Origin of the sequence: Shigella dysenteriae (assembly GCF_022354085.1) — a bacterium.
Classification (GTDB): domain Bacteria; phylum Pseudomonadota; class Gammaproteobacteria; order Enterobacterales; family Enterobacteriaceae; genus Escherichia; species Escherichia coli.
The window spans coordinates 1,322,322-2,245,067 of sequence record NZ_CP055055.1 but is presented as its reverse complement, the minus strand read 5'-3'; the positions used below and the strand labels follow the sequence as shown (position 1 = coordinate 2,245,067).

The following is a 922,746-nucleotide window of genomic DNA, read 5'->3' as shown; positions in this document are numbered from 1 at the left end:
CGACGTTCAATAACCAGCGGCTGGGATGTGAAAGGCTGGCGTTGGTGATATGCGCAAGCTGACAATCTCCCACCAGATAACGGAGATCGGGAATGATTAAACCTTTACGCGTAATGCGTGGGCTTTCATCTAATGCAATACGTGTCCCGAGCGGTAGCCAGATGCCCGCCAGCGTGGGAACCCACAGCCCGAGCGTCATCAGCAGCGTCAACGGCACAAGAATAATCAGTAATAACAGCGCGAGAACGGCTTTATATTTACCCAGCATGGGTAGTTAATATCCTGATTTAGCGAAAAATTAAGCATTCAATACGGGTATTGTGGCATGTTTAACCGTTCAGTTGAAGGTTGCGCCTACACTAAGCATAGTTGTTGATGAATTTTTCAATATCGCCATAGCTTTCAATTAAATTTGAAATTTTGTAAAATATTTTTAGTAGCTTAAATGTGATTCAACATCACTGGAGAAAGTCTTATGAAACTCGCCGTTTATAGCACAAAACAGTACGACAAGAAGTACCTGCAACAGGTGAACGAGTCCTTTGGCTTTGAGCTGGAATTTTTTGACTTTCTGCTGACGGAAAAAACCGCTAAAACTGCCAATGGCTGCGAAGCGGTATGTATTTTCGTAAACGATGACGGCAGCCGCCCGGTGCTGGAAGAGCTGAAAAAGCACGGCGTTAAATATATCGCCCTGCGCTGTGCCGGTTTCAACAACGTCGACCTTGACGCGGCAAAAGAACTGGGGCTGAAAGTAGTCCGTGTTCCAGCCTATGATCCAGAGGCCGTTGCTGAACACGCCATCGGTATGATGATGACGCTGAACCGCCGTATTCACCGCGCGTATCAGCGTACCCGTGACGCCAACTTCTCTCTAGAAGGTCTGACTGGCTTTACTATGTATGGCAAAACGGCAGGCGTTATCGGTACCGGTAAAATCGGTGTGGCGATGCTGCGCATTCTGAAAGGTTTTGGTATGCGTCTGCTGGCGTTCGATCCGTATCCAAGTGCAGCGGCGCTGGAACTCGGTGTGGAGTATGTCGATCTGCCAACCCTGTTCTCTGAATCAGACGTTATCTCTCTGCACTGCCCGCTGACACCGGAAAACTACCATCTGTTGAACGAAGCCGCCTTCGATCAGATGAAAAATGGCGTGATGATCGTCAATACCAGTCGCGGTGCATTGATTGATTCTCAGGCAGCAATTGAAGCGCTGAAAAATCAGAAAATTGGTTCGTTGGGTATGGACGTGTATGAGAACGAACGCGATCTGTTCTTTGAAGATAAATCCAACGACGTAATTCAGGATGACGTATTCCGTCGCCTGTCTGCCTGCCACAACGTGCTGTTTACCGGGCACCAGGCATTCCTGACAGCAGAAGCTCTGACCAGTATTTCTCAGACTACGCTGCAAAACTTAAGCAATCTGGAAAAAGGCGAAACCTGCCCGAACGAACTGGTTTAATCTTGCCGCTCCCCTGCATTCCAGGGGAGCTGATTCAGATAATCCCCAATGACCTTTCATTCTCTATTCTTAAAATAGTCCTGAGTCAGAAACTGTAATTGAGAACAACAATGAAGAAAGTAGCCGCGTTTGTTGCGCTAAGCCTGCTGATGGCGGGATGTGTAAGTAATGACAAAATTGCTGTTACGCCAGAACAGCTACAGCATCATCGCTTTGTGCTGGAAAGCGTAAACGGTAAGCCCGTGACCAGCGATAAAAATCCGCCAGAAATCAGCTTTGGTGAAAAAATGATGATTTCCGGCAGCATGTGTAACCGCTTTAGCGGTGAAGGCAAACTGTCTAATGGTGAACTGACAGCCAAAGGGCTGGCAATGACCCGTATGATGTGCGCTAACCCGCAGCTTAATGAACTCGATAACACCATTAGCGAAATGCTGAAAGAAGGTGCACAAGTGGATCTGACCGCGAACCAGTTAACGCTGGCGACCGCGAAACAGACATTAACTTATAAGCTGGCGGATTTAATGAATTAATAGCTGCCACAGCTCCCGGCGGCAAGTGACTGTTCGCTACAGCGTTTGCCGTTGGGTAATGCACACATCCCAATCGCCGTACCATCCAGTTGACGGGCAACAGAAAGCGAACCGCCGATCATTGCACAATTTGCTTCTCCACTACTGGACATCGACGCTTTTAAACCTGGCGCTACGTGCGCCGCTGTCGCCTGCTGAACAGGCTCACTACTACACGCCGACAACAATAAAGCGGCACACCCTACCCAAAACGCTGCTCGCATCTCTTCTTCCTCTGATCTTCAAGCCAAACGACACCGCCATAAATAATAGGCAGCACAGAGGGCGACGTCGAGAGCTGTCCTGCGCGTTGCCCCGCATTTTTACTTTTTTATGGCTATTTTTTTGCCCTCTGTTTGATCAAAACATTCATTACGCTGATGTGGGGGACACAAAAGCGAAAATGCAGAAGAAAGCCATTTGCTAAAATTGAAAGATTACTACTGGGCGCGCAGCAATTTCGTGCGCCCCTCATTTGCGCAATGTAAGGGTGTCATATGATTACTATTGACGGTAATGGCGCGGTTGCTTCGGTGGCGTTTCGCACCAGTGAAGTTATCGCCATCTACCCTATTACCCCCAGTTCCACGATGGCAGAACAGGCTGATGCCTGGGCCGGAAACGGCTTGAAGAACGTTTGGGGAGACACACCACGCGTGGTTGAAATGCAGTCGGAAGCGGGTGCTATCGCTACCGTGCATGGCGCTTTGCAGACGGGTGCCCTTTCAACATCGTTTACGTCATCGCAGGGTTTGCTGCTGATGATCCCGACGCTGTACAAACTGGCAGGCGAACTCACACCGTTTGTCCTGCATGTAGCGGCACGTACCGTTGCCACACATGCACTCTCTATTTTTGGCGATCATTCCGACGTCATGGCGGTGCGCCAGACGGGTTGCGCGATGTTGTGTGCGGCAAACGTCCAGGAAGCGCAAGACTTTGCTCTCATTTCGCACATCGCGACGCTGAAAAGCCGCGTGCCATTTATTCATTTCTTTGATGGTTTCCGTACGTCCCACGAAATCAATAAAATTGTCCCGCTGGCCGATGACACTATTCTTGATCTCATGCCGCAGGCCGAAATTGATGCTCATCGCGCCCGGGCGCTCAACCCGGAACATCCGGTGATCCGCGGTACGTCAGCCAATCCTGACACTTATTTCCAGTCTCGCGAAGCCACCAACCCATGGTACAACGCGGTCTATGACCATGTTGAACAGGCGATGAATGATTTCTCTGCCGCGACAGGTCGTCAGTATCAGCCGTTTGAATATTACGGGCATCCGCAAGCGGAACGGGTGATTATCCTGATGGGCTCTGCCATTGGCACCTGTGAAGAAGTGGTTGATGAATTGCTAACCCGTGGCGAAAAAGTTGGCGTGCTGAAAGTTCGCCTGTACCGTCCCTTCTCCGCCAAACACTTGCTGCAAGCTCTGCCGGGATCCGTACGCAGCGTGGCGGTACTGGACAGAACCAAAGAACCCGGTGCCCAGGCAGAACCGCTCTATCTGGATGTAATGACCGCACTGGCAGAAGCCTTTAATAATGGCGAGCGCGAAACTCTGCCCCGTGTTATTGGTGGGCGCTATGGTCTTTCATCCAAAGAATTTGGCCCGGACTGTGTACTGGCGGTATTTGCCGAGCTCAACGCGGCTAAACCGAAAGCGCGCTTTACGGTTGGTATTTACGATGATGTGACCAATCTGTCACTGCCGTTGCCGGAAAACACCCTGCCAAACTCGGCGAAACTGGAAGCCTTGTTTTATGGCCTTGGTAGTGATGGCAGCGTTTCCGCGACCAAAAACAATATCAAGATTATCGGTAATTCCACGCCGTGGTACGCACAGGGCTATTTTGTTTACGACTCCAAAAAGGCGGGCGGCCTGACGGTTTCTCACCTTCGCGTGAGCGAACAGCCGATTCGTTCCGCTTATCTCATTTCCCAGGCTGATTTTGTTGGCTGCCACCAATTGCAGTTTATCGATAAATATCAGATGGCTGAGCGTTTAAAACCTGGCGGCATTTTCCTGCTCAACACGCCGTACAGCGCAGATGAAGTGTGGTCGCGCTTGCCGCAGGAAGTTCAGGCCGTGCTAAACCAGAAAAAAGCGCGCTTCTATGTGATTAACGCAGCGAAAATCGCCCGCGAATGTGGCCTGGCGGCCCGTATTAATACCGTCATGCAGATGGCTTTTTTCCATCTGACGCAAATTCTGCCTGGCGATAGCGCCCTCGCAGAATTGCAGGGTGCGATTGCCAAAAGTTACAGTAGCAAAGGCCAGGATCTGGTGGAGCGCAACTGGCAGGCTCTGGCGCTGGCGCGTGAATCCGTAGAAGAAGTTCCGTTGCAACCGGTAAATCCGCACAGCGCCAATCGACCGCCAGTGGTTTCCGATGCCGCCCCTGATTTCGTGAAAACCGTAACCGCTGCGATGCTCGCCGGGCTTGGTGATGCCCTCCCCGTTTCGGCGCTGCCGCCAGACGGCACCTGGCCGATGGGCACTACACGCTGGGAAAAACGCAATATCGCCGAAGAGATCCCCATCTGGAAAGAGGAACTCTGTACCCAATGTAACCACTGTGTTGCCGCTTGCCCACACTCAGCTATTCGCGCAAAAGTGGTACCGCCTGAAGCGATGGAAAACGCCCCTGCCAGCCTGCATTCGCTGGATGTGAAATCGCGTGATATGCGCGGGCAGAAATATGTCTTGCAGGTGGCTCCGGAAGATTGCACCGGTTGTAACCTGTGCGTCGAAGTTTGCCCGGCGAAAGACCGTCAGAATCCAGAGATTAAAGCCATCAATATGATGTCTCGCCTGGAACATGTCGAAGAAGAGAAAATTAATTACGATTTCTTCCTCAACCTGCCAGAAATCGACCGTAGCAAACTGGAACGTATTGATATTCGTACATCGCAGCTGATTACACCGCTGTTTGAATATTCCGGTGCTTGTTCCGGTTGTGGCGAGACGCCGTATATTAAATTGCTGACTCAGCTCTATGGCGACCGGATGTTGATCGCTAACGCCACCGGCTGTTCTTCAATTTATGGCGGTAACCTGCCCTCTACACCGTATACCACCGATACCAACGGTCGCGGGCCGGCATGGGCGAACTCTCTATTTGAAGATAATGCCGAATTTGGCCTTGGTTTCCGCCTGACGGTCGATCAACACCGTGTCCGCGTGCTGCGTCTGCTGGATCAATTTGCCGATAAAATCCCGGCGGAATTACTGACGGCGTTGAAATCAGACGCTACGCCAGAGGTTCGTCGAGAACAGGTCGCAGCTTTACGCCAGCAACTCAACGATGTTGCCGAAGCACATGAACTGCTGCGTGACGCAGATGCACTGGTAGAAAAATCAATCTGGCTGATTGGTGGCGACGGCTGGGCTTACGATATCGGCTTTGGCGGTCTGGATCATGTATTGAGTTTGACGGAAAACGTCAACATTCTGGTGCTGGATACGCAATGCTATTCCAACACCGGTGGTCAGGCGTCGAAAGCGACACCGCTGGGTGCAGTAACTAAGTTCGGCGAGCACGGCAAACGTAAAGCGCGTAAAGATCTTGGCGTCAGTATGATGATGTACGGTCATGTTTATGTGGCGCAGATTTCTCTCGGCGCGCAAGTGAACCAGACGGTGAAAGCGATTCAGGAAGCGGAAGCGTATCCGGGACCATCGCTGATCATCGCTTATAGCCCATGTGAAGAGCATGGTTACGATCTGGCACTCAGCCATGACCAGATGCGCCAACTCACAGCTACCGGCTTCTGGCCGCTATATCGCTTCGATCCGCGTCGTGCCGATGAAGGCAAACTGCCGCTGGCGCTGGATTCACGCCCGCCGTCAGAAGCACTGGAAGAAACGTTACTTCACGAGCAACGTTTCCGTCGTCTGAATTCGCAGCAGCCAGAAGTGGCAGAACAGTTATGGAAAGATGCTGCAGCTGATTTGCAAAAACGCTATGACTTCCTGGCACAAATGGCCGGAAAAGCGGAAAAAAGCAACACCGATTAAATGCTCTGGATAAGAATTATCCAATTCTAAAAAAAAGCCCGGACGACTGTTCGGGCTTGTCTTTTTATATGTTGGAAAATCAGTGGCAATGCAATGGCCCAACAAAAAATGAAATCTGTGACAATAAAGGCATATAACCCGCGCAGAATAACGTATAGAAAATTAAAAGTATAATTTTTATTTTGTATGTATTATCTTCGATACATTCACCAGACTTATTATCATTTCAGAGGAATTATTTGATTAAGGTTTTACTTAAGGCGTAACAAATGATATTTATCGGCTAACTGAACTTCTCCTTTAGGATGTTTTCACTCCCCGAAATGGGGATAAAAGGCAAATAAAATAACTAAAGGATTTATTCAATGAAAAGCAAAGTACTGGCACTTTTAATTCCTGCCCTGCTCGCCGCAGGTGCTGCACATGCAGCCGAAGTTTATAATAAAGACGGCAACAAATTAGATCTGTATGGCAAAGTTGATGGCCTGCATTATTTTTCTGATAATTCAGCGAAAGATGGCGACCAGAGCTATGCGCGTCTGGGTTTTAAAGGCGAAACCCAAATTAACGATCAACTCACTGGCTACGGTCAATGGGAATACAATATTCAGGCAAACAACACTGAATCTTCAAAAAACCAGTCATGGACCCGTCTGGCATTTGCCGGACTGAAATTTGCAGATTACGGTTCTTTCGATTACGGACGTAATTATGGCGTAATGTACGACATCGAAGGCTGGACCGATATGCTGCCTGAATTTGGCGGTGACTCTTATACCAATGCAGACAACTTTATGACTGGTCGAGCCAATGGCGTCGCGACTTATCGTAATACTGATTTCTTCGGTCTGGTAAATGGTCTGAACTTCGCGGTGCAGTATCAAGGTAACAACGAAGGAGCCAGTAATGATCAGGAAGGCACCAACAACGGACGTGATGTTCGCCATGAAAACGGTGACGGCTGGGGTCTTTCCACAACATATGATTTAGGCATGGGCTTTAGCGCTGGTGCGGCATACACCTCTTCTGACCGCACCAATGACCAGGTTAACCATACTGCGGCGGGTGGTGATAAAGCAGACGCGTGGACTGCTGGGCTAAAATACGATGCTAACAATATTTACCTGGCAACCATGTATTCAGAAACGCGTAATATGACCCCGTTTGGCGACAGCGATTATGCTGTTGCAAACAAAACACAGAACTTTGAAGTCACTGCACAGTACCAGTTTGATTTTGGTCTGCGTCCGGCAGTCTCTTTCCTGATGTCTAAAGGCCGTGACCTGCACGCTGCCGGTGGTGCAGACAACCCGGCAGGTGTTGATGATAAAGATCTGGTTAAATACGCCGATGTTGGCGCGACTTACTATTTCAATAAAAACATGTCCACTTATGTTGACTATAAAATCAACCTGTTGGATGAAGATGACAGTTTCTACGCTGCCAACGGCATCTCTACCGATGATATTGTCGCTTTAGGTCTGGTTTATCAGTTCTAAATCCTCCTGCCCGCTGTTATGGCGGGCTTTTTCTGCTTATTCTTCCTCCTTTGATCTAAATTAAAAATGTGAACTCCGTCATTACACAAAAAGTGTCATCTGGCGTTACACTTTATGCGGATACTAAAACAGGAGGTTTTATGAACAGAACGATTCTTGTCCCTATCGATATTTCCGATTCAGAATTAACTCAACGCGTGATTAGCCACGTTGAGGCAGAGGCAAAGATTGATGATGCAGAGGTTCATTTCCTGACGGTAATACCTTCACTGCCCTACTATGCCTCTCTGGGTTTAGCGTATTCCGCAGAATTACCGGCAATGGATGACCTGAAAGCGGAAGCCAAATCGCAACTGGAAGAGATCATTAAAAAATTTAAACTGCCAACCGACAGAGTGCATGTCCATGTTGAGGAAGGTTCGCCCAAAGACCGCATTCTGGAATTGGCGAAGAAGATCCCCGCTCATATGATCATCATTGCTTCCCATCGACCGGATATCACCACTTATCTGCTCGGTTCTAACGCCGCAGCTGTCGTGCGTCACGCAGAGTGCTCCGTGCTGGTTGTGCGCTGACACTAACGCCCGCACATTGCTGCGGGCTTTTTGATTCATTTCGCAAATGTGCTGACATTTTCCCCTCTAATCCGTACCATACACGCCACTGTTTTTATATCAGATTTCTTATGCTGGGCATTCCGGCATGACGCATACTCTTCTGATGCCATATAACGAATTGAGTCGCTTTTAAATGTCGCAAAATCAAGAAATTAGCAAGAAAGAACAATACAATCTGAACAAATTACAAAAACGTCTGCGTCGTAACGTGGGCGAAGCCATTGCTGACTTCAATATGATTGAAGAAGGCGATCGCATCATGGTTTGCCTCTCCGGGGGTAAAGACAGCTATACCATGCTGGAGATTCTGCGCAATTTGCAGCAAAGCGCGCCAATCAATTTTTCGCTGGTGGCTGTTAACCTCGATCAAAAGCAACCGGGCTTCCCGGAACACGTTCTGCCCGAGTATCTTGAAAAGCTGGGCGTTGAGTACAAGATTGTTGAAGAGAATACTTACGGTATCGTGAAAGAGAAGATTCCAGAGGGCAAAACCACTTGCTCACTGTGTTCTCGCCTTCGTCGCGGTATCCTTTATCGTACCGCAACGGAACTGGGGGCGACGAAGATCGCGTTGGGTCACCATCGTGACGATATCCTGCAAACGTTGTTCTTAAATATGTTCTACGGCGGCAAGATGAAAGGTATGCCTCCGAAACTGATGAGCGATGATGGCAAACATATCGTTATTCGTCCGCTGGCCTACTGCCGCGAGAAAGATATTCAGCGATTTGCCGATGCAAAAGCGTTCCCGATTATTCCGTGCAACCTGTGCGGTTCACAGCCTAACCTGCAACGTCAGGTGATTGCTGACATGTTGCGTGACTGGGATAAACGTTATCCAGGGCGTATCGAGACGATGTTCAGCGCGATGCAGAATGTGGTGCCGTCGCATCTGTGCGATACCAACCTGTTCGATTTTAAAGGCATTACCCACGGTTCTGAAGTGGTTAACGGGGGTGATCTGGCGTTTGATCGCGAAGAGATCCCACTACAACCGGCGGGCTGGCAGCCAGAAGAAGATGAAAATCAGTTGGATGAGTTACGACTGAATGTGGTTGAAGTGAAATAACCAGGATAGCGCCCGATGCGCAAGCGTATCGGGCTACTCTTATGGAGGCCGGATAAGACGCGGCCAGCGTCGCATCCGGCAATCCCGAATAAGATGTTTACTCTTGCACCCGGCAATTCAACATTTCATTATTTTAATAACCGCACCCGGCACGTTTTTCCTTTAATCTTCCCGCCCTGTAACTGTTTCCATGCTTTATGAGCAACAGCCTGACGGACCGCGACATAGACATGCGCCGGATGCACGGCGATTTTGCCAATATCTGCGCCATCAAGCCCGATATCTCCTGTCAGTGCACCTAATACATCACCCGGGCGCATTTTGGCTTTTTTCCCGCCATCGATACACAACGTTGCCATTTCTGCTTCCAGCGGCACAATGGAACTATTAGCTGGCGGCGTTTGCCAGTTAAGTTTTATCTGCAACATGTCAGAAATGATATTGGCCCGCTGTGCTTCTTCCGGAGCACAGAAACTGATCGCCAGACCGCTATTTCCTGCACGAGCTGTACGACCGATGCGATGTACATGAACTTCAGGGTCCCACGCCAGCTCAAAGTTCACCACCAGCTCAAGCGATTTAATATCCAGACCACGCGCAGCAACATCAGTAGCAACCAGTACACGGGCGCTACCGTTAGCAAAACGTACCAGAGTCTGATCGCGATCGCGTTGCTCCAGATCGCCGTGTAACGACAATGCACTTTGCCCTACTTCATTCAGCGCGTCGCAGACAGCCTGGCAATCTTTTTTGGTATTGCAAAACACCACGCAAGAGGATGGCTGATGCAAGCTTAATAACCGTTGCAACAGAGGAATTTTGCCTTTGCTGGATGTCTCATAAAATTGTTGTTCAATGGGTGGCAAAGCATCTGTTGAGTCAATTTCAATCGCCAAAGGATCGCGTTGTACTCGTCCGCTGATTGCGGCGATGGCTTCCGGCCAGGTTGCCGAAAACAGAAGCGTCTGTCGAGATGCAGGCGCAAAACGGATGACATCATCAATGGCATCGCTAAATCCCATATCCAGCATGCGGTCGGCCTCATCCATCACCAAAGTATTCAGCGCATCCAGTGATACCGTGCCTTTTTGCAAGTGATCCAGCAAACGACCCGGCGTTGCCACGATAATATGCGGCGCATGTTGCAACGAATCACGCTGCATACCGAACGGTTGACCACCGCACAACGTCAAAATTTTGGTATTTGGCAGAAAACGCGCCAGCCGACGCAATTCACCTGCCACCTGATCCGCCAGTTCACGCGTAGGACACAGCACTAAAGCCTGGGTTTGAAATAGCGACGCATCAATTTGCTGTAACAAGCCGAGGCCAAAAGCCGCCGTTTTGCCGCTGCCGGTTTTCGCCTGCACGCGAACATCTTTTCCGGCAAGGATCGCCGGAAGCGCGGCGGCCTGCACCGGCGTCATGGTTAAATAACCCAACTCATTAAGGTTCGTGAGTTGGGCGGGAGGCAAAACATTCAGGGTAGAAAAAGCGGTCACAATCTATTCTCGTGGTCATCGACGCAAAGTTAGCAGGCGCGTATCCTCGCAGATCTACGCTCACGATGCGACAATTTAATCGGTTCTTCATCGGGTGGTGGGTCAGGCATGGGTTGCGGGCGAGGGATCGGATCGGGCACTGGAACAGGATCGCCAGGAATCGGTTCAGGGACAGGAATTTGCAAATAAATAAGTGTCGTCATATTTCCCTCCGGTCATTGGGTGGACTCTTAAAGGGTAGACGCTGATAAATAACAGGCAAAAAAAAGCCGACTCATCAAAGTCGGCGTCGTACGAATCAATTGTGCTATGCAGTAATTCAAAAAAGGAAGTAAGACAATATGGAGCGCAACGCCCATCGCTTGACGTTGCATTCACCTGCAATGGAGATATTGCCCTGAATGGGTAGAGAGTTTATTGACTTCGCTCAAACTTTGCGGCGTTTTTGTATACAGACAGCCGGAAAAATTGCTTTTGTTACAACCATTTACTACGGTGCAACCATAAAGCAACACCACCAATAAGAACAACTAACAGAATACAAAAAATTGAAAATCCGAATTGCCACCCGCCGCCAGGGATCCCACCAAGGTTGACGCCAAATAACCCTGTCAGAAAGGTACTGGGTAAAAAGACCATTGCCATCAATGACATTGTATAGGTACGACGAGCTAAATTTTCCTGCATCACCTGAGCGATTTCATCCGCCATCACGCCAGTCCGTGCTATACAGGCGTCGATTTCGTCAAGGCCGCGCCCAAGGCGATCGGCAATATCCTGCATCCGACGGCGTTGGTCATCGCTCATCCACGGCAAACGTTCACTGGCAAGACGAGCATAGACATCACGTTGCGGTGCCATATAGCGACGCATCACAATTAATTGTTTGCGCAGCAGAGCCAGGAATCCACGCGGCGGAATTTGCTGATCAAGGAGATTATCTTCAAGGTCGATAATTTTATCGTGCAGCTGCTCGATAAATTCGCTGGAATGATCGGTCAACGCATCGCACACATCCACCAGCCACCCTCCGCAATCGGTCGGACCCGTGCCCTCTTCCAGATCGCTCACCACATCGTCCAGCGCCAGCACTTTGCGTTGTCGGGTCGAAACAATTAACCGCCCGTCCATATATACACGCATGGCGACCAGTTGATCGGGGCGTTCATCGGTGCTGCCGTTTATACAGCGCAATGTAATAAGCGTGCCTTCACCGAGGCGGCTGACTCGGGGCCGTGTGCTCTCGCCCGCCAGCGCATCACGTACGTTATTGGGAAGCAGCGGTGTTGTCGCCAGCCATTGGGCGCTGTCATGGTGTACATAATTAAGGTGGAGCCAGCAGGGATGCGCTTCATCAATCACATCTGTATTTTCCAGCGGTTTAACGCCGCCTCTACCATCCAGCATCCAGGCAAATACTGCATCCGGGACATTAACGTCCGATCCCTTAATCGCTTCCACAGTGCCTCCATCATCAACGCATTATTTTGTAGTCTAGCCTTCTGGCCCTGTTACGCAACATCTCATCACCCCATTACCCTGAAATGATTAATAAAATTCTGTCTAAATTGAATACAAAAAGCAAAATGCTTTTCCGTATACAAACCGTGTGAAGTGTTAAATAGCGTCTATCATTATCAGAATTATCTGATCATATGACGTGGCTTTTTTGCGATCGGATAGCAACAAAAATTGATAAAAATAATGGGATCTCAATGATTACGCACAACTTCAATACCCTGGACTTACTCACCAGTCCTGTCTGGATCGTTTCGCCCTTTGAGGAACAGTTAATTTATGCCAATAGCGCGGCGCGACTGTTGATGCAAGACCTCACGTTTAGTCAGCTACGAACCGGTCCCTATTCCGTCTCCTCACAAAAAGAACTGCCGAAATACCTCTCCGATCTGCAAAACCAACACGATATTATCGAAATCCTCACTGTTCAGCGTAAAGAAGAGGAAACAGCATTAAGCTGTCGGCTTGTTTTGCGAGAGCTGACAGAAACAGAACCGGTGATTATTTTCGAAGGTATCGAAGCGCCGGCAACGCTGGGGTTAAAAGCCAGTCGCTCGGCAAATTATCAGCGCAAAAAACAAGGTTTTTATGCGCGCTTTTTTCTGACTAACTCTGCACCAATGTTGTTGATTGACCCGTCACGAGATGGACAAATCGTCGATGCTAACCTCGCCGCGCTCAATTTCTATGGTTATAACCATGAAACGATGTGCCAGAAACATACCTGGGAAATAAATATGCTCGGGCGTCGCGTCATGCCTATCATGCATGAAATTTCGCATTTACCCGGCGGTCATAAACCTTTGAATTTTGTTCATAAACTGGCGGATGGATCTACTCGTCATGTGCAGACCTATGCCGGACCGATTGAAATTTATGGCGACAAGCTCATGTTATGTATTGTGCATGATATTACTGAGCAAAAACGGCTGGAGGAGCAGCTGGAACATGCTGCTCACCATGACGCGATGACCGGATTACTGAATCGGCGACAGTTTTATCACATTACGGAACCAGGCCAAATGCAGCATCTCGCCATCGCTCAGGATTACAGCTTGTTGCTCATCGACACCGATCGTTTTAAACACATTAACGATCTCTATGGGCATTCTAAAGGTGATGAGGTGTTATGCGCCCTCGCCCGCACCCTCGAAAGTTGCGCTCGCAAAGGCGATTTGGTGTTTCGTTGGGGAGGCGAAGAGTTTGTCTTATTGCTACCAAGAACCCCACTGGATACCGCGCTTTCGCTGGCTGAAACTATCCGCGTAAGCGTGGCAAAAGTGAGTATTTCGGGCTTACCACGCTTTACCGTCAGCATTGGTGTGGCGCATCACGAAGGAAATGAAAGCATCGATGAACTGTTTAAACGCGTTGATGATGCTTTGTATCGGGCGAAAAATGATGGACGCAACCGCGTGCTGGCGGCATAAGCCGCGGATGCGTCTCGAGATCAACGACTGCGCTTAGCGTGGCGCTCCCAGTTTTCTTGCTTCGCCTGCGCCGTTTTACGTAGTGCGACGTAACACGCCCCGCTGCCGCCATGATGCGGTAGCGCGGTGCAATATGCCTGAACATCATCAAATTCGGTCAGCCAGCGCGCCACATAGCTGCGGACAATATTGGCATGCGATTTATCATCCCGCCCTTTACCATGAATAATCAGCACGTTACGCAAACCATCCGCCAGGGCTTGTTGAATAAAACTGAACACCATTTTGCGGCACTCTTCCACCGGCTGGCGCAAAAGATTCAGGCTCGCCTGTTGCGGATATTTACCACTGCGCAGCTTATCCAGCACCCCATGTTGCAACCCTTCCCGCCGAAACTCCAGCGGCTGACTTAGTGGGATAATGTCGAGAAATCCGGTGGTGAGGAAATTATCAAGCTGCAGCGTGTCGATACGCTGCGGCGCACGTTGGTTACGCGTTGGATGCCAGTGGACATCGGTAGCACGTTTCAGCGGCTGGACATCTTCCATGGCGTCAAGAAACAGCGATTTGTCGTCAAGGTTCATGTTACATCCTCCCGCAATTAAGAGCGCGATATGATAACCAGACCGGGTCGGTCCAACAACGTATTACCCAAAATTCCAGTAATAAGTTCCAAATATTGCCGATATTTTAAGCAAAATGCTTATGCATGATTATTCATTCACGATATTAATAATGTAACTTATATTTTCGTGAAATCTGTCACTGAAGAAAATTGGCAACTAAAGGTTAAAACCGTTATAACACAGTCACCGGCGCAGAGGAGACAATGCCGGATTTAAGACGCGGATGCACTGCTGTGTGTACTGTAGAGTCTGGCGGATGTCGACAGACTCTATTTTTTTATGCAGTTTTAACTTTGCAGATAGCCGCATTCTCGCCGGAATTGCGTGATTAATGACGCGGTCAGTGGTGTCTGGCGACTATCACGCCGCTGAATCAAATAATAGGCCGCTTTCGGTAAAATTTCTCTAACCGGCAACATCACCAGCCCCTGTCCGTGCAAGGGATCGCAGCCCATTTCTTCAGGCAGTATGCTGAGAAAATCGCTTTTTGCCACCAGACTGATACAGGCTGAGAACGTCTCGCAGACTACACCGACCTGTGGCGTTTGCGCCTGATCGTCAAGCAATTCACTCAACTGTTTGTAGTAGCTGCCGTGTGGCGTCGGCATTGTCCAGCTGTAATCCAGTAACTGTTTGATCGAACGGGCACCAATGGCGGGGTGTCCCGGGCGGCAAAAGATCGCGAATTGCTTTTCCAGTAATTTCTCAAAAGTAAATTCGTGGTCGTACGGTCCCTGATAATAGGTATTGATGGTGAAATCCAATTCTCCCTGACGCAATTCATTAATCATCGACACCAGTTGCCCTTCCATAATGCGTACTTTTACCTGCGGATGCTGCTGATGAAAACGAGATATGACAGCTGGCATCAGACTGCGGGAAATACTGGCCCCCATGCCGATATTAATCTGCCCTGCCAGTTGCCCTTGTCGTTGGCGAATATCCTCTTGGGCTGCGCGCAGCTCTTCAAGAATAAGACTGGCGTGCTGATAAAAACTTTCACCGGCATCAGTTAACGTCACGCCTTTACTACGGCGAAAAAAGAGTTGCGCCGCTAACCCTTCTTCCAGCTCCTGAATAGATTTACTCAGTGCCGGTTGCGACATATTCAACATTCGGCTCGCTCCGCGAATGCTGCCCTGACGAGCCACTTCAACAAAAGCCCGAATTTGATGAATTTTTACCTGAAAAGCCATGACGCCACCGATAACCGTTATTTATCAGACCAAAGAAACTGGCATCTACTTTAATGCAGATGATTGTGTCAGGGTAATTTATGAACGGTTAAAACTGTGAAAAATCAGTTAGTGATAAGTAAAAACTATCGCTACGTGAACCGGGTCACACTTTTTACTGATGACGGGAAAGGTTATGGAGTCTTTGAATCAATTTGTTAATTCGCTTGCCCCAAAATTATCGCACTGGCGACGTGATTTTCATCACTATGCAGAGTCTGGCTGGGTGGAATTCCGCACTGCCACCCTTGTTGCGGAAGAATTGCAGCAGCTCGGCTATTCACTAGCGCTGGGCCGCGAAGTAGTTAATGAAAGTAGCCGGATGGGACTACCTGATGAACTCACTCTACAACGCGAATTCGAGCGCGCTCGTCAACAGGGTGCGCTAGCACAATGGATTGCGGCTTTTGAAGGTGGTTTCACGGGTATCGTCGCCACCCTGGATACCGGTCGACCCGGTCCGGTGATGGCTTTCCGTGTCGATATGGACGCGCTGGATCTCAGTGAAGAGCAGGATGTCAGCCATCGCCCCTACCGCGACGGTTTTGCGTCATGTAACGCCGGAATGATGCATGCCTGTGGTCATGATGGGCATACCGCCATTGGGCTTGGGCTGGCGCATACCCTTAAACAATTCGAGTCCGGACTACATGGCATCATCAAACTGATTTTTCAACCTGCAGAAGAAGGTACGCGTGGCGCGAGGGCGATGGTCGATGCAGGTGTAGTGGATGATGTTGATTATTTTACTGCCGTGCACATTGGCACTGGCGTACCTGCGGGCACCGTGGTGTGCGGCAGTGATAATTTTATGGCAACCACCAAATTTGACGCGCACTTCACCGGGACCGCCGCTCACGCAGGCGCAAAACCAGAAGACGGTCACAATGCCTTGTTGGCGGCAGCACAAGCAACTCTTGCACTACATGCAATCGCCCCGCACAGCGAAGGCGCTTCCAGAGTAAACGTGGGCGTTATGCAGGCAGGAAGCGGTCGTAATGTTGTTCCTGCCTCGGCGTTGCTGAAAGTGGAAACACGCGGGGCCAGCGACGTCATTAATCAATATGTTTTTGACCGTGCACAACAAGCGATTCAGGGCGCAGCAACCATGTATGGTGTCGGCGTTGAAACTCGTCTGATGGGTGCAGCTACCGCCAGTTCTCCTTCGCCGCAATGGGTCGCATGGTTGCAAAGTCAGGCGGCTCAGGTCGCGGGGGTCAATCAGGCCATTGAACGTGTTGAAGCGCCTGCGGGTTCCGAAGATGCCACATTAATGATGGCCCGCGTGCAGCAACATCAAGGGCAAGCCTCCTACGTGGTGTTTGGCACACAGCTGGCGGCAGGTCATCACAACGAAAAATTCGATTTTGACGAGCAGGTTCTCGCTATTGCCGTCGAAACGCTGGCGCGCACCGCGCTCAATTTTCCCTGGACGCGAGGTATCTGATGCAGGAAATCTATCGTTTTATCGACGATGCGATTGAAGCCGATCGCCAACGTTATACCGATATTGCCGATCAAATCTGGGATCATCCAGAAACACGTTTTGAAGAGTTCTGGTCAGCGGAGCATCTGGCTTCGGCGCTGGAATCTGCAGGCTTCACCGTTACCCGCAACGTAGGCAATATCCCAAATGCCTTTATTGCTTCGTTTGGTCAAGGCAAACCGGTTATCGCCCTGCTGGGAGAATATGACGCCCTGGCAGGTTTAAGTCAGCAAGCTGGTTGCGCGCAACCTACATCCGCGACGCCCGGTGAAAATGGTCACGGTTGCGGACACAATTTGCTGGGAACCGCCGCCTTTGCCGCTGCAATAGCCGTCAAGAAATGGCTGGAACAATATGGGCAAGGCGGCACAGTGCGCTTTTATGGTTGTCCTGGCGAAGAAGGCGGCTCGGGTAAAACGTTCATGGTCCGCGAGGGGGTATTTGATGATGTGGATGCGGCACTCACCTGGCACCCGGAAGCCTTTGCCGGTATGTTCAATACCCGCACGCTGGCAAACATTCAGGCATCATGGCGCTTTAAAGGGATCGCAGCACATGCCGCGAATTCCCCTCATTTGGGACGCAGCGCCCTTGATGCCGTAACGTTGATGACCACTGGCACCAACTTCCTCAACGAACATATTATTGAAAAAGCGCGCGTACACTATGCCATCACAAATAGCGGCGGGATCTCGCCCAACGTGGTCCAGGCGCAGGCAGAAGTGCTTTATCTTATCCGCGCCCCCGAAATGACCGACGTGCAGCATATTTATGATCGGGTCGCCAAAATCGCCGAAGGTGCGGCATTGATGACCGAAACCACGGTTGAATGCCGCTTCGACAAAGCCTGTTCCAGTTATCTCCCGAATCGCACCTTAGAAAATGCCATGTACCATGCCCTATCCCATTTTGGTACCCCGGAATGGAACTCCGAAGAACTGGCTTTTGCGAAACAAATTCAGGCTACGCTCACCCCCAACGATCGGCAAAACAGTCTGAATAATATCGCCGCAACCGGTGGCGAAAACGGCAAGGCTTTTGCACTACGTCATCGTGAAACGGTACTGGCGAATGAGGTCGCTCCATATGCCGCCACCGATAACGTGCTTGCGGCATCGACTGATGTCGGCGACGTCAGTTGGAAACTGCCTGTTGCCCAGTGTTTCAGCCCCTGTTTTGCCGTCGGTACACCGCTACATACGTGGCAACTGGTTAGCCAGGGGCGAACATCTATTGCTCATAAAGGAATGCTGCTGGCGGCGAAAACTATGGCAGCAACCACAGTCAATCTCTTCATTGATTCAGGGCTATTGCAAGAATGCCAACAAGAGCATCAGCAAGTTACGGACACGCAACCGTATCACTGCCCTATCCCGAAAAACGTGACACCGTCACCTTTAAAATAACAACAACAACGCAAACACAACAACCGAGGAATGCCCATGAGTATGTCATCCATACCGTCGTCCTCCCAATCCGGGAAGCTCTATGGCTGGGTCGAAAGAATTGGTAACAAGGTTCCCCATCCTTTTTTGCTCTTTATCTATTTGATAATCGTACTCATGGTGACGACGGCAATTTTGTCGGCCTTTGGCGTCAGTGCGAAAAACCCGACCGATGGTACGCCGGTGGTGGTGAAAAACCTGCTCAGTGTGGAAGGATTACACTGGTTTTTACCCAATGTTATTAAAAACTTTAGCGGTTTTGCTCCACTTGGTGCGATCCTGGCGCTGGTTTTAGGTGCCGGTCTGGCGGAGCGCGTCGGCTTACTGCCAGCACTAATGGTTAAAATGGCATCGCATGTTAATGCCCACTACGCCAGTTATATGGTGCTGTTTATTGCTTTTTTCAGCCACATTTCTTCCGATGCGGCGTTAGTGATCATGCCACCGATGGGTGCGCTGATTTTTCTGGCGGTGGGCAGGCATCCAGTTGCAGGTTTACTGGCTGCCATTGCAGGCGTAGGTTGCGGCTTTACGGCTAATTTACTGATTGTCACAACCGACGTGTTGCTGTCGGGGATCAGCACGGAAGCGGCGGCTGCGTTCAATCCGCAAATGCACGTCAGTGTAATTGATAACTGGTATTTTATGGCCAGCTCCGTAGCCGTACTGACGATTGTTGGCGGCCTGATAACCGACAAAATCATCGAGCCACGGTTAGGTCAATGGCAGGGAAACAGCGATGAGAAACTGCAGACATTGACCGAAAGTCAGCGTTTTGGTTTACGCATAGCAGGTGTCGTATCGCTACTTTTTATTGCTGCGATTGCGCTGATGGTGATCCCGGAAAACGGGATATTGCGCGATCCGATTAATCACACCGTGATGCCATCACCCTTTATTAAAGGTATCGTGCCACTGATCATTCTTTTTTTCTTTGTTGTCTCGCTGGCTTATGGCATCGCTACCCGCACAATTCGACGTCAGGCGGATTTACCGCATTTAATGATTGAACCGATGAAAGAGATGGCGGGATTTATCGTGATGGTTTTTCCCCTCGCCCAATTTGTCGCCATGTTTAACTGGAGCAACATGGGGAAATTCATCGCCGTGGGGCTGACCGATATACTAGAAAGTTCAGGGCTTAGCGGCATCCCGGCGTTTGTCGGTCTGGCGTTGCTTTCCTCTTTCTTATGCATGTTTATCGCCAGCGGTTCCGCAATCTGGTCGATTCTGGCCCCCATTTTCGTACCAATGTTTATGCTACTTGGCTTTCACCCGGCATTTGCGCAAATCCTCTTTCGTATTGCCGACTCATCCGTATTGCCTTTAGCGCCGGTATCTCCTTTTGTTCCACTGTTTCTTGGATTCCTGCAACGCTACAAACCAGACGCGAAACTGGGTACTTACTATTCGTTAGTCTTGCCCTATCCGCTTATCTTTTTGGTGGTATGGCTGCTAATGTTGCTGGCGTGGTATCTTGTCGGTCTGCCGATAGGTCCGGGTATTTACCCACGTTTGTCTTAAGAGAGAACGGATGCTGAGATTACTTGAAGAAAAAATTGCCACGCCACTGGGTCCACTGTGGGTGATTTGCGATGAGCAATTTCGTCTGCGGGCGGTTGAATGGGAAGAGTACAGCGAACGCATGGTGCAGCTGCTGGACATCCATTATCGCAAAGAAGGCTATGAGCGCATTTCTGCCACCAACCCAGGCGGTTTAAGCGACAAGCTTCGTGATTATTTTGCCGGTAATCTTAGCATTATTGATACGCTTCCCACTGCCACAGGGGGGACGCCATTTCAGCGTGAAGTCTGGAAAACACTACGCACAATCCCCTGCGGGCAGGTAATGCATTACGGCCAACTGGCTGAACAATTGGGCCGCCCTGGCGCGGCGCGTGCCGTTGGTGCGGCAAACGGATCGAATCCCATCAGCATCGTCGTACCTTGCCATCGGGTTATTGGCCGAAACGGCACCATGACCGGATATGCAGGCGGAGTTCAGCGAAAAGAGTGGTTATTGCGCCACGAAGGTTATCTTTTGCTGTAAACATTAAACAATTTGTGCCAGCTTGTTCACACTTTTATGTAAAGTTACCCTTAACAACTTAAGGGTTTTCAAATAGATAGACATATATTTACATCTAATATCGGAATTCTCTGCTGTTAAGGTTTGCTTAGACTTACTTGCTCCCTAAAAAGATGTTAAAATTGACAAATATCAATTACGGCTTGAGCAGACCTATGATCCCGGAAAAGCGAATTATACGGCGCATTCAGTCTGGCGGTTGTGCTATCCATTGCCAGGATTGCAGCATCAGCCAGCTTTGCATCCCGTTCACACTCAACGAACATGAGCTTGATCAGCTTGATAATATCATTGAGCGGAAGAAGCCTATTCAGAAAGGCCAGACGCTGTTTAAGGCTGGTGATGAACTTAAATCGCTTTATGCCATCCGCTCCGGTACGATTAAAAGTTATACCATCACTGAGCAAGGCGACGAGCAAATCACTGGTTTTCATTTAGCAGGTGACCTGGTGGGATTTGATGCCATCGGCAGCGGTCATCACCCGAGCTTCGCGCAGGCGCTGGAAACCTCGATGGTATGTGAAATCCCGTTCGAAACGCTGGACGATTTGTCCGGTAAAATGCCGAATCTGCGTCAGCAAATGATGCGTCTGATGAGCGGTGAAATCAAAGGCGATCAGGACATGATCCTGCTGTTGTCGAAGAAAAATGCCGAGGAACGTCTGGCTGCATTCATCTACAACCTGTCCCGTCGTTTTGCCCAACGCGGCTTCTCCCCTCGTGAATTCCGCCTGACGATGACTCGTGGCGATATCGGTAACTATCTGGGCCTGACGGTAGAAACCATCAGCCGTCTGCTGGGTCGCTTCCAGAAAAGCGGTATGCTGGCAGTCAAAGGTAAATACATCACCATCGAAAATAACGATGCGCTGGCCCAGCTTGCTGGTCATACGCGTAACGTTGCCTGATTTTTCCGCATAACTCACTATCCTTCTGTCATATCATTAAATTTTTCTGATTTATTGATCTGGCAGAAGGTTCATCACTGTTTCATTCACCAGATATGGGTTAATCTTTTAATTACAAACTGCGTTGACAGTTGTTGTAAGGAGACCCTGTATGGCTATGTATCAGAACATGCTCGTTGTTATCGATCCTAACCAGGACGACCAACCAGCATTGCGGCGAGCTGTTTATTTACATCAACGGATTGGTGGCAAAATTAAAGCCTTTTTGCCGATCTATGACTTCTCATACGAAATGACCACCCTGCTCTCCCCGGACGAACGTACCGCTATGCGTCAGGGCGTCATTAGCCAGCGTACAGCCTGGATCCACGAGCAGGCAAAATATTATCTCAATGCTGGCGTTCCCATTGAAATTAAAGTGGTCTGGCATAACCGTCCTTTCGAAGCCATCATTCAGGAAGTGATCAGCGGCGGGCACGATTTGGTGCTAAAAATGGCGCACCAACATGACCGTCTGGAAGCGGTGATTTTTACGCCAACGGACTGGCATCTGTTACGCAAATGCCCAAGCCCGGTGTGGATGGTGAAAGACCAGCCGTGGCCGGAAGGAGGTAAGGCGCTGGTGGCGGTGAATCTCGCCAGTGAAGAGCCGTATCATAATGCGCTCAATGAAAAACTGGTCAAAGAGACGATCGAACTGGCAGAACAAGTCAACCATACCGAAGTTCATCTGGTTGGCGCTTACCCAGTAACGCCAATTAATATCGCGATTGAACTGCCGGAATTTGATCCGAGCGTTTATAACGATGCCATTCGTGGGCAACATTTGCTGGCAATGAAAGCTCTGCGGCAGAAATTCGGCATTAATGAAAACATGACGCACGTAGAAAAAGGTCTGCCAGAAGAGGTGATTCCTGATTTGGCGGAGCACTTACAGGCGGGGATTGTGGTTCTGGGCACGGTAGGACGCACCGGTATTTCAGCAGCATTCCTCGGCAACACGGCGGAACAGGTGATTGATCATCTTCGCTGCGATCTGTTGGTCATTAAACCTGACCAGTATCAGACACCCGTTGAACTGGATGACGAAGAAGACGATTAACGACTCTTCAATAACTGACAAGGCCCGAGTTATCGGGCCTATTTTTTACTTACTGCTCTTCGCCGCCAAGGAAATAAATTCCCAACGGGATTGCCAGCAACACAGTAAAGACCAGGCTATAAACAAAAATCATCGATGACTGAATCACATACATTGATGTCGTCCACTCAGACAGCGGAATATTGTACTGTTCTATAACGCCGCCGATAGTCGCGCGAGTCACAACCGACGCCGCAATAATGAAAACCGCCAACAAACCAAAGAGAAATTTCTTCCCTTTCGCTGACTTCAGTTTCGCCATAATCATGATGTAATCCTTGTGCAGACAAATTTCTTGTTACCTAAACGTAACAATACCATGACATTTCACCGTTGTCTGCTCTGAAAACCTCACCTCTTAGCTGGATTTACAATCAACGCATTGATTAGTTAGCTAATGTTGCTACTTCCTTCCCTGACTATTGATGATCTGAATGAATTGTCGCGGTAAAATAGCCCCGCCAGGGGTTTCCGGCATGACGACAATTATCTGGAGGAGCCTGATAAAACAATGATCGCTGAACTGTTTACAAATAATGCGCTTAATCTGGTCATTATTTTCGGTAGCTGCGCAGCATTGATTCTGATGAGCTTTTGGTTTCGCCGCGGAAATCGTAAAAGAAAAGGTTTTTTATTCCATGCGGTGCAATTTTTAATCTACACCATAATTATCAGTGCTGTTGGTAGCATTATTAATTATGTTATAGAAAACTATAAACTCAAATTTATCACCCCAGGCGTTATCGATTTTATCTGTACGTCCCTGATTGCGGTTATTCTGACGATTAAGCTATTTTTGCTGATTAATCAGTTTGAAAAACAGCAGATTAAAAAAGGTCGCGATATCACCAGTGCGCGGATTATGTCGCGCATTATCAAAATCACCATTATTGTGGTGCTTGTTCTGCTTTATGGCGAACATTTCGGCATGAGCCTTTCTGGCTTGCTGACCTTTGGTGGTATTGGTGGTCTGGCTGTCGGTATGGCCGGTAAAGATATTCTGAGTAATTTCTTTTCCGGGATCATGCTCTATTTCGACCGTCCTTTCAGTATTGGCGACTGGATCCGTTCACCGGACAGAAATATCGAAGGTACAGTAGCGGAAATTGGCTGGCGAATTACCAAAATTACGACCTTTGATAATCGTCCATTGTACGTACCGAACTCGCTGTTTTCGTCGATCAGCGTAGAAAACCCAGGACGAATGACCAACCGCCGCATTACCACGACCATTGGTTTACGTTATGAGGATGCGGCAAAAGTGGGCGTTATTGTCGAAGCCGTACGTGAGATGCTGAAAAATCACCCGGCCATCGACCAGCGACAAACCTTACTGGTTTATTTCAACCAGTTTGCTGACTCGTCATTGAATATTATGGTTTATTGCTTTACCAAAACCACGGTATGGGCTGAGTGGCTTGCTGCACAGCAAGACGTTTATTTGAAGATTATCGATATTGTACAGTCACACGGCGCGGACTTTGCCTTCCCCAGCCAGACGCTGTATATGGATAACATTACACCGCCGGAACAAGGTCGCTAAATAAGACATCACTGGCGTTATCCACAAGGGTAACGCCAGTTCCCATCACATCAATGCTTCACAACATACATAGTCCGACTGTACGCCACATCTTCCGGGTTATTAATGGGATAACCTTTCAGCCACGGCTTGATTAATCGTCCATTGGTATATTGATAAATTGGTGCAATCGGTGCTTGCTCCATGAGGATTTTTTCTGCCGCGTTGTAATCGGCATTACGCGCTTTAACGGTATTTTCCGTCGATGCCTGCGCCAGAACTTTGTCGTATGCCGGATTGTTAAAGCGTGAAATATTTCCTGAATGCGTTGACGTTAATAATGTCAGGAAAGTGGAGGGTTCATTATAATCCCCCACCCATGAGGCGCGGATAACATCAAAATTGCCGGTGTTACGGCTATCGATATAGGTTTTCCATTCCTGATTTTGCAATTTAACATCTACGCCAAGGTTCTTTTTCCACATCGATGCTACAGCAATCGCAATTTTTTGATGGTTTTCTGAAGTGTTATACAAAAGCGTCAGCTTCAGCGGTTTTTGCGGACCATAACCAGCTGCGCTCAACAAAGTTTTTGCCTGCGCATTCAGTTCTTCCTGACTCATTTGTTCAAACGGCGAAGGTTCCGGCGTAAATCCGGCGGTAACATCTGGTGTAAAATGCCACGCTGGCTTTTCGCCCGTCCCTAATACTTTTTCGGTCATCAGGCGGCGATCTATCGTCATACTTAATGCCAGACGAACGCGCTGATCTGCCGTCGGCCCTTTTTGCGTGTTAAACGCATAATAATAGGTCCCGAGCTGCGGCGGCGTATAAACCTGCCCCGGAATATCCTTCAACAGCTTCTGATACATATTTTTCGGGAAGGATTCGGTGATATCAATATCCCCCGCGAGGTAACGCTTAGTGGCTGCGGATTCCTGATTAATTGGCAGGAAGGTCACTTTTTGCAGTACCGTTTTGGCGTTATCCCAATAATGGGTATTCGGTACCACGACCAGTTTTTCATTGACTACGCGCTCTTTAAGAACATAAGCGCCATTGCCGATCAGATTTCCAGGTTTCGTCCACTCTTTACCGCTTTCTACGTTGGCTTTTTGCACCGGGAAGAAGGCAAAGTTAGCGGTTAAATTCACAAACCACGGCAACGGTTTATCAAGCTGAATTTTCAAAGTATGGGCATCAACTGCGGTGACGCCAAGCTGGTCAGGCGTAGCTTTACCATCAATAATCGCCTGTGCGTTGTTGATTCCCGCCAGCGCGGCAAACCATGCAAATGGCGATAGCGTTTTCGGGTCCACCAGACGCTGCCAGCTGTAGACAAAATCTTGCGCCGTTACCGGTGTGCCATCCGCCCATTTTGCGTTATCGCGCAGGGTAAAAGTCCAGATACGGTTGTCATTACTTTTCCACTGAGTCGCAACGCCGGGGACAATCTCCCCTTTCTCGTTCTGATTCACCAGTCCTTCAAACAGATCGCGAATGACCTGAATCTCTGGCAGGCCCACGGCTTTAGCGGGATCCAGCGACGCAGGCTCATCTTTAATGTGGCGCACCAGCTCCTGCTTCTCTGCCAGTACTGTGCCGCTCGGAACTTCTGCAGCATACGAAAGAGAAATGCTGCTGACCAACAGCGCACAACACGTGACTGAAACAGAGTGCTTCATAAGTTTCCCTCTAACCGACATTAAAATTGATGCGTAATTATTTGTTTCGCCTTAAAGAAATGCAAACAACTTCCATCAAAAAAGTGACACAGGAAGCATAAAATGTTTTATGTGTCAATATATTAAATCAGATTTAGTGTAAATAATAGACGCCAAAATGCGGCAAAGCACATAGAACACCGAACACTACGTTCGGGCTTCGCACGTTCAAACCAGTTTTCGGTATCATAATCAGCATCTGTCGCCATTGTACGAAGAATAAAAAATAACCAAAACGTTGAAAGGAACTGAGAATACGTTAAGAGAAGAATTAAATTAATGTATCAGCAAGTAGTGCTAAACAGCACCTTTATACTTCAGCCTATCTATAAATAATGAGAATGCCGAGCCAGCATGTCGACGGTGTGGATAGTACAGGTGATAACCGGGTAAATCTGGTGTGAATTTATCCAAAACACGTATCAGTTTTTTTTCTTTAATAGCCCGCTCAACCTGATCATAAGGTAGATACGCCAATCCATGCCCATCAATTGCAGCATCAATGATCAGGTCTATCGTATTCAGTAAAAGCTGACCTTCCATGCGAACACGAACTTCGCGTCCACCGCGTATTAATCTCCAGCGATTTGCTGTACCCGATGTGGGAAGATACAAATTAACTGCCTGATGATCTATTAATTGTGACACTGACGTTGGAACACTTCGGCGAGAAAAATAATCCGGTGAGCCAACAATAGCCATTGGTATATCTGGCCCGATTCGAATGGCGATCATATCTTTATCCATCTCCCCACCCAGACGGACGCCTGCATCAAAACGTTCAGAAACGACATCGGTCAAACCATAATCAATGGTGAGCTGAATATCAATTTCAGGATGCGATTTCAGGAATGTGCGCATTGCTGGTAACAATATCGTTTTTGCTGCATGTTCTACAGTAGTAATACGTATTGTCCCGGATGGGCGGTTCTGCAGATCGCTCAGGGATGTCAGGGCAGAATCTATGTCATGCAACATAGGGCCAAGAACAGACAAAAGATGCTCGCCCGCTTCAGTTGGTACAACGCTGCGCGTAGTTCGCGTCAGAAGCCGCAATCCCAATCGTTCTTCTATACGGCGCACTATCTGGCTTAAAGCTGACTGCGCCATGCTCAGGCGGGCTGCTGCGCGAGTGAAGCTACGCTCCTCTGCAACGACGACAAACGCCATCAGATCAGCGATTTCTTCACGCTTCATTCAGTATCTCCATACAATCTATTAATCATTTAAATGATAGGTCTAATCATGATTTTGGGTCTAATCAACTTAATGATCAATATCTATAGTCATATCACCAACCGTTAAAACGAACCGACAACTCCATGAGGAACGGAATGATGAATAATAAAGTCAGCTTCACTAACAGCAATAATCCAACCATCTCTTTGTCTGCAGTGATCTATTTCCCTCCAAAATTTGATGAAACCCGTCAGCATCCGGCAATTGTGGTATCTCACCCAGGTGGGGGCGTTAAAGAACAAACGGCCGGAACTTATGCCGAAAAACTGGCGGAAAAGGGATTTGTCACTATCGCTTATGACGCATCTTATCAAGGTGAAAGTGGCGACGAGCCGCGTCAGTTAGAAAACCCATACATTCGTACTGAAGACATCAGTGCCGTGATTGATTACCTGACAACGCTTTCTTATGTCGACAATACCCGAATTGGTGCGATGGGAATTTGTGCCGGTGCAGGATATACAGCCAATGCTGCAATTCAGGATCGCCGCATCAAGGCCATCGGTACCGTTAGTGCGGTCAATATTGGTTCGATGTTCCGTAATGGTTGGGAAAACAATGTGAAATCTATTGATGCCCTGCCATACGTTGACGCGGGTTCAAACGCCCGAACCAGCGATATTAGCAGCGGAGAATATGCCATTATGCCACTGGCACCAATGAAGGAGTCCGATGCGCCGAACGAAGAACTGCGTCAGGCCTGGGAGTATTACCACACCCCTCGCGCGCAGTATCCAACAGCACCGGGTTACGCTACTTTGCGCAGCCTTAACCAGATTATTACCTATGATGCTTACCATATGGCGGAAGTGTACCTGACTCAGCCGACGCAGATTGTGGCGGGCAGCCAGGCAGGGAGCAAATGGATGAGTGACGACCTGTACGATCGAGCATCAAGCCAGGATAAACGCTATCACATTGTTGAAGGCGCAAACCATATGGATCTTTATGACGGCAAAGCCTATGTGGCTGAAGCAATTTCAGTATTAGCTCCGTTCTTTGAGGAAACTCTGTAATGAAACATATTCAAATCCGCAATAGTGATATGGCCTGGCATATTGCTGCCAATATTCAGTTTCCACCAAATTTTGATGAGTCAAAACAGTATCCGGCGATTATCAGCGTCCATCCTTTTGGCAGTTGTAAGGAGCAGACGTCTGGCAATATCTATGGCAAGGCATTGGCTGAAAAAGGCTATGTCGTTCTCGCTTATGACGCCAGTTTCCAGGGAGAATCTGGTGGGGAGCCTCGTTGGATAGAAGATCCGACACAGCGCGTAGAGGATATTAGCCGTGTTATCGATTATGCAGTAACTCTGCCATATGTTGATGCTGAACGCATTGGCGTGCTGGGTGTGTGTGGGGGGGGTGGCTATGCCATTAATGCCGCGCTGACAGAAAAACGAATTAAAGCTGTAGTGAGTATTACGGGTGTTAATATCGGGCGTCTTTTTCGGGAAGGTTTCAGCAATTACGATCCGATTGGCGCATTGAATGCAATGGCGTCGCAACGAACCAAAGAGGCTCGTGGTGGAGAATTACAGATCAACGAATTACTTCCCGCCAGCCTGGATGCAGCAAAAGCCCATGGACTGACCGAACGCGATGTTTATGAAGCAACTGACTACTATAAAACACCACGCGGGCAACAACCGGGAGGTGCGACAAAAATGTTGTTCTCACATGCACAGAAAACGCTGGCCTGGGATGCCTTCGCATTTACTGAAGTGTTACTGACTCAGCCGGTGATGGTAGTAGTTGGTGAAAAAGTCGGTGCCTTCGGTGCTTATCGTGATGGACTGGAAGTCTATGGCCGGGCGATGGTTTCGCAGGATCGTCAGTTAGTTTCATTACCCGATTTCTCACATTATGAACTGTATGACAAACCGGAAGCAGTTCAGGAGGCGCTGGAAAAAGTTATTCCTTTTTTCAACACCCATCTGGGATAAGTTTCATGAGAAATATTATGAAAAATGTACTCATTCTTGGTGCTGGCGGTCAGATAGCCCGCCATGTGATTAATCAACTGGCAGATAAACAAACCATTAAACAAACTTTATTTGCTCGTCAGCCAGCAAAAATACACAAACCCTATCCAACTAATAGCCAGATTATTATGGGGGATGTACTGAATCATGCAGCACTGAAGCAGGCCATGCAGGGACAGGATATTGTGTATGCCAACCTTACGGGGGAAGATTTAGATATTCAGGCAAATTCAGTGATCGCTGCGATGAAAGCCTGTGATGTTAAACGTCTGATCTTTGTTCTTTCCCTCGGTATTTATGATGAAGTTCCAGGAAAATTTGGCGAATGGAATAATGCAGTGATTGGTGAACCCCTAAAACCATTCCGCAGGGCTGCGGATGCAATTGAGGCTTCTGGACTGGAATATACAATTCTTCGCCCTGCCTGGCTGACGGATGAAGATATTATTGATTATGAGCTTACCTCACGCAATGAACCATTCAAAGGTACGATCGTATCACGTAAGAGTGTCGCAGCATTAATTACAGATATCATCGATAAACCTGAGAAACACATTGGTGAGAATATAGGCATCAATCAACCCGGGACTGATGGCGATAAGCCATTCTTCATGTAAATCAATTATATAGCTACCATCGTACTGTACTATGTGCAGTACGATTTATTAAACTTATTAAGGTGAACTGATCAATCAGATGCGATTAACATGTGTAGAACCAGTAAGAATAAAATACGCCATGTATATAACATTACGACAATTCTAATATCTGCACATCAATGAAAATGCAAACAACTTCCGGCAAAAAAGTGATACAAGCTCGATGACATAGCGTTGAAGAAAAGGATTTGATAATCCGCAAAATTTGCACAACACTGCCTGTAATACTTCCTGAACCAGAGACGATCATGACCGTAACCCGCCCACGCGCCGAACGCGGCGCATTTCCGCCCGGAACAGAACATTACGGACGTTCATTATTGGGCGCGCCGTTAATCTGGTTTCCGGCCCCTGCAGCCAGTCGCGAAAGTGGTTTGATTCTGGCTGGCACTCACGGTGATGAAAACTCTTCGGTCGTCACGCTCTCCTGTGCTCTGCGGACTTTGACACCTTCTTTGCGCCGCCATCATGTGGTGCTGTGTGTGAATCCTGACGGCTGCCAGCTGGGGTTACGGGCCAATGCTAATGGTGTGGATTTAAACAGAAACTTTCCGGCGGCGAACTGGAAGGAAGGTGAAACGGTTTATCGCTGGAACAGCGCCGCTGAAGAACGTGATGTCGTATTACTGACAGGTGACAAACCTGGCTCCGAACCTGAAACCCAGGCGCTGTGCCAGCTTATACACCGCATTCAACCTGCCTGGGTGGTCTCATTCCACGATCCACTGGCCTGTATTGAAGATCCCAGACACAGCGAATTAGGCGAATGGCTGGCTCAGGCGTTTGAATTGCCTCTGGTAACCAGCGTCGGTTATGAAACGCCTGGCTCTTTCGGCAGTTGGTGTGCAGATCTCAACTTGCATTGCATCACCGCAGAGTTTCCGCCCATCTCCTCCGACGAAGCCAGCGAAAAATATCTCTTTGCGATGGCAAACTTGCTGCGCTGGCATCCTAAAGATGCAATTCGCCCGTCGTGAACTGAAGCGCCGGTTCCACATCTACCGCCAGCCAGGTCGGTCCGTCAAGATCGGCGAAACTGACCTGCGGCACCAGCGGTAAAGCGGCGCTAATGGCCCGAGAGGTACACAACATGCAGCCCAGCATCAGACGAAAACCTTGTGCACGCGCTTCAGTCGCCAGCGCCAGCGCTTCCGTCAGACCCCCGGTTTTATCGAGCTTAATGTTAACCATCTCATAGCGCCCTTTCAGCGCCTTCAGATTGCTACGAGTATGACAACTTTCATCAGCACAAATCGGTAACGGATGAATAAAATTCTCCAGTGCCGCATCGTCCTGCGCAGGAAGCGGTTGTTCAAGCATAGCAACGCCTAAATCCGCCAATAGCTGGCAACGTGCCGCCAACCCTTCTGCACGCCAGGATTCATTTGCATCAACGATCAGCGTGGCATCGGGCACAGCTGTGCGAATTGCCACCATCCGCTCACTGATAAGATGGTTATCCAGCTTCACTTTCAATAATTTCGCGCCGGCCTGCCAGAGTGTTGATGCGCTATTGGCCATCTGATCAGGCGTACCGATGACTACCGTCTGTGCAGTGGTGACTGTCCCGGGAAGCGTTATGCCGATCAAATCAGCCAGCGATTGCTGCTGTTTTCGCGCCGCCAGATCCCACAATGCACAATCCAGCGCATTACGTGCTGCGCCGGCAGGGAGAATTTTTTGCAACTCCTCCCGTGTCAGCCCTTTCTCTAATTGCGGTACGACGCTCATAATTTGCGCCATTACCGAGGCATCACTTTCTCCATAACGCGGATACGGCGTGCATTCGCCGGTGCCTTTAATACCCTCTTCTTCCAGTTCAACCACCACCACGCGCGCTTCACTGCGACTTCCCCGGGCAATCACAAACGGGGTATGTAAGGGCCAGGCTTCCTCGAATACCTTAACGGTTCTCATCTTTACTCCTTGTTGTCGCGGTGGTCTGCGGATTAAGCGCAAATAGCGTTTGCTGTGTTATTGACAGTTAGCATAAACTAGATGTGACGTTAACTATATGTAAACAGGAAAGATAATCATGTCACAAACCGTTCATTTCCAGGGCAACCCGGTTACAGTCGCCAACTCCATCCCGCAGGCGGGTAGCAAAGCGCAGACTTTTACTCTCGTGGCAAAAGATCTGTCTGACGTCACCCTCGGTCAGTTTGCGGGTAAACGCAAAGTGCTGAACATTTTCCCGAGTATTGATACCGGTGTTTGCGCCGCATCAGTACGTAAGTTTAACCAACTGGCAACCGAGATCGACAACACCGTTGTGCTGTGTATCTCTGCCGATCTGCCGTTCGCCCAGTCTCGTTTCTGCGGCGCAGAAGGTCTGAACAACGTTATCACCCTCTCCACTTTCCGTAACGCTGAATTTCTGCAAGCCTACGGTGTGGCAATTGCTGATGGCCCACTGAAAGGTCTGGCAGCGCGTGCCGTTGTGGTTATTGATGAAAATGACAATGTGATTTTCAGCCAGCTGGTGGATGAAATCACCACCGAGCCGGATTACGAAGCAGCTCTGGCTGTACTGAAAGCATAAGTTAATATGCCTGATGGTGTTGCACCATCAGGCATATTCGCGCTTACTCTTCGTTCTTCTTCTGGCTTAAGCCATATTCCCGCAACTTATTGGCAATCGCGGTATGTGAAACGCCGAGACGTTTTGCCAGTTTGCGCGTGCTGGGATAATTGCGATAAAGCTGGGTTAATACCGAGCGTTCAAAACGGCTGGTGATTTCGTCCAGCGAACCTTCCATCGCATCTTCGCCCACGGCTACCGTTGCGGCGTCATAATCCGGCAACAAAATATCCTGTGGACGCAGCTCATAACCGTCCAGTTGTGTCAGTGCGCGATAGATAGCGTTCTTTAACTGCCGCACATTTCCCGGCCACGCATAACGCGTAAGTACAGTATTCAGGTCAGCGGCCAGTTTCGGACGCGGCACGCCCTGCTCGTCGGCAAAGCGGGCGACGAACAGCTCAGTTAACGGCATGATGTCCTGCGGACAGTCACGTAGCGGCGGCAGATTGAGCGTCAACACGTTCAGACGATAATAGAGATCTTCACGGAACATGCCTTTTTGCACCAGTTCGACCAGATTCTTCTGCGTAGCGCAAATCACCCGCACATCGACATGCACCTCATGGTCTTCACCAACCCGACGGAAAGTACCATCATTAAGGAAACGCAATAATTTCGCCTGCATCCGCGGTGACATCTCACCTATTTCATCCAACAGCACCGAACCACCGTTCGCCTGCTCAAAGAATCCTTTCTTCCCTTCCGGAGCATGACCAAACAGTTCACTCTCGACCGCATCTTCCGGTATAGACGCACAGTTCAGCGCCAGGTAAGGTTTGCCCGCTCTGGGGCTTGCCTGATGGCAGGCGTAGGCAAAGAGATCTTTACCTGTACCTGTGTCACCCGTAATCAGCAGCGGCGCGCTTAGCATCGCCAGTTTCTGCGCCTGTTCGACAACGTGCTTCATTTTCGGGCTGACGGCGACAATTTGACTGAAGGCGCTGACGTCCTGGGCGGCGACATTTTGCAACTGGCGGCCCATACGAATCGTTGATCGCAACATCACCACCGCACCGGTCAGGACGTGTTGATCATTTTCATCCTGAAGATAAACAGGCGTAATCTCCATCAGGAAATTCTGCCCATTAATAACGACATGCTCGTTATGCGAATCTTGCGGTTCGCTTTCCAGCCAACGTAAAAAATTAAAGCCGTTAATCAATTGTGCGGCGGTATGGTTGCGCAGGCGATCCAATTTTTGCCCAAAAAGCTGACAGCTCGCCGGGTTCGCCATATCCACTTTGCTTTTCATATCGACAGAGAGCACAGGTTCAGGCAACGCCTCCAGTAACGCGCTCAACGCCAGATGCTCACGTTCGGAAGGCATCCACGGGACAGTACGCACATCGGTAACACCTGCAATACGGCGTATTTCGGCCATCAGACTGCTGAAACTCTCAAACTCCAGTTCAGCAAAATTGAGGTAGATTCGCCCAATGGGATCAATCTCAATACCGCGTAAATCAATGCCTCTTAGCACGAGTAGATCGAGTAATTCGCGGGTCAGACCGAGTCGGTCTTCACAAAAGACTTCCAGACGCATGGGAACCTTCACCTGAAAAAAGAACAATTAATATGATGATATGACACTATTTGGATAGCAGGAAGGTTTCTGTCAACAATCATTGACACAAAGACGGAAAAACGGGCACTTCGGCGTAAAGATATCCGGTCAGCACCCGATATTGCATTATTTTTCGCTGGGCGTTTTGCCTTTTTGCAGCGTTTCTTTTACCTGACCGATAAGCTGACGACGGAAATCCCCGAGGCGAGGTTTGTCATCATCAATCCACGGCAGCGGGCGGCAAAGCTCCATAGCTTTAATCCCGAGTCGTGCCGTCAGAAGTCCAGCACCAATTCCCTGAGCTGCGCGGGTAGACAAACGAGCAGCGAGATCTTGCGACATCCAGTCCATCCCCACTTCGCGCACCAGTTCGCTGGCTCCGGCAAAAGCGATATTCAGCAATACCAGCTTGAACAGGCGCAAACGGCTGTAATACCCCAGTTCAATGCCATACAGCGTGGCGATGCGATTAATCAAACGCAGATTGCGCCAGGCGATAAATGCCATATCCACCAGCGCCAGCGGGCTGACCGCAATCATCAACGTTGATTCCGCTGCCGAACGGCTGATTTCGCGCCGCGCCTGGGCATCTAAAACCGGCTGGACCAAATGCGCATACAAACTGACCACTTCACGGTCGTTTTGCGTTTCATGGATTGAGGCATACCAGCGTTGCAGCGCCGGATGTGACTGATCGATGCCCGCCTGCTGCGCCAGTTTTTCGCAAAATGCGCGGCCTTTGCCGGTTCCGTGGCTATGCAATAAATCACGCGCTTCGTCGCGTTCATGGGCGCGCTGTCGCAAGCGCCATAAGCGCCGCCACTCTGTTACCACAGAACCTACGCCAGCGCCGATAATCAATGCCCCAGCGGCACATCCACCCAGCGCCACCCAGTCCTGAGTTTGCCAGGCATTCATTGTCCACTGTACACCCTGCCCGACAACGCTTGCGCCAAACAGAGCCAGCCCGCCCATCACCATTTTGCGCCACAGGCTGCGTTTCGGACGTAACGCTGCGTCCATTACCGCTTCGACTTGCCCCTCTTCTTCCTGCGCTTCGTCGAGCGTGGCCGGGGCAAAATTTTGCGCCTGATTTTCGTCAAAGGTCTGCTGCGCCCTGAATTTTGGATTCTGATCGACCTCCAGCGGACCGTCGAAATCAATACGTGGTTTTAACGGTTCGGTCATCGCAATTTATCTCCTATTAAAAATTCCAGCGCGGCATCAAGACGAATATGCGGCAGCGGTTTGTCGACATCCATCACCTGCGGGCGAAACGCTTCAAACTGGAACCCTTGCTTGTCCCAGAACGCCTGACCGGGCAAACGCGCAGGAACTTCACCGGGGTAAACGGTGAGAGGCGCACCATCGCTGAGCCGGTTACCGCGCAATGCCGGAATTTTCTCGCCGTTGACATCAATAATGCCGCTGGTGGTCGCCTGCACCGAGGCCAGCCCCAGGCAATCCATACTAATCCCTTCAAACGCCGCATTTTGCCAGGCATCCTGAATCAGTTGTTGCAGCAATGAAACCATATTGGCGTGCTGATCGATGGTCACATGGTCCGCTTTAGTGGCAGCAAACAATAGCTTATCGATAACCGGCGAAAACAAACGCCTGAACAGAGTACGCTGCCCGTAGTGGAAACTTTGCATCAGCTGCGTCAGCGCCAGACGCATATCATTAAATGCCTGTGGCCCACTGTTGAGAGGTTGCAGGCAATCCACCAGCACAATCTGGCGGTCAAAGCGCAGAAAATGATTCTTATAGAACCCCTTCACCACTTTCTCGCAGTAATAATTAAACCGCTCGCGCAGCATTCCGGCATTGGTGTGCTTATCGGCCTGCGCCAGTTTGGACTCGCCCCAGGCATCGACATCCGGCCACGGGAAGAATTGCAGCGCGGGCGCACCTGCCATATCTCCCGGCAAAACAAAGCGCCCAGGCTGAATAAAGTGCAGCCCCTGCTGTTTACAGTGGTGGAGATAATCGGTCCACGCGGCGGCAATGTCTGCCAGCCGGTTTTCGTCGGCAGGCGCTAGCGGGTCCAGCCCTTCGCACATCATTCGCCATTTCGCCGACCATTCGCCGCGCTGACCATTAAGTAAGCCCGTCATCTGGCGCGACCAGCTTAAATAGTCCTGCGCCAGCATCGGCAGGTCGAGCAACCATTCGCCGGGATAATCCACAATCTCCAGATACAGCGTGGAGGTATCCTTAAAGTGGCGTAGCAGCGAATCGTTCGATTTAAAACGTAGCGCCAGGCGAATTTCGCTGACGCCGCGCGTTGGCGTTGGCCAGGCAGGTGGATCGCCATATAACTGCGCCAGTCCTTCATCATAGGTGAAGCGCGGAATGCCAAAGTCACGCTGGGGAATGCGTTTTACGCCCAGCAAGCGCTCTTCACGCACCGCACTTAACAGCGGCAAGCGTGCTCCGGCATGAATATTAAGCAACTGATTAACCATCGCGGTGATAAATGCTGTTTTGCCGCTGCGGCTAAGTCCGGTTACAGCGAGGCGCAGATGTCTGTCGACACCCCGATTCACCAGCGCATTGAGTTCATTTTTAAGTCGCTTCATTGCTGTCCTGTGCTGCTTTGAAGACCAGAAAAAAAATCATTCATAAGGATATGAATGTGGGGGCCAGGCCATTGATTATCAACTACCCGTGTTGTCATCGACGGGCGAACTCCATAAGATGTGCAGCATTCACGTTCGGACGGAGTTCCTGACCTATGTCCCCTACTATTTATGATATTGCCAGGGTTGCAGGCGTATCAAAATCCACCGTATCACGCGTGCTGAATAAGCAAACTAATATCTCCCCGGAAGCGCGCGAAAAAGTGTTACGGGCCATTGAAGAATTACAGTATCAGCCAAACAAGCTGGCCCGCGCGCTGACCTCTTCGGGTTTTGATGCCATTATGGTGATTTCTACCCGTTCGACCAAAACTACGGCGGGTAATCCGTTTTTCTCTGAAGTTCTACATGCCATCACCGCCAAAGCGGAAGAAGAAGGTTTCGACGTGATATTGCAGACGTCGCACAACCTGGCAGAAGACTTACAAAAATGTGAAAGCAAAATTAAGCAGAAAATGATTAAAGGCATTATTATGCTAAGTTCGCCAGCGGATGAGTCATTTTTTGCCCAACTTGATAAATACGATATTCCTGTCGTGGTGATTGGCAAAGTTGAAGGTCAATATGCCCATGTTTATTCTGTCGATACCGATAATTTTGGTGACAGCATTGCGTTGACCGATGCGTTAATTGAAAGTGGGCATCAAAATATTGCCTGCCTGCATGCTCCGCTTGATGTCCATGTTTCAGTGGATCGGGTAAATGGTTATAAGCAAAGTCTGTCCGCGCATAATATTGCAGTGCGTGATGAATGGATTGTTGACGGCGGTTATACCCATGAAACAGCACTGCAAGCCGCGAGAGAATTATTAAGCCAGTCACCGTTGCCTGAGGCGGTGTTTGCCACTGACAGCCTGAAATTAATGAGCATTTATCGTGCGGCAGCAGAGAAAAATATTGCTATTCCGCAGCAGTTAGCGGTGGTGGGTTATAGCAATGAAACGCTGTCATTTATTTTAACGCCTGCACCGGGCGGCATCGATGTTCCGACGCAGGAGTTAGGTCAACAAAGCTGCGAGTTATTATTCCGCTTAATTTCTGGAAAACCGTCACCACAGAATATTACCGTTGCCACGCATATGACGCTGAAATAAATACCAGCGACCTTGCCTGAATGCCGGATGCGATGCTGGCGCATCTTATCCGGCCTACATTTATAGATCGGATAAAGTACTCGCGCCGCATCCGGCAATTTAGCCCATTATCAGAACGAGTAATTTACGCCGACACCTGCATAATGGAATTTATCGCTGTCGCCTTCGTCGTGATCCTGCCACTCAAACGCGTATTCCAGCGAAACGGAAAGACCATTCTGGAAATCATAACCGTAAAATAAACCAACACGGTTAAAATCATGGCCTTCACGTTCAATATCATCCTGCCAGTCCCAGTTACTCCAGCGATCCAGCCCAATGCGCGTATACGGCGTCACCGAGTGATTGCCGAGCGTCAGCGGCAAATAGGCGCGAATTTCTTGCGTGGAAAACTCACCGTTATTGCGGCTGTCGTCCATATTGAAGCCGCGCTCGAGATAATAGTTCACTCGCAAAGCAACCGTTTCGTTGAAGGTATATTGCAGACCTGTTTCCGTTTCGACACGGGTATCAGCGTAACCGGTCGTGTTCAAATCGTTGGCAAATTTATACATCGACAACCAACCGTTGAAACGTAAATCGTCAGTCAGTTTCACATCCCAGTCTGGCGCGATTTTCCAGCGCTGCATATTCGCCGTGTCTTTACCCGGTTCATCAACGTAGTGATAACCATAATTACGGAAACCGCCGGTCAGGCCGAAACTGAAATCATCGCTTTCGAGGAACTGATAATGTACCTCCAGCTCCGGGCGATCAAACCACGTTCCACGTTTACCCGCGCTATAATCTACCGGCCCTTCCTGATAATAGGCCAGAGAAATTCTCCACGGCCCGTTGGCGGCATTAAAGTAGACAGAAGGCTCCGCCAGCCCATCCATATCTTCGCCATAACCCTCGACGTTTTCTATTTCGTACATCGCGCCGATATTAAAGTGCCAGTCGTTCTTTTCCTCGGCCTGTGCGCAGGCCATTCCCGCACACATCACCAGTGCGGTACAGGGTAATAACTTTTTCATTATTGTTCCTTGTATTATCCTGGGGGAATGCCTTCCCCCTGTATTTAGCGAATTGCTATTTCCGTTTCTGCATCAAAGAAATGACATTTCGTCATATCAAAATGAATGGTGATATTTTCTCCTGCATGATAATCATTTAACGCACCAGCACGGACCACTAACTCGTGCCCCCCAACCGTGGTGTAGAGCATAAATTCCGCACCGGTTAATTCTGCCACGCTAATTTTGGCGGAAATGTTATTTTCTTCTTGCGCGTCCGGATGAATATCTTCCGGGCGTATTCCCATCACGATGGGCTTATGCAAACTTTCCTGTGTTTTCAGAACCGCTAATTTCTCTTCGGGTATGGTTAATTTAAGCGTTTCCGTAACGAATTTATCGCCATCGATCGTGCCGCGAATAAAATTCATCGCAGGCGATCCAATAAATCCGGCTACGAACATATTCGCGGGTTGGTTATAAACCATTTTCGGCGCACCTACTTGCTGAACAATCCCGTCCTTCATAATCACAATCCGCGTCGCCATGGTCATCGCTTCGGTCTGATCGTGGGTCACGTAGATCATGGTGGTGTTCAGTTTCTGATGCAGCTTGCTGATCTCTGCGCGCATTTGTACGCGCAGCTTGGCATCAAGGTTAGAGAGCGGTTCATCCATTAAAAACACGCCCGCTTCGCGCACAATCGCCCGCCCGAGCGCCACACGCTGGCGTTGCCCGCCGGAAAGCGCGCCCGGCTTGCGCTTCAGGTACTCACGCAGGCCGAGAATTTGCGCCGCCCAGTTCACCCGCTCATCAATCACCTCTTTGGCGATTTTTTGCATCTTAAGGCCAAACGCCATGTTGTCGTAAACCGTCATATGCGGATACAACGCGTAGTTCTGGAACACCATTGCGATATTGCGTGCTTTGGCTGGAACGTCATTCATTCGTTTGCCGTCGATCAACAGATCGCCGCCGCTGATCTCCTCAAGCCCGGCAATCATGCGCAGGGTGGTCGATTTACCGCAGCCCGACGGGCCGACAAATACGATGAACTCTTTATCGGCAATTTCCAGGTTGAAGTCCTTCACCACATGCACCTGGTTATCGTAGATTTTTTGAATATGTTGTAACGAAAGCTGAGCCATGTTGATTCCTTTGCTATACGTTTTGCCAGAAGGCCGATAACCGCGGCCAGGTGAGTGATTTCGTTGAAGGCAACAGTAATTGCGCCCCGGTTAAGCCCGCGCCGATCCCCACCGAGCGCATACCGCTGGCGTTAATGGCGTCAATGCCCGCCTGCGCATCTTCAATGCCGATACATGCCTGCGGCGGCACGCCCAGCCCTGCACAGGCGGCAAGAAAGATTTCCGGGTCCGGTTTCGAGTTTTTAAGTTGGGAAGCATCCGCGCAGAAGGTGAAAAACTCGCGCAGCTCCAGCGCCGCTAAAATCGTCGGCGCATTCAGGGAGACAGAAGCCAGCCCAACCGGGATCTGCTGTGCACGGAGCTCTGCCAGCAAATTGCGAATACCGGGCAGCACAGCATTAACCGTCAGCTCGCGCAGTGAGTGGACGTAAAGCAGATTTTTGCGATACGCCAGTTGCGCCAGCTCCTGCGGGTTAAAGTCGCCCTCTTTGCCCCCGTGTTGCAGAATGCGCCGCAGAGACTCATCGCGGCTGATCCCTTTTAGGGATTCGTTAAACTGCGCATCAATGCTGATGCCAATTTCAGCGGCAATCTGCTGCCACGCCTGGAAATGCAGATGCGCGGTATCGGTGATTACACCATCCAGATCGAAAATTACCCCTTGCAGTTTCATTCATCCTCCTGATGCGTGGTAGCGGTCCCATTGAAGGGCAAAATAAAATCACCCAAACAGAAAACAGATTCTTCAGCCACGTATATAAGCTGACCGTTCAAACGCAGTGAAACGGGCGCAGAAGTTCGAATCGCAATACGCTGCGCGTCGAGAGTGACCTGTAATTCGCAGCCCTGCCAGAACAGAGGGAAAGACAACTGTTGCCACTGCTCAGGTAACGCCGGATTTAGATGCAATTCACCGTCACGCACGCTCACCCCGGCAAAACCCTGAATCGCCCCCAGCCAGATAGCGCCAGTTGCGGCAGCATGGATACCATCATCACAACTATGCGGATCAGCACCAAGATCGATTTCAGTCCCCTCGCGCCAGAACTGATAACTTTGGGTCAGCAGGCCACAGCGTGCGGCAACAATGCCGTGGATTGCTTTACTTAATGACGAGTCGTGAATGGTACGCGGTTCATAAAATTGCAGATTGGCAAGACACGATGCCGCTGAGAACTGCTCCGGCAGCATGTAATTGAGCATCACCACATCAGCTTGTTTGAGGATCTGCATCTCGTTCACTTCTGCGCGTGAATAATCCAGCAGTATGGTTTGCTTCCCCGCCGCCGCTTTGTATTTCGCCAGATTAATCGCCGGCTTAGCCATAAACGAATCATCCTGCGGCAAAACGCCGTCGGGCTGAATTTCTGGCAGCCGCAGTTCTTTAAGGAACATTTCGGCGCGATGAATAAACGCGTCGTCGCTACAGCCAAACTGGCGGGCAATACTCAGCGCCTGCTGGACGTTGTAATACGCCATATAGCTGGTGAAGGCGTTATTATTGACATGTTCGGTATATTCGTCTGGCCCAATAACATCATGAATTTCCAGACGGTCGTTAACCCTCACCGCGCGGCTAATCCAGAACTTTGCAGTTTCCAGAAGTAGCGCCATGCCTTCATGAGCAATGAAACTTTCATCCCCCGTGGTCTGCCAGTATTGAATAACCGCCCAGGCGATATCGGCCACCAGATGATGTTCCGCCTGCGCCGAGGCCACTTTTTGCCGCAGCCCGGTACGAATGTTAATGGCGGCAAATTCTGGCGTCTCTTCTTCGCCGCTGCGCGCGCTTTCCCACGGAAACAGCGCGCCCTGCCAACCATTGCGTCGCGCTTTCTCCTGCGCGCCAGGCAAGTTGTGCCAGCGATAACGCAGTAAACTTCGGGCAACCGTCGGATCGCTAAACAGATGAAACGGTAGCAAAAATACTTCTGTATCCCAGAAAACGTGGCCTTTGTAGCCTTCGCCGGTTAAGCCTTTTGCCGCAATACTGCTGCGCTCGTCGTGAACCGGCGTCATGATGCGCAGATGATAAAGCGCATAATCTAACGCTTGCTGATCGTGCGCATCGCCGCCATTTACTGTGATACGACGTTTCTGCCACCATTGACGCCAGTTTTCTGTTGATGCTGCAAGAAGTTGGTCGTAACTCTGCTGCGCGCACATTTCAAGCTGGCGAAGCGACGCGCTGCCCCACTCGTCTAAAACGGCTTGCCTGTCATCCCGCCAGTCGATCCACACCAGTTTTTGCAACGTCACTGTCTCGCCTGCATGAAGCTGCGCACTGGTATGTTGCAGCAAACGGCGCTCTTTGGCGGTATAGCATTGCTGCACATCACCGCTCACCTTACAGCAACAGCTGATGGCCACATCACTGCGTCCATCCTGGGTGGTGTAGATCCCCTGCATCAGATGCTGACCAAACACCCGCACCTGGGTTTCGTCGAGATGTTGGCGACCGTGGTTGGTTTGCGTGGCGTCGATACCTGTTGAAATCAGCACTGACGCGTCAGCGTCCAGTGGCGTAATAGTGATTTCCAGCGCAATGAGCGGCAGTTGGTCTGCCGAAACAAAGCGACGGCTGGCGATGGTGTAACGCGCGCCGTTGCTGGTACACCAGACAACGCTGCGCCGTAATTCGCCACTGGCAAAGTCAAGCTCACGCTGCCAGGCTTCGCGGGATAATGAGAAAACCTCACCATTTATGACAATCTCCATCCCCACCACATCGGGCAGGTTCACCAGTTCGTTGATTTCACCTTTACCCGCCCGATGATAAAGCCCCGCCAGATACATGCCGCGCGTCTGGCGCGTGTAATCTTCTTCATGGCTGGCGCGAAGCCCAAGATAGCCGTTCCCCTGCGCCATCAGTGATGCATACTTGTTCAGGGTATGCTGGCTGAAATGGGGTTCTGATAACGTTACTGGCCTGGTCATAATTCCACACGCGTCCCTGTTTCTGCGGATTGATACAACGCCGCCACCAGTTGCTGGATGATGTACCCCTGCTCGGCGTCGGCTATCATCACGGGCTTGCCCTGTACGTGATTGATAAAGGCTTCCATGCTGCGCAAATGGCGGTTGTCATCCGCCATTTCCCGTTGCATCAGAGTCATTAACTCACCGTTGTTATCGGTGTAGATATGCGCTGGAAACAGCGTCGCACCGGCTTTATCACCACAAAAGCTGACGTTCATAATCGACTGTTCGCGGATGTTGAGCGCAAATGACGTTTCCAGCCACAGAATGCCGCCGTTATGAAATTCAATGGTGCCAAACAGCGAATCTTCGACGCTGTAAGTTGCCGGATCCCACTCGCCAAATTGACCACAGCTCTTTTGCGTGCCGATCTTTTGAAAGCTATGCGCATTCACGCTTTTCACCGCCGGAAAGCCCAGTACATACATCGCCGCATCCAGCATATGAATGCCGATGTCAATAAGCGGCCCGCCGCCCTGCAATTCTTTATTGGTAAAGACCCCCCAGCCGGGAACGCCGCAGCGACGCAGGGCGCGGGCGGTGGTAACGTAAATCTCTCCCAAAACGCCGTTGGTCACCTGTTCACGCAGCTGTTGCGTATCGAGCGCAAAACGATGGTGAAAGTCGTAGGCCAGCACCTTGCCCAGTTTGCGCGCGGTATCGCACATTTCCCGCGCCTGTTCTGGCGTCATGGCGGGCGGTTTTTCGCACATCACATGGCAGCCCGCTTCCAGTGCCATCAGGGTATGTTCGTAATGAAAACGGTTAGGTGAGCAGACGCTAACCACATCAGGTTTCACCGCCAGCAGCATGGCCTGCGGATCGTCCCACACGGATGCATTACCGTATTTATCTGCCAGCGCCTGCGCCTGGGAAAGGCGGCTGTCACAGACAGCCACCAGTTCCAGATCGTTGCGGGTGCAGTAGTACGAAGCATGAACTTTATCCGCCACCTGGCCCGCGCCTATGATCGCGACCCGCAGCGGAGAGCTTGTCATTGCACTTTTCACAAAGACCTCTTAGCAGGTACGCAACCAGGCCAAAGAATCACGGTACGCCTGGGCAGGATCTTCTGCCCGAATGCGCCCTTCATACACCACATAGCCCTGATAATTATCGGCGCGCAGTTGTTCAAACAGCGCGTGGAAATCCAGGGTGCCGCTGCCCGGCTGATAACGATGGTTATCGGCAATATGCACATGACCGAGCAGGTCGCGGTTGTCGTGCAGCGCCTGCGCGAGGTTATCTTCTTCGATATTCATGTGATAGAAATCGCCGATAATCTGCACATGTTTAAGATTGTTTTCGACGATGTAACGACGAGCATCGGCGAGGGTGTTGATCATATGATCCTGATAGCGGTTTAACGGTTCGAGATACACCACGGTTCCGGTACGCGCGGCGACCTGTTCCAGTACGCGCAGGGAATCACTCACCATTTTGCGGTCGCCGTCCAGGCTACGCGGCGAGGTCATCGGCGGTAAGCGGAAGGTAAACATGCCCCACGCTGCCGGAACGACGATACCTTTACCCCCCACTTCTGCCAGCGCTTCGAGAATGCGTTCGATCTGCTTTAAGCCATTAAGACGACGCTCTTCGATAAAGTCACCAATCCAGCCGTCATAGCCGCCGCAGGCGGTGGTCACCGGTAAACCGGTTTCTTTGATTGCCGCTTTGACTTCTTCGATGTTGTTGACCAGCAGTTTGCCGTCAATCTCAAAACCATCGAAGCCCATCTCTTTGATATAACGAAATTTCTCCAGAATATTTTCCGGGAAGAACGCCTGATTCTGTGTGCCTATTTTCATTTTTTCATTCCTTTGAATTAAAACGTGACGCCCATTTTGATGCTCTGTTCCGGATGCTGATCGACATACTGCATGTAGCTTTCCGGGCTGTTGGCAAAGGTCACTACCGGATCGATTAAATCTTCGCAATTGAGATAACCGTTCATCAGCAGTTTCCAGCAGGTTTCTTCAATACGCTTACGGCTCCAGCGCGGATAATCCGGGTTCGGTTCGCTGCACGCGCGGGAGAAAACAATTTTGGCGTTATTGAAATGCGCTTCGCGTCCGAGGTTAAAACCTTCAGCAAATGGTTTGGCAAACGCGACATAGGAGATGGTGCCGCCGTAGGCCAGACCGCGCAGTGCCGACTGCAGCGCGTCGGCGTAACCGCTGGTTTCGATAATCACATCGGCACCCTGCTTGCCGGTCAGCGTTTTGATCTCTTTGCCTACGTCAGTGCCAATGGGATTAAGGCAGAAATCCGCACCGTGACGACGAGCAATATCACAACGATGGGCAATAGGATCGACGCCAATTACCACCGACGCGCCAGCGCGTTTAGCCAGTTGGATGGCAATTTGACCGATCGCGCCAAGCCCTACCACCACGACAAAATCCCCTACGCGTACGTTGGCATCGCGAACGCCACTCATGGCGAACTGCGCCGGGTCGTAGCAGACGGCGTTTTTCCAGGAGCTGCCTTCCGGCATTTTGCGCAGCTTGTAGTTATTCACTGCGTTAATGATGACCGTCTCGGAGAGCGGGCCGTAGCCGCATACGCTGTCGCCCACTGCGTAGTCGGTAACGTCGCTGCCGCACTCGATAATGTCGCCAACCACCATGTTGCCAAGCTGGATTTTGCCAAACTCAATGCCGCGCGGCGCATCTGCCGGACGCGGGGTGAACATCTGCCACTCGCCGTTAAAGTCTTCATCGATAAACGGGCTGGCGGCGCGGAAGTCGACCACTTCCGTTCCGTGTTTCGGTGCGCCGAAACGCACGCGGATCTTCACTTCATTGGCTAAAATCGCCCGATCTTCATACTCAACCAGCGCAGCAACGCGCGGTGCTGTGGCTACTAACTTTTTCATGTAAAACTCCTTGTAAAGAAACTGGCCGCTTTAGCCCTTCACGCCACCGGCGGTCAAACCACTCTTAATAAAACGTTCCGAAAGCGCATACATAATCACCACCGGCAATGCGGTCACCAGCGAGGCCGCCATCATGCGTCCCCAGATGTAATCAGGCGTACTGAACAGCGCGTTCAGGCCCACTGGTAAGGTGAAATTGCTGGCGCTGGAGAGGAAAATCGACGCAAACAGATAGTCGTTCCATGCCACCATAAAGCAGTAGACGAACACCGATATCAGCCCGGACATCGCCAGGGGCACGGTGATACGGAAGATGATTTGCAGACGGTTGAGGCCATCCATCATCGCCGCTTCTTCGATCTCATCAGGGATGGTGTCGAAGTAGCTTTTCAGCATAAACACGGCGGTGGGCAGAGTTTGCGTCACCATGGTGATGATCAGCGCCATCTCGGTGTCGTAAATACCAAGCGCGGTGATGATTTTGAACAGTGGCACCACCAGCAAAATGCCGGAGAACATATACACCTTGTAAAAGCTGGCGTTGATGGTCATCCTGCCTTTAAAGCGCAGGCGAGAAAGCGCGTAAGCTCCGAGAATGCCGAGGAATACCGCCACCACGGATGAAACCACAGACACCACCAGACTGTTACGGAAGTAGTCGACAAACGGGAAAATCATCGGGTTAAAAATGTCGACGTAATGCTCCAGCGTCCACTGCTGCGGCAGCAGCGTAGGATGCAGTGAGATCGCCTCTTTCGCGCCCTTGAACGAGGTCATCAGCATCACAAAAAATGGAAACAGCGTGATGATGAGAAACAGCGCCAGCCCGCAGTAAAAACCGATGCGACTGAGTGTGCGTTTATTTGTTGCCATTGAGGTTCACCCGTTTCCTGGTCAGCAGAATGACAGCGAAAATAATGATGAAGAGCACCACCGAGATCGCCGCCGCTTTTCCTAAATCATTAAAGGCAAAGGCGGTTTTGTAGAGATATACACCGAGAATATCGACCTTGGTCGTCAGCAAATAAACATCCGCGAACATGTAGAACATCCAGATGGTGCGCAGGGTCACCACCGTCGCCAGGACCGGCATAATCGCGGGCAGCGTGACGATGCGAAACCGCTGCCAGGCATTAGCGCCATCCATCTCTGCCGCTTCGTACAGCGATTTGTCGATGGTCTGCAAAATCGCCAGAAACGAGATAAAGGCATACGGGAAGTAGCGCCAGATGGCGAACAGCACCACCAGCACAAAGCTACTGCCCGGATTATCGAACCACAGCGGAGCCTGCTCGTAGAGATGCAGAAGATCGACGCCGAGGTAGTTCACAATGCCGTAGCCGTTGTTGAACATGTATTTCCAGGCGAACACCAGCGAAATGGACGGCGTTACGTAGGAGAGGATCACCAGCGAACGCGCGGTTTTGCGCAGGCGGAACTCGCGGTTTAAAAACATCGCCACCGCCAGCCCGAGCACGGTGCTGCCCGCCACCACCAGCGCGGTATACCAGACCGTCATCCACAGCGAATGCCAGAAGCCGGGATCGGAGAGGATACGCACATAGTTGCTCACCCCAACAAACGTTGACTCGATGTTGGGATTGAGCGGCAGACGTAAAAAACTGATTTCGATATTCGACACCATCGGCCACGCCACCAGACCGCCCAGCAGTAATAAGCTAGGCGCGAGAAGCAGCAGCGCAAAGGGCATATCGGAACGACCTGAAAAAAGCCTGTTCATTGCGGATTCCTGTCCTGGGTTTAGTGCTGTTCGATCAGTTCATCCAGTTTTTTCTGGCTCGCTTGCAGCGTAGTAGAGAGATCGGCTTTACCCACGGTGACGTTATGCACCATTGAACTCACCACGCCAGAACCCGTCACATCACCCATGCGGGTAAAGTTTTTATCCCCTACTGCGCCAAAGACCTGAATATTTGGCAGTTCACCGATTAGCTGATTCGGTAGTTCACCCAGCGCCTTAATAACGTCGTTGTCTTTCCAGGTGGCGGTAGTGACAACCGCTTTGTTCACCGGCAGTGCCGCGCCTGGCGACATCATCACCCAGTCGGCAATGTTGTCTGCCTGCTCCATAAAGGTGACAAATTTTTCAGCCGCTTCCGTTTCTTCAGTCTTTTGTCCGGCGGTAATGGTCAGCGAGGTCAACATGCCGTAGACGGCAGAGTTTTTCTCGGTTGGCACCACGAAACCGACGTTTTTCTGGTCGCCTTCTTTAATTACAGCCGGAAGGATATAGGTGGAGTAAATCGCCATCGGCGCGGTGCCGTTCATAAAGGCGTCTTTCACTTCCATGATGTCGTTAGAACCCGGCATGGTGTTGGCAGCAAGGTCGCGGTAATAGGTCAGCGCCTGCATCATCTCTGGTGTATCAAGGGTGATTTTGCCTTCGGCGTTAAAGACGTTGGCCTGGTTGGATAACGCAAACTGGGAGAAGGATTGTTCCGTCAGCACGCTTTCTGCCGTAGGCAGCGCAATACCGTATTTTTTATTCGCCGGGTCATTCAGTTTCTGTGCAACGTCCAGCAGCTGTTGCCAGTTTTTCGGCTCCTCCAGCCCCGCTTTTGCCAGCACATCTTTGCGATACCAGATGCCGCCAATCCAGGCGCTGACAGGAACACCGGTCCATGCGCTACCATCTTCGGTACGCACAATACGCAGTACGCCATCGTAAAACGCGCCTTCACCAACGTTGCTGATGACCGTGGCAACCGCTTTGCGATCGATAAGCTGCTCTTTATCCATAACTTTGGCGTAGTCATGGCTGGTTTCGATCACTTCCGGCAGCGAACCGCTACGTGAAAGGGTAATGACTTTAGTGTTATAGGCATCTTCTTCCACGGGCACTTGCTTAATGGTGATGCCCGGGTTTTCTTTTTCAAAACGGGCAATCAATTTACTGATAACTGCCTGACGCTCCTGCTCCACCGAAGAATGCATAAATTCGATGGATACATGGGTTTTATTTTCTTCTTTACAGCCTGAAATCAGGGCGCAGGAAACCAGTGCTGATAACAGCACAATTTTTGATTTAATCATGAGATGTTCCTTTTTATTTAATCCACATAACCTGCCAGGGGCGCAGCGTTATTTTATTACCCAATATATCAACTTCACTAATCAGATCCCGACCGTGCAGGCCAGTAATATTTACATGCTGAATATTTTTACTGACATTAAACAATCCAGTCAGACAATTACCCTCTGCGTTACTTCTTTGAATACGCATTACGGATGAATTAACCGTATCGATGGTAAAATTATTATCCGGATGAAACTCGTTATGGCTACGACGAAGTATAATTAAACGCGACAACTCATGATATACCGCATGCCTTAATGTAGCTTCATCGTTCAGTTCTCGGGTTATCTCTTCTCTGTAATATTTTTTACGGTTAATCGCACGGTTATATCCGAGTTTTTCGACACCTGCGTAATCATTACGCGAGCCCAGAATACTTTGAATATATATCGCTGGCACACCGGGGAAACTTAACAAAATCGCATGGGCAAGGATAAACCTGGCGCAACGTTCTTCATCGCTACTCTCGCGGCGGCTTAACGCATCCATATAGGTGACATTTATTTCATAGGGACTGCGCGTACCGTCGGGATTATTTTTCCAGTTTACTAATGCCCCTTCCTGCTGTAATGCCTCGACCAGCGCTAATATTTCGCTTTCTGGTAACAAGCCCCGCAGTGGGTTCAGCCCGATGCCATCGTGAGAGGCGAGGAAGTTAAACCAGGTCGTTTTACCGGAGGGCAAGCTCAGACTTTGCGCCCACTGGCACAGCGCCTCGACGTTCTGTTTTTGCACCGCATGTAACACCAGCGGCGGCAGCGAGAACTGGTACACCATATGCGCTTCGTCATCGCCTTCGCCAAAGTAAGCAATGTTGTCTTTATGCGGAACATTGGTCTCGGTAATGATCACTGTACCTGGCGCAACGTTATCAATAATCGACCGTAACAGTTTGATAATCAGATGTGTTTTTTCCAGATGGATGCAGCTTGTTCCCGGCTCTTTCCACATAAAGCCAACGGCATCCAGACGGACATACTCTGCGCCCTTTTCCAGGTAACAAAGCAAAACATCCACCATCGCCAGCAACACGTCAGGGCTACGGTAATTCAGGTCAATTTGATCGTCGCTAAAGGTGGTCCATAAATGGCGCGTGGAATTATCATCCATTTGAAACGGCGTTAATAGCGGTAATGCACGCGGACGGGTGACAGCGCTGAGATCGGTTCGCGGATCAACCGCAATAAAAAAATCTTCAAAACCTGGCTGCTGTTGTAAATAGTTTTTAAACCATTCACTTTTTGCCGACATATGGTTGCAGACAAAATCAAACATTAAATGACTGCATTCACCGAGCTGCTGAATATCCTGCCACTCCCCCGCTTCACTGGCGACCTGATGATAATCAATTACCGAAAATCCATCATCAGATGACCATGGATAAAAAGGTAATAAATGAACATGTGAAAAAATGCTTTGCAGCCATTGATGGTAAAACTGATTAAATGTGGGTAGTGGTTTTAAATCATTACTGTGAAATTGATCGGCATAGGTAATTAACACGACATCACTTTCATCCCAGTGTTTTTTACGTCGCTGTGTAATTAATCGTTTCGCACTCTCAAGACGCGTTACAAGTTTCTGTAAATGAGTTGCGGTAAATGTTCCACCGTAGATTTCGTCCAGGTAATCCGTAATTTTCTGTTTCATATTGCCTTTCCGTGGTAGCGGTCCCATGAAATGAGAGACTACTCCGCAGAAAATAAACTGTCAATTGAGCACAAGGGTTTTAGTCACTCAGGAAATCATTTTTTACCAGGGAAAAAGCGTATTTGTGAGCTGACGCAAATAATCTATAGGGATGTAAATAAGGTGTGACAGAAAAAAACGGCGCATAAGCGCCGCTCATGGTGAATTCTTTTAACCTTTGACCTTCGGCATTGCGATGTCTTTCAGGCCACCGGCGTTCTCAACGTGGGTATATCCCATCTCGCTAAGGATCTCTTTTGCCTGCCCTGATTGGCGTCCGGCATTGCAATACACTTTCACGGTGTCGTTTTTATCCGGAACGACGGTGGCAATGCGCTCTTTCACTTCCTTCAGGGGAATATTGATGGCCCCCTGAACGTGCTCTTGCTGATACTGCTCTGGAACACGAACATCGATCCAGTGTTCAGCGGCGAAAACGGGCAGTGAAAACACCAGTGCCAGAGCAAGTAAGCCTTTTTTAAACATGTAAGCGTCCTTCTATGGATGAATATTGCTATCCATTATACGCCTGAGATTTAACAATTTTTGCGAAACTCCCCTCACCTTTTATAACGCTGTGCCAGTTTATTAGCAGCCCGACTTAACAGCGGTTCCAGCGCCACAGCCAGCAACATTTTCAGCGGTCGGCGAGCAACTGATTTTATCGCCCAGCCCGCCACACCCGCTGGGCCATAGCGCAGTGCGGTAAGAAGTACCAGCTTGCCTGCTAATTTGAAACCAGGCTTTACCTTTTGCCCGGCCTGTTGCCAGCGAGTATTCATAACTTTCCTCACAGTTGACGGAAACGGCTACGTAACGTGAAAGTATCGGAAGTGACATAACGTTCCATCTCGCGTAAACGCGTTTCACTTGCCGCCAGTTCACGGTCGACTTCATCCAGCAATTCGCTGCTGGAAGGTAGCTGCTCACCAAAGGCCATGTTGTCCGGCATTGGATCAAGCGCAAATGACAAAATGATGTAAGCAACCAGGGTAAATAGCGCCAGACCGAAGAAAATCGACAACACCACCAGGATACGCACCAGTTTTACCGGTACATCAAAATAGTTGGCAATCCCGGCGCAGACGCCACGGACCATGCCCTGCTGTGGAATACGCCATAATTTTTTATTGAGATTAATGCCCGCCATTAGCGATCCCTCCAGTTCGGATGTTCTGCATCAAGAATAGATTCCAGCGCCTGAATACGTTCGCGCATCCGTTTTGCTTCATCAGCCAGTTGCGCTAATCGCTGCTGCTCACTTTGCGACAATTCACTGCGACCAGAACGATTGCTGTAATGCAGCCATAACCAGATCGGTAAAACAAACAGCACAAAAATGGTTAACGGAATAGCCAGAAATAGCGCGCTCATAAGTACTCCTTAGACGATGAGCGGCGGCGCGTTCGGACGCCGCCTGGATGTTATTATTGATTGTCTTGCTTCATTTTGGCTTTTAATTGTGCCAGTTGCTCGCTGATTGCATCATCGGCTTTCAGTTCGGCAAACTGATCGTCCAGCGATTTTTGTTTACCGAAGCTGTGGCTTTCTGCTTCCGCTTCCATCTGGTCAATTCGACGTTCGAAAGATTCGAAACGAGCCATTGCTTCATCCAGTTTGCCGCTGTCCAGCTGACGACGCACATCGCGCGACGAGTTTGCCGCCTGATGGCGTAACATCAATGCCTGCTGGCGAGCACGGGTTTCGCTCAATTTGTTTTCCAGCTCGCCGATCTCTTTCTTCATACGCACCAGCGTATCGTCCACCAGCGTCACTTCATGTTCCAGGGACTTAATCAGATCGGTCAGTTTCTGTTTTTCAATTAACGCGGCACGCGCCAGATCTTCTCTCTCTTTCAGTAGTGCCAGTTCGGCTTTTTCCTGCCATTCAACTTCACGCGCCGACGCTTGTTCAATACGGCGAGTCAGCTGTTTCTTTTCCGCCAGCGCACGCGCCGAAGTAGAACGTACTTCAACCAATGTATCTTCCATCTCCTGGATCATCAGACGCACCAGTTTCTGTGGATCTTCCGCTTTCTCTAACAGAGCGTTGATGTTGGCATTCACGATGTCGGCAAAGCGAGAAAAAATACCCATAATATTGTCCTCTTGATTTCTGCGTTCAGGATTGTCCTGCTGAACTGTTAATACAATTTGCGTGCCAATTTTTTATCTTTTTGATTTATAAAGATCTGATTGAAGAATCAACAGCAACATGCCAGGATGAATTAGCGAATTACACTAACAAGTGGCGAATTTCATCATGGCAGAATACAAAGATAATTTACTCGGTGAGGCGAACAGCTTTCTCGAAGTGCTGGAACAGGTTTCGCATCTCGCACCGCTGGACAAACCGGTGCTCATCATCGGCGAGCGCGGAACAGGTAAAGAGCTGATCGCCAGCCGTCTGCATTATCTCTCCTCCCGTTGGCAAGGGCCGTTTATTTCCCTTAACTGCGCGGCGTTAAATGAAAATCTGCTGGATTCCGAACTGTTTGGTCACGAAGCGGGCGCGTTTACCGGTGCGCAAAAACGTCATCCAGGGAGATTTGAACGTGCCGACGGCGGTACGCTATTTCTTGATGAACTCGCTACGGCACCGATGATGGTGCAGGAGAAATTATTGCGCGTGATTGAGTACGGTGAACTGGAGCGCGTTGGCGGCAGCCAGCCATTGCAGGTGAATGTGCGGTTGGTATGCGCGACGAATGCCGATCTCCCGGCGATGGTCAATGAAGGTACTTTTCGCGCTGACCTGCTCGACCGCCTGGCTTTCGATGTAGTGCAACTGCCGCCCCTGCGCGAGCGCGAAAGCGACATTATGCTGATGGCAGAACACTTTGCCATTCAGATGTGTCGGGAAATCAAGCTGCCTCTGTTCCCGGGTTTTACCGAGCACGCCAGAGAAACATTGCTGAATTATCGTTGGCCGGGAAATATTCGTGAATTGAAAAACGTGGTGGAACGTTCAGTGTATCGCCACGGCACCAGCGATTATCCGCTTGATGACATCATTATTGATCCCTTTAAACGGCGTCCGCCTGAAGACGCTATCGCCGTTTCAGAAACCACCTCGCTTCCAACACTGCCGCTGGATTTACGTGAGTTTCAGATGCAGCAGGAAAAAGAGTTGCTGCAACTCAGTTTGCAACAAGGGAAATATAACCAGAAGCGCGCGGCTGAATTACTGGGGTTAACCTATCATCAGTTCCGCGCGTTGTTGAAAAAGCACCAGATTTAGCGAAGTTGGGCAATACAACTTGCCGGATGCGGCGTGAACGCCTTATCCGTCATACATAATCAATACGTCGTTTGCAGGTCTGATAAGCGCAGCGTATCAGGCATTATTGCGTTGCCCCTGCTTCTGCGTATTAATCTCTCAGCGCATCCTGCAAAATTTTCATTGCCGCATCGAATTGCGCATCCGGGATGGTCAGCGGATACAGGAAACGAATCACGTTGCCGTATGCGCCACAGGTCAGTAGAAGCAGTCCCTGCGCCAGCGCGCGTTGCTGGATTTTCTGTGCAATCGCCGCTGACGGCTCGCCCGTTTGCGGATCGTTAAACTCTGCCGCAATCATAGACCCCAGACCGCGTACCGCCGCGATGGCCGGAACGCTTTCTTTGGCATCAATCAGCGTGTTTGTCAGACGCTGGCCCAGTTGATTCGCGCGTTCGCAGAGTGATTCTTTGTCGATAATGTTGAGCACCGCGTGCGCGGCAGCCACCGCCAGCGGGTTACCGGCGTAGGTGCCGCCAAGCCCGCCCGGCGCGGGTGCGTCCATAATATTCGCGTTACCGACCACGCCCGAAAGCGGCATCCCGCCCGCGAGGCTTTTCGCCATCGTCATTAAATCCGGCTTATCGGCGTAATGATCCATGGCAAACAGCTTACCGGTACGCGCAAAGCCGCTTTGCACTTCATCAGCAATCATCACAATACCGTGCTCGTCGCACAGGCGGCGAATGGCGGCAACCAGCTCTTTTGGCGCAACGTTGAAACCGCCCTCGCCCTGCACCGGTTCGAAAATAATGGCCGCGACCTGCTTCGCTTCGATGTCTGATTTAAACAAGCGTTCGATGGCGTCGAGGGAGTCCTGTGTTGAAATGCCGTGTAAATCTGACGGATAAGGTACGTGATACACCGAACCAGGGAACGGGCCGAAGCCGATTTTGTACGGCGCGACCTTTCCAGTTAACGCCATAGTCATATACGTACGACCGTGAAAGCCGCCGCTAAACGCAATCACGCCAGGGCGTCCGGTATGGGCGCGGGCGATTTTCACCGCGTTTTCCACCGCTTCCGCACCGGTGGTGAAGAACGCGGTTTTGGCCTGCCCGCTCACCGGGGCAAGGGCGTTGATTTTCTCCGCCAGGGTGACGTAGCTTTCATATGGTACAATCTGATACGCGGTGTGGGTAAACTGTTGCAGCTGCTGCTCCACCGCCGCGACCAGATCAGGGTGGCGATGTCCGGTATTCAGCACCGCAATGCCTGCGGCGAAATCGATGTACTCGTTGCCCTCAACATCCTTCAGCGTGGCGTTTTCAGCCGACTGGGCGAAGAAGTTACACATCACGCCAACCCCGCGCGGGGTGGCAGAAAGACGACGCTGATGGAATTCATTGTTGCTCATGTTTCACACCTTTTGACTCTTCACTGTTAATCGGAAATTAAACGCCCAGACGATCGCGCAGGCTGTAATAAGCCGCGCCCATCGCGGTAAACGGCACACGCAGCGTGCGCCCGCCGGGGAACGGGTAATGCGGCAGATTGGCGAAGGCGTCGAAACGTTCGGCGTCGCCGCGCAGCAGTTCGGCAATCAAACGTCCGGCGAGATGAGTACAGGTGACGCCGTGGCCGCTGTAACCCTGCATGTAATAGATGTTGGTATCGAGGCGACCGAACTGCGGCATACGCGACAGGGTCAGCAGGAAGTTGCCCGTCCAGCGATAGTCGATTTTCACGCCCTTCAACTGCGGGAAGGTTTTCAGCAGTTTCGGCACCACAAGACGCTCAACGTCATCCGGGTCGCGCGCGCCGTACACCACGCCGCCGCCGTACAGCAAACGGTTGTCGGCGGTAAGACGGTAGTAATCAAGCAGATAGTTACAGTCTTCCACACAGTAGTTTTTCGGGATCAGCGAACGGGCTAAATCTTCTGACAGCCGCTCAGTGGTGATCACCTGCGTGCCGCACGGCATACTACGCTTCGCCAGTTCCGGCTCCACTTTATCGCCCAGGTACGCATTCCCGGCGACAATCACATACTTCGCCGTCACCTGGCCTTTGGTAGTACGCACCACGGCGGGCGTGGTGTGCTGGATCTGCGTCACCGCAGAAAGCTCATACACGCGCCCGCCGTTCAGGCGGATAGCGTCCGCTTCACCAATGGCGAGGTTCAGCGGGTGAATATGCCCGCCGCTGTGATCCAGCAGCGCACCAGTGTAGCGATCGCTGGCGACCTCGCGGCGAATGGCGTTGGCGTCCAGCAGCTCCAGCTGTTTATTGCCGTAGCGTTCCCAGTTCTCTTTCTGCTCTTCGAGTGTGGCGAGCTGTTTATCATTCATCGCCACAAACAGGCCGCCGGGGCGGTAGTCGCAGTCAATCTGATAGCGTTTGATACGTTCGCGGATGATCTCGCCACCCTCGAACATCATGCTGCCGAGCATACGGGCGGTGTCCATGCCGTAGCTTTTTTCGATCACGTCGATGTCGCGGCTGTAGGAGTTCACAAGCTGCCCGCCGTTGCGTCCGCTTGCGCCGAAGCCAATGCGTGAGGCTTCAAGAACCACCACGTCAAAGCCCGCTTCCGCCAGATGTAGCGCGGAAGACAGCCCGGTATAGCCGCCGCCGACCACGCAAACGTCGCAGGTGATTGACTCATTCAGCGTGTCGAATGGCGTGTATTTATTCGCACTGGCGGCGTAGTAACTGCTGGTATGTTCGGTCATTTCAGGCCTCCAGGCTTATCCAGATGGTTTTCAGTTCGGTGAATTTTTCAAGGGCATGCAGGGATTTGTCGCGACCATTGCCGCTCTGCTTATAGCCGCCAAACGGCACGGTCATATCGCCGTCGTTGTAGTTATTGACGAAGACGGAACCGGCCTTCAGGCGGCGGCTCATACGGTGCGCGCGGGAGAGATCGCGCGTCCATACCGCCGCGCCGAGGCCATACTGGCTGTCGTTGGCAAGCTGTAGCGCCTGGTCTTCTGATTTGAAACGCGTGACCACCAGCACCGGGCCGAAAATCTCTTCGCGACTTAAGGACGCATTCGGGTCTACATCCACAAAGATGGTCGGGCCGATGGCGGCAGCCAGCCCGGCGTTACGGCCATCCAACAACAGTTGCCCTTTGCTTTCGCCTTCCCGAATAAAGCTATGGACCGAGTCGGCGTGGGTGCAGTCGATTAAGGTGCCCATGGTGGTTGCGGGGTCGAGCGGATGCCCCGGCTGCCAGTTTTGCGCCTGCTGTTTTAACAGGGCTAAGAATTCATCGGCGATGCTCTCTTCCAGCAACAGGCGCGTTCCGGCGATGCACACCTGACCCTGGTTGTAGAAGATGCCTGCTGCGGTGGCGCTTGCCGCCTGTTGCAAATCCGGGCAGTCAGCGAAAACGATGTTGGCGCTTTTGCCGCCCGCTTCCAGCCAGACGCGTTTCATGTTGCTGTCGCCCGCATCTTTCAGCAGCTGTTTCCCGGTACGGGTTGAACCGGTAAAGGCGATGGCATCGATATCGTTATGACGCGAAAGCGCCTGCCCCGCTTCATGACCAAAACCCGTTACTACGTTCAGTACGCCATCCGGCAGACCTGCTTCTTTCGCCAGCCCGGCGAGACGAATCGCACTGAGCGGTGATTTTTCAGACGGTTTTAGAATCACGCTGTTTCCCGCCGCCAGCGCCGGGCCGAGTTTCCAGCAAGTCAGCAGCAGCGGGAAGTTCCACGGCACGATGGCGGCAATTACGCCGACCGGTTCACGCACGATCATCGCCAGCTCATGGCTACTGGTGGTCGCCACTTCGCCATACACTTTGTCGATCGCTTCGGCGTACCAGCGAATGGCGCGCGCCGCGCCGGGAATATCATCACGCAGACTGTGACGAATCGGTTTGCCGGTGTCGAGAGTTTCCAGCAGTGCCAGCTCTTCGGCGTGGGCTTCCATTAAATCGGCGAGTTTATTCAGCACCGCTTTACGTTTTGCCGGAGAAGAGAGTGACCAGTCGCCGCGTTCAAATACGCCGCGTGCTGCGCTCACCGCACGGTCGATATCGACGCTCTTGCCGCGCGCAATATTCGCCAGCGGTGCCTGGGTAACCGGATCAACGGTTTCAAAGGTTTCATTTTCCGCCGCAGCAGTATATTCACCGTTAATAAATAAGCGGGTTTCAATGGCGAGACTTAACGCTTTATCCTGCCAGTAAGCCAGATGATGAAAATTCATTATGACTCCTGTTTCACGTCTATCAGATATATGCAGTTTGTGAACGTCAGGGCGCAGAGATCCCCGGGCCGTATGCCCGTTTATTTCTGGCGACATTCTTTATGGATTGCCGGGCGCATTGCGCTTACCCGGCTTACAGAACAAAAAGATTAAAACGTGGTGGGCGTATGGGCGCTGATAATTCGGCAAATACCTGCCGACGTATTACTGAAACTGTGCGGGATGCCGGTATTAATGGCATAACTTTGCCCCGCGACGAGGTGGTAATCCTGACCATTAATCGTCAGAACAATTTCACCTTCCAGTACAGTGCCTATTTCCTCACCCTGATGCTTAATTCTTTCCCCAGTGGTTGTGCCCGGCTGGTACGTTTCAAAGATCATCGCCAGCGTGCGATTCGGGTTACCGTTATGAACCAGCTTCATCGACACACCCTGACTGCCCATTTCAATTAAGTCGTCCTGATTAATGACGACCTGCGGCTCATCAGGTTTTTCCGGCTCGGAAAAGAATTCCGAGAGTGACAGACCATACACCTTCAGCAGCTTTTGCAGCGTACTGATGGCAGGGCTGACTTTATCTTGTTCTATCGTACTGATAGCACTGTGAGTCAGCCCGGAGAGTTCGGCGGCACGACGTTGTGAAAGCCCCTGCTGCTGGCGGATTTCCGACAAGCGTTTTCCTGGCGCCAGTCCCTCATCACTCATATTTGCATTTCCTTAAACTGTAGTGGTCAGAGTCGCTGTTTTCAGCGATATGGTGCTGACAAGCGGTGATAAAGCCCTCGAACAATATACGCGAAAGCGCGTACTCGCTACTGTTCCATTCCGGGTGCCACTGTACGCCCAGCGCAAAAGGATGATTGATGACGCTAACCGCCTCAACTAAGCCATCCGGCGAGCGAGCTTCAACACGCAACCGTGGGCTAACGACCTTCGCCCCTTGTCCATGCAGAGAGTTTACCCAAAAGTTGCTACATTCAGGTAACAACGCAGACAGTAATCCCCCCTCTTCAACCTGAACTTCATGCGACGGTGCATATTGCTGTTCCACCGGCAGTTCGGGATCTTCCCGATGTTCCAGCAATTCAGGCTGTTCGCACAGCTTGCGATGCAACGAACCACCGGTTGCCACCACTAGTTCCTGTAAACCCCGGCAGATGGCGAAAATGGGGATGCGCCTTTCGAGTGCGGCATTAATTAACGCCATGCTCAGAAGATCACGCCCGGGATCGGCGTCAGGCTCATCGCCGTTTTCACCATATAGGTGCGGCTGCACATTGCTGGGACTACCAGGAAGATAAATGCCATCGAGTTTCGGCAAAAGTTGTTCAAGTAAGGACGGTTCCGCCAGCGCATGTGGCAGCGCAATTGGCAAGCCGCCTGCATGGATGATGGCATTCAGGTACTTTTCTTGCAGAGTCTGGGTCGCATGACCCTTAAGCCTGTTCCTGCACATTACAACACCGATAACCGGATTGTTCATTATATTTTCCATGCTCAATCTCACAAAGTGGACTAAATTATCGCCATTACTGCGGTTTAAATGACCTTTATGTTCAATATTTTTTCAATCTAGCAGTGGGTTTTCATTTTTGCAAACTCAATTTAACATTTGACAAACATTTAGTTTGCATACAGATTCGAATGGTGGTCATTATATTTTACGCTTTGATAACGAGCGGAAAACAAACCAAAGGCGAAGAATCATGGAAACCAATATCGTTGAAGTAGAGAACTTTGTTCAGCAGTCAGAAGAGAGGCGGGGTAGCGCCTTTACGCAGGAAGTGAAACGCTACCTGGAGCGCTACCCGAATACGCAATATGTTGATGTTTTACTTACCGATTTGAATGGTTGCTTCCGTGGAAAACGTATTCCTGTTTCAAGCCTGAAGAAGCTCGAGAAAGGGTGTTATTTCCCGGCCTCGGTGTTTGCAATGGATATTCTGGGCAACGTAGTAGAAGAAGCGGGCCTGGGTCAGGAAATGGGTGAACCAGATCGTACTTGTGTGCCAATACTCGGTACCTTAACCCCTTCTGCCGCCGATCCAGAGTTTATCGGTCAGATACTCCTGACCATGGTCGATGAAGATGGCGCTCCCTTTGACGTTGAGCCGCGGAACGTACTTAACCGCCTGTGGCAGCAGCTACGCCAGCGCGGATTGTTCCCGGTTGTAGCGGTAGAGCTGGAGTTCTATTTACTGGATCGTCAGCGCGACGCTGAAGGGTATCTGCAGCCGCCCTGCGCGCCCGGCACCGATGACCGCAATACACAAAGCCAGGTTTACTCGGTTGATAACCTCAACCACTTCGCCGATGTGCTCAATGATATTGATGAACTGGCGCAGTTACAGTTAATTCCCGCCGACGGTGCGGTCGCCGAAGCCTCGCCGGGTCAGTTTGAAATCAACCTTTACCATACCGATAACGTGCTGGAAGCCTGCGATGATACGCTGGCGCTAAAACGCCTGGTGCGTCTGATGGCAGAAAAGCATAAGATGCACGCCACTTTTATGGCGAAGCCGTATGAAGAGCACGCGGGCAGCGGGATGCATATCCATATCAGTATGCAAAATAATCGTGGCGAGAACGTGCTTTCTGACGCGGAAGGCGAAGATTCGCCGCTGCTGAAAAAAATGCTCGCCGGAATGATCGATCTGATGCCGTCATCAATGGCGTTGCTGGCACCAAACGTGAACTCGTATCGCCGCTTCCAGCCGGGGATGTATGTACCGACGCAGGCGTCGTGGGGCCATAATAACCGTACCGTCGCCCTGCGTATTCCATGCGGCGATCGTCATAATCACCGCGTGGAATATCGCGTGGCGGGTGCCGATGCCAACCCATATCTGGTGATGGCAGCGATTTTTGCCGGTATTTTGCATGGCCTTGATAACGAGCTGCCGTTGCAGGAAGAAGTCGAAGGTAACGGGCTGGAACAGGAAGGCTTACCCTTCCCGATTCGCCAGAGCGATGCCCTGGGTGAGTTTATCGAGAATGATCACCTGCGCCGCTATTTAGGCGAACGGTTTTGCCATGTCTATCACGCCTGTAAAAATGATGAGCTGTTGCAGTTTGAGCGCCTCATCACAGAAACAGAAATTGAGTGGATGTTGAAAAACGCGTAATACCCCTTGCGGGGTTGTTTCATCGGCCTGAGCGGAGCCAGGCCTGACATTTGCTGGTAATCCAGACATTTTCCGGATGTCGCGTTATGGAGCGCAGGCGGCAACGGGCTTCCGTTAACGATTAAGACTGTGACGAGGAAATGAGATGATGCCGATGATTAAATCCCCGCATGGCGAGGGAGGCTGCGTATGCGCCCCTCCTGCGACTGACTGGACTCCGCCCCCTTTGCTTCCCTTGCTAAACAGGTTTGATTTCAGGTCGACACGACCGCAAACCTTATTACGCAGGGGAGGCAGCAATTATGGCTATTAATTCACCACTGAATATTGCTGCGCAACCCGGCAAAACCCGTCTGCGAAAATCACTGAAATTGTGGCAGGTGGTAATGATGGGTCTGGCCTATCTCACGCCGATGACTGTGTTCGATACTTTTGGCATTGTGTCAGGCATTAGCGACGGTCACGTTCCGGCGTCCTATTTGCTGGCGCTGGCGGGCGTGCTGTTTACCGCTATCAGCTACGGCAAACTGGTTCGCCAGTTCCCGGAGGCAGGTTCGGCCTATACCTACGCGCAAAAGTCGATTAACCCGCACGTCGGATTTATGGTCGGCTGGTCATCACTGCTGGATTATCTCTTTTTGCCAATGATCAACGTTTTGTTGGCGAAAATCTATCTCTCCGCCCTCTTCCCGGAAGTGCCGCCGTGGGTGTGGGTAGTAACCTTCGTCGCCATTTTAACCGCCGCGAATCTGAAGAGCGTCAACCTGGTCGCTAACTTCAATACCCTGTTTGTACTGGTGCAAATCTCCATCATGGTGGTGTTTATCTTCCTGGTAGTTCAGGGACTGCATAAAGGAGAAGGCGTTGGCACCGTCTGGTCACTTCAGCCGTTTATCAGCGAGAACGCGCACCTGATCCCGATTATTACCGGGGCGACGATTGTCTGTTTCTCGTTCCTCGGTTTCGATGCGGTGACCACGCTTTCGGAAGAGACGCCGGACGCCGCACGCGTGATCCCGAAAGCCATCTTTCTGACGGCGGTCTACGGTGGCGTTATCTTTATCGCGGCGTCGTTCTTTATGCAGCTGTTCTTTCCCGATATCAGCCGCTTTAAAGATCCGGACGCCGCACTGCCTGAAATTGCGCTGTACGTCGGCGGCAAGCTCTTCCAGTCGATTTTCCTCTGCACCACGTTTGTGAACACGTTAGCGTCTGGCCTGGCCTCACATGCCAGCGTGTCGCGCCTGCTGTATGTAATGGGGCGTGACAATGTGTTCCCAGAACGTGTGTTTGGCTATGTACACCCGAAATGGCGTACCCCGGCTCTGAACGTCATTATGGTCGGAATTGTCGCGATGTCGGCGCTGTTCTTCGATTTAGTTACCGCCACAGCGTTAATTAACTTCGGTGCTCTGGTGGCGTTTACCTTCGTGAATCTGTCGGTGTTTAATCATTTCTGGCGGCGCAAAGGAATGAATAAAAGCTGGAAGGATCACTTCCACTATTTGCTGATGCCGCTGGTTGGCGCGCTGACGGTGGGTGTGCTGTGGGTTAACCTCGAGTCAACGTCACTGACACTCGGTCTGGTATGGGCTTCGTTAGGCGGCGCATATTTGTGGTATCTGATCCGCCGCTATCGCAAAGTGCCGCTGTACGAAGGTGACAGAACGCCAGTGAGCGAAACGTAATAGTCGGATGCGCGGCGCATTATCCTGCCTGAGGGTAATGCGCCGCGCCATTAACTATAAAAAGATGTATGACCGGGATCACGAGTGCTATCATCCGCCCTTATGCTTAGCGCATTAACCCCAGGGGCAAATAATGAACCACGATATCCCGCTAAAATATTTTGATATTGCCGATGAGTACGCGACCGAATGCGCAGAGCCTGTCGCAGAGGCTGAACGCACACCGCTGGCCCACTACTTCCAGTTACTGCTCACCCGTTTGATGAACAATGAAGAGATCAGCGAAGAAGCCCAACATGAAATGGCTGCTGAAGCGGGGATTAATCCCGTACGCATTGATGAGATCGCAGAGTTTTTGAATCAATGGGGTAATGAGTAATTATATCATTGCAGGCGCCTGGTCAGTATCGTTGCCCGGATAAAGCGTTCACGCCGCATCCGGCTAAAAATGACGCACTACAGCCTGCTTTAATGGGTTTCTCACGATCGTACCGCTCCGTTCCTCGCTAATTTGTTATGTGAGTTATAGTTATAGAGAAATCACGGGTACGAATGTTGAACAGATGGCGACGCCACCTGTTCAACGACCAACCACACGGCCCTCATTACGACCCCTGAACACAAACGGTAATGGCAAATGTCATTAAATATTAGTAAGATAGCCTCTTTACATAAAATCCCTTAATATTATGCGCCAGGTATTATCGTCTCTTTTGGTGATTGCTGGACTTGTGAGTGGTCAGGCAATCGCCGCGCCTGAACCCACCCCGCATGCTGATATCCGCGACAGCGGTTTTGTCTATTGCGTCAGCGGGCAAGTCAACACCTTTAACCCATCCAAAGCGAGCAGTGGGTTAATTGTCGATACCCTTGCCGCCCAGTTTTATGATCGACTGCTGGATGTCGATCCCTATACCTATCGCCTGATGCCAGAACTTGCCGAAAGCTGGGAAGTACTCGACAACGGCGCGACCTATCGCTTCCACCTACGTCGCGATGTTCCGTTTCAAAAAACCGACTGGTTTACTCCCACTCGTAAAATGAATGCCGACGATGTGGTGTTTACCTTCCAGCGAATTTTTGACCGCAACAACCCGTGGCATAACGTCAACGGCAGCAACTTCCCCTACTTCGACAGCCTGCAATTTGCCGATAACGTGAAAAGCGTCCGTAAACTGGATAATCATACCGTTGAGTTCCGTCTGGCTCAGCCGGATGCTTCTTTTTTGTGGCACCTCGCAACCCATTATGCTTCGGTCATGTCGGCAGAATATGCCCGGAAGTTAGAGAAAGAAGATCGCCAGGAACAACTCGACCGTCAACCGGTCGGCACTGGACCGTATCAGTTGTCGGAATACCGCGCCGGGCAATTTATTCGCCTACAACGTCATGATGACTTCTGGCGCGGTAAACCGTTAATGCCGCAGGTGGTGGTGGATTTAGGCTCCGGCGGCACCGGACGTCTGTCGAAACTCCTGACCGGGGAATGCGACGTTCTGGCCTGGCCTGCTGCCAGCCAGCTATCCATTTTGCGTGACGACCCGCGCTTGCGTTTAACGCTGCGTCCTGGGATGAACGTCGCCTATCTGGCATTTAACACCGCCAAACCGCCGCTAAATAATCCCGCTGTCCGCCATGCGCTGGCACTGGCGATTAATAACCAGCGCCTAATGCAATCCATCTATTATGGTACGGCTGAAACAGCGGCCTCTATTTTACCGCGCGCCTCGTGGGCCTATGACAACGAGGCTAAAATTACTGAATACAATCCGGCGAAATCGCGCGAACAACTGAAAGCGTTGGGGCTGGAAAACTTAACGCTGAAACTGTGGGTGCCCACACGTTCGCAGGCGTGGAACCCCAGTCCACTGAAAACTGCCGAACTGATTCAGGCGGATATGGCGCAGGTTGGCGTAAAAGTGGTGATTGTGCCGGTAGAAGGTCGCTTTCAGGAGGCGCGGTTGATGGATATGAGCCATGATCTGACGTTATCCGGTTGGGCGACGGACAGTAACGACCCGGACAGTTTCTTCCGTCCGTTACTGAGCTGCGCGGCAATTCATTCACAGACCAACCTCGCCCACTGGTGCGATCCGAAATTCGACAGCGTGTTGCGTAAGGCGCTCTCCTCGCAGCAGCTGGCGGCGCGTATTGAAGCCTATGACGAAGCGCAGAGTATTCTGGCGCAGGAATTGCCCATTTTGCCGCTGGCGTCGTCATTGCGTTTGCAGGCCTATCGGTACGATATCAAAGGTCTGGTACTTAGCCCGTTTGGTAACGCCTCCTTTGCTGGGGTGTATCGCGAGAAACAGGATGAGGTGAAAAAACCATGATTATCTTCACCTTACGCCGCATTTTGTTATTGATTGTCACCTTGTTCCTGCTGACCTTCGTTGGCTTCAGCTTGAGCTATTTCACTCCACACGCGCCGTTACAAGGCGCGTCACTGTGGAATGCCTGGGTGTTCTGGTTTAATGGCCTGATCCACTGGGATTTTGGTGTTTCCAGCATTAACGGTCAACCAATTGCCGAACAGTTAAAAGAGGTCTTCCCGGCGACGATGGAACTGTGCATCCTCGCCTTCGGTTTTGCGCTGATTGTTGGCATCCCCGTGGGGATGATTGCCGGGATTACGCGCCATAAGTGGCAGGATAACTTGATCAACGCCATCGCCTTACTGGGCTTTTCAATCCCGGTGTTCTGGCTGGCGCTTCTGTTGACACTGTTTTGTTCACTCACGCTAGGTTGGTTGCCCGTTTCAGGGCGTTTCGATCTGCTCTACGAAGTGAAACCGATTACCGGTTTTGCGTTGATTGATGCCTGGCTTTCGGACTCACCATGGCGGGATGAAATGATCATGAGCGCAATCCGCCATATGATATTGCCCGTGATCACCCTGTCGGTTGCGCCAACAACTGAAGTGATCCGCCTGATGCGTATCAGCACTATCGAAGTGTATGACCAGAACTATGTAAAAGCGGCGGCGACCCGCGGTTTGTCGCGCTTTACTATTTTGCGTCGCCACGTTCTGCATAACGCGTTACCGCCGGTTATTCCTCGCCTGGGCTTACAGTTTTCCACCATGCTGACGCTGGCGATGATCACCGAAATGGTTTTTAGCTGGCCGGGTTTAGGGCGCTGGTTAATTAACGCCATCCGCCAGCAGGATTACGCAGCCATTTCCGCCGGAGTGATGGTGTGTGGCTCACTGGTCATTATTGTTAACGTGATTTCTGATATTTTGGGTGCCATGGCTAACCCTCTGAAACATAAGGAATGGTATGCCTTACGATAGCGTATACAGCGAAAAGCGCCCGCCGGGCACGCTGCGTACCGCCTGGCGCAAATTTTATAGTGACGCCTCTGCGATGGTCGGCCTGTACGGCTGCGCGGGGCTGGCTGTACTGTGTATTTTTGGCGGCTGGTTTGCGCCTTACGGCATCGACCAGCAATTTCTCGGTTACCAATTATTGCCGCCGTCATGGTCGCGCTATGGCGAAGTTTCTTTCTTCCTGGGGACTGACGACCTCGGACGCGATGTTTTAAGCCGTTTACTGAGCGGAGCTGCGCCAACCGTGGGTGGCGCATTTGTGGTGACGCTTGCCGCGACGATCTGTGGCCTGGTACTGGGCACCTTCGCCGGGGCGACACACGGCCTCCGCTCAGCGGTGCTTAACCATATTCTGGATACCTTACTGGCGATCCCTTCCCTGCTGTTGGCAATTATCGTTGTAGCGTTTGCCGGACCGAGTTTGTCCCACGCTATGTTTGCTGTCTGGCTGGCATTGCTGCCGCGTATGGTACGTTCGATTTACAGCATGGTGCATGACGAACTGGAAAAAGAGTACGTTATCGCCGCCCGTCTGGATGGCGCATCAACGCTGAATATTCTCTGGTTTGCTGTGATGCCTAACATCACCGCCGGGCTGGTCACCGAGATCACCCGCGCACTGTCGATGGCAATTCTCGATATCGCCGCGCTGGGCTTTCTCGATCTCGGCGCACAACTCCCCTCGCCTGAATGGGGAGCGATGCTCGGTGATGCGCTGGAACTGATTTATGTCGCCCCGTGGACTGTCATGCTGCCAGGTGCGGCAATTATGATTAGCGTGCTGTTGGTTAACCTCCTTGGCGACGGTGTCCGTCGTGCAATTATTGCGGGGGTGGAATAATGCCATTACTCGATATTCGTAACCTGACTATTGAATTTAAAACCGGCGATGAGTGGGTTAAAGCCGTTGACCGGGTAAGTATGACCTTAACCGAAGGTGAAATCCGCGGTCTTGTTGGTGAATCCGGTTCCGGCAAGAGTTTGATTGCGAAAGCGATTTGTGGGGTGAATAAAGATAACTGGCGTGTTACTGCTGACCGTATGCGTTTTGATGATATCGATTTGCTGCGTCTCTCCGCACGCGAACGGCGCAAGCTGGTTGGTCACAACGTGTCGATGATTTTCCAGGAACCGCAGTCGTGTCTTGACCCTTCAGAACGTGTGGGTCGCCAGTTGATGCAAAACATCCCAGCCTGGACCTATAAAGGCCGTTGGTGGCAGCGTTTTGGCTGGCGCAAACGCCGTGCCATTGAACTGCTGCACCGCGTGGGAATTAAAGATCACAAAGATGCGATGCGCAGTTTTCCCTATGAGTTGACCGAAGGTGAATGTCAGAAAGTGATGATAGCCATTGCACTGGCGAATCAACCGCGTCTGCTGATTGCTGACGAACCGACAAACTCAATGGAGCCAACAACCCAGGCGCAAATCTTTCGCCTGCTGACGCGTCTCAACCAAAACAGCAATACCACTATTTTGCTTATCAGCCATGACTTACAAATGCTTAGCCAATGGGCGGATAAAATTAACGTGCTTTACTGCGGTCAAACGGTGGAAACCGCGCCGAGTAAGGAGTTAGTGACGATGCCACATCATCCTTATACCCAGGCGCTGATCCGCGCGATACCAGACTTCGGCAGCGCGATGCCGCATAAAAGTCGCCTCAATACGCTACCCGGCGCTATCCCACTGCTTGAACAGTTACCGATTGGTTGTCGTCTGGGGCCACGTTGCCCATATGCACAACGAGAATGCATTGTGACGCCACGTTTGACGGGGGCGAAAAATCATCTCTATGCCTGTCATTTCCCGCTGAACATGGAGAAAGAGTGAGATGATCGAAACGCTGCTTGAAGTGCGTAATTTAAGTAAAACGTTCCGCTACCGGACCGGTTGGTTTCGTCGTCAGACCGTAGAAGCGGTAAAACCCTTGAGCTTTACGCTACGTGAAGGCCAGACACTGGCGATTATTGGCGAGAATGGTTCGGGTAAATCCACGCTGGCAAAAATGCTGGCGGGAATGATAGAACCTACCAGCGGCGAGTTATTGATTGACGATCATCCACTGCATTTTGGCGATTATTCCTTCCGCAGTCAGCGTATTCGCATGATTTTTCAGGATCCTTCGACCTCGTTGAATCCCCGTCAACGTATCTCACAAATTCTGGATTTTCCACTGCGCCTGAACACCAACCTGGAACCGGAACAGCGTCGCAAACAGATTATTGAAACGATGCGTATGGTTGGGCTGCTACCGGATCACGTCAGTTACTATCCGCATATGTTGGCCCCCGGGCAAAAACAGCGTCTGGGTCTGGCGCGCGCGCTGATATTGCGCCCAAAAGTCATTATTGCCGATGAAGCCCTCGCTTCACTGGATATGTCGATGCGTTCGCAGTTGATTAATCTGATGCTGGAATTACAGGAAAAACAGGGTATTTCGTATATTTATGTTACCCAGCATATCGGAATGATGAAGCACATTAGCGACCAGGTGCTGGTGATGCATCAGGGAGAGGTTGTCGAGCGAGGCAGCACCGCGGATGTGCTGGCATCGCCGCTGCATGAACTCACCAAACGGCTGATTGCCGGTCATTTTGGCGAGGCATTGACAGCGGATGCGTGGCGTAAGGACCGTTAGTGTTCTGCACCTCATCCTGACAGGGGCCCCCCTTCAGGATGAGGTATTCATTACTTTTGATTGTCGATTCTGGTGAGAGCAACTAGGAATGCCAGTGTATAACACACCGTAATTGCCAGACTCATTTTTAACAGTGTTTCTCCGCCAAATCCCGACAATGGCGCGGCTATACCGCCGAAGACAAACATGCTCATCCCCATCAACGCAGACGCCGTTCCAGATTCCTGCGTCCCTACTGCACTCATAGCCTCTGCCCCGCCAACAGTGCCGATGCCGCTACAAAATGCAATAGTGAAAAATAATGCCACCAGTGCCGGAATGGGCAATTGTGTCCATGCGCATAAGACCGTGAGCAATGCACACAAAATTGCCGCTATCAGGCCACCTCGCAACAATGTCATCGCATTAATCCGTCGCGCCAGACGCGAAAAGATCCATGAAGCAATGATAAGTCCGATGCCGTTAAGGCCAAACACCAGGCTAAATTGCATTGGACTAAAGCCAAATTCCTTCTGCAACACGAACGACGAAGAGCCGATATACGCAAACAAGCCTGCCAGCATAAAACTTTGAATCAGGCAAAAGCGCATAAAACGGCGGTTCTGCACCACGCTTCGTCCGGTTAATAGCAATGATGAGCCCCTTTTATTTTCTGGCAAGGTCTCATTAATAAATAACATGCAGCCCAGCAACAATACGGTGCTAATTTCAGCCATTACCCAGAATAAAGTACGCCAGTCAAAAGTGCTAACAATGTACCCGCCCAGCACTGGCGACAACACCGGTGCCAGGCCATTCACCGTCATTAACAGCGCAAAAAACTGGGTCAACGTTACTCCCTGATATTTGTCACGAGCAATAGAGCGAGAGAGCACCGAACCACCCGCCCCCGCGATCCCTTGAATAAAACGCCAGACCACCAGCCAGTAAATATTGTTCGTTGTCGCGCACAAAATGGAAGAAACAATAAACAATAGCAACGACAAGATTAACGGACGTTTACGCCCTATTTTGTCGCTCAGAGGGCCAAATAACAGTTGTCCGACGCCAAGACCGATCAGTGATGCAGTCAGCGTTAATTGCGTTATGGTCGTGATTGCCGCCAGTTGCTCAGACATCTCCGGCAAAGCCGGCAAATAAAGATCGGTACACATCGGGCCGATACCGGCTAAAAGACCAAGAATCAATGCCCATGAAAGAGAGACTCTAGCCATATTATTCCTTACTTGAGTGATGACATGCCGCCGCCCAGCGACTGCCAGAGCGTGATTCGGTTTGTAAAATCAGTCAGTTGCAGTGCCAGCAGCTCCTGCTGTGCGCTCCACAAGCTGCGCTGCGCCGTCAACACGGTCAGGTAATCACCAACACCCGTCTGATAGCGACGCAAGCCAACATCGACCGTTTGTTGCTCAGCTTTAACATACTGGCGCTGTGCATCCAGTTGCTCTTCAAGCGTGGTCCGCCGCGCCAGTGCGTTAGCGACATCTTTAAATGCGCTCTGAACGGTTTTTTCATAGGTGGCAATGAGTCCACGCTTTTGTGCTTCTGCGTAACGAAGCTGCGCCAGATTACTTCCGCCAGTGAACAGCGGTAATGTGACCGATGGCGTAAATGACCAGATCTGCATTCCGTGGCTGAACAACGACGACAATGCGTCACTGCCAACACCAGCGCTGGCAGTCAGCGAAATCGTCGGGAAAAAGTTAGCCCGCGCCGCGCCAATATCGGCATTGGCGCTCTTCAAATTATGTTCCGCTTCCTGGATATCCGGGCGACGCAGCAGAACGTCAGATGACACTCCCGCAGGAACCAGACTTATCATCTGTTCCGGCAGGCTTTCCAGTGTTCCCGGTAGCAAATTTTCCTCAAGCGTTGTACCTGCCAGTAAGTTCAGCGCATTTTTATCCTGCATCACTTGTGTCTGATAGCTGGCAACGCTGGCGCGCGCTTGCTGATAAACACTCATCGCCTCACTGACATCTGTCGCTGCCGCCGTGCCAACCTGTTGCTGGCGCTGGATAATTTTCAATGAGTTTTCTGCACTGGTCATCGTTTCTTTTGCCAGGGCCAGGTTGCTGTTATCGGCCGCCAGTGTCAGCCAGGCGGTGCTGATTTCAGCAATCAGCGTTAAACGGGTGTTCTGGGCTGTAAATTCACTGGCAAGCCAGGTTTCTCGCGCCGCCCGAGATAAACTCTGATTACGACCAAACAGATCTAACGTAAAACTGGACACCGTGCCGTCAGCCTCGGCAGTGGTTTCCGTACCATTCGCCAGCGAACGACTGCGGGTTGAACTTAAGGCCGCATTCACCGTCGGGAATAACGACGCATTAGTTTGCCCATAGAGCGCCCGTGCTGAGTCAATATCAGCAATCGCTTTTTGCACATCGCGGTTACTGTTCAGTGCAATAGTCACCACCTGCTGCAATCGGTGATCGTGGATCACCTGCTGCCAGTCATGGCTGATTGCCTTTCCCTGGCCCTGTGCTCCCGGCAAGGTCGCCGGGATTGGGGATTCAGGCGTGCTGTAGTGGGGATCGAGCGAGACACATCCCGCACTCAACAGCACCAGAAAAATAAGAGAACGACGCAACATAACTTACTCCTGACGGCGCGGTTTACCGGCAAACAAACGTTTCACCAGTACAAAAAACAGAGGAACAAAGAAAATAGCCAGCAACGTAGCGGTCAGCGTACCGCCAATAATGCCCGTACCAATGGCGATGCGGCTGTTCGCCCCTGCGCCGGTTGCTATCGCCAGCGGCATTACCCCCGCAATAAACGCCAGCGAGGTCATGATGATTGGGCGTAAACGAGTCTGCGCCGCGCGTAATGCCGCACGACTCAAGGAATAGCCCTCTGCAACCGCCGCTTCAGCAAATTCCACAATCAGAATGGCGTTTTTCGACGACAAGCCGATAGTGGTTAATAGCGCCACCTGGAAGTAAACATCGTTGTTTAAATCACGCATCCAGGCCGCCAGCGCCGCGCCAAGAAGCCCCAGAGGGATCACCAGAATGACCGAGAACGGGACTGACCAGCTTTCGTACAGTGCTGCAAGGCAGAGGAAAACCACCAGAATAGAAACTGCATACAGACTCAATGCCTGACCACTGGCCAGTTTCTCCTGCAATGACAAACCACTCCAGGCCCAGGTTGTTCCCGCAGGAAGACTGTTTGCCAGTTCCTCCATTTTTGTCATTGCATCGCCGGAACTAAAGCCAGTCGCATTTTCCCCCTGAATTTCATAGGCTGCAGAACCGTTGTAGCGCACCAGTCTTTCCGGTCCATACAGCCAGCGGGTGGTCGCAAAAGCAGAGAATGGTGTCATGGCGTTATCACTACCGCGCACAAACCATTTACCTAAGTCTGACGGCGCGGAACGAAATTCACTGTCGCCCTGAATGTAGACTTTTTTCACACGACCACGGTCAATAAAGTCATTCACATAAGTACCGCCCCACGCACTGGACAGGGTGTCGGTGACATCATTCAAACTCAACCCTAATGACACCGCTTTATTACTATCAATATCTACCTGCAATTGCGGCATTTGTGGCAAATCATTGGCACGAACAGAATGTAACTCCGGACTTTGATTCGCTTTTTCTATCAACTGATTACGCATTTGCAGTAGTGTTTCGCGATCGGTTCCACCGTTAGCTAACAATTCAAACGTAAAACCATTGCTTTGCCCCAGCCCATCAACGGCTGGCGGCGTCATCGCAAATACCGTGGCATCACGAATTGTGCCCAGCTCTTTGGTTGCCCGTAGGGCGATAGCCTGGGCGGTGTTTTCTGCCCCTTTACGTTGAGACCAGTTTTTCAACGAAACAAACGCCATCCCGGTGTTCTGTCCGCTGCCGCTAAAACTGAAACCATCAACGGTAAAAATGACATCGGTATTTGCTTTCTCGTTAATCAGGAACCAGTCAACAATCTGGCGATTCACTTCTGCTGTACGGGCAGCGGTCGCCCCGGCCGGCAGCGTGTACTGCACCATGATTTCGCCCTGGTCTTCAGTGGGTAAGAAACTGCCCGGCAGTTTCCACATCATCAGGGCCATTCCACCACCCAGTACGAGATAAAGCCCCATCGTTCGAGCAGCACGGCGCAGGACATAAATTACGCCTCGCTGATATTTATCTTCAGTACGGCGGTAAAAGCGGTTAAATGCGCCGAAAAAGCCTTTTTTATGTGGCGGAACATGCTGGAGGACGGAACCGCACAGGGCGGGAGTCAAGGTCAATGCCACCACCACGGAAAGCAGCATTGCGGAGATAATGGTTATCGAAAACTGACGATAAATTACCCCCGTAGATCCCCCAAAGAAGGCCATAGGCAGGAATACGGCTGACAACACCAGCGCAATGGCAACCAGTGCGCCAGAAATCTCGCCCATTGATTTTTCCGTGGCTTCACGCGCGGGCAACCCTTCGTCACGCATAATGCGTTCGACGTTCTCCACTACCACAATGGCATCGTCCACCAGCAAGCCGATCGCCAGCACCATTGCAAACAACGTCAGGGTATTAATCGAATAGCCAAACAACGCAAGAACGCCGAATGTGCCCAGTAAAACGACGGGGACAGCTAACGCCGGAATCAGTGTGGCACGCAGGTTTTGCAGGAATAAATACATCACGCAAACCACCAATACGATGGCTTCAAACAGCGTCTGAATTACGTCCTCTACAGAGATTTTAATAAATTCAGTGCTGTCTTTCGGGTAAGCAATGTCGTATCCCTGCGGCATGTTCCGCTGGAATTCGGCAATCTTATCCTTGACCAGCGTCGCCGTATTCAGCGCATTCGCACCGGGCGAAAGCATTACAGCAACCCCGGCAGACGGGTGACCGTTAAGTTTGCCGATAGCGGTATAATCTTCACTGCCCATCTCAACGCGAGCCACATCTTTTATACGAACAACTGCGCCGTCTGACTGGCTTTTCACGATAATATTTTTGAACTGATCCACCGTCTGCAAGCGAGACTGCGCACGTACCGTTGCGGTCAGTTGCTGAGTATTCGGTGAAGGCAATGCCCCTATTTTCCCGGCAGTAACCTGCACGTTTTGCGCTTCAATAGCACTTTGCACGTCTGAAGGCATTAGCGAGTAAGACGCCAGTTTGGCCGGGTCAAGCCAGATGCGCATAGCGTATTCCGCGCCAAAGACTTGCAGACTCCCCACACCTTCAACACGCGCCAGCGGGTCCTGAACGTTACTAACCAACCAGTCGGCGATATCCGAACTGGAGGCTTTGTCAGTGGTGTCATACACGGCAGCAATCAGCAAAAAGTTGCTTTGTGATTTCTCCACCGTAACACCCGTTTGCTGCACTTCGCTGGGTAGGCGCGACTCCGCCTGCTGAATTTTATTCTGCACCTGAACCTGTGCAGTATCTGGATCGGTACCTTGTTCAAAGGTCACATTAATACTGACCGAACCATCAGAGCTGCTGGTTGAGCTGAAATAGAGTAAATTATCAAGCCCAGTGAGTTGTTGCTCGATAACCTGAGTCACGCTGTTCTCCAGCGTTTCGGCAGAAGCACCAGTATAAGTGGCTGAAATTTTAATGGTCGGTGGCGCAACGTCAGGATATTGCGCGACGGGCAATGTGCGAATAGCCAGAATCCCCGCCAACATAATCAAAATGGCGATAACCCAGGCAAAGACCGGGCGGCGAACAAAAAAGCGCGAAAACATCAGGCGTTGCCTCCATTAGCCTGAACTTCAACAGCCTTGACCGTCTGCCCTGAAGTGACTTTTGCAGAACCTTCAACAATCAGTCGGTCGCCGTTGTGCAGGCCGTTTAGCACCAGCCATTTATCACCATATGTTTCTCCCGTTTCGAGCGTTCGCTGCTCTACTTTATTGTCTTTATTCACCACCAGCGCAGTTGCATTGCCTTTAGCATCGCGCGTGACGCCCTGTTGCGGCGCGAGAATAGCGTCTTCCATCACGCCTTCATCGACACGAGCGCGAACAAACATTCCCGGTAATAACTGCTGTTGTGGATTGGGGAAAATCGCCCGTAATGTCACCGAACCGGTAGACTCATCTACAGCGACTTCGGTGAGTTCCAGACGCCCTTTTTCGCTGTAGGTTGTGCCATCTTCCAGAATAAGTGAGACGCTCATGGTGTCACTGTTGGTCGCCAGTGACTGTTTACGCAGACGTAATAAATCGACACTGGAGCGAGTGAGGTCGACATACATTGTATCCAGACCACGAATAGTCGTTAACGCTGTATCTTGCGACGCGGTCACCAGTGCGCCAGGGGTTACCGACGAAATGCCAATGCGCCCTGAAATCGGTGCGGTTACCGTGGTCCAGTCAAGATTAATGCGCGCAGTTTCTAGTGCGGCTTTTTTCGCCTCTACACTGGCTTTATCTTGTGCACAGGTAGACTGAGCATCATCAGCATCCTGTTGTGAAACACCGTTCTCTTTCACCAGTCGGGCATAACGCTGCGCTTTCTGGCAATCGGCTTTTACCAGTGCCTGTGCTTGTTGTAATGCTGCCCGAGCTTCATTCCATGCAGCCTGATAACTGGCCGCATCAATCTGGTAGAGCGGCTGTCCAGCCTTGACCAGATCACCTTCCTTAAATAAGCGTTTCTGGATAATTCCCCCAACCTGCGGACGTACTTCGGCACTGAGCGCAGCACTGGTGCGTCCGGTTAATTCACTGACTACCGAGACCGGTTGAGATTTGACTGTAACAACGCCGACTTCTGTTTCTGACGGGGATGAATTGTTACTTTGCGTATTATCACAACCAGATAAGAGCAGCATTGCCACTACAGATGTTGCTATATACTTCATTATTTTCTCCAGGGTGAGAAATACCCTCCTCATTAAAATTAATGAGGATATGTCAGGGATATTCAGTTATAACGAACCCGCATTGCGAAATGAATTTCGCAATGAAATAAGGGGGATTAATATCCCCCGCTATTGGTTAATTCTGTTCTTATTTATTTATCAACATACTAACAATATCCTGATATATTTCCTGCAGATGTTGTGGATCGCTTTTTTGCGGTGTTAAACGACGATAAACCGTACCTTCCATCATGGTAGCAAACACTTCAACGCAGCAACGAATGTGCTCGTCGCTAAGATGGGGATGCATTCTTTTCATATGTGCACAACCGTTAGCGAACATTCTGGCGTCAGCTTCTTCAAGCATTGCCATAACCCGCGGGTTGCGTGTGGCTTCTGCAGCCACTTCCAGCATCAGCGCGTCGTCGTCCTCATTTAAGGATTTACGCAAGGCAAGGACTTCCGGGAAGTGATCGGTACGCGCGTCAATGTCCATTTGGGCAATACGAAAGTCGATGATACGGCGAACCATCTCTTCAATAATGGCGTCTTTGTTGGCGAAGTAACGATATATCTGACCCACGCTAAGCTGAGCTTCGCTGGCAATTTGCGACATACTGGCGGCATGAAACCCGCAGCGACGAAAACACCGACGGGCGGCGTTAATGATTTCATCCTGACGCTGTTTGTGGCGTATCTCCAGCTTGCTGGTCATTTCTGTCTCCTGGCCTATCACTTGGTGAGAATGATCGTTCTCATTTTTGCTGATTATACGTTTCTCCAAAGTAATGGAAAGTATTTTTATCTTATTCATGGTGCATATTCTGATAATGAAGAGATTGTGGAGATTCTGTGAAGATAGTTGACAATATTAAGTTGGGGTCAATTCATCAGAAAGGCAGCTACTTGTTGTCGCCAGTTCTGTTTTCATCATCAAACTTATCGGAGCTAATACGAATAGTTTCATAGTCAGATTCTATAAGATATTTCCCCAATCTACCCCTTGCAGGCGTCAAGAGTAGATAACGCAAAATGCTCTGTACCGCAGCTTCTCTCCGGTACAGAAAGCGCAACTATAGCCACCCACAGCCAGGTTGATTATAATAATCGTTTATCTGTTCGTACTGTTTACTAAAACGACGAATCGCCTGATTTTCAGGCACAACAAGCATCAACAATAAGGATTAAAGCTATGGGTTTTCTTTCCGGTAAGCGCATTCTGGTAACCGGTGTTGCCAGCAAACTGTCCATCGCCTACGGTATCGCTCAGGCGATGCACCGCGAAGGAGCTGAACTGGCATTCACCTACCAGAACGACAAACTGAAAGGCCGCGTAGAAGAATTTGCCGCTCAATTGGGTTCCAATATCGTTCTGCAATGCGATGTTGCCGAAGATGCCAGCATCGACACCATGTTCGCTGAACTGGGGAAAGTTTGGCCGAAGTTTGACGGTTTCGTACACTCTATTGGTTTTGCACCTGGCGATCAGCTGGATGGTGACTATGTTAACGCCGTTACTCGTGAAGGCTTCAAAATTGCCCACGACATCAGCTCCTACAGCTTCGTTGCAATGGCAAAAGCTTGCCGCTCCATGCTGAATCCGGGTTCTGCCCTGCTGACCCTTTCCTACCTTGGCGCTGAGCGCGCTATCCCGAACTACAACGTTATGGGTCTGGCAAAAGCGTCTCTGGAAGCGAACGTGCGCTATATGGCGAACGCGATGGGTCCGGAAGGTGTGCGTGTTAACGCCATCTCTGCTGGTCCGATCCGTACTCTGGCGGCCTCCGGTATCAAAGACTTCCGCAAAATGCTGGCTCATTGCGAAGCCGTTACCCCGATTCGCCGTACCGTTACTATTGAAGATGTGGGTAACTCTGCGGCATTCCTGTGCTCCGATCTCTCTGCCGGTATCTCCGGTGAAGTGGTCCACGTTGACGGCGGTTTCAGCATTGCTGCAATGAACGAACTCGAACTGAAATAATCGTTCTGTTGGTAAAGATGGGCGGCGTTCTGCCGCCCGTTATCTCTGTTATACCTTTCTGATATTTGTTATCGCCGATCCGTCTTTCTCCCCTTCCCGCCTTGCGTCAGGATAACGATTTCCTTTACGACCAAGGAGCGCCCATGGAACAACGCCACATCACCGGCAAAAGCCACTGGTATCATGAAACGCAATCCAGTACTACGGAGTATGACGTTCTGCCTCTGGTCCCGGAAGCCGCAAAGGTCAGCGATCCCTTTCTACTCGACGTGATCCTTGAAAAAGAAACGCTGGCCCCCTTCCTTTCATGGCTGGACCCTGCGCGTGTTCTTGCAGTGGATTTGTTCCCTGACCAGCTTACCGTGACCCGTTCACAGACCTTCACCGCTTATGAACGCTTGTCGACGGCCCTGACGGTTGCTCAGGTTTGCGGCGTCCAGCGGTTATGTAACTACTATTCGGCGCGACTTACGCCGCTCCCCGGGCCTGATTCCACCAGGGAAAGTAATCATCGGTTGGCACAAATCACGCAATATGCCCGCCAACTGGCTAGCTCGCCTTCTATTATCGACAACCGATCGCGCCAGCATCTGAATGACGTCGGTCTTACTGCCTGGGACTGTGTGATCATTAACCAAATCATTGGTTTTATTGGCTTTCAGGCGCGGACAATTGCGACATTTCAGGCTTATCTCGGGCATCCGGTACGCTGGTTACCCGGGCTGGAGATACAAAACTACGCCGACGCGTCACTGTTTGCTGATGAATCATTACGCTGGCGAAGCAGCTATGAGGTGGAAAAACTACCTGAAGAACACACAAAAAGTTCAACTGCAGAACTTTGCCAACTGGCCGAAATACTCTCTCTCCACCCTATTTCACTTTCCCTTCTCGAAAGGTTGTTAAACAGCACACGGGTTAATACACAGCCGGATAATCAGCTTGCGGCGTTGTTATGCGCGCGGATAAATGGCAGTCCTGCTTGTTTTGCCGCCTGTATGGATTCATCAAATGAATATAAAAAAATCAGCACCCTTCTGCGCAAGGGCGAAAATGAAATTAACCAATGGGCTGACCGTCATTCTGTTGAGCGCGCTACCGTTCAGGCGATACAATGGCTGACCCGAGCACCCGATCGCTTTAGCGCCGCCCAGTTCAGCCCTTTACTCGAACACGAAAAATCATCAACGCAGATTATTAATCTGCTGGTATGGAGCGGGCTGTGTGGCTGGATAAATCGCTTAAAAATCGCGTTGGGTGAGACATATTAACCTTGCCGCGTCAGACAGATTCGCGTAAAACTGTCAGCCGCTCTAATGGCCACCAAAATAGACAATTATGTTTCAGGACAACCCGCTGCTAGCGCAGCTTAAACAGCAACTGCATTCCCAGACGCCACGCGCTGAAGGGGTGGTAAAAGCCACAGAAAAAGGTTTTGGCTTCCTGGAAGTCGACGCGCAAAAAAGTTATTTCATTCCGCCGCCGCAGATGAAAAAAGTCATGCATGGCGACCGAATTATCGCGGTGATCCACAGTGAAAAAGAACGTGAATCCGCAGAGCCAGAAGAACTGGTTGAACCGTTTCTGACTCGTTTCGTGGGTAAAGTTCAGGGCAAAAATGACCGTCTGGCCATCGTTCCTGATCATCCACTCTTAAAAGACGCCATTCCTTGCCGCGCAGCCCGTGGTCTGAACCACGAGTTTAAAGAAGGCGACTGGGCAGTTGCCGAAATGCGCCGTCATCCGCTGAAAGGCGATCGTTCTTTCTATGCTGAACTGACACAATACATCACTTTTGGTGACGACCACTTTGTACCGTGGTGGGTTACCCTTGCGCGCCATAATCTGGAAAAAGAAGCACCAGACGGCGTCGCTACCGAAATGCTCGATGAAGGTCTGGTTCGTAAAGATCTGACCGCGCTGGATTTTGTCACCATCGACAGTGCCAGCACAGAAGATATGGATGACGCCCTTTTCGCTAAGGCGTTGCCGGATGACAAACTTCAGCTGATTGTGGCGATTGCCGATCCAACCGCGTGGATTGCTGAAGGCAGCAAGCTGGACAAAGCCGCGAAAATTCGCGCATTCACCAACTATCTGCCTGGCTTCAACATCCCTATGCTGCCTCGCGAGCTTTCTGACGATCTCTGCTCACTGCGCGCCAATGAAGTCCGCCCAGTACTGGCATGCCGCATGACGCTCTCCGCTGATGGCACCATTGAAGATAATATCGAATTCTTTGCCGCCACCATCGAATCCAAAGCGAAGCTGGTGTATGACCAGGTTTCTGGCTGGCTGGAAAATACCGGTGACTGGCAGCCTGAAAGTGAAGCAATTGCCGAACAAGTCCGTTTGCTAGCGCAAATTTGCCAACGCCGCGGCGAGTGGCGTCATAACCACGCACTGGTGTTTAAAGATCGCCCGGATTACCGCTTTATTCTCGGTGAAAAAGGTGAAGTGCTGGATATCGTCGCCGAGCCTCGTCGCATTGCCAACCGTATCGTCGAAGAAGCGATGATTGCCGCTAACATTTGTGCGGCTCGCGTACTGCGCGATAAGCTCGGTTTTGGTATCTATAACGTGCATATGGGCTTTGATCCGGCGAATGCCGACGCGCTGGCAGCGTTGCTGAAAACGCACGGTCTGCATGTCGATGCCGAAGAAGTGCTCACGCTGGACGGTTTCTGCAAACTGCGTCGTGAACTGGATGCGCAACCAACTGGTTTCCTCGACAGCCGCATTCGTCGCTTCCAGTCATTTGCTGAAATTAGCACTGAACCCGGTCCTCACTTTGGCCTCGGTCTGGAAGCATACGCCACCTGGACTTCGCCGATCCGTAAATATGGCGACATGATCAACCACCGTCTGCTGAAAGCGGTTATCAAAGGCGAAACTGCGACGCGTCCACAGGATGAAATCACTGTGCAAATGGCCGAGCGTCGCCGTCTCAACCGGATGGCAGAACGTGATGTTGGTGACTGGTTATACGCACGCTTCCTGAAAGACAAAGCCGGGACCGACACCCGTTTCTCGGCGGAAATTGTCGATATCAGCCGTGGCGGCATGCGTGTTCGTTTGGTTGATAACGGCGCTATCGCCTTTATTCCGGCACCTTTCTTACACGCTGTGCGCGATGAACTGGTTTGCAGCCAGGAAAACGGCACTGTACAAATTAAAGGTGAAACGGTTTACAAAGTAACTGACGTTATTGACGTCACCATTGCCGAAGTCCGCATGGAAACCCGCAGCATTATTGCGCGCCCGGTCGCGTAATCTCCTTTCACGGCCCATTCCTCATGGATGGGCCGTTTATTTCCCCGCTCTACCTTCGTTATATCCAGGCAGATTTTTTAACTGACTTTCGTTTGAAAACTGGCGTTTTTCCAAAACTGGATTACAAATAAATATATAAAAAAAACAATGCGTTTAGCCGCCGTTAATTTCATGTAAGTCATGTTGTTCCTTTTATTTAACCGCGGACTCCGCAGTTAACCGGAGGATATGCATCATGAAAACCGTTAGGGAGTCCACAACGTTGTACAACTTTCTCGGATCGCACAATCCATACTGGCGGTTGACGGAAAGCAGCGATGTTTTGCGCTTTTCTACCACCGAAACCACAGAACCTGAACGTACGTTGCAGTTATCTGCCGAACAGGCTGCTCGCATCAGGGAAATGACGGTCATCACCTCCAGCCTGATGATGAGTCTGACCGTCGATGAGAGCGATCTTTCTGTGCATCTGGTAGGACGAAAAATCAATAAACGGGAATGGGCTGGCAACGCGTCTGCATGGCATGACACACCAGCAGTTGCTCGTGATTTATCACACGGACTTTCCTTTGCTGAGCAGGTAGTTTCTGAAGCACATTCCGCAATAGTGATTCTCGACAGCCGGGGGAATATCCAACGCTTCAATCGGTTATGTGAAGATTACACAGGGTTGAACGAACACGACGTCATTGGCCAAAGCGTGTTTAAACTGTTTATGAGCCGTCGTGAAGCTGCGGCATCCAGGCGCAATAACCGTGTATTTTTTCGAAGCGGCAATGCATATGAAGTCGAACTGTGGATACCAACACGTAAAGGCCAGCGGCTGTTTCTGTTTCGCAATAAATTTGTCCACAGCGGCAGTGGCAAAAACGAGATTTTTTTAATCTGTTCCGGCACCGACATTACCGAAGAGCGCCGCGCTCAGGAGCGACTGCGTATTCTGGCAAATACCGACAGTATCACCGGACTGCCGAATCGTAACGCAATGCAGGAGTTAATCGATCACGCTATTAATCAGGCAGATAACAATAAAGTTGGGGTCGTGTATCTTGATTTGGATAATTTTAAAAAGGTCAACGACGCCTATGGGCATTTGTTTGGTGACCAGTTATTACGCGACGTGTCATTGGCTATTTTAAGCTGTCTCGAACATGACCAGGTGTTGGCGCGTCCAGGTGGCGATGAGTTTCTGGTACTGGCATCCAACACCTCACAAAGCGCGCTGGAAGCAATGGCATCACGAATTTTGACCCGCTTACGGCTCCCCTTTCGCATTGGTTTAATTGAAGTTTATACCAGCTGTTCAGTAGGTATTGCACTCTCTCCCGAACATGGTTCGGACAGCGCGGCTATTATTCGTCACGCCGACACAGCAATGTACACAGCAAAGGAAGGCGGACGAGGACAATTTTGCGTTTTTACCCCAGAAATGAATCAACGGGTATTTGAATATCTCTGGCTGGATACCAACTTGCGTAAAGCACTGGAAAACGATCAGTTGGTTATTCACTATCAACCGAAAATCACCTGGCGTGGCGAAGTGCGCAGTCTGGAAGCACTAGTACGTTGGCAGTCACCTGAACGTGGGTTGATTCCACCGTTGGACTTCATTTCCTACGCAGAAGAGTCAGGGCTAATTGTGCCTTTAGGCCGTTGGGTGATTCTCGATGTCGTACGCCAGGTGGCGAAGTGGCGGGATAAAGGCATTAACCTGCGAGTGGCGGTAAACATTTCTGCACGTCAGCTCGCCGATCAAACCATTTTCACCGCCCTGAAACAGGTTCTCCAGGAACTCAATTTTGAATACTGCCCTATTGATGTTGAATTGACAGAGAGTTGTCTGATTGAGAATGATGAACTGGCACTGTCTGTTATTCAACAATTTAGCCAACTAGGTGCGCAAGTGCATCTGGATGATTTTGGTACCGGCTACTCTTCACTTTCGCAACTGGCGCGCTTTCCGATCGATGCCATCAAACTTGACCAGGTTTTTGTTCGAGATATTCACAAACAACCTGTCTCGCAGTCACTGGTTCGGGCAATCGTCGCTGTGGCCCAGGCATTGAATCTTCAGGTGATCGCCGAAGGTGTAGAGAGTGCAAAGGAAGATGCTTTTTTAACCAAGAATGGGATCAATGAGCGGCAAGGATTTTTGTTTGCCAAACCGATGCCCGCCGTCGCCTTCGAACGCTGGTATAAACGCTATCTGAAGCGCGCATAAGTAGATGAATATATATACTTAGCGCTATATTCCGTCATTATATATCGTATTCCCGGATGATAATTAGCCGTTGCTGTTAAACACTTCTCTTTTAGCGGCAATTTTTGCATTATTCATTTTCCCCCTTTTGCTATAAGGATGTCCTTGATGTCTGAATTTGATGCCCAGCGCGTTGCCGAACGTATTGATATTGTGTTAGATATCCTTGTGGCAGGCGATTACCACTCTGCGATCCATAATCTCGAGATTCTTAAAGCAGAACTCTTGCGCCAGGTTGCTGAATCTACGCCAGACATCCCGAAGGCACCGTGGGAGATTTAACAATCGTGCCTTCAGGTTTTCCTATTTGAGGATGCCCGGCGCGTCAGTATTTTTTATTAAGTATTATAACGTTATAAGAATTACAGCGATGAATTCCCGACAACAAACTATTCTACAGATGGTCATTGACCAGGGTCAGGTTAGCGTAACCGATCTGGCAAAAGCCACTGGAGTTTCTGAAGTTACCATTCGCCAGGATCTCAACACCCTCGAAAAACTGAGTTACCTCCGCCGTGCACATGGCTTTGCAGTTTCGCTTGATAGTGATGACGTCGAAACCCGTATGATGAGCAACTATACGCTGAAGCGTGAACTCGCCGAGTTTGCCGCGTCACTGGTTCAACCGGGCGAAACCATCTTTATCGAAAATGGCAGCAGCAATGCCCTGCTCGCCCGGACTCTGGGGGAGCAGAAGAAAAATGTCACTATCATCACGGTCAGCAGCTACATCGCGCATTTGCTGAAAGACGCGCCTTGTGAAGTTATTTTGCTCGGTGGCGTGTACCAGAAAAAAAGCGAAAGTATGGTTGGCCCGTTGACACGCCAGTGCATCCAACAGGTACATTTCAGCAAAGCATTTATTGGTATTGATGGCTGGCAACCTGAAACTGGATTCACCGGTCGCGATATGATGCGTACCGATGTGGTGAATGCCGTGCTGGAAAAAGAGTGCGAAGCGATAGTCCTGACTGACAGCTCGAAATTTGGTGCTGTACATTCATACTCCATCGGTCCCGTTGAGCGATTCAATCGCGTGATTACCGATTCGAAAATACGCGCCAGCGATCTGATGCATCTTGAGCACAGTAAACTCACCGTTCACGTCGTTGACATTTAACCATTTCCCTTCTCTACGGATGATTTGCAGTTTGGCAAATCATCCGCTCTAAGATGATTCCTGGTTGATAATTAAGACTATTTACCTGTTATTAACACTCTTAAGATATAAAATTATTATCAGCGATATAACAGGAAGTCATTATCACCTGCGTGATATAACCCTGCGCGCGAGCGGATTTCACGGAATAATTTCACCCAGCTTATTCTTAGCTATTATAGTTATAGAGAGCTTACTTCCGTGAATCATAAATTCAGGAGAGAGTATTATGTTTGTAACGAGCAAAAAAATGACCGCGGCTGTTCTGGCAATTACCCTGGCAATGTCTCTGAGTGCCTGTTCTAACTGGTCTAAACGGGACCGCAACACCGCAATCGGCGCGGGTGCAGGGGCATTAGGCGGTGCAGTACTGACCGATGGCAGTACGTTGGGTACATTAGGTGGCGCAGCTGTCGGTGGTGTTATTGGTCACCAGGTCGGTAAATAATCGTAAATAAATGTCGATTATCGACTCGCAATTATAATACGCTTGATTCTGTTCAGTACGAAATAACTGAATAATACACACAGTAAAATATTCGAAAGCCACGGATATATCCGTGGCTTTTTATGTTAACCGCCTGCGAGTTTTACCTTCATCCCTTTCGCTTCAAGCAGTGATTTTAATAGATCGCGCTTATCGCCCTGGATTTCAATAACTCCATCTTTAACTGCTCCGCCGCAGCCGCATTTTTTCTTCAGTTCCGCTGCAAGTTTTGTCAGTTCGGCATCATCGAGATCGATACCGGTAATCAGGCAAACGCCCTTACCTTTACGTCCACTGGTCTGACGCTGAATACGCACCACACCATCGCCTTTAGGGCGTACTGGGGCCGCTTTGGGCTCATCAATACGCCCGGTTTCTGTTGAGTAGACCAGACGGCTGTTGGAATCACTCATCATGCACTCCGCTGTAAAGAGGCGTTGATCGCTTTCAGCGTCTGCGCTGGATCTACCGATTGCGTTACCGGGCGACCAATCACCATATAATCAACACCAGCCGCCAACGCCTGTTCTGGCGTCATAATGCGGCGCTGGTCACCTGCTTCACTCCCCTGCGGACGAATGCCCGGTGTAACCAGTTTGAACTCCTGACCGAATACCTGTTTAAAGCGCACAGCTTCCTGAGCAGAACACACCACACCATCAAGGCCACATTTTTGCGTCAGTGCCGCCAGACGTTCTGCATAATCTGCAGGTGACAGTGTCACGCCAAGATCGGCCAGGTCGCTGGCTTCCATGCTGGTCAACACTGTCACAGCAATCAAAAGCGGTGCATCTTTGCCATACGGAACCAGTGCCTCACGCGCTGCGGTCATCATACGCGCCCCACCAAAGGCATGAACATTCACCATCCACACGCCTAAGTCAGCTGCAGCAGCGACAGCGTGCGCTGCAGTGTTGGGGATATCGTGGAATTTCAGGTCAAGAAAGATATCAAAACCACGCTGTTGAAGTTCGCGCACAAACTGTGGCCCAAACAATGTAAACATCTCTTTGCCGACCTTCAGACGACAATCGCGTGGGTCGATCTTGTCGACAAAGGCCAGCGCGGCATCACGATTATGATAATCAAGGGCAACAACCACAGGAGAATTCGTAACAGCGCGGGAAGAAGATGAAGCAGTTAACGTCATGACCAGACCTTCTTGATGATGGGCACCGGAAGTGGCGCGAAACAGGTAAACGGCGAGCATTCTACCCGTGGAAATAAAAAATTAACAGTTGCGATTTCTCCCCTGGCAGGCTTTTTCTGCGCCGTCGTTGCCGGAGCACAATGGGACATCAATAACTAGTATGTTGTAACTAAAGTCGGTTTTTTTAAAAAATTACAGGCCATCAAGACCGCGAATCGGTTTAATAGTTGACCAGGCACGACAAGACGGACAATGCCAGTAGAGGGTGTATGCGGTAAAACCACATTTCTGGCAGCGATAACGAGGCTTACTACGTACCTTCTCGCCAACCATGTCACGCAGCACCATCAGGCTCTCTTTGGCACGCCCTTCTTCCGCTTCATTTAAGTGGTAATCCATTAACTTATGGAACACACGCATGGTCGGATGACGCTGAAGCTGGCGCGTAATATAGACCTGTGCAGCCTCACTACCGTCGCGCGCTTCGATGATATCCGCAAGCATCAATTCAGCATCGGCGCCGGTGTTCTCTTCCACCGCGCGCTGCAGGAATTCTGCCCATTCGGCAGTTTTACCCAACTGCTGATAGCAGGTTTGCAACATTTCCAGCGTTTCGCTGACCAGTTCTCTGTCCTGGGATATCACGCGTTGCAAACTTTCGACGGCTTTGGCGTATTCTCCTTTCGCCATAAACACGCGTCCCATCATGATGGATACGCGGGCGCTGTTTTTATCTGCCGCCGCCCCTTTTTTTAGCAAGGTCATGGCACGATCGAGATCGTCGCTGGCCATATGCTGCAGGGCTAACTCACAGTAGAAATGGGCAATTTCGACGCGCTGTTTATCTTTACCCAGCTTCACCAGGCGTTCGGCAACATCAATTGCTTTCTGCCACTCGCTGGTAGCCTGGTAGATTTGTAGCAACTGTTGCAGCGCGCCAATGCGGAAGTCAGTTTCATCGGTCAGCTGATTGAACATGTCTTCCGCGCGGTCGTATAACCCAGCGGCCATGTAATCACGCCCCAGTTGTTGAATCGCCAACAGACGCTGTTCATAGGTCAGCGAGGCGCTTTCCATTAGGGTCTGATGGATGCGAATAGCGCGATCAACTTCGCCACGCGAACGGAACAGGTTTCCGAGCGTAAGGTGGGCTTCAACGGTGCCTGTATCCTCTTTAAGCATATCGAGAAACAGGTCTACCGCTTTATCCTGTTGATTACTAAGCAGGAAGTTAACCCCCGCTACGTAATCACGCGACAAGCGGTTGGCTTCATCTTGCTTGTTTTGTTGCGCACTTCTGCGGCCCATATACCAGCCATAGGCAGCGGCTACAGGCAAAAGCAGAAACAACAACTCCAGCATAGAAAGTTATTCCTTCGCCACTGACGAGTGCGGCGCTACAGCCACGTCAGTCGCGGGTGAAAGCTGGTTTTCCAGTCGCTTTATTTTACGTTCAGCGCGCGCCAGGGAAACACGAACTCGCAGCCAGAACAGGCCACAAATCAACCAACCGATAGCAAACCCCGCAGCAAACAATACCGCCAGCAATGTGGAAATACGGTACTCCCCTTGCGCTAACAGATAATTAAACGTCACCTGTTGATCGTTCTGCGCACCCAACGTGACCGAAATCACGAAGATCGCTAACACCAGTAAGAAAATGAGTAAATATTTCACATTACTTCCCGTTATGTGGTTAGAGCGAATAAATTATGGTCAACTTACCGCAATAGCCCTTTAAAGTACCATTTTCGCGCCGTCTGCGAAATGGCATCCACGCGCATTGTTGATGATTTAAGGGCTAAATTCGGAAAATCAACCAGCGTTAACTTTCTTGTTCTCGTTGCGCTATTTCGCGATTTTCTTCCGCAGGTGGTGTTAATGGCCCACAAATTCGTTGCGCAAGCCACGTTGCCACCGCCACCAGCGCCCACGAAATCAACGTAGCTACTACCAGATCGCGTGGCCAATGCATCCCGAGCAGCAGGCGGCTTCCCATGACTCCCGTTGCCCAGACCAGCAAGATAGCAATGGTTAACGTTCGCCGACGCGGCCACAGCAAACCAACGGCTAGCAGTGCCCAACTGGCAGCAAACATCGTGTGACCGGAAGGAAAGGCAAACCCCGTCTCTTTCTGCCAGTGTGAACGCAAATATTGTGGGATATTTTTCTCTTCAGCCAACTGTTCTTTCACTAAATTTCCGCGTTCTGCTCGCTTTAAAGTGTAGAACTCATCAACCGGAATATGATGTGTTTTTTCCAGCCAGATAACAAAAGGTCGTGGTTCCTGGACTTTGTCTTTGATCCAGGATTTAACGCCTTGTCCCACAAGGATTGCGGCCGCCAGAATGGCAAATAATACAAAGGCAGCCTTAATGCGAAAACGCAGACACCAGAGAAACCAGCCGAATAAAATCAAATGTGTAATGACGCCCCAGGGCTGGGTGACAGTTTCAGTAACCCAAAAAGCCGCTTTTAGTAGCCAACTTTGTTCTCCAGGTTGCCAACGCCAGCCAGAAATCCATACGGCTACTGGCATGACAAGCAATAGTGCAGCTCCCACTGCGGTACGTCGGGCAATCGAACGCATGGCCTCTCCTTTTTGATAAGTCCCACAATCATAACTGAAAACGCCAGTTCCAGGAAAAATTGACAGATTTGTGCCATTCCGTGAACGATCGACGCGTCGTGATTAGGTGAACCCCTTCTCGTTATGGCAAAATAAGCCAATACAGAACCAGCATTATCTGGAGAATTTCATGCAGCTTAAACGTGTGGCAGAAGCCAAACTGCCAACCCCATGGGGCGATTTCCTGATGGTGGGATTTGAAGAACTGGCAACCGGACACGATCATGTCGCGCTAGTCTATGGCGATATTTCCGGGCATACCCCGGTACTTGCGCGCGTCCATTCCGAATGTCTGACCGGTGACGCCCTGTTCAGCTTGCGCTGCGATTGTGGCTTCCAGCTCGAAGCGGCATTGACGCAAATTGCCGAGGAAGGCCGTGGTATTTTGCTGTATCACCGTCAGGAAGGTCGTAACATTGGTCTGCTGAATAAAATCCGCGCTTACGCACTGCAGGATCAAGGTTACGATACCGTAGAGGCTAACCACCAGTTAGGCTTCGCCGCTGATGAGCGCGACTTCACTCTTTGCGCTGATATGTTCAAACTCCTTGGCGTCAATGAAGTCCGCTTGTTAACCAATAACCCGAAAAAAGTCGAAATTCTGACCGAAGCGGGGATTAATATTGTTGAACGCGTACCATTGATTGTAGGTCGTAACCCCAATAACGAACATTATCTCGATACCAAAGCCGAGAAAATGGGCCATTTGCTGAACAAATAACCCTCTTGCATTGTGTAATTAGTTTGCTTGCCGGAAGCAAAATAACCGGCAAGCAAATACTTGTTACTTCAACATATTACGAATGACATAATGCAAAATGCCGTCGTTCTGGTAGTAGGTCAACTCCGTCGCGGTGTCGATACGACAACGGCAGGGTACGACCTCCTGGCTACCATCCGCGCGCGTAAGCGTCACCGGAACCGTCGCACCGGGTTGTAGATTTTGCAGATCGCCAATATCAATCTTCTCTTCCCCGGTTAGTCCTAACGTTTTACGCGTTACGCCTTGCGGAAATTCCAGCGGCAGGATGCCCATGCCAATTAAATTCGAACGGTGAATTCGTTCAAACGATTCGGCAATCACCACACGAATTCCAAGCAGACGAGGACCTTTTGCCGCCCAGTCACGGCTTGAGCCTGATCCATACTCTTTCCCGGCAATCACCGCCAGCGGCGTTTGTTCCTGCTTATAGCGCATCGCAGCATCATAAATAGAGACTACGTCGCTGTCAGGTAAATGCCGCGTCATCCCCCCTTCAACGCCAGGCACCATTTCATTACGGATGCGAATATTGGCGAAGGTGCCGCGCATCATCACTTCATGGTTACCACGCCGCGAACCGTAGGAGTTAAAGTCTTTTCGCTCAACACCCCGACCTTGTAGATATCGACCCGCTGGGCTGTCGGGCTTAATACTGCCCGCCGGAGAGATATGGTCAGTGGTGACTGAATCCCCCAGCATTGCGAGGATCCGCGCACCGTGAATATCTTCCACTGGTGCTGGTGTTGCCTGCATTTCATCAAAGAAAGGCGATAAGCGAATATAGGTTGAGTCCTCCTGCCAACCGTAGGTATCGGATCGTGTGACGTTAATTTCCTTCCACTCTGCTGTGCCTTCAAAAACTTCTGCGTACTCTTTGCGGAACATTTCTGTGGAGACTTGTTCTACCGCACGGGCAATTTCTTGTGCCGATGGCCAGATATCTTTCAGATATACCGGATCGCCTTTACGATCATGGCCGATAGGCTCAGAAGCCAGGTTGATATTCATATTTCCCGCCAGCGCATAGGCAACCACCAGCGGCGGCGAGGCCAGCCAGTTGGTTTTAACCAGCGGATGGATACGGCCTTCAAAGTTACGGTTGCCGGACAGCACTGCACCGACGGTTAAATCGCCTTTTTTGATTGCCGTTTCGATAGGATCGGGCAGCGGCCCAGAGTTACCAATACAGGTGGTACAACCGTATCCCACAAGGTTAAACCCCAGTTCGTCGAGATACGGTGTCAATTTCGCTTTTGCCAGATAATCAGAAACAACTTTCGAGCCTGGTGCCAGCGACGCTTTGACCCACGGTTGCCGCTTGAGGCCAAGAATTACGGCTTTTTTCGCCAGCAAGCCTGCAGCCATCAGCACACTTGGGTTAGAGGTGTTGGTGCACGAGGTTATCGCAGCAATGACCACAGCGCCATCAGGTAACTGATACTGATGTCCGTTCATAACATAATCGACCGGCTGGCGATCTTTATGCGTGGCATTCACTTCCAGTTCGTTACTGGCGGCAAATGCTTTTGGTACATCGGGCAGTGCAACGCGATCCTGTGGGCGTTTTGGCCCTGCCAGGCTCGCTTCAACGTCATTCATATCCAGTTCTAACGTACTGGTAAAAATCGGTTCATCGCCCGGGTTACGCCACATGCCCTGCGCTTTGGCATATTTTTCGACCAACTCAACCTGATCTTCGCTGCGCCCGCTTAAACGCATGTAATCGAGGGTTACAGCATCGATTGGGAAGAAGCCACAGGTGGCACCATATTCTGGCGACATATTGGCAATGGTGGCGCGATCCGCCAGCGGTAGTGAATCCAGACCATCACCATAAAATTCGACGAATTTCCCCACCACGCCATGTTTGCGCAGCATTTGGGTAACAGTGAGAACCAGGTCTGTGGCGGTAATACCTTCACGTAATTTACCGGTAAGTTTAAAGCCCACTACGTCCGGGATAAGCATGGAAACCGGCTGGCCTAACATTGCGGCTTCTGCTTCGATCCCACCCACGCCCCACCCCAGCACGCCAAGGCCGTTGATCATAGTGGTGTGCGAGTCAGTACCAACGAGTGTATCCGGATAAGCAATCCATTCACCGTCCTGCAATTCACTCCACACTGCTTTGCCGAGATATTCGAGGTTAACCTGATGGCAAATGCCTGTGCCTGGCGGCACGACGCTAAACCGACTGAACGCTTGCTTTCCCCATTTCAGGAACACATAACGTTCGTGGTTGCGCTCCATTTCCAGGCGTACGTTTTCTTCAAATGCCTCATCATCACCAAAACGATCGACGGTCACCGAGTGGTCAATGACCAGGTCGACCGGTGAGAGCGGGTTAACCTTTGCAGTATCGCCGCCGAGGCGTTTAACCGCTTCGCGCATTGCCGCCAGATCAACAACGGCAGGTACGCCGGTAAAATCCTGCATCAGCACCCTTGCCGGGCGGTAGGCAATTTCACGGTCAGCATGGGCATTTTTCAGCCATCCTGCCAGCGCGTGGATATCCTCTTCGGTAACCGAGTTACCATCCTGCCAGCGCAGCAGGTTTTCGAGCAAAACTTTGAGTGACTTGGGTAGACGGGTGATATCGCCCAGTGATTTAGCAGCAAGCGGCAGGCTGTAGTAGTGGTAAGTTTTATCTTTGGCCTGCAACGTGTCCTTACTGGCTTCTCGTAGGGTTGACGACATAGCTCCTCCTTAATGACAGGGTTGCGAAGCCCTGATTCTCTTCAGGGTGAATATTAAAGATAACACAAACATCGCGTAACGATTTGATAACAACCCAAATTGATAAAAGAGGAGAAACCTTGTGGCAAAGCAAATGACAACCCCGCCGCAGCGGGGTCAAGGATCAGTGAGTAATGATCCAGAGGAGTTCGGCCCAGAAGAGCATCGACAGAGAAAACGCGCCCATCCAGGACCAATATTTCATATTTGTGTTGATCATAGGCTACACCCTTAACGGTTATTATTTTGTGTTGAGATAACTCAAGCTGTTATTGCTGCGGTGTATTAAAAGCCCTTTAATTCATTAAAAATGGGTAATAAGAATGATGATAATTATTGTTTCGGCTGATCATCTTCAGCAAACAGTTCTATAAAGGCTTGCTGCTGCGATGTTAGTTGCCAGTCGTCTGGAATAACGACGGAACATTCCCGTTTCGTTTCTGTTTCATTGTCACTATGCTGGCATAATGGTGACGACTCCAGTTGCTCCTGACCGACCATAGTTATCCCCACACTTTCCAAATCAGCAGTGCGACAACCACCCAGAAAAGTGCAGAACCAAGAAAAACCGCCAGCCAGGCTTTACGTTTTAATTCAGGATCGCGGCGGGGTTCCTGATTTCCAGAAGGCATTGCTAACCTCATATAATCGCCATCACTTATCAGCAAGACGTTGAACGATTGGTGTAATTAATCATACGATGAGACAAATCCTAAAGAAACTTTAGTCAAAAATCCAGCGAATTTACGAATCGTCTCCAGTGAATAATTCAATCTTTTGACCTGAAATAGATATTTGAAAACTGGAGTTTGCGAGGCGGGTAATTAGACACTACTTTACAGGTAATTTACCCTATAAATATGAGGGATAAAAATATTGTGCACGGTATAGAAATAAGTAACAAAAGAGAATATATTCCGGCACCTTCGCTACATAAAAGGTGCCGAAAATAACGCAAGAAATTATTTTTCCGGCAGTTTTATATCTTTAAACATGACCTCAATTTCTTCATTAGAGCGCAATGCGACAGCCGCATCAACGACATCACGCGTTAAATGCGGTGCAAAACGCTGAATGAAATCATACATATAACTGCGCAAGAAAGTACTACGGCGAAAACCAATTTTGGTTGTACTGTGGCTGAAGATATCGTGAGCATCAACACGCACAAGGTCGGGATCGGCGACCGGATCCACCGCCATGCTGGCAATGACCCCTACCCCCAGCCCTAACCGGACGTAAGTTTTAATGACGTCAGCATCCGTTGCCGTGAAGACGATACGCGGCGTTAACCCTGCGCGGTTAAAGGCAGTATCCAGTTCTGAACGTCCGGTAAAGCCGAAGGTATATGTCACCAACGGATATTGCGCCAGTTCTTCAATGGTAATGGCTTTTTTGCCTGCCAGCGGGTGATCCGGAGTGACTACAATAGCCCGATTCCAGTGGTAGCACGGTAACATCACTAAATCTTCATACAGATGCAGCGCTTCTGTGGCGATAGCGAAATCAGCATTGCCTTTAGAGACGGCATCAGCAATTTGTGTCGGCGAGCCCTGGTGCATATGCAAAGAAACGCGGGGATAACGCTCAATAAAGCCTTTGATAACGTTTGGTAACGCGTAGCGTGCCTGGGTATGCGTGGTGGCGATATACAGCGAGCCTTTATCCGGCCAGGTGTGCTCACCGGCAACCGATTTTATGGCATCGACTTTCGACAGGACTTCGCGAGCGATACGAATTATTTCTTGTCCTGCTGGCGTTACCTGCGTCAGGTGCTTGCCGCTTCGGGAAAAAATTTGAATGCCTAGCTCGTCTTCCAGCATTCTGACTTGTTTACTGATCCCGGGTTGTGATGTGTAAAGTCCTTCCGCTGTTGATGAGACATTCAGGTTATGATTGACCACCTCAACAATATAGCGAAGTTGTTGTAATTTCATGTTAAACCATCCACTTAGACGCCATCAGAACATCGTTTTTTCGTCACACCTGGCGGGTGACTAATACGATTTAATAATAAAAAAGGTGCTAACTATAACCACTATATCATTTATAGCCTTAGTGTATAGGTTTGAAGAAAAAATAATATGCAATAAAAAAGGGCCGCTTTCGCGACCCTTTGTTTATAAAAACCTGACAGAATTAAAGGTTATTTTTTTCCTTCAACCCATTTGCCATCAACATAAAATGCTGACCAGCCAGTCGCCTTTCCGTCTTTTTCCGAAGAGACATATTGCTGTTTGGTTTTACGGCTAAAGCGAACCATGGTCTTATTACCTTCCGGATCCTGCTGTGGCGCATCGGCCAGATAACGCAGTTTTTCCGGCAGACGGTCGCGAAAGCGATAAAGCTCTTCCACCAGTGGCGCACGCGTTTCACGCGATTTCGGGAAAGTGTTGGCAGCCAGGAACACACCGGCAGCACCGTCACGCAGCACGAAATAGGCATCTGATTTTTCGCACGGCAGCTCCGGTAATGGTACCGGATCTTCTTTCGGTGGAGCCACTTCGCCGTTACGTAAAATCTTACGCGTGTTTTTACACTCTTCGTTGGTGCAGGCCATATATTTACCGAAACGCCCCATTTTCAGGTGCATTTCAGAACCACATTTTTCACACTCAACGATCGGGCCGTCATAACCTTTAATGCGGAATTCGCCCTCTTCGATCTCGTAACCGTCGCAGGTTGGGTTATTACCACAGACATGCAACTTACGTTTCGGATCGATGAGATAGCTGTCCATCGCCGTGCCGCATTTCGGGCAACGACGTTTTGCGCGCAGCGCGTTGGTTTCAGCGTCTTCGCCTTCCAGCACGTTCAGCACTTCGTTTTCCGGCACCAGGTTAATGGTTGTTTTGCAACGCTCTTTCGGCGGCAGCGCATAGCCAGAACAGCCAAGGAATACCCCGGTGCTCGCTGTGCGAATACCCATTTTGCGACCACAGGTCGGGCAGTCGATGCTGGTCAGAACCATCTGGTTCGGACGCATACCCCCCTCTTCCGGATCTTTTTCAGCTTTATCTAACTGCTGAGTGAAATCCGAGAAGAAGTGATCCAGTACAGCTTTCCACTCTGCTTCGTGATTTGCCACCTGGTCGAGGCTGTTTTCCATCTGCGCGGTGAAGTCGTAGTTCATTAACTCGCGGAAATTCTCTTCCAGGCGGTCGGTGACGATTTCGCCCATTTTTTCCGCATAGAAACGACGGTTTTCTACACGCACATAGCCACGATCCTGAATGGTCGAAATGATCGACGCATAGGTAGACGGACGACCGATACCGCGTTTTTCAAGTTCTTTAACCAGCGATGCTTCACTGAAACGGGCTGGCGGTTTGGTAAAGTGCTGGGCTGGTGTCAGTTCAACGAGCGTCAGAGCATCGCCTTTATCGACTGCCGGTAAGATACGATCTTCATCGCCTTTACGCAGTGCAGGCATCACTTTTGTCCAGCCATCAAAGCGCAAAATACGACCGCGTGCTTTCAGGCGGAAATCGCCCGCACCAACGGTCAGCGTCGTGGAGTCATATTTCGCTGGGGTCATCTGGCAAGCAACGAACTGACGCCAGATCAACTGGTACAGTTTCTGCGCATCTGCTTCCATATCCTTCAACGATTCCGCCATCACATTGACGTCAGAAGGACGAATCGCTTCGTGCGCTTCCTGTGAGTTTTCTTTGCTGGCGTACTGATTCGGACTTTCCGGCAGATATTTCTTACCAAAATTATCGCTGATATAACCGCGAACCATATTTACCGCGTCCTGACTCAGGTTAGTAGAGTCGGTACGCATGTAAGTGATATAGCCTGCTTCATACAAACGCTGCGCCATCATCATGGTTTTTTTCACGCCAAATCCAAGACGGGTGCTGGCAGCTTGTTGCAGCGTAGAGGTAATAAAAGGAGCGCCAGGTTTACTGGTTGTCGGTTTGTCTTCACGTTCCAGCACGCTGTAGCGCGCTTTTTCCAGCAGACTTACCGCAGCCTGAGTTTGTTCTTTGTTGACCGGACGGAACGGTTTGTCGTTCTGATGAGTCACCTGCAACGCCAACGCTTCACCAGATGGCGTGGTCGTGCTGGCATCGACTTCCCAGAACTCTTCCGGCACGAACGCTTTAATTTCACGCTCACGCTCGACCACCAGACGAACCGCCACCGACTGCACACGACCGGCAGACAGACCACGAGCGATCTTTTTCCATAGCAGCGGCGAAACCATATACCCCACCACGCGGTCCATAAAGCGACGCGCCTGCTGGGCATTAACACGATCAATATTCAGCTCACCCGGTTTGTTAAATGCCTGGCGGATCGCGTTTTTAGTAATTTCGTTAAACACCACTCGGCTATAGCGCGCATCATCCCCCCCAATAACTTCCCGCAGGTGCCATGCAATGGCTTCCCCTTCGCGGTCAAGGTCGGTTGCGAGATAGATGTGGTCGGCTTTTTCAGCCAGTTGTTTCAGTTCAGAGACGACCTTCTCTTTACCAGGCAACACTTCATAGTGCGCCTCCCAATTGTGCCACGGGTCAACCCCCATACGGTTGACGAGAGCGCCACGTTCATCCTTTTTAGGCTTTTTAGCCGTCTTGGTGGAGGTAGAGTCGGCACTCTTTTTGGCAGCTGAGCCACTGGTCGGCAAATCGCGGATGTGACCGACGCTGGATTTCACCACGTAGTCACTACCCAGATACTTGTTGATCGTTTTGGCTTTTGCCGGGGACTCAACGATGACAAGAGCTTTACCCATATTCACCTTACCTAATTTGATTCTTCCAGGAATGCGTCGCACGTTGATAAACCTTCCACTGGCAACGAGTTACCGATATGGACTCGCTCTCTGCGGATATCAACCCCTTGTCGTGACTCTGTTCACGAAAATTCAGGTGACTGAGTTAACAGGTCTTGGCCTACAGGCGCTATAGCACGACGGAATTTTGGTCGAATGTCAAGCAAATCTATTGCCAGATTGACGAAAGCGTCACACTGTACCTGATAAAATCCGATACGCAACTTTATTAGCATGCAAAATCCAAAGTTGCCAGTAAGGCGCTCTTGCCACCAGCGTGGTATATTTGTCTGCAAGCCATGCCTGGCGTAGACTAATGTCCTTGTTTAAGGAGTAAATAATGAACAAAGAGACACAACCCATCGACCGCGAAACGCTGTTGAAAGAGGCCAACAAAATCATTCGTGAGCATGAGGATACGCTCGCAGGGATTGAAGCCACCGGCGTCACGCAGCGTAATGGCGTGCTGGTATTTACCGGCGACTACTTTTTAGATGAACAAGGATTGCCAACAGCCAAAAGCACCGCGGTGTTTAATATGTTCAAACACCTGGCCCATGTGCTTTCAGAAAAATATCACCTGGTTGATTAAAGCAAAACGCGAGGTCTTACCCTCGCGTTTGTCTTTTACATCAATGGCTTTTGCCCCCGCTGCCACCAGCGTAACAACAATCGATCGGCGCTCTCTGCCGCGCTGCCGGTGAATCGGTCAATGAGTCGTTTACGCTGCATATAGCGTACATTGACCACTTCTCGGCCTTCCATCAGGCTAAGAATAACTTCATCACTGGTGTTGATTTCATCAACCAGGCCTTTCTCTACCGCCTGTTGTCCGTACCAGTGTTCACCCGTTGCCACCTGTTCAATATCCAGAGACGGACGCATACGCTTCACAAAATCTTTAAATAACTGATGCGTTTCGTTCAGCTCTTCGCGGAATTTCTCCCGCCCTTCTTCGGTATTTTCACCCAGCAAGGTCAGCGTACGCTTATACTGCCCGGCGGTGTGAAGTTCGATATCAATATCTTTGCTTTTCAGGAAGCGGTTAAAGTTGGGCATTTGCGCCACCACCCCAATGGAACCCACAATAGCAAACGGTGCGGAAACAATTTTGTCCGCCACACAGGCCATCATGTAACCGCCGCTGGCAGCGACTTTGTCTACCGTAACAGTTAAAGGGATGTTTTTATCACGCAGACGCTGCAGCTGCGAAGCCGCCAACCCGTAACCATGCACCATGCCACCAGGGCTTTCCAGACGTAGTACAACCTGATCCTGCGGTTTGAATGCTGCGAGTACAGCCGTTATCTCTTCACGTAGCGAGTTCACTTCATGGGCGTCCATGCTGCCTTTAAAATCCAGCACCCAGACGCGGGGTTTACTGTCAGTTGCCACCTCTCCCAGTTTGGCTTTCGCTTTTGCTGCTTTCGCTTCTTGCTTATGCTTTTTCTTCTGCGCTTTGTGCCACTGTTTTTGCTGATGTGAGTCCATCAGCGCCGCGGCCAGTTCTTCTTTCATCTCCTTATACTGTTCGCTGAGATTGTTGACCCGTAACTCGCCACGCTGGCGTTTATTACGTTGAGCAACATTGACAATAATGGCGGCAATCGCCGCAATCGCTAGCACAACGGTAACGATTTTCGCCAAAAACAAACCATATTCAGACAACAATTCCACGAGTCCCCACCTTGGTTAAACAACGCTTTGGCTCACAGTTTACAACAGGCATGTTAAGCCGTCTCGCAGAGATGTTATTGCAGCGAAAGTATGACAAAGTATCCATTTTGCGGTGTTATCGCCCCAGGCTGATTGAAATGCCCTTCTGTTTCAGGCATAAAGCCCCAAAGTCATAAAGTACACTGGCAGCGCGACAGACAACGTCGTTGAGGAGTAGCCATGCATTACCAGCCAAAACAAGATTTACTCAATGATCGCATTATCCTGGTGACGGGAGCCAGTGATGGTATTGGTCGTGAAGCCGCGATGACGTATGCACGCTATGGTGCGACAGTGATTCTGTTGGGCCGTAATGAAGAAAAATTACGTCAGGTAGCCAGCCACATAAACGAAGAAACTGGGCATCAGCCACAGTGGTTTATTCTCGATTTGCTGACCTGCAGGTCCGAAGATTGCCAACAACTGGCACAGCGCATTGCCGTTAATTATCCGCGTCTGGATGGTGTTTTGCATAATGCCGGATTGCTCGGCGATGTTTGTCCAATGAGCGAACAAAATCCACAGGTCTGGCAGGACGTCATACAGGTCAACGTTAATGCCACCTTTATGCTCACCCAGGCACTGCTTCCTTTATTACTCAAATCGGACGCCGGTTCACTGGTCTTTACTTCATCAAGCGTTGGACGTCAGGGACGAGCCAACTGGGGCGCATATGCAGCGTCGAAATTTGCCACCGAAGGGATGATGCAGGTACTGGCCGATGAATATCAGCAGCGCCTGCGCGTCAACTGCATTAACCCAGGCGGTACGCGCACCGCAATGCGTGCCAGCGCCTTCCCGACCGAAGATCCACAGAAACTTAAAACACCCGCTGATATCATGCCGCTCTACCTCTGGCTGATGGGCGATGACAGCCGCCGTAAAACCGGCATGACCTTTGACGCCCAACCGGGCCGTAAACCAGGAATTTCCCAATGAGTGATGAACGCTACCAACAGCGTCAGCAGCGAGTGAAAGAAAAAGTAGATGCTCGTGTGGCCCAGGCCCAGGATGAACGCGGTATTATCATCGTCTTTACCGGCAATGGAAAAGGCAAAACCACCGCGGCATTTGGTACGGCAACACGCGCAGTTGGTCATGGAAAAAAAGTGGGCGTCGTGCAGTTTATTAAAGGCACCTGGCCTAATGGCGAACGCAATCTGCTGGAGCCACATGGCGTTGAGTTTCAGGTGATGGCAACGGGCTTTACCTGGGATACACAAAACCGCGAGTCTGATACCGCCGCCTGCCGCGAAGTCTGGCAACATGCAAAGCGGATGCTTGCTGATTCCTCACTGGATATGGTTTTGCTTGATGAGCTGACTTATATGGTGGCGTATGACTATTTGCCACTGGAAGAAGTGGTGCAGGCGTTAAATGAACGTCCACATCAACAGACGGTGATTATCACGGGTCGAGGCTGTCACCGGGATATTCTTGAACTGGCGGATACGGTAAGTGAGCTGCGCCCCATCAAACATGCGTTTGATGCCGGTGTTAAGGCGCAAATAGGGATTGATTATTAATCTGTAAAAATGCCGGATATGACGTCCGGCATACTTTGATTAACCGTTATTATTACGTCCGCCAGAACGACGACCGCCGCTCACCTGACTGTGACGTTTCACCGCACGACGAATCTGATTCGCCTTCATGCGACGACGGTCTTTTTCTACAGCGACTTTAGAGCTGGTTTCTGGCGGTAGCTCCACCAGTTCGCGCAGATAGTTAGTCTGGGCGAGGTCCAGCTCCGTCCAGCCACCGCGTGGCAGACCTTTTGGCAGTGGGATATCACCGTAACGAACACGGATCAGGCGGCTCACCTGCACACCAACCGCTTCCCACAGACGACGAACTTCACGGTTACGGCCTTCGGTCAGAGTCACGTTGTACCACTGGTTGATCCCTTCGCCGCCGCTGAACTTGATGGTTTTAAAAGCTGCCGGACCATCTTCCAACTGCACGCCACGACTCAAATCACGCAGTTTCGCGTCGTCAACCTGACCAAATACACGCACGGCATATTCACGTTCAACTTCACGGCTTGGGTGCATTAAACGGTTTGCCAGTTCACCATCGGTGGTGAACAGCAGCAGACCACAGGTATTAACGTCCAAGCGACCCACGGCAATCCAGCGTGCGCCACGCAGTTTTGGCAGACGGTCAAACACCGTTGGACGTCCTTCCGGATCGTTACGGGTACACAACTCACCTTCCGGTTTGTAATAGGCCAGAACGCGACAAATTTGTTCAGCGGACTCACGTACCGAAATCAGGTGACCATCGATACGGATTTTCAATCCAGGGGTAACTTCAACGCGATCGCCGAGTTTAGCAATTTTGCCATCAACACTCACACGACCGGCTTCAATAATAGATTCGATTTCACGGCGAGAACCGTGGCCGGCACGCGCCAGCACTTTCTGTAGCTTTTCGCTCATAGAGCTTCCTTTTGGTGTCGCCTTCCCAGGCGTCTGATATGCTTTTGTGCAACAGTGAGTCAGAACTTACATCTGACTCACTGATAGTAAAGTCTGTTTGAACTCTTCAGGCCTTAAGTAAACGACCCGACGTTTTAACTGGCCTGGCTTTGAGGCGCAACATACTACACTATCTTTATGGTTAAAGCTTGTTTCGATTAACATCAGCTTGATTACCAGCCACCACCGCCTCCGCCACCCGCGCCGCCGCCAGCACCACCACCGGAATAACTTCGCCCCAACAAACTGCTATTGGCCCCCAGACTCAGGTGCATCTGCAATGAGAACAAAACGCCACTACGGGCAATTTCCGGGGCGCGAACAGCCGCTGTGAGTGATGGGGTGATACGTGCTGCCCATTCTCTGCCAAGGTTTGCCGAGACCGCCCAACCTGGCAACGCGTAATCCAGTTTCCGTGTTTCCCCTTTCCGCCGACGCCCACTGTGCGTTGCCGCCTCTTTACGCGCAAGATAGTTAACGATAGCTTCACCGTGGGCATAACGTTGCTGTCCAGTTTGGGTAAACTTTGGCAGAAAAATATACCCCATGCCAGTGAGATAACCGGTCAGGAAAACAGCGCTAAAATAACCCGCTGGCATATACCAGTAAAAGAATACATCTCCGACATTGATATAGAGAGAATAGAAGGCTACGCCTGAACAAATCAGTGGTAAAAACAAAGTGATGATTACACGATTAACGCAAGGCTTGTCATCATCGCGGGCAAACAAAAGCTCAAGGGAACAAAATAAAAAAGGAAGAAGCCAGCAGATCATAATAAACATATCGCCCACCAGACTCATTCCTGCCCAACCTACGGGACTCAGGTTACCGTAGAGAATGACCGCCAATATTGCCATTCCGCCCCATTGCAAAAACGCATCAGGTCGGTAAAACGAAGACTTTTTACGCGGCAGATAAAATTTCTGCATCCGTAAAAATGCCCTGCGTAAGACTCTGTTGCGTCTCCCCGTAAGAACGACCTTATCGCCTTTACGAAATAACGCTTCCAGTAATAACTGCTCTGCGGGCAGTAATACCTCATTATTTCTGGTCGCGCCTTCATTAACACGAATCAGGATTTGCTGGTTCTTGTCAGACTGATCTTCCAGATGAATTTTTCCTTTCACAATCAGATTTACGATATCGGCACAAAACCCTTTATCGTCGTAAACCAGCTTCGCATCGAGACGTAACATGCCGGGCGTGTAATCTGGCGGAATGACATCGGTTTCAATCACATCTACCGGCGTAAATTGCGGCCTGCGCTTCCAGAGATATAACCATCCACAAACCAGGAATAGACACGGAAACCAAATTAACAACGATGACGTGGAGGGTAAAAGAAGATGGCTGAAAATATTCGTCGTTTGTGGAGCCGGGGCATTGCTAAGTAACGAGTGAGGCCAACGGTAGAGTACCGTGAAATCTTCACGATAAAACGGATCGCTGGATTCAATTCTTCCGTCCTCAAGGATGCGGCCATTTCGATATGTGTCGCCCTCTTCTCCAGTAAAGAGATCGATTTCGCTAAATGGATTACCCGCGATATCAGGGAACTTGAGTGAAAATCGGGTCTTATAGATTTCAAACGGCCAGTGGTTACCAGTCACGTTCCAGATTAACAGATCTGAATCTCCCTCACGCAGGAAAGCATTTTTAACCTGATAATGAATTTGATAATGATAGTCGCCTTGAGGCAAGAAACGTTGTTTATCGCCCACGACAATACTCATTAACCCGATATGCCAGTCAAGATGCCAAGGTTCAGGAATACCATCACGGGTGACGCCAACAATATGATAGTTCAGCAGTGCAGCGTCCCCATCAGGCTGCATCCATAGTCGTGGTAAATCACGATAAAACCCGTGCTTAATCTGCTGATTTCGCGCCTGAAAATGAATGTTCTCTTTGATGTCGAGCACCCCATCCGGTTGCAGAGTGGCTTCAACATCAAAGAGCGAGATCCCTTCTTCATAAGAAGGCATCTCCTTGTTTTCTGCATAACTTAGAGATGATACAAACAGCCCTGCTATCAACAGCAAAATGCAGCGAAACTTCCCTGCCATAGTCTTCCATCCGTGGAACGCAATTTGTTATAAGAAAGGCTTCACATCACCTACGCCTTCACGCACCACGACCGGCGTATCATCGGTAAGATCAATAACCGTTGTTGGTTTCTGCCCGAGATAGCCGCCGTGAATAATCAAATCTACCTGTTTTTCCAGACGGTCTTTAATTTCTTCGGGATCGGATTCGGTAAATTCGCTGCCTGGCAGCATTAGCGAAGTGGAAAGCATCGGTTCGCCCAGTGCTTCAAGCAAAGCCTGCGCAATCGGGTTAGAAGGCACACGCATACCGATGGTTTTGCGTTTTTCCTGCAACAGACGGCGCGGCACTTCCTTCGTCCCCTTCAGGATGAAGGTATAGTTGCCCGGCGTGTTGTTTTTCATTAAACGAAACGCAACGTTATCGACAAATGAATAGGTCGAGAGTTCAGAAAGATCGCGACACATCAGGGTAAAGTTGTGACCGTCCGGCAGCTGGCGAATACGACAAATACGCTCCATGGCGTTTTTATCTTCAATTTTACAGCCGAGCGCATAGCCGGAATCAGTTGGATAAACAATCACCCCGCCTTTGCGCACGATCTCCACCGCCTGGTTGATCAGACGTTGCTGTGGGTTATCAGGATGAATATAAAAAAACTGGCTCATAATTCCCTCTCTGTGGTGTTCTGCGGCTGTTCCCATAGCTGCCAGACGCCTTCAACGCCTGCGGGCAGCCAGAGTTTACGACCCAGTTCGATCCACGGGCATGGCTGATGAAAATCAGATCCTTGTGATGCCCATAAATGATGCTGACGCGCAAGTGTCGCCAGCTGGGTGCGTTCATTGGGCGATTGCTGGCACTGCGCGACTTCCATCGCGTCGCCGTCGTGTTCGGCAAAATGCGCAACCAATCTTTTCAGCCATTTAGCACTAAGATTGTACCGCCCAGGATGAGCTAGCACCGCCTTACCGCCAGAATGATGAATGACATCAATAGCTTGTTCTATTGTACACCACTGTGGCGGAACGTATCCGGTTTTCCCGCGCGCCAGATACTTTTTAAAGACATCCGCCATTGAACTGGCTTTGCCGCACTCAACAAGGAAACGCGCAAAATGACCGCGCGTCACTGCGCCGCCCTGCGCCAGTCGTTGTGCGCCTTCCAGCGCCCCAGGTATTTGCGCTTTTTCAAGTCTTTCGGCAATTTGCTGCGCCCGCTGATTGCGCCGTTCTGTCTGCTGTGCGAGGAACTCACACATTAGCGGATGAGTAATATCAATATTCAGCCCGACAATATGAATTTCATGATTTTCCCAGACCGTGGAAATTTCCACGCCGGGAATAAGATTCAGCGCCAGTCCCGAACGTGAAATTTCCTCTCTTGCTGGCGCGATTGCAGCTGTGGTGTCATGGTCGGTGATCGCCAGGGTGCCGACGCGCATCTCGACTGCACGGTGCACCAATGCTTCTGGCGTCAGGCAGCCATCGGAAGCTGTGGTATGGCTGTGCAGGTCGTAAATCACTGCGTAATTCGTGTCGCTCAAGGCGCACTCCCGTTCTGGATAATGTTTTTTGCGCCGACATCATAACGGTTCTGGCAAATATTCTGAAATGAGCTGTTGACAATTAATCATCGAACTAGTTAACTAGTACGCAAGTTCACGTAAAAAGGGTATCGACAATGAAAGCAATTTTCGTACTGAAAGCTTGGTGGCGCACTTCCTGAAACGGGCAGTGTATTCACCATGCGTAAAGCAATCAGATACCCAGCCCGCCTAATGAGCGGGCTTTTTTTTGAACAAAATTAGAGAATAACAATGCAAACACAAAAACCGACTCTCGAACTGCTAACCTGCGAAGGCGCTTATCGCGACAACCCGACCGCGCTTTTTCACCAGTTGTGTGGGGATCGCCCTGCGACGCTGCTGCTGGAATCCGCAGATATCGACAGCAAGGATGATTTAAAAAGCCTGCTGCTGGTAGACAGTGCGCTGCGCATTACAGCATTAGGTGACACTGTCACAATCCAGGCGCTTTCCGGCAATGGCGAAGCCCTGCTGACACTACTGGATAACGCCCTTCCTGCGGGTGTGGAAAATGAACAATCACCAAACTGCCGTATACTGCGCTTCCCCCCGGTCAGTCCACTGCTGGATGAAGATGCCCGTTTATGCTCTCTTTCGGTTTTTGACGCTTTCCGCTTATTGCAGAATCTGTTGAATGTACCGAAGGAAGAACGGGAAGCGATGTTCTTTGGTGGCCTGTTCTCTTATGATCTGGTGGCGGGATTTGAAGATTTACCGCAACTGGCAGCGGAAAATAACTGCCCTGATTTCTGTTTTTATCTCGCTGAAACTCTGATGGTGATTGACCATCAGAAAAAAAGCACCCGTATTCAGGCCAGTCTGTTTGCTCCGAATGAAGAAGAAAAACAACGTCTCACTGCTCGCCTGAACGAACTACGTCAGCAACTGGCCGAAGCCGCGCCGCCGCTGCCGGTGGTTTCCGTGCCGCATATGCGTTGTGAATGTAACCAGAGCGATGAAGAGTTCGGTGGCGTAGTGCGTTTGTTGCAAAAAGCGATTCGCGCCGGAGAAATTTTCCAGGTCGTGCCATCTCGCCGTTTCTCGCTGCCCTGCCCGTCACCGCTGGCGGCCTATTACGTGTTGAAAAAGAGTAATCCCAGCCCGTACATGTTTTTTATGCAGGATAATGATTTCACCCTGTTTGGCGCGTCGCCGGAAAGTTCGCTCAAGTATGACGCCACCAGCCGCCAGATTGAGATCTACCCGATTGCCGGAACACGTCCACGCGGTCGTCGTGCCGATGGTTCACTGGACAGAGACCTCGACAGCCGCATCGAACTGGAAATGCGTACCGATCATAAAGAGCTTTCTGAACATCTGATGCTGGTGGATCTCGCCCGTAATGATCTGGCACGCATTTGCACCCCCGGCAGCCGCTACGTCGCCGATCTCACCAAAGTTGACCGTTACTCTTACGTGATGCACCTGGTCTCCCGAGTGGTCGGGGAACTGCGCCACGATCTCGACGCCCTGCACGCTTACCGCGCCTGTATGAATATGGGAACGTTAAGCGGTGCGCCGAAAGTGCGTGCTATGCAGTTAATTGCCGAGGCGGAAGGTCGTCGCCGCGGCAGCTACGGCGGCGCGGTAGGTTATTTCACCGCGCATGGCGATCTCGACACCTGCATTGTGATCCGCTCGGCGCTGGTGGAAAACGGTATCGCCACCGTGCAAGCCGGTGCTGGCGTAGTCCTTGATTCTGTTCCGCAGTCGGAAGCCGACGAAACCAGTAATAAAGCCCGCGCTGTACTGCGCGCTATCGCCACCGCGCATCATGCACAGGAGACTTTTTGATGGCTGACATTCTGCTGCTCGATAATATCGACTCTTTTACTTACAACCTGGCAGATCAGTTGCGCAGCAATGGGCATAACGTGGTGATTTACCGCAACCATATTCCGGCGCAAACCTTAATTGAACGCCTGGCGACGATGAGCAATCCGGTGCTGATGCTTTCTCCGGGGCCAGGTGTGCCGAGTGAAGCCGGTTGTATGCCAGAACTCCTCACCCGCTTGCGCGGTAAGCTGCCGATTATTGGCATTTGCCTCGGTCATCAGGCGATTGTCGAAGCCTACGGGGGGTATGTCGGTCAGGCGGGCGAAATTCTTCACGGTAAAGCCTCCAGCATTGAACATGACGGTCAGGCGATGTTTGCCGGATTAACAAACCCATTGCCGGTGGCGCGTTATCACTCGCTGGTTGGCAGTAATATTCCGGCCGGTTTAACCATCAACGCCCATTTTAATGGCATGGTGATGGCAGTACGTCACGATGCGGATCGCGTTTGTGGATTCCAGTTCCATCCGGAATCCATTCTTACTACCCAGGGCGCTCGCCTGCTGGAACAAACGCTGGCCTGGGCGCAGCAGAAACTAGAGCCAACCAACACGCTGCAACCGATTCTGGAAAAACTGTATCAGGCGCAGACGCTTAGCCAACAAGAAAGCCACCAGCTGTTTTCAGCGGTGGTACGTGGCGAGCTGAAGCCGGAACAACTGGCGGCGGCGCTGGTGAGCATGAAAATTCGCGGCGAGCACCCAAACGAAATCGCCGGGGCAGCAACCGCGCTACTGGAAAATGCCGCGCCGTTCCCGCGCCCGGATTATCTGTTTGCCGATATCGTCGGCACCGGCGGTGACGGCAGCAACAGCATCAATATTTCTACCGCCAGTGCGTTTGTCGCCGCGGCCTGTGGGCTGAAAGTCGCAAAACACGGCAACCGCAGCGTCTCCAGTAAATCTGGCTCGTCGGATCTGCTGGCGGCGTTCGGTATTAATCTTGATATGAACGCCGATAAATCGCGCCAGGCGCTGGATGAGTTAGGCGTATGTTTCCTCTTTGCGCCGAAGTATCACACCGGATTCCGCCACGCGATGCCGGTTCGCCAGCAACTGAAAACCCGCACCTTGTTCAACGTGCTGGGACCATTGATTAACCCGGCGCATCCGCCGCTGGCGTTAATTGGTGTTTATAGTCCGGAACTGGTGCTGCCGATTGCCGAAACCTTGCGCGTGCTGGGGTATCAACGCGCGGCGGTGGTGCACAGCGGCGGGATGGATGAAGTTTCATTACACGCGCCGACAATCGTTGCCGAGCTGCATGACGGCGAAATTAAGAGCTATCAATTGACCGCTGAAGATTTTGGCCTGACACCCTACCACCAGGAGCAACTGGCAGGCGGAACACCGGAAGAAAACCGTGACATTTTAACACGTTTGTTACAAGGTAAAGGCGACGCCGCCCATGAAGCAGCCGTCGCTGCGAACGTCGCCATGTTAATGCGCCTGCATGGCCATGAAGATCTGCAAGCCAATGCGCAAACCGTTCTTGAGGTACTGCGCAGTGGTTCCGCTTACGACAGAGTCACCGCACTGGCGGCACGAGGGTAAATGATGCAAACCGTTTTAGCGAAAATCGTCGCAGACAAGGCGATTTGGGTAGAAGCCCGCAAACAGCAGCAACCGCTGGCCAGTTTTCAGAATGAGGTTCAGCCTAGCTCGCGACATTTTTATGATGCGCTACAGGGTGCGCGCACGGCGTTTATTCTGGAGTGCAAGAAAGCGTCGCCGTCAAAAGGCGTGATCCGTGATGATTTCGATCCAGCACGCATTGCCGCCATTTATAAACATTACGCTTCGGCAATTTCGGTGCTGACTGATGAGAAATATTTTCAGGGGAGCTTTGATTTCCTCCCCATCGTCAGCCAAATCGCCCCGCAGCCGATTTTATGTAAAGACTTCATTATCGACCCTTACCAGATCTATCTGGCGCGCTATTACCAGGCCGATGCCTGCTTATTAATGCTTTCAGTACTGGATGACGACCAATATCGCCAGCTTGCAGCCGTCGCCCACAGTCTGGAGATGGGTGTGCTGACTGAAGTCAGTAATGAAGAGGAACTGGAGCGCGCCATTGCATTGGGGGCAAAGGTCGTTGGCATCAACAACCGCGATCTGCGTGATTTGTCGATTGATCTCAACCGTACCCGCGAGCTTGCGCCGAAACTGGGGCACAACGTGACGGTAATCAGCGAATCCGGCATCAATACTTACGCTCAGGTGCGCGAGTTAAGCCACTTCGCTAACGGTTTTCTGATTGGTTCGGCGTTGATGGCCCATGACGATTTGCACGCCGCCGTGCGCCGGGTATTGCTGGGTGAGAATAAAGTATGTGGCCTGACGCGTGGGCAAGATGCTAAAGCAGCTTATGACGGGGGCGCGATTTACGGTGGGTTGATTTTTGTTGCGACATCACCGCGTTGCGTCAACGTTGAACAGGCGCAGGAAGTGATGGCTGCGGCACCGTTGCAGTATGTTGGCGTGTTCCGCAATCACGATATTGCCGATGTGTTGGACAAAGCTAAGGTGTTATCGCTGGCGGCAGTGCAACTGCATGGTAATGAAGATCAGCTGTATATCGATACGCTGCGTGAAGCTCTGCCAGCACACGTTGCCATCTGGAAAGCATTAAGCGTCGGTAAAACCCTGCCCGCCCGCGAACTTCAGCACGTTGATAAATATGTTTTAGACAACGGCCTGGGTGGAAGCGGGCAACGTTTCGACTGGTCACTGTTAAACGGTCAATCCCTTGGCAACGTTCTGCTGGCGGGGGGCTTAGGCGCAGATAACTGCGTGGAAGCGGCACAAACCGGCTGCGCCGGACTTGATTTTAATTCTGCTGTAGAGTCGCAACCGGGCATCAAAGACGCACGTCTTTTGGCCTCGGTTTTCCAGACGCTGCGCGCATATTAAGGAAAGGAACAATGACAACATTACTTAACCCCTATTTTGGTGAGTTTGGCGGCATGTACGTGCCACAAATCCTGATGCCTGCTCTGCGCCAGCTGGAAGAAGCTTTTGTCAGCGCGCAAAAAGATCCTGAATTTCAGGCTCAGTTCAACGACCTGCTGAAAAACTATGCCGGGCGTCCAACAGCGCTGACCAAATGCCAGAACATTACGGCTGGGACGAACACCACGCTGTATCTGAAGCGCGAAGATTTGCTGCACGGCGGCGCGCATAAAACCAACCAGGTGCTGGGGCAGGCGTTGCTGGCGAAGCGGATGGGTAAAACTGAAATCATCGCCGAAACCGGAGCCGGTCAGCATGGCGTGGCGTCGGCCCTTGCCAGCGCCCTGCTCGGCCTGAAATGCCGTATTTATATGGGTGCCAAAGACGTTGAACGCCAGTCGCCTAACGTTTTTCGTATGCGTTTAATGGGTGCGGAAGTGATCCCGGTGCATAGCGGTTCCGCGACGCTGAAAGATGCCTGTAACGAGGCGCTGCGCGACTGGTCCGGCAGTTATGAAACCGCGCACTATATGCTGGGCACCGCAGCTGGCCCACATCCTTATCCGACCATTGTCCGTGAGTTTCAGCGGATGATTGGCGAAGAAACCAAAGCACAGATTCTGGAAAGAGAAGGTCGCCTGCCGGATGCCGTTATCGCCTGTGTTGGCGGCGGTTCGAATGCCATCGGCATGTTTGCAGATTTCATCAACGAAACCGACGTCGGCCTGATTGGTGTGGAGCCTGGCGGTCACGGTATAGAAACCGGCGAGCACGGCGCACCGTTAAAACATGGTCGCGTGGGCATCTATTTCGGTATGAAAGCGCCGATGATGCAAACCGAAGACGGGCAGATTGAAGAATCTTACTCCATCTCCGCCGGGCTGGATTTCCCGTCTGTCGGCCCACAACACGCGTATCTTAACAGCACTGGACGCGCTGATTACGTGTCTATTACCGATGATGAAGCCCTTGAAGCCTTCAAAACGCTGTGCCTGCACGAAGGGATCATCCCGGCGCTGGAATCCTCCCACGCCCTGGCCCATGCGCTGAAAATGATGCGCGAAAACCCGGAAAAAGAGCAGCTACTGGTGGTTAACCTTTCCGGTCGCGGCGATAAAGACATCTTCACCGTTCACGATATTTTGAAAGCACGAGGGGAAATCTGATGGAACGCTACGAATCTCTGTTTGCCCAGTTGAAGGAGCGCAAAGAAGGCGCATTCGTTCCTTTCGTCACGCTCGGGGATCCGGGCATTGAGCAGTCCTTGAAAATTATCGATACGCTAATTGAAGCCGGTGCTGACGCGCTGGAGTTAGGTATCCCCTTCTCCGACCCACTGGCGGATGGCCCGACCATTCAAAACGCCACTCTGCGCGCCTTTGCGGCAGGTGTGACTCCGGCACAATGTTTTGAAATGCTGGCACTGATTCGCCAGAAACACCCGACCATTCCCATTGGCCTGTTGATGTATGCCAATCTGGTGTTTAACAAAGGCATTGATGAGTTTTATGCCCAGTGCGAAAAAGTCGGCGTCGATTCGGTGCTTGTTGCCGATGTGCCAGTTGAAGAGTCCGCGCCCTTCCGCCAGGCCGCGTTGCGTCATAATGTCGCACCTATCTTCATCTGCCCGCCAAATGCCGATGACGACCTGCTGCGCCAGATAGCCTCTTACGGTCGTGGTTACACCTATTTGCTGTCACGAGCGGGCGTGACCGGCGCAGAAAACCGCGCCGCGTTACCCCTCAATCATCTGGTTGCGAAGCTGAAAGAGTACAACGCTGCACCTCCATTGCAGGGATTTGGTATTTCCGCCCCGGATCAGGTAAAAGCAGCGATTGATGCAGGAGCTGCGGGCGCGATTTCTGGTTCGGCCATTGTTAAAATCATCGAGCAACATATTAATGAGCCAGAGAAAATGCTGGCGGCACTGAAAGTTTTTGTACAACCGATGAAAGCGGCGACGCGCAGTTAATCCCACAGCCGCCAGTTCCGCTGGCGGCATTTTAACTTTCTTTAACGAAGCCGGAAAAATCCTAAATTCATTTAATATTTATCTTTTTGCCGTTTCGCTTACCCCTGTCGAACGTCAACTTACGTCATTTTTCCGCCCAACAGTAATATAATCAAACAAATTAATCCCGCAACATAACACCAGTAAAATCAATAATTTTCTCTAAGTCACTTATTCCTCAGGCAATTGTTAATATATCAAGAACGTTCCTCATAATATATTTTCCCACTTTCTTCTCGTTACGCTTAATTTGACTAATTCTCATTAGCGACTAATTTTAATGAGTGTCGACACACAACACTCATATTAATGAAACAATGCAACGCAACGGGAGAAATAACATGGCCGAACATCGTGGTGGTTCAGGAAATTTCGCCGAAGACCGTGAGAAGGCATCCGACGCAGGCCGTAAAGGCGGTCAGCATAGCGGCGGTAATTTTAAAAATGATCCGCAACGCGCATCTGAAGCGGGTAAAAAAGGCGGTCAACAAAACAGTGGTAATAAATCAGGTAAATCCTGATTCACCGTTAATTATTAATATCAGCTGATAAAGATAATTGCATCTGCGGGCCGTATGGCTCGCAGTGATTCCACTGGAGAAAAATATGAATATCAAGACCATGGAAGATGTATTTATTCACCTACTTTCAGATACCTACAGCGCAGAAAAACAATTAACCCGAGCACTGGCAAAACTCGCAAGAGCAACATCAAACGAAAAATTAAGTCAGGCTTTTCATGCGCACCTCGAGGAAACACATGGACAGATTGAACGTATTGATCAAGTTGTGGAATCAGAATCGAATCTGAAAATTAAGCGCATGAAATGTGTGGCAATGGAAGGTCTTATTGAAGAAGCTAATGAGGTCATCGAAAGTACCGAGAAAAACGAAGTGCGTGATGCCGCACTGATTGCCGCAGCACAGAAAGTCGAGCATTATGAGATTGCCAGTTACGGGACATTAGCGACGCTGGCTGAACAATTAGGTTACCGTAAAGCAGCGAAGCTTCTGAAAGAAACCCTGGAAGAAGAAAAGGCCACCGACATCAAACTGACTGATCTGGCCCTTAATAACGTAAATAAGAAAGCCGAAAATAAAGCCTGAAATATGAACTTTAACTTTTAGTCATTTTATAAAGAGGACATTTTCATGAATCGTATTGAACATTATCATGACTGGTTACGTGACGCCCATGCAATGGAAACGCAAGCCGAATCTATGCTTGAATCCATGGCCAGCCGTATAGATAATTATCCTGAACTACGTGCTCGTATTGAACAACATCTTAGTGAAACCAAAAACCAGATTGTTCAACTGGAAACTATTCTTGATCGTAATGACATTTCACGTTCAGTCATTAAAGATTCCATGAGTAAAATGGCTGCGCTTGGGCAGTCAATCGGTGGTATATTCCCTTCTGATGAAATAGTCAAAGGTTCTATTAGCGGGTATGTCTTCGAGCAATTTGAAATCGCCTGTTATACTTCACTATTAGCAGCAGCAAAAAATGCCGGTGATACAGCCTCAATTCCGATCATCGAAGCGATTTTAAATGAGGAAAAGCAAATGGCCGACTGGCTGATTCAGCATATTCCGCAAACAACTGAGAAATTTTTAATTCGCTCTGAAACTGATGGCGTAGAAGCGAAGAAATAATACCCTTTATGCCATGTCCTTATTGACCCCGTATATTACGGGGTCGTTTTTGTGCGGAATTAAAAACGATATCCTGCTGAGAACATAAACACCCACGGATCGAGGCGTACGCTATCATGTTGCTGTGCACCGCCCAGTTTATAATTGGCGGTGGTATCGATATCCATGTACCACACTGACATGTTAACCAACCAGTCACGGTTAATCAGATAATCAACCCCCACCTGCCCGGCAGCTCCCCAGGAATCTTTCAGACTGAGATCGGAAAGCCCCGCCTCTTTGCCATGATCGTTAAATCCATTATCAAAGAAGGTGGTGTAGTTAATACCTGCCCCAACATAAGGACGGAATTTGCTGCTGGCATCACCAAAATACCACTGCGCCATCAGTGTTGGCGGCAGATGATGAACGGTTGCAATATCGCCGGTCGCCCGGGTGCCGATTTTATGGCGGAACGGCGTCGCTGCCAGTAATTCCACACCAATGTTGTCGGTCGCCATATAAGTAAACGTCAGGCCCAGTTGAGTGTTATTGGTCACGCTGAATCCACCCAGACTTCCTAACGTACCACCAGCACCTTCTGTTGGACGTACGGTTGCAGAACCTGCACGCGTAAAAAATTCGCCTGCTTCATGCGCATAGGCACTGCCAGAGAGAAGAGTTGTTACTGCCAAAGCCGCCACTGTTAACTTTTTCATATCCGCTCCGTCGTTATGGTTATAAAAACGTGACGAATATACCTACATTGGAGTAACAAATGATCCTACATAGATCACATTACATATGATAATTCACCCTTTATTGATCTGGATTAATTTAGAAGTTGCATTGAGAATCCTGGTTAACGTGATTTAAATCAATTTTTAAATATTTTCGCTACGCAAATATTAACTCGTTCGCCACTTGCAGCGGTTTGCCCACGCCTGAAGGCCAGCAATTACCTCCGCTTTACAAAGATATGCTTTTCCATACAAGACCTGATGCTGCCACCCGAGGCTTAACCAGGGTACAATTGCCCGCTAATTAACACCTGCATAAAACTCAAGGAGAGTGCATGTCTATCACGGCGCAGTCCGTATACCATGACACCGGAAATTTCTTCCGTAATCAATTTATGACCATTCTGTTGGTATCGTTGCTATGTGCGTTTATCACAGTGGTGTTAGGGCATGTTTTCTCACCCAGTGATGCACAGCTTGCGCAGCTCAATGACGGCGTGCCCGTTAGCGGCAGTAGTGGGTTGTTCGACCTGGTTCAGAATATGTCACCGGAACAGCAACAAATTTTGCTGCAGGCTTCAGCGGCGTCCACTTTTTCAGGATTAATCGGTAACGCCATTCTCGCCGGAGGCGTAATATTAATTATCCAGCTGGTGTCTGCGGGTCAGAGAGTCAGTGCGCTGCGAGCTATTGGTGCCAGTGCGCCGATATTGCCAAAGTTATTTATTCTGATTTTTCTGACTACCCTTTTAGTACAGATTGGCATCATGCTAGTGGTCGTTCCGGGAATTATCATGGCCATTTTACTGGCCCTGGCACCGGTGATGTTGGTACAGGACAAAATGGGCGTTTTTGCCTCGATGCGTAGCAGTATGCGGCTGACTTGGGCGAATATGCGTCTGGTGGCGCCCGCAGTACTGAGCTGGTTGCTGGCAAAGACACTGTTGCTGCTTTTTGCCTCTTCTTTTGCCGCATTAACCCCGGAAATTGGTGCCGTACTGGCGAACACCTTGAGCAACCTGATTTCAGCCGTATTGCTCATCTATCTGTTCCGTCTGTATATGTTGATTCGCCAATAACCTTAAGCATTTGATTACGGAATCGTAAAATGAAGCAGTTTCTTGATTTTTTACCGCTGGTTGTCTTTTTCGCGTTTTACAAGATTTATGACATCTATGCGGCTACTGCGGCGCTGATCGTCGCCACGGCGATTGTGCTTATCTATAGCTGGGTTCGCTTTCGTAAGGTTGAGAAGATGGCCCTGATCACTTTTGTTCTGGTGGTCGTCTTCGGTGGCTTGACGCTGTTCTTCCACAATGATGAGTTTATAAAATGGAAGGTTACTGTCATTTATGCCCTGTTTGCGGGTGCCCTGTTAGTCAGCCAATGGGTGATGAAAAAGCCGCTAATTCAGCGGATGCTGGGTAAAGAACTCACTCTGCCGCAACCGGTATGGTCGAAGCTGAATCTGGCCTGGGCTGTTTTCTTTATCCTTTGCGGTCTGGCAAACATCTACATCGCATTCTGGCTGCCGCAAAATATTTGGGTCAACTTTAAAGTCTTTGGCCTGACCGCCCTTACCTTAATCTTCACATTGTTAAGCGGTATCTATATCTACCGCCACATGCCGCAGGAAGATAAATCCTAACCAGACTGCCAGTCCTTCGGGGCTGGCGCTGTATCTCCTCTGTTCTCCTCAGGAAAATCATAGTAGCATCGCGCCTGTGATTTTCCTTTTAAGTCGGTTTTACCATGTCTACAACACATAACGTCCCTCAGGGCGATCTTGTTTTACGTACTTTAGCCATGCCCGCCGATACCAATGCCAATGGTGACATCTTTGGTGGTTGGTTAATGTCACAAATGGATATTGGCGGCGCTATTCTGGCGAAAGAAATTGCCCACGGTCGCGTAGTGACTGTGCGGGTTGAAGGAATGACTTTCTTACGGCCGGTTGCGGTCGGCGATGTGGTGTGCTGCTATGCACGCTGTGTCCAGAAAGGGACGACATCGGTCAGCATTAATATTGAAGTGTGGGTGAAAAAAGTAGCGTCTGAACCAATCGGGCAACGCTATAAAGCGACAGAAGCATTATTTAAGTATGTCGCGGTTGATCCTGAAGGAAAACCTCGCGCCTTACCTGTTGAGTAATAGTCAAAAGCCTCCGGTCGGAGGCTTTTGACTTTCTGCTTACTGAATTTCGGTGGTGCCGTTAATTTTAAACAGGATATTCACCACAATCCCACTGCCTGGCTTACCCGGCTCATAACGCCATCTGCGCATCGCATTTTTCACCTCACGCTCAAACATGTTCGCAGGCTTGGCTGAGAGGATTTGTACGTTATCCACGCGACCATCCGGCGTGACGTCAAATTTAACTTTAACCTGCCCTTCAATGCGCAATGCCTGTGCTCGTGCCGGATACTGCGGCTGATTACGGCTTAATGCGCGTGGTCCTGAAGCCACACTGGTAACCGGCTTGCTGGTTGCAGCCGTTGCTGTACTTGATGTCGGGCGTGCCGGTGCCGTATTTTCAAACGGTGATGCCGGACGCGACTCTACGGGTTTGACATCGCGTTTTGGCTGCTCCTGTACCTTTTTCACCGGCTTCGGTTTTGGCTTAGGTTTCGGCTTCGGCTTTTCAATGACCACCGGTGCTTCTTTTGGCGGTTCGGGGATCGGCTCAGGTTCCGGTTCTGGCTCTACCACCGGCTCCGGTGGCGGCTGAACGGCTTGTGGCGGTTCGAGATCAGCAGGCGCAACCATCGTGACAGAAATCGGCTGCGCAGGCGCAGGTAGTTCAATAACCTGATGTACCGAGGTATAGAGCAGACCCGCCACAACAGCACCATGAATGCAGACCGAAAGTAACGTCGGCCAGGGGAAGCGGCGAGGTAAATCAAGGGTCATTGAAGTCATAATCATTTCAGTAGAAAAACCAGGTCTCGATTTTAAATGCAAATAGCAATCATATTCAATAAGGCAAGACGATCAGGATCAGTGAAAATGTCATTTTTGGCGTAATTGACCTTACTTTATGCATGGTCTTAACAAAGACATCATCTTTCCGTTGCAGATCTTCGCCCTTTCAAATAACGTACTTTACAACTTTCCCGAACAAGGAGTTGTGCCCGTGTTGTATGTTATTTACGCTCAAGACAAAGCTGATAGCCTCGAAAAACGCCTTTCCGTTCGTCCGGCACATTTAGCACGTTTACAGTTACTGCATGATGAAGGTCGTTTGTTGACAGCTGGTCCAATGCCAGCGGTAGACAGTAACGATCCAGGGGCTGCGGGATTTACTGGCTCAACCGTTATTGCTGAATTTGAATCGCTGGAAGCAGCTCAGGCCTGGGCCGATGCTGACCCGTACGTAGCGGCAGGAGTCTATGAACACGTTTCAGTGAAACCATTTAAGAAAGTGTTCTGAGTAGAGATCCAATATTTAAGGGCACGGTTTTTGCAACCGTGTTCTTGTTTGGCCTTTTCTTATAGGTCGGTCATTGCATTCACCACCACAAGCAGATAATAACTTTATCTGTATTTCTTTATATGATGTGAGCATGTTCAGGAAAAATGCCCTTTCCTGACGCAGAGTTGCTCACTCAAAACCTTTGATTACTGCGGATAAAGTCATCTACTATTGTTTAACACATTCACGTGTCGCATGTATGTTCAGAAAATGTGCACGTTAAGATAATTAAACAAAATTGTGGTTACAGAGGTATCAGTGAGTCACTGGGCTACATTCAAACAAACAGCAACAAATTTATGGGTGACCCTACGGCACGACATTCTCGCGCTGGCCGTCTTTTTAAATGGGTTGCTTATTTTTAAAACAATCTATGGTATGTCGGTCAATTTGCTTGATATTTTCCATATCAAAGCATTTTCAGAGTTGGATCTCTCCTTGCTGGCAAACGCCCCACTATTTATGCTCGGCGTCTTTCTTGTCCTGAACTCCATTGGCTTACTGTTCCGGGCAAAGCTCGCATGGGCAATCAGTATCATTTTGTTGTTGATAGCGCTAATTTACACCCTGCATTTTTATCCCTGGCTGAAATTTAGTATTGGATTTTGCATTTTTACGCTGGTGTTTTTACTGATACTGCGCAAAGACTTCTCCCACAGTAGCGCCGCAGCCGGGACAATTTTTGCATTTATTAGTTTCACGACATTACTGTTTTACTCAACCTACGGTGCGCTTTATTTAAGCGAAGGTTTTAATCCGCGAATAGAAAGTTTGATGACCGCGTTCTATTTTTCGATAGAAACCATGTCAACCGTCGGCTATGGCGATATTGTCCCTGTTTCTGAATCAGCACGATTGTTCACTATTTCGGTCATTATTTCCGGCATTACCGTTTTTGCCACATCTATGACCTCAATTTTTGGTCCGCTTATCCGCGGGGGATTCAACAAACTTGTAAAAGGAAACAATCATACAATGCATCGTAAAGATCATTTTATTGTTTGCGGACATTCGATTCTCGCTATCAATACGATCCTGCAACTGAATCAACGCGGACAAAACGTAACGGTTATCAGCAACTTGCCTGAAGATGATATCAAGCAACTTGAGCAACGCTTAGGCGATAACGCTGATGTTATCCCCGGTGACAGTAATGACAGTTCAGTATTAAAGAAAGCGGGAATCGATCGTTGCCGGGCCATTCTGGCGCTGAGTGATAACGATGCAGATAACGCGTTTGTTGTACTCTCGGCAAAAGATATGAGCAGTGATGTCAAAACAGTTCTCGCCGTCAGTGATAGCAAAAACCTGAATAAGATTAAGATGGTACATCCGGATATCATTCTCTCACCGCAACTGTTTGGCAGCGAAATTCTGGCGCGAGTTTTAAATGGTGAAGAGATTAATAATGATATGCTCGTTTCAATGTTGTTGAACTCAGGTCATGGTATTTTCAGCGATAACGATGAACAAGAAACGAAAGCTGACAGTAAAGAATCGGCGCAAAAATAGAGTTTAAAGACGGAAGAGTAAACTTATTGGGCACCGCAATGGTGCCCAGTACATTTAGATATTGTAGATCGCAAACAATAACGAGTTACGCTGTTTGTTTAGAATGCACTTCCTGATGCTGTGGATACGCATATTTCGGCGCGACTGCCCCTCAAGCCAACGCGATTTACGTCGGCTAGCCTGACGCTGCATGCGCCAGCGCCCCACTTCCGTTCTACTCCGCTTCATGTTAACTACTCTATGCAATAACAGAATGGTCATTATACCCCCGCCCCCGACGCTGACCAGTGCTTTTCCCGCGTTTTTATTTGCCAGATGAATCCATATGCGTAAACTCATAACAATGCGCTTTCAAAAGGATTTCTAATCTATGACAACCGTTTATACGTTGGTGAGTTGGTTGGCCATTCTGGGATACTGGTTGCTCATTGCAGGCGTAACTTTACGCATTCTAATGAAACGACGCGCAGTTCCCTCCGCGATGGCCTGGCTGTTGATTATTTACATTCTGCCGTTAGTCGGAATTATTGCCTACCTTGCCGTTGGCGAGCTCCATTTAGGCAAACGCCGCGCTGAGCGCGCCAGAGCGATGTGGCCTTCCACCGCAAAATGGCTTAACGACCTTAAAGCCTGTAAGCATATCTTCGCCGAAGAAAATAGCAGTGTCGCTGCGCCATTATTCAAGCTTTGCGAGCGTCGTCAGGGGATCGCTGGGGTCAAAGGGAATCAGCTACAACTGATGACCGAGTCAGATGATGTGATGCAGGCGTTAATCCGCGACATCCAGCTCGCGCGCCATAATATTGAGATGGTGTTTTATATCTGGCAGCCCGGCGGCATGGCGGACCAGGTGGCTGAATCATTAATGGCCGCTGCGCGACGCGGCATTCATTGTCGATTGATGCTCGACTCCGCCGGGAGTGTGGCTTTTTTCCGCAGCCCGTGGCCCGAGCTAATGCGTAATGCCGGTATTGAAGTGGTCGAAGCCTTAAAGGTCAATCTGATGCGTGTGTTTTTACGCCGTATGGACCTGCGCCAACATCGCAAGATGATCATGATCGATAATTACATCGCGTACACCGGCAGCATGAATATGGTCGATCCTCGCTACTTCAAACAAGATGCGGGCGTAGGGCAATGGATTGATCTGATGGCGCGTATGGAAGGCCCCATCGCCACCGCGATGGGGATTATTTATTCCTGCGACTGGGAGATTGAAACAGGGAAACGCATTCTACCGCCACCACCAGATGTCAATATTATGCCGTTTGAACAGGCCAGCGGTCACACCATTCACACAATTGCTTCTGGCCCTGGCTTTCCGGAAGATCTCATTCACCAGGCATTATTGACTGCGGCTTATTCGGCGCGTGAATATTTGATCATGACCACGCCCTACTTTGTGCCAAGCGATGATTTACTTCATGCGATTTGCACGGCGGCGCAGCGCGGGGTGGATGTCAGTATTATCCTTCCGCGAAAAAATGACTCGATGCTGGTCGGCTGGGCCAGTCGCGCATTCTTTACGGAACTGCTGGCTGCTGGGGTTAAAATTTATCAGTTTGAAGGCGGGTTACTGCATACCAAGAGCGTGCTGGTCGATGGCGAACTAAGTCTGGTTGGCACAGTTAACCTTGATATGCGTAGTCTGTGGCTAAATTTCGAGATTACCCTGGCAATCGACGATAAAGGTTTTGGTGCTGACCTTGCCGCCGTTCAGGACGATTATATTTCGCGTTCACGTCTGCTCGATGCCCGTTTATGGCTAAAACGTCCATTATGGCAACGTGTCGCCGAGCGACTGTTTTACTTCTTCAGTCCGTTGCTGTAAAACGTCGCCAACAGAGGTTAAACAGGTAGTGACTATGGATATGGATCTAAACAATCGCCTGACTGAAGATGAAACGCTTGAGCAGGCCTACGATATTTTTCTCGAACTGGCTGCCGACAATCTCGATCCAGCTGATGTTCTGCTGTTCAATCTTCAGTTTGAAGAGCGCGGCGGCGCGGAGTTATTCGATCCGGCGGAAGACTGGCAGGAACATGTTGATTTCGATTTGAACCCAGACTTTTTTGCCGAAGTGGTGATTGGTCTGGCGGACAGTGAAGATGGTGAAATCAACGATGTTTTCGCCCGCATTCTGTTATGCCGCGAAAAAGATCACAAACTTTGCCATATCATCTGGCGGGAATAAATAATCGCTTTCGGCGTGAAAAAGGGCTGACAACTGTCAGCCCTTATTGTGTTTAAAGCGGATCGACTTTCAGGCAAGAAACGGCGTGTCTGAAACTCCCCTCCAGAACAGGACGTGTTTTGGCGCACTCCGGACCGGCAATCGGGCAACGGGTACGGAAAACACAACCGGAAGGCGGGTTGATCGGCGACGGTAATTCCCCTTCCAGTAACTGGATGGTTTTGTTCTTCTCCAGATCCGGATCAGGTATGGGGACTGCCGACATCAATGCCCTGGTGTAAGGATGTAGTGGATTGTGGTAGACCTCATCATAGGTCCCCAGTTCTACCGCATGGCCGAGATACATCACCAACACACGATCGGAAATGTGTTTTACCACGGCCAAGTCATGAGCGATAAAAATTAATGACAATCCCATCTCACGTTGCAGCTGCTGGAGCAGGTTGACCACCTGCGCCTGAATTGACACGTCCAGCGCCGAAACCGGCTCATCGCAGATAATCAGCTTCGGTTCAAGAATAAGAGCACGAGCAATCCCGATACGCTGGCACTGCCCACCGGAGAACTCATGCGGATAGCGGTTAATCAGGTTAGGCAATAACCCGACTTTCAGCATCATCGCCTTCACGCGCTCGCGAACTTCCTGGCGTGACATTTTCGGATGATAAGTACGCAGTGGTTCAGCGATGATCTCGCCGATGGTCATACGCGGGTTTAGCGATGCCAACGGATCCTGGAAAATCATCTGAATATCACTGCGAACGGCACGCCATTCATCGGGCTTCATGCCCAGCAACTCTTTACCTAACCAGGCAACATGACCGTCGGTCGCCTTGACCAAACCGATGATGGCGCGAGCAAAGGTGGACTTACCGCATCCCGATTCCCCTACCACACCTAATGTTTCCCCTTCATACAGGCGAAGAGTGACACCATCGACGGCTTTGAGCGTTTTCGGCGGTTGCCAGAACCACTGTTTGCCATCTTTGATTTCAAAGTGCACTTTAAGATCGGCGATTTCAAGGAGGACTTTTCTTCCTTCAGTTACAGCATTCATAACAGTTCCTCCACCGGTTTAAAGCAAGCACGCAGACGGCCAGGCGTAAACTCTTCCAGCGGCGGTGCGCTACTACAAATTTCCATCGCATGTGGACAACGTGGCTGGAACGGGCAACCTTTCGGTAATCGCAGCAAGTTTGGCGGATTACCCGGGATGGTCAACATTGTTTCACCTTCCGCATCAAGACGCGGCACCGCGTTGAGCAAACCGATAGAATAAGGATGAACGGGTTGATAAAAGACATCGCGCGCATTGCCATATTCCATCGTGCGCCCGGCGTACATTACCAGCACTTTGTCACAGATCCCCGCCACCACGCCAAGATCGTGGGTGATCATAATGATGGCGGTATTAAATTCCCGCTTCAGTTCATTTAATAGCGTCATGATCTGCGCCTGTACGGTGACGTCCAGCGCAGTAGTGGGTTCATCCGCAATCAGTAGCTTAGGTCGACATAGCAATGCCATCGCAATCATGACTCGCTGACGCATGCCGCCAGAAAATTCGTGCGGGTACATTTTCATGCGTTTACGCGCTTCCGGCATTTTTACCGCATCGAGCATCCGCACCGACTCTTCAAACGCCTCAGCTTTGCTCATGTTCTTATGCAGCATCAGCACTTCCATTAACTGCTCACCGACGCGCATATAGGGATTCAACGAAGTCATTGGGTCCTGAAAAATCATTGAGATTTGTTCAGCGCGCAGTTTATTGAGTTCATGCTCTGGCAAATTGAGGATTTCACGCCCATTGAAGGTTGCCGATCCGCCAATACGTCCGTTGGCAGCCAACAGGCCCATCAACGCAAATGCAGTTTGCGATTTACCCGAACCAGACTCACCTACAATACCCAGCGTTTCTCCGGCACGTAGGGAAAAATTCAAATCATTGACCGCCGTGACGTCGCCGTCCGGGGTACTAAAGGTGACACGCAAATCTTTCACGTTCAGCAGTGCGTCAGCCTGTTGTTGTGCGAGCGGCACAGTTGCAGTTTCAATTACGCTCATGGCTGCACTCCTTAACGATCTTTCGGGTCGAGGGCATCACGCAAGCCATCGCCGATAAAGTTGAAACAAAACAGCGTCACCACGAGGAATCCCGCTGGGAACAACAATAACCATGGAGAGACTTCCATCGAGTTCGCGCCATCACTCAGCAATGCACCCCAGCTGCTTAACGGCTCTTGCGTACCCAACCCCAGGAAGCTAAGGAAAGATTCAAAGAGGATCATGCTGGGCACCAGAAGTGATGCGTAGACCACCACCACACCGAGTACATTCGGCACAATGTGGCGAATAACAATGCCCGATGTCGATACACCGCCAACTTGTGCCGCCTCAATAAACTCTTTGCGCTTCAGACTCAGGGTTTGCCCACGCACAATACGAGCCATATCCAGCCAGGAAACCATGCCAATCGCCACGAAAATCAGCAGGATGTTTTGACCGAAAAAGGTCACAAGCAAAATGACGAAGAACATGAATGGGAAGGAGTTGAGGATTTCCAGCAGACGCATCATTACCGAATCCACTTTACCGCCCAGATAACCGGAAAGCGAACCGTAAAGTGTCCCCACGACCACTGCCACCAGTGCCGCAGCAACACCGACCATGAGTGAGATACGCCCGCCAATCGCAACGCGCACAAGCAGGTCGCGACCGGATGAGTCAGTACCAAAGTAGTGACCGGACTCCATATCCGGGGCGCTGGACATCATCGCCCAGTCAGTATCGTCATAGGCAAACTGCGAAAGCATCGGTGCCAGGATTACAAATAACGCGATCAGCACCAGCACTATCAGACTGGCAACCGCCGCACGGTTATGCATAAAACGTCGACGTGCGTCCTGCCACAAGCTGCGCCCTTCGACCTCCAGCTTTTCACTGAAATTTTCCAGCGTCTCGCTGTTTTTCTTACTTAACATCATCGCGAGCTCCAGTATCAGTAACGGATTTTCGGGTCGATAACCGCATATAGCACATCGACAATGGCATTAAACAAAATGGTTAAAGCACCAACCAGGATGGTCAGGCTTAACACTAAGGAATAGTCACGGTTCAATGCGCCATTAACGAACAGTTGCCCAATCCCCGGCAAACCATAAATGGTTTCGATAACCATAGAACCGGTAATAATGCCGACAAATGCGGGGCCCATATAGGAGAGCACGGGTAACAGAGCAGGTTTTAATGCGTGGCGTAAAATGATCCGCCGCATAGGTAACCCTTTCGCCCGGGCAGTACGAATAAAATTGGAGTGTAATACTTCAATCATAGAGCCACGGGTAATACGCGCAATACTGGCGATATAGGCGAGTGACAACGCCACTATCGGCAATATCATGAATTTAAGCGCCCCACCATTCCAGCCACCGCCCGGCAGCCAATGCAAAATGATCGCAAATATCATGACTAATAATGGCGCAACCACAAAACTGGGGATAACAACCCCGGTCATTGCCAGCCCCATCACGGTATAGTCCCATTTGGTGTTTTGTTTTAATGCGGCAATAACGCCAGCACTAACACCCAGTATTACCGCAAGGAAAAATGCTGCGGCTCCCAGTTTGGCAGAAACGGGAAAACTGGATGCCACCAGGTCATTGACCGAATAATCTTTATATTTAAACGATGGACCGAAATCACCGTGCGCCAGTTGTTTCAGGTAGCTGAAATACTGTGTCATGATCGGATCATTAAGATGATATTTCGCTTCGATATTGGCCATCACTTCAGGCGGTAAAGTACGTTCGCCGGTAAAAGGGCTTCCCGGCGCGAGGCGCATCATAAAGAACGAAATAGTAATAAGAATAAATAGCGTCGGAATCGCTTCCAGACAGCGACGTAGAATAAATTTTAACATTGCCCTACCTTCTGGCCTGTGCCTTCTGTAATGCGATAAAAATCAGACACCGTGGAGCAGGACACTCCTGCCCCACGTATTGCCATTAGTGCTTCACAATGTACATATTCCGGGTATAGGTATTATCCAACGGATCTTTGCCGGTATAGCCACCAACCCACGGTTTCACCAGACGCGCATTCACGTAGTAATAAACAGGAACAATGGCCGAATCCTTATCCAGCTGTTGTTCTGCTTTAGTGTACAGAGCTGTGCGCTGCGCCTCGTCAGTCACTTTCAGCGTTTCCGCCATAATGCTGTCAAAGGCCGGGCTCTTATAATGCGCGGTATTCATCGAGCTGTTCGACAGCATGGTGTTCAGGAAGGAAGTTGGTTCGTTGTAGTCAGCACACCAGCCTGCACGGGCCACATCAAAAGTACCCTGGTGACGGGTGTCGAGGAACGTTTTCCACTCCTGGTTAACCAGTTTGACGTTTACACCAATGTTTTTCTTCCACAATGAAGAGGCAGCAATCGCCAGCTTTTTATGCAGATCGGAGGTGTTATACAGCAGGTTGATGGTCAACGGTTTGTCTGCGGTATAACCCGCTTCAGCCAGCAGTTTTTTCGCTTCTTCGTTACGTTTTTCCTGGCTCCAGCCAAACCATTCTGGCTGAGTCAATTTTGCGCCATCAGTATACGGTGGAGTGTAACCATAGGCGGGCATGTCGCCCTGCGCTTTCACTTTATTAACAATGATATCGCGGTCCATACCTAGTTTCAGTGCGGTACGCACACGCACATCGTTGAATGGCGGTTTCTGGTTGTTAATTTCGTAATAGTAAGTGCACAGGTATGGATCAACGTGAACTTCGTCCGGGATCTCTTTTTTCAGCTTCTGGAACAATTCGATCGGCATGTTGTTATACGTCATGTCGATTTCACCACTACGGTAGCGGTTAACATCGGTAACTTCAGAAGCAATAGGCAAATAGGTTACCTGGTTAATAACGGTTTTCGCGTTGTTCCAGTAGGTTGGGCTGCGTTCAAGAACGATTCGTTCGTTTACGACCCAATCTTTTAAGGTATAGGCACCGTTGGTGACGATATTACCAGGCTGGGTCCATTTTTCGCCGAATTTCTCGATAGCGGCTTTTGGCACCGGTGAAGTTGATGGGTGAACAAGTAATTTATAGAAGTACGGAACGGGTTCACTTAAGGTGACTTCTAATGTGTGATCATCAATAGCTTTCACGCCGAGATCGGTAATCGGTTTTTTCCCTTCAAGAATTTCATCAATACCGGCGATATGCCCATATTGCAGATAACTGGCATACGGAGAAGCGGTGTTCGGATCAACAGAACGTTGCCAGCTATACACAAAGTCTTGTGCTGTGACTGGCGTGCCATCAGACCATTTCGCATCTTTACGCAAATGGAAGGTCCAGACTTTCGCGTCTTTATTATCCCAGGATTCAGCGACGCCAGGTGCCGGATGGCCGTCAAGATCGCTGACCAGTAAGCCTTCAAACAGGTCTCGGCTGATATTAGACTCCGGAACACCTTCAATTTTGTGCGGATCTAATGACTGAACTTCTGAACCATTGTTACGTACCAGCGTTTGTTTTTCCGCCAGTGTGACGCCTGCGGGTACATCAGCTGCCAGCGCGACATTCCCTGCCATTAGCGCAGCCAGAACGCCAGCTGCTACTAAACTTCTCTTGGTGATGTTGGTCATTGTTTTTTGGACTCCCTCATTATAATTACTGGTATTAACCAGCATGTGTAATCCCGGATTGGGACCCTGCACAGGCTCGGAGACTTTCTGCTGTCAGGTTACTTTATCGTTACGGATTGCTATCACCGACTTTATTTATTCTGGTGATTCAGACGATCACCTTATGTCGATTCGTACTGTGTCTCCCCTGTCGAGACACATTATTCTTTCACGACGCTCTTTAATTGTTAATTATTCTCATTACCAATAAAGAATCGCCTGGCGGTTGCCCGGAAAGTACCAAATGCGCTTCTTACTCGCCAATACATTTTGCAAAATTGTTAAGCAATTCTCTTTTATTGACCGTATCAGAATCTATAGCTTGCATCCATGTCTTAACAAACATCTTTCAATTCAATCAAATAGAGATTGGTTAAGCATGTCTATCTTTTCTGATTACAGTTCCAGTAGTGAAATGCACAATAATTTAACAATTGATTATTATTTAGCACTTTCCTCTACCAAAGGCAGTGGAATTACTAATATCATTTCAATTATTCTTCAGCAAGCCCAGGATTATGATGTGGCGAAAATAACATGATGGTGAGGAGAAGCAGTTAAGGAAATCCTTATAACTAACTGTAATTTGAGAAGAATATTTTTACCTATTCCTTTTGCTTTTGATAACTGGGCGGGAACAAAGTAAAAATAATGACGAAGTAAACGGAGCATGGCAGCTCCGTTTCATTTGAAAGGAATTAATTAAGCAGGCCGGGGAAAATCCCCTTAATACCAGTAACGATAAATTCAATCCCCAATGCCATCAGCAATAGCCCCATAATACGCGTAATCACGTTGATGCCGGTCTGGCGTAAAACCCGTACCAGCCACGGTGCCATGCGGAACAATCCCCAACAACATAAAGCGAACAATGCAATAGCCACAAAGAAACCAAACAGATAGCTAATGCTGTGATAACGCGTACCCCAGACGATGGTAGAACTGATCGCCCCTGGCCCCGCCATCAACGGCAACGCCAGTGGCACCACACCAATGCTTTCACGTACCGCGGTTTCTGATTTTTCTTGCTTGTTCTGTTTATCCTCGCCAAGCTTGCCGCTGATCATCGACATCGCTATCGTCACCACCAGGATGCCCCCGGCGATACGGAACGAATCAATTGATATACCAAAAAGTTGCAGAATCGTGTCGCCGAGAAAAAGCGAGATCCACAAGATAATGGCCACAGACAGGTTGGCTGTAAGGTTAGTTTTGTTTCGCGCTGCCGCTGTCTGATAACTGGTCATGCTGATAAAGACGGGAATAATCCCTACCGGGTTGACCAGCGCAAATAACCCGATGAAAAATTTGAAGTAAACGGGAAAATCAAAAAGGGTCTGAATCACGGTTAGCTCCGAAGCAAAAGCCGGATAATGTTAGCCATAAATAAGGTTGAAAAGACGCGCTGACAATACGCCTTTTGACAGCATTTTTCACCTCCTAACTACTTAAAATTGCTATCATTCGTTATTGTTATCTAGTTGTGCAAAACATGCTAATGTAGCCACCAAATCATACTACAATTTATTAACTGTTAGCTATAATGGCGAAAAGCGATGCTGAAAGGTGTCAGCTTTGCAAAAATTTGATTTGGATCACGTAATCAGTACCCAGAAGTGAGTAATCTTGCTTACGCCACCTGGAAGTGACGCATTAGAGATAATAACTCTAATGTTTAAACTCTTTTAGTAAATCACAGTGAGTGTGAGCGCGAGTAAGCTTTTGATTTTCATCGGTTAAGCAAATCATCACCGCACTGACTATACTCTCGTATTCGAGCAGATGATTTACTAAAAAAGTTTAACATTATCAGGAGAGCATTATGGCTGTTACTAATGTCGCTGAACTTAACGCACTCGTAGAGCGTGTAAAAAAAGCCCAGCGTGAATATGCCAGTTTCACTCAAGAGCAAGTAGACAAAATCTTCCGCGCCGCCGCTCTGGCTGCTGCAGATGCTCGAATCCCACTCGCGAAAATGGCCGTTGCCGAATCCGGCATGGGTATCGTCGAAGATAAAGTGATCAAAAACCACTTTGCTTCTGAATATATCTACAACGCCTATAAAGATGAAAAAACCTGTGGTGTTCTGTCTGAAGACGACACTTTTGGTACCATCACTATCGCTGAACCAATCGGTATTATTTGCGGTATCGTTCCGACCACTAACCCGACTTCAACTGCTATCTTCAAATCGCTGATCAGTCTGAAGACCCGTAACGCCATTATCTTCTCCCCGCACCCGCGTGCAAAAGATGCCACCAACAAAGCGGCTGATATCGTTCTGCAGGCTGCTATCGCTGCCGGTGCTCCGAAAGATCTGATCGGCTGGATCGATCAACCTTCTGTTGAACTGTCTAACGCACTGATGCACCACCCAGACATCAACCTGATCCTCGCGACTGGTGGTCCGGGCATGGTTAAAGCCGCATACAGCTCCGGTAAACCAGCTATCGGCGTAGGCGCGGGTAACACTCCGGTTGTTATCGATGAAACTGCTGATATCAAACGTGCAGTTGCATCTGTACTGATGTCCAAAACCTTCGACAACGGCGTAATCTGTGCTTCTGAACAGTCTGTTGTTGTTGTTGACTCTGTTTATGACGCAGTACGTGAACGTTTCGCAACCCACGGCGGCTATCTGTTGCAGGGTAAAGAGCTGAAAGCTGTTCAGGACGTTATCCTGAAAAACGGTGCGTTGAACGCGGCTATCGTTGGTCAGCCAGCCTATAAAATTGCTGAACTGGCAGGCTTCTCTGTACCAGAAAACACCAAGATTCTGATCGGTGAAGTGACCGTTGTTGATGAAAGCGAACCGTTCGCACATGAAAAACTGTCCCCGACTCTGGCAATGTACCGCGCTAAAGATTTCGAAGACGCGGTAGAAAAAGCAGAGAAACTGGTTGCTATGGGTGGTATCGGTCATACCTCTTGCCTGTACACTGACCAGGATAACCAACCGGCTCGCGTTTCTTACTTCGGTCAGAAAATGAAAACGGCTCGTATCCTGATTAACACCCCGGCTTCTCAGGGTGGTATCGGTGACCTGTATAACTTCAAACTCGCACCTTCCCTGACTCTGGGTTGTGGTTCCTGGGGTGGTAACTCCATCTCTGAAAACGTTGGTCCGAAACACCTGATCAACAAGAAAACCGTTGCTAAGCGAGCTGAAAACATGTTGTGGCACAAACTTCCGAAATCTATCTACTTCCGCCGTGGCTCCCTGCCAATCGCGCTGGATGAAGTGATTACTGATGGCCACAAACGTGCGCTCATCGTGACTGACCGCTTCCTGTTCAACAATGGTTATGCTGATCAGATCACTTCCGTACTGAAAGCAGCAGGCGTTGAAACTGAAGTCTTCTTCGAAGTAGAAGCGGACCCGACCCTGAGCATCGTTCGTAAAGGTGCAGAACTGGCAAACTCCTTCAAACCAGACGTGATTATCGCGCTGGGTGGTGGTTCCCCGATGGACGCCGCGAAGATCATGTGGGTTATGTACGAACATCCGGAAACTCACTTCGAAGAGCTGGCGCTGCGCTTTATGGATATCCGTAAACGTATCTACAAGTTCCCGAAAATGGGCGTGAAAGCGAAAATGATTGCTGTCACCACCACTTCTGGTACAGGTTCTGAAGTCACTCCGTTTGCGGTTGTAACTGACGACGCTACTGGTCAGAAATACCCGCTGGCGGACTATGCGCTGACCCCGGATATGGCGATTGTCGACGCCAACCTGGTTATGGACATGCCGAAGTCCCTGTGTGCTTTCGGTGGTCTGGACGCAGTAACTCACGCCATGGAAGCTTATGTTTCTGTACTGGCATCTGAGTTCTCTGATGGTCAGGCTCTGCAGGCACTGAAACTGCTGAAAGAATATCTGCCAGCGTCCTACCACGAAGGGTCTAAAAATCCGGTAGCGCGTGAACGTGTTCACAGTGCAGCGACTATCGCGGGTATCGCGTTTGCGAACGCCTTCCTGGGTGTATGTCACTCAATGGCGCACAAACTGGGTTCCCAGTTCCATATTCCGCACGGTCTGGCAAACGCCCTGCTGATTTGTAACGTTATTCGCTACAATGCGAACGACAACCCGACCAAGCAGACTGCATTCAGCCAGTATGACCGTCCGCAGGCTCGCCGTCGTTATGCTGAAATTGCCGACCACCTGGGTCTGAGCGCACCGGGCGACCGTACTGCTGCTAAGATCGAGAAACTGCTGGCATGGCTGGAAACGCTGAAGGCTGAACTGGGTATTCCGAAATCTATCCGTGAAGCTGGCGTTCAGGAAGCAGACTTCCTGGCGAACGTGGATAAACTGTCTGAAGATGCATTCGATGACCAGTGCACTGGCGCTAACCCGCGTTACCCGCTGATCTCCGAGCTGAAACAGATTCTGCTGGATACCTACTACGGTCGTGATTATGTAGAAGGTGAAACTGCAGCGAAAAAAGAAGCCGCTCCGGCTAAAGCTGAGAAAAAAGCGAAAAAATCCGCTTAATCAGTAGCGCTGTCTGGCAACATAAACGGCCCCTTCTGGGGCCGTTTTTTTGTTTACCCAAAGTAACTTTTCCATAAACCGACAGCATTAGCCTTCATCATATTTGCGACGATGTATAACGCCTAAACACAGGGATAGTGTACTTTACAGGTCACAAGTCAACGTCGGTGCTTAAGAGCCCTGTGAGGCGTATAGCGGCGTTAAAAACTGCCGAGAAGGGTGTATAGCCCGGAAGAAGTGCGTAAAACGAACTGACAGGATAAAAGTGCCCTGCTCACCCTGTCAGTAAAGAAATTCTTATTAATCGTGGCGATGCCTTTCCTGAATAGCCGTTAATGAGCCGACTTGTAACGCCTCTTTATAGTGTTTACGGCATACAGAAACGTATCGTTCATTACCACCAATAACCACCTGCTCACCTTCGTTATAAGGTCTGCCTGCTTGATCAAGACGCAGCACCATGCTTGCTTTACGGCCACAAAAACAGATGGTTTTTAATTCAACCAGTTTGTCGGACCATGCCAGTAAGTATTGGCTGCCAATAAATAATTCACCTCGAAAATCGGTACGTAAACCATAACAAAGTACGGGTATATCGAGTTGATCGACAACCTCCGATAATTCATATACTTGTTGTCTGGTTAAAAACTGGCATTCATCAACCAGTACGCAATGAATTGCCTGCTGTTCATGTTCCGCACGAATCTCATCAAATAATGATGAATTTTGGTTAAATAATTTTGCAGGCGATGACAAACCTATACGCGAACTGACTTTCCCGGCACCAAAGCGATCATCAATTTCTGCCGTATATACGACAGTGCGCATGCCGCGTTCCTGGTAATTGTATGAAGATTGCAACAATGCTGTAGACTTACCCGCATTCATTGCGGAATAGTAGAAATATAGCTGTGCCATCAGCCACAGGCCCTCAATGATATGAAATAAAGTTGGCTGGAGTTTATCATAATTCGTCAGTTTTTCAGCTCAACAGTATGCACAGAAGTGGTATATGCGTTCTCCCTTACGAAGCCTTGCATAATCCTTCTGAGCTATCATTACAACTGCCTCGCTTGTTATAAGCGGGTAAATGACTGCTGGTAACTATTCACAATCTTTAACCTGTTGCGCAAGTAATAGCCCTCTGTTGACCTCCAGGAGATAGTGCAATACTAAGTCCCTGCTCTTATTGCGACTGTTCTACTTTTCATCATTCGCTTAATAGGGAATTCTCGTAAACACGACTAATACAGAAGACTGAAAGGTCGTCAGCCTACGATAATCTCCCCATAAAATGTGACATGAATCAGGAAGTTTTAACCTCACGTGCTGCGAAATCATCGGTACAAATAGGGCTATATGCCGCGTCTTTTCTGGCTAATTTTATGAAAAGATATTTATTGGCGGCACAAAATAAAGAACAATTTTGAATTCCTTACATTCCTGGCTATTGCACAACTGAATTTAAGGCTCTATTATTACCTCAACAAACCACCCCAATATAAGTTTGAGATTACTACAATGAGCGAAGCACTTAAAATTCTGAACAACATCCGTACTCTTCGTGCGCAGGCAAGAGAATGTACACTTGAAACGCTGGAAGAAATGCTGGAAAAATTAGAAGTTGTTGTTAACGAACGTCGCGAAGAAGAAAGCGCGGCTGCTGCTGAAGTTGAAGAGCGCACTCGTAAACTGCAGCAATATCGCGAAATGCTGATCGCTGACGGTATTGACCCGAACGAGCTGCTGAATAGCCTTGCCGCCGTTAAATCTGGCACCAAAGCTAAACGTGCTCAGCGTCCGGCAAAATATAGCTACGTTGACGAAAACGGCGAAACTAAAACCTGGACTGGCCAGGGCCGTACTCCAGCTGTAATCAAAAAAGCAATGGATGAGCAAGGTAAATCCCTCGACGATTTCCTGATCAAGCAATAATCTTTTGTAGATTGCACTTGCTTAAAATCCCGCCATCGGCGGGATTTTTTATTGTCCGGTTTAAGACAATTTAATAAGAATAAGCTATAAAAAAACGGCGTCGATTGCTCAACGCCGTTTCGTGGATAACACCGATACGGATGTTACTTCTTAATGCCCATCTCTTCTTCAAGCCAGGCTTTAAATTCCGTGCCAAGGGTGTTATGACGAATACCGTATTCAACGAAGGCCTGCATGTAACCTAATTTATTACCGCAGTCATGGCTCTTCCCTTTCATATGATAGGCTTCAACCGTTTCTTTTTCGATTAGCATATCAATTGCGTCGGTGAGCTGAATTTCATCACCAGCTCCCGGAGGGGTTTTTGCCAGCAACGGCCAAATATCCGCACTAAGTACGTAACGACCCACAATAGCGAGATTAGACGGCGCAACATCCGCTTTTGGTTTTTCAACCACGCCAACCATCGGTACGCTTTCACCCGGCGCTAATTCAACGCCTTTGCAATCCACAACGCCATATGCGGTCACATCAGCAACCGGTTCAACCATGATCTGGCTATGACCCGTTTCATCGAAGCGGCGGATCATCTCTGCCAGGTTATCCTGTGACAAATCGGATTCATATTCATCCAGAATAACGTCAGGCAAAATAACAGCCACAGGTTCATCACCCACTACCGGGTGAGCACACAATACAGCGTGTCCCAGGCCTTTCGCCAGCCCTTGACGAACTTGCATAATAGTCACGTGCGGCGGACAAATAGACTGCACTTCATCAAGCAGTTGACGTTTTACACGTTTTTCCAGCATTGCTTCCAGTTCGAAACTGGTATCAAAGTGGTTTTCAATAGAGTTTTTAGATGAGTGTGTAACCAGCACAATTTCAGTAATGCCAGCCGCAATACATTCATTCACGACGTATTGAATTAATGGCTTATCGACAAGTGGCAGCATCTCTTTCGGGATGGCTTTCGTCGCCGGCAACATCCTGGTTCCTAATCCCGCAACGGGGATAACGGCTTTTTTGACTTTCGTATTAATGGCAGCCATTTAAATTCTCCTGGACTGTTCGTGTTTTGAACGTGTTCATATTTCTGTATCGCATCCCAGTATATCAGCACCCCGGAGGGGCTAAGTTCTGAAAAGGATGCGAGTTAGCATAATTAAGACAATTACTTATACGAATGGCGACGATAGTACCACCAGCCGACATTAGCTGGTAATGCAAATTTAGCCCGCGTTATCGTTTGCTCATTCTGCAGACAACATCAAGCGCAGCCGACCACCGGTTCCCCATATTTGGCATTGCCAGGCATCGCATCGCTGGCTCAATTGATTCAAATAAGCGTTACCTAAAGTGCCTAACGGAACACCATTACTGATTTGCACCTGGTGTTCGCCGGTATTTAACGTCGCATTCAGACCCGCAGAAACCAGAATGAGATTTTTCAGTTCGCGATGATAATAGCCAACTAATAGCGGAAACTGCCCCGGCAGATTGGCCTGACGGAGTAAATGGTTTACCTGCTTCAATAACGCGCCCAACTCTGGCAACCGTTGATTTTGGTGTGCAAGCTGTTCCTGTAATAATCCGTTAAACAATGCGCGTAATAACAAGGCAGCAAGTACGCCATTATGTCCAGCTCGGGTGACATCAAGGCAATAAAATGCCAGATCGTTTTCCGAAAGTGCGGCAATATCAAGCACCAGGCCGGGTTTGTCCGCGGCAACCAATTGACGATAATTAACCCGGCATTGGGAAATCACCTGCTGAACTGGCGGTTGTAGTTCCTGTAATAATTTCGCCGCTGCAGCAGGGTTATCAACCATTGCATCCCAGTCGCGAAAAAGCCTTTCCTCTTCCTCAACGCGGGAATTAAACATGCTGGGATAGAGACAGGCAAAAACCATCTCGCGCAAGCGATTCAGATCTTTAACCGGTTTCAGCAAAACATCTTCAACGCCCAGACGTAACGCTTTGGCAATATCTGCCATATTTTCAGTGGCAGATATCACCAGAACTGGTGTCTGGTCACCTCTGTTGCGTATATGTTCCAGCAGTTTAAGCCCGTTCATTCGTGGCATCGCGATATCACATATCATCAGGTCTGGAGTGAAACCTCCCAGCAACTCAAGGGCATCCACCCCATCAGCCGCCAGTACCGTTGTCGCTCCCAATGAGGAAAACCACGAATCCAGAAGCGAGCGAAATACCTGCTCATCTTCAACAATGAGAATCTGTTTTCCGACCAATGGCTGCGTCATGTTCTCTCCCCTGACTGGCTTTACTCAATAGTGGCATGCTATTGCCACCTGCGCCTGTCAGAATTAACTTAAGTGTAGATAAAAATTCTGGTCAAATGTTGGTGCGTACCAACGGCAAAAGTTCGTCCATTTTCTTTTCCACTGCCAGCTGCCCGGCCGCAATGGCAGCGTGCGCGCGATGGAAATCAAGCGTAGATATTTGCGGGCAAACAGGTTGAATCAGAATATCGGGCGGATCACCTGCCATGCGGTTCCTTTTAAGGCGGTTCTCCAGCACCTGGATAGAAGTGGTCATAATCTCTGTTGCCGTTGGTGCTGTCACCGCCCGACGTGTCGTTATGCTGCCTAACCTTTCTTTCAGACGCGCATGCCACGGCAGAGAATCACCATTCTCGCTATTTTCTTCACTGACATTAAAGGAGAGCAAATCTTGTTGCATCAAATGAGCATCGTGCTGCAGGTCGACCGCTATCACAATATCAGCACCCAATGCACGCGTGAGCGAAATAGGAATTGGGTTAACGACTGCCCCATCAACCAGCCAGTAGCCGTTATGCGCAACGGGTGCCATGAGTCCTGGAATACTGCATGATGCGCGAATAGCAAGATGGAGATCGCCTTCAGTAAACCATAATTCACGCCCAGTACTTAAATTGGTGGCAACAGCCGCGAAGCGACGGGAACAATTTTCGATCTCTGTTTCCGGCATTATTTCGCGGTATTGATTGAAGACACGCTCGCCGCGCAGTAACCCACCGCGCTGCCAGGAGAGATCCATCAGGCGTAAAACATCCCAATAACTGAAAGAGGTTACCCAATCTTCCAGCGCAGATAATCGATCGCATGCATAGGCCGCGCCCACCAGCGAACCAATTGAACATCCTGCAACGATATCAATTTCAATACCCACTTTTTTTAGCGCATTAATAACGCCAATATGCGACCAACCTCTCGCCGCGCCAGATCCCAGCGCCAGCCCTATTTTTATCTTTCTCATTATTCCCGCAAGATTCCCCTGGAATGCAATCGTAGCCACATCGCTACTGCTCGGTTAACATAGTGCTACTCAGGCGGTTAATACGCCGTTATTGTTTCCAGGGAGATTATTTGTGTCTCAGCTTTGTCCCTGTGGTAGTGCTGTCGAGTATAGCCTATGTTGCCACCCTTATGTGTCTGGTGAAAAGGTTGCACCTGATCCAGAACATCTCATGCGTTCGCGTTACTGCGCTTTTGTGATGCAAGACGCAGATTATTTAATAAAGACCTGGCATCCATCTTGTGGAGCAGCGGCGTTACGTGCCGAATTGATTGCCGGATTTGCGCATACTGAATGGTTGGGATTGACCGTATTTGAACATTGTTGGCAGGACGCCGACAATATCGGATTTGTCAGTTTTGTTGCTCGATTTACCGAAGGTGGCAAAACAGGTGCAATAATTGAACGTTCGCGATTTTTGAAAGAAAACGGTCAATGGTACTATATTGACGGTACACGTCCGCAGTTTGGCCGCAACGATCCCTGCCCTTGTGGTTCAGGTAAAAAATTTAAAAAGTGCTGCGGCCAATAATGGTTGACGGTACGGTTTAGCAAACACTCTCAACAAGGTTTTTCCAGCAATGCATTCACTCCAACGTAAAGTTCTGCGTACTATTTGTCCGGACCAAAAAGGTCTGATCGCACGTATTACCAATATTTGCTACAAGCACGAGTTAAATATCGTACAGAACAATGAATTTGTTGATCACCGTACCGGGCGCTTTTTTATGCGCACGGAACTGGAAGGGATTTTTAATGATTCCACCCTGCTGGCGGATCTCGATAGCGCATTGCCAGAAGGCTCCGTGCGTGAGCTGAATCCTGCCGGTCGTCGCCGGATAGTGATTCTGGTCACTAAAGAAGCGCATTGCCTTGGCGATTTGTTGATGAAAGCCAATTATGGCGGCCTGGATGTCGAAATCGCGGCAGTGATTGGTAACCACGATACTTTACGTTCTCTGGTTGAGCGTTTTGATATACCGTTTGAGCTGGTAAGCCATGAAGGGTTAAGCCGCAACGAGCACGATCAAAAGATGGCGGATGCCATTGATGCTTATCAACCTGACTACGTGGTGCTGGCGAAGTATATGCGGGTATTAACACCGGAATTTGTGTCACGCTTCCCGAATAAGATCATCAATATTCACCATTCCTTCCTGCCAGCGTTTATCGGCGCACGTCCTTATCACCAGGCCTATGAACGTGGCGTGAAGATTATTGGCGCAACAGCTCACTATGTTAATGACAATCTGGACGAAGGCCCAATCATCATGCAGGACGTTATTCATGTCGATCATACCTACACAGCTGAAGATATGATGCGCGCAGGTCGTGACGTCGAGAAAAACGTCTTAAGTCGCGCGCTCTACAAAGTACTGGCGCAGCGCGTCTTTGTTTACGGTAATCGGACGATTATTCTTTAATCGCCAGCAAAAATAACTGGTTACCTTTAATCCGTTACGGATGAAAATTACGCAACCAGTTCATTTTTCTCAACGTAACACTTTACAGCGGCGCGTCATTTGATATGATGCGCCCCGCTTCCCGATAAGGGAGCAGGCCAGTAAAAAGCATTACCCCGTGGTGGGGTTCCCGAGCGGCCAAAGGGAGCAGACTGTAAATCTGCCGTCATCGACTTCGAAGGTTCGAATCCTTCCCCCACCACCATCTCAAGCATTACCTCGAAATTTGAATTACCCCTGGTGGGGTTCCCGAGCGGCCAAAGGGAGCAGACTGTAAATCTGCCGTCATCGACTTCGAAGGTTCGAATCCTTCCCCCACCACCATCACTTTCAAAAGTCCCTGAACTCTCAAACGAATCCGTAATTAAATATTCTGCCCAAGCGGGGAAGGATGAGAAGCTTCGACCAAGGTTCGACTTGAGCGCCAGCGAGAGAGCGTTGCCGCAGGCAACGACCCGAAGGGCGAAGCGCGCAGCGCTGAGTAATCCTTCCCCCACCACCATCGCTTCCTGAAATAATCAAAACCTGTTACTCCGAGCTAATTTTGCCCAATGGCACCACGTTTACCGGACCTACAATATCCTCCCCTGTAGGTCGGATAAGCGAAGCGCATCCGACAACTCACCCCGCACCGTGCCCATAAAAAAACCCCGCCGAAGCAGGGTCTATGTGAACTAAAATTCGCTTAGTGACGAGCGCGCACCAGCTGGTACTTACGTGTCAGATACTCCACCGGTACGCTCCAGATGTGTACCAGACGCGAGAACGGGAACAGCAGGAATAACGTCATCCCCAGCACCAGGTGTAGACGGAAGATAAACGCCACACCATCGAGGTGTTGAGAAGCGCCACCGTGGAAGGTCACCACCGACTGCGCCCAGCCAACCAGTTTCATCATCTCGCTACCGTCCATATGCTGAGCGGAGAATGGAATGGTCAGCAGGCCCAGCGCGCACTGGATAACGAGCAGCGACAGGATCAGGATATCCGCTCCGGTAGTGGTTGCACGCACGCGTGGGCTGAACAGACGACGCTTCAGCAACAGCACGCCGCCAATCAGACACAGCACACCGCTGGCACCACCAGCAAACATCGCCATTTTCTGTTTCACTTCAATCGGCAGCCAGGCTTCATACATCCAGTGCGGCGTCAGCATACCGAAGAAGTGACCAACAAAAATCCCCAGAATACCGATATGGAACAGGTTCGACGCCAGGTTCATCCCTTTGCGATCCAGCATCTGGCTGGACGCCGCGCGCCAGGTGTACTGCCCGTAGTCATAACGCAGCCAGCTACCAATCAGGAAGACCGCCCCGGCTATGTACGGGTAGATATCAAAGAAGAACATATTCAGGAATTGCATTAGTGCTGTCCTCCGGTGGTGATATTCAGATATTGCGGCGCGACGGCACCGGCAAAGCGACGCTGATGAGCAGTGATTGCTGAATCACCGCAGCCTTTGTCAGCAAAGAATTTAACCTGCTCTTCTTCCCAGACAGCATCCAGCGCCTGCGGCGTATCGTCGCGCGCTTCGTCGGCAATTTTTTCCGCCACTTTGTCGCTGTCGATAGCGGTATTCGCCAGTTTCATCAGCAGATCAAACAGCACGGCATAACGGCTTTCACGCTGTTGCAGACGCGCGCTCAGCAATGCCAGAATCGGCGCGATATCTTTCAAACCTTCCACGGCTTCGCTTTGCGGTAGCTGCGCCAGGTACTCCAGATACAGCGGCAGATGGTCCGGCAATTCGCGGCTGTTTAACTGCAAGCCGTGCTGCTCGTACTGCGCCAGCAGGTCCACCATCGCCTGGCCGCGGTCGCGGGATTCGCCGTGCACATGTTCAAACAGCAACAGTGACGTGGCGCGGCCACGGTCGAACAGTTCGCTGTACTGCGCCTGGGCATCGAGCGGATCCATCGTCGTTAAATCGCGCAGGAAAATGCCCAGCGCATGGGCATCCTCTTTTGGCAGATTTTTCGACGCGGCAATCGCCTCAAACATCTCTTGTTGATGCTGCCATAAGGCAGCATCCGGATATTCAAGGAGACGCGATACAATCACGAGTTCGATCATGGATGCGGCTCCGTTTTGCTGGTCACATCGATGGCATCGATACGACGGCTGTTGAACAGATTGAATTTGGTATCTGAACCGTGGCAGCCATCACCAAAGGTAAAGCCGCAGCCATTTTTCTCCGGGAAGGCTTCCCGTGCCAGTTCACGATGACTACTCGGCACCACAAAGCGATCTTCGTAGTTAGCAATCGCCAGATAACGGTACATCTCCTGTGCCTGGGCTTCGGTCAGACCGACCTCTTCCAGCGCACGGGTATCCACTTTCCCGTCAACGGTTTCAGCACGTTTGTAATGACGCATCGCCAGCATACGTTTCAGCGCGCGCAGTACCGGTTTGGTATCACCGGCGGTCAGCAGATTCGCCAGATACTGTACCGGAATACGCAGGCTTTCGACGTCTGGCAGAATGCCGTTGCTACCCAGCTCACCCGCGTCTGCTGCAGACTGAATCGGAGACAGAGGCGGCACGTACCAGACCATCGGCAGTGTGCGATATTCTGGATGCAGCGGCAGCGCCAATTTCCATTCCATTGCCATTTTATAAACCGGCGACTGCTGTGCAGCTTCAATAACGCTCAGCGGAATACCGTCTTTAATCGCCTGCTCGATGACTTTCGGATCGTTCGGATCGAGGAACACCTCCAGCTGACGCTGGTAGAGATCTTTCTCGTTCTCGGTGCTGGCTGCACGTTCAATCGCGTCGGCATCATACAGCAGCACGCCAAGATAACGGATACGACCGACACAGGTTTCTGAGCACACGGTCGGCTGACCCGCTTCAATACGCGGATAGCAGAAGATGCACTTCTCAGACTTACCGCTCTTCCAGTTGAAGTAGATTTTTTTGTACGGGCATCCGGTGATGCACATACGCCAGCCACGGCATTTATCCTGGTCGATCAGGACGATGCCATCTTCTTCACGCTTGTAAATCGCACCGCTCGGGCAGGTCGCCACACATGCCGGGTTCAGGCAGTGTTCGCACAGGCGCGGCAAATACATCATGAAGGTGTTTTCGAACTGGCTATACATCGCCTTCTGGATGTTGTCGAAGTTCTTGTCTTTCGCCAGTTTGTCAAACTCACCGCCCAGGTCATCTTCCCAGTTCGGCCCTTTTTCGATTTTCGCCATCCGTTCCCCGGTAATCAGCGAACGCGGACGGGCAATCGGCTGCGATTTGCTGCCTTCCGGCGCGGTATGCAGGTTCTGATAGTCAAAATCGAACGGCTCGTAATAATCGTCGATCCCCGGCAAATGCGGGTTAGCAAAGATTTTACCCAGCAGCATGGCTCGGTTACCCATGCGCGGTTGCAGTTTGCCATTGATTTTACGGATCCAGCCGCCTTTGTATTTTTCCTGGTTTTCCCAGTCAGTCGGGAAGCCCTGGCCCGGCTTGGTTTCCACGTTGTTGAACCACGCGTATTCCACGCCTTCACGGCTGGTCCAGACGTTTTTACAGGTAACTGAACAGGTGTGGCAGCCGATGCACTTATCGAGATTCAGCACCATGCCGACTTGTGAACGAATTTTCATTTTACGCTCTCCTGTACCTGGTCATTGCCTTCGCCATCTAACCAGTCAATGTTCTTCATCTTACGCACTACAACAAACTCATCGCGGTTAGAACCTACGGTGCCGTAGTAGTTAAAGCCGTATGCCAGATGGGCATAGCCGCCGATCATATGCGTCGGTTTCGGCGTGATACGGGTGACCGAGTTATGGATACCACCACGCTGTTGGGTAATTTCCGAACCAGGCAGGTTAACGATACGTTCCTGCGCGTGGTACATCATGGTCATCCCTGCCGGAACACGCTGGCTGACAACCGCACGGGCAGTCAGAGCACCGTTGCTGTTGAATACTTCAATCCAGTCGTTATCGGCGATACCCAGATCTTTGGCATCGGCTTCACTCAACCAGACCACCGGACCACCGCGACCTAAAGTCAGCATCAGCAGGTTGTCGCTGTAGGTGGAGTGGATACCCCACTTCTGGTGCGGCGTCAGGAAGTTGAGCGCTTTTTCCGGGTTGCCGTTGGATTTCTGGCCTATAACTTCTTTCACCGAACGGGTGTCGATCGGCGGACGATAAACCAGCAGGCTTTCACCGAAATCACGCATCCACTGGTGATCCTGATACAGTTGCTGACGACCAGAGAGCGTACGCCATGGGATCAGCTCGTGAACGTTGGTGTAACCGGCGTTGTAAGAAACGTGTTCATCTTCCAGACCAGACCAGGTCGGGCTGGAGATAATTTTGCGCGGCTGTGCCTGAATATCGCGGAAGCGGATCTTCTCGTCTTCTTTATTCAGCGCCAGATGCGTATGGTCACGACCGGTAAATTCGCTCAGGGCAGCCCAGGCTTTCACGGCTACCTGACCGTTGGTTTCCGGTGCCAGTGTCAGGATCATCTCTGCCGCATCAATTGCGGTGTTCAGCATCGGCTGGCCTTTCGCCGGACCTTCCGCTTTGGTGTAGTTGAGCTTACGCAGCAGATCCATCTCGCTCTGGGTGTTCCAGGCAATCCCTTTACCGCCGTTACCGATTTTCTCCATCAGCGGGCCGATAGAGGTAAAGCGTTCGTAAGTTGCCGGATAATCGCGCTCTACGACCATAATGTGCGGTGCAGTTTTGCCTGGGATCAGGTCGCATTCGCCTTTTTTCCAGTCTTTCACATCCAGCGGCTGCGCCAGTTCAGCGGCAGAGTCGTGCTGGATAGGCAGCGTGACGATGTCGGTTTCTTTACCCAGATGGCCGACGCACACTTCGGAGAATTTCTTCGCGATGGCTTTGTAGATTTCCCAGTCGCTTTTCGCTTCCCAGGCCGGATCGACCGCCGCAGACAGCGGGTGAATAAACGGATGCATATCCGAAGTATTCATGTCGTCTTTTTCGTACCAGGTCGCCGTCGGCAAAATGATGTCGGAATAGAGGCAGGTGCTCGACAGACGGAAGTCCAGCGTAACCACCAGATCCAGCTTGCCTTCCAGACCATTGTCCTGCCAGTCCACTTCTTCCGGCTTCACGCCGCCCTGCTGCCCCAGATCTTTACCCTGGATACCGTGTTCCGTCCCCAGCAGGTACTTGAGCATAAACTCATGACCTTTACCGGAAGAACCGAGCAGGTTAGAACGCCAGATGAACAGGTTGCGCGGGTGGTTTTTACCGTTTTCTGGTTGTTCTGCCGCAAAACGGATGGAACCCTCTTTCAGGGATTTCACCGTATAGTCCACCGGATTCATCCCGGCTTTTTCCGCTTCGCCAGCGATAGTCAGCGGGTTAGTGCCTAACTGCGGTGCAGACGGCAGCCAGCCCATGCGTTCCGCACGGACGTTAAAGTCGATCAGGTGTCCGGTATAACGGGATTTATCCGCCATCGGTGACAGCAGTTCTTCCGCAGTCACGGTTTCATAACGCCACTGGCTGGAGTGGTTATAGAAATAAGAAGTGCTGTTCATGTGACGCGCCGGACGCTGCCAGTCAAGGGCAAACGCCAGCGGCTGCCAGCCGGTTTGCGGACGCAGTTTTTCCTGACCTACATAGTGCGCCCAGCCGCCCCCGCTCTGACCGACACAGCCGCAGAAAATCAGCATGTTGATCAGACCACGATAGTTCATATCGAGGTGATACCAGTGGTTCAGCCCCGCACCGACGATAATCATCGAACGACCGTGCGTTTTATCAGCGTTATCGGCAAATTCACGGGCGATGCGAATAATCTGGCTGCGAGAAACGCCGGTAATCTGCTCGGCCCAGGCCGGGGTATAAGCTTTCACATCGTCATAGCTGGTTGCACAGTTAACGTCGTTCAGGCCACGTTCCAGACCGTAGTTTGCCAGCGTCAGATCATAAATGGTGGTCACCAGGGCGGTGCTGCCGTCAGCCAGTTTCAGGCGTTTCACCGGCAGTTTGTGCAGCAGCACGTTTTCCAGTTCCACTTTGTTGAAGTGTTCCGTGCCGTCGCCACCAAAGTACGGGAAGCCTACCTCAGCGATCTCATCCTGGCTACCCAGCAGGCTCAGTTGCAGCTCGGTTTCTTCGCCAGTTTTGCCGTCGCGCTGCTCAAGATTCCATTTGCCCTTCTCGCCCCAGCGGAAGCCAATAGAACCGTTCGGCGCAACCATTTCGCCATTGGTATTAAAGGCGACAGTTTTCCATTCCGGATTGTTTTCCTGGCCCAGCGCATCAACCAGATCAGCAGCGCGCAGCATACGACCTGCAGCGTAGTAACCGTCGCGTTCTTCCAGCATCACCAGCATCGGCATGTCGGTGTAGCGACGCACATAGTCGGTGAAATACTGGCTTGGGTTGTCGAGGTGGAATTCACGCAGCATTACGTGGCCCATCGCCAGCGCCATTGCCGCATCGGTGCCCTGTTTCGGTGCCAGCCACAGATCGCACAGTTTGGCGATTTCAGCGTAGTCTGGTGTGACGGCAACAGTTTTGGTGCCTTTGTAACGCACTTCAGTAAAGAAGTGAGCATCCGGGGTACGCGTCTGCGGCACGTTTGAACCCCAGGCGATGATGTAGCTGGAGTTGTACCAGTCAGCAGATTCCGGTACGTCAGTTTGCTCGCCCCAGGTTTGCGGAGACGCAGGAGGCAGGTCGCAGTACCAGTCGTAGAAGCTTAAGCAAGTACCGCCAATCAGCGAGAGATAGCGTGCACCCGATGCGTAAGAAACCATCGACATTGCCGGAATTGGCGAGAAACCAGCAACACGGTCCGGGCCGTAGTTTTTGATGGTGTAAACGTTAGATGCGGCGATCAGTTCGTTCACCTCCTGCCAGGAAGAACGAACAAAACCACCGCGTCCACGCGCCTGCTTAAAGCTTTTCGCTTTATCGGCGTCTTCAATGATAGAAGCCCATGCCTCAACCGGATCGCTATGCAGCGCCTTCGCTTCACGCCACATTTTCATCAGGCGTTTGCGCATCATCGGGTATTTCAGGCGGTTGGCACTGTAAAGATACCAGGAGTAGCTGGCACCGCGCGGGCAGCCGCGAGGTTCATGGTTTGGCAGATCCGGACGGGTACGCGGATAGTCAGTCTGCTGGGTTTCCCAGGTGACCAGACCGTTTTTGACGTAGATTTTCCAGCTGCAGGAGCCGGTGCAGTTTACCCCGTGGGTAGAGCGGACGATTTTGTCATGCTGCCAACGCTGGCGATATCCATCCTCCCAGTCACGGTTGGTATTGAGAAGCTGGCCATGCCCATCGGCAAAGGTTTCACCCTTCTGTTTGAAGTAGCGAAACCGGTCCAGGAATTTACTCATCGGTTTTCTCCTGTGGGAGCCTGTCGGCCCTCTGATAAATCGACATTGCTAATGTTTAAGGGCAAGGTAACGCTCTGAAACAGCGTGGGAATTGATAACGATCAAGAGTGATGGGGATGAAAAATAAAGTAAATTCCTAAGATACCCCTTTAGGATAATTAACAGTTACAGCATAACATGCTGTAAATTAAGACGTTTTATACCTGTAGTTATTTAAACTATTAAGATTTTTATGCAAATGGGTATTAAGGAGTATTCCCCATGGGTAACATATTAATGGCTCTTAATGAAATCCGGCGAAATAAACCATATAACATTAGTATGTTGTAACTAAATGACGCATAAAAAAAGCGCGACATCATGCCGCGCAAAGGATAATCAAATATTAAGATTTATTTTTTAGAATGCCGACCATATACCGCCCAGGTAATCACTACGCAGGCGATATAGAAAATCAAAAATACCTTCATTGCGCCGACTGGCGAACCCGTTAATGCCAGCGAGCTACCAAACGCTTTCGGGATAAAGAAGCCACCAATCGCGCCAATCGCAGAGATGAAACCCAACGCCGCCGCCGTGTCGGTTGCCGCTTCACGCATCGCACGTTCGTCAGAACCCCCTTCTGCTTTCACGCGATCCATTGTCAGTTTACGGAAGATCACGGAAATCATCTGGAAAGTGGAACCACTACCCAGCCCAGCTGTCAGGAACAGCGCCAGGAAGACCGCGAAGAACGCCATGAAGCTTCCGCCCTGCCCGTCAGTCGGTAAGGTCAGGAACAGCAGGCCGCTGAAAATCGCCATCAGAATAAAGTTCACCAGCGTGACACGAGTTCCGCCCAGACGGTCAGATAATGCACCACCTGCAGAACGCGCCAGCGCACCAATAAACGGCCCGAAGAAAGCGTATTGCAGAATCTGAACATCCGGGAACTGCGTTTTTGACAGCATCGCAAAGCCCGCGGAGAAGCCGATAAAGGAGCCGAAGGTTGCCAGATACAGCAGGCTCATAATCCACAGATGACCCCGTTTGAGTACCGGCAACTGCTCCTTGATGGAGGCTTTCGAGGTAGCAAGATCGTTCATGCCAAACCACGCCGCAATGGTGAAGATGGCAAGGAACGGCACCCATATCCAGGACGCATTCGCCAGATACAGCTCAGTCCCATCCGGCTGTTTGACGCCCTGGCTACCAAATACTGCGAAAATCGACAGTGATACCACCAGCGGAGCAACCAACTGCATGACGCTGACGCCCATGTTGCCCAGACCACCATTCAGACCCAGCGCGCCACCCTGCTTCTGTTTCGGAAAGAAGAAGCTGATGTTTGCCATACTGGAAGCGAAGTTCGCGCCAGCAAAGCCGCACAGCAGAGAGATGATGATGAAGACGCTATAAGGCGTGGAGGTATCCTGCACGGCAAAACCCAGCCAGACACAAGGAATAATCAGAATACCGGTGCTGAACGCCGTCCAGCGACGACCACCGAAGATAGGAACCATAAAGGAGTATGGAACACGTAATAACGCGCCAGAAACCGAAGGCAGCGCAGTCAACATAAATAGCTGATCGGTCGTAAAATTAAAACCGACTTTCGGTAAGTTCACCGCAACAGCGCTGAACAACATCCATACGCAAAACGCCAGCAGCAGACAGGGAACGGAAATCCACAGGTTGCGGCTGGCAATACGTTGACCGCGTTGTTGCCAGAACGCAGGATCTTCCGGTCGCCAATCTGTAATGACAGCTCCAGTAGCCCTTTCGGGGGCGGATGAGTGACTCATAGACACCTCTGATACTCGTTTCGATGTCTGCCACCTTAGTGTCTGTAGCTAAAGGCAATTTGATGTAAATCAAACGATAAGATAACTTTATCTATCATTGATATTTATCATTACCCATAGTGAGTACAGTGATTTCATAAAAATTATGAGATTTTTCACGGTGCTGTAAAATCCCTACCCTTACCGATGTAAAGCGACTAACCACACGGCAAATAAGGAGTAACTCTTTCCGGGTATGGGTATACTTCAGCCAATAGCCGAGAATACTGCCATTCCAGAATGCATCGTCACATTCATTAAGGTTATTGCTCATTTAAAGCCTGAAGGAAGAGGTTTACATGCTTAAACGTTGTCTCTCTCCGCTCACCCTGGTTAATCAGGTTGCGCTTATTGTGTTGCTTTCTACTGCTATTGGACTGGCAGGGATGGCGGTTTCTGGCTGGCTGGTGCAAGGCGTTCAGGGCAGCGCCCATGCGATCAACAAAGCGGGATCGCTGCGCATGCAAAGTTACCGTCTGTTGGCGGCAGTGCCATTAAGCGAGAAAGACAAACCCTTAATTAAAGAGATGGAACAAACGGCATTTAGCGCCGAGTTGACTCGAGCAGCAGAACGAGACGGACAACTGGCGCAATTACAGGGTTTACAAGATTACTGGCGTAATGAACTGATCCCTGCGCTGATGCGTGCACAAAACCGAGAAACGGTGTCAGCGGATGTCAGCCAGTTTGTTGCCGGGCTTGATCAGCTGGTATCTGGTTTTGACCGCACCACGGAAATGCGCATTGAGACAGTGGTACTGGTCCATCGGGTAATGGCGGTATTTATGGCACTTTTACTGGTGTTCACTATTATCTGGTTGCGGGCGCGACTGCTACAACCGTGGCGGCAACTGCTGGCAATGGCGAGTGCCGTCAGCCATCGCGATTTTACCCAACGCGCAAACATCAGCGGGCGCAACGAAATGGCGATGCTTGGAACTGCGTTGAACAATATGTCTGCAGAACTGGCCGAAAGTTATGCCGTACTTGAGCAGCGGGTTCAGGAGAAAACCGCCGGGCTGGAGCATAAAAATCAGATCCTCTCTTTTTTATGGCAGGCTAACCGCCGTTTGCATTCCCGCGCCCCGCTGTGTGAACGCCTGTCACCTGTACTCAACGGCTTACAGAATTTAACCCTGCTACGTGATATCGAACTGCGGGTGTATGACACTGATGATGAAGAGAATCATCAGGAGTTTACCTGCCAGCCAGATATGACTTGTGATGATAAAGGCTGCCAGCTCTGCCCGCGCGGCGTATTACCCGTTGGTGATCGCGGCACGACCCTGAAGTGGCGGCTGGCTGACTCTCATACGCAGTACGGTATTTTGCTGGCGACCCTGCCGCAGGGGCGTCATCTTAGCCATGATCAACAACAACTGGTGGATACCCTGGTTGAACAACTCACCGCCACGCTGGCGCTGGATCGCCATCAGGAACGTCAGCAACAGTTGATCGTGATGGAAGAGCGTGCCACCATTGCGCGCGAACTGCATGATTCTATTGCCCAATCTCTCTCTTGCATGAAGATGCAGGTGAGTTGTTTACAGATGCAGGGCGATGCGCTGCCAGAAAGCAGCCGCGAACTGTTAAGTCAGATCCGTAACGAACTGAATGCATCCTGGGCGCAGTTGCGTGAATTGCTCACCACATTCCGCTTGCAGCTCACCGAGCCTGGATTACGTCCGGCGCTGGAGGCGAGTTGCGAAGAGTACAGCGCCAAATTTGGCTTCCCGGTGAAGCTGGATTATCAATTGCCGCCTCGTCTGGTGCCTTCGCATCAGGCAATCCACTTGTTGCAAATTGCCCGTGAGGCATTAAGTAACGCCCTCAAACATTCGCAAGCGAGTGAGGTCGTGGTGACGGTGGCGCAAAACGATAATCAGGTCAAACTGACCGTCCAGGATAACGGCTGCGGCGTGCCTGAAAATGCCATCCGCAGCAATCACTACGGCATGATAATAATGCGCGACCGTGCGCAAAGTTTACGAGGCGATTGCCGCGTCCGCCGTCGTGAATCAGGTGGCACCGAAGTGGTGGTCACCTTTATTCCCGAAAAAACTTTCACAGACGTCCAAGGAGATACCCATGAGTAATCAGGAACCGGCTACTATCCTGCTGATTGACGATCACCCGATGCTGCGAACTGGCGTAAAACAGCTTATCAGTATGGCACCAGATATCACCGTGGTTGGCGAAGCGAGTAATGGCGAACAGGGTATTGAACTGGCGGAATCTCTTGATCCCGATCTGATCCTGTTAGATCTCAATATGCCCGGCATGAACGGTCTGGAAACGCTGGATAAACTGCGCGAAAAGTCCCTCTCAGGGCGCATTGTGGTATTCAGTGTCTCTAACCATGAAGAAGATGTGGTCACCGCACTGAAACGCGGCGCGGATGGCTATCTGTTAAAAGATATGGAACCGGAAGATCTGCTGAAAGCATTGCATCAGGCAGCTGCTGGCGAAATGGTATTAAGCGAAGCATTAACGCCTGTTCTGGCCGCCAGCTTGCGCGCTAACCGTGCCACGACTGAGCGCGATGTTAACCAGTTAACCCCACGCGAGCGCGATATTCTCAAGCTGATTGCCCAGGGTTTGCCGAACAAGATGATTGCCCGCCGCCTGGACATCACCGAAAGCACAGTAAAAGTGCACGTCAAGCACATGCTGAAGAAAATGAAGCTCAAGTCTCGCGTGGAAGCAGCGGTATGGGTGCATCAGGAGCGCATTTTCTGATTACGGTTCCCAGCGCAGTTCGTCGTTTGACAATGTGTCGAACGGTTCGACAAGCGTTAGCGTGATCTCATTGGAGGAGACACGCTGCCCCTGGTTATCTTCCACCACCACCGACAATCGCCAGTGATTGCTCGCCCCTTCCCCGTTCTGCCAGTCAGGCATGATCAGCGTCCAGCCCTCCGCGCTGTTGGCTTGTGCGCCCGGCGTCAAACTTAATATCTGCGTATCGCCCTGCCAAATCAGTTGCCGAATACCGTAACGACTGCGGATTTGTAATTTCAGCGGCACTGTTTCGCCAGGTTTTAGATCCCACGGCGGTGTCGCCAGAAACACCGTTAACGTTTTTCGCTGTCGGTACTCAAGAGTCGGTAGATTATTTCGCTGCGGATTATCATAGCGACTACCACGTAACGACTGACTTTCGGCAACCTCGCCCGCAGAAAGTTGTTTTTTGAGCGGTACACCAAAGCGGTAATTAAGATTCAGCCCGAGATTATTTTGATTCTCGCCACTTTCACCCTGTTTATGCTGGGCCGTCACAGTGACTAATGGCACAGGGGTGTAATTTAATCCCAGACTCAACGCGACGGGATTGTGATAACCCGTACCAGAGTTAAACAAATCAACACGATCACCAAAATACTGTTCTACGCTGACACTGGTATTGAGGTGTTGATAGAACGGCATGCGCATCCGGGCTGTCAGGTCGTACCCGCGCGCCATCCGTTGTTCCTGCGTGGCTGTCTGTTCATGCCATGCAGCAAACGGCTGATAAAAGTTTGCCGATAGTCGCAAATATTCGCCCCACGCTTCGGCACCAAAGCCCGCTCGCTGAAGATTTTCGTCCAGCAAGTTGTCATAAAAAGTGTTATAACCCACCAGCCAGTTGCCGCGCGCCCAGCGTTGCCCAACGCCCACATTGCTCACCAACCCATCATCCTGCTGAGTAAGACCAAGCTGGCTCCAGGTGAGATAACGATCATTATCTTGTAACGGCACAAACCAGCTTCCACGACTGCCGGTGAAATGTCCTTCGTTATCCACTTTGACGTCAACACTGGCATTTCCCCACGGTGATAGCCAGGACTCTACGTGCTGATTAACCTGTTGACTAAGCGCGTCGCGGACTTTTCCCAATGCGAAAGCTTTTGCCTGCTCGCCAGTATCCAGCCCGTTATCATTCATACTGGTTTCGCCGAAATCTTTCACAATTTCAGCAAAGTGTTTTTCCCCATCATGATTTTCAGGTGCCATGCCTAAATCCGGCAGACCATCATTGTTATTATCAAAGGGATTTGCCGCTTTTTGCTCGAAGGTAGATTGTGCGTTAGCTGTACCGCCTGCCGCCAGCAAGAGTAAATAAAACGGAATAATGCGAGGAACGAAACGGCTCAAAACGTCGGTAACTTCCGGTAAAAAATGAAAAACCATAGCCTTAAAGAATAACGATTACTGGCAACTTTTGTCGTATTTTCTCGCGCTTTCAGGAAAATCCTTAAAAATGTGACCGATTGGTCAGACGCTGCAGAAGCAGTAAGATAGAAGATGAGTGTCTAATTCCCTGAATACAGGAGTAAATAATGCAAAAAATCGTGATCGTTGCCAATGGCGCACCTTACGGGAGCGAATCCTTGTTTAACAGCTTGCGGCTGGCCATTGCGTTACGAGAGCAGGAGAGCAATCTGGATCTGCGTCTGTTCCTGATGTCTGATGCGGTCACAGCCGGGTTGCGCGGGCAAAAACCAGGGGAAGGCTACAACATACAGCAAATGCTGGAGATCCTTACCGCTCAGAATGTACCGGTGAAATTGTGCAAAACCTGTACCGACGGGCGCGGGATTAGTACACTTCCTCTGATTGATGGGGTGGAAATCGGTACTCTTGTGGAACTGGCGCAATGGACGCTGTCAGCCGATAAAGTGCTCACATTTTAATGTTTGAGGGGGCGTCTGACGCCCCACGATGAGGGAAGTTTACTCAGGCGAATCCCGGCCGCAACACACCATCCGGATAATTCTCCGCCAGCAGTTTTTTTACCGATACCAGCAATTCATTCAGCCCATCGTCCTGCATTCCCAGTTTGATAAGCTCCTGTTCCAGTGAAAACAGGTATTGTGCGTTGGTTCCCAGCGGACCGCTCGCCGCCGCAATCAACGGCGCGATGACCTGAGCGCGAGTGTCAGATTCATATTCTGGATGTCGCGGGTCCATAATAAACACAATGGCGTTTACTGTGCGTCCATCATCAAGATCAAGCTGACACCAGGTTGGCAGATAACAGCCGGTAATCATCTCGCGCTTCCACAACAGGGTTAGTTCCTGCTCCAGCGTCTCTTCTGGCAGTCGATAGGCGACGCCTGTGGTGCGTCCGCCCTCTTTCAGTGCAAGCATCCGTCCCGGCTGGTGCGCAGTCCCGCGCCCAGCGGTCAGGCGCAGGCAAAATGCGCGATGCCATCCAACCAGTGTACCGGTGCACGACTCGGTAAACTCCAGTGCCGGATTCCACATCAACGATCCATAACCGAAGATCCACACCGGTCCCTCATCAGGTCGACAAGCCAGCGTCGCCGCCAGCGAAGCCGCCCGTTGTTCTGCTGACCATAAGAGTGATTCTTCAATGGCACCAAATGCCGTTTTACAATCGGCATTCATCAAGAAATCACGCGTTATCACCTTACACCTCCGCCACTGCATACTTCCCTGCGACAACTTTTTGGTGTCTTCCGGACATTTTTACTGCTCATTTTGAAACCACTAACGGGACAATATGCAATCCACGGACCACTTGCAAGGCAACACCGCACGAATAGCTTTAACTAAGCTACCGGTTTTACGATTTTTTATGCCATTTATCATCATCCCCTTTGGCATATTCATGCTTCACAGCAGCCCAGGCCACTTTATGCGCGGTTTCTTCGCGACTGGCGTCATCACGCCGATCTTCTTTATCTTTATATTGATCCCATGCGCTGTTGAACGCTTCTTTATAGATATCCTGGGCATGAGACGGTAGAACGTGCTTTACGCTTTCCGGCAGGTCGCTTTTCGTTTTATACGGCATCGTTGACTCCTTTTACAAAGTTGAACATTAAGTGTGGTCAACAATATCTACTCTTGCCAAAACATAAGAATTTTCATGTCAGACTGTTCTTAAGAAACGCTAAAACAAACATTGTCTAAACGTATTACTTATTTTTATGCCCCAATGAGTAAAAAATCGACAATGGGGTAAAAATTCGTAAAATGTTACCGATATCCAGACACTTTCTGTTATTTTTCCTACCTATTTTTTACATTTTCGATAAATTCATCTGCAAAGGGATAACCATAATGTCAAATGCTCAAGAGGCGGTAAAAACCCGCCACAAGGAGACTTCGCTTATTTTCCCGGTTCTGGCGCTGGTAGTGCTGTTCCTGTGGGGAAGCAGCCAGACACTACCAGTGGTCATTGCCATCAATCTTCTTGCGCTTATTGGTATTTTAAGTAGCGCCTTTAGTGTTGTCCGTCATGCGGACGTATTAGCCCATCGCCTGGGAGAACCTTACGGTTCGCTTATTCTTAGCCTTTCAGTGGTTATTCTTGAAGTTAGTTTGATTTCAGCTTTAATGGCAACCGGCGACGCCGCGCCAACGCTAATGCGTGATACGCTCTATTCGATCATTATGATTGTTACCGGTGGGCTGGTCGGCTTTTCATTATTGTTGGGCGGTCGTAAGTTTGCCACCCAATATATGAATCTGTTTGGTATTAAGCAGTATTTAATTGCGCTGTTCCCCCTAGCGATAATCGTACTGGTATTTCCAATGGCTCTGCCTGCGGCGAATTTTTCAACCGGTCAGGCGTTACTGGTAGCATTAATTTCTGCGGCAATGTATGGCGTATTTTTGCTGATCCAGACCAAAACGCATCAAAGTTTGTTTGTCTACGAGCACGAAGATGACAGTGATGACGACGACCCGCACCACGGTAAACCGTCTGCCCATAGCAGCCTGTGGCATGCTATCTGGTTGATTATCCACCTGATTGCCGTTATTGCAGTCACCAAAATGAACGCCAGCCCGCTGGAGACTTTGCTCGACAGCATGAATGCCCCTGTCGCCTTTACTGGCTTCCTGGTGGCACTGTTGATTCTGTCGCCGGAAGGTTTAGGTGCATTAAAAGCAGTGTTGAACAACCAGGTCCAGCGCGCGATGAATCTGTTCTTTGGTTCAGTGTTAGCAACAATTTCGCTTACCGTACCTGTCGTCACGCTAATTGCATTTATGACGGGTAACGAATTGCAGTTTGCACTTGGTGCGCCAGAAATGGTGGTGATGGTGGCCTCTTTAGTGCTGTGCCATATCTCCTTCTCCACCGGACGTACTAACGTGCTCAATGGCGCAGCGCATCTGGCACTGTTTGCCGCCTATTTGATGACGATATTTGCCTGACAGTTATATCTCCTCCGATGACGGAAATCGGGGGAGATAATATAAATTCCTGCTTATTGTATTTCTTCATACTACCTGGACAGGTCGTTAATCAGAATTGCGAGCCTGTACCACAACCTGCACGAAACCACTGCAACAGCTGTTGAAAAGCCGGAATGTACTCTTTATTGCAAACATTTCAGGGATGAAGTGAAGATGAATTGAGACGTAGTATCCACACCAAGCCGGCGTTATCCGGTGAGGCGCAATGTTGCGGGGGCTTTATCCCTGGTGGCATTGGTTGCTGGAAAGAGAAAACCCCCGCACGTTGAGAGGTAAAACCTGACAACAAAACGGGGGCTAATCTTGAAACCAGACACTTCAAGAATAGCCGCAAAATGTTGTCATTACAACAAGGCGGCTATATGACGCTCGCGCAGTTTGCCATGACTTTCTGGCACGACCTGGCGGCACCGATCCTGGCGGGAATTATTACCGCAGCGATTGTCGGCTGGTGGCGTAACCGGAAGTAAGGTGAAAACGGGCGTCAGGCTGCCGTGATGGCAATATGCGCCCGAAACCGGCCGCAGGGGTAACAGCCTGCGGCCATTTTTGTCTTTATCACTTCCACAAGTAAATATTGGCAACCCGAGCTGGAAGCATCATCCAGAGCACTCATGAAACGACTGTAACAGCTGTTGAAAAACCGGAATGCACTCTTCATTGCAAACATTTCAGGGATGAAGTGAAGATGAATTGAGTCGTAGTATCCACACCAAGCCGGCGTTATCCGGTGAGGCGCAATGTTGCGGGGGCTTTATCCCTGGTGGCATTGGTTGCTGGAAAGAGAAAACCCCCGCACGTTGAGAGGTAAAACCTGACAACAGAACGGGGGCTAATCTTGAACCATCAACAATTCAAGAATAGCCGCAAAATGTTGTCATTACAACAAGGCGGCTATATGACGCTCGCGCAGTTTGCCATGATTTTCTGGCACGACCTGGCAGCACCGATCCTGGCGGGAATTATTACCGCAGCGATTGTCGGCTGGTGGCGTAACCGGAAGTAAGGCGAAAACGGGCGTCAGGCTGCCGTGATGGCAATATGCGCCCGAAACCGGCCGCAGGGTAACAGCCTGCGGCCTTTTTTGTATCCGGCACCCATGAAAAAAGTCTTAACGCAGAACGCTAAGACTTTATTTTTCAAGCAAAAAAGATTACTTGCTGGTATCCAGTTCTTCGAAACCTTTCACCAGATCATCAATCGCTTTCATCTGCTTGAGGAACGGTTCCAGTTTAGCCAGCGGCAGCGCGGATGGACCATCACATTTCGCATGTTCCGGATCCGGATGCGCTTCAATAAACAGCCCCGCCAGACCTACCGCCATACCGGCTCGTGCCAGCTCAGCCACCTGAGCACGACGACCGCCGGAAGCTGCGCCAAAAGGATCGCGGCATTGCAATGCGTGGGTCACGTCGAAAATCACCGGCGAGTTACCAGACACTTTCTTCATAATGCTGAAGCCCAGCATATCGACAACCAGGTTGTCATAGCCGAAGTTAGCACCACGATCGCAAAGAATCACTTTTTCGTTGCCGCCTTCTTTGAATTTATCAACGATATTACCCATCTGTCCCGGGCTGACAAACTGTGGTTTCTTGACGTTAATTACCGCACCGGTTTTCGCCATGGCTTCAACCAGGTCAGTCTGGCGAGCAAGAAACGCCGGCAACTGAATCACATCCACGACATCAGCAACGGGCTGTGCCTGACTTGGTTCGTGAACGTCGGTGATAATTTTCACGCCAAAAGTCTGCTTCAACTCCTGGAAGATTTTCATCCCTTCTTCCAGGCCCGGTCCACGATAAGAGTGGATGGAGGAGCGGTTGGCTTTGTCAAAAGAGGCTTTGAACACGTAAGGGATACCCAGTTTCTGGGTCACGGTTACGTAGTGCTCGCAAATGCGCATCGCCAGATCGCGAGATTCCAGCACGTTCATACCGCCAAACAGTACGAACGGCAGGTCATTTGCTACGTTGATGTCGCCAATGCTAACCACTTTTTGTTTCATAGGATCGCCTTAATCTTGAGTAAAATGTCGATTAATTAATGCAGCACAATATGTTTATGCGCGATGTTATTTATTTGCGCACGGATCATTTCGCTGATCGGGTCTTCCGGACATTGTTCAACGAAATAACTTAAATCGTTCAACGCAACGTGTTCGCAATCCAGTTGCGCATAAATCAACCCGCGATCGCGAATTTCATAGGGATCTTCAGGGTTGAATTGTAATAAAGCTTCGCTGGTGCGTAACGCCAGCTCCATCTGATTTTCTTCCATCAACGAGGCTTTGAGTGTATCCAGCAATTTGCGGATTACCTCAATGTTATCAGCTTCATCAAGGTCTTCATAAAACAGTTCCGCCGACGGGCTGATATTTCCCTTTAACCATACGTCCAGCATATGTTCGCTTAACGATTCACCGTTAAAAGGATTAATCAGCCAAATTTCGCCATCCGGACATTCAATGCGCAATATCAGCTGCGTAGGGAAAATCACCGGCAGCAGCGGCAAATCTAGACGATTCGCGACCCATAATAAAACCGCACCTAATGATACCGCACTGCCCTGTCGATTCTTTAACACCTGGTCCAGCCATAATGCATCGGAAAGACGATAAACGCCGCGTGAGGCTTTAAATCCCCAGTCGCCGTAAAACAGCGCGATCAGTTTTTCCAGCTGCTCTTCTAAAGGCAGAAGCTGGCTGATTTCTTCCTTCGCCAGACTAACGAGACGCTCCAGTTCGTCGTAAACATCTTGCGAGGGAAAATCGCGGCGGATTGCTTCGCAAGCCAGGATCATGCCTTCGCACAATGGCGCTTTATTAAATTCGAAATCAGCTAACGATCTCATGACTTACCCCAGTAACGGTACTTTTGTGGTGGCGAGTTTAATGATGATGTACAGCACCACCAACGCCAGCGGGAAGGCAATAATGCGCGCCTGCTGACTGTGCATACGACGATAATCGAGTGCAATAAAACCCAAAACGATATAAATGATAACTCCAAACAGCTTTTCAGTCAGCCACTGTGCCTGCCCGGAAAATGGCAGGATGTGCGCTTTAGCCATCAACGCAATGCCGCTTAACAATAACACCGTATCGACAACCGGCGGCACAATGCGCGTCCAGCGAGCAAATGCCTGTGGATGCTTCTGATAACGTAGCCAGAAACGTAAGGTTAATAGCCCAACAGAAAGCGCGATACTAATAAGATGAACACTAAGCAGTGTAGAAAAACTTGTCATTGATAATAGCGGCCGAGCGTTACGCGCTCGTTATCACCATAGTCACGGCAGGTTTCGACGTCATGATACCCCGCGAGGATAAATGCCTGTCGCACCGCTTCGCCCTGCTGCCAGCCATGTTCCAGAAGCAGAAAGCCGCCGGATACCAGCGCGTTACGCGACTGTTCGATGATATGCACGATGTCTGCCATTCCACTGTCTGCCGCAACCAGCGCAGTGAGCGGCTCAAAGCGGACATCGCCTTGTTGAAGATGTGGGTCCTGCTCGTCAATATACGGCGGATTGCTGACAATCATCGCAAACTGCTGCCCGGCTAGCGCGCTAAACCAGTCACTTTGCAGAATGTGGATATTTTTGATCGCCAGATGCTGGGCATTACGTTGTGCCAGGGAGACAGCATCAGGCATACGATCTACAGCGATAATTTCGCAGTCCGGGCGCTCGCTAGCCAGCGCAAGCGCAATCGCCCCGGTACCCGTCCCGAGATCGAGAATACGGCAAGGTTGTTCAGGCAACCGCGCCAGTGCCTGCTCCACCAGACACTCCGTATCCGGGCGCGGAATTAAGGTCGCTGGCGAAACAAATAACGGCAACGACCAGAATTCTCGCACCCCGGTTAAATGAGCAATGGGTTCACCATCGCGACGACGTGTCAGTAGCGCATCAAGTTGCTGACATTGTTCGTCAGTCAGCTGCGTTTCACCAAAGGCGAGAATAAAAGTACGCCCTCTGCCGGTAACATGCTCCAGCAGGATTTCAGCATCACGCCGCGGGCTTTCGCTCGCCTGAAGTTGGCTTATTGCTTCACGTAACCAGTGTTGATATTCCATTATTCCTGCTCGGACAACGCCGCCAGTTGGTCGGCCTGATGTTCCTGGATAATCGGTTCAATCAGCATATCCAGCTTACCTTCCATCACTTCATCCAGGCGGTAGAGCGTCAGGTTGATGCGGTGATCGGTAACGCGCCCCTGCGGGAAATTGTAAGTACGGTTACGGTCGCTGCGATCGCCACTCCCCAGCAGGTTACGACGGGTAGACGCTTCGGCCTGTTGCCGTTTTGCCATTTCAGCAGCGTGGATGCGAGCACCGAGTACAGAAAGTGCTTTAGCTTTGTTTTTATGTTGTGAACGTTCGTCCTGACATTCAACAACAATCCCGGTCGGCAAGTGAGTAATACGAATTGCCGAATCGGTGGTGTTAACGTGCTGACCACCCGCCCCTGACGAGCGGAAAGTATCAATGCGTAAATCTGCTGGGTTGATGTCCGGCAGTTCTGCGTCAGGCAGTTCTGGCATTACCGCAACGGTACAAGCAGAAGTATGAATACGACCCTGCGATTCCGTAGCAGGAACACGCTGCACGCGATGACCGCCAGATTCGAATTTCAAACGACCATATACACCATCACCGCTAATTTTGGCGATGATCTCTTTATAACCACCATGTTCACCCTCGCTGGCGCTCATGATTTCTACCCGCCAGCGGCGGGCTTCGGCATAACGGCTGTACATACGGAACAGATCGCCCGCGAACAGCGCCGCTTCGTCGCCGCCGGTTCCGGCTCGGACTTCGAGGAAGGCGTTACGTTCGTCATCAGGATCTTTTGGCAGTAACAGAACCTGTAATTGCTGTTCCAGTTGCTCGCTTTTTTCTTTAGCTTCGCGCAGTTCATCCTGCGCCATCTCACGCATTTCAGGATCATCGAGCATCATCTGTGCGGTTTCGATATCTTCCTGAACCTGTTGCCAGTCGGTAAAACAGCGCGAAACATCACTTAACTGCGCATATTCGCGTGATAATGCGCGAAAACGTTCCTGGTCGGCGATAGTTTGCGCGTCACCCAGCAACGCCTGAACTTCTTCATGGCGTTCATGCAGGGCTTCCAGTTTGGCAACGATAGAAGGCTTCATAGGCGTAAATGCACCCTGTAAAAAAAGAAAATGATGTACTGCTACTCCAGCCCGAGGCTGTCGCGCAGAATATTCAGGCGTTCGTTATCCCCGTCACGGGCGGCCTGTTGAAGTGATTTCGTTGGCGCATGGATCAAGCGGTTAGTCAGTTTCCATGCCAGATCCTGCATAATGGCTTGCGCGTCGCCGCCCTGCTCAAGGGCCGCTAACGCTTTGGCGGTTAACTCATCGCGAACGTGCTCTGCCTGGCTGCGATACTCGCGAATGGTTTCGCTGGCGCTTTGTGCTCGCAGCCACGCCATAAATTCGCTGGTTTCCTGAGCGACAATAGTTTCCGCCTCAACCGCTGCGGCTTTACGTTGCGCCAGGTTGTGTGAAATGATGCTTTGCAGATCATCAACGCTATAAAGATAAGCATTCGCCAGTTTGCCAACTTCCGGCTCAACATCGCGCGGAACGGCAATATCCACCAACAGCATTGGTTGGTTGCGACGGCTTTTTAATGCGCGCTCCACCATGCCTTTCCCGATAATCGGTAACGGGCTGGCGGTGGAACTGATGATGATATCGGCTTCGCGCAGACGTTCGTCGATATCACTCAGGGCAATCACTTCCGCGCCGACTTCATCTGCCAGAATTTGGGCACGTTCGCGAGTGCGGTTGGCGATAATCATCTTCTGTACTTTATGTTCGCGCAGATGACGCGCTACCAGCTCGATGGTTTCGCCCGCGCCTACCAGCAACACTGTGACCGTAGAGAGCGATTCAAAGATCTGCCGCGCCAGCGTACAAGCCGCAAAAGCGACAGACACAGCGCTGGCACCGATATCTGTTTCAGTGCGAACGCGTTTCGCTACAGAGAAAGATTTCTGGAACATGCGTTCCAGTTCGCTGGCCTTCATATGGCCTTTTTGCGAATCGGCAAACGCTTTTTTAACCTGACCGAGGATCTGCGGCTCCCCAAGAACCAGTGAATCCAGGCCGCTGGCAACACGCATTAAATGGCTAACCGCGTCGTTATCCTGATGCCAGTAGAGGCTTTTACGCAGATCTTCTTCATTAAGATTGTGATAATCGCAAAGCCAGCGGATTAACGCCTCTTGCAAGTTGTCCTGCTCTTCGACGCTAAGATAAAGCTCAGTGCGGTTACACGTCGACAGCACCACCCCGCCCTGCACCATCGGCTGTGCGAGCAGACTGTCCAGCGCCTGATCAAGTTTGTCCGGCGAAAACGATACACGTTCTCGCAGCGATACAGGTGCCGTTTTATGGTTAATACCGAGCGCTAAAAGGGTCATGTCTGCGGGAAATAATACCAACGTTGATAAGGTTAGTCTCGGCGCATCATACCGTATGCGCGAGATCAATAAAAGGGAGCGCCCCCTTTTGGAGTAATTGCCCGAACCCGTTAGATTTCTACAATTAAGACAACTTGAACATAGACGATGACTAATGGTGACGCTAGCATTAAGGGTTATAACTGCAACGTATCTCAAGGACTTGTCATCACTATGCCCCTGCCCGATTTTCGTCTTATCCGCCTGCTACCGCTGGCTGCTCTTGTGCTCACTGCCTGTTCCGTTACCACGCCCAAAGGTCCTGGCAAAAGCCCGGATTCGCCACAATGGCGTCAGCATCAGCAAGACGTGCGCAATCTTAATCAGTATCAGACTCGCGGCGCGTTCGCTTATATTTCTGACCAACAAAAAGTGTACGCCCGTTTCTTCTGGCAGCAAACTGGTCAGGATCGCTACCGTCTGCTGCTGACTAACCCATTGGGCAGTACGGAACTGGAGCTGAATGCTCAACCGGGTAACGTGCAGTTAGTCGACAATAAAGGTCAGCGTTATACCGCCGATGACGCCGAAGAGATGATTGGCAAATTGACTGGAATGCCAATTCCGCTCAACAGCTTGCGCCAGTGGATTTTAGGTTTACCGGGTGATGCAACCGACTACAAACTGGACGACCAGTACCGCCTGAGCGAAATTACCTACAGCCAGAATGGCAAAAACTGGAAGGTTGTTTATGGTGGTTATGACACCAAAACGCAACCTGCGATGCCAGCCAATATGGAACTCACCGACGGTGGTCAACGCATCAAGTTAAAAATGGATAACTGGATAGTGAAATAATGCGGACACAGTGGCCCTCTCCGGCAAAACTTAATCTGTTTTTATACATTACCGGTCAGCGTGCGGATGGTTACCACACGCTGCAAACGCTGTTTCAGTTTCTTGATTACGGCGACACCATCAGCATTGAGCTTCGTGACGATGGGGATATTCGTCTGTTAACGCCCGTTGAAGGCGTGGAACATGAAGATAACCTGATCGTTCGCGCAGCGCGGTTGTTGATGAAAACTACGGCAGACAGCGGGCGTCTTCCGATGGGAAGCGGTGCGAATATCAGCATTGACAAGCGTTTGCCGATGGGCGGCGGTCTCGGCGGTGGTTCATCCAATGCCGCGACGGTTCTGGTGGCGTTAAATCATCTCTGGCAATGCGGGCTAAGCATGGATGAGCTGGCGGAAATGGGGCTGACGCTGGGCGCAGATGTTCCTGTCTTTGTTCGGGGGCATGCCGCGTTTGCCGAAGGCGTTGGTGAAATACTAACGCCGGTGGATCCGCCAGAGAAGTGGTATCTGGTGGCGCACCCTGGTGTAAGTATTCCGACTCCGGTGATTTTTAAAGATCCTGAACTCCCGCGCAATACGCCAAAAAGGTCAATAGAAACGTTGCTAAAATGTGAATTCAGCAATGATTGCGAGGTTATCGCAAGAAAACGTTTTCGCGAGGTTGATGCGGTGCTTTCCTGGCTGTTAGAATACGCCCCGTCGCGCCTGACTGGGACAGGGGCCTGTGTCTTTGCTGAATTTGATACAGAGTCTGAAGCCCGCCAGGTGCTAGAGCAAGCCCCGGAATGGCTCAATGGCTTTGTGGCGAAAGGCGCTAATCTTTCCCCATTGCACAGAGCCATGCTTTAAGCCGGGCAAGCTGAGTTTCGGTGACAACGTCACCTTGTTCCAGACGTTGCATCGCGCTCTTTAATACACCGCCTGGAAAGGATCATGCCTGGCCCGCACAGTTTTCGGCAGATTCTTTCCACCAATGGACGCATGCCTGAGGTTCTTCTCGTGCCTGATATGAAGCTTTTTGCTGGTAACGCCACCCCGGAACTAGCACAACGTATTGCCAACCGCCTGTACACTTCACTCGGCGACGCCGCTGTAGGTCGCTTTAGCGATGGCGAAGTCAGCGTACAAATTAATGAAAATGTACGCGGTGGTGATATTTTCATCATCCAGTCCACTTGTGCCCCTACTAACGACAACCTGATGGAATTAGTCGTTATGGTTGATGCCCTGCGTCGTGCTTCCGCAGGTCGTATCACCGCTGTTATCCCCTACTTTGGCTATGCGCGCCAGGACCGTCGCGTCCGTTCCGCTCGTGTACCAATCACTGCGAAAGTGGTTGCAGACTTCCTCTCCAGCGTCGGTGTTGACCGTGTGCTGACAGTGGATCTGCACGCTGAACAGATTCAGGGTTTCTTCGACGTTCCGGTTGATAACGTATTTGGTAGCCCGATCCTGCTGGAAGACATGCTGCAGCTGAATCTGGATAACCCAATTGTGGTTTCTCCGGACATCGGCGGCGTTGTGCGTGCCCGCGCTATCGCTAAGCTGCTGAACGATACCGATATGGCAATCATCGACAAACGTCGTCCGCGTGCGAACGTTTCCCAGGTGATGCATATCATCGGTGACGTTGCAGGTCGTGACTGCGTACTGGTCGATGATATGATCGACACTGGCGGTACGCTGTGTAAAGCTGCTGAAGCTCTGAAAGAACGTGGTGCTAAACGTGTATTTGCGTACGCGACTCACCCGATCTTCTCTGGCAACGCGGCGAACAACCTGCGTAACTCTGTAATTGATGAAGTCGTTGTCTGCGATACCATTCCGCTGAGCGATGAAATCAAATCACTGCCGAACGTGCGTACTCTGACCCTGTCAGGTATGCTGGCCGAAGCGATTCGTCGTATCAGCAACGAAGAATCGATCTCTGCCATGTTCGAACACTAATCGAACCCGGCTCAAAGACCCGCTGCGGCGGGTTTTTTTGTCTGTAATATCCATTTGTATGACCTATGCCTCCTTCACCTGCCATTTAGTTGACAGATGATGCGCTCACGGATGAAACATTATTGTGAACAAAATATTTTCCTCACATGTGATGCCTTTCCGCGCTCTGATCGACGCTTGCTGGAAAGAAAAATATACTGCCGCACGGTTTACCCGTGACCTGATTGCCGGGATAACCGTCGGGATTATTGCTATCCCGCTGGCGATGGCGTTGGCTATTGGTAGTGGTGTGGCACCCCAGTACGGTTTATATACCGCAGCTGTTGCGGGGATTGTCATTGCTCTGACGGGTGGGTCACGCTTTAGCGTTTCCGGTCCGACTGCGGCATTTGTGGTAATTCTCTATCCCGTGTCGCAACAGTTTGGACTGGCAGGACTGCTGGTTGCGACCTTGCTGTCGGGGATCTTTTTGATTCTGATGGGTCTGGCACGCTTTGGTCGCCTGATTGAGTATATTCCGGTTTCCGTCACCTTAGGTTTCACCTCGGGTATCGGGATCACCATCGGTACCATGCAGATTAAAGATTTTCTCGGTCTGCAAATGGCCCATGTCCCGGAACATTATCTACAAAAAGTCGGCGCATTATTTATGGCGCTGCCGACCATTAATGTGGGTGATGCTGCCATTGGCATTGTGACGCTAGGTATTCTTGTTTTCTGGCCGCGTCTGGGCATTCGTTTACCCGGTCACCTTCCGGCCTTGCTGGCTGGTTGCGCGGTGATGGGGATTGTTAACCTGCTCGGCGGACATGTTGCTACCATCGGTTCGCAATTCCACTACGTCCTGGCCGATGGTTCTCAGGGTAACGGTATTCCGCAACTGCTGCCGCAACTGGTGCTGCCGTGGGATCTGCCTAATTCAGAATTCACGCTAACCTGGGATTCTATTCGCACACTGCTGCCTGCGGCATTCTCAATGGCAATGCTCGGCGCAATCGAATCTCTGCTCTGCGCCGTGGTGCTGGATGGTATGACCGGGACGAAACACAAGGCGAATAGCGAACTGGTTGGACAGGGACTGGGGAATATCATCGCTCCGTTCTTTGGTGGTATTACCGCTACAGCTGCCATCGCGCGTTCTGCCGCTAACGTCCGTGCCGGGGCAACTTCCCCTATCTCGGCGGTGATCCACTCTATTCTGGTTATTCTTGCCCTGCTGGTACTGGCACCGCTGCTCTCCTGGCTGCCGCTTTCCGCTATGGCAGCCCTGCTGTTGATGGTGGCGTGGAACATGAGTGAAGCGCATAAAGTGGTCGACTTGCTGCGTCATGCACCGAAAGATGACATCATTGTCATGCTGCTGTGCATGTCGCTAACCGTGCTGTTTGATATGGTTATTGCCATCAGCGTGGGGATCGTGCTGGCATCGCTGCTGTTTATGCGTCGTATCGCACGTATGACTCGCCTGGCACCGGTAGTCGTAGATGTTCCAGACGATGTCCTGGTACTGCGCGTTATTGGCCCGCTGTTTTTTGCTGCTGCTGAAGGCTTATTCACGGACCTGGAGTCACGTCTTGAAGGCAAACGGATTGTGATTCTGAAGTGGGATGCCGTTCCGGTACTTGATGCTGGTGGTCTTGATGCGTTCCAGCGTTTTGTGAAGCGTCTGCCCGAAGGATGTGAACTGCGCGTGTGCAACGTGGAATTCCAGCCACTGCGCACTATGGCTCGCGCAGGCATTCAACCGATCCCGGGACGCCTCGCGTTCTTCCCGAATCGTCGCGCGGCGATGGCGGATTTATAAGTACGAGATTGACCAGTCAGCGCAAACTGACTGGTCAGCAAACTGCATTATTTGTTAGCTATGACGGCGATTATCGCTACGGCGGCAACGTTTGTCATAGTGGCGAACCCACCAGTAACGGTCGCACACCTGTTCATGCCCGCCAACACGGGCACCCGCCAGCCAGAGAATGGCACCGACGAAAATACTTAGCACTGCACCATGTGCGAAATACTGGGGCATATTAAACTGTGGTAACTGGTTGAGGATTGAATACCCCACGCCGACCACCATTACCACCAGACCCAACCCCATGAGCACGTTACCGAGTAACGAAGCGTTTTTGCGTTTCATATGTCACCTCCGGAACTTTCTGGGTTGTAACAGGGAATACCCCTCTTCCTTATGTGTAAAGTATAGACAACACCCTGTGGGTTATGTGCGGGCGTGATCACAATTACAACCCTTATTTCAACAAAACTTTACAAATAAACGCCTGAACACCCTGACTTTCTAATAGTCCACTCAGGCAATTATTACGTTATCTGCATTTGATACGCAGTTTTTTGTCAAGCGGGGCCGCAACCAGTAAACTACGCGCCAGTTATGTACACACTCAGGACAAAAAAACGTGACGATTAAATTGATTGTCGGCCTGGCGAACCCCGGTGCTGAATACGCCGCAACGCGACATAATGCTGGTGCCTGGTTCGTTGACTTACTGGCAGAGCGTTTGCGCGCTCCGCTGCGCGAAGAGGCTAAATTCTTTGGTTATACTTCGCGAGTCACCCTTGGAGGCGAAGATGTCCGCCTGTTAGTCCCGACTACATTTATGAATCTCAGCGGCAAAGCCGTTGCGGCGATGGCCAGTTTTTTCCGCATTAATCCGGACGAAATTCTGGTGGCCCACGACGAACTGGATCTGCCTCCTGGCGTCGCCAAATTTAAGTTGGGCGGTGGCCATGGTGGTCACAATGGACTGAAAGACATCATCAGTAAATTGGGTAATAACCCTAACTTTCACCGTTTACGCATCGGAATCGGTCATCCGGGCGATAAAAATAAAGTTGTTGGTTTTGTGTTAGGCAAACCGCCTGTTAGTGAACAGAAGTTAATTGATGAAGCCATCGACGAAGCGGCGCGTTGTACTGAAATGTGGTTTACAGATGGCTTGACCAAAGCAACGAACCGATTGCACGCCTTTAAAGCGCAATAAGTCGTTGTCTGCGGCATTTTTGCCGAGTGCCGTGTATAATAGGCAAAGTTATTTCCATTTCTGCAATCTGTTAGCAATAACAGGTTGATTATTAAGATATTAAGGTGATTTAAATCATGGGATTCAAATGCGGTATCGTCGGTTTGCCCAACGTCGGGAAATCTACCCTGTTCAACGCGCTGACCAAAGCCGGTATTGAAGCGGCCAACTTTCCATTCTGCACCATTGAGCCGAACACAGGCGTCGTACCAATGCCTGATCCTCGCCTGGATCAACTGGCTGAAATCGTAAAACCGCAACGTACGCTTCCCACGACCATGGAATTTGTCGATATCGCCGGTCTGGTAAAAGGCGCATCGAAAGGCGAAGGTCTGGGTAACCAGTTCCTGACCAACATCCGTGAAACCGAAGCGATCGGTCACGTTGTTCGCTGCTTTGAAAATGACAACATCATTCACGTTTCCGGCAAAGTTAACCCGGCTGACGATATTGAAGTTATCAACACCGAACTGGCGCTGGCAGACCTCGACACCTGCGAACGTGCGATTCATCGCGTACAGAAGAAAGCCAAAGGTGGCGATAAAGACGCGAAAGCTGAGCTGGCGGTCCTGGAAAAATGCCTGCCCCAGCTGGAAAACGCAGGTATGCTGCGCGCGCTGGATTTAAGCGCTGAAGAGAAAGCGGCTATTCGTTACCTGAGCTTCCTGACGCTGAAACCAACAATGTACATCGCCAACGTCAACGAAGACGGTTTTGAAAACAACCCATATCTTGACCAGGTGCGTGAAATCGCGGCGAAAGAAGGTTCTGTTGTGGTTCCGGTTTGTGCTGCTGTTGAAGCAGACATTGCCGAACTGGACGACGAAGAACGTGACGAGTTTATGCAGGAGCTTGGGCTGGAAGAGCCGGGCCTGAACCGTGTGATCCGTGCCGGTTATAAGCTGCTGAACCTGCAAACTTACTTCACCGCTGGGGTGAAAGAAGTGCGTGCATGGACCATTCCGGTTGGAGCAACCGCGCCGCAGGCAGCGGGCAAAATCCATACTGATTTTGAAAAAGGCTTTATCCGTGCACAAACCATCTCGTTTGAAGATTTCATCACTTACAAAGGTGAACAAGGCGCGAAAGAAGCAGGCAAAATGCGTGCAGAAGGTAAAGATTACATCGTGAAAGATGGCGATGTGATGAACTTCCTTTTCAACGTCTAATTAATTTATTGTCTCATGAGGTTTCGCTAAATCTCATGAAGAGCGCAAAAGTATATAAAATCCACGCAATTGCGTGGATTTTTCATTTCACCGAGTCCGAATCATTCTTGTAACATCCTACACTTTTGTGCTTATTGCCTACAGTGAACCACGAGAATAATTAAAGACATAAGTGTTCAGATGACGGATATCTCATTAGCAGTGATATAACGTCAGTTTTTGTTCCACTACACATCAGCCCCCTTCACAGCTGATCAATATTGATCACGCTCCAATATGCTGGCGAGAAAAGGACTTACCTGAAGGGTAATATCCCGCAGATAAAGTCCCCGAATAACGTGATTACGTGCGATCCTGGCAAGATGAAAATGATAACCAGTAGCACAATAACAACGATAGGCCAGAAAACCCATTGACCAAAAATGAATATCGATGTTTTTTGCTTTTTCTTATTAGTAATGCAAAAATGGCGCATATTGTTTTTGTTATGCAGATACATCAAGCGAAAATCCCGTAACTAATTAGGATTATTACAAAAAATCTTCACCAAATTTTTTAACCGCTGTTTGTTGTAATATTTTTGCCATATTCATAGTAACGAATTGGAATAAGTAACGACAACTTAGGGAATAACTCGATATAAACTCACCTTTGTAAGGGGGATGTTAAATATATATTAATTCCTGTGTTCCTGATTTTGCCCGGTAATAGAGAATTATTCTCAGAGAAGCTCATCATGATTGCACCATACAAATATCATGATGATAAGAGGATATTATTCATTGACTTAAACAAAATGACAAAATCCATAGACCCATAGCCTGGGTACTATATAGGAGTGGTATGGGCATCAAACAACACAATGGGAATACCAAAGCCGATCGTCTCGCTGAATTAAAAATCCGTTCGCCCTCAATTCAACTGATAAAATTTGGCGCTATTGGTTTGAATGCAATTATCTTTTCCCCCCTGCTGATAGCTGCTGATACAGGAAGTCAATATGGCACCAATATTACTATTAATGATGGTGACAGAATTACAGGAGATACCGCCGATCCATCAGGAAACCTCTATGGTGTAATGACCCCAGCAGGAAACACGCCTGGCAATATCAACCTGGGTAATGGTGTCACCGTCAATGTCAACGACGCCTCTGGATATGCAAAAGGAATCATTATTCAGGGCAAAAACAGCTCCCTGACAGCTAACCGACTCACAGTAGATGTTGTTGGTCAAACCTCTGCCATCGGCATTAATTTAATTGGTGACTATACCCATGCTGACTTAGGCACAGGCAGCACCATTAAGAGTAACGATGACGGCATCATTATTGGGCATAGCTCAACACTAACAGCCACTCAATTCACCATTGAAAACTCGAACGGTATAGGCCTAACCATCAATGACTATGGCACCAGTGTCGATCTTGGAAGCGGAAGTAAAATCAAGACCGATGGAAGTACAGGTGTTTATATCGGTGGTCTCAACGGCAATAACGCCAATGGTGCTGCGCGTTTTACGGCGACAGACCTGACAATCGATGTTCAGGGCTACAGCGCCATGGGGATAAACGTACAGAAAAACTCTGTTGTCGATCTCGGAACAAACAGTACCATTAAAACCAATGGCGATAATGCTCACGGCCTCTGGAGCTTTGGCCAGGTTAGCGCGAATGCACTCACTGTTGATGTAACTGGAGCCGCGGCCAATGGCGTCGAAGTTCGTGGTGGTACAACCACTATCGGTGCAGATAGCCATATTTCTTCCGCGCAGGGCGGTGGTCTCGTAGCCAGTGGTTCAGACGCGACAATCAATTTTTCTGGCACGGCAGCGCAACGAAACAGCATCTTTTCCGGCGGTTCTTATGGTGCCTCGGCCCAGACGGCAACGGCTGTTATCAACATGCAAAATACGGATATTACGGTTGATCGTAATGGCAGTCTGGCGCTGGGTTTGTGGGCGCTCAGCGGCGGTAGAATAACCGGAGACAGTTTGGCTATCACCGGCGCGGCAGGAGCCAGGGGGATTTATGCCATGACCAACAGCCAGATCGACCTCACGAGCGATCTGGTCATTGATATGAGTACACCCGACCAGATGGCCATCGCAACGCAACATGACGATGGTTATGCCGCCAGCCGCATCAACGCCTCGGGTCGTATGCTTATCAACGGTAGCGTTCTTTCCAAAGGTGGGCTAATCAATCTGGATATGCACCCTGGGTCGGTTTGGACAGGTTCCTCCCTCAGCGATAATGTCAATGGCGGGAAACTGGACGTTGTAATGAATAACAGCGTCTGGAACGTAACAAGTAATTCTAATCTCGACACGCTGACGCTGAGCCATTCAACTGTCGATTTTGCCAGCCACGGGTCAACTGCCGGCACATTTACCACATTAAACGTAGAGAACCTGAGCGGTAACAGTACCTTTATTATGCGTGCTGATGTTGTTGGCGAGGGTAATGGCGTTAATAATAAAGGGGATTTATTGAATATCAGCGGGAGTAGTGCTGGTAATCACGTATTGGCTATCCGCAACCAGGGCAGCGAGGCCACAACGGGAAATGAAGTTCTGACAGTGGTAAAAACCACTGACGGTGCGGCCTCGTTCAGCGCGTCTTCTCAGGTTGAGTTGGGGGGATATCTGTACGATGTGCGTAAAAATGGCACTAACTGGGAGCTTTACGCTTCCGGGACAGTTCCAGAACCGACTCCTAATCCTGAACCAACACCAGCTCCCGCTCAGCCTCCCATAGTCAACCCCGATCCTACGCCTGAACCCGATCCTACGCCTACCCCCACTCCCACACCTAAACCCACCACGACCGCAGATGCTGGCGGCAATTATCTCAATGTTGGTTACTTATTGAACTATGTTGAAAACCGTACGCTGATGCAACGGATGGGTGACCTGCGAAATCAGAGTAAAGACGGTAATATCTGGCTGCGCAGTTATGGGGGAAGCCTGGACTCCTTCGCCAGTGGCAAACTGAGCGGCTTTGACATGGGTTACAGCGGTATCCAGTTTGGTGGGGATAAACGTCTCTCTGATGAAATGCCGTTGTATGTCGGTCTGTATATTGGCTCAACACATGCATCGCCGGACTATAGCGGTGGCGACGGTACCGCACGTTCAGACTACATGGGAATGTACGCCAGTTACATGGCACACAACGGTTTTTACAGCGATCTCGTTGTAAAAGCATCGCGCCAGAAAAATAGTTTCCACGTACTGGACAGTCAGAACAACGGCGTTAACGCCAACGGCACTGCGAATGGATTGAGCATCTCCCTGGAAGCCGGGCAGAGGTTCAACCTGACCCCTACTGGTTATGGGTTCTATATAGAGCCGCAAACCCAGCTCACATACAGCCACCAGAATGAGATGGCTATGAAGGCGAGTAATGGTCTCAATATACATCTGAATCACTACGAATCGCTGCTGGGGCGTGCCAGCATGATACTGGGATATGACATCACCGCAGGTAAAAGCCAGCTGAATATCTATGTGAAGACTGGCGCTATCCACGAGTTTTCAGGGGATACAGAATATCTGTTGAACAACTCCCGGGAGAAGTACAGTTTCAAAGGTAATGGCTGGAATAACGGCGTGGGAGTCAGTGCACAGTATAACAAACAGCACACATTCTACCTCGAAGCGGATTACACGCAGGGTAACCTCTTTGATCAGAAGCAAGTCAACGGAGGATATCGCTTCAGCTTTTAAGTGCGGGATAGACAAGCCCTTAAACGATGCTGAAAAATGTTAGCGTGCGCCGGAATGAAATATAGATCACTCTAATGTATCAGAAATCGTCTCTGTCTTTCATACCCGGCGCTTAAACTGCCCTGCATCAATGCCATGTTGCTTCATTTTCCGCCACAGCGTAGTGCGGCCGATTCCAAGTAAAGCCGACATTTCCTGAATGCGACCGCCTGTGACCTGGGCTGCGTTAATAATTGCCTCTTTTTCAACTTCCGCAAATGACAGACTGGTGGAAAGGCGTGTGGCGCTGACATCATCTGTCGCCTGCTCGGTAAACAGATGTTCCGGCAAATCACAGACGCGAATGCGCCCATTATCACTACTCAGAGCAAGATTCTCGATGACGCTGTAAAGTTCAAAATCGTTGCCAGGCCATGCACAAGAAACCAGGCGAGCGAGGGCATCGTCATCAATTTTCAGCCGCGTAGAGAAGCGTTTTTCAAGACTGCGTAATTTGTTATTCACCAACGCCGGAATGCTGCCACGCCGCATACGCAGAGGCGGGATGGTAATTTCAAATGCATGCAGCGCGTAATACAGCTGGCGACTAAAACGATTTTGTTCCACCAGCATTGCGAGGTCCGCGGTGGTTGTAGCAATCACTTTGACATCAATTGGTATTAAACGCCGCGCATCCAGTCGCGTGATAACACCCTGCTTGATAACCTGAAGCAAAGCAGACTGTAACTCCACCGCCAGATATTCAATCTTTTCAAGAAACAGCGTGCCGCCGTGCGCCAGTTCCAGCCGACTCAGACGGCCATTTTCATTGTCCGTGCGATCGCCGCCAATAAATTCTTCCGCCAGCACCGCATCACCATATAACTCACAATTGACGGCGATATAAGGACCTGCAGCACGCTCGCTTTCATTATGAATTGCCTGACTTAGCAGTGCCTTGCCCACGCCTTCTTCTCCACAAAGCAGGACAGGAAAGCTACTGCGCGCCGCCTGGCGACCAAAATGAATCAAGCGGCGGGTTTGCGGATCGTCCTGTGGCATATGAGCGAAGGTATGGCTGACTTTTCCTAATTGACTGGTCATTAACTGCCGCATCTGTTCCACAGGATGGAGCAACAAAATAAAGCTGGTTCCCTGCGTTTCTATTATCGGTTTAAGGGTTATCACCGCATCAATAAACTGGTGCTGGCTTTCAAAGGTTGCTTCTACGTGTTTGAGCGGATGTGCCTGTTTTATTGCTTGTTGCAATACGGCGGGTAACGTTAAGAGTTCAGTGATTGCCCGCCCCTGACTTGCCGTCGCGTCAAGGCGCAAGACCCGCGCCGCCTGGGCATTAATAAATTGCAAATTACCCTGCTCGTCCCAGCTAATCACGCCATCATCCATACTTTCTAACAGGGCATTAAGTTGATTTAAATGACGGTTAGTTTCAGCGAGCAAACTGTCCGTCAGAAGTAAATTACCGACCTCGCGGGCGATTGCCAACGTCAACGGCAAATCAGCTGCGGTAGTTTGCTCAACCGGACACGCCAGCGCTATTGTTCCCGTCAATCGGCCGTTGCTGTCAAACAACGGCGTTGCGCAAAAGGCCCAGTTCCAGAGTGCCTGTTTGAAATGTTGATCGGCCATCGTTTTCACGGCCTGACCAGAGATAGCCGCTAACGATAGCGCACAAGTACCAATAATTCCCTCGGCGCAATACGTGCCGTCATTGAATCCCAGTGCACTTAGCTGCTGCAAGGTTTGCGGATCGCCATTACGGCTGAGAATGCAGGCGGTTTCATCGAGGATAAACAGCGCACACTCTCGCGGTGCCATATATTCCCAGGCATCTTCCAGAGCAGCCTGCCCGAGCGTCAGCATCGCTTTCTTACGCCGATAAATAGAAGCAAATGTCACGCCCTGGGCCTGGTGCGGTACGCTCCATGTCTCCCGTTTCATCAGCTTATTGCATCGCTCCCAGGAGGTTGCAATTAAGGGAGATATGCCCCGACCATCGTTGTTAAAAGCGCCACTCATATCCCGCATCCCTTATGACAAAAGGTGTTCCGGCTCGCAATTTTAAGTATTAATACACGTAAAAGTTTCAATATGGAACATTCATTAAAGCATATGTTTCACTATGAAACATAATTTGGGCTAATTTTCTTTTCCCTTGCCTGATGCACAATGGATTCATCGGCAGTCAGTGGTCGCCGTGTCGTTGAACATCATCCATGCCCTACCGTAATTGCTGGAGCAAAATAATGAAAAAATTGATCAATGATGTGCAAGACGTACTGGACGAACAACTGGCAGGACTGGCGAAAGCGCATCCATCGCTGACACTGCATCAGGATCCGGTGTATGTCACCCGAGCTGATGCCCCCGTTACAGGAAAAGTCGCCCTGCTGTCGGGTGGCGGCAGCGGACACGAGCCGATGCACTGTGGTTATATCGGTCAGGGGATGCTTTCGGGGGCCTGTCCGGGCGAAATTTTCACCTCACCGACGCCCGATAAAATCTTTGAATGCGCCATGCAAGTTGATGGCGGCGAAGGTGTACTGTTGATTATCAAAAATTACACCGGCGATATTCTTAACTTCGAAACAGCAACCGAGTTACTGCACGATAGTGGCGTAAAAGTGACCACTGTGGTCATTGATGACGACGTTGCAGTAAAAGACAGTCTTTATACCGCCGGGCGACGCGGCGTTGCCAACACCGTATTAATTGAAAAACTCGTAGGCGCAGCGGCGGAGCGTGGCGACTCACTGGACGCCTGTGCGGAACTGGGGCGTAAGTTGAATAATCAAGGCCACTCAATAGGTATCGCTCTCGGTGCCTGTACCGTTCCTGCCGCGGGCAAACCTTCTTTTACCCTGGCGGACAATGAGATGGAGTTTGGCGTCGGCATTCATGGTGAGCCGGGTATTGACCGTCGCCCCTTCTCTTCCCTTGATCAAACCGTCGATGAAATGTTCGACACCCTGCTGGAAAATGGCTCATACCATCGCACTTTGCGTTTCTGGGATTATCAACAAGGCAGCTGGCAGGAAGAACCACAAACCAAACAACCGCTCCAGTCTGGCGACAGGGTGATTGCGCTGGTTAACAATCTTGGCGCAACTCCACTTTCTGAGCTGTACGGCGTCTATAACCGCCTGACCACACGTTGCCAGCAAGCGGGATTGACTATCGAGCGTAATTTAATTGGCGCGTACTGCACCTCACTGGATATGACCGGTTTCTCAATCACCTTACTGAAAGTTGATGACGAAACGCTGGCACTCTGGGACGCCCCGGTCCACACCCCGGCCCTTAACTGGGGTAAATAAGGAGAAAGCAATGTCACTGAGCAGAACTCAAATTGTTAACTGGCTCACTCGTTGTGGCGATATTTTCAACACCGAGAGCGAGTATCTTACCGGACTGGATCGCGAGATTGGCGACGCTGACCACGGGCTAAATATGAACCGAGGCTTTAGCAAAGTGGTGGAAAAACTCCCTGCTATTGCAGATAAAGATATCGGTTTCATTCTCAAGAATACCGGTATGACGCTGCTTTCCAGCGTCGGTGGTGCCAGTGGTCCGCTGTTCGGTACCTTCTTTATCCGCGCAGCACAGGCGACCCAGGCACGGCAAAGCCTGACGCTGGAAGAGCTTTATCAGATGTTCCGCGATGGCGCGGACGGCGTAATCAGTCGCGGGAAAGCCGAACCTGGCGATAAAACCATGTGTGATGTGTGGGTGCCGGTGGTGGAATCATTACGTCAGTCCAGCGAGCAAAATCTCTCTGTTCCGGCGGCGCTCGAAGCTGCCAGTAGCATCGCCGAATCCGCTGCACAAAGTACGATTACGATGCAAGCCCGCAAAGGCCGCGCCAGTTATCTCGGTGAACGCAGTATTGGTCACCAGGATCCCGGCGCAACCTCGGTGATGTTTATGATGCAAATGTTGGCGTTAGCCGCAAAAGAGTAAGGAATTGGTGATGGTAAACCTGGTCATAGTTTCACATAGCAGCCGACTGGGAGAAGGTGTCGGTGAATTAGCCCGTCAGATGTTAATGAGTGATAGTTGTAAAATCGCCATTGCCGCGGGAATTGACGATCCACAAAATCCCATTGGTACCGATGCCGTCAAAGTGATGGAGGCCATCGAATCTGTTGCTGATGCCGACCATGTGCTGGTCATGATGGATATGGGTAGCGCATTATTGAGTGCTGAAACTGCGCTGGAATTGCTGGCTCCCGAGATCGCCGCAAAAGTACGTTTGTGTGCTGCGCCGTTGGTCGAAGGTACACTGGCAGCAACGGTCAGCGCGGCCTCGGGGGCGGATATCGACAAAGTTATCTTTGACGCCATGCATGCGCTGGAAGCCAAACGTGAACAACTGGGTTTACCGTCCTCCGACACTGAAATCTCTGACTCATGTCCTGCGTACGATGAAGAAGCCCGTTCTCTGGCGGTGGTCATTAAAAACCGTAACGGCCTGCACGTCCGTCCGGCCTCCCGGCTGGTTTATACCTTATCGACATTTAATGCCGATATGTTGCTGGAAAAAAACGGCAAATGCGTCACACCGGAGAGTATTAACCAGATTGCGTTACTACAAGTTCGCTATAACGATACGCTGCGCCTGATTGCGAAAGGGCCAGAAGCTGAAGAGGCACTGATCGCTTTCCGTCAGCTGGCTGAAGATAACTTTGGTGAAACGGAGGAAGTTGCTCCACCTACTCTGCGTCCCGTTCCGCCTGTTTCGGGTAAAGCCTTTTATTATCAACCGGTTTTATGTACGGTACAGGCCAAATCAACCCTGACCGTGGAAGAAGAACAAGAACGATTACGCCAGGCCATTGACTTCACGTTATTAGATCTGATGACGTTAACAGCGAAAGCAGAAGCCAGCGGGCTTGACGATATTGCCGCAATCTTTTCTGGTCACCATACACTGTTAGATGATCCGGAACTGCTGGCGGCGGCAAGCGAACTCCTTCAGCACGAACATTGCACGGCAGAATATGCCTGGCAGCAAGTTCTTAAAGAACTTAGCCAGCAATACCAGCAACTGGATGATGAATATCTACAAGCTCGCTATATTGATGTGGACGATCTTCTGCATCGCACCCTGGTCCACCTGACCCAAACGAAAGAAGAACTCCCGCAGTTTAACTCGCCAACTATTCTACTGGCGGAGAACATTTATCCCTCCGCAGTACTGCAACTGGATCCGGCGGTTGTAAAAGGTATCTGCCTTAGCGCCGGAAGTCCGGTATCCCACAGCGCCCTGATCGCCCGTGAACTGGGGATTGGCTGGATTTGCCAGCAGGGTGAGAAACTGTATGCGATACAACCAGAAGAAAAGCTAACGCTGGACGTTAAAACGCAACGTTTCAACCGTCAGGGTTAAGTCACCGTTCGGATGGCATCGTTCTGATGTCATCCGGCAATTTACTCAGCACTAATGTTTTTTAACTACCTGTTATATTTTTCACCAATTTATGATGATTTTTCTTCGCTAATCGCGAACCAAACGCCGCTGGCTGGCTAATAAACAGACGTTATTTGATCACTCTATTTCGCCGTTATTTATCCCTTTAATTCCCTTTTCTAAAATGCCTGACAGTTCGCAGAATGAGATTTCGATCATGCAGCTAGTGCGATCCTGAACTAAGGTTTTCTGATACTTGAATACCGTTTTATTCGGTTTCGCCTAAGGAGAATGATTGATGAAATCCCCCGCACCTTCTCGCCCGCAAAAAATGGCGTTAATTCCAGCCTGCATCTTTTTGTGTTTCGCTGCGCTATCGGTGCAGGCAGAAGAAACACCGGTAACGCCACAGCCGCCTGATATTTTATTAGGGCCGCTGTTTAATGATGTGCAAAACGCCAAACTTTTTCCGGACCAAAAAACCTTTGCCGATGCCGTGCCGAACAGCGATCCGCTGATGATCCTTGCTGATTATCGGATGCAGCAAAACCAGAGCGGATTTGATCTGCGCCATTTCGTTAACGTCAATTTCACCCTGCCGACAGAGGGCGAGAAATATGTTCCGCCAGAGGGACAGTCACTGCGCGAACATATTGACGGACTTTGGCCGGTATTAACGCGTTCTACCGAAAACACCGAAAAATGGGATTCTCTGTTACCGCTGCCGGAACCTTATGTCGTGCCGGGCGGACGTTTTCGCGAGGTATATTACTGGGACAGTTACTTCACCATGTTAGGACTTGCCGAAAGCGGTCACTGGGATAAAGTCGCGGATATGGTGGCCAATTTTGCTCATGAAATAGACACTTACGGTCATATTCCCAACGGCAACCGCAGTTACTATTTAAGCCGCTCGCAGCCGCCCTTCTTTGCCCTGATGGTAGAGTTACTGGCGCAGCATGAAGGCGATGCCGCATTGAAGCAATACCTGCCGCAAATGCAAAAAGAATATGCTTACTGGATGGACGGTGTTGAAAACCTGCAAGCCGGACAACAGGAAAAACGCGTTGTAAAACTTCAGGATGGTACCCTTCTCAACCGCTACTGGGACGATCGTGATACGCCACGACCAGAGTCATGGGTGGAAGATATTGCCACCGCCAAAAGCAATCCGAATCGACCTGCCACTGAAATTTACCGCGACCTGCGCTCTGCCGCTGCGTCTGGCTGGGATTTCAGCTCGCGCTGGATGGACAATCCGCAGCAGTTAAATACCATACGCACCACCAGCATCGTACCGGTCGATCTGAACAGCCTGATGTTTAAAATGGAAAAAATCCTCGCCCGCGCCAGCAAGGCTGCCGGAGATAACGCGATGGCAAACCAGTACGAAACGCTGGCAAATGCCCGTCAAAAAGGGATCGAAAAATACCTGTGGAACGATCAACAAGGCTGGTATGCCGATTACGACCTGAAAAGTCATAAAGTGCGCAATCAGTTAACCGCTGCCGCCCTGTTCCCGCTGTACGTCAATGCGGCAGCGAAAGATCGCGCCAACAAAATGGCGACGGCGACGAAAACACATCTGCTGCAACCAGGCGGCCTGAACACCACGTCGGTGAAAAGTGGGCAACAATGGGATGCGCCAAATGGCTGGGCACCGTTGCAGTGGGTCGCGACAGAAGGATTACAAAACTACGGTCAAAAAGAGGTGGCGATGGACATTAGCTGGCACTTCCTGACCAATGTTCAGCACACCTATGACCGGGAGAAAAAGCTGGTGGAAAAATATGATGTCAGCACCACCGGAACGGGGGGCGGCGGTGGCGAATATCCATTACAGGATGGCTTTGGCTGGACCAATGGCGTGACGCTGAAAATGCTGGATTTGATCTGCCCGAAAGAGCAACCGTGTGACAATGTTCCGGCGACGCGTCCACTCAGTGAATCAACAACACAGCCGGTAAAACAAAAAGAGGCGGAACCTACGCCTTAACTTTGCTGTATATCGAGCAATGCCATTATGTGCATAAAATTGGCATTGCTCTTTTTTCGCCACGAAATGCCCCCCATTCTACGGTCTATGCCTTTATTTTCTTTTATCAGAGAAGATTTTAATTTTATTTTATCAATTTGTTAATCATTACACCTCTATTTATATTTTTCGCCACTCCGCCATTCTCCCTGACAATTTTCTTGTGGAACAAAGTGTTATTTAAGCAACAAGCAAATCACTCTGTCTCTTTAGACAAATTTTGACATCAAACATGATTTTTTTCGATATATATGTAAATATATAGCGGTTTTAATTATCAGGATATAACTTATGTCACTAACCAGACGGAGGTTTACACAGATTCTTGCGTCGACGTTGTTCCTGCATCATCTGCCTTCTTTTGCACAATCAGTCAAATTCTGGGCCTCACTGACGCTTCCCGAAGCCCAAAACATTACACGCATCGTCAGCGCAGGTGCGCCCGCCGATTTGCTATTGCTGGCTGTCGCGCCAGAAAAAATGGTCGGTTTTTCCTCTTTTGATTTTGCCCGTCAGGCATTAATTCCATTGCCAGAGCACATTCGCCAGTTACCCAGGCTGGGACGACTCGCCGGGCGCGCCAGCACACTCTCGCTGGAAGGGCTTATGGCGTTACATCCCGATTTGGTCGTTGATTGCGGCAATACGGATGAAACCTGGATCTCCCAGGCACGGCAGGTTAGCGAACAGACACAAATACCCTGGTTATTGCTTAACGGGAAACTGGCGCAATCAGCAGAACAATTAACAACGCTTGGCAAAACGTTAGGCGAAGAGCATCGCGCCGCAGAACAAGCCTATCTCGCCAGCCGCTTCGTTGGTGAAGCTCAGGCATTCGCCACCTCACCCGCCGCTAACCTCCGCTTTTATGCTGCGCGCGGTCCTCGAGGGCTGGAAACGGGCTTAAAGGGTTCGTTGCATACCGAGGCGGCGGAATTATTAGGTTTGCACAACGTCGCGCAAATAGCCGATCGCCACGGCCTGACACAGGTTTCCATGGAAAATCTCCTGCGCTGGCAGCCGGATATTATTCTGGTTCAGGAGGCCGTTACTGCAGACTTTATTCGTCGTGATCCTCTCTGGCAGGGCGTGAAAGCCGTTGCGGAACAACGCATCTTATTTTTAAGTGGCTTGCCCTTTGGCTGGCTGGATGCCCCACCGGGAATCAACCGTCTTCTGGGATTACGCAGACTTCACGCCTGGCTGGATCCCGCCATCAATCGCCAGTTTAAAAGTGACATGCAGCATTACGCCCAACTGTTCTGGCATTGTTCACTCAGTGACGCCGACTATCAAAAATTGGTGGCGAGCTAATGAGAATCGTAAACGGATGTATTTTGCTGCTGGCAGCTATCAGTATCACTTTTGCCGCCGTAAGTGGGGCTTATCATCTCGATATGCAGCAACTGCTGGCGCTAATTCTTCGTCAAGAAAATGTTCCTGTGCAGGAACAAATTGTCTTCTGGCAAATCCGCGTGCCGCGTATTCTTGCTGCGCTGTTACTGGGCGCGGCGCTGGCAGGAGCCGGAACCACCTATCAGGGAATGTTGCGTAATCCCTTAGTTTCACCGGATATTTTAGGCGTCTCCGCTGGTGCCGGACTTGGTGCCTGCACGGCAATTCTGTGGGGATTATCCATTGTTTACATCCAGCTGTACGCATTTTGCGGCGGGCTGATGGTGGTCGCGGGCGTCTGGTTGATTACGCGTCGGGTGACCCGCCACGATCCGATCTTAACCCTGGTGCTGGTAGGCATTGCGTTAGGAACGTTGTGCGGAGCGGGGATATCACTAATTAAAACGCTGGCCGATCCTTACACCCAGTTACCGTCAATTACCTTCTGGTTGCTGGGGGGACTGTCCACCGTGACCTTACGCGATCTCTGCTATGCTGCACCGATCATTCTCATAGGCTCCTTGCCCCTGTTTTTTCTCCGCTGGCGCATGAATTTACTCACGCTTTCCGACGACGAAGCCCGTTCGCTGGGACTGAACGTGACGCGTCTGCGCTTTGGATTGATTGTCTGCGCCACACTAATCACCGCCAGTACGGTAGCAATAGCGGGCATAATTGGTTGGGTCGGCCTGGTCGTTCCGCACATTGCCCGCTTGTTGACCGGTCATAACCATCAGCAGCTGTTGCCCATGGCAATGTGTACTGGCGCGATTCTGCTCCTGCTTACCGATACGCTGGCACGCAGCATTGGAACAACAGAAATCCCACTTGGCATTCTGACCGCTTTTGTTGGCGCACCGTTTTTCCTGCTTTTGTTGTTACGCGGAGGTCGCCAGTGACTTTGCTTGCCGTCCGTCATGCGTCTCTGGGTTACTCCCGCCATCCGGTGCTACGCGACGTGTCCTTCACCCTGTCGCAAGGAACAATTTGTTGTCTGTTAGGAGCCAATGGTTGCGGCAAAACCACACTCATGCGCTCCGTTCTTGGCGTTATACCGTTATTAAAAGGCGAGGTCTTACTGGATAGCCTCCCTGTGCAGACACTCAGCCATCGCCAGCGCGCGCAGGCTATTGCCTGGGTGCCGCAGGCGCACGACGGTATTTTTGCTTTTAGTGTGCTGGATATGGTGTTGATGGGCCTGGCCGCCACCATAGGCGCTTTTTCCGTTCCCGGTAAGCAAGAACGCCTGAAAGCCACGGAGCAACTGGAAAAGCTGGGCATTTTGCATCTGGCGGCACGACGCTGGAATACGCTTAGCGGCGGTGAACGTCAGCTGGCTTTAATCGCCCGTGCACTCGTCCAGCAACCGCGCTTGTTGTTACTGGATGAGCCTGCCTCCAGCCTCGATTTCGGTCATCAGATCCAACTACTGGACACGCTGGCACAGCTCAAAAATAACGGCATGACAATGTTAATGTCGACTCATCATCCGCTCCATGCCAACGCCATTGCCGACAGCATTATCCAGGTAGAGCCAGATGGACGAGTAACACAAGGCTTACCGACCGAACAGTTAACAACAAACAAACTGGCTGCCCTGTATCGGGTTTCTGCCGACCAGATTCATCATCACCTCTCTGCAATTAGCCACTAAGGAAAAATCATGCTCATTGATGATATTGATTTTGCAGACCTTTATCTGCAGCAACTCAAGCTGGCCCACCGCACAGAAAAAACGCCGGATCACTGGGATCAACGGGCGGAAAAAATGGCGGAAAATTGCGCCTCGCCTACGGACAGCTACCTGCAACAACTGATCTCAAAAATTGACCTACAAGGCGCTCAGACCTTATTCGATATGGGCTGCGGACCGGGTACCGTATCGCTGGCGCTGGCTGACAAACTCACGACGATTTATGGCGTTGATTACAGTCAGGGGATGCTGAACGTTGCCGCCCGTCGCGCCGCCGCGCTGAAGGCAGATAATGTCCACTGGATCCAGCGCGCCTGGGAAGAGGACTGGAGTGACCTGCCACGCTGCGATATTGCTGTGGCTTCCCGCTCCACTCTGGTGGCTGATATGCGCCAGGCAATGAGCAAACTGAATAATCAGGCACGGCTTCGCGTCTATACGACTCATCTGGTCAGCACCTCGTTCGTCTCTCCAGCCATTCAGCGGGCGGCTGGTCGGGAAGTGATCGAATTACCCAACTATATCTTTGCGCTCAACGTCCTGTATCAGATGGGAATTTATGCCCACGTTGATTTTATCCGTGGACAAAATTGCCAACAGGATAACAGCACCTGGGAACGTTTTGAGCAGAACGTCAGCTGGAGTCTTGGCGCGCTTAACGACGATGAGCGTGAGCGGTTATATCGCTGGTATCAACAACAAGATGCTCGTGCCCTCGCCCCTGCCAGCCGCGACTGGGCGCTCATCTGGTGGGATAGCGTACCGCAGGAGGCACTGCGATGATTTTCCTTTCTCAGGCACAAATCGATGCGTTACTTCTGGAAGATATCCAGGGCGGTGACCTGACCACGAGAGCATTAAATATTGGACACCAGCATGGCTATATAGAGTTTTTTCTCCGTCAGGGCGGCTGCGTCAGCGGCGTTTCTGTCGCGTGTAAGATGTTAACTACGCTGGGATTAACTATTGATGACGCGGTCAGCGACGGTTCACAAGCGAACGCGGGTCAGCGGCTAATCCGTGCGCAGGGTAATGCCGCAGCACTTCATCAGGGATGGAAGGCAATCCAGAATGTGCTGGAGTGGAGTTGCGGTGTTTCTGATTATCTCGATCAAATGCTGGCGTTACTTCGTGAACGTTATCCTGATGGCAATATCGCCTGCACCCGAAAAGCAATTCCGGGCACCCGCTTACTGGCCTCGCAGGCAATTCTGGCTGCCGGAGGACTGATTCATCGTGCCGGATGTGCGGAAACCATATTATTGTTTGCCAACCACCGCCATTTTCTTCATGACAATCAGGACTGGTCAGGCGCAATCAATCAGTTACGTCGCCACGCACCCGAGAAGAAAATTGTTGTTGAGGCCGACACGCCGAAAGAGGCAATCGCCGCGTTACGCGCGCAACCAGACGTACTTCAGCTCGACAAATTTAGTCCGCAACAGGCAACTGAAATTGCGCAAATAGCGCCGTCGCTGGCTCCCCACTGCACGCTGGCTCTGACCGGCGGAATTAATCTGACGACACTCAAAAATTACCTCGACTGCGGCATTCGCCTTTTTATTACCTCCGCGCCTTATTACGCGGCACCGGCTGACATTAAAGTCAGTCTGCAACCCGCAGCCTCTATTTAATTCTTTGTTAAACGGAATTTATTCTATGAGACTCAAAAAACATTATCTCTGCACAGCATTATCACTTGCCTTTACCCAGCAGGCCGTAGCGGCTCAGGAGAGCGACTCGCTGACCGTATGGTCCAGTCCGGTATCATCGACGACGACCACCGTTCTCGATCAACCCACCATGAAGGCCCTGGATAAACAGAATGTCGCTCAGGCATTAAGTGTCGTCCCCGGCGTGGTGCTGCAAAAGTCAGGCAGCCGCAACGAAGAACAGGTAAAAGTTCGTGGCTTTGATAGTCGGCAGGTGCCGGTCTATTTCGACGGTGTGCCCATTTATGTTCCCTATGACGGCAACCTCGATCTGGCGCGGATTCTGACCAACAATCTGGGGGCAGTCGAAGTTTCCAAAGGGTATTCGTCGCTGCTTCAGGGGCCTAATCAGATGGGCGGAGCCATTAATATCACCACCCAGAAGCCAACAAAACCTCTGGAAGCAAGTCTGGGATATCGCCAGGGATGGAGCCGTAGCCAGGACAATGCCTACGATATGCATGCTTCATTTGCCGCCAGCAGCGATCTGGGGTATTTGCAAGTCAGCGGTAGCCAGCTAAAGCAGGATTTTCTCGGCCTGCCGCATGGTGTAAATAATGATATTGCAGGCAACCACGGCAAGATGATTAATTCATCGGCTGATGATAAACGCGGCATTGTGAAGCTCGGATTTACACCACGTGAAAACGATGAATACACACTGACTTACATTAAGCAGGATGGTGAAAAAGATAACCCGCCATACAGCGGAAATAGTGGTCAAAAATCACGCTACTGGCAGTGGCCAGAGTATGACAAAGAAAGTTTTTATTATCAGGGAACGACCCAACTAAACGATCGTTTTACCCTGAAAAGTCGGCTGTATCGCGACACCTTTGAAAATACGCTGATGATGTACAACTCGCTGGCTGATTTGAAAAATAAAAAAGGCAGCTACAGCCATTATTCCGATTACAGCGACGGTGCCGGATTACAACTGGCAGCCGATGTGCGTGAAAACGATCTGCTGTCGTTTGCCGTTAACTGGAAAGATGACGTACACCGGGAAAAAGGTGCGCCGCACGCCGCTTACGATCGCTATGAAGATCGTACCTGGTCGCTCGCCAGTGAATATCAATGGGCTGCTGCCGATAATGTCGATGTTGTGGCTGGAATCAGCTATGACTGGCGCGATAGCGTAGAAGCGAAAAAACACGAGAAAGATGGCAGCATCACCCATTATGACGACAACAATCAGTCAGCTTTTAACTGGCAGGTGATGGGGAAATACCACTTTGTCAATGAAGACACGCTGGCGCTTTCGTACTATGACCGCACACGCTTTCCGACGCTGAAAGAACGCTATACCACATCCAAACCTGCGTATAACCAGATAGCGATTGTTAACCCGCAGCTCAAGCCGGAACGCGCTCGCGGGGTGGATTTAACCTGGAATGGTGCCTTCACGCGCGACTGGGGATTTGAGGTCAGCGTTTACTATAACCGGGTGAGTGATGCCATCCTCTCGCACAATATCGATGCCGATACCATTCAAAATCAGAACAGCGGCACGGTGGATTACAGCGGTCTGGATGCCGGTATTAAGGGGAAAATCAGCAATATACTGGATGTAGGATTGAGCTACGCCCTGATCCACGCTGACGCCAAACGCAAAGACATCGGCAAGATAACCGATCTGCCAACGCAGACAATGACCGCATGGATGACTCTCAAACCGTGGGAGCCGTTAAGCGTAACGCTGTCGGAAGAGGCGCGTTCCTCCAGCTACAGCAACAGTGACGGTTCACAAAAAGCCGCCGGTTTTGCGGTGACCCACATTCGAGCCGATTACACCTTAGGTCATGGCTTCAGCGTCAATGCGTCGGTCAATAACCTGTTTGATACCCAATATGCCTACAGTGAAGGGTTTATTGAAGAAGGCCGCAATTTCTGGGCAGGTGTCGAGTATACGTTCTGATGTGAAAGCGGATAGCGGCATCTGTATCGCTATCCGCCTTATGAAAATCTTATTCTCTTCGCAGGAGGCGGAATACGCCCAGAACGAGAATAGCTCCCACCACCGCCACCAGGAAGCTGTGCAAATTAAAACCGCTGATGGAGCCGCCAATGCCAAACATGGTCGCCAGCCAGCCGCCGACCACCGCACCGACTATCCCCAGAATACAGGTCAGGAAAAATCCACCACCATCACGCCCCGGCATGATTAGCTTGGCGATAATGCCGGCTATCAGGCCAAAAATAATCCAGGCAATAATTCCCATGTTCAGGCCCTCGTTTCGATGAATCGGACGCAAGAAATGCTTACGTCAACGCTCTAAGTATAGGCAAGGGCAGGATCGACGCTGGGCGTTTGTCGGCTGATTTAAGAACAACATGTAAAAAATATTCACGCATTTGTATTAAGTTTTGTTAACTGTGACCGATAAACCAAAGACAGTTTGTCAGTCAGGAGTTTTTCCGCGTGAGTCATTACCATGAGCAGTTCCTGAAACAAAATCCGTTAGCCGTCCTGGGCGTGTTACGCGATTTGCACAAAGCCGCAATTCCTTTGCGTATCAGCTGGAATGGCGGGCAGCTGATCAGCAAAATACTGGTAATAACCCCGGATAAACTGGTGCTGGATTTCGGCAGTCAAGCCGAAGACAACATCGCCGTACTAAAGGCACAGCACATTACCATTACCGCCGAAACTCAGGGTGCGAAAGTCGAGTTTACTGTTGAACAACTACAACAGAGTGAATACTTGCAGCTTCCGGCATTTATTACCGTACCGCCTCCCACCTTATGGTTTGTACAACGACGCCGATATTTCCGCATCTCCGCCCCACTCCATCCGCCTTATTTTTGCCAGACCAAACTGGCGGATAACAGTACGTTACGTTTCCGCCTGTATGATTTGTCGTTAGGCGGCATGGGCGCATTACTGGAAACAGCAAAGCCTGCCGGGTTGCACGAAGGTATGCGCTTCGCTCAGATTGAAGTCAACATGGGGCAATGGGGTGTTTTTCACTTTGACGCCCAGTTAATCTCCATCAGCGAGCGCAAAGTGATTGATGGCAAGAATGAAACCATCACCACTCCCCGTCTGAGCTTCCGTTTTCTTAACGTCAGCCCGACGGTGGAGCGGCAATTACAGCGGATTATTTTCTCTCTCGAGCGGGAAGCCCGAGAGAAAGCGGACAAAGTACGCGACTGATTTACATCGCGTCCAGTGCCTGCTCAAGTTTGTAGATATAGCGCGGAGCCTGCGGCGCAGGATGATTTCGCGCTACGTGATCGAGGAACTCGTCAGCATCCAGATCGTTGATTTTGCTGATTGCCTTTTTCCGATCTGACGAGAAAGTCCGTAGCAGCGCACCTGCCCCGTTAGCATATGACACCACCAGCGCATATTGCAGTACCTTCGGATCTTCAATGCCTGCCAGCGGGCCGGTTTCCAGAATATTCAGGTAAGCCGCCCCCATAGAAATATTACGCTCCGGATTTTTCAGCTCGCTGGTCGTCGGCTCACCACTCCAGCCCATACGCCGATAAACATCACGTCCGGAGGTTGAAGCTTTTAACTGCATCAAACCAATGGCATTCGATTTACTCACCGCGTTCGGATTACCACCCGATTCGATAGCGATAATCGCCGTGATCAATTGTGGATCGACGCCCCAGGCTGCACCGGCTTTCTGGCTTATTGGCATCCACTGCATCGCACGTTGCACCGGAACTTTCGCGTTCCACGGCGGGTTCGTATAGTCATGCTTTGATGAACAACCCGCTAATAACACAATCAAAAAGGCAAACCATCTCAATTTCACTTCTTCTATCCTTATAGCCTGGAATCGCCGTTGAGGTGACAACGGCACACCTAAGCGGCATGATATACATTTCGTTTCTGTTGTCAGCAAGGAATTGCCATGTCTCTGTTTCACTTAATTGCCCCATCGGGTTACTGCATTAAACAGCACGCCGCGCTGCGTGGTATCCAGCGCCTTACCGACGCGGGGCATCAAGTCAATAACGTCGAGGTTATTGCCCGTCGTTGTGAGCGTTTTGCGGGTACGGAAACGGAGCGTCTGGAAGATCTCAATTCCCTTGCCAGACTGACCACCCCCAACACCATCGTGCTGGCTGTACGCGGCGGTTACGGTGCCAGTCGTTTACTGGCAGATATTGACTGGCAGGCACTGGTGGCTCGCCAACAATATGACCCGTTGCTCATATGCGGGCATAGCGATTTTACCGCCATTCAGTGCGGTCTTCTGGCGCAAGGCAATGTCATCACCTTTAGCGGCCCCATGCTGGTAGCAAACTTTGGCGCGGATGAACTGAACGCCTTTACCGAGCACCATTTCTGGCTGGCGTTACGCAATGAAACCTTCACCATTGAATGGCAAGGGGAAGGCCCGACATGTCAGACCGAAGGCACGTTGTGGGGAGGCAATCTTGCGATGCTGATTTCACTGATCGGTACACCGTGGATGCCACAAATTGAGAACGGTATCCTGGTGCTGGAAGATATTAACGAGCACCCTTTCCGCGTCGAACGTATGCTGTTGCAGCTCTATCATGCTGGAATTTTGCCACGTCAGAAGGCGATTATTCTCGGTAGCTTTAGCGGCAGCACGCCCAATGATTATGACGCAGGTTACAACCTGGAGTCAGTGTACGCGTTTTTGCGTTCCTGCCTGTCGATTCCACTCATTACCGGCCTCGATTTTGGTCATGAACAACGCACGGTTACGCTGCCGTTGGGCGCACATGCCATGCTTAATAACACCCATGAAGGCACTCAGTTGACGATTAGCGGTCATCCTGTTCTTAAAATGTAAAAAAATCACGCTTCAGGGCTAAGTAAAACGCTGTCTCTGCCGCTAATATGGTAGGGTTTATATAAGAGACAGCGTAATCAGGAGTAACCGACCGTTGGATGCCACAACAATAATTAGCCTTTTCATCTTAGGATCCATCCTTGTCACCAGCAGTATATTACTTAGTTCATTTTCTTCCCGTCTTGGCATTCCTATTCTGGTTATTTTTCTGGCGATCGGCATGCTGGCGGGAGTCGATGGCGTCGGCGGTATCCCGTTTGATAATTACCCCTTCGCCTACATGGTAAGTAACCTGGCGCTGGCGATTATTTTGCTCGACGGTGGGATGCGCACTCAGGCCAGTTCCTTTCGTGTGGCGTTAGGACCGGCGCTGTCGCTGGCGACGCTGGGCGTACTTATCACCTCTGGTTTAACCGGCATGATGGCGGCGTGGCTGTTTAATCTTGATTTGATTGAAGGCTTATTAATCGGCGCTATCGTCGGCTCCACCGATGCTGCAGCGGTCTTTTCTCTGCTGGGTGGTAAGGGGCTTAACGAACGTGTTGGCTCGACGCTGGAAATTGAATCCGGCAGTAATGATCCAATGGCGGTCTTTCTGACGATTACCCTGATTGCGATGATCCAGCAGCATGAAAGCAGTGTCAGCTGGATGTTCGTGGTTGATATTCTGCAGCAATTTGGCCTCGGGATTGTCATCGGTCTTGGCGGTGGTTATTTACTGCTGCAAATGATTAATCGCATCGCCCTGCCCGCCGGTTTATATCCATTGCTGGCGTTAAGCGGCGGTATTTTAATTTTTGCTTTAACCACGGCGCTGGAAGGTAGCGGTATTCTGGCTGTTTATCTGTGCGGTTTTCTGCTGGGTAATCGGCCGATTCGCAACCGCTACGGCATCCTGCAAAATTTCGACGGCCTCGCCTGGCTGGCGCAAATCGCCATGTTCCTGGTGCTGGGGCTGTTGGTTAACCCAAGCGATCTGCTGCCTATTGCCATTCCGGCGCTCATTTTGTCCGCATGGATGATTTTCTTCGCCCGTCCTCTTTCAGTATTTGCCGGATTGCTACCGTTCCGTGGTTTTAATCTGCGTGAGCGCGTGTTTATCAGCTGGGTGGGATTACGCGGCGCGGTGCCGATTATTCTGGCCGTGTTCCCGATGATGGCGGGGCTGGAGAATGCACGTCTGTTCTTTAATGTCGCCTTCTTTGTGGTTCTGGTTTCACTGCTCTTGCAGGGAACATCACTCTCGTGGGCGGCTAAAAAGGCCAAAGTGGTGGTTCCGCCCGTCGGACGTCCGGTGTCACGCGTTGGCCTGGATATTCATCCGGAAAATCCGTGGGAACAGTTTGTTTATCAATTGAGTGCTGATAAATGGTGTGTAGGTGCGGCACTGCGCGATTTGCATATGCCAAAAGAGACGCGTATTGCAGCCCTGTTTCGTGATAACCAGTTGCTTCATCCTACCGGCAGCACCCGACTGCGCGAAGGCGATGTATTGTGTGTAATTGGTCGGGAACGCGATCTCCCGGCGCTCGGTAAACTGTTCAGCCAGTCGCCACCGGTCGCGCTGGATCAACGCTTCTTTGGTGACTTCATTCTCGAAGCCAGCGCCAAATATGCTGATGTTGCGCTGATATATGGCCTGGAAGACGGGCGAGAATATCGTGATAAACAGCAAACGCTGGGTGAAATTGTCCAGCAGTTGTTAGGCGCGGCACCGGTTGTCGGTGACCAGGTAGAGTTTGCCGGAATGATCTGGACGGTGGCCGAGAAAGAAGATAATGAAGTGTTGAAGATTGGCGTTCGAGTGGCTGAAGAGGAAGCTGAATCTTAAATTTAATGAAGCATCTATCGCCGGTTACGATGCTTTGCTTAACGCAGCCTGAGCCTGTATATAAACTTGTCATTTCCTGATTTTGATATGCACATTCCAACATCAGAAGAAGGTTAAATTATGGATGACAAACCATTGCAGGCTCTGGCCAATAAACTCAAAACACCGGCTCAAGAAAGTCAGCGTAATGGCTTCTTCCGACTGCAACAGGTGAAGAATAACCAGCCCCGCATTACCGGTATCCCCGTCAACCATCAGGGGCCCCAGCCTGACATCGCCTGAACATATTCCCCCACGCAACCTGCCGCGCTGACGTAGCCCACGCAATACGCGTTTCATCCGCCTATAGCACCGGATGCATGAGCGATTTCTTATAGTTATTCCTTTGCTTAATAACGATTATTTCCGGGTCGTTCGCTCTCGTATTTTCTTTAATACGTCAGAGCTACCTGGGCCGTAATACAGCATGTACCAGACCCGACACGGCATTTCTGACCAGGGAAAAAGTCAACGATGAGTAGTTATATCAGCGCAAATGACGTCCTGTGGCTCCTTTGCGATGACCACATTCACGTCTCCGGCGCTGCCAGAGGATATTTATTTCAAGGATACGTAGCATTATGGCTAGCTTTAAAGACATCTGCCCATTCGCCCCCGCTATTCCCCCATCTTCCGTTAACACAGGCGTACGACGCCCGCCAAGGCGGCTCTTCCTGTCGGTGGAACTCAAGAATCAAATTTTGCAGAACATGAAGTATCTCAGCCCGCAAAAATTCAGCTGGGGTGATGCCCCCTGGCAGATCATTGACCTCAGTATCGCGGGCAAAGTGAACATACAGGTGGACAACAATACCATCATCACGTTGGGGACTCCCCTGAATCCGCAACATAACGAGTTCATGATGGTCGCCGAATGGTGCCAATGGGCTATGGAGCGGGAAGGTTTGCAAGAAAACCTGCAAAAAAAACTGCACGACATCCTGGAAGAAAACCGGCAAAACAAACAGTCAGAAATTCCCCAAGAAGACCTGAAAGAAAGACTGAAAGAAATCAAGGAAGATATCCTGGAAGAAAACCAGTCAGCAAGCCAGATTGAAGACCGGGCAGAAGCATTGCGCAGAATGAAGGAATGTCTCATAACAAGACAGAGTATGCTCGATCTTAGCAACCTTGGACTGACTTCACTCCCTGAAAATTTGCCTCCACATCTGATTGAATTTAACTGCAGTAGAAACGTGTTGACCGCCTTACCGGAGGTAATGCCAAAGGGGCTGAGAGTGCTTGAATGTATGGAGAACTTTTTGATCTTGTTACCGAAGGTGCAGCCCCCGAAACTGATGGTACTGAAGTGCTATGAAAACTATATTATCTGGCTGCCTGAGCTGTCGACTAACCTGAGAGTGATTAACTGTTCTGAAAACTTCTTGCAATTTTTACCGCCGTCGATGCCCCAGTACCTGTATAAACTGTCCTGTGCTGGCAACAATATTAACTCAATACCTGATGAGATGCTGGAGAACTTGACTCGCCTGAAAGTATTTGACTGTTCTAGTAACGATTTGATCTCTTCACCACGGCTGCCGCCCAAACTAATAATTTACTACTGTGGAGAAAACAAGTTTAAAACGGTACAGGTGCCGCAGCCCCAGAGCCTGAAGGTGTTTGACTGTAATGGTAACCCGTGGGACAAAGACAATTTACCGACGCTGCTCAAAGCCGTCGAGGGCCTGAAAAAACAGCAGGGCCTGAAGGACCTTTTGGGCTTTTTGCACAAGGAGGGCCAGATGAAGCTGGAGAAGCTGGAGAAGCTGGAGGACCTGGATGACCTTATGGATCTGGAGTTCCTGGATGACCCGGAACTCCTGGAGCGCGTGAAGGTACAGGAGGACCTGGAACTCCTGAATCAGCAGTTGGGCCTGTTGAGTCTGGAAAGACAACAGGACTCGCAGCCTGTTAATCAACAATCTGAACATGAACCCGAACCTGCATCAAGGGTGAAGCGTGATTTATCTGAAGTCGAGTTCGAGTCAACAATGAAACGTAAGCGTTTTATGTAGAACGCCTGTGCGGTGAGTTCAGGTTCCGGGGAAATAGTGTCCATCATTTTAATGGGCACTATCATGGGCAATGGCTCTGTCACATTAACAACTACAGTTGCTGACCAGCCGGATGGATGATTTTTTTTGCAACCAGAAGACGTTGCCTCCGATCCGGCTTACAACAAGTTACACCGTCACAACCGGGACACGTAACGCCAGCGAGCACATCAACTCATAGCCCACCGTTCCGGCAGCGGCGGCGACATCATCAATTTTGATCTCCTTGCCCCACAGCTCAACCGGCGTACCAATACCCGCCTGCGGGCAAGGCGTTAAATCGACCGCCAGCATATCCATCGAAACTGTCCCTACTGTCATGGTGCGCACGCCGTCAACTAAAACAGGGGTGCCGGTAGGCGCATGGCGCGGATAACCGTCGGCGTATCCTGCGGCGACAATGCCGATTCGCTGCTCATCGCGCGCAGTATAACGACCGCCGTAGCCCACACGCTCGCCCGCTTTTAGCGTCTGGACACCAATAATCTCACTGCTTAGCGTCATCACCGGACGTAATCCGGTATTGGCGATATCACGCCACTGACCGGACGGCGAAGCGCCATACAAAATAATGCCAGGCCGAACCCAGTCAAAATGCGCTTCCGGGTGCCACAGAGTCGCCGCCGAATTGGACAACGAACGCCGACACTCCAGCCCTTCCGCCGCCTGCTCAATACGCGCCATCGCGCTGGAAATTCCATCAGGATGTTCCGCCTCGGCAAAATGCGACATCAGGGTCATTTCGCCAACATTCGCCATCGCCCGCAACTGCTGCCAGACGGTAAGCACGCGATCGGGCTGGAAGCCCAACCGATTCATCCCACTGTTCACTTTAAGATAAATATCCAACGGTGCTTTTAGCCGCGCATTTTGCAGTGCTTTGAGCTGCCAGTTGCTGTGTACGCAGGTGGTCAGGCGGTGCTGGTCATAAATTTCCAGATCCTGAGCATGGAAAAATCCTTCCAGCATCAGGATCGGTCCTTTCCAGCCGCGCTCACGTAACGTTATTGCCTCTTCCAGGTTAAGCAATGCAAAGCCATCGGTGGCCCCGAGCGCGCTCCATATACGCTCAATACCATGCCCGTAAGCGTTCGCTTTTACCACCGACCAGACGCGCGCGTGCGTCGCGGCCTGGCGGACAATGGACAGATTCTGTTTTAATGCCTGCAGATCGAGGCTGGCCTGTATCGGACGGGTCATCTCGTTTCCTTAGCTGTGTGCGCCATGTAAATGGCCCGGGCGTGATGGCGTAAATCCACGGCTGTAGCGCGCTACGCTTAGATCTTCATACGGGATCGCTGGCGTGCGACCAGAGAGCAGATCGCTTAACAACTGACCAGAACCGCAAGCCATCGTCCAGCCGAGCGTGCCGTGACCGGTATTCAGCCACAGATTTTTAAAGCGTGTACGCCCGACAACCGGCGTGCCGTCTGGCGTCATCGGGCGCAGACCCGTCCAGAAAGTCGCCTGCTCGACATGACCGCCGCGTGGATAGAGATCGCGAACCACCATCTCCAGCGTTTCACGACGCGGTTGCAACAGCTCGGTGTTAAAGCCAACAATTTCCGCCATTCCGCCAACACGAATGCGGTTATCGAAACGGGTAATGGCGATTTTGTAGGTTTCATCAAGAATGGTGGATACCGGCGCACCATCTTCCTGCGCAATTGGAATAGTCAGCGAGTAGCCTTTCAGCGGATACACCGGAATATCAACAATGCCTTTGAGCATCGCCGTCGAGTAAGAACCAAACGCCATCACATACGCATCGGCCTTAATCACTTCATCGCCACACTTCACGCCGTAGATTTGCTCGCCGTCGCAAAGCAGTTGGTCAACGGGCGTATTAAAGCGGAATTTAACCCCCGCCTGCTCCGCCATCCGCGCCAGATTCTGGGTAAACAGCTGGCAGTCTCCGGTTTCATCATTGGGTAACTGCAGGCCGCCCGTCAGTTTGTGCGCCACTTCTGCCAGCGCGGGCTCCACATCCGCCAGGTGGCTTGATTCCAGCAGTTGATACGGTACGCCAGCATCTTCCAGCACGGCGATATCGCGGGTCGCATTTTCATACTGTTGTTCGGTACGGAACAGTTGCAGCGTCCCACCCTGACGCCCTTCATACTGAATATTGGTTTCGGCGCGCAATGCTTTCAGGCAATCACGGCTGTATTCCGCCAGACGCACCATCCGCCCTTTGTTTTCCATGTAGTGGCTGGTGTCGCAGTTACGTAACATTTGCCACATCCATTTCAACTGGAACTGCGTACCGTCGAGACGAACCGCCAGCGGCGCATGGCGCTGGAACATCCATTTGATCGCTTTTAAAGGCACACCTGGTGCCGCCCACGGTGCAGCATATCCGGGGGAGATTTGCCCGGCATTCGCGGCACTGGTTTCCAGGGCGGCCCCCGGCTCCCGATCAATGACGGTGACCTCATGTCCTGCCTGATTTAAGTACCAGGCGCTGGCAACGCCTACCACACCACTTCCCAGTATGACAACTCGCATAGCCACTCCGATAACGGTAGATACAGTAAAAGAATAATAATCTAATTACATCTTGATAACTTAGTTGAAAATATTATTCAACATACGGCTTTTTTATGGTGAGCTGGCTCACATCTCCCTGACTCTGCGGCAATATGGCGTCTTTAGTATCTCCTGCTGAACGCCCTTTTTATCCAGCATAAAATTCCGTTCAGAAGCGGATTAGTGGCACTCTGATAATAAGAAATCGCAAAGAAAAAAATTCTCCGGCGACGCGGTTTTTAACAGGTGTTCTATGCTTGAAATGAGGTGCTCCACACAGAGAGCGCCGACAACAATGAGGTGCGCGTATGGCGACGATCGATTCTATGAATAAGGACACCACACGTTTGAGCGATGGACCCGACTGGACGTTCGACCTGCTGGATGTTTATCTGGCAGAGATAGACCGGGTGGCGAAACTCTACCGGCTGGATACCTACCCGCACCAGATTGAAGTGATAACCTCAGAACAGATGATGGATGCCTACTCCAGCGTCGGCATGCCAATTAACTATCCGCACTGGTCATTCGGTAAAAAGTTTATCGAGACTGAACGGCTGTATAAGCACGGTCAGCAAGGACTGGCCTATGAAATCGTCATTAACTCTAACCCGTGTATCGCTTACTTGATGGAAGAGAACACCATTACCATGCAGGCGCTGGTGATGGCTCATGCCTGCTATGGGCATAACTCTTTCTTCAAAAACAATTACTTATTCCGTAGCTGGACCGACGCCAGTTCGATTGTCGATTATCTGATTTTTGCCCGTAAATATATTACCGAGTGCGAAGAACGTTATGGCGTTGATGAAGTAGAACGGCTTCTGGACTCGTGCCACGCGCTGATGAACTACGGCGTGGACCGGTACAAACGCCCGCAAAAAATCTCGCTGCAAGAAGAGAAAGCCCGGCAGAAAAGTCGCGAAGAGTATTTGCAAAGTCAGGTCAATATGCTCTGGCGTACCCTGCCGAAGCGCGAGGAAGAGAAAACGGTTGCTGAAGCGCGCCGTTATCCGTCCGAACCACAAGAAAACCTGCTCTATTTTATGGAGAAAAATGCGCCACTGCTGGAATCATGGCAGCGTGAAATCCTGCGTATTGTGCGTAAGGTGAGCCAGTATTTTTATCCGCAAAAACAGACTCAGGTGATGAACGAAGGCTGGGCGACTTTCTGGCACTACACCATCCTTAACCATCTGTATGATGAAGGGAAAGTAACGGAACGTTTTATGCTGGAGTTTTTGCACAGCCACACCAATGTGGTCTTCCAGCCGCCCTATAACAGCCCGTGGTACAGCGGCATCAACCCGTATGCCCTCGGGTTCGCCATGTTCCAGGATATTAAACGGATTTGTCAGTCGCCAACGGAAGAAGACAAATACTGGTTCCCGGATATCGCCGGTTCCGACTGGCTGGAAACGCTGCATTTCGCGATGCGTGATTTCAAAGATGAGAGTTTTATCAGCCAGTTCCTGTCGCCGAAAGTGATGCGTGATTTCCGCTTCTTCACCGTGCTGGATGACGATCGGCATAATTATCTGGAGATTTCCGCTATTCATAATGAAGAAGGTTATCGGGAGATCCGTAACCGGCTATCGTCGCAATATAACTTAAGTAATCTGGAGCCGAATATTCAGATCTGGAACGTGGATTTGCGCGGCGACCGTTCGCTGACGCTGCGTTACATTCCACATAATCGCGCACCGCTGGATCGGGGGCGCAAAGAAGTACTGAAGCATGTGCATCGCCTGTGGGGATTTGATGTGATGCTGGAACAGCAAAACGAAGACGGCAGCGTCGAGTTGCTGGAACGTTGCCCGCCGAGAATGGGAAATCTGTAAAAACAACAAAAACCCCTCGTTTGAGGGGTTTGTTTTTTAAACGGAAGGGATTATCGCCCCTGAATGGCTAAATCACCCGGCAGATTTTTCTGCATCCGGTGCCAAATCTCGCCACTCTCATGCCCATAGCGACGCACTGTTTCGTACACCTGATCGTGCGCGCCTTCACTGCACAACGCCGACAGTTTGTGGTAGAAGCCCAGCGCCAGACTGCGCGCTTCCGGATTGGCGAAATAGTGACGACCAATGCGCGTATACAGTCCCTTCATCCCGTTAAGGATCAGACCGTAAATCGGGTTGCCGGAAGCAAACGCCAGGCCGCGGAATATGTTGTAATCCAGCTCGGCAAAGGCATCGGCGTGATCGGCCACTTCATTAGCGGTAGCCAGCACTTCCTGCGCTTTATCGGGATGCTGACGAAACGCGGTGCGAATAAAAATAGTTGAAATATTGGTACGCACCGACAGCAAATTATCAATAAGCTGCGGCACACTTTCGTGATCCAGTCGCGCCAGTGTTTCAAGGATATTTAAACCAGAGGTTTCCCAGAAATTATTCACCTTCGTCGGCTTGCCATGTTGAATGGTCAACCAGCCATCTCGTGCCAGACGCTGTAACACTTCACGTAACGTAGTACGCGTTACGCCAATTAATTCTGAAAGTTCACGTTCTGCGGGCAAAATAGTCCCGGGAGGGAAGCGGTTATTCCAGATACTTTCAATAATGTACTCTTCCGCGAAACCCGCCGGGCTTTGCGCCTTAATGACCATAGTGAGATTTCCATAACACAGCAAAACAAAGTTGGACTCATCATACCAGAGGGCTAACTACGCTGATAGCAGACAAAAAGAAGAAAAAAGGGATCAAGGCTTCATTTTCCGCATCTCTTTCCCCTTGACTATCAAGACTTGCCTCACTCCTGCCTGACCGTTAAGCTTTGCGTTTAAACATAAAAACATCATTGATTATTTGTAAGGTAAGGGAAACCATCATGGAGATCTCCTGGGGCCGCGCGCTATGGCGCAATTTTTTGGGCCAGTCCCCCGACTGGTACAAACTCGCCCTCATCATTTTCTTAATCGTAAATCCGTTAATTTTCCTCATTAGCCCTTTCGTCGCTGGCTGGTTGCTGGTAGCGGAATTTATTTTCACTCTGGCGATGGCCCTGAAATGCTACCCGCTGCTCCCCGGTGGCCTGTTGGCTATCGAAGCGGTATTCATCGGCATGACCAGCGCGGAACACGTCCGTGAAGAGGTGGCGGCAAATCTTGAAGTCTTGCTGTTATTGATGTTTATGGTGGCGGGTATCTATTTTATGAAACAGCTGTTGCTGTTCATATTTACCCGTTTGCTGTTAAGCATTCGCTCCAAAATGCTGCTGTCGCTCTCTTTTTGCGTGGCGGCAGCGTTCCTCTCCGCGTTCCTCGATGCCTTAACCGTCGTGGCGGTGGTGATCAGCGTTGCAGTCGGTTTTTATGGTATTTATCATCGCGTAGCCTCTTCCCGTACCGAAGACACCGACCTGCAAGACGATAGTCATATCGACAAGCATTACAAAGTGGTTCTGGAACAGTTCCGTGGCTTTCTGCGTAGCCTGATGATGCATGCCGGTGTCGGCACCGCATTAGGCGGCGTGATGACCATGGTGGGCGAACCACAGAACCTGATCATCGCTAAAGCGGCTGGCTGGCATTTTGGCGATTTCTTCCTGCGCATGTCGCCGGTGACCGTTCCGGTTCTGATTTGTGGCCTGTTAACCTGCCTGCTGGTAGAGAAGCTGCGTTGGTTTGGCTACGGTGAAACGCTGCCGGAGAAAGTCCGCGAAGTCCTGCAGCAGTTTGACGATCAAAGCCGCCACCAGCGCACCCGTCAGGATAAAATCCGTCTGATTGTCCAGGCGATTATTGGCGTCTGGCTGGTGACTGCGCTGGCGTTGCATCTGGCGGAAGTTGGCTTGATTGGTTTGTCAGTCATTATTCTGGCAACATCATTGACCGGTGTCACCGATGAACATGCTATCGGTAAAGCCTTCACCGAATCTCTGCCATTCACCGCACTGTTGACGGTGTTTTTCTCGGTAGTCGCGGTGATTATCGACCAACAACTGTTTTCGCCGATTATTCAGTTTGTGTTGCAGGCATCGGAACATGCTCAGCTGTCGTTGTTCTATATTTTCAACGGACTGCTGTCATCCATTTCGGATAACGTCTTCGTGGGGACGATTTATATCAACGAAGCGAAAGCGGCAATGGAAAGTGGCGCTATCACGTTGAAGCAATACGAGCTGCTGGCGGTCGCCATTAATACCGGTACCAATCTGCCCTCTGTCGCTACGCCGAACGGTCAGGCTGCGTTCCTGTTCCTGCTGACCTCTGCACTCGCGCCATTGATTCGCCTTTCTTATGGCCGCATGGTGTGGATGGCCCTGCCTTACACCCTCGTCCTGACACTCGTCGGACTGCTCTGCGTCGAGTTTACACTTGCCCCTGTAACCGAATGGTTTATGCAAATGGGCTGGATCGCAACGCTTTGATAACAACTTACCGGGCATATAAATGCCCGGTTTGCCTTTTCGCCCGATAATTGTCCAATTGCGTCCTATTTTTGCTGCCTCCTGGTGGCGCAGCGAATGAATTGGTTTAAACTGCGCACTCTATGCATATTGCAGGGAAATGATTATGTTGCGATTTTTGAACCAATGTTCACAAGGCCGGGGCGCGTGGCTGTTGATGGCGTTTACTGCTCTGGCACTGGAACTGACGGCGCTGTGGTTCCAGCATGTGATGTTACTGAAACCTTGCGTGCTCTGTATTTATGAACGCTGCGCGTTATTCGGCGTTCTGGGTGCTGCGCTGATTGGCGCGATCGCTCCAAAAACGCCACTGCGTTATGTAGCGATGGTTATCTGGTTGTATAGTGCGTTCCGCGGTGTGCAGTTAACTTACGAGCACACCATGCTTCAGCTCTATCCTTCGCCGTTTGCCACCTGTGATTTTATGGTTCGTTTCCCGGAATGGCTGCCGCTGGATAAATGGGTGCCGCAAGTGTTTGTCGCCTCTGGCGATTGCGCCGAGCGTCAGTGGGATTTTTTAGGTCTGGAAATGCCGCAGTGGCTGCTCGGTATTTTTATCGCTTACCTGATTGTCGCGGTGCTGGTGGTGGTTTCCCAGCCGTTTAAAGCGAAAAAACGTGATCTGTTCGGTCGCTAATCCATTCGGCGCTCCTGCGGGAGCGCTTTTTTCCTGCCGCTATATTTATTTGACCCGCAGTAAATCAGAACTTCGCGTTGTATAACGTGGTGAAAGCATGGCTCGCTTCATCTGCCATTGTTGCTGGATCCCCTGCCCGGCAAAATAGAGTGTTCCTCTGCCCTCTTTAGCATTCAGTGTATCCATTACCGTCATCAATTGCTCACTCCCGGGGCGCGGTGCGTTGTCATCGAATAAATTGAGCTGCGCGACTCCCTGACTGAAGAAATCCCCCAGCATCACGCCCGCTTTTTGGTAGCGATGGCCCGCTTGCCAGATGGCATCCAGAGATCGCGTAGCGGCGTTAATGATATCCCTGCTGTCCTGAGTGGGCGTCAGCAGTTTTACCGACGCGCTATTGCCGTAATAAGGTTCATTGAGCGCAAATGGTGACGTCTTAATAAATGTGGAGATAAACCGACAATATTGATGCTCACTGCGAAGTTTTTCCGCCGCCCGGGCAGCGTAACTACAAATGGCCTGCCGCATCGACGTATAATCCGTGATGCGTTCACCAAACGAGCGGGAACAGATAATTTCCTGCTTTGTCGGTGCAAATTCTTCCAGTTGCAAACAGGGTTCACCGCGCAGTTCACGCACCGTTCTTTCGAGCACGACATTAAAATGTTTACGGATAAACCGGATATCTGTATCCGCCAAATCGAGAACGGTTTTGATCCCCATCGCGTCCAGTTTTTTGCTGATCCGCCGTCCAATCCCCCAGACGTCATCCACGGGGAGAGCAGACATTAATTTACGCTGGCGTTCCAGATTTGATAAATCCACCACCCCACCCGTCTGCCGCTGCCATTTTTTTGCCGCATGATTAGCAAGCTTAGCCAGCGTTTTGGTCTGGGCGATCCCCACACCAACAGTAAGATGGGTACGTTGTAGCACCGTTGCGCGAATTTCTCTGCCAAAATCAGTCAGATCGCGACAATTACGCACACCTGTCAGATCGCAGAATGCCTCATCAATACTGTAAATCTCGACGCGGGGCGATAGCTCTTCCAGCGTCGACATCACCCGATTGCTCATGTCTGCGTAAAGCTCATAATTGCTGCTAAAGCAAACCACGCCACAGCGACGAAACAGATCTTTTTGTTTGAACCAGGGATCGCCCATTTTAACGCCCAGCGCCTTTGCCTCAGCGTTTCGGGCGATAACGCAACCGTCATTATTCGATAGCACAACCACCGGTTTACCCCATAAATCAGGGCGAAACACCGTCTCACAGCTGGCATAAAACGCGTTTACATCACAGAGGGCAAACATCAGCGCATCGCCTTAACGACGTGGATCACCACACCAAAGACATCCAGCGTATCTTCACTACTGATGGTAATGGGCGAGTACGCGCTGTTCATGGGAATAAGCTGTACCGTCGGGCGTAGTTGCAATTTTTTCACCGTAAACTCGCCGTCAACAGCAGCGATGACAATATCACCATGGCTGGCGGTAATAGCGCTATCGACAATCAGTAAATCACCGTCACTAATTCCACCATCAATCATAGAATCACCACTTGCTTTGACGAAGTAAGTCGCGCTGGGATGCTGGATCAACAGTTGATTCAGATCGATGCGCTGTTCAACGTAATCTGCGGCCGGTGAAGGAAAGCCACACTGAACAAGATCGCTAAATAGCGGAAAAGTCACAATTTCGCGGAGATCCGCAGGCTTGATAAACAACATAATAATCTGCCTGAAGTTATACTGTTTTTATATACAGTAGTCTGTTCTTGCCAGCAGATCAATACTGATTCAGGCTATCAATATTTGTCGCTGCATAGACTGCTGATTTTTCGTTCTCTTATCCTGTGCTCACGCGGCCTTCTGGCGACGACGCTCATCCAGCAGAAATGAAAAATATCACCCGGCTAAAAAATAGAATAGAAGCATTCGCCATAATGACATTAAACATTGTTTGATATTTATCATATTAATATAAATAAAGACATTGACGCATCTCTCCCGGCTAACTATGAATTAGATGAAGTAAAATTCATTAATAGTTGTAAAACAGGAGTTTCATTACAATTTATATATTTAAAGAGGCGAATGATTATGACTGAAATCGTTGCAGATAAAACGGTAGAGGTAGTTAAAAACGCAATCGAAACCGCAGATGGAGCATTGGATCTTTATAATAAATATCTCGATCAGGTCATCCCCTGGCAGACCTTTGATGAAACCATAAAAGAGTTAAGTCGCTTTAAACAGGAGTATTCACAGGCAGCCTCCGTTTTAGTTGGCGATATTAAAACCTTACTTATGGATAGCCAGGATAAGTATTTTGAAGCAACCCAAACAGTGTATGAATGGTGTGGTGTTGCGACGCAATTGCTCGCAGCGTATATTTTGCTATTTGATGAGTACAATGAGAAGAAAGCATCCGCCCAGAAAGACATTCTCATTAAGGTACTGGATGACGGCATCACGAAGCTGAATGAAGCGCAAAAATCCCTGCTGGTAAGCTCACAAAGTTTCAACAACGCTTCCGGGAAACTGCTGGCGTTAGATAGCCAGTTAACCAATGATTTTTCAGAAAAAAGCAGCTATTTCCAGTCACAGGTAGATAAAATCAGGAAGGAAGCGTATGCCGGTGCCGCAGCCGGTGTCGTCGCCGGTCCATTTGGATTAATCATTTCCTATTCTATTGCCGCGGGCGTAGTTGAAGGGAAACTGATTCCAGAATTGAAGAACAAGTTAAAATCTGTGCAGAGTTTCTTTACCACCCTGTCTAACACGGTTAAACAAGCGAATAAAGATATCGATGCCGCCAAATTGAAATTAACCACCGAAATAGCCGCCATCGGGGAGATAAAAACGGAAACTGAAACAACCAGATTCTATGTTGATTATGATGATTTAATGCTTTCTTTGCTAAAAGAAGCGGCAAAAAAAATGATTAACACCTGTAATGAGTATCAGAAAAGACACGGTAAAAAGACACTCTTTGAGGTACCTGAAGTCTGATCAGCGATTATTCTCTCCATGTACTCAAGGTATAAAGTTTATCACATTTAAAAATACAGACGTTTTTTAAAGATTGAGAGTTACCTGTTGATAATAAGGTATCGGGTAACTCTCATTATGACAGAGCGCTTTCAAAAACAGGGCTACGAAATGGCGAGCATCCAGACGTATATTAAGAAAGCCCCCATCAACATCTATTAAATTTATCACTGCGCCCAGTCAGGTTTATTTAAGATATGATCCTGCCAGTCAATCACTTCTGATTCTTTCACTGCGATATGACGCACAGAGATACGTTCACCATGCATTGCCGCTTTCGAACCAGTAAGCAGCGGATGCCACGCAGGTAAATCTTTACCTTCCGCCAGCAAACGATAAGCGCAGGTCATTGGCAGCCATTCGAATGTTGGCAGATTTTCACGGGTTAATTTAATGCAGTCGGGTTCAAACTCGAAACGACGTTCGTAGTTCCGACATTGACAGGTTTTAATATTGAGCTGGCGACAGGCGACGTTAGTGAAGTAGATTTCGTCGGTGTCTTCATCCATCAGTTTATGCAGGCAACACTGACCGCAACCATCACACAACGACTCCCATTCCGCATCGCTCATTTCGTCCAGGGTTTTACTTTGCCAGAAAGGTACATCGCTCATCAGGTGTTCCGCCATTACGTTAAAACGCACCTTATAACCAGTCTGGCACAGCGATGCAAGTTTTGCCGCCGCTTTCAGGCGGCAAAAAGTATTACAAAACGCGAGTTGTCAAAGAATGCCCATCGAAAGTGACTGTCAGCTCATCACCGCTTTGCAACGGGCCGACGCCATCAGGCGTGCCTGTCAGCACAACGTCACCGGCCTTGAGGGTAAAAAACTTGCTCATATAAGCGATCAGCGGAACGATTTTATGGATCATGTCCGCAGTCGTACCTTGCTGGCGTTGTTCGCCGTTTACGCTCAGGCCCAGCGTTGTATTTTGCGGATCGCCGGTGAATTCCGCCGCGGGAATAAACCCGGAAAGCGGACAAGAGTTATCAAACGCTTTAGCCTTTTCCCACGGCTGCCCGGCTTTCTTCATTTTTCCCTGAACATCACGCAACGTCAGATCGAGCGCCACGCCGTAACCGGCAATGGCTTTGCGGACATGCTCTTCCGTAGCCTGACGCAGCGTCGCGCCAATCAACACCGCCAGTTCGACTTCATGATGAACTGAACCGAAATCGGATGGGATCGCCAATGGCTGCCGCAGATCGCACAGTGCCGTTTCTGGTTTAATAAACAGCACTGGCTCTTCGGGCACTGCGCTGCCCATCTCTTTAATATGTTTGGCATAGTTACTGCCAACACAAACTACTTTACTCACCGGATAATCCAGCAGCGCACCTTGCCAGTTGTGATGTTGATACATAACGTTCCCCTCACCTTATCGTGGATATGAAAACCCGCGCCGACAAAGATAATGCCACCGCCGGATATCGGTTATTTGTTAGTGTCGTCTGTTTTCTGCCCCATGACGGAAAGATGTTGCTTCAGCAAATCTTCGGGTGGTGGCGGTAACTGCAAATAGTAACCTTGCTCGGTTAATGCCTGTTTAACCTTTTCAATATCGGCATTGACCAGTTTCTTCCGCCCATCCAGCGGCAGAATCATCGCTAACTGAGGCTGACCAAAACCTTTCATCAGTTCCTCAGGAACACGCGAAAAATCGTCTTTTTTTTCGACATATAAATAGGTCTGGTCACGCTTGCTGCTTCGATAAATCACACAAAACATACTTTTACTCTTTAAGATGCCAGGTTTTGGCATAAGCTAACATCAATGAAACCCGCGCCACAAGCCAGCCAGCTGTAGATTTCTACGGTTTGTTCAGTCCATACGCCCTTAATAAGTAATCCCCCCGGCAAAAATGCCGCGACGGGATTTTACCGAACGCAGGAAAGCCACTGGAATTCTCCCGTAATGGATTGTTATATTATAACAGTTCATCGTACTCATTCTGAACAGGAGACTACCAATGAAAATCAAGAGCATCAGTAAGGCTGTATTGCTGCTTGCACTGCTAACCTCCACGAGCTTTGCTGCGGGTAAGAATGTCAATGTTGAGTTCAGAAAAGGCCATAGCAGCGCTCAGTACTCCGGCGAAATAAAGGGATACGATTACGATACATATACCTTCTATGCCAAAAAAGGTCAGAAAGTGCATGTGAGTATCTCTAATGAAGGCGCTGATACTTACCTCTTCGGGCCAGGAATCGATGATTCTGTTGATTTATCCAGATATTCCCCAGAACTCGATAGTCACGGACAATACTCACTCCCTGCTTCTGGCAAATATGAGCTGCGAGTGCTGCAAACCCGAAACGACGCCCGTAAAAACAAAACTAAAAAATATAACGTCGATATTCAAATTAAGTAAATGTCAACCGACGGGGACTCTCCCCGTCATAAACGTTAACGCCCCACTCCTCTCTGTCGCTCAAGAGGTTAATGACGAATAGCAGACAATGCCGAATAGAACATAATGTAAACAAGGCATCACTCACGACACATAAATAACATCTTTGTGGTGGTTTGATTGATTTTTCCACTCCGCTTACCATCCACACCAAAATAACGATCATCACGACATAATTTTTCTTTAACATCGCAAAATACACCGTTAGCGAATGTAAATTCGCTGGGATCGTAGCCTTGTAATGATTGTAAGTTTTCAGCGGCTTTTTCGCCGAGATATTTCCTTGTTAACTCTGGGGAAATGCCATCTGAGTTCACACAAATATACGGGTCGCAAACAACGCCGCACGCCGGAGATTGAAGTCCGCCAGCGTCATTTCCAGACACCATTGATGAGAACATCATCCCCACACCTGACAATCCGATATAAAAAATACGCATCATATTCATAGCACATCCTGATAATCCAACCGTACAACACTTATGCTCATTTCATCATCAATCCGTAATCAAAACCGCTGACCTGGACGAGTTACGATGACCTGACAGAAGTATCAGACGTCTTCTGCGGTTTCTATGATAGAGCAATTCTGTGGCGGATATTAAGATAACGGGTATCTGTTCTTTAATGATGCCGCAAAAAATGGAAAGTTAAGAAAGCCTGGCGTGGTGAAAAAATACACTTGCCTCAATACTGGATATTTAAACAGGTCTGGAGATGCTGTCACGATTAGGGTGCGGAAAAAGGAAGCGTAAATAAGAAGAATCAAAAGTACGACGGCAATGGGTTGATTGACAAGGGTATTTTTTAAGCTATGAATCAGCGCCATTTATCACAGAATAGACTTTTACTCTGAATAAATGGGAGGGTGACTTGCCTCAATATAATCCAGACTATAACATGCCTTATAGTCTTCGGAACATCATCGCGCGCTGGCGATGATTAATAGCTAATTGAGTAAGGCCAGGATGTCAAACACGCCAATCGAGCTTAAAGGCAGTAGCTTCACTTTATCTGTGGTTCATCTGCATGAGGCAGAACCTAAGGTTATCCATCAGGCGCTGGAAGACAAAATCGCTCAGGCCCCCGCATTTTTAAAACATGCCCCCGTTGTACTCAACGTCAGTGCACTGGAAGACCCGGTAAACTGGTCAGCGATGCATAAGGCGGTTTCGGCAACCGGTTTGCGGGTTATTGGCGTAAGTGGCTGCAAAGATGCGCAACTTAAAGCCGAAATTGAAAAGATGGGGCTGCCTATCCTGACGGAAGGAAAGGAAAAAGCGCCGCGTCCAGCTCCCGCATCGCAGGCTCCAGCGCAAAATACAACGCCGGTCACAAAAACGCGTTTAATAGATACCCCGGTGCGTTCCGGTCAGCGTATTTATGCTCCACAATGTGATCTGATTGTTACAAGCCACGTTAGCGCTGGGGCCGAATTGATTGCCGATGGTAACATTCATGTCTATGGCATGATGCGCGGTCGTGCGCTGGCAGGGGCAAGTGGTGACCGGGAAACGCAAATATTTTGTACGAACCTGATGGCGGAACTGGTGTCCATCGCAGGTGAATACTGGCTGAGTGATCAAATCCCAGCAGAATTTTATGGCAAAGCGGCGCGACTGCAGTTAGTCGAAAACGCTTTGACCGTTCAACCGTTAAATTGATCCCTTTTTAACAAGGAATTTCTATGGCACGCATTATTGTTGTTACTTCGGGCAAAGGGGGTGTTGGTAAGACAACCTCCAGCGCGGCCATCGCCACTGGTTTGGCCCAGAAGGGAAAGAAAACTGTCGTGATAGATTTTGATATCGGCCTGCGTAATCTCGACCTGATTATGGGTTGTGAACGCCGGGTCGTTTACGATTTCGTCAACGTCATTCAGGGCGATGCAACGCTAAATCAGGCGTTAATTAAAGATAAGCGTACTGAAAATCTCTATATTCTGCCGGCATCGCAAACACGCGATAAAGATGCCCTCACCCGTGAAGGGGTCGCCAAAGTTCTTGATGATCTGAAAGCGATGGATTTTGAATTTATCGTTTGTGACTCCCCGGCAGGGATTGAAACCGGTGCGTTAATGGCACTCTATTTTGCAGACGAAGCCATTATTACCACCAACCCGGAAGTCTCTTCAGTACGCGACTCTGACCGTATTTTAGGCATTCTGGCGTCGAAATCACGCCGCGCAGAAAATGGCGAAGAGCCTATTAAAGAGCACCTGCTGTTAACGCGCTATAACCCAGGCCGCGTAAGCAGAGGTGACATGCTGAGCATGGAAGATGTGCTGGAGATCCTGCGCATCAAACTCGTCGGCGTGATCCCAGAGGATCAATCAGTATTGCGCGCCTCTAACCAGGGTGAACCGGTCATTCTCGACATTAACGCCGATGCGGGTAAAGCCTACGCAGATACCGTAGAACGTCTGTTGGGAGAAGAACGTCCTTTCCGCTTCATTGAAGAAGAGAAGAAAGGCTTCCTCAAACGCTTGTTCGGAGGATAAGTTATGGCATTACTCGATTTCTTTCTCTCGCGGAAGAAAAACACAGCCAACATTGCAAAAGAACGGCTGCAGATTATTGTTGCTGAACGCCGTCGCAGCGATGCAGAACCGCATTATCTGCCGCAGTTGCGTAAAGATATTCTTGAGGTCATTTGTAAATACGTACAAATTGATCCTGAGATGGTAACCGTACAGCTTGAGCAAAAAGATGGCGATATTTCTATTCTTGAGCTGAACGTGACCTTGCCGGAAGCAGAAGAGCTGAAATAGGCCCGCTGTAAAAGCGCATTTATCTTCAAGGCAGAGTCATCTCTGCCTTGAGTTTTTCATCCCTCTCATCGACGTTGTGGTAAAGCGGCGAGTATTCTTGCTGATACTCCTCATTGCTATTTCCACCTCCCCCTTTACACCTTAAGGCTGTTCCCACGCACAAAACAAAATATTTATGCATGGTTGAGTAAATAACCTTATTGTTAGTGTGGATATGCTGGGAGATGATAACCCCGCAATTTCATTATTCATTGTTCTCCCATAGGATGAGGTTTCCCGCCGTAACTGGCGGGCTTTTTTTACCCCAGAATTTTCTCTTTTAACATCCTGTAAACGAAAACTGTGCCGAAGTGCAGTTTAATCGTTGATGGTCAGAACGACCAGTTCACACCAGCTACCGCATTCCACGGGGATTCCACACCAGCACCATGGCTATACCCCACCCCGAGATACCCGCTTAACGTACTGCTGAATGAGGCTTTAATACCTGCCTGGTATATTCCACGTCTGCCCGACAAATCATTGACGAAATTACCGTCATTATTCACCTTCACCCGGTTATCATCGACAAATTCTTTGCGCACAGCCGCCTTCAGCCACGGCTCAATTTCCATACCGTTCCCCAGACGCATGTTGTAACTCAGCGTTGCACCCAGTTCACGATATATACTGCGGGTATCGACTGATTTCGATTCCATGCCATTGGATAAATGATAGTAGCGTCTAAGTGACCTTAGCTCGGCTGCAACATCAGCCCGCAGGCACCAGACCAGGGGATTCATCCTGAAGAGACAGCGCAGGTGTATTGTGTTCACCGCTCACCAAAGACATCATGATGAAATGATGATATCCCGCATAAGAAAGAGGCATTTTTTAAACGCAGTGCGCTGAAGTGTAGTTGGATAAAAAATCACTCTTTTCAGATAATACTGTCGTACGCTGACTTTTCGACAATGAGGCCGTCGGCAAAATAAAATGACTAATGTAATCGTTGCTGATGAATATCTTCTGCTCACATAAAAATCACACAATAATATTGATAAATCAGATTATCTTACCTTTACAACATTGCGTTAACAGTCAATGACACTTCTTGAATAAAAATATTGTCAATCAATGAGTTATTCCTCATTTAAGATTATTCTCATTCACGTAAAAAACATAATTCCTATCATCACCGTCACGCTCATTTTGAATTATCTGAATAATAGCGAGCGTTCTTTAGTTAAGCAGATCTTAATTGAAGACGAAATTATTGTGTGTGCAACTTACTTAATACCGGACATCTAAGTTGAAGAAAAAAATACTTGCCTTCGGGCTTATCTCAGCATTGTTCTGCTCCACGCCAGCGATGGCGGATATGAACCGCACCACGAAAGGTGCATTGCTAGGCGCAGGCGTTGGGTTACTTACTGGCAATGGTGTTAATGGCGTACTGAAAGGTGCAGCTGTTGGCGCTGGTGTTGGTGCAGTAACAGAAAAAGGCCGCGACGGTAAAAATGCGCGTAAAGGTGCAAAAGTGGGTGCCGCCGTTGGTGCTGTCACTGGCGTTCTGACCGGCAATGGCCTCGAAGGGGCGATTAAAGGTGCCGTGATTGGCGGTACGGGTGGTGCAATTCTGGGTAAAATGAAATAAGGAATGATGATGAAAAAATTTGCTTTACTGGCGGGCCTGTTTGTTTTCGCACCAATGACCTGGGCGCAGGACTACAATATTAAAAACGGTTTGCCGTCAGAAACCTATATTACTTGCGCAGAAGCCAACGAAATGGCAAAAACTGACAGCGCACAGGTTGCAGAAATTGTTGCGGTAATGGGTAATGCCAGCGTTGCCAGCCGTGATTTAAAAATTGAGCAATCTCCGGAACTGAGCGCCAAAGTGGTAGAAAAACTGAATCAGGTTTGCGCTAAAGACCCGCAAATGCTGTTGATCACGGCAATTGATGACACCATGCGTGCTATCGGCAAAAAATAATATTTCATATGTTACCGCGTCGATGAATTCGACGCGGTATTTTAGCTAACGGGGATCAGAACTTATATTTCAGGCCCACCATCACTGCGGTGTCATTGTAGCCATTATCACCCAGCTGCACGCCCACATTACCCCAGACACTGGCCGCCGGATTCAGATTGCCATTTACGCCAAGTTTAATTTCCCCCAAATTACGCGCCCCGTCTTGTTCGACTTTCACACCGTTCATTGAGACAGCAAAATCTTTACTGTTATGGATCCAGTTCATTTCAACAAAAGGTTCAAAGTCGTCACCGTGCGGACCGCTGTTTTTCTCCTGAGTACGAATAAAGGTGCGGAAACCAAGTCGGGTCTGGATGTTGTTATTTGCGTCATTCTCAATACGTGAGCCATTGGCTTCCGTATGCGCATTATGATCGACGCCCATCCAGATAGCCTGTGCCTGTGGCTGGAAGATCCACGTATATTTCGCCGCTTCCAGACCAAAGGATTTATTCAGGGCAAAGCCGTAACCCGCTTCCAGCGAGACGGTTGCGCCTTTCGCGCTATAGGATTCATAGGCTAATTCATCCCCTTTCACCGAGTTTTTAAACCAGCTATATTGCGCCCAGGCGTCAATGTATGCGCCTTTTTTACTGAGGTCATCGGCAAACCAGGTGGCATACAGCCCTGCGCTATAGCCTCTGACACTCCCTTTCGAACGATAATCCGACACGCTGGAATGAGTTGAGTTGTAGTCGCGGGCATAACCAGCCATCACTCCCAAACGCCAACTGTCACTGTCGGTAAAACCACCGGTTAACAGATCGGCCCCTAACTGCGAGACGTAGCGATGCGAGGTCGTTCTCAACTGTCCGTTGCTGTCACGCCAGGCATTATGCCCGCCAATTTGACGTAGCCAAAGTCGGCTTGAACGCTCCTGTTCAGTTACAGGATCGATGTAACGCGTTTCACCTGCACGATCGTTCAGACGCATAACAAAAAGAGTGTTAGCGGCTGCCAGGTTGGCGACGTAACTTCCAGCTTCGGGGCGCAGGACGGGGGTAGGCGCAACAGTAGGCGCTGAACTTCCTCCGGAGTTTGTTTCACCGCCGCTCGTTGCCTGGAAGTTAGTCAGATACCAGTTTTTATTGGTCGCTTCGGTATTACCTCGGGTTAATGAATATTCGTAGGCACCGGCGAAAATCCTCGAATCCTTAATAAATTCTCCATTTGATTCCCCCTCAACGCTGATAATCTCTATCCCATTTAACGTATAAGCCCCGCTGCCGCCAGCATTGGTAACTTTAACTCGGGTTGTTCCAGAGGTATTTCCATTAATAACGACTTTATCCGTAGCTGAATTATCATCACCCAATTCAGTTCTGAGATGCAATACGCCATTATTACCAACGTAATTTTCAGTTATTGTTAATCTTGTTGGTTCGAAATCCTTTCCATCTGCCCGGTAAATATAGACCGTACTATTGTCAACCGTGAGCTTGCTCACCGTTGAGTCAGCTTTAATATCCCAGGTACTATTATCTGAAAGCGACAGATAGGTATGAGTGTTATCATCTGTTGAAAGATTGGCTGAACCCGTTATTTTTGAATCAGTTGCATAGACGGTCAAATGACCTTTAATATTATTGATAAAAACATCTGCAGCCGATGATACCTCACTATCAGTAATGGTCACGTTACTCGTCTCATTTTTATTGTAGAGGATTTCATTTGCTGACCGTAGTGAGCTACCAGATAAAATATCTACCGTTGCTTCCTGACCATTTATGGAAGACTCCAGCACAACTCCAGCCCCCTGATGCGCGACTGCAAATGTATTTTTCAGCGTCACCGTGCCGCCATTATAAATTTTAGCAATCGCGGCGTCAGGACCCGTTGTATAAATTTCTCCCTGGTTAAATGAAACTGTCCCCTGGCGAGCAGCGATGGCATGAGCATTGTCCCCATGCGTGGTGATATCAACATCGGTTAATGTAACGCTGGCATTGGTATAATCAAGCGTGCCATCAGCCTTGACGACAGTGCCATTAGCGTAAGCGGCATAACTTTCTGTTCCGTGGGTTGTTATCTCCCCTTTTGCCATATCCAGTATTGCTTTGGCGCTATTTTCATTACTTCCTGTATCGGCAGTACTTTCTTCATCAAGAGAAGATACACACGCACGCGCGCTTCCGGGAGATGCACACGCAAGAACGCCGACTGCGTGATTACCCGCAGTAACGATAAAAGAATTACCTCCGTCAGAAAAAGAGGGGGTAGCCGAACCGTCAGGGTTGACTCTTATTATGGTATCAGTATTCAGGTTTCCATTCGTTTGACTTAGCAAACCAATTGAGTAATCCCCCGTTGTGACAATCGTGTTTTTACCCTGCAAAATAACAGCACCGCCAAATTCACTTACGATTGCGCTAGCTGTTAATGCTGTGCTTAGAGAACTATTGTCAGAAGGATATAAACCGCCCGTTGTTACAATGACGCCATTGTTAATGGTTAATTTGCTACCCTCTCCTGCAACAGATACCCCGTAACTTCCATTACCCGTTGTTATAACTAGCGCATTATTAATATTTTCTGTATTTGCACTATCTATTTTCAGCGCATGTTCCTTATCTTCATGCTGAATAAACGGTCCAGCATATGCATTACCCACCGCCAGAGCAATAAGTCCCAAACTAAACCCGGGGAGTTTTTTCAGTTTCATAGATTAACCATCCATTCATTGGATTAACAAACATTCCTGGTCAAATAACCTATGCGTTCAGATTACCAAAACGGAGGGTAAAGACAAAAACAAAAGCACAAAAAATTTAAATAGATAAACAGCGACAATATATAAATGATAAATAAGTCGGCATTATCATTTTTCACCTTATTTTCATGACATTGATCACTTTAGGGTGACGATTTTGTTTAACAAATAACTCTTCGACATCAAAATTGTTAATAGTTGCGATGAGGATTATTTCGGTGATATATAAAAACAACCGTGATAACACCAGGGTTGACAACTATTTGCGCAATAATGCCTTTCCTTCAATGATCCAGGCGTTCACTGCCAGCAACCCATTCAGCCGCATACTGACAGTGAGAAACTGAAAGATTATTGCTGATCCCTGTGGCTGACGAGTCTTTCTCTTAATCGATTAACCAGATTGATCGCCAGCCAAACAAGGGCATTAAGCAAATTTATCGTCACAAGCACTTCTCCCAGCCCGGTACTGGGTTTTGCAATAAGGATGACCAGGAGGGTGATCAGCATAAATGCAATGGAAAAGATGATATAGAGAGTGAAATAATCCAGATTATTACTATTGTTCATGCTACTAATGGCAATCCTGTCAAAACTTTCAAACAATTATAGCAAACAAAATAATGAACAATAGTAACAAGAGGCAACGAGCTAATTAGCTGTCTATAATTACACCGCACTATGGTCTTACTGATCAATTTTCACTCAACCACAACCTTCACCTTCGGTTTAGAAAGGATAATTTTGACCAGGTCGATGTATGTAACAGGTTTATAGAAATAATAACCCTGCTGAAATGTGATATTATTTTGGTTCAGATAGTCAAGTTGTTCTTTCGTTTCGACACCTTCAGCGACGATACTGATCGAAAGTTTACGCGCCAGATCCAATACACAATCCAGAATTCGGGTGGATTCTGGGTCTGCGTTTACGCGGCCAACGAAACTGTGATCAATTTTGATATAATCAATATGCAGGTCATGAAGATAAGAAAGCCCTGAGTAGCCAGTACCGAAATCATCCAGCGCGATGACAAAACCATTTTCATGCAGAATGTTCAACCGCTGAACCAGACTTTCATCAACATTCAATGGCTCACGCTCGGTGACTTCCAGAACAAGGTTTAAATCGCGGCGGGTAAAACTGTCACGGAAATTTAAACACTCGTCGACAAACGTCGGCGAAATAATATGCGAAGCGCTAAAATTAATTCCAATATGAAAACCTTCCGGCAGTTTACTCGCGATAGCGTTCATCTGTCTGGCAACCTGATTCATCAGGCTTTGTGTAAGCGGAACGATTAATCCGGATTTTTCAGCAAGTGGAATAAATGCCGCGGGTGAAATATATCCACCGTGAGGTTGTTTCCAGCGGGCTAACACCTCAACTCCCCGCAATGTCCCTTCCCGACCATTTACCACAGGTTGGTAAAAAGGGACGATCTCCCCATTATTTATAGCCCGTCGCAGGATCTCTTCAGGCGTTGCGCTTTTATTGAAATACCTATCAAGCAGGAAAGCAGCGGCGCAGGCGATTAACAGAATAAATATCAAAATCCCAAAGCCTTTATCGATAAGTCTGTAGAAGCTAAAGAGTGGTGGCGGGTTAAAGATAATAGTGAAATGATATTTTGTGGAGTGAACCTTCTCGGTATAGGGATAATGTCCATTAAGCGTCATCACATCACCCGTTGGTCCAATAATGTCATCCGCCACGCGTAATACATACCTTACCCCTTTCAAGGGTACATTAAGCGCCCCACGAATATGCTGATCGCTTATCGTAACCAAAATGCGCGTATCTGCAAATTGGCTCTGATAGAGCAGGATAGGTAATCTATTAACGGTGTCGATTGCTGGAGCCAACAGCAAATTACTGTCCGGGAAAACAGGAATACGAGACAACAGGACCCGATTCCCAGGCAGGGATGTACACCAGACTATTCCCTGTTTGAGAATGATGATTGTGCGCAGGTGAGGTTTCAGAGCTGCTTCAGTGCCAAGCTGATATTGCTCCTCGAGGTCGCATTCCTTCCCGGCAATGTTAACCGCTGTTTGAGTCGCCTGTGACGCTTCTTCAAGTATATGATTGATATTGTTGGCGGCATATCTCGCTCCCGCCAGGTACTCTGCTTTTGCGGAATACCAGAGCTGGATGTTCAAAATAGCGACACCGGTTATAAACAAGCATATCGCAACGAGGATGGGTATGAGTGTATTGCGCATTTGCTTGTCCCGGCCAAAGGGTTTAATACATGAAAATGCCATTCATTCGCTCGCGCTGGCATCTACACAGAGCATGGTAGAGAGCATAGGAAATATCCACGCCGAAGATAAAATTTTCTCCATCTTGATCTAACCCATTAATTATTGAGCATAATGTAGGCAGGATTAAATAAATTAGGTGGGATATCAGGCATCAAGAATGGAGAACGAGAACTCTTCATTCTTGACACCTGATATTGCGGACATATCAAGAAAGCATAACACCTGAAATGCTCACTTTGCATCAGCATGGTGATACAGCTGATGTTTATTCTAAAACCTTACTCAAGTTCTAAGAGAGCACGGATTCCCTGTCATTAATAATGATATCCGTTAGTGTAGTCTTATGTATTTCAATGTACTGTAAGATTTGCAGATAGAGATCAGAAAGAATCACACTGGTTTCATCTTTTAAACGCAAGCGTAAAGCCTGATCAATAATATGACTATCAACATACCCATGCGTCATGAACACCTCCCTCTCGAGATTTTTAAACAAAGCACATTGAAAAATAAATCTCTCTGGGATTGAATTGTTCATGTCAGCCTCGTAGAAATATTTACCCAATAAAATTATGCTGTGTATAGTCTAAAGCGACAGACAAAAATAAGATGAATGAGTTTTCTATAAACTTATACTTAATAATTAGAAGTTACATATCATCAGCTGTGTATCGCAACACGATTTCCAGTGTTTTTCTAATCACATCAGCTTTGAGAATATCACTTGTTGTTTCCAGGGAGTGTATCAGACTTAAGATAATATTTTTATTATTAACATTATCGCCTGAAAGCATTAAATTGGTGACAGCCTGCCCTAACACAGCTGACTCTTCTTCTAACAAATTACCCGAACTGCGAAAGTAACTTGCTAACGCTTTATCAGTTATTGCATTATGAATTGTAGTATCTTCAAGCATGGTAACCTCTCATCTTACTTATGAAATTTTAATGTATTCTGTTTATTTTCTTACCATTGAACATACTTTTATTGTCAGCTGTCGCTGTTCTTCGGTTTGGCCCTCCTGAATCACTATTGCTAAAATCACGAATTATGCTGTCAATTAAATCGCGTCGGAAAGCATCTTCCTCAGCCGATTTCATTACGAGTAATTGCTTAATAAGAGTCTGCAATGAAAAATTTATCTTCATGCGCAGTATCTGGAGCACCGCCTGGCCAGTAATTTCATATTTTATACGTTCATTATCAGATATCTTCATAACGACTTCATAGCTAACCTGTTAAATAATCAGGCTGTTGCATTATTCAAAAAGCAACCCAATTAGTGCATTATAATGTTTCTGTTCCTCTTCCCCTGTCGCTTGTTCCAGTCGGCAAAGAAGTTTGGCACAAAGCGACTTTCGACTCAGATTACGTCCATCTTTCAAAATCTCAGTCACAATTTCCCCGAGAGTTTCCTGCTGAGTAGGCAAGTTAGCTTTTGCAAAGTAACGAGTGATTGCTCCCGCAGAATCTGAAGTCACTGAATTTTGATGCATGCTACGCCTCTGTTAAAAATGTTAATCAATGTTAAGTGAGGTAACAATAGCAAACTTGTACGAAATATGTGTACAGAATGATAAATTAATTTTTTGCAATTAGTGCTAATTCATATAAAACAATGCGTTATGATAAAACATATTGCATCATTTAAATGAAAACCCGTACAAGATTTTTCGCCAATTCGTGTTCAACTTTTGCCATCTTTTATCAATGTAAAGAAATAGTTATGTTTTGGTATTTAAAGAAAGACACAAGAAGATATGTCTGTTACCGTCTTACTCTCACCTCGCCCATTACCCTGGATTGTTAATGCTCACCACCCTTATTTATCGTAGCCATATACGTGACGACGAACCTGTCAAAAAAATCGAAGAAATGGTTTCGATAGCAAATCGCAGAAACATGCGGTCTGACGTAACAGGGATCTTATTGTTTAATGGTTCTCATTTTTTCCAGCTTCTGGAAGGTCCGGAAGAACAGGTTCAAATGATATATCGGGCTATATGTCAGGATCCACGGCACTATAATATTGTTGAGCTGCTGTGCGATTACGCGCCTGCTCGCCGTTTTGGCAAAGCGGGAATGGAATTATTTGATTTACGCCTGCACGAGCGAGATGACGTTTTACAGGCCGTATTCGACAAAGGCACATCAAAATTTCAGCTAACTTATGATGACAGAGCGCTACAATTTTTTCGTACTTTTGTCCTTGCAACCGAACAATCAACCTATTTCGAGATCCCTGCCGAAGACTCCTGGCTTTTTATCGCTGACGGATCTGATAAAGAACTTGATTTCTATACCCTTTCACCAAATATAAACGACCACTTTGCCTTTCATCCAATTGTCGATCCCTTATCGCGGCGGATAATCGCTTTTGAAGCCATTGAGCAAAAAAATGAAGATAGTCCATCAGCTATAGCGGTTGGGCAGCGTAAAGACGGGGAAATCTACAAAGCGGATCTCAAAAGTAAGGCGCTTGCATTCACGATGGCACACGCACTTGAGCTCGGTGATAAAATGATTTCAATCAATCTATTACCTATGACCCTGGTTAACGAGCCTGACGCAGTTTCTTTTTTAATTGATGAAATAAAGGCCAATGCTCTGGTGCCTGAACAAATCATCGTTGAATTTACTGAAAGTGAAGTCATATCTCGGTTTGATGAGTTTGCCGAAGCGGTTAAATCGTTAAAGGCTGCCGGTATCAGTGTAGCAATTGATCATTTTGGCGCAGGTTTTGCCGGTTTGTTACTCCTGTCACGCTTCCAGCCTGACAGAATTAAAATCAGTCAGGAATTGATTACCAATGTTCATAAAAGCGGACCACGGCAGGCAATTATTCAGGCGATCATAAAATGCTGTACATCACTTGAAATTCAAGTCTCTGCTATGGGCGTGGCAACACCAGAAGAGTGGATGTGGCTTGAATCCGCAGGAATTGAGATGTTTCAGGGGGATCTGTTTGCTAAAGCTAAATTGAATGGTATCCCTTCCATAGCGTGGCCAGAAAAAAAATAATTTTCAGCACATGATTTCAGTAAATCATCGTGAAAATGAATACGTTATGTTTAAATTTAATCCACATTAAAAATAATGTTTCATCCAAATTAGCTGAAATCTTATTTATACTTTGTACAATTTTAGCGTATATTGTACAAAGTATTATTGGGTCGTTTACAGGCGACGGAGATTTGTGACCGCAAGGAGGAATTGTGGCTTATTACAGCATTGGTGATGTTGCTGAACGTTGCGGGATTAATCCTGTCACTCTCCGGGCCTGGCAACGCCGCTACGGTTTGTTAAAACCACAGCGCAGTGAAGGCGGACACCGACTCTTTGATGAAGAAGACATACAACGTATCGAAGAGATCAAGCGTTGGATAAGTAATGGCGTCCCTGTAGGCAAAGTTAAAGCATTACTGGAAACCACCAGCCAGGATACGGAAGATGACTGGAGCCGCCTGCAAGAAGAGATGATGTCAATTCTTCGTATGGCTAATCCTGCCAAACTACGCGCGAGAATTATTTCACTGGGTCGAGAGTACCCAGTAGATCAATTGATTAATCATGTTTACCTTCCTGTTCGCCAGCGTCTCGTGCTTGATCACAACACCTCCCGCATTATGAGCAGTATGTTTGACGGCGCATTAATTGAATATGCAGCAGCCTCGCTTTTCGAAATGCGCCGTAAGCCCGGTAAAGAAGCCATTCTGATGGCGTGGAATGTTGAAGAGAGAGCTCGATTGTGGCTGGAAGCATGGCGTTTATCATTGTCAGGATGGCATATTTCTGTTCTTGCTGATCCCATTGAATCACCGCGCCCGGAACTGTTCCCGACGCAAACATTGATTGTCTGGACAGGCATGGCACCAACGAGAAGGCAAAACGAACTTTTACAACACTGGGGTGAGCAAGGTTATAAAGTCATCTTTCATGCCCCCTAATTTCACCTTTATCCCGCCCCTTAGACAGAATGTTATAATCTGAACCCACAACAGCGTTTGTACCGGAGCTGGTCCATTACAAAATGCTCACCGGGAGAATTCAGGTAATCCCCCTTTCACACTTTGTACATATCACAGCCAAAGGACAGACCAGATTGAAGTGGTAAAACCGATCGTGCACACTACGCAGTCTCACAACTAACAAGAGGTTATTATCCTGATGGATCAGGTCGTTGTTTTTCAAAAGATGTTTGAGCAAGTGAGAAAAGAGCAAAACTTCTCCTGGTTTTATTCAGAATTAAAACATCACCGTATTGCACATTACATTTATTATCTGGCTACGGATAACATCAGAATTATTACTCACGATGACACGGTTTTGTTATTAAGAGGAACCAGGAACCTGTTAAAAGTTAGTACGACCAAGAACCCTGCTAAAATAAAAGAGGCCGCATTGCTTCATATTTGCGGAAAATCTACATTTCGGGAATACTGTTCAACACTGGCAGGCGCGGGCGTTTTCCGTTGGGTTACTGATGTTAATCATAACAAACGCAGTTACTACGCCATTGATAATACGCTTTTATATATTGAAGATGTAGAAAATAATAAACCATTAATCTAGCTAAAGTTGGATGCTTAAGAAATGCTTCATAATTCAGTAAGGCATTAGCATAATGGGAATAAAAGTACAGAGACTATCCCTATGGATGATAAATACTGTCCTTTTATTGCTACCCATAAATAATCACCAGGCCAATACTATCAAATTGATATTTGAAATGTGATCACTTGACTTTCTATACGTTATTTTATAACGGTTAACATATTTATAAAACCAACGGGCGTGCCATACGCCCGTTTCAATACTTAACGCACATGTGTTTTGGTTTAGTCATCATCCAGTTATATGTATTTTAGCCAGGAACAGGTTAAACCTTTCCTATATAACTCAAAATTGAAACCTTATTCTCATGTCATGCTTATATTCATTATTATCGTTATATAAAAAGGCAACCATAATGTTTAGCAAATTGGCACAAAGTAGCATAAAGGCGATGTTTTAATTACAGGATGTTCAGTCATTTGAATGTATAACATTATAGCTAAACAAATCTAAAACGAAGTGAATAATTTATTGTTTTCACTAAATCTCATTTTGTTTAACATCCATTGAGATTCCTTGCTTTAAATTTTGTTTTATATAAGCAATCGTTTTAATTAATTTATTTTTTGAAGGGGTAATATACTCATATGCAAAATAAAGAAATGAACATCCAAATGAACTATATTAAATACCGTGGGATAAGACATAACAAATGAAGTGGGTAGTAATTGACACGGTAATTCAACCTACATGCGGCATATCTTTTTCAGCCATATGGGGTGATATGAAAATGATCATCTGGTATCAATCCACTATATTCCTCCCCCCTGGTAGTATATTTACACCGGTTAAGTCTGGTATTATCCTTAAGGATAAAGAATACCCTATTACTATTTATAACATCGCACCATTCAACAAGGATTTATGGCGTTTACTCAAAAGCAGTCAAGAGTGTCCTCCAGGAGAAAGCGAAATAACAAATAAATGTTTGCATAAGAGTTGTATTATAAAAATATGCCCATATGGGCTCAAGTAATGGATTTTATATAAATATGCTCGATATGCTATTAATAATATCCACATAAATAAAACAACGGGCGTGTTATACGCCCGTTTAAATATTTAACACATGTAGTGATTACATATTCTTGATGATCGCATCACCAAACTCTGAACATTTCAGCAGTTTAGCGCCTTCCATCAGACGTTCGAAGTCATAGGTTACGGTCTTCGCATTGATTGCGCCTTCCATACCTTTAACAATCAGGTCTGCGGCTTCGGTCCAACCCATGTGGCGTAACATCATCTCAGCAGAGAGAATAATAGAGCCTGGGTTAACTTTGTCCTGACCGGCATATTTCGGCGCAGTACCGTGGGTGGCTTCAAACAGGGCGCATTCGTCACCGATGTTTGCACCAGGGGCGATACCGATACCGCCAACCTGCGCTGCCAGGGCGTCAGAAATGTAGTCACCGTTCAGGTTCATACAGGCGATAACATCATATTCAGCCGGACGCAGCAGGATCTGTTGCAGGAAGGCATCAGCAATCACGTCTTTAATGACGATCTCTTTGCCGGTATTCGGGTTTTTAACTTTCAGCCACGGGCCGCCGTCGATCAGTTCACCGCCAAATTCTTCACGCGCCAGCTGGTAGCCCCAGTCTTTAAACGCGCCTTCGGTGAACTTCATGATGTTGCCTTTGTGCACCAGGGTCACAGAGTCACGATCGTTGGCAATTGCGTATTCGATCGCTGCACGAACCAGACGTTTGGTGCCTTCTTCAGAACACGGCTTAATACCGATACCGCAATGTTCCGGGAAGCGAATTTTCTTCACGCCCATCTCTTCACGCAGGAATTTAATCACTTTCTCGGCGTCGGCAGAGTCAGCTTTCCATTCGATACCCGCATAAATGTCTTCCGAGTTTTCACGGAAGATAACCATATCGGTCAGTTCAGGGTGTTTAACCGGGCTTGGGGTGCCCTGATAGTAACGTACCGGACGCAGGCAGATGTAGAGATCCAGTTCCTGGCGCAGGGCAACGTTCAGAGAGCGAATACCGCCACCAACCGGCGTGGTCAGCGGGCCTTTAATAGCAACGCGATATTCACGAATCAGATCAAGGGTTTCAGCAGGCAGCCAGACATCCTGACCATAAACCTGTGTGGATTTTTCACCGGTGTAAATTTCCATCCAGGAGATTTTACGCTCGCCTTTATAGGCTTTCTCGACTGCAGCGTCGACCACTTTCAGCATGGCTGGGGTTACATCTACACCGATTCCATCACCTTCAATGTAAGGGATAATCGGATTTTCAGGAACGTTGAGTTTGCCGTTTTGCAGGGTGATCTTCTTGCCTTGTGCCGGAACAACTACTTTACTTTCCATTCACCTCTCCTTCGAGCGCTACTGGTTTGCTCGTCTGCCACCACGTTGCATATGCGTTTGCGTCCTGCGATACGGATGCTTTAGAGCAATTTTTTGTTAATGATTTGTAATTGGCTTGTCAATACTACCCTATTGTTTGCCGTCATGAAAGATGCGCGTTATTAGGCTATAATGCGGCAATTCATAATCTCTGAAAATACCATGCAAAAAACTTCTTTTAGAAATCACCAGGTTAAGCGATTCAGCTTACAACGTTCTACCAGGCGTAAACCTGAAAACCAGCCCACGCGTGTGATCCTGTTCAATAAACCCTACGATGTTCTTCCGCAGTTCACCGATGAAGCCGGACGCAAAACATTAAAAGAATTCATCCCGGTTCAGGGCGTTTATGCAGCAGGTCGCCTTGACCGCGATAGCGAAGGGTTACTGGTGCTGACCAATAACGGCGCGTTGCAGGCGCGTTTAACCCAGCCGGGCAAACGCACCGGGAAAATCTATTATGTGCAGGTGGAAGGTATTCCCACACAAGACGCACTTGAAGCCTTGCGCAATGGCGTAACCTTAAATGATGGCCCTACCCTGCCCGCCGGCGCGGAGCTGGTTGACGAACCTGCGTGGTTATGGCCGCGGAATCCACCAATTCGTGAACGCAAAAGTATTCCCACCAGCTGGCTGAAGATCACCTTATATGAAGGACGTAATCGCCAGGTGCGCCGCATGACCGCCCATGTTGGTTTCCCCACGCTGCGACTGATTCGCTATGCGATGGGTGATTACTCTTTGGATAATCTTGCTAATGGCGAATGGCGAGAAGTGACAGATTAAGGATGCAAAATGTTTAAACCGCACGTTACCGTTGCTTGCGTGGTGCACGCAGAAGGCAAATTTTTAGTCGTTGAAGAGACGATTAATGGTAAAGCGTTATGGAACCAACCGGCGGGGCATCTGGAAGCGGATGAAACCTTAGTGGAAGCCGCCGCCCGTGAGCTGTGGGAAGAAACCGGCATCAGCGCGCAGCCGCAACACTTTATTCGTATGCATCAGTGGATTGCGCCAGATAAAACGCCGTTTTTGCGTTTCCTTTTTGCCATTGAGCTTGAGCAAATATGCCCGACCCAGCCTCATGACAGCGATATCGACTGCTGCCGTTGGGTTAGTGCCGAAGAGATTTTACAGGCCCCCAACCTGCGTTCGCAGCTGGTGGCGGAAAGTATTCGTTGTTATCAAAGCGGGCAACGCTATCCGCTGGAGATGATTGGCGATTTTAACTGGCCTTTTACAAAGGGTGTCATCTAAAAGGCTGCGTGATAGAATACGCCGCCTTGAAGTTCAATGTCGTGAGTGATCCAATGTCTGAAACCGCAAAAAAAGTAATCGTCGGCATGTCCGGCGGTGTCGATTCCTCCGTTTCTGCCTGGCTGTTGCAACAACAGGGATATCAGGTCGAAGGCCTGTTTATGAAGAACTGGGAAGAAGACGACGGTGAGGAATATTGCACAGCGGCAGCGGATCTGGCTGATGCCCAGGCTGTCTGCGACAAGCTCGGCATTGAACTACACACCGTTAACTTTGCTGCCGAGTACTGGGACAACGTCTTCGAACTGTTCCTTGCCGAATATAAAGCCGGTCGCACGCCGAATCCGGATATTCTCTGCAACAAAGAGATCAAATTTAAAGCCTTCCTCGAATTTGCCGCCGAAGATTTAGGTGCCGATTATATCGCTACCGGTCATTACGTACGTCGGGCAGATGTCGATGGCAAGAGCCGCCTGCTACGTGGTCTGGACAGCAATAAAGACCAGAGCTACTTCCTTTATACGCTCAGCCATGAGCAGATTGCGCAAAGCCTGTTCCCGGTCGGCGAACTGGAAAAACCGCAGGTGCGTAAGATTGCTGAAGATCTTGGTCTGGTCACCGCGAAGAAAAAAGACTCTACCGGCATTTGCTTTATTGGCGAACGTAAATTCCGCGAGTTCCTGGGCCGTTATCTTCCGGCGCAACCGGGCAAAATCATTACCGTCGATGGCGATGAAATCGGCGAGCACCAGGGGCTGATGTATCACACTCTTGGTCAGCGTAAAGGACTGGGTATCGGTGGCACCAAAGAAGGCACCGAAGAACCGTGGTACGTGGTCGATAAAGACGTCGAAAACAACATTCTGATTGTTGCGCAAGGCCATGAACACCCGCGGCTGATGTCTGTCGGGTTGATTGCCCAGCAGCTGCACTGGGTCGATCGCGAGCCATTTACCGGCACTATGCGTTGCACGGTAAAAACCCGCTATCGCCAGACCGATATCCCTTGCACCGTCAAGGCGCTGGACGATGATCGCATTGAAGTGATTTTCGATGAGCCCGTTGCCGCCGTGACGCCGGGCCAGTCTGCCGTCTTCTATAACGGTGAAGTGTGCCTCGGTGGCGGTATTATTGAGCAGCGTCTGCCGCTGCCGGTCTGATTATTATCTTTACTTAAAACAAGGAAGCAGTGAACGTGGCAAAGAATTACTATGACATCACCCTCGCCCTGGCCGGTATTTGTCAGTCGGCACGCCTGGTGCAACAACTCGCTCACCAGGGGCATTGTGATGCCGATGCGCTACACGTCTCACTCAACAGTATTATTGATATGAACCCCAGCTCGACGCTGGCGGTTTTTGGCGGTAGCGAAGCCAACCTGCGCGTCGGGCTGGAAACCCTGCTCGGCGTGCTCAATGCCAGCAGTCGCCAGGGCTTAAACGCCGAATTAACCCGCTACACACTCAGCCTGATGGTGCTTGAGCGCAAACTCTCCTCAGCGAAAGGTGCGCTCGACACTCTGGGCAACCGGATCAACGGCCTGCAACGCCAGCTCGAACACTTCGATTTACAGTCCGAAACGCTGATGAGCGCGATGGCTGCTATCTATGTTGATGTGATCAGCCCGCTTGGCCCGCGTATTCAGGTCACCGGTTCCCCTGCTGTACTGCAAAGCCCACAAGTGCAGGCGAAAGTTCGCGCAACCCTGCTGGCAGGCATTCGCGCCGCCGTGCTCTGGCACCAGGTCGGCGGCGGACGTCTGCAACTGATGTTTTCTCGTAATCGCCTGACCACTCAGGCAAAACAAATTCTTGCTCATTTAACCCCGGAGTTGTGATCTATGGAATTATCCTCACTGACCGCCGTTTCCCCTGTCGATGGACGCTACGGCGATAAAGTCAGCGCGCTGCGCGGGATTTTCAGCGAATATGGTTTGCTGAAATTCCGTGTACAAGTTGAAGTACGTTGGCTGCAAAAACTGGCCGCGCACGCAGCGATCAAGGAAGTTCCTGCTTTTGCTGCCGACGCAATCGGTTACCTTGATGCAATTGTCGCCAATTTCAGCGAAGAAGATGCCGCACGCATCAAAACCATCGAGCGTACTACTAACCACGACGTTAAAGCGGTTGAGTATTTCCTGAAAGAAAAAGTGGCGGAGATCCCGGAACTGCACGCGGTTTCTGAATTCATCCACTTTGCCTGTACTTCGGAAGATATCAATAACCTCTCCCACGCATTAATGCTGAAAACCGCGCGTGATGAAGTGATCCTGCCGTACTGGCGTCAACTAATTGATGGCATTAAAGATCTCGCCGTTCAGTACCGCGATATCCCGCTGCTGTCTCGTACCCACGGTCAGCCAGCCACGCCGTCAACCATCGGTAAAGAGATGGCAAACGTCGCCTACCGTATGGAGCGCCAGTACCGCCAGCTTAACCAGGTGGAGATCCTCGGCAAAATCAACGGTGCGGTCGGTAACTATAACGCCCACATCGCCGCTTACCCGGAAGTTGACTGGCATCAGTTCAGCGAAGAGTTCGTCACCTCGCTGGGTATTCAGTGGAACCCGTACACTACCCAGATTGAACCGCACGACTACATTGCCGAACTGTTTGATTGCGTTGCGCGCTTCAACACCATTCTGATCGACTTTGACCGTGACGTCTGGGGTTATATCGCCCTTAACCACTTCAAACAGAAAACCATTGCTGGTGAGATTGGTTCTTCCACCATGCCGCATAAAGTTAACCCGATCGACTTCGAGAACTCCGAAGGGAATCTGGGCCTTTCCAACGCGGTATTACAGCATCTGGCAAGCAAACTGCCGGTTTCCCGCTGGCAGCGTGACCTGACCGACTCCACCGTGCTGCGTAACCTCGGCGTGGGTATCGGCTATGCGCTGATTGCGTATCAATCCACCCTGAAAGGCGTGAGCAAACTGGAAGTGAACCGTGACCATCTGCTGGATGAGCTGGATCACAACTGGGAAGTGCTGGCTGAGCCAATCCAGACAGTTATGCGTCGCTATGGCATCGAAAAACCGTACGAAAAGCTGAAAGAGCTGACTCGCGGTAAGCGCGTTGACGCCGAAGGCATGAAGAAGTTTATCGACGGTCTGGCGTTGCCAGAAGAAGAGAAAGCCCGCCTGAAAGCGATGACGCCGGCAAACTACATTGGTCGCGCCATCACCATGGTTGATGAGCTGAAATAAACTCGTATCAGTGCCGGATGGCGATGCTGTCCGGCCTGCTTATTAAGATTATCCGCTTTTTATTTTTTCACTTTACCTCCCCTCCCCGCTGGTTTATTTAATGTTTACCCCCATAACCACATAATCGCGTTACACTATTTTAATAATTAAGACAGGGAGAAATAAAAATGCGCGTACTGGTTGTTGAAGACAATGCGTTGTTACGTCACCACCTTAAAGTTCAGATTCAGGATGCTGGTCATCAGGTCGATGATGCAGAAGATGCCAAAGAAGCCGATTATTATCTCAATGAACATTTACCGGATATTGCGATTGTCGATCTCGGATTGCCAGACGAGGACGGTCTGTCACTGATTCGCCGCTGGCGTAGCAATGATGTTTCACTGCCGATTCTGGTATTAACCGCCCGTGAAAGCTGGCAGGACAAAGTCGAAGTATTAAGTGCCGGTGCTGATGATTACGTGACTAAACCATTTCATATTGAAGAGGTGATGGCGCGAATGCAGGCATTAATGCGGCGTAATAGCGGTCTGGCTTCACAGGTCATTTCGCTACCCCCGTTTCAGGTTGATCTCTCTCGCCGTGAATTATCTATTAATGACGAAGTGATCAAACTGACCGCGTTCGAATACACCATTATGGAAACGTTGATACGCAATAATGGCAAAGTGGTGAGCAAAGATTCGTTAATGCTCCAACTCTATCCGGATGCGGAGCTGCGGGAAAGCCATACCATTGATGTACTGATGGGACGTCTGCGCAAAAAAATTCAGGCACAATATCCCCAAGAAGTGATTACCACCGTTCGCGGCCAGGGCTATCTGTTCGAATTGCGCTGATGAAAAAATTACTGCGTCTTTTTTTCCCGCTCTCGCTGCGGGTACGTTTTCTGTTGGCAACGGCAGCGGTAGTACTGGTGCTTTCGCTTGCCTACGGAATGGTCGCGCTGATCGGTTATAGCGTCAGTTTCGATAAAACTACGTTTCGGCTGTTACGTGGCGAGAGCAATCTGTTCTATACCCTTGCGAAGTGGGAAAACAATAAGTTGCATGTCGAGTTACCCGAAAATATCGACAAGCAAAGCCCCACCATGACGCTAATTTATGATGAGAACGGGCAGCTTTTATGGGCGCAACGTGACGTGCCCTGGCTGATGAAGATGATCCAGCCTGACTGGCTGAAATCGAATGGTTTTCATGAAATTGAAGCGGATGTTAACGATACCAGCCTCTTGCTGAGTGGAGATCATTCGATACAGCAACAGTTGCAGGAAGTGCGGGAAGATGATGACGACGCGGAGATGACCCACTCGGTGGCGGTAAACGTCTACCCGGCAACATCGCGGATGCCAAAGTTAACCATTGTGGTGGTGGATACCATTCCGGTGGAGCTAAAAAGTTCCTATATGGTCTGGAGCTGGTTTATCTATGTGCTCTCAGCCAATCTGCTGTTAGTGATCCCGCTGCTGTGGGTCGCCGCCTGGTGGAGTTTACGCCCCATCGAAGCCCTGGCAAAAGAAGTCCGCGAACTGGAAGAACATAACCGCGAATTGCTCAATCCAGCCACAACGCGAGAACTGACCAGTCTGGTACGAAACCTGAACCGATTGTTAAAAAGTGAACGCGAACGTTACGACAAATATCGTACAACGCTCACCGACCTGACCCATAGTCTGAAAACGCCACTGGCGGTGCTGCAAAGTACGCTGCGTTCTCTGCGTAGTGAAAAGATGAGCGTCAGTGATGCTGAACCGGTAATGCTGGAGCAAATCAGCCGCATTTCACAGCAAATTGGCTACTACCTGCATCGTGCCAGTATGCGCGGCGGGACATTGCTCAGCCGCGAGCTGCATCCGGTCGCCCCACTGCTGGACAATCTCACCTCGGCGCTGAACAAAGTGTATCAACGCAAAGGGGTCAATATCTCTCTCGATATTTCGCCAGAGATCAGCTTTGTCGGTGAGCAGAACGATTTTGTCGAGGTGATGGGCAATGTACTGGATAATGCCTGTAAATATTGCCTCGAGTTTGTCGAAATTTCTGCAAGGCAAACCGACGAGCATCTCTATATTGTGGTCGAGGATGATGGCCCCGGTATTCCATTAAGCAAGCGAGAGGTCATTTTCGACCGTGGTCAACGGGTTGATACTTTACGCCCTGGGCAAGGTGTGGGGCTGGCGGTAGCCCGCGAAATCACCGAGCAATATGAGGGTAAAATCGTCGCCGGAGAGAGCATGCTTGGCGGTGCGCGGATGGAGGTGATTTTTGGTCGCCAGCATTCTACGCCGAAAGATGAATAAATATGTCCATACTTCACGCATTACGTTAAGCATCCGTTATAATCGGTTGCAGATACCAGCCTGTGGATGCTTAACATGGAATACCAACTCACTCTTAACTGGCCCGATTTTCTTGAACGTCACTGGCAGAAACGCCCGGTGGTGTTAAAACGCGGCTTTAATAATTTTATTGACCCGATCTCTCCAGACGAGTTGGCGGGTCTGGCGATGGAAAGCGAAGTCGACAGTCGACTGGTCAGTCACCAGGATGGCAAATGGCAGGTCAGCCACGGTCCGTTCGAAAGCTACGATCATCTCGGTGAAACTAACTGGTCATTGTTAGTGCAAGCAGTGAATCACTGGCATGAGCCGACCGCCGCGCTGATGCGACCGTTCCGTGAACTACCAGACTGGCGTATTGATGATCTGATGATCTCTTTTTCTGTACCTGGCGGCGGCGTCGGCCCGCATCTCGATCAGTACGACGTGTTTATCATTCAGGGTACCGGACGTCGTCGCTGGCGAGTGGGCGAAAAGTTGCAAATGAAACAGCACTGCCCACATCCGGATCTGTTACAGGTCGATCCGTTCGAAGCCATCATCGATGAAGAGCTGGAGCCTGGTGATATTCTTTATATTCCGCCAGGATTCCCGCATGAAGGCTACGCGCTGGAAAATGCGATGAACTATTCCGTGGGTTTTCGCGCGCCAAATACGCGGGAATTAATTAGCGGATTTGCCGATTATGTGCTGCAACATGAACTGGGCGGCAACTACTACAGCGATCCGGATGTTCCACCTCGCGCTCATCCTGCGGACGTTCTGCCGCAAGAGATGGATAAACTGCGTGAGATGATGCTCGAATTGATCAACCAGCCGGAACACTTTAAGCAATGGTTTGGCGAGTTTATATCCCAGTCACGTCATGAACTGGATATCGCTCCGCCAGAGCCGCCTTATCAGCCGGATGAAATCTACGATGCGCTGAAACAAGGTGATGTGCTGGTGCGCCTGGGTGGTCTGCGCGTATTGCGCATTGGCGACGACGTGTATGCCAATGGTGAGAAGATCGATTCCCCGCACCGTCCGGCACTGGATGTACTCGCCAGCAACATTGCGCTGACCGCGGAGAATTTTGGCGATGCGCTGGAAGATCCGTCATTCCTCGCGATGCTCGCGGCGCTGGTAAATAGCGGGTATTGGTTCTTCGAAGGGTAAGTTTGGATTTAAGCCGGATGTGGCGCTGATTGCGCCTTATCGTGCCTACATGCACTGAACGCCTGTAGGCACGATAAGTATGTGGACCAGTGTCAATATAACGGTTTCATCCCGGTAATTGGCAGTCCACATACGCATCGGGCAATCACGACTTCCGTTGCGCCGTTAACTCGGCAATACGGACGATCACCTGCACCGCTTTTTCCATACCTTCCAGAGTCACAAACTCATGCTTACCATGATAGTTGTAACCGCCAGTGAACAGGTTCGGGCACGGTAATCCCATAAACGACAACTGCGCGCCGTCGGTACCGCCGCGGATCGGTTTCAGTTCCGGTTCAATATCGCAGTCACGCATCGCCTGCTGAGCGATATCGAGAATATGCGGATGCTCAACCACTTTCTCGCGCATATTGTAGTAACTGTCTTCAATCACCAATTCAATGTAGCAATCAGGATGTAACCCTTTGCCCACTTTTTTGGCGATCTCCATCATTTTACGTTTACGCGCTTCAAACTGTTTACGGTCGAAATCACGGATGATGTAGTGCATATCGGCCCGTTCAACGGTGCCTTTCATGCTCGCCAGGTGATAGAAACCTTCATAGCCTTCTGTCATTTCCGGGCTTTCATCCGCCGGAACTTCCGCATGAATACGTGCCGCCAGCGACAGCGCATTTACCATCACTCCTTTCGCCGTGCCCGGGTGAACATTGTTACCGACAATTTTGATATTGACCGACGCGGCGTTGAAGTTTTCAAACTCCAGTTCGCCTACGCCACCACCATCAACAGTGTAAGCCCAGCGGGCATCGAAGGCATCAACATCAAAATGTTTCGCCCCTTTGCCCACTTCTTCATCCGGGGTAAAGGCGACGCGAATATCACCATGCGGAATGTTTTTCTGTTGCAATACCGCCAGCGCGGTCATGATTTCTGCAATACCGGCTTTGTCATCGGCACCTAACAAGGTTTTACCATCGGTGGTAATCAGCGTCTGACCCAGTAGCTGATGCAGCACCGGGAACATAACCGGTGATAAAACTTCATCGCCGATACCCAGCGCAATATCGCCACCGCGATAGTTTTCAACAATTTGCGGATTCACATTTTTGCCGCTGCAATCCGGTGAGGTATCCACATGAGAAATAAAGCCAATCGCCGGGATATCGCCAGGGACGTTAGCCGGTAACGTCGCCATCAAAGTGCCCTTCTCACTTAAGGTCACATTGATAAGCCCCATCTCTTCGAGCTGCTCTTTCAGCAGATGCAATAACTTCCATTGGCCTTCCGTGCTGGGAACCTGTCTCACCCCTGCTTTTGATTGGGTATCCAGAGACACGTAGTTCAAAAATCGCTCAAGTAGTTTATCCATGTAGTCACCCTCACTTTTTGTGACAACATTATTAAGAAGCAAGAAAAGACAAATATTGCGTCAGGTCACTTTTACCCCTGCAAGCGGGAATATTTATCAGCATTACCTTAATGAATATAAAGCTAAGCCAGTAATTCACAACAAAGATTGGCGATTCAAGCGGTTTGCCGTAGAATTACCGCCCTCATTAAGAGTCACCAAGGTGGTTAACCACAAACCCCGCATCGGTAAGCCATCCGTTGCGTTTACATGGGACAGAGTAAAAAATTGAATAAACAACCGAGTTCGCTTTCACCGCTGGTGCAATTGGCGGGAATTCGCAAATGCTTTGATGGTAAAGAGGTCATTCCCCAGCTGGATCTGACTATCAACAATGGCGAGTTCCTCACGCTGCTTGGCCCTTCTGGCTGCGGTAAAACAACCGTTCTTCGCCTGATTGCAGGTCTGGAAACTGTTGATTCCGGACGCATCATGCTGGATAACGAGGACATCACCCACGTTCCGGCGGAAAACCGCTATGTGAACACTGTTTTCCAAAGCTACGCACTTTTCCCCCACATGACCGTGTTCGAAAATGTGGCCTTTGGGTTGCGCATGCAAAAAACCCCCGCTGCTGAAATTACGCCCCGCGTGATGGAAGCCCTGCGGATGGTGCAGCTGGAAACCTTCGCTCAACGTAAACCGCATCAGCTCTCTGGTGGTCAACAGCAACGCGTCGCCATTGCTCGCGCGGTGGTTAACAAGCCTCGTCTGTTGTTGCTGGATGAGTCGCTCTCAGCGCTGGATTACAAACTGCGTAAGCAAATGCAGAACGAGCTGAAAGCGTTACAGCGTAAGCTTGGCATTACATTCGTCTTCGTGACTCACGACCAGGAAGAAGCACTCACCATGTCAGACAGGATTGTGGTGATGCGCGATGGTCGCATTGAGCAAGACGGCACGCCGCGTGAAATCTACGAAGAGCCGAAAAACCTGTTTGTTGCCGGCTTCATTGGCGAAATCAATATGTTTAACGCCACTGTCATCGAACGTCTAGACGAGCAGCGCGTACGCGCCAACATTGAAGGCCGCGAATGTAATATCTACGTTAACTTCGCCGTTGAACCGGGGCAAAAACTGCATGTTCTGCTGCGCCCGGAAGACTTACGTGTTGAAGAGATTAACGACGACAACCACGCTGAAGGGCTGATTGGTTACGTTCGCGAGCGTAACTACAAAGGCATGACGCTGGAGTCGGTTGTTGAACTGGAAAATGGCAAGATGGTGATGGTCAGCGAATTCTTCAATGAAGACGATCCTGACTTTGACCACTCTCTCGACCAAAAAATGGCCATTAATTGGGTAGAAAGCTGGGAGGTCGTACTGGCTGATGAAGAACACAAGTAAGTTCCAGAATGTAGTGATTGTCACTATTGTCGGTTGGCTTGTGTTGTTTGTCTTTCTGCCCAACCTGATGATCATTGGCACCAGCTTTTTGACCCGCGACGACGCCAGTTTTGTCAAAATGGTCTTTACGCTGGATAACTACACGCGTCTGCTCGATCCGCTCTATTTTGAAGTGCTATTGCACTCGCTGAATATGGCGCTGATCGCCACCCTCGCCTGCCTGGTGCTGGGCTACCCGTTTGCCTGGTTTCTGGCGAAGCTGCCACACAAGGTGCGTCCGCTGCTGCTGTTTCTGCTGATTGTTCCCTTCTGGACCAACTCACTGATTCGCATCTACGGGCTGAAAATTTTCCTCAGCACCAAAGGCTATCTCAACGAGTTTTTGCTCTGGCTGGGCGTTATCGACACACCAATCCGTATCATGTTCACGCCCAGTGCGGTGATTATCGGTCTGGTTTACATTCTGCTGCCGTTTATGGTGATGCCACTGTACTCCAGTATCGAAAAACTGGATAAGCCGTTGCTTGAGGCGGCGCGCGATCTCGGTGCCAGCAAGTTACAGACTTTTATCCGCATCATTATTCCACTGACGATGCCGGGGATTATTGCCGGATGTCTGCTGGTGATGCTGCCAGCGATGGGCCTGTTCTATGTGTCCGACCTGATGGGCGGTGCGAAAAACCTGCTGATCGGTAACGTCATCAAGGTACAGTTCCTCAATATTCGTGACTGGCCGTTTGGTGCAGCCACCAGCATTACGCTGACTATCGTAATGGGCCTGATGTTGCTGGTTTACTGGCGCGCTTCTCGTCTGCTGAATAAGAAGGTGGAACTCGAATGATCGGTCGACTGCTTCGCGGCGGTTTTATGACCGCTATCTACGCGTACCTGTATATCCCAATCATTATTTTGATTGTGAACTCCTTTAACAGCTCGCGCTTTGGCATCAACTGGCAGGGTTTTACCACTAAATGGTATAGCTTGCTGATGAACAACGACAGCCTGTTACAGGCAGCGCAGCATTCACTAACAATGGCGGTGTTTTCGGCGACGTTTGCTACGCTTATCGGTTCACTGACGGCAGTTGCACTGTACCGTTATCGCTTTCGTGGTAAGCCGTTCGTTAGCGGAATGCTGTTTGTGGTAATGATGTCACCAGATATCGTGATGGCAATTTCGCTGCTGGTGCTGTTTATGCTGCTGGGTATTCAGCTTGGCTTCTGGTCGCTGCTGTTCTCGCATATCACCTTCTGCCTGCCATTTGTGGTGGTGACGGTGTATTCGCGCCTGAAAGGTTTTGACGTGCGAATGCTGGAAGCGGCGAAAGATCTCGGTGCCAGCGAATTTACCATTCTGCGAAAAATCATTCTGCCACTGGCAATGCCAGCGGTGGCGGCGGGCTGGGTGTTAAGCTTTACCCTGTCGATGGACGATGTGGTGGTTTCTTCGTTCGTCACCGGGCCGAGTTATGAAATTCTGCCGTTAAAAATTTATTCGATGGTCAAAGTCGGCGTATCGCCGGAAGTTAACGCGCTGGCAACCATATTACTGGTGCTGTCGCTGGTGATGGTTATTGCCAGCCAGCTTATTGCTCGTGATAAAACGAAAGGTAACACAGGGGACGTTAAATGAAAAAATGGTCACGCCACCTGCTCGCGGCGGGTGCTCTGGCTCTGGGCATGAGCGCCGCTCACGCCGATGACAACAACACGCTGTATTTCTACAACTGGACCGAGTACGTGCCGCCAGGACTGCTTGAACAGTTCACCAAAGAAACTGGTATTAAGGTTATCTATTCGACTTACGAGTCGAACGAAACCATGTATGCCAAGCTGAAAACGTACAAAGACGGTGCCTATGACCTGGTGGTTCCTTCAACCTATTACGTCGATAAAATGCGTAAAGAAGGGATGATCCAGAAGATCGACAAGTCGAAGTTAACGAACTTCAGCAATCTCGATCCAGACATGCTCAATAAGCCGTTTGACCCGAATAACGATTACTCCATTCCGTATATCTGGGGGGCGACGGCGATTGGCGTTAACGGTGATGCGGTAGATCCGAAATCCGTTACCAGCTGGGCCGATCTGTGGAAGCCTGAGTACAAAGGCAGCCTGCTGCTGACCGACGATGCCCGTGAAGTGTTCCAGATGGCGCTACGTAAGCTGGGCTACTCCGGTAACACCACCGATCCGAAAGAGATTGAAGCTGCATATAACGAGCTGAAAAAACTGATGCCAAACGTCGCAGCGTTTAACTCCGATAACCCGGCTAACCCGTACATGGAAGGCGAAGTTAACCTCGGCATGATCTGGAACGGTTCTGCTTTCGTTGCACGCCAGGCGGGTACGCCTATTGACGTGGTGTGGCCGAAAGAAGGCGGCATATTCTGGATGGACAGCCTGGCGATCCCGGCAAATGCCAAAAACAAAGAAGGCGCGCTGAAATTGATCAACTTCCTGCTGCGCCCGGATGTGGCAAAACAGGTTGCTGAAACTATCGGTTATCCAACGCCAAACCTTGCGGCGCGTAAGCTGTTAAGTCCAGAAGTGGCGAACGATAAGACGCTCTACCCGGATGCTGAAACCATTAAAAATGGCGAATGGCAGAATGACGTTGGCGCAGCCAGCAGCATTTATGAAGAGTATTATCAGAAGCTGAAAGCAGGACGTTAATTCAGCAAGCGGGCGGTGGTATTACCGCCCGTTTTTTAGTTAGCAAGGATGTGGCTAATGAGTCAGGACAGTAGAGTTTTATCCCGCTCTTTCGTCGGTATTGTGGTCCGCTTGTAGGCCTGATAAGCGTAGCGCATCAGGTAATGCTTCCTGCTTTATAATCCCTTCAGCAACTTTTCAACAAATTCTGGCACCACCTGGCTTGCCGGGCCGTAATATTTCTCGGCAAATTCATTACCGACCTGACTTGGTTCAAGATTCAGCTCCACGGTGTGCGCGCCATGCAGTTTCGCTTCGTGAACAAACCCAGCCGCCGGATAAACATGCCCCGAAGTACCAATGGCAATGAAAATATCGGCCATCGACAACGCCATATAAATTTCATCCATGCCGAGTGGCATTTCGCCAAACCACACTACGTGCGGGCGCAAGGGTGCCGGAAACTGGCAGCAATGGCATTTATCTTCTGGAGTAACGTCTCCGGTCCAGTCGAGAACCTGACCACTTTGAGAACAACGAACTTTCAGCAGTTCCCCATGCATATGAATCACATTGGTATTACCTGCGCGTTCATGCAGGTTGTCTATATTCTGCGTCACCAGCAAAAAGCGATCGCCGAGAGCATCTTGCAGTTTAGCCAGCGCAAGATGCGCGGCGTTAGGCTGAATTTCTGGCTGCTGCAGCTGTCGACGACGGGCGTTATAAAACGCTTGCACCAGTTCAGGATCGCGATCGAAACCTTCCGGCGTTGCCACATCTTCAACCCGATGTTCTTCCCACAGGCCATCTGCGGCGCGAAAGGTACGAATACCTGATTCCGCAGAAATTCCTGCCCCTGTCAGTACGAGTACTCTTGGTTTTTCCATTGCTTCCGGCACCACTTTATCTCTGAAAAAAATACGCTGACGCAAACGCTCGCGCAGGCGGCGTTTATTTTTACGAAAACGACTTAACCGATGACCCCGACGCGACAGCATAGCAACCTCTGTTGTTTAATCGGTTAGATGTAGGAAGGCCGCACCACGCATTCCTCCCGCATCACCGTGGCGCGCGCGTTCAATGCGCGGAACACGAGCTACAGGTAAGAGATGACGAGGCAGCCTGTCCGCCAGTTGCGTTGTGATTGCCGGGAAATTCGATAAACCACCACCAATGACGACCAGGTCAGGGTCAACAATGGTCAGGATATTTCCCAGACAAACCGCTAATAAATCCAGATAACGCTCAACGTGCGCCCTTGCCTGCTCATCGCCTTGATCATAAAGCGCAATAATTTCGGGAGCCTGCAACGGTTGATGATAATAGTGTTGATACAGCCACGCAAAACCGCGACCAGACAGATAATTTTCAATGCAGCCATGCTGACCACAGCCGCAGCGGCGTAACGGGAAATCCAACCCCATCATGGTTAACGCATCAACCGGCAGACGCATATGGCCAAACTCGCCGGTAATGTAGCTTTTACCGGTAATCGGTTTGCCGTTGAAAATCAGCCCGCCGCCAACGCCGGTGCCGAGAATCAACCCCATCACCAGTGGATATTGCGTAAATTCATCATCCCAGGCTTCTGAAAGGGCAAAACAGTTGGCATCGTTATCAAGGCGTACATCGCGATCAAGACGTGCGCTCAGGTCGGCACGCAGCGGTTTACCGCTGGCAGCGGGGACATTGGCGGCATACAGCGTACCATCTTCTGTTTCCGGCATTCCCGGAATACCGATGCCGACAGAACCTTTACAGCCAAAACGTTGGTCAGCTTCAGCTACCAGTTCACACACTGCATCTAAAAATGCGTCATAGCTGTCACGCGGTGTCGGCACCCGCTTTTCCCACTGCAACTGCCGACCGCTATCAAACACGCCAAGCGCAATTTTTGTTCCACCAATATCAAACCCGTAATACATTGCCGCTCCTTGTTTTAATGTACTGCCTTTACTGGCCGCTAAGGACTCGCGCAGGGTCAATATTACTGGCGCGCCGCGCCGGATACCAACTTGCCAAAAGACTCAGCAACAATGCTGTGACCAGTACGTAGAAGACGTCCAGCCAGTGCAATTCCGATGGCAGGAAATCAATAAAATAGATATCGCTGGAGAGGAACTGATGACCAATCAGCTTTTCAATCCGCTCAATAATCGGGGTAAGTTGCAGTGAAACAACTACGCCGATAATCACACCACACAGGCTACCGAACAGCCCTGCCAGCAATCCATACCAGACAAAGATGGCGCGAATTAAACCATCTTTCGCCCCCAGCGTTCTTAATACTGCGATATCGCCACTCTTGTCTTTCACCGCCATCACTAAGGTGGAGACGATGTTGAAACAGGCCACGCCAATCACCAGTACCATCGCCAGATACATAATGGCGCGGATCATCTGGATATCGCGATACATATAGCCGTAAGTACCAATCCAGCTTTTAATATAAACATAGCTGTTGGTCACTTCACCCGCATCGCGTACCAGCTTATTGGCGTTGAAAACATCCGTCATTTTAAGGGCAATACCTGACACGCTGGAACCCATATCAAGATATTGCTGAGCATCTGCCAGCGGGATCATGGCAAAACTGTGATCGAGTTGACCACTCAACTGCAAAATACCGGCAACGTGCAAACGCACTCGTTTTGGCTGCATCAGTTTATGCTCAGGATTCGAGTTGGGGATCATAATCGACACCCAATCGCCCTGCTTCACTTTCAGCGCATCCGCCACGCCTTTGCCGATGATAATTTGCTGTTCGCCCGCTTTAAAATTGCGCCAGGCATCCCCCTGAACAAACGAGGGTAATGCGCTCAGACGCTGTTCCTGTTGCGGGTTAACGCCCTTCACCTGGATTGCGCGCAGATTGGCACCACTTTCTACCAGTCCGGTGAAATTGATATACGGCGCAGCGGCGGCAATACCTGGCACTTTTTGCACGTTATCCAGTGCTTCCTGCCAGTTAGTCCACGGTTGATCCACCGCCTCTATTTCGCCATGCGGCACCACCGCCAGAATGCGGTTATTCAGTTCGCGTTCAAAGCCGTTCATCGCGCTTAAGCCGACGATCAATACCGCCACGCCAAGGGCAATGCCAATGGTAGAAATGACGGAGATCAGCGACACCATGCCGCCGCGTCGCCGTCCGCGGCTAAAACGCAGGCCAATCAATAACGATAAAGGCATCGCCATTACTCCGCCCCCATCAGGCTCAGTTCCGCCGTCAGACGACCATCACGCATCTCCAGTTGGCGGCTCATACGTTTCGCCAGTTGCAGGTCGTGAGTAACCACCAGGAAGGCGGTGCCCTGCAAGCGATTCAATTCTCCAAGCAACTGGAAGATGCTGTCGGCGTTACGTGCGTCAAGGTTACCGGTTGGTTCATCCGCCAGTACCAGACGCGGGTTATTGACCAGCGCACGGGCAATCGCCACACGCTGGCGTTCGCCGCCAGAAAGCTCAGATGGGCGGTGATTCGCACGATGATCCAGCCCCACCGCTTTTAACATCTCAAGTGCACGGCTGTTGATTTCAGCGGGCTTTTTCTTGCCAATCAGCAGCGGCATAGCCACGTTTTCCAGGGCGGTAAAATCCGGCAGCAGGTGGTGAAACTGATAAATAAAGCCCAGCTTCTGGTTGCGCAGTTCTGCTTTCGCAGCCGACGACAGTTTGCTCATTGGCTGACCATTAAAAATCACATCGCCGGAGGTTGGCGTATCCAGCCCGCCCAGCAGGTGCAGCAAGGTACTTTTACCGGAACCAGAGCTACCGACGATCGCCATCATTTCACCTTCGCCGACGCTGAAACTGACATTGTGCAGCACATCGGTTTGCACACTGCCTTCCTGATAGCGTTTGCACAGGTTGTCGCATTGCAACAGGATCTTATTCATAACGTAAAGCCTCAGCGGGTTGAGTGGCGGCAGCGCGCCATGAAGGGTAAAGCGTAGACAGCAGCGCGATAGCCATCGCCACCAGCGCAATAACAATGACCTGTAAAGGTTCGATAGCGACCGGCAGCGCCGCGCCATCAAGCAGGACGCCGATTATCGGCATCAGATTATTTAACTGGCTGGCAAGCAGGGCGCCAAGCGCCGCTCCGAGGATCGCACCGATAATCCCGGCGCTGGCCCCTTGCACCATAAAGACCATCATGATTTGTCGCGGAGTTAAGCCTTGCGTTTGCAGGATCGCTACTTCGCCCTGCTTCTCCATCACCATCAGCCCCAGCGAGGTAATAATGTTAAACGCCGCAACGGCGACAATCAGGCTCAGCAGTAAGCCCATCATATTTTTTTCCATGCGTACGGCCTGGAACAGCTCGCCTTTACGGTCACGCCAGTCCTGCCATTTGCTGCCTTCAGGCAGTTTTTGCTGACTTAAAGAGTCAACTTTCAGCGGCTCATCCAGCCACAAACGCCAGCCGGTAATATTGCCTGCCGGATAACGCATTAGACGCGAGGCATCCTCAATATTCACCAGCATTTCATAGCCATCGACTTCACTGTTAGCGGCAAAAGTACCAATCACATTGAACAGGCGCTGACTTGGAATACGCCCCATCGGCGTGAACTGGCTGGCAGATGGCACCATCACGCGGATTTGATCACCGCGATTGACGCCCAACTGTGAGGCAAGCTGTTCACCGAGGATGACATTATATTTCCCCGGCTCGAGGTCAGTTTGTTTCACATTGACCAGATACGGCGTTAGTGGATCTTTTTGCGCCGGATCGATACCCAGCATCACCCCGACCGCCACGCTGCGCGCGCTTTGCAGTACCACATCACCGGTAGTAATAGGTGCGACGCGATTAACGCCGTCCAGTTTGACTGCCGTTTCCGGGAGTTGCTGCGGGTTAAGAGAGCCATGCTCAGAAGAGAGAATTGCCTGTGGCATCAGGCCAAGGATGTTGTTTTGCAGCTCGCGCTCAAAGCCGTTCATCACTGACAATACTGTGACCAGCGCCATCACCCCGAGGGTAATGCCGATGGTAGAAAGCCAGGAGACGAAACGACCGAAGCGATCCGCTGCACGCCCACGCATGTAACGCAGGCCAATAAATAGAGCGACAGGTTGGTACATGAAATCCGTCTGGTTGCTGTAGCAAAGACACGAGTATATAAGCGAAAGCAAGATGGGTAAACGTCTGAACTGTAAGTGATCGTCAGGGCTAATCTGAAAAGCCCCCGTAAATCAATCGGCTAAATTGCCATGTTTTATCATCAATCTTGCCGCCTGATCTTAATCTGAAAAATCATCCAATACAGACAGATACCCATTACACCTCGGGTCATAACCCGCAGGATCAACCGCATGTAAATTAAAAAAGAGCGTGTTGTCCTGATGAAACAAAAAGAGCTATGGATTAACCAGATCAAAGGGTTATGTATTTGTCTGGTGGTGATTTATCACTCGGTCATTACCTTTTATCCGCATATGACCACTTTTCAGCATCCGTTATCGGAAGTCCTGAGCAAATGCTGGATCTATTTCAATCTTTACCTTGCACCCTTTCGTATGCCGGTTTTTTTCTTTATATCCGGCTATTTGATTCGCCGCTATATCGACAGCGTACCGTGGGGAAATTGTCTCGATAAACGGATCTGGAACATCTTCTGGGTGCTGGCGCTTTGGGGCGTGGTGCAGTGGCTGGCGTTAAGTGCGCTGAACCAGTGGCTGGCACCTGAGCGCGATTTAAGCAATGCCTCCAATGCCGCTTATGCCGATTCCACCGGTGAGTTCCTGCACGGGATGATCACCGCCAGCACCAGCTTGTGGTATCTGTATGCGTTAATTGTCTATTTCGTGGTATGTAAAATTTTTAGCCGTCTGGCGCTGCCACTATTCGCCTTGTTTGTACTGCTGAGTGTGGCGGTTAATTTCGTTCCCACGCCGTGGTGGGGAATGAACAGTGTGATCCGCAATTTGCCTTATTACAGCCTTGGCGCATGGTTTGGCGCAACAATAATGAGCTGTGTTAAAGAGGTGCCGTTGCGCCGCCATCTGCTGATGGCTTCTTTGCTTACCGTTCTGGCGGTCGGTGCCTGGTTGTTTACTATCTCGCTGCTGTTGTCGCTGGTATCGATTGTGGTGATCATGAAGCTGTTTTATCAATACGAGCAACGATTCGGTATGCGCTCCACCAGCCTGCTGAATGTGATTGGCTCCAACACCATTGCTATCTACACCACCCATCGCATTCTGGTTGAAATATTCAGCTTAACTCTGCTTGCGCAAATGAACGCAGCACGCTGGTCGCCGCAAGTCGAACTGACACTCCTGCTGGTTTATCCCTTTGTCAGTTTGTTCATCTGTACTGTTGCGGGCTTGCTGGTAAGAAAACTTTCACAGCGTGCATTCAGCGATCTGTTGTTCTCCCCGCCTTCACTGCCCGCTGCCGTCAGTTACTCCCGCTAAGCCATCGCCCCAGCCGGGGCGATTCAATTTGCTAAACCATGTCGATTACGGATAATGAACAGCATTGCTTATCAGAGATATGCCCCCATATGTTGAGGCATATCCTAACGAGAATCTGACAACCGTTATGCCTGAACAATATCGTTATACGCTGCCCGTCAAAGCGGGTGAGCAGCGTCTGCTGGGCGAGTTAACCGGCGCTGCCTGCGCGACGCTGGTGGCGGAAATTGCCGAACGTCACGCCGGTCCGGTGGTACTCATTGCACCAGATATGCAAAATGCTCTGCGTTTGCATGATGAAATCAGCCAGTTCACCGATCAGATGGTGATGAATCTGGCGGACTGGGAAACCCTCCCTTACGACAGTTTTTCGCCTCATCAGGACATTATCTCCTCGCGCCTTTCCACCCTTTACCAGCTACCGACGATGCAGCGTGGCGTACTGATTGTTCCGGTGAATACGCTTATGCAGCGCGTTTGCCCACACAGTTTTCTCCACGGTCATGCGCTGGTGATGAAAAAAGGTCAGCGCCTGTCACGAGATGCATTACGAACCCAACTGGACAGCGCCGGTTATCGCCATGTTGACCAGGTGATGGAGCACGGCGAATACGCCACGCGCGGCGCGTTGCTGGATCTCTTCCCGATGGGGAGTGAGCTGCCTTATCGTCTTGATTTCTTTGATGATGAAATCGACAGCCTGCGGGTGTTTGACGTCGACAGCCAGCGCACGCTGGAGGAAGTAGAAGCGATCAATCTGCTGCCCGCGCACGAATTTCCGACCGATAAAGCGGCAATTGAACTGTTCCGCAGCCAGTGGCGTGATACCTTCGAAGTGAAGCGCGATCCGGAACATATTTACCAGCAAGTGAGTAAAGGCACATTACCTGCCGGGATCGAGTACTGGCAGCCGCTATTCTTCAGCGAACCGCTGCCGCCACTGTTCAGTTATTTCCCTGCCAATACCTTGCTGGTGAATACTGGCGATCTGGAAAACAGTGCCGAACGTTTCCAGGCTGATACACTGGCGCGTTTTGAGAATCGCGGCGTCGATCCGATGCGCCCACTGTTGCCACCACAATCGCTCTGGCTGCGGGTGGACGAGCTCTTCTCAGAGCTGAAACACTGGCCCCGAGTGCAGCTAAAAACTGAACATTTACCGACAAAAGCCGCGAATGCCAATTTAGGTTTCCAGAAACTGCCAGACCTGGCCGTTCAGGCACAACAAAAAGCGCCGCTGGATGCGCTGCGTAAGTTCCTCGAGACTTTCGATGGTCCGGTGGTGTTCTCGGTAGAAAGTGAAGGTCGCCGTGAAGCGCTGGGTGAACTGCTCGCACGAATTAAAATTGCTCCGCAACGCATTATGCGTCTTGATGAAGCCAGCGACCGTGGGCGTTATCTGATGATTGGCGCTGCCGAACATGGTTTTGTCGATACGGTGCGTAACCTGGCGCTGATTTGCGAAAGCGATCTGCTCGGTGAACGCGTTGCCCGCCGTCGTCAGGACTCTCGCCGCACCATCAACCCCGATACACTGATCCGCAACCTCGCGGAGCTGCATATTGGTCAGCCGGTGGTCCATCTGGAGCACGGCGTTGGTCGTTATGCCGGAATGACCACGCTCGAAGCTGGAGGCATTACTGGCGAGTATTTGATGCTCACCTATGCCAACGACGCCAAACTGTATGTTCCGGTGTCGTCACTGCATCTGATTAGCCGTTACGCAGGTGGCGCGGAAGAAAACGCCCCGCTGCATAAACTTGGCGGTGATGCGTGGTCACGCGCGCGGCAGAAAGCGGCGGAAAAAGTGCGTGATGTGGCGGCGGAATTGCTGGATATCTACGCGCAACGCGCCGCCAAAGAGGGCTTCGCGTTTAAACACGATCGTGAGCAGTATCAGTTGTTCTGCGACAGCTTCCCGTTTGAAACCACGCCGGATCAGGCGCAGGCCATTAATGCGGTGCTTAGCGACATGTGTCAGCCACTGGCAATGGATCGTCTGGTGTGCGGCGATGTTGGCTTTGGTAAAACAGAAGTGGCGATGCGCGCCGCTTTCCTGGCAGTAGATAACCACAAGCAGGTGGCGGTGCTGGTGCCTACCACCCTTCTCGCGCAGCAGCATTACGACAACTTCCGCGACCGTTTCGCCAACTGGCCGGTACGTATCGAAATGATCTCCCGTTTCCGCAGCGCCAAAGAGCAGACGCAAATCCTTGCGGAAGTGGCGGAAGGGAAAATCGATATTCTGATCGGTACGCACAAACTGCTGCAAAGTGACGTCAAGTTTAAAGATTTAGGCCTGCTGATTGTCGATGAAGAACACCGCTTCGGGGTGCGTCATAAAGAGCGCATTAAAGCGATGCGCGCGAACGTGGATATTCTGACGCTTACTGCAACGCCGATCCCACGTACGCTGAATATGGCAATGAGCGGAATGCGTGACCTGTCGATTATCGCCACGCCGCCCGCCCGTCGTCTGGCAGTTAAAACCTTTGTCCGTGAGTATGACAGCCTGGTGGTCCGGGAGGCGATCCTGCGTGAAATTTTGCGCGGAGGACAGGTTTATTATCTCTACAATGATGTGGAAAACATTCAGAAAGCCGCCGAACGGCTGGCAGAACTGGTGCCAGAAGCGCGGATCGCCATCGGTCACGGGCAGATGCGCGAGCGCGAACTGGAACGGGTGATGAATGATTTCCATCATCAACGTTTCAACGTGCTGGTTTGTACAACCATTATCGAAACCGGGATCGACATCCCGACAGCCAACACCATTATCATTGAACGCGCGGATCACTTCGGTCTGGCGCAGCTGCACCAGTTACGCGGTCGCGTCGGACGTTCGCATCATCAGGCATATGCATGGTTGCTGACACCGCATCCAAAAGCGATGACTACCGATGCACAAAAACGTCTTGAAGCGATTGCCTCGCTGGAAGATCTCGGTGCAGGTTTTGCGCTGGCAACGCACGATCTGGAGATCCGCGGCGCGGGTGAACTGCTTGGCGAAGAACAAAGTGGCTCAATGGAAACCATCGGTTTCTCGCTGTATATGGAGTTGCTGGAAAACGCCGTCGATGCACTGAAAGCCGGACGCGAGCCGTCGCTGGAAGATCTCACCAGCCAGCAAACAGAAGTCGAGCTGCGGATGCCGTCGCTATTGCCAGATGATTTCATCCCTGACGTGAACACGCGTCTGTCGTTCTACAAACGTATTGCCAGCGCCAAAACGGAAAACGAACTGGAAGAGATCAAAGTCGAGCTTATCGATCGCTTCGGCCTGCTGCCGGATCCGGCGCGTACCCTGCTGGATATTGCCCGTCTGCGCCAGCAAGCGCAGAAACTGGGGATCAGGAAGCTGGAAGGTAATGAGAAAGGCGGCGTGATCGAATTTGCCGAGAAGAATCACGTTAATCCGGCCTGGTTGATTGGTTTGCTGCAAAAACAGCCGCAGCATTACCGCCTTGATGGTCCGACGCGCCTGAAGTTTATTCAGGATTTGAGTGAGCGGAAAACGCGTATCGAATGGGTACGCCAGTTTATGCGTGAACTGGAAGAGAACGCGATCGCTTAATGGTAAATCGGGGGCGTTTCTGCGCCCCCATCTGCAACATTTACAAATTCTTTGCACTTCCCTGCACTATCCGACACTGTCACCATCCATAATTCAGGCTTATCTGTTTATTACAATAACCTTATATTTATTATGGATTTTTGGTGATGATCAAAACGCGTTTTTCTCGCTGGCTAACGTTTTTTACGTTCGCCGCTGCCGTGGCGCTGGCGCTACCGGCAAAAGCCAACACCTGGCCGCTGCCGCCAGCGGGCAGTCGTCTGGTTGGCGAAAACAAATTTCATGTGGTGGAAAATGACGGTGGTTCTCTGGAAGCCATCGCCAAAAAATATAACGTCGGCTTTCTCGCTCTGTTACAGGCTAACCCCGGCGTTGATCCTTACGTACCGCGCGCGGGCAGCGTGTTAACGATCCCGTTGCAAACCCTACTTCCAGACGCGCCGCGCGAAGGCATTGTGATCAACATTGCGGAGCTGCGTCTCTATTACTACCCGCCGGGTAAAAATTCGGTAACCGTGTATCCAATAGGTATTGGTCAGTTAGGTGGTGACACGCTGACACCGACAATGGTGACCACCGTTTCAGACAAACGTGCAAACCCAACCTGGACGCCAACGGCAAACATCCGCGCCCGTTATAAAGCACAGGGAATTGAGTTGCCTGCGGTAGTGCCGGCTGGACCGGATAACCCAATGGGCCATCATGCGATTCGTCTGGCGGCCTATGGCGGCGTTTATTTGCTTCATGGTACGAACGCCGATTTCGGCATTGGCATGCGGGTAAGTTCTGGCTGTATTCGTCTGCGGGATGACGATATCAAAACACTCTTTAGCCAGGTCACCCCAGGCACCAAAGTGAATATCATCAACACTCCGATAAAAGTCTCTGCCGAACCAAACGGTGCGCGTCTGGTTGAAGTACATCAGCCGCTGTCAGAGAAGATTGATGACGATCCGCAGCTGCTGCCAATTACGCTGAATAGCGCAATGCAATCATTTAAAGATGCAGCACAAACTGACGCTGAAGTGATGCAACATGTGATGGATGTCCGTTCCGGGATGCCGGTGGATGTCCGCCGTCATCAAGTGAGCCCACAAACTCTGTAAATCCTGGATAAAAAAATCCCCGCGACACGGCATGTCGCGGGGAAAAAATCAGCAGTAGCAGGCATTAATGAGGGTTAATGCTTATTTATAAATTACTGCTGTTCCATGGAGGGTATTCGGACCGGTTACAGAAGTAATACGGAAAGATTTTGCGCCCATCTCATCCGCTTTTTGCGCCAGCTGTTCTTCCAGCGATCCCAGATTTGTCCCCGCGTTAGCACTGATTGTACCGACTTTTTGTTGGCCTTCTGGCGTTGACTGAACTTCGACAGCCGCAAAGCTGGCAAATGACATGGAGCTTAAAATCGCCGCAGCGATGAGGGTTTTTACGTTTTTCATAATAGTGGCCTTATGCAGATGAATGACGTCGCAAGCAATTACTTAACGATCGATAACTAAATGATAGATGTGATCTGGATCACATACAAGATATTTTTTATAACAATCATTAATTAATTTAAAAATCTTTAAATTTCAGTTAAATAGAAAGCAATTATTTTTATGGGATCTGGACTGGTGAACGGAGGTGATTATTTTTATAATAACCTTTCATTCACAGTCACCAGGTACAACGGCATCATGGCAACTGACTCAACACAATGTGTAAAAAAAAGCCGTGGCCGCCCAAAAGTGTTCGACAGGGATGCCGCGCTTGATAAGGCCATGAAATTGTTCTGGCAACACGGTTATGAAGCGACTTCTCTTGCGGACCTCGTCGAAGCGACCGGAGCCAAAGCGCCCACGCTATACGCGGAATTTACCAACAAAGAGGGGTTATTTCGTGCCGTTCTCGACCGCTATATCGATCGTTTTGCCGCTAAGCATGAAGCACAGCTGTTTTGTGAAGAGAAAAGCGTGGAGTCTGCGCTGGCTGACTATTTTGCTGCCATCGCCAACTGCTTTACCAGCAAAGACACCCCGGCAGGCTGCTTCATGATCAACAACTGCACCACCCTCTCCCCAGATTCAGGAGATATCGCCAATACGTTGAAATCACGCCATGCGATGCAAGAGCGCACTTTGCAGCAGTTTTTATGTCAACGACAAGCGCGCGGGGAAATCCCGACCCACTGTGACGTGACGCATCTGGCAGAATTCCTTAATTGTATTATTCAGGGGATGTCGATCAGCGCACGCGAAGGTGCATCGCTGGAAAAACTGATGCAGATTGCCCGAACGACTTTGCGTTTATGGCCGGAACTGCTGAAATAAGTCGCAAAAAAAGCCCCTCAGCCTGAGCGAATGAGGGGCCAAATTGCAGAGTACAGCCTTGTTATACTTTGTTATTCAAAATCAGTTGCCCGTTGCTATCTAGCGGGATCTGCGTACCCGGATCGCGGTCCATGCGGATTTTGCCCTGCTGATCGCCAATCTTATAGGTCACATCATAACCGAGCATTTTTTCTGACTTGTCATACACCGTTTTACAACGCTGTTGCGTAGTCGTGTAAGTATCGCTTTCCTGGAGAGAGCCCTGGATCTGGTTACCGGCATATCCACCACCCAGCGCCCCCACAACAGTGGCGACATCTTTACCACGACCACCACCAAACTGATGCCCTATCACGCCGCCAGCAACAGCCCCGAGCACCGACCCGGTAATGCGATTTTCATCCTGCACCGGTCGACGATGGGTCACTGTGACGTTGCGACACTCCTGACGCGGTGTTTTAACCGTTTCCTTGATTGGGGTTGCAGAAACAACCTGAGCGTATTGCGGGCCCCGTTCAAACACGTTCAGACTGGCCACTGCCGCTACGCCCAGCGCAGCTGCGACACCAATCCCGATACCCGCCAACATTGATTTATTCACGGGAACACCTCCTTCTTTGCAGTTATGCCAATCATGCAAGCGAAGGAGAAAAGCAGCTATCAGACAGAAGATGAAAAGCGCGGGAATGGCTGGAAATACTTAAGGATTCGGAGGAGTCTGAAGGAATGCCTGATGCGACGCTTAACGCGTCTTATCAGGCCTACCGCTCGTACCATTTGTCCAGGGCGGATGAGGCGTTTATGCCACATCCGCCAGTGTACGTCGATTAATGCAACTTCAAACGCGGACGGATAACGCGGTTAATACTCCCCACCAGCATCATTAATCCGGTTTTAAAGTAACCATGCAGCGCAATCTGATGCATTCGGTATAGCGAGATATATACAAAGCGCGCAATTCGTCCTTCAATCATCATTGAGCCGCGCGTCAGGTTACCCATCAGGCTACCGACGGTGGAGAAGTTCGACAGCGATACCAGCGAACCATGATCTTTATACTGATAATTTTTCAGCGGCTTACCGTTCATCTGCGCCAGTATGTTGTTCATTGCGCAAGTCGCCATCTGGTGTGCAGCCTGAGCACGCGGCGGAACAAAGCCCCCTTCCGGACGCGGGCATGACGCGCAGTCGCCAATAGCGTAAATGTCTGGATCGCGGGTGGTTTGCAGCGTCGGTTCCACCACCAGCTGGTTGATACGGTTAGTTTCAAGACCACCGATACCTTTCAGGAAGTCTGGCGCTTTGATCCCGGCTGCCCACACCATCAGATCAGCCTCAATATATTCGCCATCTTTAGTGTGCAGGCCGCCTTCATCAGCACTGGTGACCATGGTTTGCGTCAGCACGCGAACGCCAAGTTTCGTTAGCTCGTTGTGGGCCGCAGCAGAGATACGTGGCGGTAATGCAGGCAAAATACGTTCTCCCGCTTCTACCAGCGTTACGTTCAGGGCTTCGTTGGTCAGGCCTTTGTAACCGTAGCTGTGCAGTTGCTTGACCGCGTTGTGCAATTCAGCGGAGAGTTCTACACCCGTCGCGCCGCCGCCGACAATCGCAATGTTCACTTTGCCATTTGCGCCCAGGTTGGCGGAGTATTTCAGGAAGAGATTCAGCATCTCCTGGTGAAAGCGACGCGCCTGGTGCGGGTTATCGAGGAAAATGCAGTTCTCTTTGACACCTGGCGTATTGAAATCGTTAGAGGTGCTACCCAGCGCCATTACCAGGGTGTCATAGGCGATTTTACGTTCCGGAACCAGCAGTTCACCTTTCTCATCGCGCAGTTCTGCAATAGTGATTGTTTTCGCTTCACGATCAATATCAATGACGGAACCCAGCTGGAACTGGAAACCATGATTGCGCGCATGGGCCAGATAGCTCAACGCATCGACGCCTTCATCAAGCGAGCCAGTCGCCACTTCGTGCAGCAGCGGTTTCCACAGGTGGCTGTGGTTACGATCGACCAGCGTAATTTTGGCTTTTTTCTTGCGTCCCAGCTTATGCCCCAGCTGTGTTGCCATTTCCAGCCCACCAGCACCGCCGCCGACAATCACAATTTTTTTCAATGGCGTAGTCAACGTGACCCCCTTAAATTTATTAACCAATTGTTAATTAATGGTTATTAACATAGCTCTTAATTAACAACAGGTTACAGCAATGAAAATGTTCTTCGCTATTGAGAATAACATGAATGGTGCATTGGTCATACCAAAATTGATGTTAATCAAGTTTTGTTGCTGAAAAGATAGGCGACTTTACCGGGTGAGATCAAAAAACAGAGTTTATTGTTTATTATTTGAGCGAGTTTGTGAGAGTGATATAGAGTGAGGGGTGTTCGGTAGGCCTGATAAGAGGCGCATCAGGCATTGATGCTCGACTGTCGGATGCGGCGTAAACGCCTTATCCGACCCACAGGATCCGGAGCGCATCAGGTACCGGCAAGGTTACCTGATGCGACGAGGGCATTTACCCGAGGGTTTTGAACGCTTTAATGCGCTGTAAATGCGGGGAGATATTCTTGAATTTGTGCGTCTGCTCTTCGTCCCAGACAATCTCGTAATAATGATGCAACTCTTCAGATGTCCGCTGGCTGTTAAGCGCTTCATCATTACGCGACAAAATCACCAGGCAACGATCGCGATTCTTCTCGCGGAAGTTGGTCACACACTTAGTGGCAATATCGGCATACTCTTCCGGGCGATCAATCTTGCCTTCCATGTTCTCATAAGGGAACAAATTAGGGTTGAAGATCACCTGGCGGATATCGCAAAGAAAACCAATCCGTTCCGCCCAGTATCCGCCCAGACCAACGCCGCAAATCAGCGGACGCTCGTCGACGTTCAGTTGCAACATTTTGTCCACTTCTTTGAGCAGATGCTGCATATCATGTTTCGGATGCCGCGTACTGTAGCTTATCAAGCGTACATCCGGGTCAATAAACTGCAATTGTAAGACTTTCTCGTGGTTACCCGGACTGTTAGAGTCAAAACCGTGTAAATAGATAATCATCGCTTCCTCACATAAGCCAGGGTTAGTGACCTGCTTTCTCTTCCTGCCAGCGTTCATGTAACTGATTCAGACGGGCGCTGATCGCTTTCCAGCGAGCCGAGTCCATCAGTTCCTGTCGCGAAAATGAACCTTTATGATACAAACGTGTAACACGTTCTGCCTTGATCGGTGACAGATTATCTAACACGCTGACGGCCCCTTTACGATTATTGCAGACCAGGATCATATCGCAACCTGCGTCCAGTGATGCCTGCCCGCGTTCGGCATAACTGCCCATAATCGCGGCACCTTCCATCGATAAATCGTCAGAGAAAATTACACCGTCAAAACCCAGTTCCTGACGCAAAACGGTTTTCAGCCAGTAGGGAGAACCGCTCGCCGGACGCGGATCAACATCACTGTAGATCACATGTGCAGGCATTATGGCGTCGAGTTTATTTTTGCGGATTAAGGAACTGAAGACCGACATATCTTTAGCACGAATCTCCGCTTGCGGACGTGGATCGCACGGCGTCTCTTTGTGTGAGTCTGCCGTTACTGCACCGTGTCCTGGGAAGTGTTTCCCGGTCGTTTTCATTCCGGCTTCATGCATCCCATCAATAAACCGACTGGCGATTGCCAGGGCTTTTTCTGGGTCGGCATGATAAGAACGCTCGCCAATAGCCGCGCTGATATGTCCTACATCCAGCACTGGCGCAAAGCTGATATCAATATCCATAGCGATCATTTCGCTGGCCATCAGCCAACCCGCCTCTTGCGCCAGTTTGCCGCCCTCTTCCATTCCCAACAGCGCAGCGAATGATTGCGCCGCTGGCAAGCGGGTAAAACCTTCGCGAAAACGCTGGACGCGTCCACCTTCCTGATCTACCGCCACCACCAGATGATTGCGCGATGCTGCGCGGATCTGGCGCACCAGTTCACGCAACTGGGCAGGATCATGATAGTTTCGCGTAAAGAGAATCAGCCCTCCCACCAGCGGATGCGCCAGTATTTCACGCTCTTCCGCGTCCAGTTCGTAACCTTCGACATCCAACATTACTGGACCCACACTGCTCTCCTTATTGTTTTATTAATAGCTGCCGCCAGGTGTCATCGGCCAGCCTGATAAATTGTTGATCGCCGGTTTGTCGCCAGCGGTACTCAAACCACCCTGCTTTGAGCATCAGCAGCCAGGGAAACCATCGCCTGACCTGACGCCATAATTGCGCCGGATAAATCTTCGCGCGAGTGGCATAGTCATTGACCAATTGCCGGTGCTGTTCAGTATTTTCCACCCACACCGCCGCCAGTTCCAGCGCGATATCACCATCCCCTGCATACTCCCAGTCGATGAGTTTTAACCCTGACGCGCTATGCACTAAATTTCCGGCGTGGACATCCATATGCAATGGACTTAAGCGTAAAGGCCGTGGTTCCCGCGCTTTGCGCAGACGTTTTAACATTCGCAGCCAACCCACTGTCCGCCGCGCCGGATCGCTTTGCTGCCAGTACAGTTCCAGTAACGGCAACAGCGTTATTCGCCAGCCAAAACGCGGTTGTTGATGTAGATAATACAGCAAGCCTGCCAGTTCGTTAGTATCCGGCAAATACGTTTTTACCTCGCCGGGCAGATAGTCGACTACCATCCAGTCACGGAGATATAAATGCGGCTTCGGTGCAATGCATGCGGGTAGTTGTGATAAAGCCCGATACTGGCGCAAGAACGCGGACTGCGGCGCATCAGGATCGTGCGGCTGACGCACAACAAAACGCTGGCCCTGGTGTTCAATGAGAAAACTCCCGCCACTAAGCCCACTATTAAACGTCGTGACGGGATGAAACTGCGGGAAAAAGCGCGACAGCAATTCGTCGCGCGTGATGGGATTATTGCTGCGAAACGGCACCTTTACCTGACCAGATAATTTCGCCCGTCTGCACCAGCATCAGCTGCATTTGTAGGGTCGGAGCGTTAACGTTGCCAGAGGCGCTGGAGTACAGCACGTAATGAGCGCCGACATTGCGGGCAATGCCTATGGCTTTACTACGGGTGCCTAAACTATCCTGCGGCGACAAACCTAACTGTTGCTTAGCCATCGACAGCTGCTGGGCGGAAACCAGGGTAAATTTCCCGTTATTAGCCAGCGCATTTCGCAGCGTTTCGGTCGCTTCTGCGGCATTCAGCGAACCGTTAGTACGGTTGTTAACGCTATCAACCAGCAGGACGCTACCCGCAGTCACCCCGTCAGCCCCAAGCATCTTACTGACCATCGGCTGCATTGCGCCATTCCAGTCATAATGGCGAATATGCGGCGCAGGCGGTGCAGTTTGATCTTCGTGCTCAATTGGGCCTGGCTGCTGCGGGATCGTCGGCACCGAGGGCACTGTGGGGACAGGCTGTTGTGGCTCGGCTGGTTGTTCCGGCGCTGGTTTCACTTCTTCTACCGGTGCAGGTTCACGTTGCCCCACACACCCGGCGAGAAACATCGCCAGCGCGGTAATCAAGGCGTAGCGACTCATTTTTGTCATCAAGATTCACCCCTTACAAATATAGATAAAGTCTGACTTTGTGCGCCCCCAGAAAATTGGCGCTGCCGTACAGCGTTACCGCCGAATGTGCGGGAATGGTAACGCTGCGTGGCCTTTCCAGAGGATGCATCTCCAGCCCTCTGGCGTCATACCAGTAAAAACGATAATGAACGGTAACGGGTTCTTGCCTTTCGTTATAAAGCGTTGAGGATGCTGAAGGTTGAATATCAGACGTCGAAAGGACGGGCTTTTCTGCACTGATGCCCGCAGCCAATAAAGATGACTCCATCACCAGCGATTGCTCATCATTCACCGGAATTTCCGGATGTGAACGACAGCCCACCAGCAGTAACAACGCCAGAGACACCAGCCCAAAGCATCCTTTTCTCATCGTTACAGACCTTTATGCGCCAGCATTGGTCCCAGCGGACGGCCACCCAACAAGTGCATATGGATGTGGTAAACCTCTTGTCCGCCATGGCGGTTGGTATTCATGATCAGACGATAACCATCTTCGGCAATACCTTCTTGCTCAGCAATTTTTGCCGCTACGGTGATCATGCGTCCCAGCGCCTGCTCATGCTCAGCTGACACGTCGTTCACAGTCGGAATGAGGATATTCGGAATGATCAGAATATGCGTTGGCGCTTGCGGCGAAATATCGCGAAACGCCGTTACCAGATCATCCTGGTAGACGATATCGGAGGGGATCTCACGACGAATAATTTTGCTGAATATAGTTTCTTCTGCCACGACATTTTCCTTTTTCAAATAGCCATGCGTTGCGCCATGCTACGCCGCGCCACACTGCGAGTATAGAGTATGGTCGAGTTAAACCTGCTCTTTCAACCTTAACTCACGATTTCTTAAGCAAAAAATCGTTTTGCTGCCGTATATATCGCCATTATTCCCATTTCTGCCTGCGAATGCGCTGAAAAGACATTCTCTGTTTGGTTTACACGTCAAATATGAATGCGTATATTTCTCATTTGCATTTACATACAAAATTATTCGCACACTAAATATAACCGCTCATCACCCTCCTCCGGCATGAGCCTGACGACAACATAAACCAAGAGATTTCAAATGCTTTCAACACAATTTAACAGGGATAATCAACATCAAGCCATCATCAAACCGTCACTCCTTGCCGGTTGCATAGCACTGGCACTATTACCTTCCGCCTCTTTTGCTGCACCAGCCACTGAAGAAACGGTGATTGTTGAGGGTTCAGCCACAGCTCCAGATGATGGCGAAAATGATTACAGCGTAACGTCTACCTCTGCGGGTACCAAAATGCAGATGACTCAACGTGATATTCCTCAGTCGGTCACTATTGTTAGCCAGCAGCGGATGGAAGATCAGCAGTTACAAACGCTGGGCGAAGTGATGGAAAACACACTGGGGATCAGCAAAAGTCAGGCGGATTCCGATCGTGCTCTTTATTATTCCCGCGGATTCCAGATCGATAACTATATGGTTGATGGTATCCCCACCTATTTTGAATCGCGCTGGAATCTGGGCGACGCACTTTCTGATATGGCACTGTTTGAACGCGTAGAAGTAGTGCGTGGCGCGACAGGACTCATGACCGGGACGGGTAATCCATCTGCGGCAATTAATATGGTTCGAAAACACGCGACCAGTCGTGAATTTAAAGGCGATGTCTCGGCGGAATACGGTAGCTGGAACAAAGAACGGTATGTGGCGGATTTACAAAGCCCACTCACCGAAGACGGTAAAATCCGCGCGCGAATTGTCGGCGGCTACCAGAATAACGACTCATGGCTGGACCGCTACAACAGTGAAAAGACCTTCTTCTCGGGCATTGTCGATGCTGATTTAGGCGATCTTACGACGCTTTCAGCCGGTTACGAATATCAGCGCATTGATGTTAATAGCCCAACCTGGGGCGGTTTACCGCGCTGGAATACTGATGGCAGCAGCAACAGTTACGATCGTGCACGCAGTACCGCACCTGACTGGGCGTACAACGATAAAGAGATCAACAAGGTCTTTATGACCCTGAAGCAGCGGTTTGCTGATACCTGGCAAGCGACACTGAATGCCACCCACTCTGAAGTCGAATTTGACAGCAAAATGATGTATGTCGATGCCTATGTAAACAAAGCGGATGGTATGCTGGTTGGGCCATACAGTAATTATGGACCTGGCTTTGATTATGTCGGCGGCACCGGTTGGAACAGTGGCAAACGTAAAGTTGATGCGCTGGATTTGTTCGCTGACGGTAGTTATGAATTGTTTGGTCGTCAGCACAATCTAATGTTTGGTGGCAGTTACAGCAAACAAAACAATCGTTACTTCAGTTCATGGGCCAACATCTTCCCGGATGAAATTGGCAGTTTCTACAACTTTAATGGCAATTTCCCACAAACCGACTGGTCACCACAGAGCCTGGCGCAGGACGATACCACACATATGAAATCGTTATATGCTGCCACTCGTGTCACCCTTGCCGATCCGCTGCATCTGATCCTCGGCGCACGTTATACCAACTGGCGGGTTGATGCGCTGACTTACAGCATGGAGAAAAACCACACCACGCCTTACGCTGGTCTGGTGTTTGACATCAATGACAACTGGTCGACCTACGCCAGCTATACCTCTATTTTCCAGCCGCAAAATGATCGTGACAGTTCAGGCAAATATCTGGCTCCAATCACCGGTAACAACTACGAGCTGGGTCTGAAATCGGACTGGATGAATAGCCGTCTGACCACCACGTTAGCCATCTTCCGTATTGAGCAGGATAATGTCGCTCAGTCCACCGGTACACCTATCCCCGGCAGCAACGGCGAAACCGCCTATAAAGCGGTGGATGGGACAGTCAGTAAAGGTGTGGAATTTGAACTCAACGGCGCAATTACCGACAACTGGCAGCTGACATTTGGCGCAACGCGCTATATTGCAGAGGATAACGAAGGAAACGCCGTTAATCCTAATCTGCCTCGCACCACGGTTAAAATGTTCACCAGCTACCGGTTGCCTGTCATGCCAGAGTTGACGGTCGGCGGTGGTGTTAACTGGCAAAATCGCGTGTATACCGACACCGTGACACCGTATGGCACCTTCCGCGCCGAGCAAGGTAGCTACGCGCTGGTGGATCTCTTCACCCGCTACCAGGTGACGAAAAACTTCTCGTTACAGGGGAACGTCAATAACCTGTTCGACAAAACCTACGATACCAACGTGGAAGGTTCTATCGTCTACGGCGCACCGCGTAATTTCAGCATTACCGGCACGTATCAATTCTGAATAACACCTGTAAAAAAGGCAGCCATCTGGCTGCCTTAGTCTCCCCAACGTCTTACGGATTAGTGGTTACGGATGTACTCATCCATCTCGGTTTTCAGGTTATCGGATTTAGTACCGAAAATCGCCTGAACACCAGAACCAGCAACCACTACGCCCGCTGCGCCCAGTTTCTTCAGGCCGGCCTGATCCACTTTAGACACATCAGCAACGCTGACGCGCAGACGGGTAATACATGCGTCGAGGTTAGTAATGTTTTCTTTACCACCAAATGCAGCAACCAGAGCCGGTGCCATTTCGCTGGTACCTGTCGCTTTTGCATCTTCAGTCGCGTCTTCACGACCCGGCGTTTTCAGATCCAGTGCTTTAATCAGCACGCGGAAGATGGTGTAGTAAACAATTGCATAACCGATACCGACGATCGGGAACAACCACAGTTTGCTGCTGTTACCAGACAGAACAATGAAGTCGATAAGACCGTGCGAGAACGACGTACCGTCACGCATCCCCAGAAGAATACAGATTGGGAATGCCAGGCCTGCCAGAATCGCGTGGATGATGTACAGGATCGGCGCAACGAACATGAAGGAGAACTCGATCGGCTCGGTGATACCGGTCAGGAACGAGGTCAGCGCCGCGGAGATCATAATACCGCCCACTTTCGCGCGGTTTTCTGGTTTAGCAGAGTGCCAGATAGCAATTGCGGCAGCTGGCAGACCGTACATTTTGAACAGGAAGCCACCAGACAGTTTACCCGCAGTCGGGTCACCCGCCATATAACGCGGAATGTCGCCGTGGAAAACCTGACCTGCTGCGTTGGTGTATTCACCAATCTGCATCTGGAAAGGTACGTTCCAGATGTGGTGCAGACCAAACGGTACCAGGCAACGTTCGATGAAACCGTAAATGCCAAACGCAACTACCGGGTTCTGGTAAGCAGCCCACTGAGAGAAGGTCTGGATTGCAGAACCAATCGGCGGCCAAATGAAGGACAGCACAACGCCAGTAAAGATGGCAGCCAGGCCAGAAATGATCGGCACAAAGCGTTTACCGGCAAAGAAGCCAAGATACTCAGGCAGCTTAATACGGTAGAAACGGTTAAACATGTACGCTGCGATCGCACCGGAGATAATCCCTCCGAGTACGCCAGTATCCGCCAGGTGTTTAGAGGCGATTTCTTCAGCAGGTAAATGCAGTACCAGTGGCGCAACCACGGCCATGGTTTTAACCATGATGCCATAGGCAACAACTGCGGCCAGCGCGGATACGCCATCGTTATTGGTAAAGCCGAGGGCGACACCGATCGCAAAAATCAGTGGCATGTTTGCAAAGACGGAACCGCCTGCTTCTGCCATAACATGCGATACAACGGCGGGCAGCCAGCTGAAATTCGCGGAACCGACGCCCAGCAGAATACCTGCGATAGGCAGTACGGATACCGGCAGCATCAGCGATTTACCGACCTTTTGCAGGTTAGCAAATGCATTCTTAAACATAATTGAGAGTGCTCCTGAGTATGGGTGCTTTTTTTACGTTCTCACGCGTGGCAAGGGGGGAGAGCCTCGCCGTGTACAGGGCATCTAAGCGCCCTTTATTTATTACACAGAGTAAAATAATTCAGTGCCAATTTGTTTGACGGCTATCACGTTTCAACTTCAGATCATTGGAGAAGTTGCACATTTTGACAAAACATATGTCACAATATTTCAAACGTGGTTATTCACCGCCCAATTTTCGGCGGTGAACTTTACTCGTTTTAGCCATTAATTACGAGCTTTAAAAAAACTCATTCAACGGATGGATTGAAGGCGGGAAGCGTCGATGTGAAACAGACGGGCGAAGTTATCGGTGGTTACCTGCGCCAGTTCTTCAACGGCAACACCTTTCAACACAGCCATGTATTCTGCAACGTCACGAACCATCGCAGGTTGATTCTCTTTTCCTCGATGCGGCACCGGCGCAAGGTAAGGTGAGTCAGTTTCCACCAGTAACCGATCCAGGGGGACATAACGCGCAGCATCGCGCAGTTGCTCCGCATTACGGAAGGTCACAATGCCGGAAAAGGAGATGTAAAATCCGAGATCCAGTAATTTGCCCGCCGTTTCTCTGTCCTCTGTAAAACAGTGTAGTACGCCACCGCAATCCGTCACTTTTTCTTCGCGCAGAATTGCCAGCGTATCGGCGCGGGCGTCACGGGTATGGACGATAACCGGCTTGTTCAGTTCACGACCAATCTGGATATGATGGATGAAGGACTCTTGCTGACGTACTTTAGTTTCCGGTGTGTAATAATAATCCAGCCCGGTTTCACCCAGCGCTACAACACCCTCTTCTGCCGCCAGACGGCGTAAATCTTCTACATCGTAGGGATCATTCTGGTTGAGTGGATGCACGCCACAAGAAAATACGACGTTGTCACGTTCGCCTACCAGATCCCGCATGTGTAAATAACCCGGTAATGTTGTGGCGACTGCCAGACAAAATTTCACATCGCGTGCGGCGGCTTTCGCCAGAACGTCATCCACGTCCTTATGCAAAGATTCATAATCCAGACCATCGAGATGGCAGTGTGAGTCGACTAAAAACATGATGTCTCTCTTAAAGATGAGGAACCGGTAGCACAACGCCCGGTTGCAGGTAATGCTCAATACGCAGTAAAAGATCGGTGATGAGAAGCTCGCGGTTGATGCCTGTGACAGACATTAACTGTTCACGAATGTGGCAAACATCCCCCAGTATAGCCTGCAGGCGCGAGGGAGAAAGATGGTTTGCCAGTTCGACGACCAGGCCCGGCACATCAACATTGGTCACCTGCGCAGCACCATGATGGCGTTTTAGCGCATCCATCAGCAACGTTGCCAGCCAGTGCAAACGCGCCGGAGCTTGTTCATGATTAAGGGCCGCCAGCAGCGAATACCAGTCGCCCGATGGCACGCTATATGCCAACGCCTGACACAATGTTTCACGAGCCTGCCAGTTATCTCCCTGAAACAACGCCAGTGCCGCGCCAGGCGAACCGGCGCTTAAGCGCAATGCGGCAAGTAATGCATCCTGTGACATTGTCACTTCGCGTGAAAGCCAGGTCACGGCGTACTGTTCCGGCGGCGGCGCAAGGTAATGTAACCGACAACGACTACGTAATGTTGCCAGTAAACGTTCAGGCTCGCGGGTAGCCAGGAAAAACCAGGTTTCTGCTGGTGGCTCTTCAAGCGTTTTCAGCAATGCGTTAGCCGCGGCGTCGGTCAGTAAGGCAGCATCGGTTACCCAGACAACTTTCGCACCACCTAAGCGTGCGTGCTCATTCAGCTTTTCGGTGACCTCACGTACCGCATCAATGCCCAGCGTATTTTTCCCTTTTTCGGGAGCCAGGGTGTAGTAATCGGGATGCGTGCCAGCCTGCATCAACTGACATCCACGACAGTGACCGCAACTTTTGTGGCCCTGCGGTTGTTGGCAGAGTAAATAACGGCTCAGGGCGTAGATTAAAGCATCATCGCCCATGCCCGGTAACGCCTGAATGAGTAGCGCATGGTGACCTCTTCCGGCCTGATAGCTGGCTACCAGTTTTTCGAAATCAGGTCGTAACCATGGATACCATCTCATGCGTCCAACTCCTTCACCCAGTGGGTCACGGTAGTGCGGATTGCATCCATCACGGCCTCCAGCGGCTGGGTGGCATCAATGGTATGAATACTTTTATCTTGTGCAGCCAGTTCCAGATAGCGGGCGCGGGTGCGATTAAAGAAATCGAAAGACTCTTGCTCAATACGATCCAGCTCGCCGCGCGCACGCGCGCGTTTTAAGCCAACTTCCGGGGTAACATCGAGATAGAGCGTTAAGTCGGGGCGAAAATCCCCGAGAACAGCATCACGCAGTGTTGCCAGCATATGTTGGTCAATACCACGTCCTCCGCCCTGATACGCCTGAGTGGAGAGATCGTGGCGATCGCCAATCACCCAGGTGCCGTTAGCCAGAGCTGGTTTGATGACCGTTTCTACCAGTTGAACGCGCGCGGCATAAAACATCAGAACTTCGGCTTTATCGGTAATGACTTCATCGCCTACCGATTTGATATCCAGCACCAGGCTTCTTAACTTTTCGGCAAGTTGCGTACCGCCAGGTTCCCGAGTGAAAACCATGTCGCGGATACCCAGTTGCTCAAGCGTCTCAACCACCACATTACGCGCGGTAGTTTTGCCTGCGCCTTCCAGCCCCTCAATGACGATATACTTACTGCGCATTTTTTTCCTTAAGCACTTTCAGATAATCCTGCACAGACTTGTTATGGCTGGCAAGATTGGTATTAAACGTGTGACCACCTTTACCATCGGCCACAAAATAGAGATACGGCGTTTTTGCCGGATGCGCAGCAGCCTTCAGCGAATCCGCCCCCGGCGTAGCTATCGCACCCGGCGGCAAACCGGTAATGGTATAGGTGTTATACGCTGTCGGCGTTTCCAGGTCTGCACGAGAAAGTTTGCCATTATAACGCTCTCCCATCCCGTAAATCACGGTTGGGTCGGTCTGCAGGCGCATACCAATGCGTAAACGGTTGATAAATACCGAGGCAACCTGATCGCGTTCACTGGCAACGGCGGTTTCTTTTTCGATAATTGATGCCATCGTCACCAGCTGATTTTTATCTTTATAAGGCAGACCGTCCGCACGCCCTTCCCAGGCGCTATCGACCGCTTTCACCATTTTCTTGTGCGCTCGCTTGAGTAACGCGACATCGGTGGTATTGGCGGTATACATCCAGGTGTCTGGCCAGAACCAACCTTCAATCCACTCCGGGTTTTCCAGTTCAAGTGCCTGCGCTACGGTGGCGTACTTATCGTCACTCAGCGTGTGCTTGATATACGGAGCCTCACGCAATTGCTTGAGGTAGTCGCTCAGACGCATCCCTTCTACCAGTCGCAGCGGGAACTGTGCTTCTTTACCGCTTTCCAACAATTTCAGCATCTCGCGCACGGTCATCTGCGGTGTAAAGCGGTAAGTCCCGGCTTTAAAGTGAGAAAGATCCGGTTCGATACGCAGCAGCCATTGAAAAACCCGTGGGCGATTGATGATCTTATCAGCATAAAGCTGTTCACCGAGCGCCAGACGTCCGGTCCCTGGCTTCAGGGTAAATATCGTCTCTTCTTTGATAAGCAATTTGCTGTCGGCAAGATGGCGAACCTTCCAGACGCCCACACCAGCGGCGATACCCAGTACCACCAGCAATAACAAGATTATCAATAACACTTTTTTCATGACTAATTCGGGCGCTCACAAAGTGGGGCTAAATATTCATATAACGTTGCTGACGAAAAGGAGACATCGCCACAGGCACGTACGGGCATCACTGGCATTAACGCATTACAAATAACCATCTCATCTGCCTGCAACGCCTCTTCCAGAGAAGCTTGCACTTCGACAAGCTGATAAGAGGATTGTGCCAGCAAACGGATACAGAATTGTCGCATAATGCCGTTAACACCTGCCTGATCCAGTCGCGGCGTATAAACTACGTTGCCCTTCCGCCAGAACAAATTAGCCGCACAGCATTCCGTAACCCACCCTTCGCTGTCAAGGACCAGCGCCTCATCAGCGTTTGTCTGCTCAAGATGAGAGCGAATCAATACTTGCTCAAGACGATTGAGATGTTTAATACCTGCAAGATGAGGATTGCGCCCCAGCCGCACCGGGCTTAGCGCCAACGTCATCCCCTCGTTACGCAAACGGTCGTAATGTGCAGGATAAGCCGTAACGGAGAGAATCCGCGTTGCCGGTCCACTGTTCAATGTGCTGTACCCTCGCCCGCCACTACCGCGACTGATCACGACTTTCAGTACACCATTTTGCTGTTCTGCTGCCAGCGTTTTCATCTCTTGTTCAAGCTGTGGCCAGAAGTCACAGGAAATCATCAACCGCTGACAAGCATCCTGTAGTCGCTGGATATGCGCCGATAACAAACTGACTTTACCGTCGATAACTCTGGCGGTGGTAAAACAACCATCACCAAACTGCGTTGCCCGATCGCTTACTGCCAGCGATTCCTGCTTATAACCGTTAATTAAGAACATACCGGCTCCTTATCAGAGAATTGTTAGTGTGGCAGCATGTTCACTACGGAACAAGTCGGAATAAAAGCTAAGAAAAAAGGCCCGCAAGCGGACCTTTTATAAGGGTGGAAAATGACAACTTAGATCTTTTTAAAGATCAAAGAACCATTAGTGCCACCGAAGCCGAAGGAGTTACACAGCGTGTATTCCATTCCGCTGACCTGACGTGCTTCATGCGGTACGAAATCCAGATCGCAACCTTCATCCGGGTTATCCAGGTTGATGGTTGGCGGAACAGCCTGATCGCGCAGCGCCAGGATGGAGTAGATAGATTCTACTGCACCCGCCGCACCTAACAGATGACCGGTCATAGATTTCGTGGAGCTTACCAACACACGGCTTGCAGCTTCACCGAAGATGGTTTTCACCGCCTGCGCTTCAGCTTTATCGCCAGCCGGCGTAGAAGTACCGTGCGCGTTAACGTAGCCAATCTGACTCGCTTCAATGCCTGCATCACGCAGAGCATTTGCCATTGCCAGAGCTGCGCCTGCGCCATTTTCTGGCGGTGACGTCATATGATAAGCATCGCTGCTCATACCAAAGCCGACGAGTTCAGCGTAAATTTTCGCACCGCGTTTTTTCGCGTGTTCGTACTCTTCAAGTACCAGCATACCGGCACCATCGCCCAGTACGAAGCCATCACGCTCTTTATCCCACGGGCGGCTCGCCGCTTGCGGGTTATCATTGCGGGTAGATAATGCACGTGCCGCGCCAAAACCACCAACACCCAGCGGCGTACTGGCTTTCTCTGCGCCACCTGCAACCATCACGTCAGCATCGCCATACGCGATAATACGCGCAGCATGACCAATGTTGTGCACGCCGGAAGTACAGGCGGTCGCGATAGAGATGCTTGGGCCACGCAGGCCATACATGATAGTCAGATGACCTGCCACCATGTTCACAATCGTTGACGGAACGAAGAATGGGCTGATCTTACGTGGACCACCGTTCATCAGAGATGTGTGGTTTTCTTCGATCAGTCCGAGGCCGCCAATCCCGGAGCCAATTGCGGCACCAATGCGGGTTGCGTTCTCTTCCGTTATTTCAAGGCCAGAATCCTGCATGGCCTGAACGCCAGCGACAATTCCATATTGAATGAAGGCATCCATCTTGCGCTGTTCTTTGCGCGAGATAATGTCCTCACAGTTAAAATCCTTTACTAAGCCAGCAAATTTCGTTGCATAGGCGCTAGTATCGAAATGGTCGATTAGGCTGATGCCACTCTGACCGGCAAGCAGAGCTTTCCAGGTAGACTCTACGGTATTGCCGACAGGAGACAACATGCCCAGTCCGGTCACAACTACACGACGCTTAGACACGTTTGTCCTCCAGGGAGGGAAAAAATGATTCTAGTGGGACAAAAAGATAAAACTCAGGCGGTCGAACGACCGCCTGGAGATGTTCACTTACGCCTGGTGGCCGTTGATGTAATCAATGGCAGCCTGAACGGTGGTGATTTTCTCAGCTTCTTCGTCCGGAATCTCAGTATCAAACTCTTCTTCCAGAGCCATTACCAGCTCAACGGTGTCAAGAGAATCCGCGCCCAGGTCTTCAACGAAAGAAGCATTGTTGGTAACTTCTTCCTGCTTAACGCCCAGCTGTTCGCCGATAATTTTCTTAACGCGTTCTTCGATAGTGCTCATACTCTTAAATTTCCTATCAAAACTCGCTTTCGCGATGGTTTTCGTAGTGTATAAAATGTTGAAAAATTTGCAACTAAATCCCGGCAGGTCTTACCACGATTTTACGTTATTTTGAGGCCTTACCCCCCAATAACGCAAATCATTTTGCACTAATTATTACTCATAACCACGCAGACTGCGCGCAACATGAGCATTTTGTGCAAATCGCGGTCAGACCATGTACATCCCGCCGTTCACATGCAAAGTTTCACCCGTGATGTAAGCTGCTTCGTCGGATGCCAGGAATGCAACCGCGTTGGCGATTTCCTGTGCGCCGCCGAGGCGACCCGCAGGAACCTGCGCCAGGATACCCGCACGCTGGTCATCGCTCAGCGCACGTGTCATGTCCGTTTCAATAAAGCCCGGAGCAACAACGTTTACAGTAATACCGCGTGACGCAACTTCGCGCGCCAGTGATTTACTGAAGCCGATCAAGCCCGCTTTCGCCGCAGCGTAGTTGGCCTGACCGCCATTTCCCATGGTACCAACCACAGAACCGATAGTGATAATACGACCATGACGCTTTTTCATCATAGCGCGCATTACCGCTTTTGACAGACGGAAAACAGATGAAAGGTTGGTTTCGATAATATCGTTCCACTCTTCATCTTTCATTCGCATTAACAGGTTATCACGAGTGATACCGGCATTATTGACCAGGATATCCACTTCACCAAATTCTGCGCGAATTTTTTCCAGAACAGATTCGATAGATGCCGGGTCGGTCACATTCAACATCAGACCTTTGCCGTTAGCACCTAAATAATCACTGATCGCCTGAGCGCCATTTTCACTGGTCGCAGTGCCAATAACTTTCGCGCCACGGGCTGCGAGCGTTTCAGCAATTGCGCGGCCAATTCCGCGGCTTGCACCGGTTACCAGTGCGATTTTTCCTTCAAAATTCATGATTTTCCTCTTTTAAAGCTCGAGCGCCGCTGCCATCGCTGAAGGTTCGTTCAGCGCCGAGGCGGTCAGGGTGTCGACAATGCGTTTCGTCAGGCCAGTTAGCACTTTGCCCGGGCCGACTTCATAGAGATGTTCTACGCCTTGCGCTGCCATGTACTCAACAGACTTCGTCCACTGAACCGGGTTATACAACTGACGTACCAGTGCGTCACGAATGGCATCACCATTGGTTTCGCATTTCACATCAACGTTATTCACAACAGGAACTGTTGGTGCGTTAAAGGTGATTTTCGCTAATTCTACTGCCAGTTTGTCGGCTGCTGGTTTCATCAGCGCACAGTGAGACGGTACGCTCACTGGTAACGGCAGCGCGCGTTTTGCGCCCGCAGCTTTACAGGCAGCGCCAGCACGCTCAACCGCTTCTTTATGACCGGCAATAACCACCTGTCCCGGAGAGTTAAAGTTTACCGGAGAAACGACCTGACCTTCTGCAGCTTCTTCACACGCTTTCGCAATAGACGCATCATCCAGACCGATGATTGCCGCCATAGCGCCAGTGCCTTCCGGTACGGCTTCTTGCATGAACTTACCGCGCATCTCAACCAGACGCACCGCATCAGCGAAATCAATCACGCCAGCGCAAACCAGCGCGGAGTATTCCCCCAGGCTGTGACCGGCCATCATTGCCGGTGCTTTACCGCCCTGCTGCTGCCATACGCGATACAGCGCAACAGATGCAGTCAACAGCGCTGGCTGGGTTTGCCAGGTTTTATTCAGTTCTTCAGCTGGCCCCTGCTGGGTCAGCGCCCACAGGTCGTAGCCCAGCGCCGCAGAAGCTTCAGCAAACGTTTCTTCGACAATTGGATAGCTCGCCGCCATATCAGCCAGCATTCCAACGGTTTGAGAACCCTGTCCAGGGAACACAAATGCAAATTGCGTCATGTTTTAATCCTTATCCTAGAAACGAACCAGCGCGGAGCCCCAGGTGAATCCACCGCCAAAGGCTTCAAGCAGAACCAACTGCCCCGGCTTAATGCGCCCGTCGCGTACAGCTTCATCCAGCGCGCACGGGACAGAGGCCGCAGAGGTATTACCGTGGCGATCCAGCGTCACCACGACATTGTCCATAGACATACCGAGTTTTTTCGCCGTTGCACTGATAATACGCAGGTTAGCCTGATGCGGAACCAGCCAGTCCAGTTGAGAACGGTCAAGATTATTTGCCGCCAGCGTCTCATCAACGATGTGCGCCAGTTCCGTTACCGCAACCTTGAAGACTTCGTTGCCCGCCATCGTCAGATGAATTGAATTCTCTGGATTCACACGGTCAGCATTAGGCAGCGTCAGCAACTCACCATAGCTACCGTCGGCATGCAGATGGGTGGAGATGATTCCCGGCTCTTCAGAGGCAGCCAGCACCGCAGCGCCCGCGCCATCGCCAAAAATAATAATAGTCCCACGATCTGTTGGATCGCAGGTGCGCGCCAGTACATCGGAACCGACGACCAGAGCATACTTCACCGCCCCAGATTTCACGTATTGATCGGCTACGCTTAATGCATAGGTGAAACCTGCGCAGGCTGCTGCAACGTCAAATGCCGGGCAACCTTTAATGCCCAACATGCTTTGAATCTGACAAGCTGCGCTCGGGAAAGCGTGCGTAGCAGAAGTCGTTGCCACAACGATCAGGCCAATCTGGTCTTTCTCAATGCCCGCCATCTCAATTGCGCGTGTCGCCGCTTCAAAGCCCATGGTTGAAACGGTTTCGTTTGGCGCGGCAATGTGGCGTTCGCGGATACCGGTACGAGTGACAATCCACTCGTCAGAGGTGTCCACCATTTTTTCCAAATCGGCGTTTGTCCGCACTTGTTCGGGCAGATAGCTGCCAGTACCAATAATCTTCGTATACATGTACGCTCAGTCACTTTTCGGTTATATACCGTCACTTGCAAACTGCGAGTTCGCTGGCAGCGTCCTGCTACCGCAGAGTTCCGCTTTTGCCACCGTCCAGCAGCTCAAAACCAGCTGGGTATACAGATTCCAGGCGAGCGGCAATTCGCTGAGGAACTTGTCGCTGCACCGCCTGCACTGCCTGTTCAATCGCGACCGCAAAAGCTCGCTGATTGGCTGCACCATGACTTTTTATCACCGTGCCGCGCAATCCTAACAGACAGGCGCCGTTATACTGGTCGGGGTTGAGGTGACTGAATCGCCTCGTCAGGCTCTTTTGTAGCCAACGCTTTAATAACAGTAGCCACCACGACCGTTTTTTCCCTTCACCCTGAGATTTCAGCAGAGAAAGGAACATCCTGACAACACCTTCCATCGTCTTTAATGTGACATTTCCTGTAAAGCCGTCACAAACCAGCACATCTGTCTTGCCAGTTAACAACTCATTGGCTTCAAGATAGCCGATATAATTGATAGAAGGGATTGTTTTAAGCACCGCTGAGGCATCCCGAATACTATCGAGACCCTTTACTTCTTCTTCACCAATATTGAGCAACGCCACGCGAGGATTGGGAATTTCCACCACCTCTTCAGCCAGGACTGAGCCCATAATGGCAAATTGCACCAACATTGTGCTGTCACAATCGACGTTGGCCCCTAAGTCAAGGACCACCGTTTTGCCCTTTTGCTGATGTGGTAATACCGTCACCAGCGCCGGACGCTCAATCCCCTCCAGGGGCTTGAGTAATAATTTTGCCAGCCCCATCAGTGCCCCGGTATTACCGGCACTGACACAGGCTTGCGCTCGACCTTCTTTCACCAGCTCCAGGGCCACGCGCATTGAACTCCCACGACTGGCGCGGATAGCTTGCGAAGGCCGGGCATCACTGGCGATAACTGACTGCGCAGGAATTATCTGCAGACGCGAACGTTGTTCAAAGTCAGCTTTAGCAAGTAATGGCGTGATGGCGTCGGGATTGCCGACTAAAAGAAGAGTGAGTTGCGAATTAGAATTCAGTGCCTGCAATGCTGCAGGCACTGTCACGGAAGGGCCAAAATCCCCTCCCATGACATCTAACGCCAGGGTTAGACGTGTCAAGGTATCGTCGCCGCCCGGTTTGGTCTTTCCCCAGTTGCCTGGGGAAAATCCTCACTAAGCTTCATCACGCAGACGCGTGATTACTTAGCGATGACCTTGCGGCCGCGGTAGTAACCGTCGGCAGTGATGTGGTGACGCAGGTGTTTTTCACCAGAAGTTTTGTCTACAGACAGGCTGGTGACTGCGGTCAGCGCGTCATGGGAACGACGCATGCCACGTTTGGAACGGGTTGGTTTATTCTGTTGTACGGCCATGGACCTTACTCCTCAATTACGGTTTATCCCCGATCCAACGGGGAGCACCAATTACTTACGCTTTAAGCTGGCTAATACGGCAAATGGGTTTGGCTTTTGCGCTTCTTCAGGCAGTTCACCAAAGACCATGTCCGCTTCGGACACTTCACAGTGTTCAGAATCATGCACCGGAACTACCGGCAAGGCGAGGATGATTTCATCTTCAACCATTGCAAGCAGATCGATTTCACCGAATTCGTTAACCTCAATCGGTTCATACGCTTCCGGCAGTGCTTCAGCCTGTTCGTCTGAACGCACAGGACTAAAACAATACGTTGTGTAGACCTGATGAGTAAACGGCTTCCCGCAACGCTGACACTCGAGCGTTACCGTCACCTTCGCATCGCCGTTTAACACTGCGAGACGTTGGTTATCGATAGCGAACGACATGGAGCATTCCACATCACTGTCCACACTGACTACGGATTCGGCGACGCGCTCAACCTGATCAGGGGTATAGATACCCTGGTAATCAAGGCGTTTTTGAGCCGTACGAACCGGATCGAGAGTCAGGGGTAATTTTACCTTTTGCATAGGGCGCGCATATTAACTTTGTAACGTCATAGAGTCAAAGAAAAAGGCAGCCTGTGGTTGCCTTTTGCCAATAATTCGCACACATTGCGGGTTACTGCTTTATTTTCGTTCAGTGCTGATAACGAACATCAACCTGCAAAACGAAGCGCATAGTTTAAAATGGCTATCATCAATACGCTATATCTGATGGAAAAAAATATGCCTAAACTTATTTTAGCCTCCACCTCGCCCTGGCGTCGCGCTCTTCTGGAAAAACTGCAAATCTCTTTTGAATGTGCAGCACCCGAGGTCGACGAAACTCCACACAGCGACGAATCACCGCGACAGTTGGTGCTTCGACTGGCACAAGAAAAAGCGCAATCTCTGGCGTCACGTTATCCGGATCATTTAATTATTGGTTCAGACCAGGTATGTGTTCTTGATGGCGAAATCACCGGTAAACCGTTAACGGAAGAAAATGCCCGTCTGCAATTACGCAAAGCCAGCGGCAATATCGTCACCTTCTATACTGGACTGGCGTTGTTTAATTCGGCGAATGGGCATCTACAAACAGAAGTGGAGCCTTTTGACGTCCATTTCCGTCACCTGAGCGAGGCGGAGATTGATAATTACGTGCGTAAAGAGCATCCCCTGCACTGCGCGGGTAGCTTTAAGAGTGAAGGATTTGGCATTACGCTGTTTGAGCGTTTAGAGGGGCGTGACCCTAACACGCTGGTTGGTTTACCGCTAATCGCGCTGTGTCAGATGTTACGTCGGGAAGGGAAAAACCCGCTGATGGGATAGTTTTTTACGCCGGATGCGGTTACGTCGCATCCGGCAATCGGTGCTGGCGGCCTGATGCGGCGTAAACGCCTTATCAGGCCAACCGCCCATTATCAGGTTTATATGCTTGTATTAGCGCGCGTTACGCAGCTTTTGCAAACAACGCTTCAAACCTTCATCCATCGGCGCTTCGATACGCATCACCTCACCGGTCCCCGGATGAGTAAACTTCAACGCTGCAGCGTGCAGGAACAGGCGATTTAATCCCGTGCCTGCTTCAGTGAGCTGTCTGTCAAATTCACGGTCACCGTAGCGATCGTCAAAGGCAATCGGATGACCCGCATATTGTGTATGCACACGGATCTGATGAGTACGCCCTGTTACCGGGCTACAACGCACCAGGGTGGCAAATGCATAGCGTTCTTCCACTTTAAAGCGTGTTTCCGACGGTTTGCCTTCCTGACTGACACGCACGATACGTTCGCCGCTTTGCAGAATATTTTTCAATAACGGCGCTTGAACGCTCTTCACATGCGACTGCCACTGACCGCGCACCAGCGCCAGGTAATCTTTTTGCATTCCTTTTTCACGTAATTGCTCATGCAGAGAACGCAACGCCGAGCGTTTTTTCGCTACCAGCAACACACCTGAAGTGTCCCGGTCGAGACGATGAACCAGTTCAAGGAACCGCGCTTCCGGGCGCAACGCCCGCAAACCTTCGATAACGCCGAAGCTTAAACCACTGCCGCCATGTACCGCCGTACCGGAAGGTTTATTCAGCACCAGGATATGATCATCTTCATATAAGATGACGTCCGCCAGCGCCGCCACCTTTTGCAGATGTGGCGAAACCGCCTCTTCTTCCCGCTCAGCAACGCGAACCGGTGGGATACGCACCTCATCACCCGCTTCGAGTTTATATTCAGGCTTAATACGTTTTTTGTTCACCCGCACTTCGCCTTTACGCAAAATACGGTAAATCATACTTTTTGGTACGCCTTTCAATTGGGTACGCAAAAAGTTATCGATACGTTGCCCCGCTTCGTCAGCGGTGATAGCAACAATTTTTACGGATGGAGTCTCTGTTTTCATGGTGGGCGATTCTAATTAGCCAACAGGATTCGCGCCACTCATTTTTCTATGCTTATATTTAGTTTTGCACCTTATTACTTCACTACGTGCTCACTTTATTGATGGTTATTAAACCAATCACCAGCAAGAAGTGAAAAAACTGTGAGTAAGCGGGTGATAAATGGTAAAAGTCATCTTGCTATAACAAGGCTTGCAGTGGAATAATGAGGCCGTTTCCGTGTCCATCCTTGTTAAAACAAGAAATTTTACGGAATAACCCATTTTGCCCGACCGATCATCCACGCAGCAATGGCGTAAGACGTATTGATCTTTCAGGCAGTTAGCGGGCTGCGGGTTGCAGTCCTTACCGGTAGATGGAAATATTTCTGGAGAGTAATACCCAGTCTGTTTCTTTGATAATTGCGCTGTTTTTCCGCATGAAAAACGGGCAACCGACACTCTGCGCCTCTTTGAGCTGACGATAACCGTGAGGTTGGCGACGCGACTAGACACGAGGCCATCGGTTCACACCCGGAAAGGCGTTACTTTGCCCGCAGCTTAGTCGTCAATGTAAGAATAATGAGTAAGTTACGATGAAAAGAATGTTAATCAACGCAACTCAGCAGGAAGAGTTGCGCGTTGCCCTTGTAGATGGGCAGCGTCTGTATGACCTGGATATCGAAAGTCCAGGGCACGAGCAGAAAAAGGCAAACATCTACAAAGGTAAAATCACCCGCATTGAACCGAGTCTGGAAGCTGCTTTTGTTGATTACGGCGCTGAACGTCACGGTTTCCTCCCACTAAAAGAAATTGCCCGCGAATATTTCCCTGCTAACTACAGTGCTCATGGTCGTCCCAACATTAAAGATGTGTTGCGTGAAGGTCAGGAAGTCATTGTTCAGATCGATAAAGAAGAGCGCGGCAACAAAGGCGCGGCATTAACCACCTTTATCAGTCTGGCGGGTAGCTATCTGGTTCTGATGCCGAACAACCCGCGCGCGGGTGGCATTTCTCGCCGTATCGAAGGCGACGACCGTACCGAATTAAAAGAAGCACTGGCAAGCCTTGAACTGCCGGAAGGCATGGGGCTTATCGTGCGCACCGCTGGCGTCGGCAAATCTGCTGAGGCGCTGCAATGGGATTTAAGCTTCCGTCTGAAACACTGGGAAGCCATCAAAAAAGCCGCTGAAAGCCGCCCGGCTCCGTTCCTGATTCATCAGGAGAGCAACGTAATCGTTCGCGCATTCCGCGATTACTTACGTCAGGACATCGGCGAAATCCTTATCGATAACCCGAAAGTGCTCGAACTGGCACGTCAGCATATCGCTGCATTAGGTCGCCCGGATTTCAGCAGCAAAATCAAACTGTACACCGGCGAGATCCCGCTGTTCAGCCACTACCAGATCGAGTCGCAGATCGAATCCGCCTTCCAGCGTGAAGTCCGTCTGCCGTCCGGTGGTTCCATTGTTATCGACAGCACCGAAGCGTTAACCGCCATCGACATCAACTCCGCACGCGCGACCCGCGGCGGCGATATCGAAGAAACTGCGTTTAACACCAACCTCGAAGCTGCCGATGAGATTGCTCGTCAGCTGCGCCTGCGTGACCTCGGCGGCCTGATTGTTATCGACTTCATCGACATGACGCCTGTACGCCACCAGCGTGCGGTAGAAAACCGTCTGCGTGAAGCGGTGCGTCAGGACCGTGCGCGTATTCAAATCAGCCATATTTCTCGCTTTGGCCTGCTGGAAATGTCTCGTCAGCGCCTGAGCCCATCACTGGGTGAATCCAGTCATCACGTTTGTCCGCGTTGTTCTGGTACTGGCACCGTGCGTGACAACGAATCGCTGTCGCTCTCTATTCTGCGTCTGATCGAAGAAGAAGCGCTGAAAGAGAACACCCAGGAAGTTCACGCCATTGTTCCTGTGCCAATCGCTTCTTACCTGCTGAATGAAAAACGTTCTGCGGTAAATGCCATTGAAACTCGTCAGGACGGTGTGCGCTGTGTAATTGTGCCAAACGATCAGATGGAAACCCCGCACTACCACGTGCTGCGCGTGCGTAAAGGGGAAGAAACCCCAACCTTAAGCTACATGCTGCCGAAGCTGCATGAAGAAGCGATGGCGCTGCCGTCTGAAGAAGAGTTCGCTGAACGTAAGCGTCCGGAACAACCTGCGCTGGCAACCTTTGCCATGCCGGATGTGCCGCCAGCGCCAACGCCAGCTGAACCTGCCGCGCCTGTTGTAGCCCCAGCACCGAAAGCTGCACCGGCAACACCAGCAACTCCTGCACAACCAGGGCTGTTGAGCCGCTTCTTCGGCGCACTGAAAGCGCTGTTCAGCGGTAGTGAAGAAACCAAACCGACCGAGCAACCAGCACCGAAAGCAGAAGCGAAACCGGAACGTCAACAGGATTGTCGCAAGCCTCGTCAGAACAACCGCCGTGACCGTAATGAGCGCCGCGACACCCGTAGTGAACGTACTGAAGGCAGCGATAATCGCGAAGAAAACCGTCGTAATCGTCGCCAGGCACAGCAGCAGACTGCCGAGACGCGTGAGAGCCGTCAGCAGGCTGAGGTAACGGAAAAAGCGCGTACCGCCGACGAGCAGCAAGCGCCGCGTCGTGAACGTAGCCGCCGCCGTAACGATGATAAACGTCAGGCGCAACAAGAAGCGAAGGCGCTGAATGTTGAAGAGCAATCTGTTCAGGAAACCGAACAGGAAGAACGCGTACGTCCGGTTCAGCCGCGTCGTAAACAGCGTCAGCTCAATCAGAAAGTGCGTTACGAGCAAAGCGTAGCCGAAGAAGCGGTAGTCGCACCGGTGGTTGAAGAAACTGTCGCTGCCGAACCAATTGTTCAGGAAACGCCAGCTCCACGCACAGAACTGGTGAAAGTCCCGCTGCCAGTCGTAGCGCAAACTGCACCAGAACAGCAAGAAGAGAACAATGCTGATAACCGTGACAACGGTGGCATGCCGCGTCGTTCTCGCCGCTCGCCTCGTCACCTGCGCGTGAGTGGTCAGCGTCGTCGTCGCTATCGTGACGAGCGTTATCCAACCCAATCGCCAATGCCGTTGACCGTAGCGTGCGCGTCTCCGGAACTGGCCTCTGGCAAAGTCTGGATCCGCTATCCAATTGTACGTCCGCAAGATGTACAGGTTGAAGAGCAGCGCGAACAGGAAGAAGTACAAGTGCAGCCGATGGTGACTGAGGTCCCTGTCGCCGCCGCTGTCGAACCGGTTGTTAGCGCGCCAGTTGTTGAAGAAGTGGCTGAAGTCGTAGAAGCCCCCGTTCAGATTGCCGAACCGCAACCGGAAGTGGTTGAAACGACGCATCCTGAAGTGATTGCCGCCGCGGTAACTGAACAGCCGCAGGTGATTACCGAGTCTGATGTTGCCGTAGCCCAGGAAGTTGCAGAACACGCAGAACCGGTGGTTGAACCGCAGGAAGAGACGGCAGATATTGAAGAAGTTGCCGAAACTGCTGAGGTTGTGGTTGCTGAACCTGAAGTTGTTGCTCAACCTGCCGCGCCAGTCGTCGCTGAAGTCGCAGCAGAAGTTGAAACGGTAGCCGCGGTTGAACCAGAGATCACCGTTGAGCATAACCACGCTACCGCGCCAATGACGCGCGCTCCGGCACCGGAATATGTTCCGGAGGCACCGCGTCACAGTGACTGGCAGCGCCCTACTTTTGCCTTCGAAGGTAAAGGTGCCGCAGGTGGTCATACGGCAACGCATCATGCCTCTGCCGCTCCTGCGCGTCCGCAACCTGTTGAGTAATAATTAGCTCAAAGTAATCAAGCCCTGGTAACTGCCAGGGCTTTTTTATTTCATGTTTGAATCAACATATTAAAATTCATCAAATGGCATCCTTGCTAACCAACAATGCAAAATAGGCAAAAAAAATGCCCGCCCCGGCGATCCCAGAGCGGGCAGACAAAACATACCCAGTTTCATGATATGTTTTAAAGCGAGCTTATTTGTTGAGCTGGAAGAGCGACAATCCCTGCATATCGGTAAATGCTTTATACGATGCCTGCAATGCCGTTTGCTGCATGATGTAAGATGAAATAGTTGCATTCCAGTCCACATCAACCAGATCGCTCATCTGCTGCGTTTGCCCTAAAGCGCGATCGCTACCTAAGGAATCCAGCGACTCCAGTTCGTTCAGCTGCGTGCCTAATTCCGCGCGAACAGTCAGCACATTGTTCAGCGAGTTTTTCAGTCCGCGGTTGGTTTTATCTAACGCCGCAGCGGCGGTTTCTTTATCCGCTTCGCTATCCGCGACCGGCGTTTTCAGGGCTGCGATGGCGCTATCCAGCATGGCAAAAAGATTGGTTTCAGAAGCGCTACCGTCTGGTTCCGCTACCGCGTTACTGGTTATACTGTCGAAAATTTTGTCGCCCGTATGTCCTATCACCATCGAACGCGAAGCATCGACCTGTTGCTTAATACTTTCTGTTCCGCCGACATAATCACCGTTAGCCTCACTAAACGGCGCAGTCTCTGTTTTATAACCGGCAAAAATGTAGCGCCCGTTACCGTCAGTGGTGTTCGCCAGATTCAGCAACTGGTCACGAAGCCCCTGAATATCCGTAGCCAGCGAGGCCCGGTCATCGTCACTCAAGGTGCCATTGCTGGCGTAGACAATTTTTTCCTGAGCATTCTGGATAGCAGTGGTGACCTGGCTAAGTACACTCTCTTCCAGTGACACTTTTTGAGTGGCGAAAGTACGCGCCAGCGTGTACTGGCTGTTTTGCGCCTGTGCCTGGGAGAGAACAACCGCTTGTGATGCTGCAATGGGATCGTCAGAAGGGTTAACGACTCGCTTACCTGTCGACATCTGCTCGCCGTACTTCATCCATTCCGCCTGAGAATTGGTGATGCCACGCATGTTTTGCTGGTACATCATCTGGGTACTGAAACGCATCTTATCTCCCCTTAGCGAATGTTAATCAGCGCATCAAAAATCGCGTTTGCCGTCTGCAGAACCTGCGCATTCGCCAGGTAATACTGCTGAAAACGTTGCAGATTTCCGTACTCCTCATCGAGATTGACACCGGAAATCGACTGCTGCTGATTGGAAAGCTGCGTCACCACATTACCTTGCGTGGTGCTACTGGTTTTCAACGTCGCGGTTTTATTACCGATATCACTCACTAACGAGGCATAAGCGTCGTTAAAGGATTTCGCACCGCCCACCGTTTTACTGTTGCTTTGCAGATCCAGCAGGGCCTGACCGTTGCGGTTGTCGCTATCACCTGCATCTTCTTCGCTCGCCATCGCGATTTTCGCTTCGTCGGTGATTAATACATCCATGTTGACGATGGCGTCACTTACTGGTTTCAGCGTGAAGCTGTCGTTAACGGCAGGCGTTCCTGTAAACGTCAACTCCAGACCATCAAATGCCACTTTACCGTTGGCATCCGGCGTCACCGTAAAAGTGGTATTGCTGGCAAGGCGGGTGACCTGCCACTGATTATTATCGAACGAGATTTTGTAATCTGTCGCCAGTACCGCGGAGGCATCAGTTACCGTGGCACCGATCGCAACGTCACCTTTGTTTTTCGTGTTTTGCAGAACCGCGGGCTTACCGATAGCAAAGAAATCTTCACCGGCATCGCCGTTAGCATCAAATCCGGCTTTGTGTTGGCTGTTGAAAGCCTCGGCAAATGCCAGCGCCAGTTGTCCAAGCGTATTACGCGTCTGGTCCAGATCCTGAGAACGGAATGTCAGAATGCCGCCCAGCGACCCGGTATTCAGTAATTTCTCCGGGATCTCAATATTGCCTGCCGTCCCATCAACGTAAGCGACAGTCGTACGAGAAGGGTCGGCGCTGGAAGGAACTGCCGCCAGTTGCCGCGCCGTACTTCCCTGAACCAGTGAGTAACCATTGGCCATCGTGATGTTATAAGTACCGCCATCCTGAACGCTGACTTCTACGCCAACAATCTGGTTTAATTCGCTCACCAGTTGATCGCGTTGATCCAGCAGATTGTTAGGTGACGCCCCTGCCCCCACGCCTGTCAGGCGCGAGATTTGATCGTTCAGGCTGGCAATTTGTTTAGCGTAATTGTTGATCTGATCAACGCTGGCACCTATCGCGATATTGACCTGTTTGTCCTGGTCGCGCAGATATTGATCGGTGGTTTTAAACTGATTCACCAACCCTTCTGATTTCCCAATCAGCGCCTGGCGCGCTGCCGGGTCTTCCGCGTTACTCACCAGCGTTTGCAGGCTGGTGAAGAAATCCTGCATCTGTGTTGCCAGCGAAGAGGTACTGGTGGAGAGCATATTGTCGATTTTCGACATCTGCTCATAGCGGGCAGTCAGGCCGCTACTTTGCGTCTGCGCAGCACGTAACTGGTTGGTAATAAACGCATCATACTCACGCTGCACACCAGAAACGTAGACGCCATTGCCAACCCAGCCGCCAGCGCCCAACGTGCTATTGGCCTGCGCCATAATAGTGGTTTGGCGGGTATATCCGGCAACGTTATAGCTGGAGATATTATTACTTGCCGTATTTAACGCCGCCTGGGCCGCGTTCAGTCCGCTCATGGCGTTATTAATCAAGCTGGACATGGAGGTTCCTTATAAGCCTTCAATTACAGAGTATTATCGGCAGCGACCCGCCGGACTTGAGTTATTCAGAACAGATTATCAATGTTCATACTGTAGGTTTTGCTCACCTTGTCGCTTATCGATTTCATCTGCTGAATCATGTTGGTGAGTTTGCGGGCATAGTGAGGATCGGTGGCATAGCCCGCGTCCTGTAGGGCCTGCGCCCCCTGTTCCGCACTCGCGGCGGTCGTCACGGCGGCGTAGCGCGGGTTACGCGTTAACAGCCCAACGTAATCCGACAAGGCTTCCAGATACGAGCTGTAGACGCGAAACTTCGCTTTTACTTTCTTCGCTTCGCCGTTTTCATATTCAGTCGTGGTGATTTCAGTAACTGGCCCTTTCCAGTTGCCAGAGGCTTTGACACCAAACAGGTTATAGCTCGGCTCGCCGTTTTCGCGGCGGATTTGCCGTTGCCCCCAACCAGATTCCAGTGCCGCCTGAGCGAGGATCAAATGATGTGGCACACCGCTTTGCTGGCTTGCCAGTTGGGCGGGCAGCGAGAGTTGCGCGAGGAATGCTTTACTGTCACCCGGCAGCGAATCATCGTAGTTACGTGGCACGGCCTTTTGCACCAGCTGCGAAAGCGCCTGATTTTGATAACGCACCACAGTTTCGAGCGGGAATTTCATCGGTGCTGCTGGCGTGGACTCCTCTGGCAATGGTTGTTCTGGCGTCATCTGTTTAACCATCATCTCTGCAAGCCCCAGACCTTTGCCCGCCGTCATCTGTTGGGCAATTTGCTGGTCATACATACTGGTATACAGACGAGTGTGCTCGCTGCTGAACAGGCCATCTTTTGGTAAAGCGTCGCGCATGCTTTTCAACATCATCTGCACGAACATCCCTTCCACCTGACGGGCCACCGGACGGATATTTGCCGCCGGATCTTCGCCCGCTTTCGCCTTTAGTTCGTTGAGTGATTGCGCATCCCAGGCCGCACTTGCCAGTAGTTTGCTGTCGCTGATCATCAGATGATTTCCAGTTTTGCCCGCAGACATCCCGCACTTTGCATTGATTGCAGTATGGACATCAGATCCATCGGCGTAGCGCCCAGCGCATTGAGCGCGCGCACCACGTTATTGAGGCTGGCGCTGGAACGTACGCTTTGCAGCGAACCGCCGCTCTGGCGTAAATCGATCTGCGTTTGTGGAGTAACCACAGTCTGTCCACCACCAAACGGTGTATCTGGCTGGCTGACATTGGCCTGACGATTGACTGTTACTGAGAGATTTCCCTGCGCTACCGCGCAGCTGTCGAGGGTCACTTCGCGATTCATCACCACCGAACCGGTGCGCGAGTTAATCACTACTTTAGCGTCCTGCGGGGTGACATTAACCTGCATATTCTGGATATCTGCAAGGAAACGGACCTGGGAACTGTTGCCACTTGGTACGCGCACCTGAATAGTCCGCGCATCTAACGCGGTGGCGCTGCCATATCCACGCACGCGGTTGATGGTGTCAGCGATTTGCTGCGCCATGCTGAAATCTTCGTCGTTAAGTTGCAAATTAAGGGTATTCCCGACGCCAAACTGGCTGGGCAATTCACGTTCAATAACCGCACCATTGGTGATCCGTCCACCGTTCAGTTGGTTCACCTGAACACTGCTACCGCCAGCGGAGGCTCCTGCGCCGCCAACCAGAATATTGCCCTGCGCCAGCGCATACACCTGACTGTCAACGCCCTTAAGCGGCGTCATCAACAACGTACCTCCACGCAAGCTTTTGGCATTTCCCATGGAAGAAACCACCACATCGATGGTTTGCCCCTGACGTCCAAACGGAGGAAGTGACGCTGTCACCATTACCGCAGCGACGTTTTTTAGCTGCATATTGGTGCCCGTCGGAACGGTAATTCCCAGCTGTGAGAGCATGTTATTAAGCGTTTGTGTGGTAAACGGCGTCTGGGTTGTCTGGTCACCGGTGCCATCCAGCCCCACCACCAGACCATAGCCAATCAGTGAGTTTTGCCTTACCCCCTGAACACTGGTGAGATCGCGAATACGCTCAGCCTGAGCCGCCGTCGTGACCAGTAGAAGAATTAATGCAGAGAGAAATTTAATCACCACAGCCTCACTTACATTGGCGACAGGTTAAGGAAGAAACGCTGCAACCAGCCCATATTTTGCGCTTCGTTAATGTAGCCATTGCCTACGTATTCAATGCGCGCATCCGCCACCTGAGTAGACGGTACGGTATTGCTGCCGCTGATAGTGCGTGGATTAACCACGCCAGAGAAGCGAATAAATTCGGTACCCTGATTAATGGCAATCTGTTTTTCACCCACCACATGCAGGTTGCCGTTGACCAGTACCTGGTCAACCGTCACCGTCAACGTGCCGCTAAAGGTATTGCTGGCATTGGCCCCGCCCTTTCCGTTGAACGTGTTACCACCGGAGGCTTCGACATCGGCACGAGCGTTACCAAACAGCCCCTGCAAATAGCGCGGCACAGTATCAAAGCCAAAATTAGTTTTACCGTCACGGCTGGCATTCGCAGAGGAGCTTTTGCTGGCGCTGACGTTCTCCTGCAACACGATGGTCAGCGTATCGCCAATATTGCGTGGTCGACGATCTTCAAACAGCGGTTGATAGCCATAGTTAATCGGCTGAGCAGACTGGAAAATAGAACCGTTGGCGACGGGCGTCGGACCGGGAACCGGTTGTGCACTGGTCGCCCCCTGCACCAGCGGCGTGGAGGGTATCCAGGCGCAGCCGGTTAGTGAAAGCACCAACAAGCTGGAAATGGCATAAGTATGCGCAGCGTTTTTTTGCATGGCTATCATCTTCAAAAATCAGTAAACCGGTGAACCTGCCACCGGTTAAGCCTTAGAGTTGCGTCAGTTTTTGCAGCATCTGATCGGTGGTGGACACCGCTTTACTGTTGATTTCGTAAGCGCGTTGCACCTGAATCATATTGACCAGTTCTTCCGCCACGTTGACGTTAGACGTTTCAACATACCCTTGATACAGCAGTCCCGCGCCGTTCAGGCCCGGCGTGCTTTCGTTCGGTGCACCAGAGGATTGCGTTTCGGTGTAGAGGTTTTCGCCAATGCTCTCCAGCCCGGTGTCATTCATAAAGGTGGTGAGATTGAGCTGCCCAACCTGAACCGGAGCTGCCTGGCCTTGTTGGGTTACGCTGACCACGCCATCACGACCGATGGTGATACTTAACGCATTCGCCGGAATGGTGATCGCTGGCTGCACCTGAAAACCACCAGCCGTCACCAGCTGCCCGTTCTGATCCACCTGGAAAGAGCCGTCACGGGTATAGGCTGATGAACCATCTGGCAACATCACCTGGAAAAAGCCCTGCCCTTTAATCGCGACATCTTTGCTGTTGTTGGTCTGCGACAGGTTTCCCTGGCTGTGTAAGCGTTCAGTGGCGACCGGGCGTACCCCCGTGCCGATTTGTAATCCGGAGGGTAAGGTGGTTTGTTCGGAAGACTGTGCCCCCGGCTGGCGAATGGTTTGATAAAGCAGATCTTCAAACACCGCGCGCTGACGCTTAAAACCGTTAGTACTGACGTTTGCCAGGTTGTTGGCAATGACGTCCATATTGGTTTGCTGGGCGTCAAGGCCCGTTTTGGCGATCCATAATGAACTGATCATAAAATGTCCTGTAGTGGATTAGTGACAAGCAGAGCAGAAGCACGCGACAGTGTGAATTTCCCCTCACCCTAACCCTCTCCCCAAAGGGGCGAGGGAATAGTCCGCGCGCTTTTATTGCAATGTCATCAATCGTTCAATTAACTCATCGACAGCAGTTGGTTGGCACGGCCTGCGTTATCATCGACGCTGCTGATCACCTTCATCTGCATTTCAAAACGCCGCGCGCTGGCAATCATGTCGCTCATTGCCGCAACGGCATTGACGTTACTGCCTTCCAGAACCCCCGACATCACACGCAAGGTTGGATCTGCCTGCAGTATCGGCCCACGCGTGGCCTGGCTTTCTGCGCTTAAACGAAAAATGCCGTCGTCACCGCGTTGCACTTCGCTGCCCGTGGCTTTCACCAGTTTCAGACGCCCCACTGGCGCAACCGTATTTGCCGGATCGCCCGGATTGAGCGCCGAGATTGTGCCATCGGCAGCAATAGTGATTTCCGCCCCTTCCGGCACAGCAATTGGCCCAGCCTCGCCTATCACCGGATGCCCCTGAATTGTCAGTTGCCCGGTGGGATCAACCTGAATGCTGCCATTACGCGTATACCCTTCGCTGCCGTCAGCGGACTGCACGGCCAGCCAGCCATCCTGCTGCAATGCAACGTCCAGCGGGCGCGAGGTGTAATCCATCTTGCCGGGCGTCATGTCTGCACCCGGTGTTGACGCCGTTACCAGCGTGCGCGTGGGCAGTGAAAGCCCTTCCACCGGCACTGCACGCAAGGCGTTTAACTGCGCGCGAAAACCGGGCGTAGAGGCATTGGCCAGATTACTGGCGGTTACCGCCTGTTGATTCAGCGTCTGGCTGGCTGCTCCCATCGCGGTATAAATTGCGTGATCCATTGAGCTATCCCGTCAGCGATTAGCGTAAGTTAACCAGCGTGTTGAGGATCTGGTCCTGGGTTTTGATGGTCTGGGCGTTAGACTGATAGTTACGCTGGGCAACGATCATATTGACCAGTTCTTTACTGAGATCGACGTTGGACGCTTCCAACGCACCGTTGGTCAGGGTGCCAAAGTTGCCCGTCCCGGCTGTCCCCAACAGCGCCACGCCAGAAGATTGCGTCGCAGACCAGACGTTGTCGCCTTCGGATGCCAGACCTTCGTTGTTGGCAAAGTTCGCCAGTACAATCTGCCCCAGCAGTTGTGTTTGTTCGTTGGAATAGTTGCCGACAACCGTACCGTCATCATTGATTTGATAACTCACCAGATCGCCCGGTTTGTAGCCATTCTGGGTGGTTGCCACAATATTGTTAGCGCCGGTATTTTGCTGCATGGAGTTGAGGAAGCTCAGGCTAAACGTGGCGGGATCTGCGCCGTTAATTGCGCCAGTGGTAATATTCTCTGTTGGATTTGAGGTCAGAACGCCATTGGCATTAAACACCAGCTTCATTGCAGGCTCGGCTGTACCTGTTGGATCACTGCTATCCTGGGTGTAGACCTGCCAGTTATTATCCCCGGTCTTCACAAAGTAGACGCTCATGTCATGAGCATTACCCTGACTGTCGAAAACAGTCACCGAACCTTTTTTGTTATAGCTATCCGCATTGCTGGCGCTGAATGGCGTAACAGTAGGAAGCGGATCACTGGAATTCAGGTTGATCTGCATCGATGCCGTGGTGGTAGTTTTCGCTGCCATCAGGGTATTCGGGATCGAAATATTGGTCGGATTCGCCCCTTGCTGAATAGTCGGCGGCGTACCGGTTGCCGGGTAACCCGTCAGCTGTAAACCTTGCATATTCACCAGGTTACGGTTTTCATCCAGCTTAAATTGTCCGTTACGGCTGTAGAACACCGAACCGTTGCTGTCTACCAGACGGAAAAAACCGTTCTGGCTGATAGCAACGTCCAGACCTCGCCCGGTGTTGGTGGTCGTGCCATCGGTAAAGTCCTGAGTGATACCGGCAACTTTTACCCCCAGTCCCACTTTCGAACCGGCAAACATATCGGCAAAAGAGGCCGTGCCTGATTTAAAGCCGTAGGTGGCGGAGTTGGCGATATTGTTGCCAATAACATCGAGGTTGGTGGCGGCAGCGTTTAATCCGCTAACCGCTTGAGAAAAGGCCATGACTGACTCCTGAAATGTGAAGGCTTAAATTATCTGCCGTACTTCGTCGAGGGTGGTGGTGCCGTAAGTGCCGAGATCCAGCGTATTACCGCTGTTGCCGCGGATCACACCCTGCACCAGAGCAAACTGCAGCGGCTGGGCAACCAGTTGTGTACCACCGTTACTGGCGCTAATCGCTACATTGTAAGAACCGTTCGGCGCAGTGCTGCCATCAGTCAACGTACCGTCCCAGGTGAAACTGTGAACTCCAGCGGTCAGTTCACCAATATCAATAGTGCGCACAACCGCGCCATTTTTATCGGTGATGGTGGCCGTAACTTTGTCTGCCGCCTGTTGCAGCTCAACACCAAACGGCGTGGTCGTGGTCACAGCCCCTTCTTCACTGCCGGTTCCCGCAAGAACAGTTGTGCCGGGGATCATCACGCCGTGACCGATCAGGTTACTGGCCTGTAACGACTGGCTGTTATCAATCTGTCCGGAAATAGATCCGAGCGTGGTATTGAGTTTTTCAATCCCGCTGACCGTGCTGATTTGTGCCAATTGCGACGTCAGCTCGTTGTTTTCCATTGGATTGGTCGGGTCCTGGTTTTTCAGCTGCGCCACCAGCAAAGTCAGAAAACTGCTTTGTAAATCTGCGGCGTTGCTGCCCGTGAGCGAACTACTGCTGGTGGTACTGACGCCGGTATTTGTCGGATCGGTGGTGGTTACCGCAATGGACATAGCTTTCTCCTTTATTGACCGAGCGTAAGGGTTTTCAGCATCATACTTTTCACCGTGTTGAGCACTTCAACGTTGGCCTGATAGCTGCGTGACGCCGACATGGTGTTAACCATCTCCCCGACGACATCAACGTTCGGCATTTTTACGTAGCCCTTTGCATCTGCCAGCGGATTACCCGGTTCATAAACCAGTTTGTCCGGGGCCTGACTTTCTATAACATCGGCAACCTTTACGCCGCCTGTCGCAGCACCTGGTGCAGCGTTAACCTGGAATACCACCTGTTTTGCCCGATATGGCTGTCCATCAGGACCGGTCACGCTATCAGCATTTGCCAGATTACTGGCCGCCACGTTCAGGCGCTGGGACTGGGCAGTTAACGCCGACCCGGCGATATCAAAAATATTCAGCAGTGCCATCCGTTAATTTCCGCTCTGTAAAACGTTCATCATGCCTTTGATTTGCCCGCTCAACGCGCTAAGGCTCATCTGGTATTGCAGGCTGTTATCGGCAAACTGGGTGCGTTCGCGATCCATATCGACGGTATTACCGTCAAGCGAAGGCTGGTCCGGAATACGGTATTGCAGTTCTGCGGTAGGAGGCGTCAGCGCCTGCGCCGGGATGTGTTGCGTTGAGGTCATCGTCAGTGCAACCACACTGGTTGCATCCCGTCCACGTTGCATGACTTTTTTAAGTTCACTGGCAAAATCGATATCGCGCGCCTGATAACCAGGGGTATCGGCATTGGCGATGTTTGCTGCCAGCACTTCCTGACGCTGGGCGCGCAGATTGAGCGCCTCTTGTTGAAAACGTAAGGCGGCGTCGAGCTTATCGAGCATATCTCCTCCGCAGGTATCAAAATTCTGCCATCAGCTTAAATGCCTTTACGCGCGCGTTATCGGCGGAATAAACGCAAAATGGGTCGCTATTTATGCCGTTGATGGTCATTGCGGACAGGTACAATTCACGTTGTAGAAATGGCTGGGGGCGAAAATGCTGACAATAAAACGTAGCGTGGCGATCATCGCGATACTGTTCAGTCCGTTAAGTACGGCGAGCAATCTCACATCGCAATTGCACAACTTTTTTAGCGCCCAACTCGCGGGGGTAAGTGATGAGGTTCGTGTTTCTATTCGTACAGCGCCCAATCTACTACCGCCATGCGAGCAGCCATTGCTTTCGATGAGCAATAATTCCCGCCTGTGGGGCAATGTGAATGTGTTGGCACGCTGCGGTAACGACAAACGATATTTACAGGTTAATGTGCAGGCCACAGGAAATTATGTGGTTGCCGCGATGCCCATTGTGCGGGGAGGAAAGCTGGAAGCTGGCAATGTCAAACTAAAACGCGGACGGCTGGATACCCTGCCACCGCGTACGGTGCTGGATATCAATCAACTTGTTGATGCCATTAGCCTGCGCGATCTATCACCCGATCAACCTATCCAGTTAACCCAGTTTCGCCAGGCATGGCGGGTAAAAGCGGGACAACGCGTCAATGTGATCGCCAGCGGTGATGGGTTTAGCGCCAACGCAGAAGGTCAGGCGCTGAACAATGCAGCCGTCGCACAGAATGCGCGGGTGCGCATGGTATCGGGACAGGTAGTCAGCGGCGTTGTTGATGCAGATGGGAATATTCTTATAAACCTGTAAGCTGTTAAAGATTACCCGTCCCTTGCCGATAAATAAGCAACACATGATAAAAGCGCCCTCAATGAGGAATAAACCATGAGTATTGATCGCACTTCGCCTCTGAAGCCTGTAAGCACCGTTCAACCGCGCGAAACCACTGACGCGCCGGTAACGAACAGCCGGGCGGCAAAAACAACCGCCTCCACCAGCACCAGTGTGACGTTAAGCGACGCGCAAGCAAAACTGATGCAACCCGGCAGCAGTGATATCAATCTTGAACGTGTCGAAGCGTTAAAACTGGCGATTCGTAACGGTGAACTAAAAATGGACACCGGCAAAATTGCCGATGCGCTGATCAACGAAGCGCAGCAAGACTTGCAGAGTAACTGATCGTATGACACGTCTTGCAGAGATCCTCGACCAGATGTCCGCTGTGCTTAACGATCTCAAAACGGTAATGGATCAAGAGCAGCAACATCTCTCTATGGGGCAGATCAACGGCAGCCAGTTGCAATGGATTACAGAACAAAAAAGCTCACTGCTGGCGACGCTGGATTACCTCGAACAGTTACGCAAGAAAGAACCCAATACAGCAAATAGCGTTGATATTAGTCAACGCTGGCAGGAAATTACTGTGAAAACGCAGCAACTACGCCAAATGAATCAACATAACGGCTGGTTACTGGAAGGACAGATTGAGCGCAATCAACAGGCGCTGGAAATGTTGAAACCGCATCAGGAACCGACGCTATATGGGGCGAACGGTCAGACCTCAACAACCCATCGCGGCGGTAAAAAGATTTCGATCTGAATATTATCTCCGGCCTGCACTGCAGGCCGGAATGCATTGTTACACCGTCCGGCGGGCAAATTCTTTAACTTTGAAGCCCAGTACCGCCAGTGCAGCGAAGTACGCGGCAATCCCCGCCAGCACGACCGCCATTAAACGCAGTAAGCGCCAGGGCATGGTACCCAATGACCACTCCGGCATGATATGTAACATACCTAAAAGCACGCCAGACATCACCAGTACCGCCACCACCAGACGCAACAGAAACGCCATCCAGCCGGGTTGCGGAGTAAAGATTTTCTGCTTACGCAACTGCCAGTAAAGCAGCGAAGCATTCAGACACGCCGCCAGACCAATAGAAAGTGACAGCCCGGCATGTTTCAACGGACCAATAAACGCCAGGTTCATCAATTGCGTTAAAATCAGCGTAACGATGGCAATTTTCACTGGCGTTTTAATGTCCTGGCGGGAATAAAAGCCAGGAGCCAACACTTTCACTACAATCAGGCCAATCAAACCCACCGAGTAGGCAATTAACGCCCGCTGGGTCATCAGCGCATCAAACGCGGTAAATTTACCGTACTGGAACAGCGAAACGGTTAACGGACCTGAAAGAATGCCCAACGCAACCGCACTCGGCAGCGCCAACAGGAAACAAAGACGCAACCCCCAGTCCATCAAACGGTTGTATTCATCATGATTGCCACTGGCAAAACTTTTCGACAGCGACGGCAGCAAAATGGTGCCAAGCGCCACGCCCAGCACACCGGACGGAAACTCCATTAAGCGGTCGGCGTAATACATCCAAGACACCGAACCGGAAGCAAGAAACGAGGCAAAAATGGTGTTGATGATTAAGGAGATCTGGCTCACAGAGACGCCAAGGATCGCCGGTCCCATCTGTTTCACCACGCGCATTGCTCCGGCATCGTGGAAGTTAATGCGCGGCAGGACCAGCATGCCGATCTTCTTCAGGTGCGGTAGCTGATACACCAGCTGCAGGATGCCGCCGACCGTAACAGCCCACGCCAGCGCCAGCACCGGTGGGTTAAAGTACGGTGCGGCAAACAGCGCGAAACCAATCATGCTGATGTTAAGCAGTGTTGGAGCAAACGCCGGAATCGAGAAGCGGTTCCACGTATTCAGAATCGCTCCCACCAGCGACGCCAGGGAGATCAGCAAGATATAGGGAAAGGTAATCTTTAGTAGCTGGCTGGTCAGGGCAAATTTGTCAGCTGTGTCAGCGAAGCCTGGCGCGGTCACCATGATCACCCACGGTGCGGCGAGCATGCCAGCGACCGTCACAACCGCCAGCGCGAGTGTCAGCAGGCCAGAAACATAAGAGACAAAGACCCGCGTGGCGTCTTCACCCTGCTTACTTTTATATTCCGCCAGAATCGGTACAAATGCCTGGGAAAATGCCCCTTCGGCAAAGATACGGCGTAACAAGTTAGGAAGTTTAAAAGCGACGAAAAAGGCGTCGGTTGCCATCCCTGCGCCAAAGATTCTGGCGACAATTGCGTCTCGTGCGAAGCCAAGCACACGCGAAAACATGGTCATCGAGCTGACGGCGGCCAGCGATTTTAATAAATTCATCGGTGTTCTAATCCAGACCCACGGGCAAAACGCCTGCAAGGCAGGCGCTGAAAGAGGCGAATAGTCTACCTGGATTATGGTGAATTGCTACCGCCAGATGTTACAGGGTTTATTCACTCATCGCATCGCGCCAGATCTTGTCAACGATACGTTGCGCCAGCACGGCCTGTTCGCCGGCGGTTTGCGGAACTGTCTGATTTTGCACACATTCAATGAAGTGCCGCGCACAGCCGACAAATCCACGTTGTTCAAGAGTGCTCTGCCAACCAGGAATCGGTTTATGCACTACGCCCTGCCCGCGCTCCTCACGCCATTCGCGCATATCCGTAATGTCGATGAGCGCACCGTCAGTCACGGCCTGCACGGTTTCACGCTGACTTCCGGCACGGCGATGCATACAGGTGGTGATCTGCAAAGGACCGGCCGAAAAATGGTGCTCGGCAAACAGCATTTCGCCAGCGTCGTTAGTCAGTAGCGTACCGCCATCCAGAGAGGCTTTGCCGCCCGACAACCACAGCGCGGTATCCACCACATGCAGATAATCATCCAGCAACGTGAAATAAAGATCGTGTGGCCCGACACTATTGCTACGATGTTTATCCATTCTTAGCGAAGCTGCGGTAGCGAGTTGCGTTTTTAACTCACCGTAGAGTGGTGCGAAACGACGGTTAAAACCGACCATCAACGTCAGTTTTTTACGCGCCGCCAGTTCCACCAGCCGTTCAGCATCGCGCAGATTTTCTGCCAGCGGTTTATCGACACAGACATGTACACCCGCATTGAGTAACGTACTGACCACGTCAAAGTGGCTGGCGGTGCTGGAATGCACAAAAACCGCATCGCAACTGGCGGCAAGGCTGGATAACGAATCGGCATAAGGAATGCGCCAGCTTTCACAAATTGGCAGGGCTTTCGCGCGCGTAGGCGACCAGGCTCCTTGTAACATCCAGTCAGACGCTGCCGCCAGCACCGGTAACCACGCTTTTTGCGCAATGCCGCCTAATCCCACAACGCCGATACGTAATTTTTTCACTTTAATCTCCCAGATGGGCCAGCAACGAATCAAGACGCTGTTTCAGTTCTGCCACTTCGATTTCCAGGGCTTCGACGCGGGCCTGTAAATCACCATCAACCGCGTTCGACATATCCGTTACCGCCGGCTGATCCTCTACCTCACCACTGAAAAGATGCATGTAGCGGCTTTCGCGTTTACCCGGTTCGCGGGCCAGACGCACCACAAAAGGACCATCTTCGCGATTCGCCAGTTGTTCCAGCGTCAACTCCACTTCCGCCATATCGCTGAATTCATACATTCGCGCGGCGCGGCTGCGCAGTTCACCCGGCGTCTGGGCACCACGCAATAACAACGTGGTGATTAACGCCACTTCTGCGGCGCTCAGTTTCAGATCGCCAAATTCTGAATTACAAAAACGTTGCTCATATTTGGTGACTCGATTACCAAAGCCACTCACCGTGCGCAGATAATGACGTTTGACCAGATTATCCAGCTGTTCCTGCACTTCAGATTCACTCAGATTCATGACCGGTTCACGGTTCGTTTTCTGATTACAGGCCGTTACTACACCATTGACTGAGAGCGGATATTGCTCCGGCGTGGTCACCTGCTTTTCCAGCAAGCAGCCAATCACGCGGGCTTCCAGAGCAGTAAGTTGATATTTCATGAGATTCTCCTTAGCGGCCGGGCGTCCAGTCTGGGGTAGTTAATGCCGTCAGTACGTGATCGCGCCATTGTCCATCAATCAACAGATAGTCTTTCGCATAGCCTTCTTTTTCAAAACCCAGTCGCGCCAGTAAATCACCGCTGCGTTTATTGTGCGGCATATAATTAGCCATAATGCGATGAATATGTTGGGTGCGCTGCATATAACGAATGGCTGCGGTCAGGGCTTCAAACATGAGCCCTTTGCCCTGCCATTTTTGCCCAATCGAATAACCGAGATAGCAGGCATGAAAAGAGCCGCGAACAACATTGGAAAAATTGGCAACGCCAATAATCTCTTTTTCGTCCGGGTCGAATAAGCCAAAGTAGAAAGCTGAACCTTGTTTATGAAATTCGTTAATCATCCCCAGCCTGGCCTGCCAGCCTGATGGATAACAGTGGCTTTCGTCGCGCACTGGCTCCCAGGGCTTGAGGAAATGGCGATTCTCTGCGTAATAATCCGCAAGACGCCAGGCATCACGATCATGCACCAGACGCACGACCAGTCGGTCTGTGGTTAAGCGCACTTTTGGCACGTTACTGCGATAGCCAAACATTCTATACCTACTCCTTCCCGTAACGTCTTTAATACGCTGTAAGTATTACTATACCTGCGCAACCAGACCCTGTGAAAAGTCCAAAATGCCATTTTCTGCATTATTCACATATTTGATAAAAACTCTCTATCAAAGCGACGTTTTGATAAAAAAATATTGTCCCCGAAGTGATGGGAAAAGTCTTAGCGGCAATGCAGAATAGAAAGTGCTCATCTTTTATTTCCCGGGAGGGGAAATGTCCCGCGTGTCGCAGGCGAGGAACCTGGGTAAATATTTCCTGCTCATCGATAATATGCTGGTCGTGCTGGGGTTCTTTGTTGTCTTCCCGCTGATCTCTATCCGCTTCGTTGATCAAATGGGCTGGGCCGCCGTCATGGTCGGTATTGCTCTCGGTCTACGCCAGTTTATTCAGCAAGGTCTGGGTATTTTCGGCGGCGCAATTGCCGACCGCTTTGGTGCCAAACCGATGATTGTTACCGGTATGCTGATGCGCGCCGCCGGATTCGCCACAATGGGTATCGCCCACGAACCGTGGCTATTGTGGTTTTCATGCCTGCTCTCGGGACTCGGCGGCACGTTGTTTGATCCGCCGCGTTCGGCGCTGGTGGTGAAACTAATCCGTCCACAACAACGTGGTCGTTTTTTCTCGCTGTTGATGATGCAGGACAGTGCCGGTGCGGTCATTGGCGCATTGTTGGGGAGCTGGCTGTTGCAATACGACTTTCGCCTGGTCTGCGCCACAGGGGCAGTTTTGTTTGTACTGTGTGCAGCGTTCAATGCGTGGTTATTACCGGCATGGAAACTCTCCACCGTACGCACGCCCGTTCGCGAAGGCATGACCCGCGTGATGCGCGACAAGCGTTTTGTCACCTATGTCCTGACGCTGGCGGGTTACTACATGCTGGCTGTTCAAGTGATGCTGATGCTGCCAATTATGGTCAACGACGTGGCGGGCGCGCCCTCTGCCGTTAAATGGATGTATGCCATTGAAGCGTGTCTGTCGTTAACGTTGCTCTACCCTATCGCCCGCTGGAGTGAAAAGCATTTTCGTCTGGAACACCGGTTGATGGCTGGGCTGTTGATAATGTCATTAAGCATGATGCCGGTGGGCATGGTCAGCGGCCTGCAACAACTTTTCACCCTGATTTGTCTGTTTTATATCGGGTCGATCATTGCCGAGCCTGCGCGTGAAACCTTAAGTGCTTCGCTGGCGGACGCAAGAGCTCGCGGCAGCTATATGGGGTTTAGCCGTCTGGGTCTGGCGATTGGTGGCGCTATTGGTTATATCGGTGGCGGCTGGCTGTTTGACCTGGGCAAATCGGCGCACCAACCAGAGCTTCCGTGGATGATGCTGGGCATTATTGGCATCTTCACTTTCCTTGCGCTGGGCTGGCAGTTTAGCCAGAAACGCGCCGCGCGTCGTTTGCTGGAACGCGACGCCTGATTTGATACTCCCCCCTGACTCCTCCATACTGAAAGTGAACTGACAGCCAAATGGAGGAGTCACGTGAAGCTATACATTTACGATCACTGCCCTTACTGCCTCAAAGCCCGCATGATTTTCGGCCTGAAAAATATCCCCGTCGAATTACATGTTCTGCTCAACGACGACGCAGAAACACCCACCCGGATGGTCGGTCAAAAACAGGTTCCCATTCTGCAAAAAGATGACAGCCGCTATATGCCAGAAAGCATGGACATCGTTCACTATGTCGATAAACTCGACGGCAAACCGTTACTGACCGGCAAACGTTCCCCTGCCATTGAAGAGTGGCTGCGCAAGGTCAATGGCTACGCCAACAAACTGCTGTTGCCGCGTTTTGCCAAATCGGCATTTGATGAGTTTTCTACTCCCGCCGCGCGCAAATATTTCGTCGACAAGAAAGAGGCCAGCGCGGGTAATTTTGCCGACCTGCTGGCCCACTCTGACGGTCTGATTAAGAATATCAGCGATGATTTACGTGCGCTGGACAAACTGATCGTCAAACCGAACGCCGTGAATGGCGAACTTTCGGAAGATGATATTCAGCTATTCCCGCTACTGCGTAATCTGACGCTGGTAGCCGGAATTAACTGGCCAAGCCGCGTTGCTGATTACCGCGATAATATGGCGAAACAGACACAAATCAATTTGTTATCATCAATGGCGATTTAATCCTGACCCGCCGCGGCAGCCTGTATTCGCGGGTTGCCGCCGTTTTCAGTTTTTTCTGCTGGCGAGTTTATCGCTGGTGACACATGCTGCGTTGTGTCAGGATATTGACGCAGATTTCATGTCGAGGACTACCATGAACAAGTTTTTATTTGCCGCTGCATTGATCGTCAGTGGCCTGCTCGTTGGCTGTAATCAACTCACCCAATACACCATCACCGAACAAGAAATTAACCAGTCGCTTGCGAAACATAATAATTTCTCAAAAGATATCGGTTTACCCGGCGTGGCTGACGCCCATATTGTTTTGACAAACCTGACCAGCCAAATTGGTCGCGAAGAGCCGAATAAGGTTACCCTAACCGGAGACGCCAATCTGGACATGAACTCCCTGTTCGGTAGTCAGAAAGCGACCATGAAACTGAAGCTGAAAGCGCTGCCCGTGTTTGATAAAGAAAAAGGCGCGATCTTCCTGAAAGAGATGGAGGTGGTCGATGCGACGGTACAACCGGAAAAAATGCAAACGGTGATGCAAACGTTGCTTCCCTATCTGAACCAGGCATTACGCAATTACTTTAACCAGCAACCTGCTTACGTCCTGCGCGAAGATGGCAGCCAGGGCGAAGCAATGGCGAAAAAACTGGCGAAAGGCATTGAAGTGAAGCCAGGCGAAATTGTCATTCCATTTACTGATTAATCACGAGGGCGCATTCGCGCCCTTTATTTTTCGTGCAAAGGAAAACGTTTCCGCTTATCCTTTGTGTCCGGCAAAAACATCCCTTCAGCCGGAGCATAGAGATTAATGACTGCACCATCCCAGGTATTAAAGATCCGCCGCCCAGACGACTGGCACCTTCACCTCCGCGATGGCGACATGTTAAAAACTGTCGTGCCGTATACCAGCGAAATTTATGGACGGGCTATCGTAATGCCCAATCTGGCTCCGCCCGTGACCACCGTTGAGGCTGCCGTGGCGTATCGCCAACGTATTCTTGACGCCGTACCTGCCGGGCACGATTTCACCCCATTGATGACCTGTTATTTAACAGATTCGCTGGATCCTAATGAGCTGGAGCGCGGATTTAACGAAGGCGTGTTCACCGCTGCAAAACTTTACCCGGCAAACGCAACCACTAACTCCAGCCACGGCGTGACGTCAATTGACGCAATCATGCCGGTACTTGAGCGCATGGAAAAAATCGGTATGCCGCTACTGGTGCATGGTGAAGTGACACATGCAGATATCGACATTTTTGATCGTGAAGCGCGCTTTATAGAAAGCGTGATGGAACCGCTGCGCCAGCGCCTGACTGCACTGAAAGTCGTTTTTGAACACATCACCACCAAAGACGCAGCCGACTATGTCCGTGACGGAAATGAACGGCTGGCTGCTACCATCACTCCGCAACATCTGATGTTTAACCGCAACCATATGCTGGTTGGTGGCGTGCGTCCGCACCTGTATTGTCTACCCATCCTCAAACGCAATATTCACCAACAGGCACTGCGTGAACTGGTCGCCAGCGGTTTTAATCGAGTATTCCTCGGTACGGATTCTGCGCCACATACACGTCATCGCAAAGAGAGCAGCTGCGGCTGCGCGGGCTGCTTCAACGCCCCAACCGCGCTGGGCAGTTACGCTACCGTCTTTGAAGAGATGAATGCTCTGCAGCACTTTGAAGCATTCTGTTCTGTAAACGGCCCGCAGTTCTATGGGTTGCCGGTCAACGACACATTCATCGAATTGGTACGTGAAGAGCATCAGGTTGCTGAAAGCATCGCACTGACTGATGACACCCTGGTGCCATTCCTCGCCGGGGAAACGGTACGCTGGTCCGTTAAACAATAAAAATCGTAGCTTCCTGTTGTCATTAGGTTATTTTACCTGTATAAATAACCAGTATATTCAACAGGGGGCTATTATGCGAATTGAAGTCACCATAGCGAAAACTTCTCCATTGCCAGCTGGGGCTATTGACGCCCTGGCTGGCGAACTTTCCCGCCGTATTCAGTATGCGTTTCCTGATAATGAAGGCCACGTATCGGTACGTTATGCCGCAGCGAATAATTTATCGGTTATTGGCGCGACAAAAGAAGATAAACAGCGCATTAGCGAAATTCTCCAGGAAACGTGGGAAAGCGCCGATGACTGGTTTGTCAGCGAATAATATGCAGTGATTTTTGTTTTTGCCGGGTCGCCCCGGCTTTTTTATTTTACTTACGAATTTTGAGTACAAAATTTCTACACTTCCTCAAAATAATTGCACAATATGCTAAAAAAATATGAATGACATGCTGTTTTATTGTTCATATAAATCTTAAAAGCAGAAATTTATCTGTTTCCCCCTTTAAAAATTCGGTGAATACCCTTACTTATTGGTATACTGAAGTTGCTTCAGATAAAAACGCATTGAACCTCGAATAACGTTGTCTAGTAACACGAATTAGGGGGCCATGATGGAAAAAAATAATGAAGTCATTCAGACTCATCCGCTCGTAGGGTGGGACATCAGCACCGTTGATAGCTATGATGCGCTGATGTTGCGTTTGCACTACCAGACCCCAAATAAGTCCGAGCAGGAAGGGACTGAAGTTGGTCAGACGCTCTGGTTAACCACTGATGTTGCCAGACAATTTATTTCGATATTAGAAGCAGGAATCGCCAAAATTGAATCCGGTGATTTCCAGGTAAACGAGTATCGGCGTCATTAACATGACATGACCATCCACCCAAAAGGCACCTCACCGGTGCCTTTACCATTTCTGGGTTGTATATCTGCATTCAGTTAATTACTCTGCTTAAACCATGAGAGCAGAGAGAAAAAAATGAAATACGATCTCATCATTATTGGCAGCGGTTCCGTAGGCGCTGCCGCCGGGTATTATGCAACCCGCGCCGGTTTAAACGTGCTAATGACCGACGCCCATATGCCACCACATCAACACGGCAGCCACCACGGCGATACGCGATTAATTCGCCATGCTTATGGTGAAGGCGAAAAGTATGTCCCGCTGGTCCTCCGCGCACAAACGCTGTGGGATGACCTCTCCCGCCACAACGAAGATGATCCCATTTTTGTACGCTCTGGTGTCATTAACCTTGGCCCGGCTGACTCCGCATTTCTCGCCAACGTCGCCCACAGCGCCGAACAGTGGCAACTCAACGTTGAAAAGCTCGATGCGCAAGGGATTATGGCCCGCTGGCCAGAAATACGCGTCCCGGACAACTACATCGGCTTATTTGAGACTGATTCCGGCTTTTTACGCAGCGAACTGGCGATTAAAACCTGGATCCAACTGGCGAAGGAAGCGGGCTGTGCGCAACTGTTCAACTGCTCGGTCACCGCAATTCGTCATGACGATGATGGCGTAACTATTGAAACGGCTGACGGTGAGTATCAGGCGAAAAAAGCGATTGTCTGCGCGGGAACATGGGTAAAAGACCTGCTCCCGGAGCTGCCTGTCCAGCCCGTACGTAAAGTATTTGCCTGGTATCAGGCCGATGGCCGCTATAGCGTGAAGAATAAATTCCCGGCGTTTACCGGTGAACTGCCCAATGGCGATCAATATTATGGTTTTCCGGCAGAAAACGACGCGTTGAAGATTGGCAAACATAACGGAGGCCAGGTTATCCATTCAGCGGATGAACGTGTTCCGTTTGCGGAAGTGGCCAGTGATGGGTCAGAAGCCTTCCCGTTCTTGCGCAATGTATTGCCGGGTATCGGTTGCTGCCTGTACGGCGCTGCCTGCACCTATGATAATTCGCCTGACGAAGATTTTATTATCGATACCCTACCCGGCCACGATAATACACTGCTCATTACCGGCCTGAGTGGGCACGGTTTTAAATTTGCGTCAGTTTTAGGGGAAATAGCTGCCGATTTTGCGCAAGACAAAAAAAGCGATTTTGATTTGACGCCATTCAGGCTTTCCCGCTTCCAATAATCATCATTACGGCCTCCAGAATGAGGCCGTTTTTACAGGAGTATTTAATGCGTCGGCTGTTGCACTATCTCATCAATAATATTCGCGAGCATCTGATGCTTTATCTTTTTCTCTGGGGATTGTTGGCAATTATGGATCTGATCTATGTGTTTTATTTTTAGTTTTCCGCACTGACATAAACTGACAAATATTTAATCTCCCTTTCATTTAGCGTGAAAAATTGAATGAGATTATTCCTGCTTCTACAGCACTCACCAGACATCTCTGATGCTGAACCCACTAAACTTATGAAGATTCTTTCATTATTAATTCAAAATTATTGAAATAAAAATAAATATCATTCAATTTGTTATTTTTGTGTTGCAATTCATTCTCCGACACGCCATTTTCTTTCTCTCGCAAATTCGTTTTGGATGCACTTATGTCATTCACAAATACCCCTGAACGCTATGGTGTTATATCTGCGGCCTTCCATTGGCTAAGCGCAATTATTGTCTACGGCATGTTTGCTTTAGGTCTGTGGATGGTCACGCTCAGTTATTACGATGGCTGGTATCACAAAGCACCCGAACTGCATAAAAGCATCGGTATTTTATTAATGATGGGGCTGGTTATTCGCGTTCTGTGGCGTGTCATATCTCCACCGCCGGGTCCGCTGCCGAGTTATTCGCCCATGACTCGTCTTGCCGCAAAAGCTGGACATCTCGCATTGTACCTATTGCTGTTCGCCATCGGCATCAGCGGCTATCTGATCTCAACTGCCGATGGTAAACCGATCAGCGTTTTTGGCTGGTTTGACGTCCCCGCGACCCTTGCCGACGCTGGCGCACAGGCAGACTTTGCCGGTGCCCTGCATTTTTGGCTCGCGTGGAGCGTCGTAGTACTGTCCGTTATGCACGGATTTATGGCCCTGAAGCATCATTTCATCGATAAAGACGACACTCTGAAGCGCATGCTGGGAAAGTCGTCATCTGACTATGGAGTATAAAAAATGAAAAAAAGCCTGCTTGGTTTAACCTTCGCGTCCCTGATGTTCTCTGCCGGTTCAGCGGTTGCCGCCGATTACAAAATTGACAAAGAAGGTCAGCACGCCTTTGTTAACTTCCGCATCCAGCATCTTGGCTATAGCTGGTTATATGGCACCTTTAAAGATTTCGACGGTACTTTTACCTTTGATGAAAAAAATCCAGCTGCCGATAAAGTGAATGTGACAATTAACACCACCAGCGTCGATACTAACCACGCCGAACGCGATAAACATCTTCGCAGTGCGGATTTCCTCAATACCGCAAAATATCCACAGGCAACATTCACCTCCACCAGCGTGAAGAAAGACGGTGACGAACTGGATATTACCGGCGATCTGACGCTGAATGGTGTAACCAAACCCGTCACGCTGGAAGCGAAATTAATTGGTCAGGGCGACGACCCGTGGGGTGGTAAACGTGCAGGCTTTGAGGCCGAAGGCAAAATTAAGCTCAAAGACTTCAATATCAAGACAGATTTAGGTCCAGCTTCTCAGGAAGTGGATCTGATTATTTCAGTGGAAGGCGTACAGCAGAAGTAAGAGTGAAATGTTGCCGGATGGCACGCATCCGGCAATGATATTTATTCTGTTGGATCAGGAATGCCCAGTGTTGTATTCAGACGTCCACGAGACTTATTAAATATCTTATTGCCATTTTCACGTCCTGCCCGACGGCGTCGCTGTTCTTCTGGCGGTAACGCGCTTTCTTCGCAGCAAATTTCACTACAACAACCTTTGTATTTTTCCGCACATACTGGACACTGAATAAACAGCAGGTGGCAGCCATCATTTTTACAGTTGGTATGGCTGTCGCACGGCGCACCGCACTGGTGGCAATGCGCGATAATCTCATCAGATATACGTTCGCCCATCCGCTCGTCAAAAACAAAATTTTTGCCAATAAAACGCACCGGCAAGCCCTGCTCGCGCGCCTTACGGGCGTATTCAATAATTCCGCCCTCGATATGCCAGACTTTGTTGAATCCGTTATGTTTCATCCAGGCACTGGCCTTTTCACAACGAATGCCGCCGGTGCAGTACATAACGATTTTTTTATCTTTATGTGCCTGCATCATCTCGACTGCTTTTGGCAGCTGCTCACGGAAAGTATCTGCCGGAATTTCCAGCGCGTTTTCAAAGTGCCCCACTTCATACTCATAGTGGTTACGCATGTCGATAAATAGTGCATCGGGATCGTCAAGCATGGCGTTCACTTCCGCCGCTTGCAGATACTCACCAACATTGCTGGCATCAAAGTGAGGATCGTCAATACCGTCGGCAACAATGCGATCGCGTACCTTCATGCGCAGTACCCAGAAGGATTTCCCGTCATCATCCAACGCGATATTCAGGCGTAAACCCTCTAAAGCCGGGTCGAAGGCATAGAGCTGCGCGCGAAATGTTTCAACATTGCTCGCTGGTACGCTGATTTGCGCGTTAATGCCCTCATGCGCCAGATACACTCGCCCAAAAACATTCAGCGCGGTAAACAGCTGATATAAAGCGTCACGGGTCGCCTTAGGATCGGCGATGTGGAAATACTTGTAAAACGAAATGGTGGTTCGCGGTTCGCTCTCAGCCAACATTTTGGCTTTTAACGCGTCGTTGGAAATGCGGTTGTGTAACACTGGCATGGTGTACGGTTCCTGCGAGATGGGAAAGTAAAAATCCGCGGCATGATATAGCAATTATCGATAATTAACATCCACACATTTTACGCTACATTTGCGCATTAAAAATTATTTGTTATTTACAAGCGCGGCAATTTCGCCCAGTCTTCAGTCACAAATTTTGGTTGCGGACGAAAAAATGCGACAATACATACAATTGCCCGTATAGGTTGAAAAACAGGATTGATATGACGAATCTACCCAAGTTCTCCACCGCACTGCTTCATCCGCGTTATTGGTTAACCTGGTTGGGTATTGGCGTACTTTGGTTGGTCGTGCAATTGCCCTACCCGGTTATCTACCGCCTCGGTTGTGGATTAGGAAAACTGGCGTTACGTTTTATGAAACGACGCGCAAAAATTGTGCATCGCAACCTGGAACTGTGCTTCCCGGAAATGAGCGAACAAGAACGCCGTAAAATGGTGGTGAAGAATTTCGAATCCGTTGGCATGGGCCTGATGGAAACCGGCATGGCGTGGTTCTGGCCGGACCGCCGAATCGCCCGCTGGACGGAAGTGATCGGCATGGAACACATTCGTGACGTGCAGGCGCAAAAACGCGGCATCCTGTTAGTTGGCATCCATTTTCTGACACTGGAGCTGGGCGCGCGGCAGTTTGGTATGCAGGAACCGGGGATTGGCGTTTACCGCCCGAACGATAATCCACTGATTGACTGGCTACAAACCTGGGGCCGTTTGCGCTCAAATAAATCGATGCTCGACCGCAAAGATTTAAAAGGCATGATTAAAGCCCTGAAAAAAGGCGAAGTGGTCTGGTACGCACCGGATCATGATTACGGCCCGCGCTCAAGCGTTTTCGTCCCGTTGTTTGCCGTTGAGCAGGCTGCGACCACGACCGGAACCTGGATGCTGGCACGGATGTCCGGCGCATGTCTGGTGCCCTTCGTTCCACGCCGTAAGCCAGATGGCAAAGGGTATCAGTTGATTATGCTGCCGCCAGAGTGTTCTCCGCCGCTGGATGATGCCGAAACTACCGCCGCGTGGATGAACAAAGTTGTCGAAAAATGCATCATGATGGCACCAGAGCAGTATATGTGGTTACACCGCCGCTTTAAAACACGCCCGGAAGGCGTTCCTTCACGCTATTAAATCTCTCATGCCGGATGCTTCAGAATGGCATCCGGCATTACCACAGCAAATCCCCCTGATTTAGCGATAAAAGCTCTCTGGATTGCGCCCCCTGGAAGTCGGGCGCATAATTAGTGTGCTTATCTTTTCTTCTTATGTTCACCGCGCCTGGCGCACCAACAGCGGATTGCTATGTCACCCTGTGAAAATGACACCCCTATAAACTGGAAACGAAACCTGATCGTCGCCTGGCTAGGCTGTTTTCTTACCGGGGCCGCCTTCAGTCTGGTAATGCCCTTCTTACCCCTCTACGTTGAGCAGCTTGGCGTTACCGGCCACTCTGCCCTGAATATGTGGTCCGGTATTGTCTTCAGCATTACATTTTTATTTTCGGCCATCGCCTCACCGTTTTGGGGTGGACTCGCCGACCGTAAAGGCCGAAAACTCATGCTATTACGCTCTGCCCTCGGCATGGGCATCGTGATGGTGTTGATGGGACTGGCACAAAATATCTGGCAGTTTTTGATCCTGCGGGCGCTTCTTGGGTTACTTGGCGGATTTGTCCCCAACGCTAATGCTCTTATCGCCACACAAGTACCGCGTAATAAAAGCGGCTGGGCGCTGGGTACGCTCTCCACAGGCGGCGTTAGCGGCGCGTTGCTCGGCCCAATGGCTGGCGGTTTGCTCGCCGATAGCTACGGCTTACGTCCGGTATTCTTTATTACCGCCAGTGTGCTCATACTCTGCTTTTTCGTCACCCTGTTCTGCATCAGAGAAAAATTCCAGCCGGTCAGCAAAAAAGAGATGCTGCACATGCGGGAAGTGGTGACATCACTTAAAAACCCGAAACTGGTACTCAGCCTGTTTGTCACTACGTTAATCATCCAGGTGGCGACGGGCTCAATTGCCCCCATTCTGACGCTGTATGTCCGCGAACTGGCGGGTAACGTCAGTAACGTCGCCTTTATCAGTGGCATGATCGCCTCGGTGCCAGGCGTGGCGGCTCTGCTGAGTGCACCACGACTCGGCAAACTTGGCGATCGAATCGGCCCCGAAAAGATCCTGATTACGGCGCTGATCTTCTCTGTACTGCTGTTGATCCCAATGTCATACGTTCAGACGCCATTACAACTTGGGATTTTACGTTTTTTGCTCGGTGCCGCCGATGGTGCACTACTCCCCGCCGTACAGACACTGTTGGTTTACAACTCGAGCAACCAAATCGCCGGACGTATCTTCAGCTATAACCAATCGTTTCGTGATATTGGCAACGTTACCGGACCATTGATGGGAGCAGCGATTTCAGCGAACTACGGTTTCAGATCGGTATTTCTCGTCACCGCTGGCGTAGTGTTATTCAACGCAGTCTATTCATGGAACAGTCTACGTCGTCGTCGAATACCCCAGGTATCGAACTGATTTTTCGCCTTTCATACTTGCAAAAGCGGAGAATCAGCTATCCTTTTCCCTGAAACCTCATCAACTCAAAGGGAGAATCGTGATGACCATGTACGCAACGCTTGAAGAAGCCATTGACGCTGCACGCGAAGAATTTCTTGCAGACAACCCCGGCATCGACGCCGAAGACGCGAATGTGCAACAGTTCAATGCCCAAAAATACGTTTTGCAGGACGGCGACATCATGTGGCAAGTTGAGTTTTTTGCCGACGAAGGGGAAGAAGGTGAATGTTTACCTATGCTTAGCGGTGAGGCCGCGCAAAGTGTTTTTGACGGCGACTATGATGAGATAGAGATCCGCCAGGAGTGGCAAGAAGAGAATACATTACATGAATGGGACGAGGGGGAATTTCAGCTTGAGCCACCGCTGGATACCGAGGAAGGACGCGCAGCAGCTGATGAGTGGGATGAACGTTAATCACTCATACGGGCCATGATGAATGTCGATCGGCAGCAGTAAAGTATCAAAAACCAGGGAGAATGGCAGATCAAGAATTGTGACATAACGCCAGGCGGAGTCACGCACATCCCATTGCACACCGGGATAATATTGGTTGCCATGCCCCTGCCCCGGTATAGTGCGGCTAATGATGCTGCCACAGCCACTCAGCAAGGTCACCATGATGCTCACCACAATTAAACGCATTTGATACCTCTTCCGTAAAAAAATACCGGCATAACGCCGGTATTTTTATTGACTCGTTGTTTTTGCCAGATGCGACGTGAACGCCTTACCCAACCTACAAAATCTTGCAAAATCAATAAATTGCAGGAACGATGTAGGCCTGATAAGCGTAGCGCATCAGGCAACTACGTTTTTATTGCGAAGCCGCATCTGGTTTACGCAATGCCAGTGGATTGAGCTTTATCCCTTCGTAATAACTCACCCATGAAGAATATCTCTCAGGGGAATTCCAGACGCGGAAATGCAGACGGGCCATCGTCACCGGATCGCTTAGCAGCACCAGGCGACGATCGCGATTCAGCTTCTCTGGCGTCTCGTTCAGCGCCTGTTCAATGTGGCGGTCACGGGCGATTTCCAGCACCTTACTGGCGCGGTGACGCGCGGTCGCCATTGCGGTGGCCAGAGCGTTAAATGACGGGTTAAATACTGCGTGCATAAAACCATCATCAAGGGAGCGTTGACGGTTCATCTCAAGGAACCGATCGGTATCAACCAGCACCTGCGGCGGTGAATACTCTTCCGGGATCAGGAACAGTTTCCAGCGTTTGGTGCGCAGACCAACGGTGGCACGGCTGGAAATCACCGAAACAAACGGTGACAGGATCAACGAGAAGACAATCGGAGCCAGCCAGAACAGGAAACGCAGATCCAGCCACGCCATCCCAACAGCCCACACTAACCCTAACAGCAGCTGTGAGCCGTGGCGTTTGAACGCTTCACCCCAGGAAGTGGAGTCATCATCACGCTGCGGTGAATTCCACACCACTTCCCAGCCAAGGAACGCGCTGACGACGAAGACCGTATGGAACAGCATGCGTACCGGAGCCAGCAGCACGGAAAACAGCACTTCCAGCAGCAACGATAATGTAACGCGCCAGAAGCCGCCGTATTCTTTCGTTCCTTTGCACCAGATAAGCAAAATGCTCAATAGCTTTGGCAGGAACAACAGCACCATGGTCGAAGCAAAAAGTGCAATCGCCAGCTCAGGACGCCACTGCGGCCACACCGGGAACAACTGCCGTGGTTGCAGGAAGTATTGCGGTTCGGTTAACGCATGCACTACCTGCAATGCAGTAGAGAGCGCGAGGAACATAAACCACAGCGGAGCGGAGAGATAAGACATCACGCCCGTCAGGAATACCGCACGGTGAACCGGGTGCATACCCTTCACCAGGAACAGACGGAAGTTCATCAGGTTACCGTGGCACCAGCGGCGGTCACGTTTTAGCTCATCAAGTAAGTTAGGCGGTAATTCTTCATAAGAACCCGGGAGATCGTAAGCAATCCAGACTCCCCAACCTGCACGGCGCATCAACGCCGCTTCCACGAAGTCATGTGACAGGATTGAACCGGCAAAGGAACCTTCGCCCGGCAGCGGAGCCAGTGCGCAGTGCTCGATAAACGGTTTCACGCGGATAATCGCGTTATGTCCCCAGTAGTGCGACTCGCCAAGTTGCCAGAAGTGCAAACCGGCTGTAAACAGTGGCCCATACACGCGGGTCGCGAACTGCTGACAGCGTGCATACAGCGTATCCATACCGGACGCTTTCGGCGACGACTGAATGATCCCGGCGTTCGGGTTGGCTTCCATCAAGCGCACCAGCCCACACAAACAATCACCGGTCATTACCGAGTCAGCATCCAGCACCACCATGTAGCTGTACTGGCTGCCCCAGCGACGGCAGAAGTCATCGATATTACCGCTTTTACGCTTCACGCGACGACGGCGGCGGCGATAGAAAATCTGACCTTCGCCACCGACTTCAGCGATAAGCTCCATCCAGGCTTTTTGCTCTGCGACGCAGATATCCGGGTTGTAACTGTCACTCAGAATGTAGACATCAAAGTGTTTGGCATTCCCGGTGGCTTTTACTGATTCCCACGTTGCACGCAAGCCAGCAAAAACACGATTCACGTCTTCGTTACAGATAGGCATGATCAACGCCGTGCGATGCTCCGGGTTTAATGGTTCATCGCCAACTGTTGACGCAGATATACTGTATTTATCGCGACCAATAAGCAGTTGCAGGAAGCCCATCAACGCCGTCCAGAATCCGGCGGACACCCAACAGAACAGTACCGCAAAGAGGATCAGGATACCGGTTTGCAGCATATAAGGCAGAAGCTGCATGAAGGAAACCCACAAATCCTGACCAACCATATCCATAGGATTAATCAGCGCCCAACCCTGATAAGGAAGAATGGTCTTCATATACCAGGTCGCGACGACAGTTTGCGCGAGCGTCAGGATCAACAGAATGTAACGCCGGATGGTACCGACGGTACGCCACTTTTGCTCGCTCTCCTGCTCTTCTTTGGTCAAACGAGCCAGATAGCGCGGTGTTACATCGCGTCCACGCAGGCGATCCCAGAAACGGCCTACCGGGTTGGTACGCCACGGGTCGGGAAACATCGAGGAGCGTTTTGCTTCTGGCATCGCCTTAAGCTGATCGCGCCCTTCGTCGTCTTTAATTAACTGTCCATCAGCAAGTGAATCTGGCCAGGCTTGTTCCAGACGCGCCTTTACCGAGCCTTGCGGGGAGTCATCCTCCCGCGCCCAGGTGCGGTGTTCGGCATCCAGCGCCTGATGAACGGCGCGGATATCAGTCTTCGGCAATGCCGCTTTCTCGCTTGCGGCGATGGGCATTGCGTCAATGTACTCAGTTGTCTTATTCATTGGCAGGTAACTGGTAGCTCCAGGTTTCACTCAACGTCTGATCGGCATTCACCAGCGCAGCGCGCATTTCAGTGGTTTTCTTGGCATCTTTCACTTTCACACGCATCACCAGACGCCAGCCTTTGGTAACCGGGTTATAGCGCACCGTGCTTTCCACTATCTCACCATTATCACCAATGCTGGTTTGCGCTGTGACCGGGGTATCTTCTGGCAGTTTTTTCATCTCTGCGCCGGTAAAATCGACCACAAAGGCGATAGTACCGTCAGGCTGGCGAATCAGGTTCGACTGCTTCACATCCCCCGTTGAACGACGCGTTTGTTGCACCCATGCGTTATCTGGCGCATGCAGTTTGTCTTCATCACGGCTGAAGGTGATGGTGTATTTAAAGTTCATCTCTTTACCCGGCTCCGGCAGCTGATCCGGCGTCCAGTAAGCGACGATGTTATCGTTAGTTTCATCGTTGGTTGGAATTTCCACCAGCTCAACGCTGCCTTTACCCCACTCCCCTTTCGGAGTCACCCATGCGCTTGGACGAAGATCGTAACGATCATCGAGATCTTCAAAGCGGGAGAAATCACGACCGCGCTGCAACAGACCAAAGCCTAGCGGGTTTTCCATGGAGAAGCTGCTGACCGCTAAATGTTTCGGGTTATTCAACGGACGCCAGATCCATTCGCCATTACCGGCATGGATAGAGAGACCGTTAGAGTCGTGCAACTCCGGACGATAGTTATTTGCAGGCGACGGTTGGTTCGGCCCAAACAGGAACATACTGGTTAACGGTGCAACCCCCAGTTTGCCGACTTTATCGCGCAGATAGATTTTCGACTGCACATCCACAACCGTGTCACGCCCTGGCATAACTACGAATTTGTAAGCACCTGTCGCGCGCGGCGAGTCAAGCAATGCATAAATGGTTAAACGTTTATCAGTTGGTTTTGGACGCTCGATCCAGAACTCTTTGAAGCGTGGAAATTCTTCACCCGATGGCAAGGCGGTATCAATTGCCAGACCGCGGGCAGAAAGGCCATAAACCTGACCTGCACCAATCACGCGGAAATAGCTGGCCCCGAGCATGCTGACGATTTCATCGTTTTTATCTTTGCTGTTGATCGGGTAAAGCACTTTAAAACCGGCAAAACCAAGGTCTTTTACCGTGTCTTTGTCATGCTGAACATCGCCGAAAGTGAAATAATCCGGGCTGTATTTGATTCGTTTGACTGCGGTGGCAGTCACTTCATTTATTTTGACCGGGGTATCGAAGTACATACCCTGATGGTAGAACTCGAGTTTGAATGGGGTCTTCAGATTGTTCCAGTACGCTTTGTCATGATTAAACTGGATCTGCTGATAGTCCGCGTATTTCATATCGCGGAAAACGGAGGGCAAGTTGCTTTTGGGCGCCTCATAGCCTTTCCCGGCTAAGGATTGAGCTTGCTTTGCGACATCATCAATACTGAAAGCCCAGCTTGAAGATGTATACAGGGTTAACATTACTGCAGCACTCAACCAACGCATTTTCATCATTTGTAGTTTATGTTTCATAATTAGTAAGCACTTCCCCCTTTGTGTGCTTATATCGATCCGATCTATTTTAATGGATAACCAGCCATTCCGACAACAGAATCCCGGTATCGTTCAGCACGCTGGCTCATGGATTAAGCACCTGATTGCAACCGTTTTCACTTTCCGTGCTTCTCCTAAAGACAGAAGCATCGACTTCGTGTAGGGTTTGCCAGCAAATTTATTTATCAACCGTCTTACAGACGCTTCCATTCTGGTTAGTGGTAGCGATGATGCTATGCATAAAAACTTGAAGCCTGCGCCTGGCGCGGTCAGGTCGGTGTCGCTATGGCAACAAGCCTAAAGGCATAACCCGACAGGGATAAGACGAAAAATCCGAGATTAGTTAACCATATATGAATCCAGTACCCGCGCAACGTGAATATTTCCTCGACTCCATCCGCGCCTGGCTGATGTTGTTAGGGATCCCTTTTCATATTTCTTTAATCTATTCGAGCCATACATGGCATGTGAATAGCGCCGAACCGTCATTGTGGCTGACCCTTTTTAATGACTTCATCCACTCGTTCCGCATGCAGGTATTTTTCGTTATATCCGGCTACTTTTCCTACATGCTTTTTTTACGCTATCCCTTGAAAAAATGGTGGAAAGTACGTGTCGAACGTGTAGGTATCCCGATGTTAACAGCCATCCCCCTACTGACATTGCCGCAATTTATTATGCTGCAATACGTCAAAGGGAAAGCGGAAAGTTGGCCTGGGCTGTCATTGTATGACAAATATAATACGTTGGCCTGGGAATTAATATCGCACCTGTGGTTTTTACTGGTGTTAGTGGTCATGACGACGCTGTGCGTATGGATATTTAAACGCATCAGAAATAATTTAGAAAATTCTGATAAAACGAATAAAAAATTCTCGATGGTAAAACTATCGCTGATTTTTTTGTGCCTCGGCATCGGTTATGCGGTAATAAGAAGAACGATTTTTATTGTGTATCCGCCCATTCTGAGTAATGGCATGTTCAATTTTATTGTCATGCAAACGCTATTTTATTTGCCGTTCTTTATCCTCGGCGCACTGGCTTTCATTTTCCCTCATCTTAAAGCCTTGTTTACCACGCCGTCTCGTGGCTGTACCCTCGCTGCAGCATTGGCGTTTGTCGCTTATTTACTCAACCAGCGCTATGGCAGTGGCGATGCCTGGATGTACGAAACCGAGTCGGTGATCACCATGGTCCTCGGTCTGTGGATGGTGAATGTGGTCTTCTCCTTTGGCCACCGTTTGCTTAACTTCCAGTCAGCGCGGGTGACTTACTTTGTTAACGCATCGCTATTTATCTATCTGGTTCACCACCCGTTAACGCTGTTTTTCGGCGCGTACATTACACCGCACATCACCTCCAACTGGCTTGGTTTTCTCTGTGGCCTGATATTCGTAGTAGGGATTGCGATAATTCTGTATGAAATTCATTTACGCATCCCATTACTGAAGTTTTTGTTCTCTGGTAAACCGGTTGTTAAGCGTGAGAACGATAAAGCACCAGCCCGTTAAGCCGCGTTTACAATAACCATTCCACGGGCAATATCGACGCCAGTCTGACCATAACCCGCTTCCAGAAACTGGTGGCGGGTTCTTTTTTGAGAACAATCTCTTTCTTTGCATGACGATCAACCCAGTTGATCCGTCCCCACCTGTCCAGTCGGAGCTGCCAGGCCGCATCATACTGGCTCTGAATAAAGCGTTTATCAATTAACTGAGCCAGCGTTTCGCTCTCTATCACGAAGCCCATTTCAGTATTAAGCAATGTTGAACGCGGATCGAAATTGAAAGAACCGATAAACACCGTTTTACCATCGATGCTAAAGGTTTTAGCATGCAGGCTGGCACCGGAATTACCGGTTATGCCGCGATCGTGTAACGTACTACTTTGTTCACGCGTCGGCTTGAGTTCATATAATTCCACGCCATAGCGGAGCAATTTTTTGCGCCAGCGCGCGTATCCGGCATGGACGACAGCAACATCGTTAGCGGCAAGAGAATTGGTTAGGATCGCAATCTTTACCCCTTTTCTCACCATCCGTAAGAGTTGCGCCACACCTGCTCGTGTCGGTACAAAATAGGAAGAGATAATATCGATGCGTTCACTGGGTGAGCCCATGATATCGAACAGGCGCTGCGGTAACAGTGAATGCCGTTTTGCCTTGCCCTCCCCTTTCGCCGGATCATCACTTAATAAACGTGTTTTCGCCCAGATAAGCGGCAACGTTCCATCAACCAGATGATTTATAAACGGACTGGATTCCATTTTGCGTAAGTAACGATGCGTCATGGCATCGTTATGCCAGGAGGCGGGTAACTCGATGCGATCCGCCATTTCACCTTCCGGGACATCCAGCACCTGCTGTAAGGGTGAAACCGATTTGCAATACCAGTAGCGGGCGAAATCATCGGCAACGTCCTCTACTACGGGTCCTATTGCCATGACATCTAAATCCGAAAAAAGTGGCTCTTCCCCTGCCCCAAAATAGGCATCACCAATATTTCGCCCCCCTACCAGCGTCACCACGCCATCGACAGTGAAACTTTTATTGTGCATACGGCGATTGAGACGGGAAAAGTCGGTGATATAACCAAGCGGACGCAGCAAGCGAAACGAGAAAGGATTAAAAAGCCGGACTTCAATGCGGGGATGACTGTCAAGCAAGCGTAAAATGTCGTCAAGTCCGGGCGTATTGTTGTCGTCCAGCAACAAACGGACGCGAACGCCACGCTTTGCTGCGGCTAACAGGGCGGAAAACAGTAACCGACCCGACATATCGTCCTGCCAGATGTAATACTGAACATCCAGCGTATGCTCTGCTATTTCGGCCAGACGATACCGGGCGGCAAACGCATCCAGACTTTTCTCCAGAGGGAAAAGACCACACTGACCAGGATGTTGCGAACACAGTGGCAGCACCGCGCTCGCCAGCCGGGGCAAATCATTCATCTCCTTGTTGGGTAAGGAGTCTTTCGTAGAGGTGGGCGTTTTCTTCATCATAACAGACAAAGTATACCTGTTCGGGTAAAGCGTGACGGGTAATAAATTCTGAAACGGTTTTTACTGCGATTTCAGCCGCTGCCGCACGAGGGTAACCATAAACCCCAGTACTGATTGCAGGAAAAGCCACTGACGTATAGCTGTTTGCCGCCACCAGTCGTAGGCTATTGAGATAGGCATCCTGCAAAAGCTGGTCTTCGTTTTGTTCACCACCACGCCAGACTGGCCCGACGGTGTGCACTACGGCTTTAGCAGGAAGATCGCCTGCAAGCGTAATAACGGCATGCCCCGTAGGGCAATCGCCCTGCTGTTGCCTGACTTTTAAACAGGCATCCAGCAGGGCCGGACCCGCTGCGCGATGAATGGCCCCATCGACGCCGCCACCTCCCATTAATGAAGGATTAGCCGCATTCACAATCACATCAACGGCCAGTTTGGTAATATCACCCTGCACAACATGAATACGCGTTTTCATAACGCCTCCTTACACCTTCTTGTTTCTTAAGTGTACAGCAGGCTTTTTGGTTAAATCGCATTTTTCTGCTCAGCAACGTGAGTTGTTCAGAAACTTAGTTATATTCGATGTTCATTACAGCCAGCTTTTTCTGTTTATCAAGATACTGCACTTTTACTGAGGCTATTTGCGCGTTTTTGACATTGCCGCTCATTAACGCTTTACTGGAGTAGGTTTTATCCGGAACAGAACCATTCTGTGGGCAGTTCATTTCTACGGGTGATGACTGGGTGCTGACGTCACATGCCGGTTCCACAATTTGGCCATAAAAATGGATCACGCCCCCTTGCGCGGTGCTTCCTGCGATGGCAATAAAAGGAAAAAACAAACTGCCGAGCATAAGAGAGTTTAAAAAAGGTCTGAACATTTATTCTATTTCCTCAATGATTAGTCATCCTTGAGGGTTGTGTTATCCATACTTTCAGGTTGGCTGATTCGCAGCAAACCATTCTCTCCAGATTCATCTTATGCTCGATATTTCAACAAATTAAGACTTTTCTGAAGAGGGCGGCCATTGTTGTGATAAATGAAGTGACTGTCCATCAGAAACAGTAACAACTATTTTCACCCGATCGTCCGGGGAAATATTTAAACTCAACTTCGTCAAAGCAATGGGTTGATTAGCAGGCAATGAAAGGGTCTTTTCTTGCTTCGTCTGACTTTGCCCTGAACTGCCTTCGCGCAGGGACAATATTTGTACTCTGCACAGACAAGATTGAGTAAGAGTGACTTCAGGAATAATGGTGTACATATCCCCTTGCTGGGTCGTATTAAAGGTTATCTGACTGGAAAGTGCCGCAAGGAGTAATAACGCATTCATATTCTTCTCCCGAAAAAAAACAGGGCTTGCGCCCTGTTTCTTTAATACAGATGATGTATTAGTACTGATGAGCGGTCGCGTTGTTACCAAAGCCAACCTGAGTTACGTTGACGGTGGAATTAGATGCAGTCTGGTCAACCGCTGCACCGTTGCCGCCACCGAACTGTTTAACTGTCATATGAGAGTCTTTACCGTTCCACTGATCAAGAGTGGCACTGTTACCAAAGCCACGTTGGGTCAGATCGATTGAGCTGTCATCTGAGCCCTGACCAACATCTGCACCGTTACCACCACCATGCTGGGTAATAGTAAGATCAGAGTTACGAGCATCAGCTTGCAGAGCAAGTGCAGAGTTACCACCACCGTACTGATAAATATTCAGCTCTGAATTCGGGCCGCTGTTATTACCGCCACCACCGTGGTTACCGCCACCGCCGCCGTACTGAGGAACAACACCTGCCAGAGCGCTACCGGAGAATACGATTGCTGCAATTGCTGCTACTTTTAAAAGTTTCATGTAAAACCCCCATCGGATTGATTTAAAAGTCGAATGGAAATTAACGTTGTGTCACGCGAATAGCCATTTGCGACTGTCTCTGCACTACAATTGCCGTTTTTTGAGTACCATACTGTGTAATATTTGCTTTATTACCAGAACCTTTCTGGATAATCATCGCAGTATTACCATAAGCACCTTGCGAAATACTGGCATCGTTGGCACTGCCCGCCTGATCAATATATGCAAGGTTATAATCTCCTGTCTGGTCAATCTTTGCCCGGTTGCTACTACCTTCTTGCGCAACAACCGCCAAAAGTTTTGAGCCTCCCTGCCGTAACTGAGCACTATTATTAGTCCCAGCTTGACCAATTATGGCTGCCTGATTAAATGAAGACTTACTCAATTCATTTACCGCGAAGTTATATTCTGAATTAGCTAAATCATAACCTGCTGCGGCTGCAATCCCAGGCGCACCCAGTATTGTTAACATCATAAATAACAATTTGTTTTTCATGTTGTCACCCTGGACCTGGTCGTACTTTTAAGAAATTAAATCATTTCAACTTGGTTGTTAACGCAACCTGTATTTTGTTAACGCTGCGTTACGATGGAAAGTATGTCTGCGGAAATATTTTTAATAACTCACCCGCGCGTTGTATTTTTCTTTTTTTGTTCATACCAAAGTATTAAAACCCACGTAAATACGCTGTTATCTACGCAAAAAATATTTTGTTTTCTTTTAAATCTCCGTTTTCCGCTAGCAAAAAACACCAGACAGTCATTCTTCTTGCCCGTCGCTGATTGCTGCGATATGTCTTGCGCACAAGCCGTGACAAACCTCCTCTTTTTGCAGTAAAAAATTGTCCACGGTGGTGTGGAGAAAAAACAAGAACGTTTTACATGACGAAAGGACTACACCGAAATATTTTTTATATGCATTATTAGTAAGTTAGCACCATTTGTATGATTTTTTAAAATTGTGCAATAAAAACCAAATGTACAACTTTTCTATCATTTCTAAACTTAATAAAACCTTAAGGTTAACATTTTAATATAACGAGTTACATTTAGTTACATGTTTAACACTTGATTTAAGATTTGTAATGGCTAGATTGAAATCAGATGTAATCCATTAGTTTTATATTTTACCCATTTAGGGCTGATTTATTACTACACACAGCAGTGCAACATCTGTCAGTACTTCTGGTGCTTCTATTTTAGAGGCAGCTGTCAGGTGTGCGATCAATAAAAAAAGCGGGGTTTCATCATGTTTAATGAAGTCCATAGTATTCATGGTCATACATTATTGTTGATCACTAAACCTTCTTTGCAGGCGACAGCTCTCTTGCAGCACCTTAAACAATCGCTGGCAATTACAGGAAAATTACATAATATTCAACGTTCTCTGGACGATATCTCTTCAGGCTCTATTATTCTTCTGGATATGATGGAAGCGGATAAAAAGCTTATCCATTATTGGCAGGATACTTTGAGCAGGAAAAACAACAATATCAAAATATTGTTGCTAAATACGCCTGAAGATTACCCGTACCGCGACATTGAAAACTGGCCTCATATCAACGGCGTTTTTTATGCCATGGAGGATCAAGAACGTGTTGTCAATGGGTTGCAAGGCGTCCTGCGCGGCGAATGCTACTTTACGCAAAAGCTTGCCAGTTACCTGATTACACATTCTGGTAACTATCGTTATAACAGCACGGAATCAGCCCTCCTTACTCATCGGGAAAAAGAGATCCTGAATAAGCTGCGTATCGGCGCGTCTAATAACGAGATCGCTCGTTCGTTGTTCATCAGCGAAAATACGGTTAAAACGCATCTTTATAATCTTTTCAAGAAGATAGCCGTAAAAAACCGGACACAAGCGGTTTCCTGGGCAAACGATAACCTCAGGCGATAAAGCCATGAAACGTTATTTACGCTGGATTGTGGCGGCAGAATTTCTGTTCGCCGCAGGGAATCTTCACGCCGTTGAGGTAGAAGTCCCGGGATTGTTAACTGACCATACTGTTTCATCTATTGGCCATGATTTTTACCGAGCCTTTAGTGATAAATGGGAAAGTGACTATACGGGTAACTTAACGATTAATGAAAGGCCCAGTGCACGATGGGGAAGCTGGATCACTATAACGGTGAATCAGGACGTTATTTTCCAGACTTTTTTATTCCCGTTGAAAAGAGACTTCGAAAAAACTGTCGTCTTTGCACTGATTCAAACTGAAGAAGCACTAAATCGTCGCCAGATAAATCAGGCGTTATTAAGTACGGGCGATTTGGCGCATGATGAATTCTAAATAAAAAATTGTTCGGAGGCTGCAATGCGTGTCAAACATGCAGTAGTTCTACTCATGCTTATTTCGCCATTAAGTTGGGCTGGAACCATGACTTTCCAGTTCCGTAATCCAAACTTTGGTGGTAACCCAAATAATGGCGCTTTTTTATTAAATAGCGCTCAGGCCCAAAACTCTTATAAAGATCCGAGCTATAACGATGACTTTGGTATTGAAACACCCTCAGCGTTAGATAACTTTACTCAGGCCATCCAGTCACAAATTTTAGGTGGGCTACTGTCGAATATTAATACCGGTAAACCGGGCCGCATGGTGACCAACGATTATATTGTTGATATTGCTAACCGCGATGGTCAATTGCAGTTGAACGTGACAGATCGTAAAACCGGACAAACCTCGACCATCCAGGTTTCGGGTTTACAAAATAACTCAACCGATTTTTAAGCCCCAGCTTCATAAGGAAAATAATCATGCAGCGCTTATTTCTTTTGGTTGCCGTCATGTTACTGAGCGGATGCTTAACCGCCCCGCCTAAAGAAGCCGCCAGACCGACATTAATGCCTCGTGCTCAGAGCTACAAAGATTTGACCCATCTGCCAGCGCCGACGGGTAAGATCTTTGTTTCGGTATACAACATTCAGGACGAAACCGGGCAATTTAAACCCTACCCGGCAAGTAACTTCTCCACTGCTGTTCCGCAAAGCGCCACGGCGATGCTGGTCACGGCATTGAAAGATTCTCGCTGGTTTATACCGCTGGAGCGCCAGGGCTTACAAAACCTGCTTAACGAGCGCAAGATTATTCGTGCGGCACAAGAAAACGGCACGGTTGCCATTAATAACCGAATCCCGCTGCAATCTTTAACGGCGGCAAATATCATGGTTGAAGGTTCGATTATCGGTTATGAAAGCAACGTCAAATCGGGCGGGGTTGGGGCAAGATATTTTGGGATCGGTGCCGACACGCAATACCAGCTCGATCAGATTGCCGTGAACCTGCGCGTCGTCAATGTGAGTACCGGTGAGATCCTCTCCTCGGTGAACACCAGTAAGACGATACTTTCCTATGAAGTTCAGGCCGGGGTTTTCCGCTTTATTGACTACCAGCGCTTGCTGGAAGGGGAAGTGGGTTACACCTCGAACGAACCTGTTATGCTGTGCCTGATGTCGGCTATCGAAACAGGGGTCATTTTCCTGATTAATGATGGTATCGACCGTGGTCTGTGGGATTTGCAAAATAAAGCAGAACGGCAGAATGACATTCTGGTGAAATACCGCCATATGTCGGTTCCACCGGAATCCTGACAGATAAAAATGCCAGAATTAATAATCCGGCATTTACTGTTTAAGCAAAAGCGTGAGTGCCCCTCACGCTTTATTTTTGATTTCCTGCTCACGGTGCGCCGTCTTTGCACTACGCGCCGCCAGCCACAGGCCGCTGTTTTTCATTGCGTAACCAAATATCAGCCCAAGCGCCAGCGAAGGTAACACCAGTTTCCAGTCACCCTGCCCGGCAAACGTCGCGCATGCGCCTATAAACGTTCCCGGAACAAATGAAAGCAGCAGCTGTTTGGCCTGAATACACATCAGAAACGCGACAATACCGGTTATGACATAACCGAGAATTTCCAGATGTGGTGCCAGTGCACTACCGTAAATAATGACCATCGCCCACACCACGCCACTAAGCAGGGTTGCAGCGGAGATCGCCAGCCCTTTCAGCCCACCTTGCGGGCAAGCAAAGTAGGCCGTACAGCCCAGGAAGCCCGCCCAGCTTAGTAAGCCCAGGGAAACAGCCACCCATCCCCAGATACCGGAGAGAATGCCTGTTGTGATTGCAATAGAGAGAAGTATGTTCATGCCGCGCATGATAGCAGAAAACGCGGCCATGAATGAGATCGAGCACACATTTTATGCAACAACAAATTATACGTTGCAGTTATGAGTGACGTAGATCACATTTACTCTTCAGAATCTTCTTCCAGCTCGTCCCACATTGCACTAATGGCATCGCGGGTTAGCGGTGCCATGGTGCGCCAGAAAGGCGTGGTTGCATGGGCCTCCACTTTGCCAAGAAACGCGCCACACCAGGGTAACAGATACTCACTGAACAGTGTTTCCAGTGCTTCGCTCTCATCTTCCGTTGACTGATCTTCCAGCCAGGAAGCCGCAAGCAGCAATGTGCCGATGTGATCGGCAGGCGTATCCGCTAATGGCATCCCTCGTTCAGAAAGAAAAGCGCGCACTTCCGCTTCCGTTGCGTCCTCAACCCATGCGCTACGATATGGCGGCACGGCACATTCATCGCCGATAAACAACGCATTGTAATCGGCAGAGACTTGCGTCATATCACAGCTTTTCTGCAAACGTGTCAGCAACTCATCCTGCTCCAGTGGCCAGTTCGCAGCCAGTTTCCCCTCACGAATCAGGGTAAACAGCGGCACCAGTAAAGGATCTTGTGGTTGGCGGTAATAGAGCGAACCCAGCACACGACAGAGGATAGAAAACTCGTTCATTAATATATTTCCATTACTAGTAATTAAAGGTCTGCAAATTCCGCAATCGGTGCCATACCGCGAGATTCAAGGAAGTTCAGTAAGCGGCGCGGAGAAACATTCAAAATGCGCTCTGGCGGAAAATCTACCGCGTCGAGGATTTTAAGACACTCTTCAAATTCCCCCATGGTAAACGCGGTGTGAGAATCCGAGCCTAATGCCACCCAACCTCCAGCATCACGTACCGCTGCGGCTACCGCACGACAGTTGTCTTCACTGCCCTTACGTGAGTGTAAAAATGAGGAATTATTGATTTCCAGCGCCACCTGATGTTTCGCGGCTGCTTCAGCAACGGCTTTAACATCTATCTCATATTTAGGATTCCCTAATATCATGTACCCACAATAACACGAGAGGATACAACGATGAACATTACCAAAGCAATCCATAACTATGCTCGCCGCCGTGGAATCGAACTTCAACTCGAAGATGAGCAGGTTAGATTCTGGGAGATAGAACAAGATTGTGAATGGATGTTCAGCTATTCGATTGCTCAATGTGGTTGCTTGTTCTGGAAAGGTAATGTTTATCTTCCTCGCGATATTAAAGAAGAACTTCCGGCGATGATTGACACCGATAAGAAGTTAAAGGAAGTCTTAGATTTTATCTACAAAGAGTTTATTAGCAAGAAGTAATTTCTAATTTGGTGGGTGCAATTCCCACCGCTTTTTAAATGGAGAATCAAACATGTTAGCTTTTATCTCATTCGTGGGAGGTAGTCTCACAACTATGATTAGTCTTTCTTATCTTGTCGTTAGTATGGGGTGAGCAATGAAACAATTTCATGATGGCATTTCATCCAAGACATTCAAGAAAGAATATAGCGGATTGTGTATTAACTGGATTGATTTGATTGGTGCGGTTGTGTTTGGTCTGGTAATTAGCATCAATTTTTAACGATATAAATATATCGTAATTCAAATAACAAGAGGAAATTCTACTATGAAAAAGATTATCGCGGGTGTTGTTCTTGCTCTGGGTTTGGTTGGTGCTGCAAATGCCGAACAATATGTACAGGGTGATAGTGTCAAGCGTGCTGCCGTTGCACCTTCTTTAAATCAACTGTGTACTGAATTAGCACAGGTTGCCGGAGTTGGTGACGATGACGACTTTATTACTGCGTGTGTATGGAGTCATATCGAGGATATTAATAAACGTGATGCAAAACTAACTGGAAAGAAATATTAATGACTTACTAACCAATGCCCCTATCGTTATAATACGCGGTAGGGGCTTTTTGTTTTGGAAATGGTATGAAAACTAAACTATATTCGTATATTCGCTTCTCGTCTATGCGTCAGAGTGATGGTTCGAGTTATGAACGACAAATCAGGATGGCGAGAGAGGTTGCGGCAAAGTATGACCTTGAACTGGTAAATGATTATCAGGATCTGGGTGTATCTGCGTTTAAGGGTGCTAACTCTAAAACAGGGGCGCTATCTCGTTTCCTTGATGCAATTGGTAGATCCGTTCCTGTTGGTAGCTGGCTATTCATTGAAAACTTGGACCGCTTATCCCGTGCCGATATTGTCAGTGCGCAGGAGTTATTCCTTTCAATCATCCGTAGGGGAATAACCATTGTTACTGGCATGGATAACAAGATCTACTCGCTGGATACTGTTACCGCTAATCCGATGGACCTGATGTTCTCCATCCTTTTATTCATCCGTGGTAATGAGGAAAGCCAGACTAAGCGCAATCGTACTAACTCAAGCGCACTGATTAAGATTAAAGCCCATCAAGAAAATCCCCAGAATCCGGCAGTGGCAATCGAGGAAGTTGGAAAGAATATGTGGTGGACTGATACCACTTCCGGTTATGTGCTGCCTCATCCGGTGTACTTCCCTGTTGTTCAGGAGATTGTGGAATTACGGAAGAATGGACGTTCAACCGCCGAAATACTGGATCACCTTAACGAGACATATGCACCACCACCAGCAGTAAGCAACAAGAAGCATTCAAAATGGTCACGGGCAATGGTTGAAAGGTTGTTCCATACCCGCGCTTTGATTGGTATCAAGGAGGTCTCTGTTGATGGTGTTAACTATGAGTTAAAGGATTATTACCCTCGTGTTATTGATGATGCTACGTTCTATCACCTTAAGAAAAATATTGGTGCTAGAGCATGGAACTTTGGAGACAAGGAAGAAGCTAAACCGATCCCCCTGCTTAGTGGCATTGGCCTATTGAAATGTGATCATTGCGGTTGCGCTATGGTTAAAGTGAAGGGAACAAACAAACGTTCTGACCAGTATCGTTATACATGTGATGCGACCCGTTCACGTAGACTTGATTGCGAGCATCCAAACTGGAGTTTTCGAGGGGATCAATTAGAGAAAGCTGTATTGCAATTGCTGGCTGATAAAATCTGGATTGCTGAGGATAAGGCTAATCCGGTTCCGGCGTTGAAAGTACAGGTTGATGAAATATCACGCAAGATTGATAACCTGATTGCCCTTTCTGCTATGACAGGAGCAACGAAGGAGCTAGCCGATCAGATTACTACCCTCAATAGCGAGCGTGAAACACTCTACAATCAGATCAAGATGGCAGAAGAGGAAATGTATTCTGTGGACTCTCAAGGCTGGGAGAAGCTCGCAGAATTTGATTTAGAAGATGTTTATAACGAGGAACGACTAAAGGTCCGGTTTAAGATTAAGCAAGCTCTAAAGCGGATCGGGTGTAGCAGGATTGACAGAAACAAAAACTTGTTTGTACTGGAATACATCGATGGAAAGACCCAGAGAGTTGTAATAGAAAATTCAAGAGGAACGAGGAAAGGCCGGATATTCATTGATTTGAAAACTATCAATGATAGACAGATTCTGGAAAGTAACGGGCTTGTTTTGCATCCATGTTTAGACATGCTGACAGATAAGAACTGGAAACCAGAAGAGGAAATACCAGGTCCATTACAGGAATTTGGAATTTAAGCGGCCTAAATCGACGTATAACGAGCTAAACACTTTAAGGGGTACATCTGTACCCCTTTTGAATTTAATTGCGTTAGGCAGCGTCTAAGAGCGTATTAAAGTATTCATCCATTAAATCAGGACTGTCGTCATCAATACAGAAAAATTCCGGTTTATTGATGCCGTAGAAGTGAGTATGTAGCTTGAATGTATCGTCATCAAATACATCTTTCGGAGATACCCACATATTAGCCTCGTCCGGTTGATTGGTTAGGTAGTCATAAACCAGTTGCTGTAAGTGTGGTAACTCATCAATAGTCAGAGTTTCCGACCATCCATCCTTGAAATCTTTGTAGGGTGCTGCATGAGTCTTGAAGCGTTGTTTTACTTCATGCTCTAAATCAACGGCTTTCCAACCATCCTCAAACTCATGAGTAAAGATTAAGCGGTGAGTGAAGTTGCTCTTTCTGGTTTGCTCTCTCATTCGTTCTTCTGGTTTCCGGGTAGTGATTCCAAATTTAATAAATTTGTCATCTAATAATTGAATGTAGAAACTAGCCTTACCCTGATAAGTCCGGTTAGACAGTTGCACCAGTTGGTCTTTAATACAAAGCGGACAAGTGAAAGAATCAGCACATCTTAAATGAGATTCCCATTCGTGGTTATGTGTCTTGCAATAGGTTTTAAATTTAACATCCTTTAGGTGTGGGGTGTTTATGATGAATCCTTTGAAGGTGTAAGGCGTACTCTCGCAACGTGCATTGATGATTGTCTCTTTGTCCTTAATAACTTCATCAAAAGTCTTGCCACTTCTTACCCGTTGGGATTTTTCAGCCATACAGATTTTGCAATCAAAATCGAAATCATCTTTGAGAGCATGTAATAGAGATGGCGTCATGATTTGATTGTGTTCAGGGCACAAAACACGGGCTTTCGTTCTATTTCTCCCTTTCCATTCTCCTTGCCATCCGAGGAACTTCTTTCCCTTCTCATTACAACGAGATTCCATTTTCAACCATACAGCCTTTTCAGTCTGGAATAACTCACCCCCGTTAGTATCTTCCAGTTTGCGTAATTTGTAGTCCTTATATTCTTGTGTATCTAAATTGTAGATTCGAAAGTAAGTGTGATTACCCTTCCACGGTAGGATAAATCCACCAAATACGAAAGCAGGTTCCAGTTTAGCGATGATTCGTTGTTGGTACTCTTCCGGCGATAAACCGCGAGTTTTCTTAACAAAAGGAATTTCGGCAGCGTAAGCAAGTTTCATAGTAGTTTCCTCTAAAATAATAAGCTCACTACTATTTATTAGAGAAAATTGTCTTACTATTGCATTCTCTATCTGAATGTGTATAATACGCGACCCTAAATCCCAAACCAACCATATTGAGGTTATGCCTATAAGTTAAAAAAGTGAGGTCTATATGATTCCAGTAATGGCTAAAGATATTGTTTTTACTCCTAAATCCTCCCGTGCTGTAACTCCATCGGCATTAGAACAACGCATTCTGACTCACATCAAAGAGAAGGACTTACCGTTAGTCTTTCATGGCTTTCTGGGTGAGTTTAAAGGGCTTCATTCAAGAATTGCTCTTACATGTACCCGATGCGGCAATAGAGCCGACAAATCAGCTACCAACCTGCTTAATGAAGGTAAACGCTGTGCTTGTCTCAAAAGTGATTACTTTCAATATAAAGCGGGTGTGCCTTATCTCTATGTAATGAAATCAGGGGATATTGGTAAATTTGGTGTTACAAAGTCAATCATCAAGCGACGTGTTAATCTGGGTGTACGCAATCCCGGTCATAACTTTGATATTGTCTTTGCTGGTGAAATGCCATCAATGAAACATGCTTTAGCCACTGAAAGAGCAATAAAGAGATTACTGGATGTGGGTATAGGCGGGATTGAATACGGCAAAACTGAAACATTCCACTACTGCAATAAATCACTAAACAATATAAAGAATATTGCAAGTGTGGAGTGGAACTAATGCAAGATATTAAAATTCATTTTCAAGATTACAGTTTCGTTAAGGTTGATTGCTCTCCTTCTATCGGAATGGAATTAAGGGATTATTTCTCGTTTGAGGTTGAAGGGGCTAGGTTTAGCCCCCGCTACAAGTATTCCGGCTGGGATGGACGAATAAGACTGTTTACGCATGAAAATACCCTACCAATTGGACTATTAAAAACATTGGGTGTCTTCGTTAAAAATATGGGCTATTCAGTCTGGATTGACCCGCGATTACTTGAGAAGGAAGATGTAACCAAAGACGCGATTAATGAATGGATTGATTCCTTAGAAGTGTATTCCGGTAGCAATAAAATCAATCCTTACTGGTATCAAAGGGAGGCAGTCTTTCAGGGTATTCATAATCGCCGTAGAATGCTGGTTCTTCCTACCAGTGCCGGAAAGTCATTGATTGCTTGTATGCTGTCTCGCTGGTACTTAGAGCATTACACCGGAAAAGTGTTAATCATTGTTCCGACTACATCGCTAGTGGTTCAAATGAGGGATGATTTCATCGATTATCGGTTATTCCCTTATGAAGCAATTCATACAATGATGAGTGGTAGCGGGAAACATCCGGGAGACAGGTTAATCACGGTTAGTACCTGGCAATCAGCGTGCAAGATGCCTCCTGAATGGTTCAAACAATATGGAATGTTGATAGTTGATGAATCGCATAAGGCTAGTGCCAAAAATATTACCAATATCATTAACGGAATGAATCATTGCCAGTTCAAAATTGGTATGACTGGTTCCCCGAAAGAATCAAAGTGCCATTTAATGCAGTATGTCGGGCTTTTCGGTGATATTTCTAAGATCGTGAGTATTGACCGCCTGATGGAAGAAGGCCAGGTGACAAAACTGAAAATTAACTGTCTTTTCCTTCGTTATACCGATGAGGAATGTAGCGCGGTTAAGGGTAGAGAATATGCGGAAGAGATCAAGTATATTACGTCTAACCCACGACGTAATAAGTTTGCTTGTAATTTGGCGCTAAAACTCGCTAAGAAGGGCGAAAACGTATTCCTTATGTTCCGCAATACTAAGCACGGAAAACTTATGTATGACGCGTTACAGAAGGTACACGACAAGGTTTATTATATTGACGGTGGAGTTAAGACAGAAGAACGTGATGAATTTAAGAAAATGGCGGAGGGTGACACCGGGATCATTTGTGTTGCGTCTTATGGTGTGTTCTCTACTGGTGTTTCAATTAAGAATTTGCATCATGTTATTTTCGGTCATCCAGTGAAGGAATCAACTATCGTTCGTCAGAGTATCGGTCGTGCATTGCGTAAACATGGTTCGAAAGACATTGCAACGGTCTGGGATCTTATCGATCATCTGTGTATATTCGGTCGTAACGGAAAAGTCAAGCATAAAAATTATGCGGTAAAACATGCACTTGAGAGAATCCGCTATTATCTAACCGACAAGTTCAGCTATGCAACTAAAACAATTGCTATATAACAAAAAAAGCGCCCACTAGAGGCGCTTTAATTTTATCCATTCCACCGTGATTTTTTTGATCTGGAATCAATATGCGTAAAGGTTTTATATTTTCCTAAGCCGTATTGAGTAGGATATTTCCCATCAAGATAAGCATAGACAATATCAGGGGAGACACCCTTGATCACAATGTCAGCCGCACGGCCTCGAACGTGATAGCTGTTGGTTGCCCCGCCTACATTCTTGTTATGAGCCGGGCAACGGTTCCCACTGTTAATAATTACTGGCTTCCCGAAGTGTTCGCGTACATCCTCAAGAATCACCAGTAATTCAGCGTCGATTGTATCATAATCACATTTTCCGCATTTACATTTAAATTCCTTGCGAGAAAAATGCTTACTTAACATATTACCCCCTTAGATCATTTCGAAGATATAACCAATAAAGCGCATACCCTTGATATAATAAGGAGCAGTGCCTACACACACCGCGCGTGCATCACCCAGACAGTTAAAGCTATAAGGATTAACTACATCGACTTCTTGTCCTACACGAAAACGATACTTAGGACGTTTAGCCAATGTAGCGACACAAAACACGGTCCCTTTTTCATGATCGCGGATACATTCTTTATATTGTTTATGTTTAACTCTCTTCGCCTCAAAATCATGTGTCATTGATTCTGGGCTAATGCCATTAATAAAAATACCGGAAAGCTGATCGACCGGATAAGTAGGAAATTCAGTGAAAATATTTTTAGCCATGTTATACCCCCATAAGTTTCTATGAGGGTATTTATGGATTAAACGTATTTCATGCGCGATTTAATGTGCTTATTGATGTTTTCAAGCATCATTGCTTCGTTGCTTTCCCACGATCCTAGCGTCGAATAACGAGTAGAAATTTTATCCGATTTAACGGCAACAATTCGCTTGCTCTGTTTCTGTATGCGTTTCTCTAAGCGACGTTTTGCCACCGCCGATCCATTCCTAGCGCGTTTGGTTCGGGATTTCTTAGGCTTGTACTTCTTCATGATAAAAGTCCCTTCCTTGTTCTCTACCTTGATGAAGTTGCCATTTTCGATGTTACGCATCATCTTACCGCCTTTAATGGCCTTAATGTTCCCGTGGGAGTCTAAGACCTTACCGTTAGCTATTGGCACTAGCTTATTGATTTTGCCACCATCGAAATAGTGTTTCAGATAGTCGTCTTGACTGCCGATCTTCTTGTCCTTATCCCTTGCGCCCTTGATGAAGATTTGGTGTCTCGTCCCTGATCGGTTCTTGTAGTTGGTATTACCTACAGCTTGCTGAGTCCAGCGAGTAGGTCTATCAACATTCTTGTTAATCTTCTTCTGGAGTGCTCTGGAAGCAAAGATCGCCCCTTCCCCTATCGCCCTTTCGAATGTATCGGTTGCTTTATCAGTCCATTGGCGTAACGCTTTCTTAGTCCTTAGAGCGTTTCGTTTATTGGTACTGGTTGCCATGTTAGCCCCCTAATAACGAAAAGACCCCCGCCAGTGTCCTTAGCAATTGTTCATCCACGGTCATAGCCGGGAGTTCAAGCCCAAAGGACGTTAGCAGAGGTCTAATTGCTACGTTATAAGTGAGGGCGATAATCAAGAGATAACCAAAATATTTCTTAAGTTTATTCTTCATATATTCACCCCTTTATTATTATTTTTGTTTGAGTATGTCGAGAACTTGGTCAAATTTGGCGTCCATCGCAACCACTTTCTTCTCTATACCGTGTAGTGTTTGTTCCATGCGATAAACTCTCTCGGCGATCTGGTCGTGGTTACTTTGCATTGTTTCAAACTTCTGATTAAACAATGCATCATTGGACTCTAATTTCGACAATCTATTTTCTGTTGCTAATTGATTTCGGTGAAGTCTCCAAAGACCACCACAAATTAAGGCGATAACACCGATACCGCCATATATAATTTCAGTCATTACGCCCCCGATATTTTATAATTTAATGGCAGAATTATTTAGATAAAAATAATCCCGCCTAACTCAAAAGAATTAAGCGGGATTAATTATTAGAATTAAATTTTAAGAAACAGAAATACCAGTAGCGGCTTTCTTAGTTACCATTACCGTTAGATCGCTGATCCATGTGCTGGGAGTCCAGTTGTTGATTGCGCTTGAACTTACTTCAAAAGTTAGCGTAACTGGTCCGTGTCCGGCTGGCATATCAATAACAGCACTATACAATCCAGTCTGTCTACCATATGCACGGTTATATAATTCAGCACCGTTCTTGCGAACAATCAAGCGACAGTTATCATAGTAAGTATTGTTATTCGAGCCTTCACGCGCATTAAGACCACCAAAGCTAATAGCCGGAACGATAATCTGACGATCAAACGGGTGATCATCTTCAATTCGAACAGTGATTGTACCTTGCGGATAACCGGGATAGCCCAATGATGGGTTTTCGTCCCAATGTGGGAATCGACGACCAATAGCTTTCACGAAGTCACCACGCACCTGATTAGCATCAAGCATACCCAAAATGCGGCAACTTGAATTAATCGTTACGTTGTTCATTTCGCCGGAATCAGCCACCAAATGACCACGAATATTAGCGTGTCTAAAATGACAAGTGCCATCTTTGCCGATATACCATCCATCGTTACCATTCCAGTTATAAGACTGGATATAGTTACCAATTTTAGCATTATCGATAGAGCCATCAATGATATGACCTGTTCCGATCTGTGCGTGTTGGATGTGAGCGCCGTTAATCTGGGCTGTGCCGATTTTAGCCGTGGTGATACTAGCATCACTAATCTGGGCTGTGCCAATTGCAGCATTACGAATCATCGCATTATCGAGATAAACTTTGTTATCTTCGATACCAAACGGGCATACTTCCGATCCGTTCTGTGGAGCTACCGCGATTTTATCAGCCGTAAAGATGATTCTCGTCGGTTGCGCCGGATCGTTGGTTGCGCTCATATGAATACCAGCCACGCGACCATCTGCATTAACTGCCAGATTATATTTGCTGTTAATGGTTCCCTTCAAAGCATCGATTTTTACATCTGCTTCCTGATTCACACCAGCAATCTTGCCATCCATTTCTACCCGAACTTGGTCGATCTTACTTGCGCTTGCTGCCTCACTGGTAGCAATTGCTTGTTTCAGGGTAGTAGCAGATGCGCTAACTTCATTGGTGATATCGCCTTTCAGTTCAGCTTTAACCTGATCAATCTTAGTGGAGCTAGCTTGCTCGCTGGTAGCAATCAGACTCTTGAGAGTATCGGCTGAGGCTTGGACCGTCTGCCCTGTCTCGGTAGTAATCTGTTTATGCATTGCATCAATCTTAGCATCGGCATTAGCGCCAGCTTGAGCAATAGCATCCGCGATGGTTTCATCTAAGCGATCTTGTAAACCAATCAGGTCTTCAAGTGCTTCTTTGTCCTGATCGTCCCAGCTAATGGTAGATTTCATTTGCATGAAATACGGTTCAGACCAAACAGCATCATCCATACCGAAAATATCGTAGTGAGCACCACGGATATAATAATCACCGTCAGCCAAATCAAAGGAAGTATGACTAACGCTATTGGTAGTCACTGCCCTTGCATCTGAGAAAGTGTTATCGGTTGCATACTGGATGATTGACCCTGCATAGTCATGTTCTACGTCATCCGCCCAGCTAACAAACGCAGTATTAAAGCCACCACGCGCACTAAAACCTTTCATCGGCTTATGTTGTGGGTTGATAGCCACTAAACGCGCTGGGGCGCTCTCTGAGTTGTTATAGCCCTTAGCCGATACTTCTACCGTCAATTCACGGGAAAGGCCGTTAAACTGGTTCATATCAAGCGTATAAGTCCATGATTCAGGATCGCGGGTACGGTACTGAATAGACTTACCAGCCTTGTTAGTTACCTTGATAATGTATGCTTCAAACAGGTCACTAAACTTGTTAGCTTCGCCGTTGATCATCACCTCTAATTGTTGCTGATTTTCCCATTCGATAATCAGATCATTGCCTTCGAAAGTACCAGGTGAACTACCCTGATTTTTGATTCGAATAACCGGAGTCGGCAATTCATAGGTAACTTCTGGATTCTGGTTAACCAGTTCCACCCATTCGGAACGAGCAATAATACCGAAAGCACAAACGCGGTAATCGTAGGAGCGATCTTTTGCCAGTGCATTGATATTGAAAATTTGCTGTGAAGTCTGTCCCAGCTTAATCCAGTTAGGTGATCCACTCACACGATAATCAATCTGGAAACCGTAGCGGTTAAAATCTTCCGGTGCATCCCATGTCAAAGTAACGTTTTTACCGTGGATTGTCTCACCAGTTGCCTTAATTCTGAAATTAGTCGGTTTCTGTACTGTCATTGAATCCGGTAAACCAGTAGGTCTATTGTCTGGAGTCGCCGCATAGTTCAGGTCAGTATAAACCTGAGAATTATATTCTGTGGCGGTGATAGTCATCATCCCAGCAATACCAGAATCAATCGAGCGATCAATTGCAGTAATACGCCAAAGTGAATTATTCAGTTTCAATTCATCATAGGTTACGCTGATAACGTCCCAAACTTCGGCAGTGAATGCGTCAGTAGTCATGAAGCTGATAACCTGAGTGATACGAGATTTATTTCGTTCTACACTCGCTAGTTTATCAATCTGGGCTTTAGACTTAACAAAACGATATTCAATATCTTTAGCGATAATTCGACCATCTTGACGAATAGTAGCATCGTTTTCAGCATCAGCCGGATAACGTAGCATTTGCTCGGAATAGTCGATTGATGGTTCCTGATACATTGCGTTAATGGTATTGAAATAACCGTTAGTGCCACCTGTTTTCAGTGATACTTTTCCCATCATGATATTGTCTTCATTGAAGGTATGCTTAACAATATCAGGAGCATCCAGTTTCAGAGTAATTCTTCCAAAGGATTCGAACATTACCCCGCCGAAAGTCTGCATAAGGCTAGTTAAGTTCTCTTTAAAGCTGGCGTTCGGATCACATGCACCGTTTGAATGTAGGTCCATCTGGCGTACTTGTTTACGTACTTTCAGGAATGAATCAACGTTGATGTTTTCAATTGGTACGGATAAGCCATATTTTTCATTTGTTAGGTAGTGGAAAATCTGGTCCACGCCGTTAGTGCTTGCCTCAATAGCATTGGTTTCAAGGTTACGGATTTTTAAGCCCATAACATCGACAGCTACCTGGCTATTAGGCTGGAGAATATCAACACCAGCAGCCAAAGATTTGTCATCACGACGTAAAACAATACACATGGTCGCAATACCGTTACCCTGATACCGATCATCCCAATCTGCGCCCAAATGATGTTTAGCCAGATCCAATGCAGTGTTCGGATTTTTACCAGTGCGAAACTCGACTTCTAACACTTTGCGGTATTCGTCTTTAATGTTTCCTTTATCGAGAATACCATCACGAATTGTCATATTCTGACTAATGAGAACGTTTTTATTATCGATGTGCAGTGCTTTAAAGTGATCGATCTCACCTTCTGAAATAGCAAAAATTTGTACCAGTTTGTTATTTTCACGCTGTGAAATTGCTTTGTAAACGCAGATTGCACCAGTTCGGGTAGTACCGAAAAGAACGGGTAATACTGTTTTAGGATCGTTTGATGTTCCTAGTGTCACCGCATTATCTGGGCTTTGTACTTTAGGTGTTTTTGGTGCGCCTACAGTGGAAGCGATCAAGGTCATTGCACCAGCAGCCATGCCGATAGCGACTGCGGTCATAACAGAAAATGTTGCAGCAGCAGCCATCCCAGCAGACGCACCAGCAATAACCGCGCCTACCAATACTTCAAATCCCATTATTCACCCCCGAATCTATAAACTTGTTCATAGTCAATGTCTGAAACAGGAATGGTCATCCAGATACCATCTTCTTCAACGAGGCCATAACCGGAATAATGAGGAACTACGGAATAATATTTGCGGTTTCCTAATTTGTGGGCTGTGACCAGTAAGTCGCCGTCCTGTAAATCATCAGTGACTAATTTGAAATGTTTCTTAATTGGTTGAAGGATATTTGTGTATCCGCTTAATTCTTTGCAGATTTTCAAGCCTTCTTCTTTAGTTGAATATTTTTTATAAAGAGAATTATATAGGTCAGTACCAGCGAGAATATCGATGATCTTACATGCAATTAGATTGCAATCATTCTCGCCTTGAACGAACTCCCGACCTATTAAAGAATTGATGTAATCGGTGATAAGCCTAGTTTTTAGCATGTTGAATACCTCCATGCTGTTATTTACTAGGCTTAAGGAGAAGGGATTATTTCTTCGATGAATGCCAGCGGCTTTCGCTATTCCACTTCCCGGCACGAGAGAAGAATAGATCGTTCTCGTTTCCAACATAGGAACGGTGGATACCATCGGAGGCATGACTACGAGCGTTTTTATCTAGAACTTCCCAGATACTATTAAGCTGAAATTCTGATTCGTTTTTACACTCATCATCTTCATGTTCGATGTTAATCCCGATGGAATCGACTACCCCACGGAAAACAGGGTAAGTGGTTTCAACCTTGCCCGTGTTAGGGTTCAGGAAAACCATTTCGATTTTCACATCTGATTTATCGAATTGCTTGTTTCGAATCAGGGTAATGTATTCTTCGCGAACGTTAGAAACAGTTACGTTGATCCCGTTGTTGTTGATCTCCTTCTCTTCGGTATTCGATGAGATTTGAAGAAAATCACCCGTTGCGAGATACGTAAATCCGTTATAGTCCAAATCGAAATACCCATCTGTAAGCCGTAGAACGTCCCCTGACGCTGTTATCACTTCGATAATGTGAAACATCGATCCAGTGGAGAAAAGCTGCGGTAGCGTCAATCTAGACACGTTCTGACCTGTCTGGTCGTTGTATACCTCAATGAAGTCAAGATTAGTGCATAGTTTGCTGAATGATTCCTGAATAGTTGCCATTATACATTCTCCACTAATTCGAATTTCATCTTGCCAATCTGGGCGATCTTCCAATCGATGTTTTCAGTTTTGAGAACAAATTCACCTTCTACGTTCTGATACTTGATCACCTCACCCGCCAGGACGTTCTGACGCAAGTTAGGGAAGAGTTTCATTTCACCACCTGATTTCACATCTTCGGTGATCGTGTAGATTTTCTTGTGGTTCTCAAACTGTACAATCGTTCCCGCTTTCAGTGTTCCGGTGAAGTTGGAGATTCTCACCTTACGCCCACCGCGAGCAGTACCAGCAGCAGCCGTAACCATCTGGCGTACATCACCTGTATATTTTGAAAAGTAAGACAGTGGCACACTGAAAGGACGACCAAAAAGGTGACGTGCTACAAATTCTTTTACTTCGTTAATATCCTGAGCCATGAAATTCGCGGTAAATTCTGCTTCGTAAAAATGGATGCCAGTAAAGCGACGCTGGAACTTACCAGAAATAGATTGCGCCTTGAAGAAAGGTTGTTTTGATTTAAGAGTAAAATCTGTGATTTTAATATTTTTGGATTTGAACATAGAAAAAGCCCCCATAGTTTTATGATTATTTATCACTATGAGGGCTTTTAATTACATCTTACGGCGCTGTGCGTCTTCTACCGCCTGAGCAACTAACTTAGCATGACGTTTGATAGCATCCATGACCATCTTGTCTGAGCTATTAACGTTGCCGTTAATGTTCAAAGGTGCGTTAACTTCAATCGGCTGAGAGTTACCACCGCCTGATTTTTGAGCCGATAAGAAGTCTTTCAAATCACCGTTAGTACGCTGATCAACTACTCGTTCACCCTTATCAAGCAGCCATGTACCCTCACGAGGGATGTTATCAATACCATCATGAGCCATACCGCTAACGTTAGTAGACTTGATGTTTGCGATGCTCCCCATGTTCTGAGAAACAGCCAATGCAGCAGCAGCGATTTTTTGACCTGTGGTTACGTTGGTCGGATCGTTCCATGCATCGGTAGCAGCCGTCCACATGTTCACCGTCGCTTGTCCAATGGAGAATGCTTTATGAGCAGTGAAAGCCATCTGCATAGCTTTAGTGTTTTCCTGCCCGAAGAGAGTCATTGCAGCAGCAAAACCGCCATACATATCATCGGCTATTGACTGTCGAGCATCAGCATATTTCTTCTCAATTGCAGCCATTCGTTTTTGATGGTTTTCATTGAGTTTTTCTAATGCTTCCATCCGTTTAGCCGGATCGGTGATCCCATCAATCTTGAGTTTATCGGTTTTATAATCTTGTTCAGCGTCCGATTTCTCTTTATCGATTGCATTAAATTTAGCAAACGGGTTATTCGAGTCCTGATAATCTAAACCATTGGTCAACTGATTGGTTTTAAAACCATCCATTCCCTGTAAAGAATTTTCAATCTGAGAATAGTTTTGCTCGGTATCGTTCACACGACGCATATATTCTTCGTAGGAGATAGCTTTACCATCAAGTAACCGTTTATGGCTTTCTAGCTCGTTGTCCCTTATTTGTTGCAATTGTGTTAAGGCATTCAAAGCATCAACCGGATCAGCACCTAAAACCATTTTGTATACGTTTTCAGTATTCTGATCGATTAAGGATTGGCGTTTCGCGGCTGCGTCTTGCTGAGAAATAAGCCCCAACTTAACAGCATTATCCAAATCTTTCAAGCTGGATTCTAACTGCTTGTTCTGAGAAGCAATAGACGCGGCGACCTGCCCTTGCAATTTAACATCAAGTGCATTCAGACGCTTGATTGCATCCTCGCGTGCTTTCTGTGCTTTTTCTGCGGCTTCCTTAGCCTTTTTAGCTGCCTCTTCCGCTTTCTTTTTGGCTTCTTCCTCGGCTTTCTTCTCGTTGCCAGACTTACCCAATGAAGCTGGTCGAGTTGGTGTAGTCGGGATAGTCAAATCATGGTTAGGATCTGCCTTGCGAGTTAGATGTTCCCCGTTATCGACAACAATCAGAGAGCCATTTTTCTTATAAGAATCACCAAAACGTTTCTTAAATCCTTCAACATCAAAGCCAGCAGTACGAGGATCGACACCAGCACCACGGATCGCGGCCTTTTCCCAATCTGCCAGATTATTCCAACGCTTTTCTTTATTGTACTTGTCAATAATCTTTTGAGCGTCTTTATGGTTGGTGTTAAGAATACCACCAGTTGCGGTCTTGCCTTCTTTATTCAGTCGATCTAATGCCCTGAATAGAGAACTCTTTTCCCAATCAATATTAAACCAGTCAAATAGCCAGTTTAAGCTATCAACCAAAGGACCAGTAATGGTCATGCCGACACCTTTCAGGTTATTTTCCAGCTTATTGATATTTTGAGAAAATTTATCATATTTTTTAGCGTTTTCTTCGGTGACGTTAACAGATTGATTCTGAATAGCGATCATCGCCTCTTGAGCAGTATTATATTTCTCAAGCTGGCTGGTCATATGGCTTGAATCACTGGCTAAAGATTCCATCATGAACTTGATTTCAGCCATTGATTTTCCGGCTTTCTTCATGTCATAGAACACTTGGATCGCCGCTTTCATACCACCTTGCGGATCAGTCATGAAGTGAGCATAGTTTTCTAACTTAAGGCCAACCGATTCTAAGTCATCGGCAATACCGCCACCGTTAGCCCATGCATCACCCATCTTGTCTAAGGTGTCTTTGTTGATATCACCAAATTTTTCAACTGTTAGGCCAGTGCCAGAAAATTCCTTTTCCAGTCTTTGAAGGGATTCAATCGAGAGTCCGGTCGCCTTAGATACTTCTGAATATTGTTTAACGTATTCCGCGCCAGCTTTAGCGGCTGCAACCACTGCGGTCGCAACTAAGCCGATACCACCAGCAGCCAAACCAGCAGAGCCAGCGATCCCACGAAGAGATCCAGTCAGACCAGACAAGCCACCACCAAAATCAATATTACTTGCCTTTTCAGACAAATCATCGAGCAGGTCAGCGGCTTCACTAGTGCTTCTCTTTAGCCCTTTATTATCCCCTTCTATTGTTACTATATGTTTTGTCATAAATTCCCCCTTTAACCGCTTCTGAGTTTCTCAAGCAAAGATGGATCAAACATGTTCAGCATTGTCGCTTTACGTTCTTCTTCTTTCTTGCGTGCAAGTTCTTCCAGTTCTTCTTTAGTTTTAAAGAGTTTTTCTTCTCTAATTAATTGGAATTGGCTAGGCTTGAGTTTCTTTGCAGTTTCACGAGTCATTCCTTGCGACGTCATATACATGGAATACTGCAACATCGCATTCTGCATATCATGAAACGCGGGGCTTTGTGGTTCTAAGTAGGTGTCGAAAATGTATAATTTCCAAAATAGAGTGATTGGCATATTATCCATTTCATCTTTACTAAGCCCCGATCGCATCATTTGCCGAAAGTAGAAATTCAGAAGCGGGTTTACTTTACCTCGTTTTCAATTACTGCCGGATCTTGCATCAATGACGCTTGAGCAACTAAACCGATTAATTCACTGCGGACGTTAGTATACAGTGCCTTAACTTGTTCCATAGATTCAAATACTGGCTTACCGTCTTCATCTTCAATACAACGAAGAATAGAACGTTCATCACGGTCTTCTTTATCGGTATTGAAAACATGTTCATTAAATTCTTTTACTGACATAGGGCGAGCATAGAAAGTAAATCCACCGATGGTCAGAGATTCGCGTTTCGGAGAGAGTGCGGCTAACATTTCATTAATATTCATTATTGTTTCCTCTTAAGTTAATTAGATATGTTTATTTAGAATTGGAAACAAAAAAGCCACCCCGAAGGATGGCTAGATAATATTAGACGACTTTCTGGAAAACAGCTTGTTTAACCGGAGCACCATCTACTACAAAGGTGAAGGTACGGCCTACTACAGCATCCTCACCACCAGTCATGGTAGTTTTAGACAGGAAGCCGTTATAAGCGATGTGCACACCAGATTTTTTCGTAGCGTCGATGTAGTAAGCAATTTTAAGCTGTACGCGCTTACCGTCTTCGGTTGCTTTAATCAGTTTTTCGTGTACTTCGTTACCCGGCATGTAGTTGATCGAAAGTTCGATATCCGGTACAGACATACGACCAACCAGCTTACGGTTATACGGACCACCGAAGTTAGGAACATCGATAGTAGAACGTTCTACACCAGTTTCCGGGAAAGCCGCACATTCTGGAATTTCCAGATAGGTTTCAGCATCAAGGTCTTTATTGCTTACGTCTTCTTGCAGAAACAGACCAACGAGGCCACCAGAAAAAATATCAAATTTAGTAGTCATTATTCTTTTCCTTCTATTTTAAACAATAGGGCACATACCCGTAATTCTATTTATTAACGGTTACTCAACCTACGATAACGAAGATGAGCAATCCCTCTATTCGTGCTAACGGTAATTACTGCCCCTTGTGGTGCAATACAAGAATGAATCTGTCCCCAATCATGACCCTTATGACTTCCAGACACACAAAAACCATGCAAAAGCAATTCGGAGTCACCACCGCCACCACCAGAAGAACTAGCACCAAATGAAACCGTACCGAAAGCGTCGGCTGTCCAACCGTTAGGAATATCAAACCATCCCTGACTCGCTTTACCGGCTTTATTGTCTAAAACGCCATACACCCAATATCCCATTAATGCATTCTCCTAAATTGGAAGTGGTTTAAACTTCCTTTACCAATGCTAAAACTGACAGTAGCACCAACACCAACTAAAGAACTTGCCCCCCAACTTCCTGCATTACCAGCGTGATGGCCTGATTCGAGAGTACCGTTTACATATAATTCGGCGTCCAAGTCACCTCCACCGCCAACGGCTTCGGCATGAACAGACACAATACCGCATGAATCCGTCACCCAACCATTAGGGATACCAAACCAGCCGCCATTAGCATAAATGCTAATAGCATTAGCCATTCTTACATCAACCCATCCAGCCATAATTAAAACTCCATAAATTTAAAGTATTCAATACCACCGCCACCACCATGACCAAAGGTGACAGTACATCCAGCAGGAACAAACGCATTAACCGTAAATCCCCAATCCCCACCACCACGACGACGCGCGGCGACCACACCGTCAACGGAAATATGAATATCACCCCAAACATCATTAGCAGTATGCCGCAAAACGGCAACACCAGCACGACCGGGGACATATCCATTAGGAATATCAAAAACATGCCATTTTACAGCATCTATTTTAGTGCCTTGTTCATTACTTACCCAATAGCCCATTTAAAATCCTTAGCGGGGATTTCTCCCCGCTATTTAAATTAACCAAATAATTTTGCTTCAATTGCAGCAAGACGATCATGAAGAATTTTATTTTCTTCTTTCAGACGGTTATTTTCTTCTTTAAGAAGTGCAATTTCTTCGGTGTGTTCGTTGATTGCAGCAGTATTTAAACCAACAACACCGTTATAGTTCAAACGAAGAAGGTTTTCGCTATCTGGATCGCCTTCAACCAATTCCGGCAAAATAGCTTGAACTTCCTGAGCAATCAAACCAGCGTTTTCTTCCCAACGTTCGCTACCGTCTTCATTGGTCCCGCGCTTTTGAAGATATTTGTAACCGTTAATTTTTGAAAGTGTCTTAGATGCATTTTCAAATTTAACTAGGTCTTTCTTCACGCGAATATCCGAACGGATATAAATGTCACGAACATATGTAGAATAGCTGTCATTCGCCTGAATCAAGTGACCGTGAGAAATAATCGCTTTATCGACTTCTGTCCAGAACCCAGCACCGACAGACCATAGCCCAGGATGTTCTTGATGGAAAACACCCCATGATGCAATATGCTGTCCGTTAGCAAGCAGGTTAATACGTCCATCACCACCCCACATTAAGCCAGTGTCATTATCACCGATAGCAATAGAATGTCCACCCAATACAGGATCAGTACCAACACCCAAGTTAACACCAGCACGGAGGCCAGCAGGTGCTCTAAAATCTCCATTTGCTTGGAACATGAATCTAGCGTTTGGATGACTACTATCACCACTTTCGGCAGAACCGACACGAATAACAGCATCACCCCAACCCCAAGTATCACCAGCACCACGACGATATATACCAAAATCGGCCTTAGTTACATAACCGCCAGCAGTTTGGCTACGGGCTTTAATGATTGGCATATAGGTATCATATGGAACACCAGTACCAAAATCAACGAATATAGGAGCTTCGGACAGCCACTGATTACCCCAGCCATGTGGCTGATTTGCCACCCACTGTGTACCGTTGATGTGTATACGGTCGCGATTGATGTTAACAATTGCGGTGTTTTGTGGGGCTAATAAAACCTCACCATTATCTGTGAGATGAACAGCCGCATTAGACCGATAACTACAAAAAACTAATCCATTACCAGCACCACCTTTACCGATATACCAGTTATCTACATCATTACAAGTACCTTTCACATAAACAGCATCAGAATCAGTAGGAGCATTAACGGTAATAACGTTAGAATCACCGTTGACTTTAAATCTTCCGAAGAATGTATTTTGAATGGTGTTATCACCTTTACGCTCAAATTCTGCTAAAAATCCTTTTGAGTCACGAAGACTTAAAACGTTATTTCGACCTACATTGCTTGCCCCCCAATGAACAAATTCTAAGTAGTCCATTGATTGACGAGAACCAGCTTTAAAGAAAAGACTGTCCTCAAGACGGGTGCTACCATCAATTCCCAGATGCAAACAACGAGCAGTTTCAGTACCACCTAAATATAATCCACCGTCCGCAAAATCATAACTGAATGGTCTGCGATTATTCCAAGTACCAAAAGAATCTTTTAAATCGGTAGTAAGCAGATGAAAGCTCGTTCCATCATTACGGAATATCATGCCATAGTTACCACCTTTAACAGCCAAACGAGCATTTTCAGATAATGCAACTTCGCTATACATTACAATTTTCTGACCTTTACCGCCAGAAATCTGCAATTCACCGTTTTCGACCAAGTTTATTGAGTTTTGACCGTTATCGTTCCACCAAATAAAATCTTTGGTCTGACCATCACCGAAACCAAACCAGCCATTACGAACATCTTGACCAGTGCGATAATCCATGAAATTAAAATGGCTTGATTCGTTTGGTCCTCGACGAATATCAATACCAGAATTTCCAGTAACACCGCCATCCAATGTTAATTTCTTGACGTGTAACCCGGATGTTGCTGTCAGCAATAATTCCTGATTTGTATCTTCGTATCCAGTAGCAAGACGATATGCGTTATCATCAACTGTCTCATGCCAGATAGTGGCAGGAGCAGAACTACGGAAGCGACGCAACATCTTTTTAGCATTTGTCGGTTGTTCGTTCAAATGCTCAATGTCATATTGGCCTTGATGATTGCCAGCAAAATTTAATGTTCCACGGTTGCTAAAGTTATTGAACGATGAAATGTTAAGAGCATCAAAAATTTCATCTGCAACAGGTTTTTCACCACCCAGATATTCAGGAGTATCCAACAGGTTTAAAGAAACACCACCGGAAGAAACTTGATATTCTACTAAAACAAATCCTGTATGTGCACCGTAGTAAGCGTAAAGATCGTAATTGTCGCCATCGGTTGGAATAGCGCAAAAATGTTGTTCGTGATACCAGATGCTATAATAAGCATTGAATACAACACCTTTCGGGCTATTGTTGCCGCATCGAATCACCAATTCGATAATATTGGCTTGTCCATTCATCCCGACGTTATAACCGTTACCACCAACCAAACGAATCTTAGCGGTGCGACCGTGTTGCTGTGGCATTGTCAAAGTGCCTAGTTTAAACCAACCGCCCTCGATACCAAAATTAAGCGTCTTCTGGAACAGTCGGTCAATTTCTGCTTTCGAATATACGCCAATTTCAGCCGGAGTAGGTTTATCACCTTCATGATACATGCGGTGAGAATATGACAAGTTACCCAATTCATCGTAGCCGTATGTTTTTACCGTAGGAACCGGATTAGACCCATAATTGAACTCAAAACCACGAGCATGATTAACACCGGATGGATGCGGAACATGCAAGATCATTGCAATATGACCCGCCAGGTCATTCATGCGGAATGCACCAAAATAATCAAGATTACGCGCACTCGGATCATCAAAATAGTTTGCGGTCTTAGATAGCAAATAGCCATCAGTGTAAGTGTTTACGTGTTTTTTGATGTACTTGCCATCACTCGATCCGTCGGCTGCATCAATACGGCTTTCTAAGCGTGCCAGTTCAGAATCAGTGTAAGACTTGTTATTGTCAACTTTGCTATGAATTGCTGAATTTTTGGCTTCAACATCACGGGTTAATGCTGCGACGTTATCCGCTGCCTCTTGCTTATTAGCCGCAATCACACCAGTAAGGTTATTGTAGGTGTCAGTTAACTGATTTTCCGCATAGACTTTATTTGCTGCGATAGTGCGGTCAGTTTCTGTCTTAATCAGATCAACTTTGTCATTGATTGCTTTGTCATTGCTTGCGATGGTTGCATCAGTACGGGATTTAATATCATCAACTTTTTTATTGATGCGGGTGTCCAGTTCCTGAGTTGCTACAGCAGCCGCATTTTTATTAGCGTTGATGGTATCCGACAATTCAGCTTTAACACCAGCAAGATCGGAAGCAGCTTTATTTTTATTGGCCTCGATTGTCGCGTCGGTTTCGCGTTTAATTACATCAACTTTATTGTTAATTTCTGCATGATTTGCTGCGATAGTAGAATCAGTAGTTTGTTTAATTTCATCTACTTTAGCGTGAATATTGCGGTCATTTACTGCAATTGTGCTATCCAATTCTTGTTTGTTAGCATCAACTTTAGATTCTAGTGCCGCGTGAGTTTCAGGAGAAACAGAGATTTGAACTACTTCATGATCTCGGTCTTTGGTAAAAATAACATGGTCTTTAAGGTTGATTGCTACCTCACCGACCTGTAATTGTTCCGGCGTTGGCTTTTTGCCAGAAACATTAGTTCGTTTAAATTGGATTGATTGCATCTAATCACCTCACATAAAACAGGAATAAGGGAGGCGTTAACCTCCCCGTCATGTTTTATTTAGAGAAGCAATCAGTATTCCCCGAAATCGATCCGGTCATGGATAGAAACGGCTTCAATCTCGGCTGGTGTCGGTTTTTCTTCTGTGGAATACAATTTCACCCATCCAGAATTACCGTCTTTCTGGACTGTGCGAACTCGTAAACGTGGTGCACCAGAAGCGGTGCAAGTTAATTGCCATCCACCATCTTCATTAGGTTGAACGTGAATTAGTGAAGTATCAGCACTAAATGGGTTAGATGCGCTCGATCCCTGATAGGTTACGAAACGGTTTCCGGCTAATGCTTCGCTATCAATCGGACCCGTGAATGGATTTACACCAGCACCCAAACCAAAATCACCTTGACGTAAGATCCGGCCTTCGGTAGCAATACCGCGATCTAGAATCCCGCCATCAGGTTCTAATTTAAACTCGATTGTAGTAACTTTGTTATCACCGGATTTTGTTTTATGTGACGAGACATAAGCGTCAAAAATGACGTAGTAACCTGTGTTAGCAGCACTATAGCCAGAGTTCACAACATAGAACATACGAAAGCGTAAAGGAGTTTTATCATTCACCGCTTTCATCAACATGTCTTGATGTTCGTCATCCAGAACACGGTTTACTACTAACGTAGTTGATTCAAGTTTACGATAGCCAGCAAGTTTACCCGTAGCGTCCTGATCATACTCTTCTAACGTCTGGATCTCTGTGGATTCGGTTAGCGTAGGGAATGCTGCGACGTTCTCGATAGGACTAAATGCAGGATCGAAAAAGTCCGGCTGGTTATCCACCATAGTAGACACGGAGACTTCAACATGTGACCCCGTGAAAATGTCTAAGTTATCTTGTGTAATATTCATTATTACCCCTTAAAAACGCGCTAGATAAGAAAATTTAAGGCTAAGTGTCCCAACGATACCACCATCACTAGAATCATCGTCATAATCGGTATTAGAGGCTACTGGAGTGATATCTGAAATTGAGAAGCCCAAATCTTTAAAACGTGGGTTATCTGGCTGAATCTGGATTATCTGGCAAATACCCTCATGAATTTTGGTTTCATGAATCTGAGAATATAATTGCATTTCGATAACGCATTCAGCTTGCATTGCATTACCACCACGAACACGCGTATAAGTTTCATTCATGCCAGTAATCCAACAAACCACGTCATCACTAAAGCCTTGCTGAGTTTGTTCTACGTTTAAAGCCAGACCTAAATCTTGTTCGATAATATCTTGCAAGGCGCGTTTGATTTTCAGTCTAGGCATGTTATTAACGGTAGCGAGCATGTGTACCCCCTGCCAGAGTAATAAAGCAATCAGTGGTATTATCACCATTGCGCTTAACGTATTGAACTTTGAAACGCTGGTTTTCTACAATGACAATATCACCCTGCTTTAAGTCTCCCTCACGACAAAATAGAAATTCTGTCTCTGTCATTACCCCTTGTTCGTCGGTAGTAGTAATTTCATGATAAGCACGAATTGATTTACCACCTTCCACCGAAAATACAGGAGCACTCTTAAACATTCTTGATAATTGTGATTCTGATAATTTGAACATAGTTACCCCCTTTATGGAGTATTTACATACAAAAAAGCCCCACCATAAGGCAGGGCTAATTATTATTTTGCTTTCGGTGGACGTCCCACCTTTTTAGCTGTGGCTTTCGCCGTAACCTCTTGAACTTCTTCTTCCTGAGATGGAATCAGATTTTCTTCCCCCAAATCGGGGGAAGGTTCAGATGGTTCTACAGGAGTTCATTCAGCGGAGATGTGAAGAACTTTCAGGGCTTCCGGCTGAGTAACAACATAATCCAGGTCTACCCAGATTCGCGGAACGATAGCAGACTGTGCACGGTAGGTGGTGTCGTCCATATCCAGTTCCAGACCGCCCCACTCACCGATAGTAATACCGGAGAAGTCACCCAGAACGATGTGATCTGCCGGGATAACACCAGAAGTAACTACATCGTAACCAGCCAGTTTGCCGTTTTCGATGATATAACCGGAAACACCGTTATCTTTCAGGGTAGATTCCAGTTCAGCAGCAGTTGCACCGCTCATCGCAAACTTGATCGCCTGAGCAGGAACGCCAGCGTCCGTAAGCTGAGCAATCTCCTTGAGGAAATCTTTATAAGAGAAAGCAGCTTTCTTAGTAACACGGCTTGCATCAACCAGTTGTTTAACCAGACCAGCAGGACCGCGCTCATTGTCTTTGTCAGACAGAATCAGTTGTTCCAGTTTGATGCGAACAGCCTGGTTGATGTGATCAGTGATCAGGGTAGCGATACCCGGAACGGTTTTAATGCTCTGACGGCTGATCGGGTTGCCACCAGCAAAAGTCTTAGGAGACAGTTTCACGTTTGCAAATTCAGCTTTGCCTTCCGGTGCAGCACCGTTTTCATCAACGAAGCCGAAAGCGTCAACGCTGGATTTAGTCATTTTTGGAATAGCGGTCGGAGCAGTTAAGCCACTGTAAACAGTCACACCCAGACGACCCAGAACGGATTCCGGCATCAGCATTTCGATGTAGGATTCAGTCAGCAGTTTTTCGTCGGTGATAGCAGTCAGGTCAGCTTTGGTGTTACCAGCAGCAGCAGCACGCATAGCAGCAGCAGGAACGAATACAGAGCCACCACGAGCAGCACGACCACGCTGCATAGTTGCAGTAGCAGCCATTGCGGAATATTCAGCTTCGTTAGCGCCGAGCACGTCGCCATCTACCAGGGAGCGGATTACGTTATTAAGATCGAAAGTTTTTTCCATGATTTGTTCCTTATTAATTTGTTCGTTATTACGTTGAGCATTGGTAATGTTATTTAGTGCCTTAGTGCGGAATGCTTCCGGCGTAATTTCTTTATTTGCCAATGCGCGTTTAAATTCTTCATCGTCTTCGTTAATATTTAACTCGCGTGCAATTTCGCGAATTTCCAATTCGTCTTCTTCGGAACGTTCAGCCACTTCTTCGATTTTTTCTTCTTCAATCGGAGCGGCTTCACGTTCTTCTTTTACTTCTTCTTCTTCCCGAACAGTTGAACTATCATCATCAACACTTTCAGGATGTTCAGCGTCTTTTCCGTCTTCGAGATTTTCATTTTCTTCATTCTCTTCAACTTGGCGCTCTTGAGTTTCTTCAACTTCCGATTCTTTATTTTCTTCTACCGGAGTTTCTTCAACCTGAGCGGATTCTTGTTCTTCTTTGATTTCTTCGATTTGTTCTTTAGTCATATCGCGTTTAGCCCCCAAATTAACTGTGATAGTATTTAGAGAGCGATTTAAACCGACCGAATCATCGGCAGGGACCGTCACAAATGAAATTTCAAAAGGCGCCCACTTAGTAACAATCAATTGCCCTTTGGTGTAGTCGATGTGATATTCTTTAATGTCATAACCGACAGAAATTTTTTCCATCGTACCTTCAATGACTTTATTGCGAATATCATTAGCCAAAGTGCCATGCTTAGAGAATTTAACCAGAGCACGGCCTACGTTATCCGCATCGATTCGAGCGTCGCAGACTACACCAATGTGATTATCGAAATTATGATTGAACAGCAACGGAGCGTTATTATTCAGACGAGACAGATCAACCGCTTCCGGTGTATGTACCAGAATTTCATCTAATACCACCATTTCTTGATTTTGCTCATCCCAAAATTGGCGCTGATAAGGCAGTGTACTTGAGAAAGCAATTTCAAATTCGTATTGATCGTTATGCCCTTCGTTAATAACTCCACCGTAACCGTTAAGATCGCGGCGAAATTTAAGCATTTAATCACCTTTAATTAATTGGGGGCATTGCGCCCCCGTTGGTTATTAGGGATCGGCTGGGGAATTTTTTTCTTCACCCTCGCCATTAACGATAATATTTAGTGCGCTCTTTTCGGCTTGAATCTCTGAGAATACTTTTTCAGGATCATCACCACGTTCAAGAATAACAGCAGTACGTGATTTAAGTCCGTTATCAATTAAAGCAATCTCGGCGCTTACGTCTTTAAATGGATCGACGGATTCAAAACGCGGACGAATAATAGTAGTGTTATCGATAATATGTGGAATTGCAGTAATACGAATCGGAACAACACCACGCGCGGAATAATGGCGTAGATATGCTTCGAAAATGGGCGACACCACTGTTTCAATCAATTTGTTTTGCAGTGCTTTAACGCGCGTTCTTTGAAGTAATTCGCCGTAGCGTGCAGCGCTGTAATTTATTTGGCTAGTATCGCCAGTTAAGCCCTGTTTAAACACGCCTAAGCCCATTGATACGCTAGTAAACATCGCATCGTTAAAGGAATTGAAGTCATCACCGCTTTGCGTCGCCTGGATGCTCTTGATCGTTGCCCCTTCCGGTAATTCCTGAATAGTACCAGGTGCAAAATCCTGTACTACTTCCGGCGCTTGATATTGTTCATCCTCTTCACCAGTATCAAAATCGTCACCAGAATCTTTCGGACGTTCGATAAAGCCCATAGAACTAGCCGCAATACGTTTCTGGATAATTGCAGTTTCGCGGAATGCGTCTTGATGTGCGATATCCTTGATCACTGGCAGGAAGTCAGTCACACCACGCAGGGATTCGGCTGTAAGTGGTTGATAATAATGGCATACTTGCGATGCATCTACGCGATAGTTATCACCTGTGTAAGTCTGAGTCAGTAGGTTGATTTTACGAAACCAGTATGCTACTGGCTTCATCGTTTCCACGTCATACTCGATCCCCTGAAATATCGCACGGTCTTTGCTTACTTCACGGTTGAGCGTCCAGTCGCATTTATCAGCAGACAGGATAGAAACATTTAACTCATTGTTTTCTTTGGTTAAAACGATGAAGCACTCACCACCCATAACGCGCTCACGTTCAGCCATTACCAGCAGTTCACGGAAGTTAAAGCGACCGTTACGAGAGAAGCGTTTAGCATTCTGCGCCCACTTCCAGAAAGCATTCTCGATCTGCTTATTCAGTGCGCTATCAAGTTTGCCATTTGATTTAACGATTGATGGCTTCGGATCTAGGCCAGTACCTACCACCATATCGGTGATGTATTGCGTGTAGCGACTGCCAACGGAAGTGTTTAAGGCCAGAGTACGACCCTGATCATAAAGGCGCTTACCGTTTGATTTGAGAGCCTTATTGAAGGTTCCTGTAATGGTGTCTTGTTGAAGTGATCCATCAATACGATCACCAACCAGCCCTAAACTACGAGTCGCCAGAGATTTCTGGAATTTTTCTACTTGTTTGTCGATGAAAATTTTTGGTTGTTGCTGGCGGTGATTAGTTTTAACTGGAGTTTCTACCGCCTTTTTGCGTCGAAAAAGATTAAACATGATTTACCCCTTATCGCGTAAGACGTAATTTGATATTTTTAATCGGGCTAATTCCCTGTTTACGTCGTTCGGCTTGAATTAATTTAGATAACTGCCGTTCATAATCAGTCTTTAATTGCTGGAGAACACCCAATGACTCATAGGCGAAAGTATTCCCTTTCACTGTCATTTGAGATAATGCGGCTTCGTCCCCAGATAAACGGGCGAAAATAACTTGCTCGATTAAGGCGATAGTTTCCCGCAGATAGTCTTTCTTGGTCTGTTTCTGGAATACTGGCAATACAGTTAATTCCTGCATAGAGATTAATTCATCGTCACGAGTAATAACGATGGTCATTTTTCCTTCTGGGAAGTCTAATGTTTTAATCTCGTGATTTTCCGGTGCATCATCGACTTGATAAACGATAGCTTTACTATTTCCTACCTGAATTGTTACACCCTCTTCATTCGCCAGCGTGATTTTTTCACCTTTACGAATTACTAAGGGAATTAGTTCTAAACTCATAATTACCCCTTATTTAATTGTTATTGGATTAACAATATTTAGGAGTAAGCCGCCCCGAAGGACGGCGAGTTATTAGAACGATGTTACCCAGCTACGGCCTCTATTTGGACGTCTGGCGATGTTTTGACGTTGCGGTCGTGTGATTGGCTTAGTTTCTTCTATTTGCTCGTTAGATTGCGATTTAGGAGCTTCTACGGGTTCTTCTGGTTCACGGTTCAAACTATCTTTGATGGCTTCGAGTTTTTCCCATGACATTTTATTGAGTACATGGCGATAACTAGCCACCGCATAGGTTAGGCAGTCCAAGCCCTCGTTGCGTTGCTGACCAACTTTTACCCAACGTGTGGTATTACCCTGCCGTTTCAACTGTTCAGATAGCAATTGCTCGCAGTAGTCATCAGGAACGTCACCAATCTGGAAGACCGTATGAGGATCGCTGTCTCTCAAGTTCCGGTTAATCATTTCACGGATCATCGTCTTAAGGTTGTTTACGCCCAGAATTTTAAGGGTAAAACCGCCCGTTCTTGTGTCTTTTACCGGAAGGATTGGAGCATCAACATTACTTGCGCCCTTAATGGCGCATAGATTTTGCCACCTAGTGCAAAAGCGGTAGATCACTTGCGTAGCTCGTCCGTTTGATGAGTCCACGAAAGCGGATAGCATCGGGATTCGTTGACCGGATCGGGTATAGAATTTTGCTTTCAGGAAGTTGTAAAGCTGGTCATATGCTGGTGATTCGTGGCGTTCGCAGTTCACATCATAGAATGATCGGTGATCAACTACGCATATCCCTTTACGAGAGATACCCAGCAAGGTAGATTCCAGACGGTCTTTTTGCTGGTCAACTCCACCTACCAGAGCCAAAATATCATCAGGAATATTATCTAAGCTAATGTCAGTTTTCAGCGTTTCCAGTTCGTCGGCTGTGCGGTCTTCGTTAAGATCATCGAAGGTTTCACCGAGCACCACATTATAGAACGTTGCCAGTGACATATTCGCGTAGCTATCAGCAAAGTCCACCACACACGCACGGATCGTACTAAACGGAGACATAAGGCGGTTAGCATGAAAACCGATTACGTCCGCGTTTGGTTCGGTGGCGACCCATTCTCCCTGACCAACAGCACGTAGGCGATCACCCTCGGTCCAATCGGTTTCACATTCAGGGCAACGGTAAACGGCTGTATCTGGGTTGGGTAATGATTTACCGTTAATCGTATGCCAATCGAAATATACGTTACTCCATTCCATTACGTGCTTGTGTCCGCAATGCTGGCAAACGACATGATATTTTCTCTTATCCGAGAGTTCCCATTGTTGGTTTATCGCCCCATCACGAGCGGTTGGAGTGGAAGCAATTACGATCCTTGCGTCATCCCCGAAAGTGGTTGCGCGTTGTTCCGCTAGCTGGATCGGGTTCCCTTCGTCTGACTCATCAGCCGCATCAACTTCATCAAGAATAATCAAAGGGAGTGTTTTACCGCGAAGATGTGACGGACTATTCAACGACATGAAATACATAAACGATCCGTTACGAAGCTGAATAATCGATGAGTTGTTAACGGCATTGCGATCTGATTTGTCGGTGATCATCGCCTTTAATTCTGGTGTTGCCTCTAATACTGGCTTCACCTTACCAGCAATCCAGCTATTCAACTCGCGGACATTCGATTGCAATACCCCGATATTAGTAGGGTTACTCGCGATCCGATGGAAAATAATTCCGTTAAGAATCATGGTCTTACCCAACTGCGCCGAACATTTAAACACAATTTTTCTACGGTCTTCGGTGATCGCGTCCATCATTCCACGTTGGAAGGGATGCAATTTAATTAGCGATCCTGCTTTAACACCATCGGTTGCAACGACATTAGCCTCTACCCATTCGCTAGGTTTCATGGTTTTAGGTGGACGAATTGCAGCAGAGATATTTCTGAGAATCTTTTTTAATTTGGCCTTATTAGAAATTAGTTTCATGTAATTACCCTCATTACGAAATATGAAGGTATTTATTAAATTGTTGATTTTCTGATAAATACGGGTATTAAGATTTAAGGAGGGTGTATGCTAATTAATCAGCAACAAAGAGATGAATTAGAATTAGCCTTTTCTTGTTGTACCGACCATGAATATCGTTTGCCAGTTAAGCACCATCACAAGAAGACTGATTACACTACATCCGGTTTTAGTCGCGAAGAAGCGAAAGAGATTTTAATAGAATTTTACCGTGATAATGGCTATAGAGACGTTCACAACTTCTTTAAGAAGCATCGCACATCACATACAGAGTTTCGGAGAGTCCGAGATTGGTTTGATTTTGATATCAAGCGTTATTATCGCATTGATGACGGTCCCATCTATCGGTTGCAGTGGAAGCCGATCCGAGAAGTGTTGAAACAGAAGAGATTGAATCACGCTATTACACGCTATCGTAACGAGGCTTTCAAGAAAGGCTATGGTGATACAAGGGAATTGTTTGTAGAACTCGCTAACGTGCGATACAGCCACTATTACAACGATCCTAAAGGGTTCTTCGAAGTGCTTCGCAAGGTTGATATTAGTCGGGGTACATACTATTCACGGTTGAAGAAGTACGGGATTAAGGCAGAGTTCTTTATGTCGGTTGACGATGGAGAACTTTTTCCGATAAAATGTAAGTCCTCTAAATAAAGGTGAACATTCACTTTAATTTGGAGAAAATGACTATGACTACTAAAGCTACTCGCGGTCGCCCTGCCCGTTTTAACGCTGAACAGATGGCTGATATTGCCTACGCTTATTATACAGCGGATCGTGGTAAGGAAGCGAAAGAACAGATTCTTAGTGAACATGGGATCTCAATCGCCCAATTCTATAAGAATATGAAGAAGTTAGACATTAAATTCTATGTTCAGATCGGTGATGGTCAGATCGTAGAAGCAACAGGTTTTTGATTCTCCTAATGCCACTCTTCGGAGTGGCTTTTTTTATACCTATAGAAAACAAAAAGCCCCTGAAATTCAGGGGCAAAAATTATTACAGTCCGAAGACTTCCAGTGATCCAACATTCTGGCGGAGACGTTCAGCCGCTTTATTTTGAATCAGAATAGTGTTGTTCGGCTTAGGAAGATTAAGAGTTGCTTTTTGTTCTTCTTCCAGAATACCCAATTCAACCAACACAGGAAGAACATCAACAGTAAACTCAAGTTGGTAGTGAGCATTCATGCGGCAGAAAGACAGAGAAGAGTCATTAGCAACATACCCACACGGCTTGTTATTTTCATCGTAGACGCGCTCAATGTAGCCAGCAGTACGCAAGGCCGTCAGTGCTTCTTTAACCTTCGTAGCGCCCTTTTTAGCGCCTAACAGACGGGTCATTGAATGGCTATCTACGGATTTGCGAACATGAAGTTCAATCAGCTTTTTATTTTCGCGAGTTTTCTTTAATGCCAGTTCGATCCAGTCTGTTTCTTCAAAGTCTGCATACGGGTTAACGGCTAAACGTTCCTGACGCAGTTTTTCATTTTCTTCTTTCAGTCGCTTCCATTCCTGAATAACAACCATTCGACGCTTAACATCGTAACCAGTGACAAGAGTCAGAGTAAGTTCTTCGTCAAGGTGATATTCGGTTTGTTCGCGTCCATATTGGTCAAAAAAGATGCGTCCAAATTTGGACTCATCTAATTCAAGAGAAGTAAGCATAGTTTTAATATCACGTTTAACATGCTTATGTTCTTTTCCGGTAAATTCAGCAATCTGACGAGAAGACATGGTCAGCGGTTTGGTGTTATCAACAACCAGAGACACAGAAGCAGTTTTAACAGCAGTATTCATAGTAGTAACAGTATTCATAGTAAAATTCCCCTTAAACGGTTTTGCGATAATGATATTGATCCTCCTAGTTCCGGCATCTCAACCGGAACAATTTTATTTATAAAGAAATTTTTATCTCATTTAGATTCAGCAATCGCGCGATCAATTTCTTCTTGAATGCGACGCTGGCGTTCATGGAAGTCAACCATTGAGAAATTCAGGTTTGGGGTCCACGGTTTGCGGTTCGGGTTTTTACGTCCATCAATTTTCTTAGTAGTGTTCATAATTAACATCCTCTTTACAAATCTAGGTCAAATAGGTTCAAAGTTGTCAAGTGCGATAATCATAAAAAAGTCAGAAAATTTTGTCAATACCCCTTGACAAGACGCCAAAGGGTTGACCTAAATTACAGCATATCTAAGCCTTCATCGTAACCGTAGAAGCCACCGTGAGAAGAGAAACAGATTGGTGTGTAGTCGTCGTCATCTTCGTCTTGTTCATCGTGTTCTGGGGCTTCCTGAGCGGGTTGTTTACCATAATCAGCCATAATCTGGTCAAGATCGGCGATCCCATAGTAAGAGCCTAAATCAACGTCATATTCACGAACATCAAACGGCAGGTCATCACGAACAATAATTGCCGGAATGTTGTTGTATTGTTCACGACCTTCATCAGTAAAGCAGTCTACGATCACCGTAGGGCGACCATTACGTTTAAGAGCATAGAAAGCAGTTGAGAAATTGGAGTCTTCGGAATGACGAATGATGTTATAACCACGATTAGCGAAAACTTCTAGCATATGGAAGTTACCATAGTTTTCAGAGTCCAGACCCAGAAGAATGAAAGGAGTTTTAGTATTGATCATAGTGGAAATCCTCTAAAAGAAAGTGAATCAAAGTAAGTTCACTATTATTTATAACGAGAAATTTTTGTCTAATTTGAAAGGAATTGGTATTCAGTCGGCTTCGCCTCCTTCATAGATTTTGATTAAATCATCATCAAAACGAAGAAGTATCTTTAGAATATAAGAATCTTTCTTTTGGAGAAATTATAATCAGGAAGCAATTTAGCAACCGAAGGTTGCAATCCCGAAGGGATACCAATACCTTTCTAGAAAGTGATTGTTACTCACTTCGTTCGTTTACTAGAATCAGTTATCATCTGGTATTAAATCCCTTTCTAAGAAAATCCTTTCAAAAGTGAGTGAACGCCGTAGGCGTGAACGTGAGCGAAGCGAACTATCCAATCCCTTTCGAATCCTGCTTGCAGGTCTTAGAAGGTGTTGGTGGGCGCTTCGCGCACGGCTACGCCGTATTCTTTTTGCGAGATCTTTCTTGAACGTAGTGAGAGAAAGCGAGCAAAAAGGAGAACGTTAGTTCGAATTTTATATTCTATGGTCTGTTGGGTGAAATGTCTTTCAAGATCATACACTTATGAGATTGAAGTGTAGGGTTAGTGTAGGTGTGTAGGTTTCATAGTGTAGGTTTACTGGCTAGTGTAGTGTAGGCCAATCCCTTTAAAGTGTAGGTGTGTAGTGTAGGGCTTGAAAAATCAAATAGTGTCCCCATATAGATTATAGTGTAGGTTTCAGGTGTGTTGACATGCCGGAAGAAGTAGATTATACTCCAAAATCCATCCTTTGTGATGTTCTGCTTTATACATTGTTATCCTTCTGTTAAATTGTTATATGTTTGTGAAGATTTGGATCTGAGAGAAAATCTTGTAACAAATCTTTACAATTCATAGCTCAATTAATGCTCACTGCTTTAGCAAAAAGTGCTATGCAATTTTCTAACTTGATTGAATAAACATCAATTTGGTTAATTCGTGTTCTTCGCTTTAGCAATTCGTGCTGCGGTTTAACACATTTAACACGCCTGATAACATCTGAATAACATTTTAACATATCTCGTGTATAAATACATTATATAAGAGATAAATGTGAGGGGTTGAAAAATAAAATACAATCCCCATATAAATAATAGTGAGCGGTTAACGCTCTTTTTTAAGAAATCATTATTCCACATTGTAGGAGGATTAGAGATGGCACGACCTGTTAAGTTCACTCGCGAAATCATCTTAGAAATGGCTAAACGCTACTTTGAGTTAACGCCGGGTGTGAGAATTGAAGAGTGGTTTAAAAATGAGGGCATCGATAAATCAACCTTTCATAAACTCTTAAAGAAGTATGACATTAAAGTAAAGATAACCGCAGAAGTTTACTGATACTTTGACTGAGAATTATATGATGGCTTTAAAAATAAAAAAGCCTCCCTTGTTGCAGCAAAGGAGGCTTTTAGCATGAAACATTAAAACTAACACAGAGCATTCAGGAGTATTTATATGAAAAATTCTAAGCGCATTACCTTCAACCTGTTTATTAAATCCAACGGCAAACTGAACATCACTGTCATGGAAGGTAAAGCAAGCAAACAAGACAAATCCTTTGAAGTAGTATCCGGTAAGACTCTGACCGAAATGCGTCAGAATGCTGGCATCAAAGACGGTGCTGAATGGCAGATCACTAACCGTTTCGACAAACGTCACGTTAAACCTACACTGGTAGAAGGTGAATCCGTTTATTGCTTCGCTCGTGCTGTTAAAGCCGATGAAACTTACTATCTCGCTGTTGTTAAAACTGCTTCCGGCTTCCGTGCTGTAATGCATCACAAGAGCAAGCGTAACGAATACGGCGTAGAGACCCAGGAAGTTGCAAAACGCTTCCGTACTGTTGCTACCGAATCCACTGTAAAGGATGTTTCTGGTACTGTTAACACCGCTAAAGGCGGTTCCTTCTACAACCACGCATTACAGGTTACTTCCTCCTTCTTCTGCAAAAAAGAAGCACAGAAAGAAGTTGCTCCGGTAGTAGTTGAAGAAGTTAAAGAAGAAGTTGCAGTGGTTGAATATTCCGAAGTTGAAGCACTGAAAGCACGCATCGCTGAACTGGAAGCTGAAAACGCATCTCTGAAAGCTGAACTGGCAGCACAGGAAACCACTTTCGAAGTAGCAGCGGTTGAAGTTGAAGCAGTTGAAGAAAAATCCATTGATGAAGAACTGGAAGAACTCCTTAACTATCGCTGGGGTGTTGTTGCAGAAGTAGAACAGGAAGAACAGAAAGAAGCTGATCCGGTAGTAGTTCCGGTTGAAGTTGAAGAAGAATCCGCACCAGTTACCAACTTTGAAACACTGCGCAATAACTTTATGGCTAAATTCAAAACCACTTGGGAAGATACCGAAGAAGAACAAGAAGAGATTGAAGTAAACGAAGACGAGATCCGCGAAGCACAGATGGCACTGCATGACGCTATCTATGACACCAACTACAGCGCCTACGCATACGTAGCTTAATAGAGAGGTAATTCTATGATTAATCAAAACAAAGAATTTCTGGGCAATCTGATGTTAGAAATTACCAACATGAAAGAGCGTATGGCAAAGATGGAATCAGAGATTAAATCACTTAAAGCCGATAACGCCGCATTACGAAAGAGTTTAAAACTGATTGATGAGACTAATGCGGTTATGATGGATCATGTATTACCTGAGTGGCGAAATGAAACTAAACCTACACATCATAAGAAACCTACACTTCGAATTGTTGCATAAAAAAAGGGACTCCGAAGAGTCCCTAGTAAGTTTAGGTTAGGTTTGCACAACAAAGATGAGGTTATAATGAAGATAATGCTACATTATCTAGTAAAGCCAGAAAAATAACCGCCCCTTTCGAGGCGGGAGGATTAATACTCAATCTATACTTGTTATGTTTTTATGTTGTATAGTCACTGACTATGAAAAACACTGTACTGAATGTGTTTATGGCTTTTAATCGGGAACTCTCTTTCGAAAGCCCCCTGTTAAAACCACATAAGGAGAAATGGCAGATTACAATATTATTTAGTCTGTTTGAAAACAAACGTTAAAAATTCGATTAAGCAATATACCCAGCATACAGTAAGCAGTAGATGCATAGAAATAGCCGGATGGAAGTTAAAAAGTGTCATACTAACTAGGCCAACAATATAAGAAATTCCTTCGACAATTAACGCAAGGCTAGCAAATGCAACAAACGCACCTAAGAATAATTCGCCTCGTTCTTTCGGTTCGGTTCCGAGTTTATAAGCAGAGATAGCAGCCAGAATAGTAATGATGACAGCATAGGTAATAAAAGTAGCCATAGTTTTATATCCTCTTAAAAGTTAAGCGGGGGATGTTCTCCCCCGTAGACGTTGACCATCAACATCTTTCATACATTTATTTATAACGCGTTTTAAGACACATCAAATTCATCGTCTTCTTCTGGTTCTTGTTCTTCCGGTTCATCCATTAATGCTAATTCTTCTTCCTCGTCTTCTCCCAAATCTGCATTTTCGAACAAGTCCCCTACTTCATTTAAACGACGCTCGATGATCTCCCTTAGCTTATTCTTCAATGTTTTCTGGTCAGTGGCAGATTCGAGAATTTCTAAAGCATCGATCGTACAAATCTGCAAAATAGTCTGCTTCACTTTCCCGCAATATTCCGCTAGTTGCTGTTCTACATAACCGACAGGAATCAGGAGGTTCATTTTTTCCTGATTCTCTCGTTCGGCTGCATCTGCCATTGCTCTTTCTCTGCGGAGACGTTCTTGATCAATCGCTTCTTTGATTGAAGTTTGTTTAAGTGGGTTAATTACGTTCTTTAGCACCCAATCACAACCTTCCTTTGCCGGAACACGCCTCTTATTGGTATTGTAAGGTAGTCCCCTTTCTAACCATCGCTTACCGCCACCATTCAATGTATAGCCATATAAACGGGAAATTTCTGTAAGGGTTAATTCTTCTTTCATTGGTTATCCTCCATTAAATTTGCGTAATTTTATTTATTGGTTTTACGCAAAATCTAAGCGCCTAAATCGCATTCTAACGAAGGGAAAGATCCAGTAATGGTAAGGGCTAGGAAGTGGGTTAATAGTCGCGTAGCGACCGCGCTAGGACTGCACTGATCACGTTTTAAAATCTCACACGCACATCAAAAACCGGGGTGCCGAAAACTCGCTTTATTTCACCCGTGGAACAGTACCTTTTGATTTTGTCAAGTCTTTTTTATAAATAATCGAAAATATTTTTCACGCGAGGGCAAATCATGAAGACTAAAGATATTAAGATTGACTTTGAAACTGTTGATGACGTTCGGGAACATCGTATTTATTCTACTGGCTGCATCTTCCAGCTTACTAACTCCCCTATTGGATTGATTATCTATGTAGCAGAAGATGACGTGTACGCTATATGGGATGGACAGGATGAGTTTAAAGGCGGGAATAGCCATCTGATCAATACTCATGAGGGATTCGATCCGACTCCTGTCTGTATGCTTGCTTATCACGTAACACTGGATGAACTACCGGAAGCAAGCGCGCGTATCCGTAGAATGAAAGACATTAAGTGATGTAAGTGATTGATTCTATAGCCCTGTCCTTGTGATGGGGCTTTTTTATTGGAAAATCGGGTGTTATTGGGGGTTGACTACGTTCGGGTTTCCGGGATGGCTTATTATATGCACATTGCCGCTGGCGATAGTGGCGATCATCGCTTGTGTATTGGTCGCTTTGTCATGTGGTGCAAAAACCGGCTCATGAAAACCGGCAATAATCAGATCCAGCGAGTCAAACATTTTACCGCTGCAATCAATTTCACCATCAACATTTTTAATGTTAGCTTCGATGCCGCGCAGGATCCCTACCCCATCAACCACTCGCGGCCAGATACGCATGTTAATGAAGTGCCAGTGATGCGGCGCATCTTCCATATCCGGGCCATGATCGGTGATCGCAAAAAGTTTAATGCCCTTTTGTTTGGCCTGGGCAATGTAATCACTCAATGTGCTATATGCATGTGTGCTGGCAACGGTATGCATATGAAGGTCGACGGGATACATAACTCTCTCCTGTATTCAATTCCCGCCAAGGATAGCAGGAATCCTGATGCTTTATTAGTAGCCGCGTGCGCGGTCGACTTGACCGCAGACCCTCTCCCCTTTTTCGAGCTGGGCAATAGTGCGAGAAATGTACTCCACAGCTTCAGCGGGACGGGTAATCGCGGCGACATGTGGTGTTATCGTCACGCGTGGATGTTGCCAGAGCGGACTTTCAGGCGGTAAGGGTTCACGATTAAAAACATCCAGCATTGCGCCTTTAACTTTCCCGCTATCCAGCGCCGCGAGCAGGTCATCTTCCACAACATGAACACCACGCGCCAGGTTGAGGAGATACGCGCCATCCGGTAATTTTTCGAGTAATTGTTGATTAATAATGCCGACGGTTTCAGGGGTATTCGGTAACAAATTAATCAATACCCGACATTGGCTCAGAAATGCAGACAGTTCTTCCCGTCCGGCAAAGCTTTGCACGCCAGGCCACGATTTACGGGTTCGACTCCAGCAACGCAGCGGAAAGCGCCAGGTTTGTAGACTCTGAGCAACTTTACTGCCCAGCACGCCTGCGCCCAAAATGCCGATGGTAAAATCTTCCCGATGATATTCAGGCAGCGGTTGCCAATGCGAACTATTTTGCTGGATGCGATAATCGTCAAAACGTCGAAACCAATGCAGCACCTGACTGACAGCATATTCCTGCATTTGCTCGCCCATACCGGTATCTTCCAGGCGAAAAAGTGGAACAGAAGGGTTCAGCATTTCAGGGTGTGCCTGTAGCTTGCTCAAAATAGAATCAACACCGGCCCCGAGTGCGAACACCGCTTTAAGATCGCGCCCTGCCAGCATTTCAACAGGAGGATGCCAGACTAAAGCATAATCAGCAGAGTCATTATCTCCGCTTTTCCATGCTCTGACTCTTGCCTGAGGAATAGCTTTGCGCAGTGCCTCAATCCACCATTGGGTATCGAACGTTGGGTGATAAAAGATGATATCCATACTGACTCCCGAAAAGCGTTGTGCGAAATTTATTCGCACTTATCGTTATGATCTACAAAGACCACCAGCATAACAAATCCGTGGTCGGTGGCAAAAAAAGCAGATTTCGCTTATTAAAACCACATATTGATTGAAGTTTGAATAAACGCGCGATTTTTTAAAAAAGTTTGTTGACCTCAGGTCATGATTTCCCTAAATTAGCGCCCGTTCCAGCAAGACAGGAACGACAATTTGGTGAGGTGTCCGAGTGGCTGAAGGAGCACGCCTGGAAAGTGTGTATACGGCAACGTATCGGGGGTTCGAATCCCCCCCTCACCGCCATATTTAAAGAAGAGCTCGTACGAAAGTACGGGCTTTTTTTTCGTATATTGCACACACCGGGTGCCCCCGCCCACGTCTGCTAGGGCGAGGGGAAATCGTGCACATCAACTGTCTGGTTGCTCAGTCAACAATCAAAATGCGCAAGAGAGTACAGAACATATATGTATTATCTGGTCACTTCCTATCACTTCCTCACTTATTAAAATGCCCCCAACGGAAATACATGTCACATGCCATCATAAAATCGTTATGCCAGAGGAATCGACAATAGAAAAAATAGTAAATTAAGCACGGTACATAGCAGAGTAAAAAATAGGCTTCAAACCAAATCCGCCATTCCACAAGCGTTGCCAATACCGACACCAGCGTAATCCACATCACTTCAATAACCAGCAATATGAATAACCGAAGCCAAAGCGGATTGGCAAAAAAGGTCGACAACGCATTTTCACTGGAGAAAAAGAGATCGATTTCCTGCAAAAAAAGCCTGCCCAAAAAAGCGTACCGCCTGGAGAAGCGCAGAAAAAACAGATTAATCGCCAACACTACGCCACAAAGAATGAGCAATGCAATTATCGATTTAAACGTTAACCACTGCCCCTCTATCACAAAAGAATCACTGTTACGCAACGGGCTGATAGTAAGCAAGTTAACAACCGTTGAGATGCACACCGAAAGCAGCACATAGCGAGTCAGACTTTTATATTTTACTTTTTTCGCCACTGAAATAGCGACCTGCTTGACATAACTGGTGCGGATCATCCGAAACAACAGAAAGATAACCAACGGCCCAAGTAACGAAATCAGGAACAGCGCATATAACGAGGGTAGACGCTGGTATAGCCCCCAACTCATTGCACTCAACATGATTAACGACAGAAATCCTGCCACCAGAGGTTGCGTAAGAAATAATTCTATTTTGTGGTTCTGCTTTTTCTTAAACCACGAAAAATCGATATTCTTCGTGACGCATTTATAAGCCCAGTACGCCTTGAGATCAAAAATAAAATTATACAGCACCAGGGCCAGAATCCCACTAACGACACCAATATCCTCTGATGGAAAAGTAAATCCTGCATTTTTCCAATAAAAACCTATCAGAATAAGTCCAATAGCATAAATGTATATCAGACTTCGTTTATCCTGAAAGCGAATAAAAGTTAAATAATCAGGAATCATTTGAATACCTTCGCATCAGTAAATGCTTTACGACAATGCATAACTCGTTGCTGATCCACACCAGCAAAATCGTTTAACATATTCCCCAAATAGGGCTTATTACTTATTTCAAGGAAGGCTACCGAGGTTGGCATATTCAGAAATGTATCGAGAGATTCAGTCCATTTCACCGTATGAGTTAAGTGTAATGAGAGATTTTCTTTGATAATTGACGGAGCGACCTCGCTTTTTGCTGTTACGTTCATCAGAACCTGATGCTCTGGCGAAGCGATATCCAGTCCGGCAAGATAATCGCGCATTGCCTGAACGCCGTCTTCCATCAAACGCGTGTGCCAGGCACCGCTCACACCGAGTTTAACCGGTTCGTATCCAGCGGCCATCAGCAGCGTGGCAAATTCATTCAACGCAGCCTGCGTTCCCCCAATAACCTGCTGGCGCGGCGTGTTATCACAGCTAATATCCAGCGCAATGCCTGATTCCGTAATCATCGTCTGCAGTTGTTCGCGGTTGATGCCTTTAACCGCCAGCATTGCGCCTTTATTTCTCTGGCTTTCGTCATGCATCAGGCTGGCTCTGAAGTGAATCATGCCAAATAGCGTCTCAAGAGAAATAGCTCCGGCAGCGTAGAGCGCACTGTATTCACCAACGCTGTGTCCGCAGGACCCCACAACCGTTAAATTCTCAAGACGTTCACGGCACAGGGTATAGAGCGTTACATTAATTGCGGTCACCGCCAGTTGTTGTACCGTCGTTTGAATAAGGCGATTCATCGGCCCTTTCTGACACAGGCGACGCAGGTTCAGTCCGGAAATATCGCTGGCACAATCCCAGATATGTTTTGTACTGGCGTTGAGATCCCAAAGATCGCTGCCCATGCCAATAACCGGATTACCCTGACCGGCAAAAAGCAGTACTGTCGGTTGTGAAGCATTATTCATCATCTCTTTATCCTTATAGATAGTATTTAAAGCCCAAATAAAGGCCTAACGTGTCGCCAAAAAGCGCAAATTCAGAATACCGACTTCCCAGCGCGCTATAGCCACCGGCATAGGCTTCAAGCTGGTTACTTATAGCGCTGAGCGGCGTGGAATAATGCAGGCCCAGCAACGTGCTGCCATCAACGAGATTCACCACCAGCGAAGGCTGCAGCGTCGACTCTCCCGCTAGCGGCAGACTGGCCCAGGCGTTCAGATAGTGCTTACCCTGCAGCATCCCCTGATTGGCGGTATTGCTGATTTCTGAAGCCATCAGGTATTTGTAAGAATCAAATGCCTGATCCAGTGGCGCATAACCGGTTGTGGTGTTGAGGAAATCAATTAACTCGCGCTGCTGACGCTGTTCAGCTCGCGAATAACCCTCGCTCTGAAAGTAATACTCAACGCCAAACACGCTGAAACTATCGCTGGTGTACTGCCCCCCCAGGGCCAGCTCCACGCCGCTTTCGTCTTTCGTTTCATAGAGCGAATCCGGAAACTGATATTCCTCGACCTGCGCCGTCTCATGGTGGGAAAGATGCCGCCATTGTTGGGAGCGGTGGTAGGCTGCGTCGACATTCAGCGTCAGCTGCGGGGTGTAGTGATAACTGTCAGACAGCGCGAGTGACGGCGATGGCCCGAGCCGCACATTGACTGTCGGTGTGTGCTCACCAAAGCGATGATCGCTGTAGCTCAGCAGATAGGCTTCGTCGCTGTTTCCCTGCTGATTAGCAGACCAGTTGCCAGACGTCACATAGCGTTTGTCGATGGTGGCTAACTTCGGTATGACGCTCGCCGAAAACGCATAATCGCGTGTGTCCACGCTCATTTTTGCACCCCACGATGACGCCTGATACGCCGATGTCATTTTGGGATCGTGCAAACGCGTCGACTGGAAGCCGGTGTAATAATGCGTTTGCAAATCAGAAGGCGAACGCAAAAAGAACATTCCTGACGGCGCGGCAAATTTGCCTGCTTCAAATTGAACGCTGTCCGAGGCGCTATAGACCAAACTGAGGCGGTTAATTAACGCACGTGTGCGGCTATCATCCGTTTCGAATTTCCCTGCGGGTTTAAGCGCATATTCGTTTATTCCATACAGATTGAGCTTAAGGTCCAGCGTATTGTCGATTATCGAACAACCACTGTTGATGCCAATCCCCGCCTCCTGATAACCGTTGTGACGAGTGTAGGGATTTTTGCCTGCAATCTGCCAGGCCGAAGCCTGTTTATTGACATAAGACACCTGCTCGTAAAGCGTCACATCGCTGTTTTGTGCCACCTCGTCACCTGACAGGCAATCCGCCTGTACCGTCAACGGCAGCGCAACACACAGCAACGAAGAGATCTTCAGCGTGCGTTTCATTTCGCACCTCGCTGAATATACTCTTTGGTGAAATGAAACTCTGGCAGCGATTCCAGACGAACATCGCTGTACTCCATCACTGAATAGTTATTGCCGTGACGAACATCGGTAACGGTTATTTTCATGGGTCGCGTTTTCCCCAGCACCGGCTGGAAATCCTGATACAACACTTCTTTTATTAACTGGTCATCCTGCGAGTAATAGGCTGCCTTCCACGGGCGATTATCACCGTCTTTTTCAACGTAATAGATAACCTTCGGCCAGGTGATATCCGCCGATTTACGCACCAGCGCCAGCTTGTAACACTGCTTTTCAGCACACGGGACTTCCCCCATAAGGGTCGAGTCATAGGCATATTCAAAGTTAGTGACAATGACATCGCCGTTAGAGATTTGCCCAATTAATCTTTGTTGCCGTGAAATAGGCATCGGACGTCGCAGTTCCGGCGTGTAAAACCATAAATCGTACCAGTCGGAAAGCATGACTTTTCCTTTATCTCGCGGCGGATAAATAAAACGCACCAGCGAGCGTGCATCCGCTTTTTCATTACCCTGCGGTTTCATAAAGCGCATGGAAATATCGAGGACCTGTTTATTCTCTGGCTGGGTTGCGCCCGCTTTATATTCCGTTACCGTCAGCGTGTAACGAAACGGTTTATTCGGCGAACGAATTTCGTCAGCGCGACGAATTATCTCCAGCGCCTTATCATCTGTGCTCGCCGCCTGAACGCACGACGTAGCGAGCCACAGGCAAGCAAACCACTTGCCGTAAAAAGCCATATTCATAATCAGTCCTACGAGAATTTAAATGCGTCAGAAATATTCAGCCGGGAAGCACGTAAAGCCGGTAACACAGAGGCACCTGTTGCTGTCAAAATAGGTAATACCACCGTCACCCAAATCAATTCCGGGTTACTGGTTTTTATAAAGGCGGTATAGCCGATGGTTTGTCCCGGCGATGGCGGCATCGCAATACCATAAAGATTAATAATCCAGGCTAACACGCCCCCCACCAGCAGGCTGCCGACGGCGCCAATCACACCAATAAAAATGCCTTCTGTCAGAAACAAGCGCGTGACGTGAAGCGGCTTCAGGCCTATGGCACGCAGAGTGGTTATTTCACGGGTGCGCTCAACAATGTTCATTGCCATCGAATTGCCGATCATGAAGATGACAATCAGCGCAACAATCAGCTTGATGAAGAAATAGATCCCCGATAGCAACCCTTCAACCTGTTGATAAAAGAGTGAAACATCACGCCAGTCTTTGACCACCAGCGGCAAATGATTGCGTTCGATAAACTGACGCAGCTTAGCGCTAAACGCCGCGGTGCCATCTTCTTTAAGCAGAATAAGCACTTTGCTGACGCCATCCGTACCCATCATGCGCTGCGCGGTGTCCAGCGGGATCTTCATCGCGACATCGTCATAATCTTTAATGCCTGACTCAAAAATGCCACGCATTTTTAGCGACAATGCGCCCTGCCCGCCCGCCGTGTTGACCACCATCACATCCAGCCAGTCGTCATATTTCGCATTCAACGTTTTCGCCAGACCGCTGCCCAGGGTGATTTCATCACCTTTTACCCGGGAAAGATCGCTCCCCGCGATAATCTTATCGAACGAACCCAGCTTTAAAGCGGGTAACGGCTCCACCCCCAGCGCAGAGAAATAGCTGGAGGTTTCGCTCTCGTAATGTGAAATTACGCCAGTAAACTCCAGTTGCCCGGAGAGCGTGGAAATATCCGTCGCCAGCGTCGGGTCCGACAAAATAGCTTTCTTTAACGCCGCATAATCGGCAATCAGGCTCTTATTTTTATTCGACGTTTCAAAATAGTGCTGATTGTAAATTTGTACATGACCAATATTGGTACGAATCGTCTGCTCTTTCAGGATCCAGAAAGAGTAATCAATAAATCCGCCATATAAAAAAATTGCCACGCCACCCAATACAATGGCGGTTATAGTAGAAAAAGAGCGACGCTTGTGGCGAAAGAGATTCAAAAATGCAAATTTGACATCTCGTGAATAAAACAGAAGCTGATAAAACACAAAAAACAGAATCAGCAGCAGAACGCTATTAACAGCTAAAATTTCCCCGGACATTTACTCACCTTTCATCAGCGGCAGCAGTACCTGGGTTAACTCTTCACTATCCCATTCTGGTACAACATTAAAATCCTGCGTCAGCGACTGCGCAAGCGCGGCGTTTTGCCCTTTAATTTGCGCCAACAACGCATTCGCGCGGGTGGTGTCCTTGCAGTGACGTAATGCACGATAACGCATCGCCAGAATATGGTCGCGGATCGTTGTCGTCCATATCGCCGGGTCAGCCAGCATGTGTTCGGTGTCTTTGACTGTCACCACGCAACGCCCTGAGTCTGCGGGTAAATAGGCATCTACGCGGGCACGTAAATAGCGTACGCGTTGATTTTTCTCCTGCAAATCCACCGCTTCATCCAGCCAGAAAAAGCCGCTTTTGGCGTATTCTGAGGCATGGATAAAATCGTTTGTTGCCGCATAACCGTCCGCCTGACGCAGTAAGCCATAGGCGTAAAAAACCAGCGCCACCACATTGTGCCTGGCTTCATACTCTTTCTTTAACGCTTCGGTCAGCGTCGCCAGCGCGGCAGGCTGCGCCGGAAGCCCTTGTTGCAGAACCTGGTTAACGGCGTCGGGAGTTGCCGCGTAAATCTTCGGGGCCAAAAACGCCGCGTACAAAAAGACGCCGATAAGCAAAAATCCTTTATGCATCTGAGTCATGAATCAATACTCCATCCTGAATTTCAACCACTCGCCGCGCCCGCGCTTTTAATTCGCTGGAGTGCGTGGAAATAACAAATGTGGTGCCTGTCTGCTGATTAATCGTCAACAGCAGGTCCAAAATAGCCTCGCCGGTTGTCAGGTCTAAATTTCCCGTCGGTTCATCGGCAATGACCACCATCGGTTCGTGGGCCAGTGCCCGGGCGATGGCGACACGCTGTTGTTGACCGCCCGATAATTGCCCCGGTTTGCGATCGCCAAAACCGCTTAATCCAACACTATCGAGATAATGCAGCGTCCGTTCAGTGGCTTCTTTTTTACTGAACTGACCATTAAGCACCAGTGGGAAATAAACGTTATCGAAAATATTTAATACCGGCATAAGGTTAAAAAACTGAAAAATAAAACCCAAATGTTTTCCACGAATCACAGCCAACTGCTCTTCCGGCAGTTGGTTCAGTAATTTATTTAAAAATATCACCGTTCCGCTGGTCGGTTTATCAATACCCGAGAGAATATTCAACAGAGTACTTTTACCACTGCCTGACGGCCCACACAGTGCGAGAAATTCGCCTTTATTGATATCAAGATTAATGCTTTTAAGCGCATCAACCTTTCCTGCCCCAGCGCCATAACACTTGTAAATGTTGCTAAGCGAAATAGCGGGCAACGATTTAATAGTAGATTGCATACGACTGTCGTTATCCTTCAAGGTATTCAAGGTCAAAGTAGTGATAACCAAACTGTTTATCGGCAATGACTGTACGCATTTTTCCACCGGGCTGAATATGACGGGTTAAATAATCCATACTCAACGCGGGCGTCAGACAACCGCTTTCACCGTAATGGGCCACCAGGTCGATAACACCAGCAGCAGGCCGGGACGGCATTTGTTGCCGTTCGCTGAAGGCCATGACATCAATATCCGTAGCATGCTGTGGCGCAGTGCCGGAATGATATTCCCCGCATTGCAGCCTGATGGCGCTCTCACGCTGGCTGAGAATAAAACAACCCACTCGTTCAACAGATAAATTCACCTCATCAGCACGACGGGGAAATAAACGCTTAGGCGGTTTACCCACATCTTCTTCAGAGAATACCAGCACCGGAATTGCCCGATAGGCAGCACAAATCACCACGTTATCGAATACATCCCAGGCGAGATAATCCTGCGCCATACGCAGCGCCTGAACGAATGCCTGTTTTTCGCCGCGAATCTTGCAAGTCGGTTCCGTTATCGAAAACTTCTTAAGTAAATTCTTGGGAAGCGTATCAATAGTGGCGATATGCAGCGCACTGGAAATTTTTTCAAACGAACCGGATTCGCCCCAGGAATCGGCATAAATAAATGCCGTGCGCGATTTCATTAACTTCATGCGTTCTTTAGTCGGCATTTGTTGTAATGCAGAATCGGTCACCTGCTCCATCGCCTCAAGGTAAGGCATATATTGTGGATTACGGATCCGTTCTGGCGCATAAATATCGTTCTCCACGCCAAAGCGCTTCAGTCCCCAGCCATTAGCACGGGTGCCGTATAATCCCCTTTCGTACATATGTGCTTCCCAGGCGTTGAGCCAGGTCGGCTGATAAAAATAAAAAATGTCGTCCGGTTCCGTAAGCGCCCAGGAAGACAGGTAGATACTCTTTTCCGTCATTTCGCGCGCCCCGCTTGCATATTTGACATAACAACGCCAATAACCGAACCATCGACACCCACACCAACCTTCAGCAAATGGCGTTTGCTATGGTTTGTCACGCTGCCGTCCGTAAGTACCAGCGAAGCCATGCTGTCGATAATGACGTCGTTGCCAACAGGTGCGATCAGTTGATGATGCGTCAACGAATGGTGGCCAATGATCAGATCGACAACACCAGATCCGGTTGCGGTATAGCCGATCTGCCCTTTATAGGCGAGAACGGGGATCTGTCGCTCCCCTGCGAACATGGCGATGGCTTTGGCCTCCGCGTTATCGCTCACTGCCGAACCGTTGCCGTGTGGAAGAATGGCTGCAAGATCATCCAGCGCAATTTCAGCCTGCTTCATCGCGGCCTGCATGACCTTGTGCACGTTAGTGCTAAGCCAGGAGGCATCGTTGCTGCGGCCCGCGCTGATTTGGGTGTAAGTCGTTTGCACCCTTACGCCCTCACTTTGTTGACGCGCCCGGCGGTGATGAGCGCTTTCCAGTAGGAGCGCGCTAAAACCTTCTGCGAACGCCACACCTTTACTGTTTTCACCAAACGGCTGAACCTGTTCGCTGTCCAGCATCGATTGAGTTTCCAGGAACCAGATATCCTGGGTTTTAATTTTCGAACAGTTCAGCACAATCGCGAGATCAATCCCGCCCTGCTCAATGCCCTGCGTCGCCAGATGCACCGCAGTCAGTGACGAGTTACTGGTGCAGTTCATGTTAGGCGGCAAATACTGCAAGCGATATTTGCGCGCAAGATGGCTTGAAATCGTGTCCTGCGACATCTTCGCGGCATGCAGATTGGTGATGGATTGCGTTAAGTTGATATCTTCTACATCGTTGTAATTATAGAAAGATTTGTAATCCAGCCCGTCGATACGCGGCCCAATACCGGTCAGGTAAACGCGAACGTTGCGCCCGGCCAGGCAATGCTTATCCAGCATTGCCTGTTCCAGGGCTTCGTCGATCAACTGAGACAGCAGGTCCAATGCGCTATCGTCCACCTGTTTCAACGTCGCCACTGACGGATTACCCTTAAACCCGCATTTAATGGCTTCCTCGTTGGAGGTAAACCAGGGTGTACGCGCAACGCGTTTCCCCTGTTTCAGATTGTCAATTAACTGCGAACAGTCTTCGGCATACGGCATCCACACGCTGTAACCCGAAATAATAGCGGCATTGTCCACAGTCTTATCCCTTAATGACGAACGCGTAGTAGTTGCCGCCTTCCGTTGCGCCAACAAGCAGGACATGGTTCAGCGCAAGTTTCATCGACTGGCGTACAAAATTCACACGCTCATCAAAGAATTCCACCGTATTTGGAATCGCAGGTACTGCCTGCTTCTTAATGCAGTCAGTAATCACGGCGAGGTTAAGCAAACCAGCGGCAGAGGCGACAAAACCAAAGCAAGCGTTGTAGTTCACTACCGGCACCGCCGGGTTTTGCGCGGCGAAGGTGTTGTAAATGGCGTCAATTTCGATACGAGAATGGTCATCGCTGCCGTTGCTGGTACCACATACCAAATCAATATCGCCAGCAGAGATGCCCGCATGCGTAAGGGCGCGTTCAATGGCCAGCGCCATCGACGCGGATTTTTCTTCCAACAATGAGGCGTCGAAGTAGGTATTACTACATGACTTACCGTAGCCCACCACTTCCGCGAGAACCTCAGCGCCACGCGCCACAGCCAACTGTGGATCTTCCAGCAGCAGCATGCAGGCACCCTCGCCCGGAACATAACCCTGCGGATCTTTACCGTAAATTTGATAGTCGCTCGCCTCAGCCGTCATGTGGATCTTTTGTGTCACCGCATCCATATACAGCGACATCGACGGGAAGTACTCATCCGCGCCGCCAACCAATACCTGCGGTTGCAGGTTCTGCCGGACGATTTCATAACCGTAGGTCAGTGCGCCCAGCGCCGAGTTTTCCCCTGTCGCAAGCGTAGTGGTATACCCTTTGATCCCTTCAGAGATCCCGCAGAACGTTGGGATCGCATTCATCAGTGAGCCAGGGAATTCCGACGTACGTACTTTGCGTGGATCGGGTTTCAGGCTTTGCAGATATTTGTAGGTGGTTTCCTGCGGGCCGCGGGACATCCCCATGATCATGCCCAGCTCATCGCCGTCGCGTTTGATTTTACGCTTCGCCTGTTCCAGCGCTTCGGTGAGTGCGATCAGGGCAAACGTGCCGCCACGGGTTGCTTTACGCTGATCGAAACGACGCAGGTGTTTACGCGGCTCCAGCCCGGAAACCTGGAACGTTTTGAAGTTGCTTGCCGTTTCCGGAAGCGTAGCGTCGCTGAAGCTGTACTCTTCATCAAACAGCTCGGCAAACTGGTTTGATTCATCCAGCACGGCCAGCAGCTCTTTGGCTTCTTCCAGTGTATCGTCCGGGAAGGTTACGCTACCCAGTTCAACGTGGTGGTCCTGCGCCCAGATGTTTTCCAGAACCTGGTTGAGCGTGTGGCCAATTGCGGATACTGCACCGACGCCCGAGATAGCCACACGCTTCGAATCATAGGTACTGACCGGAATGGACGCGGGCTCCATGCTCAGGATCATGCAGCAGTTGTTGCCGCCGAAGGCATAGTTATTCTTCATGAAGATGTTCACTTTGCGATCGCGAAATTCATTCGGCACATAGTCCAGATCGCAATTCGGGCGTGCCTGGCTGAAATTCAGCGTCGGCAGTACGCGGTTGTCCGGCAGTGTTGCCAGACAGGCAATCAGTTCCACAATCCCCGCTGCGCCAATGTTGTGGCCAAAGTAAGATTTGGTGGAGCTCACCAGCAGTTTATCGTGGTTAGCGAAGACCTTTTTCATTGCCAGCGTTTCGATACGGTCATTGGCTTCGGTACCTGTACCGTGCGCGTTGACGTAATCGATTTGCTCTGGGGTTACACCCGCATTTGCCATTGCCTTGTTCATGACCTGCACCGCTCCGCTGGCACGCGGATCTGGCCCGGTTTCATGGAAAGCATCGCAGGAAGTGGCGTAAGAGAGGATCTCACCATAAATGGTCGCCCCACGGGCTACTGCATGCTCATACTCTTCCAGTACGATAGCGCCCGCACCTTCACCAATCGACATACCGGACTGACCCGAGAACGGCGTACAAGTGTCTGGATGCATGACATTCAGTGCGTAGAATCCGGCAAAGGTCGGCAGATAGATGGGCTCGGTACCTACTGCCAGCATGGTTTTGCTTTTACCATTCTGGATGTAGTCAAAGGCCATCCCCACGGCGTTCGGGCTGGCGGTACACGCGGTCGCGACCAGTTCAACCCCACCCTGTAAGCCCAGCAGCGTTGAAACGCTGGAACAACAGGATGAGAATGCGCCGGAAAAGAGTGCTTTACGCAGCGAGAAATCTTCCATGCGCTGTTCGAACAGCGGTAAAAAGGCCTCTGTACCCGCGGAGGAAACACCGACGATCATGCCTGTTTCTTTGAGGGTGTCACGGCTATCCATCAGGCCGGCCTGACTCAGCGCATCTTTACCCACTTTGTAGGCCCAGAGCGCTGCGTTATCCAGTGAATCGATAACATCATCGTTCAGATCGGAGTATTCAATGTCATGCAACACTTCTGCCGCACGCGCATTTTCAAACCATTTTGCAAAGCGTTCGCTATCCGCAACGCCATTTTTTTTATTTAATAATGCTTCCCGGAAATCCTGAATATTTTCCGCCAGTGAGGACAAAATCCCCAGCCCGGTAATAACAACTCTTTTCCTGTTCGTTTTCATGAATAATACCTGGCAATCCCGCCAATTGGGGTTAATTTAAGCCGCGTAAGCTATAGTCACGCGGCGATATTCATTACGCTGCGCTTTTATTTTTTGACGCGTCGATATAACTGTGCTCAGTTGGGCTAACCAACATGCTCAGGTTATAAATAAACGGCATACATTTTGATTGCGCCGGAATAATTCCGTGGGCAGTTTGAATTTCGTAGCCGCTGATATCAGACCAGGCGTAATCCTTTTCCAGCAGGGTCAGGGCAATGAAACGCTGCAATGCCGGGGAAAATACCGCTTTCACGACATAGCCCACGTCTTGACCTTCCACCAGCACACGATCGCCAGCCTCAATGCCTTCGCATTCTTCCTGAGCGATCATGCCGATGAGTTTATTACCGGTATACTCCTGGGAGAGCTCTGTCACCGCGTCCTTGCCAATAAAATCATCTTTGTCGTACTGCACCGCCCACTGCATCTGCAACTGAACCGGATTCACCGACTGACCTTCCCACAGGCTGGCATCCCAGCACGGATTTTCGAGGCGTACGATTTTTTGATAATCCAGACCGCCGGTCTGCATCAGGTATTTCTCGCCGACGGTTAACAGTTTTTCCCACTGCTCCGCCAGTTTCGCCTGCTCACCGATGGTCATGTACGCATACTCACCGTGTTTACCACAGCGGAAGATCAGCAGATCCTCATCGGTATTCATGTATTCGTAGTAAGGCAGGCCAATCACGTCAAAGCCATGAATTTCAGACATGATCTCCCAGGAGTATGGGCCTTCGAGCAGGATTGCCCCCCAGTTGTTTTCCCGCATATCCTGAATTTCAGGCAGCGATTGAATATCCAGTTCTTCCGCTTTTTCGAGAATGGTATTCATGCTGGCGATCAGTTCGGTAGCCGAAATATCTTCAGACAGCAGGTAATAACCGTCGATGCTGCACAGCACATAGACGTCTCCGCGAATGGTGCCCTCTTCATTCAACACCAGTGAGTAGATTGCCTGCTCATCACGAATGATGGAGACATCTGCGGAAACCAGCTGGTTGATCAGCGCCCAGGCATCATCGCCCATGACGCTAACAATAGAGAGGTGAGAATAGTCCACCAGCAGCGCGTTTTCACGAACGGCTTTATATTCGGTCATAGCATCGTGATAAGAAGAAGGTAGGGTACGGTTGTTATATACCCCCATTACCGCATTATTTTTCAAGTGAAATTCAGCAAGAGATTTCATAAAAGTGTCCTGATAATTAATTCTTTAATAAGTAGTTAATCGTTTTTCTTTTGAATAACGAAGGTGGCCAGACTATTGATACTGCGCATATAGGACGGGTCGTCACTTTCGCTGATCTTGATATCAAATACTTTATCCAGCAGAACGACAATTTCCGTTGCATCGACGGAGTCCAGTTTAAAACCATTACCAAACAGCGCAGTATCATCATCAATTTGCGCTTCATCGCGTTGAATATTCAGTCGCTGGATGATCTCAGTTTTAATGGTCATCAGAACTTCTTTACGCTGTTCAATAGCGTCATTCATGGTAGACATAATATTTACTCTCTTATTGGATTACTTGGTTTCACGAAAATTGATAATGGTGCCCTGACTAATCAGCTTTTTACCGACGTACGCGGTCACGGAATAGTGTTTAAAGCCACTGGCATCCGAAAAAGCCAATTTGCTGACAACATCAATAGAATCACCCGGATAGGCGATATCTTTAAATTTCAGGTTCTGAGCAGCCAGCACGCCGCGTACCTGGCTGCGCCGGGTACGGATAATCTCCAGCATTTCAGGGCGGTGAATGCGTGCGTGAATATCACGTAACGACTTCAGCTCTTCCTCAAAACGTTCGCGCCAGATATCGCAAATGTCGGTCAGGAAAGAGAGATACTCGCTGGCCTGGCCGAAGATTTCCGAAATAATCACCCCGGGCATAATCGGATCTTCCGGGAAATGCCCCAGTAGATACGGTTCGTTATAGGTGACGTGTTTCACGACACTGACAAAGCCATTTTCACCGTATTTATAATCTGCAATTTTATCGACCATCAGCAGCGGCTGACGCCAGCCGCCCATTTCGAGGAAGATTTTCGAAGGAATCGTGTATTTAGACATAAATCACCGCATGACCAGGCCGCCATCGATAACGATGGTCTGGCCGACAATGTAGCTGGAGGCAGAGGAACTTAAGAAGACGATGGTGTTCGCCACTTCTTCACATTTACCCAGACGGCGTAACGGGATGGTACTGGTTACCGCACGGACCACTGCGCGGGATACTTTTTTCACCATTTTCGATTCAATCATTCCCGGTGCGACCGCGTTGACGCGAACGCCCCAGGGTGCCATTTCTGCTGCCAGCGTGCGGGTGAAGCCTAGGATCGCCCCTTTTGACGCGCTGTAATTCGCCTGACCGACGCTTGGGATCAGCGCTGCAATAGAGGCAACGTTAATAATGGCGGGATTTTCTGCCGCACGAAGCAACATCAGCGCGTCTTTCGTCAGACGGAAAATGCTGAACATGTTGGTTTCGATAACCTGGGTGAAATCCTCATAGCTCATCGAGGCAAACAGGCTGTCTTTAACGATGCCCGCGTTATTCACCAGCACATCAATCTTGCCAGCTTCGCGCTCTATCTGTTCGCACAATGCGCTCACGCTCTGGGGGCAGGCGAGATCGCACTGCACAATATGCAGTTTATCGCCTGCAGGATGGCTTGCTTTCAGCGCCGTTAATTGCACGTCGTTGGATTTATAGAGCGCATAAACATCGCAGTTCTGCTCCAGATATTTTTCGCAAATACCCAGTCCAATATCACCACTGGCTCCTGTCACCAGTACGGTTTTTTCATTTAAATCATTATATTTGTACATATTCATCACATATGTTGAGTTAATAAACGATGACAGTCGCAATGGCGTGGGTACGGCAATGCGAAATACTCAGGGAGTTATTTTGCAACCCCTGCTCGATAAAAATTTCTTGTAGTCTTCCGGAAATAACGAAATAAGGTGATGCTGCCAACTTACTGATTTAGTGTATGATGGTGTTTTTGAGGTGCTCCAGTGGCTTCTGTTTCTATCAGCTGTCCCTCCTGTTCAGCTACTGACGGGGTGGTGCGTAACGGCAAAAGCACCGCCGGACATCAGCGCTATCTCTGCTCTCACTGCCGTAAAACATGGCAACTGCAGTTCACTTACACCGCTTCTCAACCCGGTACGCACCAGAAAATCATTGATATGGCCATGAATGGCGTTGGATGCCGGGCAACCGCCCGCATTATGGGCGTTGGCCTCAACACGATTTTCCGCCATTTAAAAAACTCAGGCCGCAGTCGGTAACCTCGCGCATACAGCCGGGCAGTGACGTCATCGTCTGCGCGGAAATGGACGAACAGTGGGGATACGTCGGGGCTAAATCGCGCCAGCGCTGGCTGTTTTACGCGTATGACAGGCTCCGGAAGACGGTTGTTGCGCACGTATTCGGTGAACGCACTATGGCGACGCTGGGGCGTCTTATGAGCCTGCTGTCACCCTTTGACGTGGTGATATGGATGACGGATGGCTGGCCGCTGTATGAATCCCGCCTGAAGGGAAAGCTGCACGTAATCAGCAAGCGATATACGCAGCGAATTGAGCGGCATAACCTGAATCTGAGGCAGCACCTGGCACGGCTGGGACGGAAGTCGCTGTCGTTCTCAAAATCGGTGGAGCTGCATGACAAAGTCATCGGGCATTATCTGAACATAAAACACTATCAATAAGTTGGAGTCATTACCATCGCGGCTTATCAGCAAGCAGGCTTTAGCGGGAGTCTGAGCGAAATTCGACAAAACCCGGAGCAATTTAAACAGTGGACCCGCTTTAAAAGTCGTGCGTTAACTGACTTCACTTTAGAACTTAGTGCGCGCGTAAAAGCCATTCGTGGTCCACATGTTAAAACTGCACGAAATATTTTTGCACTTCCGGTAACACAACCTGAAAGTGAAGCCTGGTTTGCACAGAATTATGCTGATTTCCTAAAAAGCTATGACTGGACTGCTATTATGGCTATGCCTTATATGGAAGGTGTCGCAGAAAAATCGGCTGATCAATGGTTAATACAACTGATCAATCAGATTAAAAGCATCCCTCAGGCTAAAGACAAATCTATTTTAGAATTACAGGCACAAAACTGGCAGAAAAATGGTCAGCATCAGGCTATTTCTTCGCAACAACTCGCTCACTGGATGAGCCTATTACAACTGAATGGAGTGAAAAATTATGGTTATTATCCCGACAATTTTCTGCATAACCAACCTGAAATAGACGTTATTCGTCCTGAATTTTCAACAGCCTGGTATCCGAAAAATGATTAATCGCATCGTATCGTTTTTTATATTATGTCTGGTGTTATGCATCCCCCTATGCGTAGCGTACTTTCACTCTGGTGAACTGATGATGAGGTTCGTTTTCTTCTGGCCGTTTTTTATGTCCATTATGTGGATTGTTGGCGGCGTCTATTTCTGGGTCTATCGTGAACGCCACTGGCCGTGGGGAGAAAACGCACCAGCCCCCCAGTTGAAAGATAACCCGTCTATCTCCATTATCATTCCCTGTTTTAATGAGGAGAAAAACGTTGAGGAAACCATACACGCCGCTTTAGCACAGCGTTATGAGAACATTGAAGTTATTGCCGTAAATGACGGTTCAACAGATAAAACCCGTGCCATCCTGGATCGCATGGCTGCACAAATTCCCCATTTGCGGGTCATTCATCTGGCGCAAAACCAGGGGAAAGCCATTGCGCTTAAAACCGGAGCTGCCGCGGCGAAAAGTGAATATCTGGTGTGCATTGATGGCGACGCGTTATTAGACCGCGATGCGGCGGCATATATTGTGGAACCGATGTTGTACAACCCGCGTGTGGGTGCCGTAACCGGTAATCCTCGTATTCGCACACGTTCTACCCTGGTGGGTAAAATTCAGGTTGGCGAGTATTCCTCAATTATTGGTTTGATCAAGCGAACCCAGCGTATCTATGGAAACGTATTTACCGTTTCCGGTGTTATTGCCGCATTTCGTCGCAGCGCCCTGGCAGAAGTGGGTTACTGGAGTGACGATATGATCACCGAAGATATTGATATTAGCTGGAAGCTGCAGTTGAATCAGTGGACGATTTTTTACGAGCCTCGGGCGCTGTGCTGGATATTAATGCCTGAAACGTTAAAAGGGCTGTGGAAACAGCGCCTGCGCTGGGCTCAGGGCGGTGCAGAAGTATTCCTCAAAAATATGACAAGGCTATGGCGCAAAGAAAACTTTCGAATGTGGCCACTGTTTTTTGAATACTGCCTGACGACAATATGGGCCTTTACCTGCCTGGTCGGTTTCATTATTTACGTAGTCCAACTTGCCGGTGTACCGTTAAATATTGAATTGACACATATCGCTGCGACACATACTGCCGGAATATTATTGTGTACGTTATGTTTACTGCAATTTATTGTCAGCCTGATGATCGAGAATCGCTATGAGCATAATCTGACTTCATCGCTTTTCTGGATTATTTGGTTCCCGGTTATTTTCTGGATGCTGAGCCTGGCAACGACATTGGTATCATTTACACGAGTCATGTTGATGCCTAAAAAGCAACGCGCCCGTTGGGTAAGTCCCGATCGCGGGATTCTGAGAGGTTAATATGAACAATTTAATTATTACGACCCGACAATCGCCAGTACGTTTACTGGTTGATTATGTTGCCACAACCATCTTGTGGACATTATTTGCTTTGTTCATATTCTTATTCGCCATGGATCTGCTGACGGGTTATTACTGGCAAAGCGAGGCCAGAAGCCGACTTCAGTTCTATTTTTTGCTGGCAGTGGCGAATGCCGTCGTGTTAATTGTCTGGGCGCTGTACAATAAGCTGCGTTTTCAAAAACAGCAGCATCATGCAGCCTACCAATATACGCCGCAAGAATATGCAGAGAGCTTAGCAATACCTGATGAGCTCTATCAGCAACTACAAAAAAGCCACAGGATGAGCGTACACTTCACCAGCCAGGGGCAAATAAAAATGGTGGTTTCAGAAAAAGCGCTAGTCCGGGCATAAACACCCAAAACAAAGCCCGGTTCGCCCGGGCTCTGCACCGATAATACACTTAACTGTATGCATGTAGCGTACGTTGGCAAAGTGCCGAACGTACGCAATCCTCTTTACCGAATCGGACGATCCCGACCATTTCATCTTCTTCGAAACGTTCCAGTGCGTCACTTAATCCGGAGTGCACGCCGCGAGGTAAATCGCATTGCGTGATATCACCGTTGACGATAACCGTCACGTTCTCCCCGAGGCGGGTTAAAAACATTTTCATTTGCGCGGCAGTCACATTCTGCGCCTCGTCAAGAATGACGACTGCATTTTCAAAGGTACGTCCACGCATATAGGCGAACGGCGCAATTTCCACCTTCCCTATTTCCGGTCGCAGGCAGTACTGCATAAAGGAAGCCCCTAAGCGCCGGACCAGCACGTCGTATACCGGGCGAAAATAGGGAGCAAACTTTTCTGCGATATCTCCAGGTAAGAAGCCAAGATCTTCATCGGCTTGCAGAACTGGACGGGTGACGATAATCCTGTCGACATCCTTATGTATCAGGGCCTCTGCCGCTTTTGCTGCGCTGATCCAGGTTTTTCCGCACCCGGCTTCGCCCGTAGCGAATATCAGCTGCTTACTCTCAATAGCCTTCAGATAGTGCAATTGCGCTTCATTTCGCGCGAGGATGGGCGAAGTATCGCGACTGTCGCGGGCCATACCAATGGCTTCTACGCCGCTCATCTGCACAAGCGAGGTGACCGATTCTTCTTCACGCTGCTTATGGCTGCGCGAATCCCGTCTCAGCACACGTTTTGCCTCGCGACGAGCTTTGATCACTGCTTTTTGTCTTCCCATGGAGAGCACCTTGAGTTGTTTGTATTCATCACACGCGCCGTTGGCAGCGCGATTATGCGCACGAACATCAGAGGGTTGGCTTCCTTGTAAGCCATAGTTTGCTTTTGGATAAAATGCCGAAAAACGGCTACGCGCACCGTTTACGGCGTCGGTAACACATGAAAAGAAAGGATGAGGTTGAAAATGCAAAGTGACGAGATGACTACCGGAGGAGAAAACTCCGCGAGTGGTGGCGCGTTGATTATCTAAAACATGTCCAGTACAGGACGTTACCATCCGCGATCTCCATAGTGACTGACTATCACTGCCGGGAACTTCCGCTGCTACTTAATAAGTACAACAGATCTCGCATTCATTGCAACAATATATTCACTTATATTTAACTATAAAACACCATTTTAGTGACATTAGTTTGTACTGGAAAGATGACAGAGTGATGACAGAGATGAAAAAAGCTGTGTGCTTTCAGCAGGATTCACATCAGGCATCAGTGCACGATCGCCGGATGCGGCGTGAACGCCTGATCCAGCCTACCAAACCCGCACCGATTGTGGGCATGATAAGCATCGCAAGCGCCGCATCAGGCATCTGCGCACAAATGCCTTATCCGCCTAAAAACATTAAACCCGCAATAATGCGCTTCCGAGATAATCGTTCACGTCCTTCACTCCCGGCAGCGCAAAAAAATAACCGCCGCCGATGGGTTTAACATATTCCTCCAGCGCTTCGCCATTGAGCCTTTTTTGTACTGTCAGGAAGCCTTTTTCCAGATCGTGTTGGTAGCAGACAAACAGCAACCCCATATCCAGTTGTCCGGAGTTGGTGACGCCCAGTGAATAACTGTAGCCACGACGCAGCATCAGGCTGGACTCACTCTCCGCCGTGCGGGGATTCGCCAGCCGGATATGGCTGTCCAGCGCAATCACCTTCCCTTCCGGGTCGCTGGAATAATCCGGCACATCGTGCTCATGCTGCATTCCCAGCGGTGCGCCGGTTTGCTTATCACGGCCAAAAATCGTCTGCTGTTCTTTCAGCGGCGTTCTGTCCCAAAATTCCACTCGAAACTGAATCAAGCGTACTGCCTGATAGCTGCCACCGATTGTCCACGCAGGCTCCTGCTGATCTGCCGTTACCCACACCACTTTTTGCATCAACTTATCATTCTGGCTATCGGGATTGGCAGTGCCGTCTTTGAAACCCAGCAAATTAATCGGCGTCTCTTTGCCTTTACTACGCGCCGCGTGATCGGAAATAAACCCTTCCCGCTTCCAGCGCACACTGAGCAAATCCGGCGTGTGTTTGATGATATCGCGCAGCGCATGGATCACCGTGTCCTGGGTGTTGGCGCAAATCTGTAGCAACACATCACCATGACATAACGCCGCATCCAGCGAGTCGTTGGGGAAACGCGTCATCTTCTGCAGCTTTTTTGGCATCTGTGGCGCAAGGCCAAAGCGCTCATCAAACAATGAGTGACCCACCGATAACGTGATGGTGAGATTATCGGGCGCAATGTAGCCGCCAAGAATGCCGGAATCGAGTGGTGGCAGGCGCGGATTTGGCGTTTCTGGTGCTGTTCCGCCCTGAGTCAGAAAAGCAAAACGCTGAGTCAACAAGCGAAACAACCGTTCAAGATCGGCTTTATCGCTGGCAAGTACATCAAACGCCACCAGCATCATTGCGGCCTGTTGTGGCGTCAGTATTCCTGCCTGATGCTCACCATAAAACGGCTGTTTCTCATTGCGTGCATCCGGTGAAAGCGTGCCCGGTGCACTTTGCGTTTTTTGTGCATGAGCGACCGGACAACTTCCCGCCAGCGCCAGTGCACCAATCCCTTTCAGTAAACGTCGGCGTGACGGTTCATTCACGCCGTTTTCATCTTCATACTGCATAACGCTTAATCCAGTCCCAGCACACCACGAAGTTGCGCCAGATCTTCCGCCAGCGCAGTAATCGGTCCTTTCAGTGCATTCCGGTCGGCATCGGTCAATTTGTCGTAGGTTTCAAAACCGTCTTTAGTACGGTATTTCGCCAGAATGGTATCGACCTTTTTAAAGTTGGCATCGACTTTTGCCAACAGTTCCGGGTTGGCTTTTTGCAGTTGTGGACGCAGCAGATCGACAATTTTCTGCGAGCCTTCAACGTTAGCCTGGAAATCCCACAGATCGGTGTGGCTGTAGCGATCTTCTTCACCGCTGATTTTGCTGGCTGCCACTTCCTCAATCAGTCCGGCTGCGCCGCCGACCACTTTTGAAGGTGGGAAAGCCAGTTCACTGATGCGTTTTTGCAAATCGACCACATCGGTATAAAGCTGCTCAGCGTACTGATCCATCCCTTTGGTGGTGTTGTCGCCAAACAATGCTTTTTCCAGACGGTGGAAACCGGTGAATTTTGGATCAGCGGCTTTTTGCTCGTAATCATCTTCACGGGCGTCAATGCTGCCATCCAGATCGGAGAACAGTTCAGCAATCGGTTCAATGCGCTCATAGTGCTGGCGCGTCGGCGCATACAGTGCTTTCGCTTTTTCGATATCGCCTGCTTTAATCGCGTCGGTAAAGGCTTTAGTGTCGGTCACCAGCTGTGTGGTTTCCGCCATGACATATGCTTTATATGCAGTAATTGCACCACCAAGACTTAACAGCGCATCACTTTGCGCCGCATCCGCCGTTGCCTCACCTTTGACAATCAACTTCCCTTTCGGGTTAGTCAGCAGACCGCAGGTCATATCGTATTCGCCAGGCTGTAAATTCGCCGTCATTTTCTGGCTAAAACCAGGGGCGATATTTTCCCGCTCTTCCACCACCATCACGCCTTTGAGGATCTCCCACTCCAGCGCCTTCTGGCTATGGTTCTGAATAATGAACTGTGTTTTCCCGGCGTTAACCGTAATGGTCATCGGTTCGCACTGTTTATCCGTCACGGTCACTTTGACTTGCGGAATATCAGCGGCGTTAGCCATAAAAGCAGAAGAGAACAGCGCAGCCACGCTCAACTGCAATGCGTTACGGCGGAAGTTAATGGTCATGACGAGACTATCCCTTTAAAGTATGTTGTAACTAAGCAAGAGTTTGCGTCGTATTTGCTACGCGGAGCGAGACGCTGTCGCCCCTGCGCGTAGTGGCAGGGCAAATGCCACCAGCGCCGGGATGAGATAAATAAACCAGACGGCGACTTCGCTGACGCTCGGTGCTTCCTGATAGCCAAAAATCCCTTCCATCAGCGTGCCAAACAGCGAGTGAGTTGAGAGCCCCTCGCTCATATCGAAGGCGATTTCCTGAAAGTGGTTCCACAATCCGGCTTCATGAAATGCGCGAATGGCACCAGCTGCCAGCCCTGCGGCGACGAAGAGAATAAACAGGCTGGTCCATTTAAAAAATGCACCAAGATTGAGGCGAATACCGCCCCAGTAGAGCAGGAAACCGAGCACCACGGCAGTAGCAAGACCGAGCATTGCACCCAGCGGCGGCCAGATCCCGACATCTTGTTGAAATGCCGCCAGCAGGAAAAAGACCGACTCCAGGCCTTCCCTTGCAACGGCAAAAAAGACCATCATCACCAGCGCCCAGCCATGATGATTTCCACGCTGCAATGCGCTATCGACTGCCTGCTCCAGTTGCACTTTGACGTTGCGCGACACTTTGCGCATCCAGAAAACCATCCAGGTAAGGATCACCACGGCGATCACCGCCACGATACCTTCAAACAGTTCCTGTTCTTTTTGCGGAAATTCGCCGGTGGTTTCGTTAATGAAGATACCCAAGCCCAGGCACAACGCAGCGGCAAGCAACACGCCAATCCACATCACACCAATCCATCGGCCTCGCTGGGTACGCTTAAGATAGCTGGCAATCAAACTGACAATCAGCGCGGCTTCAAGTCCTTCGCGCAACATAATGAGAAACGGAACAAACATGCCACCCACCCTTAAACGTTTTTCTGAGTCAATCTATGCAAAGAAAAGTAAATCGCAGTGATAGCGATTATCATTACGCTAAAGAAAAATACAAGCGGAATGTTTATAAAATGATGTTGGAATGTAAAAACGAGGACAACAAATCCGGAAACAAAAGCGATTATTTTAAGGTATTTAGCTGACTTTTCGCCCGGCAGATGAAGCTTGTACGAATGTTGGTGGCGACAAACTCGCTGCAGCGTGCCCCGAAGGGTTGAATTTTCAGTTAGTCGTATCACAAAAGAACGTTGTTTTTGCTTATTAATAGATAGTGATAGGGTTGTGAATGAAATTATACCTCGTCTCCTCATCGAATTTTTCGCCCACAACCTAAACAGGAGAAAATGTGTATTTAAGTCTGGAATGAGCGATTTTTGATAGTGCGTAATTAACCCAAGAAATTATAATCCCCCTTATTATATGTCCAGTGATATCATTTTATGGCTAAAGCTATATACAACTCTAAATCACGATAAAACGAAGCAGGATGCGCATTAAAAAAGTCACACATAATAAAAATAGAAATCTTAACCAGAAGTAATAGATCATCGTGAAAATCAATCACCAAAAACACCAACACACAAAAATCAATAAGTTAATAATTGTTCAGGGCTTTTTTCTCACGATTTTTCTACTATGACATTATCACAAACCCACTAGCATGAATACAGAAAGAGAAGTAATAAGATGAGACGCCACTGCTTTCAGATGAACCCTGTAATTAGGGTCGAGAATATAGTTTATCCATTCCCCTATCGATAAATTAAAAAATTTGCGTATTAATTTTTCTCTGACTGAAGGCTAACGTCGAATTACCGACAAGATTCACGAGTGATTGTAACTACGTACTTTATGAAACACAGGAAGAAATTATTATTTACCACGATGATTCAAGGCGTAAAAAAAATAATAACATTCATAAAACTCATCCCGATGGCAGCATTGTAAATTCGCCAATAACTGGCATTCCTCCTGCTTTTTACGGGTGTTTCCATTAACACCAGAATGAGCGGATTGTTTACTACATCAAGAACGCATCCGAAGTGTACATCCTGGTGCGCCGACTGAATCGCCCGGAGCCATGCGGATGGCTACGACTTAATACGAATCATTAACCCTGTAAGGATACGGAGAGCATGACATGAGACCAATATCCAACCTCAATACGAGCGCAGCAACCTATATTCCACCGCAACAACTCCCGAGTAGTTGTCTGGAAACTTTGACGCTTCTGGTGCAGATGAATAATTATATCAAAAGGGATGCGGACTACAGCACGGGCATGGCTGTTACTCCACTGGTTCCTGAAGAGGTTCACTTGCTGGCTGTTGCGATGACAACCGAACTACATCGACATCAGTTCCAACCGGTGGTAAGTGCAAATGATCTGCAACTTCCTGAACCGTTCACCTTCGATGTTGCCGGTTTCACCATCACCTTCACGAAGACGCAAGAGCATGACAACACGGGCAATCTCATGAAAATTGCAGTCAGCAAGAGCGGTGTGTGCACCAGTACAAATATTACTCTTGAGCTGTTTCACTCCATTGTCACAACCCTGATGTCACGCAGTCAATATGGAACCTTTGATCTCTGGTCCGTACGGCCAATACTCACGGATGAAAGTCAAAACAGGGTGCATGAAGCAGCTCGCTACTCCCCGGCCCAGCAATACGGAAGAGAAGAAACACACTTTACCAACAATGGCATGCGAGAATTTGGAAATATTTCTCCGCTGGCGTGGCGTAACGATGTGGAATTACAGCAATCGTGTAATACAAGCAACATCCCACCAAATACTGCAAATGACGACATAAACAACACCAGGCAGACCATCGAGGACGAGCCACAACAATATGTTAAATTGACTGTAGACGACATGCGAAAATGGGCGGCTATGGACCAGCAGGCGCGAAACGCTCTACAGGGAGTTCCAGGATGGTGTACGCGCAATCATTTTAATATCAAAAATGCCAGAAATTACCTGACCGATCACGGCCTGAACTACGCGGGACAGGTAAAGGTAAACAGGCCGCATGAATATGCCAAATTCACCCTTGAACATATCCGCCAGTGGGCAGCCTTAAACAAGCATGTGCGAAAACCGGTTGGTTATTTAGAAAAGTGGTGTAAGGAAAGAAACCTCGCGCCAACTACTGCCAGGAATTACCTGAAGAACGACGGGCTTACCGCCCTGGGTGAGTTGAAGCTGACAGGGCCGCAGAAATGGGTCACGTTCACCTTCGGAGACATCGTACAATGGGCGAATATGACCCAGGAGGAGCGTAACAGCGCAGGGGGAGCCGAAAAGTGGAGTAAAAAACGCGGCTTCCAGTGGTCTACTGCCAGATCCTACCTGAAATCGAGCGGAGTGACCAAGCAAGGTGCGAGAAAACTGGCGTGGTTAAAAAACAGCGGGAATATGTCGAATCCATTCTATCTCGCCCAACCAACCAGCCGCAGGACATAAGCTGAAGGTACCGATAGCGGCAATTTTGTTCATCTGTGCCGGGTGGGCAAATAGCAATTGCCCCCGAACACTCCCTGCCAGGCAACTTATACCGCATGGCAGGGAACATTCGGGTTAAAAAGCAAAAGATAAATAATTACTCTTCAGCTTAGCCTTCCTGCAACCGTGACGGCGGAGCCGAATGATAGTGCGCATCGGCCTCGGCAAAGCGTTTTTGCATCGCCGCTGACGGCGCTTTACCCAGCAAACTAAACACTACAATCCCAATACTGCCGAAGATAAAGCCCGGAATAATTTCGTACAGTCCCAGCCAGCCGAACTGTTTCCAGACGATAACCGTCAGCGCCCCGATGATCATCCCCGCCAGCGCACCGTTGCGCGTCATGCGTGACCACATCACCGAGAACAGCACCACCGGACCAAACGCCGCGCCAAAGCCTGCCCACGCGTAGCTCACTAAGCCCAGCACGCGGTTTTCCGGGTTTGCCGCCAGCGCAATGGCCACCAGCGCCACCACCAGCACCATCACACGCCCTACCCACACCAGCTCTTTCTGGCTGGCATGTTTACGCAGAAACGCTTTATATAGATCTTCGGTAATCGCACTGGAACATACCAGCAGCTGGCAACTTAAGGTTGACATTACCGCCGCCAGAATTGCCGACAGCAGAATCCCGGCAATCCACGGGTTAAACAGAGTTTGCGCCAGTTCGATAAACACGCGTTCAGCGTTCTGGTTTACCGCACCTGCTACCGCCGGGTGCTCGTTAAAGTAAGCGATACCAAAGAAGCCGACAGCCACCGCCCCTGCCAGGCAGAGGATCATCCAGGTCATACTGATACGACGCGCATGGACGATGCTGTGGTGAGAATCCGCCGCCATAAAACGCGCCAGGATGTGAGGCTGCCCGAAGTAACCCAGCCCCCAGCCCATCAGTGAGATAATGGCGATAAAATTCAGCCCTTTGAGCATATCCACGTTTTCAATGCTCTTTTGTTTGATCACTTCCAGCGAATCACCAAACCCGCCGACACTGATAATGACGATAACCGGCGTCAGGATCAGGGCAAAAATCATCAGGCTGGCCTGTACAGTGTCAGTCCAGCTAACCGCCAGGAAACCGCCAATAAAGGTGTAAAGGATCGTCGCCGCAGCTCCCGCCCACAGAGCCGTTTCGTAGCTCATGCCAAAGGTACTTTCAAACAGACGCGCGCCTGCCACAATGCCCGAAGCGCAATAAATGGTGAAGAACAGCAAAATAACCAGCGCGGAGATAATGCGCAAAATGCGGCTTTTATCTTCAAAGCGCCCGGTGAAATAATCCGGCAGAGTCAAGGCGTTATTGTTGTATTCGGTATGAACACGCAACCGTCCGGCCACCAGCTTCCAGTTAATCCACGCGCCTAATGTCAGGCCAATGGCGATCCAGCTTTCGGAAATCCCGGAAAGAAAAACCGCGCCCGGCAACCCCATTAATAACCAACCGCTCATGTCCGACGCGCCTGCCGATAATGCAGTCACGAATGGCCCAAGGCTGCGGCCGCCCAGAATATAGTCGTCAAAGTTTTTGGTTGATCGCCAGGCGATAAACCCAATCAATATCATGCCAAAGATATAGACACAAAATGTCACCAACATCGGTGTGCTAATAGCCATCTAAAGTCTCCAAAAATTATTATCGGCAATGTCGAAACTTGCCGTTATATCTGCCACCGGAACGGGGTAACAGAGTTTATGTATTACCAGGGCGACCGTATCCTGCCGGAAGTGCTGGTTATTCACAATCGATTTAACACATCATTTACATCAAATTTTGTTGCCCAGCGATACTATTTTTCATCAGGTTGCACTTCCTCACATTTTTCGCGGTTGCACCTTTCAAAAATGTTAACTGCCGCAGAGAAAAAGTCTGCATTACTTTTTTAATCCCCGTCATATCGAATTCTTTTATTAACATTTCATTCATTTTTAAGCTTGCTACGTAAGTCACATTTAACGTAGTTGCACAAAGTTGCAACATAATAGATATTTCACGATAACGTTAAGTTGCACTTTTCAGAACAACAGGAGTAATGGCATGGGAACCACCACCATGGGGGTTAAGCTGGACGACGCGACGCGTGAGCGTATTAAGTCTGCCGCGACACGTATCGATCGCACACCGCACTGGTTAATTAAGCAGGCGATTTTTTCTTATCTTGAACAACTGGAAAACAGCGATACCTTGCCGGAGCTGCCTGCGCTGCTTTCTGGCGCGGCCAATGAGAGTGATGAATCGCCGACTCCGGCAGAGGAACCACATCAGCCTTTCCTCGACTTTGCCGAGCAAATTTTGCCCCAGTCGGTTTCCCGTGCCGCCATCACCGCCGCCTATCGCCGCCCGGAAACCGAAGCGGTTTCTATGCTGCTGGAACAAGCCCGCCTGCCGCAGCCAGTTGCTGAACAGGCACACAAACTGGCGTATCAACTGGCCGATAAACTGCGTAATCAAAAAAATGCCAGTGGCCGCGCAGGTATGGTCCAGGGGTTATTGCAGGAGTTTTCGCTGTCATCGCAGGAAGGCGTGGCGCTGATGTGTCTGGCAGAAGCGTTGTTGCGTATTCCCGACAAAGCCACCCGTGATGCGTTAATTCGCGACAAAATCAGCAACGGTAACTGGCAGTCACACATTGGTCGTAGCCCGTCCCTGTTTGTTAATGCCGCTACCTGGGGGCTGTTGTTTACTGGCAAACTGGTTTCCACCCATAACGAAGCCAGCCTCTCCCGCTCGCTGAACCGCATTATCGGTAAGAGCGGTGAACCGTTGATCCGCAAAGGTGTGGATATGGCGATGCGCCTGATGGGAGAGCAGTTCGTCACGGGCGAAACCATTGCAGAAGCGTTAGCCAATGCCCGCAAGCTGGAAGAGAAAGGTTTCCGTTATTCTTACGATATGCTTGGCGAAGCTGCACTAACTGCCGCAGATGCACAAGCGTATATGGTTTCCTATCAGCAGGCGATTCACGCCATTGGTAAAGCGTCTAACGGTCGTGGCATCTATGAAGGTCCGGGCATTTCAATCAAGCTGTCGGCGCTGCATCCGCGTTACAGCCGCGCCCAGTATGACCGGGTAATGGAAGAGCTTTACCCACGTCTGAAATCACTCACCCTGCTGGCGCGTCAGTACGATATTGGTATCAACATTGACGCCGAAGAGGCCGATCGTCTGGAGATCTCCCTCGATCTGCTGGAAAAACTCTGTTTCGAGCCTGAGCTGGCAGGCTGGAACGGCATCGGCTTTGTTATTCAGGCTTATCAAAAACGCTGTCCGTTGGTGATTGATTACCTGATTGATCTCGCCACCCGCAGCCGTCGCCGTCTGATGATTCGCCTGGTGAAAGGCGCGTACTGGGATAGTGAAATCAAGCGTGCACAGATGGACGGCCTTGAAGGTTATCCGGTTTATACCCGTAAGGTGTATACCGACGTTTCTTATCTCGCCTGTGCGAAAAAGCTGCTGGCGGTGCCGAATCTAATCTACCCGCAGTTCGCGACGCACAACGCCCATACGCTGGCAGCGATTTATCAACTGGCAGGTCAAAACTACTATCCGGGTCAGTACGAGTTCCAGTGCCTGCATGGTATGGGCGAGCCACTGTATGAGCAGGTCACCGGAAAAGTTGCCGACGGCAAACTTAACCGTCCGTGTCGTATTTATGCCCCGGTTGGCACACATGAAACGCTGCTGGCGTATCTGGTGCGTCGCCTGCTGGAAAACGGTGCTAACACCTCGTTTGTTAACCGTATTGCCGACACCTCTTTGCCACTGGATGAACTGGTCGCCGATCCGGTCACTGCTGTAGAAAAACTGGCGCAACAGGAAGGGCAAACTGGATTACCGCATCCGAAAATTCCCCTGCCGCGCGATCTTTACGGTCACGGGCGCGACAACTCGGCAGGGCTGGATCTCGCTAACGAACACCGTCTGGCCTCGCTCTCCTCTGCCCTGCTCAATAGTGCACTGCAAAAATGGCAGGCCTTGCCAATGCTGGAACAACCGGTAGCGGCTGGTGAAATGTCACCCGTTATTAACCCGGCAGAGCCGAAAGATATTGTGGGCTATGTGCGTGAAGCCACGCCGTGTGAAGTAGAACAGGCGCTGGAAAGTGCGGTTAATAATGCGCCAATCTGGTTTGCCACGCCTCCGGCTGAACGCGCGGCGATTTTGCATCGCGCTGCCGTGCTGATGGAAAGCCAGATGCAGCAACTGATTGGTATTCTGGTGCGTGAAGCCGGAAAAACCTTCAGTAACGCCATTGCCGAAGTGCGCGAAGCGGTCGATTTTCTCCACTACTACGCCGGACAGGTGCGGGATGATTTCGCTAACGAAACCCATCGTCCATTAGGGCCTGTGGTATGTATCAGCCCGTGGAACTTCCCGCTGGCGATTTTCACCGGGCAGATCGCTGCCGCACTGGCGGCAGGTAACAGCGTACTGGCAAAACCGGCAGAACAAACGCCACTGATTGCCGCGCAAGGGATCGCCATTTTGCTGGAAGCGGGCGTACCGTCAGGCGTGGTGCAATTGCTGCCAGGTCAGGGGGAAACCGTGGGCGCGCAACTGACGGGTGATGATCGCGTGCGCGGGGTTATGTTTACCGGTTCAACCGAAGTCGCTACGTTGCTGCAACGCAATATCGCCAGCCGCCTGGACGCTCAGGGTCGCCCTATTCCGCTCATCGCTGAAACTGGCGGTATGAACGCGATGATTGTCGATTCCTCCGCCCTGACCGAACAAGTCGTAATAGATGTGCTGGCCTCGGCGTTCGACAGTGCGGGTCAGCGTTGTTCGGCGCTGCGCGTGCTGTGCCTGCAAGATGAGATTGCCGACCACACGTTGAAAATGCTGCGCGGCGCAATGGCCGAATGCCGGATGGGTAATCCGGGTCGCCTGACCACCGATATCGGTCCGGTGATTGATAGCGAAGCGAAAGCCAATATCGAGCGTCATATTCAGATCATGCGTAGTAAAGGCCGTCCAGTGTTCCAGGCGGTGCGGGAAAACAGCGAAGATGCCCGTGAATGGCAAAGCGGCACCTTTGTCGCCCCGACGCTGATCGAACTGGATGACTTTGCCGAATTGCAAAAAGAGGTCTTTGGTCCGGTGCTGCATGTGGTGCGTTACAACCGTAACCAGCTGCCGGAGCTGATCGAACAGATTAACGCTTCCGGCTATGGTCTGACGCTTGGTGTTCATACACGTATTGATGAAACCATCGCCCAGGTCACTGGCTCAGCCCATGTTGGTAACCTGTATGTTAACCGTAATATGGTGGGCGCAGTGGTGGGTGTGCAGCCATTCGGCGGCGAAGGATTGTCCGGCACCGGGCCAAAAGCAGGCGGTCCGCTCTATCTCTACCGTCTACTGGCGAATCGCCCGGAAAGTGCGCTGGCAGTGACGCTCGCGCGTCAGGATGCAGAGTATCCGGTCGATGCGCAGTTGAAAGCCGCATTGACTCAGCCGCTAAATGCACTGCGGGAATGGGCAGCAAATCGTCCAGAATTGCAGGCGTTATGTACGCAATATGGCGAGCTGGCGCAGGCAGGAACACAACGATTGCTGCCAGGGCCGACGGGTGAACGCAACACCTGGACGCTGCTGCCGCGTGAGCGCGTATTGTGTATCGCGGATGATGAGCAGGATGCGCTGACTCAGCTCGCCGCCGTGCTGGCGGTGGGCAGCCTGGTGCTGTGGTCGGATGACGCGCTGCATCGTCAGTTAGTGAAGGCATTGCCATCGGCAGTCAGCGAACGTATTCAACTGGCGAAAGCGGAAAATATAACCGCTCAACCGTTTGATGCGGTGATCTTCCACGGTGATTCGGATCAGCTTCGCGCATTGTGTGAAGCCGTTGCCGCGCGGGATGGCGCAATTGTTTCGGTGCAGGGTTTTGCCCGTGGCGAAAGCAATATCCTTCTGGAACGGCTGTATATCGAGCGTTCGCTGAGTGTGAATACCGCTGCCGCTGGCGGTAACGCCAGTTTAATGACGATCGGTTAAACAGGTAGCCGGAGGATGTTACACCTTCCTCCGGCATCATTAGCGTGGTCGAATCCCCTCAATAATAATCCGCTGCACGTTTTCAACCGTTTGATTGAAAAATACCTCATCGCGCAACGTTGCGCCTGTCACTGCCTCCACCTGAGGGGCGAAATCGGCGTAATGTTGAGTGGAAGCCCAAATCATAAAAATCAAATGCTGCGGATCAATTGGCGCGAGTTTGCCGCTTTTGACCCAACCGGCAATCAGCGCCGATTTCTCATCAATTAATGCTTTCAAATCGCCCGTCAGTTCATCCATTAACAACGGCGCACCTGCCAGCATCTCCATACAGAACAGGCGCGAAGCCTGCGGATAATCGCGGGAGACTTCCAGCTTCAGACGGATGTATTCTTTGATCGCCGCCAGCGGGGCGAAATCTTCACGAAACGCTTTTAACGGTGCCAGCCAGATATCGAGAATCTGCCGCAGCACGGCAATATACAGCGCCTCTTTTGACGGAAAGTAATACAGCAGATTGGTTTTTGAAACACCCGCCAACTCTGCGATCTGCTCCAGCCTAGTGCCGTGAAAACCGAATTGTGAAAAAGTGTCCAGTGCTGCGCTAAGAATCGCTTTTTTCTTCGCGCTTACTGCACGCGAACGTTTACCCGTTGTTTTGACTGCGCCTTGCGTCATGCGCTCTCCCCTCTTGTAGATTGGCAACAGGATAGCAAAACCCCCACCCGGCCTCGACCTTCTGCACTCTCATCGCGCACGAATGCATGTTTTATGTGCAACTGTTTTGACCGTTTAGTCCACTTTTTTCCAGATATTTTAGATAACTTAACATTAACACATTAATAACATTCACTTTTAAAAAACTGGCATCCACTTTGCAAACAAGCCATTACGCGGCTGAAAAGGATATGCAGGATGCAGTGCCCCGTCTGACTTTCACTTTACGAGACGAAGAGAGGTTGATGATGAAAATTGGCGTATTCGTACCTATTGGCAACAACGGCTGGCTCATTTCGACCCACGCGCCGCAGTACATGCCGACCTTTGAACTGAATAAATCCATTGTGCAAAAAGCGGAGCACTACCATTTCGATTTCGCCCTGTCGATGATCAAACTGCGTGGCTTTGGCGGCAAAACTGAGTTCTGGGATCACAACCTTGAGTCGTTCACCTTGATGGCGGGGCTGGCAGCCGTGACCTCGCGCATTCAGATTTACGCCACTGCCGCCACCTTAACGTTACCTCCGGCAATCGTCGCCCGTATGGCGGCAACCATCGACTCCATCTCTGGCGGGCGTTTTGGCGTCAACCTCGTGACTGGCTGGCAAAAGCCCGAGTATGAGCAGATGGGTATCTGGCCTGGCGATGACTATTTCTCCCGTCGTTACGACTATCTCACCGAATATGTTCAAGTGCTGCGCGACCTGTGGGGCTCGGGGAAAAGCGATTTTAAAGGCGATTTTTTCACCATGAATGATTGTCGCGTCAGTCCGCAACCGAGAGTACCCATGAAAGTGATCTGCGCCGGGCAAAGCGACGCTGGCATGGCGTTCTCCGCCCAGTATGCCGATTTCAACTTCTGTTTCGGCAAAGGCGTAAATACCCCCACGGCTTTCGCCCCGACCGCTGCGCGGATGAAACAGGCCGCAGAGCAAACCGGGCGCGACGTTGGCTCTTATGTATTGTTTATGGTGATTGCCGATGAAACCGACGATGCCGCTCGCGCCAAATGGGAACACTACAAAGCGGGCGCGGATGAAGAGGCGTTAAGCTGGCTAACCGAACAAAGTCAGAAAGATACCCGCTCCGGTACTGACACCAACGTCCGTCAGATGGCCGATCCCACTTCGGCGGTAAACATCAATATGGGGACGTTAGTCGGTTCTTACGCCAGTGTCGCGCGCATGTTAGATGAAGTCGCAAGCGTGCCTGGTGCCGAAGGCGTGCTGTTAACCTTCGACGATTTTCTGTCGGGAATCGAAACCTTCGGCGAGCGCATTCAACCACTGATGCAGTGCCGCGCCCATCTCCCTGTGCTGACTCAGGAGGTGGCATGATGACGACATTAACCGCTCGACCGGAAGCCATTACCTTCGATCCGCAGCAAAGTGCGCTGATCGTGGTGGATATGCAAAACGCCTATGCCACGCCAGGCGGCTACTTAGATCTCGCCGGGTTTGATGTCTCAACCACTCGCCCGGTCATTGCCAACATTCAAACCGCCGTGACCGCAGCGCGAGCGGCAGGGATGTTGATCATCTGGTTTCAAAATGGCTGGGATGAACAGTATGTCGAGGCTGGCGGCCCTGGCTCACCGAATTATCATAAATCGAACGCCCTGAAAACCATGCGTAAGCAGCCGCAGCTGCAGGGGAAATTGCTGGCGAAAGGCTCCTGGGATTATCAACTGGTGGATGAACTGGTGCCGCAGCCTGGCGATATTGTGCTGCCGAAGCCGCGCTACAGCGGTTTCTTCAATACGCCGCTGGACAGCATTTTGCGCAGCCGCGGAATACGCCATCTGGTTTTCACCGGCATCGCTACCAACGTCTGCGTCGAATCGACGCTACGCGATGGCTTTTTTCTGGAGTATTTCGGCGTGGTGCTGGAAGACGCAACACACCAGGCGGGGCCGGAATTTGCACAGAAAGCCGCGTTGTTCAATATCGAAACCTTTTTTGGCTGGGTCAGCGACGTCGAAACGTTCTGCGACGCGCTTTCTCCCACGTCCTTTGCTCGTATCGCTTAAGGAGTTTAACGATGCCAAAATCCGTAATTATTCCCGCTGGCAGCAGCGCACCGCTGGCCCCCTTCGTTCCCGGCACGCTGGCTGATGGCGTGGTGTATGTCTCCGGTACGCTGGCTTTTGATCAACACAATAACGTGCTGTTTGCCGATGACCCAAAGGCGCAAACCCGCCACGTTCTGGAAACTATCCGCAAGGTGATCGAGACAGCGGGTGGCACGATGGCGGATGTGACCTTCAACAGCATCTTTATTACCGACTGGAAAAATTACGCCGCGATTAACGAAATCTACGCCGAGTTTTTTCCAGGAGATAAACCGGCGCGATTCTGCATTCAGTGCGGACTGGTAAAACCTGACGCGCTGGTGGAAATCGCCACAATTGCGCATATCGCCAAGTGAGGCCGCGATGAAACTTTCACTCTCACCTCCCCCTTATGCTGATGCGCCCGTAGTGGTGTTGATTTCGGGTCTTGGCGGCAGCGGCAGTTACTGGTTACCGCAACTGGCGGTGCTGGAGCAGGAGTATCAGGTAGTCTGTTACGACCAGCGCGGCACCGGCAATAATCCCGACACGCTGGCAGAAGATTACAGTATCACCCAGATGGCAGCGGAACTGCATCAGGCGCTGGTAGCCGCAGGGATTGAGCATTACGTAGTGGTCGGCCATGCGCTCGGTGCGCTGGTGGGAATGCAGCTGGCGCTGGATTATCCCGCGTCGGTAACTGTGCTGGTCTGCGTTAACGGCTGGCTACGAATAAACGCCCATACGCGCCGCTGTTTTCAGGTTCGCGAACGATTACTGTATAGCGGTGGCGCGCAGGCATGGGTGGAAGCGCAGCCGTTGTTCCTCTATCCCGCCGACTGGATGGCGGCCCGCGCACCTCGCCTTGAGGCGGAAGACGCACTGGCACTGGCGCATTTTCAGGGCAAAAATAATTTACTGCGTCGACTTAACGCCCTCAAACGCGCTGACTTTAGTCATCATGCGGTTCGCATCCGCTGCCCGGTGCAAATCATCTGCGCCAGTGATGATCTGCTGGTGCCATCAGCATGTTCCAGTGAACTTCATGCCGCCCTGCCCGATAGCCAGAAAATGGTGATGCGCTATGGCGGACACGCCTGCAACGTGACCGATCCCGAAACGTTTAATGCTCTGTTACTCAACGGGCTTACCAGCCTGTTACATCACCGTGAAGCCGCCCTGTAAGGAATTGCTATGAACGAAGCCGTTAGCCCAGGTGCGCTTAGCACCCTGTTCACCGATGCCCGCACTCACAACGGCTGGCGGGAGACCCCCGTCAGCGATGAGACGTTACGGGAGCTTTATGCCCTGATGAAATGGGGGCCGACATCAGCTAACTGTTCTCCGGCACGTATCGTGTTTATCCGCACTGCAGAAGGAAAAGAACGTCTGCGCCCGGCGCTTTCCAGCGGCAATCTGCAAAAAACCCTGACCGCGCCCGTCACCGCTATCGTCGCATGGGACAGTGAATTTTATGAACGGTTACCGCAACTGTTTCCTCACGGCGATGCCCGCAGTTGGTTTACCTCCAGCCCACAACTTGCCGAAGAAACAGCGTTTCGCAACAGTTCCATGCAGGCGGCTTATCTTATCATCGCCTGCCGTGCGCTGGGGCTGGATACCGGCCCGATGTCGGGTTTTGATCGTCAACACGTAGACGACGCTTTTTTTGCAGGCAGCACGCTGAAGAGCAATCTGCTGATTAATATCGGCTATGGCGATAGCAGCAAACTTTTTGCGCGCCTGCCACGTCTGTCCTTTGAAGAAGCCTGCGGGCTGTTATAAGGAGCAAACTATGAACATTGTCGATCAACAAACTTTTCGCGATGCGATGTCCTGCATGGGCGCGGCGGTCAATATCATCACCACGGACGGTCCAGCCGGGCGAGCCGGGTTCACCGCCAGCGCCGTCTGCAGCGTGACCGACACGCCTCCCACATTACTGGTGTGCCTGAATCGTGGGGCGTCCGTCTGGCCGGTATTCAATGAAAATCGAACGCTGTGTGTAAATACACTTAGCGCCGGGCAGGAGCCGCTTTCAAACCTTTTTGGCGGCAAAACGCCCATGGAACACCGCTTTGCCGCCGCCCGCTGGCAGACTGGTGTGACCGGATGCCCGCAACTGGAAGAGGCGCTGGTTTCGTTTGACTGCCGTATCAGCCAGGTGGTGAGCGTCGGCACCCACGACATTTTGTTTTGCGCCATCGAAGCGATTCATCGTCACGCCACACCCTACGGGCTGGTGTGGTTCGATCGCAGTTATCACGCGCTGATGCGCCCTGCTTGTTAACCTCCTTAAGGAGACAGCTGATGGCAATGTTCGGTCTTCCTCACTGGCAGTTAAAATCGACCTCTACAGAGAGCGGCGTGGTCGCGCCGGATGAACGATTGCCGTTTGCTCAGACGGCAATAATGGGCGTTCAACACGCGGTGGCGATGTTTGGCGCGACGGTGTTAATGCCGATTCTGATGGGGCTGGATCCCAATCTTTCCATTTTAATGTCAGGGATCGGCACGTTACTGTTTTTCTTTATTACCGGCGGGCGCGTGCCCAGTTATCTCGGCTCCAGCGCGGCTTTTGTCGGCGTGGTGATCGCGGCAACGGGCTTTAACGGTCAGGGCATTAACCCGAATATCAGCATTGCGCTGGGCGGGATTATCGCCTGTGGGCTGGTTTATACCGTCATTGGCCTGGTGGTGATGAAAATCGGTACGCGCTGGATTGAACGGCTAATGCCGCCGGTGGTGACGGGTGCGGTGGTGATGGCGATTGGCCTGAACTTAGCGCCTATCGCGGTAAAAAGTGTATCGGCTTCAGGCTTTGATAGCTGGATGGCGGTAATGACGGTGCTGTGTATTGGGCTGGTGGCGGTGTTTACCCGTGGCATGATCCAGCGGTTATTGATTCTTGTAGGATTAATTGTCGCCTGTCTGCTGTATGGCGTGATGACCAACGTTTTAGGGCTGGGAAAAGCCGTCGATTTTACTCTCGTCAGCCATGCTGCCTGGTTCGGTCTGCCGCATTTTTCCACTCCTGCTTTTAATGGTCAGGCAATGATGCTGATTGCACCCGTGGCGGTGATTCTGGTGGCGGAAAACTTAGGCCATCTCAAGGCGGTCGCCGGGATGACCGGACGCAATATGGATCCGTATATGGGACGGGCATTCGTCGGTGATGGGCTGGCGACGATGCTTTCTGGTTCTGTCGGTGGCAGCGGCGTAACCACCTACGCCGAGAATATCGGTGTAATGGCCGTGACAAAAGTCTACTCGACGCTGGTGTTTGTCGCTGCTGCCGTCATCGCCATGCTATTGGGCTTTTCACCGAAATTTGGCGCGCTGATTCATACCATTCCGGCCGCGGTGATTGGTGGTGCATCAATTGTTGTGTTCGGGCTGATTGCCGTCGCAGGCGCAAGGATATGGGTACAAAACCGTGTCGATTTAAGCCAGAACGGTAATTTGATTATGGTCGCAGTAACCTTAGTGCTGGGCGCGGGTGATTTTGCTCTCACGCTGGGCGGTTTTACGTTGGGAGGGATCGGTACAGCAACCTTTGGCGCGATTTTACTCAATGCGTTATTAAGCAGAAGGTTGGTTGACGTTCCACCGCCAGAAGTTGTTCATCAGGAGCCATAAGCAGAAAACCGCCGGGATTACCGGCGGTGATGACTTTTTGACGAGCTTAAGAAAAAAATGCATTCGTCATTGATTAGCCCGGCTAGTTGTCGCTTTTGCCGTGACTGCTCTTGCCACCTTTTTTACCTGCTTCAGATGCGCGCTGCGGATCATTCTTGAAATTACCCCCGCTGTGCTGTCCACCTTTTTTACCTGCTTCTGATGCTCTTTCGCGGTCTTCTGCAAAATTGCCGGAACCGCCTCGATGGTTTGCCATTACTGACCTCCGTCTGGGTATAGACATCATATTGCATAGAATTAACGCGGCGTATGGCGGCTGCCATATTTTCGCTACGTGGGACTAAGCTTAGTGAACTGACGTGTTTCTACCCGCGTTTGGTAATATCCTGCAACAGCTTCTTAGCGAGAATAGATATCATCTCCAATAATTATCCATAAGCCGCTCTTATGATTAAAAAAACGCGATGAGATAAAAATGTGTCATTTTGCGACAAAATTGCGTGCTTGTGAAAGTTGTTATAAATCAAATAAGTGGTTGTGAAATTTGCACTCTGAAAAGGACGTCTTATCTTTAAATAAGTGGTAGCGAATCGCTACGGAATAGAGATAACACGAGGAGTGGTTAGAAATGGCTAAAGTTCTGGTGCTTTATTATTCCATGTACGGACATATTGAAACGATGGCACGCGCAGTCGCTGAGGGTGCAAGCAAAGTGGATGGCGCAGAAGTTGTCGTTAAGCGTGTACCGGAAACCATGCCGCCGCAATTATTTGAAAAAGCAGGCGGTAAAACGCAAACTGCACCGGTTGCAACCCCGCAAGAACTGGCCGATTACGACGCCATTATTTTTGGTACACCTACCCGCTTTGGCAACATGTCCGGTCAAATGCGTACCTTCCTCGACCAGACGGGCGGCCTGTGGGCTTCCGGCGCACTATACGGAAAACTGGCGAGCGTCTTTAGTTCCACCGGTACTGGCGGCGGTCAGGAACAAACCATCACATCCACCTGGACGACCCTTGCGCATCACGGCATGGTGATTGTCCCCATTGGCTACGCAGCGCAGGAACTATTTGACGTTTCACAGGTTCGCGGCGGTACGCCGTACGGCGCAACCACCATCGCAGGCGGTGACGGTTCACGCCAGCCCAGCCAGGAAGAACTGTCTATTGCTCGTTATCAAGGGGAATATGTCGCAGGTCTGGCAGTTAAACTTAATGGCTAATCTTCAACAGGAGGATACGCATGCCAACTCAAGAAGCGAAAGCTCATCACGTCGGTGAATGGGCATCTCTGCGCAATACGTCGCCGGAAATAGCCGAGGCCATTTTCGAAGTCGCCGGGTACGACGAAAAAATGGCGGAAAAGATTTGGGAAGAAGGTAGTGATGAAGTGTTAGTCAAAGCCTTTGCTAAGACCGATAAAGATTCGCTTTTTTGGGGCGAACAGACCATCGAACGTAAAAACGTTTAACCAGCGACTCCCCCGCTTCTCGCGGGGGAGTTTTCTGTTATTTCACCGCTTCATTCAACACGCTATCAAACTTATCCATCGGGCAGAAACCATCAGCGTCTATCGGGCAACCGCTTAATTCCAGCGTCACGCGCTGCGCAGGTGCCTGCAGGGTTAACGCATCGGCATTACGTAACTGTTCCGCACTCTGGTACACATATTCAATTTTCATCAAATCGCGATTGGCTTTGCTGTCATGCCAACGCTGGAAAACGATTTTGCCGCCAATCGGCGTGCGTTCGTTCTGGTCATGCAACTGATACGGTTTGAAATCCAGCGCCGTTAACAGAGAGGCAATGTTGGAGTCATGTCCAACTAACACCGTGATTTTTGGTGCACTGGTGCGATCGGTGACCAGGGCTTTGTCGATATAACTGACCAGCGGTTTCGCAACATTGCGCGCCACTTCCGGTGAGGTAAACAGGCTGTCCTGGTAACCGTTTTTCAGCTTCGACAACACCTTCCACTGCTGGTCAGATTTGATTTCTCCCCAGGCCACCTGATCCATCGGAAAACCTTCGTAGTATTGCAAAGTAAACGCATCTACCAGCGAGTTGCCGACTTTCAGCGGCCCGGAAACACCTGGTTCTTGTTGATACTTCGCGCTAAAGGTATTTTTGCCATCCACCAGCGAACACTGTTGTTTCTCTTTACAGGCAGGGGAATCTTTATAGTTAACGATTTTTTCCAGTAGCTGGTAGCTGTCGGTAAGCTGGAGTTTGCTGAGCTCTTTCTCCATTGCCGCCACCGCCTGTTCACTGAATGCGGCGGAATCATCGGTGATCACCGGGTTAAAGGTTGGGTCCATGGTGCCCATTTTTTCCTGGTGATGCACAGGAATATCACACCCCGGGAATGCGCCGGTAATAAAGAACTGTGCGGTCGCGACAGTACGTTGCAGACTATTGGCATAGGCATAAACGGTGTCCGGCGGCGGGCATTCCCCCGATTTTACCATCCCCTGCTCTGCCAGCCATTCACGCATGTAATGGCCCATATACACTTCGAGCACGCCACCTTTGGTGGTGAGTTGCCCACCGGGGACGTCCCATTCGGGCCATTTATTCGGCGTCGACTGTTCCAGCACACTGCCATTGTTCGCCAGCGGCGCACGTAAGTTATGGCGGCTCATCATGAGCACTTGCTGTAGCTGATAGCCTTCCGGTACGGTTTGTGCCTGAGCATTTGAAGCGAGTAAAACTATCCCTGCCACAGTTGCGGCGATTAGCGTTTTGTTCATTCCTGGCACCTCTTTTGTTATCAATCACTAAAGAGTGTGACAGAAATATGACTTTTTTCCGGGAACAGGTTCGCAAAATGGCTTGTTGAACGCCTGTTTTTCTATCTACATCTTCAAAAACAGGCAAACTATGCCTGAATAGCCCCTGCCTCGCATACGCCGCTGATGATTACACCAGTGGGCTAGACGGAATATCAGCGGCGTTACCAATACAGAGGCAATATTTACCAATAAAAAAAGTGTGAGACTAATAACAATGGTTTATAGCACATGCATTTGTCATTAAATTGCATAACGATTTAAATAGTCAAGTTGCGCATTCATTTCCTTATTGTTTAACTTGTAAGCCTGAGCAAAAAGTTCAGGAGGGAGGTAAACGTCATAATGATTGCCAGTGTTTATTAAATAACCATACTCAAGATCTTCATCTGTTGAAAAGGATTCATTCCCTAAGGAGATTGATGCCACATTACTATTAACAATAAATAATGAGCAAATGCTATCTGAAAGAACAGCAAGAAAATTCTTCACCGCTTTAATCCTATCCGACGTGTCGGTATCTAAAGCAAGCAAATTCTTGTTATCATTAAATATAAACTCGGGTAAATGCAGGATACATTTTTCGTTATTCAAGCAACTATCAATGAATTGTTTTTTAAAAAACAGAAAGCTCCATGACATATGACTACCCACACCCTGAATTTTGTTGTCAGATTGCAGATCAACGCCAAATAATGTCTTAACATCTTCCCTGAGATCATAGAATGCCGCATCAACAAGAGCCTCGATCGTTTGTTTATCAACAATTTTAATAAACTCTTCGTATACTTCCTTTTGTGTCTTATGACTGCCCAGCGCCCATGAATAATCATGTTGTTTTAAAACCAGTATAGCTCTTAACAGACAATATCCATCGCCATCTACAGGAGCATATTTTAATCCATAAGTTTTATTAATTTCACTCTGAATAAAAGATATACCAGACAAATCAATACCAGAATCTAAATCAGATATTCCCGGCGTATTTATCCATTCTGGCTGGATACTCATATTTTCATCATTATCAAAACAATAATCAGAATAAACATCATCACACGCATTAATGTTTTCAATATATTCCATAAAGCCATACCAATAATAACCTTTAAAATCTGTGATAGACTCTGAACCTCTACCCGGCAAGGATACTCTAACAATATCAACATCTTCAACATATTGTATAGTATATGTAATACCTCCTGAAACCCCTGAATAAATTTGTTTATCATTAGTACGCAATGTTTTCATAAATAATGATAAATCATTATCATTCTGTATTTCCTCAAATTCTTTTTCTAGTGAATCGCATTCCAGGCATGGAATGTAGTCTTCAGCTTGTTGACGTCTGATTTCTTTATACAACCGAATAAAACACACCAGTGTGTTTTCAAAAAGCGTGATTGAATATGTTTTATTTTTTTCGTACTCATTTTTTATATCGTTCCAGGCTTGCTTCAAATAATTATTTTCAGTGCAACTAATTCCATGTATATTACTACCCATATATAGCGCCTATAAAATTTAATAAATAATGACGCCCTAGTTAAACTTAAAGTGCCTGGTTCAACTATCAAAAATCGCTCACCCTTTTTCACCTGTTTAAAATATGTTCAGCACCCCACCTTGAGGCGACCTCCTCTCCGCGATGATTTCAATAACATATTCTGTGTTGGCATATGAAATTTTGAGGATTACCCTACACTTATAGGAGTTACCTTACAGGGGTTCCTTCAATTTGTGTTGATTTACGCGAGATAACGCTATGGAATTAAAGGATTATTACGCCATCATGGGCGTGAAACCGACGGACGATCTCAAGACAATCAAGACCGCCTATCGTCGACTGGCCCGCAAATACCATCCTGATGTCAGCAAAGAACCGGATGCCGAAGCCCGCTTCAAAGAGGTCGCTGAAGCCTGGGAAGTGTTAAGTGATGAACAACGTCGCGCTGAGTATGATCAGATGTGGCAACATCGCAACGATCCGCAATTTAACCGTCAGTTCCACCATGGCGACGGTCAGAGTTTTAACGCCGAAGATTTTGACGATATCTTCTCGTCAATTTTCGGTCAGCATGCCCGCCAGAGCCGTCAACGCCCCGCCACACGCGGCCACGATATTGAAATCGAAGTGGCGGTATTCCTCGAAGAAACGCTTACTGAGCATAAGCGTACCATCAGCTATAACCTGCCGGTTTATAACGCCTTTGGCATGATCGAACAGGAAATCCCGAAAACGCTGAATGTGAAGATCCCGGCAGGCGTCGGCAATGGTCAACGCATCCGCCTGAAAGGCCAGGGGACGCCGGGCGAAAACGGCGGTACAAATGGCGATTTGTGGCTGGTGATTCATATTGCGCCACATCCGCTGTTTGATATTGTCGGCCAGGATCTGGAAATTGTGGTGCCGGTTAGCCCGTGGGAAGCGGCGCTGGGTGCTAAAGTCACCGTTCCAACACTGAAAGAAAGCATTTTGCTGACTATCCCGCCTGGCAGCCAGGCCGGGCAACGATTGCGCGTTAAAGGCAAAGGTCTGGTGAGCAAAAAACAGACCGGCGATCTGTATGCGGTACTGAAAATCGTGATGCCGCCGAAACCGGATGAAAACACTGCCGCGCTGTGGCAGCAACTGGCAGACGCCCAGTCGTCTTTTGATCCACGTAAAGATTGGGGGAAAGCATAATGGCTAATGTTACGGTGACTTTTACTATTACAGAATTTTGCCTGCATACCGGCATCTCTGAAGAGGAATTGAATGAAATTGTCGGTTTGGGGGTGGTTGAACCGCGTGAGATCCAGGAAACAACCTGGGTATTTGACGACCATGCCGCCATCGTGGTGCAACGCGCGGTGCGCCTGCGCCATGAACTGGCTCTGGACTGGCCGGGGATCGCGGTGGCGCTGACGTTAATGGATGATATTGCGCACCTGAAGCAGGAAAACCGCCTGCTGCGCCAGCGGCTTTCCCGGTTTGTAGCTCATCCGTGATGTGTGTTTGCCGGATGTGATGACGCATCTTAGCCTGCCTGCAAAGAGTACTTTTCCTGTGGGCCGGATAAGGCGTTCACGCCGCATCCGGCGGCGGTGCCCTAATGCCTGATGCGACGCTAAACGCGTCTTATCAGGCCAACAAACGACGTTATCTGTTTTGGTGGTCGCACTCCACTAACACCAGCAATAACTGGCTTAGTGCCGCGTAAAAACCAAAGCTGTCATACTGATGGCAACGCGCAACAAACTCTGGTAACCATTGCCGCAGCGCCGTGAGTGTTTTTTGCCGTAAACTGTCGATTCTTCGCGCAGGAACCGTCCCCTCTCCCAGCGAAAAATGCAGATGACTCAACAACTCGAGATAGATCGCCAGATGATCTGCCGGTTCGTTGAAATTGCCGCTGGTTTCCATCCCTGCCTCAACTAACAAGCGTTTAATTTCTTGCTCGTCCTGTTTGTAGGCCGATGCATACGGCAGCGCCGCTTGTTTGTCAGTCATCAGAAACAGGCCGCAAAAGTCAGCGGCCAGTTCCAGACGGGCATCGTCACGTACTGTCAGAGTGGCAACACGGTTTTCCAGCTCATCCACCGCCGCAGTGAGCGGCGGTTCGCTTTTCAGCAACGAAAACCATTCAGCCATCTGCGCACTGGCGATTTGCGTCAGTTGTTCATCGTCCAGTTCACGGGAGAACAACTGCGCCAGCCAGGCGTAAACACAGGCTATCTGTTGTGCTGTCAGCGTGGTCATAATTTCACCTGCGACGCGGGAACATATTCGCACTGCGCCACCATCTCCACGGGGCCGTTAAACGCCGTTACCTGCTCCACTGTTCCGTTGTACTTCTCAATTTCCACCAGCGTAGTGTGCGCACTGGTCGCCTGCGCCAGCTGCGAAGTACCGATGTCGATGGTCAACACGTTGGGGTTACCGTATTTGCACAGCGCACCAGGCTCGCCGCCTTTATCTGGATCGTACCATGCCCCTTCGTGAATTCGCGCCACGCCGGGTGCATAGCGATCAGAAACGACTGCCCCTGCCAACACCTGACCGCGAGCGTTAAAGACGCGTACCACATCACCGTTACGAATACCGCGCGCGCTGGCATCCTGCGGGTTAATGAACACTGGCTCTTTACCCGCTATCGTATATTGCTGACGCAGAGTTTCCGACTCACATAACTGCGAGTGAAGTCGGAAATCCGGATGCACAGATTGCAGATGCAACGGATACGTCTGCGAGCCAGGCCCACCGTGGGAGCGTTCGATTTTCTCAAACCACATCGGATGCCCCTGACAATCGTCGTAGTTCATATCGGCGATGGTTTTCGAATAGATCTCAATCAGGCCACTCGGCGTGCCCAGCGGTTCGAGATCCGGATCTTCGCGGAATGCCTGGTGGCGAACAAACATCTGCGGATGGTCAAACTCGACGTACTCTTTGTTATTCCAGAAGTCATCAAACGCTGGCAAATGAACGCCGCGTCCTTTGCCTTGCTGAACACCTTCCTGCCAGATGCGTTTCAGCCAGCCCATTTCGTCCAGCCCTTCGGTAAAGGCTTCTTCGCGATTAAAGCGGCGGCACAGCTCGCGGAAAATATCAAAGTCGTTGCGCGCCTCGAACTGCGGCGGCACGACCTGTTTCATGGCGATAATGCCACGGTTGGAGTGGTTGCCGTACTGGTCGAGATCGTTACGCTCAAACTGCGTGGTCGCAGGCAGCACGATATCGGCAAAGCGGCAGGTTGAGGTCCACTGGTTATCTATGGCGATAACCGTTTCCAGCTTGCGCCAGCCTTCAATAATGCGGTTGATCTGCTGATGGCGATGGAATGGGTTAGTTCCGGCAAAAATACACATTTTCAGCGGCGGCAGTTTTACCGATTTACCGTTCCAGTTGATCACTTTCCCCGGTTCGAGGATCGCATCGATAAAACGGGCAATCGGAATGGTGCTGCTGTAGCCTTTGTAATCACTGTTGTCGTGAACAGGCGGAATCGACGTAGAGCCGGAGAAACCACTCAGAATAACGCCTTTACGCCCCGGCGTGCCTGCGCCGTTATAGTGCCAGCCAAAACCAAAGCCACCACCTGGCAGGCCAATTTGCCCCAGCATCGCCGCCAGAACCACAATCATCCACGCCCACTGTTCACCGTGCTGCATACGCTGTACGCACCAGCCAGCAATAATCTGCGTTCTGTTCGCCGCCATCTGCCGCGCCAGCCCACGAATGGTTTCGGCATCAATGCCGGTCAGTTTTTCAGCCCATGCAGCATCTTTCGGCTGACCGTCTTTCTCGCCCACCAGATACGGCAGGAACTGCTCAAAACCCACACAGTAGTTAGCGAGGAAGTTTTTGTCGTACAGGTTTTCACTGTACAGCGTATGCGCCAGCGCCAGTTGCAGCGGCACGTCAGTTTGCGGGTTAACCGCAATGTGCTTCACATGCTCGCGCCCCAGATACTCATGGGTGGATGTAACAACCGGATCGATGCTAATGACCTCAATTTCACCGGCGGCGACTTTCGCTTTCAACTGCGCGTAATATTCATAAACATCGTGATCCGGGCACCACCAGTTCGCTTGCTGGTTTTTCAGCAAATCGGAGCCCCACAGCACAATGGTTTTACTGTTCTGCAATACCAGCGGCCAGGAGGTTTGCTGTTCATACACTTCCATTGAGCCAACCACGCGCGGCAGGATCACCTGCGCAGCACCGGTAGAGTAATCCCCACCCGTACCAACGCTATTACCATGCAAGGCAATAGCTTTCGCCAGCATCCCCGAAGCGTTATGGAACATCCCCGTCGATTGCCAACCGCTGGCGGTCAGCAAGGCACTCGGCCCGTGAGTTTTCTGTACGCGCTCCAGTTCTTCATAGAACATGTCGAGGGCTTCATCCCAGCTCACGCGCACAAAACGGTTATCGCCGCGCTGGGAGGTGTCGCTCAGATGGCGCTTACGCAGCCAGTCCACGCGTACCATCGGATAACGAATACGCGCCGCGTTGTGTACGTGGTCCGGCAATCCGGCGATCATTTTCGACGGATATTTATCCAGTTCGAACGGTTTTGCCGCCACAAAGCGACCATCCTTCACCGTCGCGCGGATAGCCCCCCAGTGCGACCCGGTAAGAATGCCCTCTTTCGAGATGACAGCCTCAGTCGCCGCTTGCGCCGCAGTCGCACGGCGCGGCGTTAACAATGACGGCCCCAGCATCCCGGCGACAGTTAAGCCGCCGAGTTGTGCCAGAAAACGCCGACGTGATGCCTGAAAGAGATCGTTATTGTTCATTATTTTTCTTCCTTCTTATCGCCGTGAGCCTTACCTGCGGTGTCAGACGCATTCATTTGCAGATATTTCAACAAGGTGCGTTCTTCACGTTTATCGAGGCTGGTAAAGCCAATCATGCCGTTGAGCGTGCCGATCCAACCGTTAGCGTCAAAGTGGGCGATTTCCGGTGCGCCGTGGCACTGGTTACAGGTGCCGTTGTACAACGAATCCGCATAGGCCCAGATCGGTTTGATATCGTTCACCATGTCGCCTTTCTTCATCCATGCGGTGGCCTGCAACTTGCTCCACTCGGTATTGGTGTCGGCAACGGTGGTTTTCTCCAGCGTTTTCACCTGCTGCTGCACATCACCACGAATCGAGGCAACAAAGATGCGTTTACCTGGGAATTGGGTGAGTACACGCTGACGTCCGGCGCTTTCTGTCCAGCCGGTAATTTCAATTTGCAGCCAGTCGCCGTCACGTTTAAGGACTTTCACTTCCGAAGCAGGCAGCAGAGAACCAGAGGCTTCTTTATCGCCTTTCGCCGCATAAATTGGCTTAATATCAATAGAGTACAGCGTGTCACCACTGTCATTAGCACTGGCGCGCAGCTCATCGAACTGCTTACGGAAGCCGCTACTCATATCCGGTAACTGGTGGGCAATACCTTTATGACAGTCGATGCAGGATTGATTATCTTTCGCTGCCACCTTCATCTGACGTGCCGCTTCAGGATGCTGCTTCGCATGATCCATCGCATCGTAGTTATGGCAGGAGCGGCAGGTTGCCGAGTTGTTTTTTTTCATTCGCGCCCATTCACGCTCGGCAAGTTCCGCGCGTTTGGCTTCGAATTTTTCAGGTGTATCAATGGAGTGAGCAATAAAGGTCTGGTAGATATCATTGCTCGCTTCCAGTTTGCGCTTCACCATGCCTGGAATATCCGGCGGGATATGACAGTCATGGCATTCAGCTCGCACGCCGGAGGCGTTCTGGAAATGCACCGACTGTTTATATTCTTCATACACCGGTTGCATACTGTGGCAACTGACACAAAATTCGGTTGTGCTGGTGACTTTGATCCCAACGTGTGGCAATACAATCAGCGCAATGCCAATCACAATCCCAATTGCGACCAGCGCCAGTACCGACCAACGAGCACTGGGTCGGCGTAGCGCGTTCCAGAGTTTCCGCATAATAGCCCCTGTAAAATTATGGTTTAGTGAAGCGATCTTAATGAGCAAATATGAACAGCGGCACTGGTCAGGATGAACGGCTTACGGCAGAATATGAACAGATATGAACAGAATGAGTAAAACCCTCTGATGCCACATCACATTGTTATTGTTGAAGATGAGCCGGTTACCCAGGCGCGATTACAATCTTACTTCACTCAGGAGGGGTATACCGTTTCCGTTACAGCGAGCGGTGCCGGGCTGCGGGAAATTATGCAGAATCAGCCGGTAGATTTAATTCTGCTGGATATCAACTTGCCCGATGAAAATGGCCTGATGTTAACCCGCGCCCTGCGAGAACGCTCAACGGTGGGGATTATTCTGGTTACCGGACGCAGCGATCGGATTGACCGTATTGTTGGGCTGGAAATGGGCGCAGACGATTACGTCACCAAACCGCTGGAACTGCGCGAACTGGTAGTACGGGTAAAAAATCTGCTCTGGCGAATCGACCTCGCGCGACAAGCTCAACCGTACACTCAGGACAACTGCTATCGCTTTGCCGGTTATTGCCTGAATGTGTCGCGCCATACGCTGGAGCGGGATGGCGAGCCGATTAAACTGACCCGCGCAGAGTATGAAATGTTGGTGGCATTTGTGACCAATCCGGGAGAAATTCTCAGCCGTGAACGTCTGCTGCGTATGCTCTCTGCGCGTCGGGTGGAAAACCCTGACCTGCGCACCGTCGATGTGTTAATTCGTCGTTTACGCCATAAACTCAGCGCGGATTTACTGGTGACGCAACATGGCGAAGGTTATTTCTTAGCCGCTGATGTGTGCTGATAAAAATAGACCGGACGAAATCCCCCTGGCGACAGCGAGCGGCAGATATGTTCGCGGTCGGCATTTTTCGGCGTCAGAACTAAAATCGGTGGGCTGACATTATCAGACACCGATTGACCCTGTAATTGCCTGATGGCCTGCTCAACCGCCAGTTCCCCCTGCCAGACCATTTGATCGCTGGCAGCCATAATCACTCTTCCCCGCTTCAGCCCGCGATACACCTGATGTGAAAGATAAAACGACACCACGGTAAGCGGCGTTTTCAGGTTGCGCCCTTCACCCATTGCCACCTCTGCCGCAATGGCCGTTCCGGCAACGACGTCGATTTCTGGATGGCGTTCCAGCATCTCCTGCAACAGGTTACGCTGGATTTCAATATCGTTATCACCGAGCGCAATATCAACAATACGCACCGGGCTTCCGGCAATGGCTGCGCGAAAACCCTCGACCATCTCCTTACTGCCCCCGGCGTTATCGGGTCCGGGCATCAACAGCACGTTCAGTGGTTTACCGTGCGCCCATTGCACCAGATATCGCCCAGGTTGATAGCCCATCTGAAACCAGGGTACACCAACGCGGCTTTTCACCTGGGGAGCATCAATAGCATTTACCAGTTCGATCACCGGCAGACTTGCTACCTGCTTTTGCAGATCGGGGAATGACGTCGTGCTACTACCGAGCAAAATGGCCTCTGCGCCCCACTGTTTACACTGGTCGATTTGTGCTTGCTGGGTAGCCAACTGGCTGTAGCCGCCTGCCTCCAGCACTTTTAAATCCACACCGTAGCGGCGAGCAGCCTCCTGCATACCATAGTTCAACGATAACCAGTATGAATCTTTCAGGCTGGGATAAAGCGCGCACAGTTTCCATACGCGTTTGGCTTTAAGCGGCATAGAGGCTTGCACCGTGAAATGCTGCGCATCATGCCAGCGCAACAGGTTATCAGCCGAAAATGCCGGCAACATGAAAAGGGAAAGAAGTAAAAATAGCAGTACGCGCATGATAGCCTCATCAATAATAAGGCTTTATGCTAGATGCATTCCGCTTTGCGACTCAACATTTTTCACCTAAAGTGCACCGACCGTGAATTTAACCCTGACCCGAAGACTCTGGATGGGCTTTGCCCTGATGGCGCTGTTAACCCTGACCAGTACCCTGGTGGGATGGTACAACCTGCGCTTTATCAGCCAGGTGGAAAAAGACAACACTCAGGCATTGATTCCTACCATGAATATGGCGCGCCAGTTGAGCGAAGCCAGCGCCTGGGAACTTTTCGCCGCGCAGAACCTGACCAGTGCCGATAACGAAAAGATGTGGCAGGCGCAGGGGCGAATGCTCACCGCACAAAGCCTGAAGATTAATGCGTTGCTGCAAGCGTTACGGGAACAAGGTTTTGATACCACCGCTATTGAACAACAGGAGCAGGAGATCTCCCGTTCGTTACGTCAGCAAGGGGAACTGGTGGGGCGACGTCTGCAACTACGCCAGCGACAACAGCAACTCAGTCAGCAGATAGTCGCTGCCGCCGATGAGATCGCACGCCTGGCGCAAGGTCAGGCGAATAATGCGACAACTTCCGCTGGAGCGACCCAGGCCGGGATTTACGATTTGATCGAACAAGATCAGCGTCAGGCTGCTGAAAGTGCACTCGATCGGCTGATTGATATCGATCTTGAGTATGTTAACCAGATGAATGAACTGCGCCTTAGCGCTCTGCGGGTGCAGCAAATGGTGATGAATCTGGGGCTGGAGCAGATCCAGAAAAATGCACCAACGCTGGAAAAGCAGCTCAATAATGCGGTGAAAATTCTGCAACGTCGGCAAATACGCATTGAAGATCCGGGAGTTCGTGCGCAGGTCGCAACAACGTTAACTACCGTTAGCCAATATAGCGATCTGTTGTCGCTGTTCCAGCAGGACAGTGAAATCAGCAATCACCTGCAAACTCTCGCCCAAAATAATATCGCCCAGTTCGCGCAGTTTAGTAGCGAAGTCAGTCAGCTGGTCGACACCATTGAGCTGCGCAATCAGCATGGACTGGCGCATCTGGAAAAAGCCAGTGCACGCGGGCAATACAGCCTGTTATTGCTGGGGATGGTTTCACTTTGCGCACTGATTCTGATCCTCTGGCGCGTGGTTTATCGCTCAGTCACGCGTCCACTTGCCGAACAAACGCAGGCGCTGCAACGGCTGCTGGACGGTGATATTGACTCCCCTTTCCCGGAAACCGCTGGCGTACGGGAGCTGGATACCATCGGGCGGCTGATGGATGCGTTTCGCAGCAGTGTTCATGCACTGAATCGCCACCGCGAACAGCTGGCGGCGCAGGTCAAAGCGCGTACAGCTGAATTGCAGGAACTGGTGATAGAACACCGACAGGCACGGGCGGAAGCAGAAAAAGCCAGCCAGGCAAAATCGGCGTTTCTGGCGGCGATGAGCCATGAGATCCGCACACCGCTGTACGGTATTCTCGGCACCGCACAGCTACTGGCAGATAACCCCGCACTTAACGCCCAGCGTGATGATTTGCGGGCAATTACCGACTCCGGCGAATCGTTGCTGACCATCCTCAACGATATTCTCGATTATTCCGCTATCGAAGCAGGTGGCAAGAATGTTTCGGTCAGCGATGAGCCCTTTGAACCGCGCCCGCTGCTGGAAAGTACCCTGCAATTAATGAGCGGACGGGTGAAAGGTCGGCCGATTCGCCTGACAACTGAAATGGCCGACGATGTACCGACTGCGTTAATGGGCGATCCGCGACGTATTCGTCAGGTCATTACCAACCTGTTGAGCAATGCCCTGCGTTTTACTGACGAAGGGCACATTATCCTGCGTAGTCGCACTGATGGCGAACAATGGCTGGTCGAAGTGGATGACAGCGGCTGCGGTATTGATCCCGCGAAACTGGCAGAAATCTTCCAGCCATTTGTGCAGGTAAGCGGCAAACGCGGCGGCACCGGGCTGGGGCTGACTATCAGTAGCCGTCTGGCCCAGGCGATGGGCGGCGAACTGAGCGCCACCAGCACGCCGGAGGTTGGAAGCTGTTTTTGTTTACGCTTGCCGTTACGTGTTGCCACTGCACCCGTGCCAAAAACAGTCAATCAGGTGGTGCGTCTTGACGGTTTACGTTTGCTGTTAATTGAAGATAACCCGCTAACCCAGCGAATTACCGTTGAGATGCTGAACACCAGTGGTGCGCAGGTTGTTGCTGTTGGCAATGCCGCGCAGGCTTTAGAGACACTGCAAAATAGCGAACCGTTTGCTGCCGCACTGGTGGATTTTGATCTGCCGGATATCGACGGCATTACCCTTGCCCGGCAACTGGCACAGCAATATCCGTCGCTGGTTTTGATTGGCTTTAGCGCTCATGTCATTGACGAAACGCTGCGCCAGCGTACCAGTTCACTATTTCGCGGGATTATCCCTAAACCGGTGCCGCGTGAAGTGCTCGGTCAGTTACTGGAGCACTATCTCCAACTGCAAGTCAATAACGATCTACCACTTGATGTATCGCAACTCAATGAAGATGCTCAATTAATGGGGACGGAGAAGATCCACGAATGGCTGGCATTATTTAAACAACATGCCCTGCCGCTTCTCGATGAAATCGACATTTCCCGCGCCAGCCAGGACAGCGAGAAAATAAAGCGTGCCGCGCATCAGCTAAAAAGCAGTTGCTCGAGTCTGGGAATGCGTAGCGCCAGTCAGCTATGCGCACAACTGGAGCAGCAGCCATTATCTGCCCCCCTTCCACACGAAGAAATTACACGCAGTGTTGCCGCTCTGGAAGCATGGTTGAATAAGAAAGACCTGAACGCGATTTGAATCAATATCAGCCAGTTAAGAATAACTAGAATAGTGGCATTTGGTATGCAACTTAACGGACTGGCAAAATCATGGCAGAGAAAAAAAGAACCCGCTGGCAGCGGCGGCCAGGCACGACGGGCGGCAAATTACCGTGGAATGACTGGCGCAATGCCACGACCTGGCGTAAAGCGACGCAATTCTTACTATTGGCAATGAATATTTATATTGCCATCACGTTCTGGTATTGGGTGCGCTATTACGAAACGGCAGGTAGTACGACATTTCTCGCCAGACCGGGAGGTATCGAAGGCTGGCTACCGATTGCCGGTCTGATGAATCTGAAATATAGCCTTGCAACAGGTCAGGTACCGTCCGTCCACGCCGCCGCGATGCTGTTATTGGTCGCTTTTATCGTCATCAGTCTATTACTCAAAAAGGCCTTTTGTTCATGGTTATGCCCGGTTGGTACGCTTTCTGAATTAATCGGCGCTCTCGGTAACAAACTGTTTGGTCGGCAATGTGTCCTTCCCCGCTGGCTGGATATTCCTCTGCGCGGTGTAAAGTATTTGCTGTTGAGTTTTTTTCTCTATATCGCGTTATTGATGCCCGCTCAGGCGATTCACTATTTTATGTTGTCGCCCTACAGCGTGGTGATGGACGTTAAAATGCTCGATTTCTTTCGTCATATGGGGACCGCGACATTAATCAGCGTGACCGTTTTGCTGATTGCCAGCCTGTTTATTCGCCATGCCTGGTGTCGTTATCTTTGCCCATATGGCGCGCTGATGGGCGTGGTTTCGCTATTGTCGCCGTTTAAGATTCGTCGCAATGCCGAAAGTTGTATCGACTGTGGCAAATGCGCAAAAAATTGCCCATCACGGATCCCGGTAGATAAATTAATTCAGGTACGAACAGTGGAATGTACCGGCTGTATGACTTGCGTAGAGTCATGTCCGGTAGCCTCAACATTGACCTTTTCACTGCAAAAACCTGCGGCAAATAAAAAAGCCTTTGCGTTGTCTGGCTGGTTAATGACGCTACTGGTTCTGGGGATTATGTTTACGGTGATTGGTTACGCAATGTATGCAGGAGTATGGCAAAGCCCGGTGCCGGAGGAATTGTACCGACGCTTAATTCCGCAAGCGCCAATGATTGGTCACTAAATTAGCAACAAGCGGAACATCACCTCGCACGGGGTGATGTTCACAAAATCACATTATTTTGATTTTGACATCATAACTTTCAAGCCCGGTCATTTTTTCTCGCGCGGTGAAGCGAATTTCAGAGACTTCTTTCCCTGTATTCTTGTTCAGCTCGGCGATTTTTTGCGCGATAAAGTCGGCGATTTCCGTTTCGGCTTGTTTTTTTAACTCTTCAATATTCACTGTTAACCTCTTCTGGTCTTAAAAGACAGCAACACGCCAGTAAGGTGTTGGTTCCCGGTACCCTGGTCAGGTAAGAAATGTTATAAGCCATCTCCCCGAAAGATTCAATAATCAACAGGTTATCGCTTACTATACATACAGCGTTGAAAAAAAATAAGACAGATATAAAAAAGGCTCCACAAGGGAGCCTGATATTATTTTGTGAAATCCAGCGGTGCATGGTCAGTGCGTATTTGTAGAGCAACGTTATCAAAGGTGATCATCGTCGATTTACAAAAAATACACTTAGCGCCCAAAGGGTTTCGCTCCGTCACATCGAATGCCGATGTGCGGTACTGTGAACCATGACAACATGGACAGCGAAAATGGAGATGTTGAGTAATAACGGCAACCTTAGAGCGTAACTACGTTCGCTGCCGCGGGGCCACGTTGCCCCTGCTCAATAGAAAATTCAACTTTCTGATTTTCGTTCAGCGTGCGGAATTCATTGCTCTGGATGGCGGTGAAATGGACGAAAACGTCTTTGCTGCCATCATCAGGAGTGATAAAGCCAAAACCTTTATCTGCGTTAAACCATTTTACTAAACCAGTCATTTTATTAGACATATTTTACTTCCTTCATTTTGGGCCTTTCGGCAAACAGGGCTTTAATACAGAAACTACTTAGTGTTCAGGAGAGAGACTCAAAAGAAGGGGATAATGCCTGATAATGAGAACTGCTTTAGTAAACTACTTTGTATGCTGTCTGTCTTTCAAACCGACGCAGCTATTAACGCATGATAATTGAGATTAAGCAAATTTTATTTTAGCCGTCCGGCGGTCTTAAATATCGCTGGCTTTATATTATTAACCCCGTATAGTGCAGCGCAGTATTTTCAGTAAGGAATTTGTTTGTCCCGTAAAATGACAGGAATTGTCAAAACCTTTGATCGCAAAAGCGGCAAAGGATTCATTATCCCCTCCGACGGTCGTAAAGAAGTCCAGGTCCATATTTCCGCATTCACTCCCCGCGACGCAGAAGTGCTTATACCAGGATTACGCGTGGAATTTTGCCGCGTAAATGGCCTGCGAGGACCAACAGCGGCAAATGTTTATCTCTCTTAATATGACGCTGCTTGTTTAAAGCTGACTGGTTTTATTGGCATAGTTCAATAGTCAACACCATGTATTATAACACAAGTTACTTTTTCACCGGAAAACTAATCCATTTAACCGAATATCTCTACAACTAATAGTTATAAATGCCACTTAACAGCGAGTTATAGTACCACTTGAAACTATATTGCCAACAATAGTTAATAGCTTTCTTAACAATTTTCTTATCTTTAATTTGTATTTTGCTAAGATTTATCTTATGCTCACAAGTCGTATTTCCAGAGGGAAATCGTTAACAATCTTATATTTCCCTCTGCGCGCCTTTCTCACCCGCTGTATATAGTGCAAGCGGTATGAGGAAAGGGAGATTTCACAAGGATGTTATACTCAAAGTAGACAATCCTGATCTCAAGCGTACGTATTGTCCATGCGATGAATAAAGGAAAAGTTATGAAACACAAGCTTTCTGCAATCCTTATGGCCTTCATGTTGACGACGCCAGCTGCGTTTGCTGCCCCTGAAGCAGCAAACGGGACCGAGGCAACGACGGGTACTACTGGCACCACAACGACCACTACCGGTGCAACCACGACGGCTGCTACCACTGGTGGCGTGGCTGCTGGCGCTGTCGGCACGGCGACAGTTGTCGGTGTGGCAACGGCTGTTGGTGTGGCGACGTTGGCAGTAGTTGCAGCAAATGACAGTGGCGATGGCGGTTCTCATAACACCTCAACCACCACGTCCACTACGCGCTAATTCTGCTTAAACGCGTCGAAATTAAAGTTAAATAATACCCGGTTGCGATATTCGTACCGGGCTTTAGAGATTTGCATTTTTTTAATTAACCTTTCAAGGATTAAAGGTGCGCCCTCTTATTTTATCGATTTTCGCACTATTTCTTGCGGGATGTACGCACAGCCAGCAAAGTATGGTCGATACATTTCGCGCCAGCCTTTTCGATAATCAGGATATCACCGTAGCGGATCAGCAGATCCAGGCGTTGCCTTATTCCACGATGTATTTACGCCTTAATGAAGGGCAACGAATCTTTGTGGTACTGGGATATATAGAACAAGAACAAAGCAAATGGTTATCCCAGGATAACGCCATGCTGGTTACCCACAATGGACGTCTTTTAAAGACCGTCAAACTTAATAATAATCTGCTGGAAGTGACAAATTCCGGGCAGGACCCTCTGCGTAACGCGCTGGCAATAAAAGACGGCAGCCGCTGGACGCGCGATATTCTCTGGAGTGAAGACAACCATTTTCGCTCTGCGACCCTGAGTTCCACTTTTTCCTTTGCTGGATTAGAGACGCTGCATATTGCGGGTCGCGATGTGCTGTGTAATGTCTGGCAGGAAGAGGTGACTTCCACGCTGCCAGAAAAACAGTGGCAAAACACATTCTGGGTCGATTCGGCTACTGGCCAGGTTCGTCAAAGTCGGCAAATGTTAGGCGCAGGGGTTATTCCCGTAGAAATGACGTTTCTTAAACCCGCACCATGAATAAATTACAGTCGTATTTCATTGCCAGCGTACTTTACGTAATGACACCCCATGCCTTTGCGCAAGGAACGGTGACTATTTATCTGCCTGGCGAACAACAGACACTTTCCGTTGGCCCCGTGGAAAATGTTGCCCAGTTGGTGACACAACCGCAACTGCGCGATCGCCTCTGGTGGCCTGGTGCCTTGCTGACCGACTCTGCGGCGAAAGCTAAAGCGCTTAAAGACTACCAACATGTCATGGCACAGCTTGCTTCCTGGGAAGCAGAAGCTGACGACGATGTGGCGGCAACGATTAAATCCGTGCGCCAGCAGTTACTCAATCTCAATATCACTGGTCGCTTACCGGTCAAACTGGACCCTGATTTTGTACGAGTGGATGAGAACAGCAATCCCCCGCTGGTCGGGGACTATACGCTCTATACCGTACAGCGTCCGGTGACTATTACTCTGCTGGGTGCGGTTTCTGGGGCTGGGCAATTGCCCTGGCAGGCAGGCCGTAGCGTTACCGATTATCTGCAAGATCACCCCCGCCTTGCAGGCGCGGACAAGAATAACGTTATGGTGATTACGCCTGAGGGTGAGACTGTCGTCGCCCCTGTTGCCCTGTGGAATAAAAGACATGTGGAACCACCGCCTGGCAGCCAGCTTTGGTTGGGCTTTTCTGCGCATGTACTGCCCGAAAAATATGCTGATTTAAATGACCAGATTGTGTCTGTTTTAACGCAACGTGTTCCTGACTGATGAAGAAGAATTCTTATCTTTTAAGCTGCCTGGCCATTGCCGTCTCCAGTGCCTGTCATGCTGAAGTATTAACCTATCCGGATCCGCTGGGTTCGTCGCAATCAGACTTTGGCGGCACAGGATTGTTGCAGATGCCAAATGCGCGCATCGCACCGGAAGGTGAATTCAGCGTCAACTACCGGGATAACGATCAGTACCGTTTCTACTCCACGTCCGTGGCGCTGTTCCCATGGCTGGAAGGCACCATTCGTTATACGGATGTGCGCACACGCAAATATAGCCAGTGGGAAGATTTCAGCGGCGATCAGTCATACAAAGACAAATCATTCGATTTTAAACTTCGCCTGTGGGAAGAAGGTTACTGGCTACCGCAAGTGGCGTTTGGTAAACGTGATATTGCTGGTACGGGTCTGTTTGACGGTGAGTATCTGGTGGCCAGCAAGCAAGCGGGGCCATTTGATTTCACCCTCGGGATGGCATGGGGCTACGCCGGTAATGCGGGCAATATTACCAACCCGTTTTGCCGGGTGAGCGATAAATATTGTCATCGCGCAGAGTCTCACGATGCGGGCGATATCAGCTTTAGCGATATCTTTCGTGGCCCGGCTTCCATCTTTGGCGGCATTGAGTATCAAACGCCGTGGAATCCCCTGCGTTTGAAACTCGAATACGACGGCAACAATTACCAGAATGATTTCGCTGGCAAACTGCCTCAAGCAAGCCATTTCAACGTCGGTGCAGTTTATCGCGCTGCCAGCTGGGCAGACCTCAACCTGAGTTATGAACGCGGTAACACGTTGATGTTTGGTTTCACTTTACGGACCAATTTCAACGATCTGCGCCCTGCCCTGCGCGATACGCCAAAACCGGCATATCAACCTGCGCCTGAATCTGAAGGATTGCAGTACACCACGGTAGCAAACCAACTTACCGCCCTGAAGTATAACGCGGGCTTTGACGCGCCAGAAATTCAGCTACGCGATAAGACGCTGTATATGTCTGGTCAGCAATACAAATACCGTGACTCTCGTGAAGCGGTCGATCGTGCCAACCGGATTCTGGTGAATAACCTGCCGCAAGGCGTTGAGAAGATTAGCGTGACGCAAAAGCGCGAGCATATGGCGATGGTGACTACCGAAACCGACGTAGCCAGCCTGCGCAAACAGCTGGCTGGTACAGCGCCTGGTAAATCAGAGCAACTGCAACAACAACGTGTTGAAGCAGAAGATCTTTCTGCCTTTGGTCGGGGCTACCGTATTCGTGAAGATCGCTTTAGCTACTCTTTCAACCCAACACTTTCACAGTCGCTGGGCGGCCCGGAAGATTTCTATATGTTCCAGTTGGGGCTGATGTCCAGCGCCCGCTACTGGTTTACTGACCACCTGCTGCTTGATGGCGGTATTTTCACCAATATTTACAATAACTACGACAAGTTTAAGTCTTCGCTATTACCCGCGGACTCTACCCTGCCCCGCGTGCGCACGCATATCCGTGATTACGTTCGCAATGACGTTTATCTCAACAACTTGCAGGCGAACTACTTTGCCGACTTAGGCAATGGTTTCTATGGCCAGGTGTATGGCGGTTATCTGGAAACGATGTACGCCGGTGTCGGTTCCGAGCTGCTTTATCGCCCGCTAGATGCCAGCTGGGCGCTGGGTGTGGACGTTAACTACGTGAAGCAGCGTGACTGGGACAACATGATGCGCTTCACCGATTATTCCACGCCAACTGGTTTCGTGACGGCTTACTGGAACCCGCCGACGCTCAATGGCGTACTGATGAAACTTAGCGTTGGGCAATATCTGGCAAAAGATAAAGGGGCAACGATCGACGTCGCCAAACGCTTTGACAGCGGCGTGGCGGTAGGGGTATGGGCGGCAATCAGTAACGTATCTAAAGATGACTACGGCGAAGGCGGCTTTAGTAAAGGTTTTTATATCTCGATTCCGTTCGACTTGATGACCATTGGACCTAACCGCAACCGCGCGGTGGTTTCGTGGACACCATTGACGCGTGATGGTGGACAAATGCTGTCACGCAAATACCAGCTCTATCCAATGACGGCAGAGCGAGAAGTACCGGTTGGACAATAACCTGACGTAATTCATAACATTACATTGACTGATAAATATAAACCAATGAAAAAGAACATTTTTAAGTTTTCGGTACTGACATTGGCTGTTCTGTCTTTGACAGCATGTACCCTTGTTCCTGGTCAGAATTTATCGACCAGTAACAAGGATGTCATTGAACTACCTGACAATCAGTATGACCTGGACAAAATGGTCAATATCTATCCCGTCACGCCAGGATTGATTGATCAGTTGCGCGCCAAACCGATTATGTCGCAGGCTAACCCGGAGCTGGAGCAGCAAATCGCGAACTATGAATATCGTATCGGCATTGGTGATGTGTTGATGGTTACGGTCTGGGATCACCCGGAACTAACCACCCCCGCAGGGCAATACCGTAGCGCCAGTGATACCGGCAACTGGGTTAACGCCGATGGTGCGATTTTCTACCCCTATATTGGTCGCCTGAAAGTGGCCGGGAAAACACTTACCCAGGTACGCAACGAGATTACAGCGCGTCTGGATTCAGTCATTGAAAGCCCGCAAGTCGATGTCAGCGTCGCGGCGTTCCGCTCGCAAAAAGCGTACGTCACCGGTGAAGTCAGCAAATCGGGTCAGCAGCCGATTACCAATATTCCTCTGACCATCATGGATGCGATTAACGCCGCGGGCGGTCTGACCGCAGATGCAGACTGGCGCAATGTGGTGCTCACCCAGAATGGCGTAAAGACCAAAGTGAACCTCTATGCGCTGATGCAGCGTGGCGACTTGCGCCAGAACAAACTGCTGCACCCGGGAGATATTTTATTTATTCCGCGCAACGATGATCTGAAAGTCTTCGTGATGGGTGAAGTGGGTAAACAGAGCACGCTGAAAATGGACCGCAGCGGTATGACCCTGGCGGAAGCGCTGGGTAACGCTGAGGGTATGAATCAGGATGTCGCTGATGCGACGGGGATTTTTGTTATTCGTGCAACGCAAAACAAGCAGAATGGCAAAATCGCCAATATTTATCAGCTGAATGCGAAGGACGCATCGGCAATGATACTCGGAACGGAATTCCAGCTTGAACCTTACGACATTGTTTATGTCACTACCGCGCCTCTGGCTCGTTGGAACCGTGTGATTTCCCTGCTGGTACCGACGATTTCCGGGGTGCATGACCTGACAGAGACTTCACGGTGGATTCAAACATGGCCCAACTAAAATTTAACTCAATCCTGGTGGTTTGTACCGGCAACATTTGCCGTTCGCCCATTGGCGAGCGCTTGCTGCGTAAACGTCTGCCGGGCGTAAAAGTCAAATCGGCAGGTGTTCATGGTCTGGTAAAACACCCTGCAGATGCGACAGCGGCAGATGTTGCCGCTAATCATGGCGTATCTCTTGAAGGACATGCCGGACGTAAGCTCACTGCTGAGATGGCACGAAATTACGATCTGATTCTGGCAATGGAGTCGGAACATATTGCTCAGGTTACCGCAATCGCTCCCGAGGTCCGCGGGAAGACAATGCTGTTTGGGCAATGGCTGGAACAGAAAGAGATCCCGGATCCCTATCGTAAAAGTCAGGATGCATTTGAACATGTCTACGGAATGTTGGAGCGCGCCAGTCAGGAATGGGCGAAGCGCCTCAGCCGGTAATTTGAGTTTATAAAATACGATGACAACTAAAAATATGAATACGCCACCAGGCAGCACTCAGGAAAATGAGATCGATCTGCTTCGTCTGGTCGGCGAGTTATGGGATCACCGTAAGTTTATTATCAGCGTGACCGCGTTATTCACGCTGATCGCTGTCGCTTACTCGCTGTTAAGCACACCAATTTATCAGGCAGATACTCTGGTCCAGGTTGAGCAGAAACAGGGCAACGCCATTCTCAGCGGCCTGAGCGATATGATCCCTAACTCATCGCCCGAGTCTGCACCGGAGATCCAACTGCTGCAATCGCGCATGATTCTCGGTAAAACCATTGCTGAACTGAATCTGCGCGACATGGTTGAGCAGAAGTATTTTCCGATTGTGGGTCGCGGCTGGGCGAGATTAACCAAAGAGAAACCAGGTGAGCTGGCGATCAGCTGGATGCATATTCCACAACTGAATGGTCAGGATCAGCAACTGACACTCACGGTTGGGGAAAACGGCCACTATACGCTGGAAGGTGAAGAGTTCACCGTCAATGGTATGGTCGGCCAGCGTCTGGAAAAAGATGGCGTTGCGCTGACTATCGCGGATATTAAGGCCAAACCAGGAACACAGTTTGTCCTGAGCCAGCGTACCGAACTGGAAGCGATTAACGCGTTGCAGGAAACCTTTACCGTTAGCGAACGCAGTAAAGAAAGCGGGATGCTGGAACTTACCATGACCGGTGATGATCCCCAGTTGATTACCCGTATTCTGAACAGCATCGCTAACAACTATTTGCAACAGAATATCGCTCGCCAGGCGGCGCAGGATTCACAAAGCCTTGAATTCTTACAGCGCCAGTTGCCTGAAGTGCGCAGCGAGCTGGACCAGGCGGAAGAAAAACTCAACGTTTATCGCCAGCAGCGCGATTCGGTTGACCTTAATCTGGAAGCCAAAGCCGTTCTTGAGCAGATTGTGAACGTTGATAATCAACTCAATGAGCTGACCTTCCGCGAGGCAGAGATCTCCCAGCTGTATAAGAAAGATCACCCAACTTATCGTGCGCTGCTGGAAAAACGCCAGACGCTGGAGCAAGAACGCAAACGCCTGAATAAGCGGGTATCGGCAATGCCTTCCACCCAACAGGAAGTGTTGCGTTTAAGTCGTGACGTAGAAGCGGGCCGTGCGGTATATCTGCAATTACTTAACCGCCAGCAGGAGTTGAGTATTTCGAAATCCAGTGCGATTGGTAACGTGCGGATTATCGACCCGGCAGTCACTCAGCCGCAGCCAGTGAAACCGAAAAAAGCGTTGAATGTGGTGCTTGGTTTTATTCTTGGCCTGTTTATTTCGGTGGGTGCCGTGCTGGCGCGTGCGATGTTGCGTCGTGGTGTAGAAGCCCCGGAACAACTGGAAGAGCACGGCATCAGCGTTTATGCCACCATCCCGATGTCCGAGTGGCTGGATAAACGTACCCGTCTGCGTAAGAAAAATTTATTTTCTAATCAGCAGCGCCATCGTACTAAAAATATCCCCTTCCTGGCGGTGGATAACCCGGCGGATTCTGCTGTGGAAGCCGTACGTGCGCTACGAACCAGTCTGCATTTCGCTATGATGGAGACTGAGAATAACATTCTGATGATCACCGGTGCGACGCCAGACAGTGGTAAAACATTTGTCAGTTCAACTCTGGCAGCGGTGATCGCCCAGTCCGATCAAAAAGTGTTATTTATTGATGCCGACTTACGCCGTGGTTATTCGCATAACCTGTTTACCGTGAGTAATGAACATGGCTTGTCGGAATATCTGGCAGGTAAAGATGAGCTCAACAAAGTGATCCAGCATTTTGGCAAAGGAGGCTTTGATGTGATTACTCGCGGTCAGGTGCCACCTAACCCGTCTGAACTGCTGATGCGCGATCGGATGCGTCAATTACTGGAATGGGCGAACGACCATTACGATCTGGTGATTGTTGATACGCCGCCGATGCTAGCGGTGAGCGATGCTGCGGTCGTGGGGCGCTCTGTCGGCACCAGCCTGCTGGTTGCGCGTTTTGGCTTGAACACCGCCAAAGAGGTGAGCTTGTCAATGCAGCGTCTGGAACAGGCTGGCGTTAATATTAAAGGCGCAATCCTCAATGGTGTGATTAAACGCGCCAGCACCGCTTACAGTTACGGCTATAACTATTACGGTTATAGTTACTCCGAGAAAGAGTAAAACTGAAGGTAAAGTGACCGGATGCGGCGTGAACGCCTTTTCCGGTCTACGCATTAGACAGTTCTTCGTTTGTCATCAGCCTCAGAGCATTCAGGTAGCTGAATGCTCTTTTTTATGCATTACAAACTGCACGCCGGTATGCGTGCTTCATTCACGATTTGCGTAAAACCGGCCAACGAACACATGCCCTGCGCATTTCGCTCTTCACATCCTGCCAGGGTCAGTTTCACCTCTCCGGGCGGCGTATTTAATGACAGCGGCGTTTTATCACGCATCTGCTGTAAAGTCTGGAAGACCAGCGAAACCTGAATCCACTGGCTGTTATCGCTTAGCCGACGCCAGCGTTCAAACACCAGTTCACCACCTGGCGGCGTGTTATCCGGCTGACCTGGAAGCGTCCAGTTGAGTTCCAGTGCGCCGCCGAGATTTGCCAGATTAGTATCGTGTCCGGCGATAAACAGCACTGAAGTGGGTAATGTCACACCATACGCCTGTTTTTGCGGTGAATGGGGCGTCAACGCTGTCATGATCAAATCCAACAACGGGGTGGCGCGGCTGCGGGCAACCTCTGGCGTGCGTTGTAGTAAATAAAATTGCGCGTTATGCAAACTTAGCAACGTGTTCCACTGGTGTGAATCAGTGATCCTTCCCCACCCCGGCTCCGGCATTCCCTGTGCCTGTTGCAGGAGAAATATTTCCGTCAGCATTGATGCGAGGCTTACCGCACCGGTTAATGAGACATTGTCGGCGCTCACCTTGAGTTCCGATGGTAATGCCTGCGTTAATGAACAGCTTTCGTCCTGTTTCTCACGGTTAAGGCACAAGTTTGATTGCGGGAAATTAAGCACCCGTTCCAGTTCGCGAAACGCCGTTTGCCGATGCCCGGTAAAGTCAGCAATTGACCCTCCTGCCCTGCTGAGGATCGCGTCAGTCACGTTCGCGTTATCCAGTTGGCAAACGCCAGTTTTTAGAGGATTAAATAACGGATCGGGACTGGACGTATCTACCTGGGTATGTACGGTTATTGCACAGTCAGGTGCCAGCCCGGCGGCGAAGGCTTCGCCTGTTTTACGGGTACGCTCGTCGACATCAGCAATAATCGCGACCTGACCAGACTGCGGGCAGCCCTTTTTCGCCAGCAATCCGTCGGCTACTAGACGCTGGCGTTGGTAATGTCCGAGATAGGCGATTAGCTCACCACCGCGCGGTGTCAGCCAACCCAGTTTTACCGGCCAGGTTGGCCATGCGTCTGGGGTGACATCCTGCATCAGTTGCGTGGCCTTGGTTGGTGCACGCACACCATGACGACTGACAATCACCACACTTTCCAGCTTCAGTTCCGGCTCACTCTGAGCGAATGTGGATTGCGGGGTTAACGGAATCAGAAGAGATAAAAATGGGATCAAGATCGCTTTCATCGATATGTTTCCGCTTTTCATATCCGACATTATTGATTGCCTGATGCGACGCTAATGCGCCGCATCAGACTTACGTTCGTTAACTTTTCAATCGCGGGTCCAGCCATACCAACACAAGGGTGGAGAGCGAACACATCAACAAAATGCCGACGAACCAAAGTAAATACCACATTGTTCCTGCTCCTTAGTACAGCTCGTTTTCGTTACGGCGGAGAGTTTCTGTCGTCATGCGTCCCCACATTTTGTAGTAGCTCCAGAGAGTGTAGAGCAACACAATGGGCAAAAATATCAGCACGATTACCAACATAATGCTCAGCGTCAGCTGACTGGAAGTGCTGTCCCACAACGTCAGGCTGGAGATTGGACTCACGCTTGACGGCATGACAAAGGGGAAAAGCGTGATGCCTGCCGTGAAAATCACGCCAAATTGCATCAATGACGCCATCAAAAATCCCCAACCCGGGCGACCACGATAAATCGCCATCACCGTCAGCAATGGGCAGAAGAACCCCAGCAGCGGGAAGATCCACAAAACGGGCGATTCGACAAAATTATTCATCCACGCACCAGGTAGCACTGCCACCAGTTTCATTAACGGATTGGAAGGACCGTTAGCATCCTGGGCGAGCAGTACAAAGCCATCAATACCGACCCACAGCCAGTAACCCGCCAGCAAAAAGCACAGCATCACCAGTAGTGCGGCGCGTTTGGTCGCCAGCTGTGAACGCAGATGAATCACACCAACAGTTTTCAGTTGTAACCAGACGCCACCTTGCAAAATCACCATCCCAAGGCTGAGCAATCCGCACAATAAAGGGAATGGCGTCAGCAGTTGCCAGAAGCTGCCGAGATACTCCACGCGTAATTGCGGTGTGAAGGCAAACGGCACGCCGAGCAACAAGTTGCCGAAGGCGATACCGAAGACTACCGGCGGCACCAGACTGCCGATGACCAGACCGGCATCCCACATTTTACGCCAGCGTGCATCGGCGATTTTTCCGCGATAATCAAAGGCCAGCGGGCGGAAGAACAGCGAGCACAGCACCAGGATCATCGCCACATAAAAGCCGGAAAACGCCGCTGCATACACTCTGGGCCAGGCGGCAAATAATGCCCCACCTGCGAGGATCAACCAGACCTGATTGCCTTCCCAGTGCGCGCCAACGCTATTAATCACTATCCGGCGTTCATCATCATCACGCGCCACCAGCGGCAGCAAACAGCCAATCCCCATGTCAAATCCGTCGGAGATCATAAAGACCACCAGGATCACGCCAATCAGCAGCCACCAGATGAAGCGCAATGTTTCATAATCAAACATGATTTTCTCCTTTACCCCTGTTGCTGCGTCGGTTGTTCACTCTGCATCGCGCTCGGCCCCAGACGGGCATATTTCTGCATCAGGTAGACTTCGGCGATTAAGAACAGGGTGTAAAGCCCTACGATCATGATCAGTGAGAAAGCCAGTTGTCCTGTGGTTAAAGCGGAGTGCGCGGAGTATGTCGGTAAGATGTCCTGTATCGCCCACGGCTGACGACCAAACTCGGTCATAAACCACCCGGCTTCAATCGCAATCCACGGCAACGGCAAACTCCAGAGCGCCATTTTCAGCACCCAGCGATGCTGGTCGATTTTGCCACGCAGCGTCTGGACAAGCGCAATCAGCATCACCAGTAGCAGCAGGGAACCACAGCCCACCATGATGCGGAAACTCCAGAATACCGGCGCAACCTGAGGTATCGCGCCACGCATCGCCGCCTGGTACTGTGCGGCTGTGACATGATTCATATCCGGCGCATAGCGGGAGAGCAACATGCCGTAGCCCAGGTCACCTTCCAGTTCCCGGAATGCCTGCAACACATGCGGCTCACGATTGCCTTGCGATATTTCCTGCATTAACAGCCAGGCCATACGTCCGCGTTGCAAGCGTGGGTAGGTTTCAGCCATCAAATTCTTCAGACCCGGCACGGGTTTATCTAATGAGTGAGTGGCGAGGATCCCTAGCAGCGCGGGAATTTTGATAGCAAAGGCGTTACGCTCTTGATCCTGTTCCGGCCAGGCAACCACATGGAACGGTGCAGGTGCAGGTTCCGTTTGCCACTCCCCTTCCATCGCCGCCAGTTTTACCGGCTGTACTTGCGCGACTTCGTACGCAGAACTGTCTCCAAGTTGCAGCGTACCGATAATCGCCAGAGTACCGAAGACGGAACCGATGGCAAACGAGCGTAATGCGACATCGCGCTCCCGTCCGCGCAGTAAATACCAGGCGCTGATCGCCATAATAAACATGGCCCCGGTTACGTAGCCCGCCATTACGGTGTGCACAAATTTCACCTGGCTGACCGGGTTAAAGACCAGCTCGCTGAAGCTGGTCATCTCCATACGCAGGGTGTCGATATCAAAATGCGCACCGGTCGGGTATTGCATCCAACCGTTGGCATTCAATATCCACAATGCAGAGAGATTTGAACCGAACGCCACCAGCCACGTCACCAGCAGGTGCTGGTATTTATTCAGCCGCTGCCAGCCGAAGAAGAAAAGCCCGACAAAGGTGGATTCGAGGAAGAAGGCCATTAATGCTTCCATCGCCAGCGGTGCGCCAAAAATATCGCCCACATAGTTGGAATAGAATGACCAGTTAGTACCAAACTGAAACTCCATGGTCAGGCCGGTAGCCACGCCAAGAGCAAAGTTGATACCGAAGAGCTTACCCCAGAAGCGCGTCATATCGCGGTAGATTGTTTTGCCGGTGACCACGTAAATGGTTTCCATGATAGCCAGCAAAAAAATCAGCCCCAGGGTAAGGGGTACAAATAAAAAGTGATACAGCGCGGTCAGAGCAAACTGCCAGCGCGATAAATCAATGACATCCCACATGCGCACTCCTGTAGGCGAAGAGAGAAAAATAACCCGATAATGGTAGATCTCCCTCTTTATCCTGAAACTCTACGACCAGAGGTATTCGCCGATTGCGATATTCATAAGACTGAAAGCGATACTTACCGTCTTTTTACGTCGGTGCAGCTTCCGCCAGCCACTGACATACCTCGCTAAGCCGCTGCGCAGAGTCGACCAAATCTTCTGGCGCTGCCAGCACCACTTCCGGTATTGGGCAGATTTCATAACTTTCCAGTAACGGGCCTTTTAAGGTGTCCGTACAGCGTAAATGCCAGACATGGCGTAACCCCGTGGCGTTGATATAGCTCTCGCCATAGCCAATGGTACGAATCTGAATATTTCCCGGCCCACAGAGACGTGAGAGAAAAAGCCGATCAGCCTCGCTGATGGGTAATTGCGTCAGATTAATGCTGTGCGGCTGCGCGTCGGGGTTACGTACATGCGCCAGTAACTCATGCGCCAACGGTAGGCCATTCATCAGGCCATCAATGGGCGGCGGTAACAGCGAATCTGTCGGCAAGAGATTTTGCGTGGCCGCCTGCCACAACGCCAGCGGCGCGCAGCCAGCCTCCAGTTTGTCCTCCAGCAACTTTTCGCCGCGACGTCTGCGCACCCGCCATAATCCGCAGAAGATCGCCTCCTGTATTTCACTTTCACTGTCGTCAGCCTGCTGAATGCGCACTGACACTTCCCCTTCCCCGAGAAGCGTATTGATAAAGTGACGATCGTCGGCGTTGAGATTTAACAGATCGACTGCCAGCACCTCGCCCAACGGCGGTTGGCGTTCGCTTAGTTGATGTTGTAACTCGTTTAACAGCGCAATCACCTGCGGGCTGTGAGCACATTGCTCCAGGGCCGCCATACTCGGTTCATCATTCACCTGACAGGTGATCGGCAGTGGATTCATGCTGAAACTGTCATCGTTCGGTTGCGTTCCTGGCCCCAGCAGATGGAAAAAAGTTTCGCTCATGAGGCACGCTCCTGCTGCGGTTCGACAAGCCCGCGCATCAGGTTTATCAGTTCCGCCCACGGGTGAATACCATTCAGCACGCCGCGATAGTTTCCGCCGGTAAACACTAAAGTGGCAGGAAAGCGAAAGACGCCAAAGCGATCGCCGATGGCTTCGCTCTGCTCAAGGTCAGCAATCGCCACCTGCCATGTATAGTCGGGAAACTCGCGCAGTAATTCGCCAATCATTACCGGATTATCGCTGACCTCTGGCGTGCGTTTCGGGTCACTGCTTAATAACACCACGCCGTCTGGCGCTTGCGTAAGCCAGTCGTCAAGACGGGATTCACTGACTGGCGTCCAGCCGCGCGCCAGCATTCGTTGCCACAACGCATCAAATGGCGTGTCGTTGCTCATCCCTGCTCCTCCTGTGTCATCCGGTACTGGCGCAAGCGAACGCCTTCGTAATTTTCCATCGACAGACAGTCATAATTGAGACAGCGCGATTCATTAGCCGGTTGCGGCACAATTCCCCACGCAGCCAGCTGCGCCAGCGCCGCCTGTTCCGCAGCGGGCAGTTGCTCCCGTGCCAGTTCGCTCAGGCTACCGCCGTAGTCGTCGAGCATTGCGGGTTGCAGACCGACGAGGGCAATATGTGCTGGCAGATGTCCGCGGATATCCGCCAGCGCCAACACTTCGGAGAAACTGTTCTGATGCAGGCTCATTTTCTTCGCGCTGAGATAAGCCGGAATGCGTTCTCCGGCATAGGTTCGCAGCGTTCCAGGTTCCAGCCCGTAGTCAATGGCATCGAGAATCAACAGATGGCTGGCGCTTTCGACATACCCCAGCAAGTTCAGTCCCTGAGTACCGCCATCGACAATCTCCACATACTCGGGCCAGTGGTAATGGGCATACAACCGTTCCGCCACCCGCACGCCGAAACCTTCATCGGCCCACAGCAGGTTGCCCAGCCCCATTACCACCACGCGTTGCTCGCTCATGAACGCTCCTTGTTACTTATTTTGCCAAATTTGTGGCTACGGTAGCCGTTGACCATGGTGGAGATCACCGTGTCGTCGGACATGATGTCTTCACGCAGCGCCATATAGACATGACCGATCACAAACGCGCCAATCAGCCACATCCCCAGCCGATGCCAGCTGTGAATGTCCATTGAGTTGCCTCCCGTCCAGTAGAAAAATTCCACCACATAACGGAACGGCGCAAAAATAGCGTACTGGCTGTGTTCGCTGTACAGCGCAAAGCCGGTGATGATCATAAAGACCGACATCAGGAAATAGCCGAACATCGCCGCCTGGGCGATGGGGTTATGGCCTATATCGGCACTCGGACGTTTTGCCAGAAACAGATACCAGCGGATTTCATACCACACGCCCTGCCACCAGCTTTTACGCCATACCGGCACGATAAACAGCTCGCGGGAGTATCGATTGCCAACAAAAGCCCAGTAGATCCGCATCAGCAAGACCACGGTAAAAACCATCCCGGCGCTGAAGTGAATTAACCTGATGTAGCCCATATAGAACAGATACGTCGCCTCGCCGCTGACGGAAGGTAGCGGCTTGCCGATAAAGTATCCGGTGACCATCAACACCGCCATGCATAACACCGTCAGCCAGTGCCAGATGCGGACTGGCGCTTCAAAGACATAGTGGCTGACAACGTTGTCGCTTTTCTGTTGCATGATGATTCTCCTTCGCTGTTAACGCACCTGCACGGAGATCAGCTCGCTACCGTCGTCGCCCAGCACGTGTGTTGAACAGGCGAGGCACGGGTCAAAGCTGTGCAGAGTACGCAGGATCTCCAGCGGTTGCTCGGGGATCGCCATTTTGGTGTTCATCAGCGCCGCTTCATAAGCGCCAATCTGCCCTTTGGGATCGCGCGGGCTGGCGTTCCAGGTGGTCGGCACCACGCACTGGTAGAGATCAATCTTGCCATCGCGAATGGCGGCCCAGTGGCCTAACGCCCCGCGCGGCGCTTCGGTAAAACCGACACCACGGCACTCTGTCGGCCAGGTTGTGGGTTCCCATTTTTCCGTGGAGGCGGTGGCAAGATTGCCGTTTTTCAGGTTAGTCATCAGCTTGTTGAAGAAATACTGCAACTTACCTGCGGCCCACTGTGCTTCGTGCGCGCGGCACAAAATGCGGCCCAACGTTGACTGGATACCGGAAAGCGGCAGGTTCAGCGCCGACATCATGCGATCGACCGACTCAACGGTCGCAGCATCGCCTTTGTGATAAGCGATTAACGTGCGTGCCAGCGGCCCCACTTCCATCGCGTTACCGCGCCAGCGGGGCGCTTTGATCCACGAGTAGCGTTCCTGTTCATTCAGCTGCTGAATGTTGGTATCGCTGCCTTTGACATCGCCGGGGTTGTACCACGGGTCGGTAATGCCATCGAACGGATGACGCCCGACCTGATCGTTGGGATATCGATACCAGGCGTGGTCGACAAACTCTTGCACCTGCTGCGGATCAACCAAATCCACTGGCAGCACATTGTTGAAGTCGCCGTTAATCACCGCGCCGCCAGGCATCAGCAGACTTTTCTCGCCAAAGTCGTTGGCAATATCCGGGAATGCGCCGTAGCTGAGGACACATTTATCAGAAAGACCCGTGCCGATTTCGCTCCACGGTTTGTTGAACTGACCAATGGCTAAGGCGTCGGGGATCATCACGTTGTTAATGAAATCCGCCGTGCGGGTGATAATCGACTGCACCAGGTTCAGGCGTTCCATATTGACCGCCCCGACCGCGCCGCTTTCGTCAATGTTAATGGCGCAAGGCATCCCGCCGACAATCCAGTTTGGATGCGGGTTTTTACCGCCAAAGACCGCGTGGATTTTGACAATTTCACGCTGGAAATCGAGAGCTTCGAGATAGTGGGCAAAGCCCATCAGGTTAGCTTCTGGCGGCAGTTTGTACTGCGGGTGCCCCCAGTAGCCATTGCGGAAGATCCCCAACTGCCCGCCTTCAACGAATTTCTTCAGGCGATTTTGTACGTCGAAGAAATAGCCAGGGGATGATTTCGGCCAAGAGGAGAGACTTTGCGCCAGTTCGGAGGTTTTCCGCGGGTCGGCTTTCAGCGCATCTAACACATCGATCCAGTCCATCCCGGCAAGCTGATAGAAGTGCACCAGATGATCGTGGCACCAGAGCGTTGCCAGCATAATGTTGCGGATGATATTGGCGTTGTCCGGCACTTTAATACCGATGGCATCTTCGATGGCGTAAACCGAAGCCAGGGCGTGTACGCCAGTACAGACGCCGCAGATACGTTCAACGAACGCCCACGCATCGCGCGGGTCGCGCCCTTGCAGGATGATCTCCAGCCCGCGAAACATGGTGCCGCAGGAGACGGCATTGGTGATCACATTCTGATCGTTAATATTCACTTCGCAGCGCATGTGGCCTTCAATGCGCGTAATCGGGTCGACCACCAGGCGGCGTCCGGCATTATTGATGGTGTATCCCTGAGTTTCGTACTGAGTGCTCATGCCTGTTTATCCTCATTGCCTGGCTGATGTTCGGTTTCTGTAGGTTGCTGGTTATGACGTCTGCGCTGGTCAATGGCGCTGGCGACTGCGTGCACACCAACAGCCGCAGCCACCACGCCAAGCGCGGTTAAACCGACGGTATCGGCGGTGGAATGAGTACCCATTTGCGGAATATCGACCACGCGGCTGTAGAACGAACCGCGATCCCAGAAACCATTTTCCGCACAGCCCAGGCAGCCGTGACCAGACTGGATTGGGAAAGAAACGCCATCATTCCAGCGTGTGGAGGAACAGGCGTTATAGGTGGTAGGCCCTTTGCAGCCCATTTTGTACAGGCAATAACCTTTGCGGGCAGCGTCATCATCCCAACTCTGGACGAACTCTCCGGCGTCGAAGTGAGCGCGGCGATAGCATTTATCGTGGATACGCTGACCATAAAACATCAGTGGACGACCCATTCTGTCGACATCTGGCAAGCGATCAAAGGTCACCATGTAAGTAATGATGGCGCTCATCACATCCGGGATCGGCGGGCAGCCAGGTACTTTGATAATGGGTTTGTCGGTGATGACTTTGTCGATAGGCGTTGCCTGTGTCGGATTAGGTCGCGCGGCCTGCACGCAGCCCCAGGACGCGCAGGTTCCCCAGGCGATAATCGCGCTGGCTCCGGCAGCGGCACGTTTGAGTTTCTCAATAAACGGTCGACCGCTGCTGATACAGAACATCCCCTGCTCGCCCAGCGGCGGATTACCTTCTACTGCGAGGATATATTTGCCATTGTATTGCGTGATGATGTCTTCAAAGACTTCTTCCGCCTGGGTTCCGGCGGCAGCCATCAAAGTATCGTCGTAATCGAGGGAAATCAGGGAAAGGATGACGTCCTTTGCCAGCGGGTGAGCGGAGCGGATAAAAGATTCGGTACAGCAGGTGCATTCCAGACCGTGGATCCATACCACTGGAATGCGGGGTTTGTTCTCCAGCGCCCAGGCAATCTTTGGTGCCATTCCCGCGCCTAATCCCAGCGACGTGGCAGCCAGACTACAATATTTGAGAAAGCTGCGCCGGGTAACGCCCTGACGCCGCATGGCCTGGTAAAATGTTTCCTCGTTATTCATATCGCACGTCTCTTCTCCTTGCGACACCGGCAGGACACCGGGCGCTTATGGTCGGCAAGCGACGTCCCTGTAGCAAGGCAAACCATCGCTTCACGTGAGATGCTGAAAACGAAAGCTCATCCTTCTGCACTGGCGCACGTCGCCAGAAAGTATTGTTAATAAAGCGTAGTGAAACTTCTGCACAAAACAATACAAACTGTGTGGATTTATCTTTTAGCGATAAAAATGGACCTATTTTTCTTTGGCAGGGCGGTGGGGATGTTTAGCCGGTTGCTAAACGAGTAAAAGAGAAGGAATTCATGGTGATGAAATGATCAATCTGCTGTTATTTCACGCTATCAATGCACTTTTGGCTGTTTTTCAGGCAAACAAACAAATTAGGGGTTTACACGCCGCATCGGGATGTTTATAGTGCGCGTCATTCCGGAAGTGTGGCCGAGCGGTTGAAGGCACCGGTCTTGAAAACCGGCGACCCGAAAGGGTTCCAGAGTTCGAATCTCTGCGCTTCCGCCAGATAAGATAGGGGGTTAGCTAAATGCTAACCCCTTTTTCTTTTGCCTGTCGAAATTCTCAGGGCGTTATATTTGCTTAATGACCTGATAATCCGCTGTTAAACCTGTTCCAGATCAAATGCGTAAAGATGGGTAAAACTTCTGGGTGCCTTTACGCATTATCATTATGCTGCTTAATTAATTACATCTGTCATAGAGAGTGACTCAATGGATCGTATTGTTAGTTCTTCACATGACCGTACATCACTGCTTAGCACCCATAAGGTGCTGCGTAATACCTATTTTCTGCTGAGCCTGACGCTGGCCTTTTCGGCGATTACCGCAACTGCCAGTACGGTGCTGATGCTGCCATCTCCGGGTCTGATTCTGACGCTGGTGGGTATGTATGGTTTGATGTTCCTGACCTATAAAACGGCGAATAAGCCGACCGGGATTATCTCCGCATTCGCCTTTACCGGTTTTCTGGGTTATATCCTCGGACCAATTCTGAACACCTATCTGTCTGCCGGAATGGGTGACGTAATCGCTATGGCACTGGGCGGAACGGCGTTAGTGTTCTTCTGCTGCTCTGCATATGTGCTGACCACCCGCAAAGATATGTCGTTCCTCGGCGGTATGCTGATGGCGGGTATTGTGGTGGTGCTGATTGGTATGGTTGCTAATATCTTCCTGCAACTGCCTGCTCTGCATCTGGCGATCAGCGCGGTCTTCATTTTGATCTCCTCTGGCGCTATTTTGTTTGAAACCAGCAACATCATTCATGGCGGTGAAACGAACTATATTCGTGCCACGGTTAGCCTGTATGTTTCGCTGTACAACATCTTCGTCAGCCTGCTGAGCATTCTGGGCTTCGCCAGCCGCGATTAATCTCACCCGCTAACACTTTCATAGCCTCGCTTTATGCGGGGCTTTGTTTTTTGTTACACTGCCGGCAGTCTGATTAAGGTAGTAATAATTATGCTGATCTTCGAAGGTAAAGAGATAGAAACGGATACCGAAGGCTATCTCAAAGAAAGCAGCCAGTGGAGTGAGCCGCTGGCAGTGGTGATTGCAGAGAACGAAGGGATTTCGCTGTCGCCAGAACACTGGGAAGTGGTGCGTTTTGTGCGTGACTTCTACCTGGAATTTAATACGTCTCCGGCGATTCGTATGCTGGTAAAAGCGATGGCGAATAAATTTGGTGAAGAAAAAGGTAACAGCCGCTATTTATACCGACTGTTCCCGAAAGGCCCGGCAAAGCAAGCCACCAAAATTGCTGGCCTGCCAAAACCGGTAAAATGTATTTAACGGATACGAAAATCGGTTAATTCCCCCGAGGGATGATGCGGCTCGCTAAGCACCCGTTCTACACGCGCAGAACGCGGGCCGCCACTCTTTAACCACTGCATTAATTTTTCTACCTGCCCTTCTTCACCGCAGGCAACCACTTCCACGCTGCCATCGTCAAGATTTTTGGCGTACCCGGTTAAACCCAGTCTTTTCGCTTCGTACTGTGTGGTGTAGCGAAATCCTACGCCCTGAACTCGCCCGTAAACCCAGGCAATTATGCAGACTTTCGACATTGCTGCTCTCCTTATCCTTAATGGACGCGTTGCAAATCCATGGAAAACTCCGGACAATGACGCCCATTTCTTTGCATCGACAGAAAAGTAAATTATGAGTGTACGTTTAGTGTTAGCCAAAGGGCGCGAAAAATCATTACTTCGTCGCCATCCGTGGGTCTTTTCCGGGGCCGTTGCCCGCATGGAAGGTAAAGCCAGCCTCGGTGAAACCATCGATATTGTTGATCATCAGGGAAAATGGTTAGCACGCGGCGCTTATTCGCCAGCTTCGCAAATCCGGGCGCGCGTCTGGACGTTTGACCCGTCTGAGTCTATCGACATTGCTTTTTTTTCCCGCCGTTTGCAACAAGCACAAAAATGGCGTGACTGGCTGGCGCAAAAAGATGGCCTCGACAGCTATCGTTTAATCGCCGGTGAATCTGATGGCCTGCCGGGTATTACTATCGATCGTTTCGGTAATTTTCTGGTGCTGCAACTGCTGAGTGCTGGCGCAGAATATCAGCGCGCGGCATTAATTAGTGCCCTGCAAACGCTGTACCCAGAATGTGCGATTTACGATCGCAGCGACGTCGCGGTACGTAAAAAAGAAGGGATGGAGCTGACCCAGGGCCCCGTCACCGGCGAGTTGCCGCCTGCCCTGCTGCCGATTGAAGAACATGGCATGAAGCTGCTGGTGGACATACAGCACGGACACAAAACGGGCTACTACCTGGACCAGCGAGACAGCCGCCTGGCTACCCGCCGCTACGTTGAAAATAAACGCGTACTGAACTGTTTCTCCTATACCGGTGGTTTCGCCGTATCGGCACTGATGGGCGGTTGCAACCAGGTTGTCAGCGTTGATACCTCCCAGGAAGCGCTGGATATTGCACGGCAGAACGTTGAGCTGAACAAACTGGATCTGAGCAAGGCTGAGTTTGTCCGTGATGATGTCTTTAAATTGCTGCGTACTTATCGCGATCGCGGTGAAAAATTTGACGTTATCGTGATGGACCCGCCGAAGTTTGTTGAGAATAAAAGCCAGTTGATGGGCGCGTGTCGTGGCTATAAAGACATCAACATGCTGGCGATTCAGTTGCTGAATGAAGGCGGTATTCTCCTGACTTTCTCCTGTTCCGGTCTGATGACCAGCGATTTATTTCAGAAAATCATCGCGGATGCCGCAATTGATGCCGGTCGTGATGTACAATTTATAGAGCAGTTCCGTCAGGCGGCCGATCATCCGGTGATCGCTACCTATCCGGAAGGGCTATATCTGAAAGGGTTTGCCTGTCGCGTCATGTAACTTGAAATGTGGAATTTTACCCTTATATCAAAGGTAAAGATTTCCCGGGAGGTGACTATGATTGCCAGCAAATTCGGTATCGGCCAGCAGGTCCGCCATTCCCTGTTAGGTTATCTCGGAGTGGTCGTGGATATCGACCCGGTTTATTCGCTCTCTGAACCGTCGCCTGATGAGCTGGCGGTGAATGACGAGCTTCGCGCCGCTCCGTGGTATCACGTGGTGATGGAGGACGATAACGGCCTACCGGTTCATACCTACCTGGCTGAAGCCCAGCTAAGTAGCGAATTGCAGGATGAACATCCTGAACAGCCATCCATGGATGAGCTGGCGCAGACCATCCGCAAACAACTCCAGGCCCCGCGTCTGCGTAACTAATCCCTGAACAAATCCCCGGAAGGTTTTTGCCTTCCGGGGATTTTTTATTTGGCCAGGCCCAGGCGAGGGATCTCAATAGCCGGGCAGCGATCCATCACCACATTCAACCCGGCATCCCGTGCCAGTACTGCCGCTTGCTCATTAATCACCCCCAGTTGCATCCAGAGGGTTTTCGCGCCAATGGCGATAGCTTCCTGCGCTACGCCCCACGCCGCTTCTGAATTACGGAAAACATCGACCATATCGACTTTTTCCGGAACGTCTGCCAGCGTGCCGTACCCCTGCTGGCCCAGCAGCGTTTTGCCGGCAACTTTTGGCGAAACCGGAATGACGTGATACCCCTGGTCGAGTAGATATTTCATCACGCGATAGCTGGGACGATCGGGTTTGTCGCTTGCCCCCACCAGCGCAATGGTGTGAGTGGACGTTAAAATGCCTGCAATATCGGTTTCTTTCATTATTTCCTCCAGACTGTTTAACAAAGTGTACGACAAAGCCGACATGCCAACCATGCAGCTAATACGAATGAATGAGAGCAAAAGCGGGAAATATGTCTATATGTTAGTAAGTATGATTAAAGAAAAATTTTGACACATTATTATTCGGGCGGTCTTTTGACAGGAGCTACCTATGAAAACCGGCATCGTGACCACCTTGATTGCATTATGTTTGCCGGTATCCGTTTTTGCCACCACGCTGCGGCTTTCAACCGATGTCGATCTTCTGGTACTCGACGGCAAGAAGGTTTCCAGCTCTCTGCTGCGCGGTGCGGACAGCATTGAACTGGATAATGGACCGCATCAGTTAGTGTTTCGCGTTGAGAAGACGATTCATCTTTCCAATAGTGAAGAACGGCTGTATATCTCCCCACCGCTGGTGGTCAGTTTTAATACCCAGCTCATCAACCAGGTCAATTTTCGCCTGCCTCGCCTGGAGAATGAGCGGGAAGCTAACCATTTTGATGCCGCGCCGCGCCTTGAATTGTTGGATGGCGATGCGACGCCGATTCCGGTAAAGCTGGATATTCTCGCCATTACCTCAACGGCAAAAACGATTGATTATGAGGTCGAGGTTGAACGCTATAACAAATCCGCGAAACGCGCTTCACTACCGCAATTTGCCACGATGATGGCAGATGACAGTACGCTGCTTTCGGGTGTTTCCGAGCTGGATGCTATTCCACCGCAGTCTCAGGTGCTCACAGAACAACGGCTGAAGTATTGGTTTAAACTGGCTGACCCACAAACGCGAAATACTTTCCTGCAATGGGCGGAAAAACAACCATCTTCCTGAGATTTTTGTGCCTGTGCGCAGGCTTTTTCGGTCTTTAACTTGCAGCGATAAGTGCTTACAGTAATCTGTAGGAAAGTTAACTACGGATGTACATTATGGAACTGACGACTCGCACTTTACCTGCGCGGAAACATATTGCGCTGGTGGCACACGATCACTGCAAACAAATGCTGATGAGCTGGGTGGAACGACATCAACCGTTACTGGAACAACACGTACTGTATGCAACAGGCACTACCGGTAACTTAATTTCCCGCGCGACCGGCATGAACGTCAACGCGATGTTGAGTGGCCCAATGGGGGGTGACCAGCAGGTTGGCGCATTGATCTCAGAAGGGAAAATTGATGTATTGATTTTCTTCTGGGATCCACTAAATGCCGTACCGCACGATCCTGACGTGAAAGCCTTGCTGCGTCTGGCGACGGTATGGAACATTCCGGTCGCCACCAACGTGGCAACGGCAGACTTCATTATCCAGTCGCCGCATTTCAACGACGCGGTCGATATTCTGATCCCCGATTATCAGCGTTATCTCGCGGACCGTCTGAAGTAATATTGCACAGGTGGCAAACGCCACCTGTTTCTTACGGTTTTCTCGCCACCGGCACATCCAGATTTTTCAGTATTTCCACAAAGGGAGAGGGATTCTCTTTGTTAAACAGTGCCCATACCCGATGGCGTGCCCGGGTCAGCGCCACGTACATTAACCGCCGTTCTTCAGCGTCCGGGAAATCCTCAACCGGTGGCAGTAGCGCCTCTTCCATAATCGACTCCCGCGCCGCAGCCGGAAAACCATCACTTCCCTCCTGCAAGCCAACGATGATGACGTAATCCGCCTGTTGCCCTTTGCTGGCATGAATGGTCATAAAGTCGATTTGCAACTTCGGCCAGCGTGTTGCCGCTTTTTCCAGGCTGGCAGGCCTCATGTGATGGTAACGCGCCAGGATCAGAATGCGCTCTTCCGGTTTGGCATAACCAGAGAGCTTATCCAGCAAAGCGTCAAGTTGACTCTCATCCAATAACGTGACGGCTTTTTTGTCTCCATTGGTTAAGCTGTTTAGCGGCTTTTTCAGCTGGCCTGGGTTCTGCTGAATAAACCGGTTTGCCACCTCACCGATACGACTGTTAAAACGGTAAGTCGTGTCTAAATCACAGCGATCGCCTTCACCAAAGTTTTCATGGAAAGCGGTGGTGAGCGACATTTGCGCACCGCTGAATCGGTAAATCGCCTGCCAGTCATCACCAACGGCGAACAACGTCGTCTGACTGTTTTGCTTGCGTAATGCCGCTAACAACGCTGCCCGCTGCGGCGAGATATCCTGAAATTCATCAACCAGAATATGCTTCCACGGGCTGATAAAGCGACCTTTCTCCAGAATCACAATCGCCTGATGAATAAGGCCCGAAAAATCGACAGCGTTTTCTGCCTTCAGCGCACCTTTCCAGGCTTTTAATAACGGGGCCATCAACTTGATACGTTTACTGAACAGATCGCGAATCTCTTCGGGTGCACTGGCAATCATTTCTGCCTGTGCACCACCGTGCATCCGCATCAGACTTACCCAACGATCGAGGCGTGAGGCAAGACGACGCTGTAATTTTTCATCATCCCAGAAGTTACCTTCTGGCACTGACCACTGCATTTCTTCCGTCAGCCATTGCCGCCAGCCCTTCGCCTGCGCTTTCTTTTCGCTGCATTGCTTGCCCCACTCAGCAATAAAGAGTTCATGACGGGCAGCGGTATCATTTTCCAGTTTGCTGACTATCGGAACTTTTTTGCTGCCCTGCTGAATAATATGCAGCGCCAGCGCATGAAACGTGCGTGCGGTAATGTCTTCGGTATGTAGCCGTTCGCGAATACGCTCGTCCATCTCTTCAGCGGCTTTGCGACCAAACGCCAGCAATAAAATTTGCTCAGGGGACGCTTCACCACGCGCCAGCAACCAGCCAGCACGGGCCACCAGCACCGACGTTTTTCCGCTTCCTGCACCTGCCAGCACTAACAGAGAATGCTCGCCATTAACGACTGCCCGGGCCTGCGCCGGATTCAGCGGTGAAGACTCGACCTGGCGGAAAAAATCCGCATACTCGGTAAGCATGGCTTCGGTATACGCCTGGTTATGCTGCAACCGAGCGCTTTCAATATCTTTCAACCAGGCCTGACATTTACGCCACGCCTCACGGCAGTTATCGAATTCTTCCAGTCGGTTAACCGGCAACGGCAACGCCGACAAAGCCTGGCGGATTTGTTGCTGAACGCCAGAGGTTTGCTCACGCGTCAGCCATTTATTTTCTCCAGTGCGCGTGGCAATCAAATCCAGTTGCTGGCGTAAAACACCAGACGCAATTTCGCTCATCTCGCCACTCCACCGCCGCCAGTGAGCATCAAGATGATGGTAAAAACGCTGCGTCTCGCCCCATTCGGTACCGTGCAGACGCACCACTTTTTCGTCCGGCAGTACAAATTCCAGCTCGCCCCATACCAGACCGCGCTTACAGTGAATCGCCAGTAATTGATTGAAAGGAATAAGGTATTCGTGGCGATCGCCGGAGACTTTAATCCCGGCATTGAGGATCACCGCCCGATCGTAAGGGTGCTGTGCCAGACGTTTTCCAAGCGTTGTCGCTTTCAGTTCCATGACTCTGTAGATCCACACGAAATTATTTCTTATCAGTGTAACCGTCAGAGAAAACGTGCTCCAGCCCAAAAAAACGTTACAATTGCCGCCCATTACTGAAAACCACAGTAAAGCGAGGTTTTATGCGTACCGTTTTGAACATTCTGAACTTTGTGCTTGGCGGATTTGCCACCACTCTGGGCTGGCTGTTGGCGACTCTGGTCAGTATTGTGCTGATTTTTACCTTACCGCTGACACGATCCTGCTGGGAGATCACTAAACTGTCTCTGGTGCCTTATGGCAATGAAGCTATTCATGTCGATGAACTGAACCCGGCTGGCAAAAATGTGCTGCTGAATACTGGCGGTACGGTATTGAATATTTTCTGGCTGATTTTCTTTGGCTGGTGGTTATGCCTGATGCACATTGCAACGGGCATCGCACAATGTATTTCCATCATTGGCATTCCTGTCGGTATTGCGAACTTTAAAATTGCCGCTATTGCACTATGGCCGGTTGGTCGTCGCGTGGTATCGGTAGAAACAGCGCAAGCTGCGCGTGAAGCCAATGCACGTCGTCGTTTTGAATAATCCACTAATATGGCCTATATGCTAAGTCCTTTGCTCAAACGCTATACCTGGAACAGCGCCTGGCTGTATTACGCGCGTATTTTTATTGCGCTTTGTGGAACCACAGCGTTTCCGTGGTGGCTGGGTGATGTAAAACTGACGATTCCGCTGACGCTGGGGATGGTGGCAGCGGCGCTGACCGATCTCGATGACCGACTGGCGGGACGTTTGCGTAACCTCATCATTACGCTGTTCTGCTTTTTTATCGCCTCGGCCTCAGTAGAATTGCTGTTTCCCTGGCCCTGGCTATTTGCGATTGGCTTAACGCTCTCTACCAGCGGCTTCATTTTGCTCGGCGGTCTGGGTCAACGCTATGCAACAATTGCCTTCGGTGCATTGCTGATCGCCATTTACACAATGTTGGGAACATCACTGTATGAGCACTGGTATCAGCAGCCGATGTATCTGCTGGCCGGTGCCGTCTGGTACAACGTCCTGACACTTATTGGTCATCTGCTGTTCCCGGTCCGCCCGCTGCAGGACAACCTGGCGCGTTGCTATGAACAACTGGCGCGTTATCTTGAGCTCAAGTCGCGCATGTTTGATCCTGATATTGAAGATGAAAGCCAGGCACCGCTGTACGATTTGGCTCTCGCCAACGGTCAGCTGATGGCGACATTGAATCAGACGAAACTCTCGCTGCTGACCCGCTTACGTGGCGATCGTGGTCAACGGGGAACGCGTCGCACGCTGCATTATTACTTTGTCGCACAGGATATTCACGAGCGTGCCAGCTCTTCTCATATTCAGTATCAAACATTGCGTGAACATTTTCGCCACAGCGACGTGCTGTTCCGTTTTCAGCGGCTGATGTCGATGCAGGGCCAGGCGTGCCAGCAACTGTCACGCTGTATTTTGCTGCGTCAGCCTTATCAACATGATCCGCATTTTGAGCGCGCTTTTACGCATATTGATGCTGCCCTGGAGCGGATGCGCGATAACGGCGCGCCTGCCGATTTACTCAAAACACTGGGATTTTTGCTGAACAATTTACGCGCCATTGATGCCCAACTGGCAACAATTGAATCAGAACAGGCCCAGGCACTGCCCCATAATAATGACGAAAATGAGCTCGCTGATGACAGCCCGCACGGATTGAGTGATATCTGGCTGCGTCTTAGCCGTCACTTCACGCCGGAATCCGCCCTCTTCCGTCATGCGGTAAGAATGTCGCTGGTGTTGTGCTTCGGCTACGCCATCATTCAAATAACCGGAATGCATCACGGGTATTGGATCTTGCTGACAAGTTTGTTTGTCTGCCAGCCAAACTATAACGCCACGCGCCACCGCCTGAAGTTAAGGATTATTGGTACGCTGGTAGGTATCGCCATTGGCATTCCTGTGCTGTGGTTTGTGCCATCACTGGAAGGGCAGCTGGTGCTGCTGGTTATTACCGGCGTGCTATTTTTTGCCTTCCGTAACGTGCAATACGCTCATGCAACGATGTTCATCACACTTTTGGTGCTACTGTGTTTTAACTTACTGGGTGAAGGTTTTGAAGTAGCGTTACCTCGCGTAATCGATACGCTGATTGGTTGTGCCATTGCGTGGGCGGCAGTGAGCTACATCTGGCCTGACTGGCAGTTTCGCAATCTGCCGCGCATGCTCGAACGCGCCACAGAGGCCAACTGTCGCTATCTCGATGCCATACTGGAGCAATACCATCAGGGGCGTGATAACCGTCTGGCGTATCGTATTGCCCGCCGCGATGCACACAACCGTGATGCTGAACTGGCGTCGGTGGTATCAAATATGTCCAGCGAACCGAACGTTACCCCGCAAATTCGCGAAGCCGCGTTTCGGTTGCTGTGCCTTAACCATACGTTTACCAGCTATATCTCAGCCCTCGGTGCTCACCGGGAGCAGTTAACTAATCCTGAAATTCTGGCGTTTCTTGATGACGCAGTTTGCTATGTTGATGACGCGTTACATCATCAACCTGCTGATGAAGAACGCGTCAATCAGGCATTAGCTGGCCTGAAACAGCGGATGCAGCAACTTGAACCACGGGCAGACAGCAAAGAACCTCTGGTCGTACAACAAGTTGGGTTATTGATTGCATTACTGCCTGAGATTGGTCGTCTGCAACGCCAGATTACTCAAGTTCCGCAGGAAACTCCTGTTTCGGCGTAAGAGAGTCAGCCCATTCTGCAAGCTCCTGGCGGCGTGCCACCGGGAGCGCAGCTTCATGAATGCCGATAATGGCACCTTCAAGCATAAACAGAATCTTTTCTGTCACCAGACTGTTTTGCTGCCGCAGTCGCAACCAACACATTTTTGCCCCAAGTATACGTAACGCCCGTACATCCTTAATCCCCACCTCCCCGAGAATCGCTTCCAGATGAAAAGACATATTGGGCAAATCTTTCAGTCTTTCCCGGGTATTGCGCGTGCTTTTCTCTTTCAGCGCTGCATCGAGAGAATATTTCGACAGACGCACCAGCTTCAGTTGATTTCGCCATAGACTTTCATCAACCCGATAGTAATTGAGGGTAACGGATCGGCCACACTTTTTATATGTCAGCCAGACAGGCGGATGTTTTACACAGTACTGTGCACTTTGCTCACAAGCCCGAAGATACAACTCACCATTAGAAACCATCGCAAATACCGTGTCGTCAACGGTCAGGCTGTAACTACCAAACAATGATCGGTATTCAATTGTGCCCAACGTTGCCAGGTATTCTTGTGATTTATAGATCCGCTTATAGGAGAGGCTTTTCATAAAATTCCTTTTAAAATCATAACATAAAAGAATGATTCACATTAACGGATCCGTTAAATACGAAAATAGGCAACTTATTCTTAAGGGGCAAGATTAATTTATGTTTTCCCGTCACTAACGACAAAATTTGCGAGGCTCTTTCCGAAAATAGGGTTGATCTTTGTTGTCACTGGATGTACTGTACATCCATACAGTAACTCACAGGGGCTGGATTGATTATGTACACTTCAGGCTATGCACATCGTTCTTCGTCGTTCTCATCCGCAGCAAGTAAAATTGCGCGTGTCTCTACGGAAAACACTACAGCCGGGCTTATCAGTGAAGTTGTCTATCGCGAAGATCAGCCCATGATGACGCAACTTCTACTGTTGCCATTGTTACAGCAACTCGGTCAGCAATCGCGCTGGCAACTCTGGTTAACACCGCAACAAAAACTGAGTCGGGAATGGGTTCAGGCATCTGGGCTACCCTTAACGAAAGTAATGCAGATTAGCCAGCTCTCCCCTTGCCACACTGTGGAGTCAATGGTTCGCGCTTTACGCACGGGCAATTACAGTGTGGTGATCGGTTGGTTGGCAGATGATTTGACTGAAGAAGAGCATGCTGAACTTGTTGATGCGGCAAATGAAGGTAACGCGATGGGGTTTATTATGCGTCCGGTAAGCGCATCCTCTCACGCAACGAGACAACTTTCCGGGCTAAAAATTCACTCTAATTTGTATCATTAAGTAAATTTAGGATTAATCCTGGAACTTTTTTTGTCGCCCAGCCAATGCTTTCAGTCGTGACTAATTTTCCTTGCGGAGGCTTGTCTGAAGCGGTTTCCGCGTTTTTTTTCTGTAAATTGTCGCTGACAAAAAAGATTAAACGTACCTTATACAAGACTTTTTTTTCATATGCCTGACGGAGTTCACACTTGTAAGTTTTCAACTACGTTGTAGACTTTACATCGCCAGGGGTGCTCGGCATAAGCCGAAGATATCGGTAGAGTTAATATTGAGCAGATCCCCCGGTGAAGGATTTAACCGTGTTATCTCGTTGGAGATATTCATGGCGTATTTTGGATGATAACGAGGCGCAAAAAATGAAAAAGACAGCTATCGCGATTGCAGTGGCACTGGCTGGTTTCGCTACCGTAGCGCAGGCCGCTCCGAAAGATAACACCTGGTACACTGGTGCTAAACTGGGCTGGTCCCAGTACCATGACACTGGTTTTATTCCTAACAATGGTCCGACCCACGAAAACCAACTGGGTGCAGGTGCTTTTGGTGGTTACCAGGTTAACCCGTATGTTGGTTTTGAAATGGGTTACGACTGGTTAGGTCGTATGCCGTACAAAGGCGACAACATCAACGGCGCATACAAAGCTCAGGGCGTTCAGCTGACCGCTAAACTGGGTTACCCAATCACTGACGATCTGGACATCTACACTCGTCTGGGTGGTATGGTATGGCGTGCAGACACCAAGGCTAACGTACCTGGTGGCGCATCCTTTAAAGACCACGACACTGGCGTTTCTCCGGTTTTCGCAGGTGGTGTTGAGTACGCGATCACTCCTGAAATCGCTACCCGTCTGGAATACCAGTGGACCAACAACATCGGTGACGCAAACACCATCGGTACTCGTCCGGACAACGGTCTGCTGAGCCTGGGTGTTTCCTACCGTTTCGGTCAGGGCGAAGCAGCTCCGGTAGTTGCTCCGGCTCCAGCTCCGGCACCGGAAGTACAGACCAAGCACTTCACTCTGAAGTCTGACGTTCTGTTCAACTTCAACAAAGCAACCCTGAAACCGGAAGGTCAGGCTGCTCTGGATCAGCTGTACAGCCAGCTGAGCAACCTGGATCCGAAAGACGGTTCCGTAGTTGTTCTGGGTTACACTGACCGCATCGGTTCTGACGCTTACAACCAGGGTCTGTCCGAGCGCCGTGCTCAGTCTGTTGTTGATTACCTGATCTCCAAAGGTATCCCGGCAGACAAGATCTCCGCACGTGGTATGGGCGAATCCAACCCGGTTACTGGCAACACCTGCGACAACGTGAAACAGCGTGCTGCACTGATCGACTGCCTGGCTCCGGATCGTCGCGTAGAGATCGAAGTTAAAGGTATCAAAGACGTTGTAACTCAGCCGCAGGCTTAAGTTCTCGTCTGGTAAAAAACCCCGCTGCTGCGGGGTTTTTTTTTCACCTTTAGTAAATTGAACTGAGTTTCGTCAGTTATTCCTTACCCAGCAATGCCTGCAGATCCTGCTTCAAAGAAGACATTTTATTCGCGTATTTCTCTTTGTTTTCCGCATCTTCAATCAGCTGAACAATCGTTTCAGAAAGCGTTTTACCGCGACGCTGCGCAAGACCAGCCAGACGTTGCCAGACAATAAATTCCAGATCGATCGACTTTTTGCGCGTATGCTGGTGTTCCGCATTAAAATGGCGCTTCCGTCTGGCCCGAATGGTTTGCTTCATGCGATTGACCAGTTCCGGATTCATATGCTTGTCAATCCAGCCATTTACCAGCACGGGTTCATTTTCGAGCGAGAGCAACACATCGACGGCTTCCTGGGCGGCACTGGCTTCTATGTAACGGGTAATTAACTCCCCTTCGCGATGCTTCTTCACCAGATACTTCCATTTCCAACCGCTTTCAAGATTTTCAAGTTGTTGATATTTCATAGCGATCTCAATGTTACCGTGTAACTCTTTACAGAATATCAGCTTTTTAGGCCAGTGAAGAAAAGAATCTCCATCCTGTGAGCTTTAACGCCCATGCCATGAGTATTGTCGGTGCTTTCTACGTGTGCTGTAGTGCCGGTTACGGTATAATCGCGGCTTTGACAACAGACTAAAAAACATCAACTTTGACCATTACGAAACTTGCATGGCGTGACCTGGTTCCTGATACCGATAGCTATCAGGAAATATTTGCTCAGCCACATTTGATTGACGAAAACGATCCTTTATTCAGTGATACTCAACCGCGACTGCAATTTGCGCTGGAGCAGTTGCTGCATACGCGAGCATCCTCCTCTTTTATGCTGGCTAAGGCCCCGGAAGAGTATGAGTATCTGAATCTTATTGCCGATGCCGCGCGTACGCTACAAAGCGATGCAGGCCAACTGGTGGGCGATCACTATGAGGTTTCCGGCCACTCCATCCGCTTACGTCACGCAGTGAGTGCAGATGAAAATTTTGCGACTTTAACGCAAGTTGTCGCTGCCGACTGGGTAGAAGCGGAGCAACTCTTTGGCTGCCTGCGCCAGTTTAATGGCGACATTACCCTGCAGCCTGGTCTGGTGCATCAGGCAAATGGCGGTATTCTCATCGTCTCTTTGCGTACACTGCTGGCGCAACCTCTGCTGTGGATGCGGCTGAAAAATATCGTTAACCGCGAGCGTTTTGACTGGGTTGCGTTTGATGAGTCGCGCCCTCTCCCCGTCTCTGTGCCTTCGATGCCATTGAAGCTGAAAGTCATTCTGGTAGGCGAACGCGAATCATTGGCTGATTTCCAGGAGATGGAGCCAGAGCTTTCAGAGCAGGCTATTTATAGCGAATTTGAAGATACTCTGCAGATTGTCGATGCGGAGTCAGTAAGCCAGTGGTGTCGCTGGGTGACATTTACCGCCAGACATAATCACTTACCTGCCCCGGGAGCGGATGCCTGGCCGGTACTTATCCGCGAAGCAGCACGCTACACCGGTGAACAAGAAACACTTCCGCTTAGCCCGCAGTGGATCCTCCGCCAGTGTAAAGAGGTCGCCTCCCTGTGTGATGGCGACACCTTCTCCGGCGAGCAGCTAAACTTAATGCTGCAGCAGCGTGAATGGCGCGAAGGTTTCCTCGCTGAACGTATGCAGGATGAGATCCTTCAGGAGCAAATCCTGATTGAAACCGAAGGCGAACGCATCGGGCAAATTAACGCCCTTTCGGTCATTGAATTTCCGGGTCATCCACGCGCTTTTGGCGAACCTTCTCGCATTAGCTGCGTTGTGCATATTGGCGATGGTGAATTCACCGACATCGAACGCAAAGCGGAGCTTGGCGGCAATATCCATGCGAAAGGAATGATGATCATGCAGGCGTTCCTGATGTCGGAACTACAGCTTGAGCAACAGATCCCCTTCTCAGCATCGCTGACATTTGAGCAGTCATACAGTGAAGTTGATGGAGATAGTGCCTCGATGGCTGAACTCTGCGCCCTGATAAGCGCCCTCGCTGATGTGCCGGTGAATCAGAGTATCGCTATCACAGGTTCAGTCGATCAGTTCGGTCGCGCCCAGCCGGTCGGTGGTTTAAATGAGAAAATCGAAGGCTTCTTTGCTATTTGCCAGCAACGTGAGTTAACGGGTAAACAAGGTGTCATTATCCCCACAGCTAACGTTCGCCATTTAAGTCTTCACAGTGAACTGGTGAAAGCGGTAGAAGAAGGCAAATTCACCATCTGGGCAGTAGACGATGTGACTGACGCACTGCCGTTATTATTAAATCTGGTGTGGGATGGCGAAGGCCAAACGACGCTGATGCAAACCATCCAGGAACGTATCGCGCAAGCATCGCAACAGGAAGGACGTCACCGTTTTCCATGGCCATTACGTTGGCTGAACTGGTTTATTCCGAACTGATCGGACTTGTTCAGCGTACACGTGTTAGCTATCCTGCGTGCTTCAATAAAATAAGGCTTACAGAGAACATGGTAGATAAACGCGAATCCTATACAAAAGAAGACCTTCTTGCCTCTGGTCGCGGTGAACTGTTTGGCGCTAAAGGCCCGCAATTGCCAGCACCGAACATGCTAATGATGGACCGTGTGGTCAAAATGACCGAAACGGGTGGTAACTTCGACAAAGGGTATGTTGAAGCAGAACTGGATATCAATCCGGATCTGTGGTTCTTCGGATGCCACTTCATTGGCGATCCGGTTATGCCGGGATGCCTGGGCTTGGACGCAATGTGGCAGCTGGTAGGGTTCTACCTCGGCTGGCTGGGCGGCGAAGGTAAAGGCCGCGCGCTGGGCGTTGGCGAAGTGAAATTCACTGGTCAGGTACTGCCGACAGCGAAAAAAGTGACCTACCGTATTCACTTTAAACGCATTGTTAATCGTCGTCTGATTATGGGTCTGGCAGATGGCGAAGTGCTGGTTGATGGTCGTCTGATCTATACCGCCAGCGACCTGAAAGTCGGTCTGTTCCAGGATACGTCTGCCTTCTGATTATCATCAGACAGAGTATCAAAAGGCGAAACCTCCGCAATGCGGAGGTTTCTTTTTAAAGAGACAGAATCAGGCCATTACTACCCTGTCCGCCATGGCTTCTCGCCAGCCTCCCAGCCATTGTGACCTTTGATTCAGCGTCTGATAGGGACACATTTCTTTTGAGCGTCCGGCGATGCCGGCCTGATAACCACGTTGATGTGCCCGTTCCAGGCGATCTCGTTTTTGTCTCTTCATGCCTCGTTTCCCTCATACTGGTTTCTGGTGGAAAAGAAAACAGTGATTACTAAATGTGCAATCACAGTTAAGCAATACCGCGAATCATAACTGCCGTCAATGCGCAAAATTCACGCCACTGTCATATTTGTGAGCTACACGGGCATGTCGGTTGTACAAAAAATGTGAAGAGGAACAAATTTTTCCGCACGTTAGAAACAAAAAAACCGCCTCAGGCAACATACCGGAGACGGTTATATTTACAAATCTTTATAATTAAGGTAGACGCTTTATCTCTTGTGCAATAGAAGCGGCTTCCTGACTCCAGACACCGGCCAGCACTTTAACCATCTCATCGTAACCATCCTGAGTTTGCACTCCTTCCAGACGGAACGGACGTTTGATCAGTTGTCCCTGGTGGTTCAACAGCCACTCACCACTGACAATGACCTTGCCATCATAGCGACCGTTAAACTCCGTTACGGTAACATTGAGCGTGTCCTGGGCGCTTCCCAGAGGCTGGGAGGCAACCACCCAGCCGGGCAGTTGCGTGCTCAGGTTGGCTACCAGGGTGTTGCGCAACTGTTGATCCAACGGGCTGGCCCACAAGTTGTTGTTGGCAATCACATACTTCACATCACTGGTTTGATAAACCACACCATTCCCCGCCAGATAGTCAGGTACAGCGACCTGCTCTACCCATAACAGGCGATTGCCCTGGCTGGCGGTACTTTGTGTACCGCTCTGCACCACAGGTAACTGGTAATAGTTTTTATTAATTTCGCCGGAGCTGCATCCGGCCAGCCACAGTGCTGCAATCGTCACTAGCCACTTTTTCATTGTTTCGCCCTCTTCGGCTCTGGATCTTTTTTGTCCTTCGCTTCAAATACCAGCGCGTTACTCTTCTCATTGAGCGTTTTCAGCACCGGTTGCAGTTCTCGCAACACCTGATCAAGGCGCTGCATATCCGCCACCATCTTGTTGTAGGCTGCGGAGCCAGGCTGGAAGCCCTGCATGCTGCGATTCAATTCACGCAACGTTGACTGCATATCCGTCGGCAACTGCTGCATCGACTGGCTGGCGAGGATCTTGTTCATGCTATCCAGCGTCGTTTGCAGGTTTTTCATTGTGCGCTGACTTTCAGAAAGCGTACTGGTTGCCTGTTCAATCATCGGATTCAATGGCAGTTTGTTGATCTTATCCAACGCTTCCATCAGTCGTTGCTGGATTTGCGCCAGGCCGCCGCTAACGGTCGGGATAATCTGATAACCATTAAATTCACGAATACCGGTTATTGCAGGCGTATTTGGATAGAAATCGAGATCAACATACAGTGCGCCAGTGACCAGGTTTCCGGTTTTCAGCGATCCGCGTAAACCACGTTTCAACAATTCGCCAAGGTGCTCAACAACATCCGCATTTTCGCCAAGCTGCATTTTCAGCCGCTCTGGCTCGATACGAATCAGCACCGGAATACGGTAATCATCGTTAAATGTCTGACGCATATTCGGCGCAAAGAATGGCACTTTGCTTACGGTACCCAGGCGAATACCCCGGAATTCTACCGGAGCTCCCGGTTGCAGACCGCGTACCGAATCTTTAAAGAACATCAGATAATCAATGTGATCGGTGTACAACGAATCCTGAATGCTCTTCTGATCATCATACAAAACGAAAGCTGTTTTCGGTGCCACTGGCTGCCCTAAATCCAGACCTTCCGGCACATCAAAGCTGACACCGCCACTCAGCAGCGTTGTCAATGAGCCCATCTCCACACGCATTCCCGCTGACGTCAGATCAACCGCAATGCCACTATCTTTCCAGAAGCGAACATTGCTGGTCACCAGTCGGTCATAAGGTGCATTGATGAACAGTTGATAACTGATATTGCGTTTTTGCGTATCGAAGGTGCTGGTTTCAACCGAACCTACCCGATAGCCACGGAACAGCACCGGATCTCCTGGCGAGAGCTGCCCGGCTTTTTTGCTATCGAGAATCACACGGATACCTTTCGCATCAGGCGGGGCCAACGGTGGCGAGTCCAGCAAATCGTATTTATCCATTTTGCTGCCTTTCGCGCCTGGCTGCAGTTCGATATAAACCCCAGACAGCAGGGTTCCCAGACCGCTAATCCCTTCTCGACCAATCTGCGGTTTCACCACCCAAAAGACGGTATCTTTATGCAGCAATTTTTCCATACCGGAATTCAGCCGCGCTTTGATTTCAACGTGTGTCAAATCATCAGCGAGTGTGGCGCTTTCAACCACGCCGACGTCAACGCTACGGCTTTTAATGGTGGTTTTGCCACCTTCAATTCCTTCCGCATTCGCGGTGATCAAGGTCACTTCCGGTCCCTGATGGCTGTAATGATAAAAAAGAACCCAGGCCCCAATGAGCGCCGTGACGATAGGAAATATCCACACGGGAGACCAGTTCTTCACTTTCTGGATTTTGGCTTCCCCATTATTAGATTCCATACTGTCAGGACTCCTCATGCTCTGATTCAGGTTGACGATCCCACGACAAACGCGGGTCAAACGTCATAGCAGAAAACATTGTCATTATGACGACTAAAGCAAACATTAATGCACCCATTGCCGGATAAATACTCATTAAACCTCCCATACGCACCAGCGCCGAGAGCACCGCGATAACGAAAACGTCAATCATCGACCAGCGGCCTACAAACTCAACAACTTCATAAATCAAATGCATTCTTTCACTGTCGCGCTTGCCATGCCCTTTGGCATCCCAACACAGCCACGCGATGGCGATCATCTTTAACGTTGGCACCATAATACTGGCCAGAAAGATCACCGCAGCGACGGGATAAGAGCCTTCGCTCCATAACAGGATGACCCCAGCGAGAATCGTCGATGGCATCTTCGAGCCTAATAAATCCGTCACCATGATGGGCAAAATATTAGCCGGAAGATACAGCATGATGGACGTAACAAGCAGCGCGAGTGTCCATTGCAGGCTGTTTCTACGTCGAACGTACCCTTTAGTACCACAGCGCGGGCACACGGGTTCATCAGCAGGAAGGATTGCCGTACAACAGGAGCACGAACGCAGCCCCTGACGTATCCCCGTGACGCCTGGTTTTAGCGGCTGGCGCAGTTCTGGCATCGGGGCGATATCGTCCCATAACCAGCGACGATCAACGCACTGAAAAGCGCGCAGTTGCAGGACACAAAATAAACACCAGGGGAGAAAGCTGCTGCCTACCCCAATGCTGCCGTAAGCCATCAGTTTAACGAAACTGACCAGCACACCCGCGAGGAAAATCTCCGCCATTCCCCAGGTTTTGAGTTGAAAAAGCACCCGTGCCAGTTGCTCTTTTAAACGGACCGATAATTCCGCGCGATTCACCAGTAACAGAATGGTTATCAGACAAAACGCGGGAACCAGTTGCACAAACAACAGGAAAAAGGTGCCGAGGCTGGCGTAGTCCTCAGAAAAAAGCACGCCGGGAATTTCCAGTAATGTAATTTCACTGGTAACTCCTGCAACGTTCATATTCACAAAAGGAAACAAGTTGGACAGCAACAGCATGAACAGTGCAGCCAACGCATAGGCGGTAGGACGCTGCCGAGGGGCATCCCACGCCACGGTTAACGTTGTGCCACACCGGGGACATGCCGCTTTCTGACCATGCTCAAGGCGCGGTAACGCCACCAGCATGTCACACTGCGAGCACAGGATGTGCTTCGCGGCATGATGATGTTCGCACATTGGTACTCCTTAATGATGCGCTATTTTACAGATGACTAACAAAGTGTTGGTTTTCATGCCTGATAAACCCAGTTCATCAGGCAATTCTACCGTTGTCAGCTGTCTCTGTTTAAATCGACTATTTTGCGATCAGCCACCATTTTTTAACGCTTCAAGATACTCCCAGCGTTCAAAGGCTTGCTCCAGTTCCTGTTCTGCGGCAGCCATATCAGCGAGCACTTTTTGCGTCTGCTCATGCGGCTGACTGAAGAAGGAAGCATCCGCCACCTGCGTCTGTAGGGCTTCCAGCTTCGCCTCCAGATCTTCGAGCAATTGCGGTAGCTGCTCCAGTTCGCGCTGCAATTTATAGCTTAGTTTGCTACTGCTGCGTTTTACAGTTTCTGCTTTTGGCGCAGCGGCTTCTTCGTTTTTTTTCACCGCAGGTTGTTTAAGCGCCACATACTGTTCTTGCTGACCACGGGCATCATGATAACCGCCGACATAACGACCAATTTTACCGCCGCCTTCGAAGATCCAGCATTCTGTAACGGTGTTATCGACAAACTGACGATCGTGGCTTACCAGCAATACCGTGCCCTGGTAGCTGTCGATCAGTTCTTCCAGCAGTTCCAGCGTTTCGACATCAAGATCGTTGGTCGGTTCGTCAAGAATCAATAAGTTGCTTGGTTTGAGGAATAAACGCGCCAGCAGCAAGCGGTTCCGCTCACCGCCAGAAAGCGCACGTACTGGCGTCATCGCCCGTTTCGGATGGAACAGGAAGTCCTGCAAATAGCCCAAAACGTGGCGTGGCTTGCCGTTAACCATCACCTCTTGCTTACCTTCGGCAAGGTTATCCATCACCGTTTTATCGGGATCCAGTTCCGCGCGGTGCTGATCGAAATAAGCCACTTCCAGTTTGGTGCCAACGTGAATACGCCCGCTGTCCGCTTGAAGCTGACCGAGCATCAGTTTCAGCAGCGTGGTTTTGCCGCAGCCATTCGGCCCAATCAGGGCAATTTTGTCGCCACGTAGAACCTGGGCAGAAAAATCTTTCACCAGTTGCTTTCCGTCAACCTGGTAGCAAACGTCTTCCATTTCGAAAACGATCTTACCGGAGCGGCTGGCCTCTTCCACCTGCATCTTTGCGGTACCCATCACTTCGCGACGTTCGCCACGCTCGCGACGCATTGCTTTCAGGGCGCGTACGCGGCCTTCATTACGGGTACGGCGTGCTTTGATCCCCTGGCGGATCCACACCTCTTCCTGCGCCAGTTTGCGATCGAACTCGGCATTTTGTAGTTCTTCCACGCGCAGGGCTTCTTCTTTTTCCAGCAGGTACTGGTCGTAATTCCCTGGATAGGTCACCAGCTTGCCGCGATCGAGATCAACAATACGCGTCGCCATATTGCGGATAAACGAGCGGTCGTGGGAGATGAAAATAATCGTCCCATTGAAGGTTTTGAGGAACCCTTCCAGCCAGTCGATGGTTTCGATATCCAGGTGGTTAGTCGGTTCGTCGAGCAGCAATACGCGCGGATTGCTCACCAGCGCGCGTCCTAATGCCGCTTTACGCAACCAGCCGCCGGAAAGCGACGACAGAGCAACATTAGGATCTAACCCCAGTTGCGCCAGCACTTCGTTGATGCGGTTTTCCAGCTGCCACAGGTTGTGGTGATCCAGCTGTTCCTGAACCTTCGCCAGTTCGTTGAGATTTTTCTCGCTCGGGTCGTTCATCACCAGGCGCGAAATATCGTGATAGCGTTTCAGGTATTCCGCTTGTTCTTCAATGCCTTCGGCAACGAAATCATAAACACTACCCTCAACGTTACGCGGCGGATCCTGTTGCAGACGCGCTACAATCAAATCCTGCTCGTAAATAATGCGACCGTCATCCAGCCCTTGTTCACGGTTGAGGATTTTCATTAACGTCGATTTGCCTGCGCCGTTGCGGCCCACCAGACAAACACGTTCGTTATCTTCGATATGCAGTTCTGCGTTATCGAGAAGCGGCGCGTCGCTGAACGACAGCCATGCGCCATGCATACTGATTAATGACATTACTATTCCTTTCAGGCTGCGGTAATCAGCCAGCAGTTGTGGATCTGGCGGTTACGGGCGAAATCCTGGGAGAGCGTTTTTTGCGTAATTTCTTGTGCTTTCAGTCCCAGTTTTGCCAGGCCGTCGAGATCCATACGGAAGCCACGTTTGTTGTTCGAGAACATGATCGTCCCACCTGCACGCAGCAGACGTTTCAAATCTTTCATCAGCGCCAGATGATCGCGCTGAACATCAAACGCATCTTCCATTCGTTTTGAGTTAGAGAAGGTTGGCGGATCGATAAAGATCAGATCGAACTGTTCATTTGCCTCACGCAGCCACGCCAGGCAATCGGCCTGAATCAGGCGATGCGCACGCCCGGTCAGGCCATTCAAACGCAGGTTGCGTTCTGCCCACTCCAGATAAGTACGCGACATATCCACGGTGGTGGTGCTGCGTGCACCGCCTAATCCCGCATGCACGGTGGCGCTGCCGGTATAAGAGAACAGGTTGAGGAAATCTTTGCCTTTGCTCATCTGACCGAGCATACGACGGGCGATACGGTGATCGAGAAACAGACCGGTATCGAGGTAATCCGTCAGGTTCACCCACAAGTGAGCGTTATATTCGGTAACTTCAAGAAACTCGCCCTTCTCGCCCAGTTTCTGGTACTGATTTTTGCCCTTCTGGCGTTCACGGGTTTTCAGCACCAGTTTGTTTGGCGCAATCCCCAGTACCGAAATGGTTGCAGCGATAATATCGAACAGACGCTGACGCGCTTTGTGAGCATCAATAGTTTTTGGCGGCGCATACTCCTGCACCACCACCCAGTCGGCATAACGGTCAACGGCAACGTTATATTCCGGTAGATCGGCGTCATACAGGCGGTAACATTCAATTCCTTCCTGGCGAGCCCACTTCTCGAATTTTTTGAGGTTCTTACGCAGGCGGTTGGCGTAGTCTTCCGCTACCATCGCCGGTTTGCTGTCTGGAGTGCTTTCGGCAACGTGGTAATTTTTCTGTACGCAGTCCAGCGGGCCGTTTTTCGCCTTGTACTGTTTGTCTGCACGCAGCTGCAAGCAGCTGAGCAGATCCGGCGAGGCGCTAAACAAAGAGAGATTCCAGCCACCGAACTGGTTTTTCATGATTCGGCCCAGCAGACTATGCAGCGCAATCAGCGCCGGTTCGCTGTCCAGACGTTCCCCGTATGGCGGGTTGCTCAACACTGTACCGTACGGCCCTTTCGGCAGCGGATTGGTCAGTTGCGCGACATCTTTCACCTCAAAGGTGATCAGTTCACCAATCCCCGCAAGACGGGCGTTAGTGCGCGCACGTTGAATCACCCGTGCGTCGCTGTCCGAACCGTAAAAATGAGAGCTATACTCAGCCAGGCCTTTACGGGCACGAGTTTGCGCTTCCGCTTTCACTTCCTGCCAGATAGCTTCATCATGCTGCGCCCAGCCGCTAAAGCCCCAACGCCCACGGTGCAAGCCTGGTGCGCGATCGGTCGCCAGCATCGCCGCTTCAATCAGCAACGTACCGGAACCACACATCGGATCGAGCAGCGGTGTTCCTGGCTGCCAGCCGGATCGCATCACAATAGCGGCTGCCAGGGTTTCTTTGATCGGCGCAATACCAGCACGATCGCGATAGCCACGCAGATGTAAACCATCACCACTCAGATCAAGAGCGATACTGGCGGTTTCTTTATGCAGCCAGACGTTAACGCGGATATCCGGCGCATCGCGATCAACATTTGGACGCGGCAGATTTTTCCGCGTGAAAGCATCGACGATCGCGTCTTTCACTTTCATCGCGCCGTACTGACTGTTGCGGATGGTGTCATTCAAACCACTGAAGTGGACAGCGAAGGTCGCGCCAGGATTAAACATCTCTGTCCAGTTGATCGCCTGAACACCGAGATAGAGGTCTAAATCGCTGTAAACCTTACACTCGCCCAGCGGCAACATAATACGCGAGGCCAGGCGGCTCCACATCAGGCTCTGGTAAACAAGCCGTGTGTCGCCCTTGAAATGGACCCCACCCTGAACCACCTGGCATTCAACGGCCCCCAGGTTTTCCAGTTCAGTTTTTAACAGCTCTTCCAGCCCACGGGCCGTACTGGCAAACAGAGAATTCATATCGTCACTTTTACTCTAAGAGCCTACCGCAGTAGGCGTAATTGTTGCAGTCAGTCTGGACATGGACAGCGCGGAGAAACCGGAGCGTACACAAGTACGTGAGGATTTCGAGCACAACCCAGGGCCAAACTGACAAATAAAATAGCCTAATGGGACAGGCGCTAAGAAAATTGTTGCGCATTATAGCTAATAAGCGCGTCATGTCATAAAGTTGAGGGCTTATTTTCATTTGAGGACCGCACCGTGGCGACATTAACCCGGCTTTTTATTCATCCTGTTAAATCGATGCGCGGCATTGGTCTTACACATGCTCTGGCTGATGTCAGTGGTCTGGCCTTCGATCGCATCTTTATGATCACGGAACCTGACGGTACGTTTATTACCGCTCGCCAGTTTCCCCAGATGGTACGGTTTACTCCTTCACCTGTGCATGATGGCTTGCATCTCACCGCACCAGATGGCAGTAGCGCATATGTTCGTTTTGCTGATTTCGCCACACAAGACGCACCAACCGAAGTTTGGGGCACACATTTTACCGCGCGAATTGCGCCAGACGCGATCAACAAATGGCTAAGTGGATTTTTCTCCCGCGAAGTGCAATTACGCTGGGTGGGGCCACAAATGACCCGGCGCGTGAAACGCCACAACACTGTACCTCTGTCATTTGCTGATGGCTATCCTTACCTTCTTGCTAACGAAGCCTCGTTACGTGATCTCCAACAACGTTGTCCGGCCAGTGTAAAAATGGAGCAATTCCGCCCCAATCTGGTGGTTTCCGGCGCGTCAGCCTGGGAAGAAGATCGCTGGAAAGTGATTCGCATTGGTGATGTGGTGTTTGATGTGGTTAAACCTTGTAGCCGCTGTATTTTCACCACCGTCAGCCCAGAAAAAGGGCAAAAACATCCGGCAGGCGAACCATTAAAAACATTGCAATCTTTCCGCACTGCCCAGGATAACGGCGATGTCGATTTTGGTCAGAATTTAATTGCCCGTAATAGCGGCGTGATTCGCGTTGGCGATGAGGTGGAAATTCTGGCAACGGCTCCGGCAAAAATTTACGGCGCAGCTGCCGCTGATGATACCGCCAACATCACGCAACAACCGGACGCAAATGTAGATATTGACTGGCAGGGACAGGCATTTCGTGGAAATAACCAACAGGTGTTGCTGGAGCAATTAGAAAATCAGGGAATTCGTATCCCTTATTCTTGCCGCGCGGGCATTTGTGGAAGTTGCCGTGTTCAGCTTTTAGAAGGCGAAGTCACGCCGCTGAAAAAATCAGCAATGGGCGATGATGGCACCATTCTTTGCTGTAGCTGTGTACCGAAGACTGCACTTAAGTTGGCGCGTTAGACTGCCTGTTCGAGGCTGAAGCTGTCAACATTAACCTGCGGTTTCAGCCTGTCGTTCATGATTTTAATGGCGTCGCCCAACTGCATCGCGCGACCCGCAATAACAACGCAGGGTTGTGCCAGCAGGCATAGTGCGGCATTTTCGCCAGATTCAACGACCAGCAAATTGACCTGCTCGTGAGTATCGCTCAACCAAACGCAGGCCGCATCGCCCGGCATGGGCACCCACATTTCACCATGGGAAACAAAATGCCAGCTTTTCGGCATTTGCGGTTTGAGATAGCGAATTGCTACCAGTGCATTCAGCACCAGTTCGGCTTTTTGTTCTTTAGATAAATTAAAATCGCGGCACTTTTCTTCAAAAGAGAAATAGAGCGCGGCGTCGTCAACGCAAAAGCCTGCGGGAGAAAAGGCATCTGGAGTCAACATCTTGCGCGCAAAACGTGAGCGAAATAGCATACCATTGGCTAAATCGAGCATCATTCGATCGTGCTCTTCATCGTAATACCAACGCCAGTTATCGTCTGGTTTAATTCGCATCTGCCTCTCCCCTACCCTATAAAACCGCAGCAACACAATCCATTGTCGCTTCGCTTAATAACCTCAACAATAAAAGTACAAAATGTCTAAATAAGCAACAGCGATGAATATAAAACAACCAGGGCTGAAAATAAAGCCCTGATTATCTTATAAAGAGGAATTCGAAGAAATAATTAGATATGGGTAACGATTTCTTTAATCAGCGGCGGACCTTTAAAAATAAAACCAGAATAAATTTGCACCAGTGAGGCACCCGCAGCAATCTTTTCACGCGCAGCGATAACCGAGTCGATGCCGCCAACACCGATGATCGGTAAGCGACCGTTTAATTCCAGTGACAAGCGGCGAATAATTTCGGTGCTTTTTAACTGAAGCGGACGACCACTTAAGCCACCGGTTTGATCGCAATTTTTCATTCCCTGAACCAGAGAACGATCGAGTGTGGTATTGGTTGCAATAACGCCATCAATATTATGGCGAACTAAACTATCGGCAACCTGGATCAATTCTTCTTCAGAAAGATCCGGCGCGATCTTCACTGCGATCGGCACATATTTATGGTGCATCGCTTGCAAATCATTTTGCTTATTTTTAATCGCGGTTAAGAGATCATCCAGCGCTTCACCATATTGCAGCGTGCGTAATCCTGGGGTATTCGGCGATGAAATATTGATGGCGATATATCCCGCATAGGCATAGATTTTTTCCATACAAATCAGATAGTCATCTTTGCCCTGCTCCACTGGCGTATCTTTATTTTTGCCGATGTTAATACCCAGGACGCCGTCATAATGGGCCTTTTTTACGTTCTCTACGAGGTTATCAACGCCAAGATTATTAAAGCCCATACGGTTGATCAAACCTTCGGCATCTACCAGACGAAAGAGACGCGGCTTGTCATTACCTGGCTGTGGACGTGGCGTGACGGTACCGATCTCGATCGATCCAAATCCCATCGCGCCTAACGCGTCAATGCACTCCCCGTCTTTATCAAGACCGGCTGCCAGACCAAGCGGATTTTTAAACGTCAGGCCCATGCAGTTAACAGGTTTCGCAGGCACTTTCTGCCGCACCAGTGCTTCAAACGGCGTTCCTGTAATACGGCGTAATTGCTGAAAAGTAAACTCATGAGCGCGCTCTGGATCGAGCTGGAAAAGGGCTTTACGAACGAAGGGGTAGTACATGAACTCTCCTGGATTCCCGGTGTGCAAACCGGGGGCGTATTATGTGCGAGTTCGGACCAAAAGGGAATTGACCTGCGGCAAAAAAAACGCAAACGTTTTCCGAACCTGTTTCAGGGCAGATTTTGCTCCTTCTTTGCACTCAACCCGCCGTAATCATTTATCGCCCGCCAGGCGACATGACACGGTGCGATTGCCTGACACCAGCTTGTCTGACGCTGGCTTTTAGGCGGCACAACTCCCGCATTACTTAACGCTTTACCATTTACGCTCACCTGAATCAGGTTAATGTAGTAAGGCGTTGGGTTAGTGAGTTGTACACCCTGCGAATTCCGTGTCCAGCGTAATTGTTGATAAGCTTCCAGCGGGTCGCCCGGCAAACCTTCGGGTCGCCAGAACAGTTTAAATACCGAGCGCATCGCCACTTTTACGCTCTGATTTTCAACTTTGCCGGATGGCACGCTGGCAATGCTTAACTCAAATAGCGTTTCGCGATCCACAGGCAAGATGTCGCTTTCCGTTCTCAGCAAGCGCAACGTGCCTGTAGTACCGGGCTTCAGGAGAATAAGTGGCGGAGCGGCCAGTAATAGTGCTGGCACTGTCGACACTTCCCCCCCGGCCCAACGCGTTGGGCGATTGATTTTGCTGTTAATAAGCCAGGATTCCTGACTGGTATTAGTCAGTAAAATAGATATCGATTCTCTGTCTGCCGGAAAGATAAATCGCGTTCCGCCGACCACCACTCCTGCCTGCAATTCACCCGCCACCAGCAGCGATAAAACGGCGAAAATCAAGAGCGCTAATCTGTTCCACGTATTAGTCATAATGAAGTACAAATGTCGCGCTGGCATTCACTTTACCCGACTGCACATCGCTATTGACAGGTCGCAATTGCGCATAAAAAGTTAATAGCACCTTACCGCTATGTAGGCTGTAGTCTTTACTCGCCTGGTTAAGCGGAATCAATATCTTCGCATCATCCAGAATCGCAATTGCCAGCCCACTGGCTGCATCCGTACCACTTTCAATGGACAGCATTTCGCTCTGCACTCCGTCGGGGGTTCCTGAAAAGGTGACGTCAACCGTGCTGACATCTGTTCCGCAATCCTGCAAATTAATGATGAAAGATTTCTCCGGGCCATAATTCCCATGAAAAAAACGTGTCAGCGAGACATCGCCTAACTGCACATTGATTTGCTTGCTATCCTGTGCCAGCACGCATGTATTACGGCGAAACGATCCGCTAATGTTGACCGTGCCATCATGGGCAAATAGCTCACAGCCCCCCGTTAATCCCAGTAAGAACAGAATCCAGATTATCCGTTTCAACATCACTCCTTCACTGGTAAACCAGATCAAAATAGAGAACCGCCGTCGCATTACCGCCCGTTGCTCCCGCCTTTGTGGACTTATAACGAAGTTGATATTTGAGTGTGTTATCCCCGGCTTTTAAGGGCGTAAGAGGCTGGACCTGATTGAGCGGGATTTCTTGCTGACTTTGCGCATCAAGAATTTGCACGGCAATCCCCGTTGCCATACCACCGCTTCCGCCTGTGTCAGTTAGTTTGAGCAGTGTCGGCGCAAGGGTGTCAGCCTCGCCGCTAAAAAGGACGTCCGCGCCAGTAATACCAGCGGCACAACCGGTGATATCGATATTCAAATCAGCAGCAGTGCTTACGGTATTCGCAGCCTGAAAATCACTGATATTAAAATCACCAATATGAATATTTTGTAATGCACTTTTGGTGGCGACATCACAGCCCTGATCGACCACATTCCCATAAATATGCATACTAACTTGTTCAGGCCCAGCCATCCCGACATGGATGTTAAGAATGCTAAAGAACAAGATAACGCACTGAAATATCGTTTTTTTCTTCATACGTTCACGCGTTAATCAAAATTTATTCTCACCGTTGCCGTGGCTTCAAATCGCCCGGTTTCTGGTGGTACACCTGTCGTGCTGACTGGATAGACATTCATTCGCGCGATACTGTCTGCATCATCAGGAATAGAGAGCGGTAATGTTCCACCAGCAGGGGAAATAATGTTGTTCTGGCTATCGGTCACCACCACGCCCACGCCAGGACGTGACGTCTTAATCGCCTGGGGATAGCTGGGGTCTGTGGTTGCCGTCAAACTCAGGTTGACGTTAACTAACCCCGCGTTTCCCGTGTTACACCTGACTGGAATTGCAAGTTCTGCCGTTCTGGCCCCAAGAGGCTTATGCCCTACAACACGAAAGTTAGCCGCAAATACGTCGCCCAGATCGACCTCGATTGTTTCTCCGGCATTGACGGAACATGAGCCAAGTGAATTGATAGTACCAGACAGGTAATACACTAAAACCGGTGTACCTGTAGTCGTGCAGGAATCACCTGCGGGTATGTTGTAGCATTCAAATAATCGCGCCAGCGCCATAGGAGGAATGACGACCGAACCAACGAACGGCTGCAATATTTTCAGGGAAAAGCTACCGCTATTACCGCTAGCCCCCTGGCCACCTAAACGTTGACCGCCGGGATCGCAAATATGCCATCGTGTATCTGCTCCTGTGCCCACGTTTTCGAAAGGAACCGCAGTAGGAGAACTGCCTTTAACCTGCAATAAAACTTTGGCGGCAAGATAGTCATTAATTTTGTACCAGTTGTCGCCTAAATAGACTAACGGTGAATCCGCGGCGAATGCCCATCGGCCACTTCTGACATTGTCTTTATCGCAATCACAGGAAACATAATAATCATTCGATTCGTTCCACTGATAAAATTTGTCTTTAACTACTCCAGCCGTATTTTCTTCTTCCTCCAGGGTTTTAACGCCAAAATTGACGCCAATATACGGATTCCCCTGAGTGGTATGACACTGCCCGCTATAAGCAGCAGTTTGAGCGCACCATAGCATTAAGACGGCGGCAAAAAATAGTCGTAGTAATAACACGCATTTTTCTCCAAAGATTATCTGCATATGGCATCCATTCGCGTAATCGCAGAGTTAATTTGTTGTTCGGTAAGCTGGTAACTGATATGACAAATTTGATCGGGAGCTTCGCCCCAGCGTACAGTTATCGCTCCCTGAGCGGGCAAACCGGACATATAGAGCGAGCCATCATCATCAATAATGCCGCTATTAGTCTGTACGCCGTCCAGCGTCGCTATCGCGCCAAAACGCAGCGGTATACCCTGCTTTGATGTTTTCATTAATACCCTTGCTCCCGCATGGGCATTGAACTCCGCCAGAACCAACGCCCCTTTGGTGGGAACCACGTTGACTACTGCATTTTCAAGATCCACGTTACGTTTTAACGATGCCGCATCAAGTGCGATTCGATTTTCCCGATAAGAAGTGGCATAGGGGACAACGGTATATCCGCGCCAGTCAGTTTTCAGCCCGGTGCTGTTCGCCACACGAGTATTCTCTGCGCCTGGTGCTGCAATCAGCACGTTAGTTTCCCCCAGCGATTGCCCCAGGGTAATGCCCTGTGAATGGGCAACTAAACTGCCTGAAAGAGCGTAGTTCAGTTGTTGTTGACTGCCGTTATCGCTGTAGTTGTAGCCCACTCGGGCATCTGCAAACGCCCCTTTGTAGTCCATGCTGGCGCTACCATTAGCCGTTTTCCCCTCGCTGTTATATCCCTGTTGCACGCTGTAGCTCAGGTTACCGTCATCGAGTAGTGTCTCCGTTAAACCCAGGTTTTGTGTAGTGTGCCCTTCGTTATCGATACTGGTGTTAGAGGTCATCCAGGCGTAATTTTTTTTGCTGGTATAGCTATCATTACTTCTGGGGAGCAACAGATTGATCGGCAGGGAAAAATTAAGTGCAAACACCTGATCAGCATCAGGTTGACCACGGGACTTACTGTAATTCCAGGAAACCCCTAGCGAGAGATCTTTAATTTGCGTGTTGTAGCCAAACTGTAATAGCCGCTCCTGTTGATCGGTATGCCAGTAAGTTTGCTGGCTACCACTTAAATAAAACGAACCGTACTCGCCTAATTGCTGGGAGATATTGACCTGCAGTTTGCCACGTTTGGTGTAAAACAAATTGTAATAACGCGACCACATCGGCGTATCTTCATCATCACCGTCATTAAATTCGTAGCCATCCATATGTTTATACATGGTGTCGGAAAGGGTGTAGAAACCCGACGTCGAATAGCGATAGCCCATCAATTGAAAGTTAGTACCCAATTGGTTGAGCGTTTTGGCATACAGAAAACGATATGACTGACCTTTATGTTCGCTTTGGTCTGCCAGCGTACTCTTCGCCTGGGTCACATCGAACGAAATTGCTCCGAAATCGCCGAGGTTAAATCCCAGACCAAACATGGCGGCACGGTAATATTCAGCATATTGTCCACCACCATACCAAGTCGTTCCCCACGGTCCGCCCCACTGCAACGTGGCCTGGGCAAATTTGCTCTCCTGCTGTTCATTACTATTGGTTCTGTATTTCGCCAGTGTCACCGCGTATTTGATTCGCCCCTGACGCTGGAGTAATGGCACGCTGGAAAAGGGTACGCTGTAGCTATTGACGCTGCCGTCCGCTTCTTTGATTTCAACTAACAAATCACCGCTCGACGACGTGGAATAGAGATCACTAATTTCAAAAGCACCAGGCGATACATAAGTTTGGTAAATGGTGTAACCATTTTGCTTAATCGTTATCTGGGCATTGCTTTTGGCGATACCACGCACCACAGGCGCAAACCCTTTCAGGCTGTCTGGCAGCATGTTGTCATCTGACGCCAGCTGCACACCACGAAAGCTGACACTATCGAAAAAATCGCCTGCAGTATAATCATCACCTACAGTCAGTTCGCCTTTCAGAGGAATAACCGCCCGTTGCAAATAGCTGCTGAGATTCTTCCATTCTGCGGTTTGGCCACTACTACGACTCCATGTTGAATTGTTGCGCAATCTCCATGGGCCTAAATTAACGCCACTGTTTAAATTCAGAAAATAACTGTCGCCAGAATCACTGTCTGCGCTGCTATGAATACTGTTAGCCCCGCTAAATGAATATCCCAGTAATAGCGCGTTGATCCCTTCATCCCAACGTTCAGGGGGGACATAACCACGAGCATTACTTTTGATGGCAATTTGCGGTACTGAAATTTCCAGACGGAGTTTATTCACATTAAAAGTTACGCTGGCATCCGGAATAATCTCCGCCAATAGCGCACACGCTTGTTTGTCCAGTTGTTTAAAAGCCGGAAATGCATCAGTATTCACGCCCATTGCATCCAGGCTTTCAGTCGTCAAACAGGCGGCAATCCCCTTCTCTGGCGTTATCTCAACAAAATTGACGTTGCGCGTATCTACAATTGTCTGATTCAGAACAATATCGACACGATAAACCCCTGGCGTTATTTTTTGTCCTTTTTCGAAACGAGACAAATCGGCCACCATTGAGGGATCATCTTTGAAAAAGGCTGGATCGAACCAGGTTTCAGCTTGTGCATTGAACGCTGCCGACACAAACACCACCAGCCCACCAATAAACGATGGCACGCCACCAGAGCTTAACAGGCTGTGTTGTCGGTGAGTTCTATACATCTCGCTCTCTTAACTGAAGACGAATTACGATTTACAGTTGAGTTGCGGCGTTTCCGCCCCGTAGTCATTGATGGTTCGATACGTTACGCTGCTATTTTTGGCACCCTTTGGCAGAGAGAATTGGTATTTATCAAAGGGGGAAATCATTTGATTTTTAACTACCTTTCCATCTATTTTCAGGTCTGTCAGGGTAATGAAATAAGGTGTTGGGTTACTGACCGTAACCATGTCAGCTGACGAAGTGCAACGCAGTTTCGCCGGAGCCTCGCCTAAGGGATACGCTAAACCTTTTGGTCGCCAGAAAAGTTTGATGACGCTTTGTGTGGCAATCTTCAGGGTATTGCCTTCTTCCCGCTTCGTTGTTGAAGGGACTGCCCGTACGCTAGTGAAGAAAAGAGTTTCTCTGTCTTTCGCCAACGGCGCACCAATGTACATAATGCGTAACAGATTCTCATTAGCCGGATTCAGCACAAATAGCGGTGGTGTAATAATAAAGTCTGCTGATTTTTTATTATCTGGGGTCATCACCCATGACTGAATAAGATAAGGAACATCCGGACTGGTGTTACGTACACCCAGTGAAATTTGCTCTTCACCTTCTGAATAAACAAGACGTGTTGCTGCAAGTCCAATCCCGCCTTTACCTGCCGCCCATGCGGATGAGCAGCTGAGTAATATCGCCGTTAAACTTACGGTCACAATTCCCTTTGTTATGCAAGTTTTCATAAATAGTCACTCTTAAAAAATATGAATATCCCCTCCAGAACACTAGAGGGGTACTAATTAACAAAACAATTAATGAGTTCTATTAATAATAGTTAATATGGAAATTTGTTACCGCATTCACATTACCAGAAGTCGCTTTCCCCGTAGCGATATAATCAACTTTAAAAGTCAACGTCTGATCTCCATCTTGCAACAAAATGTTCCCGGTTTCTGTGTCTGGCTTGATGGCCGTTGTACCATCATTCATATACATTTGCAGGGCCACGTTTGTAGCAGCATCAGATGAGGCCTGGTTAGCAAACGCTGTAATCTGAGTAGCATCCGCAGTGCCATTAAAGGTGAACGTTGCATTTTTTGTTACGGTAGTATCACAATCTTTTAATTCAATTGGCACATCAGTTTGCACGCCAGAAACCTGACCATTGGTTTGCAACTTCGTGGCACTAACATCTGGCAAAGTCACCACGGAATCTTTCGTCGCAGCTACCAGGGTACAAGCTGGAGCAATAACTTTACCATTAAATGTTACTGAACCATCCGTGATAGCATTATCATCAGCTGCCATAACACTGGACGTTGCACATACCACAGTTATAAACGCCGTCAATACACTTTTTTTCATCGTTATCATCCTGATCTCTTCGTAAATATGATAATGCCTTTAAATGACATTAGACTTAATAATAACAATAATTGTCCGCCATTTAAATCAAGCATACTAAATCCAATAAGTGACAAATCTTTAATTTATAGATTTCATGAATATTTAAATATTACCTGAACGAGTAATTCATTGATTCAACATCTAATGACTATCCAATAAATAAATATGCGTGATATATAAAGCCCTTTCTTTAGTTTATTTTCAGAAAAAGATACACAAAATTTATATTTGGCATTTTCTTGTCTCTCCGACAGACTGAGCGAATTGTTATCAATGTTAACAAAACAAGAACAATTGGTTATAAGGAGAGAGTATGCGTGTCATCACCCTGGCGGGTAGTCCTCGCTTTCCTTCTCGCTCCAGCTCCTTGCTGGAATATGCGCGGGAAAAACTAAATGGCCTGGATGTAGAGGTTTATCACTGGAATCTGCAAAACTTCGCCGCGGAAGATCTGCTTTATGCTCGTTTCGATAGTCCGGCACTCCATACCTTCACCGAACAGTTGCAACAGGCTGACGGGCTGATTGTCGCCACGCCTGTGTATAAAGCCGCTTATTCCGGTGCGCTGAAAACCCTGCTCGACCTGCTGCCAGAACGTGCGTTGCAAGGCAAAGTGGTGCTACCGCTGGCGACGGGCGGTACGGTGGCCCATCTGCTGGCGGTCGATTATGCCCTTAAGCCAGTTTTAAGTGCGCTGAAAGCCCAGGAGATCCTGCACGGCGTGTTTGCCGATGACTCACAAGTAATTGATTACCATCACAAACCCCAGTTCACGCCGAATTTACAAACCCGTCTTGATACCGCGCTAGAAACTTTCTGGCAGGCATTGCACCGCCGCGATGTTCAGGTTCCTGATCTTCATTCTCTGCGAGGTAATGCCCATGCGTAACATCATTAAACTGGCGCTGGTGGGATTGCTTAGCGTCTCTACACTCGCGGTTGCCGCAGAGTCTTCGCCAGAGGCGTTAAGGATTGGCTATCAGAAAAGCAACATCAGTTCGGTGCTGGCGAAAAATTACCAAATGCTGGAAAAACGCTATCCGCAAACAAAAATCTCGTGGGTGGAGTTCCCCGCTGGCCCGCAAATGCTTGAGGCGTTAAACGTTGGCAGTATTGATCTCGGCAGTACCGGGGATATTCCGCCAATCTTCGCCCAGGCTGCCGGGGCTGATTTGCTGTACGTGGGCGTCGAGCCGCCGAAGCCAAAAGCCGAGGTGATTCTGGTGGCAGAAAACAGCCCGATCAAAACCGTAGCCGATCTTAAAGGCCACAAAGTTGCGTTCCAGAAAGGTTCCAGTTCACACAATCTTTTACTGCGCGCACTACGCCAGGCCGGACTTAAGTTTACTGACATCCAGCCCACTTATCTGACGCCAGCTGATGCCCGCGCCGCGTTCCAGCAAGGTAACGTTGACGCCTGGGCTATCTGGGATCCCTACTACTCCGCTGCATTATTACAGGGCGGCGTGCGGGTGTTGAAAGACGGCACCGATCTCAATCAAACCGGATCGTTTTATCTGGCAGCTCGCCCCTATGCAGAAAAAAACGGCGCTTTTATTCAGGGTGTACTGGCAACCTTTAGTGAGGCCGATGCGTTAACCCGCAGCCAGCGCGAGCAAAGCATCGCTTTACTGGCAAAAACGATGGGCTTACCGGAACCGGTGATTGCCTCTTACTTAGATCATCGCCCTCCTACCACCATCAAACCGGTTAACGCCGAGGTTGCCGCCTTACAGCAGCAAACGGCAGATCTGTTTTATGAAAACCGTCTGGTGCCGAAAAAAGTCGATATTCGCCAACGCATCTGGCAGCCCACTCAACTGGAAGGAAAACAATTATGAGTCTGAATATGTTCTGGTTTTTACCGACCCATGGTGACGGGCATTATCTGGGAACGGAAGAAGGTTCACGCCCGGTTGATCACGGTTATCTGCAACAAATTGCGCAAGCGGCGGATCGTCTTGGCTATACCGGTGTGCTGATCCCAACGGGGCGCTCCTGCGAAGATGCGTGGCTGGTTGCCGCATCGATGATCCCGGTGACGCAGCGGCTGAAGTTTCTTGTCGCCCTGCGTCCCAGCGTAACCTCACCTACCGTTGCCGCCCGCCAGGCCGCCACGCTTGACCGTCTCTCAAATGGACGTGCGTTGTTTAACCTGGTCACAGGCAGCGATCCACAAGAACTGGCAGGCGACGGCGTGTTCCTTGATCATAGTGAGCGCTACGAAGCCTCGGCGGAATTTACCCAGGTCTGGCGGCGTTTATTGCTGGGGGAAACCGTCGATTTCAACGGTAAACATATTCATGTGCGGGGAGCCAAACTGCTCTTCCCGCCGATTCAACAGCCGTATCCTCCGCTTTACTTTGGCGGTTCGTCAGACGTCGCCCAGGAGCTGGCGGCAGAACAGGTTGATCTCTACCTCACCTGGGGCGAACCGCCGGAACTGGTTAAAGAGAAAATCGAACAAGTGCGGGCGAAAGCTGCCGCGCATGGACGCAAAATTCGTTTCGGCATTCGTCTGCATGTGATTGTTCGTGAAACTAACGACGAAGCGTGGCAGGCCGCCGAGCGGTTAATCTCGCATCTTGATGATGAGACTATCGCCAAAGCACAAGCCGCATTCGCCCGCACGGATTCCGTGGGGCAACAGCGAATGGCAGCGCTACATAACGGCAAGCGCGACAATCTGGAGATCAGCCCCAATTTATGGGCGGGCGTTGGCTTAGTGCGCGGCGGTGCCGGGACGGCGCTGGTGGGCGATGGTCCTACGGTCGCTGCGCGAATCAACGAATATGCCGCGCTTGGCATCGACAGCTTTGTGCTTTCGGGCTATCCGCATCTGGAAGAAGCGTATCGGGTCGGCGAGTTGCTGTTCCCACATCTGGATGTCGCCATTCCGGAAATTCCCCAGCCGCAGCCGCTGATTCCGCAAGGCGAAGCGGTGGCGAATGATTTTATCCCCCGTAAAGTCGCGCAAAGCTAAGGAACACGATGATGGCAACGCCAGTGAAGAAGTGGTTATTGCGCGTTGCCCCCTGGTTTTTACCGGTGGGCATCGTGGCGGTGTGGCAACTGGCCTCCTCAGTTGGCTGGCTGTCGACGCGTATTTTGCCTTCACCGGAAGGAGTGGTGACGGCGTTCTGGACGCTCTCCGCCAGCGGCGAACTGTGGCAGCATCTGGCGATCAGCTCCTGGCGGGCGCTGATTGGCTTTTCAATTGGCGGATCGCTGGGGTTGATTTTGGGACTGATTAGCGGGCTATCTCGCTGGGGAGAACGGCTGCTGGATACCTCAATTCAGATGTTGCGCAACGTGCCGCATCTGGCGCTGATCCCGCTGGTGATTTTGTGGTTTGGCATTGATGAATCCGCAAAAATCTTTCTGGTGGCGCTCGGTACGCTATTCCCCATTTATATCAACACCTGGCATGGCATCCGTAATATCGATCGCGGGTTGGTGGAGATGGCGCGTAGCTATGGATTATCCGGCATACCGCTGTTTATCCATGTGATCCTGCCTGGTGCCCTGCCCTCAATTATGGTCGGCGTGCGTTTTGCGTTGGGCCTGATGTGGCTGACGCTGATTGTTGCCGAAACCATTTCTGCCAATTCAGGCATTGGTTATCTGGCGATGAATGCGCGGGAGTTTTTGCAAACGGACGTGGTGGTGGTCGCCATTATTCTTTACGCCCTGCTCGGCAAACTGGCTGACGTCAGCGCGCAGCTGTTAGAGCGCCTCTGGTTGCGCTGGAACCCGGCTTATCATTTGAAGGAGGCCACGGTATGAATACTGCTCGTCTGAACCAGGGCACGCCATTGTTGCTCAATGCAGTAAGCAAACATTACGCGGAAAATATCGTCCTGAACCAACTGGATTTACATATTCCGGCAGGTCAGTTTGTGGCGGTGGTGGGCCGCAGCGGTGGTGGCAAAAGTACCCTGCTGCGCCTGCTGGCAGGTCTGGAAACGCCAACCGCTGGCGATGTGTTAGCAGGCACCACACCGCTGGCTGAAATTCAGGAAGACACGCGAATGATGTTTCAGGATGCGCGTCTGCTACCGTGGAAATCGGTGATTGATAACGTTGGGTTAGGCCTTAAAGGCCAGTGGCGCGATGCCGCGCATCGGGCGTTGGCTGCGGTAGGACTGGAGAATCGCGCCGGGGAATGGCCTGCCGCACTTTCTGGCGGGCAGAAACAGCGAGTGGCGCTGGCAAGAGCGTTGATTCATCGACCGGGTTTATTGTTGCTTGATGAACCGCTCGGGGCGCTGGATGCCTTAACGCGACTCGAGATGCAGGATTTGATTGTGTCACTTTGGCAGGAGCACGGCTTTACCGTACTGTTGGTGACGCATGATGTGAGCGAAGCGGTAGCAATGGCTGACCGGGTGTTATTAATTGAAGAGGGAAAAATTGGTCTGGATTTGACAGTGGATATCCCTCGTCCGCGTCGATTAGGGTCGGTGCGATTAGCGGAGCTGGAATCGGAAGTGTTGCAACGGGTAATGCAGCGTGGTGAGTCTGAAACTCGCCTGAGAAAACAGGGGTAAAATCCCCGAATGGCGGCGCTATTGCCGCCATTCGGTTATTTTTTAAGCCAGTGCTTTGGTGATCTTCTCGTACAGATCGCCAGAGAGATTTTCCAGCCCTTTCAACTGTTCCAGCGCCGCGCGCATTTTCTCCTGACGTTTGGCATCGTAACGTTTCAGGCGAATCAGCGGTTCAATCAGACGTGAAGCCACCTGCGGGTTACGGCTGTTGAGGTCGGTAAGCATTTCCACCAGGAACTGGTAACCGCTCCCATCTTCGGCATGGAACGCTGCCGGGTTGCTGCCCGCAAACGCACCAATCAACGAACGAATACGGTTCGGGTTGCTCATGGTAAATGAGCGATGCTGCAACAGGCCGCGCACCGTCTCCAGCACATTCGCCGCCGGGCTGGTGGCTTGCAGGATAAACCATTTATCCATCACCAGACCATCCTGATGCCACTTGTCGTCGTACTCCTGCATCAGCGCGTCACGGCAAGGCAGCTGTGCAGCAACCGCCGCAGAAAGCGCTGCCAGCGCATCGGTCATATTGTTTGCTTCATGGTATTGCTTGCTCACCAGCACGTCAGCCAGATGCGTTTCACCAAAAGCAAGGAAGCGCAGGCAGGCATTACGCAGAGTGCGTTTTGCAATATCTTCATGCTCAACGCGGTACTCGCTCTGGTAATTCGCGTTGTAAATAGCCAGCAGCTCATCCGCCAGTTCAGTCGCCAGAGTACGAGTGAGTGCTTCGCGTACTTCGGCAATAGCAATCGGGTCGATGATATCGAACAGTTCAGCCATTTCATTGACAGAAGGCAGCGTCAGGATTTCTGCCGCCAGCGCCGGATCAATCTTCTCATCGAGCAGCACCGCGCGGAAAGCGTCAGCCACATGTACCGGCAGAGACAGCGGCTGCCCTTGCTGATGACGGGCGACGTTCAGCTTGATGTAGGTTGCCAGCAAACTTTGCGCCGCATCCCAACGGGAGAAATCATTACGCGCATGACGCATCAGGAAGGTCAGTTGCTGATCGCTCCACTTATATTCCAGTTTCACTGGCGCAGAGAATTCGCACAGCAGCGCAGGCACCGGCTGGAAGTAGACATTATCAAAAACAAAGGTCTGTTCCGCCTGGGTGACGTTCAGCACGGAATTCACCGGATGACCGCCTTTCTGCAACGGGATCACTTTGCCTTCGTTATCATACAGTTCGATGGCAAACGGAATATGCAGCGGCTGTTTTTCTGCCTGATCCGGAGTGGCTGGCGTGCGCTGGCTGATGGTCAGGGTGTACTGCTCGGTTTCCGGATTGTAGTCGTCTTTGACGGTCACAACCGGCGTACCGGACTGGCTGTACCAACGGCGGAAATGGGAGAGATCGACATTCGACGCATCTTCCATCGCCTGCACAAAATCGTCACAGGTCGCTGCGCTACCATCATGACGCTCGAAATAGAGCTGCATCCCTTTCTGGAAATTTTCTTCGCCAAGCAGGGTGTGGATCATGCGAATCACCTCCGCGCCCTTCTCGTAAACGGTCAGGGTGTAGAAGTTGTTCATCTCAATGACCATATCCGGGCGGATTGGGTGCGCCATCGGGCTGGCGTCTTCCGCAAACTGCAATCCGCGCATGGTGCGCACATTATTGATACGGTTTACCGCGCGGGAACCAAGGTCAGAGCTGAATTCCTGATCGCGGAAGACGGTTAAACCTTCTTTCAGGCTGAGCTGGAACCAGTCGCGGCAGGTCACTCGGTTACCGGTCCAGTTATGGAAATATTCATGGCCGATAACGCGTTCAATATCGAGGTAATCTTTGTCGGTGGCGGTATCGGTGCGGGCCAGCACATATTTGGAGTTAAAGATATTCAGCCCCTTATTCTCCATTGCGCCCATATTGAAGAAATCCACCGCGACGATCATATAGATGTCGAGGTCATACTCCAGGCCAAAGCGTTCTTCATCCCATTTCATGGAGTTTTTCAGCGAGGTCATCGCCCACGGCGCGCGATCAAGGTTGCCGCGATCGACGTACAGCTCCAGTGCTACTTCGCGACCAGAACGCGTGGTAAAGGTATCGCGCAGTACATCAAAGTCGCCTGCCACCAGCGCAAACAGGTAGCACGGTTTCGGGAACGGGTCCTGCCACTGTACCCAATGGCGTCCGTTTTCCAGTTCGCCTTGCGCAACGCGGTTACCATTGGAAAGCAGGAAGGGATATTTGATTTTATCGGCAATAATTTTGGTGGTAAAACGCGCCAGCACGTCCGGGCGGTCGAGATAATACGTAATATGGCGGAAACCTTCGGCTTCACACTGGGTGCAAAGCGCATCGCCTGACTGATAAAGCCCTTCCAGCGCCGTATTCGCCGCCGGGCTTATTTCATTAATGATCTTAAGCGTAAAACGCTCCGGCAAATTACTGATGACCAGTGCGCCCTCTTCTTCTTTACAGGCGGTCCACGGCTCATCATTAATATGAACAGAAACCAGTTTGAGGTCTTCGCCGTTGAGACGAAGCGGAGCATCTGATGCACCATGACGGACAGCCTGGCTGACCGCGGTAACGACCGTCTTTTGCGCGTCGAGGTCAAAGGTCAAGTCAATATCAGTAATCTGGTAATCCGGCGCACGATAATCGTGACGGTATTTGGCTTGTGGCTGTTGAGTCATAAATAACCTTTAGCATCTTTTATAGAGTCTGGTGTTCAGTCTATTCCTGTTGCGTAAATCGCGCTATGCAGAATCTTCATCTTTTCAGGTACAAACGCCTTTATTGCTACATTTTTATAACATACACCGCGTAATGCCATCGACCAGAAAGGTGGCATATGGTGTGATCGGGGTTCAATAAATTGCGAAACAAGGTATACTCCAGCAGTTCCTGAAGATGTTTATTGTACTAAACGCTCCTGTACGAGGACGCTACTGCGCACCTATGACACAATTCGCTTCTCCTGTTCTGCACTCGTTGCTGGATACAGATGCTTATAAGTTGCATATGCAGCAAGCCGTGTTTCATCACTATTACGATGTGCATGTCGCGGCGGAGTTTCGTTGCCGAGGTGACGATCTGCTGGGTATTTATGCCGATGCTATTCGTGAACAGGTTCAGGCGATGCAGCACCTGCGCCTGCAGGATGATGAATATCAGTGGCTTTCTGCCCTGCCTTTCTTTAAGGCCGACTATCTTAACTGGCTACGCGAGTTCCGCTTTAACCCGGAACAAGTCACCGTGTCCAACGATAATGGCAAGCTGGATATTCGTTTAAGCGGCCCGTGGCGTGAAGTCATCCTCTGGGAAGTTCCTTTGCTGGCGGTTATCAGTGAAATGGTACATCGCTATCGCTCACCGCAGGCCGACGTTGCGCAAGCCCTCGACACGCTGGAAAGCAAATTAGTCGACTTCTCGGCATTAACCGCCGGTCTTGATATGTCGCGCTTCCATCTGATGGATTTTGGCACCCGTCGCCGTTTTTCTCGCGAAGTACAAGAAACCATCGTTAAGCGTCTGCAACAGGAATCCTGGTTCGTGGGCACCAGCAACTACGATCTGGCGCGTCGGCTTTCCCTCACGCCGATGGGAACACAGGCACACGAATGGTTCCAGGCGCATCAGCAAATCAGCCCGGATCTAGCCAACAGCCAGCGAGCTGCACTTGCTGCCTGGCTGGAAGAGTATCCCGACCAACTTGGCATTGCATTAACCGACTGCATCACTATGGATGCTTTCCTGCGTGATTTCGGTGTCGAGTTCGCTAGTCGGTATCAGGGCCTGCGTCATGACTCTGGCGACCCGGTTGAATGGGGTGAAAAAGCCATTGCACATTATGAAAAGCTGGGAATTGATCCACAGAGTAAAACGCTGGTTTTCTCTGACAATCTGGATTTACGCAAAGCGGTTGAGCTATACCGCCACTTCTCTTCCCGCGTGCAATTAAGTTTTGGTATTGGGACTCGCCTGACCTGCGATATCCCTCAGGTAAAACCCCTGAATATTGTGATTAAGTTGGTAGAGTGTAACGGTAAACCGGTGGCGAAACTTTCTGACAGCCCTGGCAAAACTATCTGCCATGATAAAGCGTTTGTTCGGGCGCTGCGCAAAGCGTTCGACCTTCCGCATATTAAAAAAGCCAGTTAATATCATCAGGGAGCTAATCGGCTCCCTTTTTTTACCTTTAATTCCGAAATCTTTCGCTGCATTTGCGAATTCTGCTTGTCTGATTGCAGATGCCAGGTAACATAGGTATCCCCCCCATTTACGGGTGGACAAGTGTTTATTTTTTCCGACTATTAACAGAGAGAATATTATGAGCGTTGTGCCTGTAGCCGACGTACTCCAGGGCCGCGTAGCCGTTGACAGCGAAGTCACCGTACGCGGATGGGTACGTACCCGCCGAGATTCAAAAGCTGGCATCTCCTTCCTCGCCGTTTATGACGGTTCCTGCTTTGATCCTGTACAGGCTGTCATCAATAATTCTCTGCCCAATTACAATGAAGACGTCCTGCGTCTGACCACCGGCTGCTCGGTCATTGTGACGGGTAAAGTCGTGGCGTCGCCGGGCCAGGGGCAACAATTTGAAATTCAGGCCAGCAAGGTTGAAGTTGCTGGTTGGGTTGAAGATCCAGACACTTACCCGATGGCGGCAAAACGCCACAGCATTGAGTATCTGCGTGAAGTCGCTCACCTGCGTCCGCGCACAAACCTGATTGGTGCCGTCGCGCGCGTTCGTCATACGCTGGCGCAGGCGCTGCATCGCTTCTTTAACGAGCAGGGATTCTTCTGGGTTTCAACGCCACTGATTACCGCATCTGATACCGAAGGTGCAGGCGAAATGTTCCGCGTTTCTACGCTGGATCTGGAAAACCTGCCGCGTAACGATCAGGGCAAAGTGGATTTCGACAAAGACTTCTTTGGTAAAGAGTCTTTCCTGACCGTATCTGGCCAATTGAACGGCGAAACCTACGCTTGCGCATTGTCCAAAATTTATACCTTCGGCCCGACTTTCCGTGCTGAAAACTCCAACACCAGCCGTCACCTGGCGGAATTCTGGATGCTGGAGCCGGAAGTGGCGTTTGCTAACCTGAACGATATCGCGGGTCTGGCTGAAGCCATGCTGAAATATGTCTTCAAAGCGGTTCTCGAAGAACGCGCAGACGACATGAAATTCTTCGCTGAACGCGTAGATAAAGATGCCGTTTCACGTCTGGAACGCTTCATTGAAGCCGATTTTGCGCAGGTGGATTACACCGACGCAGTGACCATTCTCGAAAACTGCGGCAGGAAGTTTGAAAACCCGGTTTACTGGGGCGTCGATCTCTCTTCTGAGCATGAGCGTTATCTGGCGGAAGAACACTTTAAAGCACCGGTAGTGGTTAAAAACTACCCGAAAGATATTAAAGCGTTTTATATGCGCCTTAACGAAGACGGTAAAACCGTTGCGGCTATGGACGTTCTGGCTCCGGGCATCGGTGAGATTATTGGTGGTTCCCAGCGTGAAGAACGTCTGGACGTGCTGGACGAGCGTATGCTGGAAATGGGCCTGAATAAAGAAGATTACTGGTGGTATCGCGATCTGCGTCGCTACGGTACTGTTCCGCATTCAGGTTTCGGTCTTGGTTTTGAACGCCTGATTGCTTACGTAACTGGCGTGCAAAACGTACGTGATGTGATTCCGTTCCCACGTACTCCGCGTAACGCCAGCTTCTAATTTAGCGTCTACAAGAGCCAGCACCCGCTGGCTCTTTTTTATCCTTTCTGTCAAGTTATCTGTTTGTTAAGTCAATCAATCTATTTGCAACCCCGCCATAACGATCATCCTGTTACGGAATATTACATTGCAACATTTACGCACAAAAAATAACCCGCATTCTTATTGCGGATTAGTTTTTTCTTAGCTGATAGCACAATTTTCATACTATTTTTTGGCATTCTGGATGTCTGAAAGAGGATTTTGTGCCAGGTCGATAAAGTTTCCATCAGAAACAAAATTTCCGTTTAGTTAATTTAAATATAAGGAAATCATATAAATAGATAAAAATTGCTGTAAATATCATCACGCCTCTATGGAAATATGACGGTGTTCACAAAGTTCCTTAATTTTTACTTTTAGTTACATATTTTTTCTTTTTGAAACTAAATCTTTATCTTTGTAGCACTTTCACGGTAGCGAAACGTTAGTTTGAATGGAAAGATGCCTGCAGACACATAAAGACACCAAACTCTCATCAATAGTTCCGTAAATTTTTATTGACAGAAATTATTGACGGCAGTGGCAGGTGTCATAAAAAAAACCATGAGGGTAATAAATAATGATGAAGCGCAATATTCTGGCAGTGATCGTCCCTGCTCTGTTAGTAGCAGGTACTGCAAACGCTGCAGAAATCTATAACAAAGATGGCAACAAAGTAGATCTGTACGGTAAAGCTGTCGGTCTGCATTATTTTTCTAAAGACAATGGTGTAAACAGTTACGGCGGAAACGGCGACAAAACTTATGCCCGTCTTGGTTTTAAAGGGGAAACACAAATCAATTCCGATCTGACCGGTTATGGTCAGTGGGAATATAACTTCCAGGGTAACAACTCTGAAGGCGCTGATGCCCAGAAAGGTAACAAAACTCGTCTGGCATTCGCAGGTCTGAAATTCGCTGATGCGGGTTCTATCGACTACGGTCGTAACTACGGTGTGGTTTACGACGCACTGGGTTACACCGATATGCTGCCTGAGTTTGGCGGTGACACGGCATACAGCGATGACTTCTTCGTTGGTCGTGTAGGCGGCGTTGCTACCTATCGTAACTCCAACTTCTTCGGTCTGGTTGACGGCCTGAACTTTGCCGTTCAGTACCTGGGCAAAAACGAACGTGCTGGTATTCCTGAGCGTTCCAACGGCGACGGCGTCGGTGGCTCTATCAGCTACGAATTCGAAGGCTTTGGTATCGTAGGTGCTTACGGTGCAGCAGACCGTACCGACGCCCAGGAAGCCGAATTCCGCGGTCAGGGTAAAAAAGCTGAACAGTGGGCAACTGGTCTGAAGTATGACGCGAACAACATCTACCTGGCAGCGAACTACGGTGAAACCCGTAACGCTACGCCAATTGAAGGCGGCTTCGCCAACAAAACGCAAGACGTTCTGTTAGTTGCGCAATACCAGTTCGATTTCGGTCTGCGTCCGTCCATCGCTTACACCAAATCTAAAGCGAAAGACGTAGAAGGTATCGGTGATGTTGATCTGGTGAACTACTTTGAAGTGGGCGCAACCTACTACTTCAACAAAAACATGTCCACCTATGTTGACTACATCATCAACCAGATCGATTCTGACAACAAACTGGGCGTAGGTTCTGACGACACCGTTGCTGTGGGTATCGTTTACCAGTTCTAATAGCACACCTCTTTGTTAAATGCCGAAAAAACAGGACGTTGGTCCTGTTTTTTTTATGCCTTCCAGAGCAATCTCACGTCTTGCAAAAACAGCCTGCGTTTTCATCAGTAATAGTTGGAATTTTGTAAATCTCCCGTTACCCTGATAGCGGACTTCCCTTCTGTAACCATAATGGAACCTCGTCATGTTTGAGAACATTACCGCCGCTCCTGCCGACCCGATTCTGGGCCTGGCCGATCTGTTTCGTGCCGATGAACGTCCCGGCAAAATTAACCTCGGGATTGGTGTCTATAAAGATGAGACGGGCAAAACCCCGGTACTGACCAGCGTGAAAAAGGCTGAACAGTATCTGCTCGAAAATGAAACCACCAAAAATTACCTCGGCATTGACGGCATCCCTGAATTTGGTCGCTGCACTCAGGAACTGCTGTTTGGTAAAGGTAGCGCCCTGATCAATGACAAACGTGCTCGCACGGCACAGACTCCGGGTGGCACTGGCGCACTACGCGTGGCTGCCGATTTCCTGGCAAAAAATACCAGCGTTAAGCGTGTGTGGGTGAGCAACCCAAGCTGGCCGAACCATAAGAGCGTCTTTAACTCTGCAGGTCTGGAAGTTCGTGAATACGCTTATTATGACGCGGAAAATCACACCCTTGACTTCGATGCACTGATTAACAGTCTGAACGAAGCTCAGGCTGGCGATGTAGTGCTGTTCCATGGCTGCTGCCATAACCCAACCGGTATCGACCCTACGCTGGAACAATGGCAGACACTGGCACAACTCTCCGTTGAGAAAGGCTGGTTACCGCTGTTTGACTTCGCTTACCAGGGGTTTGCCCGTGGTCTGGAAGAAGATGCTGAAGGACTGCGCGCTTTCGCAGCTATGCATAAAGAGCTGATTGTTGCCAGTTCCTACTCTAAAAACTTTGGCCTGTACAACGAGCGTGTTGGCGCTTGTACTCTGGTTGCTGCCGACAGTGAAACCGTTGATCGCGCATTCAGCCAAATGAAAGCGGCGATTCGCGCTAACTACTCTAACCCACCAGCACACGGCGCTTCTGTTGTTGCCACCATCCTGAGCAACGATGCGTTACGTGCGATTTGGGAACAAGAGCTGACTGATATGCGCCAGCGTATTCAGCGTATGCGTCAGTTATTCGTCAATACGCTGCAGGAAAAAGGCGCAAACCGCGACTTCAGCTTTATCATCAAACAGAACGGCATGTTCTCCTTCAGTGGCCTGACAAAAGAACAAGTGCTGCGTCTGCGCGAAGAGTTTGGCGTGTATGCTGTTGCTTCTGGTCGCGTAAACGTGGCCGGGATGACACCAGATAACATGGCTCCGCTGTGCGAAGCGATTGTGGCAGTGCTGTAAGCGTTAAAAACAATGAAGCCCGCTGAAAAGCGGGCTTTTTTATGTGTGCCTTACCAGACGGGCATTTCGTCTTGCAGGAAGGGATTATGCAGGCGTTCATAACCAAGTGTGGATAATGGTCCGTGACCCGGAATAAATGTCACGTCATCCCCCAGTGGCAGCAATTTATCTTTGATTGAAGAAATCAGTTGATTATGATCGCCACGCGGGAAGTCACTGCGCCCTACTCCGCCTTTGAAAATAACATCGCCAGAAATCAGCAGCTTTGCCCGATCATCAAAAAACACGACATGACCCGGCGTATGCCCAGGGCAATGTAACACCTGTAAAGTCACATTCCCTATGCTGATGGTATCGCCTTCGTTCAGCCAACGATCTGGCGTCAGCGGCTGGCACTCTTCCAGACCAAACATACGACTTTGCGCAGGCAAGCCTTGCAGCCAGAACTCATCTTCTTTTTCCGGACCAAAAACCGGCACGCCGTAATGTTGCGCCAGTTCCGCCGCTGCGCCAACGTGGTCCAGATGACCATGCGTCAGCAGGATCTGCATCAGTGTCAGGCCGCTGTCATCAACTTCCTGTTTGATTTTTTCCGCATCGCCGCCAGGATCGACCAGTGCGGCCAGGCGGGTTTGTTCACACCAGATCAATGAACAGTTCTGGGAGAATGCGGTGACCGGAATAATACGATAGTTCATACTGCCCCTGTTTCGTTAAGCAATTACTACCAGTGCCGTGCTGGCCCAGTATCAATATGCACAAAGTTACTACGTGGGTAATATCCTACACCACCTGCGCGCATAGATAACGCGGCTTTGCGAATATTGCTTAACGCGATACCTTCAATATGGAAATCCATCGCCTGGCCTTTAGTGTGATAGCTTTTCTTCGCTACTCCACGGCTGCGGGCGCGTAGTTCATTGTTGGTATCAATGGAACGATAACCGGAAATGAGTTGCACCGGTTTGCGCGTGCCTAACAACCCTTGCAGGCGATACAACTGGTCGAATAATCCTGGGTCGATGGACTTTATTTTGTTCGCGCGGTAATCGCGGAAAAAATGGTTAAGTTTTGCCAATTCTTCCTGAATATAGCCTCTGCCATCGAAAAACTCCGCTTTGATTGACTCTCCGGTATGAAGATTATTGAGTGTCAAAATGCGCGGGCGTGGGGTAGAGAGTGTTGCAAACGCAGGGGTCGGCAGGATGGCGGCACCGAGTGCAACGCCACCAAGCGCCAGCAATTTGCGGCGATTAGCGTCGAATTTGTCCATGATAATCAAGTCTACAGGTCAATGTTATCGTTTATATGCACTTCTGGCGCACAAGAGGCACCTTAACCGCCCGTAAAGCAGACGTCAAGATGACTCAACCCCAGCAGTGACGGGGGCTGCAGAGAATCACCCCCAATCATGCTAATTATTACGACAACTGATTTCCCCGAACTACTTCATTTACCTGATTAATTGTTCCGCTTTCGATACGATTTGCGAGCTGGATCGCGCAGGCAGATCATAATTGTAAATATCTGTACGATACTGGGTACGACCATCTGCACCAACAAAGGCCGTCAGGTAGTAGAGATTCACCGGAATCGACTGCCGAATATTGACGTAACGTGTATCACCCTGCTTCAGCGCATCAGAAATACGTTTGTCATTCCAGCCTGCATCCTGCAACAGCATATTCGCCAGATCGGAAGCTTTATTCACTCGTACACAGCCTGAGCTCAATGCGCGTGTATCACGCTTGAACAGATTGTGGTTCGGCGTGTCATGCAAATAAATGGCCTCTGAACTCGGCATATTGAATTTATAGCGCCCCAGCGAGTTCCGTGGGCCTGGAGCCTGCTGGAAGCGAAACGGTAAATTCGAGGCCGTGATTGTAGACCAGTCAACCTGCCATGGGTCAATCGCTTCTCTGCTGTTCCAGCCGCGCATCACCGTATAGCCATGGCTTTCGAGATATCCCGGATCGTTGCGCACTTTCGGCAGAATATCTTTGCGTGCCAGAGTTGGTGGTACGTTCCACGGCGGGTTTACCACTACGTTGTTAAGGGCACTGCTCATCATCGGCGTTTTGCGATCGGGGCGACCGACAATGACTCGCGAATCCAGCACCTGATTGCCGTTCTGATAGTAGACCAGCGAATAGGCCGGAATGTTAACCATGATCCCGGTAGAAAGCTCTGTTGGCAGCAAGCGCAATCGCTGGATGTTGAGTGCCAACACGCCAGCACGCTGGGCGGGCGTTACGTTTAACCAGTCACGCGTTGCCGGGCCAATAGCACCATCTGCCCCCAATCCTTGCCATGCCTGAAAACGTTTAACGGCTTCCACCAGTTCATTATCGTAGGCGGCACGAACGGCAGGCGCAGGTTTACTACGAGACGTCGTTTGCTTGTCCATCGGCTTAGTTTCTGCTGTTTCAACAGTAACAGCGGATGGGCTGACTACCGCGTCAGTTGGCGTGTCATCGCCAGGTAGAGTAATTTTCGGCCCCCCGTCCAACATGCCTGTGCGTTGCAATATTTCGCGCAACGCCGGTACGTCGTTACTCCACTGCCCTGGGCGCAACGTTGCTTTGCCGGTCAGTTGGGGCCACGGTTTGGTGTCACTGAGTAAGGCCAGTAACGATTCATGCATCGCCGCATATTGCGGATGCTGCGGTGCCAGTCCTGCAACAAACGTAGGCAATTGACCTTTATCCAGCGCTAGCTGCCATTGGTTAATCACCGAAAGCGGCGGCGTTGAAAGCGCATAAGGTTTACTGCTATATAGCCAGCGAGTGCCTTTGACCGGAATATTTGCAATGAAATGGAGATAGCCCATCATCGCATCAGAGAGCACCACGTCACGTGCCATCCCGTTAACACCAGGATCGGTCAGTAACTCTACCCATTTATTAAACTGCGGCTGGAAACCAGCAATCGCCACCTCTGCCAGCTGTTGCTGGAAGGCTTTAACAGCATCACGGTTTTCCCACATGGGTTGCATATCGCGTGCGGCATACAACAGTTGAAGCTGGTTAAGATAAACCGGCTTGTAACCTGCGGGTAATTGAGATTCGATTTGCGTGCGGGCTTTTTCTGCCGCACCTTCAGGCAATGGCAGGATCCCCGCCATTATTGCCGTGGCTTGCGCCTGCGGCAGTGCCTCGCCCTGTTCACTGACAGCCACCGGGCTGTCGCCAGGGATTACTTCAGGCTCATCGGCCTGCGCATTGAACAGTGGAGCGAATGTTACGGCCAGGCACAAACTGATTGCCGACAGCCGACGACCACACATCATATTAAGCAACATCCCTTGCCCCCTGTTTTTATCATACTCTGAATAGCCAGGCTGTTATTTTACGACTTGCCTGTACAACGCCAATACTCACGAAAGTATGACGAGCAAGCCTGTTACTCATCAGGCTTATCTTCAGTATATAAACGCCGATACGTTTTTACATAACCTAATGTAAAGAAGTTTAAAGAAAAGCGCGCCGTAATGTGCCACTTTTTTAGTGCAGAAACGGAGTTTTCGGAAAAAGAAAAGGCGGCATTGCTGCCGCCTTAATTTTAACTCGCCTGAGAAGGCGCTTCGTCACTTCCTGGAAGCGTTTCAGGGAGTTGCGGCGCAAATCCTCGCAGGCCGACGACGTGAACGTGTTCGGTATTCTGGAAGACTTTACGCACCAGTTTATAGGTGGTGCCTTTCTCCGGGCTGATATTTTCCGGCGCTGCGATGATGAGCTGCATTTGCAAACGTTCACACAATTCAAACAGCGTGGCGATAGAACGAGCATCCAGTCGCGCTGCTTCATCGAGGAACAGCAGGCGGCAAGGAGAGATATCTTTACCGCGCAGGCGGCGAGATTCATCTTCCCAGCTTTGTACCACCATCACCAGAATCGACATACCGGTACCAATCGCCTCACCGGTCGACAATGCACCAGACTCTGCGCGCAACCAGCCATCGGAACCACGGTTAACCTCAACTTCCATTTCCAGATAGTTGCGGTAATCCAGCAGTTCTTCGCCAATGGTCTGCGGCGTGCGCTGCCCCATATCAATCTGCGGATTAAGACGCTGATACAATTTCGCCAGCGCTTCCGAGAAGGTCAGACGGTTGCTGTTAAACAGATCCTGATGCTGCTCGTGCTGTTCAGAGAGCACATCCAACAGCATGGCGTGCGTTTCACGCACGTTCACGTTCAGACGTACGCTGTTCACCTGACCAAACGATACGTTCTGCAACCCCTGGTTGAGCATACGGATACGATTCTGTTCGCGCTGAATGGTTTTGCGAATGATGTTCGCCACGCTGCGGGAACTGATCGCCAGTTTCTGTTCACGGGAGGTTAACTCTTCGGTCAGACGGCTAAGTTCGATCTCCATCTGTTCGATAGCTTCCACCGGATCATCGGTACGAATAATATCCTGACGAATACGTTCACGCAGATGCTGATAAACCGCCACGAAGAACTGAATTTTACGCTCCGGACGTTTCGGATCTTCCGACATGCGCAGCACGTCGCGCAGATGTTCGTTATCCGCCACCGCCAGACGCAGCGCACCTAACGCCTTATCCGACATGGAACGCAAATCATCAGCGGAGAGATAAGCCAGCTCACGACGGTGTAAGCGGCGTTCAACGCCGTTATCTTTCACCATGCGCATGACTGCACACCAGCCCGCTTTCGCGGTCACTACCTGCTCGCGCATCTCAAAGTAATCACGCTCCAGCTTGCGCAGTTTGCGGGTCAGGTTGTCCATCTCCGCTTCGCAGAAGGTAAGCGCTTTTTCCAGTTGATTTCGGCGTGAACGGTTATTGCTCAGTTGCGCATGCAGCTCGTCACGGCGAATACGCGCCCGCTCTTCTGCCCCGCTATCAGCACGCACGCCGATATCCTGCAATTCACGTTGCAGATCGTTGAGTAGCTCTTTTTTGGTGTCATACGAACTTTTCAGCGAAGCCAGCACCTGGTTGTACTGACTCAACTGCGCTGCGTGACCGCGCAACGCTTCGCGAGCGCGGGTACGCTCCGCTTCCGCCTGTTCCAGACGTTCACGCAGTTTTTCGTTGAGATCGTTGTTACCGCTCAGCATTTCTGCCGAGTCAGAATAGCTAAAGTGCGCACGACGCTGCACCACTTCCGTCAGGGCAAACGCCTGCTGACGGGCATCGCGCTGCATCTGCTGAGAGTACGCGTAATCTTCTTTTAACTGTTCGAACTGTTCCGGGTCGCTCTGCAATACCGAAACGATCGGTTCCAGTTTCGCCAGTTGATTGCCAAACTGCTGAACAAAACGCGCGGCTTCCTGGGCTTCATCCAGACGTTCTCGGATTTCATCGACGCGATCCGCCAGGCTGTCATCAGCCAACAGGTTGAGACGCGGCAGAATGCGGTTCAGCGCCGTAACGCCTTCTTTCGCCTGCTCAAACTGAATACGCTGCTGCTGGTTATCATTTTCATGATTACTCAACGCCCGCTCCAGTTCGACGCGACGGCTGTTCAGTTGACGGATTTCTGCTTCCGGGTCAGACTCAAACGCCACCGCCAGATGACTGCCGATAAAGCGGCTGAACGCCTGATGCAGACGCTGGGTTTTCTGTACATCAAAGGAGAGCGTGGCGAAGCGTTCGGAAAGCACTTCACGCTCGGCATGGAGGCTTTCAATACGGCTTTCACGCGCAGCACGACCAAACAGCGGCACTTCCGGGAAACGTGAATAACGCCACTGACGATCGGCGATTTTCACCACTACCGCTTTTTCCAGCTCATCAACGCTGAACACGCTGTCATCGAATGACTGCGGATCCCCTTCGATCAAATAGAGATCTTCCGGGCAATCGGTCAAACCTTCCAGGTGTTCGGTTACCTGTGACAGATCTGGCACCACGATGGCGTGGCGTGACGGGCCATACAGCGCTGAGAAGTACGGCGCATCTTCCAGGCTAACGTCGTCATAAATTTCTGACAGCAGCACACCACCAAAACGCTCCGCCAGCGCGTTCAGACGCTGATCTTCAGAGCCGCCAGGCTGGCTTAAACGTTCGATCTCTTCATCGACGGCGTTTTTGCGCGCGCCTACTTCATCGCGTTCAACAATCGCCTCGCGCTCACGCTCCAGCAACTGTTGCAGATATTCAGTGACGTCCTGGCTGGAGGAGAACTCTTCGCCGCACTGTTCACTCAACTGGTTGAGACTGTTTTGCGCTGCCAGCCAAACCGGTGCACGCTGCATCAAACTCTGAATGCGAGACTGCAGCTGTTCCTGCTCCTGGCGCAGTGCCATACGCTCTTCGCGGGCGTTAGACACGCTATCGGAAAGAGAGGCAATACGCGCTTCCAGCTCCTGATGCAGGGCTTCCAGTTCGTCGATATCAAAATTCTTGCCCTGGCGTTTGCAGAAATCTGCCAGCAGACGCTCAGCTTCTTGCTGCTCGCGCAGACGCTGTTCCAGTTCACTTAAGCGCATCCGCAACGGTTGAACCTGCTCTGCCATGTGACGCTGATCGACCCCTTCGCGCAGCAGTTCGCGGGCGACATCCCAAGCCTCGTTACGCGCCAGCGGGCCGTTGATTGCCACCACCAGCTGATAAGCCTGCTCAAACTGGCTGTGCGCGGTTTGCGCCATGCTCATTTTCTGCTCAAGAGTGAGCATTTTTTCAGTCGCTTCCAGCTCTTTCGCCTGGAAGGTTTCCAGCCATTCGGCGGCGCTGTCGGCGGTTAAGTCCGGCAGATGGCACAGTTCTTTGGCACGATTAAGCGCAGCACACGCCTGGTTATACTGGATCGCGCGCGTTTGCTGGACGTCCAGCGCCTGCTGGTAGTCAGCAAGCTGGCTTTTCAGCTCGTCCACTTCCAGTTCGGCAGCTTCCGCACGAGCCTCGTTCTCTTCCTGGCGTTCGATGGCTTCTGCCACCACTTCGTTTTGCTCTTCCAGACGGATCTGCAGCTCATCGAGATCCGCTTCGTAGCGTTCGATCTTCTCCTGCTGACGCAGTGCGGTTTGCACCAGGTTCAGGTGATCGCTGGCCGCCTGATAATCCGCTTCCAGATCGCCTTCGGCACCGTTGTGCTCTGCCAGCTCACGCGCCATATCGACGTGTTTGTACTGCTCCGCCGCCAGTTGCTGACGCGAAGTATGTAGTTCGCGACGAAACTCCAGGGCCTTATCGAGATGGACACGGCGCTCGTTGGCGTGACGCATGTAGTCCGCCGCCACGTAGTTGGTGGCTTCGCTAATCAGATGCTTAAACAGGTCGCGGTCCGACTGGGTGACACGAATCGCTTCCAGCGTCATGCGGTTTTCACGCAGCGCCGCTTCCATGTCCTGGAACGCTTTACGCACGCCGCTGTTTTCCGGCAACAGGTAGTCGCGCAGAGAACGGGTAATGGCACTGGAGATCCCGCCATACAGCGAAGCTTCGATCAGACGATAGAATTTGCTACGGTCAGATGCGGAGCGCAGACGACGCGCGATGATGCCCAGATCGAACATCAGCGAGTGGTAATCGGTAATGGAGTTGAACTGTTTAAACTGCACGCCTTCCATCGCCTCGAGCTTGTCTTTCAGCTCGTTAAGCGGCAGCACGCGCGCCTGGCGTTCGTTCAGAGTTTCGGTCACCAGCTGTGTCGGCTGCACCGACATCGGCAGTCCCTGAATGGCAAATGGTTTGATATCCACTTTACGATCGCGTCCGGCAACCTGTTGCAGACGCACACCGACCACCACGCGCTGGTGGCGCGAGTTAATGGTGTCGAGCATCGAATAACAGACACCCGCTTTCAGCTTACCGTGCAGACCTTTATCGCGCGAACCGCTGGTGGCCCCGGCTTCCGTAGTGTTACGGAAATGCAGCAGGGTCAGGTCGGGAATCAGCGCCGTAACGAACGCCGCCATCGTGGTGGATTTACCCGCCCCGTTACCGCCAGAAAGCGTCGTGACCAGCTCGTCAAGGTCAAAAGTTCGGGCAAAAAAGCCGTTCCAGTTAATCAGCGTCAGTGAGCGAAATTTACCGCGTTCAATCATTATTCTTCCTCTCCGCTATCTGGCTGATTCTCTTCGGTTTCATCGTTGAGTTGCAGATGATTTTCAATCGGCATTGCTTCGCCATCACGAATCAGGCGACGCTGTGCTTCACGGGGATCGTCGCCAGCACGCACATCGGCTCCGAAGCGGAACACCGATTCGGTAATGCGGAACTTGCTGCTGTCGTGGCCCATAAACCACACCATACCTAAACGACGCAGACGGTTGAGCGAAGAACGTACTTTTTCCTGCAACTTCTGACGGTCAACGTCTGAACCGGTTGAACGGTTGTTCACCAGTTTCAGCAGTTTCGCTTCATCGGCCAGGGTGAGCAGTTCGTCGTACAGTTCCTGCTGGGTGAAAATCCCCTCATTCGCCAGCCGTTCCGGGCTGAGATAGAGATAACAGAGGATTTTCCCGACCATCATATCCAGTTCCGACAAGACGGAACGAGGGATCAGCGTGGTGGAACGTGGACGTAAATAGAAGAACCCTTCCGGTGCACGAATAAGCTCAACGTTATAACGCGCGTAAAACTCTTCCAGATATTCCTGAAAATCCATCAGGAATGCATGATTATCCAGTTCGTCGAGGCCAATATGGCGGCCTGAACGTAAGGCGCTGTCCAGCGCCGGAAATAACGGATTCGCCAGCGCCTGCGCCAGCTTAACCGGCATCACTTGTTCAATATTTGTCGATGACATGCGCCTGTACCTTGGCTCCGTAATCATTAATCGGCTGCCATTTCGCTGGCAGTCCGGTGAAATCTGCTTGCGCTACGCCAAGACGTACCGCCTGATCAATAACAATGCGCGCAACGTCAAAGTGACGTGCACGCGGATACTGTGACAGATATTCGCGTACCACCAGACCAAGATCCAGCGGCACTTGTCTGGTTTTGTACACGGCGAGTTGTTCTTCGATGATCGCCGCCAGTTGTTCGCGGATCTCGTTAAACTCTTCGTACTCCAGATCCTCAGGAAGTTCTCCAGTCACTTCTTCATCGCGCAGTGCCATCTCTTCGTCACGCATATCCAGCAGACGATCGGCATTGGCATAAGTTAGCGCCCACGGCTCATCAAAATAGGTTTGTACCGACTGACGTAACCGCTGAGCAAAGACGCGGTTTTTATCCATATCGATTGCGGTACGGATAAATTTGTGTACGTGGCGGTCGTAGCCAATCCACAAGTCTATGGATTGCTGGCCCCAACTGATAATACGGTCGAGTTTGCTCTGCAGATCGAACACCAGACGATCGACAAAATGCAGATCGTCATGGGTCATCGTCGCATCCTGAATGCGCAACAGATTAGCCTGCAATTTGTCGCCTGCCGCTTCCAGCGTATCCTGCAATTCACGCAGCGTTCCGGAAGTTTCCGAAAGCAACAATTCACAGCTGGAAATCGCCGCCCGCCAGTCTTTGTTCAGCAACTGGGCGATATCGTCCTTCACCTGCTGCTGCTGTTCGTCCATCAGACGTTGCGTCAGGTCGATACTGTCGAAAATTTCTGCTACCGAATATTTCAGTGGCGCATAAACATTACGGTGCCAGTGAAATTCATCACCGCCCTCTTCGGCGGCATCTGCTGCGCGTTTGAGCTCACCCGCCACAATCGACAACTGCATAGAGAGGCGCAGCGTAGAAAACTCGCGCTGACGGATGTAATAGTCAGTAATGCCGATGCCGAGCGGCGTCAGACGGTAAATTGCGTTCCCTTCTGCCTGCTCGCTGGTAAAGCGGTTCAGCAGACGTTGACGCACCATGTCGTTGATCGCGTTATTGGCGCGCACGCCGATGGTTTCGCTGGTTTGCTCAAACGCATCACTCACATGGCGGAATGCATCCACCAGCTCGCCTTCACTCATCTCACCATCCAGACGCTCGCCGTTCAGCGTGGCAACCGCCAGCAGAAAAGAGAGTCGGTCTACCGGCAGCGAAATGGAGAAGTCATTTTTTCTGGCCCAGGCAACCAGTTCGGGGACTGTCTGGGAAAATTCACTCATACTTTATCCTTGCTCTGCGGTTTGCGCGCGGTGACATGAATATAACGCCCCAGGGTAATATACGGTTCCTGACGGCAATAACGCGTTTCTAATTCAAGTAATGCTTCATAGCAGTCGCGCTGCTGGTGCTTCTCGCGCAGATAATCATGAAACACGCGAACGCCTGTCTTACCCATAATTTGCCAACCAGCTTCTTCCAACCACAGATAAACCTGCGCCGGGTCGCGTGGATAATCTGGCGAAAGCGTCCGTTTTTTCTTTTTCGGCATTCCCGCCTGCACGTAATCAAAATTCCCGGCGACCATGTTATGCATCAACAAACCATGCGCATTGTAGAACATTAACGACAACACGCCGCCTGGATGCAACACTGACCACAGGGTCTGCAATACGCTGCGGGGATCAGCCACCCACTCGAGCACCGCATGGAACAATATCAGATCAACGGGCGTTTCCAAATGCGAAGCAACATCCTGAGCGGCGCAATGTATAAATTGCATGTTGTCGCTCACACCTTTTGCTTCTGCCGCCTGTTTTGCGCGGTCGATCATCTGCGCAGAAAGATCGCATAAAATGACCTGATGCCCGCGCTCGGCCATTTTGATTGCGGTCTGCCCTTCTCCACCGCCCGCATCCAGCACACGCAGTTTTTGCGGCCCCATTTCCGCCAGCACGCGATCGAGATCCTGCCACAGAATAGCCTGTCGAAGCTGCCCTTTGGTGGTGCCGTAAATGTTACGGGAAAACTTTTCCGCAATATCATCAAAATTGCGATCCTGCATTGCTTTCTCCACCGGTTGGCTAAGACGTTTTCTGATAAAGACGCTATTTTGTCACAGCCACGGCGAGAATGAACCCGTCTGGTGTAATATCGCTGGCGATCCCTTGCTATATGGTTAAAAAAGGAACCAGAAAGGATGCTTTTTACACTGAAAAAAGTGATTGGCAATATGTTGCTGCCACTTCCGCTGATGTTGTTAATTATTGGCGCTGGCCTGGCGCTGCTGTGGTTTAGCCGTTTTCAAAAAACCGGGAAGATTTTTATTAGCATTGGGTGGCTGGCACTCTTGTTATTGAGTTTGCAACCGGTAGCCGACCGCCTGCTGCGTCCCATCGAAAGCACCTATCCGACATGGAATAATTCGCAAAAAGTGGACTATATCGTAGTGCTCGGAGGTGGTTATACCTGGAACCCGCAGTGGGCACCGAGCTCTAATTTAATCAATAACAGTCTGCCACGCCTGAATGAGGGTATCCGTTTATGGCGCGAAAATCCGGGTTCAAAACTGATCTTCACGGGAGGCGTAGCAAAAACCAATACGGTGAGTACAGCGGAAGTAGGTGCCAGAGTTGCGCAATCGCTGGGCGTACCGCGCGAGCAAATTATCACCCTGGATTTGCCAAAAGATACCGAAGAAGAAGCTGCGGCAGTGAAACAGGCGATTGGTGACGCCCCTTTCCTGCTGGTGACCTCCGCATCACATCTGCCGCGGGCGATGATCTTTTTTCAGCAGGAAGGGTTAAATCCGCTACCAGCCCCGGCGAATCAGTTGGCCATCGACTCGCCGCTTAATCCGTGGGAACGGGCAATCCCTTCTCCGGTCTGGCTGATGCATAGCGATCGTGTTGGCTATGAAACGCTTGGCCGCATCTGGCAGTGGCTGAAAGGTCCGTCAGGCGAGCCACGGCAAGAGTGATTTTGATGCCAGATCGAAGTTGCGCCGACTAAATCGTCCGGTATTAACCAGTTGCGCAACTTCATCCCATAACACATACAACCAACGCCGCCAGATGAACGACTCCGCCACTGGCGCGCGTTGCAGGTAACTCCAGAGCAAATCTTCCGCCAGAGAATTATCCATTAGTCGGAACAGTTCGTATTCTCGCGGTGCCCAAAGCATTAGTCCCGGCCCGACCATCGCCAGTAACTGATCGCTGCGCGAATCTTTCAGCATGCTGCGTAAACAGAAGTTACCGTGAATCAGCACACAATTGTCGTTAAAACCTTCAAATAATGCCGGGAGACATTCGCGAGTGCGAAACAGGATCCGCTTATCCTGCATCGTCAGACCGGTGTTATTGAACTGATTGAGCGTGGTCCATAGCACTTCAACATGTTGCCGGTACCATGAGGGCCAGAAATTTTCCTGAGTATTGTCGACCGCGCCGACGCAACCGCGACTGTCCTGACGGTGCCAGGCCAGTAAGGCTTCAACGATTTGGTCTTTGAGCTGTTCCCAGCGTTCTGGTGTTCGGGCTGGTGCCTCCACCGAAACACCACGCATCCGCTCCAGTAGCAGGACATCGGGGCCGGGGTGTTCTTCATGCGTCATCACACCATAAATAGTCGGCATACGGACAGTCCCACTTCTTGCCAGCATGGTGGTTTTCCATGCCAGTTGTCGGGCTTTTCCGGGCGTACTAAAGCTTCTTGCCATTAACGGCATTGGGTTTCCCTGGCTGTCATACAAAGCCCACAACGCCGTATCCGCTTTTTCATTGACGCACTCAATACGACTGAGTTTTTCGCCCAGTAAATGGCTTAATTCGGCACGCAGCTGTTCCATTCAGATTACCCTCATAAAAGCTACTGCTTTCATAATGAGCGCCAATATAAAAGATGTCACCTGAATGAGATCAATTGTTGAAAAGAAAAATTGAGGAAAATCGTAACGGTACGACACTCCTCCCAAAATTGGCTGGAGTGTCGTGAAGTGAAATTAGCGCATTTCAGCGCGAACGCGCTCGAGATCTTCAGGGGTATCCACACCTGTGCCAGGAACTTCATGCGCGACAGCAACATGGATTTTTTCGCCGTACCACAGAACACGAAGCTGCTCTAACATTTCGATGTGTTCTAACGGGCTTGGCTGCCAGGTGACGTAACGACGGATAAAGCCTGCACGGTAGCCATAAATACCAAGATGACGCAGGAAGTTATCGCCAACGGTTTCAAGGCCTTTTGCAAAACGATCACGATCCCACGGAATGGTAGCGCGTGAGAAGTACAGTGCATACCCTTCAGCGTCGAGAACCACTTTCACCGCATTCGGGTTAAACGCTTCTTCCGCATTGTGGATTGGCACCGCCAGAGTCGCCATACCCACCTGACGCTGAGCGAGGTTATCAGCAACCTGACGAATGATTGTCGCAGGGATCATCGGTTCATCACCCTGCACATTAACGATCACCGTGTCGTCGCTGAACGCGCATTTTTCGACAACTTCCGCCAAGCGTTCTGTCCCTGACTGGTGATCGGCGCGCGTCATACATACTTCACCGCCAGCGGCTTCAACGGCGCGGGCGACATCCTCATGATCGGTTGCCACGATGATGCGCTCGGCACCTGATTCACGCGCGCGTTCAAGAACATGAACAATCATGGGTTTGCCGTTAATATCAACCAATGGTTTACCGGGCAGACGCGTGGACGCGTAGCGCGCGGGAATAATGACCACAAAACTCATGATTTACTCTCATCAGCAGTCAGCACGCGGGCTTCCGTTTCCAGCAACACTGGAATGCCATCGCGCAGCGGGAAAGCTAGGTTGTCCAGTTTGCAAATAAGTTCTTGTTTTTCCTGGTTATACCAAAGTTTTCCGTTGCAAACCGGGCAGGCAATGATTTCAAGCAGACGATGATCCATAGTTCCTCCAGATGGATCGGGTTATGAATGCATAAATCTTATCATAATCATTTATGCGACGGGGTCTATTTCCCAGCCGGTGCGGCAATCCGTAAAGAGACCTTGCGGGCAGTGTCCTAATGTCACCCGCGTTGCCTGCTGCCAGTTAGCGAAATCAGTAATCGCCTGACGTAACCCTTTTTGCAGCGTTGTCGTTGGTTTAATACCTTCCTGTAACCACAGAGAGATAACTTCAAGGATGCCTGTCTGGCGATGCATTTTGGCATCCATTCGCCCAACTAATTGCCCACGATGTAATAACGGCAGAACAAAATAGCCATACTGGCGTTTCGGCGCTGGGGTATAGCACTCCAGCCGGTAGCTAAAATCAAAAAGCTGCTCTGCGCGTTTGCGATCCCAGACAACAGGATCAAAAGGCGAAAGTACCGCGCTGTGCGTTGCAGTGAGCTTTCCGGCCAGCGCTCGCTCGAGTAGCGGCAGCAAATCAGCATGCAGCCAAAGATTGCCCAATTTTTCAACATGCACAGCAATGATTTGCTGCTGTTCAGCCCTCGCTTCACGCCACGCCGCCAGTGCCGGACGTTTCAGCCGATAGTAATCTGCCAGCCACTGTTCGCGGAATATTCCCAGGCTACGCGCACTGTTATCCAGCATGATGATTTCTGCTTCTGTTTGCGAAACGAGATCGCGCTCATCATCCCAGTCAGGCATGACACGGTGGGTTAAATCATAAACGCGCTGGAAGTTGCGCCGTTCAATCACCATCACCTTTCCGGCAGTAAATAAACCTTCCAGATGCCGTTTATGCGGCTTCCATTCCCACCAGCCGCTTGCACCTTTACGAGGATGCTCAAAATCGGCTGAACGTACCGGCCCCTTATCATGAATATGCTGAATTAACTGTGCAATTTCCGCCTCATGTTCCTGCATCCAGGCGTCTTTGTATTTCCAGCCCATTTTTTCAGGTGCCAGCATGCGGTGGCGAATAAGACGAAAGTCGCTGCGTGGCATAAAGCAGGCTTCATGCGCCCAGTATTCCATTAATTCGCCACGCGCCAGAGACTCATCCAGCCACTGGGCAGGATAATTTCCCAGACGACTGAAAAGCACCAGATATGGGCTACGGGCAACAATATTGATGGTATCGATTTGCAGCAAGGACATGCGGGAGATCGTTGCCGGAATATCCTCCAACGACGCTCGACGGCGGGGTTTGTTTAACAGGCCTTGCGCGGCAAGGTGAAGATTACGCGCATCAGCAAGGGAGAGGTGCGGCAGCGACATTCATGACTCCATCAATCGAACGCTGCCGCGGCGTAACTAGTTGCCAGAAGCCAGCGAGGTTAGTTGCGCAAGCAGTTTCGCTGGTTCATCACCTGAAAGCTGTGCGTCAACGGGCAAATACCACCAATTTTCTTCTGCAAAGGCCCGGCATTTCACCGCATCTTTTTCAGTCATTACCAGCGTTTGCCCGGTGCTTACCAACGCGCTGACATCCGCATGGTTCAAAGACTGATGATCGGCCAGCGGTACACATTTTTCCGGTTGTACACCGCACATCTTCAGCGTGGCAAAAAAGCGCGGCGGATGCCCAATCCCTGCCATCGCCACCACATGTTCAAGCTGAGCAACGTCACAACGCGTACCGGTACGTAAATTCACCGCCTGACCCGGCAGCAGATGCATGGGGATTTCACCGCTGCGGGGGACACCGCCGTTGACGATTACCGCATCAACTGACTTTAAGCGCCCCGCTCGCTCACGCATTGGCCCCGCCGGCAACCACCAGCCATTGCCAAAGCGACGCACACCATCAATAACGACAATTTCCACATCACGCGCCAGACGGTAATGCTGTAAACCGTCGTCGGTTACGATGATCTGCACATCAGGGTGTTGCGCCAGAATGGCTTTTACCGCATCAGAACGAACGGGAGAAACCGCAACAGGCGCATCAGTGCGTTGATAAATCAACACAGGTTCATCACCCGCCTGTGCTGTGGTGGTATCTGCCGACAATAACAGCGGATAAGATTCAGCCTTACCACCATATCCCCGCGATACGACCCCCACGCGAATACCGCGCTGTTGCAACTTTTCCACCAGCCAGACAACGACCGGGGTTTTTCCGTTGCCGCCTGCGGTGAGATTACCAACCACGACAACCGGTACGGGGGCACGCCAGGCACGCTTCAGTTTTAGTTTATAGCAAAGACGGATCGCGCCACTCACCAGGCCATACAACCAGGAGAGTGGCAGCAATAGCCGCCACAAAGGGGATTCACCAGACCAGATTTTTTCGATCATTGGCCAAACTGCATTTTGTGAAGTTGCGCGTAAACGCCGCGGTGCTCAAGCAAATCGTTATGCGTACCGCGTTCCACAATGACACCATCCTCGACGACCACGATTTCGTCTGCCTTTTCAATGGTAGACAAGCGGTGGGCAATCACCAGAGAGGTACGGTTTTTCTGCAACTCATCCAGTGCCGCCTGAATCGCACGTTCGGATTCGGTATCCAACGCCGAGGTAGCTTCGTCCAGAATCAGAATCGGGCTATCACGCAACAAGGCTCGAGCGATAGCAATACGCTGACGCTGACCGCCAGAGAGCAGCACGCCGTTTTCACCAATCACTGTATCGAGACCGTTATCCATCTTATTGATGAAGTCCATGGCGTAGGCCATACGCGCCGCTTCTTCAATTTGCTCACGGCTGTACTGTTCAGTCCGTGCGTAAGCAATGTTGTTAGCAACCGTATCGTTAAACAGATGGACATTCTGCGACACCAGAGCAACCTGGTTACGTAACGACGCCAGGGTATACTCGCGCAGATCGTGACCATCCATCAGGATTTCGCCTTCATCAATATCGTAAAAACGCGTGATCAGGCTGGCGATGGTTGATTTACCTGAACCAGAGCGTCCAACCAGAGCAACCGTCTTCCCTGCCGGAATTTTCAGGTTGATGTTACGCAATGCGGGTACGTCACGTCCCGGATAAGTAAAGGTGACATTGCGGAATTCCACGTCGCCAGTCGCACGCTCGAGCACGCGCTTACCTTCGTCTTTCTCCTGCTCACTGTCCAGAATGGTAAACAGCGTCTGACAAGCCGCCATACCGCGCTGGAACTGGGCGTTAACGTTGGTCAGCGATTTCAGCGGACGCATCAGTGCAATCATTGAAGAGAAAACAACGGTAATCGTACCGGCAGTCAGGCTATCCATGACACTTGGGAAGCTCGCCGCATACAGAACAAACGCCAGCGCCAAAGAGGCGATCAGCTGAATGATCGGATCAGAGATGGAAGAGGCTGAAACCATTTTCATCCCCTGAAGACGCATTCGGTTGCTGACTTTATCGAAGCGTTTCGTTTCCACTTCCTGACCACCGAAAATCAATACTTCTTTATGGCCTTTCAGCATTTGTTCAGCGCTGGTGGTCACCTGCCCCATGGTGTTCTGCATGTTTTTACTGATGTTGCGAAAACGCTTCGATACTACGCGAATCGCAATCGAAACAATCGGTGCCAACACAATCAAAATGATCGACAATTGCCAACTGTAATAGAACATCATGATGAACAGGCCGATGATCGACGCACCTTCACGCACAACAGTAATCAGTGCGCCGGAAGAGGAAGAAGCAACCTGTTCGGAATCGTAGGTGATACGTGACAACAGCGTACCCGTTGACTGTTTGTCAAAGAATGAAACCGGCATTCCCATCATGTGACCAAACAGGCGGCGACGCATGGTCATTACCACCTTTCCTGATACCCAGGAGATACAGTAGCTGGAGACATAGCTGGTGATACCACGCAAAATCATCAGCCCGATCACCACCAGCGGCATCCACACCAGCACGGAGCGATCTGTTTTACCAAAGCCATCATCAAGAAGTGGCTTAAGGAGCGATAGCATGAAGGTATCGCTGGCTGCGTTGAGGATTAACGCTACGCCCGCCACGATCAGACCCGCTTTAAAAGGCGCAATGGTTGGCCACAGTCGGCGGAATGTCTGCCACGTAGAGAGATCTTTGTCGTTATGCATTCAAAAAACCAGCATTTGTTGAAATAGCCGCATATTCTACCCGTTATCCACTGGCACGCCAAACCACTGATGATACCAACGAGGTAAAATTTGCTCCCTGAGGCTGCTAATCCGCCAGCCTTGCGCTGAAAAATCGACCGTTACTTGCCCCTGATGAGGAGTATCAAGCCACGTATAACCCTGTTGTTGATAGCGATGCTTAACTTTGTTAGAGGGCAGTCGCCATGCGTTATAGCGCGATGCCGATGCGAGTGCCACTTTTCCATTCACTCGCTGAATTAATGGCAACGATGATGAGGTATTACTGCCATGGTGAGGTACCTGAAGCAATGTTGCCTGCACTTGCTGCCAGTAACGGCTTAGCATCTTTTGTTCAGCTGGGGCTTCAATATCACCGGTTAGAAGAATGCCATTCGTCCCGTCATCAACCTTAACCACACAGGAATGGTTATTTCCTTTATCGTTGCTAGCTTGTAAAGGCCAGTGCACGCTGAAACGCAATCCTTGCCATTGCCACGCTTCGCCACGCACACAGGGCTGATGATGTTCCCAGTTTAACGGACTTCTGATCCATAACATCGGCCATGTATGCAATATTGAGTCCAGCCCTCCCCGGTGATCCAGATGTTCATGACTCAGGATAACGCCTTCCGGTTCAAGATTATGCCAGTGGAGCCAGGGGATAATCAGTTGTTGCCCACTATCCCCTTCAGGCCAGGCCAGTCCCGTGTCATAGAGAATCGCTTTGCCGTTTCTGGCTATCACCATTGCCAGCCCTTGCCCGACATCAAGCATGTACACTTGCCACTCGTCAGGTCGAGGTTTTTGCCACAGCGGCCAGCACATCAGCAAGCCTACAGCCACACACATTGCTGGCAACGTTCGCCAGGCGTTTAATCGCCATACAACCAGTAAGAACCATGGGGAAAATGATAGCCATTGCCAACGTTCAGCAATGTTGATCCACCCTTCTGGCAAACTCTTTAACCCCCAGAAAAGTAAAGCCAAAGACCGGTCGGCAAGAAACCATAACCCTTGCTCCAGGATTAACGGCCCGCTTAAATGCACAACCATCGCGGCGAGGATCAACGGAACCGTGATAAATGTCACCAAGGGAATTGCTAATAGATTTGCAATAAACGAGGTCAGACTAATGCCATGAAATATGACGATTTGCACGGGCATAAGCAGAAGTGTGATTCCCAGTTGCAGATGGATGAGGGAAACAACTGCACGCAATACCGGCGGCAGTTGCCACTCAGGACAGGGAAACCACTGATACCAAAATATCAATGCCGCGACCGCAGCGGCAGAGAGCCATAAACTTTGCGAGAGAATGGCAACAGGATCCATCAGCAAAATTGCCGCCAGACAACATATCCATACATCCCAGCCACTCCACTGTCGCCCACTTAACTTAAGCATTCCCCACGTAGCAAGCGCCACGACGGTACGCAATGCAGGAGGTTGCATTCCCGTCAGCCAGGCATAAAAAGTAGCACAGCAGATTCCGCCAATTAATGGCATTTGCCAGTGGATCCAGCGCCCAGGCAGAAAAATTTGTCCACTGCGAATGAGTCCGGCAGCCAGCAACGCCGCAAAAGCGATGTGCAATCCCGATATCGCCATTAAATGCGCCGTTCCAGTATCACGCATGATATTTTTGATTTCTTTAGGGACGGATAACCGTTCCCCCATACCTAAACCAAGAATAACCGCATTCCACGGATAGGGTTGCAGCGTTGTTTGTAGTGACGCCAGATACTGTGCACGCAGGCTACAACTCGGTTCAATAACACTTGCCTGCAGAAAGCGGCCGGTGAGCGGCTGATGCAGGGCAATGGCATAACGCTGACTATCAAAGCCGCCATCATTAAGTTGGCCATGAACCGCACGAACTTTGAGTTTCATTGACCATTGTTGTCCAGCACAAACCGCTTGCGGAAGATATTCGCCATACAGCACGAGGCCTGGCGCAGGGAATATACGTCGACCTTGTAGATGAGTAATTTGACCGTAATGAGTGGTCATGCCGTCAGTAGCAGTGATCTCAACAATTGCATCCTGCGTCGCGCCAGTTAAGGTTTCTCCTGCCCACAAAATTTGCTTTGCTGATAATATGCCCCAAACGAAAAACAGCAACGTCAGCGCGATATAACGTAGCGTTTTAACAGGGATAAATGCCAGTACGCAGGCGAAGAGAGTCAGAAACGCAAGGGTTAATGTCCCTGGCAATTGGGGCAAAATCAGCAACGGAAAAATTCCGCAAATTATGCATACGCCGACTGTCGTTATTTTCATGCACCCCTCCCTGTTTATGGAAAGTGTGCAACTTTGTTGAGCGGTTGTCTGGTGGGAATTTTGCGTTCCCCGAGGCACATTCAGAAGAATTTAACGAGAGGGTGAAAACTGCTCAAAACTCTGCGAGGCAGCTTCCAGTTCCAGATTAGAGAAATGAAAAAAGCACCCGACAGGTGCTTTTCTCGCGTTCAAGTTTGAGTAAAAACTTAACCGTAAATATTGGCGCGATCGCGCAGTTCTTTACCAGGTTTAAAGTGAGGAACGTATTTTCCTTCCAGTTCTACTTTATCGCCAGTCTTCGGATTACGTCCGGTACGTGGTGCGCGGTAGTGCAAAGAGAAACTGCCGAAACCGCGGATTTCAATACGCTCGCCCTGCGCAAGAGTCGAGGCCATATGCTCCAGCATCTCTTTTACTGCATCTTCAACCGTCTTGGCGGGAATGTGCGATTGCTGGGTGGCAAGTCTTTCTATCAATTCTGACTTGGTCATGATTCCTCCGGTTCCTTAAAGGCAAATTAAGCGGCTGCTGTTGCTGCATTGATTAAGGGCGGCCGTAGCCGCCCTTAGTGCTTGATTACAGGACGAAACCTGCAATCTGTCAAGTAAACTCAACAAACTTCGGAATAAAAATCCCGAAGAGTCAGAGAATTACTCGCCTTTAGCTGCTTTGAAAGCTTCAGCCATTGCGTTGTTGGAGAAGTTTGCATCTTCCTGTTTGTTAACAGTTGCGATTGCATCTTTCTCGTCAGCTTCGTCTTTCGCACGAACAGACAGGCTGATTGCGCGATTTTTACGATCAACGCCGGTGAATTTAGCTTCAACTTCGTCGCCAACGCTCAGAACCAGGGTAGCGTCTTCAACGCGGTCACGGGATGCTTCAGAAGCACGCAGGTAACCTTCAACGCCGTCAGCCAGTTCTACGGTTGCGCCTTTAGCGTCAACTGCAGTTACTTTACCGGTTACGATAGCGCCTTTCTTGTTCAGAGCAACCCAGTTGTTGAACGGATCTTCTGCGAGCTGTTTAACGCCCAGGGAGATACGTTCACGTTCTGCGTCAACCTGCAGAACAACTGCAGCGATTTCGTCGCCTTTTTTGTATTCACGAACTGCTTCTTCGCCTGCAACGTTCCAGGAGATGTCAGACAGGTGAACCAGGCCGTCGATGCCGCCGTCCAGGCCGATGAAGATACCGAAGTCAGTGATAGACTTGATTTTACCTTCAACACGGTCGCCCTTGTTGTGGGTTTCCGCGAACTGCTGCCACGGGTTAGCTTTGCACTGTTTCAGACCCAGGGAGATACGACGACGTTCTTCGTCGATATCCAGAACCATAACTTCCACTACATCGCCAACGTTAACAACTTTGGACGGGTGGATGTTTTTGTTGGTCCAATCCATTTCGGAAACGTGTACCAGGCCTTCAACGCCTTCTTCGATTTCAACGAAGCAGCCGTAGTCGGTCAGGTTGGTCACGCGACCAGTCAGTTTGGTACCTTCCGGATAACGTTTAGCGATAGCTACCCACGGATCTTCGCCCAGCTGTTTCAGGCCCAGGGATACACGGGTACGTTCGCGGTCGAACTTCAGCACTTTAACAGTGATTTCGTCGCCCACGTTGACGATTTCGCTCGGATGCTTAACGCGTTTCCAGGCCATGTCAGTGATGTGCAGCAGGCCGTCAACGCCGCCCAGATCAACGAATGCACCGTAGTCAGTGAGGTTCTTAACGATACCTTTAACTTCCATGCCTTCCTGCAGGTTTTCCAGCAGCTGATCGCGCTCTGCGCTGTTTTCGGATTCGATAACGGCACGACGAGAAACAACAACGTTGTTGCGCTTCTGATCCAGCTTGATTACTTTAAATTCAAGCTCTTTGCCTTCCAGGTGCAGAGTGTCACGCACCGGACGAACGTCTACCAGAGAACCTGGCAGGAACGCACGAATACCGTTCAGCTCAACAGTGAAGCCGCCCTTAACTTTGCCGTTGATAACACCGGTAACAGTTTCAGCATCTTCGTAAGCTTTTTCCAGCGTGATCCAGGCTTCGTGACGTTTAGCTTTCTCACGGGACAGCAGAGTTTCACCGAAGCCGTCTTCTACTGCGTCCAGAGCAACGTCAACTTCGTCACCTACCTGGATTTCCAGCTCGCCCTGGGCGTTTTTGAACTGCTCAGCCGGGATGGCGGACTCAGATTTCAGACCAGCGTCAACCAGTACTACGTCTTTGTCGATAGCAACAACAACGCCACGAACGATAGAACCCGGGCGGGTTTCGATTTCTTTTAAGGACTCTTCAAAGAGTTGAGCAAAAGATTCAGTCATGTTTAATCTTCAGGTTTATATTTAACGTCCACCTGGCTCCATGCCGGATGGGGTTGTTTAACATACCCGCTGTCATTCCATTGCAACGGGGGTACTGCAAATTCGGTCGCTTATGCGAGAGCCAATTTCTGGCGCGCGTATTGTAGCGCTTTTTCAATCACTTGCTCAATGCTTAAGGTGGTGGAATCCAACACTAAAGCATCGGCTGCCGGAACCAGTGGCGCTACCGCTCGGTTACGATCGCGGTCGTCGCGTTCTTTGATCTCGGCCAAAAGGCGCTCAAAGTTAACACTAAAGCCCTTCTCCTGCAACTGTAGCATGCGGCGATGCGCACGTTCTTCCGAGGAGGCGTCAAGGAAAATTTTCACTGGCGCATCAGGGAATACCACCGTTCCCATGTCGCGGCCATCGGCAATCAGGCCTGGTAATTCGCGAAACGCGCGTTGGCGACGCAATAATGCTTCACGAACGCGTGGGAATGCCGCGACTTGTGAAGCTGCATTCGCCACTTCCTGAGTACGAATTTCGCCGCTGACATCTTCCCCTTCGAGGATCACTTCCAGATTGCCATTGGTTGACACAAAACGTACATCCAGATGGGATGCCAGCGGTACCAGCGCATCTTCCGACGCAACATCAACATGGTGATGTAATGCCGCCAATGCCAGTACGCGATAAATTGCACCCGAGTCCAGCAGATGCCATTGCAACGCTTCCGCCATAGCCTTACACAAGGTGCCTTTCCCTGCACCGCTTGGGCCATCAATGGTAATAACCGGGGCAATTGCCGTCATCTTTATCTCCTTAAAACAGGCGTACCGTTAACATAACCGCGCGCATTATACGCGCCGACGCCACAAATCGTTAACGTTGTGTGCAAAAACCAGTTTTGTATGTATTCAGATGGGGATTTATTGCGCAATTATAGCGGGCTGGCAGAAGACCAGCCCGAAAGATGACAATGATTTACTTACCAGAGGCGATACGATCACGGATGTGTTGTGCACGCTCTGTTGATGGTGGGTGAGAGTCAAACATGGACTGGGTGCGACCGCCATCCAGGCTAGCCAGTTTTTCGAAGCTGCCAACCAGCCCCTGGGTGCTGATGCCACGTTTCTTCAACAGATCAAAGGAGAAATCATCTGCTTCGGACTCTTTATCGCGGGAGTATTTCGCATTGATAGCGCCTTCTGCGATATCACCCAATTGTGAGCGGGAAAGCTGGGAAGCCACACCGCTGGTAGCTGAAATGGCATCGCGTGCGGCAACGATCGCATAAGAAGCTTTCATTTCAGCCAGCGAGTGACCCAACGCGACGTGGCCCAGTTCATGGCCCAGAACGCCTTCAATTTCGTTATCGTTCATCATGTCCATCAGGCCACTGTAAACACGAACACAGCCGTTCGCCATCGCCCATGCGTTGACGTCGCTGGTCATATAAACCTTATAGTTGACCGGCGTGCCATTAATATTGTTACCCAATGCTTTGGCGATTTTTGCCAGACGTTTACCGTACTTGCTGGATTTACTTGCGACTTGATTGCCGCTGTCCATTTCGGCACAGCCCTGATTGGCAATCGCTTTTGCATCGGCATCGCTTAATGTTGCTGCTTTATAGGCATTTAAACCGGAGCTGATAGCCATATTGGTATCAATACCGTGGGTATTTTGACACCCCGTCAGTAATGCTGCAGAGGTCACAATCGCCAGCAGTAATTTAGTATTCTTCATGTGAATCATCCGTTGATTAATCATATATAAATATTATGTATCAACAACTTACATTGACAACTGACGCTACCATTAATCAAAATGACTCACAAGGTCCGAAAAAAAACGCCGGCAATGTGCCGACGTTTTGATAAAGAAAGTTTTGGCTATTTATTGGACGTTATTCATTCAGGCTGCCTGGCTAATCCGCGCCAGCTGCTCGAAATAATCCGGAAATGTTTTGGCCGTACATTTGGGATCAAGAATCGTCACTGGTGTATCTGACAACGCCACCAGCGAGAAACACATCGCCATCCGGTGATCATTGTATGTCGCGATCTCGGCAAAGTTCAGTTTTTCCGGTGGAGTGATACGAATGTAATCGTGCCCCTCTTCTACTTCCGCACCGACTTTACGCAGTTCTGTTGCCATCGCAAACAGGCGATCGGTTTCTTTAACACGCCAGTTATAGATATTGCGCAGCGTGGTGGTGCCTTTTGCAAATAACGCCGCCGTGGCAATGGTCATCGCCGCATCAGGAATATGGTTCATATCCATATCAATAGCGTTCAGTTCACCACGCGTACAGGAAATATAATCATCGCCCCAGCAAATGGTCGCGCCCATTTTTTCCAGCACATCAGCAAAGCGAATATCACCCTGCATACTGTTGCGTCCAATGCCGGTCACTTTTACAGTTCCGCCTTTGATTGCTGCTGCTGCCAGGAAGTAAGAAGCTGAAGATGCATCGCCTTCGACCAAATAAGTACCCGGTGACTGATAAGGTTGACCACCTTTCACCACAAATTGTTGATAGTGCTGATTTTCAACTTCAACACCAAACGTCTTCATCAGATTGAGTGTGATGTCGATATAAGGTTTAGAAACCAGATCGCCTTTAATACGAATAACTGTATCTTCCGGCGCAAGCGGCGCAGTCATTAATAGTGCGGTGAGGAATTGACTGGAAACGGAACCATCAACGTCAACATTGCCACCTGTAAAGCCGCCCTGTAAACGCAATGGCGGATAATTTTCTTGTTCCAGGTAAGTGATCTTCGCCCCGCCCAGGCGCAGCGCATCCACCAGATGACCAATCGGGCGCTCTTTCATACGCGGCTCACCGGTCAGCACAATATCATTGCTACCCAGACAAAGAGCTGCCGCCAGCGGGCGCATTGCCGTTCCGGCGTTTCCGAGGAACAACTCCAGGGCACCTTCTGCGTGTAATGGACCGCCGTTACCGATAATTTCGCAACGCGTACGATCGGCTGAAAGCGTATAGCTTACCCCTAACGCTGCTAATGCATTCAGCATATGGCGCACGTCATCGCTATCCAGCAGATTGGTTAATACTGTTTTGCCGTGTGCTAATGCCGCCAGCAATAAAGCGCGGTTAGAAACGCTCTTGGAACCGGGCAGATTAATAGTGCCATCGACACGAGCGATGGGTTGTAACGTCAGGGATTCCATGAACTCAACTCTCTACAACAGAAATAAAAACCCCACAGGCTGGCTGTGGGGATTAAGCAAAATTTCGGCATTAGCCGTGACGGCGTTCGAACTCAACCATGAAGTCTGTCAGCGCTTTAACGCCTTCCAGCGGCATGGCGTTATAAATGGACGCGCGCATTCCGCCGACCACACGGTGACCTTTCAGTGCATGAAGGCCTGCAGCAAAAGACTCTTCAAGGAACAATTTGTCAAGCGCACTGTCTGCCAACTGGAATGGTACGTTCATCCGCGAACGGTTAGCTTTCGCCACGTCATTGCGGTAGAAATCGCTGTTATCAATTACCCCATACAGCAGTTCTGCTTTTTGCTGATTGATTTTATCCATTTCAGCTACACCGCCGTTCGCTTTCAGCCATTTAAAGACCAGACCAGACAGATACCAGGCAAATGTCGGCGGCGTGTTAAACATGGAGCCGTTATCGTTGAGGATGGAATAATCCAGAATCGACGGACACGCGATATTCGCTTTGCCCAGCAAATCTTCACGAACGATGACGATTGTCAGGCCTGCCGGGCCGATATTTTTCTGCGCGCCAGCGTAAATTACACCATAACGGCTGACGTCAATCGGACGGGAAAGAATGGTTGAAGAGAAGTCGGCGGCGACCACCACATCTTTGCCGAAGTCTGGCGTTTCGTCGATGGCGATACCGTCGATGGTTTCATTCGGGCAGTAATGCATATAAGCAGCATTATCAGAGAGTTGCCATTCACGCATGGGCTTAACCGCGCGCAGACCATCAACAGTCACTTTGGCGTCAAAGACATTAGGCGTACAGTATTTTTTCGCTTCTTTAATGGCACTTGCCGCCCAGTAACCGGCATCAACATAATCTGCGGTGGTTTTATCACCGAGAATATTCAGCGGTACCGCAGCAAACTGACCGCGACCACCGCCATGGCAGAATAATACCTTGTAGTTGGAGGGGACATTAAGAAGATCGCGAAAATCCTTCTCGGCTTCCTCTGCAACCTGAATGAACTCTTTGCCACGGTGACTCACTTCCATCACCGACGTACCAAGACCGTTCCAGTCGCGCAGTTCCTGTTGAGCCTGTTTAAGCACCTCTGCCGGTAGCATTGCCGGACCAGAACTAAAATTGAAGATTTGAGCCATTTCCCCTCACCACGTTGCGTTGCCATTAACCCCCAGTCAATCGATTGCGACCGCGGGTAATATGTTATTCCTGTGGCTATCGGTTTTATCATTCAGTGACACGCATCGCAATGGGTAAAACCGTTGAGGGCAAAAATGCGGCACGCGTCACACAACAGAATCTCTCGGATTATTACCAAAAAACCGATATTTTTGCTGTCAGGTCACCCGTTTAGCCCGACTTGCCTTCGTCCATTCTGGATTTGCACAGCGCGGACATAATTGTTTTTCCCCCGCGTTCATATGAATGATTTCACTACAACGGATGCAGGCATAGTCCGCCGACTCCGGCACCACTTTGTAACGCTGCGTACAATCACTGGGTAAAATAAGTAAACCCGGTTTCACCTTGTCATCTTCAAAGAAATAGACACTGATTTGCCCGTTGGTTTCGAGAATCGCCAGACGTACCTGCCCCAGCTGCTCCACGCCACGCAATCGTAGCTCCATAAAGAACTCAAATTCCGTCATGTTGGAGTTATTGAGTTTCGACCAGGCCAGCTCGCCATCTTCAATAATGACAACTGGCTTGCCTTCCAGAAGATCCTCCAGTTTTTCACTGTGCGCCATCAACCACATTACCAGGCGGTATAACAACGCCAGAGTAATAAAGACGATAAGTACCGGGACCATCGGCACATCATCATAAAACGCCACATCTCCCGCCGCTGACCCCAGCGTCAGAATGATTAAAACTTCAAACAGCGACATCTGCCGCACTCCGCGTCTTCCGGTCATTTTGAGGAACAAAAAAACCAGTACAAAGGTATACAGACTACGTAGTGCAACTTCGCCAAGGAAATCAAAAGGCACTTTATCAAATGCCATACGGTGGAGATCGAACGCCTTCATTTTTATGCTCTTAACGTGGTTTATCCGCTAAAAGCATAGTCAACAGTTCATCGGCATGGCGGCGGTGATAGCGCCTTTGAGATAAAACCCGTATTATTGCGCGCTTTCCGTACGACTAAAGTGATTTTCATGACGCAAACATTTATCCCCGGCAAAGATGCCGCTCTGGAAGATTCCATCGCTCGCTTCCAGCAAAAACTTTCAGACCTCGGCTTTCAGATTGAAGAGGCCTCCTGGCTGAATCCCGTGCCTAACGTCTGGTCTGTACATATTCGCGACAAAGAGTGCGCACTGTGTTTTACCAACGGTAAAGGCGCAACCAAGAAAGCGGCGCTGGCTTCTGCACTCGGTGAATATTTCGAGCGTCTCTCAACCAACTACTTTTTTGCTGATTTCTGGCTGGGCGAAACCATCGCCAACGGTCCATTTGTGCATTATCCCAACGAAAAATGGTTCCCACTGACCGAAAATGACGATGTGCCAGAAGGGCTGCTCGATGACCGTCTGCGCGCATTTTACGATCCGGAGAATGAATTGACCGGCAGTATGCTGATTGACCTACAATCCGGTAACGAAGATCGTGGTATTTGCGGTCTGCCGTTTACGCGCCAGTCCGACAATCAGACCGTTTATATTCCGATGAATATCATTGGTAACCTGTACGTTTCTAACGGTATGTCCGCTGGCAATACCCGCAACGAAGCACGCGTTCAGGGGTTGTCCGAAGTTTTCGAACGCTACGTGAAAAACCGCATTATTGCTGAAAGCATCAGCTTGCCGGAAATCCCGGCAGACGTGCTGGCGCGTTACCCAGCGGTGGTTGAAGCGATCGAAACACTGGAAGCAGAAGGTTTCCCGATCTTCGCATATGATGGTTCCCTTGGCGGCCAGTATCCGGTGATTTGCGTGGTACTGTTTAATCCTGCTAACGGCACCTGCTTTGCCTCTTTCGGTGCGCATCCTGATTTTGGCGTAGCACTGGAACGTACCGTGACCGAGCTGCTGCAAGGTCGTGGCCTGAAAGATTTGGATGTGTTTACTCCGCCAACCTTCGATGATGAAGAAGTCGCTGAACATACCAACCTCGAAACGCACTTTATCGATTCCAGCGGTTTAATCTCCTGGGACCTGTTCAAGCAGGATGCCGATTATCCGTTTGTGGACTGGAATTTCTCCGGCACCACGGAGGAAGAGTTCGCCACGCTGATGGCTATCTTCAACAAAGAAGATAAAGAAGTTTATATTGCCGATTACGAGCATCTGGGCGTTTATGCTTGCCGTATTATCGTGCCTGGCATGTCCGATATTTATCCGGCTGAAGATTTGTGGTTAGCGAATAACAGTATGGGTAGTCATCTGCGCGACACCATTCTCTCGCTACCAGGCAGCGAGTGGGAAAAAGAAGATTACCTGAACCTTATCGAGCAACTGGATGAAGAAGGTTTTGATGACTTTACCCGCGTGCGTGAGCTGTTGGGTCTGGCGACCGGGTCGGATAACGGTTGGTACACCCTGCGTATCGGTGAATTAAAAGCCATGCTGGCGCTGGCTGGTGGCGATCTGGAACAGGCTCTGGTCTGGACCGAATGGACGATGGAGTTTAACTCATCGGTATTCAGCCCGGAACGCGCCAACTATTATCGCTGCCTGCAAACGTTGTTATTACTGGCACAGGAAGAAGATCGCCAGCCGCTGCAATATCTGAATGCGTTTGTTCGCATGTACGGCGCAGATGCCGTGGAAGCCGCCAGTGCGGCAATGAGCGGCGAAGCGGCGTTTTATGGCTTGCAACCAGTAGATAGCGATCTGCACGCGTTTGCTGCACATCAGTCGCTGTTGAAGGCCTACGAAAAGCTGCAGCGCGCCAAAGCAGCATTCTGGGCAAAATAAAATCAAATAGCCTACGCAATGTAGGCTTAATGATTCGTCTGAGTTATATTACGGGGCGTTTTTTTAATGCCCCGCTTTACATATATTTGCATTAATAAAATAATTGTAATTATAAGGTTAAATATCGGTAATTTGTATTTAATAAATACGATCGATATTGTTACTTTATTCGCCTGGTGCTCCCTTTTAATTAACTGTTTTAGCGGAGGATGCGGAAAAAATTCAACTCATTTGTTAATTTTTAAAATTTATTTTTATTTGGATAATCAAATATTTACTCCGTATTTGCATAAAAACCATGCGAGTTACGGGCCTATAAGCCAGGCGAGATATGATCTATATCAATTTCTCATCTATAATGCTTTGTTAGTATCTCGTCGCCGACTTAATAAAGAGAGAGTTAGTGTGAAAGCTGACAACCCTTTTGATCTTTTACTTCCTGCTGCAATGGCCAAAGTGGCCGAAGAGGCGGGTGTCTATAAAGCAACGAAACATCCGCTTAAGACTTTCTATCTGGCGATTACCGCCGGTGTTTTCATCTCAATCGCATTCGTCTTCTATATCACAGCAACCACTGGCACAGGCACAATGCCCTTCGGCATGGCAAAACTGGTTGGCGGCATTTGCTTCTCTCTGGGGCTGATTCTTTGTGTTGTCTGCGGAGCCGATCTCTTTACTTCCACAGTGTTGATTGTTGTTGCTAAGGCGAGTGGGCGCATAACCTGGGGTCAGTTGGCTAAAAACTGGCTAAATGTCTATTTTGGCAACCTGGTCGGCGCACTGCTGTTTGTACTTTTAATGTGGCTTTCCGGCGAGTATATGACCGCAAATGGTCAATGGGGACTAAACGTCCTACAAACCGCCGACCACAAAGTGCACCATACTTTTATTGAGGCCGTCTGCCTTGGTATCCTGGCAAACCTGATGGTATGTCTGGCAGTATGGATGAGTTATTCTGGCCGCAGCCTGATGGACAAAGCGTTTATCATGGTGCTGCCGGTCGCGATGTTTGTTGCCAGCGGTTTTGAGCACAGTATCGCAAACATGTTTATGATCCCGATGGGTATTGTAATCCGCGACTTCGCATCTCCGGAATTCTGGACCGCTGTCGGTTCTGCACCGGAAAATTTTTCTCACCTGACCGTGATGAATTTCATCACTGATAACCTGATTCCGGTTACGATCGGTAATATTATCGGCGGTGGTTTGTTGGTTGGGTTGACATACTGGGTCATTTACCTGCGTGAAAACGATCACCATTAATGGTTGTCGAAGTACGCAGTAAATAAAAAATCCACTTAAGAAGGTAGGTGTTACATGTCCGAGCTTAATGAAAAGTTAGCCACAGCCTGGGAAGGTTTTACCAAAGGTGACTGGCAGAATGAAGTAAACGTCCGTGACTTCATTCAGAAAAACTACACTCCGTACGAGGGTGACGAGTCCTTCCTGGCTGGCGCTACTGAAGCGACCACCACCCTGTGGGACAAAGTAATGGAAGGCGTTAAACTGGAAAACCGCACTCACGCGCCAGTTGACTTTGACACCGCTGTTGCTTCCACCATCACCTCTCACGACGCTGGCTACATCAACAAAGCGTTGGAAAAAGTTGTTGGTCTGCAGACTGAAGCTCCGCTGAAACGTGCTCTTATCCCGTTCGGTGGTATCAAAATGATCGAAGGTTCCTGCAAAGCGTACAACCGCGAACTGGACCCGATGATCAAAAAAATCTTCACTGAATACCGTAAAACTCACAACCAGGGCGTGTTCGACGTTTACACTCCGGACATCCTGCGTTGCCGTAAATCCGGTGTTCTGACCGGTCTGCCAGATGCTTATGGCCGTGGCCGTATCATCGGTGACTACCGTCGCGTTGCGCTGTACGGTATCGACTACCTGATGAAAGACAAATACGCTCAGTTCACCTCTCTGCAGGCTGATCTGGAAAACGGCGTAAACCTGGAACAGACTATCCGTCTGCGCGAAGAAATCGCTGAACAGCACCGCGCTCTGGGTCAGATGAAAGAAATGGCTGCGAAATACGGCTACGACATCTCTGGTCCGGCTACCAACGCTCAGGAAGCTATCCAGTGGACTTACTTCGGCTACCTGGCTGCTGTTAAGTCTCAGAACGGTGCTGCAATGTCCTTCGGTCGTACCTCCACCTTCCTGGATGTGTACATCGAACGTGACCTGAAAGCTGGCAAGATCACCGAACAAGAAGCGCAGGAAATGGTTGACCACCTGGTCATGAAACTGCGTATGGTTCGCTTCCTGCGTACTCCGGAGTACGATGAACTGTTCTCTGGCGACCCGATCTGGGCAACCGAATCTATCGGTGGTATGGGCCTCGACGGTCGTACCCTGGTTACCAAAAACAGCTTCCGTTTCCTGAACACCCTGTACACCATGGGTCCGTCTCCGGAACCGAACATGACCATTCTGTGGTCTGAAAAACTGCCGCTGAACTTCAAGAAATTCGCCGCTAAAGTGTCCATCGACACCTCTTCTCTGCAGTATGAGAACGATGACCTGATGCGTCCGGACTTCAACAACGATGACTACGCTATCGCTTGCTGCGTAAGCCCGATGATCGTTGGTAAACAAATGCAGTTCTTCGGTGCGCGTGCAAACCTGGCGAAAACCATGCTGTACGCAATCAACGGCGGCGTTGACGAAAAACTGAAAATGCAGGTTGGTCCGAAGTCTGAACCGATCAAAGGCGATCTCCTGAACTACGATGAAGTGATGGAGCGCATGGATCACTTCATGGACTGGCTGGCTAAACAGTACATCACTGCACTGAACATCATTCACTACATGCACGACAAGTACAGCTACGAAGCCTCTCTGATGGCGCTGCACGACCGTGACGTTATCCGCACCATGGCGTGTGGTATCGCTGGTCTGTCCGTTGCTGCTGACTCCCTGTCTGCAATCAAATATGCGAAAGTTAAACCGATTCGTGACGAAGACGGTCTGGCTATCGACTTCGAAATCGAAGGCGAATACCCGCAGTTTGGTAACAACGATCCGCGTGTAGATGACCTGGCTGTTGACCTGGTAGAACGTTTCATGAAGAAAATTCAGAAACTGCATACCTACCGTGACGCTATCCCGACTCAGTCTGTTCTGACCATTACTTCTAACGTTGTGTATGGTAAGAAAACGGGTAACACCCCAGACGGTCGTCGTGCTGGCGCGCCGTTCGGACCGGGTGCTAACCCGATGCACGGTCGTGACCAGAAAGGTGCTGTAGCGTCTCTGACTTCCGTTGCTAAACTGCCGTTTGCTTACGCTAAAGATGGTATCTCCTACACCTTCTCTATCGTTCCGAACGCACTGGGTAAAGACGACGAAGTTCGTAAGACCAACCTGGCAGGTCTGATGGATGGTTACTTCCACCACGAAGCATCCATCGAAGGTGGTCAGCACCTGAACGTTAACGTGATGAACCGTGAAATGCTGCTTGACGCGATGGAAAACCCGGAAAAATATCCGCAGCTGACCATCCGTGTATCTGGCTACGCAGTACGTTTCAACTCGCTGACTAAAGAACAGCAGCAGGACGTTATTACTCGTACCTTCACTCAATCTATGTAATTAGATTTGACTGAAATCGTACAGTAAAAAGCGTACAATAAAGGCTCCACGAAAGTGGGGCCTTTTTTAGCACGAGAGCCTTTTTTGTCAGCTATCTATACTTTAAGGTGACTGCCAAAACAGACTCGACGTAGCCTTCGAGCTGCGCACCAACACGGCCTCAGATGGGCCACATCTGGAGAAACACCGCAATGTCAGTTATTGGTCGCATTCACTCCTTTGAATCCTGTGGAACCGTAGACGGCCCGGGTATTCGCTTTATCACCTTTTTCCAGGGCTGCCTGATGCGCTGCCTGTATTGTCATAACCGCGACACCTGGGACACGCATGGCGGTAAAGAAGTTACCGTTGAAGATTTGATGAAGGAAGTGGTGACCTATCGCCACTTTATGAACGCTTCCGGCGGCGGCGTTACCGCATCCGGCGGTGAAGCAATCCTGCAAGCTGAGTTTGTTCGTGACTGGTTCCGCGCCTGTAAAAAAGAAGGCATTCATACCTGTCTGGATACCAACGGTTTTGTTCGTCGTTACGATCCGGTGATTGATGAACTGCTGGAAGTAACCGACCTGGTAATGCTCGATCTCAAACAGATGAACGACGAGATCCACCAAAATCTGGTTGGAGTTTCCAACCACCGCACGCTGGAGTTCGCTAAATATCTGGCGAACAAAAATGTGAAGGTGTGGATCCGCTACGTTGTTGTCCCAGGCTGGTCTGACGATGACGATTCAGCGCATCGCCTCGGTGAATTTACCCGTGATATGGGTAACGTTGAGAAAATCGAACTTCTCCCCTACCACGAACTGGGCAAACACAAATGGGTGGCGATGGGTGAAGAATACAAACTCGATGGTGTTAAACCACCGAAGAAAGAAACCATGGAACGCGTGAAAGGCATTCTTGAGCAGTACGGTCATAAGGTAATGTTCTAATTTCCCCGTAAAGCGGCAACTTTATTGAGTTGCCGCTTTTTTATTCCGCGCTGCATAAATAATTCAGAGCTCTATTTCTAACGCCCTTACAGCACAGCTTCCAAATGTATTACCCAAACCGCCAGTATATGTCCTGCGGCTTGCGCGCATTTCTCGATTATGTAAAAACGGGTCAGATCTGCCAGAGTCAGCGTCACCGACCACAATAATTATTTACTATTCGCTTTACGCGCCAGCAGCGGGAATATCAGTCCTAATCCTACCAGCACAAACGGCGTTGCAACATTCAGCGCCAACTGGAAGGTCCACTCTGCAGTGAAGGCTTCCATTTTCGGGAAGATCCCCGTCAAACAGGCAAAGGCGGTAAAGGCAAAACACCAAATCCCGACGGTCATTGCCAGAGGCTTATTACGAATAAAGACATATTCTGGTTTATATTTCTGCGCCAGGCGAACGACTGCAATAAATGCAACAAATACCCATAAATAACGCAGCGGCATCACTACCGAGTTAAGATTCAACAGCCATTTATAGAGATTGTTCATATCACCGATGCCGAGAGTCGGCAGCATAATCAGAATTGCCACCAGCACCAGGGTCAGAAAATAGCCATTAACGGGCGTACCAGAAGCGTTGGTACGACATAAACTGGCTGGAATATATTTGCTGTCAGCATCACCTAATAGCACTTTAAGCGGGGCATCAATCGAGAATACCAGCGCAGCTACTTGTCCCAGGGTATTCGCAATGGCGTAAATCACCATTAAAGTATTACCCATGTTGTAATACTCGCCCAGCTTCTGAAAGGCGTAATATTGACCGTTAGTCATTAAGTCATCCGGGATATTACGCGAGTCAAACATCATCCCCATCGCCAGTGAGCCCAGAATGGCACAAACCGCAACCATCACCGCCAGGCATAACATCCCTTTTGGAAATTCTTTTCCTGGGTTGCGCGTTTGATTAACGTAAGGAGAAATCTTCTCTGCTCCGCCAACCGCGAAAACCAGCATTGAAATAGTGGTAATGTAGGTAAAGTCGATATGAGGAATGAACGTTTCCCAGGTAATGTTTGTGGTCGCAATATGCACTTCAGTAATCGCAGGCGCGGTTACCGCCATCGCCACATACAGGAGCGACATAACAAACATCGCAATCCCTGCCACAGAACCGACGATTTTCAGCGATTTCATACCGCGTGAAGCAACCCACATAAAGAAGATAAACAGCACCAGCGTTAACCCCTGTAACGCTACGACTGAATATTCTTTGATTAGCGAACCGTCGCCTTTCATCGCCCAACCGAGCGCAATCAGTATTGCTTGGGGTTTTTGTGCCAGATAGGGAATATGCACCACCCAGTAGGTCCACGCGGCGAGGTAAGCCAATCCGGGTCCCATCGTGTGTTTAATCCAGGTACTGACCCCGCCCTTCCCATCTTTGAAGGTCGAGCCTAACTGACCAACAATTAGTGCATAAGGTGTGAAATAGAGCGCAAAGATAAACACCCATGAAAAAACAACCACCAGCCCCTGGTTGGCATAGTTATTAACAACGTTGCCAAAACCCCAGACAGTGATAAAAGACATCAGCGCAATGTTGTACCATCGCAGCTGTTTTTCCTGAACATTCCCAGCCATAGACAAATCCTTCGCCAAAATTAAAGGGGCATCTGTAAAACGAGGGATTATGCGCGGCAAATAAGAAGTGCGGAAATAGCGAAATGCAAAATTATAACCTGCTGCACATTTTATTTTTAAACGAATAAAATTTGGAAAAAAGCAAGTCAGATAGAAGAAACAAAAAAGCAGAGTGTGAAACAGTAAGTTCACACTTTGCTTGAATTCATTTACACGTGAGCAACGGGTTTCGGCGTATGACCGGCGTTGCGAAGCAGCATCAGCAAATAGATAAACGATACGCTGGCGATCATGATAAACAATAAATTATCGGAGAAATTCTGCATTAGCATAGCGGTAAATGACGGGCCAAGCAGACTTCCCACGGTATAGCTCAACAGTAAGGCCTGGTTCATCGCCACCAGTTGATGATGTTCAACTTTCTCGCAAGCCCAGGCCATCGCCACCGGATATAGCGTAAAGCCAGCGGCACCGAGGATGAATAGCGCTGGGGCCATCGCCGCCTGGCTAAGCATCGCGATACTGCCGAGAATGACGACAAAGACCTGAACACGCAACACCAGCAGTCGACCAAACTTATCCGCCAGACGTCCAATCGGCCATTGTCCGAGGATACCCGCACTGACCAGTACCGCCATCCAGAAACCAATGCTGGCATTGCTCACCCCTTTGTGATTGAGGTACAACGGCATCAGGCCATATAGAGATCCCAGAACGATTCCTGAGATAATGCAGCCATTCACGCCAAGCCGCGCCTGACGGAGTTTTAGCATTGACGTAATTGACGTCGAATCATGGTTTTCAGCCTGCTGATTCAGGACACGCGTAAACAACAGCGGTAAGATCCCTGCCAACGTCAAACCTGTAACCCACGGCAATACGCTCATCAGCTCGGTTGAGACTTTGCTGACCAGTAACTGGCCTAAAAACGTTCCCACGTAATAAACCATCATATACGCAGCAAGCAAACGCCCACGGTTACGTGACGTCCCACTGCACATCAGCGCGCTCTCAACGACTACCCAAATCATGGCACAGCCGACGCCCGCGACAAAACGCCACGCCAACCAGCTCCAGAAACCAATCATCAGGCCAAGGCCGGCACAGCCAGCGGCAAAAATGAAGGAGGCCAGATAATAGCTGCGGTTAAAGCCAATGCGTTTAATGACATACCCTGTCAGCAATGTACCGACAAGGTTGCCGGTAAAATAGGATGAGCTGACAACGCCTACCTGCCATGTGGACATGTGTTCCTGGGCGAGCCAAAGCGGCACGAGTGTATTTAACACCGCGATCGCCAGAGTCAACAAAAGCAGGCCAGACAGCAAAAGCATGACAGGCCGGGTATACGTGGACATGAATTAAAACCGTGAGGAAGTTCAAATTTCATGCGCATCATGCCACCGCCAAAAACATTGTCAATGGGTGAAAATACGCGCATATCGCAGCGGCGGTATTATCGATTTATATTACTCATTCATAACGCTAATACTGAAGAGATGATTAATCTCATCTGATTGTTTTTATTGATCTAACACAAATTTCATACGCTTCGTTCAGTCGAAAAATTTCATGGTCACAGCAAACTCATATTTCCCGTCTATGCTTTCAGAGCAATGCATCGCGTCTGACCGATTTCAGACGTACCACTGACTCTCGAAAGGAGAAGAGGATGACCAAACCGTATGTTCGTCTTGATAAAAATGATGCTGCCGTTTTGCTTGTTGATCACCAGGCTGGTTTACTTTCCCTTGTACGGGATATCGAACCCGATAAGTTTAAAAATAACGTGCTGGCGCTGGGTGACCTGGCTAAGTATTTCAACTTACCAACTATTCTTACCACCAGTTTTGAAACCGGTCCTAACGGTCCATTAGTTCCAGAACTGAAAGCACAATTCCCCGATGCACCTTACATTGCTCGCCCGGGCAATATTAACGCCTGGGATAACGAAGATTTTGTAAAAGCAGTCAAAGCGACAGGTAAAAAACAGTTAATTATTGCCGGTGTGGTAACTGAAGTTTGCGTGGCATTCCCGGCGCTTTCAGCCATTGAAGAAGGGTTTGACGTCTTTGTCGTGACTGACGCGTCAGGGACCTTTAATGAAATTACCCGGCATTCGGCATGGGATCGCATGTCGCAAGCAGGTGCGCAATTGATGACATGGTTCGGCGTGGCTTGCGAGCTGCACCGTGACTGGCGTAATGATATTGAAGGACTGGCGACGTTGTTCTCTAACCATATTCCTGATTATCGTAATTTGATGACCAGTTATGACACGTTAACGAAGCAGAAATAAAAGAGAACCGGGGCCGAAACCCCGGTTGTTACTGATTAGCTTGCGACGGCCATCCCCACGGTCATATGCAAACCATAGAATACGCCGCGACCGATTAATTCCCCTGCCAGAAGCAGAATGAATGAGACGGATAGTAGCGGAACCGCAGGCTGATAACCTTTTAGCTGTGGTGCAATCCACAAGCACAGGGCAACGGCCAAAAGCACGATCCGCCAGGACATCAGCGCACCATAGTCCGGCACCAGCGCTGCGGCCTGCTGCACAGAACTATGAATAGTCGCCAGCTCTGCGCCCTGCATCACTGACATCACGCCACTCACTACCAGTGCCAGTACAGAAATGGCTGGCAGCAGACGCATCGCCCAGCCATCGACGCCAGCCAGACTCAGCAACAGGTAACCCAGTAACGGGCCGCCCATGAACATCGTCAGGAAGAAGCCCATCGGCGTCCAGATGCTGTACCAGGTCGGAACGGTATCAATGCTGTTATACACACGCACCATCATCCAGACAAAGACGACGCCAAGAACCATCGTCACCACCAGCCACAGCGTACGCAATGCCGGTGACAGCTTTTTCAGCATTGCCAGCAACCAGCCGATGCCGCCTACGGCAAAAAAGATCGAACCGCTGGCGATTTCGTTACTGAGTGCTGAAGACCCTACCCGGTTGAGCGAGTTAAAAGCGCGCATCGGTGAACCAAGATGGAGCATAGAGGCGATAAAGCCAATGCCCATCAGCACCCATAAGCCAAACATGCAGGCGATAACACGCTGCTGGGTTTCTGCTCGCAGGTCGCCTTTGAGCAGCGCCAAAGCCAGAACGATAAAACCACCCGCCACACATTGCCCGAAGACCGTGAAGATCATCAGCGGCCATTCATGCCATCCACTTCCCATCTCACACCTCCTTCGGGTTTGCCAGATAGCCAGTGGTATCCCCGGTCGGGCGGCTATTGGCATTGGGTTTGATCACAATATTCGGTTTGGTAAAGTGAGCTCGCGGCAACGGCGCAACGGCCGCCAGATCGCCATGTTTTTTACGCAGCTCGTCGATAGGGCCGAAATCCAGCGCCCGCAGCGGACAAGATTCAACACAGATCGGCTTTTTACCCTCCGCAACACGGTCATAACAACCATCGCATTTGGTCATATGGCCTTTCGTTTCGTTATATTGCGGTGCGCCATACGGGCAAGCCATATGGCAGTAGCGGCAGCCAATGCACACATCTTCATCGACCACAACAAAACCATCTTCACGTTTATGCATCGCACCGCTCGGGCAGACTTTAGTACAAGCCGGATCTTCGCAGTGGTTGCACGAAATCGACAGATAGTAGGCAAACACGTTCTGGTGCCAGACACCGTTATCTTCCTGCCAGTCGCCACCAGCATATTCATAAATGCGGCGGAAGCTGACTTCTGGCGTCAAATCTTTGTAGTCTTTACAAGCCAGCTCGCAGGTTTTGCAACCGGTGCAACGGCTGGAATCAATAAAAAATCCATACTGGGTTGTCATCGGTTACTCCTTACACCTTTTCAACCTGAACAAGGTTTGTATGTGACGGATTCCCCTTAGCGAGAGGAGACGGACGTTGAGTGGTCAGTACGTTAATACAACCACCCTTATCGACACGTTTTGCATCCGGGTCATACCAGGCACCTTCACCCAGTGCGACCACACCCGGCATCATTCGTGGCGTCACTTTCGCCTCAATATGAACCTCACCACGATCGTTAAAGATCCTGACTTTATCGCCGTTGTGGATACCGCGTTTTTGGGCATCAAGCGGGTTGATCCACATTTCCTGACGGCAAGCCGCTTTCAGCACATCAACGTTGCCGTAAGTTGAGTGAACGCGAGATTTATAGTGGAAACCCGTAAGCTGCAGCGGATACTGTTTGTTCAGCGGATCCTGATAACTTTCAAAGCCCGGCGTGTAGATCGGCAGTGGATCGATCACATCGCCTTCTGGCAATTCCCAGGTAGCGGCAATGTCAGCCAGCGCCTGCGAATAAATCTCAATTTTACCCGATGGCGTGGTAAGTGGATTTGCCTGCGGATCTTCACGGAAGGCTTTATAAGCAACGTGATGCCCTTGTGGGTCGCGCTTTTTAAAGATCCCCTGCTTGCGGAACTCTTCAAACGTTGGCAGTTCAGGAATCGCTTCCCGCGACTGGGCATACAGATGCCGCATCCACTCTTCCTGGGTACGGCCTTCAGTAAACTGTTGCTCAACGCCAAGACGTTTTGCCAGTTCGCTGGTCATTTCATAGATGGTCTTACATTCAAAGCGCGGTTTAATCACCTGATCGTTGAAAATCACGTAAGACATATTCCCGCAGGATGCATCCAGCGCAAAGTCCATCTGTTCGGAAGCGGTGCAGTCAGGCAGCAGGATGTCAGCATATTTCGCCGATGAAGTCATGTGGCAGTCGATAACCACAATCAGCTCGCACTTCTTATCATCCTGGAGAATTTCATGGGTACGGTTGATTTCAGAATGCTGGTTAATCAGGCAGTTACCGGCATAGTTCCAGATCATTTTGATCGGCACATCCAGCTTATCTTTCCCGCGCACACCATCACGCAGCGCCGTCATTTCCGGGCCACGTTCAATGGCATCGGTCCACATAAACATCGAAATGCTGGTCTGGATCGGGTTTTCCAAGGTCGGCATACGGACAAACGGTAAGCTGTATGAACCTTCACGCGCGCCGCTGTTCCCTCCATTAATACCAACGTTACCGGTCAGAATCGCCAGCATCGAGATAGCACGGGTTGCGATTTCACCGTTAGCATGACGCTGCGGGCCCCATCCCTGGCTGATAAACGCCGGTTTGGTACTGCCGATTTCACGAGCCAGTTTGATGATTTTGTCTGCCGGAACACCGGTGATTTGCGAGGCCCATTCCGGTGTTTTAGCCACGCCATCTGGCCCTTCACCCAGAATATAAGCTTTATAGTGGCCATTTTTCGGCGCACTGGCTGGCAGGGTTTTCTCATCGTAGCCAACGCAATATTTATCGAGGAATGCCTGATCCACCAGGTTTTCAGTGATCATGACGTACGCCAGACCGTTAACCAGTGCGGCATCTGTTCCCGGACGAATAGGGATCCACTCATCTTCGCGCCCGGCACCGGTGTCGGTATAGCGCGGATCGATGATGATCATGCGGGCATTAGATTTCTGGCGTGCCTGTTCAAGATAGTAAGTCACCCCACCGCCACTCATTCGCGTTTCGCCAGGGTTATTACCAAACAGCACTACCAGCTTACTGTTTTCGATATCCGACGGGCTGTTGCCATCTGCCCAGCCGCCGTAGGTATAGTTCAGACCTTCCGCAATTTGCGCGGAGGAGTAGTCGCCGTAATGGTTCAGATAGCCGCCGCAGCAGTTCATCAGCCGCGCGACCAGGGTATTTCCCGGCGGCCAGGAGCGGGTCATGGTGCCGCCCAGCGTACCGGTGCCATAGTTCAGATAGATAGACTCGTTGCCGTACTCTTTGATCAGGCGCTGCATATTGGTCGCGATGATGTCGTAGGCCTCTTCCCAGCTAATGCGCTCGAATTTGCCTTCACCGCGCGCCCCGACTCGTTTCATCGGATATTTCAGGCGGTCCGGATTATAGACACGGCGACGCATGGAACGCCCACGCAAACAGGCGCGAACCTGGTGCAGGCCGTCGTAATTGTCATCGCCGGTATTGTCAGTTTCGACATATTTGATTTCACCGTCCACGACGTGCATACGTAGCGGGCAGCGACTACCACAGTTAACTGTACAGGCGCTCCAGATAACCTTTTCGTCTGATTTTGTTGGAATGGCGCTATCGACAGCGTGCGCAATCCGACTAAAAGGTAATGTTAATGCGCTGCTGGCCATTGCCAGGCCGCCGATCGCTGTCGTTTTTACCAAACCACGGCGACTCACCTCAGCAGCCAATACCGCATCAGGGATTTTCGTTTTCATAATGGCTCACTCAAGCTTGCTCACGATTGATTCCAGTAACAAACCGTATTGTGTAATTATTTCTATAGCAGATCGCTATATAGGCTTGTATACATCGAATAATTTGAAAATCAAAGAGATAGGTAGATTTTCACTCGAAAGTAGTATTACGTGTAAGTGAGGAGTAATTATTGTTCGGTATCAAAGGGAGACAAAAAAAGCGCCCGCAGGCGCTTTTTAGATTCAGAAAAATTAGGTATTAGCCAATATATTCCAGTCCGTTCATATACGGACGCAGAACTTCTGGTACTTCAATACGACCATCAGCCTGCTGATAGTTTTCCATAACCGCAACCAGCGTACGACCAACAGCCAGACCAGAACCGTTCAGGGTATGAACCAGACGGGTTTTCTTGTCCGACTTGCTGCGACAACGTGCCTGCATACGACGTGCCTGGAAATCCCAAACGTTGGAGCAGGAAGAGATCTCGCGGTAGGTGTTCTGTGCCGGGATCCATACTTCCAGGTCGTAAGTTTTGCAAGCGCCAAAGCCCATGTCGCCAGTGCAAAGGATGATTTTACGGTACGGCAGGCCCAGCAACTGCAGGACTTTTTCTGCATGACCAGTCATCTCTTCCAGCGCCGCCATTGAGTCTTCCGGGCGCACGATCTGCACCATTTCAACTTTGTCGAACTGGTGCATACGGATCAGACCACGGGTGTCACGACCATATGAACCGGCTTCAGAACGGAAGCATGGGGTGTGGGCGGTCATCTTAATTGGCAGATCATCTTCATCGATGATTTCACCGCGCACCAGGTTAGTCAGCGGAACTTCTGCCGTTGGGATCAGCGCATAGTTACTGGTGTCTGCTTCTTCTTCCAGCGGACGAGTATGGAACAGATCGCCAGCAAATTTCGGCAGCTGACCCGTACCGTACAGCGTGTCCTGGTTAACCAGGTACGGAACATAGTTCTCACTGTAGCCATGCTGTTCGGTATGCAGATCCAGCATAAACTGCGACAGTGCGCGGTGCATGCGAGCAATCTGCCCTTTCATTACCACAAAGCGGGAACCGGTCAGCTTAACTGCGGCTGCAAAGTCGAGGCCAGAGTGCATTTCACCCAGCGTCACATGGTCACGAACTTCAAAGTCAAACTCACGCGGGGTGCCCCAGCGGCTGACTTCGACGTTGTCATTTTCGTCTTTACCTACCGGCACTTCATCTGCAGGCAGGTTAGGGATGGTCAGCGCGATATCGCGAATTTCAGCCTGTAAAGCATCCAGCTCGGCTTTTGCTGCATCCAGCTCTTCGCCCAGTTTGTTCACTTCCAGACGTAAAGGCTCGATATCTTCCCCGCGCGCTTTCGCCTGGCCAATGGATTTCGATCGGGAGTTACGCTCCGCTTGCAGGTTTTCCGTTTTGACCTGCAATACTTTACGACGCTCTTCAAGAGCGCCCAGCTTATCTACATCCAGCTTAAAGCCCCGGCGTGCCAGTTTTTCAGCGACTGCGTCTGGCTCATTACGCAGCAGATTGGGATCGAGCATGCTTATCCTGTGCTTATCGAATTAAATGGGAGATGTGGCCACAGCCTGCGACCACAGGGATACAGTAACAACATTACCGCAACGATAACATTAACGGTAGCGTTTTATGGGGCTATTTTGATCCTGTTCAGCCAGCCAGGCGAGCTTTTCGCCAATCTTGCCTTCAAGGCCCCGGTTTGTCGGGAAATAATAGCGTGTTTGTGCTATTTCCGGCGGGAAGTAAACCTCACCGGCAGCATAAGCGTTTGCTTCATCATGAGCGTAACGATATTCCTGCCCGTAGCCCATTTCCTTCATTAATTTCGTCGGCGCATTACGCAAATGAACCGGCACGTCATAATCCGGGCGTTCGCGAGCATCGGCCAGCGCGGCTTTAAACGCAGTGTAGACAGCGTTGCTTTTTGGCGCGCAGGCCAGGTAAACAATCGCCTGAGCAATGGCGCGTTCACCTTCCGCCGGGCCAACGCGAGTAAAGCAATCCCAGGCCGCAATTGCCACCTGCATCGCCCGTGGATCGGCATTACCGACGTCTTCAGACGCAATCGCCAGACAGCGACGCGCGACATATAACGGATCGCCACCAGCGGTAATAATTCGCGCATACCAGTACAGCGCCGCATCGGGTGCGCTACCACGTACCGACTTATGCAGTGCGGAAATCAGATCGTAAAAGCGATCGCCTTTGTTATCAAAGCGGGCGCTACGTTCACCGGCGATTTCGGTCAGTAATTCAGGCTTCAGGACCCGCTTACCGCTATCATCGACTTCGGCCATATCCGCCATCATTTCCAGCGTATTTAACGCCCGGCGCGCGTCGCCATTCACCAGTTCTGCAATGGCACGTCGTGTTTCATCTGGCAGAACAATATCCTGACCACCATAGCCACGGGTTTTGTCTTCCATCGCCTGAGTTAGTACTTGCTCAATATCCTCTGTACTCAGGGATTTCAACAGATAAACACGGGCACGGGAAAGCAGTGCCGAATTAAGCTCAAACGACGGGTTTTCAGTGGTTGCGCCAATAAAAGTGATGGTGCCGTCTTCAATATGTGGCAGAAATGCATCCTGCTGGCTTTTGTTGAAACGGTGAACTTCGTCAACAAAAAGAATAGTGCGGCGACCTGCATTGCGGTTTTGCCGGGCGCGCTCGATCGCCTCACGAATCTCTTTCACGCCAGAGGTGACGGCAGAAATACGTTCCACATCAGCGTTCGCATAGCGGGCAATCACTTCAGCGAGGGTTGTTTTGCCGGTACCCGGTGGCCCCCAGAGGATCATAGAATGCAAATGCCCGGCTTCGATAGCGCGCGGCAGCGGCTTCCCCGCAGCCAGCAAATGTTGCTGGCCGATATACTGTGCTAAATTTTCTGGCCGCATACGCGCGGCCAGAGGTTGAAAAGTATTATCCGAAAAATCGAGCGACAGATTGCTCACTCAGGTGCCTCTACTTACGTTGATCATCTACCGTGACGCCTTGCGGCGGGGTGAAGGTAAATTTCGCTGCATCCACAGCCCCATTTTGCTGGGATTTCAGCTGATAACTGCTGCGCTGATCGTCCTGCTCCACCGCGCTAAACTGATGGATTGTGCCATCACGTCCCACGTTAATGGTGAACTGCTTCAGATTGCCATTGCTGGCTTTCGGCGTCAGGACAAAGTCATCGCCATTCTGTTTGATATTGTACTGCTGCCAGTCGCTGGACTGGTTGCGGGCAATCAGCATAAACGGCGTATTACCGGTGGCATCTTTCAGCCAGGTTGCCGTAGCTTGCTCAACGAACGGGTTATAGAACCACAGTGTTTTACCGTCAGAAACCAGAATGCTTTCATCAGGTTGTGTCATATGCCAGTTGAATAAGTTTGGACGTTTCACCCACAGATCGCCCTGACCTTCCTGCACCGCCGCGCCGCTACCGTCAGTAACTTTTTGTGTAAAGCTGGCGTGGAAGCTGCTGACTTTATCCAGGCGACTTTTCAGATCGCTTGCGGCATCAGCCCAAACGCTGCTTGCTACTAAGCTTGAGAGTAATGCACAGGTGATGGCAATTTTTTTCATCATTATTCCTCAAATTACGTCACTCCCGATCGGGAGTTCCCTCTACTCTCTATTCCAGGCTAATAATCAGCTTGAGGAAAGAAGAAAATACTGAATTTTCAGTTGATAGAGTGCCGGATGCGACGCTACCGCGCCTTATCCGGCAATGCATTAATTAGTCAAACGGCGGTGGGGCCAGCACTTCACGATTACCGTTGTGCCCCTGTTCGCTGACAATTCCCTGCGCTTCCATCTGTTCGATAATACGCGCTGCACGGTTATAACCAATGCGGAACTGACGCTGTACGCCAGAAATTGACGCTTTGCGTTTTTCAGTGACAAACTGCACCGCCTGATCGAACAACGGATCCAGTTCTTCAGCGCCATCGAAACCACCCGCACCACCTTCGCTTTCGCTGTCGGAGGTGATGCCATCAACATACTGTGGGCGACCACGCGCTTTCCAGTCCTGCACCACGGCATGAACTTCCTGATCGCGAACAAAAGCACCATGGACACGTACCGGCAACGTGGAGTTCGGCCCAGAGTAGAGCATATCCCCCATACCCAGCAGTGATTCCGCGCCAGCCTGATCAAGAATGGTACGTGAGTCAATCTTACTGGATACGGTAAAGGCGATACGGGTCGGAATATTCGCTTTAATCAGACCAGTAATAACATCAACCGATGGACGCTGAGTTGCCAGTACGAGGTGGATACCCGCGGCACGGGCTTTTTGCGCCAGACGTGCTATCAGCTCTTCCACTTTTTTACCTACCGTCATCATCAGGTCGGCAAATTCGTCAACCAACACGACAATGTATGGTTCTTTTTTCAGCACCGGATGCTGGGCATCCATACTGTCACCCGGCTTCCAGTACGGGTCTGGAATCGGACGCATCATGCGATCGGCTTCAGCAATTTTTTCGTTATAACCCGCCAGATTACGCACACCCAGCGCAGACATCAGTTTATACCGACGCTCCATCTCGTTAACACACCAGCGCAGCGCGTTGGCGGCATCTTTCATATCAGTAACGACTTCCGTTAACAGGTGCGGAATGCCTTCATACACCGAAAGCTCCAGCATTTTCGGGTCGATCATGATGAAACGCACATCTTCTGGCTGTGCTTTATAAAGCATGCTCAGTATCATCGCGTTCACACCGACAGACTTACCGGAACCGGTAGTCCCCGCAACCAACAAGTGCGGCATTTTCGCCAGATCGGCAACCACCGGCTCACCGGCGATATCTTTACCCAGCACCACGGTTAATGGCGACGGATTATCGCGGAATTTGGCGTTATCCAATACTTCGCGCAGATAAACGGTTTGTCGTTTTTTATTCGGTAACTCCAGACCTACATAGGGTTTGCCAGGAATAACTTCAACGACACGCACCGCCACCGTCGAAAGTGAACGGGCAAGGTCCCGTGACAAGTTAGAAATGCGCGCCGCTTTTACGCCCGGTGCCAGGTTAAGTTCAAAGCGAGTGATAACCGGCCCCGGAGAGTAATTGACGACATCGGCTTTAATACGGAAATCAGCCAGACGTGCTTCCACCAGACGCGCCATTTGTTCAAGCGCAAAGGTATCTACCGGCTCCACTTCGCTCGGCGGCGGTGTCAGCAAATCCAGAGAAGGCAGCGGCGTCGTCGGTTTATGCAACGGACGGCTGTCGCCATTACGCATCAACAGCGGATGAAGCAGAGTATCCTGCGGCTGTGGCGCAACTGGCTGTTGCGGCTGCTGATATTGCTGCTGTGGTGCAGCCGATTGTTGTGGCTGCTGATACTGCGGCTGTGGCGCAACTGGCTGTTGTGGCTGCTGATACTGCTGCTGCGGTGCAACCGGTTGTTGCGGCTGTTGATACTGCGGCTGCGGCGCAACCGGCTGTTGCGGCTGCTGATATTGCTGCTGTGGCACAACCGGCTGTTGTGGCTGCTGATACTGCTGCTGCGGTGCAACCGGTTGTTGCGGCTGCTGTACAGGTTCAACAATTGGCGTAAACAACGGTTCGTGTGGACCATCATCCAGCAACGCTTTCATTGGCGAAAATTCAAAATCATCCAGCGAGAACGGATTCGCCCCAGCCGGTTGTTCGCCGGAATAACGTTGTTGTTGAGTTTGCGCAAACTGACGAGCCAGTTCAGCCTCTGCCGCAGCATCTGCATCTTCTGCGTTTACGGGCACATCATGTTGATACTGTTCGCCATAGCGTTGCTGCTGTGTCTGGGCGAACTGACGTGCCAGTTCATCCTGCTGCATCGCATCGATTTCATCATCGTTGTACTGATCGCCAGAATCGTACTGATTGCGCTGGGCTTCACGGGCTTTTTCTTCCGCCGCACGCTGTGAGGGCAGCTTAATACCGTAAGACGCCAATTCACGACGAGTTGGCACGCGGATACGTTTCGGTCGTGGCAACTGCGGGCCAATCCCCTCTTTGACCTGCGGACGCGGTCCACCGCTATTTGCCAGACTGAAAACTGGCGCGGCAACGGTTGCGGCAGCCCCCGTCGCCAGTGTCGCTTTTTTCACGCCAGATGCCAGCGGAGAAACAGCGGCAGCGGCTTCTACTGGAGGTACTGCTGCAACAGAAGGTGCTTTCAGCGAAGATTTGATCGGTTCTGGTTCTTTAACCGGTTCTGGAATCGGTTGATACCAGGCCGCAAGTTGTTCACGTTCACGGGCTCGCTTCTCTTCCACTTCTTCAAAGTAGTAAAGCGGCGGACGCGCGGGTTTTGTCTCTTCTACAACGGGTTCAGGCTCCACAACAGGCTGCTGTTCAACAGGTTGCGGCTGTTGGTACAACGGCTCCTGAGCGGCTGGCTGCTGATAAGTTTGCTCAGTCTGGTATGTAGACTGTGGAGCAAAAGTGGATTGCTGCTCTTCGGCTTGCCAGGCGTTACCTGCCACCGGTTGTTCTGGCGCAGGGGCATAATACGGCTGTTGCGCAGGCTGTTCAGCTGCAGGTGCATAATACGGCTGCTGCGGCTGTACTGGTTGTTGCAGCGGCTCATTATATTGCACTGCAGGCTGCGCATATTGTGACTGCTGTGGGTAACCTTCCGGTGCAGGAGCAATAACCGGCTCTCCCGTTTGTGGACCCGGTACAGGCTGCCAGGCTACTGTAGGTTGCGAAGGTGGAACATCAACAGAGGCAACAGGCGGCGTCTGAGTCACAGGTTCAACCGGCGCAGCCCAGCTTTGTGTCGCCGTGGTAGCAGCAGCTGCTACAGCGACAGGTTCGGTAATTGGCGCACCGTTTAATAATGGATCGTATTCGTCATATTCTGGCTGCGTTGCACGATTGCCCGAAAATAGGACGTCGTCCGGGTCGGCAGCCACACCGCGTGCAGTGTAGGTAATCTCTTCGTCATCATCCATCCGCTTACCGGAGAACAACGCAGCGTCTGTTTGCCGCCCCATCGGATTAATGAATTTTTCCGCCAACCGTTTACGACGCGCTAGCGCGCCGCGAAGAATACGGGCACGGCGTGATTCATGCTGTTTGCCGTGGTTTTCATCTTCATACTCTTCGTCGTCTTCATACTCATCTTCATCGACCCAGGTATCATCGCGACGGGTACGATTACTGGCGAAGGTGAGAATGTTTAAAATCCAGCCGCCGAGTTTTTCAGCAATGGTCACCCATGACCAACCGGTGAACAACGTCAGGCCCGCTGCCCAAACGCAGAGCAGCGCAATAGTTCCCCCGCTACTGTGTAGCAGTGGTTGTAGCGTAGTGCTTAGTAAGCTGCCAATGACGCCACCGGAGGCAAAATACCAGATATCGTCAGCGTTGATTGCCGCCAGACCACAGGAGGTAAGGATGAGCGCCAAAACGCCAATGATGCGTAGCGAAACGGCAAAATAATCAATGTATTCGTCGCTGGACTGATGACGCCAGGCAAACCAACAACCGCCGACAATAATGACGGGAATGGTGTAAGCCATCACGCCAAAAATAAAGAACAGCGTATCTGCCAACCACGCACCGGGCATCCCACCTAAATTATGGATAGGTTCATGCCAGGCCGTTTGCGACCAGCTGGGGTCCGAAGGGTTAAAGCTTAGTAAGGCAGCCATCAACCAGACGGCAAACAGGACAATAAGGATCAGCAACGCCTCCAGAAGGCGGCGGCCGCTACTTAACTTTGTCAATGTGACTTCTTTGTCTTCAGTGTATTCCTGGCTCAAGAAAGGCTCTCCAGGTTACAGGCTTTTCCTGCCCGATGCTAAAACGGACAACAGTACCAGGTTACCCCAGTACTGTTGCTGTATGGATTAACAGGAGTGTAATCAAAATACGCCGATTTTGCACCTGTTCCGTGTTAGCGCGTCTTAATAACCAGACGATTACTCTGCTTGACTTCTTCCATAACAACGTATGTCCGTGTGTCATTGACGCCAGGCAGACGCAGCAGGGTTTCCCCCAGCAACTTACGGTAGGCTGACATATCCGGCACGCGTGTTTTCAACAGGTAGTCGAAATCACCAGATACTAAATGACACTCCTGAATTTCTTCAAGTTTTTGTACAGCGGTATTGAATTGTTCAAACACATCCGGTGCGCCACGATTCAGAGTAATCTCAACGAATACCAGAAGTGATGCATCCAGATAATGGGGGTTAAGCAGCGCCGTATAGCCCTGAATAAACCCTTGTCTTTCCAGCCGACGCACACGCTCAAGGCACGGCGTTGGGGAAAGTCCCACACGTTTAGAAAGCTCGACGTTAGAAATACGCCCATCCTTTTGCAACTCATTAAGAATGTTACGATCGATACGGTCGAGATCTTTGCCAGGGCGCTTCTTGCTATCTACCATTATTATTGTCTCTCTGTATTCCTTCCCTACTCCTGTCTGACCCTGAAACATCACTGTTCAGAGTCGCTACCCGTCACGATAGACCGAAATCATAAAGATTCACGGCGCGCAATGCCTGGGTCTACGGTGAGAAGACCGTTGCCTTGTGGCAGCTATCGACATCACGAATGGCGTCTGTCCACGCCATACGTAGATTTCACTAGCACGGTAAACATGGTATTTACATGCATGGTTATGCGCATATAAGAATACTGTTTTTTTCTTCCTCGAATGTTTTCGCAAAACACCAGGGGATTGTCAAAGCAAAACATCGATTTTTAGTACAACATGCCAGATATTCATTAACAGGGGCGTTTATTCATCATTTAATCGGCTTATAAAGCGGGAAATTTAAGTAGCAGAGGTGATAATGACGGGAGAATTTGACCTGCTTATCGATGCTGCCGATTGCACAAATTGTTAACAAAATCGTCATACTCTTTTTTTACGTCTGTAAATTCCCTACAATCCTGCCCATTGTCTGCCAACAACTATGGGGATCTCATGGGCACGACCAAACACAGTAAACTGCTTATCCTGGGTTCAGGCCCGGCGGGATACACCGCTGCTGTCTACGCGGCGCGCGCCAACCTGCAACCTGTGCTGATTACCGGCATGGAAAAAGGCGGCCAACTGACCACCACCACGGAAGTGGAAAACTGGCCTGGCGATCCAAACGATCTGACCGGTCCGTTATTAATGGAGCGCATGCACGAACATGCCACCAAGTTTGAAACTGAGATCATTTTTGATCATATCAACAAGGTGGATCTGCAAAACCGTCCGTTCCGTCTGAATGGCGATAACGGCGAATACACTTGCGACGCGCTGATTATTGCCACCGGAGCTTCTGCACGCTATCTCGGCCTGCCCTCTGAAGAAGCCTTTAAAGGCCGTGGAGTTTCTGCTTGTGCAACCTGCGACGGTTTCTTCTATCGCAACCAGAAAGTTGCGGTCATCGGCGGCGGCAATACCGCGGTTGAAGAGGCGCTGTATCTGTCTAACATCGCTTCGGAAGTGCATCTGATTCACCGCCGTGACGGTTTCCGCGCGGAAAAAATCCTTATTAAGCGTCTGATGGATAAAGTGGAGAACGGCAACATCATTCTGCACACCAACCGTACGCTGGAAGAAGTGACCGGCGATCAAATGGGTGTCACTGGCGTTCGTCTGCGCGATACGCAAAACAGCGACAACATCGAGTCACTCGACGTTGCCGGTCTGTTTGTTGCTATCGGTCACAGCCCGAATACTGCGATTTTCGAAGGGCAGCTGGAACTGGAAAACGGCTACATCAAAGTACAGTCGGGTATTCATGGTAATGCCACCCAGACCAGCATTCCTGGCGTCTTTGCCGCAGGCGACGTGATGGATCACATTTATCGCCAGGCCATTACTTCGGCCGGTACAGGCTGCATGGCAGCACTTGATGCGGAACGCTACCTCGATGGTTTAGCTGACGCAAAATAATTTTACAAATCAGTAACAAAAGTAAAGAAGGCGACACCTTGCGACTATGGGTCGCCTTTATTTTTTCCCCGTTGTAACATTGCTCTGCAAATAATTCTGATAACTCACCTGCTAAGCGTGCAATGAATAAATCTCGTCAAAAAGAGTTAACCCGCTGGTTAAAACAGCAAAGCGTCATCTCCCAACGTTGGCTGAATATTTCTCGTCTGCTGGGCTTTGTAAGCGGCATATTGATCATTGCCCAGGCCTGGTTCATGGCGCGAATTCTGCAACATATGATTATGGAGAATATTCCCCGTGAAGCCCTGCTGCTTCCCTTTACGTTACTGGTTCTGACCTTTGTACTGCGCGCATGGGTGGTCTGGTTACGCGAACGGGTGGGTTATCACGCCGGGCAGCATATCCGCTTTGCCATCCGCCGTCAGGTTCTCGACCGTCTGCAACAAGCAGGGCCAGCGTGGATTCAGGGTAAACCTGCGGGGAGCTGGGCGACGCTGGTACTCGAGCAAATTGACGATATGCATGATTACTATGCACGCTATCTGCCGCAAATGGCGCTGGCAGTGTCGGTGCCGTTGCTGATTGTGGTGGCGATCTTCCCCTCTAACTGGGCTGCGGCGCTCATTCTGCTGGGCACTGCACCGTTAATTCCGTTGTTTATGGCGCTGGTTGGGATGGGGGCTGCCGATGCTAACCGACGTAACTTTCTCGCTCTTGCTCGCTTAAGTGGGCATTTCCTCGATCGCCTGCGCGGCATGGAAACATTGCGTATTTTTGGTCGTGGTGAAGCTGAAATTGAAAGTATTCGTTCTGCTTCGGAAGATTTCCGCCAACGGACAATGGAAGTGCTACGACTGGCGTTTTTATCCTCCGGCATTCTCGAATTTTTTACCTCGCTGTCAATTGCTCTGGTGGCGGTCTACTTTGGTTTTTCCTATCTCGGCGAGCTGGATTTTGGTCACTACGATACTGGCGTGACGCTGGCTGCGGGTTTTCTGGCCCTGATCCTTGCGCCAGAGTTTTTCCAGCCATTACGCGATCTCGGTACGTTTTATCATGCTAAAGCCCAGGCTGTTGGTGCAGCTGACAGTCTGAAAACGTTTATGGAAACCCCGCTCGCCCATCCGCAGCGCGGTGAGGCGGAATTAGCATTGACCGATCCGCTGACCATTGAGGCCGAGGATCTGTTTATCACGTCGCCGGAAGGTAAAACGCTGGCCGGACCGCTGAACTTTACTTTGCCAGCAGGCCAACGTGCAGTGTTGGTTGGTCGCAGCGGTTCAGGTAAAAGCTCACTGCTGAACGCGCTTTCTGGTTTTCTCTCATATCAGGGATCATTACGAATCAACGGGATAGAATTACGTGATTTATCACCAGAATCATGGCGTAAACATCTCTCCTGGGTTGGGCAAAACCCACAATTACCGGCAGCAACATTGCGGGATAACGTACTACTGGCGCGACCTGATGCCAGCGAACAAGAATTACAAGCAGCGCTGGATAACGCCTGGGTCAGCGAGTTTCTACCGCTCCTGCCACAAGGCGTTGATACGCCTGTTGGCGACCAGGCTGCCCGCCTTTCCGTGGGGCAGGCGCAGCGCGTGGCGGTGGCCCGTGCGTTACTAAATCCCTGTTCGCTATTACTGTTGGATGAACCCGCTGCCAGCCTTGATGCTCACAGTGAACAGCGCGTAATGGAGGCGCTGAATGCCGCCTCTCTGCGCCAGACAACGTTAATGGTCACCCACCAGTTAGAAGATCTTGCTGACTGGGATGTCATTTGGGTTATGCAGGATGGCCGGATTATTGAGCAAGGACGTTACGCGGAATTAAGTGTGGCTGGTGGCCCATTCGCCACATTACTGGCCCATCGTCAGGAGGAGATTTAAATGCGCGCTTTGCTACCCTATCTGGCACTGTATAAACGTCATAAATGGATGTTAAGTCTTGGTATTGTGCTGGCAATTGTGACGCTGCTCGCCAGTATCGGTCTGTTGACACTTTCCGGCTGGTTCCTCTCGGCCTCAGCGGTTGCGGGGGTTGCCGGACTGTACAGCTTCAACTATATGCTACCCGCTGCGGGCGTGCGTGGTGCAGCAATCACCCGTACTGCCGGGCGTTATTTTGAACGTCTGGTAAGTCACGACGCGACTTTCCGCGTGTTGCAGCATCTGCGCATTTACACCTTCAGCAAATTGTTGCCCCTCTCCCCTGCCGGATTGGCGCGCTATCGTCAGGGCGAATTGCTCAACCGCGTGGTGGCGGATGTTGATACGCTCGATCATCTTTACCTGCGCGTTATCTCGCCGCTGGTGGGCGCTTTTGTGGTGATTATGGTGGTGACAATCGGGTTAAGTTTCCTTGATTTCACCCTCGCCTTTACGCTGGGCGGCATTATGTTACTGACGCTTTTCCTGATGCCACCGCTGTTTTATCGTGCGGGAAAAAGCACCGGGCAAAATCTGACTCATCTTCGCGGACAGTATCGCCAACAACTGACGGCCTGGCTGCAAGGGCAAGCTGAGCTGACCATTTTTGGTGCCAGCGATCGTTATCGCACGCAACTAGAGAATACAGAAATTCAATGGCTGGAAGCGCAACGCCGTCAATCTGAACTGACCGCATTGTCGCAAGCGATAATGCTGCTCATTGGCGCGTTAGCGGTGATCCTGATGCTGTGGATGGCGTCTGGCGGCGTTGGCGGCAATGCTCAACCCGGCGCGTTAATTGCCCTGTTTGTCTTCTGCGCGTTAGCCGCGTTTGAAGCACTGACACCAGTAACGGGTGCATTTCAGCATCTGGGGCAAGTCATTGCCTCTGCCGTTCGGATCACTGATTTAACGGATCAAAAACCGGAGGTCACCTTCCCTGATACCCAAACTCGTGTTGCCGATCGCGTTTCGCTGACGTTACGGGATGTTCAGTTCACTTATCCGGAGCAATCTCAACAGGCACTTAAAGGGATTTCTCTTCAGGTAAACGCCGGGGAACATATTGCGATTCTCGGGCGAACCGGATGCGGCAAATCAACATTGTTACAACTACTGACCCGCGCTTGGGACCCGCAACAGGGCGAGATTTTGCTTAACGATAGCCCCATAGCCAGCCTGAATGAAGCGGCTCTACGACAGACCATCAGCGTTGTTCCTCAGCGAGTGCATCTGTTTAGCGCCACGCTGCGTGATAATCTGTTACTCGCCTCGCCTGGCAGTAGTGATGAGGCTCTGTCGGAGATCTTGCGTCGCGTTGGTCTGGAGAAGCTGCTCGAGGATGCAGGTCTCAACAGTTGGTTAGGTGAAGGCGGACGCCAGCTCTCCGGTGGTGAACTGCGCCGTCTGGCTATCGCCCGTGCGCTGTTACATGATGCGCCACTGGTGTTGCTGGATGAACCTACAGAAGGCTTAGATGCCACAACCGAAAGTCAGATCCTTGAATTGCTTGCAGAAATGATGCATGAGAAAACGGTGTTAATGGTCACCCATCGACTTCGCGGACTCTCTCGTTTCCAGCAAATAATAGTGATGGACAACGGGCAAATTATTGAGCAAGGTACTCACGCAGAACTGCTTGCCAGACAGGGGCGTTATTACCAGTTCAAGCAGGGTTTGTAAGCTATTATTGAACGATCCGACTTGCGTGGAGTTTTGCGGTCATGCGCCTGGTTCAGCTTTCTCGCCATTCAATAGCCTTCCCTTCCCCGGAAGGCGCATTACGTGAGCCTAACGGCCTGCTGGCACTTGGGGGCGATCTTAGCCCTGCGCGCCTGTTAATGGCTTACCAGCGTGGTATTTTTCCGTGGTTTTCTCCAGGCGACCCCATCCTCTGGTGGTCGCCCGATCCCCGCGCGGTGCTATGGCCAGAATCACTGCATATCAGCCGTAGTATGAAGCGATTTCATAAACGCTCGCCCTATCGTGTCACGCTGAATTACGCTTTTGGTCAGGTCATTGAAGGCTGTGCCAGCGATCGCGAAGAAGGAACCTGGATCACGCGTGGCGTGGTCGAAGCCTACCATCGCCTTCACGAACTCGGTCATGCCCACTCCATTGAAGTCTGGCGTGAAGATGAGCTTGTCGGCGGTATGTACGGCGTGGCCCAGGGAACGCTATTTTGTGGCGAGTCCATGTTCAGCCGGATGGAAAATGCGTCTAAAACGGCGCTTCTGGTATTCTGTGAGGAATTTATCGGTCATGGCGGTAAGCTTATCGACTGCCAGGTCCTTAACGATCACACAGCATCGCTTGGTGCCTGCGAAATTCCCCGCCGGGATTACCTTAATTATCTCAATCAAATGCGCCTCGGACGATTGCCGAATAATTTCTGGGTACCACGATGCTTGTTTTCACCACAAGAATGAATGTTTTCGGCACATTTCTCCCCAGAGTGTTATAATTGCGGTCGCAGAGTTGGTTACGCTCATTACCCCGCTGCCGATAAGGAATTTTTCGCGTCAGGTAACGCCCATCGTTTATCTCACCGCTCCCTTATACGTTGCGCTTTTGGTGCGGCTTAGCCGTGTGTTTTCGGAGTAATGTGCCGAACCTGTTTGTTGCGATTTAGCGCGCAAATCTTTACTTATTTACAGAACTTCGGCATTATCTTGCCGGTTCAAATTACGGTAGTGATACCCCAGAGGATTAGATGGCCAAAGAAGACAATATTGAAATGCAAGGTACCGTTCTTGAAACGTTGCCTAATACCATGTTCCGCGTAGAGTTAGAAAACGGTCACGTGGTTACTGCACACATCTCCGGTAAAATGCGCAAAAACTACATCCGCATCCTGACGGGCGACAAAGTGACTGTTGAACTGACCCCGTACGACCTGAGCAAAGGCCGCATTGTCTTCCGTAGTCGCTGATTGTTTTACCGCCTGATGGGCGAAGAGAAAGAACGAGTAAAAGGTCGGTTTAACCGGCCTTTTTATTTTGTGATATGTATGAAGTACTTTGGAAGTATAAGTCCATAACTTGTCTCGATGTAGATATACTGCACAACTTGTTTACAGTATGAGCAAACAATAATTATCATTAAAATTCTTCTTGACCGTTTTACTCCAACTCCCTATAGTAGCGCCCCGTTGCCACCCATGAGGTTTGGCAGCAATACAATTTGGTGAGGTGTCCGAGTGGCTGAAGGAGCACGCCTGGAAAGTGTGTATACGGCAACGTATCGGGGGTTCGAATCCCCCCCTCACCGCCATATTTAAAGAAGAGCTCGTACGAAAGTGCGAGCTTTTTTTTCGCATTTTATCTGTCTGTACGGCAGTGAACATGGTGGGCGGGTGGAGTATGTTACCTGTGAATTTCTAAGCTGCCTGTACGGCAGTGAACCATCAACATCCACTTCATTTGCCGAATACAGCTTTCTAAGCTGCCTGTACGGCAGTGAATTCAAATACTACACGTTTAGCCCGTTGTTAATAAAGCAAAACCATCCCATTCTCCTGCAGCACCCTTTTTTATCCTTACCTTCCAGCAGCACTAATTATCAACAACTAACCATCATCATCAAAAAAAGGGTCTGAACCTCCTCCACCCCATAAATAAAAAGTCCGTAACCTCTTTCGAGATTACGGACTTCACCAACCTACCTGACAATCAGATTAATGAGCTGCTTCCGCCTTGTGCTTTTGTGCACTCTGAAATCCGTAAGTCAGCTCATTTTTCTCTTTATCCAGCGCGACGGTGACCTGACCGCCGTCCACCAGCGAACCAAACAGCAGTTCGTTGGCAAGCGGTTTTTTCAGGTTGTCCTGGATGACACGCGCCATCGGACGAGCGCCCATTGCCCGGTCGTAACCTTTCTCGGCCAGCCAGTTACGCGCTTCCTGGCTCACTTCCAGAGAAACACCTTTCTGATCCAGCTGAACCTGCAACTCGACGATGAATTTATCCACCACCTGATGGATCACGTCAGTTGACAGATGATCGAACCAGATAATGTTGTCGAGACGGTTACGGAATTCCGGTGTAAAGATCTTCTTGATCTCTTCCATCGCATCGGTGCTGTTATCCTGGTGGATAAGACCAATGGATTTGCGCTCAGTTTCCCGTACCCCGGCGTTAGTGGTCATCACCAGTACCACGTTACGGAAGTCCGCTTTGCGTCCGTTGTTATCGGTCAGCGTACCGTTGTCCATCACCTGCAACAGAATATTGAACACGTCCGGATGCGCTTTCTCGATTTCGTCCAGCAGCAGCACCGCATGTGGATGCTTGATGACCGCATCAGTCAGCAAACCGCCCTGATCAAAACCAACGTATCCCGGAGGCGCACCAATCAGACGGCTGACGGTATGGCGTTCCATATACTCGGACATATCAAAGCGCAGAAGCTCAATGCCCAAAGCTTTCGAAAGCTGTACCGTCACCTCTGTTTTCCCGACCCCGGTAGGGCCGGCAAACAGGAACGAACCGACCGGTTTATGTTCGTGACCTAAACCTGCACGCGCCATCTTAATGGCTTCAGTCAGCGCCTCAATGGCTTTATCCTGACCGAAGACCAGCATTTTCAGGCGATCGCCGAGGTTTTTCAGGGTATCGCGGTCACTCTGAGAAACACTCTTCTCTGGAATGCGTGCAATACGGGCCACCACGGACTCAATATCCGCCACATTAACGGTTTTCTTGCGTTTGCTTACCGGCATCAGGCGTGCGCGAGCGCCCGCTTCGTCGATAACATCAATCGCTTTATCCGGCAGATGACGATCGTTAATGTATTTCACCGCCAGCTCTACCGCCGCACGCACCGCTTTTGCGGTATAACGCACGTCGTGGTGCGCTTCATACTTCGGTTTCAGGCCATTGATGATTTGAACAGTTTCTTCGATCGACGGTTCAGTAATATCAATTTTCTGGAAGCGACGCGCCAGAGCACGGTCTTTCTCGAAAATGTTGCTGAACTCCTGATAGGTTGTCGAACCAATTACGCGAATTTTACCGCTGGAGAGCAACGGTTTGATTAGGTTAGCCGCATCGACCTGACCACCAGACGCTGCACCCGCACCGATAATGGTGTGGATCTCATCAATAAACAGGATGCTGTTAGTGTCCTGCTCCAGCTGCTTGAGCAACGCTTTAAAACGTTTTTCAAAGTCGCCGCGATATTTTGTGCCCGCTAACAGAGAACCGATATCGAGAGAGTAAATCGTACAGTCAGCCATCACTTCCGGCACATCGCCCTGAACAATTCGCCAGGCAAGACCTTCTGCAATCGCGGTTTTACCGACACCAGATTCCCCCACTAGCAGCGGGTTGTTTTTACGGCGACGGCAGAGAACCTGAATAGCACGCTCCAGCTCCTTCTCACGACCAATCAGTGGGTCGATTCCGCCCACGCGCGCAAGCTGATTCAGGTTCGTCGTGAAATTCTCCATACGTTCCTCCCCACCAGCTTGTTCTTCGCTGTTTGGCTGGCTGCCAGGATCAGAAGACTGTGTCGGCTCGTCTTTACGCGTGCCATGAGAGATAAAGTTCACCACATCGAGACGGCTGACTTCATGTTTACGCAACAGATATGCCGCCTGCGACTCCTGTTCGCTAAAGATAGCGACCAGAACGTTTGCACCGGTAACCTCATTGCGACCGGAGGACTGGACATGGAAGACCGCACGTTGCAGTACACGCTGAAAACTCAGCGTCGGCTGTGTGTCGCGCTCCTCTTCACTGGCAGGCAGAACGGGTGTGGTTTGTTCAATAAAGGCTTCCAGTTCCTGACGGAGCGCAACCAAATCCACAGAACACGCTTCCAGCGCCTCCCGGGCAGATGGGTTACTGAGCAGCGCCAGTAACAAGTGCTCGACGGTCATAAACTCATGACGGTGCTCGCGCGCTCTGGCGAAAGCCATATTTAAACTGAGTTCCAGTTCTTGATTGAGCATAGGCACCTCCCCCAATTTTTATGCCTGCATTCAGGCTTTTTCTAGCGTACACAGCAATGGATGCTCATTCTCCCTCGCGTACTTGTTCACCATCGCCACTTTGGTTTCTGCAACCTCGGCGGTAAAGACTCCGCAAATGGCCTTCCCCTGGTAGTGAACAGCGAGCATCAATTGCGTTGCACGTTCTACATCATAAGAAAAGAATTTTTGTAACACGTCAATAACAAACTCCATCGGAGTGTAATCATCATTGACTAATATCACTTTATACATAGATGGCGGTTTTAGCGCGTCGCGAACTTTTTCTTCCGCCAGTTGATCAAAGTCCAGCCAGTCGTTCGTTTTACCCATTGTCAGTTATCATCTTCGGTTACGGTTATCGGCAGAACGCCCTGCCGCTGACAAGAGCTTATTTGCCTGACCAATCTACTCCACATGATAGATAACTATCATCTATCGTTGGCATCAGCGACATCTGTCACATTCCTGTCAATAGCGTTAACTGCTTCAAATTTTTGATTCATACCTGCCCCCTGGCCCCTGTCAAATGCTTGACGGCTCGCCCTAATTCTCTAAATTGTATTTCTAGAGTTGGCGAGGTTTTGAACAGCCCCCTCTCTGACCCCGGTTTATTCCATCTTACTTGTATAAGATTTGCGAAGGATGTCGAAGCATGGAAAAGGGTACTGTTAAGTGGTTCAACAATGCCAAAGGGTTTGGTTTCATCTGCCCTGAAGGCGGCGGCGAAGATATTTTCGCTCATTATTCCACCATTCAGATGGATGGTTACAGAACGCTAAAAGCTGGACAATCCGTTCAGTTTGATGTCCACCAGGGGCCAAAAGGCAATCACGCCAGTGTTATTGTGCCCGTCGAAGTAGAAGCGGCAGTCGCATAGCTCTTCTGTCTCATTGTGTACATCCTAAAGGCAAAATGCCAGCCCGATCGGCTGGCATTTTTATCTCAAAAATTACTCTCGTGCCAGAGCATCTACTGGATCCAGTCGTGCCGCATTTCGTGCGGGTAACCAGCCAAATAAAATCCCGGTGACCGTCGAGCAGAGAAACGCCAGCAGCAGCGCCAACGGTGAAAAACCAATCTCCCAGCCGGGTAAGAAAAGCTGCAAGGTGAAAGCAATTAACAGTGACAGTGTTATTCCCAACGCGCCACCGACCAGGCAAACCAGTACGGCTTCGATCAGGAACTGTTGCAAAACATCGCTTGCTCGCGCACCTACAGCCATGCGAATGCCAATTTCCCGCGTCCGCTCGGTCACTGACACCAGCATAATATTCATTACACCAATACCGCCCACCACCAGCGAAATCACCGCCACCAGCGTCAGAAACAGTTGTAAAGTACGTGTGGTCTTTTCAACGGTTTTCAAGACGCCGTCCATGTTCCAGGTAAAGAAATCCTTCTTACCGTGGCGCAGTGAAAGTAAACGCGTGAGTTGCTGTTCCGCCTCGGCGCTGTCAAATCCTTCTTTCACCCTGACAGTAATGGAGTTCAGCCACGACTGGCCCATAACTCGCCCGGACATCGTGCTGTAAGGTAGCCAGACACGCAGCACTTTACTGCTACCAAACATCGACTGTTTTTCTTCCGCCACACCAATGACTCTGGCGGGCATATTGCCGACCAGAATCACCTCGCCAACCACATCTGCTTTATGGGGGAAAAGCTGGCGGCGAGTATTACTGTCGAGAACCACGACCTGCGCACGACCGTTCAGCTGTTCCTGATTAAAGGTGTTTCCTTCACTGAAGGTCATGCCATAGACATTAAAATAATCGCCGCTCACGCCATTGGCACTGGCAGCAACATCAACATTGTTGTAACGCAGGCGCAGGTTTTGCGAGACGGCAGGTGTGGCTGAAGCGACCCACGGTTGTTTTTGGATGGCGATTAAGTCATCGTACTTCAGCGCCTGCTGATATTGCGGATCGTCATCGCCAAAATCTTTCCCGGGATAGACATCAATAGTATTCGTACCAATAGAACGAATATCCGCCAACACCATTTGTTTGGCGGCGTCGCCCACCACGACAATGGAAACCACCGACGCAATACCGATTATAATCCCCAGCATGGTCAGTAAAGTACGCATTTTATTCGCTGCCAGCGCCCGCCATGCCATCGTCAGCGCCTCGTTAAAACCGCTGACAAACTGCCGCCAGCCAGACACCGTGTTGACAACAGGTTCCGTCCCGCCAGCAACATTCACTTTTTCAATGGCGGGAGGATTGCGCACAATTTCGCCGTCGCGAATTTCGATCACCCGCTCGGCCTGAGCAGCGACCTGCGGATCGTGGGTGACGATAATCACCGTATGTCCGCGATCGCGCAGCTGATGCAGGATCGCCATCACCTCTTCGCCAGAATGGCTGTCCAGTGCGCCGGTTGGTTCATCGGCAAGAATTACCTGACCGCCGTTCATCAATGCCCGCGCGATGCTGACGCGCTGTTGCTGACCGCCCGAAAGCTGTGCCGGATAATACTCTGTACGGTCTTCCAGCCCCAGCCGTTGCAGCAACTCCTGGGCGCGAAGCAGCCGCTGTTTCCGCTCAAGACCAGCATAGACGGCGGGTACTTCAACGTTCTGCTCGGCGGTTAAATGCGAAAGCAAATGGTAACGCTGGAAAATAAAGCCGAAATGCTCGCGGCGCAGTTGCGCCAGCGCATCGGCGTCCAGTGTGGCAACATCCTGACCGGCGACGCGATAGGTGCCGCTGGTGGCCTTATCCAGACAGCCGAGAATATTCATCAGGGTCGATTTACCGGAACCCGAAGCGCCAACAATCGCTACCATCTCACCGGCATAAATATCGAGGGTGATGCCCTTCAGCACCTCAACCTGCTCATCACCGGCAGGATAGCTGCGACGAATATCCTTTAATTCGAGCAAAGGCGTCATTGTGCAGCTCCTGGTTTGGCCTCACCAATCACCACTTCATCGCCCGCTTCCAGCCCTTTGACAATCTCAACATCGGTATCGTTACGTGCGCCAATCGTCACTTCACGCTCGCGTGTTTCACCATTACGCAACAATTTGACTTTATAACGATTATCGCCAACCGGATCGCCTAACGCCGACAGAGGGATCGTCAGCACATTTTTCACATCGGTGAGCTGAATATGCACTTGCGCAGTCATATCCAGCCGCAGCAAACCATTGGGGTTGGGGACTTCAAAACGGGCGTAATAGAAAATAGCGTCGTTAACCTTTTCCGGCGTCGGTAGTACATCCTTGATTTGCCCCTCGTAGCGCGTCAGTGGATCGCCAAGTACCGTAAACCAGGCTTTTTGCCCCGGCTTCAGGTGGATTACATCCGCTTCAGAAACCTGCGCTTTTACCAGCATGGTGCTCATATCTGCCAGCGTCAGAATGTTCGGTGCTTGTTGTGCGGCAATCACCGTCTGGCCTTGCAGAGTGGTGATTTGCGTGACTTCCCCGGCCATCGGGGCAACGATGCGAGTGTAATCGAGATTGGTTTTAGCCGTATCGAGAGAAGCCTGATTGCGCTTGATTTGCGCGTCAATGGTGCCAATTTGCGCCTGTTTCACAGCCATCTCCGTCGCGGCGGTGTCGAGATCCTGCTGTGAAACCGCCTGCGTTTGTGCCAGACGTTGCTGACGGGAATACGTCACCCGCGCCAGTTTCAGCTCCGCTTCCGCCTGCTGCCGCTGCGCGCGTAGCTCCATCAGCGTTGCTTCGACCTCCTTGATCTGGTTTTCAGCCTGTTCAGGATCAATAACCCCTAAAAGCTGGTCTTTTTTTACTTTATCGCCAATCGCCACCGACAGCGTTTTCAACTGACCGCTGACCTGCGCGCCCACGTCAACCTTACGCAGCGCGTCCAGCTTTCCGGTCGCCAGCACGCTTTGCTGTAAATCACCGGGGCGCACAATCAGTGTCTGATAAGTCGGCACGGGTGCGTTAAGAATTCTCCATAACGTAATCAGTCCGGCGATGACTATCACCAGCGCAATAACGTAACGCTTCTTCACGGTTTTCCGCTTTTTCATAAATATTCTGAATACTCCATATGCCAATCCGGGTCATTAACTTCAACGAAATATCAACAAAACCCTAAAATTTACGTTAGTAATCACACTATTGATGTTTGGTTAAGATACGCAATGGTGAAATCGACGTCATGTACAACCATTGATTTCATGAATATGTCGCAGCTAACCGAACGGACCTTTACGTCATCTGAATCTCTCAGCAGCCTGTCACTTTTTCTTAGTCTGGCACGTGGACAGTGTCGGCCGGGTAAATTCTGGCATCGCCGTAGTTTTCGCCAGAAATTTTTGCTGCGCTCGTTGATTATGCCGCGTTTAAGCGTTGAGTGGATGAACGAACTTTCCCACTGGCCTAATCTCAATGTGTTGTTAACGCGCCAGCCGCGACTGCCTGTACGTCTGCATCGCCCTTACCTTGCGGCGAATCTTAGCCGTAAGCAATTGCTGGAGGCGTTACGTTACCATTATGCGTTACTCCGCGGGTGTATGTCGGCGGAAGAATTCAGCTTATATTTGAATACCCCCGGGCTGCAACTGGCGAAGCTGGAAGGCAAAAACGGCGAGCAGTTCACGCTTGAGCTGACCATGATGATCTCAATGGATAAAGAAGGTGACAGCACAATCCTGTTCCGCAACAGCGAAGGTATTCCTCTGGCAGAAATCACGTTTACCCTGTGTGAATATCAGGGGAAAAGAACGATGTTTATTGGTGGACTGCAAGGCGCAAAATGGGAAATTCCACATCAGGAAATCCAGAATGCGACGAAAGCCTGCCACGGGCTATTTCCCAAACGCCTCGTGATGGAAGCGGCCTGTCTGTTTGCCCAACGTTTGCAGGTAGAGCAGATTATTGCCGTCAGCAATGAAACGCATATTTACCGCAGCCTGCGTTATCGCGATAAAGAAGGCAAGATCCATGCCGATTACAACGCTTTCTGGGAATCGGTTGGCGGCGTATGTGATGCTGAACGCCATTACCGCCTTCCAGCACAGATAGCACGAAAAGAGATTGCCGAAATCGCCAGTAAAAAACGGGCTGAATACCGTCGGCGCTATGAGATGCTCGACGCTATTCAGCCACAAATGGCCACGATGTTTCGCGGTTAATCCGCGCGACCGCGCGCCAGCCACAGCACGCGTGAGAACATTTTTTTCAGCAGCGTCGGTACGGAGTCCACACCACGACGTCCGGCCTCCATTGCCACTTCAATGGCAAGATCGGGTTTGGAAGAGCGATGGATCGCTTTCGAGATAATTTTGCGCAGATTCATCGGTACATTTTCCGGGATTTGCGCCACGCGGTGGAACACATCGGAAAATCCCTGGCGATACATAAAATGTTCCATATCCAGCGCCGGTAACGCCGTTAAATGTTCTCGTTCGGCTTCCCGATCATTATTCAACAGGCTGCGTACCGTAGCGGCATATTTCTTTCCTGCTTCATCGCCATCGACCAGTACATGCCATTCAATCCCCATTCGGCGGGCAAATTTAACCAGTGGCTTTAGCCCGGACTGGGCAAACTCAATGACCTTGATTCCTTCGGCATCAAAATGATGTCCGCACTGACGCGCCAGTTCATTGATAACCCAGGTTTCCGTTTCCCCTTCCACCAGCAACCAGCAGCGAGCAAACAGCGATGACGGACGATTAAAACGAATGTGAAAAGAGATGCGGCGGCTGTCTTCGGTGCTCAAGCCACTTGGCCCCAGACGCCAGGCGGCAACACGAGAAGATTCACGCACCAGGCGGCAAACATGTTCCACTGGAGTTAACGAAAGCAGCTCGCCAGAGTTGGTGGTAGCAATACGTTGTAAAGGCAAAAGATTCAACAGATGCCAGGCAACTGAAAGCATAATGGGGTGTAAACGCGTTTCTGGATCTTCGATCAGCAACAATGGACGGGCGTCTTTATCCAGTCGCAATGTGCCTTTTGCCTGCAATAAAGTAGCAAACAGGCCGAGCAAAATAACCCGATACGAGCGCCCTCCAGGTCGGTCAATCATCCGGTTGATGATGTCCAGATAGCGCCAGCTTCGTTGCTCATTGCTGGCCCGCCGCCGCATTAAACGATATCGCGCCTGTCCAGCCCCCTGCTCAGAGAAATAATGCTCAAGCAACTGCACCATTGCGGAAAGTCCCTGACGAATCTGTCCATCAGAGAGATTTTGCGGATGTGAGGACAACTCACGGGCGAGGAAATCGAGCTGGCGCGCGGTGACTTCCACATTGGGGACATTTGGCACCGTGCCGTTACGAATACGGCGCATAAAACGGGCATCACGCAAGCGCAGCACCGGCATTAAACGCACCAGGTGGCGTGCCTGATCGTTAATATCCTCAACATCAATCGGATGTCCGTCTTTATCGAGAAAACTGCGCAGTGTCATCACGCTGCCGTCTTCCGCACTCTCCCCTTCCAGACGATAAAAAATACGGTGATAGCCATCGGTGCATGGCGTCCAGCACGCTTCCAGCGGTCGATAACGGCGAACCCGATGTCGGCCTGGCAGCGATTCGCGGAAGGTCAAAATAATATGCAGATGATGTTCTCGCCCGTTGATATCTCCCGGCGGGAACCAGAAATCGTCGCGCTCAAAATGGTAGAGATCTGATTCTGGCGATAGCAGCAGGGTTAAGGCGTCCAGCAAGCTGGATTTACCCCACGCGTTCTCCCCAATCAGGACGTTGTTTTGTTCCAGCATCAACGACAAACGGTTGATACCGCGAAAACCCACAATTTCAACGCGCTCAAGAATCATATCCCCTCCAGAAATATGTGACTTATCCTTTACGCTGGCAGTATAACGGGAAAGGCCTTGCTAATACGTGATGACATCACATTTAAGCATGGCAAATGTCTGAAAAATGAGCGAATAATCGCGTTATACTCCCTCTTGCTGATAAGTCTGCAAAAACAACAAAATCAAATAATTAGCATGATAAATTATTTTTTATTACGCCTAAAGGATTAAATCTTTTGCTTGCACTACACTGTCAATCAGACAAATGACTATATGGGGCAACCCGCTGTTGCCCTAAATCAAATTTACTGGATTTATTTATCTGGTGAATGACTCGCCTTCGTTTTTAAAATAGCCGCGCATTATTTCCGTCGTCACTTTTTTACGACGACCCTATAAAACGACCATATTTTTCACAGGGTCAATTTTTAATTGAGGTGGATATGTTCAGAAAATTAGCAGCTGAATGTTTTGGTACTTTCTGGCTTGTTTTTGGTGGCTGTGGTAGTGCTGTGCTGGCCGCAGGCTTCCCGGAATTAGGCATTGGTTTTGCCGGCGTGGCGTTGGCGTTCGGTCTGACCGTTCTGACGATGGCCTTTGCTGTTGGTCATATTTCTGGTGGTCATTTTAACCCGGCGGTCACTATTGGTTTATGGGCTGGCGGACGTTTTCCGGCAAAAGAAGTCGTTGGCTACGTAATTGCCCAGGTTGTCGGCGGTATTGTTGCAGCGGCGCTGCTGTATTTAATTGCCAGTGGTAAAACGGGTTTTGACGCGGCAGCCAGCGGTTTTGCTTCTAACGGTTATGGCGAGCATTCACCAGGCGGTTATTCCATGCTTTCCGCGCTGGTAGTTGAACTGGTATTGAGTGCAGGTTTCCTGTTGGTGATCCACGGCGCAACCGACAAATTCGCTCCGGCAGGTTTTGCGCCGATCGCTATTGGTCTGGCCTTAACCCTGATTCACTTAATCAGTATTCCGGTGACTAACACTTCTGTTAACCCGGCGCGCAGCACCGCGGTTGCCATCTTCCAGGGCGGCTGGGCATTAGAACAACTGTGGTTCTTCTGGGTGGTGCCAATTGTCGGTGGCATTATCGGTGGTCTGATTTACCGGACTCTGCTGGAAAAACGCGATTGATTAACATTGGCATTTTATCTGCCCTGGTTGTTTTATCTTCGACATTACAAACCGCACGGGTATTGGTGGCGTCAAAATCGCTGAAGCGTTCCCCGAAGGCCGGGGCAGCCCACATGGATGTGGGCTGAGGGCGCGTCTTACAGGACGTTACCTCGCGCCCGACCCGGTTGCCGAAGGGGATAAGCTGAAGGTACCGCGCAGCGGCGATTTTGTTCGCCAGAGCCCGGGGGTGCAGGGGGCGGCGGCGACTGGCCGCTCCCTGCGCCAGTGGCTTTATATGGCATTGCACATGAAAGGAGCGCAACAATGCTAAACACTCATATAGAATTAAAAATCCCCCTCTGATGCATAACATTTCCTTTTAATTGCAACTTTACTCGTCCTTCCGCTTTCAGTAGTGTGTCATCGCGCATTTCGACTTCTTTCTTTGCAAGGACTGGTTTTTCATGTTTTCTGGGCTGTTAATCATTCTGGTTCCCCTGATTGTGGGTTACCTCATTCCGCTTCGCCAAAAAGCTGCATTAAAAGTTATTAATCAGCTCTTAAGCTGGATGGTTTACCTTATTCTCTTTTTTATGGGTATCAGTCTGGCGTTTCTCGATAACCTCGCCAGTAACCTGTTGGCGATTCTGCATTATTCTGCCGTCAGTATTACCGTTATTTTACTGTGTAATATTGCCGCCCTGATGTGGCTGGAGCGCGGTCTGCCGTGGCGCAACCACCATCAGCAAGAAAAACTCCCGTCGCGTATTGCGATGGCGCTGGAGTCGCTAAAACTGTGCGGCGTAGTAGTGATTGGTTTTGCCATTGGCCTGAGTGGACTGGCTTTCTTACAACACGCGACCGAAGCCAGTGAATACACGTTAATTCTGCTACTTTTCCTCGTCGGTATTCAGTTGCGCAATAATGGCATGACCTTAAAGCAGATTGTCCTTAATCGCCGGGGAATGATTGTCGCCGTGGTGGTGGTTGCCAGTTCATTAATTGGTGGTTTAATTAACGCCTTTATTCTTGATCTACCCATCAATACCGCGCTGGCAATGGCCTCTGGTTTCGGCTGGTATTCTCTTTCCGGTATTTTATTGACCGAATCTTTTGGTCCGGTAATCGGGAGCGCGGCGTTTTTTAATGATCTGGCCCGTGAGCTGATTGCAATTATGTTGATCCCTGGGCTGATTCGCCGCAGCCGCTCTACCGCACTGGGCTTATGCGGTGCGACGTCGATGGATTTCACCCTGCCCGTTCTTCAACGTACTGGCGGGCTGGATATGGTCCCGGCGGCAATTGTTCACGGTTTTATTCTTAGCCTGTTAGTGCCGATCCTCATCGCCTTTTTCTCTGCGTAATACCTCTCTGGCGGTAGATCCCTGCCGCCAAAATTGCGCTAAATCAATCTCCCTTAAAGTTGCATGAAAAATCCCTTTTATCCCCGCGTTAAGCGTCTTAACCTTAAACATGTATATTAAATATAACTTTAAAAGGTGTGATCATGTTTTGTGTGCAATGTGAACAAACTATCCGTACTCCGGCAGGAAACGGCTGCTCATACGCGCAGGGGATGTGTGGTAAAACGGCGGAAACCTCTGACCTTCAGGATTTACTCATCGCGGCGCTGCAAGGGCTTTCGGCCTGGGCGGTAAAAGCGCGTGAATACGGCATCATCAACCACGATGTAGACAGCTTTGCGCCACGCGCATTTTTCTCAACCCTGACCAACGTTAACTTCGATTCTCCGCGTATAGTCGGCTACGCTCGTGAAGCGATTGCCCTGCGCGAGGTGCTGAAAGCACAATGCCTGGCTGTAGATGCCAACGCGCGCGTCGATAACCCGATGGCTGACCTGCAACTGGTGAGCGACGATCTCGGCGAGCTGCAACGTCAGGCAGCAGAATTTACCCCTAACAAAGATAAAGCGGCGATTGGCGAAAACATTCTCGGCCTGCGTCTGCTGTGCCTGTATGGCCTGAAAGGTGCGGCGGCCTATATGGAACACGCACACGTTCTCGGTCAATACGACAACGATATTTATGCCCAGTATCATAAAATCATGGCGTGGCTGGGGACCTGGCCTGCCGATATGAACGCGCTTCTTGAGTGTTCAATGGAAATCGGCCAGATGAACTTCAAAGTGATGAGCATTCTGGATGCAGGCGAAACCGGTAAATACGGTCACCCGACGCCAACCCAGGTCAACGTCAAAGCGACGGCGGGTAAATGCATCCTGATTTCCGGTCACGATCTCAAAGATCTCTACAACCTGCTGGAACAGACCGAAGGCACGGGCGTTAATGTCTACACCCACGGCGAAATGCTGCCTGCGCATGGCTACCCGGAGCTGCGTAAATTCAAGCATCTGGTCGGTAACTACGGCAGCGGCTGGCAGAATCAGCAAGTGGAGTTCGCTCGTTTCCCTGGCCCCATCGTGATGACCTCGAACTGCATCATCGACCCAACCGTAGGCGCTTATGACGATCGTATCTGGACCCGCAGCATCGTTGGCTGGCCTGGCGTGCGTCATCTGGATGGCGAAGATTTCTCTGCGGTCATCGCCCAGGCGCAACAAATGGCGGGCTTCCCGTACAGCGAAATTCCGCACCTGATCACCGTGGGCTTTGGCCGCCAGACGCTGCTTGGCGCAGCGGATACGCTGATTGATCTGGTGAGCCGTGAAAAACTGCGTCATATCTTCCTGCTTGGTGGCTGTGACGGCGCACGCGGCGAACGTCACTACTTCACCGATTTCGCCACCAGCGTGCCGGATGACTGCCTGATCCTGACTCTCGCCTGTGGTAAATATCGCTTTAACAAACTTGAGTTTGGCGATATCGAAGGTCTGCCTCGTCTGGTGGATGCCGGTCAGTGTAACGATGCTTACTCAGCAATTATTCTGGCGGTTACGCTGGCAGAAAAACTGGGCTGCGGTGTCAACGATCTGCCGCTGTCGCTGGTGCTCTCCTGGTTTGAACAGAAAGCGATTGTCATTCTGCTGACGCTGCTTTCTCTGGGCGTGAAAAATATCGTCACCGGCCCGACTGCACCTGGTTTCCTGACACCAGATCTGCTGGCGGTGCTGAACGAGAAATTCGGCCTGCGTTCTATCACCACTGTTGAAGAAGACATGAAGCAACTGTTGAGCGCGTAAGGAGTTAGCAGATGACGATGCCAACGAATCAATGCCCGTGGCGGATGCAGGTTCATCACATTAAGCAAGAAACGCCGGATGTGTGGACGATTTCCCTGATTTGCCACGATTACTACCCATATCGCGCCGGGCAATATGCACTGGTCAGCGTGCGAAACTCAGCAGAAACGCTGCGTGCTTACACCATTTCCTCCACGCCAGGAGTGAGTGAATATATCACCCTGACCGTGCGGCGGATTGATGACGGTGTAGGCTCCCAGTGGCTGACGCGCGATGTAAAACGCGGTGATTATCTCTGGCTTTCGGACGCGATGGGGGAATTTACCTGCGACGATAAAGCAGAAGATAAATTCCTGTTGCTGGCGGCAGGCTGCGGCGTCACGCCGATTATGTCGATGCGTCGCTGGCTTGCGAAGAACCGTCCACAGGCCGATGTGCGGGTGATCTACAACGTGCGTACGCCGCAGGATGTTATTTTCGCCGATGAGTGGCGTAACTATCCGGTAACGCTGGTGGCGGAAAATAACGTTACCGAAGGCTTTATCGCTGGTCGTCTCACTCGCGAACTGCTGGCAAGCGTTCCTGATTTAGCCTCACGTACCGTGATGACTTGTGGTCCAGCACCGTATATGGATTGGGTAGAACAGGAAGTGAAGGCGCTCGGCGTGACGCGTTTCTTTAAAGAGAAATTCTTCACCCCAGTAGCGGAAGCGGCGACCAGCGGTCTGAAATTCACCAAACTGCAACCGGCACGAGAATTTTACGCCCCGGTTGGCACCACGCTACTGGAGGCGCTGGAAAGCAATAACGTTCCGGTTATCGCCGCCTGCCGCGCGGGTGTTTGCGGCTGCTGTAAGACGAAAGTGGTTTCCGGTGAATATACGGTGAGCAGTACAATGACGCTGACCGACGCCGAAATCGCTGAAGGTTACGTACTGGCCTGCTCCTGCCATCCGCAGGGGGATTTGGTTCTCGCATAATCGCCTTATGCCCGATGATATTCCTTTCATCGGGCTATTTAACCGTTAGTGCCTCCTTTCTCTCCCATCCCTTCCCCCTCCGTCAGATGAACTAAACTTGTTACCGTTATCACATTCAGGAGATGGAGAACCATGAAACAAACGGTTGCAGCTTATATCGCCAAAACACTCGAATCGGCAGGCGTGAAACGCATCTGGGGAGTCACGGGCGACTCTCTGAACGGTCTTAGCGACAGTCTTAATCGCATGGGCACCATCGAGTGGATGTCCACCCGCCATGAAGAAGTGGCGGCGTTTGCCGCTGGCGCTGAAGCACAACTTTCAGGAGAACTGGCGGTCTGTGCCGGATCGTGCGGCCCAGGCAACCTGCACTTGATCAACGGCCTGTTCGATTGCCACCGCAATCACGTTCCGGTACTGGCGATTGCCGCTCATATTCCCTCCAGCGAAATAGGCAGCGGCTATTTCCAGGAAACCCACCCACAAGAGCTATTCCGCGAATGTAGTCACTATTGCGAGCTGGTTTCCAGCCCGGAGCAGATCCCACAAGTGCTGGCGATTGCCATGCGCAAAGCGGTGCTTAACCGTGGCGTTTCCGTTGTCGTGTTACCGGGCGACGTGGCGTTAAAACCTGCGCCAGAAGGGGCAACTACCCACTGGTATCATGCGCCACAGCCGGTCGTGACGCCGGAAGAAGAAGAGTTACGCAAACTGGCGCAACTGCTGCGTTATTCCAGCAATATCGCCCTGATGTGTGGCAGCGGCTGCGCGGGGGCGCATAAAGAGTTAGTTGAGTTTGCCGGGAAAATTAAAGCACCTATTGTTCATGCCCTGCGCGGTAAAGAACATGTCGAATACGATAATCCGTATGATGTTGGAATGACCGGGTTAATCGGCTTCTCGTCAGGTTTCCATACCATGATGAACGCCGACACCTTAGTGCTGCTCGGCACCCAGTTCCCCTACCGTGCTTTCTACCCGACCGATGCCAAAATTATTCAGATTGATATCAACCCAGCGAGCATCGGCGCACACAGCAAGGTGGATATGGCGCTGGTCGGCGATATCAAGTCGACCCTGCGTGCATTGCTGCCATTGGTGGAAGAAAAAGCCGATCGCAAGTTTCTGGATAAAGCGCTGGAAGATTACCGCGATGCCCGCAAAGGGCTGGACGATTTAGCTAAACCGAGCGAGAAAGCCATTCACCCGCAATATCTGGCGCAGCAAATTAGTCATTTTGCCGCCGATGACGCCATCTTTACCTGTGATGTCGGCACGCCAACAGTATGGGCAGCGCGTTATCTGAAAATGAACGGCAAGCGTCGCCTGTTAGGTTCGTTTAACCACGGTTCGATGGCTAACGCCATGCCGCAGGCGCTGGGTGCGCAGGCAACCGAGCCGGAACGTCAGGTGGTCGCCATGTGCGGCGATGGCGGTTTTAGCATGTTGATGGGCGATTTCCTCTCAGTAGTACAGATGAAACTGCCGGTGAAAATTATCATCTTTAACAACAGCGTGCTGGGCTTTGTGGCGATGGAGATGAAAGCCGGAGGCTACCTGACAGACGGCACCGAGCTTCACGACACCAACTTTGCCCGCATTGCCGAAGCGTGCGGCATTACGGGTATCCGTGTAGAAAAAGCCGCTGAAGTCGATGAAGCCCTGCAACGCGCCTTTTCCATCGACGGTCCGGTGCTGGTGGATGTGGTGGTCGCCAAAGAAGAATTAGCCATTCCACCGCAGATCAAACTCGAACAGGCCAAAGGTTTTAGCCTGTATATGCTGCGCGCAATCATCAGCGGACGCGGCGATGAAGTGATCGAACTGGCGAAAACGAACTGGCTAAGGTAAAAAGGGTGGCATTTCCCGTCATAATAAGGACATGCCATGATTGATTTACGCAGTGATACCGTAACCCGACCGAGCCGCGCCATGCTCGAAGCGATGATGGCCGCCCCGGTTGGGGACGACGTTTACGGAGACGACCCTACCGTTAATGCTCTGCAGGACTATGCAGCAGAGCTTTCCGGTAAAGAAGCCGCCATTTTTCTGCCTACCGGCACTCAGGCCAACCTGGTCGCTCTGCTCAGTCACTGCGAACGTGGCGAAGAGTATATTGTCGGTCAGGCCGCGCATAACTATCTGTTTGAAGCCGGTGGCGCAGCGGTGCTGGGCAGTATTCAGCCGCAACCCATCGACGCGGCTGCCGACGGCACGCTACCGCTGGATAAAGTGGCGATGAAAATCAAACCCGACGATATCCATTTCGCCCGCACCAAATTACTCAGTCTGGAAAACACCCACAACGGCAAAGTGTTGCCGCGTGAATACCTTAAAGATGCATGGGAATTTACCCGCGAGCGCAATCTGGCGCTGCATGTTGACGGTGCGCGCATCTTTAATGCCGTGGTGGCTTACGGCTGCGAACTGAAAGAGATCACGCAATATTGTGATTCGTTCACCATTTGCCTGTCGAAAGGTCTTGGGACGCCAGTCGGTTCATTACTCGTCGGTAATCGTGATTACATTAAACGTGCCATTCGCTGGCGGAAAATGACAGGTGGCGGGATGCGCCAGTCCGGCATTCTGGCTGCTGCCGGGATGTATGCGCTGAAAAATAACGTCGCACGCTTGCAGGAAGATCACGACAACGCCGCCTGGATGGCGGAGCAACTGCGCGAAGCGGGCGCGGATGTAATGCGTCAGGACACTAATATGCTGTTTGTCCGCGTCGGCGAAGAAAATGCTGCCGCGTTAGGCGAATACATGAAAGCGAGAAACGTACTGATTAACGCCTCGCCGATTGTCCGCCTGGTGACCCATCTTGACGTCTCGCGCGAACAACTGGCAGAAGTCGCCGCCCACTGGCGCGCATTCCTGGCGCGTTAAGGAGGGAGACGTGCCGCAACGCATTTTAGTTCTTGGTGCCAGTGGCTACATTGGTCAACATCTGGTGCAGGCACTCAGCCAGCAAGGGCATCAGATCCTGGCGGCGGCACGTCATGTCGACAGGCTTGCAAAGCTGCAACTGGCAAACGTCAGTTGCCATAAAGTCGATCTCAGCTGGCCGGATAACCTTCCGGCCCTGTTACAGGATATCGATACCGTCTATTTTCTGGTGCACAGCATGGGCGAAAGCGGCGATTTTATCGCTCAGGAGCGCCAGGTGGCTCTCAACGTCCGCGATGCGCTACGTGAAGTACCAGTTAAGCAATTAATCTTTCTCAGTTCGTTGCAGGCCCCGCCACATGAGCAGTCGGATCATCTGCGTGCTCGTCAGGCTACGGCGGACATTCTTCGTGAAGCGAATGTACCAGTGACCGAACTTCGGGCCGGAATTATCGTTGGCGCAGGTTCCGCAGCGTTCGAAGTGATGCGCGATATGGTTTACAACCTGCCAGTGTTAACGCCGCCACGCTGGGTACGCTCACGCACCACGCCTATCGCGCTGGAAAACTTGCTGCACTATCTGGTGGCGCTGTTAGATCATCCGGCCAGCGAACACCGCATCTTCGAAGCCGCCGGACCAGAGGTGCTCAGTTATCAGCAACAGTTTGAACATTTTATGGCGGTGAGCGGTAAGCGCCGCTGGTTGATCCCCATCCCCCTCCCCACCCGCTGGATTTCGGTGTGGTTTCTCAATGTGATTACTTCCGTACCGCCCACCACCGCCAGGGCGTTGATTCAGGGGCTGAAACACGATCTGCTGGCGGATGACACCGCGCTATGTGCGCTCATCCCACAACGGCTGATCGCTTTCGATGACGCGGTACGTAGCACGTTGAAAGAGGAAGAAAAACTGGTCAACTCCAGCGACTGGGGCTACGACGCTCAGGCCTTTGCCCGCTGGCGACCTGAGTACGGTTATTTCGCCAAACAGGCGGGGTTTACCGTTAAAACGTCCGCCAGCCTTGCGGCTTTATGGCAGGTAGTGAACCAAATCGGCGGTAAAGAGCGTTATTTCTTTGGCAATATTTTGTGGCAGACACGGGCGTTGATGGACCGCGCGATCGGTCATAAGCTGGCGAAAGGCCGCCCGGAGCGCGAATATTTACAGACCGGCGATGCGGTGGATAGCTGGAAAGTGATTGTCGTTGAACCGGAAAAACAACTTACGTTGTTATTTGGCATGAAAGCGCCGGGACTGGGACGACTGTGTTTTACCCTGGAAGATAAAGGCGACTATCGTACTATCGATGTCCGCGCTTTCTGGCATCCGCACGGTATGCCGGGGCTGTTTTACTGGTTATTGATGATCCCCGCGCATCTGTTTATTTTTCGCGGAATGGCAAAACAAATCGCCAGACTGGCAGAACAAAGCACAGATTAATCGATAAAACCTGCGTTAATCTTTCATGTTTCCCATTGCATCAAGGGGGAAATCACGGAAGAATGCGCACGTCATTTTCTCAACAACAGTGGATTGATATGAAGGTACTGGTTACCGGCGCCACCAGCGGCTTAGGTCGAAACGCGGTAGAGTTTTTATGCCAGAAAGGCATCAGCGTGCGAGCGACCGGTCGCAACGAGGCAATGGGTAAATTGCTGGAAAAAATGGGCGCAGAGTTTGTTCCGGCGGATCTGACCGAGCTGGTCTCATCACAAGCTAAAGTGATGCTCGCGGGCATTGATACGCTGTGGCACTGCTCCAGCTTTACCTCGCCCTGGGGGACACAACAGGCTTTCGATCTGGCTAACGTTCGCGCCACTCGCCGCCTGGGTGAATGGGCTGTCGCCTGGGGTGTGCGTAACTTTATTCATATCTCTTCCCCCTCCCTGTACTTCGATTATCACCACCATCGCGATATTAAAGAAGATTTTCGCCCTCACCGCTTCGCCAACGAGTTTGCCCGCAGCAAAGCAGCCAGCGAAGAAGTGATCAATATGCTTTCGCAGGCGAATCCACAAACGCGCTTTACTATTCTGCGCCCACAAAGTCTGTTCGGACCGCACGATAAAGTCTTTATCCCCCGTCTTGCGCATATGATGCACCACTACGGCAGCATTCTGTTACCGCATGGCGGCAGTGCGCTGGTGGATATGACCTACTATGAAAATGCCGTGCACGCCATGTGGCTGGCAAGCCAGGAAGCCTGCGATAAGCTACCTTCCGGGCGTGTGTACAACATCACCAACGGCGAGCATCGCACACTGCGCAGCATCGTGCAGAAGCTGATCGACGAGTTGAATATTGACTGTCGTATTCGTTCCGTCCCTTACCCGATGCTGGATATGATCGCCCGCAGCATGGAGCGTTTAGGCCGCAAGTCAGCAAAAGAGCCGCCGCTGACCCACTACGGCGTCTCGAAGCTTAATTTTGACTTTACGCTGGATATTACGCGGGCACAGGAAGAGTTAGGTTATCAGCCGGTCATCACCCTGGATGAAGGTATCGAGAAAACTGCCGCCTGGCTGCGCGACCACGGAAAACTGCCGCGCTAATCCTGCCCGTATTTCTCCAGCAACGCTTCGGCAATCGCCTGAGTTTCTGCATCCGCTTCGCCGTTATATAACGTCGGGCGGAAATGCATCTGGAACGCCATAATCACGCGCCGCTGCTCGCGCGGTATCATATCAGGTTTAACGTCATAACCGTAGCGCGCCAAAAGCTCCAGCAATGACGCGGTATCTACCGGTGTGTGCGGCGCGCGCCCGGCAAGGTAAAAGTTCACCCGCTGCGCATCCGGCCAGGCACCAATCCCCTGCTGCGCCAGTTGCTGCCAGGGAAATAATGGCCCCGGATCGTCTTTGCGCTGCGGGGCGATATCCGCATGTGCCACTACGTTTTCCGGCTTGATGTGATAACGGGCAATAATATCTTTCGCCAGCGGAATAAGCGCCTGAATCTGTGCCGGTTCAAACGGGGCAAAATATTTCACCCCCGCCGATTTTTGCCAGCCACGGTTTTCCAGCTCAATGCCAATAGAGGTGTCGTTAAGGCGCGTTGCCCCGCGCCAGGCGCTAATCCCCGCATGCCAGGCCAGTTCTTGTTCCGGCACCAATTGCCAGATGCGCGGTTTACCGTTGTATCGCGGTGGCACCGCAGGGACCAGATAATGCGAACTGACCTGCTTATCGGTCAGTGTCGCCAGTGAGCTATCAAAATCATCTGCGGTGTAGTGGATCACCAGCACTTTAATGCGCGGATACGCCGCCTGCGCCTGGCGTCGGGTATCAAGCTGGTATCCCTCTTTCTCGACAATGCCTTTTTCGCCTGCACACCCTGCCAGTAACAGAGCGGCAGCGACCAGCCAGAAGACTCTTCTCATCGACGCGTTTTCACCGCCGTACCGCTGACGCTAACCATCAGCATACTGCCGTTTTGCCCAACCGTTTCGTAGTCGATATCAATACCGACTACGGCATCGGCCCCCAGCGCCCGCGCCTGGGAGCCAAGCTCCTCAAAGGCGATCTCCCGCGCTTTACGTAGCTCTTTTTCGTAGGCACCGGAGCGTCCGCCAACGATATCGCGAATACCGGCAAAGAAATCACGGAAAATATTCGCGCCTAAAATCGCTTCGCCAGTCACCACACCGCAATATTCAACGATGGTCTGGCCTTCCAGAGTTGGAGTTGTGGAAAATTGCATGATCGATCTCCTTGTTTGTTAAGCCTTCGATCTCTAAAGCATTATCGGACTGATATGCCATGTTGGGAAGAAGGTTTTGATCAGTTTAGGAAATCATCTCATTGTGTCAAAAACACCCACTTAAGTCTTTACGATTATCCGTTGCATAACCCGGTATTGGTTTCATTATAGGCCACCGCTAACCTGTCGTATTATGTTGTACCAGCAACATTAATGAGCGGAAATACTCAACTTATACTGTAAATTACTCCAAAATTTTTCCGCATCTTGTGGCTGAGGAACATACCTCTGGATTGCTTTTTGATCGACCTCGGCAAAACAAGAAAGCAATAAGTTCTCAATGTTTTTGTCATTAATATATGCAAAGATCATTCTTGCAAACTCGTATATAAACGCCCGATCCTGAGCGCTTAATAGTTTAATGCAATATTTATTTTTAAGAGAGAAAAGAATGTCAAGGAAAGCATCCGCTGCAATCTTTACGTTACTCCCCGCGTTCATATTAAATATATCTCTTACGCAGATAGAATACAGTGAAAGTAAACAGCCATACAAATAATCATTTATTAATTCTTTTGTCCATTTTACTGGCAACCATGGTTTTATCTTGACACCATGCATACTACAGTCATGAAAAAGACATTTACTGAAATTAACTCTTATCATATCAACATTGAAAAAATGGCAGTTAATAAATTTTAAAGAATGAGTATTTACGTTGTTAATTTTAACAGATCTAAACGAAATATTTTTGAATACACTGTTTATTACATTGCTATTTGTTATTTTAACATCACCTAAACTGCCGTTTTCAAAGCAACACTTCTTCAATATACTTTCATTCACAACAGTATGTGATAAATGGAGATTGTTTATGTTTTGCTTTATTAATGCCACGTCATTAAAATGACTATATTTAATAAAGCAACCATCATTGAGTAGTGTTTTAAGATTGACTAAATTACTTGCATCTTCACGTACCATCGTGGCAACTGGAACAGGCAGAGACATGAAAACTTCTTCATTCACCATCAAGTGAATCATGCATTGCGTTCCCTTTGTCATATCCACACTTACGCTACAAATATCGTTGTAATGCGAAGAGCGCATTTCAGGGAACAGATTAAACACGGTATCTTGAAAGGCACTAAATCGTATTAATAAATCCTGATAATGAACAGGTTTTGTTTCAAAATTATCATCAGCAAATCCAAGCACTATTGTATGCTCTACATCTAACGCAGTTTCAAATGACTCTTCTGTAAAATCATTATTTAAAACCTCACCTGACGTATTATCACTGTCATAAAAAGTGCTCATCAATGCGATATTGTTTGTTACAGCGTCTTTTGCAATATTTTCATTAATTGCATATCGCCTGCTATAATCATAAAAATGAAGAAACGCGTCCTTTATAAAGGATATATATTGTTCTTTGTTAAAGTCAATACGACTGTATAATTTTTCAAAAATCACATTCGCAATCTTACTACCCATAGTATGCCTGTATAATAATGGGTGCGATTCAATCGTAAAATGCTTGTCTAATTGATGTTGTAATTTATTCTCATAGTCCAGTGGGAAAAGAAACTTTTGTCTTTCAAGTTTTCCATTCGATATGTTACGTATTCCAATAGAGATTCTTTCATTACCCGTTTTTATTTCAACTTCGTTATCTTCTGATTTACCCAGATATTTTTTAACATCAGTCTCGAAAGCATTACTAAAAAATGTATTAAATTGATAATCCGCTGTTGGAATATTTTCCGCGAGCAACACATCATTTTTTATGAGATCACTGTCAGCATTTATTGCTAATATCAGATGCAAGTAGATGGTATCCCATGTAGACAACTCACCCTTACGACTGGAATTTAATATCGCGAAAAACTCCCTCAGTGAATCCAGGAAATTATTACTTTGATTCAATTGTGTGCATGGAAATGATGACACTTGATCAGATATATTGTTTATCATATTAAAAATCACCCAAGAAAAACGATAATCCACCGAACTCCTAGCGCTTTATTATTGTAAAAGCACAACACCTTTTATACTCATATTAATTAACGAAACACTGAAACAACTTGATTTATTCTTCGCTAAAATTCACTTGTTCAAAAAGATTATATTTTATACCCACAACTGTAGCATAAATAATATTATCAAAAGTCAAAGCTGGGACTATCAAATTTCGCTCATTTTCAAAAATACAACGTAATTTTGGCAATCATCTTAATAGCAGGATCTCTTATCGCATGTGAAAAATTTGTAATGATTAGACAATAACCGCGTTCATTTATCACGCGTTATAAATGTGAAACTGGCTTCTTGCAGATGCTCTTAACCTCTACAGGAGGATTTATACCACCATTTCAGAACTATCATATTTACCTTAAATGATCATTTCAGCCATATAACACGCTCAACCTCACAAATGGTTTACACTGTCTATTGTTTGGGTAATTTAAGTAAGTCAGCTACGAGCAACCTTGAGTGGGTAGCCAGCAATGGACTCAAACCCAATCAGGTGTTCAGATTGTTTCAGAATTGTATTAAAAACAATGTATTAAATAATCTGATAGCGTTTGGTCGTAGTGTGACGCAGACAGCAAGCTAATAAGGAAATGATTATGCGCTACCGTTCACTATCTCTACTTATTCCATGTGCACTGCTGCTGAGTGCCTGTACCACCGTCACGCCAGCTTATAAAGATAACGGTCCCCGCACCGGTTCCTGTGTCCAGGGGGGGCCTGACAGCGTGGCCCAACAATTCTATGACTACCGCATTCAACATCGCAGCAATGACATTACCGCCCTGCGCCCCTATTTGAGTGACAAACTGGCAACCCTACTTAGCGATGCCAGCCGCGATAATAGTCATCGTGAATTGTTAAGCAGTGATCCGTTCTCCAGTCGAACCACCTTGCCAGACAGCGCCCACGTTGCCAGTGCATCGACTATCCCGAATCGTGATGCCCGTAACATTCCATTGCGCGTGGATCTCAAGCAGGGTGACCAGGGCTGGCAGGATGAAGTGTTAATGATTCAGGAAGGCCAGTGTTGGGTGATCGACGATGTGCGCTACTTAGGCGGTAGCGTTCATGCCACGGCGGGTACGCTCCGTCAGTCCATCGAGAATCGCTAACGCCTTGATCAACCAATAAACCCCGTAAATTGTCCGGCATTTCGTGAGTAATGCCGACATTTATGCTCGCCGACCACCGCCCCCGTTATTTTGTGCTATGTTTATTGAATAATGCGCTTTGCTTTTAACTTTTAAAGCAGAAATATTGCATAATTATTCTGTCAAAGGTACTATCTTCGACCTCAATAGCTATCAGACTGCCAGTATACGAGTGTCAATGAGTATTCAATTAAACGGCATTAATTGCTTCTACGGCGCGCATCAGGCGCTGTTCGATATCACGCTGGATTGCCCACAGGGCGAAACGCTGGTGTTACTTGGCCCCAGCGGCGCGGGTAAAAGCTCGCTGCTGCGTGTACTCAATCTGCTTGAGATGCCGCGCTCCGGTACGCTCAACATTGCAGGCAACCATTTCGATTTCACCAAAACACCCTCAGACAAAGCGATTCGCGATTTGCGTCGTAACGTTGGCATGGTGTTTCAGCAATACAACCTGTGGCCGCATCTGACCGTGCAGCAAAACCTGATTGAAGCGCCCTGCCGTGTACTGGGGTTGAGTAAAGATCAGGCGCTGGCCCGTGCAGAAAAACTGCTGGAACGTCTGCGTCTCAAACCTTATAGCGATCGTTACCCGCTGCATCTTTCTGGTGGTCAGCAGCAGCGTGTTGCTATTGCCCGTGCGTTAATGATGGAACCGCAGGTACTGCTGTTTGATGAACCGACCGCCGCACTGGACCCGGAAATTACCGCACAAATCGTCAGCATCATTCGTGAGCTGGCAGAAACGAATATTACCCAGGTGATCGTCACCCACGAAGTTGAAGTGGCGCGTAAAACCGCCAGCCGAGTGGTGTATATGGAAAATGGTCATATCGTAGAACAAGGCGACGCGAGCTGCTTTACCGAGCCGCAAACCGAAGCATTTAAAAACTATCTCTCTCACTAAGATTCGGGATAACAACAATGAAAAAAGTTCTGATTGCCGCGTTAATTGCAGGTTTTAGTCTTTCCGCCACAGCTGCCGAAACCATTCGTTTTGCTACCGAAGCCTCCTATCCTCCGTTTGAATCGATTGATGCAAACAACCAGATCGTTGGTTTTGACGTCGACCTGGCACAGGCACTGTGTAAAGAGATTGATGCAACCTGTACTTTCTCTAACCAGGCGTTTGACAGCCTGATCCCAAGCCTGAAATTCCGTCGCGTAGAAGCCGTGATGGCGGGCATGGATATCACTCCGGAGCGTGAAAAGCAGGTGCTGTTTACCACCCCGTACTATGACAACTCTGCCCTGTTTGTGGGTCAGCAAGGCAAATACACCAGTGTTGATCAGCTGAAAGGCAAAAAAGTCGGCGTTCAGAACGGGACGACACACCAGAAGTTCATTATGGATAAGCACCCGGAAATCACCACCGTTCCGTATGACAGCTACCAGAACGCAAAACTGGATCTGCAAAATGGTCGTATCGACAGCGTATTTGGTGACACCGCAGTGGTAACCGAATGGCTGAAAGATAACCCGAAACTGGCGGCAGTGGGCGATAAAGTGACCGATAAAGATTACTTCGGTACTGGCCTCGGCATCGCGGTACGTCAGGGCAACACTGAGCTGCAGCAGAAACTCAACACTGCGCTGGAAAAAGTGAAGAAAGATGGCACTTACAAAACCATCTACAACAAATGGTTCCAGAAGTAATTCCTGATGAATGAATTTTTTCCTTTAGCAAGCGCCGCCGGGATGACCGTCGGCCTTGCCGTTTGTGCATTGATTGTCGGACTGGCGCTGGCGATGTTCTTTGCGGTATGGGAGTCGGCAAAATGGCGTCCTGTCGCGTGGGCAGGTTCAGCGCTGGTAACCATTCTGCGTGGCCTGCCAGAAATTCTGGTGGTGCTGTTTATCTATTTTGGCTCCTCGCAGCTGCTGCTGACGCTTTCGGATGGCTTCACTATCAATCTTGGGTTCGTGCAGATCCCAGTGCAGATGGACATTGAGAACTTCGACGTTAGCCCGTTCCTTTGTGGTGTCATCGCTCTGTCACTGCTGTATGCCGCCTATGCCTCGCAAACGCTGCGCGGCGCGTTGAAAGCGGTGCCGATGGGTCAGTGGGAATCCGGCCAGGCGCTGGGGCTGTCGAAATCGGCTATCTTTTTCCGTCTGGTGATGCCGCAGATGTGGCGTCATGCGCTGCCTGGCCTCGGTAACCAGTGGCTGGTGCTGCTGAAAGATACCGCGCTGGTCAGTTTGATTAGTGTGAATGATTTAATGCTACAAACCAAAAGCATTGCTACTCGTACCCAGGAACCTTTTACCTGGTACATTGTGGCGGCGGCGATTTACCTGGTGATCACCCTGCTCAGTCAGTACATTCTCAAACGCATTGACCTGCGCGCGACACGTTTTGAGCGGAGGCCCAGCTAATGTTTGAGTATTTACCCGAACTGATGAAAGGGCTGCACACCAGCCTGACGCTGACGGTTGCCTCGCTGATTGTGGCGCTGATTCTGGCATTGATTTTTACCATCATCCTGACGCTGAAAACGCCGGTGCTGGTGTGGCTGGTGCGGGGTTATATCACGCTGTTTACCGGTACGCCGCTGCTGGTGCAGATCTTCCTGATTTATTACGGGCCGGGCCAGTTTCCGACGTTGCAGGAGTATCCGGCACTGTGGCATTTGTTGTCAGAACCGTGGTTATGTGCATTGATTGCGTTATCGCTGAACAGTGCGGCGTACACCACGCAGCTGTTTTACGGTGCGATTCGTGCGATCCCGGAAGGTCAATGGCAATCCTGTAGCGCTCTGGGAATGAGTAAAAAAGATACGCTGGCGATCCTGCTGCCGTATGCCTTTAAACGCTCACTCTCTTCTTATTCCAACGAAGTGGTGCTGGTGTTCAAAAGTACCTCTCTGGCTTACACCATTACGCTGATGGAAGTGATGGGTTACAGCCAGTTGTTGTACGGGCGCACCTACGATGTGATGGTGTTCGGTGCGGCAGGGATTATTTACCTGGTCGTCAACGGCCTGCTGACGCTGATGATGCGTCTGATCGAGCGCAAAGCACTGGCATTTGAACGGCGGAATTAATGTAGCTGCGTGCTGATGCCGGATGCGGCGTAAACGCCTTATCCGGCCTACATTAGCTGGATGATTTGTAGGTCTGATAAGACGCGCCAGCGTCGCATCAGACATCAGCACGGTGCCTGTGCCGGATGCGGCGTGGACGCCTTATCCGGCCTACATAGTGCATAAATTCTTATAATAAAGACGGACAACTCACTAAGTTGTCCGTCTTTTTTTATTTCATGCAAATTATTTAATCATATTTATTGCATATAAATTCACTTGATGGCATTGTTATCCCATGCCGCAGACACGGCCAATAATCATAAGATTGACAGACGGGAGTTCCATCATGAAAAAGTTAGTTCTTGCCGCATTACTGGCATCCTGTGCGTTCGGCGCTTCTGCCGCAGAGAAAATCAATTTTGGCGTATCAGCGACCTATCCGCCGTTCGAGTCGATGGATGCCAATAACCAGATCGTCGGCTTTGATATCGATCTGGCAAAAGCCTTGTGCAAACAAATGCAGGCAGAATGTACTTTTACTAATCACGCGTTCGACAGCCTGATCCCGTCACTGAAATTCAGAAAATATGACGCCGTAATCTCCGGTATGGATATCACCCCGGAGCGTAGCAAACAGGTATCGTTTACCACGCCCTACTATGAAAACTCAGCCGTCGTGATTGCCAAAAAAGATACCTACAAAACGTTTGCCGATCTGAAAGGCAAACGTATTGGGATGGAAAACGGCACCACGCACCAGAAATATATTCAGGATCAGCACCCGGAAGTGAAAACGGTCTCCTATGACAGTTATCAAAATGCCTTTATCGATCTGAAAAATGGCCGTATTGATGGGGTATTTGGTGACACTGCGGTGGTTAATGAATGGCTGAAAACCAATCCGCAACTGGGCGTTGCTACTGAAAAAGTGACCGATCCGCAATACTTCGGCACCGGCCTGGGTATCGCTGTACGTCCGGATAACAAAGCTCTGCTGGAAAAACTGAATAACGCGCTGGCAGCAATTAAAGCTGACGGTACATATCAGAAAATCAGCGATCAGTGGTTCCCGCAATAATTATTCATTTGCCGGAGTGGGCGAACACCCACTCCGGCAAAATCACTTCTCTACGCTAATCCCAGGCGCTGAAACTGCTCTGGCGGCGCATCATTATCTTTCATCAACTGAATCAGCAACGCGATCATCCGGGACTCGATCACATCATCATGAATCGGATGTAGCTGCTGCGGATCGTTTTGCAGATCAAACAGCAAATGACCAAACTGATTCAACCCCTTATATTTTTCCTGTGCCGGGATGCGTAATACCTGTAACCCTTTGGTAAAACGAAACGGTGGGGCCAGCGATAAAGCCCGCATCTCATCCACCGGATAGCGGCTGTTCATTTTGCAGGACATCAACGTGTAGTTGGCAATATCATCCTCACGCCCCGGCAGCGCTGCACGCATATACACATAACGCCCATCAGTTACGTTAGCATGACCACTGAAAACACCAAACATCGCCGAGCTGCGTACTGGTTCATCGTGACTGACCGTTTTCGCCAGCGGTTGCCCCTGCACATCGGGCGGCACTGGCTGTTGAAAAAAGTCATACAACGTTGGCGCCCAGTCGATCATTTGTACCAGTGCCTGTCGCCGCTCTCCTTTTACACCACTGCGCGGGTCCCAGATAAACAACGGATTATTGGCAACTTCGTTGTAATAAGGCATCTGGTTTTTCGCCCACCAGCCATGCTCACCGAGTAAAAAGCCGTGGTCAGTGCCGACAATCAGCATGGTATCTCGCCACAGATCGTGCTCATCCATCAGGTCGAGAATGCGCCCCAGGTTGCGATCGCACATCGACACCAGCGAACGATACCGGCAACGGATGTGCTCCACGGCCTCGTCGCTTTCCTGCACCCGGCCACGCGGCCAGTCATAATGCGGTCCATCCCAGTTATCTTCATACAAGGAAAGATACTCTTCCGTTGTGTGAAACGGCTCGTGCGGATCAAACGTTTCGACCTGCAATAACCAGTTATCTTCCGCGTGATTTTTGTGGATAAAGGCACAGCCTGCATCAAACACTTTGGTTTGTGGAAAATCCGCTTCCTGCTGAATATATTCCCGGTTTGCCCAGTCATGGCGCCACAGACCAGAAATACCGCCACCGGTCTGCTTTTGCGGCACCCGTAGCACCTCGGGAATAGGCGGTTGCGCAACGCTTGCATGCCAGTGATCGCCTTCCTGTCCGCGCACAATCTCCCACGAACTGTAGCGATTATGATAATTCCCGCCGCCATCTTCCCAGTAATGCAAATGATCGCTTATCAGGTGGGTATAGATCCCCGCCTTTTTAAGCAGCTCCGGCATGGAATCGTCAAACGGTTCTAACGGCCCCCACTCCCGATGCAGGAAGTTACATCGCCCGGTATGCAACTCCCGCCGGGCAGGCATACACGGCATACTGCCGACGTAACTGTTTTCAAAGGTGGCGGCATGAGCCGCCAGACGTTGGAAATTAGGCGCTTTGGTTAACGCATCGCCATAAGGTGGCAGATAACGTTTATTCAGACTATCGAACAGCAGAATAATCGCTCTCATTACGCCCTACCTTATTGATTAATTAAATGCGGATAATGTTGCTGAACCACTTCATAAATTTGCTGACCAATAGTTTCACCGTCCATAATATTCTCTATCGGGATCAGATATTGCCCTTGTTTCGGGTCAAGACTAACCACATCGAGTAATTTTTTGGAAATAGCAAAAATATCCGCCCAGTCGGTAAATCCGCCGACTTCACCTGCGGCGGTATGTTCCATTTCAACTTTGAAATCATATTTGGTCAGCGCTTTTTTAACGACCGTTTGTAACATAACGCTACTGCCTACACCGTAACCACAGACAAACAGAATATTAATTGTATCTTTCATTTTTAAACCCTTAATATTTAATTAACCCGCGTAAGGACCAAGATGGAATGTTGCAGCGATAAATTTCAGAACTTCACAAATAGCAGGCCATACGGTTGCCCAGTCAAATATTCCTGTCCAGCCGATACCATTTTCAGCAAGCCCGGTTAACGGAATAGCCCACACCGTACCGAAGGTCTGAATAATACCCAGCAAGAACGTACAGATAATTACGGAACGGTATCCGCCCATGCGGTTTGCTAATACGCCAATTGGACCGCCAGAGAAAAACAGAGGTACAAAGCCAGGCAATACCATAATTGGGCTGTGAACCAGTAATAAGATCCCCATCGAAAAAATGGTGCCAAAAGTACAGAAGACGAAGCCTAACGTTGCGGCATTGGGTGAAAAAGGTAACAGCGCTGCAACATCGACAGCAGGAATAGCGTTAGGAATAAAGCGATCTTGCCAGCCTTTAAACGAACCGTTAATTTCGCCCACCATCATGCGCACACCCTGCAGCAGAATGACCATATACATGGAGAACTGTAAGCCAAGGTTGATGATATAGATGTACCAGGGCTTGCCTTTCGCCATTAACTGGACATTATCGATACCCGTTGATAGCAAGAAACCACCGACAAACAGCGTCATCACAATGGCGATAGCCGTTACGTTATGGTTAAAAATCGCCAGCCACCCGGGAAGTTTCAGGTTTTCAGCATCGTGCTTTTCAGGGTCACCAAATTTATGGGCGAATTTGGAGAAAAACCACAATCCCAACATCTGGTTATGAGCAATGGTAAAACCGGCATCTTTGGTAACTTTGGCAATGGGCTTAACAATGAGCGTGGTGGAGAACGCCCAGAATACACCCGTTAATATTCCGGCAATAATAATGGATGTAGTCCAGCTAAAACCCAGCCAAAAGACAATCAACCATAATACCGCCTGAGAATGTGAAACACCGGTATTCCCTGTCAAAAATATCCCTTTGGCACCAGTATACCGACCAAATAATACCAGCAGCAGGTTGGTAAAAAACGCCAGTACAAATACATACCCGACATAACCAAAATTATCCCCCAATGCAATTTGCGTTGCCGCTTTCATTGCGTAGGAATCCATTAAATATCCGTGAACACCATAGGCTTTACTTACGGCTTCTGCTACCGGTTTAAATGTTGCGGAAAACTGGAAACCACCAAATAACACCATCATTAATCCCACCATGGCGCTGACCATGCCGGTAATAATTTTTATTGGCGATTTCTTATCAAGGGCATAACCAATACCCACCAGCAAACCAATTAAAATTGCCGGTTCAGTTAAAAACGTTTGAATAACATCTATGAATTTGGCAAACATCGTCGGAACGCCCTCCATAAGCGTACATTTCCGTTGTCAATGCATGAACCTTCTGCTGACGTTAATAATGTCTCAGGAAATTTTGTGTTTCGCTAAGCAATGCCTCTGTATGTATTCGGTAAGTGCACTGTAGTAATCAAAACAGTTCAATTAAAGATCTTATTTGATTATTTGTGATTTGATTTGCATAAATAGAGCAATATATAACCGCGATCGATCGGTTATTATTAATCGATCGATCACGATTATTATTTTGAGTGAATAGTTGTTGCCGAAAAATTTACTGCCGTGATGTATTTAAATTTTTACCAGCAGCGTCAACACTTCATAATGCGCGGTGTGAGGGAACATATCGAAAAGCTGCACCCGTTCAATGCGATAACCAGGCAGTTCTCGGATATCTTTCGCCATAGTTTGGGCGTTACAGCTGGAGTAGATAATAAAACGCGGTGCCATCGTTGAGAGATAATCACACAGCGGTTTACCAATGCCGCGGCGCGGCGGGTTAACCAGCACCAGCTCCGGCACCTCCCCCTGAGCGGTGGCAAACTGAGTGGAGTCCAGCGCCTGAAATTGCAAACGCGTTAAGCCCAGTTCAGCGGCTGACTGCTTTGCACAGGCAATGGCCTCTGGCGCAATTTCGATCCCGGTTAACTGCATGTCAGGCGTCGCGCAGTGTAAACCAAAGCCCCCCACACCGCAGAACAGATCCCACATATGTTTAACCGGCAGCTGTCGTACCCAGTCGCGCGCGGTAGCGTACAGCTGGCTGGCGACCGCCGGATTAGTCTGGAAGAAACTTTGCGGACGGACCCACAGCGGCACATCGTTAAAACGCTCCGCCAGTGCCTGTTGTTCGGTCAGGTAGATCTCCGTCTCCCCTTCCATAATCGCCATATGTACCGGCTGAATATTGACGGTAATAACTTTTAGCTGCGGTAGTTGTTCCTGTAACCACGGTAGCGCCTTACGCAGTTGCGCCAGTTTGGTTTCGGAACGCAACACAAAACGCAGCATCATGCCGCCATCGCTCTGGCTTTCAGTCAGCAAAATGTATTTCAGTTCGCCACGCTTACGCGCCACGTTATAAGGCGTTAGCCCCGCACGGGCGATAAACGGTTTTAGCGCCGCAAAAACGGGCGCAAATGAGGCAGGATAAAGCGGGCAGTCACAAAGGTCTTCCGGTGTGCCGTCTCGATGCAGCATACCGAGCAGTGGTTTTTCAACGCTACCACTCACCACCATTTTGGCTTTATTACGAAACCCTTGCTCCGGGCCAGACACCGGCGCGCACCATTCCACGACCGGAAAATCGGCGAGCAGATTTTTAAGATCGGCGGTTTTAGCGGAGAGTTGCTCTGGAATCGGCTGCGTTATCCACTGACAGGAACGACAGCGACCCGCGTCGTAAAGTGCGCACTGCATACATTGACCTTCACATCATCAGGGGCGACGATTATACACATTATTGCAACTGGAAGAACCGCCGACTGGCGGCGGGAAAGAACAGCAGCATCAGGATAAGCATATCCGGCAGCTTCTGCAGCATCAGGCTATGGAAGATTTCACGTTTCGATTCACCGGGAATACTGAACAGCTCCGGATAACCATAACCGAGCGAGGCCGCCCACAGATAACTGGCGGCCGTGACTTGAGTCAGCAGATACAGCCAGCGCGCCCAGCGACGCCCTTTCACCAGTGAAAACGCACACCAGATCTCAATAAAAACCAGCACCAGACTGCTTAAAAAGACCAGCGTTAAACTCCAGGTTTGTACGCTGCGATGAATGAATTCGCCAATACCGCGCACGCCCAGCGTATTGAAAATCATCAGCACGTCGAGGCCACGGATCATAATAATGGCGAGCGCCGCCACCTGCACCAGCGCAGGCACATTCAGGCGAGCATGAGATGAAGATGTTTTCTTAAAAAATCCCAACGTTTCGTCTTCCATGAAAACAATGCCGCGACATGCGCGGCATTATGTAGCCAGGTTGGCAAATTTTAGTGTCTTCAGCCACGTCTTGCACGCTGGATGTCGCGTATCCGCTGTTTTTCTGCGCGAGCCATCAGATACCAGGCGATAAATCCGACAATTCCGACCGCACCAAGGATCAATGTTGCCAGGGCGTTGATTTCCGGATTCACCCCCATCCGCACGCTGGAAAAGACCAGCATCGGTAACGTGGTGGCTCCCGGCCCGGAAACAAAGCTGGCGATCACCAGATCATCAAGCGACAAAGTAAAAGCCAGTAACCAGCCAGAAATGATCGCGGGCATGATCATCGGTAGCGTAATGACGAAAAACACTTTCAGCGGCGTCGCACCGAGATCCATCGCTGCTTCTTCTATCGAGCGATCCAGTTCCCGCAGACGCGACGAAATAACGACTGCCACATAAGCCGTACAGAAAGTGACATGCGCCAGCCAGATGGTAAGCATACCGCGGTCCGCAGGCCAGCCAATGGCATGAGCAAGCGCGACGAATAATAACAACAGCGACAAGCCCGTGATGACATCTGGCATTACCAGCGGCGCGGTGATCATAAAGGCAAAGCCATTTGATCCGCGAAACCTGCCAAAGCGCACCAGCACCACCGCCGCAATAGTCCCGAGGATCGCCGCCGCCGTTGCCGCACAGGCAGCAATTGTCAGGCTTAAACCAACCGCACTCATCATCGCGTCATCGCGCAATAACTCACCATACCAGCGCGTTGACCAGCCGGCCCACACCGTCACCAGCTTCGAGCTGTTAAACGAATAGATAACCAGCATCAGCATTGGCGCGTAGAGAAAGGTGAAACCCAACAGCAAAATCACAATTCGCCAGGGCGAACGAACCACCGGTAAATTATTCATCCGTGTTCTCCCACGCTTTTTTGCTGATGTTTGTGGAACCACATTATCGGCACGATTAGCAGCAACAACATGACAATCGCCACTGCCGAGGCTACTGGCCAGTCACGGTTATTGAAGAACTCCTGCCACAGTACGCGGCCAATCATGATGCTATCCGGACCGCCGAGCAGTTCCGGGATCACAAACTCGCCTACCGCAGGAATAAAGACCAACATCGAACCGGCAATAATTCCGCCTTTGGTAAGTGGCACAATAACAGTAAAGAACGTTTTCAACGGTCGTGCGCCGAGATCCAGTGCCGCTTCCACCAGCGAATAATCAATACGCGTCAACGCGGTGTAGATTGGCAGCACCATAAACGGCACATAGGCGTAAACAATGCCAATATAGACCGCCAGATTGGTATGCAGAATGGTCAAAGGTTGATCGATAACCCCCAGCCACAGCAGAAAATTATTCAGCACACCGTTGTTTTTTAATATTCCCATCCAGGCGTAGACACGAATCAGAAACGAGGTCCACGACGGCAGGATCACCAGTAGTAATAAGATATTACGGGTCGAAGGCTTACTGTGCGCCACCGCCCACGCCAGCGGATAGCCGATCAGTAAACAGCAAAATGTCGAAATCGCCGCCACCTGTAACGACTGGAGATAAGCATCGAAATAGAGCGGATCGTCGGTCAGTTGCAGGAAATTACCGAAATTAAGGGTGATGGACAGTTGCCCGTCAGCCCACTCCATCAGTTCGGTATAAGGTGGAATAGCGCGCGCCATCTCCGCCAGGCTTATTTTAAAGACAATCAGAAATGGCAGCAGAAACAGCAAGATCAACCAGATATACGGCAACGCAATGACCAGTTTGCACCCATGCTTCATTTGCAACTGCGACAACCACAGCTTAAATCCGCCCGGCGGTTTCGACTGGGCAGCAGGTTCAAGTGTACTCATCTTTGCTCCTTAAACCGTCAGCACCACACAGCTGTCCACTTCCCAGCACAAACGCACTTCGTCGCCCCAGGTCGGTAACCCTTTACGATGACGATGGGCGTTTTGTAGCTGGGCGCTAATCATCTGCCCACTTTTCAGACGAACGTGATACACCGAAAGATCGCCGAGATAGGCAATGTGTATCACCTCCCCCACCGCGAAGTTACAACCATTGGCGGGCGGCTCTTCGCAAAGCATGATTTTTTCCGGACGCAGCGCTACGTGTACCGGCACGTTATCGACCACTGAAGCATCCGCATCGACTTTCAGTGGATGCACCAGCCCCGGCGAATAAAGCACCAGACCATCTTCCTGACGCTCTTTGAGTACACCTTCAAAGACATTAACCGAGCCAATAAATTCGGCGCTATAGCGGGTAGTCGGATGCTCGTAGATCTCTTCCGGTTCGCCAATCTGGACAAATTTCCCACGATTCATAATGGCGATACGCCCCGCCATGGTCATCGCCTCTTCCTGATCGTGGGTGACCATCACACAAGTCACACCGACGCGCTCCAGAATATCCACCACTTCAAGCTGCATCCGGTCACGCAGCTTTTTATCCAGCGCGCCCATCGGCTCGTCGAGCAGTAATAGTTTCGGGCGCTTGGCAAGGCTTCGGGCCAGTGCCACACGCTGTCGCTGACCACCGGAAAGCTGATGCGGTTTGCGTTTGGCGAACTCCTGCATATGCACAAGGCCGAGCATCTCATTGACCCGGCTGGCAATTTCCGCTTTCGGTAGTTTGTCCTGTTTCAGGCCAAAAGCGATGTTCTGTTCCACGGTCATATGCGGAAACAGCGCGTAAGACTGAAACATCATATTGATGGGGCGCAGGTAAGGCGGCACCTGTGACAAATCGACGCCATCAAGCATAATCTGCCCGGCTGAAGGTTGTTCGAAACCTGCCAGCATACGCAGCAGCGTGGACTTGCCACAGCCGGATGCGCCCAGCAGCGCAAAGATTTCACCTTTGTAGATGGTCAGGCTGACATCATCAACCGCATGCTGACCATCGTAGGATTTGGTCAGATTGCGGATTTCTAATAGCGGGGTCAGCGCCTTACGGGTTTTCGCCTGGGGGCGAGGGATAGCGTCATTCACGGCTGCTCTCCGGCATTAAATGTGTGCAAGCGCACCATGTTGGTGCGAATTGCCGGAGGGAGTGGCGCTCCCGCCCGGCATCTAAGGCTGCGGATTATTTTCCGCTCTTCACTTTGGTCCACGCGCGGGTGCGCACACGGTCGATTTTCGGAGCCTGTACTTTCAGAGTGAACAACTTCGCGCGGACATCCGCAGGCGGATAAATACCCGGGTTATCACGGACTTCCGCACTCACCAGCGGCGTGGCTGCTTTATTGGCGTTAGCATAGAACACATGGTCAGAGATATGTGCCACCACATCAGGACGCAGCAGGTAATTCAGGAACTGATAGGCTTCGTCTTTATTTTTGGCATCCGCAGGCATGGCGAATACATCAAAGAACGCCATCGCCCCTTCTTTTGGAATCGAGAACGAGACATTCACGCCATTCTTCGCTTCCTTCGCGCGGTTTGACGCCTGCCAGACATCACCTGCCCAGCCGATAGCGACGCAAATATCGCCGTTTGCCAGGTCGTTAATATATTGAGATGAATGGAAATAACGAATGTTCGGGCGCAGCTTTAACAGCAGATCGGTAGCCGGTCCGGTGTAATCATCCGCTTTAGTGCTGTTGGGATCTTTGCCGAGATAATTCAGCACGGTAGCAAAAACTTCTTCTGGCGCATCGAGGAAAGATACACCGCAGCTTTTCAGTTTTTCCAGATTTTCAGGCTTGAGGATCAAGTCCCAGCTATCGACGGGCGCGTTTTCGCCCAGCACCGCTTTGACTTTATCGACGTTATAGCCAATCCCGGTCGTCGCCCACATATAGGGCATAGCAAATTTATTGTCGGGATCGTGTTTGGCGACCAACTTCAGCAGTTCCGGGTCGAGATTCTTCCACTCCGGCAATTTGCTTTTATCCAGCGGCTGGAAAACTCCCGCTGTCAGCTGGCGTTCAAGAAAGCTTGCTGACGGCACCACCAGGTCAAAGCCGGTGCTCCCGGCCATTAATTTGCCTTCCAGTACTTCGTTAGAGTCGAAAACATCGTAGACGACTTTAATACCGGTTTCTTTTTCAAAGTTAGCCACCGTGTCGGGGGCGATATAATCAGACCAGTTATAAATGTGGAGTGTTTTTTGTTCAGCCGCGAGCGTGCCGACAGAGACGGCCATCAGAGCACCCGCAACCAGACCCGAAAGCCATTTTTTATTTAAGGCGGTCATATCTCTTTCCTTCTGAAAGTTCGTTAACAAACGAACAAAAGTTGTCACACTGAAAGATATGCAATAAACGTGCATATTTTTTATCGGCGCGGTGTAAGAAAAGAGAACTCTCTCCCGGCCAGCACTGCTCGCTATATAAAAGCATCGCAAGAATAACTTTAGCCAGGGTTTGAGACTATAGCTCGGATTAAAAAACGGTATTTAACAAATTTTTATGCGTATTTGCTCTATGTGATAAAGCCAAATCGACACAAGAGAAGTGAAATAATCTTTAAGAAAAGGTTAAAAACAGCAGATAATTTTGCAGCGCGCAGCCACTGCACCAGCGACTGCGTGCTCGAAAGGAGTTATCAGTGGAGGAAATAGTTTTCGGTAACGTTGTTTTGCCCTTCATCGTCAGTCGGTAACAGCAGTTGATGGGCATTAGCTTCAAGAATGACCATCGAAATCTGCTCTTCGCTCTGACGCACGAACCATGCGAACTGCTCATAGGTTACGCCCTGCATAACGGATAAAGACTGGCAAACCACCAGCTTTGGCAGATTATCATCCTGCATATCAAGAAATGCTTTCACGGTCAGCGAACTGGCATTGATGGCAGATAAATCCGCCGCCAGCGGCAATACGGCTGAAGGTCGGACTTCCGCCATGGCAGAAAACAGGATCGTGTTATCGATCAGATCGATTTTGGCATCAAAGACACCGTCGAAATTCTGCATATGGGGCAGATGCAGAGCCTGACAGTTATCACATTCAAAAAAACTCATCCCCAGGTCATCGAGCCATTGACGCAGCGTATCCAGACCAGGAACGACCAGCGATGTCATAATTTTGTACAACCTCTTTCGATAAAAAGACCGGCACAGCTTACGCAAAAAGCGCAGGCAAAACCATGATCAGTAATGTGATTGCGACTAACCACCCGTTTTCAGGCAATATTCTGTCGTAGCGTGGCGTTCGATCCAGCGGATCATTTTACCCGCGATGTCGATACCGGTCGTTTTTTCTATTCCTTCCAGCCCCGGCGACGCATTCACTTCCATCACCAACGGCCCGCGATTAGCACGCAGAATATCCACACCAGCAACGTCCAGCGCCATCGTTCGCGCGGCTTTTATCGCGATTTCACGCTCCTGTGGTGTGATACTGGCGACGCTTGCCGCGCCGCCACGATGCAAATTGGAACGAAAATCGCCCTCTTTCGCCCGCCGTTCAATCGCAGCGACCACTTCATCGCCAACAACCAGACAGCGGATATCGCACCCTTGCGCCTCTTTGATATATTCCTGCACCAGAATATGCGCGTTCAGACCGCGGAAAGCGTCAATCACGCTTTCCGCCGCCTGACGCGTCTCCGCCAGCACGACGCCAATTCCCTGCGTGCCTTCAACCAACTTGACCACCAGCGGCGCACCACCGACCATGTCGATTAAATCGCTGGTATCATCCGGCGAATGCGCAATGCCCGTGACAGGCAGGTCGATGCCCTGACGCGCCAGCAGTTGCATGGAACGCAATTTGTCACGCGCCCGGGCAATGGCGACCGACTCATTGAGCGGATAGCTCCCCAGCATCTCGAACTGGCGCAGTGCCGCCGTCCCATAAAAGGTAATGGCGGTGCCAATACGCGGGATCACTGCGTCAAAATGGGGTAACTTGCGGCCTTTGTAGTGAATAGAAGACGCCGCAGGATTTATGTTCATGTAGCAAGAAAGCGGATCAAGAATTTCAACCAGGTGACCGCGCTGTATAGCGGCTTCACGCAGCCGCTTACACGAATAGAGCGTTCCATCCCGGGACAATATGGCAATTTTCACCCTGCACCTCTCTGTCAGACCTGGTCAAAAGCCCGCGTATCATACATCGACGTGGCGGTTTTAGCGCGTCGCCCAACCCTGTTTGTGCAAATAATCCAGAATAAATGGGCGGCTTTCTTTAATGATTGTTCGGCGGATATGATCGCTCCAGGTATCCCGGCGATTATTGCTGCCACGGGTGAGGTAATATTCCGCCAGTTGCTCGTCATACTGCGCCAGTGCGTCTTTATCCAGCGGTTGATAGCTGTTTTCATGCACCAAAATGGAGGACGGTAAACGCGGCTTAAGATCCGGATTATCCGCAGGCCAGCCAAGGCACAGCCCAAACAGCGGCGGAACATGCTGCGGTAATTTCAGCAGTTCCGTCACCGCTTCAATATTATTGCGCAGGCCGCCGATATATACGCCGCCCAATCCCAGCGACTCCGCTGCGGTTAATGCATTCTGCGCCATCATTGCCGTATCAACGACACCGAGCAACAGCTGTTCCGCCAGGCCGAGCTGAGCATCCGGACAGATCTGTAAATGGCGGTTAAAGTCGGCACAGAACACCCAGAACTCCGCCGCTTGCGCTACGTGTTTTTGCCCGCCGGTCAGCGTCACCAGTTCTTCACGTAACGCTTTGTCGGTAATGCGAATAATGCTACTGCACTGCAAAAAACTGGAACTGGACGTCGCACGGGCGCTGTTAATAATCGCCTCACGCTGCGCTTCGGAAATGGGTTCATCAGTGAAATGGCGAATGGAGCGATGGCCACAAATAAGTTCAATGGTTGGCGTCATTATCTTTTTCTCTTTCTGAACGTGAATATTGCGGTGGACGGTTCATCAGCTGTGGGGCAAGACGTTTTGCCACCTGAAGAATAACCACCACCGCAGCGGGAAGCATGAGCAAAACACCGAGAAAAATCATCAGAATCTGCACTTCTGGCCGAGAAAATGGCTCAGGCAGCGACAGGGTGTCGCTTACCGACAGCAGCGCCACCGCCAGCGACATCATTCCGATAAATTCCAGTATCAACACGCTTTTAGGCAATTTACCGATCGCGCGCATACGCTTCCCTCTGCAAAGTGAGCCTTCAGTCTAAAACTTTTCACTTTATTGTGTTTAACAGTTATAGCTTTTAGCAATTAATGCAACAGGTTAAACCTACTTTCAGCGAATACATTTTAGCGTGATCATTACAGGCATAAATCTATGAGGAGAGAAATAATGCAAACCGTTATTTTTGGTCGTCCGGGTTGCCCTTACTGTGTGCGTGCAAAAGATCTGGCTGAGAAATTGAGCAATGAACGCGATGATTTTCAGTATCAGTATGTAGATATTCGTGCGGAAGGGATCACTAAAGAAGATCTACAACAAAAGGCAGGTAAACCCGTAGAAACCGTGCCGCAGATTTTTGTCGATCAGCAACATATCGGCGGCTATACCGATTTTGCTGCATGGGTGAAAGAAAATCTGGACGCCTGATCGTCTGACAAGCCCTCGCGTTGAGGGCTTTACTGATTTTTTCTGTGCTGTGGTTTAAACAAACTACTGATAAATAAGAAACACAGTGCCCCCAGCGCACACCAGAACACCGCGCTTAGTAACCATGCCAGCTCTTGCCAGAATGAGCGGGTCGGTGAAAAAAACAGCCGCATAATAAGCATTGAACAGGGTGCCGCCAGCATTGCGCCAAATAGAGGTTTCAGGACTTCTCTACGCTGTGAAAAGAAACTGGCAACTGCTCCAGGAAGAATGAAAAACAGCAAGCCGATTTCAGGATGCCCGGCAGCCCGAAAAGCGCCTTTCATGTGCGTCGCCAGAAAAAGGCACACCACAATGAAGAGGACAAAACAGCAGATTGCCCCCGCCCAACGTTGTTTATGTTTCACTCGTTCCTCCTGACACTGCGTCTATCGAACACATTTTTCGCCAGTGTGGCGTTCAGTAAGATAAAGCCGCTTCGCATTCCATGCTAATATAGGCCAACGCAATTCATATAGCCGTTGATACCTAATGTGATTACACTAGTAAAATATATTGTTACTTTACTATCGTTTAGGTGCGCTGAATGAATCTGCGCCCTGAATTCTGGTAAAAAACATTATCGTAAATTACCATTTCTTTCAACAGCTTACTAGTAAACAAGAAGTTAGCCTCCGTGAATATAAACGTCGCCGAATTGTTAAATGGGAATTACATTCTGTTATTATTTGTGGTCCTCGCGCTTGGGCTATGTCTCGGAAAGTTACGACTTGGTTCGATCCAACTGGGTAATTCCATTGGCGTTTTAGTCGTATCGCTGTTATTGGGCCAACAACATTTCAGCATTAACACCGATGCGCTTAATCTTGGCTTTATGCTGTTTATTTTCTGCGTCGGGGTCGAAGCCGGACCGAACTTTTTTTCCATTTTTTTTCGCGATGGGAAAAATTACCTAATGTTAGCACTGGTGATGGTTGGCAGTGCGCTGGTGATCGCCTTAGGGTTAGGTAAGCTGTTTGGCTGGGATATTGGCCTGACGGCCGGTATGTTAGCAGGCTCTATGACGTCGACACCGGTTCTGGTCGGTGCTGGCGATACACTGCGTCATTCCGGCATGGAAAGCAGGCAGCTCTCACTGGCACTGGATAATCTGAGCCTCGGATATGCCTTAACCTATTTAATCGGTCTGGTGAGTTTGATTGTTGGTGCGCGTTACTTGCCGAAATTGCAGCATCAGGACTTACAGACCAGCGCCCAGCAAATCGCCCGCGAACGTGGCCTGGACACTGATGCCAACCGTAAGGTTTATTTACCGGTGATCCGCGCCTATCGCGTCGGCCCGGAGCTGGTGGCCTGGACCGACGGCAAAAATCTGCGTGAACTGGGTATTTATCGACAAACCGGCTGCTACATTGAACGTATTCGACGTAACGGGATTCTGGCAAATCCAGACGGTGATGCCGTGCTACAAATGGGCGATGAAATAGCGTTGGTAGGCTATCCCGACGCCCATGCCCGACTCGATCCCAGCTTCCGTAACGGCAAAGAAGTTTTCGATCGTGACCTTCTCGATATGCGTATCGTCACTGAAGAAGTGGTCGTTAAAAACCATAACGCTGTAGGTAAACGTCTCGCACAACTGAAGTTGACCGATCACGGTTGCTTCCTTAACCGCGTCATTCGTAGCCAGATTGAGATGCCGATAGATGACAACGTCGTGCTTAACAAAGGTGACGTTTTACAAGTCAGCGGCGATGCCCGCCGCGTAAAAACCATCGCCGATCGCATCGGCTTTATCTCGATTCACAGCCAGGTCACTGACCTGCTGGCATTCTGCGCCTTCTTTGTTATTGGGCTGATGATCGGGATGATCACCTTCCAGTTCAGCACATTCAGTTTCGGCATGGGGAACGCTGCCGGGTTGTTATTCGCCGGAATTATGCTGGGCTTTATGCGTGCTAACCACCCGACCTTCGGTTACATTCCGCAAGGTGCATTAAGCATGGTGAAAGAGTTCGGCTTGATGGTGTTTATGGCAGGCGTTGGTCTGAGCGCCGGTAGCGGTATTAATAACGGTCTGGGCGCGATTGGCGGTCAAATGTTGATTGCCGGATTGATTGTCAGTCTGGTGCCCGTGGTTATCTGTTTCTTGTTCGGTGCTTATGTATTGCGAATGAACCGCGCACTGTTGTTCGGCGCAATGATGGGCGCACGCACCTGCGCGCCGGCAATGGAGATCATCAGTGATACAGCTCGCAGTAACATCCCGGCGCTGGGCTATGCGGGCACCTATGCAATCGCCAACGTCCTGCTGACGCTGGCAGGGACAATCATCGTCATGGTATGGCCAGGATTAGGATAAAACTGAAGTTGCCCTGCAAATGAAATTTTTTTGCACAACCGCAGAACTTTTCCGCAGGGCATCAGTCTTAATTAGTGCCACTGCTTTTCTTTGATGTCCCCATTTTGTGGAGCCCATCAACCCCGCCATTTCGGTTCAAGGTTGGTGGGTTTTTTGTTATCTAAATCCCCAAAATCTCCATTCTCTCCCCTGTCCAAAGCCTTATCTGACTGTCCTCTCTTCCAGAAAATCATTCTTTTTCGTACAAAGAACAAATAGTTATTGAGAAGCTTATTTAAAAACCTAAACAAAATCGGTAATATTCCTGGCTTTGCAATACACAGATTTTTTATATGGATATTAACGAGCTAAAAGAGTGCCTTCATCTGGAAGTCATTGGTAAAAGTAGGAAATTCACATGGCGTAAAGTCATTGTAAGGGCGATGAAACATCGGCGCGTTCGTTACTTATTCTGGTGGCGTATCGCTAAATACGGCCATGAGAAAGGTGGTTACTGGCGGAAAATTGCTGGCAAAATTGAGCGAAAAATCCTTGATAGTTATGACGTTAAAATCCCATTAGTCGTTGATATAGGCAAAGGGTTGGATATTTCATACTTAACGGGAGTTGTTATCGGTCATAACGTAAAAATTGGTGAGAATTGTTCCATCAAACCCGGCGTAACCATCGGCCTACGTGGCCATTTTGACGAAATGGATATACAGATTGGCAACAATGTCACCATTGGTTGCAACGCCTCCATTCTGGGCGGCAAAGTCTATATTGGAGATAACGTCACGATAGGTGCACATGCATTGGTTTTGCATGATATCCCAGAAAACTCCATTTTTATCAATAAAATAGAATACGAGATTATCCCGAAAAAAGTTATAGCCGAAATGTGATCGCCAGTGAGATGATTAGCGCTATTGAGGGAGGTGTTGCGTCTTATCGACCTCTGTAGCTACCCAGCAACCCTCTCAACCATCCTCAAAATCTCCTCGCGCGATAGCGGCTTACGGTCGGTGACAAAATGCAGCGTCATCCCCTCAATAAACGCATCAAGCGCGCGGGCGGTTCCGGGTTCAAACCATTGTTCGAGCGTTTGCTGACTGCGCTGCATCCAGTTTTGCATTACCGTTTTTAATAGCGGTTTTCGGCTAGCCAGCGCGTAGAGCTGGTACATCAGCTCCATGTTATCCGGCGTTGCCACCTGTGAGCTGTAGATCATATCGGTGATAGCCTGGCATGCGCCTTGAGCATCACTAACATCGCTAAAAAATGCCTGATATTGCCGGGACATGATCTCAGTAAAACTGCTGAACGCCTCCAGCAACAACTCATCAATTCCTGAAAAATAGTAGGTCATCGATCCCAACGGTACCCCGGCAAGGGTAGCAATTTTGCGGTGCGTAACAGCATGTATTCCGTAAAGTTTCACCGCCTCCAGCGTGGCCTGGATAATTTTTTCTCGCCGTTGCGGATCGTTAGCGCGACGCATGTCATTTCCTCTGTCTGCAATTGTGTACAAATGTACACAACCTTGCTAATGTTGTCTTCCCTCTTCTTATTTTGACGTGATCTATGACCGTAAATTCTTCACGTAATGCATTGAAACGCCGAACCTGGGCGCTGTTTATGTTCTTCTTTTTGCCGGGCCTGTTAATGGCGTCCTGGGCAACCCGTACGCCTGCTATCCGCGATATTCTCTCTGTCTCGATCGCTGAAATGGGCGGTGTTCTCTTTGGTCTGTCGATCGGTTCGATGAGCGGTATTCTCTGCTCGGCGTTGTTAGTGAAACGCTTTGGGACACGTAATGTCATCCTGGTCACCATGTCCTGCGCATTGGTCGGGATGATGATATTAAGTCTAGCACTCTGGCTGACATCGCCCCTGCTCTTTGCCGTTGGTCTCGGCGTCTTTGGGGCAAGTTTTGGTTCTGCGGAAGTGGCGATAAACGTTGAAGGTGCCGCCGTTGAGCGAAAAATGAATAAAACGGTTTTGCCGATGATGCACGGTTTTTATAGCCTGGGCACGCTGGCAGGCGCTGGTGTCGGGATGGCACTGACGGCCTTTGGCGTTCCGGCAACGGTGCACATTTTATTGGCGGCGCTGGTAGGCATCGCGCCTATATATATCGCCATTCAGGCAATCCCTGACGGTACGGGCAAAAATGCTGCCGATGGCACCCAGCATGGCGAAAAAGGCGTACCTTTTTATCGCGATATCCAGTTGCTGCTGATTGGTGTTGTGGTGCTGGCGATGGCCTTTGCCGAAGGTTCTGCCAACGACTGGTTACCCTTATTAATGGTTGACGGTCACGGTTTTAGCCCCACTTCCGGCTCGCTGATTTATGCCGGTTTTACCCTGGGGATGACCGTTGGACGCTTCACTGGCGGTTGGTTCATCGACCGTTACAGTCGCGTTGCCGTGGTTCGGGCCAGTGCGCTAATGGGGGCGTTGGGTATTGGGCTGATTATTTTTGTCGATAGCGCCTGGGTCGCTGGGGTGTCTGTTGTACTCTGGGGACTGGGTGCCTCGCTGGGCTTCCCGCTGACCATTTCTGCCGCCAGCGATACCGGCCCCGATGCACCAACCCGCGTCAGTGTGGTAGCAACGACCGGTTATCTGGCTTTCCTCGTCGGGCCGCCGCTGCTGGGCTATCTCGGCGAACATTATGGATTACGTAGTGCAATGCTGGTTGTACTGGCGCTGGTTATTCTCGCGGCTATTGTCGCGAAAGCCGTCGCCAAACCCGATACCAAAACGCAGACGGCGATGGAGAATAGTTGATGAGCATTAAATTAATTGCGGTAGACATGGATGGTACTTTCTTAAGCGATCAAAAAACCTATAACCGTGAGCGGTTTATGGCTCAGTATCAGCAAATGAAAGCACAAGGCATTCGCTTTGTGGTCGCCAGCGGGAATCAATATTATCAGTTGATCTCTTTCTTCCCTGAAATTGCTAATGAAATTGCCTTTGTGGCTGAAAACGGCGGCTGGGTAGTGAGTGAAGGCAAAGATGTTTTTAATGGCGAGCTGTCGAAGGATGCGTTTACTACTGTCGTGGAACATTTGCTGACGCGCCCGGAAGTGGAAATTATTGCCTGCGGAAAAAATAGCGCCTATACGCTCAAAAAATATGACGATGCCATGAAAATGGTGGCGGAAATGTATTATCACCGTCTGGAATACGTCGATAACTTTGACAACTTAGAAGATATCTTCTTTAAGTTTGGCCTGAATCTTTCCGGTGAACTGATTCCACAAGTACAAAAAACATTACATGAGGCCATCGGCGATATTATGGTGCCGGTCCACACCGGCAACGGCAGCATCGATCTGATTATCCCCGGCGTACATAAAGCCAATGGCCTTCGCCAACTGCAGAAATTATGGGGAATAGACGACAGCGAAGTGGTGGTCTTTGGCGATGGCGGTAACGATATTGAGATGCTGCGTCAGGCAGGCTTTAGTTTTGCAATGGAAAATGCCGGCAACGCGGTCGTCGCAGCGGCAAAATACCGGGCAGGCTCCAATAACCGTGAAGGCGTACTGGATGTGATCGATAAAGTTCTTAAACACGAAGCGCCATTTGACCAATAAAAACGGCAGCACGCCCGGCAACACAATACCTGAATGAAGGCTGCATAATTCGCGGAAATTAACCCGCTGCATTATTTCAGGCGAAATGTTTATGAAAAATTGTCTACTGTTGGGCGCGCTTTTAATGGGCTTTACTGGTGTGGCGATGGCGCAAAGTGTCACCGTCGATGTGCCGAGTGGATACAAAGTGGTTGTGGTTCCTGATTCAGTCAGCGTTCCACAAGCGGTCAGCGTCGCGACTGTGCCGCAAACCGTCTATGTGGCTCCTGCGCCAGCTCCGGCTTACCGCCCGCATCCTTATGTTCGCCATCTTGCCAGCGTAGGTGAAGGGATGGTTATCGAACACCAGATTGACGACCATCACCATTAATTCGAGAATGCCTGATCGCACAAAGCAATCAGGCATTTTTTTACCCTTCGTGAGAATTTCCCATCTGTTTATCTTTTAAAAAGATAACCATCAGCGACAGCCACAAAATTCCGTTGGCAAGGTTGAAGAGATTAAACAGTCCGTTGCCCCCGTTCAGCCAGGCATGTTTGCTGATTTCAATACCGACGGTAAAGATCAGCATTTGCAGCATTCCCATCGCCGCAGAAACCGTACCTTTACTCATATCGCTGGCAAACAGGGTTAATCGCACCAGTCCCGCATTCGCCAGACCAATACCGAAAGCATAAATACTTAACCCGGCGGTCATCCATAAATACGCGTGCGATGAGATAACCGTTGCCGCAGCAGCGACCAACAGACCAATCATAATCGGCCAGCCGCCCATAATAATCAGCGAACGTACGGTGCGGCGCGAGGTCAGACGCGCTAACAGCAAGTTACCCGCAATTAACGCCCCGAAAATAGGCACTTGCAGCAAACCATATTCATAGCTGCTCAACTGCTCGCCGGTAATGATGATAATCGGCGACTGGGCGATCCACGCCAGCAACGGCAGGCTAACGAATCCCAGCGCCAGCGCCCCCGCCACAAAGCGACCGTTCTTCAGCACCAGCTTATAGTCACGACCGAGTTCTTTCAGCGACAGTTTCTCGCCTATACGCGTGGCGGTTTCAGGCATGGCTCGTTGCAGACCGAAAAAGGAGATCGCTGCCAATGCGGCAAACAAGACAAACATCCCTTCCCAGGGCAGCACATGGATCCACGCCGCGCCCACCAGTGGACCAAGTAGCGGAGCAATCAGCGCCACGTTCGCCATCAGCGCGGTGATCTTGATACAAACCGCCTCTTCGAAGGATTCCTGAATTGCGGCGTATCCCACAGCGCCAATGAAACAGAGGCTTATGCCCTGCAAGAAGCGCAACAGGGTGAATTGTTCAATGTTTTGCGCCAGTAATATTGCCAGACAGGTGACAATAAACCACACCACACCCGCCAGCATCACCGGCCGGCGACCAATACGATCCGACAGCGGCCCCAGGAGCCATTGTAAAAACATCCCGCCCGCCAGATACGCGGTCATCGAAGTAGGAACCCAATCAATGCCCGCCTGATATTGTTCCACCACGGCCAACATACCGGGTTGAATCATATCGTTGCCGATATAGGTTGAAAATTCGTAAAGCACCAGACAGAGAGGGAAAAGTAACGCCTGACGTCCAAGCCTGGCACCGGAAGCTAATTTATTATGCATGCAATTTCTTCGCCAATAATAATCGCGCAAAGTTTAATAAAAGCGCAGCTAACGAGAAAGCGAATTTTGTAGCTGAAACCGCGGTTAAGCACATTCTTACATTATTGCGAGTATAGCTACGCTTTCTTTAAGTTTTATTTAACCTATGCCCGTTACAATCACCCACCGTAAACAGGCCGCTTGAGGGAAATAAGACGATGCCGCTTTACCCAGTTTAACCTGCACTTTATTCTCAACGAGTTGCCTGTATTGGCTCCCTTTTAATCACTTTGCGTCGGGAAGTTATGCTGGAAAATTTGAATCTCTCTCTATTCTCTCTTATTAACGCGACGCCAGACTCGGCTCCGTGGATGATCTCGTTGGCGATTTTTATTGCTAAAGATTTGATTACCGTGGTGCCGTTGCTGGCCGCGGTACTTTGGTTGTGGGGGCTTACAGCACAACGGCAACTGGTGATAAAAATCGCTATCGCGCTGGCGGTCAGCCTGTTTGTGTCCTGGACGATGGGACATCTTTTTCCGAACGACCGACCGTTTGTCGAAAATATCGGCTATAACTTCCTGCATCATGCGGCGGATGACTCATTCCCGAGCGATCACGGTACGGTGATTTTCACCTTTGCACTGGCATTTTTATGCTGGCATCGCCTGTGGTCCGGCTCACTTTTAATGGTGCTGGCCGTCGTCATTGCCTGGTCGCGCGTTTATCTTGGCGTCCACTGGCCGCTGGATATGCTCGGTGGATTGCTGGCAGGTATGATTGGCTGCCTTAGTGCCCAGATTATCTGGCAAGCGATGGGGCATAAACTCTATCAACGTCTGCAATCGTGGTATCGCTTCTGTTTTGCATTACCGATCCGCAAAGGCTGGGTGCGTGACTGATCTCTGCTAAAAAGTGTAGTATTGAGCGGCTCGCTTCAATAACTATTCAGAGGGATTATGGAAACACGTCGCGAAGAGCGTATCGGGCAGCTGCTGCAAGAATTAAAACGCAGCGATAAGTTACATCTTAAAGACGCCGCCGCCCTGCTTGGGGTTTCGGAGATGACGATTCGTCGCGATCTGAACAACCACAGTGCGCCCGTCGTTTTGCTCGGCGGCTATATTGTTCTGGAACCGCGCAGTGCCAGCCATTACCTGTTAAGCGATCAAAAATCCCGCCTGGTGGAAGAAAAACGCCGGGCGGCAAAACTGGCTGCGACGCTAGTAGAACCCGATCAGACCCTCTTTTTTGACTGTGGCACCACCACGCCGTGGATTATTGAAGCGATTGATAATGAAATACCTTTCACCGCCGTTTGTTATTCGCTAAATACCTTTCTGGCGCTGAAAGAGAAACCCCATTGCCGCGCATTTCTGTGCGGTGGTGAATTTCACGCCAGCAACGCCATTTTCAAACCCATCGATTTTCAGCAAACGTTGAATAATTTTTGCCCGGATATCGCTTTTTATTCCGCGGCGGGCGTGCATGTCAGTAAAGGCGCTACCTGTTTTAATCTTGAAGAGTTGCCGGTAAAACACTGGGCCATGTCGATGGCGCAAAAGCATGTGCTGGTTGTCGACCACAGTAAATTTGGCAAGGTGCGTCCGGCGCGCATGGGTGACCTGAAACGCTTTGATATTGTGGTGAGTGATTGTTGCCCGGAAGATGAGTATGTGAAGTACGCGCAGACGCAGCGTATTAAGTTGATGTATTAATGACGTATAACCGGATGACGTTTCGCGCCATCCGGTTATCAGAAGATTAAGAGAACCAGCTGCCGAACCACTGATGGAATTTCATCATCACGAAATCCCACATCCGACCAAAGAATCCGCCCTCTTCCACATTTTCCATCACGATCAGCGGACGCTGCTCAATGGATTTACCGTTAAGCTGGAAATCAATGGTGCCGACAACCTGACCTTTTTTCAGCGGTGCGGTAAGCTGCGGTTCCGTTAACGTATAACTCGCTTTCAGGTTTTTCAGCTGCCCACGCGGTATGGTCACTGAGCCCGCTTCACCTGCCCCGAGATTCACTTCGCTCTTATCACCAAACCAGACGCGCTGAGTCACAAAGGTGGCATCAGGTTTAATTGGCGTCACGGTTTCAAAGAAGCGGAAACCCCAGGTCAATAATTTCTCAGACTCATTAAAACGGATACGGTCGGTTTTCGCCCCCAGCACTACGGAGATTAAACGCATATCGCCCTGGGTAGCCGAAGCAACCAGATTATATCCCGCGCCTGCCGTGGTTCCTGTCTTCATGCCATCAACATTCAGATTGCTGCTCCACAGCAGACGGTTACGGTTAGGCTGACGAATTTTGTTGAAGGTGAACTCTTTCTCTTTATGAATGGCGTACTCTTCCGGCACATCGTGGATCAATGCTTTACCCAGCAATGCCATATCGCGCGCGGTACTGAACTGCCCCGGCGCATCCAGACCGTGCACCGTCTGGAAGGTAGTGTTGGTCAGCCCCAGTTTTTTGGCATAACCATTCATCAAACCAATAAATGACTCCTGGCTCCCGGCAACGTAATCGGCCAGCGCAATACAGGCGTCATTACCGGACTGGATAATCACACCTTTGTTCAAGTCTGCCACCGAAACCTGATCGCCCGGTTTGAGGAACATTACCGATGAACCACGCAGTGCCGGATTTCCCGTCGCCCAGGCATCTTTACCGACCGTCACCATATCGGTGAGTTTAATCTTATCGGCCTTAAGCGCCTGCCCAACCACATAGCTGGTCATGATTTTAGTCAGGCTCGCGGGATCCAGTTTCTCATCCGCATTGCCTTCTGCCAGCACTTTACCGCTGGCGTAATCCATTAAAATCCATGCACGCGCATCCACGCTCGGCGCTTCAACGGTTTGTTCGGCCGCGAATGCCGTTGGGGCAAAAAGGAATAAAAATGCAGAACCCGCTGCAAGACCACGAAGGAGAGAGGAGTATTGCGTCATAAATGCCACCCGAGTATCCATTCAAAAAAAATACGTTATATCGCCGTATGATAAGTTCGGTGATTAATAACGCACACACAAACTTAAAGAAACCGTAAGTTGGTAAAGTTTTTAAAGTTTATGCAATATCCTGCCGCTTCGCTGCTTCTGGTGTCATTTTTTTGCCAGCTGTTGCTTAAAAGTTAACTTTACTTCACCATCGGAGTCCTGTTCAGCCTGTGGCTGCCTGTCGGAAAAGGGGTGAGTATGATTACGCTGTGGGGTCGGAATAATTCAACCAACGTAAAAAAAGTATTGCTGACGCTCGAAGAACTGGAACTACCTTATGAGCAAATTCTCGCGGGCCGTGAGTTTGGGATAAATCACGATGCTGATTTTCTGGCGATGAACCCTAACGGGCTGGTGCCGTTGTTGCGTGACGACGAAAGTGATCTCATTCTTTGGGAATCAAACGCCATTGTCCGCTATCTGGCGGCACAGTACGGGCAAAAACGCCTGTGGATCGACTCACCGGCACGTCGTGCGGAAGCAGAAAAATGGATGGACTGGGCAAACCAGACACTCAGTAATGCTCATCGCGGGATCCTGATGGGATTAGTCAGAACACCACCGGAAGAGCGCGATCAGGCCGCCATTGATGCCAGTTGCAAAGAGTGCGACGCCCTGTTTGCCCTGCTCGATGCGGAACTGGCAAAAGTAAAATGGTTCTCTGGCGACGAGTTTGGTGTGGGCGATATCGCTATCGCACCGTTCATCTACAATTTGTTTAATGTTGGCCTGACCTGGACACCGCGTCCAAATCTGCAACGCTGGTATCAGCAACTCACTGAACGCCCCGCAGTGCGCAAAGTGGTGATGATTCCCGTTAGCTAATTGCGTGGGCTAACTTTAAGTAATTCCCCACTGGACTCGTCGGTGAGAACGTATAAATAACCGTCGGGTCCAGTGCGAACATCACGAATTCGCTGCCCTCTGTCCGTTAAAATACGGCCATCTTCTGTTACTTTGTCGCCGTTGACGCTCATCACAATGACATCTTTATCTTTCAGCGCGCCAATAAATAATTTTTGCTGCCACTGGGGGAATTTATCGCTGTTATAGAAGGCCATGCCGCTCACGGCGGGCGAATCTTTCCAGTAAAAAACAGGTTGCTCGGTCCCGGCGACGATCTCCCCTTTCGCTTCCGGTATCTTAAAGCCTGAATAGTTGATTCCCCAGGTTGCCAGCGGCCAGCCGTAGTTTTTGCCTTTTTGCGGGATATTAATTTCATCACCACCGCGCGGGCCATGTTCATTCAGCCATAGTGCATTACTCCACGGATTCATCGCCATTCCTTGCGGATTACGAATGCCATAAGACCAGATCTCGGCGCGCGCACCGGATTCCTTTATAAAAGGATTATCATCCGGGATTTCGCCCTGGTCGGTCAGACGCACCAGTTTGCCCTGTAATTTATCCAGATCCTGCGCCGTCGGGCGCTGATTGTTTTCGCCCAGAGCAATAAAAAGATAACCTTTACCGTCGAATACCAGCCGCCCGCCAAAATGGTTGCCGGTAGACAGTTTTGGCATCTGGCGAAAGACGGTGCTAAAGTCGGTCACTTTTGAGAGATCATCACTTAAGCGGCCATAACCCACAGCAGTTCCGGCTTTGCCATCATCGCCAACTTCGGAATAACTTAACCAGATGCGGCGAGACTGAGCAAAATCAGGCGCTAAAACCACGTCCAGCAGGCCGCCCTGCCCGTGCGCCCAAACGTCCGGAACTCCGGAAAGCGGCGCAGATAATCCTTTTCCTGCTTGCCAGTGACGCAACTCGCCGCCGCGCAGAGTGATTAACATACCGTGATTATCGGGTAAAAAGGCCAGTGCCCAGGGATGGTCGAGTTTGTCTTGCAGTACTTCGACATTTACCGTTGCAGGAGCCGCCCAGAGAGCGGAAGAAAGACAAATAAGGGGCACAAGGAAAAAGGATTGTCGATGCATAACGCCTCCGGATTGACTCTGGCTTAAAGCGTAGTCAGTGGAGGAGATAACAAATTCATTTTTACAAAAACTTAAACATGAAGGGGGAGACGCTTTCTCCCCCTTAGTTTTCAGGCCTTCTCAAGCATGGCGTGCTTCTGCAGGCTCTGGATACTCAGCGTTAAGCTCATCAGACAATTTTCAAGCTTATCGGCGTTGACGGTAATAACAGTCGGGCAATCATGGTGCCCACTCATCAAACATACTGCGGCTGTCGCTAATGCTTCTTCAGCATGATGAAGAGCACTCCACTCTTCCTGATCCAGATGAAGATTCAACCGCAGCGATTTATCGTGCAGTTCGCGATTCAGTTTAAAAAAGTTATCTCGTAGATGATTGCTTTCGCTGACGGACATGTATCCTTTTGCCTTCCTCAGTTGCACGTATGCGGCGAGGTCAACGCGTGCGTCGATCAACCGGTTCAGCAGATCGATTCGCTGTCTGTCAACGAACATACTTCGATCCTCCTCTTTCCAGCCTTGTTGCAATTAAATAGTATGGCTATTTTTTGAGCATAATGCTGTCCAGGATCAATTCTTCACGCCGAATTAACAAAATTTACATTTCCTTCGCCTCCGCCAGCGAATGAGATTGCGATACAAATTTTATCCAGAACTCTGTAGAATCCCTGCCCTGACCTTTCCTGTAACTGAATATTTTTTAAGCTATGAGCAAAGTAACTCCCCAGCCGAAAATCGGCTTTGTTTCCCTTGGCTGTCCGAAAAACCTTGTCGATTCAGAGCGTATTCTCACCGAACTCCGCACTGAAGGTTATGACGTGGTACCGAGCTATGACGATGCGGACATGGTGATCGTCAACACCTGCGGCTTTATTGACAGCGCGGTACAAGAATCACTGGAAGCCATTGGTGAAGCGTTGAATGAAAACGGCAAGGTAATTGTGACCGGTTGTCTGGGGGCAAAAGAAGATCAGATCCGCGAAGTCCACCCGAAAGTGCTGAAAATCACCGGGCCTCATAGCTATGAGCAGGTTCTGGAGCACGTTCATCACTACGTGCCAAAACCGAAACACAACCCATTCCTGAGCCTGGTGCCAGAACAAGGTGTCAAACTGACGCCGCGTCATTATGCCTATCTGAAAATTTCTGAAGGCTGTAATCACCGCTGCACCTTCTGCATTATTCCGTCTATGCGCGGCGACCTGGTGAGCCGTCCGATTGGCGAAGTATTAAGTGAAGCGAAACGTCTGGTAGATGCGGGCGTTAAAGAGATTCTGGTGATCTCGCAGGATACTTCCGCCTATGGCGTTGATGTTAAACATCGTACTGGCTTCCACAACGGCGAGCCGGTAAAAACCAGCATGGTCAGCCTGTGCGAACAGTTATCGAAACTGGGGATCTGGACACGTCTGCACTACGTTTACCCTTATCCGCATGTGGACGACGTCATCCCACTGATGGCAGAAGGCAAAATCCTGCCGTATCTGGACATTCCGTTGCAGCACGCCAGCCCGCGCATTCTCAAACTGATGAAGCGTCCGGGTTCTGTAGATCGCCAACTGGCGCGCATCAAACAGTGGCGCGAAATCTGCCCGGAACTGACCCTACGCTCAACCTTTATTGTCGGCTTCCCTGGCGAGACGGAAGAAGATTTCCAGATGCTACTCGACTTCCTGAAAGAAGCGCGTCTGGATCGCGTTGGCTGCTTTAAATACAGCCCGGTTGAAGGTGCAGACGCCAATGCCCTGCCTGACCAGGTTCCGGAAGAAGTGAAAGAAGAACGCTGGAACCGTTTCATGCAGTTGCAGCAGCAGATTTCCGCCGAGCGCCTGCAAGAGAAAGTGGGCCGTGAAATTCTGGTGATTATCGACGAAGTGGACGAAGAAGGCGCGATTGGTCGCAGCATGGCAGATGCACCGGAAATCGACGGCGCGGTTTATCTCAATGGTGAAACCAACGTTAAGCCGGGTGATATCCTGCGTGTGAAAGTCGAGCACGCCGATGAGTACGATTTGTGGGGTAGCCGGGTTTAATTAATCTAAAGGCAGATCTAACAAGGATATTGTTCTTCGATCTGCCTCTACTACCCTTCCCGATGTCCTACCCTTACGCACAAAATCCCCTGACGCATAAATCGAGAAAAATGAATCGTACTCGAGGCAACTCTCACTTTTTCACACCAAATTAAAGTTTTGATCGCAATTACTTGAAATAAGCGTAATGGTTACTATAGTAAACATTACCACAAGGATGGATGTATGGGTGTGTATAAGGCAAGGCGATTCAGCCAAAGCACGAAAAAACTTGGTATTCACGATAAAGTTCTCATGGCTGCCGCTGAAGAAGTGATGCAAGGCATATGGGAGGCTGATTTAGGTAGCGGTGTCATCAAAAAACGGTTACCCCTCCAACAAGGAAAGAGTGGTGGAGCCAGAACAATTATCTTTTTTAAATCAGCAAATCATGTGTTTTTTTATGATGGTTGGTCCAAGAGTGGTCTAAGCAGTAAAGGAACCAAAGAAATCGAAGATGATGAACTGGCGGCCTACAAAAAAATGGCAAATGCATTTCTGGCCTTTAGCAATAAGCAAATAAAGGATTTGATCGAAACCGGCTTTTTGATTGAGGTGAAAAATGAGCGATAAATTACAAATGATGCTGGAAGATGCAAAGGAACTGAATGCACTGGGCCTGATGTCTGATAGTGAGGTTGATGCCATTGCCGTCATGGTCAAAGCCCGTGAAGTCAGCGCCCGTATAGCCAAAGTCAAATCAATGACGGGTGAAGAGATCAAAGCCATCCGCACCCGATACGGCATGTCACAATCCGTGCTGGCACATACAATGGGAATGTCAAAAGAAAGTGTCTCGAAATGGGAACGTAATGAAATAAAACCGAGCGGCCCGGCACTACGTATTTTGAATACATTGGCAATAAAAGGGCCGGAAGTTTTTGCAAAGTAAAATGTTTGCAAATGATTTACCACATTCATTAGTACCCCTTGATTCAGGGGTACTAACACTATTCTAATTCTACTGCCAGCTAATCTGAGCCCTGCCGTTTTTCTTACTCTTATACAGCCGCTCATCCGCCAGCATTTTCAAGCGTTCGACGGTAGTACATTCATTTGAATGCGCTACACCGATACTGGTGCTTAAATTAATGCTTCCCACCTGGAAATGAACGATTTCTTTTAGAATCGATAGCAACTCTTCCAGCGTTCCACCCGTATAAATCACCGCAAATTCGTCACCGCCGAAGCGGTAGACTTTACCTTTATCTACCGGGATCTGTGATTTAAGGATTTTCACCACTTTCATCAACACTTCATCACCCAGCAAATGACCGAAGGTGTCGTTAATGTTTTTGAATTTATCGACATCAAACAGGCACAAATAACCGCCTTTTTCCGGCAGCGCTTTTAAATCTTCGTCAAAGGATTTTCTGCCCATTGCTTTGGTCAGGTCGTCCAGGAACGCCGAGTTATACATACTGTAGAGTTTTTTGACATCGGCAGCCGAAAAGAAAAGCCCGCCATCCAGTACGCGTTCAAAATGGTTATTAATAATGGCTTCTTTCTCCACAATACCACGATTAATCACTCTGCGTACCAGATAGAGGCAACTGGTACCCGATATCACTGCCACCAATGCGGCAAAGAAAATAATCAATGTACAAACCCGCAAATAAACATCTTTTTTATACGCAAATACGTACAATCCGGTCGGCAAATAGGCGAAGTGCTCCATCGCTTCCGAAACGGTGAAGATGGCGTTTTTAGCATTATATTCATCACCGGTCACCGGTTTACCGTTCTTAAACAGAGAGAACATCAGGTTCTCGCTGTCCATCGCCAGCGATTTTGACAGTAAAGAAAAACGCTCCAGACCAAGCAAAAATATCAGACTACGATTGTGAGTTACCGGATAGAGGTAATAGACGAAGGTTTTACCGTCAAAAGAGATAAACCCTGTATTTTTGACATGTCGATACTTCACAACCTGCATAATATCTGCACAATAATTTTTCTCGAACTCCTTTACCTGAATACATTCGTCACTGGAAATCAGATAAGGACCGACATCGTACAAATAAGAGGGTGAAACCGAGTCGGCGTAAGCTGTGCGCAAGCCAACCAACAGCTGTTCCTCCGTGGGATTTAGCGTGTTGATAAGATCAATTGCCACGCTACGACGATATTCAGCAATATTTGCCACCGCAAAAGCAGTATCAATAACGGACTGTTTCAGGCTATACACCCGTTCCTTTACCATTTGAGTGTAGATCCCGCAGGCAATTGCTGAAATCATGATAAAAATCAGCAGACTGACTGTAAGTACGAACTTATTGATTCTGGACATACGTAAACTACTCTTTTACTAATTTTCCACTTTTATCCCAGGCGGAGAATGGCATGGGTTTCTGGTACAGATACCCCTGAGCCTGAACACATCCTAATTTGATTAATTCGCGCGCAACGTCTTCGCTCTCTACGCCTTCCGCAATCACCGGGATCCGGTTATAGCGTGCCAGGTCGAAAATAATGCGCACAATTTTTCCCGCAGTACCGAAAATATCGCCGGTAAATTGCGAGTCCACCTTTATGCTGTCTGGATTAATTTCATAAAAACGTTTCAGGTTTGACAAACCGGTGCCAAAGTCATCAATCGATATCCGTACCCCTTGTTTACGCAGTTGTTCAATATTGAGATAAAAATGTTCATTAATTCGCTCGATCACGGTTTCAGTGATCTCAACACAGAGGCTGTTCGCCTTCAGGCCATTTTCTTTCATGATGGTGGTAAAACGCTCATGAAAGTGCGGTTCGTTTAACTGCCAGGGCGAAACATTAATATGCAGTAAGAAATCATCCTTCAGCGATGCACGCTGACTAAAATGTCTGAATTCACCCATTGCCGTTTTAATAATCTGATAACCCAGCTCATTGATAAACCCGATATCTTCAGCAATGGTAATGAACTTCAGCGGTGAAATGATCCCCCGCTCCGCAGACACCCAACGGCACAACGCCTCCGCGCCCAGAATGGCGCGGGTGTTAATATCAACGATCGGTTGATAGACGAGGAATAGTTCGCCAATTTCCATTGCATGGCGAATATTACGCGCAATCCAGATATTCTCTTCTATTTCGTTGAGTTTCGCGTCATCACAGAAAATAAACTCGGAGAACATATGGTCACGGATACTGGAAATCGCCAGTTTCAGTTTTTCTGCGTAACTCCAGGCGTTTTCCCCCTGCAAAGGTTCACAAATGGCAGACTTATGGATGCGCAGATTGCGGTAGCCAAAGCTGCTGTCAAAATCGTTTACCATCGCTATTTTACGGGTAAATGTCTGTACATTTTCCCGACACAGAAGTAAATAGAGATCGGCATTGAATGTCACGATATCGCAGCATTGTGCATATTTCTCGGCAATTCGCTGACACAATTTCCTGACGATTTTATTGCGTTCATCAACACCAAACACCGCTTCCACGGCTTCCAGACCACACAGTTTGATGATCCCCACAGCCAGATACTGATTATTGTTGGACTCAATAATCGCCATATTTTTAATAAAACCACTTTCCTGATCGTAAGAGATCAGTGAGAGCAATTTATTTGACCGTTCAATTTCGGCATCTTTCATTTCCGCGATCGAATTTTTGATGCTGATAATCTCTTTCGCATCGCCTTCGCGAATTTTCAGAGCCTCGATCTGATCCGTTGAGTCAGGCAAAAACGCCAGCGTATTAACCAGCTCTGTCATTTCAGAAAATTGCCGACGGAACACACGAGTGGTCAGTAAATAAACCACCAGCAATACGATAATAATGAACGCAAACGGCAGATAAAAAAGTTTATCTGATGCGTTCAATAAATTACCGCCCGGATAATAAAAATAGATTTCGAATAATGCGTTATTTGGCACCGCTGATGTTTTTTCGATATATTCAGTATCGACAGAATCAATAATATTATAATTACCTTCGCTATTATAAATAATCAGTTTTTCACGAGCGAGTTGATTCTTGGCAATGATCTCATGGCCTTGTTTCAAAAATAGAACTTCATCATTAGCGCTGATTTGATCAAGATACTCGTTCAGATATCGCCAGTTTAAATCGACATGAATTTTATCCACCGCTAACAAATCGTGATCTTTGCCGTTGATGCGTAGCGTAAAAGAGATACATTTTTTACCCGGACGATCAAAGCAATTGTATGCCGGATTCCAGCTGTTGTTAGAGTCATCTGAAGCCACCGACCACGGTCGTTTCGATGGGTTAAAATCGGCAAAAATAACCCGCCCTGACTCGTCGACAAGCGGTCCATTTACTTGTTCCTGATGATAAACAACGATTTTATCGTTCGCCCTCCGCGAAAAGAGATAATATTTATTATCATCAAGTACCAGTCCCACCGAGTCTAAAAATGGCATCATTTCCATTTTCAGGATCACAGCGCGTTGAATCTCCTCTGTATTTTTTAACAAATACAGTGAGTCCTTTAATGTCAGGGCCGAACGTTCAATATCTTTAAAGAAATAGCCAACGTTTTTCTGAATAAGTTCAAAGCGGCTATCGGCACGTTTTACCGCGCGTTCCGATACCAGTTGATAGTTAATGATGAAAAAAAGGCCAATAAATGACAGTGCTGCCAATAAAAATAAAATTATCAGCCTTATCTTTATCTTTTCGTATAAACTCAGCATGTTAATACATTTAACAAAATAACTGTCTGAACGCTGTGCCGCTGCAAAAACAGTCCCTTGCTGCGGCTATTTAACCAAATTACCCGATTCTACAAAATCAGCAGAAAGTTACAACACTTGCTTAGGGCAATAATTTCCTGTGAGGTGATTACTCTTTCAAGCAATATTCAAACGTAACTATCCTTTAATTTTCGGATCCAGCGCATCGCGTAAACCATCGCCCAACAAATTGAACGCCAGTACAGTCAGAAAAATAGCCAGGGCCGGAAAAACAGCGACATGCGGCGCGATAACCATATCCGCTCGAGCCTCATTGAGCATTGCTCCCCACTCTGGTGTCGGCGGCTGCGCACCGAGGCCGAGAAATGACAGGCTGGCGGCAGAGATAATCGAGGTACCAATGCGCATGGTGAAAAACACCACGATAGAAGAGACGGTCCCAGGCAGGATATGACGCAACAAAATGGTCATATCGCTGGCACCAATACTGCGTGCTGACTCAATAAAGGTTTGCTGTTTCAACACCAGCGTGTTGCCGCGCACCAGGCGGGCAAACGCAGGGATGGAAAAAATGGCGACTGCAATAATCACGTTAGCAATGCCGCTTCCCAACACCGCAACAACAGCGATCGCCAGTAAAATACCCGGGAAGGCAAACAGCACATCGCAAATGCGCATGATCAGCCGATCCCACCAGCCTTCATAATATCCAGCCAGCAAGCCCAGCAACGTCCCTATCGCCGCACCGATAAACACGGCAAACACGCCCGCCGCCAGCGAGATTTGCGCACCAACCAGGACTCGGCTGAAAATGTCGCGCCCCAGTGAATCGACGCCAAACCAGTGCTGCAAAGAAGGTCCGTTATTCAGATTGTCATAATCAAAATAATTTTCGGCGTCATAGGGAGCGATCCAGCGTGCAAAAATGGCCACCACAATCAATAAAATAACGAACAATGCGGCGGTCATCGCCATATGCTGACGGCGAAATCGTCGCCAGAATTCATGCCACGGTGTACGTACCTGGTCAGGTTTGACCAGTGGCATGGCGTTTAACACCGCCTGACGTCGCCAGTTAAATAGTCGCATCCTTACTTGTACCTGATAGCCGGGTTAATGGCGGCGTAAAGCACATCCACCACTAAGTTGATAAGAATAAATTCCAGCGAGAAAAGCAGAATTTCCGCCTGAATCACCGGGTAATCGCGCATTTCTACGGAGTCAACGAGTAAGCGTCCAAGTCCGGGCCAGTTGAAAACTTTCTCCACCACGATGGAACCACCGAGCAAAAAGCCAAACTGTAAGCCCATCATGGTCACTACCGGGATCATCGCGTTGCGTAGCCCGTGTTTGAGGACAACCCAGGTTTCGCTCACCCCTTTCGCCCTCGCGGTACGCATATAATCTTCGCTTAAAACGTCGACAAACGACGCGCGGGTAAAGCGCGCCATCACGGCGGCCACTGCCGCGCCGAGCGTCAGGGAGGGTAAAATGTAGTGCTGCCAACTGTCTGCTCCCACGGTAGGCAGCCAGCCCAGTTCAACGGAGAATACCTGAATTAAAAGCATCCCCAGCGCAAATGCCGGAAACGAGATCCCCGACACCGCAATGGTCATACTCAATCGATCCGGCCAACGGTTACGCCAGACGGCGGCGATAATTCCCGCCGCCATACCAAATATCACCGCCCAGACCATACTGGTTATGGTCAGCCACAGCGTTGGCATAAAGCGGCTGGCAATCTCATCGGCAACCGGACGACGCGACACCATCGACAGGCCAAAATCCCCCTGCACAGCATTGCTGATATAGTGCCAGAACTGGTGATACAGCGGCTGATCCAACCCCAGCTGCTGACGCACCAGTTCTATAACCTGCGCATCAGCTTCGGGCCCGGCAATCAATCGCGCCGGATCGCCGGGCAGCATATGGACAAATAAAAACACCAGCACCGAGACGATAAACAGCGTCGGAATCAACCCCAGTAATCGTTTGATAACGTAATTAAGCATTCCACTCCCTGCGTTGCTTATTGCAAATCCGCGTCTTCAAAGCTGAAGCCGGTGTCTGGCATGATCCAAAAACCGGTCAGGTTTTTACTGTGTGCCGACACCAGTTTTTCTACCACCAGCGGGATCCACGGCGACTCTTGCCAGATGATATCCTGCGCCGCCTTATACAAGCGGGTCTTTTCCGCCGGATCATTAGTTTTCAGTGCCTGAGCCAGGAAGTCATCCACCTGTTTATTGCTGTAAAACGCGGTATTAAACAGCGTCGGTGGCCAGTTTTGCGAGGCAAACAACGGCGATAGTGCCCAGTCGGCTTCGCCGGTTGAAGCCGACCAGCCAGTGTAGAACATCCGCACGCCGCTCTCTTTTTGCCCTTTACCTTCAACTTCTGCCGCCCGCTGTCCGGCATCCATCGCAGTCACCTGGGCTTTAATCCCGACCTGCGCTAACTGCTGCTGGGTAAATTGCAGCACTTTCTGCGCGGTGCTGTGGTTATGTGACGACCACAGCGTGGTACTGAAACCGTTGGGATATCCCGCCTCTTTCAGTAATTCGCGCGCTTTCACTGGATCGTAAGGCCACGGTTTATAACTTTGCGCGTAGGCGATACTCGGCGGTACCACACCAGTAGCTGGCGTTGCATAGCCCGCGAAGGCCACTTTCACCAGCGCCGGACGGTTAATGGCGTAATTCAGCGCCTCACGGACCTTCGGGTTATCGAATGGCTTTTGCGTCACGTTCATACTGATATAACGCTGCATAATTGACGGACTGGCCATCAACTCGATATTTTTGTTTTTCTCCAGCAGTGCGGCCTGCTCGTAAGGAATGGGGAAAGCAAACTGCGCTTCACCGGTTTGCAGCATTGCCGCGCGGGTGTTGTTATCCGCCACCGGACGCCAGGTTATGCTGTCCAGTTTGGGCAATCCTGGCTGCCAGTAACCCGCGAATTTTTTCACCTTCACAAAATCGGTCTGATTCCAGGTATCCAGTTCATACGGTCCGGTTCCCACCGGATGAAAACCAATCTCCTTGCCATATTTTTCCAGCGCTGCCGGTGAAATCATCGCGGTCGCCGGATGGGCAAGAATATTAATAAACGCTGAGAACGGCTGTTTGAGGGTAATCTTTACCGTTGTCGGATCGATCGCTTCCGTTTTAGCAATATTCTTATACAGGTTATAGCGTTTAAGATGATTTGCCGGATCGCTGGCCCGGTCCAGATTCGCTTTCACCGCTGCGGCGTTGAAATCGGTGCCATCCTGGAATTTAATTCCTTCCCGCAATTTCACGGTGTAAGTAATGCCGTCATCGGAAACGGTATAACTCTCCGCCAGCACGTTTTTCAGTTTCATCTCTTTATCCAGACCGAACAGCCCCTGGTAAAACGATTTCGCTACGGCCTGAGATAACGTGTCATTTGCGTCATACGGATCGAGCGTGGTGAAGTTCGATCCTACCGCCACCACCACATCTTTGGCAGCGAATGCACAAGATGCCATCAACGCTGTCGCAATGCCCAGCGCCACTAACCCACTACGGTATACAGCTCTTGCCATTTTATTCTCCGCCTGAATGTTATCTACGCATGAATGCGTATTCTGATTGTGGTTGTGCGACGTAATGCCCCGGCCCGACGCATTGCAACGAGACGGCTGCCACCTCTTCGCCACGCAGATGAATATTGCTGGGAAGATCGTCCGACAGCAGTACACGCTGCGGTCGTTGTCGGGACGGTTCAGCGACCGGAACTGCCGCCAGTAATTTACGCGTATAAGGATGCTGCGGGTTTTCGAAGACCGCGCGCCGTGGACCAATTTCAACAATTTGCCCGAGATACATCACCGCCACACGATGACTAATCCGCTCTACCACAGCCATATCGTGGGAGATAAACAGATACGCAATGCCGAAATCACGCTGGAGATCGAGCAACAAGTTGATAATCTGCCCGCGAATTGAAACATCCAGCGCCGAAACGGCTTCGTCGGCAATGATCACTTTTGGATTCAATGCCAACGCGCGAGCAATGCAGATGCGCTGGCGCTGACCGCCGGAAAACTCATGCGGGTAACGCCAGGCATGTTCAGGTAACAGGCCCACGCGCTCCAGCAACCACGCAACGCGTGCAGCCGCGTCTTTACCTGGCAATAAACCGTGTACACGCAGCGGTTCGATAATCGAATCACCGATGGTCTGACGTGGGTCCAGCGAAGCGTAAGGGTCCTGAAAAATAAACTGAATATCGCGGCGTAATGCCTGAAGTTTGCCGGGTGACAAGGTATCGATTCGCTGACCGTTAAAGATAATTTCGCCGCCCTGCGATTCGACCAGGCGCAGCAACGCCCGCCCGGTAGTGGATTTACCGCTGCCAGACTCGCCCACCAGCGATAGCGTTTCGCCAGGCCAGAGATCAAAACTGACTTTCTCAACGGCATGCACTTCCCGCGTTACGCGATTCAACAAACCGCTGCGCAAAGGGAAACGGGTGACCAGATTACGCACCCGTAAAACAGGTTCACCATCCACCACCGTTTTCTGCTCGATGGGGGGGGCCTGTTTCGCTGGATGTTCAAGCGATATCAATGGGAAACGTCGGGGATAATCTAACCCTTTCATCGCACCAAGTTGCGGAACAGCAGCTAACAGCGCACGGGTGTAAGGATGTTGCGGTGCATGAAAAATCTGTTCGACGGTACCCGTTTCCACCGCCTCGCCCTGATACATCACCAGTACCCGATCGGCAATCTCTGCCACCACGCCCATATCGTGAGTGATAAAGATAACGCCCATCGACATCTCTTTTTGCAATACTTTGATTAATTGCAGGATCTGCGCCTGAATAGTGACATCCAGCGCGGTGGTTGGCTCATCGGCAATCAGCACCGCCGGGCGGCATGACAGCGCCATCGCAATCATCACTCGCTGGCGCATCCCGCCAGAGAGTTGATGCGGATAACGTGAAAGAATGGTTTGTGCCTCCGGAATGCGTACCTGATCCAGCATCCGCTTCGCCTCGACCATCGCTTCTTCACGACTGGCGTTTTGATGCAGACGAATTGATTCGGCAATCTGTTCACCCACAGTAAATACTGGGTTCAGCGATGTCATCGGCTCCTGAAATATCATCGCCATATCCGCACCGCGCACATGGCGCATTTGTGCAGCGCTCTGCTCGCTAAGTTCAATCACTTCACGACTGCGCCGCCGCAACAGCATTTGATCGCACTGCACTAAACCGCCCGCCTGTTCCAACAAGCGCATCAATGCCAGCGCAGTCACTGACTTACCAGAGCCGGATTCGCCAACAATTGCCAGCGTCTCACCGCGTTGCAGGCTAAAAGAGAGATTGCGGACCGCAGCTATTTTCTGCTGGTCCTGCATAAAGGCAATATTAAGATTTTCAACCGCCAGCACATTACCGGCATCAAGTTCATCACTATGTGGCAACGGCGTCCCCTTTTTCACGGTAGATACCGGTGGTTGGCGTATCGCCTGCGTAGCCCCAGGCGCGATACATTCCTTCGGTGTTAAACGGTAGCGCGACATTCCCTTCATGGTCGATAGCGATTAAGCCACCGCTACCGCCAAGCGCAGGGAGTTTTTCCATTACTACCCGCTCGCAGGCTTCCGCGAGACTTAATCCGCCGTAATCCATTAACGCGGCGATGTCATATGCCGCCAGCGCGCGGATGAAGACTTCGCCCGTGCCGGTACAAGAAACCGCCACACTGGCGTTATTGGCGTAGCATCCGGCACCCACTAAGGGGCTATCGCCAACTCGTCCGGGTAATTTATTGGTCATTCCGCCCGTGGACGTGGCTGCCGCCAGATTGCCGTCTAAATCCAACGCCACGGCCCCCACGGTGCCCATTTTCTGTTTTTCATCCAGTGGCGCACCGCTATGGTCGAGGACTGTTGCCCCTTCCTCGCGCGCTGCCATTAGTTGTTCATAACGCAAAGGCGTGGAGAAAATCTCCGGTGAGACGCGCTCCATGCCATGAGCAAACGCAAAATTTTCTGCCCCTTCGCCAATCATCATCACATGCGGGCTTTGCTCCATCACCAGCCGGGCGGCAAGAACCGGATTACGCAGATGACTAACGCCCGCCACCGCACCGGCTTTCAGGGTGTTACCATCCATCACACAGGCGTCCAGTTCATGCGTTTCATCACGCGTAAAGACGGCGCCAATTCCGGCGTTAAACAGTGGACACTCTTCCAGCAGACGCACCGCTTCCGTCACCACATCCAGCGCACTTTCGCCCGCTTCCAGCATTTTCTGCCCGGTTTCAACAATGGCAGACAACGCCTCGATGTAGCGTAATTCCTGTTGCAGACTCATCTGCGCGCGGCTAATTGCACCTGCGCCACCATGAATTGCAATGACTGCTTTGCCCATAGTATTCGTCCATTAAGGGTGGCTCGCCACTTTTGCTATAAATATCAGAATTTTTATGAATTACTCATTCAATTTTTGAATATAGAAAGATGGATATGGCATGTAAAGGCAGGACCCAGCGCTACGCCCGAGGTGGCATACAGTCTGTGGCGTTTTTCTGACATAATAGGCAAATTCGATTTTGCCTCCGCAGGAGTGTTTTCATGGAATTTACCACCGGATTGATGTCGCTCGACACCGCGCTTAATGAGATGCTTTCTCGCGTCACCCCACTGACCGCCCAGGAAACGCTGCCACTGGTTCAGTGTTTTGGTCGTATTCTGGCGAGCGATGTCGTTTCGCCGCTGGATGTCCCAGGGTTTGATAACTCCGCAATGGATGGTTACGCGGTACGTTTGGCCGATATCACCTCCGGACAACCGCTGCCCGTTGCCGGGAAGTCGTTTGCCGGTCAGCCTTACCATGGCGAGTGGCCCGCTGGCACCTGCATCCGCATTATGACTGGCGCACCAGTACCCGAAGGCTGCGAAGCGGTGGTGATGCAGGAACAGACTGAACAAACGGACAATGGCGTGCGTTTTACTGCTGAAGTGCGTAGCGGGCAAAATATTCGCCGTCGCGGTGAAGATATCTCTGCAGGTGCGGTTGTTTTCCCGGCGGGGACTCGCCTGACTACCGCAGAGCTGCCAGTAATTGCTTCACTGGGGATTGCCGAAGTTCCGGTGATTCGTAAAGTGCGTGTAGCGCTTTTTTCTACCGGTGATGAACTCCAGTTGCCCGGTCAGCCGCTGGGCGACGGCCAAATCTACGATACCAACCGTCTCGCCGTACACCTGATGTTAGAACAGTTGGGATGCAAGGTAATCAACTTAGGGATTATCCGCGACGATCCACATGCCCTGCGCGCCGCATTTATTGAAGCCGACAGCCAGGCGGATGTGGTGATCAGTTCCGGCGGTGTTTCAGTGGGTGAAGCGGATTACACCAAAACGATTCTTGAAGAGCTGGGGGAGATCGCCTTCTGGAAGCTGGCGATTAAACCAGGTAAACCGTTCGCGTTCGGTAAACTCAGCAATAGCTGGTTCTGCGGCCTGCCGGGCAACCCGGTTTCAGCGACGCTGACCTTCTATCAACTGGTACAGCCTTTGCTGGCAAAACTAAGCGGCAACACCGCCAGCGGCCTGCCCGCGCGCCAGCGCGTACGCACAGCGTCCCGCCTGAAAAAAACGCCAGGACGTCTTGATTTCCAGCGCGGCGTGCTGCAACGCAACGCCGATGGCGAACTGGAAGTGACGACCACCGGACATCAGGGTTCACATATATTCAGCTCCTTTAGCCTCGGCAACTGCTTTATCGTGCTGGAACGCGATCGCGGCAATGTGGAAGTGGGCGAATGGGTGGAAGTAGAACCGTTTAACGCGTTGTTCGGAGGCCGGTAATGGCGGAACTCAGCGATCAGGAGATGCTGCGCTACAACCGGCAAATCATTCTGCGCGGTTTTGATTTTGACGGTCAGGAGGCGCTAAAAGATTCTCGTGTGCTGGTAGTCGGCCTCGGTGGACTCGGCTGCGCAGCCTCGCAGTATCTGGCAAGCGCCGGTGTCGGCAACCTGACGCTGCTCGACTTCGACACGGTTTCGCTCTCGAATCTGCAACGCCAGACGCTGCACAGTGATGCTACGGTCGGGCAACCGAAGGTGGAATCCGCCCGTGACGCCCTGGCGCGGATCAACCCACATATCGCGATTACGCCAGTCAATGCACTGCTAGATGACGCAGAACTTGCAGCATTGATTGCTGAACACGATCTTGTGCTCGACTGTACGGATAACGTTGCGGTACGTAATCAACTGAACGCAGGCTGTTTTGCCGCGAAGGTGCCGCTGGTTTCCGGCGCGGCAATTCGTATGGAAGGTCAAATCACGGTCTTCACTTATCAGGACGGCGAGCCTTGCTATCGCTGCCTTAGCCGTTTGTTTGGCGAGAACGCGTTAACCTGCGTTGAAGCAGGCGTGATGGCACCGTTGATCGGCGTGATTGGTTCGTTGCAGGCAATGGAAGCGATCAAACTGCTGGCAGGTTATGGCAAACCGGCCAGCGGCAAAATCGTCATGTACGATGCGATGACCTGTCAGTTTCGCGAAATGAAACTGATGCGCAATCCGGGGTGTGAGGTGTGCGGGCAGTAATTGCCACCTCCAGGCCTGATAAGACGCGACAAGCGTCGCATCAGGCATTTGCTCCAGACGCCAGATGCGGCGTGAACGCCTTATCTGGCCTACGGTTCGGGCACAGATTTCCAAGCGCGGCAGGCATCGGTGCACTCCGCCACGTCATCAGCAATTTATGAGGATGCAGAACGCCCGGTTAAATCGACGTTCTGCCAAACGCTCCCTGCCAGTCCTGCTCAAACTTCGCCACAGCGGCATCAACCGCCGGATAGCTAATCATCTGTTGTGCCACATCCAGTGGCAGAGTAATTGATTCACATCCTGCCAGTAAGCAGTCCAGCGCCTGACGCGGGGTTTTGAAACTCGCGGCTAACACTTTCGCCTGCGGCGCATGCATTTTCAATAACTGGTGTAAGTCGGTCACAGTCTGAATGCCGCTACCGCCCTGAGCATCAATACGATTAACGTAAGGCGCAACATATTCCGCACCTGCCAGCGCCGACAGCAGCCCTTGTGCCGCGCCATATACCGCGGTTCCCAGCGTCGGAATCCCTTCCGCTTTTAACATCTTAATCGCTGCCAGCCCCTCGGCGGTCACCGGAACTTTCACCACGATATCCGCAATAATAGAACGCAATTTACGTGCGTCATTCACCATCCCTTCAGCAGTGATAGCCATTACCTGGGCAAACAGACGCCCCTGACCGCCCATCGCTTCATGAAGTTCCGGAAGCAAAACCTCCAGCGGTTTTTTACCTGCGGCGATAATGCTTGGGTTAGTGGTCACGCCCGCCAGCGGAAAAATACGTGACAGCGCCTTCACCGCAACAACGTCTGAAGTATCCAGATACAGTTCCATAACCATCCTCAAAATGTACTTTTTGTCTGAATGTAGACTATCACGGGAAAACTCTCTGAACAGTTGACGCACATCAATCTAACTTTCATTCGAAAGTATTTTAATGTTTGAACGAAACAGAGAGGCAACTATGATTTTCAATATTCAGCGCTACTCGACCCATGATGGCCCCGGTATCCGCACGGTCGTATTTCTTAAAGGCTGTTCGCTGGGCTGCCGCTGGTGTCAGAACCCGGAAAGCCGCGCCCGCACGCAGGATCTGCTGTATGACGCACGACTGTGTCTGGAAGGCTGCGAGCTGTGCGCTAAGGCAGCGCCGGAAGTGATTGAGCGCGCGCTGAATGGTTTGCTTATTCATCGGGAAAAGTTAACACCGGAGCATCTGACGGCGTTAACCGACTGCTGCCCGACACAGGCATTAACCGTGTGTGGTGAAGTGAAAAGCGTTGAGGAGATCATGGCGACCGTTTTGCGGGATAAACCGTTTTACGATCGCAGCGGCGGAGGCTTAACGCTTTCGGGTGGTGAACCCTTTATGCAGCCGGAAATGGCGACGGCGCTGCTGCAAGCCAGCCACGAGGCCGGCATTCATACTGCGGTAGAAACCTGTCTGCATGTGCCGTGGAAATATATCGCCCCTTCTCTGCCCTATATCGATCTGTTTCTTGCCGATTTAAAACACGTTGCCGACGCGCCGTTTAAACAGTGGACCGACGGTAACGCCGCCAGGGTGCTGGATAACCTGAAAAAACTCGCCGCAGCGGGCAAAAAAATCATTATCCGCGTGCCACTGATTCAGGGCTTTAATGCCGACGAAACCTCTGTAAAAGCCATTACCGATTTTGCCGCCGACGAGCTGCACGTTGACGAAATTCATTTCCTGCCCTACCACACGCTGGGCATCAACAAATATCACTTACTTAATCTGCCCTATGGCGCCCCGGAAAAACCGCTTGATGCGCCAGAACTGCTCGACTTTGCCCAGCAGTATGCCTGCCAGAAAGGGTTAACCGCGACCTTACGAGGATAACAACCATGACCACACTGAAACTGGACACGCTCAGCGACCGCATTAAAGCGCACAAAAATGCGCTGGTGCATATTGTGAAACCGCCGGTTTGTACCGAGCGCGCGCAGCACTATACCGAGATGTATCAACAACATCTCGATAAGCCGATCCCTGTACGTCGCGCGCTGGCGCTGGCACATCACCTGGCGAATCGCACTATCTGGATCAAGCACGATGAGTTGATCATCGGCAACCAGGCAAGCGAAGTTCGCGCCGCGCCGATCTTCCCGGAATATACTGTCTCGTGGATCGAAAAAGAGATTGATGATCTGGCAGATCGTCCCGGTGCTGGCTTTGCGGTGAGCGAAGAGAACAAACGCGTTCTGCATGAAGTGTGCCCGTGGTGGCGCGGTCAGACCGTACAGGATCGCTGCTACGGCATGTTTACCGATGAGCAAAAAGGTCTGCTGGCGACCGGCATCATTAAAGCGGAAGGCAATATGACCTCCGGCGATGCGCACCTGGCGGTCAATTTCCCGCTGCTGCTGGAAAAAGGGCTTGATGGTCTGCGCGAGAAAGTAGCGGAACGTCGCTCGCGCATCAACCTGACGGTGCTGGAAGATTTACACGGTGAGCAATTCCTGAAAGCGATTGATATCGTGCTGGTGGCAGTCAGTGAACATATTGAACGTTTCGCTGCCCTGGCGCGTGAAATGGCCGCGACCGAAACCCGCGAAAGCCGTCGCGATGAACTGCTGGCGATAGCAGAAAACTGCGATCTTATCGCCCACCAGCCGCCGCAGACTTTCTGGCAGGCGCTGCAACTGTGTTACTTCATCCAGTTGATATTGCAGATTGAATCTAACGGTCACTCGGTGTCGTTTGGTCGTATGGATCAGTATCTCTATCCGTACTATCGCCGCGACGTTGAACTCAACCAGACACTGGATCGCGAACACGCCATCGAATTGCTGAATAGCTGCTGGCTGAAACTGCTGGAAGTGAACAAAATCCGCTCAGGCTCACACTCAAAAGCCTCTGCGGGAAGTCCGCTGTATCAGAACGTCACCATTGGCGGGCAAAATCTGGTTGATGGTCAACCAATGGACGCGGTGAATCCCCTCTCTTACGCGATCCTTGAATCCTGCGGTCGCCTGCGTTCCACTCAGCCTAACCTCAGCGTGCGCTACCACGCGGGAATGAGCAACGATTTCCTCGACGCCTGTGTGCAGGTGATCCGCTGCGGCTTCGGGATGCCGGCGTTCAACAACGACGAAATCGTGATCCCGGAATTTATTAAACTCGGTATTGAACCGCAGGACGCTTACGACTACGCAGCGATTGGTTGTATAGAAACCGCCGTCGGTGGCAAATGGGGCTATCGCTGTACCGGCATGAGCTTTATCAACTTCGCCCGCGTGATGCTGGCGGCGCTGGAAGGTGGTCGGGATGCCACCAGCGGCAAAGTGTTCCTGCCACAAGAAAAAGCGTTGTCAGCGGGTAACTTTAACAATTTCGATGAAGTAATGGACGCGTGGGATACGCAAATCCGTTACTACACGCGTAAATCAATCGAAATCGAATATGTCGTCGACACCATGCTGGAAGAGAACGTGCACGATATTCTCTGCTCGGCGCTGGTGGATGACTGTATTGAGCGAGCGAAAAGCATCAAGCAAGGCGGCGCGAAATATGACTGGGTTTCTGGCCTGCAGGTTGGCATTGCCAACCTCGGCAACAGCCTGGCGGCCGTGAAGAAACTGGTATTTGAACAGGGCGCGATTGGTCAGCAACAGCTGGCTGCCGCACTGGCGGATGACTTCGACGGCCTGACTCATGAGCAACTGCGTCAGCGGCTGATTAACGGTGCGCCGAAGTACGGCAACGACGATGATACTGTCGATACGCTGCTGGCTCGCGCTTATCAGACCTATATCGACGAACTGAAACAGTACCATAACCCGCGCTACGGTCGTGGTCCGGTTGGCGGCAACTATTACGCGGGTACGTCGTCTATCTCCGCTAACGTACCGTTTGGCGCGCAGACTATGGCAACACCGGACGGGCGTAAAGCCCACACCCCGCTGGCAGAAGGCGCAAGCCCGGCTTCCGGTACTGATCATCTTGGCCCTACTGCGGTCATTGGCTCGGTGGGTAAACTGCCTACGGCAGCGATTCTCGGCGGCGTGTTGCTCAACCAGAAACTGAATCCAGCCACACTGGAGAACGAATCTGACAAGCAGAAACTGATGATCCTGCTGCGCACCTTCTTCGAGGTGCATAAAGGCTGGCATATTCAGTACAACATCGTTTCCCGCGAAACGCTGCTGGATGCGAAAAAACATCCCGATCAGTATCGCGATCTGGTAGTGCGTGTCGCGGGTTATTCCGCCTTCTTCACCGCGCTCTCTCCAGACGCTCAGGACGATATCATCGCCCGTACCGAACATATGCTGTAATCCCCTCAGCCCGGCGGAGACGTCGCCGGGCTAAATCATTCACACCATCAATTTCACTCTCACTTTCATTCGAAATATAATTTGTGCTCTGCGTCACATTGTTATTACACTGTTACGGTTTCATTTTCGAGCCAGGAGCACACCTATGAGCGTAAAAGTTATCGTCACAGACATGGACGGTACTTTTCTTAACGACGCCAAAACGTACAACCAACCACGTTTTATGGCGCAATATCAGGAACTGAAAAAGCGCGGCATTAAGTTCGTTGTCGCCAGCGGTAATCAGTATTACCAGCTTATTTCGTTCTTTCCTGAGCTAAAGGATGAGATCTCTTTTGTCGCGGAAAACGGCGCACTGGTTTACGAACATGGCAAGCAACTGTTCCACGGCGAACTGACCCGACATGAATCGCGGATTGTTATTGGCGAGTTGCTAAAAGATAAGCAACTCAATTTTGTCGCCTGCGGTCTGCAAAGTGCATATGTCAGCGAAAATGCCCCCGAAGCATTCGTCGCACTGATGGCAAAACACTACCATCGCCTGAAACCTGTAAAAGATTATCAGGAGATTGACGACGTACTGTTCAAGTTTTCGCTCAACCTGCCGGATGAACAAATCCCGTTAGTGATCGACAAACTGCACATAGCGCTGGATGGCATTATGAAACCCGTCACCAGTGGTTTTGGCTTTATCGACCTGATTATTCCCGGTCTACATAAAGCAAACGGTATTTCGCGGTTACTGAAACGCTGGGATCTGTCACCGCAAAATGTGGTAGCGATTGGCGACAGCGGTAACGATGCGGAGATGCTGAAAATGGCGCGTTATTCCTTTGCGATGGGCAATGCTGCGGAAAACATTAAACAAATCGCCCGTTACGCTACCGATGATAATAATCATGAAGGCGCGCTGAATGTGATTCAGGCTGTACTGGATAACACATCCCCTTTTAACAGCTGACCTCTCTACCGGAGCCATGCGCTCCGGTTTTCCCTTCTTTTTACATCCTGTACATCACATCAAATCATTAAACTTGCATTAACTTATTTATAACTTATATTGTCACATGCAAATCAGCATAGTTTCGAATGAAAGTTAATGCGAGGTGGTTATGGCTTCTACTTTTACCAGCGACACATTGCCTGCCGATCACAAAGCAGCTATCCGTCAGATGAAGCACGCGCTGCGGGCGCAGCTTGGCGACGTCCAGCAGATCTTTAATCAGCTAAGCGATGACATTGCCACGCGAGTGGCTGAAATCAACGCACTCAAAGCACAGGGCGATGCCGTCTGGCCGGTGCTGTCTTATGCCGATATCAAAGCAGGTCATGTTACTGCAGAGCAGCGCGAACAGATTAAACGTCGCGGTTGTGCGGTGATAAAAGGCCATTTCCCCCGCGAACAAGCGCTAGGCTGGGATCAGTCGATGCTGGACTATCTGGACCGCAACCGCTTTGACGAGGTCTACAAAGGCCCCGGCGATAATTTCTTCGGGACGCTCAGCGCTTCACGTCCCGAGATTTACCCCATCTACTGGTCGCAGGCGCAAATGCAGGCTCGCCAGAGTGAAGAAATGGCGAATGCGCAGTCGTTTCTCAATCGTCTGTGGACATTTGAAAGTGATGGAAAGCAATGGTTTAACCCGGATGTGAGCGTCATCTACCCTGACCGTATCCGCCGCCGTCCGCCCGGAACGACCTCCAAAGGTCTTGGAGCGCATACCGACTCCGGGGCACTGGAACGCTGGCTGCTTCCAGCGTATCAGCGCGTTTTCTCCAACGTCTTTAATGGCAATCTGGCGCAATATGATCCCTGGCATGCGGCACATCGTACGGAAGTTGAAGAGTACACGGTGGACAACACCACCAAATGTTCCGTGTTTCGGACATTCCAGGGCTGGACAGCGCTCTCTGATATGCTGCCTGGTCAGGGGCTGCTGCACGTCGTGCCCATTCCTGAAGCCATGGCGTACGTACTGTTACGTCCGCTGCTTGATGATGTGCCGGAGGATGAACTGTGCGGCGTAGCGCCCGGAAGAGTATTGCCGGTATCAGAGCAATGGCATCCACTGTTGATTGAGGCATTAACCAGCATTCCACAACTCGAAGCCGGAGACTCCGTCTGGTGGCACTGCGACGTCATCCATTCCGTTGCCCCCGTTGAAAATCAACAGGGCTGGGGCAACGTGATGTACATTCCTGCGGCACCGATGTGCGAGAAAAATCTTGCCTACGCGCACAAGGTGAAGGCCGCACTGGAAAAAGGCGCATCGCCGGGCGATTTCCCGCGCGAGGACTATGAAACAAACTGGGAAGGACGCTTTACGCTTGCCGACCTCAACATTCACGGTAAGCGAGCGTTGGGCATGGATGTTTGAGAGTTAATGGAAGTGAATTGATGTGGGATTAAGAAAATCAATTCGACGTTACTCAGATTGCTGACAAGTGCGCTTTCTTAATGCCTGATGCGGCGTTAACGCCTTATCTGGCCTACAAAGTCCTGCAGATTCAATACATTACAGGTACTGCGTAGGCCTGATAAGCATAGCGCATCAGGCAATCTTGCGTTTGTCATCAGCCGCCGTCACCCCGACAGTATCGGGGTGACGGATAATAACTTACTCGATCCCTTTACTACGCAGGTAATCTTCGTAATTACCGCTAAAGTCGATCACGCGTTCCGGGGTGATTTCCAGAATGCGGGTCGCCAGGGAGCTTACGAACTCACGGTCGTGTGAAACAAAGATCAGCGTGCCCTGATACAGTTCCAGCGCCATGTTCAGTGACTCGATGGATTCCATATCCAGGTGGTTGGTCGGTTCGTCCATGATCAGAATGTTCGGCTTCTGCATCATTAACTTACCAAAAAGCATCCGCCCTTTTTCTCCACCGGAAAGCACTTTAGCAGGCTTTTTGATGTCGTCCTGGCTGAACAGCAAACGACCGAGAATACTGCGCACCGCCTGCTCGTCATCGCCTTCCTGCTTCCACTGGCTCATCCATTCGAACACGGTCAGATCATTTTCAAACTCATATTCGTGGTCCTGAGCATAGTAACCAATGCGCGCGTTTTCAGACCATTTTACGGTGCCGCTGTCCGGTTGCAGATCGCCCACCAGCGTTTTCAACAGCGTTGATTTACCGACGCCGTTGGTACCCAGTACCGCCAGTTTTTCACCGACTTCCAGCAGCAGGTTGAGATTTTTAAACAGCGGACCGTTATCAAACCCTTTGGTCAGACCTTCCACTTCCAGCGCGTTACGGAACAGCTTCTTATCCTGTTCAAAACGGATGAACGGGTTCTGACGGCTGGAGGCTTTAACCTCTTCCAGTTTGATTTTATCAATCTGGCGCGCGCGCGAAGTTGCCTGGCGAGATTTCGAGGCGTTGGCGCTAAAGCGGCTAACGAAAGATTGCAGCTCAGCAATCTGCGCTTTCTTCTTGGCGTTATCAGCCAGCAGACGTTCACGCGCCTGGGTCGCCGCCGTCATGTACTCATCGTAGTTGCCCGGATAAACGCGCAGCTCGCCGTAATCCAGATCCGCCATGTGGGTACAGACCATGTTAAGGAAGTGACGGTCGTGCGAGATGATGATCATGGTGCTGTCACGCTCGTTCAGCACCTGTTCCAGCCAGCGAATGGTGTCGATGTCGAGGTTGTTGGTCGGTTCGTCGAGCAGGAGAATGTCCGGATCAGCAAACAGCGCCTGCGCCAGCAACACACGCAGCTTCCAGCCAGGAGCAACTTCACTCATCGGGCCGTAGTGCTGTTCCACTGGAATTCCCACGCCAAGCAACAATTCACCGGCACGAGCTTCCGCAGAGTAACCGTCCATTTCGCCGTATTTAACTTCCAGATCGGCCACTTTATAGCCGTCTTCTTCACTCATTTCCGGCAAAGCATAGATGCGGTCGCGCTCCTGCTTCACTTCCCACAACTCTTTATGCCCCATGATCACCGTATCCAGCACAGTGAACTCTTCAAAGGCAAACTGATCCTGACGCAGCTTACCAATGCGCTCGTTGGGATCGAGGGAAACGTTACCCAACGTCGGCTCTAAGTCGCCGCCGAGGATCTTCATAAAGGTGGATTTACCACTACCGTTCGCGCCAATCAGGCCGTAACGGTTGCCGCCGCCAAATTTGACGGAAATGTTTTCAAACAACGGCTTACTGCCGAACTGCATGGTGACGTTACTGGAAACTAACACAGGCGTATCCTGAAAAGAGATATGACAAACCGCGCATTATGCCATAAGTCTGAAAGAAGATCCTGCTCCTCGCTTAAGGTCTACACTCAAGCCAAAGGCAAAAAATGTGATTTCGTACACATCTGATTTCACTGTGAGCTGGAATGAACTTATAATGCGCTTCCAATACTCTAATATTCTCAACCCAATGGCCTGCCAGGCACAAAATCTCGCTTAACATGAATATGAAATTGAAAACATTATTCGCAGCGGCCTTCGCTGTTGTCGGCTTTTGCAGTACCGCCTCTGCGGTAACTTATCCTCTGCCAACCGACGGGAGTCGCCTGGTTGGTCAGAATCAGGTGATCACCATTCCTGAAGGTAACACTCAGCCGCTGGAGTATTTTGCCGCGGAGTACCAGATGGGGCTTTCCAATATGATGGAAGCGAACCCGGGTGTGGATACCTTCCTGCCGAAAGGCGGTACTGTACTGAACATTCCGCAGCAGCTGATCCTGCCGGATACTGTTCATGAAGGCATCGTCATTAACAGTGCAGAGATGCGTCTGTATTACTATCCGAAAGGGACCAACACCGTTATCGTGCTGCCGATCGGCATTGGTCAGTTAGGCAAAGATACGCCTATCAACTGGACCACCAAAGTTGAGCGTAAGAAAGCAGGCCCGACCTGGACGCCGACCGCCAAAATGCACGCAGAGTACCGCGCTGCGGGCGAACCGCTTCCGGCTGTCGTTCCGGCAGGTCCGGATAACCCGATGGGGCTGTATGCACTCTACATCGGTCGCCTGTATGCTATCCATGGCACCAACGCCAACTTCGGTATCGGTCTGCGTGTAAGTCATGGTTGTGTGCGTCTGCGTAACGAAGACATCAAATTCCTGTTCGAGAAAGTACCGGTCGGTACCCGCGTACAGTTTATTGATGAGCCGGTAAAAGCGACCACCGAGCCAGACGGCAGCCGTTATATTGAAGTCCATAATCCGCTGTCTACCACCGAAGCCCAGTTTGAAGGTCAGGAAATTGTGCCAATTACCCTGACGAAGAGCGTGCAGACAGTGACCGGTCAGCCAGATGTTGACCAGGTTGTTCTTGATGAAGCGATCAAAAATCGTTCCGGGATGCCGGTTCGTCTGAATTAATCGTCAAAACGTAAAACAAAGGCGGACTCATAATCCGCCTTTTTTTATTTGCCAGACCTTACCAGGCCGGGATCATAACCAACAAAACATATCCCACCAGCGCCGCCCACAACAGCATCGGTATTGAATAGAGATGGAAACGCCACCAGATGCGGCGATCGTTCGCCATACGTAGCGCAATCAAATTTGCCAGCGATCCGGGTAATAACCCAAAGCCACCTACGTTTACCGCCCATGCCAGTAATAAAGACGGCGGCACATAGTTCAGCAACAATATGGTACTCGGCACGTTACTGATCACCTGCGATAAACCGATTGCCGTTAACCATAACCCGGGTTCAGATAAATGACTCACGTTACCCAACACGCCTTGCAACGCTGGAAGCTGGATCAGTAAATGGACGTCGATAAACATCGCCATAAACACCAGCAGCAACGTCCAGTCCACACTCAACACCACGCGACGCGCCAGCAGCGCAAAGCCCGCCGCCACAATCACCAGTCCCCACAGCTCTTGTTTGAACTCCAGCGCCGTCAGAAAGACGATATACAGCCCCAGACAACTCCACACCAGCCGCGGTTTCCACTCCGGTGTTTGCACCCCCGTATGGTATTGGAGTGCCTTTCCAGGGAAACAACACCAGCACAACAGCAGGAGTGTCAGCATCATTGCGCCAGCCAGCGGTGCCATTTGGGCAATAAATCCGGCAAACGAAAGACCAGAACGTCCCCAGATAAGAATATTTTGCGGGTTGCCAATTGGCGTCAGTAGCGAACCAGCGTTGACTGCCAGCGCCTCAAAAATAATCAGCCGATTAACCGGGATCTCACACAGCCTTTTTAGCGTGATAGTCAGCGGAACAACAATAAACAGCGCGACATCGTTGGTCAGAAAGGTAGAAAGCAGCGCCGCCGCCAGCACCATAAACATCGCCAGCCGACGCTCCGTAGCAAAGCGGCGCACCATTTTACGCCCCAGCACATCAAAATAACCGCTTAACTCCACACCTTTGGTCAGCAGCATCAGGCCGCTTAAGGTGATGATGGTGTGCCAGTCGATAGCAGCAGGCCAAGATTTCGGTGCAAAGGGAACGAAAAAACTTAATCCGATACCAACAAGAATTAATAACTGAAAAAAACGATCGCCTTGCAGCGTGCGTAAAAAAGGCAGGCTCATTTGGCACCGTGTTTCTGGGTAAACAAACGAAAGGCATCCAGCGTCTCTTCACTAACATGGTGCTCCATGCCTTCCGCGTCGCGACGGGCGATTTCCGGACTGACGCCCAACACCAACAAGAAATTTTCGACTATCTGATGTCGCTCGCGGCTTTCCTGCGCCAGCTTCTCTCCTTCTGCCGTTAAAAACACGCCACGCCAGGGGATCATTTCAATCAGCCCCATAGTTGCCAGTCGCTTAAGCATTTTAGCCACCGTCGGTTGCGAAACTCCCAAACGAGCAGCCATGTCTACCTGGCGAGCTTCCCCCACTTCCCTGATCAAGTCAGAAATCAGCTCAACGTAATCATCAATAAGCTCGCGCCGATGCGCCTCTCTGACCTGGCGGAACCCTTCAACGTGCTCTTCCACGTTCACTAACTGCGTCACTTTTTTTGCTGTTGGCGTACCTGCGCGACGACTCATTGTGCTTCCTCATTATGGTGACGCATACATAGCGTTCTCATTTCGTGCGCACATTGTAAACCAGAGTTGCGAAGGTACAAAAAATTAACGTTTTAGCAATAGCTATATAATATAGCCTGTGCTATATCTGTATGTAATGCAATCATCCCTCAAGGATCGACGGGATTAGCAAGTCAGGAGGTCTTATGAATGAGTTCAAGAGGTGTATGCGCGTGTTTAGTCATTCTCCCTTTAAAGTACGGTTAATGCTGCTCTCTATGTTGTGCGATATGGTCAACAACAAACCGCAGCAAGATAAACCTTCCGATAAATAGCGGCGTCGCGGTACGCCGCTTCCCTCCTGCTTTCATGCAGGCATAACGCGTTTTGGTCTGAAAAACCCCACTTTTTGTCGGATTTGCAATCCCCTTCGCAAAAGATTTGTTCGTCAGTAGTTGACCTGAACGGCGGCTCGCTCTATCTTCTTGCAGCCCTGCGTATATTGCGGCTCGCGGATGCGGACCCCTTTCCCCTCTTCACGCACTCTTGCAGGTATTGACCCTTGACGCCAGGGTAAGCACATGGCGTTTGTTACGATAGTGGCATATGAATTTAACCCTCAAAGAATCGCTTGTTACCCGTAGCCGGGTATTTAGCCCGTGGACTGCGTTCTACTTTTTACAGTCGCTATTAATTAACCTCGGCTTAGGTTACCCCTTCAGTTTGCTCTACACCGCTGCGTTTACGGCTATTTTGCTTTTGCTATGGCGAACATTGCCTCGCGTACAAAAAGTTCTGGTCGGTGTCAGTTCGCTGGTGGCGGCTTGTTATTTCCCTTTTGCTCAGGCCTACGGCGCGCCTAATTTCAATACATTGCTGGCATTGCACTCCACCAATATGGAAGAGTCGACCGAAATCCTGACGATTTTTCCGTGGTACAGCTACCTGGTCGGCTTATTTATTTTTGCGCTCGGCGTAATAGCAATCAGGCGAAAAAAAGAGAATGAAAAAGCGCGCTGGAATACCTTCGACAGCCTGTGTCTGGTATTCAGTGTGGCGACATTTTTTGTTGCTCCCGTGCAAAACCTGGCCTGGGGTGGCGTATTTAAACTGAAAGATACTGGCTATCCGGTATTTCGTTTTGCTAAGGATGTCATCGTCAATAATAACGAGGTGATTGAAGAGCAAGAACGGATGGCAAAACTTTCCGGAATGAAAGATACCTGGACGGTCACTGCCGTTAAGCCGAAGTATCAGACCTATGTGGTGGTGATCGGTGAAAGCGCGCGTCGCGATGCCCTCGGTGCCTTTGGCGGTCACTGGGACAATACCCCGTTTGCCAGCAGCGTTAACGGTTTGATATTTGCTGACTACATTGCCGCCAGTGGCTCCACGCAGAAATCGCTTGGCTTAACGCTCAATCGCGTTGTCGATGGCAAGCCACAGTTTCAGGATAACTTTGTCACCCTGGCAAATCGCGCGGGCTTCCAGACCTGGTGGTTTTCCAACCAGGGTCAAATCGGCGAATACGATACAGCCATCGCCAGCATCGCCAAACGAGCAGATGAAGTGTACTTCCTGAAAGAAGGTAATTTTGAAGCAGATAAAAACACCAAAGACGAAGCGTTACTGGATATGACCGCTCAAGTGCTGGCGCAAGAGCACTCGCAACCGCAGCTGATTGTTCTGCATCTGATGGGCTCGCATCCGCAGGCCTGCGACAGGACACAAGGAAAATACGAAACCTTTGTGCAATCGAAAGAAACGTCGTGCTATCTCTATACCATGACGCAAACAGACGATTTACTGCGCAAGCTGTACGATCAGTTACGCAACAGCGGCAGCAGCTTCTCGCTGGTTTACTTTTCTGACCACGGTCTGGCCTTTAAAGAGCGCGGCAAAGACGTGCAATACCTTGCCCATGATGATAAGTATCAGCAAAATTTCCAGGTGCCTTTTATGGTCATTTCCAGCGACGATAAAGCGCATCGTGTGATTAAAGCCCGCCGCTCAGCCAATGACTTCTTAGGCTTTTTCTCCCAGTGGACGGGAATTAAAGCGAAGGAAATTAACATCAAATACCCGTTTATATCTGAGAAGAAAGCCGGGCCGATATACATCACCAACTTCCAGTTACAGAAGGTGGATTACAACCATCTCGGAACCGATATTTTCGACCCGAAACCTTAAAACAAAAATCCGCCCCGAGAGGCGGATTTTTTATATCACCGAAGTGATTAGAAGCGGTAACCAACACCGGCAATCCAGGTGCCTACGTCAACGCTACGAATACGGCTCTGCTCGTAAGAGAAGTCCAGAGCAACGTTTTCCATCGGGTTGAACTGCAGACCAGCACCGTAGGAGAAACCGTAGTCGCTGGTGTCGTGTTTGTAGGTCGGGTATTCAGTGGTCTGGAATTTACCATAACCCACACCCACTACACCGTAGATGCTTGCCCAGTCGTTAATGCGGTAAGCCGGACCAGCAGTGATGCCGTAGTACTGGTTTTTGTTGTAGTCACCAGAGCTTGCAGTACGGCTTTTCTCGGTGTAAGTGAAAGAACCGATCACACCCAGCGGGCTGTTGTCTTCTTCATAGCGGTATTTCAGGTTGAAACCGCCCATTTTGTTCATTTGGCCCTGAGCGTCGCTCTGTGCGTAACCGCCAGTTACGGTAGAAGTCGCAGCTACGGAAGTACCTGCGGTGAAAGCCAGAACTGCGGCCAGTGCTGAAAGACATGCAATTTTTTTCATAACCACCTCAAATGTGATTCAAATAAGTCCTAAGTTTTAAATATATCAAAAATTAATGGGAAACTCTTCGCGATTTGTGATGTCTAACGGGCCATTTCATGTAACAGAACGTTTCCATACACCGCTATCCATCTAAATTTAAATCACTTTTTCAGAGAACTGCGTAAGTATTACGCATGTTTTCCCTGTCATTCATCCAGATTATTCCTAATCACCAGACTAATGATTCCATCAATCCTGGCGCATTTTAGTCAAAACGGGGGAAAATTTTTTCAACAAATGCTCAACCAGCATTGGGTATATCCAGTACACTCCACGCTTTACTTAAGTCTAGATATTTGTGGGAGAAAGGATGCCTGGTTCATTACGTAAAATGCCGGTCTGGTTACCAATAGTCATATTGCTCGTTGCCATGGCGTCTATTCAGGGTGGAGCTTCGTTAGCTAAGTCACTTTTTCCTCTGGTGGGCGCACCGGGTGTCACTGCGCTGCGTCTGGCATTAGGAACGCTGATCCTCATCGCGTTCTTTAAGCCATGGCGACTGCGCTTTGCCAAAGAGCAACGATTACCGCTGTTGTTTTACGGCGTTTCGCTGGGGGGGATGAATTATCTTTTTTATCTTTCTATTCAGACGGTACCGCTGGGTATTGCGGTGGCGCTGGAGTTCACCGGACCACTGGCGGTGGCGCTGTTCTCTTCTCGTCGCCCGGTAGATTTCGTCTGGGTTGTGCTGGCGGTTCTTGGTCTGTGGTTCCTGCTACCTCTGGGGCAAGACGTTTCCCATGTCGATTTAACCGGCTGTGCGCTGGCACTGGGGGCCGGGGCTTGTTGGGCTATTTACATTTTAAGTGGGCAACGCGCAGGAGCGGAACATGGCCCTGCGACGGTGGCAATTGGTTCGTTGATTGCAGCGTTAATTTTCGTGCCAATTGGAGCGCTTCAGGCTGGTGAAGCACTCTGGCACTGGTCGGTTATTCCATTGGGTCTGGCGGTCGCTATTCTCTCGACCGCTCTGCCTTATTCGCTGGAAATGATTGCCCTCACCCGTTTGCCAACACGGACATTTGGTACGCTGATGAGCATGGAACCGGCGCTGGCTGCCGTTTCCGGGATGATTTTCCTCGGAGAAACACTGACACCCATACAGCTGCTGGCGCTCGGCGCAATTATCGCCGCTTCAATGGGTTCTACGCTGACAGTACGCAAAGAGAGCAAAATAAAAGAATTAGACATTAATTAAATTTACATTTCTGCATGGTTATGCATAACCATGCAGAATTTCTCGCTACTTTTCCTCTACACCGTCTTTATATATCGAATTATGCAAAAGCATATTTATTCCGAAAATTCCTGGCGAGCAAATAAATAAGAATTGTTCTTATCAATATATCTAACTCATTGAATCTTTATTAGTTTTGTTTTTCACGCTTGTTACCACTATTAGTGTGATAGGAACAGCCAGAATAGCGGAACACATAGCCGGTGCTATACTTAGTCTCGTTAATTACTGGGACATAACATCAAGAGGATATGAAATTATGAGTACCGCTAAATTAGTTAAATCAAAAGCGACCAATCTGCTTTATACCCGCAACGATGTCTCTGACAGCGAGAAAAAAGCAACAGTAGAGTTGCTGAATCGCCAGGTTATCCAGTTTATTGATCTTTCTTTGATTACCAAACAAGCGCACTGGAACATGCGCGGCGCTAACTTCATTGCCGTACATGAAATGCTGGATGGCTTCCGCACTGCACTGATCGATCATCTGGATACCATGGCAGAACGTGCCGTGCAGCTAGGCGGTGTAGCTCTGGGGACCACTCAAGTTATCAACAGCAAAACCCCGCTGAAAAGTTACCCGCTGGACATCCACAACGTTCAGGATCACCTGAAAGAACTGGCTGACCGTTACGCAATCGTCGCTAATGACGTACGCAAAGCGATTGGCGAAGCGAAAGATGACGACACCGCAGATATCCTGACCGCCGCGTCTCGCGACCTGGATAAATTCCTGTGGTTTATCGAGTCTAACATCGAATAAATCCATCGCTGATGGTGCAGAACTTTAGTACACGGTAAAAGCGGCTTCCTGACAGGAGGCCGTTTTGTTTTGCAGCCCGCCTCAACGCACTTATTTAGTGCATCCATCTGCTATCCCCAGCTGATTAAGTAAATTTTTTGTATCCACATCATCACACAATCGTTACATAAAGATTGTTTTTTCATCAGGTTTTACGCTAAATAATCACTGTGTTGAGTGCACAATTTTAGCGCACCAGTTTGGTGCCCCAGAATGGTGCATCTTCAGGGTATTGCCCTATAAATCGTGCATCACGTTTTTGCCGCATCTCGAAAAATCAATGAGTTGCAAAACTGGCACGATTTTTTCATATATGTGAATGTCACGCAGGGGATCGTCCCGTGGATAGAAAAAAGGAAATGCTATGAAGTCTGTATTAAAAGTTTCACTGGCTGCACTGACCCTGGCTTTTGCGGTTTCTTCTCATGCCGCGGATAAAAAATTAGTTGTCGCGACGGATACCGCCTTCGTTCCGTTTGAATTTAAACAGGGCGATAAATATGTGGGCTTTGACGTTGATCTGTGGGCTGCCATCGCTAAAGAGCTGAAGCTGGATTACGAACTGAAGCCGATGGATTTCAGTGGGATCATTCCGGCACTGCAAACCAAAAACGTCGATCTGGCGCTGGCGGGCATTACCATCACCGACGAGCGTAAAAAAGCGATCGATTTCTCTGACGGCTACTACAAAAGCGGCCTGTTAGTGATGGTGAAAGCTAACAATAACGATGTGAAAAGCGTGAAAGATCTCGACGGGAAAGTGGTTGCTGTGAAGAGCGGTACTGGCTCCGTTGATTACGCGAAAGCAAACATCAAAACTAAAGATCTGCGTCAGTTCCCGAACATCGATAACGCCTATATGGAACTGGGCACCAACCGCGCAGACGCCGTTCTGCACGATACGCCAAACATTCTGTACTTCATCAAAACCGCCGGTAACGGTCAGTTCAAAGCGGTAGGTGACTCTCTGGAAGCGCAGCAATACGGTATTGCGTTCCCGAAAGGTAGCGACGAGCTGCGTGACAAAGTCAACGGCGCGTTGAAAACCCTGCGCGAGAACGGAACTTACAACGAAATCTACAAAAAATGGTTCGGTACTGAACCGAAATAATAACGCTACACCTGTAAAGCGCACTGGCAGTTCCCTCTCCCCTCTGGGGAGAGGATTAGGGTGAGGGGCGCAAACCCGCTCCGGGGCCATTAATTACCCTGAATTTGATTATTTACACCACGGTAACAGGAACAACATATGCAGTTTGACTGGAGTGCCATCTGGCCTGCCATTCCGCTTCTGATTGAAGGTGCCAAAATGACCCTGTGGATTTCGGTCCTCGGTCTGGCTGGCGGTCTGGTAATCGGATTGCTGGCAGGTTTTGCACGCACCTTCGGTGGTTGGATAGCCAACCACGTCGCGCTGGTCTTTATTGAAGTGATCCGCGGCACACCTATCGTCGTCCAGGTGATGTTTATCTATTTTGCCCTGCCGATGGCGTTTAACGACTTACGCATCGACCCATTTACTGCGGCGGTGGTCACCATCATGATCAACTCCGGCGCGTACATTGCGGAAATCACGCGTGGTGCGGTGCTGTCTATCCACAAAGGTTTTCGTGAAGCAGGACTGGCGCTCGGTCTTTCACGTTGGGAAACCATTCGCTACGTCATTTTACCGCTGGCACTGCGTCGTATGCTGCCGCCGCTGGGTAACCAGTGGATCATCAGCATTAAAGACACCTCGCTGTTTATTGTTATCGGCGTGGCGGAACTGACCCGTCAGGGGCAAGAAATTATTGCCGGTAACTTCCGCGCCCTTGAGATCTGGAGCGCCGTGGCGGTGTTCTATCTGATTATTACCCTGGTGCTGAGCTTTATTCTGCGTCGTCTGGAAAGAAGGATGAAAATCCTGTGATTGAATTTAAAAACGTCTCCAAGCACTTTGGCCCAACCCAGGTGCTGCACAATATCGATTTGAACATTGCCCAGGGCGAAGTCGTGGTGATTATCGGGCCGTCCGGTTCCGGTAAATCGACCCTGCTGCGCTGCATCAACAAACTGGAAGAAATCACCTCCGGCGATCTGATTGTCGATGGCCTGAAGGTTAACGATCCGAAAGTTGACGAGCGCCTGATTCGCCAGGAAGCAGGTATGGTGTTCCAGCAGTTTTACCTCTTCCCGCATCTGACGGCGCTGGAAAACGTCATGTTTGGCCCGCTACGCGTGCGTGGCGCGAACAAAGAAGAGGCGGAAAAACTGGCGCGTGAGCTGCTGGCGAAAGTCGGTCTGGCAGAACGTGCACATCACTACCCTTCCGAACTTTCTGGTGGTCAACAGCAGCGTGTGGCGATTGCCCGCGCGCTGGCGGTGAAGCCGAAAATGATGCTGTTTGATGAACCGACTTCCGCTCTTGACCCGGAACTGCGCCATGAAGTGCTGAAGGTTATGCAAGATCTGGCTGAAGAAGGGATGACGATGGTGATCGTGACCCACGAAATCGGTTTTGCCGAGAAAGTAGCTTCGCGCCTGATCTTTATCGACAAAGGCCGGATTGCGGAAGATGGCGATCCACAAGTGTTGATCAAAATTCCGCCGAGCCAGCGCTTGCAGGAATTTTTACAGCACGTCTCTTAATAAGACACATTGCCTGATGCGCTACGCTTATCAGGCCTACAGGATATCTGGCAACTTATTAAAATTGCATGAACTTGTAGGACGGATAAGGCGTTCACGCCGCATCCGGCAAAAAAGCCCGCACGTTGTCAGCAACCTGCTTAATATCCCTTCCTCCCTTTCACCCGAAAGGGAGGCACACCAGATTCCTCTCATTTAAAATCGCCCCTTCCCCAGCATCTATACTTATCTTTTTGCTCTGTTTTCTCACTGGAGGAGTCATGCGGTGGATCCTGTTCATCCTCTTCTGCCTGCTGGGCGCACCTGCCCACGCGGTATCCATACCCGGCGTTACAACCACAACGACAACGGACTCAACGACTGAACCGGCCCCGGAACCGGATATCGAACAAAAAAAAGCGGCCTATGGCGCACTGGCGGATGTGCTGGATAATGACACCTCGCGTAAAGAGTTGATCGACCAGTTGCGCACCGTCGCCGCGACGCCACCTGCTGAACCGGTCCCGAAGATCGTGCCGCCGACGCTGGTTGAAGAGCAAACCGTGCTGCAAAAGGTCACCGAAGTCAGCCGCCATTATGGTGAAGCCCTTTCCGCCCGCTTCGGGCAGCTTTATCGCAATATCACCGGCTCCCCGCATAAGCCGTTTAATCCACAAACCTTCAGCAATGCGCTGACCCATTTTTCAATGTTAGCGGTTTTAGTGTTTGGTTTTTACTGGCTGATTCGCCTGTGCGCACTGCCGCTGTATCGCAAAATGGGTCAGTGGGCGCGGCAAAAAAATCGTGAGCGCAGTAACTGGCTGCAGCTTCCGGCGATGATTATCGGGGCGTTTATTATCGACCTGCTGTTACTGGCACTGACATTATTTGTCGGCCAGGTATTAAGCGACAACCTGAATGCAGGCAGTCGCACCATCGCTTTCCAACAAAGTTTGTTTCTCAACGCCTTTGCCCTGATTGAATTTTTCAAAGCTGTACTACGCCTGATTTTTTGCCCAAATGTGGCGGAGCTGCGCCCGTTCACGATACAGGACGAGAGCGCCCGTTACTGGAGTCGTCGCCTGAGCTGGTTAAGCAGTTTGATAGGTTATGGCCTGATTGTGGCCGTGCCGATTATCTCTAATCAGGTGAATGTACAGATAGGTGCGCTGGCGAACGTCATCATTATGCTGTGCATGACCGTCTGGGCGTTGTACCTGATCTTTCGTAATAAAAAAGAGATTACCCAGCATTTGCTCAACTTCGCGGAGCATTCGCTGGCCTTTTTCAGCCTGTTTATCCGCGCCTTTGCGCTGGTGTGGCACTGGCTGGCAAGCGCCTATTTTATCGTGCTGTTTTTCTTTTCGTTGTTCGATCCGGGCAACAGCCTGAAATTTATGATGGGTGCAACAGTGCGCAGCCTGGCGATTATTGGTATCGCAGCATTTGTTTCCGGTATGTTTTCCCGCTGGCTGGCAAAAACCATCACTCTCTCGCCACATACTCAGCGTAACTATCCGGAGTTGCAAAAACGGCTGAATGGCTGGCTTTCGGCGGCGCTGAAAACGGCGCGTATTCTGACCGTCTGCGTGGCTGTAATGCTGCTGTTGAGCGCATGGGGATTGTTCGATTTCTGGAACTGGCTGCAAAACGGCGCGGGGCAGAAAACCGTAGATATCCTGATCCGTATCGCACTCATTCTTTTCTTCTCGGCGGTTGGCTGGACGGTGCTCGCCAGTTTGATCGAAAACCGGCTGGCTTCGGATATTCATGGCCGCCCGCTACCCAGCGCCCGCACGCGTACCCTGCTTACGCTGTTTCGTAACGCGCTGGCGGTGATTATCAGTACCATCACCATCATGATTGTGTTGTCGGAAATCGGCGTCAATATCGCGCCATTGCTGGCAGGTGCCGGGGCATTAGGTCTGGCTATCTCGTTTGGTTCGCAAACGCTGGTGAAAGATATTATCACCGGGGTATTTATTCAGTTTGAAAACGGCATGAACACTGGAGATTTGGTGACTATCGGGCCGTTGACCGGCACTGTGGAACGGATGTCGATTCGCTCCGTGGGCGTACGCCAGGATACCGGGGCGTACCACATCATTCCGTGGTCTTCGATTACCACCTTTGCCAACTTTGTCCGCGGCATTGGTTCGGTAGTGGCAAACTACGATGTTGATCGCCATGAAGATGCTGATAAAGCCAATCAGGCACTGAAAGATGCGGTAGCGGAATTAATGGAAAACGAAGAAATTCGCGGGCTGATTATTGGTGAACCGAACTTTGCCGGGATTGTCGGCTTAAGCAATACCGCGTTTACACTGCGTGTTTCGTTCACCACGCTGCCACTCAAACAGTGGACGGTACGCTTTGCCCTCGACAGCCAGGTGAAAAAACATTTCGACCTGGCGGGCGTTCGCGCGCCAGTGCAGACTTATCAGGTGCTGCCTGCTCCGGGCGCGACCCCGGCTGAACCGTTACCGCCGGGGGAGCCAACGCTTTAACGCTGGCGATTGACAAAACGGCGGCGCTGCTCGTCGTTCATAAAGGTCCAGGCAATAAAGCGACTCTGCTTTTGCCCCTGGGCCATCTCTTTTTTAACCACCTTCACCGCGCCCACGTCCGTCAGGGCACGATACAACGGCGGTAAGTTTTCACCACGAGATACCAGTGAAGTAAACCACATCACCTGCTTCGCGAAGCCTTTGCTCTCTTCAATCATCTTTTTGATAAAGGTGACTTCACCGCCTTCACACCACAACTCCTGTTGCTGGCCACCAAAGTTCAGTGCATCGTCTTTGTTCAGCCCCAGGTTACGGCGTTTACGCTCACTACCTGCCCGCGCCGCAGCGGCGGAATCGTGGAATGGCGGGTTACACAAGGTCGCGTCGTATTGCTCGTTTTTATGGATGATTCCGTTAAAAATCGCCCCGCTCTCTTTTTGCCGACGCAGGCGAATGGCGCGATTAAGCCCCGGATTAGCACTGATGATCGCCTGCGCGCTGCTTAACGCCTGGCTGCTGGTTTCACTACCGGTAAAACGCCAGCCATATTCATGTACGCCAATCAGCGGATAAATACAGTTCGCACCAACGCCGATATCCAGAATGCTGGCATTAACTGGAATTGTTCCGCTTGCTTCTGCCAGTAAATCGGCAAGGTGATGAATATAATCCGCCCGGCCCGGTACTGGCGGACAGAGAAAACCGTCCGGGATATCCCAGTTCGCTACGGCGTAAAAATGGGCCAGCAACGCCTTATTGAGCGCCTTCACCGCCAGCGGATTGGCAAAGTCTACGCTTTGCTCCCCGGCGGGTGTAAGCGTGAGGAATTGCCTGAGTTCAGGATTGACCTGACAAAGCGTGGCGAGATCGTAGCGGCTGTGATGACGGTTGCGCGGATGCAACCCCGGTTTCTGGGCGGACATAGCATTCTCCTTTAAGCAGCGGCGTAAGATACCCGCATAACGCGACAGGGTAAATATCTGGCTGCGTTTATCATTTCTAAAAACCTTAACATGGCTATGGTTTATGGCAATTCATCATAAAAATCAGCATTATGCATGTCATTGATTTGTCTTATTTTGTAAAAATATATCGTTCAAAAAATAAGCGTATCTCTGTCAATTTTTTGCGTCATTTTCATCGCCCAGGCGACCTACACTTATCAGGCACTACCCGTTGTATTTATGAGGATGTCATTATGAAAAAGTGCCTCACACTACTGATTGCCACCGTCCTGAGCGGAATCTCTCTCACGGCTTATGCCGCGCAACCGATGAGTAACCTGGACAGCGGTCAGCTACGGCCCGCCGGTACCGTTTCGGCAACTGGCGCATCAAACCTAAGCGATCTGGAGGATAAACTGGCAGAAAAAGCGCGCGAACAAGGCGCGAAAGGTTATGTCATTAATTCCGCAGGCGGAAATGACCAGATGTTCGGTACTGCAACCATCTACAAATAACCCCACCAACGTAACTGCATTCGCCTCTGGATGCAGTTTTCGCCTGTTTTGTAATCAAAAAACATCAAATATGAACGCAATGTAAATAAATGTATTTCTTTTTCGCGCAATGGGTGATAGAAAATCGCGCCAAGTGATAATGCTTATCAAAATTATTATCACTTGCACGAACACTATCACGAGATTAACAGTGGCATCGCATCCGCAGAGAGGCTTTCTCGTGGCAGTGAAAATTTCAACATATAAGAAAAAGTCACCTGCAAAATGGAAAACAATCGCAATTTCCCTGCCAGACAATTTCATTCGCTCACGTTCTTTGCCGGTCTTTGTATTGGCATCACGCCTGTGGCTCAGGCACTCGCCGCCGAAGGGCAAACTAACGCGGATGACACGCTGGTTGTCGAAGCATCAACGCCTTCGCTTTATGCGCCACAACAATCTGCAGATCCGAAATTCTCGCGTCCGGTAGCGGATACTACCCGCACGATGACGGTGATTTCTGAACAAGTGATTAAAGATCAGGGCGCAACCAACCTTACCGACGCACTCAAAAACGTCCCCGGCGTGGGTGCGTTTTTTGCGGGTGAGAACGGTAACTCCACCACTGGCGACGCCATTTATATGCGCGGTGCTGATACATCTAACAGTATTTATATTGATGGCATTCGCGATATCGGCAGCGTCTCGCGCGACACCTTCAATACCGAGCAGGTCGAAGTGATTAAAGGGCCTTCCGGCACCGACTACGGGCGCAGCGCGCCGACGGGCTCGATCAATATGATCAGCAAGCAGCCGCGCAATGATTCCGGCATTGACGCCTCCGCCAGTATTGGCAGCGCCTGGTTCCGCCGCGGCACGCTGGACGTCAATCAGGTCATTGGTGATACCACCGCGGTGCGCCTGAATGTGATGGGCGAAAAAACGCACGATGCCGGACGCGACAAAGTCAAAAATGAGCGTTACGGCATCGCCCCTTCTGTCGCTTTTGGCCTTGGTACAGCGAATCGTTTGTATCTTAATTATCTGCATGTCACCCAGCACAACACGCCAGACGGCGGCATTCCAACCATCGGTTTGCCGGGCTATTCTGCCCCATCTGCAGGAACGGCGACCCTGAATCATTCCGGAAAAGTTGATACGCATAACTTTTACGGCACGGATTCCGATTACGACGATTCGACCACCGACACCGCTACCATGCGTTTTGAGCACGACATCAACGATAACACCACCATTCGCAACACTACCCGTTGGTCGCGCGTGAAGCAGGATTACCTGATGACGGCGATTATGGGTGGGGCGTCGAATATTACCCAGCCCACCAGCGATGTGAATAGCTGGACCTGGTCACGCACGGCGAATACTAAAGATGTGAGTAATAAAATTCTCACCAACCAGACCAACCTGACCTCGACGTTCTATACCGCTTCTATCGGTCATGATGTCAGTACCGGCGTGGAATTTACCCGTGAAACGCAGACTAACTACGGCGTTAATCCGGTGACGTTACCTGCGGTAAATATTTATCATCCTGACAGCAGCATTCATCCCGGCGGCCTGACGCGCAACGGCGCAAACGCCAATGGTCAGACGGATACCTTCGCAATTTACGCCTTCGATACGCTGCAAATCACCCGTGATTTTGAGCTGAACGGCGGGATCCGTCTGGATAATTATCATACTGAATATGACAGTGCCACCGCCTGCGGCGGCAGCGGACGCGGTGCCATCACCTGCCCAGCTGGTGTGGCAAAAGGTTCTCCGGTCACCACCGTCGACACCGCCAAGTCGGGCAATCTGGTGAACTGGAAAGCCGGGGCGCTGTATCACCTGACGGAAAATGGCAATGTCTATATTAACTATGCCGTTTCCCAGCAGCCTCCGGGCGGCAACAACTTCGCCCTTGCGCAGTCTGGCAGCGGTAACAGTGCCAACCGCACCGATTTTAAACCGCAAAAAGCCAACACCAGCGAGATTGGCACCAAATGGCAGGTTCTGGATAAACGCCTGTTGCTCACCGCCGCGCTGTTCCGTACTGATATCGAAAATGAAGTTGAGCAAAATGATGACGGAACTTACTCGCAATATGGTAAGAAACGCGTCGAAGGCTATGAGATATCCGTGGCCGGGAATATCAGTCCCGCGTGGCAGGTGATTGGCGGCTATACCCAGCAAAAAGCAACCATCAAAAACGGCAAAGATGTTGCCCAGGATGGTTCCTCATCGCTGCCCTATACCCCGGAGCACGCCTTTACCTTATGGAGCCAGTATCAGGCAACCGATGATATTTCCGTTGGTGCGGGCGCACGGTATATCGGCAGTATGCATAAAGGTTCAGACGGCGCGGTGGGAACGCCAGCATTTACTGAAGGTTACTGGGTCGCCGACGCCAAACTGGGGTATCGGGTTAATCGCAATCTCGACTTCCAGCTAAACGTCTACAACCTGTTTGATACCGATTACGTCGCCTCAATCAACAAGAGCGGCTACCGTTATCACCCGGGCGAGCCAAGAACCTTCTTGCTCACAGCCAATATGCATTTCTGATTCAGATGTGGGGCGCAGGCCCCACTTTTTGGAGAACTTGTATGATGTACCACATTCCCGGCGTGTTATCGCCACAGGACGTCGCCCGTTTTCGCGAACAACTGGAACAAGCCGAATGGGTGGATGGACGCGTCACCACCGGCGCACAAGGTGCGCAAGTTAAGAACAATCAACAGGTAGGCACCCGCAGCACGTTATACGCCGCCCTGCAAAATGAGGTGCTGAACGCGGTTAACCAACATGCTTTGTTCTTTGCCGCGGCCTTGCCGCGTACCCTTTCCACGCCGCTGTTTAATCGCTATCAGAACAATGAAACCTATGGTTTTCATGTGGATGGCGCAGTACGCAGCCATCCACAAAACGGCTGGATGCGCACTGACCTTTCTGCCACGCTGTTTTTAAGCGATCCACAAAGCTACGACGGCGGCGAACTGGTCGTTAATGACACCTTCGGACAACATCGGGTAAAACTCCCGGCAGGTGATCTGGTGTTGTATCCCTCCAGCAGCCTGCATTGCGTGACACCCGTAACCCGCGGCGTACGAGTGGCATCATTTATGTGGATCCAGTCGATGATCCGCGATGATAAAAAGCGCGCCATGCTGTTTGAACTGGACAACAATATTCAGTCGCTGAAAAGCCGCTACGGCGAAAGTGAAGAGATCCTGTCGCTGCTCAATCTTTATCATAATCTGCTGCGGGAATGGTCGGAGATCTGACGCTTGAACTACCCGAGTTCGTCCCTATATTAGCTACACTTAACTGTACAAGCATTGATATGGGGAGGACGATATGGCATCCGGTTGGGCTAACGATGACGCCGTCAACGAACAGATCAACAGTACAATTGAAGATGCGATTGCCCGCGCTCGGGGTGAAATTCCGCGTGGCGAAAGCCTGTATGAATGTGAAGAGTGCGGTGCCCCCATCCCGCAAGCCCGTCGGGAAGCCATTCCTGGCGTGCGCTTATGTATTCATTGTCAGCAGGAGAAAGATTTACAAAAACCAGCTTATACAGGATATAATCGCAGAGGTTCGAAAGACAGCCAGTTACGTTAACTACAACTGGCGGGATGTATAGCGAGTATAATTTGTATTTTTCGTGGCATTCCGTGCCTTTAACGCTGCCGTGACTGCCACGCGATATAAAACGGGTCCATAAGTACAACAAATAAATGGTTTATCAGTATGTTAGATATCAATCAATTTATTTGAACAAGGCGGTCAATTCTCTTCGATTTTATCTCTCGTAAAAAAACGTGATACTCATCACATCGACGAAACAACGTCACTTAAACAAAAAATCACCTGCGAGAGATTAATTATGAAAACTATCAATACTGTTGTTGCTGCTATGGCTCTTTCAACTCTGTCATTTGGCGTGTTTGCCGCGGAACCGGTAACGGCATCCCAGGCACAGAACATGAATAAAATCGGCGTGGTTTCTGCCGATGGCGCATCCACCCTCGATGCCCTGGAAGCGAAACTGGCTGAGAAAGCGGCGGCAGCTGGGGCGAGTGGATACAGCATCACTTCCGCCACCAACAACAATAAATTAAGCGGTACTGCGGTAATTTATAAGTAATTCGTAGGACGGATAAGGCGTTTACGCCGCATCCGGCAACAGATGCCTGATGCGACGCTACCGCGTCTTATCAGGCCTACAAAATCCGAACCGTTGGACGGATCAGGCGTTTACGCTACGTCCAGCACAAGTATTTCCCTGTCTGTTTGCCGACAGACGCATATGCTCTAACCCTCATTGATCCTATGTTACCCTTGTTTGCCCGTCCGCCACTGGACGGGCTTTTTTTTAGCTGGCTAACTGCTGACAGAAAGCCTGCAACGTCTCTTCCGACATACCAATCTGCCGCGCCGCATCACAAATGGCCTGCCAGCTTCCCCCATCCAATGGAATCCCCTGCTTCTGCCGTTCGCGACGCGTGTTCACTTCCCACTCGCCCGGTAGCAAAATCGGCTTATCGTCATCATGCGGCGAGGCTTTCACCCACTCGGCAAAGGCTTCAGTCTGCGCGCTACAATCCGGCGCGCCGAACAGTTCCGGGTTGATGATGATAGTGGTCATGCAGTTAAGAATGGCATCGGGACTGGTTTGTAACGTTTCCTGATGCGTCGTTTTACCGCCAGAAAGCGCCCCGCCAAGAATTTCACACATCGCGGCAAGGGCGTAGCCTTTATGTTCGGCAAAGGTCAACAGCGACCCCAACGGCGACTCCTGCATTACCGCCGGATTGGTCGTCGGCACGCCGTTAACGTCAATCAGGCAACCTGGCGGCACGGGGACGCCTTTATGCCAGGCGACGCGGGTTTTGCCAAATGCAATGGCGCTGGTGGCGTAATCAAGCAACAGCGGAAAATCATCTTTACGTGGGAAAACCACACAGAACGGATTGGTGCCAAAGCGGCTGTCGCGACCGTGGAACGGCGCGACCATTGGAATACCGACCACGCTAACAAAGTGGATAGAGACAAACCCCGCCGCTGCGCACTGTTCTGCCCAGTAACCGATACGGCCGATATGATGCGAGTTATGTAGCGCCACGGCAGCAATACCGTGCTGATGCGCTTTCTCAATCCCCAGCGCCATCGCTTCGTGTGCCGCGACCTGACCAAATGCGCGATCGCCATCGAGCGTGACCGCCGCCCCCGCCTCTTTAACGATTTTGGCATGATGGTTAATTTGCAGGTGCCCCTGACTCCAGGAGCGTACATAGCTTGGGATCATGCCAATACCATGTGAATCATGCCCTGCCAGGTTTGCCGCGATTAAATGATCGGCAACTAATTTCGCTTCTTGTTCCTCGCTACCCATCTGACGAAATACAGCCTGAATAAAGCTGTGCAGCGTCTGAGCATCAAAGCGATGACCACTTTCCATGGTTAACTCCTGTTTATGTTATGTGTTTGTTGTTTTTTTATGCTGCACGCCGGGCGCGAGAAGGTCAATAAAGATGCAGGAATTTCATATTGCGGTGGGGTAAAAGCCGGATGACGTGGCTCATCCGGCTGAGATAAAAATTAAAATGCCTGATTAACGCGCGCCAGGCCATCGCTGATAGTTGCCGCTTCACCCGTAGCCACCAGGCAGCAAGCCATCTGGATTTTCAGCGATTCGGGAATCGGTTCGCTGCCAGCCAGGCAACGCTCAATCCACTGCGCCGTGGTTTCCGGATCTTTTGCTTGTGGCAGTAACTCGCTACCAGCAGTGTCCTGTTTTTCATACAGCACCCGCATCCCTTCACGGTCAATGAGATTGATCTGCGGGCAGCGCTGCGGATTAGCATACACTTCGCCTTCAGTACCATGCATTAGTAACGCCCGCCCGCCGATATCGCTAAAGAACTTTGCGACGCGTCCAATGTATTCCGGATGCGAAACGCTGGAAAGACGCAGTGCCTCACCTTCGGCAAATGGCGTCGCCAGTTTCGCCAGGGTATGTGCACTGTTACGCACGCCCATCCGCCAGCGCATCGCCAGTTGTTTTTCCAGCGGCGGGCAAAACGCGCCGACAGGCATAAACACCGGTTGATGTTCGTCGAGCTTCGCCTGCGCCTGCCCGCCGTGCAACGTTGGCGTAATACCCATCAGTTCGAAAATGGTTTCTGTCAGCACGCGAGTTGGATCTTCGCTAACCCCGTGAACCACCACAGGAAAACCGAGTTTGTGCAGGAGAATCGCCAACAACGGCGTCAGGTTGGCCTGTTTACGCGCGCCGTTGTAACTGGGGATGACAATCGGCATCGGCTTGCCTGCAGGCGGCGTCAGCTTGATGGTGTGATTTTGCATGGCTTCGTAAAAGCCGAGCATCTCTGCTTCCCCTTCCCCTTTGATACGCAGCGCAATCAATACGCCGCCCAACTCAAGGTCAGGGACTTCACCATTGAGCATATGGGCATACAGACCGCGCGCAGTATCCCGGTCTAAATCGCGCGCGTGGTTTTTCCCGCGCCCGATCTCTTTAATGATTTTGCGATAGTCCATTTACGACTCCTTACCTGACTCACATCATTAACGCCGCCGACGGCGTGGGGATTTCGTTTTTTCTTTCTTTTTAACTATACCTTCAGGGACTTCCGGTTGCTCTATCGGAAATACCGGTAATGCATCCAGTAGTCGCTTGCCATAATTTTTGGTCAGCAAGCGTTTATCGTAAATCACCACTTCGCCCCAGCAACCGTGGCTTCGAATCAGTCGCCCAACCTGCTGAATCAGGTTAAACGAGGCGCTCGGCAGGCTTTGCACCTCAAACGGATAGCGGTTGAGGCTTTTCAGCCATTCCCCTTCGGTGATCACCACCGGGCTGTCGATGGGCGGAAAAGCGATTTTGTGGATATGCACCTGGGTGAGCAGATCACCTTTCAAATCAAGCCCTTCGGCAAATGACTGTAAGCCCACCAGCACACTACGCTCACCGTTGGCGACGCGTTTGCGGTGCAGTTCAACTAAACGGTAACGCGGCTGATCGCCCTGCACCAGCAACATCAGACGTAAATCCGTCACATAGTCGAGAAAGCGCTGCATTGCACGCCCGCTGGCAAACAGCACCAACATACCGAGATGTTTTTTGCTCTCCACCTGCTCACGGAAAAAGGCCACCATTTCAGCAATATGCTGTTCTTCGTTGTCGATGGAAGGCTCAACGCGCATCCGGGGAATAACAATTTTGCCCTGTTCGCAGTGGTTAAAGGGGGAATCCAGCGCCACAAAACGGTCGCCCGCTTTCTCTTTCAGCCCGCTCATCTCCTGCAAACGCGAAAAACTGTTCAGCGAACGCAAGGTTGCGGAGGTGACAATAATGTGCGGAATACTGCGCCACAGCAGCCTTTCCAGCTGATCGCTGACACGTATTCCCACGCAGTGAAACCAGAGATGCAGCTGCCCTTCGCGCTCTTCTCGCGTCGCCCATTTAGTGACAGGCGCACCGGAAGATTGCGCCAGCGAAGCCAGCCGCCAGAGTTTGCTTTGCGCCTCGAACATCCCCAACGCGCGGTTCATCTGCAAAATCAACCGATGCAGACGTACAATGTCATGGCTGCCGGTTTTCTCACTTAAATCGTTAAGAAATAACTCCGCCAGACCACGCAGCATCTCGGTGAGTTTTGCCAGCCGCTGGCAGATCTCCAGCACTTCATCAGGCAGTTCACCCATTGCAAAACGGTGCTCTGCCTCCTGCCCGGCAGGCATGTAGAGATTGAGAATGTTGTTTAACGAGGCGATAAGCTCATACAACTCTTCACAATGCGCATTCAAACGTTCAGGGATCGCCAACGGCGGGATGGTCTTCGGGCGAAACTGCTCCATGCAGGTAGCGACCAGTTTCGTGAACAAGTCCAGCTGTAGCCGATACCATGGCGCGGTGATTTCGGCACTCATCTCCAGCGCATCCCGCGCCACATCTGGCAGGTGATGACCTTCGTCCAGCACCAGCAGTAAATTTTTCGGGTCAGGCAATACCGCTTCGCTTTCCATCGCCGCCATCACCAGCGCATGGTTTGCCACCACCACTTCCGCTTCCTGAATCTCCCGACGAGCAACAAAAAACGGGCATTCGCGATAGTAGTAACAGTTGCGGTTGAGGCAGCTGGCTTTGTCGGTACTTAAACGACGCCAGAGATCGTCATCTATAGCGATATCCGTATGATCGCGCAGACCATCCCATTTATAAGTGTCGAGATCGCCCTTCAGCTTCGCACAACGTTTTTGCTCTTCCTGATTGTTCGGCGTCAGCTCGTCGTCAAGAAACGCCAGCAGATCCTGTTGCGTGGGCTCAGTGCTGGCAAGCGCCGTCAGATTACGCGGGCAAACGTAGCGCCCACGCCCAAAAGCGGCAGTGAATTTAAGATCTGGAATGATCTTTTTCAGCAGCGGTAAATCTTTACTGTAGATCTGATCCTGCAACGCCACGTTGGCGGTACTCACCACCAGCGTTTTTTGCTCTTCGCGGGCAATGGCGATGCCGGGGATCAAATAAGAGAGCGTTTTCCCAACGCCGGTGGGGGCTTCAATCGCCAGATGCCGCCCTTCTTCTCCGGCCAGCGTTTTGGCGACGTCCGCAATCATCTGCCGCTGCGGCGCACGGGGAATAAAGTCGGGGATCTGTTCCTGAAGCGCCTTATACCAGGCGGCAATTTGCGCTTTAAGCGCGGCGGTTAATGCCATGAGAAAACCTGAAATACTGTATAAACAGCCAATATTGTGGCATTTTTCGGTTTTCAGGGGTAATGGTTTTTCTGTTTCTGGAAAGCGGCTCGCAAACACGCCCTCTCGCAATATATTTGATTGAAAGTTCGACGGCACAGTGAGCGCCAGTCTTCAGGGCAGAAAACAGCAAGTGATACCGCATTTCGTGGTTACACTTGCTGCCGTCATCGCTTCGCAGGAACCGGTATTGCCCGCCATGGCCTGAGCCAGGACCATCAATGCCATTATTCAGCTGCAATCTTTACACCCATGCGTCTGGCGTCCACTCGGATAAAACTTTAGAAAAACGATATTGTGCATAGCGGACCATATCACGATATAACGAACTTATACGCAACTGGTTGGCCTCTTCATTAGACAGATTATTTAAATCAAGCAATACCGTTTTGTATATATTAAAAGTTTGATTGCTTATCATACTTTCATCTAAAGAATGTGCTTTCACCAATAAAGCAAATGCATAACGTTTTAAAGTTTTTGACGCATCAGGAATACCGTTAAAGACACTACTGTGAGAAATATTTGCAAATACGGCAGACAGGCAGAAAAATATTTTAGACTTATCCCTTTCACTGGCCTCGTTGAGATCCAGCATCGTTAATAGACTAGCGTAATGTTTATCTTTCAGAGTATGCTGTTGCCATTGATCTGAATCGTTTATTAAAGAGGAAAATGATGAATTAAGTTCTGTTGGTTGATTATTGCATTCGGGCACAAAATCTGTTTTTCGCATTATTGCTGACATAAATATATCACGAATATAACCTTTGAATCCAAGAGCATTGAGGATCAATTGATGTTTCTTATTTTTCTGCGCATATTCCCATCCTTTTGCAAATAAAGGAAATGCACGCATACAAATCGTTTCTGGATCATCTATGACAATTTCATGGGTATCCTGCAAAGATGGATAAATAGAGTAATTATTCCAGATAGTCTTTTTCTTAACCTCTGGCTCAAGCATTGAGATTAATGCCTGTTGCGATAAGCGCATTACTCGCCCAGAGTTATCGGATGATAACAAGATATAACATTTATTATCTTTATCTAACAATCCTTGCTGCTGATTGAAATTCAATTTAATTTCTTCAGTAACGAATTGTTTTATTTCAGGTAATGAAAGATAATTGTGATAAAGGTCAAATGCTAAGTTTTTCTCTTCAACATTTCCGTTTTCAAAAAGCAAATCAATAAATTGAATAAATCTATAATTTTCAGAAACCATCAACTCTGGTCTCTTTAAAAAGAGGGCATGGAAAAAGTTAATTATTTCCGCATCGTTATTCAGATTTTTATTTCTGAAGTAGCACAGATACGTATCCAGTGCGCGCATAACAAGTTCATGATCGCTATTAAGTGGGGATTTTATTAATTTTGCTATTATGGTTGATGGGAATGCCACTATGTCCCGCAGCGCGAAGAGCTCCATGCCATCAGTTAATTGCGTTAACAGATCTTTTACTGTTTGTATGTTATCAGTACTATCATTGAAAGATTCGTCTGCCAGAGAATTCAGTTTTTCTATCATCCCCCCGATTACAAATATATCTTTTTCGCTCTCCACGTCATGATTAGACATATCATCGACGATATCTTTAACTTTACTATCACTTTCAAATAGTTTTTCTCTCACAATATTATTAGCGTTTACTGCAGAAGTCGCATCATAATAGGATGGCGGAATAATAACAGAGAATTCGTTAGTGAATATAGAATGATCTGCAAGATTATCATCATTCAATTTCTCGCCAACATTTAGCGAATTAACAGTCCTCAGAATATGCATCTCAATCTGACTGTCAGAAAGACTTTTAGAAAAACCACTACCTTCAGTCAGTTCAATTTTCATCCTGAGTATTTTATTTTTGAGGTCGGAAAATGTATTTACATAGGGAATAAAAACATCTGACAAATTAGAGTTGTTTTTCTTCCCATTAATATTATCTATTCTGACGGTGATCCCTTTCTCATCACGAGGAATTGCATCATTCATATTTATAGAGATCACATTTTCATGTCTGGATTGCCCGGTTTTAATCGTCATATTGATATCATTTGCGCTGATCTCCGAAATCTCACTGACGAATTTTTTAAATGCATTATAGCGCTGGTGGCCAGCATTAAATTTGCCAAATGAAACATAATATGCGAAATGTTCAAGGAAACCATGTAATTCCAGTAAATTAACCGGGTCAGAACCCTGCACCATATTTAATAACATCGTCGCATAACCATTGCATTTTGAACAATCCATACATAGCTCCTTTGCACTTGAATGATCTGCGAATCATAAGCCTGGCAAAATGGGGAATCTTACAGAAATCGCTCATTTTTAACTTTTCGTACTGCAAACTCAGGATCAACCGGGTTATGAAAGTCTGCTGCTGTACGGCTCTAAACAGACTGGCAATCAATCTTTCTATCAATAAGCTGAAATGAGCGATTTTTGATAGTTTATTAGAACTACTAAAGATATACGGTAATGAAACGACTGCACACTTTATTTTGCTTAGGGAGATAGTCGGATACACTATAGACAATGAAAATAATAAAATCAGGGACAGAATCAAGCTAATACTGAATCACATATCTCATAATAATTTACCAGATGATGAACAAACTCTTTATGCAATAGCATGTTTATTCCAGATTTTCCCAGAAATTGTTTATGAATATCAACCAATGTTATTAACAATAATTCAAATTGCAAGAAGAAATAATTTCATTGCCATTTTAGATACACTAGATAGATCATAAAGCAAATTTATTAAAACAATAAAATCAGACATGTCATGCATGTCTGACCGTGTTACCTGAATAATGGGCAAAAGCCTGTGATACTCTTTTGCCCTTACATGGAATTACTGCGCAGCGGCAGGTTTACGCGGACGGCGGCGACGTTGTTGTTCGCCTGCCGGTTTGGCATCGCCGAGGCGGCGAGACGGTTTTTCTGCAGGCTTCGCGCTTGCAGATTTTGCACCACCTTCTCCACGGCGTAGTTGCTGTTGACCGCGACCACCGCCCTGCCCACGACCACCGCCGCCACGTTGCTGGCGACCGTTCTGGATCGGTTCGGCTTTGATTGACGGGTCCGGCTCATAGCCCGGAATCGCAATGCGCGGGATCTCTTTTTTCAGCAGTTTTTCGATATCACGCAGCAGTTTGTGTTCATCAACACACACCAACGACAACGCTTCTCCGGTGGCTGCGGCACGACCGGTACGCCCGATACGGTGGACATAATCTTCCGGTACGTTTGGCAGTTCATAGTTAACGACGTGCGGCAACTCTTCGATATCCAGACCGCGCGCAGCGATGTCAGTTGCCACCAGTACACGAATATCGCCCGATTTAAAATCGGCCAGCGCACGGGTACGCGCACCTTGCGATTTATTACCGTGGATCGCCGCACTACGGATGCCATCTTTATTAAGCTGTTCAGCGAGATGGTTAGCGCCATGTTTGGTACGGGTAAACACCAGCACCTGCTGCCAGTTCCCTTTCCCAATCATGTGCGACAGCAATTCGCGCTTGCGTTTCTTATCAACAAAGTGAACATGCTGGGTCACCTGATCAGACGCGGTATTGCGGCGTGCCACTTCGATTTCCAGCGGGTTGTGCAACAGTTTTTCCGCCAGGACTTTAATATCGTCAGAGAAGGTCGCGGAGAACAACAGGTTCTGGCGCTTCGCAGGTAGTTTTGTTAACACGCGACGGATATCGTGGATAAAGCCCATGTCGAGCATGCGGTCAGCTTCATCGAGGACGAGGATTTCAACCTGATCCAGCTTCACTGCATTCTGATGTTCCAGGTCCAGCAAACGTCCCGGCGTTGCCACCAGCACATCAACGCCGCCGCGCAACTTCATCATTTGTGGGTTAATGCTGACACCGCCAAACACCACCAGCGAACGAATGTTCAGGTATTTGCTGTAATCACGGACGTTTTCGCCAATCTGCGCAGCCAGTTCACGGGTCGGGGTAAGAATGAGAGCACGTACCGGACGACGCCCTTTGGCGTGCGGCTGGCGAGTGATCAGGTGTTGCAACAGCGGCAGCGTAAAGCCCGCTGTTTTGCCGGTGCCGGTCTGGGCGCTAGCCATCAGGTCGCGGCCTTCCAGCACCGCAGGGATCGCCTGCAGCTGAATAGGGGTGGGTTCACGGTAACCCTGCTCGGCAACGGCGCGCAGGATATCAGGGCTTAAACCCAAAGAATCGAAAGACATAACTACTCCGAACCGCCCCGACCGTTACCGGTGTAGTTTTCAGGGAGATACTGAAAAGGAAAATGACAAAAACCACAATGTCATGAGGGAGCGGAGTGTAGCAGTTTTTGTGACGCAGCGCATAAATTATCCCTGTGACTGGCGTAGCTAAAATTCTTAGCCATACTGGACAACTCCCCTATGGAGTCATAATCTTAATCAATCATTTGATTAAGAATGGACTGTGCGATGAATAATCCTGCCATGACAATCAAGGGTGAACAGGCGAAAAAACAGCTGATTGCTGCCGCACTGGCGCAGTTTGGTGAATATGGAATGAACGCCACCACCCGCGAGATAGCCGCCCAGGCCGGGCAGAATATCGCTGCCATCACCTACTACTTCGGTTCGAAAGAAGATTTGTACCTCGCCTGCGCCCAGTGGATTGCCGATTTTATTGGCGAGCAGTTCCGTCCGCATGCCGAGGAAGCCGAACGCTTGTTCGCCCAACCACAGCCTGATCGGGCTGCCATCCGTGAACTGATCCTTCGCGCCTGCAGGAACATGATTAAGCTGCTCACCCAGGATGACACCGTCAACCTCAGCAAGTTTATCTCCCGTGAGCAGCTCTCTCCCACGGCAGCCTACCACCTGGTGCACGAACAGGTGATTAGTCCGCTACACAGCCACCTGACACGCCTGATTGCCGCCTGGACCGGCTGCGACGCCAATGACACCCGCATGATCCTTCATACCCATGCGTTGATTGGTGAGATTCTGGCGTTCCGTCTTGGCAAAGAAACAATTCTGTTACGTACCGGCTGGACCGCGTTCGATGAAGAAAAGACCGAACTGATCAACCAGACGGTGACCTGTCATATCGACCTGATTTTGCAAGGATTATCGCAAAGGAGTTTGTAGTGATGAAAAAACCTGTCGTGATCGGACTGGCGGTAGTGGTACTTGCCGCCGTGGTTGCCGGAGGCTACTGGTGGTATCAAAGCCGCCAGGATAACGGCCTGACGCTGTATGGCAACGTGGATATTCGTACGGTGAATCTTAGTTTCCGTGTTGGGGGGCGCGTTGAATCGCTGGCGGTGGACGAAGGTGATGCGATCAAAGCGGGCCAGGTGCTGGGCGAACTGGATCACAAGCCGTATGAGATTGCCCTGATGCAGGCGAAAGCGGGTGTTTCGGTGGCTCAGGCGCAGTATGACCTGATGCTTGCCGGGTATCGCGATGAAGAAATCGCTCAGGCCGCCGCTGCGGTGAAACAGGCGCAAGCCGCCTATGACTATGCGCAGAACTTCTATAACCGCCAGCAAGGGTTGTGGAAAAGCCGCACCATTTCGGCAAATGACCTGGAAAATGCCCGCTCCTCGCGCGACCAGGCGCAGGCAACGCTGAAATCAGCACAGGATAAATTGCGTCAGTACCGTTCCGGTAACCGTGAACAGGACATCGCTCAGGCGAAAGCCAGCCTCGAACAGGCGCAGGCGCAACTGGCGCAGGCGGAGCTGAATTTACAGGACTCAACGTTGATAGCACCGTCTGATGGCACGCTGTTAACGCGCGCGGTGGAGCCAGGCACGGTTCTCAATGAAGGTGGCACGGTGTTTACCGTTTCACTAACGCGTCCGGTGTGGGTGCGCGCTTATGTTGATGAACGGAATCTTGACCAGGCCCAGCCGGGGCGCAAAGTGCTGCTTTATACCGATGGTCGCCCGGACAAGCCCTATCACGGGCAGATTGGTTTCGTTTCGCCGACTGCTGAATTTACCCCGAAAACCGTCGAAACACCGGATCTGCGTACCGACCTCGTCTATCGCCTGCGTATTGTGGTGACCGACGCCGATGATGCGTTACGCCAGGGAATGCCAGTGACGGTACAATTCGGTGACGAGGCAGGACATGAATGATGCCGTTATCACGCTGAACGGCCTGGAAAAACGCTTTCCGGGCATGGACAAGCCCGCCGTCGCGCCGCTCGACTGTACCATTCACGCCGGTTATGTGACGGGGCTGGTGGGGCCGGATGGTGCAGGTAAAACCACGCTAATGCGGATGCTGGCGGGATTACTGAAACCCGACAGCGGCAATGCCACGGTGATTGGCTTTGATCCGATCAAAAACGACGGCGCGCTGCACGCCGTGCTCGGCTATATGCCGCAGAAATTTGGTCTGTATGAAGATCTGACGGTGATGGAGAACCTCAATCTGTACGCGGATTTGCGCAGCGTCACCGGCGAGGCACGTAAGCAAACTTTTGCTCGCCTGCTGGAGTTTACGTCTCTTGGGCCGTTTACCGGACGCCTGGCGGGCAAGCTCTCCGGTGGGATGAAACAAAAACTCGGCCTGGCCTGTACCCTGGTGGGCGAACCGAAAGTGTTGCTGCTCGATGAACCCGGCGTCGGCGTTGACCCTATCTCACGGCGCGAACTGTGGCAGATGGTGCATGAGCTGGCGGGCGAAGGGATGTTAATCCTCTGGAGTACCTCGTATCTCGACGAAGCCGAGCAGTGCCGTGACGTGTTACTGATGAACGAAGGCGAGTTGCTGTATCAGGGAGAACCAAAAGCCCTGACACAAACCATGGCCGGACGCAGCTTTCTGATGACCAGTCCACACGAGGGCAACCGCAAACTGTTGCAACGCGCCTTGAAACTGCCGCAGGTCAGCGACGGCATGATTCAGGGGAAATCGGTACGTCTGATCCTCAAAAAAGAGGCCACACCAGACGATATTCGCCATGCCGACGGGATGCCGGAAATCAACATCAACGAAACTACGCCGCGTTTTGAAGATGCGTTTATTGATTTGCTGGGCGGTGCCGGAACCTCAGAATCGCCGCTGGGTGCAATATTGCATACGGTAGAAGGCACACCCGGCGAGACGGTGATCGAAGCGAAAGAACTGACCAAGAAATTTGGTGATTTTGCCGCCACCGATCACGTCAACTTTGCCGTTAAACGTGGGGAGATTTTTGGTTTGCTGGGGCCAAACGGCGCGGGCAAATCGACCACCTTTAAGATGATGTGCGGTTTGCTGGTGCCGACTTCCGGCCAGGCGCTGGTGCTGGGGATGGATCTGAAAGAGAGTTCCGGTAAAGCGCGCCAGCATCTCGGCTATATGGCGCAAAAATTTTCGCTCTACGGCAACCTGACGGTCGAACAGAATTTACGCTTTTTCTCTGGTGTATATGGCTTACGCGGTCGGGCGCAGAACGAAAAAATCTCCCGTATGAGCGAGGCATTTGGCCTGAAAAGTATTGCCTCACACGCCACCGATGAACTGCCATTAGGTTTTAAACAGCGGCTGGCGCTGGCCTGTTCGCTGATGCATGAACCGGATATTCTGTTTCTCGACGAACCGACTTCCGGCGTTGACCCCCTCACCCGCCGTGAATTCTGGCTGCACATCAACAGCATGGTAGAGAAAGGCGTCACGGTGATGGTCACCACCCACTTTATGGATGAAGCGGAATATTGCGACCGCATCGGCCTGGTGTACCGCGGGAAATTAATCGCCAGCGGCACGCCGGACGATTTGAAAGCACAGTCGGCTAACGATGAGCAACCCGATCCCACCATGGAGCAAGCCTTTATTCAGTTGATCCACGACTGGGATAAGGAGCATAGCAATGAGTAACCCGATCCTTTCCTGGCGTCGCGTGCGGGCGCTGTGCGTCAAAGAGACGCGGCAGATCGTTCGCGATCCGAGTAGCTGGCTGATTGCGGTAGTGATCCCGCTGTTGCTGCTGTTTATTTTTGGTTACGGCATTAACCTCGACTCCAGCAAGCTGCGGGTCGGGATTTTACTGGAACAGCGTAGCGAAGCGGCGCTGGATTTCACCCACACCATGACCGGTTCGCCCTACATCGACGCCACCATCAGTGATAACCGACAGGAACTGATCGCCAAAATGCAGGCGGGGAAAATTCGCGGTCTGGTGGTTATTCCGGTGGATTTCGCCGAACAGATGGAGCGCGCCAACGCCACCGCACCGATTCAGGTGATCACCGACGGCAGTGAGCCGAATACCGCTAACTTTGTGCAGGGGTATGTCGAAGGGATCTGGCAGATCTGGCAAATGCAGCGAGCGGAGGACAATGGGCAGACTTTTGAACCGCTTATTGATGTACAAACCCGCTACTGGTTTAACCCGGCGGCGATTAGCCAGCACTTTATTATCCCCGGTGCGGTGACCATCATCATGACGGTCATCGGCGCGATTCTCACCTCGCTGGTGGTGGCGCGAGAATGGGAACGCGGCACTATGGAGGCTCTGCTCTCTACGGAGATTACCCGCACGGAACTGCTGCTGTGTAAGCTGATCCCCTATTACTTTCTCGGGATGCTGGCGATGCTGCTGTGTATGCTGGTGTCAGTGTTTATTCTCGGCGTGCCGTATCGCGGGTCGCTGCTGATTCTGTTTTTTATCTCCAGCCTGTTTTTACTCAGTACCCTGGGGATGGGGCTGCTGATTTCCACGATTACCCGCAACCAGTTCAATGCCGCTCAGGTCGCTCTGAACGCGGCTTTTCTGCCGTCGATTATGCTTTCCGGCTTTATTTTTCAGATCGACAGTATGCCCGCGGTGATCCGCGCGGTGACGTACATTATTCCCGCACGTTATTTCGTCAGCACCCTGCAAAGCCTGTTCCTCGCCGGGAATATTCCAGTGGTGCTGGTGGTGAACGTACTGTTTTTGATCGCTTCGGCGGTGATGTTTATCGGCCTGACGTGGCTGAAAACCAAACGTCGGCTGGATTAGGGAGAAGAGCATGTTTCATCGCTTATGGACGTTAATTCGCAAAGAGTTGCAGTCGTTGCTGCGCGAACCACAAACCCGCGCGATTCTGATTTTACCCGTGCTAATTCAGGTGATCCTGTTCCCGTTCGCCGCCACGCTGGAAGTGACTAACGCCACCATCGCCATCTACGATGAAGATAACGGCGAGCATTCGGTGGAACTTACTCAACGTTTTGCCCGCGCCAGCGCCTTTACACATGTGCTGCTGCTGAAAAGCCCACAGGAGATCCGCCCAACTATCGACACACAAAAGGCGTTACTCCTGGTGCGTTTCCCGGCTGACTTCTCGCGCAAACTGGATACCTTCCAGACCGCGCCGTTGCAGTTGATCCTCGACGGGCGTAACTCCAACAGTGCGCAAATTGCCGCCAACTACCTGCAACAGATCGTCAAAAATTATCAGCAGGAGCTGCTGGAAGGAAAACCGAAACCTAACAACAGCGAGCTGGTGGTACGCAACTGGTATAACCCGAATCTCGACTACAAATGGTTTGTGGTGCCGTCGCTGATCGCCATGATCACCACTATCGGCGTAATGATCGTCACTTCACTTTCCGTCGCCCGCGAACGTGAACAAGGTACGCTCGATCAGCTACTGGTTTCGCCGCTCACCACCTGGCAGATCTTCATCGGCAAGGCCGTACCGGCATTAATTGTCGCCACCTTCCAGGCCACCATTGTGCTGGCGATTGGTATCTGGGCGTATCAAATCCCCTTCGCCGGATCGCTGGCGCTGTTCTACTTTACGATGGTGATTTACGGTTTATCGCTGGTGGGATTCGGTCTGTTGATTTCATCACTCTGCTCAACACAACAGCAGGCGTTTATCGGCGTGTTTGTTTTTATGATGCCCGCCATTCTCCTTTCCGGTTACGTTTCTCCGGTGGAAAACATGCCAGTATGGCTGCAAAACCTGACGTGGATTAACCCTATTCGCCACTTTACGGACATTACCAAGCAGATTTATTTGAAGGATGCGAGTCTGGATATTGTGTGGAATAGTTTGTGGCCGCTACTGGTGATAACGGCCACGACAGGGTCAGCGGCGTACGCGATGTTTAGACGTAAGGTGATGTAACTTCTTATCTTTCGCCAGCAAAGACACTACCGCCGGGCCGGCAAGGATTGCCAGCCCTGCAATTGCCAGCAAAAAGTTGTTTTCCAGTACGCGGGACAACAGCCACAGCACAATCAGCGCTGCGCCAAAATACCAGGTCGTGGTCAGCTCTTCCAGCACGTCTGCCACCTCACGCCAGCGTTGCTCGGGGTGGCGCTGAAACACCAGCATCATCACTACCGTGACACAATACAGTGCGCATAATCCCACGCCGACGTGAACCAGAGTCTTACTCATCCAGCCCACCACCAGCAGCGCCACTACCAGTAAATGCAACATAATCTGCCAGCAACTTAGACCCGTTGCGACACGAACACGTTGTTGCCACTTCATGGCTTCTCTCCTGAAGAATTTATCTCTACTTACTCAGAGTACCGAACTTTACGGAAAATTCCGTAAGACCGCACCTTTTTGTGACGCCGACTACACTATTTCAATGAGATAAGAGGCAAAGACAGGAAAATTATGCCCGATCAAACACAACAATTTTCGTTCAAGGTGCTCACCATCAATATTCACAAAGGCTTTACCGCGTTTAACCGACGCTTCATTTTGCCGGAACTTCGCGACGCCGTTCGTACCGTCAGCGCCGATATTGTTTGCTTGCAGGAAGTGATGGGCGCGCACGAAGTTCATCCGCTGCATGTGGAAAACTGGCCCGATACCTCGCACTACGAGTTTCTCGCCGACACCATGTGGAGCGATTTTGCCTACGGTCGCAATGCCGTATACCCGGAAGGGCATCACGGTAACGCCGTACTGTCGCGCTATCCCATTGAACATTATGAGAATCGCGATGTTTCGGTCGATGGTGCGGAAAAGCGCGGCGTGCTCTACTGCCGCATTGTGCCGCCGATGACCCGAAAAGCGATTCATGTGATGTGCGTACATCTGGGCCTGCGTGAGGCGCACCGTCAGGCGCAGCTTGCGATGCTCGCCGAATGGGTGAATGAGCTACCGGACGGCGAACCGGTATTGGTGGCGGGTGATTTCAATGACTGGCGGCAAAAAGCTAATCATCCGTTAAAAGTGCAGGCCGGACTGGATGAGATTTTTACCCGCGCCCACGGACGCCCGGCGCGCACGTTTCCGGTGCAATTTCCTCTACTACGACTGGACAGGATCTACGTCAAAAATGCCAGCGCCAGCGCGCCAACCGCGTTGCCGCTGCGGACATGGCGACACCTTTCTGATCATGCCCCTTTAAGTGCGGAGATTCATTTATGAAATGTAGCTGGCGCGAAGGCAATAAGATCCAGTTGCTGGAAAACGGCGAGCAATATTATCCCGCGGTGTTTAAGGCGATTGGCGAGGCGCAAGAACGCATCATTCTTGAAACGTTTATCTGGTTTGAGGATGACGTCGGCAAACAGCTGCATGCGGCGCTACTGGCAGCAGCACAACGCGGGGTTAAAGCGGAAGTCTTGCTGGATGGCTACGGTTCGCCGGATCTCAGCGATGAGTTTGTCAATGAACTGACGGCAGCTGGCGTGGTATTTCGCTACTACGATCCCCGCCCTCGCCTTTTTGGTATGCGCACCAATGTGTTTCGCCGGATGCATCGCAAAATTGTGGTGATCGACGCGCGTATCGCCTTTATTGGCGGGCTGAATTACTCCGCCGAGCATATGTCCAGCTACGGTCCAGAGGCCAAACAGGATTACGCGGTACGCCTTGAAGGGCCGATTGTTGAAGATATCCTCCAGTTTGAACTGGAAAATCTGCCAGGACAAAGCGCGGCCCGACGCTGGTGGCGACGTCATCACAAAGCGGAAGAAAATCGCCAGCCGGGAGAAGCGCAGGTATTGCTGGTATGGCGCGATAACGAAGAACATCGCGATGATATAGAACGCCACTATCTGAAAATGCTCACTCAGGCGCGGCGGGAAGTCATTATCGCCAACGCCTACTTCTTCCCCGGCTATCGATTTTTACACGCCTTGCGTAAAGCGGCACGGCGCGGGGTGCGGATCAAACTGATCATTCAGGGCGAACCGGATATGCCGATTGTCAGAGTCGGTGCGCGCTTGCTGTATAACTATCTGGTTAAAGGCGGCGTTCAGGTATTTGAGTACCGCCGCCGCCCGCTCCACGGCAAAGTGGCATTGATGGACGATCACTGGGCGACAGTAGGGTCCAGTAATCTCGATCCGCTCAGTTTGTCACTGAATCTCGAAGCTAATGTCATCATCCACGATCGTCATTTTAACCAGACGCTGCGCGATAATCTGAACGGCATTATCGCCGCAGATTGTCAGCAGGTCGATGAGACCATGCTGCCGAAACGCACCTGGTGGAACCTAACCAAAAGCGTGCTGGCGTTCCACTTTTTACGCCACTTCCCGGCGCTGGTTGGCTGGCTTCCGGCACACACGCCACGTCTGGCGCAGGTTGATCCCCCCGCACAACCGACAATGGAAACGCAGGATCGGGTAGAAACTGAAAACACGGGGGTAAAACCCTGATGAGTAAATCACACCCGCGCTGGCGCTTAGCAAAGAAGATCCTCACCTGGCTGTTTTTTATCGCGGTGATTGTGTTGCTGGTGGTCTACGCCAAAAAAGTGGACTGGGAAGAGGTCTGGAAGGTCATCCGCGACTACAATCGCGTTGCGCTGCTTAGTGCGGTCGGGCTGGTGGTCGTCAGCTATCTGATTTACGGCTGCTATGACCTGCTCGCCCGCTTTTACTGCGGTCACAAACTGGCGAAGCGCCAGGTGATGCTGGTGTCGTTTATCTGCTACGCCTTCAACCTGACACTCAGTACCTGGGTCGGCGGCATTGGTATGCGCTATCGTTTGTACTCTCGTCTGGGGTTGCCCGGTAGCACTATTACGCGGATTTTCTCGCTCAGTATTACCACCAACTGGCTGGGCTATATTTTGCTGGCGGGGATTATCTTTACCGCAGGCGTGGTGGAGCTACCGGATCACTGGTATGTCGATCAAACCACACTGCGCATTCTCGGCATTGGCTTACTGATGATTATCGCGGTTTATTTGTGGTTTTGCGCTTTCGCGAAGCACCGCCATATGACCATCAAAGGGCAAAAGCTGGTGCTGCCCTCATGGAAATTCGCCCTCGCCCAGATGTTGATTTCCAGTGTTAACTGGATGGTCATGGGAGCGATTATCTGGCTGTTACTTGGTCAAAGCGTGAACTATTTCTTTGTACTGGGCGTGTTGCTGGTTAGTAGTATTGCAGGCGTCATCGTGCATATTCCGGCGGGGATTGGTGTGCTGGAAGCGGTATTTATCGCATTACTGGCAGGGGAGAATACATCCAAAGGCACAATTATCGCCGCCCTGCTCGCTTATCGCGTCCTGTATTACTTTATCCCGCTGCTGCTGGCGCTGATCTGTTACCTGCTACTGGAAAGCCAGGCGAAGAAGCTACGGGCGAAAAATGAAGCGGCGATGTGAAGTTCAGTTAAGTTCTTTAGTATGTGCATTTACGACTAATGAAAAAAACGCGTATGCCTTTGCCAGACAAGCGTTATAGCTATCGCGGCAAGTATCCCAAAGAAGCCGATAAAATAGTAATAGAGTGTTAATGCACCTATAAAAGCGCAACGAACCGGACTCCACAACTCTTCACTATGGCATTTCCCCGCCAGTTCAAGGAGCTTATTTCGTCCATGCGAGATAATGCCTGACCATAACACAATCATTAAGCAACTTATTACCCAAATAGGCCGTTCACTCATTAATGCCGCATTCACGATGATTACCAGGGCCAACCCTGTCAACGTCATCATAATGATAAAACGGTGAGAACCAGGATCAACATTAAATAATAAACCGGCCAGCATACTGATTAAAAACATCGCGCCCGCAGTGCTGAACACGATGATAATGGCATATACAGGAACTAAACTTGCAACGACAATCGCCACCAAAGAGAGTAAAAACAGATATATTACGCCTGCGATGGCGGCATTTATCTTGTTGATATCCTTACTTAAGCCATACATACAAAGTAATAATAACCCTATGGCGACATACATTGGTGGTGAATCATATTTGGTTGCCGTAATTTCGAGATACTTAGCACCTCAGGCCAGCCCTGCGGTTGCCACCAAACCTAAAGCGGTAATGAGCCATATACCGTTTAATATCCTGGTCTCGTGCTGAAAATCTAATTTATTGCTGTTTTGCAAGTATGATTCCATTCTTTTAGTTGTCCTTATAGAAAAATATTAATATTCATCATGAATAAATTTAAACCCACGCATACAAAATACTTTTGTATTTATGGATACGGAAAACTCTTCCGCTCGGCCATAAGGCGTATTTTATACCTGGTACTTGTTAAGTGTCGTTTTTAGTAAGAAAAAAAATCCCGACACATGGCCGGGATATTGATGGTGAAAAAAGAATTAACGACGATTGCCAAAAATTCGCAGCAACATCAGGAACAGGTTGATGAAGTCCAGATACAAGGTTAACGCGCCAAGAATGGAATATTTACGCAGGTTAGAGCTGTCGCGGGTATCAATCTGCTCACCCATGTTTTTCAGTTTCTGGGTGTCGTATGCGGTCAGCCCCACAAAAACAATCACACCGATATAGGTGACGGCCCACATCAATGCTTCGCTTTTCAGCCAGAAGTTGACCAGCGATGCCAGCACAATGCCGATTAACGCCATAAACAGCATATTGCCAAAGCCACTTAAATCGCGCTTCGTGGTGTAACCGTACAGGCTCATTGCGCCGAACATCCCGGCAGTAACGACGAAGGTACTGGCGATAGAAGCAGCGGTATAAACAATGAAAATACTGGAAAGCGTAAGACCCGTCAGCGCCGAATAAAGCATAAAGAGCATCGTCGTTACACCTGCGCTCAGCTTTTGAATCATCGCTGATAACACAATAACCAATGCTAATTGCGCGATGATCAGACCGATTAAAAAGACACGGTTAGTGAACAACAGCTCCATCACGGCCGCGGAATTAGCCGCATACCAGGCAACAAATGCGGTCAGCAACAAGCCAACGGTCATCCAGCCATAGACTTGCGCCATATAAGTCTGCAAGCCAGCCCGGGGTTGTACAATTGAATCAGAACGTGGGAATCTGTCCATGACGATCTCCTGAAGATATAAGGAATATCTTAAGGATACTGCAAAATGATGAGGCTGTGCATCGACGCAGCGTAAACGCATGTACTGAGCGGCAAAATTGCCGGATGCAGCGGTGCCTTATCCGGCTAAAAAAAACTACCAGCGTTTTGCTGCCTGCTGATCGCTCTCCCGAGCTTCGACCCAGCGGTCGCCTTCAGGCGTGGCTTCGCGCTTCCAGAACGGTGCGCGGGTTTTGAGATAATCCATAATAAACTGCCCGGCTTCAAACGCACTGTTGCGATGCGCACTGGTGACACCGACAAAAACGATTTCATCGCCCGGCCATAATTCCCCGATGCGGTGAATCACCGTGACGCGCCCAAGCGGCCATCGGTTACGCGCTTCATCGACAATTTCTGCCAGTGCTTTTTCAGTCATCCCCGGATAGTGTTCGAGGGTTAATGCTTTGACGCTGTCGCCCAGGTTATGGTTGCGCACCTTACCGGTAAAGGTGACTACCGCACCGTCTTCGTCACGCTCCGCCAGCCACGGGTACTCTTCTCCTACGCTGAACGGCTGCGGACCAACAACAATTTTGGTTTCTGCCATCTTAACCTCCGGTTACCGGCGGGAAGAAAGCTACTTCGTCGCCGTCAGTCAGCGGATGGTCAAAACTCACCAGCGTCTGGTTGACGGCAGCCAGTAATTTGCCATCTTCCAGCGCCAGCGCCCAGCGATTGCTCTGCGCAGCCAGGTGTTGGCGTAACGCTTCAACGGTTGGGAAATCCGCAGCCACTTCGGTTGCATCTGTTCCTACCAACTCGCGCACCTGGGCGAAAAAAAGAACTTTAATCATCCGCTTCCACCTTAAAGTCACCCGACTTGCCGCCGCTCTTCGCCAGCAAACGTACCGGACCAATCACCATATCTTTTTGCACCGCTTTGCACATGTCATAAATGGTCAGCGCCGCCACGGAGGCCGCGGTTAACGCTTCCATTTCGACACCGGTTTTCCCGGTCAGGCGGCATAAGGTTTCTATACGCACCCGATTGTGCTCCGGCTCGGCCTGTAAATTGACTTCAACTTTGCTGAGCATCAGCGGATGACACAGCGGGATCAGATCCCAGGTGCGTTTTGCCGCCTGAATACCGGCAATACGCGCAGTGGCAAATACGTCGCCTTTGTGGTGGCGACCATCAATAATCATCGCCAGCGTCTCGCTGCGCATGGTGACAAAGGCTTCGGCGCGCGCTTCACGCACGGTTTCCGCTTTGGCGGAGACATCCACCATGTGCGCTTCGCCAGCGGCGTTGATATGGGTCAGTTGCGACATACTTATTTCTTCAAATGTGGATGGAAATTACACGGACGCGTACGGGCATCCAGCTGCGGCGCGATGATATTTTCCCATGCGGTACGGCACGCTTTGGTCGAACCCGGCATTGCGAAAATCAGCGTTTTGTTAGCGACGCCCGCTACCGCACGAGATTGCAACGTGGAAGTGCCAATCTCTTCAAACGACAACATACGGAACACTTCACCAAAACCTTCAACTTCACGGTCGAACAACGGCAGCAATGCTTCGGGAGCCTGATCACCTTCCGTCAGGCCAGTACCACCCGTAATCAACACCACTTGTACATCGTCGCTGGCGATCCACGCAGATACCTGAGCGCGAATAGCGTAGCGGTTTTCTTTCACAATGGCTTTATCGACAACGTGATGGCCCGCTTCTTGCGCCGAATCGCGCAGATAGTGACCGGAGGTATCGTCTTCTTCACCGCGACGATTAGAAACCGTAAGAATAGCAATACGGGTCGGGATAAATTCAGTGCTTACCTGACTCATCTGATCTCTCCTTTTGACGTTTTAGCCGCCAATGTACGATAAGTTTTGCGTAATACCGGTGTTGTTTTGATGCAGGAAATGGGTCTGTTTCTTCTCCCGCAGCGCCGCTGAAATACGCGCTTCCAGCGCCTGTTGCTGGGTATCGTCTTCCAGCAGATCGCGCAGGTTAACGCCGCCTTCACCAAACAGGCAGAGATGGAGTTTACCAATGGAGGAAACGCGCAGGCGGTTGCAAGTGGCGCAGAAGTCTTTTTCATACGGCATGATAAGGCCAATCTCTCCGGCGTAATCCGGATGACAAAAGACTTGCGCGGGACCGTCGCTGCGTTGACGTAATTGGTGGATCCAGCCGCGACGCAGTAGCTCGTCACGCAGAACCTGACCAGAGATGTGATGCTTACGGAAAAGCTCGCTGCCCTCGCCCGTTTCCATCAGTTCGATGAAACGCAGCTGGATAGGGCGATACTGGATCCAGTTCAGAAAGGTGTCGAGCTGGTGATGATTCACATCACGCATCAGCACGGTATTGACTTTGACCTTCTCAAAACCGGCCTCAAATGCAGCATCGATCCCTGCCATCACCTGATTGAATTTATCCTGGCCGGTAATGGCATGAAACTGGCGGGCGTCCAGACTGTCGACGCTGACGTTAATGCCAGTAAGTCCCGCATCGCGCCAGTTCGCCACATCGCGTTCCAGACGGTAACCATTGGTGGTGACAGCAATCTGGCGAATAGCGTCGTTTTCTCGCACAGCGGCGATGATATCGGTAAAGTCGCGGCGTAAAGACGGCTCACCGCCTGTCAGGCGCACTTTTTCGGTGCCCAGACTGGCGAAGGCGCGCGTAACCCGGCGAATTTCATCGACGGTCAGAAAGCCTTTATTGGTGACGCCGCTCGGTTTGTAGCCATCCGGCAGGCAGTAGGTGCAACGAAAGTTACACACATCGGTAATCGACAGGCGCAAGTAGTAAAACTTACGCGCAAATGCATCAGTCAGTTGTGAAGCCATGTACACCTTTCCAGATACGGGAGGCGAAGTCATTTCTTCCTTCGCCCTGGTGGCAATCTTTACGAGCATTGTCACGGCCAAAGCACCGTATCAGTTGACCCAGGTGCAGAGGCTAGAGTGTTTAGTGGTTAAGCCGATACTAGCGTGTAAATGAGATTTTTACCATCTACACTTTTGCTATGTAATCATGTATATAGCGTCATGATCGTGCTATTTCGCTACAGAATAAGGGAAAATGGCGGTTTTACTTTGATATACATCATCAGGGAGGCATAGCGTGCATCGTCCTTTAGAGGTAGAAGAAAATAGTTTGTATCCTCAATATTGGCAGGTTAATTGCTGTTTCCCCGCAATTTGCGCTACTGTAGCGCGGATAATCTGACTCCAGGAAACTATATGCGCAATCGTACGCTGGCTGATCTTGATCGTGTCGTTGCTCTCGGCGGAGGGCATGGACTGGGACGCGTTCTCTCATCACTTTCGTCTTTGGGTTCTCGTTTAACGGGTATCGTCACCACCACGGATAATGGTGGCTCGACGGGGCGTATTCGCCGTTCAGAAGGCGGCATTGCCTGGGGCGATATGCGCAACTGCCTTAACCAGCTGATAACTGAACCCAGCGTCGCTTCCGCAATGTTTGAATATCGTTTCGGCGGTAATGGCGAACTTTCCGGGCACAACCTTGGAAACCTGATGTTGAAGGCACTGGATCACCTTAGCGTGCGGCCTCTTGAAGCGATTAATCTGATTCGCAATCTGCTGAAAGTGGACGCACATTTGATTCCGATGTCGGAGCATCCCGTTGATCTGATGGCGATTGACGATCAGGGGCATGAAGTTTACGGCGAGGTCAATATCGACCAGTTAACTACGCCGATTCAAGAGTTATTGTTAACGCCTAATGTACCCGCAACGCGTGAGGCGGTTCACGCTATCAATGAAGCGGATCTCATCATTATTGGGCCTGGCAGTTTTTATACCAGCCTGATGCCAATTCTGCTGCTGAAGGAAATCGCACAGGCATTACGCCGCACGCCAGCGCCGATGGTCTATATCGGCAATCTGGGGCGTGAGTTGAGTTTACCTGCGGCTAATCTGAAGCTGGAAAGCAAGCTGGCAATTATGGAGCAGTATGTTGGTAAAAAGGTCATTGATGCGGTCATCGTCGGGCCAAAAGTGGATGTCTCGGCGGTGAAAGAGCGGATTGTGATTCAGGAGGTGCTGGAGGCCAGCGATATTCCGTATCGTCATGACCGCCAGTTGTTGCATAACGCACTGGAAAAGGCGTTACAGGCTTTAGGTTAACGGAAATCCGAAGGAAAATTCCGGCTTCCTATTGAAGACAAAGTGCGCGTTGTTTATGCCGGATGCGGCGTGAACGCCTTATCCGGCCTACAAACCGCGCTAATTCAATGTATTGCAGAATCATGTAGGCCTGATAAGCGTAGCACATCAGGCAATTTTGCTTTTGTCATCTGTCTTCTTCGTTATCCTGTCACGAGGCCGCGATAAACAATTCACGCAACTGATGCAACTGGTCACGAATTTGTGCCGCTTCTTCGAACTCCAGATTTTGCGCGTGTTGCATCATCAACCCTTCCAGTTCATGGATCTTCTGCTGCAACGCTTTAGGCGACATATCCATCGGCACATTATCCGGCTCAACAATCGGGCGCGATTTTCCTCTGCCCTTCGCTTTGGTTTTAGCAATGTTCTGCCCCAACGCCAGGATATCGACCACTTTCTTGTTCAAGCCTTGCGGCGTAATGCCGTGTTCCTCGTTGTACTTCTGCTGTTTCTCGCGGCGACGTTCGGTTTCGCCAATCGCTTTCGCCATTGATGGGGTGATCTTATCGCCGTAGAGAATCGCTTTACCGTTAACGTTACGTGCCGCACGACCAATGGTCTGGATCAACGAACGTTCGGAACGCAGGAAGCCTTCTTTGTCAGCGTCGAGGATCGCCACCAGCGAAACCTCCGGCATATCCAGACCTTCGCGCAGTAAGTTGATCCCCACCAGCACGTCGAACTCACCCAGACGCAAGTCGCGGATAATCTCCATACGTTCGACGGTGTCGATATCCGAGTGAAGATAACGCACGCGCTCGCCATGTTCTTCGAGATATTCGGTGAGATCTTCCGCCATCCGCTTGGTCAGTGTGGTGACCAGTACGCGTTCGTTAATTGCCGCTCGCTGACGAATCTCCGAAAGAAGATCATCAACCTGTGTCGCCACTGGCCGCACTTCGATAATCGGATCAAGCAATCCGGTTGGACGCACCACCTGATCCACCACATCGCCGCCGGATTTTTCCAGCTCATAATTACCTGGCGTCGCCGAAACATAGATGGTTTGCGGCGCTAATGCTTCGAACTCTTCAAATTTCAGCGGACGGTTATCCAGCGCTGATGGCAGGCGGAAGCCGTATTCCACCAGTGTCTCTTTACGCGCCCGGTCACCGCGATACATGCCGCCAATTTGTGGAATGGTGACGTGAGATTCATCGACCACCAGCAGCCCATCGGCAGGCAGGTAATCAAACAGCGTCGGCGGTGGCTCACCCGGTCCACGACCAGAGAGGAAGCGCGAGTAGTTTTCAATCCCCGAACAGTAGCCCAGCTCGTTCATCATCTCCAGATCAAACTGGGTACGCTGGGTCAGCCGCTGCTCTTCCAGCAGTTTGTTGTTTTCCAATAGCACTTTGCGTCTGGCGGCCAGCTCTTCTTTGATCTCCTCCATCGCCTGTACGATGCGCTCGCGCGGTGTGACGTAGTGCGTTTTCGGGTAGATGGTAAAACGTGGAATGGTGGAAACAATCTGCCCGGTTAGCGGGTCAAATAACGACAATCGTTCCACTTCCTCGTCAAACAGTTCCACGCGAAGTGCAATGTCATCCGATTCTGCCGGGAAGATATCAATCACCTCGCCACGAACACGGAAAGTACCACGCTGGAATGCTTGATCATTACGAGCGTATTGCAGCTCCGCCAGTCGGCGCAGAATCGCGCGCTGATCGATAATCATACCGACCGTGAGATGGAGCATCATCTTGAGATATAAATCAGGATCGCCCAGACCATAAATCGCGGAAACAGACGCGACCACAACCACATCACGCCGCTCCAGCATCGCTTTGGTGGCGGACAAACGCATCTGTTCGATATGTTCGTTTACCGAGGCATCTTTCTCAATGAAGGTGTCGGAACTCGGTACATAGGCTTCTGGCTGATAGTAGTCGTAGTAGGAGACGAAATATTCCACCGCGTTTTCCGGGAAGAACTCTTTCATTTCGCCATACAGCTGGGCCGCCAGCGTTTTGTTGGGCGCAAGTACCATGGTAGGGCGCTGAAGGTCAGCAATGACATTGGCAATGGTGAAGGTTTTCCCGGAACCAGTCACACCAAGTAACGTCTGGTGCGCCAGGCCATCTTCCAGCCCCTCTTCGAGACGTCGAATCGCCTCTGGCTGATCGCCAGAAGGTTTAAAAGCGGAATTCAGTTTGAACGGTTTACTCATGAGTCGCTACCTGAAGGAGTTGGGCGGGCAGGTATGTAATTTTACTCGTCGTACTTAATTATGCCAACAAATTATACTGGATAAAAAAACAGTTCATCACCATAATATTTCTGTTACAGCGTAAACTCCGCTGTCAATCATGAGCAAAATTTACTCTGTGGCGAGATAAAACTCGGACCTTACCGGGTTATCCCCAAAGCAACGGCTTTTTTAACATTTGTCAAGATGAGTGATGTCAGTTTTATGGCAAGAGATGCCTGTTCAGTGACTGCCATTGCAATTATCTAACCAGTTAAAAAATAAAAGATATTTCTTTGAGCCGTCTTTAACGCCAATTCGCGTGCAAGCCGCGTATTCTCTCGCTTGCCTCGTGTTTTCTAACTCTAATACACATGGTTATCCACAGGAATAGTGGATAACTGTCTGCAGCCCCTATCCCCCGCCGCCTGGGCAATTCCCACATTCGCCGCATGATGCGGAAGTAAAATTTTTTTCGTGATTATTTTAGAATTTAATTGGTTAAATTGCAGTCAATCGAAGACGCGATCTCGCTCGCAATTTAACCAAATACAGGATAGCTACAACAAGGCAAGGTCTATGTACTTTCCGGTTGCCGCATTTTCTGGATTTTCTGCAAGCCAGGGGATCTCTCCCAGCAGCGGCGCGGGAATCATGCGGGTGAGCGTGGTCATATATTCAGCGTGACGTTTTCCCGGAGGCGTGACATCGTTCGCCACCCAACCCGCCAGAGTCAGCCCGGCGTGTTGTATCGCCTGTGCCGTCAACATCGCGTGATTAATACAGCCAAGTTTCACGCCAACCACCAGTATTACCGGCAGTTGTTCCTGTGTTACCCAATCCGCAAAAGTGAAAGTGTCAGAAAGGGGCGTAAACCAGCCGCCAGCGCCTTCCACTAACACCCAGTCAGCCTGTTGTTCAAGCGCGCGTAATCCGGCGCTCATTACCGATGATTCTATCGGCCTGCCCTCTTGCGCGCTGATGATGTGCGGTGAGGTGGGTTCTGCGAAGGTGTAAGGATTTACCGTTGCGTAATCCAGCTGCAGGCTGCTGTTGCGCTGTAACGCCAGCGCGTCACTATTACGTAAACCCTCCGGGGTCTTTTCGCTGCCAGAGGCGACCGGTTTATAACCTGCCGTCCGATAGCCTGCTGCCTTTGCGGCTTGTAAAAGTGCACAACTGGCGACAGTTTTCCCCACTTCGGTATCCGTTCCGGTGACAAAATAACGTTTACTCACGAACAATCACTCCCAAAAAAAGATGATACGTCAGAGGATATCGCCCCTGTTGTTGCGGCCAGGCCAGTTGCAATCGCTGCAACTGTGAACGCGTTAATATTCGCTGGTCGCGCCCTTCATGAAGATGCGTGGCACCGATGCCTTTCAGCGAACGCATGGCACTGAGCGCATCATCAAACCATAGTGTGATGGGCTGAATACGATGTTGATAATGCACGCCGTTCAGCGACTGTTCGATTTCATCTGGCGGTAAAAAGCGATTAGCATGCGGGCGCTCGTCCACCGCCTGCCACGCCTGATGCAGTTCGGGTAACGATCCCTGCACCAGCGTGGTAAACGCGACCACGCCTCCGGGGTGCACCACCCGATACAGCTCGCGGAGTGCCGTGGATAAATTACCGCACCACTGCACCGCGAGATTGCTCCATGCAAGATCGAACGTCGCAGTCGCTAACGGCAGGGATTCGATATCTCCCGCCAGATAATGGTCTGCTGCATCCTTCTGGCGTGCCTGAATAAGCATTGGCGGCGAGAGATCTAACGCCGTCACCTGCACGTGACGTTCCCGCCAATGACGGCTCATCCAGCCAGGTCCACAACCCGCATCCAGTACGTGGGTGTATTTACGCTGTGGGAGCATTGCCAGTAAGACGTCAGCACTCTGGCGCTGTAACTCTGCGTGTTGCTCATAGTGCGCGGCTGCCCGACCAAATGCCGCTGCAATGGCTTGTTTATTAACCGTTGCCATGCAGCACCTCCAGCAGACGGTCGATATCCTGCATTTCATGCGCGGAGGTTAGTGTTAAGCGCAGTCGCGCAGTACCAGCGGGTACGGTTGGCGGGCGAATCGCCGTGACCCAGCAGCCTTGCTGGCGCAGTTTTTCTGCCAGTTGTAACGCACGGCTGTTATCACCGACGATCAATGGCTGGATGGCGCTGCATGAATCAGCAAGCGTAAACGGCAAATCCTGTACTCCGGCACGAAAACGCGTAATGAGTGCCGCCAGTTTTTCGCGCCGTGCATCACCCTCATCACTGCGAATGACCGCCAGTGACGCACGTAATGCCTGCGCCTGAGCGGGCGGCATACTGGTGCTGTAGATAAGATGGCGGGCGAATTGCAGCAGATAATCCGCCACCGTACTGGAGCAAAGCACCGCTGCCCCGCTGACGCCAAATCCTTTGCCAAAAGTCACTACCAGCAATTCTGGTTTTACCTTTTGCAACCAGCAGGTGCCGCGCCCCTGCTCCCCGATAACGCCCGTGCCGTGGGCATCATCGACCATCAACCAGCCATTGTGCTGTTGCGTTACCTGCTGGATTTCCGCCAGTGGCGCACTATCGCCGTCCATGCTGAACACGCCTTCTGTCACCACCAGTTGCTGCCCCGGACAGGGGGAAGCAAGCAGTCGCGCCAGATGAGCGACATCGTTATGGATAAAACGGCGAAGCTGCGACGGGCTTAAACTGGCAGCCTCCAGCAATGAGGCATGGCTAAGCCGGTCGGCAACAATACGGTCCTCTTTCGCCATCATCGCGGCAATGACCGCCTGATTAGCGGCAAAACCAGAGATAAACAGCAGTGCCCGTGAATAGCCCAGCCACTCGGCCAGTTCTTCTTCCAGCGCCTGATGCGCCACGCTATAACCGCTGACGTGACCGGAACCGCCGCTACCGACGCCAAATTGCTCCGCACTCTGCTTCCAGGCACGGATAATTTGCGGATGATGGCTTAAACCTAAATAATCGTTACTGGAAAAGTTCAGATACTGGCGATCGTCCGCCACCAGCCAGCGTCCGGCTCCTTGCGCCACTGGATAACGGCGACGCAGGGCATCGGCAGCACGCCGCGCATCGAGCGCCGCGTTGATTTTATCCTGCCAGCTCATAGTGCTGCCGCGTTGTAATATTCGTCAGTGTCCGGGGTCATCAGTGCCTGTTCCAGACGCTGCTGTTGTTCGTTATCGCCCGCCAGCACGGCAGTTTGCTGCGGATTTAGCCCCAGTTTGCGAAACAGTTGCAGGTCTTTATCTTCTTCCGGATTCGGCGTGGTTAGCAGTTTGCAACCGTAGAAAATCGAGTTTGCGCCAGCCATAAAGCACATTGCCTGAGTCTGTTCATTCATCTGCTCACGTCCGGCAGAAAGGCGCACGTAAGAGGTCGGCATCATGATCCGCGCTACTGCAATGGTGCGAATAAAATCAAAGGCATCGACATCATCGTTATCTGCCAGTGGAGTACCTTTCACCTTCACCAGCATGTTGATTGGCACGCTTTCCGGCGACGTCGGCAGGTTTGCCAGTTGCAGTAATAATCCGGCGCGATCTTTTACCGTTTCGCCTAAACCCACAATGCCACCTGAGCAGACTTTGATCCCGGCATCGCGCACTTTTTCCAGCGTATCAAGGCGTTCCTGATAAGTACGTGTGGTGATGATATTGCCGTAAAACTCCGGCGAGGTGTCGAGGTTATGGTTGTAGTAATCCAGCCCGGCATTCGCAAGGCGCTGCGCCTGAGATTCACTCAACGTACCCAGCGTCATACACGCCTCCAGCCCCATCGCTTTTACTCCCTGCACCATTTGTTCCAGGTATGGCATATCGCGTTCGTGGGGATTCTTCCACGCCGCGCCCATACAGAAGCGCGTCGATCCTGCCGCTTTCGCTTTGCGCGCCGACTCCAGCACCTGTTCAACTTCCATCAACCGCTCGGCTTCCAGCCCGGTTTTGTAGCGCGAGCTTTGCGGGCAGTATTTGCAATCTTCCGGACAAGCTCCGGTCTTAATCGACAGCAACGTGCTGACCTGCACCTGACGAGGATCGAAATGCTGGCGATGCACCTGCTGCGCTTCAAACAGCAGATCCAGCAACGGTTTTTCAAATAATTCTGTGACTTGCGACAATGTCCAGCGTGGGCGGTGAGCCATGGGGCTTCTCCAAAACGTGTTTTTTGTTGTTAATTCGGTGTAGACTCGTAAACCTAAATCTTTTCAATTTGGTTTACAAGTCGATTATGACAACGGACGATCTTGCCTTTGACCAACGCCATATCTGGCACCCATACACATCCATGACCTCCCCGCTACCGGTTTATCCGGTGGCGAGCGCCGAAGGTTGCGAGCTAATTTTGTCTGACGGCAGACGCCTGGTTGACGGTATGTCGTCCTGGTGGGCGGCGATCCACGGTTACAATCACCCGCAGCTTAATGCGGCGATGAAGTCGCAAATTGATGCCATGTCGCATGTGATGTTTGGCGGTATCACCCATGCGCCAGCCATTGAGCTGTGCCGCAAACTGGTGGCGATGACGCCGCAACCGCTGGAATGCGTTTTTCTCGCGGACTCCGGCTCCGTAGCGGTGGAAGTGGCGATGAAAATGGCGTTGCAGTACTGGCAGGCCAAAGGCGAAGCGCGCCAGCGTTTTCTGACCTTCCGCAATGGTTATCATGGCGATACCTTTGGCGCGATGTCGGTGTGCGATCCGGACAACTCAATGCACAGCCTGTGGAAAGGCTATCTGCCAGAAAACTTGTTTGCTCCCGCCCCGCAAAGCCGCATGGATGGTGAATGGGATGAGCGCGATATGGTGGGCTTTGCCCGCCTGATGGCGGCGCATCGTCATGAAATCGCGGCGGTGATCATTGAACCGATTGTCCAGGGCGCAGGCGGGATGCGCATCTACCATCCGGAATGGTTAAAACGAATCCGCAAAATGTGCGATCGCGAAGGTATCTTGCTGATTGCCGACGAGATCGCCACCGGATTTGGTCGTACCGGCAAACTGTTTGCCTGTGAATATGCAGAAATCGCGCCGGACATTTTGTGCCTCGGTAAAGCCTTAACTGGCGGCACAATGACCCTTTCCGCCACACTCACCACGCGCGAGGTTGCAGAAACCATCAGTAACGGTGAAGCCGGCTGCTTTATGCACGGGCCAACTTTTATGGGTAATCCGCTGGCCTGCGCGGCAGCTAACGCCAGCCTGGCGATTCTCGAATCTGGCGACTGGCAGCAACAGGTAGCGGCTATTGAAGCACAGCTACGCGAGCAACTGGCACCAGCCCGTGATGCCGAAATGGTTGCCGATGTGCGCGTACTGGGGGCAATCGGTGTGGTCGAAACCACTCGTCCGGTGAATATGGCGGCGCTGCAAAAATTCTTTGTCGAACAGGGTGTCTGGATCCGGCCTTTTGGCAAACTGATTTACCTGATGCCGCCCTATATTATTCTCCCGCAACAGTTGCAGCGTCTGACCGCAGCGGTTAACCGCGCGGTACAGGATGAAACATTTTTTTGCCAATAACGGGAAGTCAGCGTGAGGGTTTCTGGCTACACTTTCTGCAAACTAGAAAGGAGGGTTCATGAAACTCATCAGTAACGATCTGCGCGATGGCGATAAGTTGCCGCATCGTCATGTCTTTAACGGCATGGGTTACGATGGCGATAATATTTCACCGCATCTGGCGTGGGATGATGTTCCTGCGGGAACGAAAAGTTTTGTTGTCACCTGCTACGACCCGGATGCGCCAACCGGCTCCGGCTGGTGGCACTGGGTAGTTGTTAATTTACCCGCTGATACCCGCGTATTACCGCAAGGGTTTGGCTCTGGTCTGGTAGCAATGCCAGACGGCGTTTTGCAGACGCGTACCGATTTTGGTAAAACCGGATACGATGGCGCAGCGCCGCCGAAAGGCGAAACCCATCGCTACATTTTTACCGTTCACGCGCTGGATGTAGAGCGTATTGATGTCGATGAAGGAGCCAGCGGCGCGATGGTCGGGTTTAACGTTCATTTCCACTCTCTGGCAAGCGCATCGATTACCGCGATGTTTAGTTAATCACTCTGCCAGATGGCGCAATGCTATCTGGTATCACTTAAAGGTATTAAAAACAACTTTTTGTCTTTTTACCTTCCCGTTTCGCTCAAGTTAGTATAAAAAAGCTGAACGTGAAACATTAAAAACCATTAATATCAATGTGTTATAATATCTTTAGTCTAAAAAATAGACTACATGATGCTACAAAACACAACATATCCAGTCACTATGAATCAACTACTTAGATAGTATTAGTGACCTGAGACAGAGCATTAGCGCAAGGTGATTTTTGTCTTCTTGCGCTAATTTTTTGTTATCAAACATGTCGCACTCCAGAGAAGCACAAAGCCTTGCAATACAGTGCAAAGCCTTGTGTGTCTCAGTTTTGTCCTGTGTGCCAGATATTGAATGGCCTACGCCTCCGGCAGTTCAGGCCAGATGACATCCGGCGCGGTGCTGGTATCTGTTGCCGTCACCGCGTCAATGTAATCCAGCACAGCGTTAAGGCGGGTTGTTTCTGCCTGCGTCAGTTTACGTCCGGCCTGCAATTTCAGCTGAATCAGACTGATGGAGGCCATTGCAGTATCAATCAGCGACTGGCGCTGTGCTTCTGCTGCATCTACTGCTGCGCCGTGCTGTGCCTCGGTATCCGTCACCCATTTCTCACCATCCCATTTATCGAATGGCGTTAACGGGGCGATAGTGGTTGTATTTTCAGGGTAATCACCCAGAGCTGTGATTTCTTTCGATTCTCCTGTTTCGGTGCTATAGATGATTTCACCGCGATGGTCTGGCACATATTCCCATGAGTTAAAATCTGCAGAACGGCAGATTGCATAACCAGCTTTATGTGTAACTGGTGCATCTAAACAAGAACATGCCGGGATACCGACGCCAACGGCAAGATATTCTGTTGATGATGAAATGTATTCCCGTGTCGTGTTGTCATAGTTATAGACGGTAATATCACCCGCTACTGTGGCAATAAATTCACTGTTTAATACGGCGTTATCCATTATGCAGCCCTCACGATATAGTTAAATGCGATGTTGCGTGGGCGTGTTTCGCTCCCGCCATATGATGATGTAGATCCCGAATATGCCCGGTGTCCCGCAGCCGTCGTATTAGCCCAGGAAGGACCGCTAGAAGTATAGATGACCCCATTGTAATCATGGCCGTGTGCCTCAATGCTCCCGTCCTGAGCAGACAGGAGAGTCCGTCCTGAATCAATTCCTCTTCCATCATCCCACCCACGAATGAATTCGCCGCGTAAATCTGGCAATTTATTTGTCGGATAAACTTTTGCCAGTTCCGGATACTCTTCGGCAGAAAAAGCTGCACCGTTGCATTTCAGCCAGCCTGTTGGCGGTGTGACTGAAGGCCACGGAACAGGCACACCTACGGGTAATGCAGAGCCTTCTCCCAAACCAAGGTTTTCGAGAGCCGTTTGCACAGTGCCATCCGATTTGATATCGCCAAATGGATTTTTGCGACTCAGGTATTCAACAGCAAACCCCGATCCCAGCAATTCAACAAAACCGGGCAGATCACCATTATCAAGCACATCCCGTTGCGTTTTATCACTTACAAACTGGGCCAGAGCTGCAGCAATAAAGCTGGCCTGCCGAATAACCTTATTGACTTGCGCACTGGAGGCTTTCCCTGCTGTAAATCCGGATAAAAGCGCAGGCAACGCTTCCCATTCCTCCTGCGACATAACATTGGCATTTCGATCCGTTGCAAACGCTTTAAAGTCATTTTTCGCCATCAGAGTAATACTCCCCATGCCCCTACATCAAAACCACTGATGAATTCGTTATCCATATCAAAACCAAAAAATTTTGAGCCTTCCGATGGGGTTTCCACCGAAGGCGTTTCAATGCCACCCGCCCACACCCCGGCGGCTTTTACTGTGAGATACCCCTGTTTAATTGCCGCAATTAACTCACGCGATACATCTGAAATATCAGTATCAGGAAAGACCCAGACCGATATCGTCATGTCCTGGTTATCGACTATCTGCATTCGCAGCCCGGATCCTGCTGTTGCCGCGTCAAGAATTACCGGAAGCGAATCATTCCGTCCGTCCCAGTTATTAATCGCAATCTTCGCTTTAAGAATGACACGATAAGTTTCATCGCTGAGATACATGTATCCTGAATCAGGATCATATGGTCCCTGCCATACCCCCTGATCATACCCAAGACCGTCGGTATCCCAGCTGAAATAGACACCTGAGATAGGCTGGCTGACAACACGGCTACGTCCGATCCACAATCCCAGAATGTCAAGTTGCACACCAACCGCAGAGTCAATATCAAATGCAGTAATCAGCCCTCTGGTGGCAGCCGCAACATCAATAAGCGGCCGGGTCATCAGATCAACATGCGCAAGAAATTTAGGTTTGGTGGCGTGGTAGTTCGTGATTAGTTCGGTGTATTTGCTCATGACTCCACCGTTATAACGATATTTTCCGGGGTACAGGACGCAGATTCGTTATATCTGATATCAATGTTTGATGACGACAAAGCCCCCTGGGATTTTCCAATCGTCAGTTCCTGAATATCGTAATAGCGTGCATTCCCGCCACTCACCACGCCAAGATTCGCCGGTGAGTAAATGCGACTTAAAAGGACCGAATCACCGATAGTAAGACTATTGATATAGTCGGAAATAGCCTGCTGGATCTGCTGCCCTATCTGTGAGGTATAACCCGTAAAAACTTTTAATTTAATCCGGGCATAAACAGGTACATCACTGGAACGCGAGAATTTGATTACATGGGGATTGCCGTATTTATCCGGAACCGTAACGGATGTTGTACCGTGAGTGGCTGTCCCCTGGCCTTTATTCCCTCTGATAGCCTGAGCAATATCCGTCACATCACCGCCATCCACAATTACAGCAACAGAGTGTGGCGGTAACCCGTTACCGTCCTCCGAACCAGTATCGTTTTCATAGAGTTTGTGGCGGGTTACACCGGTAACATTAGAAACAGCACCATCCAGTGCTTCAAATGGGGTTATTGATGGCAACGCAACACTTTGCGACTGGCGGATACGTAACTCAGCATCAGTTTCTGCCGGAGAGCCAACAGTAGCCGCAGCAGGATTAGTTACCGAAACCCAGCCACGGGTTGGCGTATTAATTTCAGTGATAGTTCCAGCCAGCGCCGCCACTGCACCACTGACGGAACATGTTGCGGTCGCCATCACTGTACCATCCACGCCGACCACCACTGAAGCAGGCAAACGCCATATCACATTATTACTGTCTTTCACGCTGCCATTAATGATGGTTGTTCCGGCAGTTCCTGTAAGAAGCAAATCAACCGTAGAGTTCGTCGCGCCTTTACGTGAAATACCATTTATTTTCACGTTACTGGTCAGTGCAGCCCCATAGCCGGTTGCCGGTGAAAAACAGTTGTAGACAGTTATCGCCATATTATTGGCATCATGAATCGCCAGCGCCATCAGAGCCACCATCTGGCCGTCTTTGCTGTCCGGTTCGAGGTAGGCATCACTGCCATAAATCTGCTGAAAATAGCTAATCAGGGTGCTGAGTATCGTCTGATAATCAGGCGCACTGATCCCCTCCGCGGTTACCTTTGCAGATAAACCGAGAGAATCAAGGTTCAGAGCCATTACGCCTCCGATGTAACAGTCGTTATTCCATAAAGAGTGTCGATTTCAGCGGAAAACATGACACGTCGGGTCGTGGTATCCACCGTCGTATTGAAAGAGAGGATTGATTTAACGCCCCGCGTTTCGAGGATGCGCTTACGGATCGCCAGGTTGTAGGTTTCCGGCTTCTGCTTACCGAGTACTGACTGGATCCACGGAGTCCCCTCGGTGGTGTCGAGAAACCATTGCCCATACCACAATTCGAATCGCGTTTTTACCGCCTGCGCCACGGCCTCCGGTGAGTTAATCAGCCAGGTGTCATCACCGCTGCCAAAGGTGTAATCGCCATCGGCGTCTTCACGTCTGTATCGCATCAGTTTACCCCATCGGTATTGCTTCCACCGCGCTGAACACCGCCATGAGTGTGCGTATCATCGATTGGCTTGCCGTTAGCCTTCACGCTACCCAAAAACTCAACAACACCAGTGATTTTTGAAGCCACACCAGAAACAACAGACCCCACCATGCCCCCCATCCAGGTTAACAGGCCATGAATGGTTACTTTCTCAGAAAAATCAGCCAGAGGGGCAACCACATCAAGACCACCCGGAGCGACAATTTTAATTTTCCTGGTATCAGGATTAAGCTCAAAATAGGTGCTGCCATCGTCACTACGCAACTGTGTGGCACTGGTATTAATACCGCTAATCTTCCTCGCCTGCGACTGGGGGCCTACAATACAAAACGCATCCGATAAATCATGCATTCTGTCATCGACCGGTTCCTGTATTCCGCCGCTCTGCCACCAGAAATCAATACAACGATCGGCAAAAACGACAAGACACTCATCCCCGGCTTTAATCGGAAACGTTAGCGTACATCCTCCGCCACGTGGGAATACCACTGGAACATCCACCAACAATGGGTAATTTTTGGTAATGCGGTTACCGTCGTTATCCTTTTCAACCGAACGGATAGCTGGCTGCACAACCGCCGTCACCGCGTCGGGATCGAATGACTGAACAATGCCAGGCAAGGCGACACGGATCTGGTTCTTTGTTGTTTCCCGTTCAGATTTGAATGTTTCGGCAAGGTCGCCGCTGCGGGTCTGGTCAGATACTGCCATTTAGTAGGCTCCAGAAAGCAAAAAACCCGCCGGGTGGCGGGTTCATTATTGAAGTTTCATTACTGCTTGTTTGCTTCTAACGCTTCAGCTATTCGGCGAAGATACTCATTGTTTTTAAATGACACCATGATGCACTCAAAGAATATTCGGCAAAATACAGCACATAACAAAAGCACTAAAGCGCCAGCAGCCTTCCCATTAACAAACGTTATAATGGCGGCAACAACCAGAAGTAACATTGTGATGCCATACAGAACGTTGATGATTTTTGGAGTTATTAATTTATCAAATCCGAACATGCGACAAATTCCTTATCGTGAAAGTAGAAGTACCACATTATAATTACGAGTGATTAATCAACAATCTTTTTGCATGGAAAGGAACCGATGATTTTCGGCGCATCCATGCTGTTCTGCAGCAGTTGGACATTCAGGAATCGCGTTTCGGTACCAGGGCGACGAATGTATTCAAAGCCGTAGTTGTTACCGTCTTTGGCAGGCATAAGCCCCATGTCTACTTTCAAACCATTGGTACCCAGTTCGGTGATTTTTTGAGAGGTAACTCTTTCACCGTTGATTGTCGATAACTCGCCCTGGTTTGCAACCATAGTGTAGCCACCGCATTTAACCGTGAAGCCATCCGCCCACGCGCTGCACGCAGAAAAGACAGCTAACAGAAAAATAATACCCCTCATTGCTCATCCCCTTTGCAAAGCCGATTGCGTATACAGATCCGCCGCGCCACGCGCTTCGCACATCATATCCATGTACCACGCCTGGCCCCTTGTATCGCCAGTGTACATAATCCCGCGCACAATATAAACGCCATCCGTTGCGATGCTGGCAGGTTGTGCTGTGGTGCCGCTGAGCGTGATATTTCCGTCCGTGTTCTGGTCGGTGATCTGCCCACCAGCCATCGCAATATCATTGTTCGACAGCGCGGTGCGGTACACGGAAGCCTGATCCAGCTGAATAAGCCCGTTAACCCGGATGTTCGGATTAATAAGAGCGCGGACGTTTACACCGTTGCCGATAGTCTGCTGCGGCATGCCGATAAGCCCGGTGGCGCTGTTGAGCACAATCGCGTCGTGAACATACTCGTTATTCGCCACCATCTGGCGCTGACCGTCCACAAATTGCCATGTTGCGCCACATTGTCCGGCCACGTTATCCATAAGATGCCGTGTCATGCCGAACAGCACCCGCCCTCGAGGGAATACGGTAGCAGGCATTTCAGGCGTCAGTCCTTCGGTCGCGCCTTTGGCCTCAAAGTCTTTCATCAGCGCACGGTTCACATCTGCGACCGTGTAACCGGCCGCCAGCGTCTGCGAGGTTATACTGGTGGCAAATGCCAGATCCGTATCTGCTGCCTGAATCAGGACATAGGAATCAATAGGGCTGTCTTTTCCTGTGACCGAGTAGCGAATTTCTCCGCTGAAAATCAGCCCGTAGTTGCGGCCATCACTCTGGCCCACATCTGCCGCGTCGACTTCGCGCACGGTCCCGACGTCGCTTGCCGCCACCTCCGGCGCGATACCGTCGTAACCGGCAATCAGCCGCACTTTCGAAAACTCCTGCCCGGTAATTCGGTTCACAGTATCTGCCGAAAGGTTATAAATTTTGATAGTCCCTACCCGGGACGCGCTGCTGATGTTGAACCAGTCGATCGTAAAGGTGACTTTGAAATCACTTAGCTCAATTCCCTGACCGTTCCCGTCCACAAGCTGCAGCTCGAAATGTCTCATCCAGTTCTGTGACATGCTTACTCCGTTGATACCAGTAAATGACTGCGGCCACCCAGATCAGTTTTCGAGGGATAATCCTGTGTGTTGTCATCGCAGACCACCACCAGCTTAAAACCAAGCCCCATACAGGCGTACTGCGCCAGCAGATCAGCGCCAGTGACGAGAGGAATACCGGAGATTACCGGCTCCCCTCTGTCGTTCTGCAGGTCCATAATCCAGTAAAGATCGCGCCATATGATGCTAATCTGCCAAGTGACACCACCCAGGACGATGCTGAACTGCTGGTTGTCCGCTGTCAGCGGAATTTCCTGAATTATCATTAGCCGCCTCCCAGTAATGACGCCACGTTACCCGTGATGCTTTTCAGCAGTGAAGTATCTGGAGGCTTTGTGGTTTTGTTGCCGCTATTCTGTACCGCCGACGTGCTGGCCCCTTCCTTCATGTTGGTTTTATCCGCGACGGTAATCTGCTGTGTCCGGGAGATAAGGACCTCCCTCAGGGTGAGGACGGCGGACAGGACGTTTTCGGTTGTCTTGTCCGTCGTCACTTCCAGCGCCCGGATCAACATGTTGCTGTACAGTCGTTTACCGGTTACCACATCGAAGGGGATACGGCTTTCCTGCAGATCCAGTAGCTCCTGATACGTCTGCTGAGGACTCAGGCCGAGCAGGCTGGTAGCCGTCAGATTACTGGCAAAATCCAGCAATGCGCCGCCACCGGCGAAACCAACCTCCATCACCACTTCTGACGGTTTTTTATAGGCATGATCAGCGACAGCGGCCCCAACCTCTACCGGATGCTCTGTTATTTCAAGCATATCTGTATGCTTCTCTGAAATAACAACACTGGGAACAATCATTCCTATTTTTCTGCTCTGCTGATGAAAAAGTGTAGAGAGAATATCCACTAACCCACCCTCACCTGATTACTTCGCATGACCTGAGCATTTGCAGACTGTTGCCGACGTGCAACCTCATTACCGACAGCGTGCGGATCTCCGCCACCGTAAATGTGGTAAGTATTTTGCTGGTTAACCTCTGTCATTTTGCCACTAATTCCCGCCACGGCAGCCTTATTAATCAGCTCTCGAGAATAGATATTTCTTCCATTTTCATGCTGGATAATGCTGCTCATCAATGCTGACATGGTTTGCGGATCGCTCATATTCAGGGCAGCCCGGGGATCCACTCCCAGTCGTTGCGATACAGCCCTGATATACGCAGTTGTGTTGTTATTATCAGACGCAGGTGCCCAGGTAGAGATAATTTTCTCCACACTGTTTATTCCCCGTCCGGCGTACAGCATTAACTGACGAGCAAGAGCCCGTAATCCATCAAAAGCAGTTTCAAATCTGGCAAATCGCCCGCCCGGGCGTTCAAGAGAAGCCCCTGCCTGACCAGCAAAATTAAGGTTTCCCGGATTGTTATTCCGTTCTCCTCGTTTCGTAGCCTGTGCATATTGTTCCGGCTCATCATCACCAAACCAGCCGCGTACCGTCCGGCCCACACTGCGGGGATCGAATCCCCAGTGCTCTTTAATCCAGTCGGCAGTACTGTTAGCGCTGTCTGTAACCATCGGCATCGCTGACGGATTTTCGCTGCCCTGATTAAGTATCTGTTTGCCGATGCTGACGGCATCAGCCCAGCGGCCATCTTTGATAGCGTTGAGCAGGTCGGCGATCATGTTCAGCATTTTGCTGAATTCGCCCATCTGGTCGATGAAGTTGCTGAAATCCCACTTCAGGGACCATGATTTGGGGTCAATATTGAGCAGTTTCGCCAGCGCTTTCGCCAGTTCATTAACAGACCCTTTCAGGTCACGAACCATCTTCAGCGCGGCATCGACCTCCGGCTTCCACTTGCCCCAGTCAATCAGGCTGTCGCCGCCTTCCTTCCAGGTCTGATAGTCCTCCCACAGAAGGGCAATCCCCGCCGCCAGCGCGGTAATGAGGCCAATCGGCGACATCCAGAACGTACTGTTCAGAATGCGCAGCGCAATCGTCAGCGCGCCAAACAGCGAGATGAGCTCCCGCGTTTGCTTATCCAGCGATTGCCACCAGGTGATGAGGCCTGATGTTCCTTCAATCAGTCTGAAGAACAGCCGCCCGATAATATCCCCGAGCGCCAGAATGCCTTTTATGGCTTTCGTCAGGGTCTGCTCGATACGCGGGAAGTTGTCCAGGATATGGCGGCGCAGAGTGTCCAGCGAACCCGCAAGCCCACCCGCAAGATTAGAGCCGATTTTGTCACGGGCCATGCCTGCCATCGCGCCAAACTCACGCAGGGAGGTCATAAATTTGTTGGAGCTTCTGGCCGCCTCGTCAGCATTGAAGCCGATAGCTTTCGCCATTGCGCTGTACTGCCCGGAGAAACCACCCACACCCCGGCGCATCGCCATGAGGGTATTTTCGTCAATGCCCAGCATCTGCGCATACTGGTTAGCCCGGTAATACGGCATGCTGCTGAGCTTCTGTCCGACACCCGTAAAGATAGCGGCCATGTCGCGCATGTTGCCGCTGGCATCACGGGTCTGTACGCCCAGGCGATTCAGGAAGCCTTCCGCGCCGGGATTGTTACGAACAAACCGGGAGAGGCTTTCCAGAGAGGTTCGCGCCGCGTCCACGCTGCCGCCAACCTGCGAAACCGCATAGCCAATAGACTGAATTCCCTGGACTGTCGCGCCGGTGCGCTGTGACGCCCAGTAAAGATTATCCAGGCCGGAGGCGATCTTAGCCGTGAAGGCCACCACGGACAGCGCAGCTCCTTCAACAGCCAGCCCCATTTTGATGACATTTGCAGTTGTACCGGCGAGGACAGAACCGAACTTTTTCGCGCCTGCATCATCCACACTGAAGCCAAGCGAGACGAGGAAATCTTTAATAGTTTCAGCGTTCATTATCCTCTCTCCATTTCTCAATGCGCCGCTGGTTATCCGCTTTTACCGCCAGATGGTCATTCAAGAGAGCAATGTCGTACAAATCGACAGAGCCATCTTTAAGTGCTGTATAAGGAATTAACCCGGCGTCAACCGGATTGAGAAGGTAAGACAGCCCGTCCGGCAGGCTGTTAAACGTCAGCCCTGTTGCAGGCTCTGCGCCGTGCTGGTAAGGGGTGTAGGCAAAAAATTTCCCAGCGAATCGGCGACCACCCGCGCCACCAGCTGCAGCATGGTTAGCAGGTCGATATCATCGAACATCAGCTGACCGCTGTTGAATACCGGCGTCCATCCGTCCATGTGCTTACGTGACACTACGGCCAGGCAAGGATGAATAATCGCACTGGTGTCATCTTCGGTCAGGGAAGACAGTTCCTCAGCGATACGCGGGAGCATGGTTTCAAACACCGGTTTTAACTGCTCGAATTTCACGGTGTCGATTTTGCCATCAGCAGGCAAACGGGAGCGAATGCTCCCGAAATCTGACATCATTCCTGCCAGCACAGGCAGAAGTTTGCGGGTCACTTTCAGCTGATCAAAAACGCTGAGTTTTGCCGCGCGATATTTCACGCCTTTGATTTCGAATTCCATGTATTAAAACTCCCCGAGAACCTGGTCAATCTTGCCGCAGTCAAACACCCACGGCATCGTATTACCGGTTTTAGCGTTGGCATTATCCGGTTGTTTCTGGAACGCAACACTACGTGCCGTGATGATGTCGCCGCTGACCTTGTTTCGGATCACAATAACGTTATTCCCCCATGTGGCAGAAGACTGGCTCTGTGCGTTATACGCCAGCGACAATTTTTTATTTGTCGGTGATGTCTTCAGAAGGTTAACGGTAATCGTCCCGCTTTTATCTGCATGGAGACTGTGCATCACTTCGCCATCAGCACCGATGGTCATGGTGTTTTTAGGGCCGCCCATCGCAACCACAATCCCCTCTTCAGAACTTGCAGAACCGTACCCGAGGTCAATCGAACCGGTCGGCCCGGTCAGCGTCGCAGTGACATCCATAAAAGAATAGGTAGACATTCACTTCCCCTTAGCGAACAACGTTAATCTGTACGTCAGCGTAATGAACCGCGCCTGCAAGTTTTATTGCAGCCTGAATCACCGGAGCCTTACGGGCTTCACGTTCTGATTGTGCCTGTTCATCCAGCGGCTGGGCGTATACGTAATAACCTTTGGGCAGCGTGTCACCTGATGACAACTGACCAAGGTCGCCCCCGTTCCATACGCCCGGAGCAATCAGTCCATTCTGAACGGCCTGATCCAGTGATTTTTCAACACTTGATAACAGTCGGGTAATACCGGCTTCAGTCTGGGGTACTTTCGTGGTGCTGGTATAAAGCAGGTTATAGAGGTTGGTCTGCACATAATTCTGTAACCAGTCCAGGCCGTGGCGTTCATCAAAGAAATCGCCGTTAGCCATCACTCCCTGCTGGAGGATAGCCGTATCATTCTGGTAGTACACGAACACATTGCAGTTTTTTGCATCAAGTGCCGATGCCTGGCTGACTGTCAGTGTTTCATACCCGACACCCGGCTCCTGCTTAAACTTGAGCGTAATCGCGGTATTACTGCCATTGAAATTAACCGTGAATGCCCGGCCAAATGCAGATAACGCAGCGTATTTATTACCCGATGAATACTGAATAAAACTGCGTGAATATCCGGCGGTTTTCAGTTTTGATGCCAAATCATCGCTGGATGCAGTCTGCAGGCATTTTTCATCGCTTGTCGTAATCGCCAGAATACGGCTTACAGAAGAGGATTCGATCGCCGCAGCCACTTTCAGCCAGTCTGCATCCGGAATATCTGCATCGTCTGCAATCCCCAGCCCATACCATGAAGTATAATCAAGCATGGCATTCACAGCCTGCTCCAGCGTCTCAGGCGTGGCCTGTTCGCTGTCTCCCTTCGTTTTCACCCAACGACCAACAAAAACCTCCTGAGGTTTCGGTGATTGTGAGAAAAACACCTGCGCAGCTTTATATTCTGGTGATTCCACGCCAAAATCTTTTCCAATATCTTCCGCGGCAGAATAACGACGAATGCGCTCACTTACCGGAATGATTGTGGACGGGCCGAGAATGAGTAATGCACCAAAATTTCGCCCTGATGCTGCACGCGGCGACATGATCACATCAACATTAACAACGTTTGATACAGGCAAGCCCTGTGCCATAGCTTAATCTCCGAAAAAGATGACTGGTGCTTCCACCAGCGATTTAATACCGTACTCGCGCACAACCTTCCGGCGCAGGCGCACCGTCATATCGTAGCGGCGGACCCATTGCTGATTAATAAGTTCAGGGAAGGGAGTCAGACCTGTGTAATCGCCAAGAGACAGCCCCAGCGCATTCAGTGCTGCATTGTTCTGCGGCACAGATATACCGTCACGAAACCGGGACGCATACACCATCCCAGCCGGTCCATAAAACGAAGCCATACACTCAATCGTTTCATGCCGCCAGAGCTGAGAGCCATCATCGGTCTGTCTGGTGAATGCCGGACTGTCATCACCTGACCATCCGATAACCCCAAACGCACACCAGTTCGTTTCAACCGGTAGCAGTGGCGGCTGCTCTTTCTGCCAGCGCGGGCGAACCATCCCGGCAGACAAACCGGAAACGTTACGCATCCACTGGCTTAACAGCCTGTCGAGCGCTTCGTCATAATCCGGATCGCCACTGGTTGGTATTAACCATCCGCGCTCTGTACTGGTGTTATTGCTCAACCGGAGTTCCTCCATCAAACGGCATCAACTCACAATGCGCCTGAACGAATCCGGCCCCATAAGCTGTATACGGGTCGACGAAGGTCACACGATAATCACGGCCCTGATACGTCACGATATCGGCATCACGGCCAGTCTGTCCCTGCGTCAGTCGCTCAGTCGTCACAATCAGAATTGCACCGCTGATTACCTGCCCTGCCTGCATACGGCGGTTTTCCAGAGAGCGATCAACAGTTACGACTCCGGCAAACTGCGTTTTAACTTCGCTGTCACTGCCGATCCCGTCATCGTCCACCGTTTGCACGCGACGCGTTACCCACAGGTTGAAGTCGCAAAAATCGGGGTCAAAAAGCACGTCTGTTACATCAAGAGTCGGCATCTTTATCCCTCACTACATGGGTAATAGCTCTGCGGTACTGTCCGGTGTCAATTAGCGGTTTCACCAGATCGGTTCCGGGGGACTCGCCAGCAGCGCGTCGGGCAAGCTCCGCTTTCGCCCCTTTACGCCCTCGACGCGCGCGGGCTTCAACGGTGCTATCAGCAAGCGGTGTAAAGCCGGTAATAGTCATGTAACGCCTGACGCCATTAGCGGCCAGCGTTCCGGCACGGTTGAGCGCTCTTTCCGCACCCGCCGCATTACCATCAAGCGCAGCCTGCGCCGCTGCTTTGAGCTGCGGCACTGTCTGTTCTTCTACCGATTTAACGCCGGGGACCAGGTGAGGTCGTGGCGGGATGTTTTGCGCCGGTGAGCCGTATTCGTTGAGGTAACCGATCCCGGCATTACCAAACGGAACATCCTCACGCTCGCTGTCTGCTTCCGGGATACCCACCAGCACTTCTTTTTTACTGATGGATTTGAGCGCATCCAGAATGGCCTGAGCGTTATCCACCCTCGTTGTTACACCGCTTTTGAAACTCATAGCTGGCGACCACCTGCACCGAACATCGTGATCAACTGATAAAATTCAGCGCCATATCGGGTGTTATTCCAGAAACCTGCATCAGGATTCAGCGTCGCGCTTGTGTCATAACTGACGCTTACCTTGTCAACAGACTTTGAGGACTGAACACCATTGGTTGAACCGCCCGGACCACCAGCCAGCATCGCTCTGCTGTCTGCCGCCCAGAGCGTCATGTAGTGCGCAACGAACAATCCGGCAAAGTACGGAAACAACTTTTTGCCGGTGACGTTTTCACTCAGCAGTTCATCGGCCAGATTCAGACGGAACCCGATTTGGGCGTCGGGATATTTTGCCGGGTCAGCAAACTGCGGGAAGTCGCGGCGAAAATCACTTACCGCTGGCAGACTTTGATTCTTTGGCATCTTTAGCCCCATTACCGCCAGTCCGGGCGGCAGTAATCTGCGCCTGCAGGCTGTCGTTCTGCTCCTGCAGTTTGAGCAATGCATCTTTCAGATCGGCAATCAGCTTATCTTTGTCGGCAATCTGCGCTTGCAGGCCGTCGATAATGGGTTGCAGATCATCGGTGTCGCTAATCACGCTTTCGGAAAGCTCAGAGTGCGCCTGGGTGAACCAGTGCGACGCTACCTCTTCCGGTACGTTATGCCGTCCCCGGCCAAACTCCTGTTTTGACTGATCGCCGAGCGTCAGCGTAAACGGGGTGTGAACATGGATGGTAACCAGCTTTTCTTTCGCCATTTCAGTTTCCTTCAGGCCCCTTTCGGGGCCATTCTGGTTATCAGATACCGTCCACATAGGACAGAGTTTCTTTATACACTGGCTCGACTGCACCCAGTTTGCCGTAGTAAGTGACGATCTGATACAGACCGCGATACTGCACCGGCACGCTCTGAAGCGGAACCAGCGGGTAGCGGACGTATTTTTTATCGTTGGTGTACGCAACCATGCGATCCTTATTCCCCACACCACGGCCTTTCAGCCATTTAACCGCGCGGATATTCAGCGGAACACCGTTCTGGTGATAGCTGATGGTGTTGGTCTGAAGGTACGTCAACAGGGACTGGTTACCCGCAGATGAAACGATGATGCTGGACAACAGAGCAAACTGCTCTGGCGGGATCAGCAAATCACGCGGAACCACAGAGTAACCAGAAGCGGCCCACGCATCAGACAGCACCTGGTTAATGCTTGCGCGGATTTCGTCCGGTGTTGAGGTTGCCCACGTTTTGGCAGCGTTGTTGACAGGAACACCGTTCAGGGTAACAAGGCCTTTCAGGTTTAATGCGGAATCGCCAACATACACCTGCTCGTCGTTGTCCATCTGCCATTTGAGCTGCATCCCGTCGTACTTCTGGGTGTCAATCGGGCGACCTACCTGCTGAGCTGCTGCCAGCTCTACAACGGTCCAGCCAAGTTCCATCCCCCACAGGTTCAGCGGGTTACCGGATTTGCCGATATCCACGTTCACGCCAGCAATAGCGGTTGAGTCTTTGCCTACCCAGTTTTTACCGTTCGGATTTGCGCCAGTACCCGCAGCGCCAAAGCTGGTGTTAGTCCAGCTGGAAATGTCATCTGCGATAGAAACGTCTTCACGCAGCTGAATATCGCGGGTCCAGGTGTAACCCACCAGCGGCAGGTTCAGCGTCTGGTCGAGTCGCTCCAGCTCCCCGATGAGAAAGGCACCAGAGCTATCAACGGTTGCCTGATCAAAAGTAATCATTCGTCTGTTCCTTAAATCTTCCAGGAGATTTCTGCATTGCCGTTAGCGTCACCGGCCCCTGTGAATTCGGCGTTGGTCAGCGCCACGTTTTTGCCACTGACGGACGTGGACATGAAGCCGCCCAGCGGCACGTCAATGGTTGAATCGAGCGAAACGACCACGTAGACAGGATCACCTTTTTTGATGGTGCTGGCATCGAAGCCAGATCCAAGGTTAACGGTCATGTAGCCACGTTTCATGGCGTCGCCCGGGAAATTCTTATCCGTCCCCACCTGGAGAACCATGTCCGGCTGCGAAGTGGTCGGATACGGACGAACGTAGATCCCCTTCACCTTGTCGGCGGTGTCACCGTCCTCCAGCGGCACGAAAAAACCGTCATCATCGTATTTACCAGCCAGCCCATAGGCAGCAAAGGCGTTATCGGATTTAAGGACCACCGGTTCGACGGTTAAGTCCTGCGGGCGAGAGATAGCCCCGGCAATGCCAACAGGCATCCGGTACAGATATGCAGTCATTGGATTATCCTTTGCGGTTAGACCAGAAGTCGGCGTTTTGTTTGTTCAGGGAAGCGATGCTGGTCATGCCCATATTTGGACGTTGTGCATCGCCCGTGGTGCTGCGGGTGTTTCGCCCTTTGGCAATCTCTGACACGGCATTAAACGCCATGTTGACCGATTGTTTCGGCAATTTGCGGATATCCGCATCGCCGACTATCTGGCGAACCAGCGTTTTGTCAGCGGAAGCCAGAACCTCGCGTTTGAACGCGGTCGGTTTCATCTTACGGCTCAGATCGATACCCGGAACGATAACCTCGGCACGCCAGGCTGAGTCACCAGTAATCGTGGTTTCCTCTTCATCGTCCTCGCCGTCACCGGTCGGATTATCGTCAGGCTTATTGTCGTTATCGCCCGTCGCATTTCCTTCCAGCTTAGCCAGCAGGGCTTTCAGTAATGTTTTGAGGTCATCATCACTGTCGCCGGTTGGACCTCCACCCATCTCTGGTGCTTTGTCCGGTAGTGGTTGCTGCGGGGATAGGTTGATGTTGAGATTAACGCCCTGCGGCAAATCCCCCTCATCTCCTGTAACCGATGCGGGAGCCGACTCCACCAGTTCGTTCATGGTGTCAGCGTCACCCGTTTTGATGGCCGTGCGCATGCGGGTCCACCAGCTTTTCTTTTGATTTGCCATTGTGTCTCTGTCTCCAATTGCACAACGATTTCCGGCTCTGCCTTTAGGGACAAGAGCCACATGGTTTCCGGTAATATCGACCTGCTCGGCTTTACCTGGCTCGGCCTGCTCGTACTCCGCGTCATAGCCGCACGACACTTCACGCAGGCCATCTTCGATAAGCTGAATGGCGTTTTCGTCTTTGACGATAAGGTCAGCCAGCATCAAATCAGACTGCTCACCCGTCCCGCGCCGGACATTCTGGAGGTGCCCGACAGCAAGCTCTTTCCAGTTCTCGGGATTTACCAGCCGCACATTCCCGTTTTCATCTTCAGGATGCAGGATCGTGATGCTCATCCCTTCGAATGAGGCGAGCGTGGCGGGATGGAATACCTGCTCAGGAGAGCGCGTTACGACTATCTCACCGAGCTTGTCGGGTTTGAGGTTTGGCAGATCGGCAGCGCCGTAGAGCTGTTTACCCGTTCGACCTATCGGCACGTCTTTGCACAACAGAGAGCCGTCAGCCAGCTGATAGCGGGTTTCCCCCAGTCGGGTATTGAAAAAATATTTCATGGTTTACCTGCGATTCAGGCGAGATAAGAATGAGGGTTGGGGAAGACGATCTCTTTGTAACAGCGGCAGTTCGGGAGCTCGCCAGCGTGACCGGTCATGCCGTCAAGCGTTGGAGGTTTGCCCCATTCGACAAACTTCCCTTCCATCTCTCGATGAGAATGCCGGACGTCGCCATCTTCGGCTGTACGCCAGATATAACCATTCGAGCCGATTGACAGCGCACGCGCCTGATCCAGTGCACCGGTTGCGCGCCCAAGCTCAGTCCGGGCGATAAGGTTCGCTCGTGAGCGTGACACGTCACCGGAAGCAGCTATCTCTTTCGCGAATGGCTCAGCGCGGCCACCAGTTACTACAGCCTCGATGGCCTTGTTCTGAATGTCATACACCCGATCGGCGGCCTCAAGAGGCAGAGATTTGATGTACTTAATTTGCTCGGCGACGATGGATTTCATCACCTGGCCTACCGGGGCGCGGTCAACCATGTTGCGCAGCTCTGCGCTGATGTTCCGGCTGTGTTGACGCCACTGCTTTTCATTCTGGCGCGCAATGTCGGAGGTGAAGCTCTCAGCAACCTTGGTCGCCCAGGGGGTGATGATTTCGCTGTAGCGCTCCAGCGCATCCATTATTTCGGTAACGCTATCATTTGAACCATCGTAGCGCCCATTTACGATATCCCCGACCGCCCGCGCTATCTGCCGTAGGCTCGTTCGATATCGGATCTCCGCCTGGCGACTCTGGCGGTTTGTCGCCAAGTTCGCCGATGCCTGGCGGCGCTTCGTCTTCGGCATTCTCTATGTCCTCGTCGGTAATGGATGCCCCGATGCCGGTTACGTCAGAATTTTCGCGCAAATCGGTCATAGCGGCTTTCAGTGTCATCAGACCATCACCCAGCGCCGTACTGATTGCGTTGGTAGTGTTTAACGCCACCGTTGAGCGATCGACATCAGACATTTGCCAGAGCGGGTTAAACTCAAACGTGAAATCGTCCGGCAGCGGCTTACCGAGTTCCGAGCGGTGCATAATGTCCAGTATCCGGCGCATCGGCATCCGTAAGCGGCGCTCCTGCAATGAGCTCACCCGGTCGTAATAGTTGGCGAGGTCTGCATCACCAGTAGAGAAGCCTTTCGGGGATTGACCGAACAGGCGTACCAGCGGGATACCAACGGCACCGCTGATCTGCTCAGCAAACTGCGAAAGAATGTCATCCAGACCACTAAAGCTGTACTGGTGGGTTTCGAACTTATCCCGCGAGTCCATGAGCGTCATACCTTCATTGCTCTGGAACTGGCGGATCAGGTCGATGTTCTTCAGCAACGCTTCGAACGCCGGGCCTCCAAGCGCGATAAGCTCGCGCAACTTCTCCACGCTATAGGTACGCAGATGCGCTTTATAGACCAGCTGCGCCGCGCCGACAGTGGCGCTGTCGAACGCAGTAAGCCGATCCCAGATACGCTCTACAACCGACATTCCCCATTCGTTTTCGGTCATCTTCTGCTGGAATGGTAGCGTCACCCCGTCGAAGCGAATCAGGCGGCTGTGATGGATGCGCCAGGCCGGGATGCCCGTTGCAGTGGTCACCACGTCGTAAAACTCAGGTTTGCCGAGATCTGGCCCCATATCTTTAATGCGACGGGTCAGCACCGGGTTAATCATCCAGCGGTCGAGCGGGAGAATGCCCTTAAACTTGCCTTCTCCAATGGTTTCGAGCCGCAGCGGGGTCATTGGTGCCTGCCCCTCGATCATGATGAAGCCGACCGCGCCGCCGTAGAGGCGAGACCATTTCAGCACGTCGTTCAGCGCATCCCAGATCTGCAACTCATCAAGTTGTGATTCGAGAATGCCGCGATCTTTTGCATCAATTTCCGAAGTAATGCGAATGCCTTTGCGGGTCATATCATCCGGGATAGCGTCGACCGCTTCGCCGATGATCCAGGACGAACGATAGGACCATTCCACCAGCATGCGGTTGCGGCTGGTGAAGTTCGCCCGGTAGGTCGATGCTGAATGCTGGTTAGGCGTCTGCATCCCCACGCGGGCGACAAAGTTCTCGTAGCCATCAGCGGTGGCCTGCGCCGTTCGCTGAGAGGCTTGCTTGTTTCGTGCCATCAGGCCTGTCTCCCTAGCAGCTCCCAGATGTTCAGGGCTGAATTCATTGGCGCGTAGCTGATCATCACCGAGTCGGCGAGGTTCGGCGACTTGGTGCCGTCAGGCTGTTTATCAATAACGATTTTTCCCACACCATTAATGGAATAGGTCGGCTGCGAAAGCTCGATGATGAGTTTATCTTTGAGTGCCATGCTACTGCTGATTGAGATGATTTCGTCCGGGTTGTAAGCCATACCTTCAACCACGGCGCGCCAGGTATTCTGAAAAAGTTTACGTAACCGCCACCAGCTCTGGGCTTTGGCGTTAGCGAAGAAGTCCTTGTTCAGGCGGGCGGCTTGCCCGTTGTCCCCGCGAACAGCTTCATCATCCGGATCAAATACCGCGCCACTACCTCGAAACGGTGTGGCGAGTATTGACGGTCGGCGCGCAGCGTTACGCAGTTCGTTGATAGCGCGTGCATCGCCGCGAACGCCAGCGCCCAGCCCGTCCTCGTCAAAGCGAAACTCTTCGAGGTTGTCCTGTTCGCAAAAACCGAAGACCTTCTCGACGGACTGATAAATGTCGCTGCCCACACCAGACCATTCCCGCACATTTTCCAGGAGGAAGCCGTGACGGGTCGAAAAGGCGTTTTTGTCCCGGCCTTCGTCGGCGACGTCCATCGCGCCCAGTCGCTTGCCTGTTGGCTGGATGCCCAGCTTGATATGCGCATCAACGGCAGCCTGTACCCATTCGGATGGAATCAGGACGCCTTCCGCTGATGCGCTGTAGTTCAGATCAAGTTCCTGTGCCACCACCACCGGATTATCGATTTTCTCGCATTCCCTGCGATACCACTCTTCATCCTTGCGAGGATCATCCCGCCAGTGGAATGTGAATACCGGTATCTTCCCGCCATGACGCTTCTGAGCGAACGGGTTAGCCATGCCGTTAACTGAACTCAGGTCGATACGGCAACGCGTCGTTTGTGACAACGCCGCATCAATCAGCAGAGGACGCTGAAGGAATGCAGCCTCATCAACCAGATAAAGCGTGGTACGGTCACCACGACCAATATTATCGCCAGCCTCGCCTTTGATAACGGCACCAGTTTCAGGAAACTCAACACGCATATATGGCGCGTGCTTCTTCTCGCTCCACGAACCGCGAAACTCTACAGGTAGCGTTTCCACGAACTTGCGTGCCTTCCAGAACAATGCTTTCGGGTCACCAGTGCTGTCGACGTATTCCTCTTTACGGGAGCCGAAACCGATAACCATTTCTTTGTTGAAGAGACAAAGCGAGCATGCCAGTCCGATCGCGGTCCAACTGAGCCCCATTTCACGGGATTTTTCGGTAATACCATTCTCCCGATTGCCCCAGCGTTCCATAATCCAGTGGATCCACTCCTCCTGCTTAGGGAAGAGTAAAAACGGAATGGTCACCGGCAGGCCATAATCAATATTACGCGGGTCCGTTGTCATGCCCCAGTCGATGATGAACTGAGCCGGATTGGTTCGGTAAAACTGTTTTAGTGCAGGCAATATTTCAGGGTTCTGGCGAATGCGCTGTAAGCGTTCCATCCGCCATTCAAAAACCATCTGGTAATCAGGATGTTTAAAATCGAAGGGGAATGGTAACGGCATACTTAGCCCATCATTTTTCTATACGCCTCTGCAGCCTGCTCCGGCGTTAAGTTGGTAATTTCTGTTCTGACTGGTCCTCCATCAGCGCCAGTCACTTCATTTTTGACGTTGTCTTTAAACGCCTGAACAGAAACATGACGCCCAAGCAACTCAAGGTTTTTAACCTTATCAGGCCATTTGATTTTCTTCAGAAGTGCGGCGCTATCTGCAGATACCATCTCCACGACATCCATTCCTGATAGCGTTGTGCGCCATACCTTAGGCCAGTCTTTAATGGGCTTTAGCTCACCGTTTTGCAGGAGAATGTCGAGCACATCCATCTGGTCGATTTCAATAAGGCGATTAAGTACATATTCTGCATTAATACCAACAAGATCATTGCGTTGCGCTTTCAGTTCAGCGATTCTGAATTGTATGTCAGGTTTTGACAGGTTTTCGGATGCGGTACGGTTAGCTGTCTTTGCGCTGTACCCCGCCCGAATAGCCGCTTGCGTGGCGTTTAAATCGATGAGGTACTCGCGACAGAACATTTCTTGCTTGTCGGTGAGTGCCATTGATATACCTGAGGAAATTATGAAGTTAGAAGATTTCGCAGCTTATAACCGCCCTCAATCGAAGGTGTCCGATGAGAGGAAATTTCTTGATTACATTCACAGTCGGAACAGATGGGTTGAGTTTATCAAAAGCATCGATAACGCAAAGCCAGTATCAATTGCCATGAAAAATTCATTCCATAGTCAATGGGTTGAGTCTGGGGCCTTTATACGTGAAAAGATCAACGACGACTCAATTCTCCTCAAACTATTAACGCTCTTATTGCCAACATATGATGGTGACAGCCTTGTACTTTATCGGGGGGAAAATAAAGACAGGTTCGATAAAGGGCTCATTGGATTTTGCTGGACAACGGACATTTCAGTCGCCGAGAAGTTTGGTCGTGGATTGAATGCATACAAATCACCAGGTTTGCTGTTAAGAGCTGAAGCTCCAGCCTGTTCTATATTAGCTGGCCCCAATGCCCACAGTCGTTATCTTGGTGAAAATGAGTTCACGGTTAACCCCTCGCGTCTTTCAAACATAACCGTTATTGAAACCTATCCGGACAACTCTTTTTTCAAATGATGAATAAATAGATGCCCTATACTTCACCCGCCACTGGTACGCCGTTTCGATGGCCTCCCAGTCCGGTTTTGCCATGAATTTTTCCTCTTAGTGACATTATCGAAGCCCCTTATCAAAGGAGCTTCTGTAATGTCAGTCCCGAACGAACGTAACCTTCGTGTTTGTCGCTCGCCGTACAAGGCGCGCCGCTTCGCGTTGCATTTCATCGATAACTTTTGGCGTCATCGGCTGATGCGCATATTTACGTTCAATCTCTGCAAAAATCCCGTTCATCGTTTCGCTGTCTGGTGGGATAACTTTAACGTTTAATCGTGCCATTGGTTTGTGCTGCCCTGTTTTTCTCAAAAGTCCTGATATCAGCCTTATCCCTGTTGCACTGTGCTAACGCTGACAACAACGCAACATTCAGGTTAAGGCTAGCTCCCCACGTAAACGGGTCGGGTAAATCTGGCTGGGGTGTTTCATCCGTCAGACTGGCTGGTAACGGAACGACCGGCACCGACACGTATACCGTTCGCGTATTCGTGCAACCGCTTAACTGCGCCAGAAGGAACGATACGAACAGCGCAATCATCACCCGAAACAGCCACTTTGATATCTTCCTGGGTTCTCTGTGACTCCAGTGCGATCTGCTGTTTTGCATGCTGGTTAGCCTCCAGAACTGTATTGACGATTTGTAGTGATTGCAGGACGTTATTGGTAATGGCTGTTGCTGATTCAGCATTTCGTACAGCCTCATCAGCACGTTTCTTTTCGTGCTGATATTTGCTGTAGTAGTGGTTAGCAGACCAGATGAAAGAACCGATGACAGTAAAGAAGAATGCAGAGATAGCCAGCTTATAGCTCAACTTCATTTACCACCCCACCAGCCTCTTTAAACCGGGAAATCAGGTCACCGATTTTATGTTCATACTGACCGTAACCAGCCCCCGGCAACGAAGCCCAGATATTGCTGCAACGGTCGATTGCCTGACGAATATCGCCGCGGTCAATCATCGGTAAAGCGCCACGCTCTTTAATCTGCTGCAGCGCTACAGCATCCTGGCTTTCTGGAGAAAAATCTTTCAGGCCAAGTTGCTTGCGGTAGGCATCCCACCAGCGTGAAAGAAGCTGGTAGCGACCGGCTGCTGTTGATTTGAGTTTGAGGTTTAGCGTGACAAGTTTGCGAGGGTGATCGGAGTAATCAGTGAATAGCTCTCCTCCTACAATGACGTCATAACCATGATTTCTGGTTTTCTGCCGTCCGTTATCAGTTCCCTCTGACCACGCCAGCATATCGAGGAACGCCTTACGTTGATTATTGATTTCCACCATCTTCTACTCCGGCTTTTTTAGCAGCGAAGCGTTTGATAAGCGAACCAATCGAGTCAGTGCCGATGTAGCCGATGAACACGCTCGTTATATAAGCGAGATTGCTACTTAGTCCGGCGAAGTCGAGAAGGTCACGAATGAACCAGGCGATAATGGCGCACATCGTTGCGTCGATTACTGTTTTTGTAAACGCACCGCCATTATATCTGCCGCGAAGGTACGCCATTGCAAACGCAAGGATTGCCCCGATGCCTTGTTCCTTTGCCGCGAGAATGGCGGCTAACAGGTCATGTTTTTCTGGCATCTTCATGTCTTACCCCCAATAAGGGGATTTGCTCTATTTAATTAGGAATAAGGTCGATTACTGATAGAACAAATCCAGGCTACTGTGTTTAGTAATCAGATTTGTTCGTGACCGATATGCACGGGCAAAACGGCAGGAGGTTGTTAGCGCAGCCTCTTGCCACCCGCTTTCACGAAGGTCATGCGTAGAATGCCGCAGCGTAACTATCACTGATGAATTCAGGATAGCCAGTGGCTACGGCTCAGTTATGGTGCTGGTTAACGGACTTGAACCGCTACCCATTCGCTTACAAGGCGACTGCTCTACCATTGGAGCTAAACCAGCATATTTGGCGGGACAGCGTGGACTCGAACCACGATAAGAAGGTTAACAGCCTTCCGTAATGACCTTTATACGACTGACCCAAATAAAAAAAGCCACCGTTGCAACTTAAGAGTCACTAACGGCAGCTTATGCGAATAGTGTTGCTCATTTGCTCAATGATGTCAACACGTTCTATGCTACATGTTTAATTTTCTCTACACGTTTCCGGTTTTTAAACGCACTATCCAGAACCGGGTAAATCATAAACAACGAGGCATTGAGGATTTCGTCAACTTCCCGTCGACAGGTTGCGAGCGATGGTTTTTGAATGCGCCCGCCGCCCCGGCATAACATCTTGCGAGGTCTTGCGACGCGATGATAGTAAGATGCAATGGCGTGCTTGGAAGAGCCGTGGGCGTAGTAGCTGAGGAGGATGCCAAAGGCTTTCTTGTCAATGTACATGACGGAATCGACGACCTGAGAAATCAACATTCCATCATCATCATTACACATTGGCCTTGTCATAACTCTTCCCGGCTCTACGCTCTCCATGAACTTAGCTATTACGCTGCTCATGCGCTTTTCCAGACGACCTGAATAAACCCATGCGCCCCACAGTTCAAGCCAGCCATTCAGCCACTCGTGCTGTTCTTTGGTGAGGTTTAGTTCTCTTATGCCCATGCGCCTTCTCCCTTGTGATCTGGAATGGTTTTTACTGAGAACGTCATGCGGCCTCACTTCTGCTGTTTCGCAGGTCTTTGAGTTTCTGCTGATACTCCGCCTTGATGGCCCTGCACTCTTCGACAGTCCAGCGATGGCGGTTATGGTTTGATTCGATTTCGTCTACTGCTTCCTGCCCGATGCGGCTAATCAGTTCGACGCGATACGGAACGAGATTTCCGCTTTTGTGCTGGTTGCACACCACGCATTGCTTGTGAATATTGCGTTCATCAAATCGGAGTTGAGGTGCCGCAGCAGTTGTCCGGTAATGTCCGGCATCCCACTGAGCAGACGTGAGCGTTCCGCACGAGATACATGGTAAGTCGCGGTCTCTTTCTCTGATGAAGGCGTTTACGGCTTGTTGGGCTTGTTTAATCCAGTAACTGCGGGGCTTTAAGGCGAGTTTTCGAATCTTAAGTTTATCTTTCTGTTTCTGCTCCTCTCGTCGTCGTTTCTTCTCTGCTGCTTTTTCCGCTTTTTCGCGTTCTTTACTTCGTCGTTCGAGTGCTATCTTGGTTCCACACTCTGGAGAGCACCACCACTGATTAGCGAATGCAGGGTGAAACCATTCCCGACATTCATCGTTTTTACATCGTCTTCGCGCTGGTTTAGCCATCGTCTTCTTCCTCGTACATTGAGCTATTCGGATCGCTCATCAGTTCTGCGCAGCACGCTTCACACACGTGAACTTCAAGCACATGCAGCTTCTGACCGCAGTTAGCGCACGTTAAAGCCCGCTCGACGCTTTCTTGTTCGTAACTTCGATTTGGGTCAATCACCTTGTTTTCCTCGCACGTTCTCTAAGCCACCGGATATCCCACAGGTGAGCCGTGTAGTTGAAGGTTTTTACGTCAGATTCTTTTGGGATTGGCTTGCGTTTATTTCTGGAGCGTTTCGTTGGAAGGTATTTGCAGTTTTCGCAGATTATGTCGGTGATACTTCGTCGCTGTCGCCTCATGCCGCCCTCCTGACGCCCTGCCCGATCGCCATCAATGCCGCTTTGGATACGGTAGTAAACATCCGTCGAGGACTGATGAACGGTCGCCAAATCAGCAGCATGGAGCCTTTGCTGTTTCCCTTCTTCTCCAGCCCTGTCGATGGTTCGATAAAATTAATCCGTCCATCAGTGATAATGCGAACTTCGTCGACACTCTCCAGAGCCTTGCTGAACCATCCGACTGACATATCCTCTGGCACAAGCATAACTACCGTCTGTCGCTGTTGTATGCACTGCTCAGCGGCTTTTTCCACCCACGGCCTGATATTGCTGTACGGTGGGTTATTCCAGATTGCACCGTGGCTTACCCACTCAGAATTGAGCGCATCGTCGGCCTCAGTTAGCCAGTGAGCACACAGAGCATTTTTGTCGCTCGCTGCCGAATCCAGCCAGAATCCAAACTCAATATCCAGCGCATCAAAAAGCCAAAGCGGCGTTTGCCAGCAGTCTCTAACTTCTTTTGGCGTTTCTGATTTATGCTTAATCATTCAACCCTCCCTTTTTGTTGTGACCATTCATACTCTCGCCGGGAGTCATCACTCCACCGCACGTTGCGCTCTGAGCCGAACCAGAACATGATTTCGATAAGCTCAGTCATGTTGGACTTTCGCATTTTGCTGGTACGCACACCAAGCATGACAACGCCACCGTCGATACCAGGCACACTTCTTTGCTCCAGTTTTTTGGTCTTAAGCCACAGGGCGGTGAACAGGTCTTTCCAGTCTTCCGGCGCCAGCCGCTGACCATGCCATAGCACCTGGCGTGATACGTCCTGCAATAACGCCCACATAAGGCGGTTTTGAGGATTGCTCCGCTTTGGTTCTTTAACGTGGACCTCGTGAGGTGACTTGTCGTCGATCGGAAGTGAGAGTATTGCGTCTATGGCGTTGTTTCTGATTGCTTCGTTGCGAAGCATGTATATTTGCTTCATCGTTACCTCAACTAACAAAACGCCACGCCATTTTATAGGCTCCATCCATCCCATTTTCTCTCACCAAAAATATGCCTGTGCCATTCTTCCCGCTGCCGTCTCCATAGTTCCATCATGTCTGGCTGGTTCTTTTCTCGCATTTTTCGGATCTGCTCAAGGATGAACTCTATTTGCTGCTGATTTGTCATACTCACTCCTTCACTTTAAATCCAGGTTCCGGATAATTCTGTCGCACTGAAAATCAGTATCGATTTTAACCAACCAGCTAAGAACGCGGTCACGCGGATAGCTACGTGGCTTAGGGGCGTTTTTCTGTCTCTCGCCAGTCGGAAGACTGGAAGAAGACCAGTACCGCTTTGCACGACCAATGTTCTCCTGAAAGTCGGCGCGGACAAGCTCAGTCATCGAACTCATTTCTTAAAGCCTCCAATTACTCTCCCCCAAATAAAAAGGCCTGCGATTACCAGCAGGCCTGTTATTAGCTCAGTGATGTAGATGGTCATACGTCAGCCCCTTGTGCATATCGTCTGCCACGCGCAGCAGGTGCATTTGATGCTGTGCAAATCTGTCTGGCTTCATCCTGGTCACATGCAACAAAGTGTCCGTTGCAGAACCGCTGGTAAACCGTACCAAGCGAGCCAAAACGGTTTTTCGTCACAATGATTTCAGCAAATGGCGCGGCGCTACTGTTCTCGTCATATACCGCTTCCCGATAGAGCATGATGATTGAGTCTGCGTCCTGCTCAATGCTTCCTGAATCACGCAAATCTGCGTTTGTCGGGCGTTTGTTTGGTCGCTTCTCAACATCGCGCGAAAGCTGACTTAGGGAGATAACGGGCGTTTTCAGGTCTTTCGCCATCGCCTTCAGGCTTCCGGAGATGTGAGCAATTGCGAGGTCGTTGCGGTCTGCTTTCGGCTTCTCAATCAGGCCAAGATAATCCGCCATGATGAGTGACAGGTTTGGATTTTCCTGTTTGTGCCGTTCTGCGATTGAGCGTATTTCTTCGACCGATAACCGCGAGGCATCGACTACCCATACATCCAAATCTGCAAGCTGACTCATGCCGTTAGCAACACGCGCCCAGCCTTCGTCATCCATCGATGCAGGATTTCGCAGTACGCTAACCGACATCCTCCCGGCGTTGGCAATGCTTCGCTCTGCAATCTGCAATGCGCTCATTTCCATTGAGAAAATCAATACCCCGCGCCGGACGTCAGAACCAGGAATAACGCGGCTTGCAACGCCTTCGGCAATCTTCAGCGCTAGTTCGGTTTTCCCCATACCAGGACGAGCAGCGATTATCACCAGGTCTTCTGCGTTCATCCCTCCGGTGATGGCATCAAGTTCTTCGATTCCGGTCTTCAGGGTGTCGGACTCTTCTCCGTTCCTCAGACGCCTGTCAAGCGTGTCAGTGTAGTCAGTAATGATTTCCCCTAACCGTACAGGTTTAACCTCGTCACGGGGCTTTCTGATGGCTGAAAGACGCTTTACAAGCTCATCCATCGCCTGACTCGATGCGTCGATGGTTCCGCTCTGAATTGGTTCACGCATTTCATCCATGATTTCCAGCACCAGACGGCGGTGATAGTTATCCGCGACCATTCCGGCATATCCCTTCAGGTTTGCGGCACTCGGGCAGTTCTTACTGGTCATCAGGATTGACGTGAAATGCTCCTCTCCGCACGCCTCGGCAACCATCAGCGCGTCGATTAGGTTTCTGTTTCTCGCCTGCTTGCGGATAACTTCGAAGGCTTTCCGGTAGAGCGGAATTGAAAACGCTTCCGGCTCCAGCGTTGCCAGAACGTCGCTGGCGGTTGGTGTTAATCCACCAATCAGCAGGCCACCGATAACGCTCGCTTCGATATCCTGTTTCATGCAATCCCCCTGTCTGCAAACTTCCCTTCCCGTACTCCCGTTAACGAATCTTCCCTCAGCAGGTAATCAAAATCTGCCGTCCAGCCAGTGTCGTTGTCTCCGAAGTAAAACGGCTTGGCCTGATGTACAAACGCCCTGACATACGCTCTGAAACCGTCCACGTTTGGCGTTTTCAGTTGCGGGATGATTTTCTTCAGGCGGCGTTTGCGTTTCTCGTTGACCGCAACAGCGTGTGGCAGTCTGTCACCGACTTCGGTGTTGTAGGCGTTCAGGAAGGATTCGTAGTCGATTCGTTCTGCCTTGCGACGTTCAGGTTTAACCTGCCCATCGCCGCCCCCATTGGGGGGTAGGGGGGTATTATTTATATTCTTGTTAATACCTTCTTGTTCATGATGTGCGGTTGTTTGTGCGGCTTCATGTGCGCTTTCATGTGCGTCATGTACGCTGAAAGCCGCGCCATTACTGGCTTCGTCATGTGCGGCATCATGTGCGGTTGTTTGTGCGGCTTCATGTGCGGGTGAATCGTCCATTTTTTGAGCATATTCATGGTAATTTGTGATGGTGATCACACGACCTTTTTGCTTCTCTCCATCAATGGAGATCATCCCCTCTTTCACAAAAACCTGAAGCATCCGCTCAACCTGATCACGGCTTGCTGGCTTGCCATGCCTGTCGCATAACTGAAGACCTAAATCAGCTGCTGTCACAACCAGTTGACCGGGTTGCAGATGCCATTCATGACCTTTGAAATTCGCTTTGTATGGCTTTCTGGCGGCATTCAGGAGAAGGTTTTCCCACAGGGTGCGAAGATAAACATCTTTCGCCCATGACTGTTTCAGAATGCTCCGGTACAACGGAATGTAACCAGTTTTCTGGTTCTCCATCCTGTTGCTCCTGCGCTCGTGTGCGGCGCTGAAATCGTAGATTTTTGCTGTATTGCTCATAACTACCTGCCTTGACGAAAGACCTTAAGAACATCGTTAAACTGACTTACGGATATGTCTTCTTTGAGAAGCTTTTCCAGAAATGCGTTTGGAATGAACGTATATCCCTCCTCTTTTGGTAGAGACGGGAGCAACGCCCTCGCCTCAGCCTTCAGAAGCTCAGTTCTGGCAACTTTCACAAAAGAGATTTGAGTTCTTTCATCAATGGAACGAAGGAAGCGCAAACGCTTAGCTTCTTTGTGTGTATCAGGTGGATTAAAGCCTTTGTTTCGCATATAATTACCTCGTTGGATGTTGTTAAAATTCCATTTGTATTTGATCATAACGCTTGGTCTTGCACACCGGGCGTTTTTTATTGGTGAGAATCGAAGCAACTTGTCGTGCCAATCGAGCCATGTCGTCGTCGACAACGCCCCATTCAAGAACAGCAAGCAGCATTGAGAACTTTGGAATCCAATCCCTCTTCCACCTGCTGATCTGCGACTTATCAACTCCCACAGCTTCCGCTGTCTTCTCAGTTCCAAGCATTGCGATTTTGTTAAGCAACGCACTCTCGATTCTTAGAGCCTCGTTGCGTTTGTTTGCACGAACCATATGTAAGTATTTCCTTAACAAATAAGAAGTTATGCGCATCAACTTATGCGCGTTGTATTCCCGCATTTCGGCGGGAATGAGGACCATGACTGTTAAAGAGCAATTTGCTTATGCCGCTTTGCGGTAAGCGCTTTCTTGATACTTCAGGGCGCCAGCTGTAACGACTTCCAGTCGATAGGCGTCTTTCTCTGGGATGACTTCCTTCCACTGAGAGACTGCTGCGTCGCTAATGCCTAACGCTTTAGCTACAGCACGCTGGGTTCCGAAGTGGTCGATAACATCTTTCTTGTACATAGACTCGCTCCGAAATTAAAGAACACTTAAATTATCCACTAAAGGAATCTTAAGTCAAGTTTATTTAAGATGTCTTAACTATGAAAACTCAATTGATGGGAGAGCGCATTCGCGCTCGGAGAAAAGAACTCAAGATCAGGCAGGCCGCACTTGGAAAGATGGTCGGCGTGTCTAATGTTGCCATATCTCAGTGGGAACGCTCTGAGACAGAGCCAAATGGAGAGAATCTTCTCGCCCTGGCTAATGCGTTGAAGTGTTCCCCTGACTATCTGATGAAAGGAGAGGAAAGTCTTTCAAACATTGCCTATCACAGTAGGCATGATCCAAGAGGGTCATACCCTCTGATTAGCTGGGTGAGCGCAGGATGCTGGATGGAAGCTGTAGAACCATATCATAAGCGTGCAATAGATAACTGGTACGATACAACCGTAGACTGTTCAGAAGATTCGTTTTGGTTGGACGTGAAGGGAGACTCAATGACGGCTCCGGCCGGTCTCAGTATCCCTGAAGGAATGATAATACTCGTCGATCCTGAAGTAGAGCCGCGTAACGGGAAACTGGTAGTTGCAAAGCTCGAAGGAGAAAACGAGGCAACTTTCAAGAAGTTAGTTATTGATGCAGGCAGGAAGTTTCTAAAACCACTTAACCCACAATATCCGATGATCGAGATCAACGGAAACTGCAAAATCATCGGCGTAGTTGTCGATGCAAAACTAGCAAACCTTCCATAAGGGGGCATTCGCCCCTTTTTTTTATTTCCTTTAAAAATCAAAGCCAAACTTAAGTTACGAAAGAAAATTTAAGTTTTCTTCAAAAATACTCTTGACCATTAATTAAAGAGATCTTAAATTTAAGCCATCAGCAGGACGCTGGTAGCCAAACGGAACAGATTGGCAGGCTCTTTAACATTGATGGGATTGTCCCGCCGAAATGCGGGAACCAAAGAGTAGTTGGCTTTGGGATTGGATGAATGAGCAGGCTGATGCTCGACCAATGTATAAACAGCGCTCATGGCAAGCAGTAACCAATCTGCGCCTCAAGACAGCGTCACTGGTAGTGCGGGCGCTCTAACCAGTAAGCCGGAGTTCAGCACCGGCCATCCAATCTCCAAAGTCAATTCCATAGGCGTTATGCAGCCGCCACCATATTCAAGAAAGCTGCACAAGAGGTAGGAGGATTTATGTGAATACTTACATTCAATTGAGAGATTAATTAAATAGAACTGATCGAGCAGAGTCCATAAAGGCTCATAAATGCTCTTCCATCCCCGTCTAATTGGCGGGGAAGGAAACCACTTTGTAATAAAAAAAATTCCAAAGTTGTTTCATCGGAGGTCAACATGACAGTAGTCATTACATATCTGGCTGACGATAACGCCAGAAATCGCCGCAGAGCACGCAGACAGGCTCAACGTGAACAAGCAATGAAAGAACAGCGACTGGCGCGGAAGATTGCGCTAAAGCTCTCTGGTTGCGTCAGAGCAGACAAAGCAATATCACTCGGAAGCCTTTGCTGCAAGAAGAAAGAAGAAGCCGTTCGAAAAAATAGAAGTATTTATTACAAGGATTCAAACCCATTAGGAAACAAAATACATGCAGTCCAAAAAATAAAATTGTACAGTAAACTACCGTACGGTGCTTATTGAGTATGCTTATGGTGAAAAAGACTATTTATGTTAATCCTGACCGCGGACAAAACAGAAAAGTATCTGATAGAGGCCTTACATCTCAAGACAGGAGGAGAATAGCGAGATGGGAAAAGAGAATGGCATATGCATTAGAAAACGGTGTAACACCTGGATTTAATGCTATAGATGACGGTCCGGAATATAAGATTAATGAAGACCCAATGGACAAAGTTGACAAAGCATTAGCAACACCATTTCCTCGCGATGTCGAAAAAATTGAAGATGAAAAATATGAGGATGTAATGCACAGAGTTGTTAATCACGCTCACCAACGAAACCCAAACAAAAAGTGGTCATAACCCGCTTAGGCAGATTTCATTTTCACGCAAACAACAGAATAAACACTGCACTGTGTATTCATTCCAACGAGTGAATACACGGAGCAATGTCGCTCGTAACTAAACAGGAGCCGACTTGTTCTGATTATTGGAAATCTTCTTTGCCCTCCAGTGTGAGGGCAATTTTTTTGACGGAGGATATATGAGTGAAGTAACAGATTTAGTTGTTATTGAAAAAGCAAATGCAATGACTGTATTTCAGTCTGCCGACCAGATTGAAGAAATCCTTCAAAAGGTTGAACGTGAAGTTATGTCCTTTGTGCCTGATATCACAACGGCAAAGGGCAGAAAGGAGATCGCTTCTCTGGCGTATAAAGTTGCGCAGACGAAAACATATCTCGATGGTCTTGGCAAAGACCTTGTTGCTGAACTGAAGGAAATTCCAAAGCTAATTGATGCCAACCGCAAGACAGTGCGCGATCGCCTTGATGAACTGAAAGCCAAGGCGCGCCAGCCTCTTACTGATTATGAGGAAGAACAGGCGCGGATTAAAGCCGAAGAAGAAGCTAAGGCAGCAGCTGAAGCTCTCGCAAAGCAAATTGAGTCTGACCATGAAATAGCGATTTTGATGGATCGCGAATTTGACCGCCAAAGAGAAGAGGCAAGACTCAAAGCGGAGCAGGAAAAGCGAGAGCATGAAGAACGATTAAAAAGAGAAGCTGAAGAGAAAGCCAGAGCTGAAGCCGAAGCAAAGGCAAAAGCCGAAATTGAAGCAGCAGCAAGGCGAGAAGCAGAAGCTAAGGCCGCAGCGGAACGTGCAGAGCGTGAACGCATTGAAGCCGAGCAACGAGCACAGCGCGAAGCAAAAGAGGCAGCAGAACGAGCTGAAAGAGAAAAGCAGGCAGCAATTGAAGCAGAACGCAGAAAAGCACAGGAGGAGGCTGAACGAATCCGTCGCGAGGCTGAAGCAAAAGAGCAAGCCAGAATAGCAGAAGAAAAAAGAATCAAGGACGAAGAAGAGCGCAGAGCAAAGGATAAAGCTCACCGGAAAGAAGTAAATAACAAAATACTTGCTGACCTTATCAAGGTTGGCGCATCAGAAGATGTTGCTAAAAATATCATAACAGCCATCGTAAAAGGCGAAGTATTCGCAACAAAAATAACCTACTAATAAAACCAACATAAGGAACCACCCATGATTTACGCAATCGCGGGAGGCGCTCGCATGGGTGCCTTCCAACTAAATGAATCTTTACTTGAACGAATCACCCGTAAATTACGTGACGGATGGAAACGCCTTATCGACATACTTAATCAGCCAGGAGTTCCCAAAAATGGATAAAACACTTATGGCTATCCAGACTAAATTCACTATCGCCACTTTTATTGGCGATGAAAAGATGTTTCGTGAAGCCGTCGACGCTTATAAAAAATGGATATTAATGCTGAAACTGAGATCAAGCAAAAGCATTCACTAACCCCCTTTCCTGTTTTCCTAATCAGCCTGGCATTTCGCGGGCGATATTTTCACAGCTATTTCAGGAGTTCAGCCATGAACGCTTATTACATTCAGGATCGTCTTGAGGCTCAGAGCTGGGCGCGTCACTACCAGCAGATCGCCCGTGAAGAGAAAGAGGCAGAACTGGCAGACGACATGGAAAAAGGCCTGCCCCAGCACCTGTTTGAATCGCTATGCATCGATCATTTGCAACGCCACGGGGCCAGCAAAAAAGCCATTACCCGTGCGTTTGATGACGATGTTGAGTTTCAGGAGCGCATGGCAGAACACATCCGGTACATGGTTGAAACCATTGCTCACCATCAGGTTGATATTGATTCAGAGGTATAAAACGGATGAGTACAGCACTCGCAACGCTGGCTGGGAAGCTGGCTGAACGTGTCGGCATGGATTCTGTCGACCCACAGGAACTGATCACCACTCTTCGCCAGACGGCATTTAAAGGCGATGCCAGCGATGCGCAGTTCATCGCATTGTTGATCGTCGCCAACCAGTACGGCCTTAATCCGTGGACGAAAGAAATTTACGCCTTCCCTGATAAGCAGAACGGCATCGTTCCGGTGGTGGGCGTTGATGGCTGGTCCCGCATCATCAATGAAAACCAGCAGTTTGATGGCATGGACTTTGAGCAGGACAATGAATCCTGCACATGCCGGATTTACCGCAAGGACCGTAATCATCCGATCTGCGTTACCGAGTGGATGGATGAATGCCGCCGCGAACCATTCAAAACCCGCGAAGGCAGAGAAATCACGGGGCCGTGGCAGTCGCATCCCAAACGGATGTTACGTCATAAAGCCATGATTCAGTGTGCCCGTCTGGCCTTCGGATTTGCTGGTATCTATGACAAGGATGAAGCCGAACGCATTGTCGAAAATACCGCATACACTGCAGAACGTCAGCCGGAACGCGACATCACTCCGGTTAACGATGAAACCATGCAGGAGATTAACACTCTGCTGATTGCCCTGGACAAAACATGGGATGACGACTTATTGCCGCTCTGTTCCCAGATATTTCGCCGCGACATTCGCGCATCGTCAGAACTGACACAGGCCGAAGCAGTGAAAGCTCTTGGATTCCTGAAACAGAAAGCCTCTGAACAGAAGGTGGCTGCATGACACCGGACATTATCCTGCAGCGTACCGGGATCGACGTGAGAGCTGTCGAACAGGGGGATGATGCGTGGCACAAATTACGGCTCGGCGTCATCACCGCTTCAGAAGTTCACAATGTGATAGCAAAACCCCGCTCCGGAAAGAAATGGCCTGACATGAAAATGTCCTACTTCCACACCCTGCTTGCCGAGGTTTGCACCGGTGTGGCTCCGGAAGTTAACGCTAAGGCGCTGGCCTGGGGAAAACAGTACGAGAACGACGCCAGAGCCCTCTTTGAGTTCACTTCCGGCGTGAATGTTACTGAATCCCCGATCATCTATCGCGACGAAAGTATGCGCACCGCCTGCTCTCCCGATGGTTTATGCAGTGACGGCAATGGCCTTGAACTGAAATGCCCGTTTACCTCACGGGATTTCATGAAGTTCCGGCTCGGTGGTTTCGAGACCATAAAATCGGCTTACATGGCCCAGGTGCAGTACAGCATGTGGGTGACACGAAAAGATGCCTGGTACTTTGCCAACTATGACCCGCGTATGAAGCGTGAAGGCCTGCATTATGTCGTGATTGAGCGGGATGAAAAGTACATGGCGAGTTTTGACGAGATGGTGCCGGAGTTCATCGAAAAAATGGACGAGGCACTGGCTGAAATTGGTTTTGTATTTGGGGAGCAATGGCGATGAAGCATCATCACGATAATATCCGGGTAGGCGCGATCACTTTCGTCTACTCCGTTACAAAGCGAGGCTGGGTATTTCCCGGCCTTTCTGTTATCCGAAATCCCCTGAAAGCACAGCGGCTGGCTGAGGAGATAAATAATAAACGGGGAGCTGTATGCACAAAGCATCTCCCGTTGAGTTAAGAACGAGTATCGAGATGGCACATAGCCTCGCTCAAATTGGAGTCAGGTTTGTGCCAATTCCAGTAGAAACAGACGAAGAATTTCATACGTTAGCCGCATCCCTTTCACAAAAGCTGGAAATGATGGTGGCGAAAGCAGAAGCAGATGAGAGAGACCAGGTATGACAACCACTGAATGCATTTTTCTGGTAGCGGGCTTCATATTCTGTGTGCTTATGCTTGCCGACATGGGACTTGTTCAATGACACCTCAGCAAGAAAACGCCCTTCGCAGCATTGCCCGTCAGGCTAATTCTGAAATCAAAAAAGCCAGACAGCAGTTTCCGGATAAAAACGTCGATGACATTTGCCGTAGCGTACTGAAGAAGCACCGCGAAACGGTAACGCTGATGGGATTCACACCGACTCATTTAAGTCTGGCAATCGGTATGTTAAACGGCGCCTTTAAGGAACGGTGAACATGAAAAGCAAAATCCTCAGGGAGCTACAGGCTCCTTTTTTATTGTTCGCATTCACCCTCAAGCGTATTAACCAACAATTCAGGGATTAATGAAAGATGGCAGACATCATTGATTCAGCATCAGAAATTGAAGAATTACAGCGCAACACAGCAATAAAAATGCGCCGCCCGAACCACCAAGCTATATCTGCCACTCATTGTTGTGAGTGTGGCGATCCGATAGATGAACGAAGACGACTGGCCGTTCAGGGTTGTCGGACTTGTGCAAGTTGCCAGGAGGAGATCGAACTTAAGAACAAACAATGGGGATTGTGATGGCCTCAAAGCAGCAAATTTCAACATCACCAACTGAGGTGTAAAAATGTTCAGAATCATTTTTCCTAACACCTGGTACGTCGACCACCACGGCACTCCCTGCAAAATCCTGCGTTCTACCCACAACAAAGTTCACTACATCCGAAAAGGCAGAACATGTATCGCCAGCATGTTCCGCTTTAATCATGACTTTGAACCTGTGAATAAAGCTGATGCAGATCGGATAGCAGAAGAGATCGAAACAGCAGAACACATTAAGAAGTTACGTGACATGCGTTCAAAAAGCAGAGGTAATCATGGAATCATACAGCCTCACACTCGATGAGGCCTGTCAGTTTCTCAAGATATCCAGACCTACCATCGCCGCATCAATGCGGCTTTTTCTTGCGTGTAATTGCGGAGACTTTGCGATGTACTTGACACTTCAGGAGTGGAACGCACGCCAGCGGCGCCCAAGAAGCCTTGAAACAGTTCGTCGATGGGTACGCGAGTGCAGGATATTCCCACCACCGATTAAGGACGGAAGAGAGTATTTGTTCCACGAATCAGCGGTAAAGGTTGACTTAAATCGACCAGTAACAGGTAGCCTTTTGAAGAGGATCAAAAATGGGAAGAAGGCGAAGTCATGAGCGCCGGGATTTACCCCCTAATCTTTATATAAGAAACAATGGATATTACTGCTACAGGGACCCAAGGACGGGTAAAGAGTTTGGATTAGGTCGAGACAGGAGGATAGCAATCACTGAAGCTATACAGGCCAACATTGAGTTATTTTCAGGACACAAACACAAGCCTCTGACAGCGAGAATCAACAGTGATAATTCTGTTACGTTACATTCATGGCTTGATCGCTACGAAAAAATCCTCGCCAGCAGAGGAATCAAGCAGAAGACACTCATAAATTACATGAGCAAAATTAAAGCAATAAGGAGGGGGCTGCCTGATGCTCCACTTGAAGACATCACCACAAAAGAAATTGCGGCAATGCTCAATGGATACATAGACGAGGGCAAGGCGGCGTCAGCCAAGTTAATCAGATCAACACTGAGCGATGCATTCCGAGAGGCAATAGCTGAAGGCCATATAACAACAAACCCGGTCGCTGCCACTCGCGCAGCAAAATCAGAGGTAAGGAGATCAAGACTTACAGCTGATGAATACCTGAAAATTTATCAAGCAGCAGAATCATCACCATGTTGGCTTAGACTTGCAATGGAATTGGCTGTTGTTACCGGGCAGCGAGTTGGTGATTTATGCGAAATGAAGTGGTCTGATATCGTAGATGGATATCTTTATGTCGAGCAAAGCAAAACAGGCGTAAAAATTGCCATCCCAACAACATTGCATGTTGATGTTCTCGGGATATCAATGAAGGAAACACTTGATAAATGCAAAAAGATTCTTGGCGGAGAAACCATAATTGCATCTACTCGTCGTGAACCGCTTTCATCCGGCACAGTATCAAGGTATTTTATGCGCGCACGAAAAGCATCAGGTCTCTCCTTCGAAGGGGATCCGCCAACCTTTCACGAGTTGCGCAGTTTGTCTGCAAGACTCTATGAGAAGCAGATAAGCGATAAATTTGCTCAACATCTTCTCGGGCATAAGTCGGACACCATGGCATCACAGTATCGTGATGACAGAGGCAGGGAGTGGGACAAAATTGAAATCAAATAATGATTTTATTTTGACTGATAGTGACCTGTTCGTTGCAACAAATTGATAAGCAATGCTTTTTTATAATGCCAACTTAGTATAAAAAAGCAGGCTTCAACGGATTCATTTTTCTATTTCATAGCCCGGAGCAACCTGTGAACACATTTTCAGTTTCCCGTCTGGCGCTGGCATTGGCTTTTGGCGTGACGCTGACCGCCTGTAGCTCAACACCACCCGATCAACGTCCTTCTGATCAAACTGCGCCTGGTACCTCTTCTCGCCCGATTCTGTCGGCAAAAGAAGCGCAGAATTTCGATGCGCAACACTATTTTGCATCCCTGACACCAGGTGCTGCAGCGTGGAATCCGTCCCCGATAACCCTGCCTGCGCAACCTGACTTTGTTGTCGGCCCGGCGGGTACTCAAGGTGTAACGCATACCACGATTCAGGCGGCGGTAGATGCGGCAATTATCAAGCGTACCAACAAGCGCCAGTATATTGCCGTGATGCCTGGTGAGTATCAGGGAACGGTGTATGTCCCTGCCGCTCCGGGTGGAATTACTCTGTACGGTACAGGTGAAAAACCGATTGATGTGAAGATTGGGCTTTCCCTTGATGGGGGTATGAGCCCTGCCGACTGGCGTCACGACGTCAACCCGCGCGGCAAATATATGCCAGGTAAACCAGCGTGGTATATGTACGATAGCTGCCAGAGCAAACGCAGCGACAGTATCGGTGTTCTGTGTTCTGCGGTCTTCTGGTCACAAAACAATGGCCTGCAACTGCAAAACCTGACCATCGAAAACACGCTGGGTGATAGCGTAGATGCGGGTAACCATCCGGCGGTGGCACTGCGTACTGACGGTGACCAGGTACAGATTAACAACGTTAACATTCTCGGTCGTCAGAACACCTTCTTTGTCACCAACAGCGGTGTGCAGAACCGTCTGGAAACGAATCGTCAGCCGCGTACGCTGGTGACCAACAGCTACATTGAAGGGGATGTGGATATCGTTTCTGGTCGCGGCGCAGTGGTGTTCGATAACACCGAATTCCGCGTGGTGAACTCACGTACTCAGCAAGAAGCGTATGTGTTTGCACCGGCTACGCTGTCCAACATTTACTACGGTTTCCTCGCCGTAAACAGCCGTTTCAATGCTTCCGGTGATGGCGTGGCACAACTGGGCCGCTCGCTGGATGTTGATGCCAATACCAACGGTCAGGTGGTGATCCGTGATAGCGCCATCAACGAAGGTTTTAACACGGCTAAACCGTGGGGCGATGCGGTGATCTCTAATCGTCCGTTTGCGGGTAACACCGGCAGCGTTGACGATAGCGACGAAATACAGCGCAATCTGAATGACACTAACTACAACCGCATGTGGGAATACAATAACCGCGGCGTGGGTAGCAAAGTGGTTGCAGAGGCGAAGAAGTAAGAGCTATTAACTATTTGCCGAATGCGGCGTAAACGCCTTATCCGGCCTACGGTTCGATGCGATTTGTAGGTCGGATAAGATGCGCCAGCATCGCATCCGACAATAAGTGCCGAATGCGACCTACATTCACATGGCGCTTTTTACATCTGACGGTTTTTATTGAAGTTAATCAAACTACCCGCCTTGATAATCTCGCGCTCTTCAGCAGTCAGACTTTCCATATAGAGCGTAATTTCCGTTACCGGCGCATCTTCATGGATCACATAACCTTTAAACGTCGTACCCGGATTATCCAGCGCCGCTTTAATGCCAGGGATGTAAATGTAATCCCCCACTTCAAAGGTTGGCACTTCCGCCATCTGCAGAGGTAACATCCCCCAGTTGATGACGTTAGAACGATAGCGTTTAGTCGCGTACTCCTCGGCAATATTCGCCAGACCGCCAATCACACGCTGACAACTCGCCGCCTGTTCACGCGCAGAACCATCGCCTGGTTTCACCGCATAGACCATGCTGCCAATTTCAGTTTGCAGCGGATCAATATGCTCCTGACCAGCAATCTGCTTAATGCGCGCAAACACCTCTGTCAGCTCGCTGACATTCCCCGCCAGACGCTGATTTTCCAGCTCAGCAGTCGCTTTACTTCTGCCAACATAACCTGGATCGCGGCGTGACAGGGTAAACTCCGCCAGACCAATCGGATTTGAACGATAAGAAGAGGTTTCACCGGAAGGGATCAGTTCGTCGGTGGTGGTCACTTCGTCGAGGATCTTCGAGCACACTTTGAGGACGATATTGTCAGTCAGCGCACCTAATTCCGGCCAGTCTTTAATGTTCGGTCCGTAAATCAGCGGTTGCTGAGTTGCCCCTTTAACAAAGCCCTGATAAACACGGTTTTTATACGGCGTTACATCGAAGGCGTACTCCGGCACGTTGTCCCAGCAATCGAGTTCGCTGGCAGAAGTTAAATAGCCACCGTTTGCCGCAGTCGCAGCGATAGAACGAGCGTCCATCAACGCCACCGCTGACATCTGCCCATTAGCTGGCTTAGAGCCTTCGCGGTTCGGGAAGTTACGCGTGGTGTGGCGAATACTCAAACCGTTGTTGATTGGCGTATCGCCCGCGCCAAAGCATGGGCCGCAGAACGCGGTTCTGATGATTGCGCCTGCGCCAATCAAATCTGCTACCACACCTTTTTTGGCTAAATCCATAAATACTGGCTGTGATGACGGGTAAACCGCTAACGAGAAGGTGTCGTTACCACAGGATTGACCGCGCAGCGCATTTGCTGCGGCGATAACGTTTTCATAGTTACCGCCAGAACAGCCCGCGATAATCCCCTGCTGCACTTTCAGGCGACCATTTTCCACTTTGTCCAGCAGCGAGAGTTTGGCTTTACCGTGCGCCACGCGTTCGGACTCAATTTCAATCTCACGCAGAATGTCGGTCAGGTTCTGGTTCAGCGTGTCGATTTCATACACGTTGCTCGGGTGGAACGGCAGCGCAATCATTGGTTTGATGGCGCTTAAATCAACGCTGATGCAGCCATCGTAGTACGCCATCGGTTGAGGGTTAAGCTGGCAGTAATCCTGGCCGCGACCGTGGAGCGCCAGCCAGTTATGGGCTTCTTCATCGGTTTGCCAGACAGAACTTAAACAGGTCGTTTCAGTGGTCATAACGTCAACGCTGTTACGGAAATCGGTAGAGAGCGCAGCAACGCCGGGACCTACGAATTCCATCACTTTGTTTTTGACGTAGCCGTTTTTGAACACGGCACCGATGATAGCCAACGCCACATCCTGCGGCCCCACATACGGCGCTGGTTTTCCGGTCAGATGCACCGCAACAACTCCCGGATAGTCGATATCCCAGGTGTCATTAAGCAATTGTTTTACCAACTCGCCGCCGCCCTCACCGACTGCCATTGTCCCTAATGCACCGTAACGGGTGTGACTGTCTGACCCGAGGATCATTTTGCCGCCACCTGCCATCATCTCACGCATATATTGATGGATGACCGCAATATGCGGAGGCACAAAAATACCGCCATAACGCTGAGCCGCCGATAAACCAAAAACATGGTCATCACCGTTAATGGTGCCGCCGACGGCGCAAAGTGAGTTATGGCAGTTGGTCAGCACATACGGCAGCGGGAAACGTTCCATACCGGACGCTTTAGCGGTCTGTACAATACCAACAAAGGTAATATCGTGAGAGGCTAATGAATCAAACTTAATTTTAAGTTTATCCATATTTCCGGACGTATTATGAGAAGAGAGAATAGACCAGGCAATAGTGCCTTTTTTGGCTTCTTCTTTTTTAATTTGGCCGGTGAAATGTTCTTCGGCAATTATTTCGTTATTACTGGCGAGAAACACGCCTTTTTCAGATAACTTGATCATTAAATGCTCCAGATATCTGCGCACCGTGAAGTGCGCAGAAAGATAATAAATGGATATACTCTAAATAATTCGAGTTGCAGGAAGGCGACAAGCGAGTGAATCCCCAGGAGCTTACATAAGTAAGTGACTGGGGTGAGCGAACGCAGACTCAGCACATGCAACTTGAAGTATGACGAGTATATTTACAGCATGTTCCAGCCGATCAGCATATTCCACCACCACACTCCGAGGGTGATATGCACCAGGAAGGTTAATATCGTCAGTACCGCACCGACCAACCACCAGGATTTAATATCGTTATAACCCACGCCAAAGATGACCGGACCTGCCGCGCCGCCATAGTGAGTAACCATGCCGCCATAGGAGTTGGAGAACAACAGTGCCAGCGCGGTTAACATTAACGGTGCGCCAGAGACGTTCGCCAGCATGGCAAATACCGGTAACATAGCAACGATATAGGCACTACCGGAAGCGAAGAAATAACGCACGATGATGCTGAGGAAAATAATAACGAAGAAAGCAACGTTACCGTGACCATCAAATGCCAGGTTATTTTTAAAGACTTCAGCTAACCATTCGAAAAATTTAACTTTCGATAATAAGGAGCTTAAGCCGATAATACCGCCGTACCAGATTAAGGTATTCCAGCCGCCTTTATTTTTAACCACGTCTTCCCAGGTAACGATACCCAGCAGCAGCATAGTCGCCATAACAACGATTGCCACGGTGGATTCATCAACCCCCAGAGACTTACTGAAAATCCAGCCCAGCAGCGCCAGCACAAAGACACCGAGCAGCATTTTTTCGCGGATTTTCATCGGTCCCAGTTCGGCAAGGCCCGCTTTAGCGATGGTTTTGTTATCCACCTTCTTAATTTCTGGCGGATACATGGTGTAAATCACCAGCGGAGTAACCAGCAGCATAATGATGCCCGGCAATCCGGCGGCCAGCGCCCATCCCCCCCAGCTAATTTGCAGGTGCAGAATGTCGTTGATCATTTTCAGCGCCAGAATGTTCCCCGCCATTGCGGTAAAGAACATATAGCTGGTGGTTTTGGTGACCATGTAAATGGACATCATCAGGTAATGTCCGACACGACGCGGACTTTTTTCCGGTTCGGACCCCAAAGCCACCGCCACGCTGTTGATGATCGGTAACACAATGCCGCCCGCACGCGCGGTGTTAGACGGTGTTGCCGGAGCCAATACCAGATCGAGGAATACCGTAACGTAACCCAGACCCAGCGTGGTGTTACCGATTTTACCAATCAGCAGATAGGCAATACGTTTACCTAAACCGGTGGTCACAAATGCGGCGCTTAAGGTAAACGCCGAGAACACCAGCCAGGTAGTACCTGAAGAGTAACCGCTTAATACGGCGGTGGTCTTAAACGCACCGTCGGATAAGTTACCGACCACCACCATTGAGGCAGCAACGGCAATTAACAGTACGACAGGTTCCGGGAAAGGCTTGATAACCAGACCCACAATGGCCGCCAGGTAAATACCAAAAAGCACCCACGCCAGTTCGCTTAATCCTGCCGGAGCTGGCATAAAGCCAATAATACATGGGATCGCTAATATCAGAATTAGCTTCCATAACGATTTCTTATTCATTTAAAATCCTGTTCTTTCTGTATGACTCATACAGAAGTCCTTTATTGATTGTCCTTATCCTGACAACGAATTTTTTCAGGGAAGATAAACTTCACCGGAAAATATTTTTCTGGTTGTCCGAATAACAGATGCGCGTAACGTCGTGGCATCCTGACCTTCATTACTTAAATGAACGTCGAGCGCACCACTGGGGTGTTCAATATTGATATTGCCATATCCTACAGAAGGGACGATTTGTCGGGTGACGGTGCCTTCCAATGCACAACTACTGGAAATAGCAATAGCACCGGTTATCGCCAGCGCGCGATGGCAAGAATGCGGCATAAAATAACGCACATTAATTGCCCCGCCTTTCTGCGCTGGAGAAATAAGCACAGGTTTAGGGATAACCATATTACTGACATCACCTAAGCCCATTGCTTTACCCGCTTGTAGACGGATAGATTCAATGCGGGCTAATAATGCTTTGTCGGCATCCAGTTCCGCCGGTAATTCATAACCTGTTTTTCCCAGATATTCAGCCGGAATAATGACGACTGGCATCGCCATATCGATACAGGTCACCGGGACATCGTCAAAATAATCAATCTGATTATCAGTCGGGAAAACTTTTCCGGTTTTCGTTCCAGCGGCATTCAGGAAAGTGAGCGCAACCGGTGCGGCAGTACCCGGTACGCCGTCAATTCTGGCGCTACCCTCGTACTCGACAACACCATTTGGCGTTTGCACATCAGCTTCGATGAACGTACCCGTATTGACGTTGCGGATACGTACACGGGTAACTGGCGAAGTCGCTGCAATCAAACCATTTTCAATGGCGAATGCGCCAACGCCAGACAGCATATTGCCGCAGTTAGGCGTGGTATCGACACGTTGCTCATGGACGATAACTTGAGCAAACAGATAATCAACATCAGCACGCGGATCGCTGGAACGGCTAATAATGGCGACTTTACTGGTCAGTGGATTACCGCCGCCAATACCGTCAATTTCCAGATCATTACCGGAACCCATAATTGCCATCAATATTTTATCGCGCTGCGTTTGATCTTCGGGTAAATGTTCCGCTAACAGGAACGCGCCCCTCGAGGTTCCACCTCGCATCATCACGCAGGGTATTTTTTTCATAATAATGCCCTCAATTTAAAAACATAACTTATTGCGATATGGTTACATTAAGGGCAAAGCATCTCTAATGACTTTAGCTCAACGATTAATAACATTTTTTCATTAATTTAAGTTGGCTAAATGCAGTTAAAATTTTTAACGGCCAGCCACCCAAAATCAACGCTTCCATTTTCCGGAGTAATAATGAAGCATGAATTATCAAGTATGAAGGCATTTGTCATACTGGCAGAGTCCAGTTCATTTAACAATGCCGCTAAATTACTCAACATTACGCAACCTGCATTAACGCGAAGAATAAAAAAGATGGAGGAAGATTTACATATTCAACTATTTGAGCGTACAACTCGCAAGGTTACGTTAACAAAAGCAGGAAAAAGGTTGCTTCCGGAGGCGCGGGAATTAATAAAGAAATTCGATGAAACGCTTTTTAATATTCGTGATATGAATGCTTATCATCGTGGTATGGTGACGTTAGCGTGTATTCCGACCGCAGTATTTTATTTTTTACCGCTGGCAATCGGTAAATTTAATGAGCTGTATCCCAATATTAAAGTGCGGATTCTGGAACAAGGCACGAATAATTGCATGGAATCGGTGCTATGTAACGAATCAGACTTTGGCATAAACATGAACAACGTCACAAATTCATCCATTGATTTTAGCCCACTGGTCAACGAGCCATTCGTGCTGGCCTGTCGGCGTGACCATCCATTGGCCAAAAAGCAGCTTGTAGAATGGCAGGAGTTAGTGGGTTACAAAATGATTGGCGTACGCTCCTCCAGCGGCAACCGACTGTTGATAGAACAACAGCTAGCCGACAAGCCCTGGAAGCTGGACTGGTTTTACGAAGTGCGTCATCTTTCGACGTCATTAGGACTGGTGGAGGCAGGACTGGGGATTTCAGCGCTTCCTGGTCTGGCAATGCCCCATGCGCCCTATTCTTCGATTATTGGTATCCCACTGGTGGAACCCGTTATACGTCGGACATTGGGGATTATTCGCCGCAAAGATGCCGTGCTTTCTCCGGCAGCTGAACGCTTTTTTGCCTTGCTGATTAATTTGTGGACTGACGATAAAGACAATTTGTGGACCAATATCGTCGAACGCCAGAGACATGCGTTACAGGAGATAGGTTAATACACCGGCGCAGGAGAGACTGCGCCGGGTAAATCAGCGGTTAGTGTGCGTTAACTACCACCCACATCGGTCCCTGCCCGACCGCATAGCGGCCTTTTTCATGCAGTAGCCCCTGCTCACCAACAATTTCGTATACCGAGATATGGTGCGATTTTTGCCCGGCGGCAATCAGATACTTACCACGGTGATCGATATTAAAGCCGCGCGGCTGGGTTTCAGTTGGCTGGAAGCCCTCTTTACTCAACACGCTGCCATCTTCCGAAACGCTGAAGACAGTAATCAGGCTGGCGGTACGGTCACAGGCATATAAGTGACGACCATCCGGGGTAATATGAATATCAGCCGCCCAACGGGTGTCGGAGAAGTTTTCCGGCATCATATCCAGCGTCTGGACACATTCGATATTGCCGTGCGGATCTTTCAGTTCCCAGACATCCACTGAGCTGTTTAACTCATTGACGCAATACGCATATTGTTCGTTTGGATGGAATACCATATGACGCGGGCCGGCCCATTCAACGGTAGTCACTTCCGCAGGGTCCTGCGCCACCAGATGACCATCATCGCTGACCGTAAACAGGCAAATGCGATCCTGCTTTAATGCCGGAACCCACAGCGTACGGTTGTCCGGTGAGATATTGGCGGAATGGCAACCGTCCAGCCCCTCGACCACATCGACGACGCCCACTGGCAGGCCATCTTCCAGACGCGTTACGCTCACGTTACCCGCATTGTAAGAACCTACAAAGACAAACTGCCCCTGGTGATCGGTGGAAATATGCGTCGGACTACCCGGCAGCGCAGACTCTGCGGCAAAGGTCAGTGCGCCATCGTCCGGGGCGATACGATACGCCAGGACGCGAAACTCAGGGCGAACACCAACATAGAGATAACGTTTGTCCGGGCTGACCACCATCGGCTGCACCTGCCCCGGCACATCGACAACCTGTGTCAGCGTCAGTGCGCCTTCATGATTCAGGTTCCAGACGTGAATTTGCTGGCTCTCAGGGCTGGCGATATAAACTGTTTGCTTCATGAATGCTCCTTTGCATTTAGCAACTGACTGTAACAGCTAAAATTAGTCGCTTTTGGCGGTGAATGCTGAATTAAAACGCAGAATTTTGTCCGATAGTGGTATCGGTGTACCATTCGCGCAGACGAAAATTCTTAACCTTAATCTGGAATACGCCATGACCACACGCGTGATTGCTCTCGACTTAGACGGCACCTTATTGACCCCGAAAAAGACCCTGCTTCCTTCATCGATAGAAGCCCTGGCCCGCGCTCGCGAAGCAGGCTATCAATTAATCATCGTCACAGGTCGCCATCACGTCGCTATTCATCCTTTTTATCAGGCGCTGGCGCTGGATACACCTGCTATTTGCTGTAATGGCACCTATTTGTATGATTATCATGCAAAAACCGTGCTGGAAGCGGACCCAATGCCCGTTAATAAAGCTCTGCAACTCATTGAGATGCTGAATGAACACCACATTCACGGTCTGATGTATGTCGATGATGCAATGGTCTATGAGCACCCGACCGGGCATGTCATTCGCACATCTAACTGGGCGCAAACCCTGCCGCCGGAACAGCGTCCGACTTTCACACAAGTCGCTTCTCTGGCTGAAACGGCGCAACAAGTTAACGCCGTATGGAAGTTCGCCCTGACGCACGATGACCTGCCGCAATTGCAGCATTTTGGTAAGCATGTCGAACATGAACTGGGACTGGAGTGTGAATGGTCCTGGCACGATCAGGTTGATATTGCACGCGGCGGCAACAGCAAAGGTAAACGTTTGACGAAATGGGTTGAGGCGCAAGGCTGGTCGATGGAAAACGTCGTGGCGTTCGGCGATAACTTTAATGATATCAGTATGCTGGAGGCCGCTGGTACAGGTGTGGCGATGGGCAACGCCGATGACGCGGTAAAAGCGCGCGCCAACATTGTGATTGGTGATAACACCACCGACAGCATTGCCCAGTTCATTTATAGCCACCTGATTTAATCAGGCGGTTATCGACACACTTTTAATTTGCGCGTACAGCCACAGGCCAGGTTTGATCGCCAGTTCATCCCTAGCCCACGGGCTGATACGCGCCCACAGCGTTTTACCGCCGACTTCCAGCTCCACTTCCACCTGGCCGTTGTCGTCATAACTATTAACAACTTTTGCCCGCAATACGTTACGAATGCTGGTTTGCTGCGGCGGTTGTAAAACCAGAGAAACATCGGAAGCCTGAATGCGGATACGTAGCGCAGCTTGCAACGGTTCGTCCAGCTTATTGACCCACAAATGCTGATCGCCCAGCGCCAGCGCAGTCATCGCGTAATGCGGATGATGCTCAAGTACCGTCACTTTCAGAATGCTACTTTGTTGCTCTTTCGGCAGCCACGGATTCATCACGCTACTACCCCAGACTTCTTCCAGCGCGCCAAAGGCTTTCACCTGACCGTTTTCCAGTACCATCACTCTGTCTGCCAGATGGAGGATCTCATCCAGCGAATGGCTGACATACAACATCGGGATGTTGATTTCCCGCGTCAGACGTTGCAGATAAGGCAACAGTTCGCGTTTACGCGGAATATCCAGTGACGCCAGCGGTTCATCCAGCAACAGCAATTCTGGTGCCGTCAGCAAAGCCCGCCCAATCGCTACGCGCTGTTTTTCGCCTCCGGACAGGCTGCCTGGTAAACGGTCAAGCAACGGTTCAATGCCTAAAAGCGCCACCAGCTTATCGAACTGATCGACCATGTTTTTCGCCATGCCGTAGCGCAGATTGCCACGCACTTTGTAATGTGGAAACAGCCGCGCATCCTGAAAAACATAGCCAACGCGACGCTTTTCTGGCGTCAGGCAGATACCTTTTTCGGCATCATTTAGTAACCGACCATTGAGGACAATCCTCCCTTTTTGCGGGCGCGTCAGTCCACTGATGGCGTTAATCAGCGAAGTTTTTCCGGCACCGGAGACGCCAAAGATAGCAGTGATGCCATTGGCGGGCAGCGTTTCATTAATAGTCAGGCAATGGTTGCCCAACGTCTGGGAAAAATTCAGTTCCAGCATGATTAGCGCCCCGCCCGTTCACGGCTGATTCTGGCCAGCCATTCTGAAATCAACAGGGAGATCATCGCCAGCGCAATAGAAATAATGCACAGTCTCGCTGCGCCACTTTCCCCGCCGGGGGTCTGAATCAGGGTATACATGGCAGAAGGAATGGTTCGCGTTTCACCAGGAATGTTCGACACAAAGGTGATGGTTGCGCCAAATTCACCGAGAGAACGAGCAAAAGCCAGTACCGTACCAACAATAATTCCCGGTAAGGTCAGCGGTAACGTGATAGTAAAGAAAACGCGCCAGCGCCCGGCCCCCAGTGTTCTTGCGGCCTGTTCCAGTTTGACATCAACCCCTTCCAGCGCCAGACGAATTGCCCGCACCATCAGCGGAAACGACATGACGGCGGCAGCGAGAACCGCGCCGCGCCAGCTAAAGGCGAAGGTAATACCAAACCAGTCATACAGACGTTCACCGATAAATCCGCGCCGCCCCATCGAAACTAATAATAAGTAACCGACGACCACGGGCGGTAACACCAGCGGTAGATGCAGTACGCTGTCGAGCAGAGCTTTGCCCGGAAACGTGCAACGCACCAGTAACCAGGCAAAAAAGATCCCAAACGGCAGGCTAAACAGCACAGCCAGGGAAGAAACTTTCAGGCTTAATAAAACTGCCTGCCATTCTGGATCGGTCAGTATCATTACTTGGTTGTAAATCCGTAACGTTTAAAGATTTCCGCTGCCTGCGGTCCCTTCAGATAATCATAAAATGCTTTCACTGTCGCATTGTTATGCCCTTCCACAACAGCAACCGGATATTCCACTTTTTTATGTGAATCTTCCGGGAAGGTGGCAACCACTTTTACCCCTTTGCTGGCAACTGCGTCAGAACCGTAAACAATGCCCAACGGCGCTTCATTGCGTTCGACCAACGCCAGCGCGCCACGAACATCTTCCGCCGGAGCCAGTTTCGGGGAGAGCGTATCCCATGCGCCCAGTTTTTGCAGTGCTTCTTTTGCATAAATGCCAGCGGGAACATGTTCCGGATCGCCAACCGCCAGGCGACCGCCATTCAGCAGTGAAGTCCAGTTGGTTTTGCTGTCGATGGTAAAATCTTTCTGCTCGCTGGCTTTCGGTGCTACAACGACCAGGCTATTGCCGAGCAGTGTCTGACGCGTAGCTGTATCGATCGCTTTTTTATCAACCGCATAATCCATCCATTTCTGATCGGCAGAAATAAACAGATCCGCAGGCGCACCCGCTTCAATCTGACGGGCGAGAGTAGATGACGAAGCGAAAGAAGAAACCACATCCACGCCTTTCTCTTTTTTATACTGCGTAGCAATGTCCTGCATTGCGTTAGTCAGTGATGCGGCGGCGAACACCGTGATTTTCCCTTCATCTGCTAGTGCATTGCCAGCAACAGCGAAAGAGAGTGCCGCCCCGGCAAACAAGTTCAACCATTTACGAGCCATTGGTAACCCCTTAATGTAACGTTATGTAGGCGACAATATAACGACTAACTCGGAATTTTCCCAGCAGTTATTGCTAACCTTTGTGAGGTAGATAAGAAAAAATATCGGCAGGAAAAGCAGGAAGTTGAGAAAAAGAAAATGCCCGACTAAGCGGGCATTCAGGGAATCAATGATTTTGTCCGGGCTGGTCTTTTTTACCAACACCAGAAAAGATGTTGAATACTTCACCAAGACCGTAAATCAGACCCAGGATGATGGCCATCACGACAGGTACCATGATTACGGCGAATACCAGACTTTTTAATAACTCTAACATGGTCAACTCCAGATATAGTCATGAGACTATTCTAACCGCTAAGCTCAGAAAAGCACTCCCCTTTTGTGCGGTCAGCTTTGCGTGGCGTTCGTTTTCCGTCACAATAAGACTTTTGCTAGGACATTGTTATGCAGGCCGAAATCCTTCTCACCCTTAAGCTCCAACAAAAATTATTCGCCGACCCGCGCCGCATTTCGCTACTAAAACACATTGCGCTTTCCGGTTCCATTAGCCAGGGAGCGAAAGATGCCGGTATCAGCTATAAAAGCGCCTGGGATGCCATTAACGAGATGAATCAGTTAAGTGAGCATATTCTGGTCGAGCGCGCAACAGGCGGTAAAGGTGGCGGCGGCGCAGTACTGACCCGCTATGGTCAGCGACTGATTCAGCTCTATGACTTACTGGCGCAAATCCAGCAAAAAGCCTTTGATGTGTTAAGTGACGATGACGCCCTTCCGCTGAACAGCCTGCTGGCCGCGATCTCACGTTTTTCACTGCAAACCAGCGCCCGTAACCAGTGGTTCGGTACCATCACCGCCCGCGATCATGATGACGTTCAACAGCATGTTGATGTCTTACTGGCTGATGGAAAAACACGCCTGAAAGTCGCAATTACCGCACAAAGCGGCGCGCGTCTGGGGCTGGATGAAGGCAAAGAAGTGTTGATATTGCTAAAAGCGCCGTGGGTAGGCATTACTCAGGACGAAGCGGTCGCGCAAAACGCTGACAACCAATTACCGGGTATTATTAGTCATATTGAACGCGGCGCAGAGCAGTGCGAAGTATTAATGGCGCTACCGGACGGGCAAACACTGTGCGCCACAGTGCCGGTAAATGAAGCGACTTCTCTTCAGCAAGGACAGAATGTCACGGCCTACTTTAATGCCGACAGCGTGATTATCGCCACGCTGTGCTAAGCGTGTTGACAATTTGTTATGAAACACGTATCCCTGTCAGTAATCGCTGCACAAAATGGGATATAAAATGTCATCGTTGCAAATTTTGCAAGGCACGTTTCGTCTTAGCGACACAAAAACGCTGCAATTGCCTCAGCTAACGTTAAACGCGGGTGATAGTTGGGCGTTTGTCGGTTCGAATGGAAGCGGGAAATCGGCCCTGGCCCGCGCGCTGGCGGGGGAACTTCCGCGTTTGAAAGGTGAACGGCAAAGCCAGTTTTCCCACATCACTCGTCTCTCCTTCGAGCAATTGCAAAAGCTCGTCAGCGACGAATGGCAGCGGAATAACACCGATATGCTCGGCCCTGGCGAAGATGACACCGGACGCACTACGGCTGAGATTATTCAGGATGAAGTAAAGGATGCACCGCGCTGCATGCAACTGGCACAGCAGTTCGGTATTACCGCCCTCCTCGACCGACGCTTTAAATACCTTTCCACTGGCGAGACGCGAAAAACCCTGCTGTGTCAAGCGCTGATGTCGGAGCCTGACTTGTTGATTCTTGATGAGCCGTTCGATGGCCTGGATGTTGCCTCACGTCAGCAGCTGGCTGAGCGACTCGCCTCGTTACATCAGTCCGGTATTACTCTGGTACTGGTGCTCAATCGCTTCGATGAGATCCCGGAATTTGTCCAGTTTGCTGGCGTGCTGGCGGATTGTACGTTAGCGGAAACGGGCGCTAAAGAGGAACTGCTCCAGCAAGCACTCGTCGCGCAACTGGCGCATAGCGAACAGCTTGAAGGTGTGCAACTGCCGGAGCCGGATGAACCTTCAGCACGTCACGCCTTACCCACCAACGAACCGCGCATTGTGCTGAATAATGGCGTGGTTTCTTATAATGATCGCCCCATTCTTAATAACCTTAGCTGGCAGGTGAATCCTGGCGAGCACTGGCAAATTGTCGGGCCAAATGGTGCGGGAAAATCGACGTTATTAAGCCTGATTACTGGCGATCATCCGCAAGGTTACAGCAACGATTTGACGCTTTTCGGACGACGTCGTGGCAGCGGCGAAACCATCTGGGATATCAAAAAGCATATCGGTTACGTCAGCAGTAGTTTGCATCTGGATTACCGGGTCAGTACTACTGTGCGTAATGTGATTCTTTCTGGCTATTTTGATTCGATTGGCATTTATCAGGCCGTTTCGGATCGCCAGCAAAAACTGGTGCAGCAGTGGCTGGATATTCTCGGCATTGATAAACGCACGGCTGACGCTCCGTTCCATAGTCTTTCCTGGGGACAGCAGCGTCTGGCGCTGATCGTCCGCGCACTGGTGAAACATCCGACGTTGCTTATTCTCGATGAACCACTACAGGGGCTTGATCCGCTGAATCGCCAGCTTATCCGCCGTTTTGTTGATGTGCTGATAAGCGAAGGTGAAACGCAATTGTTGTTTGTTTCGCACCACGCTGAAGATGCGCCTGCCTGTATTACCCATCGTCTTGAGTTCGTGCCGGACGGTGGACTCTATCGCTATGTGCTGACAAAAATATATTGAGTCGGTAGTGCTGACCTTGCCGGAGGCGGCCTAAGCGCCCTCTCCGGCCAACGGTTCGACGCATGCAGGCATGAAACCGCGTCTTTTTTTCAGATAAAAAGCGCAATCATTCATAAACCCTCTGTTTTATAATCACTTAATCGCACATAAAAAATGGCTAAACTCTTGTGTAAACGATTCCACTAATTTATTCCATGTCACACTTTTCGCATCTTTGTTATGCTATGGTTATTTCATACCATAAGCCTAATGGAGCGAATTATGAGAGTTCTGGTCACCGGTGGTAGCGGTTACATTGGAAGTCATACCTGTGTGCAATTACTGCAAAACGGTCATGATGTCATCATTCTTGATAACCTCTGTAACAGTAAGCGCAGCGTACTGCCTGTTATAGAGCGTTTAGGCGGCAAACATCCAACGTTTGTTGAAGGCGATATCCGTAACGAAGCGTTGATGACCGAGATCCTGCACGATCACGCTATCGACACCGTGATCCACTTCGCCGGGCTGAAAGCCGTTGGCGAATCGGTACAAAAACCGCTGGAATATTACGACAACAATGTCAACGGTACTCTGCGCTTGATTAGCGCCATGCGCGCCGCTAACGTCAAAAACTTTATTTTTAGCTCCTCCGCCACCGTTTATGGCGATCAGCCCAAAATTCCATACGTTGAAAGCTTCCCGACCGGCACACCGCAAAGCCCTTACGGCAAAAGCAAGCTGATGGTGGAACAGATCCTCACCGATCTGCAAAAAGCCCAGCCGGACTGGAGCATTGCCCTGCTGCGCTACTTCAACCCGGTTGGCGCGCATCCGTCGGGCGATATGGGCGAAGATCCGCAAGGCATTCCGAATAACCTGATGCCATACATCGCCCAGGTTGCTGTAGGCCGTCGCGACTCGCTGGCGATTTTTGGTAACGATTATCCGACCGAAGACGGTACTGGCGTACGCGATTACATCCACGTAATGGATCTGGCGGACGGTCACGTCGTGGCGATGGAAAAACTGGCGAACAAGCCAGGCGTACACATCTACAACCTCGGTGCTGGCGTAGGCAGCAGCGTGCTGGACGTGGTTAATGCCTTCAGCAAAGCCTGCGGCAAACCGGTTAACTATCATTTTGCACCGCGTCGCGAGGGCGACCTTCCGGCCTACTGGGCGGACGCCAGCAAAGCCGACCGTGAACTGAACTGGCGCGTAACGCGCACACTCGATGAAATGGCGCAGGACACCTGGCACTGGCAGTCACGCCATCCACAGGGATATCCCGATTAAGGAACGACCATGACGCAATTTAATCCCGTTGATCATCCACATCGCCGCTACAACCCGCTCACCGGGCAATGGATTCTGGTTTCACCGCACCGCGCTAAGCGCCCCTGGCAGGGGGCGCAGGAAACGCCAGCCAAACAGGTGTTACCTGCGCACGATCCAGATTGCTTCCTCTGCGCAGGTAATGTGCGGGTGACAGGCGATAAAAACCCCGATTACACCGGGACTTACGTTTTCACTAATGACTTTGCGGCCTTGATGTCTGACACGCCAGATGCGCCAGAAAGCAACGATCCTTTGATGCGTTGCCAGAGCGCGCGCGGTACCAGCCGGGTGATCTGCTTTTCACCGGATCACAGTAAAACGCTGCCAGAGCTCAGTGTTGCGGCATTGACGGAAATCGTCAAAACCTGGCAGGAGCAAACCGTAGAACTGGGGAAAACGTACCCATGGGTGCAGGTCTTTGAAAACAAAGGCGCGGCGATGGGCTGCTCTAACCCGCATCCGCACGGACAGGTTTGGGCAAATAGCTTCCTGCCTAACGAAGCTGAGCGCGAAGACCGCCTGCAAAAAGAATATTTTGCCGAGCAGAAATCACCAATGCTGGTGGATTATGTTCAGCGCGAGCTGGCAGACGGTAGCCGTACCGTTGTCGAAACCGAACACTGGTTAGCAGTTGTGCCTTACTGGGCTGCCTGGCCGTTCGAAACGCTACTGCTGCCCAAAGCCCACGTTTTACGGATCACCGATTTGACCGACGCCCAGCGCAGCGATCTGGCGCTGGCGTTGAAAAAGCTGACCAGTCGTTATGACAACCTCTTCCAGTGCTCCTTCCCCTACTCTATGGGCTGGCACAGCGCGCCATTTAATGGCGAAGAGAATCAACACTGGCAGCTGCACGCGCACTTTTATCCGCCTCTGTTGCGCTCCGCCACCGTACGTAAATTTATGGTTGGTTATGAAATGCTGGCAGAGACCCAGCGAGACCTGACCGCAGAACAGGCAGCAGAGCGTTTGCGCGCAGTCAGCGATATCCATTTTCGCGAATCCGGAGTGTAAGAAATGAGTCTGAAAGAAAAAACACAATCTCTGTTTGCCAACGCATTTGGCTACCCCGCCACTCACACCATTCAGGCGCCTGGCCGCGTGAATTTGATTGGTGAACACACCGACTATAATGACGGTTTCGTTCTGCCCTGCGCGATTGATTATCAAACCGTGATCAGTTGTGCGCCACGCGATGACCGTAAAGTTCGCGTAATGGCAGCCGATTATGAAAATCAGCTCGACGAGTTTTCCCTCGATGCGCCCATTGTCGCGCATGAAAACTATCAATGGGCGAACTACGTTCGTGGCGTGGTGAAACATCTGCAACTGCGTAACAACAGCTTCGGCGGTGTGGACATGGTGATCAGCGGCAATGTGCCGCAGGGTGCCGGGTTAAGTTCTTCCGCTTCACTGGAAGTCGCGGTCGGAACCGTATTGCAGCAGCTTTATCATCTGCCGCTGGACGGCGCACAAATCGCGCTTAACGGTCAGGAAGCAGAAAACCAGTTTGTTGGCTGTAACTGCGGGATCATGGATCAGCTAATTTCCGCACTCGGCAAGAAAGATCATGCCTTGCTGATTGACTGTCGCTCACTGGGGACCAAAGCAGTTTCCATGCCGAAAGGTGTGGCTGTCGTCATCATCAACAGTAACTTCAAACGTACCCTGGTTGGCAGCGAATACAACACCCGTCGTGAACAGTGCGAAACCGGTGCGCGTTTCTTCCAGCAGCCAGCTCTGCGCGATGTCACCATTGAAGAGTTCAACGCTGTTGCACATGAGCTGGACCCAATCGTGGCGAAACGCGTGCGTCATATCCTGACTGAAAACGCCCGCACCGTTGAAGCTGCCAGCGCGCTGGAGCAAGGCGACCTGAAACGTATGGGCGAGTTGATGGCGGAGTCTCATGCCTCTATGCGCGATGATTTCGAAATCACCGTGCCGCAAATTGACACTCTGGTAGAAATCGTCAAAGCTGTGATTGGCGACAAAGGTGGCGTACGCATGACCGGCGGCGGATTTGGCGGCTGTATCGTCGCGCTGATCCCGGAAGAGCTGGTGCCTGCCGTACAGCAAGCTGTCGCTGAACAATATGAAGCAAAAACAGGTATTAAAGAGACTTTTTACGTTTGTAAACCATCACAAGGAGCAGGACAGTGCTGAACGAAACTCCCGCACTGGCACCCGATGGTCAGCCGTACCGACTGTTAACTTTGCGTAACAACGCAGGGATGGTAGTCACGCTGATGGACTGGGGTGCGACTTTACTTTCAGCCCGTATTCCGCTTTCCGATGGCAGCGTCCGCGAGGCGCTGCTCGGCTGTGCCAGCCCGGAATGCTATCAGGATCAGGCCGCGTTTCTGGGGGCCTCTATTGGTCGTTATGCCAACCGCATCGCCAATAGCCGTTATACCTTTGACGGTGAAACCGTGACGCTTTCGCCAAGTCAGGGCGTTAACCAGCTGCACGGCGGCCCGGAAGGGTTCGACAAACGTCGCTGGCAGATTGTGAACCAGAACGATCGTCAGGTGCTGTTTGCCCTGACTTCAGATGATGGCGATCAGGGCTTCCCGGGTAATCTCGGCGCGACGGTGCAATATCGTCTGACCGACGATAACCGTATCTCCATTACTTATCGCGCCACAGTTGATAAACCTTGCCCGGTGAATATGACTAATCACGTCTATTTCAATCTTGACGGCGAGCAGTCTGACGTGCGCAATCACAAGTTGCAGATTCTGGCGGACGAATATCTGCCGGTTGATGAAGGCGGCATTCCGCACGACGGCCTGAAATCTGTCGCCGGAACGTCTTTTGATTTCCGCAGCGCCAAAATCATCGCCAGTGAGTTTCTTGCCGACGACGATCAGCGCAAAGTGAAAGGTTACGATCACGCGTTCTTGTTACAGGCCAAAGGCGATGGCAAGAAAGTGGCGGCGCATGTCTGGTCAGCAGATGAAAAATTGCAGCTGAAGGTCTACACCACCGCTCCGGCTCTGCAATTCTACTCCGGCAACTTCCTCGGCGGCACACCGTCGCGGGGAACCGAACCTTACGCCGACTGGCAAGGGCTGGCGTTGGAAAGCGAGTTTCTGCCGGACAGCCCGAACCACCCTGAATGGCCGCAACCGGACTGCTTCCTGCATCCTGGTGAAGAGTATTCCAGCCTGACGGAATATCAGTTTATTGCTGAGTAAGTTTAAGCCCTCGCGATGAGGGCTTTCCCCTTGTATTGTTCAAATCACCAGCAAACACCGACATATTTGCAACTCAATATTCACAACAACCTTACACTGCGACACTATTTTCGCTATGGTTATGCGTAAGCATTGCTGTTGCTTCGTCACGGCAATATAATGAGAATTATTATCATTAAAAGATGATTTGAGGAGTAAGTATATGGCTGTAACTAAGCTGGTTCTGGTTCGTCATGGCGAAAGTCAGTGGAACAAAGAAAACCGTTTCACCGGTTGGTACGACGTGGATCTGTCTGAGAAAGGCGTAAGCGAAGCAAAAGCAGCAGGTAAGCTGCTGAAAGAGGAAGGTTACAGCTTTGACTTTGCTTACACTTCTGTGCTGAAACGCGCTATCCATACCCTGTGGAATGTGCTGGACGAACTGGATCAGGCATGGCTGCCCGTTGAGAAATCCTGGAAACTGAACGAACGTCACTACGGTGCGTTGCAGGGTCTGAACAAAGCGGAAACCGCCGAAAAGTATGGCGACGAACAGGTGAAACAATGGCGTCGTGGTTTTGCCGTGACTCCGCCGGAACTGACTAAAGATGATGAGCGGTATCCGGGTCACGATCCCCGTTACGCGAAACTGAGCGAGAAAGAACTGCCGCTGACGGAAAGCCTGGCGCTGACCATTGACCGCGTGATCCCTTACTGGAATGAAACCATTCTGCCGCGTATGAAGAGCGGTGAGCGCGTAATCATCGCTGCACACGGTAACTCGTTACGTGCGCTGGTGAAATATCTCGATAACATGAGCGAAGAAGAGATTCTTGAGCTGAATATCCCGACCGGCGTGCCGCTGGTTTATGAGTTTGACGAGAACTTCAAACCGCTGAAACGCTATTATCTGGGTAATGCTGACGAGATCGCGGCGAAAGCAGCAGCCGTTGCGAACCAGGGTAAAGCGAAGTAAACGTCATTCGTTTAAAAATGAGAAAGCCGACTGCAAGTGAGTCGGCTTTTTTGTTTGTCGTTGCTAACAATGGAGCACATTGCCTGATGCGACGCTGCGCGTCTTGTCAGGGCTACGGTGATTCATCGGATACGCCACTCTGACGGCGCATCCGACAATTAAACTTTACCCGCGACGCGCTTTTACTGCATTCGCCAGTTGACGTAACAGAGCATCGGTATCTTCCCAGCCGATGCAGGCATCGGTGATGCTCTTACCGTAGGCCAGCGGCTCCCCGCTCTCCAGGCTCTGATTGCCTTCAACCAGATGACTTTCCACCATCACACCGATAATGGCCTTTTCGCCACCGGCAATCTGCTGGCAAACGTCAGCACAAACATCCATCTGCTTTTTGAATTGTTTGGACGAATTAGCATGGCTGAAATCGATCATCACCTGAGCTGGCAGACCTGCTTTGTTCAGCCCTTCTTTCACTTCAGCAACGTGCTTCGCGCTGTAGTTAGGCTCTTTACCGCCGCGCAGAATGATATGGCAATCGCCGTTACCGCTGGTATTCACAATCGCCGAATGCCCCCATTTAGTTACGGACAGGAAGCAGTGCGGCGCACCGGCGGCATTAATGGCATCGATAGCCACTTTAATCGTACCGTCTGTGCCATTTTTAAAACCTACCGGACAAGAAAGACCAGACGCCAGTTCGCGGTGCACCTGCGATTCCGTGGTACGTGCACCAATTGCGCCCCAGCTCATCAGGTCAGCGAGATACTGAGGAGTGATCATATCGAGGAATTCACCCGCAGCTGGCAGACCGCTGTCGTTAATATCGAGCAGCAATTTACGGGCAATACGCAAACCGTCGTTGATCTGGAAGCTGTTATCCATATGCGGATCGTTAATCAGCCCTTTCCAGCCCACCGTGGTACGCGGCTTTTCAAAATAGACGCGCATTACGATTTCCAGCTCATCTTTCAGCTCTTCACGCAGCGCCAGCAAGCGAGTGGCATACTCTTTAGCCGCGACAGGATCATGAATTGAGCACGGGCCAATCACCACCAACAGGCGATCATCATTACCTTTCAGGATCTTATGGATCGCTTTTCGGGCATGGGCAACCGTATTCGCGGCATTTTCAGTAGCGGGGAATTTTTCCAGCAATGCGACAGGAGGAAGTAACTCTTTGATTTCTTTGATGCGTAAATCGTCGTTCTGATAATTCATGTCTGTTCCAGTGTTGCCATACTTATCTTAGTGAATGCAATACTTCCAATCTATATCTTCCGTCAGAATGTGTAAACGGGGTTTTACACTATGAACGGATTAATCCTGGAATTAGCAAGAAAAACGCCAGATTGTCGCGAAAAACGAGATCTCTCCTACAATTTCTAACTGTAACTCCTTTGTTTGTTAATTATTTCAAGATTCTCTGCTGCGTTTCATAACCTGGCTGAAATCTTAAACCAATGCCTTATATTCACCTGCAAATGCACTGTTGGAAGAGGTTATCCGACATAACGACCATAACAGGAGCATCCTATGAAAATGACAAAACTGGCCACACTATTTCTGACTGCCACTCTAAGCCTTGCCAGCGGTGCCGCACTGGCTGCCGATAGCGGAGCGCAAACCAATAACGGCCAGGCAAACGCCGCAGCTGATGCGGGCCAGGTAGCCCCTGACGCCCGTGAAAATGTCGCGCCAAATAACGTCGACAATAACGGGGTAAATACCGGTTCTGGCGGCACTATGCTGCATCCGGATGGTTCTTCAATGAACAATGACGGCATGACCAAAGATGAAGAGCACAAGAACACCATGTGCAAAGATGGTCGCTGCCCGGATATCAATAAAAAGGTACAAACCGGTGATGGCATCAATAATGATGTCGATACCAAAACCGACGGTACTACGCAGTAACCCTGCAAAATAGCCAATAATGGGAGAGCGGAGTCTCTCCCTTTTAATTTTTCCCTTCTAAAAGCAGTATGATGTCATAAAGTTAAGTGAGAATAATTAAGGGATGACTCGTCATGGCGCACTCACACTCACACACGTCCTCACACCTGCCAGAAGATAATAATGCTCGTCGCTTGTTGTATGCTTTCGGCGTGACTGCCGGGTTTATGCTGGTAGAAGTCATTGGTGGTTTTCTTTCTGGTTCTCTGGCTTTGCTGGCCGATGCGGGTCATATGTTGACCGATACTGCCGCCCTGCTTTTCGCCCTACTCGCCGTGCAATTTTCACGTCGTCCTCCCACCATTCGCCACACTTTCGGTTGGCTAAGACTGACCACGCTCGCGGCGTTTGTGAATGCCATCGCCCTCGTGGTAATTACCATTTTGATTGTCTGGGAGGCGATAGAACGCTTCCGCACGCCGCGTCCGGTCGAGGGCGGCATGATGATGGCAATTGCCGTGGCTGGGTTGCTGGCAAATATACTTTCTTTCTGGTTACTTCATCACGGCAGCGAAGAGAAAAACCTCAACGTACGAGCAGCGGCACTGCATGTGCTCGGGGACCTGCTGGGTTCGGTTGGGGCTATTATTGCCGCGTTGATTATTATCTGGACCGGCTGGACACCTGCTGACCCCATTCTCTCGATACTGGTGTCGCTTCTGGTTCTGCGTAGCGCGTGGCGACTGTTGAAAGATAGCGTGAATGAATTACTTGAAGGTGCACCGGTATCGCTGGATATCGCTGAACTGAAGCGTCGTATGTGCCGGGAAATCCCGGAAGTCCGCAATGTGCACCATGTGCATGTATGGATGGTAGGCGAGAAGCCGGTGATGACGTTGCATGTGCAGGTGATCCCGCCACACGATCACGATGCCTTGTTGGATCAGATCCAACACTACCTGATGGATCACTATCAGATTGAGCACGCCACCATTCAGATGGAATATCAACCTTGTCATGGGCCAGACTGCCACCTGAATGAAGGGGTGTCTGGCCATTCACATCATCACCATTAATGGGACAGCGCGCGTGAGCCTCTTTCGCGTGCGCTATTGATCCACATCCGGCTGCCGTTGAGCGCAATAAAGGTCAGGATGATGTACTCCAGAGACATGGCGTAAACGCCCTGAAGTGCAAAAATAACGACGCTAATCACGTTAATAATCACCCACAACAGCCAGTTTTCCACATACTTACGCGTCATCAGAATCATTGCCACGATAGATAACACCATCATGCAGGAATCCCAGAACGGGAAAGCGTCCGGTTGCAGTTCAGGCATCGCAACCTGTAATCCTAATGCTTGCATGATGATGACTGCCACGCGGGTCAAAAATGCAAACACCGGATTGATAAATACCGTCATCAGACCAATAGCAATGACACAAACCGCCAGCCAGGTTAATGCCTTCGGCAATGGTAACCAGCGAATTTTCAACTCCGCCTCGTTCTGACTGGTTTGTCGCGACCACGCATACCAACCGTAAATATTCGCGGCAAAGAAAAACACCTGTAATAGCAGGCTGGCATACAGCTGAATCTGAAAGAAAATAATGCCAAACAAGGTGACGTTGATCAGGCCAAAGAAGTAGTTGCTGATCTTCTCCAGACTGGCAAGGCCAATACACAGCAACCCGGCGATCGTGCCTACCGCTTCGATCCATGAGAGATCATAACCGCCTGCCCCTATTGGTATATGTACCAGGATATTCTGCACACTAAAAAAATCCATCTTTCCCCCAAAGCGTAACGTTACGCCTTATTATTCGTTATCCACGTAGTGTAGCCGCAAAATCCAGCATACGATTGAGCGGCACCAGCGCCCTCTCTCGCAGCCTTTCATCAACATGAACCTCGTGATTGCTTCCTTCCTGTTCTAATGCCTCAGCGATAGCCTGAAGGCCATTCATGGCCATCCACGGACAATGCGCGCAGCTGCGGCAGGTTGCGCCCTCACCCGCGGTTGGTGCTTCCAGTAACTCTTTATCTGGCACCGCCTGCTGCATTTTGTAGAAAATGCCCCGATCGGTTGCCACGATAAGCCGCTGATGTGGCAATGTTTTTGCAGCAGCGATCAGTTGACTGGTGGAACCGACCGCATCCGCCATATCAACAATAGCTTGCGGTGATTCTGGATGCACCAGTATGGCAGCATCCGGGTATTGTTTTTGCAAGCGGGTTAACGCCTGAGTCTTAAACTCATCATGCACAATGCAGGCACCCTGCCAGCATAAAATGTCTGCGCCTGTCTGTTTTTGCACGTAACGACCCAGATGTTTGTCGGGTGCCCAGATGATTTTTTCACCCAAACTATCCAGATGATCAATAAGTTCGACGGCAATGCTTGAAGTTACCACCCAATCTGCGCGCGCTTTTACCGCAGCAGAAGTGTTGGCGTAGACGACGATAGTACGATCGGGATGGGCATCGCAAAATGCGTTAAATTCTTCAACAGGGCAGCCGAGATCCAGTGAACACTCAGCCTGAAGTGTCGGCATCAGAATTGTTTTTTCCGGACTGAGAATTTTGGCGGTTTCTCCCATAAATCTCACCCCAGCGACTAACAACGTAGAAGCGGGATACTTTGCACCGAAGCGCGCCATTTCCAAAGAATCAGAAATACAGCCACCGGTTTCTTCTGCCAGTTGTTGAATTTCGGGATCGGTATAGTAGTGGGCAACCATCACCGCATTACGTTCTTTTAGCAGACGTTTTATCTTCTCGCGGTAATACGCTTTTTCATCAATGCTTAACGGCGTCGGCTTCGGGGGGAAAGGATAAATCGCCGTGTCTGGATCAAACATCACGCTCATCTTACCATCTCGTTTTACAGGCTTAACGTTAAAACCGACATTAGCGTGATATTCGCTGTTATCGGTGTGATTTGTTTTATATGCTAAACAAGATAGTCGAATGGTGGGGAAAAGTCACTCGAATTACGTATGAGATGCCGAATGCCACACTTTGCGTCTTATTCCTCCGACGTAAAGTTGTTTACGCAGCAAGCGCGGAGTATGTCATCAGGGTCAAGAATTGAAATTGAGAGATGCCTGAATAGCAAAAAAGCGCCTTTAGGGCGCTTTTTTACATTGGTGGGTCGTGCAGGATTCGAACCTGCGACCAATTGATTAAAAGTCAACTGCTCTACCAACTGAGCTAACGACCCCTTGCGGGATTATGCTGCTTTAATCATTCAGGATGGTGGGTCGTGCAGGATTCGAACCTGCGACCAATTGATTAAAAGTCAACTGCTCTACCAACTGAGCTAACGACCCATACGGGTGTTACCTGAAAGATTTCTACTCGGAACCAATCTTTAAAATTGGTGGGTCGTGCAGGATGACTCGCTTCGCTCGCCCTACGGGCCGTTGCTGGCGCAACGTTATCCTTCACGCTTAACATCTGAGTTTGATGTTAAAACTGGTGGGTCGTGCAGGATTCGAACCTGCGACCAATTGATTAAAAGTCAACTGCTCTACCAACTGAGCTAACGACCCGAGTGGTGGGTGATGACGGGTTCGAACCGCCGACCCCCTCCTTGTAAGGGAGGTGCTCTCCCAGCTGAGCTAATCACCCGATACTGCGCTGGATACTACAAACTACTTCCACCGAACCCACCGTAATTAGTGGTGGGTCGTGCAGGATTCGAACCTGCGACCAATTGATTAAAAGTCAACTGCTCTACCAACTGAGCTAACGACCCGGTGGTGGGTGATGACGGGATCGAACCGCCGACCCCCTCCTTGTAAGGGAGGTGCTCTCCCAGCTGAGCTAATCACCCGATACTACGCTGGATACTACAACTAACTAGGTTAGTGGTGGGTCGTGCAGGATTCGAACCTGCGACCAATTGATTAAAAGTCAACTGCTCTACCAACTGAGCTAACGACCCACTTTTTCGTTGCTTTCGGTTTGTTTGATATCCCGTGGCAACGGCGGCATATATTACTGATTTCAGACTTGAGCGCAACAAAAATTTCGATGTAGATCACTCAACTGCTTATGATTCGCACGACACGACCAGAAATAATGCGACTTCTGGTCGTGTGTTATGCATTACATCGCGTTCAGACGTTTTTGCGCCTGTTTAGCGCCATCAGTACCAGGGTATTTACTGATAACCTGCTGGTATACGGCTTTCGCTTTTGCGGTGTCACCTTTGTCCTGCATGATGACGCCGACTTTAAACATCGCATCTGCAGCCTTTGGTGACTTCGGATAGTTTTTCACTACCGAAGCAAAATAGTACGCCGCATCATCTTTTTTACCCTTGTTGTAGTTTAACTGACCCAGCCAATAATTGGCGTTTGGCAGGTAAGTTGAATCAGGGTAATTTTTGATGAAATTCTGAAATGCCACCATTGCGTCATCCTGGCGGGATTTATCCTGCACCAGCGCAATAGCTGCATTGTAATCCGTGTTTGCATCACCGCTTTTCACCGGCGCGCCAGCATTCGCAGTACCAGCATCAGCTGTCGGCGTCGTTGATGCCGCCGCACCGCTTTGATCACCGCTGGTTGATTGCGCCGCTGCACCACCGCTGCTGAGGCTGTCGATCTGCAACAGGATCTGCTTTTGCCGCTCCACGACCTGATTCAGTTGATACTGATTTTCCTGAATCTGACCACGCAGGGAATCAATATCGGATTGATTATCAGAGAGTTGTTGCTGGAGTTGGGTTAAAAGCTGGCTGTGAGCATTAGAAATACGCTCAAGTTGAGTGACGCGGTCTTCGACCGAGCCTGAGCCGACACTACTGATTGGTGCCTGAGCAAAAGCGGCCCAGGGGGCCGCTATACCAACCAGTAACGACAGACTCAATAGTTGATGTCTGAAGTTACTGCTCATGCAATTCTCTTAGTAAACCAGTACCGCACGACGGTTTTTGGAGTATGCCGCTTCGTCATGACCCAGTACTGCAGGTTTTTCTTTACCGTAAGAAACGATGGAGATCTGGTCTGCAGAAACGCCTTTACCCTGCAGGTACATCTTAACGGCGTTCGCACGACGTTCACCCAGGGAGATGTTGTATTCCGGAGTACCACGTTCGTCCGCGTGACCTTCTACGGTGACTTTGTAAGACGGGTTGCTACGCAGGAAGTTTGCATGTGCATCCAGCATTTGAGCGAAGTCAGAACGGATATCGTACTTGTCCAGATCGAAGTAAACGATGTTGTTCTGCTGCAGCTGTTGCATTTGCAGACGAGCCTGCTCTTCGGAAGACATGTTGCCGTTGCCGCCGTTCGCATCCATACCAGTGCCGGCACCCAGCATGCCTTCGCTGCCGTCATTGCTGGCGTTCTTGTTGGAAGAACATGCCGCAATTGCCATAACAGGCAGAGCAATCATCAGCCCTTTCAGCACTTTGTTCAGTTGCATTTCAATGATTCCTTTACTATTCAATTAATTATTATCACAGATACGGCGACCAGGCAGGGAATTTGACCTGTCCATCAGTTGCCGGAAGACGCGCTTTGAAACGCCCATCTGTAGAAACCAAATTCAGCACGGATCCCATCCCCTGAGAAGAGCTGTAGATTACCATAGTGCCGTTAGGTGCCAGACTTGGCGTTTCATCCAGGAACGTGGACGACAGAACTTGTACGCCTCCCGTTGCCAGATCTTGTTTGGCAATGTGCTGCTGCCCACCGTTGGAGCTGACCATTACCATAAATTTACCGTCGCTGCTGACATCCGCATCCTGGTTCTGCGAACCTTCCCAGGTAATACGTTGTGGCGCACCGCCGTTGATATTCACTTTATAAACCTGTGGACGACCGGCCTGGTCAGAAGTAAATGCCAGGTTCTGGCTGTCCGGGAACCAGGTCGGTTCGGTATTGTTACTGCGACCATCAGTCACCTGGCGGATCTGGCCAGAAGCCAAATCCATTACGTACAGGTTCAGGCTACCGGTTTTCGACAAGGCGAATGCCAGTTTGCTGCCGTCTGGCGAGAATGCAGGCGCACCGTTGTGACGCGGGAATGAAGCCACCTGGCGTACAGCGCCGTTTGCCAGCGTTTGGATAACCAGCGCGGAACGACCGCTTTCGAAGGTCACATAAGCCAGTTTAGAACCGTCTGGTGACCACGCCGGGGACATCAGCGGCTGTGGTGAACGGTGAACGACAAACTGGTTGTAACCGTCATAGTCAGATACGCGCAGTTCATACGGGAACTGACCGCCGTTGGTCTGAACAACGTAGGCAATACGGGTACGGAACGCACCTTTAATACCGGTCAGTTTTTCAAACACTTCATCACTGGCGGTATGACCAGCATAACGCAGCCACTGCTTGTTCACTTTGTACGAGTTCTGAGCAAGTACAGTACCCGGTGCGCCGCCAGTGTCAACAAGTTGATAAGCAACATTGTAAGAACCATCCGGATTCGGAGTGACCTGACCGACAACTACAGCGTCAATACCCAGCGCGGACCATGCAGCTGGTTGTACTTCCTGCGCACTACCCGGCTGCTGTGGCAGACGAGCGCGATCTAACGGATTAAATTTACCGCTGTTACGCAAGTCAGCAGCAACGATGCCGCCAATATCTTCAGGTGCCGCACCAGGGCCCGCCCACTGGAAAGGAACAACTCCAATAGGACGACCGGAATCTACACCGCTGTCGATCACAATGCGGACTTCAGCATGCAGAACTGATGCCCACAGTATGAGAAAACCAAATGCTACTCGTAATGCCTGCTTCATCATATCTCCCTTATCTGGACCGATGGCCCACGATAATTTAGCAGAATGTTAACAAACTAAAATACACAAAACTACCAGAACCCCGTGGCAACCGGTGCCTGATGTTGACCGTCGGAACAGTCAACATCGCGATTACGGTTTGAAGTCCAATGGCGCGTTTTTGAACACTTCATATACTGCCTGGCTTGGTGGTTTCGGGATCTTCGCAAGTTTAGCTGCTGCCAACGCAGCCTGACAAAGTGCGGGATCGCCACCTTCAGGTTTGATATCCAGTAACATACCATCGGGTGCCAGTTTTATGCGCAGCGTACAGGTTTTGCCTGAATAGGACGATGCGTCATAGAACTTACTTTCGATAGCAGATTTAATCTGCCCGGCATAGTTATTGATATCGGCCCCTGATGCGCCATTGTTTTTAGTATTACCACTCCCGGCAGGCGAAGCATTGTTCCCTTTCGCCCCTCCCCCCGTTTTCGGTGCATTCTTACCAGAGCTTAGCTCACCGAAAATATCATCTGCCTCTGCGGCAGCTTTTGCTGCAGCGGCTTTTTCAGCTGCTGCTTTTGCAGCTGCCGCTTTTTTGTCTGCGGCGGCTTTTTCTGCCGCTGCTTTCTTATCAGCTGCTGCCTTTTCTGCAGCCGCTTTTTCTGCTGCTTTTTTGTCGGCTGCAGCTTTCTCTGCTGCCGCTTTCTTATCAGCTGCAGCCTTTTCAGCAGCCGCTTTCTTCTCAGCTTCTGCCTTGGCTTTTTCAGCAGCTTCAGTTGCCGCTTTCTTTCTTGCTTCAGCTGCAGCTGCTTCTGCCGCTTCCGCTTTCTTCTTCAGCGCCGCAGCGGCTGCCTCGGCTTTTTTCTGCGCTTCGGCTGCGGCTTTGGCGGCTTCTGCTTCTGCTTTTTTCTTCGCATCTGCAGCCGCTTTCTTCGCTGCATCTTCCGCAGCTTTAGCATCCGCTTCGGCCTTCGCTTTAGCATCTGCCGCCGCTTTCGCTGCCGCCTCTTCCGCTTGCTTCTGCTTTAACTCGGCCTGTTTTGCGGCTTCTTCAGCCTGCTTTTTCTGTTCCTGAGCAGCTAACCGCTCTTTCTCAAGTTGCTTCAGGCGTTCCTGTTCAGCCGCTTGTTTCTCACGCAGTTCTTCAGCAGCCTGCTGTTCCTTCATCTTGCGCTGCTCATCAGAACGCTTCGCGCTTGATTCCTGGCTTTGCATGCGTTTGTACTGCTCAACTACCGCACCTGAATCAACCATGACAGCGTCGATGGACGAACCACCGCCGCCTCCAGCTGAAGCTTCTATATTCTCATCGAACGAACTCCAGATCAGCGCCGCAAATAAGATGACATGCAGCACTGCTGAAATAATTATCGCCCGCTTGAGCTTGTCGTTTTGTTCGGTTGCCTTTGACACTCTCGGTTTCCAAAAACTGTTCGCCTGTTACCCGCTCTCTTTCAAGCAAGGGAAACGCAGATGTTTAGATAGGCTGCGTCATTAAACCAACCGATTTCACACCCGCACTATGTAACAAGTTCAGTGCTTTAATTATTTCATCGTAAGGCACATCTTTTGCGCCACCGATCAGAAAGACCGTTTTCGGGTTGGCCTTGAAACGGCTGGACACTTCCGCCACCACCTGCTCTGGTGGTAAACGCTCCAGGCGATCTTTCTCAACCACCACGGTGTACTGACCAATACCAGACACTTCAACAATCACTGGCGGATTATCGTTACTGCTCACCGCCTGTGATTCAGTAGCGTCTGGCAGATCGACCTCCACGCTCTGGGTGATGATGGGCGCTGTCGCCATAAAGATCAGCAACAGCACCAGCAGTACGTCCAGCAACGGTACAATGTTGATTTCGGACTTGAGATCGCGACGACCTCGTCCACGCGCTCTGGCCATGGCTTACCCCTTGTTGCTCTCGCTAACGGTAAACGCCTGGCGGTGCAGAATCGCGGTAAACTCTTCCATAAAGTTGTCGTAATTCAGTTCCAGTTTGTTTACGCGTTGGTTGAGACGGTTATAAGCCATTACCGCCGGAATAGCGGCGAACAGACCGATTGCTGTAGCAATCAACGCTTCTGCGATGCCTGGCGCAACCATTTGCAGCGTTGCTTGTTTTACCGCCCCGAGGGCGATAAAGGCGTGCATGATCCCCCAGACCGTACCAAACAGACCAATATACGGGCTGATGGAGCCAACCGTACCGAGGAACGGAATGTGCGTTTCCAGATTTTCAAGTTCACGGTTCATGGAAATACGCATCGCACGCGACGCCCCTTCTACTACGGCTTCCGGCGCATGGCTATTGGCACGATGCAGGCGCACAAATTCTTTGAACCCGCTGTAAAAGATTTGTTCCGAACCGGTCAGATTATCCCGTTTCCCCTGGCTCTCTTGATAGAGGCGAGAGAGTTCGATTCCAGACCAGAATTTATCCTCAAACGCTTCGGCTTCGCGCGCCGCTGCGTTAAGAATACGGGTCCGCTGGATAATAATGGCCCAGGATGCGATTGAAAAACCAATCAAAATCAACATGATAAGTTTAACCAGAAGGCTAGCCTTCAGGAACAAATCAAGGATATTCATGTCAGTCACTGCTTAAACTCCGCGACAATAGACTTGGGAAGCGCACGAGGCTTCATTTTGAGTGGGTCAACGCAAACAACCAGAACCTCTGCTTCATTCAGCAAAGTATTCTCGGCGTTGACAATACGTTGCGTGAAAACCAAAGAGGTGCCACGCATTGATGTTATTTCAGTCTGTATTTCGAGCATATCGTCGAGCCGCGCAGGTGCGTAATATTCCACCGTCATTTTACGTACCACAAAGGCAACGCGTTCAGCCATCAGCGCCTGCTGACTGAAGTGATGATGACGCAGCATCTCTGTGCGTGCTCTTTCATAAAAAGCGACGTAACTGGCGTGGTACACCACACCACCGGCATCGGTATCTTCATAGTAGACGCGAACCGGCCATCGAAACAGCGTTGTATTCACTTTACATCCCGGTAATGCAACAAAAGTTAGAGCTTTTAAACGCTGCTACTATACGCGCGCGATTGAGGTTTGGGAATGAGGGCAAGTTAAGGGAGCGTAAAAATTTATGGGCCTGGAGCGGCCCATAATTTTTTAAAGAGAATTCTGATTTAAAAGAAGAAGAAAATCAGCCCGACAATGAGAACAATATCGGCAAGCAATGGGCAAAAAATCCCTTGCCAAAGAACCTTCTGCGGACGAAAGCCCACGCCGTGAATCACACCAGCACAGACGGCCCACATCAGCAATAAACCATGCCAGATTTCCAGTTCACTGGTCTTCGCGGCGAAACGAGATGGGTCCCAAAACATACATCCTGCTAACAGAAGCGCCATCACGAAGGAAAGCGCCCGCAGGGGGCGCTTGTCCATTACCGCATACAAGGTTGCGATAATCTTACTCATCAGATGTCTTCTTGACCGGCTTTGCCTGATTCGACGTGCTCAAGCGCCAGCGCGGTGATTACCCCAAACGAACAGGCAAGAAGCGTTCCCAGAATCCATGCGAAATACCACATTTTTAGCTCCTTACTTAGTACAGAGAGTGGGTGTTACGTTCAATATCTTCTTTGGTGATACGACCGAACATTTTCCAGTAACACCAGGCGGTGTAGAGCAGAATGATCGGTACCAGAACCACCGCAACCCAGGTCATGACGTTAAGTGTCAGCTGGCTGGAAGTTGCATCCCACATTGTCAGACTTGCGTTCATCATGGTGCTGGACGGCATCACAAACGGGAACATTGCGATACCGGCAGTCAGGATGATGCAGGCCAGCGTCAGGGAGGAGAACACAAACGCCCACGCGGCTTTATCCATACGTGCAGTCAGGATGGTCAGCAGCGGCAGAACCACACCCAGTGCCGGAATAGCCCACAGAATTGGCGTGTTGTTGAAGTTAACCAGCCATGCGCCAGCTTCACGAACCACTTCTTTATTCAGCGGGTTAGAGGCTGCGTAATGGTCCATTGTCGATTTCACGACATAACCATCGATACCGTACATCACCCATACGCCAGCTAGTGCGAAGCAGACCAGTGTCACCAGTGCCGCCACCTGAGCCGTTGCACGGGTACGCAGGTGCAGTTCGCCCACGGTACGCATCTGCAGATAAGTCGCGCCCTGAGTAATGATCATCCCTACGCTCACCACGCCTGCCAGCAGGCCGAACGGGTTAAGCAACTGGAAGAAGTTACCGGTGTAGTACAGACGCAGATATTCATCAACGTTGAACGGTACGCCCTGCAACAGGTTACCGAACGCTACACCAATCACCAGCGGCGGAACGAAGCTACCAATGAAGATGCCCCAGTCCCACATGTTACGCCAGCGGGTTTCTTCAATCTTGGAGCGGTAGTCAAAACCGACCGGACGGAAGAACAAAGACGCCAGCACGAGGATCATCGCCACATAGAAGCCGGAAAACGCAGCGGCATAGACCATCGGCCAGGCAGCAAACAGTGCGCCGCCTGCGGTGATCAGCCAAACCTGGTTACCGTCCCAGTGTGGTGCGATGGAGTTAATCATAATTCGACGCTCGGTGTCGTTACGACCGAGGAAACGGGTGAGCATGCCCACCCCCATGTCGAAACCGTCAGTGACTGCAAAACCAATCAGCAGAACGCCAACCAGCAGCCACCAGATAAAACGCAATACTTCATAATCGATCATTTGACGACTCCTGTCTTAGCGTGCCGGCTGAGTAGTCGTGGAAGACTGCTCAAAGTGATAGCGACCGGTTTTCAGGCTGCTTGGGCCGAGGCGTGCAAACTTGAACATTAAGAACAATTCTGCCACCAGGAACAGGGTATACAGGCCGCAAATCAGCACCATTGAGAAGATGAGATCGCCTGCGGTCAGTGACGAGTTCGCCACAGCTGTCGGCAGCACTTCACCGATAGCCCACGGTTGGCGGCCATATTCAGCCACGAACCAGCCCGCTTCTACAGCAATCCACGGCAGCGGAATACCGTACAGCGCGGCGCGCAGCAGCCATTTTTTCTCGCCAATGCGGTTGCGGATGACACTCCAGAAAGAGAGCGCGATGATTGCCAGCAGCAGGAAGCCACACGCCACCATGATACGGAACGCGAAGTACAGCGGCGCTACACGCGGAATGGAGTCTTTGGTTGCCTGTTGAATCTGAGCTTCAGTCGCATCAGCCACGTTTGGCGTATAGCGTTTCAGCAGCAGACCGTAACCGAGGTCTTTCTTCATGCTATTGAACTGGTCACGAACCGCCTGGTCGGTAGAACCAGAACGCAGTTGTTCGAGCAGAGAGTACGCCTTCATCCCGTTACGAATGCGTTCTTCATGCTGCACCATCAGTTCTTTCAGGCCGATAACTGGAGTATCCACGGAACGCGTTGCAATGATGCCCAGCGCGTAAGGGATCTGGATCGCAAATTTGTTCGTCTCCTCTTCCTGATCAGGAATGCCGAACAGAGTAAAGGCAGCAGGCGCAGGTTGCGTTTCCCACTCAGCTTCAATAGCAGCCAGTTTGGTTTTCTGCACGTCGCCCATTTCGTAACCAGATTCATCACCCAGAACAATAACAGACAGAACGGCAGCCATACCGAAGCTGGCAGCGATAGCAAAGGAGCGTTTAGCGAAGGCGAAGTCACGACCTTTCAGCATATACCATGCGCTGATACCGAGGATGAACATCGCGCCAGTAACATAACCAGACGCTACAGTGTGAACGAATTTCACCTGAGCAACCGGGTTAAGCACCAGCTCGGAGAAGCTCACCATCTCCATACGCATAGTTTCAAAGTTGAAATCGGACGCGATTGGGTTTTGCATCCAGCCGTTCGCAACCAGAATCCACAGTGCGGACAGGTTTGAACCGAGCGCCACCAGCCAGGTGACACACATATGCTGAACTTTACCCAGACGATCCCAACCGAAGAAGAACAGACCTACAAAGGTGGATTCGAGGAAGAAGGCCATCAGACCTTCGATTGCCAGCGGCGCACCGAAGATATCCCCTACATAATGGGAATAGTAAGACCAGTTAGTCCCGAACTGGAACTCCATGGTCAGACCGGTAGCCACACCCAGAGCGAAGTTGATACCAAACAACTTGCCCCAGAACTTGGTCATATCTTTATAAATCTGTTTGCCGGAAAGGACGTAGACCGTTTCCATAATGGCCAGCAGGAACGCCATACCGAGCGTCAGTGGCACAAAAAGGAAGTGGTACATCGCGGTCAAGGCAAACTGTAAGCGCGACAGTTCGACTATATCTAACATCATGACTCCTTGCTCATCGCATGAAGACTCCGAGAGTGAACCCCGTTAGAAAGGGTCACACGCATGCCCCAATACAAAATTATTTGCTCGCCTCTATCGTTGCCATTTCATCAAAAGAGGAAAAGACAATGATAAAAAAGTTACAAATATGTTAATGAATAAACCAAATTGATCCCGTAATTATATTACGCCGCAAAATCCTTACAATAAACAGGTTTTTATTGAGCAAATTTGCATTTTTCGACAGTGATCAATTTATAGCGAAATTGTCACGATCTCACCAATTTGATCTACGACAATTTATCGTGTTTTGCAGATTTTTTTCAAGAATTAAAAATTGATTTATATCAAAACCAACCAAATATGTTAATTATGTATAAACCATAGATCATTGGTGATTTTATTGTTAATTTATTGTGAAATATTTACGCAACACAATTATTACAATGAAAAGGTATAGATAAAAAACCAGTATTTTATTTAACAGAACCGCCTTATCCACTTTTATAATACCAATTGATTAGAGTAGCCAATTTGTTGCTATTTTACATAACATATTTTTATCAAAGTTAATTGATTGTTGCCTTTATGAGCACCGGCCGTAAGCCCGTTATGTTATTGTTTCATTAGTAATAATCACTTAAATGTATCGATGAAACAGGTATGACTTAGCGGGAGTGATTGTTTCTGAGTGTACAGAGACCACTTTCGCCTGATAAATGAAAAATGAGCGATTTTTGCAAGTTAGTTTTTCTATAGCCGAGTACGCTCAGCGCCTCGCTTGATTACAATGAGGTTGCTGCTATGAGTCCTGATAATATCGGTTCGGCTGTCAATCGCTTCTCAGGTTGGCCATCTAATGATCCTCTAAAAACAGATGAAGAATCAATGACATCACCCGTGACTGTGCAGGTAATAAAGATGATTGCCGCCATCCTTGATCCACATCGGATAGTCGTTGGAATTGATACACTTTATACAACGCAGCGCGAAACATTTACCTCAGAGAGTCAACAGCTCATTGAATCAGCATTGCAAACACTTCATGTGATGAATTTAAATAATCTGGAAACAAATCGCGATGAAGAAGGTCACTATCTGGCTTTTGAATATAACGTTGACACCTCTGACAGAATAACCGTTTCTGCTTATAATGAAAAAAAGCCTGGCTGCTATGGCCAATGTCTTGTAATACAGGATGACGAAACAGACTTATTTAACCTGATAAAAGTTAAAATTTTTGAAGCCAGGCATAATTATGTCGCTCAATTGATGAGCGTTCCGGAATTTATGTTCAAATTTAGTTATAGCGCTCAACAAAATAGATTAGAACCTCATCTTCTGGTTCCCACTTATTTCCCTCTAAAAACAAACGAACCGGTTACGCAAGAGGATATACTGTTACTTTATCGTTTCTTTAAAATGGATGGTGATTTTAATATATTAACATCAGATGAATACATGAGTATCATGACACCTCTGATGAAGTGTGAGCGCAGCATCCACGACCACAACAGGTATGTGACGGGCAAAGATACCCTTCTTCTGGACTATCCTCCTTCTGGTAACCAGATATATTTCCATATTTTTCCTGACGAATCAGCAACACTAGTCCTTTATTTTTCAAACAATGACATTGAATGTTTCGTCTTTGAAAGAGATATTCCGAGCCAGTATCGCTTTTTCAAAATGTTTACCAATCTGGCACTGGTTATTGATCAGTTAACCGATGCCAATCAAATACTTTAATTTTTATATATCCCCTGTGGCAAATATTGCTAAACAATGCCCGGGGATTAATTTTTATTACTCACGGAAAGATTTAAATAATGATACCATCTCAGATCTCTTTCAATACTCTTCCTGTCAATGCAACATACGCTTCAGAGCCAACAGTTGACACACAAAAATTCTCTGACATCCTCTACTCAGCGGGGTGTTCCCTAAAGGATCTGGCTTATCTGAGCAGATGTCTGGCATCAATACATCCGACTATCGCCAAAAACATTTATGAAACAGAAAATCTCAGCGATCAAAAATTACTGCATATTGATTGCCGTAGTACAAATGAAATCAAGATAAATATCTTTTTTGGTCAGCAACGAGAAGGATTAATTGAAATTAGTTCTGACACAGTTATTTTTTCGATACTGTCTTCATTGATTGACTCCGCCATTTCTAAATTTCAACACCAAAACCCGGTTAACGGTTCAGTTAATCCTGAAATATTGTATGAGGATTATACTGATTAAATCCACCCTGTCGCGAAAAATGGCCTGCGTTATTGCCAGACGTAATAAAACCTTTGATTAACGTTACTCATACTGGTAGCACCTTCATGTACCTCTCTTTTTTACGAAAAATCAAAAGAGCTAACTAAGGTCATAATTCGCATGAATCATTAACCATTTGTTATTTTCAACATTATTTTTACATTAAGCAGAGATGAATTGCAGTGAAATTCGACTTAAATCTTATGAAATGCATTTACTCATGGCTAAAACCACGTCACAAAAATGCAAATTAGAAGTAGATCACAATTATCTCAATACACCAAATCAAGTTAATTTTAAAAATTTAACATTCATGACATTAGTTGACATAACACACTGAATTAACATGAGAATTTAAAAACATACTTTAAACAATCATTTCCCGAAAGACATTTTGAAAATAGATCAATTGCAACATTACGGTCAGATAAAGACACTCCTGTGATATTAAACCTGTGCCGTTATGAACGGCCATAAATACGACGTGTGTAACTTATTTTACTCTCTGTCTTACAAAGGATTACCCATGAAGAAAGCAACACTTGTGATTGGCGTTATTGGCGCGGACTGCCATGCAGTAGGCAATAAAGTTCTGGACCGCGTTTTTAGCAACCACGACTTCAGAGTCATTAATCTGGGCGTAATGGTCAGCCAGGACGAATATATTGATGCGGCCATTGAAACTGGCGCTGACGCGATTGTCGTCTCCTCTATCTATGGGCATGGCGATATCGACTGTCTGGGCATGCGCGAACGCTGCATCGAGCGTGGACTGGGGGACATCCTGCTCTATGTGGGCGGTAACCTGGTGGTCGGAAAACATGACTTCGCTGACGTGGAAACCAAATTCAAAGAGATGGGATTTGATCGCGTCTTTGCCCCAAGTCATGACTTAGAAGATGTTTGTCAGCTGATGGCCCACGATATCAACCAACGTCATGACGTTGATACTCGTATTCTTGAAGAGGCTATCTGATGCAAATCGTCTCTGTCGATATTGGATCGACGTGGACCAAAGCAGCCCTCTTCACCCGGGAGGGGGACGCGTTAACGTTGGTTAACCACGTACTGACCCCAACCACCACCCATCATCTGGCGAAGGGGTTTTTCTCCAGCCTGAACCAGGTGTTAAACGTAGATAATGCCCTCCCCCTGTTAAACAGCGGTGAGGTTGCATTGAAGTATTCCTCCTCTGCCAAAGGTGGGCTGGCGGTTGCCGCAATGGGATTGGTGCCTTCTATCACCCTGGAAACCGCGAAAGTAACCGCTCACTCTGCGGGTGCTAAAATTGCGCAATATTACGCCTACAAGCTGAACCGCCGTGATATCCAGGCACTGGAAGAAACGCAGCCCGATATTCTCTTGTTCACCGGCGGCACCGACGGCGGAGAAGAAAGCTACGGACTGAATAACGCCCGTGTGCTGGCAGAATCCAAACTCGACTGCGCCATTATTTATGCCGGAAACCGGGATATTCAGGACGAGGTGCAGGAGATCCTCGGGCATAAAGACCTGACCATCGTCGACAATGTTCTGCCCGATCTTGACCATCCGAACCCTTTAGCCGCACGCCATGCTATTTGCGACATATTCCTTAAACGCATCGTTAAAGGGAAAGGGCTGGATGTCATTGTTGATAAAACAGGCGAAGAACCAATGCCGACACCATGGACGGTCTTTGAACTGGTCAAGGCAATCAGTAACGTCGATCACAGCTGGAAAGAGTTCATGCTGATCGACATGGGCGGCGCAACCACCGATGTTTATTCCGCCTGTGCCAACACGCTCTCGCCCGACACCGTTTTACACGGCGTACCGGAACCCTTCGTAAAACGGACGGTGGAAGGCGATCTGGGAATGCGCGTCTCGGCAGTGGTGGTTGGTGAAAGTGCGAAAGAGTTAGTCAATGTGAATTTTGCTCAGCAACCCGCACAGCTGGACGCTTTTTATCATTACCTCCGTCATCTAGTCGCTCATCCCGACTACTTACCCGCAAATGCAGAAGAGAAATATTTCGATACCGTCCTGGCCGGACTGTGTGTGGGTTATGCCACCGAAAGACATGCGGGCACCAAAAAAGAGGTCTGCACCTGCGTCGGCAATGTCGATTTACAGATGGGACGTGACCTGACAACCGTGCGTAAAGTCGTCGGATCCGGCGGATGGCTCTCGCGTGCCAGTCAGTTCGATATGCATCACTGGTTGAAATACCGCGAGTTAAACGACGACGGTAAACGCATTCTCTTACCGACCGAATTTGAATATTACCGCGATTCCCGGGGGCTATTACCACTGCTGGCAAACGTCGCCAGAGTCGATCCGCTGGCCGCCGCGCGCACCAGTATTCAATGCTTAACCCTATAACAATTAAGGCTGCAATCAATGGAACTTCGAAATAAGAAATTAACCCATGACGAATTCATGACCGAGCGGCAACAGGTACTGAAAACCTGGGAAACCGGCAAGGATGTTGAAAACTTTGAAGATGGCGTTAAATACCAACAAACCATCCCTGAGCATAAACGCTTCTCTCTTGCGCTGCTGAAAGCAGACAAGGAAGGTAAAACCCTTAGCCAACCGCGCGCAGGTGTGGCGCTGATGGACGAACACATCGAACTGCTGAAAACACTACAAGAAGAGTGCGATCTGCTGCCAAGCACCATCGATGCATATACCCGTCTGAATCGGTACGAAGAAGCGGCTGTAGGGATTAAAAAATCCATCGAAGCCGGAACCTCTAAACTGAACGGTTTACCGGTAGTTAACCATGGTGTCGCAGCTTGCCGTCGCCTCACCGAAACCCTGCAAAAACCGCTACAGATCCGCCACGGCACGCCAGATGCGCGTCTGCTGGCTGAAATCTCAATGGCCAGCGGCTTTACCAGTTATGAAGGCGGTGGCATTTCCTACAACATTCCGTATGCCAAACGCGTAACGCTGGAAAAATCGATCCGCGACTGGCAGTACTGCGACCGTTTAATGGGGATGTATGAAGAACACGGGATCCGCATCAACCGCGAACCGTTTGGCCCACTAACAGGTACGCTGATCCCGCCGTTTATCTCGCACTCTATCGCGATAATCGAAGGCTTGCTGGCGCTGGAACAGGGTGTGAAATCTATCACCGTTGGTTATGGACAGGTCGGCAGCCTGACGCAGGATGTTGCGGCGATCCAGTCTCTGCGTGAACTTGCACACGAATATTTTCAGAGCTATGGCTATACCGACTATGAATTGAGTACCGTGTTTCACCAGTGGATGGGCGGCTTTCCGGAAGACGAATCGAAAGCGTTCGCTATTATCTCATGGGGCGCAGCCGTCGCGGGGATGTCTGGTGCCACCAAAGTCATCACCAAAAGTCCGCACGAAGCCTGGGGCATCCCGACTGCCGCTGCCAACATTCAGGGGCTGAAAGCCTCCCGCCAGATGCTCAACATGGTCAACGAGCAGAAATTCCCGCCGTGCCCTGCGGTTGAACTGGAAATTGAACTGATTAAGAGCGAGGTTCGCGCGGTACTGAATAAAGTGTTCGAACTGGGTAATGGTGATATTGCGCGCGGTACGGTGCTGGCATTTGAAGCGGGCGTACTGGATGTGCCGTTTGCGCCAGCCGCCTGCAACGCGGGCAAAATTCTTCCGGTCCGTGACAACACCGGCGCGATACGCGTACTGGAAGCCGGAGCCGTTCCATTGCCAAAAGATATTCTCGACCTCCACCACGATTACGTTGCGGAACGCGCACGCTTTGAAGGACGCCAACCGACATTCCAGATGGTTGTAGATGACATCAATGCTGTATCCCACAGTAAATTAATAGGAAGACCATAATGAAAATAAAACAGGCTCTGTTCACCGCTGGCTACTCCTCATTCTATTTCGATGACCAGCAGGCGATAAAAAACGGAGCGGGTCATGACGGCTTTTTTTATACCGGGGAGCCAGTAACACAGGGGTTTAACGCCGTACGTCAGGCCGGGGAGTGCGTATCGGTACAGTTGATTCTGGAAAACGGCGCGGTCGCCGTAGGTGACTGTACTGCCGTACAGTATTCCGGGGCAGGCGGTCGCGATCCACTGTTCCTCGCAGAGCACTTTATTCCGTTCCTCAACGACCATATCAAGCCATTACTGGTAGGCCGCGATGTGGATGCTTTCCTGCCGAATGCCCGTTTCTTCGACAAATTGCGTATTGACGGCAACTTGCTGCATACCGCCGTGCGCTACGGATTATCACAGGCGCTGCTTGATGCTACCGCGCTGGCAACCGGCCGTCTGAAAACTGAAGTGGTCTGTGATGAATGGCAGTTGCCACGCGTGGCGGAATCCATTCCATTATTTGGTCAGAGCGGCGACGATCGATATATCGCCGTCGATAAGATGATCCTTAAAGGCATCGACGTGCTGCCCCATGCGCTGATTAATAACGTCGAAGAGAAGCTGGGCTTTAAAGGTGAAAAACTGCGCGAATATGTCCGCTGGTTATCGGATCGCATTCTGAGCAAGCGCACCAGCGCACGCTACCACCCAACCCTGCACATCGATGTATACGGCACTATCGGTCTGATCTTCGATATGGATCCGCTTCGCTGTGCGCAATACATCGCCAGCCTGGAAAAAGAAGCGCAAGGCCTGCCGCTCTACATCGAAGGGCCGGTCGATGCCGGTAACAAGCCCGATCAAATTCGCCTGCTGACCGCGATTACCAAAGAGCTGACGCGCCTCGGTTCCGGCGTGAAAATTGTGGCCGATGAATGGTGTAACACCTACCAGGATATTGTTGATTTCACTGATGCTGCCAGTTGTCACATGGTGCAAATCAAAACTCCGGATCTGGGCAGTATTCACAACATCGTCGATGCGGTTCTTTACTGCAATAGCCACAGCATGGAAGCGTACCAGGGCGGCACCTGCAATGAAACTGATGTCAGCGCCCGCACCTGTGTCCACGTCGCCCTTGCCGCTCGCCCTATGCGTATGCTGGTAAAACCAGGGATGGGCTTTGACGAAGGCCTCGATATTGTCTTCAACGAAATGAATCGTACTATCGCGCTGTTGCAGGCTAAGGATTAACAAATGGCTCGTTCTTTTAAAGTCTTATCGCCAACGGCAATCCTCGGGTATGGATTCCCGGAAGAGAGCTTCCGCAAAGCGATGGCAGAATCGCCCGATCTGATCGCCGTTGATGCAGGCTCTTCCGATCCAGGCCCCCACTACCTCGGGGCAGGCAAACCGTTTACCGATCGCGCAGGGGTCAAGCGCGATCTGCGCTATATGATCACCGCAGGCGTGCAAAATAATATACCGGTGGTGATCGGAACGGCCGGCGGTTCTGGTGCCGCACCACACCTGGAGTGGTGCCGAGAAATAATTCATGAGATTGCCCAGGAAGAGCACCTCTCGTTCTCGATGGCGTTGATCCCGGCAGACGTTGACAAAGCCATCGTCCACCAGGCGCTGGATAACGGCAAAATCACGGCGCTGGAGTTTGTCCCGCCGTTAACCCACGACGCGATTGACGAAAGTACGTATATCGTCGCGCAAATGGGCATCGAACCCTTCCAGCGGGCGCTGAAAGAAGGCGCGCAAGTGGTGCTGGGCGGGCGCGCTTACGACCCGGCCTGCTTTGCTGCGCTCCCGATCATGCAAGGCTTTGATGAAGGTCTGGCGCTGCATTGTGGGAAAATCCTTGAGTGCGCAGCAATCGCCGCAACGCCCGGCTCAGGCTCTGACTGTGCGATGGGCATCATTGATGACAACGGCTTTACGCTGAAGACATTTAATCCGAAGCGTAAATTTACCGAAACGTCAGCAGCTGCACACACACTGTATGAGAAATCCGATCCCTACTTCCTGCCAGGACCTGGCGGCGTGTTGAACCTGAAAGGCTGCACATTTAAAGCAGTCAATGACGGCGAAGTCTACGTCAGCGGTTCTAAGCATGAAGAAACGCCGTATGCCCTGAAACTGGAAGGTGCACGACGGGTGGGCTTCCGCTGTCTGACCATCGCCGGAACGCGCGACCCGATTATGATCGCCGGGATCGATAAAATCATCGATGAAGTCAAAACCAGCGTTTCGCGTAACCTGTCGCTCGACGATGACAGCATTCGCATCAATTTCCACCTGTACGGCAAAAACGGGGTGATGGGAGACCATGAACCGATGCAAACTGCCGGGCATGAGCTGGGGATTGTCCTTGATGTAGTTGCACCGACCCAGGAAATTGCCAACAGCGTTTGCTCGCTGGTGCGCTCTACCATGCTGCACTACGGCTATGAAAACCGCATCGCTACCGCAGGTAATCTGGCGTTCCCGTTCTCCCCTTCTGATATCCAGGGCGGGCCGGTATACGAATTTTCCATATATCACCTGATTGAAGCCAACGACGCTCTGCGTTTTGATTTCCATATTGAACAGGTGACGCCAGAAGGAGTTCAGGCATGAAACAGTCAATTGTCTCACTGGCGCAAGTCATTCGTTCGAAAAATGCCGGACCTTACGAACTGGTTTTAGATATTTTATTTAAAACGAAAGAAAACTATGAGCGAGTTAAATCATCAGGGCAATTAACCCCAGAACTGATTGCGCGCTTATATCATGTTAAACCAGACTTTATTCATCGTATTGTCTGGTTTGATCCTTCTAACGCAGTAAAAATCGTCATGCCACGAGATATTATCTCCGGGAATGTAGGTGACAATGATGTCTATGGTGCACAGCAACATGCACCTTTATTAAATATGAGTTTCGATTTGTAATAATCCGAATACTTTTAGCCAACTGACATCCCGTCACTTATTGCAGTTCAACACTTCAGCTATTTGTAAGGTTGTAATAGCAGGTAGATGCCTGAATCTCTATTCAGGCATCTACTTCTCCTGATTCTGATTTATCGCCGTGCACCTGATGGAGGAAAAAATGAAGAAAATAAGTTTAACCACGATGATTCTTTTGGCGCTGGTACTTGGAATGATTATCGGCGTAGTGCTTAATAACACTGTTTCACCGGAAACAGCAAAACTCTATGCGCAAGAAATATCGATATTCACGACGATTTTCTTACGACTGATAAAAATGATTATCGCTCCGTTAGTGGTCTCTACCCTGGTGGTAGGTATTGCTAAAATGGGCGATGTCAAAGCCCTTGGTCGTATTTTTTCTAAAACACTCTTTTTATTTATTTGCGCCTCATTGCTGTCAATTGCCTTAGGCTTGATAACGGTAAATTTCTTCATGCCAGGCACAGGAATTAATTTTGTTGCACACGGTGCCGAAACCACAGGAGTGGTCGCGTCAGAACCCTTTACGCTAAAAGTATTTATTTCGCATGCTTTCCCCACCAGCATTGTCGATGCCATGGCGCACAATGAAATTTTGCAAATCGTGGTGTTCTCAATTTTCCTCGGCTGTAGCCTGACGGCGATTGGCGAGAAAGGCAGCGCCATCGTTCACGCCTTAGATTCGCTGGCACATGCCATGTTAAAGCTCACTGGCTACGTCATGCTCTTCGCTCCCCTGACCGTATTCGCCGCTATTTCAGCATTGATTGCTGAACGAGGACTGGCCGTTATGGTGAGCGCCGGGATCTTTATGGGTGAATTTTATTTCACCATGTTGTTACTTTGGGTGCTGCTTATCGGGCTGGCCATCGTTTATGTCGGCCCCTGCATCAGACGCCTGACCCGCGCCCTTTCGGAACCCGCCCTGCTGGCATTTACCACATCCAGTTCTGAAGCGGCTTTTCCGGGAACGCTTGAAAAACTGGAGCAATTTGGCGTTTCCCCCAAAATTGCCAGCTTTGTCTTACCCATTGGCTACTCATTTAATCTCGTTGGATCAATGGCCTACTGCTCCTTCGCCACAGTTTTCATTGCCCAGGCCTGCAATATCCATTTATCCATCGGTGAGCAAATCACCATGCTGTTGATCCTGATGTTGACCTCGAAAGGAATGGCTGGCGTACCACGCGCCTCAATGGTGGTTATCGCCGCCACGCTCAACCAGTTCAATATTCCGGAAGCGGGGCTGATCTTGCTGATGGGCGTTGATCCGTTCCTTGATATGGGGCGTTCCGCGACAAACGTCATGAGCAACGCAATGGGCGCTGCGATGGTGAGTCGGTGGGAAGGCGAACATTTCGGCGAGGGCTGTCGGGGTAAAGCATTAAAACCCAATGAATCGAACGTTGCTCTGCCCTGAGGGGGATCTTAAGCAATCAGAAGCCAATGACTACGCATTTTTATAAGCCGGATCATGAAGTTAGACGGCAATTAAGTAACACTAACGTTTAAGGTGAAAAGTGAAATATGTCCAAACCATTTATCTGGCAAGAACCGTTTCTACAAAATAAAGACGGTACGGAATATACATTAATTAGCGATCAACATATTACAGTAACGGAATTAGACGGCGAAGAAGTGATAAAAATCGCTCCTGAAGCATTAACGCTGCTTGCCCGGCAGGCATTTTATGAAGCCTCTTTTTTCTTACGTTCCGCTCATTTGCAACAGGTCGCCAGCATTCTTAACGATCCGCAGGCCAGTAGTAATGATAAATACGTTGCGTTGCAGTTATTACGTAATGCTGAAGTCTCAGCAAAAGGGGTATTACCCAACTGTCAGGATACCGGCACCGCAACTATTGTTGCCAGTAAAGGGCAACAGATATGGACGGGAGGTAACGACGCTGAAGCCTTAAGCAAAGGCATTTACAGTACTTTCCAGGAAAATAATCTGCGCTTTTCACAAAATGCGCCGCTGGATATGTATACCGAAGTCAATACGCAAACCAATCTCCCGGCGCAGATTGATATCAGCGCTGTCGCTGGTGATGAGTACCATTTTCTCTGTGTTAATAAAGGGGGCGGCTCCGCCAATAAAGCCGCGCTTTATCAGGAAACCAAATCCTTATTGCAACCAGAAAAACTGACCGCATTTTTAATCGAAAAAATGAAATCGCTGGGCACCGCTGCCTGCCCGCCTTACCACATCGCCTTTGTCGTCGGAGGGCTTTCAGCCGATCAAACCTTAAAAATTGCCAAGCTGGCCTCAACGAAATATTACGACAATTTACCCACCAGCGGAAACGAGCAGGGACAAGCATTCCGTGATATTGAGCTGGAAAAAGCGTTGCTCGAGGCCAGTCAGCAATTTGGTATTGGTGCACAATTTGGGGGGAAATATTTCGCTCATGATATTCGCGTCATGCGTCTGCCGCGTCACGGTGGCTCTTGCCCGATAGCTATGGCGCTCTCCTGTTCTGCCGATCGCAATATCAAAGCAAAAATTAACAAACACGGTATCTGGCTGGAAAAACTCGAACACAATCCGGGGCAATATATTCCAGCCTCATTGCGGGAAGAAAATCACGCGCAACATGTACAACTGGATCTAAACCGTCCGTTGCGTGACGTGATGCTGGATCTCGCCAGATTACCGGTAGGCACCCGCGTGTCGTTAAGTGGTCCCATCGTAGTGGCGCGCGATATCGCCCACGCCAAAATAAAAGCGCGGCTGGATAGCGGCGAATCGATGCCGGATTACCTGAAGCATCATATTGTCTATTACGCTGGTCCGGCGAAAACACCGGAGAACATGGCTTGCGGTTCACTGGGTCCAACCACGGGCGGTCGAATGGATGGTTATATCGATACCTTCCAGGCGGCCGGCGGCAGTCTGGTGATGTTATCGAAAGGTAACCGCAGCCAGCAGGTCACCGATGCCTGTCACAAACATGGCGGCTTCAATCTGGGAAGTATTGGCGGTGCAGCTGCGTTACTGGCGCAAGAATATGTCAAAAGTCTGCGTTGCCTGGAATACCCGGAGCTGGGTATGGAAGCGGTGTGGATGATGGAAGTAGAAAATCTGCCCGCATTCATCCTGGTAGATGATAAAGGCAATAATTTCTTTAGTCAGTTTGAGCAGCAACACCGCTGCGCCAGTTGCCCTGCGGGACATTAAGGAAAATGAATGGAAGCGCGAATTTCAACTGAACGGCATGTGCAGCGCCAACAGAAATTGAAGGAACAGGTCGATACGCGCGTCGCGGCGGCGATAGAGAAAAAAGGGATCTTGATTGTTTTCACCGGCAACGGCAAAGGGAAATCCACTGCCGCGTTTGGTACTGTGACGCGCGCGGTGGGTCATGGCAAAACGGTGGGGGTTGCGCAGTACATCAAGGGGCAATGGGACAACGGCGAATACAACCTTCTCCAGCCGCTGGGGGTTGAGTTTCATATTATGGGAACCGGTTTTACCTGGGAGACACAGAACCGGCAAGCGGATATCGACGCGGCGAAAGAGGTCTGGTCGGAAAGCAAACGGATGCTGGCTGACAAGCGTTACGACTTAGTGGTGCTTGATGAGCTGACCTATATGCTGGCTTACCATTATTTGGATACCGAAGAAGTGATCGCTTCTCTGCAAAACCGCCCGGCACAACAAAGTGTCATTGTCACCGGACGCGGTTGCCACAGTCAGATATTAAAAATGGCGGATACGGTAAGCGAAATCCGCCCCGTCAAACATGCTTTTGATAACGGCATTCAGGCCCAGCCGGGTATCGACTGGTAATAACTGCGCCTGGCATCCCGCCAGGCGCAGGTTTTACATCTCCTGCGGTACGACCGATTTCGCCAGCAACCATTCACGAAATTGCTGCAAGTGCGGTGAGTCAGACTTCTCTTCCTGCCACGTCATAATAAAACGATTACCGGTACGAATAGGCACATCACAGGGAATCACCATATCGCCCCTATCCAAATCATGTTGAATAGCGAAACGTGGTAACAGCGCCACGCCGAGATTAGAGCGCACGGCGGCAATCAGCATTGAAAGCAAATCGAAACGTGGTCCGTTATTGACCAACGGACTGCTAACGCCAGATAAAGCAAACCACTCTTCCCAGCCAGTAATACGGGTGCTTTGATGCAGAAGCGGTAACTCAGTAAGCAGTTCTGCCACTGACAGCTTTTGATCGGACATTGCAAGCAAACTGCCGCTGCATACCGGCAAAATCTCCTCATCAAAGAGATATTCTACTTCCGCCCAGGGCGCGCAAAAATTTTCGCGCATAATGACAGCATCGTACTCCCGATTAAGAAAATCGCCGTTATTAGCTAAAGAATGAATATTAACAATAATATCGGGATGTAACTTTGTGAATTCATGTAAATTTGGGATCAACCAGTGGGTACTAAAAGTAGGATTAACGGCAAGTTCAATAACCTGAACCGTAGGCTGCCAGGTCATAATGGTATTGGTATCGCGTTCCAGCTTATTTAATGTTTCTTTTACTATCCCCAGGTAATACTTCCCTGCATCATTAAGAAAAATGCGTTTTTTAGAGTGTGAAAATAACGGAGTACGTAAAAATTCCTCCAGCGCACTTACTTGTCTGAATACTGCACTTTGGGTTAACGCTAACTCCTCTGCCGCTCTGGTATAACTTTCATGACGTGCGACGACCTCAAAAGTCACCAGCAATTCCGTTTTAGGTATTTTCCCTCGCATAATGCCGTCCCTTAAAAATAGTTTAAACCATCAAAAATACATTACTTATTACGAAGTAATGGTAACCAAAGCAGCAATAAATAATTTATAAGAATCATGATTGACATTTATAAACCAGTAAGGCTGGCGTGACAAATATCTTAATCAGATAATAATAATCCGAAAAGCACAGCGCCTTTCGAATTATCCGGAATCACATTAAGTGAAAATTATTAAATTGATATCATTTATCATATCTGTGGATATTATGATAAACAATCAACAAAGATTTTATTTTTGATTTATAGCATATCCCTCTAAGAATTTTTGCGATGCTGCAATATCCGGGGTAAAGACCCGATCCTGGCTGACAAATGGCACGACTTGACGAAAAGCGGTGAACATCGCTTTTGTTGATTTACTTAACGCTACGGTCAAACGCTGGGAAGCCAGTGCATCAGGTAACGATTCGAAATTCGCCGTCGTTCTTATTCATGGCTTGCGGTCGGTCGCGGCAATCCACAGTGGCTGTGGTCATGCAGTCAAGCCTGCAGTCAGATTTCGACCGTGGTTAACCGTTTAAGGCATAAAAAAGGCCATCATACGATGGCCAACCATGTCGAAACCGACAGCCCTTCGCATTCCTGTAGAGGGAAGCGGCGAGGGCTATTTCTTATTACAGATATTTATTTCAGAACAGTTTTCAGTGCTTCACCGATATCCGCCAGGCTGCGAACGGTTTTCACGCCTGCGGCTTCCAGAGCAGCGAATTTCTCATCCGCAGTCCCTTTCCCACCGGCAATGATGGCACCCGCGTGGCCCATACGTTTGCCTTTCGGCGCAGTCACACCAGCGATGTAACCCACAACTGGCTTGGTAACGTGCTCTTTGATGTACGCAGCTGCTTCTTCTTCAGCGCTACCGCCGATCTCACCGATCATCACGATCGCTTCGGTCTGCGGATCTTTTTCGAACATTTCGAGAATGTCGATAAAGTTAGAGCCAGGGATCGGGTCACCGCCGATACCGACACAGGTCGACTGACCGAAACCATAATCCGTGGTCTGTTTAACCGCTTCATAGGTCAGTGTACCGGAACGGGAAACGATACCCACTTTACCCGGTTTGTGAATGTGACCCGGTTGGATACCAATTTTGCATTCACCCGGGGTGATAACGCCTGGGCAGTTCGGGCCGATCATACGAACGCCTGCTTCGTCCAGTTTCACTTTCACAGTCAGCATATCCAGCGTCGGGATGCCTTCAGTGATGGTGATAATCAGTTTGATGCCTGCGTCGATGGCTTCCAGAATGGAGTCTTTGCAGAACGGTGCTGGTACGTAGATAACAGAAGCGGTAGCGCCAGTAGCAGCAACAGCTTCACGCACGGTGTTGAACACCGGCAGGCCGAGGTGGGTAGTACCGCCTTTACCTGGGGTTACACCGCCAACCATTTTGGTGCCGTATGCAATGGCCTGTTCAGAGTGGAAAGTCCCCTGGCTACCGGTAAAGCCCTGGCAGATAACCTTGGTGTTTTTATCAATTAAAATGGACATTATTTCCCCTCCACTGCGGCAACAACTTGCTGAGCTGCATCCGTCAGACCTTTTGCTGCAATAATATTCAGGCCGCTGTCAGCCAGTTTCTTCGCGCCGAGTTCGGCGTTGTTACCTTCCAGACGTACCACGACCGGTACGTTAACACCCACTTCCGCTACCGCGCCGATGATACCGTCAGCGATCAGGTCGCAACGAACGATACCGCCGAAGATGTTAACCAGAACGGCTTTCACTTTGTCGTCAGAGAGAATGATTTTGAACGCTTCGGTTACACGTTCTTTGGTTGCGCCGCCGCCAACGTCAAGGAAGTTAGCCGGTTCGCCGCCGTGCAGTTTAACGATGTCCATCGTACCCATCGCCAGACCTGCGCCGTTAACCATACAACCGATGTTACCGTCCAGCGCAACGTAGTTCAGTTCCCACTGTGCAGCCTGTGCTTCACGTGGATCTTCCTGCGACTGGTCACGCATTTCGCGCAGATCAGGCTGGCGGAACAGTGCGTTGCCATCAGCGCCCAGTTTGCCGTCGAGGCAAATCAGATCACCCTGTTTGGTGATGACCAGCGGGTTGATTTCGATCAGCGCCAGATCGCGTTCCAGGAAAATGGTCGCCAGGCCCATGAAGATTTTGGTGAACTGCTGAACCAGTTTACCTTCCAGACCCAGTTTGAACGCCAGCTCGCGTCCCTGATACGGCATCGGGCCAGTCAGTGGATCAAGCGCAACTTTGTGGATCAGATGCGGAGTTTCTTCCGCCACTTTTTCGATTTCCACGCCGCCTTCGGTGGAGGCCATAAAGACCACGCGACGGGAACTACGGTCTACAACGGCACCGAGATACAGCTCTTTAGCGATATCGGTCGCTGCTTCAACCAGAATCTGGTTAACCGGTTGGCCATTAGCATCTGTTTGATACGTTACCAGACGCTTGCCGAGCCAGTTTTCTGCAAAAGCACGGATGTCTTCTTTGCTGTTTACAACTTTCACACCGCCCGCTTTACCGCGGCCACCAGCGTGAACCTGACATTTCACTACCCACGGACCGGCACCGATTTTTGAAGCGGCTTCTTCTGCTTCGCGCGGAGTAGTACAGGCATAACCCACCGGTGCTGGTAAGCCATAGCGGGCAAACAGTTGTTTTGCCTGATATTCATGTAAGTTCATGTGTTCTGTCCATCCTTCAGTAATCGTTATCTTTTAAACCGTAGACCGAATATTTCGTATCGCTCCCGGGTATTGTCGGTCACCCGTAGGCCTGATAAGACGTGTAAGCGTCGCATCTGGCATCGCTTGTCGGATGCGGCGCGAGCGCCTTATCCGACCTACATCGGTGCTTCCCGTAGGCCTGATAAGACGCGTTAAGCGTCGCATCAGGCTTCAATTGCCGGAGAAGGCGATAATGTCTTATCCGGTCTACAGTGCAGGTGAAACTTAAACTACTACACGTCCAGTAGCAGACGCGTCGGATCTTCCAGCAACTCTTTGATCGTTACCAGGAAGCCCACGGATTCGCGACCATCGATCAGACGGTGATCGTAGGACAGCGCCAGGTACATCATCGGCAGGATCTCAACCTGACCATTCACCGCCATCGGACGATCTTTGATAGCGTGCATACCCAGAATTGCGCTCTGCGGCGGGTTGATGATCGGCGTAGACATCAGGGAACCGAACACACCACCGTTGGTGATGGTGAAGTTACCACCGGTCAGATCTTCAACCGTCAGCTTGCCATCACGGCCTTTGACTGCCAGCTCTTTGATTTTCTTCTCGATGTCTGCCATGCCGAGGGTATCGACATCACGCAGAACCGGCGTCACCAGGCCGCGCGGCGTAGAAACCGCCATGCTGACGTCGAAATAGTTGTGGTAAACCACGTCATCGCCGTCGATAGAAGCATTCACTTCCGGGTAACGTTTCAGGGCTTCAACCACCGCTTTCACGTAGAAGGACATAAAGCCCAGACGGATGCCGTGGCGTTTTTCAAACGCTTCACCGTACTGCTTACGCAGATCCATAATCGGCTTCATGTTGACTTCGTTGAACGTGGTCAGCATGGCGGTGGAGTTTTTCGCTTCCAGCAGACGCTCTGCCACACGCTTACGCAGGCGAGTCATCGGGACACGTTTTTCGCTACGTGCAGCCAGAGCCGGTTGCGCTGCCGGAGCAGCCGCTGCCGGAGCAGACTCTTTCGCCGGGGCTTTCGCCAGATGTTTTTCCACATCTTCACGAGTCAGACGACCACCCACACCGGTGCCTTTAATGGCGCTGGCGTCGAGGTTATGTTCAGCCAGCAGGCGACGGATCGCCGGGCTTAACGCATCGTTGTTTTGCTCTTCCAGAGACGCCTGCTGGCGTTGCGCCGGAGTGGACGCTTTCTCTTCAGATTTGGCGCTGGTTTCTTTACCGGCGCTGTTGCCTTCACGCAGGCGACCAAGGATCTGACGAGACGTTACCGTTGTACCTTCATCTTCCAGAACCGCATCCAGAATGCCGTCTGCTGATGCCGGTACTTCCAGTACCACTTTGTCAGTTTCGATTTCTACCAGCACTTCATCACGTACGACTGCGTCGCCGGGTTTTTTATGCCAGGTTGCGACGGTGGCATCGGCTACGGATTCAGGCAGGTCAGGGACCAGAATATCTACGCTACTCATTGTGTATCCTTTATTTATTCGACGTTCAGCGCGTCATTAACCAGATCTTGTTGCTGTTTCTGGTGAACGGACATATACCCTACCGCCGGAGAGGCGGAGGCCGGGCGGCCTGCATAACGCAGAGAAGCCCCAAACGGAATCACTTCACGGAAATGATGCTGGCTGCAGTACCATGCGCCCTGGTTGAGCGGCTCTTCCTGGCACCAGACAAAATCCTTGACGTGAGCAAACTGCTGCAACACTTCCTGCATCGCTTTATGCGGGAACGGGTAGAGTTGCTCGATACGCACAATGGCGACATCGTGTTGATTGTTCTTACGACGTTGTTCCAGCAGGTCGTAATAAACCTTACCAGAACACATCACTACGCGCTTCACGCCCTTCGGATCAAGCTCGTCGATTTCACCGATGGCTGGCAGGAAGGTGCCGTTCGCCAGTTCTTCGAGGCTGGAAACCGCCAGCGGATGACGCAGCAGGGATTTCGGCGACATCACGACCAGCGGACGACGCATCCCGCGCAGCGCCTGACGACGCAGCATGTGGTAAACCTGTGCCGGGGTAGACGGTACGCACACCTGCATGTTTTGCTCAGCACAAAGTTGCAGATAACGTTCCAGACGCGCGGAGGAGTGCTCCGGCCCCTGCCCTTCGTAACCGTGCGGCAGCAACATCACCAGGCCACACATCCGGCCCCATTTCTGCTCGCCAGAGGAGATGAACTGGTCGATAACCACCTGTGCGCCGTTGGCGAAGTCACCGAACTGCGCTTCCCAGATGGTCAGGGTGCGTGGTTCTGCGGTGGCATAACCGTATTCAAACGCCAGCACGGCTTCTTCAGAAAGTACGGAGTCCCAGACACGGAACGCGCCCTGGCCGTTATGGATGTGTTGCAGCGGCGTGTAAGTGGAACCGTTAGACTGGTTGTGGATCACCGCGTGGCGGTGGAAGAAGGTACCGCGACCGGAGTCTTCACCCGACAGGCGAACCGGAATGCCTTCATCAACCAGCGTGGCGTAAGCGAGGTTTTCCGCGCCGCCCCAGTCGAACAGTTTCTCACCGGCTGCCATTGCCTGGCGATCGCCATAAATCTTGGCAACGCGAGACTGCATTTCAACTGCTTCCGGCACCGTGCTGATGCGTTTCGCCAGCTCCTGCAGGCGCTTCATCTCAACTTTGTTCGGGTACTCTTCGTCCCATTCGTGGTTGAGATACGGCGACCAGGTGAAAGAGTGCATGTTCATCGGACGCCACTCTGCCACTACGCAATCGCCAGCATCCAGCGCATCGCGGTACAGGTTAACCATCTCGGTGGCATCTTCCAGCGTCGCCACTTTTTCCTGCTCCAGCTTGTCAGCATAGATTTTGCGCGGCGTCGGATGTTTTTTGATTTTCTGATACATCAGCGGCTGGGTTGCGCTCGGCTCGTCGGCTTCGTTGTGGCCGTGACGGCGGTAGCACACCAGGTCGATGAAGACATCACGTTTAAAGGTGTTACGGAAATCGAGCGCCAGACGGGTCACAAAGGCAACGGCTTCCGGATCATCCGCGTTAACGTGGAAAATCGGTGCCTGAACCATCTTACCGATATCAGTACAGTACGGTGTAGAACGGGCATCCAGCGGATTAGAGGTGGTGAAACCAACCTGGTTGTTAATAACGATACGTACCGTACCGCCAACTTCATAACCACGCGCTTTCGACATGTTCAGGGTTTCCTGAACCACGCCCTGCCCGGTCACTGCGGCGTCACCGTGGATGGTGATTGGCAGCACTTTGTTGCTGCTCGGCTCATCAAGTCTGTCCAGACGGGCACGAACAGAACCGATAACTACCGGGCTTACAATCTCAAGGTGAGACGGGTTAAACGCCAGCGCCAGGTGCACCAGGCCGCCATCGGTCTGGAAGTCAGACGAGAAGCCCATGTGGTATTTCACGTCACCCGTGCCGAGGTGTTCTTTATGTTTACCGGCAAACTCGTCGAACAAGTCTTGCGGTTTTTTACCCAGCACGTTCACCAGCACGTTCAGACGACCACGGTGCGCCATCCCGAGAACCACTTCGCGGGTGCCGCTGTTGCCAGCGTGGCGAATCATCTCTTTAAGCATCGGGATTAACGCGTCACCGCCTTCCAGCGAGAAGCGTTTTGCGCCAGGGAATTTTGCGCCGAGGTAACGTTCAAGGCCTTCAGCGGCGGTCAGTTCGCTTAAGAAGCGTTTTTTCTCTTCGCTATTGAAAGTCGCGCGACCAGACTCGATACGCTGTTGGATCCAGCGTTTTTCTTCGGTGCTGGTAATGTGCATATACTCGGCACCAATCGGGCCGCAGTAGGTTTGCTTGAGGGCTTCCAGCAGTTCGCCGAGTTTCATGGTTTCTTTGCCGCTGGCAAATGAACCGACGTTGAAGGTCTCCTGGAAGTCTGCTTCGGTCAGATCGTGGAAAGACGGATCCAGATCGGCCACTTTATCTTGCTGCCACAGTCCCAGCGGATCGAGATTCGCATGCTGGTGACCACGGAAGCGGTATGCGTTAATGAGCTGCAGGACTTTAACCTGCTTCACATTGGTGTCAGGGTCGGAGATCGTTGAAGAGTAACGTGAAGCGTCTTTCGCCAGGCGGCGGAAATATTCACGCGTTTGAGAGTGGAATTGATCCGGTTTGACTCCCGTACCAGGTAACTGCTGGAACGTCGAACGCCAGTTAGCGTCAACCGAGTCAGGATCGGTTAAGAAGTCTTCATAGAGCTGTTCTATCCAGCTCTGGTTTGCGCCAGAGAGGTAAGAAGAGTCCAACCAGGCTTTCAAAGCGCTGTTCTGCATCGTGATCCCTTAAGCATCTTTTTTATGCTTACTTCGCCGTGGATACTACCACGCACAGTGATGTGCGTGCCGGGGTTCACTTGCGAGCTCTTGTCTACGTAGTGGCTCGCGAAGGAACCTTTAAAAACTGTCTTAGTGTCAGGGGCAGTTTTTAAAGATTTCCTGCATTTCTTTGTTACGCCTGATGCGCTGCGCTTATCAGGCCTACGGGTAATGACTTGTAGGCCGGATAAGGCGTTCACGCCGCATCCGGCACTGGTTGCCTGATGCGACGCTTGCGCGTCTTATCAGGCCTACGGTTTACGCATTACGTTGCAACAACATCGACTTGATATGACCGATGGCGCGCGTCGGGTTCAGCCCCTTCGGACATACACTGACGCAGTTCATGATGCTGTGACAGCGGAATACACTGAATGCATCGCTCAAACCGTCGAGGCGGCTGTCAGTCTCGGTATCACGGCTATCGATCAGGAAACGATATGCCGCTAACAAGCCTGCCGGGCCGATAAACTTATCGGGATTCCACCAGAAAGACGGACAAGAGGTTGAACAACATGCGCAGAGAATACATTCATACAACCCGTCGAGTTTTTCGCGCTGCTCTGGCATCTGTAAATGCTCGCGAGCTGGCGGATTTTGTTCATTATTCAACAGGTAAGGCTTAATTTTCTCATATTGCGCATAGAATTGTCCCATGTCTACCACCAAATCGCGGATCACCGGTAAACCTGGCAGAGGGCGAATCACAATCTTCTTGCCCGGCTGGTTGAGTGCCGAAATCGGGGTAATACAGGCCAGACCATTCTTGCCGTTCATGTTCAGACCGTCGGAACCGCACACACCTTCACGGCAGGAGCGACGGAACGACAGGCTGGGATCTTTCTCTTTCAGCTGGATAAGCGCATCCAGCAGCATCATGTCGCGACCTTCTTCCGCTTCCAGGGTGTAATCCTGCATACGCGGAGCATCATCAACATCCGGGTTATAGCGATAAATTGAAAACTCGAGTCTCATTTTCCTGTCTCCGCATTAGTAAGTACGAATCTTCGGCGGGAATGCCGGGCGCAGTTTCGGTTCCATGTTGACGCTTCGGCGCGTCATGGATTCCGACTCTGGCAGATACAGGGAGTGGCACAGCCAGTTTTCATCATCACGATCCGGGAAGTCGAAGCGGCTATGCGCGCCACGGCTTTCGGTACGGAAGTTGGCAGAAACAGCCGTTGCATACGCCGTTTCCATCAGGTTATCCAGTTCCAGGCACTCAACGCGCTGGGTGTTGAACTCACTGGAAGTGTCATCCAGACGGGCATTTTTCAGACGCTCGCGGATAACTTTCAACTGCTCAAGCCCTTTCGCCATCGCATCACCTTCACGGAAGACCGAGAAGTTATGCTGCATACATTCTTGCAGTGCTTTACGAATCGCCACCGGATCTTCACCGTTACGGTTGTTGTTCCAGCGGTTCAGGCGATCCAGAGACGCTTCTACATCAGACTCGCTGGCATCGCGCAATGCGCCCTGCTCGGCGATAGACTCTTGCAGATGCAGACCCGCTGCGCGACCAAAGACCACCAGGTCCAGCAGCGAGTTACCGCCCAGACGGTTAGCACCGTGTACCGATACGCAGGCAATTTCACCTACCGCGAACAGCCCCGGAACAACCACATCTTCGCCTTTCTCGTTCACGGTCAGCGCCTGACCGGTCACTTTGGTCGGAATACCGCCCATCATGTAGTGACAGGTTGGGATAACCGGGATCGGCTCTTTCACCGGATCAACGTGAGCGAAGGTACGGGAGAGCTCCAGGATACCCGGCAGACGGGATTCGAGAACTTCTTTACCCAGGTGGTCGAGTTTCAGTTTTGCGTGTGGTCCCCACGGACCATCACAGCCGCGACCTTCACGGATTTCGATCATGATGGAACGCGCCACCACATCACGGCCTGCCAGGTCTTTGGCGTTCGGCGCATAACGCTCCATAAAGCGTTCGCCATGTTTGTTCAGCAGATAACCGCCTTCACCACGGCAACCTTCGGTGACCAGTACGCCCGCACCGGCAATGCCGGTCGGGTGGAATTGCCACATTTCCATATCCTGCACCGGTACGCCTGCGCGGATAGCCATGCCGACACCGTCGCCAGTGTTAATGTGGGCGTTAGTGGTGGACTGATAAATACGCCCTGCCCCGCCAGTCGCCAGCACGGTAGCGCGGGCTTTGAAATAAACCACTTCACCGGTTTCGATGCACAGTGCGGTACAACCCACCACCGCGCCATCCTGGTTTTTCACCAGATCCAGCGCATACCACTCGGAGAAAATGGTGGTGTGGTTTTTCAGGTTCTGCTGATAAAGCGTGTGCAACAGTGCGTGACCGGTACGGTCAGCCGCTGCCGCAGTGCGTGCCGCCTGCTCGCCGCCGAAGTTTTTCGACTGACCGCCAAACGGACGTTGATAGATACGACCATCATCGAGACGCGAGAACGGCAGGCCCATGTGTTCGAGTTCCAGAATCGCTTCCGGCCCGGTTTTACACATATATTCAATCGCGTCCTGGTCACCGATATAGTCCGACCCTTTCACGGTGTCGTACATATGCCATTCCCAGTTATCTTCATGGGTATTACCCAGCGCAACGGTAATGCCGCCTTGCGCAGAAACGGTATGGGAACGGGTCGGGAAGACTTTAGAGAGCAGCGCACAGGTCTGGCCGCTCTGGGAAATTTGCAGCGCCGCGCGCATACCTGCGCCGCCGGCACCAATCACAACTGCATCAAATTCTCTGACTGGCAATTTCATCACACACCCCACACCACAACGAATCCATAAATCACGTAAACCACCAGTGCAACGACAATCACCAGTTGCAGCATCAGGCGCAAAGCCAGCGGTTTAACGTAGTCGGTCAACACCTGCCACATGCCGATCCAGGCATGGATCAAGATAGAAAACAGCGCCAGCAGGGTGAACACTTTGGTGAACGCAGAGGCGAAGAAACCGATCCAGACTTCATATGTCAGCTCGCCACTGGTGGCGAAAAAACCGACCATATAAATGATGTAGAGCGTCAGGACGATAGCGGTAGCGCGAACGAGGATGAAATCATGTACGCCATTGCGTCCTAATGCGGAGGCGTTGCTTACCATACGAGGACTCCTGCGAGAAGTGAAAGCACGACAGTAATAACAAAGGAGATTTTGGCGGAGCGTTTACCCGCTTCGAATGTTTCTTCCAGATAGCCAAAATCCATCATCATGTGGCGAATACCTACGACGACGTGATACGCCAGAGCGGTAAGGATGCCCCACATGATAAATTTGACGAAGAAGCTGCCCATAATCGCGGAAGCTTGCTCGAAACCTTCAGGGGAAGAGAGGCTGGTACCCAGAAGCCACAGCAGGATACCCACTGCAACAAAGGTGATCACACCGGAAACGCGATGGAGAATGGACGCTATCGCCGTGATGGGGAACCGGATGGTCTGTAGGTCCAGATTAACAGGTCTTTGTTTTTTCACATTTCTTATCATGAATAACGCCCACATGCTGTTCTTATTATTCCCTGGGGACTACGGGCACAGAGGTTAACTTTCTGTTACCTGGAGACGTCGGGATTTCCTTCCTCCGGTCTGCTTGCGGGTCAGACAGCGTCCTTTCTATAACTGCGCGTCATGCAAAACACTGCTTCCAGATGCGAAAACGACACGTTACAACGCTGGGTGGCTCGGGATTGCAGGGTGTTCCGGAGACCTTGCGGCAGTATAGGCCGTTCACAAAATCATTACAATTAACCTACATATAGTTTGTCGGGTTTTATCCTGAACAGTGATCCAGGTCACGATAACAACATTTATTTAATTTTTAATCATCTAATTTGACAATCATTCAACAAAGTTGTTACAAACATTACCAGGAAAAGCATATAATGCGTAAAAGTTATGAAGTCGGTATTTCACCTAAGATTAACTTATGTAACAGTGTGGAAGTATTGACCAATTCATTCGGGACAGTTATTAGTGGTAGACAAGTTTAATAATTCGGATTGCTAAGTACTTGATTCGCCATTTATTCGTCATCAATGGATCCTTTACCTGCAAGCGCCCAGAGCTCTGTACCCAGGTTTTCCCCTCTTTCACAGAGCGGCGAGCCAAATAACAAACGGGTAAAGCCAGGTTGATGTGCGAAGGCAAATTTAAGTTCCGGCAGTCTTACGCAATAAGGCGCTAAGGAGACCTTAAATGGCTGATACAAAAGCAAAACTCACCCTCAACGGGGACACAGCTGTTGAACTGGATGTGCTGAAAGGCACGCTGGGTCAAGATGTTATTGATATCCGTACTCTCAGTTCAAAAGGTGTGTTCACCTTTGACCCAGGCTTCACTTCAACCGCATCCTGCGAATCTAAAATTACTTTTATTGATGGTGATGAAGGTATTTTGCTGCACCGCGGTTTCCCGATCGATCAGCTGGCGACCGATTCTAACTACCTGGAAGTTTGTTACATCCTGCTGAATGGTGAAAAACCGACTCAGGAACAGTATGACGAATTTAAAACTACGGTGACCCGTCATACCATGATCCACGAGCAGATTACCCGTCTGTTCCACGCTTTCCGTCGCGACTCACATCCAATGGCAGTCATGTGTGGTATTACCGGCGCGCTGGCAGCGTTCTATCACGACTCGCTGGATGTTAACAATCCTCGTCATCGTGAAATTGCCGCGTTCCGCCTGCTGTCGAAAATGCCGACCATGGCAGCGATGTGTTACAAGTATTCCATTGGTCAGCCATTTGTTTATCCGCGCAACGATCTCTCCTATGCCGGTAACTTCCTGAATATGATGTTCTCCACGCCGTGCGAACCGTATGAAGTTAATCCGATTCTGGAACGTGCTATGGACCGTATTCTGATCCTGCACGCTGACCATGAACAGAACGCCTCTACCTCCACCGTGCGTACCGCTGGCTCTTCGGGTGCGAACCCGTTTGCCTGTATCGCAGCAGGTATTGCTTCACTGTGGGGACCTGCGCACGGTGGTGCTAACGAAGCGGCGCTGAAAATGCTGGAAGAAATTAGCTCCGTTAAACACATTCCGGAATTTGTTCGTCGTGCGAAAGATAAAAATGATTCTTTCCGCCTGATGGGCTTCGGTCACCGCGTGTACAAAAATTACGACCCGCGCGCCACCGTAATGCGTGAAACCTGCCATGAAGTTCTGAAAGAGCTGGGCACCAAAGATGACCTGCTGGAAGTGGCTATGGAGCTGGAAAACATCGCGCTGAACGACCCGTACTTTATCGAGAAGAAACTGTACCCGAACGTCGATTTCTACTCTGGTATCATCCTGAAAGCGATGGGTATTCCGTCTTCCATGTTCACCGTCATCTTCGCTATGGCCCGTACCGTTGGCTGGATCGCTCACTGGAGCGAAATGCACAGTGACGGCATGAAGATCGCCCGTCCGCGCCAGTTGTACACCGGCTATGAAAAACGAGACTTTAAATCAGATGTTAAACATTAATTATCTGATTTGAACCATATATCGTTTAGCCCGCCTGAATATCTGGCGGGCTTTTTTTTGTTCGTTAGTTATGTCTATCGACAAAAAAACGTAATCGGACACAAATACATAATTACACGTTACAAGAATACATATCCGATAACTAAATAAAATCCTAATTTTTCATTCACCACCACCGTTATCCCGCCAATCGATGTAGAATACATTGGGTAGCACCCACAATTAAATAAACTCGTAATAGGATTAATTCACTTTATTTATGATTCGAGAGCTTTGAGAAACTCTCAAACATAATGTAGCAACATTAATATTATTACATGAGCAAAAAACCACTATTCTGTCGGAATAATTAGTATACTTTATCATAGCCCATGAAGGATTCATGTATGTTTAAAGGACAAAAAACACTGGCCGCCCTGGCCATATCTCTACTATTCGCTTCACCTGTTTTTGCTGCAGATGAAGGATCTGGTGAAATCCACTTTAAAGGTGAAGTTATTGAAGCACCTTGTGAAATTCACCCTGATGACCTTGATATGAACATTGACCTGGGTGAAGTAACCACATCCCACATAAATCGAGAACATCATAGCGAGAAAAAACCTGTCAATATTCGCTTAATCAACTGTGATATTGCAGGCTGGGATGATGGCAAGGGTGGCGTGGTCTCAAAGGTAGGCGTGACCTTCGACAGCACGGCTAAAACGACAGGTGCAACCCCGCTCCTTAGTAACATCAGTGCTGGCGAGGCTACCGGCGTTGGCGTACGTCTCATGAACAAAGATGAATCATTTGTTACATTGGGAACAGAAGCGCCAACAATTGACTTATTGGCAAGTTCAACAGAACAAACGTTAAACTTCTTTGCCTGGATGGAACAGATGGATAACGCAGTTTCGGTTACCGCGGGGGCCGTTACTGCTAACGCAACTTACGTTCTGGATTACCAATAATCTTTTTTAAGGCGGCTGATTAGCCGCCTTTTGCGAATATTGTTCAGGTATGGATGCCGTGAATATTTATCGACTCTCTGTTCTTTCCTGTCTGGCAATGGTAACCCCTCCTGCGCTGACAGCTGAATTTAACCTTAACGTTCTCGATAAGTCGATTCGGGATAGCGTTGATATTTCGTTGCTCAATCAAAAAGGCGTCGTAGCTCCCGGCGATTACTTTGTTAGTGTTACGGTTAATAATAATAAAATCAGTAATGGGCAACAAATTCGCTGGCAAAAATCTGGCGATAAAATTATTCCTTGTATCAATGAATCGCTGATCGAACTCTTCGGACTTAAATCTGACTTTCGTAAAAAATTACCTGCAATAAAAGAATGTGTCGATTTTAGTGTCTTCCCTGAAATCATCTTTACTTTCGATCAGGCAAATCAACAGCTCAATATTACAATCCCGCAGGCATGGCTGGCGTGGCATTCAGAAAACTGGACGCCACCCTCAACGTGGAATAACGGTATTCCTGGCTTCCTGATGGATTACAACCTGTTTGCCAGCACTTATCGCCCACAAAGCGGCAGCAGCAGCAACAACCTGAACGCCTATGGCACCACGGGCCTCAACGCCGGGGCATGGCGTCTGCGCAGCGATTATCAGCTTAGCCAGTCCGATAGCGGCGACAACCGTGAACAATCTGGGGCGATTTCACGGACCTACCTGTTCCGCCCGTTACCGCAAATAGGTTCCCGATTAACCCTGGGCGAAACCGATTTTAGCTCTAACATTTTTGATGGTTTCTCCTATACCGGTGCGGCGTTAGCCAGCGACGATCGAATGCTCCCCTGGGAGTTACGCGGCTACGCGCCGCAAATCAGCGGCATCGCACAGACTAACGCCACGGTCACGATAAGCCATTCTGGTCGCGTGATTTACCAGAAAAAAGTTCCGCCAGGCCCATTTATTATTGATGACCTGAATCAGTCAGTGCAAGGTACACTGGATGTCAAAGTGAGCGAAGAAGATGGACGGGTGAATAACTTCCAGGTTTCAGCGGCCTCTACCCCGTTCCTGACGCGTCAGGGCCAGGTGCGCTATAAACTGGCTGCCGGTCGCCCGCGTTCCTCTATGTCGCACCACACCGAGGATGAAACCTTCATTAGCCATGAAGTCTCCTGGGGAATGCTCTCCAACACTTCACTATATGGCGGCATGCTTCTCGCAGGCGATGACTATCGTTCCGGCGCGCTGGGTATTGGGCAAAATATGCTCTGGCTGGGGGCGCTGTCGTTTGACGTGACCTGGGCCGACAGCCATTTTGATATCCAACAGGATGAGCAGGGTTACAGCTACCGCTTTAACTACAGCAAACAGGTTGATGCGACCAACAGCACCATCTCATTGGCAGCCTATCGCTTCTCCGATCGCCATTTTCACAGCTACGCTAACTACATTGATCACAAATACAATGACGCCGACGCGCAGGATGAAAAGCAAACCATCAGCCTCTCCTTCGGTCAGCCTATTACTCCGCTGAATCTTAATCTCTACGCCAACATCCTGCATCAGAGCTGGTGGAATGCGGATACCTCCACCACGGCCAACATTACCGCCGGTTTTAACGTCGACATTGGCGACTGGAAAGATATTTCTGTCTCGACCTCGTTCAACACCACCCATTATGAAGATAAAGATCGCGACAACCAGATTTACTTTTCGATCTCCTTACCGATTGGGGAAAGTGGTCGACTGGGTTATGACATGCAGAACAACAGTAATACTACCACCCACCGCATGTCGTGGAACGATACCCTGGATGAACGAAACAGTTGGGGAATGTCGGCTGGAATACAATCCGATCGCCCGGATAACGGTGCGCAGGTCAGCGGCAATTACCAACACCTCAGTTCGGCGGGGGAATGGGATCTGACCGGAACCTATGCCGCCAATGATTACACTTCCGCCAGTGCCAGTTGGAGCGGCTCGTTTACCGCGACTCAACATGGCGCGGCATTCCATCGCCGCAGTTCCACCAATGAACCACGCCTGATGGTCAGCATCGACGGCGTGGGCGATATTCCGATTCAGGGCAATATTGACTACACCAACCGCTTTGGTATTGCCGTGGTACCGTTTGTTTCCAGCTACCAGCCTACGACGGTAGCGGTCAATATGAACGACTTGCCTGACGGCGTTACCGTTTCCGAAAACGTGGTGAAAGAAACCTGGACCGAAGGCGCCATCGGCTTTAAATCGCTGGCGTCCCGCGCCGGGAAAGATCTCAACGTCATTATCAGCGATGCTAACGGGCATTTCCCGCCGCTCGGTGCCGATGTTCGCCAGGCTGAAGGCGGTGTCAGCGTCGGGATGGTTGGCGAAAACGGTCACGCATGGCTGAGTGGGGTCGATGAAAATCAACAATTTACCGTGCACTGGGGCGACCAGAAAACGTGTGCCATTCATCTGCCGGAACATCTGGAAGATGTGACTAATCGCCTGATTTTACCCTGTCATTAATTAAGGAAAAGACGATGACATTTGTTAAAGGATTCCCTTTGATTCTTCTGGTTGCCAGTATGTGCAGCCACGGCGCAGTGCAGCCTGACCGCACGCGCATCATCTTTAATAGCAAAGATAAAGCAACCAGCCTGCGCGTGGAAAACCGCAGCGATAAACTCCCCTACCTCGCCTATTCATGGATAGAAAATGAAAAGGGAGAGAAAAGCGATGAATTTCTCGTCGCCCTGCCGCCTATCCAGCGACTGGAGCCAAAAGCGACTTCGCAGGTTCGGATCATGAAACAAGCCGCCACCGCGAAATTACCCACCGATCGCGAATCTCTCTTTTACTATAACCTGCGTGAAATTCCGCCTGTCCCGGAAGGCAGCGAGGGCCATGCGATCCTGCAAGTCGCCGTCCAAAGTCGCATTAAGCTATTCTGGCGGCCCGCCGCATTACGCAAAAAAATGGGCGATCATGTTGAGCAACAGCTACAGGTTAGCCAGCAGAATAACCAGCTTACCCTGAAAAACCCGACCGGATACTATCTGACTATTGCCTATCTTGGGCGGGATGAGAAAGGCGTGCTGCCTGGCTTTAAAAGCACGATGGTCGCACCGTTCAGTTCGGTCACCACCAGCACGGGCAGCTATAGCGGCAAGCAGTTTTATCTTGGCTACATGGACGACTACGGCGCATTGCGTATGAACACGCTCTCCTGCCAGCGGCAATGCCGCCTGCAGCCGGTGGAGAATAAAAAATGAGATTCGCCAAAGGCGTGTTGCTCGCCATCTGTCTGATTTTTTTGCCGCTAAAAGCGGCGCTGGCGCTGAACTGCTATTTTGGTACCGCAAACGGCGCTGTAGAAAAATCGGAAGCTATTATGCCCTTCGCCGTTCCGGCCAATTCCAAACCCGGCGATAAAATCTGGGAATCTGACGATATAAAAATTCCGGTCTACTGTGACAACAACACAAACGGTAATTTTGAAAGCGAGCACGTCTACGCCTGGGTAAACCCTTACCCCGGTATTCAGGATCCCTATTATCAATTGGGCGTAACCTATGAAGGCGTGGACTATGACGCAAGCCTTGGGAAAAGCCGCATCGACACGAATCAGTGCATCGACAGTAAGAATATTGATATTTACACCCCGGAGCAGATCATTGCGATGGGCTGGCAAAATAAACTTTGCTCCGGCGATCCAACCGTTATGCACAAATCGCGGACGTTTGTGGCGCGTATGCGGCTTTACGTTAAAGTTCGCGCCATGCCGCCCCATGATTATCAGAGCAAACTCAGCGATTACATCGTCGTACAGTTTGATGGCGCAGGCAGCGTGAACGAAGACCCTACCGCGAAGAATCTGAAATATCACATTACCGGTCTGGAAAATATCCGCGTGCTGGATTGCAGCGTCAACTTTGCTATCTCACCTGAAACCCAGGTCGTTGATTTTGGCCGATTTAACGTGCTGGATATTCGTCGCCATACGATGTCGCAGCAATTTAAAATAACTACAACCAAATCACAAAACGACCAGTGTACCGACGGTTTTAAAGTCAGCTCTTCGTTTTATACCGATGAAACCCTTATCGACGAAGATAAATCACTGCTCATTGGCAATGGCCTGAAGCTTCGATTGTTGGATGAAAATGCCTCACCCTATACTTTCAACAAATACAGTGAGTATGCCGATTTTACCAGCGACCTGTTAGTGTATGAAAAAACCTACACGGCAGTATTGTCATCCACGCCGGGTACGCCCATCGACGTTGGTCCCTTTGATACAGTGGTACTTTTCAAAATTAACTACAACTGATTTAGCCTATTGCCCTTTCCAGCCGGAGAGGGCTTCTTCGGTTAATTGCCAATTTTCCGGCTTTTATTGATTACCGTTATTTTTTCCATGCCCGGCATTCTTTATGCTGTATCGATACACCAAAGAGTAAATAATGAGGGAGCAAAGGATGCCAGTTTTGCAGTGGGGAATGTTATGTGTGCTATCACTTCTCCTTTCTATTGGTTTCCTCGCGGTACATCTCCCGGCGGCATTATTACTTGGGCCGATGATCGCCGGGATCATCTTCAGTATGCGCGGGGTTACCCTGCAACTCCCCCGCTCCGCTTTTCTCGCCGCGCAGGCCATTCTTGGCTGCATGATTGCGCAAAACTTGACCGGCTCGATCCTGACCACGCTGGCGGTTAACTGGCCGATTGTGTTAGCTATTTTACTGGTGACGTTGCTTTCCAGCGCTATCGTGGGATGGCTACTGGTGCGCTATAGCTCACTGCCCGGAAATACTGGTGCCTGGGGCTCCTCGCCTGGCGGGGCGGCGGCAATGGTCGCGATGGCGCAGGATTACGGCGCAGATATCCGCCTGGTGGCGTTTATGCAGTATCTGCGAGTGCTGTTTGTCGCGGGGGCCGCAGTTCTGGTCACGCGAATGATGCTGGGCGATAACGCTGAAGCGGTTAACCAGCATATCGTCTGGTTCCCGCCAGTGAGCATTAATCTCCTGCTTACTATTTTGCTCGCGGTCGTTGCCGGTACAGTGGGATGCCTGCTGCGTCTTCCTTCCGGCACGATGCTCATCCCGATGCTGGCGGGCGCAGTGCTCCAGTCTGGTCAGCTCATCACCATCGAACTACCGGAATGGCTGCTGGCGATGGCGTATATGGCAATTGGCTGGCGGATTGGTCTTGGTTTCGATAAACAAATCTTACTGCGGGCACTACGCCCGCTACCACAAATCCTGCTGTCGATTTTTGCTCTGCTGGCTATTTGTGCGGGTATGACGTGGGGACTGACCCGGTTTATGCACATTGATTTTATGACTGCCTACCTCGCCACCAGCCCCGGCGGGCTTGATACCGTGGCGGTCATCGCCGCAGGGAGCAATGCCGATATGGCGCTCATTATGGCGATGCAAACCCTGCGCCTGTTCAGTATTTTGCTGACAGGGCCTGCCATTGCGCGGTTTATTTCAACCTATGCGCCGAAACGTACGGCCTAGTGCTGGCAGCCCGGACACCAGTAAAACGGGCGAGATGACAGCGTGGTTTTCTCAATGATGCCGCCACAGCGTTCGCACAGTTCGCCATCACGATGAAAAACCTTAAAGCGAAACAGCGCCCCATGATGCTTATTCTCATCCACCTGCCCCCGCGTAGCGTAAGAAAACCGAGGAATATCCAGTAACGCGTGTGCGAGTGCATCCAGTTGCGCCGCATTGAGGTCTTTCGCTTTATGATTTCCAGTCAACCCAACCTGCCAGAGGATCTCCACACGCAAATAATTGCCAAGCCCAGCCAGAAACGCCTGATCGAGCAGTAATCCAGCAAACTGACGGTTACGAAAGCGCGGCGACAATAACCGTTCTTTCACCACCTCCGGCGTCAGATTCGGATCCAGCACATCGGGACCAACGCGTTGTAAAAACGGATGCGTGGTCAGTTGTTCCGGGGTCAACATCTCAATATCCGAGGCGCTATAAAGCAGAATGGTTTTGTCAGCCGTTTGCAGTTTTACCCGCAATACTCGCGTGGTCTGCGACTCTTCGCCGGTATCAACCACGCGCCAGACGCCATAAAGCTGATTATGGCTGTAGAGCGTTAAGTCGTTGGAAAAATGAGTTAACAGCGCCTTACCACGCGTTTCCACATGGGTAACGTGTTGACCGATAAGTTGTGATTGATAAGATTTTAACTGCGGGAAAGCAAACCAGACATCAGTTAGTGGTTTGCCTTTGATCGCCGCCTCCAGGTTATCCGCTGCACGGCGGATCTCCGGGCCTTCAGGCATGGTGATATCCTTTTTTCATTCTTTATTAAACGGGGTTATGCTGCGACAACAATCCCCTTTTCGGCAAATGTAGAGCGTAGTCGGCGGGCGAACGCCAGTGCGTGCTCGCCGTCGCCATGCAGGCAGACCGTTTGCGCCGTGACCGTTGCCCATTCGCCGGTGATACTTTTGACTCTGCCGTGTTGCACCATCTCCAGCGTTTGCGCCAACGCCTGTTCTTCGTTTTCAATCAACGCGCCTGGCTGATTTCGCGGCACCAGCAAGCCGTCAGCCTGATAACCGCGATCGGCAAACACTTCCTCGCGCGTTGTCAGGCCATATTGCTTGCCTGCACGAATCAGCTCGCTTCCTGCCAGCCCAACGAGAACCAATGCTGGATCGCAAGCGTATACCGCTCTGGCGATGGCGTCTGCCAGTTGTGCTTCTTTCGCCGCCTGGTTGTACAACATGCCGTGCGGTTTGACATGACGCATTACGCCGCCTTGCGCACGGGCAATCGTTGCCAGCGCGCCAATTTGATACAGCGTCTGGGCGTAAACGGTTTCTGGCGGCAGCTGCATAGCGCTGCGACCAAAATTTTCCCTGTCGGGAAAACTCGGATGAGCGCCAATCGCGACACCATTTTTTATTGCTTCACGCACGCAAGCCTGCATGGTTTGCGCATCGCCTGCATGAAATCCACAGGCAATATTGGCAGAGGAAACCAGCGTTAATAGCTCTGCGTCGCTGGCGCAGCCTTCGCCCAGATCGGCGTTCAGGTCAATTTTCATTGTGCAGCCGCCACGCTAATTGTTCGAAATAACGTTGCTGATCTTGCCGCGCTTTCAGTGCCTCTTCCAGTGAACACTGGACAAAATGAATCGGCTGACCGAGCGGAATTTGCGCCAGATGGTACATATCAGCCTCAATGATACAGGCAATACGCGGGTAACCACCGGTGGTCTGTGCGTCGTTCATCAACACAATGGGCTGCCCGTTATGCGGCACCTGCACCACACCCGGTAACAAACCGTGAGATAACAGTTCGCGATCGGTGGTGCGTTTTAAAATTTGCCCCTGTAAGCGATAGCCCATGCGGTTACTTTGCGGGCTAAGCTGCCAGGGCGAACGCCAGAATGCATCCTGCGAGGCGCGATCGAACTCATGATATTCCGGCCCCGGCAAGGCGCGAATGCGGTTCCCCCACAGCAGCTGTTTAACGCCCTGCGCTTCCATAAAATCACGCTTCGCTTTGCCAATCGGGAGCCGGTCACCATCCCTCAGTAAACGGCCTTCCAGCCCGCCAATCCCCACTTTGAGATCGGTGCTGCATGATCCCATTACCGGCGGAACATCAATACCACCCGCGACCGCCAGATAACTGCGCATCCCGTGCTGCGGGCGTTTAAGCGTTAAACGCTGGCCTGCTTTCATCGGCAATCGCCAGCCGGTCCAGACGGCATTATCATCCAGCCGCGCTTCGCAACCGGCACCCGTCAGAGCAAACCACCCATCAGTTTCGAACTCAACCGTTAACTGACCGAGCGTGATCTCCAGCGCGGGGGCATTGGCGTCATTACCCACCAGCAGGTTAGCAATGCGTAACGCAGGCATATCCAGTGCGCCGCAGTGGCTGATACCCGACTGGCGAAAACCGTGACGACCGCCATCTTGCACAGTGGTATACATGCCCGCACGAATAATCTTCAGCATACTCCCTCCTTTTGCGGTACAAAGCGCACGCTGTCTCCCGGACGTAATAAGATGGGTTCGTCACGCGCCGGATCAAACAGGCTGAGTGAGGTATGACCAATCAACTGCCAGCCACCCGGCGTTGCCAGCGGATAAACACCAGTCTGCGGCCCGCCGATCCCGACAGAACCTGCCGGAACGAGCAAGCGCGGTTCAGCGCGCCGTGGCGTGTGTAGTTGTTCCGGCAAACTCCCGAGATACGGGAAGCCCGGTTGAAAACCTAAAAACCAGACCACGTATTCCACGGAGGAGTGCAATTCAACAACCTGTTTTTCGCTCAACCCGCAATGCGCCGCGACCACCGCCAAATCCGGTCCGCCTGCACCACCGTAAACCACCGGAATTTCAATAAAGCGAGACTCAGGTTCCAGGGCCTCGCTCTCCTCCCACCAGCGTTGCAAACGCTCTATGGCATCCAGCGCCAGCGACTCAGGATTACGCAAAATCACCGTGATATTGTTCATGCCGGGAATGGCTTCAACCACATTCGGCATATCCACCAGACGCTGCGCCAGTCGCCAGATCCGTTTCTGGCTAGCCAGCGTCACCGGCGGTTCCAGTTCCAGCACTACCGCCGTTTCACCTATCAGATAACAACGCGCTCGTTGCACTTTCGATCCCTCTGATTATTCGTTATGCAGGATTAGGAATATCAATAAAGGTCACATCAAGATCGGTATTTTCATTCAGCCACTCGCTCAATGCGCGAATACCACCACGTTCAGTGGCATGGTGACCTGCAGCATAAAAATGCAATCCCTGCTCGCGGGCTGAATGAATGGTCTGTTCAGAAACTTCGCCAGTAATAAAAGCATCCACGCCAAAACGCGCGGCGCTATCGATAAAACTTTGCCCGCCGCCCGTGCACCAGGCGACGCGCTGGACCACCTCAGGTCCGGTATCGCCACACCATAACGGCTTACGTCCCAGACGCGCTTCAATCCAGGAAGCCAGCTCCAGTCCCGGCACAGGCATGGTCAGTTCGCCCCACGGCACCAACGGCTCAATTTCGCCCATGACCGTGATCCCCAGTAACGCCGCCAGCTGTGCGTTATTGCCCAGCTCAGGATGTGCGTCAAGCGGCAAATGCCAGCCATACAGGTTGATATCATTTGCCAGCAACGTTTTTAAACGGTTACGCTTCATTCCGCGAATGACCGGAGATTCACCTTTCCAGAAGTAGCCATGATGCACAATGACCGCATCCGCGCCCAGACGCACTGCCTCATCGAGCAAAGCCTGGCTGGCGGTGACACCGGTAACAATTTTTTGCACCGTCTCTTTGCCTTCCACCTGCAAACCATTTGGCGCGTAATCACTAATCGCCGCGCTGTTCAGTTTTTCGTTAATCAGTTGTTCCAGTTCGGTGTTTTTCATCTTCGCGCCTTCCGTATTCTGATAGCTACACCGTTAACATAGCGTTACCTCGCCTGTTCGTCGATAGCCAATCTTTTGACATATTAAGAAACAAACCCGACGCCAAAAGACGCAAATTGTTTATATCATCACGTTTCAGCTAATGTATATTTATGCAATCAGACAGCATATTGCATAAATAATCAGATCTGTATCAAAGTTTTAACTTTAAGGAAACACAAGCACGCCGCGCAACTATTACGTGACGTTGCCGTCAATTGTGGAATTATTATGAATAAACACGCATCACAACCGCGCGCTATTTACTATGTCGTTGCGCTGCAAATCTGGGAATATTTTAGCTTTTACGGCATGCGTGCCCTGCTGATTCTCTATCTCACCAATCAACTAAAATACAACGATACTCACGCCTACGAGTTATTTAGCGCCTACTGTTCGCTGGTGTATGTCACGCCAATCCTCGGTGGCTTTTTGGCGGATAAAGTTCTCGGCAATCGCATGGCGGTGATGCTGGGGGCGTTATTGATGGCGATCGGTCATGTGGTGTTGGGTGCAAGTGAGATCCATCCGTCATTCCTCTATCTGTCCCTGGCGATAATCGTTTGTGGCTATGGTCTGTTTAAATCCAATGTCAGTTGCCTGCTCGGCGAGCTGTATGAGCCAACCGATCCGCGTCGTGATGGCGGTTTCTCGCTGATGTATGCAGCGGGTAACGTGGGGTCTATTATCGCACCTATTGCCTGTGGCTACGCCCAGGAAGAGTACAGCTGGGCGATGGGCTTTGGCCTGGCGGCGGTTGGCATGATCGCGGGTCTGGTCATTTTCTTATGTGGCAATCGTCATTTCACTCATACCCGCGGCGTTAACAAAAAAGTACTGCGTGCGACAAACTTTCTGCTGCCGAACTGGGGATGGCTGCTGGTTCTGCTGGTGGCAACGCCTGCGCTGATTACCGTACTGTTCTGGAAAGAATGGTCGGTATACGCCTTGATTGTCGCGACTATCATTGGCCTGGGTGTACTGGCAAAAATTTATCGCAAAGCAGAAAACCAGAAACAGCGTAAGGAGCTGGGGCTGATTGTGACGCTCACCTTCTTCAGTATGTTGTTCTGGGCCTTCGCACAACAGGGCGGTAGCTCGATTAGCCTTTATATCGACCGCTTCGTTAACCGCGATATGTTTGGTTATACCGTTCCGACCGCGATGTTCCAGTCGATTAATGCCTTCGCAGTTATGCTGTGCGGTGTGTTCCTGGCGTGGGTGGTAAAAGAGAGTGTCGCGGGTAATCGTACCGTGCGCATCTGGGGAAAATTTGCTCTTGGCCTTGGCCTGATGAGCGCCGGATTCTGCATTCTGACCTTAAGCGCCCGCTGGTCCGCAATGTATGGTCACTCTTCTCTGCCACTGATGGTATTAGGCCTGGCGGTGATGGGCTTTGCGGAACTGTTTATCGACCCGGTTGCTATGTCGCAGATTACGCGCATTGAAATCCCCGGTGTGACCGGCGTATTAACCGGCATTTATATGCTGCTTTCCGGCGCGATTGCGAACTATCTGGCGGGCGTGATTGCCGATCAGACATCGCAGGCTTCGTTTGATGCTTCCGGGGCGATCAACTACTCCATCAATGCATATATTGAAGTATTTGATCAAATTACCTGGGGCGCACTGGCGTGTGTAGGAGTGGTACTGATGATTTGGCTGTATCAGGCGCTGAAATTCAGAAACCGCGCGCTGGCGCTGGAGTCTTAATAGGCCAGCACCGATGCCTGATGCGACGCTTGACGCGTCTTATCAGGCCTACGTATTTCCTGCAATTTATTGAATTTGCACAAATTTGTAGGCTGGATAAGGCGTTCACGCCGCATCCGGCATCTGGGCTCGATTGCCTGACGCGTCTGTTATTTCCCCTTCCGCGCCGCCTCATACGCTGCCAACGTTTGTACTCTCGCCTCTTTGTGCTCGACTATCGGTTGCGGATAATCCAGCTTCACACCTGCTTTCTCAGCCCACTTCCACGGCTCATGCACCGATTTTCCCGGTACATCGCGCAGTTCCGGTAGCCACTGGCGGATAAACTCGCCTTCGCGGTCAAATTTCTCGCCCTGGGTTGTCGGGTTGAAAATACGAAAATACGGCGCTGCATCAGTACCCGTAGAAGCCGCCCACTGCCAGCCACCGTTATTAGCTGCCAAATCACCATCAATCAGCTGCGACATGAAATATCGCTCGCCTTCGCGCCAGTCGATCAATAAATCTTTCACCAGAAAACTGGCTGTAATCATCCGTAGCCGGTTATGCATCCAGCCAGTGCTATTAAGCTGACGCATGGCAGCATCGACAATCGGGTATCCCGTTTTGCCTTCCTGCCAGGCCTGTAAATGTGCGGGATTGCTCTGCCACTGCACACGATCCGTCCAGGCAATAAACGGACAATGTTTACACAACGAGGGGTAATACGTCATCAGATGACGGTAGAACTCGCGCCAGATCAGCTCACTAAGCCAGACACTACCGGCCCCACCGTCCAGCGCCTGCGGCTGTTCCGCCAACAAGCGATGCAAACACTGGCGAGGCGATAACCCGCCCGTTGCCAGGCTGGCGGACAAACGACTGGTGCCTTCCACTGCCGGAAAATCTCGTTGTTGCTCATATTCTCCGGCACCGTTCTGGCAAAACTGGCGTAATTGCGCAATCGCCGCTTTTTCTTCCACCGGGAAATGCGCAGTATCGAAAGACTGACGAGGATAATTCAGCGTAATGGATGGCGCGGGCTTTATCGATCCGCTACTACGAACTTTTGGTGCAGCGACGCACTCCGGCATCCCTTCCCGCAGCCGTTTCAGCCAGGCATTTTGAAAAGGCGTAAAGACTTTGTACATCTCATGATTGCCGGTCATCACCGCGCCAGGCGGCAGGATCACGCTGTCATCAAATCCTTCACACACCACGTTACGCAGCGCTCTTTCAACTTCCACATCCCGCGCCCGCTCATTCACCTCATACTGATAGTTATAAAAAAGATGAGTAACGCTGTTTTCCGCGCACACCTGTTTAATTATTTCGACGCTGGCGGCAAAGTCATCCACTTCACGGAACAATAAAGGAATACCTTTTTCCGCCAGCGCGATTTGTAGCCCATTCAGTTGAGCATTGATAAGTTCAGCCTGACGCGGCGACATGTTATGCGCCGCCCACTGGCGTGGTGTAGCGATATACAACGCCAGCACGCGTGCAGACGAATTGCGGCAGGCGGCAGCCAGCGCGAGATTATCATGCAGACGTAAATCCTGGCGAAACCAGACCAGATGGGTAGTCATAAAACTCCTGAATGGCGCAAGTTAATCACACGCGGCCAAAGTTCGAAATAACGCTGCCCTGAAAGCCAGGCGTCAGGATAAAGCGCCATATAGTGTTTGATACGCATCAGCGGCGCAAGAAGTGGTTGCTCGCCACGGCGATAACTGTCGATAAGCGCAGCCAGCTGCTGGCGTTCTGTGGAATCAATATGCGGGCGAAAATAACCCTGAACGTGCATCAAAACGTTGGTGTGGTCACGTCGGTTGGCGGGGTGAGAAAGCAAAACAACTACGCGTTGGCGGTACTGGTTGTAATAGTCATCCAGATTTTGCCACTGGTGAATATCAGCCACGAACGGGCCAAGTTTGCGGTATTCCGGCTGGGAATGAGCCAGAAATACGAGTTTATAGCGGCTGTGATAATCGAGAAGCGCCCCGCGCGTTAAGCCATGTTCTTTCAGTCGATGTAACTCATGAAGCGCGAAGATACGGATTAGAGTGCTGTCATCAAATCGTTGCTGATTCATTACTGCTCCTGAACGGTTTACAGGAGTAAGTGTAGACGGCGAAAAGAAAAAACCGCCAGCGTTTCCACTAGCGGTTTTCAATGTATTCAAAACTCAGCAATCAGTAAAAATCACCGGTTGCCTTTTCGGCCTGATCCATCCAAACCGGTTTATCGCTGGTTTTCGACCAGACGCGATGCAGGTAGCTGTAAAAGCGGGCGCGGTCTTTCCAGAAAAGCATGAAAGGCAGCGCCAGAACGCCCGCTGCAACCGCATAAGTACGGCGTAAAAAGATGAGCCATGCAGGATATTCTCTGTAGAGTTCCATACTTTTCTCCCCCTTTTGTATCTACCCGGTGAATAGCACCGGAAAAATGAATTTGTTTATCTGATGAAAATAGTACCGCCTTTTGTGTAATTTTACTACTCATCCGACCACTTATTTTTGCTTATTGATGGTTTATTTACATTCACCCTGTAATTAAGTTACACAAAAGTTAAATTAATACTAAACATTAGTTAAATCATGGCTTTTGCCATTTTTATACTTTTTTTACACCCCGTCCGCAGATTTTTGCGAAATCTTTGCAGCCAGAATTCTACCCTTCCGGTATCACTTTTAGGCCACTGGAGGTGCACTGTGAGTGCAGGCGTGATAACCGGCGTATTGCTGGTGTTTTTATTACTGGGTTATCTGGTTTATGCCCTGATCAATGCGGAGGCGTTCTGATGGCTGCGCAAGGGTTCTTACTGATCGCCACGTTTTTACTGGTGTTAATGGTGCTGGCGCGTCCTTTAGGCAGCGGGCTGGCGCGGCTGATTAATGACATTCCTCTTCCAGGTACAGCGGACGTTGAACGTATACTCTTTCGTTTACCTGGCGTCTCTGACCATGAGATGAACTGGAAGCAATATCTTTGTGCCATTCTCGGCCTGAACATGCTGGGGCTGGCGGTGCTGTTTTTTATGTTGCTCGGTCAGCACTATCTGCCGCTTAATCCACAGCAGTTGCCGGGGCTGTCGTGGGATCTGGCGCTGAATACCGCCGTCAGCTTTGTCACGAATACCAACTGGCAATCTTATAGCGGTGAAACCACGTTGAGCTATTTCAGCCAGATGGCAGGCTTAACGGTGCAAAACTTTCTTTCTGCCGCCAGCGGGATTGCGGTGATTTTTGCCTTCATCCGTGCGTTTACTCGCCAGAGCATGAGCACACTCGGGAATGCCTGGGTCGATCTGCTACGCATCACGTTATGGGTGCTAGTCCCTGTGGCGTTGTTGATCGCACTGTTTTTTATTCAACAAGGTGCGCTGCAAAACTTTCTGCCCTATCAGGCAGTGAATACCGTTGAAGGAGCGCAACAGCTGTTACCCATGGGGCCAGTAGCTTCTCAGGAAGCGATCAAGATGCTCGGTACTAACGGCGGTGGCTTCTTTAATGCCAACTCGTCGCATCCGTTTGAAAACCCAACCGCACTGACCAACTTCGTGCAGATGCTGGCGATCTTCTTGATCCCAACAGCGCTGTGCTTTGCCTTTGGTGAAGTGACGGGCGATCGCCGCCAGGGGCGCATGTTGCTGTGGGCGATGTCAGTGATTTTTGTCATCTGCGTAGGCGTGGTGATGTGGGCAGAAGTTCAGGGTAATCCTCATCTGCTGGCGCTCGGCGCAGACAGCAGCATCAATATGGAAGGTAAAGAGAGCCGTTTCGGCGTGCTGGTCAGTAGCCTGTTTGCGGTCGTGACTACGGCGGCGTCCTGTGGCGCGGTGATTGCGATGCATGATTCGTTTACCGCTCTCGGTGGCATGGTGCCGATGTGGCTGATGCAAATTGGTGAAGTGGTATTCGGCGGTGTCGGTTCTGGTCTTTACGGCATGATGCTGTTTGTCCTGCTGGCGGTGTTTATTGCCGGGCTGATGATTGGTCGTACACCGGAATATCTGGGTAAAAAAATCGACGTACGCGAGATGAAACTGACTGCACTGGCGATTCTGGTTACCCCGACGCTGGTGCTGATGGGCGCGGCGCTGGCAATGATGACCGACGCCGGACGTAGCGCCATGCTCAACCCTGGCCCGCATGGTTTTAGCGAAGTGCTGTACGCCGTGTCATCCGCCGCTAACAACAACGGCAGCGCCTTTGCCGGATTAAGCGCCAACTCTCCGTTCTGGAACTGTTTACTGGCGTTCTGCATGTTTGTCGGTCGCTTCGGGGTGATTATCCCGGTGATGGCAATTGCCGGTTCGCTGGTGAGTAAAAAGAGCCAACCCGCCAGCTCCGGCACGCTGCCAACGCACGGCCCGCTGTTTGTTGGCCTGTTAATCGGCACCGTGTTGCTGGTTGGCGCACTGACCTTTATCCCTGCCCTGGCGCTTGGTCCGGTGGCGGAATATCTCTCCTGATGATATTGAGTGAGCACTGAATATGAGTCGTAAACAACTGGCGCTATTCGAACCAACACTTGTCGTTCAGGCGCTGAAAGAAGCGGTGAAAAAATTAAACCCGCAGGCGCAATGGCGCAATCCGGTGATGTTTATCGTCTGGATCGGCAGTCTGCTGACCACCTGTATTAGCATCGCGATGGCAAGCGGTGCGATGCCTGGCAATGCGCTGTTTAGCGCGGCAATTAGCGGCTGGCTGTGGGTCACCGTACTGTTCGCTAATTTCGCCGAGGCGCTGGCAGAAGGCCGCAGTAAAGCGCAGGCCAACAGCCTGAAAGGGGTGAAAAAAACTGCTTTTGCTCGCAAGCTGCGCGAACCGAAATATGGCGCTGTGGCAGACAAAGTTCCTGCCGATCAACTGCGTAAAGGTGACATCGTGCTGGTAGAAGCTGGCGATATTATCCCCTGCGATGGTGAAGTTATTGAAGGGGGTGCATCGGTGGATGAAAGCGCCATCACCGGGGAATCGGCACCGGTGATCCGTGAATCCGGCGGCGATTTTGCCTCCGTCACTGGCGGCACGCGTATTCTTTCTGACTGGCTGGTGATTGAGTGTAGCGTTAACCCCGGCGAGACATTTCTGGATCGGATGATCGCGATGGTGGAAGGCGCACAGCGACGTAAAACGCCGAACGAGATTGCACTGACTATTCTGCTGATTGCCCTGACTATCGTCTTTTTACTGGCAACCGCCACGCTGTGGCCGTTTTCCGCGTGGGGCGGTAATGCAGTCAGTGTAACGGTACTGGTGGCGCTGCTGGTCTGTCTGATCCCAACCACTATTGGCGGCCTGTTGTCAGCGATCGGCGTCGCCGGGATGAGTCGGATGCTGGGCGCGAATGTGATTGCCACCAGCGGACGTGCAGTTGAAGCGGCAGGTGACGTTGACGTTCTGCTACTGGATAAAACCGGCACCATCACACTCGGTAACCGTCAGGCGTCGGAGTTTATCCCCGCGCAGGGCGTGGATGAAAAAACGCTGGCTGACGCCGCACAACTGGCTTCGCTGGCTGATGAAACGCCGGAAGGCCGCAGTATTGTGATCCTCGCCAAGCAGCGTTTTAACCTGCGCGAGCGCGATGTGCAGTCGCTCCATGCCACCTTTGTACCGTTTACTGCGCAAAGCCGGATGAGCGGGATCAACATCGACAACCGCATGATCCGTAAAGGTTCTGTCGATGCCATTCGCCGCCATGTTGAGGCTAACGGTGGTCACTTCCCTGCCGATGTTGATCAAAAAGTCGATCAGGTTGCGCGTCAGGGGGCCACACCGCTGGTAGTAGTAGAAGGTTCTCGTGTGCTGGGCGTTATTGCGTTGAAAGATATCGTCAAAGGCGGCATTAAAGAACGCTTCGCCCAACTGCGCAAAATGGGTATTAAAACGGTGATGATTACCGGCGATAACCGTCTGACTGCCGCCGCCATTGCCGCGGAAGCGGGCGTCGATGATTTTCTCGCCGAAGCGACACCGGAGGCCAAGCTGGCATTGATCCGTCAGTATCAGGCGGAAGGCCGTTTGGTAGCGATGACCGGCGACGGCACCAACGATGCTCCGGCGCTGGCGCAGGCAGATGTCGCGGTGGCGATGAACTCTGGTACTCAGGCGGCGAAAGAAGCGGGCAATATGGTGGATCTCGACTCTAACCCGACCAAGTTGATCGAGGTGGTGCATATTGGCAAACAGATGCTGATGACCCGTGGCTCGCTGACCACCTTCAGCATTGCCAACGATGTGGCGAAATACTTCGCCATTATTCCGGCGGCGTTCGCGGCAACGTATCCGCAGTTAAATGCGCTGAACATCATGCGCCTGCATTCGCCCGACTCCGCCATTCTCAGTGCGGTGATTTTCAACGCCTTGATTATCGTCTTTTTGATTCCCCTGGCGTTAAAAGGCGTGAGTTATAAACCGCTTACCGCTTCTGCCATGTTGCGCCGTAACTTATGGATTTACGGTCTGGGTGGGCTGCTGGTGCCGTTTATTGGTATCAAAGTCATTGATTTACTGCTGACCGTTTGCGGTCTGGTGTGAGGTTTACCATGAGTGGATTACGTCCGGCATTATCGACATTTATCTTTTTGTTATTGATTACTGGCGGCGTTTACCCGCTGCTGACCACCGCGCTGGGGCAATGGTGGTTTCCCTGGCAGGCCAACGGTTCGTTGATCCGTGAAGGTGATACGGTGCGCGGTTCGGCATTAATCGGGCAGAATTTTACCGACAACGGCTATTTTCAGGGTCGCCCGTCGGCAACGGCAGAAATGCCTTATAATCCACAGGCTTCTGGCGGGAGCAATCTGGCGGTCAGTAACCCTGAGCTGGATAAACTAATAGCCGCACGCGTTGCTGCATTACGGGCCGCTAACCCGAATGCCAGCACGAGCGTTCCGGTTGAACTGGTGACGGCGTCGGCAAGCGGGCTGGACAATAACATCACCCCACAAGCGGCGGCCTGGCAGATCCCTCGCGTAGCGAAAGCGCGTAATCTCAGCGTTGAACAGCTCACGCAACTGATCGCAAAATACAGCCAACAACCGCTGGTGAAATATATCGGCCAGCCGGTCGTCAACATTGTTGAACTCAATCTGGCGCTGGATAAACTTGATGAATAACGAACCCTTACGTCCCGACCCCGATCGTCTGCTGGAACAAACTGCCGCGCCGCATCGGGGGAAGCTGAAAGTTTTTTTCGGTGCCTGCGCAGGCGTCGGGAAGACCTGGGCGATGCTGGCAGAAGCCCAGCGACTGCGGGCGCAAGGGCTGGATATTGTGGTTGGCGTGGTAGAAACCCACGGGCGGAAAGATACCGCCGCAATGCTGGAAGGGCTGGCTGTTCTGCCGCTGAAACGCCAGGCGTACCGTGGGCGGCATATCAGCGAGTTTGATCTCGATGCCGCCCTCGCCCGCCGTCCGGCGCTGATCTTAATGGACGAACTGGCGCACAGTAATGCGCCTGGTTCTCGTCATCCCAAACGCTGGCAGGATATTGAAGAGCTGCTGGAAGCAGGCATTGATGTTTTCACAACCGTCAACGTTCAGCATCTGGAAAGTCTGAATGATGTGGTCAGCGGCGTCACCGGAATTCAGGTACGGGAAACCGTGCCCGATCCTTTTTTCGATGCCGCCGACGACGTGGTGCTGGTGGACTTGCCCCCGGACGATCTGCGCCAGCGGCTGAAAGAAGGCAAAGTCTATATTGCCGGGCAGGCGGAGCGCGCCATTGAACATTTTTTCCGCAAAGGCAATCTGATCGCCCTGCGCGAACTGGCACTGCGCCGTACTGCCGATCGCGTAGATGAGCAAATGCGCGCCTGGCGGGGGCATCCTGGCGAAGAGAAAGTCTGGCACACGCGCGACGCGATCCTTTTATGCATCGGCCATAACACCGGCAGCGAAAAACTGGTCCGCGCGGCGGCGCGGCTGGCGTCACGGCTGGGGAGCGTCTGGCACGCGGTGTATGTTGAAACCCCTGCCCTGCATCGCTTACCGGAGAAAAAACGTCGGGCAATTCTCAGCGCCTTACGTCTGGCGCAGGAGCTGGGCGCGGAGACGGCAACACTTTCTGATCCAGCGGAAGAGAAAGCGGTAGTGCGTTATGCCCGTGAACATAATCTCGGCAAGATTATTCTCGGTCGCCCAGCCTCGCGCCGCTGGTGGCGTCGGGAAACGTTTGCTGACCGACTGGCGCGCATCGCCCCCGATCTCGATCAGGTGCTGGTCGCGCTTGATGAACCACCCGCCCGCACGATTAACAACGCGCCGGATAGCCGCTCTTTTAAAGACAAGTGGCGGGTACAGATTCAGGGATGCGTGGTTGCCGCCGCGTTATGCGCCGTTATCACCTTAATTGCCATGCAGTGGCTGATGGCGTTTGATGCCGCCAACCTGGTGATGCTGTATCTACTTGGCGTGGTGGTGGTGGCGCTATTTTATGGACGCTGGCCTTCGGTGGTTGCTACCGTCATTAATGTGGTGAGTTTCGATCTCTTTTTTATCGCCCCACGCGGCACGCTCGCCGTCTCTGATGTGCAATACCTGCTGACCTTCGCGGTGATGTTAACCGTCGGGCTGGTGATCGGGAACCTTACTGCTGGCGTGCGTTATCAGGCGCGGGTAGCCCGTTACCGCGAACAACGCACACGGCACTTATATGAAATGTCGAAAGCTCTGGCGGTGGGCCGCAGTCCGCAGGACATCGCCGCCACCAGCGAACAATTTATTGCCTCCACGTTTCATGCCCGCAGCCAGGTATTGTTACCCGATGACAACGGTAAATTGCAGCCGTTAACGCATCCGCAAGGAATGACGCCGTGGGACGATGCCATCGCGCAGTGGAGTTTTGATAAAGGCCTGCCTGCGGGTGCGGGCACCGACACGTTACCCGGCGTGCCATACCAGATTTTGCCGTTAAAAAGCGGTGAGAAAACTTACGGGCTGGTGGTGGTGGAACCGGGGAATCTGCGCCAGTTGATGATCCCGGAACAGCAGCGCCTGCTGGAGACGTTTACGCTGTTAGTCGCCAATGCCCTTGAGCGGCTGACACTGACCGCCAGCGAAGAACAGGCGCGGATGGCAAGCGAACGTGAACAGATCCGCAACGCTCTGCTGGCGGCGCTTTCGCACGATTTACGCACTCCGCTCACGGTGCTGTTCGGTCAGGCTGAAATCTTAACGCTTGATCTGGCAAGCGAAGGATCGCCTCACGCCCGCCAGGCCAGCGAGATCCGTCAGCATGTGCTGAACACTACCCGGCTGGTGAATAATCTACTGGATATGGCGCGAATTCAGTCCGGCGGTTTTAATTTGAAGAAAGAGTGGTTAACGCTGGAAGAAGTGGTCGGTAGTGCGCTGCAAATGCTGGAACCGGGTTTATCGTCGCCCATCAATCTTTCTCTGCCAGAACCGCTGACCTTAATCCACGTTGACGGGCCACTCTTTGAACGGGTGCTGATTAATCTGCTGGAGAACGCGGTGAAATATGCAGGTGCGCAGGCCGAAATTGGTATCGATGCCCACGTTGAGGGCGAAAATCTACAACTGGATGTCTGGGATAACGGCCCCGGACTTCCGCAAGGCCAGGAGCAGTCGATTTTTGATAAGTTTGCTCGTGGGAATAAAGAGTCGGCAGTCCCGGGTGTAGGGCTTGGGCTGGCAATTTGTCGGGCGATTGTGGATGTACACGGCGGCACCATTACCGCGTTCAACCGACCGGAAGGTGGTGCCTGTTTTCGTGTTACACTTCCCCAGCAAACCGCTCCTGAACTTGAAGAATTTCATGAGGATATGTGACAAACGTTCTGATTGTTGAAGATGAACAGGCTATTCGTCGCTTTCTGCGCACGGCGCTGGAGGGCGACGGGATGCGCGTCTTTGAGGCCGAAACGCTGCAACGCGGCTTGCTGGAAGCGGCAACCCGTAAGCCAGATTTGATTATTCTCGATCTCGGCCTGCCCGATGGTGATGGGATTGAGTTTATCCGCGACCTGCGACAGTGGAGCGCGGTGCCGGTGATAGTGCTTTCCGCACGCAGCGAAGAGAGCGACAAAATCGCCGCGCTGGATGCCGGAGCGGATGATTATCTGAGTAAGCCGTTTGGCATTGGCGAATTGCAGGCCCGTCTGCGCGTCGCATTACGCCGCCATTCAGCCACTGCCGCGCCCGATCCGGTAGTGAAATTTTCCGATGTTACCGTCGATTTAGCCGCCCGCGTGATTCACCGGGGTGAGGAAGAGGTGCATCTCACCCCGATTGAATTCCGCCTGCTGGCGGTGCTGCTCAACAATGCCGGAAAAGTGCTCACCCAGCGCCAGCTCCTTAACCAGGTATGGGGACCAAACGCGGTCGAACACAGTCATTATTTGCGTATTTATATGGGACATCTGCGACAAAAACTGGAGCAAGACCCGGCCCGGCCTCGCCATTTTATTACTGAAACTGGGATTGGTTATCGGTTTATGCTTTAGGGGCTGAATTGCCGGATGCGGCGTGAGCGCCTTATCCGACCTACACATCGTCCCGTAGGCATGATAAGACGCGTCAGCGTCGCATCAGGCATGGCACTCATCGCGAAATGTTTAATGCGTATTTATCGCTTTCAATTCTTGCTGGCAATTTTCTGACTGACAGCGTCGCAATTCAATAATCCCGATATGTAACATCGAGACAAAAAATCCGCTTTTGCTGACATAATTCTCATCAACAGCCGGTCGGGTGCCGGGCTTCCCCTGGCAAGCCAGCATAAAAAATGAGGTGTAGCATTGCCAGCCGGGATTTAAACCGGCCTTTTCTTGTGCTGACATATCGTGAAGATAAATCACCGCTTTTTCGTCCTCATCTGACACCTGCCAGCGCCGGGTATTATCAGGTAGGTTATCGCCATGGCAATTTGTCTTACACCGGGAAGGCGCAATTTTTAAAACAGCGCTACCTTCTAATACCTGCTTTTTATCCACATGCGTCGGTAACCAGTCGCCAGCTAATGATGATTGTTCAGGTTGGGCGCATGCAGTCAACAGTAATGTGGCGGCAATGAATGCCACTCTTACGACCAGACTCCTTTTGGTCTTCATTTTGAATTCCCTTGAGCTATTCAGTTTGTTGGCAAAGTGCGCGTTGTTTTTGCCGGATGCGGCGTAAACGCCTTATCCGGCCTACGAAATCATACAAATTCAATATATTGCACCATCAGGCAGTCATACATAAAAAAGGGCGATCTTCCGACCGCCCTTTTTCTTATTTAATGTATTTACGCGTTTTTCAGAACTTCGCTAACAATCTCAACCGCTTCTTTCTCAATCTGCTTGCGATGTTCTTCACCGAGGAAGCTTTCGCAGTAGATCTTATATGCGTCTTCCGTGCCTGACGGACGCGCGGCGAACCAGCCGTTGTCAGTCATCACTTTCAGACCGCCAATAGAAGCACCGTTGCCCGGAGCAGCAGTCAGGCGCGCGGTGATCGGGTCACCTGCCAGGGTGCTGGCGCTCACCATTTCCGGAGACAGCTTAGACAGCGCCGCTTTTTGTGCGGAAGTCGCAGCTGCCTGCAAACGGTTGTAGCTCGGCGCACCAAAGCGTTTTGCCAGTTCGTTGTAGTGTTCCTGCGGGTTCTTACCGGTGACAGCGGTGATTTCTGCCGCGAGCAGACACATGATGATGCCGTCTTTGTCGGTGGACCACGGCGTGCCGTCGAAACGCAGGAAGGAAGCCCCTGCGCTCTCTTCGCCGCCAAAGCCGAAGCTGCCGTCGAACAGACCATCAACAAACCATTTGAAACCTACCGGGACTTCTACCAGCTTGCGGCCCAAGTCATTGACCACACGGTCGATCATCGCAGAAGAAACCAGCGTTTTACCGACAGCAACATCTTTGCTCCACTGCGGACGATGCTGGAACAGGTAGTTGATCGCCACCGCCAGGTAGTGGTTCGGATTCATCAAACCTGCCGGAGTGACAATACCGTGACGGTCATAATCCGGGTCGTTAGCAAACGCCAGATCGAACTTATCACGCAGTGCCAGCAGGCCTGCCATTGCACACTCAGAGGAGCAGTCCATACGGATCGCACCGTCTTTATCAAGGTGCATAAAGCGGAAGGTTTGATCGACCTGATCGTTAACGATAGTCAGGTTGAGGTTGTAATACTCGCCAATACGCTTCCAGTATTCGATACCGGAACCGCCCAGCGGATCAACGCCAAGCGTCAGGCCCGCTTTCTGAATCGCCGCCATATCAACGATATCGGCCAGCCCTTCCACGAACGGCTGCACCAGATCCTGCTCTTTCACATGACCGGATGCCATCGCTTCGTCGAGGGAGATACGCTTCACGCCTTTCAGGCCATCGGCCAGCAGTGCGTTGGCACGATCTTCCACCACTTTAGTGACGTTGGTATCTGCCGGGCCACCATTTGGCGGATTGTACTTGATACCACCATCTTCCGGCGGGTTATGGGACGGTGTAATCACGATACCGTCTGCCAGCGGGCCACCTTTTTTATTGTGAACCAGGATGGCATTGGAAACGGCAGGCGTCGGGGTGAAGCCATTGTTTTCCTGCACAATAACATCTACGCCGTTCGCTGCCAGCACTTCCAGAACGGAAATAAATGCAGGTTCGGACAGGGCGTGAGTATCTTTACCCACATAGCAAGGGCCAGTGATGCCGTTTTTCGCACGTTCTTCAGCAATTGCCTGAGCGATCGCCAGAATGTGCGGCTCGTTAAAGCTGTGGCGCGCTGCACTGCCACGGTGACCGGAAGTACCGAATTTCACCGCGTGCTCCGCATTCCCTGCTTCTGGTTTCAGTACATAATATTGCGCCGTCAGTTGGGCGACGTTAATCAAATCACTCTGTTGTGCAGGTTGGCCTGCACGATTGTGGATTGCCATTGCTTTGTCCTTTGTCTGCAACGTTTTAGATAGTTCCGCAAACCTTCTCAATCAATTCCGCCGGGAATTGCATCGACTGCATGATGTGTTCGATCATGCTGCATTTACGGCCGGTGTTGGTGTTGGTGATCACCCAATACGGCGTGCCTGGCACATGTTTCGGCTTGGTCTGATTACCATTTTTCAGCAGCGTTTGTTCATCTGCCGCAAAGTAAACGCGCGTACGACCGTGCAACGATTCCGTTGCTTCGGCAAACGCCTGGGCGTCAAGAGAATATAGTGTAGACAACAGCAGCATAAAGCGATTGACCGCTCGCTTTTGCTCTGCGTATTCATCCGAAAGCAGAAGTTCACGCATTGCGCGAACCTTGTCTTTAATCGTTTTGACCGGCTTCGCTTCGACGATAGCAGGTGACGCAACGCGAACCTCTTTCGTCACCGGAGCAGCAGGCTGTGATGCGGCGGAAAATTTCAACATACGCCGTAAAATGTCGGATGCGCTCTCGCCGATATGCTTAGTGTGGCTGGCAATATAGCTGTAGAGTTCATCATCAACTTCAATCGTTTTCATCTTAATCCAGTGCAGTGTCTTAGCTGAATACAAGTCGCCAGGAGTATATGAATAAATCCCGGCAGCGGATAGCGTCAAGCCTGGCTTGCAGAAAAACTCGGAATAAACCTTATTTGTTGCAGCCCTGTGGCACAATGGTCAACATAATACCCTAACCCGACAACGCGAAAAAAAGAACTTTGCCATGAAATTGAATATCCGCGCGCAAACTGCACAAAACCAGCACAATAATTCTCCCATCGTTCTTGTCCATGGTCTGTTTGGCAGCCTCGACAACCTTGGCGTACTGGCTCGCGATCTGGTAAACGATCACAATATCATCCAGGTTGATATGCGTAACCACGGTCTTTCACCGAGAGATCCGGTAATGAATTACCCGGCGATGGCGCAGGATCTTGTTGATACTCTGGATGCACAGCAGATCGACAAAGCAACATTTATCGGTCACTCCATGGGCGGTAAAGCGGTAATGGCACTTACTGCACTGGCTCCCGATCGCATCGATAAACTGGTGGCGATTGACATCGCGCCGGTCGACTATCACGTTCGCCGGCATGATGAGATTTTCGCGGCCATCAACGCGGTCAGTGAATCGGACGCACAAACTCGCCAGCAAGCAGCAGCAATAATGCGCCAGCATCTTAATGAAGAAGGGGTGATTCAGTTTCTGTTGAAATCTTTTGTTGACGGGGAGTGGCGCTTTAACGTGCCGGTATTGTGGGATCAGTATCCGCATATTGTGGGTTGGGAGAAAATCCCGGCATGGGATCACCCTGCCCTGTTTATCCCTGGTGGTAATTCTCCGTATGTTAGCGAGCAGTACCGTGATGATTTACTGGCACAATTTCCACAGGCACGGGCGCATGTGATTGCAGGCGCGGGTCACTGGGTCCATGCTGAAAAACCGGATGCGGTATTACGCGCTATCCGTCGCTATCTCAATGATTAACGCAACTGATTAAAAACCCAGCGTCCGCGTCGCTTTCCGCGCGTGGGCGTTGGCGTGACTCATCGCGCTGATGTATTATGGCGCGCTATCCATCCGGGCAGAGGCCTGGCTGATTGTTTCCCCCGAAGTCACCAAGATCATGGCCAAAGAACAAACGGACCGTACGACATTAGATCTGTTCGCGCACGAGCGTCGACCGGGACGACCGAAAACTAATCCGCTTTCGCGCGATGAACAGCTGCGTATTAATAAACGCAACCAACTAAAACGCGACAAAGTACGTGGCCTTAAGCGTGTCGAACTGAAGCTGAACGCGGAAGCTGTCGAGGCGCTGAACGAGCTGGCGGAATCGCGCAATATGAGCCGTAGCGAACTGATCGAAGAGATGTTAATGCAGCAACTGGCGGCGCTGCGTAGTCAGGGCATCGTTTAAATTTCCACTTTCATGTAGCACAGTGTGCAGTCCTGCTCGTTTGCTGATTCCGCAAGACTGCCTGTTCTGCTATGATTGCCTTTATCCGTGGGCAATTTTCCACCCCCATTTCAATAAGTTTCAAGAGGTTATTTCACTCATGGCTATCACTGGCATCTTTTTCGGCAGCGACACCGGTAATACCGAAAATATCGCAAAAATGATTCAAAAACAGCTTGGTAAAGACGTTGCCGATGTCCATGACATTGCAAAAAGCAGCAAAGAAGATCTGGAAGCTTATGACATTCTGCTGCTGGGCATCCCAACCTGGTATTACGGCGAAGCGCAGTGTGACTGGGATGACTTCTTCCCGACTCTCGAAGAGATTGATTTCAATGGCAAACTGGTTGCGCTGTTTGGTTGTGGTGACCAGGAAGATTACGCCGAATATTTCTGCGACGCATTGGGCACCATCCGCGACATCATTGAACCGCGCGGTGCAACCATCGTTGGTCACTGGCCAACTGCGGGCTATCATTTCGAAGCATCAAAAGGTCTGGCAGATGACGACCACTTTGTCGGTCTGGCTATCGACGAAGACCGTCAGCCGGAACTGACCGCTGAACGTGTAGAAAAATGGGTTAAACAGATTTCTGAAGAGTTGCATCTCGACGAAATTCTCAATGCCTGATGTGATGCGGCGTAGACTCATGTCTACGCCGTATTAATAGATAATGCCAATCAAAATAATTGCTACAAATTTGTAACTTTTGCTGTTGTACCTGTACAATGTCCCGGTGTTCAAGTGGCCTTGCCGTTGTAAATGTAAGCTGTGCCACGTTTTTATTAACAATATTTGCCAGGGACTTGTGGTTTTCATTTAGGCGTGGCAATTCTATAATGATACGCATTATCTCAAGAGCAAATTCTGTCACTTCTTCTAATGAAGTGAACCGCTTAGTAACAGGACAGATTCCGCATGACTGATAACAATACCGCCCTAAAGAAAGCTGGCCTGAAAGTAACGCTTCCTCGTTTAAAAATCCTGGAAGTCCTTCAGGAGCCGGACAACCATCACGTCAGTGCGGAAGATTTATACAAACGTCTGATCGATATGGGTGAAGAAATTGGTCTGGCTACGGTATATCGCGTACTGAACCAGTTTGACGACGCTGGTATCGTCACCCGCCACAATTTTGAAGGCGGTAAATCCGTATTTGAACTGACACAGCAACATCACCACGATCACCTGATCTGCCTCGACTGCGGCAAGGTTATCGAATTTAGTGATGATTCCATCGAAGCGCGTCAGCGTGAAATTGCCGCAAAACATGGCATTCGCCTGACTAACCACAGTCTCTATCTTTACGGTCACTGTGCCGAAGGCGATTGCCGCGAAGATGAGCACGCGCACGAAGGCAAATAAGCCAGTCTGAACGAGAAAAGCCAACCTGTAGGTTGGCTTTTTTATGCAAGGGAAATAAGAAAAGCGAGAGTTACAGCTCTCACTTATTTGTTATTACTGCGAATTTCCTGCCAGACCTTATCACAATCGGCTTTCACCGCCTGATCATTTCCGGTTTGCGTTGCACGCAGACACTGCTGATAATCCAGTACGCGTACACTTTCCTGGTCGGCAAACTGCTGATGTTGTTTCTCTTTCTTCAGCACGTTTAACACGCTCTGGCAGGCTTCAATTTTTTCTGGCGAACCTTGTGCGGTGTTGATACAGGCGCTGTATGCCTCTTTCAGACGGCTGTCTTCCTGTGGCGCGGTTGATTGCGCACAAGCCACCAGCCCCGATGCCATCATGGCGATGAGAATCAGTTTTTTCATAGCAAATTCCTCAAATGTGCGGCAGGCACAAAACCTGCCACGTCGGGCATCAGAAGATGGTGAATGGTGCGATTACCATAAATTTCACGTCACGCTCATCCTGGAAGATGTTGCCGTAACCACCGCCCCAGCTTGGGATGTCGGAGTGGTTGTCGTATTCGGTGAAGTGCAATTTGAACATCGTGCCCTTGGCGCGGCCATCCTGAATGGTGTAGACCGCATCCAGGCTGTATGTAGATTCTTCAATAGTCCGGTTCTTGTCGTAGTACGCATCCGGATTGCTCTGCCAGGTCGCAGGTTTTGCATCCCATGCGTAAACGTAGGAAGCGCCGATGGCGAAGCCTGGAAGATTCCAGTTTTTCAGGTCATACATCGCACCGAAGAAGACCGCTTTTTCCCCGTTAGCGTTGAAGTCGGAACGGTTATCCCACCAGATATCCAGGCGGCCGTTGGAGGAAGCGTAGGTTGGAGTCATACGTTGCAGGAAGTATCCCTGCTGACCTTCAGCCTTAACCCAGGTGCCTTCGAGGCGCAAATCCACTACGTCAGCCGCCCGGTAACCAAAGGTCAACGCTTGCAGCCAGGCGGTGTCGTCATAAAGATCGTTGACGCTGCGATCGTCAACTTTATCGCGCGTACCGTAGAACTGGTAGCTGGTGGTTAACGGGCTACCGGCGATATCAAATTTGTAGCTGGCTTTGGCAAAGTATTGATCGATATACCCTTCCGCCTGACCAAATGCCGCTTCCAGTACGAAGTTATTTTTGAAGTCGTATTTCGCACCAAGGGAGTGCAGATAATCAACTTTGGTGGTTTTATCGTTCTGATAAAACTCATCCATTTCCAGATGCCACGGTGCTTTGTATTCGTTGGTCCACATGTAGGAGAAACTCAACGCACCAGCATCGCCGTAATCAAAATTCGCTCCGGCTTCCGCACCCTGATAAGTACCCGGCATAAAGCTCCAGTGAGGCGCTAACAGCGTCTGACCGGTTGGCTGAATATAACCTGCCCTCGCCCAAACCGGACCGTATTTAAATTTGGCCGCAGCTTTATACAGGCTTATACCGCTTTTGTCGCCGGACCAGTCTTCGTCATAGGCTTTATTACTTTTTGAAAACGCGATTTCGTTCGGGTGAGAGCTGTCGCCGTTTTCCGCCATTTCAATCGCCGTAAACGCAGCAATATCAAGGCCGAACATATCAGCAGCATAACCGGACTGAAAATCGAGGTTGGCATTCCAGGTGGAGTGAGAAAGGTTGGTTTTGTATTTGTCGCCGTCGGTAACATCTTTACGGTCGCGTTCACGCTGCCAGTAATAGATACCGCCGGTTAAGGTTGAATCCTCGATGAATCCTTCGGCGCGAGCCTCCGGCATTGCCATAAAGCCCGACATTGCTGTAACACCGGCGATAGCCAGCGCCAGCGTACTACGTTTGCCACTAAACGTACGCATGGGTTAATCCTCTTTGACGTATAAATTGCTGCACCAAAGGTGAACAGCGAAAAAAAATAAAAATTAAAAAAGTAGCGTTGAGAAAAGTCTCGCTGACTACAGGAACAGACTATTTTTCGCGACGCGAATTATCAATCTCTTTCTGTAACCAGAATGTAAGAACATGAGCAACCGCACATATTTTGATGATTTTTGTTACAAGGCTTAAGTTTGCGGTTGAAAGGCTTGCAGAAGAATAAAAGCGTGAAATTCCAGCAAGATGAAAGCGGTTACATTTTATTTAATTATGTTTTGTTATTTTAAATTTATTTTATGGATAAATTGCGAAGCGGAATTAATTCGCGAAGAAAAGCAGAAAAAACGCCGCTGAACGCGGCGTTTTGGATTGTTTGCATATTTCTTGCCGGATGCGGCGTGAACGCCTTATCCGGCCTACAAAAGCACGCAAACTCAATATATTGCAGAGATCATGTAGGCCTGATAAGCGTAGCGCATCAGGCAATTTAGCGTTTGAAACTGTTTGTCTGTTCCTTGCCGGATGCGACGTAAACGCCCCATCCGGCATAGCGAAACTTAAAATTACTCGCCAACTTTCGCCCAGGTATCACGCAGCCCAACGGTGCGGTTAAATACCGGTTTTTCGGCAGTGGAATGGCGGCTGTCGAGGCAGAAGTAACCTTCACGCTCAAACTGGAATGCTTTACCCGCTACCGCGTCTTTCAGCGACGGTTCAGCAAAGCCCTGTTTGATCACCAGCGATTCCGGGTTAATCACCGACAGGAAATCATCCGCAGCACCAGGGTTCGGCACATTGAACAGACGGTCGTACAGGCGGATTTCAACCGGCAGCGCATGTGCCGCGCTCACCCAGTGAATAACACCTTTGACTTTACGACCATCTGCCGGATCTTTGCTTAAGGTATCGGCGTCATAAGTACAGAAGATGGTGGTGATATTACCTTCGGCATCTTTCTCGACGCGTTCTGCCTTAATCACATAAGCATTACGCAGACGCACTTCTTTACCCAGCACCAGACGTTTGTACTGCTTGTTAGCTTCTTCGCGGAAATCGGCGCGATCAATCCAAATCTCACCGCTAAACGGCACCTGACGGCTCCCCATTTCCGGTTTGTTCGGATGGTTCGGCATGGTGACCATTTCGCCTTCGCCCTGATAGTTTTCGATGACCAGTTTCACCGGATCGATAACCGCCATTGCGCGCGGCGCATTTTCGTTGAGATCTTCACGGATGCAGGATTCCAGCGACGCCATCTCAATGGTGTTGTCCTGCTTGGTCACGCCAATGCGTTTGCAGAACTCACGAATAGAAGCCGCAGTGTAACCACGACGACGCAGACCGGAAATGGTCGGCATACGCGGGTCATCCCAGCCTTCAACGTGCTTGTCGGTCACCAGCAGGTTCAGCTTACGCTTGGACATCACAGTGTATTCCAGATTCAGGCGCGAGAATTCGTACTGGCGCGGGTGAACAGGAATGGTGATGTTGTCCAGCACCCAGTCGTACAGGCGACGGTTGTCCTGGAACTCAAGCGTACACAGAGAGTGCGTAATACCTTCCAGCGCATCGCTGATGCAATGGGTGAAGTCGTACATCGGGTAGATGCACCACTTGTTGCCAGTCTGGTGGTGTTCAGCAAATTTAATGCGGTACAGCACCGGATCGCGCATCACGATAAACGGTGAAGCCATGTCGATTTTCGCACGCAGGCAGGCTTTACCTTCTTCAAAACCGCCGGTACGCATTTTCTCGAACAGCGCCAGGTTCTCTTCAACGCTACGGTCGCGGTACGGGCTGTTTTTACCCGGCTGTGTCAGGGTGCCGCGGTATTCGCGGATCTGTTCCGGCGTCAGTTCATCAACGTACGCCAGGCCTTTATTGATCAGTTCGATCGCATAGGCGTGGAGCTGATCAAAATAATCGGAGGAGTAACGGACGTTACCAGACCAGTGAAAACCTAACCACTCAACGTCGTTTTTGATCGAATCGACATACTCGATATCTTCTTTTACCGGGTTAGTGTCGTCGAAACGCAGGTTGCACTGGCCTTTATAGTCCTGGGCGATCCCGAAGTTCAGGCAGATAGATTTCGCATGGCCAATATGCAGATAGCCATTCGGCTCCGGCGGGAAACGGGTGTGTACTGTGGTGTGCTTACCACTGGCCAGATCTTCATCGATGATCTGACGAATAAAGTTAGTCGGGCGGGCTTCTGCCTCACTCATCGTGGATTCCTCAAAGCGTAAACAACGTATAACGGCGTATGATCTTATAAGCGGGACAGGCTGACAACTGTTAGTTTTTTAAAATTGATAATCTAACAAGGATTATGGGGATGATTGATGAAAAAAAAAGCGGCAGAGAAGATCTCCACCGCTTTTGCCAGTCCTGCGTCATTGTTGGATGCGACGCTTAAGCGTCTTATCCAACCTGGACTGAGCTTTTGTAGGCCTGATAAGACGCGTCAAGCGTCGCATCAGGCATAAAGCAGATTACTTTTTGATTTCATACAGCGGTGTTTGACCCGCCACAACATGGCCCTGAGCTTTAATGATCAAGCCACTGAAATCGTCGATATTGCTGCAAACCACCGGGCTAATCATCGAACGGGCGTTAGCGTTCAGGTAATCCAGATCCATTTCCAGAATCGGTTGCCCTGCGCTTACCTGCGCGCCCTCTTCCACCAGACGTTTAAAGCCTTTACCTTCCAGCGCTACGGTGTCGATACCCATATGGACGACGATCTCCGCGCCTTTTTCGGTTTCCAGACAGAACGCGTGGTTGGTGTTGAAGATTTTCACGATTGTCCCTGCGGCTGGTGATACGACGATTTTATCTGTCGGTTTCACCGCCACACCGTCACCCACCGCTTTGCTGGCGAATGCTTCGTCAGGAACCTGATCCAGTGCCACGACATCACCGGTAATCGGCGATACCAGCTCCGCGATAGATACCGCGTTTGGTACAGCCTGCGGTTTTGCTACAGGAGCGGCAGTTGCCGGAGTTGCTTCAGCAGAGGCAGCTGCTACCGGGCCACGGGCAACGACTTTCTTCATCGCATCGCCGATGGATTCTGCTTTCGCGCCAACAATCACCTGAATAGTCTGTTTGTTCAGTTTTACTACACCAGAAGCACCCAGACGTTTACACATCGTATCGTTAACGCGGGCAGAGTCAGCCACTGTAAGGCGCAGACGGGTGATACAGGCGTCAATTGCTTTCAGGTTGTCAGTGCCGCCAACCGCAGCAATATAGTTGGTCGCCAGTTGATTGAGGCCTTCTTCAGTGTTGCTGTTGGCTTCTTCAGTAACGATCTCGTCTTCTTTATCTTCACGACCCGGCGTTTTCAGGTTGAACATGCGGATAACCAAACTGAACACCACGAAGTAGATAGCGAAGAAGACAACACCCATCACCAGCAGCATCCAGACGTTCTGGCTGGCGGCCGGCAGGTTATACATCAACGCGTAGTCGATAGCCCCCGCAGAGAAAGAGAAGCCGGCATGGATACCCAGCAGCGTTGCCACAAACAGGCTGATACCGGTCAGCAGTGCGTGCAGGAGGTACAGCAGCGGAGCAAGGAACATGAACAGGAATTCCAGCGGCTCAGTCACACCGGTCAGGAACGCAGTAACAGCAACAGAAAGCAGCATCCCGCCAACCATCGGACGACGCTCTTTCGGTGCTGCGAAGTACATCGCCAGCGCCGCACCCGGCAGACCGAACATCATGATCGGGAAGAAGCCGGACATGAACATCCCCGCGGTGCCGTCACCAGCGTAGAAACGGTTGATGTCGCCGTGGAAAACCGTACCCGCCGCGTTGGTGAATTCACCAATCTGGAACCAGGCGATGGTGTTCAGCACCTGATGCAGACCGGTTGGGATCAGCAGACGGTTGATGAAACCAAAGATACCGGAACCCAGCGCGCCCGCAGAAACGATCCACTCGCCGCCTGCATGGATAGCGTGCTGTACCGGCGGCCAGACGTAACCAAAAATGGCCGCCAGCACCAGACAGAAGAAGCCGGTGGCGATCGGCACAAAGCGTTTGCCGCCGAAGAAGCTCAGGAAGTCCGGCAGTTTAATATCGGACCAACGGTTATAGGCTGCGCCACCAACCAGACCGGTAATGATACCCGCCAGTACACCCATGTTAATTTCTGGGTTGATGGTCACCATCGCTTTGGTTAACACAAAGTAACCTACCGCACCCGCCAGCGCCGCCGCACCTGCGCTGTCTTTCGACCAGCTGGATGCCACACCGATGGCGAAGATTAATGCGAGGTTATCAAAAATCGCACCGCCCGCCTGGGCAATAAACGCAACGTTAAGTAAATCTGGCTGACCGAATCGCAGCAACAGTGCCGCCACCGGCAGCACCGCGATAGGGAGCTGTAACGCCCTACCGAGTCGCTGGAAAAAACCTAAAATATTCATCTTATTCCCCCTACGAGAACCCTATTTGGCTCGTTTAAAGCCGTATTTTTATTGTGCTGCAAATTGTACTGCCGATGTTCTGTAATCAGATTGTTAGATCATCTGCTACAGAGTGTGTGAAAATTTAATTCGTATCGCAAATTAAACGCGTGTCTTTTGTGAGTTTTGTCACCAAATATCGTTATCATCACTCCCTTTTACTGGCTAAACCAGAAAACTTATTTTATCATTCAAAAAATCAGGTCGGATTGACGCCTGTCTGCGCAAATCCAGGTTACGCTTAAAGATGCCTAATCCGCCAACGGCTTACATTTTACTTATTGAGGTGAATAATGAGACTGATCCCCCTGACTACCGCTGAACAGGTCGGCAAATGGGCTGCTCGCCATATCGTCAATCGTATCAATGCGTTCAAACCGACTGCTGATCGTCCGTTTGTTCTGGGCCTGCCAACTGGCGGCACGCCAATGACCACCTATAAAGCGTTAGTCGAAATGCATAAAGCAGGCCAGGTCAGCTTTAAGCACGTTGTCACCTTCAACATGGACGAATATGTCGGTCTGCCGAAAGAGCATCCGGAAAGCTACTACAGCTTTATGCACCGTAATTTCTTCGATCACGTTGATATTCCAGCAGAAAACATCAACCTTCTCAACGGCAACGCCCCGGATATCGACGCCGAGTGCCGCCAGTATGAAGAAAAAATCCGTTCTTACGGGAAAATTCATCTGTTTATGGGCGGTGTAGGTAACGACGGTCATATTGCATTTAACGAACCGGCGTCTTCTCTGGCTTCTCGTACTCGTATCAAAACCCTGACTCATGACACTCGCGTCGCGAACTCTCGTTTCTTTGATAACGATGTCAATCAGGTGCCAAAATATGCCCTGACTGTCGGTGTTGGTACACTGCTGGATGCCGAAGAAGTGATGATTCTGGTGCTGGGTAGCCAGAAAGCACTGGCGCTGCAGGCCGCAGTTGAAGGTTGCGTGAACCATATGTGGACCATCAGCTGTCTGCAACTGCATCCGAAAGCCATCATGGTGTGCGATGAGCCTTCCACCATGGAGCTGAAAGTTAAGACTTTAAGATATTTCAATGAATTAGAAGCAGAAAATATCAAAGGTCTGTAATTGTTATCCCTGCCCTGACACCTTGCTCAGGGCAATATTTTTTAAAATCGGGGGTCAGAATGTATGCATTAACCCAGGGCCGGATCTTTACCGGCCACGAATTTCTTGATGACCACGCGGTTGTTATCGCTGATGGCCTGATTAAAAGCGTCTGTCCGGTAGCGGAACTGCCGCCAGAGATCGAACAACGTTCACTGAACGGGGCCATTCTCTCCCCCGGTTTTATCGATGTGCAGTTAAACGGCTGCGGCGGCGTACAGTTTAACGACACCGCTGAAGCGGTCAGCGTGGAAACGCTGGAAATCATGCAGAAAGCCAATGAGAAATCAGGCTGTACTAACTATCTGCCGACGCTTATCACCACCAGCGATGAGCTGATGAAACAGGGCGTGCGCGTTATGCGCGAGTACCTGGCAAAACATCCGAATCAGGCGTTAGGTCTGCATCTGGAAGGTCCGTGGCTGAATCTGGTAAAAAAAGGCACCCATAATCCGAATTTTGTGCGTAAGCCTGATGCCGCGCTGGTCGATTTCCTGTGTGAGAACGCCGACGTCATTACCAAAGTGACCCTGGCACCGGAAATGGTTCCTGCGGAAGTCATCAGCAAACTGGCAAATGCCGGGATTGTGGTTTCTGCCGGTCACTCCAACGCGACGTTGAAAGAAGCGAAAGCCGGTTTCCGCGCGGGGATTACCTTTGCCACCCATCTGTACAACGCGATGCCGTATATTACCGGTCGTGAACCGGGCCTGGCGGGCGCGATCCTCGACGAAGCTGACATTTATTGCGGTATTATCGCTGATGGCCTGCATGTTGATTACGCCAACATTCGTAACGCTAAACGCCTTAAAGGCGACAAACTGTGTCTGGTTACCGACGCCACCGCGCCAGCAGGTGCCAACATTGAACAGTTCATTTTTGCGGGTAAAACAATATACTACCGTAACGGACTTTGTGTGGATGAGAACGGTACGTTAAGCGGTTCATCCTTAACCATGATTGAAGGCGTGCGTAATCTGGTCGAACATTGCGGTATCGCACTGGATGAAGTGCTGCGTATGGCGACGCTCTATCCGGCGCGTGCGATTGGCGTTGAGAAACGTCTCGGCACACTCGCCGCAGGTAAAGTAGCCAACCTGACCGCATTCACACCTGATTTTAAAATCACCAAGACCATCGTTAACGGTAACGAGGTCGTAACTCAATAAGAGAAAGTATGACACCAGGCGGACAAGCTCAGATAGGTAATGTTGATCTCGTAAAACAGCTTAACAGCGCGGCGGTTTATCGCCTGATTGACCAGTACGGGCCAATCTCGCGGATTCAGATTGCCGAGCAAAGCCAGCTTGCCCCCGCCAGCGTAACCAAAATTACGCGTCAGCTTATCGAACGCGGGCTGATCAAAGAAGTTGATCAGCAGGCCTCCACCGGGGGCCGCCGCGCTATCTCTATCGTCACCGAAACCCGCAATTTCCACGCAATCGGCGTACGGCTTGGTCGTCACGACGCCACCATCACCCTGTTTGATCTCAGCAGCAAAGTGCTGGCAGAAGAACATTACCCGCTGCCGGAACGTACCCAGCAGACGCTGGAACATGCCCTGCTGAATGCCATTGCTCAGTTTATTGATAGCTACCAGCGCAAACTGCGCGAGCTGATCGCCATTTCCGTTATCCTGCCAGGACTTGTTGACCCGGACAGCGGCAAAATTCATTACATGCCGCATATTCAGGTAGAAAACTGGGGGCTGGTAGAAGCACTGGAAGAGCGTTTTAAAGTGACCTGTTTCGTTGGTCACGATATCCGTAGTCTGGCGCTGGCGGAGCACTACTTCGGTGCAAGTCAGGATTGCGAAGACTCCATTCTGGTGCGTGTCCATCGCGGAACCGGGGCCGGGATTATCTCTAACGGGCGCATTTTTATTGGCCGCAACGGTAACGTCGGTGAAATTGGCCATATTCAGGTCGAACCGCTGGGTGAACGCTGCCACTGCGGCAACTTTGGCTGCCTGGAAACTATCGCTGCCAACGCCGCTATTGAACAACGGGTGTTGAATCTGTTAAAGCAGGGCTACCAGAGCCGCGTGCCGCTGGACGACTGCACCATCAAAACTATCTGCAAAGCCGCGAACAAAGGCGATAGCCTGGCCTCGGAAGTGATTGAGTATGTCGGTCGTCATCTGGGCAAAACCATCGCCATTGCTATCAACTTATTTAATCCGCAAAAAATTGTTATTGCCGGTGAAATCACCGAAGCCGATAAAGTGCTGCTCCCTGCTATTGAAAGCTGCATTAATACCCAGGCGCTGAAGGCGTTTCGTACTAATCTGCCGGTGGTACGTTCTGAGCTGGATCACCGCTCGGCAATCGGCGCTTTTGCGCTGGTAAAACGCGCCATGCTCAACGGTATTTTGCTCCAGCATTTGCTGGAAAATTAATGTGCTTTTATAGTGGCGCTTATTGTTGTCAATATTCTGGGTAGTCCATGACCATTAAAAATGTAATTTGCGATATCGACGGCGTGCTGATGCACGATAACGTCGCCGTACCGGGTGCAGCGGAATTTTTGCACGGGATTATGGATAAAGGCCTGCCGCTGGTGTTGCTGACCAACTATCCTTCGCAGACCGGGCAAGATCTGGCGAACCGCTTTGCCACTGCCGGTGTCGATGTACCTGACAGCGTGTTTTATACCTCTGCGATGGCGACCGCCGATTTCCTGCGTCGCCAGGAAGGCAAGAAAGCGTATGTGGTGGGCGAAGGCGCACTGATTCATGAACTGTACAAAGCCGGTTTCACTATTACCGATGTGAACCCTGATTTTGTGATTGTTGGCGAAACGCGTTCCTACAACTGGGACATGATGCATAAAGCGGCCTATTTCGTCGCCAACGGCGCACGCTTTATCGCCACTAATCCGGATACTCACGGACGCGGTTTTTATCCAGCCTGTGGCGCACTGTGCGCAGGCATTGAGAAAATCTCCGGGCGCAAACCGTTCTATGTTGGTAAACCCAGCCCGTGGATCATCCGCGCGGCATTAAACAAAATGCAGGCGCACTCGGAAGAAACGGTGATTGTCGGCGATAACCTGCGCACCGATATTCTGGCAGGCTTCCAGGCGGGTCTGGAGACGATTCTGGTGCTCTCTGGTGTTTCATCGCTTGACGATATCGACAGCATGCCATTCCGCCCCAGCTGGATTTACCCGTCGGTCGCTGAAATCGACGTTATCTGAATAGCAACCACGTCTGCGGACGTGGTTGGTTCTGATGACAAACGCCAAACTGCCTGATGCGCTACGCTTATCAGGCCTACGCCGCCCCTGCAATATATTTAATTTTCATGCTTTTGTAGGCCGGATAAGGCGTTCACGCCGCATCCGGCATGAACAAATCGCACTTTGTCAGCAATTCGGCCCCCGTAAAATATAACCATTCAATAAAAGCCGCTAAAAATTATCGAATCATCAATAAACACGCCGCTACAACCCACGTTTTTTCATCAATCAGCAATCGCCCTTACGTTTTTTATTTTTTCACCGCCAAATCGCTTGCGCACAGTGCTGCTTTGCGGCATTTTTTTAAACAAGCAAACACAACAAGCAACAAATACCAGGTTAACGGAGAAGGTTATGTGTTCAATTTTTGGCGTATTCGATATCAAAACAGACGCAGTTGAGCTGCGTAAGAAAGCACTCGAGCTGTCACGCCTGATGCGTCATCGTGGCCCGGACTGGTCCGGTATTTATGCCAGCGATAACGCCATTCTCGCCCACGAACGTCTGTCAATTGTTGACGTTAACGCGGGGGCGCAACCTCTCTACAACCAACAAAAAACCCACGTACTGGCGGTAAACGGTGAAATCTACAACCACCAGGCATTGCGCGCTGAATATGGCGATCGTTATCAGTTCCAGACAGGGTCTGACTGTGAAGTGATCCTCGCGCTGTATCAGGAAAAAGGGCCGGAATTTCTCGACGACTTGCAGGGCATGTTTGCCTTTGCCCTGTACGACAGCGAAAAAGATGCCTACCTGATTGGTCGCGACCATCTGGGGATCATCCCACTGTATATGGGCTATGACGAACACGGTCAGCTGTATGTGGCCTCAGAAATGAAAGCCCTGGTGCCAGTTTGCCGCACGATTAAAGAGTTCCCGGCGGGGAGCTATTTGTGGAGTCAGGACGGCGAAATCCGTTCTTATTATCATCGCGACTGGTTCGACTACGATGCGGTGAAAGATAATGTCACCGACAAAAACGAGCTGCGTCAGGCTCTGGAAGATTCCGTTAAAAGCCATCTGATGTCTGATGTGCCTTACGGTGTGCTGCTTTCTGGTGGTCTGGATTCCTCAATTATTTCCGCTATCACCAAGAAATACGCAGCCCGTCGCGTGGAAGATCAGGAACGCTCTGAAGCCTGGTGGCCGCAGTTACACTCCTTTGCTGTAGGTCTGCCGGGTTCACCGGATCTGAAAGCAGCCCAGGAAGTGGCAAACCATCTGGGCACGGTGCATCACGAAATTCACTTCACCGTACAGGAAGGTCTGGACGCCATCCGCGATGTGATTTACCACATCGAAACCTATGATGTGACAACTATTCGCGCTTCAACACCGATGTATTTAATGTCGCGTAAGATCAAAGCGATGGGCATTAAAATGGTGCTGTCCGGTGAAGGTTCTGATGAAGTGTTTGGCGGTTATCTTTACTTCCACAAAGCACCGAATGCCAAAGAACTGCATGAAGAGACGGTGCGTAAACTGCTGGCCCTGCATATGTATGACTGCGCGCGTGCCAACAAAGCGATGTCAGCCTGGGGCGTGGAAGCACGCGTTCCGTTCCTCGACAAGAAATTCCTCGACGTGGCGATGCGCATTAACCCGCAGGATAAAATGTGCGGTAACGGCAAGATGGAAAAACACATCCTGCGTGAATGTTTTGAGTCATACCTGCCCGCAAGCGTGGCCTGGCGGCAGAAAGAGCAGTTCTCCGATGGCGTCGGTTACAGTTGGATCGACACCCTGAAAGAAGTGGCGGCGCAGCAGGTTTCTGATCAACAGCTGGAAACTGCCCGCTTCCGCTTCCCGTACAACACACCGACCTCAAAAGAAGCGTATCTGTACCGGGAGATCTTTGAAGAACTATTCCCGCTTCCGAGCGCCGCTGAGTGCGTGCCGGGCGGTCCTTCCGTCGCGTGTTCTTCCGCTAAAGCGATCGAATGGGATGAAGCGTTCAAGAAAATGGACGATCCGTCTGGTCGCGCGGTTGGTGTTCACCAGTCGGCGTATAAGTAAGAAATGCGAAACAGCCCCGGTGAAATTCGGGGCTGTTTCAGTTATTGAGGTGCTTGTTGATTCTGATATGCAGTAAGGAAATGTTCCGGGTTTGCCACATCACTGTTTGACAACTCATCACTGTAGGCCAGTATTTCATAGATTAATTTCCCACCACTATTGTTAAATTCCGAATTTCATCCTGTATGACAAAAGAATGGCTGTAGGGTGGGAAAAAACACAAAGTAAACAATAATTGACGAATATAGCGCCACGCTGTTCGCAACCTAACCAAACAGTCACTTTCGAGCAATTTTCCTTGAAAAAGAGGTTGACGCTGCAAGGCTCTATACGCATAATGCGCCCCGCAACGCCGATAAGGTATCGCGAAAAAAAAGATGGCTACGTAGCTCAGTTGGTTAGAGCACATCACTCATAATGATGGGGTCACAGGTTCGAATCCCGTCGTAGCCACCATCTTTTTTGCGGGAGTGGCGAAATTGGTAGACGCACCAGATTTAGGTTCTGGCGCCGCAAGGTGTGCGAGTTCAAGTCTCGCCTCCCGCACCATTCACCAGAAAGCGTTGTACGGATGGGGTATCGCCAAGCGGTAAGGCACCGGTTTTTGATACCGGCATTCCCTGGTTCGAATCCAGGTACCCCAGCCATCTTCTTCGAGTAAGCGGTTCACCGCCCGGTTATTGGGGTATCGCCAAGCGGTAAGGCACCGGTTTTTGATACCGGCATTCCCTGGTTCGAATCCAGGTACCCCAGCCATCGAAGAAACAATCTGGCTACGTAGCTCAGTTGGTTAGAGCACATCACTCATAATGATGGGGTCACAGGTTCGAATCCCGTCGTAGCCACCAAATTCTGAATGTGTCGAATATGTTCGGCAAATTCAAAACCAATTTGTTGGGGTATCGCCAAGCGGTAAGGCACCGGATTCTGATTCCGGCATTCCGAGGTTCGAATCCTCGTACCCCAGCCAATTTATTCAAGACGCTTACCTTGTAAGTGCACCCAGTTGGGGTATCGCCAAGCGGTAAGGCACCGGATTCTGATTCCGGCATTCCGAGGTTCGAATCCTCGTACCCCAGCCACATTAAAAAAGCTCGCTTCGGCGAGCTTTTTGCTTTTCTGCGTTCATTCAATGTCGAATGCGATGTTGACACGTCTTATCCTTCAATGTCGGATGCGACGCTGCCGCGTCTTATCCGACCTACGGTTGGCACGCATCCGGCAATGTTGTAAGGCTACAACCCTAACGCATATTTCAGCGCCTGACGTTTCAACACACCAGCACGCTCCGCCGCCATCAAACCAAGATTACGCACAAAACGCAGCGGCGGCAGATTATTACTGAATCCGGCATAAAACAGATCCATACCGCTCTGCATAATGAAGTTATCCGCCATGCGCCGCATCTGGTAACGCTTGAGGACAGGATAACTGGCCCACGCTTCGCCGTAGCTGCGGGCATTCACCAGAACATCAATCAGGGCATCGACATCACGATAACCAAGATTCACCCCCTGCCCCGCCAGCGGATGGATGGTATGCGCGGCATCGCCCACCAGCGCAACCCCTGGCTGCACATACTGCAACGCATGGCGACGCGTCAGCGGAAACGCACCAGCGGCAAGCGGTGTAACGTAACCCAGACGCGACGGGAAATGCTTCGCGATTTCCGCCTGGAGCTGTGCCATATTCATATTCTGCAACTGGCGAATACGCGCCGGAGAGTCATACCACACCAGCGATGCCCAGTTATCAAACAACGGCAGAAACGCACGCGGTCCGTCCGGAGTAAATTGCTGCCAGGTGCTATCGCCGGGATCGTTCTCGCACTGGACGCTAATCAACATGCACGACTGCGCATACTGCCATGCATGAACGCCAATTCCCGCCATCTGCCGCACCTGCGAATTTGCGCCGTCGGCACCAATCACCAGCTTCGCGCGAATCACTTCACCGCCTTTCAGCTCCAGCTCCTGAAGATCATCATGGCGATGCAGCGCAATCAGCGAGCCTGGCACACGTAACGTTACTTTCGGATGCGCTTCCAGCGCCTGCCACAACGCCTGTTGCAGGACAGTGTTTTCCACCATATAGCCAAGCAGCGGTAGCTTAAGTTCAGCGGCGTCAAACACCACATGCGCCGTTTCCCACTCCCACGTTTCCAGTCTGCGGTAAGGATGGCAACGCATGGCCTGTACTGCATCCCAGACCCCTAACCCTTTAAGCAATGATACCGAAGCCGCGCTGATCGCCGAGATCCGCACGTCCGGTTGGCTATCAGCGACAAACGGCGCTGGTTCTGCGTGCTCGATCACCGTTACCGCAAATCCGTGCTGTGCCAGCCCCAGCGCCAGTGCGCCGCCGACCATTCCTCCGCCGACAATGGCAATTTCCGTTGGTTGATTTGTCATGGTCAATCATCCTGTTAGCAATATGCTTTAAGTTTACAGGATTTTTACCCCCAAGGGCTGATAACGCTCATACTGGTCACAACGGCAGCAAAGCATTACACTATGCGCCCTGCATTCCTGGCTACTATTTCGCAAGAGCAAGTCGATGACCAAAAAACTCCATATTAAAACCTGGGGCTGTCAGATGAACGAGTACGATTCATCGAAGATGGCCGATCTGCTGGATGCCACCCACGGCTATCAACTGACCGACGTGGCGGAAGAAGCGGATGTGCTGCTGCTGAACACCTGCTCAATCCGCGAGAAGGCTCAGGAAAAAGTCTTCCATCAGTTGGGTCGCTGGAAACTGTTAAAAGAGAAGAATCCAGACCTGATTATCGGCGTCGGTGGCTGCGTGGCATCGCAAGAAGGCGAGCACATTCGCCAGCGCGCCCACTATGTCGATATTATTTTTGGGCCGCAAACGCTGCACCGTCTGCCGGAGATGATCAACTCCGTGCGCGGCGACCGCAGCCCGGTTGTAGATATCAGCTTCCCGGAAATCGAGAAGTTTGACCGTCTACCGGAACCGCGCGCCGAAGGGCCGACCGCGTTTGTCTCCATCATGGAAGGCTGCAATAAATATTGCACCTACTGCGTGGTGCCTTACACCCGTGGTGAAGAGGTAAGCCGTCCGTCCGACGATATTCTGTTTGAGATTGCCCAGCTTGCGGCTCAGGGCGTGCGTGAAGTCAACCTGCTCGGTCAGAACGTGAACGCCTGGCGTGGTGAAAACTACGACGGCACCACCGGATCGTTTGCCGATCTGCTGCGTCTGGTTGCAGCGATCGACGGGATCGATCGTATTCGCTTTACCACCAGTCATCCGATCGAATTCACCGACGATATCATCGAAGTGTACCGCGACACGCCGGAGCTGGTGAGCTTCCTGCACCTGCCGGTACAGAGTGGTTCCGATCGCATTCTGAACCTGATGGGCCGTACCCATACGGCGCTGGAGTACAAAGCAATCATCCGTAAACTGCGTGCGGCGCGCCCGGATATTCAGATCAGTTCTGACTTCATCGTCGGCTTCCCTGGCGAAACCACCGAAGACTTCGAGAAAACGATGAAGCTGATTGCCGACGTCAATTTCGACATGAGCTACAGCTTTATCTTCTCTGCACGTCCGGGTACACCAGCCGCCGATATGGTTGATGATGTTCCGGAAGAAGAGAAGAAGCAGCGTCTGTATATTCTGCAAGAGCGCATTAATCAGCAAGCGATGGCGTGGAGCCGCCGGATGCTCGGCACCACCCAGCGTATTCTGGTAGAAGGTACATCGCGTAAGAGCATCATGGAGCTTTCCGGGCGTACGGAAAATAACCGCGTGGTCAACTTCGAAGGCACGCCGGATATGATCGGTAAATTCGTCGATGTAGAAATTACCGACGTCTACCCGAACTCTCTGCGCGGTAAAGTGGTGCGAACTGAAGATGAAATGGGTCTGCGCGTGGCAGAAACACCGGAATCGGTGATAGCCCGTACTCGCAAAGAAAACGACCTTGGCGTGGGTTATTATCAGCCGTAATTCTCAGGCCCGCCGTTCCGGTGGGCCTTGTTTTTTCTCTCTTTATCCCCATCTTTATCGCAATGCTTGCGCCTTTTTCCTGTGGCGTGAATAATTTCCTTATAGGCCGGTGAATGTTCAGCTTCCGGCGGCATACAGATAAGAGGAACGGTTTGAACATAGACACTCGCGAAATCACCCTGGAGCCAGCAGACAACGCGCGTCTGTTGAGCCTGTGCGGCCCGTTTGATGACAACATCAAGCAGCTCGAACGCCGTCTCGGCATCGAGATCAATCGCCGCGATAACCACTTTAAACTGACCGGCCGTCCGATTTGCGTCACCGCTGCGGCAGACATTCTGCGTAGCCTGTATGTCGATACTGCCCCGATGCGCGGTCAGATTCAGGATATTGAACCGGAACAGATCCACCTTGCGATTAAAGAAGCGCGGGTACTGGAGCAAAGCGCGGAGAGCGTGCCGGAGTACGGCAAAGCGGTCAATATCAAAACCAAACGCGGCGTAATTAAGCCGCGCACGCCAAACCAGGCGCAGTACATCGCCAATATTCTCGACCATGACATTACCTTCGGCGTTGGCCCGGCGGGTACGGGTAAAACCTACCTGGCAGTGGCTGCGGCAGTTGATGCCCTGGAGCGTCAGGAAATTCGCCGTATTCTGCTGACTCGTCCGGCGGTCGAAGCCGGTGAGAAACTGGGCTTCCTGCCTGGCGATTTAAGCCAGAAAGTAGACCCGTATCTGCGCCCACTGTACGACGCGCTGTTTGAAATGCTGGGCTTTGAGAAAGTCGAGAAACTGATTGAGCGCAACGTTATTGAAGTCGCACCGCTGGCCTATATGCGTGGTCGTACGCTGAACGACGCATTTATCATTCTCGATGAGAGCCAGAACACTACCATCGAACAGATGAAGATGTTCCTGACCCGTATCGGTTTTAACTCAAAAGCGGTTATCACCGGCGACGTCACACAGATCGACCTGCCGCGTAATACTAAATCAGGCTTACGTCATGCCATCGAAGTGCTAGCCGATGTCGAAGAGATCAGCTTTAACTTCTTCCACAGCGAAGACGTGGTTCGTCACCCGGTGGTGGCGCGTATCGTTAACGCCTATGAAGCCTGGGAAGAAGCCGAACAAAAACGTAAAGCGGCACTGGCGGCAGAACGCAAGCGCGAAGAACAGGAACAAAAATGAGTCAGGTGATCCTCGATTTACAACTGGCATGTGAAGATAACTCCGGATTGCCGGAAGAGAGCCAGTTTCAAACATGGCTGAATGCGGTGATCCCGCAGTTTCAGGAAGAGTCGGAAGTGACGATTCGCGTGGTCGATACCGCCGAAAGCCACAGTCTCAATCTGACCTATCGCGGTAAGGATAAGCCGACCAACGTGCTCTCCTTCCCGTTTGAAGTGCCGCCCGGCATGGAGATGTCGCTACTGGGCGATCTGGTTATCTGCCGTCAGGTGGTTGAGAAGGAAGCTCAGGAGCAAGGCAAACCACTGGAGGCGCACTGGGCGCATATGGTGGTGCACGGCAGTCTGCATTTGTTAGGTTACGATCACATCGAAGATGACGAAGCAGAAGAAATGGAAGCCCTCGAAACAGAGATTATGCTTGCTCTGGGCTATGAGGATCCGTACATTGCCGAGAAAGAATAATTTGCCAGGCATTTGACTGGCAGACGTCCCCGCCGTTGGTGATTAACGACGGCGTTTTGATTAACTAACATGAGAACCCATACGACGCCATGAGCGACGACAATTCACACAGTAGTGACACGATAAGCAACAAGAAGGGATTTTTCTCCCTGTTACTCAGCCAACTTTTCCACGGTGAACCGAAAAACCGTGACGAACTGCTGGCGCTGATCCGTGATTCCGGGCAGAACGACCTTATCGACGAAGATACGCGCGATATGCTCGAAGGGGTGATGGACATCGCAGACCAACGCGTCCGCGACATCATGATCCCCCGCTCCCAGATGATTACCCTGAAACGCAACCAGACGCTGGACGAATGCCTTGATGTCATCATCGAGTCCGCCCACTCACGTTTCCCGGTGATTAGCGAAGACAAAGATCACATTGAAGGGATTCTGATGGCGAAAGACTTGCTGCCGTTTATGCGCAGCGATGCTGAAGCCTTCAGCATGGACAAAGTGTTACGTCAGGCGGTTGTCGTTCCTGAAAGTAAGCGCGTAGACCGGATGCTGAAAGAGTTTCGCTCTCAGCGTTACCACATGGCGATCGTTATTGACGAATTCGGTGGGGTTTCCGGTCTGGTAACCATTGAAGACATCCTGGAACTGATTGTTGGTGAGATTGAAGACGAATATGACGAAGAAGATGATATCGACTTCCGTCAGCTGAGTCGTCATACCTGGACCGTGCGCGCACTGGCTTCCATTGAAGACTTCAACGAAGCGTTCGGCACCCACTTTAGCGATGAAGAGGTCGACACTATCGGTGGTCTGGTGATGCAGGCATTCGGGCATCTTCCGGCGCGTGGCGAAACCATCGACATCGACGGTTACCAGTTCAAAGTGGCGATGGCTGACAGTCGGCGTATTATTCAGGTTCATGTCAAAATTCCGGATGACTCACCCCAGCCGAAGCTGGATGAATAAAACCGAAACTGGATAGATAACTACATGGCTTTTGCCTCATTAATTGAACGCCAGCGCATTCGCCTGCTGCTGGCGTTATTATTCGGTGCCTGCGGAACGCTGGCCTTCTCTCCTTACGACGTCTGGCCTGCGGCGATTATTTCGCTGATGGGGCTTCAGGCGTTGACCTTTAACCGCCGTCCACTCCAGTCTGCCGCTATTGGCTTTTGCTGGGGATTTGGTCTCTTTGGCAGCGGTATTAACTGGGTCTATGTCAGCATCGCGACCTTTGGCGGAATGCCTGGCCCGGTTAACATCTTCCTGGTGGTACTGCTGGCGGCGTATTTGTCGCTGTATACCGGACTGTTTGCTGGCGTGCTGTCGCGTCTGTGGCCGAAAACCACCTGGCTGCGCGTGGCGATTGCCGCTCCTGCTCTCTGGCAAGTGACCGAGTTTCTGCGCGGTTGGGTGCTGACTGGCTTCCCGTGGTTACAGTTCGGCTATAGCCAGATTGATGGCCCGTTAAAAGGGCTGGCACCGCTAATGGGCGTGGAAGCCATTAACTTCCTGCTTATGATGGTTAGCGGCCTGCTGGCACTGGCGTTAGTCAAACGCAACTGGCGTCCGCTGGTGGTGGCCGTCGTGCTGTTTGCCCTTCCCTTCCCGCTGCGTTACATCCAGTGGTTTACCCCACAACCGGAGAAAACCATTCAGGTTTCGATGGTTCAGGGCGATATTCCGCAATCGCTGAAATGGGACGAAGGCCAGCTTCTTAATACGCTGAAGATTTACTACAACGCAACGGCACCGCTGATGGGCAAATCATCGTTGATTATCTGGCCGGAGTCGGCGATAACCGATCTGGAAATTAATCAGCAACCGTTCCTCAAAGCTCTGGACGGTGAGTTGCGTGATAAAGGTAGCTCGCTGGTCACCGGGATTGTTGACGCGCGTCTTAATAAGCAGAACCGTTACGATACCTACAACACCATCATCACACTGGGTAAAGGTGCACCGTACAGCTACGAATCAGCCGATCGCTATAACAAAAACCATCTGGTGCCGTTTGGCGAGTTTGTCCCGCTGGAGTCGATTCTGCGTCCGTTAGCACCGTTCTTTGATCTGCCGATGTCGTCGTTCAGCCGTGGACCATATATCCAGCCGCCGCTGTCGGCAAATGGTATTGAGCTTACTGCGGCTATTTGCTACGAGATCATTCTCGGCGAGCAAGTGCGCGATAACTTCCGCCCGGATACCGACTATCTGCTGACTATCTCCAACGATGCGTGGTTTGGTAAGTCTATTGGTCCATGGCAGCACTTCCAGATGGCGCGAATGCGTGCGCTGGAGCTGGCGCGCCCACTGTTGCGCAGCACCAACAACGGCATTACGGCGGTGATTGGCCCGCAGGGTGAGATTCAGGCGATGATCCCGCAGTTCACCCGCGAGGTGTTAACCACTAACGTGACGCCGACCACCGGACTCACACCATACGCACGTACCGGCAACTGGCCGCTGTGGGTGCTGACGGCACTGTTTGGTTTTGCTGCTGTGTTGATGAGTCTGCGTCAGCGACGTAAATAATCCCTTCTTATCGTGCCGGAATACATCCCATATTTCGGCACGCTCACCGGATGCGGCATCAGTGCGTTATCCGGATAACAATATTCTCCTATCCAACTTTGGCACATCTATTGCTTTGTTATACAAGGCAAAGCTTTAACCAGCATCAGTACAACCCGGTTGCACCACAGCAATCCACCGGTAGCACCAAAAGAGTGCATTTTAAGAATTTTGCTTCGGAATGGTGCGGTGCACCTCGCAAAAACAAACAATAAAACATCAATATCTTTACATTTAGCCAAACTAAATGTTACCTAACAGTCACAACACTGCACAATAAAGTTGCAGACGATAACAACACAAACACTCACAACGGGTATCCATGCGTTCTTAACGCAGAAGATAAAGGAGTTGGATATGCAATTACGTAAACCTGCCACAGCAATCCTGGCCCTTGCGCTTTCCGCAGGACTGGCACAGGCAGATGACGCCGCCCCGGCAGCGGGCAGTACGCTGGACAAAATCGCCAAAAACGGCGTGATTGTCGTCGGTCACCGTGAATCTTCAGTACCTTTCTCTTATTACGACAATCAGCAAAAAGTGGTGGGTTATTCGCAGGATTACTCCAACGCCATTGTTGAAGCAGTGAAAAACAAACTCAACAAACCGGACTTGCAGGTGAAACTAATTCCGATCACCTCACAAAACCGTATTCCTCTTCTGCAAAACGGCACTTTCGATTTTGAATGTGGTTCTACCACCAACAACGTCGAACGCCAAAAACAGGCGGCTTTCTCTGACACTATTTTCGTGGTCGGTACGCGCCTGTTGACCAAAAAGGGCGGCGATATCAAAGATTTTGCCGACCTGAAAGGCAAAGCCGTAGTCGTCACTTCCGGCACTACCTCTGAAGTTTTGCTCAACAAACTGAATGAAGAGCAAAAAATGAATATGCGCATCATCAGCGCCAAAGATCACGGTGACTCTTTCCGTACCCTGGAAAGCGGTCGTGCCGTTGCCTTTATGATGGATGATGCTCTGCTGGCCGGTGAACGTGCGAAAGCGAAGAAACCAGACAACTGGGATATCGTCGGCAAGCCGCAGTCTCAGGAAGCCTATGGTTGCATGTTGCGTAAAGACGATCCGCAGTTCAAAAAGCTGATGGATGACACTATCGCTCAGGTGCAGACCTCCGGTGAAGCGGAAAAATGGTTTGATAAATGGTTCAAAAATCCAATTCCGCCGAAAAACCTGAACATGAATTTCGAACTGTCAGACGAAATGAAAGCACTGTTCAAAGAACCGAATGACAAGGCACTGAACTAATTACAAGAACCAGGGGCGGAAATTCCAGCCCTCTCGATTGTTACGTAGCACGGACAGACTATACGCCTGATGGTCGTTCCCCATCGGGCCTGAAAACCGCAATACGCTGGGTAACAATCTTCGAGGGTAGCAGTTAACGCTGCTACCCTCTTTTTTCTGGAGTAGATTTATGTCTATAGACTGGAACTGGGGTATTTTTTTACAACAAGCCCCGTTCGGCAACACCACCTATCTTGGTTGGATCTGGAGTGGTTTTCAGGTGACGATCGCTTTGTCGATCTGCGCCTGGATTATCGCTTTCCTCGTCGGTTCATTTTTCGGCATTTTACGTACCGTTCCAAACCGTTTTCTCTCCGGTCTGGGTACGTTGTATGTCGAACTGTTCCGCAACGTGCCGTTGATTGTGCAATTCTTTACCTGGTATCTGGTGATCCCGGAGCTGCTGCCGGAGAAAATCGGCATGTGGTTTAAGGCCGAGCTGGATCCCAATATTCAGTTTTTCCTTTCATCCATGCTCTGCCTGGGGCTGTTTACCGCCGCCCGTGTTTGCGAACAGGTACGCGCCGCGATTCAGTCGCTGCCGCGCGGGCAAAAAAATGCCGCGCTGGCGATGGGTCTGACGCTACCGCAGGCTTACCGCTACGTACTGCTGCCTAATGCTTATCGCGTTATCGTCCCGCCGATGACCTCAGAGATGATGAACCTGGTGAAAAACTCCGCCATCGCCTCGACCATCGGTCTGGTAGATATGGCAGCGCAGGCGGGTAAATTGCTCGACTACTCGGCTCACGCCTGGGAGTCGTTTACCGCCATTACGCTGGCGTATGTATTGATTAACGCTTTTATCATGCTGGTGATGACGCTGGTTGAACGTAAAGTTCGCCTGCCCGGCAACATGGGGGGCAAATAATGTACGAGTTTGACTGGAGTTCCATTGTTCCTTCCCTGCCATATCTGCTCGACGGGCTGGTGATCACCCTGAAAATCACCGTCACGGCAGTCGTGATTGGTATTTTGTGGGGCACCATGCTGGCGGTGATGCGCTTGTCCAGCTTTGCGCCCGTAGCGTGGTTTGCCAAAGCCTACGTTAACGTATTCCGCTCGATTCCTTTAGTTATGGTTTTGCTGTGGTTTTACCTGATCGTGCCGGGTTTTCTGCAAAACGTGCTGGGATTATCACCAAAAAATGATATCCGTTTAATTTCGGCGATGGTGGCGTTTTCGATGTTTGAAGCGGCCTACTATTCAGAGATTATCCGTGCTGGTATTCAAAGTATTTCTCGTGGTCAGTCTAGCGCCGCGCTGGCGTTGGGAATGACTCACTGGCAGTCGATGAAACTGATTATTCTGCCGCAGGCGTTCCGCGCGATGGTGCCGCTGCTGCTCACTCAGGGCATCGTACTGTTCCAGGATACCTCGCTGGTGTATGTGTTATCTCTGGCCGATTTCTTCCGTACCGCCTCAACCATTGGTGAGCGTGATGGTACGCAGGTTGAGATGATCCTGTTTGCCGGATTTGTTTATTTCGTTATTAGCCTTAGCGCGTCGTTGTTGGTCAGCTACTTGAAAAGAAGGACAGCATAATGATTACCCTGAAAAATGTTTCAAAATGGTATGGTCACTTTCAGGTGCTGACCGACTGCTCAACCGAAGTGAAAAAAGGCGAAGTGGTGGTGGTTTGCGGCCCGTCTGGTTCCGGCAAATCAACGCTGATTAAAACCGTCAACGGCCTCGAACCAGTGCAGCAAGGTGAAATCACCGTCGATGGTATCGTGGTTAACGACAAGAAAACCGATCTGGCAAAGCTGCGTTCTCGCGTCGGGATGGTATTCCAACATTTCGAGCTGTTCCCTCATCTGTCGATTATCGAAAACCTGACCCTGGCGCAGGTGAAAGTGCTTAAACGCGATAAAGCACCGGCTCGTGAAAAAGCATTGAAATTGCTGGAGCGCGTGGGACTTTCCGCACATGCCAATAAATTTCCGGCGCAGCTTTCCGGCGGCCAGCAGCAGCGTGTGGCAATTGCTCGCGCATTGTGTATGGATCCTATTGCGATGCTGTTCGACGAACCCACATCGGCACTAGACCCGGAGATGATCAACGAAGTGCTGGACGTGATGGTCGAACTGGCGAACGAGGGGATGACCATGATGGTGGTGACCCACGAAATGGGCTTTGCCCGTAAAGTGGCGAATCGGGTGATCTTTATGGATGAGGGTAAAATTGTCGAAGACTCGCCGAAAGATGCGTTCTTCGATGATCCGAAATCGGACCGCGCAAAAGACTTCCTCGCGAAAATCCTGCATTAATCACTCTGGCGCGCATACCCAATTGCGCGCCATCTCACGCTTTATCGTTTCGCCCCTCGTATCTGTTACATCCTGGCGTTACCCTTGTCGCAAAGAAGCACACAACAAGGAGCAACAATGGCACTGCCAATTCTGTTAGATTGCGACCCAGGTCATGACGACGCTATCGCAATAGTTCTCGCCCTCGCCTCACCAGAGCTTGATGTCAAAGCAATTACGTCTTCCGCCGGAAACCAGACACCAGAAAAAACCTTACGCAATGTTCTGCGTATGCTGACCTTGCTTAATCGCACCGATATTCCGGTAGCAGGCGGCGCGGTAAAACCGTTAATGCGTGAGTTGATTATCGCGGACAATGTGCACGGCGAAAGCGGTCTCGACGGCCCGGCATTACCGGAACCGGCGTTCGCACCGCAAAACTGTACGGCGGTAGAGCTAATGGCGAAAACGCTGCGTGAAAGTGCGGAACCTGTCACCATTGTTTCTACCGGACCGCAAACTAACGTTGCCTTGCTGCTCAATAGCCATCCGGAACTGCATAGCAAAATTGCCCGTATCGTGATTATGGGCGGCGCAATGGGGCTTGGTAACTGGACGCCTGCGGCTGAATTTAATATTTACGTTGACCCGGAAGCGGCAGAAATTGTCTTCCAGTCAGGGATCCCGGTGGTGATGGCCGGTCTGGATGTTACTCACAAAGCGCAAATCCACGTTGAGGACACCGAGCGTTTCCGCGCGATTGGTAACCCGGTTTCAACCATTGTTGCCGAACTGCTGGATTTCTTCCTCGAATATCATAAAGACGAAAAATGGGGCTTTGTCGGCGCACCGCTGCATGACCCATGCACCATCGCCTGGCTGTTGAAACCCGAGTTGTTTACCACTGTTGAGCGCTGGGTTGGCGTGGAAACACAGGGGAAATATACCCAGGGGATGACGGTTGTTGATTATTATTATCTGACTGGCAATAAACCGAATGCCACTGTAATGGTCGATGTTGATCGTCAGGGCTTTGTTGATTTACTGGCTGATCGTCTGAAATTTTACGCTTAACACACGTCATTGATTAAGATCACCACGCGTTACCTGGGTGGTCTTAATCTGTTTATCTCTTTTTCTTTCAAGATATAAATGCAATGGATAATGCAGAACTCGCCATTGGTATCGATCTCGGTACTACCAATAGTTTAATTGCCGTCTGGAAAGACGGTGCCGCGCAATTAATTCCAAATAAGTTCGGTGAATATTTAACACCATCCATAATTAGCATGGATGAAAATAATCATATTTTAGTCGGAAAACCGGCTGTATCACGGCGTACTTCGCATCCGGATAAAACGGCAGCGTTATTTAAACGTGCAATGGGCAGTAATACCAACTGGCGGTTAGGCAGCGACACATTTAACGCGCCAGAACTGTCCTCTTTGGTATTACGCTCATTAAAAGAAGATGCCGAAGAATTTCTGCAACGTCCGATTAAAGATGTGGTGATCTCTGTTCCGGCTTATTTCAGTGATGAACAACGCAAGCATACCCGTTTAGCAGCGGAGTTAGCCGGGTTAAATGCGGTACGCTTAATTAATGAACCCACAGCAGCTGCGATGGCGTATGGCCTGCATACCCAACAAAATACCCGTTCGCTGGTGTTTGATCTCGGTGGCGGCACGTTTGACGTTACGGTGCTTGAGTACGCCACGCCGGTGATTGAAGTTCACGCCTCCGCTGGCGACAACTTCCTCGGTGGCGAAGATTTTACCCATATGCTGGTCGATGAGGTTTTAAAACGCGCGGATGTCGCCAGGACCACGCTTAACGAGAGTGAACTGGCAGCCTTGTATGCCTGTGTGGAAGCGGCAAAATGTAGCAATCAATCGCCAATGCACATTCGCTGGCAGTACCAGGATGAAACGCGGGAATGCGAATTTTACGAGAACGAACTGGAAGATTTGTGGTTGCCGCTGCTCAATCGCTTGCGAGTGCCGATTGAACAGGCGTTGCGCGATGCGCGTCTGAAGCCGAGTCAAATCGACAGTCTGGTGCTGGTTGGCGGCGCGTCACAAATGCCGCTGGTGCAGCGAATCGCCGTGCGTCTGTTTGGCAAATTACCGTATCAAAGTTACGATCCGAGCACCATTGTCGCGCTGGGCGCAGCAATCCAGGCAGCCTGCCGCTTACGCAGTGAAGATATTGAAGAAGTGATCCTCACTGATATTTGCCCTTACTCGTTGGGCGTTGAAGTTAACCGCCAGGGCGTTTCCGGCATTTTCTCGCCGATTATTGAACGAAACACCACAGTACCGGTGTCGCGTGTAGAAACTTACTCGACCATGCACCCGGAACAGGATTCTATTACGGTTAACGTCTATCAGGGAGAAAACCACAAAGTTAAAAATAACATTCTGGTGGAATCCTTCGATGTGCCGTTGAAGAAAACCGGGGCTTATCAGTCGATTGATATTCGCTTTAGTTATGATATCAACGGCTTGCTTGAAGTTGACGTGCTTCTGGAAGACGGCAGCGTTAAGTCCAGAGTGATTAACCACAGCCCGGTAACATTGAGCGCGCAGCAGATTGAAGAGAGTCGGACGCGGTTATCCGCATTGAAAATTTATCCGCGCGATATGCTCATCAACCGCACCTTTAAAGCCAAACTGGAAGAGTTGTGGGCGCGGGCGCTGGGTGACGAGCGAGAAGAGATTGGCCGGGTGATCACCGATTTTGATGCGGCGCTGCAGTCAAACGATATGGCCCGCGTCGATGAGGTCAGGCGGCGGGCGAGCGTTTATTTAGCCATTGAGATCCCATAATCACGGCTGCCGGATGCGGCGTAAATGCTGCATCCGGCATCGGCGCAAAAAACACATCGTCAACTAAACAACATCGCGATTTTGCCGAGAGCATAACCTATCACCAGCACCGTTAAGCTGATTTTGATAATGCTGATAATGCTCTGTGGTTTTTCATCCTCATCATTTTTTTCTTCATGGTTTTCAGGTGTTGGCTCATCGACATCTTCATCCTCCGGCTCGAGTTTTACTTTCGTCAACAGCATCCGGGTGATAATGGCCTCTAATGGATGAGCATCTCCGCCTTCCAGCCTTGTATTGAGACGGGCCAGCATCTCTTGTTTCGGAAACGCTTCAAGTACTACCTGTTCCGCTACCCGATACAAATCCAGTAACGGTGAATCCTCTTCTGTCTCGCTACCGACTCTCGATTTCCACCACGCCCATGCTTTGCGTTTGAAGAATAACGACTCAATAAACGATTGACCTAACGGCGATAGTTTTCCGTTATGTAAAATTTCCGCCCATAACAGACGCGTCCGGGCGCTCTCACCAGGAACATATTTCAACGGTTTACCTTGCGCATCTACCATGCTCCGCGCTTCGATAACCATCACTAATAACGCGAAATAATCCGGGCAATGTTGTGCGCTCCACTGCAACAACAAATTATCGGCTTGTGTAGATGGGTAACTTTCCCAGTACGCGCAGAGATCGGCAAGCAGGCTTTCCCCCTCGCCGCAGTACAAACGTTGTGCACACTGGTAATACCGGGCATCTTCGCTTTCTGGTTCTTCCATTTGCCACTGTTGAGCGACAGGAATGAGTTCCGCCATACCTGTTTGCACCGAGCTGTACCAGCGCAACAGTTTGCGATGCAACTTCGCATCATCAGGAATGAACCACGGACCATCCATCGCCAAAAACGCAGTGACATAGTCAGGATGGTAACGGCAGCATCGTTCCAGCGCGAAGTAATACTCAACCGTCTGGTTCTGCAACGCAACGGGATATTCCAGAAGGCTAAGGAAATCGAAACAATCACCAGCCTGAATGGCCTCAAGAAAAGCCTCCCTTTCTTCCTCATCCATTCCTTCGCTGTCATTAAACGAATGCCAGTTCAAACGCTCTGCCAGCAAAGAAGCACAATTCAATGAAAGATATCGCGCTTCTATAGCGATTGCACACAGCGGCCAGCGTAATTGATCGACATCCTCCATGTTCCAGGTATTTAATTGCTGAATAAATTTCTGCCAGGCGGAGGGCTGAAAACGATCACTTTCTGAATCCAGTAATGCCCTGAATGCACGTAGTATTTCATGTTCAGCGGCGGCATCTTTTTCTTCATCATCTGCTTCCTCGACAGGATTTACCGCCAGTCGCAGCGCCTCTTCATAGGCCTGGCGTAATGCTTTAAACCCCTGCGGATCGGTTTCGGGATGACATAACGGTAAGCGAGCAAGATAAGCCTGGCGGATAATGTCTATTTGCGTCGTGCTTTCAATTTCGAGGATTTGCCAACATGTTTTCATAGGTCGCTCACATCCTTAAGCGTTACCGGGCATTCAGGCTGGACAGTTAATGGCTGCCAGGGAAGCGTGGCATAGAAACGATCGCTTCCCGCTGCCAGTTCTTCGAACATACGACTCCCGGCGCTATCGTATTTGTACAGGGTTAGCGCCTCGCGTAGCGAAGTGTTGTCTTCGCACTGAGAAGATTGCCAGTAGAGACGCCCTAGTGAATAGGCAGAAAAATAGTGCATCCAGCTGTGATAGTAATGGTGAGCTCGTACATAGACGCGCGATTGCAGCCATAAACTCTCGTCTTCCGTCAGCCACTTGTTGAGCACACCGACCCGTGACAGAAACCCCATTCGAACATAATCCCAAGCTTTGATTCCCCCTTCTCCACAGCACATAGCGGTTTGGGCAACGAATTGGGTATAAATCAACCCTCTCTCCGAGCCACCAGCAATTAATGCTTTCCACTCTTCAGGGGAAGAGCGATGCCATGTCAGATATAAGCCAGCTAAATCATTAGCATGACCATCATCAGTCATCTGATAAATAGTCTGAATTAAATCATCACGATTATTTATTCCCCAGGATGATGAGAGATCGAATTCTTTTATCCCGGTATACATTTTTGGCGAGTCATGCGCGGGTTTGCAACCCTGATTAAGTATTTCCATGGGCGCAGAAAGCGCAAAAAGAAGATATTGTTCTTCCTTATTCATTTGTTAATAATCCCTTAAGTGCATTAACTGACTACTTTTTTATTATTGATGAGTATAAACTTGACGCTTTCAAAATAAAAAGAAAATCGAAGCATTCACACATGAATAAAAAATTAATGTATATATTCGCAATTTTTATAGTTGCAGCAATTACCTGTATTAGCCAACCCAAGAAAACGACGTTGCGTGATAAAGCCATGGTGAATTTTGCCTTTGATTATTTAAGCTCACCGGGCAGTCTTCCATTCACCACGGCAGCCACGGAGCTTTCCGCGATTCATGGTCACTCAACGTCGCAATATCGCCTTGGAGAATTTTATCTTCATGGTAGCGACGGTAAACCACTGGATTATACACAGGCGAGATACTGGTATGAGCAATCAGCGGAACAGGAAAATCCACGCGCGCAAAGTAAACTGGGGTGGATCTACCTCAAAGGTCTGGGGGTCAAACCCGACACCCGTAAAGCAATTCTCTGGTATAAGGAAGCAGCTGAACAAGGGTATGCTCATGCTCAATATGCTTTAGGTTTGATCTACAGAAATGGCTCAGGTATTAATGTTAACCATTATGAATCTCAAAAATGGTTAAAACTGGCCGCCAAACAACATTACAAAAATGCGGAAAGATTACTTGCCGGGCTTCCCGCACATTAACGTCGACTGTCACCCGAACAGATGGAGTATTTTCCCTATCAAACCAGCAAAGATAAAAATATAGAAAATAATTTTAATGATGCCCAGACAGCCTGGCCCACCATCGTCAACGGGCATTGGCTGCGGTTGCGGCTCCGGTTCAACAGTTTGCTTCTCGGTAAAATTAGCCGCCTGAATTAATAATCGACGAATAATTAATGCTTCCAGTGGACAACGATTTTCTGCATCAAGACGGCTTACGATCGGCATTAATGATTCTTCTGTTGGTTGGCTGGCCTGCACTAATTGTTTGGCAACTAAATATAATGGCCATAAGGGATGTTCTGTATCACGCGTGAGTGAGATCCGCGGCTTACGTCCTTTGTGCAAAACCATCTCGACCAGTGAACGCCCCAGAGCAGAGAGTTTTTCATCGCTGAGTATTTCGTATAAATGAAAACGCGTACGGGCGCTGTCGCCGGGGATATAAAGTAGCGGTTTTCCCTGATCGTTAACCAGTTCACGAGCTTCAATCATCATCACCACTAACGGGTAATAATCGACCCGATGCTGACGGCACCATTGCAATATTAAAGCATCCGCCTGGGTGGAGGGATACTCGCGCCAGTAGTCACAAAGTTCTGCCAGCAAGCTTTCGCCTTCTCCACAATAGACGCGTTGTGCGTATTCATAATAACGCGCATCTTCATTATCAGATTCAGCTTCCCGCCACGACCGGGCGTAATCCAGGAGTTCGGGAATTCCCAGGCGACCTGCGCTATACCAGCGGAGTAAATTTCCGTGCAGTTTTGCATCATCGGGGATAATCACTGCGCGATGTTGCGCTAAATACAATGTCAGCCATTCTGGATGCGATGACCAAATCCGAGCGAACATTTGGTAAAAATCGATGGTGTCATTTTGCACGGCAACGGGCAGATGCAGAATGGTCTGGAAGTTAAAAACATTCCCCTTCGCAATGGCATATAAAAAGGATTCCAGTTCTTCTTCGTCTATTTCCCCGGTATTTTCCTCCTGTAACCACCGCAATCTTTCTGCTAATAACACCACGCACTCGAAGGATAAATGGGCAGTGTTCATGGCTATTGTGCACAGCGACCAGCGTAATTCATCAATCTCATCCATCGAGCAATAATTTAATTGCTGAATGAATCGCTGCCAGGCGGAGGGCAGAAAACGTTCACTATCAGAGGCAAGTAACGCACTAAAGGCGAGCAGAATTTCATGTTCTGCTACCTCATATTCTTCTGGTTGCCAAACAGATTTAGCAGGCGACTGCGCAATCCGGAGCGCTTCCTCATACGCCTGACGAAGTTGTTTAAAACCCTGCGGATCGGTTTCTGGATGAAAGGACGGTAACAGCGCCAGATAAGCGCGGCGGATAATATCGACGTCAGTCGTTTCCTCTATGTTGAGGATCTTCCAGCAATTTTTCATAGGTCGCTCATATCCTTAAGCGTTTCCGGGCATGTGGGGTAGTCAGCCAGTGGTTGCCAGGGTAAGGTCGCGTAATATGCATCGTCACTGGCAAATAATTGATAAAACATATCATTGCCGGAATCGTCGTATTCTTTACGCGCTAAGAATTCACGTAATAAAGGCAGATTATCATCTTCGGGAGACTGCCAATATTGCCGACCAAAGGTATAACCGGCAAAGTATTGCCGCCAGTTACTATAATAACGTAGAGCCCGTAGATGAATACGCGACTGGATCCATAGACTTTCTTCTTCACTCAACCAGTTATTAAGTACGCCCATTCGACTTAAAAAACCCATCCGGACATAATCCCATGCTTTAATTCCTCCCTCACCACAGCATTCGGCTGTGCTGGCGACAAATTGCGCATAAGCCTGACCTTGCTCATTTAATTCAGCAAGATAGTCACGCCATTCACATGGAGAATAACGAAACCAGCGGTGATAAAACCCTGCCAACCGCGCGGCATGACCGTTATCGATCATTCGGTGAATTGTGCGCAGCAGGTCATCACGGTCATCAATTCCCCAGGAGGAAGAAAGGTCAAAAAAGCGTGTACCTAAATACATTTTGGGTGATGAATGCGAAGGTAAACAGCATTCATTGCGTATTTCCATCGGAGTGGAAAGTGCAAACAATATTTTTTTCGACTCCATGTCCATATAATTTATCCTTAAACATTCATTTAATGAATGCAAACTACATTACGAGGCTCATTTATTTATACTTTTCTGACACAACATAATACGCATAAAATAAGACTTACGCAAAAACGGAACACATAAAAATATAATATGTTTTATCTGCAACCATAAGGAAATGATAATGATTTTTACGTCAAGTTGCTGCGATAATTTGTCAATAGATGAGATTATCGAACGTGCTGAACAAGGCGATAGTGAGGCTCAATATATTGTTGGGTTTTATTATAATCGCGATAGCGCAATTAACTCTCCGGACGACGAAAAGGCCTTTTACTGGCTGAAGCTGGCCGCTGAGCAAGGTCATTGTGAAGCACAGTATTCCTTAGGGCAAAAGTATACCGAGGATAAAAGCCGTCATAAAGATAATGAGCAAGCCATCTTCTGGCTGAAAAAAGCTGCCCTACAAGGCCATACTTTCGCTTCCAACGCCCTTGGCTGGATACTGGATCGTGGAGAAGACCCCAACTATAAAGAAGCGGTTGCCTGGTATCAGATAGCCGCGGAGAGCGGAATGTCTTATGCGCAAAATAATCTTGGGTGGATGTACAGAAATGGCAACGGAGTCGCACAAGACTATACGCTGGCATTTTTCTGGTACAAACAAGCTGCATTACAAGGCCATAGTGACGCGCAAAACAATCTGGCCGATCTTTATGAAGACGGAAAAGGCGTTGCTCAAAACGAGACACTCGCCGCATTCTGGTATTTGAAAAGCGCACAGCAGGGTAATCGGCATGCTCAGTTTCAAATTGCATGGGATTATAACGCTGGCGAAGGGGTGGACCAGGACTATAAGCAAGCGATGTACTGGTATCTGAAGGCTGCCGCTCAGGGGAGCGTCGGCGCTTACGTCAACATCGGTTATATGTATAAACACGGACAAGGCGTTGAGAAAGATTATCAGGCTGCCTTTGAATGGTTTACGAAAGCCGCTGAATGCAATGACGCCACTGCCTGGTATAACCTGGCCATTATGTATCACTACGGAGAAGGAAGACCTGTCGATCTCCGACAGGCTCTCGACCTGTATCGTAAAGTTCAGTCATCCGGAACCAGAGATGTCAGTCAGGAAATTCGTGAGACTGAAGATTTACTGTAGAGATAAAAACAAGGGCCGGGGAATTTCATTCGGCCCATATTCTCTTTATTGCTGTGCGAAATCAGACTATTACGGCTCAAACGGGCGTCTCTGGAACTGGTCATGACCACATTTCGGGCATAGCGTCAGCACTTCCGGTGTGTAGATCGGGAGATGGAAGTGACATTTCTCGCAGACCAGATTTCCCAGCCCGACCACTTCTCCGCTGTGATAAACCCCATGATGATTGAGGTCCTGGAAAACTTCGCGCCATTCAAGCTGCGTTTTATCGGTGATGTCTGCCAGCTCCTGCCACAAGCTTTCTTTAATCACCCGCATAAAGACGCTGTCAGATTCTTCTTTCAGGCTCTCTTCATAGCTCATGGCGAACTCTTCCAGGTCACGTCTGACAGCTCGCGTCAGCTCATCGACCTCGGTTCGCGTTAACTCCCCTGTTTTTATTACGCGCTCGCGCGCCTGTTCCACCAGTGCGTCGATATCACGTTCGCCATTGCGCAGGCGTTCGCTCAGTGACGCAACCAGTTCACGGTAATATTGAGCAACCTTGTTCATCGTTTCATCTCCCGGGTCGTTAACTGACTATAATAATAGACGTTCTTTGTTCCTTGCTTTGCTAATACGCCCACAAACTCTGTAAATTAATGTATGAATAATCCGGGCATCATTTCAACGTCGAGTGCGCGAAAGGCTGTTTTGACGCGGACGTTTGGGCTATGCTATGCGGATCTGAAAAACCACCTCTAACGCTACTTTTGTAGCCGTAATGAAAACAGGACCACTGGCTGCCATGCAAGAGCAATACCGCCCGGAAGAGATAGAATCCAAAGTACAGCTTCATTGGGATGAGAAGCGCACATTTGAAGTAACCGAAGACGAGAGCAAAGAGAAGTATTACTGCCTGTCTATGCTTCCCTATCCTTCTGGTCGACTACACATGGGCCACGTACGTAACTACACCATCGGTGACGTGATCGCCCGCTACCAGCGTATGCTGGGCAAAAACGTCCTGCAGCCGATCGGCTGGGACGCCTTTGGTCTGCCTGCGGAAGGCGCGGCGGTGAAAAACAACACCGCTCCGGCACCGTGGACGTACGACAACATCGCGTATATGAAAAACCAGCTCAAAATGCTGGGCTTTGGTTATGACTGGAGCCGCGAGCTGGCAACCTGTACGCCGGAATACTACCGTTGGGAACAGAAATTCTTCACCGAGCTGTATAAAAAAGGCCTGGTATATAAGAAGACTTCTGCGGTCAACTGGTGCCCGAACGACCAGACCGTACTGGCGAACGAACAAGTTATCGACGGCTGCTGCTGGCGCTGCGATACCAAAGTTGAACGTAAAGAGATCCCGCAGTGGTTTATCAAAATCACTGCTTACGCTGACGAGCTGCTCAACGATCTGGATAAACTGGATCACTGGCCAGACACCGTTAAAACCATGCAGCGTAACTGGATCGGTCGTTCCGAAGGCGTGGAGATCACCTTCAACGTTAACGACTATGACAACACGCTGACCGTTTACACTACCCGCCCGGACACCTTTATGGGTTGTACCTACCTGGCGGTAGCTGCGGGTCATCCGCTGGCGCAGAAAGCGGCGGAAAATAATCCTGAACTGGCGGCCTTTATTGACGAATGCCGTAACACCAAAGTTGCCGAAGCTGAAATGGCGACGATGGAGAAAAAAGGCGTCGATACTGGCTTTAAAGCTGTTCACCCATTAACGGGCGAAGAAATTCCCGTTTGGGCAGCAAACTTCGTATTGATGGAGTACGGCACGGGCGCAGTTATGGCGGTTCCGGGTCACGACCAGCGCGACTACGAGTTTGCCTCTAAATACGGCCTGAACATCAAACCGGTTATCCTGGCGGCTGACGGCTCTGAGCCAGATCTTTCTCAGCAAGCCCTGACTGAAAAAGGCGTGCTGTTCAACTCTGGCGAGTTCAACGGTCTTGACCATGAAGCGGCCTTCAACGCCATCTCCGATAAACTGACTGCGATGGGCGTTGGCGAGCGTAAAGTGAACTACCGCCTGCGCGACTGGGGTGTTTCTCGTCAGCGTTACTGGGGCGCGCCGATTCCGATGGTGACGCTGGAAGACGGTACCGTAATGCCGACCCCGGACGACCAGCTGCCGGTGATCCTGCCGGAAGATGTGGTGATGGACGGCATTACCAGCCCGATTAAAGCAGATCCGGAGTGGGCGAAAACTACCGTTAACGGTATGCCAGCGCTGCGTGAAACCGACACTTTCGACACCTTTATGGAGTCCTCCTGGTACTATGCGCGCTACACTTGCCCAGAGTACAAAGAAGGTATGCTGGATTCCGAAGCGGCTAACTACTGGCTGCCGGTGGATATCTACATTGGTGGTATTGAACACGCCATTATGCACCTGCTCTACTTCCGCTTCTTCCACAAACTGATGCGTGATGCAGGCATGGTGAACTCTGACGAACCAGCGAAACAGTTGCTGTGTCAGGGTATGGTGCTGGCAGATGCCTTCTACTATGTTGGCGAAAACGGCGAACGTAACTGGGTTTCCCCGGTTGATGCTATCGTTGAACGTGACGAGAAAGGCCGTATCGTGAAAGCGAAAGATGCGGCAGGCCATGAACTGGTTTATACCGGCATGAGCAAAATGTCCAAGTCGAAGAACAACGGTATCGACCCGCAGGTGATGGTTGAACGTTACGGCGCGGACACCGTTCGTCTGTTTATGATGTTTGCTTCTCCGGCTGATATGACTCTCGAATGGCAGGAATCCGGCGTGGAAGGGGCTAACCGCTTCCTGAAACGTGTCTGGAAACTGGTGTACGAGCACACAGCAAAAGGTGATGTTGCGGCACTGAACGTTGATGCGCTGACTGAAGATCAGAAAGCGCTGCGTCGCGATGTGCATAAAACGATCGCTAAAGTGACCGATGATATCGGCCGTCGTCAGACCTTCAACACCGCAATTGCGGCGATTATGGAGCTGATGAACAAACTGGCGAAAGCACCAACCGATGGCGAGCAGGATCGCGCTCTGATGCAGGAAGCGCTGCTGGCCGTTGTCCGTATGCTTAACCCGTTCACCCCGCACATCTGCTTCACGCTGTGGCAGGAACTGAAAGGCGAAGGCGATATCGACAACGCGCCGTGGCCGGTTGCTGACGAAAAAGCGATGGTGGAAGACTCCACGCTGGTCGTGGTGCAGGTTAACGGTAAAGTCCGTGCCAAAATCACCGTTCCGGTGGACGCAACGGAAGAACAGGTTCGCGAACGTGCTGGCCAGGAACATCTGGTAGCAAAATATCTTGATGGCGTTACTGTACGTAAAGTGATTTACGTACCAGGTAAACTCCTCAATCTGGTCGTTGGCTAAGCGCGGGAGGAAGCGTGCGATATCTGGCAACATTGTTGTTATCTCTGGCGGTGTTAATCACCGCCGGGTGTGGCTGGCATCTGCGTGATACCACGCAGGTTCCTTCCACTATGAAGGTCATGATCCTGGACTCAGGCGATCCGAACGGGCCATTAAGCCGTGCGGTGCGTAACCAGTTACGTCTGAATGGTGTCGAGTTGCTTGATAAAGAAACCACGCGTAAGGACGTTCCATCCCTGCGTTTGGGTAAAGTGAGCATCGCGAAAGATACCGCATCGGTATTCCGTAACGGTCAAACAGCAGAGTATCAGATGATCATGACGGTGAATGCGACCGTGTTGATCCCCGGCCGTGATATCTACCCGATTAGCGCCAAAGTCTTCCGTTCGTTCTTTGATAACCCGCAAATGGCGTTAGCGAAAGATAACGAACAAGACATGATCGTAAAAGAGATGTACGACCGTGCTGCCGAACAGCTGATTCGTAAGCTGCCAAGCATCCGTGCTGCGGATATTCGTTCCGACGAAGAACAGACGTCGACCACAACGGATACTCCGGCAACGCCTGCACGCGTCTCCACCACGCTGGGTAACTGATGATTCGGTTGTACCCGGAACAACTCCGCGCGCAGCTCAATGAAGGGCTGCGCGCGGCGTATCTTTTACTTGGTAACGATCCTCTGTTATTGCAGGAAAGCCAGGACGCTGTTCGTCAGGTAGCTGCAGCACAAGGATTCGAAGAACACCACACTTTTTCCATTGATCCCAACACTGACTGGAATGCGATCTTTTCGTTATGCCAGGCCATGAGTCTGTTTGCCAGTCGACAAACGCTATTGCTGTTGTTACCAGAAAACGGACCGAATGCGGCGATCAATGAACAACTTCTCACACTCACCGGACTTCTGCATGACGACCTGCTGTTGATCGTCCGCGGTAATAAATTAAGCAAAGCGCAAGAAAATGCCGCCTGGTTTACTGCTCTTGCGAATTGCGGCGTGCAGGTGACCTGTCAGACACCGGAGCAGGCTCAGCTTCCCCGCTGGGTTGCTGCGCGCGCAAAACAGCTCAACTTAGAACTGGATGACGCTGCAAATCAGGTGCTCTGCTACTGTTATGAAGGTAACCTGCTGGCGCTGGCTCAGGCACTGGAGCGTTTATCGCTGCTCTGGCCAGACGGCAAACTGACATTACCGCGCGTTGAACAGGCGGTGAATGATGCCGCGCATTTCACCCCTTTTCATTGGGTTGATGCTTTGTTGATGGGAAAAAGTAAGCGCGCGTTGCATATTCTTCAGCAACTGCGTCTGGAAGGCAGCGAGCCGGTTATTTTGTTGCGCACATTACAACGTGAACTGTTGTTACTGGTTAACCTGAAACGCCAGTCTGCCCATACGCCACTGCGTGCGTTGTTTGATAAGCATCGGGTATGGCAGAACCGCCGGGGCATGATGGGCGAGGCGTTAAATCGCTTAAGTCAGCCGCAGTTACGTCAGGCCGTGCAACTCCTGACACGAACGGAACTCACCCTCAAACAAGATTATGGTCAGTCAGTGTGGGCAGAGCTGGAGGGGTTATCTCTTCTGTTGTGCCATAAACCCCTGGCGGACGTATTTATCGACGGTTGATATGAAATCTTTACAGGCTCTGTTTGGCGGCACCTTTGATCCGGTGCACTATGGTCATCTAAAACCCGTGGAAACGCTGGCGAATTTGATTGGTCTGACGCGAGTCACAATCATCCCTAATAATGTTCCTCCGCATCGTCCCCAGCCGGAAGCGAACAGCGTACAGCGTAAACACATGCTTGAACTGGCGATTGCCGACAAGCCATTATTTACTCTTGATGAACGCGAGCTAAAGCGCAATGCCCCCTCTTACACTGCGCAAACACTGAAAGAGTGGCGGCAGGAACAAGGGCCGGACGTGCCGCTGGCGTTTATTATTGGTCAGGATTCATTGCTGACCTTTCCGACCTGGTACGAATACGAAACGATACTCGACAATGCACATTTGATCGTCTGTCGGCGTCCAGGTTACCCACTTGAAATGGCGCAACCGCAATACCAGCAATGGCTGGAAGATCATTTGACACATAACCCGGAAGATCTTCACCTTCAGCCTGCCGGTAAAATTTATCTGGCTGAAACACCATGGTTTAACATCTCGGCGACCATCATCCGCGAACGTTTGCAAAACGGTGAATCGTGTGAGGATTTATTGCCGGAACCGGTACTGACTTACATTAACCAACAAGGCTTGTATCGCTGATACCTGTCGTTACGGAGGGCATGATGCGACTGTGGTTAATTCGTCATGGTGAAACGCAAGCAAATGTCGATGGTCTGTACAGCGGTCATGCTCCCACACCCCTGACCGCTCGCGGTATTGAGCAAGCGCAAAATCTGCATACACTGCTAGATGATGTTTCCTTTGACCTGGTTTTATGCAGTGAACTGGAACGGGCACAGCATACCGCGCGACTGGTTCTCAGTGACCGCCAGCTCCCCGTTCATATCATCCCTGAACTCAACGAAATATTTTTTGGCGACTGGGAGATGCGACATCATCGCGACCTCATGCAAGAAGATGCCGAAAACTATAGCGCGTGGTGCAATGACTGGCAGCATGCTATCCCCACGAACGGTGAAGGATTTCAGGCATTTTCGCAACGTGTAGAACGCTTTATCGCAAGGCTTAGTGAATATCAGCACTATCAGAATATTTTAATCGTCAGCCATCAGGGCGTACTGAGTCTGTTAATTGCTCGTTTAATTGGCATGCCTGCCGAGTCTATGTGGCATTTTCGCGTTGACCAGGGGTGTTGGAGCGCCATTGATATCAACCAAAAATCCGCGACGCTACGCGTCCTCAATAGCCGTGCCATCGGGGTCGAGAATGCATGACTTTTCTGTTTTTTTACGGGTAAGCCGCAACGACCATTGACAGCCCCGGGCAGGCTGATATTCTCCGCAGCCAGACTTTTTCCGCCAGACACGACTTTGTAGAAATTGTTTTACAAAAATGGCGATGCAATCTGCGGCGCGGGGTGGGATGATAGCCCACTTTCGAAAGCCGATTCGGCGACAATTGTCCCGAAATCGCCTCTGGTTCAGGTATACTGACAGACCATTTTTATCTATTTGATTCACCCAGGGGGAAAACTTGCAGGGTAAAGCACTCCAGGATTTTGTTATCGACAAAATTGATGACCTCAAAGGTCAGGACATCATCGCCTTAGACGTTCAGGGCAAATCCAGCATCACTGACTGCATGATCATCTGTACGGGTACGTCCAGCCGTCATGTTATGTCCATTGCTGACCACGTTGTGCAGGAGTCTCGCGCAGCGGGCCTGTTACCGCTCGGCGTAGAAGGTGAAAACAGCGCCGACTGGATTGTCGTGGATTTGGGCGATGTGATTGTCCATGTCATGCAGGAAGAGAGCCGTCGCCTGTATGAACTGGAAAAACTCTGGAGTTAATGCGTGAAGCTGCAACTTGTCGCCGTGGGAACGAAAATGCCGGACTGGGTACAAACCGGTTTTACCGAGTACCTGCGTCGTTTTCCGAAAGATATGCCCTTCGAGCTGATTGAAATTCCGGCCGGAAAACGCGGCAAGAATGCGGACATCAAGCGCATACTCGACAAAGAGGGTGAGCAGATGTTGGCGGCCGCAGGCAAAAACCGCATTGTCACCCTCGATATTCCAGGCAAGCCCTGGGATACGCCGCAGTTAGCCGCTGAGCTGGAACGCTGGAAGCTGGATGGTCGCGACGTCAGTCTACTGATTGGCGGGCCTGAAGGGTTGTCGCCTGCCTGTAAAGCGGCGGCGGAGCAGAGCTGGTCGCTGTCGGCGCTTACCCTCCCCCATCCGCTGGTTCGCGTGCTGGTCGCAGAGAGTCTGTACCGGGCGTGGAGCATCACCACCAACCATCCTTATCACCGTGAGTGATAAGGGAGCTTTGAGTAGAAAACGCAGCGGATGAAACTACAGAACTCTTTTCGCGACTATACGGCAGAGTCCGCGCTGTTTGTGCGCCGGGCGCTGGTCGCCTTTTTGGGGATTTTGCTGCTGACCGGCGTGCTTATCGCCAACCTGTATAATCTGCAAATTGTTCGCTTTACCGACTACCAGACCCGCTCTAATGAAAACCGCATTAAGCTGGTGCCTATCGCGCCCAGCCGCGGCATTATCTATGACCGTAACGGTATCCCTCTGGCCCTCAACCGCACTATCTACCAGATAGAAATGATGCCGGAGAAAGTCGATAACGTGCAGCAAACGCTGGACGCTTTGCGCAGCGTGGTTGATCTGACCGATGACGATATTGCTGCATTCCGAAAAGAGCGCGCACGTTCACACCGCTTCACCTCCATTCCGGTGAAAACTAACCTGACCGAAGTACAAGTAGCTCGCTTTGCCGTCAATCAGTACCGTTTTCCGGGCGTCGAAGTTAAAGGCTATAAACGTCGTTACTATCCTTACGGTTCGGCGTTGACCCACGTCATCGGCTATGTGTCGAAAATCAACGATAAAGACGTCGAACGCCTGAATAATGACGGCAAACTGGCCAACTATGCGGCAACGCATGATATCGGTAAGCTGGGCATTGAGCGTTACTATGAAGACGTGCTGCACGGTCAGACTGGTTATGAAGAGGTTGAAGTTAACAACCGTGGGCGTGTTATTCGCCAGTTAAAAGAAGTACCACCGCAAGCCGGACACGATATTTACCTGACGCTGGATCTCAAACTCCAGCAATATATTGAAACGCTGCTGGCGGGTAGCCGCGCAGCTGTGGTAGTCACCGATCCGCGTACAGGTGGGGTGCTGGCGCTGGTTTCCACGCCTAGTTATGACCCAAACTTGTTTGTTGACGGTATCTCCAGCAAAGATTATTCCGCCTTGTTGAACGACCCGAATACACCGCTGGTGAACCGCGCCACGCAGGGGGTTTATCCTCCCGCGTCTACAGTTAAACCCTATGTGGCGGTTTCGGCATTGAGCGCCGGGGTGATCACGCGCAATACGACGCTGTTTGACCCAGGCTGGTGGCAACTGCCTGGTTCGGAAAAACGTTATCGTGACTGGAAAAAATGGGGCCACGGGCGTCTGAATGTCACAAGATCGCTGGAAGAATCTGCGGATACCTTCTTCTATCAGGTGGCCTACGATATGGGGATCGATCGCCTCTCCGAATGGATGGGTAAATTCGGTTATGGTCATTACACCGGTATCGACCTGGCGGAAGAACGTTCCGGCAACATGCCTACCCGCGAATGGAAACAGAAACGCTTTAAAAAACCGTGGTATCAGGGTGACACCATTCCGGTTGGTATCGGTCAGGGTTACTGGACAGCGACCCCAATCCAGATGAGTAAGGCACTGATGATCCTGATTAATGACGGTATCGTGAAGGTTCCGCATTTGCTGATGAGCACCGCCGAAGACGGCAAACAGGTGCCATGGGTACAACCGCATGAACCGCCCGTTGGCGATATTCATTCCGGTTACTGGGAGCTGGCGAAAGACGGTATGTACGGTGTTGCTAACCGCCCTAACGGTACGGCGCATAAATACTTTGCCAGCGCACCGTACAAAATTGCGGCGAAATCTGGTACCGCTCAGGTCTTCGGTCTGAAAGCGAACGAAACCTATAATGCGCACAAAATTGCCGAGCGTTTACGTGACCACAAACTGATGACCGCCTTTGCGCCATACAACAATCCGCAAGTGGCTGTCGCCATGATTCTGGAAAACGGCGGCGCGGGTCCGGCGGTTGGTACGCTGATGCGCCAGATCCTCGACCACATTATGCTGGGTGATAACAACACCGATCTGCCTGCGGAAAATCCAGCGGTTGCCGCAGCGGAGGACCATTAATCATGACGGATAATCCGAATAAAAAAACATTCTGGGATAAAGTCCATCTCGATCCCACAATGCTGCTGATTTTACTGGCATTGCTGGTTTACAGCGCCCTGGTTATCTGGAGCGCCAGCGGTCAGGATATTGGCATGATGGAGCGTAAAATCGGCCAAATCGCGATGGGTCTGGTCATCATGGTGGTGATGGCGCAAATTCCTCCACGCGTTTATGAAGGCTGGGCCCCCTATCTCTATATCATCTGTATTATTTTGCTGGTGGCGGTAGATGCTTTCGGTGCCATCTCTAAAGGCGCTCAACGCTGGCTGGACCTGGGTATTGTTCGTTTTCAGCCGTCGGAAATTGCCAAAATAGCCGTACCACTGATGGTTGCGCGCTTTATCAACCGCGACGTTTGCCCGCCATCGTTGAAGAACACTGGCATCGCGCTGGTGCTGATATTTATGCCCACGCTGCTGGTGGCTGCACAGCCTGACCTGGGAACATCAATCCTCGTTGCGCTTTCCGGTCTGTTTGTACTGTTCCTCTCTGGCCTTAGCTGGCGTCTGATTGGCGTCGCAGTAGTGCTGGTAGCGGCGTTCATTCCGATTCTGTGGTTCTTCCTGATGCATGATTACCAGCGCCAGCGCGTAATGATGCTCCTGGACCCGGAATCAGACCCACTCGGCGCGGGCTATCACATTATTCAGTCTAAAATTGCTATTGGCTCCGGCGGATTACGCGGCAAAGGCTGGCTGCACGGCACTCAGTCACAGCTTGAATTTCTCCCCGAACGCCATACCGACTTTATCTTCGCGGTACTGGCGGAAGAGCTGGGATTAGTGGGCATTTTGATTCTGCTCGCTCTCTACATTCTGCTGATCATGCGCGGGCTGTGGATAGCCGCCAGAGCGCAAACCACCTTTGGTCGCGTCATGGCTGGCGGCTTAATGCTGATATTATTCGTTTATGTCTTCGTAAATATTGGTATGGTAAGCGGTATTCTGCCGGTTGTAGGGGTTCCGCTCCCACTGGTCAGTTATGGAGGATCGGCGCTAATTGTGCTGATGGCTGGGTTCGGGATTGTAATGTCAATCCACACCCACAGGAAAATGTTGTCGAAAAGCGTGTAAGAGGTGCGCAATGCGTAAGCAGTGGCTCGGGATCTGCATCGCGGCAGGAATGCTCGCGGCATGTACAAGCGATGATGGTCAGCAACAGACGGTAAGTGTACCGCAGCCTGCGGTATGTAACGGCCCCATAGTTGAAATTAGCGGGGCGGACCCGCGTTTCGAACCACTGAACGCGACGGCAAATCAGGATTACCAGCGCGACGGTAAAAGCTACAAAATCGTGCAGGATCCGTCTCGATTTAGCCAGGCGGGACTGGCGGCAATCTATGATGCCGAACCAGGCAGTAACCTGACGGCCTCTGGCGAAGCTTTCGATCCGACACAGCTGACGGCGGCCCATCCAACGCTTCCGATCCCCAGCTACGCCAGAATCACTAACCTGGCTAACGGGCGAATGATCGTGGTGCGCATTAATGATCGCGGCCCTTACGGCAACGACCGCGTTATTTCACTTTCTCGCGCGGCAGCTGACCGTCTTAACACGTCAAACAACACCAAAGTTCGTATCGATCCGATTATTGTCGCCCAGGATGGTTCGCTTTCTGGTCCTGGTATGGCTTGTACCACAGTCGCCAAACAGACTTACGCCCTGCCTGCACCTCCCGATTTAAGCGGCGGCGCAGGAACAAGTTCAGTGTCTGGCCCGCAGGGTGACATTCTTCCGGTCAGTAATTCGACGCTAAAAAGCGAAGATCCGACCGGCGCGCCGGTAACCAGCAGCGGTTTCCTCGGCGCACCAACGACCTTAGCGCCAGGTGTACTGGAAGGCAGCGAACCGACGCCTGCTCCACAGCCCGTTGTTACAGCTCCGTCGACAACGCCTGCAACCTCGCCTGCAATGGTGACACCGCAAGCCACCTCGCAAAGCGCCAGCGGCAACTTTATGGTGCAGGTCGGGGCCGTAAGCGATCAGGCTCGTGCGCAACAGTACCAACAGCAACTGGGACAGAAGTTCGGCGTCCCCGGTCGCGTAACTCAAAATGGCGCGGTCTGGCGGATCCAGCTTGGCCCATTCGCCAACAAAGCCGAAGCCAGTACCTTGCAGCAACGTTTGCAAACCGAAGCCCAATTACAGTCATTTATTACCACCGCGCAGTAGCGTAAAGCAGGCATCTGATGTGTCAATTTCTGTAAATGACGTTAACAAAGTCACGCGGAAAGTCAGATGCCTGCCGGTAGTGCATTTGCTATAGTAGGGCACTTTTTTTAATTCCATCACGGATGTCGTAGTTCAGACCATGAATACCATTTTTTCCGCTCGTATCATGAAGCGCCTGGCGCTCACCACGGCTCTTTGCACAGCCTTTATCTCTGCTGCACATGCCGATGACCTGAATATCAAAACTATGATCCCGGGTGTACCGCAGATCGATGCGGAGTCCTACATCCTGATTGACTATAACTCCGGCAAAGTGCTCGCCGAACAGAACGCAGATGTCCGCCGCGATCCTGCCAGCCTGACCAAAATGATGACCAGTTACGTTATCGGCCAGGCAATGAAAGCCGGTAAATTTAAAGAAACTGATTTAGTCACTATTGGCAACGACGCATGGGCTACCGGTAACCCGGTGTTTAAAGGTTCTTCGCTGATGTTCCTCAAACCGGGCATGCAGGTTCCGGTTTCTCAGCTGATCCGCGGTATTAACCTGCAATCGGGTAACGATGCTTGTGTCGCCATGGCCGATTTTGCCGCTGGTAGCCAGGACGCTTTTGTTGGCTTGATGAACAGCTACGTTAACGCCCTGGGCCTGAAAAATACCCACTTCCAGACGGTACATGGTCTGGATGCTGATGGTCAGTACAGCTCCGCGCGCGATATGGCGCTGATCGGCCAGGCGTTGATCCGTGACGTACCGAATGAATACTCGATCTATAAAGAAAAAGAATTTACGTTTAACGGTATTCGCCAGCTGAACCGTAACGGCCTGTTATGGGATAACAGCCTGAATGTCGACGGCATCAAAACCGGACACACTGACAAAGCAGGTTACAACCTTGTTGCTTCTGCGACTGAAGGCCAGATGCGCTTGATTTCTGCGGTGATGGGCGGACGTACTTTTAAAGGCCGTGAAGCCGAAAGTAAAAAACTGCTAACCTGGGGCTTCCGTTTCTTCGAAACCGTTAACCCACTGAAAGTAGGTAAAGAGTTCGCCTCTGAACCGGTTTGGTTTGGTGATTCTGATCGCGCTTCGTTAGGGGTTGATAAAGACGTGTACCTGACCATTCCGCGTGGCCGCATGAAAGATCTGAAAGCCAGCTATGTGCTGAACAGCAGTGAATTGCATGCGCCGCTGCAAAAGAATCAGGTCGTCGGAACTATCAACTTCCAGCTTGATGGCAAAACGATCGAGCAACGCCCGTTGGTTGTGTTGCAAGAAATCCCTGAAGGTAACTTCTTCGGCAAAATCATTGATTACATTAAATTAATGTTCCATCACTGGTTTGGTTAAAAATTGATCACTTGAAAGTGTGATTTCCGTCCCCATATACTAAGCATCAGTAAAAAACTCCCGCCTTCTGGCGGGAGTTGCTATTTAATTACGTTACGCCGGAGCTGACATGAAAACCAAACTTAACGAACTGCTTGAATTCCCTACTCCTTTTACTTACAAAGTTATGGGGCAGGCGTTACCTGAGCTGGTTGATCAGGTGGTTGAAGTGGTACAGCGCCATGCGCCAGGTGACTACACCCCAACGGTAAAACCAAGCAGCAAAGGCAACTACCACTCGGTATCTATCACTATCAACGCCACTCATATCGAGCAGGTTGAAACACTGTATGAAGAACTGGGCAAAATCGATATTGTCCGCATGGTTCTGTAACTCGCTTCTCCGTTACCCGGCTCCTGGTCGGGTAACTCCCCCCTCCTCGCTGTGATATACTTTTCCCCCACTTTTACTCATTCTCCACGGAGATGCCGTTTTGTATCAGGATAAAATCCTTGTCCGCCAGCTCGGTCTTCAGCCTTACGAGCCAATCTCCCAGGCTATGCATGAATTCACCGATACCCGCGATGATAGTACCCTTGATGAAATCTGGCTGGTCGAGCACTATCCGGTATTCACCCAAGGGCAGGCAGGAAAAGCGGAGCACATTTTAATGCCGGGTGATATTCCGGTGATCCAGAGCGATCGCGGTGGACAGGTGACTTATCACGGGCCGGGGCAACAGGTGATGTATGTGTTGCTTAACCTGAAACGCCGTAAACTCGGTGTGCGTGAACTGGTGACCTTGCTTGAGCAAACAGTGGTGAATACCCTGGCTGAACTGGGTATAGAAGCGCATCCTCGGGCTGACGCGCCAGGTGTCTATGTCGGGGAAAAGAAAATTTGCTCACTGGGTTTACGTATTCGACGCGGTTGTTCATTCCACGGTCTGGCATTAAACGTCAATATGGATCTTTCACCATTTTTACGTATTAATCCTTGTGGGTATGCCGGAATGGAAATGGCTAAAATATCACAATGGAAACCCGAAGCGACGACTAATAATATTGCACCACGTTTACTGGAAAATATTTTAGCGCTACTAAACAATCCTGACTTCGAATATATTACCGCTTAATTTCATACCTCAATGGCCCAATTTACACTGGGTCATTACTCATAACACCTGCTAATGCTTTACATCTCCTTCGCGTTTGTATATTTTCTTTATCACTTGCAGAAATGCGATGCTACGCCTTGCTCCGTAACTCACCCCATTGATTAACTTATTGAAATAGTTGATTATGATGAGCAAAAGCGTTCCGTTCCAATTAGACATAAGATTATTGTAATTTTTTTAAATATTATTTTTCCATGAATAAAATTGGAGTAAGTGCGTGGATAGTAATAATCAAATTGAATCCTGTTTAAGCAGAAAATCGTCAGAAGGTAAACCACAAATATTTACAACCTTACGAAATATTGATCTTAATCTTCTGACTATTTTTGAAGCTGTATATGTACATAAAGGGATCGTTAATGCAGCGAAAGTGCTTAATCTGACCCCCTCGGCAATCAGTCAGTCTATACAGAAACTGCGCGTTATATTCCCTGACCCATTGTTTATTCGCAAAGGCCAGGGTGTCACTCCTACCGCATTTGCGATGCATCTACATGAGTATATCAGTCAGGGCCTTGAGTCCATTCTTGGCGCGCTGGATATCGAAGGAAGCTATGATAAGCAACGAACGATAACTATTGCGACCACCCCCTCGGTCGGAGCCCTGGTCCTTCCTGTCATTTATCGGGCGATTAAAACTCACTATCCGCAGCTTTTACTGCGCAACCCGCCCATCAGCGACGCGGAAAACCAACTCAGTCAGTTTCAAACCGATCTCATCATCGATAACATGTTTTGCACCAATCGTACGGTGCAACATCATGTTCTGTTCACCGACAATATGGTGTTAATTTGCCGCGAGGGAAATCCACTACTCTCTTTAGAAGATGACAGAGAGACTATCGACAACGCTGCGCATGTACTCCTGTTACCAGAAGGGCAAAATTTCAGCGGTCTGCGGCAGAGAGTTCAAGAGATATTTCCGGACCGGCAAATCAGCTTCACCAGCTACAATATTTTGACAATCGCTGCACTGGTTGCCAACAGTGACATGTTAGCGATTATTCCCAGCCGTTTTTATAACCTGTTTAGCCGTTGCTGGCCGCTGGAAAAACTGCCTTTTCCGTCCTTAAATGAGGAGCAAATAGATTTCTCTATCCACTACAACAAATTCAGCCTGCGTGATCCCATCCTGCACGGAGTAATAGATGTTATCCGTAATGCATTTTGAAAAAGTATTGTTACAGCCAGATCACAGCGCAGAACGATAAAATGGCACAATCCAACAACAATTTTACATTTTCGCGACCGCTTTGGCTGCTTTCAGGTCCGTTTCAATGATATACTGCCAGTCGTTAATTCAAAAATAGTTGATAATTACAACAATCTATTGAATTGAAACGCTTTCCTTCGTAATTCGCAACTGGAACACGCACGCTATGAGTAAACCCATTGTGATGGAACGCGGTGTTAAATACCGCGATGCCGATAAGATGGCCCTTATCCCGGTTAAAAACCTGGCAACAGAGCGCGAAGCCCTGCTGCGCAAGCCGGAATGGATGAAAATCAAGCTTCCAGCGGACTCTACACGTATCCAGGGCATCAAAGCCGCAATGCGCAAAAATGGCCTGCATTCTGTCTGCGAGGAAGCCTCCTGCCCTAACCTGGCGGAATGCTTCAACCACGGCACAGCAACGTTTATGATCCTCGGCGCTATTTGTACCCGCCGTTGTCCGTTCTGTGACGTTGCCCACGGTCGGCCGGTAGCTCCTGATGCCAATGAGCCAGTGAAAGTGGCGCAGACCATTGCCGATATGGCGCTGCGTTATGTGGTTATCACCTCCGTTGACCGTGATGACCTGCGCGATGGCGGTGCCCAGCACTTTGCGGATTGCATTACTGCCATTCGGGAAAAAAGCCCGCAAATCAAAATTGAAACTCTGGTGCCGGATTTCCGCGGTCGTATGGATCGTGCTCTTGATATTCTGACTGCAACGCCACCAGATGTGTTCAACCATAACCTGGAAAACGTACCGCGTATTTACCGTCAGGTACGGCCTGGTGCAGATTACAACTGGTCGCTGAAGCTGCTGGAACGCTTTAAAGAAGCACATCCGGAAATCCCGACCAAGTCTGGTCTGATGGTGGGACTGGGTGAAACCAATGAAGAAATTATTGAGGTAATGCGCGACCTGCGCCGTCATGGTGTGACGATGTTAACGCTGGGGCAATATTTGCAGCCAAGCCGCCATCACCTGCCGGTTCAACGTTACGTTAGCCCGGATGAGTTCGACGAAATGAAAGCCGAAGCGCTGGCGATGGGCTTTACCCATGCTGCATGCGGTCCGTTTGTCCGCTCTTCTTACCACGCCGATTTGCAGGCGAAAGGGATGGAAGTTAAGTAATCCTGTAATAATTACTTACATCTGTCTGATAAAAAACCCGCTTTTTGAAGCGGGTTTTTTGTATCGAACAAGATATTGAGGGAGCGTCCTGCTCGCCACGTCACTCTTTATGAGAGAGCTTTTCAGCCTGAAGATCAACGTCTGCGCCTTTTTTCGCCGCAGCATCGTCATCATTCATCGCCTTCTTGAACCCTTTAATGGCCGCTCCAAGGTCTCCGCCCAGCGTACGTAACTTCTTAGTCCCAAACAGCAGAACGACCAGCGCCGCAACTACCAGCAGTTTGGTAATACTAATCTCACCCATAGATACCTTCTTGACATATAACCGGCAACAGAACGCGCCTTAAAAACCAGAGAATATTAACGGTCATTCGACGCGCGCACACAATAGCAATCTGTAACAAGGTGAATCAAGCGCCGAGTAAAAAAACATCATAATAATTGCGGCGGCGCAAAGCGACGGTTGTTTAAGACGGGCAGTTGCGCGCGCACCTGACGCACACGTTCGGGCGTCACTTCCGCCATAATGAGTGCAGGCATTTCTGACGCTGCCGCAATGGTGACGCCAAAGGGATCTATAATCCGGCTTTGCCCGATATTTTTGTTCCCGCACTCCCCCGCCGCCACCATATAACAGGTGGTATCCAGCGCACGAGCGGCAAGCAACGTTGACCAGTGATGCTCTTTGAGCGGCCCGCGAACCCAGGCGGCAGGAAGTACCAGGATTTCAGCTCCCTGTAATGCCTGTGCCAACGCCAGCTCTGGAAAGCGTAAGTCATAACAGATCATCAGACCGACCTTCATCCCTTCCACCTCCAGTAACGGAGCGATTTCATTACCAGCATCAACATGGCGTGATTCCTGAATGGCAAATGCATCATAGAGATGCAGTTTGGCATAACGGGCGACGATGTTTCCTGCCTGTAGCGCCACCAGCATATTCCATGCGCGCCCCGGCGTTGAAGGAACATGAATCGTCAGAATTGTCGTCATCATGTTACGTTTACTTTCTCGCCGTAAACGTCCGAGGAATTCGCCTTCCAGCAGCTGTGCTGATTTAACCGATAGATCTGCATCATGATCATCGCGTGCCAGCAATGCTTCCGGCAGGACAAACAGCGATACGTCGTTTTCCGCCGCCTGCGCCATCAACGAGGCACAAATCTCAGCGTTCTTTTCCCACACAGATGTAACAGCAAACTGTCCTGCAGCAACCAGCATTGCCACCTCCTGTCAGAGTCGTAAAATTCGCCAACGACGATTATTCGGCGTTACACTTATCACTCATACAAATCAAATAGCAGGATTTTGCAGTGTTACAACTTCTTTTAGCAGTTTTTATTGGCGGTGGTACAGGAAGCGTGGCGAGATGGCTGTTAAGTATGCGATTTAACCCGCTGCATCAGGCGATTCCGTTGGGGACGCTGGCAGCAAACCTGATTGGGGCATTCATCATAGGAATGGGATTCGCCTGGTTCAGCAGGATGACGAACATTGATCCAGTGTGGAAAGTATTAATCACCACCGGATTTTGTGGCGGTCTTACAACCTTCTCAACATTTTCGGCAGAAGTGGTGTTTTTGTTACAAGAGGGCCGCTTTGGCTGGGCGTTACTGAACGTTTTCGTCAACCTTCTGGGGTCTTTTGCCATGACCGCACTGGCTTTCTGGCTGTTTTCGGCCTCAACCGCACACTAAAGACCAAAAAAAACCCGCTGATTAAGCGGGTTTTGAATTCTTGCTGACGTATCTTACAGAGCGATTACGTTTGCAGCAGAAGGGCCTTTGGCACCGTTAGTGATTTCGAACTCTACGCGCTGACCTTCAGCAAGAGTTTTAAAACCATTAGTCTGGATTGCAGAGAAGTGTACGAACACGTCTTTGCTGCCGTCTTCCGGAGTAATGAAACCGAATCCTTTGGACTCATTAAACCACTTAACGTTACCTTTAATCTTAGACATCAAAATTACCTTTACATGAAAAATAGACACAAATGCTGTGTCGGTTACCAGTACACCAATTGTGGTACGCTTTGTCCAGTGCAACTTTACTAAAAAGTGATAAAAGTCGCGTTATTTTTGATGTTACTTATTTTAGTTATTGATTTTAAAGAAGTTACTAAAACTTCATTTGTCTCAAAACTGAAAGCGCATCCAGGCAAAGTACACATTGCCATTGTTGTAGGTACCCGGAATATAGGTCATCTGAAAAGTCACTGGACCATAACCCACGGAGGCCAATGGCAGTAGAACCGGGAGAGGGATGTAATTCCAGTTATCACGTGCCGTTACGCCAGCGGTGAATCCCAGACCTAAATGAAAATTTTCATCCGCCAGCGGTCGCCAGGTACTTTCCCATCCGTATCCGGCAATCGGTTCCCATTTGTTCCACGAGTCCTTAAATGCCATGGCATACAGGCCATGCCAGTTTCCTTTTTCATCCCAACGCGACAGGCCAAAACCGCCACCCCACGGTCGCTCGTTATAGCGATCGGTTTTTTCTTTGTCGTAAGCGAAACGTGCATGCCAGGTGATGGCAGGAATATATAAATCATAATGTTCAGGCTGTTGCCAGGTTTGTGCAATATTTTCTCTAAACGTTGTCATCCACTCATCTGCGTTAGCAAAAGCTTTACCAACGCTGATTAACTGAATAAAAACAAAGGAAAAGATAGCGACATATTTACTCACGTTCATTTGTGACCATAAAACATTTATCAAAAATCTACTACTAGCATAGCAAAGCTACAATTAACATAACCTTAATAGCCCCAACATAAAGAATAATCTGAATAGCTGCTCTATTTATTTCCGCTTGTTTAAGTTAAATATTTCCGCGCATCGATTAAAGATGATGCGTCGTTTTCTTCGATGGGAATAGTCAAAAAAAAACCAAGTCTTTTTTGATGACAAAATGCAATCAAGGAAATATTTATTTATTTTTTAATGAGATACAACAATCTTCTTAACGAAGAATATATTATATATCGTCAACCCACGCCCATTACAGATTATTTTTTAAGCACACAACCGTAGCTAACACCATTGCTATTAACAAATTTGCATCAATCCTCCATCAATTTACACACATTATTATGTGATAATTGCCAACCGCTAAATATGCGTTTTGTTATCTACGTATAAAAACAGCAACTTCAATGTCTTAATGGCAGTTTTTCTTGATTTTAATCAGCATTCACCGCCAATTTATTGGGCATATTTTTTCCTTAAGCTTTAGGATTTTTTTATTATTTACTTTGGGGCCTGGAGACAGGAAAAATTATGCTGACATTCATTGAACTCCTTATTGGGGTTGTGGTTATTGTGGGTGTAGCTCGCTACATCATTAAAGGGTATTCCGCCACTGGCGTGTTATTTGTCGGTGGCCTGTTATTGCTGATTATTAGTGCCATTATGGGGCACAAAGTGTTACCGTCCAGCCAGGCTTCAACAGGCTACAGCGCCACGGATATCGTTGAATACGTTAAAATATTGCTAATGAGCCGCGGCGGCGACCTCGGCATGATGATTATGATGCTGTGTGGCTTTGCCGCTTACATGACCCATATCGGCGCGAATGATATGGTGGTCAAGCTGGCGTCAAAACCATTGCAGTATATTAACTCCCCCTACCTGCTGATGATTGCCGCCTATTTTGTTGCCTGTCTGATGTCACTGGCCGTCTCTTCCGCAACCGGTCTGGGTGTTTTGCTGATGGCAACCCTGTTTCCGGTGATGGTAAACGTTGGTATCAGTCGTGGGGCAGCAGCTGCCATTTGTGCCTCCCCGGCGGCGATTATTCTCGCACCGACTTCAGGGGATGTGGTGCTGGCGGCGCAAGCTTCCGAAATGTCGCTGATTGACTTCGCCTTCAAAACGACGCTGCCTATCTCAATTGCTGCAATTATCGGCATGGCGATCGCCCACTTCTTCTGGCAACGTTATCTGGATAAAAAAGAGCACATCTCTCATGAAATGTTAGATGTCAGTGAAATCACCACCACTGCTCCTGCGTTTTATGCCATTTTGCCGTTCACGCCGATCATCGGTGTACTGATTTTTGACGGTAAATGGGGTCCGCAATTACACATCATCACTATTCTGGTGATTTGTATGCTGATTGCCTCCATTCTGGAGTTCCTCCGCAGCTTTAATACCCAGAAAGTTTTCTCTGGTCTGGAAGTGGCTTATCGCGGGATGGCAGATGCGTTTGCTAACGTGGTGATGCTGCTGGTTGCCGCTGGGGTATTCGCTCAGGGGCTTAGCACCATCGGCTTTATTCAAAGTCTGATTTCTATCGCTACCTCGTTTGGTTCGGCGAGTATCATCCTGATGCTGGTATTGGTGATTCTGACAATGCTGGCGGCAGTCACGACCGGTTCAGGCAATGCGCCGTTTTATGCGTTTGTTGAGATGATCCCGAAACTGGCGCACTCTTCCGGCATTAACCCGGCGTATTTGACTATCCCGATGCTGCAGGCGTCAAACCTCGGTCGTACCCTGTCACCCGTTTCTGGCGTAGTCGTTGCGGTTGCCGGGATGGCGAAAATCTCACCATTTGAAGTCGTAAAACGCACCTCGGTGCCGGTGCTTGTTGGGCTGGTGATTGTTATCGTTGCTACAGAGCTGATGGTGCCAGGAACGGCAGCAGCGGTCACAGGCAAGTAAATAGTCATGCCGGAGGCAGTTTCCTCCGGCTTTATCATGTCACCCACTGTGGTATATGCGTTGCGGTCTGCCAACTTTGCCGTGAACAATTTCAGCAATAATCAGATGGCGGCTGGCGCAATATTCAAGATAACGCCTGGCAGTGGTGCGGCTGATGGTCAGTGCCTGCGCCACCGTTTCTGCCGTATGTTGCACACCAGGCTCTTTGAACAATTTTCGCACCGCGTTTAGCGTCAAGGGGTCAATGCCGGTCGGCAGTTCGTCTTTGGGTTCACCGCGAGCATAGGCATTAAACATCTCATCAATTTGCTTCTGGCTGGCGCTATCAATACTTTCCAGCATATGTTTACGCTGGCGGAAACGGGTTAGCGTTTGCCCCAGCCGTTCATAGGCAATGGGCTTAATGAGATAATCAAATACACCACAACGTACGGCTTCAGACACCGTTTCCATATCGCTGGCTGCAGTAGTAAACACCACGTCGCCGGGATAATGCGCCTGCACCAGTTCATGCAGTAAATTAATCCCTCTACCGTCAGGAAGATAGTTATCGAGCAAGATTAGCCCCGGCTTAAAACGCTCGATCATCATTCGGGCCTGCGCCAGGTTTCCCGCCAGTAATATCTGACTGAATCCGGGAATGTGACGAATATATTCCGCATGCATCTCTGCCAGCGGCGTTTCGTCCTCAACGATCAATAGGGTTAATGGAGCTGTCATTAGGTTTCACTTTCGGAATATAGATTGAAAATAAGGTACCGCAGGGATCATTATCTTCGAGAGTGATAACACCACCGCAGCGCGTTACGTAGCTGGCAATCAAGTACAACCCAATGCCATGTTCACCGGGCTCGTCAGCACGCGTACTGACCCCCTGCTCAAATATTTTGTCTCGTAGAGACTCTGGAACGCCGCAGCCCTGATCGGCGACTTCAATCACCACATCATCGCCTTCATCGCTGAGGAATAATTCAACGATCTTGTTTCCTTCATCGCTACGCAGGCTGGCTTCGAAGGCGTTATCAAGTAAATTGCCAACAATGGCGGCAAACTCGGTGCTATCCAGTCCTGGCGGCAGTTGCGAAAGCTGGCTACCGGGGACGATGATCATTTTTAGCCCCAGTTCGCGGGCGCGCTGCACTTTACCAAAAAGCAGCCCCGCCACCTGGCGATCGGCAAACGCCTCGCGCAGACTGTCAATAAGCTGTTGCTGGGCCTGAGACTCCCCCTGCACCATCGCCAGCACGCGATCATACTCTTTCATCTGCAACAGACCATTGAGCGTCGACATCCAATTGAGATGCTCGTGTCGCAATGTACGGAGGCTCTCGACGTATTGTTTTATTTGCGTCAGTTGCGCATTGAGGGTGGAAATTTCGTCTTTACTACGAAAGCTGATAATGGCCCCCAGCAAATCATCACCTGAACGAATAGCTTCCCGATTGGCAATAACGCTCAGACCGTTAAAGTTAGCTACCACATCCTGACGTTTTTCATCAATCTGTTCGGTAAAGAAATCGGCGGGCCTGACCACTTCAGCAATGGGTTTACCCAACCATTGCCGTCCGGGGGAACTCAGCCCCAGCATCTTTCTTGCGTTACGATTGATGGCGGTAATGTAACCGTGCGGATCCACCGCAATCAGCCCTTCATAAACCGAACTAAACAGCGCCTCTTGCTGACGGACCACGCGTGCGATTTGCTTTGGCTCCATGCCCATCATCTGCCGACGGATATGCGCGGCCAGGAACCACGACAGCAACATCAGAATCCCTAACAGCACGACAAACACACCTGCCATCGGTAATAAAAACTCAGCCCGCCAGCTATCGATTTTACTCACCAGGTAGCCAATCGACACCACGCCGATGACTTTTCCATCGTCATCAAAGATTGGCGTTTTGGCGCGCATCGCCATACCCATTGACCCTTTCCCGGTAATGAAGTAGCTCTCCCCTTTCTCCAGCGCGCCCTGTTTGGTGAACTGCATAGGATAACCAATTTTCTCCGGATTAGGATGGTAAAGGCGGATCGAGTGCCGGTCGCCAATCACCACATAATCAAAATCGGTATCTCTTTGTAATTTGTTAGCGATGGTCGCCAGCCGTTTGTAGTCACGCGTTTTCACCGCAGAGATGACACTGTCATTGGAGGCAATAATTTTCGCCTGATTCATTGCCATGTCGCGTACATGAAGCGTTAAATAGTCCTCAAAACTGGCCGTAAAATATTGCGCCAGGGCTGCAATGACAAATATTGAGAACACCAGAATCAGCAAAAAGATACGCAGCGGAAATGCCAGTCTTTGGAAAAATGCAAACTGTTTATTCTCGTTAAGCTGCAACATTGTTTTCCTTGCGGGTTGTCCCGAGCCTCTTTGACGGATGTAATTAAAATGTTGAATCAAAATACATAGATATTAATTATGATCGTGGCAAATTTTATTCATTAAATCAATTAAATCAATTAAACCTGCGAGTCATTTCGTAATTACATTAATTAAAAAACTTAAAACCATTAAATAAATAAAAAACCACTAACTCTATGTGAAATAAATCAAAATTTCACGCCAAAATACTCCTTAGGATGTATAGCGAAAGGAGAAAAAGATATACCTCGATCACCCCCCTTTCTCCCAAGTGAAAATAAAAGGTTATCAGTTTGCAACATTGAACAACATTCGTTGCAAATCGATAACAACATGTACCTTCAGGATACTATTTATTATGTTCGGCAATGATATTTTCACCCGCGTAAAACGTTCAGAAAATAAAAAAATGGCGGAAATCGCCCAATTCCTGCATGAAAATGATTTGAGCGTTGACACCACAGTCGAAGTATTTATTACCGTAACCCGCGATGAAAAGCTTATCGCGTGCGGTGGAATTGCCGGAAATATTATTAAATGCGTTGCTATCAGTGAATCCGTTCGCGGTGAAGGACTGGCGCTGACATTAGCCACTGAACTGATAAACCTCGCCTATGAGCGGCACAGCACGCATCTGTTTATTTATACCAAAACCGAATACGAGGCGCTGTTCCGCCAGTGCGGTTTTTCCACGTTGACCAGCGTACCAGGCGTGATGGTGCTGATGGAAAACAGCGCCACGCGATTGAAACGCTATGCCGAATCGCTGAAAAAATTTCGTCATCCCGGGAACAAGATTGGCTGCATTGTGATGAACGCCAATCCCTTTACGAATGGTCACCGTTATCTGATTCAACAAGCTGCGGCACAGTGCGACTGGTTGCATCTGTTTTTAGTCAAAGAAGATTCTTCACGCTTCCCCTATGAAGACCGGCTGGATCTGGTGTTAAAAGGCACCGCCGATATTCCACGCCTGACTGTGCATCGCGGCTCCGAATACATCATCTCCCGCGCTACGTTCCCTTGCTACTTCATTAAAGAACAGAGCGTCATTAACCATTGTTACACCGAAATTGATTTGAAGATTTTCCGTCAGTACCTCGCTCCCGCGCTGGGTGTAACTCACCGCTTTGTCGGTACTGAACCCTTTTGTCGCGTTACCGCCCAGTACAACCAGGATATGCGCTACTGGCTGGAAACGCCGACTATCTCCGCACCGCCCATCGAACTGGTTGAAATTGAGCGGCTGCGTTACCAGGAGATGCCGATATCCGCTTCCCGGGTACGTCAACTGCTGGCGAAAAACGATCTCACGGCTATCGCGCCGCTGGTCCCTGCAGTCACGCTGCATTATTTGCAGAACCTGCTTGAGCACTCCCGCCAGGACGCGGCAGCTCGTCAAAAGACCCCCGCATGAGAAACAGGTGAAAAATGAAAATAAACCAGCCCGCCGTTGCAGGCACCCTTGAGTCTGGGGATGTGATGATACGCATCGCCCCACTCGATACGCAGGATATCGACCTGCAAATCAATAGCAGCGTTGAGAAACAGTTTGGCGATGCAATTCGCACCACCATTCTGGACGTTCTCGCCCGCTACAACGTGCGCGGCGTACAGCTGAATGTCGATGACAAAGGCGCACTGGACTGCATTTTACGTGCACGACTGGAAGCCCTGCTGGCACGCGCCAGCGGTATCCCGGCTCTGCCATGGGAGGATTGCCAATGATTTCCGCTTCGCTGCAACAACGTAAAACTCGCACCCGCCGCAGCATGTTGTTTGTGCCTGGTGCCAATGCCGCGATGGTCAGCAACTCCTTCATCTACCCGGCTGATGCCCTGATGTTTGACCTCGAAGACTCCGTAGCATTGCGTGAAAAAGACACCGCCCGCCGCATGGTTTACCACGCGCTGCAACATCCGCTGTATCGCGATATTGAAACCATTGTGCGTGTCAACGCGCTGGATTCCGAATGGGGTGTTAACGACCTGGAAGCCGTCGTTCGCGGTGGTGCGGACGTTGTGCGTCTGCCGAAAACCGATACCGCTCAGGATGTTCTGGATATCGAAAAAGAGATCCTGCGTATCGAAAAAGCCTGTGGTCGTGAACCCGGCAGCACCGGCCTGCTGGCGGCGATTGAATCTCCGCTGGGGATTACCCGCGCAGTGGAAATCGCTCACGCTTCCGAGCGTTTGATCGGTATCGCCCTCGGTGCAGAAGACTATGTGCGCAACCTGCGTACAGAACGCTCCCCGGAAGGAACTGAACTGCTGTTCGCACGCTGTTCCATTTTGCAGGCCGCGCGCTCTGCGGGTATTCAGGCGTTCGATACCGTCTATTCCGACGCTAACAACGAAGCCGGATTCCTGCAAGAAGCCGCCCACATCAAACAGCTGGGCTTTGACGGCAAATCGCTGATCAACCCGCGTCAGATTGATCTGCTGCACAACCTCTACGCACCGACCCAGAAAGAAGTGGATCACGCCCGCCGCGTCGTAGAAGCCGCTGAAGCCGCCGCTCGCGAAGGCCTCGGCGTGGTTTCCCTGAACGGCAAGATGGTGGACGGTCCGGTTATCGATCGCGCCCGTCTGGTGCTCTCCCGTGCAGAACTTTCCGGCATTCGCGAAGAATAAGGCAATCAAAATGACGCAGAAAATTGAACAATCTCAACGACAAGAACGGGTAGCGGCCTGGAATCGTCGCGCTGAATGCGATCTTGCCGCTTTCCAGAACTCGCCAAAGCAAACCTACCAGGCTGAAAAAGCGCGCGATCGCAAACTGTGCGCCAACCTGGAAGAAGCGATTCGTCGCTCTGGTTTACAGGACGGCATGACGGTTTCCTTCCATCACGCTTTCCGTGGCGGTGACCTGACCGTCAATATGGTGATGGACGTCATCGCGAAGATGGGCTTTAAAAACCTGACCCTGGCGTCCAGCTCCCTGAGTGATTGCCATGCGCCGCTGGTAGAACACATTCGCCAGGGCGTGGTTACCCGCATTTATACCTCCGGCCTGCGTGGTCCACTGGCGGAAGAGATCTCCCGTGGTCTGCTGGCAGAACCGGTGCAGATCCACTCTCACGGCGGTCGTGTGCATCTGGTACAGAGCGGCGAACTGAATATCGACGTGGCTTTCCTCGGCGTCCCGTCATGTGATGAATTCGGTAATGCCAACGGCTACACCGGTAAAGCCTGCTGCGGCTCCCTCGGCTATGCAATGGTTGATGCCGACAACGCAAAACAGGTCGTGATGCTTACCGAAGAACTGCTGCCTTATCCGCATAATCCGGCAAGCATTGAGCAAGATCAGGTTGATCTGATCGTCAAAGTTGATCGCGTTGGCGATGCTGCAAAAATCGGCGCTGGTGCGACCCGTATGACCACTAACCCGCGCGAACTGCTTATTGCCCGTAGCGCTGCGGATGTGATTGTCAACTCTGGCTACTTCAAAGAAGGTTTCTCTATGCAAACCGGTACCGGTGGCGCATCGCTGGCGGTAACCCGTTTCCTGGAAGACAAAATGCGTAGCCGCGATATTCGCGCCGACTTCGCCCTCGGCGGTATTACCGCGACGATGGTTGATCTGCACGAAAAAGGTCTGATCCGCAAACTGCTGGATGTGCAGAGCTTTGACAGCCACGCTGCGCAATCGCTGGCCCGTAACCCCAATCACATCGAAATCAGCGCCAACCAGTACGCTAACTGGGGTTCGAAAGGCGCATCGGTTGATCGTCTCGACGTGGTGGTACTGAGCGCGCTGGAAATTGACACCCAGTTCAACGTTAACGTGCTGACCGGCTCTGACGGCGTACTGCGTGGTGCTTCCGGTGGTCACTGCGATACCGCGATTGCCTCTGCGCTTTCCATCATCGTCGCGCCGCTGGTACGCGGTCGTATTCCGACTCTGGTGGATAACGTGCTGACCTGCATCACCCCAGGCTCCAGTGTCGATATTCTGGTCACAGACCACGGTATCGCAGTTAACCCGGCACGTCCGGAACTGGCAGAACGTCTGCAGGAATCGGGCATTAAAGTGGTTTCCATTGAGTGGCTGCGCGAACGTGCGCGTCTGCTGACCGGTGAACCACAGCCGATTGAATTCACCGACCGCGTCGTTGCCGTTGTGCGTTACCGCGATGGCTCGGTGATCGATGTTGTGCATCAGGTGAAGGAATAAGCCATGCTCCTGCTTCCTGAACTCGCCAGCCACCATGCGGTGTCAATTCCCGAGCTGCTCGTCAGCCGGGATGAAAGGCAAGCACGGCAACACGCCTGGCTCAAGCGCCATCCTTTTCCACTGGTCTCCTTTACCGTGGTTGCGCCTGGGCCGATTAAAGACAGCGAGGTCACACGCCGAATTTTTAATCATGGCGTGACCGCCTTGTGTGCCTTAGCCGCAAAACAGGGCTGGCAAATTCAGGAGCAGGCTGCACTGGTTTCCGCCAGCGGGCCGGAGGGCATGTTAAGCATTGCCGCCCCGGCTCGCGACCTCAAGCTCGCCACCATTGAGCTTGAACATAGTCATCCTCTCGGGCGGTTATGGGATATCGATGTCCTGACGCCCGAAGGCGAAATTCTCTCCCGCCGCGACTATTCACTGCCGCCTCGCCGCTGCCTGTTGTGCGCGCAAAGCGCAGCTGTTTGCGCGCGTGGAAAAACCCATCAACTGACCGATTTACTCAACCGCATGGAGGCACTGCTGAACGATGTCGATGCCTGCAACGTCAACTAAAACCACAAAGCTTGCGACGTCATTAATCGATGAGTACGCCCTGCTGGGCTGGCGCGCCATGCTGACTGAAGTCAATCTGTCACCGAAACCAGGCCTCGTGGATCGCATTAACTGCGGTGCGCACAAAGATATGGCGCTGGAAGATTTCCACCGCAGCGCGCTGGCGATTCAGGGCTGGTTACCCCGTTTCATTGAATTTGGTGCCTGTAGTGCAGAAATGGCACCGGAAGCGGTACTCCACGGATTACGCCCAATTGGTATGGCTTGCGAAGGTGATATGTTCCGCGCCACTGCGGGCGTAAACACGCATAAAGGCAGCATTTTTTCTTTAGGGCTGCTATGTGCGGCAATTGGCCGTTTGCTTCAGCTCAACCAGCCGGTAACGCCAACAACCGTTTGTTCTACGGCGGCAAGTTTCTGCCGTGGCCTGACCGATCGCGAACTGCGTAGCAATAATTCACAACTGACGGCAGGTCAACGGTTGTACCAGCAGCTTGGCCTTACCGGCGCACGCGGTGAAGCCGAAGCGGGTTATCCACTGGTGATCAACCACGCCTTGCCGCATTACCTCACTCTGCTGGATCAGGGGTTAGATCCTGAACTGGCATTGCTCGATACCTTGCTCCTACTGATGGCGATCAACGGCGATACCAACGTTGCATCGCGCGGTGGCGAGGGGGGCCTGCGCTGGCTACAGCGCGAGGCGCAAACATTATTGCAAAAAGGGGGCATTCGAACCCCCGCCGATCTCGATTATCTCCGGCAGTTCGACAGGGAGTGTATCGAACGAAATCTCAGTCCAGGCGGCAGTGCCGACCTGCTGATCCTTACCTGGTTTTTAGCACAGATTTAATTATTTAAGCACTTGATAAATTTTGAAATATTAATTTTCGGAGAACCCGTATGTCTTTAGCAAAAGATAATATATGGAAACTATTGGCCCCACTGGTGGTGATGGGCGTCATGTTTCTTATCCCTGTCCCCGACGGTATGCCGCCGCAGGCATGGCATTACTTCGCTGTGTTTGTGGCAATGATTGTCGGCATGATCCTCGAGCCAATTCCGGCAACAGCGATCAGTTTTATTGCGGTTACTATTTGCGTTATTGGCAGTAATTACCTGCTCTTTGATGCCAAAGAATTAGCTGACCCAGCGTTTAATGCGCAAAAACAGGCGCTGAAATGGGGTCTGGCTGGTTTTTCCAGCACCACGGTATGGCTGGTATTTGGCGCATTTATTTTTGCATTAGGGTATGAAGTTTCCGGGTTAGGTCGTCGCATTGCCCTTTTCCTGGTGAAATTCATGGGCAAACGCACGCTGACGTTGGGTTATGCGATTGTCATTATCGACATTCTGCTGGCACCGTTTACACCGTCCAACACCGCGCGTACCGGGGGTACGGTTTTTCCGGTCATTAAAAACCTGCCGCCGCTGTTTAAATCATTCCCGAACGATCCGTCCGCGCGTCGTATTGGCGGCTATTTGATGTGGATGATGGTCATTAGTACCAGTCTGAGTTCGTCCATGTTTGTCACCGGTGCGGCACCAAACGTGCTGGGTCTGGAGTTCGTCAGCAAAATTGCCGGTATCCAGATTAGCTGGTTGCAGTGGTTCCTCTGCTTCCTGCCGGTTGGGGTTATCTTGCTTATCATTGCGCCGTGGCTTTCCTACGTGCTGTACAAACCGGAAATCACACACAGTGAAGAAGTGGCAACCTGGGCGGGTGATGAACTAAAAACCATGGGTGCGCTGACACGCAGAGAGTGGACGCTGATTGGCCTTGTATTGCTCAGCTTAGGTTTGTGGGTATTTGGCAGTGAAGTCATTAATGCTACTGCGGTTGGTCTGCTGGCAGTTTCGCTAATGCTGGCCCTGCACGTTGTGCCGTGGAAAGACATTACCCGCTATAACAGCGCATGGAACACGCTGGTCAACCTGGCAACTCTGGTTGTGATGGCTAACGGCCTGACTCGTTCTGGTTTTATTGACTGGTTCGCCGGTACCATGAGTACGCACCTGGAAGGATTCTCACCAAACGCAACGGTGATTGTACTGGTTCTGGTGTTCTACTTTGCACACTACCTGTTTGCCAGCCTGTCTGCGCACACCGCAACCATGCTGCCGGTTATTCTGGCCGTCGGTAAAGGGATCCCGGGCGTACCAATGGAACAACTGTGTATCCTGCTGGTGCTGTCTATCGGTATCATGGGCTGTCTGACGCCGTATGCAACCGGTCCTGGGGTGATTATTTACGGCTGTGGCTATGTGAAATCAAAAGATTACTGGCGTCTTGGCGCAATCTTCGGGGTGATTTACATCTCTATGTTGCTGTTGGTTGGCTGGCCGATTCTCGCCATGTGGAACTAATACGTTCGCCAAACGCTGAATAAATCATCACGCCCGCCAGGTAAGCCCACCTGGCGGGCTTTTTTATGATTTAATAGATAGTATTCAGTGTATGTATGAGTTCCACACCCATTATGAAAGCATTCTGGCGTAACGCCGCGTTGCTCGCGGTTTCTCTGCTTCCCTTCTCTTCTGCCAACGCCGTAGCGTTGCAGGCAAAACAGTATGGCGATTTTGATCGCTATGTCCTGGCCCTCTCCTGGCAAACCGGATTTTGCCAGAGTCAACACGATCGAAATCGTAACGAACGAGATGAATGTCGCCTGCAAACCGAAACGACCAACAAAGCTGATTTTCTGACCGTACATGGTCTGTGGCCAGGATTGCCTAAATCGGTCGCTGCCCGTGGTGTTGATGAACGCCGCTGGATGCGCTTCGGTTGCGCTACTCGCCCAATCCCGAATCTACCAGAAGCGCGCGCCAGCCGGATGTGTTCATCGCCGGAAACCGGATTATCACTGGAAACGGCCGCTAAACTAAGTGAAGTCATGCCTGGAGCTGGCGGACGTTCCTGCCTGGAACGCTACGAATATGCCAAACACGGTGCCTGCTTTGGTTTTGATCCGGACGCATACTTCGGTACGATGGTACGCCTGAATCAAGAAATAAAAGAGAGCGAAGCCGGAAAATTCCTTGCGGATAATTACGGTAAAACAGTGAACCGCCGTGACTTTGACGCCGCCTTTGCCAAAAGCTGGGGAAAAGAGAACGTGAAAGCAGTTAAGCTAACGTGCCAGGGTAACCCTGCGTATTTGACTGAAATTCAGATCTCGATCAAAGCTGACGCCATCAACGCTCCGCTTTCTGCAAACTCATTCTTGCCACAACCTCACCCAGGCAACTGTGGCAAAACCTTTGTGATTGATAAAGCGGGTTATTAATCCTCTGATTTACAAAACACGCTAATTCGTCTTCCATAACCATGACGATTAAGAATTATACATAATGCGCTGCATTGAGGAATTCCCTGAATGTGACGCAAATCACTTCAAAGAGTGAGCAACAGTCAGTATCATCATGTGAGTTAAACCCTCGCCGCCTGACGGTGAGGGTTTTCTTTTGGGTATGTTTATCTGCGACACTCGCAGTACCGACGACATGGAGTAAAAATGTCCAGACCAACTATCATCATTAACGACCTGGATGCCGAACGCATCGATATTCTGCTGGAGCAACCCGCCTATGCTGGTTTGCCAATCGCCGACGCGTTAAACGCAGAGTTGGATCGCGCCCAAATGTGTTCGCCAGAAGAGATGCCACACGACGTGGTGACAATGAACAGCCGGGTTAAATTCCGCAATCTTAGCGATGGCGAAGTGCGTGTGCGCACGCTGGTGTATCCGGCAAAAATGACCGATAGCAATACTCAGCTTTCCGTTATGGCTCCGGTAGGTGCCGCACTGCTGGGGCTGCGCGTTGGCGATTCCATTCACTGGGAACTTCCGGGCGGCGTTGCAACCCACCTTGAAGTGCTGGAACTCGAATACCAGCCAGAAGCTGCTGGCGACTATCTGCTTTAATCCCATCTGCACAAGCGATAACTCGCTTTGCCCAGAGGATGCACTCGCATCCTCTTTACGCAAAATCAGCAATTTTTCCTGGTTCTCACTGTTCACTTTTGCTGCAAAATTATTCCGTTTCGTTTGTGGGAATAACCATGGCAGAAGCATTTTACATCCTGATAGGATTTCTGATTATGGCGGCGATTATCGTCATGGCTGTCCTTTACCTCGAAAACCACTCCTGACGATCATATTGTTCCCCCCGGCATCGCATTCACCAGACCTGAAACCGCCTTCTGCGCCGCCTCTGCGCTTTGTGCACCGGGTACCAGAATCACCTTACGGCACTCCTCTTCACGTTTTTCGAAAATCTCATATCCCCGGGCGGCCTCTTCAAACGGCATATAGTGGGTAACAATTTCTTCTGGTTTCAGTAATCCTTTCTCAATTAACGGTAATAATTCTCCCAGCCATGCGTGAACGTGGGTCTGTCCCATTTTAAACGTCAACCCTTTATCAAAGGCGTCGCCAAACAGGAAACCGTGAATAAATCCAGCGTAGACGCCCGGTACGCTAACAATGCCGCCACGCCTGACCGCCGCAATACACTGGCGCAACGCTTTACCGCTGCTGCCCTCCAGTTTCAGGTTAGTCAGCACCGTTTCCGTGGTGCTGCCTTTCGCTTCAAAACCGACGGCGTCTATTACTGCATCCACGCCCCGGTGACCTGCCGTTTGTTCAATAATTGACTGTGCCGGATCGCTATCTTCATCGAAATTAATCGGGATCGCGCCGTAGCGGTCAGCGGCGAAACGCAAGCGGTAGGGATGATGATCAACAACAAAAATCTGTTCCGCACCGAGCAACCGTGCACAGGCGATTGTCAACAATCCCACAGGACCGGCACCATAGACAGCAACGCTTGAACCTTGTTGGATCTGCGCATTTTTTGCTGCCTGCCATGCCGTTGGCAGAATATCAGAAAGGAAAAGGGCTTTATCATCTGAAAGCAAAGGCGGTACTTTAAACGGCCCCACATTCCCTTTAGGGACGCGGATATATTCCGCCTGCCCACCAGGAACGCCGCCATACAGGTGACTATAACCAAACAATGCCGCGGGTGCTGGTATCTGTTTTTTATTGAGCGCAGCGCCTTTACCCGCATTGGTATTTTCGCAGGCGGCATATTGCTGTAATCGACAGAAAAAACAGTCGCCACAAGCAATGACGAACGGAATTACCACCCGGTCGCCTTTTTGCAAATTTTTACGTCCTTCCCGGTTTCAACGACTTCCCCCATAAATTCATGACCAAAAATATCGCCATGTTTAACCTGGGGTATTTTGCCTCGATAAAGATGGAGGTCAGAGCCACAGATCGCCGTTGCCGTAATACGCAGAATAATATCATCTGCCTGTTCAATGCCCGGATCGGGAACATTTTCTACCTGAACGTGATGTGGGCCGTGATAAGTCAATGCCTTCATGCAACCTCCAGAGACAGTTCAAAAAAGAGTCAGTCTTTAAGGGTAGCTATCACAGCGGGAAAACGGGCGGTACCGCAGGTTTTGGGAGAATTCCTGGTGTTCAGTGAGAATATATTAATCACAGAAACCGTTCGTAAGGAAAAAGAACCAGACAAATATCAGGGATAAATATTATAATCATGGCGAATGATTTGTTCATGATTAACAGGGAGAAAGGGTTATGTATAAGACAATCATTATGCCAGTTGATGTATTTGAAATGGAATTGAGCGACAAAGCTGTTCGCCACGCTGAATTCCTCGCTCAGGATGACGGAGTTATTCATCTACTTCACGTACTACCCGGGTCAGCCAGCCTGAGCCTGCACCGTTTTGCCGCTGATGTGCGTCGTTTTGAAGAGCATCTGCAACATGAAGCAGAAGAACGTCTGCAAACGATGGTCAGCCACTTCACCATCGATCCTTCCCGCATTAAACAACATGTCCGTTTTGGTAGCGTGCGGGATGAAGTCAATGAGTTGGCAGAAGAACTGGGGGCTGATGTTGTAGTTATCGGTTCTCGCAACCCATCGATTTCGACCCATCTGTTAGGTTCTAACGCCTCGAGCGTGATCCGCCACGCCAATCTGCCGGTGCTGGTTGTGCGTTAATTGCCAGAATAAGTCTCCAGCCCTGCCCGGAGGCATCCCGGCAGGGCTTTTTAATGCCATAAAAAAGCCGCCAGGTTTGACCCCGGCGGCTAAGCAATTGCAGGTGAATCTTACTTCTTCTTATGCAGTTTTGGTGCGAATCAGGTAGTCAAAAGCACTCAGAGAGGCTTTGGCACCTTCGCCAGTGGCGATGATGATCTGCTTGTACGGAACCGTCGTACAGTCACCCGCTGCGAACACGCCTTTGACGTTGGTTTCGCATTTCGCATCAATGATAATCTCGCCCATGCGGTTACGTTCGACTGCGCCTTCCAGCCAGTTGGTGTTCGGCAGCAGACCAATCTGGACAAAAATACCGGCCAGTTCGATGTTGTGAATATCGCCGCTGACACGATCTCGATATTCCAGACCAACGACTTTGCTGCCGTCGCCTTTCACTTCCGTGGTTTGCGCATTCAGAATAATGTCGACGTTTTTCAGGCTGCGCAGTTTGTCCTGCAGAACCTGGTCGGCTTTCATTTCTGGCGCAAATTCCAGCAGCGTTACGTGCTCAACGATACCCGCCAGGTCGATTGCCGCTTCCACGCCGGAGTTACCGCCGCCGATAACCGCTACGCGTTTGCCTTTAAACAGCGGGCCGTCGCAGTGCGGGCAGTAGGTCACGCCTTTAGTGCGATACTGATCTTCGCCCGGAACGTTCATGTTGCGCCATTTTGCACCCGTCGCCACGATAATGCTGCGTGCTTTCAGTACCGCGCCAGAAGCTGTTTCAATCTGGTGTAGACCACCTTCAACCGCTGCCGGGATCAGTTTGCTGGCGCTCTGGCTGTCGATCACATCAACGTCGTATTCATCAACGTGAACTTTCAGTGCGCCTGCCAACTTCTGCCCTTCAGTCTTCGGTACAGAAATGTAGTTTTCGATATCAACGGTATCGAGGATCTGACCACCAAAACGTTCGCCCATCAGACCAGTACGGATGCCTTTACGTGCGGAGTAAATTGCTGCCGCTGCACCCGCCGGGCCGGAACCAACGATTAATACGTCATAAGCATCACGCTTGTTCAGCTCTTCTGCCGCACGTTTTTCCGCGCCAGTATCAATTTTGGCAACGATTTCAGTCAACGTCATGCGGCCCTGACCAAACTCTTTCCCGTTTACGAACACTGCCGGAACGCCCATCACGTTGCGATCGGTGATTTCGTTCTGGAAGGTGCCGCCGTCAATTGCAGTGTGCTTGATGCGCGGGTTCAATACGCTCATCAGGTTCAGCGCCTGCACCACGTCCGGGCAGTTATGGCAAGAGAGCGAGTAATAGGTTTCGAATTCAAAATCACCGTCAATATGGCGAATCTGCTCCAGCAGAGACTGCGCTTCTTTCGACGGATGACCACCGGTCCACAGTAACGCCAGTACCAGCGAGGTGAACTCGTGGCCCAGCGGGGAGCCTGCAAAACGTGGCCCCTGGTTGGAACCTGGGTTGGTGATCAGGAAAGACGGCTTACGCACCGGCAAGCTGTTATCTTCTTTAAAGGTGACTTTGTCTGACAGTTCTGCGATTTCAGCCAACAGTTCCTTGATTTCTGCCGATTTAGCGCTGTCATCCAGCGTGGCAATTAACTCAACAGGCTTGGTCAATTTCTCAAGGTAAGCCTTGAGTTGAGTTTTCATATTTGTGTCGAGCATGTTTATCTCCTGGGCTTTAAACATCATCATGCAAGCGGCCTCTGCGGCTACCTGGATGCAGCTTGCATCATGGTGCGGGGAAGAAAATCGGGTGCCGCAGCACCCGATTAATTACGCGATTGCGGAACTTAGATTTTACCAACCAGGTCCAGAGACGGAGCCAGAGTTGCTTCACCTTCTTTCCATTTAGCCGGGCAAACTTCACCTGGGTGAGAAGCTACGTACTGTGCTGCTTTGATTTTACGCAGCAGGTCAGACGCGTCACGGCCAATGCCTTCAGCGGTAACTTCGATTGCCTGGATGATACCCTGCGGGTCAACAACGAAGGTCGCACGGTCAGCCAGACCTTCATCTTCACGCATGTTGTCGAAGTTACGGGTCAGGGCGCCAGTCGGGTCGCCGATCATCGCATATTTGATTTTAGCGATGGTTTCAGAGCTGCTGTGCCATGCTTTGTGGGTGAAGTGAGTATCGGTAGATACTGCGTATACGTCTACGCCCAGTTTCTGCAGTTCTTCGTAGTGGTCAGCAACGTCACCCAGTTCGGTCGGGCATACGAAAGTAAAGTCAGCCGGGTAGAAGAAGAAGACGCTCCAGCGGCCTTCGGTATCTTTTTCGGTGATTTCGATGAATTCGCCGTTTTTGAATGCCTGGTTTTTAAAAGGTTTAATTTTGGTGTTAATCAAGGACATCTATACTTCCTCCGTGTTTTCGATGAGATGTAAGGTAACCAATTTTTGCCGATTCGGCTAATGCGTTTCCATTATCAAATCGATAAGTTTTACCTTACAACCTTCGTAAGACAACTTTGTGAACTTTGCACCGCCAGCGGCGATAAAAAGTAAAATGGCCCCCTTTCCAGGTGACCGTGTAATCTGAACTACCCTTTGGTATCTTCAGCGCCTGCCTGCAGGCTGAGGTGTTGCCCTTACAAATGCAACAACGACATGGATTACAACACCCTCATAAACAAAGGGCAATCACCTGATCTAAGCTCTTACCTATGACAATGATAGGTTATGCCTTTTACTCGACTTTTGCACTGACTGAAAAGGACAAATTAATGTTAAAAAAGATACTTTTACTGGCTCTGCTTCCTGCAATCGCCTTCGCAGAGGAACTTCCTGCTCCAGTAAAAGCGATTGAAAAACAGGGTATTACGATCATCAAAACGTTCGATGCCCCCGGAGGAATGAAAGGTTATCTCGGAAAGTATCAGGATATGGGCGTCACCATCTACCTGACTCCAGATGGTAAGCACGCTATCTCTGGTTACATGTACAACGAGAAAGGTGAAAACCTGAGTAACACACTTATCGAAAAAGAAATTTACGCACCAGCCGGACGCGAAATGTGGCAACGGATGGAACAATCCCACTGGCTCCTCGACGGTAAAAAAGACGCGCCGGTCATTGTCTACGTCTTCGCCGATCCGTTCTGCCCATATTGTAAACAGTTCTGGCAGCAGGCGCGCCCGTGGGTAGATTCTGGCAAAGTACAGTTGAGAACATTGTTGGTTGGGGTTATCAAACCAGAAAGTCCGGCGACAGCCGCGGCAATTCTTGCCTCCAAAGATCCCGCAAAAACCTGGCAAGAATATGAAGCCTCTGGTGGCAAGCTTAAGCTAAACGTGCCTGCAAACGTAAGTACAGAGCAAATGAAAGTGTTAAGCGACAACGAGAAACTCATGGACGATCTGGGGGCAAATGTCACTCCGGCTATCTATTACATGAGTAAGGAAAATACGCTGCAACAGGCCGTGGGGTTGCCCGATCAGAAAACGCTTAATATCATTATGGGAAATAAATAAAAGGTAATTCATGGATGGTTGAACTATATCCCTGCTTTTCAACCATCCTAAAAAAGCATGAATTGCTCGCTCTACCCTAAGTGGCTGTGCTATTTTAGAAAAACTTAATCCTGAGTTAAGCAAAAAAACATAATCAATAAAAATATATACGCAAAAAACATTGATTAAGTGAATATATCATGGAAGAAAAATATAACCGGAGTAGTGTATGACCAATCTCTACGACTTGAAAAAGTTCGACTTAAATCTTCTTGTCATATTTGAGTGTATTTACCAGCATTTAAGCATTAGCAAAGCTGCTGAATCACTATATATCACCCCATCAGCTGTGAGCCAGTCGTTACAACGCTTACGTGCGCAATTTAATGACCCTTTATTCATTCGCTCAGGAAAAGGTATCGCGCCGACGACAACAGGGTTAAATCTGCATCACCATCTTGAGAAAAATCTCAGAGGCCTTGAACAAACAATTAATATAGTCAATAAGTCCGAACTAAAGAAAAACTTTATTATTCACGGCCCTCAGCTCATTTCTTGCTCTAATAATAGTATGCTGATCCGCTGCCTACGGCAAGATTCCTCTGTCGAGATTGAGTGCCATGATATCCTCATGTCAGCAGAGAATGCTGAAGAACTGTTGGTTCACCGCAAAGCCGATCTGGTGATCACCCAAATGCCAGTGATCAGCCGTTCCGTCATTTGCATGCCATTGCATACGATTCGCAATACTCTAATTTGTAGTAATAGGCATCCACGAATTACTGACAATAGCACTTATGAACAAATTATGGCAGAAGAGTTCACCCAATTAATATCTAAATCAGCAGCGGTTGATGATATTCAAATGGAAATAGACGAGAGATTTATGAATCGCAAAATTTCATTTCGTGGTTCCTCTTTGCTGACAATCATTAATAGCATTGCAGTTACAGATTTACTGGGAATAGTCCCCTATGAACTTTATAACTCCCACCGTGACTTTCTTAATTTAAAAGAGATAAAACTAGAACATCCGTTACCTTCAATAAAGCTTTACATTTCCTATAATAAATCTTCTTTAAACAATCTGGTGTTCTCCCGATTTATTGACCGTCTAAATGAGTGTTTTTGATATATAACCTCAGACAGCGACTATAACTTTCACCTATTTATTCACAGCGCGAATGAAAAATAAAACACTCTGCTTTTCAGTGTTTACTTTATAATTAACAGTCTTATCTCACTGATCACCCTGTAACGTTCAGAGAGCGTCTTCAGATGTCTATTTATAAAATTCCTCTTCCGCTCAATATTCTGGAAGCTGCACGAGAGCGTATTACCTGGACACTCAACACCCTACCCCGCGTTTGTGTCTCATTTTCAGGCGGCAAAGACTCTGGTTTAATGCTGCATCTGACAGCCGAACTTGCCCGACAAATGGGCAAAAAAATCTGCGTTTTGTTTATCGACTGGGAGGCGCAATTCTCTTGCACCATTAACTATGTTCAGTCCCTGCGCGAGTTGTACACCGATGTCATCGAAGAGTTTTACTGGGTTGCGCTCCCGCTTACGACGCAAAATTCCCTTTCACAATACCAACCCGAATGGCAGTGCTGGGAACCTGATGTCGAATGGGTGCGTCAGCCCCCGCAAGATGCGATAACCGATCCTGACTTTTTCTGCTTTTACCAGCCAGGCATGACCTTCGAACAATTTGTACGTGAGTTTGCCGAATGGTTTTCACAAAAACGTCCGGCGGCGATGATGATCGGCATCCGTGCGGATGAGTCCTACAACCGTTTTGTCGCCATCGCCAGTTTAAATAAACAACGTTTTGCCGACGATAAACCCTGGACTACGGCCGCACCAGGCGGTCATAGCTGGTACATTTATCCCATTTACGACTGGAAAGTGGCTGATATCTGGACCTGGTATGCAAATCATCAAAGTCTCTGCAACCCACTGTATAACCTAATGTATCAGGCAGGCGTTCCTCTGCGTCATATGCGAATTTGCGAACCTTTTGGCCCGGAGCAACGACAAGGATTATGGCTCTATCACGTTATCGAACCGGATCGCTGGGCTGCTATGTGCGCACGAGTCAGCGGGGTAAAAAGTGGCGGCATTTACGTCGGACATGACAATCATTTCTATGGGCATCGGAAAATCCTCAAGCCAGAACATTTAGACTGGCAAGAATATGCATTATTGCTGCTCAATAGCATGCCGGAAAAAACAGCTGAGCATTACCGCAATAAAATCGCCATTTATTTGCACTGGTATCAGAAAAAAGGCATCGAGGTTCCACAAACCCAGCAAGGGGACATTGGCGCGAAAGATATCCCCTCCTGGCGGCGGATATGCAAAGTTTTACTCAATAACGATTACTGGTGTCGGGCATTATCATTTAGTCCTACGAAAGCGAAGAACTATCAGCGTTATAACGAACGGATAAAAGGAAAACGTCAGGAATGGGGGATACTATGCAACAACGATTAACGCAGGATTTAACGCAATTTCTCGCCAGCTTGCCGGAAGATGATCGCATCAAAGCGATTAATGAAATCCGCATGGCGATCCATCAGGTTAGCCCCTTTCGTGAAGAGCCAGTGGATTGCGTTCTGTGGGTTAAAAACAGCCAACTTATGCCTAATGATTACAACCCAAACAACGTGGCACCACCCGAAAAAAAACTGCTGAAAAAATCCATTGAAATAGATGGTTTTACCCAACCCATTGTGGTCACGCATACGGATAAAAATGCCCTGGAAATCGTGGATGGTTTTCACCGCCATGAAATTGGTAAAGGCTCATCATCATTAAAATTACGCTTAAAAGGTTATTTGCCGGTGACCTGTCTGGAAGGTACGCGTAATCAACGCATCGCCGCGACTATTCGTCATAATCGCGCTCGTGGACGCCATCAAATCACCGCCATGTCGGAAATCGTCCGTGAACTCAGCCAGTTGGGATGGGACGATAATAAAATTGGCAAAGAGCTGGGAATGGACAGCGACGAAGTGCTGCGCCTGAAGCAAATTAACGGTCTGCAAGAGCTGTTTGCCGACCGTCAATATTCCCGCGCCTGGACTGTCAAATAACTACAGCTGGCGCAGTCGTTCAGCTGCTGCCAGCAACGTCGATTCCTTCTTGGCAAAACAGAGACGAATCAGTTTATGTGGGAAGGGATCGGCGCAAAACACCGATAGCGGAATCGCCGCTACGCCGTGCTCCTGCGTCAGCCACTGGCAAAACTCAACATCATCCAGGGTAGAAACCTCGCTGTAATCCACCAGCAAAAAGTATGTGCCTTCGCAGGGTAGTATCTCCAGCCGACTCTCACTTAAGGCGTTCACCAGAATATCGCGCTTCTGGCGATAAAAGTCCGGTAACGCAAGATAATGCTCAGGTTCTGCACGTAGCATATCCGCAATTGCCAGCTGTGCCGGGGTATTTACCGAAAAGGTCAGATACTGATGTACCTTGCGAATTTCGGCACTGATGGGCGCTGGCGCTATGCAATAACCCACTTTCCAGCCGGTCATATGATAGGTCTTGCCAAACGATGACACCGCCACTGCCCGCTCACGCAGCTGCGGATGCGCCAGCACACTGGCATGGCCCTGTTGTGAAAAGTTGATGTGCTCGTAGACTTCATCGCTAATGACAAAAATCTCGTGCCCGGCGATCGCCTGCCACAAAGCGGCGAAATCAGCCTGCTGCCAGACAGTTGCACTGGGATTATGCGGAGTGTTGAGGATCACCAGTCTGGTGCGCTCGCTTAACAATGCGGCAAATTCCTGCCAGTCAACGCGAAAATGCGGTGGTTGCAGTGCCATACGCTTCACTATTCCCCCAGAAAGCGCGATGGCGGGGGCGTAACTGTCATAGCTGGGATCAAAACAAATCACTTCATCGCCATTGCGCACCAGTGCGGTAATCGCCGCGTATAACGCTTCCGTCGCCCCTGCCGTTACGGTGATATCGCTATCGGCATCTGGTTGATAGCCATACAAACGTTCCGTTTTCTGAGCAATCGCCTCGCGCAAGGCCTGCACGCCGGTCATGGGCGCGTATTGGTTTGCCCCCTGGGCAACGTGGTACGCCAGCCGCTCCTGTAAATAGCGCGGACCATCAAAATCAGGAAAGCCTTGCGACAGGTTAATCGCCTGGTGTTGCTGCGCCAGCGCGCTCATCTGGGTGAAAATAGTGGTGCCAAGTTGTGGAAGTTTGCTTTGTGGAATCAGAGGGTTATTTGTCATTTTTATTGTACCTGACGAAGTTGCGTGTTGAAGGCACTATAACACGATGCTAGTATTTGGCAATCAAGACGTTTAGATGTCTAAATAAAACAATAAGGACAACACAACATGCCTCACAATCCTATCCGCGTGGTCGTCGGCCCGGCTAACTACTATTCACATCCAGGAAGTTTCAATCACCTGCACGATTTTTTCACTGATGAAAAACTTTCTCGCGCGGTGTGGATCTACGGCGAACGCGCCATTACTGCGGCGCAAACCAAACTTCCGCCAGCGTTTGAACTGCCGGGGGCAAAGCATATTTTGTTTCGCGGTCATTGCAGCGAAAGCGATGTACAGCAACTGGCGGCTGAGTCCGGTGACGATCGCAGCGTGGTGATTGGCGTCGGCGGCGGCGCACTACTCGACACCGCGAAAGCCCTCGCCCGCCGTCTCGGTCTGCCATTTGTTGCCGTTCCGACGATCGCCGCTACCTGCGCCGCCTGGACACCGCTCTCCGTCTGGTATAACGATGCCGGACAGGCGCTGCATTATGAGATTTTCGACGACGCCAATTTTATGGTGCTGGTGGAACCGGAGATTATCCTCAATGCGCCGCAACAATATCTGCTGGCGGGGATCGGTGATACGCTGGCGAAATGGTATGAAGCGGTGGTGCTGGCTCCGCAACCAGAAACGTTGCCGCTAACCGTGCGGCTGGGAATCAATAATGCGCAGGCCATTCGTGACGTCTTGTTAAACAGTAGCGAACAGGCGCTGAGCGATCAGCAAAATCAACAGTTAACGCAATCATTTTGCGATGTGGTGGATGCTATTATTGCTGGTGGTGGGATGGTCGGTGGTCTGGGCGATCGTTTTACGCGTGTGGCGGCGGCTCATGCCGTGCATAACGGTCTGACCGTGCTGCCGCAAACCGAGAAGTTTCTTCACGGCACCAAAGTCGCTTACGGAATTCTGGTGCAAAGCGCCTTGCTCGGTCAGGATGATGTGCTGGCGCAATTAACCGGGGCATATCAGCGTTTTCATCTGCCGACTACGCTGGCGGAGCTGGAAGTGGATATCAATAATCAGGCGGAGATCGACAAAGTGATTGCCCACACCTTGCGCCCGGTGGAGTCCATTCATTACCTGCCAGTCACGCTGACACCAGATACGTTGCGTGCAGCGTTCGAAAAAGTGGAATCGTTTAAAGCCTGACGTGCAAATTTAGCAGCAGCGCGCGCCGCCTTTTCCACCGTAGCGCGCGTCCTGCCGCTCACGGAAAAACTCTTCGTAGGTCATCGGCGTTTGATCGGGATGGTTAACCCGCATATGTTCGACATAGTTGTCGTAATCAGGCATACCAATCATCAGCTTCGCCGCCTGACCTAAATATTTTCCGGCTTTTGCCAGTGAATCAAACATCAATACCTCCGGTAATCAGGTTGCTGAAAGAGTGCATTAATAGCTATCAACGCGCTCGGTCAGTCCCCTCGCCCCATCGGGGAGAGGGTTAGGGTGAGGGGGAACCCTCGGCACTATGCCAACATTCGCCAACATCCCCCCTCACTCTGACTTTAGTGCGCGCCTTTCGCCTGCGCTACGATCTCCTCAACATTTTCCGGCATCGGCTCATACGGCGTTTCTTTCGCCGTTGGCTTCGGATCTTTCAATGCCGCAAGTGCCGTCTTAATCGAGAACAGTGCCAGAACCACCACGACCACCATAAAGAAGATGGTTAACCCGGCATCCAGACGGTTGTTGAACACCAGTTGCGCCAGCTGTGACTCAGTATACTGCGACGGAATATTGCCGCTGTCGATCATTGCCTGGAACTTGTTAGCAATGGCCAGGAAGCCGACTTTCGCATCCGGGCTAAACGCTTTCTGCCAGCCAGCGGTCAGGGTACAAATCAGCAGCCAGGCCGTTGGTACCAGCGCCACCCAGGCGTAACGTTGACGTTTCATTTTGAACAGCACCACGGCACAGAGCATCAGCGCCATCCCTGCCAGCATCTGGTTGGCAATACCAAACAGCGGCCACAGAGTGTTAATACCACCCAGCGGATCGACCACACCCTGATGCAGGAAGTAGCCCCACGCCAGTACGCACAGCGCCGTTGCCAGCAGGTTAGCAGGCAGTGAATCGGTCCGTTTCAGGCCCGGAGAAACCACGCCCAGCAGATCCTGCAACATAAAGCGCGCAGCACGCGTACCTGCATCCACCGCCGTCAGAATAAACAATGCTTCAAACAAAATGGCGAAGTGATACCAGAACGCCACATCCATCATGCCGCCCAGCGCGCCGTGCAGAATGTAGGCCATCCCCACCGCCAGCGTCGGCGCACCGCCCGCACGGGAAATGATCGACTGTTCACCCACTTCGCTGGCAATCTGGTTTAGCGTATCCGGGGTAATCGCAAAGCCCCAGCTACTCACCACTTGCGCGGCAGAAGCGACCACATCCGCCGTCCCTGCCGGAGCCAGCACCGCCATCGGGCTGTTCATGGCGAAGTACACGCCCGGATCGATGATACAGGCGGAAACCAGTGCCATAATCGCCACGAAGGATTCCATTAACATTCCACCGTAGCCGATAAAGCACGCCTGCCCTTCGTTCGCCAGCATCTTCGGCGTGGTGCCGGAAGAGATCAGCGCATGGAAGCCAGACACCGCGCCACAGGCGATGGTGATAAACAGGAACGGGAACAGGTTACCGGTCCATACCGGGCCAGTGCCATCGACAAATTTGGTCAGCGCAGGCATGGTCAGCGTCGGGCGCATAATCAAAATGCCTACCGCCAGACCGACGATAGTCCCGATTTTCAGGAAGGTAGAGAGGTAGTCACGCGGGGCCAGCAGCAACCACACCGGCAGCACCGCCGCCACAAAACCGTAACCCACCAGCATCCAGGTCAGCTGCACGCCGGTAAAGTCAAAGTACGGTGCCCAGGTCGGACTTTCTGCCACCCAGCCGCCAGAGATAATGGCGAAAATCAGGAATACCAGACCGATGACCGACACTTCACCAATACGCCCCGGACGCAGATAGCGCAGGTAGATCCCCATAAACAGCGCCAGCGGAATGGTGAACGCAACGGTATACGTTCCCCACGGGCTATGAGTCAGGGCTTTCACCACGATCATCGCCAGCACGGCAAGGATAATGACCATGATCATAAAGCAGGCCACCAGCGCAATCACCCCGGCAGTTGGCCCCATCTCTTCTTTGACCAGCTCACCCAGCGATCGACCGTCACGGCGCGTAGAAACAAACAGCACCATGAAATCCTGCACCGCACCGGCGAGAACCACCCCGGCGAGCAGCCAGATCATCCCTGGCAGGTAACCCATTTGCGCCGCCAGTACCGGCCCCACCAGCGGGCCTGCTCCGGCAATGGCCGCAAAATGGTGACCGAACAGCACTTTCTTGTCCGTCGGCACATAGTCCAGCCCGTCGTTATGGCGCACCGCTGGCGTCATACGCGTCGGGTCAACCGCCAGCACATTTTTGGCGATATACAGACCATAGAAACGGTAAGCGATCAGATAGATACAGACCGACGCCACCACAATCCACAGCGCGTTGATCTGTTCCCCACGATTTAAAGCAATGTATCCCAGAGCAAATGCTCCCATTACAGAGAGCACTGTCCAGACGAGGTATTTCCCTGATTTGTTCATAGTTGTTATCCGTGTGCGTGTCCATAGAGATGTTACATTTTGTTTCTATAACATCTTTGTACGATTTAACAACACAGCAACCATGTAAATCGGAGTTGAAACCAATATTTAACTTAACAATGTTAACTCGATCACTCCGTTAACCGAGTTTTCCTGCAATCTCATATAATTCTGTCGGGTTCATCCCAAAACTGCCGTACCCAGCCGACAAGTGCAGCAACGCCGCCCCTGTTCATCGAAAACGACGATTTCCCAGCTCTGATTTTGCCGCCCAAGATGCAGCGGCTGGCAGACGCCGCGTACCTTGCCTTCAGACACCGGGCGATGATGTGTGGCGTTAAGTTCCGTGCCCACCACACACTGCCCGTCGCGGGTCATCATAAATCCGGCCATCGATCCCAGCGTTTCAGCCAGCGCCGCCGACGCGCCGCCATGCAGCAGGCCAAACGGCTGATGAGTACGGGTATCAACCGGCATTTCGGCTTCCAGCACATCATCGCCCAGACGGGTATACACAATTCCCAGATGCGCCACCATTGTGTTATCGCTGGTGGCGTTCAGTTCGTCGAGCGTTAAATGGCGTTTCCAGATCATGCTTATGCCCCCAGCGTTGAGCCGCCATCGACCACAATATCCTGTAGGGTGATATGGCTGGCGAGGTCAGAGGCGAGGAACAAAATCGTGTTGGCGATCTCTTGTGGACGGGCGATTTTCCCCAGCGGAATGCCGAGTTTAAACTGCTCGCCAAAGCCGCGAATACGCTGTTCTTCGGCGTCATCGCTCACCCACAGCGTGCGTTGCATATCGGTATCGGTGGAACCCGGCGAAACCACATTACAGCGCACGCCGCTACCCGCCAGTTCCAGCCCGACGCTCAACGCCAGGCTTTTCAGCGCCGCTTTCGATGCGCCATAAGCACTCATACCAATACGCGGCGTGTGTGCGGCGTCGGACGCCACAGTGACAATCGCCCCGCCCCGCTGACGGCGAAACTGGTTCATGGTTTGCTGGAACAGGTTAAACGCACCGCCGACGTTAACCGCAAAAGTCTGCTGCCAGTCCTCCTTACTGAGCTGATCGGTCGCGCCCATGCGCAAAATTCCCGCCGCATTGACCAGCACGTCCAGTCGCTCCGTTTCAGCTAACAGTCGCTGACATACCTGCGCCACCTGCGCAGCATCGGCAACATCCATTACTTCGGTCGCAAAGGGATATTGCTCCTGAGCGAACGCTTGATCAAAACCTGTAACTTTCGCTCCCGCTTCAACAAACGCCAGCGCCGTGGCGTAGCCGATACCTTTCCCCGCGCCGGTTACCCAGACATTTTTACCGCTGAAATCCATTATTTCACCTCGCGGGAGAGTAGCTTCCACCAGGCGTCGATGGTCGGGTTTTTCGCCAACATGACAAAGTCGATATCGCCATGCACTTTGCGCCAGCGCGCCGCCAGCGCCATCATGCGCACCGAATCCAGACCGTAGTCGATCAGGTTGTCGTCATCGAACGGTTCATCGGACTCGTCCAGCAACGGCAGGATCACCTCACGCAGCGCCGCTTTGCTGGCGGGGATAGGTGCTGGCAGTAATTCTTCGGTCATCACCACCCGGCCAGAACGTCCGGCCACATATTTCAGCGACATCAAATGCTCGTCACGGCTGAAATCGGCCAGCGCATCCGCCACCATAAACGGTTTAATATCGCGCATAAATGCGTCGGTTGCGGTGGTCATACAGCCAATGTGGGCATATACCCCTGTAATAATCAGCTGGTTACGTCCACTCTCTTTGAGCATTTGCTCCAGCGGAGAACGATGAAACGCGCTGTAGCGCCACTTCACCAGCACCGTGTCGTCGGCATCTGGCGTCAGGCGATCCACCACCTTTTGCTGTTCCGGCGAGCGGGTCAGGCCCGGCCCCCACATATCATTCAACAGCGCCCGATCTTCATCGCTCTGCTCTTTCGGCTGGGCGGTGTAATAAACCGGGATATTGTGCTGTTTGCAGTAGTCGCGCAGCGCAGCAATATTCGCGATCACCTGCGCCATCATCGGGCAGTTCTCACCCCAGAAGCTGACAAAATAGTCCTGCATATCATGGATTAACAACGCGGCACGTTGCGGTTCAAAGGCCCAGTCGACTTTATTCTTAGGGATATCGTGAGACTCCGGCAGTGCGTAAGCCTGTAATTTTGGAATAGCCATCGTGTTCTCTCCTTCAGGCTGACGCGCGTGACGCCAGCCACTGACGTAATTGTTTTTTATCGACTTTCCCGACCGCCGTCAGCGGAAGTGAATCCACACACTCCACGCGATCCGGTAATTTAAATTCGGCAATACCCTGTTCACGCAGGAAACGACGCACCTGCACCGCGCGCAGCGGCTCTTTTACCACCAGATAAGCACAGCTTTTTTCGCCCATCAGCTCATCTTCCATACTGACCAGTGCGGCGTAGATCACCGCCGGATGGCGCAGCAACAGGTTTTCGATCTCTTCGGCAGCGATCTTCTCGCCGCCACGGTTGATCTGATCTTTCTCGCGCCCCTGCACGGTGATGTAACCCTCTGGATCAATAGAGATCAGATCGCCGGAACAGTAAAAACCGTTGGCATCAAAGGCGCTGGCATTGTGCTGCGGGCTTTTGTAATAGCCACGGAAGGTGTACGGCCCGCGCGTCATCAGGCGTCCGACTTCCCCTTGCGGCAGTGGATTTCCTTCGGCATCGGCAACCCATACTTCATCGTCCGGACACATTGGGTAACCCTGGGTATGGATAATTTTCTCCGCGCTATCATCAAGACGGGTATAGTTCACCAGCCCTTCCGCCATGCCAAACACCTGCTGCAACTGGCAGCCAATCTCAGAGGGAATACGGGCCGCAAGCGTGGCAGAAAGACGTGCGCCGCCGACCTGTAACAGTTTCAGCGAGGCAAGCTGCGCCCGGCTTTCGCCTTCGGTCAGCGCTTGCAACCACAGGCTGACTGCCGGCGGCACCAGCGCGGTAACGTTAACCTGATGTTTTGTAATCAATGGAAAGCAGAGCGTGGCGCTGGGATCGGCCGCCAGAACAACCGTTCCTCCGGCAAGAAAGACGCCCAGCGATCCCGGCGAACTCATGGCGTAGTTATGAGCCGCCGGGATCGCGCACAGGTAGCGCGTCTGTTGTGTGAACTGACAAATCTCGACGCTACGACGCACGCTGTAGTAGTAGTCGTTATGAGTGCGCGGGATCAGTTTCGGTGTGCCGGTGGTGCCGCCGGAAAGCTGGAAATAGGCCACTTCATCAGCAGGTGACGGCGTGGCAGTAAAATCCTCAGCCGGATGGTTAATCGCATCCTGCAAGTTATGCTCACCGCTGTCGTTGAGCAGATGCACCACGCGAATGGAGGAATGTTCTGTGACGAAAGTATTGAGGAAATCATCCCCGCTAAACAGCGCATGTTGGCGATCGGCAATCAGTAACGCCGGTTCAATCTGGCTGGCATAGGCGTTCAGTTCACTACGCTGATGGCTGAACAGCGCCAGCACCGGCGCAACGCCCAGTTTCAGCAGCGCGAAAAAGGTAATGTAAAGTTCAGCGACGTTACCCAGTTGTACCAGCGCGGTTTCACCAGGTTTAATGCCCTGACGGCGCAAACTACACGCGAGGTTATCCGCCGCCTGATTCAGCTCCCGATAACTCAACTGCCGCTCGCCGTCGATAACCGCGATGCTATCGCTCGCGGCGTGGCGGGTCAGAATGTCAGTCAGTGGCAAATCCTGCCAGTAGCCTTTTTCCCGATAGCGACGGGCAAACTCTTCCGGCCAGCGGGTAAATGGAATGCTCATCCTCGCTCCTTAATGCAATCCAAAAACGTTCAACATGGTAGAAAGTTTGACGCCGGTTTCGCGCCACTCACCCAACGGTGACGACGCAGGTACAATCCCCGCTCCGGCAAACAGACGCACCTGATTTTCCCGCAGCTTCGCGCAGCGGATGGTCACCACCCATTCGCCGTTACCTTCGCTGTCACACCAACCCACAATGCCGCCAAACAGCTCGCGGTCGAACGGTTCCAGTTCAGCAATAACCTGGGTCGCGGCCTGATGCGGGAAACCGCTCAGCGCGGGGGTCGGATGCAGCAGACAGGCCAGAGTCAGTGCGTTTTCTTGCGAATTCGCTTTACCTTCAAAGGGAGTTGCGAGATGCCACAGCGTCGGCGTGGTAATCAATTGTGGAGAGGAGGGAACGTGTAACTCACTACTGCGTTCGCGCAGTACCTCTTTCATCGCCTGAGTCACCAATTCATGTTCATGGCGATCTTTTTCTGACGCCAGCAGACGATTACCCGCTTCGCGATCGAGCACTTCATCCGGCTGACGACGCGCGGAACCGGCTAACGGAATGGAGCCAAAACGCTCGCCGTCTTTACGTAGCAGCAGTTCCGGGCTGGCCCCCAGCAGGACGCCACCATCAGCCAGCGGGACATGGAAGTTGTAACTAACCGGGTTTTGCGCAATCAACCGTTCCAGCAATACGCCACTATCAATGGCGGCGTCAGTGGTGATATCAATCAACCGTGACAACACCACTTTGTCGACCTGCGGCGTGGCGGTAAGTGCGGCGGCGCGGGCAACCATCTGTTCAAACGTGGTTTGCTCCGGAATTGCCTGGCGTTCCACCACATTCAGCAACTGGCTGCGGGTGAAACGGCGTGCGGAAGTTTGTTTTTCCTGACGGGAGAACGACTGCCAGGATTCGGGAATATACAGCGACGAAGGCTGACGTGGATCGAAGGGAATCGCCCCAACCATCACCGGATTTTTGATGCCCTGCGCTTTGGCATCGGCAAACAGCGCGGCGAGTTTTTGCTGGAAGGGACTGTCGGGCGAATCCCCGTTCACAGCCGGTTCATCGAAGCGGGCGAAACATCCTGACGTCGTAAAACTGCGGTACGGCGACATAAAGAAAAAGCGATTGGGCGCAAGTGTTGCCATGGTCTGCTGTACTTCCTCAGCCAGTGACGTATCCATATCATCCTCCACAAAATGATAAAGGCTTTAATAATGATTATCATTTATATTTTCGGTCGCTAACCTAAAAGCAAACGCGCACTATGTCAACTCTTGAGGTAACGCAATCTGCAACTCGGGGTTGCATCTGGTTGTGGTTACAATGAAAATGAGAAGCATTAACTTCATTGATAACAGGAAGCTGATTTGTGAGACTCGCCCCGCTCTACCGCAACGCCCTTCTATTAACAGGACTTTTGCTTTCAGGAATATCCGCAGTTCAGGCCGCCGACTGGCCGCGTCAGATTACTGACAGCCGTGGCACTCATACCCTGGAAAGCCAGCCGCAGCGTATTGTTTCCACCAGCGTCACCCTGACCGGCTCACTGCTGGCGATTGATGCTCCGGTGATCGCCAGCGGCGCGACCACGCCAAATAACCGCGTAGCGGATGACCAGGGCTTTTTACGCCAGTGGAGCAAGGTGGCGAAAGAACGCAAACTACAACGGCTCTATATCGGCGAACCGAGCGCCGAAGCCGTTGCCGCGCAAATGCCGGATCTGATTTTAATTAGCGCAACTGGCGGGGATTCGGCGCTGGCGCTGTATGATCAGCTTTCCACCATCGCCCCGACATTAATCATCAATTACGACGACAAAAGCTGGCAGGCGCTGTTAACGCAACTTGGCGAAATTACCGGGCATGAGAAACAAGCGGCAGAGCGGATTGCGCAGTTTGATAAGCAACTGGCGGCGGCGAAAGAGCAAATCAAATTACCGCCGCAGCCGGTCACTGCCATTGTCTATACTGCCGCTGCACACAGTGCCAATCTCTGGACGCCGGAATCAGCACAAGGGCAGATGCTGGAACAACTCGGCTTTACGCTGGCGAAGTTACCCGCAGGGTTAAATGCCAGCCAAAGCCAGGGTAAACGCCATGACATCATTCAGCTTGGTGGGGAAAATCTGGCTGCTGGGTTAAACGGTGAATCGCTATTTCTGTTCGCTGGTGATCAGAAAGATGCCGATGCGATTTATGCCAATCCACTGCTCGCGCACCTGCCCGCAGTACAAAACAAGCAGGTTTATGCGCTGGGAACCGAGACGTTCCGCCTGGATTACTACAGCGCCATGCAAGTGCTGGAACGACTTAAGGCGCTGTTTTAAGCATTAACTGTCAGACGCTGTCACCTGCGGCGGCGTCTGGCGAAAACGTCGCAACTCCACCAGCACCAGCAATAACAACACGCCGATAATCAACAAACCAAAACCGCTCGCGCTCGCGGAAGCAACCGGTGTCATCATCGCGCCCAAACCGCCCAGCAGCGCCGCGCCTATGGCATCGCCCGTCACGTTTTGCGCCGTCCACAAACCGTTAATCCGCCCTAACATCGCTTCCGGGGTTTGCGTTTGCAGCATTGTATATTGCAGCAACGAACTAACCGCACTCAGCCAGCCGAACAGCGCCAGACAAACCACGCCTAAAATCCACATCGGCATCAGGCCAAACAGACCAATGGCGAGGAACGATCCCAGCGTGGAGAGCAGCATCAATAACCCTGGTCGCGCGCTATGCGCCAGCTTCCCGCTGGTTAACGCGCCAATAGCCGCGCCGAGTGGGATCGCCGCGTAGAGAAAACCAATCTGTGCCGCTGACATCTGCCAGTTGTCAGCCAGCGCCGGATACAGTACCCGCACCGCGCTCGCCATCGTCAATAAACCACCCAGCAGCGCAATCCCTCCTACCAGCGGGCTGGCGAGCAGAAAACGAAATCCTGCCAGTAATGATTTCAACGGATGCTCACGCGGCTGCGGTGGCGGTGGCAGTGCCGGAAGGCTTAACAACGGTAGCAAGGTAATAAACGTGCCCGCCGCCGCCAGCCCGTAGTTCCAGGCCACACCGCCAGTCGCCAGCAGTAAACCGCCAATCATGGGCGAAATCACCGACCCCAGACGCACGGTCAACATGGTGATCGCCCCGGCCTGCATTAAGTTTTCACGCCCTACCAGTGCTGGTGTCGCCGCCAATAGCGCCGTAACGCCAAGCGATGCGAAAAAACCATCCCATAAACCAAGTAAATAGATTGCCAGCAATGACGGCTCCGGCAGCAGCGCGTTCAGGCACAGTCCAATGAAGCCAATGCCACAGGTGCCGCGCGCCAGCAAAATCACTTTTTTGCGCTCATAGCGATCCGCCAGCACACCGCCGACCATCAGGCCAACAAACATCGCGCCGCCGGTCAGCGTCACCGAAAGCCCCACCTGCCAGGTGGAATGTGTCATCATCTGGATCTGCACCGGCACCGCGACGCCGAGCAAACCCAGAGAAACAATAGAGATGAAACGAGCGAGGAATACTGCGCGAAACGCCGGGTGCGTTTTCAACAGGCTGAGGTTAAGCAGCCAGGATTGTTTATTCATTACAATGCCTTGCCATCAAATATTTTAAATACCTATTCTTAGGCTGCACATGCTAACATATCCAAATAAGATCGATAACGATAATTAATTTCATTATCATGGAAGTTCGTATGTCTGGTTCTGTTGCCGTGACACGCGCCATTGCCGTGCCCGGATTGCTGTTATTACTGATTATCGCGACGGCATTAAGTCTGCTCATTGGGGCAAAATCACTCCCCGCTTCCGTAGTGCTGGAGGCCTTCTCCGGCACCTGCCAGAGCGCCGACTGCACCATCGTGCTCGACGCGCGGCTGCCGCGTACCCTTGCCGGTTTACTGGCAGGCGGCGCGCTTGGCCTTGCCGGGGCGTTAATGCAAACCCTCACCCGAAACCCACTTGCCGACCCCGGCTTGCTTGGCGTGAACGCCGGAGCCAGCTTTGCCATTGTGCTGGGTGCGGCGCTGTTTGGTTACTCTTCCGCACAGGAACAACTGGCGATGGCCTTCGCCGGGGCGCTGGTGGCCTCGTTGATTGTTGCCTTTACCGGCAGCCAGGGCGGCGGGCAGTTAAGTCCGGTGCGTTTAACCCTGGCGGGCGTAGCGCTGGCGGCGGTGCTGGAAGGGCTGACCAGCGGCATAGCCCTGCTTAATCCTGACGTCTACGATCAACTGCGTTTCTGGCAAGCCGGTTCGCTGGATATTCGCAATCTACATACCTTAAAGGTGGTGCTGATCCCGGTGCTGATCGCCGGAGCAACTGCGCTATTACTGAGTCGCGCGCTGAACAGTTTGAGCCTCGGCAGTGACACCGCGACGGCGCTGGGCAGTCGCGTGGCGCGCACACAGTTGATTGGTCTGCTGGCGATTACCGTGCTTTGTGGTAGTGCGACGGCGGTAGTTGGCCCGATTGCCTTTATTGGCCTGATGATGCCGCATATGGCGCGTTGGCTGGTGGGTGCCGATCATCGCTGGTCGCTGCCCGTCACGCTACTTGCTACCCCTGCCCTGCTGCTGTTTGCCGATATCATCGGGCGGGTGATTGTGCCCGGCGAACTGCGCGTTTCTGTGGTCAGTGCGTTTATTGGTGCACCGGTGCTGATCTTCCTCGTGCGACGTAAAACGCGAGGTGGTGCATGATTTACGTCTCTCGCCGATTACTCATCACCTGTTTGCTGCTGGTTTCCGCCTGTGTGGTTGCAGGTATCTGGGGATTACGCAGCGGTGCCGTCACGCTGGAAACCTCGCAGGTATTCGCCGCGCTGATGGGCGATGCGCCGCGAAGTATGACGATGGTGGTCACCGAATGGCGTTTACCACGCGTGCTGATGGCGCTGTTGATTGGCTCGGCACTGGGCGTCAGCGGCGCGATTTTTCAGTCGCTGATGCGTAACCCGCTCGGCAGCCCTGACGTAATGGGCTTTAACACCGGGGCGTGGAGCGGCGTGCTGGTGGCGATGGTGCTGTTTGGTCAGGACCTGACGGCTATCGCGCTGGCAGCAATGGTGGGCGGCATTATCACTTCGCTGTTGGTCTGGCTGCTCGCCTGGCGTAACGGTATCGACACCTTTCGGTTGATTATTATCGGTATCGGCGTTCGCGCCATGCTGGTGGCCTTTAATACCTGGCTGTTGCTGAAAGCGTCTTTAGAAACGGCGCTAACAGCAGGTTTGTGGAATGCCGGATCGCTCAACGGCCTGACGTGGGCAAAAACCTCGCCTTCCGCACCCATCATTATATTGATGCTAATTGCCGCCGCCTTACTGGTACGCCGGATGCGCTTGCTGGAAATGGGCGATGATACCGCGTGTGCGCTGGGCGTCAGCGTCGAACGTTCGCGTCTGTTAATGATGCTGGTTGCAGTGGTGCTTACCGCTGCGGCAACAGCGCTTGCCGGGCCGATTTCCTTTATTGCTTTAGTCGCGCCGCACATTGCCCGACGCATTAGCGGCACCGCTCGCTGGGGGCTAACCCAGGCGGCGCTGTGCGGGGCGTTGTTACTGCTGGCGGCCGATCTTTGCGCTCAGCAACTGTTTATGCCATATCAACTTCCGGTTGGCGTCGTTACCGTCAGCCTCGGCGGTATTTACCTTATCGTCTTGTTAATTCAGGAGTCTCGCAAAAAATGACCGAATCAGTAGCCCGTTTGCGCGGCGAACAGTTAACCCTCGGATATGGCAAATATACCGTTGCGGAAAATCTGACTGTAGAAATACCTGATGGTCACTTCACGGCAATTATCGGGCCAAATGGCTGCGGTAAATCCACGTTACTGCGTACCTTAAGCCGCCTGATGACGCCTGCTCATGGGCATGTCTGGCTGGATGGCGAGCACATTCAACATTACGCCAGTAAAGAGGTTGCACGCCGGATTGGTCTGTTGGCGCAGAATGCTACCACGCCGGGAGATATCACCGTGCAGGAGCTGGTGGCGCGTGGACGTTACCCGCATCAACCGCTGTTTACCCGCTGGCGCAAAGAGGATGAAGAAGCGGTAACGAAAGCGATGCAGGCCACGGGAATAACTCATCTGGCAGATCAAAGCGTGGATACCCTTTCCGGTGGGCAACGCCAGCGAGCGTGGATCGCGATGGTGCTGGCCCAGGAAACGGCAATTATGCTGCTCGACGAACCCACGACCTGGCTGGATATCAGTCATCAGATTGATTTGCTGGAACTGTTAAGCGAACTGAACCGCGAGAAAGGCTATACCCTGGCGGCGGTGCTGCACGATCTTAATCAGGCCTGTCGTTACGCCAGCCATTTGATTGCATTGCGAGAAGGGAAAATTGTTGCTCAGGGAGCGCCTAAGGAGATTGTCACTGCTGAACTGATTGAGCGCATTTATGGTCTCCGCTGCATGATCATTGACGATCCGGTAGCCGGAACGCCGCTCGTGGTGCCGCTCGGACGAACGGCACCTTCAACCGCAAATAGTTAAACTAAGTGGTCTGCCATCATGGCATCCTGTTTTCTGGATGCCATCGCATAGCGCAATAACACGCTACCACAAGCCACCATCCCGCCGATCAGCGCGGAAAGGATCACAATAATCGCCTTACCCGGACCGTCTTTTTTCACTGGCAATGACGGGCTTAACTGATATTTAAACGGCGTAAAATTCACATCGTTGATATTTGCTTTTGTTAACTGCTCAACAAGATACTGACGATTACGTAATTCACCGTTCAGTTCCGCAACGTCAGTGACCGCTTTTTCAATTTCCAGTTTGCGTTCAATACCGTCTGCGCCGAGAGAAATAGAGAAATCGGGGTCATCTTTAACGGCCTGACCATTACTGTAAACGGGCTTTTTAATTCCTGCCGCGTTGGCAATGTCGAGTGAATAATTGAGGCGCTGAATGTTTGCATCAAGTTGATTTTTCATTTTAATGCGGTCCTGAGCCAGTTTTTCTTTTTCAAACTGGGTTTTGATCTCCAGTTTATTACGGACGTTTTCTATCGACTCTTTCACCACCAACGCAGAGATATAATCGATATACCCGCTCAAAACGGTCTGCGCCTCTTCACTGGTTGGCGCGGTAAAACTTAGCGTCCAGGAGGTATACAGTGACGGTTCATCTTTTTTCTTACTGGCATTGTCATCAACCGCTTTCATTTTTTCGCTCAATGCGACAATTGCGCGATGCAAATCCAGTTCGTCGATTTTCGCCTCTTTTAATTGGTCCATCACATAAGGTGATGAACGCAGGTACTCTTCCAGCAAGCTAACCGACTGAAACTTCTTGATAAACAGGTTAAATGCTTCTGTACGATCAATTTTTATATCCAGATCCAGCACACGAAGCTTAGTGAATGTTTTCTCCAACTCTTGCCACTGAACAGGTTCTGGAGGCGTGACAACCGCCGCGCTGGTCCATTTTTGCGGCAGGATGAAAGAGATCAGCAAGCCTGCGCAGGCAAACGCAAAAACGACCGCCATGACCGTTTTTTTGGCCCGCCATAAAACTGAGATTAGATTAAGTAAATCAATTTCATTATTACTGGGCGACGCCAGAGGATAATCGGGAAAATGAGCGTCACTTCCCTGTTTAATATTCAGTGATGACATGGGGTATAACCTGAAAATGAGTCCAATAGGGGGAAATCTCCACGGCGCTCACTTTACCAGTTGGTGAGAATTATCCGAAGCTGAAGTTTGTAAATTCATTCCACTGAATGCAACATTCACTCTATTTAAGAAAAATAACCAGCAAACTTATAAATTAAATAAATGATAAACCCATAATTATTTCCTGCAATTATGGGTTTATAGATAATGTTAATTTATCTGTTTAGCGTTGCGCGAATAATCGGCCCAATTTTTTCAAATGCCCCTGGAGAGATAATATCCACATGCGCACAATCCTGACGATAGATATCCAGCTCCGCAATCCACGGCGACCAGGCGCGTTCAGAACTCATACCTTCCTGAAGCGTGCGTTCAGCAACAAACAACGTCGCTTTACCGTCAAACGGTACGCTATGAGCAGTCGTCAGCAGGCGCACAGCATCAGCGTAGTTGCCTTCAATGGTGGTAAACAACTCCGTTGAAGTACTTCCCTGCTGTGCCGCCAGGAAGGCCTCGCGCTCGCGGTTAATCTCCGCCAGCACTTCCGGGTCCAGACCATTAGCTTCTTTTTCCTGCCAGTTTTGCGTTTCTGGCGGCCAGGTATCCAGCAAGCCAAGAAATGCCACCTGTTCGCCACGGGCACGCAGCCGCGCCGCAATACCCTGCGCCAGCGTACCGCCAAGTGAATAACCCAGCAGGTAATAAGGGCCGTGCGGTTGTTGTTCAAGTAACGTTGCCAGATGCGCTTCGCAGACTTCATCCAGGTTCGCCGCGGTCTGCATGGGGCCATTGGGGCGAGGCGACTGAATGCCGATAATCGACCATTGTGGATCGAGATAACGCGAGAGCACGCTGAACTGCCAGGCAAAACCGGACGCAGGATGGAAACAAAACAGCGTCGGGCCATTACCTTCACGCAACGGCAGAATGGTTTCGAATCCCATGCGCCGGGCGCTGTCCTCTTCACCATCAATAATCGTTGCCAGTTTGGCGACAGTTGACGCGACCATCACCTGCCCCGGCGTCACCTGACGGGCAAACTGCCGACTTAACTGCGCTGCCAGTTTCATTGCCAGTAGCGAATGACCGCCAAGCGCGAAGAAATCAGCATCGGCATCCTGCACGTCACAACCCAGCAACGACGCGAATGCCGCAGCGATAATCGTTTCACTGCCCGCTTTCGGCGCACGCCCTGGCGCTTGTGCCTTCAGTTCAGGCAACGGTAAGGCTTTGCGATCCAGCTTGCCGTTGGCGCTAAGTGGCAACTGCGGCAGTTGCAGCAGAACGACTGGCACCATATGCGGCGGCAATGTTTCACGAAGCTGCGCCTGCAATGCGCTGGTATCCAACGGCAGGCCCGATTGCGACACCAGATAGCCCACCAACTGACGCGCATCACCACCAGTGGCTGCCGCCTGGTTAATCACACAGGCGTGGGTAACGGCTTGTTCGACATCCGGCAGCGCCTGCATCACGCGATCGATTTCGCCCAGTTCGATACGCTGCCCGCGAATTTTTAGCTGATCGTCACTGCGCCCGAGGTACTCCACCGCGCCGTTATCCAGCCAGCGGGCAACGTCTCCGGTACGGTACATCCGTTCACCAGGGACAAAAGGATCGGCAATAAAGCGGCTGGCGGTCAGATCGGGTCGTCCAAGATACCCCTGCGCCAGTTGAATACCGGTGAGATAGAGATCTCCCGCCACACCCGGCGGCACCGGATGCATCATCGCATCAAGAATACGCAGGCCCGTATTCCACACCGGATAACCAATCGGCACGCTGCTCCCGCGCACCTGTGCCAGTTCCTCGCCAAAAGCCGGATACCAGCTCACATCTACCGCCGCTTCCGTCGGGCCATACAGATTATGTAACGGCGCGCCGGTTAACTGCTGCCATTCGCGGCATAAATCAGCCGGTAAGGCCTCACCACTACAGAAAACCTGCTTCAACGTCGCGCAATTCTGGCGAGCGGTTTGCGGAGTCAGCGAGGCAACAAATGCCGCCAGCATCGACGGCACAAAGTGCGTGGTCGTTACGCCATATTCGGCAAAGAATTGCTGCATAGCGAGCGGGTCGCGGTGCGCTTCCGGTTCAGCCATCACTAGTTTAGCCCCGGCAATAAACGGCCAGAAAAACTCCCACACCGAGACATCAAAACTGCACGGCGTTTTTTGGGCAACAACATCTTCGCCTGTGAGCGGATAATGATTTTGCATCCACAACAGGCGGTTGACGATAGCCGTCTGCCCGACCATTACCCCTTTCGGCCTGCCGGTGGAGCCAGAGGTAAAGATGATATAAGCCGTGTGATGCGGTTGTGAAAGTTGCAGCAGCGCACTGCCCTGCGGTGTAAGCGGGGCGTTATAGCAAAGGCTGGTTAAATCTGGAACATCGGCAAAGCGCGGCAGTTGATCGTCGGTGGTGATTAACAGCGACGGACGCGCATCTTCTAGCATCATTTTCAGGCGATCGTCCGGATAGCCGGTATCCAGCGGTAACCAGGCCGCACCAGCCTCAACAATTGCATGTAGCGCCAGAGTCAAAAATACCGAGCGCGGTAGCGCCACCGCTACGCTGTCGCCAGGTTTAACGCCGCGCTCACGCAGCAGATTCGCCAGCGCCACCACCTGCTCGCGCATTTCCCGATAGCTGAACTGGTAACGCGCATCTGCCAGCGCCGGAGAATCCGGTGTTTTTGCCGCTTGTTCTGCCACCAGCGCGCTAAGCGTGGTTTCTGGAATCTCAACCTGAGTGGCGTTGATCTGCGCCAGCTGCGCATACTCACCTGGCAGCATAATATCGACATCGCCGCACAACAGCGCCGGATCCGCAGCGAACTGGGCAATCAGCATTTTCAGGCGTTCAGCATGCTGGATTAACGTTGGCTCATCGTAACGCTGTTTATTGGCGAGGATCTCAATACTCAAATCACCGTGTTCATCCGGGAACAGGGCCAGTTCAAGGTCATTAACCGGACCGGTTGCCAGGGTATGGGTTTGCGCCTGAACACCAGGAATATCCAGTTGGTAATCAAATACCTTGATATTGAGTACCGGACCAAACAGCGGTTCATCACCTGCCGCTCGCCCGCTGTCACGGACAATTTGTTCGGCATCGTAACGTTGATGACGACGCATTTTTTTCAGTTGTGCTGCCAGTCGAGTTGCCAGTTCCGGCAGCGTTTCTTGTGCCGCAATGTGAATACCCAACGGTAAAACGTTGAGCACGGGTCCGGTAGCCGTCAGCGCCGCCGAGCCCAGTCGACGCATAAAGATAAATCCGGCGGCGTAGTCCATGCGATTGCACAATCGCCCCAGCCACAAGGCTGCCAGCGCAAGGGCTAAATCGGTACGCTGCACACCTGAAAGTTGCGTAGCCAGCTGGCGGAATTCCCCGTCGGTAAATTCCAGTTTCAGGCGTAGAATATCTGCCGAAGCGCTGCGCCCCGCTAAAGGTGCCGGAGAAAGTGACGCGGGCGGCGGCAGTTGACGACGCTGTTCCGCCCAGAATGCTGCATCACGCTGCCAGGCTTCGCTTTCGCGGTATTGCTGGTACTCTCCCACTACATCAGCGAAAGGCGTAAACGGCGAAGCAGGCGTTGGTTCGCCACGCAGTAATGCGCAGTAAATGTTGGCGATCTGCCGGGTAATGGCCGGGAAACTGAAGCCATCGACCAGCAAATGGTGATAACGCTGATACCAGTACCAGCGGTTATCTGCCACCTGTATCAGCTGGTGAAAGACCAGTGGTTTACCGCTATCGACGCGCAAATCTTGTTGCAAATCCGCCTGCATTAATGCCTGCGCAGTACCGTGCGGATCAATATTGGTTCGCAGGTCGATAATTTCTGGCAGTTCGAACGTCAGCGCATCATCGACCCACTGCCAGACTTCGCCGTTATCTTCCGTAAAACGCATCCGCAGCGTATCTGCTTGCGCTAATCCGGCAACCACCGCGCGGGCCAGTAATGGCGCATCAACCTCTCCGGTTAACTCAACGTAATGCGCCACGCTCCAGGCGGAGGGCAAATCTGACAGTTTTTCTGCCATCCAGATGCCGGGCTGTGCGGCGACCAAAGGTAAATGCTGGCTCATTGTGCCTCCTGCAACTGGGTGAAATTCGCCGGTGTCAGAGTACGCCAGTGGGCTTCAAGCCACTGCTGGCAGGACTCTTGTGACTGCGGCTGACACACAATGTCCCAGCCTGCCGGTAAGGCGCATTGTTGCGGCCACAGACTGAATTGCCCCTGCGCATTGCGCAAAATGTAAAACGCTCCCTGCGGATCATCGAAGGGATTACTGAATGCCATATTCAACTCCTGTCATGGAAAAGTGGTTGCCAGAGGTCGATTAGCCCCTGCATCAAGCCACCGCGCCAACAAAGCGCATCATGTCCGCCGTCAACCTGACGCCAGAAAATGGATTCTTTTATAGGGTGCAATTGCGCATACAGCGCCTGATTGGCCCGCATGATCATCGGCTCGCGAATACCCACTTCCAGCACAATGCGCAGACCTTCGGCGCTAACTTCACCAGCTTTTAGCTTTTCAAGTAACACGCCCTCTTGCTGCCCGCCCCGATGCGGCCACCAGTACGATCCTGACTGGCTTAATACACAGCCAAAGCGTTCAGGCCAGTGCAGTCCGGCATACAGCGCGGACAGCCCACCAAAACTCTGCCCGGCGACCACGGTGCGATCGGCGCGATCGCTAAAAGGGGCAATAGCTTTCACCAGGGGTAATAACTCTTGCTGTACTGCCAGCCAGAAATCCGCATTACACGGCAGTTCGTGGGCGCGGTGCGTGGTGTCGATAGCGTCGATCAACACATACACGGCGGGAGGAAGTTGCTGACGATGGGTCAGCGAAGTCAGCACAGGCCAGACGGGCATACTTTGCGCCCAAAATTCGCCATCGAGCAAAACTGCCAGCGGGCGTTCTTCTGCTGTTACATCGCCGGTGGTAAAAATCCATACACGACGTGAATTTTTCAACCGTTCACTTTTCCAGATAATTTCTTTGGCTGGTATTTCTGGCGCTTGCGGACAATCCCATCCCGGTTGCAGAGGCGCTTGCGGCATTTCGAGTGCAGAAACAGCGTGCCCTCGCCCGCCTTTCCAGCTTTGTGGATTCAGCGGATCGGCTATTGCCTGGGGTAATAGTTTTCGCCAGCCTTCACGTAATTCGAGGCGATCGGGGGATGGTGCAGAAAAAATGTCATCGCGTTCGGTGGGAATAAAGCAGTAGCTGCCGCGCCAGTTGGCATTGAGTTGTGTCGTCCACTGCCAGACATCAGTACCTGCAATTCGCTGCATCGACTGGGGCTGGCTGTTCTGATGATGATCGGTCACACCAGTGATGTAGATCCATACGCGCTTTATCGTCGAGTATTCTTCAGAACCTTGGGGATCACGCCACCAGAAAGTGACCTCAAACATTTCGTCATTCAGACGCTGCCATTCCGGGCCATGTTTCGACTGCCACCAGCTCTCACTTCCTACTTTTAACGCCGTCACACCATAACCCCATGTTTACTGTGCAATTTTTCATTGATTGCAGAAATATATTGATAATATTATTGATAACTATTTGCATTTGCAATAGCGTAATGGCGCGCCGTGGGAAGCGCGGACATTAATTAACCAACTGCACTGCGTGTCTTTCAGGATCAAAGGTTTTCGCGGTAGCGGGATGCGTCGTGTTGATGACGACCATGCCCGACAGTTGCAATTCGTGGCAAAAATGCAGGAATAAAACAATGAACAAGAAGATTCATTCCCTGGCCTTGTTGGTCAATCTGGGGATTTATGGGGTAGCGCAGGCACAAGAGCCGACCGATACTCCTGTTTCACATGACGATACTATTGTCGTTACCGCCGCCGAGCAGAACTTACAGGCGCCTGGCGTTTCGACCATCACCGCAGATGAAATCCGCAAAAACCCCGTTGCCCGCGATGTGTCGGAGATCATCCGTACCATGCCAGGCGTTAACCTGACCGGTAACTCCACCAGTGGTCAGCGAGGGAATAACCGACAGATTGATATTCGCGGTATGGGTCCGGAAAACACGCTGATTTTGATTGACGGCAAGCCGGTAAGCAGCCGTAACTCGGTGCGTCAGGGCTGGCGTGGCGAGCGCGATACCCGTGGTGATACCTCCTGGGTGCCACCTGAAATGATTGAACGTATTGAAGTTCTGCGTGGTCCGGCAGCTGCGCGTTATGGCAACGGCGCGGCGGGCGGCGTGGTTAACATCATTACCAAAAAAGGCAGCGGCGAGTGGCACGGCTCCTGGGACGCATATTTCAATGCGCCAGAACATAAAGAGGAAGGTGCCACCAAACGCACTAACTTTAGCCTGACCGGTCCGCTGGGCGACGAATTCAGCTTCCGCTTGTATGGCAACCTCGACAAAACTCAGGCTGACGCGTGGGATATCAACCAGGGCCATCAGTCCGCGCGTGCCGGAACGTATGCCACGACGTTACCAGCCGGGCGCGAAGGGGTGATCAATAAAGATATTAACGGCGTGGTGCGCTGGGACTTCGCGCCTCTGCAATCACTCGAACTGGAAGCGGGTTACAGCCGCCAGGGTAACCTGTATGCGGGCGATACCCAGAACACCAACTCTGACGCTTACACTCGCTCGAAATATGGCGATGAAACCAACCGCCTGTATCGCCAGAACTACTCGCTGACCTGGAACGGTGGCTGGGATAACGGCGTGACCACCAGCAACTGGGTGCAGTACGAACACACCCGTAACTCGCGTATTCCGGAAGGTCTGGCGGGCGGTACCGAAGGGAAATTTAACGAAAAAGCGACACAGGATTTCGTCGATATCGATCTTGATGACGTGATGCTGCATAGCGAAGTTAACCTGCCGATTGATTTCCTCGTTAACCAGACGCTGACGCTGGGTACGGAGTGGAATCAGCAACGGATGAAGGACTTAAGTTCTAACACCCAGGCACTGACCGGAACGAATACCGGTGGCGCTATTGATGGCGTGAGTGCCACCGACCGTAGCCCGTATTCAAAAGCAGAAATTTTCTCGCTGTTTGCCGAAAACAACATGGAGCTGACTGACAGCACCATCGTAACGCCGGGGCTGCGTTTCGATCATCACAGTATTGTCGGCAATAACTGGAGCCCGGCGCTGAACATATCGCAAGGTTTAGGCGATGACTTCACGCTGAAAATGGGCATCGCCCGCGCCTATAAAGCGCCGAGCCTGTACCAGACTAACCCGAACTACATTCTCTACAGTAAAGGTCAGGGCTGCTATGCCAGCGCGGGCGGCTGCTATCTACAGGGGAACGATGACCTGAAAGCGGAAACCAGTATCAACAAAGAGATTGGTCTGGAGTTCAAACGCGACGGCTGGCTGGCGGGCGTCACCTGGTTCCGTAACGACTATCGCAATAAGATTGAAGCAGGCTATGTGGCTGTAGGGCAAAACGCAGTCGGCACCGATCTCTATCAGTGGGATAACGTGCCGAAAGCGGTGGTTGAAGGTCTGGAAGGATCGTTAAACGTACCGGTTAGCGAAACGGTGATGTGGACTAATAACATCACTTATATGCTGAAGAGTGAAAACAAAACCACGGGCGACCGTTTGTCGATCATCCCGGAGTATACGTTGAACTCAACGCTGAGCTGGCAGGCACGAGAAGATTTGTCGATGCAAACGACCTTCACCTGGTACGGTAAGCAGCAGCCGAAGAAGTACAACTATAAAGGTCAGCCAGCGGTTGGACCGGAAACCAAAGAAATTAGTCCTTACAGCATTGTTGGGCTGAGCGCGACGTGGGATGTGACGAAGAATGTCAGTCTGACCGGCGGCGTGGACAATCTGTTCGACAAACGTTTGTGGCGTGCGGGTAATGCCCAGACCACGGGCGATTTGGCAGGGGCCAACTATATCGCCGGTGCCGGGGCGTATACCTATAACGAGCCGGGACGTACGTGGTATATGAGCGTAAACACTCACTTCTGATGCTAACGTCAGATTGTTGACAAAGTGCGCGTCGTTCATGCCGGATGCGGCGTGAACGCCTTATCCGGCCTACAAAAATCTTGCCAATTCAATATATTGCAGGACCATGTAGGCCTGATAAGCGTAGCGCACCAGGCAGTTTTGCGTTTGTCATCAGTCTCGAATATGGTCGATATGAAAACTACGCATACCTCCCTCCCCTTTGCCGGACATACGCTGCATTTTGTTGAGTTCGATCCGGCGAATTTTTGTGAGCAGGATTTACTCTGGCTGCCGCACTACGCACAACTGCAACACGCTGGACGTAAACGTAAAACAGAGCATTTAGCCGGACGGATCGCTGCTGTTTATGCCTTGCGGGAATATGGCTATAAATGTGTGCCCGCAATCGGCGAGCTACGCCAACCGGTGTGGCCTGCGGAGGTATACGGCAGTATTAGCCACTGCGGGGCTACGGCATTGGCCGTGGTTTCCCGTCAACCGATTGGCGTTGATATCGAAGAAATTTTTTCTGCGCAAACAGCGACCGAATTGACAGACAACATTATTACACCAGCAGAACACGAGCGACTCGCAGACTGCGGTTTAGCCTTTTCTCTGGCGCTGACACTGGCATTTTCCGCCAAAGAGAGCGCATTTAAGGCAAGTGAGATCCAAACTGATGCAGGTTTTCTGGACTATCAGATAATTAGCTGGAATAAACAGCAGGTCATCATTCATCGTGAGAATGAGATGTTTGCTGTGCACTGGCAGATAAAAGAAAAAATAGTCATAACTCTGTGCCAACACGATTAATTGACAACATCTGGTACGATTCGCCCGCAGCCATCACTGACCGCGGGCGAAAGTGTAAAGCAGGAGCCTTACCATCCTGACCTGACAACCGGATATGCGGGGATTACTCCCCGCACAACGGCTACTTCTTCGGTTCGTAAGCGAGAACAGCCCTGAACTCAATATTACGTTCCTTCACCGTAAACTCACACAGCGAGTCTCCGACCAGAAGCGTAAATCCCAGTACCGTCAAACACAGCACTATGACTGCCACAAGGGCATATTTCGTCAGCATGTTTATATTGCCTCCATGCGAAGAAGGGACTACCATCCAAATTGTTCAGGTTTGGAGTGGCAGCCCCAGGGTTGATAGAAATATCTCCTGGGGCTTCATCTTTCCAGACCTCAGAGTTAACCTGAAACCGGAAAGCTTCAGGCACCCGCCGTTATCTTACCCTTCCTCAACAAAATGGCTGTTTATTTATACAGTAAATCCTGTTTCGGACTTCTGTCGGCAAAACCCATCATTGCTCTTAAAACGAAACCGCCCGCAGCCATCACTGACCGCGGGCGAAAGTGTAAAGCAGGTGCCTTACCATCCTGACCTGACAACCGGATATGCGGGGATTACTCCCCGCACAACGGCTACTTCTTCGGTTCGTAAGCGAGAACAGCCTTAAACTCAATATTACGTTCCTTCACCGTAAACTCACACAGCGAGTCTCCGACCAGAAGCGTAAATCCCAGTACCGTCAAACACAGCACTATGACTGCCACAAGGGCATATTTCGTCAGCATGTTTATATTGCCTCCATGCGAAGAAGGAACTACCATCCAAATTGTCTGGTTTGGAGTGGCAGCCCCAGGGTTGATAGAAATATCTCCTGGGGCTTCATCTTTCCAGACCTCAGAGTAAACCTGAAACCGGAAAGCTTCAGGCACCCGCCGTTATCTTACCCTTCCTCAACAAAATAGCTGTTTATTTATACAGTAAATCCTGTTTCGGACTTCTCACTCCTCATTTAATCAACTGAAGCTGAGCCCGTTTTTTCTGCATGCCTCAATCGTCAAACTTCTTCGCCACCAGCCAGCCGTGCCATAACTTGTCACATTGCAAAAGTAGCCAAATTGCTTCAGGCACCATCAGTTCACCATCACCAAAAAAAGAAACATTCCAGAACTTCCGCATCTCGCCCAGCCGCTCCGACTTCTATACTGAATAGAAAACGCCAACATAAGAGAAACCTATGCCATTATCCGATTTTCATGTTTCTGAACCTTTTACCCTCGGTATTGAACTGGAAATGCAGGTGGTTAATCCGCCGGGCTATGACTTAAGCCAGGACTCTTCAATGCTGATTGACGCGGTTAAAAATGAGATCACGGCCGGAGAGGTAAAGCACGATATCACCGAAAGTATGCTGGAGCTGGCGACGGATGTTTGCCGTGATATCAACCAGGCTGCCGGGCAATTTTCAGCGATGCAGAAAGTCGTATTGCAGGCAGCCGCAGACCATCATCTGGAAATTTGCGGCGGTGGCACGCACCCGTTTCAGAAATGGCAGCGTCAGGAGGTATGCGACAACGAACGCTATCAACGAACGCTGGAAAACTTTGGCTATCTCATCCAGCAGGCGACCGTTTTTGGTCAGCATGTCCATGTTGGCTGTGCCAGTGGCGATGACGCCATTTATTTGCTGCACGGCTTGTCACGGTTTGTGCCGCACTTTATCGCCCTTTCCGCCGCGTCGCCATATATGCAGGGAACGGATACGCGTTTTGCCTCCTCACGACCGAATATTTTTTCCGCCTTTCCTGATAATGGCCCGATGCCGTGGGTCAGTAACTGGCAACAATTTGAAGCCCTGTTTCGCTGTCTGAGTTACACCACGATGATCGACAGCATTAAAGATCTGCACTGGGATATTCGCCCTAGCCCCCATTTTGGTACGGTGGAAGTTCGGGTGATGGATACCCCGTTAACCCTTAGCCACGCGGTAAATATGGCAGGATTAATTCAGGCCACCGCCCACTGGTTACTGACGGAACGCCCGTTTAAACATCAGGAGAAAGATTACCTGCTGTATAAATTCAACCGTTTCCAGGCCTGCCGCTATGGGCTGGAAGGCGTCGTTACCGATCCGCATACTGGCGATCGTCGACCGCTAAAGGAAGACACCTTGCGATTGCTGGAAAAAATCGCCCCTTCCGCACATAAAATTGGTGCATCGAGCGCGATTGAGGCCCTGAATCGCCAGGTCGTCAGCGGTCTGAATGAAGCGCAGCTGATGCGCGATTTCGTCGCCGATGGCGGCTCGCTGATTGGGCTGGTGAAAAAGCATTGTGAGATCTGGGCCGGAGAATAAGTCGGGAATTGCCTTACAGAAGAATATCCCTGACAATGGTGTTTTAACTTACATTTAACAATGTTATGAAACACCCTTTAGAAACCTTGACCACCGCAGCAGGCATTTTACTGATGGCTTTCCTCTCTTGCCTGCTGCTGCCCGCCCCCGCACTGGGACTGACGTTGGCACAGAAACTGGTGACCACGTTCCATCTGATGGATCTTAGCCAGCTTTACACTTTATTGTTTTGCCTGTGGTTTTTAGCGCTGGGCGCTATCGAGTATTTTATTCTGCGCTTTATCTGGCGACGCTGGTTCTCGCTGGCGGATTAAACGTCGATTATCGCCGTACTTCGCGGCATACTTTGCTTATTCTCCTTCGCCTAAAGGAACGTTTATGGATAAGCAATCACTGCACGAAACGGCGAAACGCCTGGCCCTTGAGTTACCCTTTGTCGAGCTTTGCTGGCCTTTTGGCCCGGAGTTCGATGTTTTTAAAATTGGCGGCAAGATTTTTATGCTGTCGTCGGAGCTACGCGGCGTCCCCTTTATCAATCTGAAGTCCGATCCACAAAAATCCCTGTTAAATCGGCAAATATACCCAAGCATTAAGCCAGGGTATCACATGAATAAAAAGCACTGGATTTCGGTGTATCCCGGCGAGGAAATCTCCGAAGCGTTACTTCGCGATCTGATCAACGATTCGTGGAATCTGGTGGTTGATGGTCTGGCTAAACGCGATCAAAAAAGAGTGCGTCCAGGCTAAAGCGGAAATCTATAGCGCATTTTTCTCGCTTACCATTTCTCGTTGAACCTTGTAATCTGCTGGCACGCAAAATTACTTTCACATGGAGTCTTTATGGATATCATTTCTGTCGCCTTAAAGCGTCATTCCACTAAGGCATTTGATGCCAGCAAAAAACTTACCCCGGAACAGGCCGAGCAGATCAAAACTCTCCTGCAATACAGCCCATCCAGCACCAACTCCCAGCCGTGGCATTTTATTGTTGCCAGCACGGAAGAAGGTAAAGCGCGTGTTGCCAAATCCGCTGCCGGTAATTATGTGTTCAACGAACGTAAAATACTTGATGCCTCGCACGTCGTGGTGTTCTGTGCAAAAACCGCGATGGACGATGCCTGGCTGAAGCTGGTTGTTGACCAGGAAGATGCTGATGGCCGCTTTGCCACGCCGGAAGCGAAAGCCGCGAACGATAAAGGTCGCAAGTTCTTCGCCGATATGCACCGTAAAGATCTGCATGATGATGCAGAGTGGATGGCAAAACAGGTTTATCTCAACGTCGGTAACTTCCTGCTCGGCGTGGCGGCTCTGGGTCTGGACGCGGTACCCATCGAAGGTTTTGACGCCGCCATCCTCGATGCAGAATTTGGTCTGAAAGAGAAAGGCTACACCAGTCTGGTGGTTGTTCCGGTAGGTCATCACAGCGTTGAAGATTTTAACGCTACGCTGCCGAAATCTCGTCTGCCGCAAAACATCACCTTAACCGAAGTGTAATTCTCTCTTGCCGGGCATCTGCCCGGCTATTTCCCCTCAGATTCTCCTGATTTGCATAACCCTGTTTCAGCCGTCATCATAGGCTGCTGTTGTATAAAGGAGACGTTATGCAGGATTTAATATCCCAGGTTGAAGATTTAGCGGGTATTGAGATCGATCACACCACCTCGATGGTGATGATTTTCGGTATTATTTTTCTGACCGCCGTCGTGGTGCATATTATTTTGCATTGGGTGGTACTGCGGACCTTCGAAAAACGTGCCATCGCCAGTTCACGGCTTTGGTTGCAAATCATTACCCAGAATAAACTCTTCCACCGTTTAGCTTTTACCCTGCAGGGGATTATCGTCAATATTCAGGCGGTATTCTGGCTGCAAAAAGGCACCGAAGCAGCAGATATTCTGACTACCTGCGCGCAGTTGTGGATCATGATGTATGCGCTGCTTTCAGTCTTCTCGTTGCTGGATGTTATTTTGAATCTGGCGCAGAAATTCCCGGCAGCATCCCAGTTACCGCTGAAAGGGATATTTCAGGGGATTAAACTGATCGGCGCGATTCTGGTCGGCATTTTGATGATCTCGCTGCTGATTGGTCAGTCGCCAGCGATTCTGATCAGCGGTCTTGGTGCAATGGCTGCCGTGCTGATGTTGGTATTTAAAGATCCGATTCTTGGTCTGGTGGCAGGTATTCAGCTTTCCGCGAACGATATGCTGAAACTGGGCGATTGGCTGGAGATGCCGAAATACGGCGCGGATGGCGCGGTGATCGATATTGGGTTAACCACCGTCAAAGTGCGTAACTGGGACAATACCATTACCACTATTCCCACCTGGTCTCTGGTTTCTGACTCCTTTAAAAACTGGAGCGGGATGTCAGCATCTGGCGGGCGACGTATTAAGCGCAGTATCAGTATTGATGTCACCAGTATTCGTTTTCTTGATGAAGACGAAATGCAACGTCTGAATAAAGCGCATTTGTTAAAGCCTTATTTAACCAGCCGCCATCAGGAAATTAATGAGTGGAATCGCCAGCAAGGTTCTACGGAGTCGGTATTAAACCTGCGCCGAATGACCAATATTGGAACCTTTCGTGCCTATCTGAACGAATATCTGCGTAACCATCCGCGGATTCGTAAAGATATGACCTTAATGGTACGCCAACTGGCTCCAGGTGATAACGGTTTACCGCTTGAGATCTATGCGTTTACCAACACCGTGGTGTGGCTGGAATATGAAAGCATTCAGGCTGATATATTCGATCACATATTTGCGATTGTCGAAGAGTTTGGTCTGCGACTTCATCAGTCGCCAACCGGCAATGATATTCGCTCTCTGGCGGGTGCATTTAAGCAGTAATTAAAAAAACCGCTCTCATCGAATGGATGAGAGCGGACATCGTTTTGTCGGATGTAGCGTGAATGCCTTATTTCCGACGCAGCGTTTTAAATGCCACAAACAGGAATACAATCCACACCGGCAGCAGAATCGCTGACAAGCGCATATCATCCATCGTGCACATCAGCAGCAAAATCATGCCGAGGAAGGCAATGCAAAGATAGTTGCCGAACGGATAAAGCAGCGCCTTAAACTGTGTTTCACGTCCCTGACGTCGCATCGCCGCGCGAAAACGCAGATGCGCAAGGCAGATCATAATCCAGTTCAACAGCAGCGTTGCTACCACCAGCGCCATCAGCAGACCAAACGCTTTTTGCGGCAGCAGATAGTTGATTAACACCACCAGCGAAGTGATCGCTCCGGAAAGCATCAGCGAGTTAATCGGCACGCCGCGACGGCTGACGCGAGTCAAAAACTTCGGCGCATTACCCTGTACAGAAAGGCCAAACAGCATGCGGCTGTTAGAGTAAACCCCGCTGTTATACACTGACAGCGATGCTACCAGAATGACGAAGTTCAGCGCAGAAGCTACCACGTTGCTGTCGAGATTATGGAAAATCATCACAAACGGGCTACTGTTGGATTTCACTTCCACCCACGGATAGAGCGCCAGTAAAACCACCAGTGAACCGATGTAAAACAGCAGGATGCGATACACCACCTGATTTACCGCTTTTGGAATGCTTTTTTCCGGATCGCGCGCTTCAGCGGCAGTAATCCCAATCAGCTCCAGACCGCCGAAGGAGAACATAATTACCGCCAGCGACAAAATCAGCCCATTCCAGCCGGTGGCGAAGAAACCACCGTAGCGCCAGAGGTTGTCGATACTGGCTTTCTCGCCGCCGTGACCAGAAAACAGCAGCCACAGGCCAAAGCCGATCATACCGATGATTGCCAGCACTTTAATCAGCGCAAACCAGAACTCGGTTTCGCCATATAAGCGCACGTTCACCAGGTTAACGGCGTTGATGATAATAAAGAAGGCGGCAGCCCAAATCCACGTTGGAACATCCGGGAACCAGTACTGCATATAGATGCCCGCAGCGGTCAGCTCTGCCATTCCCACCAGCACGAACATCACCCAGTAATTCCAGCCAGAGAGGAAGCCCGCGAACGGTCCCCAGTATTTATAGGCAAAGTGGGCAAATGAACCGGATACCGGCTCCTCAACCACCATTTCGCCAAGCTGGCGCATAATCAGGAAAGCGATGATCCCGGCGACGCCGTAGCCCAGCAATACAGCCGGACCCGCCATCTGAATCGCCGGGCCAATGCCAAGAAACAGACCAGTACCAATTGCTCCACCCAGCGCAATCAGTTGAATATGACGGTTATGTAATCCGCGATGAAGCGTCGGCTCTTGATTCGACGCAGTATCTTCCGATACGGTTGACGCGTTTTTCACGCCTTTCCCCTGTGTGTCTTTTTTGTTGAGGGGCACCTTTTAACATTTAGTGCCCATCGTCGCAAGACACAATCCACACGGTTAAACGGGGTATCCTGCTTTTATTTCCGTACCCGATGTCGGTGCAGCCACATCAGCTTATACGCCGCCGGGATAATAAACAGCGACAGCAAAGGCGCGGTGATCATGCCGCCAATCATCGGCGCGGCAATCCGGCTCATCACCTCTGACCCTGCTCCTGTTCCCCACAGAATCGGCAGCAGACCAGCGATAATCACCGCCACCGTCATCGCTTTCGGGCGCACGCGCAGGACCGCGCCGTGATACAACGCCTCATCCAGCTTCTGCTCGCTGAATGTTTGCGGATTATTCAACGACGGCTCGGCCTCTATGGCGTGACGTAAATACATCAGCATCACCACGCCAAATTCGGCGGCGACCCCGGCAAGGGCAATAAAACCGGTGCCCGTCGCCACAGAAAGATGAAAGCCCATCCACCACAGCAACCAGATGCCGCCCACCAGCGCAAACGGTACGCTGCTGATAATCAGCAACGCTTCGCCCACCCGACGGAACGCCAGATACAACAGCACGAAGATAATCATCAATGTCATCGGCACCATGAGTTTAAGCTTATGGTTGGCGCGCTCCAGTAGCTCGAACTGCCCGGAGAATGCCACGCTGGTGCCCGGTTTTAACTGCACTTTTTCAGCTATCGCTTTTTGCAAATCGTGAACCACCGACACCATGTCACGATCGCGGGCATCGATATAAATCCAGCTCGTCGGGCGCGCATTCTCGGTTTTCAGCATCGACGGTCCGGTAGAGACTTTAACGTCGGCTACGTCTGCCAGGGTGATTTGCTGCTTCATCGGCGTCAGGATCGGCAACTGGCGCAGTGCCTGCGGACTATCGCGCCAGCTTTGCGGATAACGCAGATTAATGGGATAACGGGCAATCCCTTCCACCGTTTCGCCAACCATCGCCCCGCCCACCGCAGAAGTCACAAACAACTGCACATCCGCCACCGTCATACCGTAACGCGCGGCTTTTTCACGGTTAATCTCAACGTTGATATAGCGCCCACCTTCCAGACGCTCGGCAAGCGCAGAAGCCACGCCTGGCACCGTTCGTGCCACCTCTTCAATTTGCTCCGCCATCGCGTCGATATCCGCCAGCACAGTGCCGGAAACTTTTATGCCGATAGGGCTTTTAATGCCGGTTGAGAGCATATCGATACGGTTACGAATTGGCGGCACCCACAGATTCGCCAGCCCCGGCAGACGCACGGTGTTATCCAGTTCCTCAATGATTTTGTCCATCGTCATGCCTGGCCGCCACTGATCCTGTGGCTTAAGCTGGATGGTCGTTTCTACCATCTCCAGCGGAGCAGAATCGGTGGCGGTTTCCGCTTTCCCGGTTTTGCCAAATACCCGCGCCACTTCAGGTACGCTCATAATTAGCTTGTCGGTTTTTTGCAGCATACTCGCCGCCTCTGCTGCGGAAATCCCCGGCAACGTCGATGGCATATACAACAAGTCGCCTTCATTGATCTGTGGTAAAAATTCCCCGCCAACTTTATTGAGCGGCCAGATAACCGTCAGCACCGAAAGCGCCGCCACCAGCAGCGTGGTTTTCGGCCAGTGCAGTACTTTCAGCAACAGCGGATGATAAACACGAATCAAAAAGCGATTGAGCGGGTTACTGCTTTCTGGCGGAATTTTGCCACGGATCCAGTAACCCATCAGGATAGGGATCACTACGATCGCCAGCAGCGCCGCACCCGCCATCGCATACGTTTTGGTGAACGCCAACGGGCCAAACAGACGCCCTTCCTGCCCTTCCAGGGTGAAGATCGGGATAAACGACAACGTGATAATCAGCAGACTGATAAACAGCGCCGGCCCCACTTCAACAGACGCATCGGTGATCACCTGCCAGCGCGTTTTATTATCCAGCGTGGCGTCAGGATGCTGGTGCTGCCACTCTTCCAGCCGTTTATGCGCATTCTCGATCATGACGATAGCAGCATCGACCATCGCCCCAACGGCAATCGCAATGCCACCCAACGACATAATATTGGCATTCAGCCCCTGGAAGTGCATGACAATAAAAGCAATACACAACCCCAGCGGCAACGAAATAATCGCCACCAGCGCCGAGCGCACATGCCAGAGAAACAGCGCACAGACTACCGCCACCACAATAAACTCTTCCAGCAACTTGCCGCTGAGGTTGTCGATGGCCCGGTCAATGAGCTGGCTGCGATCGTATGTTGTAACTATTTTCACGCCTTCCGGCAGACTGCTTTTCAGCGTTTCCAGTTTGTCCTTCACGGCGGCGATCACTTCACGGGCGTTTTTGCCGGAGCGTAGGATCACCACCCCGCCCGCAACTTCGCCTTCGCCGTTCAGTTCGGCAATGCCCCGGCGCATCTCCGGGCCAATCTGGACCTTCGCAACATCGCGCAGATAAACGGGCACGCCATTTTCACTGGCTTTTAAAACGATGTGATTAAAGTCGTCGAGCGTTTGCAGATAGCCGCTGGCGCGCACCATATATTCCGCTTCCGCCAGTTCGATCGACGAAACGCCCGCTTCCTGGTTTGAAGCATCCAGCGCGCTTTTTACTTCGGCGAGACTGATGCCATATTGCGCCAGGCGCTGAGGATCGATAACCACCTGATACTCTTTCACCACACCGCCCACCGACGCCACTTCCGCAACGTCAGGAATGGTTTTCAGCTCATATTTGAGAAACCAGTCCTGCAATGAGCGTAAATCGGCAAGATCGTGCTTACCGCTGCGATCCACCAGTGCATATTCATAGATCCAGCCAACACCCGTGGCATCTGGCCCCAGCTCGGCGCTGACTCCCGCAGGCAGCTTACCCTGTACCTGGTTGAGGTACTCCAGCACCCGCGAACGCGCCCAGTACGGATCGGTGCCATCTTCGAAAATGACATACACATAAGAGTCGCCAAACTGCGAGAAACCACGCACAGTCTTCGCGCCAGGCACCGACAACATGGTGGTGGTTAGCGGATAAGTCACCTGATTTTCAACGATTTGCGGTGCCTGGCCGGGATAGCTGGTTTTAATAATCACCTGCACATCGGAGAGATCCGGCAGCGCATCCACTGGCGTATTAATGATGGTCCAGGTGCCCCAGATACTTAGAAACAACGCGCCCATCAGCACCAAAAAACGGTTCGCCACCGAGCGACGAATAATCCATTCAATCATTGGTTATTCCCTCAATGCGCATGGGTAGCACTTTCAGAGCGCATCCGCTCCAGTGCGCCAGAAATATTGGCTTCGGAATCAATCAGGAACAGGCCGCTGGAAACCACCTTTTCACCTTCCGCCAGACCAGAGCGTAATGCGGTGACACCTTGCGATGCCTGGAAAACGGCAACGCGTTTTGGTACAAAGCGCCCGTCGGCATCAACGGTAATCACCCGCTGTTCGTTGCCGGTATCAATCAGCGCCTGTGACGGAATGAGCAGCATCGGTTCGCTGGCGGTGTTGAGTTGCAACCAGGCGTTCATGCCCGGTTTTAGCGCCTCGTCGGCGTTGTCGACTTCCAGACGCAGCTGCAGCGTGCGGGTCGCGGCATCCACGCCAGGTAGTAGCGTCCATTTGCGGATGGTGAGTGTTTTATCAGGTCGCGCCGGAACGGTGAGCGTAAACTGCGAGGCATCTTTCACCAGCCAGGCGATGGACTCCGGGATCGCAGCAGTGACCCACACCGGGTCCATACCCTGAATTTTCGCTACCACGTTATCTTTGGCGATATTCATTCCCGCGCGCAGATCAAACGCGGTGATCACGCCATCAATGGGTGCTTTGAGCGTAAAGCGAGTCTGGATTTTTTGCGTGGCGATCAGGCGGCGAATATCCGCCTCCGGCATTCCCGCCAGTCGCAGCCGCTCAAGAATGCCTTCAGTCTGGGTCGCCGTACCGCCGGTTTCGCGCAGCAGTAAATACTCACTCTGCGCTTCCACCCAGTCAGGAATGGTCAGGTCGAGAAGCGGTGCGCCCTTTTGCACTTTATCGCCCACGGTAAGCGGATACACCTTGTCGATAAACCCGGCAGCGCGAGCCTGCACAATGGCATACTGATACTCGTTGTAACTGACATTCGCCGGGAAACTCTGGGCAAAAGTCAGCGGCCCGCGCGTGACGGTAGCCGTTTTCACCCCCAGATTCTGCGTCTGAGTCGGGTCAATGCGCACACCAGACGCAGAACTCTCTTCATCGGCATATTTCGGCACCAGATCCATATCCATAAACGGCGATTTACCTGGTTTATCGAACCGCGTATTGGGATACATCGGGTCGTACCAGAATAAGATTTTACGTTCTGCGGTCGACGTTTTTTCTGCGGGCGGTTCAGCCCGGTCAAACCAGGTAAAACCTGCCGCAGAAATAATACCGCCCGCGATCATGCTGCCGATAATAAGCGCGATTTTTTTCATCTCATTAAACCTGGGTTACTGGCTGACTTTAATATCCTGTAATAAAGAAAGGTTGCCCTGCTGGACAAAATTAAACGCCACTTTGTCGCCAGTTTTAATTTCACTCATTTTCGTCTGCGGAGTGATGGTAAAGCGCATAGTCATCTCCGGCCAGTTCACGGCAGCAATCGGATCGTGATGGATGGTAATTTTTTTGCTTTCCAGATCAACACCTTTTACCACGCCGGTGGCACTAATGACCTGTGGTTGTGCTTCGCTCATGGTTTCATGATGATGTTCGTTAGCCTGGGCATTAAAGCCAATAACGGTAAACAGACTGAACATTGCGACTTGCAGTGCTTTTTTCATTTATTCTCTCCTGGAGTTAAAAGTTATTGCTGCCAACCGCCACCAAGTGCGGTATATAAAGAAATTTCGTTAACCTGACGGGCATAATTCAGGTCAAGTAAAGTTTGTCGGGTTGCAAATAACGAACGCTCGGCATCCAGCACTTCCAGATAACTTACCGCGCCGTGCTGATATAATGCCCGCGCCCGTTGCAAAGTAATTTGCAGCGATGCCAGATAACGCTGCTGGGCGCTAATTTGATCGTTCAGGCTTTGACGTAATGCCAGCGCATCTGCCACTTCTTTAAAGGCGTTCTGGATTTTCTGTTCATAATTCACTACCGACTGCTGCTGGCGAATTTCGGCGATATCCAGATTGGCCTGGTTGCGTCCGGCATTAAAAATGGGGATCTCAATTTTAGGAATAAAATTCCACATCCCGCTGCTGGCGTTAAATAATGACGACAGATCGCTGCTGGCGGTTGATATTCCGCTGGTCAGGCTGATAGACGGGAAAAATGCTGCACGTGCAGCACCAATATTGGCATTAGCCGCCATTAACGCGTGTTCAGCTTCCATAATATCCGGGCGCTGCAATAAGATTTGCGACGACAAGCCCGCCGGTAATTTAACGCTTTGCAGGCTGTCGCTGTTTACTGTCTGCGCATGCGGCAGCTTGCCGTAGCTTCCCAGTAACAGTTGCAATGCATTATTCGCCTGCGCCAGTTCCCCCTGACGTTTAGCGATGTCGCTGCGGGTACTTTCAATCACCCCGCGAGCCTGTTCCAGCGCCAGAACATTACTGCTACCTGTCAACAGTTGTTTTTCGACAAACGCATATGACTGCTGATAATTACGCAGCGTTTCTTCGGCTATTTGCAATTGCGCATACGCCAGTTGCTGATTGAAATAGCTTTGCGCGACATTAGAAACCAGCAGAATATGCACCGCGCGCTGAGCTTCCTCAGTGGCTAAATAATTTTGTCGCTCGGCTTCGCTCATGTTCTTTAAGCGCCCGAAAAAATCGAGGTCAAAGCTGGCGTTAAGGCCAGTAGAAAACTCCCGCGTCGTGGCTGAATCGCCTTTAAGATTGCCGCTCCAGCTGCCGCTGCCCTCGCCATTGAGCTGTGGGTAGCGGTCGGCATCGGTCAGACGATATTGCGCCCGTGCCTCCTGCACTTTCAGCGTCGCCATGCGCAAATCCCGGTTATTCACCAGCGCCTCGCTAATCAGCGTCTTCACCTGATTATCAACAAAAAAGGTGCGCCAGCCCGCGTTCTGATAGTTATCTGCTGCGTTAACGAGGCCGTTCTGGCTGAGTGAGAACTGCTGCGGTACGGGCATTGCCGGGCGCTGATAATCCGGTGCCAGTGAACAACCGGTTAGCGCAAGGGCCACACAAAATGGCAGAAGTTTACAAGGAGACATAGGCTCATAATTTCTGGTGATTTTATACCGCCAACTTTACTCGCCAGGCTCTGATTTTCCGGTGACAGGAAAATGACAAAATTGTCATTTTGCCAATAAGCGATTGCCATCTGATCCCGCTACTCTAGAATTGCCCGGGCAACATGTGGAGGAAATATGAAACTGTTGATTGTCGAAGATGAAAAGAAAACCGGAGAATACTTGACCAAAGGGTTAACCGAAGCCGGTTTTGTGGTCGATTTGGCCGACAACGGGCTGAATGGCTACCATCTGGCGATGACCGGAGATTATGACCTGATAATCCTCGATATTATGCTGCCGGACGTGAACGGCTGGGATATCGTGCGCATGTTGCGCTCCGCCAATAAAGGGATGCCGATTCTGTTGCTAACCGCGCTTGGCACCATTGAACATCGCGTCAAGGGGCTGGAGTTGGGGGCAGATGACTACCTGGTGAAGCCATTCGCTTTTGCTGAACTGCTGGCGCGGGTGCGCACATTACTGCGGCGCGGGGCGGCGGTGATTATCGAAAGTCAGTTTCAGGTTGCCGATCTGATGGTCGATCTCGTCAGCCGCAAAGTCACTCGCAGCGGCACGCGCATCACTTTGACCAGTAAAGAGTTTACTCTGCTGGAGTTTTTTCTCCGCCATCAGGGCGAAGTGCTGCCCCGCTCGCTTATCGCCTCGCAGGTATGGGACATGAATTTTGACAGCGACACTAACGCCATTGATGTGGCGGTGAAGCGGCTACGCGGCAAAATCGACAACGACTTTGAGCCGAAGCTGATTCAGACCGTGCGCGGCGTGGGCTATATGCTTGAGGTACCTGATGGTCAATAAGCCATTTCAGCGCCCGTTTTCGCTGGCAACCCGCCTGACCTTTTTTATCAGCCTGGCCACCATCGCGGCGTTTTTCGCCTTTGCATGGATCATGATCCACTCAGTAAAAGTGCATTTTGCCGAGCAGGATATTAATGATTTAAAAGAGATTAGCGCCACCCTTGAACGGGTACTAAATCACCCTGACGAAACGCAAGCCCGACGCTTAATGACGCTGGAAGATATCGTCAGTGGTTATTCCAATGTGTTGATTTCCCTGGCAGATAGCCAGGGTAAAACGGTGTATCACTCCCCCGGTGCGCCGGATATCCGCGAGTTTGCGCGTGACGCCATACCCGATAAAGACGCGCGGGGCGGTGAGGTGTATCTCCTTTCCGGCCCGACGATGATGATGCCAGGCCACGGTCACGGGCATATGGAACACAGCAACTGGCGGATGATTAACTTGCCGGTTGGCCCGTTGGTGGACGGAAAACCGATTTATACGCTCTATATCGCGCTTTCGATCGATTTTCATCTTCATTACATAAATGATTTGATGAATAAACTTATTATGACCGCATCGATCATCAGCATCCTGATCGTCTTTATCGTGCTGTTGGCGGTACATAAAGGTCACGCGCCGATCCGCAGCGTCAGCCGTCAAATCCAGAATATCACCTCGAAAGATCTCGACGTCCGCCTTGACCCGCAGACCGTGCCCATTGAGCTGGAACAGCTGGTACTGTCGTTCAACCATATGATCGAGCGTATTGAGGATGTCTTTACCCGCCAGTCCAATTTCTCAGCGGACATCGCCCACGAAATTCGCACACCAATTACGAATCTCATAACGCAAACCGAAATCGCCCTCAGCCAGTCGCGCAGCCAGAAGGAGCTGGAAGATGTGCTCTACTCTAATCTCGAAGAGCTGACGCGAATGGCGAAAATGGTCAGCGATATGCTGTTTCTCGCTCAGGCCGATAACAACCAGCTAATCCCCGAAAAGAAAATGCTCAACCTGGCGGATGAAATCGGCAAAGTGTTCGATTTTTTCGAGGCGTTAGCGGAAGATCGCGGCGTGGAGTTGCGATTTGTTGGCGACGAGTGCCAGGTTGCGGGCGATCCGCTGATGCTGCGTCGGGCGTTAAGCAACCTGCTTTCGAACGCCCTGCGTTATACGCCACCCGGAGAGGCTATTGTAGTGCGCTGCCAGACAGTCGATCATCTGGTGCAAGTTATCGTCGAAAACCCCGGTACGCCCATTGCGCCCGAGCACTTACCGCGATTGTTTGACCGTTTCTACCGCGTTGACCCCTCCCGCCAACGAAAAGGCGAAGGTAGCGGCATTGGGCTGGCGATAGTGAAATCGATTGTTGTCGCGCATAAAGGCACGGTTGCAGTAACGTCAGATGCGCGGGGGACAAGGTTTGTGATTGTGTTGCCGGAGAGGGGGTGATTATTAAGTTCAAATTCAGGGCAAGGGTTTACGGCGTTTTTCGCTAAATTTCCATCATTATAAACAAGCCACCTATCATATAAAGCAATGAATAATTAAATCGCGATTAATCATCATTAATTTTTATATTATTCACCCAATCCATTTATAAAGTGAATTTGATAAATTCCTAATTTAAAATATCCACTATTGAGCCAGTATTTAACAACGTTAAGATGTGCAATGTGCAGATCATGTTATCAGGGTGGAGCGGTAGCATATATTTTTTAAGCAATCATTCATTTTAATGATGTTAATTGGGTTATTTAGTTGTGAATAAAAACATATTATGAATATTGGTTTTACTTTGCGTTTTTGTTACTCGCTGTGATGTGCGCACCTGTCCTGAATAACGTCAGGAAACAATAAGTTGAGCTTGTGATTATTTTTTTGACTGAACAGACACCCGTTTCTGTAAAGTAATATTCAAACAAAATTCTCACATAATCATAGCATTTTTTGTTCCTTCCCTAATAACGTCTTAAGTCGTCCCGCTTATCTCATTATCCGCAGTTGTACGGTGCGGATTATTATTCATTTTACCGGAGGTTGCTATGTCAACCGGATTACGTTTCACACTGGAAGTGGACAGCCTGCCACCGGACGCTTTTGCGGTGGTTTCCTTTCATCTCACCCAGTCACTCTCTTCGCTCTTTTCCCTCGATCTCTCCCTGGTCAGCCAGCAGTTTCTCTCCCTTGAATTTGCGCAGGTGCTGGACAAAATGGCCTACCTGACAATATGGCAGGGTGATGATGTACAGCGCCGGGTGAAAGGTGTGGTGACCTGGTTTGAACTGGGGGAGAACGACAAAAACCAGATGCTGTACAGCATGAAGGTGCACCCGCCGCTGTGGCGTGCCGGTCTGCGCCAGAACTTCCGTATCTTCCAGAACGAGGACATCAAAAGCATCCTCGGCACGATATTGCAGGAAAACGGGGTGACCGAGTGGAGTCCGCTGTTCAGTGAACCGCATCCTTCCCGTGAGTTTTGTGTCCAGTACGGTGAGACTGATTACGATTTCCTGTGCCGGATGGCGGCGGAGGAAGGCATCTTCTTTTATGAGGAGCATGCTTACAAAAGTACCGACCAGAGCCTGGTGCTGTGCGACACGGTCCGCCATCTGCCCGAATCTTTTGAAATCCCCTGGAACCCGAACACCCGTACCGAGGTGAGCACCCTCTGCATCAGCCAGTTTCGCTACAGCGCACAAATCCGCCCTTCTTCCGTGGTGACCAAAGACTACACCTTTAAACGCCCCGGCTGGGCAGGACGTTTTGATCAGGAAGGCCAGCACCAGGATTACCAGCGCACGCAGTATGAGGTGTATGACTACCCCGGACGTTTCAAGGGCGCCCACGGGCAGAACTTTGCCCGCTGGCAGATGGAGGGCTGGCGAAACAATGCAGAAACCGCGCGGGGAATGAGTCGCTCGCCGGAGATATGGCCGGGACGGCGAATTGTGCTGACGGGGCATCCGCAGGCGAACCTGAACCGGGAATGGCAGGTGGTGGCAAGTGAACTGCACGGCGAGCAGCCGCAGGCGGTGCCGGGAAGGCGGGGAGCAGGGACGGCGCTGGACAACCATTTTGCGGTGATCCCGGCAGACCGGACATGGCGACCCCAGCCGCGGCTAAAACCGCTGGTGGACGGTCCGCAGAGCGCCGTCGTGACGGGGCCGGAGGGTGAGGAAATCTTCTGTGATGAACATGGCCGAGTGCGGGTGAAATTCAACTGGGACCGTTATAACCCGGCAGACCAGGACAGCTCGTGCTGGATCCGTGTGGCACAGGCGTGGGCAGGCACCGGTTTTGGCAACCTGGCGATACCGCGTGTGGGTCAGGAGGTGATAGTGGACTTCCTCAACGGCGATCCGGACCAGCCGATCATTATGGGGCGCACCTACCACCAGGAAAACCGCACCCCCGGCAGCCTGCCGGGGACGAAGACGCAGATGACCATCCGTTCCAAAACGTATATGGGCAGCGGGTTTAATGAGCTGAAGTTTGACGATGCGACAGGGAAAGAACAGGTCTACATCCACGCGCAGAAGGACATGGATACCGAGGTACTCAACGATCGTACCACCACCGTAAAACACGATCATCGCGAAACCGTAAAAAATGACCAGACGGTCACGATACAGGAAGGTAATCGCCTTCTTATGGTGGAAAAAGGCGACAAGATCACAGGAGTACGAAAAGGTTCTTTATCTGAGAATGTCTTTCAGGACAGAGGCACGATTGCCGGTTCGGTGCATGTTGACGCCGTAGACAATGGTGGCGAAGGCAACGGTATACAGGCTTATACGGCAATTAAGGAAATTATGCTGGCCGTGGAGGAAAGCAAAATTGCGCTGACGCCGGATGGCATTCAGCTACAGGTCGGGGAATCAACGGTAATCAGGCTGTCGAAGGATGGCATCACCATCGTGGGCGGTTCTGTTTTCATCAACTGATTCACTCAGATTATCAGGGAGTATTTTATGCAGTTCACTTTCAATGAAGGCCACATTCAACTGCCGTCTCAATGGCAGGATCAGTCAATGCAGGTCCTGGTGTCCACAGATAACAGTGGCATCAACCTGGTCATTACCCGCGAAGCCGTTCTACAGGGAACCCTGACACCAGAGCTGTACCAGGAAACGCTGGCGCTGTACCAGGGCAAACTTGATGGGTACACCGAACATGCCTGCCGGGAAATCACTCTGGCAGAGGCCCCGGCCTGGCTGCTGGATTATTCCTGGAACGGTCCGGAAGATGAAGGGAATCAGGGGCGGATTAGCCAGATAGCCGTATTCCAGCGGCGTGGAGATACGCTGCTGACCTTCACTTTCAGCACCTCCTTATCCCTGAAGAACAGTCAAAAGACGATGCTGCTGGAGGTGATAAAGAGCTTCACCCCGTTGCCACCGGAGAATGACATCCAAAAGGACCAGCCGCGCTGACATAAACGAGGGATAACACATGAGTGAAGGACCAGGCGGGCCACAGGGAGCGACCGCAGGCGGTACGCTGGCAATGCGAATGCTGTCACAGCAGGCGATGGTCGCCAGCCAGATGAAACGGGCAGCCAACGACAAAGCCATTGCACAGATGCTGGCATCAAAAAAGTCTGGCCCCCCCGCCGCCAGGCTGGGCGATGAAATTCAGCACAAGAGTTTTTTGGGGGCGCTGGCAGGGGCCGTGCTGGGGGCGATAGTGACCATCGCAGAAGGTTGCCTGATTATGGCCGCCTGTGCCACCGGCCCTTATGCGCTGGTTCTGGTGCCTGCGCTGATGTATGCCAGCTATAAGGCGAGTGATTATGTGGAGGAGAAACAGAACCAGCTTGAATCATGGATAAACAGCTTTTGTGACACGGACGGCGCCATCAATACCGGTTCTGAAAACGTAAAAATTAACGGAAAGCCAGCAGCCCGTGCAGCCGTCACCCTTCCCCCTCCTCCCCCACCTGGAGCAATACCTGAAGTCCCACAGGGGGAACCCTCATGGGGTGATATTGCCACTGACCTGCTTGAATCGGCAGCGGAAAAAGCAGTACCACTGGCGAAGGCCTGGGGGAACGCTGTTATCACCCTGACGGACAGCAATGCCAGTTTTATGGATCGCGTCAGTGCAGGCGCATCGCTTCTGTTTCCCAGCGGCCCGGTATTAATGGAATTTGCCACGATGGTGGGCGGGCGTGGCGAAATCAAAAAAGATGTGGATTTCCCGGAAGCCGGTGAGGACACGGCGCTCTGCGACAAGGAGAACAAACCACCGAGAATAGCCCAGGGCAGCAGCAACGTCTTTATCAACAATCAGCCTGCCGCGCGTCAGGGGGACAAACTGGAGTGCAGTGCGGCGATCGTGGAAGGTTCGCCGGACGTCTTTATTGGGGGTGAGCAGGTCACCTATCTGGATATCCAGCCGGAGTTCCCGCCATGGCAGAGAATGATCCTGGGAGGAATAACGATAGCCAGCTATCTTCTGCCGCCAGCAGGACTGCTGGGAAAACTGGGGAATCTGGCGAAACTGGGCAAACTGGGAAACCTGCTGGGGAAAAGCGGGAAGCTGCTGGGGGCAAAGCTCGGCGCGTTGCTGGGGAAAACAGGTAAGTCGTTAAAAAGTATTGCCAATAAAGTCATCAGATGGGTAACAGATCCTGTCGATCCGGTAACCGGCGCGTACTGCGACGAACGTACCGACTTCACCCTGGGCCAGACCCTCCCCCTCTCCTTCACCCGTTTCCACAGTTCGGTACTGCCACTGCATGGCCTGACGGGCGTGGGCTGGAGCGACTCCTGGAGCGAATACGCCTGGGTGCGTGAACAGGGAAACCGGGTGGATATCATCAGCCAGGGAGCCACGCTGAGATTTGCCTTCGACGGTGACAGTGATACGGCGGTTAACCCGTATCACGCCCAGTACATTCTGCGCCGCCGCGATGATTATCTGGAGCTGTTCGACAGGGATGCACTGAGCAGCCGCTTCTTTTATGACGCCTTTCCGGGAATGCGTCTGCGCCACCCGGTGACTGACGATACCAGCGATGACCGCCTGGCACACAGCCCCGCAGACCGGATGTACATGCTGGGCGGGATGAGCGACACCGCCAGCAACCGCATCACGTTTGAGCGCGACAGCCAGTACCGGATCACGGGTGTCAGTCACACCGACGGGATCCGGCTTAAACTGACGTACCACGCCAGCGGCTACCTGAAAGCCATTCACCGCACGGATAACGGCATACAGACGCTGGCGACCTACGAACAGGATGCGCGGGGGCGGCTGACAGAAGCGGATGCGCGGCTGGACTACCACCTGTTTTATGAGTACGACGCTGCGGACCGGATCATCCGCTGGTCCGATAACGACCAGACGTGGAGCCGTTTCACCTACGATGCACAGGGCCGGTGCGTGACCGTCACCGGGGCGGAGGGCTATTACAACGCCACGCTGGACTATGGGGACGACTGCACCACCGTGACGGACGGCAAGGGCACTCACCGTTATTACTATGATCCTGACGGCAATATTCTGCGGGAAGAAGCGCCGGACGGCAGTACCACCACGTATGAATGGGATGAATTCCATCACCTGCTGGCCCGCCACTCCCCTGCCGGGCGGGTGGAGAAGTTTGAATACAACGCCGCACACGGTCAGTTAAGCCGTTACACGGCGGCAGACGGCGCGGAGTGGCAGTACTGCTATGATGAGCGCGGCCTGCTCAGCAACATCACCGACCCTGCCGGGCAGACGTGGACGCAGCAGTGTGATGAACGCGGCCTGCCGGTAAGTCTGGTGTCGCCACAGGGCGAAGAGACCCGGCTGGCGTACACGCCGCAGGGGCTGCTGTCGGGGATATTCCGCCAGGATGAACGGCGTCTGGGCATAGAGTACGACCACCACAACCGGCCGGAAACACTCACCGACGTGATGGGCCGTGAACACCACACCGAATACAGCGGTCACGACCTGCCGGTGAAGATGCGCGGCCCCGGCGGTCAGTCAGTGCGGTTGCAGTGGCAGCAGCACCATAAACTGAGCGGCCTTGAGCGGGCAGGAACCGGCGCAGAAGGATTCCGCTACGACCGCCACGGCAACCTGCTGGCGTACACGGACGGTAACGGCGTTGTCTGGACAATGGAATACGGCCCGTTTGATTTGCCGGTGGCGCGAACGGACGGTGAAGGCCATCGCTGGCAGTACCGCTACGATAAAGACACGCTGCAACTGACAGAAGTCATTAACCCGCAGGGCGAGTCTTATCTTTATATTCTGGACAACTGTGGCCGGGTGACGGAAGAACGTGACTGGGGCGGCGTGGTCTGTCGTTACCGTTATGACGCTGATGGCCTGTGTACCGCCAGGGTCAACGGCCTGGAGGAAACTATCCTCTACAGCCGGGACGCCGCAGGCCGCCTGGCAGAAATCATCACGCCGGAAGGCAAAACGCAGTATGCGTATGACAAATCCGGCAGGCTGACGGGTATCTTCAGCCCGGACGGCACATCACAGCGCACCGGCTATGACGAACGCGGGCGGGTGAATGTCACCACTCAGGGCCGACGGGCCATTGAATACCACTACCCCGACGAACACACCGTCATCCGCTGTATCCTGCCACCGGAAGATGAACGCGACAGACACCCCGATGAATCCCTGCTGAAAACCACGTACCGTTATAACGCCGCCGGAGAACTGACGGAGGTCATTCTGCCGGGGGATGAGACGCTGACGTTCAGCCGTGATGAGGCGGGACGTGAAGTGCTCCGGCACAGTAACCGGGGTTTTGCCTGTGAGCAGGGCTGGAATGCAGCCGGCCAGCTTACCAGCCAGCGCGCCGGACTTTTCCCGGAGGAAGCCACGTGGGGCGGGCTGCTCCCCTCACTGGTACGGGAGTACCGTTACGACAGCGCGGGCAATGTGTCGGCTGTCACCAGCCGGGAAGATTACGGACGGGAAACACGGCGGGAATACCGGCTGGACCGGAACGGTCAGGTCACGGCGGTGACAGCCTCAGGCACCGGGCTGGGCTATGGCGAAGGCGATGAGTCCTATGGCTATGACAGTTGTGGCTACCTGAAGGCGCAGTCTGCGGGCAGGCACCGGATAAGTGAAGAGACTGACCAGTATGCCGGAGGCCACCGGCTGAAACAGGCCGGAAACACGCAGTATGACTATGACGCCGCAGGCCGGATGGTCAGCCGGACAAAACACCGTGACGGCTACCGCCCGGAAACAGAGCGGTTCCGGTGGGACAGCCGTGACCAGATGTCCGGGTATTGCAGCGCACAGGGTGAGCAGTGGGAATACCGCTACGACGCCAGCGGCAGGCGGACGGAAAAATGCTGCCGGCAAAAAGCCATCCGCATTACATATCTGTGGGACGGCGACAGTATTGCGGAAATCCGGGAATACCGCGATGATGAACTGTACAGCGTACGGCACCTGGTGTTTAACGGCTTTGAGCTGATAAGCCAGCAGTTCAGCCGGGTACGGCAGCCGCACCCGTCCGTGGCCCCGCAGTGGGTGACGCGGACGAATCACGCGGTGAGCGACCCGACGGGCCGCCCGCTGATGCTCTTTAACAGTGAAGGCAAGACGGTCTGGCGACCGGGACAGACCAGCCTGTGGGGGCTGGCACTCAGCCTGCCCGCAGACACCGACGACCCGGACCCGCGCGGGGAACTGGACGCGGAAGCCGACCCCGGCCTGCTGTATGCAGGACAGTGGCAGGATACGGAATCCGGGCTGTGCTATAACCGGTTCCGGTATTACGAGCCGGAAACCGGAATGTACCTGGTGAGTGATCCGCTGGGGTTGCAGGGAGGGGAGCAGACTTACCGGTATGTGCCGAATCCTTGTGGGTATATCGATCCTTTGGGGCTGGCTATATGTCAGTTAGCCCGCTGGACGAAATGGGGGAGTGAGCAAAGCAACATATCTGATGTTTTGAACTCATTAGGGAATAGAGCACTTAAATATGCTAATGGTGATTGGATAAAATCAGAGGCTGCATTCAATAAATACATAAACATGATAAATAAAAGACTAGAATTAACAGGTAGTAAATTTAGAGTTGAGATTCAACCAGCCATAAAAAATGGAGAGCGAGTTCCTGCGACAACGAATGGACCATTTAAAGTAAATGGTAAGTGGACATCCGGCACTCATTATACAGGTGGTTCCAAACGTCTAGATGCCGGTATTATTGATATCACATCTCCTACAAACCAATATGGATTACATCCAGTTATTGAAGGATTTGATATAACACTTAATAAAACAAAACCATCAGCAGTGGATATATATTCAGATGTGTTTGGTGGGATTGATATTAACGACATTCGGTTATAAAACAATAAGGCGGCAATATGAAAGAGATTGATTTATTATATGAAAATATTTATCAGCTTTTAATTAAACCTTACCTACTCGATCTTTCTAGCCAGTCTGGAAAAAAAATAGAAGTAAATTACACATGCAAAATAAAAGATGCTGCTGATGAAATAAAGGGTAGTATGATTTTTAATGATGTAGATGGTAAACAAAAAGCAACTTGCACTATCAGGGTGTTAATACTAAAAACATTTCACGATGGTCGTTATAGATTTGTAATTGAATCTGTGATTTATGATTTAATTAATAATTACAGTGGATTTATTTTAACGGGGAGATTGTTTTGGCAAGGGGAAGGTTTTGGCCATGAATTATTCCCCGTGACAAACAAATATAATGCTTGGAGATGGAAAAATAAAAAAATAATAGATATTTCTTGGTAAGGAAAATATTCCCCGAAAGAGGCCACATGGGGAATACTGCTCCCCTCACTGGTACGGGAGTACCGTTACGACAGCGCGGGTAACGTATCAGGCGTCACCAGCCGGGAAGATTACGGACGGGAAACACAGCGGGAGTACCGGCTTGACCGGAACGGCCAGGTCACGGCGGTGACAGCCTCAGGCACCGGACTGGGCTATGGCGAAGGCGATGAGTCCTATGGCTATGACAGTTGTGGCTACCTGAAGGCGCAGTCTGCGGGCGGGCACCGGATAAGTGAAGAGACTGACCAGTATGCCGGAGGCCACCGGCTGAAACAGGCCGGAAACACGCAGTATGACTATGACGCCGCAGGCCGGATGGTCAGCCGCACCAGACACCGTGACGGCTATCGCCCGGAAACAGAGCGGTTCCGGTGGGACAGCCGGGACCAGCTGACCGGGTATTGCAGCGCACAGGGTGAGCAGTGGGAATACCGCCACGACGCCAGCGGCAGACGAACAGAGAAACGCTGCGACCGGAAGAAAATCCGCTTCACGTACCTGTGGGACGGCGACAGTATTGCGGAAATCCGGGAATACCGCGATGATGAACTGTACAGCGTACGGCACCTGGTGTTTAACGGCTTTGAGCTGATAAGCCAGCAGTTCAGCCGGGTACGGCAGCCGCACCCGTCCGTGGCTCCGCAGTGGGTGACGCGGACGAATCATGCGGTGAGCGACCTGACGGGCCGCCCGCTGATGCTCTTTAACAGTGAAGGTAAAACCGTCTGGCGACCGGGACAGACCAGCCTGTGGGGGCTGGCACTCAGTCTGCCCGCAGACACCGGCTACCCGGACCCGCGCGGGGAACTGGACCCGGAAGCCGACCCCGGCCTGCTGTATGCAGGACAGTGGCAGGATACGGAATCCGGGCTGTGCTATAACCGGTTCCGGTATTACGAGCCGGAAACCGGAATGTACCTGGTGAGTGATCCGCTGGGGTTGCTGGGGGGTAAGCAGACTTACCGGTATGTGCCGAATCCACTGGGGTATATTGATCCGCTGGGGCTGGCAAAAACTTCTGTTCCCGCAGAAAAAATAAGCCTTTCGGATAAAGCAAGAGATCTTTTTAGACAAGGAAAAGTAAGAGAAGCATTAGATGTTCATTATGAGGATCTTGTACGAAGAAAGCTTGGTGGTATATCTCAAGAAATTGCCGGGCGTGAATATGATGTTGTTACTGACAAGATCATAGCGCAGGTCAAGAGGACTTATAGCTCTATAGATAATCCAAAAAACTTCTTAAGTAAGTCTACTCGGACACAAATTAAGAAGACAATTGAGCTGGCTGAAGAACAGGGGAAAGAGGCTCAGTTTTGGTTTAAATATGGAGTAAGCCCTAAAGTAAGAGAATATATAGAAAGCAAAGGTGGGAAAGTTATATTGGGTATGGGGAATTAACATGTCAAGATATATACTTATTAGAGGTTGGTTTGAGTGCGACTTTGAACAAGTAAAAAAAATAAAAGAAGCTAATGAAGAATTTTTCAAACATTCTGAAAAATATTTATTACCAGAAAACACGAAACGACTTTATTTAAATGGGTGGTGTTACCCAGAATATCCTATCAACTGGGTTAGCGTTATTTCCTTAGGTGTTAATATAAATCAAATTGCATTTGATTATATAAAAGACATGATTGTAAATGTTTCAAGAACTGAAAGATTGGATGGTTATTTTCGTGTGAATGATGATGAAGATAATTTATTCTTAGAATGGATTGTAAAAGATGGTTATTTAGAGGAAATAATTTTGTCTGGTTCATAAATTCATCTTCTTTGTTGAGAAGATTAACTGCCTAGGTGAAATTATCCTCTATGACCGGGACGCTGCAGGCCACCTGGCAGAAGTCATCACGCAGGAAGACAAGTCGCTGTATCCCTTTGAAAAATCCGGCAGGCTAATGGGCATCTTCAGCCCAGGCGGCACATCACAGCGAATTTGAAGGCAAATGCGAAAATTAGTGATCTTGAAGTTCATACAGTATTGGTAAAAACAGGCGAAGCTTTTCCAATGTGTAAGAATTTTCAAATTTCAATATTTGGCGCTGTTGTTACAAGCGGGTGATTATATGTGTGAATTAATTAATGAAGCATCAAAATATGGGAAAGTCAATGTAAGAAAGATGGACATTGATTTGTGTTGTAAAAAAATAGAGGAAGAAGGGTATTCTGTTTTCGTTGCGTTCTATGATTTTATAAAAAAATATGGCGGTTTATATGGCTTTCATTCAGCTTACAAAGACACCACTATAAGTGAGGCTTTTTTTATAGATCCAGAAAGGGCCTCTAATCGCATTTTTATAGAAAGAGTCAATGATTATATTGAGAGAGCTGGTTACAATATGATTCCTGTTGGCGAGTGCAGTAATGGTCATATCACATTATTATATGGGGAAAATAATGTGATATATGGCGGCTTGGATGATTATCTTTGGAAGTATGGGGATAATTTATCTTCATCAATTGATATATTGATTAATGGCAAGGAGGCAGTTGAAATTCCGTAAGGCCAACTTGATATGACACCTGGCACACAACCCCGACGACCGGATGTATATGCTGGGCGGGATGAGTGACACCTCCAGCAACCGCATCACGTTTGAGCGCGACAGCCAGTACCGGATCACAGGTGTCAGTCACACCGACGGGATCCGGCTTAAACTGACGTACCACGCCAGCGGCTACCTGAAAGCCATTCACCGCACGGGTAACGGCATACAGACGCAGGGAAAGATCATCAGAAGTACACTTTTTGTACTAAATAATTCGCATTTTATGTTTAAAATTTGAGATATTTCTCATTACCTGAAACTGTTTTTTAATGCTTATACATGATCAAATACTCCTTACATAATTAAGGAGAACAAAATGGAACTTAAAAAATTGATGGAACATATTTCTATTATCCCCGATTACAGACAAGCCTGGAAAGTGGAACATAAATTATCGGATATTCTACTGTTGACTATTTGTGCCGTTATTTCTGGTGCAGAGGGTTGGGAAGATATAGAGGATTTTGGTGAAACACATCTCGATTTTTTGAAGCAATATGGTGATTTTGAAAATGGTATTCCTGTTCACGATACCATTGCCAGAGTTGTATCCTGTATCAGTCCTGCAAAATTTCATGAGTGCTTTATTAACTGGATGCGTGACTGCCATTCTTCAGATGATAAAGACGTCATTGCAATTGATGGAAAAACGCTCCGGCACTCTTATGACAAGAGTCGCCGCAGGGGAGCGATTCATGTCATTAGTGCGTTCTCAACAATGCACAGTCTGGTCATCGGACAGATCAAGACGGATGAGAAATCTAATGAGATTACAGCTATCCCAGAACTTCTTAACATGCTGGATATTAAAGGAAAAATCATCACAACTGATGCGATGGGTTGCCAGAAAGATATTGCAGAGAAGATACAAAAACAGGGAGGTGATTATTTATTCGCGGTAAAAGGAAACCAGGGGCGGCTAAATAAAGCCTTTGAGGAAAAATTTCCGCTGAAAGAATTAAATAATCCAGAGCATGACAGTTACGCAATTAGTGAAAAGAGTCACGGCAGAGAAGAAATCCGTCTTCATATTGTTTGCGATGTCCCTGATGAACTTATTGATTTCACGTTTGCATGGAAAGGACTGAAGAAATTATGCGTGGCAGTCTCCTTTCGGTTAATAATAGCAGAACAAAAGAAAGAGCCAAAAATGACGGTCAGATATTATATCAGTTCTGCTGATTTAACCGCAGAGAAGTTCGCCACAGCAATCCGAAACCACTGGCACGTGGAGAATAAGCTGCACTGGCGTCTGGACGTGGTAATGAATGAAGACGACTGCAAAATAAGAAGAGGAAATGCAGCAGAATTATTTTCAGGGATACGGCACATTGCTATTAATATTTTGACGAATGATAAGGTATTCAAGGCAGGGTTAAGACGTAAGATGCGAAAAGCAGCCATGGACAGAAACTATCTGGCGTCAGTCCTTGCGGGGAGCGGGCTTTCGTAATCTTGCCCTGCCTGCTCACCTCCAGGCACTTCCACTACATCATGACCTGATCGGTGCCACCACTCCTCTTCACTATGACGTTAACCTCCCCTCCTTGACACCACGCTTTTGTCTACATTCTACGCAAACGGCAACTTTTATAACCAGTGTAAAAATAACGTGCCGCAATAGTCATACCTATTAATGGTAAAAAGCTGTCACAATTCATAAAAAACCTTAATATACGCCACCCTAAACATAACCAGCGTTAATGTAAGGTTTTTGTGTGGACTGGCTTCTTGATGTTTTTGCTACCTGGCTCTACGGCTTAAAAGTAATCGCGATAACGTTAGCGGTCATCATGTTCATCAGCGGGCTGGACGATTTTTTTATTGATGTCGTCTACTGGGTACGCCGCATTAAACGCAAGTTGAGTGTTTATCGCCGCTACCCGCGAATGAGTTACCGCGAACTGTATAAACCAGATGAAAAACCGTTAGCGATTATGGTTCCGGCGTGGAATGAAACGGGCGTCATCGGCAATATGGCCGAGCTGGCGGCGACCACGCTCGACTACGAAAACTATCATATCTTTGTTGGCACCTACCCCAACGACCCGGACACTCAGCGTGATGTTGACGAAGTGTGCGCTCGCTTCCCGAATGTGCATAAGGTAGTCTGCGCGCGTCCTGGCCCCACCAGCAAAGCCGACTGTCTGAACAACGTGCTGGACGCCATCACCCAGTTTGAGCGTAGCGCCAATTTCGCATTTGCTGGTTTTATTCTGCATGACGCCGAAGATGTGATTTCACCGATGGAATTGCGTCTGTTCAACTATCTGGTCGAGCGTAAAGATCTGATTCAGATCCCGGTATACCCATTCGAACGCGAATGGACGCACTTCACCAGCATGACTTACATTGATGAGTTTTCAGAACTGCATGGCAAAGATGTTCCGGTGCGTGAAGCCCTCGCCGGACAAGTACCCAGCGCAGGCGTCGGCACCTGTTTCAGCCGCCGCGCCGTGACCGCTCTGTTAGCTGATGGTGACGGTATTGCTTTCGACGTGCAAAGTCTTACTGAAGATTACGACATTGGCTTCCGCCTGAAAGAAAAAGGTATGACGGAAATTTTTGTCCGTTTTCCGGTGGTGGATGAAGCCAAAGAACGCGAGCAGCGTAAATTTTTACAGCACGCACGGACGTCAAACATGATCTGCGTGCGCGAATATTTCCCCGATACCTTTTCGACTGCGGTTCGACAAAAATCCCGCTGGATCATCGGCATTGTTTTCCAGGGCTTTAAAACCCATAAATGGACCTCCAGCCTGACGCTGAACTACTTTCTCTGGCGCGACCGCAAAGGGGCAATCAGTAACTTTGTCAGCTTCCTCGCGATGCTGGTGATGATCCAGCTTTTGCTGTTGCTGGCGTATGAAAGTTTGTGGCCCGATGCCTGGCATTTCCTTTCTATTTTTAGCGGCAGCGCATGGTTAATGACCCTGCTGTGGCTAAACTTTGGCTTGATGGTTAACCGCATCGTGCAGCGGGTGATTTTCGTCACTGGCTACTACGGCCTCACGCAGGGGCTACTATCTGTCCTGCGTCTTTTCTGGGGCAACCTGATTAACTTCATGGCCAACTGGCGCGCGTTAAAACAGGTACTTCAACACGGCGATCCACGTCGCGTCGCGTGGGATAAAACAACGCATGACTTCCCCAGCGTCACTGGCGATACCCGCTCGTTGCGCCCGTTAGGTCAAATTCTGCTGGAAAATCAGGTCATCACTGAAGAACAGCTCGATACAGCACTGCGTAATCGCGTCGAAGGTCTACGCCTGGGCGGTTCAATGCTGATGCAGGGGCTGATTAGCGCCGAGCAGCTGGCACAGGCGCTGGCAGAGCAAAACGGCGTGGCGTGGGAATCCATCGATGCCTGGCAGATCCCGTCCTCGCTGATTGCCGAAATGCCAGCCTCCGTGGCGCTGCATTATGCAGTGCTGCCGCTGCGTCTGGAAAATGATGTGTTAATTGTCGGCAGTGAAGATGGTATTGACCCGGTTTCGCTGGCGGCCCTGACGCGTAAAGTCGGACGCAAAGTGCGTTACGTCATTGTTCTGCGGGGACAAATTGTCACGGGGTTACGTCACTGGTATGCACGCCGACGCGGTCACGATCCGCGGGCAATGTTGTACAATGCGGTTCAGCATCAGTGGCTCACGGAACAGCAGGCCGGTGAAATCTGGCGGCAATATGTGCCGCATCAGTTCCTGTTCGCCGAAATACTGACCACGCTCGGTCATATTAATCGTTCAGCAATTAACGTGTTGTTATTGCGCCATGAACGCAGTTCTCTGCCGCTCGGCAAGTTTTTGGTCACCGAAGGCGTTATCAGCCAGGAAACGTTGGATCGCGTCCTGACAATTCAACGCGAATTACAAGTTTCGATGCAATCACTATTACTCAAAGCAGGTTTAAACACAGAACAGGTTGCGCAACTGGAGTCCGAAAATGAAGGAGAATAACCTTAATCGCGTCATCGGATGGTCTGGTTTACTGCTGACGTCTTTATTGAGTACCAGCGCACTCGCAGACAATATCGGCACCAGCGCAGAAGAGCTGGGGCTGAGCGATTATCGCCATTTTGTTATTTATCCCCGTCTCGATAAGGCGCTGAAGGCACAGAAAAATAACGACGAAGCAACCGCCATCCGCGAATTTGAATATATACACCAGCAGGTGCCGGATAATATTCCGCTGACTTTATACCTTGCGGAAGCCTATCGCCATTTTGGTCATGATGACCGGGCGCGGCTGTTGCTTGAGGATCAACTGAAACGTCACCCAGGAGATGCCCGACTTGAGCGCAGTCTGGCGGCTATTCCAGTTGAAGTGAAAAGCGTTACGACAGTTGAAGAACTGCTTGCCCAGCAAAAAGCGTGCGATGCTGCGCCGACCCTGCGTTGTCGCAGTGAAGTCGGGCAGAATGCCCTGCGGCTGGCACAGTTACCTGTCGCCAGAGCGCAACTGAACGATGCGACGTTTGCTGCATCGCCGGAAGGAAAAACGCTGCGAACCGATCTGCTGCAACGGGCAATCTACCTGAAACAATGGTCCCAGGCAGATACGCTATACAATGAAGCACGCCAACAGAACACATTAAGCGCGGCAGAACGCCGTCAGTGGTTTGACGTGCTTCTTGCCGGGCAGCTGGACGATCGGATCCTGGCGCTGCAATCACAGGGGATCTTCACCGATCCGCAGTCATATATTACTTACGCGACCGCGCTGGCTTATCGTGGCGAAAAAGCACGCCTCCAGCATTATCTCATTGAAAATAAGCCGCTGTTTACCACAGACGCACAAGAGAAAAGTTGGCTCTATCTGTTATCTAAATACAGCGCCAACCCCGTTCAGGCATTGGCGAATTATACGGTGCAGTTTGCCGATAACCGCCAGTATGTTGTTGGCGCGACGCTACCGGTGCTGTTAAAAGAAGGTCAGTACGACGCAGCGCAAAAACTGCTCGCCACCCTCCCCGCCAATGAAATGCTTGAGGAGCGTTATGCTGTCAGCGTGGCGACCCGTAACAAGGCTGAAGCTCTGCGTCTGGCACGCTTGCTGTATCAGCAAGAACCGGCAAATCTTACCCGCCTGGATCAACTAACCTGGCAACTGATGCAGAACGAGCAGTCACGGGAAGCTGCCGATTTATTGCTGCAACGCTATCCTTTCCAGGGCGATGCGCGTATCAGCCAGACTTTAATGGCGCGACTGGCGTCTCTGCTGGAAAGTCATCCTTACCTGGCAACGCCGGCGAAGGTGGCGATTTTATCGAAACCCTTACCGCTGGCGGCGCAACGTCAGTGGCAAAGTCAGTTGCCGGGTATTGCAGATAATTGCCCGGCAATAGTTCGCTTGCTGGGCGATATGTCGCCTTCCTACGATGCCGCCGCCTGGAACCGTCTGGCAAAGTGTTATCGGGACACGCTACCCGGTGTGGCGTTGTATGCATGGCTTCAGGCCGAACAACGACAACCTAGCGCCTGGCAACATCGTGCGGTAGCCTATCAGGCGTATCAGGTTGAGGACTACGCCACCGCACTGGCGGCCTGGCAGAAAATCAGTCTTCACGACATGAGCAATGAGGATCTGCTTGCTGCTGCCAATACCGCCCAGGCGGCAGGAAATGGTGCGGCTCGCGATCGCTGGCTACAACAGGCAGAAAAACGTGGACTGGGAAGCAATGCGCTCTACTGGTGGCTGCATGCGCAACGTTACATTCCTGGTCAGCCGGAACTCGCACTGAACGATCTCACGCGCTCAATCAATATTGCGCCTTCTGCCAACGCTTACGTTGCGCGGGCGACAATTTATCGCCAACGTCATAATGTCCCGGCCGCGGTGAGTGATTTGCGCGCCGCGCTGGAACTGGAACCGAATAATAGCAACACCCAGGCAGCGCTTGGTTACGCCTTGTGGGATAGCGGTGATATCGCACAGTCGCGGGAAATGCTCGAACAGGCGCATAAAGGGCTACCGGACGATCCGGCACTGATCCGACAACTGGCCTATGTGAACCAGCGTCTGGATGACATGCCTGCGACGCAGCACTACGCCCGGCTGGTGATTGATGACATTGATAATCAGGCGCTGATAACCCCACTGACCCCAGAGCAAAATCAGCAACGCTTCAATTTCCGCCGTCTGCATGAGGAGGTCGGTCGCCGCTGGACGTTCAGTTTCGATTCTTCCATCGGCTTGCGTTCCGGCGCAATGAGTACCGCTAACAATAATGTTGGCGGCGCAGCGCCAGGGAAAAGCTATCGTAGCTACGGGCAACTGGAAGCCGAATACCGCATCGGACGCAATATGCTGCTGGAAGGCGACCTGCTTTCAGTTTATAGCCGCGTCTTTGCCGATACCGGAGAAAACGGGGTGATGATGCCGGTGAAAAATCCGATGTCCGGCATCGGTCTGCGCTGGAAGCCGCTGCGCGATCAGATCTTTTTCCTCGCCGTCGAACAGCAGTTGCCGCTGAACGGGCAAAATGGCGCATCCGATACCATGCTGCGCGCCAGCGCCTCATTCTTTAATGGCGGCAAATACAGCGACGAATGGCACCCGAACGGTTCAGGCTGGTTTGCCCAAAACCTGTACCTCGATGCGGCGCAATATATCCGCCAGGATATTCAGGCGTGGACGGCAGATTATCGCGTCAGCTGGCATCAGAAGGTAGCTAACGGACAGACTATTGAGCCTTACGCTCACGTTCAGGACAACGGCTATCGTGATAAAGGCACTCAGGGCGCGCAGCTTGGCGGTGTCGGGGTCCGCTGGAATATTTGGACCGGCGAGACGCACTACGACGCCTGGCCGCACAAAGTCAGTCTCGGCGTCGAGTATCAACATACCTTTAAGGCGATTAATCAACGTAACGGAGAGCGCAACAACGCGTTTCTCACCATTGGAGTGCACTGGTAAATGCGTAAGTTCATTTTCGTATTGCTGACACTGCTTTTGGTCAGCCCTTTTTCCTTTGCGATGAAAGGTATTATCTGGCAACCACAAAACCGAGATAGTCAGGTTACCGATACCCAGTGGCAGGGGCTGATGAGTCAGTTACGTTTGCAAGGCTTCGATACCCTGGTTTTGCAATGGACCCGTTACGGCGATGCATTTACCCAGCCAGAACAGCGCACGTTATTGTTTAAGCGGGCCGCAGCTGCGCAACAGGCTGGCCTGAAGCTGATTGTCGGGCTGAACGCCGATCCGGAATTTTTTATGCACCAGAAACAGTCGTCTGCAGCGCTGGAAAGCTATCTTAACCGCCTGCTGGCTGCCGATCTCCAGCAAGCCAGATTATGGAGTGCCGTACCTAGCGTAACGCCGGATGGCTGGTACATCAGCGCGGAAATTGACGACCTGAACTGGCGCAGCGAAGCCGCCCGTCAACCTTTGCTAACATGGTTAAACAACGCGCAGCGGCTGATTAGCGATGTTTCAGCAAAACCGGTTTATATCAGTAGTTTTTTCGCCGGAAACATGTCGCCAGATGGCTATCGCCAACTGCTGGAACACGTAAAAGCAACCGGCGTTAATGTCTGGGTACAGGATGGCAGCGGCGTGGATAAACTTACCGCTGAACAGCGTGAACGTTATCTACAGGCCAGCGCCGATTGCCAAAACTCCGCCCCAGCAAGCGGCATTGTTTATGAACTGTTTGTCGCCGGCAAAGGCAAAACCTTTACAGCGAAACCGAAACCGGACGCAGAAATTGCCTCGCTGTTAGCGAAACGTTCCTCTTGCGGTAAAGACACTCTCTATTTCTCTCTGCGCTATTTGCCCGTCGCGCACGGCATTCTCGAGTATTAAATCTCCTCCAGGTAAGTCGGGTACGACCTGGCTTACCTCTTTCGCTCTCGTCAGAATTCCATCAAGATTAATTGCTAAAAAGCGTGCTAAAGAAAGAAGATCGTTATCGGCGAACGGGCCGATCACTCATGCAGGAAGCATAGATCCTTTGAGCGGAGTTTCTGATATCTGAGGAGTGCGAAATGCAATTGAGCAGCAGTGAACCTTGCGTGGTGATCCTGACCGAAAAAGAGGTAGAGGTAAGCGTCAATAACCATGCTACGTTTACCCTTCCGAAAAACTACCTGGCCGCCTTCGCGTGCAACAATAACGTCATTGAACTCTCAACGTTAAATCACGTATTAATCACCCACATCAACCGTAACATCATCAACGATTATCTGTTGTTTTTAAATAAGAACTTAACCTGTGTAAAGCCCTGGTCGCGGCTGGCTACCCCGGTTATCGCTTGTCATAGCCGTACACCGGAAGTGTTCCGGCTAGCCGCCAACCACAGCAAGCAGCAACCCAGCAAACCCTGCGAAGCGGAGTTGACGCGCGCATTGCTTTTTACCGTATTGTCTAA

890 protein-coding genes, 21 tRNA genes, 1 other RNA gene, 16 pseudogenes, 1 riboswitch and 1 other annotated feature (2 of these 930 running past the window's edge) are annotated in these 922,746 nt (G+C 50.3%); of the genes and pseudogenes, 431 read left to right on the top strand and 497 right to left on the bottom strand.

The window, feature by feature from the left end:
- A protein-coding gene (locus HUZ68_RS10790) for a YdbH family protein (protein ID WP_239594184.1) crosses the window boundary here: on the bottom strand, positions 1–268 show its beginning. The gene continues 2,372 nt to the left of window position 1, outside the view; only the first 268 of its 2,640 coding nucleotides appear in the window; it begins with the start codon at positions 266–268; the stop codon falls past the left edge of the window.
- Between the two features lie 207 nt (positions 269–475).
- Between HUZ68_RS10790 and ldhA the strand changes: the two genes are divergently transcribed.
- Complete coding sequence (ldhA, locus tag HUZ68_RS10785) at positions 476–1,465, top strand: D-lactate dehydrogenase (RefSeq protein WP_000762229.1); 990 nt, start codon at positions 476–478, stop codon at positions 1,463–1,465.
- Positions 1,466–1,575: 110 nt separating this feature from the next.
- On the top strand, positions 1,576–1,998 hold the full coding sequence (gene hslJ, locus HUZ68_RS10780) for a heat shock protein HslJ (protein ID WP_001298828.1): 423 nt from the start codon (positions 1,576–1,578) through the stop codon (positions 1,996–1,998).
- On the opposite strand, the gene HUZ68_RS10775 is transcribed toward hslJ, so the two are convergent.
- Positions 1,995–2,261 (bottom strand): putative hemolysin, encoded by a 267-nt coding sequence (locus HUZ68_RS10775; RefSeq protein ID WP_001295715.1) that lies wholly within the window; start codon positions 2,259–2,261, stop codon positions 1,995–1,997. The two genes, hslJ and HUZ68_RS10775, sit on opposite strands and share 4 nt — an antisense overlap.
- Before the next feature lie 273 nt (positions 2,262–2,534).
- On the opposite strand from HUZ68_RS10775, the gene nifJ reads away from it, so the two are divergent.
- From nifJ to ttcA, 4 genes are all read left to right on the top strand, one after another.
- Positions 2,535–6,059: a pyruvate:ferredoxin (flavodoxin) oxidoreductase gene (gene nifJ / locus HUZ68_RS10770; protein ID WP_239594183.1), complete on the top strand. Its 3,525-nt coding sequence runs from the start codon at positions 2,535–2,537 to the stop codon at positions 6,057–6,059.
- A gap of 365 nt (positions 6,060–6,424) precedes the next feature.
- Positions 6,425–7,558, top strand: a complete 1,134-nt coding sequence (gene ompN, locus HUZ68_RS10765; protein ID WP_033814793.1) for a porin OmpN — start codon at positions 6,425–6,427, stop codon at positions 7,556–7,558.
- Positions 7,559–7,698: 140 nt separating this feature from the next.
- Positions 7,699–8,133, top strand: coding sequence for a universal stress protein UspF (uspF, locus tag HUZ68_RS10760; RefSeq protein WP_001295593.1), 435 nt, complete (start codon positions 7,699–7,701; stop codon positions 8,131–8,133).
- Between the two features lie 175 nt (positions 8,134–8,308).
- The gene (gene ttcA / locus HUZ68_RS10755; protein WP_000081418.1) at positions 8,309–9,244 is read left to right on the top strand and encodes a tRNA 2-thiocytidine(32) synthetase TtcA; all 936 of its coding nucleotides are present in this window, start codon (positions 8,309–8,311) and stop codon (positions 9,242–9,244) included.
- 128 nt (positions 9,245–9,372) lie between these two features.
- On the opposite strand, the gene dbpA is transcribed toward ttcA, so the two are convergent.
- The 4 genes from dbpA to ydaN all read right to left on the bottom strand — a co-directional run bounded on the left by dbpA (position 9,373) and on the right by ydaN (position 12,268).
- Positions 9,373–10,746, bottom strand: a complete 1,374-nt coding sequence (gene dbpA / locus HUZ68_RS10750) for an ATP-dependent RNA helicase DbpA (protein ID WP_000123745.1) — start codon at positions 10,744–10,746, stop codon at positions 9,373–9,375.
- Between the two features lie 29 nt (positions 10,747–10,775).
- Complete coding sequence (gene ynaL / locus HUZ68_RS24935) at positions 10,776–10,949, bottom strand: proline-rich small protein YnaL (RefSeq protein ID WP_001296046.1); 174 nt, start codon at positions 10,947–10,949, stop codon at positions 10,776–10,778.
- A 274-nt stretch (positions 10,950–11,223) separates the two neighbouring features.
- Positions 11,224–12,207 carry a zinc transporter ZntB gene (gene zntB, locus HUZ68_RS10745; protein WP_000387388.1) on the bottom strand — a complete coding sequence of 328 codons (984 nt, stop codon included), beginning with the start codon at positions 12,205–12,207 and terminating at the stop codon, positions 11,224–11,226.
- 13 nt (positions 12,208–12,220) lie between these two features.
- Complete coding sequence (gene ydaN / locus HUZ68_RS10740) at positions 12,221–12,268, bottom strand: protein YnaN (protein ID WP_211180494.1); 48 nt, start codon at positions 12,266–12,268, stop codon at positions 12,221–12,223.
- 193 nt (positions 12,269–12,461) lie between these two features.
- On the opposite strand from ydaN, the gene dgcM reads away from it, so the two are divergent.
- Positions 12,462–13,694 carry a diguanylate cyclase DgcM gene (gene dgcM / locus HUZ68_RS10735; protein WP_000628065.1) on the top strand — a complete coding sequence of 411 codons (1,233 nt, stop codon included), beginning with the start codon at positions 12,462–12,464 and terminating at the stop codon, positions 13,692–13,694.
- Between the two features lie 20 nt (positions 13,695–13,714).
- Here the strand turns inward: dgcM and smrA are convergent, their stop codons facing one another.
- Positions 13,715–14,278 (bottom strand): DNA endonuclease SmrA, encoded by a 564-nt coding sequence (gene smrA, locus HUZ68_RS10730; protein WP_001046829.1) that lies wholly within the window; start codon positions 14,276–14,278, stop codon positions 13,715–13,717.
- Positions 14,279–14,607: 329 nt separating this feature from the next.
- Positions 14,608–15,516, bottom strand: coding sequence for a LysR family transcriptional regulator (locus HUZ68_RS10725; protein ID WP_016247157.1), 909 nt, complete (start codon positions 15,514–15,516; stop codon positions 14,608–14,610).
- A gap of 175 nt (positions 15,517–15,691) precedes the next feature.
- Between HUZ68_RS10725 and abgA the strand changes: the two genes are divergently transcribed.
- From abgA to uspE, 6 genes are all read left to right on the top strand, one after another.
- Positions 15,692–17,002 carry a p-aminobenzoyl-glutamate hydrolase subunit AbgA gene (abgA, locus tag HUZ68_RS10720; protein ID WP_000444939.1) on the top strand — a complete coding sequence of 437 codons (1,311 nt, stop codon included), beginning with the start codon at positions 15,692–15,694 and terminating at the stop codon, positions 17,000–17,002.
- Positions 17,002–18,447 carry a p-aminobenzoyl-glutamate hydrolase subunit AbgB gene (gene abgB, locus HUZ68_RS10715; protein WP_001156425.1) on the top strand — a complete coding sequence of 482 codons (1,446 nt, stop codon included), beginning with the start codon at positions 17,002–17,004 and terminating at the stop codon, positions 18,445–18,447. The genes abgA and abgB overlap by 1 nt, the downstream gene beginning before the upstream one ends.
- Positions 18,448–18,483: 36 nt before the next feature.
- Entirely contained in the window at positions 18,484–20,010 is a 1,527-nt protein-coding gene (gene abgT, locus HUZ68_RS10710; RefSeq protein WP_033815784.1) for a p-aminobenzoyl-glutamate transporter, read from the top strand.
- 10 nt (positions 20,011–20,020) lie between these two features.
- Positions 20,021–20,536, top strand: a complete 516-nt coding sequence (gene ogt / locus HUZ68_RS10705; RefSeq protein ID WP_000945005.1) for a methylated-DNA--[protein]-cysteine S-methyltransferase — start codon at positions 20,021–20,023, stop codon at positions 20,534–20,536.
- 194 nt (positions 20,537–20,730) lie between these two features.
- Complete coding sequence (gene fnr / locus HUZ68_RS10700) at positions 20,731–21,483, top strand: fumarate/nitrate reduction transcriptional regulator Fnr (protein ID WP_000611911.1); 753 nt, start codon at positions 20,731–20,733, stop codon at positions 21,481–21,483.
- A 151-nt stretch (positions 21,484–21,634) separates the two neighbouring features.
- Positions 21,635–22,585 carry a universal stress protein UspE gene (gene uspE / locus HUZ68_RS10695; protein ID WP_001262123.1) on the top strand — a complete coding sequence of 317 codons (951 nt, stop codon included), beginning with the start codon at positions 21,635–21,637 and terminating at the stop codon, positions 22,583–22,585.
- Positions 22,586–22,634: 49 nt separating this feature from the next.
- On the opposite strand, the gene HUZ68_RS10690 is transcribed toward uspE, so the two are convergent.
- Entirely contained in the window at positions 22,635–22,892 is a 258-nt protein-coding gene (locus tag HUZ68_RS10690) for a DUF2534 family protein (RefSeq protein ID WP_000605090.1), read from the bottom strand.
- Between the two features lie 243 nt (positions 22,893–23,135).
- Between HUZ68_RS10690 and ynaI the strand changes: the two genes are divergently transcribed.
- Complete coding sequence (gene ynaI / locus HUZ68_RS10685) at positions 23,136–24,167, top strand: low conductance mechanosensitive channel YnaI (RefSeq protein ID WP_000559900.1); 1,032 nt, start codon at positions 23,136–23,138, stop codon at positions 24,165–24,167.
- 50 nt (positions 24,168–24,217) lie between these two features.
- On the opposite strand, the gene mppA is transcribed toward ynaI, so the two are convergent.
- From mppA to pgrR, 3 genes and pseudogenes are all read right to left on the bottom strand, one after another.
- Positions 24,218–25,831 (bottom strand): murein tripeptide ABC transporter substrate-binding protein MppA, encoded by a 1,614-nt coding sequence (mppA, locus tag HUZ68_RS10680; protein WP_033815783.1) that lies wholly within the window; start codon positions 25,829–25,831, stop codon positions 24,218–24,220.
- A 164-nt stretch (positions 25,832–25,995) separates the two neighbouring features.
- Positions 25,996–26,070, bottom strand: a pseudogene (locus HUZ68_RS25180) (epoxyqueuosine reductase QueH); the annotation flags it as partial.
- 97 nt (positions 26,071–26,167) lie between these two features.
- Positions 26,168–27,067 (bottom strand): DNA-binding transcriptional regulator PgrR, encoded by a 900-nt coding sequence (gene pgrR / locus HUZ68_RS10675; protein ID WP_033815782.1) that lies wholly within the window; start codon positions 27,065–27,067, stop codon positions 26,168–26,170.
- 137 nt (positions 27,068–27,204) lie between these two features.
- Here pgrR and HUZ68_RS10670 point away from each other — a divergent pair, with 137 nt between their 5' ends.
- From HUZ68_RS10670 to mpaA, 4 genes are all read left to right on the top strand, one after another.
- Positions 27,205–28,125: an alpha/beta hydrolase gene (locus HUZ68_RS10670; RefSeq protein WP_239594182.1), complete on the top strand. Its 921-nt coding sequence runs from the start codon at positions 27,205–27,207 to the stop codon at positions 28,123–28,125.
- Positions 28,125–29,057 carry an alpha/beta hydrolase gene (locus tag HUZ68_RS10665; protein ID WP_000680618.1) on the top strand — a complete coding sequence of 311 codons (933 nt, stop codon included), beginning with the start codon at positions 28,125–28,127 and terminating at the stop codon, positions 29,055–29,057. Before HUZ68_RS10670 ends, HUZ68_RS10665 begins: the two co-directional genes overlap by 1 nt.
- A gap of 17 nt (positions 29,058–29,074) precedes the next feature.
- On the top strand, positions 29,075–29,713 hold the full coding sequence (locus HUZ68_RS10660) for an SDR family oxidoreductase (protein WP_000800184.1): 639 nt from the start codon (positions 29,075–29,077) through the stop codon (positions 29,711–29,713).
- 290 nt (positions 29,714–30,003) lie between these two features.
- Entirely contained in the window at positions 30,004–30,732 is a 729-nt protein-coding gene (gene mpaA, locus HUZ68_RS10655) for a murein tripeptide amidase MpaA (protein WP_000219122.1), read from the top strand.
- Here mpaA and ycjG read toward each other — a convergent pair.
- Positions 30,707–31,672: an L-Ala-D/L-Glu epimerase gene (gene ycjG, locus HUZ68_RS10650; RefSeq protein ID WP_024173887.1), complete on the bottom strand. Its 966-nt coding sequence runs from the start codon at positions 31,670–31,672 to the stop codon at positions 30,707–30,709. The two genes, mpaA and ycjG, sit on opposite strands and share 26 nt — an antisense overlap.
- Positions 31,673–31,790: 118 nt before the next feature.
- On the opposite strand from ycjG, the gene tpx reads away from it, so the two are divergent.
- Complete coding sequence (gene tpx, locus HUZ68_RS10645) at positions 31,791–32,297, top strand: thiol peroxidase (protein ID WP_000084387.1); 507 nt, start codon at positions 31,791–31,793, stop codon at positions 32,295–32,297.
- Positions 32,298–32,340: 43 nt separating this feature from the next.
- Here tpx and tyrR read toward each other — a convergent pair whose 3' ends face one another.
- The 3 genes from tyrR to HUZ68_RS10630 form a co-directional block, all read right to left on the bottom strand.
- Positions 32,341–33,882, bottom strand: a complete 1,542-nt coding sequence (gene tyrR / locus HUZ68_RS10640) for a transcriptional regulator TyrR (RefSeq protein ID WP_001300658.1) — start codon at positions 33,880–33,882, stop codon at positions 32,341–32,343.
- 147 nt (positions 33,883–34,029) lie between these two features.
- Entirely contained in the window at positions 34,030–35,091 is a 1,062-nt protein-coding gene (locus HUZ68_RS10635; protein ID WP_000138728.1) for a YcjF family protein, read from the bottom strand.
- On the bottom strand, positions 35,088–36,485 hold the full coding sequence (locus HUZ68_RS10630; RefSeq protein WP_000825763.1) for a YcjX family GTP-binding protein: 1,398 nt from the start codon (positions 36,483–36,485) through the stop codon (positions 35,088–35,090). The genes HUZ68_RS10635 and HUZ68_RS10630 overlap by 4 nt, the downstream gene beginning before the upstream one ends.
- Positions 36,486–36,640: 155 nt before the next feature.
- Here HUZ68_RS10630 and HUZ68_RS10625 point away from each other — a divergent pair, with 155 nt between their 5' ends.
- Entirely contained in the window at positions 36,641–37,639 is a 999-nt protein-coding gene (locus HUZ68_RS10625; RefSeq protein ID WP_000075363.1) for a LacI family DNA-binding transcriptional regulator, read from the top strand.
- A gap of 110 nt (positions 37,640–37,749) precedes the next feature.
- Here HUZ68_RS10625 and ompG read toward each other — a convergent pair whose 3' ends face one another.
- The 16 genes from ompG to pspA all read right to left on the bottom strand — a co-directional run bounded on the left by ompG (position 37,750) and on the right by pspA (position 52,521).
- A complete protein-coding gene (gene ompG, locus HUZ68_RS10620) occupies positions 37,750–38,655 on the bottom strand; it encodes a monomeric porin OmpG (RefSeq protein ID WP_000735247.1) in 906 nt (301 codons plus the stop codon).
- Between the two features lie 44 nt (positions 38,656–38,699).
- Positions 38,700–39,782, bottom strand: a complete 1,083-nt coding sequence (locus HUZ68_RS10615; protein WP_000057966.1) for an ABC transporter ATP-binding protein — start codon at positions 39,780–39,782, stop codon at positions 38,700–38,702.
- A 13-nt stretch (positions 39,783–39,795) separates the two neighbouring features.
- Positions 39,796–40,455 carry a beta-phosphoglucomutase gene (gene pgmB, locus HUZ68_RS10610; RefSeq protein ID WP_096937110.1) on the bottom strand — a complete coding sequence of 220 codons (660 nt, stop codon included), beginning with the start codon at positions 40,453–40,455 and terminating at the stop codon, positions 39,796–39,798.
- Entirely contained in the window at positions 40,452–42,719 is a 2,268-nt protein-coding gene (ycjT, locus tag HUZ68_RS10605) for a glycoside hydrolase family 65 protein (protein ID WP_239594181.1), read from the bottom strand. Before ycjT ends, pgmB begins: the two co-directional genes overlap by 4 nt.
- Positions 42,716–43,771: a D-glucoside 3-dehydrogenase gene (locus tag HUZ68_RS10600; protein WP_001343853.1), complete on the bottom strand. Its 1,056-nt coding sequence runs from the start codon at positions 43,769–43,771 to the stop codon at positions 42,716–42,718. The genes ycjT and HUZ68_RS10600 overlap by 4 nt, the downstream gene beginning before the upstream one ends.
- Before the next feature lie 9 nt (positions 43,772–43,780).
- Entirely contained in the window at positions 43,781–44,569 is a 789-nt protein-coding gene (locus HUZ68_RS10595) for a 3-dehydro-D-guloside 4-epimerase (protein WP_000690230.1), read from the bottom strand.
- Positions 44,570–44,586: 17 nt separating this feature from the next.
- Positions 44,587–45,639: a D-guloside 3-dehydrogenase gene (locus tag HUZ68_RS10590; RefSeq protein ID WP_089627563.1), complete on the bottom strand. Its 1,053-nt coding sequence runs from the start codon at positions 45,637–45,639 to the stop codon at positions 44,587–44,589.
- Between the two features lie 30 nt (positions 45,640–45,669).
- Positions 45,670–46,512: a carbohydrate ABC transporter permease gene (locus HUZ68_RS10585; RefSeq protein ID WP_239594180.1), complete on the bottom strand. Its 843-nt coding sequence runs from the start codon at positions 46,510–46,512 to the stop codon at positions 45,670–45,672.
- Entirely contained in the window at positions 46,499–47,380 is an 882-nt protein-coding gene (locus HUZ68_RS10580; RefSeq protein WP_239594179.1) for a carbohydrate ABC transporter permease, read from the bottom strand. The genes HUZ68_RS10585 and HUZ68_RS10580 overlap by 14 nt, the downstream gene beginning before the upstream one ends.
- A gap of 20 nt (positions 47,381–47,400) precedes the next feature.
- Positions 47,401–48,693 (bottom strand): ABC transporter substrate-binding protein, encoded by a 1,293-nt coding sequence (locus HUZ68_RS10575; protein ID WP_239594177.1) that lies wholly within the window; start codon positions 48,691–48,693, stop codon positions 47,401–47,403.
- 13 nt (positions 48,694–48,706) lie between these two features.
- Complete coding sequence (gene ycjM / locus HUZ68_RS10570; RefSeq protein ID WP_044808108.1) at positions 48,707–50,386, bottom strand: glucosylglycerate phosphorylase; 1,680 nt, start codon at positions 50,384–50,386, stop codon at positions 48,707–48,709.
- 210 nt (positions 50,387–50,596) lie between these two features.
- The gene (gene pspE / locus HUZ68_RS10565) at positions 50,597–50,911 is read right to left on the bottom strand and encodes a thiosulfate sulfurtransferase PspE (protein ID WP_000473113.1); all 315 of its coding nucleotides are present in this window, start codon (positions 50,909–50,911) and stop codon (positions 50,597–50,599) included.
- 74 nt (positions 50,912–50,985) lie between these two features.
- Positions 50,986–51,207 (bottom strand): phage shock protein PspD, encoded by a 222-nt coding sequence (pspD, locus tag HUZ68_RS10560; protein ID WP_001295585.1) that lies wholly within the window; start codon positions 51,205–51,207, stop codon positions 50,986–50,988.
- An 8-nt stretch (positions 51,208–51,215) separates the two neighbouring features.
- A complete protein-coding gene (pspC, locus tag HUZ68_RS10555; RefSeq protein WP_000907387.1) occupies positions 51,216–51,575 on the bottom strand; it encodes an envelope stress response membrane protein PspC in 360 nt (119 codons plus the stop codon).
- Positions 51,575–51,799, bottom strand: coding sequence for an envelope stress response membrane protein PspB (gene pspB / locus HUZ68_RS10550; RefSeq protein WP_001274963.1), 225 nt, complete (start codon positions 51,797–51,799; stop codon positions 51,575–51,577). The genes pspC and pspB overlap by 1 nt, the downstream gene beginning before the upstream one ends.
- A gap of 53 nt (positions 51,800–51,852) precedes the next feature.
- Complete coding sequence (pspA, locus tag HUZ68_RS10545; RefSeq protein WP_000511033.1) at positions 51,853–52,521, bottom strand: phage shock protein PspA; 669 nt, start codon at positions 52,519–52,521, stop codon at positions 51,853–51,855.
- Between the two features lie 166 nt (positions 52,522–52,687).
- Between pspA and pspF the strand changes: the two genes are divergently transcribed.
- Positions 52,688–53,665: a phage shock protein operon transcriptional activator gene (gene pspF, locus HUZ68_RS10540; RefSeq protein WP_001361677.1), complete on the top strand. Its 978-nt coding sequence runs from the start codon at positions 52,688–52,690 to the stop codon at positions 53,663–53,665.
- A gap of 130 nt (positions 53,666–53,795) precedes the next feature.
- Here pspF and puuE read toward each other — a convergent pair whose 3' ends face one another.
- The 5 genes from puuE to puuD all read right to left on the bottom strand — a co-directional run bounded on the left by puuE (position 53,796) and on the right by puuD (position 59,365).
- Positions 53,796–55,061, bottom strand: a complete 1,266-nt coding sequence (gene puuE / locus HUZ68_RS10535; protein ID WP_000069231.1) for a 4-aminobutyrate transaminase — start codon at positions 55,059–55,061, stop codon at positions 53,796–53,798.
- Between the two features lie 37 nt (positions 55,062–55,098).
- Positions 55,099–56,379, bottom strand: coding sequence for a gamma-glutamylputrescine oxidase (gene puuB / locus HUZ68_RS10530; protein WP_033815777.1), 1,281 nt, complete (start codon positions 56,377–56,379; stop codon positions 55,099–55,101).
- Position 56,380: 1 nt separating this feature from the next.
- Positions 56,381–57,868: an aldehyde dehydrogenase PuuC gene (gene puuC, locus HUZ68_RS10525; RefSeq protein ID WP_033815776.1), complete on the bottom strand. Its 1,488-nt coding sequence runs from the start codon at positions 57,866–57,868 to the stop codon at positions 56,381–56,383.
- 149 nt (positions 57,869–58,017) lie between these two features.
- A complete protein-coding gene (puuR, locus tag HUZ68_RS10520; protein WP_001278727.1) occupies positions 58,018–58,575 on the bottom strand; it encodes an HTH-type transcriptional regulator PuuR in 558 nt (185 codons plus the stop codon).
- Positions 58,568–59,365, bottom strand: coding sequence for a gamma-glutamyl-gamma-aminobutyrate hydrolase (gene puuD, locus HUZ68_RS10515; protein ID WP_239594174.1), 798 nt, complete (start codon positions 59,363–59,365; stop codon positions 58,568–58,570). The genes puuR and puuD overlap by 8 nt, the downstream gene beginning before the upstream one ends.
- A 211-nt stretch (positions 59,366–59,576) precedes the next feature.
- Between puuD and puuA the strand changes: the two genes are divergently transcribed.
- The 9 genes from puuA to sapF all read left to right on the top strand — a co-directional run bounded on the left by puuA (position 59,577) and on the right by sapF (position 68,655).
- The gene (gene puuA / locus HUZ68_RS10510; RefSeq protein ID WP_239594170.1) at positions 59,577–60,995 is read left to right on the top strand and encodes a glutamine synthetase family protein; all 1,419 of its coding nucleotides are present in this window, start codon (positions 59,577–59,579) and stop codon (positions 60,993–60,995) included.
- Positions 60,996–61,143: 148 nt separating this feature from the next.
- Positions 61,144–61,308 carry a YmjE family protein gene (locus HUZ68_RS10505; protein ID WP_120795382.1) on the top strand — a complete coding sequence of 55 codons (165 nt, stop codon included), beginning with the start codon at positions 61,144–61,146 and terminating at the stop codon, positions 61,306–61,308.
- Positions 61,298–62,683, top strand: a complete 1,386-nt coding sequence (puuP, locus tag HUZ68_RS10500) for a putrescine/proton symporter PuuP (RefSeq protein WP_001302119.1) — start codon at positions 61,298–61,300, stop codon at positions 62,681–62,683. Before HUZ68_RS10505 ends, puuP begins: the two co-directional genes overlap by 11 nt.
- Positions 62,684–62,816: 133 nt before the next feature.
- Positions 62,817–63,062, top strand: a complete 246-nt coding sequence (locus HUZ68_RS10495) for a YmjA family protein (RefSeq protein ID WP_001015110.1) — start codon at positions 62,817–62,819, stop codon at positions 63,060–63,062.
- Between the two features lie 310 nt (positions 63,063–63,372).
- A complete protein-coding gene (gene sapA, locus HUZ68_RS10490) occupies positions 63,373–65,016 on the top strand; it encodes an ABC transporter substrate-binding protein SapA (protein WP_021577263.1) in 1,644 nt (547 codons plus the stop codon).
- Positions 65,013–65,978, top strand: coding sequence for a putrescine export ABC transporter permease SapB (gene sapB, locus HUZ68_RS10485; protein WP_000583277.1), 966 nt, complete (start codon positions 65,013–65,015; stop codon positions 65,976–65,978). Before sapA ends, sapB begins: the two co-directional genes overlap by 4 nt.
- Complete coding sequence (sapC, locus tag HUZ68_RS10480) at positions 65,965–66,855, top strand: peptide ABC transporter permease SapC (RefSeq protein WP_001146163.1); 891 nt, start codon at positions 65,965–65,967, stop codon at positions 66,853–66,855. The genes sapB and sapC overlap by 14 nt, the downstream gene beginning before the upstream one ends.
- The gene (sapD, locus tag HUZ68_RS10475) at positions 66,855–67,847 is read left to right on the top strand and encodes a peptide ABC transporter ATP-binding protein SapD (RefSeq protein ID WP_001128858.1); all 993 of its coding nucleotides are present in this window, start codon (positions 66,855–66,857) and stop codon (positions 67,845–67,847) included. The genes sapC and sapD overlap by 1 nt, the downstream gene beginning before the upstream one ends.
- Position 67,848: 1 nt before the next feature.
- Positions 67,849–68,655, top strand: a complete 807-nt coding sequence (gene sapF, locus HUZ68_RS10470; RefSeq protein WP_000573412.1) for a peptide ABC transporter ATP-binding protein SapF — start codon at positions 67,849–67,851, stop codon at positions 68,653–68,655.
- A gap of 50 nt (positions 68,656–68,705) precedes the next feature.
- On the opposite strand, the gene HUZ68_RS10465 is transcribed toward sapF, so the two are convergent.
- The 5 genes from HUZ68_RS10465 to HUZ68_RS10445 form a co-directional block, all read right to left on the bottom strand.
- Complete coding sequence (locus HUZ68_RS10465; RefSeq protein ID WP_112924873.1) at positions 68,706–69,869, bottom strand: multidrug effflux MFS transporter; 1,164 nt, start codon at positions 69,867–69,869, stop codon at positions 68,706–68,708.
- Positions 69,870–69,877: 8 nt separating this feature from the next.
- The gene (locus tag HUZ68_RS10460) at positions 69,878–71,251 is read right to left on the bottom strand and encodes an efflux transporter outer membrane subunit (RefSeq protein ID WP_000946211.1); all 1,374 of its coding nucleotides are present in this window, start codon (positions 71,249–71,251) and stop codon (positions 69,878–69,880) included.
- 3 nt (positions 71,252–71,254) lie between these two features.
- Entirely contained in the window at positions 71,255–74,362 is a 3,108-nt protein-coding gene (locus HUZ68_RS10455) for an efflux RND transporter permease subunit (RefSeq protein ID WP_000492810.1), read from the bottom strand.
- Entirely contained in the window at positions 74,362–75,483 is a 1,122-nt protein-coding gene (locus tag HUZ68_RS10450; protein ID WP_000873810.1) for an efflux RND transporter periplasmic adaptor subunit, read from the bottom strand. The genes HUZ68_RS10455 and HUZ68_RS10450 overlap by 1 nt, the downstream gene beginning before the upstream one ends.
- 148 nt (positions 75,484–75,631) lie before the next feature.
- Entirely contained in the window at positions 75,632–76,198 is a 567-nt protein-coding gene (locus HUZ68_RS10445; RefSeq protein ID WP_000202113.1) for a TetR/AcrR family transcriptional regulator, read from the bottom strand.
- Between the two features lie 477 nt (positions 76,199–76,675).
- On the opposite strand from HUZ68_RS10445, the gene fabI reads away from it, so the two are divergent.
- The 3 genes from fabI to HUZ68_RS10430 all read left to right on the top strand — a co-directional run bounded on the left by fabI (position 76,676) and on the right by HUZ68_RS10430 (position 80,737).
- Positions 76,676–77,464: an enoyl-ACP reductase FabI gene (fabI, locus tag HUZ68_RS10440; RefSeq protein WP_000506494.1), complete on the top strand. Its 789-nt coding sequence runs from the start codon at positions 76,676–76,678 to the stop codon at positions 77,462–77,464.
- Positions 77,465–77,607: 143 nt separating this feature from the next.
- Positions 77,608–78,735 (top strand): carboxymuconolactone decarboxylase family protein, encoded by a 1,128-nt coding sequence (locus HUZ68_RS10435; RefSeq protein ID WP_001362353.1) that lies wholly within the window; start codon positions 77,608–77,610, stop codon positions 78,733–78,735.
- Between the two features lie 67 nt (positions 78,736–78,802).
- On the top strand, positions 78,803–80,737 hold the full coding sequence (locus HUZ68_RS10430; RefSeq protein WP_033815773.1) for an exoribonuclease II: 1,935 nt from the start codon (positions 78,803–78,805) through the stop codon (positions 80,735–80,737).
- 77 nt (positions 80,738–80,814) lie between these two features.
- Here the strand turns inward: HUZ68_RS10430 and HUZ68_RS10425 are convergent, their stop codons facing one another.
- The gene (locus HUZ68_RS10425; RefSeq protein ID WP_000221855.1) at positions 80,815–80,919 is read right to left on the bottom strand and encodes a hypothetical protein; all 105 of its coding nucleotides are present in this window, start codon (positions 80,917–80,919) and stop codon (positions 80,815–80,817) included.
- Between the two features lie 53 nt (positions 80,920–80,972).
- Here HUZ68_RS10425 and pdeR point away from each other — a divergent pair, with 53 nt between their 5' ends.
- On the top strand, positions 80,973–82,958 hold the full coding sequence (gene pdeR, locus HUZ68_RS10420; RefSeq protein ID WP_000859974.1) for a cyclic di-GMP phosphodiesterase: 1,986 nt from the start codon (positions 80,973–80,975) through the stop codon (positions 82,956–82,958).
- Here pdeR and ymiD read toward each other — a convergent pair.
- On the bottom strand, positions 82,940–83,068 hold the full coding sequence (ymiD, locus tag HUZ68_RS10415; protein ID WP_023148853.1) for a protein YmiD: 129 nt from the start codon (positions 83,066–83,068) through the stop codon (positions 82,940–82,942). The genes pdeR and ymiD overlap by 19 nt on opposite strands.
- A gap of 37 nt (positions 83,069–83,105) precedes the next feature.
- Between ymiD and HUZ68_RS10410 the strand changes: the two genes are divergently transcribed.
- The 3 genes from HUZ68_RS10410 to osmB all read left to right on the top strand — a co-directional run bounded on the left by HUZ68_RS10410 (position 83,106) and on the right by osmB (position 84,604).
- Positions 83,106–83,279, top strand: a complete 174-nt coding sequence (locus tag HUZ68_RS10410; protein WP_001288368.1) for a YciZ family protein — start codon at positions 83,106–83,108, stop codon at positions 83,277–83,279.
- Between the two features lie 88 nt (positions 83,280–83,367).
- Complete coding sequence (yciT, locus tag HUZ68_RS10405; protein ID WP_001088621.1) at positions 83,368–84,117, top strand: DNA-binding transcriptional regulator YciT; 750 nt, start codon at positions 83,368–83,370, stop codon at positions 84,115–84,117.
- A gap of 268 nt (positions 84,118–84,385) precedes the next feature.
- Positions 84,386–84,604 carry an osmotically-inducible lipoprotein OsmB gene (gene osmB / locus HUZ68_RS10400; RefSeq protein ID WP_000498253.1) on the top strand — a complete coding sequence of 73 codons (219 nt, stop codon included), beginning with the start codon at positions 84,386–84,388 and terminating at the stop codon, positions 84,602–84,604.
- Between the two features lie 125 nt (positions 84,605–84,729).
- On the opposite strand, the gene yciH is transcribed toward osmB, so the two are convergent.
- From yciH to pgpB, 5 genes are all read right to left on the bottom strand, one after another.
- The gene (yciH, locus tag HUZ68_RS10395; protein WP_001362354.1) at positions 84,730–85,056 is read right to left on the bottom strand and encodes a stress response translation initiation inhibitor YciH; all 327 of its coding nucleotides are present in this window, start codon (positions 85,054–85,056) and stop codon (positions 84,730–84,732) included.
- Positions 85,056–85,793 (bottom strand): orotidine-5'-phosphate decarboxylase, encoded by a 738-nt coding sequence (gene pyrF / locus HUZ68_RS10390; protein ID WP_000176264.1) that lies wholly within the window; start codon positions 85,791–85,793, stop codon positions 85,056–85,058. The genes yciH and pyrF overlap by 1 nt, the downstream gene beginning before the upstream one ends.
- A gap of 192 nt (positions 85,794–85,985) precedes the next feature.
- Entirely contained in the window at positions 85,986–87,155 is a 1,170-nt protein-coding gene (lapB, locus tag HUZ68_RS10385) for a lipopolysaccharide assembly protein LapB (RefSeq protein ID WP_000891353.1), read from the bottom strand.
- A 6-nt stretch (positions 87,156–87,161) separates the two neighbouring features.
- Positions 87,162–87,470, bottom strand: coding sequence for a lipopolysaccharide assembly protein LapA (gene lapA / locus HUZ68_RS10380; protein ID WP_001612902.1), 309 nt, complete (start codon positions 87,468–87,470; stop codon positions 87,162–87,164).
- Positions 87,471–87,618: 148 nt separating this feature from the next.
- Positions 87,619–88,383: a phosphatidylglycerophosphatase B gene (gene pgpB / locus HUZ68_RS10375; protein ID WP_001256538.1), complete on the bottom strand. Its 765-nt coding sequence runs from the start codon at positions 88,381–88,383 to the stop codon at positions 87,619–87,621.
- A gap of 169 nt (positions 88,384–88,552) precedes the next feature.
- On the opposite strand from pgpB, the gene ribA reads away from it, so the two are divergent.
- Positions 88,553–89,143, top strand: coding sequence for a GTP cyclohydrolase II (gene ribA, locus HUZ68_RS10370; protein WP_001176295.1), 591 nt, complete (start codon positions 88,553–88,555; stop codon positions 89,141–89,143).
- Between the two features lie 63 nt (positions 89,144–89,206).
- On the opposite strand, the gene acnA is transcribed toward ribA, so the two are convergent.
- The 6 genes from acnA to topA form a co-directional block, all read right to left on the bottom strand.
- Positions 89,207–91,882: an aconitate hydratase AcnA gene (gene acnA / locus HUZ68_RS10365; protein WP_021534107.1), complete on the bottom strand. Its 2,676-nt coding sequence runs from the start codon at positions 91,880–91,882 to the stop codon at positions 89,207–89,209.
- A 163-nt stretch (positions 91,883–92,045) separates the two neighbouring features.
- Positions 92,046–92,141: a small membrane protein YmiC gene (gene ymiC / locus HUZ68_RS10360; RefSeq protein ID WP_001310756.1), complete on the bottom strand. Its 96-nt coding sequence runs from the start codon at positions 92,139–92,141 to the stop codon at positions 92,046–92,048.
- Between the two features lie 113 nt (positions 92,142–92,254).
- Positions 92,255–92,422: a protein YciX gene (yciX, locus tag HUZ68_RS10355; RefSeq protein WP_001297116.1), complete on the bottom strand. Its 168-nt coding sequence runs from the start codon at positions 92,420–92,422 to the stop codon at positions 92,255–92,257.
- Between the two features lie 2 nt (positions 92,423–92,424).
- Complete coding sequence (locus HUZ68_RS10350) at positions 92,425–92,565, bottom strand: YmiA family putative membrane protein (protein WP_001300896.1); 141 nt, start codon at positions 92,563–92,565, stop codon at positions 92,425–92,427.
- 318 nt (positions 92,566–92,883) lie between these two features.
- Positions 92,884–93,858: an HTH-type transcriptional regulator CysB gene (cysB, locus tag HUZ68_RS10345; RefSeq protein WP_000776253.1), complete on the bottom strand. Its 975-nt coding sequence runs from the start codon at positions 93,856–93,858 to the stop codon at positions 92,884–92,886.
- Between the two features lie 209 nt (positions 93,859–94,067).
- Complete coding sequence (gene topA / locus HUZ68_RS10340) at positions 94,068–96,665, bottom strand: type I DNA topoisomerase (protein ID WP_001295576.1); 2,598 nt, start codon at positions 96,663–96,665, stop codon at positions 94,068–94,070.
- A gap of 379 nt (positions 96,666–97,044) precedes the next feature.
- On the opposite strand from topA, the gene HUZ68_RS10335 reads away from it, so the two are divergent.
- The gene (locus HUZ68_RS10335) at positions 97,045–97,296 is read left to right on the top strand and encodes a YciN family protein (RefSeq protein WP_001031530.1); all 252 of its coding nucleotides are present in this window, start codon (positions 97,045–97,047) and stop codon (positions 97,294–97,296) included.
- Between the two features lie 35 nt (positions 97,297–97,331).
- Here HUZ68_RS10335 and sohB read toward each other — a convergent pair whose 3' ends face one another.
- A complete protein-coding gene (sohB, locus tag HUZ68_RS10330) occupies positions 97,332–98,381 on the bottom strand; it encodes a protease SohB (protein WP_000422045.1) in 1,050 nt (349 codons plus the stop codon).
- Between the two features lie 219 nt (positions 98,382–98,600).
- Here sohB and HUZ68_RS10325 point away from each other — a divergent pair, with 219 nt between their 5' ends.
- Positions 98,601–99,359: a YciK family oxidoreductase gene (locus tag HUZ68_RS10325; protein ID WP_033815771.1), complete on the top strand. Its 759-nt coding sequence runs from the start codon at positions 98,601–98,603 to the stop codon at positions 99,357–99,359.
- Positions 99,356–99,946: a cob(I)yrinic acid a,c-diamide adenosyltransferase gene (gene cobO, locus HUZ68_RS10320; RefSeq protein ID WP_001278904.1), complete on the top strand. Its 591-nt coding sequence runs from the start codon at positions 99,356–99,358 to the stop codon at positions 99,944–99,946. The genes HUZ68_RS10325 and cobO (HUZ68_RS10320) overlap by 4 nt, the downstream gene beginning before the upstream one ends.
- 39 nt (positions 99,947–99,985) lie before the next feature.
- On the opposite strand, the gene rluB is transcribed toward cobO (HUZ68_RS10320), so the two are convergent.
- The 4 genes from rluB to rnm all read right to left on the bottom strand — a co-directional run bounded on the left by rluB (position 99,986) and on the right by rnm (position 104,495).
- Positions 99,986–100,861 carry a 23S rRNA pseudouridine(2605) synthase RluB gene (gene rluB / locus HUZ68_RS10315; RefSeq protein WP_001291217.1) on the bottom strand — a complete coding sequence of 292 codons (876 nt, stop codon included), beginning with the start codon at positions 100,859–100,861 and terminating at the stop codon, positions 99,986–99,988.
- A gap of 212 nt (positions 100,862–101,073) precedes the next feature.
- A complete protein-coding gene (locus tag HUZ68_RS10310; RefSeq protein WP_033815770.1) occupies positions 101,074–102,969 on the bottom strand; it encodes a DUF2207 domain-containing protein in 1,896 nt (631 codons plus the stop codon).
- 27 nt (positions 102,970–102,996) lie between these two features.
- Positions 102,997–103,617, bottom strand: coding sequence for an L-threonylcarbamoyladenylate synthase (locus HUZ68_RS10305; RefSeq protein WP_001295575.1), 621 nt, complete (start codon positions 103,615–103,617; stop codon positions 102,997–102,999).
- The gene (gene rnm, locus HUZ68_RS10300; protein WP_001285678.1) at positions 103,614–104,495 is read right to left on the bottom strand and encodes an RNase RNM; all 882 of its coding nucleotides are present in this window, start codon (positions 104,493–104,495) and stop codon (positions 103,614–103,616) included. Before rnm ends, HUZ68_RS10305 begins: the two co-directional genes overlap by 4 nt.
- A gap of 137 nt (positions 104,496–104,632) precedes the next feature.
- On the opposite strand from rnm, the gene trpL reads away from it, so the two are divergent.
- From trpL to HUZ68_RS10255, 9 genes are all read left to right on the top strand, one after another.
- Positions 104,633–104,677, top strand: a complete 45-nt coding sequence (trpL, locus tag HUZ68_RS10295; RefSeq protein ID WP_001386774.1) for a trp operon leader peptide — start codon at positions 104,633–104,635, stop codon at positions 104,675–104,677.
- Positions 104,654–104,747, top strand: a sequence feature (Trp leader region). (Overlaps the previous gene by 24 nt.)
- Positions 104,748–104,768: 21 nt before the next feature.
- The gene (gene trpE, locus HUZ68_RS10290; protein ID WP_021556737.1) at positions 104,769–106,331 is read left to right on the top strand and encodes an anthranilate synthase component I; all 1,563 of its coding nucleotides are present in this window, start codon (positions 104,769–104,771) and stop codon (positions 106,329–106,331) included.
- The gene (trpD, locus tag HUZ68_RS10285; RefSeq protein WP_000763524.1) at positions 106,331–107,926 is read left to right on the top strand and encodes a bifunctional anthranilate synthase glutamate amidotransferase component TrpG/anthranilate phosphoribosyltransferase TrpD; all 1,596 of its coding nucleotides are present in this window, start codon (positions 106,331–106,333) and stop codon (positions 107,924–107,926) included. The genes trpE and trpD overlap by 1 nt, the downstream gene beginning before the upstream one ends.
- Complete coding sequence (trpCF, locus tag HUZ68_RS10280) at positions 107,927–109,288, top strand: bifunctional indole-3-glycerol-phosphate synthase TrpC/phosphoribosylanthranilate isomerase TrpF (protein WP_072686708.1); 1,362 nt, start codon at positions 107,927–107,929, stop codon at positions 109,286–109,288.
- Positions 109,289–109,299: 11 nt separating this feature from the next.
- Complete coding sequence (gene trpB, locus HUZ68_RS10275; protein ID WP_000209513.1) at positions 109,300–110,493, top strand: tryptophan synthase subunit beta; 1,194 nt, start codon at positions 109,300–109,302, stop codon at positions 110,491–110,493.
- A complete protein-coding gene (trpA, locus tag HUZ68_RS10270) occupies positions 110,493–111,299 on the top strand; it encodes a tryptophan synthase subunit alpha (protein WP_000443067.1) in 807 nt (268 codons plus the stop codon). Before trpB ends, trpA begins: the two co-directional genes overlap by 1 nt.
- Positions 111,300–111,679: 380 nt before the next feature.
- On the top strand, positions 111,680–111,859 hold the full coding sequence (locus HUZ68_RS10265) for a con-10 family general stress protein (RefSeq protein ID WP_021556734.1): 180 nt from the start codon (positions 111,680–111,682) through the stop codon (positions 111,857–111,859).
- 85 nt (positions 111,860–111,944) lie between these two features.
- Complete coding sequence (locus HUZ68_RS10260; protein WP_021556733.1) at positions 111,945–112,445, top strand: YciE/YciF ferroxidase family protein; 501 nt, start codon at positions 111,945–111,947, stop codon at positions 112,443–112,445.
- A 45-nt stretch (positions 112,446–112,490) separates the two neighbouring features.
- Complete coding sequence (locus HUZ68_RS10255) at positions 112,491–112,997, top strand: ferritin-like domain-containing protein (RefSeq protein ID WP_021556732.1); 507 nt, start codon at positions 112,491–112,493, stop codon at positions 112,995–112,997.
- Positions 112,998–113,056: 59 nt separating this feature from the next.
- Here HUZ68_RS10255 and ompW read toward each other — a convergent pair whose 3' ends face one another.
- Positions 113,057–113,695, bottom strand: coding sequence for an outer membrane protein OmpW (gene ompW, locus HUZ68_RS10250; protein WP_239594167.1), 639 nt, complete (start codon positions 113,693–113,695; stop codon positions 113,057–113,059).
- Between the two features lie 239 nt (positions 113,696–113,934).
- Here ompW and HUZ68_RS10245 point away from each other — a divergent pair.
- The 4 genes and pseudogenes from HUZ68_RS10245 to yciA all read left to right on the top strand — a co-directional run.
- Positions 113,935–114,024, top strand: a pseudogene (locus HUZ68_RS10245) (YkgJ family cysteine cluster protein); the annotation flags it as partial.
- Between the two features lie 27 nt (positions 114,025–114,051).
- On the top strand, positions 114,052–114,795 hold the full coding sequence (locus HUZ68_RS10240; protein ID WP_096846790.1) for a YciC family protein: 744 nt from the start codon (positions 114,052–114,054) through the stop codon (positions 114,793–114,795).
- A gap of 29 nt (positions 114,796–114,824) precedes the next feature.
- Positions 114,825–115,364, top strand: coding sequence for a septation protein A (locus tag HUZ68_RS10235; protein ID WP_000808667.1), 540 nt, complete (start codon positions 114,825–114,827; stop codon positions 115,362–115,364).
- 104 nt (positions 115,365–115,468) lie between these two features.
- A complete protein-coding gene (gene yciA, locus HUZ68_RS10230) occupies positions 115,469–115,867 on the top strand; it encodes an acyl-CoA thioester hydrolase YciA (protein WP_000108160.1) in 399 nt (132 codons plus the stop codon).
- 39 nt (positions 115,868–115,906) lie between these two features.
- On the opposite strand, the gene tonB is transcribed toward yciA, so the two are convergent.
- A complete protein-coding gene (gene tonB / locus HUZ68_RS10225) occupies positions 115,907–116,635 on the bottom strand; it encodes a TonB system transport protein TonB (RefSeq protein ID WP_169254070.1) in 729 nt (242 codons plus the stop codon).
- A 214-nt stretch (positions 116,636–116,849) separates the two neighbouring features.
- Between tonB and HUZ68_RS10220 the strand changes: the two genes are divergently transcribed.
- Entirely contained in the window at positions 116,850–117,146 is a 297-nt protein-coding gene (locus HUZ68_RS10220; protein ID WP_000967595.1) for a YciI family protein, read from the top strand.
- A gap of 300 nt (positions 117,147–117,446) precedes the next feature.
- Positions 117,447–118,700, top strand: coding sequence for a voltage-gated potassium channel protein (gene kch / locus HUZ68_RS10215; protein ID WP_000020078.1), 1,254 nt, complete (start codon positions 117,447–117,449; stop codon positions 118,698–118,700).
- A 54-nt stretch (positions 118,701–118,754) separates the two neighbouring features.
- On the opposite strand, the gene HUZ68_RS10210 is transcribed toward kch, so the two are convergent.
- Positions 118,755–118,928, bottom strand: a complete 174-nt coding sequence (locus HUZ68_RS10210; RefSeq protein ID WP_001309467.1) for a YciY family protein — start codon at positions 118,926–118,928, stop codon at positions 118,755–118,757.
- A 142-nt stretch (positions 118,929–119,070) separates the two neighbouring features.
- On the opposite strand from HUZ68_RS10210, the gene cls reads away from it, so the two are divergent.
- Positions 119,071–120,531 (top strand): cardiolipin synthase, encoded by a 1,461-nt coding sequence (cls, locus tag HUZ68_RS10205; RefSeq protein WP_000214516.1) that lies wholly within the window; start codon positions 119,071–119,073, stop codon positions 120,529–120,531.
- 34 nt (positions 120,532–120,565) lie between these two features.
- Complete coding sequence (locus HUZ68_RS10200; protein WP_000366959.1) at positions 120,566–120,895, top strand: HI1450 family dsDNA-mimic protein; 330 nt, start codon at positions 120,566–120,568, stop codon at positions 120,893–120,895.
- Between the two features lie 52 nt (positions 120,896–120,947).
- Here HUZ68_RS10200 and oppF read toward each other — a convergent pair whose 3' ends face one another.
- The 5 genes from oppF to oppA all read right to left on the bottom strand — a co-directional run bounded on the left by oppF (position 120,948) and on the right by oppA (position 126,534).
- Entirely contained in the window at positions 120,948–121,952 is a 1,005-nt protein-coding gene (gene oppF / locus HUZ68_RS10195; RefSeq protein ID WP_000994905.1) for a murein tripeptide/oligopeptide ABC transporter ATP-binding protein OppF, read from the bottom strand.
- Positions 121,949–122,962 carry a murein tripeptide/oligopeptide ABC transporter ATP-binding protein OppD gene (gene oppD, locus HUZ68_RS10190; RefSeq protein ID WP_000110945.1) on the bottom strand — a complete coding sequence of 338 codons (1,014 nt, stop codon included), beginning with the start codon at positions 122,960–122,962 and terminating at the stop codon, positions 121,949–121,951. Before oppD ends, oppF begins: the two co-directional genes overlap by 4 nt.
- A gap of 11 nt (positions 122,963–122,973) precedes the next feature.
- Entirely contained in the window at positions 122,974–123,882 is a 909-nt protein-coding gene (oppC, locus tag HUZ68_RS10185) for an oligopeptide ABC transporter permease OppC (protein WP_000979661.1), read from the bottom strand.
- A gap of 14 nt (positions 123,883–123,896) precedes the next feature.
- Entirely contained in the window at positions 123,897–124,817 is a 921-nt protein-coding gene (gene oppB, locus HUZ68_RS10180; RefSeq protein WP_149493526.1) for an oligopeptide ABC transporter permease OppB, read from the bottom strand.
- An 85-nt stretch (positions 124,818–124,902) separates the two neighbouring features.
- Positions 124,903–126,534, bottom strand: a complete 1,632-nt coding sequence (gene oppA / locus HUZ68_RS10175; RefSeq protein WP_001297114.1) for an oligopeptide ABC transporter substrate-binding protein OppA — start codon at positions 126,532–126,534, stop codon at positions 124,903–124,905.
- Between the two features lie 283 nt (positions 126,535–126,817).
- Here oppA and HUZ68_RS10170 point away from each other — a divergent pair, with 283 nt between their 5' ends.
- Positions 126,818–127,114, top strand: a complete 297-nt coding sequence (locus HUZ68_RS10170; protein ID WP_001211521.1) for a hypothetical protein — start codon at positions 126,818–126,820, stop codon at positions 127,112–127,114.
- A gap of 157 nt (positions 127,115–127,271) precedes the next feature.
- Here the strand turns inward: HUZ68_RS10170 and ychE (HUZ68_RS10165) are convergent, their stop codons facing one another.
- Together ychE (HUZ68_RS10165) and ychE (HUZ68_RS10160) are read right to left on the bottom strand one after the other, a co-directional pair.
- A complete protein-coding gene (gene ychE / locus HUZ68_RS10165) occupies positions 127,272–127,919 on the bottom strand; it encodes an NAAT family transporter YchE (RefSeq protein ID WP_000616773.1) in 648 nt (215 codons plus the stop codon).
- A 30-nt stretch (positions 127,920–127,949) separates the two neighbouring features.
- The gene (gene ychE / locus HUZ68_RS10160) at positions 127,950–128,003 is read right to left on the bottom strand and encodes a protein YchT (RefSeq protein WP_211180492.1); all 54 of its coding nucleotides are present in this window, start codon (positions 128,001–128,003) and stop codon (positions 127,950–127,952) included.
- Between the two features lie 392 nt (positions 128,004–128,395).
- Between ychE (HUZ68_RS10160) and adhE the strand changes: the two genes are divergently transcribed.
- Complete coding sequence (gene adhE / locus HUZ68_RS10155) at positions 128,396–131,071, top strand: bifunctional acetaldehyde-CoA/alcohol dehydrogenase (protein WP_000301651.1); 2,676 nt, start codon at positions 128,396–128,398, stop codon at positions 131,069–131,071.
- A 300-nt stretch (positions 131,072–131,371) separates the two neighbouring features.
- Here the strand turns inward: adhE and tdk are convergent, their stop codons facing one another.
- On the bottom strand, positions 131,372–131,989 hold the full coding sequence (tdk, locus tag HUZ68_RS10150) for a thymidine kinase (protein WP_000068079.1): 618 nt from the start codon (positions 131,987–131,989) through the stop codon (positions 131,372–131,374).
- Between the two features lie 603 nt (positions 131,990–132,592).
- Between tdk and hns the strand changes: the two genes are divergently transcribed.
- A complete protein-coding gene (hns, locus tag HUZ68_RS10145; protein WP_001287378.1) occupies positions 132,593–133,006 on the top strand; it encodes a histone-like nucleoid-structuring protein H-NS in 414 nt (137 codons plus the stop codon).
- Between the two features lie 143 nt (positions 133,007–133,149).
- Here the strand turns inward: hns and galU are convergent, their stop codons facing one another.
- The 3 genes from galU to rssA all read right to left on the bottom strand — a co-directional run bounded on the left by galU (position 133,150) and on the right by rssA (position 136,270).
- The gene (galU, locus tag HUZ68_RS10140; protein ID WP_000718995.1) at positions 133,150–134,058 is read right to left on the bottom strand and encodes a UTP--glucose-1-phosphate uridylyltransferase GalU; all 909 of its coding nucleotides are present in this window, start codon (positions 134,056–134,058) and stop codon (positions 133,150–133,152) included.
- 201 nt (positions 134,059–134,259) lie between these two features.
- Positions 134,260–135,273 carry a two-component system response regulator RssB gene (gene rssB, locus HUZ68_RS10135; RefSeq protein WP_000193451.1) on the bottom strand — a complete coding sequence of 338 codons (1,014 nt, stop codon included), beginning with the start codon at positions 135,271–135,273 and terminating at the stop codon, positions 134,260–134,262.
- A gap of 91 nt (positions 135,274–135,364) precedes the next feature.
- Complete coding sequence (gene rssA, locus HUZ68_RS10130; RefSeq protein ID WP_001226476.1) at positions 135,365–136,270, bottom strand: patatin-like phospholipase RssA; 906 nt, start codon at positions 136,268–136,270, stop codon at positions 135,365–135,367.
- 112 nt (positions 136,271–136,382) lie between these two features.
- Between rssA and HUZ68_RS10125 the strand changes: the two genes are divergently transcribed.
- The 5 genes from HUZ68_RS10125 (at position 136,383) to HUZ68_RS10105 (ending at position 138,274) form a co-directional block, all read left to right on the top strand.
- Positions 136,383–136,841 (top strand): YchJ family protein, encoded by a 459-nt coding sequence (locus tag HUZ68_RS10125; protein ID WP_001362540.1) that lies wholly within the window; start codon positions 136,383–136,385, stop codon positions 136,839–136,841.
- A gap of 49 nt (positions 136,842–136,890) precedes the next feature.
- The gene (purU, locus tag HUZ68_RS10120) at positions 136,891–137,733 is read left to right on the top strand and encodes a formyltetrahydrofolate deformylase (RefSeq protein WP_000555853.1); all 843 of its coding nucleotides are present in this window, start codon (positions 136,891–136,893) and stop codon (positions 137,731–137,733) included.
- A gap of 159 nt (positions 137,734–137,892) precedes the next feature.
- Positions 137,893–137,977, top strand: a tRNA-Tyr gene (locus HUZ68_RS10115).
- Positions 137,978–138,011: 34 nt separating this feature from the next.
- Positions 138,012–138,096 (top strand) — tRNA-Tyr (locus tag HUZ68_RS10110).
- Positions 138,097–138,142: 46 nt separating this feature from the next.
- Positions 138,143–138,274, top strand: a non-coding RNA gene (locus HUZ68_RS10105) — RtT sRNA.
- 183 nt (positions 138,275–138,457) lie between these two features.
- Here the strand turns inward: HUZ68_RS10105 and narI are convergent.
- The 5 genes from narI to narK all read right to left on the bottom strand — a co-directional run bounded on the left by narI (position 138,458) and on the right by narK (position 146,904).
- On the bottom strand, positions 138,458–139,135 hold the full coding sequence (gene narI / locus HUZ68_RS10100; protein WP_001160110.1) for a respiratory nitrate reductase subunit gamma: 678 nt from the start codon (positions 139,133–139,135) through the stop codon (positions 138,458–138,460).
- Positions 139,135–139,845, bottom strand: a complete 711-nt coding sequence (narJ, locus tag HUZ68_RS10095; RefSeq protein ID WP_000571685.1) for a nitrate reductase molybdenum cofactor assembly chaperone — start codon at positions 139,843–139,845, stop codon at positions 139,135–139,137. Before narJ ends, narI begins: the two co-directional genes overlap by 1 nt.
- Positions 139,842–141,380, bottom strand: coding sequence for a nitrate reductase subunit beta (gene narH, locus HUZ68_RS10090; RefSeq protein ID WP_000702660.1), 1,539 nt, complete (start codon positions 141,378–141,380; stop codon positions 139,842–139,844). Before narH ends, narJ begins: the two co-directional genes overlap by 4 nt.
- Complete coding sequence (locus tag HUZ68_RS10085; RefSeq protein ID WP_239594165.1) at positions 141,377–145,120, bottom strand: nitrate reductase subunit alpha; 3,744 nt, start codon at positions 145,118–145,120, stop codon at positions 141,377–141,379. Before HUZ68_RS10085 ends, narH begins: the two co-directional genes overlap by 4 nt.
- 392 nt (positions 145,121–145,512) lie before the next feature.
- A complete protein-coding gene (gene narK, locus HUZ68_RS10080) occupies positions 145,513–146,904 on the bottom strand; it encodes a nitrate transporter NarK (protein WP_000019827.1) in 1,392 nt (463 codons plus the stop codon).
- Between the two features lie 338 nt (positions 146,905–147,242).
- Here narK and narX point away from each other — a divergent pair, with 338 nt between their 5' ends.
- On the top strand, positions 147,243–149,039 hold the full coding sequence (narX, locus tag HUZ68_RS10075) for a nitrate/nitrite two-component system sensor histidine kinase NarX (RefSeq protein WP_000918073.1): 1,797 nt from the start codon (positions 147,243–147,245) through the stop codon (positions 149,037–149,039).
- Complete coding sequence (narL, locus tag HUZ68_RS10070) at positions 149,032–149,682, top strand: two-component system response regulator NarL (protein WP_000070491.1); 651 nt, start codon at positions 149,032–149,034, stop codon at positions 149,680–149,682. Before narX ends, narL begins: the two co-directional genes overlap by 8 nt.
- On the opposite strand, the gene ychO is transcribed toward narL, so the two are convergent.
- Positions 149,683–151,077 carry an inverse autotransporter invasin YchO gene (gene ychO / locus HUZ68_RS10065; RefSeq protein WP_077896690.1) on the bottom strand — a complete coding sequence of 465 codons (1,395 nt, stop codon included), beginning with the start codon at positions 151,075–151,077 and terminating at the stop codon, positions 149,683–149,685.
- A gap of 185 nt (positions 151,078–151,262) precedes the next feature.
- Here ychO and ychN point away from each other — a divergent pair, with 185 nt between their 5' ends.
- Entirely contained in the window at positions 151,263–151,616 is a 354-nt protein-coding gene (gene ychN, locus HUZ68_RS10060; RefSeq protein WP_001169669.1) for a DsrE/F sulfur relay family protein YchN, read from the top strand.
- Between the two features lie 43 nt (positions 151,617–151,659).
- Here ychN and chaC read toward each other — a convergent pair whose 3' ends face one another.
- Positions 151,660–152,355: a glutathione-specific gamma-glutamylcyclotransferase gene (gene chaC / locus HUZ68_RS10055; RefSeq protein ID WP_000632706.1), complete on the bottom strand. Its 696-nt coding sequence runs from the start codon at positions 152,353–152,355 to the stop codon at positions 151,660–151,662.
- Positions 152,356–152,512: 157 nt separating this feature from the next.
- Positions 152,513–152,743 (bottom strand): putative cation transport regulator ChaB, encoded by a 231-nt coding sequence (gene chaB, locus HUZ68_RS10050; protein WP_001146444.1) that lies wholly within the window; start codon positions 152,741–152,743, stop codon positions 152,513–152,515.
- 269 nt (positions 152,744–153,012) lie between these two features.
- Here chaB and chaA point away from each other — a divergent pair, with 269 nt between their 5' ends.
- The 3 genes from chaA (at position 153,013) to HUZ68_RS10035 (ending at position 155,161) form a co-directional block, all read left to right on the top strand.
- Entirely contained in the window at positions 153,013–154,113 is a 1,101-nt protein-coding gene (gene chaA, locus HUZ68_RS10045) for a sodium-potassium/proton antiporter ChaA (protein WP_001301956.1), read from the top strand.
- Between the two features lie 404 nt (positions 154,114–154,517).
- The gene (locus HUZ68_RS10040) at positions 154,518–154,625 is read left to right on the top strand and encodes a type I toxin-antitoxin system toxin Ldr family protein (protein WP_000170963.1); all 108 of its coding nucleotides are present in this window, start codon (positions 154,518–154,520) and stop codon (positions 154,623–154,625) included.
- A gap of 428 nt (positions 154,626–155,053) precedes the next feature.
- Positions 155,054–155,161, top strand: coding sequence for a type I toxin-antitoxin system toxin Ldr family protein (locus HUZ68_RS10035; protein WP_000170954.1), 108 nt, complete (start codon positions 155,054–155,056; stop codon positions 155,159–155,161).
- 147 nt (positions 155,162–155,308) lie between these two features.
- Here HUZ68_RS10035 and kdsA read toward each other — a convergent pair whose 3' ends face one another.
- From kdsA to hemA, 6 genes are read right to left on the bottom strand one after another with little or no spacing between them, the layout of a single operon-like run.
- Positions 155,309–156,163 carry a 3-deoxy-8-phosphooctulonate synthase gene (gene kdsA, locus HUZ68_RS10030; RefSeq protein ID WP_000811065.1) on the bottom strand — a complete coding sequence of 285 codons (855 nt, stop codon included), beginning with the start codon at positions 156,161–156,163 and terminating at the stop codon, positions 155,309–155,311.
- A 35-nt stretch (positions 156,164–156,198) separates the two neighbouring features.
- The gene (gene sirB1, locus HUZ68_RS10025; RefSeq protein ID WP_001257044.1) at positions 156,199–157,008 is read right to left on the bottom strand and encodes an invasion regulator SirB1; all 810 of its coding nucleotides are present in this window, start codon (positions 157,006–157,008) and stop codon (positions 156,199–156,201) included.
- Positions 157,009–157,011: 3 nt separating this feature from the next.
- Complete coding sequence (gene sirB2, locus HUZ68_RS10020) at positions 157,012–157,404, bottom strand: invasion regulator SirB2 (protein ID WP_000200378.1); 393 nt, start codon at positions 157,402–157,404, stop codon at positions 157,012–157,014.
- Positions 157,401–158,234, bottom strand: a complete 834-nt coding sequence (gene prmC, locus HUZ68_RS10015; RefSeq protein ID WP_000456467.1) for a peptide chain release factor N(5)-glutamine methyltransferase — start codon at positions 158,232–158,234, stop codon at positions 157,401–157,403. The genes sirB2 and prmC overlap by 4 nt, the downstream gene beginning before the upstream one ends.
- Entirely contained in the window at positions 158,234–159,316 is a 1,083-nt protein-coding gene (prfA, locus tag HUZ68_RS10010) for a peptide chain release factor 1 (protein WP_000804726.1), read from the bottom strand. The genes prmC and prfA overlap by 1 nt, the downstream gene beginning before the upstream one ends.
- A gap of 41 nt (positions 159,317–159,357) precedes the next feature.
- The gene (hemA, locus tag HUZ68_RS10005) at positions 159,358–160,614 is read right to left on the bottom strand and encodes a glutamyl-tRNA reductase (RefSeq protein WP_000173196.1); all 1,257 of its coding nucleotides are present in this window, start codon (positions 160,612–160,614) and stop codon (positions 159,358–159,360) included.
- Positions 160,615–160,827: 213 nt separating this feature from the next.
- Here hemA and lolB point away from each other — a divergent pair, with 213 nt between their 5' ends.
- The 4 genes from lolB to dauA all read left to right on the top strand — a co-directional run bounded on the left by lolB (position 160,828) and on the right by dauA (position 165,204).
- Entirely contained in the window at positions 160,828–161,451 is a 624-nt protein-coding gene (gene lolB, locus HUZ68_RS10000; protein ID WP_001130692.1) for a lipoprotein insertase outer membrane protein LolB, read from the top strand.
- Entirely contained in the window at positions 161,451–162,302 is an 852-nt protein-coding gene (gene ispE / locus HUZ68_RS09995; RefSeq protein WP_033815768.1) for a 4-(cytidine 5'-diphospho)-2-C-methyl-D-erythritol kinase, read from the top strand. Before lolB ends, ispE begins: the two co-directional genes overlap by 1 nt.
- A 150-nt stretch (positions 162,303–162,452) precedes the next feature.
- Positions 162,453–163,400 (top strand): ribose-phosphate diphosphokinase, encoded by a 948-nt coding sequence (gene prs, locus HUZ68_RS09990; protein WP_001298109.1) that lies wholly within the window; start codon positions 162,453–162,455, stop codon positions 163,398–163,400.
- 151 nt (positions 163,401–163,551) lie between these two features.
- Entirely contained in the window at positions 163,552–165,204 is a 1,653-nt protein-coding gene (dauA, locus tag HUZ68_RS09985) for a C4-dicarboxylic acid transporter DauA (protein WP_001300632.1), read from the top strand.
- 54 nt (positions 165,205–165,258) lie between these two features.
- On the opposite strand, the gene ychH is transcribed toward dauA, so the two are convergent.
- Positions 165,259–165,537, bottom strand: a complete 279-nt coding sequence (gene ychH / locus HUZ68_RS09980) for a stress-induced protein YchH (RefSeq protein WP_000823885.1) — start codon at positions 165,535–165,537, stop codon at positions 165,259–165,261.
- A 277-nt stretch (positions 165,538–165,814) separates the two neighbouring features.
- On the opposite strand from ychH, the gene pth reads away from it, so the two are divergent.
- The 3 genes from pth (at position 165,815) to HUZ68_RS09965 (ending at position 171,336) form a co-directional block, all read left to right on the top strand.
- Positions 165,815–166,399 carry an aminoacyl-tRNA hydrolase gene (gene pth / locus HUZ68_RS09975; RefSeq protein WP_000152933.1) on the top strand — a complete coding sequence of 195 codons (585 nt, stop codon included), beginning with the start codon at positions 165,815–165,817 and terminating at the stop codon, positions 166,397–166,399.
- A 116-nt stretch (positions 166,400–166,515) separates the two neighbouring features.
- Positions 166,516–167,607, top strand: a complete 1,092-nt coding sequence (ychF, locus tag HUZ68_RS09970) for a redox-regulated ATPase YchF (RefSeq protein WP_000505866.1) — start codon at positions 166,516–166,518, stop codon at positions 167,605–167,607.
- A gap of 843 nt (positions 167,608–168,450) precedes the next feature.
- Positions 168,451–171,336, top strand: a complete 2,886-nt coding sequence (locus HUZ68_RS09965) for an autotransporter outer membrane beta-barrel domain-containing protein (protein ID WP_033815767.1) — start codon at positions 168,451–168,453, stop codon at positions 171,334–171,336.
- A gap of 99 nt (positions 171,337–171,435) precedes the next feature.
- On the opposite strand, the gene dhaR is transcribed toward HUZ68_RS09965, so the two are convergent.
- Complete coding sequence (gene dhaR / locus HUZ68_RS09960; RefSeq protein ID WP_033815766.1) at positions 171,436–173,355, bottom strand: dihydroxyacetone kinase operon transcriptional regulator DhaR; 1,920 nt, start codon at positions 173,353–173,355, stop codon at positions 171,436–171,438.
- Between the two features lie 227 nt (positions 173,356–173,582).
- On the opposite strand from dhaR, the gene dhaK reads away from it, so the two are divergent.
- The 10 genes from dhaK to HUZ68_RS09910 all read left to right on the top strand — a co-directional run bounded on the left by dhaK (position 173,583) and on the right by HUZ68_RS09910 (position 185,499).
- Entirely contained in the window at positions 173,583–174,653 is a 1,071-nt protein-coding gene (gene dhaK / locus HUZ68_RS09955) for a dihydroxyacetone kinase subunit DhaK (protein WP_000733732.1), read from the top strand.
- Between the two features lie 10 nt (positions 174,654–174,663).
- A complete protein-coding gene (dhaL, locus tag HUZ68_RS09950; protein ID WP_001307735.1) occupies positions 174,664–175,296 on the top strand; it encodes a dihydroxyacetone kinase subunit DhaL in 633 nt (210 codons plus the stop codon).
- Positions 175,297–175,306: 10 nt separating this feature from the next.
- On the top strand, positions 175,307–176,725 hold the full coding sequence (dhaM, locus tag HUZ68_RS09945) for a dihydroxyacetone kinase phosphoryl donor subunit DhaM (RefSeq protein ID WP_001536888.1): 1,419 nt from the start codon (positions 175,307–175,309) through the stop codon (positions 176,723–176,725).
- Positions 176,726–177,044: 319 nt separating this feature from the next.
- On the top strand, positions 177,045–178,742 hold the full coding sequence (gene treA / locus HUZ68_RS09940; RefSeq protein WP_000841726.1) for an alpha,alpha-trehalase: 1,698 nt from the start codon (positions 177,045–177,047) through the stop codon (positions 178,740–178,742).
- A 330-nt stretch (positions 178,743–179,072) separates the two neighbouring features.
- Positions 179,073–180,095 carry an iron ABC transporter substrate-binding protein gene (locus HUZ68_RS09935; protein WP_000060142.1) on the top strand — a complete coding sequence of 341 codons (1,023 nt, stop codon included), beginning with the start codon at positions 179,073–179,075 and terminating at the stop codon, positions 180,093–180,095.
- Positions 180,095–181,075, top strand: coding sequence for a FecCD family ABC transporter permease (locus tag HUZ68_RS09930; RefSeq protein ID WP_001223661.1), 981 nt, complete (start codon positions 180,095–180,097; stop codon positions 181,073–181,075). The genes HUZ68_RS09935 and HUZ68_RS09930 overlap by 1 nt, the downstream gene beginning before the upstream one ends.
- Positions 181,072–181,830, top strand: coding sequence for an ABC transporter ATP-binding protein (locus tag HUZ68_RS09925; protein ID WP_033815764.1), 759 nt, complete (start codon positions 181,072–181,074; stop codon positions 181,828–181,830). The genes HUZ68_RS09930 and HUZ68_RS09925 overlap by 4 nt, the downstream gene beginning before the upstream one ends.
- 9 nt (positions 181,831–181,839) lie before the next feature.
- Positions 181,840–182,652 carry a class I SAM-dependent methyltransferase gene (locus tag HUZ68_RS09920; RefSeq protein WP_000903999.1) on the top strand — a complete coding sequence of 271 codons (813 nt, stop codon included), beginning with the start codon at positions 181,840–181,842 and terminating at the stop codon, positions 182,650–182,652.
- On the top strand, positions 182,649–183,503 hold the full coding sequence (gene modD / locus HUZ68_RS09915; protein ID WP_000576838.1) for a ModD protein: 855 nt from the start codon (positions 182,649–182,651) through the stop codon (positions 183,501–183,503). Before HUZ68_RS09920 ends, modD begins: the two co-directional genes overlap by 4 nt.
- A gap of 25 nt (positions 183,504–183,528) precedes the next feature.
- The gene (locus tag HUZ68_RS09910) at positions 183,529–185,499 is read left to right on the top strand and encodes a TonB-dependent receptor plug domain-containing protein (RefSeq protein ID WP_033815763.1); all 1,971 of its coding nucleotides are present in this window, start codon (positions 183,529–183,531) and stop codon (positions 185,497–185,499) included.
- Positions 185,500–185,548: 49 nt separating this feature from the next.
- Here the strand turns inward: HUZ68_RS09910 and HUZ68_RS09905 are convergent, their stop codons facing one another.
- Positions 185,549–185,803, bottom strand: coding sequence for a GlsB/YeaQ/YmgE family stress response membrane protein (locus HUZ68_RS09905; RefSeq protein WP_000511315.1), 255 nt, complete (start codon positions 185,801–185,803; stop codon positions 185,549–185,551).
- Positions 185,804–186,003: 200 nt separating this feature from the next.
- Here HUZ68_RS09905 and ycgR point away from each other — a divergent pair, with 200 nt between their 5' ends.
- Complete coding sequence (gene ycgR / locus HUZ68_RS09900) at positions 186,004–186,738, top strand: flagellar brake protein YcgR (protein ID WP_000020146.1); 735 nt, start codon at positions 186,004–186,006, stop codon at positions 186,736–186,738.
- Between the two features lies 1 nt (position 186,739).
- Here ycgR and emtA read toward each other — a convergent pair whose 3' ends face one another.
- Positions 186,740–187,351, bottom strand: coding sequence for a membrane-bound lytic murein transglycosylase EmtA (emtA, locus tag HUZ68_RS09895; protein ID WP_001295616.1), 612 nt, complete (start codon positions 187,349–187,351; stop codon positions 186,740–186,742).
- Between the two features lie 99 nt (positions 187,352–187,450).
- Here emtA and ldcA point away from each other — a divergent pair, with 99 nt between their 5' ends.
- Together ldcA and HUZ68_RS09885 are read left to right on the top strand one after the other, a co-directional pair.
- Positions 187,451–188,365 carry a muramoyltetrapeptide carboxypeptidase gene (gene ldcA / locus HUZ68_RS09890; RefSeq protein WP_047669121.1) on the top strand — a complete coding sequence of 305 codons (915 nt, stop codon included), beginning with the start codon at positions 187,451–187,453 and terminating at the stop codon, positions 188,363–188,365.
- A gap of 94 nt (positions 188,366–188,459) precedes the next feature.
- Positions 188,460–190,130: pseudogene (locus HUZ68_RS09885) on the top strand (potassium/proton antiporter); the annotation flags it as partial.
- Here HUZ68_RS09885 and HUZ68_RS25130 read toward each other — a convergent pair.
- Positions 190,068–190,214, bottom strand: coding sequence for a hypothetical protein (locus tag HUZ68_RS25130; protein ID WP_418909966.1), 147 nt, complete (start codon positions 190,212–190,214; stop codon positions 190,068–190,070). The pseudogene HUZ68_RS09885 and the gene HUZ68_RS25130 sit on opposite strands and share 63 nt — an antisense overlap.
- Before the next feature lie 84 nt (positions 190,215–190,298).
- The gene (locus tag HUZ68_RS09880; RefSeq protein WP_124788773.1) at positions 190,299–190,535 is read right to left on the bottom strand and encodes a hypothetical protein; all 237 of its coding nucleotides are present in this window, start codon (positions 190,533–190,535) and stop codon (positions 190,299–190,301) included.
- A 281-nt stretch (positions 190,536–190,816) separates the two neighbouring features.
- Here HUZ68_RS09880 and HUZ68_RS09875 point away from each other — a divergent pair, with 281 nt between their 5' ends.
- On the top strand, positions 190,817–192,253 hold the full coding sequence (locus HUZ68_RS09875; protein ID WP_089619373.1) for a leucine-rich repeat domain-containing protein: 1,437 nt from the start codon (positions 190,817–190,819) through the stop codon (positions 192,251–192,253).
- 168 nt (positions 192,254–192,421) lie between these two features.
- Here the strand turns inward: HUZ68_RS09875 and dadX are convergent, their stop codons facing one another.
- A complete protein-coding gene (gene dadX / locus HUZ68_RS09870) occupies positions 192,422–193,492 on the bottom strand; it encodes a catabolic alanine racemase DadX (RefSeq protein ID WP_000197885.1) in 1,071 nt (356 codons plus the stop codon).
- Between the two features lie 9 nt (positions 193,493–193,501).
- Positions 193,502–194,800 carry a D-amino acid dehydrogenase gene (gene dadA, locus HUZ68_RS09865; RefSeq protein ID WP_001266892.1) on the bottom strand — a complete coding sequence of 433 codons (1,299 nt, stop codon included), beginning with the start codon at positions 194,798–194,800 and terminating at the stop codon, positions 193,502–193,504.
- A gap of 329 nt (positions 194,801–195,129) precedes the next feature.
- Here dadA and HUZ68_RS09860 point away from each other — a divergent pair, with 329 nt between their 5' ends.
- The gene (locus tag HUZ68_RS09860; protein WP_000190855.1) at positions 195,130–196,662 is read left to right on the top strand and encodes a SpoVR family protein; all 1,533 of its coding nucleotides are present in this window, start codon (positions 195,130–195,132) and stop codon (positions 196,660–196,662) included.
- A 50-nt stretch (positions 196,663–196,712) separates the two neighbouring features.
- Here the strand turns inward: HUZ68_RS09860 and fadR are convergent, their stop codons facing one another.
- On the bottom strand, positions 196,713–197,432 hold the full coding sequence (gene fadR / locus HUZ68_RS09855) for a fatty acid metabolism transcriptional regulator FadR (protein ID WP_000234823.1): 720 nt from the start codon (positions 197,430–197,432) through the stop codon (positions 196,713–196,715).
- Between the two features lie 221 nt (positions 197,433–197,653).
- Between fadR and nhaB the strand changes: the two genes are divergently transcribed.
- Together nhaB and dsbB are read left to right on the top strand one after the other, a co-directional pair.
- Positions 197,654–199,195, top strand: a complete 1,542-nt coding sequence (gene nhaB / locus HUZ68_RS09850; RefSeq protein ID WP_000406391.1) for a Na(+)/H(+) antiporter NhaB — start codon at positions 197,654–197,656, stop codon at positions 199,193–199,195.
- A 145-nt stretch (positions 199,196–199,340) separates the two neighbouring features.
- Entirely contained in the window at positions 199,341–199,871 is a 531-nt protein-coding gene (dsbB, locus tag HUZ68_RS09845) for a disulfide bond formation protein DsbB (protein ID WP_112925474.1), read from the top strand.
- Positions 199,872–199,916: 45 nt separating this feature from the next.
- Here dsbB and umuC read toward each other — a convergent pair whose 3' ends face one another.
- Together umuC and HUZ68_RS09835 are read right to left on the bottom strand one after the other, a co-directional pair.
- On the bottom strand, positions 199,917–201,185 hold the full coding sequence (umuC, locus tag HUZ68_RS09840) for a DNA polymerase V catalytic protein (RefSeq protein ID WP_000457623.1): 1,269 nt from the start codon (positions 201,183–201,185) through the stop codon (positions 199,917–199,919).
- Positions 201,185–201,604, bottom strand: coding sequence for a translesion error-prone DNA polymerase V autoproteolytic subunit (locus HUZ68_RS09835; protein WP_000897378.1), 420 nt, complete (start codon positions 201,602–201,604; stop codon positions 201,185–201,187). Before HUZ68_RS09835 ends, umuC begins: the two co-directional genes overlap by 1 nt.
- A gap of 372 nt (positions 201,605–201,976) precedes the next feature.
- Here HUZ68_RS09835 and hlyE point away from each other — a divergent pair, with 372 nt between their 5' ends.
- Positions 201,977–202,888 (top strand): hemolysin HlyE, encoded by a 912-nt coding sequence (gene hlyE, locus HUZ68_RS09830; RefSeq protein WP_001306826.1) that lies wholly within the window; start codon positions 201,977–201,979, stop codon positions 202,886–202,888.
- A 206-nt stretch (positions 202,889–203,094) separates the two neighbouring features.
- Here the strand turns inward: hlyE and HUZ68_RS09825 are convergent, their stop codons facing one another.
- The 3 genes from HUZ68_RS09825 to HUZ68_RS09815 form a co-directional block, all read right to left on the bottom strand.
- On the bottom strand, positions 203,095–203,541 hold the full coding sequence (locus HUZ68_RS09825) for a YcgN family cysteine cluster protein (RefSeq protein WP_001306825.1): 447 nt from the start codon (positions 203,539–203,541) through the stop codon (positions 203,095–203,097).
- A 91-nt stretch (positions 203,542–203,632) separates the two neighbouring features.
- On the bottom strand, positions 203,633–204,292 hold the full coding sequence (locus HUZ68_RS09820; protein ID WP_000284277.1) for a fumarylacetoacetate hydrolase family protein: 660 nt from the start codon (positions 204,290–204,292) through the stop codon (positions 203,633–203,635).
- 71 nt (positions 204,293–204,363) lie between these two features.
- A complete protein-coding gene (locus tag HUZ68_RS09815) occupies positions 204,364–204,657 on the bottom strand; it encodes a YcgL domain-containing protein (RefSeq protein ID WP_001295992.1) in 294 nt (97 codons plus the stop codon).
- A gap of 241 nt (positions 204,658–204,898) precedes the next feature.
- On the opposite strand from HUZ68_RS09815, the gene pliG reads away from it, so the two are divergent.
- On the top strand, positions 204,899–205,300 hold the full coding sequence (gene pliG, locus HUZ68_RS09810) for a g-type lysoyme inhibitor PliG (RefSeq protein WP_000695220.1): 402 nt from the start codon (positions 204,899–204,901) through the stop codon (positions 205,298–205,300).
- A gap of 119 nt (positions 205,301–205,419) precedes the next feature.
- Here pliG and HUZ68_RS09805 read toward each other — a convergent pair whose 3' ends face one another.
- Positions 205,420–205,788, bottom strand: coding sequence for a YcgJ family protein (locus tag HUZ68_RS09805; RefSeq protein ID WP_001056856.1), 369 nt, complete (start codon positions 205,786–205,788; stop codon positions 205,420–205,422).
- A 519-nt stretch (positions 205,789–206,307) separates the two neighbouring features.
- On the opposite strand from HUZ68_RS09805, the gene minC reads away from it, so the two are divergent.
- The 3 genes from minC to minE are packed head-to-tail and all read left to right on the top strand — an operon-like array spanning position 206,308 to position 208,109.
- On the top strand, positions 206,308–207,003 hold the full coding sequence (minC, locus tag HUZ68_RS09800; RefSeq protein ID WP_001312756.1) for a septum site-determining protein MinC: 696 nt from the start codon (positions 206,308–206,310) through the stop codon (positions 207,001–207,003).
- Positions 207,004–207,026: 23 nt separating this feature from the next.
- Entirely contained in the window at positions 207,027–207,839 is an 813-nt protein-coding gene (minD, locus tag HUZ68_RS09795) for a septum site-determining protein MinD (RefSeq protein ID WP_000101055.1), read from the top strand.
- 3 nt (positions 207,840–207,842) lie between these two features.
- Positions 207,843–208,109, top strand: coding sequence for a cell division topological specificity factor MinE (minE, locus tag HUZ68_RS09790; protein WP_001185665.1), 267 nt, complete (start codon positions 207,843–207,845; stop codon positions 208,107–208,109).
- 371 nt (positions 208,110–208,480) lie between these two features.
- On the opposite strand, the pseudogene HUZ68_RS09785 reads toward minE, so the two are convergent.
- The 3 genes and pseudogenes from HUZ68_RS09785 to ymgJ all read right to left on the bottom strand — a co-directional run.
- A pseudogene (locus HUZ68_RS09785) lies at positions 208,481–208,825 on the bottom strand (autotransporter outer membrane beta-barrel domain-containing protein); the annotation flags it as partial.
- Between the two features lie 34 nt (positions 208,826–208,859).
- Positions 208,860–208,979 (bottom strand): hypothetical protein, encoded by a 120-nt coding sequence (locus HUZ68_RS09780; RefSeq protein WP_001131446.1) that lies wholly within the window; start codon positions 208,977–208,979, stop codon positions 208,860–208,862.
- Complete coding sequence (gene ymgJ, locus HUZ68_RS09775; protein ID WP_071607531.1) at positions 208,940–209,125, bottom strand: protein YmgJ; 186 nt, start codon at positions 209,123–209,125, stop codon at positions 208,940–208,942. Before ymgJ ends, HUZ68_RS09780 begins: the two co-directional genes overlap by 40 nt.
- Positions 209,126–209,225: 100 nt before the next feature.
- On the opposite strand from ymgJ, the gene ymgI reads away from it, so the two are divergent.
- From ymgI to HUZ68_RS09760, 3 genes are read left to right on the top strand one after another with little or no spacing between them, the layout of a single operon-like run.
- Complete coding sequence (gene ymgI / locus HUZ68_RS09770) at positions 209,226–209,399, top strand: protein YmgI (protein WP_000122465.1); 174 nt, start codon at positions 209,226–209,228, stop codon at positions 209,397–209,399.
- 1 nt (position 209,400) lies between these two features.
- Complete coding sequence (locus HUZ68_RS09765; RefSeq protein WP_000726974.1) at positions 209,401–209,745, top strand: YMGG-like glycine zipper-containing protein; 345 nt, start codon at positions 209,401–209,403, stop codon at positions 209,743–209,745.
- A 3-nt stretch (positions 209,746–209,748) separates the two neighbouring features.
- Entirely contained in the window at positions 209,749–210,084 is a 336-nt protein-coding gene (locus HUZ68_RS09760; RefSeq protein WP_000979977.1) for a YmgD family protein, read from the top strand.
- 55 nt (positions 210,085–210,139) lie between these two features.
- On the opposite strand, the gene HUZ68_RS09755 is transcribed toward HUZ68_RS09760, so the two are convergent.
- From HUZ68_RS09755 to ycgZ, 7 genes are all read right to left on the bottom strand, one after another.
- On the bottom strand, positions 210,140–212,788 hold the full coding sequence (locus HUZ68_RS09755) for an ECIAI39_1904 family autotransporter adhesin (protein WP_251285688.1): 2,649 nt from the start codon (positions 212,786–212,788) through the stop codon (positions 210,140–210,142).
- Positions 212,789–213,187: 399 nt separating this feature from the next.
- Positions 213,188–213,406: a cell division-associated protein YmgF gene (gene ymgF, locus HUZ68_RS09750; protein WP_001299921.1), complete on the bottom strand. Its 219-nt coding sequence runs from the start codon at positions 213,404–213,406 to the stop codon at positions 213,188–213,190.
- Positions 213,407–213,537: 131 nt separating this feature from the next.
- Positions 213,538–215,061, bottom strand: a complete 1,524-nt coding sequence (locus HUZ68_RS09745) for an EAL domain-containing protein (RefSeq protein WP_023307907.1) — start codon at positions 215,059–215,061, stop codon at positions 213,538–213,540.
- A 331-nt stretch (positions 215,062–215,392) separates the two neighbouring features.
- A complete protein-coding gene (gene ymgC / locus HUZ68_RS09740) occupies positions 215,393–215,641 on the bottom strand; it encodes a protein YmgC (protein ID WP_023307906.1) in 249 nt (82 codons plus the stop codon).
- Between the two features lie 112 nt (positions 215,642–215,753).
- On the bottom strand, positions 215,754–216,020 hold the full coding sequence (ariR, locus tag HUZ68_RS09735) for a biofilm/acid-resistance regulator AriR (RefSeq protein ID WP_000888772.1): 267 nt from the start codon (positions 216,018–216,020) through the stop codon (positions 215,754–215,756).
- A 28-nt stretch (positions 216,021–216,048) separates the two neighbouring features.
- The gene (locus HUZ68_RS09730) at positions 216,049–216,321 is read right to left on the bottom strand and encodes a two-component-system connector protein YmgA (protein ID WP_239594163.1); all 273 of its coding nucleotides are present in this window, start codon (positions 216,319–216,321) and stop codon (positions 216,049–216,051) included.
- Between the two features lie 42 nt (positions 216,322–216,363).
- On the bottom strand, positions 216,364–216,600 hold the full coding sequence (gene ycgZ / locus HUZ68_RS09725; protein ID WP_000554153.1) for a regulatory protein YcgZ: 237 nt from the start codon (positions 216,598–216,600) through the stop codon (positions 216,364–216,366).
- Positions 216,601–216,913: 313 nt separating this feature from the next.
- Here ycgZ and bluF point away from each other — a divergent pair, with 313 nt between their 5' ends.
- The 6 genes from bluF (at position 216,914) to HUZ68_RS09695 (ending at position 220,694) form a co-directional block, all read left to right on the top strand.
- Entirely contained in the window at positions 216,914–218,125 is a 1,212-nt protein-coding gene (gene bluF / locus HUZ68_RS09720; protein WP_023307905.1) for a blue light-responsive regulator BluF, read from the top strand.
- A gap of 194 nt (positions 218,126–218,319) precedes the next feature.
- Entirely contained in the window at positions 218,320–219,051 is a 732-nt protein-coding gene (gene bluR, locus HUZ68_RS09715) for a DNA-binding transcriptional repressor BluR (RefSeq protein WP_000332300.1), read from the top strand.
- A 220-nt stretch (positions 219,052–219,271) separates the two neighbouring features.
- A complete protein-coding gene (locus tag HUZ68_RS09710; RefSeq protein WP_000373101.1) occupies positions 219,272–219,676 on the top strand; it encodes a DUF1398 domain-containing protein in 405 nt (134 codons plus the stop codon).
- A 52-nt stretch (positions 219,677–219,728) separates the two neighbouring features.
- Positions 219,729–219,839, top strand: coding sequence for a protein YmgL (gene ymgL, locus HUZ68_RS09705; protein ID WP_032143442.1), 111 nt, complete (start codon positions 219,729–219,731; stop codon positions 219,837–219,839).
- Positions 219,840–220,073: 234 nt separating this feature from the next.
- On the top strand, positions 220,074–220,118 hold the full coding sequence (locus HUZ68_RS09700; protein WP_120795380.1) for a protein YmgK: 45 nt from the start codon (positions 220,074–220,076) through the stop codon (positions 220,116–220,118).
- 252 nt (positions 220,119–220,370) lie between these two features.
- A complete protein-coding gene (locus HUZ68_RS09695) occupies positions 220,371–220,694 on the top strand; it encodes an anti-adapter protein IraM (protein ID WP_069913938.1) in 324 nt (107 codons plus the stop codon).
- A gap of 102 nt (positions 220,695–220,796) precedes the next feature.
- Here the strand turns inward: HUZ68_RS09695 and icd are convergent, their stop codons facing one another.
- The gene (icd, locus tag HUZ68_RS09690) at positions 220,797–222,047 is read right to left on the bottom strand and encodes an NADP-dependent isocitrate dehydrogenase (RefSeq protein ID WP_000444487.1); all 1,251 of its coding nucleotides are present in this window, start codon (positions 222,045–222,047) and stop codon (positions 220,797–220,799) included.
- Between the two features lie 171 nt (positions 222,048–222,218).
- On the opposite strand from icd, the gene rluE reads away from it, so the two are divergent.
- The 8 genes from rluE (at position 222,219) to roxA (ending at position 230,050) form a co-directional block, all read left to right on the top strand.
- Entirely contained in the window at positions 222,219–222,872 is a 654-nt protein-coding gene (gene rluE / locus HUZ68_RS09685) for a 23S rRNA pseudouridine(2457) synthase RluE (RefSeq protein WP_069913939.1), read from the top strand.
- 9 nt (positions 222,873–222,881) lie between these two features.
- Positions 222,882–223,343 carry a phosphatase NudJ gene (gene nudJ, locus HUZ68_RS09680; RefSeq protein WP_069913940.1) on the top strand — a complete coding sequence of 154 codons (462 nt, stop codon included), beginning with the start codon at positions 222,882–222,884 and terminating at the stop codon, positions 223,341–223,343.
- Positions 223,344–223,396: 53 nt separating this feature from the next.
- Positions 223,397–224,503 carry a tRNA 2-thiouridine(34) synthase MnmA gene (gene mnmA / locus HUZ68_RS09675; protein WP_001353282.1) on the top strand — a complete coding sequence of 369 codons (1,107 nt, stop codon included), beginning with the start codon at positions 223,397–223,399 and terminating at the stop codon, positions 224,501–224,503.
- Between the two features lie 35 nt (positions 224,504–224,538).
- Positions 224,539–225,180: a high frequency lysogenization protein HflD gene (hflD, locus tag HUZ68_RS09670; RefSeq protein WP_001297479.1), complete on the top strand. Its 642-nt coding sequence runs from the start codon at positions 224,539–224,541 to the stop codon at positions 225,178–225,180.
- A 3-nt stretch (positions 225,181–225,183) separates the two neighbouring features.
- A complete protein-coding gene (gene purB / locus HUZ68_RS09665; RefSeq protein WP_069913941.1) occupies positions 225,184–226,554 on the top strand; it encodes an adenylosuccinate lyase in 1,371 nt (456 codons plus the stop codon).
- Between the two features lie 167 nt (positions 226,555–226,721).
- Positions 226,722–227,393: a two-component system response regulator PhoP gene (phoP, locus tag HUZ68_RS09660; RefSeq protein WP_001265481.1), complete on the top strand. Its 672-nt coding sequence runs from the start codon at positions 226,722–226,724 to the stop codon at positions 227,391–227,393.
- Positions 227,393–228,853 carry a two-component system sensor histidine kinase PhoQ gene (phoQ, locus tag HUZ68_RS09655; RefSeq protein WP_000735413.1) on the top strand — a complete coding sequence of 487 codons (1,461 nt, stop codon included), beginning with the start codon at positions 227,393–227,395 and terminating at the stop codon, positions 228,851–228,853. Before phoP ends, phoQ begins: the two co-directional genes overlap by 1 nt.
- A gap of 75 nt (positions 228,854–228,928) precedes the next feature.
- Entirely contained in the window at positions 228,929–230,050 is a 1,122-nt protein-coding gene (gene roxA / locus HUZ68_RS09650; protein WP_239594162.1) for a ribosomal protein uL16 3-hydroxylase, read from the top strand.
- Positions 230,051–230,195: 145 nt separating this feature from the next.
- Here roxA and pepT read toward each other — a convergent pair whose 3' ends face one another.
- Positions 230,196–231,425 carry a peptidase T gene (gene pepT / locus HUZ68_RS09645; RefSeq protein ID WP_000359447.1) on the bottom strand — a complete coding sequence of 410 codons (1,230 nt, stop codon included), beginning with the start codon at positions 231,423–231,425 and terminating at the stop codon, positions 230,196–230,198.
- A gap of 249 nt (positions 231,426–231,674) precedes the next feature.
- Between pepT and potA the strand changes: the two genes are divergently transcribed.
- The 4 genes from potA to potD are packed head-to-tail and all read left to right on the top strand — an operon-like array spanning position 231,675 to position 235,486.
- Complete coding sequence (gene potA, locus HUZ68_RS09640) at positions 231,675–232,811, top strand: spermidine/putrescine ABC transporter ATP-binding protein PotA (RefSeq protein WP_201472031.1); 1,137 nt, start codon at positions 231,675–231,677, stop codon at positions 232,809–232,811.
- The gene (gene potB, locus HUZ68_RS09635; RefSeq protein ID WP_000799401.1) at positions 232,795–233,652 is read left to right on the top strand and encodes a spermidine/putrescine ABC transporter permease PotB; all 858 of its coding nucleotides are present in this window, start codon (positions 232,795–232,797) and stop codon (positions 233,650–233,652) included. The genes potA and potB overlap by 17 nt, the downstream gene beginning before the upstream one ends.
- Complete coding sequence (gene potC / locus HUZ68_RS09630) at positions 233,649–234,443, top strand: spermidine/putrescine ABC transporter permease PotC (RefSeq protein ID WP_000580316.1); 795 nt, start codon at positions 233,649–233,651, stop codon at positions 234,441–234,443. The genes potB and potC overlap by 4 nt, the downstream gene beginning before the upstream one ends.
- Positions 234,440–235,486, top strand: coding sequence for a spermidine/putrescine ABC transporter substrate-binding protein PotD (potD, locus tag HUZ68_RS09625; RefSeq protein WP_000759317.1), 1,047 nt, complete (start codon positions 234,440–234,442; stop codon positions 235,484–235,486). Before potC ends, potD begins: the two co-directional genes overlap by 4 nt.
- A gap of 155 nt (positions 235,487–235,641) precedes the next feature.
- Here potD and cobB read toward each other — a convergent pair whose 3' ends face one another.
- From cobB to lolC, 5 genes are read right to left on the bottom strand one after another with little or no spacing between them, the layout of a single operon-like run.
- A complete protein-coding gene (gene cobB, locus HUZ68_RS09620) occupies positions 235,642–236,463 on the bottom strand; it encodes a Sir2 family NAD+-dependent deacetylase (RefSeq protein ID WP_000952736.1) in 822 nt (273 codons plus the stop codon).
- A gap of 15 nt (positions 236,464–236,478) precedes the next feature.
- The gene (nagK, locus tag HUZ68_RS09615; protein ID WP_000291270.1) at positions 236,479–237,390 is read right to left on the bottom strand and encodes an N-acetylglucosamine kinase; all 912 of its coding nucleotides are present in this window, start codon (positions 237,388–237,390) and stop codon (positions 236,479–236,481) included.
- A gap of 28 nt (positions 237,391–237,418) precedes the next feature.
- Positions 237,419–238,663: a lipoprotein-releasing ABC transporter permease subunit LolE gene (lolE, locus tag HUZ68_RS09610; protein WP_001251367.1), complete on the bottom strand. Its 1,245-nt coding sequence runs from the start codon at positions 238,661–238,663 to the stop codon at positions 237,419–237,421.
- Positions 238,663–239,364 carry a lipoprotein-releasing ABC transporter ATP-binding protein LolD gene (gene lolD, locus HUZ68_RS09605; protein ID WP_001033694.1) on the bottom strand — a complete coding sequence of 234 codons (702 nt, stop codon included), beginning with the start codon at positions 239,362–239,364 and terminating at the stop codon, positions 238,663–238,665. The genes lolE and lolD overlap by 1 nt, the downstream gene beginning before the upstream one ends.
- Entirely contained in the window at positions 239,357–240,556 is a 1,200-nt protein-coding gene (gene lolC, locus HUZ68_RS09600; protein WP_000284714.1) for a lipoprotein-releasing ABC transporter permease subunit LolC, read from the bottom strand. The genes lolD and lolC overlap by 8 nt, the downstream gene beginning before the upstream one ends.
- A gap of 261 nt (positions 240,557–240,817) precedes the next feature.
- Here lolC and HUZ68_RS09595 point away from each other — a divergent pair, with 261 nt between their 5' ends.
- The 3 genes from HUZ68_RS09595 (at position 240,818) to ldtC (ending at position 246,571) form a co-directional block, all read left to right on the top strand.
- Positions 240,818–241,891: an acyltransferase family protein gene (locus HUZ68_RS09595; RefSeq protein WP_033815752.1), complete on the top strand. Its 1,074-nt coding sequence runs from the start codon at positions 240,818–240,820 to the stop codon at positions 241,889–241,891.
- Between the two features lie 127 nt (positions 241,892–242,018).
- Entirely contained in the window at positions 242,019–245,465 is a 3,447-nt protein-coding gene (mfd, locus tag HUZ68_RS09590; protein ID WP_033815751.1) for a transcription-repair coupling factor, read from the top strand.
- 143 nt (positions 245,466–245,608) lie between these two features.
- Positions 245,609–246,571, top strand: a complete 963-nt coding sequence (gene ldtC, locus HUZ68_RS09585) for a L,D-transpeptidase LdtC (protein WP_001300895.1) — start codon at positions 245,609–245,611, stop codon at positions 246,569–246,571.
- Positions 246,572–246,652: 81 nt separating this feature from the next.
- On the opposite strand, the gene bhsA is transcribed toward ldtC, so the two are convergent.
- Positions 246,653–246,910, bottom strand: coding sequence for a multiple stress resistance protein BhsA (bhsA, locus tag HUZ68_RS09580; protein WP_000800153.1), 258 nt, complete (start codon positions 246,908–246,910; stop codon positions 246,653–246,655).
- 240 nt (positions 246,911–247,150) lie between these two features.
- Between bhsA and comR the strand changes: the two genes are divergently transcribed.
- A complete protein-coding gene (gene comR, locus HUZ68_RS09575) occupies positions 247,151–247,783 on the top strand; it encodes a TetR family copper-responsive transcriptional repressor ComR (protein WP_001298465.1) in 633 nt (210 codons plus the stop codon).
- Positions 247,784–247,844: 61 nt separating this feature from the next.
- Here comR and HUZ68_RS09570 read toward each other — a convergent pair whose 3' ends face one another.
- From HUZ68_RS09570 to hinT, 8 genes are all read right to left on the bottom strand, one after another.
- Positions 247,845–248,384, bottom strand: coding sequence for a glycine zipper 2TM domain-containing protein (locus HUZ68_RS09570; protein ID WP_001043459.1), 540 nt, complete (start codon positions 248,382–248,384; stop codon positions 247,845–247,847).
- A 226-nt stretch (positions 248,385–248,610) separates the two neighbouring features.
- On the bottom strand, positions 248,611–249,915 hold the full coding sequence (gene ndh, locus HUZ68_RS09565) for an NADH-quinone dehydrogenase (RefSeq protein WP_239594160.1): 1,305 nt from the start codon (positions 249,913–249,915) through the stop codon (positions 248,611–248,613).
- Positions 249,916–250,303: 388 nt separating this feature from the next.
- Entirely contained in the window at positions 250,304–250,846 is a 543-nt protein-coding gene (gene ycfP, locus HUZ68_RS09560) for an alpha/beta hydrolase YcfP (RefSeq protein ID WP_000587933.1), read from the bottom strand.
- Positions 250,847–250,868: 22 nt separating this feature from the next.
- On the bottom strand, positions 250,869–251,894 hold the full coding sequence (nagZ, locus tag HUZ68_RS09555; protein WP_032171120.1) for a beta-N-acetylhexosaminidase: 1,026 nt from the start codon (positions 251,892–251,894) through the stop codon (positions 250,869–250,871).
- Positions 251,895–251,904: 10 nt separating this feature from the next.
- Positions 251,905–252,729 (bottom strand): thiamine kinase, encoded by an 825-nt coding sequence (gene thiK, locus HUZ68_RS09550; RefSeq protein WP_001116570.1) that lies wholly within the window; start codon positions 252,727–252,729, stop codon positions 251,905–251,907.
- Positions 252,710–253,351, bottom strand: a complete 642-nt coding sequence (gene lpoB, locus HUZ68_RS09545; protein WP_000164439.1) for a penicillin-binding protein activator LpoB — start codon at positions 253,349–253,351, stop codon at positions 252,710–252,712. The genes thiK and lpoB overlap by 20 nt, the downstream gene beginning before the upstream one ends.
- A 13-nt stretch (positions 253,352–253,364) precedes the next feature.
- Positions 253,365–253,742 (bottom strand): YcfL family putative periplasmic lipoprotein, encoded by a 378-nt coding sequence (locus tag HUZ68_RS09540; protein ID WP_001225281.1) that lies wholly within the window; start codon positions 253,740–253,742, stop codon positions 253,365–253,367.
- 2 nt (positions 253,743–253,744) lie between these two features.
- On the bottom strand, positions 253,745–254,104 hold the full coding sequence (gene hinT, locus HUZ68_RS09535) for a purine nucleoside phosphoramidase (RefSeq protein ID WP_000807125.1): 360 nt from the start codon (positions 254,102–254,104) through the stop codon (positions 253,745–253,747).
- Between the two features lie 333 nt (positions 254,105–254,437).
- Between hinT and fhuE the strand changes: the two genes are divergently transcribed.
- Positions 254,438–256,627: a ferric-rhodotorulic acid/ferric-coprogen receptor FhuE gene (gene fhuE / locus HUZ68_RS09530; protein ID WP_096839752.1), complete on the top strand. Its 2,190-nt coding sequence runs from the start codon at positions 254,438–254,440 to the stop codon at positions 256,625–256,627.
- Positions 256,628–256,686: 59 nt separating this feature from the next.
- Here fhuE and ptsG read toward each other — a convergent pair whose 3' ends face one another.
- The 14 genes from ptsG to yceD all read right to left on the bottom strand — a co-directional run bounded on the left by ptsG (position 256,687) and on the right by yceD (position 269,195).
- The gene (gene ptsG / locus HUZ68_RS09525; RefSeq protein ID WP_000475719.1) at positions 256,687–258,120 is read right to left on the bottom strand and encodes a PTS glucose transporter subunit IIBC; all 1,434 of its coding nucleotides are present in this window, start codon (positions 258,118–258,120) and stop codon (positions 256,687–256,689) included.
- A 294-nt stretch (positions 258,121–258,414) separates the two neighbouring features.
- Positions 258,415–259,212, bottom strand: coding sequence for a metal-dependent hydrolase (locus HUZ68_RS09520; RefSeq protein WP_000480245.1), 798 nt, complete (start codon positions 259,210–259,212; stop codon positions 258,415–258,417).
- A 10-nt stretch (positions 259,213–259,222) separates the two neighbouring features.
- On the bottom strand, positions 259,223–260,227 hold the full coding sequence (holB, locus tag HUZ68_RS09515) for a DNA polymerase III subunit delta' (RefSeq protein ID WP_001267945.1): 1,005 nt from the start codon (positions 260,225–260,227) through the stop codon (positions 259,223–259,225).
- Positions 260,224–260,865 carry a dTMP kinase gene (tmk, locus tag HUZ68_RS09510; protein ID WP_001257000.1) on the bottom strand — a complete coding sequence of 214 codons (642 nt, stop codon included), beginning with the start codon at positions 260,863–260,865 and terminating at the stop codon, positions 260,224–260,226. The genes holB and tmk overlap by 4 nt, the downstream gene beginning before the upstream one ends.
- A complete protein-coding gene (yceG, locus tag HUZ68_RS09505) occupies positions 260,855–261,877 on the bottom strand; it encodes a cell division protein YceG (protein WP_000756838.1) in 1,023 nt (340 codons plus the stop codon). Before yceG ends, tmk begins: the two co-directional genes overlap by 11 nt.
- Before the next feature lie 2 nt (positions 261,878–261,879).
- On the bottom strand, positions 261,880–262,689 hold the full coding sequence (gene pabC, locus HUZ68_RS09500) for an aminodeoxychorismate lyase (RefSeq protein WP_000478706.1): 810 nt from the start codon (positions 262,687–262,689) through the stop codon (positions 261,880–261,882).
- A gap of 119 nt (positions 262,690–262,808) precedes the next feature.
- On the bottom strand, positions 262,809–264,050 hold the full coding sequence (fabF, locus tag HUZ68_RS09495; protein WP_000044679.1) for a beta-ketoacyl-ACP synthase II: 1,242 nt from the start codon (positions 264,048–264,050) through the stop codon (positions 262,809–262,811).
- Positions 264,051–264,137: 87 nt separating this feature from the next.
- A complete protein-coding gene (gene acpP, locus HUZ68_RS09490) occupies positions 264,138–264,374 on the bottom strand; it encodes an acyl carrier protein (RefSeq protein ID WP_000103754.1) in 237 nt (78 codons plus the stop codon).
- A 210-nt stretch (positions 264,375–264,584) separates the two neighbouring features.
- A complete protein-coding gene (fabG, locus tag HUZ68_RS09485; protein ID WP_001008535.1) occupies positions 264,585–265,319 on the bottom strand; it encodes a 3-oxoacyl-ACP reductase FabG in 735 nt (244 codons plus the stop codon).
- A gap of 12 nt (positions 265,320–265,331) precedes the next feature.
- Positions 265,332–266,261 carry an ACP S-malonyltransferase gene (gene fabD / locus HUZ68_RS09480; protein ID WP_000191372.1) on the bottom strand — a complete coding sequence of 310 codons (930 nt, stop codon included), beginning with the start codon at positions 266,259–266,261 and terminating at the stop codon, positions 265,332–265,334.
- Between the two features lie 15 nt (positions 266,262–266,276).
- The gene (gene fabH, locus HUZ68_RS09475) at positions 266,277–267,230 is read right to left on the bottom strand and encodes a beta-ketoacyl-ACP synthase III (RefSeq protein WP_000288132.1); all 954 of its coding nucleotides are present in this window, start codon (positions 267,228–267,230) and stop codon (positions 266,277–266,279) included.
- 67 nt (positions 267,231–267,297) lie between these two features.
- Positions 267,298–268,368 (bottom strand): phosphate acyltransferase PlsX, encoded by a 1,071-nt coding sequence (gene plsX, locus HUZ68_RS09470; RefSeq protein ID WP_000197578.1) that lies wholly within the window; start codon positions 268,366–268,368, stop codon positions 267,298–267,300.
- Positions 268,369–268,448: 80 nt separating this feature from the next.
- Entirely contained in the window at positions 268,449–268,622 is a 174-nt protein-coding gene (gene rpmF, locus HUZ68_RS09465; protein ID WP_000290727.1) for a 50S ribosomal protein L32, read from the bottom strand.
- A gap of 51 nt (positions 268,623–268,673) precedes the next feature.
- On the bottom strand, positions 268,674–269,195 hold the full coding sequence (gene yceD, locus HUZ68_RS09460; RefSeq protein ID WP_001174481.1) for a 23S rRNA accumulation protein YceD: 522 nt from the start codon (positions 269,193–269,195) through the stop codon (positions 268,674–268,676).
- 198 nt (positions 269,196–269,393) lie between these two features.
- Between yceD and yceF the strand changes: the two genes are divergently transcribed.
- Complete coding sequence (gene yceF, locus HUZ68_RS09455; protein WP_001125199.1) at positions 269,394–269,978, top strand: 7-methyl-GTP pyrophosphatase; 585 nt, start codon at positions 269,394–269,396, stop codon at positions 269,976–269,978.
- A 111-nt stretch (positions 269,979–270,089) separates the two neighbouring features.
- On the opposite strand, the gene rluC is transcribed toward yceF, so the two are convergent.
- The gene (rluC, locus tag HUZ68_RS09450; protein WP_000846343.1) at positions 270,090–271,049 is read right to left on the bottom strand and encodes a 23S rRNA pseudouridine(955/2504/2580) synthase RluC; all 960 of its coding nucleotides are present in this window, start codon (positions 271,047–271,049) and stop codon (positions 270,090–270,092) included.
- A gap of 572 nt (positions 271,050–271,621) precedes the next feature.
- Here rluC and rne point away from each other — a divergent pair.
- Complete coding sequence (gene rne / locus HUZ68_RS09445) at positions 271,622–274,807, top strand: ribonuclease E (protein WP_239594157.1); 3,186 nt, start codon at positions 271,622–271,624, stop codon at positions 274,805–274,807.
- Positions 274,808–275,003: 196 nt separating this feature from the next.
- On the opposite strand, the gene flgL is transcribed toward rne, so the two are convergent.
- The 11 genes from flgL to flgB all read right to left on the bottom strand — a co-directional run bounded on the left by flgL (position 275,004) and on the right by flgB (position 284,935).
- Complete coding sequence (gene flgL, locus HUZ68_RS09440) at positions 275,004–275,957, bottom strand: flagellar hook-associated protein FlgL (protein ID WP_001212776.1); 954 nt, start codon at positions 275,955–275,957, stop codon at positions 275,004–275,006.
- A gap of 11 nt (positions 275,958–275,968) precedes the next feature.
- Positions 275,969–277,612, bottom strand: a complete 1,644-nt coding sequence (flgK, locus tag HUZ68_RS09435) for a flagellar hook-associated protein FlgK (protein ID WP_000096460.1) — start codon at positions 277,610–277,612, stop codon at positions 275,969–275,971.
- 65 nt (positions 277,613–277,677) lie between these two features.
- Positions 277,678–278,619, bottom strand: a complete 942-nt coding sequence (gene flgJ, locus HUZ68_RS09430; protein WP_001295441.1) for a flagellar assembly peptidoglycan hydrolase FlgJ — start codon at positions 278,617–278,619, stop codon at positions 277,678–277,680.
- Positions 278,619–279,716: a flagellar basal body P-ring protein FlgI gene (flgI, locus tag HUZ68_RS09425; protein ID WP_000589326.1), complete on the bottom strand. Its 1,098-nt coding sequence runs from the start codon at positions 279,714–279,716 to the stop codon at positions 278,619–278,621. The genes flgJ and flgI overlap by 1 nt, the downstream gene beginning before the upstream one ends.
- Before the next feature lie 11 nt (positions 279,717–279,727).
- Positions 279,728–280,426, bottom strand: coding sequence for a flagellar basal body L-ring protein FlgH (gene flgH, locus HUZ68_RS09420; RefSeq protein ID WP_001295442.1), 699 nt, complete (start codon positions 280,424–280,426; stop codon positions 279,728–279,730).
- A gap of 52 nt (positions 280,427–280,478) precedes the next feature.
- A complete protein-coding gene (gene flgG, locus HUZ68_RS09415; protein WP_000625837.1) occupies positions 280,479–281,261 on the bottom strand; it encodes a flagellar basal-body rod protein FlgG in 783 nt (260 codons plus the stop codon).
- 137 nt (positions 281,262–281,398) lie between these two features.
- Positions 281,399–282,154, bottom strand: coding sequence for a flagellar basal-body rod protein FlgF (gene flgF / locus HUZ68_RS09410; protein WP_000349300.1), 756 nt, complete (start codon positions 282,152–282,154; stop codon positions 281,399–281,401).
- 19 nt (positions 282,155–282,173) lie between these two features.
- Positions 282,174–283,379, bottom strand: a complete 1,206-nt coding sequence (gene flgE, locus HUZ68_RS09405) for a flagellar hook protein FlgE (RefSeq protein ID WP_000885878.1) — start codon at positions 283,377–283,379, stop codon at positions 282,174–282,176.
- 24 nt (positions 283,380–283,403) lie between these two features.
- Positions 283,404–284,099 carry a flagellar hook assembly protein FlgD gene (gene flgD, locus HUZ68_RS09400; RefSeq protein ID WP_000020486.1) on the bottom strand — a complete coding sequence of 232 codons (696 nt, stop codon included), beginning with the start codon at positions 284,097–284,099 and terminating at the stop codon, positions 283,404–283,406.
- 11 nt (positions 284,100–284,110) lie between these two features.
- The gene (flgC, locus tag HUZ68_RS09395; protein ID WP_001196460.1) at positions 284,111–284,515 is read right to left on the bottom strand and encodes a flagellar basal body rod protein FlgC; all 405 of its coding nucleotides are present in this window, start codon (positions 284,513–284,515) and stop codon (positions 284,111–284,113) included.
- A 3-nt stretch (positions 284,516–284,518) separates the two neighbouring features.
- Positions 284,519–284,935 carry a flagellar basal body rod protein FlgB gene (gene flgB / locus HUZ68_RS09390; protein ID WP_000884702.1) on the bottom strand — a complete coding sequence of 139 codons (417 nt, stop codon included), beginning with the start codon at positions 284,933–284,935 and terminating at the stop codon, positions 284,519–284,521.
- 154 nt (positions 284,936–285,089) lie between these two features.
- Between flgB and flgA the strand changes: the two genes are divergently transcribed.
- The 3 genes from flgA (at position 285,090) to flgN (ending at position 286,539) form a co-directional block, all read left to right on the top strand.
- The gene (gene flgA / locus HUZ68_RS09385) at positions 285,090–285,749 is read left to right on the top strand and encodes a flagellar basal body P-ring formation chaperone FlgA (RefSeq protein WP_000955720.1); all 660 of its coding nucleotides are present in this window, start codon (positions 285,090–285,092) and stop codon (positions 285,747–285,749) included.
- 75 nt (positions 285,750–285,824) lie between these two features.
- A complete protein-coding gene (gene flgM, locus HUZ68_RS09380; RefSeq protein WP_000020880.1) occupies positions 285,825–286,118 on the top strand; it encodes a flagellar biosynthesis anti-sigma factor FlgM in 294 nt (97 codons plus the stop codon).
- Positions 286,119–286,122: 4 nt separating this feature from the next.
- Positions 286,123–286,539 carry a flagella biosynthesis chaperone FlgN gene (gene flgN, locus HUZ68_RS09375; RefSeq protein WP_000197340.1) on the top strand — a complete coding sequence of 139 codons (417 nt, stop codon included), beginning with the start codon at positions 286,123–286,125 and terminating at the stop codon, positions 286,537–286,539.
- 39 nt (positions 286,540–286,578) lie between these two features.
- Here the strand turns inward: flgN and murJ are convergent, their stop codons facing one another.
- From murJ to rimJ, 4 genes are all read right to left on the bottom strand, one after another.
- On the bottom strand, positions 286,579–288,114 hold the full coding sequence (gene murJ / locus HUZ68_RS09370; RefSeq protein ID WP_001050672.1) for a murein biosynthesis integral membrane protein MurJ: 1,536 nt from the start codon (positions 288,112–288,114) through the stop codon (positions 286,579–286,581).
- 109 nt (positions 288,115–288,223) lie between these two features.
- Positions 288,224–289,147: a Gfo/Idh/MocA family protein gene (locus tag HUZ68_RS09365; RefSeq protein ID WP_000736125.1), complete on the bottom strand. Its 924-nt coding sequence runs from the start codon at positions 289,145–289,147 to the stop codon at positions 288,224–288,226.
- Between the two features lies 1 nt (position 289,148).
- Positions 289,149–289,796: a YceH family protein gene (locus HUZ68_RS09360; protein WP_000877099.1), complete on the bottom strand. Its 648-nt coding sequence runs from the start codon at positions 289,794–289,796 to the stop codon at positions 289,149–289,151.
- A gap of 10 nt (positions 289,797–289,806) precedes the next feature.
- The gene (gene rimJ / locus HUZ68_RS09355) at positions 289,807–290,391 is read right to left on the bottom strand and encodes a ribosomal protein S5-alanine N-acetyltransferase (RefSeq protein WP_000468186.1); all 585 of its coding nucleotides are present in this window, start codon (positions 290,389–290,391) and stop codon (positions 289,807–289,809) included.
- A 235-nt stretch (positions 290,392–290,626) separates the two neighbouring features.
- Between rimJ and mdtH the strand changes: the two genes are divergently transcribed.
- From mdtH to HUZ68_RS09305, 10 genes are all read left to right on the top strand, one after another.
- Positions 290,627–291,835 carry a multidrug efflux MFS transporter MdtH gene (gene mdtH, locus HUZ68_RS09350; RefSeq protein ID WP_000092206.1) on the top strand — a complete coding sequence of 403 codons (1,209 nt, stop codon included), beginning with the start codon at positions 290,627–290,629 and terminating at the stop codon, positions 291,833–291,835.
- A 63-nt stretch (positions 291,836–291,898) separates the two neighbouring features.
- A complete protein-coding gene (gene grxB, locus HUZ68_RS09345; RefSeq protein WP_000780912.1) occupies positions 291,899–292,546 on the top strand; it encodes a glutaredoxin 2 in 648 nt (215 codons plus the stop codon).
- A gap of 133 nt (positions 292,547–292,679) precedes the next feature.
- Entirely contained in the window at positions 292,680–293,240 is a 561-nt protein-coding gene (locus HUZ68_RS09340; protein ID WP_001295443.1) for a lipoprotein, read from the top strand.
- Positions 293,241–293,345: 105 nt separating this feature from the next.
- Entirely contained in the window at positions 293,346–294,392 is a 1,047-nt protein-coding gene (gene pyrC, locus HUZ68_RS09335) for a dihydroorotase (RefSeq protein ID WP_000126539.1), read from the top strand.
- 73 nt (positions 294,393–294,465) lie between these two features.
- A complete protein-coding gene (gene dinI / locus HUZ68_RS09330) occupies positions 294,466–294,711 on the top strand; it encodes a DNA damage-inducible protein I (protein ID WP_001217754.1) in 246 nt (81 codons plus the stop codon).
- A 289-nt stretch (positions 294,712–295,000) separates the two neighbouring features.
- Positions 295,001–295,255 (top strand): biofilm formation regulator BssS, encoded by a 255-nt coding sequence (bssS, locus tag HUZ68_RS09325; protein WP_000414438.1) that lies wholly within the window; start codon positions 295,001–295,003, stop codon positions 295,253–295,255.
- A gap of 114 nt (positions 295,256–295,369) precedes the next feature.
- On the top strand, positions 295,370–296,488 hold the full coding sequence (solA, locus tag HUZ68_RS09320; RefSeq protein ID WP_033815743.1) for an N-methyl-L-tryptophan oxidase: 1,119 nt from the start codon (positions 295,370–295,372) through the stop codon (positions 296,486–296,488).
- Positions 296,489–296,535: 47 nt separating this feature from the next.
- Entirely contained in the window at positions 296,536–296,649 is a 114-nt protein-coding gene (locus tag HUZ68_RS09315; RefSeq protein ID WP_001253418.1) for a YceO family protein, read from the top strand.
- A gap of 260 nt (positions 296,650–296,909) precedes the next feature.
- Positions 296,910–297,476, top strand: a complete 567-nt coding sequence (locus HUZ68_RS09310; RefSeq protein WP_000011108.1) for a cytochrome b — start codon at positions 296,910–296,912, stop codon at positions 297,474–297,476.
- Positions 297,477–297,479: 3 nt separating this feature from the next.
- Entirely contained in the window at positions 297,480–298,055 is a 576-nt protein-coding gene (locus HUZ68_RS09305; protein WP_000749261.1) for a YceI family protein, read from the top strand.
- A gap of 41 nt (positions 298,056–298,096) precedes the next feature.
- Here HUZ68_RS09305 and trhO read toward each other — a convergent pair whose 3' ends face one another.
- Positions 298,097–299,149 (bottom strand): oxygen-dependent tRNA uridine(34) hydroxylase TrhO, encoded by a 1,053-nt coding sequence (gene trhO, locus HUZ68_RS09300; RefSeq protein ID WP_001144616.1) that lies wholly within the window; start codon positions 299,147–299,149, stop codon positions 298,097–298,099.
- A 224-nt stretch (positions 299,150–299,373) separates the two neighbouring features.
- On the opposite strand from trhO, the gene lpxL reads away from it, so the two are divergent.
- The 3 genes from lpxL (at position 299,374) to HUZ68_RS09285 (ending at position 302,149) form a co-directional block, all read left to right on the top strand.
- Positions 299,374–300,294, top strand: coding sequence for a kdo(2)-lipid IV(A) lauroyltransferase (lpxL, locus tag HUZ68_RS09295; RefSeq protein WP_000183364.1), 921 nt, complete (start codon positions 299,374–299,376; stop codon positions 300,292–300,294).
- Between the two features lie 171 nt (positions 300,295–300,465).
- Positions 300,466–301,692, top strand: a complete 1,227-nt coding sequence (gene mdtG / locus HUZ68_RS09290; protein ID WP_112925468.1) for a multidrug efflux MFS transporter MdtG — start codon at positions 300,466–300,468, stop codon at positions 301,690–301,692.
- A gap of 82 nt (positions 301,693–301,774) precedes the next feature.
- The gene (locus tag HUZ68_RS09285) at positions 301,775–302,149 is read left to right on the top strand and encodes a MysB family protein (RefSeq protein ID WP_000180056.1); all 375 of its coding nucleotides are present in this window, start codon (positions 301,775–301,777) and stop codon (positions 302,147–302,149) included.
- Here the strand turns inward: HUZ68_RS09285 and HUZ68_RS09280 are convergent, their stop codons facing one another.
- The 3 genes from HUZ68_RS09280 to mdoG all read right to left on the bottom strand — a co-directional run bounded on the left by HUZ68_RS09280 (position 302,150) and on the right by mdoG (position 306,621).
- Positions 302,150–302,377, bottom strand: a complete 228-nt coding sequence (locus tag HUZ68_RS09280) for a YceK/YidQ family lipoprotein (RefSeq protein ID WP_001237205.1) — start codon at positions 302,375–302,377, stop codon at positions 302,150–302,152.
- A 172-nt stretch (positions 302,378–302,549) separates the two neighbouring features.
- Positions 302,550–305,093, bottom strand: a complete 2,544-nt coding sequence (gene mdoH, locus HUZ68_RS09275) for a glucans biosynthesis glucosyltransferase MdoH (RefSeq protein ID WP_071829034.1) — start codon at positions 305,091–305,093, stop codon at positions 302,550–302,552.
- Entirely contained in the window at positions 305,086–306,621 is a 1,536-nt protein-coding gene (gene mdoG / locus HUZ68_RS09270; RefSeq protein WP_077757366.1) for a glucans biosynthesis protein MdoG, read from the bottom strand. Before mdoG ends, mdoH begins: the two co-directional genes overlap by 8 nt.
- 392 nt (positions 306,622–307,013) lie before the next feature.
- Between mdoG and mdoC the strand changes: the two genes are divergently transcribed.
- Positions 307,014–308,171, top strand: coding sequence for a glucans biosynthesis protein MdoC (gene mdoC / locus HUZ68_RS09265; protein ID WP_023307868.1), 1,158 nt, complete (start codon positions 307,014–307,016; stop codon positions 308,169–308,171).
- 7 nt (positions 308,172–308,178) lie between these two features.
- Here mdoC and clsC read toward each other — a convergent pair whose 3' ends face one another.
- From clsC to csgB, 6 genes are all read right to left on the bottom strand, one after another.
- Positions 308,179–309,660: a cardiolipin synthase ClsC gene (gene clsC, locus HUZ68_RS09260; protein WP_129468702.1), complete on the bottom strand. Its 1,482-nt coding sequence runs from the start codon at positions 309,658–309,660 to the stop codon at positions 308,179–308,181.
- Positions 309,602–310,135 carry an O-acetyl-ADP-ribose deacetylase gene (gene ymdB / locus HUZ68_RS09255; RefSeq protein WP_000857405.1) on the bottom strand — a complete coding sequence of 178 codons (534 nt, stop codon included), beginning with the start codon at positions 310,133–310,135 and terminating at the stop codon, positions 309,602–309,604. The genes clsC and ymdB overlap by 59 nt, the downstream gene beginning before the upstream one ends.
- Before the next feature lie 94 nt (positions 310,136–310,229).
- Positions 310,230–310,541, bottom strand: coding sequence for a protein YmdA (gene ymdA, locus HUZ68_RS09250; protein WP_033815742.1), 312 nt, complete (start codon positions 310,539–310,541; stop codon positions 310,230–310,232).
- A 120-nt stretch (positions 310,542–310,661) separates the two neighbouring features.
- On the bottom strand, positions 310,662–310,994 hold the full coding sequence (gene csgC, locus HUZ68_RS09245; RefSeq protein ID WP_000992818.1) for a curli assembly chaperone CsgC: 333 nt from the start codon (positions 310,992–310,994) through the stop codon (positions 310,662–310,664).
- 58 nt (positions 310,995–311,052) lie between these two features.
- Positions 311,053–311,511 carry a curli major subunit CsgA gene (csgA, locus tag HUZ68_RS09240; protein ID WP_000771428.1) on the bottom strand — a complete coding sequence of 153 codons (459 nt, stop codon included), beginning with the start codon at positions 311,509–311,511 and terminating at the stop codon, positions 311,053–311,055.
- A gap of 40 nt (positions 311,512–311,551) precedes the next feature.
- Positions 311,552–312,007, bottom strand: coding sequence for a curli minor subunit CsgB (csgB, locus tag HUZ68_RS09235; protein WP_000791650.1), 456 nt, complete (start codon positions 312,005–312,007; stop codon positions 311,552–311,554).
- Between the two features lie 753 nt (positions 312,008–312,760).
- On the opposite strand from csgB, the gene csgD reads away from it, so the two are divergent.
- Genes csgD through csgG form a run of 4 tightly spaced genes read left to right on the top strand, consistent with a single transcriptional unit; the run spans position 312,761 to position 315,106 of the window.
- Positions 312,761–313,411, top strand: coding sequence for a biofilm master transcriptional regulator CsgD (gene csgD / locus HUZ68_RS09230; protein ID WP_000481500.1), 651 nt, complete (start codon positions 312,761–312,763; stop codon positions 313,409–313,411).
- Between the two features lie 4 nt (positions 313,412–313,415).
- Entirely contained in the window at positions 313,416–313,805 is a 390-nt protein-coding gene (gene csgE / locus HUZ68_RS09225) for a curli production assembly/transport protein CsgE (RefSeq protein ID WP_000833288.1), read from the top strand.
- Positions 313,806–313,829: 24 nt separating this feature from the next.
- The gene (gene csgF / locus HUZ68_RS09220; RefSeq protein ID WP_001264088.1) at positions 313,830–314,246 is read left to right on the top strand and encodes a curli production assembly/transport protein CsgF; all 417 of its coding nucleotides are present in this window, start codon (positions 313,830–313,832) and stop codon (positions 314,244–314,246) included.
- A 26-nt stretch (positions 314,247–314,272) separates the two neighbouring features.
- On the top strand, positions 314,273–315,106 hold the full coding sequence (gene csgG, locus HUZ68_RS09215; protein ID WP_001189321.1) for a curli production assembly/transport protein CsgG: 834 nt from the start codon (positions 314,273–314,275) through the stop codon (positions 315,104–315,106).
- Between the two features lie 63 nt (positions 315,107–315,169).
- Here csgG and HUZ68_RS09210 read toward each other — a convergent pair whose 3' ends face one another.
- The 3 genes and pseudogenes from HUZ68_RS09210 to HUZ68_RS09200 form a co-directional block, all read right to left on the bottom strand.
- Positions 315,170–315,661, bottom strand: a complete 492-nt coding sequence (locus HUZ68_RS09210) for a DUF1097 domain-containing protein (RefSeq protein ID WP_001300785.1) — start codon at positions 315,659–315,661, stop codon at positions 315,170–315,172.
- Positions 315,662–315,762: 101 nt separating this feature from the next.
- Positions 315,763–316,317 carry a molecular chaperone YcdY gene (gene ycdY / locus HUZ68_RS09205; protein WP_001001917.1) on the bottom strand — a complete coding sequence of 185 codons (555 nt, stop codon included), beginning with the start codon at positions 316,315–316,317 and terminating at the stop codon, positions 315,763–315,765.
- Between the two features lie 23 nt (positions 316,318–316,340).
- Positions 316,341–316,736, bottom strand: a pseudogene (locus HUZ68_RS09200) (hypothetical protein); the annotation flags it as partial.
- Here HUZ68_RS09200 and HUZ68_RS09195 point away from each other — a divergent pair.
- The 3 genes from HUZ68_RS09195 (at position 316,722) to HUZ68_RS09185 (ending at position 319,289) form a co-directional block, all read left to right on the top strand.
- Positions 316,722–316,991 (top strand): hypothetical protein, encoded by a 270-nt coding sequence (locus HUZ68_RS09195; RefSeq protein ID WP_089639879.1) that lies wholly within the window; start codon positions 316,722–316,724, stop codon positions 316,989–316,991. The pseudogene HUZ68_RS09200 and the gene HUZ68_RS09195 overlap by 15 nt on opposite strands.
- 307 nt (positions 316,992–317,298) lie before the next feature.
- Entirely contained in the window at positions 317,299–317,544 is a 246-nt protein-coding gene (locus tag HUZ68_RS09190) for a hypothetical protein (protein ID WP_000719875.1), read from the top strand.
- A 65-nt stretch (positions 317,545–317,609) separates the two neighbouring features.
- Positions 317,610–319,289, top strand: coding sequence for a recombinase family protein (locus HUZ68_RS09185; RefSeq protein WP_239594154.1), 1,680 nt, complete (start codon positions 317,610–317,612; stop codon positions 319,287–319,289).
- Positions 319,290–319,362: 73 nt separating this feature from the next.
- Here HUZ68_RS09185 and HUZ68_RS09180 read toward each other — a convergent pair whose 3' ends face one another.
- Positions 319,363–320,538, bottom strand: coding sequence for a GIY-YIG nuclease family protein (locus tag HUZ68_RS09180; RefSeq protein WP_032166779.1), 1,176 nt, complete (start codon positions 320,536–320,538; stop codon positions 319,363–319,365).
- A gap of 166 nt (positions 320,539–320,704) precedes the next feature.
- Here HUZ68_RS09180 and HUZ68_RS09175 point away from each other — a divergent pair, with 166 nt between their 5' ends.
- Both HUZ68_RS09175 and HUZ68_RS09170 read left to right on the top strand, forming a co-directional pair.
- Entirely contained in the window at positions 320,705–321,262 is a 558-nt protein-coding gene (locus HUZ68_RS09175; protein WP_133256790.1) for a hypothetical protein, read from the top strand.
- Complete coding sequence (locus HUZ68_RS09170) at positions 321,262–322,752, top strand: DEAD/DEAH box helicase family protein (RefSeq protein WP_096099860.1); 1,491 nt, start codon at positions 321,262–321,264, stop codon at positions 322,750–322,752. Before HUZ68_RS09175 ends, HUZ68_RS09170 begins: the two co-directional genes overlap by 1 nt.
- A gap of 32 nt (positions 322,753–322,784) precedes the next feature.
- On the opposite strand, the gene HUZ68_RS09165 is transcribed toward HUZ68_RS09170, so the two are convergent.
- The 24 genes from HUZ68_RS09165 to HUZ68_RS09050 all read right to left on the bottom strand — a co-directional run bounded on the left by HUZ68_RS09165 (position 322,785) and on the right by HUZ68_RS09050 (position 346,547).
- Entirely contained in the window at positions 322,785–323,138 is a 354-nt protein-coding gene (locus tag HUZ68_RS09165) for a D-Ala-D-Ala carboxypeptidase family metallohydrolase (protein ID WP_096963036.1), read from the bottom strand.
- Between the two features lie 9 nt (positions 323,139–323,147).
- Positions 323,148–323,495, bottom strand: a complete 348-nt coding sequence (locus HUZ68_RS09160) for a hypothetical protein (RefSeq protein WP_001097085.1) — start codon at positions 323,493–323,495, stop codon at positions 323,148–323,150.
- A 38-nt stretch (positions 323,496–323,533) separates the two neighbouring features.
- A complete protein-coding gene (locus tag HUZ68_RS09155; RefSeq protein WP_239594152.1) occupies positions 323,534–324,217 on the bottom strand; it encodes a hypothetical protein in 684 nt (227 codons plus the stop codon).
- 1 nt (position 324,218) lies between these two features.
- On the bottom strand, positions 324,219–324,389 hold the full coding sequence (locus HUZ68_RS09150) for a hypothetical protein (protein ID WP_153443508.1): 171 nt from the start codon (positions 324,387–324,389) through the stop codon (positions 324,219–324,221).
- An 18-nt stretch (positions 324,390–324,407) separates the two neighbouring features.
- Positions 324,408–324,686 carry a hypothetical protein gene (locus HUZ68_RS09145; RefSeq protein ID WP_032166775.1) on the bottom strand — a complete coding sequence of 93 codons (279 nt, stop codon included), beginning with the start codon at positions 324,684–324,686 and terminating at the stop codon, positions 324,408–324,410.
- Between the two features lie 102 nt (positions 324,687–324,788).
- On the bottom strand, positions 324,789–328,565 hold the full coding sequence (locus HUZ68_RS09140) for a phage tail tip domain-containing protein (RefSeq protein WP_239594149.1): 3,777 nt from the start codon (positions 328,563–328,565) through the stop codon (positions 324,789–324,791).
- A complete protein-coding gene (locus tag HUZ68_RS09135; RefSeq protein ID WP_239594148.1) occupies positions 328,565–328,984 on the bottom strand; it encodes a DUF6950 family protein in 420 nt (139 codons plus the stop codon). Before HUZ68_RS09135 ends, HUZ68_RS09140 begins: the two co-directional genes overlap by 1 nt.
- 46 nt (positions 328,985–329,030) lie before the next feature.
- Positions 329,031–329,684, bottom strand: coding sequence for a hypothetical protein (locus tag HUZ68_RS09130; protein ID WP_225381272.1), 654 nt, complete (start codon positions 329,682–329,684; stop codon positions 329,031–329,033).
- Positions 329,684–330,244, bottom strand: coding sequence for a hypothetical protein (locus HUZ68_RS09125; RefSeq protein ID WP_064670664.1), 561 nt, complete (start codon positions 330,242–330,244; stop codon positions 329,684–329,686). The genes HUZ68_RS09130 and HUZ68_RS09125 overlap by 1 nt, the downstream gene beginning before the upstream one ends.
- Before the next feature lie 51 nt (positions 330,245–330,295).
- Positions 330,296–332,725 (bottom strand): hypothetical protein, encoded by a 2,430-nt coding sequence (locus HUZ68_RS09120; RefSeq protein ID WP_239594145.1) that lies wholly within the window; start codon positions 332,723–332,725, stop codon positions 330,296–330,298.
- Positions 332,726–332,736: 11 nt separating this feature from the next.
- Entirely contained in the window at positions 332,737–333,039 is a 303-nt protein-coding gene (locus HUZ68_RS09115; protein WP_239594143.1) for a hypothetical protein, read from the bottom strand.
- Positions 333,040–333,107: 68 nt separating this feature from the next.
- Positions 333,108–333,416, bottom strand: a complete 309-nt coding sequence (locus HUZ68_RS09110; protein WP_001024483.1) for a hypothetical protein — start codon at positions 333,414–333,416, stop codon at positions 333,108–333,110.
- Positions 333,417–333,498: 82 nt separating this feature from the next.
- A complete protein-coding gene (locus HUZ68_RS09105) occupies positions 333,499–333,972 on the bottom strand; it encodes a phage tail protein (protein ID WP_213859272.1) in 474 nt (157 codons plus the stop codon).
- A 53-nt stretch (positions 333,973–334,025) separates the two neighbouring features.
- Positions 334,026–334,328: a hypothetical protein gene (locus HUZ68_RS09100; protein ID WP_239594141.1), complete on the bottom strand. Its 303-nt coding sequence runs from the start codon at positions 334,326–334,328 to the stop codon at positions 334,026–334,028.
- Complete coding sequence (locus HUZ68_RS09095) at positions 334,328–334,633, bottom strand: hypothetical protein (RefSeq protein WP_239594140.1); 306 nt, start codon at positions 334,631–334,633, stop codon at positions 334,328–334,330. Before HUZ68_RS09095 ends, HUZ68_RS09100 begins: the two co-directional genes overlap by 1 nt.
- 2 nt (positions 334,634–334,635) lie before the next feature.
- On the bottom strand, positions 334,636–334,932 hold the full coding sequence (locus tag HUZ68_RS09090) for a hypothetical protein (protein ID WP_064559669.1): 297 nt from the start codon (positions 334,930–334,932) through the stop codon (positions 334,636–334,638).
- 38 nt (positions 334,933–334,970) lie between these two features.
- On the bottom strand, positions 334,971–338,687 hold the full coding sequence (locus tag HUZ68_RS09085; protein ID WP_239594137.1) for a tail fiber domain-containing protein: 3,717 nt from the start codon (positions 338,685–338,687) through the stop codon (positions 334,971–334,973).
- Between the two features lie 71 nt (positions 338,688–338,758).
- Positions 338,759–339,592: a hypothetical protein gene (locus tag HUZ68_RS09080; protein WP_239594135.1), complete on the bottom strand. Its 834-nt coding sequence runs from the start codon at positions 339,590–339,592 to the stop codon at positions 338,759–338,761.
- 9 nt (positions 339,593–339,601) lie between these two features.
- Complete coding sequence (locus tag HUZ68_RS09075; protein ID WP_000881569.1) at positions 339,602–340,024, bottom strand: hypothetical protein; 423 nt, start codon at positions 340,022–340,024, stop codon at positions 339,602–339,604.
- On the bottom strand, positions 340,008–340,298 hold the full coding sequence (locus HUZ68_RS09070; protein WP_063109908.1) for a hypothetical protein: 291 nt from the start codon (positions 340,296–340,298) through the stop codon (positions 340,008–340,010). Before HUZ68_RS09070 ends, HUZ68_RS09075 begins: the two co-directional genes overlap by 17 nt.
- 197 nt (positions 340,299–340,495) lie before the next feature.
- Positions 340,496–342,508, bottom strand: a complete 2,013-nt coding sequence (locus HUZ68_RS09065) for a phage major capsid family protein (RefSeq protein WP_239594133.1) — start codon at positions 342,506–342,508, stop codon at positions 340,496–340,498.
- Positions 342,509–342,553: 45 nt separating this feature from the next.
- Positions 342,554–344,065 carry a phage portal protein gene (locus HUZ68_RS09060; protein ID WP_239594130.1) on the bottom strand — a complete coding sequence of 504 codons (1,512 nt, stop codon included), beginning with the start codon at positions 344,063–344,065 and terminating at the stop codon, positions 342,554–342,556.
- A 10-nt stretch (positions 344,066–344,075) separates the two neighbouring features.
- Positions 344,076–344,570, bottom strand: a complete 495-nt coding sequence (locus HUZ68_RS09055) for a hypothetical protein (protein WP_032192666.1) — start codon at positions 344,568–344,570, stop codon at positions 344,076–344,078.
- Between the two features lie 72 nt (positions 344,571–344,642).
- Entirely contained in the window at positions 344,643–346,547 is a 1,905-nt protein-coding gene (locus tag HUZ68_RS09050) for a terminase gpA endonuclease subunit (protein ID WP_239594128.1), read from the bottom strand.
- An 87-nt stretch (positions 346,548–346,634) separates the two neighbouring features.
- On the opposite strand from HUZ68_RS09050, the gene HUZ68_RS09045 reads away from it, so the two are divergent.
- Together HUZ68_RS09045 and HUZ68_RS09040 are read left to right on the top strand one after the other, a co-directional pair.
- Positions 346,635–347,240 (top strand): hypothetical protein, encoded by a 606-nt coding sequence (locus HUZ68_RS09045; protein ID WP_239594126.1) that lies wholly within the window; start codon positions 346,635–346,637, stop codon positions 347,238–347,240.
- A 35-nt stretch (positions 347,241–347,275) separates the two neighbouring features.
- Positions 347,276–347,503: a hypothetical protein gene (locus tag HUZ68_RS09040; RefSeq protein WP_000208371.1), complete on the top strand. Its 228-nt coding sequence runs from the start codon at positions 347,276–347,278 to the stop codon at positions 347,501–347,503.
- Between the two features lie 82 nt (positions 347,504–347,585).
- On the opposite strand, the gene HUZ68_RS09035 is transcribed toward HUZ68_RS09040, so the two are convergent.
- The 3 genes from HUZ68_RS09035 to HUZ68_RS09025 form a co-directional block, all read right to left on the bottom strand.
- Entirely contained in the window at positions 347,586–348,401 is an 816-nt protein-coding gene (locus HUZ68_RS09035) for a Rha family transcriptional regulator (RefSeq protein WP_239594124.1), read from the bottom strand.
- Between the two features lie 98 nt (positions 348,402–348,499).
- A complete protein-coding gene (locus tag HUZ68_RS09030) occupies positions 348,500–348,646 on the bottom strand; it encodes a hypothetical protein (RefSeq protein WP_001098357.1) in 147 nt (48 codons plus the stop codon).
- A gap of 122 nt (positions 348,647–348,768) precedes the next feature.
- Positions 348,769–349,227, bottom strand: coding sequence for a hypothetical protein (locus HUZ68_RS09025; protein WP_239594122.1), 459 nt, complete (start codon positions 349,225–349,227; stop codon positions 348,769–348,771).
- Between the two features lie 1,178 nt (positions 349,228–350,405).
- Here HUZ68_RS09025 and HUZ68_RS09020 point away from each other — a divergent pair.
- The 3 genes from HUZ68_RS09020 (at position 350,406) to HUZ68_RS09010 (ending at position 351,971) form a co-directional block, all read left to right on the top strand.
- Positions 350,406–350,588: a hypothetical protein gene (locus HUZ68_RS09020; protein WP_032327557.1), complete on the top strand. Its 183-nt coding sequence runs from the start codon at positions 350,406–350,408 to the stop codon at positions 350,586–350,588.
- A gap of 117 nt (positions 350,589–350,705) precedes the next feature.
- Positions 350,706–351,713 (top strand): coiled-coil domain-containing protein, encoded by a 1,008-nt coding sequence (locus HUZ68_RS09015; RefSeq protein ID WP_239594119.1) that lies wholly within the window; start codon positions 350,706–350,708, stop codon positions 351,711–351,713.
- A gap of 15 nt (positions 351,714–351,728) precedes the next feature.
- Positions 351,729–351,971 carry a hypothetical protein gene (locus HUZ68_RS09010; RefSeq protein WP_032327559.1) on the top strand — a complete coding sequence of 81 codons (243 nt, stop codon included), beginning with the start codon at positions 351,729–351,731 and terminating at the stop codon, positions 351,969–351,971.
- 284 nt (positions 351,972–352,255) lie between these two features.
- Here HUZ68_RS09010 and HUZ68_RS09005 read toward each other — a convergent pair whose 3' ends face one another.
- Both HUZ68_RS09005 and HUZ68_RS09000 read right to left on the bottom strand, forming a co-directional pair.
- Entirely contained in the window at positions 352,256–352,540 is a 285-nt protein-coding gene (locus tag HUZ68_RS09005; RefSeq protein ID WP_053919329.1) for a hypothetical protein, read from the bottom strand.
- A gap of 92 nt (positions 352,541–352,632) precedes the next feature.
- A complete protein-coding gene (locus HUZ68_RS09000) occupies positions 352,633–353,190 on the bottom strand; it encodes a hypothetical protein (RefSeq protein WP_000656994.1) in 558 nt (185 codons plus the stop codon).
- Between the two features lie 296 nt (positions 353,191–353,486).
- Here HUZ68_RS09000 and HUZ68_RS08995 point away from each other — a divergent pair, with 296 nt between their 5' ends.
- A complete protein-coding gene (locus HUZ68_RS08995) occupies positions 353,487–353,792 on the top strand; it encodes a hypothetical protein (protein ID WP_239594117.1) in 306 nt (101 codons plus the stop codon).
- 84 nt (positions 353,793–353,876) lie between these two features.
- Here HUZ68_RS08995 and ycdX read toward each other — a convergent pair.
- A pseudogene (gene ycdX, locus HUZ68_RS08990) lies at positions 353,877–354,281 on the bottom strand (zinc-binding phosphatase); the annotation flags it as partial.
- Between the two features lie 54 nt (positions 354,282–354,335).
- Positions 354,336–355,274 (bottom strand): glyoxylate/hydroxypyruvate reductase GhrA, encoded by a 939-nt coding sequence (ghrA, locus tag HUZ68_RS08985; protein ID WP_000351317.1) that lies wholly within the window; start codon positions 355,272–355,274, stop codon positions 354,336–354,338.
- 233 nt (positions 355,275–355,507) lie between these two features.
- Between ghrA and HUZ68_RS08980 the strand changes: the two genes are divergently transcribed.
- Positions 355,508–355,595, top strand: a tRNA-Ser gene (locus HUZ68_RS08980).
- Positions 355,596–355,787: 192 nt separating this feature from the next.
- Here the strand turns inward: HUZ68_RS08980 and ycdU are convergent.
- The 15 genes and pseudogenes from ycdU to HUZ68_RS08905 all read right to left on the bottom strand — a co-directional run.
- Positions 355,788–356,774, bottom strand: coding sequence for a protein YcdU (ycdU, locus tag HUZ68_RS08975; protein WP_000611869.1), 987 nt, complete (start codon positions 356,772–356,774; stop codon positions 355,788–355,790).
- Positions 356,771–357,712 carry an ACP S-malonyltransferase gene (locus HUZ68_RS08970; protein ID WP_001362169.1) on the bottom strand — a complete coding sequence of 314 codons (942 nt, stop codon included), beginning with the start codon at positions 357,710–357,712 and terminating at the stop codon, positions 356,771–356,773. The genes ycdU and HUZ68_RS08970 overlap by 4 nt, the downstream gene beginning before the upstream one ends.
- Before the next feature lie 13 nt (positions 357,713–357,725).
- Positions 357,726–359,114: a hypothetical protein gene (locus HUZ68_RS08965; RefSeq protein WP_000831623.1), complete on the bottom strand. Its 1,389-nt coding sequence runs from the start codon at positions 359,112–359,114 to the stop codon at positions 357,726–357,728.
- On the bottom strand, positions 359,111–359,899 hold the full coding sequence (locus tag HUZ68_RS08960; RefSeq protein WP_033815740.1) for an outer membrane lipoprotein-sorting protein: 789 nt from the start codon (positions 359,897–359,899) through the stop codon (positions 359,111–359,113). The genes HUZ68_RS08965 and HUZ68_RS08960 overlap by 4 nt, the downstream gene beginning before the upstream one ends.
- An 8-nt stretch (positions 359,900–359,907) precedes the next feature.
- A complete protein-coding gene (locus HUZ68_RS08955) occupies positions 359,908–361,218 on the bottom strand; it encodes an ABC transporter permease (protein WP_000012262.1) in 1,311 nt (436 codons plus the stop codon).
- The gene (locus HUZ68_RS08950; RefSeq protein ID WP_000192886.1) at positions 361,219–361,875 is read right to left on the bottom strand and encodes a hypothetical protein; all 657 of its coding nucleotides are present in this window, start codon (positions 361,873–361,875) and stop codon (positions 361,219–361,221) included.
- Entirely contained in the window at positions 361,859–362,566 is a 708-nt protein-coding gene (locus HUZ68_RS08945) for an ABC transporter ATP-binding protein (protein WP_239594115.1), read from the bottom strand. Before HUZ68_RS08945 ends, HUZ68_RS08950 begins: the two co-directional genes overlap by 17 nt.
- A gap of 10 nt (positions 362,567–362,576) precedes the next feature.
- Complete coding sequence (locus HUZ68_RS08940; RefSeq protein ID WP_000137012.1) at positions 362,577–363,530, bottom strand: hypothetical protein; 954 nt, start codon at positions 363,528–363,530, stop codon at positions 362,577–362,579.
- Positions 363,527–364,750: a beta-ketoacyl synthase gene (locus HUZ68_RS08935; RefSeq protein ID WP_033815739.1), complete on the bottom strand. Its 1,224-nt coding sequence runs from the start codon at positions 364,748–364,750 to the stop codon at positions 363,527–363,529. Before HUZ68_RS08935 ends, HUZ68_RS08940 begins: the two co-directional genes overlap by 4 nt.
- A gap of 4 nt (positions 364,751–364,754) precedes the next feature.
- Positions 364,755–367,313, bottom strand: a complete 2,559-nt coding sequence (locus HUZ68_RS08930; protein WP_023307863.1) for a beta-ketoacyl-[acyl-carrier-protein] synthase family protein — start codon at positions 367,311–367,313, stop codon at positions 364,755–364,757.
- Positions 367,314–367,386: 73 nt separating this feature from the next.
- The gene (locus tag HUZ68_RS08925; RefSeq protein ID WP_028131848.1) at positions 367,387–368,547 is read right to left on the bottom strand and encodes an aminomethyl transferase family protein; all 1,161 of its coding nucleotides are present in this window, start codon (positions 368,545–368,547) and stop codon (positions 367,387–367,389) included.
- A 35-nt stretch (positions 368,548–368,582) separates the two neighbouring features.
- On the bottom strand, positions 368,583–368,864 hold the full coding sequence (locus HUZ68_RS08920; RefSeq protein WP_000106017.1) for an acyl carrier protein: 282 nt from the start codon (positions 368,862–368,864) through the stop codon (positions 368,583–368,585).
- A 21-nt stretch (positions 368,865–368,885) separates the two neighbouring features.
- Positions 368,886–369,434 (bottom strand): 3-hydroxyacyl-ACP dehydratase FabZ family protein, encoded by a 549-nt coding sequence (locus HUZ68_RS08915; RefSeq protein ID WP_000049966.1) that lies wholly within the window; start codon positions 369,432–369,434, stop codon positions 368,886–368,888.
- Between the two features lie 3 nt (positions 369,435–369,437).
- Entirely contained in the window at positions 369,438–370,199 is a 762-nt protein-coding gene (locus HUZ68_RS08910) for an SDR family NAD(P)-dependent oxidoreductase (protein WP_001389574.1), read from the bottom strand.
- 13 nt (positions 370,200–370,212) lie between these two features.
- A pseudogene (locus HUZ68_RS08905) lies at positions 370,213–370,341 on the bottom strand (holo-ACP synthase); the annotation flags it as partial.
- A gap of 44 nt (positions 370,342–370,385) precedes the next feature.
- Between HUZ68_RS08905 and HUZ68_RS08900 the strand changes: the two are divergent.
- From HUZ68_RS08900 to pgaD, 4 genes and pseudogenes are all read left to right on the top strand, one after another.
- A protein-coding gene (locus HUZ68_RS08900; RefSeq protein WP_095033700.1) for an IS1-like element IS1B family transposase occupies positions 370,386–371,083 on the top strand; the annotation gives its coding sequence in 2 pieces (ribosomal slippage) (positions 370,386–370,635 and positions 370,635–371,083; 699 coding nt in all).
- A gap of 15 nt (positions 371,084–371,098) precedes the next feature.
- Positions 371,099–371,677, top strand: a pseudogene (locus tag HUZ68_RS08895) (poly-beta-1,6-N-acetyl-D-glucosamine N-deacetylase PgaB); the annotation flags it as partial.
- Positions 371,670–372,995, top strand: coding sequence for a poly-beta-1,6-N-acetyl-D-glucosamine synthase (gene pgaC, locus HUZ68_RS08890; RefSeq protein ID WP_000610455.1), 1,326 nt, complete (start codon positions 371,670–371,672; stop codon positions 372,993–372,995). The pseudogene HUZ68_RS08895 and the gene pgaC, both read left to right, overlap by 8 nt.
- 1 nt (position 372,996) lies before the next feature.
- Positions 372,997–373,410 carry a poly-beta-1,6-N-acetyl-D-glucosamine biosynthesis protein PgaD gene (pgaD, locus tag HUZ68_RS08885; RefSeq protein ID WP_001061095.1) on the top strand — a complete coding sequence of 138 codons (414 nt, stop codon included), beginning with the start codon at positions 372,997–372,999 and terminating at the stop codon, positions 373,408–373,410.
- 49 nt (positions 373,411–373,459) lie between these two features.
- On the opposite strand, the gene phoH is transcribed toward pgaD, so the two are convergent.
- The 4 genes from phoH to efeU all read right to left on the bottom strand — a co-directional run bounded on the left by phoH (position 373,460) and on the right by efeU (position 378,161).
- The gene (phoH, locus tag HUZ68_RS08880) at positions 373,460–374,248 is read right to left on the bottom strand and encodes a phosphate starvation-inducible protein PhoH (RefSeq protein WP_001383000.1); all 789 of its coding nucleotides are present in this window, start codon (positions 374,246–374,248) and stop codon (positions 373,460–373,462) included.
- 620 nt (positions 374,249–374,868) lie between these two features.
- A complete protein-coding gene (efeB, locus tag HUZ68_RS08875; RefSeq protein WP_033815736.1) occupies positions 374,869–376,140 on the bottom strand; it encodes an iron uptake transporter deferrochelatase/peroxidase subunit in 1,272 nt (423 codons plus the stop codon).
- Between the two features lie 5 nt (positions 376,141–376,145).
- The gene (gene efeO, locus HUZ68_RS08870) at positions 376,146–377,273 is read right to left on the bottom strand and encodes an iron uptake system protein EfeO (protein ID WP_000154383.1); all 1,128 of its coding nucleotides are present in this window, start codon (positions 377,271–377,273) and stop codon (positions 376,146–376,148) included.
- Positions 377,274–377,330: 57 nt separating this feature from the next.
- On the bottom strand, positions 377,331–378,161 hold the full coding sequence (efeU, locus tag HUZ68_RS08865) for an iron uptake transporter permease EfeU (protein WP_033815735.1): 831 nt from the start codon (positions 378,159–378,161) through the stop codon (positions 377,331–377,333).
- Positions 378,162–379,341: 1,180 nt separating this feature from the next.
- Here efeU and HUZ68_RS08860 point away from each other — a divergent pair.
- Positions 379,342–380,670, top strand: a complete 1,329-nt coding sequence (locus HUZ68_RS08860) for a hypothetical protein (RefSeq protein WP_033815734.1) — start codon at positions 379,342–379,344, stop codon at positions 380,668–380,670.
- 148 nt (positions 380,671–380,818) lie between these two features.
- Here HUZ68_RS08860 and putP read toward each other — a convergent pair whose 3' ends face one another.
- Positions 380,819–382,327: a sodium/proline symporter PutP gene (putP, locus tag HUZ68_RS08855; protein ID WP_033815733.1), complete on the bottom strand. Its 1,509-nt coding sequence runs from the start codon at positions 382,325–382,327 to the stop codon at positions 380,819–380,821.
- A 421-nt stretch (positions 382,328–382,748) separates the two neighbouring features.
- Here putP and putA point away from each other — a divergent pair, with 421 nt between their 5' ends.
- Entirely contained in the window at positions 382,749–386,711 is a 3,963-nt protein-coding gene (gene putA, locus HUZ68_RS08850; RefSeq protein WP_033815731.1) for a trifunctional transcriptional regulator/proline dehydrogenase/L-glutamate gamma-semialdehyde dehydrogenase, read from the top strand.
- A gap of 39 nt (positions 386,712–386,750) precedes the next feature.
- On the opposite strand, the gene rutR is transcribed toward putA, so the two are convergent.
- Positions 386,751–387,389 carry an HTH-type transcriptional regulator RutR gene (rutR, locus tag HUZ68_RS08845; RefSeq protein WP_000191701.1) on the bottom strand — a complete coding sequence of 213 codons (639 nt, stop codon included), beginning with the start codon at positions 387,387–387,389 and terminating at the stop codon, positions 386,751–386,753.
- 287 nt (positions 387,390–387,676) lie between these two features.
- Between rutR and rutA the strand changes: the two genes are divergently transcribed.
- The 7 genes from rutA to rutG are packed head-to-tail and all read left to right on the top strand — an operon-like array spanning position 387,677 to position 393,120.
- The gene (rutA, locus tag HUZ68_RS08840; protein ID WP_033815798.1) at positions 387,677–388,768 is read left to right on the top strand and encodes a pyrimidine utilization protein A; all 1,092 of its coding nucleotides are present in this window, start codon (positions 387,677–387,679) and stop codon (positions 388,766–388,768) included.
- Positions 388,768–389,460, top strand: a complete 693-nt coding sequence (gene rutB, locus HUZ68_RS08835) for a peroxyureidoacrylate/ureidoacrylate amidohydrolase RutB (protein WP_032280704.1) — start codon at positions 388,768–388,770, stop codon at positions 389,458–389,460. The genes rutA and rutB overlap by 1 nt, the downstream gene beginning before the upstream one ends.
- Positions 389,461–389,471: 11 nt before the next feature.
- On the top strand, positions 389,472–389,858 hold the full coding sequence (gene rutC, locus HUZ68_RS08830; RefSeq protein ID WP_001126780.1) for a 3-aminoacrylate deaminase: 387 nt from the start codon (positions 389,472–389,474) through the stop codon (positions 389,856–389,858).
- A gap of 7 nt (positions 389,859–389,865) precedes the next feature.
- Positions 389,866–390,666 (top strand): pyrimidine utilization protein D, encoded by an 801-nt coding sequence (gene rutD / locus HUZ68_RS08825; RefSeq protein ID WP_033815730.1) that lies wholly within the window; start codon positions 389,866–389,868, stop codon positions 390,664–390,666.
- Between the two features lie 9 nt (positions 390,667–390,675).
- Complete coding sequence (locus HUZ68_RS08820) at positions 390,676–391,266, top strand: malonic semialdehyde reductase (protein ID WP_001001189.1); 591 nt, start codon at positions 390,676–390,678, stop codon at positions 391,264–391,266.
- Between the two features lie 10 nt (positions 391,267–391,276).
- Positions 391,277–391,771 carry an NADH-dependent FMN reductase RutF gene (rutF, locus tag HUZ68_RS08815; RefSeq protein ID WP_001028095.1) on the top strand — a complete coding sequence of 165 codons (495 nt, stop codon included), beginning with the start codon at positions 391,277–391,279 and terminating at the stop codon, positions 391,769–391,771.
- A 20-nt stretch (positions 391,772–391,791) separates the two neighbouring features.
- The gene (gene rutG / locus HUZ68_RS08810; RefSeq protein WP_001325510.1) at positions 391,792–393,120 is read left to right on the top strand and encodes a pyrimidine utilization transport protein G; all 1,329 of its coding nucleotides are present in this window, start codon (positions 391,792–391,794) and stop codon (positions 393,118–393,120) included.
- Between the two features lie 82 nt (positions 393,121–393,202).
- Here the strand turns inward: rutG and HUZ68_RS08805 are convergent, their stop codons facing one another.
- Complete coding sequence (locus HUZ68_RS08805; RefSeq protein ID WP_001273658.1) at positions 393,203–393,376, bottom strand: con-10 family general stress protein; 174 nt, start codon at positions 393,374–393,376, stop codon at positions 393,203–393,205.
- A 372-nt stretch (positions 393,377–393,748) separates the two neighbouring features.
- On the opposite strand from HUZ68_RS08805, the gene wrbA reads away from it, so the two are divergent.
- Positions 393,749–394,345, top strand: coding sequence for an NAD(P)H:quinone oxidoreductase (gene wrbA, locus HUZ68_RS08800; protein ID WP_001151437.1), 597 nt, complete (start codon positions 393,749–393,751; stop codon positions 394,343–394,345).
- A 20-nt stretch (positions 394,346–394,365) separates the two neighbouring features.
- Positions 394,366–394,593 (top strand): YccJ family protein, encoded by a 228-nt coding sequence (locus HUZ68_RS08795; RefSeq protein ID WP_001143120.1) that lies wholly within the window; start codon positions 394,366–394,368, stop codon positions 394,591–394,593.
- A gap of 37 nt (positions 394,594–394,630) precedes the next feature.
- On the opposite strand, the gene agp is transcribed toward HUZ68_RS08795, so the two are convergent.
- Positions 394,631–395,872 carry a bifunctional glucose-1-phosphatase/inositol phosphatase gene (gene agp, locus HUZ68_RS08790; protein ID WP_001044306.1) on the bottom strand — a complete coding sequence of 414 codons (1,242 nt, stop codon included), beginning with the start codon at positions 395,870–395,872 and terminating at the stop codon, positions 394,631–394,633.
- Positions 395,873–396,154: 282 nt separating this feature from the next.
- Positions 396,155–397,414 carry a YccE family protein gene (locus HUZ68_RS08785; RefSeq protein WP_239594112.1) on the bottom strand — a complete coding sequence of 420 codons (1,260 nt, stop codon included), beginning with the start codon at positions 397,412–397,414 and terminating at the stop codon, positions 396,155–396,157.
- 259 nt (positions 397,415–397,673) lie between these two features.
- On the opposite strand from HUZ68_RS08785, the gene cbpA reads away from it, so the two are divergent.
- Both cbpA and cbpM read left to right on the top strand, forming a co-directional pair.
- Positions 397,674–398,594, top strand: coding sequence for a curved DNA-binding protein (cbpA, locus tag HUZ68_RS08780; protein ID WP_033815729.1), 921 nt, complete (start codon positions 397,674–397,676; stop codon positions 398,592–398,594).
- Positions 398,594–398,899 carry a chaperone modulator CbpM gene (gene cbpM, locus HUZ68_RS08775; RefSeq protein WP_000024560.1) on the top strand — a complete coding sequence of 102 codons (306 nt, stop codon included), beginning with the start codon at positions 398,594–398,596 and terminating at the stop codon, positions 398,897–398,899. The genes cbpA and cbpM overlap by 1 nt, the downstream gene beginning before the upstream one ends.
- Before the next feature lie 151 nt (positions 398,900–399,050).
- Here cbpM and torD read toward each other — a convergent pair whose 3' ends face one another.
- The 3 genes from torD to torC are packed head-to-tail and all read right to left on the bottom strand — an operon-like array spanning position 399,051 to position 403,365.
- Positions 399,051–399,650: a molecular chaperone TorD gene (gene torD / locus HUZ68_RS08770; RefSeq protein ID WP_044808089.1), complete on the bottom strand. Its 600-nt coding sequence runs from the start codon at positions 399,648–399,650 to the stop codon at positions 399,051–399,053.
- The gene (gene torA / locus HUZ68_RS08765) at positions 399,647–402,193 is read right to left on the bottom strand and encodes a trimethylamine-N-oxide reductase TorA (protein ID WP_033815727.1); all 2,547 of its coding nucleotides are present in this window, start codon (positions 402,191–402,193) and stop codon (positions 399,647–399,649) included. Before torA ends, torD begins: the two co-directional genes overlap by 4 nt.
- The gene (gene torC / locus HUZ68_RS08760) at positions 402,193–403,365 is read right to left on the bottom strand and encodes a pentaheme c-type cytochrome TorC (RefSeq protein WP_033815726.1); all 1,173 of its coding nucleotides are present in this window, start codon (positions 403,363–403,365) and stop codon (positions 402,193–402,195) included. Before torC ends, torA begins: the two co-directional genes overlap by 1 nt.
- 129 nt (positions 403,366–403,494) lie before the next feature.
- Here torC and torR point away from each other — a divergent pair, with 129 nt between their 5' ends.
- Positions 403,495–404,187, top strand: coding sequence for a two-component system response regulator TorR (gene torR, locus HUZ68_RS08755; RefSeq protein WP_001120119.1), 693 nt, complete (start codon positions 403,495–403,497; stop codon positions 404,185–404,187).
- Here torR and torT read toward each other — a convergent pair.
- Positions 404,160–405,188 (bottom strand): TMAO reductase system periplasmic protein TorT, encoded by a 1,029-nt coding sequence (gene torT, locus HUZ68_RS08750; RefSeq protein WP_239594110.1) that lies wholly within the window; start codon positions 405,186–405,188, stop codon positions 404,160–404,162. The genes torR and torT overlap by 28 nt on opposite strands.
- Before the next feature lie 82 nt (positions 405,189–405,270).
- Between torT and torS the strand changes: the two genes are divergently transcribed.
- Positions 405,271–408,015 carry a TMAO reductase system sensor histidine kinase/response regulator TorS gene (gene torS / locus HUZ68_RS08745; RefSeq protein WP_071829032.1) on the top strand — a complete coding sequence of 915 codons (2,745 nt, stop codon included), beginning with the start codon at positions 405,271–405,273 and terminating at the stop codon, positions 408,013–408,015.
- 71 nt (positions 408,016–408,086) lie between these two features.
- Positions 408,087–409,160: a 4Fe-4S binding protein gene (locus tag HUZ68_RS08740; RefSeq protein ID WP_033815723.1), complete on the top strand. Its 1,074-nt coding sequence runs from the start codon at positions 408,087–408,089 to the stop codon at positions 409,158–409,160.
- Between the two features lie 48 nt (positions 409,161–409,208).
- On the opposite strand, the gene HUZ68_RS08735 is transcribed toward HUZ68_RS08740, so the two are convergent.
- From HUZ68_RS08735 to cspG, 4 genes are read right to left on the bottom strand one after another with little or no spacing between them, the layout of a single operon-like run.
- Positions 409,209–409,382: a GnsA/GnsB family addiction module toxin gene (locus tag HUZ68_RS08735; protein ID WP_001019197.1), complete on the bottom strand. Its 174-nt coding sequence runs from the start codon at positions 409,380–409,382 to the stop codon at positions 409,209–409,211.
- Positions 409,372–409,602 (bottom strand): protein YmcE, encoded by a 231-nt coding sequence (gene ymcE, locus HUZ68_RS08730; protein ID WP_001303885.1) that lies wholly within the window; start codon positions 409,600–409,602, stop codon positions 409,372–409,374. Before ymcE ends, HUZ68_RS08735 begins: the two co-directional genes overlap by 11 nt.
- Positions 409,577–409,765 carry a cold shock small protein YmcF gene (gene ymcF, locus HUZ68_RS08725; RefSeq protein WP_071524879.1) on the bottom strand — a complete coding sequence of 63 codons (189 nt, stop codon included), beginning with the start codon at positions 409,763–409,765 and terminating at the stop codon, positions 409,577–409,579. Before ymcF ends, ymcE begins: the two co-directional genes overlap by 26 nt.
- A gap of 10 nt (positions 409,766–409,775) precedes the next feature.
- Positions 409,776–409,988, bottom strand: coding sequence for a cold shock protein CspG (cspG, locus tag HUZ68_RS08720; RefSeq protein ID WP_000066490.1), 213 nt, complete (start codon positions 409,986–409,988; stop codon positions 409,776–409,778).
- A gap of 285 nt (positions 409,989–410,273) precedes the next feature.
- Here cspG and cspH point away from each other — a divergent pair, with 285 nt between their 5' ends.
- The 8 genes from cspH to etk all read left to right on the top strand — a co-directional run bounded on the left by cspH (position 410,274) and on the right by etk (position 418,642).
- Positions 410,274–410,486 (top strand): cold shock-like protein CspH, encoded by a 213-nt coding sequence (cspH, locus tag HUZ68_RS08715; RefSeq protein WP_000087763.1) that lies wholly within the window; start codon positions 410,274–410,276, stop codon positions 410,484–410,486.
- 441 nt (positions 410,487–410,927) lie between these two features.
- Complete coding sequence (locus tag HUZ68_RS08710; protein WP_001299283.1) at positions 410,928–411,233, top strand: threonine-rich inner membrane protein GfcA; 306 nt, start codon at positions 410,928–410,930, stop codon at positions 411,231–411,233.
- A gap of 106 nt (positions 411,234–411,339) precedes the next feature.
- Positions 411,340–411,984, top strand: a complete 645-nt coding sequence (gene gfcB / locus HUZ68_RS08705) for a lipoprotein GfcB (protein ID WP_001301846.1) — start codon at positions 411,340–411,342, stop codon at positions 411,982–411,984.
- Positions 411,981–412,727, top strand: coding sequence for a capsule biosynthesis GfcC family protein (locus tag HUZ68_RS08700; protein WP_001717977.1), 747 nt, complete (start codon positions 411,981–411,983; stop codon positions 412,725–412,727). Before gfcB ends, HUZ68_RS08700 begins: the two co-directional genes overlap by 4 nt.
- A complete protein-coding gene (locus HUZ68_RS08695) occupies positions 412,727–414,823 on the top strand; it encodes a YjbH domain-containing protein (protein ID WP_001612771.1) in 2,097 nt (698 codons plus the stop codon). The genes HUZ68_RS08700 and HUZ68_RS08695 overlap by 1 nt, the downstream gene beginning before the upstream one ends.
- Before the next feature lie 45 nt (positions 414,824–414,868).
- Entirely contained in the window at positions 414,869–416,008 is a 1,140-nt protein-coding gene (locus tag HUZ68_RS08690; protein WP_001295357.1) for a polysaccharide export protein, read from the top strand.
- Positions 415,996–416,442 carry a protein-tyrosine-phosphatase Etp gene (etp, locus tag HUZ68_RS08685; protein WP_000057871.1) on the top strand — a complete coding sequence of 149 codons (447 nt, stop codon included), beginning with the start codon at positions 415,996–415,998 and terminating at the stop codon, positions 416,440–416,442. The genes HUZ68_RS08690 and etp overlap by 13 nt, the downstream gene beginning before the upstream one ends.
- Before the next feature lie 19 nt (positions 416,443–416,461).
- Positions 416,462–418,642, top strand: coding sequence for a tyrosine-protein kinase (etk, locus tag HUZ68_RS08680; RefSeq protein ID WP_000208668.1), 2,181 nt, complete (start codon positions 416,462–416,464; stop codon positions 418,640–418,642).
- Positions 418,643–418,761: 119 nt separating this feature from the next.
- Here the strand turns inward: etk and appA are convergent, their stop codons facing one another.
- The 10 genes from appA to hyaA form a co-directional block, all read right to left on the bottom strand.
- Positions 418,762–420,060, bottom strand: a complete 1,299-nt coding sequence (appA, locus tag HUZ68_RS08675) for a bifunctional acid phosphatase/4-phytase (protein ID WP_239594108.1) — start codon at positions 420,058–420,060, stop codon at positions 418,762–418,764.
- 79 nt (positions 420,061–420,139) lie between these two features.
- Positions 420,140–420,232, bottom strand: a complete 93-nt coding sequence (gene cbdX / locus HUZ68_RS08670) for a cytochrome bd-II oxidase subunit CbdX (protein ID WP_000270305.1) — start codon at positions 420,230–420,232, stop codon at positions 420,140–420,142.
- Positions 420,233–420,244: 12 nt separating this feature from the next.
- Positions 420,245–421,381, bottom strand: coding sequence for a cytochrome d ubiquinol oxidase subunit II (gene appB / locus HUZ68_RS08665; protein WP_000460777.1), 1,137 nt, complete (start codon positions 421,379–421,381; stop codon positions 420,245–420,247).
- A gap of 11 nt (positions 421,382–421,392) precedes the next feature.
- Positions 421,393–422,937 carry a cytochrome bd-II oxidase subunit 1 gene (gene appC / locus HUZ68_RS08660; RefSeq protein ID WP_000263563.1) on the bottom strand — a complete coding sequence of 515 codons (1,545 nt, stop codon included), beginning with the start codon at positions 422,935–422,937 and terminating at the stop codon, positions 421,393–421,395.
- Between the two features lie 133 nt (positions 422,938–423,070).
- Entirely contained in the window at positions 423,071–423,928 is an 858-nt protein-coding gene (locus tag HUZ68_RS08655; protein ID WP_000004899.1) for a hydrogenase expression/formation protein, read from the bottom strand.
- The gene (gene hyaE / locus HUZ68_RS08650) at positions 423,925–424,323 is read right to left on the bottom strand and encodes a hydrogenase-1 operon protein HyaE (RefSeq protein ID WP_000063978.1); all 399 of its coding nucleotides are present in this window, start codon (positions 424,321–424,323) and stop codon (positions 423,925–423,927) included. The genes HUZ68_RS08655 and hyaE overlap by 4 nt, the downstream gene beginning before the upstream one ends.
- Entirely contained in the window at positions 424,320–424,907 is a 588-nt protein-coding gene (hyaD, locus tag HUZ68_RS08645; protein ID WP_000003671.1) for a hydrogenase 1 maturation protease, read from the bottom strand. Before hyaD ends, hyaE begins: the two co-directional genes overlap by 4 nt.
- Entirely contained in the window at positions 424,904–425,611 is a 708-nt protein-coding gene (gene hyaC, locus HUZ68_RS08640; RefSeq protein ID WP_001186424.1) for a Ni/Fe-hydrogenase b-type cytochrome subunit, read from the bottom strand. The genes hyaD and hyaC overlap by 4 nt, the downstream gene beginning before the upstream one ends.
- A gap of 18 nt (positions 425,612–425,629) precedes the next feature.
- A complete protein-coding gene (gene hyaB / locus HUZ68_RS08635) occupies positions 425,630–427,423 on the bottom strand; it encodes a Ni/Fe-hydrogenase large subunit (protein WP_000107391.1) in 1,794 nt (597 codons plus the stop codon).
- Positions 427,420–428,538, bottom strand: coding sequence for a hydrogenase 1 small subunit (gene hyaA, locus HUZ68_RS08630; protein WP_001717971.1), 1,119 nt, complete (start codon positions 428,536–428,538; stop codon positions 427,420–427,422). Before hyaA ends, hyaB begins: the two co-directional genes overlap by 4 nt.
- Before the next feature lie 425 nt (positions 428,539–428,963).
- Here hyaA and HUZ68_RS08625 point away from each other — a divergent pair.
- From HUZ68_RS08625 to tusE, 3 genes are all read left to right on the top strand, one after another.
- Positions 428,964–429,051: transfer RNA gene (locus HUZ68_RS08625), tRNA-Ser, on the top strand.
- Between the two features lie 206 nt (positions 429,052–429,257).
- Positions 429,258–429,917: an FtsH protease modulator YccA gene (gene yccA / locus HUZ68_RS08620; RefSeq protein ID WP_000375136.1), complete on the top strand. Its 660-nt coding sequence runs from the start codon at positions 429,258–429,260 to the stop codon at positions 429,915–429,917.
- 90 nt (positions 429,918–430,007) lie between these two features.
- Positions 430,008–430,337, top strand: coding sequence for a sulfurtransferase TusE (gene tusE / locus HUZ68_RS08615; RefSeq protein WP_000904442.1), 330 nt, complete (start codon positions 430,008–430,010; stop codon positions 430,335–430,337).
- Here tusE and yccX read toward each other — a convergent pair.
- Positions 430,334–430,612 (bottom strand): acylphosphatase, encoded by a 279-nt coding sequence (gene yccX / locus HUZ68_RS08610; protein ID WP_000048252.1) that lies wholly within the window; start codon positions 430,610–430,612, stop codon positions 430,334–430,336. The genes tusE and yccX overlap by 4 nt on opposite strands.
- Before the next feature lie 94 nt (positions 430,613–430,706).
- Between yccX and rlmI the strand changes: the two genes are divergently transcribed.
- The gene (gene rlmI, locus HUZ68_RS08605) at positions 430,707–431,897 is read left to right on the top strand and encodes a 23S rRNA (cytosine(1962)-C(5))-methyltransferase RlmI (RefSeq protein WP_001717969.1); all 1,191 of its coding nucleotides are present in this window, start codon (positions 430,707–430,709) and stop codon (positions 431,895–431,897) included.
- A gap of 57 nt (positions 431,898–431,954) precedes the next feature.
- Entirely contained in the window at positions 431,955–432,272 is a 318-nt protein-coding gene (hspQ, locus tag HUZ68_RS08600; RefSeq protein WP_001295356.1) for a heat shock protein HspQ, read from the top strand.
- Positions 432,273–432,316: 44 nt separating this feature from the next.
- Here hspQ and HUZ68_RS08595 read toward each other — a convergent pair whose 3' ends face one another.
- The gene (locus HUZ68_RS08595) at positions 432,317–432,730 is read right to left on the bottom strand and encodes a CoA-binding protein (RefSeq protein WP_000665217.1); all 414 of its coding nucleotides are present in this window, start codon (positions 432,728–432,730) and stop codon (positions 432,317–432,319) included.
- Positions 432,731–432,902: 172 nt separating this feature from the next.
- Here HUZ68_RS08595 and HUZ68_RS08590 point away from each other — a divergent pair, with 172 nt between their 5' ends.
- Both HUZ68_RS08590 and mgsA read left to right on the top strand, forming a co-directional pair.
- On the top strand, positions 432,903–433,565 hold the full coding sequence (locus HUZ68_RS08590) for a DUF2057 family protein (RefSeq protein ID WP_000847791.1): 663 nt from the start codon (positions 432,903–432,905) through the stop codon (positions 433,563–433,565).
- A 95-nt stretch (positions 433,566–433,660) separates the two neighbouring features.
- The gene (gene mgsA / locus HUZ68_RS08585; RefSeq protein ID WP_000424181.1) at positions 433,661–434,119 is read left to right on the top strand and encodes a methylglyoxal synthase; all 459 of its coding nucleotides are present in this window, start codon (positions 433,661–433,663) and stop codon (positions 434,117–434,119) included.
- 31 nt (positions 434,120–434,150) lie between these two features.
- On the opposite strand, the gene helD is transcribed toward mgsA, so the two are convergent.
- On the bottom strand, positions 434,151–436,205 hold the full coding sequence (helD, locus tag HUZ68_RS08580; RefSeq protein ID WP_021577221.1) for a DNA helicase IV: 2,055 nt from the start codon (positions 436,203–436,205) through the stop codon (positions 434,151–434,153).
- Positions 436,206–436,327: 122 nt separating this feature from the next.
- Between helD and HUZ68_RS08575 the strand changes: the two genes are divergently transcribed.
- Positions 436,328–436,774 carry a YccF domain-containing protein gene (locus tag HUZ68_RS08575; RefSeq protein ID WP_001261235.1) on the top strand — a complete coding sequence of 149 codons (447 nt, stop codon included), beginning with the start codon at positions 436,328–436,330 and terminating at the stop codon, positions 436,772–436,774.
- A 9-nt stretch (positions 436,775–436,783) separates the two neighbouring features.
- Complete coding sequence (gene yccS, locus HUZ68_RS08570; protein ID WP_000323868.1) at positions 436,784–438,946, top strand: YccS family putative transporter; 2,163 nt, start codon at positions 436,784–436,786, stop codon at positions 438,944–438,946.
- On the opposite strand, the gene sxy is transcribed toward yccS, so the two are convergent.
- Positions 438,909–439,538: a CRP-S regulon transcriptional coactivator Sxy gene (sxy, locus tag HUZ68_RS08565; protein ID WP_001612760.1), complete on the bottom strand. Its 630-nt coding sequence runs from the start codon at positions 439,536–439,538 to the stop codon at positions 438,909–438,911. The two genes, yccS and sxy, sit on opposite strands and share 38 nt — an antisense overlap.
- 218 nt (positions 439,539–439,756) lie before the next feature.
- On the opposite strand from sxy, the gene sulA reads away from it, so the two are divergent.
- Both sulA and ompA read left to right on the top strand, forming a co-directional pair.
- A complete protein-coding gene (gene sulA, locus HUZ68_RS08560) occupies positions 439,757–440,266 on the top strand; it encodes an SOS-induced cell division inhibitor SulA (RefSeq protein WP_000288710.1) in 510 nt (169 codons plus the stop codon).
- 356 nt (positions 440,267–440,622) lie between these two features.
- On the top strand, positions 440,623–441,675 hold the full coding sequence (gene ompA, locus HUZ68_RS08555) for a porin OmpA (protein ID WP_001307702.1): 1,053 nt from the start codon (positions 440,623–440,625) through the stop codon (positions 441,673–441,675).
- 76 nt (positions 441,676–441,751) lie between these two features.
- Here the strand turns inward: ompA and matP are convergent, their stop codons facing one another.
- Positions 441,752–442,204 (bottom strand): macrodomain Ter protein MatP, encoded by a 453-nt coding sequence (matP, locus tag HUZ68_RS08550; protein ID WP_000877161.1) that lies wholly within the window; start codon positions 442,202–442,204, stop codon positions 441,752–441,754.
- A 185-nt stretch (positions 442,205–442,389) separates the two neighbouring features.
- Between matP and HUZ68_RS08545 the strand changes: the two genes are divergently transcribed.
- Together HUZ68_RS08545 and fabA are read left to right on the top strand one after the other, a co-directional pair.
- Positions 442,390–444,150 (top strand): AAA family ATPase, encoded by a 1,761-nt coding sequence (locus tag HUZ68_RS08545; protein ID WP_239594107.1) that lies wholly within the window; start codon positions 442,390–442,392, stop codon positions 444,148–444,150.
- A gap of 68 nt (positions 444,151–444,218) precedes the next feature.
- On the top strand, positions 444,219–444,737 hold the full coding sequence (gene fabA, locus HUZ68_RS08540) for a bifunctional 3-hydroxydecanoyl-ACP dehydratase/trans-2-decenoyl-ACP isomerase (RefSeq protein ID WP_000227927.1): 519 nt from the start codon (positions 444,219–444,221) through the stop codon (positions 444,735–444,737).
- 69 nt (positions 444,738–444,806) lie between these two features.
- Here the strand turns inward: fabA and rmf are convergent, their stop codons facing one another.
- From rmf to rlmKL, 6 genes are all read right to left on the bottom strand, one after another.
- Positions 444,807–444,974, bottom strand: coding sequence for a ribosome modulation factor (rmf, locus tag HUZ68_RS08535; RefSeq protein ID WP_000828648.1), 168 nt, complete (start codon positions 444,972–444,974; stop codon positions 444,807–444,809).
- A gap of 255 nt (positions 444,975–445,229) precedes the next feature.
- Positions 445,230–445,793, bottom strand: a complete 564-nt coding sequence (pqiC, locus tag HUZ68_RS08530) for a membrane integrity-associated transporter subunit PqiC (protein ID WP_000759107.1) — start codon at positions 445,791–445,793, stop codon at positions 445,230–445,232.
- Positions 445,790–447,430: an intermembrane transport protein PqiB gene (gene pqiB / locus HUZ68_RS08525; RefSeq protein ID WP_000445541.1), complete on the bottom strand. Its 1,641-nt coding sequence runs from the start codon at positions 447,428–447,430 to the stop codon at positions 445,790–445,792. The genes pqiC and pqiB overlap by 4 nt, the downstream gene beginning before the upstream one ends.
- Positions 447,431–447,434: 4 nt before the next feature.
- Positions 447,435–448,688: a membrane integrity-associated transporter subunit PqiA gene (pqiA, locus tag HUZ68_RS08520; protein ID WP_033815693.1), complete on the bottom strand. Its 1,254-nt coding sequence runs from the start codon at positions 448,686–448,688 to the stop codon at positions 447,435–447,437.
- A 129-nt stretch (positions 448,689–448,817) separates the two neighbouring features.
- A complete protein-coding gene (locus HUZ68_RS08515) occupies positions 448,818–450,725 on the bottom strand; it encodes an ABC transporter ATP-binding protein (protein ID WP_000053081.1) in 1,908 nt (635 codons plus the stop codon).
- Between the two features lie 11 nt (positions 450,726–450,736).
- A complete protein-coding gene (gene rlmKL / locus HUZ68_RS08510) occupies positions 450,737–452,845 on the bottom strand; it encodes a bifunctional 23S rRNA (guanine(2069)-N(7))-methyltransferase RlmK/23S rRNA (guanine(2445)-N(2))-methyltransferase RlmL (RefSeq protein WP_001086527.1) in 2,109 nt (702 codons plus the stop codon).
- A 243-nt stretch (positions 452,846–453,088) separates the two neighbouring features.
- On the opposite strand from rlmKL, the gene ycbX reads away from it, so the two are divergent.
- The gene (ycbX, locus tag HUZ68_RS08505) at positions 453,089–454,198 is read left to right on the top strand and encodes a 6-N-hydroxylaminopurine resistance protein YcbX (RefSeq protein ID WP_000224270.1); all 1,110 of its coding nucleotides are present in this window, start codon (positions 453,089–453,091) and stop codon (positions 454,196–454,198) included.
- Here the strand turns inward: ycbX and zapC are convergent.
- The 9 genes from zapC to HUZ68_RS08460 form a co-directional block, all read right to left on the bottom strand.
- On the bottom strand, positions 454,195–454,737 hold the full coding sequence (gene zapC / locus HUZ68_RS08500; RefSeq protein ID WP_001295353.1) for a cell division protein ZapC: 543 nt from the start codon (positions 454,735–454,737) through the stop codon (positions 454,195–454,197). The two genes, ycbX and zapC, sit on opposite strands and share 4 nt — an antisense overlap.
- Before the next feature lie 173 nt (positions 454,738–454,910).
- Entirely contained in the window at positions 454,911–455,921 is a 1,011-nt protein-coding gene (pyrD, locus tag HUZ68_RS08495; protein ID WP_001295352.1) for a quinone-dependent dihydroorotate dehydrogenase, read from the bottom strand.
- A 110-nt stretch (positions 455,922–456,031) separates the two neighbouring features.
- The gene (locus HUZ68_RS08490) at positions 456,032–456,769 is read right to left on the bottom strand and encodes a fimbrial chaperone (RefSeq protein WP_162722165.1); all 738 of its coding nucleotides are present in this window, start codon (positions 456,767–456,769) and stop codon (positions 456,032–456,034) included.
- Positions 456,735–457,250, bottom strand: coding sequence for a fimbrial protein (locus HUZ68_RS08485; protein WP_032149900.1), 516 nt, complete (start codon positions 457,248–457,250; stop codon positions 456,735–456,737). The genes HUZ68_RS08490 and HUZ68_RS08485 overlap by 35 nt, the downstream gene beginning before the upstream one ends.
- A gap of 7 nt (positions 457,251–457,257) precedes the next feature.
- Positions 457,258–457,800 (bottom strand): fimbrial protein, encoded by a 543-nt coding sequence (locus tag HUZ68_RS08480; RefSeq protein WP_000730614.1) that lies wholly within the window; start codon positions 457,798–457,800, stop codon positions 457,258–457,260.
- A gap of 11 nt (positions 457,801–457,811) precedes the next feature.
- Positions 457,812–458,882 (bottom strand): fimbrial protein, encoded by a 1,071-nt coding sequence (locus tag HUZ68_RS08475; RefSeq protein WP_001165655.1) that lies wholly within the window; start codon positions 458,880–458,882, stop codon positions 457,812–457,814.
- Positions 458,873–461,473 (bottom strand): fimbrial biogenesis usher protein, encoded by a 2,601-nt coding sequence (locus HUZ68_RS08470; protein ID WP_044808167.1) that lies wholly within the window; start codon positions 461,471–461,473, stop codon positions 458,873–458,875. The genes HUZ68_RS08475 and HUZ68_RS08470 overlap by 10 nt, the downstream gene beginning before the upstream one ends.
- Positions 461,474–461,497: 24 nt before the next feature.
- Complete coding sequence (locus HUZ68_RS08465; protein WP_001362155.1) at positions 461,498–462,199, bottom strand: fimbrial biogenesis chaperone; 702 nt, start codon at positions 462,197–462,199, stop codon at positions 461,498–461,500.
- An 82-nt stretch (positions 462,200–462,281) separates the two neighbouring features.
- Positions 462,282–462,821 carry a fimbrial protein gene (locus HUZ68_RS08460; RefSeq protein WP_000750294.1) on the bottom strand — a complete coding sequence of 180 codons (540 nt, stop codon included), beginning with the start codon at positions 462,819–462,821 and terminating at the stop codon, positions 462,282–462,284.
- A 355-nt stretch (positions 462,822–463,176) separates the two neighbouring features.
- Between HUZ68_RS08460 and ssuE the strand changes: the two genes are divergently transcribed.
- From ssuE to ssuB, 5 genes are read left to right on the top strand one after another with little or no spacing between them, the layout of a single operon-like run.
- Positions 463,177–463,752, top strand: a complete 576-nt coding sequence (gene ssuE, locus HUZ68_RS08455) for an NADPH-dependent FMN reductase (RefSeq protein ID WP_001263919.1) — start codon at positions 463,177–463,179, stop codon at positions 463,750–463,752.
- Positions 463,745–464,704 (top strand): aliphatic sulfonate ABC transporter substrate-binding protein SsuA, encoded by a 960-nt coding sequence (gene ssuA, locus HUZ68_RS08450; RefSeq protein WP_239594104.1) that lies wholly within the window; start codon positions 463,745–463,747, stop codon positions 464,702–464,704. The genes ssuE and ssuA overlap by 8 nt, the downstream gene beginning before the upstream one ends.
- Complete coding sequence (gene ssuD, locus HUZ68_RS08445; protein WP_000055978.1) at positions 464,701–465,846, top strand: FMNH2-dependent alkanesulfonate monooxygenase; 1,146 nt, start codon at positions 464,701–464,703, stop codon at positions 465,844–465,846. Before ssuA ends, ssuD begins: the two co-directional genes overlap by 4 nt.
- An 11-nt stretch (positions 465,847–465,857) precedes the next feature.
- On the top strand, positions 465,858–466,649 hold the full coding sequence (gene ssuC, locus HUZ68_RS08440) for an aliphatic sulfonate ABC transporter permease SsuC (protein WP_000235203.1): 792 nt from the start codon (positions 465,858–465,860) through the stop codon (positions 466,647–466,649).
- A complete protein-coding gene (gene ssuB, locus HUZ68_RS08435) occupies positions 466,646–467,413 on the top strand; it encodes an aliphatic sulfonates ABC transporter ATP-binding protein (protein ID WP_021577213.1) in 768 nt (255 codons plus the stop codon). Before ssuC ends, ssuB begins: the two co-directional genes overlap by 4 nt.
- 42 nt (positions 467,414–467,455) lie before the next feature.
- Here the strand turns inward: ssuB and pepN are convergent, their stop codons facing one another.
- Positions 467,456–470,068: an aminopeptidase N gene (gene pepN, locus HUZ68_RS08430; RefSeq protein ID WP_021577212.1), complete on the bottom strand. Its 2,613-nt coding sequence runs from the start codon at positions 470,066–470,068 to the stop codon at positions 467,456–467,458.
- Between the two features lie 265 nt (positions 470,069–470,333).
- On the opposite strand from pepN, the gene pncB reads away from it, so the two are divergent.
- The 4 genes from pncB to aspC all read left to right on the top strand — a co-directional run bounded on the left by pncB (position 470,334) and on the right by aspC (position 476,156).
- Entirely contained in the window at positions 470,334–471,536 is a 1,203-nt protein-coding gene (gene pncB, locus HUZ68_RS08425; protein ID WP_001307697.1) for a nicotinate phosphoribosyltransferase, read from the top strand.
- Positions 471,537–471,705: 169 nt separating this feature from the next.
- A complete protein-coding gene (gene asnS, locus HUZ68_RS08420) occupies positions 471,706–473,106 on the top strand; it encodes an asparagine--tRNA ligase (protein WP_000117881.1) in 1,401 nt (466 codons plus the stop codon).
- Between the two features lie 601 nt (positions 473,107–473,707).
- Positions 473,708–474,781 (top strand): porin OmpF, encoded by a 1,074-nt coding sequence (ompF, locus tag HUZ68_RS08415; protein WP_000977905.1) that lies wholly within the window; start codon positions 473,708–473,710, stop codon positions 474,779–474,781.
- Between the two features lie 184 nt (positions 474,782–474,965).
- Positions 474,966–476,156: an aspartate transaminase gene (gene aspC / locus HUZ68_RS08410; RefSeq protein ID WP_000462687.1), complete on the top strand. Its 1,191-nt coding sequence runs from the start codon at positions 474,966–474,968 to the stop codon at positions 476,154–476,156.
- A 50-nt stretch (positions 476,157–476,206) separates the two neighbouring features.
- Here the strand turns inward: aspC and gloC are convergent, their stop codons facing one another.
- From gloC to cmoM, 7 genes are all read right to left on the bottom strand, one after another.
- Positions 476,207–476,854, bottom strand: a complete 648-nt coding sequence (gloC, locus tag HUZ68_RS08405; RefSeq protein WP_001109487.1) for a hydroxyacylglutathione hydrolase GloC — start codon at positions 476,852–476,854, stop codon at positions 476,207–476,209.
- A 26-nt stretch (positions 476,855–476,880) separates the two neighbouring features.
- A complete protein-coding gene (gene mepK, locus HUZ68_RS08400; protein ID WP_001295932.1) occupies positions 476,881–477,429 on the bottom strand; it encodes a peptidoglycan L,D-endopeptidase MepK in 549 nt (182 codons plus the stop codon).
- Between the two features lie 180 nt (positions 477,430–477,609).
- Positions 477,610–479,457 (bottom strand): L,D-transpeptidase, encoded by a 1,848-nt coding sequence (gene ldtD / locus HUZ68_RS08395; RefSeq protein ID WP_021577210.1) that lies wholly within the window; start codon positions 479,455–479,457, stop codon positions 477,610–477,612.
- A 260-nt stretch (positions 479,458–479,717) separates the two neighbouring features.
- Positions 479,718–484,178, bottom strand: coding sequence for a chromosome partition protein MukB (gene mukB / locus HUZ68_RS08390; RefSeq protein ID WP_021577209.1), 4,461 nt, complete (start codon positions 484,176–484,178; stop codon positions 479,718–479,720).
- Entirely contained in the window at positions 484,178–484,882 is a 705-nt protein-coding gene (gene mukE / locus HUZ68_RS08385) for a chromosome partition protein MukE (RefSeq protein ID WP_001295347.1), read from the bottom strand. The genes mukB and mukE overlap by 1 nt, the downstream gene beginning before the upstream one ends.
- The gene (gene mukF / locus HUZ68_RS08380) at positions 484,863–486,185 is read right to left on the bottom strand and encodes a chromosome partition protein MukF (protein ID WP_001288850.1); all 1,323 of its coding nucleotides are present in this window, start codon (positions 486,183–486,185) and stop codon (positions 484,863–484,865) included. Before mukF ends, mukE begins: the two co-directional genes overlap by 20 nt.
- Complete coding sequence (gene cmoM, locus HUZ68_RS08375) at positions 486,182–486,967, bottom strand: tRNA uridine 5-oxyacetic acid(34) methyltransferase CmoM (RefSeq protein ID WP_033815688.1); 786 nt, start codon at positions 486,965–486,967, stop codon at positions 486,182–486,184. The genes mukF and cmoM overlap by 4 nt, the downstream gene beginning before the upstream one ends.
- A 135-nt stretch (positions 486,968–487,102) precedes the next feature.
- Here cmoM and elyC point away from each other — a divergent pair, with 135 nt between their 5' ends.
- A complete protein-coding gene (gene elyC, locus HUZ68_RS08370) occupies positions 487,103–487,882 on the top strand; it encodes an envelope biogenesis factor ElyC (RefSeq protein ID WP_000899599.1) in 780 nt (259 codons plus the stop codon).
- Here the strand turns inward: elyC and HUZ68_RS08365 are convergent.
- The 14 genes from HUZ68_RS08365 to HUZ68_RS08300 all read right to left on the bottom strand — a co-directional run bounded on the left by HUZ68_RS08365 (position 487,859) and on the right by HUZ68_RS08300 (position 503,741).
- A complete protein-coding gene (locus HUZ68_RS08365) occupies positions 487,859–488,752 on the bottom strand; it encodes a YcbJ family phosphotransferase (RefSeq protein WP_000436922.1) in 894 nt (297 codons plus the stop codon). The two genes, elyC and HUZ68_RS08365, sit on opposite strands and share 24 nt — an antisense overlap.
- Positions 488,753–488,905: 153 nt before the next feature.
- Positions 488,906–489,652: a 3-deoxy-manno-octulosonate cytidylyltransferase gene (gene kdsB / locus HUZ68_RS08360; RefSeq protein ID WP_000011613.1), complete on the bottom strand. Its 747-nt coding sequence runs from the start codon at positions 489,650–489,652 to the stop codon at positions 488,906–488,908.
- Positions 489,649–489,831: a protein YcaR gene (gene ycaR / locus HUZ68_RS08355; RefSeq protein WP_000350058.1), complete on the bottom strand. Its 183-nt coding sequence runs from the start codon at positions 489,829–489,831 to the stop codon at positions 489,649–489,651. The genes kdsB and ycaR overlap by 4 nt, the downstream gene beginning before the upstream one ends.
- Positions 489,832–489,882: 51 nt before the next feature.
- Complete coding sequence (gene ycaQ, locus HUZ68_RS08350) at positions 489,883–491,115, bottom strand: crosslink repair DNA glycosylase YcaQ (RefSeq protein ID WP_000056535.1); 1,233 nt, start codon at positions 491,113–491,115, stop codon at positions 489,883–489,885.
- A gap of 36 nt (positions 491,116–491,151) precedes the next feature.
- The gene (lpxK, locus tag HUZ68_RS08345; RefSeq protein ID WP_033815687.1) at positions 491,152–492,138 is read right to left on the bottom strand and encodes a tetraacyldisaccharide 4'-kinase; all 987 of its coding nucleotides are present in this window, start codon (positions 492,136–492,138) and stop codon (positions 491,152–491,154) included.
- Complete coding sequence (gene msbA, locus HUZ68_RS08340) at positions 492,135–493,883, bottom strand: lipid A ABC transporter ATP-binding protein/permease MsbA (RefSeq protein ID WP_000551273.1); 1,749 nt, start codon at positions 493,881–493,883, stop codon at positions 492,135–492,137. The genes lpxK and msbA overlap by 4 nt, the downstream gene beginning before the upstream one ends.
- Before the next feature lie 36 nt (positions 493,884–493,919).
- Positions 493,920–496,184, bottom strand: coding sequence for a ComEC family protein (locus HUZ68_RS08335; protein WP_033815686.1), 2,265 nt, complete (start codon positions 496,182–496,184; stop codon positions 493,920–493,922).
- 206 nt (positions 496,185–496,390) lie between these two features.
- A complete protein-coding gene (gene ihfB / locus HUZ68_RS08330) occupies positions 496,391–496,675 on the bottom strand; it encodes an integration host factor subunit beta (RefSeq protein WP_000167336.1) in 285 nt (94 codons plus the stop codon).
- Between the two features lie 159 nt (positions 496,676–496,834).
- Positions 496,835–498,508, bottom strand: a complete 1,674-nt coding sequence (gene rpsA / locus HUZ68_RS08325) for a 30S ribosomal protein S1 (protein ID WP_000140327.1) — start codon at positions 498,506–498,508, stop codon at positions 496,835–496,837.
- A gap of 110 nt (positions 498,509–498,618) precedes the next feature.
- Entirely contained in the window at positions 498,619–499,302 is a 684-nt protein-coding gene (gene cmk, locus HUZ68_RS08320; protein ID WP_000125016.1) for a (d)CMP kinase, read from the bottom strand.
- A 172-nt stretch (positions 499,303–499,474) separates the two neighbouring features.
- On the bottom strand, positions 499,475–500,239 hold the full coding sequence (gene ycaL, locus HUZ68_RS08315) for a metallopeptidase YcaL (RefSeq protein WP_000799175.1): 765 nt from the start codon (positions 500,237–500,239) through the stop codon (positions 499,475–499,477).
- A 168-nt stretch (positions 500,240–500,407) separates the two neighbouring features.
- Complete coding sequence (gene aroA / locus HUZ68_RS08310; RefSeq protein WP_033815685.1) at positions 500,408–501,691, bottom strand: 3-phosphoshikimate 1-carboxyvinyltransferase; 1,284 nt, start codon at positions 501,689–501,691, stop codon at positions 500,408–500,410.
- A 70-nt stretch (positions 501,692–501,761) separates the two neighbouring features.
- A complete protein-coding gene (gene serC, locus HUZ68_RS08305) occupies positions 501,762–502,850 on the bottom strand; it encodes a 3-phosphoserine/phosphohydroxythreonine transaminase (protein WP_000057149.1) in 1,089 nt (362 codons plus the stop codon).
- Between the two features lie 198 nt (positions 502,851–503,048).
- Entirely contained in the window at positions 503,049–503,741 is a 693-nt protein-coding gene (locus tag HUZ68_RS08300) for a DUF421 domain-containing protein (RefSeq protein WP_000642852.1), read from the bottom strand.
- 129 nt (positions 503,742–503,870) lie between these two features.
- Between HUZ68_RS08300 and ycaO the strand changes: the two genes are divergently transcribed.
- The 5 genes and pseudogenes from ycaO to HUZ68_RS08275 form a co-directional block, all read left to right on the top strand.
- A complete protein-coding gene (ycaO, locus tag HUZ68_RS08295; RefSeq protein ID WP_001612733.1) occupies positions 503,871–505,631 on the top strand; it encodes a 30S ribosomal protein S12 methylthiotransferase accessory factor YcaO in 1,761 nt (586 codons plus the stop codon).
- A gap of 405 nt (positions 505,632–506,036) precedes the next feature.
- On the top strand, positions 506,037–506,894 hold the full coding sequence (focA, locus tag HUZ68_RS08290; protein ID WP_000642546.1) for a formate transporter FocA: 858 nt from the start codon (positions 506,037–506,039) through the stop codon (positions 506,892–506,894).
- Between the two features lie 54 nt (positions 506,895–506,948).
- On the top strand, positions 506,949–509,231 hold the full coding sequence (gene pflB, locus HUZ68_RS08285) for a formate C-acetyltransferase (RefSeq protein WP_001292812.1): 2,283 nt from the start codon (positions 506,949–506,951) through the stop codon (positions 509,229–509,231).
- A gap of 191 nt (positions 509,232–509,422) precedes the next feature.
- Positions 509,423–510,163: a pyruvate formate lyase 1-activating protein gene (pflA, locus tag HUZ68_RS08280; RefSeq protein ID WP_000111043.1), complete on the top strand. Its 741-nt coding sequence runs from the start codon at positions 509,423–509,425 to the stop codon at positions 510,161–510,163.
- 98 nt (positions 510,164–510,261) lie between these two features.
- A pseudogene (locus tag HUZ68_RS08275) lies at positions 510,262–510,372 on the top strand (hypothetical protein); the annotation flags it as partial.
- Here the strand turns inward: HUZ68_RS08275 and HUZ68_RS08270 are convergent.
- Both HUZ68_RS08270 and HUZ68_RS08265 read right to left on the bottom strand, forming a co-directional pair.
- On the bottom strand, positions 510,373–511,803 hold the full coding sequence (locus HUZ68_RS08270; protein WP_000918506.1) for an APC family permease: 1,431 nt from the start codon (positions 511,801–511,803) through the stop codon (positions 510,373–510,375).
- Between the two features lie 209 nt (positions 511,804–512,012).
- Entirely contained in the window at positions 512,013–513,161 is a 1,149-nt protein-coding gene (locus tag HUZ68_RS08265) for an MFS transporter (RefSeq protein ID WP_000109295.1), read from the bottom strand.
- A gap of 314 nt (positions 513,162–513,475) precedes the next feature.
- On the opposite strand from HUZ68_RS08265, the gene ycaC reads away from it, so the two are divergent.
- The gene (gene ycaC, locus HUZ68_RS08260) at positions 513,476–514,102 is read left to right on the top strand and encodes an isochorismate family cysteine hydrolase YcaC (RefSeq protein WP_000165876.1); all 627 of its coding nucleotides are present in this window, start codon (positions 513,476–513,478) and stop codon (positions 514,100–514,102) included.
- 35 nt (positions 514,103–514,137) lie between these two features.
- Here the strand turns inward: ycaC and dmsC are convergent, their stop codons facing one another.
- The 8 genes from dmsC to lrp form a co-directional block, all read right to left on the bottom strand.
- A complete protein-coding gene (dmsC, locus tag HUZ68_RS08255) occupies positions 514,138–515,001 on the bottom strand; it encodes a dimethyl sulfoxide reductase anchor subunit DmsC (RefSeq protein ID WP_094281395.1) in 864 nt (287 codons plus the stop codon).
- Between the two features lies 1 nt (position 515,002).
- Entirely contained in the window at positions 515,003–515,620 is a 618-nt protein-coding gene (gene dmsB / locus HUZ68_RS08250; protein ID WP_000213098.1) for a dimethylsulfoxide reductase iron-sulfur subunit DmsB, read from the bottom strand.
- 10 nt (positions 515,621–515,630) lie between these two features.
- Positions 515,631–518,075, bottom strand: a complete 2,445-nt coding sequence (gene dmsA / locus HUZ68_RS08245) for a dimethylsulfoxide reductase subunit A (protein WP_000850303.1) — start codon at positions 518,073–518,075, stop codon at positions 515,631–515,633.
- Positions 518,076–518,313: 238 nt separating this feature from the next.
- On the bottom strand, positions 518,314–519,606 hold the full coding sequence (serS, locus tag HUZ68_RS08240; RefSeq protein WP_000886683.1) for a serine--tRNA ligase: 1,293 nt from the start codon (positions 519,604–519,606) through the stop codon (positions 518,314–518,316).
- A gap of 90 nt (positions 519,607–519,696) precedes the next feature.
- On the bottom strand, positions 519,697–521,040 hold the full coding sequence (gene rarA, locus HUZ68_RS08235; RefSeq protein ID WP_000067755.1) for a replication-associated recombination protein RarA: 1,344 nt from the start codon (positions 521,038–521,040) through the stop codon (positions 519,697–519,699).
- A 10-nt stretch (positions 521,041–521,050) separates the two neighbouring features.
- Positions 521,051–521,662: an outer membrane lipoprotein periplasmic chaperone LolA gene (gene lolA, locus HUZ68_RS08230; RefSeq protein ID WP_001295343.1), complete on the bottom strand. Its 612-nt coding sequence runs from the start codon at positions 521,660–521,662 to the stop codon at positions 521,051–521,053.
- A gap of 154 nt (positions 521,663–521,816) precedes the next feature.
- Entirely contained in the window at positions 521,817–525,845 is a 4,029-nt protein-coding gene (gene ftsK, locus HUZ68_RS08225; protein WP_239594101.1) for a DNA translocase FtsK, read from the bottom strand.
- Positions 525,846–525,979: 134 nt separating this feature from the next.
- Positions 525,980–526,474, bottom strand: a complete 495-nt coding sequence (lrp, locus tag HUZ68_RS08220; RefSeq protein ID WP_000228473.1) for a leucine-responsive transcriptional regulator Lrp — start codon at positions 526,472–526,474, stop codon at positions 525,980–525,982.
- A gap of 543 nt (positions 526,475–527,017) precedes the next feature.
- Here lrp and trxB point away from each other — a divergent pair.
- From trxB to HUZ68_RS08190, 6 genes are all read left to right on the top strand, one after another.
- On the top strand, positions 527,018–527,983 hold the full coding sequence (trxB, locus tag HUZ68_RS08215; RefSeq protein ID WP_000537418.1) for a thioredoxin-disulfide reductase: 966 nt from the start codon (positions 527,018–527,020) through the stop codon (positions 527,981–527,983).
- A gap of 122 nt (positions 527,984–528,105) precedes the next feature.
- Complete coding sequence (gene cydD / locus HUZ68_RS08210; protein ID WP_001043577.1) at positions 528,106–529,872, top strand: heme ABC transporter permease/ATP-binding protein CydD; 1,767 nt, start codon at positions 528,106–528,108, stop codon at positions 529,870–529,872.
- Positions 529,873–531,594: a heme ABC transporter ATP-binding protein/permease CydC gene (gene cydC / locus HUZ68_RS08205; RefSeq protein ID WP_201481242.1), complete on the top strand. Its 1,722-nt coding sequence runs from the start codon at positions 529,873–529,875 to the stop codon at positions 531,592–531,594.
- Positions 531,595–531,635: 41 nt separating this feature from the next.
- Complete coding sequence (gene aat, locus HUZ68_RS08200; RefSeq protein WP_044866870.1) at positions 531,636–532,340, top strand: leucyl/phenylalanyl-tRNA--protein transferase; 705 nt, start codon at positions 531,636–531,638, stop codon at positions 532,338–532,340.
- A 284-nt stretch (positions 532,341–532,624) separates the two neighbouring features.
- Positions 532,625–532,843 carry a translation initiation factor IF-1 gene (gene infA, locus HUZ68_RS08195; RefSeq protein ID WP_001040187.1) on the top strand — a complete coding sequence of 73 codons (219 nt, stop codon included), beginning with the start codon at positions 532,625–532,627 and terminating at the stop codon, positions 532,841–532,843.
- Positions 532,844–533,096: 253 nt separating this feature from the next.
- Positions 533,097–533,184 (top strand) — tRNA-Ser (locus HUZ68_RS08190).
- 403 nt (positions 533,185–533,587) lie between these two features.
- On the opposite strand, the gene clpA is transcribed toward HUZ68_RS08190, so the two are convergent.
- The 3 genes from clpA to yljB all read right to left on the bottom strand — a co-directional run bounded on the left by clpA (position 533,588) and on the right by yljB (position 536,388).
- Positions 533,588–535,864: an ATP-dependent Clp protease ATP-binding subunit ClpA gene (gene clpA, locus HUZ68_RS08185; RefSeq protein ID WP_000934041.1), complete on the bottom strand. Its 2,277-nt coding sequence runs from the start codon at positions 535,862–535,864 to the stop codon at positions 533,588–533,590.
- A gap of 30 nt (positions 535,865–535,894) precedes the next feature.
- On the bottom strand, positions 535,895–536,215 hold the full coding sequence (gene clpS / locus HUZ68_RS08180; RefSeq protein WP_000520781.1) for an ATP-dependent Clp protease adapter ClpS: 321 nt from the start codon (positions 536,213–536,215) through the stop codon (positions 535,895–535,897).
- Positions 536,216–536,313: 98 nt separating this feature from the next.
- Positions 536,314–536,388: a protein YljB gene (gene yljB, locus HUZ68_RS08175; RefSeq protein ID WP_001406719.1), complete on the bottom strand. Its 75-nt coding sequence runs from the start codon at positions 536,386–536,388 to the stop codon at positions 536,314–536,316.
- 149 nt (positions 536,389–536,537) lie between these two features.
- Here yljB and cspD point away from each other — a divergent pair, with 149 nt between their 5' ends.
- Positions 536,538–536,762 carry a cold shock-like protein CspD gene (cspD, locus tag HUZ68_RS08170; protein WP_000410785.1) on the top strand — a complete coding sequence of 75 codons (225 nt, stop codon included), beginning with the start codon at positions 536,538–536,540 and terminating at the stop codon, positions 536,760–536,762.
- A 72-nt stretch (positions 536,763–536,834) separates the two neighbouring features.
- On the opposite strand, the gene macB is transcribed toward cspD, so the two are convergent.
- Complete coding sequence (gene macB, locus HUZ68_RS08165; RefSeq protein ID WP_000188180.1) at positions 536,835–538,781, bottom strand: macrolide ABC transporter ATP-binding protein/permease MacB; 1,947 nt, start codon at positions 538,779–538,781, stop codon at positions 536,835–536,837.
- Positions 538,778–539,893: a macrolide transporter subunit MacA gene (gene macA, locus HUZ68_RS08160; RefSeq protein WP_000746460.1), complete on the bottom strand. Its 1,116-nt coding sequence runs from the start codon at positions 539,891–539,893 to the stop codon at positions 538,778–538,780. Before macA ends, macB begins: the two co-directional genes overlap by 4 nt.
- A 150-nt stretch (positions 539,894–540,043) precedes the next feature.
- Here macA and HUZ68_RS08155 point away from each other — a divergent pair, with 150 nt between their 5' ends.
- Positions 540,044–541,000 carry a VirK/YbjX family protein gene (locus tag HUZ68_RS08155; RefSeq protein WP_001322270.1) on the top strand — a complete coding sequence of 319 codons (957 nt, stop codon included), beginning with the start codon at positions 540,044–540,046 and terminating at the stop codon, positions 540,998–541,000.
- On the opposite strand, the gene HUZ68_RS08150 is transcribed toward HUZ68_RS08155, so the two are convergent.
- Positions 540,997–542,655: an ATP-dependent endonuclease gene (locus HUZ68_RS08150; RefSeq protein ID WP_000599806.1), complete on the bottom strand. Its 1,659-nt coding sequence runs from the start codon at positions 542,653–542,655 to the stop codon at positions 540,997–540,999. The genes HUZ68_RS08155 and HUZ68_RS08150 overlap by 4 nt on opposite strands.
- Positions 542,656–543,080: 425 nt before the next feature.
- Between HUZ68_RS08150 and aqpZ the strand changes: the two genes are divergently transcribed.
- The 8 genes from aqpZ to HUZ68_RS08110 all read left to right on the top strand — a co-directional run bounded on the left by aqpZ (position 543,081) and on the right by HUZ68_RS08110 (position 553,340).
- Complete coding sequence (gene aqpZ / locus HUZ68_RS08145; protein ID WP_001298299.1) at positions 543,081–543,776, top strand: aquaporin Z; 696 nt, start codon at positions 543,081–543,083, stop codon at positions 543,774–543,776.
- Positions 543,777–544,222: 446 nt separating this feature from the next.
- Positions 544,223–545,122, top strand: a complete 900-nt coding sequence (gene lysO, locus HUZ68_RS08140; protein ID WP_001338421.1) for an L-lysine exporter LysO — start codon at positions 544,223–544,225, stop codon at positions 545,120–545,122.
- A 143-nt stretch (positions 545,123–545,265) separates the two neighbouring features.
- Positions 545,266–546,918 (top strand): hydroxylamine reductase, encoded by a 1,653-nt coding sequence (hcp, locus tag HUZ68_RS08135; protein ID WP_000458836.1) that lies wholly within the window; start codon positions 545,266–545,268, stop codon positions 546,916–546,918.
- 11 nt (positions 546,919–546,929) lie between these two features.
- The gene (gene hcr, locus HUZ68_RS08130; RefSeq protein WP_033815680.1) at positions 546,930–547,898 is read left to right on the top strand and encodes an NADH oxidoreductase; all 969 of its coding nucleotides are present in this window, start codon (positions 546,930–546,932) and stop codon (positions 547,896–547,898) included.
- Between the two features lie 132 nt (positions 547,899–548,030).
- On the top strand, positions 548,031–549,749 hold the full coding sequence (poxB, locus tag HUZ68_RS08125) for a ubiquinone-dependent pyruvate dehydrogenase (RefSeq protein WP_112925417.1): 1,719 nt from the start codon (positions 548,031–548,033) through the stop codon (positions 549,747–549,749).
- 36 nt (positions 549,750–549,785) lie between these two features.
- Positions 549,786–550,787 (top strand): low-specificity L-threonine aldolase, encoded by a 1,002-nt coding sequence (gene ltaE, locus HUZ68_RS08120; RefSeq protein ID WP_033815678.1) that lies wholly within the window; start codon positions 549,786–549,788, stop codon positions 550,785–550,787.
- Positions 550,788–550,797: 10 nt separating this feature from the next.
- Complete coding sequence (locus HUZ68_RS08115; RefSeq protein WP_239594099.1) at positions 550,798–552,228, top strand: SDR family oxidoreductase; 1,431 nt, start codon at positions 550,798–550,800, stop codon at positions 552,226–552,228.
- A 98-nt stretch (positions 552,229–552,326) separates the two neighbouring features.
- Positions 552,327–553,340, top strand: a complete 1,014-nt coding sequence (locus tag HUZ68_RS08110) for an NAD-dependent epimerase/dehydratase family protein (RefSeq protein ID WP_001338420.1) — start codon at positions 552,327–552,329, stop codon at positions 553,338–553,340.
- Here the strand turns inward: HUZ68_RS08110 and amiD are convergent.
- The 3 genes from amiD to HUZ68_RS08095 form a co-directional block, all read right to left on the bottom strand.
- Positions 553,337–554,167 (bottom strand): N-acetylmuramoyl-L-alanine amidase AmiD, encoded by an 831-nt coding sequence (amiD, locus tag HUZ68_RS08105; protein ID WP_001255165.1) that lies wholly within the window; start codon positions 554,165–554,167, stop codon positions 553,337–553,339. The two genes, HUZ68_RS08110 and amiD, sit on opposite strands and share 4 nt — an antisense overlap.
- A complete protein-coding gene (locus tag HUZ68_RS08100; protein ID WP_001160737.1) occupies positions 554,164–554,487 on the bottom strand; it encodes a heavy metal-binding domain-containing protein in 324 nt (107 codons plus the stop codon). The genes amiD and HUZ68_RS08100 overlap by 4 nt, the downstream gene beginning before the upstream one ends.
- Before the next feature lie 210 nt (positions 554,488–554,697).
- Positions 554,698–556,464: a pentapeptide repeat-containing protein gene (locus HUZ68_RS08095; protein WP_215413262.1), complete on the bottom strand. Its 1,767-nt coding sequence runs from the start codon at positions 556,462–556,464 to the stop codon at positions 554,698–554,700.
- A 656-nt stretch (positions 556,465–557,120) separates the two neighbouring features.
- Here HUZ68_RS08095 and HUZ68_RS08090 point away from each other — a divergent pair.
- From HUZ68_RS08090 to artJ, 6 genes are all read left to right on the top strand, one after another.
- Complete coding sequence (locus tag HUZ68_RS08090; protein WP_001270657.1) at positions 557,121–557,636, top strand: lipoprotein; 516 nt, start codon at positions 557,121–557,123, stop codon at positions 557,634–557,636.
- A 217-nt stretch (positions 557,637–557,853) separates the two neighbouring features.
- On the top strand, positions 557,854–558,582 hold the full coding sequence (gene artP, locus HUZ68_RS08085) for an arginine ABC transporter ATP-binding protein ArtP (protein WP_000027205.1): 729 nt from the start codon (positions 557,854–557,856) through the stop codon (positions 558,580–558,582).
- 17 nt (positions 558,583–558,599) lie between these two features.
- Positions 558,600–559,331 carry an arginine ABC transporter substrate-binding protein ArtI gene (gene artI / locus HUZ68_RS08080; protein WP_033815675.1) on the top strand — a complete coding sequence of 244 codons (732 nt, stop codon included), beginning with the start codon at positions 558,600–558,602 and terminating at the stop codon, positions 559,329–559,331.
- A gap of 6 nt (positions 559,332–559,337) precedes the next feature.
- Positions 559,338–560,054: an arginine ABC transporter permease ArtQ gene (gene artQ / locus HUZ68_RS08075; protein ID WP_001001688.1), complete on the top strand. Its 717-nt coding sequence runs from the start codon at positions 559,338–559,340 to the stop codon at positions 560,052–560,054.
- Complete coding sequence (gene artM, locus HUZ68_RS08070; protein ID WP_000464491.1) at positions 560,054–560,722, top strand: arginine ABC transporter permease ArtM; 669 nt, start codon at positions 560,054–560,056, stop codon at positions 560,720–560,722. The genes artQ and artM overlap by 1 nt, the downstream gene beginning before the upstream one ends.
- A gap of 328 nt (positions 560,723–561,050) precedes the next feature.
- A complete protein-coding gene (gene artJ / locus HUZ68_RS08065) occupies positions 561,051–561,782 on the top strand; it encodes an arginine ABC transporter substrate-binding protein ArtJ (protein ID WP_001362137.1) in 732 nt (243 codons plus the stop codon).
- A gap of 50 nt (positions 561,783–561,832) precedes the next feature.
- Here artJ and HUZ68_RS08060 read toward each other — a convergent pair whose 3' ends face one another.
- From HUZ68_RS08060 to HUZ68_RS08000, 13 genes are all read right to left on the bottom strand, one after another.
- Positions 561,833–563,314 (bottom strand): sulfatase, encoded by a 1,482-nt coding sequence (locus HUZ68_RS08060; RefSeq protein WP_053291458.1) that lies wholly within the window; start codon positions 563,312–563,314, stop codon positions 561,833–561,835.
- A gap of 11 nt (positions 563,315–563,325) precedes the next feature.
- Positions 563,326–563,646, bottom strand: a complete 321-nt coding sequence (locus HUZ68_RS08055; RefSeq protein ID WP_000655511.1) for a PTS sugar transporter subunit IIB — start codon at positions 563,644–563,646, stop codon at positions 563,326–563,328.
- Between the two features lie 21 nt (positions 563,647–563,667).
- The gene (locus tag HUZ68_RS08050) at positions 563,668–565,011 is read right to left on the bottom strand and encodes a PTS sugar transporter subunit IIC (RefSeq protein WP_033815376.1); all 1,344 of its coding nucleotides are present in this window, start codon (positions 565,009–565,011) and stop codon (positions 563,668–563,670) included.
- Positions 565,012–565,290: 279 nt separating this feature from the next.
- Positions 565,291–566,418, bottom strand: a complete 1,128-nt coding sequence (gene rlmC / locus HUZ68_RS08045; RefSeq protein WP_033815375.1) for a 23S rRNA (uracil(747)-C(5))-methyltransferase RlmC — start codon at positions 566,416–566,418, stop codon at positions 565,291–565,293.
- Between the two features lie 40 nt (positions 566,419–566,458).
- Entirely contained in the window at positions 566,459–566,947 is a 489-nt protein-coding gene (locus HUZ68_RS08040) for a YbjO family protein (RefSeq protein WP_032222674.1), read from the bottom strand.
- Positions 566,948–567,006: 59 nt separating this feature from the next.
- Positions 567,007–567,852, bottom strand: a complete 846-nt coding sequence (gene potI, locus HUZ68_RS08035; RefSeq protein ID WP_001061658.1) for a putrescine ABC transporter permease PotI — start codon at positions 567,850–567,852, stop codon at positions 567,007–567,009.
- Positions 567,849–568,802: a putrescine ABC transporter permease PotH gene (gene potH / locus HUZ68_RS08030; protein WP_033815374.1), complete on the bottom strand. Its 954-nt coding sequence runs from the start codon at positions 568,800–568,802 to the stop codon at positions 567,849–567,851. Before potH ends, potI begins: the two co-directional genes overlap by 4 nt.
- A 9-nt stretch (positions 568,803–568,811) precedes the next feature.
- Positions 568,812–569,945: a putrescine ABC transporter ATP-binding subunit PotG gene (gene potG, locus HUZ68_RS08025; RefSeq protein WP_000996007.1), complete on the bottom strand. Its 1,134-nt coding sequence runs from the start codon at positions 569,943–569,945 to the stop codon at positions 568,812–568,814.
- 94 nt (positions 569,946–570,039) lie between these two features.
- Positions 570,040–571,152: a spermidine/putrescine ABC transporter substrate-binding protein PotF gene (gene potF, locus HUZ68_RS08020; protein WP_000126068.1), complete on the bottom strand. Its 1,113-nt coding sequence runs from the start codon at positions 571,150–571,152 to the stop codon at positions 570,040–570,042.
- Positions 571,153–571,502: 350 nt separating this feature from the next.
- Positions 571,503–571,979 (bottom strand): type III secretion system chaperone family protein, encoded by a 477-nt coding sequence (locus tag HUZ68_RS08015; RefSeq protein WP_000203025.1) that lies wholly within the window; start codon positions 571,977–571,979, stop codon positions 571,503–571,505.
- Positions 571,980–572,066: 87 nt separating this feature from the next.
- The gene (gene rimK / locus HUZ68_RS08010) at positions 572,067–572,969 is read right to left on the bottom strand and encodes a 30S ribosomal protein S6--L-glutamate ligase (protein WP_000684321.1); all 903 of its coding nucleotides are present in this window, start codon (positions 572,967–572,969) and stop codon (positions 572,067–572,069) included.
- Between the two features lie 60 nt (positions 572,970–573,029).
- Positions 573,030–573,752, bottom strand: a complete 723-nt coding sequence (gene nfsA / locus HUZ68_RS08005; protein WP_239594098.1) for a nitroreductase NfsA — start codon at positions 573,750–573,752, stop codon at positions 573,030–573,032.
- On the bottom strand, positions 573,736–574,023 hold the full coding sequence (locus tag HUZ68_RS08000) for a YbjC family protein (protein ID WP_001201584.1): 288 nt from the start codon (positions 574,021–574,023) through the stop codon (positions 573,736–573,738). Before HUZ68_RS08000 ends, nfsA begins: the two co-directional genes overlap by 17 nt.
- A 159-nt stretch (positions 574,024–574,182) precedes the next feature.
- On the opposite strand from HUZ68_RS08000, the gene grxA reads away from it, so the two are divergent.
- Complete coding sequence (gene grxA, locus HUZ68_RS07995; RefSeq protein ID WP_001195231.1) at positions 574,183–574,440, top strand: glutaredoxin 1; 258 nt, start codon at positions 574,183–574,185, stop codon at positions 574,438–574,440.
- Between the two features lie 29 nt (positions 574,441–574,469).
- Here grxA and HUZ68_RS07990 read toward each other — a convergent pair whose 3' ends face one another.
- Positions 574,470–574,847: an inner membrane protein YbjM gene (locus tag HUZ68_RS07990; RefSeq protein ID WP_000681108.1), complete on the bottom strand. Its 378-nt coding sequence runs from the start codon at positions 574,845–574,847 to the stop codon at positions 574,470–574,472.
- A gap of 269 nt (positions 574,848–575,116) precedes the next feature.
- On the opposite strand from HUZ68_RS07990, the gene HUZ68_RS07985 reads away from it, so the two are divergent.
- Both HUZ68_RS07985 and HUZ68_RS07980 read left to right on the top strand, forming a co-directional pair.
- Complete coding sequence (locus HUZ68_RS07985; RefSeq protein WP_001024876.1) at positions 575,117–576,802, top strand: aspartate:alanine antiporter; 1,686 nt, start codon at positions 575,117–575,119, stop codon at positions 576,800–576,802.
- A gap of 332 nt (positions 576,803–577,134) precedes the next feature.
- Complete coding sequence (locus tag HUZ68_RS07980; protein WP_000353913.1) at positions 577,135–577,686, top strand: serine acetyltransferase; 552 nt, start codon at positions 577,135–577,137, stop codon at positions 577,684–577,686.
- A 59-nt stretch (positions 577,687–577,745) separates the two neighbouring features.
- Here HUZ68_RS07980 and rcdA read toward each other — a convergent pair whose 3' ends face one another.
- Positions 577,746–578,282, bottom strand: a complete 537-nt coding sequence (gene rcdA / locus HUZ68_RS07975) for a DNA-binding transcriptional regulator RcdA (protein ID WP_001297003.1) — start codon at positions 578,280–578,282, stop codon at positions 577,746–577,748.
- Positions 578,283–578,365: 83 nt separating this feature from the next.
- Here rcdA and HUZ68_RS07970 point away from each other — a divergent pair, with 83 nt between their 5' ends.
- From HUZ68_RS07970 to ybjH, 3 genes are all read left to right on the top strand, one after another.
- Positions 578,366–579,574, top strand: a complete 1,209-nt coding sequence (locus HUZ68_RS07970) for an MFS transporter (RefSeq protein ID WP_112925415.1) — start codon at positions 578,366–578,368, stop codon at positions 579,572–579,574.
- On the top strand, positions 579,574–580,389 hold the full coding sequence (gene ybjI / locus HUZ68_RS07965; RefSeq protein ID WP_112925406.1) for a 5-amino-6-(5-phospho-D-ribitylamino)uracil phosphatase: 816 nt from the start codon (positions 579,574–579,576) through the stop codon (positions 580,387–580,389). The genes HUZ68_RS07970 and ybjI overlap by 1 nt, the downstream gene beginning before the upstream one ends.
- Positions 580,390–580,474: 85 nt before the next feature.
- The gene (ybjH, locus tag HUZ68_RS07960) at positions 580,475–580,759 is read left to right on the top strand and encodes a protein YbjH (protein ID WP_000480892.1); all 285 of its coding nucleotides are present in this window, start codon (positions 580,475–580,477) and stop codon (positions 580,757–580,759) included.
- A gap of 40 nt (positions 580,760–580,799) precedes the next feature.
- On the opposite strand, the gene mdfA is transcribed toward ybjH, so the two are convergent.
- Positions 580,800–582,032 carry a multidrug efflux MFS transporter MdfA gene (gene mdfA, locus HUZ68_RS07955; protein ID WP_033815371.1) on the bottom strand — a complete coding sequence of 411 codons (1,233 nt, stop codon included), beginning with the start codon at positions 582,030–582,032 and terminating at the stop codon, positions 580,800–580,802.
- Positions 582,033–582,316: 284 nt separating this feature from the next.
- Between mdfA and ybjG the strand changes: the two genes are divergently transcribed.
- A complete protein-coding gene (gene ybjG / locus HUZ68_RS07950; RefSeq protein ID WP_033815370.1) occupies positions 582,317–582,913 on the top strand; it encodes an undecaprenyl-diphosphate phosphatase in 597 nt (198 codons plus the stop codon).
- 57 nt (positions 582,914–582,970) lie between these two features.
- Positions 582,971–583,729 (top strand): DNA-binding transcriptional repressor DeoR, encoded by a 759-nt coding sequence (gene deoR, locus HUZ68_RS07945; protein ID WP_000450121.1) that lies wholly within the window; start codon positions 582,971–582,973, stop codon positions 583,727–583,729.
- A gap of 46 nt (positions 583,730–583,775) precedes the next feature.
- Here the strand turns inward: deoR and dacC are convergent, their stop codons facing one another.
- Positions 583,776–584,978: a serine-type D-Ala-D-Ala carboxypeptidase gene (gene dacC / locus HUZ68_RS07940; RefSeq protein ID WP_000195961.1), complete on the bottom strand. Its 1,203-nt coding sequence runs from the start codon at positions 584,976–584,978 to the stop codon at positions 583,776–583,778.
- A 246-nt stretch (positions 584,979–585,224) separates the two neighbouring features.
- On the opposite strand from dacC, the gene gstB reads away from it, so the two are divergent.
- Entirely contained in the window at positions 585,225–585,851 is a 627-nt protein-coding gene (gene gstB, locus HUZ68_RS07935) for a glutathione S-transferase GstB (RefSeq protein ID WP_001295292.1), read from the top strand.
- Here the strand turns inward: gstB and yliI are convergent.
- Both yliI and bssR read right to left on the bottom strand, forming a co-directional pair.
- Entirely contained in the window at positions 585,848–586,963 is a 1,116-nt protein-coding gene (gene yliI, locus HUZ68_RS07930; RefSeq protein WP_021577174.1) for an aldose sugar dehydrogenase YliI, read from the bottom strand. The genes gstB and yliI overlap by 4 nt on opposite strands.
- Before the next feature lie 110 nt (positions 586,964–587,073).
- The gene (gene bssR / locus HUZ68_RS07925; RefSeq protein WP_000497137.1) at positions 587,074–587,457 is read right to left on the bottom strand and encodes a biofilm formation regulator BssR; all 384 of its coding nucleotides are present in this window, start codon (positions 587,455–587,457) and stop codon (positions 587,074–587,076) included.
- A 212-nt stretch (positions 587,458–587,669) separates the two neighbouring features.
- Here bssR and rimO point away from each other — a divergent pair, with 212 nt between their 5' ends.
- The 3 genes from rimO to HUZ68_RS07910 all read left to right on the top strand — a co-directional run bounded on the left by rimO (position 587,670) and on the right by HUZ68_RS07910 (position 589,926).
- Positions 587,670–588,995 carry a 30S ribosomal protein S12 methylthiotransferase RimO gene (rimO, locus tag HUZ68_RS07920; RefSeq protein WP_033815369.1) on the top strand — a complete coding sequence of 442 codons (1,326 nt, stop codon included), beginning with the start codon at positions 587,670–587,672 and terminating at the stop codon, positions 588,993–588,995.
- Between the two features lie 225 nt (positions 588,996–589,220).
- On the top strand, positions 589,221–589,607 hold the full coding sequence (locus tag HUZ68_RS07915) for a type II toxin-antitoxin system RelE/ParE family toxin (RefSeq protein ID WP_000539522.1): 387 nt from the start codon (positions 589,221–589,223) through the stop codon (positions 589,605–589,607).
- Complete coding sequence (locus HUZ68_RS07910; protein WP_001280945.1) at positions 589,597–589,926, top strand: helix-turn-helix domain-containing protein; 330 nt, start codon at positions 589,597–589,599, stop codon at positions 589,924–589,926. Before HUZ68_RS07915 ends, HUZ68_RS07910 begins: the two co-directional genes overlap by 11 nt.
- Before the next feature lie 69 nt (positions 589,927–589,995).
- Here HUZ68_RS07910 and HUZ68_RS07905 read toward each other — a convergent pair whose 3' ends face one another.
- The 7 genes from HUZ68_RS07905 to iaaA form a co-directional block, all read right to left on the bottom strand.
- Positions 589,996–591,324, bottom strand: coding sequence for a GGDEF domain-containing protein (locus HUZ68_RS07905; RefSeq protein WP_033815368.1), 1,329 nt, complete (start codon positions 591,322–591,324; stop codon positions 589,996–589,998).
- Between the two features lie 7 nt (positions 591,325–591,331).
- Positions 591,332–593,680, bottom strand: coding sequence for a sensor domain-containing phosphodiesterase (locus HUZ68_RS07900; RefSeq protein ID WP_000950335.1), 2,349 nt, complete (start codon positions 593,678–593,680; stop codon positions 591,332–591,334).
- Between the two features lie 177 nt (positions 593,681–593,857).
- Positions 593,858–594,769 carry a glutathione ABC transporter permease GsiD gene (gsiD, locus tag HUZ68_RS07895; protein ID WP_001236044.1) on the bottom strand — a complete coding sequence of 304 codons (912 nt, stop codon included), beginning with the start codon at positions 594,767–594,769 and terminating at the stop codon, positions 593,858–593,860.
- Positions 594,770–594,771: 2 nt separating this feature from the next.
- Positions 594,772–595,692: a glutathione ABC transporter permease GsiC gene (gene gsiC, locus HUZ68_RS07890; protein ID WP_000936043.1), complete on the bottom strand. Its 921-nt coding sequence runs from the start codon at positions 595,690–595,692 to the stop codon at positions 594,772–594,774.
- Positions 595,693–595,709: 17 nt separating this feature from the next.
- Positions 595,710–597,248: a glutathione ABC transporter substrate-binding protein GsiB gene (gene gsiB / locus HUZ68_RS07885; protein WP_000090191.1), complete on the bottom strand. Its 1,539-nt coding sequence runs from the start codon at positions 597,246–597,248 to the stop codon at positions 595,710–595,712.
- 19 nt (positions 597,249–597,267) lie between these two features.
- Positions 597,268–599,139 carry a glutathione ABC transporter ATP-binding protein GsiA gene (gsiA, locus tag HUZ68_RS07880; protein WP_032222679.1) on the bottom strand — a complete coding sequence of 624 codons (1,872 nt, stop codon included), beginning with the start codon at positions 599,137–599,139 and terminating at the stop codon, positions 597,268–597,270.
- Complete coding sequence (gene iaaA / locus HUZ68_RS07875; RefSeq protein ID WP_033815367.1) at positions 599,129–600,091, bottom strand: beta-aspartyl-peptidase; 963 nt, start codon at positions 600,089–600,091, stop codon at positions 599,129–599,131. Before iaaA ends, gsiA begins: the two co-directional genes overlap by 11 nt.
- A 203-nt stretch (positions 600,092–600,294) precedes the next feature.
- On the opposite strand from iaaA, the gene moeA reads away from it, so the two are divergent.
- Complete coding sequence (gene moeA / locus HUZ68_RS07870) at positions 600,295–601,530, top strand: molybdopterin molybdotransferase MoeA (RefSeq protein ID WP_033815366.1); 1,236 nt, start codon at positions 600,295–600,297, stop codon at positions 601,528–601,530.
- The gene (gene moeB / locus HUZ68_RS07865) at positions 601,530–602,279 is read left to right on the top strand and encodes a molybdopterin-synthase adenylyltransferase MoeB (protein WP_000829242.1); all 750 of its coding nucleotides are present in this window, start codon (positions 601,530–601,532) and stop codon (positions 602,277–602,279) included. Before moeA ends, moeB begins: the two co-directional genes overlap by 1 nt.
- A 178-nt stretch (positions 602,280–602,457) precedes the next feature.
- Here moeB and fsa read toward each other — a convergent pair whose 3' ends face one another.
- Positions 602,458–603,120, bottom strand: coding sequence for a fructose-6-phosphate aldolase (gene fsa, locus HUZ68_RS07860; protein ID WP_033815365.1), 663 nt, complete (start codon positions 603,118–603,120; stop codon positions 602,458–602,460).
- Positions 603,121–603,250: 130 nt separating this feature from the next.
- Between fsa and HUZ68_RS07855 the strand changes: the two genes are divergently transcribed.
- The 4 genes from HUZ68_RS07855 (at position 603,251) to HUZ68_RS07840 (ending at position 608,966) form a co-directional block, all read left to right on the top strand.
- A complete protein-coding gene (locus HUZ68_RS07855) occupies positions 603,251–604,150 on the top strand; it encodes a glycyl-radical enzyme activating protein (RefSeq protein ID WP_033815364.1) in 900 nt (299 codons plus the stop codon).
- Positions 604,151–604,155: 5 nt separating this feature from the next.
- Positions 604,156–606,588, top strand: coding sequence for a glycyl radical protein (locus HUZ68_RS07850; protein WP_033815363.1), 2,433 nt, complete (start codon positions 604,156–604,158; stop codon positions 606,586–606,588).
- 145 nt (positions 606,589–606,733) lie between these two features.
- Positions 606,734–607,549 (top strand): sugar-phosphatase YbiV, encoded by an 816-nt coding sequence (gene ybiV, locus HUZ68_RS07845; protein ID WP_000114270.1) that lies wholly within the window; start codon positions 606,734–606,736, stop codon positions 607,547–607,549.
- A gap of 151 nt (positions 607,550–607,700) precedes the next feature.
- The gene (locus HUZ68_RS07840; RefSeq protein ID WP_033815362.1) at positions 607,701–608,966 is read left to right on the top strand and encodes a DUF1479 domain-containing protein; all 1,266 of its coding nucleotides are present in this window, start codon (positions 607,701–607,703) and stop codon (positions 608,964–608,966) included.
- 240 nt (positions 608,967–609,206) lie between these two features.
- Here HUZ68_RS07840 and HUZ68_RS07835 read toward each other — a convergent pair whose 3' ends face one another.
- Complete coding sequence (locus HUZ68_RS07835) at positions 609,207–610,799, bottom strand: ABC-F family ATPase (protein WP_000961458.1); 1,593 nt, start codon at positions 610,797–610,799, stop codon at positions 609,207–609,209.
- Positions 610,800–611,017: 218 nt separating this feature from the next.
- Here HUZ68_RS07835 and ldtB point away from each other — a divergent pair, with 218 nt between their 5' ends.
- Positions 611,018–611,938: a L,D-transpeptidase gene (gene ldtB, locus HUZ68_RS07830; protein ID WP_001056384.1), complete on the top strand. Its 921-nt coding sequence runs from the start codon at positions 611,018–611,020 to the stop codon at positions 611,936–611,938.
- A gap of 58 nt (positions 611,939–611,996) precedes the next feature.
- On the opposite strand, the gene HUZ68_RS07825 is transcribed toward ldtB, so the two are convergent.
- Both HUZ68_RS07825 and mntR read right to left on the bottom strand, forming a co-directional pair.
- Entirely contained in the window at positions 611,997–613,115 is a 1,119-nt protein-coding gene (locus HUZ68_RS07825) for an anion transporter (RefSeq protein WP_021577169.1), read from the bottom strand.
- The gene (gene mntR / locus HUZ68_RS07820; protein ID WP_000091016.1) at positions 613,112–613,579 is read right to left on the bottom strand and encodes a manganese-binding transcriptional regulator MntR; all 468 of its coding nucleotides are present in this window, start codon (positions 613,577–613,579) and stop codon (positions 613,112–613,114) included. Before mntR ends, HUZ68_RS07825 begins: the two co-directional genes overlap by 4 nt.
- 185 nt (positions 613,580–613,764) lie before the next feature.
- Here mntR and mntS point away from each other — a divergent pair, with 185 nt between their 5' ends.
- Positions 613,765–613,893: a manganase accumulation protein MntS gene (mntS, locus tag HUZ68_RS07815; RefSeq protein ID WP_001001761.1), complete on the top strand. Its 129-nt coding sequence runs from the start codon at positions 613,765–613,767 to the stop codon at positions 613,891–613,893.
- A gap of 271 nt (positions 613,894–614,164) precedes the next feature.
- On the top strand, positions 614,165–615,748 hold the full coding sequence (opgE, locus tag HUZ68_RS07810) for a phosphoethanolamine transferase (protein WP_001054678.1): 1,584 nt from the start codon (positions 614,165–614,167) through the stop codon (positions 615,746–615,748).
- A gap of 47 nt (positions 615,749–615,795) precedes the next feature.
- Here the strand turns inward: opgE and ompX are convergent, their stop codons facing one another.
- Entirely contained in the window at positions 615,796–616,311 is a 516-nt protein-coding gene (gene ompX, locus HUZ68_RS07805) for an outer membrane protein OmpX (RefSeq protein ID WP_001295296.1), read from the bottom strand.
- Positions 616,312–616,363: 52 nt separating this feature from the next.
- Positions 616,364–616,429 carry a protein YliM gene (locus tag HUZ68_RS07800; RefSeq protein ID WP_120795379.1) on the bottom strand — a complete coding sequence of 22 codons (66 nt, stop codon included), beginning with the start codon at positions 616,427–616,429 and terminating at the stop codon, positions 616,364–616,366.
- A 234-nt stretch (positions 616,430–616,663) separates the two neighbouring features.
- Between HUZ68_RS07800 and rhtA the strand changes: the two genes are divergently transcribed.
- From rhtA to ybiO, 6 genes are all read left to right on the top strand, one after another.
- The gene (gene rhtA, locus HUZ68_RS07795; protein ID WP_001295297.1) at positions 616,664–617,551 is read left to right on the top strand and encodes a threonine/homoserine exporter RhtA; all 888 of its coding nucleotides are present in this window, start codon (positions 616,664–616,666) and stop codon (positions 617,549–617,551) included.
- A gap of 298 nt (positions 617,552–617,849) precedes the next feature.
- The gene (dps, locus tag HUZ68_RS07790) at positions 617,850–618,353 is read left to right on the top strand and encodes a DNA starvation/stationary phase protection protein Dps (protein WP_000100800.1); all 504 of its coding nucleotides are present in this window, start codon (positions 617,850–617,852) and stop codon (positions 618,351–618,353) included.
- Between the two features lie 403 nt (positions 618,354–618,756).
- Positions 618,757–619,503, top strand: coding sequence for a glutamine ABC transporter substrate-binding protein GlnH (gene glnH / locus HUZ68_RS07785; protein WP_000843866.1), 747 nt, complete (start codon positions 618,757–618,759; stop codon positions 619,501–619,503).
- A gap of 138 nt (positions 619,504–619,641) precedes the next feature.
- The gene (gene glnP / locus HUZ68_RS07780; RefSeq protein WP_001159065.1) at positions 619,642–620,301 is read left to right on the top strand and encodes a glutamine ABC transporter permease GlnP; all 660 of its coding nucleotides are present in this window, start codon (positions 619,642–619,644) and stop codon (positions 620,299–620,301) included.
- Positions 620,298–621,020, top strand: coding sequence for a glutamine ABC transporter ATP-binding protein GlnQ (gene glnQ / locus HUZ68_RS07775; RefSeq protein WP_033815361.1), 723 nt, complete (start codon positions 620,298–620,300; stop codon positions 621,018–621,020). The genes glnP and glnQ overlap by 4 nt, the downstream gene beginning before the upstream one ends.
- A 260-nt stretch (positions 621,021–621,280) precedes the next feature.
- Positions 621,281–623,506 (top strand): mechanosensitive channel protein, encoded by a 2,226-nt coding sequence (gene ybiO, locus HUZ68_RS07770; RefSeq protein ID WP_001267253.1) that lies wholly within the window; start codon positions 621,281–621,283, stop codon positions 623,504–623,506.
- On the opposite strand, the gene rlmF is transcribed toward ybiO, so the two are convergent.
- The gene (gene rlmF, locus HUZ68_RS07765) at positions 623,503–624,429 is read right to left on the bottom strand and encodes a 23S rRNA (adenine(1618)-N(6))-methyltransferase RlmF (RefSeq protein ID WP_001275946.1); all 927 of its coding nucleotides are present in this window, start codon (positions 624,427–624,429) and stop codon (positions 623,503–623,505) included. The genes ybiO and rlmF overlap by 4 nt on opposite strands.
- Positions 624,430–624,704: 275 nt before the next feature.
- On the opposite strand from rlmF, the gene mcbA reads away from it, so the two are divergent.
- From mcbA to ybiJ, 5 genes are all read left to right on the top strand, one after another.
- Positions 624,705–624,965, top strand: a complete 261-nt coding sequence (mcbA, locus tag HUZ68_RS07760) for a DUF1471 family periplasmic protein McbA (protein WP_000710619.1) — start codon at positions 624,705–624,707, stop codon at positions 624,963–624,965.
- Between the two features lie 264 nt (positions 624,966–625,229).
- On the top strand, positions 625,230–627,512 hold the full coding sequence (locus HUZ68_RS07755; protein WP_021556622.1) for a catecholate siderophore receptor Fiu: 2,283 nt from the start codon (positions 625,230–625,232) through the stop codon (positions 627,510–627,512).
- 41 nt (positions 627,513–627,553) lie between these two features.
- Positions 627,554–628,231: a PKHD-type hydroxylase YbiX gene (ybiX, locus tag HUZ68_RS07750; RefSeq protein WP_032236981.1), complete on the top strand. Its 678-nt coding sequence runs from the start codon at positions 627,554–627,556 to the stop codon at positions 628,229–628,231.
- Between the two features lie 73 nt (positions 628,232–628,304).
- On the top strand, positions 628,305–628,571 hold the full coding sequence (gene ybiI / locus HUZ68_RS07745) for a C4-type zinc finger protein YbiI (RefSeq protein ID WP_000146357.1): 267 nt from the start codon (positions 628,305–628,307) through the stop codon (positions 628,569–628,571).
- Between the two features lie 265 nt (positions 628,572–628,836).
- Positions 628,837–629,097 carry a DUF1471 family protein YbiJ gene (gene ybiJ, locus HUZ68_RS07740; protein WP_000849301.1) on the top strand — a complete coding sequence of 87 codons (261 nt, stop codon included), beginning with the start codon at positions 628,837–628,839 and terminating at the stop codon, positions 629,095–629,097.
- A gap of 102 nt (positions 629,098–629,199) precedes the next feature.
- Here ybiJ and ybiE read toward each other — a convergent pair whose 3' ends face one another.
- The 6 genes from ybiE to rhlE form a co-directional block, all read right to left on the bottom strand.
- Positions 629,200–629,259: a protein YbiE gene (ybiE, locus tag HUZ68_RS07735; RefSeq protein ID WP_211180490.1), complete on the bottom strand. Its 60-nt coding sequence runs from the start codon at positions 629,257–629,259 to the stop codon at positions 629,200–629,202.
- 66 nt (positions 629,260–629,325) lie between these two features.
- Positions 629,326–630,411 (bottom strand): hydroxycarboxylate dehydrogenase HcXB, encoded by a 1,086-nt coding sequence (hcxB, locus tag HUZ68_RS07730; RefSeq protein WP_021556621.1) that lies wholly within the window; start codon positions 630,409–630,411, stop codon positions 629,326–629,328.
- 140 nt (positions 630,412–630,551) lie between these two features.
- Positions 630,552–631,514 carry a DNA-binding protein YbiB gene (gene ybiB, locus HUZ68_RS07725; protein ID WP_000386551.1) on the bottom strand — a complete coding sequence of 321 codons (963 nt, stop codon included), beginning with the start codon at positions 631,512–631,514 and terminating at the stop codon, positions 630,552–630,554.
- Positions 631,515–631,541: 27 nt separating this feature from the next.
- Complete coding sequence (dinG, locus tag HUZ68_RS07720; RefSeq protein ID WP_224476318.1) at positions 631,542–633,692, bottom strand: ATP-dependent DNA helicase DinG; 2,151 nt, start codon at positions 633,690–633,692, stop codon at positions 631,542–631,544.
- Between the two features lie 283 nt (positions 633,693–633,975).
- Positions 633,976–635,988, bottom strand: a complete 2,013-nt coding sequence (espX2, locus tag HUZ68_RS07715) for a type III secretion system effector EspX2 (RefSeq protein ID WP_033815360.1) — start codon at positions 635,986–635,988, stop codon at positions 633,976–633,978.
- 607 nt (positions 635,989–636,595) lie between these two features.
- A complete protein-coding gene (rhlE, locus tag HUZ68_RS07710; RefSeq protein WP_033815358.1) occupies positions 636,596–637,960 on the bottom strand; it encodes an ATP-dependent RNA helicase RhlE in 1,365 nt (454 codons plus the stop codon).
- A 228-nt stretch (positions 637,961–638,188) separates the two neighbouring features.
- On the opposite strand from rhlE, the gene cecR reads away from it, so the two are divergent.
- From cecR to HUZ68_RS07685, 5 genes are read left to right on the top strand one after another with little or no spacing between them, the layout of a single operon-like run.
- Positions 638,189–638,860 (top strand): DNA-binding transcriptional regulator CecR, encoded by a 672-nt coding sequence (gene cecR / locus HUZ68_RS07705; RefSeq protein ID WP_001296991.1) that lies wholly within the window; start codon positions 638,189–638,191, stop codon positions 638,858–638,860.
- A 2-nt stretch (positions 638,861–638,862) separates the two neighbouring features.
- A complete protein-coding gene (hlyD, locus tag HUZ68_RS07700) occupies positions 638,863–639,858 on the top strand; it encodes a secretion protein HlyD (RefSeq protein WP_000743444.1) in 996 nt (331 codons plus the stop codon).
- Positions 639,851–641,587, top strand: a complete 1,737-nt coding sequence (locus tag HUZ68_RS07695; protein ID WP_000996092.1) for an ATP-binding cassette domain-containing protein — start codon at positions 639,851–639,853, stop codon at positions 641,585–641,587. Before hlyD ends, HUZ68_RS07695 begins: the two co-directional genes overlap by 8 nt.
- Entirely contained in the window at positions 641,580–642,713 is a 1,134-nt protein-coding gene (locus tag HUZ68_RS07690) for an ABC transporter permease (protein ID WP_000070131.1), read from the top strand. The genes HUZ68_RS07695 and HUZ68_RS07690 overlap by 8 nt, the downstream gene beginning before the upstream one ends.
- A gap of 10 nt (positions 642,714–642,723) precedes the next feature.
- Entirely contained in the window at positions 642,724–643,830 is a 1,107-nt protein-coding gene (locus tag HUZ68_RS07685) for an ABC transporter permease (RefSeq protein WP_000469031.1), read from the top strand.
- On the opposite strand, the gene HUZ68_RS07680 is transcribed toward HUZ68_RS07685, so the two are convergent.
- The gene (locus HUZ68_RS07680; RefSeq protein WP_000871982.1) at positions 643,792–644,202 is read right to left on the bottom strand and encodes a YbhQ family protein; all 411 of its coding nucleotides are present in this window, start codon (positions 644,200–644,202) and stop codon (positions 643,792–643,794) included. The two genes, HUZ68_RS07685 and HUZ68_RS07680, sit on opposite strands and share 39 nt — an antisense overlap.
- Positions 644,203–644,334: 132 nt before the next feature.
- Between HUZ68_RS07680 and HUZ68_RS07675 the strand changes: the two genes are divergently transcribed.
- Genes HUZ68_RS07675 through HUZ68_RS07665 form a run of 3 tightly spaced genes read left to right on the top strand, consistent with a single transcriptional unit; the run spans position 644,335 to position 647,290 of the window.
- Positions 644,335–645,096: an endonuclease/exonuclease/phosphatase family protein gene (locus HUZ68_RS07675; RefSeq protein WP_033815357.1), complete on the top strand. Its 762-nt coding sequence runs from the start codon at positions 644,335–644,337 to the stop codon at positions 645,094–645,096.
- Positions 645,093–646,334, top strand: coding sequence for a cardiolipin synthase ClsB (gene clsB / locus HUZ68_RS07670; RefSeq protein ID WP_000650337.1), 1,242 nt, complete (start codon positions 645,093–645,095; stop codon positions 646,332–646,334). The genes HUZ68_RS07675 and clsB overlap by 4 nt, the downstream gene beginning before the upstream one ends.
- Positions 646,334–647,290, top strand: coding sequence for a lysylphosphatidylglycerol synthase domain-containing protein (locus HUZ68_RS07665; protein ID WP_000045453.1), 957 nt, complete (start codon positions 646,334–646,336; stop codon positions 647,288–647,290). The genes clsB and HUZ68_RS07665 overlap by 1 nt, the downstream gene beginning before the upstream one ends.
- A gap of 35 nt (positions 647,291–647,325) precedes the next feature.
- Here the strand turns inward: HUZ68_RS07665 and HUZ68_RS07660 are convergent.
- The 7 genes and pseudogenes from HUZ68_RS07660 to moaA form a co-directional block, all read right to left on the bottom strand.
- A pseudogene (locus tag HUZ68_RS07660) lies at positions 647,326–648,039 on the bottom strand (Bax inhibitor-1/YccA family protein).
- Positions 648,040–648,246: 207 nt separating this feature from the next.
- On the bottom strand, positions 648,247–648,951 hold the full coding sequence (locus HUZ68_RS07655) for a Bax inhibitor-1/YccA family protein (RefSeq protein ID WP_033815356.1): 705 nt from the start codon (positions 648,949–648,951) through the stop codon (positions 648,247–648,249).
- 135 nt (positions 648,952–649,086) lie between these two features.
- Positions 649,087–649,539: a molybdopterin synthase catalytic subunit MoaE gene (moaE, locus tag HUZ68_RS07650; protein ID WP_033815355.1), complete on the bottom strand. Its 453-nt coding sequence runs from the start codon at positions 649,537–649,539 to the stop codon at positions 649,087–649,089.
- A 1-nt stretch (position 649,540) separates the two neighbouring features.
- Positions 649,541–649,786 carry a molybdopterin synthase sulfur carrier subunit gene (gene moaD / locus HUZ68_RS07645; RefSeq protein WP_033815354.1) on the bottom strand — a complete coding sequence of 82 codons (246 nt, stop codon included), beginning with the start codon at positions 649,784–649,786 and terminating at the stop codon, positions 649,541–649,543.
- Complete coding sequence (gene moaC / locus HUZ68_RS07640) at positions 649,779–650,264, bottom strand: cyclic pyranopterin monophosphate synthase MoaC (RefSeq protein WP_000080885.1); 486 nt, start codon at positions 650,262–650,264, stop codon at positions 649,779–649,781. The genes moaD and moaC overlap by 8 nt, the downstream gene beginning before the upstream one ends.
- 2 nt (positions 650,265–650,266) lie before the next feature.
- On the bottom strand, positions 650,267–650,779 hold the full coding sequence (moaB, locus tag HUZ68_RS07635; protein WP_000084639.1) for a molybdenum cofactor biosynthesis protein B: 513 nt from the start codon (positions 650,777–650,779) through the stop codon (positions 650,267–650,269).
- A gap of 21 nt (positions 650,780–650,800) precedes the next feature.
- Positions 650,801–651,790: a GTP 3',8-cyclase MoaA gene (gene moaA, locus HUZ68_RS07630; RefSeq protein WP_033815353.1), complete on the bottom strand. Its 990-nt coding sequence runs from the start codon at positions 651,788–651,790 to the stop codon at positions 650,801–650,803.
- Positions 651,778–651,922, bottom strand: a riboswitch (molybdenum cofactor riboswitch). (Overlaps the previous gene by 13 nt.)
- Before the next feature lie 264 nt (positions 651,923–652,186).
- Here moaA and yvcK point away from each other — a divergent pair.
- Complete coding sequence (gene yvcK, locus HUZ68_RS07625; protein ID WP_025210319.1) at positions 652,187–653,095, top strand: uridine diphosphate-N-acetylglucosamine-binding protein YvcK; 909 nt, start codon at positions 652,187–652,189, stop codon at positions 653,093–653,095.
- 190 nt (positions 653,096–653,285) lie between these two features.
- On the opposite strand, the gene uvrB is transcribed toward yvcK, so the two are convergent.
- From uvrB to bioB, 5 genes are all read right to left on the bottom strand, one after another.
- Positions 653,286–655,307, bottom strand: coding sequence for an excinuclease ABC subunit UvrB (gene uvrB, locus HUZ68_RS07620; RefSeq protein WP_000042533.1), 2,022 nt, complete (start codon positions 655,305–655,307; stop codon positions 653,286–653,288).
- Between the two features lie 578 nt (positions 655,308–655,885).
- Positions 655,886–656,563, bottom strand: a complete 678-nt coding sequence (bioD, locus tag HUZ68_RS07615) for a dethiobiotin synthase (RefSeq protein WP_023307798.1) — start codon at positions 656,561–656,563, stop codon at positions 655,886–655,888.
- Entirely contained in the window at positions 656,556–657,311 is a 756-nt protein-coding gene (gene bioC, locus HUZ68_RS07610) for a malonyl-ACP O-methyltransferase BioC (RefSeq protein WP_033815352.1), read from the bottom strand. Before bioC ends, bioD begins: the two co-directional genes overlap by 8 nt.
- The gene (gene bioF / locus HUZ68_RS07605) at positions 657,298–658,452 is read right to left on the bottom strand and encodes an 8-amino-7-oxononanoate synthase (protein ID WP_033815351.1); all 1,155 of its coding nucleotides are present in this window, start codon (positions 658,450–658,452) and stop codon (positions 657,298–657,300) included. Before bioF ends, bioC begins: the two co-directional genes overlap by 14 nt.
- Positions 658,449–659,489: a biotin synthase BioB gene (gene bioB / locus HUZ68_RS07600; protein WP_239594097.1), complete on the bottom strand. Its 1,041-nt coding sequence runs from the start codon at positions 659,487–659,489 to the stop codon at positions 658,449–658,451. The genes bioF and bioB overlap by 4 nt, the downstream gene beginning before the upstream one ends.
- An 86-nt stretch (positions 659,490–659,575) precedes the next feature.
- Here bioB and bioA point away from each other — a divergent pair, with 86 nt between their 5' ends.
- Entirely contained in the window at positions 659,576–660,865 is a 1,290-nt protein-coding gene (gene bioA / locus HUZ68_RS07595) for an adenosylmethionine--8-amino-7-oxononanoate transaminase (protein ID WP_071829052.1), read from the top strand.
- 58 nt (positions 660,866–660,923) lie between these two features.
- Positions 660,924–661,400 carry a kinase inhibitor gene (locus tag HUZ68_RS07590; RefSeq protein WP_000767391.1) on the top strand — a complete coding sequence of 159 codons (477 nt, stop codon included), beginning with the start codon at positions 660,924–660,926 and terminating at the stop codon, positions 661,398–661,400.
- A 392-nt stretch (positions 661,401–661,792) separates the two neighbouring features.
- Here HUZ68_RS07590 and HUZ68_RS07585 read toward each other — a convergent pair whose 3' ends face one another.
- Genes HUZ68_RS07585 through HUZ68_RS07450 form a run of 28 tightly spaced genes read right to left on the bottom strand, consistent with a single transcriptional unit; the run spans position 661,793 to position 682,211 of the window.
- Positions 661,793–662,395: a tail fiber assembly protein gene (locus tag HUZ68_RS07585; RefSeq protein WP_239594094.1), complete on the bottom strand. Its 603-nt coding sequence runs from the start codon at positions 662,393–662,395 to the stop codon at positions 661,793–661,795.
- Positions 662,395–663,147 carry a phage tail protein gene (locus HUZ68_RS07580; protein WP_239594091.1) on the bottom strand — a complete coding sequence of 251 codons (753 nt, stop codon included), beginning with the start codon at positions 663,145–663,147 and terminating at the stop codon, positions 662,395–662,397. Before HUZ68_RS07580 ends, HUZ68_RS07585 begins: the two co-directional genes overlap by 1 nt.
- Positions 663,147–663,827, bottom strand: a complete 681-nt coding sequence (locus HUZ68_RS07575) for a baseplate wedge 1 family protein (RefSeq protein ID WP_000049952.1) — start codon at positions 663,825–663,827, stop codon at positions 663,147–663,149. Before HUZ68_RS07575 ends, HUZ68_RS07580 begins: the two co-directional genes overlap by 1 nt.
- On the bottom strand, positions 663,824–665,023 hold the full coding sequence (locus HUZ68_RS07570; RefSeq protein ID WP_239594090.1) for a baseplate J/gp47 family protein: 1,200 nt from the start codon (positions 665,021–665,023) through the stop codon (positions 663,824–663,826). Before HUZ68_RS07570 ends, HUZ68_RS07575 begins: the two co-directional genes overlap by 4 nt.
- Complete coding sequence (locus tag HUZ68_RS07565; RefSeq protein ID WP_001270634.1) at positions 665,023–665,376, bottom strand: contractile injection system sheath initiator; 354 nt, start codon at positions 665,374–665,376, stop codon at positions 665,023–665,025. The genes HUZ68_RS07570 and HUZ68_RS07565 overlap by 1 nt, the downstream gene beginning before the upstream one ends.
- Entirely contained in the window at positions 665,376–666,128 is a 753-nt protein-coding gene (locus HUZ68_RS07560) for a Gp138 family membrane-puncturing spike protein (protein ID WP_239594089.1), read from the bottom strand. The genes HUZ68_RS07565 and HUZ68_RS07560 overlap by 1 nt, the downstream gene beginning before the upstream one ends.
- A gap of 59 nt (positions 666,129–666,187) precedes the next feature.
- Positions 666,188–666,427 carry a DUF4282 domain-containing protein gene (locus HUZ68_RS07555; RefSeq protein ID WP_000466689.1) on the bottom strand — a complete coding sequence of 80 codons (240 nt, stop codon included), beginning with the start codon at positions 666,425–666,427 and terminating at the stop codon, positions 666,188–666,190.
- Between the two features lie 53 nt (positions 666,428–666,480).
- Positions 666,481–666,822 (bottom strand): hypothetical protein, encoded by a 342-nt coding sequence (locus HUZ68_RS07550; protein ID WP_001214054.1) that lies wholly within the window; start codon positions 666,820–666,822, stop codon positions 666,481–666,483.
- 3 nt (positions 666,823–666,825) lie between these two features.
- Positions 666,826–667,887, bottom strand: a complete 1,062-nt coding sequence (locus HUZ68_RS07545; RefSeq protein WP_096099609.1) for a hypothetical protein — start codon at positions 667,885–667,887, stop codon at positions 666,826–666,828.
- 2 nt (positions 667,888–667,889) lie between these two features.
- The gene (locus tag HUZ68_RS07540; RefSeq protein WP_047672422.1) at positions 667,890–668,192 is read right to left on the bottom strand and encodes a phage baseplate plug family protein; all 303 of its coding nucleotides are present in this window, start codon (positions 668,190–668,192) and stop codon (positions 667,890–667,892) included.
- A complete protein-coding gene (locus HUZ68_RS07535; protein ID WP_001349561.1) occupies positions 668,192–668,779 on the bottom strand; it encodes a phage baseplate protein in 588 nt (195 codons plus the stop codon). Before HUZ68_RS07535 ends, HUZ68_RS07540 begins: the two co-directional genes overlap by 1 nt.
- Positions 668,779–670,767, bottom strand: coding sequence for a lytic transglycosylase (locus HUZ68_RS07530; protein ID WP_074459574.1), 1,989 nt, complete (start codon positions 670,765–670,767; stop codon positions 668,779–668,781). Before HUZ68_RS07530 ends, HUZ68_RS07535 begins: the two co-directional genes overlap by 1 nt.
- Positions 670,757–670,921: a DUF6889 family protein gene (locus HUZ68_RS07525; RefSeq protein WP_071819661.1), complete on the bottom strand. Its 165-nt coding sequence runs from the start codon at positions 670,919–670,921 to the stop codon at positions 670,757–670,759. The genes HUZ68_RS07530 and HUZ68_RS07525 overlap by 11 nt, the downstream gene beginning before the upstream one ends.
- Before the next feature lie 23 nt (positions 670,922–670,944).
- Positions 670,945–671,397 carry a phage tail assembly chaperone gene (locus tag HUZ68_RS07520; RefSeq protein ID WP_032330416.1) on the bottom strand — a complete coding sequence of 151 codons (453 nt, stop codon included), beginning with the start codon at positions 671,395–671,397 and terminating at the stop codon, positions 670,945–670,947.
- A gap of 3 nt (positions 671,398–671,400) precedes the next feature.
- The gene (locus HUZ68_RS07515) at positions 671,401–671,841 is read right to left on the bottom strand and encodes a DUF3277 family protein (protein WP_000109249.1); all 441 of its coding nucleotides are present in this window, start codon (positions 671,839–671,841) and stop codon (positions 671,401–671,403) included.
- Positions 671,842–671,851: 10 nt separating this feature from the next.
- Positions 671,852–672,997 carry a DUF3383 family protein gene (locus tag HUZ68_RS07510; protein ID WP_089631342.1) on the bottom strand — a complete coding sequence of 382 codons (1,146 nt, stop codon included), beginning with the start codon at positions 672,995–672,997 and terminating at the stop codon, positions 671,852–671,854.
- 3 nt (positions 672,998–673,000) lie between these two features.
- Complete coding sequence (locus HUZ68_RS07505; protein ID WP_000069892.1) at positions 673,001–673,549, bottom strand: phage neck terminator protein; 549 nt, start codon at positions 673,547–673,549, stop codon at positions 673,001–673,003.
- On the bottom strand, positions 673,539–673,928 hold the full coding sequence (locus tag HUZ68_RS07500; RefSeq protein ID WP_112918884.1) for a head-tail adaptor: 390 nt from the start codon (positions 673,926–673,928) through the stop codon (positions 673,539–673,541). The genes HUZ68_RS07505 and HUZ68_RS07500 overlap by 11 nt, the downstream gene beginning before the upstream one ends.
- Positions 673,915–674,469: a hypothetical protein gene (locus HUZ68_RS07495; RefSeq protein ID WP_106912631.1), complete on the bottom strand. Its 555-nt coding sequence runs from the start codon at positions 674,467–674,469 to the stop codon at positions 673,915–673,917. Before HUZ68_RS07495 ends, HUZ68_RS07500 begins: the two co-directional genes overlap by 14 nt.
- Positions 674,466–674,873, bottom strand: coding sequence for a DUF4054 domain-containing protein (locus HUZ68_RS07490; RefSeq protein ID WP_024183605.1), 408 nt, complete (start codon positions 674,871–674,873; stop codon positions 674,466–674,468). The genes HUZ68_RS07495 and HUZ68_RS07490 overlap by 4 nt, the downstream gene beginning before the upstream one ends.
- Positions 674,839–675,207 (bottom strand): STY1053 family phage-associated protein, encoded by a 369-nt coding sequence (locus HUZ68_RS07485; protein ID WP_025404372.1) that lies wholly within the window; start codon positions 675,205–675,207, stop codon positions 674,839–674,841. The genes HUZ68_RS07490 and HUZ68_RS07485 overlap by 35 nt, the downstream gene beginning before the upstream one ends.
- Positions 675,208–675,247: 40 nt before the next feature.
- Positions 675,248–676,189 carry a DUF2184 domain-containing protein gene (locus tag HUZ68_RS07480; protein ID WP_089613796.1) on the bottom strand — a complete coding sequence of 314 codons (942 nt, stop codon included), beginning with the start codon at positions 676,187–676,189 and terminating at the stop codon, positions 675,248–675,250.
- A gap of 11 nt (positions 676,190–676,200) precedes the next feature.
- The gene (locus HUZ68_RS07475; RefSeq protein ID WP_089079308.1) at positions 676,201–676,704 is read right to left on the bottom strand and encodes a structural cement protein Gp24; all 504 of its coding nucleotides are present in this window, start codon (positions 676,702–676,704) and stop codon (positions 676,201–676,203) included.
- A gap of 4 nt (positions 676,705–676,708) precedes the next feature.
- On the bottom strand, positions 676,709–677,929 hold the full coding sequence (locus HUZ68_RS07470; RefSeq protein WP_089613797.1) for a DUF2213 domain-containing protein: 1,221 nt from the start codon (positions 677,927–677,929) through the stop codon (positions 676,709–676,711).
- Positions 677,930–677,943: 14 nt separating this feature from the next.
- On the bottom strand, positions 677,944–678,552 hold the full coding sequence (locus HUZ68_RS07465) for a phage head morphogenesis protein (RefSeq protein WP_226452854.1): 609 nt from the start codon (positions 678,550–678,552) through the stop codon (positions 677,944–677,946).
- 16 nt (positions 678,553–678,568) lie between these two features.
- Positions 678,569–680,035, bottom strand: a complete 1,467-nt coding sequence (locus HUZ68_RS07460) for a DUF1073 domain-containing protein (RefSeq protein WP_089079311.1) — start codon at positions 680,033–680,035, stop codon at positions 678,569–678,571.
- Entirely contained in the window at positions 680,035–681,657 is a 1,623-nt protein-coding gene (locus HUZ68_RS07455) for a TerL protein (protein ID WP_112918883.1), read from the bottom strand. The genes HUZ68_RS07460 and HUZ68_RS07455 overlap by 1 nt, the downstream gene beginning before the upstream one ends.
- A 2-nt stretch (positions 681,658–681,659) precedes the next feature.
- A complete protein-coding gene (locus HUZ68_RS07450) occupies positions 681,660–682,211 on the bottom strand; it encodes a terminase small subunit (protein WP_001218996.1) in 552 nt (183 codons plus the stop codon).
- Positions 682,212–682,230: 19 nt separating this feature from the next.
- Here HUZ68_RS07450 and HUZ68_RS07445 point away from each other — a divergent pair, with 19 nt between their 5' ends.
- The gene (locus HUZ68_RS07445; RefSeq protein ID WP_000762846.1) at positions 682,231–682,779 is read left to right on the top strand and encodes a hypothetical protein; all 549 of its coding nucleotides are present in this window, start codon (positions 682,231–682,233) and stop codon (positions 682,777–682,779) included.
- A gap of 132 nt (positions 682,780–682,911) precedes the next feature.
- Here HUZ68_RS07445 and HUZ68_RS07440 read toward each other — a convergent pair whose 3' ends face one another.
- From HUZ68_RS07440 to HUZ68_RS07345, 20 genes are all read right to left on the bottom strand, one after another.
- The gene (locus HUZ68_RS07440) at positions 682,912–683,097 is read right to left on the bottom strand and encodes a hypothetical protein (RefSeq protein WP_000113285.1); all 186 of its coding nucleotides are present in this window, start codon (positions 683,095–683,097) and stop codon (positions 682,912–682,914) included.
- Positions 683,078–683,353, bottom strand: a complete 276-nt coding sequence (gene lysC, locus HUZ68_RS07435) for an Rz1-like lysis system protein LysC (protein WP_071590400.1) — start codon at positions 683,351–683,353, stop codon at positions 683,078–683,080. Before lysC ends, HUZ68_RS07440 begins: the two co-directional genes overlap by 20 nt.
- Complete coding sequence (locus tag HUZ68_RS07430; protein WP_089585226.1) at positions 683,241–683,633, bottom strand: DUF2570 domain-containing protein; 393 nt, start codon at positions 683,631–683,633, stop codon at positions 683,241–683,243. Before HUZ68_RS07430 ends, lysC begins: the two co-directional genes overlap by 113 nt.
- The gene (locus HUZ68_RS07425) at positions 683,617–684,093 is read right to left on the bottom strand and encodes a glycoside hydrolase family 24 protein (RefSeq protein WP_089585227.1); all 477 of its coding nucleotides are present in this window, start codon (positions 684,091–684,093) and stop codon (positions 683,617–683,619) included. Before HUZ68_RS07425 ends, HUZ68_RS07430 begins: the two co-directional genes overlap by 17 nt.
- Entirely contained in the window at positions 684,077–684,400 is a 324-nt protein-coding gene (locus HUZ68_RS07420) for a phage holin, lambda family (RefSeq protein ID WP_000783734.1), read from the bottom strand. Before HUZ68_RS07420 ends, HUZ68_RS07425 begins: the two co-directional genes overlap by 17 nt.
- Before the next feature lie 242 nt (positions 684,401–684,642).
- Positions 684,643–684,718 (bottom strand) — tRNA-Thr (locus HUZ68_RS07415).
- A 5-nt stretch (positions 684,719–684,723) separates the two neighbouring features.
- Positions 684,724–684,798 (bottom strand) — tRNA-Asn (locus HUZ68_RS07410).
- A gap of 91 nt (positions 684,799–684,889) precedes the next feature.
- A complete protein-coding gene (locus HUZ68_RS07405) occupies positions 684,890–685,378 on the bottom strand; it encodes an antiterminator Q family protein (RefSeq protein ID WP_000512806.1) in 489 nt (162 codons plus the stop codon).
- Between the two features lie 43 nt (positions 685,379–685,421).
- Complete coding sequence (locus HUZ68_RS07400; RefSeq protein WP_001108039.1) at positions 685,422–686,033, bottom strand: recombination protein NinG; 612 nt, start codon at positions 686,031–686,033, stop codon at positions 685,422–685,424.
- Complete coding sequence (locus tag HUZ68_RS07395) at positions 686,026–686,196, bottom strand: protein NinF (protein ID WP_057518166.1); 171 nt, start codon at positions 686,194–686,196, stop codon at positions 686,026–686,028. The genes HUZ68_RS07400 and HUZ68_RS07395 overlap by 8 nt, the downstream gene beginning before the upstream one ends.
- On the bottom strand, positions 686,193–686,375 hold the full coding sequence (locus HUZ68_RS07390; RefSeq protein ID WP_001254251.1) for a NinE family protein: 183 nt from the start codon (positions 686,373–686,375) through the stop codon (positions 686,193–686,195). The genes HUZ68_RS07395 and HUZ68_RS07390 overlap by 4 nt, the downstream gene beginning before the upstream one ends.
- Complete coding sequence (locus HUZ68_RS07385) at positions 686,372–686,899, bottom strand: phage N-6-adenine-methyltransferase (protein WP_370604222.1); 528 nt, start codon at positions 686,897–686,899, stop codon at positions 686,372–686,374. The genes HUZ68_RS07390 and HUZ68_RS07385 overlap by 4 nt, the downstream gene beginning before the upstream one ends.
- A complete protein-coding gene (locus tag HUZ68_RS07380) occupies positions 686,899–687,345 on the bottom strand; it encodes a recombination protein NinB (RefSeq protein WP_112918891.1) in 447 nt (148 codons plus the stop codon). Before HUZ68_RS07380 ends, HUZ68_RS07385 begins: the two co-directional genes overlap by 1 nt.
- A 32-nt stretch (positions 687,346–687,377) precedes the next feature.
- Complete coding sequence (locus HUZ68_RS07375) at positions 687,378–687,533, bottom strand: hypothetical protein (RefSeq protein WP_000184657.1); 156 nt, start codon at positions 687,531–687,533, stop codon at positions 687,378–687,380.
- A 10-nt stretch (positions 687,534–687,543) separates the two neighbouring features.
- Complete coding sequence (locus HUZ68_RS07370) at positions 687,544–687,750, bottom strand: DUF7301 family protein (RefSeq protein ID WP_420833673.1); 207 nt, start codon at positions 687,748–687,750, stop codon at positions 687,544–687,546.
- A gap of 94 nt (positions 687,751–687,844) precedes the next feature.
- Entirely contained in the window at positions 687,845–689,221 is a 1,377-nt protein-coding gene (locus HUZ68_RS07365; RefSeq protein WP_000806596.1) for a replicative DNA helicase, read from the bottom strand.
- The gene (locus HUZ68_RS07360; RefSeq protein WP_112918881.1) at positions 689,218–690,105 is read right to left on the bottom strand and encodes a replication protein; all 888 of its coding nucleotides are present in this window, start codon (positions 690,103–690,105) and stop codon (positions 689,218–689,220) included. The genes HUZ68_RS07365 and HUZ68_RS07360 overlap by 4 nt, the downstream gene beginning before the upstream one ends.
- A gap of 62 nt (positions 690,106–690,167) precedes the next feature.
- Entirely contained in the window at positions 690,168–690,440 is a 273-nt protein-coding gene (locus tag HUZ68_RS07355; RefSeq protein ID WP_001244621.1) for a hypothetical protein, read from the bottom strand.
- A gap of 22 nt (positions 690,441–690,462) precedes the next feature.
- A complete protein-coding gene (locus HUZ68_RS07350) occupies positions 690,463–690,759 on the bottom strand; it encodes a CII family transcriptional regulator (RefSeq protein ID WP_112918880.1) in 297 nt (98 codons plus the stop codon).
- A 108-nt stretch (positions 690,760–690,867) separates the two neighbouring features.
- Positions 690,868–691,053, bottom strand: a complete 186-nt coding sequence (locus HUZ68_RS07345) for a Cro/CI family transcriptional regulator (RefSeq protein WP_000276886.1) — start codon at positions 691,051–691,053, stop codon at positions 690,868–690,870.
- Positions 691,054–691,133: 80 nt separating this feature from the next.
- Between HUZ68_RS07345 and HUZ68_RS07340 the strand changes: the two genes are divergently transcribed.
- The 13 genes from HUZ68_RS07340 (at position 691,134) to HUZ68_RS07280 (ending at position 697,287) form a co-directional block, all read left to right on the top strand.
- The gene (locus HUZ68_RS07340; RefSeq protein ID WP_000856967.1) at positions 691,134–691,784 is read left to right on the top strand and encodes a LexA family protein; all 651 of its coding nucleotides are present in this window, start codon (positions 691,134–691,136) and stop codon (positions 691,782–691,784) included.
- Positions 691,785–692,392: 608 nt separating this feature from the next.
- Entirely contained in the window at positions 692,393–692,698 is a 306-nt protein-coding gene (locus HUZ68_RS07335) for a regulator (RefSeq protein ID WP_112918879.1), read from the top strand.
- Positions 692,699–692,700: 2 nt separating this feature from the next.
- Positions 692,701–693,039, top strand: coding sequence for a hypothetical protein (locus tag HUZ68_RS07330; RefSeq protein ID WP_064217639.1), 339 nt, complete (start codon positions 692,701–692,703; stop codon positions 693,037–693,039).
- Between the two features lie 181 nt (positions 693,040–693,220).
- A complete protein-coding gene (locus tag HUZ68_RS07325) occupies positions 693,221–694,189 on the top strand; it encodes a coiled-coil domain-containing protein (RefSeq protein ID WP_000005785.1) in 969 nt (322 codons plus the stop codon).
- A gap of 24 nt (positions 694,190–694,213) precedes the next feature.
- Positions 694,214–694,360: a protease FtsH-inhibitory lysogeny factor CIII gene (locus tag HUZ68_RS07320; RefSeq protein ID WP_016231970.1), complete on the top strand. Its 147-nt coding sequence runs from the start codon at positions 694,214–694,216 to the stop codon at positions 694,358–694,360.
- A complete protein-coding gene (kil, locus tag HUZ68_RS07315; RefSeq protein ID WP_000361829.1) occupies positions 694,353–694,496 on the top strand; it encodes a host cell division inhibitory peptide Kil in 144 nt (47 codons plus the stop codon). The genes HUZ68_RS07320 and kil overlap by 8 nt, the downstream gene beginning before the upstream one ends.
- 74 nt (positions 694,497–694,570) lie before the next feature.
- The gene (locus HUZ68_RS07310; protein WP_000995439.1) at positions 694,571–694,867 is read left to right on the top strand and encodes a host-nuclease inhibitor Gam family protein; all 297 of its coding nucleotides are present in this window, start codon (positions 694,571–694,573) and stop codon (positions 694,865–694,867) included.
- A 5-nt stretch (positions 694,868–694,872) separates the two neighbouring features.
- Positions 694,873–695,658, top strand: coding sequence for a phage recombination protein Bet (gene bet, locus HUZ68_RS07305; RefSeq protein ID WP_000100845.1), 786 nt, complete (start codon positions 694,873–694,875; stop codon positions 695,656–695,658).
- Complete coding sequence (locus HUZ68_RS07300) at positions 695,655–696,335, top strand: lambda exonuclease family protein (protein ID WP_239594088.1); 681 nt, start codon at positions 695,655–695,657, stop codon at positions 696,333–696,335. Before bet ends, HUZ68_RS07300 begins: the two co-directional genes overlap by 4 nt.
- Entirely contained in the window at positions 696,332–696,514 is a 183-nt protein-coding gene (locus tag HUZ68_RS07295) for a DUF1317 domain-containing protein (RefSeq protein WP_239594087.1), read from the top strand. The genes HUZ68_RS07300 and HUZ68_RS07295 overlap by 4 nt, the downstream gene beginning before the upstream one ends.
- Positions 696,487–696,678: a DUF1382 family protein gene (locus tag HUZ68_RS07290; protein ID WP_000548531.1), complete on the top strand. Its 192-nt coding sequence runs from the start codon at positions 696,487–696,489 to the stop codon at positions 696,676–696,678. The genes HUZ68_RS07295 and HUZ68_RS07290 overlap by 28 nt, the downstream gene beginning before the upstream one ends.
- 76 nt (positions 696,679–696,754) lie before the next feature.
- Complete coding sequence (locus HUZ68_RS07285; RefSeq protein WP_000188866.1) at positions 696,755–696,970, top strand: hypothetical protein; 216 nt, start codon at positions 696,755–696,757, stop codon at positions 696,968–696,970.
- Between the two features lie 98 nt (positions 696,971–697,068).
- Positions 697,069–697,287 (top strand): TraR/DksA family transcriptional regulator, encoded by a 219-nt coding sequence (locus HUZ68_RS07280; RefSeq protein ID WP_000763389.1) that lies wholly within the window; start codon positions 697,069–697,071, stop codon positions 697,285–697,287.
- Here HUZ68_RS07280 and HUZ68_RS07275 read toward each other — a convergent pair.
- Positions 697,262–697,474, bottom strand: a complete 213-nt coding sequence (locus HUZ68_RS07275; RefSeq protein ID WP_223424424.1) for a hypothetical protein — start codon at positions 697,472–697,474, stop codon at positions 697,262–697,264. The two genes, HUZ68_RS07280 and HUZ68_RS07275, sit on opposite strands and share 26 nt — an antisense overlap.
- On the opposite strand from HUZ68_RS07275, the gene HUZ68_RS07270 reads away from it, so the two are divergent.
- The 4 genes from HUZ68_RS07270 to HUZ68_RS07255 all read left to right on the top strand — a co-directional run bounded on the left by HUZ68_RS07270 (position 697,394) and on the right by HUZ68_RS07255 (position 700,382).
- Positions 697,394–697,612 carry a DUF4222 domain-containing protein gene (locus HUZ68_RS07270; RefSeq protein ID WP_044081341.1) on the top strand — a complete coding sequence of 73 codons (219 nt, stop codon included), beginning with the start codon at positions 697,394–697,396 and terminating at the stop codon, positions 697,610–697,612. The genes HUZ68_RS07275 and HUZ68_RS07270 overlap by 81 nt on opposite strands.
- 85 nt (positions 697,613–697,697) lie before the next feature.
- The gene (locus HUZ68_RS07265; protein WP_061351518.1) at positions 697,698–697,916 is read left to right on the top strand and encodes an excisionase; all 219 of its coding nucleotides are present in this window, start codon (positions 697,698–697,700) and stop codon (positions 697,914–697,916) included.
- Complete coding sequence (locus HUZ68_RS07260) at positions 697,894–698,964, top strand: tyrosine-type recombinase/integrase (protein WP_089639290.1); 1,071 nt, start codon at positions 697,894–697,896, stop codon at positions 698,962–698,964. Before HUZ68_RS07265 ends, HUZ68_RS07260 begins: the two co-directional genes overlap by 23 nt.
- Positions 698,965–699,098: 134 nt before the next feature.
- Positions 699,099–700,382, top strand: coding sequence for a putative acyl-CoA thioester hydrolase (locus HUZ68_RS07255; protein ID WP_001091577.1), 1,284 nt, complete (start codon positions 699,099–699,101; stop codon positions 700,380–700,382).
- 140 nt (positions 700,383–700,522) lie between these two features.
- Here the strand turns inward: HUZ68_RS07255 and HUZ68_RS07250 are convergent, their stop codons facing one another.
- The 3 genes from HUZ68_RS07250 to HUZ68_RS07240 all read right to left on the bottom strand — a co-directional run bounded on the left by HUZ68_RS07250 (position 700,523) and on the right by HUZ68_RS07240 (position 705,528).
- Entirely contained in the window at positions 700,523–702,784 is a 2,262-nt protein-coding gene (locus tag HUZ68_RS07250) for a hydratase (protein ID WP_033815349.1), read from the bottom strand.
- 182 nt (positions 702,785–702,966) lie between these two features.
- Positions 702,967–704,400 (bottom strand): anion permease, encoded by a 1,434-nt coding sequence (locus tag HUZ68_RS07245; RefSeq protein ID WP_001036475.1) that lies wholly within the window; start codon positions 704,398–704,400, stop codon positions 702,967–702,969.
- A 75-nt stretch (positions 704,401–704,475) separates the two neighbouring features.
- Positions 704,476–705,528, bottom strand: a complete 1,053-nt coding sequence (locus HUZ68_RS07240) for a 4-oxalomesaconate tautomerase (RefSeq protein ID WP_000723652.1) — start codon at positions 705,526–705,528, stop codon at positions 704,476–704,478.
- Between the two features lie 183 nt (positions 705,529–705,711).
- Here HUZ68_RS07240 and HUZ68_RS07235 point away from each other — a divergent pair, with 183 nt between their 5' ends.
- A complete protein-coding gene (locus tag HUZ68_RS07235) occupies positions 705,712–706,665 on the top strand; it encodes a LysR family transcriptional regulator (protein WP_001312682.1) in 954 nt (317 codons plus the stop codon).
- A 40-nt stretch (positions 706,666–706,705) separates the two neighbouring features.
- Here HUZ68_RS07235 and pgl read toward each other — a convergent pair whose 3' ends face one another.
- Complete coding sequence (gene pgl / locus HUZ68_RS07230; RefSeq protein WP_033815348.1) at positions 706,706–707,701, bottom strand: 6-phosphogluconolactonase; 996 nt, start codon at positions 707,699–707,701, stop codon at positions 706,706–706,708.
- Between the two features lie 154 nt (positions 707,702–707,855).
- On the opposite strand from pgl, the gene ybhA reads away from it, so the two are divergent.
- On the top strand, positions 707,856–708,674 hold the full coding sequence (ybhA, locus tag HUZ68_RS07225; protein WP_000213425.1) for a bifunctional pyridoxal phosphate/fructose-1,6-bisphosphate phosphatase: 819 nt from the start codon (positions 707,856–707,858) through the stop codon (positions 708,672–708,674).
- On the opposite strand, the gene modC is transcribed toward ybhA, so the two are convergent.
- The 4 genes from modC to acrZ form a co-directional block, all read right to left on the bottom strand.
- Positions 708,675–709,733 carry a molybdenum ABC transporter ATP-binding protein ModC gene (modC, locus tag HUZ68_RS07220; protein WP_033815347.1) on the bottom strand — a complete coding sequence of 353 codons (1,059 nt, stop codon included), beginning with the start codon at positions 709,731–709,733 and terminating at the stop codon, positions 708,675–708,677.
- Positions 709,734–709,735: 2 nt separating this feature from the next.
- On the bottom strand, positions 709,736–710,425 hold the full coding sequence (gene modB / locus HUZ68_RS07215; protein ID WP_000604034.1) for a molybdate ABC transporter permease subunit: 690 nt from the start codon (positions 710,423–710,425) through the stop codon (positions 709,736–709,738).
- The gene (gene modA, locus HUZ68_RS07210; RefSeq protein ID WP_000101994.1) at positions 710,425–711,198 is read right to left on the bottom strand and encodes a molybdate ABC transporter substrate-binding protein; all 774 of its coding nucleotides are present in this window, start codon (positions 711,196–711,198) and stop codon (positions 710,425–710,427) included. Before modA ends, modB begins: the two co-directional genes overlap by 1 nt.
- 166 nt (positions 711,199–711,364) lie before the next feature.
- On the bottom strand, positions 711,365–711,514 hold the full coding sequence (acrZ, locus tag HUZ68_RS07205) for a multidrug efflux pump accessory protein AcrZ (protein ID WP_000891515.1): 150 nt from the start codon (positions 711,512–711,514) through the stop codon (positions 711,365–711,367).
- Positions 711,515–711,642: 128 nt separating this feature from the next.
- Here acrZ and modE point away from each other — a divergent pair, with 128 nt between their 5' ends.
- The 7 genes from modE (at position 711,643) to gpmA (ending at position 719,446) form a co-directional block, all read left to right on the top strand.
- The gene (gene modE / locus HUZ68_RS07200; protein ID WP_001147439.1) at positions 711,643–712,431 is read left to right on the top strand and encodes a molybdenum-dependent transcriptional regulator; all 789 of its coding nucleotides are present in this window, start codon (positions 711,643–711,645) and stop codon (positions 712,429–712,431) included.
- A gap of 67 nt (positions 712,432–712,498) precedes the next feature.
- Entirely contained in the window at positions 712,499–713,971 is a 1,473-nt protein-coding gene (gene modF / locus HUZ68_RS07195; protein WP_033815346.1) for a molybdate ABC transporter ATP-binding protein ModF, read from the top strand.
- Between the two features lie 261 nt (positions 713,972–714,232).
- Positions 714,233–715,249 (top strand): UDP-glucose 4-epimerase GalE, encoded by a 1,017-nt coding sequence (gene galE / locus HUZ68_RS07190; RefSeq protein ID WP_001265443.1) that lies wholly within the window; start codon positions 714,233–714,235, stop codon positions 715,247–715,249.
- Positions 715,250–715,258: 9 nt separating this feature from the next.
- Complete coding sequence (gene galT, locus HUZ68_RS07185) at positions 715,259–716,305, top strand: galactose-1-phosphate uridylyltransferase (RefSeq protein WP_033815345.1); 1,047 nt, start codon at positions 715,259–715,261, stop codon at positions 716,303–716,305.
- A gap of 3 nt (positions 716,306–716,308) precedes the next feature.
- Positions 716,309–717,457 (top strand): galactokinase, encoded by a 1,149-nt coding sequence (galK, locus tag HUZ68_RS07180; protein WP_000053415.1) that lies wholly within the window; start codon positions 716,309–716,311, stop codon positions 717,455–717,457.
- Positions 717,451–718,491 carry a galactose-1-epimerase gene (gene galM, locus HUZ68_RS07175; RefSeq protein ID WP_000931405.1) on the top strand — a complete coding sequence of 347 codons (1,041 nt, stop codon included), beginning with the start codon at positions 717,451–717,453 and terminating at the stop codon, positions 718,489–718,491. Before galK ends, galM begins: the two co-directional genes overlap by 7 nt.
- A 202-nt stretch (positions 718,492–718,693) precedes the next feature.
- Positions 718,694–719,446, top strand: a complete 753-nt coding sequence (gene gpmA, locus HUZ68_RS07170) for a 2,3-diphosphoglycerate-dependent phosphoglycerate mutase (RefSeq protein WP_001295305.1) — start codon at positions 718,694–718,696, stop codon at positions 719,444–719,446.
- Between the two features lie 165 nt (positions 719,447–719,611).
- On the opposite strand, the gene aroG is transcribed toward gpmA, so the two are convergent.
- Positions 719,612–720,664: a 3-deoxy-7-phosphoheptulonate synthase AroG gene (gene aroG, locus HUZ68_RS07165; RefSeq protein ID WP_001109196.1), complete on the bottom strand. Its 1,053-nt coding sequence runs from the start codon at positions 720,662–720,664 to the stop codon at positions 719,612–719,614.
- A gap of 315 nt (positions 720,665–720,979) precedes the next feature.
- On the opposite strand from aroG, the gene HUZ68_RS07160 reads away from it, so the two are divergent.
- Complete coding sequence (locus tag HUZ68_RS07160) at positions 720,980–721,360, top strand: YbgS-like family protein (RefSeq protein ID WP_000784348.1); 381 nt, start codon at positions 720,980–720,982, stop codon at positions 721,358–721,360.
- 113 nt (positions 721,361–721,473) lie between these two features.
- Entirely contained in the window at positions 721,474–722,415 is a 942-nt protein-coding gene (gene zitB / locus HUZ68_RS07155; protein WP_000951276.1) for a CDF family zinc transporter ZitB, read from the top strand.
- Here zitB and pnuC read toward each other — a convergent pair.
- The 20 genes from pnuC to cydA form a co-directional block, all read right to left on the bottom strand.
- Positions 722,412–723,131 carry a nicotinamide riboside transporter PnuC gene (gene pnuC, locus HUZ68_RS07150; protein ID WP_000345417.1) on the bottom strand — a complete coding sequence of 240 codons (720 nt, stop codon included), beginning with the start codon at positions 723,129–723,131 and terminating at the stop codon, positions 722,412–722,414. The genes zitB and pnuC overlap by 4 nt on opposite strands.
- Positions 723,132–723,168: 37 nt before the next feature.
- Positions 723,169–724,212 carry a quinolinate synthase NadA gene (gene nadA, locus HUZ68_RS07145; protein WP_112925304.1) on the bottom strand — a complete coding sequence of 348 codons (1,044 nt, stop codon included), beginning with the start codon at positions 724,210–724,212 and terminating at the stop codon, positions 723,169–723,171.
- A gap of 277 nt (positions 724,213–724,489) precedes the next feature.
- Positions 724,490–724,565 (bottom strand) — tRNA-Lys (locus tag HUZ68_RS07140).
- 33 nt (positions 724,566–724,598) lie between these two features.
- Positions 724,599–724,674: transfer RNA gene (locus tag HUZ68_RS07135), tRNA-Lys, on the bottom strand.
- Positions 724,675–724,820: 146 nt separating this feature from the next.
- Positions 724,821–724,896, bottom strand: a tRNA-Lys gene (locus tag HUZ68_RS07130).
- 3 nt (positions 724,897–724,899) lie between these two features.
- Positions 724,900–724,975 (bottom strand) — tRNA-Val (locus HUZ68_RS07125).
- A 51-nt stretch (positions 724,976–725,026) separates the two neighbouring features.
- A tRNA-Lys gene (locus HUZ68_RS07120) sits at positions 725,027–725,102 on the bottom strand.
- A 2-nt stretch (positions 725,103–725,104) separates the two neighbouring features.
- Positions 725,105–725,180, bottom strand: a tRNA-Val gene (locus tag HUZ68_RS07115).
- A 35-nt stretch (positions 725,181–725,215) separates the two neighbouring features.
- Positions 725,216–725,291 (bottom strand) — tRNA-Lys (locus HUZ68_RS07110).
- Positions 725,292–725,455: 164 nt separating this feature from the next.
- Positions 725,456–726,247, bottom strand: coding sequence for a cell division protein CpoB (gene cpoB / locus HUZ68_RS07105; RefSeq protein ID WP_000097569.1), 792 nt, complete (start codon positions 726,245–726,247; stop codon positions 725,456–725,458).
- Between the two features lie 9 nt (positions 726,248–726,256).
- Positions 726,257–726,778, bottom strand: coding sequence for a peptidoglycan-associated lipoprotein Pal (pal, locus tag HUZ68_RS07100; RefSeq protein ID WP_001295306.1), 522 nt, complete (start codon positions 726,776–726,778; stop codon positions 726,257–726,259).
- A gap of 34 nt (positions 726,779–726,812) precedes the next feature.
- Positions 726,813–728,105, bottom strand: coding sequence for a Tol-Pal system beta propeller repeat protein TolB (gene tolB / locus HUZ68_RS07095; RefSeq protein WP_001295307.1), 1,293 nt, complete (start codon positions 728,103–728,105; stop codon positions 726,813–726,815).
- A 132-nt stretch (positions 728,106–728,237) separates the two neighbouring features.
- Positions 728,238–729,503 carry a cell envelope integrity protein TolA gene (gene tolA / locus HUZ68_RS07090; protein ID WP_239594086.1) on the bottom strand — a complete coding sequence of 422 codons (1,266 nt, stop codon included), beginning with the start codon at positions 729,501–729,503 and terminating at the stop codon, positions 728,238–728,240.
- 64 nt (positions 729,504–729,567) lie between these two features.
- Complete coding sequence (tolR, locus tag HUZ68_RS07085; protein WP_000090097.1) at positions 729,568–729,996, bottom strand: colicin uptake protein TolR; 429 nt, start codon at positions 729,994–729,996, stop codon at positions 729,568–729,570.
- 3 nt (positions 729,997–729,999) lie between these two features.
- Entirely contained in the window at positions 730,000–730,692 is a 693-nt protein-coding gene (gene tolQ / locus HUZ68_RS07080; protein ID WP_000131314.1) for a Tol-Pal system protein TolQ, read from the bottom strand.
- Positions 730,689–731,093, bottom strand: a complete 405-nt coding sequence (gene ybgC / locus HUZ68_RS07075) for a tol-pal system-associated acyl-CoA thioesterase (protein ID WP_001098384.1) — start codon at positions 731,091–731,093, stop codon at positions 730,689–730,691. Before ybgC ends, tolQ begins: the two co-directional genes overlap by 4 nt.
- A gap of 149 nt (positions 731,094–731,242) precedes the next feature.
- Complete coding sequence (gene ybgE, locus HUZ68_RS07070; protein ID WP_000034602.1) at positions 731,243–731,536, bottom strand: cyd operon protein YbgE; 294 nt, start codon at positions 731,534–731,536, stop codon at positions 731,243–731,245.
- Positions 731,536–731,649, bottom strand: a complete 114-nt coding sequence (cydX, locus tag HUZ68_RS07065) for a cytochrome bd-I oxidase subunit CydX (RefSeq protein WP_000270282.1) — start codon at positions 731,647–731,649, stop codon at positions 731,536–731,538. Before cydX ends, ybgE begins: the two co-directional genes overlap by 1 nt.
- 14 nt (positions 731,650–731,663) lie before the next feature.
- Complete coding sequence (gene cydB, locus HUZ68_RS07060; protein ID WP_000568275.1) at positions 731,664–732,803, bottom strand: cytochrome d ubiquinol oxidase subunit II; 1,140 nt, start codon at positions 732,801–732,803, stop codon at positions 731,664–731,666.
- A gap of 15 nt (positions 732,804–732,818) precedes the next feature.
- Positions 732,819–734,387, bottom strand: coding sequence for a cytochrome ubiquinol oxidase subunit I (cydA, locus tag HUZ68_RS07055; protein ID WP_000884361.1), 1,569 nt, complete (start codon positions 734,385–734,387; stop codon positions 732,819–732,821).
- A gap of 804 nt (positions 734,388–735,191) precedes the next feature.
- Between cydA and HUZ68_RS07050 the strand changes: the two genes are divergently transcribed.
- The 11 genes from HUZ68_RS07050 (at position 735,192) to cobO (HUZ68_RS07000) (ending at position 747,230) form a co-directional block, all read left to right on the top strand.
- Positions 735,192–736,136 carry a hypothetical protein gene (locus HUZ68_RS07050; protein ID WP_064754122.1) on the top strand — a complete coding sequence of 315 codons (945 nt, stop codon included), beginning with the start codon at positions 735,192–735,194 and terminating at the stop codon, positions 736,134–736,136.
- 80 nt (positions 736,137–736,216) lie between these two features.
- Positions 736,217–736,639, top strand: a complete 423-nt coding sequence (locus tag HUZ68_RS07045) for a hypothetical protein (RefSeq protein WP_074431078.1) — start codon at positions 736,217–736,219, stop codon at positions 736,637–736,639.
- 547 nt (positions 736,640–737,186) lie between these two features.
- Positions 737,187–737,636: a methylaspartate mutase subunit S gene (gene glmS / locus HUZ68_RS07040; protein WP_000710390.1), complete on the top strand. Its 450-nt coding sequence runs from the start codon at positions 737,187–737,189 to the stop codon at positions 737,634–737,636.
- Positions 737,636–739,024, top strand: coding sequence for a methylaspartate mutase accessory protein GlmL (gene glmL, locus HUZ68_RS07035; RefSeq protein ID WP_033815530.1), 1,389 nt, complete (start codon positions 737,636–737,638; stop codon positions 739,022–739,024). The genes glmS and glmL overlap by 1 nt, the downstream gene beginning before the upstream one ends.
- 18 nt (positions 739,025–739,042) lie before the next feature.
- The gene (locus HUZ68_RS07030) at positions 739,043–740,488 is read left to right on the top strand and encodes a methylaspartate mutase subunit E (RefSeq protein ID WP_000423321.1); all 1,446 of its coding nucleotides are present in this window, start codon (positions 739,043–739,045) and stop codon (positions 740,486–740,488) included.
- Positions 740,488–741,729: a methylaspartate ammonia-lyase gene (locus tag HUZ68_RS07025; protein ID WP_000695038.1), complete on the top strand. Its 1,242-nt coding sequence runs from the start codon at positions 740,488–740,490 to the stop codon at positions 741,727–741,729. Before HUZ68_RS07030 ends, HUZ68_RS07025 begins: the two co-directional genes overlap by 1 nt.
- Positions 741,730–741,732: 3 nt before the next feature.
- Positions 741,733–743,103, top strand: a complete 1,371-nt coding sequence (locus HUZ68_RS07020) for an acyclic terpene utilization AtuA family protein (RefSeq protein ID WP_000124257.1) — start codon at positions 741,733–741,735, stop codon at positions 743,101–743,103.
- The gene (locus HUZ68_RS07015) at positions 743,100–743,417 is read left to right on the top strand and encodes a DUF4387 domain-containing protein (protein WP_001601933.1); all 318 of its coding nucleotides are present in this window, start codon (positions 743,100–743,102) and stop codon (positions 743,415–743,417) included. The genes HUZ68_RS07020 and HUZ68_RS07015 overlap by 4 nt, the downstream gene beginning before the upstream one ends.
- A gap of 160 nt (positions 743,418–743,577) precedes the next feature.
- The gene (locus tag HUZ68_RS07010) at positions 743,578–744,858 is read left to right on the top strand and encodes a dicarboxylate/amino acid:cation symporter (RefSeq protein ID WP_129468713.1); all 1,281 of its coding nucleotides are present in this window, start codon (positions 743,578–743,580) and stop codon (positions 744,856–744,858) included.
- A gap of 107 nt (positions 744,859–744,965) precedes the next feature.
- Complete coding sequence (locus HUZ68_RS07005) at positions 744,966–746,618, top strand: class I fumarate hydratase (RefSeq protein ID WP_239594085.1); 1,653 nt, start codon at positions 744,966–744,968, stop codon at positions 746,616–746,618.
- A gap of 9 nt (positions 746,619–746,627) precedes the next feature.
- Positions 746,628–747,230, top strand: a complete 603-nt coding sequence (gene cobO / locus HUZ68_RS07000; protein ID WP_000388207.1) for a cob(I)yrinic acid a,c-diamide adenosyltransferase — start codon at positions 746,628–746,630, stop codon at positions 747,228–747,230.
- A gap of 33 nt (positions 747,231–747,263) precedes the next feature.
- Here the strand turns inward: cobO (HUZ68_RS07000) and HUZ68_RS06995 are convergent, their stop codons facing one another.
- From HUZ68_RS06995 to sdhC, 9 genes are all read right to left on the bottom strand, one after another.
- A complete protein-coding gene (locus HUZ68_RS06995; protein ID WP_033815528.1) occupies positions 747,264–748,169 on the bottom strand; it encodes a LysR family transcriptional regulator in 906 nt (301 codons plus the stop codon).
- Between the two features lie 665 nt (positions 748,170–748,834).
- The gene (gene sucD / locus HUZ68_RS06990) at positions 748,835–749,704 is read right to left on the bottom strand and encodes a succinate--CoA ligase subunit alpha (RefSeq protein WP_000025458.1); all 870 of its coding nucleotides are present in this window, start codon (positions 749,702–749,704) and stop codon (positions 748,835–748,837) included.
- Complete coding sequence (gene sucC, locus HUZ68_RS06985) at positions 749,704–750,870, bottom strand: ADP-forming succinate--CoA ligase subunit beta (RefSeq protein ID WP_001048602.1); 1,167 nt, start codon at positions 750,868–750,870, stop codon at positions 749,704–749,706. The genes sucD and sucC overlap by 1 nt, the downstream gene beginning before the upstream one ends.
- 275 nt (positions 750,871–751,145) lie before the next feature.
- The gene (odhB, locus tag HUZ68_RS06980; protein ID WP_000099823.1) at positions 751,146–752,363 is read right to left on the bottom strand and encodes a 2-oxoglutarate dehydrogenase complex dihydrolipoyllysine-residue succinyltransferase; all 1,218 of its coding nucleotides are present in this window, start codon (positions 752,361–752,363) and stop codon (positions 751,146–751,148) included.
- Between the two features lie 14 nt (positions 752,364–752,377).
- On the bottom strand, positions 752,378–755,179 hold the full coding sequence (sucA, locus tag HUZ68_RS06975; protein ID WP_001181473.1) for a 2-oxoglutarate dehydrogenase E1 component: 2,802 nt from the start codon (positions 755,177–755,179) through the stop codon (positions 752,378–752,380).
- A gap of 300 nt (positions 755,180–755,479) precedes the next feature.
- The gene (gene sdhB / locus HUZ68_RS06970) at positions 755,480–756,196 is read right to left on the bottom strand and encodes a succinate dehydrogenase iron-sulfur subunit SdhB (RefSeq protein WP_001235257.1); all 717 of its coding nucleotides are present in this window, start codon (positions 756,194–756,196) and stop codon (positions 755,480–755,482) included.
- 15 nt (positions 756,197–756,211) lie between these two features.
- Complete coding sequence (gene sdhA / locus HUZ68_RS06965) at positions 756,212–757,978, bottom strand: succinate dehydrogenase flavoprotein subunit (RefSeq protein ID WP_000775540.1); 1,767 nt, start codon at positions 757,976–757,978, stop codon at positions 756,212–756,214.
- Positions 757,978–758,325 carry a succinate dehydrogenase membrane anchor subunit gene (gene sdhD / locus HUZ68_RS06960; RefSeq protein WP_000254365.1) on the bottom strand — a complete coding sequence of 116 codons (348 nt, stop codon included), beginning with the start codon at positions 758,323–758,325 and terminating at the stop codon, positions 757,978–757,980. The genes sdhA and sdhD overlap by 1 nt, the downstream gene beginning before the upstream one ends.
- Positions 758,319–758,723: a succinate dehydrogenase cytochrome b556 subunit gene (sdhC, locus tag HUZ68_RS06955; RefSeq protein ID WP_000263347.1), complete on the bottom strand. Its 405-nt coding sequence runs from the start codon at positions 758,721–758,723 to the stop codon at positions 758,319–758,321. Before sdhC ends, sdhD begins: the two co-directional genes overlap by 7 nt.
- Before the next feature lie 380 nt (positions 758,724–759,103).
- Here sdhC and HUZ68_RS06950 point away from each other — a divergent pair, with 380 nt between their 5' ends.
- From HUZ68_RS06950 to HUZ68_RS06920, 7 genes are all read left to right on the top strand, one after another.
- Positions 759,104–759,211, top strand: a complete 108-nt coding sequence (locus tag HUZ68_RS06950) for a hypothetical protein (RefSeq protein ID WP_001305582.1) — start codon at positions 759,104–759,106, stop codon at positions 759,209–759,211.
- Between the two features lie 205 nt (positions 759,212–759,416).
- Positions 759,417–760,700, top strand: coding sequence for a citrate synthase (gltA, locus tag HUZ68_RS06945; protein WP_239594084.1), 1,284 nt, complete (start codon positions 759,417–759,419; stop codon positions 760,698–760,700).
- Between the two features lie 386 nt (positions 760,701–761,086).
- A complete protein-coding gene (locus tag HUZ68_RS06940; protein ID WP_000472399.1) occupies positions 761,087–761,653 on the top strand; it encodes a fimbrial protein in 567 nt (188 codons plus the stop codon).
- 49 nt (positions 761,654–761,702) lie between these two features.
- Positions 761,703–764,162 (top strand): fimbria/pilus outer membrane usher protein, encoded by a 2,460-nt coding sequence (locus tag HUZ68_RS06935; RefSeq protein ID WP_162722156.1) that lies wholly within the window; start codon positions 761,703–761,705, stop codon positions 764,160–764,162.
- Positions 764,163–764,176: 14 nt separating this feature from the next.
- Positions 764,177–764,908 carry a fimbrial biogenesis chaperone gene (locus HUZ68_RS06930; RefSeq protein ID WP_000144794.1) on the top strand — a complete coding sequence of 244 codons (732 nt, stop codon included), beginning with the start codon at positions 764,177–764,179 and terminating at the stop codon, positions 764,906–764,908.
- A complete protein-coding gene (locus HUZ68_RS06925; RefSeq protein WP_239594083.1) occupies positions 764,905–765,966 on the top strand; it encodes a fimbrial protein in 1,062 nt (353 codons plus the stop codon). Before HUZ68_RS06930 ends, HUZ68_RS06925 begins: the two co-directional genes overlap by 4 nt.
- Positions 765,967–766,114: 148 nt before the next feature.
- Entirely contained in the window at positions 766,115–767,161 is a 1,047-nt protein-coding gene (locus tag HUZ68_RS06920; RefSeq protein WP_239594082.1) for an AbrB family transcriptional regulator, read from the top strand.
- Here the strand turns inward: HUZ68_RS06920 and nei are convergent.
- Genes nei through ybgI form a run of 5 tightly spaced genes read right to left on the bottom strand, consistent with a single transcriptional unit; the run spans position 767,158 to position 771,057 of the window.
- Positions 767,158–767,949 (bottom strand): endonuclease VIII, encoded by a 792-nt coding sequence (gene nei / locus HUZ68_RS06915; RefSeq protein WP_001113997.1) that lies wholly within the window; start codon positions 767,947–767,949, stop codon positions 767,158–767,160. The two genes, HUZ68_RS06920 and nei, sit on opposite strands and share 4 nt — an antisense overlap.
- A 35-nt stretch (positions 767,950–767,984) precedes the next feature.
- Positions 767,985–768,719 carry a 5-oxoprolinase subunit PxpA gene (pxpA, locus tag HUZ68_RS06910; RefSeq protein ID WP_000687137.1) on the bottom strand — a complete coding sequence of 245 codons (735 nt, stop codon included), beginning with the start codon at positions 768,717–768,719 and terminating at the stop codon, positions 767,985–767,987.
- Complete coding sequence (gene pxpC / locus HUZ68_RS06905) at positions 768,709–769,641, bottom strand: 5-oxoprolinase subunit PxpC (protein WP_000912730.1); 933 nt, start codon at positions 769,639–769,641, stop codon at positions 768,709–768,711. The genes pxpA and pxpC overlap by 11 nt, the downstream gene beginning before the upstream one ends.
- Positions 769,635–770,291 carry a 5-oxoprolinase subunit PxpB gene (gene pxpB / locus HUZ68_RS06900; RefSeq protein ID WP_001188343.1) on the bottom strand — a complete coding sequence of 219 codons (657 nt, stop codon included), beginning with the start codon at positions 770,289–770,291 and terminating at the stop codon, positions 769,635–769,637. The genes pxpC and pxpB overlap by 7 nt, the downstream gene beginning before the upstream one ends.
- Positions 770,292–770,313: 22 nt before the next feature.
- Positions 770,314–771,057 (bottom strand): radiation resistance protein YbgI, encoded by a 744-nt coding sequence (gene ybgI / locus HUZ68_RS06895; RefSeq protein ID WP_000798871.1) that lies wholly within the window; start codon positions 771,055–771,057, stop codon positions 770,314–770,316.
- 270 nt (positions 771,058–771,327) lie between these two features.
- Here ybgI and dtpD point away from each other — a divergent pair, with 270 nt between their 5' ends.
- Positions 771,328–772,809, top strand: coding sequence for a dipeptide permease DtpD (gene dtpD, locus HUZ68_RS06890; protein WP_001032697.1), 1,482 nt, complete (start codon positions 771,328–771,330; stop codon positions 772,807–772,809).
- Positions 772,810–772,958: 149 nt separating this feature from the next.
- Here the strand turns inward: dtpD and phrB are convergent, their stop codons facing one another.
- From phrB to HUZ68_RS06875, 3 genes are all read right to left on the bottom strand, one after another.
- Positions 772,959–774,377 (bottom strand): deoxyribodipyrimidine photo-lyase, encoded by a 1,419-nt coding sequence (gene phrB / locus HUZ68_RS06885; RefSeq protein ID WP_112925312.1) that lies wholly within the window; start codon positions 774,375–774,377, stop codon positions 772,959–772,961.
- Positions 774,374–774,883 carry a YbgA family protein gene (locus HUZ68_RS06880; RefSeq protein WP_032280517.1) on the bottom strand — a complete coding sequence of 170 codons (510 nt, stop codon included), beginning with the start codon at positions 774,881–774,883 and terminating at the stop codon, positions 774,374–774,376. Before HUZ68_RS06880 ends, phrB begins: the two co-directional genes overlap by 4 nt.
- Before the next feature lie 100 nt (positions 774,884–774,983).
- Positions 774,984–775,190, bottom strand: a complete 207-nt coding sequence (locus HUZ68_RS06875; protein WP_000424924.1) for a YbfA family protein — start codon at positions 775,188–775,190, stop codon at positions 774,984–774,986.
- A gap of 312 nt (positions 775,191–775,502) precedes the next feature.
- Here HUZ68_RS06875 and kdpF point away from each other — a divergent pair, with 312 nt between their 5' ends.
- From kdpF to kdpE, 6 genes are read left to right on the top strand one after another with little or no spacing between them, the layout of a single operon-like run.
- On the top strand, positions 775,503–775,592 hold the full coding sequence (gene kdpF, locus HUZ68_RS06870; protein WP_001272653.1) for a K(+)-transporting ATPase subunit F: 90 nt from the start codon (positions 775,503–775,505) through the stop codon (positions 775,590–775,592).
- Positions 775,592–777,265, top strand: a complete 1,674-nt coding sequence (gene kdpA / locus HUZ68_RS06865; protein WP_239594081.1) for a potassium-transporting ATPase subunit KdpA — start codon at positions 775,592–775,594, stop codon at positions 777,263–777,265. The genes kdpF and kdpA overlap by 1 nt, the downstream gene beginning before the upstream one ends.
- A gap of 22 nt (positions 777,266–777,287) precedes the next feature.
- Positions 777,288–779,336, top strand: a complete 2,049-nt coding sequence (gene kdpB / locus HUZ68_RS06860) for a potassium-transporting ATPase subunit KdpB (RefSeq protein ID WP_096265742.1) — start codon at positions 777,288–777,290, stop codon at positions 779,334–779,336.
- Positions 779,337–779,344: 8 nt separating this feature from the next.
- Positions 779,345–779,917, top strand: coding sequence for a K(+)-transporting ATPase subunit C (gene kdpC, locus HUZ68_RS06855; protein ID WP_053273905.1), 573 nt, complete (start codon positions 779,345–779,347; stop codon positions 779,915–779,917).
- Positions 779,910–782,594, top strand: a complete 2,685-nt coding sequence (gene kdpD, locus HUZ68_RS06850) for a two-component system sensor histidine kinase KdpD (RefSeq protein WP_112925316.1) — start codon at positions 779,910–779,912, stop codon at positions 782,592–782,594. Before kdpC ends, kdpD begins: the two co-directional genes overlap by 8 nt.
- Positions 782,591–783,268, top strand: coding sequence for a two-component system response regulator KdpE (gene kdpE / locus HUZ68_RS06845; RefSeq protein ID WP_000186069.1), 678 nt, complete (start codon positions 782,591–782,593; stop codon positions 783,266–783,268). Before kdpD ends, kdpE begins: the two co-directional genes overlap by 4 nt.
- Before the next feature lie 111 nt (positions 783,269–783,379).
- On the opposite strand, the gene HUZ68_RS06840 is transcribed toward kdpE, so the two are convergent.
- The 3 genes from HUZ68_RS06840 to seqA all read right to left on the bottom strand — a co-directional run bounded on the left by HUZ68_RS06840 (position 783,380) and on the right by seqA (position 786,262).
- Positions 783,380–783,874 carry a hypothetical protein gene (locus tag HUZ68_RS06840; protein WP_021577138.1) on the bottom strand — a complete coding sequence of 165 codons (495 nt, stop codon included), beginning with the start codon at positions 783,872–783,874 and terminating at the stop codon, positions 783,380–783,382.
- A gap of 176 nt (positions 783,875–784,050) precedes the next feature.
- Positions 784,051–785,691, bottom strand: a complete 1,641-nt coding sequence (gene pgm / locus HUZ68_RS06835) for a phosphoglucomutase (alpha-D-glucose-1,6-bisphosphate-dependent) (RefSeq protein ID WP_001312670.1) — start codon at positions 785,689–785,691, stop codon at positions 784,051–784,053.
- Between the two features lie 25 nt (positions 785,692–785,716).
- Complete coding sequence (seqA, locus tag HUZ68_RS06830) at positions 785,717–786,262, bottom strand: replication initiation negative regulator SeqA (protein WP_000848387.1); 546 nt, start codon at positions 786,260–786,262, stop codon at positions 785,717–785,719.
- A gap of 184 nt (positions 786,263–786,446) precedes the next feature.
- On the opposite strand from seqA, the gene ybfF reads away from it, so the two are divergent.
- From ybfF to fur, 5 genes are all read left to right on the top strand, one after another.
- Positions 786,447–787,211 (top strand): esterase, encoded by a 765-nt coding sequence (ybfF, locus tag HUZ68_RS06825; RefSeq protein WP_000773279.1) that lies wholly within the window; start codon positions 786,447–786,449, stop codon positions 787,209–787,211.
- A 139-nt stretch (positions 787,212–787,350) separates the two neighbouring features.
- The gene (gene ybfE, locus HUZ68_RS06820) at positions 787,351–787,644 is read left to right on the top strand and encodes a LexA regulated protein (protein WP_001300829.1); all 294 of its coding nucleotides are present in this window, start codon (positions 787,351–787,353) and stop codon (positions 787,642–787,644) included.
- A gap of 139 nt (positions 787,645–787,783) precedes the next feature.
- Positions 787,784–788,314 carry a flavodoxin FldA gene (gene fldA / locus HUZ68_RS06815; protein WP_001018618.1) on the top strand — a complete coding sequence of 177 codons (531 nt, stop codon included), beginning with the start codon at positions 787,784–787,786 and terminating at the stop codon, positions 788,312–788,314.
- A gap of 209 nt (positions 788,315–788,523) precedes the next feature.
- On the top strand, positions 788,524–788,610 hold the full coding sequence (gene uof / locus HUZ68_RS06810) for a fur leader peptide (RefSeq protein WP_001406816.1): 87 nt from the start codon (positions 788,524–788,526) through the stop codon (positions 788,608–788,610).
- Positions 788,603–789,049 carry a ferric iron uptake transcriptional regulator gene (fur, locus tag HUZ68_RS06805; protein ID WP_000131702.1) on the top strand — a complete coding sequence of 149 codons (447 nt, stop codon included), beginning with the start codon at positions 788,603–788,605 and terminating at the stop codon, positions 789,047–789,049. The genes uof and fur overlap by 8 nt, the downstream gene beginning before the upstream one ends.
- Before the next feature lie 83 nt (positions 789,050–789,132).
- On the opposite strand, the gene HUZ68_RS06800 is transcribed toward fur, so the two are convergent.
- The 4 genes from HUZ68_RS06800 to nagE form a co-directional block, all read right to left on the bottom strand.
- Positions 789,133–789,459 carry a ChiQ/YbfN family lipoprotein gene (locus tag HUZ68_RS06800; protein WP_000733592.1) on the bottom strand — a complete coding sequence of 109 codons (327 nt, stop codon included), beginning with the start codon at positions 789,457–789,459 and terminating at the stop codon, positions 789,133–789,135.
- A 49-nt stretch (positions 789,460–789,508) separates the two neighbouring features.
- Positions 789,509–790,915, bottom strand: a complete 1,407-nt coding sequence (chiP, locus tag HUZ68_RS06795; protein ID WP_239594080.1) for a chitoporin ChiP — start codon at positions 790,913–790,915, stop codon at positions 789,509–789,511.
- 579 nt (positions 790,916–791,494) lie between these two features.
- Positions 791,495–793,159 carry a glutamine--tRNA ligase gene (gene glnS, locus HUZ68_RS06790; RefSeq protein ID WP_239594079.1) on the bottom strand — a complete coding sequence of 555 codons (1,665 nt, stop codon included), beginning with the start codon at positions 793,157–793,159 and terminating at the stop codon, positions 791,495–791,497.
- A gap of 267 nt (positions 793,160–793,426) precedes the next feature.
- Positions 793,427–795,373 carry a PTS N-acetyl glucosamine transporter subunit IIABC gene (gene nagE, locus HUZ68_RS06785; RefSeq protein ID WP_001023104.1) on the bottom strand — a complete coding sequence of 649 codons (1,947 nt, stop codon included), beginning with the start codon at positions 795,371–795,373 and terminating at the stop codon, positions 793,427–793,429.
- A gap of 332 nt (positions 795,374–795,705) precedes the next feature.
- On the opposite strand from nagE, the gene nagB reads away from it, so the two are divergent.
- The 12 genes from nagB (at position 795,706) to HUZ68_RS06725 (ending at position 802,886) form a co-directional block, all read left to right on the top strand.
- Positions 795,706–796,506 carry a glucosamine-6-phosphate deaminase gene (gene nagB, locus HUZ68_RS06780; protein WP_001237072.1) on the top strand — a complete coding sequence of 267 codons (801 nt, stop codon included), beginning with the start codon at positions 795,706–795,708 and terminating at the stop codon, positions 796,504–796,506.
- A 59-nt stretch (positions 796,507–796,565) separates the two neighbouring features.
- Positions 796,566–797,714 carry an N-acetylglucosamine-6-phosphate deacetylase gene (gene nagA / locus HUZ68_RS06775; RefSeq protein ID WP_000271153.1) on the top strand — a complete coding sequence of 383 codons (1,149 nt, stop codon included), beginning with the start codon at positions 796,566–796,568 and terminating at the stop codon, positions 797,712–797,714.
- A gap of 8 nt (positions 797,715–797,722) precedes the next feature.
- On the top strand, positions 797,723–798,943 hold the full coding sequence (gene nagC, locus HUZ68_RS06770) for a DNA-binding transcriptional regulator NagC (RefSeq protein ID WP_000187594.1): 1,221 nt from the start codon (positions 797,723–797,725) through the stop codon (positions 798,941–798,943).
- Positions 798,944–798,990: 47 nt separating this feature from the next.
- Complete coding sequence (gene nagD, locus HUZ68_RS06765; RefSeq protein WP_000153129.1) at positions 798,991–799,743, top strand: ribonucleotide monophosphatase NagD; 753 nt, start codon at positions 798,991–798,993, stop codon at positions 799,741–799,743.
- Between the two features lie 396 nt (positions 799,744–800,139).
- Complete coding sequence (gene asnB, locus HUZ68_RS06760; RefSeq protein WP_000337081.1) at positions 800,140–801,804, top strand: asparagine synthase B; 1,665 nt, start codon at positions 800,140–800,142, stop codon at positions 801,802–801,804.
- 379 nt (positions 801,805–802,183) lie between these two features.
- Positions 802,184–802,260 (top strand) — tRNA-Met (locus tag HUZ68_RS06755).
- Between the two features lie 8 nt (positions 802,261–802,268).
- Positions 802,269–802,353, top strand: a tRNA-Leu gene (locus tag HUZ68_RS06750).
- Positions 802,354–802,376: 23 nt separating this feature from the next.
- Positions 802,377–802,451, top strand: a tRNA-Gln gene (locus HUZ68_RS06745).
- A 34-nt stretch (positions 802,452–802,485) separates the two neighbouring features.
- Positions 802,486–802,560: transfer RNA gene (locus HUZ68_RS06740), tRNA-Gln, on the top strand.
- A gap of 15 nt (positions 802,561–802,575) precedes the next feature.
- Positions 802,576–802,652 (top strand) — tRNA-Met (locus HUZ68_RS06735).
- 47 nt (positions 802,653–802,699) lie between these two features.
- Positions 802,700–802,774: transfer RNA gene (locus HUZ68_RS06730), tRNA-Gln, on the top strand.
- Positions 802,775–802,811: 37 nt separating this feature from the next.
- A tRNA-Gln gene (locus tag HUZ68_RS06725) sits at positions 802,812–802,886 on the top strand.
- Between the two features lie 153 nt (positions 802,887–803,039).
- On the opposite strand, the gene ubiF is transcribed toward HUZ68_RS06725, so the two are convergent.
- Positions 803,040–804,215 (bottom strand): 3-demethoxyubiquinol 3-hydroxylase, encoded by a 1,176-nt coding sequence (ubiF, locus tag HUZ68_RS06720; RefSeq protein ID WP_033815522.1) that lies wholly within the window; start codon positions 804,213–804,215, stop codon positions 803,040–803,042.
- Between the two features lie 145 nt (positions 804,216–804,360).
- Here ubiF and miaB point away from each other — a divergent pair, with 145 nt between their 5' ends.
- From miaB to hscC, 11 genes are all read left to right on the top strand, one after another.
- Positions 804,361–805,785: a tRNA (N6-isopentenyl adenosine(37)-C2)-methylthiotransferase MiaB gene (gene miaB / locus HUZ68_RS06715; RefSeq protein ID WP_000162740.1), complete on the top strand. Its 1,425-nt coding sequence runs from the start codon at positions 804,361–804,363 to the stop codon at positions 805,783–805,785.
- Between the two features lie 152 nt (positions 805,786–805,937).
- Positions 805,938–806,978, top strand: a complete 1,041-nt coding sequence (locus tag HUZ68_RS06710) for a PhoH family protein (protein WP_001018040.1) — start codon at positions 805,938–805,940, stop codon at positions 806,976–806,978.
- Positions 806,975–807,442 (top strand): rRNA maturation RNase YbeY, encoded by a 468-nt coding sequence (ybeY, locus tag HUZ68_RS06705; RefSeq protein WP_000084469.1) that lies wholly within the window; start codon positions 806,975–806,977, stop codon positions 807,440–807,442. The genes HUZ68_RS06710 and ybeY overlap by 4 nt, the downstream gene beginning before the upstream one ends.
- Before the next feature lie 89 nt (positions 807,443–807,531).
- Positions 807,532–808,410: a CNNM family magnesium/cobalt transport protein CorC gene (gene corC, locus HUZ68_RS06700; RefSeq protein WP_001278605.1), complete on the top strand. Its 879-nt coding sequence runs from the start codon at positions 807,532–807,534 to the stop codon at positions 808,408–808,410.
- Positions 808,411–808,434: 24 nt separating this feature from the next.
- Positions 808,435–809,973 (top strand): apolipoprotein N-acyltransferase, encoded by a 1,539-nt coding sequence (gene lnt / locus HUZ68_RS06695; RefSeq protein WP_000853043.1) that lies wholly within the window; start codon positions 808,435–808,437, stop codon positions 809,971–809,973.
- Between the two features lie 396 nt (positions 809,974–810,369).
- On the top strand, positions 810,370–811,278 hold the full coding sequence (gene gltI / locus HUZ68_RS06690; protein ID WP_033815521.1) for a glutamate/aspartate ABC transporter substrate-binding protein GltI: 909 nt from the start codon (positions 810,370–810,372) through the stop codon (positions 811,276–811,278).
- A gap of 169 nt (positions 811,279–811,447) precedes the next feature.
- Complete coding sequence (gene gltJ, locus HUZ68_RS06685) at positions 811,448–812,188, top strand: glutamate/aspartate ABC transporter permease GltJ (RefSeq protein WP_000020941.1); 741 nt, start codon at positions 811,448–811,450, stop codon at positions 812,186–812,188.
- The gene (gene gltK / locus HUZ68_RS06680; protein WP_000272824.1) at positions 812,188–812,862 is read left to right on the top strand and encodes a glutamate/aspartate ABC transporter permease GltK; all 675 of its coding nucleotides are present in this window, start codon (positions 812,188–812,190) and stop codon (positions 812,860–812,862) included. The genes gltJ and gltK overlap by 1 nt, the downstream gene beginning before the upstream one ends.
- Positions 812,862–813,587, top strand: coding sequence for a glutamate/aspartate ABC transporter ATP-binding protein GltL (gltL, locus tag HUZ68_RS06675; RefSeq protein ID WP_000631384.1), 726 nt, complete (start codon positions 812,862–812,864; stop codon positions 813,585–813,587). Before gltK ends, gltL begins: the two co-directional genes overlap by 1 nt.
- 117 nt (positions 813,588–813,704) lie before the next feature.
- Complete coding sequence (rihA, locus tag HUZ68_RS06670; RefSeq protein ID WP_001207503.1) at positions 813,705–814,640, top strand: pyrimidine-specific ribonucleoside hydrolase RihA; 936 nt, start codon at positions 813,705–813,707, stop codon at positions 814,638–814,640.
- Between the two features lie 83 nt (positions 814,641–814,723).
- Positions 814,724–816,394, top strand: coding sequence for a molecular chaperone HscC (hscC, locus tag HUZ68_RS06665; RefSeq protein ID WP_033815520.1), 1,671 nt, complete (start codon positions 814,724–814,726; stop codon positions 816,392–816,394).
- A gap of 59 nt (positions 816,395–816,453) precedes the next feature.
- Here the strand turns inward: hscC and djlC are convergent, their stop codons facing one another.
- Together djlC and HUZ68_RS06655 are read right to left on the bottom strand one after the other, a co-directional pair.
- Entirely contained in the window at positions 816,454–817,905 is a 1,452-nt protein-coding gene (gene djlC, locus HUZ68_RS06660; protein WP_033815519.1) for a co-chaperone DjlC, read from the bottom strand.
- Positions 817,902–818,609 carry a DUF1266 domain-containing protein gene (locus HUZ68_RS06655; RefSeq protein WP_001030925.1) on the bottom strand — a complete coding sequence of 236 codons (708 nt, stop codon included), beginning with the start codon at positions 818,607–818,609 and terminating at the stop codon, positions 817,902–817,904. The genes djlC and HUZ68_RS06655 overlap by 4 nt, the downstream gene beginning before the upstream one ends.
- Before the next feature lie 101 nt (positions 818,610–818,710).
- On the opposite strand from HUZ68_RS06655, the gene HUZ68_RS06650 reads away from it, so the two are divergent.
- Positions 818,711–819,265 (top strand): tetratricopeptide repeat protein, encoded by a 555-nt coding sequence (locus HUZ68_RS06650; RefSeq protein WP_239594078.1) that lies wholly within the window; start codon positions 818,711–818,713, stop codon positions 819,263–819,265.
- Positions 819,266–819,274: 9 nt separating this feature from the next.
- On the opposite strand, the gene HUZ68_RS06645 is transcribed toward HUZ68_RS06650, so the two are convergent.
- Both HUZ68_RS06645 and HUZ68_RS06640 read right to left on the bottom strand, forming a co-directional pair.
- A complete protein-coding gene (locus HUZ68_RS06645; protein ID WP_000786627.1) occupies positions 819,275–820,702 on the bottom strand; it encodes a J domain-containing protein in 1,428 nt (475 codons plus the stop codon).
- On the bottom strand, positions 820,699–821,406 hold the full coding sequence (locus HUZ68_RS06640; RefSeq protein WP_033815518.1) for a DUF1266 domain-containing protein: 708 nt from the start codon (positions 821,404–821,406) through the stop codon (positions 820,699–820,701). Before HUZ68_RS06640 ends, HUZ68_RS06645 begins: the two co-directional genes overlap by 4 nt.
- A 163-nt stretch (positions 821,407–821,569) precedes the next feature.
- Between HUZ68_RS06640 and ybeQ the strand changes: the two genes are divergently transcribed.
- Positions 821,570–822,547: a Sel1 family TPR-like repeat protein YbeQ gene (gene ybeQ / locus HUZ68_RS06635; protein WP_112925323.1), complete on the top strand. Its 978-nt coding sequence runs from the start codon at positions 821,570–821,572 to the stop codon at positions 822,545–822,547.
- A 69-nt stretch (positions 822,548–822,616) separates the two neighbouring features.
- Here the strand turns inward: ybeQ and HUZ68_RS06630 are convergent, their stop codons facing one another.
- Entirely contained in the window at positions 822,617–823,099 is a 483-nt protein-coding gene (locus HUZ68_RS06630) for a zinc ribbon-containing protein (protein ID WP_001044880.1), read from the bottom strand.
- A gap of 235 nt (positions 823,100–823,334) precedes the next feature.
- Here HUZ68_RS06630 and leuS point away from each other — a divergent pair, with 235 nt between their 5' ends.
- The 15 genes from leuS (at position 823,335) to lipA (ending at position 838,869) form a co-directional block, all read left to right on the top strand.
- Positions 823,335–825,917, top strand: coding sequence for a leucine--tRNA ligase (gene leuS / locus HUZ68_RS06625; protein ID WP_033815533.1), 2,583 nt, complete (start codon positions 823,335–823,337; stop codon positions 825,915–825,917).
- Between the two features lie 14 nt (positions 825,918–825,931).
- The gene (gene lptE, locus HUZ68_RS06620; RefSeq protein WP_001269673.1) at positions 825,932–826,513 is read left to right on the top strand and encodes an LPS assembly lipoprotein LptE; all 582 of its coding nucleotides are present in this window, start codon (positions 825,932–825,934) and stop codon (positions 826,511–826,513) included.
- Positions 826,513–827,544: a DNA polymerase III subunit delta gene (gene holA, locus HUZ68_RS06615; protein ID WP_000620524.1), complete on the top strand. Its 1,032-nt coding sequence runs from the start codon at positions 826,513–826,515 to the stop codon at positions 827,542–827,544. Before lptE ends, holA begins: the two co-directional genes overlap by 1 nt.
- 1 nt (position 827,545) lies before the next feature.
- Complete coding sequence (gene nadD / locus HUZ68_RS06610; protein WP_000838889.1) at positions 827,546–828,187, top strand: nicotinate-nucleotide adenylyltransferase; 642 nt, start codon at positions 827,546–827,548, stop codon at positions 828,185–828,187.
- Positions 828,188–828,210: 23 nt separating this feature from the next.
- Positions 828,211–828,822, top strand: coding sequence for an adenosylcobalamin/alpha-ribazole phosphatase (locus HUZ68_RS06605; RefSeq protein WP_239594230.1), 612 nt, complete (start codon positions 828,211–828,213; stop codon positions 828,820–828,822).
- Positions 828,823–829,081: 259 nt separating this feature from the next.
- Positions 829,082–829,399 (top strand): ribosome silencing factor, encoded by a 318-nt coding sequence (gene rsfS, locus HUZ68_RS06600; RefSeq protein ID WP_001161664.1) that lies wholly within the window; start codon positions 829,082–829,084, stop codon positions 829,397–829,399.
- A gap of 3 nt (positions 829,400–829,402) precedes the next feature.
- The gene (gene rlmH, locus HUZ68_RS06595; protein ID WP_000776104.1) at positions 829,403–829,870 is read left to right on the top strand and encodes a 23S rRNA (pseudouridine(1915)-N(3))-methyltransferase RlmH; all 468 of its coding nucleotides are present in this window, start codon (positions 829,403–829,405) and stop codon (positions 829,868–829,870) included.
- 30 nt (positions 829,871–829,900) lie between these two features.
- Positions 829,901–831,802 (top strand): peptidoglycan DD-transpeptidase MrdA, encoded by a 1,902-nt coding sequence (gene mrdA, locus HUZ68_RS06590; RefSeq protein ID WP_000776191.1) that lies wholly within the window; start codon positions 829,901–829,903, stop codon positions 831,800–831,802.
- Positions 831,803–831,804: 2 nt separating this feature from the next.
- The gene (gene mrdB / locus HUZ68_RS06585; protein WP_000131719.1) at positions 831,805–832,917 is read left to right on the top strand and encodes a peptidoglycan glycosyltransferase MrdB; all 1,113 of its coding nucleotides are present in this window, start codon (positions 831,805–831,807) and stop codon (positions 832,915–832,917) included.
- Positions 832,918–832,927: 10 nt separating this feature from the next.
- On the top strand, positions 832,928–834,016 hold the full coding sequence (gene rlpA / locus HUZ68_RS06580; RefSeq protein ID WP_072686668.1) for an endolytic peptidoglycan transglycosylase RlpA: 1,089 nt from the start codon (positions 832,928–832,930) through the stop codon (positions 834,014–834,016).
- A 139-nt stretch (positions 834,017–834,155) separates the two neighbouring features.
- Entirely contained in the window at positions 834,156–835,367 is a 1,212-nt protein-coding gene (gene dacA / locus HUZ68_RS06575) for a D-alanyl-D-alanine carboxypeptidase DacA (protein ID WP_001092082.1), read from the top strand.
- Positions 835,368–835,476: 109 nt separating this feature from the next.
- Entirely contained in the window at positions 835,477–835,740 is a 264-nt protein-coding gene (gene ybeD / locus HUZ68_RS06570; RefSeq protein WP_000850550.1) for a DUF493 family protein YbeD, read from the top strand.
- 100 nt (positions 835,741–835,840) lie between these two features.
- Positions 835,841–836,482: a lipoyl(octanoyl) transferase LipB gene (lipB, locus tag HUZ68_RS06565; RefSeq protein ID WP_000284027.1), complete on the top strand. Its 642-nt coding sequence runs from the start codon at positions 835,841–835,843 to the stop codon at positions 836,480–836,482.
- Positions 836,483–836,741: 259 nt separating this feature from the next.
- Positions 836,742–837,695, top strand: coding sequence for a YbeF family transcriptional regulator (locus tag HUZ68_RS06560; RefSeq protein WP_072686667.1), 954 nt, complete (start codon positions 836,742–836,744; stop codon positions 837,693–837,695).
- 208 nt (positions 837,696–837,903) lie between these two features.
- A complete protein-coding gene (lipA, locus tag HUZ68_RS06555; protein ID WP_239594077.1) occupies positions 837,904–838,869 on the top strand; it encodes a lipoyl synthase in 966 nt (321 codons plus the stop codon).
- Between the two features lie 100 nt (positions 838,870–838,969).
- Here the strand turns inward: lipA and tatE are convergent, their stop codons facing one another.
- Both tatE and HUZ68_RS06545 read right to left on the bottom strand, forming a co-directional pair.
- Complete coding sequence (gene tatE / locus HUZ68_RS06550; RefSeq protein WP_000503931.1) at positions 838,970–839,173, bottom strand: twin-arginine translocase subunit TatE; 204 nt, start codon at positions 839,171–839,173, stop codon at positions 838,970–838,972.
- Positions 839,174–839,301: 128 nt separating this feature from the next.
- Positions 839,302–840,090 carry a deaminated glutathione amidase gene (locus HUZ68_RS06545; protein WP_033815513.1) on the bottom strand — a complete coding sequence of 263 codons (789 nt, stop codon included), beginning with the start codon at positions 840,088–840,090 and terminating at the stop codon, positions 839,302–839,304.
- Positions 840,091–840,182: 92 nt separating this feature from the next.
- Between HUZ68_RS06545 and crcB the strand changes: the two genes are divergently transcribed.
- Positions 840,183–840,566, top strand: coding sequence for a fluoride efflux transporter CrcB (gene crcB / locus HUZ68_RS06540; RefSeq protein ID WP_000939738.1), 384 nt, complete (start codon positions 840,183–840,185; stop codon positions 840,564–840,566).
- A 53-nt stretch (positions 840,567–840,619) separates the two neighbouring features.
- On the opposite strand, the gene cspE is transcribed toward crcB, so the two are convergent.
- Together cspE and pagP are read right to left on the bottom strand one after the other, a co-directional pair.
- Positions 840,620–840,829, bottom strand: a complete 210-nt coding sequence (cspE, locus tag HUZ68_RS06535; RefSeq protein WP_000034825.1) for a transcription antiterminator/RNA stability regulator CspE — start codon at positions 840,827–840,829, stop codon at positions 840,620–840,622.
- A gap of 174 nt (positions 840,830–841,003) precedes the next feature.
- Complete coding sequence (pagP, locus tag HUZ68_RS06530) at positions 841,004–841,564, bottom strand: lipid IV(A) palmitoyltransferase PagP (RefSeq protein WP_001307667.1); 561 nt, start codon at positions 841,562–841,564, stop codon at positions 841,004–841,006.
- Positions 841,565–842,149: 585 nt separating this feature from the next.
- On the opposite strand from pagP, the gene dcuC reads away from it, so the two are divergent.
- Complete coding sequence (gene dcuC / locus HUZ68_RS06525) at positions 842,150–843,535, top strand: anaerobic C4-dicarboxylate transporter DcuC (RefSeq protein ID WP_000955063.1); 1,386 nt, start codon at positions 842,150–842,152, stop codon at positions 843,533–843,535.
- Positions 843,536–843,574: 39 nt separating this feature from the next.
- Here dcuC and dpiA read toward each other — a convergent pair whose 3' ends face one another.
- Entirely contained in the window at positions 843,575–844,255 is a 681-nt protein-coding gene (dpiA, locus tag HUZ68_RS06520) for a two-component response regulator DpiA (protein WP_000126500.1), read from the bottom strand.
- The gene (gene dpiB, locus HUZ68_RS06515; RefSeq protein ID WP_000939766.1) at positions 844,224–845,882 is read right to left on the bottom strand and encodes a sensor histidine kinase DpiB; all 1,659 of its coding nucleotides are present in this window, start codon (positions 845,880–845,882) and stop codon (positions 844,224–844,226) included. The genes dpiA and dpiB overlap by 32 nt, the downstream gene beginning before the upstream one ends.
- 379 nt (positions 845,883–846,261) lie before the next feature.
- Between dpiB and citC the strand changes: the two genes are divergently transcribed.
- The 10 genes from citC (at position 846,262) to yldA (ending at position 854,787) form a co-directional block, all read left to right on the top strand.
- Positions 846,262–847,320, top strand: coding sequence for a [citrate (pro-3S)-lyase] ligase (gene citC, locus HUZ68_RS06510; RefSeq protein WP_000467705.1), 1,059 nt, complete (start codon positions 846,262–846,264; stop codon positions 847,318–847,320).
- Positions 847,321–847,334: 14 nt separating this feature from the next.
- A complete protein-coding gene (gene citD, locus HUZ68_RS06505) occupies positions 847,335–847,631 on the top strand; it encodes a citrate lyase acyl carrier protein (RefSeq protein ID WP_000700703.1) in 297 nt (98 codons plus the stop codon).
- Complete coding sequence (gene citE / locus HUZ68_RS06500; RefSeq protein WP_000622357.1) at positions 847,628–848,536, top strand: citrate (pro-3S)-lyase subunit beta; 909 nt, start codon at positions 847,628–847,630, stop codon at positions 848,534–848,536. The genes citD and citE overlap by 4 nt, the downstream gene beginning before the upstream one ends.
- Positions 848,537–848,546: 10 nt before the next feature.
- Positions 848,547–850,079: a citrate lyase subunit alpha gene (gene citF, locus HUZ68_RS06495; RefSeq protein WP_112925325.1), complete on the top strand. Its 1,533-nt coding sequence runs from the start codon at positions 848,547–848,549 to the stop codon at positions 850,077–850,079.
- A 3-nt stretch (positions 850,080–850,082) separates the two neighbouring features.
- The gene (citX, locus tag HUZ68_RS06490) at positions 850,083–850,634 is read left to right on the top strand and encodes a citrate lyase holo-[acyl-carrier protein] synthase (RefSeq protein WP_032280480.1); all 552 of its coding nucleotides are present in this window, start codon (positions 850,083–850,085) and stop codon (positions 850,632–850,634) included.
- Positions 850,609–851,487, top strand: a complete 879-nt coding sequence (gene citG / locus HUZ68_RS06485; RefSeq protein ID WP_033815511.1) for a triphosphoribosyl-dephospho-CoA synthase CitG — start codon at positions 850,609–850,611, stop codon at positions 851,485–851,487. The genes citX and citG overlap by 26 nt, the downstream gene beginning before the upstream one ends.
- 50 nt (positions 851,488–851,537) lie before the next feature.
- Positions 851,538–853,001 (top strand): citrate/succinate antiporter CitT, encoded by a 1,464-nt coding sequence (gene citT / locus HUZ68_RS06480; protein ID WP_000050323.1) that lies wholly within the window; start codon positions 851,538–851,540, stop codon positions 852,999–853,001.
- Positions 853,002–853,114: 113 nt separating this feature from the next.
- On the top strand, positions 853,115–853,921 hold the full coding sequence (gene rna, locus HUZ68_RS06475) for a ribonuclease I (RefSeq protein WP_033815510.1): 807 nt from the start codon (positions 853,115–853,117) through the stop codon (positions 853,919–853,921).
- Between the two features lie 228 nt (positions 853,922–854,149).
- Complete coding sequence (gene rnk / locus HUZ68_RS06470; protein ID WP_000089731.1) at positions 854,150–854,560, top strand: nucleoside diphosphate kinase regulator; 411 nt, start codon at positions 854,150–854,152, stop codon at positions 854,558–854,560.
- 137 nt (positions 854,561–854,697) lie between these two features.
- The gene (yldA, locus tag HUZ68_RS24930; protein ID WP_000796528.1) at positions 854,698–854,787 is read left to right on the top strand and encodes a small membrane protein YldA; all 90 of its coding nucleotides are present in this window, start codon (positions 854,698–854,700) and stop codon (positions 854,785–854,787) included.
- A 3-nt stretch (positions 854,788–854,790) separates the two neighbouring features.
- On the opposite strand, the pseudogene HUZ68_RS06465 reads toward yldA, so the two are convergent.
- A pseudogene (locus HUZ68_RS06465) lies at positions 854,791–856,028 on the bottom strand (zinc-dependent alcohol dehydrogenase).
- Between the two features lie 220 nt (positions 856,029–856,248).
- Here HUZ68_RS06465 and uspG point away from each other — a divergent pair.
- A complete protein-coding gene (gene uspG / locus HUZ68_RS06460; RefSeq protein WP_000278505.1) occupies positions 856,249–856,677 on the top strand; it encodes a universal stress protein UspG in 429 nt (142 codons plus the stop codon).
- A gap of 120 nt (positions 856,678–856,797) precedes the next feature.
- Here the strand turns inward: uspG and ahpF are convergent, their stop codons facing one another.
- Positions 856,798–858,363, bottom strand: coding sequence for an alkyl hydroperoxide reductase subunit F (gene ahpF / locus HUZ68_RS06455; protein ID WP_000887629.1), 1,566 nt, complete (start codon positions 858,361–858,363; stop codon positions 856,798–856,800).
- Between the two features lie 128 nt (positions 858,364–858,491).
- Positions 858,492–859,055: an alkyl hydroperoxide reductase subunit C gene (gene ahpC / locus HUZ68_RS06450; protein WP_000052796.1), complete on the bottom strand. Its 564-nt coding sequence runs from the start codon at positions 859,053–859,055 to the stop codon at positions 858,492–858,494.
- Positions 859,056–859,426: 371 nt separating this feature from the next.
- On the opposite strand from ahpC, the gene dsbG reads away from it, so the two are divergent.
- From dsbG to HUZ68_RS06430, 4 genes are all read left to right on the top strand, one after another.
- Positions 859,427–860,173 carry a thiol:disulfide interchange protein DsbG gene (gene dsbG, locus HUZ68_RS06445; RefSeq protein WP_001301891.1) on the top strand — a complete coding sequence of 249 codons (747 nt, stop codon included), beginning with the start codon at positions 859,427–859,429 and terminating at the stop codon, positions 860,171–860,173.
- A 208-nt stretch (positions 860,174–860,381) separates the two neighbouring features.
- Positions 860,382–861,284: a DNA-binding transcriptional repressor CitR gene (gene citR, locus HUZ68_RS06440; RefSeq protein WP_000183523.1), complete on the top strand. Its 903-nt coding sequence runs from the start codon at positions 860,382–860,384 to the stop codon at positions 861,282–861,284.
- Positions 861,285–861,430: 146 nt separating this feature from the next.
- A complete protein-coding gene (locus HUZ68_RS06435; protein ID WP_023155206.1) occupies positions 861,431–862,651 on the top strand; it encodes a phosphoadenosine phosphosulfate reductase in 1,221 nt (406 codons plus the stop codon).
- Complete coding sequence (locus HUZ68_RS06430; protein ID WP_000502941.1) at positions 862,624–863,253, top strand: IbrB-like domain-containing protein; 630 nt, start codon at positions 862,624–862,626, stop codon at positions 863,251–863,253. Before HUZ68_RS06435 ends, HUZ68_RS06430 begins: the two co-directional genes overlap by 28 nt.
- On the opposite strand, the gene ybdL is transcribed toward HUZ68_RS06430, so the two are convergent.
- Complete coding sequence (gene ybdL / locus HUZ68_RS06425; protein ID WP_000183923.1) at positions 863,254–864,414, bottom strand: methionine-oxo-acid transaminase; 1,161 nt, start codon at positions 864,412–864,414, stop codon at positions 863,254–863,256. It lies immediately after the preceding gene.
- A gap of 108 nt (positions 864,415–864,522) precedes the next feature.
- Between ybdL and hcxA the strand changes: the two genes are divergently transcribed.
- Positions 864,523–865,611, top strand: a complete 1,089-nt coding sequence (gene hcxA / locus HUZ68_RS06420; protein WP_033815509.1) for a hydroxycarboxylate dehydrogenase HcxA — start codon at positions 864,523–864,525, stop codon at positions 865,609–865,611.
- A gap of 9 nt (positions 865,612–865,620) precedes the next feature.
- Here the strand turns inward: hcxA and HUZ68_RS06415 are convergent, their stop codons facing one another.
- From HUZ68_RS06415 to entC, 7 genes are all read right to left on the bottom strand, one after another.
- Positions 865,621–865,818: a YbdD/YjiX family protein gene (locus tag HUZ68_RS06415; RefSeq protein WP_000460431.1), complete on the bottom strand. Its 198-nt coding sequence runs from the start codon at positions 865,816–865,818 to the stop codon at positions 865,621–865,623.
- 152 nt (positions 865,819–865,970) lie between these two features.
- Positions 865,971–868,076, bottom strand: coding sequence for a pyruvate/proton symporter CstA (cstA, locus tag HUZ68_RS06410; RefSeq protein ID WP_021546035.1), 2,106 nt, complete (start codon positions 868,074–868,076; stop codon positions 865,971–865,973).
- Positions 868,077–868,256: 180 nt separating this feature from the next.
- Entirely contained in the window at positions 868,257–868,670 is a 414-nt protein-coding gene (gene entH / locus HUZ68_RS06405; RefSeq protein ID WP_000637953.1) for a proofreading thioesterase EntH, read from the bottom strand.
- A 2-nt stretch (positions 868,671–868,672) separates the two neighbouring features.
- Complete coding sequence (gene entA / locus HUZ68_RS06400) at positions 868,673–869,419, bottom strand: 2,3-dihydro-2,3-dihydroxybenzoate dehydrogenase EntA (protein ID WP_000347633.1); 747 nt, start codon at positions 869,417–869,419, stop codon at positions 868,673–868,675.
- Positions 869,419–870,276 carry an enterobactin biosynthesis bifunctional isochorismatase/aryl carrier protein EntB gene (gene entB / locus HUZ68_RS06395; protein ID WP_001007118.1) on the bottom strand — a complete coding sequence of 286 codons (858 nt, stop codon included), beginning with the start codon at positions 870,274–870,276 and terminating at the stop codon, positions 869,419–869,421. Before entB ends, entA begins: the two co-directional genes overlap by 1 nt.
- A gap of 13 nt (positions 870,277–870,289) precedes the next feature.
- Positions 870,290–871,900 (bottom strand): (2,3-dihydroxybenzoyl)adenylate synthase EntE, encoded by a 1,611-nt coding sequence (entE, locus tag HUZ68_RS06390; RefSeq protein WP_033815508.1) that lies wholly within the window; start codon positions 871,898–871,900, stop codon positions 870,290–870,292.
- Between the two features lie 9 nt (positions 871,901–871,909).
- Positions 871,910–873,085 (bottom strand): isochorismate synthase EntC, encoded by a 1,176-nt coding sequence (entC, locus tag HUZ68_RS06385; protein ID WP_239594076.1) that lies wholly within the window; start codon positions 873,083–873,085, stop codon positions 871,910–871,912.
- 188 nt (positions 873,086–873,273) lie between these two features.
- Between entC and fepB the strand changes: the two genes are divergently transcribed.
- Positions 873,274–874,230 carry a Fe2+-enterobactin ABC transporter substrate-binding protein gene (fepB, locus tag HUZ68_RS06380; protein ID WP_033815507.1) on the top strand — a complete coding sequence of 319 codons (957 nt, stop codon included), beginning with the start codon at positions 873,274–873,276 and terminating at the stop codon, positions 874,228–874,230.
- A 3-nt stretch (positions 874,231–874,233) separates the two neighbouring features.
- Here the strand turns inward: fepB and entS are convergent, their stop codons facing one another.
- Positions 874,234–875,484 (bottom strand): enterobactin transporter EntS, encoded by a 1,251-nt coding sequence (gene entS, locus HUZ68_RS06375; protein WP_001041789.1) that lies wholly within the window; start codon positions 875,482–875,484, stop codon positions 874,234–874,236.
- 110 nt (positions 875,485–875,594) lie between these two features.
- Here entS and fepD point away from each other — a divergent pair, with 110 nt between their 5' ends.
- From fepD to fepC, 3 genes are read left to right on the top strand one after another with little or no spacing between them, the layout of a single operon-like run.
- Positions 875,595–876,599: a Fe(3+)-siderophore ABC transporter permease gene (fepD, locus tag HUZ68_RS06370; protein WP_001298899.1), complete on the top strand. Its 1,005-nt coding sequence runs from the start codon at positions 875,595–875,597 to the stop codon at positions 876,597–876,599.
- Positions 876,596–877,588, top strand: a complete 993-nt coding sequence (fepG, locus tag HUZ68_RS06365; RefSeq protein ID WP_239594075.1) for an iron-enterobactin ABC transporter permease — start codon at positions 876,596–876,598, stop codon at positions 877,586–877,588. The genes fepD and fepG overlap by 4 nt, the downstream gene beginning before the upstream one ends.
- Positions 877,585–878,400, top strand: coding sequence for an iron-enterobactin ABC transporter ATP-binding protein (gene fepC / locus HUZ68_RS06360; protein WP_000140647.1), 816 nt, complete (start codon positions 877,585–877,587; stop codon positions 878,398–878,400). Before fepG ends, fepC begins: the two co-directional genes overlap by 4 nt.
- On the opposite strand, the gene wzz(fepE) is transcribed toward fepC, so the two are convergent.
- The 4 genes from wzz(fepE) to fes all read right to left on the bottom strand — a co-directional run bounded on the left by wzz(fepE) (position 878,397) and on the right by fes (position 885,047).
- Positions 878,397–879,530: an LPS O-antigen length regulator Wzz(fepE) gene (wzz(fepE), locus tag HUZ68_RS06355; RefSeq protein WP_000096698.1), complete on the bottom strand. Its 1,134-nt coding sequence runs from the start codon at positions 879,528–879,530 to the stop codon at positions 878,397–878,399. The genes fepC and wzz(fepE) overlap by 4 nt on opposite strands.
- Before the next feature lie 215 nt (positions 879,531–879,745).
- Complete coding sequence (gene entF / locus HUZ68_RS06350) at positions 879,746–883,627, bottom strand: enterobactin non-ribosomal peptide synthetase EntF (protein ID WP_115740046.1); 3,882 nt, start codon at positions 883,625–883,627, stop codon at positions 879,746–879,748.
- Complete coding sequence (ybdZ, locus tag HUZ68_RS06345) at positions 883,624–883,842, bottom strand: enterobactin biosynthesis protein YbdZ (protein ID WP_000885782.1); 219 nt, start codon at positions 883,840–883,842, stop codon at positions 883,624–883,626. The genes entF and ybdZ overlap by 4 nt, the downstream gene beginning before the upstream one ends.
- 2 nt (positions 883,843–883,844) lie before the next feature.
- A complete protein-coding gene (gene fes, locus HUZ68_RS06340; protein ID WP_239594074.1) occupies positions 883,845–885,047 on the bottom strand; it encodes an enterochelin esterase in 1,203 nt (400 codons plus the stop codon).
- 242 nt (positions 885,048–885,289) lie between these two features.
- On the opposite strand from fes, the gene fepA reads away from it, so the two are divergent.
- On the top strand, positions 885,290–887,530 hold the full coding sequence (gene fepA / locus HUZ68_RS06335) for a siderophore enterobactin receptor FepA (RefSeq protein ID WP_001612583.1): 2,241 nt from the start codon (positions 885,290–885,292) through the stop codon (positions 887,528–887,530).
- Positions 887,531–887,704: 174 nt separating this feature from the next.
- Positions 887,705–888,325 carry an enterobactin synthase subunit EntD gene (gene entD, locus HUZ68_RS06330; protein WP_001506608.1) on the top strand — a complete coding sequence of 207 codons (621 nt, stop codon included), beginning with the start codon at positions 887,705–887,707 and terminating at the stop codon, positions 888,323–888,325.
- 121 nt (positions 888,326–888,446) lie between these two features.
- Here the strand turns inward: entD and hokE (HUZ68_RS06325) are convergent, their stop codons facing one another.
- Complete coding sequence (gene hokE, locus HUZ68_RS06325; protein ID WP_000956467.1) at positions 888,447–888,599, bottom strand: type I toxin-antitoxin system toxin HokE; 153 nt, start codon at positions 888,597–888,599, stop codon at positions 888,447–888,449.
- On the opposite strand from hokE (HUZ68_RS06325), the pseudogene HUZ68_RS25025 reads away from it, so the two are divergent.
- Positions 888,568–888,818: pseudogene (locus tag HUZ68_RS25025) on the top strand (hypothetical protein); the annotation flags it as partial. The gene hokE (HUZ68_RS06325) and the pseudogene HUZ68_RS25025 overlap by 32 nt on opposite strands.
- 131 nt (positions 888,819–888,949) lie before the next feature.
- Here the strand turns inward: HUZ68_RS25025 and hokE (HUZ68_RS06320) are convergent.
- Entirely contained in the window at positions 888,950–889,102 is a 153-nt protein-coding gene (hokE, locus tag HUZ68_RS06320) for a type I toxin-antitoxin system toxin HokE (RefSeq protein WP_000956465.1), read from the bottom strand.
- On the opposite strand from hokE (HUZ68_RS06320), the pseudogene HUZ68_RS25020 reads away from it, so the two are divergent.
- Positions 889,071–889,338: pseudogene (locus HUZ68_RS25020) on the top strand (hypothetical protein). The gene hokE (HUZ68_RS06320) and the pseudogene HUZ68_RS25020 overlap by 32 nt on opposite strands.
- A gap of 26 nt (positions 889,339–889,364) precedes the next feature.
- Here HUZ68_RS25020 and HUZ68_RS24925 read toward each other — a convergent pair.
- Positions 889,365–889,493 (bottom strand): hypothetical protein, encoded by a 129-nt coding sequence (locus HUZ68_RS24925; protein WP_062883585.1) that lies wholly within the window; start codon positions 889,491–889,493, stop codon positions 889,365–889,367.
- 58 nt (positions 889,494–889,551) lie between these two features.
- On the opposite strand from HUZ68_RS24925, the gene HUZ68_RS06315 reads away from it, so the two are divergent.
- The 5 genes from HUZ68_RS06315 to ybdG all read left to right on the top strand — a co-directional run bounded on the left by HUZ68_RS06315 (position 889,552) and on the right by ybdG (position 893,519).
- Positions 889,552–890,670 carry a YbdK family carboxylate-amine ligase gene (locus HUZ68_RS06315; protein WP_062883584.1) on the top strand — a complete coding sequence of 373 codons (1,119 nt, stop codon included), beginning with the start codon at positions 889,552–889,554 and terminating at the stop codon, positions 890,668–890,670.
- A gap of 65 nt (positions 890,671–890,735) precedes the next feature.
- Complete coding sequence (locus tag HUZ68_RS06310) at positions 890,736–890,984, top strand: DUF1158 domain-containing protein (protein WP_032280459.1); 249 nt, start codon at positions 890,736–890,738, stop codon at positions 890,982–890,984.
- Positions 890,985–891,048: 64 nt separating this feature from the next.
- Positions 891,049–891,417, top strand: coding sequence for an MmcQ/YjbR family DNA-binding protein (locus HUZ68_RS06305; protein WP_047645653.1), 369 nt, complete (start codon positions 891,049–891,051; stop codon positions 891,415–891,417).
- A 93-nt stretch (positions 891,418–891,510) separates the two neighbouring features.
- Entirely contained in the window at positions 891,511–892,164 is a 654-nt protein-coding gene (gene nfsB / locus HUZ68_RS06300; RefSeq protein WP_000351464.1) for an oxygen-insensitive NAD(P)H nitroreductase, read from the top strand.
- Between the two features lie 107 nt (positions 892,165–892,271).
- Positions 892,272–893,519, top strand: coding sequence for a mechanosensitive ion channel YbdG (ybdG, locus tag HUZ68_RS06295; RefSeq protein WP_001153148.1), 1,248 nt, complete (start codon positions 892,272–892,274; stop codon positions 893,517–893,519).
- A gap of 67 nt (positions 893,520–893,586) precedes the next feature.
- Here ybdG and pheP read toward each other — a convergent pair whose 3' ends face one another.
- The 5 genes from pheP to cusC form a co-directional block, all read right to left on the bottom strand.
- Positions 893,587–894,963 carry a phenylalanine transporter gene (gene pheP, locus HUZ68_RS06290; protein ID WP_000786320.1) on the bottom strand — a complete coding sequence of 459 codons (1,377 nt, stop codon included), beginning with the start codon at positions 894,961–894,963 and terminating at the stop codon, positions 893,587–893,589.
- 101 nt (positions 894,964–895,064) lie between these two features.
- Positions 895,065–898,208, bottom strand: a complete 3,144-nt coding sequence (gene cusA, locus HUZ68_RS06285; RefSeq protein ID WP_239594073.1) for a Cu(+)/Ag(+) efflux RND transporter permease subunit CusA — start codon at positions 898,206–898,208, stop codon at positions 895,065–895,067.
- 11 nt (positions 898,209–898,219) lie between these two features.
- Positions 898,220–899,443 (bottom strand): Cu(+)/Ag(+) efflux RND transporter periplasmic adaptor subunit CusB, encoded by a 1,224-nt coding sequence (gene cusB, locus HUZ68_RS06280; protein WP_033815136.1) that lies wholly within the window; start codon positions 899,441–899,443, stop codon positions 898,220–898,222.
- A 15-nt stretch (positions 899,444–899,458) separates the two neighbouring features.
- Positions 899,459–899,791: a Cu(+)/Ag(+) efflux RND transporter periplasmic metallochaperone CusF gene (gene cusF, locus HUZ68_RS06275; RefSeq protein WP_000709873.1), complete on the bottom strand. Its 333-nt coding sequence runs from the start codon at positions 899,789–899,791 to the stop codon at positions 899,459–899,461.
- A gap of 23 nt (positions 899,792–899,814) precedes the next feature.
- Positions 899,815–901,197, bottom strand: a complete 1,383-nt coding sequence (gene cusC, locus HUZ68_RS06270) for a Cu(+)/Ag(+) efflux RND transporter outer membrane channel CusC (RefSeq protein WP_033815137.1) — start codon at positions 901,195–901,197, stop codon at positions 899,815–899,817.
- A gap of 156 nt (positions 901,198–901,353) precedes the next feature.
- On the opposite strand from cusC, the gene cusR reads away from it, so the two are divergent.
- From cusR to envY, 16 genes and pseudogenes are all read left to right on the top strand, one after another.
- Complete coding sequence (gene cusR, locus HUZ68_RS06265) at positions 901,354–902,037, top strand: copper response regulator transcription factor CusR (protein WP_000770953.1); 684 nt, start codon at positions 901,354–901,356, stop codon at positions 902,035–902,037.
- Positions 902,027–903,475, top strand: a complete 1,449-nt coding sequence (gene cusS, locus HUZ68_RS06260; RefSeq protein WP_072686656.1) for a Cu(+)/Ag(+) sensor histidine kinase CusS — start codon at positions 902,027–902,029, stop codon at positions 903,473–903,475. The genes cusR and cusS overlap by 11 nt, the downstream gene beginning before the upstream one ends.
- 593 nt (positions 903,476–904,068) lie before the next feature.
- On the top strand, positions 904,069–905,970 hold the full coding sequence (locus tag HUZ68_RS06255; RefSeq protein WP_239594071.1) for a type VI secretion system Vgr family protein: 1,902 nt from the start codon (positions 904,069–904,071) through the stop codon (positions 905,968–905,970).
- Between the two features lie 27 nt (positions 905,971–905,997).
- On the top strand, positions 905,998–906,459 hold the full coding sequence (locus HUZ68_RS06250; RefSeq protein WP_057109131.1) for a DcrB-related protein: 462 nt from the start codon (positions 905,998–906,000) through the stop codon (positions 906,457–906,459).
- A 19-nt stretch (positions 906,460–906,478) separates the two neighbouring features.
- On the top strand, positions 906,479–911,356 hold the full coding sequence (locus tag HUZ68_RS06245) for an RHS repeat-associated core domain-containing protein (protein WP_187208200.1): 4,878 nt from the start codon (positions 906,479–906,481) through the stop codon (positions 911,354–911,356).
- A 17-nt stretch (positions 911,357–911,373) separates the two neighbouring features.
- Positions 911,374–911,781: a hypothetical protein gene (locus tag HUZ68_RS06240; protein WP_000658319.1), complete on the top strand. Its 408-nt coding sequence runs from the start codon at positions 911,374–911,376 to the stop codon at positions 911,779–911,781.
- Between the two features lie 12 nt (positions 911,782–911,793).
- Positions 911,794–913,221 (top strand): annotated as a pseudogene (locus tag HUZ68_RS06235) (restriction endonuclease fold toxin); the annotation flags it as partial.
- Between the two features lies 1 nt (position 913,222).
- A complete protein-coding gene (locus HUZ68_RS06230; protein ID WP_033815379.1) occupies positions 913,223–913,588 on the top strand; it encodes a hypothetical protein in 366 nt (121 codons plus the stop codon).
- A 19-nt stretch (positions 913,589–913,607) separates the two neighbouring features.
- A pseudogene (locus HUZ68_RS25125) lies at positions 913,608–913,760 on the top strand (hypothetical protein); the annotation flags it as partial.
- A gap of 132 nt (positions 913,761–913,892) precedes the next feature.
- The gene (locus tag HUZ68_RS06225; protein ID WP_033815380.1) at positions 913,893–914,330 is read left to right on the top strand and encodes an SUKH-3 domain-containing protein; all 438 of its coding nucleotides are present in this window, start codon (positions 913,893–913,895) and stop codon (positions 914,328–914,330) included.
- Positions 914,331–914,349: 19 nt separating this feature from the next.
- Positions 914,350–914,547 (top strand): annotated as a pseudogene (locus tag HUZ68_RS25120) (RHS repeat domain-containing protein); the annotation flags it as partial.
- A 144-nt stretch (positions 914,548–914,691) separates the two neighbouring features.
- The gene (locus HUZ68_RS06220; RefSeq protein ID WP_223051452.1) at positions 914,692–915,828 is read left to right on the top strand and encodes an ISAs1-like element ISEc1 family transposase; all 1,137 of its coding nucleotides are present in this window, start codon (positions 914,692–914,694) and stop codon (positions 915,826–915,828) included.
- 265 nt (positions 915,829–916,093) lie between these two features.
- Complete coding sequence (gene nfrB, locus HUZ68_RS06215) at positions 916,094–918,331, top strand: cyclic di-3',5'-guanylate-activated glycosyltransferase NfrB (protein ID WP_000383936.1); 2,238 nt, start codon at positions 916,094–916,096, stop codon at positions 918,329–918,331.
- Positions 918,318–921,290 carry a bacteriophage adsorption protein NfrA gene (nfrA, locus tag HUZ68_RS06210; RefSeq protein WP_033815240.1) on the top strand — a complete coding sequence of 991 codons (2,973 nt, stop codon included), beginning with the start codon at positions 918,318–918,320 and terminating at the stop codon, positions 921,288–921,290. Before nfrB ends, nfrA begins: the two co-directional genes overlap by 14 nt.
- Complete coding sequence (locus tag HUZ68_RS06205) at positions 921,291–922,181, top strand: DUF4434 family protein (RefSeq protein ID WP_239594070.1); 891 nt, start codon at positions 921,291–921,293, stop codon at positions 922,179–922,181.
- 182 nt (positions 922,182–922,363) lie between these two features.
- Positions 922,364–922,746, top strand: partial view of a DNA-binding transcriptional regulator EnvY gene (envY, locus tag HUZ68_RS06200; RefSeq protein ID WP_001177464.1) — the 5' portion only. Its footprint extends 379 nt past the window's final position; the window shows 383 of its 762 coding nt (coding positions 1–383); its start codon is at positions 922,364–922,366; its stop codon lies off the right edge, out of view.

Bases quoted from the DNA above. Each gene is read 5' to 3' on its own strand.
- HUZ68_RS08090 (WP_001270657.1), top strand. From the start codon at position 557,121: ATGCGCTACCGTTCACTATCTCTACTTATTCCATGTGCACTGCTGCTG.
- HUZ68_RS08860 (WP_033815734.1), top strand. From the start codon at position 379,342: ATGAGACCAATATCCAACCTCAATACGAGCGCAGCAACCTATATTCCA.
- clsC (WP_129468702.1), bottom strand. From the start codon at position 309,660: ATGATGAAGAAAACGCCCACCTCTACGAAAGACTCCTTACCCAACAAG.
- narK (WP_000019827.1), bottom strand. From the start codon at position 146,904: ATGAGTCACTCATCCGCCCCCGAAAGGGCTACTGGAGCTGTCATTACA.
- zitB (WP_000951276.1), top strand. From the start codon at position 721,474: ATGGCGCACTCACACTCACACACGTCCTCACACCTGCCAGAAGATAAT.
- nifJ (WP_239594183.1), top strand. From the start codon at position 2,535: ATGATTACTATTGACGGTAATGGCGCGGTTGCTTCGGTGGCGTTTCGC.
- HUZ68_RS08655 (WP_000004899.1), bottom strand. From the start codon at position 423,928: ATGAGCGAAACTTTTTTCCATCTGCTGGGGCCAGGAACGCAACCGAAC.
- appA (WP_239594108.1), bottom strand. From the start codon at position 420,060: ATGAAAGCGATCTTGATCCCATTTTTATCTCTTCTGATTCCGTTAACC.
- yciH (WP_001362354.1), bottom strand. From the start codon at position 85,056: ATGAGTGATTCCAACAGCCGTCTGGTCTACTCAACAGAAACCGGGCGT.
- entS (WP_001041789.1), bottom strand. From the start codon at position 875,484: ATGAATAAACAATCCTGGCTGCTTAACCTCAGCCTGTTGAAAACGCAC.
- HUZ68_RS06880 (WP_032280517.1), bottom strand. From the start codon at position 774,883: ATGAATCAGCAACGATTTGATGACAGCACTCTAATCCGTATCTTCGCG.
- HUZ68_RS08155 (WP_001322270.1), top strand. From the start codon at position 540,044: ATGAATATGTCGCAGCTAACCGAACGGACCTTTACGTCATCTGAATCT.
- lrp (WP_000228473.1), bottom strand. From the start codon at position 526,474: ATGGTAGATAGCAAGAAGCGCCCTGGCAAAGATCTCGACCGTATCGAT.
- sxy (WP_001612760.1), bottom strand. From the start codon at position 439,538: ATGAAAAGCCTCTCCTATAAGCGGATCTATAAATCACAAGAATACCTG.
- sdhB (WP_001235257.1), bottom strand. From the start codon at position 756,196: ATGAGACTCGAGTTTTCAATTTATCGCTATAACCCGGATGTTGATGAT.
- ymgC (WP_023307906.1), bottom strand. From the start codon at position 215,641: ATGAACAATTCAATCCCAGAGAGATTTATTTTTCAATGTGCTTTGTTT.
- HUZ68_RS06255 (WP_239594071.1), top strand. From the start codon at position 904,069: ATGTCAACCGGATTACGTTTCACACTGGAAGTGGACAGCCTGCCACCG.
- opgE (WP_001054678.1), top strand. From the start codon at position 614,165: ATGAATTTAACCCTCAAAGAATCGCTTGTTACCCGTAGCCGGGTATTT.
- ymgL (WP_032143442.1), top strand. From the start codon at position 219,729: ATGGGAATAAAAGTACAGAGACTATCCCTATGGATGATAAATACTGTC.
- asnB (WP_000337081.1), top strand. From the start codon at position 800,140: ATGTGTTCAATTTTTGGCGTATTCGATATCAAAACAGACGCAGTTGAG.
- HUZ68_RS09085 (WP_239594137.1), bottom strand. From the start codon at position 338,687: ATGCAATCAATCCAATTTAAACGAACTAATGTTTCTGGCAAAAAGCCA.
- gltA (WP_239594084.1), top strand. From the start codon at position 759,417: ATGGCTGATACAAAAGCAAAACTCACCCTCAACGGGGACACAGCTGTT.
- osmB (WP_000498253.1), top strand. From the start codon at position 84,386: ATGTTTGTAACGAGCAAAAAAATGACCGCGGCTGTTCTGGCAATTACC.
- rhtA (WP_001295297.1), top strand. From the start codon at position 616,664: ATGCCTGGTTCATTACGTAAAATGCCGGTCTGGTTACCAATAGTCATA.
- hemA (WP_000173196.1), bottom strand. From the start codon at position 160,614: ATGACCCTTTTAGCGCTCGGTATTAACCATAAAACGGCACCTGTATCG.
- HUZ68_RS08710 (WP_001299283.1), top strand. From the start codon at position 410,928: ATGAAACACAAGCTTTCTGCAATCCTTATGGCCTTCATGTTGACGACG.
- ldcA (WP_047669121.1), top strand. From the start codon at position 187,451: ATGTCTCTGTTTCACTTAATTGCCCCATCGGGTTACTGCATTAAACAG.
- HUZ68_RS09100 (WP_239594141.1), bottom strand. From the start codon at position 334,328: ATGGGATATTGGGTGTATGGCGTTTTAGACAATAAAGCCGGTAAAGCG.
- sucD (WP_000025458.1), bottom strand. From the start codon at position 749,704: ATGTCCATTTTAATTGATAAAAACACCAAGGTTATCTGCCAGGGCTTT.
- ssuB (WP_021577213.1), top strand. From the start codon at position 466,646: ATGAATACTGCTCGTCTGAACCAGGGCACGCCATTGTTGCTCAATGCA.
- ycjM (WP_044808108.1), bottom strand. From the start codon at position 50,386: ATGAAACAGAAAATTACGGATTACCTGGACGAAATCTACGGTGGAACA.
- HUZ68_RS09050 (WP_239594128.1), bottom strand. From the start codon at position 346,547: ATGAAACTAATTTCTAATAAGGCCAAATTAAAAAAGATTCTCAGAAAT.
- kdsB (WP_000011613.1), bottom strand. From the start codon at position 489,652: ATGAGTTTTGTGGTCATTATTCCCGCGCGCTACGCGTCCACGCGTCTG.
- HUZ68_RS08915 (WP_000049966.1), bottom strand. From the start codon at position 369,434: ATGTCTAAATACACGATTCCTTCGAAAATCTTCCTCGAAATGGGCGGC.
- HUZ68_RS10200 (WP_000366959.1), top strand. From the start codon at position 120,566: ATGGATATGGATCTAAACAATCGCCTGACTGAAGATGAAACGCTTGAG.
- ybfE (WP_001300829.1), top strand. From the start codon at position 787,351: ATGGCCAAAGAACAAACGGACCGTACGACATTAGATCTGTTCGCGCAC.
- ybjG (WP_033815370.1), top strand. From the start codon at position 582,317: ATGCTGGAAAATTTGAATCTCTCTCTATTCTCTCTTATTAACGCGACG.
- glnP (WP_001159065.1), top strand. From the start codon at position 619,642: ATGCAGTTTGACTGGAGTGCCATCTGGCCTGCCATTCCGCTTCTGATT.
- HUZ68_RS10265 (WP_021556734.1), top strand. From the start codon at position 111,680: ATGGCCGAACATCGTGGTGGTTCAGGAAATTTCGCCGAAGACCGTGAG.
- HUZ68_RS08095 (WP_215413262.1), bottom strand. From the start codon at position 556,464: ATGATAAACAATATATCTGATCAAGTGTCATCATTTCCATGCACACAA.
- HUZ68_RS07350 (WP_112918880.1), bottom strand. From the start codon at position 690,759: ATGGTTCGTGCAAACAAACGCAACGAGGCTCTAAGAATCGAGAGTGCG.
- HUZ68_RS08365 (WP_000436922.1), bottom strand. From the start codon at position 488,752: ATGGAACAGCTGCGTGCCGAATTAAGCCATTTACTGGGCGAAAAACTC.
- dpiA (WP_000126500.1), bottom strand. From the start codon at position 844,255: ATGACAGCTCCATTAACCCTATTGATCGTTGAGGACGAAACGCCGCTG.
- HUZ68_RS10335 (WP_001031530.1), top strand. From the start codon at position 97,045: ATGAACAAAGAGACACAACCCATCGACCGCGAAACGCTGTTGAAAGAG.
- roxA (WP_239594162.1), top strand. From the start codon at position 228,929: ATGGAATACCAACTCACTCTTAACTGGCCCGATTTTCTTGAACGTCAC.
- puuP (WP_001302119.1), top strand. From the start codon at position 61,298: ATGGCTATTAATTCACCACTGAATATTGCTGCGCAACCCGGCAAAACC.
- HUZ68_RS09140 (WP_239594149.1), bottom strand. From the start codon at position 328,565: ATGGGATTTGAAGTATTGGTAGGCGCGGTTATTGCTGGTGCGTCTGCT.
- puuR (WP_001278727.1), bottom strand. From the start codon at position 58,575: ATGAGTGATGAGGGACTGGCGCCAGGAAAACGCTTGTCGGAAATCCGC.
- ycfP (WP_000587933.1), bottom strand. From the start codon at position 250,846: ATGATTATCTATTTACACGGTTTTGACTCTAACAGTCCGGGTAACCAC.
- potC (WP_000580316.1), top strand. From the start codon at position 233,649: ATGATCGGTCGACTGCTTCGCGGCGGTTTTATGACCGCTATCTACGCG.
- HUZ68_RS09905 (WP_000511315.1), bottom strand. From the start codon at position 185,803: ATGGGAATTATTGCCTGGATTATTTTTGGCCTGATAGCCGGCATTATC.
- cusR (WP_000770953.1), top strand. From the start codon at position 901,354: ATGAAACTGTTGATTGTCGAAGATGAAAAGAAAACCGGAGAATACTTG.
- bluF (WP_023307905.1), top strand. From the start codon at position 216,914: ATGCTCACCACCCTTATTTATCGTAGCCATATACGTGACGACGAACCT.
- HUZ68_RS07030 (WP_000423321.1), top strand. From the start codon at position 739,043: ATGGAACTTCGAAATAAGAAATTAACCCATGACGAATTCATGACCGAG.
- rihA (WP_001207503.1), top strand. From the start codon at position 813,705: ATGGCACTGCCAATTCTGTTAGATTGCGACCCAGGTCATGACGACGCT.
- poxB (WP_112925417.1), top strand. From the start codon at position 548,031: ATGAAACAAACGGTTGCAGCTTATATCGCCAAAACACTCGAATCGGCA.
- galT (WP_033815345.1), top strand. From the start codon at position 715,259: ATGACGCAATTTAATCCCGTTGATCATCCACATCGCCGCTACAACCCG.
- HUZ68_RS09165 (WP_096963036.1), bottom strand. From the start codon at position 323,138: ATGTTAAGTAAGCATTTTTCTCGCAAGGAATTTAAATGTAAATGCGGA.
- HUZ68_RS10590 (WP_089627563.1), bottom strand. From the start codon at position 45,639: ATGAAAAAGTTAGTAGCCACAGCACCGCGCGTTGCTGCGCTGGTTGAG.
- uspE (WP_001262123.1), top strand. From the start codon at position 21,635: ATGGCTATGTATCAGAACATGCTCGTTGTTATCGATCCTAACCAGGAC.
- HUZ68_RS07050 (WP_064754122.1), top strand. From the start codon at position 735,192: ATGAGTCCTGATAATATCGGTTCGGCTGTCAATCGCTTCTCAGGTTGG.
- HUZ68_RS06245 (WP_187208200.1), top strand. From the start codon at position 906,479: ATGAGTGAAGGACCAGGCGGGCCACAGGGAGCGACCGCAGGCGGTACG.
- HUZ68_RS10235 (WP_000808667.1), top strand. From the start codon at position 114,825: ATGAAGCAGTTTCTTGATTTTTTACCGCTGGTTGTCTTTTTCGCGTTT.
- HUZ68_RS09860 (WP_000190855.1), top strand. From the start codon at position 195,130: ATGGCGACGATCGATTCTATGAATAAGGACACCACACGTTTGAGCGAT.
- yvcK (WP_025210319.1), top strand. From the start codon at position 652,187: ATGCGCAATCGTACGCTGGCTGATCTTGATCGTGTCGTTGCTCTCGGC.
- HUZ68_RS07265 (WP_061351518.1), top strand. From the start codon at position 697,698: ATGTACTTGACACTTCAGGAGTGGAACGCACGCCAGCGGCGCCCAAGA.
- HUZ68_RS08795 (WP_001143120.1), top strand. From the start codon at position 394,366: ATGCCAACTCAAGAAGCGAAAGCTCATCACGTCGGTGAATGGGCATCT.
- HUZ68_RS10575 (WP_239594177.1), bottom strand. From the start codon at position 48,693: ATGATTAAATCAAAAATTGTGCTGTTATCAGCACTGGTTTCCTGCGCC.
- rna (WP_033815510.1), top strand. From the start codon at position 853,115: ATGAAAGCATTCTGGCGTAACGCCGCGTTGCTCGCGGTTTCTCTGCTT.
- citR (WP_000183523.1), top strand. From the start codon at position 860,382: ATGACCAATCTCTACGACTTGAAAAAGTTCGACTTAAATCTTCTTGTC.
- aroA (WP_033815685.1), bottom strand. From the start codon at position 501,691: ATGGAATCCCTGACGTTACAACCCATCGCTCGTGTCGATGGCACTATT.
- HUZ68_RS07300 (WP_239594088.1), top strand. From the start codon at position 695,655: ATGACACCGGACATTATCCTGCAGCGTACCGGGATCGACGTGAGAGCT.
- zapC (WP_001295353.1), bottom strand. From the start codon at position 454,737: ATGCGAATTAAACCAGACGATAACTGGCGTTGGTATTACGATGAAGAG.
- etp (WP_000057871.1), top strand. From the start codon at position 415,996: ATGGCCCAACTAAAATTTAACTCAATCCTGGTGGTTTGTACCGGCAAC.
- lpoB (WP_000164439.1), bottom strand. From the start codon at position 253,351: ATGACAAAAATGAGTCGCTACGCCTTGATTACCGCGCTGGCGATGTTT.
- hns (WP_001287378.1), top strand. From the start codon at position 132,593: ATGAGCGAAGCACTTAAAATTCTGAACAACATCCGTACTCTTCGTGCG.
- HUZ68_RS09120 (WP_239594145.1), bottom strand. From the start codon at position 332,725: ATGACAAAACATATAGTAACAATAGAAGGGGATAATAAAGGGCTAAAG.
- hlyD (WP_000743444.1), top strand. From the start codon at position 638,863: ATGAAAAAACCTGTCGTGATCGGACTGGCGGTAGTGGTACTTGCCGCC.
- HUZ68_RS08060 (WP_053291458.1), bottom strand. From the start codon at position 563,314: ATGAGAGCGATTATTCTGCTGTTCGATAGTCTGAATAAACGTTATCTG.
- ribA (WP_001176295.1), top strand. From the start codon at position 88,553: ATGCAGCTTAAACGTGTGGCAGAAGCCAAACTGCCAACCCCATGGGGC.
- ybiO (WP_001267253.1), top strand. From the start codon at position 621,281: ATGCGGTGGATCCTGTTCATCCTCTTCTGCCTGCTGGGCGCACCTGCC.
- HUZ68_RS09815 (WP_001295992.1), bottom strand. From the start codon at position 204,657: ATGTTTTGTGTGATTTATCGAAGCAGCAAGCGTGACCAGACCTATTTA.
- bhsA (WP_000800153.1), bottom strand. From the start codon at position 246,910: ATGAAAAACGTAAAAACCCTCATCGCTGCGGCGATTTTAAGCTCCATG.
- HUZ68_RS09880 (WP_124788773.1), bottom strand. From the start codon at position 190,535: ATGAAACGCGTATTGCGTGGGCTACGTCAGCGCGGCAGGTTGCGTGGG.
- deoR (WP_000450121.1), top strand. From the start codon at position 582,971: ATGGAAACACGTCGCGAAGAGCGTATCGGGCAGCTGCTGCAAGAATTA.
- oppC (WP_000979661.1), bottom strand. From the start codon at position 123,882: ATGATGTTAAGTAAGAAAAACAGCGAGACGCTGGAAAATTTCAGTGAA.
- rpmF (WP_000290727.1), bottom strand. From the start codon at position 268,622: ATGGCCGTACAACAGAATAAACCAACCCGTTCCAAACGTGGCATGCGT.
- pqiB (WP_000445541.1), bottom strand. From the start codon at position 447,430: ATGGAATCTAATAATGGGGAAGCCAAAATCCAGAAAGTGAAGAACTGG.
- HUZ68_RS07355 (WP_001244621.1), bottom strand. From the start codon at position 690,440: ATGCGAAACAAAGGCTTTAATCCACCTGATACACACAAAGAAGCTAAG.
- HUZ68_RS07380 (WP_112918891.1), bottom strand. From the start codon at position 687,345: ATGAAGCAAATATACATGCTTCGCAACGAAGCAATCAGAAACAACGCC.
- HUZ68_RS06925 (WP_239594083.1), top strand. From the start codon at position 764,905: ATGAGATTCGCCAAAGGCGTGTTGCTCGCCATCTGTCTGATTTTTTTG.
- fabA (WP_000227927.1), top strand. From the start codon at position 444,219: ATGGTAGATAAACGCGAATCCTATACAAAAGAAGACCTTCTTGCCTCT.
- HUZ68_RS06605 (WP_239594230.1), top strand. From the start codon at position 828,211: ATGCGACTGTGGTTAATTCGTCATGGTGAAACGCAAGCAAATGTCGAT.
- phrB (WP_112925312.1), bottom strand. From the start codon at position 774,377: ATGACTACCCATCTGGTCTGGTTTCGCCAGGATTTACGTCTGCATGAT.
- HUZ68_RS10210 (WP_001309467.1), bottom strand. From the start codon at position 118,928: ATGAAGCGGAGTAGAACGGAAGTGGGGCGCTGGCGCATGCAGCGTCAG.
- fepD (WP_001298899.1), top strand. From the start codon at position 875,595: ATGTCTGGTTCTGTTGCCGTGACACGCGCCATTGCCGTGCCCGGATTG.
- solA (WP_033815743.1), top strand. From the start codon at position 295,370: ATGAAATACGATCTCATCATTATTGGCAGCGGTTCCGTAGGCGCTGCC.
- sirB1 (WP_001257044.1), bottom strand. From the start codon at position 157,008: ATGAGATCGTTAGCTGATTTCGAATTTAATAAAGCGCCATTGTGCGAA.
- citX (WP_032280480.1), top strand. From the start codon at position 850,083: ATGCTCCTGCTTCCTGAACTCGCCAGCCACCATGCGGTGTCAATTCCC.
- HUZ68_RS07485 (WP_025404372.1), bottom strand. From the start codon at position 675,207: ATGGCGAAAGAAAAGCTGGTTACCATCCATGTTCACACCCCGTTTACG.
- flgM (WP_000020880.1), top strand. From the start codon at position 285,825: ATGAGTATTGATCGCACTTCGCCTCTGAAGCCTGTAAGCACCGTTCAA.
- macA (WP_000746460.1), bottom strand. From the start codon at position 539,893: ATGAAAAAGCGGAAAACCGTGAAGAAGCGTTACGTTATTGCGCTGGTG.
- rlmI (WP_001717969.1), top strand. From the start codon at position 430,707: ATGAGTGTACGTTTAGTGTTAGCCAAAGGGCGCGAAAAATCATTACTT.
- tyrR (WP_001300658.1), bottom strand. From the start codon at position 33,882: ATGCGTCTGGAAGTCTTTTGTGAAGACCGACTCGGTCTGACCCGCGAA.
- HUZ68_RS07510 (WP_089631342.1), bottom strand. From the start codon at position 672,997: ATGGCACAGGGCTTGCCTGTATCAAACGTTGTTAATGTTGATGTGATC.
- putA (WP_033815731.1), top strand. From the start codon at position 382,749: ATGGGAACCACCACCATGGGGGTTAAGCTGGACGACGCGACGCGTGAG.
- HUZ68_RS09090 (WP_064559669.1), bottom strand. From the start codon at position 334,932: ATGGGCTATTGGGTAAGTAATGAACAAGGCACTAAAATAGATGCTGTA.
- HUZ68_RS09710 (WP_000373101.1), top strand. From the start codon at position 219,272: ATGGATCAGGTCGTTGTTTTTCAAAAGATGTTTGAGCAAGTGAGAAAA.
- efeO (WP_000154383.1), bottom strand. From the start codon at position 377,273: ATGACCATTAACTTCCGCCGTAACGCATTGCAGTTGAGCGTGGCTGCG.
- HUZ68_RS07560 (WP_239594089.1), bottom strand. From the start codon at position 666,128: ATGGCAGTATCTGACCAGACCCGCAGCGGCGACCTTGCCGAAACATTC.
- efeB (WP_033815736.1), bottom strand. From the start codon at position 376,140: ATGCAGTATGAAGATGAAAACGGCGTGAATGAACCGTCACGCCGACGT.
- HUZ68_RS09130 (WP_225381272.1), bottom strand. From the start codon at position 329,684: ATGGCAACTATTCAGGAATCATTCAGCAAACTATGCACTAATCTTGAC.
- pflA (WP_000111043.1), top strand. From the start codon at position 509,423: ATGTCAGTTATTGGTCGCATTCACTCCTTTGAATCCTGTGGAACCGTA.
- djlC (WP_033815519.1), bottom strand. From the start codon at position 817,905: ATGAAAACATGTTGGCAAATCCTCGAAATTGAAAGCACGACGCAAATA.
- HUZ68_RS07900 (WP_000950335.1), bottom strand. From the start codon at position 593,680: ATGCTGAGTTTATACGAAAAGATAAAGATAAGGCTGATAATTTTATTT.
- glmL (WP_033815530.1), top strand. From the start codon at position 737,636: ATGCAAATCGTCTCTGTCGATATTGGATCGACGTGGACCAAAGCAGCC.
- dsbB (WP_112925474.1), top strand. From the start codon at position 199,341: ATGTTGCGATTTTTGAACCAATGTTCACAAGGCCGGGGCGCGTGGCTG.
- HUZ68_RS09080 (WP_239594135.1), bottom strand. From the start codon at position 339,592: ATGAATATTACACAAGATAACTTAGACATTTTCACGGGGTCACATGTT.
- ybeQ (WP_112925323.1), top strand. From the start codon at position 821,570: ATGATTTTTACGTCAAGTTGCTGCGATAATTTGTCAATAGATGAGATT.
- HUZ68_RS06430 (WP_000502941.1), top strand. From the start codon at position 862,624: ATGGGGGATACTATGCAACAACGATTAACGCAGGATTTAACGCAATTT.
- ptsG (WP_000475719.1), bottom strand. From the start codon at position 258,120: ATGTTTAAGAATGCATTTGCTAACCTGCAAAAGGTCGGTAAATCGCTG.
- fhuE (WP_096839752.1), top strand. From the start codon at position 254,438: ATGCTTTCAACACAATTTAACAGGGATAATCAACATCAAGCCATCATC.
- yliI (WP_021577174.1), bottom strand. From the start codon at position 586,963: ATGCATCGACAATCCTTTTTCCTTGTGCCCCTTATTTGTCTTTCTTCC.
- ybfF (WP_000773279.1), top strand. From the start codon at position 786,447: ATGAAATTGAATATCCGCGCGCAAACTGCACAAAACCAGCACAATAAT.
- mpaA (WP_000219122.1), top strand. From the start codon at position 30,004: ATGACCGTAACCCGCCCACGCGCCGAACGCGGCGCATTTCCGCCCGGA.
- artP (WP_000027205.1), top strand. From the start codon at position 557,854: ATGAGTATTCAATTAAACGGCATTAATTGCTTCTACGGCGCGCATCAG.
- dtpD (WP_001032697.1), top strand. From the start codon at position 771,328: ATGAATAAACACGCATCACAACCGCGCGCTATTTACTATGTCGTTGCG.
- HUZ68_RS07290 (WP_000548531.1), top strand. From the start codon at position 696,487: ATGCACAAAGCATCTCCCGTTGAGTTAAGAACGAGTATCGAGATGGCA.
- yccA (WP_000375136.1), top strand. From the start codon at position 429,258: ATGGATCGTATTGTTAGTTCTTCACATGACCGTACATCACTGCTTAGC.
- HUZ68_RS07370 (WP_420833673.1), bottom strand. From the start codon at position 687,750: ATGACTGAGCTTGTCCGCGCCGACTTTCAGGAGAACATTGGTCGTGCA.
- serS (WP_000886683.1), bottom strand. From the start codon at position 519,606: ATGCTCGATCCCAATCTGCTGCGTAATGAGCCAGACGCAGTCGCTGAA.
- ttcA (WP_000081418.1), top strand. From the start codon at position 8,309: ATGTCGCAAAATCAAGAAATTAGCAAGAAAGAACAATACAATCTGAAC.
- HUZ68_RS06225 (WP_033815380.1), top strand. From the start codon at position 913,893: ATGTGTGAATTAATTAATGAAGCATCAAAATATGGGAAAGTCAATGTA.
- HUZ68_RS09180 (WP_032166779.1), bottom strand. From the start codon at position 320,538: ATGAAACTTGCTTACGCTGCCGAAATTCCTTTTGTTAAGAAAACTCGC.
- moaE (WP_033815355.1), bottom strand. From the start codon at position 649,539: ATGGCAGAAACCAAAATTGTTGTTGGTCCGCAGCCGTTCAGCGTAGGA.
- hokE (WP_000956467.1), bottom strand. From the start codon at position 888,599: ATGCTGACGAAATATGCCCTTGTGGCAGTCATAGTGCTGTGTTTGACG.
- HUZ68_RS07655 (WP_033815356.1), bottom strand. From the start codon at position 648,951: ATGGACAGATTCCCACGTTCTGATTCAATTGTACAACCCCGGGCTGGC.
- glnS (WP_239594079.1), bottom strand. From the start codon at position 793,159: ATGAGTGAGGCAGAAGCCCGCCCGACTAACTTTATTCGTCAGATCATC.
- HUZ68_RS10085 (WP_239594165.1), bottom strand. From the start codon at position 145,120: ATGAGTAAATTCCTGGACCGGTTTCGCTACTTCAAACAGAAGGGTGAA.
- pabC (WP_000478706.1), bottom strand. From the start codon at position 262,689: ATGTTCTTAATTAACGGTTATAAGCAGGAATCGCTGGCAGTAAGCGAT.
- ahpF (WP_000887629.1), bottom strand. From the start codon at position 858,363: ATGCTCGACACAAATATGAAAACTCAACTCAAGGCTTACCTTGAGAAA.
- mukE (WP_001295347.1), bottom strand. From the start codon at position 484,882: ATGTCATCGACAAATATTGAACAAGTGATGCCGGTTAAGCTGGCGCAG.
- ybiX (WP_032236981.1), top strand. From the start codon at position 627,554: ATGATGTACCACATTCCCGGCGTGTTATCGCCACAGGACGTCGCCCGT.
- adhE (WP_000301651.1), top strand. From the start codon at position 128,396: ATGGCTGTTACTAATGTCGCTGAACTTAACGCACTCGTAGAGCGTGTA.
- flgD (WP_000020486.1), bottom strand. From the start codon at position 284,099: ATGTCCATTGCGGTAACCACCACCGATCCGACAAATACCGGCGTCAGT.
- ybjI (WP_112925406.1), top strand. From the start codon at position 579,574: ATGAGCATTAAATTAATTGCGGTAGACATGGATGGTACTTTCTTAAGC.
- ltaE (WP_033815678.1), top strand. From the start codon at position 549,786: ATGATTGATTTACGCAGTGATACCGTAACCCGACCGAGCCGCGCCATG.
- HUZ68_RS06630 (WP_001044880.1), bottom strand. From the start codon at position 823,099: ATGAACAAGGTTGCTCAATATTACCGTGAACTGGTTGCGTCACTGAGC.
- topA (WP_001295576.1), bottom strand. From the start codon at position 96,665: ATGGGTAAAGCTCTTGTCATCGTTGAGTCCCCGGCAAAAGCCAAAACG.
- dmsB (WP_000213098.1), bottom strand. From the start codon at position 515,620: ATGACAACCCAGTATGGATTTTTTATTGATTCCAGCCGTTGCACCGGT.
- modF (WP_033815346.1), top strand. From the start codon at position 712,499: ATGTCATCGTTGCAAATTTTGCAAGGCACGTTTCGTCTTAGCGACACA.
- HUZ68_RS10660 (WP_000800184.1), top strand. From the start codon at position 29,075: ATGAAAAATGTACTCATTCTTGGTGCTGGCGGTCAGATAGCCCGCCAT.
- HUZ68_RS07545 (WP_096099609.1), bottom strand. From the start codon at position 667,887: ATGTCACAGAACTGGATGAGACATTTCGAGCTGCAGCTTGTGGACGGG.
- ymgI (WP_000122465.1), top strand. From the start codon at position 209,226: ATGAGTTATTCCTCATTTAAGATTATTCTCATTCACGTAAAAAACATA.
- HUZ68_RS07015 (WP_001601933.1), top strand. From the start codon at position 743,100: ATGAAACAGTCAATTGTCTCACTGGCGCAAGTCATTCGTTCGAAAAAT.
- icd (WP_000444487.1), bottom strand. From the start codon at position 222,047: ATGGAAAGTAAAGTAGTTGTTCCGGCACAAGGCAAGAAGATCACCCTG.
- hscC (WP_033815520.1), top strand. From the start codon at position 814,724: ATGGATAATGCAGAACTCGCCATTGGTATCGATCTCGGTACTACCAAT.
- cobB (WP_000952736.1), bottom strand. From the start codon at position 236,463: ATGCTGTCGCGTCGGGGTCATCGGTTAAGTCGTTTTCGTAAAAATAAA.
- flgF (WP_000349300.1), bottom strand. From the start codon at position 282,154: ATGGATCACGCAATTTATACCGCGATGGGAGCAGCCAGCCAGACGCTG.
- rimO (WP_033815369.1), top strand. From the start codon at position 587,670: ATGAGCAAAGTAACTCCCCAGCCGAAAATCGGCTTTGTTTCCCTTGGC.
- pgl (WP_033815348.1), bottom strand. From the start codon at position 707,701: ATGAAGCAAACAGTTTATATCGCCAGCCCTGAGAGCCAGCAAATTCAC.
- HUZ68_RS07240 (WP_000723652.1), bottom strand. From the start codon at position 705,528: ATGAAAAAAATACCCTGCGTGATGATGCGAGGTGGAACCTCGAGGGGC.
- HUZ68_RS10635 (WP_000138728.1), bottom strand. From the start codon at position 35,091: ATGACCGAACCGTTAAAACCACGTATTGATTTCGACGGTCCGCTGGAG.
- HUZ68_RS07550 (WP_001214054.1), bottom strand. From the start codon at position 666,822: ATGAGGGGTATTATTTTTCTGTTAGCTGTCTTTTCTGCGTGCAGCGCG.
- rssA (WP_001226476.1), bottom strand. From the start codon at position 136,270: ATGAGAAAGATAAAAATAGGGCTGGCGCTGGGATCTGGCGCGGCGAGA.
- csgB (WP_000791650.1), bottom strand. From the start codon at position 312,007: ATGAAAAACAAATTGTTATTTATGATGTTAACAATACTGGGTGCGCCT.
- HUZ68_RS10430 (WP_033815773.1), top strand. From the start codon at position 78,803: ATGTTTCAGGACAACCCGCTGCTAGCGCAGCTTAAACAGCAACTGCAT.
- csgA (WP_000771428.1), bottom strand. From the start codon at position 311,511: ATGAAACTTTTAAAAGTAGCAGCAATTGCAGCAATCGTATTCTCCGGT.
- ldtB (WP_001056384.1), top strand. From the start codon at position 611,018: ATGAATATGAAATTGAAAACATTATTCGCAGCGGCCTTCGCTGTTGTC.
- HUZ68_RS09755 (WP_251285688.1), bottom strand. From the start codon at position 212,788: ATGAAACTGAAAAAACTCCCCGGGTTTAGTTTGGGACTTATTGCTCTG.
- HUZ68_RS10455 (WP_000492810.1), bottom strand. From the start codon at position 74,362: ATGTTTTCGCGCTTTTTTGTTCGCCGCCCGGTCTTTGCCTGGGTTATC.
- dps (WP_000100800.1), top strand. From the start codon at position 617,850: ATGAGTACCGCTAAATTAGTTAAATCAAAAGCGACCAATCTGCTTTAT.
- HUZ68_RS07390 (WP_001254251.1), bottom strand. From the start codon at position 686,375: ATGAGGCGACAGCGACGAAGTATCACCGACATAATCTGCGAAAACTGC.
- puuB (WP_033815777.1), bottom strand. From the start codon at position 56,379: ATGACCGAACATACCAGCAGTTACTACGCCGCCAGTGCGAATAAATAC.
- minC (WP_001312756.1), top strand. From the start codon at position 206,308: ATGTCAAACACGCCAATCGAGCTTAAAGGCAGTAGCTTCACTTTATCT.
- aat (WP_044866870.1), top strand. From the start codon at position 531,636: ATGCGCCTGGTTCAGCTTTCTCGCCATTCAATAGCCTTCCCTTCCCCG.
- glmS (WP_000710390.1), top strand. From the start codon at position 737,187: ATGAAGAAAGCAACACTTGTGATTGGCGTTATTGGCGCGGACTGCCAT.
- HUZ68_RS10325 (WP_033815771.1), top strand. From the start codon at position 98,601: ATGCATTACCAGCCAAAACAAGATTTACTCAATGATCGCATTATCCTG.
- cbpM (WP_000024560.1), top strand. From the start codon at position 398,594: ATGGCTAATGTTACGGTGACTTTTACTATTACAGAATTTTGCCTGCAT.
- ycjG (WP_024173887.1), bottom strand. From the start codon at position 31,672: ATGAGAACCGTTAAGGTATTCGAGGAAGCCTGGCCCTTACATACCCCG.
- rlmC (WP_033815375.1), bottom strand. From the start codon at position 566,418: ATGCAGTGCGCACTTTACGACGCGGGTCGCTGTCGTTCCTGTCAGTGG.
- ssuA (WP_239594104.1), top strand. From the start codon at position 463,745: ATGCGTAACATCATTAAACTGGCGCTGGTGGGATTGCTTAGCGTCTCT.
- HUZ68_RS06220 (WP_223051452.1), top strand. From the start codon at position 914,692: ATGGAACTTAAAAAATTGATGGAACATATTTCTATTATCCCCGATTAC.
- pgrR (WP_033815782.1), bottom strand. From the start codon at position 27,067: ATGAAGCGTGAAGAAATCGCTGATCTGATGGCGTTTGTCGTCGTTGCA.
- moeA (WP_033815366.1), top strand. From the start codon at position 600,295: ATGGAATTTACCACCGGATTGATGTCGCTCGACACCGCGCTTAATGAG.
- pspD (WP_001295585.1), bottom strand. From the start codon at position 51,207: ATGAATACTCGCTGGCAACAGGCCGGGCAAAAGGTAAAGCCTGGTTTC.
- HUZ68_RS06655 (WP_001030925.1), bottom strand. From the start codon at position 818,609: ATGAATAAGGAAGAACAATATCTTCTTTTTGCGCTTTCTGCGCCCATG.
- sdhD (WP_000254365.1), bottom strand. From the start codon at position 758,325: ATGGTAAGCAACGCCTCCGCATTAGGACGCAATGGCGTACATGATTTC.
- tmk (WP_001257000.1), bottom strand. From the start codon at position 260,865: ATGCGCAGTAAGTATATCGTCATTGAGGGGCTGGAAGGCGCAGGCAAA.
- HUZ68_RS09835 (WP_000897378.1), bottom strand. From the start codon at position 201,604: ATGTTGTTTATCAAGCCTGCGGATCTCCGCGAAATTGTGACTTTTCCG.
- flgE (WP_000885878.1), bottom strand. From the start codon at position 283,379: ATGGCCTTTTCTCAAGCGGTTAGCGGATTAAACGCTGCCGCCACCAAC.
- hyaE (WP_000063978.1), bottom strand. From the start codon at position 424,323: ATGAGCAACGACACGCCATTTGATGCGTTGTGGCAACGAATGCTGGCG.
- aroG (WP_001109196.1), bottom strand. From the start codon at position 720,664: ATGAATTATCAGAACGACGATTTACGCATCAAAGAAATCAAAGAGTTA.
- csgF (WP_001264088.1), top strand. From the start codon at position 313,830: ATGCGTGTCAAACATGCAGTAGTTCTACTCATGCTTATTTCGCCATTA.
- modA (WP_000101994.1), bottom strand. From the start codon at position 711,198: ATGGCTCGTAAATGGTTGAACTTGTTTGCCGGGGCGGCACTCTCTTTC.
- rutC (WP_001126780.1), top strand. From the start codon at position 389,472: ATGCCAAAATCCGTAATTATTCCCGCTGGCAGCAGCGCACCGCTGGCC.
- putP (WP_033815733.1), bottom strand. From the start codon at position 382,327: ATGGCTATTAGCACACCGATGTTGGTGACATTTTGTGTCTATATCTTT.
- bioA (WP_071829052.1), top strand. From the start codon at position 659,576: ATGACAACGGACGATCTTGCCTTTGACCAACGCCATATCTGGCACCCA.
- flgG (WP_000625837.1), bottom strand. From the start codon at position 281,261: ATGATCAGTTCATTATGGATCGCCAAAACGGGCCTTGACGCCCAGCAA.
- HUZ68_RS08575 (WP_001261235.1), top strand. From the start codon at position 436,328: ATGCGTACCGTTTTGAACATTCTGAACTTTGTGCTTGGCGGATTTGCC.
- lysO (WP_001338421.1), top strand. From the start codon at position 544,223: ATGTTTTCTGGGCTGTTAATCATTCTGGTTCCCCTGATTGTGGGTTAC.
- moaA (WP_033815353.1), bottom strand. From the start codon at position 651,790: ATGGCTTCACAACTGACTGATGCATTTGCGCGTAAGTTTTACTACTTG.
- hyaA (WP_001717971.1), bottom strand. From the start codon at position 428,538: ATGAATAACGAGGAAACATTTTACCAGGCCATGCGGCGTCAGGGCGTT.
- ompG (WP_000735247.1), bottom strand. From the start codon at position 38,655: ATGAAAAAGTTATTACCCTGTACCGCACTGGTGATGTGTGCGGGAATG.
- HUZ68_RS07495 (WP_106912631.1), bottom strand. From the start codon at position 674,469: ATGAGTTTCAAAAGCGGTGTAACAACGAGGGTGGATAACGCTCAGGCC.
- citE (WP_000622357.1), top strand. From the start codon at position 847,628: ATGATTTCCGCTTCGCTGCAACAACGTAAAACTCGCACCCGCCGCAGC.
- infA (WP_001040187.1), top strand. From the start codon at position 532,625: ATGGCCAAAGAAGACAATATTGAAATGCAAGGTACCGTTCTTGAAACG.
- HUZ68_RS06840 (WP_021577138.1), bottom strand. From the start codon at position 783,874: ATGAAGACCAAAAGGAGTCTGGTCGTAAGAGTGGCATTCATTGCCGCC.
- cusC (WP_033815137.1), bottom strand. From the start codon at position 901,197: ATGTCTCCTTGTAAACTTCTGCCATTTTGTGTGGCCCTTGCGCTAACC.
- prfA (WP_000804726.1), bottom strand. From the start codon at position 159,316: ATGAAGCCTTCTATCGTTGCCAAACTGGAAGCCCTGCATGAACGCCAT.
- moaD (WP_033815354.1), bottom strand. From the start codon at position 649,786: ATGATTAAAGTTCTTTTTTTCGCCCAGGTGCGCGAGTTGGTAGGAACA.
- HUZ68_RS10505 (WP_120795382.1), top strand. From the start codon at position 61,144: ATGCCGATGATTAAATCCCCGCATGGCGAGGGAGGCTGCGTATGCGCC.
- csgE (WP_000833288.1), top strand. From the start codon at position 313,416: ATGAAACGTTATTTACGCTGGATTGTGGCGGCAGAATTTCTGTTCGCC.
- kdpC (WP_053273905.1), top strand. From the start codon at position 779,345: ATGAGTGGATTACGTCCGGCATTATCGACATTTATCTTTTTGTTATTG.
- ompW (WP_239594167.1), bottom strand. From the start codon at position 113,695: ATGAAAAAGTTAACAGTGGCGGCTTTGGCAGTAACAACTCTTCTCTCT.
- HUZ68_RS09805 (WP_001056856.1), bottom strand. From the start codon at position 205,788: ATGAATATGATGCGTATTTTTTATATCGGATTGTCAGGTGTGGGGATG.
- cspD (WP_000410785.1), top strand. From the start codon at position 536,538: ATGGAAAAGGGTACTGTTAAGTGGTTCAACAATGCCAAAGGGTTTGGT.
- pncB (WP_001307697.1), top strand. From the start codon at position 470,334: ATGACACAATTCGCTTCTCCTGTTCTGCACTCGTTGCTGGATACAGAT.
- trxB (WP_000537418.1), top strand. From the start codon at position 527,018: ATGGGCACGACCAAACACAGTAAACTGCTTATCCTGGGTTCAGGCCCG.
- oppA (WP_001297114.1), bottom strand. From the start codon at position 126,534: ATGACCAACATCACCAAGAGAAGTTTAGTAGCAGCTGGCGTTCTGGCT.
- HUZ68_RS10725 (WP_016247157.1), bottom strand. From the start codon at position 15,516: ATGGCTTTTCAGGTAAAAATTCATCAAATTCGGGCTTTTGTTGAAGTG.
- HUZ68_RS08690 (WP_001295357.1), top strand. From the start codon at position 414,869: ATGAAAAAGAACATTTTTAAGTTTTCGGTACTGACATTGGCTGTTCTG.
- mgsA (WP_000424181.1), top strand. From the start codon at position 433,661: ATGGAACTGACGACTCGCACTTTACCTGCGCGGAAACATATTGCGCTG.
- HUZ68_RS08335 (WP_033815686.1), bottom strand. From the start codon at position 496,184: ATGAAAATAACGACAGTCGGCGTATGCATAATTTGCGGAATTTTTCCG.
- csgG (WP_001189321.1), top strand. From the start codon at position 314,273: ATGCAGCGCTTATTTCTTTTGGTTGCCGTCATGTTACTGAGCGGATGC.
- hcr (WP_033815680.1), top strand. From the start codon at position 546,930: ATGACGATGCCAACGAATCAATGCCCGTGGCGGATGCAGGTTCATCAC.
- fabI (WP_000506494.1), top strand. From the start codon at position 76,676: ATGGGTTTTCTTTCCGGTAAGCGCATTCTGGTAACCGGTGTTGCCAGC.
- ybdG (WP_001153148.1), top strand. From the start codon at position 892,272: ATGCAGGATTTAATATCCCAGGTTGAAGATTTAGCGGGTATTGAGATC.
- dinG (WP_224476318.1), bottom strand. From the start codon at position 633,692: ATGGCATTAACCGCCGCGCTTAAAGCGCAAATTGCCGCCTGGTATAAG.
- HUZ68_RS09010 (WP_032327559.1), top strand. From the start codon at position 351,729: ATGATTAATCAAAACAAAGAATTTCTGGGCAATCTGATGTTAGAAATT.
- puuA (WP_239594170.1), top strand. From the start codon at position 59,577: ATGGAAACCAATATCGTTGAAGTAGAGAACTTTGTTCAGCAGTCAGAA.
- flgB (WP_000884702.1), bottom strand. From the start codon at position 284,935: ATGCTCGATAAGCTCGACGCCGCCTTACGTTTTCAACAAGAGGCGCTC.
- dhaM (WP_001536888.1), top strand. From the start codon at position 175,307: ATGGTAAACCTGGTCATAGTTTCACATAGCAGCCGACTGGGAGAAGGT.
- moaC (WP_000080885.1), bottom strand. From the start codon at position 650,264: ATGTCGCAACTGACCCATATCAACGCCGCTGGCGAAGCGCACATGGTG.
- yceF (WP_001125199.1), top strand. From the start codon at position 269,394: ATGCCTAAACTTATTTTAGCCTCCACCTCGCCCTGGCGTCGCGCTCTT.
- artM (WP_000464491.1), top strand. From the start codon at position 560,054: ATGTTTGAGTATTTACCCGAACTGATGAAAGGGCTGCACACCAGCCTG.
- HUZ68_RS09695 (WP_069913938.1), top strand. From the start codon at position 220,371: ATGAAGTGGGTAGTAATTGACACGGTAATTCAACCTACATGCGGCATA.
- dadA (WP_001266892.1), bottom strand. From the start codon at position 194,800: ATGCGAGTTGTCATACTGGGAAGTGGTGTGGTAGGCGTTGCCAGCGCC.
- HUZ68_RS08940 (WP_000137012.1), bottom strand. From the start codon at position 363,530: ATGACGGAAAAGAGTATCTACCTGTCTTCCTGGGCGCTTACGGAACCG.
- cydA (WP_000884361.1), bottom strand. From the start codon at position 734,387: ATGTTAGATATAGTCGAACTGTCGCGCTTACAGTTTGCCTTGACCGCG.
- nadD (WP_000838889.1), top strand. From the start codon at position 827,546: ATGAAATCTTTACAGGCTCTGTTTGGCGGCACCTTTGATCCGGTGCAC.
- yceG (WP_000756838.1), bottom strand. From the start codon at position 261,877: ATGAAAAAAGTGTTATTGATAATCTTGTTATTGCTGGTGGTACTGGGT.
- pgaD (WP_001061095.1), top strand. From the start codon at position 372,997: ATGAACAATTTAATTATTACGACCCGACAATCGCCAGTACGTTTACTG.
- nei (WP_001113997.1), bottom strand. From the start codon at position 767,949: ATGCCTGAAGGCCCGGAGATCCGCCGTGCAGCGGATAACCTGGAGGCG.
- HUZ68_RS07375 (WP_000184657.1), bottom strand. From the start codon at position 687,533: ATGACAAATCAGCAGCAAATAGAGTTCATCCTTGAGCAGATCCGAAAA.
- fur (WP_000131702.1), top strand. From the start codon at position 788,603: ATGACTGATAACAATACCGCCCTAAAGAAAGCTGGCCTGAAAGTAACG.
- rutF (WP_001028095.1), top strand. From the start codon at position 391,277: ATGAACATTGTCGATCAACAAACTTTTCGCGATGCGATGTCCTGCATG.
- HUZ68_RS07275 (WP_223424424.1), bottom strand. From the start codon at position 697,474: ATGATTAAAGCGGAACATGCTGGCGATACATGTTCTGCCTTTTCGGAT.
- gltL (WP_000631384.1), top strand. From the start codon at position 812,862: ATGATTACCCTGAAAAATGTTTCAAAATGGTATGGTCACTTTCAGGTG.
- uof (WP_001406816.1), top strand. From the start codon at position 788,524: ATGATACGCATTATCTCAAGAGCAAATTCTGTCACTTCTTCTAATGAA.
- galU (WP_000718995.1), bottom strand. From the start codon at position 134,058: ATGGCTGCCATTAATACGAAAGTCAAAAAAGCCGTTATCCCCGTTGCG.
- ldhA (WP_000762229.1), top strand. From the start codon at position 476: ATGAAACTCGCCGTTTATAGCACAAAACAGTACGACAAGAAGTACCTG.
- HUZ68_RS07440 (WP_000113285.1), bottom strand. From the start codon at position 683,097: ATGGCACGATTAAACGTTAAAGTTATCCCACCAGACAGCGAAACGATG.
- minE (WP_001185665.1), top strand. From the start codon at position 207,843: ATGGCATTACTCGATTTCTTTCTCTCGCGGAAGAAAAACACAGCCAAC.
- HUZ68_RS07590 (WP_000767391.1), top strand. From the start codon at position 660,924: ATGAAACTCATCAGTAACGATCTGCGCGATGGCGATAAGTTGCCGCAT.
- potH (WP_033815374.1), bottom strand. From the start codon at position 568,802: ATGAGTACACTTGAACCTGCTGCCCAGTCGAAACCGCCGGGCGGATTT.
- mppA (WP_033815783.1), bottom strand. From the start codon at position 25,831: ATGAAGCACTCTGTTTCAGTCACGTGTTGTGCGCTGTTGGTCAGCAGC.
- rutA (WP_033815798.1), top strand. From the start codon at position 387,677: ATGAAAATTGGCGTATTCGTACCTATTGGCAACAACGGCTGGCTCATT.
- HUZ68_RS06645 (WP_000786627.1), bottom strand. From the start codon at position 820,702: ATGAAAAATTGCTGGAAGATCCTCAACATAGAGGAAACGACTGACGTC.
- kdpD (WP_112925316.1), top strand. From the start codon at position 779,910: ATGAATAACGAACCCTTACGTCCCGACCCCGATCGTCTGCTGGAACAA.
- nagC (WP_000187594.1), top strand. From the start codon at position 797,723: ATGACACCAGGCGGACAAGCTCAGATAGGTAATGTTGATCTCGTAAAA.
- purB (WP_069913941.1), top strand. From the start codon at position 225,184: ATGGAATTATCCTCACTGACCGCCGTTTCCCCTGTCGATGGACGCTAC.
- pepN (WP_021577212.1), bottom strand. From the start codon at position 470,068: ATGACTCAACAGCCACAAGCCAAATACCGTCACGATTATCGTGCGCCG.
- HUZ68_RS07520 (WP_032330416.1), bottom strand. From the start codon at position 671,397: ATGGAATTCGAAATCAAAGGCGTGAAATATCGCGCGGCAAAACTCAGC.
- fldA (WP_001018618.1), top strand. From the start codon at position 787,784: ATGGCTATCACTGGCATCTTTTTCGGCAGCGACACCGGTAATACCGAA.
- pdeR (WP_000859974.1), top strand. From the start codon at position 80,973: ATGAAAACCGTTAGGGAGTCCACAACGTTGTACAACTTTCTCGGATCG.
- ycdU (WP_000611869.1), bottom strand. From the start codon at position 356,774: ATGATTCCTGATTATTTAACTTTTATTCGCTTTCAGGATAAACGAAGT.
- cpoB (WP_000097569.1), bottom strand. From the start codon at position 726,247: ATGAGCAGTAACTTCAGACATCAACTATTGAGTCTGTCGTTACTGGTT.
- mrdA (WP_000776191.1), top strand. From the start codon at position 829,901: ATGAAACTACAGAACTCTTTTCGCGACTATACGGCAGAGTCCGCGCTG.
- HUZ68_RS10775 (WP_001295715.1), bottom strand. From the start codon at position 2,261: ATGCGAGCAGCGTTTTGGGTAGGGTGTGCCGCTTTATTGTTGTCGGCG.
- macB (WP_000188180.1), bottom strand. From the start codon at position 538,781: ATGACGCCTTTGCTCGAATTAAAGGATATTCGTCGCAGCTATCCTGCC.
- HUZ68_RS08955 (WP_000012262.1), bottom strand. From the start codon at position 361,218: ATGTCCGGGGAAATTTTAGCTGTTAATAGCGTTCTGCTGCTGATTCTG.
- dacA (WP_001092082.1), top strand. From the start codon at position 834,156: ATGAATACCATTTTTTCCGCTCGTATCATGAAGCGCCTGGCGCTCACC.
- HUZ68_RS09105 (WP_213859272.1), bottom strand. From the start codon at position 333,972: ATGACTACTAAATTTGATATTTTTTCTGGTGGCCTCGTTGGTCTGTTT.
- ssuC (WP_000235203.1), top strand. From the start codon at position 465,858: ATGGCAACGCCAGTGAAGAAGTGGTTATTGCGCGTTGCCCCCTGGTTT.
- hcp (WP_000458836.1), top strand. From the start codon at position 545,266: ATGTTTTGTGTGCAATGTGAACAAACTATCCGTACTCCGGCAGGAAAC.
- HUZ68_RS09910 (WP_033815763.1), top strand. From the start codon at position 183,529: ATGAGACTCAAAAAACATTATCTCTGCACAGCATTATCACTTGCCTTT.
- rnk (WP_000089731.1), top strand. From the start codon at position 854,150: ATGTCCAGACCAACTATCATCATTAACGACCTGGATGCCGAACGCATC.
- ariR (WP_000888772.1), bottom strand. From the start codon at position 216,020: ATGCTTGAAGATACTACAATTCATAATGCAATAACTGATAAAGCGTTA.
- HUZ68_RS07695 (WP_000996092.1), top strand. From the start codon at position 639,851: ATGAATGATGCCGTTATCACGCTGAACGGCCTGGAAAAACGCTTTCCG.
- HUZ68_RS07455 (WP_112918883.1), bottom strand. From the start codon at position 681,657: ATGCCGTTACCATTCCCCTTCGATTTTAAACATCCTGATTACCAGATG.
- pyrC (WP_000126539.1), top strand. From the start codon at position 293,346: ATGACTGCACCATCCCAGGTATTAAAGATCCGCCGCCCAGACGACTGG.
- cls (WP_000214516.1), top strand. From the start codon at position 119,071: ATGACAACCGTTTATACGTTGGTGAGTTGGTTGGCCATTCTGGGATAC.
- gpmA (WP_001295305.1), top strand. From the start codon at position 718,694: ATGGCTGTAACTAAGCTGGTTCTGGTTCGTCATGGCGAAAGTCAGTGG.
- gsiC (WP_000936043.1), bottom strand. From the start codon at position 595,692: ATGCTTAATTACGTTATCAAACGATTACTGGGGTTGATTCCGACGCTG.
- mdtH (WP_000092206.1), top strand. From the start codon at position 290,627: ATGTCCCGCGTGTCGCAGGCGAGGAACCTGGGTAAATATTTCCTGCTC.
- citD (WP_000700703.1), top strand. From the start codon at position 847,335: ATGAAAATAAACCAGCCCGCCGTTGCAGGCACCCTTGAGTCTGGGGAT.
- purU (WP_000555853.1), top strand. From the start codon at position 136,891: ATGCATTCACTCCAACGTAAAGTTCTGCGTACTATTTGTCCGGACCAA.
- glnH (WP_000843866.1), top strand. From the start codon at position 618,757: ATGAAGTCTGTATTAAAAGTTTCACTGGCTGCACTGACCCTGGCTTTT.
- elyC (WP_000899599.1), top strand. From the start codon at position 487,103: ATGCTTTTTACACTGAAAAAAGTGATTGGCAATATGTTGCTGCCACTT.
- HUZ68_RS06545 (WP_033815513.1), bottom strand. From the start codon at position 840,090: ATGCTGGTTGCTGCAGGACAGTTTGCTGTTACATCTGTGTGGGAAAAG.
- sirB2 (WP_000200378.1), bottom strand. From the start codon at position 157,404: ATGACAAGTTTTTCTACACTGCTTAGTGTTCATCTTATTAGTATCGCG.
- HUZ68_RS07010 (WP_129468713.1), top strand. From the start codon at position 743,578: ATGAAGAAAATAAGTTTAACCACGATGATTCTTTTGGCGCTGGTACTT.
- dauA (WP_001300632.1), top strand. From the start codon at position 163,552: ATGCCTTTCCGCGCTCTGATCGACGCTTGCTGGAAAGAAAAATATACT.
- oppD (WP_000110945.1), bottom strand. From the start codon at position 122,962: ATGAGCGTAATTGAAACTGCAACTGTGCCGCTCGCACAACAACAGGCT.
- comR (WP_001298465.1), top strand. From the start codon at position 247,151: ATGGCAACTGACTCAACACAATGTGTAAAAAAAAGCCGTGGCCGCCCA.
- ycaL (WP_000799175.1), bottom strand. From the start codon at position 500,239: ATGAAGAATACTAAATTACTGCTGGCGATTGTGACCTCTGCAGCATTA.
- yciA (WP_000108160.1), top strand. From the start codon at position 115,469: ATGTCTACAACACATAACGTCCCTCAGGGCGATCTTGTTTTACGTACT.
- HUZ68_RS09175 (WP_133256790.1), top strand. From the start codon at position 320,705: ATGGCTAAAGATATTGTTTTTACTCCTAAATCCTCCCGTGCTGTAACT.
- HUZ68_RS10260 (WP_021556733.1), top strand. From the start codon at position 111,945: ATGAATATCAAGACCATGGAAGATGTATTTATTCACCTACTTTCAGAT.
- HUZ68_RS07235 (WP_001312682.1), top strand. From the start codon at position 705,712: ATGAAGCATGAATTATCAAGTATGAAGGCATTTGTCATACTGGCAGAG.
- HUZ68_RS09035 (WP_239594124.1), bottom strand. From the start codon at position 348,401: ATGAATACTGTTACTACTATGAATACTGCTGTTAAAACTGCTTCTGTG.
- HUZ68_RS08910 (WP_001389574.1), bottom strand. From the start codon at position 370,199: ATGAATATGTACAAATATAATGATTTAAATGAAAAAACCGTACTGGTG.
- cspG (WP_000066490.1), bottom strand. From the start codon at position 409,988: ATGTCTAATAAAATGACTGGTTTAGTAAAATGGTTTAACGCAGATAAA.
- lolE (WP_001251367.1), bottom strand. From the start codon at position 238,663: ATGGCGATGCCTTTATCGTTATTGATTGGCCTGCGTTTTAGCCGCGGA.
- HUZ68_RS09520 (WP_000480245.1), bottom strand. From the start codon at position 259,212: ATGTTTTTAGTCGACTCACACTGCCATCTCGATGGTCTGGATTATGAA.
- chaA (WP_001301956.1), top strand. From the start codon at position 153,013: ATGTCAAATGCTCAAGAGGCGGTAAAAACCCGCCACAAGGAGACTTCG.
- HUZ68_RS07325 (WP_000005785.1), top strand. From the start codon at position 693,221: ATGAGTGAAGTAACAGATTTAGTTGTTATTGAAAAAGCAAATGCAATG.
- narJ (WP_000571685.1), bottom strand. From the start codon at position 139,845: ATGATCGAACTCGTGATTGTATCGCGTCTCCTTGAATATCCGGATGCT.
- HUZ68_RS07490 (WP_024183605.1), bottom strand. From the start codon at position 674,873: ATGCCAAAGAATCAAAGTCTGCCAGCGGTAAGTGATTTTCGCCGCGAC.
- HUZ68_RS07280 (WP_000763389.1), top strand. From the start codon at position 697,069: ATGGCAGACATCATTGATTCAGCATCAGAAATTGAAGAATTACAGCGC.
- entA (WP_000347633.1), bottom strand. From the start codon at position 869,419: ATGGATTTCAGCGGTAAAAATGTCTGGGTAACCGGCGCGGGGAAAGGT.
- HUZ68_RS09015 (WP_239594119.1), top strand. From the start codon at position 350,706: ATGAAAAATTCTAAGCGCATTACCTTCAACCTGTTTATTAAATCCAAC.
- pspC (WP_000907387.1), bottom strand. From the start codon at position 51,575: ATGGCGGGCATTAATCTCAATAAAAAATTATGGCGTATTCCACAGCAG.
- HUZ68_RS09110 (WP_001024483.1), bottom strand. From the start codon at position 333,416: ATGAATATTAATGAAATGTTAGCCGCACTCTCTCCGAAACGCGAATCT.
- ybeD (WP_000850550.1), top strand. From the start codon at position 835,477: ATGAAAACCAAACTTAACGAACTGCTTGAATTCCCTACTCCTTTTACT.
- HUZ68_RS07320 (WP_016231970.1), top strand. From the start codon at position 694,214: ATGATTTACGCAATCGCGGGAGGCGCTCGCATGGGTGCCTTCCAACTA.
- trpA (WP_000443067.1), top strand. From the start codon at position 110,493: ATGGAACGCTACGAATCTCTGTTTGCCCAGTTGAAGGAGCGCAAAGAA.
- entD (WP_001506608.1), top strand. From the start codon at position 887,705: ATGAAAACTACGCATACCTCCCTCCCCTTTGCCGGACATACGCTGCAT.
- HUZ68_RS09340 (WP_001295443.1), top strand. From the start codon at position 292,680: ATGAACAAGTTTTTATTTGCCGCTGCATTGATCGTCAGTGGCCTGCTC.
- citG (WP_033815511.1), top strand. From the start codon at position 850,609: ATGTCGATGCCTGCAACGTCAACTAAAACCACAAAGCTTGCGACGTCA.
- HUZ68_RS07445 (WP_000762846.1), top strand. From the start codon at position 682,231: ATGAAGTTAGAAGATTTCGCAGCTTATAACCGCCCTCAATCGAAGGTG.
- hyaB (WP_000107391.1), bottom strand. From the start codon at position 427,423: ATGAGCACTCAGTACGAAACTCAGGGATACACCATCAATAATGCCGGA.
- csgD (WP_000481500.1), top strand. From the start codon at position 312,761: ATGTTTAATGAAGTCCATAGTATTCATGGTCATACATTATTGTTGATC.
- rutD (WP_033815730.1), top strand. From the start codon at position 389,866: ATGAAACTTTCACTCTCACCTCCCCCTTATGCTGATGCGCCCGTAGTG.
- dhaL (WP_001307735.1), top strand. From the start codon at position 174,664: ATGTCACTGAGCAGAACTCAAATTGTTAACTGGCTCACTCGTTGTGGC.
- HUZ68_RS07690 (WP_000070131.1), top strand. From the start codon at position 641,580: ATGAGTAACCCGATCCTTTCCTGGCGTCGCGTGCGGGCGCTGTGCGTC.
- HUZ68_RS08015 (WP_000203025.1), bottom strand. From the start codon at position 571,979: ATGACATCGCTGGTCGTTCCTGGTCTGGATACGCTGCGTCAATGGCTC.
- lnt (WP_000853043.1), top strand. From the start codon at position 808,435: ATGGCTTTTGCCTCATTAATTGAACGCCAGCGCATTCGCCTGCTGCTG.
- hokE (WP_000956465.1), bottom strand. From the start codon at position 889,102: ATGCTGACGAAATATGCCCTTGTGGCAGTCATAGTGCTGTGTTTGACG.
- HUZ68_RS10410 (WP_001288368.1), top strand. From the start codon at position 83,106: ATGTCTGAATTTGATGCCCAGCGCGTTGCCGAACGTATTGATATTGTG.
- flgH (WP_001295442.1), bottom strand. From the start codon at position 280,426: ATGCAAAAAAACGCTGCGCATACTTATGCCATTTCCAGCTTGTTGGTG.
- torA (WP_033815727.1), bottom strand. From the start codon at position 402,193: ATGAACAATAACGATCTCTTTCAGGCATCACGTCGGCGTTTTCTGGCA.
- HUZ68_RS07285 (WP_000188866.1), top strand. From the start codon at position 696,755: ATGACACCTCAGCAAGAAAACGCCCTTCGCAGCATTGCCCGTCAGGCT.
- ybjH (WP_000480892.1), top strand. From the start codon at position 580,475: ATGTTTATGAAAAATTGTCTACTGTTGGGCGCGCTTTTAATGGGCTTT.
- pxpA (WP_000687137.1), bottom strand. From the start codon at position 768,719: ATGAAAATTGACCTGAACGCCGATCTGGGCGAAGGCTGCGCCAGCGAC.
- HUZ68_RS06205 (WP_239594070.1), top strand. From the start codon at position 921,291: ATGCGTAAGTTCATTTTCGTATTGCTGACACTGCTTTTGGTCAGCCCT.
- HUZ68_RS07005 (WP_239594085.1), top strand. From the start codon at position 744,966: ATGTCCAAACCATTTATCTGGCAAGAACCGTTTCTACAAAATAAAGAC.
- HUZ68_RS09780 (WP_001131446.1), bottom strand. From the start codon at position 208,979: ATGCCTCTTTCTTATGCGGGATATCATCATTTCATCATGATGTCTTTG.
- pgmB (WP_096937110.1), bottom strand. From the start codon at position 40,455: ATGAAACTGCAAGGGGTAATTTTCGATCTGGATGGTGTAATCACCGAT.
- HUZ68_RS07400 (WP_001108039.1), bottom strand. From the start codon at position 686,033: ATGGCTAAACCAGCGCGAAGACGATGTAAAAACGATGAATGTCGGGAA.
- potB (WP_000799401.1), top strand. From the start codon at position 232,795: ATGAAGAACACAAGTAAGTTCCAGAATGTAGTGATTGTCACTATTGTC.
- ldtD (WP_021577210.1), bottom strand. From the start codon at position 479,457: ATGTTGCTTAATATGATGTGTGGTCGTCGGCTGTCGGCAATCAGTTTG.
- mukB (WP_021577209.1), bottom strand. From the start codon at position 484,178: ATGATTGAACGCGGTAAATTTCGCTCACTGACGCTGATTAACTGGAAC.
- iaaA (WP_033815367.1), bottom strand. From the start codon at position 600,091: ATGGGCAAAGCAGTCATTGCAATTCATGGTGGCGCAGGTGCAATTAGC.
- HUZ68_RS08515 (WP_000053081.1), bottom strand. From the start codon at position 450,725: ATGTCATTAATCAGTATGCATGGCGCATGGCTGTCGTTCAGCGACGCG.
- trpD (WP_000763524.1), top strand. From the start codon at position 106,331: ATGGCTGACATTCTGCTGCTCGATAATATCGACTCTTTTACTTACAAC.
- hyaC (WP_001186424.1), bottom strand. From the start codon at position 425,611: ATGCAACAGAAAAGCGACAACGTTGTCAGCCACTATGTCTTTGAAGCG.
- galE (WP_001265443.1), top strand. From the start codon at position 714,233: ATGAGAGTTCTGGTCACCGGTGGTAGCGGTTACATTGGAAGTCATACC.
- cydX (WP_000270282.1), bottom strand. From the start codon at position 731,649: ATGTGGTATTTCGCATGGATTCTGGGAACGCTTCTTGCCTGTTCGTTT.
- HUZ68_RS06940 (WP_000472399.1), top strand. From the start codon at position 761,087: ATGTTTAAAGGACAAAAAACACTGGCCGCCCTGGCCATATCTCTACTA.
- yciT (WP_001088621.1), top strand. From the start codon at position 83,368: ATGAATTCCCGACAACAAACTATTCTACAGATGGTCATTGACCAGGGT.
- mnmA (WP_001353282.1), top strand. From the start codon at position 223,397: ATGTCTGAAACCGCAAAAAAAGTAATCGTCGGCATGTCCGGCGGTGTC.
- HUZ68_RS07680 (WP_000871982.1), bottom strand. From the start codon at position 644,202: ATGAAGTGGCAACAACGTGTTCGTGTCGCAACGGGTCTAAGTTGCTGG.
- mntS (WP_001001761.1), top strand. From the start codon at position 613,765: ATGAATGAGTTCAAGAGGTGTATGCGCGTGTTTAGTCATTCTCCCTTT.
- HUZ68_RS10460 (WP_000946211.1), bottom strand. From the start codon at position 71,251: ATGTTGCGTCGTTCTCTTATTTTTCTGGTGCTGTTGAGTGCGGGATGT.
- helD (WP_021577221.1), bottom strand. From the start codon at position 436,205: ATGGAACTGAAAGCGACAACGCTTGGAAAACGTCTGGCACAGCACCCT.
- rhlE (WP_033815358.1), bottom strand. From the start codon at position 637,960: ATGTCTTTCGATTCTTTGGGTTTAAGCCCTGATATCCTGCGCGCCGTT.
- HUZ68_RS09045 (WP_239594126.1), top strand. From the start codon at position 346,635: ATGCTAATTAATCAGCAACAAAGAGATGAATTAGAATTAGCCTTTTCT.
- rutG (WP_001325510.1), top strand. From the start codon at position 391,792: ATGGCAATGTTCGGTCTTCCTCACTGGCAGTTAAAATCGACCTCTACA.
- lysC (WP_071590400.1), bottom strand. From the start codon at position 683,353: ATGATTGCGCTGTTCGTATCGTTCCTTCTGGCGCAGTTAAGCGGTTGC.
- lolA (WP_001295343.1), bottom strand. From the start codon at position 521,662: ATGAAAAAAATTGCCATCACCTGTGCATTACTCTCAAGCTTAGTAGCA.
- uspF (WP_001295593.1), top strand. From the start codon at position 7,699: ATGAACAGAACGATTCTTGTCCCTATCGATATTTCCGATTCAGAATTA.
- HUZ68_RS07420 (WP_000783734.1), bottom strand. From the start codon at position 684,400: ATGAAGATGCCAGAAAAACATGACCTGTTAGCCGCCATTCTCGCGGCA.
- potA (WP_201472031.1), top strand. From the start codon at position 231,675: ATGGGACAGAGTAAAAAATTGAATAAACAACCGAGTTCGCTTTCACCG.
- HUZ68_RS06415 (WP_000460431.1), bottom strand. From the start codon at position 865,818: ATGTTTGATTCACTGGCAAAAGCCGGAAAATATTTAGGTCAGGCGGCG.
- HUZ68_RS09095 (WP_239594140.1), bottom strand. From the start codon at position 334,633: ATGGCTGGATGGGTTGATGTAAGAATGGCTAATGCTATTAGCATTTAT.
- bssR (WP_000497137.1), bottom strand. From the start codon at position 587,457: ATGTTCGTTGACAGACAGCGAATCGATCTGCTGAACCGGTTGATCGAC.
- HUZ68_RS09150 (WP_153443508.1), bottom strand. From the start codon at position 324,389: ATGAAGAATAAACTTAAGAAATATTTTGGTTATCTCTTGATTATCGCC.
- HUZ68_RS09305 (WP_000749261.1), top strand. From the start codon at position 297,480: ATGAAAAAAAGCCTGCTTGGTTTAACCTTCGCGTCCCTGATGTTCTCT.
- HUZ68_RS10580 (WP_239594179.1), bottom strand. From the start codon at position 47,380: ATGAACAGGCTTTTTTCAGGTCGTTCCGATATGCCCTTTGCGCTGCTG.
- yceD (WP_001174481.1), bottom strand. From the start codon at position 269,195: ATGCAAAAGGTAAAATTACCCCTGACTCTCGATCCGGTTCGTACGGCT.
- puuC (WP_033815776.1), bottom strand. From the start codon at position 57,868: ATGAATTTTCATCATCTGGCTTACTGGCAGGATAAAGCGTTAAGTCTC.
- amiD (WP_001255165.1), bottom strand. From the start codon at position 554,167: ATGAGAAGAGTCTTCTGGCTGGTCGCTGCCGCTCTGTTACTGGCAGGG.
- fadR (WP_000234823.1), bottom strand. From the start codon at position 197,432: ATGGTCATTAAGGCGCAAAGCCCGGCGGGTTTCGCGGAAGAGTACATT.
- sucC (WP_001048602.1), bottom strand. From the start codon at position 750,870: ATGAACTTACATGAATATCAGGCAAAACAACTGTTTGCCCGCTATGGC.
- cbpA (WP_033815729.1), top strand. From the start codon at position 397,674: ATGGAATTAAAGGATTATTACGCCATCATGGGCGTGAAACCGACGGAC.
- HUZ68_RS08270 (WP_000918506.1), bottom strand. From the start codon at position 511,803: ATGGCTGGGAATGTTCAGGAAAAACAGCTGCGATGGTACAACATTGCG.
- rpsA (WP_000140327.1), bottom strand. From the start codon at position 498,508: ATGACTGAATCTTTTGCTCAACTCTTTGAAGAGTCCTTAAAAGAAATC.
- HUZ68_RS07855 (WP_033815364.1), top strand. From the start codon at position 603,251: ATGATTTTCAATATTCAGCGCTACTCGACCCATGATGGCCCCGGTATC.
- yciX (WP_001297116.1), bottom strand. From the start codon at position 92,422: ATGGTCGGTCAGGAGCAACTGGAGTCGTCACCATTATGCCAGCATAGT.
- clpS (WP_000520781.1), bottom strand. From the start codon at position 536,215: ATGGGTAAAACGAACGACTGGCTGGACTTTGATCAACTGGCGGAAGAA.
- HUZ68_RS07565 (WP_001270634.1), bottom strand. From the start codon at position 665,376: ATGCGATACAGACGTGAAGACGCCGATGGCGATTACACCTTTGGCAGC.
- HUZ68_RS09155 (WP_239594152.1), bottom strand. From the start codon at position 324,217: ATGGCAACCAGTACCAATAAACGAAACGCTCTAAGGACTAAGAAAGCG.
- ybgE (WP_000034602.1), bottom strand. From the start codon at position 731,536: ATGAGTAAGATTATCGCAACCTTGTATGCGGTAATGGACAAGCGCCCC.
- HUZ68_RS07425 (WP_089585227.1), bottom strand. From the start codon at position 684,093: ATGGTGGAAATCAATAATCAACGTAAGGCGTTCCTCGATATGCTGGCG.
- hcxA (WP_033815509.1), top strand. From the start codon at position 864,523: ATGCCTCACAATCCTATCCGCGTGGTCGTCGGCCCGGCTAACTACTAT.
- HUZ68_RS07360 (WP_112918881.1), bottom strand. From the start codon at position 690,105: ATGGAGAACCAGAAAACTGGTTACATTCCGTTGTACCGGAGCATTCTG.
- HUZ68_RS09065 (WP_239594133.1), bottom strand. From the start codon at position 342,508: ATGCTTAAATTTCGCCGCGATCTTAACGGTTACGGTGGAGTTATTAAC.
- kil (WP_000361829.1), top strand. From the start codon at position 694,353: ATGGATAAAACACTTATGGCTATCCAGACTAAATTCACTATCGCCACT.
- rluE (WP_069913939.1), top strand. From the start codon at position 222,219: ATGCGGCAATTCATAATCTCTGAAAATACCATGCAAAAAACTTCTTTT.
- narX (WP_000918073.1), top strand. From the start codon at position 147,243: ATGCTTAAACGTTGTCTCTCTCCGCTCACCCTGGTTAATCAGGTTGCG.
- nudJ (WP_069913940.1), top strand. From the start codon at position 222,882: ATGTTTAAACCGCACGTTACCGTTGCTTGCGTGGTGCACGCAGAAGGC.
- HUZ68_RS10630 (WP_000825763.1), bottom strand. From the start codon at position 36,485: ATGAAGCGACTTAAAAATGAACTCAATGCGCTGGTGAATCGGGGTGTC.
- chaB (WP_001146444.1), bottom strand. From the start codon at position 152,743: ATGCCGTATAAAACGAAAAGCGACCTGCCGGAAAGCGTAAAGCACGTT.
- HUZ68_RS06435 (WP_023155206.1), top strand. From the start codon at position 861,431: ATGTCTATTTATAAAATTCCTCTTCCGCTCAATATTCTGGAAGCTGCA.
- HUZ68_RS09285 (WP_000180056.1), top strand. From the start codon at position 301,775: ATGACCATGTACGCAACGCTTGAAGAAGCCATTGACGCTGCACGCGAA.
- HUZ68_RS08040 (WP_032222674.1), bottom strand. From the start codon at position 566,947: ATGGAAGACGAAACGTTGGGATTTTTTAAGAAAACATCTTCATCTCAT.
- HUZ68_RS06935 (WP_162722156.1), top strand. From the start codon at position 761,703: ATGGATGCCGTGAATATTTATCGACTCTCTGTTCTTTCCTGTCTGGCA.
- HUZ68_RS06650 (WP_239594078.1), top strand. From the start codon at position 818,711: ATGAATAAAAAATTAATGTATATATTCGCAATTTTTATAGTTGCAGCA.
- potI (WP_001061658.1), bottom strand. From the start codon at position 567,852: ATGAATAATTTACCGGTGGTTCGTTCGCCCTGGCGAATTGTGATTTTG.
- ubiF (WP_033815522.1), bottom strand. From the start codon at position 804,215: ATGACAAATCAACCAACGGAAATTGCCATTGTCGGCGGAGGAATGGTC.
- tolR (WP_000090097.1), bottom strand. From the start codon at position 729,996: ATGGCCAGAGCGCGTGGACGAGGTCGTCGCGATCTCAAGTCCGAAATC.
- nagB (WP_001237072.1), top strand. From the start codon at position 795,706: ATGAGACTGATCCCCCTGACTACCGCTGAACAGGTCGGCAAATGGGCT.
- sapD (WP_001128858.1), top strand. From the start codon at position 66,855: ATGCCATTACTCGATATTCGTAACCTGACTATTGAATTTAAAACCGGC.
- HUZ68_RS07020 (WP_000124257.1), top strand. From the start codon at position 741,733: ATGGCTCGTTCTTTTAAAGTCTTATCGCCAACGGCAATCCTCGGGTAT.
- msbA (WP_000551273.1), bottom strand. From the start codon at position 493,883: ATGCATAACGACAAAGATCTCTCTACGTGGCAGACATTCCGCCGACTG.
- ybdZ (WP_000885782.1), bottom strand. From the start codon at position 883,842: ATGGCATTCAGTAATCCCTTCGATGATCCGCAGGGAGCGTTTTACATT.
- HUZ68_RS09760 (WP_000979977.1), top strand. From the start codon at position 209,749: ATGATGATGAAAAAATTTGCTTTACTGGCGGGCCTGTTTGTTTTCGCA.
- dsbG (WP_001301891.1), top strand. From the start codon at position 859,427: ATGTTAAAAAAGATACTTTTACTGGCTCTGCTTCCTGCAATCGCCTTC.
- abgT (WP_033815784.1), top strand. From the start codon at position 18,484: ATGAGTATGTCATCCATACCGTCGTCCTCCCAATCCGGGAAGCTCTAT.
- fepA (WP_001612583.1), top strand. From the start codon at position 885,290: ATGAACAAGAAGATTCATTCCCTGGCCTTGTTGGTCAATCTGGGGATT.
- dpiB (WP_000939766.1), bottom strand. From the start codon at position 845,882: ATGTTGCAGCTTAACGAGAATAAACAGTTTGCATTTTTCCAAAGACTG.
- HUZ68_RS10305 (WP_001295575.1), bottom strand. From the start codon at position 103,617: ATGAGCCAGTTTTTTTATATTCATCCTGATAACCCACAGCAACGTCTG.
- pal (WP_001295306.1), bottom strand. From the start codon at position 726,778: ATGCAACTGAACAAAGTGCTGAAAGGGCTGATGATTGCTCTGCCTGTT.
- HUZ68_RS10595 (WP_000690230.1), bottom strand. From the start codon at position 44,569: ATGAAAATAGGCACACAGAATCAGGCGTTCTTCCCGGAAAATATTCTG.
- nagK (WP_000291270.1), bottom strand. From the start codon at position 237,390: ATGTATTACGGGTTTGATATTGGTGGAACAAAAATTGCGCTTGGCGTG.
- HUZ68_RS07295 (WP_239594087.1), top strand. From the start codon at position 696,332: ATGAAGCATCATCACGATAATATCCGGGTAGGCGCGATCACTTTCGTC.
- HUZ68_RS08460 (WP_000750294.1), bottom strand. From the start codon at position 462,821: ATGAAAAAAAGTGTATTGACGGCGTTTATAACTGTGGTATGTGCAACG.
- HUZ68_RS09540 (WP_001225281.1), bottom strand. From the start codon at position 253,742: ATGAGAAAAGGATGCTTTGGGCTGGTGTCTCTGGCGTTGTTACTGCTG.
- pgm (WP_001312670.1), bottom strand. From the start codon at position 785,691: ATGGCAATCCACAATCGTGCAGGCCAACCTGCACAACAGAGTGATTTG.
- HUZ68_RS09825 (WP_001306825.1), bottom strand. From the start codon at position 203,541: ATGAGCGATGTACCTTTCTGGCAAAGTAAAACCCTGGACGAAATGAGC.
- dgcM (WP_000628065.1), top strand. From the start codon at position 12,462: ATGATTACGCACAACTTCAATACCCTGGACTTACTCACCAGTCCTGTC.
- trpCF (WP_072686708.1), top strand. From the start codon at position 107,927: ATGATGCAAACCGTTTTAGCGAAAATCGTCGCAGACAAGGCGATTTGG.
- HUZ68_RS09280 (WP_001237205.1), bottom strand. From the start codon at position 302,377: ATGCGTTTAATTGTGGTGAGCATCATGGTGACCTTGCTGAGTGGCTGT.
- ycaR (WP_000350058.1), bottom strand. From the start codon at position 489,831: ATGGATCATCGTCTGCTTGAAATCATTGCCTGCCCGGTTTGCAACGGA.
- ihfB (WP_000167336.1), bottom strand. From the start codon at position 496,675: ATGACCAAGTCAGAATTGATAGAAAGACTTGCCACCCAGCAATCGCAC.
- potF (WP_000126068.1), bottom strand. From the start codon at position 571,152: ATGACCGCCTTAAATAAAAAATGGCTTTCGGGTCTGGTTGCGGGTGCT.
- rluB (WP_001291217.1), bottom strand. From the start codon at position 100,861: ATGAGCGAAAAGCTACAGAAAGTGCTGGCGCGTGCCGGCCACGGTTCT.
- HUZ68_RS10450 (WP_000873810.1), bottom strand. From the start codon at position 75,483: ATGAAGTATATAGCAACATCTGTAGTGGCAATGCTGCTCTTATCTGGT.
- lolD (WP_001033694.1), bottom strand. From the start codon at position 239,364: ATGAATAAGATCCTGTTGCAATGCGACAACCTGTGCAAACGCTATCAG.
- fabD (WP_000191372.1), bottom strand. From the start codon at position 266,261: ATGACGCAATTTGCATTTGTGTTCCCTGGACAGGGTTCTCAAACCGTT.
- ompF (WP_000977905.1), top strand. From the start codon at position 473,708: ATGATGAAGCGCAATATTCTGGCAGTGATCGTCCCTGCTCTGTTAGTA.
- HUZ68_RS08995 (WP_239594117.1), top strand. From the start codon at position 353,487: ATGAAGACTAAAGATATTAAGATTGACTTTGAAACTGTTGATGACGTT.
- HUZ68_RS10350 (WP_001300896.1), bottom strand. From the start codon at position 92,565: ATGAGGTTAGCAATGCCTTCTGGAAATCAGGAACCCCGCCGCGATCCT.
- HUZ68_RS10495 (WP_001015110.1), top strand. From the start codon at position 62,817: ATGAACCACGATATCCCGCTAAAATATTTTGATATTGCCGATGAGTAC.
- rluC (WP_000846343.1), bottom strand. From the start codon at position 271,049: ATGAAAACAGAGACTCCATCCGTAAAAATTGTTGCTATCACCGCTGAC.
- flgA (WP_000955720.1), top strand. From the start codon at position 285,090: ATGCTGACAATAAAACGTAGCGTGGCGATCATCGCGATACTGTTCAGT.
- HUZ68_RS10240 (WP_096846790.1), top strand. From the start codon at position 114,052: ATGTCTATCACGGCGCAGTCCGTATACCATGACACCGGAAATTTCTTC.
- HUZ68_RS09040 (WP_000208371.1), top strand. From the start codon at position 347,276: ATGACTACTAAAGCTACTCGCGGTCGCCCTGCCCGTTTTAACGCTGAA.
- entB (WP_001007118.1), bottom strand. From the start codon at position 870,276: ATGGCTATTCCAAAATTACAGGCTTACGCACTGCCGGAGTCTCACGAT.
- HUZ68_RS09185 (WP_239594154.1), top strand. From the start codon at position 317,610: ATGAAAACTAAACTATATTCGTATATTCGCTTCTCGTCTATGCGTCAG.
- HUZ68_RS08300 (WP_000642852.1), bottom strand. From the start codon at position 503,741: ATGAAGGCGTTCGATCTCCACCGTATGGCATTTGATAAAGTGCCTTTT.
- dadX (WP_000197885.1), bottom strand. From the start codon at position 193,492: ATGACCCGTCCGATACAGGCCAGCCTCGATCTGCAGGCATTAAAACAG.
- treA (WP_000841726.1), top strand. From the start codon at position 177,045: ATGAAATCCCCCGCACCTTCTCGCCCGCAAAAAATGGCGTTAATTCCA.
- HUZ68_RS10465 (WP_112924873.1), bottom strand. From the start codon at position 69,869: ATGGCTAGAGTCTCTCTTTCATGGGCATTGATTCTTGGTCTTTTAGCC.
- entF (WP_115740046.1), bottom strand. From the start codon at position 883,627: ATGAGCCAGCATTTACCTTTGGTCGCCGCACAGCCCGGCATCTGGATG.
- HUZ68_RS24925 (WP_062883585.1), bottom strand. From the start codon at position 889,493: ATGCGGAAGTTCTGGAATGTTTCTTTTTTTGGTGATGGTGAACTGATG.
- HUZ68_RS08965 (WP_000831623.1), bottom strand. From the start codon at position 359,114: ATGAAACGCACGCTGAAGATCTCTTCGTTGCTGTGTGTTGCGCTGCCG.
- HUZ68_RS08805 (WP_001273658.1), bottom strand. From the start codon at position 393,376: ATGGCAAACCATCGAGGCGGTTCCGGCAATTTTGCAGAAGACCGCGAA.
- entH (WP_000637953.1), bottom strand. From the start codon at position 868,670: ATGATCTGGAAACGCCATTTAACGCTCGACGAACTGAACGCCACCAGC.
- HUZ68_RS08740 (WP_033815723.1), top strand. From the start codon at position 408,087: ATGGCAGAGAAAAAAAGAACCCGCTGGCAGCGGCGGCCAGGCACGACG.
- entE (WP_033815508.1), bottom strand. From the start codon at position 871,900: ATGAGCATTCCATTTACCCGCTGGCCGGAAGAGTTTGCCCGTCGCTAT.
- HUZ68_RS09965 (WP_033815767.1), top strand. From the start codon at position 168,451: ATGGGCATCAAACAACACAATGGGAATACCAAAGCCGATCGTCTCGCT.
- lapB (WP_000891353.1), bottom strand. From the start codon at position 87,155: ATGCTGGAGTTGTTGTTTCTGCTTTTGCCTGTAGCCGCTGCCTATGGC.
- ychF (WP_000505866.1), top strand. From the start codon at position 166,516: ATGGGATTCAAATGCGGTATCGTCGGTTTGCCCAACGTCGGGAAATCT.
- rne (WP_239594157.1), top strand. From the start codon at position 271,622: ATGAAAAGAATGTTAATCAACGCAACTCAGCAGGAAGAGTTGCGCGTT.
- HUZ68_RS10615 (WP_000057966.1), bottom strand. From the start codon at position 39,782: ATGGCTCAGCTTTCGTTACAACATATTCAAAAAATCTACGATAACCAG.
- pqiA (WP_033815693.1), bottom strand. From the start codon at position 448,688: ATGTGCGAACATCATCATGCCGCGAAGCACATCCTGTGCTCGCAGTGT.
- HUZ68_RS06930 (WP_000144794.1), top strand. From the start codon at position 764,177: ATGACATTTGTTAAAGGATTCCCTTTGATTCTTCTGGTTGCCAGTATG.
- ymcE (WP_001303885.1), bottom strand. From the start codon at position 409,602: ATGCACCGCTGGATTTCACAAAATAATATCAGGCTCCCTTGTGGAGCC.
- artQ (WP_001001688.1), top strand. From the start codon at position 559,338: ATGAATGAATTTTTTCCTTTAGCAAGCGCCGCCGGGATGACCGTCGGC.
- tpx (WP_000084387.1), top strand. From the start codon at position 31,791: ATGTCACAAACCGTTCATTTCCAGGGCAACCCGGTTACAGTCGCCAAC.
- HUZ68_RS07500 (WP_112918884.1), bottom strand. From the start codon at position 673,928: ATGCCGACTCTTGATGTAACAGACGTGCTTTTTGACCCCGATTTTTGC.
- ompA (WP_001307702.1), top strand. From the start codon at position 440,623: ATGAAAAAGACAGCTATCGCGATTGCAGTGGCACTGGCTGGTTTCGCT.
- bioF (WP_033815351.1), bottom strand. From the start codon at position 658,452: ATGAGCTGGCAGGATAAAATCAACGCGGCGCTCGATGCGCGGCGTGCT.
- citC (WP_000467705.1), top strand. From the start codon at position 846,262: ATGTTCGGCAATGATATTTTCACCCGCGTAAAACGTTCAGAAAATAAA.
- chiP (WP_239594080.1), bottom strand. From the start codon at position 790,915: ATGCGTACGTTTAGTGGCAAACGTAGTACGCTGGCGCTGGCTATCGCC.
- ybeY (WP_000084469.1), top strand. From the start codon at position 806,975: ATGAGTCAGGTGATCCTCGATTTACAACTGGCATGTGAAGATAACTCC.
- tatE (WP_000503931.1), bottom strand. From the start codon at position 839,173: ATGGGTGAGATTAGTATTACCAAACTGCTGGTAGTTGCGGCGCTGGTC.
- HUZ68_RS07585 (WP_239594094.1), bottom strand. From the start codon at position 662,395: ATGGATAACGCCGTATTAAACAGTGAATTTATTGCCACAGTAGCGGGT.
- sapC (WP_001146163.1), top strand. From the start codon at position 65,965: ATGCCTTACGATAGCGTATACAGCGAAAAGCGCCCGCCGGGCACGCTG.
- pspA (WP_000511033.1), bottom strand. From the start codon at position 52,521: ATGGGTATTTTTTCTCGCTTTGCCGACATCGTGAATGCCAACATCAAC.
- mdoG (WP_077757366.1), bottom strand. From the start codon at position 306,621: ATGATGAAAATGCGTTGGTTGAGTGCTGCAGTAATGTTAACCCTGTAT.
- flgK (WP_000096460.1), bottom strand. From the start codon at position 277,612: ATGTCCAGCTTGATTAATAACGCCATGAGCGGACTGAACGCGGCCCAG.
- HUZ68_RS07345 (WP_000276886.1), bottom strand. From the start codon at position 691,053: ATGTACAAGAAAGATGTTATCGACCACTTCGGAACCCAGCGTGCTGTA.
- modD (WP_000576838.1), top strand. From the start codon at position 182,649: ATGATTTTCCTTTCTCAGGCACAAATCGATGCGTTACTTCTGGAAGAT.
- HUZ68_RS08110 (WP_001338420.1), top strand. From the start codon at position 552,327: ATGAAGGTACTGGTTACCGGCGCCACCAGCGGCTTAGGTCGAAACGCG.
- cusA (WP_239594073.1), bottom strand. From the start codon at position 898,208: ATGATTGAATGGATTATTCGTCGCTCGGTGGCGAACCGTTTTTTGGTG.
- mukF (WP_001288850.1), bottom strand. From the start codon at position 486,185: ATGAGTGAATTTTCCCAGACAGTCCCCGAACTGGTTGCCTGGGCCAGA.
- narH (WP_000702660.1), bottom strand. From the start codon at position 141,380: ATGAAAATTCGTTCACAAGTCGGCATGGTGCTGAATCTCGATAAGTGC.
- potD (WP_000759317.1), top strand. From the start codon at position 234,440: ATGAAAAAATGGTCACGCCACCTGCTCGCGGCGGGTGCTCTGGCTCTG.
- HUZ68_RS08590 (WP_000847791.1), top strand. From the start codon at position 432,903: ATGAAAACCGGCATCGTGACCACCTTGATTGCATTATGTTTGCCGGTA.
- HUZ68_RS09920 (WP_000903999.1), top strand. From the start codon at position 181,840: ATGCTCATTGATGATATTGATTTTGCAGACCTTTATCTGCAGCAACTC.
- HUZ68_RS09160 (WP_001097085.1), bottom strand. From the start codon at position 323,495: ATGGCTAAAAATATTTTCACTGAATTTCCTACTTATCCGGTCGATCAG.
- citT (WP_000050323.1), top strand. From the start codon at position 851,538: ATGTCTTTAGCAAAAGATAATATATGGAAACTATTGGCCCCACTGGTG.
- rlpA (WP_072686668.1), top strand. From the start codon at position 832,928: ATGCGTAAGCAGTGGCTCGGGATCTGCATCGCGGCAGGAATGCTCGCG.
- cobO (WP_001278904.1), top strand. From the start codon at position 99,356: ATGAGTGATGAACGCTACCAACAGCGTCAGCAGCGAGTGAAAGAAAAA.
- HUZ68_RS08930 (WP_023307863.1), bottom strand. From the start codon at position 367,313: ATGAAAACGAACAGGAAAAGAGTTGTTATTACCGGGCTGGGGATTTTG.
- HUZ68_RS09195 (WP_089639879.1), top strand. From the start codon at position 316,722: ATGAACATTACCAAAGCAATCCATAACTATGCTCGCCGCCGTGGAATC.
- puuE (WP_000069231.1), bottom strand. From the start codon at position 55,061: ATGAGCAACAATGAATTCCATCAGCGTCGTCTTTCTGCCACCCCGCGC.
- cmoM (WP_033815688.1), bottom strand. From the start codon at position 486,967: ATGCAGGATCGCAATTTTGATGATATTGCGGAAAAGTTTTCCCGTAAC.
- HUZ68_RS09075 (WP_000881569.1), bottom strand. From the start codon at position 340,024: ATGCTCGCTACCGTTAATAACATGCCTAGACTGAAAATCAAACGCGCC.
- HUZ68_RS10170 (WP_001211521.1), top strand. From the start codon at position 126,818: ATGCGCTTCTTACTCGCCAATACATTTTGCAAAATTGTTAAGCAATTC.
- HUZ68_RS09020 (WP_032327557.1), top strand. From the start codon at position 350,406: ATGGCACGACCTGTTAAGTTCACTCGCGAAATCATCTTAGAAATGGCT.
- HUZ68_RS08925 (WP_028131848.1), bottom strand. From the start codon at position 368,547: ATGAAATCTCTTGCTGAATTTCACTTGAAAAATAATGCGGTAATGGGG.
- torR (WP_001120119.1), top strand. From the start codon at position 403,495: ATGCCACATCACATTGTTATTGTTGAAGATGAGCCGGTTACCCAGGCG.
- nfsB (WP_000351464.1), top strand. From the start codon at position 891,511: ATGGATATCATTTCTGTCGCCTTAAAGCGTCATTCCACTAAGGCATTT.
- HUZ68_RS07330 (WP_064217639.1), top strand. From the start codon at position 692,701: ATGCTTATGGTGAAAAAGACTATTTATGTTAATCCTGACCGCGGACAA.
- ymiC (WP_001310756.1), bottom strand. From the start codon at position 92,141: ATGATCAACACAAATATGAAATATTGGTCCTGGATGGGCGCGTTTTCT.
- dinI (WP_001217754.1), top strand. From the start codon at position 294,466: ATGCGAATTGAAGTCACCATAGCGAAAACTTCTCCATTGCCAGCTGGG.
- clpA (WP_000934041.1), bottom strand. From the start codon at position 535,864: ATGCTCAATCAAGAACTGGAACTCAGTTTAAATATGGCTTTCGCCAGA.
- grxA (WP_001195231.1), top strand. From the start codon at position 574,183: ATGCAAACCGTTATTTTTGGTCGTCCGGGTTGCCCTTACTGTGTGCGT.
- HUZ68_RS07430 (WP_089585226.1), bottom strand. From the start codon at position 683,633: ATGAAGTTGAGCTATAAGCTGGCTATCTCTGCATTCTTCTTTACTGTC.
- HUZ68_RS10670 (WP_239594182.1), top strand. From the start codon at position 27,205: ATGATGAATAATAAAGTCAGCTTCACTAACAGCAATAATCCAACCATC.
- yccX (WP_000048252.1), bottom strand. From the start codon at position 430,612: ATGTCGAAAGTCTGCATAATTGCCTGGGTTTACGGGCGAGTTCAGGGC.
- nhaB (WP_000406391.1), top strand. From the start codon at position 197,654: ATGGAGATCTCCTGGGGCCGCGCGCTATGGCGCAATTTTTTGGGCCAG.
- ychN (WP_001169669.1), top strand. From the start codon at position 151,263: ATGCAAAAAATCGTGATCGTTGCCAATGGCGCACCTTACGGGAGCGAA.
- HUZ68_RS07685 (WP_000469031.1), top strand. From the start codon at position 642,724: ATGTTTCATCGCTTATGGACGTTAATTCGCAAAGAGTTGCAGTCGTTG.
- HUZ68_RS06875 (WP_000424924.1), bottom strand. From the start codon at position 775,190: ATGGAACTCTACAGAGAATATCCTGCATGGCTCATCTTTTTACGCCGT.
- HUZ68_RS08485 (WP_032149900.1), bottom strand. From the start codon at position 457,250: ATGTTGAAACGGATAATCTGGATTCTGTTCTTACTGGGATTAACGGGG.
- kdsA (WP_000811065.1), bottom strand. From the start codon at position 156,163: ATGAAACAAAAAGTGGTTAGCATTGGCGACATCAACGTAGCAAATGAC.
- HUZ68_RS07515 (WP_000109249.1), bottom strand. From the start codon at position 671,841: ATGTCTACCTATTCTTTTATGGATGTCACTGCGACGCTGACCGGGCCG.
- fsa (WP_033815365.1), bottom strand. From the start codon at position 603,120: ATGGAACTGTATCTGGATACTTCAGACGTTGTTGCGGTGAAGGCGCTG.
- lpxK (WP_033815687.1), bottom strand. From the start codon at position 492,138: ATGATCGAAAAAATCTGGTCTGGTGAATCCCCTTTGTGGCGGCTATTG.
- HUZ68_RS09875 (WP_089619373.1), top strand. From the start codon at position 190,817: ATGGCTAGCTTTAAAGACATCTGCCCATTCGCCCCCGCTATTCCCCCA.
- HUZ68_RS09820 (WP_000284277.1), bottom strand. From the start codon at position 204,292: ATGTATCAACATCACAACTGGCAAGGTGCGCTGCTGGATTATCCGGTG.
- cstA (WP_021546035.1), bottom strand. From the start codon at position 868,076: ATGAACAAATCAGGGAAATACCTCGTCTGGACAGTGCTCTCTGTAATG.
- HUZ68_RS09595 (WP_033815752.1), top strand. From the start codon at position 240,818: ATGAAACAAAAAGAGCTATGGATTAACCAGATCAAAGGGTTATGTATT.
- HUZ68_RS07970 (WP_112925415.1), top strand. From the start codon at position 578,366: ATGACCGTAAATTCTTCACGTAATGCATTGAAACGCCGAACCTGGGCG.
- pyrF (WP_000176264.1), bottom strand. From the start codon at position 85,793: ATGACGTTAACTGCTTCATCTTCTTCCCGCGCTGTTACGAATTCTCCT.
- ispE (WP_033815768.1), top strand. From the start codon at position 161,451: ATGCGGACACAGTGGCCCTCTCCGGCAAAACTTAATCTGTTTTTATAC.
- HUZ68_RS07910 (WP_001280945.1), top strand. From the start codon at position 589,597: ATGAGCGATAAATTACAAATGATGCTGGAAGATGCAAAGGAACTGAAT.
- HUZ68_RS07250 (WP_033815349.1), bottom strand. From the start codon at position 702,784: ATGATCAAGTTATCTGAAAAAGGCGTGTTTCTCGCCAGTAATAACGAA.
- etk (WP_000208668.1), top strand. From the start codon at position 416,462: ATGACAACTAAAAATATGAATACGCCACCAGGCAGCACTCAGGAAAAT.
- bioB (WP_239594097.1), bottom strand. From the start codon at position 659,489: ATGGCTCACCGCCCACGCTGGACATTGTCGCAAGTCACAGAATTATTT.
- holA (WP_000620524.1), top strand. From the start codon at position 826,513: ATGATTCGGTTGTACCCGGAACAACTCCGCGCGCAGCTCAATGAAGGG.
- gltK (WP_000272824.1), top strand. From the start codon at position 812,188: ATGTACGAGTTTGACTGGAGTTCCATTGTTCCTTCCCTGCCATATCTG.
- mdtG (WP_112925468.1), top strand. From the start codon at position 300,466: ATGTCACCCTGTGAAAATGACACCCCTATAAACTGGAAACGAAACCTG.
- HUZ68_RS07045 (WP_074431078.1), top strand. From the start codon at position 736,217: ATGATACCATCTCAGATCTCTTTCAATACTCTTCCTGTCAATGCAACA.
- cbdX (WP_000270305.1), bottom strand. From the start codon at position 420,232: ATGTGGTATTTACTTTGGTTCGTCGGCATTTTGTTGATGTGTTCGCTC.
- cobO (WP_000388207.1), top strand. From the start codon at position 746,628: ATGGAAGCGCGAATTTCAACTGAACGGCATGTGCAGCGCCAACAGAAA.
- HUZ68_RS07575 (WP_000049952.1), bottom strand. From the start codon at position 663,827: ATGAGCAAATACACCGAACTAATCACGAACTACCACGCCACCAAACCT.
- uvrB (WP_000042533.1), bottom strand. From the start codon at position 655,307: ATGAGTAAACCGTTCAAACTGAATTCCGCTTTTAAACCTTCTGGCGAT.
- HUZ68_RS09135 (WP_239594148.1), bottom strand. From the start codon at position 328,984: ATGCTAAAAACTAGGCTTATCACCGATTACATCAATTCTTTAATAGGT.
- HUZ68_RS10445 (WP_000202113.1), bottom strand. From the start codon at position 76,198: ATGACCAGCAAGCTGGAGATACGCCACAAACAGCGTCAGGATGAAATC.
- sdhC (WP_000263347.1), bottom strand. From the start codon at position 758,723: ATGTGGGCGTTATTCATGATAAGAAATGTGAAAAAACAAAGACCTGTT.
- sapF (WP_000573412.1), top strand. From the start codon at position 67,849: ATGATCGAAACGCTGCTTGAAGTGCGTAATTTAAGTAAAACGTTCCGC.
- HUZ68_RS07465 (WP_226452854.1), bottom strand. From the start codon at position 678,552: ATGGATGCGCTGGAGCGCTACAGCGAAATCATCACCCCCTGGGCGACC.
- ycaC (WP_000165876.1), top strand. From the start codon at position 513,476: ATGACCAAACCGTATGTTCGTCTTGATAAAAATGATGCTGCCGTTTTG.
- bssS (WP_000414438.1), top strand. From the start codon at position 295,001: ATGGAAAAAAATAATGAAGTCATTCAGACTCATCCGCTCGTAGGGTGG.
- rmf (WP_000828648.1), bottom strand. From the start codon at position 444,974: ATGAAGAGACAAAAACGAGATCGCCTGGAACGGGCACATCAACGTGGT.
- corC (WP_001278605.1), top strand. From the start codon at position 807,532: ATGAGCGACGACAATTCACACAGTAGTGACACGATAAGCAACAAGAAG.
- mrdB (WP_000131719.1), top strand. From the start codon at position 831,805: ATGACGGATAATCCGAATAAAAAAACATTCTGGGATAAAGTCCATCTC.
- narI (WP_001160110.1), bottom strand. From the start codon at position 139,135: ATGCAATTCCTGAATATGTTCTTCTTTGATATCTACCCGTACATAGCC.
- mntR (WP_000091016.1), bottom strand. From the start codon at position 613,579: ATGAGTCGTCGCGCAGGTACGCCAACAGCAAAAAAAGTGACGCAGTTA.
- pspB (WP_001274963.1), bottom strand. From the start codon at position 51,799: ATGAGCGCGCTATTTCTGGCTATTCCGTTAACCATTTTTGTGCTGTTT.
- aqpZ (WP_001298299.1), top strand. From the start codon at position 543,081: ATGTTCAGAAAATTAGCAGCTGAATGTTTTGGTACTTTCTGGCTTGTT.
- HUZ68_RS07450 (WP_001218996.1), bottom strand. From the start codon at position 682,211: ATGGCACTCACCGACAAGCAAGAAATGTTCTGTCGCGAGTACCTCATC.
- ybgI (WP_000798871.1), bottom strand. From the start codon at position 771,057: ATGAAAAACACCGAACTGGAACAACTGATTAACGAAAAACTGAACAGC.
- hlyE (WP_001306826.1), top strand. From the start codon at position 201,977: ATGACTGAAATCGTTGCAGATAAAACGGTAGAGGTAGTTAAAAACGCA.
- gsiB (WP_000090191.1), bottom strand. From the start codon at position 597,248: ATGGCAAGAGCTGTATACCGTAGTGGGTTAGTGGCGCTGGGCATTGCG.
- cydC (WP_201481242.1), top strand. From the start codon at position 529,873: ATGCGCGCTTTGCTACCCTATCTGGCACTGTATAAACGTCATAAATGG.
- dmsC (WP_094281395.1), bottom strand. From the start codon at position 515,001: ATGGGAAGTGGATGGCATGAATGGCCGCTGATGATCTTCACGGTCTTC.
- pqiC (WP_000759107.1), bottom strand. From the start codon at position 445,793: ATGAAAAAGTGGCTAGTGACGATTGCAGCACTGTGGCTGGCCGGATGC.
- HUZ68_RS07850 (WP_033815363.1), top strand. From the start codon at position 604,156: ATGACCACACTGAAACTGGACACGCTCAGCGACCGCATTAAAGCGCAC.
- HUZ68_RS07340 (WP_000856967.1), top strand. From the start codon at position 691,134: ATGAAAACTCAATTGATGGGAGAGCGCATTCGCGCTCGGAGAAAAGAA.
- HUZ68_RS07470 (WP_089613797.1), bottom strand. From the start codon at position 677,929: ATGAAATATTTTTTCAATACCCGACTGGGGGAAACCCGCTATCAGCTG.
- ycjT (WP_239594181.1), bottom strand. From the start codon at position 42,719: ATGACCAGGCCAGTAACGTTATCAGAACCCCATTTCAGCCAGCATACC.
- cydD (WP_001043577.1), top strand. From the start codon at position 528,106: ATGAATAAATCTCGTCAAAAAGAGTTAACCCGCTGGTTAAAACAGCAA.
- abgA (WP_000444939.1), top strand. From the start codon at position 15,692: ATGGAGTCTTTGAATCAATTTGTTAATTCGCTTGCCCCAAAATTATCG.
- matP (WP_000877161.1), bottom strand. From the start codon at position 442,204: ATGAAATATCAACAACTTGAAAATCTTGAAAGCGGTTGGAAATGGAAG.
- modE (WP_001147439.1), top strand. From the start codon at position 711,643: ATGCAGGCCGAAATCCTTCTCACCCTTAAGCTCCAACAAAAATTATTC.
- odhB (WP_000099823.1), bottom strand. From the start codon at position 752,363: ATGAGTAGCGTAGATATTCTGGTCCCTGACCTGCCTGAATCCGTAGCC.
- HUZ68_RS09025 (WP_239594122.1), bottom strand. From the start codon at position 349,227: ATGATCAATACTAAAACTCCTTTCATTCTTCTGGGTCTGGACTCTGAA.
- hspQ (WP_001295356.1), top strand. From the start codon at position 431,955: ATGATTGCCAGCAAATTCGGTATCGGCCAGCAGGTCCGCCATTCCCTG.
- HUZ68_RS08945 (WP_239594115.1), bottom strand. From the start codon at position 362,566: ATGCAATCTACTATTAAATCGTTGCCCGCTATTTCGCTTAGCAACATT.
- HUZ68_RS10585 (WP_239594180.1), bottom strand. From the start codon at position 46,512: ATGGCAACAAATAAACGCACACTCAGTCGCATCGGTTTTTACTGCGGG.
- gstB (WP_001295292.1), top strand. From the start codon at position 585,225: ATGATTACGCTGTGGGGTCGGAATAATTCAACCAACGTAAAAAAAGTA.
- sucA (WP_001181473.1), bottom strand. From the start codon at position 755,179: ATGCAGAACAGCGCTTTGAAAGCCTGGTTGGACTCTTCTTACCTCTCT.
- cusS (WP_072686656.1), top strand. From the start codon at position 902,027: ATGGTCAATAAGCCATTTCAGCGCCCGTTTTCGCTGGCAACCCGCCTG.
- HUZ68_RS10435 (WP_001362353.1), top strand. From the start codon at position 77,608: ATGGAACAACGCCACATCACCGGCAAAAGCCACTGGTATCATGAAACG.
- HUZ68_RS06920 (WP_239594082.1), top strand. From the start codon at position 766,115: ATGCCAGTTTTGCAGTGGGGAATGTTATGTGTGCTATCACTTCTCCTT.
- trpE (WP_021556737.1), top strand. From the start codon at position 104,769: ATGCAAACACAAAAACCGACTCTCGAACTGCTAACCTGCGAAGGCGCT.
- pgpB (WP_001256538.1), bottom strand. From the start codon at position 88,383: ATGCGTTCGATTGCCCGACGTACCGCAGTGGGAGCTGCACTATTGCTT.
- HUZ68_RS07675 (WP_033815357.1), top strand. From the start codon at position 644,335: ATGCCCGATCAAACACAACAATTTTCGTTCAAGGTGCTCACCATCAAT.
- minD (WP_000101055.1), top strand. From the start codon at position 207,027: ATGGCACGCATTATTGTTGTTACTTCGGGCAAAGGGGGTGTTGGTAAG.
- mdfA (WP_033815371.1), bottom strand. From the start codon at position 582,032: ATGCATAATAAATTAGCTTCCGGTGCCAGGCTTGGACGTCAGGCGTTA.
- lipA (WP_239594077.1), top strand. From the start codon at position 837,904: ATGAGTAAACCCATTGTGATGGAACGCGGTGTTAAATACCGCGATGCC.
- mfd (WP_033815751.1), top strand. From the start codon at position 242,019: ATGCCTGAACAATATCGTTATACGCTGCCCGTCAAAGCGGGTGAGCAG.
- pagP (WP_001307667.1), bottom strand. From the start codon at position 841,564: ATGAACGTGAGTAAATATGTCGCTATCTTTTCCTTTGTTTTTATTCAG.
- HUZ68_RS08480 (WP_000730614.1), bottom strand. From the start codon at position 457,800: ATGAAGAAAAAAACGATATTTCAGTGCGTTATCTTGTTCTTTAGCATT.
- nadA (WP_112925304.1), bottom strand. From the start codon at position 724,212: ATGAGCGTGATGTTTGATCCAGACACGGCGATTTATCCTTTCCCCCCG.
- ycaO (WP_001612733.1), top strand. From the start codon at position 503,871: ATGACGCAAACATTTATCCCCGGCAAAGATGCCGCTCTGGAAGATTCC.
- HUZ68_RS08960 (WP_033815740.1), bottom strand. From the start codon at position 359,899: ATGAATATGGCTTTTTACGGCAAGTGGTTTGCTTGCCTGTGGCTCGCT.
- trhO (WP_001144616.1), bottom strand. From the start codon at position 299,149: ATGCCAGTGTTACACAACCGCATTTCCAACGACGCGTTAAAAGCCAAA.
- dmsA (WP_000850303.1), bottom strand. From the start codon at position 518,075: ATGAAAACGAAAATCCCTGATGCGGTATTGGCTGCTGAGGTGAGTCGC.
- pxpC (WP_000912730.1), bottom strand. From the start codon at position 769,641: ATGCTGAAGATTATTCGTGCGGGCATGTATACCACTGTGCAAGATGGC.
- cusB (WP_033815136.1), bottom strand. From the start codon at position 899,443: ATGAAAAAAATCGCGCTTATTATCGGCAGCATGATCGCGGGCGGTATT.
- ybdL (WP_000183923.1), bottom strand. From the start codon at position 864,414: ATGACAAATAACCCTCTGATTCCACAAAGCAAACTTCCACAACTTGGC.
- murJ (WP_001050672.1), bottom strand. From the start codon at position 288,114: ATGAATTTATTAAAATCGCTGGCCGCCGTCAGCTCGATGACCATGTTT.
- HUZ68_RS08470 (WP_044808167.1), bottom strand. From the start codon at position 461,473: ATGTATAGAACTCACCGACAACACAGCCTGTTAAGCTCTGGTGGCGTG.
- rlmKL (WP_001086527.1), bottom strand. From the start codon at position 452,845: ATGAATTCTCTGTTTGCCAGTACGGCCCGTGGGCTGGAAGAGCTGTTA.
- sulA (WP_000288710.1), top strand. From the start codon at position 439,757: ATGTACACTTCAGGCTATGCACATCGTTCTTCGTCGTTCTCATCCGCA.
- modC (WP_033815347.1), bottom strand. From the start codon at position 709,733: ATGCTGGAACTGAATTTTTCCCAGACGTTGGGCAACCATTGCCTGACT.
- artI (WP_033815675.1), top strand. From the start codon at position 558,600: ATGAAAAAAGTTCTGATTGCCGCGTTAATTGCAGGTTTTAGTCTTTCC.
- HUZ68_RS10665 (WP_000680618.1), top strand. From the start codon at position 28,125: ATGAAACATATTCAAATCCGCAATAGTGATATGGCCTGGCATATTGCT.
- nagA (WP_000271153.1), top strand. From the start codon at position 796,566: ATGTATGCATTAACCCAGGGCCGGATCTTTACCGGCCACGAATTTCTT.
- flgJ (WP_001295441.1), bottom strand. From the start codon at position 278,619: ATGATCAGCGACAGCAAACTACTGGCAAGTGCGGCCTGGGATGCGCAA.
- HUZ68_RS07310 (WP_000995439.1), top strand. From the start codon at position 694,571: ATGAACGCTTATTACATTCAGGATCGTCTTGAGGCTCAGAGCTGGGCG.
- dhaR (WP_033815766.1), bottom strand. From the start codon at position 173,355: ATGAGTGGCGCTTTTAACAACGATGGTCGGGGCATATCTCCCTTAATT.
- HUZ68_RS07755 (WP_021556622.1), top strand. From the start codon at position 625,230: ATGGAAAACAATCGCAATTTCCCTGCCAGACAATTTCATTCGCTCACG.
- pliG (WP_000695220.1), top strand. From the start codon at position 204,899: ATGAAAATCAAGAGCATCAGTAAGGCTGTATTGCTGCTTGCACTGCTA.
- acnA (WP_021534107.1), bottom strand. From the start codon at position 91,882: ATGTCGTCAACCCTACGAGAAGCCAGTAAGGACACGTTGCAGGCCAAA.
- wrbA (WP_001151437.1), top strand. From the start codon at position 393,749: ATGGCTAAAGTTCTGGTGCTTTATTATTCCATGTACGGACATATTGAA.
- HUZ68_RS06800 (WP_000733592.1), bottom strand. From the start codon at position 789,459: ATGAAAAAACTGATTCTCATCGCCATGATGGCATCGGGGCTGGTGGCT.
- ybiB (WP_000386551.1), bottom strand. From the start codon at position 631,514: ATGGACTATCGCAAAATCATTAAAGAGATCGGGCGCGGGAAAAACCAC.
- HUZ68_RS07530 (WP_074459574.1), bottom strand. From the start codon at position 670,767: ATGAACGCTGAAACTATTAAAGATTTCCTCGTCTCGCTTGGCTTCAGT.
- HUZ68_RS09115 (WP_239594143.1), bottom strand. From the start codon at position 333,039: ATGCCAATCACTCTATTTTGGAAATTATACATTTTCGACACCTACTTA.
- ybhA (WP_000213425.1), top strand. From the start codon at position 707,856: ATGACCACACGCGTGATTGCTCTCGACTTAGACGGCACCTTATTGACC.
- pspE (WP_000473113.1), bottom strand. From the start codon at position 50,911: ATGTTTAAAAAAGGCTTACTTGCTCTGGCACTGGTGTTTTCACTGCCC.
- HUZ68_RS09055 (WP_032192666.1), bottom strand. From the start codon at position 344,570: ATGAGTTTAGAACTAATTCCCTTAGTAATTCGTAAAGGTGAAAAAATC.
- HUZ68_RS09070 (WP_063109908.1), bottom strand. From the start codon at position 340,298: ATGTTCAAATTATCAGAATCACAATTATCAAGAATGTTTAAGAGTGCT.
- ynaI (WP_000559900.1), top strand. From the start codon at position 23,136: ATGATCGCTGAACTGTTTACAAATAATGCGCTTAATCTGGTCATTATT.
- mdoC (WP_023307868.1), top strand. From the start codon at position 307,014: ATGAATCCAGTACCCGCGCAACGTGAATATTTCCTCGACTCCATCCGC.
- moeB (WP_000829242.1), top strand. From the start codon at position 601,530: ATGGCGGAACTCAGCGATCAGGAGATGCTGCGCTACAACCGGCAAATC.
- prmC (WP_000456467.1), bottom strand. From the start codon at position 158,234: ATGGAATATCAACACTGGTTACGTGAAGCAATAAGCCAACTTCAGGCG.
- phoP (WP_001265481.1), top strand. From the start codon at position 226,722: ATGCGCGTACTGGTTGTTGAAGACAATGCGTTGTTACGTCACCACCTT.
- HUZ68_RS07245 (WP_001036475.1), bottom strand. From the start codon at position 704,400: ATGAATAAGAAATCGTTATGGAAGCTAATTCTGATATTAGCGATCCCA.
- HUZ68_RS10425 (WP_000221855.1), bottom strand. From the start codon at position 80,919: ATGACTTACATGAAATTAACGGCGGCTAAACGCATTGTTTTTTTTATA.
- HUZ68_RS08950 (WP_000192886.1), bottom strand. From the start codon at position 361,875: ATGACTCAGATGCATAAAGGATTTTTGCTTATCGGCGTCTTTTTGTAC.
- leuS (WP_033815533.1), top strand. From the start codon at position 823,335: ATGCAAGAGCAATACCGCCCGGAAGAGATAGAATCCAAAGTACAGCTT.
- HUZ68_RS07480 (WP_089613796.1), bottom strand. From the start codon at position 676,189: ATGATTACTTTTGATCAGGCAACCGTTGATAGCTCTGGTGCCTTTCTC.
- HUZ68_RS06250 (WP_057109131.1), top strand. From the start codon at position 905,998: ATGCAGTTCACTTTCAATGAAGGCCACATTCAACTGCCGTCTCAATGG.
- hyaD (WP_000003671.1), bottom strand. From the start codon at position 424,907: ATGAGCGAGCAACGCGTGGTGGTAATGGGGCTGGGCAACCTGCTGTGG.
- HUZ68_RS07540 (WP_047672422.1), bottom strand. From the start codon at position 668,192: ATGATAATTCAGGAAATTCCGCTGACAGCGGACAACCAGCAGTTCAGC.
- HUZ68_RS08695 (WP_001612771.1), top strand. From the start codon at position 412,727: ATGAAGAAGAATTCTTATCTTTTAAGCTGCCTGGCCATTGCCGTCTCC.
- ymdB (WP_000857405.1), bottom strand. From the start codon at position 310,135: ATGAAAACGCGTATTCATGTTGTGCAGGGTGATATTACCAAACTGGCC.
- asnS (WP_000117881.1), top strand. From the start codon at position 471,706: ATGAGCGTTGTGCCTGTAGCCGACGTACTCCAGGGCCGCGTAGCCGTT.
- HUZ68_RS07025 (WP_000695038.1), top strand. From the start codon at position 740,488: ATGAAAATAAAACAGGCTCTGTTCACCGCTGGCTACTCCTCATTCTAT.
- tonB (WP_169254070.1), bottom strand. From the start codon at position 116,635: ATGACTTCAATGACCCTTGATTTACCTCGCCGCTTCCCCTGGCCGACG.
- oppB (WP_149493526.1), bottom strand. From the start codon at position 124,817: ATGTTAAAATTTATTCTACGTCGCTGTCTGGAAGCGATTCCGACGCTA.
- cydB (WP_000568275.1), bottom strand. From the start codon at position 732,803: ATGATCGATTATGAAGTATTGCGTTTTATCTGGTGGCTGCTGGTTGGC.
- nagE (WP_001023104.1), bottom strand. From the start codon at position 795,373: ATGAATATTTTAGGTTTTTTCCAGCGACTCGGTAGGGCGTTACAGCTC.
- hcxB (WP_021556621.1), bottom strand. From the start codon at position 630,411: ATGGAAAGTGGTCATCGCTTTGATGCTCAGACGCTGCACAGCTTTATT.
- bioC (WP_033815352.1), bottom strand. From the start codon at position 657,311: ATGGCAACGGTTAATAAACAAGCCATTGCAGCGGCATTTGGTCGGGCA.
- HUZ68_RS09060 (WP_239594130.1), bottom strand. From the start codon at position 344,065: ATGTTTAATCTTTTTCGACGCAAAAAGGCGGTAGAAACTCCAGTTAAA.
- HUZ68_RS07665 (WP_000045453.1), top strand. From the start codon at position 646,334: ATGAGTAAATCACACCCGCGCTGGCGCTTAGCAAAGAAGATCCTCACC.
- artJ (WP_001362137.1), top strand. From the start codon at position 561,051: ATGAAAAAGTTAGTTCTTGCCGCATTACTGGCATCCTGTGCGTTCGGC.
- HUZ68_RS09000 (WP_000656994.1), bottom strand. From the start codon at position 353,190: ATGAAAGAAGAATTAACCCTTACAGAAATTTCCCGTTTATATGGCTAT.
- cysB (WP_000776253.1), bottom strand. From the start codon at position 93,858: ATGAAATTACAACAACTTCGCTATATTGTTGAGGTGGTCAATCATAAC.
- moaB (WP_000084639.1), bottom strand. From the start codon at position 650,779: ATGAGTCAGGTAAGCACTGAATTTATCCCGACCCGTATTGCTATTCTT.
- HUZ68_RS08150 (WP_000599806.1), bottom strand. From the start codon at position 542,655: ATGATTCTTGAGCGCGTTGAAATTGTGGGTTTTCGCGGTATCAACCGT.
- narL (WP_000070491.1), top strand. From the start codon at position 149,032: ATGAGTAATCAGGAACCGGCTACTATCCTGCTGATTGACGATCACCCG.
- HUZ68_RS09930 (WP_001223661.1), top strand. From the start codon at position 180,095: ATGAGAATCGTAAACGGATGTATTTTGCTGCTGGCAGCTATCAGTATC.
- HUZ68_RS07905 (WP_033815368.1), bottom strand. From the start codon at position 591,324: ATGTCCAGAATCAATAAGTTCGTACTTACAGTCAGTCTGCTGATTTTT.
- gloC (WP_001109487.1), bottom strand. From the start codon at position 476,854: ATGAACTATCGTATTATTCCGGTCACCGCATTCTCCCAGAACTGTTCA.
- nfsA (WP_239594098.1), bottom strand. From the start codon at position 573,752: ATGACGCCAACCATTGAACTTATTTGTGGCCATCGCTCCATTCGCCAT.
- efeU (WP_033815735.1), bottom strand. From the start codon at position 378,161: ATGTTTGTTCCGTTTCTCATTATGTTGCGCGAAGGACTTGAAGCCGCG.
- HUZ68_RS10690 (WP_000605090.1), bottom strand. From the start codon at position 22,892: ATGATTATGGCGAAACTGAAGTCAGCGAAAGGGAAGAAATTTCTCTTT.
- HUZ68_RS09745 (WP_023307907.1), bottom strand. From the start codon at position 215,061: ATGCGCAATACACTCATACCCATCCTCGTTGCGATATGCTTGTTTATA.
- tolB (WP_001295307.1), bottom strand. From the start codon at position 728,105: ATGAAGCAGGCATTACGAGTAGCATTTGGTTTTCTCATACTGTGGGCA.
- cspE (WP_000034825.1), bottom strand. From the start codon at position 840,829: ATGTCTAAGATTAAAGGTAACGTTAAGTGGTTTAATGAGTCCAAAGGA.
- hslJ (WP_001298828.1), top strand. From the start codon at position 1,576: ATGAAGAAAGTAGCCGCGTTTGTTGCGCTAAGCCTGCTGATGGCGGGA.
- csgC (WP_000992818.1), bottom strand. From the start codon at position 310,994: ATGAATGCGTTATTACTCCTTGCGGCACTTTCCAGTCAGATAACCTTT.
- torC (WP_033815726.1), bottom strand. From the start codon at position 403,365: ATGCGGAAACTCTGGAACGCGCTACGCCGACCCAGTGCTCGTTGGTCG.
- ycaQ (WP_000056535.1), bottom strand. From the start codon at position 491,115: ATGTCGCTGCCGCACCTCTCCCTTGCTGATGCGCGTAATCTTCACCTT.
- appB (WP_000460777.1), bottom strand. From the start codon at position 421,381: ATGTTTGATTATGAAACATTGCGCTTCATCTGGTGGCTGCTGATTGGC.
- HUZ68_RS06310 (WP_032280459.1), top strand. From the start codon at position 890,736: ATGAAACACCCTTTAGAAACCTTGACCACCGCAGCAGGCATTTTACTG.
- HUZ68_RS07570 (WP_239594090.1), bottom strand. From the start codon at position 665,023: ATGGCTCTGAACCTTGATTCTCTCGGTTTATCTGCAAAGGTAACCGCG.
- ghrA (WP_000351317.1), bottom strand. From the start codon at position 355,274: ATGGATATCATCTTTTATCACCCAACGTTCGATACCCAATGGTGGATT.
- flgN (WP_000197340.1), top strand. From the start codon at position 286,123: ATGACACGTCTTGCAGAGATCCTCGACCAGATGTCCGCTGTGCTTAAC.
- HUZ68_RS08265 (WP_000109295.1), bottom strand. From the start codon at position 513,161: ATGTCCACGTATACCCGGCCTGTCATGCTTTTGCTGTCTGGCCTGCTT.
- entC (WP_239594076.1), bottom strand. From the start codon at position 873,085: ATGGATACGTCACTGGCTGAGGAAGTACAGCAGACCATGGCAACACTT.
- abgB (WP_001156425.1), top strand. From the start codon at position 17,002: ATGCAGGAAATCTATCGTTTTATCGACGATGCGATTGAAGCCGATCGC.
- ahpC (WP_000052796.1), bottom strand. From the start codon at position 859,055: ATGTCCTTGATTAACACCAAAATTAAACCTTTTAAAAACCAGGCATTC.
- rimJ (WP_000468186.1), bottom strand. From the start codon at position 290,391: ATGTTTGGCTATCGCAGTAACGTGCCAAAAGTGCGCTTAACCACAGAC.
- pepT (WP_000359447.1), bottom strand. From the start codon at position 231,425: ATGGATAAACTACTTGAGCGATTTTTGAACTACGTGTCTCTGGATACC.
- yldA (WP_000796528.1), top strand. From the start codon at position 854,698: ATGGCAGAAGCATTTTACATCCTGATAGGATTTCTGATTATGGCGGCG.
- phoH (WP_001383000.1), bottom strand. From the start codon at position 374,248: ATGGGAAGACAAAAAGCAGTGATCAAAGCTCGTCGCGAGGCAAAACGT.
- mdoH (WP_071829034.1), bottom strand. From the start codon at position 305,093: ATGAATAAGACAACTGAGTACATTGACGCAATGCCCATCGCCGCAAGC.
- HUZ68_RS07840 (WP_033815362.1), top strand. From the start codon at position 607,701: ATGGCTTCTACTTTTACCAGCGACACATTGCCTGCCGATCACAAAGCA.
- kdpA (WP_239594081.1), top strand. From the start codon at position 775,592: ATGGCTGCGCAAGGGTTCTTACTGATCGCCACGTTTTTACTGGTGTTA.
- HUZ68_RS07365 (WP_000806596.1), bottom strand. From the start codon at position 689,221: ATGAAACAGGATATCGAAGCGAGCGTTATCGGTGGCCTGCTGATTGGT.
- HUZ68_RS07825 (WP_021577169.1), bottom strand. From the start codon at position 613,115: ATGAGCCTGCCTTTTTTACGCACGCTGCAAGGCGATCGTTTTTTTCAG.
- ssuD (WP_000055978.1), top strand. From the start codon at position 464,701: ATGAGTCTGAATATGTTCTGGTTTTTACCGACCCATGGTGACGGGCAT.
- ycgZ (WP_000554153.1), bottom strand. From the start codon at position 216,600: ATGCATCAAAATTCAGTGACTTCAGATTCTGCGGGAGCAATCACTCGT.
- dhaK (WP_000733732.1), top strand. From the start codon at position 173,583: ATGAAAAAATTGATCAATGATGTGCAAGACGTACTGGACGAACAACTG.
- uspG (WP_000278505.1), top strand. From the start codon at position 856,249: ATGTATAAGACAATCATTATGCCAGTTGATGTATTTGAAATGGAATTG.
- HUZ68_RS07260 (WP_089639290.1), top strand. From the start codon at position 697,894: ATGGGAAGAAGGCGAAGTCATGAGCGCCGGGATTTACCCCCTAATCTT.
- mepK (WP_001295932.1), bottom strand. From the start codon at position 477,429: ATGGACAAATTCGACGCTAATCGCCGCAAATTGCTGGCGCTTGGTGGC.
- bet (WP_000100845.1), top strand. From the start codon at position 694,873: ATGAGTACAGCACTCGCAACGCTGGCTGGGAAGCTGGCTGAACGTGTC.
- HUZ68_RS10040 (WP_000170963.1), top strand. From the start codon at position 154,518: ATGACGCTCGCGCAGTTTGCCATGACTTTCTGGCACGACCTGGCGGCA.
- ychH (WP_000823885.1), bottom strand. From the start codon at position 165,537: ATGAAACGCAAAAACGCTTCGTTACTCGGTAACGTGCTCATGGGGTTG.
- HUZ68_RS09210 (WP_001300785.1), bottom strand. From the start codon at position 315,661: ATGAACATACTTCTCTCTATTGCAATCACAACAGGCATTCTCTCCGGT.
- ybiI (WP_000146357.1), top strand. From the start codon at position 628,305: ATGGCATCCGGTTGGGCTAACGATGACGCCGTCAACGAACAGATCAAC.
- gltI (WP_033815521.1), top strand. From the start codon at position 810,370: ATGCAATTACGTAAACCTGCCACAGCAATCCTGGCCCTTGCGCTTTCC.
- HUZ68_RS09315 (WP_001253418.1), top strand. From the start codon at position 296,536: ATGCGTCGGCTGTTGCACTATCTCATCAATAATATTCGCGAGCATCTG.
- kdpB (WP_096265742.1), top strand. From the start codon at position 777,288: ATGAGTCGTAAACAACTGGCGCTATTCGAACCAACACTTGTCGTTCAG.
- dacC (WP_000195961.1), bottom strand. From the start codon at position 584,978: ATGACGCAATACTCCTCTCTCCTTCGTGGTCTTGCAGCGGGTTCTGCA.
- espX2 (WP_033815360.1), bottom strand. From the start codon at position 635,988: ATGGATTGTTCAAAATGCAATGGTTATGCGACGATGTTATTAAATATG.
- HUZ68_RS06230 (WP_033815379.1), top strand. From the start codon at position 913,223: ATGTCAAGATATATACTTATTAGAGGTTGGTTTGAGTGCGACTTTGAA.
- HUZ68_RS09730 (WP_239594163.1), bottom strand. From the start codon at position 216,321: ATGAAGATATCTGATAATGAACGTATAAAATATGAAATTACTGGCCAG.
- HUZ68_RS08000 (WP_001201584.1), bottom strand. From the start codon at position 574,023: ATGCGCGCGATCGGTAAATTGCCTAAAAGCGTGTTGATACTGGAATTT.
- HUZ68_RS09125 (WP_064670664.1), bottom strand. From the start codon at position 330,244: ATGTTCAAATCCAAAAATATTAAAATCACAGATTTTACTCTTAAATCA.
- gsiD (WP_001236044.1), bottom strand. From the start codon at position 594,769: ATGCGACTATTTAACTGGCGACGTCAGGCGGTGTTAAACGCCATGCCA.
- rutB (WP_032280704.1), top strand. From the start codon at position 388,768: ATGACGACATTAACCGCTCGACCGGAAGCCATTACCTTCGATCCGCAG.
- HUZ68_RS08490 (WP_162722165.1), bottom strand. From the start codon at position 456,769: ATGCCAGCGCGACATTTGTACTTCATTATGACTAATACGTGGAACAGA.
- HUZ68_RS07335 (WP_112918879.1), top strand. From the start codon at position 692,393: ATGACAGTAGTCATTACATATCTGGCTGACGATAACGCCAGAAATCGC.
- HUZ68_RS10625 (WP_000075363.1), top strand. From the start codon at position 36,641: ATGTCCCCTACTATTTATGATATTGCCAGGGTTGCAGGCGTATCAAAA.
- HUZ68_RS08465 (WP_001362155.1), bottom strand. From the start codon at position 462,199: ATGAAAACTTGCATAACAAAGGGAATTGTGACCGTAAGTTTAACGGCG.
- tdk (WP_000068079.1), bottom strand. From the start codon at position 131,989: ATGGCACAGCTATATTTCTACTATTCCGCAATGAATGCGGGTAAGTCT.
- miaB (WP_000162740.1), top strand. From the start codon at position 804,361: ATGACCAAAAAACTCCATATTAAAACCTGGGGCTGTCAGATGAACGAG.
- smrA (WP_001046829.1), bottom strand. From the start codon at position 14,278: ATGAACCTTGACGACAAATCGCTGTTTCTTGACGCCATGGAAGATGTC.
- sapB (WP_000583277.1), top strand. From the start codon at position 65,013: ATGATTATCTTCACCTTACGCCGCATTTTGTTATTGATTGTCACCTTG.
- HUZ68_RS09190 (WP_000719875.1), top strand. From the start codon at position 317,299: ATGAAAAAGATTATCGCGGGTGTTGTTCTTGCTCTGGGTTTGGTTGGT.
- holB (WP_001267945.1), bottom strand. From the start codon at position 260,227: ATGAGATGGTATCCATGGTTACGACCTGATTTCGAAAAACTGGTAGCC.
- HUZ68_RS07405 (WP_000512806.1), bottom strand. From the start codon at position 685,378: ATGGGCATAAGAGAACTAAACCTCACCAAAGAACAGCACGAGTGGCTG.
- HUZ68_RS08920 (WP_000106017.1), bottom strand. From the start codon at position 368,864: ATGTCTACCATGAATGACGCTATTGAACAGCGTAAAGAAGTTCTGATG.
- ycdY (WP_001001917.1), bottom strand. From the start codon at position 316,317: ATGAACGAGTTTTCTATCCTCTGTCGTGTGCTGGGTTCGCTCTATTAC.
- yccS (WP_000323868.1), top strand. From the start codon at position 436,784: ATGGCCTATATGCTAAGTCCTTTGCTCAAACGCTATACCTGGAACAGC.
- umuC (WP_000457623.1), bottom strand. From the start codon at position 201,185: ATGTTTGCCCTCTGTGATGTAAACGCGTTTTATGCCAGCTGTGAGACG.
- HUZ68_RS10035 (WP_000170954.1), top strand. From the start codon at position 155,054: ATGACGCTCGCGCAGTTTGCCATGATTTTCTGGCACGACCTGGCAGCA.
- tusE (WP_000904442.1), top strand. From the start codon at position 430,008: ATGCTGATCTTCGAAGGTAAAGAGATAGAAACGGATACCGAAGGCTAT.
- flgC (WP_001196460.1), bottom strand. From the start codon at position 284,515: ATGGCACTGCTGAATATTTTTGATATCGCCGGGTCGGCGTTAACTGCC.
- HUZ68_RS08100 (WP_001160737.1), bottom strand. From the start codon at position 554,487: ATGCAATTTTCCACAACTCCAACTCTGGAAGGCCAGACCATCGTTGAA.
- torT (WP_239594110.1), bottom strand. From the start codon at position 405,188: ATGCGCGTACTGCTATTTTTACTTCTTTCCCTTTTCATGTTGCCGGCA.
- HUZ68_RS09360 (WP_000877099.1), bottom strand. From the start codon at position 289,796: ATGAAATATCAACTTACTGCTCTGGAAGCCCGCGTGATTGGCTGCTTG.
- serC (WP_000057149.1), bottom strand. From the start codon at position 502,850: ATGGCTCAAATCTTCAATTTTAGTTCTGGTCCGGCAATGCTACCGGCA.
- HUZ68_RS06315 (WP_062883584.1), top strand. From the start codon at position 889,552: ATGCCATTATCCGATTTTCATGTTTCTGAACCTTTTACCCTCGGTATT.
- cmk (WP_000125016.1), bottom strand. From the start codon at position 499,302: ATGACGGCAATTGCCCCGGTTATTACCATTGATGGCCCAAGCGGTGCA.
- ymdA (WP_033815742.1), bottom strand. From the start codon at position 310,541: ATGTTCAGACCTTTTTTAAACTCTCTTATGCTCGGCAGTTTGTTTTTT.
- phoQ (WP_000735413.1), top strand. From the start codon at position 227,393: ATGAAAAAATTACTGCGTCTTTTTTTCCCGCTCTCGCTGCGGGTACGT.
- cusF (WP_000709873.1), bottom strand. From the start codon at position 899,791: ATGAAAAAAGCACTGCAAGTCGCAATGTTCAGTCTGTTTACCGTTATT.
- HUZ68_RS09030 (WP_001098357.1), bottom strand. From the start codon at position 348,646: ATGAACACTACTAAGAAAATTGATGGACGTAAAAACCCGAACCGCAAA.
- HUZ68_RS06305 (WP_047645653.1), top strand. From the start codon at position 891,049: ATGGATAAGCAATCACTGCACGAAACGGCGAAACGCCTGGCCCTTGAG.
- nfrA (WP_033815240.1), top strand. From the start codon at position 918,318: ATGAAGGAGAATAACCTTAATCGCGTCATCGGATGGTCTGGTTTACTG.
- acpP (WP_000103754.1), bottom strand. From the start codon at position 264,374: ATGAGCACTATCGAAGAACGCGTTAAGAAAATTATCGGCGAACAGCTG.
- dcuC (WP_000955063.1), top strand. From the start codon at position 842,150: ATGCTGACATTCATTGAACTCCTTATTGGGGTTGTGGTTATTGTGGGT.
- HUZ68_RS10310 (WP_033815770.1), bottom strand. From the start codon at position 102,969: ATGGCAGGGAAGTTTCGCTGCATTTTGCTGTTGATAGCAGGGCTGTTT.
- galK (WP_000053415.1), top strand. From the start codon at position 716,309: ATGAGTCTGAAAGAAAAAACACAATCTCTGTTTGCCAACGCATTTGGC.
- HUZ68_RS09310 (WP_000011108.1), top strand. From the start codon at position 296,910: ATGTCATTCACAAATACCCCTGAACGCTATGGTGTTATATCTGCGGCC.
- rcdA (WP_001297003.1), bottom strand. From the start codon at position 578,282: ATGCGTCGCGCTAACGATCCGCAACGGCGAGAAAAAATTATCCAGGCC.
- ymgF (WP_001299921.1), bottom strand. From the start codon at position 213,406: ATGAACAATAGTAATAATCTGGATTATTTCACTCTCTATATCATCTTT.
- acrZ (WP_000891515.1), bottom strand. From the start codon at position 711,514: ATGTTAGAGTTATTAAAAAGTCTGGTATTCGCCGTAATCATGGTACCT.
- HUZ68_RS08050 (WP_033815376.1), bottom strand. From the start codon at position 565,011: ATGGAGGGCGTTCCGACGATGTTTGCCAAATTCATAGATGTTATTCAA.
- HUZ68_RS06240 (WP_000658319.1), top strand. From the start codon at position 911,374: ATGAAAGAGATTGATTTATTATATGAAAATATTTATCAGCTTTTAATT.
- mcbA (WP_000710619.1), top strand. From the start codon at position 624,705: ATGAAAAAGTGCCTCACACTACTGATTGCCACCGTCCTGAGCGGAATC.
- lpxL (WP_000183364.1), top strand. From the start codon at position 299,374: ATGACGAATCTACCCAAGTTCTCCACCGCACTGCTTCATCCGCGTTAT.
- trpB (WP_000209513.1), top strand. From the start codon at position 109,300: ATGACAACATTACTTAACCCCTATTTTGGTGAGTTTGGCGGCATGTAC.
- cecR (WP_001296991.1), top strand. From the start codon at position 638,189: ATGAATAATCCTGCCATGACAATCAAGGGTGAACAGGCGAAAAAACAG.
- pflB (WP_001292812.1), top strand. From the start codon at position 506,949: ATGTCCGAGCTTAATGAAAAGTTAGCCACAGCCTGGGAAGGTTTTACC.
- rlmF (WP_001275946.1), bottom strand. From the start codon at position 624,429: ATGTCCGCCCAGAAACCGGGGTTGCATCCGCGCAACCGTCATCACAGC.
- HUZ68_RS07580 (WP_239594091.1), bottom strand. From the start codon at position 663,147: ATGGCGAAAAATGACTTTAAAGCGTTTGCAACGGATCGAAATGCCAAT.
- puuD (WP_239594174.1), bottom strand. From the start codon at position 59,365: ATGGAAAATATAATGAACAATCCGGTTATCGGTGTTGTAATGTGCAGG.
- lolC (WP_000284714.1), bottom strand. From the start codon at position 240,556: ATGTACCAACCTGTCGCTCTATTTATTGGCCTGCGTTACATGCGTGGG.
- rutR (WP_000191701.1), bottom strand. From the start codon at position 387,389: ATGACGCAAGGCGCAGTCAAAACAACGGGTAAACGTTCGCGTGCAGTA.
- HUZ68_RS10255 (WP_021556732.1), top strand. From the start codon at position 112,491: ATGAATCGTATTGAACATTATCATGACTGGTTACGTGACGCCCATGCA.
- ssuE (WP_001263919.1), top strand. From the start codon at position 463,177: ATGCGTGTCATCACCCTGGCGGGTAGTCCTCGCTTTCCTTCTCGCTCC.
- fabH (WP_000288132.1), bottom strand. From the start codon at position 267,230: ATGTATACGAAGATTATTGGTACTGGCAGCTATCTGCCCGAACAAGTG.
- lolB (WP_001130692.1), top strand. From the start codon at position 160,828: ATGCCCCTGCCCGATTTTCGTCTTATCCGCCTGCTACCGCTGGCTGCT.
- HUZ68_RS09935 (WP_000060142.1), top strand. From the start codon at position 179,073: ATGTCACTAACCAGACGGAGGTTTACACAGATTCTTGCGTCGACGTTG.
- pgaC (WP_000610455.1), top strand. From the start codon at position 371,670: ATGATTAATCGCATCGTATCGTTTTTTATATTATGTCTGGTGTTATGC.
- oppF (WP_000994905.1), bottom strand. From the start codon at position 121,952: ATGAATGCTGTAACTGAAGGAAGAAAAGTCCTCCTTGAAATCGCCGAT.
- modB (WP_000604034.1), bottom strand. From the start codon at position 710,425: ATGATACTGACCGATCCAGAATGGCAGGCAGTTTTATTAAGCCTGAAA.
- HUZ68_RS07160 (WP_000784348.1), top strand. From the start codon at position 720,980: ATGAAAATGACAAAACTGGCCACACTATTTCTGACTGCCACTCTAAGC.
- HUZ68_RS08055 (WP_000655511.1), bottom strand. From the start codon at position 563,646: ATGAAAGATACAATTAATATTCTGTTTGTCTGTGGTTACGGTGTAGGC.
- HUZ68_RS09145 (WP_032166775.1), bottom strand. From the start codon at position 324,686: ATGACTGAAATTATATATGGCGGTATCGGTGTTATCGCCTTAATTTGT.
- flgL (WP_001212776.1), bottom strand. From the start codon at position 275,957: ATGCGTTTCAGTACCCAGATGATGTACCAGCAAAACATGCGTGGCATC.
- pspF (WP_001361677.1), top strand. From the start codon at position 52,688: ATGGCAGAATACAAAGATAATTTACTCGGTGAGGCGAACAGCTTTCTC.
- HUZ68_RS08700 (WP_001717977.1), top strand. From the start codon at position 411,981: ATGAATAAATTACAGTCGTATTTCATTGCCAGCGTACTTTACGTAATG.
- nagD (WP_000153129.1), top strand. From the start codon at position 798,991: ATGACCATTAAAAATGTAATTTGCGATATCGACGGCGTGCTGATGCAC.
- citF (WP_112925325.1), top strand. From the start codon at position 848,547: ATGACGCAGAAAATTGAACAATCTCAACGACAAGAACGGGTAGCGGCC.
- ompN (WP_033814793.1), top strand. From the start codon at position 6,425: ATGAAAAGCAAAGTACTGGCACTTTTAATTCCTGCCCTGCTCGCCGCA.
- HUZ68_RS08820 (WP_001001189.1), top strand. From the start codon at position 390,676: ATGAACGAAGCCGTTAGCCCAGGTGCGCTTAGCACCCTGTTCACCGAT.
- ymiD (WP_023148853.1), bottom strand. From the start codon at position 83,068: ATGCAAAAATTGCCGCTAAAAGAGAAGTGTTTAACAGCAACGGCTAAT.
- agp (WP_001044306.1), bottom strand. From the start codon at position 395,872: ATGAACAAAACGCTAATCGCCGCAACTGTGGCAGGGATAGTTTTACTC.
- sapA (WP_021577263.1), top strand. From the start codon at position 63,373: ATGCGCCAGGTATTATCGTCTCTTTTGGTGATTGCTGGACTTGTGAGT.
- fepG (WP_239594075.1), top strand. From the start codon at position 876,596: ATGATTTACGTCTCTCGCCGATTACTCATCACCTGTTTGCTGCTGGTT.
- HUZ68_RS08785 (WP_239594112.1), bottom strand. From the start codon at position 397,414: ATGGGTAGTAATATACATGGAATTAGTTGCACTGAAAATAATTATTTG.
- ompX (WP_001295296.1), bottom strand. From the start codon at position 616,311: ATGAAAAAAATTGCATGTCTTTCAGCACTGGCCGCAGTTCTGGCTTTC.
- HUZ68_RS07555 (WP_000466689.1), bottom strand. From the start codon at position 666,427: ATGTTCGGATTTGATAAATTAATAACTCCAAAAATCATCAACGTTCTG.
- HUZ68_RS09005 (WP_053919329.1), bottom strand. From the start codon at position 352,540: ATGGCTACTTTTATTACCTATGCTGTCATCATTACTATTCTGGCTGCT.
- HUZ68_RS09170 (WP_096099860.1), top strand. From the start codon at position 321,262: ATGCAAGATATTAAAATTCATTTTCAAGATTACAGTTTCGTTAAGGTT.
- HUZ68_RS06950 (WP_001305582.1), top strand. From the start codon at position 759,104: ATGCGTAAAAGTTATGAAGTCGGTATTTCACCTAAGATTAACTTATGT.
- gltJ (WP_000020941.1), top strand. From the start codon at position 811,448: ATGTCTATAGACTGGAACTGGGGTATTTTTTTACAACAAGCCCCGTTC.
- HUZ68_RS08595 (WP_000665217.1), bottom strand. From the start codon at position 432,730: ATGAAAGAAACCGATATTGCAGGCATTTTAACGTCCACTCACACCATT.
- seqA (WP_000848387.1), bottom strand. From the start codon at position 786,262: ATGAAAACGATTGAAGTTGATGATGAACTCTACAGCTATATTGCCAGC.
- HUZ68_RS08970 (WP_001362169.1), bottom strand. From the start codon at position 357,712: ATGAATAATGCTTCACAACCGACAGTACTGCTTTTTGCCGGTCAGGGT.
- ogt (WP_000945005.1), top strand. From the start codon at position 20,021: ATGCTGAGATTACTTGAAGAAAAAATTGCCACGCCACTGGGTCCACTG.
- HUZ68_RS06640 (WP_033815518.1), bottom strand. From the start codon at position 821,406: ATGGACATGGAGTCGAAAAAAATATTGTTTGCACTTTCCACTCCGATG.
- ybiJ (WP_000849301.1), top strand. From the start codon at position 628,837: ATGAAAACTATCAATACTGTTGTTGCTGCTATGGCTCTTTCAACTCTG.
- fnr (WP_000611911.1), top strand. From the start codon at position 20,731: ATGATCCCGGAAAAGCGAATTATACGGCGCATTCAGTCTGGCGGTTGT.
- ynaL (WP_001296046.1), bottom strand. From the start codon at position 10,949: ATGACGACACTTATTTATTTGCAAATTCCTGTCCCTGAACCGATTCCT.
- rssB (WP_000193451.1), bottom strand. From the start codon at position 135,273: ATGACGCAGCCATTGGTCGGAAAACAGATTCTCATTGTTGAAGATGAG.
- HUZ68_RS07475 (WP_089079308.1), bottom strand. From the start codon at position 676,704: ATGACTGCATATCTGTACCGGATGCCTGTTGGCATTGCCGGGGCTATC.
- HUZ68_RS06995 (WP_033815528.1), bottom strand. From the start codon at position 748,169: ATGCGAGGGAAAATACCTAAAACGGAATTGCTGGTGACTTTTGAGGTC.
- HUZ68_RS08475 (WP_001165655.1), bottom strand. From the start codon at position 458,882: ATGCAGATAATCTTTGGAGAAAAATGCGTGTTATTACTACGACTATTT.
- fabG (WP_001008535.1), bottom strand. From the start codon at position 265,319: ATGAATTTTGAAGGAAAAATCGCACTGGTAACCGGTGCAAGCCGCGGA.
- clsB (WP_000650337.1), top strand. From the start codon at position 645,093: ATGAAATGTAGCTGGCGCGAAGGCAATAAGATCCAGTTGCTGGAAAAC.
- sdhA (WP_000775540.1), bottom strand. From the start codon at position 757,978: ATGAAATTGCCAGTCAGAGAATTTGATGCAGTTGTGATTGGTGCCGGC.
- HUZ68_RS07460 (WP_089079311.1), bottom strand. From the start codon at position 680,035: ATGGCACGAAACAAGCAAGCCTCTCAGCGAACGGCGCAGGCCACCGCT.
- torD (WP_044808089.1), bottom strand. From the start codon at position 399,650: ATGACCACGCTGACAGCACAACAGATAGCCTGTGTTTACGCCTGGCTG.
- ybiV (WP_000114270.1), top strand. From the start codon at position 606,734: ATGAGCGTAAAAGTTATCGTCACAGACATGGACGGTACTTTTCTTAAC.
- appC (WP_000263563.1), bottom strand. From the start codon at position 422,937: ATGTGGGATGTCATTGATTTATCGCGCTGGCAGTTTGCTCTGACCGCG.
- fepC (WP_000140647.1), top strand. From the start codon at position 877,585: ATGACCGAATCAGTAGCCCGTTTGCGCGGCGAACAGTTAACCCTCGGA.
- HUZ68_RS07980 (WP_000353913.1), top strand. From the start codon at position 577,135: ATGGATATTAACGAGCTAAAAGAGTGCCTTCATCTGGAAGTCATTGGT.
- pnuC (WP_000345417.1), bottom strand. From the start codon at position 723,131: ATGGATTTTTTTAGTGTGCAGAATATCCTGGTACATATACCAATAGGG.
- pyrD (WP_001295352.1), bottom strand. From the start codon at position 455,921: ATGTACTACCCCTTCGTTCGTAAAGCCCTTTTCCAGCTCGATCCAGAG.
- aspC (WP_000462687.1), top strand. From the start codon at position 474,966: ATGTTTGAGAACATTACCGCCGCTCCTGCCGACCCGATTCTGGGCCTG.
- HUZ68_RS07915 (WP_000539522.1), top strand. From the start codon at position 589,221: ATGGGTGTGTATAAGGCAAGGCGATTCAGCCAAAGCACGAAAAAACTT.